Genomic DNA, 918,742 nt, shown 5'->3' with positions numbered 1-918,742 from the left:
TCTATCGCGGTGACCTCGCGCAGGTGATCGCGTTCTTCGGCGAGGCGTTCAAGCAGCGGCCTTACCGAGCTGAAGTACACGTGCACGGTGCTTTGCGACCGCGCGGTGGATCGTGGACCGCCCTGGCTGAGTGTCAGTAGCCACGCGCGAACGTCGGGGGCGAATCCCGGGCAGAGCGATGCGGCAGAACGCTCGATCCACGGCAGGTCGCGTGGCCCGGCGTCGTCTTCGAGCAGGTCGAGGTCGGTCAAGACCTGCTGGACCCTGGGCAGCGAGGACCGCCCGGGTATGCAGCCACGTATCTCGCTCTTGACGATTCGTGTATCGGGTGGCCGTTGGGCCAGTAGAGCGCTGAGCCCGTCGAGAGTGTGTCGGAGCACGCCGCGAGACCAGCCGTTCGCCGCGGCCAGATCAGCGGCGCGCTCGGCGGCCCGCCACAGCAGCGGGTCTGAGGTGCTGAGCGCGGGGTGCTGCCAGCGTGGCGGGGCCGGCAGGCCGGCCTTGCGCCGGTAGTAGGAGGCCAGGGCGCTGCAGTTGTTGCCGCAGTAGACCCGGTCGCGGCGCGAGGCCTCGGGTAGCGGGGTGCCGCAGTGTCCGCAGTTCACCGCGGCGGCAGGGACCTGATGCCGCGCGGCTTGGGCATCACCGGCCGGTTCTGGCCGACGGCGGCCGGCGTCGACTCGTCCTCGACACCTGGCGCGGTGACCTTCTCCGGCTCGGGGATCAGCAACTCCTCGATCCCGCAGCCGAGCACGGCGCACACCACGTCGAGCTCGTCCAACCTAACGGCGTTGGGCTGGCCGGACCACAGCCCGGACATCTTCCCGGCGGAGATGACCATGCCGCGCTCGGCCAGCAGGTGCTGGAGTTCGCTGGCCTTCCAGATGCCGCGGTTGGCTGCGGCCAGGCGCAGGTTCCATTTCACGAGGTCAACCCCTTCCAGCGTTCGTCGGCGCGTTGTTGGCCGCGCACCCAGGCCTCCTCGATGTGTCCGGCGTGGACGTGAACGTAGCGGGCCGTGGTTCCAGTCCAGGCGTGGCCGAGCAGCTCCTGGATCGCGTACAGGCTCATTCCGCCCAGGTACAAGCGGCTGGCGCAGAAATGCCGCAGCACGTGCGGGGTCAGCCGGCCCGCCCATGTCGGTAGGAAGGCGTCGGCCGCCTCGGCGAGCGAACGGCGGAAGACGTCCGCGGTCGCCCGCAGTCCCGCGCCGCCTCCCGCGCGGCGCTCGGAGGGGAACAGCGGTGCTCCGGGCAGGGTGTGGTCGACATCGAAGTTGCCCCAGACGTCCTCGATGTACCAGCGCAGGTTGCGGTCGGCGCCGTCGATCAGCGGCACCAGCCGGGGCTTGGGGCCTCGGCGACGCGAGCCTTTGCCGTGGCGGACGTTGAGCTTGCCGAAGTGGCCGAGCTCCCAGCGCACGTCGTCGAGGTCGAGCATGCGCATCTCGTTGATACGCACCCCGACATCGGCCGCCAGGCGGGCGGCAACGTAGTTGCGGGCGGTCGGGGCGAACTTTCGGCACACCGCCAGCTCCCCGCGCCAGCCGGCGAACAGCGCGTCGATCTCGGCTTCGGTCGGTGGGATGCGCAGCTGTGGCTCGACCGACGCGCGAGGACGGTTGATCTCATCGAGCGGGCACTCCACGACCCGGCCGGTCAGATTGTAGATCTCGACCTTGTGTCGCAGCTCCAGGAACTCGAAGTACACGCTCAGCGCCCCGGCGCGGCTGGTGCGGGTCGAGGGCTTGGCCTGCCGCAGTACCTTGCCGAAGTAGGCGTCGGCATCCGCGGGCTGCATATCCCACAAGGGCCGCTCGAACCAGCCCCTGACCTGTTCCAGGTGGCTGACGTCGTTGCGGATCGTGCTGTCGACGAGCCCGGCCGCCGCCCGGGCCAGGACGAACCCGGCTAGCACGTCCGTCTCGAACTCCTCGATCTCCTCCGCGCCGAGCGGGGCACGGGCTTCGCGGAGATTCTTGACGAGAGCCAGGCCCAACCCACGCCTCCTGAGTTCACCGAGAGTGAAGAACTCTCGCCTCAATCGAGGATCGGCCATCTACGGCGAGGAGTCCTCAGAACCGGGCGGAGTTCACCCGAACGAGCAGCAGGCCCAGGTCCAGCACCGATCCGGCCTACCTACCCCGGCGACGTCCGCTCAGGAACCCGGGTGCTCTTGCGTATCCGTTCTGAGCGGGACCGTTCCGGTTCCCAGGGTGCCCGAGTCGGACTGCTTCTTTCGCAGGAGTCTGCGCTTGGCACCGCCGCCGACTGGGCGCATAGCGAGGTAAACGGTTTCCCCAACTTTTCTTTACTGGCCCTGGGGGCGGCATCACGGGGCTTTAATCGTTGACTATTGCAGGATCTGGCCCTACCTTGCGGGAGAAATCGTTTGCTTTGTCGGCTCGGTTTCGGGCGGAGGCCGGCTTGTACGGCCCCTATGTCCGATACAGGCCCGCGCTGACACGGCCTCTCTCAGGAGGTGACCTTTCATGCGTATATCCCACGCGGCGCCCGGGCTCGCCGTGTTGCTCGTGGCGGGGGTGTTGGCCGTGGGCCCGATTCCGCAGGCCGCGGCGGCCTCCACTCCGACGTTGGTGGTGGCGGCGAACCAGTCGTTCCGTCCGGTCACGCATGTCGCGACCGGTTCGCTCTACGGTCTGGCGACGGCGACGGTGCCGGCGGACAGCCTGGTCGAGCCGTTGCACCCGAACACGTTCGTGCAGATGGCGGCCGGCGGCAAGCAGCAGGCGACCGGCGACATCCTGAAAGTGGCCGGCGAGGCGGCGAAGGCCGGGGCGAAGGTGGTCGACCGCCTCTCGGACTACTACGCCGGCTGGCCGTATCAGTACAACGCGTCGAACTGGTCCTCGGTGGTCTCCACCCAGATCAGCGAGATCAAGGCATCCGGCATCACGAACCTGACCTCCTACGAGCTGTGGAACGAGCCGGACAACACCTGGCTCACGTCCAACGGGACCTTCAACGCGTTCTGGACCAAGACCTTCAACCAGGTCCGCTCGCTCGCCCCGGGCGTGCCGATCCAGGGGCCGAGCTACTCGGACAACATCTCCGGGATGCAGAGCTTCCTGCAGAACGCGGTGGCCACCAACACCGTCCCGGACATCATCTCCTGGCACGAGCTCGAGTCCTCCGGCAAGATCGCCGGGGACGTCGCGACCGTGCAAGGCCTCGAGTCGAGCCTGGGCATCAGCCCTCGCCCGATCGCGATCGAGGAGTACGCCGCCCCCTCCCAGGTCGGCATTCCCGGTGACCTCGTCGGCTACATCGCGCAGTTCGAGCGCCTCGGCATCAACAACGCGGAGCTCGCGTTCTGGAACCAGTCCGGGGCCCTGGGCGACCTGCTGACCGGACAGGGAGGCTCCCCGAACGGCGCCTACTGGCTCTATGACTGGTACGGGTCGATGACCGGAAACATGGTCACCACCACCCCGTCGGGCTCGCTCGACGGCGCCGCCTCCGTGCCCTCCGCGCAGAACCAGGTCAACGTCGTCTTCGGCGGCGGCAGCGGCTCGACCGCCGTCACCGTCAACGGTCTCAACGCGCTCGCCGGGTTCTCCGGCAGCTCCCAGGTCACCGCCACCCTCCAGTACACCCCCTCGCCCGGGCGCACCGTCGCGGTCTCGGCACCCACCACCGTCTCCCAGACGACCTACACCGTGGCCAACGGCTCCGTCACCGTACCGGTCAGCTCCATGAACGCCGCATACGGCTACCACCTCGTCATCACACCAGCCGGCAGCGGCGGTGGCGGTGGCAGTACCGGCGTGTTGCGTGGCGCAGCCTCCAACCGGTGTCTGGACGTGCCCGGCCTGGCCACGGCCAACGGCACGCTGCTGGATATCTGGGACTGCGACGGCGGCAGCAATCAGCAGTGGGCGTACCAGTCCAACGGCGAGCTTCAGGTCTACGGCAACAAGTGCCTCGACGTGCCGAACAACGCGACGAGCGCGGGCACCCGGGTCGAGATCTGGGACTGCAACGGCGGTGCGAACCAGCAATGGACCCTGAACTCGGACGGCACGGTGGTCGGCCGCGGGTCCGGGCTGTGCCTGGATGCGACAGGCGGAGGCACGGCCAACGGCACCGCGGTGGAGATCTGGACCTGCAACGGTAAGAGCAACCAGAAGTGGTCCCGGCAGTAACCGCGCACGCTTGGGGGCCGGTAGGTCGCCCGGCTGACGGCCGGGCCCCGGGCGACCAGAGTCCGCCGGCTGGGCGCGGCGTGGCTGCCGTGCCCAGCCGGACGTGCCGCGCCGCCAGTCTGGCGGCGCGGCACGTCCGGTTTAATTGATGTCGTATCAAAGCGACTCATCCGGAAGGTGGCTGGACCTGCGGCCGTGCGATCGTCCAGGGTCGGCCGCGTGGAAGAGTTAAATCAGACACCTTGCTCGCCGTGGCCGCGGGGCGATCGGCTGTCCTTGCGCCGCAATCTGGTCGGAGTCGGCTTGAAACACGCAATACGAGCAACGGGTGTGGGCGGAGCGGGCCAGTTCGCGGGCGTGCCCTCGCGTCCCCCTTCGTGTGCGGCGTCGGGCTCGTCCCCGCACCGGCTCGCGGCTCGCGGCGACGAAGTCCAGGCTGCCGCTGCGGCCTCGGTGGCAGCGCTTTCGGTGCGGCTCGAGGGCGCGGCGGTGTTCGGCGCCAGGTCGGAGCTCTTCGATGTCGAATGAGCCCCGCGTTGACGCACCCGTGCCGACCGCGCACGTGCGGCGACGGGACGCCGCGCGCACCCGACGGCGCCGCACCGGGCGCACCGGGCGCAATCCCGTGGCCGTGGTGGTACTGCTGTTGTTCGCCGTCTTCTTCGGTCTGCCGGTGCTCTGGCTGCTATTGGCTGCCACGAAGACGGAGTACCAGCTTGTGAATGCCAAGCCACTCTCCTTCGGCTCCTGGCACACTCTGCAAGCCAACTGGGACGCGCTGACCAGATATCAGGACGGCACGGTCTTCCTATGGCTGCGCAACTCCGCCGTCTACTCGTTCGCCGCGCTGGCCATCACCCTCACAGTGTCCATTCCCGTCGGCTACGCGCTGGCGCGGACGGACTTCCCGGGGCGGCGCACGCTGCTCGTTTCGACTCTGGTCGTCATGCTGATGCCCAGCACGACGTTGGTCGTGCCGCTGTTCCTGGAGGTCAACGCCGTACACCTGATCGGCACGATATGGTCGATCATCCTGCCCTTTTCGTTCTACCCTTTCGGTGTCTATCTGGCGTACATCTACTTCGACACGGCGGTTCCCGGATCGCTGCTTGAGGCCGCGCGGCTCGACGGCTGCACGGAATTCGGCGCCTTCCGCCGGGTGGTGCTGCCGCTCGCGATGCCGGTCGTCGCGCTCGTCGGCTTCTTCAGCTTCGTCACCAACTGGACCACCTACTTCCTGCCCTACGTGCTGTTGCCGCAGAGCACCCAGTTCCCGATTCAAGTTGGCCTCACGTCCATGTCCATCGCGCGTCCGGAACTCGCGCTCGCCACCTTGCTGGCGACCACCCCCGTGGTGACGGTGTTCCTCTTCTCCCAGCGGTTCCTGGTCACGGGCATGCTGGCCGGTTCCGTTAAAGACTGAGCCTCCCTCGCGCGACCCGTATCCCTTCGGGTCCGAGCAGCAGTCTCATATCCTTGACCAAGTCAGGCGCTTTCCTGTGAACTTCAGCGGGTCCTTCCGCGCCCGCTCGCGCAATTTTCGTCGAACCTCGGTCTCCCGGCACGCCGGCTGTCCTCATACGCGAATCAGGCCGGAGGCGATGACGCCGCTGCCCGCCGGCCCGAGTCCCGCCCAATTCAGCAGATCCTCGAACAGATCGCGCTCGCGTAGCGAGCGAGGTGCGTCACCGGTTGCCGGCGTCCGCGACCGAAGCATCTGTGCCTCGGAGTCGGGGTGGAGCCGGCGAACATCGCCGACAGATGGGACGAGCCGGTACGCGCGAAACTGCGGTTACCGGCTCGCGGGCGTCACCTGTCAGGATGCGACGATGCCCTAGCCGCCGACGGTGCCGGGCGCTGTCTGCGATCCGATGGCGGTCAGCGAGCCGTCGTGTTCGCGGGCGGGAAGAAACGCCCACATGGACGTAAAAGAGCGATGACAGTCTTTGCCGTGGCGTCCGGTGGACCAGTGCTACTGGCGCGACCGGCCTCGCCGAGGAAGAGTGAGCGGCATGGCCTTCGCGTGGCTGCGCATTTCCGCTGTGGCCTCGGTCAGGTTCGAAGCGGGGCGAAAGCAGGGTCGGCCCGCGCTGCGCTGCGCGGGCCGACCGTCTGGCCGTCAGCGCGGCCCTAGTGCACTTGCAAATCAGCACTCCTCGATATTCGTCAGGGTCAGCTCGCGGTGCAGGAGAGGGCCGGGGTGGCCGAGCCGCCGGTGGCCTGGAAACCGAAGCTGGTGGCGGCGCCGGGGGCGAGCGCGCCGTTGTACGGCTCGTTCGTCGCGGTCTCGTTGCTGCCCGAGACGGCGCTCACGGCGTTCCACATGCTGGCCACGCTCTGGCCGCCGGACCAGGTCCAGCCGACCGACCAGCCCGCGGTCGTCTTGGTCGTGCTCGTGTTGGTCACCGTGACGGTGACGTTGAAGCCGCCGCCCCAACTGCTGTCGATGTGCCAGCTCGCCGAGCAGCCCGAGGCGGTGGCGCTGGCCGTGGTGGCGGAGACGGCGGTGGACTTCGCCGAGAAGTTGGCTGCCGCGTCGAAGGCCAGGACCTGGTAGGAGTACGCGGTTCCCGGTGTCAGGCCCGTGTCGGTGAACGTCGTGCCCGTGGGTGAGCCGACCTGCGTACCGTTGCGGAAGACCTGGTAGCCGGTGACGGCGACGTTGTCGGTCGAGGGCGCCCAGGACAGCGAGACGCTCGAGGAAGTCGTGCCGGTCACGGACAGGCCGGTCGGGACCGCCGGGGGAGTGGAGTCGCCGCCCGTGGTGGTGCCGCCGCCGAAGCCCGGCGCTTTGATACTGGCCAGGTAGCCGTCCTTGACCGTGTCGACGGTCTGCCAGTCGTCCTTCAGGATTCCGCCGGTGTCGCCCGAGTCCGGGTTCCAGGACCAGAACGTCCACGAGAAGGTGTCGCCGCCGTACTGGCTGGTCGGCCGGAGGTAGGTCACCAGGGTCTTGAGCCAGGTCTGGTCCGTGGTGGCGGTCAGCGTGGTGCCGAACTCGCCGAGCCAGACCGGGGCGATGTTCTGCTTGAAGATGTAGCCCCAGTAGGTGTCCCAGATGCCCGGCATGTTGTTCGGGAACGTCGGGTCGGTGAACCAGGACTGCTGCGCGACGCTGGTGGCGTAGTCGTGCGGCGAGTAGACGACGCGGTTCGCGACGTTCAGGACGACCGGGTACTGCGCGACGCCCGCCAGGTTGCCGCCCCACCAGTCGGACTGGCCGTTGAAGGTCTGGACGCCCTCGACGAAGATCAGCAGATTCGGGTTGACCGAGAGCACCGCGTTGCCGCCTCGCTCCGCGGCCAAGCGCCAGTCCGTGGTGACGTCGCCGCAGCCCCAGCAGGCCGGGTCGTGCGGTTCGTTGTGCAGATCGATGCCGATCACCGCGGGGTTGTTCAGGTACCGGGTGGCCAGCGCTTTCATGTCCGAGATCCAGGTGGACTCGGGGACCGCGCTGGTGTACCACAGCGCCGACTGGCCGCTGGAGTCGGGCCGGTGCCGGTCCAGGATGACCTTGAGGCCGACGGCGCCCGCATAGTCGACGATCTTGTCCATGACCTGGAGCGAGTTCAGGCCCGAGAGGTCCGCGTTCATGCCACCGGAGTAGTTGATGCTCTGCGGCATGGTGTTCTTGAAGATGTCGTCGCTGTAGGGCAGCCGGATCGTGTTGTATCCCAACGACTTCATCTGGTCGATCATGCTCTTGTAGTCACGGCTCCATAGGCCGTGCGCGACGTAGTTCGACGTCTCGAAGCCGAACCAGTTGACCCCTGCGATACGCACCGGCTGATTGGCCGAATCGAGGATCTGCCGGCCGCTCGTGTGCCAGTACCCGGAGCCGAGCGTCGTCGCGGCCTGCGCCGGACCGGCCGCCATGGCGGTGGAGAGCAGCGCGACGCCGACCGTGGCGGCCAGCACGGTGCGCAACCGTTTCAAGGGATTCCACATGGGCTGTCCTTCGAGGATGGGAGGCGTTGTCTCGGTGCTGGGCGCAGGTCGCGGCGCTCCCGGGACCACCTTGTGTCCGATGCGGCAGCTGCCGCCGTTGATCACAAAGCTACGGACACCGTCGTCCGGGTCAACCGAAAGGCGTCCGGCGCTGCGATTCGCCCACCACACGGCGCCTCGAGCTGAGAAAATTACACGGCCTACGGGTGTCCGGGCTTGCTTCGACGACTCCGGCCGCAGCGGCTCGGCCGTCGGTCGGGTCTGGGCGCAGCCGCGCGTGGCTCGCCGCCGGCGGGCGTAAGGGCCCTCACACGGGCGGCGTCTTTCTGGGCCTCGGCCCCGACCGCAGCGGGCTGGCTGATCTCGAGCAACGAGCCTGCGAACTTGAGGGCAGCTTCACATCGAGCCCGGCCCGAGACCGGGCCGCGGCACGGTGCTTACATGGAGCGCCCCGACCGATGCAGTGTTCATCGACGCCGGGAGCGGTGACTGTGTGCGGCGGATCGCCATTCAACGTAGGACGTCGGCGGCGCTGCCGAGGGTGCTCAGTTCCTCGCGGATGGGCGGGCCTTCGCAGTCCCCGGGAACGCCGACGGCGTGGGCACCGGCGGCGACCGCGGTTCCCAGCCTGTCTTCCGGCGAGCGGCCGACGAGCTGGTCGGCGAGGTAGCCGGCGCCGACCGGATCGACCACTTGCACGGTCAGTGCGGGCGCGCGGTAGGTACGGACGTCGATCACCGCCGTCGCCCCGCGAGCGCCATCCTTGATCACGGCCTGGGCGGGGGCCGAGGTCGGCCAGCGCCCGCGCGAGATCTTCCGATGAGCCGGAGCGTCCGAGGATCAGCTCGGCTTCTTCGACTCCTGCGAACCCGCCGAGGCGTGCCACACCGATCGCGACGTTGCTCTCCGCGCCTCCGATTCCGTAGCTGAAGGCGGGGTCGGGCTCCAGGCGCCCGATTCCGGACGCGCTGATCAGGCCCATGGTCGCGCCGAAGGTCACCAGGCTGTGCCGATCGGGGTGCTTCACCGCGGCAGTCCTGCGGCCAGGTCAGCCAACGCCGATGCGTGGTCGGCACGCGTCCGGATCTCGTCCCATGCGGCGTCGGCGATCAGGGCACGGGGAACTGTCCGACCGCCGCCGACCGCCAGTACGTGCGGGCTGGCGAGATAAGCGTCGGCATTCTCCCCGGTGATCCCTCCCGTGGGCACGAAGGCGACGCCGGGGATGGCCGCGGCGATCGCCTCGAGGGCGGCGAGCCCGTCGACCTGTTCGGCGGGGAAGCTCCGGCGTCCAGGCATGGTTCGACTTGGTCGGGCGCGAGCACGGTTCCGGCTCCGGCCAGCAGGCCGCCGTGACGGGCGATCGCGCGGAGCGCGGGTATGGCGGCATCGGTGCGCAACGTGATCTCGGCGCAGTGCAGGCCTCCGGCGATCAGCGCGTCGGCCAGAGGCTCGGCGTGACGGGCGTCGTCGATGACGATCAACGGCACCACCGCGCAGGCGGCCAATCGCTCGAGGTCCGGGTCCGCGGGTGATGTGCGTTGCGGTGCAGCGGAGATCAAGGTAGAGCTCCTTCGCGGTCGGCAGTGGCTTGCGTCCTGCGGCGAGTTCCGGGATCGCACTGGCTCTAGCCGAAGACGCGGCGTTGGATTTCGCGTCGGTAGTCCTCGAGGGTGTTGTCGAGGTGGATGGCGGCGGCTTGGGCGGCGGCTTCGGCGTTGCCGGTGCGGATGGCTTCGTAGATGGCGGTGTGTTCTTGGAGCGCTCCTTCGACGTGTCCGCCGAGTGTGCCCTGCAGGCCGATCGTGCTCGATTGTCTGACCAGCCTGCGGGCTTCGCGCACCGTGGAGACCAGGAATGGGTTGTGCGCGGCCGCGGCGATGCTGAGGTGAAATTGGTCGTCGCCCTGGTTCCAGAGTTCTGTGTCGCCGGTGGCGTGTGCTCGGTGGCACATGTCGGCGGCGGCTTCGATGGCTTGGAGTTCGGGCGGGGTGGCGCGGGTGGCGGCGAGGCGGCTGGCCGCCGATTCCTGGACTCTGCGGAATTCGAAGAGCATGTACACGTGGTCGAGGTCGGTCGGCAGAAAGAAGCCTTCCCGGCGGGTGGCGCCGAGCACGCCATCGTCGTCGGCGACGTACAGGCCGCGGCCTTTGTGGGCGCGGACCCGGCCGATGGCGGAGAGGATCTTCACAGCTTCGCGTACGACGGTGCGGCTGGTGCCGAGTCGGGCGGCCAGTTCGTTCTCCGTCGGCATCCGATCACCCGGGCGTAGGCCCGCACCATTGATCAGCTCGAGGATCTGCTCGGCCACCAACTCGTAGCCCGGCCGGTACTGGCTCTGCCCGGCGGCGTCCTGACCGGCAGGCGCCTGTGCAGCGGCTCTCGTGGTTTCGCGGTCCACCGCGCCTCCTTCTCGGTCAGGTCCCACCTGAACGTAGGGCTGATGTTCGGTGCGTGAAGTCTATGAGTCGTACCGATCTTGGTCAAGATGTGTCGTACTTATCGGCTGATAGAAACCAGCTCAGGTGGATCAAACATGGGTGAAACGGACGCACCGACAGTGCTCATCGGAGGAACATCTGAAAAATAGGCACGCACATTGTCTTGACGTGGCGCCGCCGAGAGCCTTTTATAGATCACCGAGGCACCGGCCGAGTTTCCGCGGATGCGGGGCCTGGAATGGGTGGGCGCTGCGTGGAACAGCGCCGTGTCCCAGATCTGATGAGTCCTACATATCTTGCGTTTCAAGCCCGCCGCAGCGGCGGGCGCCACAACGTAGTGGAGTTGCTCATGACAAGGAAGATCCGCGAGCGCGCGGGGCGTGCGCCCCGAGTCCTGCGGGGCAGGATGCTCAGTGCCGCGCTGGGCGGCGCGCTGGTGTTGGCCGCGGCGAGTGCATGCGGTAACGGTGGTGGCGGCGGTGGCGGGAGTGTCTCGGACGGGTTCACCCAGGCTGCGCAGACCGGTGGGACGTTGACGGTGTGGGTGGATTCGGACCGGCTGCCGGCGGCTCAGCTGTATCAGAAGGAAAACCCGTCGGTGAAGATGGACATCGTCACCTATGACGGGGATGCGAACGGCTCGAACTACCTGCAGACGAAGGTGGGTCTGTTCAACCGGACCGGCAAGGGCTGGCCGGACGTGGTCTTCTCCTCGCAGAACAACGAGGCGTCCTGGGCGGTGCCGGAAGGGTTCGCGGCGCCACTGAACAAGGGCCTGATACCGTCATCGACGCTGTCGGGTTGGGCGACGAACGCGAATGAGCCGTGCTCGGTGGATGGCACGGTCTACTGTCTGCGCAACGACTTGTCCCAGACGGTGCTGTGGTACAACGCCGCGTTGATGAAGCAGTGGGGCTACAGTCTGCCGACGACGTGGGCGCAGTACCAGCAGCTCGGTGAGCAGGTCGCCGCTCAGCATCCGGGCTACATCGTGGGTTCGGCCGGGGACAACTTCACTCCCGAGATCTTCATGTGGGCGAGCAAGTGCGGCGCCAACCAGGTCACCAGCCCGAAGGCCGTGACCGTCGATGCGAAGAGCGCGAACTGCACGCGGATGGCCTCGGTGCTCGACGCGCTGCTGGCCGACGGCACGATGTCGAAGTCGAGCGTGTTCAGCTCCGATTTCGACAAGAACGAGGCGAGCAAGATCCTGATGCTGCCGGGGCCGGCGTGGTACGGCGGCGCGCTGTTCCAGTCGACCTTCAAGACTCCGGCCGGACAGATCTCCGCGGCGGCGATGCCGCAGTGGCCGGGGGAGAGCCCGACGGTCGGCAACGTCGGCGGCGGCACCTGGCTGCTCTCGGCACACAGCAAGAACCTCAAGGCGGCCACGGCCTTCCTGACCTGGGTGACCACGTCGGACGACTACCAGGGCAAGCTGGCCCCGGGCTACCCGGCCTACGCGCCGGCGGCCAAGACCTGGCTGGCGAACCAGGCCTCCTCCAAGTACTACGCCGGCGACGTCAGCAGTGTCCTCCAGACCGCGGCGAACGAGGTGTGGTCCGGCTGGGGCTACCCGCAGTTCAGCCAGGAGGCGATCTGGGCCGCGGCGGTATTGCCCGGGATGAACGCGGGTAAGACCATCGCCTCCCTGCTGCCGGCCTGGCAGAGCCAGGTGGCGAACTACGCGCAGGCCGACGGCTACCAGGTGACCCAGAAGTGACGAGCACGGCATCGACCACCGTTCGGACCACAGCGCCCGCCACCCGGCGCGCGCTGTGGCCCGGACGGGCCGGGCACGGATTCGTCGCCGCCTACACCCTTCTGCTGATCGCCTTCGGCGTCGTGCCCACGGTGTACGCGGTCTACTTCGCCTTCACGAATGCAGGCGACACCTTCGCGGGTCTGTCGAACTTCACCGCGGCCGCCTCCGACTTCCGCTTCGTTCCCGCGATCACGCACATCGGGCTGTACCTGGTGTTCTGGCTGGTCTCGCTGGTGGTGTTCGTCGTCGGGCTCTCACTCGTGCTGCACCGGCTCGCCGCGCGCCCGCTCAGCAAGGTGTTGCGCTTCGTCTACTACATTCCCGGCGCGCTGGCCGGCGCGGCGAGCGTGATGGTGTGGCTGTTCATGCTCGACCCGGCGGTCAGCCCCGCCGGGTTCCTCCTGCGCGGCCTCGGATACGACACTTTCGCGCAGGTCATCGCGCCGGGACACCTCCCGATCCTGCTTACGATCATCGCGTTCTGGACCGGCGCGGGCGGCTGGATCGTGGTGATGTACGGCGCGCTCAACAACATCCCGCACGACATGATCGAAGCCGCGCGGATCGACGGTGCGAACGCCTGGCAGATCGCGCGCCGCATCCAGATCCCGTTGCTGCGCAAGTGGATCGTCTACATGGCGATCCTCGCGTTCGCCGGCGGCACTCAGCTCTTCGTCGAGCCCGAACTGCTGTCCCAGGCGAGCAACGGGGTGGCCGGGCGAGACTACTCGCTCAACCAGCTCTCCTACGACTTCGCGTTCCAGAACAACAACGTCAACACCGCCGCCGCGATCTCTGTCGAGCTGCTGGTGATCGGATTGGTGGTCGCGAGCGTCTTCGTCACCAGATCGGGGTTCTTCGATGCCGACTGACCTGCGCCGACCACCTGTGCCGATCTACCTGCGCGAAGGCGCGCGCACGACGCGCGGCACCCGCGGGCGCCGCCGGATCCCCAATCCGCTCGCCGCGATCCTGCTGCTGTTCTTCCTGCTGTTCTTCGTCGTGCCGGTGCTGTGGCTGGTGCTGGCCGCGACGAAGACCGACGACCAGTTGATCAGTGGCAATCCTCTGTCGTTCGGATCCTGGCACGGTCTGCGGGCGAACTGGGACGCGTTGACGGCCTACCAGGGTGACACGGTCTTCCTGTGGCTGCGCAACTCCGCGCTTTACGCGTTCCTCGCCCTGGTGATCACCCTCGCCGTGGCGGTGCCAACGGGTTATGCGCTGGCGATGACCGAGTTCCGCGGCCGGCGTACTCTCCTGGTCGCCACGCTGATCGTGATGCTGATGCCGAGCGCGACGCTCGTGGTGCCGCTCTTCCTCGAGATCAACGCCGTCCACTTGATCGGCTCGATGTGGTCGATCATCCTGCCGTACTCGTTCTACCCCTTCGGCGTGTTCCTGACGTACATCTACTTCAGCACCGCACTGCCCAGAGACCTGCTGGACGCAGCCAGGCTCGACGGCTGCTCCGAGTTCGGGGTCTTCCGTCGGGTCGCGCTGCCGCTGGCCATCCCGGTCGTCGCGCTCGTGGGGTTCTTCAGCTTCGTGGCGAACTGGACCAACTACTTCCTGCCCTACGTCCTGCTCCCGCAGAGCGATCAGTTCCCCGTCCAGGTGGGCCTCGGGACGCTCCTGGACAACGTCCCCCAGTTCAACCCCACCGCGGGCACCGCGGCGGTCGAACGCCCGGAACTCGCGCTGGCCACACTGCTGGCGATCACGCCGGTGCTGCTGGTCTTCCTGTTCTCGCAGCGGTTCCTCGTCGCCGGCATGCTCGCCGGCGCCACCAAGGAATAGCGGCGACCGCGTCACCCGCACCGCAACCTGCACCACACCCCGCGTCGCCGCCGGCGCGGGGGGCCTTCGGAATGGAGAGTCATCCGGATGTATCCCACCATCACCGCCTCGGTGCCGCTGCTCGAGCCGCCCGGCTGGGCGCTGGCGCAGCGCGAGCTGTTCGACCTGCTCGATACCGCGTGGCGCGTGTTCGAGCGCGCGTTCACCGGTGAGGACGGGCGGCTGAACTACCGCGGCCGGCTGACCACGCGGGACGGGGTCGACGACTTCTACGAGGTCTTCTTCAACTGGCCGCAGCTCTACCTGCTCGGCGGCGCGCCGGACCTGCTCGCGGCCAGCGAGAAGCACTGGGAAGGGGTGACGAGGCAGCTGACTGAGCTGGGCATGCTCCAGGACGAGTACGAACGCGGCTACGACTGGTTCCACCAGAGCGAAAGCCTGCTGCTGCTCTACTTCCTGTGCATGGCCAACCCCGACCGCTGGCGTGAGCGGGCCGTGCGCTTCGCCGAGCTCTACGTCGATCCCGGCCACGGCAACTACGACCCCGAACACCGAATCGTCCGCCGCCCGCACAACGGCAGCGACCTCGAGCGCCAGGGGCTGTTCGACGGCCCCAACTATCCGTGGCTGGCCAAGGAAGCGGACATGTACGGCTTCCCGCTCGCCTGGCTGCTGCCCCCCGACGCCCCGGAGCCCGAGCGCGCCGAGGACCCGCGGCTGAGCACGGAGATGATCCGGCGCATGGGCGAAGGCGACACCGTGGTGAACCTGGCCGTCGCAGGGCTCATCCACAACGCCCTGCTGCTCACCGGCGACGACCGTTATCGGCAGTGGATCACCGAGTACGTCGGCGCCTGGCTCGAGCGCGCGAAGGCCAACCACGGAATCGTGCCGGACAACGTCGCCCCCGACGGCACGGTCGGAGGCCTGCTCGACGGCCGCTGGTACGGAGGGCACTACGGTTGGTCCTGGCCGCACGGCTGGTACAGCGTGGGGCACGCCGCGATCGTCGCCGCGCTCGCGGCGGCCTCGGTGGCCGGCGACGAGTCGTACCTCGACCTTGTGCGTCCCGCGCTCGACGAGATCATCTCTCACGGCAAGGTCATGACCTTCGCCCAGGCCGACTCGAGCATCCGCTCGAAGTGGCAGGTGCAGCTTGTCGAGGACGTCAACACGCCGACGCTGCACGTACCCTATCGGCACGGCGATGACGGCTGGTTCGACTACAGCCCGATGCTCATGGGCGTGCCGACGGCGCTTTGGCATCACACCGCGGATCCCGCCGACCTCGAGCGCATCGAGCGTCTGCGCGAGGGCGTCGGATACGACTGGCGCAACGTACGTTCCTTCCGCAGCAAAGAGGAGGCCGGACACGAAGAGCCCTGGCTCGCCTTCCTGGCCGGCGATCACCCCGACTACCCCGAGAAGATCCTCGCCGCGGCCCAGGCCCAGGTGCGTCACCGGCTCCAACGGGTGGAGGCGTACCGGGACGTCGACGTGCCGGAGGAGGACATCCACCTGTGGCAGCAGTCCAACCCGGTGGTGACCGAAGCGCTCGTCCAACTCACCTGGGGCGGACCGCAGGTGATCTACAACGGTGGCCTGCAGCAGGCGCGGGTGCGCTACTACGACGCGGACGCCCGCCGTCCCGGACTGCCGCCGCAGGTGGCGGCGCTGGTCTCCAGCATCGATCCGGCCGCGACCGTCATCGACCTGGTCAACCTCGACCCCGAACAGCCGCACACCCTGATCGTGCAGGCCGGCGCCTTCGCCGAGCACGCCATCGGTTCGGTCGAATACTCCGTCTGCGACGATGGATCCTGGATCGGCGACATGTACGACTACGGGCACCGCGCTCCGCATGTGAGCACCGAGAGCATCGAAGCCGACGGACCGTGGCTGCGCGTGATACTCCCGCGCTCCACCCGGATACGCCTGACTGTAGCGATGGAGCTGCGCGCGAACACCGCGTCCTACCGCACCCCGTTCGATGCTTCCGGGGAACCGCGGTGAACAGGCGCGTACTCGGCAAGACCGGGCTTGAGATATCCGTCGTCGGATATGGAGCCTCGCCGCTCGGCGCGGTCTACGGCGTCTTTCGGGAGCAAGACGGGATCGACGCGGTGCACACCGCGCTCGACGGCGGGGTGAACTTCATCGACGTCTCGCCCTACTACGGCGCCACCACCGCGGAAACCGTGCTGGGCAAGGCCCTGCGCGGAATCGCCCGCGCCGGCTATGTGCTGGCGAGCAAGGTGGGTCGCTACGGTGACGCAGAGTTCGACTTCAGCGCCGAGGGCGTGACGCGTAGCGTTCACGAGTCTCTCGCGAGGCTGGGTACCAACTACCTCGACCTGGTCCAGTGCCACGACATCGAATTCGTCGACCTCGACCAGGTCATCGACGAGACCCTGCCCGCTCTGCGCGCCCTTCAACAGGCCGGCACCGTGCGCGCCGTGGGCGTGACCGGATATCCGCTGCCGGCGCTGGCCTATGTCGCCGAACGCGCCGAGATCGACACCGTCATGTCCTACTGCCAGTACACCCTGCAGGACCGGCGGCTCGCCGCATGGCGCGACCGGTTCGACGAGCTCGGAGTCGCCGTGATCAACGCCTCCCCGCTCGGCATGGGAGCGCTGACCACCCGCGGGGCGCCGGCCTGGCATCCGGCGGCGCCGGAAGTGCTCGAGCGCTGCGCCGCCGCGGCCGCCGCCTGCGCCGCGCGGGGTTCCGACATCGCCGAGCTCGCGCTCGCGTTTTCCGTGTCCACCGGGCCGTTCGCCAGTACGGTGATCGGCTCCGCGGACCCGGCGAACGTGCGCGCCAGCCTCGACTGGGCTCAGCAGACGCCCGACCCGAATCTGCTGCGGGAGGTCGAGCAGATCCTCGCACCCGTCCGGGACCGAGGCTGGGTGAACGGCCGCCCCGAGAACCAGCGGCCCGGCGGGGGTGCGCTGTGACCGCGGCCGTCATCGACACCCACGTACACTTCATCGATCCCGCCCAGCTGAGCTACCCGTGGCTGGAAGGAATCCTCGACCGTCCGCACACCCCGTGCGACTACGCCTCCGGCCACACCGCGCCGCCCGAGGTGATCGCGGTCGAAGCCGGCCGCGTCGCCGGGCAGGCGACGGACGAAGTCGCGTGGGTGCGACGCGAAGCCGCCGCCCGCCATTGGATCCGCGGTATCGTCGCGCACGCCGACATCGAGGACGCGGACGTCGAACAGAGACTGCGCGCCTTCCAAGCCGACCCGCTCGTGGTGGGCGTGCGCCGCAACCTGCAGGACGAGGACGACGGCTTCATCGCCTCGTCGGCGATGCTGCGGGGCACCCGGCTGCTCGGCGAATCCGGCCTGCCGTTCGACGCGTGCGTCAGAGACCGGCAGTTGCCCGAGCTGATCACGCTGGCACGAGCGTGCCCGCAGACCACGATCGTGCTCGACCACCTCGGCAAGCCCCGGCCCGGCCCCGGCCCCGGCCACGACGCCTGGCGCGCCGCGATCCGCGAACTCAGCACGCTGCCCCACGTGGTGTGCAAGCTCTCGGGCCTGGTCACCGAGTCGCCGGTCGGCACGCCCCGCGCCTACTACATCGAAGCCCTGACATACGTGCTCGAGACCTTCGGCACGGACCGCTGCCTGTTCGGAAGCGACTGGCCCGTCCTGACTCTGGCGACCGGCTACGACGACTGGCTCGACCTCGTGCGAGAAGCCGTCGACGGCCACGACGCGGGCGCCGCGCCCGCGGTGATGGCCGGCAACGCCGAACGCCTCTACCTCACAACCCCCGCCCCGGCCGAGACCCTGTGAAAGGACCCGGCATGCTCCGAATCGCCCAGACCATACGGCTGCTACCCGAACACCGCGAGGAGTATCTCGCTCTGCACCGCGAAGTGTGGCCCGGTGTCGAGGCCGCACTGCGCGCGGCGAAGGTGCGCAACTACAGCATCTTCCTGCGGGGCGAGACCCTGTTCAGCTACTTCGAATACGACGGCCAGGACTTCGACGCCGACATGGCTTCGATCGCCGCGGATCCCGAGACACGCCGCTGGTGGCAGCTGACAGACCCCTGCCAGGCGCCGTGGCCCGACTCCGGGGTCGGCGGGCGCTGGTCCGACCTCACCGAGATATGGCACTTGAGCGAAGGAGGAGACGCGTGAACCCCCGCCGCGCCGCGTATGCCCGAGCCCGCACGATCGTCGTCGATGATGCCGTGCCCGCCCCGCCCGGTCCCGGGCAGGCCCGCATCGACGTCGCCTACACCGGCATCTGCGGCACCGACCTGCACATCTTCCACGGCGACATGGACGCACGGGTGAGCACCCCGGCGGTGCTCGGACACGAGATGTCCGGGCGGATCGCCGCGATCGGCGACGGCGTCGAGGGACACCGGGTCGGCGACCCGGTCACGGTGATGCCCCTCTCCTGGTGCGGCACCTGCCCCGCCTGCCGTGCCGGGCACAGCCACATCTGCCACAACCTCCTCTTCCTCGGCATCGACGCACCCGGATCGATGCAGACCTCGTGGACAGTGCCGGCCTCCACCCTGGTGAAACTGCCCGAGACCCTTCCGCTCGAGCACGCCGCCCTGGTCGAGCCGACCGCGGTGGCGATCCACGACGTCGCCCGCGCCGGGCTCCAGCCGGGAGAGCACGCCCTCGTGGTCGGCGCAGGCCCCATCGGTGTACTGATCGGGCTCGTCGCCCGTCTGGGCGGCGCCGAGGTCCTGCTGGTCGAACCGGATCCGCACCGCCGCACCCTGGCTGAGAACCTCGGCCTTCGCGTGCTCGACCCGGCGGCCGTTTCGGTCACCGAGGAAGCCACCCGCTGGAGCGGCGGTGCGGGCGCGGCCGTGGCTTTCGAAGTCTCCGGCGCCGCAGCGGGGGTGACCACGGCCGTCGACGCTCTGGCCGCCCGCGGCCGCCTCGTTCAGGTCGCCATCCACCCCCATCCGCGCCCGGTGAACCTGCACCGGTTCTTCTGGCGCGAACTGACCCTGATCGGCGCCCGCCTTTACGAACGCGCCGACTTCGAAGCGGCCGCCTGGCTCCTGGCCGCCGGCGAGATCCCGGTTTCCTCGCTGATCTCCCGGACCGAACCGCTCGAACGCGCGGCCGACGCGTTCGCCGCCCTCGAATCCGGCTCGGGCATCATGAAGGTGCTCATCGACTGCTCGGGCGGGCAGCGATGAGCGGCGACTCCGCGGTCGGCTTCGACCTGACCGGCAAACTCGCCGTGGTCACCGGCGCGCGTCGGGGCATCGGCCTGGCCCTCGCCACCGCCCTCGCCCACGCCGGCGCCGACATCATCGGCGTCAGCGCCCAGCTCGAGACCGGTGGGAGCGCCGTGGAGCAGGCGGTGCGCGAAGCCGGCCGGGAGTTCACCGCCCTGCCCTGCGACTTCGCCGACCGGCAGGCCGTCGCCCGGCTCGCCCGCACCCTCGGCGAGCTCGAACATCCCGTCGACATCCTGATCAACAACGCCGGCACTATCGCTCGCGCCCCGGCCGCCGAGCACTCCGACGCGGACTGGGACCACGTCCTGACCGTGGATCTGACCAGCCAGTTCCAGCTCACCCGGGAGATCGGGCGCGGCATGCTCGCCCGGGGGAGCGGCAAGGTGATCTTCACGGCGTCGCTGCTCAGCTTCCAGGGCGGCATCAACGTCCCTGGATACGCCGCCGCGAAATCCGGCATCGCCGGACTGACCCGGGCCCTGGCCAACGAATGGGCCGGGCGCGGGGTGAACGTGAACGCGATCGTGCCCGGCTACATCGCCACCGACAACACCCGGGCGCTACGGGAGGATCCCGCGCGCAACGCCGCGATCCTCGAGCGCATCCCCGCCGGACGCTGGGGCCGGCCGCAGGACCTCGGCGGCCTCGCCGTCTTCCTCGCCTCGCCGGCGTCCGACTACGTACACGGCGCCCTGATCCCCGTCGACGGGGGGTGGCTGGGCCGCTGAGCGGCCCAGCCCGCGCCCCTCCGCCGCGGCGAAACCGCCGCGGGTCAATCGAATCCTCCGAACACGCCGGTGCGCACCATCACGCGCGCCAGCGATCCCGGCATGCCCGGAAACCGCCCGCCACCGCGGGCCGGCCCGGCCTGCCAGCACGGCGCGAGGGCGATCTCGCGCCGTCGACCCGGTCAGCCCACCGCTGACAAGTCTCCGCACGAGTAAGGATGCTCATGCAGACCAAGGCAAGATCGGCCACTGTCGCGCTCGCCGCGGCCGTGGCCACTCTCGCCGGCTTCGGGCTCAGCGCCCCGGCAGCCGAAGCCGCAACCCCTTCCTCTCCAACCGCCACCCTCGTCGTCGATCCCGGCGGTGACGACCGCAATCCGGCCACCGCCGCCCGTCCGGTAGCCACACTCGCCCGGGCCCAGCAGATCGCCCGCGGGCTCTCGACCCGCGAGAACGTCGTGATCGACCTGCTCGGCGGCACCTACCAGCTGGCCGCTCCGTTGACGCTCACCAGCGCCGACTCGGGGCGCGACGGGCACACCATCACCTGGCAGGGCGTACCCGGACAACATCCGGTGCTCTCCGGCGGACAGCAGGTCACCGGCTGGCAGACCTATGACAAGTCGGCGAGCATTTACGTCGCCCACGTGCCCAAGGGCGAGGACTCCCGGCAGCTCTACGTAAATGGAGCGCTTGCCCCGCGCGCCTCGATCACCATCGCGCGCAGCGACGTGCAGGTGACCGCCAGCGGAATGACCATCGTCAACCCCGCGCTCGACTACCTAGCGACGCTGCCCGAGCAGAACCGGATCGAGGTCGAGAGCGAAGACTCGTTCACGGACCGGTACGCGCCCGTCCAATCGATCTCCGGCACCACCGTCACCATGCAGCAACCGGCCTGGAACAACAACAACTGGGGCTACGACGACATCGCCCACCCGTTCGCGGGCGGGACGCTGATGCTCGAGAACTCCCTCGCGTTCGTCCAGAGCGCCGGACAGTGGTACCTCGACCCGCAGGCCGGGCTGCTGTACTACAAGGCGGCCGCCGGACAGAGCCCCAAGCACCTCGACGTCGAGCTGCCCCGGCTGACCTCACTCCTGCAGATCTCCGGGAGCTACAGCGACCCGGTCACCAATCTGGCAATCAAGAACATCGGGTTCGAATACACCACCTGGCTGACCCCGGGTACGTCGATCGGCTACGCCGACCAACAGAACGGCACCTTCCTGGCCCAGCAGTACACCCAGCCGGCGAACTTCATCTCCACCTGCTCCTCGGGATGCACGCAGTTCGAAGCGACCCGGAACAGTTGGGTGCAGATACCGGCCGCTGTACAGGTCTCGGCCGCCAGCGACATCACGTTCAGCGGCGACAGCTTCGAGCACCTCGGACAGGTCGGCCTCGGCATCGGCAACGATGCCGACGCGACCTACTCCGGGCCGGGCCTGGGCGCTTCCGACATCACTGTCTACCACAACACCTTCACCGACGACTCGGGTGCGGGCGTCGTGGCCGGCGGCGTGCAGCCCGACGCGCACCACCCGTCGAACCCGGGGATGATCGTGCAGAACGTCACGATCGCCGACAACCTGGTGACGAACGTCGCCGAGGACTACAAGGACATGTCCGGCATCCTCTCGACCTACGCCACGCACACCGTCATCACGCACAACGAGGTCTCCGACCTCGCGTACGACGGCATCGACTTCGGCTGGGGCTGGGGGATGAACGACCCGGGCGGCAGCCAGGACTACGTCAACCGCGGCACGTACAACTACCAGCCGATCTACACCACGCCGACCACGCTCGCCGACACGGTCGTGACCGACAACCTCGTGCACGGCACCAAGAAGGTCTTCCACGACGGCGGCAGCATCTACAACCTCTCGGCTAACCCGAACGCCGTCGTCGATGACAACTACATCTACGACAATCACAACACGGTCGGCCTCTACCTAGACGAAGGGTCGCGGTACATCACGCTGACCGACAACGTCGTACAGGACGCTGGCGTATGGGCGTTTACCAACGCCAGTTCGACCAACAACACCGACGACAACACCTTCTCCGACAACTGGTACAACAACGGGGCCACGCAGATCTCCACCGGAGCCCCGCACGACAACGTTGCCACGGGCAATGTGCAGGTCGCCTCAGGTGACTGGCCCTTGGCCGCGCAGCAGGTGATGTACAACGCCGGGATCGAACCGTCCCTGCGCACCTCTGCCGACACCATCCCGGCCCCGGCCGGACTGGTGGTCACGCCCGCCTCGGCGTCCGTCTCCTCCGGCGGCACGACGCAGGTCGACGCTACGATCCAGAACTTCGCCAAGCGGCCGTTGTCCGATCTGCGGCTCGCGCTGTCAATTCCGTCCGGGTGGAGTGTCACGCCCTCGTCGAAGAATCCGCACAGCCTGCCGCCCGGCGAGAGCCTGACAGCGAGTTGGACGGTGACCGCGCCGGCGAGCGTCTCGGCCCCCATCGCGCAGGCGGCGGTCGGCGCGAGCGCGACCTACCGCCGCGCGGGCAGCGCCTACACGGGCAGTGCCTCGACGAATCTGACCGAAACCGGGGCGCTGACCAGCCTCAAGAGCTACGGCTCGGTGCCCTCGGCCTTCGGCCAGTCGGGTGGGTCCTACGCGATCCTGGCCGGCGGCAACGACATCTGGGGCGCCGGCGGCGAGCACTACGACGAGTACGGCTCGATCTACAGCCCCCAGGCGGCCGGACCGAGTTCCACGGTCACCGTGGAGGTGGACTCGCTACAGAACGTCAATGCCTGGACCAAGGGTGGTCTCGTCCTGCGCGACGCCGTCACCGGCGCCGGCAGCTCGCAGGGTTACGTGGCGCTGGTGGTCACCCCGTCCAACGGTGTCTCACTCCAGTGGCAGGACGCCTCGACTCCCGGCTACCTCGACCAGGACGTGCAGTCCCCGAGCAGTGTCGCGGCGCCGGTCTGGCTGCGCCTTGTACGCGACGGCGACCAGGTCAGCGCTTACTACTCGGCCGACGATCAGGCCTGGAACCAGGTCGGCTCGGCGATCACCCTCACTGGTGCCACGACCGATGAGGATGCCGGCATGATCGTGACCGCGCACAGCCCGTCCCTGCAGGCACAGGCCGACTTCAGCAACTTCTCAGTCAGCGACAACTGACGCAGGACGGTCCCGCACGACGGATCACGCGACGGCGCCCGGACGGAGTCTGGGCGCCGTCCCGTAATTCCGCTACTGCGCCTGTGCGCGATTCGAACGGGCCGCTCCGGTGTCGGGGGAACCGGGGCACGCCGTGTTCGCGGACCGCCTCCGCTCCATCCCGCGCTTTCGATCACCGGCTTCACCGTGTACCACCAGCGTGGCTGGAACCCTGTCGCCGCCGAGACGGCCACTGTCAGAGGCGATCTGTGCCCGCGCCGGCTAATCCCATCACGAAGCGGTGGCCGGACGATCTCGTCGGGGTGGCGGCGACGGTTGTCCGGCGCCGGGCTCTGCGTGCAACGCGTGGGCGAAGTGAGCCAGGCGATCGGCCAGGACCTTGCGGTCCTCCTCGTCGATGTCGGCGAGCATGACGTCTTCGATCTCGTCGAGTGCGCGGTCGCAGCGGCGCAGCAGAGTCTTCCCGGCGCGGGAGAGGGTGGAACTCAATACCCGCCCACCGTGCGGATCCGCTTCACGCCGGATCAGACCGCGGCGCTCCAGGTCGCGGATGACCAGATTCATCGCCTGGGGGGTGACGAAGGCGGCGCGGGCCAGTTGGGCTGAGGACGCGCCGTCGCGCAGCCGCAGTTCGCTCAGGACCATGTACTCCGTCGTGGTGACCCCGTGCCGGGCCAGCGCCTGATCCAGGCGCCCCCGGATGCGCCGCTCCAAACGGAAGACCAAGTAGCTGAGCCGCGGTGCGGCCGGAGCGGAACGGACGGCGTCACGACCGCGAGGGGAGCTCACGGGAACAAGAATAGCGCCACGGCCCGGCGCGGACGATGAAACTTTCCCGGATAGCATATCAAGTTGCTTGATAGCAAGAAGCTTGACAGCCAGCGCGAAGGCCGCGTCGCCCTCCGGAGACCGGGCTGTGAGTCCGTGCGGAGCTTTGACGGCGTCCGGACCCAGCCGCAACCTTCCTGGCACACGAGTGATGTGTCCGGGCTCCGCGTATTCGGCTGAAGGGCCGAAGCCGACCGGGCACCCGAGCTCAGGAGGAGTGATGAAGCGTATCCGCACCGCACTCGCGGCCGCGTTCGCAGCCGCGGTGGTCAGCGCCCTGACCGCCGTCATCGGACCCGCGCCGCAGGCCGCCGCGGCGAGTCTGACCCAGGTGACGAACTTCGGGAACAACCCCGGGAACGCCCAGATGTACATCTACGTGCCCGCGAGCCGCCCGGCGCATCCCGCGATCGTGCTGGCCTTGCACGGCTGCGGCGGCTCCGGCCCCGGCTTCTACTCCAGCAGCGAGTTCGCCTCCCTGGCCGACCAGTACGGGTTCATCGTCATCTACCCGACCGCGACGCAGCAGGCCGGGTTCGGCAACTGCTGGGACACCTGGTCGTCCGCGGCCAAGGTCCGCGGCGGCGGCAGCGATCCGGTGTCGCTCGTGTCGATGATCACGTACACCGAGCAGAACTACGGCGGGGACCCGGGCCGGGTCTACGTGACCGGCTCCTCTTCCGGCGGCATGATGACCGACGAGATGCTCGCGCTGTATCCGGATGTGTTCAAGGCCGGTGCCGCCTACATGGGCGTGCCGTTCGACTGTTTCGCCGACGCTGCCGACTACCCGCCGGGCAGCAGCCAATGCACCAGCGGAAACCTGACGCGCACCGCCCAGACGTGGGGGGATGAGGTTCGTGCGGCCGACCCCGGCTACACCGGCCCGCGCCCGCCGATCCAGCTCTGGCACGGCACCGCGGACACGCTCGTGCCGTATCAACTGCTGCAGGAGGACATCAAGCAGTGGACCAACGTTTTCGGCCTGAGTCAGACCCCGACGTCCACGGACACCCCGGTCTCCGGCTGGACCCGCTGGCGCTACGCCGATGCCACGGGCAAGGTCGACGTCGAGGCTTATAGCATCCAAGGCGCGGGGCACCAGCTGCCCGAAGCGGGCATGGCCGCCTACGCCATCCACTTCTTCGGCCTTGATGCCGCCGGCTCGACACCGTCGGCCACACCGAGTTCCCCGTCCGCCTCGGCCTCGCCGAGTCCGTCATCGAGTCCCTCGCCCAGTTCCTCGAGCTCCGGCACGTCATCAGCGGCCTGCGTGGTATCCGACACGGTCAGCGCCTGGAACACGGGACTGACGCAGAACATCACCGTCACGAACACCGGCGCCTCCATCGTCAATGGCTGGACGCTCTCGTTCGCCCTCGCAGCCGGGCAGAGCGTGACCAACAGCTGGAACGCGACGATCAGCCCGGCTACCGGGACGGTGACGGCCACGAACCTGAGCTACAACGCCACCATCGCACCCGGCGGCAGCACCAGCTTCGGCTTCCAGGCCAACCACACCGGAAACACCGCCGCTCCCACCGGATTCGCCCTCAACGGTAAGCCCTGCACCACGCAGTGACCGGCACCACCCGCGCGATGGCGAGCGGCCTGCCGCTGGTCGCTCGCCGCTGCGCAGAGATCAGGTCATGGCGACCCCAGAGGTTGGGGTAGCTCACCATCCATTGGAGCACCGGCGACGCGCCAGAGTCCGAGTGAGCCGATCTCGCCCTCGAGCACGGCGAAAGGTCTCGGCAACGGTGATTTCGGAACAGGGCCGCGTCCTCGCGCGCTGCGCGCGACGACGCGCTCCACGGAGGGTGAAGCGTCGGCAGAAGGTGATCGAAGTCACGTCCGACGGGTGCACGCGCGTCCCGTATCCGGGCAAGCAGACGCCGGATACGGGACCCACGCGTTGGATCCGATCAGATTTCGCTGCGATCGCTACCGCTTACCCGAGAGTCCATTGCTGGTTGCTCTGGCCGTTGCAGGTCCAGAGCTCGACGAGGGCTCCGTCGGCGGTGGAGGCTCCGGTCACATCCAGGCAGAGGCCCGATTGGTTGCCGGTGACGGTGCCGTTGGAGTTGAGGGTCCAGGTCTGGTTGGCCTGGCCGTTGCAGGACCAGATGATGACCTTCGTGCCGTTGGCGGTGCCGTTGTTGTTCGCGTCGAGGCACTCGGTGGCGCCGCCCACGGTCAAGGTCAGTTGCCCGGAGGAGGTGTGCGTCCAGGTCTGGTTGGCCTGGCCGTTGCAGTCGTAGATCTGCTGCTGGGTCCCCGCGGTCGTGGTCGAGTTCGGGTCGTCCAGGCACTTACCGGCACCCACCGCGTGCAGCGCGCCGCCGCTCGTACCGGTGCTCGAGCCGGCCGGCGTCAGGTAGACCGCGAAGGCGTCGTGCGAGGCCTGGAAGGTGAAGGGAACGTTGATCGAGCCGCTGGAGACGCTGACGTTCTGGTTGTAGACCACGGTGGGCGCGGAGAGCGGGTACTGGTCCGGGATCCGTTCGACACTCACGTTGACGCTGCCGTTGTTCGCCAGCCAGGGCACCGAGGAGAGCCCGTTGAAGGTGACGGACGCGGCACCGGTGTACCCGTTCGAGTCGCCGACGATGGCGACGGCTCGCTTGGCCGAGCTGTCCTCGGAGGCGGCGACCGCCGTGCTGCCCACCTGGCCGGAGGTGTTCACGAGGGTGCCCGTCATATCAGCGTAGGCACGCATCGCCCACCAGTTGCCGTTCGGTACCCAGCTGCCGTTGACCTGCGTGAGCACGCCGGTCAGGTTGGGGGTTTCGCAGCAGGCCCAGTTGCCGCGCATCGCGTTGGTGTATCCGGACTGCGCGAAGCGCGCCAGGTACCACGCGGTCACCCCGGCGGTCTGGCGGTCGGACGGCTGGTATTCGTTCGCCGACAGTGGCCGGGAGCTGATACCCGCCGCCGACTCGTCGCTGTTGATCGCCTGGGCGACCGCGACCGGGTCGTCGACGTCGCCCTCGTCGTGGTTCGTGATCATGTCCGGGACCGTGCCGGCGGATTCGACGTGCGCCATCCAGGTGCTCCATTCGCCCGGATTGCGCTGCGGCGTGTAGGCGAGCGACGGCCCGACGATCGTGGCGCTCGGAGCGATCTTGCGCAGTTCGCGGTAGGCGGTGTCCCACATCTGGAAGTACTGGGTGCTGTTCATCCCGCGGGTCCAGAACGCGGAGATGTCCGGCTCGTTCCAGATGTCGTAGGAGAACTTCAGGCCGGACGCCTGCAGCGCGCCCACGGTGGAGTCGATGAAGCTGATCCAGTTCGAGCAGTTGCCGTTGTCGCACGGGTATGTCGCGCTCGACGGCTGGCTGCCGTCCGCGCCGTACATGTCGGTGAGGATCGCCTGGTACTGCGCGGAGGGAGAGTCCTGAGCCAACCGTTTGGCCTGGGTGATCGCCTCAGTGACGTCGGCTTTCGTTCCGGTACCGTACGTGTAGCCGTCGCCGATCCAGCCGCCGGAGGCGTGTCCGCCGCCGCGGTAGGCGGTGATGTGCAGCGGCGCGAGGTACTGGTCGGCCGGCTGCGTTCCGTCCTGGCTGACGCCGTAGAGGAATCCCTCTCCGACTCCGGTCGAGGCCCCCCGGGTGGACGAAAGGTCCACGCTCAGTGACTCCCCGGTCGCCGCGCTGCCCGTGCTCGGCAGCAGCAGCTGGACCGAGAGCGCCAGAGCGGTGGCTGCCGCCAGCGCCAAGCGCGTTGATGCTCGTGCTCGTGTCCTCATTGACTCTCCTCGAGATTCGACGCGCGGGCCACGATGGTCGGATCAAGTCGGACCAGGCGAATCGGCGGCGCGTCGCGTGGGGTGGGTTGAACGCATGCCGTTATCGATAACTGTGCAGTGCGGCCGAGTGCCGCGAAGCGGAGCTCCTCGGCAGGTGCGCTGAGCGTGGATGCATGCGGGGATCGCCCGCGCGCCACGGGTACGGCATCACGCCGATCGGGGGATGGCGTCTCAGATCTGTTATCGATAACGGTCTTCGGGGGGATTATTCCGCAACACCGTGCTCTGTCAAGACGTCGTGAGCCGGACCGGGCGAAGCCCCTGTCTCCCGCAGGTCGGCGCGGTGGCTCCGGGCGTTCGACCCCACCGTCGAAGCGAAGCGCAGACCCCGATGATGCCGGCCAGGGCTGAGCCGCGAGATGAGAGGACTCTGATTCGGGCGGGGACACCGCGATCGTGGCCGTGGGCATAGCGCGCGGCTGAGGTCGCAGTCCTCGGGTGCCCGGCGGGTCCGGCCGCCGGTGATTTGATCAGCACTCGGAGAAGAGCTCTTGACAGTGGGTCATAGTTATCGGTAACTATTACCCACTCAAGCACGGCGTGAGCCGTACGTCGTTCCGACGTACGTCACGGCCACTCAAGCCGGTCGGCACCGCCTGTCCCCACCGTTCTTCTGCGCTGTCTCTGGGAGCTGAGATTGTGATCGATAACATAGCTGAGGCGGCCACGAGCTCCCCGGCGGCCGCCGCGCCACGGCGGAGAGCGTCCAGGCGTGTGCGGCCCACCGTCGAGGCATACCTGCTGATCGCGCCGAGTCTGTTCGGCTTCCTCGCGTTCCTGGTCGCGCCGGTGGTGATCGTGTTCGTGCTGAGCCTGTTCAGCTGGAATCTGATCACCTCGCCCCAGTTCGTGGGGTTGGCGAACTACCGGCGGATGTTCGCGGATCCGCAGGTGTGGCACGCGATGCTGAACACGGCCTACTACGTCGTGCTCAACATTCCCGCGCAGACCGTGCTGGCCCTGCTGCTCGCGCTCGCGCTGAACCGGAAGCTGCGCGGTGCGAAGTTCTTCCGGGTCGTGTTCGTGCTGCCGTGGATGGCGATGCCGGTGGCGCTGGGGGTGATCTGGAACTGGTTCTTCGACCCGCGCTCGGGGATCATCGACCACATCTTCTCCGTGTTCGGCCTCACCGGGCCGAACTGGCTGACCTCCTCGACGTGGGCGATGCCGGTCATCGCCTCGGTCAATGTATGGCAGTACACGGGTTACACGATGCTGTTTCTGCTCGCCGGTCTCCAGGCCATCCCGCAGACGGTCTACGAGGCCGCCGCGATCGACGGCGCCACCGGGCCGCAGCGGTTCTTCCGCATCACGCTGCCGCTGCTGCGCCCGGCGCTGTTCTTCGTGCTGGTGACGAACATCATCGGCTCCTTCCAGCAGTTCGACACCGTGTACGTGATGACCCAGGGCGGGCCCGGCCAGTCCACCACCACCATGAACTACTACATCTATCAGCAGGCCTTCCAGCTCTTCCACGCCGGCTACGCGGCGACGCTCTCGATCCTGCTGTTCGCGGTGATCCTGCTGGTGACGCTCGTCCAGTTCCGTTACTTCCGCAAGCGCACCATCTACGACTTCAGCTGACCGAGATGAGGAGGGACGTACCGATGACAACGAAGCCCATCGGCCGCCAAATGAGCGGCACCGCGATCTACCTGCTGCTCGGACTCGGCGGCCTGGTCTCGATCGCGCCGTACCTGATGACCCTGAACGCGGCGTTCAAGCCGCAGTCCACGCTGCTCTCGACCCAGGCCTGGACCCCGGCGGTGCCGGCGACCTGGTCCAACTTCACCCAGCTGTGGCAGCAGTACGACATGTCAGGGTTCATCGTGCACACCGCGCTCGTCGCGGTGGCCATCACGGTCGGCCAGCTGGTGTTCACGACGCTGGCCGCATACGCGTTCGCGCGTCTCGAGTTCCCCGGCCGCGAGCCGCTGTTCTGGCTGTTCATCGCCATGATGATGGTCCCGCAGATCGTGACGCTGATCCCGCTGTTCCTGATCATGAGCCACCTCAACCTGGTGGACACCTATCGGGCTCTGATCCTGCCCTACGTCTTCGGCACGCCTTATGGGATCTTCCTGGTGCGCCAGTACTTCCAGACCATCCCGGCCGACCTGGAGGCGGCCGCGCGGATCGACGGCGCGGGCACCTGGACGATCCTGCGCCGGATCATGATCCCGCTGGGCAGGCCGATCCTGGCCACTCTCGCGACGATCACCTTCGTCAACACCTGGAACAGCCTGCTGTGGCCGCTGATGGCCACCAGCAGCGAGCGGGACGAGGTCGTGACCGTCGGAATCTCCGCGCTGCAGGGCCAGTTCGCGTCGCAACTGCACATCCTGCTGCCGGCCGCGGCCGTCGCGCTGCTCCCGCTGATCGTCATCTTCCTGCTGTTCCAACGCCACATCGTCCGGTCGATCGCACTGACCGGTCTGAAATAGCCCCACCCGGCACAGCACAACCCGTTCAGAGCGCACATTGCCATCCGTAGCACAGCCACAGAGAAGTGGAACCGATACCGATGTTCCGAAGCGCCAAGAACACAATCGCCCTGGCAGCCGCGATCGTCTCAGTGGGCGGACTCACCGCCGCCTGCGGTAGCTCATCCGGCTCTTCCGGCGGGGTGGTCAACCTGACCTACATGATCTGGGACTCGGGCGAGAAGCCCGCCTACCAGGCTTCCATCAACGCGTTCGAGAAGGCGCACCCCGACATCCACGTCACCATCGACGTCGCGGCGTGGGCGCAGTACTGGGCGAAGCTGCAGACCGCCGCCGCCGGTCGCGACATGCCGGACCTGTTCTGGGACCACCTGGCGTACCTGCCGGAGCTGGCCAAGGACGGCATCATCACGAACATCGCGGACGACGTGAAGTCCTCCAACGTCGACCTGAGCCAGTACAGCCCCAAGCTGCTCGCGCAGTGGGAGAACGGCAGCACGATCTACGGGCTGCCGAAGGACTGGGACACCATCGAGACCGTCTACAACGCGAAAGACCTGTCCGCGGCTGGAATCACCCCGGCGCAACTCGGTGCGCTCAGCTGGAACACCACCGACGGCGGCAGCTTCGTTCAGGCCCTGCAGAAGCTCACCATCGACCAGAACGGCAAGCACCCGAACGAGGCGGGCTTCGACGCGAAGCACGTCAAGCAGTACGGCATCGCGCTCGAGGGCTCGACCGGCCAGCAGGACTGGTGGGACTTCGGGGTGCAGAACGGCTGCTCGCTGCAGGACAAGCAGTACGGCAAGTGGACGATCAGCTCGACCGCGTGTGTGCAGGCCATGCAGTTCGAGCAGGATCTGATGTACAAGTGGCACGTCGCCGCTCCGGGCACCGTGACGAACACCCCGAACGCCGCCTCGCTGCCGCAGATCCTCGCCCAGAACACCGCCGCGATGACCTTCGACGGAGACTGGGACCTGACCACCTATCAGAGCTCTCTGCCGACCGGGGGCTGGGGCGTGGCCACGCTGCCGACCGGCCCGAAGGGCTCCGGCACGGTCTACAACGGCCTGAGTGACGCGATCTACGCCGGCACCAAGCACCCGCAGCAGGCATGGGAGCTCGAGGAGTGGCTCGGCTCGGCCGCCTCGGAGAAGATCGTGACCGACGCCGGCACGGTGTGGGCGGCGATCCCGAGCCTGGACGACGGCTTCATCGCCGCGTGGAAGGCCAAGGGCGTGGACGTCTCGGCGTTCTACACCGGCGCTCAGGGCACGACGATGGGCTTTCCGCTGACCATCTCGGGCACCGCGTTCAACAATGTCGTGCTCAAGGACATGAACCAGGTCTGGCTCGACCAGATGGCCCCGCAGGCGGCCGCGAGCGACATCACGAGCGTGTCCAACGCCGCGGTGGCCGACGGCAGCTGAGCGCTCGCCGGATTATTCTCGACAACAGCAGCCGAGTGACAAGGGAGCGGTAGCATCAACACGGACACCTCGGCGCCGACGCCGCCCGAGCGCGGTGCCGCCACCAGCATCTGGCAGGTGGCGAGCGCCGCAGGGGTCTCGCACCAGACCGTCTCCCGGGTGATCAACAACAAGCCGCACGTGAGCGCCGCGACGCGCGCACGCGTGCTGGCGATCATCGAGGAACTCGGCTTCACTCCACACCGTGCCGCGCAGGCGCTCGCGGGCGGGCCCGTGCGGGCCGTGACGGTGTTCACCGCCGACACGGCCGCGTACGGGGCCGCCGCGACCCTGCGCGGCATCGAGGAGGCGGCGCGGGCCGCCGGATTCACCGTGGGCATCAGCGTTCTCGAGCCGGATGCGGCCATGAGCCCTCAGGAGGTGACCGGACGTCTCTCCCGTGACCGTGCCGCCATTGTGATCGCCTTCGAAGCGGTCGGGGTACGTGCGCTCGAGGCACTGCCTGCGGATATACCGGTTGTCGGTGTTGTCGAGCGGCCGGCCGAAGGACAGATACAGGACCGCCGCCCGCGTGTCTGGATCGACGACCGCGAGGCCGCTTTCCGCGCCACCCGCCATCTGCTCAGCCTCGGACACGAGACCGTGCACTACCTGACCATCCCCTCCTCCACGCAGAAGCTCAGTCAGCGCACCCGGGGATGGCAGGACGCGCTGACCGTCGCGGGCCGCCCGGTGCCGACCCCGAGCACCGGCGGCTGGACCCCGCGCTCAGGCTACCTTGCCGCCCGCGAAATGCTGGCGAACCCAGGCGTTACGGCGATCCTGGCCGGAAACGACGATCTCGCGCTCGGCGTCCTGCGCGCCGCGCGGGAAGCCGGACGGGATGTGCCGGCGGATCTGAGCGTCGTCGGTTTCGACGACGCGCCGCACTCCGCGTATCTGAATCCGGCCCTGACCAGTGTCCGGCTGGACTTCGAGGGCCTCGGCCGGGCGGCCTTCGGCCTGCTGCACAATCTGCTCGACCCGAACTTCATGCCCACGCGAGCCATCTGGGCCGAACCCGAGTTGATCCTGCGCGAGAGCAGCGGACCCGCCGCCCGCTGAAACCGCCGCCCCGGACCATCAGGCCGTCGCCCGGCCGCGGCGGCCGACCCACTCACAACCGCGTTCGACCAGCGCGACGACGGGCGCGGCTCCTGCCTGCGGCCCGTTCACCGTTCACAAAAGGGGATCATTCATGCCATTGATCGCGCACGCCCGCGAGCACCGACTCTGGGTTCTGACAGCGGCGGACTCGTCCTACGTGCTGCGGGTCGGCGACGATGACCTCCTCTACAGCCTGCACTGGGGGCGCGCACTGACCGTCGAACAGGCCGTCTCACTGCTCGAGTATCCCCCTGCGCGTTCCCGCAGTTGCGAGGTTCCGAGCGACGGCGTACTGGATCTGAGCCCGGCCGGGCAAGCGCGCTACGGCCATGCCGGTCTCCAGGTCCGTTTCGCCGACGGCGCGCGCGATCTCGATCTGCGGTACACCCGCCACCGCCTCACCGACGACGAACTCGTCCTGAGCTTCGAGGACTCCTTCTTCCCGCTCACCGTCGAAGCCATATACCGCGTGCGCGCCGGAAGTCCGGCCATCGAACGTCACCTGACCGTGCGTCACACCGGTTCCGAGACGCCAATCGAGGTCGTCCGGGCCGACTCCGCCACCTGGGTCCTGCCCGAACTTCCGGACTACCGGCTCAGCCATGCCTACGGCCAGTGGAACGGCGAGGGCCGACTGCAGCGCGCGCCACTCGCCCACGGTGAGACCGCCCTCGGCAGCAGGCGCGGCGTGACGAGCCACCACGCGAACCCGTGGGCGATGATCGACGACGGTACTGCGAGCGAGGACCAGGGTGCGGTTTACGGCACCGCGCTCGCCTGGAGTGGAAACTGGCAGATCCTTGCCCAGCGAATGCCGAGCGATCGGGTGTCGCTCTCCCTCGGGTCGGGCCACGGTGCTGAATCCCGCCTGCTCGAACCAGGCGAGGAGCTGTCGACGCCGGTCAGCGTCGGCATGTACACCGAAGGCGGCTTCGGCGGCGCGAGCCGCGCCTGGCACGAGTACGTCCGTGCACATGTTCTGAAGCACCCGCTGGAGCTGCGCCCGGTGCTCTACAACTCGTGGGAGGCGACGGGGTTCGAGGTCAGCCTCAATGCGCAGATGGCACTCGCCGACCGGGCTGCCCAGATCGGCGTGGAGCTGTTCGTCATGGACGACGGCTGGTTCGGCCGGCGCGTCGATGACACTGCGGGACTCGGAGACTGGGCGCCGAATCCCGAACGTTTCCCCGATGGACTCAGGCCTCTGATCAAGCACGTGCACGGCCTCGGCATGAAGTTCGGGCTCTGGGTCGAGCCGGAGATGGCCAACCCGGACAGCGACCTCTACCGGGCGCACCCGGACTGGATCATCCATCGCCCGCACCGCCACCGCACCCGAATACGCGGACAGCACGTGCTCAACCTCGCCCGTCCCGCCGTAGCCGCATGGGTGCACGCGACGATCGACCGCCTGCTGCGCGACAACGAGATCGACTTCCTCAAGTGGGACATGAACCGGCCGCTGACCGAAGTCGGCCCGCTCGACGAGCGTGCGGACGACCGTCTGTGGTCCGCGTATGTCGAGAACCTCTACACGATCCTCGACCGGCTGCGCGCCGACCATCGCGCACTGCGTATCGAGAACTGTTCGAGCGGCGGCGGACGCGTGGACCTGGGGATGCTCGTGCGCACCGATCAAGTCTGGCCCTCGGACAACACCGACGCCGTCGACCGCTTGGAGATACAGCACGGATACACGCAGGTCTACCCCGCGCAGACCATGGGCGCGTGGATCACGGCATCACCGAACCCGTGGACCGGACGGGAGAGCCCGCTCGATCAGCGGTTCCACGTCGCCGCGGCCGGCGTACTCGGCGTCGGCCTCGACCTCGCCGCGTGCGACGAGGCTGAGCTCTCGCGCCTCGGAACACTGATCGCACGCTACAAGGTACTCAGGCCACTGATTCAGCACGGGACACAGTACCGGCTCGGGACGCCGGGCCGCGACGCGCTGACCGCCGTCCAATACGTCGCGTCCGATGAATCCGAGATCGTCGTGCTCGCCTTCCTGAGATCCCGCCGCTTCGGCCGGGCGGACCCGGCCCTGCCGCTGCGCGCCCTCGATCCACGGGCCCGCTATCGAGAGGCCGACTCCGGTCGTGTGCACCACGGAGCCGTACTGCTGGCTCGGGGGCTGCCCCTCGACCTGCCGACGGGCGACCAGGCGAGCACCATGATCCACCTGCGGCGGCTCGGACCCGACGAGGAGGAACAGTTCGCACCGATCGGCGTGAACCCATCGCCATGAACCGCATTCGAGCAAAGGCGCACGCTGCGCTGGTAGATCGGGACCGTCCGTTCGCAGGTGCGCGCGGCGCCGGAACGAGTGGGTCTGGGTCGCGGCCGTCGGCGTCCGGGTTCCGGTAAGTCTGTTCGAGGCCGATCGAACAACCCCGGCTGCCGGTGCAAGCAGGGCGTGATCATCCTCCTTTGGCCGTCACACGGATGAACGCGGGTGCCTCTCGGCTCGCCCGCCCCCACCTGTTCGGGGCCGGACGTGGCGGGCCGGACGCATGCTCTGCCCGGCCCGCCACGGCCCTTTGCCGTCGTCAGCCGACGGACACGGCGAAGATGTGCATCGCGGTCTGGTTGATCAGAGCGGCCCCGACATCGGGAAGGGTCAGGAACTCGATGGTCTTGCCGGGAGTCAGCGCGACCGTGGCCGCGTAGAGACTGACCTGGTTGTGCTGCGCTCCGTTCGCGTTGTCGAGATAGGGCAGGGTGGTCAGCACGTCGCCACCCGGCGCGGCGGCGTTGGTCCACCAGTCGTTGAAGGCGAGGCTGAATGGTTGGGTGGTGCCGTCGGAGTATGTGATGACCGCGGTGCCGGACGCGGCGCCGTAGTCGGCCGTGCCGATGATGCCCAGGGTCGATCCGGTGCCGGAGACGGGGATGGTCTGGCCGGTCGCGACGATGTTGTCCTGCGTACCTGCGGCGGCGGCGGGCCAGGTGAAGGTGAGCCCGTCATGGGTGAAGGTGGCCCCGGGAGTGAGGCTCGGATCCGCGGCCGCGAGCGTTTGGGCGGAGAAGCTGGCGTTGCCGCCGTCCAGGTTGCCTGCGGCCGTGTCCGAGTCGTCGCTGACCCCGGGGTTGTTGTAGGCCGCGGTGATCGACGAGTAGGGGATCGAGAGCGTCGTGCCGCTACTCTCACTGTGCTTGCCGGCGCTGTCGGTGAAGTTGAGCTGTGCCGTCAAAGCAGGGGCGCTCTGCGTGGGTGTGGCTCCTGCGGGAACGGAAACCGTCCACGTGGTGGTGATGGTCCGGCCGGGGGAGACGGTCGGGAAGTCGGCGGGTGTGCTCGGGGTGACGGTCCATCCGTCCGGAGCGGTGAGGCTGAAGCCGGCTTGCCGCAGGGTTTCGCCGCCGCTCGGGTTCGCCGTTGTGGCGGTCACGGAGAAGTCGGCGCCGGGAACGGCAACGGACGGGGCGGTCATCGAGAGCGGCTCGGTCACGATGATCGGTGTGGAGCCGGTGACGCCGTCTATGGTCACGCTGATCGTCGCGGCTCCGACGCCGCGCGTGGTGACGATGCCGTCGCGGCTGACCGTCGCCACCGCGGGATTGTCGCTGCTGTAGCTGACGTGCTCGGCGGCGAGGTTAGCGAAGGACTCGTCGTTGTCGACGGCCTCGACGATGCCGTCAGCGCTCTGGTGTTGCGCGGCCTGCGCGGTGTCGTCGGCGATCCACGGATTCTGACCGGTCAGATCGAGCCGGTCGCCGGGGGCGAAGACGACCTGGTCGGGCTGCACAGTCACGTACTGGACGCGCGGGGTGATCGCGCCGGTGACCCGAAGCGGCGATGAGGCCACGGTGTCGGTGGCGTCGGTGGCCAAGTCCAGGGTGTAGGTGCCGTCGTCTACGACGTTCTTCTGGTGCTGTTCGTCCCACCCGGCGAGGTCGGAGACGTTCACGGTGATGGACAGGTGTTGGGTCTGACCGGGCTTGAGCACCCTGGTCTTGACGAAGCCCTCGAGCTGCTTGGCCGGCACCTGTACGCCGGACACGGCCGGAGCGGCGACGTAGAGTTGCGCGACGGTCGCGCCGGGGGTGGCGCCGGTGTTGGTCACGTCGAACTGCACTACGGCCTTGCCGTTGGCATCGGCGCCCCGTGAGGCGTGGACTTTGGAGTAGGAGAAGCCGGTGTAACTCAGGCCGTAACCGAACGGGTAGCTCGGGGTGCCGGTGAAGTACTGGTAGGTGCGGCCCAGACCGCCGGTGTCCGCGGGGCTCAGGCCGTAATTGTGGATCGACGGGAGTTGCGAGTCGTCCTTGTACCAGGTGAAGTCGAGGTGCCCGCTCGGGTTCTGCCTACCGAACAGGACGTCGGCCAGCGCGGCCCCCTGGCTCTCGCCGTTGTAAGCGCTGTAGACGATGGCGGGGAAGTCGTTCTTGACGTTTTCGATATCCACCGGACCGTCGGTCTGCAGCGACAGTACCGTGCGCGGATTGCCGACGGCGGCGACCTGGCTGATCAGGGAATCGTAGTTGCCGGGCATGGCGAGGCTCATGCGGTCGTTTCCCTCTCCGGCGGTGTTCGCGTCGGTGCCGGCGAACACCACGACCAGGTCCGCGGTCTTGATCGCGGCCAGGGTCTGAGCGGAGCAGGCGGCCGGGGTGGTGGCGGTGGTGGAGGTGGAGCAGGCGTCGAAGGTGACGGTCGCGTCCGGGTTGGCGGCCTTGATGGCGGCGGTGATGCCCTGCACGGCGTTCACCTGCAGGCTCGGGTCACCGGAGTAGCCGCCGAGGGTGACCGCGTCGGCAAGGTCCCCGACGATGACGACGTTCTTCAGCGCGGCCGCGTTCGCGGGCAGCAGGGTCGCGGAGGTGCCGGGCAGCGGGTCGTTCTCGAGTAGCACGAGGGAGTTGGCGGCGACCTTCTCGGCCAGCGCCTGGTGGGCCGGGCTCTCGATCTGCGCCTTGGTGATCCGGGTGTAAGCAACCTTGCTCGGCGGGTCGAACTCGCCCGTCTCCATGCGCACGGTGAACAACTGGACCAGAGCATGGTCGATGACGCCCACGCTGAGGATCCCGGCCTTGATCGCGGCCTCGATGTTGCCGACCGTGGCGTCGCCACCGGTGCAGTTGACGTCGGTCCCCGCGCGCAGCGCATACGCCTGTCCGCCCGCGTCGGCCGGAATCTGCGCGCCGGTCGCGTTGTTCGTCCAGGTCGCGGTGCCGTTCACGACCGAGTTGGTCCAGCCGGAGGGTGCCCAGTCGTGGCTGGTCGGGGCGCTGATGTCGCCGACGGCACCGCAGTCGGAGGTGATGTAGCCGTCGAATCCCCAAGTGCGCTGCGCCAACGCGTCGGTGGTGTAGGTGTCGGCAGGCGACGGGGTGCCGTTGATGGCGTTGTAAGACGTCATCAGGCCGGCGACGTGCGAGTCCTCCACCAGGCTACGGAACTGGGCGGTGTAGTAGTCGCGGATGTCGGTGTCGCTGGCGTCGGAGGAGTCGGCGTGCCGGTTGTTCTCGTTGTTGTTGAGCGCGAAGTGCTTCGCGGTCGCCGCCACCTTCAGGTACGGCGTCGTCTGCGTGCCGGCCAGGGTCTGGCCCTGGTATCCGTCGATGAACGCGCCGGCCATCTGGCTGACGAGGTGGGGGTCTTCGCCGAAAGCCTCGTCGGCGCGGCCCCAGCGCGGGTCGCGGTCGAGGTTGACGTTCGGCGCCCAGTAGGTCAGGGAGCCGTAGTCGCTTGCGGACGGGCCGATGTTGTTCTGGCCGGTGCCCCACAGGGACTTGTCCAATTCGCCGCGGATCTCGTCGGAGATGGCCGTGGTCTCCTGGTAGATCAGCGCGGGGTCCCAGGTCATCGTCGAGGCGAGATTCGTCGGGAAGCTGGTGGCGTGCACGCCGCCGGTCACGCCGCCGTTGTTCGAGTCGGCGCCAAGTGTGTTGATGCCGTGCTGGCCCTCGCTCCAATACGTGTACTCCTGCACGCCCAGGCGCGGGATCGCGGGAGCGCTGCTGGTGTGCAACTGCTGCACCTTCTCGGTCAGCGTCATCCGCGAGACCAGGTCAGCGGCGCGTTCGGCGAAGGAATAGTGCGTGTCGAGGTAGACGGGCACCGCGCTGCCCGCGGCCGCGGACGCGACCGGTGGGGCGGCGACCGCCGAGGTGAGGGTGGACGCCAGCAGCGCGGCGGCGCAAAGCGCCGCCTTTCGCCGCGCCCAGTGGGTGTGGGTCATATCGACTCCGTGTCAGGTGGGCATGCCAAGGTGCCGGATTTCGGAGCGCCGGCACGGGCGCTCTCCCGGGCTTCACTGCAGATGCCGCCGTCGTTGCAGGTCCACGGTTCGACCGGAGCGCCGTTGGGACGGTGGGAGGCGCCGGTCGCATCGGCAAGCTCAGCCCAGCCGTATGACGCCCGCCTGGATCGGCGCGTCCTCGGCGTAGGGTGCGCCGGTCACGACGAAGACGAGGCCGGGCTGGTGCCACGATCCCGAGTCGGTCAGCGGGATGGTGTATCGGCTGTAGCCCCTCGGCATCGGGGAAGACAACCGGGTCCACCTGCCCGGATCGCCGAGGGCGGAGTTGGTGAAGAAGTCCTGGTCGCTGTTGGCGCTCAAGATGATGGTGCCGTGCGGGCCGCCGGAGTCCGACCAGGTCACGGTCGGGGCGGCGGACGGGGCGTATCCGTCTTGGTCGAGGAGTTCCAGGGCGGGGGAGGAGCCGAAGGACTCCGGGTCCGGGGCGAGCTTGTAGCGCACGGGGTAGTAGGTGTCCGAGACGCCGAACTCGTAGGTCGTGATCCAAAGGTTGCGATGCACCTGTGCGACGGTGATCATGCCGGGCCGCTGGCTGTACTCCGGGCTGGCGACGTCGTCGACGACCGGGCCCCAGTGGCGCAGGTCCCTGCTGGTCTGATGCGCCAGCTTCTGTCCGTATCTCGGGTCTCGCTGGTCGGAGTAGTAGCAGACGAGCCGGTCGCGGTGCAGCAGCAGGAACGGCTCCCATACGGGCGTGTTGCCGTTCGTCGGGTTGGGCGGGCCGCCCACCGCCACTGTGCTCAGGTACCGCCAGTTCTGGCCACGGTCGAGGCTCGCGTACAGCACGATCCGGGTGCTCGAGGAATCCAGCGCGTTGCCGGCGCACAGCACCGCGCCTTTCGGCAGGCCGGCGAAGGCGCGCGGCAACTCGTAGAGGAACGGTTGCAGCCAGATCTTTCCGGGGTCGCCGTCGTCGGGCACATTGCCCCGCTGATCCCAGGTGTGGCCGCCGTCGTCGCTGCGGAAGATCTCGAACCCGCCCGGCCTGCTCGGATCGAACTGCTGAAAGGTCGCCAGGAACGTTCGCGATCCGCCCGGCCGCCCGTCGCCGAGGCGTACGGCTCGCGCGTACGAAGCGCCGGATCCCGGGTCGGTCACCGTGACCGGACCGAAAGGCGCCTCGCCCCGCGAGGTGCCGGAGCTCGTCGAGGCCGCAGCCGCTGTCCCCGCTGCGCCCAGAGACAGCGCCGCGACCGCGGCGCCCCCGGTCCCGAGCAACGCCCGGCGGGTCAGGCGCGCAGGGCGCTCGGCCGCATCATCTGCTCGACTATTCTCCATGGTTCTCCTTCGCTCGCCTTTGTTTCCACTTCTTTTTGCGCAACTTTGATGAACTGGAGGAGTGCGGAAACGGCTCTTGCGGGGCGGCTTCCGCTCCAAAATGCGTAGTCACTGGCACGATACATCGATGGGAAGTGCGGAGCTAGGCTGAGAAGTTGCGCAACATATCAGCCTGCTGCCTCTTCGGCGCACGGCCAGCGCGCAGGGCGCAGCACCGTTCGGCGAGGATGATCAGCGTGTTGATCTCGCGTAGAACCGGCGTTTCCGTTGCGTCACGCGCCCATCCGCCGCCACCGCGCGACGCCGGAGCCCCCGCGATCCGACCCGACGGGTGCCGGGCCTGGCCGCGGGGGCTCGCCTGATGCATGCGCTGCGTTCCCTTGCCCAGCCCGATGCCGGCTCGGTGGCGGGTGCCGGTGCGGCCTCTGGCCTAGGAAGTGCTACAGCTGACTGATGGCCAGGTCCATGTGCCGTTCGTGGATATCGTCACGCCGAAGTTGTTTCCGCTTCCGTTCGGCTTGGCGACCATCACGTACTGGCTCGGCCAGGTGGCGGAGACGTTCCAGGTCGAGTAGACGACGGACGGCGAGACCATGTTCATGGTCACGGTCCAGTTGTTGGAGCCGCTTACGTTGACGTTGAGGTTGTACCAGTTGTTGCCGACGGTTCCGGCCGACAGGGTGGCGGTACAGCCGCTGGAGCCGCCACCGCCACCGCCGCCACCGCCACCGCCGCCACCGCCGCCGCCGCCGCTTCCGCCGCCGCTTCCGCCGCCGCTTCCGCCGCCGGTGCCCACGGACACGCTGGCGTTACCGCTGCCGCCGCCCCAGGCCTCGGTGGCCATGATCTGGTAGTTCATCGAGCCCAGGTTCATGCCGTGGCTCGACCAGGCGTTGACGAAGTTCTGGAAGGTGATGGTGCCGCTGCTGGTCGGCGAGGTGCGGATGGCCAGGTACTGCTCGAAGGTGGTCGTGCCCTGGATCGAGGGCTGGTTGACCTGCTGGTGCTCGTAGATGTTGTAGGTGCCGCCGTCGCTGCTGACCTGGCCCATGTAGGTGCCCGCCGTGTTCGGCGAGCCGGTGTAGTTCTCCTCTACGTAGTACTCGACCAGAGGGTTGGTCGACCAGCCGTAGAGCGAGACGAGGGTGGTGCCGGAGGCGTTGAGGCTGCTGCTGAAGTTGATCGTCTGCTTGCTGCCCGGGTTCCAGCCGACGCCGTCGACGAAGTCGCCGACGTTGCTCCAGCTGGTGGAGTAGCTGGTGCCGGAGTTCAGCGTCATACACGCGGAACCCTGGCCGTTGGTCCACATCTGGTAGTAGTTGCCGCCGTTCGTGCCGGTCTGGCTCGAACAGATGGTGGTCGCCGCGCTCGCGGCGCCGCAGGGCACCACGATGGCCGTGATCATGGCCACGATGAGGCCGAGCAACAGCCGCAGCCGGCTGCCTCCGCTGCGCGGTCTAGGGAGACTTGCGAGGGTGTGCACGGACGTGTGCCTCCTGACTTCAGGGTCTTGCCCAGGCCGCCCGGAGTAGGGCCGGACGGTTTCAACGGGGAGTGTTGAATCCCGGACGACACCTGTCAATCGGTTTCGGAAAGATTTCGAGATGCATCAAGATCAGCTAATGGGGCTGATGTGTCTACAGTGACAAGAGTGAAGAATAAGAAGATCCAGTGATGTCTTAATCGGCATAAAAGCCCCGAAAAAATTGATGAATTTCGGGCCCAAATCGAAAGTTTCGGAGCCTGTGGTTCGATTGCGTCGCCATGACGCCCCGGCTCCGCGAGCAGCCGGCGGGCGCCGCCGCACTGCCTGTCGCAATCGGTGGGCATTGCGTCTACGGGATCGAGGTGTCCCGGGCGTCGGGTATCGCACCGGCGCGGCGAAGGGCGCCCCACCGGAGGCGAAGGGCGCCCCACCGGTTCACCACCCGAAGGAATATTCATGGTGATCTCTTCCAAGCAGGTCAACCAGTGGTGCTGCTTCGACTACGGCAGCGGGGAAACCTCGAACACGGACACCGGCAACGCCACGATGAACGCGATCTACTGGGGCACCGCCTGCCGGTTCGGCAGCTGCGTCCTGCTGGGCACCTGGACGAGCAACGACTCCAGCCCCGCTGCTCTCACGCTCGGCGGCGCGACCTGTAGCTGATCAGATCGCGGGCCGCCGGACCTGCCCGAGGGCCGGGGCCCCCAGAGTGGCGCGAGCGTGAGGACTCCGGTCTCCTTCCCGCGAGAGCACCGAACCGAAGCGAGTGATGGGATGCCCCGGCCATGCTCCGATCCGGCCGGGGCGACTCGGGCCGTAAGTTTCACCAAGGTCGGGGGGAATCGGCAACAGGCCATCGTCGAATGCGTTTCAACGGAGCAGGTCAGGTCCAAGCCTAGGCAAGTCACCTCAGAAGTGTGACTCAGGGTGTCGAGTGGTCTTGCATTACCGCCGTTGTCTTGGCACTTTGACCCCGCAGCCCCGAAGGGTCGCGTGCATACATCCCATCACGACGCGGCTGTTGATGCGTCAGGTTGCGAACGGGTGGCTGCGTCGCGCAGGGCGGCGGCTCCACTGGGAAACGATTCGGAGGACGGCGATGATGAGCAGGGGTAGGCGAGAACGATGGCTTGCCGCGATCCTCGCGGCCGTGACCGCGCTAGCGGCCTGCGTGACGGTGCTGGTGTTGGGAACCGCGACCGCCAGCGCCGAATCCAACGGCGGTGTCAAGGTCATGCCGTTGGGCGACTCGATCACCGATGGGAACGCGGTGCCTGGCGGATACCGAATAGGTCTGTGGCAGCGCTTTGTCACGGCGGGCTACAAAGTCGACTTCGTCGGTTCGCTCTCGAACGGTCCGGCCGGCCTCGGCGACCATGACCACGAAGGCCACTCGGGCTGGCGCATCGACCAGATCGACGCGAACATCACCGGCTGGCTCAACACCTATCAGCCGCACACGGTCCTGCTGCACATCGGCACCAACGACGTGCTGCAGAACTATGACGTGGCCAACGCCCCGAACCGGCTTTCCGCGCTCATCGACCACATCACCGCCGCCGTGCCCAGCGCCGAAGTGTTCGTCGCGCAGATCATCCCGCTCGCCAACGCGTCTCAGAACGCCGAGGTGCGCACGTTCAACGCGGCGCTCCCCGGGATCGTCTCGAGCAAAGTGGCCGCGGGCAAGCACGTGCACCTGGTCGACATGTACGACGCGCTGACCACGGCCGACCTCTCCGACGGCGTGCATCCCAACGCGGCCGGCTACGACAAGATGGCCGCTGTCTGGTACTCGGCTCTGCTCTCCGTAACCGGAAGCATCGGTCAACCCGGCAACCCCAGCCAGAGCCCGACTGCCAGCCCCGCCGCGGCCAACGCGATCGCCGGGACGGCCTCGGGCCGGTGCGTCGACGTTCCCGGCGGCACGCAGACGCTCGGTACACAGGTGGAACTGTGGGACTGCAACGGCCGTACCAACCAGCAGTGGACATCCACCGCCGCCGGCGAGTTGCGCGTCTACGGCGGAGACTGCCTCGACGCCAGCGGCCAGGGCACCAGTCCGGGCACCAAAGTCGTGATCTGGACCTGCAACGGCCAAGCCAATCAGCAGTGGCGCCTCAACTCCAACGGCACCCTCACCGGCGTCGGGTCAGGACTCTGCCTCGATGCTGCCGGAGCCGGCACCGCGGACGGCACTGCGCTCGAACTGTGGACCTGCAACGGCCAGACCAACCAGCAATGGACCCTCCGTTAGACAAGCGAACGGCCGCGCGGAGCACGTCAGCCACTTCGGTTCCGCGTCCGCCCCGACGGGCGCGCTGTCCGACCTCCTCGACCCGAAGGCAGGATTCACCTTGAGAGTTTTCGATCGTCGACCATGGCTGGCCGCCGGAACGGTCACCGTGCTCGCCGCCGCCGGCATGACCGTGGCCGCCACGCCCGCCGCCCAAGCAGCCGCCGGCTGCCAGGTCTCCTACACGATCAGCAGCCAATGGGGCGGCGGGTTCGGCGCGAACCTGTCCATCACCAACCTCGGCGGCCCCATCACCGCCTGGACCCTGTCCTGGTCCTTCACCGCGGGACAGAGCATCACGCAGCTGTGGAACGGCAGCTACACCCAGAGCGGCGGCAATGTCACCGTCACCAACGCCTCTTACAACGGGTCGATCGGCACCGGAGGCAGCACGGCCCTCGGCTTCAACGGCTCCTGGAGCGGCAGCAACCCCGTTCCCTCCTCCTTCAGTCTCAACGGCACCACCTGCACGGGCTCGGTCGGAGGCGGTACTCCCACGCCCAGCGCCTCATCCACGCCGAGCGCGACCCCCAGCACCAGCCCGTCGGCGTCGGCCAGCTCGACGCCCTCTGCCTCACCCTCGGCGTCGTCGACGGGGACGGGCGGCACCTGCGCCCTTCCGTCGACCTACCACTGGACGTCGACCGGCCCGCTGGCGACGCCGCAGAGCGGCTGGGTCTCGCTCAAGGACTTCACCGACGTCGTCTACAACGGCAAGCACATCGTCTACGCGTCGAACGTCTCGTCATCGGGATCGGGTTACGGCTCGATGGCCTTCAGCCCCTTCACCAACTGGTCCGACATGGCCTCGGCCACCCAGACCGGCATGAGCCAGGCCGCGGTCGCTCCCACGCTGTTCTACTTCGCGCCGAAGAACATCTGGGTGCTGGCATCCCAATGGGGCGCCTGGCCGTTCAGCTACCGCACCTCCAGCGATCCGACCAACCCCAACGGCTGGTCGTCGCAGCAAGCGCTGTTCACCGGGAGCATCGCCAACTCCGGCACCGGCCCGATCGACCAGACCCTGATCGGCGACGGCACGAACATGTACCTGTTCTTCGCCGGCGACAACGGCAACATCTACCGGGCGAGCATGCCGATCGGCAATTTCCCCGGCAGCTTCGGGACGTCGTACACGACGGTTCTGAGCGACTCGCAGTACAACCTGTTCGAGGCGGTCGAGGTCTACAAGGTCCAGGGCCAGAACCAGTACCTCATGATCGTCGAGGCGATCGGCGCCAGCGGATACCGTTACTTCCGCTCGTACACGGCCACCAGCCTGAGCGGCTCCTGGACCCCGCAGGCCACCAGCGAGAGCAGCCCGTTCGCGGGCAAGGCCAACAGCGGTGCCACCTGGACCAACGACATCAGCCACGGCGACCTGGTGCGCAACAACCCGGACCAGACGATGACCATCGACCCCTGCAACCTGCAGTTCCTCTACCAGGGCAAGGATCCGAGCGCCGGCGGCTCCTACGACCAGCTCCCATGGCGGCCCGCACTGCTGACATTGCAACACTAGCCCGCTGATCGACGACAGGTGCCGCCGTGGCGGACCGGACTGAGTGCGTCCGGCCCGCCACGGCGGCATTGTCATCAGCCTTCGGCATCCCGGTCCTGATGGTCATTCGCCGATCACGGCAGCTGATTTGGTGCGTACGTGCTCTTTGACGCACCACGCCCGTGCTCTGGTGAGTGCTGTTGATTTTTTCGAAGGCGTGCTGGCTGCTGGCAGTGAGCGCTGCGGCCGTCGGCCTCGACCGCCGGGTCAGAGGCCGAGGCCGCCGAGGACGCCGGCGCGGGCCGCGGTGACGGCGACTTCTCGAACGACGTGCATGCCACCGGCAACAACGGCGTCTCGGCCAGCTACACGTTCAACGGCAGCGGCATCATCGTCCTGTCCGAACCGAACAACGACGAGGGCAACGTCGCGGTGTGCGTCGACGGCTCGTGATAGACGGTCAGCGCCGCCACTTCCGGTCAGCGAATGGCCCAGGCCGCCCTGGTCACGATCATCGGGCTCGCCTCAGGCAGCCACACGATCAAGCTGGTCAAGCAGAGCGGCACCTACGGCGAGCATCCCGGCGCAGTCGCGCCGCCTCGGATACGCCTGTCCAACACAGGAGACTGGTCCGCATCATCGAAGACGCTGATGAGTCCGCGCCCACGGCCCGGCTCCCACCAGAGCGCGCTCGCGGAAGAGTCGGTCACACGATCAAACGTATTGAAGCCGCGGCAGCTGCCACAACGCACGCGTTCACACAATGTGTGCGCGGGCTGTGGCAGGTCTCTGCGCGGCATCCGAGAGTCACGGCGCGACCGGCCCGGGCAGGCCGCACCACCCCGATTTTTCTACGAATCGATTCGATAGCTGCGGCAGCGCACTGCGCCGCCTCCCGGTTACATCCGTTGACGATGGGCACCCAGAGCCCTAATATCCCAGCGAATCGATCGCGCGATCCGGTTCTCACCCACCAACGCTCCAGACGCATTCCAGGTACTGACTGACGGCGAGGATCACGGCCGCACGCGCGGCGCGGCCCGTGTTGCGCCAGGGACGTCACGTGATCCACTTGTCAGTTTCGAACACAAAGACACACGGCGCTGCCGCGCCGCTCGAGCGCCGCATGAAAGCTTCGACCGAGGGCGGTCGCAACCGGACATCCTTCTCACAGTGAGGAAGAAAGCATGCATAGGGGAAGACAGAGACTCACCGGGCTGGGGACGGTGTTCGCCGTGCTGCTCGGCGCCCTCGTCGGCGCGGCGGTCGCCGGGGGGACGGCCCAGGCCGCGTCGCAGGGTCCGTGTGACATCTACGCGGCGGGCGGCACGCCGTGCGTCGCGGCGCACAGCACGGTCCGGGCGCTGTACGCGGCCTACGACGGGGCGCTCTACCAGGTGCGGCGCTCGTCCGACGGCACGACGGCGAACATCGGCGTGTCGACCGTCGGCGGCAGCGCCGACGCCCAGGCCCAGGATGCCTTCTGCGCGAACACCTCATGCGTCATCACGATCATCTACGACCAGTCCGGACACGGGAACGACCTGGCCTACCAGGGCAGCGGGGGAGCAGGTGGCGACGACACGCCGGCGAGTGCGACCCGCGAGTCGCTGACGGTCGGGGGCAGCAAGGTCTACTCGCTGTACGTCAACCCGGGCAACAGCTACTGGCACAACGGCTCGTCGTCGGGGATACCCAAGGGCAGCAGCCCGCAGGGCGCCTACATGGTCACCTCCGGCACGCACGTGAACGGCGGCTGCTGCTTCGACTACGGCAACAGCGAGACCGACCGCAAGGCCGACGGCGCCGGCGCGATGGACGCGATCAACTTCAGCACGAGCTGCTGGTTCGGCGGCTGCTCAGGATCGGGCCCGTGGGTCCAGGCCGACCTCGAATACGGGCTCTTCTCGGGCGGCAGCCAGTCCTGGAACTCCGGCCAGCGCGCGTTCACCAACAGCTACGTCACCGCGATGCTGAAGAACAACGGCACCACGCAGATGGCGATCAAGGGCGGCAACGCCCAATCAGGCGGCCTGACGACGCTGTGGAACGGGAGCCTCCCGCCCGGCTACAACCCGATGCACCAGCAGGGCGCGGTCATCCTCGGCAGCGGCGGCGACTGCTGCGCGACGGGCAGCAACCTGAGCCAGGGCACGTTCTATGAGGGCGCGATCGTCGCGGGCTACCCGTCGGACGCCACCGACGCCGCCGTGCAGGCGAACATCGTCGCCGCCGGATACGGCAGCGGTGGGGGCGGCACCTCGGGCTCGTCCGGCGCGCTGCACGCGGTGGGTGCGGGCAAGTGCCTGGACGACCCGAACTCGACCACGACGACGGGTACGCAGCAGCAGGTCTACGACTGCAACGGCCAGGCCAACCAGCACTGGACCCACACCTCCGCCGGGGCCCTGACCCTCACCGTCGGCGGCTCGACCCTCTGCCTCGACGCCAACGGCAACGGCACCGCCAACGGCACCAAGGCCATCATCTGGACCTGCAACGGCCAGAGCAACCAGCAGTGGAACCTCAACTCCAACGGCACCGCCACCGGCGTCCAATCAGGCCTCTGCCTGGACGTGACCGGCAATGCCACCAGCGACGGGACCCTCGTTGAACTCTGGGCCTGCAACGGCGGCGCCAACCAGCAATGGACCCTGAACTAGCCGCACACCCATCACCCTGGCCGATGTCGAGGACGTCGGCCAGGGTGATGGGTGGGAGCGGTTCTCGGTCGGGGCGTGCGGCGGCCCGCGTGAGCAAGCGGAGCAAGGGGCAGCCTCGCGAATCGTCTCGCGCGTGCACGACGGGAAGTCGCTCCTCCCGATGTCGCCGTCACACCTTGCAGAGACCTGCAAGTGGAAGCGCGACGATCTGCGGTATGCGTTTGCACTGACGATGCTTCGGTTGAGCAGGGGTCGGCAGCTACGTGACCCTTTGGCCGTGCGCCGCGACGAGATCCGGGCATCATGATGTACCCCGGCTACGACGCGCTGGCGGCCGGTGACGCCGCTCTCGCTCAGGCGGCGGCGTTGATGCGCGTGAACACGACGGAGACATGGCTCAGGAGACATCTCGCGCACGTTGCCGCGGCCGTCCCCGATGTGCTGGACGACCGCGGCGACGACACCGAGCCCCTGTCAGACGAGGCCCCGGTCTTGCCCTGAATCAGCAGGCCGGGTCCGTCACGGTGGCCGGGCCGATCCGCCAGGGCAGCAGGTGGTAGCTCTGGTTCGAGCCGGGAGCCGGGCTCTGGTACAGGTGCTCGATGTCGCAGGGGTCGATCGTGGGCGTCTGGTTGTGGGTGCGGATCGACTCACCGCCGCCGTCGCAGGAGGCGTTGGTGACGGTGGCGTTCGCGCCGAAGCCGCCTTGCCACTGGCTGGTGACGGTGTAGGAGAGCTGGCAACCGGCGGCGGCCGGCACGGCGGCGCTGCCGCCGGCCTGCCACGAACGATGACGCAGAAGACGCACGGTGCACGCTCCGAGGAGGAATGGCGGCCGTTAGCGTCGACATCCAAAGCCGAGCAGGAGAGGGCTGGCGTGAGTGATGGGATGAGCCCGGCTGATTCGCGGCGCATCGCCAGATGGGAACATGCCAAGCCGGGCCGGCGTCCGTTAGGAAGTGAAGCCGCCGCGCCACGAGCGGAGGCAGGCGCCTGTCTTCGCGATCCGCTGCCAACTGGGGTGAAGTCGGCTGCCGGTGGGTCACTTCGGGCGGGTGGCCGACGGGGGGATAGTGGAAATTTCATAAATGTGCTTCGATAGTCCTGCGGCGTTCGCGAACAGTCATCCCATCAATAGGCGGCTCGCGGCGGGCAAAACGGGTATCTGCACGCTGGACGGTGCCGGGGAGCTCGCGCTACAACATCACCCGGATGCGTCCGGGGCTCGTGCCGCATCACCATCACCACACTGCGACAGCGCATCCCCTCGCGAGGAAGGCACTTTCGACCATGGCTTCGCCCGAATCAGCACCCTCGTCCGTCCAGAACGGGGCCACCGCCCGTCCGCGGCCTGCCTCGGCCGGCGGAAGACCGGACGGACGGGCCCCGCGGATGGCGGACGTGGCGCGCTTCGCGGGCGTCTCGCACCAGACCGTCTCGAGGGTCCTGAACGACCACCCCAACGTGAAGCCGGCCACCCGCGATCGCGTGCTCGAGGTCATCAAGGAGATGGGCTATCGGCCGAACGTGGCCGCGCGTGCACTCGTCACGAGGAAGTCCCGGACCCTCGGCGTGGTCAGCTTCAACACGACGCTCTACGGGCCGGCCTCGATGCTGTACGGGATCGAGCAGGCCGCCAAAGACCTCGACTATTTCGTCATGGTCGCCGCGCTCTCCTCGTTGGACCGGCGGGCGGTGCTCGACGCCGTGGACCGGCTGCGCGACCAGGCTGTGGAAGGGCTGATCGTGATAGCTCCGCAGTCGAGCGCCGTGCGCGCGCTCGGCCAGGTGCCCTCGGACATCCCGTTGGTCGCGGTCGGCTGCGGTACCCAGGCCGGCGTGGCCTCGGCGGCCGTCGACAACGAAGCCGGTGCCGCGCAGGCCACCTCGTTCCTCCTCGACCTCGGGCATCGCACCGTTCACCACGTCGCCGGTCCCCGGCTGTGGCTCGAGGCGCAGGAGCGTGAAGCCGGGTGGCGGCGCGCCCTGCTCGAGCGTGGTGCGCCGGTCGCCGAGCCGGTGTACGGAGGCGACTGGTCCGCCCGCTCGGGCTACGCGCTCGGCCGTGAACTGGTGCCGCGGATCCACGAGGACGCCGATCCGATCACCGCGGTCTTCTGCGCCAACGACCACGCCGCACTCGGGCTCGTCCGCGCGTTCCAGCAGGCGGGTGTGCGCGTGCCGGAGGACGTGAGCGTGGTCGGGTTCGACGACATCCCCGAGGCGGAGTTCATCGGCCCGCCTCTCACCACCGTCCGGCAGGCCTTCGACGAACTCGGCCGACACGCCCTCTCGACGCTCATGGAAATCGTGCGCGCGACGGGCCCGGGCGCACGGCCGTCGGCGTCGACCGCGCCGCGGCTGACGGTCGCGCCGAGCCTGGTCGTTCGAACATCGACGGCCCCGCCGCGTTCACAGGGGTAGGGCGCGCGACGAGGTGCCGCACTGCCTGATATGCAGTGCGGCACTCGTACTCGCGCAAGAAGCGCGGCCGACGGGGGCTCAGCCCTTCGCGGCGGCGGCGTTGGTGGCCGAGACGATGCCTGCGGCATCGCCCTGGCCGGCCATCAGAGCCACGACGGCGGTGTTCATGGCGTTACCGACGTTCTGGCCGTACTCGGTGTCAAGGAACTGAATGGTGTAGGCCGCTTTGTTGAACGCCTGCAGCGCCGAGATGTTATAAGAGTCGGTGACGGCGCTCTGCGCCTCGGAGTTCACCGGAATCGTGTCGAACGCCTTGGCGTAGGCCTCCTGCTGGTCCTTGGTCACCAGGAACTCGAGGAAGCCGAAGGCCTCCTTCGGCGCGTTCTTGGAGAGCGAGTAGCCGCCTCCGCCGCCCATCAGAGCGCCGGGGTCGCCCTGGCCTCCGGGCACGGCGGGGAAGGGGAACCAGCCCAGGTCGGGCAGCGCCTTCTGGTTCGGGGTCAGGCTGGCGATCACGCCGGGGTCCCAGGTGCCCATGAGCTCCATGCCCGCCTTGTGGTTGGCGATCATGCCCGCCGAGGAGCCGGCGCCCTGCTGTGAGGAGGTCGTCAGGAAGCCCTTCTCGAACGGGTCGACCTTCAGGAACGTGGCCAGGTCGTCCCCAGCCTTGGTCCAGCACGGGTCGGTGAACTTGAGCGTCTTGGCCGTGCTCGTCATCGTGTTCTGGCTGCACTCGCGCAGGGCGAAGTTGTAGTACCAGTGCGCGGCAGGCCAGGCGTCCTTCGCGCCGACCGCGATCGGCGCGACGTTGATCTTCTTGAGCTTCGCCACGTCGGCTTCGAGCTCGTCGATCGTCGTCGGCGTCGCGGTGATGCCGGCTTGCTGGAACAGATTCTTGCTGTAGTAGATGCCCTCGGGCTGGGTGTCCGTCGGCATCGCGTAAACCTGGCCGTCGATCGTGTTGCCCGCGACCGCCGCGGCGCTCGCGTTCGCCTTGTCCGTCGCGGTGAGGTTCAGCGGCTGGATCTGGCCGGCGTCGACCATGGCCTGCATCTTGCCGCCGCCGCGCTGCAGGAAGATGTCCGGCATCGAGTTCGAGTTGAGCGCGGTCTGCAGCTTTCCGTCGAGGTCCTCGTTCTGGATCGCCTGGATCTTGATCGTGACGTTCGGGTGCAGCGCGTGGTAGTCCTTCGCGGCGTCCTGGAAGTACTGTGCGCCCGGCCCGGTCGTCGCGTTCTCCCAGAACGTCAACGTGACCTGGCCGCCGGACGACCTGCCGCCGTTGTCGCTGCCGCCGCCGCTGCTGCCGGCACAGCCGGTGGCGGCCAATGCCATGCCCAAGCCGATGGCGACAGCCGTCGCCCGGCGTGATCTTTTCATCATGATAAAGCTCCCTGATGTGTCGTCATTGTCACAAGTGGGGGTGAAAGGTGGGGATCAGCCGCTCAGTGGTACCAGCGGCGGTACGTCGCAGCGGCTTGTCACGTCGAGCGTCGTGTGCTCCTGTGATGCCTGCAGAAGGGTGTGCGCGCAGTCGAGTACGTGGTACGCCAGGTCGGCGGAGCAGCGGTGAGCGCGGTCCTCGCCGATGGACTGAGCCATTTCGGCCAGCCCGTATCCCCTGGCCGCTTCGACGTACCCGGCGGACGGAGGTAATGCCTGCCATCCGCTGACTCCGGGAGAGGCCAGCAGCACTTCGCCGTCGAAATGGTTCGGGTCCGGGACGACGAGCGATCCGCCGGTGCCGTGCACCTCGATGTTGGAAGCCCGGGAGGCCAACACGTCGAAGCTCATGACCAGCGTCGTGAGCGCTCCGCTCTCGTGTTCGAGAACGGCGGTGACGTGCGTGTCGATGCTGGACGGGAACGTCGTGCCCGCACGCGGTCCGGAGGCGATGGTTCGCTCCGGCCGGGGTCGGCTTGCGGCGCCGGTTATGGATCTCACCGGACCCAGCATGTGGACGAGCGCGGACAGGTAGTACGGGCCCATATCGAGCAGGGGTCCGCCGCCGGGCTGGTAGTAGAACTCGGGGTCCGGGTGCCACCGCTCGTGGCCGAAGCACGTGAAGACCGCGATGGCCGAGGTCGGTGTCCCGATCAGGCCCTGCTCGATGCTCGCGCGGGCGGTCTGGATACCGGTGCCCAGCACCGTGTCCGGCGCGCATCCGACGCGTAGCCGGGCCTTGACCGCCGCGTCGCAGATCTCTGCCGCCTCGGACCGGCTCGCTGCGAGCGGTTTCTCCCCGTAGACGTGCTTGCCGGCCGCGATCGCGGCGAGCGCGATCTGTGCATGGGCTGCGGGCGGCGTCAGGTTCAGCACGATGTCGATGTCGCTGTCGCCGAGAATGTCCTCGGGCGTTGCTGCTCGCGCGCCCGGGACCTGCGCCACCGCGGCCGCCGCGCGCCGCGGATCCCGGTCGGCGATCGCGGCGACCCGCAGGAGCGGCAAGGTCTCGAGTGTCCGGAGGTAGGCGCCGCTGATGTTTCCCGCGCCGATCACGCCGACGTTCAACGGCTCGCCCACAGCAGGCCCCTTTCGACCACGGTTCGGATCTCTGGGCGTTCCAGCGTCGGAAGGTGATGGCCCGGCGTGCACACGAAGATCCGACCCGATCCCCACCCGCGGGTCCAGATCGCCGGGACGGTGACCGGCCCCGGCCACCGGTCGCCGTCGCGCGCCGGGATGGTGGTGGTGGCCAGCACGTCGTTGCCGGGGTCTGACAGCACCCAGTACTGCTCGTCCTCGACGGTGAAGGTCTCGGGCAGGCCACGGACGATCTCGTGCTCGGTGCGGGCCGGCACGAGATCGATCGGGTATTCGTGGATGTCGCACGGGTGCGCGGCGAACTGTCCGCCGGTGATGTGCAGGTATTCGGGCGTGGCGCGGAACGCGTCCACGATGCCGCCGTGCCAGCCGGCGAATCCCGCGCCGGACTCGACTGCGGTGCGCAGACCGAGCAGCTGCTCCGGAGTGAGCGAGCCGGTCGTCCAGCACTGCAGGATCAGATCCGTGCGCGCCATGACGTCGGTGTCCGCGTATACCTCGAGCTCATCGGATACGGCTACGTCGTAGCCGTGCTCCTCGAGGAACGGGATGAACAGCGCGGTCGCCTCGACCGGGGCATGCCCCGACCACCCGCCGCGCACGATGAGGGCGTGCTTCTTCGGCTGAGCCATGGTTCTCGTCTTTCAGTCGTTCTGGGCGAAGGCGGCGTCGAAGGAGGCCTGCGGTGGTTCGATGGCGGCGAGCCGTCGGACGAAACCGAGCGCCTCCGGGGCGCCGACGAGGCGCTCCATGCCGGCGTCCTCCCATTCGACGCTGATCGGGCCGTCGTAACCGATCGAGTTGAGCATGCGGAAGACCCGTTCCCAGGGGACCTCGCCGTGTCCGGTGGAGACGAAGTCCCAGCCGCGGCGCGGATCGCCCCAAGGCAGGTGCGAGCCGAGCCGGCCGTTGCGGCCGTTGAGGTGCTTGGCGGCGTCCTTGCAGTCCACGTGGTAGATCCGGTCCTTGAAGTCGTAGAGGAAGCCGACCGGGTCGAGGTCCTGCCAGACGAAGTGGCTCGGGTCGAAGTTGAGACCGAACGCCGGGCGGCGGCCGATCGCGTCCAGGGCGCGCGCGGTGGACCAGTAGTCGTAGGCGATCTCACTGGGGTGCACCTCGTGGGCGAAGCGCACGCCGACCGAGTCGAAGACGTCGAGGATCGGGTTGAACCGCCGCGCGAACTCCTCGTATCCGCGGTCGATGACCTCCGGGGCGACCGGCGGGAACATGGCGAGGTAGTGCCAGATCGGCGATCCGGTGAAGCCGATGACGGTCTCGACCCCGAGCGCCGCGGCCGCGCGCGCGGTGTCGGCGAGTTCGGCGGCGGCGCGCGTCCTGACCGCTTCGGCCTCGCCATCGCCCCAGATGCGCGCCGGCACGATGGCCTTGTGTCGATCGTCGATGATGGCGTCGCACACGGTTTGGCTCACCAGGTGCGTGGAGATCGCGTACACCTCGAGCCCGTGCTCGGCCAGCAGGGCTCTGCGATCTGCGATGTAGGACGGCTCGGCCAATGCGCGGTCCACCTCGAAGTGGTCGCCCCAACAGGCGATCTCCAGCCCGTCGTAGCCCCACTCCGCAGCGAGTCGGCACACCTGCTCGAGCGGGAGGTCGGCCCACTGGCCGGTGAACAGTGTGATGGGTCGGGTCATGACGTCTCCTCCTTGTTCGCGACGGGTTCCCAGGCGGAACCCGACTGCGCGCTCGTCTCCACGGCGTTCAGCACGCGCTGTACGTAGAGCCCGTCGGCGAACGAGGGTGTGGGAGGCTCGCCGCTCGCGATCGCCATCACCAGATCGCGCATCTGGTTGGTGAACGTGTGGTCGTAGCCCAGGCCGTGGCCCGGGGGCCACCACGCCTCCATGTACGGATGCTGCGGTTCGGTCGCGAGGATCCGGGCGAAGCCCGCGTGCGTGCTCACCGCGGTGGCGTCGTAGTACTGCAGCTCGTTCATGCTCTCGAAGTCGAAGGCCACGCTGCCCTTCGACCCGTTGAGCTCGATACGCATGGCGTTCTTGCGTCCGGGGGCGAATCGGGTGGCCTCGAAGGTCGCGATCGCTCCGCCTTCGCAGGTAGCGAAGAACACCGCCGCGTCGTCCACGCTCACGCGCCCGCGCTCAGCCTGCCCGACCCCGGCGAGGCCGGAGGATGATGCCGCCAGGGGTCGCTCGTCGATGAACGTGCGCGTCAGCGCACTCAGGCCACTGATGCGCTGGCCGGTGAGAAAGGCGGCGAGGTCGATCAGGTGTGCCCCCAGGTCGCCGAGTGCCCCGGATCCCGCCTCCTCCTTGCGCAGACGCCAGACCAGCGGGAAGTCCGGATCGTTGATCCAGTCCTGCAGGTACAGCGCTCGCACATGCCTGATCTCGCCGAGTCGGCCTTCGGCCACCATGTCGCGAGCGAGGCTGAGGGCGGGGGTGCGTCGGTAGTTGAACCCGACCATGGATCGGATCCCTTGCCGGGCAGCGGATTCCGCGGCGGCCGTCATCCGTTCGGCCTCCGCGAGTGTGTTCGCCAGCGGCTTCTCGCAGAGCACGTGCTTGCCGGCGGCCAATGCGGCCAGAGCGATCTCGACGTGCAGGGCACCCGGGGTCGTGATGTCGATCAGATCGATGTCATCGCGTTCGACGAGGCGGCGCCAATCCGTCTCTGCGGACGCCCAGCCCCAGCTTCTCGCGGCTCGCTCGACACGGTCGGCGTCCCGGCCGGCGAGCGCGGTCTGCTCCAGGTCCAGCGGAAGATCGAACGCCCGGCTCACGGTCTGCCAGGCATGGGAGTGAATCCGCCCCATGAAGCCGTGGCCGACGAGGCCGATGCGGAGGGTCGACATGCTGCTATCACCCAAACTTTGCGCAACTTTTTGTAGCCAGTGGAAGAATCTGCTGAAGTACGGAGACCATACAACGGCGGTCACTCGAGCAACAGAGTCAAAAGTTGCGCAAACTTGCTGCGGTCGCGGCGACCTGACGTGGCGTCGAATGCCGGTGGCAAGCAAGTGGCATGCCTGCTCGCCACCGGCGGGCTCGATCAGGGGCTACCCGAGACCAGGACTGTGCCTGTTCAGCCGGTGGTGCAGGCTGCGCCGTTGAGTGCGAAGTTCGTCGGCACCGGGTTGGAGCTGTTGTTCCAGGCTCCGTTGAAGCCGAAGGTGGTGGTGGCGCCGGTGGCGATGGAGCCGTTGTAGGAGACGTTGCTGACGCTCACGTTCGCGCCGGATTGGGTGTAGCTGCCGTTCCACAGCTGGGTGATCGTCTGGCCGGCGCCGAAGGACCAGGTCAGGGTCCAGCTGCTGATCGGGTTGCCGAGGTTGGTGAGGATGATGTTGGCGCCGAAGCCGCCGCCCCACTGGCTGGAGATGCTGTAGCTGACCTTGCAGCTGGACGAGCCGGTCGGCGAGCTCGACGGGCTGCTCGACGGGCTGCTCGAGTGCGACGCGGACGGGCTGGCGGACGGGGAGCTGGACGGGCTGGCGGACGGGGATGCCGAGGGGGAGTTGCTCGGCTGCACGCCGCCGGCGTTCAGGGCGTTGAGGACGGAGGTGTAGGCGGCCTTCGGCTGCCAGTTGCTGTCGAACAGGGTGGCGGCGCCGTAGCCGGAGAAGGTGCCGGGCACCCAGGAGTCGGCGTCGCTGATGTTCCACTGCGTCACGCCGGGGCAGTGCGCGTTGGCCAGGCAGGTCTTGACGATGTTCGCGTCGTCGGTGGCCTGCTGGGTGAGGTTGGCGCTGCTGGCCGGGGTGGGCATGCGGTCGTCGAGCTCGGTGATCGCCACATCCAGGCCGAGTGCGGTGAAGCGGGCCATGTTCGAGGCCAGGCTGGAGGGGACCTGCCCGACGATGAAGTGGCTCTCGAAGCCGATGCCGCTGAGCGGCACGCCCGCCTGCAGCAGCTGCTGGGCGAGGGTGTACATGGCGTTGGCCTTCGCGCCGGAGCCCTCGATGTTGTAGTCGTTGATGTAGAGCTTCGCGCTCGGGTCGGCCGCGTGCGCGGTGTTGATCGCGTCGGCGATGTACTGTTCGCCGCCGCCGAAGGCGTTGTAGAACACGTCCTGCCGGTAGGTGCCGTCGTCGTTGAACGGCTCGTTGACCACGTCCCAGGCGTAGATCTTGCCCTTGTAGTGGCTGACCTCGGCGGTGATGTGCGCTTCCATCGCGGCCTTGACCTGGTTGGTCGGCAGGCTGGTGACCCAGGACGGCAGCTGGTTCTCCCAGACCAGGTTGTGTCCGCGCACCCGCTCGCCGTGCGAGGTGGCGAAGTTGACGATCGCGTCGCCCGGTCCGAAGTTGTACGAGCCGTTGGACGGCTCGATGGTGTCCCACTTCATCTCGTTCTCGGGGGTCACCATGTTGAACTGGGAGCCGGCCAGGTTGGCGGCGGAGGAGTTGCTCAGGTCGCCCTGGCCCACGGCGACGCCGAAGTACCGCCCGCTGGTCGCGGCGGCTCCGCCCAGCGTGGTCGCCGCGGACGCGCTGCCGGCCAGCACGACGACGGCGCCGGTGGTCATGGCGACGACGGCTACTGTCGCGGCGGCGAGGCGAGCTCGCAGCCGACGGCTGCTCGAAGATCTGATATCGCTGTCGATACCCATGGGTGTTCACCTTTCTCGTCCGCGCAGCGCGGACGAAGACGGCTGAGACGCGAGGCCCGGGGCGCTCGCGTCGTGGAGTGTGTCAAAGGTCGACCGAAACCTCAACGACCGATGCTCGAAACTTTCGCCATCTCGGCCGGGTAGGGCGGCATACCACCGCGTCAGGCCGATGGGATGTCCTGACGGGCCGAAAGAGGCTCGCCGTCAAGCGGCCGGGAAAGGGGGGCTACGGCTCTGAAAGTTTCACAGCTTACTGCTGGAGAGGGCACCGCGGAGGTCTGGCTATGACGGCCCACTGAGCTGCTTCTTCGGTGCCGGTACGGGTTGTCCACCGTCAGGCCGGACGCTTGTGGCGCTTGAATTTTCGACGCGTTCTTGGCAGCTTCGTCCATCGGCACGGTCCGCGCCGAGTCGGCACATCCCATCTCGGTGCGCCGTGGCGTTCTATCTACAAGGGCTGTCATCGCAGGGCGTGCACTGCGAACAGCGGGCTGCCGATCCGAGCGGGCAGCCGGACGGGACTGAGGTGATGATCGCGCTGCGGACCAGGAGTGGACTGGTGGGCTGAGCCCCTAACCGAAGACGCGCCGCTGGATCTCCCGTCGATAGTCCTCGAGGGTGTTGTCGAGGTGGACCGTCGCGGCGTGCGCGGCCGCTTCGGCGTCGCCGCTGCGGATGGCCTGGAGTATCGCGGCATGTTCTTCCAGCGCTCCCTCGACGTGGCCGCCGAGTGTGCCCTGCAGGCCGATGGTGCTTGACTGCTTGAGCAGCCGGCGGGCTTCGCGCACCGCCGAGACGAGGAACGGGTTGTGCGCGGCTGCGGCGATGCTCAGGTGGAAGCGGTCGTCGCCTTGGGTCCACAGGTCCGCGTCGCCGGCGGCGTGTCCCTCGCGGCACATCTCGGCCGCGGCTTCGATCGCCTGCAGCTCAGGTGGGGTGGCCCGGGTGGCGGCGAGAGCGCTGGCGGCGGACTCCTGCACCCTGCGGAACTCGAAGAGCATGTAGACGTGGTCGAGGTCGGTCGGCAGGAAGAAGCCTTCCCAGCTGGTGGTGCCGAGCATCCCCTCGTCGTCGGCCACGTACAGTCCGCGGCCCTTCTGGGCACGGACCCGGCCGAGAGCCGAGAGGATCTTCACCGCCTCGCGCACCACGGTGCGGCCGGTGCCGAGCTGAGCGGCGAGCTCGTTCTCGGTCGGCATCCGGTCTCCGGGACGCAGACCGGTATGGGCGATCAGTTCGAGGATCTGCTCGGCCACGCGCTCGTACCCCGGCCGGTATGCACCTGGCGCCGTAGCAGTCCCGTCGTCCACCGGATCTCCTCCTCAATCGGGTCCCACAGGGAAGTATGACCGATCACTCCGTGGGATGGAGCATACAAGTGGCGGCCGATCATGAGCAAGATAAGTCTGACTCATTGTGGCGCATCTCTTGACGCGGCGGCGTTATCGCGCTCTGATTAGGGGCCAGAACCCTGATCCGGCGTGCGAGGTGAGTATGTGCCCCGCTCGCCAAGCTCGCGGCCTGCACATGAGTCGTACATATCTCGGCAGTCAGTCCGCCAGTCAGGCGGGTCCCACGACGTAGTGAAGTTGCTCATGAGAAAGAAGTTCTTCAGAGGCACCGAGCGCCGTCCCGGGCAGCGCGAGGGCGGATATCGACCCGAACGCGACGGTCGTCGACCTGGTCGATCTCGACCCGACGCACAGCAGAACCCTGATCGTGCAGGCCGGGGCCTTCGCCGAGCACGCCATCCGCTCGGTCGAGTACACCATCTGCGACGACGATTCCTGGATCGGCGATTTACACGACTACGGCCACCGCGCCCCGCAGGTCAGTACCGCGAGCATCCGGGCCGCCGGGCCTTGGCTGCAAGTGAACCTACCTCGCTCGACTCGCATCCGGCTGACACTCGCGCTGGACCTGCGCGCGAACGTCCTGTCCTACCGCAGCCCCTTCGAAGGAGCAGACGCGTGAACCCCCGCCGGGCCGCTTACACCCGAGCCCGCACGATCGTCGTCGACGATGCCGTGCTCGCCCCGCCCGGTCCCGGGCAGGTGCGCATCGACGTCGCCTACACCAGCATCTGCGGCACCGACCTGCACATCTTCCACGGCGAGATGGACGCGCGGGTGAGCACCCCGGCCGTGCTCGGCCACGAGATGTCCGGCCGGGTCGCCGCGATCGGCGAAGGGGTCGAGGGCCGCGCGATCGGCGACCCGGTCACCGTCATGCCGTTGGCCTGGTGCGGCACCTGCCCGGCCTGCCGCGCCGGGCACAGCCACATCTGCCACAATCTCGTATTCCTCGGCATCGACGCGCCCGGGTCGATGCAGGGCTCGTGGAACGTTCCCGTCTCCACCCTGATCGACCTACCTGCGGCTCTGCCACTCGACCACGCCGCCCTGGTCGAGCCAACCGCAGTGGCCATCCACGACGTCACGCGCGCGGGCCTCGAGCCCGGCGAGCACGCGCTCGTCGTCGGCGCAGGACCGATCGGTGTGCTGATCGCACTCGTCGCCCGCCGAAATGGAGCACACGTCATCCTGGTCGAGCCCGACCCCCACCGGCGCGCGGTCGCCGAGAAGCTCGACCTGTCGGTGCTCGACCCCGTCGGCAGCGATGTCGCCGCAGAGGTGGCCGCCTGGAGCGGAGGAGCCGGTACGGAAGTCGCCTTCGAAGTCTCGGGCGCGGCGGCCGGAGTGACTACAGCGGTCGACTCACTCGCCACCCGCGGCCGGCTCGTACAGGTCGCCATTCATCCGTATCCGCGCCCGGTGATTCTGCACCGGTTCTTCTGGCGGGAGTTGACGCTGATCGGAGCGCGGCTCTACGAGCGTGCCGACTTCGAGGCCGCGGCAAGGCTCCTGGCCGACGGCGAGATCCCGGCAGCCGCGCTGATCTCGCGCATCGAGCCCATCGAACGCGCGGCCGACGCCTTCTCAACGCTCGAAACAGGCCCCGGCGTGATGAAGGTCCTCATCGACTGCGGAGGCGCGCGATGAGCCTGGACTCCGCCGTCAGCTTCGACCTGTCCGGCAAACTCGCCGTGGTCACCGGCGCGCGTCGGGGCATCGGGCTGGCCACCGCCACCGCGCTCGCGCACGCGGGAGCCGACATTATCGGCGTCAGCGCCCACATCGAGTCGGGCGAAAGCGCCGTCGGACACGCTGTACGCGCAGCCGGACGCGGCTTCACCTCCCTGCGCTGCGACTTCGCCGACCGTCAAGCTGTCACGCGCCTCGCCGGGAATCTCACTTCGCTCGAACGCCCCGTCGACATCCTGGTCAACGACGCTGGCACCATCGCCCGCGCCCCGGCCGCCGAACACTCCGACGCGGACTGGGACCACGTGCTGAGGGTAGATCCGACCAGCCGGTTCCAGCTCACCCGGGAGATCGGGCGCGCCATGCTTGCGCGAGGCCATGGCAAGGTCATCTTCACCGCATCCCTGCTCAGCTTCCAGCGCGGCATCAACGTCCCCGGATACACCGCTGCGAAATCCGGCATTGCCGGACTGACCCGGGCCCTGGCCGACGAATGGGCCGGGCGCGGGGTGAACGTGAACGCGATCGTGCCCGGCCACGTCGCGGCCGACAACACTCAGGCGCTGCGCAAAGACCCCGTGCGCAACGCCGCAGTCCTTGAACGCATCCCGGCCGGGCGCTGGGGCGCGCCCGAGGACTTCGGCGGCGTGGCCGTCTTCCTCGCCGCACCCGCGTCCGACTACGTCCACGGCGCGCTCATCCCCGTTGACGGCGGGTGGCTGGGCCGCTGAACGAAGCGGCGTCAGTCCCGGGTCGGAGCGCGGGAGACACTCTCCCGCAGAGAGATGGGCGGAGAGAGCAGGAGGTGGCGCGGCGGAGCCGCCGGGTCGGCGATGTGCTCGGACAGCAGGCTGACCGCCTCCGCACCCATCTGGGCTGCGGGCACGTCGGCGGAGGTCAGCGGCGGGTGGAACTCTTCCGCCCAGTACTGAGCGGCCACGCCGATCAGGGAGAAGTCCCGCGGAACGCTCAGCCCGGCCCGGTGCAGCGCGCGCTGGAAGCCGGGTAGAGCCGCTTCGTTCACCGTCACCGCCGCGCTCACCTCAGGCCTTTCCTGCAGGATGCGCTCCATGCAGGCGTCGCCGCTTCGCACGTCGTCCCCGCACGGGTATTCGACGCCTGTGACGCCGCAGCGCGAGACCGCGTCCCCGAAGCCCTCGCGAGCGCGCAGGCCCGGGCCGTATCCGCCGGCCAGCAGCTCGGTGGATCGGTTGATCAGTGCGATCTCGCGGTGGCCGAGGTCGGCCAGATGCTGCACGCAGCGCCCGACCAGGCCTTGGTAGTCGACGTCCACCCACCAGGTGCCGTCCGGCTGGGCGGTGTGGCCGATCGTGACGAACGGCATGTTCGCCTTCTGCAGGCGCGGGACGCGCGGATCCGAGAGCTTGATCTCCATCAGGATCACCCCGTCGACCCGGCGGCCGTCGATCAGCCGGTTGAAGGTGTGCTCCTGCAGATCGCCGGAGGGGGAGACGAGGACGTCGAGGTCCTCCTGCGCGGCGGCCTCGAGCACACTGGCGACGAACTCCAGTTGCATGTACGTCAGCCGGCGGGCCGGCGGCGGGATGAACAGCCCGATCGTGCGGGTGCGCCCTTCCTTGAGCGCGCGCGCCGCGGCGTTCGGGCGGTAGTCGAACTCTTCGATGACCTGCTGGATCCGGGCTCGGGTCTCCGGCGAGACGGGCCTCTTGCCGCTGAGCGCGTACGAGACGGTGCTGCGCGAGACGCCGGCCCGGCGGGCGATCTCCCCGATGTTCATCTAGCTCCCTGAGCGCGGCCCGCGAACTGGCACGAAAACGAATCGATTCGTCGCCGCAGCGTAGTTCTGGAAGCGTGCGCAGGTCAACGAGATCGCCCCGAATTCGATGGCGAAGAGCGCTCTTGACGCGATCCCCGACGGCGCGTAACTTCAGTCGAACCGATTCGGCGAATCGGTTCGATCCGAGCTCTACTCGCCTCGCCGGCGAGCGCACGTCACCTGTTCACCGACGAACTCGAGGATGCGCCGTGGAAGAGATCTCAACGACGAGTACGGCAAGCGGGCACCACGCCCGCGGCCGCATCACTGCTTTGTCCATATCCGTACTCCTGGCCGCGACATCCGCGACAGCCTGCTCGACGTCATCGGCCTCCGGCTCCGGCTCCGGCTCCGGCTCCGCGACGGGCACCTACACGGTGTGGGACCCGTACCCCCAGTTCGACAACACCTCCGACTGGGTGCGCCTGCTTTCCACCTGCGGAACCCAGGCCGGCGTGACGGTCAAGCGCACTGCCTACGACACCACTGATCTGACCAGCAAGGTGCTGCTCGCCGCCCAGCAGGGCGTCTCGCCGGATGTGCTGATCGTGGACAACCCGGTGGTCTCCACGCTCGCGGAAGCCGGAGTCCTCACCGACACCTCGCAGAACCACTTGGACACCTCCGCGGTGGAGGCCAACCTCATGGGCGCCGGCGAATATCAGGGCAAGACCTACGGTGTCCCGATCGGCGCGAACACGCTGGCCCTGTACTACAACAAGAACATCCTCAAAGCCGCGGGCGTCGACCCGGGCACCGTCACCGACTGGTCGACGCTGACCGCCGCGCTGGGCAAGGTCAAGGCGATCGGCAAGACCGGCATCACGTTCTCCGCCATCGGAACCGAGGAGGGCAGCTTCCAGTTCGAACCCTGGTTCTGGGGATCCGGCGCGGGTCTGACCGACCTCGCCTCCCCGAAAGCCGTGGCTGCGCTGAATCTGTGGACCGGTTGGCTCAAGGACGGATACGCCACCAGTTCGGTCATCAACGACACCCAGACCACCAGTTGGCAGCAGTTCGCCGCCGGGAACACAGCCTTCAGCGAGAACGGCACCTGGCAGCTGGCGAACGCCGCCAAGGCCGGGTTCCCCTACGGCATCATCCCGATCCCCGCGCAGTCAGGCGGCGCGGCGCCAGTGCCCACAGGAGGGGAGTTCGTCACCGTTCCCCAGCAGTCGAACTCCTCCCGCTATGCCACCTCGGAGAAGATTGTGGCCTGTCTCACCTCCGCGGACAACGCCTACGCCACCGACACGACCCTCTCCTACGTCGCGGCGAGCAGCGCGGTACAGAGCAAGCAGGTCTCCGCAGACGCAGCGCTCAAGGTGTGGGTGACAGCCGTGCAGGCGGGCAAGGCGCGCACCGGGGACGACCTGGGCACGAACTACCCGAAGATCTCCCAGCAGCTGTGGACCGCGGTCCAGTCGGCGCTGAGCGGTTCGGCCTCGCCGAATTCAGCACTGGCCTCGGCACAGAGCGCGGCGTCGGCCGCCACCGGCGGCAAGTAGATCCAGGTGCCGAACATGCCGACAGAACCTCGCGGCCGGCGCTCCGGCGCCGGCCCGCGCGGTACCCAGCGCGCCGCGTGGGCGTTCCTGGCGCCCGTGACCGTCTACCTCGCGGCGTTCTACGCCTATCCGCTCTACCGCAACCTCGATCTGAGTCTGCGCGACTACACCGTCTACTCGTTCGTCCACGGCGGCGCACCGTTCACGGGCCTCGCCAACTACAACGCCGTCTTGCACGACCCGACGTTCACCCCGGCCCTCATCCACACGCTGGTGTTCACGCTCGTCTCACTCGCGTTCCAGTTCACCATCGGGTTGGCGCTCGCGGTCTTCTTCGTGCAGCACTTCCCGCTTTCCGCGACGTTGCGGGCGCTCTTCCTCGTTCCGTGGCTGCTTCCGCTGATCGTCTCCGCCTCGACCTGGGCCTGGATGCTCGACAGCGGCTCAGGCGTGGTCAACTACGCGTTGCACTCCATCGGCATCGGTCCGGTCGACTGGCTGACCTCGCCGAAGTGGTCGCTGCCCTCGGTGATCATCGCCAACGTCTGGATCGGCGTCCCGTTCAATCTCGTCCTGCTCTACAGCGGCCTGCAGGGCATTCCCCAGGAGCTCTACGAAGCAGCCGCTCTTGACGGCGCAGGCAGCTGGTCCCGGTTCGCCAAGGTGACCTGGCCGCTGCTGCGCCAGGTCTCGGCGATCACGCTGCTGCTCGGCCTCGTCTACACCCTCAAGGTCTTCGACATCATCTGGATCATGACCAAGGGCGGCCCCGTCGACTCTTCGACCACGCTCGCCACCTGGTCCTACCGGCTCGGCTTCGGCAACCTGCTGCCCGCCTTCGGCACCGGCGCCGCCGTGGCCAACCTGCTCGTCATCATGGCCCTGATCGCAGGGCTCATCTACATCCGAGTCCAGCGGAGGCAGCGGACATGACGCGCGCTCGCAAACGCGTGAAGACCGCGATCGGCGTCGTCCTGACCGGCACCATGCTCTTTCCGGTCTACTGGATGGTCAACGCGTCCTTCACCACGGACCGGGATCTGCGCAAGAGCCCGCCGAACCTCTTCCCGCTCGACGGCACGCTCGACGGCTACCGTGCGGTGGTCAGCCAGCAGTTGCCCTACCTGGGCAACAGCCTGCTGATCGGGCTCGCCACGGTGGCCCTCACCCTGGTGATCGCCGCGCCGGCCGGATACTCGCTGGCCAAGCTGCGCCCACGAGGCGGCGGGGTGCTCAGCTTCGCGCTGCTCGTCGCGCAGATGATCCCCGGGATCATCATGGCCATGGGGTTCTACGCGATCCTGCTCTCCACCGGCCGGATCAACACGATCCCCGGCCTGGTCATCGCCGACTCCACCATCGCCGTGCCCTTCGCCGTGCTGATCTTCACCGCGTTCATGACCGGCATCCCGGACGAACTCCTCCAGGCCGCGCTCACAGACGGCGCCGGCCGACTGCGCACCTTCTGGTCGATCGTGCTGCCGGTCAGCCGCAACGCGGTCGTCACCGTATCCCTGTTCACGTTCCTGTGGGCCTGGTCCGACTTCGTCTTCGCCTCCACGCTCGACGGCGCCGGAGGCCGTCAGCCGATCACGCTCGGCATCTACCACTACATCGGCAACAACGACCAGCAATGGAACGCGATCATGGCCACCGCCGTCGTCGCCTCCATCCCGGCGTCCATCCTCCTGATCGTCGCCCAGAAATACGTCACCGCCGGCGTCACCGCCGGCGCCGTCAAGGACTGACATGACCTTCACCCCGCCCGGCCCGAGCTTCGACGTCCACGAGATCCCGTTCAGCCACTTCGGATCCTGGCTCGCGCTCTCGCCGGTCATCGGCAATGCCCGCTCCAGCGAGCACGTCCACCTGGTCTCGCATCAGCAGGGGATGCACGCCGTGCTCCGCTTCCAGCCGCTGACGGCATCCGACGGCGTTGCCGTGGTTCAGCTGGAGGCCACACCTTCCCAACTGAGCTGGGTCGGCACCGGATCGCGCATCGACGCCGCCTATGAGCGCACAGATACAGTGCGCTTGCGCGGCAACGGCCTCGGCCTGCGCATCACGGCTACGGCCCTTGAGCTCACGCCGTTCACCGGCACCTACCTCTACCGAGACCCGGTCGACGGCGCGTTCGTCTTCACCAGCTACGAAACCGGGAGGCGCTACCGGCTCACGGTTCTGCGCGGCGAGGCGTCGATCGTCGGCGGGCAGGCTTTGGGCGCGGCGGCTCGCTCGGTGACGATCACCGCGTCCGACGGCGCTTCGCCGGGGTGGGAGGTCGCCATCGAGGAGTACGAAGCCGCCCGGCCGCCTTACCGGACGGACGATTCGTTCGAAGCGATCCGGCAGCGTGCCGCGCAGAGTTTCGCCGACTTCCTCGAGCGCGTCGCGCCCTGGCGCGGCCCGAGTACTCCGGCGGCGGAGCTGGCCGCGTATGTGCTGTGGTCGGCCGCCGTCAGCCCGGCCGGCTTCGTGACGAGGCCGTCCATCCTCATGTCAAAACATTGGATGGACAAGGTCTGGAGCTGGGATCACTGCTTCAACGCCCTCGCCCTCGCCGAGGGTGCCCCGGAGCTCGCCTGGCATCAGTTCCAGCTCCCGTTCGACCATCAGGACCCTTTCGGTGCCTTGCCCGACTCCGTCACGCATTCGGAAGTCCTCTACAACTACGTCAAGCCTCCCGTCCACGGCTGGGCCGCGGCGCGGCTGTGCGCGCGCACCGGGCCGGCCGACGCGCCCGAGGCCAAGAGCCTCTACACGATGCTCGCGCGCTGGACGGAGTACTGGCTGGGTCGGCGCGCCCCCGGCTCCCCGCTCCCGCACTACCACCACGGCAACGACAGCGGCTGGGACAACGCCACCACCTTCGACCAAGCCCGCCTGGTCGAGAGCGCCGATCTCTCGGCCCTGCTCGTTCTCCAGATGCGACAACTGGCGAAGCTCGCCGGCGACCTCGGCGAGCACCAGCTCGCCGAGGCGTGGCAGGCCCGTGGCGACGAACTGCTGCGGGCCATGATCGACCTGCTATGGACCGGCGAGGCCTTCGGCGCCCGCATGGCCGAGACCGGCCTGCTCCAGCTGAGCGACAGTCTGCTCGACGTCATTCCCATCGTCCTCGGCGAACACCTGCCCGCGTCGATCCATACCGCCCTCGCGCAACGGGTCGCCCGGCACCTGACCGAGCACGGCCCGGCCACCGAACCGGTCGACTCACCGCACTACCGGAGCGACGGGTACTGGAGGGGACCGATCTGGGCTCCTTCCACCGTGCTGATCGAAGACGGGCTGCGCCGCGCCGGCCACGTACGGCTCGCCGACACCGTGAGCGCCCGGTTCCGCCGTCTGTGCGAGGTCTCCGGGTTCGCGGAGAACTTCGACGCCGTGTCTGGGTCCGGTCTGCGCGACCGCGCCTACACGTGGACGGCGAGCAGCTACCTCATCCTCGCCGAGGCGGCGATGCGGCCAGTGGACACCTCCTGCCGCCCCGGCACTGGATGACGGGACGGCGGGAGGTGACTGTCTGCTGCTGAGCCTTCAGGGCGTCAGCTGAGGGTCCATTGCTGGTTGGTCTGGCCGTTGCAGGTCCAGAGTTCGACGAGGGTGCCGTCGGTGGTGGCCTTGCCGGTCACATCCAGGCAGAGGCCTGATTGGGTGCCGGTGACGGTGCCGTTGGAGTTGAGGTTCCATTGCTGGTTGGTCTGGCCGTTGCAGGGCCAGATGTCGACCTTGGTGCCGTTGGCGGTGCCGTTGCCGTAGGCGTCGAGGCAGTCGGTGGTGCCGTTGACGGTGAGGGTGAGTTGTCCGGAGGAGGTGTGGGTCCAGCGCTGGTTGGCCTGGCCGTTGCAGTCGTAGATCTGCTGCTGGGTGCCGCCGGTGGTCGTCGAGTTCGGGTCGTCCAGGCACTTGCCCGCACCGACCGCGTGCAGCGCGCCCGTGCTGCTGCCTCCGGTGCCGCCACCGCTGCTGCCGTTGCCGTACCCGGCCGCGACGATGTTCGCCTGCACCGCAGCCTCCGTCGCGGCGGAGGCGTAGCCGGTGGTCATGACGCCCTCGTAGAAGGTGCCGTCGACGCCGTCGCTGTTGTCGCCGCCGATGCCGAGGATGATCGCGCCCTGCTTCTTCATCGGGTTGTAGCCCGAGACGTTGGGCCGCGCGCCGCTGTAGTCGGTGGCGAGCGTGCCGGACTGGGCGTTGCCGCCGAGGATGGCCCACTGGTTGGCGCCGCCCTCGATCATCGCGGTGGTGTAGCGGTAGTTCGTGGTCGGGTCATTCGCGTTGTACCCGGCATTGCGGCCGGAGTACAGGCCGTTCTCCATGTCGGCCATGATCCACGGGCCGTTGCCGGCGCCGTAGCCCCAGACCTTGATGCTGCCGAAGTAGATGGCCTCCATGGTGCCGTTGCCATCGTCGTTGTTGTTCGTCTCGGCGTTGCCGTAGTCGAAGCAGCAACCGCCGTTGTAGTCCTGGCCGTCGAGGACCGCGTACTCGGACTCGGGGTTATCGCCGGTGGCGATGCCGTTGGTGGCGTCGTCGCGGTAGCCGGTGCCCGGGACGATCGCGACGCCGTACGCCTCGTGACCGCCCAGGGTGGTGGGTGCGGCGTTGGCCACCGCGAGCTTGTCCGGCCCGGGCTGCGCGCCGCCGGCCGGGGCGTCGGTGAGGTTGTTGCCGCGCCCGGACTGGTCGTAGATCTCGGTGATCACGCACGAGGTGCCCGCGCAGAACGAGTCCTGCGCCGCCGCGTTCGCATAGCCGCCGGCCGAGGTCACACCGATGTTCAACGTGGCGTTGTCCGACGAGCGCCGAACCTGGTACAGGTTCCCGTTGTACGCCGCGTACAACGCCCGCGTCGTCGAATGCGCCGCCACACACGGCGTACCACCCGCCGCGTAGATGTCACACGGACCCTGCGACGCCGCCTGAGCGGTGCCCGCCGTGATCGTGTAGCCGGTCAGCGCCGCCGCGGCGAGCGCCGCGGCGGCGGTCATCCGGCCGAGCGTGCGGAGCCGGCCGGGCGGCCGCGTGCGCTCGCTGCGGGCGCGGGTGAGGTGGAGCGGAAGTGGTCTCACCGGTTGCCTTCCTGGTAGATCGGGCACAGTGATTGTTAGCGTTAACAACTCGGCTTCGCGGGTGGGCCGGAGGCCGAGGAAGACCCCGGGGGTGCTGCGAGGGGAGACGGTGCACCCGGCGGGCGGGGGTTGTCAAGAGAGACGGACGCAACCGGTTCGACGCTCCGCCAAGTGTGCAGGGAAACGCGAGGTGAGCCCATGAGTCCTCATGAAACTTACATGAGGGCTTGACGTCCGTGTGTCGGGCGAGTTTCCTGCTTCCCACAGCCCGGGTCAGGGGCCGCATGCCGGGCGGTCCCGCAGTGCCGGTGCTGCATCGTTCGGCGCCCAGCGCGCCGAGTCATCCCGTCACACGCCCCTTTCGCGGCGCCTCGACGCCATAGCGCGGTGGGCGGGTGAGCCGTATCCCACAGGTGACTCACCTGGGAAGGAACCCACATGTCTTTCCTCAGATCACTGACCCGTTCACGCGGCGGGCCGCGCGCGCTCGCGGCGCTCGCCACCGCGGTGGCCGCCGCCACCGCGTTCGCCGTGGTGACGGCCGGGCCGGCCACAGCGGCCGGCAGCACGCTCAAGGCGGCAGCCTCCGCCGACGGCGGCCGGTACTTCGGCACCGAGCTGACCGGCAACATGGTCAACAACTCGACCATCACGAATCTGGCCGCCACGCAGTTCGACATGGTCACCCCGGGCAACGAGATGAAGTGGGACGCCACCGAGCCCTCGAACGGGTCGTACAACTTCAGCGGGGGCGACGGGATCGTCTCCTTCGCGTCCTCGCACGGCATGCAGGTGCGGGGGCACAACCTGGTGTGGCAGAACCAGCTGCCCTCCTGGGTCTCGAGCCTGCCGACCAATCAGGTCCAAGGGGCCATGGAGTCCCACATCACCACCGAGGTCAGCCACTTCAAGGGCAAGGTCTACTCGTGGGATGTGGTGAACGAGCCGTTCAACGGCGACGGCTCGCTCGTCTCGGATCCGTTCTACAAGGCGATGGGCTCGGGCTACATCGCTGACGCCCTGCGCACCGCGCACGCCGCGGACCCCAACGCCAAGCTGTACCTGAACGACTACAGCATCGAAGGCGAGAACGCGAAGAGCAACGCGATGTACTCGCTCGCCCAGTCGCTGCTCTCGCAGGGCGTGCCGCTCAACGGAATCGGCTTCGAGAGCCACTTCATCGTCGGCCAGATCCCCTCCGACATGCAGGCGAACATGCAGCGCTTTGCCAACCTCGGCCTGGACGTGGCCGTGACCGAGCTCGACGACCGGATCCAGACGCCGGCCTCCAGCGCGAACCTGCAGCAGCAGGCGACGGACTACGCCACCGTCGTCCGGGACTGCCTGGCCGTCTCCCGCTGCGTGGGCATCTCGCAGTGGGGCGTGGGCGACGCCGACTCATGGATCCCGGGCACCTTCTCCGGGTGGGGCGCGGCCACGATGTACGACAGCAACTACCAGCCCAAGCCTGCGTTCACCTCGACGCTGGCCGCTCTCGGCGGCGGTGGCGGATCCTCCTCGAGCTCGCCGCCTCCCGGTGGCGGTACGAGTGGTGCGTTGCACGCGGTCGGCGCCGGCAAGTGCCTGGACGACCCGAACTCGACGACCACCGGCGGCACCCAGCAGCAGATCTACGACTGCAACGGCCAGGCCAACCAGCACTGGACCCACACCTCCTCCGGACAACTCACCCTCACCGTCAACGGCACCACCGACTGCCTCGACGCCTACGGCAACGGCACCGCCAACGGCACCAAGGTCGACATCTGGCCCTGCAACGGCCAGACCAACCAGCAATGGAACCTCAACTCCAACGGCACCGTCACCGGCACCCAATCAGGGCTCTGCCTGGATGTGACCGGCAAGGCCACCACCGACGGCACCCTCGTCGAACTCTGGACCTGCAACGGCCAGACCAACCAGCAATGGACCCTCAGCTGACCGGTACTCAAGGAACCGGTTCGACGGCCTTGCGTGCCGCCTGAGTCCGGCATGTCGCGCCGCGGCCCGGGCGAACACGGCGAGGGTTAATCTCACGGGCCTGCTGAGTTGCCGTGTGCTGATTCATCGGCAACAGGCCATTGACCGCCTTCGGCGTCGGTCGTAACATCCCGGTCGAACCGATTGCGCGAACCGATTCGCTAAGTGCGGATCAGCGCAACCGGTTCGGCCGGGCCCGGCTGTCGGCCGTGCCGACGCCGTGGCCGCACCCCACAGGAGGCGACTTTTTTTGCGTATACGTGCTCGAACCTTCCCCCTGGCCCTGGCCGCCGCCGCGGCCCTCGCCCTGGCACTGCCCACCCTGACGCCGACCACCGGCCACGCCGCGGCGGGCGAGTCCCTCAGCGTCGACCTGTCCGCGACCCGCGGCGCGTCGACTGGTGTCGGTGAGGGCTTCCTCTACGGCATCAGCGAGGACGGCACCCAGCCGGCCGACCAGTACCTGCAGCCGCTGAACATCACCGCGTTCCGCGGCGGCGGCTGGTTCTCCGGCGGCTGGGTCAAGGACAACTACACCTACGGCTCGGCGACTCAGGCCGATGTGAACTCGATCGTGGCCGAGGCTAAGCGGCTGACGCAGGCCCCGTATCACGCCCAGTATCAGATGCTGCTGAGCGACCTGTACGGCCTCAACGGCGGCCAGCCCTCGAACACGGTCTACCCGTGCGACAACGGCAACTGTTCGAACTGGGTCTCGTTCATCGACGCGACCGTGGGCGCGCTCCAGGCCACCGGCCTCAAGTTCGCCTACGACATCTTCAACGAGCCGGACATCTCCGTCTTCTGGCCGCGCGGGGTGAACACCACCCAGTACTTCCAGATGTGGGACACCGCCTACAAGGAGATCCGGCGCATCGCCCCGAACGCGCAGATCGTCGGACCGGACTTCGCCTACACCCCGCAGAGCAGGCAGAGCCAGTGGCAGACCTTCCTGGCCCACGTCAAGAGCGCCGGCACCGTCCCCGACATGATCACCAACCATGACGAGGGCGACGTCGACGACCCCGTGACCGTCTCCCAGGCCATCAACAGCGACCTGTCCGCCGCGGGGATCCCTGCTGTCCCGCTGTCGGCGAACGAGTACCAGCCGGCGGATCGCCAGACCGCGGGGGTCACCGCCTGGTACCTCGCGCGGTTCGCGCAGTCCGGGTACACCAACGCGATGCGCGGCAACTGGGTGTGCTGCGTCACTCCGAACCTCACCGGAGTCCTGACTCAGGTCAACGGGGTCTGGGAGCCCACGGGCAACTGGTGGGCGATGCGCGACTACGCCGATATGACCGGCACGCTGGTCTCCACCTCCGGCCAGGTCGGCAGCACCGCGATCTCCGCGTCGGAGGACAGCTCGGCGAAGCGGGCCGTGGCCATCGTCGGCGACTCGAACGGCTACACCGGCTCGGCTTCGGTCACCTTCAGCGGATTCTCCGCCGTCTCGTGGCTCGGCGGCAGCGGGCAGGTCAACGTCACGGTTCAGCGTATTCCCGACCAGGCCCCGCTCACCGCGCCGCTGACGGTCTCCAGCCAGACCGTGAGCGTCAGCGGTGGCAGCATCACCGTCCCGTTCACCTTCCAGGCCTCGCACGACGCGTTCGCGATCTACCTCACGCCCGCGGGCTCCACGGCGGCCGGATATCCCTCCGGCTACCACCAGCTCGTCGTCGGCAGCGACGGCCTCTGCGCGGACGTCTACGGCAACTCGGGCAGCGCCGGCGCGGTCGTGGACCAGTGGACCTGCAACGGCCAGAACAACCAGAAGTTCCAGTTCGTGCCGGTCTCCGGCGGTTACGGTGAACTGCAGGCGGAGAACTCCGGCCAGGACGTGGCCGTCTCCGGCGGCTCCACCGCCCAGGGCGTCGCGGACATCGTCCAGGAGCCGGTCAACGGCGCGGCGGCCAGCCTGTGGCAGCCGATCGCGCAGTCTGACGGAAGCTACGAGTTCCGCAACCAGAACAGCGGGCTCTGCCTCGATGTCTACGGCGCCGGGTCGAACCTGGGCCAGCAGTTCGATCAGTGGCCGTGCAAGAACGCCGCCGGGACGAACCAGGACTTCAGCCCTCAGTGATGCGCCCCCGCACGGAATCGAGCGCCGAGAGGCCAGGGGCCTCTCGGCGCTCGACGGACTCTACATATAGGCAGTCTCGTGAGGCGCGCCGACCGCTAGCTGAGGGTCCATTGCTGGTTGGTGCCGCCGTTGCAGGCCCACAGCTCGACGAGGGCGCCGTCGGTGGTGGCCTTGCCGGTCACATCCAGGCAGAGCCCTGATTGGACTCCGGTGACGGTGCCGTTGGAGTTGAGGTCCCACTGCTGGTTGGTGCCGCCGTTGCAGGTCCAGATGATGGCTTTGGTGCCGTTGGCGGTGCCGTTGTTGTTGGCGTCGAGGCATTCGGTGGTGCCGTTGACGGTGAGGGTGAGCTGGCCGGAGGAGGTGTGGGTCCAGTGCTGGTTGGCCTGGCCGTTGCAGTCGTAGATCTGCTGCTGGGTGCCGCCGGTGGTGGTGGAGTTCGGGTCGTCCAGGCACTTGCCGGCGCCGACCGCGTGCAGTGCACCCGAGGTGCCGCCGCCCCCGCTCGAGCCGCCGAAGGAGTACCCGGCGGCGGCGATGTTGGCCTGCACGGCGGCTTCGGTGGCGTCGGAGGGGTACCCGGCGGTGACAGCGCCTTCGAAGAACTCGCCGATGCCGCTGTTGCTGTTGTCGCCGCCGGTGCCCAGCAGGATCGAGGAGTCGGTTTTCATGGGGGAGTAGCCCTTGGGCAGCGAGCCGGAATAGCCGGTGGTGAGGCCGGCGCTGGTGGCGTTGGCGTACTTGAGGGTGAAGTTGCTGGTGCCGTTGTTCTTCTCCATCGCGGTGACGAAGGGGAAGTTGACGCCCTGGTAGCTCGAGGAGTTCGGGCCGGTGTTCGAGCTGTACATCCCGTTCTCGAGATCCGCCTCGACCCAGGGGCCGGGGCCGGTGCACCCGCCGAGCCAACACGCGGTGCCGAACTCGATCGCGTTCATCGTCGCGTTGCCGGTGTCGGTGTGGGAGTTCTCGCCGCTGCCGTAGTCGAAGCAGCAGTACTGGTCCACGTAGTTCGACGACGTCACCATGTACACGCCTTCGGGCGCGGAGCCGGTCGGGACGTTCTTGGCGTTGTCGACCCGGTAGCCCACGCCCTGGCTGACCTTGACGCCGTAGGCGGTGGAGCCGCCGATCGTGAGCGGCAGCGCCATCGCGTTCGCGCCGACGTCCGCGCCGTTGGGGCCCGGGCCCTTCCAGTAGCCGCCCCAGGAGATCGGCAGGTCGTTGTGGTTGGCGGTCTGGTCGTAGATCTTGGTGATCGTGCAGGTGGTGCCGGCGCAGAACGAGGTCTGCGGCGCGGCGTTGGCCACTCCGCCCGCCGCGGTGACGCTGATGTTGAGGTAGCTGCCGTCCGAGGCGCGCTGGATCTGGTAGAGCGGTCCGTTGTAGGACGCGAACAAGGCGCGCGTGGTGCTGTGGGCGGTCTCGCAGGGGGTGCCGCCGCTGGCGTAGATGTCGCACGGCAGCGCCGTTGCCGCGGCGGCGACCACGCCGGTCGTCGCCGAGGCGTCGGCCGTGGTGGTGATGGCGGAGATCGGTACGGCGATCGCCACCGCGAGCAGGCTCGCGGCGAGCAAGCGCGTGCGCCGCCTGATCAGGGGGATCAAGGACATTAAGCCCTCCGTCCTCGCAGGGATGTTCTTGGATGGGAGATGCACTGATCGGCGTAGCGCGAGCTAGTATCAGACTCATCTGATTTGCGGTCGCCGACACGGCGCAGGCGAGTACTGACTCGACGAGATTACCGCTGATGAGACGAGTGAGAGACCGGACCGTCGCAGGCCGCGATATCACGGACGTTGATATCGGACTGCCGGATCCGGGTGTCAACGCCCGCGCTGGAAAGGTGTGCCGGTGATCGAACCGATTCTGCGGTTCGGCCCGTGCGGATCCTACGACCAGGCGCTCACCCGGTCAATCTCGCGGTGATCAAACATCGAACCGTTCGGGCCGCGGTCACTCGTCGGAGCCGGCGTGCGTCGAAACGGCCGGACGAGCCTGAAAATTTCAATCAGTCCGACTCATCGAGCCAAGCTCGCCGAACGCTCGCGCATGGCCGGACAGTGAGGCCCCGGGTGCCGATTTTCCCAAGCTTTCCAACGACTTCCAACACGAGGAAGCTACCTCTCCGGACATCTTGACACATCACGTGGCTGAGAGTTTCCTACTTATCGCGGCGTAGCCGCAGCCGGAAGCTGAGCCGGTGCCTGAAGAGTCATACATATTCTGCTTCGCCTGCGAGCCGCAGCCCACCCGGCTCCCAGGCCTTGCCCGATGCCTTGGGAAGGGCTCTGACATGTCCTCGCTCCTACCCGTTCGGCCATACCGTCGCATACCGGCGCGGGCGGCACTGGTTGCCGCGTTGGCGTTCGCCGGCAGCGCCGGCCTGCCGACGCTCGCGCACGCCGCCACGGCGACGACCCTCTACGCATCTCCCACGGGAAGCGGAACCGCGTGCTCCGCCGCCGCCCCCTGTTCCCTGACCCAGGCGAAATCCTCCGTGGAGGCGATCGACGGCAGCATGAGCGGGAACATCGTCGTCCAGCTCGCCGCAGGCACCTACCGGCTCTCCGCGCCGCTCGTCCTCGGCGCCGCGGATTCGGGCAGCAACGGCTACACGGTCACCTGGCAGGCGGCTTCCGGCGCCACGCCGGTGATCTCCGGCGGCCAACAGGTGACCGGCTGGACGCTGCATGATTCAACGAACAACATCTACTCCGCCTCCGTACCCACCGGTACAGACTCGCGGCAGCTCTATGTGGACGGCGCGCTCGCCCCGCGCGCGGCGATCTCCATCAACCGCAGCGACGTCGCCATGACGACCAGCGGCATGACGATTCAGAACTCAGCACTCGGCTACCTGGCCTCGCTGCCGGAGCAGAACCGGATCGAGCTGGAGAGTCAGAACTCGTTCACCGACCACTACGCGCCGGTGCAGTCCATCAGCGGCACGACGATCACCATGCAGCAGCCCTCCTGGGACAACAACAACTGGGGCTACGACACCCTCGCCAGCCCGTTCGCCGGCGGCCAGCTGTATCTCGAGAACTCCTACTCGTTCCTCAAGAACGCCGGGCAGTGGTATCTGGACCCGCAGGCCGGAGCGCTGTACTACAAGGCGCCCTCCGGCTGGAACCCCTCCGCCCACGACGTCGAACTGCCCAAGCTGACCTCACTCGTGCAGATCTCCGGCAGTTACAGCAGCCCAGCGCACAACATCGCCTTCCAGGGCGTCGCCTTCGAGCACACGACCTGGCTCGCGCCCGGCAGCTCCATCGGCTACGCGGACCAGCAGTCCGGCACGTTCCTGACCCAGTCCTACCAGCAGCCCTCCAACTTCCTGACCTCGTGCCAGTCCGGTTGCCAGCAGTTCGAGGCCACCCGCAATTCCTTGGGCGAAGCGCCCGCCGCGGTACAGGTTTCGGCGGCGTCGAACATCACGTTCAGCGGCGACACCTTCACCCACCTCGGCGAGGTCGGCCTCGGCATCGGCCAGGACAACGACGCCGTCGGCTCCGGGACGGGCCTGGGCGCATCCGGCATCACCGCGGATCACAACACCTTCGCCGATGATTCAGGCGCCGGCATCGTGGTCGGCGGCGTGCAGCCCAACGCCCACCATCCCTCGAACGCCGCGATGACCGACCAGAACATCACCCTGACGAACAACCTCGTCAGCGGCGTCGCCGAGGACTACAAGGACATGGCCGGCATCCTGTCCACGTATGTCACCCACGCGGACATCGAGCACAACGAGGTGGCGAACCTGCCGTACGACGGCATCGACATCGGGTGGGGCTGGGGTATGAACGACCCCGGCGGCAGCCAGGACTACGTCAACCGCGGCACCTACAACTACCAGCAGGTCTACACCACCCCGACCACGCTCAAGAACACCGTCGTCTCCTACAACGTGGTGCACGGCACGAAGAAGCTCTTCCACGACGGCGGCAGCATCTACAACCTCTCCGCCAACCCGGGAGCCGTGTTCGACGACAACTACATCTACGACAACCAGCACACCGTGGGCCTCTACCTCGACGAGGGCTCCCGGTACGTGACGCTTAGCGCCAACGTCGTGCAGGACACCGGCGTGTGGGCGTTCACCAACGCCAACGCGAACAACAACACCGACGGCAACACCTTCTCCGGCAACTGGTACAACGGCGGAGCCACCCAGGTCGCCACCGGCTCGCCGCACAACAATGTCCTGACCAACAACGTCCAGGTCAGCGGAACCAGCTGGCCTTCCGGCGCGCAGCAGGTCATCGCCCAGGCCGGCATCGGCGGGGGAGGGACGAGCACGGGCGGCGGCACGAGCGGCGCGCTGCACGCCGTCGGCGCGGGCAAGTGCCTGGATGATCCCAACTCGACCACCACGACCGGCACCCAGCAGCAGATCTACGACTGCAACGGCCAGGCCAACCAGACCTGGACCCACACCGCCGCCGGCGCGCTCAGCCTCACCGTCAACGGCACCACCCTCTGCCTCGACGCCAACGGCAACGGCACCACCAACGGCACCAAGGTCATCACCTGGACCTGCAACGGCCAGGCCAACCAGCAGTGGAACCTCAACTCCAACGGCACCGTCACCGGCGTCCAATCCGGCCTCTGCCTCGATGTGACCGGAGCCGCCACCGCCGACGGCGCCCTCGTCGAACTGTGGACCTGCAATGGCGGCAGCAACCAGCAGTGGACCCTCGGCTGACGCCTTCGAAAGGACGAGTAGAGACATCATGATGAAACTCAAGCGCATCCTCAGGCGCCTGCGAGCCCCGGGCGTCGCGCTCGCCGGCCTCGCGCTGGCCGCGAGCGGAGTCGTCGCCGCGGTCGCCGCGCCCGCCCAAGCCGCGACCTCGATCACCGTGAACGGCGCCTCCGCGGGCCGCACCTTCGACGGCGTCGGCGCGATCAGCGGTGGAGGCGGAAACAGCAGGCTGCTGATCGACTATCCGGAGCCCGAGCGCAGCCAGCTCCTGGACTACATGTTCAAGCCCGACTACGGCGCCTCCGCGCAGATCCTCAAGGTCGAGATCGGCGGCGACACCAACTCCACCTCGGGCGCCGAGCCCAGCATCGAGCACGTGCGCGGCACCGTCGACTGCAATGTCGGCTACGAGTTCTGGCTCGCCGAGCAGGCCAAGGCGCGCAACCCGAACATCAAGCTGTACGCCCTCGCGTGGGGCGCGCCGGGATGGATCGGCAACGGCAACTTCTGGTCCACCGATATGATCAACTACCTGGTCTCCTGGCTCGGCTGCGCCAAGGCGGACGGCCTGACGATCGACTATCTCGGCGGCTGGAACGAGCGCGGCTACAACGTCTCCTGGTACGAGCAACTGCGCAGCACGCTGAACGCCGACGGCTACTCCGGCGTCACCATCGTCGGCGCGGACTCGGACTGGACGATCGCGAACGACGTCGACAGCAATTCGACCTTCGCCTCCGCCGTCGGCATCATCGGCGCGCACTACCCCTGCGGCTACCGCTCCTCGCAGGCGACCTGCACGGTGCCGTCCGCCGCCACCTCCTCCGGCAAGCAGTTGTGGGCCAGTGAGAACGGCTCGGACGACTACAACTCAGGCGCGCAGGCGATGGCGCGCGGCATCAACCGCGGGTACATCGACGGCGGAATGACGGCGTACATCAACTGGCCGATCGTCGCCGCGATCACGCCGAACCTGCCCTATCCCACGATGGGCGTCGCCCTGGCACCCCAGCCGTGGTCGGGCTATTACTCGATCGGCAAGAACGCCTGGGTGATGGCCCAGACCACACAGTTCACCGCGCCCGGCTGGCAGTACCTGAACTCCTCGAGCGGGTACATCAACGGCAACCGGAACAACGGCAGCTACGTCTCGCTGAAGTCGACGAACCACACCGACTACTCGACCGTCATCGAAACCATGGACGCCACCGGCGCCCAGACGCTGAACTTCAACGTCACCGGCGGCCTGTCCACCGGCCAGGTACACGTGTGGGCGACCAACGTGAACTCCGGCAACCAGTCGGACTACTTCGTGCACACCGCCGACATCACCCCGTCCAACGGCGCCTACAGCCTGACCGTCCAGCCCGGTTACGTCTACACCGTGACGACCACGACCGGGCAGGGCAAGGGTACTGCCGCCGGCCCCGCCCAGGGCACGATGAGCCTGCCGTACAGCGACTCGTTCGACGGCTACGCCTCCGGCAGCGAGGCCAAGTACCTGATGGACTGGCAGGGCTCGTTCGAGACCGTCGCGTGCGGCGGCGGGCGGTCGGGGGAGTGCGTGCGGCAGATGAGCGCGCAGGCCCCGATCACCTGGGACACGCTCTCCGATCCGCACGCGCTGCTCGGCGATCTGAGCTGGACCAACTACACCGTCAAATCGGATGTGATGCTCGAAGAGTCCGGATATGCCGAACTGATCGGGCGGGCCAACACGCAGTCGTACTCCGGAGCCGCCGGGCTGAACGCCTATCACCTGAGGGTGAGTAACACCGGCGCGTGGTCGATCCTGAACTCGAACACGGGCGGCACCGTAACGACCCTCGCCAGCGGGACCGTCGCGTCGCTCGGCACCGGCAAATGGCACACGCTCGCGCTGACCTTCTCCGGCAGCACGATCACCGCCGCCATCGACGGCACGACTGTGGGCTCCGCGAACGACTACACCTGGGGCGCCGGCCAGGTCGGCTACGCCACCAGCCAAGGTGAGACCGCGCAGTTCGACAACCTCTCGATCACCCCCGGCAGCGGCGGAACCGGCGGCACCGGCGGTGGGACCAGCACCCTCATCGGCGTGGGATCCGGCCGCTGCGTCGACGTCCCCAACGCCAGCCAGACGGCCGGCACGCAGGTGGAACTGTGGGACTGCAACGGCGGTGCCAACCAGCAGTGGACCTCCACGTCGGCCAACGAGCTGCGCGTCTATGGCAGCGACTGTCTGGACGCCAGCGGAAGCGGCACCAGCGCCGGCACGAAGGTCGACATCTGGTCCTGCAACGGTGGCGCCAACCAGAAGTGGACGTTCAACGCGAACGGCACCATCACCGGCACCCAGTCAGGCCTCTGCCTGGACGCCACCGGCGCCGGAACCGCGAACGGCACCCTGCTCGAGCTCTGGACGTGCAACGGCGGCGCCAACCAGCAGTGGAACCGCGGATGAGCTGACCGGTCGCGGTTCACCCGATCCAGGCTCAGCGGCCCGGATCCGTCCCGGGAGCACCTGTGCTTACGCGGTGGGCGCAGGTGCTCCCCCTTTCGATCAGCCGGGTCTGTAGTTCGACCCGGGGTACCTGGAGCTGCTCCCCGTCGATCAGACGCAGCAGCGTACGGGCGGCCAGTTCGGCCATCTCGCGGACCGGCTGGCGGACCGTGGTCAGCCCGGGGCTGAGCCAGCGCGCCTCGGGGAGGTCGTCGAACCCGACGACGCTCAGATCGCCCGGGACCCGCAGGCCCCGCTCGACGGCCGCGTCGAAGACGCCGAGCGCCATCCGGTCGGAACAGGCGAAGATCGCGGTCGGCCGGTCCGGCTGGTCGAGCAGGGCCCGCGCGGCCTCGGCCGCTCCGCTGCGGCGCCAGTCGCCGTAACCCACCTCGAGTGTGTCGCCGGCCAGGCCGTGGGCGATGAGCGCCGAGCGGAATCCGTCGACCCGGGCCTGGCTGTACTGGTGGCGGGGCGTTCCCGCGACGACCGCGAAACGGCCGTGCCCCAGGGCGATCAGATGCTCCGCGGCCTGCCTGCCGCCGGTCCAATGGCTCGCACCCACGGTCGGGATCGCGCCGGAGATCGGTTTGTGCGGGTCGAGGGCGACCAGCTGAACGCCGCCCGCCCGCAGCCGGCGGTATTCGGCGGCGGTCGGCGCGACCAGGGCGAGCACCGCGCCCCTGCTGCCGCGGTCGATCAGGCGCTGGACCCAGTCGCGTTCCTCCGGCACGCCCTCGCGCGCGAGCACGACGACCACGTCGAGGCCGGTCTCCGCCGCCGCGCCCTCGATCCCGGAGAGCATGACGTTCGCCCAGGTGCCTTCCACGGCCGAGACCACGAGGTCGAGCAGCGCGGCCGGCGCGGAAGCTTTCACGGGGGCCGGGGTGTAACCGGCGAGCCGGAGTTGCTCGGCGACGGACTCGCGCACCGACGCCGAGACGTCGCTGCGCCCGTTGAGCACCTTCGAGACCACCGGCACCGGCACGTCCGCGGCTCGGGCGATCTGGGTGAGCGTCGGCGATCCAGGCGGTCTGCGCCATGCGCGCTGCGTCATGCCGCGAGTATGCAGCGCGCGGCATTTGTTGCGCAACTTTACCCCCTGGCCTGACTCTCCGCGGCGGCTGTATCGTTCCAAGCCTGTCCCTGCGCGAGCCACCTTCGCGCCCGACCGCAGCCGGCCTCAGAGTTGCGCAAGATATGGGAGAAGCGATGTCCCCGGTCCCCAAGCGTGTGCTCGTCGTGCGCGGAGGCTGGAAGGGCTACGCCCCGGCCAGGGTTGCCGGGAGCCTTATCGCGTTCCTCCAAGGCCACGGTTACGTCGTGGCGGTGTCGAACGACCTCGACGTCTTCACCCACGCCGTGCTCATGGCCAGGACGGATCTCATCGTCCAGTGCTGGACCACGGGCTCACCCACATATGACCAGATCGCCGGCCTGCGCGACGCGGTCGAGGCCGGAGCCGGATACGTCGGCTGGCACAAAGGCATCGTCGACTCCTTCGGCAACTCCCCGACGTATCTCCAGCTCACCGGCGCCCGATACGTCGCCCAGTCGAGCAATATCCACCGGCACTCCATCGCATGCGACCAGGCCTCCCGCGATCGAGAGATCATCGCGGACCTGCCCGCGCAGGTCGCGGTCGTGGACAACCAGTTCTGGGTGCTGTCCGACGCCTACAACGACGTGCTGGCCACCACGACGATTCCGGCCCGTGCCGGCGACCCGTGGTCCGACCCGGTGACGGTCCCGGCGATCTGGACCCGTAGATGGGGAGCCGGCCGTGTCTTCGGGTGCGCCCCCGGCCACTATGCGCCGACGCTGGAGATACCCGAGATCCGCACCATCGTCGAACGCGGACTGCTCTGGGCCAGCCGCTGAACCCGGCGCCCTGCGCCCAGCAGAGCTCGCCAACCCCGTGAGGAAGGACCAGTACGTTGCCCCGCGCCCACATCGCACTCGACCGACGCGCCGTCATCGCCCCTGTCCGGCGCCGCACCTTCGGCTCGTTCGTCGAGCACCTCGGCCGCTGCGTGTACAACGGGCTCTACGAGCCGGGACACCTGAGCGCGAACGAGGACGGGTTCCGCGTGGACGTCGTCGAGCTCGTCAAAGAGCTCGGCAGTACGACCGTCCGCTACCCCGGCGGCAACTTCGTCTCCGGCTTCCGCTGGGAGGACTCGGTCGGCCCGCGCGAGAAGCGCCCGGTGCGCCGCGACCTCGCCTGGCACTCGCTCGAGTCGAACCAGGTCGGGCTGGACGAGTTCGCCAGGTGGCTCAAGCTCACCGACTCCGAGCTGATGCTTGCGGTCAACATCGCCACCAGGGGCATCCTGCCCGCGCTCGATCTGCTCGAGTACGCCAACCACCCGTCCGGCACGGCGCTCTCGGACCTGCGCATCGCCAACGGCACTCCGGACCCGCACAACGTGCGCATGTGGTGCCTGGGCAACGAGATGGACGGCCCGTGGCAGACCGGGTTCATGACGGCCGAGGACTACGGCAGGCTCGCCGCCCGCACCGCCGCCGCGATGAAGATGGCTGATAAAGATCTCGAACTCGTCGTCTGCGGCTCCTCCGGCTCCGGCATGCCGACCTTCGGCGACTGGGAGCGCACGGTACTCGAGCACAGCTACGATCACGTCGACTACATCTCCTGCCACGCCTACTACCAGGAGCACGGCGGCGACCTCGGCTCCTTCCTCGCCTCGGCGCTCGACATGGACTTCTTCATCGACACCGTCGTGGCGACCGCCGACCATGTCGGGTACAAGAAACGCTCGAACAAGAAGATCAACATCTCCTTCGACGAGTGGAACATCTGGTACCTCAAGGAGCACATGGAGTCCGAGCAGCCCGGCGATGACGGCGGATGGCCCTCCGCCCCGCGCAAGCTCGAGGACGTCTACTCGGTCGCGGACGCCGTCGTCGTCGGCAACCTACTGATGACGCTGCTCAAGCGCAGCGACCGCGTCACCTCGGCCTCGCTCGCCCAACTCGTCAACGTGATCGCGCCGATCATGACCGAGCCCGGCGGCCCGGCCTGGCGGCAGACGACGTTCTACCCGTTCTCGATCACGAGCCGGCTCGCCTCGGGCGAGGTGATCCGGCCCGTCATCCAGGCGCCGAGCTACGACACCGCGCGCCACGGCGAGGCCTCCGTCATCGACGCCGTCGCGACCGTGGACGAGAACCGGGCCGCGCTCTTCCTCGTCAACCGCGACCAGACGGAGGCGGCACAGATCACAATCGACGTGCGCAGCCTCGGGTCGAAGCGCATCGTCGAAGCGGTCACCCTTGCCGATTCGGATGTGTACGCGAAGAACACGCTCACCGATCAACACCGGGTGACCCCATCCGCCAACAAGAGCGCGACGCTCGCCGACGGCGTGCTCACTATCGAACTGCCGGCGGTGTCCTGGACGGCCATAGCCCTTCAGTAAATGAGCATGGATGTTCGGCTGCCGCCAGGTGTTGCGCACAAGCCTGGCGTTCCGCACCCGCCCGGCCGATGCTGGGCACCGGCCGGGCAGGACGGACCGTGGGTTATCCGAGGCTCCACTGCTGGTTGGATCCGCCGGTGCAGGTCCACAGTTCGACGAGTGCGCCGTCGGTGGTGCCCGCGCCGGTGACGTCCAGGCAGAGGCCTGATTGGACGCCCGTGATGGTGCCGTTGGAGTTGAAGGTCCACTGCTGGTTGCTCTGGCCGTTGCACGACCACAGGATCACCTTGGTGCCGGCAGTGGTACCCGCACCGTTGGCGTCCAAGCAGAGGGTGGTGCCGGAGAGACTGAGGCTCAACGCTCCGGCGGAGCTGTGGGTCCAGGTCTGGTTGGCCTGGCCGTTGCAGTCATAAATCTGCTGCTGCGTTCCCTGCGTCGTGGTCGAGTTCGGGTCGTCCAGGCACTTGCCCGCGCCCACCGCATGCAGTGCGCCGGTGCTGCCCCCGCCGGTCGCGCCGCTGACGGTCCAGGTGAAGGTGGCTGATCCGCCGGCGCCGGTGGAATCGGTCGCGCTGACGGTGACCGTGGAGGTTCCCGCCGCGGTGGGCGTGCCGGTGATCAGACCGGAGGCACTGACGGACAGTCCGGCCGGCAGGCCGGTGGCGGTGTAGGTCAGCGTCTGCCCGGAGGCGGAGTCCGAGGCGGAGATCTGCAGGCCGCTGATAGACGTGCCAACCGTCGAGGTCTGGTTGCCGGGACTGTTCACGGTCACGGTGTTGCCGCCGCTGCCGGTGCCGCCGAGGATCGGCGGAGGGTTGCCGTCGAGGCCGATCTGCACCTTGCCGCCCAGGTGTTTGGCAGCGGTGGGTTCGCTTCCGCCGACCGCGGCGAAGGGCAGTGCGGTGGTGGGATTGGAGACCTCTTCGACCAGGTAGGAGGATCCGGCTGTCACCGGGACGGTGAAAGTCGAGGCCGACGTGGCACTGACGACGACTGCGCCGCTCGCGCCGTTGACCACTTCCGCCTGCTGGCCGGCCCACGGGTTGCGGACGGTCAGGGTGCTGGTCGCGGCCGCCTGGATGGCGGCGGTGGTGACGAGGCCGTTTTGGACTTGGACGTCGGCCTTCGAACCGCCCTGGATCTGTACGCTGCCTGCTCCGCTCCAGCTGGACGGCCATGCGGGCGCGAAGCGCACGGTGCCGTCGTAGTCGGTGGCCAGAGCTTCGTCCAGGGTGACGGCGACGTTCGCGTCCTGCTCGATATAGGGCTCGTCGACCTGGGACGGGTTCCATGCGGCCAGGCCGGAGGGGTAGACCTGGTAGCTCTCGGTGCTCGCCGCCAGATCGGAAGCGACCTGGGAGCCCATGTCGAGGCGGGCGGCGTCGACGGAGTCATAGGTCCAGTCCGGGTTATTGACGTACTGCCGGGAGTTGTAGGTGCGGTCCACCAGCGCTGTCAGGTTGTCGCCGCCGACGGTGGTCGAGTCGCCGATGACGCCATAGGGCCAGACCGGCTCCAGGCCGAGGTTCTCGACATTGTGGGTGGCCGCGGTCGGCTGGTACGAGTTGCCGATGACGTCGGTGCCCGCGGAGTCGGACGAGCTCGTCAGCAGTTGGCTGTGCGAGCCGGCGTCGGTGCGGGCGTAGGGTTCGATCTGCCCTTCGGCGGTCTTGAGCTGGGCGACCAGGGAGGAGTCGGTGCCGAGCAGGGTGGCGGCGCTCACGACGGCCGGGAACAGCGCCTGGTCGGCGGCGATGTCGGTGGTCGGATCCTGCACGGCCCACTGGGTTTCGTGGGCGTTGGCGACCGCATGCAGTTTGCCGTCGGAACCGACGGACTGCCAGCTCAGCAGGAATATCGCGGTCTGCTCGAGGACGGGGTAGTACTTCTGCAGGAAGCTGATGCTGCCGGTGTCCTGGTACTGCTGCCAGATCCAGAGGGCGATCTCGGCGCCGCTGGTGATCGTCTCGGCGTTGAAGCCGGGGCTGGAGGCTGTGGCGCACGAGGCGTCGTTGGTGATGCCGCCGCCGTTGTAGTAGCCGTTTCCATTGAACCGCATGGTCTCCGGCACACAGGCGCCCGGTTTGCCGCTCATCTGCGCGCCGGTCCACGATTCGATGGCGGGCAGGTCGTTGAGGTACATGTCGAAGATCGGCAGGTTCAGCGCGAAGTTGCCGGACGAGAGGTTCGCGGAGATCTGCCCGCGCAGGTTCCACAGCCAATAGCCGGCCGGGTACCAGTCCTGCTGGTCCTTGTCGAAGGCGTAAAGGTCCGCGAGGCCCGCCTGGGAACCGGGGTAGGTCCCCGTGTGCATCAATCCGGCCTCGAAGTAGAGGTAGAGCGTGCGCAGGTTCTCCATGTACTGAGCGGAGCCGTCCGATGAGGAGGCTTCGACCAGGTCGCTGTTCGCCCAGTAGGAGTTCCACCACGTGGTCTGGCCGGCCAGCAGGGAGGCGCTGGTCGCAGTGGCGTCGGAGCCGATCAGGCTGGTGGCGGTACTGGCCGCGTTACCGCCGGTCCACTTCGGTGCGGCGACGACCACGCGGAAGGAGCCGTTGCTGTTCGGGTTGAAGGCGACCTGGACCTGCGTGGAACTGGTGACGGAGGCGGTGACGTTCTGGCCGCCGGCGGTGATGGCTGACATCGCGCCGAAGGTCTGTCCGGACGAGCCGGTCTGGGAATTGTCGACCCAGGTCTGAGAGAGCGTGCCCACCGCACCGGAGGCGGCGGCGGACGGGCCGCGGCCGCTCCACAGACCCAGCGTCGCGGTCTGCCGGGTGCTCGGGTTCGCCCCGGTGACGTCGACGATCAGCTCGTCCTTGCCCGCGGGCACCCAGGCGCGCAGGGTCATACCGCCTCCGGCTTCGACGAGCACGCCGTCGTAGAGGTCGAGGATGCCCGAGAAGTTCGACGCGGAGGTCATCGCCGACAGGCCGGGGATGACGACCTGGCCGGGGGAGAGGCGGCTGGGCATGGTGTCGCTGCGGTTGAGCTGAGCGGTGAAGCCGCCCGCGGCCCAAGCCGAGACCCCGAGCGAGCCGTTGCCCAGCGGGAGGAACTGAGTGCTCGAGGTATTCGCCTTGCCGAGCACGACATCGGAGCGCGAGACCACCGCGCCGGTGTTCAGTGCGAAGGAGCCGTTCTGCCAGGCGGTCGTGCCGGTGGCGGCGGCTGCGGGTTGGGTGAGGGTGCCTGAGACGAGCAGCAGCGGGGCCAGGCCCACTGTCAGAGCGGCGCTGAGCGTGCGGCGCCAGTGGTGCACGGGCATGGATTCTCCTCATGGGTATGACTTATCGTCGACGCATGCAGCGCTCAGGGCGGCCGATTGCTCAGGCTGCACTGCAGATGGCTTCAGGATGGTCGGCTAATAAATCAGATCTATTCTGACACTTTCAGGCGCGCGCCGCGCGAGGTCAACTCACTCCATGGTGCTCACTTCCGAGGCAGCGGCGCACTATCCCCCTGCGTGGCCAGAACGCCGAAGCGCAGGCGGACACTCGATGGGTGGGCAGAAGTTTCCGACTCTTATCGCAGCATGGTGCTGCCATGTGTAAGTTTCAGTAGATTGAGCCTTCGCGGCCTTCCGACGGCTGACTCGGTCAGGGTTTTGACCTGCGCTGTCCCGTGAGTCCTGCGGTCCCCGGCCGCTTGGTCGACCCGGCTGGCACTTGAGTCGCGGGCAAGGTTCCGGCATGGTCCCGAGCGATGGAACCGCTTGTGGAACCGGGCTCGCCCACCCACCCGGCTTCGCTCCTCGCTCAAAGCAATGACTCGAAGACTCCGCCGCGCGCGCTGCGGCGGTCCTTGCGGTCGGCTCTGCGGCCACGCCGTCCATCGTCGCCGTACCGGCCGCGCAGGCGGACACGTCCACCTGCTCGGGCACGGGCACGGGCACGATCGCGGCACGAAAAGGACCTATGAACGGGCCGAGGCGGTGTGGATCGCACGTATCCGCTCGGCCAATACAGCGTCCGCGGCCGCCTTCGCGGCTCTGGTCTCGGCGGCGTTCTGCCACCGGGGGCCGGGAGACGCCGAGGACCTGGCACAGCCGTTTGACGCCGTAGGCGCTGCGGTGGTCGGCGACGAACTGGAATCGGCTGCTCACCACTTCGTCTCGCCCGCGAAATACTTTGCCGCCCGGCGCAGGATCTCGCGTTCCTCCTTGAGTTCGGCCACCCTCCGGCGCAGCGCCCGGTTCTCCGCCTGGACCGACGAGCCGGCCGATGTCCCGGCATCACCGGCACTGCCGTGAGCGCGTTCGTCCGGCTCGCCGGCCGCATTGATCCAGGAGAGCAGCGTCGCCCGGTAGATGCCCAGATCGCGTGCGACCTGGGCCGCGGAAGCGCCCGGCCTCGAGCGATACAGCGCCACCGCATCGGCCTTGAACTGCGGCGGGTAGTGCTTCATCCCCACAGGGACTCCGTTCTCCCAGATCCTCAAGATCTAGTGCCCGGGTGTTCACACCTCCGGGGAAACGCCCGATCTGCACGATTGCCGCCCTGGATTGCCCGTAGGCGTGGAGTGGTTCAGCGACAATGGGTCGCCCGTTGGCCCATCACCCGGTACACCTGCGACCTGGACAGCGGGCTGCCCGTCGCGAAGGAAGTGGTCTACATCGTCACCAGCCTCCCGCCGCTCCGCGCGGGAGCGGCGAAGATAGCCGGGTACGTCCGTGCCCACTGGGCGATCGAGAACCAAGTCCATTATGTGCGCGACGTCGCCTTGCGCGAAGACGCGCGCCGTGCCTCCACCGGTAACCTCCCACGCGCCCTGGCCGGCCTGCGCAACCTCGCCATCAGCGCCCTGCGCCTGGCCGGATGGACCAACATAGCCTCCGGCCTGCGCAAACACGCCCGCAACCCCCACCTCATCCCCGCTCTACTCCACCTCACCAAAGCGGACGTCTAGAACAACTCAGCTTCTTGCGAAGGCCTTGGGTCCGTCACGCCGTCACGCCGTCACCATGGAACGCTCACGCAGCCAGGCCGCGCAGAAGCCCCGTTCCGGCCCGTTGGGCCACTGTTGGCGGCACTTGGACGGTAGTTGCCGCCCGTTGGGCCAGGTGCCCGTGTGAGGGCAGGCATCGCCGACAGTGGCCGATCGATCAACTGCGCCCAACTGGCACCTAACTGCAAACCCGCTATCGCCGCGAAGATTGCATCACGAGACGCGATAGAAATCCACTGACCTAATTGCCGTCCCGCCCGACGTGCCGAGACGTCACGCCGGAACGCGTCGCGGCGACCAACGCGGAAGAGTTCACCCCATACCTTGCTGGCGAATCATCAGCGAATGAAGGATTTTCCGACGCTGTGCAGAGGACCCAGACGGTCCACGGCTCCGCATCGCGGGTGACGACCGAGTTCCTCCGGTGCGCGGATCACGCAGCCCGGTCAGTTGAGGACGGTTGAACAGAATCCGACTGGCAAAACTGACGACGCGAAGCCGCAGGTGAGCACTTATCTGGTCTGCTCCCCGCCCTGCTCCCCGGGGAGCGCGGGGAGCGGTGAAAACGGGGAGCAGAAAGCATAAAGGCCATGATAACTTTGACGGTTATCATGGCCTCTGAACTGCAGTAATGCTGGTGGGCGATACTGGGATCGAACCAGTGACCTCTTCCGTGTGAAGGAAGCGCTCTCCCGCTGAGCCAATCGCCCTTGACGTGAGAAAACCTTACCACACGTCAGTCGATCTTCCTTCCTTCCGCTATCCGGCGCCCGCGCACGGCTTCGAGCTGCGGAGGCCGGGTCGGTCGGGAGGGAAAGACGCGGGCGGGGGCCGGCTCGTTCGGCCTCTGCGTCAGTCGGTCGGGGCGGGGATGAGTTCGACGGTCTGGAGGCGGTCTTCGCGGCGGATCGAGGCGGGGGCGAGCATCAGCTCGTCGGCGCGGGTGTGCTCGGCGAAGGTCGAGAGCTGCTTCTGCACCTGCTCGGGGGTGCCGACGGCGGTGTGGCGCATCATCGACTTCACCTCGTAGCCCATGGGGGAGTCGAGGAGGGAGTCGAGTTCCTGGTCGGTCAGGTCGCGGCCGCGCACGAGGAAGCGCCTTGCGCGCCAGCGGAGGGCGGCTTGGTGCTGCTCGTGGGCGTCTTGCTCGTCTGGCGAGGCGATCACGTTCGCGGCTGCGATGACGTAGGGCTTCGGGTGGTCCTCGGAGGGGCGGAATTCTGCGCGGTACCGCTGCAGCGCGGCTTCGAGGGCGGCCGGGGCGAAATGCGAGGCGAACGCGTAGGGCAGGCCGAGGGCTGCGGCGAGTTGGGCGCCGAACAGGGAGGAGCCGAGGATGTAGAGCGGGACGCGCGAGCCGTTGCCGGGTGTGGCGTTCACGCCGTGCACGCGCGTTTCGCCGTTGAGGTAGCCCTGCAGTTCGAGGACGTCGTCGGGGAAGGAGTCTGCTGACTGCGGCGTGCGTCGCAGGGCACGCATGGTGTTCTGGTCCGAGCCCGGGGCGCGGCCCAGGCCCAGGTCGATCCTGCCCGGGTGCAGCGCGGCGAGGGTGCCGAACTGCTCGGCGATCACGAGCGGGGAGTGGTTGGGCAGCATGACGCCGCCGGCGCCGAGCCGGATGTGCTCGGTGTGCGCGGCCACGTGTGCGATGACGACGCTGGTGGCGGCGGAGGCGATCTGCGGCATGTTGTGGTGCTCGGCGTACCAGACGCGGTTGAACCCCGACGTCTCCGCGGCCCGGGCGAGGGGGACGGCGCCGTGCAAGGCGTCGGTGGGGGTCTCTTCCGGCGCCACTGCGGCGACGTCGAGCAGGGAGTACTTCATGGCACTATTCGCTTCCCGGACGGCTGGCGGCGAGGCTTCGACCGAGTCGACGACCCGGCCGGGGTTGCGCACTTGCCGCGACCGGCGACAGCCCGTCAGCGATCAACACCCGGGGCGTCGCACGATATTCCCGGGCGGTCCTCTCCGGTTCTCGTGCCGGGGCCGAGCCCGAAGATCGATGGGCGGGATGCCGGGAGCCGGTGGCCCGCTCGCGTCCACGTCACGGCCCTGGCGTATCCGCGACACGCCCGGGATGCGAGACGGCTTGCATGTTTGTGCACTGGGACACATATAATATCGATGTGTCCAAGGTACTCACCTCCCTGCCCGTCGGCGAACGCGTCGGCATCGCCTTCTCCGGCGGCCTCGATACTTCCGTAGCGGTCGCGTGGATGCGCGAGAAGGGCGCCGTGCCCTGCGCGTATACCGCCGACATCGGTCAGTATGACGAGACCGATATCGACTCCGTCCCCGGCCGCGCCGAGGAATACGGCGCCGAGATCGCTCGGCTGGTCGACTGCCGCGCGGCCCTGGTGGAGGAAGGGCTCGCCGCACTCGCCTGCGGTGCCTTCCACATCCGCTCGGGCGGCCGCACCTACTTCAACACGACGCCTCTCGGCCGCGCCGTCACCGGCACGATGCTGGTGCGCGCGATGCTCGAGGACGCCGTCCAGATCTGGGGCGACGGCTCGACCTACAAGGGCAACGACATCGAGCGGTTCTACCGCTACGGCCTGCTCGCCAACCCGTCGCTGCGCATCTACAAGCCCTGGCTCGACGCCGACTTCGTCAGCGAGCTCGGCGGCCGCACGGAGATGTCCGAGTGGCTGGTGGCGCGCAAGCTGCCCTACCGCGCCAGCAAGGAGAAGGCGTACTCCACCGACGCCAACATCTGGGGCGCGACGCACGAGGCCAAGTCGCTCGAGCACCTCGACAACGGCATCGAGATCGTCGAGCCGATCATGGGCGTGCGCTTCTGGGACGCGTCCGTGCAGATCGAGGCCGAGGACGTCACCATCTCCTTCGAGCAGGGCCGACCGGTCGCGATCAACGGCGAGTCCTTCGCCACCGCGGTCGACCTGGTCAAGCGGGCCAACGAGATCGGCGGGCGGCACGGCCTCGGCATGTCCGACCAGATCGAGAACCGGATCATCGAGGCCAAGAGCCGCGGCATCTACGAGGCTCCCGGCATGGCGCTGCTGCACGCGGCTTACGAGCGTCTGGTCAACGCGATCCACAACGAGGACACGGTGGCCAGCTACCACAACGAGGGCCGCCGGCTCGGCCGGCTCATGTACGAGGGCAGGTGGCTGGACCCGCAGTCGCTGATGCTGCGCGAGTCGCTGCAGCGCTGGGTCGGCATGGCCGTCACCGGCCAGGTCACGCTGCGTCTGCGCCGCGGCGAGGACTATTCGATCCTTGACACCTCCGGACCGGCTTTCAGCTACCACCCGGAGAAGCTGTCGATGGAGCGGGTCGAGGAGGCCGCGTTCGGTCCGGTCGACCGCATCGGCCAGCTGACGATGCGCAACCTGGACATCGCCGACTCCCGCGCCAAGCTCGAGCAGTACTCCGCGCTCGGCATGGTCGGTACCGCCCAGGCCGCGCTCACCGGCACGCACCAGGCCGCAGGCCGGCCCGTCGGCGCACTGGCGCCCGCGCAGGCCGGCGAGGTGCAGGTCGGCCCGACGGGTCTGATCGGCGCGATGGCGGAAGGCGGCGCCGAGGAGATCGCGACGGTGGGAGCGGTGCCGGAGGACGAGCTGCTCGACCGCGCGGCGATGGAGGCGGGGAACGACTAGGCGACTAGGCAATGGAATGGCGGCTTGGGGGACCGGTCCGCGGTTTGGCAGGGCTGTCGGCGAGGGAAGCCCGGCGGCTTGGCAGGCCCCCCAGCGGCCAGGAATGCCCAGCGGCTAGGGAAGCCCGGCGGCTTGGCGAGGGATCGGCTAGCCGAGGGAACGGCCAAGCGAGGGCCGGCTTAGTCAGGGAATGCTCGAGCCAGGGAGCGACTGAGCGAGGGACGCCGAGAGACGCCTAAGTTTCGGAGCGGGCTGAGCGAGAGCAGGGTGGCGGAGCGGCGCGATAGCGCTGGTCCGTTAGCCCGGCGCTGCTGCCCAGTAATCGCCCTGTCCCGGTGCGCAAGCACCGGGACAGGGCGATACGCATTTTGGGGATGGGTGGATGCGTACCGTGGAGTGGTGAGATCAGCGTCGTGCGGGACGCCGTCGACATGGAGACAGGGTGGGGAGAAGGCATGCGGGGCGACGGGACGACGTGGAATGCGGGATGACGGGGAGACGCTGCGACGCAGTGACACGGCCTTGCAGCGGAGCGGGCAGTGCGGTTGGTTGTGCGAGGAGGCGCGAGTCGCGGCTAAGGCGTAGCGGGGTAACGGGGTAACGGGGTTGCGATGTCGCGGGAACGGAGCAGGGGCGCCGCGTGTCAATCAACGCCCTTGCATCCGTCCCGTCCCGTCCCGCCTCAGCCCGCCGCCCCGTCCGATCACCACTCAGGCTTCTGGACCGCCATGCATGCGTTGCTGTCGCCGGCGTTCGTCTCGTGCGAGCTCAGCGGTGCGGAGGACGCTACGGCGGTGGAGCTGCCGCCTGCGCCTCCTGACGACGTGGCCGTGCTGAACATGTCCCCGGTCTTCCAGTCCTGGCCGATCACCACGGTGACCTGGGTGTAGTCCGCTGATTCGTGCATCGACGAGCTCGGTATGCCGAGTGCTTGGGCGACTGCGGCGGCGGAGTCGGCGCGGTTGGAGGGGTAGTACAGAGCCGTGGTGGCGCGCACGGCGGCGGTTTGGGGGATGATGTTGGCGCTGGTGAAGCCGGCGCTCACGAGTACCTGGGCGATGGCACCGGCTCGGCCGTTCTGGCCGCTGCCGTTCTCCACCACTGCGTGGACGGTGGACGTGACGACGTTGGCGGCGTTCGGGCCGCTGGTGGACGCGCCGCCCGCTGAGGACGCCGTCGCGGAAGCTCCTGCCTTACCGCTGCCGCTTCCGCTCCCGCTGCCAGTTCCGTCGCCGCTGCCCGCCTTCGACCCGGACGTGTACGACGTGTCGGACTTGATCGCGGCGAACATCTGGTCGGCGGCCGGCTGGGAGAACTGGAGTTGCTCTTTCCAGGCCGCGTTGGTGCCCGAGTAGTCGTCCGTCGGCACCGAGAGCATGGTGATCCGGTTCGCGGGTACCTTGCCGAGTTCTTGGGCGAGGGAGAGCAGGCTCGTGATCGAGGAGAGCTTCGGGTCCACCGTCAGCGACTTGGTCGCCGCGTCGGCCACTGAATACAGCGTGCTGACGTGGGTGAGGGACTCGTTCGCCGAGAGCTTGCGGAAGAGCGCGGCCAGGAACATGTGCTGGGCCTGCTCGCGGTAGCGCTCGTCGGGGAAGGCGTGGCGGGTGCGCAGCCAGGCGAGTGCCTGCTGGCCTTGGATGACGCTCGTCCCCTTGGGGAGCTTCAGGTGCGAGTACGAGTCGTAGATGTTGTTGGTCACGCAGACCGGCACGCCGCCGAGGGCGTTGGACATGGTGACCACGCCGGACATGTCGATCTCGATGAAGTGGTCGATCGTGAGGCCGGTGAGGTCGTTGACGGCCTGCACCGCGCAGGACGGGCCGCCGCTGAGGGCGGCGTTCATCAGGCCTCTGGTCGCGTGGGCGCAGGAGGGCAGGTCCACGATCGAGTCGCGGGGGATCGACATGATCGTCATGTTCGAGCGGTCGGCCGCCACGTGCATGACCATGAGGGTGTCCGCGGTGGACTCGGTGTCGTCGCAGGCTCCGCCCAGGTGGCAGTCCGCGGCGTCGAGGCGGGCGGAGTTGCCGAGCAGCAGGATGTTCATGGCGGTGCGGCCGAACTGGTCGGGTATCTCCGGGGCCTGCGTCACGTCGTTGGGGAGCAGCGAACTGGACTTGATGTTGCCGTTGAGGTGGACGTAGACGTAGCCGCCCACGCCCGCGGTCGCGACCAGCAGCCCGGCCAGGGAGAAACCGACGTATCTTAGCGCCCTGCGCTTGCCGCTACGGCTGCTACGGCCGCGGCGGCGGTTGGGGCGGTTGGACTGGGCGGCACGGCGGGGGTTCTGGCCGGCTGAGCTGCGGGAACGTAGGGGCGGGTCGATCTCGTCGAGGTCCGGATCCCGGTTGACGTATGTGTCATCGCGCCCGTGCATGTGCCGCTCCCACCCCACCCATTCGCCTGTTCAAGGCTGTTCAAGCCCGTCATCTTCGCCTGTGACGACGCCGGAGTATGGAGCTCCGGTTGCCGGGGCAAGTCCACTGGGTGTCGATTGGCCCGCGACGTGCGGCTTCGGGTCGGGCGAGACTCGCGGCATGGACGGAACGCGGGTGGCGGTGGTGACCTTCGACGGGTTCAACGAGCTGGACAGCTTCATCGCCTCCGCTCTGATCAATCGGTGCGGAAATGACGGTTTGGCGGCTTTCATCACGACGCCGAGTCCGGTGGTGACGTCGATGAACGGCGTCGAGGTGCGGGGGCAGCGGCCGCTGGAGTTCGTTACCGACGCGGACGTGGTGCTGATCGGCAGCGGGGTGAGGACGCGGGACGTGGTGGCGGACGACGGGTTGATCAGCACCCTCCGCCTCGATCCGGAACGCCAGCTGATCGGATCGCAGTGTTCTGGCGCGCTGGTGCTGGCGCGGCTCGGCCTGGTCGGTGGGGACAGGCCGGTCTGCACGGATTCGAAGAGCCGGCCGTTCGTCGAGGCCTGCGATGTGAAGGTGCTGGACGAGCCGTTCCACGCCGACGGGAACGTGGCCACGGCGGGCGGGTGTCTCGCGTCTCAGTACCTCGCCGCATGGGTCATCGCGCGGACGCTAGGGGTGGCGGCGGCGCGCGCGGTTTTGGCGTACGTGGCGCCCGTCGGGGAGGAACGGGAGACGATCGAGCGGGTGCTGGGGAGAGTCGAGCGGACGCTCGGAACGGTCGTCGAATCCTGAGGCGAGCCCGACATGTTGGGTGTGACTTTCGTGCGGCTACAAGATATGGTGTCTGACGCAGCTGGTTCGGCCGATCCTCAGGGGCGGCCGAGGAAAGAGGGAACCCGGTGTGAGTCCGGGACTGCCCCGCAGCGGTGAGTGGGAACGACCGCCGTCGTACACACTGGGTGCCCGCGTCGCGCACGCGCAGCCTGGGAAGTGACGGCCAGTAGATTCCGGGGTTTTCCGGCTTCGTCCGGATCCGGGTGCCCGCGAGTCCGAAGACCTGCCAGCGGTGCCGCGTCCGTCCCCGGGCGCGGCCGTCCGGAGCCGCGTGGGTCGGCTGACGGCGTGTCGGAACCGACGGGGCGTCTTCTCGTGCTGCCCGCTGATCCGTTCCACCCGCTCGTCGTGTGCCCCGCGTGTGCTGCGGACCGTACTTCGGACGCGCGAGGAGCAAGCAGTGACGGTCGGGCAGGTCGGGCAGATCGAAAAAGCCGGGCGGGTCGGGCAGGTCGAGGACGCGGTGGCGCGGTGGGCGCGGGATCTGCCCGACGTCGATCCGGCGCGGGTGGTGCGCAAGACGCTCGGCGGGCTCAACGAGGGCGCCGACCGGGCGGAGGCGGTCCGGCTCGCGGTGCAGTGCGCGGCGGAGCTGATCGGGGAGGAGCCGCAGTACTCGAAGCTGGCCGCGCGGCTGCTGTCCGAGGTCGTCGCGGACGAGGCGGCGGCGCATGGGGCCGACGGCTTCAGCGCGTCGATCGCGCTCGGGCACGCCGAGGGCCTGATCGGGGACGAGACGGCCGCGTTCGTGAAGGCGCATGCCGAGGAGCTGGATGCGGCGGTGGACGCAGCCGGCGATCTGCGCTTCGAGTACTTCGGGCTGCGGACCGTCTACGACCGCTACCTGCTGCGCCACCCGGTGGCCCGGGACGTCATCGAGACTCCGCAGTTCTTTCTCTTGCGCGTGTCGTGCGGGCTCTCGCGGACGGTGGAGGAGGCGGTCGGGTTCTACCGGCTGATGTCGTCGCTGGCGTACCTGCCGAGTTCGCCGACGCTGTTCAACTCCGGCACGCGGCACACGCAGATGTCCTCCTGCTACCTCGTCGACTCTCCGCGTGACGAGCTGGACTCCATCTATGCGCGCTACCACCAGGTCGCGCGGCTCTCGAAGTTCGCCGGGGGCATCGGGATCGCGTTCTCGCGGGTGCGCTCGCGCGGCGCGCTGATCCGGAGCACCAACGGCCGGTCGAACGGGATCGTGCCGTTCCTGCGCACGCTCGACGCGTCGGTGGCGGCGGTCAACCAGGGCGGCCGGCGCAAGGGCGCGGCCTGCGTGTACCTCGAGCCGTGGCACCCGGACATCGAGGAGTTCCTGCAGTTGCGGGACAACACCGGCGAGGACGCCCGGCGCACCCACAACCTGAACCTGGCCAACTGGATCCCGGACGAGTTCATGCGCCGCGTCGAGGAGGACGGGCTGTGGTCGCTGATCGATCCGGATCAGGTTCCTGAACTGCCCGATCTGTGGGGCGAGGAGTTCGACGCGGCGTACCGGGCGGCCGAGGCCGAGGGGCGGTACGTTCGGCAGGTGAGCGCGCGCGAGCTGTACGGGAAGATGATGCGCACGCTCGCGCAGACCGGCAACGGCTGGATGACCTTCAAGGACGCCGCCAACCGCCTCTGCAACCAGACCGGGCGGCCCGGAAATACCGTGCACCTGTCTAATCTGTGCACCGAGATCATCGAGGTCTCCTCCGACGCCGAGACGGCCGTGTGCAACCTCGGGTCGATCAACCTCGCGGCGCATCTGACCGAGGCGCGCGACGGGGTCGACTGGGAGAAGTTGCGCGCGACCGTGCGCACGGCGGTTGAGTTCCTCGACCGCGTCATCGACATCAACTACTACCCGAGCGAGCAGACCGCGGCCTCCAACCCGCGCTGGCGGCCGGTGGGCCTCGGCGTGATGGGGCTTCAGGACGTCTTCTTCGCGCTGCGTCTGCCGTTCGACGACGCGCGGGCCCGCGAGCTGTCGACTCTGGTCTCCGAGGAGATCTACCTGACCGCGCTCGAGACCTCGGCCGGGCTGGCGGAGGACTTCGGCGCTCACCCCGCGTACGCGGAGACCCGGGCGTCGACGGGCGCGCTTCAGCCGGACCTGTGGGGCGTGGCGACCTCGCCCGAACTGGGGGAGCGTTGGGCGGCCGTCCGGGCGCGGGTGGCCGCGACCGGCCTGCGCAACTCGCTGCTGGTCGCCGTCGCGCCGACCGCGACCATCGCTTCGATCGCAGGGTGCTACGAGTGCATCGAGCCGCAGGTGTCCAACCTGTTCAAGCGCGAGACGCTGTCGGGCGAGTTCCTGCAGATCAATACGGCGCTGGTGCAGGAGCTCAAGGACTTGGGGCTCTGGACGTCGGCGATCCGCGAGGCGATCAAGCGTGCGGAGGGGTCGGTGCAGTCGATCCCGGTGCTGCCGGACGAAGTAAAGGAGCTGTACCGCACGGCGTGGGAGCTGCCGCAGCGCGCGCTGATCGACCTGGCGGTGGCGCGCGGGCCGTTCGTGGACCAGTCGCAGTCGCTGAACCTGTTCCTGGCGGCTCCGACCATCGGCAAGCTCTCCTCGATGTACATGTACGCGTGGAAGTCGGGCCTCAAGTCGACCTATTATCTGCGTTCCCGGCCGGCCACGCGCATCCAGCAGGCGACGGTTGCCGCCCAGGGCGCCGCGCCCGAGATCGAGTCGATCCCGGTGGACGCGGCCGTCGCGTGCTCGCTGGAGAACCCCGAAGCCTGCGAGGCCTGCCAGTGACCGCCGTAGACGAGGTGGACGCGAACACAGCCCCCGCAACTTTCAAGGAGACCCCGCACATGCTGCTCGACCCGGGCATGGATCTGACGCTGCGCCCGATGCGCTACCCGCACTTCTTCGACCGCTTCCGCGACGCGATCAAGAACACGTGGACGGTGGAGGAGGTGGACCTGCACGAGGACCTGACGGATCTGGGCCGGCTCTCCGCGGCCGAGCGGCACCTGGTCTCGCGGCTGGTGGCGTTCTTCGCCACCGGCGACACCATCGTCGCGAACAACCTCGTGCTCAACCTCTACCAGCACGTCAACAGCCCCGAGGGGCGGCTGTACCTGTCCCGGCAGCTGTTCGAAGAGGCCGTGCACGTGCAGTTCTACCTGAACCTGCTCGACACCTACGTCCCGGACGACGACGAGCGCGCCGCGGCGTTCGCGGCGGTGGAGAACATCCCCTCGATCCGGCGCAAGGCCGACTTCTGCTTCCGCTGGATCGATTCGCTGCACGCCCTGCGCAGCCTCGAGACGAAGGCGGACCGGCGGGCGTTCCTGCTCAACCTGATCTGCTTCGCCGCGTGCATCGAAGGGCTCTTCTTCTACGGGGCCTTCGCCTACGTCTACTTCCTGCGCTCCCGCGGGCTGCTCAACGGCCTGGCTTCGGGGACGAACTGGGTGTTCCGGGACGAGTCGATGCACATGGCGTTCGCCTTCGACGTGGTCGAGACCGTGCGCCGGGAGGAGCCGGACCTGTTCGACGCGGAGATGGCCGAGCAGGTCGGGCAGATGCTGGCTGAGGCCGTGGAGTGCGAGACGCAGTTCGCTGAGGACCTGCTGGGTGCGGGCGTGCCCGGGCTGCCGCTGGCCGACATGCGCGCCTACCTCGAGCACGTCGCCGACCGCCGCCTCGCCCAACTCGGGCTCGCCCCGCGCTACGGCACCGCCAATCCGCTCGCGTTCATGGAGTTGCAGGACGTCCAGGAGCTGTCGAACTTCTTCGAGCGGCGGGTCTCGGCCTACCAGGTCGCGGTCGGCGGGACGGTCTCCTTCGACGACGAGTTCTGACAGCGGGCGCGCACACCGGGCCGGTGGCGGGAACATGGGAAAACGTGTTCCCGTCACCGGCTTCGCCGTTTGATACCTCGGCGCGGGAGATTTTGCGTTCGAAGGCTGATCCAGACCGAGACCTTACCCAAGCGGCTGAGATTTTTGCCTTCTTTGCCGATTCTTGGTGAACCATCACGCTCGGTGAACCGTGGGGAACATGGGATTTCCGCGGGCGCGCCGCTGAATCCCCTGGTCCACCGGGAGTTCTCCGGCGCCGATGGGCCGGTCCGCGAAATAGGTAGAGCAGATACCATATATAGCGGCCCCCGAACCGGCCCCAAGGCACCTGGCCTGACCACATACGACCCCGAATTGAACGACGTCGGGCCGCTGGCGGCGGCGGGGATATTCCGCCATCTGAGATCTCGGACTCCGCTGCGGAGCGGTCGGAAATGTCCCCTATGAGGGCACGAATAAGGCCATCTCATCGTATGCTCCGCTGCTATGCTCCATGCGTTTTCAGGGCCCGGGCTTGCCGTCAGGCTGTTTACTCACAAATCCGGTTCCTGTGGTGGATTCATGGAAGGAAGAAACCCATGGCAGACGTGGCAACCGTTCCCTCGCAGTGGGAGCGGGTCGGCGGCGCGCCGGCGGTTCGGGCCGTGCTCGACCGCTTCTATGTCGACATGCTGGCCGAGCCGCAGCTGGCCGCGTACTTCGCCGACCGGTCCGTGGACAACATCAAGCCGCACCTGGCCGAGGTGCTCAAGGTGGTGCTCGGCGGTCCCGGCGCCAAGGAGCTCGACCTGGCCGCCTACCTCACCGGCGCGCACGCGAACCTGGGTGTCTCCCCCGAGGACTACAAGCGCACCGGCGAGGTGCTGCTCGGCGCGCTCGACGCCTTCGACGTCGAGGCGGACATCGTCTCCACCATCGTCGCGGCCCTCGAGGCGGTCGCGCCCTACGTGATCTCCCCGGCCGCCTGAGCGTCCGCCGACCAGCCGCAGAAAAAGCGAGTAGCTCGTGATCGAACCGGACATACTGCGCAACTCCTGGGCGAAGGTGACCCAGTACGGGCAACAGGTCCCGCTGTACTTCTACAGCCACCTGTTCCTGAGCCACCCGGAGGTGCGGCCGATGTTCCCGCCGTCCATGGCGGCCCAACGCGACCGGCTGGTCGGCGCGCTCGGGGCGGTGGTGGCCAACGTCGACGACCTCGGCGCGGCCATCCCGTTCCTGCAGGGCCTCGGCCGTGACCACCGTAAGTTCGACGTGGCGCCGGCGCACTACCCGGCCGTCGGCGCCAGTCTGCTGGCCACGCTCGAGCACTTCCTCGGCGCGGACTGGACCCCGTCGGTGGCGGCGAACTGGACCGAGGCGTACGGCATCGTCTCCCAGGTGATGATCGACGCGGCGGCCGAGGCGGAGAAGTCCACCCCGCCCTGGTGGGACGCCGAGATCGTGGCCCACGAGATCCTGGGCGGCCGGCGCGACATCGCCCGGGTGACCATCGCCACCCGGGACCCCTTCCCGTATCTGGCCGGGCAGTCGATGACGCTCGAGACCGCGATGGCCCCGGCCCGCTGGCGGTTCTACACCCCGGCGCACCCGCCCCGTTCGGACAACACGATCGAGCTGCACATCAAGCTGGTCGGCACCGTCTCCTGGCAGCTGGTGAGCGTCATGGGGGTGGGCGACCGGGTGCGGCTCGGACCGCCGGTCGGCCACGCGCTGACGCTGCGGTCCACCGCGCCGGACTCGCACCTGCTGCTGATCGGCGCGAACACCGGCATCGCGCCGTTGCGCGCGCTGGTCGAGGAGCTCGCCGCCACGCCCGGCCACGGCCGCTCGGTGGCGCTGTTCTACGGCGCGCGGATCGCGTCGGACCTGTACGACCTGCCGCGCCTGCAGGCGCTGGCGGAGCGCAACCCGTGGTTGACCGTGGTGCCGGTGGTCTCCGATGAGATGTCCTGGGAAGGCGCACGGGGCCTGGTCGGCGACGTCGCGGCGGGGGCCGGGGCCTGGCCGGGGCACGAGGTGTTCATCGTGGGATCGAGCCCGATGTGCCAGCACACCGTGGGGCGGTTGAAGGAGGCGGGAGTGATCCCGGGGGCCATCCATCTGGAGGAGAGTCAGCCGTGAGCTTCAGCGAGTACGAGAGCTCGGCAAGGCGACCCGCGCGACTGACGGCGGATCAGGTCGAGTCGTGGGAGTTCCCGCGCGCGAGCATGACCCGCCGCGGCTACGACGAGGAGGGCGTGCAGCGGTTCAAGCGGCGGGTGCTGGCGGAGCTGCAGACGGCGACCGACGTCGAGTTCGAACTGCGCGCCCGCAACGACGATCTGACCGCGCAGCTGCGCCAGACCTACCTGGCCGCGGCCGGCTCCCCGGACGCGCAGCCGGGCGCGGTCCCGGCGGCCGCCCCGGCGATGCCGGAGCGGCAGGTGACCGCGGCCGCGGTGAACGCGATCTCGATGGCCCAGCAGCAGGCCGAGGAGCAGATCCGGGCGGCCGAGGAGTACGTGCGCAACGTCACCGAGTACGCGCGCAACCAGTATCAGGCCACGGTGAACGAGGGTCACCGGCAGGGCCTGCTCGCGGCCGAGGGCGCGTTCCAGCGGCGCAGCGAGGAGCTCTCCTCCTCGCTGACCGCGCTCGAGGGGCAGCTCGACTTCCTCAAGGCCTTCGGGATGGCGTTCGGGGTGCAGGTGGAGGGCGCGCTGGAGAAGGCGCGCGGAGAGGTCCACACCATGATCGGGACCATCCGCACCGCGTTCGATGCGCTCAAGAGCGCGAACCCGCAGCCGGGGCTGGCCGGGCCGGTCCCCGCCGGCGCGGTGCCGGCGGCACGGCACCCGAACTAGGCCGTGTCTCTGTGTTCCACGAGAGCTGAGTTCGACGAGAGCTGAGCGCCGCCGGATCAGAGGCCGAGGCCGCCGAGCACGCGGGTCTGCTGCTGGGTGAACTCACCCGTCAACAGCGGCATCATCTTGCTGATCGCGGCGGCGACCTCGGGCAGCTGGAGCGAGGCGTCGTGGTGTTCCTTGCTCTTCCACACCTCGGTGACCCAGATGGTGTCCTCGTCGGTGGCCGACTCGGTGACCACGTACAGGTCGCAGCCGGCCGCGCGCAGCCCTTCGGACCCGTCGACGAGGGCCGCGGCCACCTCGGCGCGGTGCCCGGGCTTGACCTTCATCGAACCGATGTAGCCGAACCGCATCCGCCTGCTCCACTCCTGGCTCAGCGTTCGACGGTGATGGCGACGAGGTCGACCGGCACGCCGCCGAGACGCAGCTTGTAGTCCTGCGCGCCCTTGAGGAAGTCGAACCTCAGCCCCTGCTCCAGGCTGCGTTCGATCAGCAGGGAGATCAGCACCACGCCAGGGGCCAGTCCCGTGCCCGGGGCCGCGAGGGACATGTCGTAGGCCATGTTATATATGGCCGCGGTGTCGCGGTGGCGTAGCAGGATGACCGACGCGATCGGGCGGCCGTCGGCGTGCAGCTCGACGACGTAGCCGGCCTCTGCTGCGGCGAGTTCGGCCAGCATGCCGCGGACGAAGCCGCCGTATTCGGCCACGAACGAGGCCATCTCCGGGTCTGCGGCCGCCTTCCACTCCAGCAGGAGCCGGGCCGCCGCGTCGATGTTGGCGCTGGTGGAGTCGACGAGCTCGAGGGCACCAGCCGCCTCACTCAGGCTTCTGCGCTTGCGCAGGATGTCGGCGCGGCGCTTGGAGTTGAGCATCGGCAGGTAGCCCTCGGGGGCCTTCTCGATCCGGGGTGCCTGATCGTAGGGGGCGATGACGGCTTCCGGAGCGAGGCGGCAGATCTCGTCGGCCAGGGCCCGGGCGACCGGGTCGTCCTGCACGAGGCCGGCGAGCTCGATCCGGCTCCAGCCCGGGGTCTCGAAGATCCAACGCGCCAGCGCGGCGGCGACCTCCTTCTCCCGTCCGGCTTCGGCGATCGGACCCATGTAGTCGACCACGTCGCGGCCGCCCGCGAACGCGAGTGTGCCGTCGTGTAGTTCGAACGCGCACACGCCGACGAGGTGCTCGCCGTCGTGCAGCCTCACCCCGATGAGCCGGGACGCGGGGTTCTTGGCCAGCCGGTCGCTCCACCAGGAGAGCAGGAAGCGCCGGGTGTGGAAGACCGTCCCCTCGGCCACCGCGAAGGCGTCCCAGGACGGGTCGGTCAGTAGGTCGGTGCCGGAGTGAGAAAGGACCTCGACGTCTCCCATACGCTCGATCACGGTGAGAGCCTTCCCGGCGCGGATGACGGAAAAACGAGATGATCACACGTGTCCGCCGTCACCGCCGCCGCCCTCGCGGGTCGTGCGCACGCCCCAGCGGCTGGTGCTGCTCCACGCCTCCACCCGCGTGCGCAGCCCCGGCGACACGCGGGGCCACAGCGCCCGCGTGCAGCGCTGCGCGGCCAGGGTCAGCACGAACAGCGCGGCCGCGACGATGGCGTCGCCCCAGTAGTGATTGCCCGTCACGACCACCACCCAGGTCGTCAGCACGGCGTGCACGATGCCGAGGTAGCGCCAACGCGAGGTGGTCACCCGCAATGCGCACACCGCGACGAAGAGCGCCCACGCCACGTGCACCGAGGGCATCGCGGACAGTTCGTCGGCAGACCCGACGCTCGTGGCGTAGACCGACTGGTGGTAGAGCGCGGCGGTGTCGACCACGCGGATGCCCGGGACCAGCCGCGGCGGCGCGACCGGCAGGAACTGGATGAGGAAGCACGCGGTGGTGACGATGCCCAACGTGGTGCGCCAGCGCGGGTAGGCGTCCCGGTGCCTGATGAACAGCCAGATCAGGAAGAGGATCAGGACCGTGAAGTGAGCGGCGTAGTAGTAGAGGTTGGCGGCTTCCGCCAGCAGCGGGTGCGGCAGGATCAGGCTCTGCAGCCACACTTCGCTCGGCAGATATAAGGTGCGCTCGGCGTCCCAGATCCACCGCCCGCGCACGATCGCGTCCGGGGCGCTGCCGGAGGCGAGCGCCCCGGCCAGCTGCCAGAGTGCGTACAGTCCGATGATCAGGGCGAGCTCGTGGATGGTGGGCTGCGCTCGGAGCCACAGCCCGCGGCGGGTCAGCAGGACCCACCCGGCAGCCAGGACCGCGGAGATCACCGTCGCCTGCTGCCACGTCCACATGATGTTGGGCACGGCCGAACATCGTAGGTCAGATCGCCCGGAAAGTGAGCTATGCGGATATTCTGGCGCGCCGCGGGCCAGGACGGCCCTAGGCAGTACACCTAGCCGGTCGGCTCGCCGTAGTTCAGCGGCAGGGCCTGCAGCCGGCTGATCGGGATGCCGATCAGGACGAGGTAGCGCGAGACGCTCTCCGGGATGAGCCCGAGCCCGGTCGGATCGAACAGCTTGTCGTACGGATCGGCTCCGCCGTTCGCCGCCTCCAGCGGCCGCGGGTCCTCGGCCTGGGTGACCAGCGCGCCGGCGGTGTCGGTCAGGATCAGTCCGTACTGCTGCATGGCGCGGGCGATGGTGCGCGCCGCCGGGTTCAGCAGGGTATTGACGTTGAAGGCCGGGTCGAGCCGGAAGCGCTGGCCTTCGCACGGGTAGTCCGCGCCGGCGGTGTTGCCGTCGTCGCGGGTGGCCGGCCAGGAGAAGCAGCCGGCCTGGGTGTGCACGGTCTCGAGGTTGATCGCGTGGTCGATGTGGCCGCGCGCCAGCTCGTCCGGTCGGATCAGGTACGCGCCGAAGGGCAGCCCGGAGGCGCTCGCGCCCAGGGGGTTGTCGAAGATTCCGGGGTTGGCGGAGTAGTGCTCGATCTTGCCGCCCCAGCAGGCGGACCAGTTCCCGTCCGCGTCCTGCTGGGCCCGCCAGAAGTCCCAGTAGGTGTCGGTGGACGGCTGGTAGATGGCCACGGACTCGTCCGTGCCCTGCGAGACCACCATCCCGGCCGGGGTGGGCACGTCGGTGAGCGAGTCGGCGATCACCGGTGCGAGCTGCGGCAGGTTCTGGCAGTCGGAGTAGGTCCATGTGGTCGTCGGCGTGTCGGCGTCGACGTAGTAGATCGGCGCGGAGTAGGTGTCGGTGTTCACCGCCCAGAGTCCGTAACTGCCGCGTGCGTCCTGCACGAGGTTGTTCACGATCGCCTGCGAGTTCGGCGCCAGCGGCACGTCCGCCGGCAGCGGTGTGTTCCACGGCCCGGTGGGGGAGAAGCCGTTATCCGTGTGCTGAGCGGCTGAGCCGCTTACGGCGGCGGTGTCGCCGGAGTCCGCGTGCGAGGCCTGCGGGGACAGGCCGAGCGCGAGCGTGAGCGCGACGAAACCCGCCAGACGGCGGGCGGAACGCACTGGTCGACGCAAGGGTTGTCCTTTCACTCTCGATGATCGGGGTCCGGGTCGGTCAGGTGCATCCGGGCCAACCCTTCCCGTCGAGGTGACGATGCGCAAGGAGCACGGGACAGCGGGTGATCTAAGGACTCGAAGCCGCAGCGCCGGGGTGTGGGCGCGGGCGGGGCGGGATGAAAGCTTCCGGGGGTTGCGCGGGGGTTCGGATCATGTCGTGGATTCCGCTCGGTGGGAGCATGATCAGGGTTTATATATATGAACTCTGGCCACGGTGCTGAACAACGTCACGATAGAGGGCGGAAACGGCGGCGTCAACGGGTCCGCGCGGCAGGGTTCGAAGACCACTGAAACAAGGCTCTGTTACATCTCCGAACGATAACAATCCGCAGTGGTGTAAACCTTTCTTACTCCGGCCCGTTGACCGCCCCGCGCCGCGCTGCTGCAATCGCTGGCACGGCCGCCACCGTTCCGTTCACGGACGGCGCGCGTGCAGCCCCCCGACCGGCGCGTACCCGCCCGCCGGCCGCCTTTCATCGAAAGGGTCGATCATACCCATGTTCATACGTAGAATCGGAACGCGGCTGCGGCGGAGCCTGCCGCTGCTGACCGCCGGCACCGTCGTCGCCGTCGGCGGCGCGGTCCCGCTGCTCGCCGCCGGGCCGGCCGAGGCCGCCAGCGCGCTTCCGGCGCACTACGCCGCGCCCTACCTCCAGATCTCCACCTCGGACTCCGGCGACATGGCCGCCGACATGGCCGCCACCGGCCTGAAGTACTACACGCTCGCGTTCCTCACCCCGAAATCCGGCTGCACGCCGGAGTGGGAGGACGGCGGCTACGGCGTCGGACAGTTCAACTCGCAGATCAGTTCGCTGCAGGCGGCCGGCGGCAACGTCATCGTCTCGTTCGGCGGCGCCGAGGGCGGTGAGTTGGCGCAGACCTGCACCAGCGTCTCGTCGCTGACGGCCGCTTATCTCAACGTGGTCAACACCACCGGCGCCACCCGGCTCGACTTCGACATCGAAGGCGGCGTGCTCTCCGACACCGCCTCGACGGCCCGTCGCGACCAGGCGCTGGCCGCGTTGCAGGCCGAGGACCCGGCGGTTCAGGTGGACTTCACCCTCGCGGTCGACCCCGACGGCCTGCCCACCGGCACCGGCTCGGAGTACGCGCTGCTGCAGGACGCCAAGTCCAAGGGCGTGAAGGTCTCCGTCGTCAACATCATGACGATGGACTTCGGCGACGGGCAGAACGCCCTGAACGACGCCGAGTCGGCGGCCGTGGGCACCGCGAGCCAGCTCGCGAGCCTCTACGGCATCTCCACCACGGCCGCGTACAACATGATGGGCCTGACCCCGATCGCGGGCAAGAACGACGACAACGAGAACTTCACCACCTCCAACGCGAGCTCGCTGGAGAGCTTCGCCGCGGGCAAGGGTGTCGGCGAGCTCGCCTTCTGGGAGGTCGACGAATACGACAAGGGCACCGGGTACCAGTACTCGTCGATCTTCAACAAGATCACCGGCACGAGCTCCGGCGGAGGCGGCACCAACTCGACCATCGTGGGAAACAACTCAGGTCTCTGCCTGAGCGTCACCGGCGCGTCCACCTCGGCCGGCGCGACCGCCGACCTCTACACCTGCAACGGCAGCGCGAGTGAGAACTGGAAGGTCAACAGCAACGGGACCATCACCGGCAACAACTCAGGGCTCTGCCTGAGCATCAGCGGCAACTCCTCCGCGGTGAAGTCCACCGCCGACATCAACAGCTGTGACGGCGACGGGTACGAGCAGTGGTCGGTGAAGTCCGACGGGACCGTCGTCAACGGCGCGACCGGCCTGTGCCTGAGCGTCACCGGTGCCGCGACCACGAACTACGCGACCGCCGACGTCTACACCTGCAACAGCAGCGTGAGCGAGTATTGGACGGTCGGATGACGCGCGCACGCACCTGGCGCAACCGCGTCATCGGTTTCGTCGCGGCCGTGGCCACAGCCGCCGGCCTCGGCATCGCGGGACCGATCGCGGCGCACGCGGCAGCCGCGCCCCCGAGCGGGACGATCGTCGGGAACAACTCGGGCCTGTGCCTGAGCGTCACCGGCGCCTCCACATCGGCCGGCGCCGGCGCCGATCTCTACACCTGTAACGGCAGCGCGGCCGAGAACTGGACGCTGGAGTCGAACGGCACTGTCCTCGACAACAATTCAGGGCTCTGTCTCAGCGCGCCACCGGCAACTCCTCGGTGCTCAAGACCGTCGCGGACATCAACACCTGCGACGGCGACGCCTACGAACAGTGGAGCGTGGGCTCGGGCGGCACCCTCGTGGAAGGCGCCTCGGGCCTGTGCTTGAGCGTCACCGGCTCGGCCACCACGAACTACGCGACCGCCGACGTCTACACCTGCAACAGCAGCGCGAGCGAGTTCTGGACGGTCCCCACCAGCGGGGCTTCCGGTACCACTCCGGCGTTCGGGCCCAACGTGTACGTGTTCACCCCGTCGATGTCGACCACGACGATCCAGAACGACATCAACGCCGTCTACGCGTCGCAGCAGTCGAACCAGTTCGGCACCCAGCGCTACGAGCTGGCGTTCGAGCCCGGCACCTACAACGTGACCGTGCCGGTCGGCTTCTACACCGAGGTCGTCGGTTTGGGCCAGAACCCGACCCAGACGGTGATCACTGGCGGCGGGGTCTACACCGACGCGAGCTGGTTCGGCGGCAACGCTACGCAGAACTTCTGGCGTGACGTGGAGAACATCACCATCGACCCGTCCTCCGGCTCCACCGAATGGGCCGCGTCCCAGGCCGCGCCCATGCGCCGGGTAAAGATCATCGGCAACGCGGTGCTGGCCGACGACAACGGCTGGGCCTCGGGCGGATTCATCAGCGACTCGGTGGTCACCGGGCAGGTGAACTCGGAGACGCAGCAGCAGTACCTGTCGCGCAACGACCAGTTCGGCAGCTGGACGAGTTCGAGCTGGAACATGGTGTTCGTCGGTGACACCGGCGTGCCCGGGCAGAGCTTCCCGAGCCCGCCGGACACCAACGTCGGCTCGACGCCGACGATCGCCGAAAAGCCTTACCTGTACATCGATTCCGCCGGGAACTGGGACGTGTTCGTACCCGGAGACCGCAGCAACTCCCAGGGCACCAGCTGGTCCGGCGGCAACACCGCGGGCACCTCGCTGCCGATCAGCGACTTCTACATCGCCACTCCGAGCAGCACGGTGGCCCAGATGAACGCGGCGCTCGCGGCGGGGCAGGACCTGCTCTTCACCCCGGGCGTCTACCAGATCAACGGCACCATCAACGTGACGAACCCTGACACGGTGGTGCTGGGTATGGGCATTGCGACGCTGGTGTCCAACGGCGGCAACACGATCCTGTCCACCGCCGACGTCAACGGGATCCGGATCGCGGGTCTGCTCTTCGACGCCGGCACTACCAACACCGCCACCCTGGTGCAGATCGGCCCGACCGGTTCGAGCGCGAGCCACGCGAGCGACCCGACCGTGCTCTCGGACGTCTTCGTCCGGATCGGCGGCGCGACCGTCGGTCAGGCATCGGAATCACTGCTGGTCAACAGCAACAACGTCATCGGTGACGACCTGTGGCTGTGGCGAGCCGACCACGGCAACAGCGGAACCGTCGGCTGGAGCACCAACGCCGCGGCCAACGGCCTGGCGGTCAACGGCGCGAACGTGACCATGTACGGACTCGCCGTCGAGCATTATCAGCACATTCAGACCCAGTGGAACGGCAACGGCGGAGCGATCTACTTCTACCAGAGCGAGATGCCCTACGACCCGCCCAACCAGTCCTCCTGGATGAACGGCTCCTCGGACGGCTACGTCTCGCTCAACGTCCACTCCACCGTCACCGACTTCCATGCCTACGGCCTGGGTGTCTACTGCCTGTTCACGAACACGAGCGTGCAGGCCGCGAACGCTATCACCGCACCTAACTCGTCGGGCGTGCAGTTCAACGACATGGTGACGATCTCGCTCGGCGGCGGCGGAGGCGGAACCATCGACAACGTCATCAACGGCACCGGCGGCCGGGTCGGCTCCGGTCAGGAGAAGGAGGACCTGACCAGCTACAACTGACCCGGGCGTCCGAACAGGGGAGTGCGGCATCCACCGATCGGTGGATGCCGCACTCCACCGCGTCGGTCCATCGTCCGACCCGGCCGGTCGATTCGGCGCACCCCCCTTCACCGGCATCGTGGACTACGTCGGAACAAGACGAGAACCCGCCGAACGGGGAGGACGAGGACGATGCCGGTCATCGAGGTCGAGCGTCTGCACAAGCGCTATGGCGAGGTCACGGCCGTGGACGAGGTCACGTTCACGGTCCAGGAGGGGGAGATCTTCGGGATCCTCGGCCCCAACGGCGCCGGGAAGACCACCACCGTCGAATGCATCTCCGGGCTGCGCTCCCCGGACACCGGCCGGGTCCGGGTCCTCGGGCTCGACCCGATCAGCGACAAGGACGAGCTGCACCAGAGCGTCGGGGTACAGCTGCAGGAGGCCGGTCTGCCGGACAAGCTGCAGGTGGGCGAGGTGATGGCGCTGTTCGCGTCGTTCTACCGCGACCCGGCCGACGTGGACGCGCTGCTGCGCCGGCTCGGCCTGGCCGAGAAGGCCACGGCCCGCTACAAGAAGCTGTCGGGCGGCCAGAAGCAGCGCCTGGCCATCGCGCTCGCCCTGGTCGGCAACCCGAAGGTGGTCGTGCTCGACGAGCTGACCACCGGGCTCGACCCGCACGCCCGCCGGGAGACCTGGGACCTGGTCGAGCAGGTGCGCGACAACGGGGTGACCGTGCTGCTCGTCACGCACTTCATGGAGGAGGCCGAGCGGCTGTGCGACCGCCTCGCCCTGATCGACCACGGCCGGGTGGTGGCCATCGACACGCCTGACGGCCTCGCCGCCCGCAACGGCGGCGGCCAGCGGATGCGCTTCCGCCCCTCCGCGCCGATCGAAGACGCCGACCTGCTCGCGCTGCCCGACGTCGCCACCGTGGAGCGCCACGGCAGCCAGATCGAGCTCACCGGCGGCGCCGACCTGGTCCAGGCTGTCACCTCGCTGCTGGCGCGCCGTCAGATCATCGCCGGCGGGCTGCGGATCGAGCAGTCCAGCCTGGACGACGCTTTCATCAACCTCACCGAGCAGAGCAAGGAGAAGTAGAAGATGACCGCGTTGACCATCGCCGCGGCGCCGCCCGCGCACCAGGGCCGCCGGATGACCGCCCGGGGCTTCCGCGCCCTGATGGGCATGCACGTGAAGCTGATGCGCCGCGAGCCGGGCATCTTCGTGATGATCCTGCTGCCGCTGGTGCTGCTGATCATCTTCGGCTCGATCCCGGGGGCCAAGAAGCCCGTGGCCGCCCTCGGCGGGCGCACCACGCTCGACGTGTACGTGCCGACCATCGCCGCCATGGTGCCGCTGTTGATCGCCTGCTCCGGATTGCCGACGATTATGGCCTCGTTCCGGGAACGCAACGCGCTGCGCCGCTTCTCGGTCAGCCCGGTGCCGCCGGGCGGGATGCTCGCCGCGCTGGTCGCCGTCCTCTCGGCGTTCGCACTGGCCGGCATCGTGCTCATCGTCGTGCTCGGCACGGCCGTGTTCGGCGCGCACATGCCGTCCAACCTGGGCGCTGTGGTCAGCTCGTTCCTGCTCGGCTTCACCGCCGTGATGGCCGTCGGCATGATCGCCGCCGCGGTGGCCACCACCAGCGGAATGGCCGCCGGCATGGGCATGCCGTTCATGATCCTCAACTTCTTCTTCGCCGGTCTGTACGTGCCCACCGCACAGCTGCCGCACGTGCTGCAGACCATCGGCGAGTACGTGCCCTTCGGCGCGGTGGTGGACGCCTGGGCCGGCCAGGGCCAGCTCTGGCAACACCTTGCGGTACTGGCCGGATACACTGTGGTGGGCGGATTCGCCGCCGCCAAGCTGTTCCGTTGGGAATGAGAAGGCAGTGAATACGCAGGAGCGCGAGCGCCAGATGGAGGCGACCACCAAGGTCCTCCCCTATGTGGCGCTCGTCGTCGCGCTCGGTCTGGCACTGGTCACGGGCAGTTCGTCGACCGGGTACCGGGTCGCGGCCGTGGGCCTCTCGGCGGTCGCGGCGCTGTGGATGGCCCTCATGCACACCCCGATCCGCCAGCGCGACGAGCGCAAGGTGCGGGGCACCGTCTTCTACCTCGGGCTGCTGGCCTGCATCGCCGGGCTGATCCTGCTCAACCCCTTCTTCGCCGTGTTCGGGTGGAGCGGATACCTGTTCGTCGCGCTGGTGCCGGGCTGGTGGAAGCTGCCCGCCATGATCGCCAACGCCGGGCTGATGGCGGTGTCCGAGGTCGGCGGGACCGCCCAGCTGCACGGCCTGGTGTGGATTGCCTACTTCGGCCTGTTCGCGGTGAACACGTTCATCGTGGGGATGCTGACCAAGGCCGGGATGGACGAGGAACTGCGCAACGAGCAGCGGATCAAGGAGATCGGCGAGCTCTCCGAGGCGAACCGGCGGCTCGCCCAGACGATGGAGGAGAACGCCGGCCTGCACGCTCAGCTGGTGGTCCAGGCCCGGGAAGCCGGCATCTTCGACGAGCGCCAGCGGATGGCCGGGGAGATCCACGACACCCTGGCCCAGGGCCTGATGGGGATCCTGGCGCAGCTCGAGGCGGCCGACCTGGCCGAGCACGACGGGCCGCGCCGCCGCCGTCATCTTGGCCTGGCCAAGGAGCTGGCGCGGGAGTCGCTGGCCGAGGCCCGGCGCTCGGTGCAGGCGCTGCGGCCGCGCCAGCTCGAGGCGGCCCGGCTGCCCGAGGCGCTGCGCGACCTGGCCAAGCAGTGGACCCAGACCTCCGGCATCCCGGTCCGGGCCGAGGTGGACGGCGAGCCCTCGCCGTTGCAGCCGGCGCTCGAGGTCGTGCTCTTCCGCGCGGCCCAGGAGGCGCTGGCGAACACGGCGAAGCACGCGGAGGCGGCCCACGTCGGCATGACCTTGACATACATGCACGACCAGGTGTCGCTGGACGTGCTGGACGACGGCAAGGGCTTCGACCCCGACGCCGTCGAGCCCGCGCCCGCGAACGGCACCGGCTACGGCCTGTCGGCGATGCGCCACCGGCTGCGGCAGGTGGGCGGGAGCCTGGAGATCGAGAGCACGCCGGGCGACGGGACGACGGTGAGCGCCAGCGTGCCCGCGCTGTACTTCCATGAACGGAACCAGGGAAACGAGGCGGGCCAGGCATGACTGACCAGGAGCAGCCGATCAGGCTCCTGATCGTGGACGACCATCCGATCGTGCGCGACGGGCTGCGCGCGGTGTTCGAGAGCGAAGACGCGTTCGAGGTGGCCGGCCAGGCCACGGACGGCGCCGAGGGCGTGGATCGGGCCGTCGCGCTCGAGGTCGACGTGGTGCTCATGGACCTGCGGATGCCGAAGATGGGCGGGGTCGAGGCGATCCGGACGCTGCGTGAGCGAGCCCCGGAGGTCAGGGTTCTGGTGTTGACCACCTTCGACAGCGACGAGGACGTGCTCCCGGCGGTGGAGGCGGGCGCGACCGGCTACCTGCTCAAGGACGCACCGCGGGACGAACTGGTCCGCGCCGTGCACGCCGCGTATCGGGGCGAGGCCGTGCTCGCGCCGTCGGTGGCGCAGAAGCTGATCGGGCGCGTGCGTACGCCCGCGGTCCCGCCCGAGCAGCAGCTGACCGAACGCGAACTCAAGGTTCTGGCACTGGTCGCGGCCGGCACCACCAACCGCGAGGCGGCGAAGCGGCTGTTCATCAGCGAGGCGACGGTCAAGACGCACCTGCTGCACGCCTACGCCAAGCTCGGCGTGCGCGACCGCGCGGCGGCCGTCGCGGAGGCGTACAAGCGCGGCCTGCTCGGCTGACGCAGGGCATGGAGTCGCGCCCGGTCAGGCGTCGGCGGCGTTCCACGGGAATGGCGCGAGATCGGGCGCGATCCAGCCGGTTCTGGCCTCGGCGCAGGCGAGGGTCGCGGAGCGGTAGAACCGGGTGAGCAGCCTCTTGTCGAGGAGCTCCGGATTGTGTGCGGCGAAGGTCTCGAAGTCGGTGGCGGCGCTGTGCTCCACGTGGTGGCCGATGAGCTCGACCCAGGCGCGGCTGACGGTGGCGTTGTACTTCTGAGGCGCGCCGGCGTAGCGGGCCACCATCTGAATGCCGTTGCTGACCAGGCCTATCGCCATCGAGGTGCCATAACGGCGGATCACGAGGAAGGTCAGGTGCACGTGCTGGCGGTGGGCGAAGTGCTCAGCGCCGGCCATGACCTCGGCCATGAACTCCGGGAACGGGGATTCGGGGTGCGTGTCGTGCGCGGTCATGAGCCTTCCTCGGTCAGTGCGTTCAGGACGGCGTAGAAGCCTGCGACCGCCTCGGGGGAGAGGGCGCCGAGGGCGCGGCGTTCGATGTCGGCGAGAGTCCTGGTGATGACGGCGGCGGTGTCGCGGCCGGAGTCGGTCAGCTCGATCAGGACGGAACGACGGTCGCCCGCGCGCGTGGTGCGGGTGATGTGGCCGCGGCGTTCGAGTCGGTCGAGAACGCTGGTGAGCGTGGTGGGCTTCGTCCCGACGGCGGCTCCGAGCTGGGAGACGGTGCGGCCGCGGCCGTCGGCGAGATTGGCGAGGGCGTTGATCTCGGAGGGGTTGAGGTCGAGGTCGACGAGTTCGGTGGCGATCAGCTGCAGAGTGGCGTGCGTGGCGCGCTGGAGGGCCAGGAGCGCCGAGCGGGGTGGCGGCACGGATGCGGACTTCACGATTTCGGATAATACGAAATCGGAGTAAGCTCGTCAAGGGACGGGGCGCCGCCGCGTCCGCGCGCGTCCGGCGACGCGCCGGGGAGGTGCTACCGCGCTCCCGGGGTGATCGCCGCCGGTGGGGCCGGTGACACGGTAGCCTCGCTCTCGGTGGTCGACGCACGGTTCCGGGCTTGTCGCGGCCGCCTTGCCCGGTCGTTACCCGAGGAGAGAGCTGCGATGGCGTCGACGCTCAAGGATGTCGCCCTGCGGGCCGGCGTCTCCGTACGCACGGTCTCGAACGTGGTGAACAACTACGTCTACGTCGCCGAGGAGACCCGGGCCAAGGTCCAGGCGGCGATCGACGAGCTCGGATACCGCCCGAACCTGCTGGCCCGCAACCTCAAGCTGGGCCGCTCCGGAATCATCGGACTGGTCGTGCCGGAGCTCGACGTGCCGTACTTCGCCGAGCTCGCCCGGCTGATCGTGCAGGAGGCCCGGGCCGCGGGCTACACCGTGCTGATCGACCAGACCGACGGGGACGAGCGGCGCGAGCGGGAACTGGTGACGGAGGATCCGCGCGGGGTGAGCTTCGACGGCATGATCGTCAGCCCGCTCTCGCTCACCGCCGAGCAGTTCGAGGCCCGGCGCACCACCGCCCCGGTGCTGCTGCTCGGCGAGCAGCTGTTCACCGCGCGGGTGGACCACGTCGCGATCGACAACGTGGCGGCGGCCCGGGAGGCCACGGCGCACCTGATCTCCCTGGGCCGCACCCGGATCGCGGCCATAGGCGTGCAGGAGGGCGTCGGCACCGCGATGCTGCGCACCCGCGGGTACCGGGAGGCGTTCGCGCAGGCCGGCCTGCCGCTCGACGAGGCGCTGATGATCCCGACCCGGTTCTACCACCGGGCCGACGGGGCCACGGCGATGGCCCGGCTGCTCGACCTGCCCGAGCCGCCGGACGCGGTGTTCGCGTTCAGCGACCTGCTCGCGCTCGGCGCCCAGCGGGTCGCGCTGCACCGCGGCCTGGCCGTGCCGCGGGACGTGGCGATCGTCGGCTTCGACGACATCGAGGACGGCCGCTACTCCACCCCGACGCTGACCACGATCGCGCCGGACAAGGCGGAGATCGCCCGCGCCGCGGTACGCCAGATCCTCGCCCGGATCGACGGCACCGACGCGGACCGGGGAGCGGGGTCGAAGGAGATCGAGTCGCCGTACCGGCTGGTCGTGCGGGAGAGCACGCTCGGCGTGACCGCGGCCTGAGCCGGCCGGCCGCGACCGGCGCCGCCTTAAGCCTGACTTAGCGTCAGTCTTAAGCGCCGAAAACGTTTCCGGAATCCCGGGGTACACCGCTTGACGGCTTGGGAGAGCGCTCTCATACTCGATGGCACCCACATCCGTAAACGTTGTAAAGATTCTGCGGAAGGCCCACTCATGATCGATCGCAGAAAACTGCTGTCCCTTTCCGCCGTCGCGGTCGGCGGCTCCGTTCTCGGCGTCGGCGCCGGCGCGCTCGGCTCCAAGGCCCAGGCCACCTCCTCCACCCTGCAGATCGCGTTGCAGAACACCACCACCTCCTCCACCGTTTATGCGTACGTCACCGGCAACGCCATCGACAACGGCAATGCCCTGATGCTGCTGCAGGCCGACGGGCACACCCCGTACTACCCCTCCTCGCCGTCCGCCACCGGCTCGGCCCTCGGCGCCAACTGCGCGATCCCGCTCGGCGCGCCCGGCAGCACCACCACGATCACCATCCCGCACATCGCCGGCGGCCGGCTGTGGTTCTCCGTCGGCGCCCCGCTCACTTTCCTGCTCAACCCCGGCCCGGCGCTGGTCGAGCCGTCGGTGACCAACCCGTCCGACCCGAACATCAACCTCACCTGGGATTTCTGCGAGTTCACCTTCAACAGCGCGCAGCTGTACGCGAACATCAGCTACGTCGACTTCGTCTGCCTGCCGATCTCGCTGAAGCTGACCAACTCCGCCGGCGCGGTCCAGTCGGTCTCCGGCATGCCGGCCAACGGGCTGAGCACCGTCTGCTCGAACCTGATCGCGCAGCACAACGCCGACGGCGCGGGCTGGAACCAGCTGGTGGTGACCTCCTCCAGCGGTGCCAACCTGCGGGCGCTGAGCCCGAACAACGGCATCGTCAAGAACTCCTCGCTCTTCTCCGGCTACTACCAGTCCTACGTGAACCAGGTCTGGTCCAAGTACGCGAGCAGCTCGCTGACCGTGGACACCCAGGCGTCCTGGGGGAGCGTGAACGGCAGCGTCTCCGGCGGCGTGCTCAGCTTCCCGGGCGTCGGCAGCTTCGCCCAGCCCTCGGCCGCCGACATCTTCAGCTGCAGCACCGGCCCCTTCGCCAACGCCTCCGGCGAGATGGGCGCGCTGATCGCCCGGATCAGCGCGGCGTTCAACCGCAGCACCCTGCTGACCGACACGAACCAGCCGGACGGCGAGAACCCGGCGAACTACTACGCCAACTCGATCACCAACCACTACGCCCGGATCGTGCACGCGGCGAACCTCGACGGCCGCGGCTACGCCTTCCCGTACGACGACGTGACGCCGAACGGCGGCGTCGACCAGTCCGGGTTCGTCGCCGACGGCAACCCGGTGCTCTGGACCGTGGCCGTCGGCGGCGGCACCGCCACCGGCTCCACTCCGAGCCCGTCGGCCTCGGCCACCGCGACCGGCGGTTCCGGCGGCACCGCGATCAGCGCGTACTCGACCATCCAGGCCGAGAGCTACAGCTCCAGCAACGGCACCCAGACCGAGACGACGACGGACACCGGCGGCGGGCAGGACGTCGGCTACATCCACAACGGCTGCTGGCTCGCCTACAACAACGTCAACTTCGGCTCCGCCGGCGCCACGCAGTTCAAGGCGCGCGTCGCCTCCGGCGCGGCCGCCGGCATCAGCGGACTGATCGAGGTCTGCATCGACAGCCCGACCGCGACGCCCGTCGGCAGCTTCGCCGTCGGCTCGACCGGCGGTTGGCAGACCTGGGAGACCGTCCCGGCCAACATCTCCAAGGTGACCGGGACGCACACGGTCTACCTGGTCTTCTCCAGCGGCCAGTCCGCGGACTACGTGAACGTGAACTGGTTCACCTTCGCGCAGTCCTGATACACGCAACGCCGGAGGCCCGGCGCGGAGTCAGTGCTCTGATGCCGCGCCGGGCCAGCCGGCAAGCTCATCCCTCCTATGGCGCCGCCAACAGTGCTTCGAGCGCGCTCGCCTGCGTGCGCCAGTCGCTGACGTTCGGGTTCGAGCCGGAGCTCTGGCCGGACCAGCGTTCGCCCAGATGGTTGAGCGAGTCGCGGTCGTTGTTCCAGATCGACGTCGCCTGGGCGTCCAGGAACGTCGTGTACGCACCGCCGGCGGCGCTGTTCAACTCCGCGAGGTAGCGCACGAACACGCCCTTGAACTGCTTCTGGTTGTCGTCGCAGGTCGCCGAAAGTGTGTCGCAGGACTCTGTCAGTACGCCGTTCGTCACCAGAGCGGAGGAGCCGATGGCCGAGTTCGCGAGGTAGCGCGCCTCGCTGAGGTCCGACGCGTCGCCGGTCGCGTGCCACATCTCCACCGCCGCGCCGATCGCCAGGCCCTGGTTGTAGCTCCAGACCGTCTGGCCGTTGTTCGTGCACGAAGACGTCTGGCCGTCGTTGACGAGCCCCGACGAGTTGATCATTCCGCTGGAGCGGAACCAGTTCCACGCCGTGGTGGCGCGGGAGAGCCAGGCGGTGTCGCCGGAGATCCGGTTGTGCAGAGAAGCGGTGAGCAGCACGTAGAGGCCGTTCGTGACAGCGTTCTTGTACGTCTTCTGCTGGTTCCACCACACGCCGCCGCCGCAGGTGCCGGAGCTGTCCCACAGGGTATTGACGTAGTCGGCGATGGTGACGGCCTCGTTGAGGTAAGCCTGGTTGCCGGTCAGGTCGTAGGCGTCGATCCAGGCCATCGCCCACCACTCGGAGTCATCGGTGGCCTGGCTGATGAAGTCGCCCTGGATCGCGTCGGAGCTGCGGGTGCCGGCTGGGAAGGCGACCCGGTCGACCTGGTAGGTGCGGTTGACGATCCACTCGTACCGGGTGTCGCCGGTCTGCCGGGTGTAGTCGATGATCGCGGTCAGCGCGACGGCGGAATTCCACCAGCTCGACGGCCACCAGGCGTTGTAGGGGTCGTAGGAGTACATCAGCGCGTCCGCGGCGGCGCTGGTGCGCACGGAGGTGGACCGGGCCCAGGCGGTGCAGCTGCCGTTCTGGCCGGTGACCGCTCGGCCGCAGGCGCGCACGGCGCCGCCGTAGAGCCGGCCGAGGGTGTCGTCGATGTTGATCTCGACGGTCTGCGTCCCGGTCGCGCCGGACGGCACGCTCACCCGGCCTTCGGATGAGCCGTCCGGCCAGCTCGAGCCCTCGTTCCAGGAGCGGTCCAGCCACACCTCGTCGCCGGGCGCGCCGCCGGAGATCGAGGCCCAGGCCATGCCGGAGGAGTCGACGTGCAGCGAGATGTCGCGGCCGCTGAGCGTGGTGTCGGGCACCGGCTGGGTGTTGCCGGTCGAGCCGCTGCTCGCGGCGCCGTCGCAGCGGGTCGTGCAGACCTGCGCGTGGACCCAGCTCGTGCAGACCACGCCGGCGGCGTCACCGCAGGCGCGCACGACGGCGCGGCGGTGATCGGAGGGGTCGTACATGTTGTACATCAGGGTTCGGGTTCCGGTCCACGTACTCGGGATCCAGGCCTGGCCGAGCAGTCCGTCCCAGGTGCTCCCACCGTCCCAGGAACGGTCGATCCACACCGAGTCGTTCAGCTTGCCGTCGTCGATGCTGGCCCAGGCCATAGCGTCCACGTCGTCCACGTGCAGTTCGATGACGCGGCCGTTCTCGTTCAGGTTCGCCGTCGGGAACGTCTCCTGCTGCGCGAGCGAGGGGTCGCGGGTGTCGCAGTACAGGGCGCAGACGGCGGAGGCGGCGGCGGCCGGCGGGGCCGCGCCGAGTAACAGGGGAAGGGCCGCGGCAAAGGCGGCCAGCAGGGGTAGCAGAGCTCTGCGCATGCGTACCTCCCGATGTGCGTGGGCGCTTGGAAGCGTCGTGGCGGACGCCGCCCGACCCGTGGCCCCGGTCTCCATCCGCTGGACCGGGGCCACGGGGGCTCGGGCGCGCTGAGGGTGCTGTGGGCTGTGGGTTGCGGACTCGTGGTGCCGTGGGCGGGCTCGCGGACGGACTGTGCGGGCAGCCCGATACAACGATGTAAGTCCTTATTCAGACACGATCCTGACGGTGCGTCAAGCATCCGTCACCTTCAGGTTCCGGAACCTGATGCGCTTTCGGCCAATGCCGCCGGAATCACCGCAGCTGAGCCGCGATATCTGTCCACACCGGTCAGATTCCGCCGGAAATAGCGGGCTTGACAGCGTCTCAGGGCCGTGCGTCAATGTCGCTGCATCGTTGGAATTTCTCAGCTTCGATGCCTTGCTCCCTCACGGGCACCCCGCACCGCGATTCCCTCCGCCGCGCCGACCGGCCGGTCAGGCGTGTTTTGATCCGTTGACGAGGAAGTGACCCCCATCCCATGCACAGCTCTCCGCGTAGCGCCCTCCCCACCCGTCCGGTCGCCGCGGCCGCCCTGGCCGCCCTGTGCCTGGCCGGCGCCGCCTCCTGCGCCAAGTCGGCCACCGGCTCGAACACCGCGGCCGCGGCCACCGGCACCGCCGGCGCCCAGCAGGTGGTCAGCGCGGCCGCCTCCGGCCCCGGCTGCACGTATCAGACTTATGCCGGCGGCGTGCCGAAGCTGGATCTGACCGACGGCTCGACCGTGGTCGGCTTCTCCCAGTCCGAGTCGACCAGCAACCCGTTCCGGGCCACCGAGACCGACTCGATCACCGCGCAGGCCAAGGCACTGGGCATCAAGCTGATCCAGCGCAACGCCGACGCCGACGTGAACGCCCAGAACTCGCAGATCGAGGACATGATCGCGCAGGGCGCCAAGGTCCTGATCGTGGCGCCGGAGAACTCGGCCGGCCTCGGCCCGGCGCTGGCCGAGGCGAAGCAGAAGAAGATCCCGGTGCTCACCATCGACCGCACCGCGAACGGCACCGCGTGCAGCGATTTCATCGCTTTCATCGGCTCGAACTTCTACGGCCAGGCGCAGATCGCCGCGGACGACCTGGCGACCGCGACCAACGGCACCGCCAAGGTGGCCATCCTCTCCGGCACGCCGGGCAACAACGTCACCACCGACCGGACCAACGGCTTCCAGGCCGAGGTCAAGGCCAAGTACCCGAACCTGACCGTGGTCGCCTCGCAGACCGCGAACTTCGACCAGACCGACGGCCAGACCGTGATGGCCCAGCTGCTGCAGGCCGACCCGGGCATCACCGCCGTCTACGCCGAGAACGACGAGATGGCCCTCGGCGCGATCCAGGCCATCAAGGCCGCCGGGAAGACGCCGGGCAAGGACATCAAGATCGTCTCCATCGACGGCACCCAGCAGTGCGTGCAGGACGTCGCGAGCGGCACCGTCTACGCCGACATCGAGACCAACCCGCGCTTCGGCCCGCTGGCCTTCTCCTCGCTCGAGGCCTTCTACGGCGCCGGCGGCGTGGCCGACAAGGTGATCATCAAGGACAACCACTTCACCCAGGCCAACGCGCAGCAGGCGCTGTCCGGCGGCGAGGTCTACTAGAGCCGCCGGGCGGAGCCGAGCCATGCCGATCGAGACATCGCAGCCGCCGCCGGGCCCCGAGCCCGGCGCGGCCCCGCCGGGGCTCGAAGCCCGCGGCCTGACCAAGTCCTTCGCCGGAGTGCACGCCCTGCGCGGGGTGGACCTGCTGGTCCGCCCCGGCGAGGTGCACGCCCTGATGGGGGAGAACGGCGCCGGCAAGTCCACCCTGATCAAGCTGGTCACCGGGGTCTACCGGCCGGACGGCGGCACGATCCGGCTGGCCGGGGCCGAGCGCGCCTTCCGCACCCCGCTGGAGGCGCAGGCTGCCGGCATCTCGACGATCTACCAGGAGGTCAACCTGGTCCCGATGATGTCGGTGGCGCGCAACCTCTTCCTCGGCCGGGAGCCGCGCCGGCTCGGCCTGGTCGACCTGCGCACGCTCAACCGCGAGGCCGCCGAGATCCTGGCCCGCTACGGCGTGCACGCCGACGTGACCGCGCCCGTGCACACGCTCGGGCTCGGCGCGCGGCAGATGGTGGCCCTCGCCCGGGCGGTGCACACCCGCGCCCGGGTGGTGATCATGGACGAGCCGACCTCGAGTCTCGAACCCCGCGAGGTCGCCACTCTCTTCCGCGTCATCAGGGGTCTGCGGGAGCAGGACGTAGCGGTGGTCTTCGTCAGCCACCGGCTGGAAGAGCTGTACGAGATCTGCGACGCCGTCACCGTGCTGCGCGACGGCCGCACCGTGCACGGCGGCCCGATGGCCGAGCTGCCCCGGATGCGGCTGGTCTCGCTCATGCTCGGGCGCGACGTCGCCGCCGCCCGGGACGGCCGGGTCACCGCGTTCACCGAGACCCGGCGGCAGCCGCTCCCGGCCGAGGCGCCGGCCCTGAGCATCAGCGGACTGACGGACCGGCACCGGCTGCGCGGAGTCGCCCTGGACGTCGCGCCCGGCGAGATTGTCGGGCTCGGCGGCCTGCTCGGAGCAGGCCGCAGCGAGACCGCGCAGGCCGTGATCGGCGCCCGGCCGGCCGCCGGGACCGTGCGCGTCGGCGGCCGGGCCGTACGGCGGCGCAGTCCGAAGAGCGCGATCCGGGCCGGGGTGGCGATGCTCGCCGAGGACCGCAAGGCCGAGGGCATCATCCCCGGGCTCTCGGTGCGGGAGAACATCGTGCTCGCGGCGCTGCCCCGGCTCTCCCGGGCCGGGGTCGTCTCCGCCGCGAAGCAGCAGGGCGTCGTCGAGTTCTTCATCGACCGGCTCCGGATCAAGGCCTCGAGCCCGGAGCAGAAGGTCGAGGACCTCTCCGGCGGCAACCAGCAGAAAGTGCTGCTCGCGCGGTGGATGTGCCTGAAACCCAGCGTGCTGCTGCTCGACGAGCCCACCCGGGGTATCGACGTGGGCGCGAAGGCGCAGGTGCAGGCGATCATCGACGAGCTCGCCGCGGAGGGTGTCGGCGTGCTGCTGATCTCCTCCGAGCTCGACGAGCTGATCGAGGGCTCGGACCGGATCATCGTGCTCAAGTCCGGCGTCGTCGAGGCCAGGCTCGAAGGCGAGCAGGTCGGCGCGGACGAGCTGATGCGGGCCCTGGCCGGCGACGAGAGGGAGACCGCCGAGGGGCCGGGGGAGGAGGGCGCGCCGTGACCACCGCGACCATCGAACCCACCGACGGGCGCGGTCCGCGCGTGCGCGCCCTCGACCTCGCCCAGCGCTACGGCGTCTACGCGGCCCTGGCCGTCCTGCTCGCCGTCGCGACCTCGCTCGACACCCAGTTCCTGTCCGGGTCCAACCTGCGGGTCCAGCTGTTCCAGACCGCTCCGACCCTGCTCGTCTCGCTCGGCATGGCCCTGGTGATCGGCACCGAGGGGGTGGACCTGTCGGTGGGCGCCACGATCGCGCTCGCCGCCTCGATCATTCCGCTCTATCTCGGCTACGGCCCGGTGCTCGCGATCGGCCTCGCGCTGCTGATGGGCGCCGTGGCCGGACTGCTCGGCGGCGCCATGGTGGCGTTCGCCGGCGTGCAGCCGATCGTGGCCACGCTCGCGCTGATGATCGGACTGCGCGGCGTCGCCGAACTGCTCAACGGCGACGCGGCCAAGCCGGTGCTGGATGCGACCGTACTCGGCCTCGGCGAGAACACCCTGCTCGGCGTTCCGGTGATGGCCTGGATCGCGGCGGCAGTCACCCTCGCGGTCGGCTTCACCGTCCGGCGCACGACCTTCGGGCGGCAGCTCGTCGCGGTCGGGGACAACAAGCGCGCGAGCCTGCTGGCCGGCCTGCCGGTGCAGCGGATCCTCGTCACCGTCTACGTGGTCTCGGGCGTGCTGGCCGCGCTGGCCGGAGTGCTCATCGTCGGGCACGGCGCCGAGGCCGACCCGGCGAATCAGGGATTGGATATGGAGCTGAACGCGATCACCGCGGTGGTGGTCGGCGGCACGCCGCTGACCGGCGGCCGGGTGCGCGTGCTCGGCACCGTGGCAGGAGCCTTATTCATGCAGCTGGCCACGGCCGTGCTGATCCAGCACAACGTCCCCGCCTCCACGACGCAGATCGTCGAGGCGGCGCTGATCTGCCTGGCCGTGTACGCCTCGAGGGATCGGGGGACGCGATGAGCCTGCGCACCACCGCGCACGCGGCCTCCGCCCCGGCTCCGCGGCCACACGCCGACCTGCGCGAGACCCCGCGCGAACGCTGGATCCGCCGGGCCGAGCGGCGCGGGCCGCTGATCGTCCTGGTGCTGGTGTGCGGCATCGCGACGGCGGCTTCCCCGTCCTTCGCCTCCTGGTCCGACATCAGCACCATCCTGGGCGGCAACGCGTTCGTCTGGCTGCTCGCGCTCGGGATGACCTTCGTGATCACCACCGGCGGCATCGACCTGTCGGTCGGCTCGCTCTACGCACTCGGCGGCGTGCTCGCCGCGCGCGGCGCGAGCACCGGCGGTTGGGCCTCGATCCTGTTGCCGCTCGCGGTGTGCGCCGCCTGGGGAGCGGTCCAGGGGCTGCTGATCGCGTACGGACGGATGGCGCCGTTCATCGTCACGCTGGCCGGACTGCTCGGCGCGCGCGGCCTGCTCCAGGCGCTGACCGATCAGGGTTCGACGACGTACCTGGTACCGCAGGGTTCGTGGTTCCTGCGCCTCGGCGCCGGCACCTGGGTCCCAGTCGGGATCGTCGCAGTGCTCTTTCTAGCCGGCTGGGTGCTGATGGAGCGCACCGGGTACGGCGCGAACCTCACCGCGATCGGCGGCAACGAGAACTCCGCGGTGCTGCTCGGCCTGCCCGTCGCCCGGACGAAGGTGCTCGTCTACCTGCTCTCCGGGACCCTCGCCGGCGCGGCCGGCGCGCTCGGCGGTGCGCGGCTCGGCTCCGGCGTGACCACGGTCGGCGTCGGCTACGAGCTGACCGCCATCGCCTCCGTGGTGATCGGCGGCACGCTGCTGACCGGCGGCTACGGCACGATCGGCGGAACCGTCTGCGGCGTGCTGCTGCTCGCGGTCATCCACCAGCTGATCGACCGTTACCTCTCGCAGTACGGCTCGGCCATGACGAACGCCGTCGACGGCGGCTTCCTGGCCCTGGTCGTACTGGCCCAGGCCGCCCTCGAGCGATCCCGCCGAAGGTGACCCCGATGGCTGCCGGGCGACGCTCAGCTCGGCCGGCTGCTCTCCCGGACCACCAGGCGGTGGCCCGGCTGGATCAGCCGGCCGGGCTCGGCGTCGCCCACCGATATCCGGTGCAGCAGCGCGTCCACCGCCGCCTCCGCGATCCCGGTCTTGTCCGGGGCGATCGTGGTCAGCGCCGGTATCGCGTATTCGGCCTCTTCCACGTCGTCGAAGCCGACCAGCGCGATGTCCTCCGGCACCCGCAGCCCGGCCTCGTGGATCGCCCGCAGCGCGCCGAGCGCCATCAGGTCGTTGAAGCAGAACACGGCGTCGGGCCGGGCCGGGAGCTTGAGCAGCCGGCGCATCGCGGCCGCGCCGTCCGGCCGGAAGTACGCGCGCACCGGCGGGCACAGGGCCGGCTCGGGCGCGATGCCCGCCTCCACCAGCGCCGCCCGGTAGCCGGCCATCCGCTGCTGCGCGGTGGCCCGCGGGCTCGGGTCCTGCCAGCCGATCGCGGCGATCCGGCGCCGGCCGCCGGCCACCAGGTGCGCCACCGCCTCGCGCGCGGCGGCCACGTTGTCGATGTGCACGTGGTCGCAGACCAGGCCGAAGTCCGCCTCGCCGAGCAGCACCAGCGGGATCTGCCGCTCCCGGGCGGCCAGCTCGTGCTGGTCCAGGCCGAGCGGGCTGAGGATCACCCCGTCGATCATCGGATCGCCCAGGCCGCTGGCGATGCGCAGCTCGGCCCGCGGGTCCCCGGCGGTGTCGTCCATCAGCACCGTGCACCCGTGCCGCCGGGCCGCCGCGATCACCTCGACCGCGAGCTCGGCGAAGTAGGGCGAGGGCAGCTCCGGGAAGGCCAGCGCGATCATGCCGCTGCGGCCGGTGCGCAGCCGGCGGGCCATCACATTGGGCTGATACCCGAGTGCGTCGATGGCCGCCTGCACCCGCGCCCGGGTGCGCTCGGCCACGTGCTCGGCGCCGTTGACCACGTTGGACACCGTCTTGACCGACACCCCCGCCGCTTCGGCCACGTCCTTGAGCCGCGCGGCCGAGCCGGCGGCGTTCGCCCCACCCGTCGTGGTCACAGTGCTCCGTCTCCTGGTTCGGATCGGTCCGGCGCGCCGGATTACGACGTGAGAATACCGCATTTGCTGACAATCAGCGCAAAGTTCTTACGCACCGGTCCGACGGCCGCGGCGCGCGGCCCGCCGCCGATCCCGGTCGCGACGATTCGAACACTGAACAACAAAACCCTTCAAGCGCAGACGGAATAACACTTCCGTCACAGCTTTCCGGAACTCGCTCCCACCGACTGACAGAAAGCACAGCCTCACCATGCGCTTCTTCCCCCGCGGCCGCCGCAAGGCCGCACTCCTCGCCGTCGCCGCGCTGGTCTCCGGCCTGTTCATCGCCGCCCCCACCGCCGCCTCGGCCGCCACCGCCCAGCTGCCCTGCGACGTCTACGCCTCCGCCGGCACCCCGTGCGTGGCCGCGCACAGCACCGTGCGTGCGCTGTACGCCTCCTACAACGGCTCGCTCTACCAGGTGCGCCGCGCCTCGGACGGGGCCACCCTGAACATCGGGGTGACCGCCGCCGGCGGATACGCGAACGCCAACGCGCAGGACGTCTTCTGCGCCGACACCGTATGCACCATCACCGAGATCTACGACCAGTCATCGGATCACAATAACCTGACCATCGAGGGCGGCGGCGGGGCCAACGGCAACGCCGACGTCGCGGCCAACGCCAACGCCGTGCCGATCACCGTCGGCGGTACGAAGGTCTACGGCGTCTACGTCGGCCCCGGCGTCGGCTACCGCGACGACTCGACCACCGGCATCCCCACCGGCGGCCAGGCCCAGGGCGCGTACATGGTCGCCAGCGGCACGCACGTGAACGCGGGCTGCTGCTTCGACTACGGCAACGCCGAGACCAACAACGACGACAACGGCAACGGCCACATGGAGGCGGTCAACCTCGGCACGAGCTGTTGGGCCTCGCCGTGCACGGGCTCCGGACCCTGGGTCACCGGGGACCTGGAGAACGGGCTCTACATGGGCGCCGGCTCGAACGCGAGCGAGGGCTCGAACAACAGCCAGTTCGTCACCGCGCTGGTGAAGTCGAACAACCAGACCACCTTCGAGGTCAAGGGCGGCGACTCCCAGTCCGGCTCGCTCAGCACCTGGTACAACGGCGCGCTCCCGCCCAACGGCTACCAGCCGATGCACCTCGAGGGCGCGATCGTGCTCGGCACCGGCGGTGACAACTCCAACGCCTCGATCGGCTCCTTCTTCGAGGGCGTGGTCACCTCCGGCGAGCCCACAGACGCCGCCGACAACGCGGTCCAGGCCGACATCGTCGCAGCCGGCTACACCGGCAACAGCGGTGGCAGTCCGCGCGGCGGCACCATCACCCTGCCCGGCGGCCAGTGCGTGGACGTCGCCGCCGACGACTCGGGCGGCGACCTCGCCCACGTCCAGCTGTGGAGCTGCCAGAGCTACGCGATCGACCAGCACTGGACGCACAACACCGACGGCTCGCTCGAGACCCTGGGGCGCTGCCTGGACATCGACGGCAACGGCACCGCCGTCGGGACCAAGGTGGAGCTCTGGGACTGCAACGGCGTCGGCGGGCAGAAGTGGATCCAGCAGTCCAACGGCGCGCTGCTCAATCCGCAATCAGGACTCTGCCTCGACGACCCGAGCGCCAACACCGCCAACGGCACCCAGCTGCAGATCTACACCTGCAACGGCACCGTGGCGCAGGCGTTCTCGGTCAACGGCGGCGGCCCGATCGACGCACCGGGCAACCAGTGCGTGGACGTCACCGGCGACGACAACGGCGTCGACGCCGCAGGAGTGCAGCTGTGGGACTGCCAGCCCTACGCTGCCGACCAGCACTGGTACCACAACTCCAACGGCTCGCTCGAGACCCTGGGGCGCTGCCTGGACATCGACGGCAACGGCACCGCCGTCGGGACCAAGGTGGAGCTCTGGGACTGCAACGGCGTGGGCGGCCAGGTCTGGCAGCAGCAGTCCAACGGCTCGCTGCTCAATCCGCAATCAGGCCTCTGCCTCGATGACCCGAGCGGCAACACGTCGAACGGGACACAGCTGCAGATCTACACCTGCAACGGCACCGCGGCGCAGCAGTTCAAGCTGATTTAGCTCTCTGCCACGCCGCACGCGCTCACCGGCCGACCTCGAAGACCGCTATCCGGCCTTCGGGGTCGGCCAGCGCGGCGCGCAGGCGGTGCATCGAGGAGTGCCACGGGCCCTCACCGCCCGAGCCCTCCTCCCACAGCTCCCGCAGTTCGCTCTTGTCGGCCATGACGCGGTCCACGGCGCGGATGGCCAGGTCGACGAAATCCTTCGGCAGAGCGGGAATCGGCTGCTTCGGGCCGTGATGCCTCGGCGAGAGGCCTTCATTGCCCGGCACGCCCGCGGCGACCAGCGCTGCGGCCGCCACCGCGTGCGCTCCTTCGTCGTAGTCCAGGTAGCCGTCGTTGTCGATCGCGGCCACCAGCGCTGCGCGGATCATCTCGGGTCGCTCCGATTCGGGCACATCGTCGAGGTCGTCGGCGAAGTCCGCCGCGTCGTCGTTGTCGAACGGCTCCACGTCCCAAGTGCCCATTGTTCATGACCCCTCTCCTTGCTCATCAACAGGATGCACAGCAGTGTGCACCAAGATGACGAGTTCGCGCGTCGCCCGGGTCATCGCGACGTAGCGGTCCACCGCTCCCTCGACGCCGGTGCCGAAGCGCTCCGGATCGACCAGGACGACGAGGTCGAATTCGAGCCCCTTCGCCAGTTGCGGAGTGAGCGAGAGTACCCGATCCGACGCCGGATACGCGGGATCGCCGATGACGCAGGCGACACCTTCGGCGTTCTGGGCCTGCCAGGCCTCGATGATCGCGTCCAGCTCGGCGACATCCCCGTGCCGGACGGGCAGATCGGCGCTGCGGATCGAGGTCGGCACGTTGGCGTCGGGCAGCGCGGCGCGGATGACCGGCTCGGCGTGCGCCATGATCTCCTGCGGCGTTCGATAATTGATACTCAACGACGCCAGCCCGATCCGGTCGAAGCCGACGCGTTCCAACCGCTCCCGCCACGTCTCGGCGAAGCCGTGCCGAGCCTGCGCCCGGTCGCCGACGATCGTGAAACTCCGCGACGGGCAGCGCTGCAGCAGCATCCGCCACTGCGCGTCGGACAGCTCCTGGGCTTCGTCGACGATGACGTGCGCGAACGGCCCGGCGAGCAGATCAGGGTCCTTTTTCGTCAGCGCCTCCTCGTCGACCAGGACGCTCTGCAGGTCCTCCACCCTCAGCATCGTCACCAGCCCTTCGCCGTCGTCGTCGGCGGCGATCAGGTCGGCCACGACGGTGTTCACGCGGTCGCGCTCCGCCGCGACGTCCGCCGCATGCCGGCGCTCCCGATGCGCTGCCTCAGGGTCGCCGAGCCGCCGCCGTGCCTCGTCCAGCAACGGCAGATCGGCGACCGTCCAGGCCTGCGGCTCGGCGCGTCGCAGGGTACGGATGTCGTCCGCGCTGAGCCAGGGTGCGCACATGCGGAGATACGCGGGCACCGACCACAGGTCCCCGACGAGATCCGCGGCGTCGAGGATCGGCCACGCGCGCTCGAGCGTCTCGCGCAGTTCGCGGTTGCGCTCGAGCGAAGCGCGCAGCTGCGTCTCCGGCACGTCCTCGTCGTGCTTGTCGATCAGGATCCTGAGCAACTCCTCCCAGATCAGTTGCCGGGCCTCGTTATGCGGCGTCCCCGGATCCGGCGCCTCGAAGGCCTCGGCCCAGTCCGCGACGCTCAGGCGCACGTCCTCCCAGTCGGTCTCGACGAGCAGCGGCTTGCCGGGCGGCTCCTCGTAGAACCGGACAGCGGGCTCGATCGCGTCGACCATCGCCGCGGACGACTTGAGTGCGGCCACGCGGGCGTCGTCCTCGGCCGCGGCGTCGGCGCCCTCGGCGACCAGGTCGCGCAGCATGCACGTCTGCACACCCTCCTCACCGAGACTCGGCAGCACGTCCGAAACGTAAGCCAGATAAGGGCGATGCGGTCCGACGAACAGGACGGCGCCGCGGTGAGCCCCGACGTGCGGGTCGGAGTAGACGAGATAGGCCGCGCGGTGCAACGCCACCACGGTCTTGCCGGTGCCCGGGCCGCCGTCGACCACGAGTGCGCCGTGCGAGCCGGCCCGGATGATCGCATCCTGATCCGCCTGGATGGTGCCGAGTACGTCCCGCATCCGGGTAGAGCGGTCGTGGCCGAGACTCGCGATGAAAGCCGACTGGTCGTCGAGCGCGGCGTGGCCCTCGAGCCCGTCCGGGGTGAAAACCTCGTCCCAGTAGTCGCCGATCCGGCCCCGAGCCCAGCGGTACCGGCGCCGGCTGGCCAGGCCCATCGGGTTGGCGTGCGTCGCGCCGAAGAACGGCTCGGCCGCCGGCGTGCGCCAATCCAGCAGCAGCCGTCGCCCGGCCGCGTCGGTGAGCCCGAGCCGGCCGACGTACACCGGCTCGCCGCCGTCCGCGCCGACCATGCGCCCGAGGCACAGGTCGAGCCCGAAGCGGCGCAGCGCGCGCAGCCGGGCGGAGAGCCGGTAGACCTCCAGGTCCCGGTCCATCGCGGCCTGCCCCTTGCCGCCGGGTGCCCGGCGGGTGGCGTCGAGCCGATCGGAGAGCTCGGCGATCGTCTGCTCCAGGCTGCGCGCGACGGCGGCGAGATGCCGCTCGTCGGCGGCGATCAGCTTCGCATCGGCTTTGGCGGCGAGTCGGTCGGGCAGGGCGAAGGCACTGGCGGTCAGCTGCGTCACGGCATCGGCTCCTGTGGTTCTCAAGTTCTCTGGCCTCGGCCGATGATTGTGCGCCGCCGAGGGGGCCTTGCCGCAAGGCCCCCTGTGTGTTATAAGTTGAGAATGGAGGAGAGTGCCTTTGCCTCTCCCTGTCTCGATCCGGCATCCGCCGAGGTCACCGCGACTCAGCCCACGGCGTCGAGCTGCTCGGTGCCCCTGCTCTTCCCGACACCCTCGCTCTTGAGGCCCAGTCGCTCCCGTTCGGCCGCGATCACCTGACGGGCCATCGCCTGCCCGCCCACCGCCTCCGGCATCGCCTCGGCCGTGTCGCTGCGCCGGGCGAAGGCGTCGAAGAGCGCTTGCTTCGTCTCCAGGATCTCGAGCATCCGCTGGTCCACGCTGTCGGCGGCCAGCAGCCGGTGCACCTGGACGCTGCGGATCTGCCCCATCCGGTGCGCCCGCGCGATCGCCTGCGTCTCCAGGGTCGGCTTGACCTGCGGCTCGCACAGGATGACCACCGAGGCGGCCTGCATGTTCAGCCCGACCCCGCCCGCCTGGATCTGGCTGACCAGCACCGCCGGCCCCTTGGCCGCGGCGAACGCGTCGACCATCTCCTGCCGCTTGGACGGCTGCACGTCGCCGGTCAGCGGCCCGAACGCGCGGTCCCCGAGCGTGCTGCAGACCAGGTCGAGCACGTCGCGGAAGTAGGAGAACACGACGACCTTCCGGCCGTTCTCGCCCGCCTCGTCCGCGATCTCCACCAGCCGGCGCAGCTTCGCGCAGCTCGCCGGGTCGGCCGAGGCGAAGGCCGCGCGCCGCATCGCCATGAAGCTGCGCGCCGCCACGGCCTCGCGGTACGCCTCGGCGTCCTCGGGCCCGAGGTCGTCCCACTCGTCCACCTGGACCAGTTGGGGCAGCTCGCTGAGCACGTCCTCCTGGTTGCGGCGCAGATAGGCCGGGCCGACCGCGCGCCGGAAGGACTCGGAACCGGCCACCGCGTCGATCTCCCCGATGTCGGCGGCGATCCCGGGCTGCAGGTAGCCGACCAGGTTGCGGAACTCCTCGACCCGGTTCTCCATCGGCGTGCCGGTCAGGAACAGCACCCGCTCCACCCGCTCGGCCCAGGCCCGCACCGCGAGCGAGCGCATCGTGTCAGGGTTCTTCACGTAGTGCGCCTCGTCCACGACCATCATGGCCACGCTCAGGCGCGGCGGCACGGCCAGGCTCTGCACCGCCTCGAACGTGGTGACGCCCACCCCGCCGGTGCGCACCCAGTTGCGGGTGGCGGCCTCGCGTTCGGCGCCGTGCAGCCGGTACGGCCGCAGCGTGCTGTGCGCGGCGACCTCGCGCATCCAGTTGACCAGCACGCTCGCCGGGCACACCACCAGGAAGTGCCGGGCGCCCTCGCCGCGCAGGTGCGCCAGCGCGGCGATCGACTCGACCGTCTTGCCGCAGCCCATCTCGTCGCCCAGGATCACCCGGCGCTGCGCGAGGGCGAACCGGGCGCCGAAGGACTGGTAGTTGCGCAGCGAGACGCGCAGATGGGTCTGGTCCAGGCGCTGGTCCGCGATCCGGGAGGCCAGGTCGTCGGCGAGGAAGCCGCGCGCGGCGTCCGGGCGTTCGCCGGACCCGACGATACGGCTCAGGATGCTGAGGTAGTCGGCCGAGTGCTTCTCGAAGTCGTTGCGGGCCGTGCCCACCCGCGGCGTCTTCGGCGGCAGTTTCCGCGCCGCCGCGTCGAGCCGGTCCAGGTCCTTCTCGGTGCGCGGATCGGCGTAGAGCCCTTCGAGCTCGAAGACGGCTTGGCGCGCCTCCTGGCGCCGCGACCCGCGGACGAACACCCGCCGCAGCCGCCCGGCCAGCGGCCGGGCCGAGGTGGTCAGCCCCGCGATGGCCCCGCCGAGCCGCGCCGCCGGTTCGCGGACCCGTTCGAGCACGCGGTCGGCTGCCCGGGCCCGGTAGAGCGAGGTGAGCAGCGCCACCGCGTCGGGGTTGTGCAGATCCAGGTAGCCGGCCACGCCGGTGTCCTGCCCGGCCGCGTCCGCGACCCGGCGCACGGCCTCCACCGTGCGTTCGGCCCCGGACGCGCCGATTCCGGGGATCTGCGTCAGTTTCTCGGCCGGGACGTCGACCAGATCCGCGACTGTCCGGTACCCGGCCTCCTGCAGCCTGCCCACCGGCAGCCGCGCGCCGTTCACGTCCCGCAGCCGGTCCAGCGGGATCCCGTGCAGCCGGCCGCGCGCGGCGAGGTCCTGCGAGGCCTGATAAGCCGCCCGCACGTCCGCGTGCAGCTCGCTCTCGTGCGCCTGGATGGCGTCGAGCGTCGACTGGGTGTCCGCGGCCCGGCGGAGCAACCCTCTGACATCCGCAGGAGTAGCTGCGCGTATCCCCTCGGCCACGGTCGCTCCGCATCTCTAGACAGCTGGGCCAGAATAGCGAGAGTCCGCACCACGAAGTGATGCGAGACCCCACCGACTACCCGCCCTCGGCCGAAGCACTCGCCACCCCCGCGCTCGGGCTATCATCAGCGCGCTGGCGTGAGTCTGGGGAGGGTATCGCCGTGTCCGGTGATGAAGTGGAGCAGGTTCGAACCGCGGCCGACGAGGCCGCTGCCGCGGGGGAGTACGCGAGGGCGTTGGCCCTGCTCGGATCCCTGGTCGCGGCCGAACCGGCGGAGCCGTGGGCCGAGGCGCCGTGGTTCGGCCCGCAGTTGGCTCATCTGATCTCGGCTCGCGGCGTGGCGAAGGCGGTCGTGCCGGTCTTCCGGGCCGTCGGCTACGTCGAGGACTCGGCCGTCCGCAGCGCCCTGAACCCGTGGCTCGCCCTCGTACAGGCCGCCGCCGGGCGGAAGGATGCCGGGCCGGAGGAGTTGCGCGCGCTTTCCGGCGCCGCCCGCCGCCTCGGCGCCGCCGCCGACGCGGTGGCCTGGTGCGAGCGCGCCGCCCAGCTGGACCGCAAGGCCGACCCGCGCAACCCGAGCAGCCTGATCATGCTCGGCTACGCGCTGCGCGACGCAGGGCAGCCGGATCGGGCCGTCGAGAGCTGGAAATCCGCGTTGAAGCTCTCGCCGAGCAACGTCGAGCTGCACCTCGACCTCGCCGACCTCGAGTTCAAGCGCGGCGACGCACCGGCCGCGCAGCGCTGGGCCGCCCGCGCGGTCGACCTGGACGGCAGTTCGGTCAAGGCCCGCGGCTGCCTGCTGGCAGCAAAGGCACGGACGTCCCTGGTGGACGCGAAAGTCTCCGACGCGGTCGCGCTCACCGAGTTGATCGGGCTGGTCGTCAAGCATCCCCAGGTCGCCTATCTACGGTCGCTGCTGGGCCGGGTCTGCGAAGGCGCCTGGTGGCTGCAGGCGGTGCCGCCGCCCACCGAGGCCGCCGCCACGATGGCGCACTTCGTCGACGCGCCGGAGAACGGTGTGGTGAGCCTCGGCCGCAGCCGTCTGACATCCATCGAAGCGCCGAGCGCTCTCGCCGCCGTCCGCTCGAGCCACCCCAAACTGGAGTTCGAGATCGGCGAGGTGCCACAGCCGGATCCGCGCAGCCCCTCGAACACCGGCTACGGGCCGCCGCTGTGGGAGTACCACGGGACCACGGCCGTCGCGGCGGTGCGCGCGCCGTCCGAGCGGGCCGTCGAGGTCCTGTACAACGTGGCGGGTAACGTCTGGGGCGAACCCCTCGTCGGCTACGAGCGCGCGTTGCCCTTGGGGGCTCTCGCGCCCAACGACCTGCTCGGCCTGCTCGCACACGTTCCGCCGCCGACAGGGTTCGGAGACTCGCTCAACGAAGTCAGCGGTCTGTATTGGCCGCGCGTCGCGCAAGCCTGGGTATGCCTCGGAATCCTGCACCACCGTGTCGACGAGCCCTGGCCGCAGTCGACCCGTCGCAGGCTTCTGCTGCGCCTGCTGCACGGACCCGAGGACTGGACCGTCGACGCCGCCGCCTTCGCGCTGTGCGTGCAGGCCTGGCTGCGCCCGGAACAGCGCTCTGAGATAGCCCGGGAGATCACCGCGCGCTACCTGCACGCCGCGCACGCCCTCGGCCGCCGCGTCACCGCACTGCACGAACCGCTCGCCGCGATCATGTTGATCTGCCCGGCGATCGCGCCGGACGTGCGCGCCGAAGTCCGCGCGAACCTCGCCGCGCAGCAGCACGGACAGGCCGAGGCCAAGGGCGCGCAGAACCGCCTGCGGCAGCGGCTCGGCCGACTAGGGCGCGTTTGAGAAGTAGCGTCGGATCAGGCCGCGGCGTCTGACGCGTGCGCTCGCAAGGCGCCGGGTCGGGCGCATACTCGCCTCGTCTGTAACCGCTCCGGCAACGCAGCGAGCGTGCGTGGCAGGCGTCGCGGCCCCGGCGATACTTCTCAAACGCGCCCTATGCGTGCGGGCGTTCGTGTCAGAGGGCTGAAAGCCACCGGCCATCCTTCGAACACGGTACGAGTGTTCATACGAGGGACGTCCGGGAGACGTGAACGGGTTCTGCTACCGCAGTGAGCGGCTCCGCTAATGGAGCCATGAAAACCCACAAGGAGCTCCGCTGGAAGGCCGTGGCAGCGGCCGCGGTGGTGGCGACGGCGATCGGCTTCGGAGTCGTCGACTCCGAAGGCGGGTCCGCCGCCACGGCCGGCACCCTCCAGAGCTATGCCGCCGCCTGCCCGGCCCCGGACGTGGTCACCCCCGCGCTGGGCGCGAACCTGATCGCGAACCCCGGCGCCGAGGACTACACCGCGGTGACGGCCTTCGGTGCGCCCGCCAGTGACACGCAGGACGTCCCCGACTGCTGGACGGCCGCCTCCCCGATGAACGCGCCGGGCGCCGTCTTCGAATCGGCCGCCTCCTCCGGCGTGCCCGGCCAGGTCGGCAGCCGCACCTTCTACGGCGGCTACGACTACGACTCCCCGCAGGTCTCGATCGTCGGCGTGACCACCACCGCCACGCAGCTGATCGATGTCAGCGCCCTGAACGCGGACGGCCGCTCCTTCACGCTGACCGGCGAGGTCGGCGGCTACACCACCCAGGCCGACTACGCCACGGTGACCGCTGAGTTCGAAGACGCCGACGGCACCTCCCTCGGCACGGCCACCCTCGGCCCGGTGGACGCGGCCCAGCGCAACAGTGTCACCAGCCTGATCCCGCAGGCCGCGGCCGGCACGGTGCCGGCCGGCACCAAGCAGGTCCTCGTGACCATCGCCTCCACCGGCGTCAGCTCCGGCTACGGGATCGACGGCCGCGCCGACAACCTGAATCTGACCATCGCGGCCGCCGGCGCCGGCCAGGACTACACCGCCGCCTGCCCCACGGCCGACGTGGTCACCCCGGCCCTGAACGCCAACCTGATCGCGAACCCCAGCGCCGAGGACTACACCGCGGCCACGGCGCTCGGCGCGCCCGCCGGCGACACCCAGACCCTGGCCGACTGCTGGACGAGCACCTCCCCGCTGGCCGCTCCCGACGGCACCCAGGAATCGGCCGCCTCCGCCTACCCGGGCGTCACCGGTAGCCGCGTCTTCTACGGCGGTACCAACCCCAGCACTGTCGCGGTGGCCGGCGTAGTCACCAGCGGCAGCCAGCTGATCGACGTCAGCTCGATCAAGGCCGGCGGCCAGCCGTTCAAACTCACCGGCGACGTCGGCGGCTACTCCAGCCAGAACGACTACGGCATCATCGCGGCGACCTTCGAGGACGCGAACGGCGCTCCCATCAGCACCGTCGACATCGGCCCGGCCACCGCCGCCGACCGCGGCAACGTCTCCGAACTGCTTCCGGACGGCATCTACGGCACCGTGCCGTCCGCCACCCGGAAGGTCCTGGTCACGATCATCACCGGAGCCGTCAACGCCGGCGCCAACAGCGACGGCACCGCCGACAACCTGAACCTGACGATCGGTCAGAGCGCCGCCGGCCAGGCCTACACCGCGCCCTGCCCCGCAGCCGACGTGGTCACCCCGGCCCTCGACGGCAACCTGATCGAGAACGGCGGAGCCGAGGACTACACTGCAGCCACCGCGCTCGGCGCTCCCCTCGGCGACGACCAGACCATCGCGGACTGCTGGACCAGCAACTCGCCGCTCAGCCCCGTCGACGGCACCCAGGAGTCGCGCGCCTCGACCTACCCGGGCGTGACCGGCGCCCGCGACTTCTACGGCGGCACCAACCCCGGCACCGTCTCGATCCCCGGCATCGCCACCACCGGCACCCAGAAGATCGACCTGAGCGCCCTCGACGTCGACGGCCAGCCGTTCGAACTGTCCGGTGAGCTCGGCGGCTACGCCACCCAGAGCGACTACGCGACCGTCACCGTGGCCTTCCAAGACGCCAAGGGCGCGACGCTCAGCACCGCGGCCGTCGGCCCGGTCACCGCGGTCCAGCGCAGCAACGTCAGTAGCCTGATTCCGCAGGCCTGGTTCGGCAAGGTGCCGGCCGGCGCGAAGCAGGCCCTCATCACGCTCGCCACCGTCGGCGTCAGCAGCGGCGCCAACAGCGACGGCGCGGCCGACAACCTGAACCTGACCATCGGTCAGAGCGCCCAGCCCACCGGCCCGGTGCTCCAGACGATGCCCTACGCCTCGGTCGGTGAGGACGCGGGCACCCACGTGGACCCGGGCAGCGGCGCCGTCGTGCCCAACGTCGTCCCCGGCTCGCTCTACCGGCCGGCCGGCATCGCCGCGGCCAACGGCTCGGTGTACGTCTCGAACACCGGCGACAATGTCTTCGTGCAGCTGGAAGACGGCGGCACCACGGTCATCGCCGGCTCCCTCGAGGCGCAGGGCGAGCACGGCGACGACGGCAAGGCCACCGACGCCACTCTCTACCAGCCCGACGGCACCGCCGTGGACGCGGCCGGCGACGTCTTCATCGCCGACGCCGGAGACAACGCGGTCCGCGAGATCCGCGCGAACGGCACCGTCGCGCGCTTCGACCGAGGCGTCCAACTCGACCACCCCGAAGCAGTGGTCGTCGACGCGGCCGGTGACGTGTACGTCTCCGACACCTACCACAACCGCGTCGTCGAGCTGAGCAAGAAGGGTTCGCTCAAGCAGGTGATCGGCAACGGTCGCGCCGGATACGCGGGCGACGAGCGTCCCGCCTCCTCCGCGCAGCTGAACCAGCCGGTCGGGCTCGCGCTCGACGCCAAGGGCAACCTGTACATCGCGGACTCGGCCGACAACGTCGTCCGCCGCGTCGACGCGCGGACCGGCCGAATCAGCACCGTGGCCGGCGACTACGCGGCGGACACGGCGAACGACGGCCTCGGCGCCTTCTCCGGCGACGGCGGCCAGGCCACTGCGGCCCAGCTCAACGACCCCCAGGGGATCGCGCTGGACGGCGCCGGCGACCTGTTCATCGCCGACACCTTCGACAACGCCGTCCGCGAGGTGACCCCCGACGGGCTCATCAGCACCGTCGTGAACTCCTCCGCCGCGCCCGGCGGCGAGAGCAGCGGCACCGCCCCGACCGCCTCCCACCTCAACACGCCGGGCGCGCTCGCGGTGGACCAGTCCACCGGCCTGCTCTACATCGCCGACACCGGCAACAGCGCCCTCGCGCAGGTCCTCGGCGTCGTCCGCAGCGGCGACGCGGCCGGCCCCGTGGCCCCGGCGACCTCCTGACGCGGCTTCACCGAGACGAAGAAGAGAAGACGAAGACGATGAGCCAGAACAACCCCCTCGATTCCCTCAACCCCGCCCGAGCCGGAGCCGAGCCGGGCCTCTCCCGCCGCCGGTTCGTCACCAGCGCCGCGACCTTGGCCGGCGCCGCCGGCGTGGCCGGCGTCCTGCCGGAGAACCTGGCCCGGGCCGCCGCCGCGACGCCGAAGCGGGCCAGCCTGTCCCAGATCAAGCACGTCGTGTACGTGATGATGGAGAACCGTTCCTTCGACCACTACTTCGGCACCTACCCGGGCGCCCGCGGCTTCCAGGACAAGACCGCCATCCGGCTGCCGAACGGCGACTCGGTCTTCCGCCAGCCCGACCCGGCCAACCCGGACGGCTACCTCGAGCCCTTCCACATGTCCACCATCACCACCGGCGCCGCCGCCGTCCCGTCGCTCTCACACGACTGGCGCGACCAGCACGCCGCGTGGAACCACGGCGCCATGGACGGGTGGCTGACCACCCACCTCGCCTCCGACGGCGAGGTCAACGGCTCGTACACGATGGGCTACTTCACCCGCGAGGACATCCCGTTCCACTGGGCGCTGGCCGAATCCTTCACCCTGCTCGACAACTACCACTGCTCGGTGATGGGCCCGACCGACCCCAACCGGCTGGTGTGGATGTCCGGCAACAACGACCCGCAGGGCCAGTACGGCGGCCCGGTGCTCGAAACCGTCACGCCGAACCCGCTGACCTACCCGTCCGCGGCGGAGATCCTGCACCAGGCCGGATACAGCGTCAAGGCGTACTTCTCCGGCGCCACCAGCGGATTCAACGTGTTCAGCTGGTTCCGCAACTTCCAGAACACCACGACGCTGCCGACCGGCCTGTACAACTCGGTGATGCTCGGCAACACCCTCTACGGCGACGGCACCCCCGGCGGCGTCGGCGACCCGGCCAACCCGGTTCTGGCCGCCAACCCCGCCCTCGGGTTCGAAGAGGACTGTGCCAACGGCGTGCTCCCCGACGTCAGCTGGCTGTTCATGCCCAGCATCGCCGACGAGCACCCGCCGAACCTCCCGGCAGCCGGCGCGCAGTACCTCGCGTCCAAGCTCGAGGCCCTCGCGTCCAACGAGGACCTGTGGAACTCGACCGTGTTCGTGCTCAACTACGACGAGAACGACGGGTTTTTCGACCACGTCCCGCCGCCGGTCCCGGATGAGCGGCACTACCCCGAGGAGTTCGTGAAGCTGGCCTCGCCCAAGGGCACCCCCGGCGGCGGCCTGCCCGTCGGCGCGGGCTTCCGGGTGCCGTGCATCATCGTCTCCCCGTGGACGGTCGGCGGACGGGTCTTCTCCGAGGTCTCCGACCACACCTCCGGCCTGCGCTTCATCGAGTCCGTCACCGCCGCCGGCGGCCTGTCCGGCCACGGCCCGGTCACCTTCACCCCGATCAGCCGCTGGCGCCGCAAGACCTTCGGCGACTTCACCGGCGCGCTGCGCCTCAACAAGCCCCAGGCCGCCCCCGCCAACACCCAGTTCGACCCGGCCACCACGGCGGCCAACCTCGCCGCCCAGACGGCCGCCGCCGCCCAGCCGATGCCGACTCGGCCCGGCGCGGCCCAGTCGCCGCCGAAGCAGGAGGGCAGATAAGCAGGCTGAGAAACAGAAGCCGGGCCGTCCCGCGTCACGCATCGCGCGTCCGGCGGGGCGGCCCGGCTCCGCGCCGAACCCGTCAAGCGGTCGAGGTTTCGAAGCCGAAGGCGCACGGCGTCGCCAGGTCGAACAGGTCCCATTCCGGCCGGGCGGCCAGCGCCTCGAACCACTCGTCGCGCGTGCCACCGGTCCGCACGGACCACGTGCTCTGGAACGCTCCTAGCCCGGCGAGGTCTTCGCTCGCCGGGAAGTAGAGGTGGCACGTGACGCGGGCGTAGCCGCCGTCGGGGTCGGTGGCCAGCAGGCGGGTCAGACGCAGGGCGACGGTCGGTGCGCCGTCATGCTCGCCTTGGCTGTAGCTGTACGAGAGCCGCTCCGGTTCCGGTGCGTCCGCAGTGGAGACGGCGTGCCCTGCGAACGTGCGGAACGCGGCGAGAGCATGGCGGGCGTAGCCGGGCGCCGGCTGCCATGGGCACCCGAGGTCCTCGCGCTGCCGGAAGACCCAATCCCAGGCGTCCGCGGCCTCCTCGACGTTCCACGGGCGGGGGAGCAGGGCCGGTCGCGGCCCGGTCCACGGCACGACTGAGCCGTCGGGATGGTATTCCGCCGCGTCGTCCCCGATCACCCTGGCGCCGAGCCGCGCGGCGACGCGTGCTATCTCCGCTCCGGCCCCGTGCCCCTTCCAGATGGTGATCGCGCCCTGGAACCAGTTCATCAGCCACGAGTTGCCGTCGGCGGCGAGGAACTCCCAGCACTCCCCGCCGTCCTCGCCGGTGTGCCGGACCACTTGTGGCTCCGACTCCGCGAACTCCGTCCACTCCGCCCGGGAGATCGGGAACACGGCGGAGTCGTAGCAGAAGTCGGCGCGCGTGATGTGCAGGTCGTAGCCCATGGCTCTCCTCTACGGCAGCGAATGCCCCTACCCTGTCACCGACCACTGACACAACGGGCGGATGCGCAGGCCGGCTCCGCTGCCGCTCATGGCGTTCACGCGAGCGCGCGGCAAGGCGGATAGGATCAAGACGTGAAGAAATACATACTCTTCGACCACGACGGCGTCCTGGTGGACACCGAGTTCTGGTATTTCCGGGCCGGAGAGCGCGCCTTGGCCGAGATCGGCGTGGCGTTGGACAAAGACCGCTACCTGCGGGACATGGCACAGGGGCTGGGCACGTGGACCCAGGCCCGGGCGGCGGGCGTCGATGATGCGACCATCAGCAAGCAGCGCGCGGCCCGCGACGCCTACTACCAGGAGTATCTGAGAACGGAAGCCATCGAGATCGAAGGCGTCGTCGAAGCCCTCGCCGAGCTGTCACAGCACGTCCGCATGGCCATCGTGACGACGGCGAAGCGAGCGGACTTCGAGATCATCCATGAGAAGCGCCGGATCAAGCAGTTCATGGACTTCGTCCTCGTCCGCGACGACTACAAGCTCGCCAAACCGCACCCGGAACCGTATCTGACCGGCCTCGAGCGCTTCGGCGCCGCAAAGGGCGAGACGCTGGTGGTGGAGGACTCGTCTCGAGGGCTGAGCTCCGCCGTGGCCGCCGGTATCGACTGCGCCGTCGTCTACAACGAGTTCACCAAGGCCCAGGACTTCAGCCAGGCGAGCCACCGGATCAATACTCTCACTGAGCTCTTAGATATCATTTAATTTACATCAGCGACTGTGCCAAGCGGTCCGCGAGGCGGCACGTTCGAGCAGCATCGCAAAGTGCTCATCCGCGCGTTCGAGCAGGCGCACCGCTCCATGGCCGTCCCAAGCTGCGAACGCCTCCGGTACCTCGACTATGCGAGCACCCTTCACCGGGCCGCGGCGCCCCGCGGCCCGGCACTCGCATGTCAGGACAGCGACAAAGTGATGCCGCAGTCCTTGCCGACGACCGCGGCCGCCTGCGTGAGGTCCGAGGTCAGTTGCGCCGAGGCGGAGCCGCCGTTGACATCGGCCGTGTACAAGGCCTCGGCCTGCTGCGAGAGCGTGTCGATGTCCACCGAGAGCTGGCCGGTGACGTAGCCCACGTAGCTCGTCAGGTCATTGTTGAGTCCGTAGAAAGCGCCCGAGGGGTCGGGCTGCTGGCGGGTGTAGTTCGTGGCGAAGGCGGCCCACACCGCCTGCACCATCTTGCACGAATCCGCCTGATCCCAGCCCGCGGCCGCGTCGGTCGGCGGAATGATGCCCGTCGCCTCGACGGCGGTGACCTCCGCTCCGCCGCCGTTCCCGCCGTTGCCGCCCTGGCCGTTGATCTGCGGCGAGCCCACCGAGCTCGCGCATCCGATCGCGAACGCGCTCACCGCGGCGGCCGTGGCCACTGCGAGGGTTGCTCGTCTGACGCGTACGTACCTGTGCATTCTGGTGCCCCCACCTCTTGTCGACGCTGCGCGCCGGTCCGGTCACACACCGGCACCCTTAGCCGCGATGGTATGCCAAGCAGGACCGCAGGCGGCGCGTAATCGGAAAGGATCCGGGCGCTCGCCGAGGCCCGGAGACGGCGATGCCGATCGGCACCCGCAGCTCGGGCAGGTCCCACACTCGTGCCGCCTCCACCTGGAAGTGCTGCCCGCGGTAGTTGACGTAGCCGCCGTCGAACAGCGCGGAGATGATCTCGACCGCCTCGGCGAGCATGTCCTGGCGCACCGACGCGGCCGGCCAGGGGCGGCCGGTCACGTGCTCGTTGAGGATCTCGCCGGAGCCGAGACCGAGCCGGATGCGCCCGCCGGACAGCACCTGCATGGTCGCGGCCTTCTGTGCGACCACGGCCGGGTGGCAGCGCACGGCCGGGTGACCGGATCGATCCCCGGATAAACAGGCGCCCCGAGCCGTCGCCTGAATGGTCCAACCGGCGGAGCCGGACGTAGGGGCAGTGTCTTCGAAGCCTGATACGCTGACCACCGGGGTTTCGAGTCGGCTTCCCGGGTTATTCAGTGCGGGCACTGATCTGAAGACGCGAAGAGGGTGGACCACCGTGGCCGATGACGACCGTTCCGAGTACCAGCGCACGCTGCAGACCGTGCACGCGCACCAGGCGATCTTCGAGGCCGAAGACATCGTCGCCCGCGCGTGGCTGACCGAGCTCGACGCGGCCCGGCGCGACGCCCTCGAACTCGTCCGGGCTCTGCGGATGGCGGACGCGGTGAGCAAGCGCGAACTGCGGGTGGCCTTGCGCGGCAACGATCCGGCCGTCCTGGCCGAGGCGCAGCAGGAAGTCGAGGAGACGCGGCGCGAACTCGACGACGGCGTCTCGGCGGCCCAGGCGCTGCTGGCCCGGGTGGACGAGCAGATCGAGCGCGCCTGCCGGGCCGCGGCGGCGCGCGAGGACCGCCAGCGCGACGACCTGGCCCGGCTGCGGACAGCCTGGCGGGTGGCCTACGGCTCGGCCGAGTTCGTCGACGAGTCCTGATACTTCATCAGAGAGTTGACCACCGCCAGGACGACGAAGAGCACGGCGGCACCGGCCGCGACCGTGTGCATGCGGGAAACGAACGTCGCAGTGCCGGGAGAGCCGGCCACCGCGCCCGCAAGCGCCACGCCGATCGCCCCACCCGCCTGCCGAGCGGTGTTGTTCACCGCCGAGGCGAGCCCGGCCCTCTCACCCGGCGTCGCGGCCACGGCCGCCGCCACCACGGCCGGGGTGAGTATCCCGAGCCCGATCCCCCAGGCCAGGAACGCGGGCAGCAGGATCGCGGCGTAGCTCGACGACGGGTGCGCCAGCGCGAGCAGTGCCAGTCCGACCGCGGCCAGCACGAACCCGGCGATGATCGGCAGCCGCGGACCGATCCGCGCCACCGCCCGCCCGCCGATCGGCGCGATCACCGCGAGCGGGGCGAACAGCGGGATCAGCGCGAGCCCGGCGCCGAGGGGGGAGCGGTGTTGAACCGATTGCAGGAAGAGCGTGAGCACGAACAGCACACCCAGAGTCCCCAGGTTCATCACCCCCGCCGAGATGTTGGCCAGCGCGAAGGCCGGACGCCGGGCCAGGTCGAGCGGCAGCATCGCCTCGCTCCCGCGTCGCCGTTCCACCAGCAGGAACGCCGCCGACAGCAGGATCGCGAGCCCGAGCGCGACCAGCACGACGGCCGAGCCGGCACCCGAGCGGCCGCCCTGGATGAACACGAAAGTCCAGGTCAGCAAGACGAGAACGCCGAGCAGCGCGCCCGCTGTGTCGAGTCTGCCGGTCTGCCTGCCGTGGTCCGCGCGCAGCACCCGCAGTGTCGCGGCGAGGGCGGCGAGTGTGATCGGGACGTTGATCAGGAAGATCCAGCGCCAGCCGAGCGAGTCGATCAGCACGCCGCCGACCAGCGGCCCGGCCGGCAGGGCGAGACTGCCCACGCCGGCCCAGATCCCGATCGCCCGCGCCTGCGCCTTGCGGTCGGGATACGCGCCCGCGATGATCGCCAGCGTCCCCGGCAGCAGCGACGCCGCGCCCACGCCCTGGACCGCCCGCGCCGCGACCAGCGCCCCGGCCCCCGGCGCCAGCCCGCACGCCAGCGATCCGACGCCGAACGCGGCGAGGCCCGCCAGCACCAGCCGGCGGTGCCCGTGCCGGTCGCCGAGCGCTCCCGCAGGCAGCATGAGGGAGGCGAGCGCCAGTGCGTAGCCGTCGACGACCCATTGCAGACTGCTCACATCGGCGTGCAGGCCCGTGCCGATGCTCGGCAGCGCCACGTTCACGATGGTCACGTCGAGCAGGACGAGGAAGTACCCGACGCACATCACGACGAGCACGACGCCAGGAGCGGCGCCCGCGCGTTCGTCTCCGTTCCCAGCTTGCGTACTTGTCATACCGCTCGCTCCCGCGTATCCCGTTGTCGGACCGGCAAAGCTCTCCAAGTAACCTGTGCAAGCCGTTTCACACCAAGACCGTAACCCTGGAGACGGATCAATGATCTTCAAAAGGTCGCAGAAGCAGGCGTCTGAGGTCGAGTGGTCCGACTCTGCGGCGTCTCTGTCGGCCTGGGCGAAGCGGCTTCACAACAGGGCTGTGGTCGCGAAGGGCGAGGGTCGGCTCGACGAGGCATTGGAGCTGCTCGACCAGCTGATCGGCCGGCTCCATTACGCCGCGCAGGCGCGCTCGCCGCAGTTGCTCCACATCGTGGCCAGGGCCAGCGGCCTGCGCGCGATCACGCTGGACCAGGTAGGCGGCCGCCAGGCGGAGGTGGTCGCCGCTGCCGACGCCGCGCTGGCGGCGCTCGAGGCGCTGGGCACGGGATCAGCGGAGGTGGACCAGCAGGTCCCGCCGATGCTGGTGCTGCGGGTCAGTGCAGCGGAGTCGAGTTCGATGGGGGAGGCGGACCTGATCCGTCTGCTGGAGGACTGCGTCGGACGGATCCGGCGTCTGCCCGCCGACTCGCGCCGAGCGGCGATCTGGCTCCTATGGGACAAGAAGTTGATGATCAAGCACATTGATCAAGGCTGCGTCACTGACGCGGCGCGGGTGGCCCGGCGGGTGATCGACGGCCTTCCCGCTCTCGGCGCGGCCCCCGAATTGGACTTCGTCGCCGTCCATGCCGGCCGGGACCTCGCGCGTGCGGCAGCTCTCAAGCTCGCCGACGCGGGCGAGCGCGAGCTCGCCGCCGAGCTCGCCGAACGCTGCGCCGACCTGGTCGGCGACGCGTCGGCGACCAGCTTCGACCCGTCGCAGAGCCTGACGATAGCCAAGGGGTTTTACGTCACCGGCATGAAGTTCCTCGGCCTCACCGGCACAAGCCTCAAGCTGCTCGCTGTGGCGCTGGCGCAGGTCCGCGCCGCGAACGCGTTCGAGAGTCAGGATCCGAAGGTGCGGCTCATGGCCGTCGGCTCACTCAACGCCTACGCGTGGGAACTGGCCTGCCGCAACGGAATCGGCGACAAAAAGGCCGCTCTTCCGATGGCCCAGGAGGCCGTCGAGCGGGCCCGAGCCCTCGTCGGCGAGGCGTCGAGTGAGCCTGATATGACCTTGCATGTGACGCTCGTCGAGGCGCTCGAGACACTGGCCACCATCCACGCGCAGCTGGGCGACACCGCCATCGCACTCGAGATCGGTCGCGAAGCCCAGTCCGTCGCCTGTCAATTGGCCGACATCGAGGGCGCGACCGGCGCAGAATCGCTCGAGCGGACGAACACGCTAGTCGAGCTGATCGAGCAGGGCGCGCTCGCCGGCATCACCGATCGGGCCTAGCTCCGGTCGTCGCCAGCCGGGGTTGCGCGGAGGTCGGCGGGGTTGAGACGAGCCCGCCCCGGGGGAGTGCCAGCGCGGGCAACGCGGTGACGGCGGACAAGCCGATCGCCCACCAGAAGGCGTGGTGGAACGCCGCGGGAACGGCGTCAGGGCCCGTATCGCGGCTCAGCCCGCTCTCCAGCAGCATGGCGAGCACGGTCGTGCCGAAGGCATTGCCGACCTGCTGCCCGATGCGGATTCCTGCGGTCGCGTCTGGAATCAGACTTCGATCAAGGTCCCGGTACGCGCTCGCCATGACGATGATGGTGACCGCCCCCAGCCCGAGGCCGCGAACCATCAGCACGAAGGCGAGGAAAACGAGACTGGTGTGCGGCCCGGCGAACGCGAACGGCACGGTGGCTATCGCCGCCACGATGATGCCGCAGAACACGACCGGCCGCGGTCCGACGCTGTCGGCCAGCTTCGCCGTGGCGACCCGGCTCACCAGGGTGCCAAGGCCCTGCGGTACGAGACAGAGCCCTGCGTCGAGGATGCTCAGGTGCTGGACCTGCAGAAAGTACAGCGGAAGCAACAACATCGCGCCGTAGACCGATAACCCGGCCAGGAACAGCACCAAGGTCGAAGCGCTGAACGAGCGGGTGAGGAACGGGCGCAGACCCACCAGCGGTTTGGTCGCTCGCAAGGCGTATGCCACGAAACCGGCGAGCAGAACGACACCGCCGACGAGCGGATAGAGCGCGACAGCGGCGCTGAACCCGCTGTGGATGCCGGCTTCGGTCAGCCCATAGAGGATGGCGGCGAGCGCGGGTGGGAGCAGGACGAGCCCGACTACGTCCAGCGAGGCGGCTTCAGCAGGGTCCGTATTCTCCATGCCGCGCCAAGCCGTGATCAGCCCGGCCACGCACAACGGCAGGTTGAGCCAGAAGACGGCCCGCCAGTCCAGGTACTGGATGATGACGCCGCCCAGCACCGGCCCCAGGATCGGGCCCAGCACCGCAGGCAGCGCCACGGCGGCGACCGCGCGGTTCGACGGCCTGGGACCGGCCGCCCGGATCAGCACCGCCTGCATGATCGGCAGCATGAGCCCGCCGCCGACGCCCTGCACCACTCGGAACGCGATCAGCGCGCCGATGTTCGGCGCCAGGCTGCACAGCAGCGATCCGAGCGCGAACAGCGATAACGCCGTCATCCACGCAGGCTTCGCGCCGAGGCGGTCGATCAGCCAACCGGCGAGGGGTATGACCACGCCCATGGCCAGCACGTAGCCGCTGACCGTCCATTGCGCGGTGGCCACCGTAGTGCCGAAGTGTCTGCTCAGGGTGTTGATCGCGACGTTGACGACCGTGGTGTCGAGGAAGACCGCGACGACGCCCGTCATCATGATCGCGGCGAGCCGGGCGAAGCCCGGGGGCAAGTCGGCGGGCTTGTTCGGCACCTTGTCCGGCGCGTTGTCCGGCACAGCGGGCTTACTTGGCACGGCCACGGGTTCGCTCACGGTGTTCACCGGTCTTCCGGGGGGATGGGCGCCAATAAGAGGCACGACTGTCTCTAAAGCTCTCAAGCCGAGGGTAGCCGGGCGCGTTAAGATACACAACTGTCCCCAAGGAGAAGCGATGCCCGACGCAGACGACCCAGCCCGCACCCCCACCCGCCGCCGCGGCGCCGCGCTGGAGGCCGCGCTGCTCGAGGCCGCCTGGGCGGAACTGGCCGAGGTCGGCTACCCGGCGTTGACCATGGAGAACGTCGCCGCCCGGGCCGGCACCGGCCGCGCGGTGCTCTACCGCCGCTGGCCGAGCCGCTCCGAACTCGTCCTCGCGGCGCTCAAGCACCACCAGCCGCAGTTCTCCGCGGCCAGCGCCCCACCAGACACCGGCAGCCTGCGCGAGGACGTGCTGAGCCTGCTGCGGGACATGTCGTCGCGCACCGGCGAGCTCATGGCCGGAATCAGCTTCATGTTCGCCGACTACTACAGCCAGACCGGCGAGAGCCCTGCTGTATGGCGCGAACGGTTCATGGTCGACCGGCCGTCTTCGATGCCTGCCATCCTCGACCGCGCGATCGCGCGCGGCGAAGCCGATCCGGCCAGGATCACCGACCAGGTCCTGCGTCTCCCCGTCGACCTGGTCCGGCACGACCTGATCATGACGCTCGGTCCGGTGCCCGAATCCACTCTGGTCAAGATCGTGGACGAGCTTTTCCTGCCCCTGGTACGCCCCTGACGCGTGCGGGTCAGCGTGAGATGCGGGCCTCGATGCCGTCGAGGAGGAATTCCAGTCCGACCCTGAACGTCTCGTCGGCGCTCAGGTGCGGACCGTCGCGCACGACCGTGGCCAGCGCGGGGAACTGCCCGGCGGCGAAGGTACGCTGCAGGTATGGTCCAGTCGCGGCCTGATACTGCCTGAGATCCATCCCGCTGGCCCGTTCCGCCCGTCGCTCGGAGATCTCCCGGCGTACGGCGCCGACCACGTATGCGTTGACCGCGGCGACCGCCGGCACCACGACGTCCAGGTCGACATCGCTCATCGCGCCCAGCACGGCGTCCCCGATGGCCAGCGTGTTCGGCCCGAGTTGCGGCCGGCCGCCGATCAGGTCGGCCAGCCACTCGTGCTGCTGGGCAGCCCGCCGAGTGGCTTCGGCCTGCGACCGCAGCACCTCGCGCCAGTCGTCCCCGGTCGGGTGGATCTCGGCATGGACCGCGTTGACCATCAGGTCGAGCAGTTCCTCCTTGGTGTCGATGTAGCCGTAGAGCCGCATCGGCCCCACGTCCAGCGCCGCGGCCACCTTGCGCAGCGAAACGGCGACCAGACCGTCCGCGTCGGCCAGCTCGATCGCCGCACGGACGATCCGCTCCCGGCTCAGCGGCGCCAACACCGGCCGGTTCGACGGCTCCGGCCTCTCCCACACCAACATGCGCCCGACGATACCCCGCCCGAGTGCTACAGTGACATCGCCCGATACAGTGTATCGACCGATACGGTGAATGGAGACCTGGCCGTGGACATCGCCATCGTCGGAGCAGGCTTAGGCGGCCTGGCTCTCGCTCGCGTGCTGCACGTCAACGGCATCGACGCCGTCGTGTACGAGCGCGAACCGTCGCGCCACGCGCGCGGCCAGGGCGGAATGCTCGACATCCATTCCGGTCAGCGCGCGCTCCGCGAGGCCGGCCTGGTCGAGGGCTTCCACGCGATCGCCCGCAGCGAAGGCCAGGACATGCGCCTGCTCACACCGGACGGAACCCTGCTGTTCCAGGAGGACACTCCCGACGACGCCCCCATGGCCCGGCCCGAGGTCGACCGCGCCGACCTGCGCAAGCTCCTCCTCGACTCGCTCCCCGAAGGAACGGTCCGCTGGGGGCACGCGTTCGAGTCTGCCGACAACGGCACCCTGCACTTCGCCGGAGGCGGCACCGCGACGTACGACCTGCTCGTCGGCGCAGACGGCGCATCGTCCCGCGTCCGCCCACTGCTCACCGACGCCCGGCCGGCACACATCGGCCAGAACGTCATCGAACTCTGCGTTCCTGACATCGACCGCACCCACCCCGAACTCGCGGTGATGCTCGGCCGCGGCAACTACTGGGTCCTCGGCGACGGGATATCCTTCGCCGCCCAGCGAAACGGCGACGGCCGCGTCCGCATCGGCGTGAGCTTCTACAACACCGCAGAGGGCTGGTTCACCACCAGCAAGATCCCGCTCGACGACCCGTCCGCCGCCCGAGCACGGCTGATCGAGTTGCTCCCCGGCTGGCACCCGAAGTACATCGCGCTGATCGAAGCCTGCGACGACACGGTCGTATCGCGGTCGATCTACACACTCCCGCTCGGCCTGACCTGGCCGAAATCGCCGAACGTCACGCTCCTCGGCGACGCCGCGCACCTGATGCCGCCGACCGGCCAAGGCGCCAACATGGCACTCCTCGACGGCGCCCACCTCGCCCTCGCCCTGGCCGCGCACCCGCACGACCTCCCCGCCGCCATCGGAGAGTACGAAAACGAGATGTTCGAACGCACCGGCGCCGCCGCCAAGATGTCCGCGCGCATGCACGACCTGCTGACATCCCCTGACGCCGCGCAGCACATGCTCGCGTTCTTTCAACCCGAATCGTGATCCCACCCCCAGCGCCGGCCGCGCTGACGTACCTACGCGCCTCCTACAACAACGCTGGCCATGCGGAGATCTGCTCGGCCAGTAAGCGCCTGTTCGGCGCGTGTAGGGCGCTCAGACCGCAGGAAGAACTTCCAACCGAAACCGACGACATGGGCAGATTGGTCGCAGGCATCGTACAAAGCGGCGGATCGGAGCGGACTTCTCCGCCGGATAGTCGTAGAACGCCAGCAGCGCATCGTCATCGTCGGTGATCTTCTTGACGACGGTTCTGCTCCTTCATTCCGCTGGGGTGGCCGTGCGACGGCTGTTGTCTACGGCCCGGCTCGGTGTCGTCAGCGACGTGCCCGTTGATCTGTATGTGACCGCGCATGAGCCGGTCAGCTTCGCGACCGTCGTCGATGCTGCGCAGGCGACGATGCGTGAGTTGCTTGGGCTGGGGTCGATTCCGGTCATCGAGGTGCTTCGCCGGTCCGCACTATGAACACGGTCACCTGCTCGACCTCCGCCGTGTCATGGGCACCGCGGATCTGACCTTATAGCGTCACGTGAGACACTGACGTCGATTAGCTCTGCCTGCTGGCGCTACGACGCAGCATCATCATCACTGGGCTGGCCGGGTCCGGGACGGCCAGCTGGGAGACCCCGATCCCACCGTCGCCGCAGTGTCAGAGTGTCGCTGACCGCCGGTCCGGGCGGCTACGGCAGCCGGGTCGCGGTGATCAGGACGGTCTCGAAATTCATGACGAACGAGCCGCCGTGATCGTCGATGGCCGCGCTGATGGATTCGAACAGGCGGTCTCGGATCGCTCGTTCGAGGGCGGCGTGGTCGCTCCGTGAGACAAGCTGGTCCAGCCACTCATCCCGCTGGTAGGTCCGCGTCCACGGGAACCACTTCTGTGTCGGCACATCGAACTCGGGCACCGCTGAGATGGCGTCGATTTCCGAGTCGAGCCCTGTCTTCACATCCGATGACCGGTTGGCCGCATAGCCCCGGAACAGACGGTGGCCGCCCGGCGGCACGACACGTGCGTACACCTCCTCAAGAGCATCGGCCAGGTCATCAGGCTGACATCCGGCGTTCCAGATCAGACAGAGCCTGCCGCCCGGCCGCAGCACAGCGGCCGCCTTAGCGGTGGCGATAGGCAGGTCGAGCCAGTGCCAGGCCTGCGCTGAAGTCACCCGGTCGAAGGTGCGACCAGCAGCGTCCCAGCCTTCGAAGGCCGCAATCTCCACGTCGACCCCATGGCCACGGGCGACCTCCGCCATTCGTGGTGCGAGTTCCACCCCCAGCACTTTGGCGCCGCGCTGGGCTATCTGCCGTGCAGCAATCCCCGTGCCACAGCCCACGTCGAGAACGTCCAGGCCCGCAGGCATCGGACCGAGCAATTCATCAATCACGGCGTCCGGATAGGCCGGCCGGAACCGGTCGTAGGCCTCGGCTTGCTGGTCGAACAAACTCGAACGTTCCCGGGCCAGAGGGCGCGCGGCCGGACGGCGGTATTCGTCGCTGGCATCCACGGATGTCAGTCTGCCACAGAGGACCGCGCAGGGTCCCGCCGGCAACGAGGAAAACGTAGCCTGTTACGACACTGATCTTCATCAGTAGTGTCAGGCTCCTTATTGGCTGCTGAAAGTGTGGCGGTGAGTCCTGCGAGCGGGACGAAGGCGACTTTGGTTCCGAGCTGGTGGGGCTGAGCTGTTCGAGCATCTGCTCGATACCGGTTTTGGCCGCGAGAAGCTGGCCGCGGCTGTAGCCCTTGGGAACCTGGAAGTCGCGGTGCGCGCGGACCTGGATGGTGCATACGTTGCGGGCGAAGTAGTCGGCTCTCGTGTAGGTCCCTGACAGTGTCCGTTGACGGATCTGTCCGGACGTCGGAGGCGCCATTCCCGGCGAGCACCGCAGCGAGCGCGGCCCGCGTGTGCTCTGGGGTTCGGCCAGCGATGCCCAGCACCACTTCGTCCCCGGAGGTGCGTCAGACCCCTGCGAGGCGGTTAGATAAGCCCATGACCATCAGCAACCCGGTTCAGCTCTGGTCGGTGCGCAAGACCTACAGCACCTCGGCCGGCACCGTCGTCGCGCTCGACGATGTCACTTTTGAGTTCCCCGCGGGCTCCTTCACTGCGGTGATGGGGCCGTCTGGTTCGGGCAAGTCGACGCTGCTGCAGTGTGCTGCGGGGCTGGATCGGCCTACGGCCGGCCGGGTTGTGCTTGCCGGGACGGACCTGACCGGCAAGAGCGAGACCGCGCTTACGCTGCTGCGTCGGGAGCGCGTCGGCTTCGTTTTTCAGTCCTTCAACCTGGTCTCCGCGCTGACGGCCGAGCAGAACGTGGCCCTGCCGCTGCGGCTGGCCGGGAAGAAGCCGGGGAAGGAGCAGGTGCAGGCGGCGCTGGCGGCGGTCGGGCTCGGTGAGCGGGGGCGGCACCGTCCTGGGGAGCTTTCGGGCGGCCAGCAACAGCGTGTGGCCATTGCGCGCGCACTGGTCGGCTCGCCGGACGTGCTCTTCGCGGACGAGCCCACCGGCGCCCTCGACACTGCCACCTCTCGCGAGGTGCTGGCCCTGCTGCGTACTCTGGTGGATGAGCGCGGTCTGACTGTGGTGATGGTCACCCACGATCCGGTCGCAGCGTCTTACGCCCGCAACGTCGTCTTCCTGGCTGACGGCCGGATCGTCGGCGAGCTCGCTGACCCCACGGCCGAGGGCGTCGCGTCCCGGATGACCGGGCTCGAGGCTGAGGCCGTGGCGGCGCTGGCGAGCGACGCTCCGGTGGAGGAGGCTCCGGCATGCTGAGACTCGCCCTTGATACGCTGCGCAGCCGATGGACCGGGTTCGCCGGTACCTTCCTTGGCCTGGCCTTCGGCGTGGCACTGATGTCCACGGTGCTGGTCGCCATGACTGGCGGGCTGGACAGCTCCGGCAGCAAGCCCCTGCGTTACGCCGATGCCCCGATCGTGGTGATCGCCACAGACGAGGTGACGATCGATCAGGCGGAGGACACCGAGCATTTGCCGCTCACGGGAACTCCACCGCTCTCTGCCGCGTTGATCCAGAAGGTGCAGGCGACCGGGCGCACCGTACTCGACCGCACCTTCTACGCTCAGCCCGTCGGCGTGCAGCTGCCGGGCGCCGGCGATCCGGTGGGTCACGCGTGGTCCTCGGCCGCGTTCGCCCCCTACCGGCTCGCTGCGGGCACCGCCCCGGCCGATGCGCGCCAGGTCGTGCTCGGCGGTGGGCCGGCTTCGCTGGTGGGCCATCAGGTCACTGTCCTGACGGCGCAGGGCCCGGCCCAGTTCACTGTCTCCGGGGTCACCGCGCCGGTCTCCTTCGAGCAGGCAGTGTTCTTCTCCGACGCCGAGGCCGCGCAGCTCTCGCCCTCGGTCGACGCCGTTGTCGCGTACAGCTCGTTGTCCGCGGTCAAGGCCGCCGTGGCCTCGGCTGGGACGGCGGCGACGGTGGCGGCTCCGAAGGGCGGGATAAGCTCCGGCGCCGCCAAGGTGCTCGCCGGCGACGACCGGCATCAGGCCGACGCGATCACTGCCGAGGACCAGCGCGAGTTGCAGTCCGTGGACGGACTGCTCGGCGTCGCGGGCGGCCTCGCGGTGTTCGTGGCCGTGTTCGTCACGGGCTCCACTTTCGCTTTCTCGGTGCAGCAGCGTCGGCGCGAGCTCGCGGTGCTGCGGTGCGCTGGGGCGACGCCCGCTCAGGTCTCCCGGATGGTGATGGCCGAGTCCGCTGTGATCGGCCTCGGCGCATCCGCTCTAGGTGCGCTGATCGGCATCGGGGGAGGGCCCTTACTGGCGCACTGGCTGGTGACCCGGAAGGAGGCACCGGCCTGGTTCTCCGTCTCGTTCTCGCCGGTGGCGGTCCTCGCGATCTTCGGCGCCTTCGCCACGGGAGTGATCGCCGCGCTCGCGGGCGCCGGTCTGGCCTGCCTACGGGCGTCCCGGATCCGTCCGGTCGAGGCGCTGCGCGAAGCCGTGGTCGATGTCAAGGCAATGACGAAGCTGCGATGGATCGGCGGCATCGGCTGCCTGATCACCGGACTGGTGCTGGCGATCGTGGTGCCGATCGCCGCGCCGATGATCGCGGTTGCCATCAACGAGGTCGTGGCCGGCGTGCTGGTGGCCGCCTTCGCCCTGCTCTCGCCGCTGTTCGTCCGGCCGCTGGTCCGGCTCTTCGCCGCGCCACTGGGTTGGTTGCGCGGCGCGTCGGTGCTGCTCGCCCGGGAGAACGCGATGGCCGCGGCCCGCCGCACGGCTGCCACGGCCACCCCGATCCTGGTGACGCTCGGCCTCGCCGCCGCAGTCCTCGGCTCGGTCGAGAGCATCGACGACGCCAAGGCCACTCAGTTGCGCAGCTCCGTGCGGGCTGCCTACGTCATCACGCCCCAGGGGGCGCCGGGCCTGAGCCTGGCCGCTCTTGAGCAGGTGGCACAGGTTCCCGGCGTGACGGCTACTCCGGTCACCAGCGAGGACGTCTACGGCCCGATGCCGGATTCGGTCCTGGTGGATTACAACGCGCAGATCGTCGACGCGGCCAGCCTGGCCAACGACTTCGACCTGCAGGTCGTCTCCGGATCTCTCAGCAGCCTGAATGACAACTCAGTGGTCGTGGACCAGGAGTGGGGCGTACACACCGGGCAGCAGGTCGACGTCTACCTCGCCGACGGCACCCGTGCCGGCCTCACCGTCGCGGCCGTGGTGCGCACCGGGGTCGGTGGCAACGCCGCGTTCCTCACCCCGGCCCATGCCCAAGGTGCTCTGGTCAGCCGGATCGACGTGGACCTCAAGCCGGGCGCCGACCCGGCCGCGGTCTACCCGGCCCTGGTCGCCGCCGCCCGCAACCTCGGCGGCAAGGTGACGCCGCAGGCCGTGTGGGCCGCCGGCGTCAACACCGAGCAGTCCAACCACGACTGGACCAACGCCACCACCGTGCTGCTGATCGCCCTGGTCTACACCGGCTTGTCCATCATCAACACTCTGGTGATGGCCACGGCCGCCCGGGCCAGGGAGTTCGCGATGCTGCGGCTCAGCGGCGCAACGCCGTTCCAGGTGCTGCGCACCGTCGCGGTAGAGGCGCTGCTGATCGTGCTGATCGGCACGTCACTGGCAGCGGCGGTCGGCGCGGTTGCGCTGGCCGGGCTCGGTTCCGGGCTCAGGGACCTGGTCCGGCATACTCCGGTGGACGTGCCTTGGCTGGTGCTGGGCGTGACGACGGGGCTGTGCGCGGTCGCGGGTGTGCTCGCCACTGTCGGCGCCGCCCGCTACTGCCTGCGAACGCGGCCGATCGAGCTCGTCGCGGCCCGTGAGTAGCCGCGCTGAGGGCACACCTGTTTCGTTGGCGCTCGGCGGCTGCGACGACTGTCGGGAGGTAACGCGGCGACGCGCCCGGGTCTGAGCGGGGGAGCGCCGACGAGCTCAGTCGCCGGAAAAGCCGACGAAGTGGATCCGTTCCGGGCTTCCTGCCGCCGAGTAGCTCACCACGTACGCCGCCTCCCAACGGGCTCGGATATGGCCGATATCGTGCTTCGAGATCCACTCCAACACGGCGGGTCTCGAGGGGCGATCCGTCCCGAAGATCTCGAGGTGCTGCTCCGCGGTCAGCGGTGAGGCGGTGAACAAGCACGGGTGCTCGGACAAGCCGTCGCAGATGTCGATGATCGAGTGGGTGCCCGAGTCCGGCTGGGAGGCGAGCAGTGTGTCGGCGTCCACGGCGGCGGGCCGCTTCTTGGCCTTATGCCACTCCTCCAGAAGGAAATTCTGGATACCGTCCGGATCGTCGTCGAGCTTCAACGTCGCCTTGAACTCGTCTTCGCTCAGCTGAAGCGACGGGTCGGGTTCTGCTTTGTAGTAGCCGCCGCGCTCGTAGGTCTCGACACGCAGCCGCTCGAGCGCTGCCGCGATGTCGTCCTGGTACGGCACGCTGTACTCCCAGCCGGATGCGCCCATGGCCAGCCCTTTCGTGAAATCTTCGACGATTGGTGGTGACCCTAGCCATGGGCGCTGACGAAAAGCCTTAGCGTGCGTCGTCGGGAGTCGCCGGCGTCAGTAGATCGTGCGGCCGTGGGCGTCGGGGATGCCCGACTTGCGGTAGAAGTACGTGTTGATCTGGTCGCGCCACTCCTCAGCGCAGCGGACCTGCTCGTCGAGGCGCTCGGCCATGCGGTGGCGGACGTCTTCGGGGACGACGGGCAGGTCGGCGATGCGGCGCCACTGGTCGCGGATGGCGGCGGCGAGGTCGGCGCCTTCGAAGTGCGTGTCGTAGATGTGCTGGATGACGCTCTTTCCGCTGTGCAGCTGGTGGCGGTAGGGCACGTGGTGGAAGAACAGCAGCAGTTCGTCCGGGCACTGCTCGACGGCTTCGTAGGTCTCCGACCAGGGCTTCGGGTATTGGGCGGCGTAGCCGGTGCCGGTCGCGCTGGTGCGGTCGACGCCGATGCCTTCGCGGTCGGCGAAGTGGTAGGTGCCCCAGGGGGTGTATTCGTATCCGTCGACGTCGGGGCCGTAGTGCTGGCCGGGTCGGACCATGAAGCCCACGCCGAGCGGCGCGGTGTACTTCTCGTAGGTGAGCCAGGACTCGTCCATCATCGCGTGCAGCGATTCGCGCAGCTGCGGGAGTTGTCCGTCCTCGTCGACGGCGCCGGTCGGGAAGGTGAGGCCGATCCACTCGTCGAGGATCGCTGCCGGGTCGGCTGTCGGGTCCCAGGCTAGGCGGCCGAAGGCGTAGAGGTTCGCCTGGGCCAGCGGGTGCCCGGTCCAGAACTGGTCGTCGCCGACGTTCGAGACGACGACGAGGCCGCGTGCCACGTCCGCGACGGTGTCGCCGTTCTCGCCCCAGGGCGCGAAGCCGAGCACTTCGCTCCACATCGGGGCGAGGTAGCAGACGTGCTTCTGCTGGCCGGTGTACTCCTGGGTGGCCTGGAGCTCGACGGCGAGGCGGGTGGTGGGCATGGCCGCGATCACCGGGGAGATCGGCTCGCGCGTCTGGAAGTCGATCGGACCGTGCTTGACCTGCAGGATCGCGTTCTCGCGGAAGTTTCCGTCCAGGGGGGCGAAGTGGTCGTGGGCGGCGCGGGCTCGGTCGGTGGAGCGGTCGCGCCAGTCCTGGCGGTGGTTGTAGACGAACGCGCGCCAGTGCACGACGCCGCCGAAGGGGGCGAGCGCGTCGGCCAGCGTGTTCGCGCCGTCGGCGTGGGTGCGGCCGTAGCCGAAGGGGCCGGGCTGGCCCTCGGAGTCGGCCTTGACTACGTAGCCGCCGAAGTCGGGGATGCGCGCGTAGACCTCGGCGGTCGTCGCGGCCCACCATGTGCGCACGGCCGGGTCGAGCGGATCGGCGGTGCTCAGGCCGCCGAGGACGAGCGGGGACGCGAAGTTCACCGAGAGGTGGACGCGGATGCCGTACGGTCGAAACACCTCGGCAAGTTTTTCGACGTCGCCGAGGCGGTCGGTGAGCAGGTGCGCCTCGGTACGGTGAACGTTCACATTGTTGACCGAGACGGCGTTGATCCCGCATGCGGCCAGCAGGCGCGCGTAGGAGCGCACCCGGCTCAGGTCCTCGCGCAGCCGTCCGGCCTCCCAGAAGATCGAGCCGCCGGCGTAGCCGCGCTCGACCTGGCCCATGGTCGGCTCGACGTCGACGTTGTCCCAGTGATCGGCCATGCGCCGGCTCAGTGCGGGCTTTTGCACTCCGCCGGACGGCAGGTCGGCGGCGAACGCGGCTTCGCCCAGCCGTACGACGTGGAAGAAGCCGTAGAGCAGGCCGGCGGGCGCCGCGGCGTGGACCGTGGTGACGTCGCCGCTGGTACGGGCGATTTCGAAGCCCTCGTCGCCGAGTTCCTCGCGCTGCGGGGCGAGGGAGAAGACGAGGTCGGCGGCCGGTATGTCCGCAGCGCTCTCGGTACCTTCTGCATTCTCGGCGGCCGACGGCAGGAACGTGGCGACGCCGCCGAAACGGGCGCAGGCGTTCTGGGTCTCGGCGGCGACGGTCTCGACGAGCAGGCCTTCGCCGCGCACGACGACGCGGCGGGAACCGAGGGCGCGCAGGGCTTCCGACGGCAGCCAGGCGGGGTGGACGGGCGAGGGGAGAGCGGGCATGGCGATCTGGACCCTTATCTGCGCGGTCTGAGGCGGCGAGCAGTGGCGGGAGCCAATCTACCGAAAGATTGACCGCATGTTTAGGCCGAAAATATCGAAAGTTTCGACGCGGCGGGCGGGTCGGGTGGAGACCCGGTGTCGGCGGAGATCGAAAAAGGCCTTGCGTCCGGCGCCGGGCTTGCTTAGCGTGGAGGCACACCGAAAGGAGGTGATCCTGAAATTGAGTATTCTCAGGACGCGTGAGGTGGCCGTCCGCTAGCCGCCGGCCGACCCGTCGAGGTAACCGGCGGTAGGCGAATACCAGACAGACACCCGGCCCGCAGGTCCACCGTTCGTCCACGGTGCCCGCCCGGTGCCGAGCGCAGTAGCGCCCGGTCGGGAGGGAAGTGACCTGCGGGCTGTCTGCTTTTGTGCTGCGATTCCTCTTTCGTGGGACCGGTCGGCGCCCTCAGTGCGGAGCCCGCCTGGCGGAGCCGTACAGTGGCTCCCGACGACAGCGCGGACCGAGGAGCCATACGATGCCGAAGAGCCCTGTTATCGGGCAGCCAGCCCCCGACTTCACCCTTCCCGGCGTCCTGCTGGCCGACGGCGCAGCCGATCGGCGCGAGTTCGCCCTCTCCGCCCAGCGCGGGCGGCCGCTCGTGCTCGCCTTCTACCCGGGTGACGAGACGTCCGTGTGCACGAAGCAGATGTGCTCGTACTCCGCCGGCCTCGACCGCTTCACCGAGCTCGACGCCACGGTCTGGGGGATCAGCCCGCAGGACGTGGACAGCCACGAGGGCTTCGCCCGCCACCACTCTCTCGGCATGCCGCTGCTGGCCGACACCGACCTCGCCGTCGCCTCGGCGTACGGCATCACCGTCGGCAAAGTGCTGCGGCGGTCGGTCTTCCTCATCGACGGCGAGGGCGTGCTGCGCTGGAAGCACGTCGCGATGCTCGGGCTGACCTATCAGGGCATCGACACGATCGCCGAGCAGCTCCGGAAGCTCGCCTGAACGATCCTGCGGCTCAACCCGGGCAGCCGGCCGCGTGCGTGGCGTAGACGTACTCGTGGGCCGTGCCGACGAGGAGAAAGCGCTGGAACGCGGTCACCTCGGCCAGGCTCCATCCGCGCTGGGCAGTCTCGGCTGCTTGGGAGACCACGTAGCAGGCCGGCTGGTCGGTGAAATAGCCGAGCGGCCGGTCCTCGACGGCCGGACTGCGGTTGATCACGCTGCCGCTGTCGTGGAAGCCGAGCCAGTCGAGCCCTGCGTCGATCCGCATGGCCGGCACGCCGCTCGCCTGAAGCGCTGCCGCAGCGTTCCACTGCTGCTCGTCGGTGCTGAGTCCGTCCGTCAGCAGTATGAGACCGGCACAGCCGACGAGCAGCCCGGCAGCCAGGGCGCTGATCCGCCGCGTCCAGGCTGCCGAAGCCGGCGGCCTTCGCGACGATGCGGCCGGAGCCTCGCCGGTGGCGGTGCGCTGGGCCAAGAGCGAGATCGGTTCCGGGAGCAGCGCCACGGCGAGCATGCCTGGCAGGATCTCGATCAGATACCTGTCATAGACGAACTCGCCGAGCAGGAAGGTGCCGATCGTGCCGGCCGTGAACGTCACGGTGAATACGGCGACCAGCTTGTCCGCTTGGCGCGCCTTGTGCGCGATCAAACCGGCAAGCAGCGAGCCGGAGACCAGCGCGATCGCCGACAGCAGCAGCCAGAACCAGTCCGGTAGCACGGTGCTGACACTGACCGACGCGTGCGCGTAAGAGCCTTCCTGGGCCAGGTAGTTGCCGGGGAACAGGCCTTGGCGAAAGTGAAGAACGGCCACGAAGGACAGGGCGGCTGTGACGAGCGCCGTGCAGCGCGCGGCCCTGGACCAGCTACGCGGCCGCGCAGCCCAGAAGACTGCGGGCGCGGCGGGCAGCGCGACGGTGAAGTATGACTGCAGCGTCGTCGATACGGCGGTGCCCAGCGGCGAGGATACGAGCCGGTAGGGCGGCAGATCGCCCCCGGGAAGACCTTCGAACCACGCGTTGAACACGGCGAATCCGACCGCGAACGCCACCGCGCACGCCCCGGCTGCGAGCAGGCGCACCCGCGCCCGGGAGTGCCGCGTGAGCGCCGCGTAGAGCAGCAGGGCCACGGGCGCGGCCAGTGCCTGGGCCCGGATCGTCGTGCCCCAGAACCCTGCGATGATCGCCAGTCCGAAGAGCACGAGCGAGTCGCGTGCCAGGGCCCTGCGGCCTACTGCGAGGCAAAGGAACGTCGCCGCAAGCGCGGGCACATCTGTTATGAACGAGGTGTCCAGCAAGCCGAATCCGGGCCACAGCGCCAACATCAGCGTCGCGATGCCCGCGTTGCGCGGCCCCAGCGAGCGGATCAGCAGGTCGTAGACGGATACGAGGCCGACCAGGGCCAGCACCACGACGAACGTCTGCTGCGCGGTGACGTGTGCGGCCAGCGGGCCGAGCAGCGCGAACTGTCCGATGAGCGCGGACCGGTTCCAGCCGACGAGGTCCACGTCACCCGTGTGCGCGAAATGGGCGGCGATCCGGCTGTAGGCCCAGCCGTCGTTGTGCGGGATGGAAAGGCCGCCGGTGACGACTGCCACGATCAAGGGGAGGACGACGCCCGCGGCGAGCGCGGCCAAGAGCCAGCGATGACGGCTGAGCGACTCGGTCAGCCTCGAGTCGCGCTGGTCGTCCACTCTCCCGACCAGGCCGCGGCGCGTGACTGACTCCGCGTCGACGCCGCGGGCTCGCGCGAACGTATCAGCCATCTGTCACACCACCGCTTCCGACCTGTGCGCTCCCGACCCTACCCCGGCTAGCCCGGCGCATCGGGGATCTGGCGCGCGCCGAGCCGCCTTGTCAGGCGGGGCGAACATCAGTACGCTACCGAAGCGTCACGGAGCGCGATTCGCCGGAGACACCCTTCTCCGGCGCCACCGGTGCGCCCGCACCCGGATACCCACCACCTCGTCCGGGGGGCCGCAGACTCGTCGCGCCGCCGTCGACCCGCCCACACGCCCGAGCACTGTCGCAGGGCTCGATTCTCCGCGCCGCGCCGCCTGTCCGCCACGGCCGCGCGGTCGCGTGATCAGCATTGGAGGTCCTCATGGGACGCCCCGACGCATTGCACGAACTGGTCGCCCGCAGCGCCGACCGGGCGAAGCAGTCGGCCGCCATACGCCAGGGCGAACTCGCCGTGACGTACGCCGAACTGCAGGCGCTCGCCGTGCAACTTGCTGCTGAACTCGCCTGCGCGGGCGTCGGCGAGGAGCGCGTCGTGGCGCTCGATCTGCCCAGCAGCCCCCGCATGATCGCGGCGATGCTGGCCGCCGGCATCCTCGGCGCCGCCTTCCTGCCGCTCGACCGGCGCGACACGCCCGAGCGGCGTGCGGCGCTGGTCGCGGACGCCGGGGCGGTCGCCGTCGTCACCGAGTACGCGCTGCACACCACGGACGCCGACACGCGGCTGGAGGGACGGCCGGCGTACCTGACCTACCGTGCCGGCGTCACTGCGCGCCTCCGGCCGATGGTCGCCGGGCAGCGCGCCGCCGTCGACCACATCGAGAACGCAGTGGCCGAATACCGGCTGCGGCCGAGCGACCGGCAGCTCCAACTCGCCTCGCCTGCCTTGGAATTCGCGATCGAGGAGATCTTCAGCACCCTGACGGCGAGCGCGACGCTCGTCCTGCCCGACGCAGAGTTCGGATACGAGGACGTCGTCAGTCTGCTGCGACTGGTCGACGAACGCGGCGGGACGATACTGACGTTGCCGACGAGCGTGCACGACGCCTTCGGCCGCGAGCTGCGCCGCAGCCCGCACCTCCTGCTCCCGCGCGCCCTGCGCCTGGTGGCGGTCGGCCGGCAGGCCGCCGCGGCCGACGCCCGTGCGGCCTGGCACGCCGCCGCACGCGAGGCCACCTTCCGCGTCGTGCGCGCCGTCGGGCCCGCCAGCGCGCCACGCAAGCGTCCGGTCTCGCTCACGAGCTGAATCGCGTCAGACCGAACGGCGCCGCACCACCCACACGGTGGCCGCGAGCAGGATCACCGAGACGACCGCCAGCCCGCCGGCTTCAATCGACTGCAGGGCCCAGAACCGGCTCGCGGGCTGGTAGATCACGGTGTGCCGGTAGCCCTGCCCCGCCAGATAGGAGGCCATGTCGAGCTTGTGCCCGGCCAGTGCGGCGTTGTAGGTGAGGTTGCCGATCTGCTCGAGGGTCAGCGTGTGGCCGCTCGGATTGGTCCAGGTGTCGCTGATGATCCAGCCGCTCGGGGTGCCGCCGTTCACGAGGGTGAGCGGCGAGAGCAGATGAGGGCGTAGCTCCGTGATCGAGGGGACGACCACGGCGATCCAGACCACCAGCGTGACACCGATCGCGGGTACGACCCGGCGCAGCAGTGCCCCGGCGATCAGCCCGACGGCGAGGGCGAAGACCGCCCGTGCGACGAAGACAGCCCCGTAGATCTCCTGGATGGAGGTGTTGCCGAGCCGGCCGTTGAGCGGCACGAGCGGCGCGTACCACCAGATGACCACGCAGGTGAAGGCCGCCGTGACGGCGATGGTGAATACAGTGAGCAAAGCGATCTTGCTGACCAGCCAACGGGTCGCGCCGGCGGCCTGGGTGAAGGCGAACCGGTACGTGCCGGACTCGTACTCGCGAGCCAGCAGCGGCGCGCCGAGGAAGAGGCCGAACAGCACCGGCAGCGGAAGGAAGAACGCCATCAGCTGATTGACGCGGTTTTGGTCGCTGCCGAACTCCTGAATCCGGATGGCGCAATCGCGCGCCCGGTGCGGCGCCTGCGGCACGCAGTCGGACAAGCCGAGAGTGCGGTAGTCCGCGTGCATCCGCAGGCCGTAGAAGACCAGGGCGAAGGCGCAGCAGGCCAGGACGGCCGTGAGCGCGAGCAATGCGGTGCGCTGCTGGCGCAGCGTCACCCAGGCCAGCCCGCGCAGCTTCGGGCGCGCAGGATGTGGGGAGGCGGCGCTGGCGGCGGATATGGCGGTCACGACTGGGTGCCCTTTCCGGTCAGAGCGCGGGGTTCCGGGAACGCGGTGGCCTTCGGCTTGCGCAGGTAGGCCAGGACCAGTTCCTCGAGGCCCACCTGCTGAGCAGTCCAGTCGGCCGGAGCATCAGCGTGCGGGCCACGGGTGCGCACCAGCAGGTGCGCCTGGGACTCGGCACGCTGCTCGCGCACCACCGGCAGCCGCGCGGCGACCTGGTCGGCCTGGTCCGCCGGGCCGGTGTAGACGCGGTGGGTGGCGAGTAGGTCGTCCACCTCGCCGGCCACCTGCACGCGCCCCTCGGTCAGCAGCACCAGGTAGTCAGCGACGCGTTCGAGTTCTGCGACGACGTGCGACGAGTAGATCACCGATATGCCGTCCTCGGCGACGGCGGCCATCAGCGAAGCCATGAATTCGTGTCGGGCCAACGGATCCAGGCTCGCGAGCGGCTCGTCGAGGATGAGCAGCTGCGGTCGCTTGGCCAACGCGAGCGAAAGGGCGACCTGCGCGCGCTGCCCGCCGGAGAGCTTGCCGACCTTGCGGCCGAGCGGGATATCGAGCTCTGCCATACGCGCAGCGGCTCGGTCGGAGTCGAAGACGGTGTTGAGGTTGCGGGCCAGGTGGATCGTGTGCGCGACGGTGAGGTTCGGGTAGAGCGCCGCGTCTTGGGCGACGAAGCCGACGCCGGCGCGAGCGGCCGGGCTGCCGACCGCGTGGCCTCCGAGGACGCTCACCTGCCCGGAGCTGGCCGTCGCCAGACCGACCGCGAGGTGCAGGAAGGTGGTCTTGCCCGCGCCGTTCGGTCCCACGAGGGCGACCACGTGTCCGGCCGGGACGCTCAGCGTGCAGTCGCGAAGGGCCCACGCCGCGCCGTAGCGCTTGCTCAGGCCCTCGGCCGCGAGAGCGGCGCCTGGAGCAGAGCTCTCACTCGTCATCGGGCCGCTCCGGAGCCCGCGGTGCCGAAGTCGTGCAGGACGCTGCTGAACAGTGCCGCGATCGCGTCGGTGTCCAAACCGGCGTCGGCTGCCCGGCCCATCCAGGCCCCGAGCTCGTCGCGCAGCAGATCGTGGTCACCGGGCGGGGGAGAGCCGAGGGTGCCGGAGACGAAGGTGCCCTGGCCCGGGCGGCCGACGGCGAGGCCCTTGTGCTCGAGTTCGCGGTACGCCTTGAGAACGGTGTTGGGGTTGATGGCCAGGCCGGCGACCACGTCCTTCACCTTCGGCAGCTGGTCTCCGACGGCCAGGTAACCCAGCCGGAGCGCGTGTTCGACCTGGTGGACGAGCTGCAGGTAGGTCGGCACGCCCGACCCGGGATCCAGCCGGAACACGATGCGGGACCCCCCGTCACCCTTTTCCTGCTTATCTAACGTCATAGTTAAAGGGTGATGGAGCGCGGCACCGGTTGTCAAGGGTGCCGAAGCGCGGGGAAGGGCAGGCGGGAGAAAGGGTGCCGGCGCGCGAGAGGACGGGCGGAGCGGGCGTCAGCTCTTGAGGTACTCGGCGTGCTCGAGGTCGGCGAGCAGGCCCGGGCCGGTCGGATTCCAGTCGAGCAGGCTCCGGGTGACCTGGCTGCTGGCGGGAAGATCCAGGCCGAGCAGCCGGCCCAGGAAGCCGAAGTGGTCGACGGCGTCGGCCGAGGCGACGGAGGCCACCGGCAGATCGAGTTGGCGGCCGACCACCTCGGCGATCTTGCGGATCTCCACGCCCTCCTCAGCGACCGCGTGTAGCACCGAGCCCTCCGGTGCTTTCTCCAGTGCCAGTCGGAACAGGCGTGCGGCGTCTTTCCGGTGCACCGAGGGCCAGCGCGTGGAGCCCTGCTCGACGTAGCCTGAGACGCCCTTCTCGCGCGCGATCCGGGCGAGGGCGGTGACCATGGGGCATGCGGCCCGGTCGTGCACGGTGGGGGAGAGGCGCACCAGGGACGAGCGCACGCCGCGTTCGGCCAGGGCGAGCGCCGCGTTGGCCCCGGCCACCCGCGGGCTGGTCGAGGGCGGGCGGGTGTCGTGCTCGCCGCCGATCGGGCCGCCGCTCGCCACGACCAGCGGCCGGCCCGAGCCGGCCAGCACGTCGCCGAACGCCTTGATCGCACCGAGCTCGGCCCGGGCCGCCGCGTCGTGCTGGGAGAGGTCGTGGTCGAAGGCGAGGTGGATCACCCCGGCGGACTCCGCCGCGCCGGTGCGCAGGACGGTGAGGTCCTCCACCGAGCCGCGCAGCACTTCGGCGCCCGCGGCGGTCACGACCTCGGCCGACTCGTCCGAACGGGCGAGCCCGACCACCTCGTGCCCGGCCTCGAGCAGGTCGGTGACGAGGGCGGAACCGATGAACCCGGACGCGCCGGTGACGAACACGCGCATGACGGTGGCTCTCCTTGCGGAATCGAGGACGGCTGGCCGTTGATCCAACTCTGCTGTCCACGCCCCGGCCGGTCCACCGCACGGCGCTCGCTCACGGCCGCGTTCGCTCGTCCTCGCAGGTCACAGCCTCGAGGCCGAACGCGCGGGTAGTGCGAGAGGGTGAGCGGCCGCGCCGCCACTCTTTTGGAGCAATGTGCCTAGACCAGGTCGATCACCGGCCGCACCGAGTAATCCTCGAACAGCTTTTCGCCGTCGGGGCCGTAGACGAACTCTGCCATGGCCCGGTTGCGGCTCGCCGTCGCCAGCGGCAGCCACTCCACGAAGCTGCCGTACCCGCCGCACACCGACTCGCCGCCGTCCCCGCCCTTGACCACGGACTGCTCGCTCGTCACCTCGGCGTCGTAGGTGTTGTGCGCGATCTTCAAGCCGAACAGGTTCGGCTGGTGCTGCGGACCCGCCTCGTCGTCGTAGGGCGAGCGGTCGACCGGGCACTGCTCGCCCCACCACCACAGCGTCGCCGCGCCCGCGCCGCAGGCGTGCTCCCACTCGTCCGGGCTCGGCAGCCGCTGCCCACGCCCCGCGAGCACCTCGGCCATATCCGCTGCCGGGGCGGACAGCCGCTCGCTCTCGACCGCGATCAGCAGCGTCGGCAGCGAGACCGCGCGCAGCGGCGTGAGCGTCTCGCGCAGCAGATCGTGCGGATCGGAGTGGAAGCCGAAGCCGCCGCCGAGCGTCTGCGCCCGGTAGGCGTCGAGCAGCTCGTCCGAGGGCTGCCACTGCTCGGGGTCGTAGCCGACGACGGCCGTTCCGCCGGGTATCAGGGCGTAGCGTCCGCCTTCGCGTTCGATGACGACCTGGTACAAGGGCGCGCCGAAGTACGCCACGGCCCGCACGTCGACGACGCGGCCGTCCACCTGATCGGCCGCCTGCTGGGCGAACCGGGCCGCGCCGGTGACGTCGAGCGTGCGCCAATCGGCGAGGGAGAGGTCTGCGAGGTACACGCTCGAAGTATCACATCGCCCACTGACAAACTTCGCGGCGCTGGCGTACGGTGGCGCGCGGCGGTCCGGCCGGCGTGGCCGCGAGCGCGGGCGTGACCGGTGAAGACACTGTGAAGACCGCCGCCCGGCAGCGGGCCGCGATCCCGCCCGGCCTAACATCAAAGGGTGAACGAGACGGCGCAGGTGCGCAGAATCCGGCGGTTGCTCCTCGTATTCGTCATAGGCCTGATCCTCAGCGGGTTCACGGCGTTCCCCCTCGGCATCGAGGCGCGGGCACTGGACCGGTTCCTGCACGGCGGCGCCTGGCCGGTCGCCCGGCACCTGCCGTTCCTGACCACGTGGATCGACAAGGTGAGCGCGGATCTGACCGCCGCCTACGCGAAATATCCCTTCATCGCCTACGGCACCGATTGGCTGGCTTTCGCCCACTTGAGCATCGCGGTAGCGTTCTGGGGACCGTACCGCGAGCCCGTGCGCAATTTCTGGGTGCTGAAGTTCGGCCTGATCGCCTGTGCCGGGGTCATCCCGCTCGCGCTGATCTGCGCGCCGCTGCGGCACCTGCCACTGTGGTGGATCGCGGTCGACAGCTCGTTCGGCGTCTTCGGCTCGATCCCGCTCTACCTGGCCTATCGTCTTACCCGGGAGCTCGAACGCGGCGAGGCGGAGCAGGTTGGCGGGTCCGTCGCGCCGCAGCCCCTCACGGCGACGACAATGCCCTGAGCTCCGTCAGCGTCTCGAGGGCGGTGACCGGGTCCGCGCGGCGCGAGAGCGCGAGCGAGACGCGGTCGAGCACGCCGTCGTATCTGTCCGTCAGCTCGCGCGCGGCCTGTGCCGGAGTTCCCACGACGGCCATCGCGTGCAGCAGGTCGTCGTCGATGAGCCGGCCCATCTCCTGCCAGCGCGTCTGCCGCGAGAGGCCGTGCAACTCGGCGTGAAGATCAGAACAGCCGAGGGAGGCGAGTACGGCCTCGTACCCCGGAGTCGCGCCGTAGAACGCGATCCGCTCTCGCACGCCCTCGATCGCCTGCTCGAGCTCCCGATCCGTGCGGCCGACCGCGGCGAGCACGCCACCGCAGACCTCGAATGTTCTCGTCGTCCACGCCGCGCCTTCCCGCTCGGAGGCGGCTCGCGCCTCGTACACCGCTGGAAGTACCTGCTCGCGCAGGTGCTGCGGTGTGGCGAACGGGTGACAGATGATGCCGTCGCCGACCGAACCGGCGGTCTCGGCCATGCGCGGCCCGACGGCCGCGACCAGCAGCCGCGGCGGATCGTACGGCAGCGGGCCGGGATTGAAGGGCTGCGGCATGAGGGTGTGTGTCGTGAACGCGCCCTGGAAGTCCAGTTTCGTGTCATGCTGCCAGCAGTCCCAGATCGCGCGCGTGGCCAGGACGAACTCGCGCATGCGCACGGCCGGCCGGCTCCACGGCATCCCGAACCGCCGCACCACATGCGCACGCACCTGCGACCCGAGCCCGATCACCGCGCGCCCGTCGCTCAGAGCGTGCAGCGTCCAGCCGCTGTAAGCCAGCGTCATCGGCGTACGCGCGAACGCGATGGCCACGCCGGTGCCGAGCTCGATCCGCGATGTGCTCCGCGCCGCGACGGCGAGCAGCTGGAACGGATCGTGCGCAGACTCGGTGACCAACGCGCGGTCGAGCTGGCGCGCTTCAGCCTCGGCCATGAGTTTCGCGCAGTCCGCCGGCGCACCGGCCAGAGTGGCGTCCGTTTTCATAGTTCATGGTGCGTGAGCGTCTGCCGAGCCCACAAGAGGGCTGCGATGAGGGCTGCGATGACCGCGCCGCTAGGCTGAACCGGTGACCGATCATCAGAACCGCGCAGACACCCGGCCGCCCACGCTCGATTCCGACGACGAGAAGGCGGTGCTGCTCAGCTTCCTGAACTACCTGCGCGGCACGATCGCGGCGAAGGCGGAAAGCGCGACCGAGCCGGGTGCCCGCACGGCCGGGGTGCCGTCCGGGACGAACCTGCTCGGGCTGATCAAGCATCTGACCGCGGCCGAGCTGAACTGGTTCGTGCGCGGCTTCGCCGGCGTCGACGTGGCGCCCGCGGATCTCGGCATGGACGTCGCCGCGGACGAGTCGGCGGCCGACATCCTGGCCGCCTACCGGGCCGCGACGGCCCGGGCGAACGAGGTGATCGAGGCGGCGCCGAGCCTGGAGGCACGCGCCGTCCGCGGCACCGGGCGCACCCTGGAGGCGCACATGCTGCGCTGGATCGTCATCCACCTGATCGAGGAGACGGCCCGACACGCCGGGCACGCCGACATCCTGCGCGAGCAGCTCGACGGCTCGATCGGGCGCTGAGCGCTGAGCCGCAGGCCGGGGCGCGGGCCGGGGTCGGGACCGATCAGAGCGCGACCGCCTGATCGGCCGGGCCGGTGTACGCATACACCCGCAGCCAGCCGCCGCCCTGCCGCGGCTCCATCCGGCCCGTGCGCGCCCACGCGTGCAGCCCGCTGCCGTCCCCGGCGCTCGCGCGCACCTCGGTCACGCCCTGATCGACCCGCACCTGCCGCCCGCCGATCGGCTCCGGCCCGCCGATCAGCACGGCGTTCGGCGTGAGGATATCCACATCATCCACGTCGTCCACGTCCTCCATACCTCCAGTGGATCACGCGCCGGCCCGGTCGGCGACGGCGCGGCCCATCGCCCCCAGCGCCTCGCGCAGGATCTCCGGCGAGGTGCCGAAGTTCAGCCGCACGCGTCCGGCTCCGCCCGAACCGAAGACGTGGCCGGAACTGAGCGCGACCTTCGCCTGCTCGAAGAAGAAGGTCGCCGGGCCCGACAGATCACCCACCACGCCGGGTCCCTCGGGCTGGTCCGCGTCGTCGTGCAGGCCCAGCGGCGTGCAGTTCAGCCAGGCAAGGTATGTGCCCTGCGGCGCCTGGTAGCCCGCGAACGGCAGGTGACGCGCGATCAGCTCGCCGAGCAGACTTCGGTTCGCGTCGAGGCCAAGCAGCAGATCGTCGAGCCAGGCGCCGCCCTCGCGCAATGCGGCCGTATGGGCTATGGCGCCGAGGTGGCTCGGGCCGTGGCCGACCTCCTCGGGCATGCGGCGCAGATCGCCCACGGCTCCCGGGCCGGCGACGACGAGCGCGGATTTGAGCCCGGCGAGGTTCCACGCTTTCGACGCGGACAGCACCGCGAAGCCGTCCTGCGCGCCGTCGGCCGTCAGGAATGGGGTGAACGACGCGCCGGCCAGCACAAGCGGCGCGTGGATCTCGTCCGAGACCACCCGCACGCCGTGGCGCTGCGCGAGTCCGGCGACGGCGTCGAGCTCCGCCCGGGTGTGTACGACCCCGGTGGGGTTGTGCGGGTTGCACAGCAGGAATGCCGCTCGACGGCGGCCTTCGCGGGCGGCGACGAACGCGGCTTCGAGGGTGTCGAAGTCCAGGCGGAGGTCAGACCCCAGCGGCGCCTCGATGACACGGCGCGCGTCATGCTCGATGAAGGCGTAGAACGGCGGATAGACCGGCGGGCAGACGACGACGGCGTCGCCCGGGCCGGTGATCAAGCGCAGCACCTCGACGATGCCGAGCATCACATCGGGCACCAGAGCGGTGCGCTCGACCCGCAGCGAGTCCCAGCCCCACCTGTGTGCGGCGAACTCGGCGAGTGCCTCGGCGTATGCGGTGCCGTGCGGGTAGCCGGTGTCGCCGAGATCGACGGCGCGGTGCAGCGCCTCGGCGATCGGCGGTGCGAGCGGGACGTCCATCTCGGCGACCCAGAGCGGCAGCACGTCTTCGGGGTAGGCACGCCACTTCATACTGCTGCGGCGTCGCAGCTGCTCGCGGTCGAGTTGGACGAGAGGGTCGGTGCGCAGTCGGTCGGCGGGGACCATGGATTCGTCGTTCACCTTCACCATGGTCCCCATCCAACTCCGTATGCGGCTTCTGCGGAATCAGACCGCTTCAGGCGTCTCGGCGGAAGCGGCCGGGGCCGACGCGGTGACGGGCTCGGCCGGCGGAGCCAAGCGGCGGTACGGCCGGGCGGCCAGGAAGTAGATCGCGCCGACGGCCAGCAGCACGACCATGACCATCAGCGTGATCCAGTCGAAGTTGAACAGGCTGCCGCGCGGGCTCGCCAGACCGGACGGCCAGATGATGTTGACCAGCATCAGCGCCAGGTACAGCGACGCTGCGATGCTCACCGGCCAGCCCCAGCGGCCGAGCCGGAACGAACCGGCCGGCTGCCACCCGCGCGCCCGCGCGATCATCGAACCGATCACCGTGAGCAGGAACGACAGGTAGATCCCGGACACGCCGAAGGACACCAGCAGCGTCAGTGCATTGACGCCGGCAGGCATCTCGAACCACAGGATCCGCACGTTGTGCGACGGATTGACGTTGACCAGCAGCGTGAAGAGCACCGGGATCACACAGGCCACGATGAGCGCGTTGACCGGGGTGTGGAAGCGCTTGGAGACCGAGCTCAGCTTCGCGCTGAACGGCAGGACCCGATCCCGCGCGTACGAGTACATCAGACGGGAGCCCGCGCCCTGGACCGCGGTGCCGCAGGAGAAGAACGCGATGCACACGACCACCAGGAACACGTCCTGAACCCCGGAGGGCAGTTGGCCGAGGATCGCGGGTACGCCGCCGCTGAAGGACGCGGCGTCGGCGTAGCCCTTGGCCGAGGCAGGCATGGCCAGCAGCAGTCCGATGATCAGCACGGCCGAGGCGACCGCGCCGTAGAGCAGCGAGGCGCGCATCGTGCGCGGCACCACCCGGGAGGCCGACTTCGTCTCCTCGGCGATATCGCCGGCGGATTCGAACCCGTAGTAGATGTACGCGTGGGCGAGGATGGCCACCAGCGCGGCGCCGGTGATCCAGTGCCCGCCGAAGTCCACGCCGAGCGGGTTGCCGGCCGCGTGTGCGGCGCCCTGCGTGGAGAACAGGAAGCCGAAGCCGTGGTGGAAGCCGGCGATGGCGAGCGCGATGGCCACGCCGAAGGTGCCGATGGTCTCCACGAACACGCCGAGCCGGGAGATCCGGCCCATCAGCTTCGCGCCGACCGTGTTCATCAGGGTCTGGATGACGATGAGGACGACCGTCACCAGCAAGATGGTGCCGTGCGAGGTGCCGTCCAGGTGGGTGCCGAAGAGATTGTTCAGCAGGGTCGTGAGATATCCGACGACGCCGGTGTCGACGCTCGCGACCGTGACCAGCAGGGCCAGCCCGTAGATCCAGCCGATCCACCAGCCGTACTTCGGCCCGACCGACCATTTGCCGTACTGGTAGAGCGCGCCCGCGATCGGATAGTGGCTGGCCAGCTCGCCGAAGACCAGCGCGACCAGCAGCATGAACCCGACCACCGGGATCATCAGCCACAGATACGCCGGGCCGGCGGTGCCGACGCCGAGGACGAACAGCGAGTAGACCCCTACCATCGGCGAGAGGTACGAGAAGGCCACGCTGAAGTTGTCGAACAACCCTAGGACGCGGTGGAGTTCCTGGTGATAGCCGAGGCGTTGCAGATGCGCGGCGTCCTCGTCGGGCGGGGCCGACGGGCCGTCGGATTCGCTCATGGTCGTCTCCTTTGATGGCCAAGTCCGCAAATCATGTATCTTTAAATGTATTAGCGTCAAGGCTCTGCCCGGGAAAGGACTGCTGCCCCCGATGCCCGCCACCCCGCCCGGATCCGGCCTGACCACCGCCGCCGTGCGCGCCATCAGAGCCCTGGGACACGGCCGGCGGGACGGCGCCGGCCGGGCCGACCAGGTGGCCGAGCACCTGGCCGAGGCGATCCGCCGCGGGCTGGTCGCGCCGGGCGAGCGGCTGCCCGCGGAGGCCGCGCTGGCCGAGCAGCTCGGCGTCGCGACGCTCACCCTGCGCGAGGCGCTCTCGGATCTGCGGGAACGCGGCCTGCTCGAGACCCGGCGTGGACGCAACGGCGGCAGCTTCGTCGCCCGGCCCTCCAGCGACGCGCTCAGCCGTTCCGGCCTGGCCGGCCTGACCGTGCGCCAGCTGCGCGAGCTCGGCGACCAGCGGCAGGCGGTGCTGGGTACCGCCGCCGAGCTGGCCGCGCAGCGCGCGTCCGAGATCGAGATCGCGGCGCTGCGCCGACGGGTGGACCGGCTGAGCGCGGCTGCGAAGCCGGGCGAACGGCGGCGGGCGGACAGTGAGTTCGGCATCGAACTCGCCGCGGCGGCTCAGTCGCCGCGGATCGCGCAGCACGAGGCGAACCTGCGGGCCGAGCTCGGCGACCTGGTCTGGACTCTGCTGAGCGACACAGAGCACGAAGAATCCGTACGGGTCCGGTGCGCCCTCGTCGACGCCGTGGCCGACGGCAAGCCGGAGGCGGCGCGCCGTCTTGCCCGCCAACACATCGCGTACGAGACCGACCTACTGCTGCAGTGGCGTATCGACCTCTACCGCGCGGACGGTACTCCTCAGAATGCCTGGTCCGACCTGGCCGACGACTTCGAGAGCGTATTCGCCGACCTGGAGGGGGCCGCGCAGGAGTTCGAGGCCTCATTCGCCGCCAACGCGGGCGACGGCGGATCGTACCTGACCTCTGATATCGCGGCTCTGCGACCGCGTATCCACGCCACACTCGAACGATTCCGCTCGATCGCTGTCGGCACCGGCATCGTGGTCGCGCCGCAGGTGCTCAAGGACGCCCCCTACTGGCTCGAGTGGTGGTGGCGGCAGGAGGGTGGTGCCCCCGAATCCCTGCGGGTCAACCTGGATCCGGACGGCCCCGACTTCTTCGACTACGTCACCAATGAGTGGTACGACGTGCCGATCACCGCCGGCCGTCGACACGTCGCGGGCCCTTACCTGGACTACGCGTGCACGAATCAGTACACGTTCACCTTCTCCGTCCCCGCGTATCACCAGGGCCGACCGCTCGGTGTGGCGGCCATGGACGTACCCTGCGATCTGATCGAGCGGAGGATCATGCCGGCCCTGTGCGCCGCCGCGTCGCCGCACGCGCTGGTCAACGCGTCCGGCCGGGTCATCGCCGCCAATCGGACCGCCGCCGCCGGCACCCGCGCCCGCCCCGCCCCCAGGCGTGACCACAGAGAGCACCGCGAGCACGATCACGAGACCGAGCCCGGCCTTGCCAGACTGTGCGCGCTCACCGGTTGGATCACCCAGTGAGCCTCACTCGTCCGCGCGGTAGCGGATCTCGTACCGCAGTCGCCGCGGCACGCCCGGAGCCATCTCGGGGCTCATCAGCATGACGGCGACCTCGAACGGAACGTCGTCCGCCGTGTAGCTGGTGCGGGTGAGCTCGATGACCGGCGAGCGGGGGAGCAGGTCGCTCAGTTCGGCCGGCACCGCGACCGCGGCCACTTCCTCGACATGGCGTTCGGCGACGTAGCCGCGCTCGGCCAGCGCGCGAAGCGCTCCGCCCTTGATCGGTCGGTCCTCGGCGAGCGGCGTGCCGTCCGCGATCTCCGCGGGATACCAGGAGTCGGAGACCTCGACTGGCACATCGTCGAGCGTGACGAGGCGCCGGCGCAGAACGGCGGCTTCATCGAGGGCGATGCCGAGCAGGCCGGCCACCCGCTCCGACGGCACCTGCCGCGCCACCAGGATCACCTTGTGCGCGCCGACCCCGCCTGCCCACGCAGCTTCCTCACGCCACGGGTCGGCTGTCGCCGGGTCTCTGGGCGCGAGGTACGGCTCTGATGAGGTGATCCATTCGGGCACAGCCATGAGACTAGCGCGACGTGATGGTACCGGCGACGTACGTCAGCACGCCTGCCAGCGGCGGCGGCACCTGCTCCCACGGCACCGCTTCGGCCATGACCGCGGCGTATCGCTCTTTGTTGCCCGAGCGTCCGCTCATCAGCCGGCGAAGCTGGTCGTGCAGGGAGCGGTCGCGCAATGCGGGCTGCTGCTGCAGCGTCCGGAACGAGCGCAGGTGCCCTTCCGCCTCCACCAGCCGCTCCACCTCCGACGGCCCGAGCGCCCGGATCAGCTCGTCCTCCAGGTCCGCTGAGCAGGAGAAGAAGCCCAACGCCTCAAGCGCCGCGCGATCCTCGGGCACGTCGATGCCCAGCCGTTGCAGGCCGCGCCGGACGAACCGCTCCTCGGCGTCGTCGTAGAGCCCGGCGATGTGCGCCTCGGGCTCGTCGGTGTGAAGGCGCGCCAGGAAGCGGCCGATGTTGGTGATCCCGTCCATCGACACCAGCGACACGCGCTCGGCCTCGAGACCCATCCCACGCCGCCGCGCCAGCACCTCGAGCGCGGTCAGATCGCTGGGCCCTTCGACGAGCACCACCGTCCGCGCTCTCGCATCCGTACCTCGAGCCACCCCGTGCACAACGCCATTATGCCCGGCCGCCGACGCCCCGGGGGCGAGCCGGACTCCGCCCGCGCCGCCGGAATCACGATCCGCCGAATCCGCTTGCCCGGGCCGGGGAATTGCGCCATGGTTCGGGACGTGACTCAGACGGTGCCAGACCTCTTCGATCGTCTCGCCGACCGCTACGACCAGGTCGTGCCGTTCTTCGCCGAGTTCGCCCGGCAGACGATGGACCGGGTGGACGTGCCGGCCGGGACCCGGCTGCTGGACATCGGCAGCGGCCGCGGCGCGATCGCGGCGCAGGCCTGGTCACGCGGCTGCATGGTGACCGCCGTGGACGCGGCGCCGCGGATGGTGCAGCTGCTGAGCGCCGAGCATCCCCGGATCGACGCGCGGTTGATGGACGTGCGCCGGCTCGACCTTCCGTCGGGCGGATACGACCTGGTCACCGGCGGTTTCATGATCCATCTGGTGTCCGACCGGCCGCGGGTGCTGGCCGAGTCGCGCCGGGTGCTACGGCCGGGCGGCCGAGTCGCGCTGACCACGCCGGGTCCGTGCGAGGACGAAGGACGCTGGGACGGCTGGAACAAGCTCGTCGGCGACTACGCCAAGCGGGCTGTTCGGCCGCTGCCCTGGCACAGTGCCGATGTCGCGCCCGATCTGCGCGAGGCCGGCTTCACGGACGTCCGCTCGATCGCCCTCGAGGTCCACCTGCCGATCGCCACGCCGCGGATGGGCTGGGACTTCCATATGTCGCACGGTTTCGCGGCCACCGTCGAGGCGCTCGAACCGCGGGACGCGGCCGAGTTCCGCGGCCGTGCGCTGGCCGAACTGGACCGGATGCAGGAGGCCGGCGGCATCGTCCTCGACCGCGGCGCGGTGCTCCACCTCGCCACCGCGCCGATCGAGGCCGCCACACCGGCCGGCTGAAACCGGCCGAAACTTCCCCGCGCCGCTTCGGCCGTGCGCTCGGGTCCGCGGGCCACAATGGACCGTGTGACGGAGCTGGCGTTGACGGCGGAACGGCGCGAAGAGCTGATCGGGCTGCTCGGGGACGAGCCACGGCTGCGGCTCGAATATCCGAAGGTGGCCGAGTACTTCAACGTCGCGGCCGCCATGCCTCAGCCGGCCGAGGCGCAGGCGGTCGCCGCCTTCGACTTCGACCTGCGCTTCCTGCACTTCATGACCGGCGGGACAGCGGTGAGCGCGAACCCGTACTGGGACATCGTCGCGCCGTCCGTCTCGCTGCGCGTAGGCAGGCGGGTGGTGGACGGCGGCACGGCCGAGGGCAGCGCGCAGCTCGCCTACGCCCAGCTGATCCTGCAGGCCGCCTACTCCTACGCGATCCCCTCGCCGGAGACGCTCGCCTGGGTCGCCGGGTTCTGCGACGGACGCCCGGTGGTGGAGGTGGGCGCGGGCCGCGGCTACTGGGCCGCGCAGCTGAGCGGGGCCGGACTCGCCGTCGACGCGTTCGAACTCGAACCGCCCGACCGCGCCGAGAACGTCTCGTTCCCGCGCATCCCCGGCCAGGCCGACGTCTGGCACTTCGTCGCGGCGCTCGACGGCCTGCGGATCGCGAGCCGGGCCGGGTGCGTGCTGTTCCTGTGCTGGCCGCCGGGATGGGGCAACACCATGGCGTCCGAGATCCTCGACGCCTTCGAAGGTGCCGGGGGTGAGCGCCTCGTTTACGTCGGCGAGCCGCCCGGCGGCCGGACCGGTGACGACGCGTTCTTCGACGCACTCTCGGCGCGCTGGGAGCTCTCCTCCAGCGATCCGTCCTTCGTCTCCTGGTGGAACCTGGCCGACCAGGCGCAGGGCTGGATCCGGATTCGAGGATAGCCGCGAGCGCGAGATGTGAATCAGCGAGCTGTCATTCCTCGGTGCCCGCCGTCTCCGGTCGCAGGGTCATGCGAAAGGTGAAGGCGTCGTACCGGTCGCGCGGATAGGAGACGTCTGAGAGCATCAGCAGCCGGCCGTCCGGGCCGCAGAAGCGCTGATGCACGGTCTTGACCAGGTCCCCGGGGCGCGTGCGCAGCCATTGCGCGTGCTCCGCGGTGGGCAGGCGGTCCGCGATGGTCTCCTCCAGCCAGGTCGCGCCGGAGGCGTCGGCCACGTCGAGCGGCTGATGGGTGTCAGAGATCGAAATCGGCCGGCCGTCCTCGGCCGCCTTCGTCACGACGCGGGTGATCAGCTGGCCCGCGGCCAGATCGAAGGCCTCGGCCAGCTCCGCGCTCGCCGGTATTCGGCTCGTCTCGCGTTCGACCGTGATCCGCCCCTCGGCCTCGTTGCGGAACGAGGTCTCCGCAGATTCGCGCTGCCGCTCCGGCGAGACGCGCACCATGTCGATCCGGTCCGCGACGTAGACGCCCTGGCGCCGCACGCACCGGACCAGCCCTTGGCTCTGCAGCAGCTGGATCGCTTTGCGGGCAACGATTTCGGAGACGGCGTGCCGCTCCACCAGCTCGGCGTAACTGGGCAGCCGCGCGCCCGGCGCCAGCTGCCCGCCGCGGATCTGTCGCGCATAGGCGCCCGCGAGGGCGACGTAAGCCGGCTCGGCCATCGACGCTTCCCTTCGCTCCCACGCTCCTTCGCGCGGAGGATTTCATCGTATACGAAGGGTTGTGCGTATACGAAGCCGCGTATACGGTGGGCCTGGCAGACGTCCCTCGCGCACAGGGAGACTCAAGCGGCCGTGCCCGAATCAATGTCCATCGACGGCGTCGCCGAGCAGCTCGACGCGGACGCGCAGGAGTACCCGCTCTGGACCATCCGGTGCACCTGGCGGGTGACCGACTGCCGCGACCAGCCGTTCCGCACCTACCACAACGCCGAGTGCGAAGCCGGCGCGCTGGATCGCGCCGTATTCGTGCTCGATCATTACCGGCGGGAGTCCGCGGACGAACTCGTCTGCGTCGACGTCCTGTATCCCGGCGGCTGGTGGGCCAACATCCCGTGCTCCTCCGCCGGCCACTCCCCGCCCGCGACCGTCGTGCCGCAGCGGACGTCCGGCGAAGGCTGAGGCCCTGCCGCAGCCACCCGGCGACCGCCGCCGTGACCACCGCCACGCCCGCGCGGGCCCGCCTCGGCCGCTAAGGCCAAGCCGGTGAATCTCCACTGGCGGACACGTACTAGGATCGCCGGTCATGGGGATGACCACCGAGAACCAGGGCGTGCGGCGCATCGAGCGCCTCGAGGGCAATATCGGCTACCTCGAGACCGAGGCTCTGGTCGCCGAGCCGGGCGACGCTGCACCTTTCGTCACTGCCGCGATGACCGCGCTCGCGGACACCGACGCGCTGATCCTGGATCTGCGCGGCGAAGGCGGTGACGACGGTCGGGCGCCGAGCGGTGTCTCCTCGTGGTCCTGCGGCGCCGTGCCGGCCGACGTCGAATCCGTCCGCCTCGACCAGCCGGTCTACCTGCTGACCGCCGGCGCCACGGGCACCACCACCGCCGACGGCGCTGGAGTCCTCAGCGCGAGCCTGGTCCCGGACTTCGCCGTGCCGGCTGAGGAGGCACTCGCCGTCGCGTATCAGCACGCGCTCAGGAAGCTGCCGCCCCGGCCGACGCCGGTTGCGAAGGCCTAGCGAGTTGATGGTCGGCTGAGTGTTGGTGGGGGCGGCCGCTTCGCTCCGCCCCGTTTCGTCTGACCACACTGCCCACCTGTTGCGTTGGCGGGGCGAGCTGGAGTTTCAAGATCTCGCCTCCGGCGCGGGCCCTTCCCTCGGAGAGAGTGCCGGGTCTGCGCAGTTGCCGGCGTGGTGGGGCGGGCTGGGGTTCGGGGTGGTGGGGTTGCGGGGGTGTGCTCTCTCCTCGGTCGGTCCCCGGAGGCAATCAGGAACCTGTCGGGAGGTCAAGCGGCGGTGGCTTCCGCTGGTGGCGGATTCTGCAGGGCGCCGCTTGACCTCCCGGCAGAACCCTGATCGGGCTTCGCCTGCCCGACCGAGGAGAGAGCCCACCCCCTGGGGGGAGCAGTGCGAGCTGCGCTCGGGCCGAGCCCCGGCCCGTGGCCCGGTCGCGCTTGATGCACGATCATGCATCGCCGTTCTGGGCCGCTCTTTGCTTCTCTACTCCTTTCAACGTCGGGGAGTGCGCCCGAGTTCCCCGGAAATCTCCCGTATTTTTTCTTTTCCGGCAAAGGACGGATTCGCATCTTTTGTCGGTGGCGGCGTCTAGCATGGAAATGTACGGGGATCGCGGCTTATGACGGGAGGGGTGGTGGTCGGGATGGCTGGGCAGGTGGCGGCGGGGGTGTGGCTGAAAACGGTGCAGGATTTGTCCTCGGCATGCGACCGAGCCACGCGATCTTGCGCGTTGCGTGAGCTCCGGGCCAATCGGATCAGGGTGATGCAGAATCCTTCCGCATCGGGCACGGCCGGCCTGCGGGATTGCGCCGCGAGGTCTGGGATCGGGGTCGATCGCGCCGAGGCCATGCAGGATCCGACATCAGCGCGACCCGAGCGCCGACCTTTCGGGCGGATCGAGGATCGGGATGGCCGGGTCAAGGTGATGCAGAATCCTTCCGCACCGAGCGCGACACGGGACTCTTTCGCGTGGATCGAGGATCGAGATGACCGGATCAAGGTGATGCAGGATTCTTCCGGATCGAGCGCGGCCGGGCCGCGGTCCGGGACTGGGCCCGAGTGCAGCTCGCACCACTCCCCAGGGGGTGGGCTCTCTCCTCGGTCGGGCAGGCGAAGCCCGATCAGGGTTCTGCCGGGAGGTCAAGCGGCGCGAAGACGAAAACAGCACAGCGCGGGCCACCGCCGCTTGACCTCCCGGCAGGTTCCTGATTGCCTCCGGGGATCGGCCGAGGAGAGAGCACGCCCCCGCAACCCCACCACCCCGAACCCCAGTCCGCTCCGCCAACGACAGCACCCACGCAACCCCGGCATCTCTCTCCGAGGGAAGGCCCGCGCCGGAGGCGAGATCTTGAAACCGCAGCCCGCTCCGCCGACGCAACGGGTGGGCGGGTGGTCAGACGAAACGGGCGGCGCGAAGCGGCCGCCCACACCAAGACGACCACCCTGACCCGACACGCCACGCTCACACCCCACGAGCACCCAGCCGACCATCAACTCGCAGTAGACCCGAGCCACCTGGTCCGGCCGCGAGAAAGCGACCCGCGGCCGGGAACACGCGTGCTCAGACCGTCGGCGCCAGCCGATCGGCGATCAGCTTGCTGAATCGGGCCGGGTCGGCCAGTTCCCCGCCCTCGGCCAGCAGGGCGAGGCCGTAGAGCAGTTCCGCGCTCTCGCCGAGGTCGCCCGAGTTCGCGGCGTGGGCCGTGCGCAGGCCGGTGATCAGCGGGTGCGCCGCGTTCACCTCGAGGATGCGCTTGGTGTGCGGCACCGGCTGGCCCATCGCCCGGTAGAGCTTCTCCAGCGCCGGCGTCAGGTCGTTCGTGTCGCCGACGAGGCAGGCGGGGGAGTCGGTGAGCCGGGTGGAGAGCCGGGCCGACTTGACCTTCTCGGCCAGCGACTCGGCCAGGAACTCGAGCAGCGGGGTGAACTCCTCCTGCGCCTGGGCCTGCGCCTTGCCCTCCTCTTCGCTCTGCTCCGCCGCGTCCAGGTCCACCTGACCCTTGGCGATCGACCGCAGCGCCTTGCCGTCGAACTCGGGCGCCTGGTCGACCCAGACCTCGTCGATGGGATCGACCAGGACCAGCACCTCGTAGCCCTTGGCCCGGAACGCCTCCATGTGCGGCGAGTTCTCCACGGCCGCGCGGCTGGACCCGGTCAGGTAGTAGATCTCGCTCTGCTCCGGCTTCATCCGCTCCACGTACGCGCGCAACGTCGTCGGCTCGGCAGCGTCGTGGGTCGTGTCGAGCAGGAGCAGTTCGAGCAGCGTGGCCTGGTTGTCCTGGTCTTCGAGCAGGCCCTCCTTCAGCGCCCGGCCGAACGCGTCCCAGAAGCCGCGGTACTTCTCCGGGTCCTTGCCCTGCAGGTCCTTCGCGGTCGACAGCACCCTGGTCACCAGGCGCCGGCGCACCCCGCGGATCTGCCGGTCGTGCTGCAGCAGTTCGCGCGAGACGTTCAACGACAGGTCGTGCGCGTCCACGACGCCCTTGACGAAGCGCAGGTACTGCGGCATCAGCGCGTCGCACTCGTCCATGATGAACACGCGGTTCACGTAAAGCTGGACACCGCGCCGGGCCTCGCGGGTGTAGAGGTCGAACGGGGCCTGCGCGGGCAGGAAGAGCAGCGCCTCGTACTCGAACGTGCCCTCGGCCTTGAAGTGGATGGTCTCCAGCGGGTCGGACCAGTCGTGGGCGAGCTGCTTGTAGAACTCGTGGTACTCGGCCTCGGTGATCTCGTTGCGCGGCCGGGCCCACAGCGCCTTCATCGAGTTGATCGGCGCCGCCTCGGCCGACGTGTCCGCCGTGTCCGCCGTGTCCGACGCGGGGGCGGCCAGCCGGATCGGCCAGCGGATGAAGTCGGAGTACTTCTTGACGATCTCTCGGATCTTGCGCTCGGCCGTGTAGTCGAACAGGTGGTTGTCCGGGTCGGCCGGCTTCAGGTGCAGGGTGACGCTGGTGCCCTGCGGCGCCTGCTCGACCCGCTCGATCTCGTAGGTGCTCTCACCAGCCGACTCCCAGCGGGTGCCGTGCTCCTCGCCGGCCCGCCGGGTGACCAGGGAGACCTTGTCGGCGACCATGAACGCCGAGTAGAACCCCACGCCGAACTGGCCGATCAGGGTCGAGGCCGCGGCGTCCTTGGCCTGCTTGAGCTTCTCCAGCAGGCTCGCCGTGCCCGACTTCGCGATCGTCCCGATCAGCTCGACCACCTCGTCGCGCGACATCCCGATCCCGTTGTCGCGCACGGTCAGCGTTCGCGCGCCGGCGTCCGCCTCGATCTCGATGTGCAGGTCCGCGGTGTCCGCGGGCAGGTCCGGATCCTTGAGCGACTCGAGCCGGAGCTTGTCCAGCGCGTCCGAGGCGTTGGAGATCAGCTCCCGCAGGAAGATGTCCTTGTTCGAGTAGAGCGAGTGCACCACCAGGTGCAGCAGCTGACGGGTCTCCGCCTGGAACTCCAAGGTCTCGCTTCCGCCGGACACGCGGACTCTCCTCACGTTCGTCGCCAGTTGTGCTTCACGACACGGTTGTAGCAGATTACGGTGAGCCACCGCCTCCGCAGGGGGCGCGCGTCTCAGCCCTCGACGTACTGCGCCAGGTGCCGGCCGGTGAGCGTGGAGCGGTCGGCGACCAGCTCGGCCGGGGTGCCCTCGAACACGACCAGGCCGCCGTCGTGCCCGGCGCCCGGGCCGAGGTCGACGATCCAGTCCGCGTGCGCCATCACGGCCTGGTGGTGCTCGATCACGATGACCGACTTCCCGCCGTCCACCAGCCGGTCGAGCAGGGCGAGCATCTGCTCCACGTCGGCGAGGTGCAGGCCGGTGGTCGGCTCGTCGAGCACGTACACCCCGCCCTTCTCGCCGAGGTGGGTGGCCAGCTTCAGCCGCTGCCGCTCGCCGCCGGAGAGCGTGGTGAGCGGCTGGCCCAGGCCGAGGTAGCCGAGGCCGACGTCCACGAGCCGGTCGAGGATCGCCTGCGCGGCCGGGGTGCGGGCCTCGCCCGCGCCGAAGAACTCCGCGGCCTCGGCCACCGGCATGGCCAGGACCTCGCTGATGTCGCGGCCGCCGAGCCGGTACTCCAGCACGGACGAGTCGAACCGCTTGCCCTCGCACTCCTCGCAGGTGCTCGACACGCTCGCCATCACCGCCAGATCGGTGTAGACGACGCCGGCGCCGTTGCAGGTCGGACAGGCGCCCTCGGAGTTGGCGCTGAACAGGGCCGGCTTGACCCCGTTCGCCTTGGCGAAGGCCTTGCGGATCGGCTCGAGCGCCCCGGTGTAGGTGGCCGGGTTGCTCCGCCGGGACCCGCGGATCGGCGTCTGGTCCACCAGCACGACGCCGTCGAGACCGGCCACCGAGCCCTGGATCAGCGAGCTCTTGCCCGAGCCGGCCACGCCGGTGAGCACCGTCAGCACGCCGAGCGGCAGGTCCACGTCCACGTCGCGCAGGTTGTGCGTGTTCGCGCCGCGCACCTCGAGCGCGCCCGAGGGCTTGCGCACCGAGGACTTGAGCGAGGCACGGTCGTCCAGGTGCCGCCCGGTGACGGTACCGCTGGAGCGCAGCCCCGCGACGTCGCCCTCGAACATCACCTCGCCGCCGGCGGTCCCCGCGCCCGGGCCGAGGTCCACGACGTGGTCCGCGATCGCGATCGTCTCCGGCTTGTGCTCGACCACGAGCACGGTGTTGCCCTTGTCGCGCAGCCGCAGCAGCAGCTCGTTCATCCGCTGGATGTCGTGCGGGTGCAGGCCGATCGTCGGTTCGTCGAACACGTATGTGACATCGGTGAGCGAGGAACCGAGCTGCCGGATCATCTTCACCCGCTGCGCCTCGCCGCCCGACAGCGTCCCGGCCGGCCGGTCCAGCGAGAGGTAGCCCAGCCCGATCTCGGCGAACGACTCGAGCGTGTGCCCGAGCGCGGTGAGCAGCGGCGCCACCGAAGGCTCCTTGAGCTTCGCCACCCACTCGGCCAGGTCGCTGACCTGCATCGCGCACGCGTCCGCGATGTTGATCCCCTTGATCTTCGACGAGCGCGCGGCCTCGCTCAGCCGGGTGCCCTCGCAGTCCGGGCAGGTGGTGAAGGTGACGGCGCGATCCACGAAGGCGCGCACGTGCGGCTGCATGCCCTCCTTGTCCTTGGAGAGCATCGAGCGCTGGATGCGCGGGATCAGCCCCTCATAGGTCTGATTGATCCCGGCGATCTTCATCCGGGTCGGCTCCCGGTGCAGGAAGTCCTGCAGCTCCTTCTTGGTGAACTTGCTGATCGGCTTGTCCGGGTCGAAGAACCCGGATTCGATGTACAGCCGCGAGTTCCACCCGCCGCCGGTGTATCCGGGCACGGTGATCGCGCCCTCGTTCAGCGACTTCGAGGCGTCGTACAGCTCGGCCAGGTCGAGGTCCGAGACCGAGCCGCGCCCCTCGCAGCGCGGGCACATCCCGCCGGTGCGGGTGAAGGTGACGTGCTCGCGCTTCTGGTTGCCGCGCTCCACCGTGATCGCGCCGCTGGCCCGGATCGAGGGGACGTTGAAGGAGAAGGCGTTGGGCGAGCCGACGTGCGGCTTGCCGAGCCGGCTGAACAGGATCCGCAGCATCGCGTTCGCGTCGGTGGCGGTGCCGACCGTGGAGCGCGGGTCCGCCCCCATCCGCTGCTGGTCCACGATGATCGCCGTGGTCAGGCCCTCGAGCACGTCGACCTCGGGCCGGGCCAGGGTGGGCATGAAGCCCTGCACGAAGGCGCTGTAGGTCTCGTTGATCAGCCGCTGCGACTCGGCCGCGATCGTGCCGAACACCAGTGAGCTCTTGCCCGAGCCGGACACGCCGGTGAACACCGTGAGCCGCCGCTTGGGCAGCTGCACGCTCAGGTCCTTGAGATTGTTCTCGCGCGCTCCGACCACCCGGATGAGGTCGTGGCTGTCCGCGTCGGGCGCGGACGTGCTCGGCTTCGGCCGGGTCGCCTTGGGCATCGCGAGTTCCTCCGTCGGTCCGGGCCCGGCCGCTTCGCCGGGCGTCCGACCAGCTTAGAGGTTCACTCCGAGGGGCGCGGGGCGCCCGGCGGGGGAGCGGTGCTGGCGCGCACCGCGAGCGTGGTGGCGATCTCCATCCCGAGCTGCGGCGCCGGCTCGCCGCGGCCGAGCGCGAGGGCGAGTTCGGTCGCCGCGGCGGCCATCTCGGCCAGCGGCTGGTGCACGGAGGTGAGCGGCGGGTCCATCCACGCCACCACCGGCAGGTCGTCGAACCCGACCACGCTCAGGTCGGCCGGGATGGCCAGGCCCGCCTCGCGCGCGGCCTGGTAGACCCCGAGCGCCTGCATGTCGTTCGCGGCGAAGATCGCGGTCGGCCGCTCGGCGAGGGCCAGCAGGGCGCGCCCGGCCGCGCAGCCCGCTTCCCGGGTCAGCTGCGTGCTGACCACCAGCTCCGGGTCCACGGCCAGCCCGGCCGCGGCCATGGCGGAGGTGTAGCCGGCCTGCCGGGCCCGGCAGAAGGCGTGGTCAGGACCGGAGATCATGGCGACGCGGCGGTGCCCGAGGTCGATCAGGTGCCGGGTGGCCGAGCGTCCGCCGCGCCAGTTCGTCGCGCCGACGAAGGCCACGTCGTCGGGCAGCTCGTCGACCGGATCGAAGACAACGAACGGGATCCGGCTCGCCGTCAGCTGCCCGCGCTCCCGTTCGGACAGCCGCGCGACCGAGAGCACGGCGTGCGGACGGCGTTCGACCGTGTCCTCGACCGGGGAGCCGGCTCCGTCGGAGTCCTCGCGGCCGTAGCCGGAGACGACCACCCCGACCCGGTTGCGCCGCGCGACGCGTTCCACGCCCCGGATGATCTCCACGGCCCACATCGTCTCGAGTTCGCGGAAGACGAGTTCGACCACGTTGCTGCGGTGCGGCGGGCGCCGATAGCCGTACTGGTCGATCAGCCCTTCGATCCGGGCCCGGGTCTCGGGGGAGACGCCCGATCTGCCGTTGAGCACCTTGGAGACGGTGGGCACGGAGACCCCGGCCGACTGCGCGATGGACGCGATGGTGACCGCCCGCGGCCCCGTCCCATCACCAGCAGTGTCCGCCACCTGCCCCGTCCCTCCGCCGCCCGGCCGCCGCGCGTCGGACGCCGGCCCGAGCTGCCATTGTCGCACTGAAGGGGCGTCGGGTCATCGAACGCTGTCGAACTCGCTGGTCCAAGCTTCGGGCGCCGAGGCGATCAAGCGGGCGCTAATCCATCGTCTCCCACGAGCCGTCCGGTTGGACGAGCGCGGCGATGACACCGCGATCCACACCCAGCACGCTGAGAAGCCGGTCGAGCGCCTCAGCCGCCTCCAGATCCGCCCCGCGATGCAGGTCGACGAGGACCCCGTGGTCGGCCCGGTAGCGGTACGCCAAGAATTCGAGGTCACCGATCGCGAAGAAGGCGGCCTCGATCTCACCCAGTTCGTCGAACCCGGCCTCGACGTGCAGCCGAAGGCGATGCGCGAGCTGTTGCAACTCGAGCCGCAGGATCGCGATCTCGCGATAGTGCCGGCCCGCTCGGTCGAACATCGAGCGTTGCCGCACGGGATTGCTGTTGCCGCCCTGGTAGGAGAGCGCCGGCCGCCAGTCAGGCTCCGGATCAGGTATGACTGTCACGCTCGCTCACCCAATACGTCTGCTTATGTGCGACACCTGATTCGAGCTCGGCCACGCGGATCCGAGCAGCGGCTACGTCAGGGTGGGCGGAGACGAGGTAGCGGTTGCCGTTGTCGTCCTGGCGCCAGACTTCCCAGCTCGGTGCGGCGGGGGCTGCGGCGGCTTCGTCCATGCGCGTCACAGTAGTGGACCGGGGGTAGTCTTCGGCTATGGCGCAAATGATCACGGTCGTCACCGGAGGCAGTCGCGGAATCGGGGCGGCGATCTGCCGCAGGCTCGCGGCCGAGGGGCACGACTTGGTGATCGGCTACCGGCATGACGCCGCAGCCGCCGAGCTCGTCGCCGCCGACGTGCGGCAGGCCGGGCGTGCGTGTGCGTGCGTGCAGGTGGACACTGCTGACGCCACGTCAGTGGACCGGCTCTTCGACGCCGCCGCGGCCGAGCTCGGGCCGGTGACCGGCCTGGTCAACAACGCAGGGGTCAGCGGGCCGAACGGGACGCTCGCCGAGGCGGATCCGGCCGGCCTGCACGATGCGCTGGCCGTCAACGTGCTCGGGTACCTGCTGTGCGCGCGCCGCGCCATCCGCGACATGTCGGGCGCGGGCCGTGGCGGCGCGATCGTGAACATCTCCTCGGCGGCCGCGACCCTCGGCAGCCCCGGCCAATACGTGCACTACGCCGCCGCGAAGGCCGCCGTGGACGCGATGACGGTGGGGCTGGCCAAGGAGGTCGCCGCGGACGGGATCCGGGTCAACTGCGTCGCGCCCGGCGTGGTCTGGACCGAGTTCCATGAAGATCCGCAGCGCCCGGCCTGGATGGCGCCGAACATCCCGCTGGGCCGCGCCGGCCGGCCGGAGGAGATCGCGGGTGCGGTCGCCTGGCTGCTCTCGCCCGACGCGTCCTTCGCCGCCGGCGCGGTGCTGCGCGTGTCCGGCGGCATGTGACAGCAGGTCGGGCGGGGCCCGGGGCGTCCTGATCATCGATCGACGTGTCCGGCCGGTTTCGGACCCTTGACAGAGGGCTGAAGCCGGGGCATCTTTCCCCAGAACCCTTCGCGCCACCCACAGCGACACCTTCACCCGCGGGCCCGCGTGGTGCTCAAAATGTTAACGCTCACATCGGGCGCGTATCCCGCGTGCCCGGACGGCTTCGTCAGGAGAGCTGATGACCAGAGACACGAGCTCCGCGCCCCCTGTCCGCACGTTGCGCCGCGGCCCCCACCTGCGCTGGCATGTTAGCGCTATCAGCAAGATGACGCTCGCGGCCGGCGTGGCGCTGGGCGGCTTCGTCGGCGTCCTCGCCACCGCGATCCCGGCCCAGGCCGCGACCCAGGGTCCGTGCGACATCTACGCGTCCGGTGGCACGCCCTGCGTGGCGGCGCACTCGACGACGCGCGCGCTGTACGCGGCGTACAACGGGAACCTCTACCAGGTGCGGCGTTCGTCGGATAACACGACGCTGAACATCGGCGTGACCTCGGCCGGCGGCTATGCGAACGCGGCGGCGCAGGACTCGTTCTGCTCCGGCACCTCGTGCGTGATCACAGAGATCTACGACCAGTCCGGCCACGGCAACAACCTGACCGACGCGCCCGCGGGCGGCGCGGCCGGCGGCCCGGACGCGTTGGCGAACGCGACCGCCGCACCGACGACCCTGAACGGGCATGAGGCGTACGGGGTCTACATCGCGGCCGGCGACGGCTACCGTGACGACTCCACCAGCGGGATCGCGACCGGGGACAACGCCGAGAGCGAGTACGCGGTGCTCGACGGCACCCACTACAACTCGGGCTGCTGCTTCGACTACGGCAACGCCGAGACCGACGCCCACGACGACGGCAACGGCACCATGGAAGCGATCTACTTCGGTACGGAGAAGGCCTGGGGCTACGGCGCCGGCAACGGCCCGTGGATCATGGCCGACATGGAGAACGGGCTGTACTCGGGCGTCAACGCCGGATACAACTCGAACGACCCGACGACCAACTACCGCTACACCACCGCGATGATCGAGGGCGGCGCCAACCAGTGGGCCATCCTCGGCGGCAACGCGCAGTCCGGCGGCCTGGCCACCGACTACAGCGGCGCACGCCCCAACGTCTCGGGCTACAACCCGATGCACAAGCAGGGTGCGATCATCCTCGGAATCGGTGGTGACAACAGCAAGAGCTCGGCGGGCACCTTCTACGAGGGCGTCATGACCACCGGCTACGCCTCGTCCGCGACTGAGGCCTCGGTCCAGGCCAACATCGTCGCGGCCGGATACGGCTCCGGCGGCACCAGCACCGGCGGCAGCGCCGGTGAGCTCCACGCGGTGGGCGCCGGCAAGTGCCTCGAGGACCCGAACTCGACCACGACCTCGGGCACCCAGGTGGACATCAACACCTGCAGCGGAGGGGCGAACCAGACCTGGACCCGCAACTCCTCGAACGAGCTGACCGCGACCGTCTCCGGCTCGACTTTCTGCCTGGACGCGAACGGCAAGGGCACGACGGCCGGCACGAAGGTCATCATCTACGCCTGCAACGGCCAGACCAACCAGCAGTGGACCGTCAATTCGAACGGCACGATCACCGGGGTCCAGTCCGGCCTCTGCCTCGACGTGACGGGGGCCTCCACGGCCAACGGCGCCCTCGTGGAGCTGTGGACCTGCAACGGCGGTTCCAACCAGCAGTGGACCCTCAGCTGAGCAGCTGAGTCAGGGTCCGGAGGCAGCTCCGCCCCGGCTTCGCGCGGTGGGCGCGGAAGCCGGGGCGGAGCACCGCCCTGGCGCATAATCTTGAGTCGGTACACCGGCCGGGAGCGACGTGGGGCGATGGGGCAGACGCGGGATCTCGAGGACGGCACGCCGGTGCGGATGGTCACCCTGACCCTGCTGGCCGACCAGGACTACCTCGCGCTGGCCCGCACCTCGGCGATGCACGTCGGCGCGCTGCTCTTCCTTCCGCTGCCGCGGGTCAACGACCTGCGCCTCGCCGTCGACGAGGCCTGCACCTCCTTCCTCACCCCGGCCCGGCCGGTCAGCGCGGACGCGCCGCCGCCGGAGACCGTGGAGACGATGGAGCTGAGCTACGACCGCTACCCCCGCCACCTGCACGTCACCATCCGGGCCCGGGCGCCGCGGAGCTGGCCGGCGCGCGACGAGCTCGGCTGGGCGATGCTCGGCAGCCTGGTCGGCCAGGTCCGGATTGAGGTGCGGGAAGGCATCGGCGTCCTGACCCTGATCGAGCCGCTGCCGATGCGCTGATCTGTTCGAGGACGTTCAGACGGCCCGAGCCGGCGCGGCAGGCCACTGACCAGCGCGGACGCGGCCGGAAGGTGGAGCGCGCATATCGGGGGCGACCTCTTCCGTGCGAGTGGCGTTTGCGAGAGCCCGCAGTCGGTTACCCACCGGGCTGCAGTATCTGCCTTCGATCGGCTCTCGTCAGGAAAGTCCCAGCGTGGAAGATCAGCCGATGATCCCGGGCCCGGCGGTTCCGAGCCCGGGCGAAGCGGCGTGCGACGACCGTGCCGATCAGCGCGCCGAGACGATGCGCGTACTGCGGCGGATGTCCGGGCTGCCCGCCGGCGACCTCGAGCGGGAGAGGCTGCGCGCGGCGGTGGTCGAGGACCACATGCCCTACGCCCGGCACATCGCCCGCCGCTACGGCCGCCGCGGGGTGGCCGACGAGGACTTCGAGCAGGTCGCCTATCTGGGCCTGGTCAAGGCGGTGGACAACTTCGACCCGGACCACGGCACCGCGTTCCTCGGCTACGCCGCGCCGATGATCGTGGGCGAGATCAAGCGCTATTTCCGCGACGCCACCTGGGGCGTGCACGTACCGCGCCACATGCAGGAGCTCACCGGCGCGCTGCACAAGGCCACCGACGCGCTGACCACCGAGCTCGGCCGGGAGCCGACCATACCGGAGCTGGCCGAGCACATCGGGGTCGATCCGGACGAGGTGGTCGAGGCACTCGACGCGGCCGGCGCTTACACCACCTCTTCGCTCGACCGTCCGGTCGGCTTCGGGCAGGACTGTGCCAGCCTCGGCGAGCTGATCGGCGGCGAGGACCCGGGCTTCGCGCTGACCGAGGACCGGGCGGTACTGCGCGGCCTGGTCTCGGAGCTGCGGGACCGGGACAAGCGGATCCTGCTGCTGCGCTTCTTCCGCGGGATGACGCAGGCGGAGATCGGCGAGGAGCTCGGTCTGTCCCAGATGCAGATCTCCCGGATCCTCACCAAGATCCTGTGCGACCTGCGCGAGGGCTTCGAGTGAGCCGGCCGGCCGCGCCCCGGCGGCCGCGGCGGCTCAGCCGGCCGTCTGCTCCACCGAGATCACGTCGCCGCAGCTGAAGCGCACCCAGCGGCGGTTGTCGAACGAGGCGGTCCCGCGTGCCTCGGCGGTGCCGTTGTGGCACTGCGGGCAGCGGGCGGTACGGTCCGCCCAGGCCTGCTCGAACACGTCGCTCGCGGCGTCGTGGACCAGCACGGCCGGGTGGGTCGCGCGGAACGGGTCGTAGCTCTCGCCCAGGTCGGTCGGCGGGGAAAGGGCCTGCGACCTGGCATCGTGCGAAACGGACATGAACGTCTTCCCTTCTCGCTTCGCTTCTTCGGTCGGGCTTGATCGCCACGAGTATCCAGTTTCCGCCGCCGCACGCGCCCGCGCGGAAACAATCCGGCCGAACGGGTGATTCGAGCACGGAAACGGGTAGCGGCCCACCTTGGCGTCGATCAGGGCCGGAGGTGAAGGTGGATGGCGTGTGTCGAGCAGCGCGCCGAACAGCGCGCTGAGCAGCGCGCGGAGACGATGCGCGTGCTGCGGCGGATGTCCGACCTGCCGGAGGGCGACGCGCGGCGGGAGAGGCTGCGCGCGGAGGTGGTCGAGGACCACATGCCCTACGCCCGGCACATCGCCCGCCGCTACAGCCGGCACGACGGGGCCGAGGACGACTTCGACCAGGTCGCTTACCTGGGCCTGGTCAAGGCGGTGGACAACTTCGACCCGGAGCACGGCACCGGGTTCCTCGGCTACGCCACCGCGATGATCGTGGGCGAGATCAAGCGCTACTTCCGGGACGCGACCTGGTCGGTCCACGTGCCGCGGCACATGCAGGAGCTCACCGCGGCGCTGCACCGCAGCCGCGACGACCTGATCGCGCAGTTCGGCCGCGAGCCGACCATCCCGGAGCTCGCCGCGCGCATCGGCGTCGAACAGGACGAGGTGGTCGAGGCGCTCGACGCGGCCGGGGCGTACACCACCTCCTCGCTCGACCGGCCGGTCGGGTTCGAGGAGGACAGCGCCAGTCTGGGCGAGCTCTTGGGCGACGACGACCCCGGGTTCGCGCTGACCGAGAACCTCGAGGTGCTGCGCGGGCTGGTGGCCGGATTGCCCGCGCGGGACAAGCGGATCCTGCTGCTGCGCTTCTTCCGCGGGATGACCCAGGCGGAGATCGGCGAGGAGCTGGGCCTGTCCCAGATGCAGGTCTCCCGGCTGCTGGCGAAGATCATCGCGCAGCTGCGCGAGGGATTCTCGCTGACCGCGGCCTGATCCGTTGAGGATCTCAGCGCGTTCGGGTTCGGGCGCATTGTTGCCGCGATTGCGGTAACCAGGGCTGCTGGTCTTCGTCAGAAGGGGAGCAGACCGGTGACTGACGGCGTACGGGCGACCTCGGGAATCACCGACACGCGGAGCACGGCTCCGGTGCGGATGGTGACGCTGAACATGCTCGCGGACAAGGATTATCTGGCGCTGGCGCGTACCTGCGCGATGCACGTCGCCGCCGTGCTCGGCTTCCCGCTGACCCGGGTCACGGACCTGAGACTGGCCGTGAACGAGGCCTGCCTCTGCTTCCTGGAGGCCGGCTCGCCCGAGCCCGCCGGACTCGGTACCTGGCCGCTGCCGGAGACCATGGAGATCAGCTACGACCTGTTCCCCGACGAGTTGCACGTCAGCGTCCGCGCGGCCACCCCGGCGGGCTGGCCGCAGGTGGACGAGACGGGCTGGGCGCTGTTGCGCGCCCTCGTCGGCGACGTCCGCGTCCAGGCGCACGAAGGCCTCGGCGTGCTGACGCTGGTCGAGCCGCTGCCGGCCCGCCCCGAATGACCGGGCGGGATCCAACCACGAGGACGACGAAAGCGAGAATGCGATGTTGGTTCTGACCGAAGCCGCTGCCGAGACGATCGACGCCCTGACCGACCGGCCCGAGCTGCCGGAGAGCGCCGGGCTGCGGATCAGCACGGCGACCGGTGGCGGCGAACGCGCCGTCGAGGGCTGGAACGCCGCGCTGACCGCCGGCCCGGGGCCGAAGGACGAGGTCTTCCAGGTGCGCGGCGGCCGGCTCTACCTGGACCCGGTGGCGGCCGGCCGGCTCGCCGACAAGGTCCTGGACGCGGACACCGCCCAGGACGGCGAGGTGGTCTTCCACGTGCGCCAGCAGGACGCGGAGGGGCCCTCCGGCGACGACGACGCGGGCTGAGACCCGCCTGACCGAGGGCTGTGAGGCCGGCCGCACGGCGCTGCGAGCGCTGTGCGGCCGGCCTCAGTCGTCCGGCGGCGCGCACGATTGCGTACGGTGGCTGATTCGGCCCATTGCGGGACGTATGCGCGCATACGCGGAGGCGGGTCGGGCACCTGCGGCGGCCCATCCCCGGCTCGCGAAGAAGGTCGTATGTGTAGATCAGATGGCTGCCGTACGAACCGGTTCCGGCGCAGGTGGGTCCGCGTATGCGCAGCCGTGCTCGCGATGGCGGCGAGCATAGCGGTGGCTCCGGCGGCTCCCGCATCCGAAGCCGGCGCGCTCCGAGTGACGAGACCGGTGGTGGTGCACCGGGCTAAGGCGCATCCGGCCGCGGTCAGCCGGGCGCCCGTCAGCGTGGCGGCGCGCGGCCGGATCGCCCTGAACTTCGCCCTCGCGCAGCGCGGCAAGCCCTACGTCTACGGCGGCACCGGCCCTGCTGTCTACGACTGCTCCGGTCTGGTCCAACGGGCCTGGCGCACGGCCGGGGTCTCGATCCCGCGCACGACGCAGCAGCAGGCACGCACGGGTAAAGCCGTGCCGCTCGGCCGGATCAAGGCCGGGGACCTCGTGATCTTCTACCGCGACGCCTCGCACGTCGGCATCTACGCAGGCGGTGGGAAGGTAGTGGTCGCACCGCACCGAGGCGCGCGGGTCACCCTCGAGCCGATGAAGTGGATGCCGATCTACGCGGTGCGGCGGCCCGGCTGAGCGGTCTGTGCCTGTGCCTATGCCGCCGCGTACCGGCACGGCTCATCTCTGCTTGAGCAGCGGGATCTGACCGCCCGCCAGCACCGACTTGACCTGACGTTCCGACAGGTGATGCCGCGCCGGATAGGTCTGGTCGCGCGTGGTGTTGCGGATCTCCACGCTGTCGCCGTTCTCCAGCTGCCCACGCAGGTTCGTGAGCACCAACTCGTCACCGCGCTCGATCCGGTCGTAGTCCCCGGGCTCGGCGAACTCCAGCGGGAGGATGCCGTAGTTCGCCAGGTTCTGGTGGTGGATGCGCGCGAACGACTTGGCGAGCACGAGCCGCAGCCCGAGGTGGCGCGGCGCGATCGCGGCGTGCTCGCGGGAGGAACCCTGCCCGTAGTTGACGCCGCCGACCACGGCGTGCGCGCCGGTCTCGTGCGCGTGCCGCGGGTAGTCCTCGTCGAGCTGGACGAAGGTGAACTCGGCGAGCTTCTCGATGTTGCTGCGGAACGGCAGCGCGCGTGCGCCCGCCTGCAGGATCTCGTCGGTGGACACGTCGTCGCCCACCTTCATCAGCACCGGAACGGTCAGCTCGTCGGGCAGCGGGTCGAGCTCGGGCAGCCCGCCGATGCTCGGCGCCTTGTCGAGCTGCACCTGGCTCGCCTGCTCCGGCGAGAGCGGCGCCTCGAACTGTGTGTCGATGACGGTGACCTCACGCGGCGGCGAGATGTGCGGATAGGCGATGCCGAGGTGCTCGGGCAGCTCCCGTGGATCGGTGATCTGGCCGGTCAGCGCTGCGGCCGCGGCCGTCTCCGGAGAGCAGAGCCAGACCTTGTCGTCCTTGGTGCCCGAGCGTCCGGGGAAGTTGCGCGGGAAGGTGCGCAGGCTGTGGTGGCCCACGGCGGGCGCCTGGCCCATGCCGATGCAGCCCATGCAGCCGGTCTGGTGGATCCGCGCCCCGGCCTGGACCAACGCGGCGGTCGCGCCGGACCGGGTGAGCTCCAGCAGGATCTGACGGCTGCTCGGGTTCACGTCGAGCGAGACCTGCGGGTGGATCGTGCGCCCGCGCACGAGGGCCGCGACCATCTCGAAGTCGCGCAGCCCCGGGTTGGCCGAGGAGCCGACCACGACCTGGTGCACCTCCTGCCCGGCCGCCTCACACACCGTCACCACGTCACCGGGCGAGCCCGGCCGCGCGATCAGCGGCTCCAGCGACGACAGGTCGATCTCGTCCTCCACGTCGTACGTCGCGTCCGGGTCGGCCGCGAGCGCCGTGTAGTCCTCGCCGCGCCCCTGGGAGCGCAGGAAGTCGCGCACCGCCCGGTCGGCCGGGAAGACGCTCGTGGTCGCGCCGAGTTCCGCGCCCATGTTCGCGATCACGTGCCGGTCCATGGCCGAGAGGGCCTCCAGCCCCGGCCCGTGGTACTCGATGATCCGGCCCACCCCGCCGCCGACCCCGTGCCGGCGCAGCATCTCGAGGACCACGTCCTTGGCGCTGACCCAGTCCGGCAGCCGCCCGACCAGGCGCACGCCCCAGATCCGCGGCATCGCCACGTACAGCGGCTCGCCCGCCATGGCCAGCGCCACCTCCAGGCCGCCCACGCCGATCGCGAGCATGCCCAGGCTGCCGGCCGCGCAGGTGTGCGAGTCCGAACCGGCGAGGGTGGAACCGGGTTTGCCGAAATGCTCCATGTGGGTCGGGTGCGAGACCCCGTTTCCCGGCCCGGAGTACCACAGGCCGAAACGGCGGGCCGCGGAGCGCAGGAACAGGTGGTCGGCCATGTTGCGCTCGTCCGCCTGGAGCAGGTTGTGGTCGACGTACTGGACGGAGAGGTCCGTGGCCACCCGGTCCAGGCCGATGCCCTCGAGCTCGAGCATCACCATCGTGCCGGTGGCGTCCTGCGTCAGCGTCTGGTCGATCCGCAGCCCGATCTCCGAGCCCGGCGTCATCTCGCCGGACACCAGATGCGAGCCGATGAGCTTGCGTGCGACGTTCGATCCCATCCGCCGCGGTTACCCCGGAATGCGCCGGACATACCCCGAACGCGCCGATACGCCGCCCTCCGGCCCGCCCGGCGTGGGGCGTGCCAGACTCGGGAGCATGCAGAAGTTCTCACTCGACGCGCTGGGCCGCGAACACCTCGAGCGGGCCGCGGCGACCCCGGCCGGACGCAGCGCGGAGACGGTCTACGGCGGGCACGAGCACGTGCTGCGCCAGACGATCCTCGCCCTGCGCGCCGGCACCGAGCTCTCCGAGCACGACAACCCCGGCGAGGCCAGCGTGCTGGTGCTGCGCGGCCGGGTCCGGCTGGTCAGCGGCCAGGACGCGTGGGAGGCGATGGCCGGGGACCTGCTCGCCATCCCGCCGGCCCGGCACAGCCTGGAGGCGCTGGAGGACTCGGTGTTCGTGCTGACGGTCGCGAAGCTGCCGTAGGTCGCAAGAGCGCAATGGGCGGCCGGCGCGGCTCAGCCGGCCTTGCGCCCGCCCCGCCCCGCCGTGCTCTTCTTGGCTGCGGTCTTCTTCGCCGTGGTCCGCTTGGCCGCCGCGGTCTTCTTCGGGGCGGTTTTCTTGGCCGGGGCCTTCTTGGCCGCGCCGCCGCCGCGCCCCTTCGCCCCGCCCGAGCCGCCCGAGCGGGAGGTCTGCGCCTCGATGGAGCGCTTGAGCATCGCGGTGATGTCCACCACGTTCGAGACCGGCGCCGGCTTCGAGGCGGGCGTGGGCACCCGGCCCTCGGTCTTGGACTCGATCAGCTCCTCGACCGCCTCGCGGTACTCGTCGTGCAGCGCCTCGATGTCGAAGTTCTCCGAGAGCGCGTCCATCAGGGTGTGCGCCATCTTCATCTCCTCGGCGCGCACCTCGGCGGTCGGCGGCGATATCCCGGTGGCCGGGCGCAGCTCGTCCGGCCAGAGCATCGTGTGCAGCACCAGCAGGTCGTCCTTGACCCGGAGCACGGCGAGCGACTCGCGCGTGGTCAGGGTGATCTTGGAGACGGCCACCTTGCCGGACTCGCGCATCGCCTCGCGCAGCAGCGCGTAGGGCTTGGCCGGGCTGCGCTTGCCGGGCGCCACGTAGTACGCCGTCTCGAACTGCATCGGATCGAAGGTGTCGGTGTCCACGAACGCGAGCAGCTCGATCGTGCCCTTGCTGGGGATCGGCAGCTTCTCCAGGTCGTCCGAGGTCAGGATGAGCTCCTCCTCGTCGCCGAGGTCGTAGCCCTTGGCGATCTCGGCGTAGGGCACCTCTTTGTCCTCGGCCTCGCAGAACCGCTTGAGCCGGATCCGACCGCCGTCCTTCTCGTGCACCTGGTGGAATCTCGGCCCGGAGTGCGCCTCGGTGGCTTTCATCAGCTGCACCGGGACGCTGACCATGCCGAAAACGATCGAACCCGTCCAACTCGCTGGCATTACCGCCTCCGCACACGACGCTTACGGCAAACAGGACGCGAGACGCCGGAGAAGATGCCCGGTCCGCCATCAGCGGAAACCGCAGAGAACCCAGTGCTTGACACGCGGCACGCTCAGCGGTCCGCGCCGCCCAATACCGGGTCGACGGAGGAGATCGCCGCGACGACGTCCGCCAGCAGGCCGCCCTCGATCAGCGCGGGCAGCGCCTGGAGGTTGTTGAAGGACGGGTCGCGCAGGTGCACCCGGTACGGCCGGGTGCCCTCGTCGCTGACCAGGTGGGCGCCGAGTTCGCCGCGCGGGGACTCGACCGCCGTGTAGACCTGGCCGGCCGGCACCGGGAAGCCCTCGGTGACCAGCTTGAAGTGGTAGATCAGGGCCTCCATCGACTCGGCCATGATGTGCCGGACCCGGTCCAGATCGATGCCCTGCCCGTCCCCGCCCAGCGAAAGCCGCGCGGGCCAGGCGATCTTCGGATCCTCCAGCATGATCGGGCCGGGACGCAGCCGCTCGAGGCACTGCTCGACGATCCGCAGCGACTGGTGCATCTCGTCCACGCGCACGAGGTAGCGGCTGAAGGCGTCGGCGTCGGTGCGGGTCGGCACGTCGAAGTCGTAGTCCTCGTAGCCGCAGTAGGGCTGGGACTTGCGCAGGTCGTGCGGCAGGCCGGTGGCGCGCAGGATGGGCCCGGTGACGCCGAGGGCGAGGCAGCCGGCCGTGTCGAGGTATGCGACGTTCTCGGTCCGGCCGCGGAAGATCGGGTTGCCGTCGAGCAGCCGCCGGTAGTCCTCGAGCCGCTCGCGCAGGAGCGGCAGCAGCTCGGCGATGCGCTCCGGGGTGTCCGGCGGCAGGTCGGTGACCAGGCCGCCGGGCCGGATGTAGGCGTGGTTCATCCGGTTGCCGGTGATCGCCTCGAGCATGTCCAGGATGAGCTCGCGCTCGCGGAAGCCGTACGTCATCACGGTGATCGCGCCGAGCTCCATGCCGGCGGTGGCGATGGCGACGAGGTGTGAGGCGATCCGGCCGAGCTCCATCAGCATGACCCGGATGACGTTGGCCCGTTCGGGTACCTCTTCGGTCGCGCCGAGCAGTGCCTCCACACCGAGGCAGTAGGCGGCCTCGTTGAACATCGGGGCCAGATAGTCCGCACGGGTGACGAAGGTGACGCCCTGGGTCCAGCTGCGGTACTCGCAGCTCTTCTCGATCCCGGTGTGCAGGTACCCGATGCCGCAGCGCGCCTCGATGACCGTCTCGCCCTCGAGTTCGAGGATCAGCCGGAGCACGCCGTGGGTGGACGGGTGCTGCGGCCCGAGGTTGACGACGATGCGCTCCTGGTGGTCCTCCCGCACCGCGGTCAGGACACTCTCCCAGCTCGCGTCCGCGCCCATGTCCACGTACGGCGCACCCGGTGGGTCTGCCTCGGCCATGACGGCGCCTCCTTGTTCGCGCGTCCCGCCGGAGACGGAGATCTCGCCCTCTTCGTGACCCGAAGCCCGGCCGGTAAACCACCCGCGCCGGCTCAGCCGGGGCCGTCGGGCATTCTGTCGCGCGCGGCGCCCGGTCGCCGCCGGCGCTTGCGCCACCCTGCTGATTCCCGGGTCCTTGCGTCGCGGGCCGGCAGGCGGGCGGCCAGGCTGGTTACCACCGGCGCGGGCGGGTACCCGATTCGCTTCTCGACGGCGGCGGAAGGAAACGGATCGCGATGGTGGCGGCTGCGTCGGTGATCCAGTCCCAAGGCGAAGGCTGGGCGCAGGTCGGCGAGTTCGTGCTGGCCTTCCTGCTCTCCGGGCTGGTCGGGCTGGAGCGCGAGTGGCGGCAGAAGGACGCCGGGCTGCGCACCTACACCGTCGTCGGCATCGGCTCGGCGCTGTTCATGCTGGTCAGCAAGTACGGGTTCGGCGACGTGCTGACCCGGGGCACGATCGTGCTCGACCCGTCCCGGGTCGCCGCGCAGATCGTCTCCGGGGTCGGCTTCATCGGCGCCGGCGTGATCTTCGTGCACCGCGGCTCGGTGCGCGGGCTGACCACGGCGGCCGGGATCTGGCTCACCGCCGCGATCGGCGCGGCCTGCGCCGCCGGCCTGCCGGTGCTCGCCAGCCTGGCGACGGCGAGTTATCTGCTGCTGAGCTTCACCGGTCCGATCACGCGGCGGCTGCCGCTGGGCCGCGACCACGACGCCGAGCGCGCCGATGACGAGAATCGAGGCAAGCGATGAGCACGGGAGACGAGATGGGCGAGTCGGGCAAGCACCTCGCTGAATACCGGCGCAAGCGCAGTTTCGACCGGACGGCCGAACCGGACGGCGGGAGCCGCGGCGGCGCGGGTGGGGACGGGCGGCCGGTGTTCGTGGTCCAGCTGCATGACGCGCGCCGGATGCACTACGACTTCCGGCTGGAGGCGGACGGGGTGCTCAAGTCCTGGGCGGTGCCCAAGGGGCCCTCGAACGATCCGCAGGTCAAACGGCTGGCGACGCCTACCGAGGACCATCCGATGCAGTACCGCACCTTCGAGGGCGAGATCGCCAAGGGCGAGTACGGCGGCGGCACGGTCATGGTGTGGGACGAGGGCACCTACCGGAACCGGACCAGGGCCGGGCGCTCGGGTCCGGAGATCTCGCTGGCCGAGGGCGTGGAGAGGGGGCACGTCTCCTTCGTGCTGGAGGGGCACAAGCTCCACGGCGCGTTCGCGCTGACCCGGATGAACGGCCGCGACGGGTCGGACGACTGGCTGCTGGTCAAGAAGTCCGATCGGTACGCGAAGGCGGACAGCGAGGCCGACCCGCAACGGCTGCGCTCAGCCCGCACTGGCCGCACGCTCAGCCGGATCGCCGCCGATGACAAGCGCGAGGACAAGGCTGGCAAGACGATGAGCGAGAGCAAGGGAAGGACCGCAGGCCGGACGGCGAAGGACCGCGCGGCGAAACTGATCGAGGAGTCCGGCCCCACGTTCGCGCAGGAGGCCGGCATCCGGCTCAAGGACACCCCGTCGCCGCTCTACCAGCTGCTCGTGCTCACCACGCTGCTCTCGGTGCGGATCAGCACGCCCATCGCCGTCGCCGCGGCGCGCGAGATCTACGCCGCCGGTTGGCGCACGCCGCGCGCCATGGCCGGAGCGTCCTGGCAGTCGATCGTGGACGCGCTCGGCCGCGCACACTACAAGCGCTACGACGAGAGCACCGCCACGGCGCTCGGCGAGGGCGCGAACCTGCTGGTCGACCGGTGGCACGGCGACCTGCGCCGGCTCCGGGACGAGGCCGGGGGAGAGCCTCAGGAGATCAGGCGCCTGCTCCAGGAGTTCCGCCGGATCGGCCCGGTCGGGGCGGAGATCTTCTGCCGCGAGGCCCAGGGCGTCTGGCCGCAGCTGCGGCCCGCCTTCGATCAGCGGGCGCTGGCGGGCGCCGCCAAGCTGCGGCTCCCGCGCAACCCTGCAAAGCTGGCATCGTTGGTCGAAGGCGACGAACTGCCGGATCTCGCTGCGGCGTTGGTGCGCGCGACGCTGTGACCTGCACCGGGGCCGCATGTTCGACGCAGTCGCGGGTATCGATCCGGTACCGGGGAATCGTGCCGGTTCTTCACAGACGGTGAGTGGGTGATCGGGACCATGGAGACGGTGGCGACACTCGAGGCAGCCGCTGAGCTCGCCAGGGAACACGATGAGATCGATCGGCTGGCCACCCTCGTTTCGACGTTGAGCGCCGGCCCGGCGCGCCGGGCGATGGTGCTGGAGGCCTGTAGCCGCTACGCGAGCCACGCCGAGGTCGAGGCCAGCCATCTGCTGCCCGCGGTGTGCCGCTACCTGCCGGACGGCGCGCAGACCGCGGCCGAGGAGACCGCGCGGCACGAGGCGCTGGCCCGCAGCATCTCGGCCTTCATGCGGCTGTGCGGCAAGCCCCAGGCCGGCCAGGATCCTCCGCCGGGTGAGGACGCCGCCGACGCCGACGCGGCCCCGGGTTGCGCCGGGCACGAGGACGCCTTCACCGAGAACGACGAGCTCGACATCCTGATCGGGCAGCTCGTCGCCGGCATCCAAGGGCACGTCGAACGTCAGGACACGATGTTGCTGCCCGCGCTCAACCGCGTCTGCCCGCTGGTGGAGAGCCGGCAGATCGGCGCCGACCTGCACGATGCGCTGTGCGCCGCCCGCCGGGCGCAGCTACTCGGCACCGATCCGCGGTCGCACCGCCATGGATTCAGGGCCCTGATCCACGGCCTTGCCAGAGCCCTGTCGATCGGCGCCCGGGAACCGGCCCGCACCGGCTGACGCAGGGGCCTGATCGTGAACGGGAATCCGGGCGAGACGCTCGATGAAGTGGTCGCCCGGCAGTCCGCGCTGCTGCGCCCGGCGTCGGAGAATCCGGGTTCGGCGATGCTCGCGACGCTCAGCGCCCGGCGCGAGTTCGGCTCCGGCTGGATCCTCGAGCGCAAGCTCGACGGCATCCGCGCGATCGCCATCCGCACCGGCGACCGGGTGCGCCTGCTCTCACGCACCGGCAAGCCCCTCGACGCAGCCTTCCCCGAACTCGCCGAAGCGCTCGCCGCGCAGCCGTGCGCCGACTTCGCGGTGGACGGCGAGATCTGCGCGCTCGACCACGGCGCCACCGACTTCGGGCTGCTCCAGCAGCGGATCGGACTGAGCGACCCGGCCGTGGCCCGCCGCAGCCGGGTCAAGGTCACCTACTTCCTTTTCGACCTGCTGCGCCTCGATGCCAACGACACCACCCGGCTTCCCCTTCTCACTCGCAAAGCCCTGCTGCACGAGGCGCTGCACTTCGCCGCGCCGCTGCGCTACACCGCCCACCAGCGCGCCGCCGAGGATGTGCACGGCGCCGTCGAGCGGGCCTGCTCGCGTGGCTGGGAGGGGCTGATCGCCAAGCGTGCCGACGGCCCCTACGCGCACCGGCGTTCACCCGATTGGCTCAAACTCAAATGTGCCAAAGCCCAGGAGTTCGTGGTCGGCGGGTTCACCGAACCGGCCGGCAGCCGCGTCGGCTTCGGCGCGCTGCTGCTCGGCTACTACGACGGCGAGGACCTGCGGTTCGCCGGCAAAGTCGGCACGGGCTGGGACGTGAAGACCCTGCACGCGCTGCGGACCCGGCTCGACGGATTGCAGCAGCGCGCCTCGCCGTTCGCCGACGACGTGCGCGAACGCGGCGTAGTGCACTGGATCCGGCCGGAATTCGTCGCGCAGATCGGCTTCGGCGAATGGACGCGTGACGGGATGCTGCGCCACCCGCGCTACCTGGGCGCGCGGGAGGACAAGCGGGCACGCGACGTGGTCCGCGAGGTGCCCGCGGCCTGAACAGCCTCAGCCGCGCAGCGCGGTCTCGACGTCCGGGAACACCTCGAGCACCTCGTGCGCCTTGGTCAGCCCGAACAGGCGAGCCACCGGCGCAGTCGGCGCGGCGAGGCGGAAGCTCGCGCCGTTGGCCCGCGCCTTGCGATCCATCTCCATGATCACGCGCAGTCCGCTGGAATCGCAGAACTCTACTCCGCCCAGGTCGAGCACGGTCGTGCCGTGCTCGATCGCGGGCAGCAGCCGGCCGCGCAGATAGTCCGCGGAGGCCAGGTCGACGTCCCCGACCGCCACCACCACGGTCGCTTCGGCGGAGGGGGAGTGCGCCGACACCGAAAGCGTCGGCGCCGTCTGGTCGGTCACGGCGTGCCGCCCTTCATCGCTTGCCCGGCGGGGGTGCGCCCCACGCTACCAGGGCTCACCGGCTGAGGTAGCGGCGGACCCGTTCCACCAGCACGTGCGCCTGGACCGGCTTGGCGATGTAGTCGGTGGCGCCGGCCGCGAGGGACTTCTCCCGGTCGCCCTGCATCGCCTTGGCCGTCACCGCGATGATCGGCAGGTGCTCGTAGGCCGGATCGGCCCGGATCAGGCCGGTGGCCTCGTATCCGTCCATCTCCGGCATCATCACGTCCATCAGCACCAGGTCGATCTCCGGGTTCTGCCGCAGGATCCTGATGCCGGCCCGGCCGTTGTCCGCGTGCAGCACCCGCATCCCGTAGAACTCGAGCATGCTGGTCAACGCGAAGACGTTGCGCGGATCGTCGTCCACCACCAGGACGGTGCGCCCGGCCAGCCGGCCGTCGTCCGCCGGGACCGCGGCGTGCTGTTCGAGCGGCCGGCCGTGGCCGGAGCGGTCGGCCGGGTCGGCCGCGGCCAGGTACTCGGCCACCCGCTGGCGCAGCTCGTCGAGGCTCGCCACCAGCTCCAGCGGATGCCGGCGGGCGTGCGAGAGCAGCAGCCGGTGCGAGGAGGGGTCGAGCCCGGGCGCCTGGTAGGCGAGCACCGGCAGCTCCCGCAGCGCCGGCTCGGCCGCGATCGCCTCCAGCAGGTGGATCATGCCCTCGCCCGGCAGGTCCAGCTGCAGCACGGCGCAGCGCACCGGCCCGGCGGGCTCCGCGGAGGCCAGCAGCGCCGCCTCGTGCGCGTCCGCGGCCGTCTCCACCAGCACCTCCACCTCCAGCGGCGCGAGCTCCCCGGCCGCGGTCTCGGCCAGCCGGGTGAGCGGTCCGCCGCGCGGCTGCTCGATCACCAGCACCCGCGAAGCGGGCGCGGCCAGGGCCGAGGCGGGCTCGCGCGTCGGCGGCTCGGCGGGCAGGTACAGGATGAACTCGCTGCCGACCGCGACCGTGCTGCGCGCGCCGATCGCGCCGCCGAGCAGGCTGGCGATCTCCCGGCTGATCGAGAGGCCGAGGCCGGTTCCGCCGTACTTGCGGCTGGTGGTCCCGTCGGCCTGCTGGAACGCGCCGAAGACCTTCTCCAGCTGCGCCTCCGGGATGCCGATCCCGGTGTCCTTGACCCGGAACGCGAGCACCGGCGAGCCGGCCCGCACCGTGGCCGGCACCTCGCCCGGACCGGCCAGCACGACCTCGAGATCGACCCGGCCGGACTCGGTGAACTTCACCGCGTTCGACAGCAGGTTGCGCAGCACCTGCTGCACCCGGCCGCCGTCGGTCACCACCTGCGCGGGCACGTCCGGCGCCGCGGTCACCGCGAAGCGCAGGCCCTTCTGGCCGGTCAGCGGCCGGAAGGTGGTCTCCAGGTCCTCGAGCAGCTTCGGCACGGCCACCGGCTCCGGCTCGACCACCATCTTGCCCGCCTCGACCTTCGAGAGGTCCAGGATGTCGTTGATCAGCTGCAGCAGGTCCGAGCCGGCCGAGTGGATCACCTCGGCGTACTCGACCTGCTTGGGCGTCAGGTTGTGCGCCGCGTTCTGCGCGAGCAGCTGCGCCAGAATCAGCAGGCTGTTGAGCGGCGTGCGCAGCTCGTGGCTCATGTTGGCCAGGAACTCGGACTTGTAGGTGGAGGCGAGCGCGAGCTGGCGGGCCCGCTCCTCGAGCTCCTGCCGGGCCTGCTCGATCTCCAGGTTCTTGGCTTCGAGCTCTTCGTTCGAGCTCTGCAACTCCCGCTGCCGCGCCTGCAGCTCCACGGTCAGCCGCTGCGACTCGCCGAGCAGCTCGTCGGTGCGCGCATTGGCCACGATCGTGTTCAGGTTGACGCCGATCGAGTCCATCAGCTGCTCCAGGAAGGAGCGCTGCACCGGGTTGAACCGGTGCACCGACGCGAGTTCGATCACGCCGAGCACCTGCCCCTCGGCCGCGATCGGCAGCACCAGCAACGCGGTCGGCGCCGCCGAGCCGAGGCCGGAGGAGACCTGGATGTAGTCGGCCGGCACGTCTTCGAGCGCGATGATCTCGCGCACCCGCGCGGCCTGGCCGACCAGGGACTGGCCGAGCCGGAAGCGCCGCGGCGTGCGCGGGTCGCCCGGATCCGCGTACGAGGCGATCAGCCGCAGCTCGATGCCGTCCGCGCCGTCCTCGGCCAGGAAGAACGCGCCGTACTGGGCCTGGACCAGCGGGGTGAGCCGGTTCATGATCAGCTCGGCGACCTCGGCCAGGTCCCGGCGGCCCTGGGTCAGCCCGGTCACCTCGGCCAGGTTGGACTTGAGCCAGTCCTGGTCCCGGTTGGCCCGGGTGGTCTCGCGCAGCGAGCCCACCATCGCGTTGATGTTGTCCTTGAGCTCGGCCACCTCGCCGGAGGCCTCCACCGTGATCGAACGGGTCAGGTCGCCCATCGCCACCGCACTGGTGACCTCGGCGATCGCGCGCACCTGCCTGGTCAGGTTGCCGGCCAGTCCGTTGACGTTCTCGGTCAGCCGCTTCCAGGTGCCCGAGACGCCCTCGACCTCCGCCTGCCCGCCGAGCCGGCCCTCGCTGCCGACTTCGCGGGCGACGCGGGTGACCTCGGCTGCGAACGAGGAGAGCTGGTCGACCATCGTGTTGATGGTGGTCTTCAGCGCGAGGATCTCGCCGCGCGCGTCCACGTCGATCTTGCGGGTCAGGTCGCCCTCGGCCACCGCCGTGGTCACCTGGGCGATGTTGCGCACCTGGTTGGTCAGGTTCGTCGCCATCGAGTTGACGTTGTCGGTCAGGTCCTTCCAGGTGCCGGCCACGTTCGGCACCCGGGCCTGGCCGCCGAGGATGCCCTCGGTGCCCACCTCGCGGGCCACCCGGGTGACCTCGTCGGCGAACGCGGAGAGCGTGTCGACCATGGTGTTGAGCACCCCGGCGAGCGCGGCCACCTCGCCCTTCGCCTCGACCGTGATCTTCTGCGACAGGTCACCGCGGGCGACCGCGCTGGCCACCTGGGCGATCGAGCGCACCTGGCCGGTCAGGTTCGAGGCCATCACGTTGACGTTGTCGGTCAGGTCCTTCCAGGTGCCCGACACCCCGCGCACGGTCGCCTGACCGCCCAGGTTCCCCTCGGTGCCCACCTCGCGCGCGACCCGGGTGACCTCGTCCGCGAACGCGCCGAGTTGGTCGACCATCGTGTTGATGGTCTCCTTCAGCTCGAGGATCTCCCCGCGCGCGTCCACCCGGATCTTCTGCGACAGGTCCCCGTCGGCCACCGCCGTGGTCACCTGGGCGATGTTGCGCACCTGCGTGGTGAGGTTGTTGGCCATGATGTTGACGGATTCGGTGAGGTCTTTCCAGGTGCCGGAGACGCCTTGGACGTCGGCTTGTCCGCCGAGGCGTCCTTCGGTGCCGACTTCGCGGGCGACGCGGGTGACTTCGGCGGCGAAGGAGGAGAGCTGGTCGACCATGGTGTTGAGGGTGTTCTTGAGCTCGAGGATCTCGCCGCGGGCGTCGACGTCGATCTTGCGGGAGAGGTCTCCCTTGGCCACGGCGGTCGCGACCTGCGCGATGTCGCGCACCTGCGTGGTCAGGTTGCCCGCCATCGCGTTGACCGAGTCGGTCAGGTCGGCCCAGGTGCCGAACACCCCGGGCACCTGCGCCTGCCCGCCCAACCGCCCTTCGGTGCCGACCTCGCGGGCCACCCGGGTGACCTCCGAGGTGAACAGCGAGAGCTGGTCGACCATGCCGTTGAACACCGTGGCGATCTCGCCCAGCAGGCCCTCGCCGCCCTCGGGCAGCCGGGTGCCGAAGTCGCCGTCGCGCACCGCGGTCAGTCCCACCAGCAGCTGCCGCAGGCCGGGCGCCTCCGCGCCGGGTCCGGATCCCTCACCCGAACCGACGGTCCCAGAAGCCATCGCGTCGTTCCTCCGCTCGCCGGTCACTCCAGAACGTGTCGGACGCAAGGCTATCGGGGCCCGGCTCGACGCGAGGGTCGGCCGGAGCGGCATTACGGTGTGAAGAGTGAAGGGATGCGACGGGCGGCGCGCGCAGACGGTCAGCCGGCTCTCCGAGATGGCCCGGCTGCCCGACGGCGACGCCGAGCGGGTACGGCTGCGCGAAGAGGTGATCCGCGGCCACATGGACTACGCCCGCGGCATCGCCATGCGCTACCGGCGGCGCGGCGGCGTGGCCGAGGACCTGGTCCAGGTGGCCTATCTCGGCCTGGTCAAGGCCGTGGACAACTTCGACCCCGAACGCGGCGCGGGCTTCCTCGCCTACGCCACCCCCACGATCATGGGCGAGATCCGGCGCTACTTCCGGGACGCGACCTGGGACGTGCACGTGGCCCGCGGCCTGCGCGAGCTCGCGGTGGGCCTGCACGCCGCGGCGGACGAGCTGACCGGAGAGCTCGGCCGGCAGCCGACGGTGGCGGAGCTGGCCGTGCGCCTCGGCGTGGAGCGCGAGGAGGTCGTCGAGGCGCTCGACGCCTCCGCCGCCTACTCGGCCGACTCGCTGGACAGCCCGGTCGGCCCGGAGCCCGGCGCGAGCGAGCTCGGCGATCTGGTCGGGCAGGCGGATCCGGGCTTCGAGGCCGTGGTCGACCGGCAGGTGCTCAAGGAGCAGGTGGCCGCGCTGCCCGAGCGGGACAAGCGGATCCTGCTGATGCGCTTCTTCCGCGGCAACACGCTCGCCCAGATCGGCGCGGAGCTCGGCATCTCCCAGATGCAGGTCTCCCGCCTGCTCGCGCGCATCCTCGCCCGCCTGCGCGAGGGCTTCGACCTGCGCGAGGAGCCGAGGTCCTGAGCCGGCGCGGCGCGGGCGCTCCGCCCGGCGCACCACCCGCACCGCGCGCCGGAAGGGCCCGGTGCGCTCCTGCTGACCGGCCCGTCGTTGCGTACCATAGGTCACGCAAGGCCCTCGGTACTTCTCCCTAGGTCCGGGGGGTCGAAGAGAGACGCGGGAGCTGGTTGATGGTGCGCACGACCCCGGCCGCGGGCGACCCGGGCTCCGCGGGGATGCCCGAGGGCGAGCGGCTCGAGCTGCTGCGCAGCGTGGTCGACACCTCGTTCGAGCCCTCCCTGCTGGTGCACGCGGGCGAGGGCGCCGAGCGTTCGGGCGGCGTGCTGCGGGTGCTCACCTCCAACATCGCCGCGGCCGACCTGCTCGCCCCGGCCCCCGACGACCGCCGCCTGCGCGGGCGCACCCTGCTCGAGCTGATGCCCTGGGCCGCGCCGTCCGGCCTGCTAGAGGCCCTGGACGAGGTGGTCGAGACCGGCGTCCCGCTGCGCATCCACGACCACCAGTACGAGGACACCGCGGGCCCGGGCGACTGGGTCCGCTCGCGCAGCGTCTCGGTCGGTGCGGTGCTGATCGGGCCCGGCCTGCTGCTGCTCACGCTGCGGCCCAACCGCGGCACCGCGGGTACCGACCCGGAGTGGGAGGAGAAGGTGCACCGGCTGGCCGGCACCGGCCCGTGGGAGTGGGACGTGCGCTCCGGCGCCGTGCACTGGTACGCCCAGGCGCTGGCCGTGCTCGGATCGAGCGTCGCGCCGGGCCGGTTCCCGGCCGACGAGCCGCCCTACCAGGTGCACCACGAGGACGCGGCCGAGCACGAGGCGTTCCTGCGCTCCCTGATCGCCGAGGCGCGCCCCGGCCACGTCGAGGTCAGGGTCCTGCAGCCGGCCGGCGCCGTGCGGCACATCCGTTTCGGCGGCGACCCGGTCGTGGACGAGGACGGCGCGGTGCTGCGCGTCTACGGCAGCGTGCAGGACGTCACCGTGCGCCGCCGTGCCCAGACCGCGTTGGAGATCGCCCAGGTCCAGCTGGCCGCCCGGCGCACCCGCGCCGAGTCCGAGCGCCAGTTGGCCGGGCTGCTCCAGCAGGTCATCATGCCCACCGGACCGGTGCCCGACCACGTGCCCGGCGTCGAGGTGCTCGCCCGCTACCGGCCCGCCAGCGCCGCGGCCGGGGTCGGCGGCGACTGGTACGGGGTGACCCACCTGGCCGACGGCAAGGTGCTGATGCACATCGGGGACGTCGCAGGCCACGGATTCCCCGCCGCCACCGCCATGGCGCAGCTCTACCACGCCCTGAAGGGGCTGGCCGTGACCGGCTCCGGCTCCGCCCGGCTGCTGCACTGGCTCAATACCCTGACCTGCACGCTGTCCGAGTTCACCCTGGCCAGTGCCTGCTGTGCGATCTACGACCCGCAGCGGCGGCGGCTGAGCCTGGCCAACGCCGGGCACCCGAGCCCGGTGTTCGTGCGCGACGGCAAGGCGGAGGCGCTGGCCAAGCCGGCCAGCGGGATGCTCGGGATCGACGCGGACATGGAGTACGAGGAGCGCGAGCTCGAGGTCTTGCCCGGGGACGTGCTGCTGCTCTACACCGACGGCCTGATCGAGCGCCGCCGCCGCGCCCCGGACGAGAACACCGCGTCCCTGCTGTTGTTCGCCTCCGCGCCGATCTCGGAGTTCGAGGCCTACGTCGACAACATCATGGGCAACGTGCGCTCGGACACGGACGACGACGCCTGCCTGGTGGCGGTGCGCTTCCGCTGAGCCGGCGCCGCCGCTCGACGGGTGTCAGTGCTTGAGCATGCCGCGGATCAGGCTGAGCAGATGCTCGACCTCGACCGGCTTGGTGACGTGCTCGTTGATCCCGGCGGCGCGGCTGCGCTCGGCGTCCTCGGCCGCGGTCCGCGCGGTCACCGCGATGATCGGCAGCTCGCCGGGGGAGAAGCGCTCCCGGATCCGCGCCGTGGTGGCGTAGCCGTCCAGGCCGGGCATCATCAGGTCCATCAGCACGACCCTGATGTCCGGGGTCTGCTGGATGATGTCGAGCGCCTCGTAGCCGCTGTCCGCGGTCACCGCGGTCAGGCCGTACAGCTCCAGCGCGCTGACCATGGCGAAGATGTTGCGCACGTCGTCGTCCACGACGAGCACCTTCTCGCCCTCGAAGTGCTGCTGGCCGTAGCCGCGCTCGGGCTGATCCGCCGTCACCTCGTCCGAGCCCGGGACGCTGGTGAGCCAGTGCAGGGTGAGCCGCTCGGAGGCCTGGCCGATCGAGCGCACGATCTCGGCCCGGGTGTGCCCGGCCACCGCCTCCGATGCCCGGTCGGCGGCGTCGTGGTCGCCCTCGGGGGCGAAGTACACCTTCGGCGCGTCCGGCGCGACCGCCTCCAGCGCCCGCCCGGCCTGCTGCAGCGGCTCGACCGGGGAGCGGGCGTCGAGCAGCGCGCACAGGATCCGGTGGCCGCCCAGCACGGCGTCGCGCACGTCCTCGGGCGAGCGCACCGCGAGCACCGCGGCCCGCTCCCAGTTCCCGCCGAGCCCGCGCACGGCCGACTGCGCGGTGGCGAGCATCGGCTCGAGGGATTCGCGCTGGGAGGCGTCTTCGAAGACCACGATCGCGGCCGAGGCGGCGGCGGCGGCCTCCGCTGCGGCCTCGGCCGCCGCCCGCCGGCTCTCGCCGCGGGCCTGCTCCAGCCGCCGCTCGACCAGGGCCGCGTGCTCCGCGATCGCGTTGAACAGCTTGCACAGGTCGGCCACCCGGTCGCTCTCGCCGGGCGTCACCGGGGCGCGGGAGGAGGTGTCGCCGGCGTAGAACGCCCGCATCGAGCTCAGCAGGCTCTCCAGGCGCGCGTCGTCCCCGGCCGGCTGCGCGTGGGCGCCGTTCACGTCACTCCTCCTCGCCACCTCGCCGCGGTCCGGCTGGCCCGGCGGCGCACCTGTGAAGTTACCAGGGCCGGGGCGCCGAGCGGCGCAGGCGGAGGATCAGCCGCCGGGCCGGCCGAAGCCGTCGACGGCCGGCAGCGGGGGGATGTCCGGGCCGGGCTCCGGGATCGGCGGCCACGGCTGCGGCTCCGGCGGGGACGGCGGGCGCTCCGGCCGGGGCGGGTTGGGCGGGGTCGGGGGTGCCGGAGGCGCCGGGTCAGGCGGCGTCGGCGGCTGCGGCGCCGGCTCCGGGGGACGCGGCTCCGGACGGGGGTCGGAAAGGACCGGACGCCGGGCGCAGGTGATTGCGGCCGACGCGGTCCGTGTTATCTGCTCCATTGTGCCGGGCTACCCCGATGAGGATCGATCATGCGCCCGAACGGGGGTATCCGCCGAGCGGCTTACGCCGGGACCCGGCCCGCGCATGGCGGCCGGAGTTTCGGGCAACCGGGAACCATGGACACGATGATCGAATCCATCCCGGCCGCCGGCGGCCCGGTCACCCCGCGGCCCGACCCGGAGCGGCCGGCCAACCCGGAGGAGGAGCCGGTCTTCCCCGGTCCGGAGCCGATCGGCCCGGACCCGGACCGGCCCGTGCACACCGAGCCGGAGCCCTCCCCGAGCGTGCCGCCGCCGCCCGGCTTCGACCCCGAGGCGCCGGACCCGGAGAACATCCCCGAGCCGCCCGAGCCCGCCCCGCACCGGCCGCAGGCGCCGTAGCCCCCGCGCGCGGCCAGCGGCTTCGCGAAAAGGAGCAAGCCCATGAACGCCCAGGCACAGCCCGCGTCCGGGCCCGGCGGCGGCGAGAAGCTGGCCGGCCGTACGGTCGCGTTCCTCATCCCCGGCGACGGCGCCGGACAGGCCGAGACGCTCCAGCCCTGGGACGCGGTGACCCAGGCCGGCGGCCGGCCCGTCCTGGTCGGCCCGGAACGCGGTGAGGCCCATCTGAGCGACGAGCGGGGGTACGGCCTGCACGTGCCGGTGGACACCCGGCTCGCGGACGCGCGCGAGCCGGACTTCGACGCGCTCGTCGTGCCCGGCGGCCCGAACGGCCCAGCGGGGCTCGGCTCCGACCCGGACGCCGTCCGCTTCCTGACCGCGTTCTTCCTGGCCGGCAAGCCGATCGCGGCTGCCGGGCGGGCGCCGGAGCTGCTGCTCGAGGCGGACCTCGCGCAGGACCGGATGCTCACCTCCGCGCCCGAGCTGGCCTCGGCCGTCGAGGATGCCGGCGGCGCCTGGTACGACTACCCGGTGGTGGTCTGCCACAACGGGCCGAACATGCTGCTCACCGGCCGTGCCGCGGCGGACGTGCCCGCCTTCTGCGACGCGCTGGTGGACGAGTTCGCCGCGACGCTGGCCCAGCACGGGCCTCCGCGCGGCATGGCCGAGATGACCCGCTCGTAGTCCTCCGCCGTCGCCGGGACCGTGAGCGCGGGGACCCCTTCGGACTCGAGCTCCTCGGCCGGCACGATGTAGACCCCAAGGAGGTAGACCCATGGCCTCTCCGGCCGACGCGCTCACCGGGTCCGACCTGGGCCTCGGCATCGACGCGCACGCCTTCCTGTTCGGCCTCGACGGGGTGCTCACCCGCACGGCCGGGCTGCACGCCGAGGCGTGGAAGAAGACCTTCGACACCTTCCTGCGCGCCTTCGACACGCACAGCCTGCGCCACGACCTGCCCTTCGACCAGCGGGCCGACTTCGCCGAGCACCTCGACGGGCGGCAGGAGGACGACGGGATCCGCTCGTTCCTGGCGTCGCGCGGCATCGAGGTCCCGGACGGCGACCCGGACGACGCGCCGGGCACCGAGACGATCCGGGGCATCGCGGCGGCGAAGCGGTGGGTGTTCGTCTCGCTGCTCGAGGCGCGCGGCCCGGGCCTGGACCAGGGCGCGCTGCGGCTGCTCGGCGCGGCCGCGGACGCCGGGCTGCCCTGCGCCGTGGTGACCTCCACCGAGCAGGGCGGCAGGGTGCTCCAGACCGCGGGCATCGCGGACCGGTTCGAGGTGGTGGTAGACGGCGCCGTGGCCGCCGAGCGCGGCCTGCCCGGCAAGCCCGCCCCGGACGGCCACCTCTACGCCGCCCGCGAACTCGGCGTCGAGCCGTCCGCCGCGGCGGTGTTCGAGGAGGCCCTGGCCGGGGTCGAGGCGGCCCGCGCGGGCGGGTTCGGCGCCGTCGTGGGGGTGGACCGCTTCGGGGGCCAGCACGGCCGGCGGCTGTGGGAGTCCGGCGCCACCGCCGTCGTCACGGACCTGGCCGACCTGCTCGGCCCGAGCGGCGAGCTGCGGGAACATGACGCAACAGGTTGAGGTCGAGGATCGGGGCGTTTACCCGTGGTGCGAGGGGCAACCCGGCGCGCGACCCGAGAACCGAGATCGCGGAGGACGAACCACCATGGAGCCGGCTGGGCGGTTCCGGCACGAAGCGCTCTTCTACCAGGAAGCGCCCCATTACGTGGCGGACACCGCGCGTTACGTGCGCGAAGGGTTGGCCGCGGGCGAATCCGTCCTGGTGGCCGTGGTCGAGGAGCACGCCCGGTCGCTGCGCGAGGAGCTGGGCGCCGACGCGGCCCGGGTGGAATTCCTCGACATGGCCCAGGTCGGGCGCAACCCGGCCCGGCTGATCCCGGCCTGGCAGGAGTGGGTCGAGCGCAACACCGCCCGGGGAACGGCGTTCCGGGGCGTCGGCGAGCCGGTGTGGGCCGGACGCAGCGAGCTGGAGATCCGCGAGTGCCTGCGCCACGAGCACCTGCTCAACACGGCCTTCGAGAACGGCCCCGAGTGGGGGCTGCTGTGCCCCTACGACCGCGCGCACCTGCCGCGCGAGGTGATCGAGGACGTCGCACGCACCCATCCCGGCTCGCGGGGCGCGTTGCCGGCGGTTGACGGTGAGGCCTGCGCCGTGGACGGCGGCCGCGAAGCGCTCGACGCCGAACCGCCGGACCTGGGACCGCCGCTGTTCTCGGCGTCCTTCGGAGTCGAGGCGCTGCCGTGGCTGCGCACCGCCATCAGGGAGCGGGCCGACCAGCTCGGTCTGTACGGCAGGGATGTAGCGGACTTCGTGCTGGTGGCGGACGAGCTGGCCTGCAACAGCGTGCGCCACGGCGGCGGCCACGGCCGGATGGAGCTGTGGGCGCAGGACGGGCACGCGGTATGCGAGGTGCGCGACGAGGGCCTGATCAGCGACCCGCTCGTCGGCCGCCGCCGGCCGGCCCTGACCGCCGAGGGCGGCGCCGGGCTGTGGACCGCCAACCAGGTGTGCGACCTGCTGCTGATCCATTCCACGCCCGCCTCCGGCACCGCCGTGCGCGCGTATCTGCCGACATAGACCACGGAAAGGAGTGGGAGATGGACCCGGAGAACGAGGTGGCGTACGAGAACGAGGTGCTGGCAGGGCTCGAGGTGGCCTTCCTGATCGCGATCGAGGGCGCCGAGGAGTCCGAGACGCTCCAGCCCTGGGAGGCGGTGGCGGAGGCGGGCGGGCACGCCGTGCTGCTGTCCCCGCAGGACGGCCACGCCCAGCTCTTCGAGTACCTGGACCGCGGCACCCGGCTGCCGGTGGACCGCACGCTCGCCGAGGTCTCACCGCACGAGTTCGACGCGCTGGTGCTGCCCGGCGGCGCGGCGAACGCGGACCTGCTGCGCGGCGAGAGCAAAGCCGTCGACTTCACCCGTGCGATCTTCGCCGCGGGCAAGCCGGTGGCGGCGATCGGCCACGCGCCCTGGCTGCTCGTCGAGGCGGACCTGGTCACCGGGCGCTCGCTGACCTCGTGGCCGAGCCTGCGCACCGACATCCGCAACGCGGGCGGCAACTGGCGCGACGAGCCGGTCGTGCTCTGCGAGAGCGGCCCGAACGTGCTGATCACCAGCCGCGGCCCGGACGACCTGCCGATCTTCTGCGACACGCTGGTGCAGCGTTTCGCCGAGACCGCCCCCGGGTGACCGACCAACCGAAAACAGTGCACCGACAAGGTAAGGAGCCGACGATGACCGTAGTGCGGACCAGCGACAAGCACGGCCCCGTGCGCGACGACGAGCTGAAGGACGAGATGGAGGCGCCGCTGCGGGCCGGCCACTCGACCCGGGCCGAGGCGTGGCGCGAGCCGGAGCTGGAGGAAGAGGACCGGCCGGAGGAGGCCGAGCTGATCGAGCGGCGGCGGGCCGAGGAGGCCGGACGCACCCGGGCCGACGACGCCCGGGCCGCCGGCACCTGATCCGTGCTCAGTCCCGTGCGACGGCCGCGGGCCCGGCTCAGGCCAGGCTCGTGGCCGTTTCGTGTGCCAGCAGGTCGACGACGGCGGGCAGCGAGCGCGTGTCCGCGTAGACGGCGCACTGCCGGTAGGCGCCGTTGCCGTGGCGCAGCAGCCGCTGCAGGTGGCTGACCGCGAAGTCGATGTCGCCGGAGGCCTCGAGGGCCGGGCGGGCCTGGCGCATCAGCGCGCCGAGCAGCTGCGGCACCGTCTGCTCGGTGCTGGAGCGGTGGTCGAGGAGCGTGCCGGCCAGCCCGTAGCGGGCCGCGCGCCGGTGGTTCTCCGCCAGCAGCACGTCGTCGATCTCTTCCTCGGGCCGGGCATCCTCGCCGTCGGAGAGGATCACCGTGGCCAGCGCGCGCAGCAGCACCGCGAGCAGCACGACGGTGCGCAGGTCGGAGTTGGCGTCGGCGACTCGGATCTCCAGCGTGGGCAGGTGCTCGCTCGGCCGGGCGTACCAGTAGATCATCTTGCGGTCGATCACGGCGCCGGTGGACACCAGTTCCTCGGCGTGCCGGGCGTAGCCGTGCTCGTCCAGGACCGGCGCGGGCCCGACCGTGGGCCAACGCCCGTACTCCAGGCCCCGGCAGCTGGCGCAGGCGCGGTCGCAGCCCTCGGCGAACGGCGAGTTCGCCGCCAGCGCCTGCACCACCGGCAGCCAGCCGCGCAGGCGGGAGCTGAGCAGCAGCGCGTCGGCCCGGCCGAAGGTGCCGATGTGGATGTGGCAGCCGTTGATCTCGCAGGTCGTGGTCGCCAGGAAGTGCCCGAGGTGCTCGGCGATGCGCTGGTAGCGGCCGTCGGTGCGGATCGGCGGCGGGCGGTGGCTGAGCACCGCGCACGGGCTGGCGAGCAGCACGCAGTCGGAGCGGGCCGCCGCCGCGAGGGCGGCGCGCCGGGCGTCGGACAGGTCGCGGTAGAGCGCGCCGGCCGTGTCGCAGGCCTCGCTGCGGGTCTCGAGCTGGGAGCTGCAGAACTCCGTGGTCACCCGCTCGCCGAGCACCCGCGCGGCGTCCGCGATGACCTCGTCGGCCCGGGCCGCGGTGAAACGCGATTCGCGGTCGGCGAGGAGGAACTCCTCCTCGACGCCGAAGGTGAGCCGGTCGCGGATGAGTGTGCGTCCCTTCACAGTGCCTCCCGTCGTACGTGCCTCCTGGTGCCGGGCGGTGCCTCTTTCTGCGCGGTTTCATCCGGTTGTGGGTGGTTACCCGCAACCGGCCGCCGGAACGCGGCCCCATGACGGGAAAAGGGGTGTTGCGCATGGACACGGCGCACGAAGAGCGCATGACCGCCGCCCGCCTTCCGGGTGACACGATCGTCGCGGTGCTCTACGAGCAGCACGCTCGGATCCGCGACCAGTTCGACGCCGTCACCGCGACCGAGGGGGCAGACCGGTCGGCCGCGTTCGACACGCTGCGGGAGCTGATCGCGACCCACCAGGCCGCCGAGGACGTGGTGCTGCGCACGGTCACCGACAAGCTGCTGCCGGCCGGCCTGACCCGCGCGTCCACCGACGAGGAGGAGTCGCTGGCGCGGGAACTGGCCGATCTCGAGCGCACCGACGTGCGGGGCCCGGAGTTCCTGCCGCGGCTGCGGCTGCTCGAGGAGGCGTTCGAGCTGCACGCCGCGCACGAGGAGAGCGACGAGTTCCCGGCCGTGCTGGCCGAACTGAGCGCGCAGGAGCAGGAGGAGCTCGGCCGCTGGATGAAGCGGGCCGGCCGGATCGCCCCGACCCGTCCGCACCCCGCACTGGCCGGTCATCCGCGCACCGAAGCCGTCGTCGCCCCCTTCGCGGCGCTCTACGACCAGGCACGCGACCGCCTTGCCGAGGCGCACGGCAAGACGGACGCGTGAGGCTGCTGATCGGGCGTCGCTACGCCGAGACCGCGACCGCCTCGGCGGCCGGCTCGGCCGCGACCGTGCGCCGTACCCCGATCAGGACCAGCGAGATCACCGCCGCGATCAGGATACTGACACCGCCGACGAGGGCGCAGGTGTGCAGGGCGTCGGTGAAGCTGTCGCCGTAGGCCGCGAGCGCCTGGCCGGTGGACTGGTCGGTGGACAGGTGCAGGAACGCGCCGGCCTGGATGCCGACGTTCGAGACCATGCCGTCGACCTGGCCCTGGTCGGCCTGGCTCAGGCCCGAGGCGGCCAGGTGGCCGGGCAGGGTGGCCAGCGTGCGGTTGGTCAGGATCACGCCGAACACGGCCGGGCCGAGCGCACTGCCGATCTGGCGCAGCGCGCTGTTCGCGGAGCCCGCGGTGCCGGCGAGCCTGCGCGGCAGCGCGTCCACGGTCACCGCGGTGATCGGGGCCATGGCCAGCGCGATGCCGATGCCCAGGACGCCGATGACGAGGGCCGCCTCGCCGGTGCCGGTGTCCGCCTTGAACACGTTCACCAGCAGCGCGCCGATGCCCGCGACGACCAGGCCGGCCAGCAGCAGCAGGCTGGGAGCCACCCGGTTCATCAGCCGGCCGACCACCGGGCTGAGCACGACCGTGAAGCCGTTGAGCGCTATCAGCCGCACACCGATGTCCCAGGTGGAGGCGTGGTGCACGAGGCCGAAGTACTCGCTGAGCGTGAACACCAGGCCGACCTGCGCGAACAGCGTGACGCCCATGACCACGGCGGCGCCGGAGAAGGCGCGGGAGCGGAACAGGCGCACGTCGAACATGGGGCTGGCCGAGCGCAGCTCCACCGCGACGAACCCGACCAGTGCGACGGCCGCCAGGATGAAGGCCACGATGACCTCGGTCGAGCCCCAGCCCGCCGTGCCGCCGCCCTCGATCACGCCGAAGACGACCCCGGTGATGCCGATGACGGCCAGCAGCTGGCCGGGGACGTCGAGGTGGCGCATCCGGTCGGCCCGCGAGTCGGTCAGCAGGAAGGCGCCCGCGACCGCGATCAGGGCGCCGAGCACGAGGGTGGGCAGGAAGATCCAGCGCCAGCCGACGTGGTTGAGGATCTGGCCGTTGAACAGCGGGCCGAGCGTAAGTCCCAGACCCAGGCTCGCGGTCCACGCGGCGATCGCGCGGGCCCGTACCCTGTGGTCCGGGCAGACGTGCGAGATCAGGCCGATGGTGGAGGGCAGCAGCGCGGCCGTGCCCACGCCGGTCAGCGCCTGGCCGACGCAGACCTGCGCCACGCCGTGCGCGGTGAGCGCCACCAGGCAGCCGAGCACGGTGAGGGTGAGGCCGGAGAGGTAGATCTTCTTACGGCCGTGCAGATCGCCGAGCACGCCGAAGGAGAGCAGCAGCGCGGCCGTCGGCAGGATGAAGGCGTCGGTGATCCACTGCAGCCCGACGGTCGAGGCGTTCAGGGCCTGCTGGATCACTGGGAGCGCGGTGGAGACGCCGACGACGGGCAGATAGGAGACGAAGACGCCCAGGCAGGCCAGGGCGATCGTGGCCGCCCGGTTGGCGGGGTCCGGCTCGGCGCCGCCGGCTGTCCGTGACGGTGATGCGGCAGGCGTGGACGCAGCTGGCGAAGAAGTAGACATGACACCTCGATGTGTATGTGTACGAGCGGCTGGATCGGTGGGGCGGTCCCGTTCCCGACGGGGCGGTCAGGTGGCTGCGACGCTCTCGGGAAGCCGACGGCTCTCTTCTTCCTCGAGCTGGCTAGATCGATCTAGCCACGAGCGATGGGGAGCAATCTAGCCGCCCTGACCAGCGCGATCCAGGGAGTCAAACTAAGCTTTCGGCGTTACGCGGACTCCCGCGCCACCACCCTCGCGGCGCTCGTGGCGATCCCCTCGGCGCCGAGACCGAGCGCCTGGCGGGCCACCCGCCGCCCGTGCACCTCCGCGTCGATGTGCACTGAGGAGAGCGCCGGCGTGACGAGCGCGCCGTACTCGGTGTCGTCGTAGCCCATCACGGCCAGGTCGTCCGGCACCGTCGCGCCGAGATCGCGCAGTGCGGTCACGGCACGCAGCGCGACGTCGTCGGTGAACGCCGCGACGGCGCTCACCTGCGGATTTTCACGCCGGAACCGCTCGACTCGGGTGCGTGCCGCGTCGCGGTCGGCCGGGATGTCGAAGCAGACCGGCTCCGGCAGCCCGAGCGAGCCGGCGTGCTGCAGCGTCAGCCGCCGGCGGGCGCCGACGAGCGGCGTGTGCGTCTCCGGCAGGGCGAGGGCGATCCGCTCGTGCCCCTTGTCGGCCAGGTAGTTGATCTGCAGCGCCACGTGCGCGGCCAGGCCGTCCACCCAGCCGCCGCCGGTGTCCTCGAGATCGCGGCCGGTCAGGTAGGGCTCGGCGAAACGCAGCATCGCCCGGGGCGCGATGGAGTCGAGGATGCGCTGCGTCGCGCCCGGCGAGACCGGCCCGTGCCGCACCAGCAGGTCGTAGTCGTGCGCGTCGAGTTCGGCGCTCAGTCCGCGGATGTAGCTGCGCGAGTAGTTGCCCTCGTAGATCCAGTCGATCTCCAGCACGACGACCCTCGAGGATCCCTCGCGCAGTGCCCGGGCCACCCCGTGGGTCACGTAGCCCAGATCGCGCGCGGCCTGGTGCACGCGCTGGCGGGTCTCCTCCGAGATCTTCTGCCGCGGGTCGTTCGCCAGGACGAACCCGGCGGTGGACCGCGACACCCCGCACGCGGCGGCGACGTCCTTGAGCGTGACTCGGCCGTTCATGGTGTGATTCTGCCCGATTCCGCCTCAGCCGAGCGAGGCGGTGGCGAGTTTCACCGCGAAGCCCAGGAACAGCGACCCGACCCCGCCGGTGAGCGAGGCGGTCAGCCGCCGCCGGCGCCGGAAACGTGCGGCGAGCCGGTCGCCGCCGAGTATCAGAGCCGAGAGGTAGGACACGGAGAAGATCTGCACGATCACGCTGAGCAAGAAGAACGCCGTGATCGGATGCGCCGCGTGCGGACTGACGAACTGGCTCAGGAAGGCCAGATCGAAAAGGATCGCCTTGGGATTGAGCAGGCTGACGATCAGGGCCCGGCGCAGCGGGTTGTGGTCCGTGGCTTCGCGTTCCGCAGCGGTGGCAGAGTCCTGCGTCACGACGGTGCCGGCGGCCCGGTGGCGCAGCCCGCGCACGACCCCGAGCGCCGCACGGATCATCCCGATCCCGAGCCAGGCCAGGTAGGCCGCGCCGAGGTACTTCACGACGTCGAAGAGCGCGGGGGAGCGCGAGAGCAGCGAGGCCGCGCCCGCGGCGGTCAGGGTGAGCAGCACCGTGTCGCCGAGCACGACCCCGAGCGCCGCGCGGTAGCCGCGTCGCACGCCCCTGCGCGCGGCCACGGACAGCACGTACATCGAGTTGGGTCCGGGCAGCAGGACGATCAGGAGGGCGCCGAGGGTGAACTCCGGCAGATTCACGGTTCCGAGCACGCATCGAGTCTCGCACGGCGCGAGCGGTCCGCTGACCGCGTGAAACGGCCGTGCCGCGCCACCTCGGCGAGGTGGCGCGGCATGGATCAACCGGTGTTGCGGATCAGCTGGCGGAGCAGGTGATTCCGGACAGCGAGGTGGGCGCGGTCCCGCCGCCCAGCATGCCGAAGGTGGTCGAGCCGTCGGCCGGGATCGAGCCGTTGTAGCTCAGGTTCGTCGCGGTGACGGTCGCGCCGGACTGGGTCTCGTTCGCGTTCCAGATCTGGGTGACCGTCTGCGACCCGGGCCAGGTCCAGCCGGCCTTCCAGCCGCTGGTCGCCTTCGACCCGTTGTTGGTCACGGTGAAGTTGAGCTGGTAGCCGCCGCTCCACGCGCTCAGCACCGACCAGGTCAGGGTGCACCCGCTGGACGGGGGAGTCACGGACGCGGACGGCGAGGCCGAGGCCGACGGGGAGCTCGACGGCGACGCGGAGTGGCTCGGGCTGGCGCTCGGCGAGGCCGAAGCCGAAGCCGAGGCCGAAGCCGAGGCGCTGGGCGAGGCGGAGGTCGGGCTGGCGCTCGGGCTGGAGCTGGCCGAACCGGGCTGGAGCGTGACGACGGTGACCGAGTACGGCGTGACCGTCTGCGAGGCGGCGCTGCCGGCCGTCCCGGAGGTGATCGCGGAGCCGGGCTCGGCGAGCGTGGAGACCGACGGCGCGCCGGCGGCCGGGCTGAAGCCGGAGTAGCCGAGGTTGACGGTGTAGGAGTTGGTCGGGTCGTCGTTGACCAGCATCACCCGCAGCGAGCCGTTCGCGGCCTTGACCGCGTACGCCTGCACGAGGGACTGGCTGGAGGAGGCGGAGACCAGCGTGTCACCCGGGTGGAGGAACTGGCCGAGCAGCTTCAGGCCGTAGTAGGCCGGGAACGGCGTGTCGGCCGCCGGTTCGCAGGGCGAGCCGCCGGTCGCGCAGCCCCCGTTGGAGAGCACTCCGTAGTCGCCGTAGTTCGTGCTGCCGTAGAGCGAGGAGCCGTTGTTGCCGCCGGTGACGATGCCGTTGTGGATCTGCCACCAGTCCACGCTCGAGACGCCGCTGCCGAGCCAGCCGAGGTAGTCCTGCTCGAGATACAGGGCGTTGACGAGGCTGGTGGACTGCTTGCCCGGGTTCGAGGAGACCGAGTTCGTCTCGGTGATGTCGATCGGCACGTTCGACTGCCCGGCGTACTGGCTCAGCTCCGACTTCAGTGTGGAGACCATCGACGGGATCTGCGAGGTGTCGCCGAGCAGCGCGGAGTCGGTCTCGTTGCCCGGGTTCTGCGGGTACCAGTGCACGTCGGCGAAGCCGATCTGCCCGGCCAGCGCGGTCATCACGGTCTGGTTCCAGCTCTGCGGGCTGCCGCCGGAGGTGACCCCGTCCGGCCAGTTGCCCGGCGCGGTCAGCACCACGCCGACGGATATGGTCGGGTCGACCGCCTTCATCGCGGTGATGTACGCCTTCACGTTCGCCGCGTACACCGACGGGCCGCAGTTCGTCGGGCTGCTGCCGCCGGCGCAGTGGTTGTCCGGCTCCCAGTCGGCACCGTAGGTCCCGTTGCCGTAGATCTCGTTGCCGATCTCCCAGTACTTGATGCCGTAGTTGTGGGTGACGTTGGCGTACTTGACCCAGTCCGCGGCCAGCTGCGCGCCGGTCTCGCTCGGGCTCTGCGACGCGCCGGCGGTGTCGCCGGTGCCGTAGTTGACCGTGACCATGCCCTGCGCGCCGCTCGAGGCGAGCAGGCTGGCGTACTGGTCGAAGTCGACGGCCTGCGCCTTGCCGCTGACCACGTCGGTGTTCGTCTTCCAGTTGTACTCGTCCGACTCGGTTCCGCCGGGGAACCGGACCAGGCCCACGCCGGCGCCGGAGAGCAGCCCGGGCACGGCCGCGTCGGTCAGCGCCGCGTCGTAGACGGACCCGTTGATGCCGATGCCGGTGGACGGGGCCACCGCGACGGAGGTTCCGGCGTTCACGCTGACGGTCACCGCGGAACCGGCCGCGGCGGGCCCGGCGGCCGTGCCGACGATGACCGTCGCCGCGGTCGCGGGGGCGGCGAGCGCCGCGATGACCGCGGTCAGTGCTCGCCGCCGGGGAAGATCGGCCTGACGCCGCTTCATGTGCGACTCCCATTCTCTCGGCCGCGCCTGAAGCAGGGGGCTGAAGGCCGTCGAAGCCTCCGCCTCGCGGCGCCCACGACGATCGGCCCGCGGCCCGGTGCCCGTCAACGAGCCGGCCCGCGCGACCGCGTCCTGCCGCGGCTGATCAGGGCTTCGACGTGCACGTGAGGTGAAAGTTGCAGATCGGCGGATCGATGCGGCGTCGAACGCCTGTCGAAGCCGCCGGGTCGTGTTCGACGTGGATGGGGGGATTTGTGGCGCGGCCTGATCATCTATCAGGATGGACGGCGTGACGACGCAACCGAGCAAGCCGAATCAGAGCCTTCAGCACATCCCGGCGCCGGACGGAGTGGCCCCCGGAGTCGGATACACCCACGTGGTCACCGGAACCGGTCGGCTGGTCGTGGTCTCCGGCCAGGTGGCTCTGGACCAGTACGGCAACCCCGTCGGCGTCGGCGACCCCGCGGCGCAGGCGCTGCAGGCCTTCGAGAATCTCCACCGCTGCCTCACCGCGGCCGGCGCCACGTTCGCGGACGTCGTGAAGCTCAGCTACTTCGTCACCGACGTGGTCCACCTCCCGGCCATCCGCAAGGCCCGGGACCAGTACGTCGACGTGGACAACCCGCCCGCGAGCACCGCAGTCCAAGTCGCGGCGCTCTTCCGGCCGGAGCTGGTGCTGGAGGTCGAGGCCTGGGCAGTGCTCGCCCCCGGCGAGCCGGGCGAGGGCGCGGATGAGCAGCGCGTCGCGGATAAACCTATGGACTCCTAGTCCGGGCGCTCCAACGGGCACGTTCGCACTGGCCATGGCAGGCTAATTTGCGGTGGCCGATGCCCGAGCGGGACCGCCGAGCCCAGGTACCGGGCGGTCACGCGGGGCGGCGAACGGGTCGCGCGCGGAGCAGGGCTCGAGCAGAGGAGGTCTCATGGCAGTGCTGCCGCATGCGTACCGGGCGCTCCCAGACGAGCGGCCCGGCACGACCGCGGATGCCGCGCAGCGCCGCGCGGCGGCCGAGCGCGCCGTGCGGGAGCTCGGCGGGGGTGGTGAGCAGGCCCGGCCCTGGGCCCTCGATCCGCAGGCGTTCGGCGGCGCCGCCGACGGCCGCGCGTCGGCCCTCGCCGCGGACGCCATCGAGGACTGCGACGAGCCGCCCGCTTTCGCCCGGCTGGCCGCGGCCGAATGGACGAACGTCACCGACCTCGCCCGCTTCCCGAACCGGATCGCCGATTCCGCCGCCGTCGACGTGCGCGAGCTCGGCCTCGTCGGCATGCCCGGCTTCACCCCCGCCCCGACGCTCGCGGGCGCACCGGACCGGGTCGTGGAGCCCGGCCGGGGCGTGGCGCTGGTGACCGGCGCGTCCTCCGGCATCGGCGCGGCGATCGCCCGCGCGCTCGCGGCGGAGGACCGCTGGAACCTGCTGGTCTCCGGCCGCGACGCCGACCGCGTCGGCCGGGTGGCGCAGGAGACCGGCGCGACGCCGCTGCGCTGCGACCTGGCCGCGCCGGACGGCGCCCGCCGGCTGGTGAGCACCGCCGTCGACGTGGCGGACCGGATCGACCTGCTGGTCGCCTCGGCCGGGGTGGGCTGGGCCGGCTCTTTCGCCACCATGCCCACCAGCGCGCTCGAGCGGGTCCTAGCGGTGGACCTGGCCGCGGTGATCAAGCTGGTCCGGCTGGCGCTGCCGCACATGCTGCTCCAGCGCCGGGGCCACCTCGTGCTGATCGGCTCGGTGGCCGGCTGCCTCGGCGTCGAGGGCGAGGCGGTCTACTCCGCCGCGAAGGCCGGTCTGGGAGCGTTCGCCGACTCGCTGCGCTACGAGCTGCGCGGCACGGGCGTGCAGATGACGCACGTGGTGCCCGGCGTGGTCGACACCCCGTTCTTCGCCCGGCGCGGCCAGCCGTACAACCGCCGCCGGCCCCGCCCGATCCCGCCGGAGGACGTCGCGCGCGCGGTGGTCAAGGCGATCGGTTCCGGCCGCGAGGAGATCTTCGTGCCGCGCTGGTTCCGCATCCCGGTCGGCATCAGGGCATTGGCCCCCTCGGCCTACCGTCAGCTCGCCGCGCGCTTCGGCTGAGACATCGCCGACGCGCGGGTGAGCCGGCCGGGCGTGGCGGCGCGGACCGGGCTCGCGGCGTCTCTACGCTGCGATCATGCCGCGATGGACGCTGCCGGCCGGGTACAGCCCGCGCGAATGGATGAAGGTCGGGCGGATCTCGCCGACCTGGTACCGGCGCGCGCTGGCCGTGCTGCTGACCAACAGCGCGGTGCTCTACACCCTCTACGGCATCGGCCGCCTGGATCTCGCGTTCTACGCGCTGACCGGCTCGATGCTCGTGCTCTACGGGCACGAATTCGATCTGCCGACCCGGGTGCGCAAGATGGCCGGACTCTGCGTCGGCCAGGCCGCCTCGCTGCTCCTGGTCGGCCTGGTCGCGGCGGCCGACCCGGGCACGCCGCTGCTGGTGCTCGTCGGCAGCGCGCTCGCGGCGGCGCAGAAGCTGGCCTGCGAGCGCTACCGGGTCGGCCCGCCGCGCCACGTGGTGTTGGTCTTCCTGGACCTCGGCATCCTGTTCGCGCCCGGCGTCCCGGTGAGCCAGCTGCCGCTGCGCTGGCTCACCTACGCGCTGTGCGCGGTGTGGGCCTGCGGCATCGTGATCGCCCCGGCTCTCTGGTACAGCCGCGTCGGCCGACGCGCGTGGTCGCCGGGCGACCCGCCGGTCGAAGCCGACCCGGAGCTGTTGCGCCCCGCGCTGCGCTGCCTGGTGGGCGTCGCCGCGTCCGGCTACATCGCGGAACTGCTCGGGGTGGGGCGGCCGTACTGGGCGATGGTGACGGCCGCGGCCGTGTTCGTCGGCACACGTGTGCAGCACGGCCAGCGCGCACTGCAGCGCACAGTCGGCACGCTGCTCGGCCTCGGCGTCTTCGCGATCCTGGACCAGTTCGCGAAAGACAGCGACCTGATCCTGGTGACGCTGGTGGTGGCCTCCGGCGCGATCATCGAGGTCTTCATCACGGCGAACTACTGGCTCGGCACGGTGTGGGTGACCCCGATGGCGTTGCTGATCACGTCGCTGCCCGGCAACGCCACCGCCGACACGCTCATCGGCGAGCGGCTCATCGACACCGTCGTCGGCAGCATCATCGGTATCGTCGTCACCCTGCTGACGGACGTCCGGCCGCCGCCGCATCAGCACACGCGTCCGGCGGCTTAGATCATGGGAGGGCACATGGGTACGCAGGAGAGCGAGACGCGGGACGACGAGACGAGGGCGGGATGGCTGCCGATCGAGCAGTACATCGAGACGATCCCGCACTCGACGATTCACGCGGCGTTCTACTTCACCGACGAGGCCGGGCGGCCCTTCGGCATGAGGTCCAGCTTTCGGCCGGACAACTGGCAGTTCCCCGGCGGCGACATGGACCACGGCGACGTCTCGCCCTTCGCGGCCGCGGTGCGTGAACTCGCCGAGGAGACCGGGATGGAGTTCGGCGGTGAGCCGGCGCTGCTCGCGACGCTCTTCCGCGGGCCGGAGCCGGCCTGGCCCGGCTACGCGCGGATCGGTTTCCTCTTCGACGGGGGAGTGCTGACGGAGGCGCAGCTGGCGGGGATCCGACTGGATCCGGGCGAGCACGACGAGTGGGCCGTCTCGCCGGTCGAGCAGTGGCGGACGAAGGCCTCGCGGGTGTTCGTCACCTGTCTCGCGGCGGCCGAGCAGGCTCGGGCCACGGGGCGGGCGGCGTTCCTGACCGCGTGACCGGCGACTCCTGCCCTGCCTGGTCCACCTGCCCTACCGGGGCTGCGCGGGCACGGCCTCGGCGCCGCGGTAGCGCTCGTGCGCGGTCTGCCGGGTGACGCCGAGCGCGTCGCCGATCAGTTCCCAGCTCAGCTCCTGGGCGCGGGCGGCGCCGACCGCCGCGTTGATCTGGGAGCTGATGTGCGCCTGCGTCACCCGCAGGGCCTTGATGACGGCCAGCGGCCGGTCGTCGAACTCTCCGGCCTTGCGGGCGACTTCGAGCAGGTCCACGAGCGACTCGGCCGCGCGCGCGACGGTCAGCAGGTAGACGGTGACCTCGTCCATGTGCGCGTCCCACTGCGCCCGCGCCTCGGCCTCGGCATGTGCGTTGTACTCGGCGCGCTCGCCGCGCCAGCCGCAGACGCAGGCCGGAAGCAGCCACGCGGGTTCGGCCATCTCAGGCTCTTTGGGGCCGTGGCCGGTGGACCACCAGCCGTCGTGGAACTCCATCTCGAACCACTGCCCGCCGGTCGCGTACGTCGGGATGACGCCGCCGGCCAGTACGCCGATCGAGTAGCCCTCGTGCTCAGCATCGGACACCCCGTCGTAGATCCAGCCCATGCCGCGCCTCCCCAGCCGTCAGCGTACCCTGACGTCTAGGCGTCAAGGCTTCCCGCGGCGTGACTGTAGGGGAATCCTGACACGGCGGCAAGGGTCACTCCATCACCGCACGCAGTGCCGGCTGCATGACGCGTTGGATGTCGCTGACAGACGCCTGCGTCAGCGAGGGCAGATCGAGCATCTGCCGGCCGATGGCGACCCCGAGCATCATCGTCGCCGTGAGACCGGCCCGTAGTTCCGCGTCCGGCCCGGGCGCGGCCTTGCTGAGCCGGACCGCCAGCGTTTCCGGGCTCTCGGGCTCGGTCGCCGCGTCGGGGAGGCGGGCCGCGCTCTGGAAGAGCCCTTGCTTGCTGCCGAAGTAGCGGATGACGAGGGCGGGGTCGATTCCCGCGGCGGCGGCCATGGCAGCGCGCTGGAGCAAAAATCAACAGCGGTTGACTCTGCGGCCGCGCCCCGTTAAATACCGATTGATGAGCTGAGTGGTCGTCGGGTGCGGACGGCCGCTTCGCGCCGCCCTGTTTCTTCTGACCGCCCGCCCACCCGTTGCGTAGCGGGGCGGGCTGAGGTTTCAAGATCTCGCCTCCGGCGCGGGCCCTTCCCTCGGAGAGATTGCCGGGGTCGCGTGGGTGCTGTTGTTGGTGGGGCGGGCTGGGGTTGGGGGTGGTGGGGTTGCGGGGGTGTGCTCTCTCCTCGGTCGGTCCCCGGAGGCAATCAGGAACCTGCCGGGAGCTCAAGCGGCGCGTGGTTTCCGCTGATGCTCGATCTTGCATCGCGCCGCTTGACCTCCCGGCAGAACCCTGATCGGGCTTCGCCTGCCCGACCGAGGAGAGAGCACACCCCCTGAGGGTCCGGTGTGAGCTGCGCTCGGGCCGGGCCGGGTGGCCTGGTCGCGCTCGATCCGGAAGAATCCTGCACCGCCCGTATCCGACGGCTTGTCTCGACTGCCTGGTTCGGGAGCCTGGCGGAGCGTGTCCGGCGGCCCGGCCGCGGCCGATACAGGATCATGCATCACCGTTCCTGGTGAACGGTCGTGTGATGCTCCGTGCAATACAGCCGGAGGTTTCCCACACTCGTCCCACCGCCCTGCGCGAACGGCACGACATGGTGGGCGTGCAGGGCGAACGTCAACGGGCGATCACACCCGGGATACGTGCAGTGCCGGTCACGCCAGCCAAGAAACGCCCGCTGCCCGGGTGAGGCCAGACGCGCCCGAGGATCACCATCCACCGCGACCCCGTCGAAGCTACCCGTACACCCGTCGGTCACCAGCACATGACGCCTCGGATCACCCCGCCTCGGCAAACGCCCCGCCGGAACCAGCGCCCCGAACACCGTCCGCGCACAACCCACCGGGATGTCGGCGTGGACCGCAGGATCCTTCACGCCCGCCACGTGCGCGGCAGGATCTCGCATGGCTCCCAGGTGTGCGGCCGGGTTTTCGAGGGTGACTGCGAGCGCGGGCAGGGAGAAGTGGGCGCGGCGCTGTTCGGGCGTGGCGTCGAGGAAGACCTGTGCGAGCCGGGTGACGGCTTCGGCGTTCATCTGCTCAGTGGTGCGCACATCCTGCGGCACGATCTCGCCGCCGTCGTACTGCCGGGTCCGGATCATCTCGGCGACCTGTAGATCGATCGCGGCCTGGAACACGGCGCCGCGCACCGGGTCGAGCAGGATCTCACACCGGTGCATCTGACCGTCCCCGCACGTGGTGAACCGGGCGAAGGAACGCTCGCGCTCGCGCGCGTGACGCGCCTCGATCGAGCCGGGCTTGATCTGCTCCTCGAGCACCCGTACCCGCTCCAGCCCGGCGCGCGCACCGTGCTCCCGGGTCACCTCGAGTGTCTTGGCGGCCTCCTCCGCGGGGTCCAGGCCCGTCGCGCGTACCGCCTTGACCGTGCGCGCCAGCGCCCGCGCGGAATCAGGCCCGATCACTCCGGAGCACAGTTCCGCCTCCACCCGCGGCAGCCGGGCCAGCAGCCGGGCGTCGTGCGCGAGTGCGCGGGCCCGGCCTTCGGTCACATCCAGCACCGTCGCCAGCCACGGGCCGACACCGCCGCGCGCGATACCGAGCCGGTCGCCCTCGCCCACCAGCGCGAGCAGCATCCCCTGCAACGCCTGCGCCGCCCGGCCCACCTCCACGATCGCCTCACGCACCGCATCAACCCGACCCGCATCCCCCTCACCGTCCGCCCGTGCACGCGCGAGCACCCCGCGCACCACCCCCGAGATCGACGCGACCTCCACAGCCACCCCGTCCACAACACCCTCCCACCACCAGCCCCGGAATCCCCGAACACTTCTATTCTAGAACCAGCCACCGACAAAAGACGCGTATACGGCCCTTGCGTGGTAAAAAGAATCAAGGAGATTCCCGGGAACCCGCGGATGCCCCCGGACGTTAAAACAGGAGACGGGAACGGCAACGGAACAGGCGATACAGGAATCTACATGACACGACATCCTGTACCGAGCAAAGCCGAACCGCCGGACACCGGCCCGCAAGACTCCCGAACCAGGGAAACCGAAGAGGATCGGTCGAGACCAGGCGATGCAAGATCGTGCATCAAGCGCGGCCGGGCCACGGGACGGGACTCGGCCCGAGCGCAGCTCGCACCGGACCCTCAGGGGGTGTGCTCTCTCCTCGGTCGGGCAGGCGAAGCCCGATCAGGGTTCTGCCGGGAGGTCAAGCGGCGCCATGCAAGATCGAGCATCAGCGGAACCCACGCGCCGCTTGACCTCCCGGCAGGTCCCTGATTGCCTCCGGGGACCGGCCGAGGAGAGAGCACGCCCCCGGCACCCGACCACCCCGAACCCCAGCCCGCCCCACCAACGACAGCAACCACGCAGCCCCGGCATTCTCTCCGAGAGAAGGGCCCCCGCCGGAGGCGAAGCTTGAAACCCCAGCCCGTTACCACCAACGCAACGAGCGGGCAGGGCGGGCAAACGAAACCGAAGGCGAAGCGAAGCGCCCACCCACCCCAACGACCACTCAGCCGAATATCAATGGGTATCAAGCCCAACGAACGTTGACTCGGCCTTCGTGGAGGTAATGCCATGCAAGCCACCGTGACGCGCCATCAGCAGGCCATGTGCGCACGCTGTGCACGAGATTCGGGACGGGTTGATCGTCTGGTGCCGCAACTACATGGACGGGCTCGCCGTCACTGCGGCCCGGCCGTCGGCAGGCCAGAGCCCTGAAACCCTCGGCTGACGCGATATCGCACCACGAAGGTCCACCACCGAACTAGACTCATGCGTATGGCGCGGAATCGGGAAGAGCTCGTCGAGTACATTCTCAGATCGGCCTGGGCCGGATCGCCCGGCACGAAGGCCGCGCTGCACGGGCTGGCGACGGGAGGCAATCCGCGGCCGCTGCTGGCTGAGCTTGAGCGGAGCGTGACCCGGGGCCCGGCGGGTCACAACTCTGCGGCGGTCCTCCGGTGCCTGGAAGGTCTGCTCGCGCTCGAGGGCAGTTCGCGTCGAGTCGCGATCCTCGACTTACTCCGGGTCCGCGAGGGGTACTTTCGGCTGTACCTTTCCGCCGACGACGGCGATCCGGCGGCTGCCGCGCTGATCGCCATGCTGCCGACCGTGATCGGCCTGCTCCGTGATTCCGCGCCCGGCGTGCGCGCCCGGGCGGCGACGACGGCCGGCGCGATCGCCGCGAGCAGTGAGATCGCCGGGCGCGTCGCCTTCGACGCGAGCGTGCGCGGCGATCTGAGCGCCGCGCTGCGCCGGCACGTGCGCGTGGAGCAGGACCCGTATGCGCTCAGTTCCGCGCTCCGCGCCCTGGCCGGAATGGGCCGGCCCGAGGATCCGGCGGCGGACGACGATCTGACGGCTATCGCCAGGGAGATGGTGGAGCATCCGGAGCTCGAGGTCCGGCTTGCCGCGCTGCTGTGCCTGCCGGAGCAGGTCGCCCTGGCCGCGTCACCTTGGGAAACGCCGCACCGCAGCGCTCGTCTGCCGCCCCTGCGCCCGGAGTTGCCATGGTACCAACACCACAGGTACTCGGCGGAGGAGGAGGCGATACGCCTGTCAGCGCATCCCGACCAGGCCGACGCCATGGCCAAGGCCCTGACACAGAGTCCGGACGCCACGCATCGCGCCAATGGCATGAGGCTCGTCAAGGAGCTGCTGCGCATGTGGCGCCGACCGGCGCGCGACCTGTGGGAACTGGTCCTCGACACCGTGTTCGACCCCGGCGCCGACTCTCAAGCCCGCGACGTGGCCCGCGCGATCGTGGCTCAATCAGGCGAGACGGTCGCGCCGTTCACAGCGCGGCTGGTCGAGTACTTCGACGCCCACCGCGGCGAAGTGACCGGGTACTACGGTGTCCCCGCGCATGCCAGCGGACCGGCGGACACGGTTCTGACAGTGCTTCGCCGGCTCGGCATTGAAGCACCTGGACCGGCGTTCCGGCCCGACGGCAAGCCCTTCGCCGACCAGTCGGCCGACGGCCAGGTGGCCGAGCTGATCGACATGCTGGACGAGCCGATAGTGCACCGCGTGGCCGACGAGCTCGGCAGCCGCGGCCCCGCCGCCGCGGCGGCCGCCGGAATCCTCGCCGACCTCGCCCGCGGCACGCACACTCCGCCGCACCCCCACGGCACGCCGCACTTCGATCGGCCGGTCACGCAGCCCGCAGCGTGGGCACACTGGCGCATCACCGGGGACCCGCGCCTCGCGCTGCCCGTCCTCGGCGCCGCTGCCGAGGCCGGATACTTCCATCCAGTGCTCCGCTATCTTGCCGACCTCGGACCGCTGGCCGCCGCGCACGCGCCGGCCGTACGTGCCCTGATCGACCTGCCGGGCGAATGGAACCAGGTCGAGTCCGCGCACGCCTACTGGCGTATGACCGGGGACCCCGGACCTGCCGTCCCGGCGCTCGCCCGCCGCCTGCGCGGGCTGACCCGGGACGGCTTCAGCTCCGCCTGCATGCGCGCCGTGCGGTACGTCGGCGCCATCGGCCCCGCCGCAGCCGAGGTGGAACCCGAGCTGATCGGGTCGCTCACCGCGCTGCTGACGGCGGAGCGGCGCGTCGGGCGCACGATCGTCGAAGACGAGGAGCTGCTTCAGGCAGCCCGCCACGCGCTACGCGAACTTCAGTAGCGCACGGCGGCCCGCGGTATCAGTTCCCTGTCGCAGCCGCCAGTAGGTCCTGGCGCATCAGGAACTTGCGGACCTTCCCGGTGGTGCCGGTCACCAGCCCGTCGTCCTCGACGTTGACGACGCGGCGCAGGGTGCGGGCGGTGTCGCCGAGTGCGGCCCGCACGAGCGGTTCGCGGTCGACCCCCGGGTCGGCTCCTTCGGCGAGTTGCAGCAGCACGTCGGTGACCACCGTGCCGTCGTCCTGGCGGGCGGCGAGGACCGTGGCGTCGCGCACGTCGGGGCACCGGGTCAGGATGCGTTCTTCGGACAGCGCGGTGTAGAGCCGGGTGCCGTCGCCCAGGTCGATCGCGTCGACGACGCGGTCGACGTGGTAGTAGTAACCCTCTGCGTCGCGGTACATCAGGTCGCCGGTCAGGTAGTAGCCGTTGCGCCGGTCGCGGAAGGTGCCGACGGAGTCGTTCCAGTTGCCGAGCGCGAGGGTCGGCGACTTCAGGCCGACGTGGCCGACCTCGCCCTCCGGCACCTCCTGCCCGGTCTCCGGGTCCAGCAGCGCCACCTCGGCGAACGGGAGCACCTTGCCGACGCAGCGGTCGTAGCGATCCGTCTCGGGGGTGTGCACCATCTGGAACGCGCTGTGGCCCATCTCGGTCGAGCCGAGCATGTCGATGAACTTCGACCCGGGCGCGTTCACGACGCCGCCGCGCGTGTACACGGGGTGGCTGCCGGCCGCGACGAGCTTACGGATGTGCGTCTCGTGCGCGCAGTCGCCGGTGCTGTTCCAGTTGCGCACGGAGCTGAGATCGCGGGCGGCCAGATCGTGCCGGGCGAGCTCGGACCAGGTGACGGCGAAGCCGAACACGCCGGTGGGCCGCCAGCGTTCGATGGCGTCGATGGTCGCCGCGCCGCTGTGCTCGAACGGCCCGCCCTGGGCGGAGAGGAAGAGCAGCTCGTAGCCGTTGCACAGGGACTGGTTGACCGTCACCAGCCCGGCCGCGTGGGCCGCGGGCATGACCGAGAGCTCGCGCACCTCGCCGCGCGGGCGCGGCTCCGAGAGTCGCAGCTCCCGGACGGCGTGGAACAGGCTGAAGTGCGAGTGCACGGCGGCGGTCGGGGTGCGGGTGGTGCCGGAGGAGTGGGTGATGGCGATCGGATCGTCCCGGTGGTGGCGGTAGTGCTCCGGCGCCCGCAGCGGGTCGCCGCTTCCGGTCTCGGCCGCGTCGCCGAGGATCTGCGCGCCGAGTTCGTGCGTGCGCAACTCGGCGTGGTCCGCGTCGAGGATCACTCCGGCCGCCCGCAGACGTCTGACGAACTCGGCCGCGATCGGGATCGGCATGTTGCCGTTCATCAGAGCCGGTATGGCGCCGAGCCACATCAGCGCGTAGGCGTTGAGCAGCACGTCGGCGGCCGAGGTCGCGTAGATCGCGATCGGGTCGCGCGGCCGCACCCCGTGCCGCTCGAACCATTCGGCGCGCGCCGCCACGCGCTCGGTCAGGGTGCGCAGATCGAGCGCCGTCCAGGCCGGGATGCCGTCGACGTCCGTGTCGAAGGTCAGGCTCGGACGGCCGGGGTCGGCGCCGTGCTCGGCGAGTTTGGGCAGGACGTTGCCGGCGCCGAGGTCCGGGTCGGCCGCCAGTGCCGCGCGGATGTTGGTCGTCATGGTCGGGCTACTCCTCGTCGTCGGACGTGCGGGGCACAGGCTCGGCGAACCAGGCGCGCAGCTGCAGCGCGGCCTGTTCGATGGCGGCTCGGGCGTCGTCGACCGTGCCGGTCATGGCGAAGAAACCGTGGGCCATGCCGGCGTATCGGGTCAGCTCGACCGGGACGCCCGCCTCGGCCAGCCGGCGCGCGTAGGCCTCGCCCTGGTCGCGCAGCGGGTCGTGCTCGGCGGTGATGACCAGCGCGGGCGGCAGGCCGGCCAGGTCGGATGCGCGCAGCGGGGAGGCGAGCGGGTTGCCCGCGTCTGCGGCGTCGGCGAGGTAGTGCCGGATGTACCAGGCCACCGAGCGCCGGTTGAACAGGCAGGGGTCGTCGTTCTCGCGCAGCGAGGCGTCGTCGGCGAGCTGGTCGGTGTTCGGATACACCAGCAGCTGCCCGACCAGGGCGGTACGCTGCTCGGCCCGGGCGAGCAGGGTCACGGCGGCGGCGAGGTTCCCGCCGGCGCTGTCCCCGGCCACCGCGAGCCGGGTCGGGTCGGCGCCGAGGATCTCGGCCTGCTCGTCCGCGACCCACCGCAGTGCGGCGTGGCAGTCGTGCACTGCGGCCGGGAACGGGTGCTCAGGTGCGAGCCGGTACCCGACGGTGACGACGAGGCAGCCGGCGGCGTTGGCCAGCCGCCGGCAGATCGCGTCCGCGGTGTCGATGCTGCCGAGGGTCCAGCCGCCGCCGAAGTAGTAGAGCAGCGCGGGCAGCGGGCGACGGGCCTCGGGCCGGTAGACGCGCACCGGTAGCGGCTCGCCGCCGGGCCCCGGCATCGTGTAGTCCTCGACTTGGAAGACCGTCTCGACCTGGCCCGCGTCGGCCTGGATCGTGGCCAGGTCCTCGGCGCGGGCCTGCGCGAGGGAGAGGGTGTAGAGCGCGGGAGTGCCGGCGGCTGCCCGGCGGTCGCGCATGGCCTGGATCTGGGGGTGCAGCGGACGTGGTTTCGGCTGCGTCTGTGGGTTCATGCGTTCGACCACCAGTGTTCGATGACGTGGAAGGGCTGTCCGCCGCGCAGGGCGACGGCCGCGCGGTAGCCCGCGGGGGCCGGGATGTCGGCTATCCGGTGTGGCCAGTCGTCGAACTCGACGACGCCGCCGTCCAGCACGCTCACCGGCATGCCGCGCAGCAGCCGGCTCCCGGCCGCCTTGACCATGGCCTCCTTGCGCGTCCAGAGTCGGGTGAAGCGCAGCGAGCGGACCGCGGGCGAGGCGGTGGGGCAGAGCACGAAGTCCGTCTCCTGCGGGCTGTAGTAGCGCCGGGCCATGGCGGCGACGTCCGTCGTGGGCGAGATGGCCTGGACGTCCACGCCCACCGGCCGCGCCGGGCTGAGCGCGATCGCGGACAGGCCGTGCGAGTGCGAGAGGTTGACCTCGATCCCGCTGTGCGGCAGCGCCACCTGCGGCTTGCCGTTGTGCCCGATCCGCCAGCGGATCCGCTGCGCCGGCACGCCGAGATGCGCGCCGACGACGCTGCGCGCGGCCGCGTGCGCGACGACGTAGCGGCGGCGGTCCCGTGGCCGGATGTAGGCGTCGGCGCGGCGTCGTTCGTCGGCGTCGAGGAGCGTGTACAGCCGCGCGAGCACCGGATCCGGCATGCTGTCGCGGGCCAGCCACACGTGCACGACATCAGGGCTCACGGCATCAGAGCCCTGAATTCGGCCAGGCACAGCGATTTGGAGTCCGGCTCGAAGTCGGCGAGCAGCACGCGCTCGGCCTGCGGCGCCGGACCGTCGGGTGCGAGCAGCCCGGCGAGCTGCCACCAGACGCCCGTGTACGGACGCTGTTCGTCCGCTGAGAGTCCGCCATCGAGACCCGCGTCGAGTCCGGCGCCGAGGATCGCGACCGTCCCCGGTTCCTCCGCCGGCGGCTGTTGCGCGGCATTCGGCGTGGCCGAGACGGACCCCAGCTGCCAGTCCGCGTCCGCTGCGTCCGCCCCGGCCACGACGGCTTCGAGCACCAGCGCGACGCCGGTGTGCCCGGTCGGCAGCGTCACCGGCACGCCCGGGTCGTACGGCAGCGTCGCCTGCTCCACCACGAGCAGCACCGCCCGCCGCGCGTCGCCCGCCCGCGTGTACTCGCCGATCAGCTTCAGGCCGGTGAACGCCGCGGCAGTGCCCTGATCGCTCACTGCGAAGGACGTCGGCCGGCCCGGGCACAGGTGGCTGAGATACGTCGCGGTGGCCCGGCCGGGCTCGAGGTCGGGGACCGCGTAGGCCAGCACGAGCAGGTCGACCGGCTCGTGCGGCGGCACGGCGAGCTCGAGTAGCGCCCGTCCCATCTCGCCGTAGGACGGTCCGGCGCCGGCCAGCGCGCCGAGATCGGGATCGAGCCCGTAGGGGCGCAGCAGATCCCGGTGGTAGGTCTCGCGTTCGGCGAGACGCTGCGGGTCGGCGCCGGAGGCGTCCGACGGCGCGAAGCCGAGTCGGACCGAGCGGCGCAGGCTCACGGCGGGCATCGGCTCACTCTTCCGGCAGCAGGTTTCCGGCGACGTACTCGGCCAGCGTGCCGACCGTCCGGAAGTGCTCGCGGCCCAGGTCCTCGATGCTGATCTCCCGGCCCATCGCCTCCTCGAGCTCCAGCACGAGCTCGAGGGCCGAGGTCGAGCCCATGCCGAGGCTCTCCATCAGGGTGCTCTCGGCGCTCGCCTCCACCCGCTCGCGCTTGAGCACCTTCGGCAGCACCCCGCAGATGTGCTCCACGACCCGCTCGCTCGGCACGGCGGGGGACTCATCGGTGGTAACGGCGGTCACGGCCGTTCCTTTCGCTCGCTGGGGTGTCCGGGCACGTGTTCGAGGACCATCGCGCAGTACACCGCGCCCAGCCCGGCTCCGGCCGCGGCCATCACGTACTTCGCGCCCGGCTCGAGCCGGCCTGCGCGCTCGGCGGTCAGATAGTTGATGAAGTTGTCGGCGCAGAAGACGTGGCCGTAGCCGCCCACGTTCTCCAGCACGACCCGCGAGAGCGGGTAGCCGAGACGGCGGCAGACCTGCTGCCAGCCCACGACGTTGACGTTGTGCGGCAGGATCAGATCGACCTCGTCCACCCCGCGCAGGCCCGCCTTCGCGACCGCGGCCAGGATCGTCTCGGCCAGCCGGTCCGGGTACTCCTGCTGGAACGCGAGCGCGTCCCCGGCCGAGGCGGCCTCGCTGTCGTACTCGCCGCGCTGCTCGACCGCGTAGGAGAGCACGCGCTCGCCCTCCCCGCCCGCGCTGACCAGGCAAGCCGCCGCGCCCTCGCCGAAGAACGTGGTCTCCGGCACCATCCGCGCGTCCGCGGTGAACGCCTTCTCACCGGTCAGCACCAGCGCGAGCTCGTCGCCTTCGAGCAGCCGCCCGGCCGCCTCGACGGCGAGCAGGCCGGTCGCGCACGCGTGGTGGCCGACGGCGAGCACGCTCGCGTTCTCGAGCCCGAACTCCCGGCACAGCTCGCGCACCGGGTCGAACGGGTACGGCACGACCACCGGGAACGAGCGCGCGTGCAGGACGTAGCGCACGCGCCGCTCCTGCCCGCGCAGGGCGTCGAGCCCGGCGACCGCCGCGCGCAGCAGGTCCAGCAGGCTCCCGCCGGGATCCATCCGCACCTCGCCGAGCTTGTGGTAGCGGCGGAACACGCGCATCTGCATCGTCGTCAGGCCGAACTCGGCGCCCAGGTCCTCGATCGGCACCCGCTTGTCCGGCAGGTGCGCGGCGACGGCGGTGATCGCGGTCATCGGGGCACGCCGGTCGGGGTGTCGGGCGTGAGCGCCGCGGCGACGGCGAGCTCCTGCATGCTCCACACGAGCCGCTCGGCGTCCTCGGGCCGCAGGAACGCCGTGTCCACGCACACCCGCAGCTGGATCCACCCGGGCCCGTCGTCCACGTGCAGGAACAGCCGTTCGATCGGGGCGTCCTGCTTGTCGGTCCAGCCGAACCTGGCCTCGGCGGCGGTGCGCGCGAGGGTCTCGGGGCTCGCCTCCGGGAGTGCCGCGTCGTGCGTTCCCTTGCCCATGCGCCGGTCGTTGAAGAACGTGGCGACGTCGAGCTCCGGGTCCCGCTCCGCGGCCACCTCGGCGATCAGGTCGTTGAGTGCCCAGGGGTCGAAGTAGGCGTACTTGGAGGCGGACATGGTGGCGCGCTCGGCCCGCCCGACCGCCTGGTCGAAGCCGACGCCGGCCACGTCGAGGGCGCAGCACCCGGCCTGGGCGACCATGCACATGACCCCGACCAGCTGGGCCCGGAAGCGGTTGTGCACCACCGGCCGGATCACCACCGGGTTGATCCCGGTGATCCGGGCGAGCGAAGCGGCGAACAGCGCCATGAGGACCGCGGAGGAGTCGGCGCCGGTCCGCCGGGCCACCGCGTTGACCGCGATCGGCAGGGCGGGCGAGTGCAGTTCCCCGGCCCAGTGCCGGGGCTCGTGCGGCTCGTGCGGCTCGGGCAGCTGCCGGGTCGGGATGCGCCGCAGCAGATCCGCCCAGTACCGCAGGGTCCTGGCGTTGTGCCGCAGCCCGTCCGGCGAGGACTGCCAGCGCGCCTGCTCCAGCTGCTGCATCCCGGGCACCGGCCCGGTCTCGCGGGTCTCGACCTCGCGCAGCATCAGCGACCCGCCGCCCGCGTCGCTGACGATGTGCGCCAGCAGGATGATCATGTGCGTGGCCTCGCCGTGCTGCCGGGTCACGCCCATCCGCACCGGCCAGGTACCGGCCAGGTCGTAGGGCTCGTACTTGTAGCGGCGCTCCACGGCCGCCGCGACGGCTTCGGCGTCCTCGCCCTCTGCGACGTCGAAGACCTCGAGGCCGATCACGCCGGAGTCGAACAGCTCCTGGGTCGGGCGCTCCGGGGCGTCGGCGGGGAAGCGCAGCAGCGTGCGCATCGAGGGGTAACGCGTCATCAGGTAGCAGAGCTCGTCGGCGATCTGCGCGACGGTCGTGCCCGGCGGCAGTGCCTTGCGCCCGCCGATGGCCAGGTGGTCTCGTTGGTGGACCATCGCCAACCAGATCTCGCGCTGCCCCCAGCTGAGCACGCCGGTGCCGGTGCCCTCGCCGTGGAAGGCGACCGGCACCCGCTCGGTGGCGGCGACGGCGTCCTGTTGCATCTCACGCCTCCCAAGCTGTCTTGACCACGGATCGAAGCGCCGCGCGCAGCTGCTCCCGGCTCGGCTGCAGCGCCAGGTCGAGTTCGCGGGCGAACGGCAGGACCGCGCCGTCCGGGCGGGTCACCCGGCGCGGCGGCGCGGTCAGGCGCAGCTGCTCGGCGGCCGTGGCCACGATCTCGCCGCCGATCCCGCAGGATCGGTTCGAGTCGTCGACGACGACCAGCCGCCCGGTGCGCTCGAGCGACGCGGCCAGGCCGGCCCAGTCGAACGGATGCAGCGTGCGCGGATCGAAGACCTCGACCGAGATCTCGCCCTCGAGCTCCGCGGCCACCGCCAGCGCGTCGTGCACGTGCGCGCCCACCGCGACGAGCGTGACGTCCGTGCCCGCGCGGTGCACCCGCCCGACGCCGAGCGGCACGGGTGCGAGCGCGGCCAGGTCGAGGTCCGCGCGCACCCCCACTGCCCCGGCCGGTGCGAACACCACGACCGGGTCGTCGCAGCGCAGAGCACTGACCAGCAGCCCGTAGGCGTCCTCGGGGGTGGCCGGGACGACGGTCTTGACCCCGGCGTGCGCGAAGAGGCTGTAGGGATGGTCCGAGTGCTGGCCGGCCCAGCCCGGGCGAGAGCCGGAGCTCGGCACGAGATAGGTCACCGGCACCCGCGCCTGGCCGCCGGTCATCAGCGAGAACTTGTGCGCCTGGTCCGCGATCTGCTCGAACGCCAGGTAGAGCAGCGCCGGGATCTGATACTCCACCAGCGGCCGCAGCCCGGCCAGCGCGGCGCCGGTGGCGAAGCCGGTGAACGCCTGCTCGGAGATCGGGGTGTCCACCACCCGGTCCGGACCGAAGCGCTTGAGCAGCCCGGCGGTCACGTTCGTCACCGCGACGCCCACGTCCTCGCCGAACACGCACACCGCCGGATCGCGGGCCATCTCGTCCGTGACCGCACGATTCAGGGCCTTGAGATAGGAGATGTTGGTCATGAGAGAGCTCCGGCACGGGGTCGCGAGCCGTCGGCGTACAGGAATTCCAGCGCATCCGCCGGTTCGGGGCGCGGGCTGCCCAGAGCGAAGCGCACGGCGTCGTCGAGCACTTGCTCGATCTCGGCGTCGATCGCCTCTCGCTCCGCGGACGGCACGCGCTCGCCCTGGATCTCCAGCGGGTCGCGGGCACGGCCGCGGGCGAGCTCGTCCTCACCGCGGTAGCGCGGCCGCGCGACGTGCTCCCAGGTGTGGTGAGCGTCGAAGCGGTAGGTCGCGCATTCGAGCAGGCTCGGGCCGCCGCCCGCGCGGGCCGCTGCCACGGCCGCGTCCGCGGCAGCCAGCACGGCCTGCGCATCCATGCCGTCCACGCGCGTCGCCGGCACGCCGAAGGCCTCCGCCCGCCCGGCGATCGTGCCGGCGGTCGCCGCCTCGGTGCGGGTGGAGGTGGCGAACCCGTTGTCCTCGCACACGAACACCACCGGCAGCCGCCAGAGCGCGGCCAGGTTCAGCGTTTCGAGGACCACGCCCTGGTTGACCGCGCCGTCGCCGAAGAAGGTCGCGACGACCCGATCCGCACCCGCGCGCACCGCGGCCCACGCCGCGCCCGCCGCGATCGGCGTCGCGGCGCCCACGATGGCGTTGGCCCCGAGGATCCCGACGCCGAAGTCGGCCGCGTGCATCGACCCGCCGCGCCCCCGGTTCAGCCCGGTGGTCCGCCCGGCCAGCTCGGCCATCATCCGCGCCGGATCCGCGCCCTTGGCCAGGACGTGGCCGTGGCCGCGGTGCGTGCTGGTGATCTGGTCCTCGGGCCGCAGCGCCGCGCACACCCCGGCGGCGACGGCCTCCTGGCCGAGGCACGGATGGATGCCGCCGACGATCTCGCCGGCGTGCACCAGCTCGATCGCGCGCTGCTCGAACCGCCGGATCAGCCGCACGGTGCGGTAGAGCCCGGCCGGGTCAGGCATCGTCGTCGCGCTCGTCGCGCCCCCACAGCACCGGGCAGTACGCCGGATCGGTGTAGTCCGGGTCCCCGGCCGCGTTCCGCCGCACCAGCACGTCGTGGTTGTAGGCCACCGCGCTGCCGTCGCTGAGCGCGAACTGCCGGTACCGGTTGGCGCCGTCCTGCAGGTGCAGCGAGACCGCCCGGCGCGGTACCGTGCCGCGGTTCGGGCCGGAGCCGTGGTAGGTGCGGCAGTGGTGGAAGCTCATGTGCCCCTTGGGGATCAGCATCGGCACGCGGCGCACCTCGGCGCCGTTGAACCGCGCGTTCTCCTCCAGCATCCGGTCCAGGTCGCCCCGGTCGCGCTCGGCGAAGTGCCGGGTGGTCGAGTCCTGCCGCCCGGTCTCCTTCCACCGGTGGCTGCCGTCGACCATCGTGATCGTGCCCATCCGCTCGTCGCAGTCGTGGAACGGGATGAACGCGGTCAGCATCCGCTCGGAGGTCGAGGTGGCCCAGTAGTGCTTGTCGAAGTGCCAGGGCACGATGTTGCTCGGCTCGCCCGGGATCGGCGGCTTGTAGATCAGCGTGGACTGGAACAGCCGGATCCGCTCGGCCTCGGCCAGCCGTGCGGCCACCGCGCCGATCAGCGGCTTGCGCAGGATCCGGGCGAGCGCGTCGGATTCGTAGTGCACGTAGTCGTTGTGCCGCTGCACCTGACCACGCTCCGGCTCCCAGTAGGCCAGGCGCGGCGGACGCACCGGCAGCCGGCGGTCGCGCTCGCCCGTGTAGTAGCGCTCGCTCGCCTCGACCAGCTCGTCCACCTCGTCGTCGGTCAGCAGCTTGCGGGTGAGGTACCAGCCGTGCTCGGCGTAGTGCTCGACCTCTTCGTCGGTCGGCAGCAGCGCGCGCTCGGCTTCGGTCAGGCTGAAGGTGGCCACGTCCATGGGTTTACGCCTCCGTCGTCTCGCGGAAGGCGGCGAGTTCCCGTTCCTTCGCCGCGTAGAGTGCGGGGATGTTGCTCGTGCCGAAGGTGCGCGAGCCGTGCCGCTCGATCAGCTCCCAGAAGAAGGTGCGGCGGATGTGCGTGGAGGTCGCGAAGATCTGGTACATCCGGCCCCAGTGGTCCCGGTCCACCAGGATCCCCAGCGGCGCCAGCCGGTCCACCGGCACGTCGGCCGCGCCCAGTCGCTCGTCGAGCATGTCGTAGTAGCTCGGCGGAGTCGGCGCGAACTCGACCCCGCGCCCGGACAGCATGCCGACCGTCTCGGCGATGTCCTCCGTCGCCAGCGCCAGGTGCTGCACCCCCGGCCCGTCGTGCCAGGCCAGGAAGTCGTCGATCTGCCCCGGACGGTGGCTCAGGTCCGGCTCCAGGAAGGTGAAGGTGGCCCCGCCCGAAGGACTCTGCACCACCTTCGAGAACATCGCCTGCGCGCCCACCTCGATGTACTCCTCGAAGATGAGCCGGAACCCGAAAGCCTTCTCGTAGAAGAGCGCGGTCGCCTCCAGCGTGCCCCCCGGCACGCACGCCGCCGCGTGGTCGATGCGCTGTACGAGCCCCTCCGCGCGCGCGGGCCCGGGCTCCGCGGCCACCCCCGGCAGGCCGTCCGCGGCGCCGTGCCGCTCGACCAGGCGGTGCTCGACGTCGCCGAACCCTGAGACGCTCGCCACCGTCATCGACCCGGATCCGTCCTCGGACACGGTCGGCGGCGCGATCGGGCTCGCCCCGGCCGCGACCGCGTCGGCGAACGCCCCGGCCGCGTCGTCGGTGCGGAAGGCCACCGCCGAGACGCCGTCGCCGTGCCGGGCGACGTAGCCGCTCGCCGGGTGGGCCGCGTTGAGCCCGGAGGTCAGCAGGACCCTGGCCTCGCCCTGGCCCAGCAGCACGCTGCGCGCGTCGCCGGCCCCCGTCTCCGGCCCGCCCCGGCCCAGCACCCGGAACCCGAAGACCCGGGCCAGCTGCGCCGCGCTCTGGCGCGCGTCGGCGACGGAGAACTCGACGTGGTCGACACCGAGGATGCTCATAAGCCCTCTCCTTTCAAATCTCGTCGCGCCGTCAGGCCCGGCGCGCCAGCCGGGTGGCCGGCCGGCCGAACACGAGGCTGAGGTTGTGGCCGCCGAACCCGAACGAGGTCGAGACGACCGCCTCGGTGCGCGCGGCGCGGGCCGCGCCGCGCACGTGGTCGAGCGGGCAGCCCGGATCCGGGTCCTCGAGGTTGTGCGTCGGCGGCAGCACCCCGCGGCCGAGCGCCGCGACCGACACCGCGGCCTCGACCGCCCCTGAGGCGCCGAGCAGATGCCCGGTCACCGCCTTCGTCGCGCTCACCGGCGGCCCGTCGTCGCCGAAGACCGCGCGGATCGCGGCCGCCTCGGCCCGGTCCCCGAGCCGGGTGCCGGTGCCGTGCGCGTTGAGATAGCCGATGTCGCCGGGCTCCAGGCCCGCGTCCGCGAGCGCCCGGCGCAGGCTCGCCGCCGCGCCCTCGCCGTCCGGCCGCGGCGACATCACGTGGTGCGCGTCGTTCGTCGCGCCCCAGCCGAGCACCGCCGCGTAGCCCGGCGCGCCGCGGCCGTCGGCGTGCGCGACCCGTTCGAGCACCAGCACGCCCGCGCCCTCGCCCAGCACCAGCCCGTTGCGCCGCCGGTCGAACGGCCGGCTCGCCCCGGTCGGATCGCCCGCCCAGCCGCGCGCGAGCGCCCGGGCGTTGCCGAACGCGTCGGCGAAGGTCGGGTGCAGCGGAGCCTCGCTGCACCCGCACACCACGACGTCGGCCTCGTCCGCGCGCAGCAGCCGGGTCGCCTCGCCGATCGACTGCGCGCCCGCGGCGCAGGCCGTGCCGATCGAGGAGCTGTAGCCGCGGATGCCGAACTTGATGGCCACCCGGGCCGCGCCCATGTTCGGCAGCACCCCGGAGAGCAGGTACGGGCTGACCCCCAGCCGGCCGCGCTCGGCCCGTCGCAGCACCTGCTCCTCGAGCGTGGCCGAGCCGCCGACGTTGGAGACGATCACGGCGATCCGGTACGGGTCCACGTCCCGGCCGACCTCGATCCCGGCGTCCGCCAGCGCGTCCCCGGCCGCCCGCAGCGCCATCACGGTCGAGCGGTCCGCCGTGCGCGCGTCCGGGCCCGGCAGCACGCTCGCCGGGTCGATCGGCGGGCTGAAGCCCGCGACCTCGAGGCAGCCGGCGAGCGGATCGCCCGCGGGCGGCGCAACCAGCCCGGAGCGGCCCTCGCACATCGCCGCGAGCACCTCGTGCGCGCTCGTGCCGACCGGGGTGACCAGGCCCATCCCGGTCACCGCGACCCCAGCTCGGGCGCTCATGGCCCCACCTCGCCAGGGCTCGGTGGGCGCATGCGCGCTAACTCTGTGCTCATCGATTCGCTCGCAAGCTCGCTCATGTCGAGCCCTCCCGTCTCAGAGCCCGTACCAGCACCGCCGCGCCGCGCTCGCCCCGGCCGTCGGCCGGCGCCAGGTCGACCTCGGCCACCAGCACCTCGTCCGCGTCGCCGTCCTCGAGGAGCAAGGCCGCGATCTCGACCCCGGCCTCGGCGTCGCCGACGGAGACGATCGGACCGGTCAGCTGCCGGCGTGCGGCCACGTGCCCGGCCACCGCGTTCGGCACCGACTGGAAGAACATCAGCGGCCAGACGCGCCCGCCGGTGTCCACCGCCTCGGCCACGGCCGCCGCGCTGGCCACGTCGCCGAGCGCGCTGACCACCACCACCGCGGTGACCACCTCGGGACCGCGCGCCGGCACCCGGCGCAGCGCGCGCTTGGCCACCTCCGCGACGATCGGGCTGAACCGGGAGACGACGAACCCGGGCAGCGGCGGCGGCGTGTGATCCGCCGTCGACTCCGGCCAGGACGCCGTGGAGAGCACGGCCAGCCCGGCCGCCCCCGCCCGCGCCGCGAGCGCCTCCAGCTCCCGCGGCGGATCCACCGGGATCGCCGCCCGCCCCCTCATGGCGCCACCTCGCTGGCGCTCGGTAGCCGCATGAGGACTGTGCTCGACGATTCGCTCGCAAGCTCGCTCATGGCGCCACCTCGCTGGCGCTCGGTACCCGCATGAGGACTGTGCTCGACGATTCGCTCGCAAGCTCGCTCATGGCGCCACCTCGCTGGCGCTCGGTACCCGCATGAGGACTGTGCTCGACGATTCGCTCGCAAGCTCGCTCATGGCATCACCCTGATCTGTATCGGCTCGCTCATGGCGCACCGACCAGCAGCGCGGTGTTCGCCCCGCCGAATGCGACGTTCAGGCTCAGCAGATACTCGCCGGCGAAGCGCAGCGGCCGGCGCAGGATCAGATTCAGCCGGCAGGCCTCGTCAGGGCCCAGATGCCCGGCGTTGACCGGCAGCCGCCCGGCCCGCAGCGCGCCGACGGAGACCACCAGTTCCAGCAGGCCGCCGGCCTCGAGGGCCTGTCCGTGCACGGATTTGCTCGAGCTGACCGGCACCGCGGCCGCGTACTCGCCCAGGGCGTCGTACAGGGCCGCGGCCTCGGCGGCGTCGCTGTGCCGGGTGCCCGAGCCGTGTGCGTTGACGTAGCCGACCCGCTCTGCGCCGATCCCTCCACGGCGCAGAGCGGCGGTCGCGGCGCGCGCCAGACCCGATCCGTCCGGGCGCGGCCGGCACACATGGTACCCGTCTCCGGACCGTCCCCACCCGGCCATCCGCGCCAGCGCGGGCACCCGCCGCCGACGTGCGGCTCCGGCGGATTCCAGCACCACCGCGGCGATCCCGTCGCCGAGCAGCAGACCGCTGCGACCCGCGCTGAACGGGCGCACCCGGCCGTCGGCGGCCAGCGCCCGGCCGGCGTCGAAGAGCGCGAACTGATCCGGCTCGACCAGGTAGCCCGCGGCCACCACCACCCGCGACGCGCGGCCGCGGGCGATCATCGCGCTCGCGTCCGCGACCGCGCTGGTGGCGGCCACACAGGCCGAGGTGTACACGCGCACGCTGTCGGACAGCCCGCAGCGCCGCGCGAGCCGCGCGGCGAAGGCGCCCGAGGTGTGCTCGGCCAGGTCCTCCGGCTTGGACCGGCCGAGCTCCGGATCCCCGTGCACGGCCAGGAACAGCGGGCAGGCGGCCCGCGCCGCGGCGGTCAGCCCGGCCGCGTCGCAGGCCTCGTCGACGGCGTGGGCCAGCTCGGTGGAGAGCACCGGCGAGCCCGGCATCGCGGCGGCCGCGTTCGTGCGCCGGCCGGTCACGTCGAACCGGCGCACCGGCCCGAACGCCGCCCGGCCCTCGAACGCGGCCGCCAGCAACGGATCCGTGCCGCGGCCGAAGGCGGAGGCGGCGGCCATGCCGGTCAGCTCCACCTGCTCGGGCCCGCGCGCGCACCCCTCATCCATGGCCGGGCTCGCAGCCGAGCTCGGCCAGCACCTCGACCACTCCGCTGACCGTGCCCATCCGCGCCAGCAGCGCGTCGTCGCCGTCGAGCGAGCGGCCGTAGCGCTGGTGCAGCTGGTGCACCAGCCAGGCCAGTTCCATCGAGTCGATGTCCTCGGGCACCTGGTCCGCCGAGCGTTCGCCGTACGCGGCCAGGATCGCCAGGATCTCGCCGCGGGCCGTGGACCCGCCGGGCTGCGTGGCCATCCGGTCAGCTCCCCGCGGCCGGCGCGGCCGCGAGCAGCGCCGCCACGGCTTCGCAGAACTCGCCGATGGTCAGCGCGGCCAGGCTCTCCGCCTCGTCGTCGGCGAAGGTCACGCCGAACCGGTCCTCGACCCGGATGCCGAGCTCCGCCAAGGCGACCGAGTCCAGGTCGGCCCCGGCCGGGCCGAGCACCGAGTCGTCGTCGAGCCCTTCGGTCTCGAAGTTCATCTCGCGCAGCGAGGCGAGGGCGAATTGCCGGATCTCCGGGTCGATCATCGCGTGGACTTCCCTTCCAGGTCGGGTACCGCAAGCAGAACATTCGGGTCGCGCACGAGCTTGCCGGTGGCGGTGCGCGGCAGCTGGTCGACGACGTGCAGGACGCGCGGGCGCTTGTAGGCGGCCAGCTGCTCGGTCAGGCGCTGCTCGACCCGGGCGAGCGTCCCGGGTTCGCGCAGGACGAGGTAGGCCTCGATGACGCTCCCGTGCACCACCACAGCGCCGGCCACCTCGGGCAGCGCGGCCAGGGTGTGCTCGACCTCGGTCAGATCGACCTTCAGCGCGCCGATCGAGACCTGCGAGTCGCGCCGGCCGCTGACCCGCAGCAGGCCGGTGCCGGGCGCGACGGTGCCGGCGTCCCTGGTGTGCAGCCACCCGTCGGACCAGCGCGCCGGGTCGGTCTCGCCGAGGTAGGGCGAGCGCGCCACGGCGATGTGCAGCTCGCCGTCGCGCTCGCGGATCGTCATGCCGGGGGCGGGTTCGAGCGCCGGGCGGTGCTCGCCGAACAGGTCGGTGGCGATCACGCCGACCTCGGTCATGCCGTACATGTTGCCGAGCCGGATCCCGTACCGGTCCACGAACGCGTCGCGCACCTGGGCCCGGACCAGCTCCCCGCCGGTGGTCATGCCGGTCAGCTGGGGCAGCGACGGGGGAGTGCCGACGGCGCTCAGCAGCTCGAGGTGGAAGGGCACGCCCAGCAGCGTGGTCGGCGCGCTCCCCTCGGCCACCGTGGCCAGGATCCCGTCCGCGGTCATCCGCTGCGGGATCGCGACCTGGACCCCGGCGTGCAGCCCGTACATCAGGCCGCCGACGAGTCCGAGCACGTGCACCATCGAGGCCAGCGACACGATCCGCTCGCCGCGCCGCGGCACGCCGTCCATCTTCTTGTACCGCTCGAGCTCGGCGATCAGATCGGCCGCGGTGCGCCCGATCACCTTCGACGGGCCGGTCGAGCCGGAGCTCAGCTGCACCAGCACGCACCCGTTCCCGGCCGGCTGCCCGCCCGGACGCGCGCGCGCCTGCTCCTGCACCGCGTGGAACCCGCGCAGGTGCCCGCCGTACGGCGCGCTCGCACTCACCACGACCTGTGGTGCGAGCCGCTCCAGGGCCTGCTCGGTCTCATACGGCGTCAGCCGGTGGTCGAGCAGGACGGCCTGGGCGCCGATCCGCCATGCGGCCAGCAGGTTCGCCACGAACGCGAGGGAGGGGGCCAGGCAGAGCGCGACCGTCCCGCCCGGCGCCGCTCCTGCCGCGGCCAGCTCCCGCTGCCTCTCGGCCACCAGCCGTCGCAGTTCGCCGCGGCCGACCGGAGCGCCCAGGAATAGGCACTCCTGACTCTCGCTTCCGCCCAGCAGAATCTCGTCAACCCATGACGGATCCACCCACAGATCAATGCTCATCGAACGCCGGGCCCTTTCCACGAGACGTCCGTAAGTCAGCGCGCAGATATGACTTTCGCTGAGATGTGCAATTCCACCACCGCGAACCTTCGGCGCTCCCGCCCCGGCCTGTCAAGAGGCCGCGCGCAACCGATGTTCCGAGCGCCCCCGCCCACAGATAAAGACATGGCAAAACGCTGTATGGGGCGATGAAACTTACATGCGGTTGACGAGAAAGCGCTCCGAAGCTAGCGTGACCGACCATCAAAGATTGCGTTCTCGGTCCCTTGAGTTTCATTTCCCGGAAAAGGCCGTGACCTGAAATGAGCGCTGCATTCGCAGCCGAGTCCGCTGGCGGGATCACCGCCGCGGTGGCCCGGTACTACGACACCACCGTCGATCTCTACGAAGAGCTCTGGGGCGAGCACGTCCACCACGGCTACTGGGATCCGCACGAGCGGCCCGGCACCGACGTCGCCCAGCGGCACGGCGCCACCGACCGGCTCGTGCGCGAACTGGTGGCCTACGCCGGCATCCCGGCCGGCGCGCACGTGCTCGACCTCGGCTGCGGGATCGGCGGCCCAGCCCTCTACCTGGCCTCCGCGCTCGGCTGCACGGTCGAGGGGGTCACCCTCAGCGGGCCGCAGGCCGCCCGTGCCACCGAGAAGGCGCACGCGGCCGGGCTGGCCGAGCAGGCCCGCTTCCATCAACTCGACGCGCTGGCGACCGGCTACCCGGACGCCTCCTTCGACGTGGTCTGGGCGATGGAGAGCCTGATGCACATCGCGGATCGGTCCGCCTTCTTCGCCGAGGTTTTCCGCCTGCTGCGCCCCGGCGGCACGCTCGCGGTCGCCACCTGGTCGGTGCGCGACGGCGAGCTGTCCGACGAGGAGCAGGACACCGTCAAGATGGTGCTGCGCCACCAGGTGATGCCGAGCCTCTCCTCCCGCCCCGAGCACGAGCGCCTGTGCGCCGCGGCCGGCTTCGAGCAGGTGGCCTCGGTCGACTGGAGCGCAGCCGTCTCGCACACCTGGGACCCGGAGTTCGCCCTCATCCGGCACTTCGACAAGAGCAAGACCATGATGATGGAGCTGGCCCGCGAGCGCGGTGTCGACGTGCTCGGATACTTCCACGCCGGCCCGATCATGAAGAAGGGCTTCGACACCGGCGTGATCACCTACGACGCGCTGCGCGCCACCAAGCCGGGCGCGCAGGCGTGATCCCGCCCGCGCTCGTCGAGGAGATAGCGGACCTGCTGTGCGCCGCCGTCGGCGAGGACCCGGCGTGGCGCGCAGCGCTGACCCCGCACACCCGCCTCGACGGAGACCTCTTCCTCGACAGCATCGAGATCGCCGCGCTGGCGGCCGCCCTGCGCGAACGCTACGGCGCCCGCGTGGACCTGGCGGCGCACGTCGCAGACCTCGAGCTCGACCCCCTCATCGAGCTGACGCTGGCTCAGGTCGCCGAGTACGTCGCGGAACGGGTCGGTTCCGGTGTCGGCGAGAAGGCCGGGCAATCATGAGCCGATTCCTGTTCGTCACGCTCCCGCTGCCGGGCCACGGCAACCCGATCGCCGCCGTAGCCGCCGCGGTGACGGCCCGCGGGCACGAGGTGGTGTGGGCGGGCTCCGAGTCCTTCCTGCGGCCGCTCGTCGGCGCCGACGCCGCCGTCCACCCGATCCCGCTGCGCGCCCACCGTGGCCAGGCGGAGCAGGGCATGGCCGCGGCCAAGACGCGCTGGGAGGGCTACATCGTCCCGCACGCCAAGTCGACGCTGCCCGGCATCGAGGCGGCGATCGCCGAGTTCCGTCCCGACCTGCTCGTGGTGGACCAGCACGCGGTGGCCGGAGGGCTCGCCGCGCACCGCCACGCGCTGCCCTGGGCGTCGCTGGCCCCGACCACGATGGAGCTCGGCCGGCCCTACCGCGCGAGCCTGCCGAAGGTCGAGGCGTGGATCGGCGAGCTGATGGCCGCGATGTGGACCCGCGCCGGCCTGCCCGGCCTCCCGCCGCACGACCTGCGCTTCTCGCCGCACCTGCTGATCGCCTTCACCGGAGCCGCCCTCGTCGGCGACCACGGCGCCCCGACCCGCACCGAACTGGTCGGCCCGGCCCTGGCCGCGCGCCCGCCGGACCCGGACTTCCCGTTCGACCGGCTCGAGCCCGGCCGCCGCCTCGTCCTGGTCACCATGGGCACGCTCTCGATGGACATCGCCCGGTCCTTCTACGACCGGATGATCGAGGCGCTGCGCCCGCTCGGCGAGCGTGTGCAGGCGATCGTGGTCGCGCCGGACGGCACGATCCCCGACCCGCCCCCGCACGTCCTGGTCCGGCCCCGGGTGCCGGTGCTGGACCTGATGCCGCGTCTGGACGCGGTCGTCGGCCACGGCGGGCTCAACACCGTCTGCGAGGCGCTCGTGCACGGCGTGCCGCTGGTCATCGCCCCGATCAAGGGAGACCAGCCGATCAACGCCGACCAGGTCGCCGCCGCGGGCGCCGGCATCCGCGTCTCGTTCGCCCGGGCCCGCCCGCAGCGGCTGCGCGACGCGCTGACGGCCGTGCTCGACGACCCGTCATACCGCGCCGCCGCCGAGCACGCCGGAGCGTCGCTGCGCGCGGCCGGCGGCGCCGAAGCGGCGGCCGGACACCTAGAAGACCTCGCCGGCCGCGTGTTCGCCGGAGCAGGAGGACGACATGAAAGCAGGACCCTGTGAAAACACTGCGTGACATCTGGCTGGTCTTCCAGCGGCACACGCTGCTGATGATCCGCTCGCCGTTGTGGCTCTTCCTCGGCGTGGCCCAGCCGGTGGTCTACCTCGCGCTGTTCGGCCCGCTGCTCAAGCCCGCGCTCGCCTCCATGGGCGCGACCTCGATGACCGAGGCCTACCGGATCTACGTGCCCGGCATGCTGGTCGCGCTCGCGCTGGCCGGCGGCCTGTACGCCGGGTTCGGGCTGCTCGCCGAGATCGGCTCCGGCGTCATCGAACGCGCCCGGGTCACCCCGGTCAGCCGCCTCGCCCTGCTCTTCGGCCGGGCGCTGCGGGACGTGGTCACCCTGGTGATCCAGGCCGCGATCCTGATCGTGCTCTCGCTGCCGCTCGGCCTGTTCGTCCGGATCCCGGAGCTGCTGACCGGCTATCTGCTGCTCGCCCTGATCGCCTTCACCAGCGCCACCTTCTCCTACGGCATGTCGCTGCGGCTGAACAACCCGGGCGTGCTCGGCCAGGTGATCAACAACGTGGCGCAGCCGCTGATGCTGCTCTCCGGCACGCTGCTGCCGATCGCGCTCGCCCCCGGCTGGCTGCGCGCCATCGCCGACTGCAACCCCTTCAGCTGGTCGGTCACCGCCATGCGGGCCCTGTTCCACGGGCAGGCCGGCGACTCCTCCATCTGGCACAGCCTCACCATGATGCTCGCCCTCGCGGTCCTGGCCCTGGTCTGGTCCGCCCGGCAGTTCGCCCGCTCGGTCCGGTAGACGGGAGCAGATCGATGATCGAGACCAAGGGCCTGCGCAAGTCCTTCCAGACCCGGCGCCGGCGCAAGACCAGCTCTGTGGCGGCCGTGGCCGGCCTCGACCTCACGGTCGCGGACGGGGAGATCTTCGGCTTCCTCGGCCCCAACGGCGCCGGGAAGACCACGACCCTGCGCATGCTCGCCACCCTGATCCCGCCCGACGGCGGCGAGGCCGTGATCGCGGGCGCGGACCTGCTGGCCGAGCCGGCCGTGGTGCGCCGCCGGATCGGCTACATCGCCCAGGGCGGCGGCACCTGGGACGACGCCACCGCCCGGGAGGAGCTGATCCTGCAGGCGCGGATGCACGGGATCGCCAAGTCCGAGGCCGAATCCCGCGCCGTCGAGGCGATCGAGGCCTTCCAGCTCGCCGAGTACGCCGACCGCAAGTGCAAGACCTACTCCGGCGGCCAGCGCCGCCGCGTCGACATCGCCCTGGGCGTGGTGCACCGGCCGCAGCTGGTGTTCCTGGACGAGCCGACCGCGAACCTCGACCCGCAGAGCCGTGCGACGGTCTGGGAGGAGGTGCGCCGGCTGCGCGCGGCCGGGATGACGGTGTTCCTCACCACGCACTACCTCGACGAGGCTGACGCGCTGTGCGACCGGGTGGCCATCATCGACGGCGGCGAGATCGTCGCCGAGGGCACCCCGACCGCGCTCAAGCGGGAGATCTCCGGGGACGTGGTGACCGTCGGGCTCGGCGACGCGGCCGAGAAGGGTCGCGAGATCCTGACCGGCGAGCCGTACCTGAGCTCGGCCGAGGTGCGCGAGGGCGGCGAGCTGCGGCTGTCCGTGGACGCCGGCGAGACGGCGATCCCGCGGATCATGCGCACGCTCGGGGACGCCGGCATCGAGATGGCCACCATCGAGCTGCACCGGCCCACCCTCGACGACGTGTTCCTGAGCAAGACCGGCCGCTCGCTGCGCGAGTCGTGACCGCCGAACTGGCCGGCGCCCGCGCAGTGGTGACCGGGGGCGCCGGTTTCGTGGGCTCACACCTGTGCGACCGGCTGCGCGAGGCCGGCGCCGACGTCGTGTGCCTGGACAACCTGTTGACCGGTTCGCCGCGCAACCTGGCGGACCGGCGCGAGGACGCCCGCTTCAGCTTCCGCCGGCACGACGTGTGCGAACCCTTCGACGTGGACGGGCCGGTCGACTTCGTCTTCCACCTCGCCTCGCCCGCCTCGCCGCAGGACTACCTGCGCCATCCGCTGGCCACGCTGCGCGCGGGCGCGTTCGGCACCTTCAACGTGCTCGAACTCGCCCGCCGCAAGCACGCCCGGTTCGTGCTGACCTCGACCTCCGAGGTGTACGGCGATCCGCTGATCCACCCGCAGATCGAGTCGTACTGGGGCAACGTCAACCCGGTCGGCCCGCGCAGCGCCTACGACGAGGCCAAGCGCTTCGCCGAGGCGCTCACCGCGGCGTACCGCTCGAGCCAGGGCACTGACACCGTGATCCTGCGGCTGTTCAACACCTACGGTCCGCGGATGCGTGCCCGCGACGGCCGGGCCGTGCCGACCTTCATCGTCCAGGCGCGGGCCGGCGAGCCGCTGACCGTGGCCGGCGACGGCTCGCAGACCCGGTCGCTGTGCTACGTCGACGACACCGTGGCCGGCATCCTCGCCTCCGCGCGGGCCGGCTACCCGGGGCCGATCAACCTCGGCAACCCGGCCGAGCTGACCATCGCCGAGCTGGCCGGGGTGATCCGGGAGCTGTGCGGCTCGGCCTCGCCGCTCACGTTCATCGACCGGCCGGTGGACGACCCGGGCCTGCGCCGCCCGGACATCTCGCTGGCCGGCGCGGTCCTGGACTGGAAGCCGTCGGTGGACCTGGAGAAGGGCCTGCGGATGACGATCGACTGGTTCGCCGCGCACGCGGAAGAGCCCGAGGCGGACCACCGGTGAGCCTGCTCACCCTCGCCGACTACGAGCTCGCCGCCCGCGCCCGGCTGCCGCGCGAGGTGTGGGACTTCGTCGCCGGGGGAGCGCTGGACGAGCGCACCCTGGCGGCGAACCTCGACGCCTTCGACCGGGTCAGGCTCCTGCCGCGGGTCCTGGCCGGTGCGGGCGCGGCCGATACGGCCACGCGCGTGCTCGGCCGCACCTGGGCCGCGCCGATCGCGGTGGCCCCGTGCGCGTACCACGCGTTGGTCCACCCCGACGCCGAGCCCGCCACCGTGCGCGCCGCGGGCGAGGCGGGCGTGCCGCTGGTCCTGAGCACCTTCTCCAGCAGCACGTTCAAGGAGGTCCAGGCGGCGGCCGTGGACGCGGGAGGGATGCTGTGGCAGCAGCTCTACTGCTTCCGCGACCGGGCGGTGACCGAACGCCTGGTGCGCGACGCCCAGGACGCCGGGATCGAAGCGTTCGTCCTCACCGTCGACGCGCCGCATCTCGGCCGCCGACTTCGCGACCTGCGCAACGGCTTCCGCGTGCCGCAGGCGATCCGAGCGGCGAACCTGAATTTTACTCAAGGGCCTGACACGGACTCGCCGGCGGAGCACGCGCGCGCGGCGCACGATCCGGGCGTGGACTGGGCGGTCCTGGACTGGCTGCGGACCATCAGTGATCTGCCGATCCTGCTCAAGGGCATCCTGACGGCGAGCGCCGCGGCCCGTGCGGTCGAGGCGGGCGCGGACGGCGTGATCGTGTCCAACCACGGCGGCCGGCAGCTCGACGGCGCCCCAGCCACTCTCGAAGCGCTCCCTGCCGTCGCGGCCGCTGTCGCCCGCCGCGTGCCGGTGCTGCTCGACGGGGGAGTGCGCCGCGGCGTCGACGTCCTCGCGGCCCTCGCTCTCGGCGCGGACGGCGTCCTGGTGGGCCGGCCCGTCCTGCACGGCCTCGCCGTCGACGGCAGCGTCGGGGCACGCGACGTCATGGCCCTGCTGACAGAGGATTTGCGCGACGCGATGACGCTCGCCGGGGTCGCACGCGTGGCCGACACCCTTCCCTCCGTAGATAACAGGCCCGACACTCTGGTGGACACCCAGCAGCTGCGTCCGCTGCCGATCCCCGTCTCCGGCCCCGCTCCCGCTGTCGCTGCGCCCTCCGCCCGTTCGACCCCGGCGCTCCCGCTGCGCCGTTCCGCCCTGCACGCCAGCCTGTCCGATCCGAACCTCGAGACCATGGCGTTCCTCAACGAGATCACCGACCGTCACCCCGACGCGGTCTCGTTCGCGCCCGGCCGGCCGTATGAGGGCTTCTTCGAGGTCGAGGACGTCTTCGTCGCGATGCGCGGCTACCTCGAGCACCTTGAGGCCTCCGGCCGCACTCCGCGTGCCGTGCGCACCGCGCTCTACCAGTACGGCTCCTCGGCCGGGCTCATCAGGGACCTGATCGCCCAGTCGCTGCGCGCTGATGAGGGTATGGACGTGGCGCCCGAGTCCATCGTGGTGACCGTCGGAGCGCAGGAAGGGATGATCCTGGCCCTGCGCGCGCTGTTCGCAGAGCCCGAGGACGTCCTGCTCGTGTGCACCCCGTGCTACGTCGGGATCATCGGGGCTGCGAAACTGCTCGACATCCGCGTCGTCACCGTGCCCGAGCGGGCGGCGGGGCTTGATCCGGCCGACGTCGCCGACGCAATCGCCCGAGCGCGCGGCGAGGGACTGCGCCCGCGCGCCCTTTACCTCGTGCCCGACCACTCGAACCCTTCCGGCAGCACCCTGAGCCTGCCGGACCGCGAGCGGCTGCTCGAGATCGCCCGCGAGCACACGCTGCCGATCCTCGAAGACAGCCCGTACCGGCTGGTCAGCCCGGGGGAGCGGCTGCCGACGCTGAAGGCCGTCGAAATGGCCCGGGCCCCGCGCGACCGCGTCGTGGTACACATCGGAAGCTTCGCCAAGTCCGTCTTCCCCGGCGCCCGCGTCGGCTACGTCGTCGCGGACCAGCCTGTGGACGGCGCCGGCCTGCTGGCCGGGGAGCTGGCGCGGATCAAGAGCATGGTCACGGTCAACACCCCCACCCTCAGCCAGGCCGCCGTCGGCGGGATGCTGCTGGCCTGCGACGGCAGGCTTTCCGCCCTCAATCAGCGTGCCGCTGAGCTTTACGGCGGGAATCTTCGCCTCCTGCTGAACGAATTGCGCGCCCACTTCCCACCCGGCCCGGGCGCGCCGACGTGGAACGAGCCGAGCGGGGGCTTCTTCCTGAAGCTGGGCGTGCCTTTTGCCGCCGACAACGCCGCGCTCGCTCGTTCGGCCGAACGCTATGGCGTGCTGTGGACCCCGATGGCCTACTTCTACCCGGACGGCGGGGGAGAGCGGGAGCTGAGACTGTCCTTCAGCGCCCTGACCCCGGAGCAGATCCGCGAGGGCGTGGCCCGCCTCGCGCGCTTCGTCACGGCGCAGACGAGCTGACCGCGAGCAGCGGCACGACCTCCTCGGCGAAAAGGCGCATGCTCGCGTGCACGTCCTCGGCCGGCATCGCGCCGATGTCCATGAGCACGTACAGCGCGTCGAGGCCGAACTCCGCGACGAGCTTGTCCAGCCGCGTCGCCACCGTGCGCGGGCTGCCGCAGATCGCCGGACCCTCGAGGAGGTCGCCGATGCTCTGCGTGCCCTTCCCGGTGCCACGCAGCTCTCCGGCGAAGCTTGCGTAGGTGTGCAGGTGGGGCGTCCAGCGCGCCACGGCTTGATCGTCGGACTCGGCGACGTGGACGTGCACGGGCAGCCCGACCCGGGCCCGATGCCCCTCGCCGCGGTGCGCGAGCGTCTGCCGGTAGCGCGCGACGACGGGCAGGTGGACCTGCGGCGGGTGCAGGGTGCTGGGAAGCAGCAGCGGCAGGCCGAGCTCGGCGGCGAGGTCGGCGGAGCGCGGGGAGAAGCCGGCGCCAAGCCAGACCCGCGGCTCGGGCGCGGCCGAGCAGGGCCGCGGCTGGATGGTGACCGCGTCCAGCGGGGCCCGGGTGTTGCCGGACCACCGCACCTCCGACTCGTCGAGCAGGCGAAGCAGCAGCCGGAGATTGGTCTCGAGCCGGGCCCGCACGTCGTCCTCGTCGTCCGAGCCGAACGCGGCCCAGGTGCGCGCCGAGACGCCGCGGGCCACGCACAGCTGCGCCCGCCCGGCCGAGAGCGCGTCGAGCATCGCCAGCTCCTCGGCCACCCGGACCGGATCGGCGTGCGCGAGCAGCGTGACCGCCGTGCCCAGCCGCAGCCGCGTCGTGCGCGCCGCGATGGCGGCCAGCAGGATCTCCGGCGCGGAGACGATGTAGTCGTGGAAGTGGTGCTCGCCGACGCCGACCCCGGTGAACCCCAGCGCCTCGGCGTACACGGCGGCCTCGAGGATCTCGCGCAGCCGCTCACCCTGCCCGGCGCGCACGCCGGTGGCCGGATCGGGCAGATGATCCCCGAGAGACAGGTAGTAGAGGTCCATGACACCACCCCGCCCGCAGGCCGTACGCCCGGTCAGTTCGTATCGACCATGGTAGGCGTACCCGTACGGCTGCGGCGTGCGACCCGCCGTACCGGCAGGCCCCTTCCCCTACTTCCAAAGATAACAGGCCCAACACGACCAAAGGCTTCCCTCCCGCGGGTCCCAGCCCCACCTGACGGAAAGTCAAAAACAAAGCGGCCACGGCTCAACAACAGCTTTCAGCGCTCGAAAACCGACCAGCAGATCTCGTTGCGCAGGCGCTGGTCGTCGAGGACGAGGTCGCGGACGGCGTGGGGGAGCTGTTCGCGCTGCCAGAGGCATTCGCGTCTGCCGGCTTGCTCGCTCTCGGTCTTCAGGGCGGCTGCTTGGGCGGCTTTGATCGCGTAGGCGGCGGCACCGAGTTCGTGGGCGGCGACGTGCGCGACCACGGCTGCCTGGCCGGCGCTGTACGCGGCGTGTCGGGCTGCTCCGGTGAGCGGTCTGGCCGCGGCCATGGCGTGTCCGCCGGCGGTCCGGGATTGGGTCATGGTGATCTCGCCGCGGGTCCAGGCGCGGATCTGCTCGATCGCGTGGCGGGGCCGGGGGTCGGCGGGTTGGTCGGATTCGAACAGGTGCAGGACGTGTTCGGCGCAGTGCGCGGCCCAGAGCGCGATCAGGTGGTGATCGGTGTCGGTCAGCGTGCCGCCGCGGCGGATGGTGGTCAGGCGCGGGTCGCGGATCTTGGGCAGGATCATGCTGCGTGCTCCGTGGTGTCGGTGAGGGCTTCTCCGCAGTCTCCCGTCATCTGTTGATGACGTGGTAGTGGTAAGGGTGGATATATATCCTCCTGAATGGTTCTTGAATTGCGAAATTGTTGACGGCTATGCCGCTTTCCCGCGCTTCGGTGGTGTCACTAGACATCAGGTATCGGTGCAGCTCAATCACTCATAAGGGTTGAGATTCAGCGCGTCACGTCACCGCCGATATCGACCTCCGTTTGGTGGAGAATGGAGGGGGAAATCCGAAAGAGAAACATAGGGAGAAACATTGTTCGATGATGCGCGAGGTGGTCTATGGGGGTGCCGGCATGGGATGTCGTGTGCCGGGAGTGCGGCGAGGAGCTGCCGCCGGCGTTCGCGGGCCGGCCGCGGTCGTACTGTTCGGTGACGTGCCGGCAGAAGGCGTATCGGCGGCGCAAGGCGGCGTCCCGCGCGACGGAGACGACGGAGACCGAGACGGCGGAGTCGGCGCAACAGGCGGCCGGGGCGCGGGGGGATCCGGGGGGCGCGGCGGCGGCGGTCCGGGGCCGTTCGGCGAGCGCGGAGGCGATCGTGATCCGGGTGCGGGTGGATGAGCCGGCCGAGGTCTCGCGGCTTCCGCCGGTGCGCGCGGTGGACGCTGAGGATGAGGAGTTGTTCGCGTTGGATGAGTTGGCGGAGGCGGCGTTCGCGCTGGCGCGGCGGTTGCGGGCGCGGCGGGAGCGGGAGCGGGCGCCGGATGGGGGTGAGGCCGGGGACGCGCCCTAGCGCCGCGACGCCCCGGCCATCGCTTGCGGGTCAGGCGGTGGCCGGGGCGTCGCGGCGTGGTGGCGCGCGCTACGGCAGTTCGATGGGCAGTTCCATGCCGTCGAGGGCGTGGGCGCAGGCGCAGTCGGTGTTCTCGGGGGGCAGGAGGCGGACGGTCTCGAGGACGACGGCGCGTAGGCGTTCGATGTTCTGGGCGAAGACGGCGAGGACTTCGGTGTGGGTGACGGATTCGCTGGCGTCGATGCCGGCGTCGAGGTCGGTGACGAGGGCGAGGGAGGTGTAGCAGAGGCCGAGTTCGCGGGCGAGGACGGCTTCGGGGTGGCCGGTCATGTTGACGAGGGTCCAGCCGGCGGCGGCGTACCACTGGGATTCGGCGCGGGTGGAGAAGCGGGGGCCTTCGATCACGACCATGGCGCCGCCGTCGTGGGCGCGTTCGCCGGCGGTGGCGGCGGCTTTGAGGGCGGCGGCGCGGCCGTGGGCGCAGTAGGGGTCGGCAAAGGAGACGTGGACGCCGCCGGCGTCGTAGTAGGTCTGGGTGCGGCCGCTGGTGCGGTCGACGAGTTGGTCGGGGATGACGAGGGAGCCGGGGCCGAGTTCGCGTTTGAGGGAGCCGACGGCGCAGGGGCCGAGGATCTGGCGTACGCCGAGGGTGCGCATGGCCCAGAGGTTGGCGCGGTAGTTGATGGTGTGGGGGGCGTGGCTGTGGTCGCGGCCGTGGCGGGGGAGGAAGGCGACGCGGCGTTCGCCGACGGTGCCGACGGTGAAGGCGTCGGAGGGCGGGCCGTAGGGGGTTTCCACGCGGATCTCTTCGGCGTCGTCGAACAGCTGGTAGAAGCCGCTGCCGCCGATCACGCCGATGCGGGGGATGTCGGGGTCCTGTCGGGTGGGGGCCATGGCTGCGGGAGGTCCTCTCTGCGGGCATTGCGGGCAGGGGGCTGGCAGGTGGGGCGGTTGGGCGGGGTGCTGGGGCGCTGACCCGTCCCCTGATCAGCATCGACATATCAGTACAGAACGCGACCATACCGTGGTGCGCTCTTGGCGGGGGTGTGGTGGCGGGGCGTGTGGTGGTGTGCGGCGGTGTTCGGCCGCGGTCCCGGGTCTTCCGTCCGCGTCCATGTGAACCTGTGTTCTGATTCACTTTTCGGCGCTAGCGTCTCGAAGTGCCCACGCTGTACGCACCGCGCGCCTCGCCCACCGGGGTGCCGCGCTTCCAATATCTCGGGAGAGCTCCATGCGTCTGCACACCCCTGCCCGCGCCCGGTTGCGGGCTGTCGTCGGAGCGGCCGCGCTGTCCGCCGGGCTGCTCGGTCTGGCCGCCGCGCCGGCCCGGGCCCTGGATCAGGGCCCGTTGAAGTTGGATCAGGCCACTTCGGTCGGGGTCCACAACACCTATGACAACTCCAGCTATCCGTACCTCGCCGACGCGCTCGACGCCGGTGCGACGCTGATCGAGCTCGACGCGTGGGTGAACCCGTTCACGCACCAGTGGGATGTGAGCCACTCGGACCCGATCGGCAGTGACAACAACTGCAGCTACGCGCCGACGACGGCGGGGCTCTACAGCGGGAAGACGAGCCAGGATCTGGACAGCTGCCTGGGGGATATCGCCACGTGGCTGAGCGTGCACCCGAGCGCGAATCCGATCATGGTGAAGCTGGAGTTGAAGTCGGGGTTCGACCAGACGATCGGGATGGGTCCGGCCGAGCTCGACTCGTATGTCAAGGCGCACATCGGGGCGTACGTGTACCGGCCGGCGGATCTGCTGGCCAAGCCGGACGGGACGCGGTATCCGAACCTGGACGCGGCGGCGAGGGCGGACAACTGGCCGAGTCGGCAGCAGTTGCAGGGCAAGGTGGTGATCGAGGCGATCCCGGGGACGTTCGAGCAGGCCAATCCCTTCGATCACCTGTGGACCGACACGGAGTACGCGGATTACATCTCAGGGCTGGCGGCTTCCGGGCAGGTGGGTAACGCGGAGATCTTCCCGAGTGTGCTGGGTGCGCAGAGCGGTGATCCGCGGACGCGTTATCCGGCGGCGATCCAGCCGTGGTTCGTGGTGTTCGACGGTGATGCGGCGACGTATGTCGGTGATGGGAACACCGAGTGGTACAACTCCAACCACTACCTGGTGATCGCCACGGACGCGCAGAACGTGGCGCCGGCGTTGTCGGACACGGCGCCTTCGCTCGCTGACGCGCAGGCGCGGGTGGCGTTGCTGGCGGCGGACTCGGTCTCGTTCGTCTCGACGGACTGGAGCAGTGCGCCGGGTAGCGGGGTGCTGCCCGAGGTGCTCGCGCGCGGCTGAGTCCCGCTCTGTTCTACCGGGGAGTCGTCCGGAAGCGTACGGCGTCGCCGGGTCGCAGTTGTGCGGCCCGGTCGACGTCGTCGTCCAGGACGACGGCGATGACGGGGTAGCCGCCGGTGACGGGGTGGTCGGCGAGCAGGAGTACGGGCTTTCCGTGCGGGGGGACTTGGAGTGAGCCGAGGGCCATGCCTTCGGGTTCGAGTTCGGCTGATTGTGCGCGGGGCAGTGCGGGGCCGTCGAGGCGTGCGCCGATGCGGTTGCTCTCGGCGGTGACCTGGTACGGTCCGGCGCACAGCAGGTCGAGGGCTTGCGGGGTGAACCAGTGGGCGCGCGGGCCGGGCACGATGCGTAGCAGCGTTGCTTCGGCGGTGTCGGTGGGGAGGCTCCGGACCGGGGCCTGGTCGAGGTGGGGCAGGTGCAGTAGTGCGCCGTCGCCGATCGGCAGGAGGGTGCCTGCGGTCAGGGGTGGGGGGCCGAGGCCGCTGAGGGTGTCGGTGCTGCGGGAGCCGAGTACTTCGGGGGTCTCGATGCCGCCGCGTACCGCGAGGTAGGTGCGTGCGCCCTGCTGCGGCGTGCCGAGGACGAGTTCGTCGCCGGGGCGTAGCGGGATCGGGCTGTTCATGCCGACTGCGCGGGTCCCGGCGCGGGCCGGGCAGGGGGCGCCGGTCAGGGCGAGGGTGACGGTGGCGTCCGCGCGGGCTCGTAGGCCGCCGAGGGTGAGTTCGAGGGCGGCGGCGTCTTGCGGGTTGCCGACGAGTCGGTTGGCCAGGTGCAGGCTCGCGCGGTCGGCGGCGCCGGAGCGGCCGACGCCGAGTGCGGCGAGTCCGGGGCGGCCGGCGTCTTGGATGGTGGCGAGCGGGCCGGGGGCGAGGATTTCGAGGGTGGTCATGTGAAGCGGACCCGGGTGCCGGGGGTCAGGAGCGCGGGGGGCCGGCGGCCTGCGTCCCATACGGCGGTGGCGGTGTGTCCGAGCAGGTGCCAGCCGCCGGGGGAGGGGTGCGGGTAGACGGCGGTGTAGCGGTCGGCGATGGCGAGGGATCCGGCCGGGACGCGGGTGCGCGGTGAGGGCCGGCGCGGCAGGCGTAGTGCGTCGGGCAGGCCGGTGAGGTATCCGAATCCGGGGGCGAAGCCGCAGAACGCGACGGTGTAGAGCGCGTCGCGGTGCAGGGAGGTGACCTCGGTGGTGCTCAGGCCGGTCGCGCGGGCGACCTCGTCGAGGTCTTCCCCGTCGTAGGTCACCGGGATCTCGAGTACCGCTCCCGCCTGCTGTACCGCGCCCTCCACGGCATCTGACGCCGCGTCCGGTGCCTCGTCGCGCAGTTCGCCTGTGTGGCGTGTGATCCGGTCGGCGAGGTTGTCGGGTGTGGTGTGGGCGGGGTCGTAGCGCACCAGTACGGTGCGGGCGGCCGGGACGAACTCGAGCGCGCCCGGCGGGGGTTGGCCCGCCAGGGCGCGGTAGAGCCGGACCGGCGCGGGGTCGGTGTCCGGGTCGAGTTCGACGAGCAGGGCGCGGCTGCCCGCGGTCAGAAACCGCACGCGTCCAGCCTAGATCGCGTTGCGGCGCGGCTCAAGTGACCGCGCGTCAGACCGTGTCAGGTCGTCGCGTCGGGCCGGGCCGCGTCGCATCGGGCCGCGGGTCAGACGGGTTCGGGTGTCTCGGCGGTCTCGTCTTCGTGCGCCGGGGCGGTGGCCGGGTGCGCGTCGAGGGGTTCGGGTTCGGGGATGATGGCGACCGGGGCGGGGCTGTGGGCGAGCAGTTTGCCGGCGATGTGTCCGGGGGAGAGCGCGGAGGCGCCGTGGTGGCGTGCGCGCGGGGCGCTGAGCACGATGAGGCTGGCGTCTTCGCCGGCCGTGTTCAGTGTGCTGGCCGCGTCGCCTTCCAGGCAGGTGACCTGCACGGGGACCTGCGGGCAGGTGGCGTGGGCGGCGCTGATCGCGACGGCGACGAGGTCCTTGTCGTGTTCGGCGGCCTCGGCGCTTTCGTCCAGGGCCTGGCCGGTTTCGGTCGGGATGCCCGTGTGGATTCCGCCGCCGGCGGGCATCACGACGGGCAGGTCGATCGCGCCGGGTATGGCCGCGGAGGGCGGCGGCAGGGGCGGGCGGGTGCGTACGGCCTGTACGCCCACGCGGTAGCGCTGTGCGGCGTCGAAGGCGTACTGGGCGGCGTTCAGGCCCGGTTCCGTGGCGATGCCGAGCACGACCTGGCCGCTCCGGTGCTGTGCGGCGTCGGGTCCGCGCACCACGACGAGCGGGCCGCGGGTGTGTTTGACCAGGGCGCGGCTGATCGAGCCGAGGAGCATTCCGACGACGGCGCCGTGTCCGCGGGTGCCGACGACGATGAGCGTGTCCGGGCCGCTGAGCTGGGTGAGGCGTTCGAGCGGGGCGAGGGGGGAGATCTGGGGGTCGAGCGGGAGGATCGGGTGGCGTTCGCGCACGAGCGCGATCGTCGTCTCGAGCAGCCGGTCGCCTTCCGTGGTGCCCGCGGCGGTGTCCGGGACCGGTCCGAGCGCCGGGGCGATGGATTCGCCGACCCCGGCCGCGTGCAGCACCGTCAGTGTGGCGCCGCGCGCCACGGCCTCGTCGGCCGCCCACAGCGCGGCGTGCTGCGCCGGCTCGGACCCGTCCACGCCCACCACGGCCCGCGCGATCTCCGCCGGCTCCTGTTGCTCCACCTGCGCCGTCACAGCCCTCGGCCTCCCATCGTCGCGCGCGCCGCTGCCCCGGGGGTTCGGCGCGCCGCGAGATCGTTCTCGCATCGCCTCCGGGTTGCCCGGATCCGCGCGGCTAACCCCCGGGCGGATCCGGCAGGACGGGGCGGGCCGGGGGTATCAGCGTTCGGTCAGCCTTCGATCAGGTGCGGGACGAAGCGGGCGTAGTAGTCGGTGACCGGGCCGTCGGACTCGCGGATGCCCAGGCCCGCTGGCTCGCCGTCGATGATCCAGGAGCCGAGGACGGGGCGGTTGCCGTCGTAGTCGGGCAGCGGGGTGTACTGCTGGTAGCACCAGCCGTGCGCCCCGGAGCCGTCCGGCTGCTCGAGCGAGTCGCGCCCGGCCCCGACTATGCGGATCCCGTCGCCTTCCCGGCCGAGCAGGGGCTTGGCCACGTGCGCGGTGAGCTCGCGGGGCCCGTCGAGGTAGGCGGGCAGGAGGTTCGGGTGGCCGGGGAAGAGCTCCCAGAGCACCGCGAGCAGCGCCTTGTTCGACAGCAGCATCTTCCACACCGGCTCGATCCAGCAGGTCCCGGGCTCCGCGCCGAGGCCTGGGACGGGGCCTGCGGGGGTGAGCTGCTGGTCGAGGACGTGCGCGCCGAACGGGTCGGTGACCAGCCATTCCCACGGGTAGAGCTTGAACGCGGTGCGGATCGGGCGCAGCTGCAGGTCGACGAAGCCGGAGCGGTCGTAGTCCCAGCCGACCTGCTCGATCGGGAGGGTGAGGGCTTCGAGCCCGGCCTGCGCCGCCGTCTCGGCCAGGTACGCGCAGGTCATCTCCTCTTCGCCGCTGGTGTCCATGCCGGTGTGCAGGACGTGCACGGGTCCGGGGGCGAGCTGCTTGCCGGTTTTGCGCCAGGCTTCGACCAGGCGTTCGTGCAGGGAGTTCCACTGGTCTGCGGACGGGCGGGTGTCCTGGAGCCAGTACCACTGGCAGATCGCGGACTCGAGCAGTCCGGTGGGGGTGTCCGCGTTGTACTCCAGCAGGCGGGCGGGGCCCCCTTGCCCGTCGTAGGCGAGGTCGAAGCGGCCGTAGAGGCTCGGGGGCTGCTCGCGCCAGGAGCGGCGCACGGCGGCCGCGACGCGCTCGTCGGTGATCGCGAACCGGTCGAACCAGTCCGCTGCGATCACGTGGTCGACCGCGGCGAGGCACAGCCGGTGCAGTTGCGCGGTGGTCTCCTCGAGCGTGTCGACCTCATCGGCCGTCAGCGTGTAGCAGGCCTCTTCGTACCAGTAGGGCACCTCGCGTCCGTCGGGGGTGGGGGTGGTGGGGAAGACCAGGCCCTGGCCTTCGACGGTCCGGCGGTAGTCCGGGCGTGGGTCGGTCGGTGTGCGTCGCATCGTTTGTTTTCCCGTCAGCTTCCCGCGTGGCCTTCGCCGCCGCCTTCTCCGCCGTGTCCGCCGAAGCCGCCGCGCGCGACGCCGTGCTCGCCTTCTTCGCCGCCGGAGACTTTCTTGCCGATGCCGTAGCCCGAGCCGCCGGTGTACCAGTGTGCGTAGGAGGTGGCGGAGCTCGTGTCCTCGCAGTACTTGTCGTCGATGACGGTGTTGGTGCGGGTGTCGACGCACCGTTCGCTCGAGTCGTCCGAGGAGCACGCCGCGAGCGCGGCCAGGCTCGCGACGAACACTCCGCCGAGCGCGAGCGGTACCGCGACCGCTCTGCGCCGCCTCCGGCTCGGTGCGGGCAGCACCTCATCACCTGATGTCAGCATGGTTCCTCCCCATTCCGCTGATCGCCCCGATCAGCGCCGGTCATCCTGCCACGGACAGCCGTTGGGATCAATGCGGTTACCCCCGGCTTCCCCCGGCCGGCCCGCCGTGCGCGGCGGCGCACTAGCATCGCCCGCATGGACAAGGACATCGCAGAGCCCGTCGATCAGAGCGCCGAGGAGCACCATGCGCGGCGCGCCTCCTCGTTCGGGGCCGCCTCGGCCGAGTATGCGCGCCACCGCCCCGACTATGCCGAGAGCGCGATCCGCTGGGCCCTGGAGCCGCTGGGCGCGGCCGGCCCGCGGGTGTTGGATCTCGGCGCCGGCACCGGGATCCTGACCGCGGCGCTGGTGCGCCTGGGTGTCGAGGTGGTCGCGGCCGAACCCGACCCGCAGATGCTCGCCGAGCTGCGCCGGCAGCTGCCGCAGGTGGCGGTGATCCCGAGCCGGGCCGAGGCGATCGCGCTGCCGGAGGCCAGTGTGGACGCGGTGCTGTGCGGCCAGTCCATGCACTGGTTCGACCTGGACCGGGCGCTGCCGGAGATCGGCAGGGTGCTGCGTCCCGGGGGAGTGCTCGCGGGCCTGTGGAACATGCAGGACGACCGGGTCGCGTGGGTCGCCGCACTCGCCGAGCTCGCCGGGAACACCGCGAGCGTCTCGGGATGGCGCAAGGCTCCGGTGCCCGGCAGCGAACGGGCCGTGTTCGAGGCCGGCAGCACGTGGTTCACCCCGGTGCACACCGCCGAGTTCGACAACCCCCGGGCGCTGACCGCCGACGCGATGGTGGCCACCATCGCCACCACCTCGCAGCTGCTGGTGATGTCCGATGCGGAGCGCGAGCGGACCCTCGCCGCGCTCCGCGACTTCCTCGCCGCCCGGCCCGAGACCGCGAGCGGCACTTTCACTCTGCCGCAGGTCACCGGGGTGCTGCGGGCCGTCCGCCGCGACACGCCCGAACCCTGACACAGCTCAGCCGGCCCGGCCCGCGGCGGGGCCCGCGCCCGGGCCGCCGGTGAGGGCTTCGATCGCGGGTCCTCGCAGGGCCCTGCCGGCCGCGGCCAGGGTGGCCGCGAACGTCAGCACCACGACGGCGGCGGCCACCCCGAGGTAGATCCCCGGGCCCACGGCCGGCACCGCGCGTCCCGCGACCGCGATGCTGAACGGCACCACCGAGGCCGCCGCCGCGACCGTGCCCGCGAGCAGGCCGGTGACCGCGACGAGCGCGCTCTCGAACCCGACCATCCCCACCACCTGCCCCGGCGTCGCCCCCGCCAGCCTCTGCCGGCCGAACTCGCCGCGCCGCGCCACGGTCGCGGCGACCGCGAGATCGACCAGCACGATCGCCGCGAACACCGCGAGGGTGGCGACGATCACGAGGTCGAGCGTCTCGACGCCCTTGTCGTCGCCGGAGCGCACCTGGCGGCCCGAGGCGAGCGCGGTGTCCTGGATCGCCTGCATGGAGAGCGACCCGGCGGCCATCCCGACGAACAGGATGATCGGCATCACCACGCCCGCCATCCGGCCGGCGGTGCGGCGCACGTTGAGCTCGGCGAGATACCCCGCGCTCCCGCCCGCCCGCCGCACCAGGGCGCCGAGGCACGCGCCGATCAGGCGCAGCAGTGCGGGGGAGAGGAGAGCGAACCCGATCGAGACGTGGATGCACGCCTCGCCCGCGACCGACATCGTGACGTAGCCGCGGTCGCGCAGCACGGTCGCGGCCAGCACCCCCGCGTCGGTGCCGAGCAGCAGGAACCCGACGCCGAACCAGATCCGCTTCCGGCTGAGCCCGGCCTCCTGCCGGGCGTCGGGGGTGAGCGCCTCACGGGTGCTCAGCTTCGCCGCGCGCCGGCCCGTGACGTACGCGGCGAGCCCGGCGGCCACGAACGTGTCGGCGCAGCCGGCGCCGAGCCCGACCGGCCCGAAACGGTAGTCGACGCCGCGTGCGACCTGGCCGGTGGAGGCCAGCGCCGCGAGCACGCCGTGCCCGAGCCCGTAGCCCGCCGGGAGCGCGAAGAGCACGGCCAGGAGCGCGACCGCGCCCGTCTCACCCATGATCAGCCTGCTGATCTGCCCGGGGAGGGCGCCGGCCGACCTGAGCAGTGCGAACTCCTGCTCCCGCTGACGCACCGTGAGGTGCAGCGTCGCGGCGACCCCGAACGCCACGATCAGCACGCCCCAGCCGCCCACCACCCAGCACATCGTCGTCATCGTCGCGCGGTCCGGCGCCGAGACGCCCGGGCCCGCGGCCGTGTCGAGCAGCGAGGAGAACGCCATCAGCACCGCGGCGCCGACGAACAGGTTCAGGAACGTCACCGCGAAAGCGCCCTTGCGCAGCCGCAGCGAACTGAGTGCGATACCCAGCACGGCTCACACCCCCGACCCGGCGCCGCGGCGCGCGGCCTGCCCGCCGAGGCGCGCCATCTGCTCGGCCACCGCGGACGGCTCGGGCCGCGTCATCTCCGCCACGATCCGCCCGTCGAGCAGGAACAGCACCCGCCCGGCATGCGAGGCGGCCACCGGATCGTGCGTCACCATGACCACGGTCTGCCCGAACTCGCCCACCGCCTGCCCGAACAGTTCGAGGACCTCGCCGGCGCGGTGCGAGTCCAGCGCGCCGGTCGGCTCGTCGGCGAAGACCACCTGCGGCCGTGTCACCAGCGCCCGCGCGATCGCGACCCGCTGCTGCTCCCCGCCGGAGAGCGCCCCGGGCCGATGCCCGAGCCGCCCGGCCAGCCCGACCCGCTCCACCACCGCGGCGAGCCGCGCCTCGTCCACCGCCTGACCCGCCAGCCGCGCCGGCAGCGCGATGTTCTCCCGTACGGTGAGGGCCGGCAGCAGGTTGAAATGCTGGAAGACGAACCCGATCCGCCCGCGCCGGAACCTCGCGGCCTGCGCCTCGCTCCCGCACGCCATCACCTGACCCCCGACCCGCACCTGCCCGCTCGTGGGCCGGTCGAGCCCTGACGCGCAGTGCAGCAGTGTGCTCTTGCCCGAGCCCGAAGGCCCCATCACCGCCGTGAACGTCCCGGCGGCCAGCACCAGGCTCACCTCCCGCAGCGCCGCCACCGCACCGGCGCCTTCGCCGTAGAGCTTGCTCACCGCGTCCAGACGCAGCGCCTCGCCCCCGGCCCCGCCACCGGGTCTGCCCCCGGTCTCTCCGCCGCCCGCCCCGACCATGCCCGCCACATCCCTTCGCTCGAAAACAGCCCGCGCTCACCGGCTCGTCACGAGCATCCAGCCCCGCCCTGCGCGCGTCAGGGGTGCAAGGACCCCGCCGACGGTAGGCGAAACCCCACCGTGCCGGGCGCCCTTGCCTGCGAGCGGCCCCGAGCCTGGCGTATGGCGGCGGATCGCCGTGAGTGCTTTTCGACTACAGAACGACAGGCGTACCGTGACGCTCCGTCATCCATGCGCAGGGGGATCTGATGAGCTACGACGACCGGCCACCCTACGAGTACGAGTACGAGGAAGACGCGCCGACGCGGAGCCGGTCCGGACGCCCCCGTCAGCAGAACGGGCCGTACGTCCCGCTCGAGCCGCCGAAGAAGAGGCACCCGGTCCGCAACTGGTCCCTGTTCGCGGCGGGGGCGGTGGTCGTGTTCATCATCGTCGGCGCGCTTGCGGCGGGCGGGCACGACACCAGTGGGAACACCGCCGCCACGGCCCAGAGCCCGTCCGCCGCGCAGAGCTCCGCGCCGGCCGCGGAGGACTCGGCCACCGCAGAGTCCGGATACACCTCGATCCCGCTCTACCCGCAGCCGAACGACCCGGCCACCAGCGCGGCCGGGGCCGGGGCCGGACCCGACCTCGAGCAGGTCGTCTTCCACTGCGCCGGCAGCGCACCCGACGGCGTCGAGATCACCTACGGCGGCGAGGGCACTGAGGACTCTGCGAGCCGCCTGCCGTTCACGAAGACGATCCCGCTCTCGGCTAGCGAGCAGTACTACGCCGTGCAGGCGCAGCTGCAGGGCGGCGGCAAGGTCTCGTGTTCGACGACGGTGGAGTACGAGGGGACGAGCGCGGTCCAGAAAGGCGAGGCGTCCGGCGGCTACACCATCGCCTCGGCCGAGGTGTGCAGTGATTTCGAGGGCGGATGGGAGTCCTGCTGACCCGTCAGCCGCCACACCCCATCGAGTAAGCGACCCGGCCGACCGGCCGACCGGAAATCACGTCCCTGTTATAGGGGTTGCGGCCCATCTGTCCACCGCGCGGATCAATTGGTCTGTACCAATCTAGTGGATTGGTCTTGACCAATCCGCGCGCCGCACGTACAACTTGCTCACCGCGCCGCCCCACCGGCGCGGTGAGATGCGCACTCCCACCCCCTCTCCCACCACCCTGGAGGGTTCATGCTTCCTGGAAAACGGTTCCTTCGCGCAGCGCTCGTGAGCGGCTCGGCGCTCGGACTGGCCGCCGGCGGAACAACGCTCGCGCTCGTCTCGGCGCCCGCCGCACAGGCGGCCACCACGTGCGCCACGGCGTGGGTCTCGACCACCGCCTACGTCGCGGGCAACCAGGTCAGCGAGAACGGGATCAACTACACCGCCAACTGGTGGACCCAGGGCAACGACCCGGCCACGAACAACGGCGGATCCGGCTCCGGGCAACCGTGGACGTCCAACGGCTCGTGCACCGGCGGATCCTCGGGCTCCTCCCCGTCGGCCTCCCCGACGCCGAGCTCCACCTCGACGGGAACGGGCTCGGCCAGCGGCCTGGTCTTCAGCCCGTACAAAGACGTCACGATCAACATGAACTGGAACACCTACCAGATGCAGTCGGCCGTCGAGGGGTCCGCGATCCCGGTCGTCGGCTCCGGCAGCCTGGTGACGACCTACGTGCCGAAGCTGCCCGCGCTCACCGTCGCGTTCGCCACCGGCGCCTGCGGCAGCGAGACCTGGGGCGGGGTCTCGGGCGCGAACTGGGCCGCGGAGAACGTCCCGCAGCTGCACGCGGCGAACCTGAACTACATCGTCTCGACCGGCGGCGCGGCCGGAACCTTCACCTGCGCCTCGACGTCGGGCATGGAGTCCTTCATCGCCCGCTACGCGAGCCCGAACCTGGTCGGCATCGACTTCGACATCGAAGGCGGCCAGAGCCAGAGCGACATCTCGAACCTCGTCGCCGCGGCGGCCGGCGCGCAGGCGCAGTACCCGAAGCTGCAGTTCTCCTTCACCCTCGCCACCCTCGGCGCCTCCGACGGCAGCTACGGCGGGGTCAACTCGCTCGGCAACGAGGTCGTGCGCGCGGTGCTCGGCTCCAGCCTGAAGAACTACGTCATCAACCTGATGACCATGGACTTCGGCAACGCGTCGAGCAGCGTGTGCGTCGTGACCTCCGGCAGCTGCGAGATGGCGCAGTCGGCGATCCAGGCGGTCAAGAACCTCGAGCACACCTACGGCATCGCGGCCGGCAAGATCGCCGTCACCCCGATGATCGGCATGAACGACGCCACGACCGAGACCTTCACCATCGCCGACGTCGCCACGCTCAGCTCGTATGCGGTCAGCAACGGCCTGGCCGGGGTGCACTACTGGTCCCTGGACCGTGACGACCCCTGCTCCGACGACTACGCGTCCCCGACCTGCGACTCGCTCACCTCCACGAGCGCGCTGCAGTACACCAAGGCTTTCATCAGCGACCTGTGAGCCTGACGTAGAACCCAGAGCGGGCCGCGCACGAACCCTCGTGCGCGGCCCGCCGCGGTTAGAAGGCGGGCGCGCCGGCCGTGTTGCCCGCGTCGGCCAGCTGGAAGTGCCAGAGCACGATGGAGGGCAGGTTCATCACGGCTGTCACCGCCTCCGGTATCCAGCCGAGCAGCTCCCAGTCGAGCTGCGGGGCGCTCGAGCCCGGGATGACGGTGGGCACGTGGGCTGTGGTCGAGTCCTTGGTGGGGATGCCCGGCTCGGCGCAGTGGCGCACCTGGAAGCCGACGGGCAGCGCCGCCGCGAGGTACTCGCTCAGCCCCCGGTGGTACTCGACGAACGTCGTCGGGCGCCCATCAGGGCCGGGCGTGCGCGCGAGCATGGGACGCAGGTAGGAGAGCAGCACGTGCGGATCCGAGACGACCAGGTGCCCGCCCGGCCGCAGCACGCGCGCGAACTCGGCGAACACGGGGGCCAGGTCCGGCACGTGGCACAGCGCCAGCGCGCACACGGCCAGGTCGACCGACCCGTCCGCCAGCGGCATCGCGGTCAGCTCGGCGCGGTGGAAGACGGCCCCGGGCACCTTCTGGGCAGCGATCGCGAGCATCTCGCCCGACGCGTCGAGCCCGACCACCCGATGCCCGAGCCCGGCCAGGTGCTTCGCGTGCCGGCCGGTGCCGCACGCCGCGTCCAGGGCCGTGCCGATCGGCAGCCCGTCCACGATGGCGCGCACGAGCGGCTCCTCGGACTCGATCATCGAGTTCGGCCCGTCGTAGGTCGGCGCCCACTGCCGGTAGACCTCGCCGGTCGAGATCCCGCCCGCCACCGCCTCGATTCCCGGGGACCCGGCCAGCGCCGGGTCGGCCAGCAGCGTCCGGATCTCGGCGATCCGCGCCTCGACGAAGGCCCGGTCGCCGGTGCCGTCCCTGAGCCCGCGCAGGAGAGCCGCACCTTCGACGCCGAGCAGATAAGCCAGGGGGCTGAGATATGTCACCCGAGGGACGGTAGAAGGCTGCGACCACTGCGGGCAAGCGGTTTTCGGGGCGCCGCGGGAGGCGACCGGCCTACCAGTAAGACCCGGTGTGTTCGTGGATCTTCCCGGTGGAACGCTCCCGGACGCGGCGGCTGCGCAGGTTCTTCCTCGCCGAACTCCAGTACTCGGGTATATCGGGGCCGATCCCGCGCACCAGGGCGTGCGGCACACCTCGATCCGTTCACCGCGCGTCGAGAACTCCCGGACCGCCTCCTGCGCGCACACCAGCGCCGCCTCAGGCTCGCCGCACGCGGCGTGCGCCCACATCCTGGCGCGCAGCGTATGGGAACGCGGCGTCGAGGGCCGCTGCGGAGAGCCCTCGGCTATCGCCGCCCAACGCTCGGCTTCCGCGCCCTCGCCCAAGGCCAGGGCCACCTCGGCCAGGGTGTCGCTCCACCGCGGCCGGCGCACCGGGCTTATCCCCGCGAGGTCCTCACCGCCCGCTTCGAGCAGCAGCGAACGGGCGCGCAGCGGCTCGCCGGCGAACAAGACCAGCTCGGCCTGGAAACAGCGGACCGTCATAGCCCAGGTGGTCGACGAGTCGCCCGCCACCGCGAGCGCGCGCTCCGCCTCCGCCGCCGACCGCTCGGCGTCGCCGGGCTCATCGCGCCAATACAGGGTGGCGCCGCGCAGGTTCGCGGCCACCGCCTCCTCCGACGGGTTGAGGCCGAGCTCCCCGAGCTCCTCGCGGCGCCGCTCCACGCGTTCGAGGGTGACCATCGCCGCGCGCAGTTTCCCCAGCCGGCACTGCGCATTGGCCAGCACGGTCAGCAGCTGCCCGTCGAGGTAGGTCTGACCGGTGCGCCGGGCCAGGGCCTCGGCCCGGGCGAGGTGGCGTTCACAGTCCGAGAGCCGCCCCAAAAGCCCCTCGGTCATGCCCAGCTGCACCGGCGCGGCGAGATTCGTCAGCAGCATCGTGTCGGGAGCGGCGTCGATGAGTTCCGCGGCCCTGCCCGCGCGGGCCAACGCGGTCAGATCGTCGTCGGTGAACAGATGCCCGAGCGCGGACTGTGCCAGGGCGTGCGCCTGGCCGACGTAATCCCCGTGCCGCGCCGCGATCTCGGCGGCGGTCTCGGCATAGAGCCGGGAGCTCTCGTAATCCTGCACGTCGTACGCGCCGTCGGCCAGTTCGATGTAGAGGGCTGCGGCGCCGGCCGAGTCGGCCTCCGCGAGCGCCGCCAGCCCGGAGCGGGCCAGGGCCCCGGCCTCGAAGTGCCGGCCCAGGCGCCGTTCGATCCGGCTGGAGTCCAGCGCGGCGGCGTCGGCCTGGCCGGGCCCGGCCGACCGCAGCGCGTCGAGCAGCGCGCGGCCCTCGGACAGCTCGTCGGACAGCAGGCGGGCGCGGGCGAGCAGCACGTGCAGCTCGTGGGCGTGCTCATGGCCTTCACGCAGCAGCGGCCGAGCGGCCTGCAGGTATTCGGCCGCGGTGGCGGGGGAGGTGTAGATCGTGGCCCGGGCGGCCGCGATCAGCGTCCTGACGTGCTCGGGGTTGTGCGGATCCGCGGCCCGGGTCACGTGCCGCACGCGCCGGGCGACCGGCGCGCCCTGCTCGGCGAGCGCGTCCGCCGCCCGCTGGTGCAGCGCGAAACGACGGCTCGGCTCGAGCCGCTCGTAGACCGCCTCGCCGACCGCGCGGTGGCGCAACGCGAGATGAGGCCCGCGCTCGGCCGGGCGTACCAGGTCGACGCCGGTGAGCCGGTCGAGTGCGCGCACGGCCGCCGGCTCATCGAGCCCTGTGACGTCGGCCAACAGCGCCGCGGAGAACGGCTCGCCGATCACCGCGGCGCCCCGCACCGCCGCGAGCGCTTCCGGGTCCAAACCGGCCAGCTCCCCGAGGATCGCCGCGCCGGCCTCGGCGGTCGACCCGGTATCGCGCAGCGTGCACAGCAGCTTGATGTACTGGGGGTATCCCGCGGCCTCGCGGTAGATCTCCTCGGCGTCCGGCCGATCGCCGATCATGATCGCGGCCTGCTCACGCGTGAGAGGGCCCAGCTGAGCGACCCTCAGCCGCCCGGCCGCCGCCCCGGCGAGCGCCGCAGCCGGCCCGGGTGCCAGCTGACGCCGACGGTAGGCCAGGACACACAGCACCGGTGCGCTCGCGACGCGATCCAGCAGCCGCCCGAGCAGACCCGCCTCGTCCGCACCGAGCAGATGCACATCGTCCACGGTCACGACCAGGGGCCGGCCGACGGCGGCGCAGAGCGCATCCACATCAGGACCCTGAGCCAGGTCGGCGCCGCGCAGTGCCGTCACGCTCACGCCCGCCGCGCGGGCCGCGTCCGCAGCCGCCCACAGCAGCGCGCTCTTCCCGCTGCCCCCGACCCGGCCCGCAGTTCCTCGACTGCCGATTCGAGCATACGAAGATGCCACTCACGACCGATCAGAGTCTCGACCATGCAGCTGAGCCTAAGACCTATGACAAGGCCGCCCACCGACATCTCAGCAGTTGACGCACGCGGGCGCCGGGCGACATGCGCCCAGCGCCCGCATCACCGCGTACTTGCGTACGCCGGTGCTCCCGGCTCAGAGCCCGGCTTCCAGGACGCCCTGCAGCGCCTTCGTCCGCTCCTCGACGTGATGGTGTTGGACTCCGACTTGTGGTCGAACATCAGCACGCCCTCGGCGAAGGAGATGCCCGACGGGCTGAAGTACTCGTCGGTGTTGCGCACGACGACCTTCACCACACCCTCACGCAGAGCGTCCCTGCCCATGTCATCGGCGCCGAACGCGCCGAACGCGTCCAGCAGCGGCTGGAAGTAGACCTGGGGGAAGTACTCGGCGTACGAGTCGGCGTAGTCGGGCACGGCCAGCTCCTCCCATGCCACCTCGATCGGTACCTCGAACCCCGCGGCCTCATCGATCCGCGCCTTCCAGCCGGGGTAGTCCTCGTTCTTGAACCGCTCAACGCTGCGGCGCTCCGCCAGGCCCATCTGATCCTCCACATCGCGGACTGCAAAGACGCCCCCGATCTTCGCCGCCCCTCGGCGCCGCCGCATCGGTGGAAACACGTAGCCGCCTACGCAAACGCGAGCCGATCCGCGCCCACCGGACCGGGCCCCCGGCGACTGCGGGCGGGAAATAGGGGGGCCGGTTTGCCGGTTGTCCGCCTCACAGGATAGTTAAGTAACTAGAACATCTGCCCGCCCACCGATATGTCCGCTCAGCCTGAACTGCGAGGAACCCTCCATGACCGCCACGGAGTCCCCGGCGCCGCGCGCCGCCGAAGTCCTGTCCCGGCCCGTCGAGATCGGCGGCCTGACGGTCCCGAACCGCATCGCGATGGCGCCGATGACGCGCATGTTCTCCCCGGGCGGCGTGCCGGGCGAGGACGTGGCCTCGTACTACTCCCGCCGCGCGGCCGCGGGCGTGGGCCTGATCGTGACCGAGGGGACCTACGTCGGACACGACTCGGCCGGCGAGAGCGACCGGGTGCCGCGCTTCCACGGCGAGGAGCAGCTCGCCGGCTGGGCCAAGGTCGCCGCGGCCGTGCACGAGGCGGGCGGCACGATCGTGCCGCAGCTGTGGCACATCGGCATGACCCGCAGGGCGCAGGCGAGGCTCAACCCCGAGGCCCCGGCGATGGGCCCGTCGGGCATCCGCGTCGACAGCGACGGAGAGAGCCGGGACGGACACGCGATGACCTCGCGCGACCTGGACGAGGTGATCGCCGCGTTCGCGCAGTCCGCCGCGGCCGCGGAGCGGATCGGCTTCGACGGCGTCGAGCTGCACGGCGCGCACGGCTACCTGATCGACCAGTTCCTGTGGGAGCGCACCAACCGGCGCACCGACGGCCACGGCGGCGACTCGGTGGGCCGCACCCGGTTCGCCGCCGAGATCGTCGCCGCCGTCCGCGCGGCCGTCTCGCCCGCGTTCCCGGTGATCTTCCGCTACTCGCAGTGGAAGTCGGACGCCTACGACGCCCGGCTCGCCGAGACCCCCCGGGACCTCGAAGCGATCCTCACCCCGCTCACCGCCGCCGGCGTCGACGCGTTCCACGCCTCCACCCGCCGCTACTGGCAGTCCGAGTTCGACGGCTCCGACCTCAACCTCGCCGGCTGGACCAAGAAGCTGACCGGCAAGCCCGCCATCACCGTCGGCTCGGTCGGCCTCGGCGGCGACTTCATCCGCTCCTTCGCCGGCGAGGGCTTCGCCACCCAGAGCATCGACGACCTCCTCGACCGGCTCGAGCGCGACGAGTTCGACATGGTCGCCGTCGGCCGCGCCCTGCTGCAGGACCCGCAGTGGGCCGCGAAGGTCCTCGCCGGCCGCTTCGAGGAACTCTCGGCATACGACCCGGCCGCACTGCGCACGCTCAGCTGACGGACGGAACGCACCGCCCCGGCCTCGCCTACGGCCGGGGCGGTGCGTGCGGGACTTCTGGTGGACCGTCAGATGATCCGGCAATATGCTGACCCGAAGTCATATCGGGGTCGGTACAACCGCAGGGGGGTGCGGCGTGTCTGTCGTGTTGCCGCAAGAGCTCGTCTGGGTCCTGGACGCGATCGGGATCCAGTGGCCGAACATCGACGAGGACGCCATCGGCGAGGTGGCCAGTGAGTGCCGGCAGATCGCGTCGGACCTCGGCAGCGGGCACGGGGACGCGGAGAGCGAGATCGAGCAGATGCTCGACCTGAACTCCTCGCAGGCGCTCACCGCCTTCGACGCGCTCTGGAAGAAGCTGTCCAAGGGCCACATGCAGGACTTCGTCACCGGCCTCGGCGTGCTCGCCGACGGGCTGGACGTGGTGGTCGGGGTGATCGTGGCGATGAAGGGCGCGGCGATCGTGCAGCTCGGAATCCTCGCCGCGCAGCTGATCGCCGATCAGGCCGCCGCGGTCGAGACGCTCGGCGCCTCCGAGGCCGAGGCCGCCGGCGCGATCGTGGTCACCCGCGGGATCATGAAGAAGATCATCGAAGAGGCGGTGCGGCAGATCGAGCAGGAACTGCTCAGCGCGCTCGAAGGCCCGGTGCTCCAGGCGCTGGAGTCGGCCGGGGAGGAACTGGCCACCCAGCTGGTCGCGGACGTGGCCGGAGTCGGCAACGGGATCGACCTCTCCCAGCTCTCCCAGGCCGCGAAATCAGGGTTCGGCCAGGGCGTGTCCACGCTGAAGTCGCAGGGAGCGGCGGCGCTCAGCGATCCGCTGGGCGCGGCCGGCTCGCTGGCGAACGGCACCGGCCTGCCCGGCGGGAACCAGCAGTCGGTCATGGAGAGTACGGCCGTGGAAAGTGGTGCGTGAGGTGTCCGACCAGCAGCCGATCAACATCGACCCGGAGTCGCTGCGCAAGGGTGCGGCCGCCCTGCACCAGTTCTCCCAGTCGCTGGTGCCGATGGGCCAGCGGATGCAACAGGCCGGGCAGAAGCTGCGCTCCAGCGCGGCCGAGGACACCTCCGGCCTGGGCAAGGCGCTGGCCGAGGGCACGGGAGGCGTGACCGAAGCGCTCGGCGTGATGTTCAAGCAGGTCGGCCGGTGGACCGGGGGCGCCGGGCTGCGGCTGGGCAAGCACGCGGAGAGCACCGAGGACGCGGACAAGGCCGCATCCGACGCGTTCTCCGGGATCCACGGCGAGGACGAGGGCTACTCCGGTTCCGTGGGCCGCGGCGGCGGGGGAGAGTCGTCCGACGGGAGTGGCGGCACCGGGGGCGCAGGCGGCAAGGGCATCGAGGACCCGGGTTCCCTGGGCCACACGCAGGATCAGGGCAGCAGCAACACCGCCGCCGACGACGTGAACTCGTGTAAGGACCCGATCGACGTCGTCTCCGGGATGATGTTCTTCACCCACACCGACCTCGACCTGCCGGGCATGCTGCCACTGGTGCTGAGCCGGACCTTCCGCTCCAACTACCGGCAGGGCCGCTGGTTCGGCCGCCGCTGGGCCTCGAGCTTCGACGAGCGGGCCGAGGTGGGCGCCGCGGGCGTGCACCTCGCCGTGGCCGACGGCGTCGTGCTGCACTACCCGCTGCCCTCCGGCGACGAGCAGGTGCTCCCGGACGCGGGCAGCCGTTGGCCGCTCGTCTGGGACCGCAGTACCGACACGATCACCGTCACCGATCCGCAGACCGGCCGGGTGCGCGCCTTCCCGCCCGTCGGCGGGACGAACCGCCCGCTCGGCTCGATCACCGACCGCAACGGATACCGCATCACCTTCGTGCGGGATCGGGAGGGGGTGCCCGAACTCGTCACGCACTCCGCCGGCTACCAGGTGGCCGTGGACTCGGTCGACACCCGGGCCGGCATGCGGATCACCGGCCTGCGACTGCTGGACGGCACGCCCGCAGTCGCAGGCGGCGCCCCCGGCACCCAGATCGTGGTGTTCGGCTACGACCCGCTGGGCAACCTGGTCGAGGTCTTCAACTCCTCCGGGCTCCCGCTCGTCCTGGAGTACGACCGCGAGGACCGGATCACCAAGTGGGTGGACCGGATCGGAACGCAGTACACGTACGAATACGACTCCGCCGGACGGGTGGTGCGCACCGGCGGCACCGGCTCCGTGCTCGCGGGCACCATGGACTACGACCCCGAGCGCCGGGTGACCTACTCCACCGACTCCCTCGGCGCGGTGACCGAATACTTCTACGACGCGAACGACCGGGTGATCAAGGAGGTCGACCCGCTCGGCGGCACCACGCTCAGCACCTGGGACCCCTACGGCAACCTCCTGACGAGGACGAACGCGCTCGGCCGCACGGTCGAGTTCGCCTACGACGAGTTGGGCAATCTCCTGCGGGCCACCGGCCCGTCCGGCGCCACGGCGCGCACCGAGTACAACGCGCTGTGCCTGCCGACGCGGTCGTGGGACGCGGACGGCAGCGTCTTTCACCACACGTACGACGAGGCCGGCAACCTCCTCGCCAGCACGGACTCGATGGGCCTGATCACCGCGTACGGCTACGGTCCGGGCGGACGGCTGACCTCGATCACCGACGCGCTCGGCAACGTCACCGCGGTGCAGACGGACCGGGCCGGGCTGATCACGGCGGTCACCGGTCCGCACGGCCCCGCGGGCTCCCTCCGGCGCGACGCCTTCGGCCGGCCGGTGCAGTCGGTGGACGCGCTGGGCGCGAGCACGGCGTGCACCTGGAGCCCGGAGGGATGGCTGACCAGCACCACCAATGCCGACGGCGCGGTCGAGACCCTGGTGCGGGACGGGGAGGGCAACGTCATCGAACGGGTGGACCGGCTCGGCGGGCGCAGCGTGTACGAAGTGGCGGGATTCGGGCTCGTGCGCTCCTCCACCGGGCCCGACGGCGCGCGCCACGCGTTCTCCTACGACACCGAGGGCCGCCTCACCTCCGTCCTCGGCCCGAGCGGCGCCTGCTGGACCTACGGGTACGACCTCGCCGGCAACCTCGTCGAGGAGACCGACTTCGACGGCAGGACCCTGCGATACGAGTACAACGCGCTGGGCGAGCTGGCCCGCCGGACCAACGGCGCCGGGCAGAGCGTGGAGTACGCGTGGAACGAGGCCGGGGACCTGCTCGAGGTGCGCGACGAGACCTGCGCGACCCGCTACGACTACGACGTGCGCGGCCTGCTCGTGTGCGCGTACAACGCCGAGAGCAGAGTGGAATACGTCCGCGACGCGCGCGGCGAGATCCTGCGCGAGACGGTCGACGGCCGGACCGTACTGAGCGAGTACGACCTCGCCGGCAACCGCACCAGGCGCGTCACCCCGTCGGGAGTGGTCTCGGACTGGGCGGTCGGCGCCGAGGGCCTGGTTTCGGCCTGCGCCATCGCCGGAACACGGATCACCTTCGACTACGACGCCCGCGGGCAGGAGACCAGCCGCCGGATCGGCGCCGCGACCGCCATGTCGAAGGCTTACGACCAGGTCGGCCGGCTCCAGTCGCTCGGGCTCTGGGCCCTGGACGAAACCACCCCGGGCGAACCGCAGTACGCGGGCATACGGGCACGCGCATACTCGTATCGGGCGGACAGCAAACTCGCCGCCGTGCACGACCAGGCGGCCGGGCTCAGCACCTTCGACCTCGACCCGAACGGCCGGGTGCGCTCGGTGAGCACCACGGGAGATGTGCAGCAGTACGCGTACGACGCGTCCGGAAACCTCGTACACGCCGAGGCGGGCGGCCGGTCCGAGGAGAACGCGGGTGCGCGCACGTACGAGGGCGCGCGACTGCGGCGGGCCGGGCGCACGCACTACGACTACGACGGCCAGGGGCGGGTCGTACGCACGGTGGTGCGCACGCTCTCCGGGCAGAACAGGGAGTGGACATACTCCTGGAACGCGCGCGACCAGCTCGTCGCGGCGAGCACCCCGGACGGCGCGCAGTGGCGCTACACGTACGACCCGCTCGGCCGCCGCATCCGCAAGGAGCAGGTGGATGAAGCAGGGGCCGTACTCGGCAGCACGGTCTTCAGCTGGGACGGGATCGTACTCGTCGAGCAGGCGTGCGCCGGTGCTTCGGGCGGCGCGAGCGGCGCTGACGGCACGGGCGGGGCCGAGGAGATCACCACCTGGGACTACCTGCCGGGCACCTACCAGCCGGTCAGCCAGGTCGAGCAGCGCCGGCTCGGCCCGGAGACCGGGCAGGCGCAATACGACCGCCGGTTCTACGCGATCGCCACCGACCTGGTCGGCCGCCCCACCGAACTGATCGCCGAAGACGGCCGGATCGGCTGGTCGGCCGGACCGGACCTGTGGGGCCTGACGAGCGGCGGCGAGCCGGAGCGCTGCCCGCTGCGCTTCCCGGGCCAGTACCACGACGAGGAGACCGGCTGGCACTACAGCCTCCACCGCCACTACGACCCGGCAGCAGGCCGCTTCGTCTCCCCGGACCCGCTCGGCCTGTCCGCGGCGCCCAACCACTACGCCTACGTCGAGAACCCGGCGACGCTGATCGACCCGCTCGGCCTCAAGGCCCTGTGCCCCTTCGGGGAGGCGAAGAAGGCCGCCGCGGACCTGCGCGCGGACGCCAAGCAGACCGGCAAGTCGCCGCCGCTGGCCTCCGCGGCGGCGATCGACTCGAACGGCCAGGTCTACACCGGCTACAGCGGTGAACCGGTCGGCAAGATCCACCCGCTGCTGCAGTCGCAGATGCCGAACCCGAGCAACGAGAAGTGGGAGGTACAGAACTGCGCCGAGTTCGTGGCGGCGAACAAGGCGCTCTGGGCGAACAGCACGGTGGACAAGAAGGGCAACGTGACGCTGAACGTCGAGCCGTCCGGGATACAGTATTCGACCGTGTACACGAAGAACGACGCGGTCTACCAACCGTGCCGCAACTGCGTGGTGTCCTTGGCGGGCCTGAGCCTGTTCACCCCGCCCAAGCCGCGCGGAGGCAGGCGATGACCGGAGGCGGGCGTTGACGACCGGACGCACCCCCGGCCCGGCCGCCGCCGAGCGCCTGACCGCGGCCGGCTGGCACCGCGGCCGCGCCGTCGCGATCGAGCCGTTCCTCGAGCCGCTGCTCGCGGAAGACTACGAGGTCCCGCAGGTGCTGCGGGAGTTCCTCCGCGGCTACGGCGGCCTGGAGTTCACCTACCAGAACCCGCAGAACCCGGCCCTGACCGACACCTGCACGATCGACCCGTCCCTGGCCACGAACGTGATCTACCCGATCCGGGTCCGGCTCTGGGGCGAGCGGATCGGCGCCGAGCTCTGCCCGTTCGGCGAAGCCAGCGGCATGAGCCTGGTCATGGCGCCCGACGGCCGGGTCTGGGCCGGGCGCGACGAGCTGCTGATCGTCATCGGCGACTCGCCCGAAGACGCCCTCGACTCGCTCTGCGAGAACCGCCCGACGCCGCACGTCCCCGGCGGCTGAAGGTCTCTCAGCCCCTAGCGCCGGTGGCCACCAGCTGCCGCGCAAAGGTATCCAGGTCGGTTTGCGAGACGACCGCGTCATCGGGAGATCCGGTGACGCCGGTCAACAGGTAGTCCTCGCCGTCCAGAACCCCGACCTGCTTGGCGACCACACGGTCGGCGTGCTCCCGGCGCCCGCGGGGGCGGCCGGCCGCGCCTCCGCGCCCTGATGCCCATACCGCAGCGTCTCAGTCCGCGGAGGCCGCATCCGGGCGAAGCGGTGTGTGCTCCTTGCACCAGACCCCGGCCGCCGGCATCGGGTGCCAGCCTACCGACGACCAGCCCTCGCCGAGCAGGTCGCCGAACAGCGATTCGGTGACCGCCGCCAGCACGGCGCACGCCCCGAGCCGCCCCGGTCCGGGCGGCGCCTCGCCGCGCACCAGGTCGAGGACGCGATCGACGGCGGACCCGACAAAGCGGTCGTCGCGCACGCGCACGATTCCGACGTGCAGGGCGAGCCGGGTCGGAGCGGCGGCCGGGTCGGCCGCGATCGCCGTCCGCAGGGTTGTGATGAGCCCGGCCGCGAACCCGGCCTCGTCGATCCCCGGCGGGGCGATCCCCACCTCGCCGTCGCCGCCCGGGGCCGGGAAGACATAGAAGCGGTCGTATCCCCCGGCGAGGCAGGCCGAGGCCAGCAGGCCGCGCCGCCCGCAGACCGCGACGCACAGGCGCCTGACCCCCGGTTCGCTCTCGGGCAAAATCATTCTCCCCCTCCGTACCGAGCGATCGGGAGCCAGGCGCTCCCCTCCTGCCGCGTGTGCCACGGTTCGACTCTCCCGCGGCGCGCGCCGGGCCACGCCGTCGCAATACGGGATCCGGCGGCTCTGCGAGGTGTTCGGAGCGTTTCAGGCGCTCGGCGCGGCCCGGCTCCCCGTCGGTTAGGTGAATCCTGATACGCGAGGGCCGGGATCGGGGCACAATGTTCCCGGGTATCCGGACGAACACGGCGTGTGGGCGCCGGTCGGAAGGCGGCTGGTGAGAATGGTGGATCTCACGGCGGGCACCCCCGCAGAACGCGCCAGGAACCGTGAGCGCGGCGATCTGGCCTGGCCCGAGGCGAGCGTGCTCGGACGTCTCGGTCCCCCCGCGCGTGCCCGATTGCTCTCGCTCGGCTCGCTGGCGCAGTATCCGGCGGCGGGCCGCGTGCTGATCAGGGAGGGGGAGGAGACCACATTCGTCATGATCCTCATCGACGGCGTGGTCAAGGCCACGGCCCTGACCCAGGACGGCCGGGACGCGCTGCTCGCGGTCCGGATGGGCGGCGATCTGGTCGGTGAGCTCTCCGCGGTGGACGGCGGGCCGAGATCCGCGACCGTGACCACGTGCGGCGCCCTGGTGGCCCGCGTCGTCTCCCGGGCCGAATTCCTCGACTGCACGCGGCGCGATCCGCAGATAGCGCACATCATCAACACCTCGGTCGTCGCGAAGCTCCGCAACGCCAACCGGCGGCGCGTCGAGTTCACCGGCTGCGACGTGCGGACCCGGCTGGCCAGGGTGCTTCATCAGACCGCTGTCACGTACGGAGTCGAGTCGGGCCAGGGGATCCTGGTGACCTGGCCGCTCACCCAGCCGGAGATCGCGACGCTCGCCGGCGCCGCGGAACCGACGGTGCACAAGGTCCTGCGGGCACTGCGCGACGAGGGCGTGGTCTCCACCGGCTACCGCTCCATCAGGGTCCTGGACGTCCACCGGCTCTACGCGATCGCCTACCCGTGACCCGCTGCGACCGCGGCCGCGGCGGGCGATCCGGGACGATCCCGTGCTGCGAGGGGATCTCGCGGGCCGACGCGGCGCAGACTGACACCAGCAGCCAGCCGATCCATCCCCAAGCCCTCCCGCCCGAGCGCCCCACCCGAGGAGCGAGATGCCGCAACAGCCCGGTGACGACGAGCAGGATCCGCCGATCGACCTGACCGCCACGCGGCACATCTCCGTCACCCAGCACGTCTACAGCACGGGCGGCCACTCCCTCCAAGTCGGCGTGGGGAACATCCACGTCTTCAGCGACCTCGTGCCGGTCTACTGGCTGGAGGGTTGGCGCCGGCCGCGGGACCCGGGCACGACGTTCTTCCGGGCGGTCGCCAGCCGCATGCTCAACGCCCGGTACGCGGTGGTCGGCTTCACCGGCCGGTCCAGTGAGCTCCAGCAACTGCGGGAGTGGCGGGATGGCGAGCCGCGGCTTTCGGTCCGTTGGCTGCACGGCGAAGGCGGCCAGGGCAAGAGCCGCCTGTCCGCGGAGCTCGCCGCCGAGTCCTCCGCTGCGGGATGGAAGGTCCTGACAGCGGTTCAGGGGCCGCACATGCGTCCGCCGGAAGAGGCGACAGACCTGCGGCTCGACGGCTGCGCCGGGGTGCTGCTGCTGGTCGACTACGCCAACGAGTGGCCGTCGAGCCATCTCAAGCACCTGTTGAACGACACCGTGCTCCGCCAGGTCGGCGTGCGCACCAGGGTCGTGCTGCTGGCGCGGTCGCACGGCGACTGGCAGGGGATCGAGAGCCAGGTGGAGGAGCTCGGCGGCGCGTTCTCGGTTCAGCGGCTCGGCCCCCTCGCTCAAGGGCCCGCAGCCGGCGCCCCGGACCCGCGGCAGGAGATGTTCGTCGCCGCTCGCACGGCCTTCGCCGCGAAATACGAGCTGGCGGACGCGCACACCCTCGAACCGCCCTCGGATCTGGGCCTGCCCGAGTTCGGCCTGACCCTCGCCGTGCACATGGCCGCGCTGGTCGCGGTCGACGCGGCGGCCAGGGGAGCATCAGCGCCGCGCGGCGCCGCGATGGCCGACCTGACCCGGTACCTGCTGCGGCGCGAGTACAAGCACTGGGAACAGCAGTACGGCGACCCGGTGCACGAGCTCAACCCGCAACAGCGTACGTACTTCACCCCGGCGCCGGTGATGAACCGTGTCGTGTTCACAGCCGCGCTGACCGGTCCGGCCGACCGTAGACAGGCTGCGGCCGTGCTGGCCAAGCAGGCGTTACCGCTCGCCGCGCCGCAGCTGCTCGACGACCACGCGGTCTGCTACCCGTCGGCCGAACCGGGCCTCGAGACCTTTCTCGAACCCTTATACCCGGACCGGCTGACCGAGGACTTCCTCGCGCTCACGCTGACCGGCGACGGCGTCGCCTATCCGGAGTACGCATGGGCCGCGAAGGCGGCGGTAGACGTGCTGCTTCCGCTCGACGGGACCGACGCGGGCGACGCTCCGGCGTGGACGGCGCGGGCCCTGGTCTTCCTCGCGGCCGCGGCCTCACGCTGGCCCGGCGTCGGCCCGAAGGTGCTCTACCCGTGGGCCGTTCTCCAGCCCCGGCGGTTTCTGTCCGGGGGGAGCGCCGCGCTCAGCGCCCTCGCCGCGATCGGCCGCGACGGTGACCGGGCCACGCCCCTCACACCGGAGCTGTTCGCCGCGCTGGCCAGCGTGCACCAGGCCCTGCCGGCCGGCCGGCACACCGACCTCGACTCCGGCGCGGCGGAGGTGACCGACCGGCTGGCCGGTCATCACCTCGCCGGGCGGCTGAGCGACGAAGACCGCGTCGAGTGGCTCTGCGACAGCGGCATCCGGCTCGGACACGCCGGACGCCCCGCCCTGGCCGCGGAGCGCTTCGCGCAGGCCGTGCCGATCGCGCGTGCCCGGGCCGGACGGCTGCGGCCCGAGCGCCGGGCCTCCCTCGCCTTCGTGCTCTGCCATCTCGGCTCGGCGCTGCACGAGGCGGGCGGCGGGGAGGCGGCCGTCGCCCCGCTGGCCGAATCGGTCCGGCTCTATCGGGAACTGGCCGCCGCGAAGCCGGCACAGTACCTCGCCGACCTCGCGATGGCCTCGAGCAACCTCAGCGGCGTGCTCAACAGGCTGGGCCGCAACGTCCAGGCCCTCGCCGCCGCGGACGAAGCGGCCTCCAGCCTGCGCGCGCTTCCCGCGGTGGCGGCCGGAGCCCACCGCGCGCTGCTCGCCGCCGCGCTCGGCAACCGGAGCGTCATCGAATTCGAAGCCGGCCACCCGGCCGCCTCGCTCGCCTCGGCCGGGCAGGCGGCCGCGATCCTGCGCGAGCTCGCCGCGGAGAATCCGGCCGAGCACCTGCCGTGGCTGGCCGCGGCGCTCAACGGGCTCGGCAACGCCTTCGAGCGGATCGGCAGGCAGCACGAGGCCCTCGCGCCGACGCGGGAGGCCGAGGAGCTCCTGCGCTCGCTCGCCGCGCAGAATCCGACGGCGTACCGAGCGCTGTGGGCGATCTCGCTGAGCAACCTGGGGCTGCGCCTGGCGAACCTCGGCGAGGCCGCCGAGGCGCTGGGCCTGTTCGAGGACGCGGTGGCGGCCGGCCGGCGCCTGGCCGAGGCGAACCCCGCCGCGTACACCGCGGACCTGGCCCGCTACCTGACGAATCTCGGGACCTGCCTGCAACAGCTCGGGCGGCGAGACCGGGCGCATGCCGCTCTGGACGGCGCCGTCGAGATGTACGAGCGGCTGTTCGCGCACGCTCCAGCGGCCCACCTGTCGCAACTCGCCGGCGCGTTGAACAACCTCGGCGCCCTCGAGCTGAAGATGGGCCGGGCCTGCCAGTCCGTGCAGACCCAGACCCGGAGCGCGGACCTGCTCAGGGGCCTGCGAGCCGAGAATCCAGGCGCGCATCAGCAGCTTTTCGTGCTGGCGCTGCACAACCTGGCCGACGCGCTCGCGGCCTCGGGCAAGACCGAGCAGGCCGAGGCAGTCGCGCGGGAGGCGCTGAAGGCCGGCCCCGACCCGCGCGACGCGGACGCCGCGGCGCGGCTGCCGGGCTCCGCGATGGCGCTGCTGAGCCTCGCCGAGACGCTGTCCAAAAGAGGCCGGGACCGCGAGGCCGCGGAGGCCAGCGGCCGGGCGGTCGAGATCCTGCGCGGCCTCGCCCGAGACAATCAGGGCCATGCGCCGCACCTTGCCGCCGCGTTGCACAATCACGGCATCCACCTCGCGTGCATCGACGAGACGGACAAGGCGCTCGCCGTGCTGCGCGAGTCGGTCGAGCTGTGCGCGATTCTCGCCAAGGCCAACCCCGCGGCGCACGCGGAGGAACTCGGCGTGGGGCTGTACGTGCTGGGCTGCGTGCTCGTACAGACGGGCGATCGTGATGCCGTCACGGAGGCGGTCGCAGTCCTCGAGCAGGCAGCGAAGGTCTTCGGCCAGGCGGCCGGGCTTCGTACCACGTCCGCGCCGCTGCGCTGTGCGTTCAAGCTGAACGAGGTCTGCGATGAGCTGCTCGAACTGAACCAGCTCCCGAAGGCACTCGCGCTGGCCGAGAGCACCGCCGAACAGTTCCGCGCGCTGGCCTCGGCCGACCCCGACCGGTACCGGGCATCGCTCGGCCTCGTGCTCTCCCGCCTGTGCCTGCGCACGTACAACGACAGTCGGATGGCCGATGCCAAGGCAGTCGGCATGGAGGCGCTGGCGATCCTGCGCGCACTGACCGAGGCGCAGCGCGCGGAAGGCGAAGAGGAACTGCGCGAGGCCGAGCGGCGCATCGTGGCACTCGGCGACTTCGACAACCCCTGGGCACGCTGAAGGAGCAGATTTGTCAAGACTCGAATACCGGGCCCTGCTCGCCGTGGACATCGAGAAGTCCTCCGGCCGCGGCCGGGCGCCACTCACCGAAATCCGCAGAGTACTGAGAGAGTCGGCCGAGGCATCGCTCGAGCGCAACGCGATCGCCCCGGGCGCATGCGTCTTCGGGGACCTCGGCGACGGACTGCGCATCGTCGCACCGCCCGGGGCGCCGAAAGCCGACCTGCTCACCGCGGTGATCCGCGACCTCGCGCTCCGGCTGCGCCGGCACAACCGCACGGTCGGCGAGCACTCCCCGCTGCGGATCCGAGTCCGCGCGGCGCTGCACGCCGGCGAGGTGGACGTGGCCGAGGGCGACACGGTCTACGGCCCGCAACTCGAGGTGCTCGCCCGGCTGCTCGACGCCGGCGAACTGCGCGAGGCGCTGCGCGGCGCGCCCGCCGACACGCCGCTGGCGCTCGTCGTGTCAGGCCACTACTACGAAGACGCCGTGCGGTACGGCTCCCTCGAAGTCTTCCCCGAGGAGTTCGAACCGCGGAGCATCGCGGTGAAGGAGTTCACGGGTCAGGCCTGGCTGTTCGTACCCGCATTCGCGGCCTCGGCGCCGAGTGGCCGGGAGACCCGGCCGGTCCAGCAAGCCCGGCACGTCGAGCGAATCGAGCAAGGAGGGGCTGTGCTCACCTTGAAGGAACTGGACGCGCTGGCCGCCGCCGGGGCCACCACAATGGTCACGGCGATGGCCACGGACTCCTGGTCGGCCGTGAAACGCCTGTTCGGCAAGGTGTTCCACCGGGCCGGGGCCGATCGGGCCCGCGCGGCCGAGCAGCGGCTGGAGACCGACGCCCGACTCGTCGAGGGGGCCAAGGATCCCGAGGCCGCGCGCGGCGCGCTGCTCGCGCCGTGGACCGGGGAGTTGGGCGTCCTGCTTCATGACCACCCCGAAGCCGCAGCGGACCTGCGCAAACTGCTCGACGAGCGGGCCGCGCCGGCGCCGGGAACCGGGATCGGGCAGATCAACCAGCTGACCGTGGTGAAGGACAACGGCGTCGCGATGACCGTCGGCCAGGGCAGCATCTACCACCACAGCATTCCCACCTCGCCCACTCGTGCCGAGGGCACGGCGGTCGCAAAGCCCGATCCGCACGAGGAGGAAGCGGCGGGCGGCCCGGCCGGCGAAACGCACTGACCGGGCCGCCCGCCCGGCCTCAGGACCGGTTGATCCGCTCCGCCAGGCCGCCGCGCTCGAACTCGATCGCGTCGACCTCGGCCAGGAGCCTGCGCATCCGCTCCCGCTGCCCGGCCACCCGCGCCTCGCCGGCCTTCTTGTCCTCGATCGTCGCCTCCACCTGCTCGCGCACCGTCGCGGTCTGGGCGGCCAGACCCTCGCCGGTCGTGCGCGCCCACGCCCGCAAACGGTCGCCGACGCCCACGCCCGCGGTACGCGCCGCGTCCGGCAACAGCTCCCGGATCTGAGCCGCGTAGGCCTCGCCGACCTGGCGCCGCACCTGGCTGTTGATCCTGTCGACGTGGAACGCGCGTTGCATAGCGCCGGCGCCGAACATGGCGGTGAAAAGCCCGAGCGGCGTGAAGGAGAGCAGGGCCGCGGCGACCAGCACGCCCAGCTGCGTGAGCACGATGGCGCTCAGCGACATCGCCGCGGTCCTCCCCGCCTGGGAGGGCAATGCGTCTCCGAACGCCGAGCCGGTCTCCGCGAGGGTCTCGGCGAACTCCACGGCCGGGCCCGCCTCACCGCCGGTGATCGCGGCCCGCACCTGCTGGACCACCTCGAGGAAGTCGGCCACGGCGGCGGCAAGCTCCTGCTCGACCGGCCCCAACTGCCCGGTGAGCATCGGCAGGAGTTCGCCGGACTGCCACCGCAGCAGTTCGGCGCGGAGCCGGTCGGTCAGGATCGTGGTCAGCTCCGCGGCCAGCGCCTCACCCTGGCTCTTCGCCTTGAAGACCGACTCGATCCGGCCCTGTGTCTCGGCCTCCTCGGCCCACGCGGGGCACTTCTCGGCCAGTTCGGCCAGCCGGCGGCGGAAGGCGTCCTCGGCCGTCCGCTCCAGGCTCCTGATGTCGTTCTCGAGCTTGCCGAGAATGACCGCCCGCTTGTCATCGAGCAGGTCCAGCCGGATCTTCTGGGCGTCGTACCTGGTCACGATGCCCGCGAGATCCTGGTCGTAGAGCGCCTCGCGGTCGTGGACCAGCGCCCTGGCCTTCCACAGGCGGGTGCGCAGATCGCTGCTCGGCCCGGCGAGCTTGACGCGCCCCTTCTTCGAGGTCAGGAACCCGCGCAGCGACTCCTCGAATTCGGCGAGCCCGGAGCGCTGCACCATCTCGGCGTCCTGCGCCAGACGTCCCTCGAGGGCGCCCTTTCCGTCGACCGGGAACAGCAGGCTTCCGACGACCGGGTAGAGCCGGGTCCCGTCGCGCCCCTGCAGCTCCTCGCCGACCCTGCCGACCCGCTTGCGCACGACCTCGATCACGTCGGCGCGTTCTTCGGCGGGCGCCTGGTCGATCCGGGTGACCAGGAAGAAGATGTCGCTGTGGCCCAGCGGCAGGACGTGGTTCTCCAGATAGGTCCGCTCGCTCTTGCCGAAGGGCGCGAGTGCCGAGACCACATAGACGACGGCGTCCGCCCGAGCCAGATAGCCGTTGGTCACCGCCTCCCGGATGCTGTCCTCGTTGGTCCCGGGGGAGTCGGTGAGCTGCACCCCGTCCGCGCACAGCGGGAGCGGCCAGGTGATCTCGGCGAGCTTGTACCGGTTCTGCAGCGTCTCGGCCTCCTCGTCGTCGATCGTGATGTGCTCGGCCAACTCCTCGATCGGCAACTCGAACGACGGGCTGCCATCGCGGGGGTAGAGCACGGCACGGCGTTCCTGGCCGTAGCCGACCTCGCAGATCACGGCGGTGCACGGCCGCGCGAAGGCGGGCAGAACGCGCTCGCCGAGCAGCGCGTTCACCAACGTGCTCTTGCCGCAGTTGAATTCGCCGAGCACCATGACGCGGAACACGTCCTCGTTGACGCGCTGTTCGAGCGCGGCCGCGGCGTTGCGCAACTCGGCGCTCTCCAGCTCGTCCGCCACCGACCTCAGCCGGCCGATCAGCGCGGCGAGTTCGAGCCGCATGCCTTTGAAGGTCTTCAGCGGGTCCTGGCCCAGAGCATCGGGCATCGTTCGCTCCATTCGGGATATCGAGGGTGGCGGTGCGCCGGCTTGCCCGGCGCGGGTCCTCACGCCGCGTCTTGCACGGCGATTGCCTCGCGGGTGGCCTGGATGGCCGAGCGGCGTTCGCCGACGGCGGCCGCGGCGGTGCGCAGCGACGCCTGCTCCGTCTGCACGGCCCGGGTCCGCTCCTGATGCCGGCGCATCGCCTCGGCGATCACCGGCCCGTACGCCGCCTTCAGGGCGGCGACGCGCGAGTCGAGCGCGGCGCGGCCGGCGTCGGAGAAATCTGATACGGCCCGCTCGGCGACGGAGCGCACGTCCCGGAACGCCCGGTACACCGCGTCGCCGACGTTCTCCTTGTACTGCTCGCGCACCTGCTTGGCCGGCTTGCCGAACATCCGTATCGCCGCGCCGAACAGCGCCCCGATCGCGGTGCCGAGCACCGGGGCGATCGCGGTGCCGATGAGCGCGCCGCTCGCCATCCCGGCCCCCATCAGCTTATTGTCATCCGAGGTCACCGCGTCCACCGCGGAGCCGAGGCCGGACAGGTCGGCGACGGCCCCGAGACTGACGCTGGCCGAGGCGCTGAAGCGTCCCGAGACCACGCCGGAACCGCTGATCGCGGCGAACTGCCGGTACTGTTCCGCCGTCGCGCGATCGAGTCCGCCGAGCACCGCGGACGAGACCCGGCCGCTCGCGGCGGACAGCTCGGCGCCGATCGTCCGCTCGAGTCCGGCGAGGGCGTTCTGGACCAGTCCGGGGATCGTCTCGCGCATGCACGTGGCGAGGGCGGATTTGCTCCGGGCCGCGTCCAGCGCGTCGTCGGTCGAGGAATCCAGCGAGCCGCGCGCGCTCGAGATCCGCCGGGACATGCTCGATTCGAGGTCCGTGACCAGGCCCTCGAGCGTCGCTTGCCCCCGCATGGCCTCGGTGCGCAGAAAAGCCGCCACATCGTGGATCGGCAGCCGCTCCAGCGCCGTCTGTTCGGCGGCGAGCTGCCCGGCCTGCTGCCGGAGCCGGTCCTGCATCGCGGCCAAGGCGCCGTCCAACAGCCGAAGCACCGTCGAGGCGGAGGCGAGCGCACGCTGCCGGCGCATGATCGTATGCAGCGTCTCGACCAGCGACGGGAACTGATCGGCCCAGCCGCGCTCATCGGCACTGAGCGCCTCGCCCTGCGCCGCGCGCAACGCCCACACGGGTGCGGCCGGCAGCACGGTGACGGACCGCAGGGAAAGCTTGCGTTCGAGCCGCCGGCGGATCCGCACCAGCAGGTCGTCGCGTTCCGGCGACGGGATCGAGTCCATCCACGAGACGACGAAGACGCAGCGCGAGAGCAGGTCGAAGTCCAGGGTGTCCAGCAGAAACGTGACCAGGCTGTCGGAGACGGGAGTGTTGGCCGACAGCACGACCACCGCGGCGTCGGCCTCGTTCGCCAAGACCTCCCGGGTGACCGTCACATGGTGCTCGTCGTCGGCATTGGCCCCTGGAGTGTCGATGACCACCAACTCGTCGATGAGCGTCGCAGCCGGCAGCGCCAGGCTCAGCTCGGTGACGGATCCGCCGATCTCAGGATCCGCGCACAGCAGACCCAGCGCCGAGCGCAGGCCCTCGACCTTCCCGGGCGCGACCTGCCGCAGCCGGGCCCGGGCACGGGCGGTGGCCCGCCCCCGCGCGGACAACCGCGTCCCACCCGGCTCGCTGAGCACGTGCCCGCGCGCCTCCCCGTCCAGCCGGAAGGCGAGCTCGCGCCCCTGCCCGGCCTGAATCCGCAGCGCGACCGCGGTCGTCGGCGCCAACCCGGTGGGCAGCAGCTCTTCGCCGAGCAACGCGTTGATGAAAGTGCTCTTGCCACTGGAGAACTCGCCGATCACGGCCAGCCGATGCGTCCGGTCGGTCAGCCTCCGCTCGACCGCCGCGAACTGCTCCACCAGCGCCGCCCGGTCCTCCGCGCCAAGCTGCACGCTGCGGACGGCGGACCGGGCGAACTCCAGATGCCCGTCGATCTCGGCATCGAACCTCGTGCTCTGATACGTCGTCACCAGCGGCCCCCGCTCGGGTAGCGAACCACGTCGGCGCGCCGCCGACCTGCCGACTTCCATCGTCGGCGCGCCGCCAGGGCCTCTGCGTTCTCAGTTGATGGACGGGGTGAGGTTCAATGCCGCTCACGGTAGATTGATCATGCGGTGAGTTCGAGGTTTCCCGTGCTGATCCGTCCCGGATGCAGCACTTGGCGTGCCGGCGGGAGGTTGGCGATGCGTAGGGTCGGCGGCCCGGCGTGGCGTACCCCGACATCAGTGGCCTTCTTCACGGCGTACTGGTTGTGACGTGCCCGTTTGACCACGCGCGGGTAGGAACGGTGGCGCCGCTCGCGATGCAGCTCGCGCGGTGCGGTGATCTCCGTGTTGAACCGCTCGAGCAGGGCCGCCAGGCCCTCAGGGGGAAAAGGCCGCCGGATCATCGATCCGGCGGCGGATGATGCGGACCGCGTTGGTGAACTTCACCCGGTCCGGGTCGATGTCCGCCTCGGTCGCGGCCCGACAGATCAGGGAGTTGATCGCATAGTGGGTGAGCAGGTAGCCGTAGAGCTCCTGGATCACCATGTCAGGGCTCTGGGACCGCATGACCTTCCCCGGTCCCCGTAGAACCGTCTTGGCCTGCGCGTTCGCCTGCTCGTGCTCCCACCGCTCGTGATATCCCGCCGCCAGCAGCGCGGCCGGGGCACTGCGCGCATCCAGCAGCGTCGTCAGCAGGCAAAACAGCTCCCGCTCCCCAGCGGTGCCCCGGTCCGCCACCTCGTACTCCACCACCCGAACCAGCCGCGCGCGATCCTCGAACTCCTCCAGATCCGCCCCCGCCCGAGCCGCCGCCAGGACCTGCTCACGGACCTTCGCCGAGGTACGCGACGCGAACACCACCGAGGTGTACGAGCCGTCCCCGAGCTTGGCGACCAGCGGCAGCGCAATCGTGTCACCCAGGCGCCACAGCAGCTCAGCACCCGTCTGCGACGCCTGACACCAGTCGGCGAACGAGTAGAAGTTGCGATCGGCCAACAACAGCATGTCCTGGTCGAGGAACCGGTAGAGCCGACGCGCCGCGGACTGCTCCCCGCTGCCCTTGCCGCCGCACGGCCCCGCGTCCGCGCCGATCGGAGCCCGCGAGCCGCACTCGACCAACGTCACCACCCGCATCTTCGGGAACGCCGACCGGTTGCCGCCCGAACCGGCGTACCCGAAGTACCCCGCGTTCGCCGCACTGTCCGGCACATCCCACTCGAACCCGTCGATCGAGACCATCCGCCTGCCCGCCAGCCACGCCCCCCGCGTCAGCATCCCCGCCACCGGCTGCGCAACCTGCTCGAACACCTCCCGGACCACGTCAGAACCCAGACGCTTGCGCGCCTGGGTGATCCCGCCCGACCCGGGACACTCCCACCCGGCGTCCCAACGCCCCCAATCCTTCAGGACCTCGGTCAACCGGGTCAGGACCTCCTGATAGTCCTCGTCCGCGAACAACGCCATCGCCATCGCGAAATACACCATGACATGCGCCGGAAGCTTCGCATCCGCCCGCTTCGCACCCCTGCCGAACTCCGCCACCGCGTCATCGATCACCACACGCGGCACCGCCGCCGCCAACAACCCGACCGACACATGATCCGTCAAACGGCCCGACAGGCCCTCCACAGCACTATGCGACACCCCCCGACCGTAACGCCCCACCAATCACCGCACGAACACACAGGTCACAAGCATGATCCCACTACGCTGAGCGGCATTGGGGTGAGGTTGGCGCGGACGGCTTGAGCTCTGTGGCGGGTTGATGTCAGCCCAGAGGTTTGATGTAGGCGGGCACGGTCCCTGATGATCGTCTGGTTCTCGAGGCCATGCGATCCAAGGAGCCGTGCCCGCGTGTCATCTTCCCTCATCGAGGTCGTGTCCGGCCAGTTGGCCGCAGCCGGGGTGGAGGCGGTGGAGCTTGATGACGGACAGGTGATGGCCTTGATCGAGGTGCTCGGGCTGATCCCGGACCGGCGCCGGGCCCGGGGGCGGCGCTACCGGCTCGGCTTCCTGCTGGCCGCTGCGTTGACGGCGGTGCTGGCCGGGGCGAAGTCCATGGTCGAGGTGGTTCGGCGTACCCGCAGCGCCGACGACGAGTTCCTGTATCGGCTCGGCGCCACCGGCCGGAATCTGCGCCCTGCCGACACCACCTTCGGTCGGGCGCTGAAGGTGCTCGACGGGGACGAGGTGGACATGCTGTGCGGGTCGTGGCTGGCCGGGATGCTGCGAAGCACCGAGCGTGATGCCCTTCGCCCGAGGAACGCCGGCGCCCAGGCCGACGGGGCACGGCTGCCGGTGGCCGCCGCGGACGGCAAGAGCGTGCGCGGCGCGGCAAGGCCCGACGGCACCCGCCCGCACCTGGTCTCGCTCTACCGGCCCGAGGCCGGCTGCGTGATCGGGCAAGTCCAGGTCGCCGACAAGAGCAACGAGATCCCGGCGCTGCCGGACCTGCTCGGCCGGGTCGATCTCACGGGCCTGCTGGTTACCGCGGACGCCTTGCACGCCCAACGCGCCACCGCCGAGGCCGTCGTCGCAGCAGGCGGGCATTACCTGCTGTTCCTGAAGGATAATCAACCCTCGATCCTGCGTCAGGCCCAGGACCTGCTCGCTCCCGGTTCCCACGCCGAGCACGAGCGGGCCGGCACGAGCGCCGAGACGTTCGATATCGGCCACGGGCGGCGGGAGAGGCGCATCACCCGCACCGCGCCGTGCGACGGCATCGACTTCCCGCACGCCGCACAGGTCATCCGGATCACCCGCCGTCGCGCCGTAGGCAAGGCGCCCGGGGCCGGGACCAAGGAGGTCGCCTACGCGATAACCAGCCTCACCTCCGAGCAGGCCGGGCCGGTCAAGCTCGGCCAGGCCGCCCGCGAGCACTGGGGCATCGAGGCAATGCACCACATCAGAGACGTGACCTGGCGCGAGGACGCCAGCCGGATCCGCACCGGCAGCACCCCGCGCGTCATGGCCGGCCTCCGCAACCTCGCACTCGCGCTACTCAAGCTCCTGGGTTGGACCAACATCGCAGCCGCCACCGACCACATGCGCGACCACCGCAACGACACCCTCGCACTCCTCGGTCTCAGCCACTGAGAACGCAGAGGCCCTGGGCGCGCCGCCCGCCGCCGAACCCGTGGAAATATCTGATCGCGTCGAATTCGAAACCTGCCGCCGACCGGCAGCGCAAGGCCGCCGGCGAGTGCGGGGGGAGTGGTGGCGTTGTTCGGGCCCAGATACCGATGGATGCCGTATCCGAGCTGGTCGGAGCCGGGTAGGTGGTCGACGAAAGAGGTGAGGATGGCGGCGCGGATCTCGCCGGGTGCCGGGTCCGCGGCGAGTTCGCGATCGAGGAATCCAAGCACGCCGACCCAGTCGACGTCCTGATACTCGGGGTCGCCGAGGCAGGCGCTCACCAGCGTCGGCATCAGATCGATCATCAGGAACAAGTGGGGGAGGACCTCGCCGTTGTTCGCGACGTGCGCCTCGTAGTCGAGTTCGAGCGGGGGGAACGCCGCCACGAGACGGTGGATGAAGTCGATGGTCTATTCACTCACGTGGGGCAGTCCAATTCCGGGTAGTTCTTGTATCCGTTGTATCCTCCCGCGCTGCCGTCGCCGGGTCGTGGTAGCACTTGAGGTTGTAGTCGAGGCCTGATTCATCGGCGCCGCTCGCGTCAAGGCGCTGCTGGGCTGGTGGTTCCGGGGCCCGCTAGCTGGCAGATTTTATGCATGATAAGTGCCCAGGATGCCCGATCCGGCGATCCTGCAAAAACAGACAGCAAGCCCTTGCGACTGAAAGCACGGGTGGAGCGCCACACGATGAGTCGGTGCGGCATGCTGCGGCGTTGATCCACTTCGGATCGCGCGGCTCGGGATGCTGCCTGGCGTTGCGTTTTCCCCAAGATGCAAACTGGATGAAAGTCCATTGCTACCGAAGCATCGGTTCCAGGCACAGAGGAGCCGCTTTTCGAGCTTCTCATGCATAATCTCTCTTATGCATGATGCTTCGCTCGCGCCCGACTTCGCCGTCTTCCCCCCTACGGCACGTCACATACTGTGGCCTGTGGGCTGACCGGTAGAGGCCGCGGCGGGCGGCGGCGCATTCCGAGTGGTGCGACCAGGTAGGGCCGAGCGGACGTGGCCGCGTAGTTCAGCGTCTCCCAGGTACCGGAGCCGTCGTCGACGGTGGCGAGCGGGAAGCCGATCACCAGGTCGGCATGCTCGACCAGCCAGCAGTTCCGGGCGGTGAAGGCGGCCTGGCCGATTCCTTCGGGGTGCGCCAGCGTAGCGCGCGATGATCGCCGGGGTGATGCGGCGCGGAGCGTCCGGCGCGAGGTGCCAAACGAGTGACGTCGCCGTGCGCCGTGCACCAGGACGCAGCAGAGTGGGATGCATGACCGTGCGGGCGCAGCGGGGCGGGAGCGAGAGGTTCGAGGGGCGCAACCGGGCCCTGGTGCTGATCCCGGTCGGGCTGATCGTGCTGATCACGGTGATCGACGTCCAGTCCCCCACGGACATCCACCTCGGGCCGTTGCTGGTGATCGCGCCGGCGCTCGCGGTCTCCTTCTGCGGGCCGCGCACCATCGCCGCGATCGGGGCGCTGGCGGTGGTGGCGCAGATCGTCATCGCGGTGCTGCACGGCGGGCTGATGACCTCGAACCACCTGGCGCAGATCGGCTCGCTGCTCGCGCTCTCGGCGCTGATCGTGGTGTTCACGGTCGTGCGCGAGCGCAGGTCGCGGCAGTTGGAGCGGGCGCAGTCGGTGGCCGAGGTGGCGCAGCGGGCGCTGCTGCGTCCGCTGCCGGAGCGGCTGGGGCCGCTGCGGATCGCGAGCCTGTACCTGGCGGCGGAGGACGAGACGCAGATCGGCGGGGACCTGTACACCGCCACCCGGATCGAGGACGGCGCGCGGCTGCTGATCGGGGACGTGCGGGGCAAGGGGCTGGCCGCGGTGGGTGAGGCGGCGCTGCTGCTGAGCGCGTTCCGGCTGGTGGCCCGCGAGCATCCGGACCAGCCCGCGCTCACCGAGGTCCTGGATCGGCACGTGCACCGCTACCTGGTGGACTTCTGCGGGACGGGCGATGAGACCGGCGAGCACTTCATCACCGCGCTGCTGGTCGACATCCCCGACGACGAGCCGGTGCTGCGCCTGACCAACTCCGGCCACCCGCCGCCGCTGCTGCTGCGCGAGGGCCGGGTGACGCAGCTGGAGTGCGAGTCCGCTCCCCCGCTGGGCGTGCAGACGCTCGGGCTCGGCTCTCCGGTCTGCCAGAGCGTCCCGTTCGACGAGGACGACGTGCTGCTGCTCTACACGGACGGGGTGATCGAGGCCCGCGACGAGGACGGAGTGTTCTACCCGCTGACCGAGCGGGTCTCGCACTGGACGTCGGGCAACCCGGAGACGCTGGTGACGCGGCTGTGCAAGGACCTGCTGGCGCATGCGGGCGGGCGGCTCGGGGACGACGCGGCGTTCCTCGCGGTCAAGCGCACCCGGGCGCCGAAGCAGAAGCCGGAGCAGCACCCGGAGCACGGACACGGACACGGCCGGTCAGAGGCCTGATCGGCAGCCTGGTCGGCGGGTGCGCGGTAACGGTCGGGGAAGTTCGGCCCTGGCGGCGCGGGCGTGCCAGTATGCTGCTCTGCGTCGTGGCCGAGGCGCGCCGCGCAGGGGCGTGCACGTGAGGTGGGGTGGGACGTGAACGTCGAGGTGCCGCTGAGTCAGGGCCGGGCCTTCCTGGTCGAGGGCGACGTGGAGGCCGGGGTGGTGCGGGCCGGGCGCGGCAGGGACGCGATCGCGGCCGGGGCCGAGTCGTTCCAGGAGAGCCTGGCGAAGGTCGGGCAGATCGCGGAGATGATCGTGCAGCGCTTCGCCGCGGCGACGCGCGGGCCGGACCGGATCCGGGCGGAGTTCGGCATCAAGCTCTCGGCCGAGACGGGCATGGTCGTGGTCAAGGGGACCGCGGACGCGCACTTCGTGCTCGAGCTCGAGTGGACGCGGCACCCGGACGAGGCGGAGGACACCCCGCGCCCGCTCGACTCCGGCGACGACGCTGGCGGCGACGCCAGCGACGCCGACGCCGACGCCGACGCCGACGCCGACGGCAGCGGGCAGGATGCGGCGCCGGCGGCCCGCGGCGCGGATTCGGTGTGAGATGAGCCGGGGGTGGGAGCGGGCGATCGCCCGCGTCCTGGGCGAGGACGGGCGCCCGGAGGGCGCGGCGTTCCTGATCGCCGGGGGCTTTCTGCTGACGTGCTCGCACGTGGTCGCGGACGTGCTGGGCCTCGGCGGAGACGCGGCTGTGGAGGCGGGCGCGGAGGTCACGGTGGACTTCCCGCTCGCGGGACGGCCGGGGCCGCTGACGGCGCGGGTGCGGGTGAGCACGCCGATCGGGGCGGACATGAGCGGGGACCTCGCGGTGCTCGAGCTGGCCTCACCGCCGCCCGAGGGGATCATGCCGATGCGCCTGTCGGCCGTCGAGGAGCTGGCCGGGCACCGGTGGCGGGCTTTCGGGTTCCCGGTGGGGCGCGGGGGCGCGAAGGACGCCGGGGTGTGGAGCACCGGGGTGGTCGAGGGGCGCGAGGGCACCGGGTGGCTGCAGCTGCGCGCGGACCGGGACGCGGCGTTCGTGCTGGCGCAGGGGTTCAGCGGCGGCCCGATCTTCGACGAGGAGCTCGGCGCGGTCGTCGGGATCGTGGTGACGGTGGAGGCGGACGCGGGCCTGCGCACCGGGTACGCGTTGACGGTCGAGTCGGTCGAGCGGGACTGGCCGGATCTGCGCGCGGCGCTGGTGGCCGGCAACCCGTACCGGGACCTGTCGGCGTTCGCGGAGGGCGACGCGTCGGTGTTCTTCGGCCGGGAGGCGGAGACGACGCGGCTGGTGGATCTGGTCGAGCGGGAGAGCGCGGCGATCGTGCCGGTGCTGGGGGCGTCCGGGGTGGGCAAGTCCTCGCTGGTCAACGCCGGTCTGGTGGCGCGGCTGCGGGATTCGGGGCGTTACCTCGTCGCGCGGATCCCGCACGGGCGGCGCTATTCCGCGCCGGAGCTGGTCGCCTGGGCGCTGCTCGGGCCGGCCGGGCCGGAGCCCGGGGACGAGCAGGTCTGGCGCGGCCGCTGGCAGGAGTTGAGCGAGCAGCTCGGGGCGCCGGGCGGGCTCGAGGTCGCGGTCGACCGGGCGCTGGCCGGGTGGCCCGAGGGCTCGCGGCTGCTGCTGGTGGCCGATCAGTTCGAAGGCCTGCTGGCCGAGGCGCCGGAGACGGCCGGGCATCTGGACGCGCTGCTCGGGGCGCTGACGGCGCGGCGTCCGGACGGGTCGCGCGGCGTGCAGGCGGTGGTGGTCGCCCGGATCGACTTCCTGCGGCACCTGGAGGCGGCTCCGCACGTCGCGGCGGCGTGGGATGAGACGCACGTGGTGATCCCGCCGCTGACGCGCGATCAGCTGCGCGCGGTGGCGGCCGATCCGCTCGAAGGGCTCGGCGGGGTGCGGTTCGCGGACGGCCTGCTCGAGCGGATCCTCGAGGAGACCCCGCCGGGCGCGGCCGGGCTGCCGCTGCTCGAGTTCACGTTGGCGCAGTTGTGGCGGGAGCAGTCGCGCGGGGAGCTGACCGCGGCGGCGTATCACGCGTTGGGCGGGGTGGGCGGTGCGCTCGCGGGGATCGCCGAGCGCAGCTTGTTCGAGTGGGCGGACAAGGCGGAGGAGGCCGCGCTCGAGCGGATCTTCATCCAGTTGGTGCGGCCGGGCGAGGTGCTCGATGCCGGGGAGCGTTCCCCGGATACGCGGCGGGTGGCCGAGAGCGACCAGTTCGGCGCGGCCGAGCGCCCGGTGCTCGCGCGCCTGTCGACCTCGCGGCTGGTGGTGACCACCCGTCAGCCGGCCGGCGCGTACACGGTCGAACTCGCGCACGAGGCGCTGATCCGGGCGTGGCCGCGGCTGGCCGAGTGGGTCGAGCGCAACCGGGAGTTTCGCACCTGGCAGGAGCAGGTGCGCGCGGCGCGGCGGGCGTGGGCGGGCGCCGGGCGCGACCGGACCAGGGTGCTCGGGCCGGGGCAGGTTCAGGCGGCGCTGGAGTGGATGCGGGCGCGGCCGGCGGAGGTCGGGGCGGCCGAGCGGGAGTTCGTCGAGGAGAGCCGGCAGGTCGCGGCGCGGCGGCGGCGCCGTCGCAGGGGTCTGATCGGGGCGCTGGTGGCGGCGAGCCTGCTCGGGGCGAGCGCCGCGGTGATCGCGGGCCAGCAGCACGATTACGGGGTCACGCAGCAGCAGGCGGCGTTCTCGCGCGAGTTCGCCTCGCGCTCGGCGGCGCTGGCCGGTTCGAACCCGAACATGGCCAAGCAGTTGGCGGTCGCGGCGTATCAGAGCGCGCCGACGGCGGAGGCGTTCGACGCGCTGATCGGCGGTATCGCGCTGCCCGGGATCATCGCGGCGCCGGCGGTCTCCGGCGTGGAGGTCAGCGACACGGTGATCGCGATGGACCTCGCCGGGAAGGTGGAGCTGTGGAGCCGCGCCGGGCACGAGGTCGTGGCGAGCCTGGCGGACGTGGGTGTCTCGGCGATGGCGCTCAGCGCCGACGGTGAGCAGCTCGCACTCGGCACCACCGTCGGCGCGGTCGCGGTGTGGGACATCGCCGACCCGGCGCGGCCGGTGCGCACGCGCGAACCGGCGACCGCGGGCGGATCGGTGCTCGCGCTCGCCTTCAGCCCGGACGCGTCGCTGCTCGCCGCGGGCGAATCTGATGGCAGGGTCCTGCTGTGGCCGGGTTCCGGCAGTGCTCCCGAGGCGAGGATGTCCGCGGGGAGCGGGACGGTCTGGGGCCTGGCTTTCAGCCCTGACGGCGGGAGGCTGGCGGCGGCCGATCAGGACGGCGGCACGAGCCTGTGGGATCTGTCCGCACCGGCGTCTCCGAGGTCGGTCGCGCGGATGGCGGGCTCCGGAGTGATGCGGGCGGTCGCCTTCAGCCCGGACGGGCGCGAGCTGGCCGCGACGGGCGCGGATCAGGGGGTGCGGCTGTGGAACGTGTCGGGCGGGGGCGCCCCGAAGCTCGAGTCGACGCTGGATCTGAGTGACGGAGGCGGTGGCGAGGGCGATGCCCTGGTCTTCTCGCGCGACGGGAACGACCTGTTCACCGCCACCTCAGACCAAGGCGCTGATGTCAATGTTTGGAATCTGGCGAATCCGGACGGCCCGGCGACGACGCTGCCGGACCCCGGCGCAAGCCTCGGTCTCGCGCTGAGCCCCGACGGGACGCTGGTCGCGCTCGCGCAGAGCTCGGCGGATCCGCGCATCCCGGACGACGAGGTGAAGATCTGGGACGTGGCGAACCTGACGACGCCCGGCGCACAGACGCTGGAGGCGCTGGGCGCGGCCGCCTCCCTCGCCCTCTCCCCCGACGGGAGCGTGCTGGCCGAGTCGGGGTTCGACGGCGTCGGGCTGTGGGACGCCAGCGACCCCGCGCATCTGCAGCAGCTCTCGACGCTGCCCGACCCGGATGGCGAAGGGGAGAACGTCGCGATCAGCGGGCACCTGCTCGCCGTGGGATCCATCGACGCGGTCACTCTGTTCGACATCACCGACCCGGCCCGCCCGGTACGGCGCGGCGCGGTCACAGTCACCGGCGGAGTCGGCGGGGTCGTCGGCGGCGCGGACAGCCTCGACGTCACCTTCAGCCCGCGCGGCGACCTGCTCGTAGCGAGGGACGAGTTCCTCGACTCGGCCTGGATCATCGGCACCGCGGACCCGGCCCGGCCCACACAGCTCGTGCACTTCGCGCACGTCCCGAGCGGGGACATGTCCTTCAGCGCCGACGATGCGAGCCTCGCGATCGCCGCCTCCCCGAGCGGGCCCGGCGGGGACGAGCCCCCGGCCCTGTGGGACGTGCGCGACCCGGCCCACCCCGCCGTGCTCGCCGCCCCGGCCGCCCGGATCGGCCCGGCCACCGCGCTCGACTTCGCCCCCGGCGCCTCACTGCTCGCGGCCGCCACGCCCGCCGGAGGCGTCGGGCTCTGGCGCACCACGGCCGACGGAGCGGCGCAGGTCGCGCCGCTGCCCGGCGGCGGATCAGCCGCGGTGACCGTGCGCTTCAGCGCCGACGGGCGTTTCCTCGCGGAGGTCGAGGTGACCGGGGCGATGCGCATGTGGGACGTATCCAAGCCCTCCGCCCCCGTACTGATCGGCCAGTACGTCGTGTTCGACGCGCTTGCGATGAACCTGGCCGTCGGCGAGGTCGTCCTGGCGGTCGGCCCGCCCCGGGCGAGCGACCAGAGCCGGGAGATCTACACCGACGTCTACGGCGGCGACGGGGCCGCCTGGACCACCAGCGCCGCCGGCCTCACCGCGCAGCTGTGCGGAGCCGTGGGCGACCTGCAGCCCCCGGCGCAGCTCGCGCAAGCCGCGCCCGGCGCGAGCGTCACGACCCCCTGCCGCGGCGCCGGCTGAGCCCCGAACCGACCAGCGATCCGACCTACCCCAGGAGTGGATGAGCACATGAACACGACACGAGCGATCGCCGGCGCGTTCGCGGTGACGGCCGCGCTGGCCGCCTCCGGGTGCGCCTCCGCCTCGTCGCAGAGCACTGTCGCGCAGGTCTCCACGAGCGGGCCGGCCTCGCCGACGGCGGCGGCACCCTCGACCCCGGCGAACTTCGACGCGTTCGCGGGCAAATGGGTCGGGCACGGCAACGACATGAGTGTCGCGCGCGACGGCACGTTCATCATGGAGGAGCGCACCTACCAGGACTGCTCCGAGAGCGCGCCGCCCTGCGACAACATGAGCGACAACATCATCACCGACGGCGCGGTCGCGCACGGGAAGCTGCAGACCGTCTCCGGCACCACGGCCACCGGGTGGGTCTTCACGACCTCCGACCCGGCCCTGCTGCCCGAGGGCACGATCACCTTCGACCTGGACCCGGCGAACGACGAAATCGACGCGCTGAACCTGAACTGGTGCGGCCCCGACGCCCCGTCAGGACTCTGCGACTAGGCGGCGACGAGCGGCCCGGTCAGGGCCGCAGCAGGAGGATCACCACGGCGGCGACGAGGACGATCGCGCCGATCAGCACCGAGATCTTCGTGCGGCTGTACGGCCGGTCCCCGGCTACTTCGCCGGTGGAGCCGTTGACGAGCGCGGAGAAGGTGCGGGTGGCGTGGGCGTAGGTCACGAGCCAGGCCGGCAGCAGGAGCAGCGTGCACGACTCGTCGGCGTAGTCGGTGGCCACCTCCTTGATCCGCTGCTCGTCGCCGCCGATGTCCGCCCGGACGTCGCGCTCGATCTGCTCGCCCATGAGGTAGGTGGCCTGGACGAAGCCCTGGCCGGGCTCGAGGTCGTAGGCGATGATGCGCCGGCCCTCGGTCGCGCCCTGCGCGTAGGGGGCGAGCGCGGCGAGCGGCCAGTCCGGGACCTTGTCCGGCAGCGGCGTGCACGCCGGTACGCGTACGCCGTCGAAGTAGCGCACGACCTGGCCGGCCGTGTGGTCCCAGTCGGTGTACCGCTCGGTCTCCCAGGACCCCTCGGACTGCCCCTCGCTGTTGGTGTGGGTGCGGTAGACGGAGCGGGACTTGTGCACGCCGCGGCGCCCGACGTAGTTCGTGCGGGTGCTCGCGCTGAATGCCCAGAACGGCAGGTAGACCCCGTCGAGGGAGCGCACGGCGGCGGCGGCTTTGAACGACTTCGGGGCGAGGCGGCGGTGCGCGATCCACGCGCGCAGCGCGGTGCGTGCGCCGGCCTCGTCGAGGGCGAAGAGCGCCAGCGCGTCGGGGCGGGCCGGCTCGGTCAGGTCGGAGTCGAGCGTGAGCGGCTGCGCGCAGGAGGCGCAGCACAGGGCGAACACCTTCTCGCCCACCGCCGCCCCGCACTGCCTGCACGCCTCGATCGGCGCCACCGCCCGGCCCGGCGCGGCGAGCACGGCGCGCAGCGGGTGGCGCGGGATCTGGCCCGGCGCGTTGTCCCAGACGGGTTCGGCCAGCGTTCCGTCAGACACAGCGGTATCCCCCCCGTTGAACCCGTCAATCCCCTGACGGTCATTGTGCCGTAGGAACGCGGGCCGGGAAAGGGGCTTCGGCCCCTCCCGGGTTCCGGTCGGGGAACCGGGGAGGGGCCGAAGCCGTGCGTCAGGGATCTGGCGGCCTGTCAGCCGCAGGCGGCGCCGTTGAGGGTGAAGCTCGTGGGCGGTGCGTCGCTGCCGGTCCAGGTGCCTTGGAACCCGAAGCTGGTGCTGGCGCCCGGGGCGATGGCCGCGTTGTAGCTCATGTTCACGGCCGTGACGCTCTCGCCGGACTGGGTGGCCGTGGCGTTCCAGGCGTTGGAGAGTTTCTGGTCGCCCGCGAAGGTGAACTTCAACGTCCAGCCGTTGATGGCGGTGCTTCCTGTGTCGTTGATCACGACGTTGGCGGTGAAGCCGCCGGCCCACTGGGAGGTGGTGGAGTACTGCACGGTGCACGTCGCGGAGGAGGTGGCCGAGGCCGACGGGCTGGCCGAGTGCGACGCGGACGCGGACGCGGAGGCCGACGGAGAGGCGGAGTGGGACGCGGACGCGGAAGCAGAGGGCGACGGAGAGGCGGAGTGGGACGCGGACGCGGAAGCAGAGGGCGACGCGGAGGCCGATGCGGACGGCGAGGGCGAGGCGCTGGTGCCGGTGCCGCTCGCGACGACGTAGGTGACCAGGGAGCGGGCCGGGATGGTGCCGGAGAACGCGCCGCCGGCGAGCGAGATCGCGCTCTGGCTGGCCGCGTTGCTCGACGCGTTGGTCAGCACCGGGGTCGCGGTGCCGGTGGTGATGCCGGTGCCGGACAGGGAGAAGCCGACGGTGTCCGCGCTCGAGGCGGTGTTGAGCGCGACGATGGCGACGGTGCCGTCGGTGTTCTTGAACGCGCTCAGGTCCACGTTGGCGTTGGAGCTGGTGGCGGCGATGCGCACGGCGCCGGGGTGGATGTAGCGGCTGTAGTTCGCGAACGCCCACACGCGGCTGGAGGCGGAGGCGGTGCCGTTGCTGTTGAGCCAGACCAGGCCGCCGTTGGCGTTGTTGGTGTCCGCGCCCTCCCAGTACAGGTAGGCGCTCAGGTTCGCCTCGGTCAGGCCCTGGTAGATGCGCTGGGCCCAGGTGAATCCGGCGTCTGCGGTCCCGTCGTCCCAGGCGGCGTCGAACGCGTTGGAGGTGCCCATCCACTCGGACTGCCAGACCGGCTTGCTCCAGCCGGAGAGCAGCGAGGTCGGCGCCTGGGTGTAGCCGTGGCTGGTGAACGCCTGGGTGTACTGGTTCGCGGTCGCGTCCGCCTCGATCGCGGCGGAGTAGGTCTGCGCGGTGTCCCAGCCCTCGGTCGCGCAGCACTCGACCTTGGTGGACAGGCCCGAGGTGGCGATGGCCGGGCCGAGGGTCTCGAGGAACTGCGCGGTCTGCGCGGGGCTGAGCTGCATGCTGTCGTAGGAGGTGGCGATGTTCGCCTCGTTCTCCGGGCCGATCCAGGTCAGCGGGACCCCGGCGGCCGAGTAGTCCGCGGCGTACTGCTCGAGGTAGTTCGCGTACGCCTGGCGCCAGTCGCCGCTCGAGCAGCTCGCGCCGGTCACCCCGCACAGGGTGCCGCCGTTGTCGACGGAGTCGTTGGTCTTCATGTACGCCGGGGCGCTCCAGGCGTCGGCGATGATGTCGGAGACCCCGTACTTGGCCTTGATGGTCTGGGCGAGCCAGAGCTGGCCGGAGTCCTGGTTGATCGAGGCGAGCGAGGCGTAGGACGGGGTCGCGCTCGGGCTCGCGGGCGCGGTGGGCTCGATGGTGCTGCCGGAGTCGGCGGAGATCTCGTTGCGCAGGATGGTCAACCCGGCCCCGGCGGTGGGGCTGTAGAGGAAGTCCAGGGCCTGCTGCTGTTCGGCGCTCGGCGCGTTCATCAGCGAGGAGGCCTGGCCGAACGCCTGGGAGGCGCCGAACCCGGCCATGGTCTGGTAGGTGCTCGCGCCGTTGATCGTCGCGGTGTCGGCGGCGTAGGCGGGCGTGGACGGGAGCAGGGCGAGGGCCGCGGCCACGCCCAGCACGCTCAGGCCGGCGGCGAGCGCCAGGCCCGGGCGCCGGGGTGCGGCGGGCCGTGTGTCGGTGGGCATCGTGGGGGGTTCCTTCGCATCGCGAGGACGAGGGCGGTCGCGGGGAAGGACGCGGCACAACCGGTTCAGGCCCGCTGCGGGGTAGAGATAACACCACGTCAGAGCCACGTCAAGTGGTTGTGAAAGTTACATTCGGGCCCTGCGATGCGGGCGCCGGGCCGGTGTCGAACGCCGGTCGGGTGAGGGGGTCGAACGGGCCGCGGCGCGCGGGCGGCGGGCTCACGCCGCCCGGCGGTGCCTTGACGGCCGAGGGCGGGTCGGGGATCCTGGAAGGTCGCCCCGGCGACGGCTGTTCCCGTGGAGTTCTCGAAGACTCCATGAACCGGATGATTGCCCCATAAGGGTTCTCATCGCACAATCGGACACGTCCCTGACATACCCACGTTAGGTCACCGATATGTCTCTACGCTCCTTCGCCCGATCCCGGGCCGGCAGCGCCACGGCCGCGGTCACCGCCGCGGCCCTGGCCTGCGCCCTCGGCCTGCTCGCCGTGACCGCCAGCCCGCACGCGCACGCGGCCACCGCCAAACTCAAGGTCCTGTTCGACGACGCGCACGCCGAGACCGCCGGCAACGCCGACTGGATCATCAGCACCTCGATGCCCGACCCCACCGCGCAGAAGGCCAACCCCACGGTCGAGACCGACTGGACCGGCGCCATCTCCGCCTGGGGCGTCGCGCTGCAGAAGACCGGGAACTACACCCTGCAGACCAACACCAAGGCCATCACCTACGGCGACTCCTCCAACCCGCAGGACCTGTCGAACTTCGACGAGTTCGTCCTGCCCGAGGCCAACACGCTGCTCACGGCCGCGGAGAAGACCGCGGTGATGAAGTTCGTGCAGGCCGGCGGCGGGCTGTTCCTCGTGGTCGACCACAACGGCAGCGACCGCAACAACGACGGGTACGACTCCCCCGCCATCGCGAATGACCTGATGACGAACAACTCGGTCGACAGCACCGACCCGTTCGGGTTCTCGGTCGATCTGCTCGACATCGCCAGCGGCTACCCCAAGGCGATCACCGACGCCGCCAACCCGATCCTGCACGGCTCCTTCGGCACCGTCACCGGCGGCGCGATCTACGACGGCACCACCGTCACCCTGCACCCGGCCGACAACGCCGACGCCAAGGGCCTGGTCTACGTCTCCGGGGCCACCTCCGGCGGAAACACCGGCGCGTTCTTCGCCACCAGCACCTTCGGCGCCGGCCGCGTCGCGGTCTGGGGCGACAGCTCCGACATCGACGACGGCACCGGGCAGAGCGGCAACACGCTCGAGAACGGCTGGAACGACGCGAACGCCACCGACTCCCAGCTGGGCCTGAACGCCACCGCGTGGCTCGCCGGATCCGGGACCACCGCGACCTCCTCGGCGAGCGCGACCCCGACCACCGCGAGCCCGTCGGCCTCGGCCACCGGCACCGGCGGCGGCTCCTCGTGCACGGCGGCGCAGCTGCTGGGCAACCCCGGGTTCGAGACCGGCTCGGCCTCGCCCTGGACGGTCACCTCCACGCACTCCCCGGTCAACGTCATCGAGGACACCTCCGCCGAACCCGCGCGCACCGGCAGCTACGACGCCTGGCTCGACGGCTGGGGCGCGGCCACCACCGACACGCTCGCGCAGTCCGTGGCCATCCCGGCCGCCTGCAAGAACGCGAGCTTCTCCTTCTACCTGCACATCGACACCGCCGAGACCGGCTCGACCGCCTACGACACGCTGAGCGTGCAGGTGCTGAGCACCTCCGGCGCCGTCCTGGGGACCCTGGCGAGCTTCTCCAACGTCAACAAGGCCTCCGGCTACACCCAGCACAGCTACAGCCTCGCCGCCTACGCCGGACAGTCCGTCACCGTGAAGTTCACCGGCACCGAGGGCTCGAAGCTGCAGACCTCGTTCGTGCTCGACGACACCGCGCTCAACGTCTCCTGACGAAGCCGGTGCGCCCCCGCCGCTCCGCCGGGCGGGGGCGCGCCCTCAGGAGAGCACCTTGCGGCGGAAGTTGCGCAGCCCCAGGCCGAGGAAGACCACGAGGAACCCGATCAGCACCGGGTAGACGATGTACAGGTGCATGTGCGGCGCCTCGGTCAGCGCCGCCCGCATCCCCTCGTTGATGTAGATCAGCGGATTGACCAGCACGACGGTCTGCAGCCACGGGAAGGCGCCGACCTTCACCGGCGCCAGGCGCGTCCACTCGTAGTAGGTGCCGCCGAGGAAGGTCAGCGGCAGCACCACGAACCCGAACATCAGCCCGATGTTGCGCGCCTCGAAGCTCGTGCCCAGCAGCAGCCCGAGCGAGGTCATCGCCACGCACGCGAGCGGGATGATGGTGACCACGATCCACCAGTGGAACGAGAGGTCCGCGTGCACGCCGCGGGCGTGGACCACCGCGGCGATCGGGAAGACGATCAGCGCCGAGATCACCCCCTGGGCCGCCGCGGACAGGATCTTCGCGACCCCCACCAGCCAGATCGGGCACGGGGCCTGGACCCGGTCCTCGATCTCGCGGGTGTAGCCGAACTCGGCCGAGAGCTGCAGCGCGACGGCCTGGATGCCCTGGAACATGATGGTGATCCCGACCACGCCCGGCACCAGCACCGTCGCGAACGCCGACTCCCCGGCCGCCCCGCCCCCGCCGCCCACCCCCTGCCCGATCGTGGGGAAGACGTAGAGGAAGACGAACACCAGCAGGAACGGCTGGATCAGGGTGCGTGCGACGAACTCGCCGAAGTTCTTGCGCAGCACCGTCAGGTCCCGCAGGATCAGCGCGCCCAGCGCCGTGCGCGAGGCCGCGGCGGTGGAGCGCGCCGGGGTGGTGCGGATCGCGGTCTCGGCACTCATCAGTCGCGCAGCTCCTTGCCGGTCAGCCCGATGAAGACGTCTTCCAGGCTCGGCTCGGCCACCGACAGGTCGGCCACCTCGTACCCGGCGGACTCCGCCGCCGTCACGATCCGCGCGAGCGAGCCGGCCGCGCCGCGCAGGTGCAGCTCGAGCGAGATCCCGGCGGTGCGCACCCGGGTGACCCCCGGCACCCGCTCGCGCAGCTCCTGCCCGAGCCGGTGCAGGTCGCCGGTGGCCTTGAGTGTGACGATCGTGTCCGCGTCCACGCCGCGCTTGAGCTCGGTGGGGGTGCCCAGGGCGAGGATCCGGCCGTGGTCCATGATCGCGACGCGTTCGCACAGCCGGTCCGCCTCCTCCATGTAATGCGTCGTCAGTAGGATCGACTGGCCGTCGGCGTTGAGCTCGCCGAGGATCTCCCACAGGGCCAGGCGCGACTGCGGGTCGAGCCCGGCGGTGGGCTCGTCGAGGAAGAGCACGGCCGGGCGGTGCAGGATCGCGCGGGCGACCATGAGGCGCTGGGCCATCCCGCCGGAGAGCGCGAAGACCGACGCCCTCGCCCACTTGACCAGGTGGAAGCGCTCGAGCAGCCGGTCGGCGGCCGCGCGCGAGGCGGCCCGGCCGACCCCGAACAGCAGGCCGTGGAAGTAGAGGTTCTCCCAGACCGTCAGCTGCCGGTCGAGGGTGTTCTGCTGGGAGACGACCCCGAGCAGCTGCTTGGCCAGCGCCGGGCGCGCGATGACGTCCACCTCGCCGATGTGGGCGCGCCCGGAGGTCGGCAGCACCCGGGTGGTGAGCATCCCCACGGTGGTGGTCTTGCCGGCGCCGTTCGGCCCGAGCAGCCCGAAGATCTCACCGGGGCGCACGTCGAGGTCGAGCTGGTCGACGGCGGAGAAGTCGGTGCCGGGGTAGACCTTCGTCAGCCGCTCGGTGCGGATGATCCCGGGCGACGGCGGCGCGGGTTCGTGCTCCACCGCTCTAGGCTAGGGCCCCGGGCCGGGCCGCGGCCCGGAAGACCCACCGGGGGAAGGCGAAGTAGTTGCCGACGCCGACCACGGCCGAGACCAGGATCTTCGCGATCCGGTAGTCCAGGCCCGTGCCGGAGAGCACCGGCACCAGCGCCGCGGTCACCCCGAGGCCCAGCAGGACCACGACGGTGTAGCGGATCAGCGCCGCGCGCGGGGTGGCGCCGGCGGAGGCCTGCTCGAACACCCACTGGCGGCTCAGGACGAAGTTGACCAGCGACGCGAGGGCGAAGGCGAGCGCGGTGGCGAGGGCGAGCTGCAGGTGCGCGCCGCCGTGCAGCGCGATCAGGCTCGCGGTGTCGAGCAGGAACGTGCCGAACCCGACCGCGCTGTAGCGCGCGATCTCCAGCAGGCGTGCCTTCGTCAGCCACTGTGACCAGCCCGTACCGCTCATACCTCGTCGCTCCCCCGCCGCTCCCGGTGATCCGTGCTCAGTACGCATATCACGCCCGGGTGAACCGCAGGCCACGTACGCGCTAGCCTGGCGCGATGACGGTGGGACAGCGAAAGCACACGAGTCCGACGCGGCGCACGCTGGACGAGGGTGTGGTGGGGCGGCTGGTCGAGGCGGCGGTGCCCGGGGCCGAGGTCGGCGGATGGGAGGCGCTCGGCGGCGGGGAGTTCGCGGCGGTCGCGCGCGTCGCGCTGCGCGACGGACGCGAGCTGGTGCTCAAGGTCGGGCCGGCGCCCGGGGTGACGCTGCTCGCCTACGAGCGCGGCATGGTCGCGGCCGAGGCGCGCTACCTGACCCGGCTCGGCAACGAGGCGCCGCAGGTGCCGGTGGCCACACTCCACGCCGACGGCGAGGACGCGGACGGGGGCGAGTGGATGGCGGTCTCGCTGTTGCCCGGCAAGCCGCTCTACCACTACCTCGACGCGGCGCGCGAAGCGGGCGAAGCTGACCCGAGCGGCCCGGTGCGCGCGGCGCTGGGGGCGGCGTGTGCACGCGTGCACGCGCTGAGCTCGCCCGACGGGAGCTTCGGCTACGACGACGGGGTGCGCCCGCACGGCGCGACCTGGCCCGAGGCGTACTGCGCGATCATCGAGGCGCTGCTGGCCGACGCCGCGGCCTGGGACCTCGCGCTGCCCGCGCCGGCCGAGCAGATCCGTGCCCTGATACGCCGCAACGCCGACGTGCTCGCCCACGTGCGCCGGCCCGCGCTCGTGCACTTCGACCTGTGGGACGGCAACGTGCTCGCCGCCCCCGGCCCCGACGGCGCGCTCGAGCTGAGCGGCCTCGTGGACGGCGAACGCTTCCTCTACGGCGACCCGCTGATCGACTTCGTCTCCACCGCCCTGTTCCGGCGCATCGAGTCCGAGCCCGGGCACCCGTTCCTCGCCGGGTACCGCGCCGCCACCGGGGAGGCGGGCCGCGCCTTCACCGACGGCGAACTGCGCCGGCTCACCCTCTACCGGCTGCACCTGTACCTGCTGATGTACGTCGAGATGCCCAGCCGCGGCAAGCGCCGCGGCGCGCCCGAGCACGCCGAACGGTGGGAGAGGCTCGAGGCCGCGCTGCTCGGCGAGATCGCCCACCTCGAGAAGCTCTCCCCCGAAGAGCCCTGACCTGCGGTGACGCGCCGTCAGAAGGGCCTGGCGGCGCGGCTGTCGGTGGCGCAGGGCACAATCAGCGCATGGACGAGAACCCCGGAACCGGCCCGATGCCGCTCGCCGAGGCGATAGCGGAGTTCCTGCGCTCGCGCGCCGCCCTGAAGCAGTCCGCGAACACCCTCGCCGCCTACCGGCGCGACCTCGAAGGCCTCGGCGCGCTGCTGGCCCGCCAAGCCGGGTGCGAGCACGCCGGGCAGCTCGGGCTCGAGAAGGTCACCGGGCGGGCGCTGCGGGCCGCGTTCGCCGAGTACGCCGAGCCGCGCGCCGCCTCCTCGATCGGGCGCGCCTGGTCGGTGTGGAACCAGTTCTTCACCTTCCTCGTCGCCGACGAGCTCGCCCCCGGCAACCCGATGGGCTCGGTCGGCCGGCCCAAGGCCCCGCACCGCTACCCCAAGCCGCTGCGCGGCGAGGACACTCCCGAGCGGCTGCTCGAGACGGCCGCCGCCCCCGCGGACGCGACCCGGCGCCGCGCGCCCTGGCCCGAACGCGACTTCGCCGTGCTCGCGGTGCTCCTGTGCGCCGGGCTGCGCTCGAGCGAACTGCTCGAGCTGACCGTGGCGAGCCTCGGCGGGCGCACCGGCGAGCGGATCCTGACCGTGCGCGGCAAGGGCGGCAAGGAACGCGCCGTCCCGGTCGAACCCGAGCTCGAAGCCGTCATCGAGGACTACCTCGCCTCCCGCGCCGCCCGCCGCGCCGGACGCGAGGCCGCCCGCTCCGAGCCCCTGTTCGTCGGCGCCGACGGCGAGCGCCTCGGCCGCGGCGCCCTGCAGTACCTCGTCTCGCGCGCCTACCGGGAGGCCGGGGTCTCCGGGCAGGTCCCGGCAGGAGCGTCGGTGCACGCGCTGCGCCACACCTTCGCCACGCGCCTGGCCGAGGACGGGGCGAGCGCGGTGGAGATCATGCGGCTGCTCGGCCACGCCTCCCTGACCACCAGCCAGAACTACATCGACGCCACCGCCCGCGAGCAGCGCGCCGCGATCCGCGCCTCGCGCACCTCGCAGGCGCTCACGCGCCTGCTGCGGCCCTGACCCGCTTCACGCCGCGTCACTTCCCCCGGCGGGCGTAGCCGCCCGGTGCCCGGGGTGCGGGCCGGGCCCGGGCGGGCGAGGCTGAGGGCGTCGGAAGATCACGCGGAAGTAAGGCGGCGGGAGCGATGACGCAGGCGCAGGCGGCCAGGGTGCCGCGGATCGTCGTGGTGGGTGCCGGATTCGCGGGCCTGGCGTGCGTGCGCCGGCTCGAACGCCGCCTCGGGCCGCGCGACGCCCGGATCATGCTGGTGGACCCCACCTCCCACTCGCTCTACCTGCCGCTGCTCCCGCAGGTCGCCTCCGGCGTGCTCGGCGCCTCCTCGGTCGCCACCCCGCTGGCCCGCCTGCTGCGGCGCACCGTGCGCGTGCCGGCCGGCGCGCTCGGGGTGGACCTGCCCGCGCGCACCCTCTACATCCGGAAGATCACCGGGGAGGACGACGCGCTGCGCTACGACTACCTCGTGCTCGCCCCCGGCTCGGTCACCCGCACCTTCGAGATCCCGGGCCTGGCCGAGCACGCCCGCGGCATGAAGACGCTCAAACAGGCCCTGAGTCTGCGCGACCACGTCATCGCGCAGCTCGAGCTCGCCGCCGCGGCCAACAGCGCCGAGGAGAAGCGGCGGCGCTGCTCGTTCCTCGTGGTCGGCGGCGGATACGCGGGCACCGAGACGTGCGCGTGCCTGCTCGAGCTCACCCGCAACGCCGCCCGCAAGATGCCGGGCCTGCACCCGGACATGATCCACTGGACGCTCGCGGACATCGCCCCCACGCTCATGCCCGAGCTCGGCGAGGAGCTCGGCACGAAGGCCCAGAAGATGCTGATCAACCGCGGCGTGGACTTCCGCCTCGGGGTCTCGGTCGCCTCCGTCACCGACGACGAGGTGAAGATGACCGACGGCTCCGTCCTGCCGACCCAGACCCTGGTGTGGACCGCCGGAGTGGCCGCGTCCCCGCTGGTGCGCGGCCTCGGCGAGTCGCTGCGCGGGCGCGTGGTGGTCGGCGCGGACCTGCGCCTGCCGGCCTGGGACGGGGTGTTCGCGCTCGGGGACTGCGCCGCCGTGCCGGACCTGGCCAAGCAGCGCGAGGGCGTGGACAACGCCGTGTGCCCCCCGACCGCGCAGCACGCCATGCGCCAGGGGAAGGTCGCGGCCGACAACGTCGTCTCGGCGATGCAGGGGCGCCCGCCGCGCGACTACTACCACAAGGACCTCGGGCTCGTGGTCGACCTCGGCGGTCCGCGCGCGGTGGCCAAGCCGCTGGGCATCCCGCTCTCCGGCGTCCCCGCGCAGATCGCCACCCGCGGCTACCACCTGCTCGCGATGCCCTCGGTACGCTCGCGGCTGCGGGTGACCGGGAACTGGATCAGCCACGGCGTCGCCGGGGACGACCTGCTGCGGGTGGACCTCGGCATCGACCGGCCGCGCACGATCGCCGGATACGAGTTCACCGACATCTACCCCGACCCCGAGCACATCGCCGGCATCATCGAAGGGCTCGAGTCGGACCGGCGCGAGCAGGAGTGAGCGCCCGGGCACCGGCTTGACCGTCCGCGCGCTTGATCGTCCACGCGGGGCGTGTGGGAAGATCCCGCCGTGAGCCCCGAGCCGATACCCGCGCAGGAGGCCGAGAGCCCGGCCGCGGCCGCCGCCCTGCGCGACGCGTCGCACGTCTCGGCCCGCCAGATCCTCGCGCTCGCGCTGCCCGCGCTCGGCGCGCTGGTGGCCGAGCCCCTGTTCGTGCTCGCCGACAGCGCCATCGTCGGGCACCTCGGACCCGCGCAGCTGGCGGGCCTGGGCACCGCCGGCGCCGCGCTCAGCACCCTGGTCAACGTCTGCGTGTTCCTCGCCTACGGCACCACCGCGCAGGTCAGCAGGCTGATGGGAGCCGGGCGGCGGCGCGAGGCGCTGGCGCGCGGGATCGACGGGATGTACCTGGCGGCCGGGCTCGGCGCCGTGCTCGGGGTGATCGGGGCGCTGGCCGCCGGACCCATCGTGCGCCTGCTCGGGGCGACCGACCAGGCCGCCCCCTACGCCGAGACCTACCTGCGCATCAGCTCCGCCGGACTACCCGGGATGCTGCTGGTGCTCGCCGCGACCGGGCTGCTGCGCGGCCTGCACGACATGCGCACCCCGCTGATCGTCGCGGGCGTGGCCGCGGTGGCGAACACGGCGTTGAACTGGCTGCTGGTCTACCCCGTCGGGTGGGGCATCGCCGGGTCCGCGGCCGGGACCGCGCTCGTGCAGAGCGGCATGGCGCTCGCCTACGTGCGCACCGCCCGCCGGGCCGCGCGCGCCGAGCAGCTCCCGCTGCGCCCGGAGCTCGGGGCGCTGCGCGCGTCCCTGTCGGCGAACGCCGCGCTGCTCACCCGCACGGTCGGGCTGCGCGTCTACCTGCTGGCCGGGGTGTGGGCGGCCGGGTCGCTCGGCACGGTCGCGCTCGCGGCGCACACCATCGCCGCGAACCTCTGGTCCACCCTCGCGCTCGCCCTCGACGCCCTCGCCATCGCCGCCCAGGCGCTGGTCGGCCACGAGCTCGGGGCCGGGCGCACCGGGCAGGTGCGGGCCGTGGTCGCGCGGATGAACCGATGGGGCCTGGGCTTCGGCGCCGTCACCGGGATCGGGCTGCTCGCCCTGAGCCCCGTGCTCGCCGGCGCGTTCACGGGCGATCCGGCGGTGCGCCACGCCCTGATCCCCGCGCTCGTGCTCGCCGCGGCGTTCCAGCCGGTCGCCGGTGTCGTGTTCGTCCTCGACGGCGTGCTCATCGGCGCCGGCGACGCGACCTACCTCGCCTGGGCGTCGCTGGCGTGCACCGCGGTCTTCCTCGGCGCGCTCGCGCTCGTGCTCGGCGCCGGGTGGGGGCTGACCGGGCTGTGGGGCGCGATCGGGCTGTTCACGCTCGTGCGCCTGGCGTTCCTGTGGGTCCGGGCCCGCGGCACCCGGTGGCTGCGCGTCGGGGCGTCCGGGGAGGGTTAGGGCCCGGGCTCAGGGAGCCTGCTCGAGCAGCGCGAGGGCCGCGACGTCCTCGGGCTCGGTGCTCGGCGCCGCGGCGAACCAGGCTTCGAGGATCTCCTCGAGCACCGGCTCGGACAGCAGGCGCAGGCTCAGAGCCAGCACGTTCGCGTCGTTCCAGCGGCGCGCGCCGGCGGCGGTGGTCGCGTCCGTACACAGCGCCGCGCGCACCCCGGGGACCTTGTTCGCCGCGATCGAGGCGCCGGTTCCGGTCCAGCAGGCCACCACGGCCTGATCCGCGCGGCCCTCGGCCACATCCCGCGCGGCCTCGCGCGCGCACGCGGACCACACGCACGCCGCGTCGTGCGCGGCCCGCGTCCCGGAGAGCGCGCCGTGCGCCGTGACCTGGTGGCCGAGCCGCGTCAGCGCGGCCGGCAGGAGCGGGGCGATGCCGTCGCGGGTGTCGGCGGCCACGGAGATGCGCATACGGTGATCCTAAACCCCCGGGCCCGCCGCGCTAGGGTGGAAACACTCGGATACGGAAGGGGCCTGCGATGCCTGATGAGGTCGTGCTCTACACCCTCGGCGGCACCATCGCCATGGCCGGGACCACCTCCGGGCCCGGCGGCACGGTGGTGGCGCGCCTGAGCGGTGCGGACCTGGCCGCTACGGTGCCCGGGTTCGACGCGCTGCTCACCGAGGGCGGCACGCGGCTGCGGATCGAGGATGTCACCCGCCACCCGAGCGCCGACCTGACCTTCGCTCAGATCGCCGACCTCGTCGAGCGCGCCGGGCAGGCGGTGCGCGAGGGGGCGGCCGGGGTCGCGGTGACGCAGGGCACGGACACGCTGGAGGAGACCGCGTTCCTCGCCGACCTGCTCTGGGCGCACGAGGAGCCGCTGGTGTTCACCGGCGCGATGCGCAACCCCACCCTCGCCGGCGCCGACGGCCCGGCGAACCTGCTCGCGGCCGTGCGCACCGCCGCCGCCCCGCAGGCGCGCGGCCTCGGCGTGCTCGTCGCCTTCGACGACGAGCTGCACCCGGCCCGCTACGTCCGCAAGACGCACGCCACCTCCACCGCCACGTTCCGCTCGCCCGAGACCGGCCCGGTCGGGCACCTGGAGGAGGACCGGGTGCGCATCCTCACGCGCCCGCCGCGCCGAGCCCCGCTGCCCGCGCCGTCCGCCGGCGCCTTCGCCGCCACGCGCGTGCCCGTGCACACCTTCGTGCTCGACGAGGACGACGATACGTCCCTGGCGGGGTTCGCCCCGCACGTCGCGGGCCTGGTCGTGGCCGGATTCGGGGTCGGGCACGTGCCCGGGCGCACCGCGCCCGCGCTCGGCGAGCTGGCCGCGCGCATCCCGGTGGTGCTCACCTCCCGCACCGGCGCCGGGCCCGTGCTGCGCAACACCTACGGCGCGCCCGGCGCCGAGACCGACCTGCAGCGCAGGGGCCTGATCAACGGCGGCCGGCTCGGCCCGTACAAAGCCAGGATCCTGCTGCGCACCCTGCTGGCCGCCGGAGCCGACGACGCGCGGGTGCGCGCCGCGTTCGACGAGCACGGATAAGCCGGCTGCGGCCGGGCCGGGGCCGTGGCGGCCTGGTTCAGCGGGCGAGTGCCTTGAGCCGGGAGGCGGCTTCGGCCAGCACTTCGGGCCGCTTGCAGAACGCGAAGCGCACATACGGGGCGCCGGCGCCGCGGTGGTCGTAGAAGACCTGGCTCGGGATCGCCACCACGCCCGCGCGGTGCGGCAGCGCCCGGCAGAACGCCTCGCCGTCCACGCCCTCCGGGCCGGGAAGCCCGAGCGGCCGGATGTCCGCGGTCACGAAGTACGTCCCCTGCGAGCGCATCACCCCGAACCCGGCGTCGCGCAGCGCGCCCGAGAGCAGGTCCCGCTTGGCCTGCAGGTCCGCGGCGAGGGCGTCGAAGTGCGCGTCCGGCAGCGCGAGCGCCTCGGCCACGGCGTACTGGAACGGGCCGGAGGCGACGTAGGTGAGGAACTGCTTGGCCGTGCGCACTGCCGTCGTCAGCTCCGGGCTCGCGCACACCCACCCGACCTTCCAGCCGGTCACCGAGAAGGTCTTGCCCGCCGAGGAGATCGCCACCGTACGCTCGCGCATCCCCGGCAGCTCGGCCAGGCTCCGGTGCGCGAGCCCGTCGAACACCAGGTGCTCGTAGACCTCGTCGGTCACCACCAGCAGGTCCCGCTCCACGCACAGCGCCGCGATCGCGGCGAGCTGCTCGTGCGGCAGGACGGTGCCGGTGGGGTTGTGCGGGGTGTTGAGCAGGATCAGCCGGGTCCGGTCGGTGACCGCGCCGCGCAGCTCGTCGAGGTCGAGCACGAACCGGTCCCCGTCCGGGCGCAGCGTCACCGGCACCCGCCGGGCCCCGGCCATCGCGATGCACGCCGCGTACGAGTCGTAGTACGGCTCGAGCGCGATCACCTCGTCGCCGGGCTCGAGCAGCGCGAGCAGCGCCGCCGCGATCGCCTCGGTTGCCCCCGCCGTCACCAGCACCTCGCGGTCCGGGTCGTAGCGCAGCCCATAGCGGCGCTCGCGGTGCGCGGCCACCGCGCGGCGCAGCTCCGGCACGCCCGCGCCCGGCGGGTACTGGTTGCCGCGGCCCTCTGCGATCGCGCGCCGGGCCGCCTCGAGCACGGGCGCGGGACCGTCGGTGTCCGGGAAGCCCTGGCCCAGGTTGATCGCGCCGGTCTCCGTGGCCAGCTGCGACATCTCCGCGAAGATGGTCGTGCCGAACTCGGCGAGACGGCGGTTGAGCAGCGGTCGGTCGGCGGTCACGGTCTTCAAGGCTCCCTCGGCGCACGGTCAGGTCGGGTCGCTGCCACCCTAGCGCCCGGCTGCGAGGCCGCGGCGCGCGCTCAGCCCAGCTGGATCGAGCGCTTGGCCAGGCCCATCCAGAACCCGTCGATCACGCTGCGCTGGCTGCCCAGGTCCGCCTCCCCGGCGCCGAGCGTGACGAACAGCGGCGCGAAGTGCTCGGTGCGCGGATGCGCGGCGTGGGCGGCCGGGGCGCGGTGGGCGAAGTCGAGCAGGGCGTCGATCCGGCCGGCGTCCAGCTCCTCCCGGCCCCACGCGTCGAACTCGGCCATCGCCGCCGCCACGGACCCGTCCCGAGTCAGGGCGGCGAGGTTGTGGGTGAAGAAACCGCTGCCGACGATCAGCACGCCCTCGTCGCGCAGCGGCGCGAGCCGGCGGCCCACCTCGAACAGCGCCACCGGGTCCAAGCTCGGCAGCGAGATCTGCAGCACCGGGACGTCGGCGTGCGGATACATCTCCACCAGCGGCACGTACGCGCCGTGGTCAAGGCCCCGGTCCGCCACGTCCTGCACCGGCTGGCCCGCAGTGCGCAGCAGCGCCCGGACCTGCTCGGCCAGCCCGGGCGCGCCCGGCGCCGGGTAGCCGACCTCGTAGTAGTGCCGCGGGAAACCCCAGAAGTCGTAGACCAGCGGCATCGTGCGCACCGCGCCGAGCGCGAGCGGCGCGTCCTCCCAGTGCGCGGAGACCATCAGGATCGCGCTCGGCCGCGGCAGCGCCGCCGACCAGGCCGCCAGCTGCCCCGGCCACACCGGGTCGTCGGCCAGCGGCGGCGCCCCGTGGCTCAGGTAGAGCGCCGGCATCCGGCCCGAGGCGGGCACCTGCGGGACCGGCGGGACGACGGTGGCGTGCGGCGCGGCTTCGCTCATGCCCACGACGTTAGCCGACCGGGTCCGGGCGCGCGCGCCGCCCTGGGGCGATTGTCGACGGCCGGCGGTGATCGACGCTCGGCGGCCTCAGCGGTGGCGCAGCCGGTCCACCTCGCGCCGCTCGCGTTTGGTCGGGCGTCCGGCTCCGCGCTCGCGCACCGCGGTCGGCCCGGCGAACTCGCGCGGCGGGGGCGGGGGGCTCTCGTCGGTGTAGCACTCGGCCGCGGCCGGCGGACCGACCCGCTTGGAGATCAGCTTCGTGACGGTGACGGTGCGCTCCCAGCCGTCCGAGCGGCGCACCCGCACCTGGTCGCCGATCTTGACCGCCTGCGCCGGCTTGACCTTGTCCCCGTTCACGCGCACGTGCCCGCCCTTGCAGGCGTCCGCGGCCTGGGAGCGGGTCTTGGCCAGGCGCACCGACCAGATCCACGCGTCCAGGCGCACGTTCCCGGACGCCGCGTCGTTCTCGACCATGCCCGCGACGTTACCCGATCCGCCGCCCCGTCACGCAGCCGAATAAATCGCGGCCGAATAAATGGCTGCGGCCCGGCGAGATCCGCGCCCTACGATCCCGTCATGGACTGGAAGAACTGGCACGACCGGTACGACAACCCCGAATCCCCGTTCGTCGTGCGGCTCGAGACGATACAGGCGTGCATCCGCACCGCGCTCGACGAGGCCCCGCCCGGGCCGCTGCGCGCGGTGAGTGCCTGCGCCGGCCAAGGCAGGGACCTGATCCCCGTGCTCGCCGAGCATCCGCGCGGCCGCGACGTCCGGGCCCGCCTGGTCGAGCTCGACCCGGGCAACACCGAGGCCGCGCGCGAGCTGGCCGCGAAGGCCGGGCTCGACGGCGTCGAAGTCGTCACCGGCGACGCCGCGCTGACCGACCACTACCTCGACCTCGCCCCCGCGCACCTGGTGCTGCTGTGCGGGATCTTCGGCAACATCGTCCCGGCCGACATCGAGCGCACCGTGCGCACCAGCGCCGGGCTGTGCGCGCGCGGCGGCACGGTCGTCTGGACCCGCGGCCGCCGCGCCGACCCCGCCATGGTCCCGGCCGTCGCATCCTGGTTCGAGCGCGAAGGATTCGCAGAGGTCTTCCGCAGCCCCGAAGAGCTCGACCTGTTCGTCGGGGCGCACCGGCGCGTCGCCGAGCCCGTGCCGCTCGAGCCGGGCGGCAGCATGTTCGAGTTCATCGGCTATGACGTGCTCTACCCGCGCCCGGCCTGACCCTGTCTCAGGCGCGAGGTTCAGGCGCGACGTCCGGATCGGCGGCGCGGCGCGGCGAGGTGTCGGTGCGCGGCGCCGCCCGTACACTACGAGCCACGAACCCGGACAGCATCGAGCCCGGATCGACGCGGATCAGAAGGCGGGGAGCGGCTCGTTGAACGGATACGCCGTCTTCGACATCGAAACCACCGGCTTCCGGCTGCACGAGGACTCGATCGTCGAGATCGCGGTCGTGCACGTGGACCTGGACGGCGAGATCACCGGCACATGGGACACCCTGCTGCGCCCGCGCGGCGGGGACGTCGGCCCGACCCGTGTGCACGGGATCGACACGGCGATGGTGCAGGCGGCGCCCAGTTTCGCCTCCCTCGCCCGCCACCTCTACAGCCTCTTCGCCGGCCGCGTCCCGGTCGCCCACCGCCTGACCCAGTTCGACGGCCGTTTCCTCAACGCCCACTTCACCTGGTCGGGCATCGAGACGAGCGCGTTCACCGGCGGCCTGTGCACCTGGCAGCTGGCGAACCGTCACCTGCCGCTGGCCCACCACACCCTCGGCGACTGCTGCGCGTTCCTTGGCATCGACCTCGTCGGCGCCCACCAGGCCCTCGGCGACACGATCGCCACCGCGCACCTGCTGGCCCACTTCATCCGCCGCGGCCAGTGCCTGCCCGAACCGGCCCGCGCGATCCCCGCCCCCCGCGAGCCGTACTCGCACGAGTCGAGCACCGCGAAGCCGCTCTACCCGCGCGGCGCGGGGCGCGCGCCCGGCCAGCGGGAGGCGAGTCAGTGGTAGACGGGTCAGTGGTAGACGGCCGCCAGCACCGCGCGGGCCAGCGCGATCGAGTCGTCCTCGGACACTGACGTCCCGCTGACGGTGACCGAGATGTCGGCGACGGTGCCGGCGTGGATCTGGACGAGCGAGACGACGTCGATGGTCTCGCCTTCGATCGTGGCCGTACCGACCTTCGCCGCGTCGCCCAGACCCGGCACGTCCCGCTGCGCCAGCAGCATCGTCTGATCCTGCGCCAGCTTGTTCTCCGCGAGGTACTGCAGCGCGGTGGCGCCGGGCCGGGTCGGCTCGTAGCCGATGCCGACCAGCACGGTCGAGCCGTGCTCTGTGCCCGAATACATGCAGCCGTGCGCCGCGCTCGCCGAGGTCGTCAGCGTCATCTGGATCGACTCGGCCTGCGAGACGTCGCGCTCGCTCAGGCGCGCCACCGTCTTCGCCGGCAGGACGCAGCCGGTGGTGACGGAGGCGAACCCGGCCGTGTGGCTCCCGGACGACGCGGCGGCCGCGGCCGTACGCCCGGTCGACGACGTACGCCCGGTCGACGACGTACCGCCGCCGCCGTGGCCCGCGCTGCCGCTGCCGCTGCCGCAGGCGGACGCCGTGGCGAGTACCGCGCCGGCGAGCGCGAGGTGCGCCCAACTCTTCCTGTACATGATGTCCCTCCCGGTTCCGTGCCCCGCCGGCGCCCCGTCGGCGAAGGCTCGACAAATCGTGCCAAGCAGGCTGAGTAGCCTGATAAGCATGGAAACACGGGGAAGAAGGGACCGGTCCCTCGGGCGCGGAGGCCTTCCGGGCGGCGCCTCAGGCGTCTGAGAGGGTGCCGAGGACCGCGCCGTCGCAGTCCGGGGGCAGGAGTTCGACGGCGCGCGCGACGGCGGCCCGCGGATTGTCGAACTCGTCGTGGGCATCGCGGTTCGGCCGCCGCCACACCCGATAGCTCCCGTCGTCGTGCGGCTCGATCACGGCGCCGACGCAGTCGAACGGGAAGTCGGTGCAGCGGCTGAACCACAGGTTGAAATGACTCGTGACGGCGTAGAAGCGGCGCAGGCGCGGCTCGGCGTAGGCGGCGTCGAACAGGGCGCACAAGCCGGTGATCGCTCCGCGCCTGCGCCACTTCTCCCCCGGCGCACCGTCCCTTCTCCTCTGCCAGTTTCCCCTCCGCCGCTGCCAGTTCTCCTCCACCGCGAGCTCCACCGAGCCGGTCGCGAGGGCCTCGGCCATGGCCGGCAGCTCGATGAAGGCGGCGGCGGCCTTCATCCGGCGCGGGTCGGCGCCGGCGCACCACGCGGCCACGGCCCTGGCCACCGCCGTCAGATCCGGGGTGCGCCCGCGGGCGTGCGCGATGCCGGATTCGCGGTTGTCGAGGCTGAAGCAGCGTTCGAATCCGTGGGCTGAGACCACCAGGTCGGCGCGGCTGGGGGTCGGCGCCCGCAACCACACCTCGTCGAGGGATCCGTCCGGCACCGGCACGGGCGTGCCGAGATCCAGTCCCAGGTCCGCGCCCACCTGCAAGAGGGCCGGAAGAAGGCCGCCGGCCGCGACGACGTCCTCGTAGAACTCATGATGCGCATCGACCACGCTGAGATGCCGGCCCGCCGTCTGCTCCATGCCGAGCATTGTGCCCCCGTATCAGGCTTCTGCGGTCAGAATTCTCCCTCGACGACGAGGAGTGTCTTGCCGATGGTGGCGCGGGACTCGATCGCCGCGTGTGCGTCCGCGGCCTGGTCGAGGCGGAAGCGCTGGCCGATGACGGGGCGCAGCACGCCTTCGGCTGCGAGGTCGAGTGCGCGGCGGGTGAGCTGCGCGCTTCGTTCGGGCGGGAGCGGGCCTGAACTGACACGTGCCACATCCGGCCTGTGCCCGGCCGGGATGTCCGCGAAGCTCCCGCTCGCCATGCCGAACCCGGCATATCGGCCGTCGGCGGCCAGCAGTTCGAACGCCTCCCGCCCGACTCCGCCGCCCACGCCGTCGTAGACCACATCGAGCGTGCCGACCTGCTCGGCGACCGTCGCCGCCCAGTCCGGCTGGAGGTAGTCGACGGCGAGGTAGGCGCCGAGTTCGCGGGCGAGTTCCAGCTTGCGCTGCCCGCCGGCCAGCGCGATGACCCGGGCGCCGGCGCGTGCGGCGAGCTGGACCAGGAGGCTGCCGACGCCACCGGCCGCGGCCTCCACCAGCACCGTCTCGCCCGGCCGCGGTTCGGCGGCGTCGGCCAACGCCAGCGCTGTACGCCCATCTGCCAGCAGGGCGAGCGCGGCATCGAGGGCGAGTGTCTCGGGAACGGCGACGAGCCCTGATACCGGGACTGCGCACCACTCGGCGTACCCGCCGCGCCCGCCCGCGGCAGCCACTACCCGTGTGCCTACCAGGCCCTCGTCGACGTCCGGGCCCACCGCCGTGACCACGCCGCCGACACCGTTGCCGAGCACGGCCGGCAGCGCCGGGGCCATCGCGGGATTCGGCGGACGCCCAGCGCGGATCTGGGTCTCGACGAAGGTGATGCCCGCGTACGCGACGTCCACCAGCGCCTGCCCGGGCCCCAGCACCGGTTCGGGCCAGTCCTCGACGAACCCGAGCGCGGCCGGGGGACCGAACTCGCAGAGCACCACCGCCTGCATCGCACGCCTCCATGTTTCTCTCGGAGCGGATCGCTTTCCGGAGCGGATCGCTCCGCAAATCTATAGCGGAGCGATCCGCTCCGCAATCCGTTAGGCTCGAGCCGTGCCCGCCGACCCTCCTCCACGCCCGGCTGATCCTGCGCGCCCGCGCGGGCGTCACGCCGAAGGCGTGCGCAACGACCGGCTCCTGCTCGACGCCGCGCGCGAGGTGTTCGCCGCCCACGGCGCCTCGGCCTCCGTCGCCCTCGTCGCGGCCCGCGCGGGCCTGGGCATCGGCAGCCTCTACCGCCGCTACGGCAGCAAGACCGAGCTGCTCCAGCGCCTGTGCGTGCTGTCCATGCAAGAGGCCGTCGACGCGGCGACCGACGCGCTCGAACTGCCCGACGCCGCCGACGCGCTGGCCGGATACATCCGCACCTGCGTCGCCCTGCGCATCGGCTCCCTCTCCCCGCTGGCCGGCACCATCGAGACCACGCCGGAGATGTTGTCCTTCGCCCTCCGGGCACGCGACCTGCACGACCGGCTCGTCAAGCGCGCCCACCGCGACGGGCGGCTGCGCGCCGACGTCACCCCGATGGACATCAACTGGCTGATCAGCCAGTTCGCCCGCACCAGCCCCGTCGCCGAAGCCGACGACGCCGACCGAATCCTGCACCAGCGCCTGCTCGGCGTCGCGATCGACGGGCTCTTCACCGCCGAACCCAGCCCCCTGCCGGGCCCGCCCCCGACCACTGCGCACTACGAGAACCGCTGGCACACCGCCCGCAGTGACGCCGGCGGCCCGCAGCCTCCCGCGGCGTGATCGATCCATCGATCACGCCGCTTCCGAACAGTCGAAGTCGTCAAAGCCCCCGCAGGACACGATCGAGGGCCGAGCGGCCCGCCGGCCCCCAGGTCGGCTTGCCGCCGGGCAGGCCGCGGTCCCCGTTCTGGCCCATCAGCAGCAGGAACAGGCTCTTCATCACGGCCAGCCCGCGCGCCCGCCGGAACGTCGCCTCGTCCACCTGCCCGTAGGCGTCGAAGAACCGTGATGCGCCGCCCTCGGGCAGCAGCAGCCAGGCGGCCCCGAGGTCCCACGCCGGGTCGCCGGTGAAGACCGCGCCGAAGTCGACGACGCCCGCCAGCGTGCCGTCCGCGACGACGACGTTCGCCGGATGCAGGTCGCCGTGCACCCACACCCCCGGCCCCCGCCACTCCGACGCCGCCACCGCGTCGTCCCACACGGCCCTGACTTCGTCCTCGGCGAAGCAGTCGAGGTCCACGGACCGCATGAAGTGCTCGAACCCGTCCGTGCACTCCTTGGGGTGAACGCCGAAGCCCGCCGGTCCCGGGACGTCGGCCGGCGCCTCCACATGCAGCGCCTTGAGGAACGCCGCCAGCGCATCGGCCGCGTGCTCGCCGCGCGTGATCGGCTCGTGGTCCAGGGGCGTGCCCTCGACCCAGGTCATGACCGTCCAGATCTTGGGGAAGAGCGCGGACGGCGCCCCGCTGCGCACCGGAGTCGGTATCGGCAGCGGCAGGCGCGAGGCCAGCAGCGGCAGCCAGCGCCGCTCCTTGAGCTGCGGATCGGAACTGGTGTCCATCCGCTGCATCCGCACGGCCAGGTCGTCCCCCAGGCGCCACATCTGGTTGCCCCACCCACCCGCCACTTCGCGGATCGGCAGCCCGGCCAGGTCCGGATGCTGCTCGCGCAGCAGCTCGCGGACCAGATCTTCACTGACGTTGATCTCGGATTCCGTCATGGGCACTCACCGTACCCGGGTGCCCGTCCCGTCCGGCGCGAGCGCCGGGAACCGAGGGCGTCCCACGGTTCAAGGACACCGACCGTGTCGTAGGGCCCTGTTACGGTGGGCCCGGTAGCCGCGATGGGTATCACAGGAGTCTGCGCGGCCGCGGGTCCGGCCGATGCCGCCACCCGCATCGCGCTGACGTCGATCTCGTTCGAGCAGAGCGCGGTCGACGAGAGTTCGGGCGGCGCAACCGTCACGCTCGACTGGAGCGTCGCCGACGCGAACGCGGCCGCCACGGACGTCACCGGCGCGCTGGCCATCCAGCAGGTCTCCGCCATGGGCGAGTTGATCGGGCAGCGTTGGGATCGTTGTCCGAGGGTGCGGTTATGATCTGGCGCGTGACCAGCCTGTCCGACCTGTCCGACCTGGACTCTAAGTTCGCGCACCTCGCCGACGAGCGTGAGTCGCGCCGGGCTGCCGCGTACGCCGGGGTGGTCCGGTGGGAGTGGTACGAGGGTGATGCGTTCGACCTGCAGCCGTTGTGGCACGAGCGCAATCTCCTGCGGCCCGGCCGGCGCTTGGACCGGCGTCCGCCGCTGACGCAGGATCATTATCAACTCGGCTTCGATGTCGACGACCGCGTGGTCACCGTGCTCGAATACAGCGGGTTCCTCAACGGCCGGCTCGTCTACGAGACCCTCCGGATGTACCGAGCCGACCTCATCGAGGAGGCTCATTACAACGCGGACGGTCGAGGGATCTACCTGCGCGAGTATCTCCTCGAATCCGGCCGGATCCGCTCGACCGCGTCCGCCGCGACCTTCGGTGGCGACATCGAGACGTACGATTACATCGACAACAGCGTTGTTCGCATCGAAGTACAGCACGCCAAGCGCGCGTCCGGCGCGCTGCGTCACCCGACGCCCCAAGCCAGTATCGAGGCAATGTACGACGGCGAAGGCCTTCTTCGGCTGACGAGCATCAACCCCGGGCGCCTCGGCGAGACGCTGTATGAGCGCCCGCCGGCTGACTTCTCGATAGACGCGGCACGCAGCACTGTCCAGGCGGAACTCGGGGTGCAGGTACTGCGAGCCGTTCGGGAGTTCGATCTCGAAGCAGCCGCGTACTGCGTCGCGCTCGCGTACGCCGACGGATTTGACCCCTCCGCTGTGACGGTCCACGTTGGTCTGGAGGAGGACCGCCAGGCTTTCCTCGCTGAAGGTGACGACGAAGACGGTGATGGCGAAGACATCGTCTGGTCCCCCGCCGACATGACCGGCTACGCGGACATCGACATGAGCGCCGTGCGGGATACGGCCCGTCTCCTCGCACAGGAGCTCAGGCTGTCGAAGGTGGCAGTAAGCCGCGAGACGGTCTGCGCCGTCGCGGTTTCCCTCGGTGAGCTGGACTGGCAGACGATCATGCCGGTCACCGACGACTTCGTGGTCTTCGCCGTCGACCTCGAGATGGCAGACCTTGCCCAGAACCTCGCGGCCGCCGGCCTCCCACGCAACGAACCCTGAGATCTTTGCGGGGCGGCGCCAGGTGTCGCCAAAGAGTCACTCGATACTGCTCGCCGCTCCTTAGGCGCGTGGTCGCCAGCTGCGCGGCGAAGCTGAAGGTCGGCCCGGAGAAGCCCAGTACAGCAGTTCGTCCGGGTCGTCCGGGTCGTCCGTGGTTCGGTCGAGCACCAGCAGGCGACCGCCCCGCTCCGGCTCTTGCCGGTTTGCCGCCCTGCGGCCTTGACGTGCAAGGCCGCCGTCACAGGATCATGACTCATGACTCGCCTCGTATCGACACCGCCCGTCATACCGTCCGGCCGGCTCTCCAGCTCACCGCAGCCCGTCCTGAACGCCGGGAACGGAGTGCTGCTGCGGCCCTGGGAATCAGCCGACATCCCCGTGTTCCTCGCCGCCTACCAGGACGAAGAGATCCGCCGCTGGCACACGCGTCGCCCCCGCGCCGAGGCTGACGTTCAGCAATGGTTCGAGGCCTGCCGGCAGGACTGGAACTCCGAGAGGGGCGGCCACTGGGCGATAGCGCAAGCCGACGGCGAAGTGCTCGGCCGGATCGCCACCCGCGGCTGGGACTTCGACGACGGCATAGCCGGGGTCGCCTACTGGGTGCTCCCGCAGGCCCGCGGCGCCGGCCTGGCGACTCGCGCCGTAGAAACGCTTTCGGCCTGGGCGCTGAACGAGGCCGGCTTCCAACGGATGTACCTGGACCACTCCACTCGCAATAACGCGTCCTGCCGGGTCGCGGCGAAGGCGGGATACATCCTCGAAGGCACCAAACGCAGCGCCGCCGTACACGACGACGGCAGGCACGATATGCACCTGCACGCCCGCATCCGAGCGGCCTGAGCTGCGCCCAGCGGACTGGAACACCTTGGACCGCTGACCGCGCGCGGGAGCATTGCTCAGTGGGTCTCATCGAGCACCGCGGGCTTCTCCCCTTGAAGACAGAGCTCGGTGATCGGTACGGTCTGGCGGGTGCCGTTTCCTGACGAGCTGTCCTCTCATGGCGTGGTTCTCGCCGCCTACGACCCTCGTTGGCCGATCGAGTTCGACGGCCTGTCACGCAAGATCGCCGGCGTGCTCGACTCTGTGGCGCTGGCGATCGACCACGTGGGCTCGACCTCCGTGCCCGGGCTGCCTGCGAAGAACTGCATCGACATGCAGATCCGCGTTCCCGAGGTCGATGAGCGCATCATCGTGCCGTTGATGTCCAAGCTGGGGTTCCGCTGCCGTCCGGAGCCGTGGAACCGCACTGAGGTGTCGGCGGGGGCGCAGTGCCCCAAGCTGGTGTTCGCGCCGCCGGCCGGCGACCGTTCCTGCAACGTTCACGTGCGCCGGCACGACGGGCCGAACACGCGCTACGCCCTGCTGTTCCGCGAGTTCCTGCGCGCGGACGAACGCGCCCGGCACAGCTGGGGAGCGTTCAAGACGCGCTTGGCACAGAGCGTGCCCGATCTACTCGACTATGGCCAGATCAAGGCACCTGCGACGGAGGTGCTGATGACAAGTGCAGAACGCTGGGCGGGCGAGACGGGCTGGCGGCTTCGCAGCTCGGACGTGGGGGATGCTGATGACCGTACTCGATGACGCGTGGCTTGCCGCCAGGTGTGACCACGATCTTGGCGCCCGGCCCGCCCGGGTGCCGTTTCACAGCGGGCGTCTTCCTCGGGCTTCCCGCGCCCTCGCCCTCGCCCTCGCCCTCGCCCGTGAACGCGAGCGCGCGTCCGGCCGGTTTGACCCGTAGACGGGTGGACCGGCCGGACACGCGGTGCGGTGAACGCTGGTCAGCTCGCGGGAAGCGTTGCCAGCTGCTGTTCGGCCCAGGCGTAGGCCTGCGCGACCTGAGCCTCGTTTGAGATGGTCACGTTGACCCGGACCTCGTAGTCGCCCTTCCATGCCAGCACGGTGACGGTCTCCATCTGGAAGTAGTCGTTCACCCCGACGGGCGTGGCCATGCAGAGGGCGTTGGAGATCGAGCTGATCGTGCAGTCGCGGTCGTTCTCGGTGCCCAGCCCGTATTCGAGTAGCGCGGCTGCCTGGGCTTCGGCCGGCGAGCCGAACTTCACCAGCGCGCCCTCGGCGTTGGCCCCGCTCGACGAGGATGTCCACGAGCGGTGTTCCGCGCTCTGGAACCCGTCCGAGGAGAGCCACGTGTCGTACTGCATGGTTTCGTCGCTCTCGTAGCCGCTCGAGTACTGCATGGCGCTGACCGACTTGGTGCGCGCCACCTTGGACGTCGTCGTCGTGTCCTTGCTGTCGGACGGCTGGGCCATCAGGCAGTCGCCCGATGCGGCGCACGAGCCCTGAGCCGGGATCTGGATCGTCGGGGTCGCGAGTGAGGGCAGCCCGATCGGCTGGGTCGACTTCGTTCCCTGCACCCGCTTGACGGCATCGGCGATCCACTTGCCGGCCAGCGACTTGTCGAAGTGCCCTTCGAAGTTCACCGAACCCGCAAGGACGATGTTTCCGACCTGCCCGGTGAAGGTCGACTGGACGAGGCCGTCGGGATCCGCCCTGCTGCCATACCATGCGTCCACGCCGGTCGCGCCGGTGGAGTAGGCGTTCGACTTGATGTAGCCCTCGAAATCGGAAGGTTCGTCGAACTCGTTGAACAGCGCGGTGGCGGCCGACTGGGTCAGCGTCTTGAGTAGATAGATGTCGGCTTGCCGGCTGGAGGCGTCCACCCAGTCGATCTGGACGATGCCGGTGACATCGTCTGCCTCGAGGTCGGAGATCACTTCCGATCGAGACTTCTTGTCCCAGCGGCCGTCGACAAACTGCTTGACGGTCAGGCTTGTGGCACCGATCCAATCGGAGTTGGCCGAGGCGCCCCAGGGCACGTATCCGCTCGGCATCGACGGCAGGCACGCTCTGAGGTCGGGGCAGGCCACGTCCTCGGTTCCGTTGCCTGTGCTGTCGGCCGGGTCCTTGGCCGGTGCCGGCGCGGACCACAGCGAGGTGAGCTCGGTGCCGGCCCAGTTCTGCAGGTCCGCCGGGTCGAACGTGTTCGGGCTCGAGTACGACAGGTTCAGCACCATGTTCCCCACCACGGCCGAATAGGCCGCGTGGAAGGTCCCGGTGGCGTCGGCCTTGGCCGCGGCGTGCGCCTTCTCGGCCGAGTCGCCGGGAACGGCCGCCGCCTGCCCGGGGTAGGCGGCGAGGATCTCGCCGTTGCGCGTGGCGTTCCAGCTCTGCGCGCCCTTGATCGTGTCGAACTTGATCAGCACCATGTCGACGTCGTTGCCGTCGACGGCGTTCCAGTCGGTGTGCGCGAAGGAGTTCGCCCCGTCACCGCTCACCAGAATCGATGACTGATCCGTCATGCCCTTGGCGTCGGCGGTCATATGCGTGCCGAAGGTGTCGGCCGTCGGGACGGCGGCCTGGTCCCACGTCGGTGTGTCGCTCAGCGTCAAGGCGCCGGCCGGCTGCTTGATCAGGCACGAGACGAGCTTCGACGGCGTGCAGGTGACTGCGCTGACCACGGAGTCGCCGTGGCGCTCGTTCTCGTACACCGTCACCCCGGCGCCGACCACCGCGACCACGGCCACCACCGCGGCCAACGTCCACAGCCTGCGCTTGCGCTTGCGCGTGGCCACCACAGCGGCCTGGATCTCCTCCGGAGACGGCATGTGCTGATACGGCTGTGGGATGCCGTAACCGTAACCGGGCTGGCCCGCGGCAGGAGCCTGCGGCTGCGCCACCGGCACCGCCATCGTGGGCGCCGGCACCGCCATCGTGGGCGCCGTCGCCGCCGTCGGCGCTGCTCCGTCCGGGCTCGTCCATCCATCGGCCGGCGCCGCGGCCGCATCCATCGCTGTGTTCGTAGCCACGTCCGCCACTGCGGGCTCCCGCTCGGGCGTGTCCGCAGGCTCTTCGCCTGACATGTCTTGCTCCCCCTCAACCTGGTCCATGATCGCGGAAAAGTCCGCGCACGTAGGCTACCCGGGCAAGATCAAGTCTTGACAGGAATGTCTGATAACGAATCGATAGCCCTGGATATCGCAGAATGCGGATATGGCGCAGGTGGGGCGGGGGACGGGCGACGCACCGCGGCCCCCGAGTGGCGACCCGTCACCACCGAGCCGGGACGCTCGCCCGTCCAAGCTCCATGAATCTGGGTCCGGAGAAGATCCGCGGTCGATGTCATCCAACGACGGTGACGATGCCGTCTCCGGAGGACGCGCCGCCGCCGACGACGGAAACCTGCTGCCGGGTGTCGTAGAGGCCAGGCTTCAGATCCTTCGGCAACTGCAGGGTTCCGTGTGTCGTGGTGCCGGACCAGCTGTCTGCCGTGACCGTCCTGCCGTTAGCGGCAGGCTCCGGCCATGCGGACGAAGGACCGGCCATAACGCGCTTGAGCTCGGCAACGCTGGAGAACGGCCCGTAGATCACGAACGCCAGCCGCAGCTGCGCAGGAGCCGCGTTGGTCACGGATCCGTTATTTTGGGGCGTCCACGTCACCGATATGAGGTCGCCGGCGTGCCAGGGCGACGGCTCGACAACGGCTTGATAGCTGTAATTGTGATGGGCCACCGCGGACTGGCTCGATGAAGGCGAGCATCCTGCCGTGAACGCCAGTGCCGCAACCACGCACGTCGCGCAGCGGAAACTCCCCCGAATCGCCATGGAGCCATGGTGCCCGGCCGGGGCCACTCTGGCAACCGATCTTCGCAAGTTGAGGGCCACGATCCGACGCGCCCGCCCCACGTCACATGAGCGGTACGCCAGCATGCGGCTGTGTGGTGACGGGTGGACTGAGTGCGATGACGCACGAGCGTGTCCTGGCTAAAGAGCATCTCGGTGTCACTGCACGAGCATGTAATGTCCACGTGCAGGTCAGAGGCAGCCCTTGACCGAAGACTACGCTGCCCGAGGTCTTCAGCACGTCTTACGGCAGGTCCTCCACCGCCCTCGTCCGAGTCAGTCAGACCGCTCGGGCCCGCTGCTACAACTCCCTTGCGCGCTGGCAGTAATCCACAGGCACCTTAGGGACGCGAGGGCCCGCTCGACGGTTGGGCGCGACGACTCGCGTACGGAAGAGATCACGCGGGCCGAGCTCGAGAAGATCTGGGCTGATGTACGGTCAGACGTTGGCGGGTCCGCCTGAGTCGGTAGCTGCCCGGGCCGGAAGATCACTCGGCTCGCTGGGCACTATGACGATCCTGCCGTCCGGCGCCTTCTCCATCCGGTAGGAGGTCCGCGTCATTCTGGCCATGACCTCGCGCATCTGCGCCTGCTGTTCGGCCAGAGCTGGAGCATCCGGATCGGTCACGCGGAACCCGCGCAGGTGCACCGCCCACGGATCGACGTCGTCGGGTGCGCGGCGGCCTTCCACGGTGAAGCCGAACAGCGCCCGAACCGCCTCGTTGCCGAAGGTGAGCGGGTGGAACGGCGTCGGGAAGGGGCTCGGACCGGCTCCGACGATGAACCTCTCTGGCTCGTGCGGGCGCTGGCCGGCCCAGAACGGCTCCTCGAACGGCAACCGGTCGCCGACATCCTCCACGACGCCTTGCACCCCGTTGATGCCGATCGCGCGCACCAGGGCTCCCTGATTCCACAGCGCGATCTCGACACCGTCGGTGCCGCTGTGCATCCGGTGATAGACGATTCGGCGTCCGGCGCCTTCGCTGAGGACATGCTCGGGCAGCGACGAACCGCCGCCGCGTAGGAAACTCAGCCCGCACACAAGATCGAGACCCGGAACGCTCAGCACGTAGACCGTGTCCCTCGGCGGATAGGTCGCCTCGGCGAGACTCTCACCCTCGGCGGTCTCGACCTGCCAGCCTGGCGCCAGGCGACGCACCAACTCCTCGGCGGCTGCCGGATCGGATGCCCCGGGCCGACGCAGCACATCGGTGATGTCGCCGGCCGCGAACGCCAGTATCTCGGTCTTGGCACCCACTGCTTCCCCCTGGGTCGGATCACCTTCGATGGGCGGCACCCTATCGGCAAAGAGATACGTGAGGCTGCGGGGAACCAGGCGAGAAGCTTGGTTGCCGCCTCGGCGAGGGCCGGATCGGGGCTGGCGGCCCAGCCTCCGAAACGGTTGGCCTCGACTTGGGCAGCGCCATAGGCCTCCCGAGCTCACGGGATGTGGGCCAACTCGGCAACGTCTGGGAGCGTCTCTACAAGGTGCACCGACGGAAGTTGCTCAGCCTGCGGGAAGGACGCATTAGATGATCTTGATCGTCGTCTTTAACTTGATCATTTCCCAGTGTCGCGTCTCTCGATAGGCTCCGGTCATGCCCCTGACACCCCTGGCTGCGGCGACCGCCGAACAATTGCAGGACTTGGTCGGCGTACACGTCCAGCGGCTTGAAGGTGGAGGGTGTCAGATCCTGCTTGGAGAAGCAGCAACGGCGATCATCGTCCCTTCGCGAGATTCACAGTCTTCGTCGTGTGTATGGTCCAGCGCCGAGTTCCGACTGCGTGACGACGGGCTCCCGCTGCCCGGCGAGTTGTCCGATCCGGCCCGACAGCACCTGCCCGCCCACCTGCTCTTTGATTCCGGAGACGATCCGCTCTACCTGGGCAAGCTCGAAAGGCGCCGCGCTTGTTCAATCACGAGCACCCTCTCCGGGAAGCAGGAGCTGTGGGAGGTGGACATGGCCATCGTCCCGCCGCTGGAACGCCACATCCTCGACGTGGTACGCCCCGTGGCGGCACCGCCGGCAGTGCCGGACCTGAGCTGGCTCGATACGCTCGCGTGTGATCGGGCCGCAGCGCTGGAGGAGTTCATCGCCTCGTGGTACGGGCCGCCCGACCCCGCAGCCGGGCTGCCGCCGGCCGTTTCGGCGCGCGTGCCCGCGAGGCTGGCTGCGCTCTACCGGCTTGCCCACGGCCGGCCCGAGCGGCACAACCGTCCGGTTGTGCTCGGGACCCAGAACCACATCATGGGGCCGGATCGGCTCTATACGGAGCCTGCGGACGGGTCCTTGGTCTTCGGCTGGGAGAACCAGGGCTGTTTCGAGTGGTCGTTGGATCAGTACGCGGAGGACGGCGACCCGACCATCTGGACCACCGAGGATGTGGAGCCGCTCGCCGAGCCGGAGCCGCTGAGCGGTTTCCTGATCCAGTTCTCCCTACACGAAGCGGGGATGTCCGCTCCTTACTGCGCGCTTCTCAATCGTCGGCCTGCACGCGAAGCTCAACGTCTGATCGAACGTCTGCGCGGCGTACCCCTCGCGCCGGCTCGCTGGTACGGCTACGACATGGACTTCTATGTCGCTCCCGGGGTGATCGCCTCAGGAGGCCAGGGGAAGGACGGCTCTTACCACTTCTGGCTCGGCGCCTCGGACCGCTCGGCGCTCAGCGAGCTCGCCGATCTCGATGTGGCCTGGCAGTTCTTCGATGGCTGAATCCATCGGGCGACGCCCCGATCGATGGGTTCAGAGGCAATGGGCCAGGTATGCGCGCTGTTCCGAGGGGAGATCGCGGGCTTGGAGGCGGTCGAAGATCGCGAACCAGAGGGTGTGCTCGGCCCAGAAGCGGTAGGCGAAGCTCTCGACGTTCGGCGCGCACCAGTAGACCTCTGTCCGGGTTTCGGCTGGCTTCCCGTCGGGCCCGAACAGCACTCCGGGATCGTGGGAGATGTCGTGGTCGCACTGTACGACGACGCAATCGCCACCCGGGCGCAGGTACAGATACCAGGCGGCGCGCAATTGAAGGTCGAGGAGGAACCGGATCATGCGCGCACCGGGCTCGGCCGGGCCTGCGAGCAGCTCGGAGACGAACGTGACGCAGCATGTGCACGAGACACCGTCTAAGGCTCGGTACAGGTTCGCTCGCGTCATCAGAGCTACGAAGTCCGGCGGAAGGCTCAGAGCTTGTTTTCAAGCTTCCAGTGCAGGTCAGCTCGCTGATCTTTTGTGACGGTGTTTCGCGTGCGGGCCCGCACTCGGAGGCAACGAACTGCCGACTCACACTGAGCCCGCGTCAGACCTGTCGAGTCCGGACACTCGCCGTCGGGCGCAGAATCGGTCCTCCAGAAGCCCGCACAACATAACCGGGATTATGTTGACTCATCAGTGAAGCCCGTCCGGGTCCCAGTTTTGGACAATTAACGAATTATCGATACCGGTAATGCGGTAATGAGTCGAGGGATGGGCCGGAACAACCGGGCGCGGTCTCGGCCGGGTGCCCCGAAGCTACGGCGCGAGGCCGAGAGGCCGAGTAACCGCCAGGCAGCTTCTGACAGTCGTCCAACGGCATCCAGCGTGAGAACGGACTGGGCATGATGTCGGGCAGCTCAATGTCATCGAGTGCTGATTTTCCCGCGGAGGCCTGTCGCAGCTGGCGTGACTGACCTCCCGGCGCGGCCTGCACTACCGCTCGGCCCGCCCGCGGGTTCAGCCGGTTCCGGCGAGACCGTGCCGGTAGGCGTAGGAGACGGCCTGCGCGCGGTCGCGGGCGCCGATCTTCGTCAGCAGGTGGTTGATGTGGCTCTTGACCGTGCCCTCGCTGACGAACAGCCGACCGGCGATCTCGGCGTTCGTCAGGCCCGCCGCGATGAGCGCGAGGACTTCCAGCTCGCGCGGGGTGAGCCCGGCGGGCGCCGGGGGCGCGGCCGGGGCGGCGCCGGCGGTGGGCTGGGCGGGGGCGGCGATTGCGGCGACGAGATGGTGCTGAACGGCCGGGTCGATCGCCGAGCGGTCTTCGACGACTGTCTGCAGCGCCTGGTGGATTTCCGCCGCGCCGGAGTCCTTGGTGAGGTAGCCGCGGGCGCCGGCGCGTAGGGCGTCGAGCACCGACCGGTCGTCGGCGTACGTGGTCAGCGCGATGACCTTGATCTCAGGGTACTGTTCGCGCAGCCGGCGGGTGGCCTCGATGCCGTCGCAGTGCGGCATGCGCAGGTCCATCAGGACGACGTCGGGCCGGGCCGAGGCGGCGAGCTGGAGCACCTCCAGGCCGTCCTTGGCCGCGCCGACCACTTCCACGCCCGGCATCAGCCCGAGCAGCATGGCCAGCCCCTCGCGTACCACGCGCTGGTCGTCGGCGGTCAGCACCCTGATCGGCGGCGTGTCCGTCGACCGCGTAGACCCGGTCTGGTCTGTCGCTTCCGTCATGAGGGCACCTTCAGGACGACGCGGAAGCCGGTCTCGGTCGGACCGGCATCGAGGGTGCCGCCCAGCAGTTCGGCGCGCTCGCGCATACCGGTCAGCCCGTAGCCCTCACCCACGGGCTCGGTAATCGACGACGGGTGGTCGGCGACGGCGAGGTCGGCGGAGAAGTCCTCGATGCTCAGCTCGGCTCCGTCGGGCTCGTAGGCGAGCCGCATCTCGACCCGCTCCGGGCCGCGGGCGTGCTTGGCGACGTTCGTCAGCGCCTCCTGCGCGACCCGGTAGACGGCGAGCCTGGCTTCGGAGGACAGCTCGTGCGGCTCGCCGACGTAGGTCAGGGGGCACGGTATGCCCAGGTTCTCCTCGCAGCGGCGGGCGAGCCCGGGCAACTGGTCGGGGCCGGGCAGGTCGTCCCCGCGCAGCATCTCGATGGCGCGTCGCGCCTCATCGAGGCCTGACTTGCCGAGCCGGTGGGCACGTTCGATCGTCTCCGGCAGCCGCGGGTCGTCGCCGTCCTGGCAGGCGAGCAGCCGTGCGGCCTCGAGCTGGATCATCAGGCCGGAGAGCGAATGCGCGAGCACGTCGTGCATCTCGCGCGCGAGATGCTGCCGTTCGGCCAGGGCGGCCGCCCGCGTCTCGGCGGCCCGGGTGCGCTCGAACTCGTCGAGCCGGCGCTCGGCCTGCTCGTTCGCCTCGCGCAGGTGCTGGGTCAGCATGGTCAGTCCGACGAATCCGCCGATCGTGAGCGCGCTGAGCAGCGAGGAGAAGGTCGATTCGCGCTGTGTGGTCGCCCCGGCCAGCACCAGGAAGCCCACGGCGATCGCGGACAACGCGGTCGCCAAGCGCGTCGGCAGGCGCCGCGCCAGCAGGAACAGCGCCACGAACAAGGCGATGTAACCGGTGTGATTCGACTGCACCTTCATCAGCCCGACGGACGCGATGACGAGCAGGACAGCGGAGGCGTTGTGGCTGCGCGAGCCGCGTTCTCGGTACTGCGTACCGAGGGCGCCTGCGACGAACGCGCAGGTCATGAAAAAGACCTCCATCCCGTCCCCGGTGAACCCCGGCCCCGGCTGCGTGCGCAGGACGTCGAGCACGACGGCGATGGTGAGGATCGGCCCGAGCGCGCGCATCCACCGTGAGATCGCGTCCTGAGTACGGCGTGCCCGCACCAGTGCGTCAATGGTCTGCGCCGCCGCGGGTTCTGTGCTCACCGTCCGATCGTACGGCCAGGTCCGGAGCGTGCACCTCTACCCGGAGGCAGAGACGCCTCTAACCCTGGGTGGAGGCCGAGCCCGCCGTCGAAATCCAACCGTGCGCAGAAGAGGCGTAGGCGCGCGTTCCAGCAGCCTGGAGGCCCACACACGCACTGGGAGGGTTCCGTGAAGGGAACAACTGGAGTAGGCGGGGACGGGCCGTCCGGCCTGCTGGAGCTGCGCGGCGTCGCGAAGCGCTACGGCCGCGGCGCGGGTGAGGTGCACGCGCTGCGCGGCGTCGACCTCGTGGTCGACGCCGGCACGATGGTCGCGGTGATGGGTCCGAGCGGCTCGGGCAAGAGCTCGCTGCTGACCGTCGCCGGCAGCCTCGAGGAGCCGAGCAGTGGAGAGGTCTTCATCGCCGGCCGGAACGTGGCCGGCCTCTCTCGCGGCGAGCGCGCCCGGCTGCGGCGGCGCACGATCGGGTTCGTCTTCCAGGACTACAACCTGCTCGCCGGGCTGACCGCGGCCGAGAACGTGTCGATGCCACTGGAGTTGGACGGGGTGCCGGCCCGCAAGGCCCGGGCCGAGGCGGTCGACGCCCTCGGCCGGCTCGGTCTGGAAGAGCGCGTCGACGCCTTCCCCGACGAGCTGTCCGGCGGCGAGCGCCAGCGGGTGGCCATCGCCCGCGCGGTCGTCGGCGGCCGGAAGCTGCTGCTGGCGGACGAGCCGTCCGGGGCGCTGGACTCCGCCAACGGCGAGGCGGTCATGCGGCTGCTCGCCGACGCGTGCGAGCGTGCCGGCGTCGGCGCGGTCGTCGTCACGCACGACGCGAAGCTGGCATCCCTGGCGCACCGAGTGGTGCACCTGAAGGACGGTCAGATGGTCGAGGAAGGCGGCGCGGTCGCATGGAACGGCTGAGCATCGTCTTCCTCATCCTCGGCGCGATGCTGGGGTGGCTTCGGCTGCTGCGCGCGGGCAGCGACGCCGAGGCCGGCACCCCGGCCGGCGCCCAGAAGCGGTTCTCGATCTCGTGGCGTTGGCTCGCGATCGCGTCCGTAGTCGCCGTGGGCCTGTCGTTTCTGCCCGATGGGGCCAAGCAGGGTATGAGCATGGACTGGCTCGTCGGCGTCGTCGGTGGCGCGTATGCACGAGCCGTGCGGGACACCGGCCGGTGGGACGTGTGGAAGCGCGACTCCACGGAAGGCGAAGGCGAGGACCGTGAGGGCGGCTCGCCCACCCAGACCAAGGACCCCGCCGACCGCACGACGCCGCGAGCGAGCGCGCGGCGCGCGATGCTGCGATGGGCGTGGCGGCTCTTCCGCCGCGAGTGGCGTCAGCATGTGATCGTGTCGGCGCTGATCACGCTGGCGGTCGCGGGCACCGTGGTCGGCTCGGCCGTCGCGGTCGACGCGTCGCCGCCCTCGAACCAAGGCTTCGGTTCCGCGAACCACGCGGTACAACTCGCCGGCGGAGACCCGCGCCTCGCCGACGACCTCGCCGCGCTGCGCTCACGATTCGGCACGCTCGACGTGATCGAGAACCGGAACCTGGACACCGGCCTGTCCCAGGGGGCTGAGCTGCGTACCCAGGACCCTGACGGCGGATACGGGCGGCCGATGCTCTCCCTGGTCTCCGGGAGCTACCCGACGGCCGCCGGGCAGATCGCCGTGACCGGCTCGCTGGCGGACACGCTGGGGCTGCATGTCGGCGGCGTCTGGCACGAGAACGGCGACGCGCTCAGCGTCGTCGGCATCGTGCAGGACCCGCTGAACCTCGACGACGAGTTCGCCCTCGCCGGTCCGGGCCGGCTCGGCCCGGGCGCGGCGCTCGGGCCGGCGGACACGGTGACCGTGCTCTTCGACGCCTCGCCGGCCGAGCTGGCGGCGGGCGCGCTGCCGGACGGGATGACCGCGCAGGCCCCGCAGGCGTCGTCCGGCATCACGCCGGAGATCATCGTGCTCGCGGTCGCCGTCCTCGCGCTGGTCTTCACCGGACTGGTGGCGGTCGCCGGGTTCGCCGCCCTGGCGCGTCGACGTCAGCGCGCCTTGGGCATGCTCGCCGCGCTCGGCGCCACCGAACGCGACATCCGACTGACCGTCATGGCCGACGGGGCGTTCACCGGCGCGCTCGGCGCGGTGCTCGGCACGGGGCTGGGCCTCGCGGCCTGGATCGCCTACGCTCCCCGCTTCTCGCGCAACGCCGGGCACCTCGTGCCGTGGACCGCTGTGCCCTGGTGGCTGCTGGTCTGCGTGGCGATCCTCGCCGTGGTCTGCGCGACGACGGCCGCGTGGCGCCCGGCGCACGCCGTCGCCAGGATGCCGATCGTCTCAGCGCTCTCCGACCGGCCGGCCCCGCCCGTCGCGATCCACCGATCGGTGACGCCCCCGCTGGTGCTGCTGATCGGCGCACCGGTGCTGCTCGCCACTTCCGGCGGCTGGGGCGCCCAAGGAGGCCGCGCAGCGTTCTTCCAGCTCGGCGGGCTGCTGCTGAGCGCACTGGGCCTGGCGCTGGCGGCGCCCTTCGCCGTGGCGCGGCTGGCCGGCCCGGCGCGCCGGCTGCCGCCGGCCGCCAAGCTCGCGCTGCGCGATCTGTCCCGGTACCGCGTCCGCTCGGCCGCGGCTCTGGCGGCCGGCAGCCTGGCCGTGCTGATCGCGGTGCTCGTCACCCTCATCACCACCGGCCGCTACAGCGATCCGATCGACTACTTCGGCCCCAACCTGCCGTCCGACCAACTGGTCGTGTACGCGCCGAACGACGGTCCCGGCACCGGCCGGGGACCGAACGGCGGCTCCCCGGCCCAGGACACCGCGGCCCTGACCCGGCACGCCACCGCGATCGCCGCGATGCTCGGCAGCCGCGACGTCCTCGCGCTGCAGCCGGTGGCGGCCGACCTGATGCACAAGACGCCGCAGAAGACCAGCGGCGACTCGGGCAGCCTGTTCGTCGCCACCCCTGCGCTCCTCGCGCATTACGGCATCGACCCGCACTCGATCCAGGCCACGACGATGCTGATCACCTCGCGGCCGGGCTTGCAGGGCCTGTCCGGACTGTTTCTGCTCTACGGGGACTTCAGCGGCCCGGACGGCCGGACCGCTCAGGCGCTGAACCCGTCAGTGCAGACGCTGTCCGCGCTGCCCACCGACACAGCGGACCCGAACCTCCTGGTCTCCGAGCACGCGGTGCACTCGCTCGAGCTGACGGTCGAGCCGACCTCCGCCTGGCTGATCCAGGCACCGCAGCCGCTGACCGCGCTGCAGATCAACTCCGCGCGGCAGATGGCGCTGGCCGCGGGGATGACGGTGGAGGTGCGCAGCGAGGCTCCGTCGCTGGCCGAGGTCCGCGACGACGCCACCGTCGCCGGCATCCTCATCGCTCTCGGCGTGCTCGCCATGATGGTCGGGCTCATCCGCGCCGAATCGGCGGGCGACCTGCGCATTCTGACCGCGTCCGGAGCCCGGGGCCGTACCCGCCGCGGCATCACCGCCACCACGGCCGGCGTGCTCGCGCTGCTCGCCGCAGTGGGAGGAACGGTGATCGCGTATGTGGACACGGTGGCGTTCTTCGGCATCGAAGCACTCGAACGGCTGCGTGAAGTGCCAGGCACGGACCTGCTGCTGGTCCTGCTCGCCCTGCCCGCAGCCGCCACAGCGGGCGGGTGGCTCTTCGCAGGCAGGGAGCAGGAGCGGCTCGGCCGCACGCGGATCGAGTGAGGCTGACACTGGTCAGCCGGGGTTCAGGGTGGCGGCCGTCAGCGGTAGGAGCCGGGGCTAAGCTCGGTGACGGCGTCCTGCCGCCGCGGCCGCCACCCCAGCCAGGCCGAAAGGGCTGGATCGGCCGGGCGCCGGCGTTCGGCGGCAGCGAGCGGGGTGGCGGGGTGGCGGGGTGTCAGCCGAGGGTCGCGGTCGCGGCGCGCAGGTCGTCGAGGGCTGCGAGGGCGTGCGGGGCGAGGCCTTCGCCGTCGTCGCGGGCGGCTTCGGACCAGTGCGCGTAGCCGCGCTTGAACGCCAGGACGCCCAACTCGGCGGCCAGATGCGCGGTCGGGTCGGGCACGCCGCGCTCGACCAGCGCTTTTCTCATGGCGGCGGCGAGGCCGACGCTTTTGAGGGCGTCGCGTTCCTGCAGCTCGGTGCTCGCGGCGACGGCCGCCTTCAGGCCGGGGCCGAGTTCGCGGTTCGCCGGGCCCATCTCGCTCGACGCGCGCACCAGGCCCGCGGCGACCGCCTCGAGCGGGCTCGCGGTCGCCGGCGCCTCGCCGATCCCGTCGGCCAGCAGCCGGCTGAGGGTCTCCTGCCCGGCGACGAGCAGTTCGCGCTTGTCTGAGAAGTGCCGGAAGAAGGTGCTCTTGGTCACCCCGGCGCGCTCGGCGATCTGCGCGACCGTGGTGGCGTCGTAGCCCTGCTCGTTGAACAGTTCCACGGCCGCGACGACGAGCCGCTGGGTCGCTCCCGGTTGCCATCGCGCCATGGGGTCCATCCTAGGGCATGGGACTCTTGTCCCATCACCGCGCTAGAGTGATGGGACAAGAGTCCCATCGATCTCGGGAGAACCATGCACGTCTTCGTCACCGGCGGCACCGGCACCATCGGCACCGCCGTCGTCGCCGAGCTGCTGGCCAACGGCCACACCGTCCTCGCGCTCGCCCGCTCGGACACCTCCGCGCTCGCCCTCACCGCGGCCGGGGCCGAGGTGCTGCGCGGCCGGATCGAGGACCTCGACATCCTGCGGACCGGCGCTGCCCGGGCCGACGGCGTGATCAGCCTCGCCTTCAGCCGCGAGTACGGCGACCCGGACGCGCTCGCCCGCGCGCTGGCCGAGGAGCGTGCCGCCCGGACCGCGCTCGGCGCGGAGCTCGTGGGCAGCGGCCGGCCGATCGTCACGGTTTCGGGCACGCCGTGGATAGCCGGGCGCCCGGCCACCGAGTCCGATCCGCTGCCCACCGACGGGCCGGTGGGCGACCGGGGCCGGACGGTCAACGAACTGCTGGAGCTGGCTTCGCAAGGGGTGCGCAGCTCGGCGGTGCGGATGCCGCGCACGGTGCACGACCGGGGCCGGGGCGGGTTCGCGGGGCTGATGGTCGACGCGGCGCGGCGCACCGGGGTGGCCGGCTACCCGGGCGACGGCGCCCAGCGCTGGCCCGCGGTGCACGCCCGGGACGCGGCGGTGCTCTTCCGCCTGGCGCTGGAGTCGGCTCCGGCCGGAACCTCCTGGCACGCGGTGGCCGACGAGGGCGATGCGGTACGCGACATCGCGGCGGTCATCGGCCGGCGTCTGCGCCTGCCGGTCGAGGCCGTGCCGCAGGAGACCTTCGGCCCGTTCGGTCCGATCTTCGCGATGGACCAGCCGGCCTCGTCCGAACACACCCGCGCGGCCCTGGGCTGGCTTCCGGTCGGGCCGAGCCTGCTCGAGGATCTGGAGAACATCGAGCCCTGAGACGAGATGGACGCGGAGGCGCGGCCGGCCTGCGCCGGTCGCGGCCGGCTGCGGACGACGAGGCCCGATGCGGGTTGCGGTCGGCCGGCGGCCGTCAGCGCCGCAGCGCGGTCAGCGGTGGCTGCGGTGGGCGGTCTCGGGGCCGATGACGCGCAGGAGTTCGAGGGCTTCGATGCTCGGTGAGGCGGGGGGCGCGGTGAACAGGCGCAGGTGCTGGTCGGCGGCGCGGGTGTGGAGGAGTTCGAAGTCGAACTCGATCGGGCCGACGGACGGGTTGCTTACGCGCAGGCGGCTGGCCCGGCGCACGGCGACCTCGTGGCGTGGCCACAGGTCGGCGAACTCCTTGCTGGCGGATTCGAGGCGGGCGACGAGTTCGCGCGAGGCGCGGTCGTGGCCGCGGCGGGCGGCTGCGGCGCGCAGGTCGGCGACGTGCTGGCGGCTGAGGTCCTCGTGCTCGTCTTCGGGGTAGGCCTCGCGCATGCCCAGGTCGGTGAACCAGCGCCACACGACGTTGCGGTCCGGCTCCGCGATCGTGCACACGCAGCCGAAGAGCGCTTCGGCCAACGCGTTCTGCGCGAGCAGGTCGCCGAGGTCGGTCAGCAGCTGCGCCGGGGTGGCCTCCAGGCACTCGAGCAGGTAGAGCAGCGCGGGGCGCACCTGTTCACCGGCGCGGTCGGGCTCGGGCGGGCGGTGGCCGGATAGGAGATAAAGGTGGTCGCGCTCGTCCGCGGTCAGGCGCAGCGCGCGGGCGAGCGCGGCGAGCAGCTGGGGCGAGGGCTGGGAACTGCGGGCCTGCTCGAGACGCACGACATAGTCGGGTGAGACTCCGGCGAGGGTGGCCAGCTCCTCCCTTCGCAGCCCGGGGGTGCGCCGGTGCGCTCCGGCGGGCAGGCCGACCTCCTGCGGCGCGAGCCGTTCGCGGCAACGGCGCAGGAAGTCGGCCAGCTCGTCGCGCTGCATCGTCATGTCCACCATCCTCTCCGCCCGGTCCGCTCTGCGCCGCGGCCGAGAAGCGAGAGCTGAGGACTGAGGATTGAGAACCGGGAGCGGAGAACAAGGAGCCAGGAGCCGGAGACAGGGATCGTCGCTCCTAGGAACATCTCTCCGCTCCTCATCGCGGCCAGGGCTCAGCACACTGATCGACATGAACAAGATGACTGAGATCACTGACATCAACAACGCGCAGACCAGGGAGATCAAGGTGGGTGGGGCGGTGGTGCCCTACCGGGTGTTCGGCTCGGGGCGCCCGCTCGTGCTGGTGCACGGGACGAACGAGGGGTCGGGTTCGTGGGAGGGGGTGGCGGAGGAGTTCGCGGACGTGCGCACCGTGGTGCTGCCGGACCTCTCCGGGAGCGACGCGGCGCGCGATGACGGGGGCGAGCTGACCGTCACGCTGCTCGCCGGGCAGGTCGCGGCGGTGATCGGCGACCTGGGCCGGGGGCCGGCGGACGTGGTGGGCCACTCGCTCGGCGGGTCGGTGGCCGCCGAGCTCGCCGCGACGCGGCCGGAGCTGGTGCACCGGCTGGTGCCGGTCGCGGGGCTGGGCGCGCCCGACGCTTATATGCGCAACCTGCTCACGGTCTGGACCGGGCTGGCCGGGGACCCGGCCGCGTTCTCCCGGTTCGCGATGATGGTCGCCTTCAGCCGCGGGCAGCTCGGGATGCTCGACGCGGCGGGGATCGGGCTCGACGGGCTCTACCCGCCGGCGCCGGGCCGGCTGCGCCAGCTCGCGCTGGTCGCGTCCCTGGACGTGTGGGGCCTGCTGCCGCGGATCTCCGCGCCGACGCTGGTGATCGGCTGCGGCCAGGACACGCTGGTTGCGCCGGAGCAGGCCCGGGCCTTCGCCGCGGCGGTGCCCGGCGCCGGCTACGCGGAGGTGGACTGCGGCCACCTCCTGATGCGTGAGCGGCCGGAGGAGTTCGTGCGGCTGGTGCGCGACTTCCTGACCGAAGAGGATCAGTAAGGGTCCTGAGTCGGCCCGCGGCGCGCACGACGGGCGCCTCCCGGCGGCGCGTGAGCTGACGCGCCGTCGGGAACCGGCGCTCGGGGCGGCGTGCACGGGGCATCGGCGCGGCAGCGGGTGGCCCGCACTCCCCGCGAACGCTGAAACGTATGTGCGATCTTCCAGGTCCCCTGTGGTACCACACTTCCCCCTGCTCACCGCCGCTTCGTCAACTACTCCATTCGGCGCCGCATGCGCTAAACGTCACCCGTGTGGGAGGCCGTACTCGACGGCAGGGGCGCATAACGGGGCTGTGCGCTGTCTTGTCCGTGCGCCGCCGCGGCTGAAATAAATCTCGCCGAGCGGGACAACGCACCATCGTCCGGCGCCGCCGCCCACGGCGGGCCGCGCTCGCGGATGATCGGCCAGGGGAAGCTAGGGGAGGACGTAGTTATGGACAGACGGTATGAGGCGTACTGCCTCGCCGACCCGTACTTCTACGACCACCCGGCGCTGCGCGAGGACCTCACGCCTCCCTTCCCGCAGGTGCGCCGCCCGGCCCCGGCCGGCTGGAGCGCCGGGCCGAACGGGGACTGGTGGCACGTGCTGCCGGACGGGCACGGCCTGCCGGAGCAGGGCTGGAAGATCCACGTCTCGGCCACCCCGCAGGACGCCGAGCGGGTGCTGGACCTGGTGTGGGAGACGTGTGCGGCGGCGCGGCTGCCGTTCAAGTTCCTGCGTTCGCGCGGCATGCTGTTCCTGCGCAACTCCAAGTACGCCGAGCGCGGGGGCTCCGGGAAGTTCGTGACCGTCTACCCCCGCGACGAGGACGAGCTCGAGCGCGCCGTCGCCCTGCTCGATCAGGCCCTGGCCGGCACGCCCGGCCCCTACATCCTCAGCGACCTGCGGGTGGGCGCGGGCCCGGTGTACGTGCGCTACGGCTCCTTCGTCCCGCGCCGGGTGCTGACCGAGACCGGCGAGTCGGTCCCGGCGCTCGCCCACCCGGACGGGCACCTGGTGCCGGACCGGCGCACCCCGGTCTTCTCCCCGCCCGAGTGGGTGACGCTCCCGGGGTTCCTCACCTCGCACCTGGCGGCGCGTGCCGACGCGAACCTGGCGGACCTGCCCTACACGGTGCACAAGGCGCTGCACTTCTCCAACGGCGGCGGGGTCTACCAGGCCACCGACACCCGCAGCGGGCGCGAGGTCGTACTCAAGGAGGGCCGCCCGCACGCCGGGCTGCTGGCCGACGGGCGCGACGCGGTCGCCCGGCTCGAGGCCGAGCGCGCAGTGCTCGAACGCGCCGCCGGCACGGGCGCCGGGCCCGAGGTGGTCGAGGCCTTCACCCTCGGCGAGCACCGCTTCCTCGTGCTCGAATACGTGCCCGGCAAGACCCTCAACAACCACTTCGCCGAGCGCTACCCGCTCGCCGCGGCCGACCCGGACCCCGAGGCGCTGCGCACCTACACGACGTGGGCGCTCGGAATCCAGGCGAAGGTCGAGGCGGCCGTCGCGGCGCTGCACGAACGCGGGATCGTGTTCAACGACCTGCACCTGTTCAACATCATGGTCCGCCCGGACGACACCGTGACCCTGATCGACTTCGAGGTCGCCGCGTTCACCGAGCAGGCCCGCACCCAGACCCTCGCCTCCCGCGCCTTCCAGGCCCCGAAGGGCACGGCCGGCCCGGCGGTGGACCGCTACGCGCTCGCCTGCCTGCGCCTGGCGCTGTTCCTGCCGCTGACCGCGCTGCTGCCGCTGGACCGGGCCCGGACCACGGCCATGGCGCGCACGATCGCGGCCGAGTTCCCGGACGTGCCCGCCGCCTTCCTCGACGAGGCCGTCGCCGTGATCACCGCGGGGATACCCGAGGCGCCGGACATACCCCCGTTCGACCCCGGCGCAGCCCTCGCGGCCCTCGACTGGCCGGCGCTGCGCGCATCCCTGGCCGCCGGCATCCTCGCCACCGCCACCCCCGAGCGCGAAGACCGGCTCTACCCCGGCGACGTCGCCCAGTTCACCGGACCCGGCGGCGGCCTCGGGCTCGCACACGGAGCCGCGGGCGTGCTCTACGCCCTGCACGCCACCGGCGCCCCGGTGCCCGAGGAGCACATCGCATGGCTCGCCAAACGGGCTGGGGACCTGCCGAAGGACACCGGTGTCGGCCTGTACGGCGGCGCCCTCGGCATCGCCGTCACCCTGGACGTGCTCGGCCGCGCGGACACCGCTGACCTCCTGCTCGAGCAGGCGCTGGACGAGCGCTGGCAGCGCATCGGCCCGGACCTGCACGACGGCCTGGCCGGATTCGGCCTGGGCTTGACCCACTTCGCCGCCCGCACGGGCGACGCCGCCCTGCTCGCCGCCGCGCTCGAAGCCGGGCGCCTGGCCGCGGAGCTGCTCGCCCAGGACGCGGCCCGCGACCGCCGGCCAGAAGCCCCCCAACGCCGCGCCGGCCTCATGCACGGCGCGAGCGGACCCGCGCTGCTGTTCGTCCGGCTCTTCGAGCAGACCGGGGACGCCGACTGGCTCACCCGCGCCGGCGCCGCGCTGCGCCTGGACCTGGCCCGCTGCGTGCGCAACGCCGACGGCTCGCTGCGGGTGGACGAGGGCTGGCGGGCCCTGCCCTACCTCGCCGACGGCAGCGCCGGGATCGGCCTGGCCGCCCGCCGCCTGCTGGCCCACCGCGAGGAGGCGGACCTCGCCGCCGCCGTCGCGGACATCGACCGCGCCTCGAACTCCCGGTTCTACGCCCAAGCCGGGCTCTTCCACGGACGCGCCGGACTCGTGCTGGCGCTGGCCGCCGCCGATCCCGCCGCGCGCCCCACGGACGGGCCCGGATCCGGCGGCACCGGACTCGCGGCGCCTACCGCCGCGGGCGTCTCGGCCCCCTCGGCCGCAACCGACGCCCCGCGGCGGCCCGCGTCCGCCACCACGGACGCCGCACCACCCGCCGCCGGGACCGGGCCCTGGCCCCGGCGGCGGGGCGGCGGCCCGGGACCGGCCGTGGCCGGCCAAGCCCGGCGGCTGGCCTGGCACGCCGTGGCGCACGACGCGGCGCTCTCCTTCCCCGGCGACCAGCTGCACCGGCTCTCGACCGACCTGGCCACCGGAGCGGCCGGCGTGCTGCTCGCCCTCGGCGCCGCGCTGCACACCGCGCCGGTCGCCCTCCCCCTGGCCGAGCCCGCCTCGGCCCCTCCCCGCGCGGCGCGGTGACGCCGCCCACAGACCGCCCCCGGCGACGGGGGTCGGAACAGCACCACCGGCACCACCTTCAGGTACCACTCAAGGGTGGCGCGGCTCCCGCCGTGCTCCCCAGACCTCATGGAGGAACCATGTCCCTGCTCGACCTGCAGGCGCTCGAGGCCCAGTCCGCCACCAAGGGTGGACACGGCGGCGGCCACGGCGGCGGCGGCGAGGGCGGCAGCGAAGTCAGCCTGCTGCTGTGCGACAGCACCGCCAGCGTGCTGCTCTGCCTGTAGTCGCTGCGCATCGCTGCCTGATGCGGTAGCACGGTGCTAAGCGCGGCCGGTCTGTGAACCTCCTACGCTCACAGGCCGGCCGCGCGCGCACGCTCAGGGTCCCAGTTCGGGCCCCGGGCGGCGAGAGCGGGCCGGTTCCGTTCCGGTTACGCCGGGAGCGCGCCGGCCCGCGCCGTCCGTCGCCCGCCCCTTCGCCGAACCATGATTCGCGTTCATGTTTTGACCGATACCAGGGCCCTGCTTGGCAGACGCTTTAACTTACCTGCGAGTAATTTGACGGGGCGGAAGACCACCGTAACTTCCCGTGCACTCCCACATGCCCCGGGAGGGACACCATGCGCACCGACCGACGACGCTCACCGCGCACCCCCGCCACCACCACACCCCCGCCGATCCCGCGCCCGGCCCGCACCCGCCGGCGACGGCGCGCCGCCACCGCCCTGCTCGCCGCGCTCGCCCTGGCCGCGGCCACCGCGGCCGGCGCCTCCCCCGCCACCGCGCGCGCGAGCGCGTCCGCCGTCGCCGACGACTGCGCCGGCGCCTGCTACGACATCCTGCCGCCCGGGGAGAACGGCGCCGAGACCCTCGCCCAGATCCTGCTGTTCAAGGCCTTCGGCATCCGCCCGAGCAACAACGAGGACCAGCTCCCGGCCTACCAGAACCTGGTGACCTCCTCCACCGGCCTGACCGACGCGCAGCTGACCCAGTTCTACAACTCCTCCGCCCTCGGCGTGCCCTCCGGCAGCGTCACCCGCACCGAGACGCCCGAGACCGGGGTGACGATCCTGCGCGACAAGCTCGGGATCGCGCACATCACCGGCCAGACCCGCGCCGAGACCGAATACGGCGCCGGATACGCCGGCGCCGAGGACCGGCTGTGGGTGATGGACGTGCTGCGCCACCTCGGCCGCGGCGAGCTGACCTCCTTCGCCGGGGGCGACGCCGGCAACCAGGCACTCGAGCAGAACCTGTGGCGCGGCGCCCCCTACACCCCCGCCGACCTGCAGGCCCAGGTCAACGCCCTGGCCGCCGACGGCACCGCCGGCGCGCAGGTCAAGACCGACATCGACTCCTACCTCGGCGGCGTCAACGCCTACATCGCGCAGGTCAAGGCCGCCGACGACTTCCCCGGCGAGTACGACCTCGCCGCCCAGTCGATGCAGCCGTTCACCGAGACCGACCTGATCGCGATGGCCGGGGTCATCGGCGCCCTGTTCGGCAACGGCGGCGGCGCGCAGCTGCAGTCCGCCCTCGTCAAGGAGGCCGCCGAACAGGAGTACGGCACGGCGGCGGGCGACGCGCTCTGGAGCGGGCTGCGCGAGCAGAACGACACCGAGGCCACCACCACCCTGCACGACGGCCAGTCCTTCCCCTACGGCGAGGCCACCGGCGAGAACGGCCAGGCCATGCCCGACTCCGGCTCCGTACAGGCCGCGCAGATCGTGCAGAACGCCACCGGCACCGGCGTGACCTCCTCCGCACAGGCCGCCGCGGCCAAGGGCACGGCCGCAGCGGCCACCGCGGCCGCGCCCTCAGCGAAACCGACCTCGGCCGTCACCGCGAAGCAGCTGGCCGCGGTCACCCCGAAGCTGCCGGCGTCACTGCGCTCGAAGGCCTCCTCGCTCGCCGGGATGTTCAACGCCGGCGCCCTGCAAGGCGTCGACCTGCCCGCTCCCGGCCAGCAGCACCCGGGCATGTCCAACGCCCTGGTCGTCTCCGGCGCCGACACCTCCTCCGGCCACCCCGAGGCCGTGTTCGGACCGCAGACCGGGTACTTCGCCCCGCAGCTGCTGATGCTCGAGGAGATCCAGGGCCCGGGCCTGAGCGCCCGCGGGGTCTCCTTCGCCGGGCTGAACTTCTACGTCCAGATGGGCCGCGGCCCCTCCTACGCGTGGTCGGCCACCTCCGGCGAGCAGGGCACCGCGGACACCTTCGCCGTGCAGCTGTGCAACACCGACGGCTCCGCCCCGACCACGTCCTCGAACGCGTACATCGAGAACGGCGCGTGCGTCGCGATGCAGCCGATCGTGGCGAACGACTCGTGGAGCCCGACCCTCGCCGACGAGACCTCCGCCGGCTCCTACAGCCTCGTGATGTACCGCACCGACTACGGCCTGGTCGAGGACCGCGCGACCGTCGGCGGGAAACCCGTGGCCTACACCGTGCAACGCTCCACCTACATGCACGAGGCGGACTCCGCGATCGGGTTCATGGAGTTCAACGACCCCTCGCTCATGTCCACCCCCGCAGGGTTCGAACAGGCCGCCGCGAACGTCGACTTCGACTTCAACTGGTTCTACGTCAACTCCGCGCACACCGCGTACTTCAACTCCGGGCTCGACCCCGCGCGCGCCGCGGGCACCGACCCGAACCTCCCGCTGTGGGGCGACGCGGCCGACGAGTGGCCCGGCTGGAACCCGACCGCCGGAACCTCCCAGGACCTGCCCGCCACCGCCCACCCCAACTCCACCGACCAGGACTACTACGTCTCCTGGAACAACAAGCAGGCCCCGGACTACTCGGCCGCCGACGGCAACTACAGCTACGGCCCGGTCCAACGCGTCGACCTGCTCGACACCGGCATCAGCAACTACCTGGCGACCGGCTCGAAGTTCACCGAGTCGGCGCTGGTGAAGGTGATGGAGTCCGCCGCGCTGACCGACCTGCGCGCGAAAGAGGTCCTGCCGCTGCTGCTGCAGGTGATCAACTCCTCGCCCGTCACCGACGCCACCCAGAAGACCCTCGTCGCGGAACTGACCACCTGGATGAACGCCGGCTCGCAGATCTTGCCGACCTCCGCCGGGGCCACCGGCTTCCAGAACTCCGCCGCGATCGAGCTGCTCGACGCGTGGTGGCCGATGCTGCTCACCGCCGAGTTCCAACCCGGCATGGGCACAGGCCTGTTCGACGCCCTCGACGCCGACATGCAGACCAACGACTCGCCCTCCGGCGGGCAGCAGATCCCGGTGGCCGGGGCGGTGGCCTCGGACAACGCCGCCCAGTCGCACAAGGGCTCGTCCTGGCAGTTCGGCTGGTGGGGCTACGTCAGCAAGGACCTGCGCTCCGTGCTCGGCCAGCCGGTCACCGACGCGCTTCCGGTCACCTACTGCGGCGGCGGGTCCCTGAGCGCGTGCCGCACGGCCCTGCTCTCCTCGCTCTCGGCCGCAGCCGCCGAGTCCGCCTCCACCGTCTACCCGGCCGACTCGTACTGCTCGGCCGGCAACCAGTGGTGCGCCGACTCGATCGTGCAGGACCCGCTCGGCGGGATCACCGAGCCGCAGACCACCTGGCAGAACCGCCCGACCTACCAGCAGGTCGTGCAGTTCGCGACCGGCGGGTGAGTGCGAACCCCGGATAGATACAGATGAGTCAGACCGCGACGGCGCCCGGCTACACCAGCCAGGCGCCGTCGCGCATCAGGGTCCTGCCCTTGAGCTCGTTGGCCTCGCGCCAGGCCTGCACGGTCAGCGGGGTGACGAAGTAGAACGCGTACGACCCGGCTTTCCCGGCGGTGTCTGCGCGCGGGTCCCAGGTGTGGCGGGCGGCGAACGCGTCGCCGACCGCCGCCTCCAGGTCCGCCGACGCGACGGCGGTGACGGTGCCCTGGATCAGCACGACGTCGCGGGTGGCGCCGAGGGCGAGGCGCACCCGGCCGGAGCGGGCCAGGTTGCGCCCGGTGGCCGAGCCCTCGGGGGTCGCGAACACCAGCCGCCCGTCGTGCCAGAGGAAGGAGAGCGGGATCTGGCACACCTCGCCCTGCTCGTCGGCGGTGGCGACCCACGCGTCGATCTCGCTGGCGAGCAGGTGCAGCACGTGCTGCTTGCGGGTGGCTCCGTCGCGCGGCGGCTGCACGGTCACGGCCCTCTCCTCTTCCCCTCGTCGTGCCCGGGCACATGGCCCGGGATGATCGCGGGGCCACGCTATCAGCCGGCGCTCTACGGGGTCGCGCGCGGAAAAACGGTGGCCGCAAGGGCGCGGGGCGTGGTCGACTGCGCGGATGCTGCAATACGAACTGATCGCCGCGGTGCGCGCCGCCGCGGCCGCCGACCCCGGCATCGACGCGGCCCTGATGTACGGCTCCTTCGTCAAGGACGAGGCCGACGCCCACAGCGACGTCGAGTTCTGGCTCTTCCTCACTCCCGAAGCGCGCGCCGCGACCGACCCGCGCGCCTGGATCGGCGCGCTCGGGCACCCGGTCTCCTACGTGCTGCTCAACGAGTTCGGCTCGCACGTCGCGTTCTTCACGGGCCTGGTGCGCGGCGAGTTCCACTTCGCCACCACCGACGCCTACCCCGAGATCGCCTCCTGGCCCGAGCGCCCCGGACCGCTCGAACGCGTCGTGATCGTCGACCGGTCAGGCCGGCTGCTTCCCGCCCTGACCGCGCTGCCCGAACGCGCGCCGCTGCCCGGGCCCGAACGCTTCGTCGCCGAGTACTGCGACCCCTGGGTCAACTGGCTCGCCCTGGCCGCGAACGTGCTGCGCCGCGGCGAGCTGCTGCGCGCCCTCGACGCCCTCGGCTACGCGCAACGCAACCTGCTGTGGATGGTGCGCACCGCCGAACAGGCCACCGGGCACTGGCTCACCCCCTCGCGCGCGGCCGAGAGCGATCTGGGCGCCCGGGCCCTAGCCGCCGTCCACGCCACCGCCGCACCCGCCGACCCCGCGGCCATCGCCGCGGCGCTGCGCGCGGCGATCGACGAGGGACGGCGCGCCTGGCGCACGCTGGCCGCCCGCGAACCGGCCGCGCCGCCGCCCCCGGAGGACCTGCTCGAGCAGCTCGACGCGCTGCTGCGGGACTCGTTCGGCGCGTAGGCCCGATTCGAGGGATTCCGGGGGCTTCTAGGACATCGAGGGCTGAGGGCGGCTGAGGACGGGTCAGATGCGGCGGTTGCGCGCCTCGCGCCGGCGCGCGTGCCGGTCGTGGTGGTGGCCGCGCGGGTTCGCCGAGACCGGCAGGATCTTCAGGCTCCCGCCGTGGATCTCGCCCACGACCGTGATCACGTGGCCGGCCGGCGCGCCTGGCACGGCGCGGCGCGAGGCGCGGTCGCGCACCCGCCCGCCGTAGCCCTCGACCCCGGAGGTGTCCACGGCGATGCCCGCCGGCAGGATCAGGCGCACCGAACCGCCGTGCACCGCCACCCGCAGCACCGACGACCCGCCCTCGGGCAGCCGCGCCTGGCTGTAGTCCAGCCGCGCGCTGCCCCCGGCGACGTCGAGCTCGAGCAATTCGGGCACCTGCCAGGCGCCCTCGCGGCGCAGCTGCAGTCCGCGCACCTCCCAGCGCACCGCACCGTCCGCCGCCGCGTCCACCGGCGCCGGCGAAGACGCCGCCGGGACGGCGGGCAGCGTGCTCACCGGCCGGGGCGGGTCGGCGGTCGGCAGGTCCGCCACGAGCTCCTCGAAGTCGGCGAACGTGCGCGCCGTAAGGGCCGCCTCCACCCGCTGATCGAGCTCGTCCGCCTCCAGCCGCCCCTCCCCGGCCGCGTCCCGCAGGATCTCCACCACCCGGTCCCGGTCCGCGTGCGAGACCCGCATCATCCGCGGATCGCGCTGCGCCTCGTCGCTGCCCATGGGCGAAAGCCTAGTGTCCCTCACCGGAAACCCGCTGCGGAAATCGGCCCCAGCGCCCGTCTGGCCGCGTTGCCGAAATGCCCACAGACGAGGCGAGTATGAGGGCATCCCGGCGCCTTGCCAGACGAACGCTGGAACCGATTTCTCATGCAGCGAATTTCCGGATCGGGACGCTAGAGCAGCCGGGCCGCGCACCGCCGCACCCCCGGCCCGGTCACAGCACGCTTATCCGGTGGCGCGCGCGGGAGCGGTGCGGCAGGATGGCCAAACGTGACAGCCGAGACGACCCGCACCTTCGAACAGCTCGTGGCCGAGGCCGATGCCGTCTCCGTGGACGGCTGGGACTTCTCCTGGCTCGACGGGCGCGCCACCGAGCAGCGCCCCTCCTGGGGCTACCAGCGGCAGATGGCCGCACGCCTCGCCGCCGCGCGCGCCTCGCTCGACCTCGACACCGGCGGCGGCGAAGTCCTCGACGGCGCCGAGACCCTCCCGCCGGTCGCCGCCGCGACCGAGTCCTGGCCGCCCAACCTCGCCCGCGCCACCCGGCGGCTGCGCCCGCGCGGCGTCGTGGTCGTCGCCGTGCCCGAAGGCGGCCCGCTGCCCTTCGCCGACGCCGCGTTCGACCTCGTCACCTCCCGCCACCCGGTCGCCAACGACTGGCCCGAGATCGCCCGCGTCCTCGAACCCGGCGGTCTCTTCTTCTCCCAGCAGGTCGGGCCCGCCAGCGTCGTCGAGATCATCGAGTACTTCCTCGGCCCGCAACCCGACGCGCCCCGCTGGCGCCACCCCGACGACGCCCGCGCCGAAGCCGAAGCGGCCGGACTCGAGGTCGTCGACCTGCGCCTGGAGCGCCTGCACACCGAGTTCCGCGACATCGGCGCGGTCGTCTACTTCCTGCGCAAGGTCATCTGGATGGTGCCCGGCTTCACCGTCGCGCAGTACCGGCCGCGGCTGCGCGAGCTGCACGAGCAGATCCAGAAGGAAGGACCCTTCCAGGCCACCACCACCCGCTTCCTGATCGAGGCCCGCAAGCGGCCCGCGGCAGCAGCCTGACCCGATGACGACCGAACCCGTCCTGCTCGCCCGCGGCCGCGAGGCCGACGTCTACGCCCTCGACGACGCCACCGTGCTACGCCGCGCACGCATCCCCGGCACCTCCCGCACCCTGCGGGACGCGAAGATCATGGCGTACCTCGCCGGACAGGGCTACCCCGTCCCGTGCGTCCTCGACGCCGACGAGGACAGCATGGTCATGCAGCGCCTGGCCGGGCCGACCCTGCTCGAACAGCTGCAGCGGCGCCCGTGGACGCTGCGCTCAAGCGCCCGGCTCCTCGCACACCTGCACGATCAGCTCGCGGCGATCGAAGCCCCCGACTGGCTCGAAGCGCCGCGCGCCCAGACCGGGCCGGCCCCGGCGCGCCGCGCCGTGCTGCACCTGGACCTGCACCCCGGCAACGTCATCGCGACCCGCCAGGGCCCGGTGGTGATCGACTGGGCGAATGCCGCCGCCGGCGATCCCGCGTTCGACCTCGCCAAGACGCTCGTCACCGTCGCCACCGCCGACCTGCCCACCACCGCCGGGCGCCTGCTGTGCCGCACCTACGCCAGGGCCCTGCGCCGCGCGGCCCGGACCGACCCGGGCCCGCGCATCCCCGACGCGGTGCGCGAGAGCTGCTCGACCCGCACCTCTCCGGCGCCGAGACCGCCCGCCTGCGCGCGCTGCTCGCCCGCGAGAGCGCGGCGGGTGGCCTCGGCAGCGCGGGCGGTCTCGGCGGACCGGATCAGGACGCTGTCTCAGGCTCCTGAGCGGCGCAGGCCGACGGGAAGGCCCGCATCATCCGGCGGCACACGTAGACCCGCTCGTACTCGGCTCGCGCCTGCGCCTCGTGCTCGCGGTCGGCATGCGCGAACACGACCACCGGCCGGTACGGCGCACGTGCCTCGACCATCCCGGCGCCACCCCGGTACGGGGTGTACACGTGCAGATACGTGAACTCCTCGGCGAACCCGCGCGCCTGATACCAGCCGATCGCCGCGGCGTCCTCCCGCGTCCACGCGTCCAGGACCCGCGCCCCGCTCCCGGCCAGGCGCGCGCACGCCTCGTCCAGCAGCCGCGTCGCCAGGCCCGAGCCGCGATACGCCGGCAGCACGCACACGTTCTCGATCGTCGCGAGATCCCCGCGCACCGCCACGTCCAGGATCGCGACCACCTCGTCCCCGTCCACGGCGACGAGCTCGACGCTCTCCGCGACGCCGTCGGCCGCTGCGGGCTTGCGGCGCCACACGTCGTCGTAGTAGCAGGTGTCGAGGAACGCGAGCGCCCGGCAGCGCAGCCACGACGCCTCGTCCGACGCCTGATACGCCCGGATCCGCACCGGCTCCAGGAACGCCTTCGCGTCCGCCAGGCCCTTCTCGTTCTCCGCCGCGTCCGCGATCCCGGTCATCTCGCGGTGCGCGATCCGCCACGCGAAATACGAGGCCTGACCCGCCCACCGCCACGCCAGCAGCGTCTCGAGCGCCCGCTCGAGCTCGCCCGCGCCCACCGGCTCACGCTCGAGATACCCGGCGACCAGCGCGTCGGCATGCCCGATCCCGCCGGCGTACATCACCGCCGAGGCCAGGTCGAACACGCGCGGCCCGACCTGGTAGGCGCCCCAGTCGATCAGGCCGCACTCCCCGGTGCCCGCGTCGAGCAGGAACGACTCGCCCGCCGGGTCGCCGTGCAGCTCACCCCACGTCAGCGACGCCGCGTCCAAGTCGGCAGCAGCCTGCTGGACGCGGTCGAGCGCGGGACGCACCCACGGGCGCACGGCCGTGTGCGGGCCGAGGTCGAGCGCCGGGGAGAGCTGCGCGCGCGCCTCGATCGGGCCGGGCGCCAGGTGCGCGCGGGCCAGGGTGTCGCCGATGAGCCGCAGATCCCGCGGGCCGCGCCCGAGGATCGGCTCGCCGGGTACGTGCGTGAGCAGCGCGAGCGAGTACCCGCCGCAGTCAGCGGTCAAGGCGCCGTCGGCGCACGCGACCGGCGCGCCCGCGGCCACCCCGCCGGCCTGCACCCGCGCGGCGGCGGCCAGCCCGCGCGCGAAGTGCTCGCCGACGGTGTCGATGACGGCCTTGACCACGCGGCGCCCGGCCGGGGTGGCCACGGACCACACGTGCGAACTCATGCCGCCGGGCAGCGGCGTCACCTCGACGCCCGGCAGCGACCAGCGCCGCGCGAGCACGTCGGGAAGGCGGTCCTGCAGCCCCGACACGGAAATGCGGGCAGGCAGGGAGGAAGAAACGAACATGGGTGATCTCTCCACTTCGAAAAGCCAGGCTTCGACAGAGGCTTCAGGGCTTCGGTACCGCGCGGGCCGAAGGGCGCGCGCAAGGCACCGGCCGCGACGCGGCACAAGGCCCGCGACGGGGCGCGGAAGGAGAGATCGGATCAACGCACGGCCCGGATATTAGCCCCGATCCAGGCCGGCCACAACCGAGAATACGGCGCCCGCCCGCAACAGGGCACGTCCAGGCGGGCGCCGGTGGATCAGAACGCCGCGATCGACGCCGGGGCCCGCTCGGCCCGCGAGAGCGCCCGCAACACCGCCAGCGACCCGTGCCGCGCCGCCGAAACCCGCACCAGCAGATCGTTGACCGTCTCGAACGCCGAACCCGGATACTGCGGCGTCGCGACACCCAGGCTCACCGCCAGATCGTCCCCGTGCACCACGAGCTCCATCAGACGCGTCGTCAGCACATCCCGCGCCGACATCGCCCGCCCCTCGATCCACGGCATCGCGATCACCGTCTCCGGCTCGAACCCCGGCGAACCCAGCACCGCCGCGCACTCCTCACGCGCCGCCCGCGTCAACTGCGCCTGCTGCCCCGCACCCGCCCTCGCCCGCTCCTCACCCGCGTCCCGGATCCCGACGTTGACCGCCGCGTCCGGCTCCGCCCCGACCCACGCCGCCCGCGCGTAATGCTCCAGCAGCCCCGTCACCGCCGCACCAGGCCCCGGACGCGGCGCCCCGAGCGCCAGGTCCGCGCTCTGCACCTGCCAGCCCAGGTGCGCCGCCAGGCCGCCGACGGTGAAACCCGCCAGCGCACTCGCCTCGCCCCACCGCGCCGCCACCTGCTCGGAAGCGATCAGGCCCACCGCCGCGTCCGCCGCGGCCAGGAAATCCTCGAAGATCCTCTGCACGAACCGGAAGACTACGCGCCCGAACATTTGTACGCTAGGGAACCGCGCTTGCCCCGCCGATGACCTGACGCACCGCCACCTGTGGAACCATGGCAGCCAGCCCGCCCCCCGCACCGCGCCCACCCGCCGCACGACCCGCGCGCCGCCCCGAGGAGACCCGCCCGTGCCCCAGCAGCTCAAGCACTGGTTCGACACCGCCGGCCCCCTCCCGCAGGCCGTCGCCGGCCTCGCCGCACTCATCGCCGCGATCGTCCTGATCCTGGTACTGATCCGCTCCACCCGCGCGCTGCGCGGGAAGAAGGCCGCCGACTCGCTCACCGTGGTCGCCGCCGCCATGGCCTCCTCCGTCGCCGCCACCGGCATGTGGCACTTCTTCTCCCGCACCATGCACCTGCCGGTCTGGATCCAGGCCGTGCTCTTCGCGTTCATGGAGATATCCGTGCTCGCCTCCGCGCTGCGCGCCCGCGCCAACGTCGCCCGCGACGGCCAGGCCGGCGCCGACGGCATCGCCGTATGGGTGCTGACCTCCGCATCAGGACTCATGTCCGCCTCCGAGGCCACCTCCCCGCAGGAAGCCCTCGTCCGCCTCGGCGCCCCGCTCGTGGCCGCCTGGCTCTGGGAACGCAGCATGGTCCCGGAACGCCGCGCCCGCCGAGCCGCCGAGGGACGCGCCGAATCCGTGCGCTGGCTCCTGTCCTACAAGCGCATCGCCGTACGCCTCGGCCTGGCCACCGCCCTCGGCGCGAACCTCGAAACCGAGGACGCCAACCGCCGCATCGACCGGTTCGTGCGCGCCGACAACCGCGCCCAGCGCGCCGGCGTGCTCACCCGCCGCCACGCCACCCGCCGCCGCGACCGCGCCCACGCCCGGCTGATGGAACAGGCCCGCATGCAGGCCGACCCCCGCGCCCTCTACACCCACCTCGGCCGCCAGGCCATCCTCGACGTCCTCGCCCGCCTCGGCGGCGACGACGCCGTCATCGACCGCGAGCGCGCCCGCCAGATGCGCCACATCCTCACCGACGCCCTCGACGAGGCGCCGAGCGAGACCGAGGCCGAGGCCGAGTCCATACCCGCGCAGGCGCAGCCGGCCCGCCCGGCAGCCACCCGCCGGCACGCCGCCGCAGCAGCCGCTCCTGCGACTCCTGCTTCGGAAACGGCCGCCGCGCCCGCCGTGCCCGCGGACGAACTGCCGCTGACGCTGCCGGCGCTCGTCTCCGCCGCCGAACAGGCCATCGCCGCCGCACCCCCCGCCTTCCACATCCCCGGCGCCCGCCAGGCCCCGCCCGCCCCCGCCGCGTACACCAACGGGACCAACGCAGCGAACGGCGCTCACGCGGCCCACGCCGCCAACGGCCGCGGCTACGCCGCCGCGCCGCCGCCCGGCTACCCCGCCCCGGCCCGCGAGCAGATCCTCGCCCCCGTCCGCTTCGTCGCCGCCACCCTCCCGGACCCCGAGCCCGTCTACGCCGACGAGCCCGACCCCGACCCCGAACCGGCCCCCGGACCCCCGCGCGCCCTCGACGCCGACCTCGCGGCCCGCATCACCCAGATCATGGCCGAATCCCCCATACCCCCCAACACCATGAAGCTCGCCAACAGCCTCGGGCTGACCGCCGCGGAACTCGCCGACGTCCTCGACGCCCTCGGCGGCTACGACGCCGCCTACAGCCGCGCCCGACAGGACCGCGAAGCAGAACTCGGCGACACCGACGCCGCCTTCTACCCGGCCTGACCCCCGCCCACCACCCCCGGCCCGGACACCGTCGCAGCCCCCTGCCGCACGGTGTCCGGGCCGCGCCGCACCCACACCAGCACGGCCACCCCCAGCCCCGAGACCACCGTGCCGGCCACCGCACCCGCCGCAGGACTCCAACACACGCACACCCCTTACCCGAACACCGCCCACTACCATGCGCCTGTGACGGACCTTCAACTCCAGGACGACGCCCACACCCCCGCACCCCGCCCCCGCGGCACCGCCGACGACCTCGCCCACGCCACCACAGCCTGGCTCGCCGCGAAGAAACCCACCACCCGCGACGCCTACCGCCGCGACCTCGACTCCTGGGCCGCATTCTGCACCCGCACCGGCCGCCACCCCCTGCTCGCCCGCAAACCCGACGCCGACCTCTACGGCGCCCACCTCCAGGACCGCACCGCCGGCCCCGGCCTCACCGCCTCCTCCGCCGCCCGCCGGATGGCCGCCGTCTCCTCCTGGTACCGCTACCTCATCGCCTGCGACCTGCACGACCGCAACCCCTTCGCCGCCGCCGAACGCCCCCGCGTCGACCGCGACCACACCGCCACCGCGTTCCTCGACGAACCCTCCGCCCGCCGCCTGCTCGCCGCAGCACTTGCCCGCCCCGGCCTGACCGGCCTGCGCGACACCGCCATGGTCCGGCTCATGCTCCAACTCGGCGTACGCGTCACCGAAGTCTGCGCCCTGACCCCCGCCGCCCTCGGCACCACCGGCGGCCAACGCACCGTCACCATCCACGGCAAAGGCGGCAAACGCGTCGTACGCGCCCTACCCCCCGCCGCCGCCGAAGCCCTCGACCGCTACGTCGCCGCCCGCGAAACCGCCGCCCGGCAACGCCCGCAGGACCCGGCACCCGGCCAGGCACCGCTGCCCGCACCCCGCGACCCGGCCACCCCCGCCCCCGAACCCGACCCGCTCTTCACCACCGCCGCCGGCCGCCCGGTCGACCGCACCCACGTCTTCCGCCTCGTCCGCTCCCTCGCCCGCGAAGCCGGCCTGCCCCACCCCGACACCATCACCCCCCACTCCCTGCGCCACACCTTCGCCACCCTCGCCACCGACCGCGGCGCAGACCTCGACGACCTCCAGGACGCCATGGGCCACGCCGACCCCCGCACCACCCGCCGCTACCAGCGCTCCGCCCGCCGCCTCGAACGCGACCCCGCCCACCTCGTCGCCGCCGCCCTCGGCTGACCACCCCCGCGGCCCACCCCACGACCCGTCCCACCCCGCTCACCCCCCGCGACCGGCTCCCACCTGCGGCCCCGACCCCCGCCGTGAGCCAGATGGACGCACCGACCCGGCGAAGCGCGCCACCCGCGCGCAGGATGGAGGGCGACTGACCCCAAACACCGGAAAGAAGTACCAGCGTGACCCTCTCACTCCCCGTCGTACTCCTGTTCGGCGTCGTCGCGTTCCTGCTCATCCGCAAGGGCGGCATGAAGCTCTCGCACGCCCTCGTCGCGGCGATCTTCGGCTTCTACCTCGCCTCCACCACCCTGGCCACACAGATCAACAGCCTCGACACCACCATCGCCAACCTCATCGACTCCGTGCACCCGTAACCCACCACGCCCGCCCCTCGGGGCGCGGAACCCGGCCGAAAGGGCGCCCCCTGATGCACCAGAACGCCCGGGCGCACCCGATAACCCACCGGTAAAGTAGGAGTCTGCGACAGAACCGACACACGAGGACAAAAGACGAGGAAAGCGCCGAGCGGCGCCCCGACACAAGCGAGGAGGGGACGAGTGTGCCGACCACGCCCGCGACGCAGCCGCCCACGGCGCTGACCGCCGTCCGCCACGGCCAGTCCACCGCCAACGCGGCCTTCGCACACGCCCACGCCACCGGCGCCCTCACCGTCCCGATCACCGAACGCGACGCCGACCTGCCGCTCACCGACCTCGGCCGCGCCCAAGCCGCCGACCTCGGCGCCCGCCTCGCCGACGACCCCCCGCAACTCGTCTACTGCTCCCCCTACCGCCGCGCCCGCGACACCCTCGAGATCGCCCTCGCCTGCCTCAGCGAACACGGCGCCACCGCACCCGCCCGCATCCGCGTCGACGAACGCCTGCGCGACCGCGAGACCGGCTCCTGGGAGATGCTCACCGAAGCCGCCCTGCGCGACAAATTCCCCGAAGAGATCGCCCGCCGCGAACACGTCGGCCGCTACTACTTCCGGCCCCCCAGCGGCGAGAACCTCCCCGACGTCCAACTGCGCGTCCGCTCCGTGCTCGCCGAGGCCCTCGCCGAAGCAGCCGGCACCCACCTGCTCATCGTCGCGCACGACGCCGTCGTCCTGATGCTCCGGATGATCCTCGACCCGCTCGACGAACCCGGACTCCTGCGCCTGCTCGACCAGCACGGCGCGGTCGGCAACGCCACCGTCAACCGCTGGGACCTCGACCCCGCCGCCGACCCCCCGCGCCTCAGGCTCACCCGCGCCAACGACGCCGCCCACCTCGCCCCGGACCGCCGCACCGCCTGACGGCCCGGCGGCGGGCCCGGCCGCAGCCGCGCGGCGACGCGCGGGCGCCAGCGTCAGCTCCGGATCAGTCCTCGACCGGCCGCTCGTTGTACACGCCCGCGTACTCCTGACCCGAGAGCTTCTGAATCTCGGTCAGCACCGCGTCCGCCACCGCCCGGCGCGCCCGCGAGTTCTCCGCCACCGCCTCACCCGGGAACTCCACCTGATCGGCCGTGAACGGCTCCCCGAACCGCAGCGTCATCCGGATCAACCGCGGGAACTTCGCCCCCACCGGCAGCACCTCGTCCGTGCCCACGATCCCCACCGGCACGATCGGCGCCTTCGACTTGAGCGCCAGCCAGCCCACCCCCACCTTCGCCCGGTACAGCCGCCCGTCCAGCGACCGCGTCCCCTCCGGGTAGATCCCGAACGCCACCCCCGACTCGAGCACCTCCAGCGACGTGTCCAACGACGCCTGCGCCGCCCGGTGATCACCCCGGCGCACCGGCACCGCCCCGATCCCGGTGAAGAACCCCTTCATGAACCACCCCTTGATCCCCGGCGTGGTCCAGTACTCCTCCTTCGCCAGGAACGCCACCCGACGCGGCGACACCAGCGGAATGATGATCGAATCGATGAACGACAGATGATTCGAAGCCAGAATCACCGGACCCGACGCCGGAATGTTCTCCCGGCCCTCGATCCGCGGCCGGAGAACCACCAGCGTCAGCCGCCTCACCAAGACCTTCATAAACGCGTAGAACACGCCAAGCCTCTCTAAGTCCGCACAGCGCCGAACGGCCGACCACTCGGCCACGACGGTACCGAAGAATACGGCCTCCCCTCGTTCGAGTGGCAACCCGACGACACCATCCGGACAGCGCCCGACAAACCAACCGCCGCCCCCACCATGACCCCATGCACCCCAACCACCACCCCGACCCCTCCCCACACCACCCCACCCGCTGGACCGACCACCGCCTCGCCACCGCCTACGCCACCCGCATCGACCTCCTCGACCGCGACACCGCCTGGCCCGCCCTCACCCCCCTGCTCACCCCCGCCACACCCCGGCGCCTGCTCGGCCGACCCGACGCCGTCATCCTCGAACTCGGCGCCGGCATCGCCGCATACGCCCACCACCTAGCCGAACACCACTGGACCCGCACCCACGCCGTCGACATCTCACCCACCCTCCACCGCATCGGCGAACAACGCCACAACGACGCCTGGATCCTGCGCACCACCCCCGACCGCGCCGGCCGCCTCCCCCTACGCCCCCACCAATGCACCGCCGCCCTCGCCCACCTCACCCTCTGCCACCAACCCACCGACGCCCACACCCTCGCCCTGCTCACCGAAACCCGCCGCGCCCTACGCCCCCACGCCGTCTTCGCCATCATCGAACCCGGAGAAATCGGACGCGACTTCCAACTCCTGCGCTACGGCCACCCCCACGCCGCCGCCGAACCGCGCCCCGGCGAGCCCTACCCCATCGACTACACCCTCGCCGACGGAACCCGCCTACGCACCACCGCCCACCACCGCAGCCCCGACCACAACGCCCGCCTCCTCGCCCAGGCGGGCTTCACCCTCCACGAGATCCGACCCCTGCCCCTGCCCGGCTACGGCGGCACCCCCTTCACCCTCTGGACCGCCCACGCCACACCCTGACCCGCCATCACACCCCCGCCTGCCCAGACCACCTCACCTCCCGCACCAACCCCAGCAGCTCGTCCACCGACCACTGATCACCGGCATGCGCGCCGTACTTCACGGCCAGCACCGTCCCGTCCGGCGCGATCAGGAAGTCCGCAGGCAACCCGACCCGACCCCCGTGCGGAGTACCCGACGGCAACATCGGCTTACGACCCCGCAGCACGTCCCACAGGCCCACCCCCACCGCCCGCGCGATCGTCGGCCACACCCGCGGATCCAACAACGCCCGCGGCGCCGCCTCCACCCCGAACTCCCGATACGCCACCTTCTCCGGATCACCCACCACCGCGAACGGGATATCCGCGACATAACGCCGCAACTCATCGGCCGGCGCATGGAAGAACACCACCTCACGCACCCCCGCTGCCTTGATCTCCGATTCCCGCCGCGTCATCGACCGCAGATGCAGGTTGCACACCGGACACCCGGCGAAGCGACGGAACTGAAGATGCGTCAACTGCCCCGCATCCGGCACCGCCACCGCCTCCCCCTCCACTGTGCGCAACTCCCGCCGCCCGACCACGTCGAACGGTGCAATCCGCACCGCTCCGCGCGAACCGGCCGCCCGCTGCTCCCCTGAGACCTCTGCCGAGACCCGCCCCGAGGCATTACGCGTCATTTCGCCCTCCACCCCTCCATGCTCGAATGCCGGGCACGCGATAAGCGTGCGCCGTACGCTTACGACCGTAAGCGTACACGATACGCTGTCAGCCACCATGCCGCGCCCCCGCTCCCTCACCCCCCGCCGACTCGCCCAAGCCGCCCTCGACGTCCTCGACCGCGACGGCGCCACCGGCCTGTCCATGCGCGCCGTCGCCGCCGAACTGCACCTGAGCACCATGGGCCTCTACCGCTACGTCACCGACCGCGACGAACTCGAACGCCTCATCGTCGACCTCGTCCTAGAAGACCTCGATGACCGCACCAGCGAAGAAGAACCCTGGCAGGAGCGCATCACCCAGCTCGCCCACCGCGCCCGCGAAGCCGTCCTGCTCCACCCCGCCGCGATCCCCCTGCTGCTCACCCACCGCCAGGACTCCACCCACGCCCAACGCTGGGGCGAAGCCATCCTCGCCGTCCTCGGCGACGCTGGCTTCGACGGCACCACCCGCGCCATCGCCTTCCGCACCCTGCTCAGCTACATCCTCGGCGCACTCCAGGTCCAACACCACGGCCCCCTCGACGGCCCCGGCACCAAAGCCCTCGCCGACCTGCCCGCCGACCGCTACCCCCACCTCGCCCACACCGCCCGAGCCGCCGCCCACATCGACCCCGCCGAAGAATTCCGCGTGGGCCTCGCGACCGTGCTCAGAGGCCTACGGCCCTAAGCGCAGCTCCGGCACGTAATGCTCCAAATGCCAGCAATCCCGGCAGCGGAACACGACGACGTAACCCGTCCGACGCGCATTCAGCCCCCTCGGCTTGCCCATGACGCCCATGTCCGGAGCACCGGAGACCCACAAGTCACGCCCGCCGGAATACTGCGCCCGGTTGTACAGAAACCCTGCTTCCAGCGCCGACGATCCACACGCCGTACAGCGCAACGGCCGGCTGTCCTCCACTTGATCCACGAACGGCAGTGTAGGAGGCCACGCCCGCGGATGGAACGGAGTCAACCGTGGCGGTGCTCCTCAGCCAAAGCCTCCAACCGCGCCGCCTCGCGCTTCGCCGGCCCCTCCAGAGCCACCGACGCCCTCCACTCGGCATCGACGGCGTCGATTTGCGCCTGAAAGCCCATCAGCGCACCCGAGTGCGCATCGGCCTGCTCCACATCTCCAGCAGCACGGGCACGCTCGAGCTGAGCCGCCGCACTGTCTTTCGCGTTGTGGAGCTGCCCGAGCCTGTGCTCAAAGCGCTTGCGCGCGGTGGCCAAGTCCGCCAACCGACGCCTGGACTGCTGCAAGGCAGCCATAAGATCCTGATACGCCGGATCCAAGTACTCACGCGGCTCCTCCATCACCCCACCACCCTGGCTCTGCGCCTTCGAAACCGCGGAACACCCCATCGGGCTGCTCGTGCGCAGCACAGCAGTAGTCCCGAAAATCGCATCTTCCGAGAAGACGATCCGCCTCGATCGGAAGCACAGCGCCGGGAGCGACCCGGAACTCGCGTCCGAACACGGTCTCCGCTTCGTACTCTTCGTCACCCAGACTCTCGCGCGTGTCCGTGGTCACCGCGAGAAGCGCGTGGCGTGCTGCTTCCATGGCCACCGCGTCGGCGATGAACACCACACAGCAGCCCGGGTCCAGACGGCTCGCCTCAAGCACCTCGTCAGTACTCGCCCCAGCCCAGGCAGGATCATCGATGAACCAGACGCCGGCTTTGCAGTCCACACCTCGCGCCCCGAGCAGCTGGCGCCTGAGTTCGTCCCAAGCCTGATCGTCGCCGTACGCGGTTCGTACCACCAGCGCGTCGTAATCGTCGCGGCCTGCCATCGACATGGAGCGGGTCACGTGAATCCCTCGCTTGACGGACCTTCCGCCCGATCCACCATTCTCGACGCAGGTCTGACTATGTGTCGACAGCCCGTCCATCAGCTTGGCCGGAAACGTTCTGTGTTGAGTCGGAGGCCTTTGAGGTTGAGACCGCAGGGTCGGCCGGGATCTCGGGTGGAGGGATCGGTTCGGCAGTGTTGGGCCTGTTATTTTTTGCGTACGTGACACTTCGCCAGGTGGTCGTTGACCAGGCCGCACGCCTGCATCAACGCGTAGGCCGTGGTCGGGCCGACGAAGACGAACCCGGACTGCTTCAGGCTCTTGGCCAGGGCCGTCGACTCCGCAGTCACCGCCGGCACGTCCTGGGTCGAGGCGGGCGCCTTGCGCCGGCCCTTCGGCGCGTGGCCCCAGATCAGCTCGGTCAGCCCTCCCCCGAGGGCGAGCGCCGCGCGGGCGTTGGCGATCGACGCGTTGATCTTCGCCCGGTTGCGCACGATGCCCTCGTCGGCCAGCAGCCGCGCCACGTCCGCGTCGCCGAACTCGGCGACCTGCTTGATCCGGAACCCGGCGAACCCGGCGCGGAACGCCTCGCGCTTGCGCAGGATCGTGATCCAGGCCAGTCCGGACTGGAAGGCCTCCAGGCAGATCCGCTCGAACAGCTCGTCCTCGCCGCGCACCGGCCGGCCCCACTCCTGGTCGTGGTAGCCGACGTACAGCGGGTCGCCGTTGCCCCACGGGCAGCGCGCCAGTCCGTCTTCGCCGATCGTCACACCGTGTTCGTCCATCGCGGAATCATACGGCTGCGGCGCGCAGCCCACGGCGCAGCAGCACGGCCACGATGAAGGCCGCGACCGCGCCGGCCGAGCTCAGCACGAACGCGTGCTGGGCGCCGAGGTCGTCGATCAGCGGACCGCCGATCGAGCCGCCCAAGGTGACGCCCAGAGCCAGCCCGGTGTTCTCCACCGCCAGGCCCTCGGTCAGCAGCGCCGCCGGCACGAGATCCTCGACCAGCGCGAACGACGTGATCAGGGTCGGCGCGATGGTGAACCCGGCCACCAGCAGCGTCACCGCCAGCTGCCACATGCTTCCGGCCAGCGGCAGGAACACGGCTGTGATCGCCATCGCGCACAGCAGCACCAGCAGCTTGCGCGGAAGCGGCGTGGCCAGGTGGATCGCGCCGAACACGACGCCGGCGACCAGAGAGCCGAACGCGTAGACGGCGAGCAGCAGCCCGGCCGCCGACTCGTGCCCGTGCTGCTGGGCGAAGGCCACCGTGATCACCTCGACCGAACCGAAGAGCGTCCCGGTGCCGACGAACACCAGCAGCAGCACCCGCACCGCCGGGACCGTGAGCGCGCCGAGCGGCGAGCCGCCGCGGGCCGGAGCCGGATCGGGCTGGGTCGAGCGTTGCACGCACAGCGCGACGGTGCCCACGGCGAGGAACGCCGCGACCGAGCTCAGCCCGCTGGAGGGGGCGACCTGCGTGGTCAGGAACGTCACGAGCACCGGCCCGATGAGGAAGACGACCTCGTCGACCACGGACTCGAAGGCGTAGGCGGTGTGCAGCGTCGCCGTACCCGAGTAGATCTTCGACCAGCGGGCCCGCACCATCGACCCGATCGAGGGCATCAGCAGGCCGGCGAGCGCCGCGCAGAGGTAGAACGTCCATTCGGGCGCCCGGAAGCGGAGCGCGAGGATCAGCCCGACCAGGGATGCGGCGCTGGCCAGCGCGGCCGGCGGGGCCACGGCCGACTGCCCGCGCCGGTCGATCAGCCGGGCGAGCGCGGGCGAGCCGATCGCCTGGACGAAGGCGGCGGTGGCCGAGACGGTGCCGGCGATCGCGTAGCTGCCGGTCTCCCGCTCGACCAGCAGCACCGTGCCGATACCGATCATGGACAGCGGCATGCGCGCGACGAACCCGGCCCCGGAGAACCCCTTGGCCCCGGGCGTCCGCAGCAGGCTCAGGTAGCTGCGCAGTCCGCCGTGCTGCTCCTGCACCGTCGGGTCCACCTGCTGATTATGCTTCGGACTCGGCGGCCGAGGTGATCTGGTACACCTTGCGCAGCGTCTCGTGTACGGTCCAGCGGGTGACGGCGCCCTCCGGCAGCACGGCCACCGAGCCCGGTCCGACCTCGAGGGTCGGGCCGTCGGCGAACTCGATCGTGGCGCGGCCGCTTAGCACGACGAACAGCTCGTCCGCCTCCACGTCGGCGACCACGCCCGGGGTGATCTCCCAGATGCCGCGCTCGACGATGCGGCCGGTGGCCGGGTCGAACTCCTCGTGCAGGGTCAGGCTGGCCACCCGCGGGTCGCCGGCGTGGATCTGCTCGGGGTCGAGCGGGTACTCGGTGAGCTCGGCGTCGGCCACCTCGAGGGCGAAGGGCGCGGAAAGATCGAAGGACGTCACGAGACGATCTTGCCCGAACGGCCCAGCCTCGCGCACCTGGCAGCATGTAAGGGGCATGGTGGAGGCATGGACGTGGTGCGGCACGGGGTACTGACCCGGCTCGGCGAATTGTGGACGCTGCGGTACGAACGCGAGCTCGGCCGCCCGCCGGAGGAGGTCTGGGCCGCGCTGACCCAGGCGGAGCAGCTGGGCCAGTGGTTCCCCAGCGGCGTGAAGGGCGAGTGGGCGGTGGGGGCGCCGCTCGAGTTCACCTTCGGCGGCCAGGAGCTGCCGCCGATGCCGGGCACGGTGCTGCAGGTGCGCGAGCCGCGGGTGCTGGAGTACCTGTGGGGTCCGGACACGCTCAAGTTCGACCTGACCGTGGGCGGGGCCGGCACCCGGCTGGAGCTGCTGGTGACGCTGGAGGAACTGGGCAAGGCCGCGCGGGACGGGGCGGGCTGGCACGAGTGCCTGGATCTGCTCGAGACGCACCTCGACGGCGGCCGGCTGTGGCGCCCGGGCGAGCGGTGGGGCGAACTCGCGCCGGTGTACGTCGCGGCGTTCGGGCCGGACGCGGCCACGGTGGCGCCTCCGGAGGGCTGGACCGTGCCGGAGGACGAGCCGGTGTGATCCGCCGTCAGACGGGCCCTGCCGGGGGTGCTCGGAGCCGCTGGCGCCCCGGCTCGGCATTGATCTAGGGTCGTTGCATGGTGCAGATCACTGATTCCGTGGAGCAGCTGCTCAAGCAGCCCGTCTTCGTCCAGCTCGGCACGATCCGCCCGGACGGCCAGCCGCAGGTGAACCCGATGTGGTTCGTCTGGGACGGGGAGTTCGTCTGGTTCACCCACACGACCTTCCGGCAGAAGTACAAGAACATCCAGCACGAGCCGCGTGTCTCGATCGCGTTCCTGGACGCGCGCAACCCGTACGGTTACGTCGAGGTGCGCGGCGTGGTCGAGCGCGTCGACGCCGACCCGGAGGGCGAGCTCTACCAGCGGCTGTCCGCGCACTACAACGGCGAGGCCACGGTGCCCCCGGACGCGAAGGACCGGGTCGCGATCGCGGTGCGGCCGACGAAGATCATCGACGCGCGCTAGGCCGAGCTCATTCCGTCGCGGCTACCGGCCCTCGACGAGGGTGCGCAGCTCCTCGTCGAGGGCCGGGACGAACTGCGGGCTGCGGTCGGTGAACCAGTTGCGCAGTTCCAGGGCCAGCAGGATCCGGTAGAGGTACATCCGCGGCTCCCACTCCGCCGGCCACCGGTCGCCGCCGCGGCCGTAACCGGCGAGCAGGCCGGCGAGCTTGTCCTCGTCGCCGGCGATGGCGAACCGGTCCGTGCGCACCAGTTCCATCACCGGGTCGCCCGCCTGCATGTTCGCCGGGTCGATCAGACCGCTGATGATCCAGCGCCCGTCCGGGCCGGGGACGACGAGCACGTTGTCCTCGTGGGCGTCGCCGTGGCAGAGCACGGGCGCCTGGCACTCGGCGAACGCGGCGGCTCGCGCCTCGACGGTCTCGGCGATGGCGTCGGCCAACCCGGCGTCGGCGCCGTGAGCGCGGTAGTCCCGCAGGCCGTCGGCTAGGAAGCCCGCCATGTGGGAGGCGTTGTCGGGTAGCGGGTCGAGGATGTCGTCGAAGGTGTAGCCGAAGGCCGGCATCGGGATGGCGTGGATGCGGGCGAGGATCGCGCCGAGCTGCTCGTAAACGTCGCGCGTCTGAGCCTGAGTCAGCTCGGCGCCCACTTTCGCGAATGTGCACCCTGGCAGCAGGGACATCACGACGCACGAGCCGCCGTCGAGCAGTTCCATCGATTCGCCGCCGGCCAGGACCTCCGGGATGGGGCCGATGCCGTGGGCCGCGAGCCGCCGGTAGGCGTGCGCCTCCTTGAGCACCGTCCACTTCTCCTGGCCCAGGCCGAGCTTGAGCACGACGTCGGGCGCGGCCGGATCGGTGAAGGAGACCTGCTGGACGGGGCTGACGGAGCCGCCCTCGAGGGCTCGCACCTCGGCGACGGGGCCGCTGCCGGGCAGCAGGAGGGCGAACAGACGCTCGGTCAGGTCACGGTCGGCTGATGGCAGCATTCGAGGATGCTACGAGCGCGGCCGCGTGGCCCGCGAGTGGTTTTCGCGGGCCATGCCGGGTCTGTCAGACGAGGATGCCGAGCTCGCGGCTGGTCAGGTTGAGCCGGATGCCGCCGTCCGGCGTGCACACGCAGATGTCCTCGATCCGCGCACCGTGCCGGCCGGGCAGGTAGATGCCCGGCTCGACCGAGAAGGCCATGCCGGGCTCGAGCGGCCGGGCCGAGCCGGAGACGATGTAGGGCTCTTCGTGCGTCTCGAGGCCGATGCCGTGGCCGGTGCGGTGCACGAAGTACTCGCCGTATCCGGCTTCGGCGATGATGTCGCGGCCGATCGCGTCGAGCTGCTCGGCGGTGATGCCCGGGCGCACGGCCTCGGTCTGCGCCCGCTGGGCGCGCAGCAGCACCGCGTGGTACTCGGCGTATTCGGCGGGCGGGTCGCCGAGCACGTAGTTGCGGGTGGAGTCGGAGCAGTAGCCGTCGGGCATGGTGCCGCCGATGTCCACCACGACCGGCTCGCCGCGCTCGATGACGCGGTCGGAGGCCTCGGCGTGCGGGCTGGCGCCGTTGGGGCCGGAGGCGACGATGACGAAGTCGACCCGGACGTGTCCCTCGGCCAGGATCGCTTCGGCGATGTCGCGGGCGACCTCCCGTTCGGTGCGTCCGGCCCGCAGCCATTCACCCATACGGGAGTGCACGCGGTCGATCGCGTCACCCGCACGGCGTAGCGCCTCGACCTCCTGCGGCGTCTTGCGCATGCGCAGGGCGCTGAGCACCGGGCCGGCCAACTCCTGGCGCACCCCGGGCATCGCGTCGCGGAAGCCGACGAGCTTCTCCGCCCACATGTGGTTGTCCACCCCGACCGCGCCGATCCCCTTCGGCAGCCGGGCCGCGGCGAAGGCGTAAGCGTTCTGCGTCTCGGCCCAGCCGGCGATCTCGATGCCCAGCGCGCCGGCCGGCGAGACCTCGGCGGCGGGCACCTCGAGCTGAGGGGCGATCAGCACCGCCTCCCCCTCGACCGGCAGCAGCAGGCAGGTCAGCCGTTCCAGCGGCAGCGCGTCGTAGCCGGTGAGGTAGCGCAGGTCGGCGCCCGGGGTGACGATCAGCGCGTCGAGCCCGGCGTCGGCCGCGGCTTTGCGGGCGGCGTCGAGGCGATCGGTGGAGAAGAGTTCGTCGGTCACCTGCTCAGGGTAGATCCGCGCAACAGCGGGCGGCGACCCGGTACGCTCCGGGACGTGGATCACCCCGGCGCGCACTCCCCGGCCTCGTCCCCCGCCCTCACCACGCCGATCGGCGCCCCCGGCGCGGCGGCTGACGACGCGACAGGCGGACGCAAGCCGCCCACCCGCGGCCAGCAGATCGCGACCTCCTCGGTGCTCGGCGCGATCGCCGGAGCCGCCCTCGGCAGCGGCCACGGGCCGCGCGCCGTCACCCTCGGCGCCCTGGCCGGGGCGGCCGGGCTCGGCGCGGTCGAGGCCGTCGCGCGGGCACGGCAGAAGCCCGGGCAGATCCCGGCGCGCTGGGCCCGGATCACCGCCAGCGCGGCGGTGGCGGCTCCGCTCGGCTGGATCGGCGGGCAGGTGACCGGCGCCGGGCCGCTCGCGGTGGGCACGGCCGCCGGCGCGGCGGCCGGCGCGCTGGGCCTGCGGCCGCAGAAGGTGGCGCTCGGGCCGCTGCTCGGTGCGGCGGTCGGCGCGGGACTGCGCTACGGCGCGCCGGGCACCAGCCCGGCCGTCACCGCCGCGGCGGCCGTGACGGCGTTTCGCGTGATCTCGGCGCTCGCCTTCCGCGACGAGCAGATCAGCATGCTGGCGGAGCGGGTCGGGCCGGAGCAGCTGCCGTTCGTCCTGCCGCTCTCGGCGCACACGCGCTACGTCGGCGTCGGGTACGTGGACGAGCTGGCGCAGAGGCTGGGCCGGGAGTACGTGCGCGACACCGCGGACGTCGGCATCATCGGTTCGCTCGAGGAGCTCGACGGCCCGCAGTTCCACCCCGAGCTCGTCGATCCGCTCGTGGCCGAGTTCTACCAGCACACCACGCGCTTCAAGCTGGACATCGTGCCGGAGTGGCGATCCTGGGTGCGCCCGGGCTACCTGCTCTACCGCACCGCGCTGGCCCGCCCGCTGGGTCAGGCGAACGTGCCGATGAACCAGCGCGACGCGCTGCGCGGGGTGCACAGCCGGATCGACACGATCCTGCCCTCCTCCCCCGACGAGCCGCTGCTGCGCGGCTGGATCCGCTCGTTCGCGGACGACGACGAGCCGATCTACGTCGGGATCTACACGACCTACCGGCACGAGGACCGCGGCTACGTGCGCGTCGGGTTCCCGCTGCCGGAGATGAACTTCACCGCCACGCTGATCCCGCTGCACCGGCAAGACGGCGGCCTGACCCTCACCAGCCGCAGCGACCTGTCGGACCAGCCGGGCCACTATCTGACCTACGTGGACCGGGAGACCGGCGAGCTGACCGCCGCGGCCGTGCACGGGTTCGCCGAGCAGCTCGAGGTCCACGTCCAGGACGGGCAGCTGCGCGCTGAGCACGCGTTCCGGGTCTTCGGGCTGCCGTTCCTGGTGCTGCACTACCGGATCGAGCGCAAGGCCGAGGCCTAGGCCGGACCCCGGACGGCGCACTCCCCTGCGTGAGACGCGACATATCGCGTTTAGCGCCCATCGGCGCTACACTCCTGCGCATGCCTGCAGATCTGCCAGACCTGCCCGCACGCAGCGGGGACCAGCTTGACCAGCGTGCAGCCGACCGGGACCGGGACGAGGTGGCGGTGATCCTCGGCGAGGCGCTCGCGGTCGGCCGGCTCACCAGCGAGGAGCACGCCGAACGGCTCGAGGCCGTCTACGCCGCGCGCACCTACGGGGAGCTCGAGCCGATCACGCGGGACCTGCCCAAGCAACGCAGCGGCAACGTGGTGCTCCCGGACTCGACGGTGCGCCAGGAGGTCACCGCGACGCTGAGCAAGGTGCACCGCGGCGGACGCTGGGTGCCCGGGCGGCACACCGAGCTTCGGGCGCTGTTCGGCGCCCTGATCGTGGACATGTCCGACGCGGTGCTGCCGGGCCGGGAGATCACGGTCTCGGTCAACTCCTTCTGCGGCAAACTGGTGCTGCGGGTGCCGGCGAACGCGCGGATCATCGACGAGGGCGGCGCGGTGCTCGGCAAGTGGGCGGTGTGGGGCCGCTCCCGCAGTCCGCAGGACGCGGCCGGCCAGGAGCCCGAGGACGGCCCGCTGATCCGGATCGTGGGCCGGGCCCGGCTGGGCAAGGTCACCATCATGCGCGCGGGCGCGGACAACTTCGGACTCCTTTGGCAGGAGATGCACGCGGCCAGACACCTGTGACCGACGCGCTCCGCGAGACACAGGACACGTACACCGCCATCGCGGCCGACTACGCCGGCCGGCAGCGGCGCGGCGAGGCCGACTGGCTCGCCACGACGCACCTCGCCCGGCTGCGCGAAGCCCTCGGCGCCGGGGCCCGGGTCGGCGACATCGGCTGCGGCCCGGGGCACCAGACCGAGCGCCTGCGGGAGCTGGGTCTGCGGGCCTACGGGTTCGACCTGTCCTTCGAGATGCTCGGCGCTCTGGGGATCGCCGAGCTGGCGCAGGCTGATATGCGGGCCCTGCCGATCCGCACCGGCGCGCTCTACGGGGTCTGGTGCTCGGCCGCGCTGCTGCACATCCCGCGCGAGACGGTCCCGGGCGTGCTCGACGAGTTCCACCGGGTACTGCGTCCGGAGGGCCGACTGGGCCTGCTGATCGCCGAAGGCGAGGGCGAAGGCTGGGAACAGGTCGCGTACCGGGAGGACGAGCAGCGGCGTTACTTCGTCTACCACGCCGCCGAGGCGATCACGAACGCGTTGGCACAGGCGGGATTCTCGGTGATCTGCGATTCGCGCACCTCCACCCACCGAAACTGGCTGACCCTACACGCATCTCGCAACTCGGGAGTACATTGAGGAAAAGGCGGCGATCCCGCGCAAGGCGTGCAGGCGTCCAAGGGGAGGACGACTATGGCGAGTACGGCTCGATCCCGGTTCCGGACGGACCGTCAACTGTCCGTGCGGATGCTCACGGTGATGGGGGCGCTCGCTCTGGCGTACGCGGCCGCCATCGCGGTCCTGATACTCGTGCTCGGGCGGTGGTGGCCGCTGGGCGTCGCGGCGGTGGCCGGCTTCTTCGCCTTCCAGATGCTCTCCTGCGACAAGGTCGCGCTCCGGGTGGCCGGCGCGCAGGAGGTGGACGCCGAGCAGGAGCCGCGCCTGCACGCGATCGTGGACCGGCTCTGCGCGCTGGCTGACACGCCCAAGCCGCGCCTCGCCGTCGCGTCCTCGTCGCTGCCCAACGCCTTCGCCGCCGGCCGCAGGCGCGAGAACGTGGTGCTGTGCGTGACCCGCGGGATGCTGGCCCAGCTCGAGGACGAGGAGCTCGAGGGCGTCCTCGCGCACGAGCTCGCGCACGTCGCGCACGGGGACGCCGTGGTGATGACGGTCGCCTCGTTCATCGGCGTGCTCGCCGGCCTGACCGCGCGCCTCGGCGCCCGGCTGATGCTGATCGCCGGCCGGGCCCGCGGCATGGTGCAGTTCCTGCTGGTGGCGCTGGCCGTCACCGCGCTGGCCGCGGCGACCTGGCTGGTCTCGGTGCTGCTGGTCCGCGCGCTCTCGCGCTATCGCGAGTTCGCCGCCGACCAGGCCGCCGCGCAGCTGACCGGCAACCCGGCGGCGCTGTCCGCCGCGCTGGTCAAGACCTCGGCCGAGGCCGCCCGGATCCCGCACAAGGACCTGCGCCACGCCACCGCGCTCAACGCGTTCTACTTCTGCCCGGTGCAGGCGGCCGGCAAGACCGGCCACCAGCTGCTCTCCACCCACCCGAGCGTCGAGGCCCGGATCGAACGGCTGGAGCGGATCGCGGCCGCGCTGCGCTAGCCGGCGCAAGACGGGCCGAAGAATGGCCGCGGAAGCATGACCTGACCCCGGTGGCCTGGGTTAGCCTGGCGTTATGGAAGAGAACAAGGCGCTCCGGGTCGTCGACGCACTGCGCGAGGTGGGCGTGAACGCCCACCTCGCGCGCGAGGGTGTGTACAAGATCGGCGTGCGCGTGGTGCTGCCGGACGGCCGCGAGGCGATCTGGGACACCGACGACACCCCGGGCCTCGAAGCCCAGGTCATGCGGGACGGCATGATGGTGGGCTTCGTCCCGATGATCCCGGGCTCGGAGGAGTACGACCTGCCCCAGGTGGTCGCCGCGATCGCCGGCACGGACTACGACCAGCCGATCGCCACCCGCAGTGCCACGCCGCCGCAGCCGAACGCCCCGCTGCCCCGCGAGGGCGGGCTCTTCCGGCGCTTCCTCGGCGGCTTCCGCGAGCGCTGAGCGGGAGGCGGACGGCGGGGCTGTCGGCTGCGCTCGGCGCGGTCGCGGTGCGCGGAGGTCAGGTGACGGTTGCCGGTGCGAGCACGGGGGTCATAGTAAGCGCTTGCCATGATGAGGCCGAACGGCTGACGCCGTCGCCGCGAGTGAGGGCTGACCCCTGCCTGGCCGAGGCGGCGAAATGCGCTGCGGCCTGCGCGCGGGCGCCGTTACCATGACCGAATGCGCGAGCTGATCGTTCTGGGCACCGCCTCGCAGGTCCCCACCCGGACCCGCAACCACAACGGCTACTTCCTGCGCTGGGACGACACCGGCCTCCTCTTCGACCCCGGCGAGGGCACGCAGCGGCAGATGACCTTCGCGGGCGTGTCCGCCGGCGACATCCACCGCGTCTGCGTCACGCACTTCCACGGTGACCACTGCTTCGGCCTGCCCGGCATCTTCTCCCGGATGGCGAACGAGCACGTCGAGCACCCCGTGCACTGCCACTTTCCGATGTCCGGACAACACCTGTTCGACCGGCTGTGCTGGACCTGGCCGGAGTACCGCCGCCAGGTGCTGCGCGAGGTGCCGGCCTGGGGCGAGCGCACCGTGCTCGCACACGAGTCCGACTCGGGGTTCGGCCGCCTCGAGGCCGTCCGGCTCTCACACGGTGTCGAAGCGTACGGATACCGCCTGATCGAGCCGGACGGTCGCAGCATGCTGCCGGACCGCCTCGCGGCCGCGGGCGTGGCCGGGCCGCACATCAGCGAGCTGCAGCGGGAGGGGCGGATCACGATCGGCGAGCGCGTGGTCGAGCTCGACGAGGTCAGCGCGCCGCGGGTCGGGCAGCGGTTCGCCTTCATCATGGACACCCGGCTGTGCGACGGCGTGTACGAGCTCGCCGACCATGCCGACATGCTCGTGATCGAGTCGACGTTCCTCACCGAGGACGCCGCGCTGGGCGCCGAGCACGGACACCTGACCGCGCGTCAGGCGGCGCGGGTCGCGGCCGAGTGCGGGGTGCGCACGCTCGTGCTCACCCATTTCTCGCAGCGGTACACCGATCCGGCGGCGTTCGAGCGGGAGGCGCGCGAGGTCTTCGACGGCGAGCTGTACGTCGCCGAGGACCTGATGCGGGTGCAGGTGCCCAAGCGGCGGCACTGAACCGGCGGACGGCCTAATTCTCGTACTTTTCCTTCCACCGGAAGGTGCGCAGGGCCAGCAGCAGCGCCGCCACCAGCCACACCGCCAGGACCACCGCCGTCTCCGGGCGCTGCCAGGAGTGCGCGGGCTCGGCGACCAGTGCGGCGTTCGGCAGGAAGACCGAGCGCAGGCCCTGGCACATCCATTTGAGCGGGAAGAGCGCGCCGATCGACCGCAGCACCGGGCTGAGCTCGTTGAACGGGAAGAACACGCCGGAGACGAACTGCAGGACCAGGAACGGCGGCAGCGTCACGGCGCTGGCGGTGCGCCCGTCCTTGACCCAGCCGCCCAGCAGTATCCCGAGGGCGGCGCAGGTGGCCAGCCCGAGGGTGAAGACCCACAGCAGGGTGACCCAGTCCTCGCCGTTCGCGGGCAGGTGGACGTGGAAGAACGCGATCGAGCAGGCGATCAGCAGCGCCGTCTGCATCGCGCCCTCGACGAGGGAGGCGAAGAGCTTGCCGAGGAAGTACGAGAGCTCCGGCATCGGCAGGCCGCGCAGGCGCTTGATCGCCAGGTCGGTGCGGTCGGAGGCGATCGCGACGGCGGTGTTCTGGAACCCGATCGACATCACGCCGGTCGCGGTGATCCCGGCGGTGAAGTACTGGACATAGGGGATGTTCGTGCCCTGCACGTCGCCGGAGAAGATGGACCCGAAGATCACGAGCATGATCAGCGGGTAGCCGAAGGTGAAGACCACCGCGTCACGCTGGCGGAAGTACTGGGTCAGCTCCAGGCGCGACCGGCTCAGGCCGAGGCGCAGCGCGGAGGGCAGGGGCGGGCCGGTGATGACGTACCGGGCCGGGGAGACCTGGGCGTCGCGGGTCATCGCTGCTCCTTACCCGTCGGGACGGCCGGTGCGGGCGCGGCGTCGGACTCGGCGCCGGCGTCGGACTCGGCGCCGGCGTCGGCGTCGTGGCCGACCATCCGCAGATAGATCTCCTCGAGGGTCGGCTGATGCACCGACAGGCCGGGGATCTCGGCGTCCTGGGGAAGGCGGGCAAGCAGCTCCCTGACGATGCGGGTCGGCTCGGTGGACTCGACCCGCTGCGGGCCGGTCTCCGGATCCGTCCAGCTCACGATCGCGGGGGCGCGGTCACGCCCGCCGAGGCGGTCGGGGGTGTCCAGGGCCCGCAGCCTGCCCTGGTTGATCACGGCGACGCGGTCGGCGAGCTGCTCGGCTTCCTCGAGGTAATGCGTCGTCAGCACGATGGTGGTGCCCTCGGCGCGCAGGGAGCGGATCAGTCCCCAGAACTGGCGCCGGGCCTCGGGGTCGAAGCCGGTGGTCGGCTCGTCCAGGAAGAGCAGCTCCGGGTGGCCGAGGATGCCGAGCGCGACGTCGAGGCGGCGGCGCTGGCCGCCGGAGAGCTTCGCGTTGCGGGTGCGGCTCTGCTCGGTCAGCCCGACCAGCTCGATCACTTCGGCCGGGTCGCGCGGCCGGGGGAAGTATCCGGCGAAGTGGCGCACCACCTCGGCCACGGTCAGGTCGCGGTAGTCGCCGACGGACTGGAGCACGATGCCTATCCGGGCCCGCCACGCGCGGTCCACCTGCTGCGGGTCGACACCCAGCACCGTGACCTCGCCGGCGTCGCGCGTGCGATGGCCCTCGAGGATCTCGGTGGTGGTCGTCTTACCCGCGCCGTTCGGACCGAGCAGGGCGAAGATCTCGCCTGTGGCCACTTCGAAATCGAGCCCGTCCACCACGTTGCGCCGGGCATAGGTCTTCACCAAGCCCCCAACGCGGACGGCCGCCTCCCCACGACTCATACGAGCATCGTAGGCGAGGCGGCCGTCCGCGGCGATAAACCGGGCAGACTATTCTTCGCGCTGCTGCTTACGGAACGTCAGACCGACCAGGATCGAGGCGGCCGCGGCCACCGCGGCGGCGTACATGGCCGCGTGGGTTCCGCTGACCAGGGCCGTGGCCGGGTTGTGCCGGGCCGCGGCGCCGGAGACGGTCACCAGCAGGGCCAGGCCGAGGGTGACGCCGGTCTGCTGCACGGTCTGCATGGTGCCGCCGGCCGCGCCGGCGTCCTCCGGGCGCACCGAGGACATGATCACCACGGTCAGCGGGCTGAAGGCCAGCCCGATGCCGAGCGCCATCACGACCATCGGCCACAGCACCGTCGGGAAGTACGCGGCGTGCGCGCCGACCTGGGCGAAGCCGACCAGCCCGATCAGCAGCAGCACGCTGCCGGTCACCGCCATCGGCTTGGGGCCGAAGCGCGGCAGCAGCCGCGGGATCAGCCGGGAGGCGGTGAAGATGATCGCGGACATCGGCAGGAAGGCGAAGCCGGTGCGCAGCGGGCTGTAGTGCAGCTCCTCCTGCAGGTACTGGGTCAGGAAGAAGAAGGAGCCGAAGCCTGCCGCCGGGCCGATCATGAAGTTGGCGTAGGCCGCGGCCCGGTTGCGGTCCTTGAACAGGTGCAGCGGGAGCAACGGGTGCCGGGCGCGGGTGAGCGAGAAGACGAAGCCGGCCAGCAGCAGCACGCCGACGCCGATCGGGGCGAGCGTGACGGCGTTGCCCCAGCCCTCGGACGCGGCGTGGATCAAGCCGTAGACCAGCGACCCGACGCCGAGGGTGGCGGTCAGCGCGCCGACGACGTCCACGCTGGTCTCGTGCCGGGCCGGCTGGCGCAGCACCCGGCCGGCCAGGGCGGCGGCGATCACGCCGAAGGGGATGTTGATGAACATCACCCAGCGCCAGGAGACCGCGTCGGTCAGCACACCGCCGAGCACCAGCCCGACGCCGAAGCCGGCCGAGGAGATGCCGGAGAACAGCGCCAGCGCCCGCACCCGCGCCTTGGTCTCGGTGAAGGTGCTGTTGAGCAGGGCTATCGCGCTCGGTCCGGCCATGGCCGCGCCGACGCCCTGGGCGACCCGGGCGGCGAGCAGGAAGGTGGCCGAGGTGGCCAGGCCGCCGGCCAGCGAGGCCAGGGTGAACACGACGATGCCGAGGGTGAACAGGCGCCGGCGGCCGAAGAGGTCACCGAGCCGTCCGCCGAGCAGCAGCAGGCCGCCGAAGGTGAGCGTGTAGGCGTCCAGGACCCAGGCGAGGGAGGAGCTGGAGAAGTGCAGGCCCTCCTGGATCCGGGGCAGCGCCACGTTCATCACGGTGGCGTCGATCATCAGCATGAGCTGCGCGGACAGGATCACGGCCAGGGCCAGCCCAGGTCTGGCCCTGGGCTGCGGATCCAGATCTGGCCGCCGCGCGTTCCGGGCGTGGGTCTGGACCGCGGCCGGCGGCAGGACGGGGCGGGCGGCGGGGGTGACGGGGGACTGCAGGGTCCGTTCGGACATGGCTGGGTACTCCGGAAGACTCGGAAGTGGTGGAATGTCGGGAGGGGGTGGCGCGGTTGGGCTAAGTGGAGCTACTCTCCACTTAGTGCCGAGAACGACTATACGGAGACCATCTCCGGTTAGCAAGTGGAAACGGAGACTTTCTCCGTCTGTTCCGAGGAGCCCAGCATGCGAGCCGATGCCCGTCGCAACTACGAAGCGCTGATCGCGGCTGCCCGCGAGCTGTTCGTGGAGCTCGGCAACGACGCGCCGCTGGACGAGATCGCCCGGCGGGCCGGGGTCGGCGCGGGCACGCTCTACCGCCACTTCCCCACCCGGGCGGACCTGCTGGCCGCGGTCTACGTGGCCGACCTCGAGGAGCTCTCCGAGGAAGGCAAGCGGCTGATCGCGACCGAGCCCCCGGGCGCTGCGCTGGACGCGTTCATCCGCGCCTACCTGCGCATGAGCATGCGCAACAGCGCGATCAAGCGCGCGGTGCAGGCGCTGCTCTCGGACACCGCGCCGGTGCCGGCCGCGCTGACCACCTGCCGCGGCACGGTGCACGCCGTCTGGGCCGAGATGCTCGAGCGGGCGCAGCAGACGGGTGAGGCGCGCCCGGAGATCGAGCCGGGCACGATCATGCGGATGGTCTACGGCATCGCCATGGCCGCCCAGGACAACCCGTCGATGGCGCCCGCCATGCTCGACGTGCTGCTCGCGGGCGTGCTGACGGAGGCCAAGCAGCCCGCGTAGAGGCGGGGCCCGAACCGGCCGGCCTTCAGAGGCGCCGGGCGACCGTGACGATCATCGTGCTCTGCGGGCTCAGCGGCTCCCCGACCCAACCGCCGTGCTGCTGCCCGATCGCGAAGCCGGCACCGGCCAGGAACCCGTTGAGCTTCGGCACGTCGAGAAACCGCAGCGGCATCCGGTCGACGCGCAGGACACGGTCGGGTGCTGCGTCGACGCCGGGCGAGGCGGTGATCTCGGCGACGTGTACGACGTCGCCGACGATCGCATCGATCTGGTACGTCACATGGAGGACTCGGCCGTCGGGCAGCTGAGCCCGTGTCACTCCGATGGGCCAATCCTGCCAGGCCCGCGCCTGCGGATGCCTGGTCTCGAAGGCGAACCGTCCGCCCGGGCACAGGGCCGTGCGCACGGCGGCGAGCGAGGCGCGCACGTCGTCGTCCTCGATCAGGCACTGGAAGGCGTTGCCGGTCATGACGGCGAGCTCGAATGCGCCCGGCCATCGGCCGACGTCCGCCGCGCGCCCCTCCACCCATGCGACCTCGTCGCACCGGCGGGCTCGCTCGAGCGCGGCCACGTCCGGGTCGATTCCGACGAGTCGGCCGGTGTGTCCGGCCGCGCGGGCGGCCTTGAGGGCGCTGCCGGTGCCGCAGCCGACGTCGAGCACGGATGCGGCCGCGAGGATCCGCGGGTCGTAGAAGGCCGCGTCGGCCCGGAACCCGCCGCTGTTCCACGGGTTGAGCACGTCGTAGAGCTCGGCGACGTCGGCGTCGGAGAACACTGAGTCGGTCGGTTCCGTCACGCGCGCAGTATCGCGGGCGCGACGCCCCGGGCCAACTGGTTTTCCCCGCCTGAACGGCCGTGGATATAGCCTTGGCCCATGACGGCAGCTGACACCCCGTCGCCGACCGGCCGGCTGCGCCTGGCCGGGGACCTGGCGTCTTCGCTCGCGGGACTGCACCGTACGGTGCGGCGGCGGGTGCGCTCGCAACTGCACTTCGAGCCGCTGGCGGGTGCGCAGGGCGAGCTGCTGCGCCTGGTGATCGAGCAGCCCGGGATCTCCGTGACGGCCGCGGCGCGCGAGCTGCACCTGGCCGGCAACTCGGTCTCCACGCAGGTCCAGCACTTGATCAAGCTCGGGTACCTGGACCGGGAGACCTCCCCCACCGACCGTCGCGGCGCCGTGCTGCGGGCCACCGAGGCCGGCCGGGAGCGGCTGGAGCGGTGGGCCGACGAGCGCGCCGAACTCTTCGCCCGCCAGCTCGGCCGGCTCAGCGCGCAGGACGTCGCAGCGCTCGAAGCCGCCCTGCCCGTGCTGCGCGCCCTGACCGACGCGATCGGCGACGACGCGCAGGGCTGAGCGACGTCAGTCCCCGACCCCGTCGGCCAGCTGCACCACGGCCTTGCCGATGTTCTCGCCGCGCAGCATGCCGAGGAAGGCGTCCACGGTGTGCTCGATCCCCTCGGTGACCGTCTCGTCGACCTGCACGTCTCCGGCTTGGATGCGCGGGATCAGCAGGGCCCCGAGCTCCTCGCGCGCGTCGAGGTGGTTGCCCACCTGGAAGCCCTCCATGCGCAGGCTCTTGCCGACCACGTCGTAGAGGTTGCGCGGCGCGGGCGGGGGCTCCTCGGGGTTGTTGTACTGCGCGACGGCCCCGCACCAGGCGATCCGGCCGAACCGGCGCAGCGCGCCGATCGCGGCCTCGAGGTGGTCGCCGCCGACGTTGTCGAAGTACACGTCGATGCCGCGCGGCAAGGCGCGGGTCAGTTGCCCGGCGATGCCGTCGTGGTAGTCGAATGCGGCGTCGAAGCCGAGCCGGTCCGTCAGATGCTTGATCTTCGCGGGCGAGCCGGCGCTGCCCACGATCCGCCGGGCGCCGAGGATCCGGGCGATCTGGCCGGCCGCGCTGCCGACGGCGCCGGCGGCGCCGGAGATGAACACGTCCTCGCCCGGCAGCAGCCGCGCGATCCGCTGCAAGCCGACGTACGCGGTCAGCCCGGTGCCGCCGAGCAGCCCGAGGTACGTGCTCAGCGGCACGCCCGCGGCGCGCTCGATCTCGCGCACCTCGCCGGCCGTGAGCACGGCGTGGCTGCTCCAGCCGTGCCGGTGGTGCACGATCGTGCCGCGCGGCAGCAGGGGCTCGCGCGAGGCGACGACGCGGCCGAGGCTGCCGCCCTCGAGCCCGAAGCCCTTGCGCCACCCCTCGGAGTCCATCAGCTCCCGGTGGTACGGGTCGACCGAGAGGAACAGGTTGCGCACCAGGACCTGGCCCGCCTCGAGCGCGGGGATCTCGACCTCGACGAGTTCGAAGTCCTCCGGACGCGGCGCTCCTTCGGGGCGGCGGACCTGGCGGACGGCTGTGGCGGTTTCGGGCATGGCAGCGGGATTTCCTCAGTGTGGGCCGACGCTCATGCGGTAGCGTACGCCGTCGCCGGGCGGACGTCCGCCCCCCTTGCCTCAGGACTGCGTCAGGACTCTGTGTCGGCGAACGGCCGTAGCTCGATTCCCGCGGCGAGCAGTCCGGCGCGCAGCTCCTGCGCGATCCGCACCGCGCCGGGGGTGTCGCCGTGGACGCACACGGTGTCGGCGTGCAGCGCGATCGGGGTGCCGTCCACCGCGGCGACGCGGCCCTCGCGCACCATGGCCAGGCAGCGTTCGACGATCTCGGCCGCCTCGTGCAGGACGGAGCCGGGCTGGGAGCGCGGGGCGAGGGTGCCGTCCGGGGTGTAGGCGCGGTCTGCGAAAGCCTCGGCGACCACCGGCAGCCCGCGCTCGGCCGCGATCCGCAGGCCGGCCGAGCCGGCCAGGCCGACCACCGGCATCCGCGGGTCGTAGCGGTGTACGGCGTCGGCGAGCGCGCCGGCCTGCTCGGCGTCGACGGCGACGGTGTTGTACAGCGCGCCGTGCGGCTTGACGTAGCGCACGCGCGTCCCGGCGAGGCGCGCGAAGCCGTCGAGCGCGGCGATCTGATACGTGATCTCATCAGCCAGTTCCTGCGCGGGCACCCGCATCGGCCGGCGTCCGAATCCGGCAAGGTCGCGGTAGCTGACGTGCGCGCCGACGGCCACGCCGCGTTCGGCCGCGGTCCGGCAGGTGCGCCGCATCGTGCCCGGATCCCCGGCGTGGAAGCCGCAGGCGATGTTGGCGCTGGTGACGACGGCGAGCAAGGCCTCGTCGTCGCCCATCCGCCAGGCACCGAAGCCCTCGCCGAGGTCGCTGTTGAGATCGATCGCCGACCGCGCGTCCACGTCTCCGCGCCCCTTCCGTCTCCCGCCGCCCGTCGCCGGGGGCTCGCGTCTTCGAATCTATCGCGCCGGGGCGCACCTCGCCCGCGCACGCGGCGGGCGCCGGATGCGCGGGCCGTGACGGGCCGTCGAACCCGTGGATCTATGCTGGTTGTCCCGACGTCGACGGAAGGACCAGGGATGCCCTATCGGGTCACGTTCGTGTGCACGGGCAACATCTGCCGCTCCCCCATGGCCGAGCACGTGCTGCGCGGACACCTGGGCCGCGAAGGCCTCGGGGCGCGGGTGGAGGTGGACAGCTCGGGCACCGGCGGCTGGCACGTGGGCGACCCGGCGGACCACCGCACCGTGCGTACCCTGCGACGGCACGGCTACACCTCGGCGCACCAGGCCCGCCGGTTCCGGCGCGAGTGGTTCGACGCGTACGACCTCGTCCTGGCCCTGGACACCGGGCACCTGCAGGAGCTGCGCCGGCAGGCGCGCGGCCCGCAGGACACCGCGAAGCTCAGGCTGCTGCGTTCCTACGACCCGGCCGCCGGCACCCGCCTCGACGTGCCGGACCCGTACTACGGCGGGAACGCCGAGTTCGAACACGTGCTCAGCCTGATCGAGGCGGCGATGCCGCGGCTGATCAAGGACATCCGGGAGGCGATCGAGCTCGCCGGCCCCGACGACGGCGAAGACGGCGAGCTCGAGGTCGAATACGCCGAGGGCCTCGACGAGGCCTGACCCGCGGCCGGCTCGCTCAGCGCCGGGCGAACCCGTCGATGGCCGCGCGGGTCACCGCGCCCATGGCGTCGCTGCCGGTGTGCCCGGCGTCCTCGACGATCTCGAGCCGGGAACCGGGCCAGGCGTGGGCGAGCTCCCACGCGTAGATCAGCGGGCCGCCGAGGTCGAAGCGGCCGTGCGCGAAGACGGCCGGGATGTGCCCGAGCCGTCCGGCGTCGCGCAGCAGCGCGTCGCCGTCGACGAAGCAGTCCTGGGAGAAGTAGTGCGCGCAGATGCGCACGAACGCGTTCAGGTTGAAGGCCGGGCGCGTGCTGTAGGCGTTGGGCGTGCCGTTGGGCTCCACCGAGATCACGGCGTCCTCCCAGGCCAGCCACTCGCGGGTGGCATGCTCACGCATCAGCGGGTCGGGGTCGCGGGCCAGGCGGCCGTAGGCGGCGAGCAGGTCGAAGACGTCCTTGCCGCGCTCGGCCTCGGGCACCGCGTCCCGGAAACGTTCCCACTGCTCGGGGAAGTACCGTCCGACGCCCTGGTAGAGCCATTCGATCTCGGCGGCGCGCCCGATGGTGACGGCCGAGATGACGACTTCTGAGACCCGCTCGGGATGGCGCAGGGTGTAGGCCAGGATCAGCGTCGAGCCCCACGAGCCGCCGTACAGCAGCCATTGACCGATGCCGAGGTGCTCGCGCAGCAGCTCCATGTCGGCAATGAGGTGGTCGGTGGTGTTGGCGGCGAGGTCCACGGCCGGGTCGCTCGCGTGCGGGAGGCTGCGGCCGCAGTTGCGCTGGTCGAACAGGACGATGCGGTACTTCTCCGGGTCGAAGACCCGTCGATGGCCGGGCCGGCAGCCGGATCCGGGCCCGCCGTGCACGACGAGCGCGGGCTTGCCCTCCGGGTTGCCGCACTCCTCGAAGTAGACCCGGTTGCCGTCGCCGACCTCGAGCAGGCCGGTGTTGTAGGGCTCGATGGGTGGAAAGCGGTCAGGCATCAGGGCACTCCTTATCCATGCGGTTCAGAGCCGGTTCAGGAAAGGCGGAGAGCTTCCCAGCTTAGCGTGGACGGGCACTATGCTCCGGGGTATGGCGATCGATGGATTCACCACCCGTCCGGAACTGGCCGGCACTTTCGGCATGGTGGCCAGTACCCACTACCTGGCCACCGCGGCCGGCATGGCGACACTCGAGCGCGGCGGCAACGCGTTCGACGCCGCCGTGGCCGCCGCTTTCACCCTGCACGTGGTCGAGCCGCACCTCAACGGCCCGGCCGGCGACGCGCCGATCATCCTGGCCACCGCGGCCGACCCGGTCCCGCGGGTGCTGTGCGGCCAGGGACCGGCGCCGGCCGCCGCCACCATCGAGCGCTTCGAGGAGCTCGGCCTCGAACTGATCCCGGGCACCGGCCAGCTCCCGGCGGTCGTGCCGGGCGCGATGGGCGCGTGGCTGACCCTGCTGCGCGACCACGGCACGCTGCCGCTGCGCGACGTGATCGAGTTCGCGATCGGATACGCCGAGCACGGCCACCCGCTGGTCCCCGGGGTCGCCCGCACGATCGCGACCGTGGCCGGCCACTTCCGCACACACTGGAGCGACTCGGCCGCACAGTGGCTGCCCGGCGGCGAGGCCCCCGTGGCCGGCCGGATGTTCGCGCTGCCGAAGCTGGCCGAGACCTATCGCAGACTGCTGAGCGAGGCGGAGGCGGCCGGACCGGACCGCGAAGCGCAGCTCGAGGCGGCGTATCAGGCTTGGTACACGGGCTTCGTGGCAGAGGCGATCGACGCGCACGCCGCGCGGGAGGTGTTCGACGAGTCTGGCCGGGCGCACCGGGGCCTGCTCGCCGGCGCGGACCTGGCCGCGTGGCGCCCGGCGTACGAGCCGACCGTCAGCCTGGACTGGCACGGGGTGACCGTGCACAAGGCCGGGCCGTGGTCGCAGGGCCCTGCGCTGCTGATCCAGCTCGGCATGCTCGAGGCGCTCGGGGAGCTGCCGCCGCACGGCAGCGCCGAGCGGATCCACCGCGTCGCCGAGGTGGCCAAGCTCGCCTTCGCCGACCGCGAGGCCTACTTCGGCGACTCGCCCGAGGCGTTCGCGGCGATGCCGGACCTGCTGGACCCGGCGTATCTCAAGGCCCGCGCGGCGCTGGTCGGCGACTCGGCCTCGGCGCAGCTGCGGCCCGGATCGCCGGGCGGCCGCGAGCCGCGGCTGCCCGGGTTCCTCTCCTCCCCCGCGGCGCTGGCCGCCTCCGGCTCGGTCGCCGACGCCATGACGAACGTGGAGAAGCCAGAGCCCAACGGCGCGACCCGCGGCGACACCTGCCACATCGACGTGGTGGACCGCTGGGGCAATGTGGTCTCGGCCACCCCGTCCGGCGGCTGGCTGCAGTCGAACCCGACGATTCCCGAGCTCGGGTTCTGCCTCGGCACCCGCGGGCAGATGTTCTGGCTCGAGCCCGGGCTACCCAACAGCCTGGCCCCGGGCAAGCGCCCGCGCACGACGCTGAGCCCCTCGATGATCACGGACGGGGCGGGCGGGGTGACCGCGTTCGGCACGCCCGGCGGGGACCAGCAGGACCAGTGGCAGCTGCTGTTCCTGCTCAACCACATCGCGGACGGGCTCGACCTGCAGACCTCGATCGACGCCCCGGCCTGGCACTCCTCGGCTTTCCCGCAGTCCTTTACCCCGCGCACGCGCGCGCCCCTCGACGTGGTGGTCGAGGAGCGGTTCCCGCGGGAGGTGTTCGACGCGCTGCGCGAGCGCGGGCACCTGCCGGTGCAGTCCGGCCCGTGGTCGCTGGGCCGGCTCTCGGCGGTGTCCCGCGACCCGCGGACCGGGGTGCTGCGCGCGGGCGCCAACCCGCGCGGGATGCAGGGCTACGCGGCCGGACGGTAGGCGGGCTGGGCCGACGGCTCGTCTACTGCGAAGCGATGATCAGCTGAGTGCTGGTGGGGCCATGGTGCGTGCGGCCGCTTCGCGTCGCCCGTTTCACCTGACCACCCGCCCACCCGTTACGTTGCCAGGGCGAGCTGCGGTTTCAAGATCAAAGTCGCCGCTGGCAGGCCCTTCCCTCGGAGAGAGTGCCGGGTTTGCGTGGGTGCTGGCGTGGGGGACGGGCTGGGGTTCGTGATGGTCAGGTGCCGGGGGTGTGTTCTCTCCTCGGTTGGTCCCCGGAGGCAATCAGGGACCTGCCGGGAGGTCAAGCGGCGGTGGTTTCCGCTGGTGGTGGATTGTGCATGGCGCCGCTTGACCTCCCGGCAGAACCCCAATGCCGCGTAGTTAAGGGTTTCCCGGCCCTGTCAAGTGGTGCTTTTCAGGGCATGTCGGTCTTGGTCGGGGTGGTGGACGCGCGAACGGGACGAGACCTCTGATACACCGGTGCGGTCTGCCAGGACTGCCCGGGAAATCAGAGGTCTCGTTGCCTGCCAAGTCTGCCATGCCCGCTCTTACCCGCGCCATCACGCGCGCCTGTGGTTCCTTCGCCGCGGGCCATCTCGGTCCTTTGACACAGGTGATCCCGTTCGAGCTGGTCGACGCGGTACTCGCCGAGACCGGCCGCACCGAGCGGCGAGTGCGCCGGCTGCCCTCACGCGTCGCGCTCTACCTCGTGCTGGCGATGGCGCTGTTCGAGAAGGCCCCGATATCCGGGGTGTTCTCCGTGCTGAGCGCGGGACTGAGGGCACCGGCGGTCTCGGAGAAGGCGTTGCGCGACGCACGCCGGCGGATCGGGCCGGAACCGGTCAAAGCGCTCTTCGACGTGCTCGCCGGCCCGATCGCGCAACCACACACCCCCGGAACGCGCTACCGCAGGTGGCGCACGGTCGCGTTCGACGGCTGCTCCTCCACCAAGATCCCCGACACCCCGGACAACCGGGCCGTCTACGGCCGCGCACCGGTACGCCACGGACACGCCGGCTACCCGATGCTGATGCTCATGACCCTGGCCGAGACCGGCACCCGCGCACTGGCCGCAGCGGTGTTCGGACCGAGTGGCACCGGGGAGATCGCCTACGCCGAGAAACTCCTTGCCCACCTCGACGCGAGCATGCTGCTACTGGCCGACCGCGGCTTCGACGCCGCCGGTTTCCTGGCCAAAGCCGCCGGCACCGGGGCACACCTGCTCGTGCGCGCCACCGCCAACCGCCGCCCGCCCGTGCTCGCACACCTACCCGACGGCTCCTACCTCACCCTGATCGGCACACTCAGGATGCGGGTGATCGAAGCCGAGGTCACCGTCACCGCCACCGACGGCTCCACCCACACCGGCACCTACCGGCTGATCACCACCCTGCTCGAACACCGGTCCGACCCCGCACCCACACTCCTCGCCCTCTACCACGAACGCTGGGAGACCGAGACCGCGTTCCTCGCCATCCGCCACACCCTGCTCGACGGACGCGTCCTACGCTCACGCGACCCCGCGGGCCTGGCCCAGGAGATGTGGGGCATCCTCACCGTCTACCAGGCCCTACGCACCCTCATGTGCGAAGCAGCCGAAACAATCCCCGGCACCGACCCCGACCGGATGTCCTTCACCCTCGCCCTGCACACCGCCCGCACCCACACCATCCTCGCCGACCTCGGCAACCCCACCGACCGGCCCGGGCCCTGAGCTTCCCTAGAGTTTTCCGTGTGATCTAGCCCGTTGATCTGGTGTTTTCTTGTTGTGGCCGGGTTCGCCCGGATGGGGGTACCCGTTTGGCGGTGGGTGTGGGTCGCTGTCCGGGCAGTTGCCGGGCCTGCGGGCCGGCCGGTAGTGCCGGGCTTTTCGCGCGCTCGGTGCGGCGGTGGCGGCGACGGGTCGCATCGCGCGCCAGTCGCTCGAGGTCGGCCGCGGTCAACTCGCCAGCGTCGTGGGCGGCTTCGTACTCGTCCGGGGATCGGTAGCCGAGATTGCGCTGGATCCTTCGCGGGTTGTAGAACCCGTCGAGGTATTCGAACAGGGCCTGGTTCGCCTCGGCCCGGGTGGCGAACTCCCGGCGGCGCACGCACTCGGTCTTGAGCGTGGACCACATGTTCTCGGCCAGGGCGTTGTCGTAGGAGTCCCCGACCGTGCCCATGGACGCGGTGATCCCGGCCCGCACCAGCCGCGTGCTCAGCTTGATCGAGGTGTACTGCGACCCGTGGTCCGCGTGGTGCACGAGGCTGCCGTCGGCAGGCGGGCGCCTGGAGCGCAGCGCGTACTCGAGGACCGCGCACACCAGGTCCGCGTCCGCGACATCGCTGCTCTCCCACGCGATGACCTTGCGGGAGAACGCGTCGCGGATCGAGGGGCTTGTCAATTGGAGTGTGTAAGTTTGGGGACGGTTCTTCCTTCTTCGGGTCTCCGTCGGCGGTTGCCGTCGGTGACGGTTTTGCTGGTCAGACCGGGAGTTTGCCGGGGAAGCGGATCGCGAAGTCGTTCAGGGCCCGCTTCCAGCCGTAGGTTCCGGTGCCGCGTAGCTGTCCGGCCGGCACGTGGCGGCCCTCGCCGTCGATGTGGCGGCCCTCGATGCGGCGGATGCCGAGGTAGAGCAGTTTGATCGCGGCGTCGTCGTCGGGAAAGTGCCCGCGGGTCTTGCTGATTTTGCGGAGCTGGAAGTTCATCGACTCGATGGCGTTGGTCGTGTAGATGACCCGTCGCAGCTCGAGGGGGAAGTCGAGAAACGGTATGAACGTCTCCCAGGACCGCTCCCATGCGGAGATCACCCCGGGTGCGCTGCGGGCGAACGTGCCGCGCAGCGCTTCGAGCGCGGCCTCGGCGGCCGAGGCGTTCGCGGCGGTGTAGATCGGGCGCAGCGCGGCGGCGATCTTCTTGCGGTCGGCGTAGGCGACATACCGCATCGAGGTGCGGATCAAGTGGACCACGCAGGTCTGCACGATCGCCTCGGGCCATACGTGCCCGATCGCCTCGGGCAGCCCGCTCAGCCCGTCGCAGCACACGACGAGGGCGTCTTTCAGGCCCCTGTTGCGCAGGGAGGTCAGGACGTTGAGCCAGAACCGGGAGCCCTCCTTCTGCTCGATCCAGATGCCGAGCACCTGCTTGTACCCGTCGGTGTCCACGCCGATCACCAGGTGCGCGGCCTTGTTCACGACGCTGCCGGACTCGCGGACCTTCACCACGATCGCGTCGATGTAAAGGATCGGATACACCGCGTCGAGCGCGCGGTTCTGCCATTCGGCGATCTCCTCGCGCACCACCTCGGTCACGTTGGAGACCAGCGCGGGGGAGATCTCGGCGCCGTAGACCTCGGCGAGGTGGTCGCGGATGTCGCGGGTGGACATCCCCCGGGCGTAGAGCGAGAGGATCATCTCGTCGACCTGCCCGAGCCTCTTGGTGCGCTTGGGCACGATCCGCGGCTCGAACGAGCCGGCCCGATCACGCGGGACCTGCAGGCGCACCGGCCCGGACGCGGTGACCACGGTCTTGGGGTAGGAGCCGTTGCGCGAGTTGGGCGAGCCGACCCCGGCCGGATCCCCCTTCTCGTAGCCGAGGTGATCCGCCATCTCCACCTGCAGCGCCCGCTCGAGCACCGCCTTGGTGATCGCAGCCAGCAGCTCCTGCGCCCCGCCCCCGGCCTTCTCGGCCTCGGCCAGCAGAGAGTCGATCGCCTCCGGAGCCAGGATCGCAGCGACCCGACGGGCACCCTCGACCTGCTCGAGCTCCTCCACCAGATGCTCCTCGGCCTCCACCGACAGCACCTGGTCCATCTTCTTGCCACTCACAGCGTGTCACCATTTCTAGCAGCCAGGCACTACCACCTGCTGCTCAACAGGTCACCCGCTTACACACTCCATTAGACACGCTCCGGCACCGGCGAGGTGATCAGGCTCCTGACCTCGATGACCGACCCCGAGCACGACCCGGCCTCCGAGATCGCCCGCCTCTACGCCGAACGCTGGCAGGGCGAGGTCTCCAACCTCCAGGTCAAGACCCAGCAGATCACCCCCGGCCAGGTCCTGCGCTCCCACCACCCCGACCAGGTCCACCAGGAGATCTGGGCGCACCTGGCCGTCAACCACTGCCTCTCCCGCCTGATCGCGCTGATAGCCGACGAACGACGCGAAGACCCCGAGCGCGTCTCGTTCACCAAAGTCCTCAAAGAGGTACGCCGCAGCGTCATCCGCCAGATCGCCCACGCCCTCAACCGGGTCCTGGACATAGCCGACGACCCGAACCGCTACCGCAACCCCGAACGCGCCCCACGCACCAGCGCACGCACCGTCAAACGCATCCGACAACGCTTCGGGACCCGCCGCACACCCCCCAACACGCCGGTCACGGTCAAAGCACCACCCCGAACCATCAGAGTACTGTCACTCAAGATAAGTTGATCAGAACGACATTGGAGCACACCCCCTGGGGAGCGGTGCGAGCTGCGCTCGGGCCCGGGTCCCGGCTCGTGGCCCGGGCGCAGCTCGTGCGGAAGAATTCTGTATCACCGTTCTGGGCTGCTCTTTCTCTCTATTCCCTTCAACGCCGGGGAACACGCGCGAGTTCCCCTGAAATAGCCGGAATTTTCTTTATCTAGCAAAAGCCGGATACGCGGTTTTTGTCGGTGGCGGCATCTAGCATGGAAGAGTACGGGGGATCGGGACTTCGACGGGGAGGGGCGGTGGACGCGATGGCTGGTCAGGTGGCGCTAGGGGTGTGGCCGAAGACGGTGCAGGATTTCCCCTCGGCGTGCGACCGAGCCACGCGATCGTGCGCTTCGCATGAGCACCGGATGGATCGGCCCACGGTGATGCAGAATCCTTCCGCACCGAACCCAGCCAGCCAGCCTGTGGAGTTCTGCAGCAAGATCTGGAATTCGGGGTGGATCGGACCACGGCGATGCACGATTCAGCAGCAAGCGCGACCGGGCCACCGACCCCTTCGAGCGGATCGGGCATCGGGATGGCCGGATGAGAGTGATGCAGAATTCTTCCGGATCGGGCGCCAGCCTGCGGGATTCCTCCGCGAGGTCTGGGATCGGGATGGATCGGATCCAGTCGTGCAGGATTCAGCACCAAGCACAGCCGGACCACGGGACTCACTCGCGCGGATCGAGGATCGCGATGCTCGGATCAGGGCGCTGCAGAATTCGGCATCAAGCGCGGCCGGGCCACCCGCGCCGGCCCGAGTGCAGCTCGCACCACTCCCCCAGGGGGTGGGCTCTCTCCTCGGTCGGGCAGGCGAAGCCCGATCAGGGTTCTGCCGGGAGGTCAAGCGGCGCGATGCAGAATCAAGCACCAACCCAAGTCACCGCCGCTTGACCTCCCGGCAGGTTCCTGATTGCCTCCGGGGACCGACCGAGGAGAGAACCCACACCCGCAACCCCACCACCCCCAACCCCAGCCCGCCCCGCCACGCCAGCACCCCACAGAACCCGGCACTCTCTCCGAGAGAAGGCCCCCGCCGGAGGCGAAATCTTGAAACCGCAGCCCACCCCGCCAACGCAACGGGTGGGCGGGTGGACAGCAGAACCAGGCGACGCGAAGCGGCCGCCCACACCACGACCACCACCTCACCCGACAGACGACCGCACCGCACCAACACCCAGCCGATCATCAGCTCGCGCTAGGCCGGGCGGCGTCGCGGCGCCGCCCGATGCGCCAGCAGATAGATCTCGCAGCCGAGGCAGAAGTCGAACGCGGCGTTGAGGAACGCGGCGGCCAGTGCGCAGCTGGTCAGCGCGATGCCCACCGCATCCCAGCCGAGCAGGTAGGCGACCGTGCCCAGCAGCGCGAAGCCGAGGCCGACGAACTGGGCGAAGATCGGCGGTGCCGGGTTCTCCAGCTCGCTCGGCGGGCCGAGGCGCGGGCGCACCAGCCGCCGGTAGAGCCGGCCGTAGGGCGAAAGGCGCAGGCCGGAGAAGGCGCTGAGGGCGAACACGAGCGTCTGCGCGGCCAGCAGCCAGGCCGAGCCGGTGGCCAGCACGACGATCAGGACGACGGTGGTGACGGCGGCGCCGAAGCGCGGGCCGCGCGGGTCGATGAAGGGTGGCGCGACGGCACTGCTGGACATGGCGGGCTCCGGTCAGGCGGAAGACGGGGTGGAAAGCGGCATCGGGGTAAACGGCGCTCAGCCGGCGGCGGCGACGGCCGCGAGCACCTGCTCGCGCCGCGGCACTCCCCCGGCCCGGGCGGTCTCCCGGCCGGAGGCGTCGAGCACGAGGGTGGTGGGGGTGCGCCGGATGTCGAGCGCGCGCACGAGTTCGAGGTGCGACTCGGCGTCCAGGTCGTAGTGGGTGACGCCGTCGAGGTCGGAGGCGACGGTGGCCAGCACCGTGCGGGTGGCCCGGCACGGGGCGCAGAAGGCGGAGCTGAACTGCACCAGCGTGGCACGCTCGCCCAGCGGGCCGCCGAGCACCGGCTCGGTGATCGGCCCGGCCGGTCCGGCCGCTTCGCCTTCCGCGGGGGCCGCGGGGGCCGCAACGGTCTGGCTGGGGCGCATGCGTCCGTCGGTGCGGCGGCGCCACAGGCCGAAGGCGCTGGCGGCGAGCAGCACGAGCAGGGCGGTGAGCAGGCCTGGGTTCACGGGAGTCCGTCCAGGGGTCGGGGGTCGACGTCGGGTCTCAGCGGCCCGACGGACAGGAGGCCGACCACACGCGGCCGTAGTCGATGTGCCCGCGCCGCACCAGCGGGACGGGTCGACTACGGAGGGCTCGCATGCACAGCATGATAGGCGCGTGGAAGGCCTCCGACCAAGAACTCCAGCTTGATCAGCTGATGATCCGCATATTCAGATGTTCGCCTTGGTCGCGCGCAGCGAGTAGAGCAGCGGCATCCGGGGCTGCCCGGCCGGGAAGCTGAAGCCGCCGGCGTGCTGCTCGAGCTCCGCGAAGCGCGGGAACATCGTGAAGTCGTACTCGTGCAGGAACTCCAGGCGCAGCCCGGCGGCGATCAGGGAGCTGATGATCGTGCCGAGGGTGTGCGCGAACTGGTGGGTGACGGTCGCCGAGCCGAGCTTGTCGCCGTCGGTGTAGGTGTGGTCGTTGTCCCACACCTGGGCGTCGGCGTCGAAGTAGTCGAAGCGCACGGTCGTCGCATTTTCGTCGAACATGTCCGTGACCGGGTGGAACTCGACCAGGTAGAGGCAGCCGCCCGGCGCGATCAGCTCGGCCACCGTGCGCGCCCACCGCTCGATGTCCGGAAGCCAGCACAGCGCGCCGAGGCCGGTGTAGACGACGTCGTACACGGCGTGGCCGAGCGCGTCCGGGGCGTTGTAGACGTCTGAGACGACGAAGCGGGCGTCGGCGGCGCCGATCTCCTCGGCGAGCCCGCGCGCCACCTCGATCGCCGCGGCGGAGAAGTCCAGGCCGGTCACGGTGGCGCCGGCCCGGGCCCAGGAGAGTGTGTCGGTGCCGATGTGGCACTGCAGGTGCAGCAGGCTCTTGCCGGCCACGTCGCCGAGTTCCTCGACCTCGAAGGCGGGCAGCTGACGGCCGTCCGCGACGAAGCCGGTCAGGTCGTAGGCGCGGCTGGCGGCGTGGATGGGCACCCGCTGGTTCCAGTTGGCCCGGTTGAGCGCGAGCCAGGCGGGCTCCGCAGGGGTCGCGCCCGCCGTGGTCGGGGCGGTCTCCGTGGTCACGTCGGCCACTCGCGTCGTTTCGGTCACGGGCGGCGAGGCTAGCGCGCCGCCGGGTCCGGCCACCAGCGGTTTTCTCCGTCCGACCACCAGGTGGACCGCCTTGCCGGAGCCATTGAGATAGTTGTACCGTGTTAATAGTTCTAATAGCACAACCAATGTATCGAGGGGGTACCCGTGCCGGAGCTCACGGCGAAGCGACGCCAGCTGGTGCTGGCGATCTGCTGTATGAGCCTGTTCATCGTGGGTCTCGACGTGACCATCGTGAACGTGGCGCTGCCCACCATCCAGCAGGACTTCCACGCGCCGCTCTCCGGCCTGCAGTGGATCATGGACGCCTACACCCTGGTGCTGGCCTCGTTCCTGATGCTGGCCGGCTCCACCGCGGACCGGCTCGGCCGCCGCCGGATCTTCCGCACCGGGCTGCTGCTGTTCACGCTCGGCTCGCTGCTGTGCTCGCTCGCGCCCAGCCTCGGCTGGCTGGTGGGGGCCCGGGTGCTCCAGGCGCTCGGCGGCAGCATGCTCAACCCGGTGGCCATGTCGATCATCACCAACACCTTCACCGAGCCGAAGGAGCGCGCCCGCGCGATCGGCGTGTGGAGCGCGGTGTTCGGCCTGTCCATGGCGCTCGGCCCGGTGATCGGCGGCGTGCTGGTGACCGAGATCGGCTGGCGCGGCATCTTCTGGGTCAACGTCCCGGTCGGCATCGCCGCGCTGGTGCTGACCAAGCTGTTCGTGCCGGAGTCCCGGGCGCCGAAGGCGCGCCGCTTCGACCCGGTCGGCCAGGGCCTGGTCGTGGCGATCCTGGCCTGCGCGACCTACGCCATCATCGAGGGCCCGCGGCACGGCTGGGGCAGCAGTCTGATCATCGGCCTGTTCGCGGTCGCCGTGATCGCGGCCGGCCTGCTCGTCCCGTACGAGGGCCGGCGCGAGCAGCCGCTGATCGACCCGAGGTTCTTCCGTTCGCTGCCGTTCTCCGGCGCGACCGTGATCGCGGTGTGCGCGTTCCTCTCCCTCGGCGGATTCCTCTTCCTCAACGCCCTGTATCTGCAGGACCAGCGCGGCTACTCGGCCGTGCACGCGGGCCTGCTGACGCTGCCGATGGCGGCGGCGAACCTGGTCTCCGCGCCGCTCTCCGGGCGCCTGGTCGGCTCCCTGGGCCCGCGCGTCCCGCTGGTCGGCGCCTCGGTCGCGACACTGGTGGCCGCCCTGATGATGACCTCCTTCACCGCCACCACTTCGCTCATCGAGGTCAGCGTCGCCTACGTGTTCATGGGCCTGGGCTTCGGCCTGGTCAACTCGCCGATCACGAACGCGGCGGTCTCCGGGATGCCGCGCAGCCAGGCCGGCGTGGCGGCCGCGGTCGCCTCCACCAGCCGGCAGGTCGGCAGCTCGCTCGGCGTCGCGATCTTCGGCTCGATCCTGGCCTCCGGCGGAACCTTCACCCACGCGAGCCACCTGTGCTGGTGGCTGGTCGTCGGCTGCGGCGTGGTGATCGGCACCCTCGGTATCCTCACCACCGGGGCTCGGGCCAAGGCCAGCGCGGCGCACACGGCGGCGATCTTCGAACCCGCCGACGCGACGGCCCGGCCGCGCACCGCGGTGGGGTGAGCCCGATGACCGGCGGGATGGAGATGAAGGCGATGACGACGGCGATCCGCGGGCAGGGCCCGGCGGCGGCGAACGCGGCCGCGCCCGAGACCGAGACCGAGCACGACGAGCGGATGCGCCGGACCTGGGACCGGCTGCGGACCCTGGTCTACGACGACAACCGGCGCGGCGAGGTCTCGGCCACCCTCGGCCTGAGCTTCGTCAAGGTCAAGGCCCTGCGACGGCTGCTGGTGCGCCCGATGTCGATGCGCGAGCTGGCCGAGGCGCTGGTCACGGACAAGCCGTACGTCACCCAGATCGTCGACGCGCTGGCCGAGCGCGGCCTGGTGGTGCGCACGGTCGCCGAGAACGACCGGCGTTGCCGGATCGCCTCGCTGACCGAGGCGGGCCGGGAGGCCGCCGTGCTCTCCGAGGAGATCCTCACCCGTCCGCCGGCCGGCCTCGCCCGGCTCTCCGAGCGGGACCTGGCCGAGCTCGGGCGGATCCTGGACACGCTCACCGGCGCCGACTCGGACTGAGTCGACGCCGGCAGGGCAGCTGCCACCTCAGCGGATCAGCGGCGCACCCGGGCCAGGCTGACCGGGACGATGCCGACCACGAACACCACCAGCACTCGGCTGAGCTGCCTGTGCGGCGGCACGTGGTACGGCGGGGCCGGCAGCGGCAGGACCTTGGCGGGCCGCGGGATCGGGGTCTTCGTCGGCGTATGCGACGGACTCGGCGTCGGCGGCAGCACCACCGGCGGGGGCGGCACCGGCTTCGGCGCCACCGTCGACGGTTGCGGCGGAGGGGGCGGAGGCGGCGTGGACGGCGGCGGTGCGGGCGTGGTCGGCGCCGGGCTCGGCGTGGGCTTCAGCGGGAACTGACGCGGCGGCCCCAGACTCGGCTTCGGGTAGATCAGATCCGGCGCGACGACGGCGGCCGCGTTCGCAGAGGCCTGCGGCAGGACGTCGAGCGGCCAGGTCGCCACCACCGCGGCCAGACCCATGCCCAGCACGCCGAACAGCGCCAGCCCGTAGCCGGCCCGTGAGCGCCGCTCCGGCCGCTCGTCCCGGCCGCGCCGACGGGCGGCGCGCCCGATCCCGCGGCCCCCGCGCGCTAATCTCCGCAGCACTGCCGACCACCCTCCTCGCGTTCCGCCTGCATCCGTCCCGGCCGACCGCCGCCTCGGCTCAGCTCGTGCCACCGGAGGCGACGAAGTCCTGGATCGGCCCGGAGGTGACGTGGATCAGCCCGTGGTAGAGCGTCTGGAGGTCGAGCACGAACCAGAACGACAGGCACACCAGCAGGGTCGAGACCATCAGCCCGGAGAACGCGACGGCGTCCGCGCGCAGCCCCAGCGCCAGCGGTGTCAGCACCGTGATGAGGCTGAGCACGCCGAGCGCGGCCAGCAGGACCGGCGAAGTGGTGTCCTCCCCCACCGCGAGCCGGTCGGCGCGGGACTGGGCCAGGGCCTGATACTCGCCGATCGCCTGGTCCTCGATGGTGCCCAGGGACGTGCTGAGCGCGACGGGGTGGGTCACCGCAGCCTGCCCGGCGTCCAGCGCCTGCTGCGCCGCGTCGTCCCCGGCCGCCGCCATCGAGCCGGCCGGCCACTCGTGCGCGAGCACGCCGTTGGCGTAGGCGAGCGCCGACGCGCGCACCTGCGCGCCCTCCGGGTCGGGCATCCGGTCGGAGGTCTGCACGAGCGCCGTCAGGGTCGAGGCCTCCGCGCGCACGTCCGAGTTGATCTGGTCGATGTTCTGCCACTGCACGACCACGACCAGGGCCAGCAGCACCATGTACAGGGTGGAGATAAAGGTATTCACATAGTCGAGCGCATTGGCGTCCCCGCGCTCCGGCTTGTGCTCCTTGCGCACGTGATCGGTGATCATCAGTGCCGCCAGCGAGGCCAGCACCAGGCCGATCAGCAACGCCAAAGCCATGGCAGTCCTTTCAGCAAGGTTCACTCGGTCGGACGATGCCCGGGGGCCCCTGCTGAAATCCACCGGATAGAGCGGATTAAAACAAGAACGAGGGTGATGAGCTGCGGACGTACGCCGATGTACGGGTCCTGCGATATGGCCGAGACCGGGGTGGCGCTCCGGGTGGCGGAGCCCGGCTTCCGGGCCCGGCCGCCGGGGCGGGCATCGGCGACCGCACGGTAGGCGAACAGCGGGTGACGGATGGCCGGACGCTGGGCGGAAGGTGGCCTCCACCTCTGGCATCCCGCCCCTGATGAGGTTCAATAGTCGCGGCGCCCGTTATGCAGTGCCCGCCACCGAAGGAGCCAGGAGTCCGCATGCTGTCCGTCGCCGAAGCCACCGAGCCCACCGCTTCCGCGCCGCACCCCGTCCTCGCGGTGGTGGCCGAACGGCTGCGCAGCGCCAGCGTTCCGGGCCGGCGCGAGGACGGACGCCGCGTCGTGCTCGCCATCGAGGGCGGCGCCATGCGCGGGACCATCTCCGCCGGCATGGCGCTCGAACTGCAGCGGATGGGCCTGCTGCCGGCCTTCGACGCGGTCTACGGCTCCTCGGCCGGCGCGATCAGCGCCACCTGGCTGCTCAGCTCGCGCCCGGAGGGCCTGGCCGGCTGGGCCGAGCCCGCCTACGCCAGGGCCCTGATCCGGGCCTCGAACCTGCTGCGCCGCCGCCCGATGGTGGACGTCGAGCGCCTGGTCGAGCACGTCTACCGGGAGATCGCGGTACTGGACTTCGACTCGGTGCTGGCCAATCCGATCGAACTGCACCCGCTGGCCACCGACGCGGCCACCGGCCTGAGCGTGGACCTGCGTCCGCTGCTGCGCACCGCCGCGGACCTGCGCCTGGCCATGCGGGCCAGCTCCGCCCTGCCGGTGCTCGCCGGACCTTCGATCCCGCTCGGCACTTCCCGCTACTACGACGCCGGCCTGGCCGAATCCGTGCCGTACCGCACCGCGATCGAGCAGGGCGCCACGCATATCCTGGTCCTGCGATCGAAGATCGAGCCCGCCTGCTGGACCATGCCCGCCGCCCCCTCGCGCGGCGCGCGGGTGACCGCCCGGACCGCGCTGCGCCGGGAGAGCGTCCATCTGCGCACCACCTACCTGGCTCGGGCCGCCCGACTGGCCGAGGACGACAGCTTCCTGGCCGGCCGCGAAGCCGACCGGCTCGGCGCCCCCGCCGTCTACTCCATCCGCCCCGCGCTCGAGGACGGCGAGATCGGCAAGCTCACCAAGGACGGCCCGTCCCTCGCCGCCGCTCTGGCCGGCGGGCAGCGCGCCGCGCGCCTGGCGCTCGCGGGCACGGTGGACGCGGTCGACACGGGCGCGCTTGCCTAGCCCGGGCATGCACATCACTCAGTAATTTTATCTCAATACAGCGCGACACCTCCGGCCTTCCCCGGTTCTTAGGCTGCCGTTCTCCTCCCCGTGACACGATGTCAGCACATGGGGAGCAAGGTCGGATGGGCCGGGAGTGCTCACCTCCCGGAAGAGAGGTGTGCCCCACCCATGTCCTCGAACCGTTACACCCGACGCCGCGTGCTCGGCTCCGCCGCGGGCGTGGCCGGCGCCGCGGTCGGCCTCAACCTGCTGCCCACCGCTGTTCAGACCGCCCTGGCCGCGGAGCGCCCGCGCGGGGGCTTCGAAGCCATCGAACACGTCGTCCTGCTGATGCAGGAGAACCGCTCCTTCGACCACTACTTCGGCACCATGCCCGGCGTGCGCGGCTTCAGCGACCCGCACGCGGCGAAGCTCAGCACCGGCCGCTCGGTCTTCCACCAGCCCGACGCGGTCAACCCGGACGGCTACACCCTGCCGTTCCACCTCGACACCAAGACCACCAGCGCCCAGGCCATCCCGTCGACCAGCCACGCCTGGGCGGTGCAGCACTCGGCCTGGAACAACGGCGCCATGGACAACTGGCTGCCCGCCCACCGCGCGGCGGACGGCGTCAACGGCCCCTACGTCATGGGCTACTACGAGCGGGCCGACATCCCGTTCCAGTTCGCGCTGGCCGACGCGTTCACCGTGTGCGACAACTCCTTCTGCTCGGTGATGGGCCCGACGTGGCCGAACCGGCTGTACTGGATGACCGGCACGATAGACCCGAACGGCGTGAGCGGCGGCCCGATCACGTCGAACTCGTACCCCAACGGCGCCTACACCTGGACCACCTACGCCGAGCGGCTGCAGGCGGCCGGGGTCTCCTGGAAGGTCTACCAGGAGGCTGACAACTACGGCTGCAACATGCTGGAGAACTTCGCCCAGTTCCAGAACGCGAAGCCGGGCGACCCGCTCTACGACAACGGCATGGCCAGCCAGCCGGCCGGCACCTTCGAGGACGACGCGCGCAACGACAACCTGCCGCAGGTCTCCTGGATCATCCCCACCTCCACCCAGTCCGAGCACCCGGACTACCTGCCCGCGGCCGGCGCCGACTTCGTCGCGAGCAAGATCGAGGCCATCGCCTCGAACCCCAAGGTGTGGGCCAAGACCGTCTTCATCCTCACGTACGACGAGAACGACGGCCTGTTCGACCACGTGGCCCCGCCCACCCCGCGCGCGGGCACCGTGGACGAGTTCATCGGCGGCCTGCCGATCGGCGGCGGCTTCCGGGTGCCGACGATCATCGTGAGCCCGTGGACGGCCGGCGGCTGGGTGTGCAGCGAGCGGTTCGACCACACCTCCTCGCTGCGCTTCCTCGAGCTGTTCACCGGCGTGAAGGAGCCCAACATCACCGACTGGCGCCGACGCACCTTCGGCGACTTCACCTCGACGCTGCGGTTCGGCGACAAGGACCTGCGCTTCCCCCGCCTCCCGGACACCACGGCGCTGCTGGCCACCGCCGAGCAGGAGGTCGCGGACAACCCGGCGCCCACCCTGCCCGGTGCGAACCAGAGGCTGCCGCGCCAGACGCCGGGCTCGAAGCGGCACATCTGAGGTCCGGGACCTGACGCGGCATCTGAGGTCTCATCAGCTCACCCGCTCCGTCCGCCGCGCGCCGTCCCGTGCGCGCGGCGGGCGGACTTGCGTGCGGCGGACGGATTGACGCGGCTATTACGATCAAGCCATGTCGACATCGGACGAAGCACGGCCGGCCCGACCCGCGTCATACCCCGACGCGGAACGGCTGGACCTGGTGGAAGAGCTGCACGGCCACCGCATCGCGGACCCGTACCGCTGGCTGGAAGACGTCTCCTCCCCCACGACCGAGCGATGGAGCACCGACCAGGACACGCTGTTCGCCGCCGCCCGCGACGGCTGGTTCGGCCCCGAGGCGCGCGAGACCCTCGAGACGCGGCTCGGACAGCTCGCCGACGCGGGCTACGTATCGGCGCCGACCTGGCGCGGGACGCGGCGGTTCCTCTTGCGTCGCCGGCCCGGGCAGGATCACAACGTCCTGCTGTACGCGGACAGCGACGGCAAAGGCGAGCAGGTCCTGATCGATCCCGCCGCGCTCGATCCGAGCGGCTCGACCACGCTCGACGGCTGGCAGCCCTCGCACGACGGCAAGCTGCTGGCGTATCTGCTGTCCGAGGGCGGCACCGAGGAGTCGCTGCTGCGCGTCATCGACGTCGAGACGGGCGACCTCGTCGACGGTCCGATCGACCGTGCCCGCTACACGCCGATCGCGTGGCTGCCGGATGGACGGTCGTTCTACTACGTGCGGCGTCTGGCGGCGGATCAGGTGCCGGAAGGCGAGTCGCAGTACCACCGCCGCGTCTTCCTCCACCGGCTCGGCCAGGACGTCGACCAGGACGTCCTGGTGTTCGGCGAGGGCCTGGAGAAGACGAACTACTACGACACCGCGCTCTCGCGCGACGGCCGCTGGCTGCGGGTCGGAGTCTTCCGCGGCACCGCGCCGCGCAACGACCTGTACGTGGCCGACCTGACGGCCGGCCCGCTGGAGCACCCTGAGTTCGTGACCGTGCAGGAGGGCGAGGACGTCGAGTCCTCGGTGGCCGTGGGCCGCGACGGCCTGTTCTACGTCTTCACCGACCGCGACGCCCCCAACACCCGCCTCTGCGTGACCGAGCCGGACAGGCCCACCCCGGAGAACTGGCGCGACGTGGTGCCGCAGGACCCTGAGGCGGTCTTGCAGGACTACGCGATCCTCGACGGCCCCGAACTCGACCGCCCGCTCGTGCTCGCCCTGCACGCACGCCACGGGGTGAGCGAGCTGTCGCTCTTCGACCCGGCCATCGGCGAGCGCGTCGGCACGGTCGCCACGCCCGGCGACGGCACGATCGGCGGCCTGCACGAGCACCCCGAAGGCGGCCCGGTGGCCTGGTTCGGCTACACCGACCACAGCACGCCGGACCAGGTCTACCGCTTCGACGGGCGCACCGGCGCGGTGGAGCTGTGGGCGCCCTCACCCGGCGACGTGAAACTCGGGCTCGTGCACGTCCGGCGGGAGCAGTACACGTCGAAGGACGGCACGCGCATCCACCTGACGATCCTCGCGCCGAGCGAGAAGCCCGACCAGCCGCGCCCTACGATCCTGTACGGCTACGGCGGCTTCGACATCTCGCTCACGCCCGCGTTCTCCGCACTGCGCATGGCCTGGGTCGAAGCAGGAGGCGTGTTCGCCGTCGCGAACCTGCGCGGCGGAGGCGAAGAGGGCGAGCAGTGGCACCGCGCCGGGATGTTCGGCAACAAGCAGAACGTCTTCGACGACTTCCACGCCGCCGGCGACTTCCTGGTCGAGCAGGGCTGGAGCACACGCGAGCAGCTCGGCATCTTCGGCGGCTCGAACGGCGGCCTGCTCGTCGGCGCCACGCTGACCCAGCGCCCCGACGCGTACGCGGCCGTGGTGTGCTCCGCACCGCTGCTCGACATGCTGCGCTACGAGCTGTTCGGCCTCGGCGCGACCTGGAACGTGGAGTACGGCTCGGCCCAGGTGCCCGAGGAGTTCGAGTGGCTGCTCGGCTACTCGCCGTACCACAACGTACGTGACGGAGCGGCCTACCCGGCCACGCTGTTCACCATCTTCGAAGGCGACACCCGGGTCGACCCCCTCCACGCGCGAAAGCTGGCCGCCGCCCTCCAGCACGCGACCGCCGCCGAGCCCGCCGACCGCCCGATCCTCGTGCGCCGTGAGGTGAACGTCGGCCACAGCCAGCGCGCCGTCTCCCGCTCCATCCCGCTCTGGGCCGACCAGCTGGGCTTCTTCGCCCACCAACTCGGCCTGGCGACGGTCACGGGGCGCGGTGGCGACAGCAACGCCGGCCACGGCAACGACGGCAGCAGCGACGGCGCTCCCACGGGCAAGGAGAGCTGACGCCGCGTCACCGTACTCACGCGGCCAGTACCCGCGCGGCCCGTACCCTCGCAGCGCGGCTGCCTTCTCAGTCCAGGTCTTTCGGCTCCTGAAGCGCTATCGATCCGGCAGGCGGGTTCGACAAGGGCCGCCTCGGCTCGCGCACGCCGCTACCTCCCTCGCCTTCCGCGTCCGGGTACGGTGGCCGTCGGATATAGTGGCGGGTCGGGATTGGCCTGGACGTAGCCATCTGCCGCGATCTCACGCCCGGGAGGGCCAGGCCCGTCACCATCCCGATGCGGTACACGACATCCGATATGCGGCGGATCGGCGCGGTCAAAATAGACATATCAGTGCAACGAACTCGCCCACGCTGCCGGTTCCCGGCCACGCCCGGGATCCTCTCTGCTCTCAGCAGATCCCGACGACGGGCACCGGATTTCGACGCGTTTGTCAGTGGGTCCGTGCACACTTGTTTGCATGAGATGGGTCGTACACGCGGATGACGGTGCAGCCGGCAGGCTCGCGCCCCTCGCCGAGGCGGAGCGCGGCGGCGGCGGCGCCGACGGCGCTCGTGCCAGGGCCGGCGGCTCCTTCGCCGTGGGCGAGGTGCGTCGCGTCGCCGACCTCTGCGCCGCGATCCGCGAGCTCGAGACCATAGCCGCGGCCGAGACCGAGGCGCGGAGCCAACCGCGCTGGATCTGGGCTGACACGACCAAGATCTACCCGGACCTGCTCCGGGCCGGAGTCCGCGTCGCCCGCTGTCATGATGTGGTGCTGGTCGACGAGATCCTGGCCGCACGGGCGGGGCAGTTCGGTGCGCCGCGCACGCTCGGGGCGGCCTACGCGCGGCTGCACGACCTGCCGGTGCCGGATGTCGGGCGGCTGGGGGCCGCGCACGAGGCGGCCGGCGCCGAGGGGCCGCAGCAGGAGGCGTTGTTCGAGCCCGACGACACCGGTCTGCCTGCCGAGGTCGATCCGCTTTCCGCGCTCATCGAGGTCTACCAAGCCCAGCTGACGGCACTGGAGTCCGCGCAGTCGCCGGCGCTGCGGCTGCTGGCGGCGGCGGAGTCGGCCGGGGCCCTGGCCGCCGCGGAGATGACGCACGCCGGTCTGCCCCTCGACCCGCAGCTGCACGCGGAGAACCTGACCGAACTCCTCGGCCCGCAGTCGCCGTACGGCAGCGGCCCGGCCTCGCGCCCCGCGAAGCTGCAGGACCTGGCGGAACGACTCGGCAAGGCGATCGGCACGCCGTCGCTCAACCCGGACTCGCCCGCCCAGGTCCTCAAAGCCCTGTCGCTCGCCGGGCTACCGGCCGCGACGACCCGGGCGTGGGAGCTGCGGCGGATGGAGCACCCCGCGGTACCGCTGCTGCTGGAGTACAAGGAACTCTCGCGGCTCTACACCGCCAACGGCTGGGCGTGGCTGCGAGCCTGGGTGCGCGGAGGCAGGTTCCGTCCCGAGTACGTGGTCGGCGGCGTGGTCACCGGACGCTGGGCCAGCCGCGGCGGCGGCGCTCTGCAGCTGCCCGCGATGGTGCGCAAAGCCGTCGTCGCCGACCCGGGCTGGACCTTCGTCGTCGCGGACGCGGGGCAGCTCGAACCGCGCGTCCTCGCGGCGATATCCGCTGACCGCGGCCTGGCCGGCGCCGCGCAGGCGGAGGATCTGTACACCGAACTCGGCGACGTGTTCGGCGGCGACCGGACAAAGGCCAAACTCGGGCTGCTCGGTGCGATGTACGGCCAGACCAGCGGCGAGGTCGGTCCGCTGCTCGCCACGCTCCGCCGACGCTTCCCGGCAGCGATCGGCTTCGTCGACGACGCGGCGAAGGCGGGTGTGGAGGGCCGCATCGTCCACACTCAGCTCGGCCGCGCCTGCCCACCGCCGTCTGCGCGCTGGAACCGCCTGGTCGCGGGCTCGGAAGGCGAGACCCGGGCAGACCAGGTCCGCAACTCCCGCGGCCGGTTCACCCGCAACTTCGTCGTCCAGGGCAGCGCGGCCGAGTGGGCGTTGTCACTGATCGCGATGTTGCGCGGCAAACTGTCGGGCCTGTCGTCCGAACTGGTGTTCTTCCTGCACGACGAGGTGGTGCTGCACTGCCCGGAGAGCGAGGCGGAACAAGTGCGCGAAGCAGTCACCGCGTCCGCGGCCGAGGCCAGCCGGCTGGTCTTCGGCGCGACACCGGTGCGGTTCCCGCTGCACCTGGCGACAGTGCGCTGCTACGCGGACGCGAAGTGAGGAGGTCGAATCCGGGCAAGCGAAGAACACAGAAGACCACACCCGAGGCCCTGGCGGCAGTGCGCCTTTGCGCGGAGGCATCGCGATGAGGATGGGCAGGGCACGCCAGGACACGACAGGGCCCGGGCAGGGAGCGGCGGAGCGACTCAGGCCGTGGTGGTGGGCGAACTGACGGTGCGATACCTCGTCATCGGGCCGAGCAAGCCGGGCACCACGTCGAACGGGACCATGCCGAGCTTGGCGATGACAGCGGCGGACGCGCTGTTGTCGGCGTCCACCTCGGCAAGCAGTTCGGGCAGCCCGAGCGCGGCGAGCGCGTGGTCGCGCACCATGCTCGCGGCCTCGGTGGCGTAGCCGCGGCCCCACGCATCGGGGGCGAGGCTGTAGTAGAGCTCGAGTCCGAGGTCATCGAGCGGGCGGATGCCGACCGTGCCGAGGCAGCGGCGGTGGCCGCGGCTAGCAGCGGCGGCAAGGGATCCGCCGTCAGCGCTGGGGATGGGATCGGCGGTGACGTCGGCCCCAGCCGTGCCGTCAGCGGCAGCACCGGCACCGGCGATGGCGTCGGCGGTGACGTCGGCGCCAGTGGTGGCGCCGGTCATGTCCGTGCCCGCGTTCGGGTCTGCGTCCATGCCCGCGTCGCCGTCGATCGGCTCGATGAGCCAGAGGCCGTATCCGCCCTCGGCAAAGCTGCGCACGCTCTCCGCGATCTCCGTCGCGATCTCATCGGGCGTCAGCAGCTCGCCGTCGTGCAGGAATCTGCGCACGTCGAGCTCGGTCCAGTGGGCCAGCAGCCACGCGTGGTCGATGTCCGGGCGCACGGGCCGCAGCGCGAGCCGTTCGCTGCGCAACACACCTCCATAGACACGCTCGATCCACTCCGCGTCGGTCAGGTACCTGCGGTCGTGGCCTTCCGCGACGTGCCGGGCGAATGCAGCGTTGCCCGCTGCCGCCTGGCTTCGCATCAGCGCGACGTGGGCGCGCAGGCGTTCGGCCGCTGCTGCTGGCAGCGCTGCACGCTCGGCGTCGGTCAGGCCGTACGCGTCGGCGAAAAGCGCGATACGGCGGCGCGCTTCGTCGACCGGCTGCGTCAGCTCGGCCTCATCCGGCGCATAGAGGGGCACGAAGCGGTACGCGGTGTACGCCGCGTCCCAGATGCGCGGCGCGGGGTGAGCGGTGTCGAAGTCGAAGAAGGCGACGGGCACGCCGTCGCGGAAGACGGTGTTGTACGTCGCGGCGTCGCCGTGGCAGATCACCTCGGCCGGTTCGCGCGGCGGCATGTACCAGACGTCTGCATCGCTGCGGACGAACGTCGCCGAGGCGTCGTGCAGCCCTCGCAGCAGCTTGGCCACGGCCACGAGCGACGCGTCGCTGCGCACCTGCGGTGCGGCGAAGTCGTGCCCGACCTCGCCGGGCAGGAATTCGACGAGCTCCTCGCGGCCGTCTTCGCTGAACCCGAGCGGCTCCGGAGCTCCCGCGAAGCCGCTCGCGGCCAGGTGCGCGAGCAGCCGCTGCACCGTCTCGCTCCATGGTCCAGCCGGACGCCTGACAGTGCCTCCTTCGCGCACGACCTCGTTCACGCCACCGACGAGCACTTCCCGGTCGACGTCCACATCCAACTCCCGGTCGACGCCGGCACCAGCCACCTCAGCATCAGCAGCAAGGTCCGCAGCGGCAGCAGCACGGGCGTCCGTGGCATCTCGATCAACCATCGCGCCAGGATAACGACCCTCCGGCGCTCGGTCCTCAGGTTATCCACGCCCCTACGTCCGCCATCGACGCCCACTCCACCCGCGCAGCGCACGCTCACCGCGCCCGATCATCAGAGCTCGACGACGCGCTCCTGTTCATCCACCACGCGCCCGCCGACCTCCGACCAGCCCGGTTGCGGCGCCGGGCGGGCGTGCAGCACCGAGCCGCGGCCCTGACGGATGGTCAGCTCGCGGCCGTGGCGCTGCGCCTGCAGCAGCGCGGCCGAGCCGGTCGCCTCGTCCTCGCCCATGCCCAGCGCCTCGGCGAACGTCCGCGCCCGCAGTTCTCCGGCCGGCTCGTCGATCCACGCCCAGAACTGGTCCTTCGGCGCTTGGCCGGGGACGGGCAGACTCAGTGCCTCGACCTCGGCGGGCGAGTCGAGCTGCGTGAAGGCGAACTCCGGCGCGGAGGCGGTGTTCGCCCGGATCCAGGTCAGCTCGCCGTCCTGCCACGTCTCCACCGGGTCGACCAGCCGCGGCCGGAGGACTTCCGGCACCCGTCCGGTGACGTCCGCCAGCACCCGGGCCACTCCCACCAGCGGGTGGCCGGCCAGCGGCAGCTCCGCCGTGGGGGCGAAAATGCGCAGGTCGGCGTGCGCGAGGTCGTCGACGAAGACGGTCTCGTGGAAGCCGAGGTGCGCGGTCAGCCGCGGTCCGAGCTCGTCGGGCAGCCCTGCGGCGTCGAGCACCACGCCGAGTTCGTTGCCGAAGCTTCCGGCCTCATCCGTGAACACCCGCACCACCAGCACAGTCATCCTCATACCGGCCAGCCTAGAGCCCGCCGCCGGGACCACGCCGCCCCGCCGGATCCGCCGGACCGGCCGGGCGCGGGCCGCCACGGGGCCGGGCGCCGCACCCCAGCCGCGGACTTCACAGCGGTGTGTGTCCATGTCGCGGTATCCCAGCCGACCGGCGACCTGATGGCAGGTAGCATGATCGCATGACACAGACTCCGGTGGCGTTCGTGATCGCGATGATGGAGGAGGCCGAGGGCATCTTCCGGCTGAGCTCCTGGGAGGAGCTGAGCCTGAGCCCCTTCCCGGTCTACCGTCTCGCCGAGGGCGGCACCCAGGCCGTGGTCGTGGTCAGCGGGATCGGCACCACGAACGCGGCGGCGGCCACCCAGCACGTGCTCGACCGGTTCGCCCCGGACCGCGTGGTCAACCTCGGCCTGGTCGGCTGCCTCAACCACGACATCCCGATCGGCGCCGTGCACTCCGTGTCCACCTGCGCCTTCTTCGACGTGGACGTCACCGCCTTCGGTTACAAGATCGGCCAGATCCCGGAGACCGAGGTGCACGAGTACCCGCTGTCCGAGCCGGTCGAGGCGCGCTCGCTGCCGACGGCCAAGCTGCTGTCCGGCGACACCTTCGTCACCGGACGTGACGGATTCCACCCGGAGCTGGCCGGGTTCGCCGCCGACTTCGTCGACATGGAGCTGACCGCGATCGCGCACACGCTGCTGCGCAACGGACAACTCGACCGGCTGGAGAGCTACAAGGCGCCCTCGGACTACTGCGACAGCGATTCTCCGGACGCCTTCGACGAGAACATGCCCTACGCGCTCTCGCACCTGTCCGCCGTCGCCGACCAGATACTGCACGCGCACGGCATCGGCGCCGGCGAGCCCGCGGGGATCGCCCGATGAGCGCCGCCGAGATCACGGTCGAGCTGCTGGCCAAGCACTCCTCCGGCAAGGACCACCTGGCCATGACCGGCGGCACGCTCAACGCGGACAAGCGCGTCACCGGCAGTGCGCCGCTGCGGCTGCAGCACGCCTTCTTCCCGGTCGCCGCCGTCCACCCGGCCGAGCCCGGGCCGGCCCGCGACCACCTGTTCGCCGGGATCCACTCGATCGAGCACGCGCTGGCGTCGCCGGACGGCGGCGACCTGCGCGCCCGGATCGCCGAGGCCACCGGCGCCGGTGCCGCCTTCGCCGCGCGCCTGATCGATATGAGCCCTTATATTCCAGGCCTGCTGGACTCGGCCGACGGCGAGAGCCTGCCGCTCGGCTTCCGCTCCACCTTCGTCACCCTCGATGGCGCCGGCGACGGGCAGGAGGGCGGCCCGCTGCCCACCGCGACGCTGCTGGCCGCCTACCGCGCGGCGCTCGAGGTGATCCGGGAGAAGTTCCGGGCGGGCGAACCAGTGCCCTTCTCCACCCCGGAGGCCTGCGGGCAGTACAACCTGCACTCGGCCGAAGCAGCACTCGAACTGATCGACTCCGTGCTCGCCGAGCCTGCGTCCGCGGCCGCGGACGGGGTCGAGGTCACCTTCGCCGAAACCGGGGCGCGCCAGCTCTACGTCTGCGACCTGCGCCTGGTCAAGCCGCGCCTGCCCGACGCCTTCGACCAGCAGGTGCTCGATCTGCTCGGCGGCCACCTGATCTCCCAGCAGATCGAGTCCGACTCCCCCGCGCTGACGGCCGGGAACTTCGGCTGCAGCACCGGCGAATACCTGATGGTGGCCGACGCCGCCGGACTGGCCGCGGCCGAGGTGCTGCGCTCAGCGCACCTCGTCGTCGCCGGAACGCTCGCCGAGGTCGGCGCGTACACCGGCGGCGGGCCGGTGCGCCTCGCCGCCGCGCGCGACGCCCGGTTCAGTCTGCAGCACATCGAGCGTTACGCGCCGGAGGCCCTGGCGGGATAATGGCCGTATCACCGGTTTTCTCGGGGATAAGGAGTCTGCGATGGCTGAGGTCATAGCCCGGTGCAGCGCCGGGCACCTGTTCACCTCCACCTGGGTGCCGCTCGCTTCCTTCAAGGCGGTGCGGCTCGGGCGCAAGCGCTACCAGCGCTGCCCGGTCGGCCGGCACTGGGCGATGATCGAGCAGGTGGATCCGGCCACGCTCAGCCCGACCGAGCTGGCCGAGGCCGCCGAACACCACGACTCCCGGATCCCCTGAAGGGTTCGGCGCGGATCCTGGGCTTTGGCTGAGCCCGGCTGAATTTCTCCGCGTCCCCGTTCTCAGGCCCCGACGAAGGTCGCGCAAAACCCCGTCCCGGCTCCGCGCGGCTATGCCAGACTGACCGCGTGAGCACAGACCACCATCTCGGCGAGACCGAGCCGCTCGGCGGAGGCGAACCGTCCGGCCGGTCCGAGGAACCCGCGGATCCCGCCCCGCTTCCGCCGGCCCGCCGCTCCCGCCGCAAGCCGGACCGGGACGCCGCCCCGACCCCGGCCCGGGCCGGCGGACTGGACGCGGCCGCGTTCGCCGCCGCGCTGCTGACCGACCTGGCGCGGGTGGCCGAGCGCGAGGACCCGTTCGCGTTCGAGCTGACCGTCTCCGGCTTCGCCGCGATCCTCGAGGGCGCCCTGCCCGCGGACGCGGTCGCCGATCTGGTCGGCCGGCTCGAGGCCCGGGCCGACCCGCTGGCCCTGGCCGTGCTCGCCACCCTCGCCCTGATCACCGACGGCCCGGCCGGCGCCGTGGCCGGACGCGGTGCCGCGCGGCTGTGGCGCGCCGGGATCCTGCCGCCGTTCTGGTTCGAGGAGCTCGACCGGGACGTGGTGGCCGAAGAGTGCCTGAGCGTGCGCCGCCCGCTGGGCGAGCGGATCCTGCTCTGCTCGTTCCGCCGGGCCGGGCGCCGGCACGCGTTCGCGATCACGCTCGAGGACGGGCAGTGCCCGGCCTTCAAGCGGATCGCCCCGTTGACCGCGGTGGAGGTGCCGGCGCGGCTGGCCGACCTGGTCGCGCAACTGGTTCCCCCGGGCGAGATCGAGGAGGCCGAGACCGAGCCCCTTTCGCCGGCCGAGGCGCGGTCGCAGTTGGAGAGCGCGTTGCGGCTGCGCGCGTCCCACGACGCGGGCCTGGACCTCGAGGCCAGGCTGGAGCAGTGGACCGAGGCCGATGACGACCCGCTCGCGCCGCCGGTGCCCACGATGATTCCGGTGCTCCGGCACCGGGTCGAGCACCTGCCGGCGTCCGCGGCCGGGGCGGGCGGACCGGCCGGGGCAGAGCTCGAATTCGGGGCGGGGCTGGACCTGGCCTTCCCGGACTTCCCCGGTGCCGCCGGGATCGAGCTCTTCATCGGCGCGCAGCCGGGCCCCGGCGCCACCCACTCCGGCTTCACCGCGGGCCGCCCGGCCGCCTACCGTTCGGGCAAGAGCCCGGCGGCGTCCGACGCGGCGGCGAGCCGGATCTACCGGTTGCGCATCGATTTGAAGGGCGCCAAGCCGCCGATCTGGCGCCGGGTCGAGGTCCCGGGCGATCTGACTCTGGCCGGCCTGCACGAGGTCATCCAGACCGTGTTCGAATGGGAAGGCAGCCACCTGCACGTGTTCGAGACCCCGCTGGGCGAGTTCGGGGACGGCGACGTCGCCCTCGGCCACCGCCACGACGGCGAGGTGACGGTCGATCAAATCCTGCAGGGCAACGCGAAGATCGGCTATGTCTACGACTACGGCGACTACTGGGAGCACGTGATCCGGGTCGAGAGCGTCAAGGAGCCGGAGCCCGGCACGGTCTATCCGCGCTGCATCGGCGGACGGCGCGCGGCTCCGCCCGAGGACTGCGGCGGCATGGCGCGCTACCAGGATTCGTTGCGGCGGCACGGCGACGCCGGCGCCGACGTGTTCGACCTGGCCGAGCTCGACCGGCGGCTGCACGACGGCTGGCACCACCCGAGCTGAGCCCGCGGCCATCGGGCCTCGTGGAAAAGCAAAGCGGCGGGTGAGGCGATCAGCCTCACCCGCCGCGCTGCTGCAGCTGTCGTCGCGAAGTCGCTTACGGCAGCTGCGACTTTATCCAGTCGTTGAGCTCGGGGCTGGACTCCATGCTCGCGATCAGCGCGTAGCGCGTGTGCGTGCCCGAGTGCGAGCCACCGTGCCACAGCCGCTCCGAGTCCACCACGGCCTGCTGGCCGGCCGGCAGGGCGATGGCGTGCTCGGTCTTCTTGTTGAAGTGCTCCGAGCGCACCAGCAGCTGGCTGGTGGCGTCGTGGGTCAGCTCCAGCCAGATCCGCACGATCCAGCCGTGGGTGTCCGGGTTCTTCAGGTTGTTGTTGTCCTGGTGCAGGCCCCAGCGGCACTCGCGCAGCGTGTTGGGCTTCATGCGCAGCAGCTGCACCCGGCCGTAACGCGCGCCCATCGAGTCGAGCCAGGCCATGATGGTCGGGCACTTCTCGGAGTTCGGCGTCGGCACGCAGTCGAGCTCCTCCTTGCCCACCTCGGCGGCGCCGATCATCTCGTTCTTGCCCGTCGGCGAGGTGATCGGGGCGAACCAGGTGAACGGGTCGCTCTTGTAGGTGGTGTACTCCAGGCTCTCCCACTCCGAGGCGGGGATCTCCGGACCGGAGTACTTCTTCAGCGTCACGTGCCCGCCGCCGGCCTCGACCAGCGGGGTGCGGTAGTGCTTGGTGTTGAGGTCCGGGACGAACGGGGGCTTGCGCACCCCCGCCAGGTTGAGCAGCTTTCCGGTGTATTCGTTCTTCAGAACGTCGGTGAGGCCTGACATTCCTTCGCTCCCCACTTCTAGGGTCGCAGGGTCCCTTCGGGTCTCCTGCTCCCGGCGGTCGCCTGATGATGTGCTCGATCGGTCAGCGTACGAGTGGCATGTTAACGCTTCTGAAGCCACTGCTGAGCGCAGCCTCAGAACCGGCCCATACCAGATCTGCCCCGCCTAATCCGGCATATACACGCCCTGGTCCGAAAGACGGTCCACCATTCGGAGTAGCTCAGATGATCATCCGAGCGCATGACGAGCGGCGTCACGCTCCCGACCGGGCCCGGAAAGTGATCGGCGTCACACTCGGAACCGTCACAGGTGACCGCGCTGCCTCGTCAGACGTTCGTCCCGACGAAAAGACACGGCGCGCCGCGGGCGCGCGAAGGAGAGGAACACCCATGACTCAGCGGCTGGCTTGGGCGAAGGCGGCACCCGGCGCGTACGAGGCGATGAGCGGCCTCGAACGTTACGCCAAGGCGAACGTCGACCCGGATCTCTACGAGCTGGTGAAGCTGCGCGCGTCCCACCTCAACGGCTGCGCCTACTGCGTCGACATGCACGCCCACGACGCGCTCAAGCAGGGCGAGAACCTGCAGCGGATCCTGCTCGTCGGGGTGTGGCGCGAGGCCGAGGACCTCTATACCGCCAAGGAGCGGGCCGCCCTCGCGCTCACCGAGGAGGTCACCGAACTCAGCAGCAGCGGCGGGCACGGCGTGGGCGACGAGGTCTGGGCGGCGGCCGCGGCCGAGTTCGACGAGGTCGAGCTGACGAACCTGCTCACCGCCATTGTTACGATCAACGGATGGAACCGGTTCGCAGTCAGCACCCGGATGACCATCCCGACGCGGACGGCGTGAACGCGCCCACGCTCACCGCTCAGCGGCCGGCCCCGCTCGAGGACGAGTTCCTCGAGCACCGGCCGCTGCTGCACGCCATCGCGTACCGCATGCTCGGCTCGGTCCACGACGCCGAGGACGTGGTCCAGGACGCCTACCTGCGCTGGATTTCGCAGGACACCGCGGCCGTCGCCAACCCCGCCGGGTTCCTCACCACCGTCACCACGCGGCTGTGCCTGGACAGGCTGCGCTCGGCCGCGGTTCGCCGCGAGCTCTACGTCGGGCCGTGGCTGCCCGAGCCGCTGCCGACCGGCAGCCCGTACGCGTGGGCATCCACCGACTTCGGCGCAGATCCGGCCACGGCTGCGGCCATGCGCGAATCGGCCTCGATCGGCATGCTCCTCCTGCTCGAACAGCTGACTCCGGCCGAGCGGGCCGTGTTCGTGCTGCGCGAGGCCTTCGAGCTGCCCTACCCGCAGATCGCCGAGATCATCGAGCACAGTCCCGAGTCCTGCCGCCAACTGCACCACCGGGCCAGGCAGCGCCTCGCCACCAGTTCCAAGCGCAGAGGTGCGACACCGCGTCAGTCCGATCCGGCGCGCGACAAGCGCATCGTCGAGGGATTCCTGGCCGCAGCACGCGGCGGCGACTTCGAGCGGCTCAAGGCGCTGTTCCACGAGGACGTCGTCGTCTACACCGACGGCGGCGGCAAGATCTCGGCCGCGCGCAACCCGATCTCCGGATCGGCGAAGGCGGCCCGCCTGTACACGCACGTGATCCCGAAGCGCTACGGCGAGGGCACCAGCTTCGCCTTCACCTGGTACAACCACGCGCCTGCGCTGCTCGTACGGCGCCCGACCCTCACGTTCGTCTACATCTTCGACATCGATGAGGACGGACGCATCGCGCACCTCTACATGGTCGCCAACCCGGACAAGCTCACGCACCTTGACGCGTGAGCTTGTCCGGGCCGTTTGCCCGGCCTAGAGGCGAGGGTCGACCGGCTCCGACTCGAGTGCCAGCACCGCGAAGACCGACTCGTGCACGCGGTAGAGCGGCTCCCGCGCCACGAACCGCTCAAGCGCCTCGAGCCCGAGCACGTACTCGCGCAGCGCCAGCGACTGCTTGCGCCCGAGCCACCGGCGACGCAGCCGGGCCAGGTTGCGCGGCTCGAGGTATTCCGGGCCGTAGATGATCCGCAGGTACTCCGGACCGCGGCACTTCACCCCGGGCTGGACGATCCGGCGGCCGTCGCGCACCAGCGCGTCGAAGGGCTTGACGACCATGCCCTCTCCCCCGCCGCCGGTCAATTCCTCCCACCACGCGGTCGCTTCCGCCACGGCCGCCGCGTCCTCGAGGTCGACGACGCGTCGAGCGGTCGGCTGGAACAGCGACGTGTCGGCGGCGCACAGCCGGTCGAGCACCTCCAGATGCCAGCCGTGGTCACGCTCAGCATGCACGACGCCCTCGGCCGCCAGCACCTGGAACGGCGCGAGCCGCACACCGTCCAGGCCGGAAGTCGACCAGCAGTAACGACCGTAAGCAGCCGTGAACGATTCCGCCGCCTCGCGTCGGCCACGCTGATCGTCGATCATCGTGCCGAGATCGAGCCCACGCGCAGCACCCTGTTCGAGCACCGCTATCGTCGCCCCGAGCCCGGCCCGTGACGCTGCACCGACCGCCGCGTACTGGTCGCGCAGCAGTCCCATGGCCTTCGCCGACCATGGCAGCAGCTCGCAGTCGAGCAGCAGCCAGTCCGTGGCGAGCTCGTCCCACAACCCAGCCGTAGTCGCAGCCGCGCGCACCCTCGCCAGCAGATCCTCGGTCACCGCGGCGGAGTCGAAGAACGGCCGCCCGGTCCGCGTCACGACGACACCCGTCGATCCGTCGGTCACCCCGAACCGCTGCGCCGCGGCCTCGCCGGCCGCATCCCGGGTGACCAACACCACGGCCCGCGAGCCCATGTGCTTCTCCTCGCACACGACACGCGACACCCCTGCAGCGCCGAAGTAGCCGAAGGCCTCCGCCGGATGTTCGAGCACGTCCTCCCGGGCCGACGTGGCCACCGGCGCCATCGTCGGCGGCAGGTAGACGAGCCAGCGCGGATCCACGGCGAACCGGCTCATCACCTCCAGGGCCGCGGCCGAGTTCTCCTCGTGCACGATCAGGTCGCCCATGAACCGCGTCTGCACGGTGCGACGGCCGAACACGTCGCCGAGGTCGAGCACGCCGGGGTCACGACCCACCCGCGCCGACGCCAGCGGACGCACCGGCTCGTACCAGACCTGCTCGGCCGGCACGGCGACCAGTTCGCGCTCCGGGTAGCGCAGAGCCGTCAGCGAACCGCCGAACACGCAGCCGGTGTCGAGACACAGGGTGTTGTTGACCCACGCCGGCTCCAGCACCGGAGTGTGGCCGTAGAGCACCATGGCCGAGCCGCGGTACTCCTCGGCCCACGGGTAGCGCACCGGCAACCCGTACTCGTCCGTCTCCCCGGTGGTCTCGCCGTAGAGCGCGAACGAGCGTACCCGCCCCGACGCACGGCCCTGGTAGGACTCCTTCAGCCCGGCGTGAGCGACCACAAGCCGTCCCTCATCGAGCACGTAATGGCTGATCAGGCCGCGACAGAAGTCGATGACACGCTTGCGGAACTCCTCCGGCTCACGCTCGAGCTGCTCAAGCGACTCGGCCAACCCGTGCCGCACCTGCACCTTGCGACCGGTGAGGGCGCGCACGAGCTTGTTCTCGTGGTTGCCCGGTACACACAGCGCGTGGCCGGCCTCGACCATGCCCATCACCAGCCGCAGCACGCCTGGCGTGTCAGGACCGCGGTCGACGAGGTCGCCGACGAAGACCGCGGTACGGCTCTCCGGAGGCACGGCGTCGACCGCGCGGCCGACCTCGTCACGGACCAGCGTGTAGTCGAGCGAGACCAGCAGCGACTCCAGCTCAGCACGGCACCCGTGCACGTCGCCGATGACGTCGAAGGGCCCGGGCAGTTCGCGCTTGTCGTTGTAGGCCTTCTCGTACGCGAGCTCGGCGGTGTCGATCTCCTCGACGCCGTGCAGGATGTGCACCTTGCGAAAGCCCTCGCGTTCGAGGTTCCGCAGATGCGCACGAAGCTCGCGCCGCTGACGCGAGATCACGTGCGGCCCCATGACCCGGTCCGGCCGCAGCTCGTTTCGCTCGCGACACACCTGTTCCGGCACGTCGAGCACGATCGCCACCGGCAGCACGTCATACTCGCGCGCGACCTTCACCAAAGCCTCGCGCGCCTTGGGCTGCACGTTGGTCGCATCGATGACGGTAAGCAGCCCGCGCCGCAGGCGGATCCCGGCCAGATGATGAAGCAGAGCGAAAGCATCCGGCGTAGCGGACTGGTCGTTCTCGTCATCGCTGACCAGGCCACGGCAGTGGTCGGAAGAGATCACCTGGGTCGGTAGGAAGTGTCTGGCGGCGAATGTCGACTTTCCGGACCCGGTCGTGCCGATCAGGACCACGAGCGAAAGCTCGGGGACGGTGAGGGTGCGCATGGACTAGTTCGCCTCCTTCGCGGCGTCGGTTGCGGATGTGGGTGCCTGCGTTGGTGCGGGCGTTGGTGCGGGTGCGGGTGCGGATGCGGGTGCGGCCGTGCGTGGGGATACGGCCGTGGCCGGGGCCGCGGGTGTGAGCTCGGCTGTCGTCGCGGCCGCGGATGTGGCCTCTGCTGTCGTGGCGTCGTCGGCTGCGGTACCAGCGTGGGATTCGGCGCTGCGCGTTGGGCCTGTTATCTTTCCACCTTCCCGCGCGTCTCCGGCCGCCTGCCCGCTCTCCTGCTCGCGCGCGTCGCTCCGCCGGAACAGCGCCAGCTGCGTCGGCGAGCCCACTTCCTCGTCGACCTCCCCGACCGTCCGGAATTCCACCTCGTACCCGTACTGCGAGGCGACGTCCCGCGCCCACACGCCGAACTCGTCCCGACTCCACTCGAACCGGTGGTCCCGGTGCCGCAGCCGCCCCGCCTCGAGCGTCTCGTAGCGCACGTTGTACTCGACGTTCGGCGTCGTGACGATCACCGCCCCAGGCCGCGCCGCCCCGAACACGGCGTGTTCGAGCGAGGCCAGCCGCGGCGGATCCACGTGCTCGATGACCTCCATCAGCACGGCTGCGTCGAAGCCCTTGAGCGACGAGTCGGTGTACGTCAGCGACCCCTGCTTCAGCGTGAGCCGCGAGGCCACCGCTTCCGGCAGCCGCTCCAGCCGCAGCTTGCGCGCCGCGTACTGCAGGGCCCTGACGGAGACGTCGACGCCCAAGATCTCGCGGAAGTATCGGTCGTTCAGCAAGTGCTGCAGCAGCGCACCGCCGCCGCAACCGAGGTCGAGCACCGCCTTGCCGCCGACGTCCTTGAGCGCCGCGACGACGGCGTGATGCCGCTGCGTGGCCAACGAGACGCGCGGCTCCTCAGCATCGGCGGTCGCACCGGCCGCGCCAGCCGCACCGACGGCGTCGACCGCACCGGCTGCGCCATCGACGACGGTCTCGCTCTCCCCGTCCGCGTCCTCGCTCACCGCATTGTCGAGCTCGGACTCGGGCACCTCGTCCGACTCGGCCAGCCGAGCCAGCGCGCTGCGCACGAGCGTGGGCCGACGGCCGAGATACCGACGCGTGATCAGCTCGCGGTCCGGATGCCCGGCCAGCCAAGCCTCCCCCGCGCGCAGCAGCTTCTCGACCTCCGCGGCGTCGATCCAGTAGTGCTTGGACCCGTCGAGCACCGGCAGCAGCACATAAAGCTGGCTCAGCGCGTCGGAAACACGCTGCTCGCCGGAGAGTTCGACATCGCAGTACCGCGACTCCCCCCACTCGGGAAACGCCGGGTCGAGCGGGAGCGGCGTCGCCGTCACCGCCCACCCGAGCGGAGTGAAGAGCCGCTCGATGAGCTCAGGCGTGGCCGGCACCACCGGCAGCCGCAGCGTCAGCGGCAGAGCGGTCGCGGCCAGCTCCGGCCGCTCCTTCGACGTGCCGCGGATCGCCGTGCGGAACACCTGCCCGATCGCCCCCGCGAGCAGCGAGGTCGCCGCGTAGGGCCGGTCGTTGACGTATTGCGACAGCGAGAAGTCGGCGGAGTCCAGGTTGCGGCTCTTGATCAACCCGATCGGGTCGATCTCGAGGTAGAGCGCAGCCGTGCACCGGCCCTCGTCGGCCTCCGGGTAGAACACCCGGGACCGACCGAAGCCGTGGCTGAAGGACTGGACGGTCGCGGGGTTCTTTGCGAGCAGGTAGCCGAGGTCGGTGGCCGCCCACTCCGCCCCAGGCGGCCGTGTCGCTGTGATCGTGACGAGCATGCGTACGAGTGTGGCGGATCAGCGCCTCGGGGAGAAACGGGTTTACGTGCCCTGAAGCAGCACACCGTCACTCGCGAGGAAGTGGTTCAGCCCTCGGCGAAAAGCTCGGCGGCGGACTCGGCCGAGACCGCCCGGCCGAACCAGCGGTCCAGTAGTGCCTCATCCGTGCACGACTGGACGCGCTCGACCTCGTCGGCGGTCAGCGGCACCTCCCGCGCCGTCATGATCGCGACGATGCCGTGGGCGCGCTCCTGCACTCGGCCCTCGGCACGACCCTCTTCGCGACCCATTTCACGCAGCCACTGGGACGTCTTCGACCTGAAGAACGAGAGATCCAGGCTCATCATTGTCCTCCAATTCTCTGCGGCCTGCGTATCCCCCAGGCCGCGCTCGAGTGATTCAGCCCACACGGTGAAGTCGACGTCCGAGCGACGGCTCAACGCCAGAGCGACCGACCGCTGGATGCGGTCCATATCAGGCGATTTGGCATGGATGATCGCCGAGAGCACAGCCAGCGTGATGTCCTTGGCAGCGGCCTCGACGTCGTCGAATCGATCCTGCGCTCCACCGGGCGCGTTTCCGTGGCGTCGGACGGGAAGACCTCCACGGACTTCGTCCGGGGGAATTTCTTACCTGAGACTTCACCGAGTCTGACGATGGCATCTGGGTCTTCCCGGATGAGGTGATGCGCAACTTCGTGCGACGAACTGACCATGCGTCAACTGTCGGCTACCGAGAGTCTTCAAGACAAGCCAATCGTCAATCCTCACACGAAATGATGAACACCTTCACCAGCACCTTCGCCGGCGCGACGCCACTGCGGCACCACGAGCACTCGCCCGCACCCTGACGCCCGCACCAGGACGGCCTCGCCTGACGCGCGCCACGCGACACACCCCCTCGTCCAGCTTGCCAATCCTGCGCGTTTCTGAGATCTTTCGATCACTATCGAGCATGATGATGCGCGGTTCGCGCATCCGGAGCAGAGGGAGCCCGCCGTGCGACACGTCACCGCAGAGATAGCCAGTCAGCCGGAATGCTGGGCCAAGGCCGTGGAGCTAGCACCGACCGCCGCCGGGCTGCCCGCGCCGGGCGAGCGGGTCGCCGTGGTGGGCTGCGGCACGTCGTGGTTCATCGCCATGAGCTACGCCGCGCTGCGTGAAGCGGCCGGTCAGGGCGAGACCGACGCCTTCGCGGCCTCCGAGTTCCCGTTCGGTCGCGTCGCGGCGGCCGGCCGCTACGACCGGATCGTCACCATCACCCGTTCGGGCACCACCACCGAGGTCCTCGCGCTGCTCGACCGCGTGCGCGGCATCGTGCCGACCACCGCGATCACCGGCGACCCGCGCACCCCGATCATGACCGCGGCCGACGACGTCATCGTGCTCGAATTCGCCGACGAGAAGTCCGTGGTCCAGACCCGCTTCGCCACCACCGCGCTCGCCCTGCTGCGCGCGCACCTCGGCGAGGACCTGACCTGCGCGATCGCCGACGCCCGCACCGCCGTCGCCGCCCCGCTCGCGGACACGCTCACCGGCGCCGAGCAGTTCAGCTTCCTCGGCACGGGTTGGACCAACGGTCTGGCCACCGAGGCCGGGCTCAAGATGCGCGAAGCCGCGTGCGCCTGGACCGAGTCGTACCCGGCGATGGAGTACCGCCACGGACCGATCAGCATCACCGGCCCGAACCGCGTCGCCTGGGGCTTCGGCGCGCTCCCGGACGGCCTGGACGCGCAGATCGCCGCGACCGGCGGCCACCTGGAGACGAGCACGCTCGACCCGATGGCCGACCTGATCCGGGTGCAGCGCCTGGCCGTCGCGATCGCCGAGGCGCGCGGCCTCGACCCGGACCAGCCGCGGCACCTGACGCGTTCGGTCATCCTCCCGTGACCTCGGCCGCGCACGCTCCGGCACGAGTGCTCGGGATCGACGTCGGCGGCACCTCCATGAAGGCCGCGTTCCGCACCGTGCAGGCCGACGGCCGGCTCGGCGAGCCCGAGCACGCCGAACGCCGGGCGACGCCGCCGGACGCCGCGGCGGCCGACGTACTCGGTGACTTCGCCGCCGACCTCCTCGCCGCGCACGGGCCGGTGGACGCGGTCGGCGTGGGCGTTCCGGGAATCGTGGACGACGTGGCGGGCGTGGCGGAGTACTCCGTGGCGCCTCAGTGGGCTGACTTGCCGCTGCGCGCGCTGCTGACCGAGCGGCTCGCGGGCATTCCGGTCGCGCTCGGTCACGACGTGCGGCTCGGCGGCCTGGCCGAGGGCCGCATCGGCGCGGCCCGCGGCAGCCGGGACTACCTGTTCGTGGCTCTCGGCACCGGCGTCGGCGGCATGCTGTGCCTCGACGGGGTTCCGCGCCTGGGGCCGCACCACCGTGCCGGAGAGATCGGCCACGTCATCGTCGACCCGGCCGGGGATCCGTGTGGCTGCGGCCAGCGCGGCTGCCTCGAGACGATCGCCTCCGCCACCGGGATCAAGCAGCGCTTCGGCACCGGCATCTCAGCCCACGAGGTCGCGCAACTCGCCGCGGCGGGTGACCCGCGCGCCGGTGAGGTATGGTCCGACGCCGTTCAAGGGCTGGCGACCGCACTGACAGGCGCCATCACGCTGCTGGACCTCGACGTGATCGTGGTCGGCGGCGGCGTCGCCAAGGCCGGCGAGCAGCTCTTGGCCCCCCTGCGCGCCGAGATCGACGCGCGTCTCACCTTCCAACGCCCGCCACGCCTGGTCCAGGCCGAACTCGGCGACGAGGCAGCCGTGGCCGGCGCGGCTCTGATCGCGCTGGACCTGCTCGCTGAACGTCCCACCGACCGCCCCAGGCACGCACCGAATTCGAGGATCTGATCTCATGGCACTGCGTTCGACCGCCGAGCTGATAGCCGACGCCCGGGCGGGAAACCGGGCCGTCGCCGCGTTCAACGTCATCACGCTCGAGCACGCCGAGGGCATAGTCGCCGGCGCCGAGCAGATCGGCGTCCCGGTGATACTCCAAATCAGTGAGAACGCGGTGAAGTTCCACGGCGGCAGCCTGCTGCCGATCGCCCGCGCGAGCGCCGCCGTGGCCGAGGCGGCCCGCGTGCCGGTCTCGCTCCACCTCGACCACGTCGAGGACGACGGCCTGCTCCGCCAGGCCGCGGAGGCGGGATTCAGCTCCGTGATGTTCGACGCGTCGCACTCTGACTACGCGGAGAACGTCACGGCCACGCGCCGGGCCGCGGAGTGGGCGCACGAGCACGGCTTGCTCATCGAGGCCGAACTCGGCCAGGTCGGCGGCAAGGACGGCGTGCACCTCGGTGCCCACGAGCCCGGTGCCCGCACGGATCCGGACGAGGCGGCCGAGTACGTCGCAGCTACCGGCGTCGACGCGCTCGCGGTCGCCGTGGGCAGCTCGCACGCGATGACGACGCGCACGGCCGGGCTGGACTTCGAACTGATCGAGCGGCTTCGCGACGCCGTGCCGATTCCGTTGGTGCTGCACGGTTCCTCGGGCGTGCCGGACGATGCGCTGGCCGCCGGCGTACGCGCGGGCATCGTCAAGGTCAACATCGGGACGGCGCTGAATCTGGCGTACACCGGCGCGGTCCGCTCGTTCCTCGCGGAGGACGAGCGCACGGTCGACCCGCGCAAGTTCCTCAAGCCCGCGCGTATCGCGCTCGCGGAGACCGTCGCACAGATGCTCACGGTGGTCTCCCGCTAGGAAGCACCCGCCTCACCCGCCTTCACCCGTCGCCCACGTCTGCAATGCGTCAGACGTGGGCGACTTTTGCTTGCCCTAGGTGTCCATAGCCCTAGCCGGCGAGCCCTTCAGCGTTTTGACACCCCGCAGCGGCACCTCGGATTGCCCGGTCAGCGCGGCTGCAGATGTTCGTTGAGGCGCAGCAGCAAATCGATAAGCAGCTCGCGTTCCGCCGGTGAGAACGGCGCGAGCAGGTCATCCTCGATCCGCGCGATCAGCTGGGCGAGCTCTTCAAGCCTCTTCTTCCCCGGACTGGTGATGTGCACGACGTTGCGCCGCCGGTCCTCCGGATCGGGCGCACGGCGGATGTAGTTCTCCTCGGCCAGCTCATTGAGCAGGGCGACCATGTCGCTGCGGTAGATCCCGGTGCGCCGCGAGAGCTCCGCCTGACTGGCCGGCCCCGACTCCTCGAGTGACGAGAGCACGGCGTAGTGCCACTTTCGCGCTCCAATCGCGGACAGCCGTTCTGCCGCGATCCGGTCTGCCCGGAACGCGTTCTGGTTCAGCAGACGTGTCGGCAGACGGCGCAGCCGGGCGGGCGGCGCGCCGGCTGCAGGCATGTCGGCGTGGTCGGGGGTGTCGGAGAGGTCGGATTCAGCCCTGGACGAGGTGGCCATGAACCCCATCCTAGCGCGCTTGCGTTAGTGGAACTAACGATGTATGGTCGTTCACAGCACAAACGTTCGGAGCATAAACGTTTATGGATCGAACGCATGGAATCAAACGCACGGGATCAAGCGAAGCCAGGAGGCTCCTATGTCCACGATCGACGTCCTCGACTCGACCATGCACTACGAAGAGTCCGGCACCGGCCTGCCGGTCGTGTTCCTGCACGGCAATCCGACCTCGTCCTACCTGTGGCGCAACGTCATCCCGCAGCTGGCCGGCCGGGCCAGAAGCATCGCCCCCGACCTCATCGGCATGGGCGCGTCGGGCCGACCCGAGATCGCGTACGAGTTCGACGACCATGCGCGCTACCTCGACGCGTGGTTCGACGCGCTCGACCTGAGCGAGGTGGTCCTCGTGGGCCACGACTGGGGCGGCGCGCTCGCGCTGGACTGGGCCGCGCGGCACCCCGAGCGCGTGCGGGCCGTGGCCTTGCTCGAGACCTTCCTCAAGCCCATAGCCGGGTCGGAGCTGTCCGCGCAGGCCAGGGAGCGGTTCGAGGCCTTCCGCACGCCGGGCGTCGGCGAGAAGCTCGTCCTGGAGGAGAACATCTTCCTGAAGACGGCGTTCAAGGGCGGAGTGCTCAACCCTCTGAGTGAGGAAGAGGTGGCGCCGTACCAGGCCCCCTATCCCACGCCGGAATCGCGCCGGCCGCTGCTGGCCTGGCCGCGGATGATGCCGATCGACGGCGAGCCGGCCGACGTCGTCGCCCGCATCGAGCGCTACGGCGCGTGGCTCGCGGAGAGCCCCGACGTCCCGAAGCTGCTGCTTACCTTCGACTCCTCCCCCACGCTCCTGATCACCCCGGAAATCGGGGAGTGGGCGCGGAAGCACATCGTCGCCCTCGAGGTCGAGCACCTGGGCGCGGCAGGGCACCACGCGCCTGAGGACCGCCCTGCCGACATAGGCCGAGCCATCGCCGGCTGGCTGGAGAGGCACGCTATGGCGAAATGACCTGGCAAATGCGGTCCAGAGCCGCCGGCGCGGAGGATCCTCCCGACCTCGCCCATCGCGGCGCCGTGGGGACGCGATGCGTGAGGCAGCCGGTGAACCGGTGGGGGTGAACCGGTGGGGCGCGATGGCTGCCCGGGTGGTGGCCCGGGGTGGTGAGGCGGTGGTGGCCCGCCCGTCACCTGCCGGGCGGCGCCGCCCCGCGCGCTGGTCCGGAGTTCGCAGGGCGGCGCCCGATGGTGCCCCCTCCGCTGCTCGGGCGCGGAGGGAGCGGCTTGTGGGTGGGTAGGCGGGCATGTGGGCGAGTCGGGCGCACGAAACGTGGCGTGCGCGGGGTGGCGCTCGGCGGTGGGCTTTCGCTCAGCTGCTGCACGGCCCGTCACTCGACCACACAGCCCACGATGTCGCGGCTCCGGGTACGGCGCCGGTCGAGTAGTACGTCGCCGTGTAGTTCGTGCCTTGATAGGAGACGATCTGTCCGGGCGAGTACGACGTCGAACTATTCCACGCCACGGCGCAGGAACCCGATGCCGTGGAAGTGGGGCGCGCTGAGGCCGAGGCGGACGCGCTCGGGCTTGCCGACGCGGAGCCGGAGCCCGGGGCGGAAGCTGAAGCGGACGCCGATGGCGACGAGGATGCCGGGGCCGAGGCGCTCGCCGACGCCGAAGGACTGGAGCCAGTCCCGCCGCCGCTGGCGTAGGGGTTGGCGATCACCGTGACGGTGCGGTCCTGCACGCCCCAGTTGTTCGCCTGGGCGTCGGGGAGCCAGACGTCGACAGTGTCGTTCTGGATCCAGGTGCCGAGGTCTGCGGCATAACACGTGCCGTATCCCGGCACGCTGAAGTAAGTGCCCCAAGGGATCACACGCGGGTCGGTGGCACACATCCCGAGCTGGGCGTTGTATCCCGACGCAGTCGAGCCAGTGTTGTCATAGGAGGTGACCATCATCGAGATCTGCGTGCCGACCGGCACGTCGCCGGCGCCGGGGGCGACGGTACCGTCCGCACCGAGCCAGTAAGGCTGGGAAAGCTGGCCGAGCGAGGCGTCCGAGTTGCTCGTGTCGTACATGGCCACGACGTCGTAGTAAGCACCCTGGCAGGGGGCGGTGTCGGTGACGGTCAGCGGGCCGGTCTGACCCCAGTAGCTGATGTATCCGAGGTTCACGCCGTCACGCCAGACGCGGTAGGCCACGGCATTGGGGACGGGCGAGACCGTCAGCGTCACCTGGCCGTTGACGAGCGCTCCGGTGAGTGTCGGGGCGACCTGGCGGGTGGCGAAGTCCACGGCCGGCGCCGTCTGCAGCGGCGCCACCCAGGGGGTGGTGCTGCGCGCGGGCGGGGTGATGCCGGCTGCCCAGAACGGGCACGCGGGCAGTGCCGCCGCGGCGTCAGCTGCGTCAGTGGCGGCGGCGTCAGTGGCGGCGGGCGGGGTGGTGGCCTGAGCGAGCGTGGGCGGCATCAACAGCACCACGCCGGCCGCGAGCGCAGCCGTGGCCACCGCGGCCGCCCAGAGACGGGCGCGCGAAAGCAATGCGGACATGGATGGGATCTCCGCGTCGTCGACGGATGTGGGTGGAAGAACCGAACGGGTGACGCAGTACTCGTAGTCGGCTGACTTCGCCCAGTTAAGCGCGGACCGGATCTCCGGTCAAGGTCTAGACCATTATTGTCTAGACCAATTTTTGGCCATGCGATGCGGCGGGATACGAGCCCGGTACGGGAGGGCGCGAAGGGCGTGGGTGCGGGTCGAACCCGAGACGCCCGTCGGAGTGGGAGCGTCGAGCATCCGGGTGGGGCTATCATCCATTCATGCACCTCAGCACCGTCATCCTCCCCGTTTACCGATGGCGCGAAGGTCAGGAGGTATGGCGGCGGGCCGAGGAACTCGGGTTGCACGCGGCCTACACCTACGACCACCTGTCTTGGCAGACCTTCCGTGGCGGACCCTGGTTCGCGACGGTGCCGACTCTTGCGGCGGCCGCGACGGCGACGTCGCGGATCCGGCTCGGGACGATGGTCGCGTCGCCGAACTTCCGGCACCCCGTGCCGTTCGCCAAGGAACTGATGACACTCGACGACCTGTCCGACGGTCGCATGACGCTCGGAATCGGGTCCGGCGGGACGGGCTTCGACGCGCACACGCTCGGCGAGCCTTCGTGGTCGACGCGCGAGCGGACAGACCGCTTCGGCGAGTTCACCCGACTGCTGTCGCGGCTGCTGACCGAGGACCGGACGACCTCCCCCGACGGCGTCTACTACCGTGCCGACGACGCGGAAATGCTGCCGGGGAGCACGCAGCGTCCGCGCATGCCGTTCCACATCGCGGCCGCCGGACCACGCGGGATGCGGCTCGCGGCGGAGCTCGGCCAGGGTTGGGTCACCGTCGGCGATCTGGAACTCGGGCCGAAAGCTGCGGCCACCCAGATCGAGAAGCTGCGCGAGATCTGCGCCGAGACCGGTGTCGACATCAGCGACTTCGAGATCACCTTGCTCAACATGCCCAGGTCCGCGTCGGAGCGTCCGCTGACCTCGTTCGACGCGTTCGTCGACTGGGCCGGGCGGTACCGCGAGGCCGGCATCACGGAGCTCGTGCTGCACTGGCCGGTAGCCGACTCCGAGTTCGCCGCCGAGGTGGACCTGTTCGAGCGCGTCGCGACCGAGGGCCTGGCTGCCGCAGCATCGTGAAGGCGGGCGAGCGAGCGGTGAGCGGCAATCCGTACGCTGAAACCGTTCAGTTCGACACGTGACGGATGAGGGTGTGGCGGGCGACATGCTGACGGCGGGTGACCTCAAGGCGATCTGCTTGGACCAGGCAAGCACGGAGGAGACCTTTCCTTTCAACCCCGAGGTGTCGGTCTTCAAGGTCGGCGGCAAGATGTTCGCGTTGTCCGCGTTGGACGAGGAGCCGCTGAGTATCAGCCTCAAGTGCGTGCCGGAAGTCGCGGTGAAGCTGCGCATCGAGTACAAGGCGATCACGGCCGGGTACCACCTGAACAAGCAGCACTGGAATACGGTGCTGATCGACGGCAGCGTGCCGGATCAACTCGTCCGGGAGATGATCGAGGACTCGTACGACCTGGTTCGAGCCGGTCTGCCCAAGGCGGTGCGGCTCACGCTCGGGTGAGCAACTCGAGCGCGGCGACACGACGAGGACGCGAGGCCGGCGCCGTATAGCGCGGGCCCAAACCGTCGCGCTCAAGAGCTGCGCGGCGCGAGCCGCACAGCGCTGGCGCATTCCCTGACGCGTCGTGAGCTGCGTGGCACTGGCGCGCTCCGAAGTGTTACCGGCCAGACATTTCGCTGGGCGCGCGGCGGCCCTAGCATGGCTGCGCAACGCGGATGGGAGCCGCAGTTGCGGAGGGGAAAACACAAGGCCATGGTGGTCGGCGAAGCTGCACCGGTCGGCTGGACGTTACCGGGATACGAACACGTACAACCGCTCGGGTCGGGCGCCGGCGGACAGGTCTGGCTGGCCCGGCACCTTGGCACGGGCACGCTGGTCGCGGTCAAGTACCTGGTGCCAGGGCTGCATGAGGCTGCTGATTTCCGCGAGGCGTACCGATCTGAGGCGCAGCTGCTGGCCGGGCTGGACTCGCCGCACGTCTCGCAGCTCTATGAGTACGTCGAAGGGCCGCCGGGCGCGGCGATCGTGATGGAGGCGGTCGAGGGCTCGTCGCTGCGGGCGCTGATGCAGCAGGAAGGGGCGACGACGCCTGAGGCGGCGCTGTGCGTGCTAAAGGGGTCGCTGCTGGGACTGGCCGCGGCGCATGCGGTCGGTGTGGTCCACCGCGACTACAAACCGGCGAACGTGCTGGTCACGCCCGACGGAGTGTCGAAGCTGGTGGACTTCGGGATCGCGGCGCGGTCCGGGGAGGCTGTGCAGGCGGCGGGAACGCCGCTCTACATGGCGCCCGAACAGTTCTCCGGTGAGCCTGCTTCTCCGGCGGCGGACGTCTACTCGGCCACGGTGACCTTTTTCCAGTGCGTGACCGGGAAGCGTCCTTACTCGGGCGCCAACGCCATCGAACTGATGGCGCAGCACGCCCTCGGCACCATCCCGGATGACGAAGCGCCCGAGGCCGTACGCGGCCTGATTCGGCGCGGCATGGCGAAGGCCGCGGCCGACCGGCCCGCGACGGCGCTCGAGTTCCTGGACGAGCTCGAGCAGGCTGCCGTCGGCGCGTACGGCGAGGACTGGGAAGAACGCGGCCAGCGGAAAATCGCGACGCTGATGGCGCTGCTGCCGCTTCTACTGCTGCGAAGTGCGCAACCTGCGGCCCCGGCGGCCACGACCTCCGTCGCGACGACGGTGCTCGGTGGAGGGGGCGCGGCCGCCGAAGCCGGGGCCGCAGGCGCCGGAGCTGGCGCGGGCGCGGGCGCGGGCGCGGGACTGCTCGTGGGAGCCGCGGCGTCAGGGCGGCGGCACCTCAAACGCTCCACCGTCGCAACGAGCGTCGCGGGAGCGCTGGTCGTCGCAGGCCTCGGCGTGGCGGCAGCCGTCCAACTGCCGCATAAGCCGGCCAAGACTTCGCAGCAGCCTGCGGCCTCGACGACCGCCGAAGGCGCGACGACGTTGGTGACGCCCAGCGAGACTCCGGCAGCGTCGCCGTCTGCGCAGCCCAGTCCGTCGGCCAGCGCCAGCGCCAGCCCATCTGCAAGCGCGGTAGCGATCGTGACCACGACGAGCGGCACAGGTGGGGGCGGCCAACCGACGAGTTCCGCCTCGGCGAAGGCATCGACGAGTCCGTCAGCTTCGGCAAGCCCGTCCCCTTCGGCAAGCGCCTCGACCGGGCCGTTGATCACGCTCCTGAACTTGACGAACCTGACCAACGATTACACGCAAGTAAGTGCGACGATCTCGGTGACAACGAATGGCCTGGCCGGCGGCACGCTCACCTACTCCTGGTACTACGTGGACGAAGCCGGCGTGAAGCAGACGATCAAGGGATCGGCGACCACTGTGGATCTTCGCGCAGGAATCTTGGACATCCAGACCTTCACCGCGATGGAAAGCTTTGCCCCATACACGTGCGCGAGCTCCTGGGGCATCGACATTTCCACCTCGCCGACAGCAATCAAGTTGGGTACAGGCGTGACGGACCCCATCCCTTCGACTGGCTGCATCCAATGAGCGGGGACGAGACACAGCGGATGGACGATGGCGTGGCACCGGATGACGCGCTGGCGCAGACGCAGTGGGTTGCCTCCCGCGCTCAGGCGCAGACGACCGCAGCCGGCGAGGCCGGCCCAGTCGCCGCCGGACAGATCCAGCCGATCGTGGGCGAGCCGACCGAGCGCATGATCGGCGAATCCACCGAGCGCATGGACGACGAGCAGACCCACTGGATGGCCGGCGAGCCGACCGAGCACATGCCCGTTGACGTGACTCAGCGCATGGACGACGAGCCGACCGAGGGCGTCCCGGGGAACCCGGATCGCGAGACGACCTACGTCCACTTCGGGCCGGGCGTGCCGGTGGCGCCGCCGCCGGATCGCGCGACGGCGATCTGGCGGGGCGGCGGGGTCGAGGTGGGGGCAGCCGGGACCGGGGCCACGGGCGCGACGACGGTGCGGACGTCGCGCGCTGGCGGGCAGCGCTGGATCCTGCCGCTGACGGTGCTCATCCTCGTCATCGCGGTCGTCGTCTACTTCCTCTTCGGGCGCTCGACGACGTCGATGGCGATCAGCGGCGTCAGTGTCCGCACGTCCGCGGCGAAGGTCGCCTGCTCGGGGCAGGAGACGCTGACCGGGGTCGTCACGACGAATGGTGGTTCCGGCGAGTTCAGCTACCAGTGGGTGCGCAGCGACGGCACGAAGTCCGCTGTCTTGCACCAGACCGTGGACTCCGGCTCGAAGCTGGTGGACGTCACCTTGGTGTGGAACTTCGACGGTATCGGCTCGATGCATGCCACGGCCGAGCTGGACATTCTCGGGCCGGGCTCGCCGCGCAAGGCCACGGCGGCGTTCGACTACAGCTGCTCTGGGTGATCCGCGGCGTATCCGAGTGCGAAGATGCGCCGGAAGGGCAGGAGCTGGGCTGTCTTGCCGCCGAGTTGCGTCGCGGGGTAGGCGGCACGCAGGGCTTGGCGGTACTCGTCGCAGAACTCGCGTGCCGCTGGTGAGTCCAGGCCGCCGAGCTCGGCGAGGACGGGGCGCAGCGCGGTGGAGCTGACGAAGTCGAAGATGCCGTCTTGGCCCTCGATGACGTGCAGGTACGTGGTCTCCCAGACCTCCGCGCGGAGACCTGCCTCCGTCAGGGTGCGCAGGTAGTCCGCCGGCTTGGGCACGGCCGGGCGCACCTCGAGGCCGCTCAGCCGCGCCGACCAGCGCGGCTCGTGCTGGAGGTCGGCCAGCAGCGTGTGGGTCGGCGAGTCGAAGTTGCCGGGGACGCCGAGGGCGATCACGCCTTGCGGCGTGAGCAGGTCGGCGAAGCGCGGGAACAGGTCGAGGTGGCCGGGGATCCACTGCAGGGTCGCATTGGTGATCACGAGGTCGACCTGGCCGCCGAGATCGTCGGCCGTCACCTCGCGCAGATCGGCGCGGCGGAACTCCAGCTTTCCGGGTACGGCGCGGGATTCGGCAGCCTCGATCATCTGTGCGGAGCTGTCCACGCCGATCACGCGCGCGTCCGGCCAGAGCGTGGGCAGCAGCGCGGTGGTGTTCCCGGGGCCGCAGCCGAGATCGACGATCGTGCCGGGGCTCCAGCCGCCGGCCGCCCCGCCGGCCGCCCCGCCGGCCGCGCCGACGGCCGCGCCGACGGGCGGGGCGAGGCGGGCGAGCAGGTCGCGGTAGGCCTGGCCGCGCTGCCGCTCGAATCGCAGGTAGCGTTCCGGGTCCCAGGTGGTGTTCGTGGTGGTCATCTCGCCTCGTCGCTCTCAGCCGTGCCGTGCAGAATCTCTTGACATCGAGATATCTTGCCGCTCGATCTATCTTGATGTCAAGAGATCTGGGCACGCCGGCTGCGCGCGACCGGGCCGCCGAGGATCACCAGCCGGCGAAGGCGCGCTCGCTCGGGACGATCTCGGCGCCGAGCGGGAACAGCGAGATCGGCACCAGCTTGAGGTTCGCCCAGGCGAACGGGATCCCGATGATCGTCACGGCGAGCGCGATGCTGGTGGCGATGTGGCCGATGGCCAGCCAGATGCCGGCCACCACCATCCAGATCACGTTGCCGACGAGGGAGACGGTCCCGGCGTCTTGCCGGCGCACGGCGGTGCGGCCGAACGGCCAGATCACGAACGAGGCGATGCGCAGCGCGGCGACCCCGAACGGGATCGTGATGATCAGGATGAAGCAGATCAGCGCGGCGAGCGCATATCCGAGCGCGAGCCAGAGGCCGCACAGGAAGAACCACAGGACGTTCAGGACGAGGTTCAGTACTTCCTTCATACTTACCAGATTGCCTGCTCGGCGCCGCTCACGCCTCCGCACGCACCCGCTGGTAGGGTCGCGTCGTGGCAGTCCCGATCTCCGCAGTGATCTTCGACATGTACGGCACGCTCACCCCGAGCCGGCCGCAGGCGTACTGGGACGCGCAGAAGGCGGTCTGCGCCGAGCCGCTGGGGATCCCGGCCGAGGCCTGGGTCGCGGCGCTCGACGCCACCTGGTCCGAACGCGTGGTCGGCGGGCTCGGCTCGGTGCACGAGACCTTCCGCAAGGTCGCCGCGGACCTCGGGCTCTCCCCCAGCGACGAGCAGTTGACCGCCGCGGTCGCGGCCCGCCTGGCCGCTTACCGGGATGTGGCCGACTTGCGGCCGGACGCGCTGCCCACCCTGCGCGCCCTGCGCGCGGACGGACTGAAGATCGCGCTGGTCAGCGACTGCACGCCCGAACTGCCGGACCTGTGGGCGGAGTTCGAGTTCGCGCCGCTGTTCGACGCGACGGTCTTCTCCAGCTCCGAGGGCGCCTGCAAACCCGATCCGCGGCTGTTCCGCACGGCCGCGGAGCGGCTCGGCGTGGCGCCGGAGTCCTGCCTTTACGTGGGTGACGGCGGCGGGGGCGAGCTCCCCGGGGCGGCCGCCGTCGGCATGCATCCGGTGATGCTGGCCGGACCGGACTGGGCCGAGCACAGGGCGTTCGACCGGCCGGCCGAATGGGCCGGGATGCGGGTGGCCGCGCTGGCCGAGATCCCGGCGCTGATCGCCGAGCTCACCGCCGACTGAGGCCGACGGACGCCGGCGCGCGCCGGCCGCCCGCCCGACATCGCAGTGCCCTGCGAACTTGTGTTCGTGTTCTTCTACCCTGATTCGGCAGTAGGCTGACGGACAGCTTGACGCACGCGGCCGCCGCGGGCACGCTCAGTGAGACTGCGCTGACCCAGCGGAACCGGACGGGAGTCGACCCCGTTCCCCGGCGGCGGGCGGCAGGCAGCGGCGGAAAGGCAGAGACGGCGAAGGTGGAACCAGGGCAGGGCCGCGGACGGAACCGGCAGTGGGGCCGGTCTCCGCAGACGGGCGCAGGGCACGGCGAACCGCCGCGTCCACGACCCGCCTCCCGGGCGCACTGCCGCTCCTGACGGGGACGGTGGGTATGACGACGATGAAGGCCGCGGGCCGTGCCCGTGGCGGTTCCGGCACGCTCGCTCCGGCGCGCGAACCGGGCCTGCCCCTCGAGCCGGTGACGGTGCGGATCTTCGGTCCGCTCACGATCACTCGCGGCGGTGCGAGCGTGCCGCTGCGCTCGGCCAAGCAACGCAGGCTGCTGGCTCTGCTGGCGCTGCATCCGGGTCGGCCGGTCCCGCACGAGGAGATCGTGCGGACGCTGTGGGACGACGCGGCGCCGAACGGTGCCCGGAACCTGCTGTACTCCCACGTCTCGCGGCTGCGCACCGTCGTGGGCACCGGGATCGTGGTCTCGCAGCCGGGCTGCTATCGGCTGGAGCTGCCCGCCGAACGGCTCGACCTGCTCGAGTTCGACGCTCTGGCCGGCCAGGGGTCGGCGGAGAAGCCGCGTCGGCCGCAGCTGGCTTTCGACCTGTTCGGCAGGGCCCTGCATCTCGCCCACGGCGCGGTGCTGGCCGACCTGGCCGAGGTGTTCGCCGGGCATCCGGCGCTGCTGGAGGTGGCGCAGCGGCGGGTCGCGGTCGCCTTGGCCCACGCGGATTGCGCGATGCGGCTGGGTCTGTCGGCGCAGGCCGTGCCGGTTCTCAGAACCCTGTTTGCCACCGAGCCTCTGCACGAAGGCCTGGCCGCTCGATTGATCGCCGCGTTGGCCGAGTCGGGGCGACGCGACGCAGCCTCCGAACTCTACGCGCGGGTGCGGGTCCAACTGCGCGATGAACTGGGCGTGGATCCGGGCCGGGAGCTCGCCACCATCAGGACACTGATTCTTGACGAGCGCACCGGCCGGCCGGAGCGCTCGGCTCGCTCCCGGATACCGTCTGACGACGAACGCCGGAGTGTGCCCGCCCAGCTGCCCGTCGGCATCTCAGGGTTCGTCGGCCGGTCCGCTCAGCTCGACGAGCTCGACCGCCACCTTCTGCCCGGCCCGGCGGCGAGCGGCCTCGCGGTCATCAGCGGGGCCGGCGGCTGCGGGAAGACGCAACTCGCCGTGCGCTGGGCCAGGCGGTCGGTCTCCCGATTCCCGGACGGGCAGCTCTTCCTCGATCTGCGCGGGCATTCGCACCAGCCCCCGGTCGCGCCGCTGGCCGCCCTGGGCGCGATACTGCGGGCGCTCGGCCTTCCGGCCGACCGGATTCCCGGCGACCTGGACGAGGCGGTGGCGCTCTTCCGCGCCGAGGCCGCAGATCGCAGGCTCCTGATCGTTCTCGACAACGCGCGCGATCCGGAGCAGATCAGGCCCCTCATTCCCGGCTCGCTCGGCAGCGCGGTCCTGGTCACCAGCCGCGAACCGCTCTACGGACTGGTCGCGCGCAACGGCGCCTGGGACATCGCAGCAGACGAACTCAGTATCGACGAGGCCGTGGATCTGCTCGGTCAACTGCTCGGCAACGCGTGCACGAAGGCGCAGGCGCAGCGGCTGGCTCGGGCGTGCGGCTGCCTTCCACTCGCGTTGCGGATCGCGGCCGCGTTCCTCGGGACACAGCCGGCCGACTCGGTCGAAGCCTACGTCGCACTGTTGGAGACGGACGCATGGCTGCGTGCACTGGACGAGCCGGGAGACCCGGATCCCCATGTGCGCGCGGCATTCCAGCTTTCCTACGACGCGCTCTCCTCCCCCGAGCAGGAATTGTTCCGCCTACTCGGCCTGGTGCCCGGCTCGGACTTCGGCGCGGGCGCCGCGGCCGCGCTGGCCGGGATTGGCCTGGAGGAGGCCGAGCAGCGGCTGCAACGGCTCTGCGCCGCGAACCTGGTGCATAAGCGTGGCCGGGACGGCCGGTACGCGCTGCACAGCCTGCTCCAGGCGTACGCGCGCGACTCGGCGGTGGCGGCCGGCCCGGTCGAAGCACCCGCGCATCGGCTCGCCGCGTGGTACCTGGCGGCGGTGCGTGCGGCGTGTCAGGCTGCTTACCCGCATGCACTGCGGCTGCCGGACGAACCGCCCGTGCCGGTGCGCGGCAGTTTCGCCGACACGGGTGCCGCACAGGCCTGGCTCGACGCCGAGTATCCGAATATCACTGCCGTCATCGAGCACGCCGCGGACCACGGAGCGCCGGGTGAGGCCTGGCGGCTGGCGTTCGCCTACCGGCCGCATCTCATGGCGCGGTGGCTGGCCCGACCGATGCTCGAGGCGGGCATCACGGCGCTGTCCGCCGCCCGCGAAGGCGGGGACCGGCTCGGCGAAGCCGCCGCTGGCTTCACACTGGCCTTGGCGGCCGAGGCCATCGGCGACCTGTCGACCGCGGCCCGGCACCTGCACCGCAGCGCAAAGCTCAGCGAGGTCCTGGGTTGGGGAGACGCCCAAGGCGTGGCGCTCAACAACCTCGGAGTCATCCAGACCCAGAGCGGGCGGCTCCAAGAGGCGGCAGAGGCCTTCCGGCACAACATCAGGATCATGCGAGAAGCCGGGAACAAGGACGGCGAAGCCCTGGCCCTGACGAATCTGGGCCTCCTGCTCTCGGTGTCGGGGCGGCCGCGCGAGGGCGTGGAGCTGATGCGCGAAGCGCTGCGGATACGAGCCCTGATCGGCCCGCGCGCCGCCATGGTCAGTCTGCACACCGGGCTCGGCGCGGCCTACCGTGACCTCGGCCAGCCCGGGCAGGCCCGGGAGCAGCTGTTCGACGCGGTGCGGATCGGCCGGGAGACGGGCGAGCGCTACTTCACCTGCGTAGCCGAGGCCACCCTGATCGGCGTGGCGTGCGACGTCGGGGAGTATGCGGAGGCCCAGGAGCGCTTGGACCACGCCTGGCAACTCGTCGAGATCGTCGGTCTGGCCAAACTCAATGCACTGACCTCGTTGCACGCAGGCTGGTTCGACCTCGTCCAGGGGCGCGCCGGCACCGCGCGCGGCTGGTATGAACGGGTTCTGTCTTACGGCGAGACGGCCGGAGACTCGTGGCACTCGGCCCGCGCGCTGATCGGCATCGCCGCCTGCGAACGCGCCGCGTCCCAGGCCGGGGCCGCCGTGCGGGCAGCTGCCAGGGCCCTGCGATTGGTGCAGAAGTCCGGCCACCGCGTGCAGATCGCGGACGCGCACCTGGAACTCGCGCAGTCGCACGCCGTCTTCGGCAGGCGTGCCAGAGCTCTGGCACACGCCCGCATCGGCGCCGAGATGGCCCGGGAAAGCGGGTATCGCGCCGGACAGCGCACGGCCGAGCAGGTGCTCGCCCAGCTCGGCTAGAAACGGCCGAGCGGTCAGGGCGTCACCCCGACCGCTCGGCCGCGACGAGCCGCTGCGAACCGGACTCAGTTCGCCTTGGACACCGAGGACATGTTGAAGTCCGCGATCCTCAGTGCGGGCATTGATGTACGGGTGAAGTAATCATTCCACTCTCGCGGCAGCGTGTTCTCGGTCGCTCCCGCCGCGCTGATCCGGCTGAGGATGTCGACCGGGGACTCGTTGAACCGGAAGTTGTTCACCACGCCGGTCACCTCGCCGCCCTCCACCCGGTAGACCCCGTCGCGGGTCAGCCCGGTCAGCAGCAGCGACTGCGGATCCACTTCGCGGATGTACCACAGGCAGGTGAGCAGCAGACCGTCCTGGGTGGACCGGGTCACGTCCTCCACCCCGCCGCTGCCGCCGGCCTCGAGGAGCAGGTTGTCCACGGGACCCGTCATCGCCAGACCGGTCTCCTCGGCCGACTGACGCGTGGTCAGCAGGTGCTCGAGCACGCCGTCGCGGATCCAGTCGGTGCTCCCCAGCGGCAGGCCGTTGTCGAACACCGACGAGCTCGAGCTGGAACTGGCGGTCGTGATGAACGGCGCGCACTCGATGCCGGCGGCCGACGGGTCCGACCACAGCCGCACCCCGGAACCGCCGACGCGCTGGCCCGCCTTCGTGCGCGAGGCCGTACCCGCGGACGAGAAGACGGTGCGCCCGTCCGCCGCGTCCCGGGCCGAGGCGGTCCAGTACAGGTAGATCATCAGATCGGCGACGGCCGTCGCCGGCAGCACCGTCTCGTAGCGCCCCGCCGGAAGTTCGATCCTCCGCTTCTGCCACTCCAGCCGCCGGCTCAGGTCGCCGGCCAGCGCGACCACGTCCACATCGGTGAAGTCGCGCGTCGCCACGCCGCCCCACGCCGAGCGCACGAAGTCAGGGCTCTTCGCGTTCAGCTCGAGCTTGCCGGTGGGCTGGTCGTGCCGCAGCCGCAGGCCGGTGCTCGAAGCCAGATACGTCGAGACCACCGTGTGCTCGGCGAAGCCGAACAGCAGCTGCCCGGTCGAACGCGCCGCCTCGAACGCCTCGCCGAGCGCCGGGGCGAGGCCGGCGAAGACCTCGATGTCGGTCGACGCGGCGGCCTCCTCCCAGCGCGCGCCCTGCGCCGCGCCCGCCTCCGCCGGACCGACCAGCGCGCGGGCGTCCGGGGCGGGACCGGCGTCGCGGGCCGCCTGCTCGCTCGCGCGCACCAGCGACTCGAGCGTGTCCTCGTCGATCCCGGCCTGGGTCACCGCGGCGGCCGCGGTGCCGGTCGTGCCGGCGACCGTGGAGATGACCGTGACACGGCGGTCGGCCGCGACGCCGTTGGTCGTCAGGGTGTTGTTGGCCCAGCGCAGGTTGGCCGTCGAGTCCTCCTCGACCAGGACCACCGCGCCGTCGGCCCGGGAGTGCCCGAGCGCCCGCTCGGCCAGCTGCTGGGGGGAAACCTGCCCGGTCACTTGCCCGCCTCCTGCACCGTGTTGAGAATCCGGACCCCGCGGAAGAGCGCCGAGGGGCACCCGTGCGAGACCGGCGCGACCTGCCCGGGCTGGCCCTTGCCGCAGTTGAACGCACCGCCCAGGACGTAGGTCTCCGGGCCGCCCACCGCCTCCATCGAACCCCAGAAGTCGGTGGTCGTGGCCTGATAGGCGAAGTCCTTGACCTGCCCGGCCAGCTTGCCGTCCTTGATCCGGAAGGCGCGCTGCCCGGTGAACTGGAAGTTGTAGCGCTGCATGTCGATCGACCAGGACTTGTCGCCGAGGATGTAGAGTCCGTCCTTGACCTGCGCGATCAGCTCCGCCGTGGAGGGGCCGTCCGCGACCGGCTGCAGCGAGACGTTCGCCATCCGCTGGATCGGCGCGTGTCCCGGCGAGTCGGCGAAGGCGCACCCGTTCGAGCGGCCGCCGTTGAGCCCCTTGAGCTGGGCGATGCGCCGGTCGAGCTGATACCCGGTCAGGATCCCGTCCTTGATCAGATCCCACTGCTGGGTCTCGACGCCTTCGTCGTCGAAGCCGACCGTGGACAGACCGTTCTCGACCACCCGGTCGCCGGTCACGTGCATCACCGGCGAGCCGTACTCGAGGCTGCCGAGCTTGTCCAGAGTCGCGAACGAGGTGCCCGCGTAGGCGGCCTCGTAGCCGAGCGCCCGGTCGAGCTCGGTCGCGTGCCCGATGGACTCGTGGATGGTCAGCCACAGGTTCGACGGGTCGATGACGACGTCGTACACGCCCGCCTCGATCGAGGGTGCGGCCAGCTTCTCGGCCAGCAGGGCCGGCAGCGCGGCCAGCTCGGAGTCCCAGTCCCAGCCGACGCCGCGCAGGAACTCCCAGCCACGTCCCACCGGCGGGGCCAGCGTGCGCATCGTCTCGAACGCGCCGGTGGACTCGTCCACGGCCACCGCCTCGAGCTCGGCGTGCAGCCGGACGCGCTGCTGGGTGGTCGTGGTGCCGTTCGTGTCGGCGTAGAACTTGTTCTCCTTGACCACTATGACGGACGCGTCCACGTGCGCCACCGCGTCCGCGGCGAGCAGCCGCCGCGACCAGTCCGCCAGCAGGCCGATCTTCTCGGTGTCCGGAACGTCGAAGGGGTCCACCTCGTAGGAGGAGACCCACTCCCGGTCACCGTGCGAGGCCTCCGGCGCGAGGATGACCGGCTCCTGATTCACCGGCGCGGAGACCTCCGCCACCCGCACCGCCTGGTCGACCAGGCGGACCGCGGCCTCCGGCGTCTGCACGGTGCCGGCGGCGAACCCCCAGGTGCCCCGATGCACGACGCGCACCGAGAGTCCGGAGTCCACCGTCTCGTGAATGCCATCGAGCTCTGCGTCGCGCAGGCGGATGGTCTGTTGGCGAACGCGTTCTGAGCGCAGGTCGGCGTGATCGACGCCGAGCTCGCGGGCCCGGTCCAGGGCGGCTCGCGCGAGCTCCCGCAGCGGCAGCGCGGCAAAGGAGGGATCAAGGCTTGGCATAGGAGCGAACCTACTACCTGACCCCTACATTGTGCAGTACGCCGCCGCCGCGCCGCCGGAACGAGTGCGGCGAGCGCCGGTAGGGCGCTCGCCGCACAAGGGAGGTCGTGGTCCGGCCGGTCAGCGGCCGCCGGGCGTCGCCTCCGGATCGGCTCCGTGGGCGGCCTCCTCGGCGCTGTAGATGTCCGGCTCGAGGTAGATCACCCGGGCGATCGGCTCGGCCGCGCGCACCCGGGCCTCAGCCGCGTTGATCGCCTCCGCCACACTCGCCGCCGTCAGCTCCGGACGCACCGCGATCTTCGCCGCGACGAGGAGTTCCTCAGGCCCCAGATGCAGCGTCCGCATGTGGATCACCCGGGTCACCTTCACCCCGTCGACCAGCGCGGACCGGATGCCGGCCACGGCCGCCGGCGACGCGGCCTCGCCGAGCAGCAGCGACTTCGTCTCCATCGAGAGCACGAGGGCGATGCACACCAGCAGCGAGCCGATCGCGAGCGTGCCGACGCCGTCCCACACCCCGTCACCCGTCGCCACCGACAGCCCCACGCCGGCCAGCGCGAAGGCCAGGCCGATCAGCGCGCCGAAGTCCTCGAACAGCACCACCGGAAGCTCGGGCGCCTTCGCCGTGCGCACGAAGGCGGGCCAGCTCTGCTTGCCCTTGGTCTCGCGCGATTCGCGGACGGCCGTGCGGAAGGAGTAGCCCTCGGCGAATATCGCGAAGATCAGCACGCCGAGTGGCCAGTACCACTCTTCCAGTTTGTGCGGGTGGGTGACTTTTTCAATGCCCTCATAAATCGCGAAGACGCCGCCGACGGTGAACAACACGATCGAGACGAGGAATCCGAAGATATAGCGTTCGCGGCCGTATCCGAACGGGTGCTCCTCGTCCGCGGCGCGGCGGGCCTTGCGGCCTCCGATCAGCAGCAGGATCTGATTGCCCGAGTCCGCCACCGAGTGCACGCCCTCGGCGAGCATCGACGAGGAACCGGAGATGGCGAACGCGACGAATTTCGACGCGGCGATGGCGAGATTCGAGCTGAGGGCGGCCACAACCGCCTTGCTGCCTCCTGAGGTACTCACCGCACCGGATCATAAGGGATCGGACGACATGTCAGCCTCCTCGCCCATCCCTTGGCGCGACGATCCCCTCTCCCGGCGCGGTGAACGGCGCCCGGAGAGGGGATCGTGGCGGTGCGTATGGGTGCTGTGCGTATTGGTGCGGTGCGTATTCGGTGCGCTGCGAAATCGGCGCGGTTGCGGTCGCAGTCGCAGTCGCACGAATCGGATTTCGCGGGCGGGGCCCGTTCCTACGCGTGCACCGCCGGCACCGCGTCCGGGTCCACCGGATCCGGCTTGCCCGCCCGCAGGATCAGCCCGCAGATGACCGCGCCGGCGACGAAGATCGCCGTCGCCCACCAGAAGGCCACGATGTAGCCGTGGATGGCGCCGTTCGCCTGGATGATCTGGTCGGTCTTCGCCGCCGCGCCCTTGCCCGCCAGATACGTGGTCGTCGCCGAGGCGGCCAGCGAGTTGAGCAGGGCCGTGCCGATCGAGCCGCCGATCTGCTGGCTGGTGTTGACCGTGGCCGAGGCGACGCCCGCGTCGTGCGGTTCGATGCCGGAGGTGGCCGCGTTCATCGCCGGCGCGAAGATGGCGCCCATGCCGATGCCGATCAGGAGCAGCGGGCCGAGGATGTTCGTCGCGTAAGAGCTCGAGAGCCCGATGCCGGTGAGCCACGCCATGCCGCCGGCGCCGATCAGCATGCCCAGGAAGACAAGGATCTTCGCGCCGATCCGCGGGTAGAACTGCGTGGTGCAGACCGTGGCCGTCACCATCAGAACGCCGACCATGGGCAGGAACGCGAGGCCCGTCTTGACCGGCGAGTAGAGCAGGATCGCCTGGAGGTAGTAGGTCAGGAACAGGAACACGCCGAACATGCCGATGCCGGTGATGAACACCGCCAGGTAGGAGCCGCCGCGGTTGCGGTCGAGCAGCACGCGCAGCGGCAGCAGCGGGTGCGAGGCGCGCGTCTGCCAGGCGACGAACGCGACGATCAGCACGACGCCGACGACCAGGAAGCCCCAGGTGCTCGCCGCGCCCCAGGAATGCGACTCCTCGTTGGCGAAGCCGTAGACGATGCCGAACAGACCGAGCGAGACCAGCACGGTGCCGAGGATGTCGAGCTTCGGCCGGTCCTCGGTCTTGGACTGGCGCGGGATCAGCATGGCGGCGCCGGCGATCGCGACGACACTGATGGCGACGTTGACGAACAGGGTCCAGCGCCAGTTGAGGTACTCGGTGAGCACGCCGCCGAGCAGCATGCCGATGGCCGCGCCGGAACCGGCGATGCCGCCGAACACGGCGAACGCCTTGGCCCGCTCCTTCGCCTCGGTGAAGGTCGTGCTCAGCAGCGAGAGCGCCGCCGGGGCGAGCATCGCGCCCGCCAGGCCCTGGATGGCACGCGCCGTGACCAGCACCTCGAAGTTGGGCGCCGCGCCGCCGAGCGCGGAGGCCGCGGCGAAGCCGACCAGCCCGACCAGGAACATCAGCCGCCGCCCGACCAGGTCGGACACGCGCCCGAACAGCAGCAGCAGGCTGCCGAAGGCGAGCGAGTAGGCGGTGACGATCCACTGCCGGTCGCCGTCGGTGAACTTCAGCGCCTTCTGCGCGTCCGGCAGCGCGATGTTCACGATCGTGACGTCGAGCACGATCATCAGCTGAGCCAGGCCGATGACGGCCAGGATCAGCCAGCGCTTGGCGTGATGGGGATTCTCATCGGCGGGTGCGCCGCCCGACTCGCCGCGCGCGGCGGACGTCTGGGTTTGGGCCATGACTGGGTTCCCCTGGATCTGGAGGAGATCATTCCGTTTCCTCGGAAGCGTATCATGGAAACGGAGAGTGGACCTCCACTTGGAGAGGTACCCTCCGCTTGGAGGCCGTCTCCGCTTGGAGGGCCGCCGCCCGAGGAGGGCGGCGAGCGGCCGCGAGCCGGGAGAGGCGGCGAGCCGGGACTTTGCCGGAAAAGAGTAGGCTGCGAGTGATGGACGCGGACGCGATGGACCAGGGATACGCGACGACGAAGCCGCGGCCCTTGCGCCGGGATGCCGAGCGCAACCGCCTGCTGATCCTGCGCGCGGCACGGGTCGTGTTCGCCCAGCGCGGGCTCGAGGCCACCCTTGACGAGGTGGCCCGGGAAGCGGGCCTGGGCGTGGGCACGGTGTACCGCAGGTTCCCCAACCGCGAAGCACTCATCGACGCGCTGTTCGACGACGGTATCAACGAGATCATGCACATCGTCGACGAGGCCGAAGCGGAGCCGCGAGCCTGGGACGGCCTGCGCCACTTCATGACCTCGGTGCTGCAGATGCAGACCGCCGACCGCGGCCTGCGCGACGTGATGCTCTCCCAGCGCTCCCCCAACCCCGAGCACGACGTGCTCAGAGACCACCTCAAGCCCCCGCTCGACCGCCTCGTGCACCGCGCCCAGCAAGAGGGCGACCTGCGCGAGGACCTGACGTCCACCGACGTCGGCGTGCTCGAGGTGGCCGTCCTCGGCGCCGCCGAGTTCACCGCCGTCGCCGCCCCCGACGCCTGGCAGCGCTTCCTCGCCATCGTCCTCGACGGCATGCGCGCCGGCCGCGACCAGCAGGGCCACCCCACCGAGCACCCCCCGCTCCCCGCCCCTCCCCTCGACGACGAGCAGATCGACGCCTGCATGGTCGGCTGGAAGTACGGCGGCCGCGAAACCCCCCGCCACCGCGGCAAAGGCGCCGCCTGCCGGGCACTGCCGACGCCGCCGGGGAGTTGAGAAGCCGGGGTGGGTGAGGCGGGGCGACGCGGGCTGAGGTGGGGCGCGGCGGGCCGGGGGCGAGGCGGAGTGGCGCGGGCGGCGTCCGGGGAGGGCGGCGCCGGCCGCCAGCCGTGCCCGGCCGTGCCCAGCGGCGCCTCCAACTGCTCCCCCGGCGTTCGCGCCCCCGCAACGGATTGGATCCCGCGCCCCCGCACCTGCTACTGTTTCCACGTCGCGGGCGATTAGCTCAGCGGGAGAGCGCTTCGTTCACACCGAAGAGGTCACTGGTTCGATCCCAGTATCGCCCACCGCGAAGTACGCAGGTCAGGCCCATGTGTTACCGAAAGGTAATCATGGGCTTTACTTGTATCTGCTCCCATAAGCGTGGGAGCAGGGAGCGCCATGGGAGCGGCGCCCGGAGAATCCCGCTCTGCATCGAGAACAACACGGAACGGTATTCAACCGTCCGCGACTGCCGTCAACAACACTGACCCGTTGACCCGTTTCCACGCCGCCTGATTCCACTCGCCTGACTCAACGGCCTTCAGCTCCCCGAGAGACGGCGCCGACGGAAGTGAGTTCGAGGTCGTCGCCAATCAGTTCCGACGACTCGTTAGGATCTCGCGCTCAGGAAGGAACCGGAATCACGGCCATGCAGTCGCTCCGGCGCAGTCCATCGACTCAAACACAAGTCGCTGAAACCTCGTTAGAACTCTTCGGTGCCACTCCGAAGAGCTTCTACTGTCTGCAACTATTGCAACTCGTTCGCCGCAGTTGCATGCGGCCGCTGAAGGGGAAGCTGGCCTCCTCCATTCGTCCACTAGCACTCAACAGCATCGAACGTGCACCATCTGGACCGACCAGCCCGTAAAGCCGTTACGATCACCCCAACTGCAGCCATGTCCGTCCGTTGGCGCCGTAACGCCGCCGCCACTGATCCGAGTTCACCGCAGGGGTTCATTACGGGAGGGGTGTATCGAAAATTATGCAGACGTAATTCGATGCGCCAAATCGGGCATTTCACGCTCGAGCACTCCGCCACGCAGCTGGCCGGACACTGCTAGCCACTGGAAGCACAAAGGCTCTATAACCAGTATCGATGCAGCAGCTGGGTCACGTCAACGCCACGCACGTCATTCGATCGGACTAATGTAATCGCAATTCGCCACCAACAAGTCGCAGCCGACCCCGGCGCATAACCATACACGCATGGTGGTGTCCAAGCCGCAGCTTGGACACCACCAGCGCTGACAGACGCTCTCTGTTCAAGCACTGATTCAGGCGGTCCGAAGTCGGTAGGCATCACATGGGCACGGTTACGTCCAAGGAAGTGGTGTACGGCTGATCTTCGCGATGGAGTGATGCTGCCTCGTATGGCGGGCGTGGTGCCCGGATGCGAGGCGGCCACCGGCTGATCCTTCGAGAACGACCAAGAACTCGAAGACAGGATCAGATCGATGACCGCTGTAGATAGTCTGCCGTTCGCTGCTGCGTTGGAGGAGAACCTCGCCTCGGCGAGTCCCGACATGCTCCGGGCGATGGTGGCCCTGTTCGCCCAGCAGCTGATGGGCGCCGAGGCCGACGCGCTGTGCGGCGCGGCCTACGGCCGGCCGAGCGAGGAGCGGGTGAACTCGCGCAACGGCTACCGGCCGCGGGCCTGGGACACCCGGGCCGGCAGCGTGGAGCTGGCGATCCCGAAGCTGCGCACGGGTTCGTACTTCCCGGAGTGGCTGCTCGAGCGCCGTTCCCGTGCGGAACAGGCACTGATCAGCGTGGTGGCCACCTGCTACCTGCTCGGGGTCTCCACCCGACGGGTGGAGAAGCTCGCGCAGAGCCTGGGGGTGACGGCGCTGTCGAAGTCGCAGGTGAGCGAGATGGCGAAGACGCTCGATGCGCGGGTGGCGGAGTTTCGCAACCGGCCGCTCGACGGCTCGCCGTACACGTTCGTGTGGGTCGACGCGCTGATGCAGAAGGTGCGCGAGGGCGGCCGGGTGATCAACGTCGCCTGTCTCGTCGCGGTCGGCGTGAACGCCGAGGGGCACCGCGAGATCCTCGGGGTCGATGTCACCGGCAGCGAGAACGGCTCGGGCTGGGTCGCGTTCCTGCGCTCCCTGCTCGCCCGTGGCCTGTCCGGAGTGCAGCTGGTCGTCTCCGACGCCCACGGCGGCCTGATCGACGCGATCGGCGCGGTGCTGCCGGGGGCCGCCTGGCAGAGGTGCCGCACCCATTATGCAAGGAACTTGATGAACCAGGTGCCGAAGAGCGCCGCTCCGTGGGTGGCCACGCTGCTGCGCACCGTCTTCGAGCAGCCCGACGAACAGGCCGTGCGCACCCAGAGGCCAGCGTGATCGCAGCGCTCGACGAGAAGTTCCCCAAGGCCGCCGAGCACCTCGAGCACGCCCGCGAGGACCTGCTCGCGTTCGCCGCCTATCCCCGGGAGGTGTGGCGCCAGATCTGGTCGAACAACCCCCAGGAGCGGCTGAACAAGGAGATCCGCCGGCGCACCGACGTCGTCGGGATCTTCCCCGACCGCGACGCGATCATCCGCCTGGTCGGCGCCGTGCTGGCCGAGCAGTCCGACGAGTGGACCGAACAGCGCCGGTACATGGGCGCCGAAGTCCTCGAGCGCTGCCGCAAGATCGGCACCGCTCACACGATCGAGGGAAATCAGGGCACAGAAACAGCCCTCGTCCCCCTCACTGCATAAACTGGTGACCACGGATCAACCGGTGGCCTTACACCACCACAATGGACGTGACCCATGGGCACGCCGCGTGATCGCCCACTCGAGTCGCGACACGGCCCCGGCAGCCTTCTTGCTGCCCCTCCGAGTATGGCGCCAGGAACGAGTTCCACCTCTTTCGCGCGTCCGGGCCCGCAGAGGCAGGCCACACGAATCAGATGCGCAGCCGCCGTCAAAACACGCTGTGTAGCAGCGGCCGGGTTGAGGCGGGCTACGGATCGACCGCCATCGGCATCGAACATGTGTACTAAAATGGCTTGTCGCCACCAGCGCGCCATGGCGCGCGGACGGCTCTGTCTCTTCCGCTTCTGCGCCGGGATCCGAATCAGCTGATCGTGCGCGGGAACTGATGGAATCTCGGTAAGCTGACCATGCCGAGAGCAGCAGATCTCATCTAAATCGGGAGGGGTGCGCGCAGGTGGCCGAGTCGGCCTCATGGATGGCGCAGCAGCGCGTGCCGAAAGCGGAGTGGGCAGTCCTCGGCGAGATCGTGCAGATCACCGATGAGTTCTGCGGCGAACACCTCGATGGTGAGTACGCCGACCTGTGCCGTGATCTGGCCGCCGAACTCGCCCGCAAACGGCCCTTCCCACTGCGCCGCGGGGATCGACGCATCTGGGCGGCCGGCATCGTGCACACCGTCGGCTGGGTCAACTTCCTCGCCGACCCGGCCCAGCGTCCGCATCTGCGCACCGAGCAGCTCGCCGACCTGCTCGGCGTCAAGCAGACGACCATGGGCAACAAGGGAGCGCTCATCCACGACCGGCTCGGCATCGGCCGGTTCGACCCCGAATTCTCCCGCCGCGAGATGATCGAGAAGAGCCCGTTTGCCTGGCTTATCGAGATCAACGGGCTCCCGATCGACGCCCGGTGGCTACCGGAGAAGTCCCAGCGTGCCCTCGTCGAAACCGGCATCCTTCCCTTCATGTCGCCAGGCGAAGGCGGCGGCGAGTGAGCCCTCACCGGGCGAGGCCGAAACCCGCTCTCCACGACGAGGTGATCGTCGACGCATACGGCCCCGAAGAGCAGGCGATGGGGCCGGTACTACTACCTGCAAGACTGCATCGCGTTCCCCTTCACCGCCGTCTGCGACGCCGCGCGGCAGATCTCCCCGCTGCGCGTCGGTGACGAGGTCGAGGCTCTCGGAATGGCGAGGGAAGACAAGTGCGAATGCGGGATGTTCGTCCTCATTCGCTGGGGCCACCGCCCCACCGACGCGCTCGCCGTGCCGCTCTCCCAACTCGACGTCGGGCACGGCGCGGACGAGGCAACGAGCGAAGCAGTCGCCGACTGGCGCTACTCCGATCGCTCGAGCCTCACGCCCGACGCCGTGGCCTACCTTGATTCCTCGGCGCGCTGGTTCAGGACCGAGGGCGGGTACATCGCCGAGCAGTCGACCCGGCCGAACACGCTCGCCGTCGCCCTCGGCGACTCACCCGCCGGGCTCGCGGCGTGGATCGTCGAGAAGCTACAGTCCTGGTCCGACGAATCGGCCTTCACCATGGACGAGCTGCTGACCTGGGTGACCGCCTATTGGGCGACCGGCACGATCGGAACGTCGTTCGGTCCGTACACCGAGCCGGCTGCTCTTCCCGAGCGCGTCGAGACCCCGACCATCCTGTCGGTCTTCGCACACGACATCAAACCCGAGCCGCGCAGCTACGCGGAGGCGTTCCTGAACATCCGAGGCTACGTGCAACACCGTGCCGGCGGGCACTTCGCAGCATGGGAGCAACCTGGCGCGTACGCCGACGACGTGCGGCGCGCGGTAAAAATCGGCGGCTGACTCCCCCACCCGTGCGAGGGGAGCCATCATGAGGCCAGGCCGCGCGATGGCGCGGTGGCGCGGTGGCGCGGTGGCGCGGTGGCGTCGCGGCACGGTCGGGCACCGGACCGCGGAATCGAGCTCTTACGTGTCCCATGTTCCGTGTTTGGCAGGAGGCGTGAGTGTCCAGGAAGTAGGGAGGTGAAGAGCCTGCCGGGATGATGAAGCGGGTCCGGCGGCGTAAAGGAAAAGCATGTTCGGCCCGCCGCCGCAGCGAGGGATCCCGTCAATGCGTCGGACAGGACCTCCTCGTATCTTGCGACGCTAGCCTCATGCATGGCTCCGGCTCGATCGCTGCCCGCTCGGCCTCCGGCAGGCCACTGCGACGAAGGCGGGTGCCTCACCTTTGGACGGGATGTCTCTGGGGTTCTGCGAGCGCCTCGGTCAGTTGGAGGTCGATGGCGGCGAGCGCGGGTAGGACGGGTCCGAGGGTGGCGTCGATGTCCCTCAGCTGCCAGTCCTCGTCGACGTCGGCATCGGTGATCACGGCCCCCACGTGGTCCACTACTCGCATACGCAGTCCTCGGAGAACCTCGGTGAACTGTTCGGCGGCCTTGACTCCGCCTCGGGTGCCGTAGGTGATGAAGCCGGCCGGCTTCTCGTGCCACTCCCGGTAGAGATAGTCCAGCGCGTTCTTGAGCACCGCCGGGTAGCCCCAGTTGTACTGCGGGAACACGAACAAGAACCCGTCGTAGGACTCCACGGTCTGACTCCAGGATCGAGTATACTCATTCTGATAGTTCCCGAGCGCGGCTTTGAGCGGCTCGTCGAGGAAGGGCAGGTCGACCTCGGCGAGGTCGAGCAGTTCGTAATGCAGGTCGCTGTCTTTTTCAATCCCCTCGCACGCCCATGCCGCAATGCGCGCGCAGATCCGCGTTGGGCGTGTGCTGCCGATGACGACGGCGATGTGCTGTTGCTTGGCGAGCATGTAAGGGTTCCTCCGTGGGTCGAGTTGTCTGGTCGTTCCTGGCCAGCCGTGGCTTGGCGGGCGGGTGGGCGGGGCGCGCTCGGGGCCGCTGCGCGGCGCGAGCGGCCGTGGCACGCTGTTGTGGCCCCGCCTGCTTCCCGGAGATGGCGACTCAGGCCTGGACGGCCGGGGTGAGAACGTCGTGGCACCACTCGCGGAAGCTTGTGGCGGCAGCTTCGGCGTGGGCGGGATCGCGGGGTTCGGCGTCGTAGATTCCGTTGTTCTGCGCCTCGACCATGTCTGCGAAGTCCTGTGCCGCCGCCCGGCTCGCCCCGCGCCGCACCATCGCGGCCTGATAGTCCGCGAGCGGAATCTGACGGTAGTCGACCGTGCGGCCGAGGACCCCGGAGATAACGTCGGCCATCTCGTCGGGGCTGAGGTTGTCGGAGCTGACCAGGGGGACGCGGGCTTGGCCGCTCCAGGACGTATCGAGCAGCAACGCCGCCGCGGCGGCTGCCGCATCCCGGGTGGCGACGGTCGGCAGCGGCCGGTCCGCGATATTCGCCATCGAGAAGGTGCCCTGCTCGACCATTGCCCGGGCCTGGCGCAGAAGATTCTCCATGAAGAACGGCAAAGCCAGGGCCCGGTATTGCACGCCGACAGCCGTGAACTGCTCATCCATCGCCAGCGCGGCCGAAAGGAGCCCTGCCTCGCTTCGGTAGCCGTGGCCGAGGCTGGTGACGCCCGCCACCCGCACACCTCGGCTCGCGGCCACCTGGCAGGCGGCCCGACTGAACTCCCGGTAGTAGTACTCGGCGCTTTCGGCATAGCCGAAACCGGCCGGGGGCACGAGCCAGAACAAGCCCTCAGCGCCCTCGAGCGCCTTGGTGATGGTTCCCACGTCGCCGTGGGAGCCTTCCACCACCTCGGCAAGGGCGAGCACCCTCGCCGGGAGCCGGGCGGGATCGCGCGCGATCACCCGGACCGCCGCACCGCGCTCCAGTACGCGCTCGAGGACCTGCGCTCCGATGGTGCCAGTCGGCGTGGTGATGACGATCATGGATTCCTCCGGGACTCGGACGGCAGCGGAGCACGTAAGGCCGCTGCCTGATCGTGATCAGTCAACAGGGTTCGGCGGCGGGGGTGAAGGACCGATCCGGTCGCGATAGGTACCCTGGGAGTATGAATGACCTCGAGGTGAAGCAGTTGCGCTACTTCGTCGCGGTCGCCGAGGAACTGCACTTCGGACGCGCCGCCGCGCGCCTGGAAATGACCCAGCCCCCGCTCTCCCGCGCGATCCGGGATCTCGAACGGCAGCTCGGCGTGGTGCTGTTCGAGCGCACCACCCGGCAGGTCAGGCTCACCTCCGCCGGCCACGTTCTCCTGCGCGACGCCCGCACGGCCCTGGAAGCCGTCACCGCCGCCGCCCACCGAGCCCGGCAGGCCGGCAGCAGTTCGCCCAGACTGCGTATCGCGCTCAAAGCCGACGTCGACGGCGGCCTGCTCCCGAAGATCCTCGACGCCTACGGCTCCGAGGCCGCGGCCGTGCCGCCGGAGCTGGTCCTGGGCGGATTCGGCGAGCAGCCGCAGGCGCTGCGCGAGGGCCTGGCCGACGTCGGGCTGGTGCTGCTCCCGTTCGACGAGCGCGGCCTGGAGTGCGAGCCGCTGATGACTGAGCCGGTCCTGCTCGCAGTGGCCGCCACCGACCCCCTGGCCGCCCACTCCCGACTGTGCCTGGCCGACCTGGCCGGCCGCACACTTCCCGGCGGATCCCCGGCCAAGCACGGCCGACCCGGCGAACCCGCCCCAGGCGCCGCGCCGCCGGCCTCCAACCTGTCGGAGATCTTCAGCCTCGTCGAGACGGGCAGCGCCGTATTCTTCACGCCCGCCTCCGTAGCCCGGCGCTACGTGCGACCCGGCATCGCTTACCGGCCCGTCACCGACCTACCGGACGCCGCACTGACCCTGATCTGGCCGCAGAACGCGCGCTCGCCGGCCCTCGCCGCCTTCGTGCGCGCCGCCTGCACAGTGGCAGCCGCCACGCATACGCGAGCCGAATCCGCTCCCGCCATCGCCTGACGGCCGCTCCCCAACCACCCAGCCGACTTCATACATGAAGGCACGCATTCCGATCTGGGCTTCGTCTCAGCCGGGGACTGCTTCCGGCAACGACACACACCGCCGCCTCGCCGCCGTACCCCCACCCATCCGGCCAGCCACGTCGTCCCCTGCAAAATGCCGGCTCTTGTGCTGCATCCGTGGGTGTTTGACGTGCCGTTACACGGCCGCACGCCGTTCCGGTACTACGTTTCGAGGTGATCAAGCCATGGAACGTAGAGTGCGGAGAACGGCGTGCGTGATGTCAGTGTATGGCGCGAGATGCTCGGGTTGTCGGATGCCGTGGTCGAGGATGTCGAGCTCGAGCCCGAGCGTGGCGCGATCGTCGCGCACGTGCGGGTGCGCAAGGGCGCGGCACTGCGCTGCTCGCGGTGCCGGCGCAAGAGCCCGCGGTATGACCGCGGCGAGGGCCGGCGCCGCTGGCGGCACCTGGACGCCGGGACGCTGCGGGTGTTCATCGAGGCCGACGTCCCGCGGGTGCGGTGTCGTGCCTGCGGGGTGAACGTCATCTATATCCCGTGGGCGCGTGCCGGGGCCGGGCACAGCGTGGACTTCGACCGGCAGGTCGCCTACCTCGCCACCCGTACCAGCAAGAGCGCCGTGGTCGAGCTGATAAGGATCGCCTGGCGCACCGTCGGGACGATCCCGGCCCGGTACCGGCAGGACGTGGAGGACTGCTACGACCGCTACGACGGGCTGCGCCGGATCGGCATCGACGAGATCGCATACAAGAAGGGCCGCAAGTACCTGACCGTCGTGGTCGACCACGACACCGGGCGGCTGGTGTGGGCCGGGACCGGACGCGAGAGCGCGACCCTGGAGGAGTTCTTCGAGATCCTCGGCCCCGCCCGCGCCGGCGAGATCATCCTGGTCTCCGCCGACGCCGCGCGCTACATCGCCCAGGCAGTCAAAAAGCACCTGCCCAACGCGGTGCAATGCGCCGATCCGTTCCACGTGATCGCCTGGGCCACCGACGCACTCGACCAGGTCCGGCGCGAGGCCTGGAACACCGCGAAAGGCCGGGCCAGCAACACCCAACTCACCCGCGAGCGCTCGCACGGGCCCTCCAGGGCGCTGAAGAACACCCGGCTGGCCTTGTGGAAGAACCCCGAGGACCTCACCGAGCAACAGCACGCGAAGATCGAATGGATCGCCAAGACCGACCCCCGCCTCTACCGGGCCTACCTGCTCAAAGAAGGCCTCCGGTACGTATTCAAGGTTAAGGGCACCAAGGGCAGGGAGGCACTGGACCGGTGGCTCGCCTGGGCCGCGCGCTGCCGCATCCCCGCGTTCATCGACGTGGCCCGCCGTATCAAAACGGTACGCGCCAGCATCGACGCAGCCCTCAAACACCACCTGTCCAACGCCCTGATCGAGTCCGTCAACACGAAGATCCGCCTGATCACCAGACTCGCCTTCGGATTCGCCGACCCCGAAGCCCTCATCGCCCTCGCCCTCCTGAGCCTCGGCGGCTACAAGCCCACCCTGCCAGGACGAACCTGACCCACGGATACAGCAGGAGGGCCAAAATGCCGCAGCGACGCAGGCTAACGATCGCTGGCCTTCGACGAAGCTGCCTACTGTCAGTGTTAAACCGCCGCGATCTACCTCCCGACCCCGACGGCACTCGGGAACGGGGGTCAGGACGAGGGAACGTACCAGGGTTAGCTCGCGGACAAGTGACCGTGAGCCGGCCTTCCCGCGCTGCTCCGCTTCTTTTACCGGCGCACCGGACCGACGGCTCCCGCCGGTTGCGTGGACGGCTACTGAGACGTCGTGTGGGTCGGCCTCAGGAATATGCGCACCCGCTGGGGTGCGTCGCCCACCGGCCCGTCCGTCGCAAGACCGTAGCGCTTGGCGAGCACGTCGAAGAACTCCCCGGTCGTGTCGGGTTCGATCCGCTCGACCCGCCCGCGCACCTCCAGATACCGGTATGGCGCTTCCGGATCGTTGATCGAGACCGCGGCATCGGGCCGGTCCACCAGCTCCCTGTACTTCGCACGCCGAGTCGAAGTGGTGAAGGAGAGGCAGTCGCCGTCCCAGAGGAACCACATGGGGTTCACGTGTGGCGTGCCGTCTGCCCGGAGCGTCGCCAGGTGGCAGAACAAAGGCCGTTCCAGCAAGTCGGCGTGGCTGCCAGGGATCACGGACACGATCTCTCCCGAGGCCGGAGGGGCCGATACGAACCGAGTCCACCACACCGCGGGGTCGGCGGCCAGCCTCATCCCGGAATCACAGCGATCAGTGATCGAGATCGCCAGTGAACCGCGCGGCCCTCACGGGCCGAGAGTCCGCGGTTCGGGCATAGCGTGCGCGCAGCGCTTCGGCAGGTCGGCGTCGCAGCGACCGACGGCACGGAGATCCGCCCGCACCAACCGGCAATCGGCGACAATTCCGTCGATCCGCGGCGCGGGGTCGGTGACCCGGTTCACAGTGGAACGGCCCGGCGCGGGCGAGGCACTGACAGTGATCCGCACGGTCCGCTCTGACCGTGTAGGGCTCGCTTCGGTGCGGAAACTCTCTGGCAGCGTCGTGCGGAAAGCCGGACGAGGTCGTGGCATCGGCGGTCATTCTCGAGTCCAGCCAGCAGTACCCGAAATCCCCCTCCCCCGGTCCGCGCACGGTCACCGTGTCGGTGACCGGGTTGCCGCTGGTCACCGGCGAGGTGTCCGGTGCGGCGCGACCCTGGCCCAGCAGCTCGGCATCGTCAGCGAAGGTGCCGTAGGCGTCGAGCCCGATGCCCAGGTAGCCGCCGTCGATGCCGAGCGTCAAATTCCGCTGCGCGTAGCCGAGCGATCCGCCGCCCGCGCCCGCCGTCGTCAGGTTGATCGTGCCGTTCACCAGGAAGAACCCGATGCCGTCCACGCCGTTGCCGCCGTACTGATACTGCTTGAACGTCACCTGGAGCCCGCCGTTGCCGGGTCGAGCGGAAGGAATCCGGGGTCGGCGACGGACGGGCCGGCGAACGTCTCCGACAGGAGCACTGAGCCCGTTGTGGATGTACCAGGCTTGGGGCGCTTGGCAAATGGAGACTCGGCCGGCAGCGACTTGCTCTGCCGGACAGGGGCGTGGCGGGCAGGGGCTTGACGAGGGTGCGGGGGTGACAGCCGTGGCTCCCCACGTCCCGGCGGCGGCGCCCACGGAGAGCGGTCCGACACAGAGCCTTGCTATAAGGCAGCTTATCGCGTACCGCGGATCCTGTACGACGGCGCACGAGCGGGAAACGCAATCGGGCTATTTCTCCTATAAGAGCTGCGCGATCATGCAGATCGGACACTTCGGGGTGCGCCGGCGCAGTGTGCTCAGATACCGAGTTCGCCCTTGAACTCCGGGCACTCCACCAGCGGAACGTGGTCGCAGGTCGCGGCGTGCCGAAGGCTGTCGCGCATCCGGATGAGCCGCGCGATGTCCGCTTCGAGCTCGTCCGCCCGCTCGGCCATCCGCCGCCGAAGCTCGGTGTCCGAGGGCGTGGCCGCGAGGAAGCGGGCGATCTGCGCAAGCGTGAATCCCGCGGCCTTCGCACAGCTGATCACGGTGATGCGGTCGACGACGTCGAGCGCGTACGTGCGGCGAAGTCCGTTGCGGCCGGCCGACTCGATCAGCCCGCGCTTCTCGTAGTAACGCAGTCCCGAGGCGGCCATACCCGTGCGTGCCGCCACATCCGCGATATCCAGTCGAACCCGATCCGTCCCGATCGTCGCGGGCATGGCCGAGCCTCCTCGTTTCGTTGCCGCGGTTGACTTGAACCACGCTTCAAGTCGGATCCTAGGGGAAAAGCTGAGGCCGGGAAACAACCCGACCCGCCCCGGAGGAGACATGCCATGCCGCTACACCCTCAAGTCGCCGCCCACCTAGAGCGACTCGCCGCGGCGAATTTCGCCGCCCTGCACACGGTCAGCCCGGAACAGGCCCGCGCGGGCGCGCGCCATCTGACCCAGCTCTCGACGCGAAACCCCACACAGGTCGCGGAGGTGACAGACCGTGTGATCGCGACCGGCGCCGGAGAGATCCCCGTGCGCCTTTACCGCCCCCTGGGCGTGTCGGACGACGGCAGCGCGCCGCCGGTCGTCGTGTTCTTCCACGGCGGCGGCTACGTGCTCGGCGATCTGGACTCCCACGACGGCCTCGCCCGGGCCCTCGCCGAAGGATCCGGCAGCGTGGTGGCCTCGGTCGGCTATCCGCTGGCGCCGGAGCACAAGTTTCCCGCCCCCGTCGAGGCGGGATTCGCCGCGACCGCGTGGATCGCACAGCACGCCGAAGAGCTCGGCATCGACCCGGCGCGCCTCGCGGTGGCGGGCGACAGCGCGGGCGGAAACCTCGCCACCGTCGTCGCGCTCAAAGCCCGGGCTGTCGGCGCACCCCGCATCGTCTTCCAGCTGCTGATCTATCCCGATGTCGACTTCCGCCGGACCAACCGTTCGATCACCGAGCTCGCCGGCCAGTACGGCAATGTGACCCGTGAGGCGCAACAGTGGTTCATGGACCACTATCTCTCCAGCGAGGCGCAGAAGCTCGATCCCTCGGTATCGCCTCTGCTGGAGCCGGACCTCGGCGGTCTACCTCCGGCCTTCATCATCACCGCCGAATACGACGCGCTGCGCGACGAAGGCGAGCAGTACGGAGCGCGTCTGGCGGAAGCGGGGGTCCCGGTCGTAGTCAAGCGCTACGACGGCATGATCCACGAGTTCCTGCGCCATCCCTTCGACGACGCCGAGGTGGCGCTCGCCGACGCGTCGCACGCCCTGCGCGCAGCATTCACCCTCATCCGCCCGGCCCCGGCATCCGCCGTTCACGTCGCGAACACGACGTGAACACGACGACGGCGAGACCTAGAGCAGTGCTCCCTTGGCAGTGGACCCGAGCCATTCGGGGCCGCCGACGAAGGCGGCCGGCTACTGCAGGCAGCACCCGTGTGGCCGGTGCCTGAGCGGTCACCCGAGTCGACATGGACAACAACGACTTGCAGGGACACCCCAACATCGTTCTGCGCGGCGGCCCGGCGGACGGCCGAACCCTGGACTTCACTCCCCTGGACGCCACGATCGAGTTGTCGTTCGGCGGCCAGGTCCACTCCTACCGGCCGACTCCAGACCGTGACGACGAATACCCGGCCCTCACCGTGTTCGCATTCGCCGGGAGTATCACCGCGCCCTGATTGAGCGGACGCCGTCGCCGAGGCAGCCCAGTCTCGCGCGTTCCTTGGCTTCCACTCGGGACACAGGTACCAGCCGACGACATAGACGCCGACCGCGCCGGGCTCCTGGGCCAGTCAGCGTTCGGCGAGCTGACTGGCCACTGGGCCTTGTTGCGCCTTGCTTGCGCCGAGCGCAAGTGATGTGGGCCGGGCCGGGCCCAGCCTCCGATCCTGCGGCAGACGAGCGTTCACCTGTTGTAGAGCCTGCGTGCCCATATGTAGACGACATAGATCAGATACCGAATATACCGGCTCGGGTTGCGATGTCCGTTTTCCGAGGCTCCGTCCGGTTTTCCCATCCCGGTCGCGTCCTACCGATGCCCGGTAGTCCCACGCAGTTCGCGCCCATCCGCTCGCCCAGCGCTCGCCCAGCGACGGAGCGATCACCCTCTTCGACCGGAACCGCTCGGCGCTGTCGGGTTGGTATCGATGGGGATAACTACTCAGCCCTCGGCGCACCCACCCCGGCTGAGCGCGGCGGCCAATGTCGGGTCTCGGGGTCCACTCCACTGCATCGGCTGCGGCGCGAGGTGGCGAGCTGCGGAAAGAGAAGGAGATCCTGCGCAAAGCGGCCGCGCTGGACGGGCGCCGCCCTGATGTGGTGATCTCGTATGCCGGGCCGTTTCCCGCGTGCGCGGGGGGGCGATCGGCGGTGTGTGACGTAGGCCACGGGAACCGGGGAGCCGCGGGCGACAGTTAGGGACCGTGGAAGAGATCAGGGACGAGCTCCGTAGCAGGGTCCGGGACGGTGATCCCGACGCGTTCGGACTGTTGTTCGACCGATATGCCGAGGCCGTGTGCAATCACGTCTTCCGGCTGATCGGCGACTGGTCGGCGGCGCAGGACGTCATGTCGGCGGTGTTCCTCGAGGCGTGGCGTGTGCGGGGCCGGATCGAACCCGGGGGCGGCACCCTGCGGCCGTGGCTGCTCGGGATCGCCACCAACCTCGCGCGCAACCACAACCGCGCGGCCCGCCGCGGATGGATGCTCACCGCGCGCCTGCCCGCGTATTCGCAGCATTCGATGCCCGACATCGCGGACGAGGTCGCGCGTTCCGTGGACAACGACGCGCTCGTGCGCGCGACCCGCGAGGCGCTCGCCCGGCTCAGGCCCGAGGAACGCGAACTGCTCGCGCTGTGCGTGTGGGCAGAGCTCAGCTACGAGGAAGCGGCTGAGGCGCTCGGAATCCCGGTCGGCACGGTCCGTTCCCGGATCTCCCGGGCCAGGGCCAAGGTGCGCCGGCGGGTCGCGCAGACCTCGCGGGAGCCGAGAGCCGCGGCACGCGGAACCCGGGAACCGAACGGCGCCGCCGGACAGCTGAATACCGGTCGTGCAGAAACGACCCGGACCCGATGGGAGGCAACCCGATGATCCCCGCCGAAGACCGCGCCGATCGCGAGGCTGACCGGCTGCTGCGTCTGCTGCCGGAGGCGGCGGATCGGGCGCTTCCCGCCGACCGCCTCGCCCGAGACCGGGAGACACTCATGCAACACATCCACGACAAAACCCTTCACTCCGACCTCGAAGCCGAGCCCCGGCCCGGCATGCGACCGACCTCACGCAGCGTGTTGCGCACCCGCATGACCCTGCGTCCCGCCGGATTGACGGCACTAGCCCTGACCGCCGCGGTCGCCGTGGCCGGCACCGTGATCCTTCACGCGGGGGGCGGAGCGGGCGGCGCCGCCCCCGTACCGATCGTCACCCTGCATGCAGGCGAGGTCGCCCAGGCGTCCGTCGTCTTGGACCAGATGGCCGACGCGGCCGAGGCGAGCCCAGCGCGACCAGTGGCATCCGGCGAGTACGTCTACGTCAAGACCATCTCCGAGTACGCCCAGGAGGCCCAGGCGCCCTGGACGATGCAGCCGATGACCACCAGGGAGACCTGGTACGCCCAGGCGTCCGGCGCAAACCGCGGGATGTTCCGGCAGAACGGCCGGGACACGCCGATGGTCGCGGCGATCCCGGCCGGGCAGAGCACTGTTCCGCCGGTGGCGAACCCCACCACCGCATGGGTGGCGCAGCTGCCGAGCGACCCGCGCCAGGTACTCGCGATCATCCACGCCGGCCTGGACTCCGACTACGAATACCCGGACAACGTCCGCGAGTTCCTGGCGATCGGGGGCATCCTGTCCACCACCGTCCCGACCCCGCAGGCCGAAGCGACCCTCTATCGCGCCGCAGCGCTCATCCCGGGCGTCGTGGCCACCGGCGATGCCACGGACGCGGCCGGACGCCACGGCTTCGGCATCGCCATCGAGGACGGCCAAGGCGAGCGCCACGAGTGGATCTTCGCCGCCGGTACCTACCGCTTCCTCGGAGAGCGCGATTATCTCACCCGAGACACCGACGGCGGCAAAGCGGGCATGCTGGTCGGCCTGACCGCCGTCCTGGCCCGCGGCATCGCCGACGCCGAGGGCCAGCCGCCAGTCACCGCCATCGACTGACGCCGAGTATGTGAACGGCACCGCTCGGGGAGCATGACCCTCCGACCGCTAACGCTCCGGCTGACCTGCGATTGAATCGTCGTCCGCCCGAGTGGTGCCGCTCCGTGCGCGACTGACCGTGTGGAGTCGACGCGGCCGTACGGACATCACATCTGGGCCTCGTGCGTACACGGACGCCATCTCCGCACGCCCGCAATGGATCGCCGCCACTCGATGCGCTGATCGACGAGGAAGGGGCCGAGCGCCACGGCCGCCCGGTACGCCTGCAGGCAGCCCACCCGCCCCGCGGCCCGCCTCAAGCAGGCCGGGCAGGACACCCTGAGGATCCGTACAATCTGTCGACGTAACCGCCTTGTGAGGCGTTCTCCTTGCGGTCGGCGGACACGCGTCCGCCGAAGGTGATCTCGAAGTTCACTGCCGTTCCCCACTGCCTATACGGCGAACTATCATCCCCTCTCACGCGAGGGTCTGGGTGAGAGAGTTCTCGGTGTCGCTGAACACCAGGCGGGCTTGGGCTCCGTTTACCAGCGGCATGTAGGGCACGACGTGTCCGCATTCGACATCTGCGATGATCGGCACGCCAAGAACGGACAGGGCGTCGAAGACGGCCTCGTGCTGGGTGAGGCTGGCGGTGTCGGCGGCTGTGGTACGGCCGACCACGATGGCGTTGGCTTCGTCGAAGAACCCCGCCAGGCGCATACCATGGAGGGCGCGGCAGATCGTGAACGCGTCGTCACCAGCCGCCTCCACATAGACGATCAATCCGTCGGGTGCGTGCCGTCGGGCGAAGCCCGCCACGTCGGCGAAGGGCGTGCCCGCAAGATGACACAACGTCTCGATGCAGCCGCCGATCAGGCGGCCGGTGACCTCCACGGCTTGCGTGCTATCCAGGCGCGTCCAGCGGCCGGACGCGTCCAGCGTGAGCTCGCTGACCTCCGGGTGGGTCCGGTAGTCGTCAAACCCCTCAGAGCGGTACCGGCCGGGCGAATCCTGGCGCAGCGTCGCACCCGGTGCAGCGGCACCGATCTCCAGCCACGTGAGCAATCCCTCGGGAGCCCGGTATGGGGTGTCCATCAGGTTGTTGCCGTGGATCGTAGCGATGCCGGTTCGAAGGGTCAGCGGAGTAAGGATCGTGGATATGTCGGAAAAGCCCACCAGCCAGGTCGGCTCGGCCGCCGTTATCGCCTCCCAGTCGAGCAGCGGTAGCAGGTCGATGGCGGTTTCCCCGCCCCAGGGCGGCACCACTGCCCGCACGCTCGGGTCTGTGAGCATCGCCGTCAGCTCGCGGGCCCGCTCCGCAGCCGGCGCGCTGACGTGTCCGGCGCCGTCCATGCATTTGCCCACCACCACTTCATACCCACGCGCCGCGACGGCCTCGACCGCACGCCCGAAACGGGCCCGCATGGCATCCGGTACGCCGCTGGAGGGGGAGGTGACGGCGACACGGTCGCCAGGGCGCAAGGGAGAGGGGAATCGCATGGAGGCGAGCCTAACCGGGCAGATGGATCAAGCACATCGAATTCTCGACGGGTGGGCCCTCTCCCAGAAGCGGACACCAAGTCCCAGGCCAGGGCGCGCCGCGCGGCCTCACGCAGGTCGGCCAAGTCGGCGATGAGCGTGTGGTCCAGCACATCACGTTGCACGGTGCCGATTGCGTGCCGAACATAGTGCGCTGCTGGACGGTTCTGCGGTATGGATGCTCGATCGTAGGCGCCGTTCGCGGACGGTCTAGCGGTAAGCTGGCGGCGGCTGTCCGAGGACGCGTGTGAACGCCGCGGTAAACGCGGCCGGTGAGGCGTATCCGAGGCTTGTCGCGATGGCGGTGATCGGTTCCACTCTGAGTCTCGGCAGCACAGAGAGCAAGGCGTGCGCGGGTTCTCCACGCGGCCGGGCTGCTGCCCGTCAGACCCCGGAAGGTACGATCGAGCGTCCGCTCGCTCATCGTCGCCCTTCGCGCCCAATCGGCGTTCGTGACCTGGGCGGACGGCGCCTCGAGGTAGTCCAGGCAGCATTCGCGCAACGGCCCTTCGGGCGGAAGCGAGACGGCCAGCGGGAGCGGTCCGGCGGCGGCGAGCTCGAACAGGACGAGGCGGATCACCGCGCCGACACGCCCATCCGAGTCCGTAGATAATTAAAATCAGGTACAGAATATATCGGCTCAGGCCGAGGTGTCTCATCTGTCGTGCTCCGGCCCGGTTTCCCGCCGCCGTCCCGTCCCGCTGATAGCCGAAAGCGCCACGCCGTCCACGCCCATCCGCTCGCGCCCCGCTCGCCCATCACGCGGAATCCGGCCCCTCGCGTCGTGTTGCGCAACTCGTCGCCGTCGGCCGGGCCGGTGGGGGCGTCGGCGCTCTCCGCCGGGCGATAGACGCCGTAAACCAGACCGCCGAAGAAGTCTCCATGAGAGGATTCGGCGGACGCGTCCTGGCTGACCAGCGTCCGGGTGCCGATGCCAGCCGCTGTAATCTTGTCGCAAGGCCAGGGCTCCACGACGGCCAGTGTGCAGGAACCACGATCGTTCTTCTCGTGCGGACAAGGCTCATCGTTCGGGTGCCCACCGTTCGCGGGTTCTCGGAGCATCCACCTCGAAGTTGTTGTACTCTACAACGCCGTCCGCTCACAGGGCGGCCGGCGCTGACGCTCGACTTTCGGGATCTAGTCCTCGCATTGCGCAGTTCGCTCCTGCATCCGGTTCCGGTAGATCGTCGTCGAATTCCACTCGCCACAAGACCAGAATGGGTGAGATGTCGCTAATGACCGACTCTTGCAATCTGAAGCGTTTCCCGTCCGCGTCAGGATAATCAAGCTGGTCGGGCACTGTGCTCCCCGCGGACGCGGGGATGATCCCGCGACTCTGCGCGAGGAACTGGCACAGATCAAGTGCTCCCCGCGGACGCGGGGATGGTCCCCGCGCTCTTCCGCTGGGAGACGGGCCAGCGTCGTGCTCCCCGCGGACGCGGGGATGGTCCCAGCGCGGTCGCGTCCGGGCCGGTCACGATGTAGTGCTCCCCGCGGACGCGGGGATGGTCCCGCGCAGGATCTCGTCCCGGGCTTCCTCCATGGGTGCTCCCCGCGGACGCGGGGATGGTCCCCGCCGGCAATGTCGTTCTGATCAACTTATCTTGAGTGGCAGTACTCTGATGGTTCGGGGTGGTGCTTTGACCGTGACCGGCGTGTTGGGGGGTGTGCGGCGGGTCCCGAAGCGTTGTCGGATGCGTTTGACGGTGCGTGCGCTGGTGCGTGGGGCGCGTTCGGGGTTGCGGTAGCGGTTCGGGTCGTCTGCTATGTCCAGGACCCGGTTGACGGCGTAGGCGATCTGGCGGATGACGCTGCGGCGTACCTCTTTGAGGACTTTGGTGAACGAGACGCGCTCGGGGTCTTCGCGTCGTTCGTCGGCCATCAGCGCGACCAGGCGCGAGAGGCAGTGGTTGACGGCCAGGTGCGCCCAGATCTCCTGGTGGACCTGGTCGGGGTGGTGGGAGCGCAGGACCTGGCCGGGGGTGATCTGCTGGGTCTTGACCTGGAGGTTGGAGACCTCGCCCTGCCAGCGTTCGACGTAGAGCCGGGCGATCTCGGAGGCCGGGTGGAGCTCGGGGTCGGTCATCGAGGTCAGGAGCCTGATCACCTCGCCGGTGCCGATCTCGTACTCGATGGTCGAGTCCGCCCAGGCCGCTGGCGCGCGATCACCGGAGCCCACCTCGCCGCCCCGGTTCGTTCCGGCGCCCGCATCGAGAACGGCAACCGGTCGAGCGGACCGGGGCGGCGTGAAGGGCATCATCGCCCCGTCGATAGGATGGCCCTCCATGGCAATGAGCACCGCCCTTTGGTCCTTCGCCCTGGTCGTGGGGCTCCTCACCCTCACCCCGGGTCTCGATACCGCACTGATCATCCGCACCGCCGCCCTCAGGGGAAGAACCCGTGCCTGGGGCGTAGTTCTCGGTATACAGACCGGCACCCTGCTGTGGGGCACCCTCACCTCCCTTGGCGTGACCGCGCTCCTGACCGCCTCCCACCTCGCCTACGAGACCGTGCGCTGGGCGGGCGTCGGCTACCTGCTGTGGATGGCGACGCGGATGATCCGTGACAGCTTCCGCGGGAACGGCCACGTCACCCAGGAGACCGCTGAGGCTCTCGCCGGAGCCGACACGCTGGCGGCGGGCTGGCGCCAAGGCACACTGACCAACCTGCTTAACCCGAAGATGGGCGTCTTCTACGTCGCGGTCCTGCCGCAATTCATGCCGGCGGACGTGCCCCACCTGCCGATGGGGCTCCTGCTCACCAGCGTCCACATCACCCTCGGCATGATCTGGTCCACAGTGCTCATAGCCTCCGCCACAGCCCTCGGCAGCTGGCTGCGCAAGCCCCACGCCCGCAAGATCCTCGACCGCGTCACCGGCATCGTGATCGCCGGCTTCGCCCTCCGCCTGAGCGTCAGCGACTGACGCCCCGCACCGGCCTGGTTCAGGCACTACGCCACCCGGGCCGAAGACTCACGCTTCCCCAAGACACCGCCAAGCGTGAGGTGACCGGGGCACGCATAGCCGCGGACGACGCGCGACTCCTCGCGCTGCTCTCCGCCCCCGCCGCTCTACAGGATCTGCCGCAGATCAGCACCCTGCGCCAAGTCTGGGCCCAGAAGTTCCACCTGCTCGACGGCATCCTGCGGCGCCGGGAAGCCAAGGACAGGCTTCCCGGCGCGAAGCGGCTGGTGACCCCGTACGGCACAGAGGCGCGCGGCAGCGTGAAACGCGAGACCATCTGGGACGGCTACAAGGTCCACTTCACCGAGACCTGCGGGGCGCAGACACCGAACCTGATCACCCATGTCGTAACCACCCGGGCCACCGTCACCGACGTCGAGGTACTCCCCGCCGACCACGACGCCCTCGCCAAGCGCGCTCTACTGCCGGAAGAGCACTTCGTGGACTCCGGGTACGTCAGCGGCCACCACATCGTCGACGCGCACGCCCGACACGTTGTCCACCTGCGCGGACCGACCCACGCGGACACCGGCTGGCAGCGCCGAGCCGAGAAGGGATTCGGCACCGAAACGTTCACCATCGACTGGGACCAGCAACACGCGATCTGCCCCAACGGGAAGACCAGCATCTGGTGGGCGAAAGAACTCCAGCGCGAGAAAGCCGTGATCCGAGTGCAGTTCTCCCGGCGCGACTGCGGCCCGTGCCCGATGAAGCAAGACTGCACCCGAGGCAAACGCCGCCAGCTCTCGATCCAAGAACGAGAGGTCACCGAGGCACTGCGAAAACGCCGCGCCGAGGAACAAGACCCACTCTGGAAAACCCAGTACAAGATCCGCGCAGGAGTCGAAGGCACCATCTCCCGAGCGGTCCACCGCAGCTGACTGCGTAGATCCCGCTACCACGGCCTGGCCAAGACCAGCCTGCAACACCAGCTCACCGGAGCAGCCATCAACCTCGCCCGACTCGACAACCGCCCGACAGGCATAACACCAGCAGAAACCCGCACCAGCCACTTCGCCGCTCCCTACCCCACCGATAAGTCGACGCTCGCCACGAATTAACCAACAGCATCCAGAGATGGGCGCGGGTCAGGTCGGCGTCGTTCAGGCCGCGGCCCGCCGGGAAGCGCCCCCTGGCGGCGATCACCACTTGGCTCCAGCGCTCGATGGCCTCAATGTTCTGAGGCCTCCTGGATTTCTGTACCAACTAGTATGTACACTCGGGTCGTGGACACGAGGGAACGGCTCATCGAGAGCACACGTGAACTGCTGTGGGAACGCGGCTACGTCGGCGTCAGCCCGAAGGCCATCCAACAGCGGGCAGACGCCGGGCAGGGCAGCATGTACCACCACTTCGCCAGCAAGGAGGCCCTCGCGGCCGAAGCCATCGGCCGCTCCGCGGAGCAGCTGCGGGCTGCGGCCGAGACACAGCTGTCCGGCCCCGGCACCGCCGTCGAACGCATCGGCGCGTACCTGCGTCGCGAGCGCGAAGTGCTGCGCGGCTGCCCGATCGGCAGGCTCACACAGGACCCCGAGGTCATGGCGATCCCCGCGCTGCGAGCCCCCGTCGAGCAGACCCTCGCCTGGATACGCAGCCGCCTTGCCCGAGTGCTCGCCGAAGGCCGGGAACAGGGCGAGTTCAGTTCCCGCCTGGATCCGGACGCCACCGCAGCCATGATCATCGCGACGCTGCAGGGCGGATACGTCCTGGCCCGCGCCGCGGGCACGACAGAGCCCTTCGACCAAGCAGTCACCGGAACCCTCGCCCTCATCGATGCGAACGTCGCCGAATAACCCAGCCAAAGGACGATCAGCTCATGCGCATATCCCGCAGCACGCCCGGCACACAGGCACCCGAGGAATGGGTCACCGGCGCTACCCGGATCGACCCGGTGGAGGTGCCCGAGGCCGCCGCGCACCTCCACGTCGACAGCGTTGACTTCGCCGCCGGCGCCCGCACGGTCTGGCATCGGCATCCGGCCGGGCAGACGCTCATCATCACCGCGGGCGTCGGGCACGTGCAGCACCGCGGCGGACCCCTCGAGACCCTCCACGTCGGCGACAGTGTGCTGATCGAACCCGGGGAGTGGCACTGGCACGGCGCCACCGCGACCGCCGCCATGACCCATCTGGCTCTCGAACCCGATGCACAGGACGGCACCCGCGCCGAGGCCGGCGTACCCGTGACCGAACACGAATACTTCGCCGACGGTAGCGGCGAGCGCCCGGACCCGCTCCCCGTCACCCGCACAGTCGTGCTGGACCAGGCGCTGACAGAGCCCTGGCACACCGGGCGGGTCGAGATCCGGCGGATCACCATCGCGCCTGGCCACGCCAGCGGACTCCACGTCCACAACGGCCCGGTCTTCGGCAGCATCGAAGCCGGCTCGGCCGTCTACCAGATCGAGGGCGAACCAGTCACCGTCCTCCATCCAGGCGACACCTTCTACGAGCCCGCAGGCATCCGCATCGCCCGATTCGACGCGCAGGAGCACGGCGTGACCTTCCTCGGCTACTTCCTGCTCAACGCCGGCCAAGAAGCCGAGATCGAATTCCCCACGCACTCGGTCCAGACCCGGTAGGCGGTACTCGCGCGCACCCCGGTTGCCGCGGGTTCGATTATGCGAACTGCTGGGCGATCCAGGCGACCTCGGACTCGTTCAGGTAGACGGCGTGGTTGTGCGCGTCCCGTGGCCGATCAGCCGACGAGCCGCCCGCGTGCACTGCGGCGATGGCGCCCAGGCGGGGATCGACGATGCTCGGGCCGGAGCGGACCACGCTGCTGCCGCTCATGCTGCGCAGAGTGCTCGCCCATCGCGCCAGGCGGCGTAGTAGTAATAGACGGTGCCGTGGGGCGGGAAGCCATGGGGCAGATACTTCCAGGCGATTCCCGTACGGTTGAGATAGAGCAGGGCGTTGAACACTTCCCGGACGTCGGTGCGGGCCGGCCCGCCGGTGGGCCGGCGGTCGATCCGGGCCTGCTGCCGGGCGGTGAGGAACAGTCCGATCAGTGCCCGGCGGGCGTCGGAGATGTCGGAGGGGTACGGGCTCCTGTTCGTCATGCCGTACGCCTCCGGGGGCACGCGCTGGCGTGCCAGAACCGCCGTATCCGGCGTTTCCGGCGCGAGTCTCCGTCCACTCCATCACGACAAGGCATGATCAAACGCCCAGTTAGCCAGAACCCTTCTACCAGCGGCTCCGCGTACTACGTCGCCGACGTCCGCAATGCCAGCCGATGCCCGATCCGCCCGGAAAGCGGCGCCGGGATCACCTCACGGGCCGATCCTTGAATTAATTCGATCTGCCCGTAGGCTGCGCGCAGGTGGCCGCCCCTCCGTGCGGGCGGCCACCTGCGGTCGTGCCGGTGATCAGTCGCGGTCTTCCAGGTTCGGCGGCAGGGTGCGCATTCGGCTGACCGGAGATGCCGCCAGGGCCAGGACGACGACGGCCGAGAACACGGCAGCGGCGACAAGTGCGTTCCGGTCGCCCATCCACCCAGTGAGAAGGCCCGCGAGCAGGCCGCCGATGGCGCCGCCGCCGAACAGCAGCATGCGGAAACACGCGGTCATCCGGCTCATCAGCGCCTGGGGGGTCGCGGCCTGGCGGACAGTGACGATGATGACGTTCGCGACACCCAGGCCCAGATAGGTGAGGAAGAAGGAACCGGCGGCCAGCGCCATCGCCAACAAACGCGGACCGGAGATCAGGACGATCAAAGCCGGGCCGAGCAGCAGTCCGGACTGAGCAGTGAAGTAGACGCGCCCGAGTGGGAACTTCTTGATGATCCATCCGGAGGCCGACGCGCCGATCACTCCGCCGATCGAGGAGATCGTGAAGATCAGGCCGAGGTCTGACGGGCTCAGCTGAAGCTCGTGGGTTCCATACAGCAGGAACATGGTCCAGACGGCGGTCATCGAGAGGTTGCAGCAGAAGCCGACCATCGCGAGCCAGCTGAGAATCGGCCTGCCGAAGACCCAGTGCAGCCCGTCGCGCACTTCGCTCGCCACGCGCCGATCCGCGGTTTGCGCCGGGCGGGGCTCGGGCGTTCGGATCAGCAGGAGCGAGGTGACCGAGACTCCATAGGAAAGCGCGTCCAAGGCCATGGCAGCCGGCGCGGTCAACGCGGCCACCACGGCGCCAGCGATCCCCGGCCCCGCCACGCCCGCCGTGGAGGAGCTGATCCCCATCTTCGCATTGGCGTCGACCTGGAGGCCAGGGTCCCGTACGAGGCCGGGCACGAAGGGCATCCAGCTCACATCGAACATCACCGAGGTGACGCCGACGACACAGGAGATGACCAGCAACACCGCCATGTCGAGTCCATGCAACCAGTTCAGAACCGGCACCAGGGCGACCAGGACCATCCGGGCCAGGTTGGTCCAGAGCATCACCCGTCCCCTGCGGTGCCGGTCGACCCAGACCCCGAAGACCAACGCCAGTCCGATATACGGGGCGAGCTGAAGAAATCGCAGCAGGCCCACCTGGGCGTCGGTCGCGTGGAACGCGTAGACGGCGGTCAACGGCAGTGCGAGATTCGTGATCTGGGTGCCGAGCAGGGAGACGGTCTCGCCGATCCAGAACGTGCGGAAGTCCCGATGCCGCCAAAGGCTCTCAGGCTCATCGGAGCGCGGCGGCCGGAGGGGCGGTTCTACCGTAGTCATTGTCGCCCCCGCAGGTCCGCGACCGTTGAGGCCACTTCATCGACCTCTGCCTCGGTGTTGTAGTAGTGCGGCGACAGGCGCAGGCACCACTCGACGTTCTTGTCAGCGAAATCGAACTGTGCGAACTCACGGAAGCTCAGGGCCGAGGTGATGCGATGGGCGTCCATGGCCTCCTTGAAGGGCTGCGGCCGCCAGCCTTCGACACAGAACGTGACGATGGCGCCGACCTGCGGACCGCGGTCGAGCACGCGTACCCCTGATATCGACCCGAGTCGGTCGCGAAGCCGGGCCGCAAGCGCCGGGGAGCGCCGGGCGACAGCCTCCATGCCGACCTGCCTCGCGTAGCGTGCGGCAGCCGCGCAGCCGAGCACGGTCGCGTAAGGGAACTCCCATTCCTCGAAGCGGGCCGCGGTCTCGGCGGGCCGGTACCGTCCCGGCTCGATCCAGAGAGCACCGTGCATGTCCAGGAACAACGGCTCATAGCCTGCCTGCAGCACACGGTCGGAGACGAACAGGAACCCGGAGCCGCGCGGTCCGCGCAGGAACTTCCGGCAGGTCGCGGTGAGCAGGTCGCAGCCGATCTCCTCGACGTCGACGGGGTACTGGCCGACCGATTGGCACGCGTCGACGAGGTAGAGCAGGTCCAGTTCGCGACAGTGCCGGCCGATCTGCGCGACGGGTTGGACCAGGCCGGAATTGGTGGGGATGTGGGTGGCGGTCACCAGCCGCGGCCGGAGCGAACGCATCAGCGTCGCCATCGCATCCACGTCCACACCGCCCTCTGGAGAGTCCGGCGCATGCACGACCCGCACTCCGTGCCGCTTCTGCAGTGACAGGAAGGCGATCTGGTTGGAGATGAAGTCGTTGCGGGTGGCCAGGATGACATCGCCGGCCTTGAACGCGATGGCCGAGAGAGCGGTGCCGAAGGCGTGAGTGGCGCTCCCGGCGAAGGCGATGTTCTCCGGAGCCGCGTTGATCAGGGCGGCCGTCTCCGTGTAGAACTCGCGGACCGCCGCCGTTCGGGCGGCTGCGGCCTCGTAGCCGCCGATACTCGCTTCCAGCTTCACGTGATCGAGAACCGCGGTGAGCACCGGAGCCGCAAGCAGTCCGCAGCCGGCGTTGTTGAAGTGGATCACGTTCCGGCATCCGGGGGTGTCGTCCCGCAGCGCCTCGACATCCAGAAGTGCTTCTGCCCCAAGGGCAGTAGTGCTACTCTCATCTTTCATGTCAGACGATAGCACTTCTCTCGATCTGCTGGAAAACTTGCGCACCCTGCTCGCCCGCCTGGCACCCGGGGATCGGCTGCCGAGCAGCCGCGAGTTGATTGAGCAACACCGGGTCAGCCCGGTGACCGTGTCCCGCGTGATCGCGCAACTGGCGGCCGAGGGAGCGGTCGTCACCAAGCCGGGCAGCGGCACTTACGTCGCGTCGCGCGCAAAGGACCGCGGGCCCGCTCCCGACACCGGCTGGCAGACGATCGCGCTCAGCGACCGGAGCATCGACACCGGCCCGGTGACCGATGAACTCGGGCCGGTTCCGAACGGGGCGATCCTGCTGGACGGGGGTTATCTGCACCGGACGCTCCAGCCGACGAGAGCCTTGAGTTCAGCGCTGGCACGCGCGGCCCGCCGCCCGGATGCCTGGGACCGCACATCCGCGAACGGCCTGACTCCGCTACGCGCGGTGTTCGCCGCGAATTCGAATGGCGTCACGCCTGACGACGTGTTGATCACCGCAGGCGGGCAGAGTGCACTGTCGATGGCATTGCGCGCCATCGTCGCACCCGGCAGCCCGGTCTTGGTGGAGTCGCCGACCTACCCCGGTGCGCTGGCGGCAGCGCGCGCCGCGGGTCTGCGGCCGGTCCCGGTACCCATGGACGCGAACGGAGTACGGCCGGACCTGCTGGCCGAGGCGTTCGCCATGACCGGCGCGCGCGCGTTCTACTGCCAGCCGACCTTCCACAACCCCACCGGCAGAGTGCTCTCCCAGGAACGTCGTGGGCAGGTGGTCGAAGTGGCGAGGGCGGCGGGCGCATTTGTGATCGAGGACGATTTCGCGCGGCTCCTGGGGCACGGCGGGCCGGTGCCGCGGCCGCTGGTGGAGGATGACCGCGACGGCACAGTCGTCTACGTCACCTCGCTGACCAAGCCCGCGGCGCCCAGCCTGCGCATCGGGGCGATCATCGCCCGCGGACCGGTGATGGAACGGCTGCGAGCGGTCCGGCGGGTCGATGACTTCTTCGTCGCCCGTCCCATGCAGGAAGCGGCACTCGAGTTGGTCAGCTCCCCGGCCTGGGACCGGCATCTACGAGCTCTCTCCGCGGCACTTCGGGAACGTTGCACGCAACTGACGGCCGCAGTCACCCGGCAGTGCCCTGACTGGGACCTCGGCCACCCGCCCGCCGGCGGACTTCACCTGTGGATCGAGCTGCCCGCGGGCGCGGACGCCGTCTCAGTCAGTCGTTCGGCCAGGGACAACAACGTCGCCGTCAGCTACGGAAACCGCTACTTCGCGGCGGAAACCCCCACCGCATGTCTCCGACTCGCATTCGCCGCCGCCACGGACACCCCCGAATTACTCGAAGGCGCACGACGGCTGGGATCGCTGGCGCGCCATGGGGGCATCGTCGGATGATCAGGAGAGCCTGATCCGCCGTCATGTGTCCTTGCCCAGGCACGGAAAGGGTGAACCGCACCGGCTTTGCGCCAGGCTGCGCACCGTGCTCGTCGACACGCAGCAACTTGGTCGGTCGAGCAGATCAGCTTGGAACAGCCGGCCGCTTCAGTCGCGGATGGCGCGGATCAGAACGAGCGAGCCCTGGCACTCCGGCTGCGTGCGCAGGGCGCCGTACTGAGCGTCCCAGGTGCCGTTGGCAAGATCGCGGGCGAGGTGCTCGGTGTACGCGGCAGCGACGGGCTCGGGCACGAAACTCCACGCCGAGTTGGCTCTGCGGGCGCCCGGATCCAAGAGCATCTCGGGGCGGCCGTAGTAGGCCTCGTTGAATCCGTCGGTGCAGTCGAGCGGGATCTGCACGTAGGTCACCGTGGCCGTGCCGCCGAGCAATTCGGCGATCCTCGCGATCGACGGGTAGCGGCGGGCCTCGGTGTCCAGGACGAGCGGGGCGTAGCGGTTGAGCCAGAAATCGCGCACCAGGTCCGGGTCGCAGGTGAGCACAAGGACCGGTCCGCGGGTCACCCGCCGCATCTCGCCCAGCCCCGCGGCCAGATCACCCCACTGGTGGACGCTGAACGTGGCCATCGACGCGTCGAAGAAGTCGTCGTCGAACGGCAGATCCTCGGCGACCGCGTCGATCGCCTCGACCAGATGCGCCGGGCGCTGCGCCCGCATCGACGCGGACGGCTCGACCGCCGTGATCTCGTACGCGGCCGCTTCGTACGAGCCCGCTCCCGCCCCGACATTCAGCACGCTCCGCACGTCCCCGAGCGTCCCGGCGATCGCCTGCGCGATGCGCGGGTCCGGTTGACGGTAGCCGGTGTAGCCGACACCGATCGCCTCGTAGTTCGCGTCTCCGGCACTGCCGTCCTGCAAACGAACCGTCATGACCGCGATCATAGCAATCCAGGCACACCCGATACCAAGACTATTGAGAAAGCCGAGACAGAGCACGAACAATCGTGGCCGATGACGCCGGCCGAAAGCTTCGGGGTCGGCGGCATCATCAAGATGCCCACCCCGACCGCCGGCCTCCTCCGGAACGCGGGCGAGGCCACGCCGGACCCCGGTTGACCGTCACATCAGAGCACGAGGATTCCCGTGGCGTCACCGGCTGGCCGGAACTTGCGCGACGTGGCCCGGCTGCCAGCCGAGTTCCGGCGCGATCAGTCGGACCATGTCGTGCAGGATCTGCTCGTAGTCCTCACGGTGGAACTCGTACGGCAACTCCAGCCGCAGTTCCGAGGTCTGCGTGAAAGTCGCGTCGGCGTGCAGGCGCTCGAGGATCTCGTCCGCCGTGCCGACGAGGTCCGGGGCGAACAGGACCCTGCGTTCCCCCTGCGGCTTCAGGGTCCGGGCATGCCGGCTCGCCGCGTACGCGCGGTACCTCTCGCGCGTCGCCCGGTCCGCGCCGTCGAGCGGGACGATGACGCGGCCCAGGGCGATCCGGCCCGGGCGGGCCGGATCGAGGGCGGCACGGTACCCCGCGATCAGCTCGGACTGCGCCGTGACGAAGTCGTCGCTGCTCTCGCCGAACACGATGTTGCCGGTCAGCAGGTTCAGGCCGTTCTCGCCCGCCCAGAGTGCCGAGCCTCCGCTGGCGGCGCCGTACCAGATGCGGTCCACCAGGCCCGGATCGTGCGGCTGGAGCCGGGGTCGCTGGGTGTTGCCCGGCGACTGGATGACGGTGTCGGCGTCGCCGAGGTAGTCGCCGCGGAGGTTGTCGATCAACCTCGTGATCCTCCGGTGCGACAGGTCGTAGCCGCGCCAGTCGCCATCGAAGACCAGGTGGCCCATCAGCTCGGCGTGCGGAGGCACACCCGCGCTGAACCCGACCTGCAACCGGCCCCGGGAGAGCACGTCGGCGGTGGAGAGGTCCTCGGCGAGCCGGAACGGGCTCTCGTACCCGATCGGGATCACCGCGGTGCCCAGCTCGATCCGCGCGGTGCGCTGGCCCGCGGCGGCCAGGAAGACCGCCGCGGAGCCCACGCCGTGTTCGAGGTGGCGCTGGCGGATCCAGGCGCCGTCGAAACCCAGCTGCTCGCCGAGCGCGAACAGCCGCAGCGTGTCCTCGAGCCCCTGGTAGGGGTCGTCGTCCGGAAAGTTGCCGGGGGTCAGGAAGCAGAGCGTGTGGATCCGGGGGGACGTCGTGGCCATCGGTCCGGGTCAGCCGCGCTCGTACGGGGTCTTCTCGCCGGCCTCGACGGCGACCGGAAGCCGGTTCTCGGCCGGAGGCAGGGGGCAGGTGGCCAGATCGGTGTAGGCGCACGGGAGGTTGGCGGCCCGGTTGAAGTCCAGCAGCACGGTTCCGTCCGGGTCCGGCGGGCCGATCTGCAGTGCCCGGTTGGCGGCGTAGGTGGTGTGGCCCGAGGTGGCGTCGGTGAGCAGCGCGGTCAGGCTGCCGGGGGCGTGGCCGTTGAACACGGTCAGGCTCAGCGGCCGGCCCTCGAGCTCGAACTCGATCCGGCCGGGTGCGTCGTAGACGTGCTGGAGTCCCTCGACGGCGGCTCCGACCGTGGTGGGCCGCGGCTCTTCGAAGGCGACGTAGCGCCCGGTCACCGCCCAACGCGGATCCGGTGCGTAGGCGGGGGTGCCGGTGTATGCGGTACGCAGCGGGTTCTCCGGGTGGCGCGGGCGCAGGATGTCGTGGCCGCCGCGCTTGGCCACCTCGATCACAGCGTCACCGGAGACCGGGTAGAGACTGGCGCGCTCGGCGATGACGCCGAAACGGTGCTCGCCCCGCACCGGGACGCCGTCGACGATGAGCTCCTCGTCCTCGTCCAGGACGACGCGCACGCCGTCGGGCCCGGTTGACCACAGGCCCGGGGCGTCGGGGAAGCGCTCCAGGCTCTCGCCGAGCCAGTGCAGGTGGGTGATGGCAAGGAAGCCGTGCGGGTCGGCCAGCTTCGCGAACTGCCGGCCGCGCCACTCGTGCCACTCGCGGGTGAAGGTGTCGGCGGCGTCGTCGAGGGCGGTGGGGATGTGCTGAAGGGTCATGGGATTCGCTCCTCGTTTCGGAGTGCGGGCAAGGATGCCGGGGGCCGACGGGACCGTGCCGGGCGCGGGTCCGCCGCGCCGAGAATCAGCCCTCTGCCGCACTCGGGACGGCGGGCATCGGGTGGCGGGGGTCGAGGGAAGGCGGGACCCGGCTGACCCGGCTCAGCAGGGAGCGGGGCGCGGGGGTCGTGGTGTGCGGCTCAGAGCCGGGTCACGCGGTCAGGCGTGACACAGGCAGCTGGCGATGCGCTGCAGATCGATGTGCCGGCGTCGGGAGAAGGAAGCCATCGGACCGACAGCGCCGCAAGGCAGCGCGGACGCGTGGCGCATGTGCCGCCTCCACTCCGCTGATCAGGGTTCTACCCGGCAGGCCGATACGGTTCTTCACCGTAGTCGTGCTCCGCTCGACCCGTCAACATCGACGGCGCGGCCCAGACGCTCGGGGCCTGGTCGTTTGTTGACACCCTCGGATCACGTGGCCACACTGGCCACATGAGCGGAACGCGGCTCGTCACGCGCCACCACATCGACTTCGGTCGCGTGTGGTCCTGCTCCTGTCGCTGATCCGTCTCCCGCGCCCTTTCCGGGAACGCGCACCGCCTTCCGCAGCGCACATATCGTCCGAGCCGCCTCGGCCGGCCCCGTGCGCCGGCGGCACGCGGTGAACCCACCACTCTGCCAGACCTCGTCGAACCCGTGCGGCGTGCCCGCGGCCGTGGCAACGGCCGCGGACGCACCCGTGGCGCCGTGCTCGACGCGCAGCGGAAAGCAGGAAGCTGTGACAGGCGTACCGATCGACCAGGCCGCTCCGCGGAGCCCCGGAGGCCTTGACGAGCCCTTGCTCGAGCGGCGGCATCCACTGGACAATCCGGTCCGGGCCGCGCTGTTCGGCCCGCACGCGCCCTTCGCGCTGAGCCGGGGCGACGCTCTACGCTACCCGGACGACGTCTCGCCGTTCGCCGCCTTGCCGGATTCCCCGAACGAGAACGACTGGCGCGATGCCGCCGCATTGCTCGGGCCCGGTGGCGTGCTGACGCTGGCGGCTCTCGAACCGGACTTCAGCGCACCGGCCGGCTGGGAGGTGCTGATGGACCTGCCGGGTGTGCAGCTCGTCGGCGAGGGGGTGGGCGGCGCGACCGACGGGCAGGCCGTGCGGCTCGAGCCGCGGGATGTGCCGGAGATGCTCGCGCTGGTGGAGCGCACCCGGCCAGGTCCCTTTCTGCCGCGGACGATCGAGATGGGCGCCTACCTCGGTATCCGCCGCGGCGGGAGGCCGGTGGCGATGGCGGGCCAGCGTCTGCACCCGCCGGGCTGGACGGAGATCAGCGCCGTCTGCATCGACGAGGAGCACCGTGGTTCGGGTCTGGCCACCCGCCTGGTGCTGGCATCGGCGGCCGAGATCAGATCGCGCGGGGAGGTGCCGTTCCTCCACGCCGCGGCGGCCAACACCACCGCCATCGAGCTCTACCAGGCGCTGGGCTTCCGGCTGCGGCGAAAGGTGACGTTCGTCAGCGTGCGGGTTCCCGGAGAGCCTCCGACCGAGGTTCGCGTGGCTTGACGGCCGCGCTGTGATTCAGGAGGCGAATACACTTATGCCCGCACCGCTCGCGGATGCGTTACCACGCGGCTGTCACGCCGTTCCTCGCGCCCGCCGACCTGACGGACGAACGGGCCTGGGCTGACGCCGGCGACTACGGTATAAGACCGTTGGTATTCGCTTGGATTCCGGTCGTCTCCGTTATTGTTTCCGCATGAATCCGAGGCCGGTAGCAGGGGTGATCGCTGGCTTGCTGCTTGGCGCGATGGTGGTCGCCGTGGGGGCGCTGGCCGTGTTCGTCCTGCCGCCCCATCTGGCTCCACGCAGTGCGTTCACCAGCGCTGGGGATGCCGTCCGGGCGCAGAACGACGTGCGCGGCGTCTTGGTGCAAACTGTGGGCGGATTGGTGTTGCTGCTTGGCGCGTACGCGACCTGGCGGCAGGTGCAGCTGGGCCGGGAAGGCCTGCGGCAAAGCCTGGATGTGACCAACGCGCAGCTCAAGGCGGCGCAGGGACAGCTGACGGTCGCGCAGGAAAGCCAGCTCACACAGCGGTTCACGCAGGCCGTCGACCAGCTCGGCAGCGACCAGGTCGTCGTCCGGATGGGCGGCATCTACGCTTTGGAGCGGCTGGCCCGCAACTCCGCCGCCGATAGCGGCATGGTCGCGGAACTGCTCTCCTCTTACATACGCCAGCACGCGCCCCTGGCCGACGCCGACGATGAGATTCCGGAGCACCTGGAGCTTCGTGCGGCCGACGTGCGAGCGGCGCTGTTCGTGCTCAAGAAGGGGACCGTTCTTCCCGAGGGCGATGAACCGCTGCGGTTGCTCGGCACGGACCTGCGTAAGGCCGGACTCGACCACGCCCGGTTGGCCGGAGCCGATCTCGAGGGCGCAGACCTGCGGTGGGCGTGGCTGCGCTGGGCCTGCCTGGACGGTGCCGACCTCAGCCACATCGACCTGAGGAATGCACACCTGGGCGAGGCCAGCCTTCTCGGCGCCGAGCTCAACGACGCCCGACTGGGCGGCGCGCACCTGGAAGGCGCGTCTCTGCTCGGAGCGGACATCACCGGAGCGCAGTTCGAGGGGGCAGTGGCCAGCCCGGAGACTCTCTGGCCGGATGGATTCGACCCTGTCGCAGCCGGCGTCATCATCGCCCCTGCGGCCTCTTGACTATGCGTACCGGCACCTCATAGGGCAGTCGGAACTGCACCGACTGACGCGCCCTCAGCAACCTCGACCTTCAGGGATTCCGGAGTCGTCGGGCAGGGCGACCGGCTCGTTCGCGGACGTCGCCCTCTTCTCCCCCGGCATCCACGCCCACTCTGTCGATTCGCCGATGCGCCGCATTTCAGCAGGAGGTGCCGCTGTCGGACTGCGGCAGGGTCAAGAGCCCTGTTCATCCGGTCAGCCGCCCTCGGGCGGCCGATCCGTCGCAGGGGAACCGTCGTCGGGTTCGCCGCCTTTTTCACGTCGGGCCCGCTCCTCCAAAACCGCTGCCGACGCAAGGCCGAAAAGCACCGCGAGAAAGCCCAATCCCTCGTCGGCTCCCCGGCGGCGCCCGGCGCGCAAGAAGCCCTTCCCGTCGTAGAAGTCATCTTGAGGCGAACACAGGTGGCCCTGCCCGTCGTAGAAGTCGTCCCGCGGCGAACACAAGTGGCCCCGCCGGTCGCGGAAGTCGTCCCTGCCCGGGTCACACCAGTGGCCCTCGTAGTCACGAAAGGACTCGCCGGGCGAGCGCAGGTGCCCCTGCCCGTCGTAGTAGTTCTCGGTATCCGAATACATTCAGCCGGGCCCCCTGTTCCTCGTCTTCGCTATCCTCGTCTCCGCTTGCGCCCGAATTTCAGCAGTGGTCGTAGATATCGGAGCCGAGTGAGACGTTCGAGGCGGCGAGCCAGCCCGTGACGCCGGTCTCCTGGTCCTGCATGTAATACCAGCTCTGGCCGGAGGTGCTGGTCCACTTGCAGTGGACCACGACGTAGTCGCCGGCCTGATAGATGCTCGTGGTCCAGCCCACGATGCAGCTCTGTGCGTTGTTCGCCTTGTAAATCGCCACATGCCACGAGGCGTTGGCCGGTGTGCGGCCGTTGTTGGCCGGGTTCCAGATCCCGCTGCACGTAGCGGGGTGGGCCACACCCGTAGCGGCGGAGGCCGATGGGGCACCGGTCAGTCCGGCGGCCAGGACGTACGCGGCGATAACTGTGGCGGCGGTTCGAGCACGGGACATCGTGCGCTCCTTCGAATGAGCCCATCGGTGGGACAGCCCCACCTTGCGGTTCACTGAAGCGAAGGAATTGTCCAGCGACCACGATTCTAGACAAAGAGGCAGCGTGGTTTTGTCCAACGACGCCGGGGCGAACGACGGAGTCGGGCTCAGCCGGCCGGCGCTCACGATGCGGTCCACCGGGAGGCCTGCTTCTCGTCAGTCGCAGGCGAGGCGAACGGCGGCTGCCGTGAGGGTGGCAGTGGGCGCGTCGCCTCGCGCATCCGTGATCATCATCATGGCCTGGCCGGTGGAAAAGGTGTAGGGCCCTTTGGAGAACCACTGACCCCGGTAGACGCTCTGCTCGATCGGGAAGGAAGTGGAGTCGAGGTAGTCCGAGTCGCCCGCGGTCCAGTCGTAGGAGGCGAGATAGCGCGCATACGGGCTGTCGGGAATGTAGATGAAGAATGTGCATTGCGCGGTTTTGGGTACGTGGTCGAAGTACCATTCGTAGTCGTCCTGCCACCGATCCGGCTGGGTCGCGGTGGTCGGCTCTGAGTAGAGAAACAGGTTGGAACAGCCTGGGACGGTCCAGTCGGCGGATGTGGCCGTGTTCCATTTGTGCGTTTCGGTGAAGTCGTCCTGCGAGATTCTCGCCAGCCCGGTGCTCGGGCAGCCCGGTCCGACGGTCTGGTCGTAGACGAGCGTTCCACGGAGGGTCGGGACGGCGGCAGCCGGCGACGGCACGCCCTTGGACTGGGGCGGCGCGACGGCCGCCTTCGTCTCGGCAGCCGGCCGCAGGTGCTCGAGGAGGACCGCGGCCGAGGCTCCCACCATGGCCGCCGCGACGAGCGCCACGGCGAGGACTGCCCTGGGCCGCCGACGCGCCCCGGGAAGGGCGAACACGGGTTCGAGACTCTGGCCTGTGTTGCCGCCGGAGTCGGCGACGGCTTCACCACGGCGCATGGCACGGACGGCGGGCAACCGGCGGGCAAGCACCAGTTCCGATCCGACCGCCGATGCGGGCCCCTGTCCGGAGCCGGGCGCGGCGCGGGCCGCGGCGACACGCTCGCCGGCCTGAACCAGACGCTCCCGCCACCAGGCCCGGTCGCCGCCGCAGACCTCGACGAAGGCTATGGCGACCTGCTCGGAAGGCAGCTCATATCCCGCCACCGCCGCGGCGAGAGAGCTCTTGGAGACCTCGCAACGCCGTGCCATCTTCCAGAACGGCAGCTCGCCCGCAGCCGCACGCAAGGCGCGCAGCTCGCAGGCGAACAGCTGCACCTCCCCGTCGGCCGGATCCAACGGCCGCATCCTGCGTCCCAAGATTCCTCCGCCCGAGCCCTGGACGACCCGGCTCCCCGGGATCGTCCGGAACAGTATGCGCTCAACAATCAGAGCTCTTCAATGCTGAGCCTTCGCGCACGGCGGATCCGCAGCTGATCTTCCCGACGACCAGCGTGGACGAGGCCGGGACCCTCTGCCGGTGGGTCTCGCCTCGATTCAAAGCCCGTTCTGCGCCACGGCAAGTACTTGCTGTGCCTGTTCGACGGTCAGGCCTCGGAACTCCCAGATCAGCCGAGCCGTTTCGACGGCCGCCGGGGGGGTCGGCAAGGCGGCGTGGGCGATCCGCGCCGCTGCGAGGGAAGCCAGGAGGCCGACGGGAACGTCGAATACGGCGGCGAACTCGGCGAGCAGTCGAGGGGAGATCTCCACGCTGCCCCGGCCGATGCCTCCGACGGTTGCCGGGGACAACGGCCCGGTGCCGGCGACGAGGTAGAGGACCTTGGCGGAAGCGGTCCAGTTCAGATTGCGATTGTGCAGCATGCGGACAAGGACGCCCCCGAGCCCGGGGGGATACTTCTCATACTCCTTCAAAGCCTGCACTGGATTGACCTCGGCCTCTTGCGGAAGCGCTACGACGAATTCCCGAAGCAACTCCCTTTGCCGAGGTGAGAGGGAAAGGGCCGATCTCACCAATTGCGGGATCCACGAGGAGGCGCGCGCATCCAGCCGGACCAGATCGTCCGGCACCGGCAGGCCCGCGATGGCGAAGAGGTCCGCGGCATGCAGGCCCACCGCGGGCGCGAGCTTGCGCAGCAGTGCCGGGCTGGGCGCCGCGCCGTTCCAAACCGCGTTCACCTCGGCCTCGGGGACATCGGCCAGCTCGGCCAGGGCACCGATGCCCAGGTTCCGGTGCTCCGCCACCCGCGCCAGCCAGTCAGCGTTCACATCCACGGTGCCCTCCACTTTCAGGGGATCGGCTTCGCTTCACGAGGCGAGCCGCCCGTCCCCGAGAAGTGAGGGCGGGCGGCTTTCGCGGGGATCATCGCCAAAGCGGGGTCCAGGCGTTGGGGAGCGGATCAGGCAACCCGAATTGCTTGAAGGCATTTCGGGCGACCGTCTCCAGCGGCATGTAGTCCACTTCATTGTAGGCGGGGTCGACACCGGGCAGATAGTGTCCGGACCAGTTGTCGAACATGTCGATCTCGCCGCTTCCGTTGACTTTGAACGTCCCCGCCATGTTCACGGTCGGGCTCTTCGCCAGGCTCGTGTGTCCAGCACTCGGCTCCATCGCGTACATGTCGTCGCTGTTGATCACCCGGAGCGAGCCGTCCTGCTGAACGGTGTAGTGATAGTCCCCCGGCACCAGATCGTCGCCGGGCTTCATGCCCGCGCCCTCAGGCAGGGGACCTTGGGGCTCCATGTCGGTGACCACGTCCCCGTTCGCGTCCAGTCGCCCGTTGGTCCAGCTCATGACGGGCCGCTGGTCCTCGTTCGCGGTGCCGAGGTCGCCGCCGGCCCCGTCCGAGCCACCGTCCGAACCGGTCGTGCCGATGCTTGAGCCGCCGCCCGGGCCGCCGCCTTGTTCGGCCAGTGCGTCGATCTCCTCGTTGGTGATGTCCGCTTCGTCGCCGGCGAGGTCCGCGTCGAGGAAGCCTTCGTCGACCACGCCGTCGATCTCCGGGAGAAGTGCCGCGCCCGCGCCGTCGGTGGCGACCAGCACCACCGCGTCAATGACCGCGTCGGCGAGGATGGGCATGAGCGCGGGCGAGGCCTGCTGGAGCGAACGGGTGAACTGGTGCCAGCCCCTGCCGACGTCGTTGAAGACGCAGCCGAGGCCGAGGAAGCCGCACCCGGCTTGCCCGGTGGGGTCGGCAAAGGTGGTGGGGTTGTCGTAGGAATAGCTGTAGGCGTCGAGGTCTTGCGGGTTCTGCGGGTTGATCAGGGGGTCGGGAGAGATGAACGCGGCAGTTTGGGGCTGGTATTCGCGTGCGCCGAGATCAGTGAGGCCGGTGGCGGTGTCGGCGGTGCCGCCGACGAAGCCCTTCTGACCGGACGGCCAGAGGGACCCGGCGCCGAGGGGGTTGCCGTACGGGTCGTAGTGACGGCGGCTGACACTGAGGGTCGCGGCATCGATGGCGATCGACGCGGTGTTCTGCTGGTCCCCGGCGAGGTACTGGAGATCGCCTCCGGCGGTTTGCGAGGCGACGCCGGCGCTGCCGAGCGTGTAGTACCGCGTCGCCGTGGCGGCCGCGGCGCCGGTGCTCAGCACGATCTGTTCACCGCCGAGAATCAGCGTGGTACCGGTGGGGTCGGTGCGCAGCAGCAGGTCGCCGGCGGCGTCGTAGATGTAGGAGGTGTCTTGGGCGGCGCTGCCGCTCGGAGTGACGGCGTCTTGGGTGAGTTGGTCCTGGTCGTTCCAGGTGAAGGCCTGCTGCTGGCTGGTGGAGGTCTGGGTGCTGAGCTCCCCGGCAGTGGTGTACGTGTAGGCGGTGGAGGTGGAGTTGCCTGAGGTCGTGGCGGTCCGCGTGGTCGGGGCGTGGACTTGCGCGTGGCCGGCAGCGGGGAATGTATTCGTGACGGTTGTCGCGACGCCCGCGGGGGTGGTCGAGACTTCACCGGTCATATCGCCGATGGTGTTGTAGGAGTAGGACTCCTCGTACGGGGCGGCCCCGCCCTCCACCGACGCCGAGGGCGTGCCGGCGCAAGCCGCAGTGCCCTGCGCCCAGGCCTGGCTGAGCCAGCCGAGGTAGTCGTAGTGGAAGCACTGGACGTCGGTGGCGGAGCTCGCTCCGCTCGGGGTATCGGCCTCGGAGGTCACGTCTCCGACGTCGTTGTAGGTGTAGTTCAGATCGTCGACCGAGGTCTTCGCGGTGCCGGTCTGTGTGTTCTGCTCGGTGGGTCGGCTCGTCTGCGGGTCGTAGGAGTCGGTGATGTACACCGGGTCGCTGCTCGTTCCCTCCTGGTACTGCAGCGGCTGGCCGAGATCGGTGTAGGTGAGCTTGCTGACGTAGCTGCTGGTGCCAGTCAGCGAGCCGGGCTGTCCGGCGCTGTCGTACCCGGTGGTGACGGTTTCGGCGGGCAGGCCGCCGTCGGCGGAGTCGGTGTAAGAGGTCTCCTGACCGGTGGGAGCGTAGGTGTAAGTCTGCGAATACGTTCCGGCCAGCTTGCCCTGGGCGGCAGGGACGGTGATCTGCTGGCCGCTGGGGAGCCCATAGGCGTTGTAGCCGGTGATCTGTTCGGTGTAGGCCGATCCGTTCGAGTAGGACGTGGACGAGGTGGGCTGGCCACTGGCCAGCGTGTCGTAGGTCCAGGCGGCGATCTCATCGGCGGACGTCTCGGCGGCGCCACCGGTGGTGTCGTACTCGGCGGCCTTGCGCCCGTCCAGGTCGTAGGTGTACGAAGTGCTCTTGCTTCGCGCGTCAGTGCTGGTGAGGAGCCGGCCGGCCGAGTCGTAGGCGTCAGTGGTGGTACCCGAGTCCGGGTCGGATGCCGTGAGCTGCCTGCCGAGCAGGTCGTACGTGTCGGACCACGAGTCGCCGGCCGCATCCGTGATGGTGGCGGGCTTCTGCGCGGCGGTGTACGTGTAAGTGGTCTGGTCGTAGTCGGAGGAGGGGTCGGCCGGATTGACCGGGACCCCGGCGTGGTACTGGTAGATCGCGGTGGTCAGGCCTCGACCGTCGGTGAAGTCCGTCTGCGCGGTGCCTCCGGCGGGCGGGGTGACGGTGGAGTAGTCGCCGCCGTAGGCGGTGTCCGTCTCGTAGGTTTCGGTGCCGTCTCCGTAGGAGATCTGCTTGATCACCCGTGCGTCTCCGTCGTAGACGTACCCGGTCTGCGAGGCGACGGGCCCGTCGGCGGCGACCAGGGTGCCGGACGGGGCGGCGCTGGTGTAGTAGGGGGCGGATACCAGGCTCTTCAAGCCGTCGCTGTCGTAGGTGGTGTCGGTGACATCCGTCCCGCCGGAGGCGGTTCCGGCCTGGACCTCACGAACGTTGCCGAGCGAGTCGTCGATGGTCACGGTCGTCAGATAGGAGCCGTCCGGCTCTTCGGTCCGCTCTGTGGTGAACGACGACGTTCCACTGACGGTATAGGCGTAGAGCTCGTCGGCGGGGCCGGATACCGGGTTTCCAGGGTTCCACTGGGCGGTCTTGCGGCCGAGTGCGTCGTAGCTGGTCGTGCTCTGGCCGCCGTCCGGGGCCGTGGCGGTGAGCGGCAGGTCATAGGCGGGGTCGTAGGTGGTGCTGGTCAGCAGGCCCATCGGGTCGGTGACCTGGACCGAAGTGGGCTCTGCTCCGGTGGCCGGGGTGTACGCGGTCTTGGTGACGTGCCCGTCCGGGTCGGTGGCGGAGAGCGCCCGGCCGTATTCGTCGTAGGTCGCACTCGAAGTGACGAACGTGGGTACCAAGCCGCCGCTGACCGCCTGCTCGGTCTTGGTGGCGTTGCCCGCCGTGGGTGCGGCGCCGAGCGACCCGTTGTCGTAGAGCGTGTCGGTCTGGGAGACCAGGGTTCCGGTCCCCTGGCCCGAGGCGTTGCACACCCCGGTGTCGGTGATCACGGTTTCGGGCAGGTCGAGGAGCCAGGTGGCCGTATTGGCCGCGTATGCCGTGGTGGTACAGGTGCTCTCAGAGCTCTGGGTGGTGTCCGGCTGCGCGGAGACCGAGGCGGGCAGGCCGTCGCTGGTATAGGTGTCGCTCTCGGTCGACTCGCGGGCCCCGCCGGTGGCGAGTGCAGTGTAGGTGAGCGTCGAACCCGGGCCGGTCAGATAGGCGGCCTGGTCCAGCCCCGTGTTCACGGCGGTGGCCGTGGAGGTCCACGGGACGGTGACCGTGTCGGTGACCTCCTGGCCGGACCCGGCTCCGTCATAGACGATCGCTTCGAGCTGCAGGCCGGCGAACTGGTCGGAGTCCGTCACGGACTGGCCGCGGGTGGTGGTGAGCGTGACCGTGGGGCCGGTGGCGTGCGCTGGCCCGTCCTGGCTCATGCCTTGGAGATAACTGGTGACCGTCTCGCTGACCGGGTCCGGAGCCGTGCCCGTCTCGGCCGTCACACTCCCGTATCCACGCCACTCGTCCCAGGTCACGGTGGACGAACGGCTGACCGTGTCAGTGTCGTAGTGCCAGGCCGGATCGGCGTACGTGTACGCCGTGACGACCGGTGGGTCCGCGCCGGTGGTGTCCTTCCGGGTGACGCTCTTGGCCGCGTAGGTGTTGAAGAAATCGAGCACCGGCGTCGAAGAACCGGCGGCCGGCCAGTAGTCCGGGTAGACGGCGGTGTTGTTCGAGTTCGGAGTCGGCATCGTGCTCGAGGAGAACGACGGGGAGTACGCGATGGTGGTGACCCCGCCGGTCTGACTGGTGATGCCGCTCAAGTAGTCGCGGGTGATGTCGGAGTATCCGGCGGCCGCGTCGGCGGCCGTCTCGACCCGGTTGGCGAGAGGAGTGCCGGCGAAGTCGGTAGGCGGCAGACTGATCGAGCTACTGCCGTCCTGGCCGGTGCACGTGACGGAGGCCAGCCACAGCGACGGGCTCGTGCTCGCGTCGCCGGTGGCCGGATAGATGCCGCCCAGCGACCACGAGTCGACCGGCTGATAGGCCGAGCCGTTCAGGGTGCGGGTGGAGATGCCGGTCAGCTCATCGTCGTTCCAGAAGGTCGGCGAGGTGATGACACAGGCCGACCCGGCGCTGCAAGCCAGGTCGGTCGGGGCATCCTGACGGGTAGCAGGTGCGGTGAAGGAGACCTGCGCGGCCGGGGTGGACGAGTAGGCCTGGCCGGCCCGGAATCCGTAGTCGATCCGCTGAAGTACCCCGCTCTGGGTGTAGGAGCCGTTCGCGACGGTGCCGTCAGACTGGGCGTAGGAGTTGGTCTGGGTGGCGTAGTAGTAGGCGATGGCGTCCCCGTGTGGGTCGACCACGTAGGAGAGCATGTCGCGCCAGGGCTGGTTGCAGAAGGCGGCCTGCCCGCAGCCTTCGTACACCGGAGCTTCCCACTGGCTGTCGGTGGACGCGTCGCTTGAGGCATAACCCGGCAGATCGTTCACGCCGAAGAAGTACTCGGTACCGTCCGGCGCGATCACCTCCCAGGTGCCGTTCGACTCGGTGATCTTCTCTCCGGAGTCCTGCTCGGCCCGCCACCCGCTGGAGCCGTCCACCAACGGAGTGGAGACCCCGTCAAAGGACAGCGTGACCTCGGTCTGGCTGCCGGCGCACAGGTCCCCGGTGTCCGGGTCGACGGCGTAGCTGGAGCACGGGGCGTAGTCCGCCTCGATGAACCCGGGGCTGTAGTCGAAGCCGTCTCCGACCCAGGAGGCCTCGTTGTTGGTCGAGGAGTTCAGGCCGCTGGTGGCCAGCGAGTCGTAGCTCAGGGCGACACTCGGCTGCAGGCCGCCGGGCACCGTTGGCACCTGGATCGGATAAGCATAGGTATACGCACCGGAAGAGGCGCCCGAGACCCAGTCGTCGGTCTGTTCCGACATCGGTTCGGCGGCGAAGTTCCCGCCCGACCCTGACGGCGTGTCGACCGCGGCCAGAACCACCGCAGCTGCGGAAGCCGCCCCGCCGGACGTGGCGTCGCCGGCGGCCGGCAGGCTCACGTCCGCGCCGACGTACTGGGTTCTGGCATCGTTGAGCGAGCCGACCGGCGTTTCCACCCGGCAGGCGGCCTTGGCGGGAGTGGTCAGAGCGCAGGCGGGCAGCGCCACCAACTCCAGGCGGGAACCGTAGTCGCCGCCGTAGGCATCCGCGAATCCGCTATAGGACAGACTCACGTGCACTCGTCCGGTCGAGGTTCCCCCGTCGGCCCTGGCCACCGAGAACACCATGCCTCGCAGGCCGAGGGACGCGGCGGCCGAGGTGGAGCCCACCGTCACCTGCGCGCGCGATACGGGCGAGGGGGCGGGCGCCTTCGAACCGCTCGGCTGATCAGCCTGGCCCACCCACAGCGGGAGCTTTCCGGCACGCGCGGATCCGTGCGAGGGGTCGGGCTCGAGATTCGACCCGGACGACTTGGGGCGAGAGGCGGCAGAGGTCGACCCGGCCTCGGCCGCCACAGTCACGCTCACCGAACCCGCCGCGGGCCACACCGCCGAGGGTTTGGGGGCGGCGAGCATCTTCGGCACCGAAGCCGCGAACCCGTCCACCGGGTGCACCGGCACCGCCGTGCCCGCCGAAGCCGCCGGGGCGCCGCCCGCGGCCGCCGCGGCCTGCGGCACCGGCCCGGCCAGCAGGCCGGCCACCAGAGCGCCGGCGGAGAGGATCGCGACGCTTCCCGCCCGACGCCGCTCCCCGCGCCGGGCAGCCGAGTCGTGAGCATGGCTTTGGCCGTGATGGTACCCAAACATCATCTGCCTCCGAAGAATGGGCCGTGCGGAGTTCGAGTCCGGAATTCGGGCGACCGCCGGTCTCAGGTGTGCTGCATCCCGCTCTTCTTGAACTGGACCGCGCTCGAGGACTGATACCCGAACGACCACATCTGAGATGAGTTGACGACCCCGCCGAGCTCATTGAGCCACGTCACGGACAACGTCGTACCGCTGGCCATGAGCACCTGCGGATTCGAGAAGGCCTGATCGGTCCCACTGATCACGTCGAGATAGCCGCTCGTGGTGTTGCCGGAATCAAGGATCCACGCAGTCAGGCTGTAGATACTGGTGCTCGTGGTGGACGTGCCGGTGGAGGTGGCCGTGTCGGTACTGCTGGAGGACCCGGTACTCGTCCCGAGGGAGCCGGTCATGTAGATATCGCCGGAAGTGGTGCAGCACTGCTCGTCGTCCGACTCTGAATCCGAGCCGTTATTCGAGCCCGTCGTCTTGTCCGTCTGCGTGCCGGTGGACGTGCCCGTCTGCGTATCCGACGAGAGCCCGCACTGCTTCAGCGTGACCTTTGAAGAGACGAGAGCCAGGCACAGGTTCGTCGCGGCCCCGCTCGGCGCCGCCTCGAACTCGACGACCTCGTCTGCGCCGTATTGGATGTCCAGGGCGGGTGAGAGCGCTTGGTCCGAGATGAACTTGTCCACTGTCCCCTCCTCGATCACCGCCCAGTCCTGGTAAGGATTCGTGGTGGTCGCGGTCGCCATACCGACGCTGATCGTGCATGCGGAGTTGGCGTACTCCGACACGAGCGTTCCCGCGCTCGGCGCGCCAGTGCAGCTCGACCCGGTGACGGTGATCGTCGGCGTCTCGCCGGTGCCCAACGCCTTATTGCTCGGCGTGGTGCACAAACCGCCGCACGCTGTGGTCGAGGCCTGCGCCGAGGGCCCCGCGGCCACGGAAGTGACCACCGTGAGAGCCACCCCACCGGCCAGCGCGGCCGCCTTCCACCTGATCGACAGAGTCCTTCTCGCCTCGCCCGGCAACGTCGGTCGGGGATGCGCGCGCCCCGGGGTCCGCACCGAGGCTCCAGCACGCCGCACGGCGGCGAGGACTGAGCGCGCGGAAACGTCACGTGACATAGGTATCCCCCAGAAAATGGTGAAAGCGGACACGGCGAAGCGACGGCAACACTCTCGTCGAGCCGCCCAAGATGGCCCCGCCCGGGCGGCTGTTTTGAAAATATCTGATGTCGCACTGTTCGCATACCAAGTGACGGTAAAATCAGAGCCCGTACTCCAGTGCGCCAGATAACTAATCAGGGCCCTGAACAGCAGATTTGGATGAAGTGTGGTTAGACATGAAAATACTCTGAAGAAACATGACCGAGGATCTCAGCGGTCGGACGGGCGGGCGCCTGGAAAGTGGACCGCCGCCACCACCCGCGCCGCGCGACCGCACAACATCCCGGCGGGGGATGAAGACTCTTGAAACGCCTGCCGAAGCGGCAGGTACTGGTTGTTCTTATCAGTTCACTACTTCACCTCGGCGAGCCGCCCGGCGGCCACGTCGAAGACGAACCCGCGCACGGCGTCGGTGTGCGGGATGAACGGGCTGGTGCGGATGCGCTGGATCGACTGGCGCACGTCCTCGTTTAGGTCGGCGAACGCCTCCGCGGCCCACGCCGGCTTGATGCCGACGTCTTCGAGGATCGACTGCTTGAACGCGTCGTCGGTGAAGGTGAGCATCCCGCAGTCGGTGTGGTGGATCAGGATGATCTCGCGGGTGCCGAGCAACCGCTGACTGATCGCCAGCGACCGGATCTCATCCTACGTCACCACGCCGCCCGCGTTGCGGATCACCTGCGCCTCGCCCTCGTGCAGGCCCAGGATCGCGTACACGTTCAGCCGCGCGTCCATGCACGCCACGACGGCGACCTTGCGCGACGGCGGCAGCGGCCCGCGGAAGGCGGCGGCATAGGCTTCATTGTGGGAAAGGAGTTCGCCGGTCACGCTCATGAGAAGGGCCCCTCTGGTCGCTGCGGAGAAGACGGATCACCTACGGTCGGGTCTGCTCAGCGGTTCTCCCATTCCTCGGCGAGCAGCTCGAAGGAGCGGATGCGGTCGGCGTGGTCGTGGGTGATCGTAGTGACGATCAGCTCGTCGGCCCCGGACGCGTCGCGTAGGATCTCGAGGCGGTCGGCGACCTGCTTGGCGGTGCCGACGAACTGCGTCTGCAGACGATCGGCGACCAGGTCGCGGTCGGTCTGCGTCCACGGGTGCAGCGCCGCCTCGGCCGGGGTGGGGTACGGGATGGCGCCTTCGGCGGTGCGGATGCTGCGCACCCACGCGCCGTAGCCGGAGGCGAGTTCGCGAGCGGCGGCCTCGTCCTCGGCGACCACCACGTCAGCGGACACGCTGACGTAGGGTTTTGCGACGCCGTAGCCGTCGGCTGCGGGCTTGAAGGCTGCGCGGTAGCCGTCGACGGCCTCGATGACGCTCGACGGGCTCACGTGGTAGTTGGCGGCGAACCGCAGCCCGTTGGCCCCGGCGACCTGCGCGCTCAGCCCGCCGCTGCTGCCGAGGATCCACGGCTCGAGCTGCGCGCGTTCACCCGGTACGACGTGCGCCTCGATTCCGTCCGGCGACCGATAGGCGCCACGCAGCAGCGCGAGTAGATCGCTGATCTGCGCGGAGTAGGGCTGCGCCTCGGCGTTCGGCTGCTCCAGCAGGGTCTTGATGAGGCCGAAACGCGGGGACCCGAGCACGGTGGTGAAGTCGAAGGGCGGGGGCAGCAGCAGACCGTTGGGAGTAACGGAGGCCTCGGTCTTCGACGCTGTCGGCGCGGTCCGGTCGGAGCCGGGCTTGCCCCGGCCTCCCGAGCGGCCGAGTCCGAGGTCGATCCGCCCGGGGTGCAGGGCATCGATGAGCCCGAACTCCTCCACCGTCGACAAGGCCGTGCGGTGCCCGAGCTGAACCGCGCCCGCGCCGAGCCGGATCTGGTGTGTGGACGCAGCGATCAGCGCGATCACGACCGCCGGGGAGGTCCCGGCGACGCCCGGGTTGAGATGGTGCTCGGCGAACCAGTAGCGGGCGTATCCGAGGTCTTCGGCGTGGCGGGCCAACTCGATGCTGTTGCGCAGGGCCTGCGCGGCGTCGGAGCCGCTGCTGATCGGGACGAGGTCGAGGATGGTCAGAGGTGTCCTGTTCATGCCGCGGCGCCTTCGTCGAACGCGGGCAGCGGCCGCAAGCCGAGGTGCTCACGCAGCGTGGTACCAGTGTATTCGGTACGGAACACACCCTTCTCCTGCAGCAGCGGCACGACCTTCTCGGCGAACTCGCCGAGACCGCCGGGGGTGATGTGCGGGACCAGGATGAATCCGTCGGCCGCATCCGACTGCACGAGGTCGTCGATGGCCTCCGCGACGGTAAGCGGCGAGCCGATGAAGGTCTGCCGACCGGTCACCTGGATCATCAGTTCGCGGATGGAATAGCCCTTGGCCTCCGCGAGCTCGCGCCATTCGCGGGCAGTGGCCATCGGATCGCGGTGCATCCGGACACTCGCGCGGCCGCGGGCGACGGTGTGCTCGCCGAGATCCGGGTCGATCCGCGGCAGCGGCCCGTCCGGGTCGTACTCGCTCAGATCGCGGTTCCACAGCTGCTCGAGCATGCGGATCGCGGTCTGCCCGCTGACCTGCTGGTGCCGCACAACGTCGGCGAGTTCGCGGGCCTCGGCGTCGGTGTCGCCGAGCACGAACGTGGCGGCCGGCAGTACCTTGAGTTGATCCGGGTCGCGGCCGTACTTCACCATCCGGCCTTTGACGTCGGCGTAAAAGGCACGTCCGGCGTCTGCGGTACCGTGCCGGCTGAAGATGGCATCGGCCTCGGCGGCCGCGAACTCGCGCCCCTCCTCCGAGTCCCCGGCCTGGAAGATCACCGGCCTGCCCTGCGGAGAACGCGGGACATTGAAGCTCCCTTCGATATCGAAGAACGCGTCGCGCACGCGGAAGCGCCCGGGCCGCGGCTCGGCGAGGAACTCGCCGCTCTGCCTGTCCCCGGCGATCTCCGTGCCGTCCCAGGAGTCGAACAAGGTGCGCGCGACGTGGAGGAAGGCGCGGGCACGCGCATAGCGCTCCTCCTGCGGCAGGTATCCGCCGCGCCGGAAGTTTTCCCCGGTGAACGCGTCCCACGAGGTCACCACGTTCCACGCGGCGCGACCGTCGGAGAGGTGATCGAGTGTGGCGAACTGCCGGGCGACCTCGTAGGGCTCGTTGAAGGTGGAGTTGACCGTGCCGGCCAGGCCGAGCCGGCTGGTGACGGCGGCCAGTGCGGCGAGCACGGTGAAGGTGTCCGGCCGGCCGACGACGTCGAGGTCGTAGATCAGGCCGTTCTGTTCGCGCAGGCGCAGCCCCTCGGCCAGGAACAGGAAGTCGAACAGCGCCGCCTCGGCGGTCTGCGCGAAGGCCCGGAAGGACTCGAACTCGATGTGGCTGCCGGAGCGCGGGTCGCTCCAGACCGTGGTGTTGTTCACGCCCGGGAAGTGCGCGGCCAGGTGAATCTGCTTGAGCGGCGTGCCGCCGGAGGACGTCATCTCAGACCCCTTTCCTGCTGGTGCCGGCGCCGGTCACGCGGCGCGCGCGGGCGCATAACGGTTCGCCGGCCGCGACAGGCCGAGGTTGCCCCGCAGCGTCTCGGCCTCGTAGGCGTGCCGGAACAGCCCGCGTCGCTGCAACGCGGGCACGAGTCCGTGCACGATCGCGTCGAGATCGCGCGGGACGGTTCCCGGCCGCAGCCGGAATCCGTCGAGCCCGGCGTGCGCCCACTGGGCGAGCTGATCGGCGAGCGCGTCGGGAGAACCGGCGAAGATCGGCGCGTCGGACCGGTAGGCGGTGCCGTCGGCCTCGTCCAGCCGCTCCTTGCGGGTGATCGCGGCGGCCGGGTCGGCATCGAGGAAGACCACGAACTCACCGAAGACGAGCAGGGGCTGTGCGCTGCGACCCGCTGTGTCCTGTGCCGAGTGGAGGTCGTCGAGAATCGGTGCGACCGCCTCCGGAGTGTGCGGTGTGACGAGTACGACATCGGCGCTGCGCGCGGCAAAGGCATAAGACAAAGCCGCGTGGGCCAGCGCCACCACCGGCGGCTGTCCCTGCGGCGGGCGCGGGGTGATCGAGGGGCCGCGCACGTTGAAGTGCCGGCTTTCGAAGTCGATGTAGTGCAGCTTCTCGCGGTCGACGAACCGGCCGGTGGCGACGTCGCGGATCTCCGCCTCGTCCTCCCAGCTGTCCCAGAGCCGGCGCACCGCCTCGACGTGGTCGCCGGCCTCCTCGAACAGGTCGGCGGGATCCGGGGCCGGGGCACGGCGCCCGAACAGCGGGAACTCGGCGGCCTGCGCGCCGATCTGCGCACGCCAGCCCGCACGGCCGGTGCTCGCGTAGTCGAGGGTCGCAATGGTCTTCGACACGTGGAAGGGTTCGGTGTGCGTGGTGGTCACCGTCGGCACCAGGCCGATGCGCGCGGTCAGGGGTGCGACGCGGGCCGCGACCATGGCGGCGTCGAGGCGGCCGCGGACCCGGTCGGTTCGCCCGTCGTGCCCCGAGGCCGCGTCGGACTGGAGCGGAAATCCGTCCTCGAGGGTGACGAAGTCGAGCAACCCGGACTGCGCGGTGCGCACCTGGTCGAGCCAGTAGTCGGCGCTCAGCAGTCCGACGGCCGGCACGGCATCCGGCTCACGCCACGCCGCCGGATGCCAGCCGGCGCCCTCGAGCGCCACGGCGAGGTGTATCTGCTGCGAGAAAGTCATGTGACCACCACCTGGGTGTTCTTGTGCTCAGGGAAACGGGATCGGGGAGGTGCGGGCCGCGGCGTAGCGGCGGAATGCGCTGCCGTGGGACACCGGCGGCGCGGCACCTCCCGCCGATGGCTCAGCACACCGACGCCTTGGCGTCCGGCGCGAGCGCAGCCGCGGCCACCTCGCCGAGCTCATGAGGCAAGGGGGCGGCGGCAAAGAACCGGGAAGACCGGCGGAGACTCAGCCGATCAGATACACAAGGCGCTGTTGACGCGCGCGAGGTCGACGTGGCGGCGGACGACGAGGTGCGGCGCTGTCAACGCGGCGGGGCGCAAGACGTGGTCCATCTCGCTCACCTCCGCACCTCTCGGGCCCAGGGCCGTTCGTTTCCTTCTCCGAAACTAGACACTGTCCGGCGAGACTGTCAATCAAGGTCCATCCGTCGATCCGCGGACCGTCCCTGACATCTCAGAACCCGAACTTCATCGCCGAGCCGAGGCCGGCAGAGGCGACGCTGCCGGTTCCCGCGCCCGCGCGGCGCGGTTCTACTGCAGCCCGGATCGCACGGACGTGATGCGCTGCGTGTTGAATCCCAGCCAGTGCATCCGGCCGGCGTACCTAGCGTGCTCGACCTTGATGCAGCGATCCACGACGACGGCGAGGCCGGCGGCTTCGGCGGCGGCCGCGGCCGGCTCGTGGACGACCCCGAACTGGCACCACAGCGCCCCGGCGCGGATGTCGACGGCCTCTTCGACGATCTGCGGCAGTGCCTCGGGGGCGCGGAAGACGTTCACGACGTCCACCGGGACGGGGACCTCGCGCAGGCTGGGATAGGACTGCTCGCCGAAGACCTCCTTCTCGCGCGGGTTGACCGGGATCACCCGGTAGCCGTGGCGGGTGAGGTAGTAGCCGACGAAGTGGCTGGCCCGCAGTTCGTTGCCGGACAGGCCGACGATCGCGATCGTGCGGGCCGAGTTGAGCATGCGCTGGATCGTCGTCGGGTCCTGATAGCGCGTGAGATCCGTCATGACGCCGTCGCCTCCTGCTTCACATGGCTGAGGCCCTGCTCCAGGTCCCAGATCAGATCCTGTACGGACTCCAGGCCGACCGAGAGCCGGACGGAACCGGGGCCGACTCCGGCCGCGCGCAGTTCGTCGTCGCCGAGTTGGCGGTGGGTGGTGCTGGCGGGGTGGATCACCAGGCTCTTCGCGTCGCCGACGTTGGCCAGATGGGACCAGAGGGTCAGGCCGCTGATGAAGTCCTGGCCGCCGGCCCGGCCGCCGGGGCAGTCGAAGGAGAACACGGCGCCGGCGCCGCGGGGCAGGTACTTCTCCACCAGCGGGCGGTAGACGCTGCCCGGCAGGCCGGGGTGGGTGACCTTCGAGGCCAGCGGGTGGGTCTGGAGGAACTCGGCGACGGCGAGCGCGTTGGCGACGTGGCGGTCCATGCGCAGCGAGAGCGTCTCCAGGCCCTGCAGGAGCAGGAAGGCGTTGAAGGGCGAGAGCGCGGCGCCCAGGTCGCGCAGAGTCTCGGCGCGCAGCTTCATCAAGAAGCCGTAGGTCCCGAAGGTCTCGTGGAAGCGCAGCCCGTGGTAGGCGGGCGAGGGATCGGCCACCACGGGGAAGCGGCCGTTGGACCAGTCGAATGTCCCGGCCTCGACCACGACGCCGCCGATGCTGGTGCCATGGCCGCCGAGGAACTTCGTCGCCGAGTGGACGACGATGTCCGCGCCCCACTCGATCGGCCGGCACAGGTACGGGGTGGCGAAGGTGTTGTCCACGATCAAGGGCAGTTCGTGCTCGTGCGCGATGGACGCGACCGTCTCGATGTCGAGCACGTTGCCGGCCGGGTTGCCGATCGTCTCGCCGAAGAAGGCCTTCGTCTCGGCGCGCACCGCCTTGCGCCACGCGTCCGGGTCGTCCGGGTCGACCCAGGACAGCTCCACGCTCATCTTGCGCAGCAGGTGCTTGAGCTGGTTGACCGTGCCGCCGTAGAGCGCGGAGGAGGCCACGACGTGGTCCCCGGGCTGCAGGAGCGTGAACAGCGCGGCCGCCTGGGCGGCGATCCCGCTGGCGAAGGCGACCGCTCCGCTCCCACCTTCGAGATTCGCGACGCGTTCTTCGAACACCGCGACGGTGGGGTTCATGATCCGTGAGTACGTGTTGCCGTACTCCTGCAGATTGAAGTACGCCGCAGCCGATTCCGGATCCTCGAACACGTAGCTGGTGGTCTGGAAGATCGGCACCGCCCGAGCTCCGGTGTTCGGGTCCGGCCGCTGCCCGGCGTGCAGCTGCCGGGTCTCGAAGTCGAACTCGCGGGCCTGCTCGACACGGTACGGCCGTGCGTCCATCGGCGCCTCCATCTTCGGGTCCGTAGTCATCGTCGCGCATCGCCGCCGGCGAGGAAGCGGCGAACCAAGGGTGTCTGCCGCGCTTCCTCGAGCAGGAAGCAGTCGTGCCCGTACGGGGCGTCGATCACGTGGCACTCGACCGGCTTGCCCAGATCCTCGAGCGCCCGCGCGATCTCCTGCGACGCGGACGGCGGGTAGAGCCAGTCCGAGCTGAAAGCTATCAACAGAGTCCGGGCCATGATGCCCTCGAGCGCCCGGGCGAGCGAGCCGCCGCCGTGCCCGCGCGCGAGATCGAAGTAGGTGAGCGCACGGGAGAGCAGGAGGTAGGTGTTGGCGTCGAACCGCTTGACGAACGAGCCGGCCTGGTGGCGCAGGTAGCTTTCGACCTCGAACTCGGGCTCGGTGACCGTGTAGGCGATCTCGTCCGCGGATTGCAGCCTCCTGCCGAACTTCTCCGCCAGCGCCGGTGCGGACAGGTAGGTGACGTGTCCGACCATCCGGGCCACGCCCATGCCGGCATCGGGTGCGCGGCCTGTGCCGTGATAGCGGCCGCCCTGCCAGTCCGGGTCGCGCATGATGGCCTCGCGCGCGATCGCGTTCCAGGCCATGCCCTGCGGATGCAGCGCGTGTGTGCCGGCGATCGCGACGACGGCGTCGACCTGGTCGGGGTAGCGCACCGCCCACTCCAGCGCCTGCATGCCGCCGAGCGAGCCGCCGGCCACCGCGGCGAGCCGCTCGATGCCGAGCTGGTCCAGGAAGAGCCGCTCGGTGCGCACCATGTCCGCGACGGTCAGGACGGGGAAATCGGGTCCGTAGGCTTCGCCGGTGCGCGGATCGATCGACGACGGCCCGGTCGTGCCGCGGCAACCGCCGAGCAGATTCGTGGCCACGATGTGGTAGTGATCGGTGTCGAAGGCCTTGCCGGGCCCGATCATGCCGTCCCACCAGCCCAGGGCACCGCGCGCCGCGCCGTCCCGGTCCTCGGCTGCGAAGCCGTCGCGGGTCCCGTGAGCCGTGGGCGCGGCGGACAGGCCGGCGGCGTGGGCATCACCGCTCAGGGCGTGGCAGACCAGGATCACGTTGTCGCGCTCGGGCGAGAGCGATCCGTACGTCTCGTACGCGACACGGACCGGAAACAGACTTCGTCCACAGTCCAGCGGCACGGGTTCCGGGAGGTCGAGATACCGCGTCTCCACGGTCCCGACCGATGCGGCGGACACCGTAGAAGCCTTATCTCTCATAAGGACTATGGTAACCCGATATTCCGATGCTATCGTCACGGCCCTGAGGGGCTTTGTCGAAAGACATCGCATTGGAAACATGCCCGAAACACATAAAGGAGTGTCTCAGCCATGACGACGGTTACCAACGGAGTCAACGTGCAGGCCCTACTCGAGGCACGGGAAGCGCTGAAGGCGGCGCCCGAGGCCGCCCAGTTCACCTGGCGCGCGTCGTCCGTCTGGAAGGACGGGGTGCACAGCCGCACGACGGTTCAGAATTTCTTCGGCCTCGGCCAGGAGCAGAACCACAAGAGCGAATCCGTGTTCGATGCCGACCACCCGGAGATCTTCGCGGCCGAGGACAACGGCATCACTCCGATCGAGTATCTTCTGGTCGGCCTCGCCGGCTGCCTCACCGCGGGCGTCGCGTCCGTCGCGCAGAACCGCGGGATCCAGCTGCGCTCGGTCACCTCGACCGTCGAGGGCTCGCACGACATCCGCGGGATCCTCGGCGCGGACAGCGACGTGCGCAACGGCTTCAACGACATCAAGGTGACCTTCACCATCGACGCGGACGCCTCCCCGCAGGAGATCGAAGCCCTGGTCGCCCAGTCGCAGAAGCGTTCGGCCGTGTTCGACGCGCTCACCAACCCGACCGACGTGACCGTCGAGGTCGCATGAGCGGGTCGACGCCGAACCGATGACGAACACGCACGTCGAACGCACCGCGGCCGTGGTGATCGGCGCCGGGCACGCGGGACTCGCGGCGAGCTGCCTCCTCGGCGCCCGGGGCATCGACCACGTCGTGCTCGAGCGCGGACAGGTGGCCAACGCCTGGCGGCGGGAGCGCTGGGACTCGTTGCGGCTGCTCACGCCGAACTGGCTCAGCCGGCTGCCCGGCCACCCCTACCGCGGCGCGGATCCCGACGGCTACATGACGATGCCCGAGGTGGTGGAGTTCATCGAGGGCTTCGCCTCGGCCCACCGCGCTCCGGTGCGCACCGAGACCGAAGTCCGCTCGGTACGCCGCACCGACGACGGGTACCGGGTGGGCACCGAGCACGGCGAGATTCACGGCCGCACCGTGGTGATCGCCAGCGGGGCGTGCAACCTCCCCTCGGTACCGCAGCTCGCGCAGGCGGTACCGGAGGGGATCAGACAATTGACCCCGTTCGACTATTCCAGTCCCGGGCAGCTGCCGGACGGTGGCGTGCTGGTGGTCGGCGCGTCCGCGACCGGCGTGCAGTTGGCCGAGGAGATCGCGCGCTCCGGGCGCCCGGTGACGCTCTCGGTGGGCGAGCACGTGCGGTTGCCGCGCACGTATCGGGGCCGCGACGTGCTGTGGTGGATGGACGCCTCGGGCGTGTGGAATCAGCGCCACGACGAGCTCGACGACCTGACTCGTGCCCGCAGGCTTCCCTCGCCCCAGCTCATCGGCAGCCCCGAGCGCCGGACCCTGGACATCAACTCCCTGATCGACCTCGGGGTCGAGCCGGTGGGCCGTTGGGCCGCCGTCCGAGACGGCTGCGCGCTGTTCTCCGGCGGTCTGCGCAACACCTTCGCCCTCGCGGACTTGAAGATGCAGCGCCTGCTGGACGCCTTCGACGCGTGGGCCGACGGCCGCCCCGACGCCGAGGTCGAAGCGCCGGAACGCTTCGCGCCGAGCCGGGTGCCGCCGTTGGCGCGCTGGCGCATCGATCTGCGCAGCGGCGAGATCCGTACGATCGTGTGGGCCACCGGGTTCCGGCCCGACTATCGGTGGCTGGACGTGCCCGTCCTCGACGCGAAGGGTAGCCTGCGGCACGAGGGCGGAGTCGTCGAGAGCCCGGGGCTCTACGCCCTCGGTCTGCCCGTGCTGCGCCGCCGGAAGTCGACCTTCATCCACGGCATCGAGGACGACGCACGCGAGGTCGTCGACGAGCTCGCGGGCTACCTCGCGGGCACCGACCGAAGGACGGCGTATGCACACTGAACCCGCCACGCTCCCCGTCATCGACATCTCCCGATTCCGCGGCCCGGACCGCGGCGAGTTCCTCGACGACCTGCGCCACGCCGCGCACGAGGTCGGATTCTTCTACGTCACCGGCCACGGCGTCTCCGCGCAGTTGCGGGCCCGCATGCTGGCCGTGGCGAAGACGTTCTTCGCGTTGCCCGAGCCGGCCCGCTTGGAGATCGAGAATCTGAACTCGCCTCAGTTCCGCGGCTACACCCGGGTCGGCACCGAGCACACGCGCGGGGCTCCCGACTGGCGCGAGCAGATCGACATCGGGCCGGAGCGCGTCGCGCTCGGGCCCGCAGCCGGCCGGCCGGCGTATCTGCGGCTGATCGGCCCGAACCTGTGGCCTTCCGCGCTGCCCGACCTGCGACCGATCGTGCTGCTCTGGCAGAACGAGGCGCTGCGGGTCAGCCGGGAGGTGCTGCGTGCGCTGGCCGCCGCCCTCGGGCAGGACGAGGGGTACTTCGACGGCTGGTTCGACAACGAGGCCGCCGTCAGCCTCAAGATCGTGCACTATCCCCCGCGCCCGGCCGCGGACGCCGAGCAGGGTGTGGGAGCGCACAAGGACTACGGCTACCTCGCGCTGTTGCAGCAGGACGAGGTCGGCGGCCTTCAGGTGCGCGGCCCCGACGGCGCCTGGATCGACGCGGTGCCGCTGCCGGACGCCTTCGTGTTCAACATCGGCGAGATGCTGGAGATCGCCACCCAGGGCTACCTCAAGGCCACCGACCACCGCGTGATCAGCCCTGCCGCAGGCGTGGACCGGTATTCGATCCCGTTCTTCCTCGGCCCCCGGCTGGACGCGGTCGTCGAGCCGCTGGCGCTGCCCCCGGAGCTCGCGGCGCAGGCGCTCGGGGTGACGCAGGATCCGGACAATCCGCTGCTCGAGGCGTTCGGTGAGAACGCCTTGACCGGGTGGCTGCGCTCGCATCCGCGGGTGGCCCGGCGCTGGTGGTCCGACGTGCTGGCGGCGCGGGGGCAGGGGTGAGCCCTCGCTCGGGCCAGCCCGCGGTCAGGGGCGGCGCGGGGTCACGGTGAGCGGGTTGCGGTAGAGCGCGTCCAGGATCGCGGAGCCGGCCGCCGCGGCGAGGGTGAACCCCGGGAAGCTCGAGGGTACGACGCGGGTGGCGGTGTCGATCCGGATGCGGGAGCTGGACGCGATCTCGGCGCGCAGGGCCGCCAGCGCGGACGGCAGGGTCCTGACAGCCGGTTCGGCCACGACCACGAGCTCGGGGTTGAAGACGTCGATCAGCATCGCGGCGCCCTGTCCGATAAGGCGGGCGCGCTCGACCAGGAGGTCGACGGCACCCGCGTTTCCCCTGCGGGCAGCGGTGAGCAGCGCCGCGAAGTCGTCCGGCGCCGCGATGCCGATCTCCCCGGCGCGAAGGGCGAGCGTGCGCTCCGAGACCGAGGCCTGGAAGCAGCCGATTCGTCCGCACGGACAGGGCTCGGCGCTGCCGGCGAGCGGCAGATGCGCGATGACGCCGGCTTGGGAGCGCGGCCCGTAGTGCGCCGCGTCTTCCAGCGCGAAGGCGGCTTCGACGACGTTGCCGACGAACAGGTGCAGCACACTGCGGGCGCCGCGGGCCGCGCCGAAGAGCCGTTCACCGTGCAGCAGGGCCCGCGCGTGACTGTCGACGTAGACGGGCAGGCCGGTGCACTCGCCCAGCAGCTCGCCGACTCGCACCTGCTTCCAGCCGAGCATCGCGTGCTCGACGACGGTACCCGTGTCCTGGTCCACCCAGCCGCCGCAGGCGACGCCGATACCGAGTGGGACGGCCCCCTCGGCGTACGCGCGCAGCAGGTCGAGCAGCTGCCGGGCGGCGCTGCGGACGGTGTCGGCCGCTGACGTGGCCTCATGCGGGATCCGGCGGCTCGTCAGGACCCGGCCTCGCAGGTCGAGCACCGCGACGGTGACGTGTGGAACCGCGATGTGGACGGCCCCGACTACATGGCGGGCGGTATCGATGTCCACTGGCAGGTGCGGGCGGCCGAGGCCGTTCGAGCGCGTCTGCTCCGGCAGGTCGCGCAGCAGGCCGAGTGCGATCAGGTCGGTGCAGTGGCCGGTCATCGAGGCCGGCGACAGGCCGGTCAGGCGGGCGATCGTGCTGCGGGCGACCGGACCGTGCGCAAGCACCGCGCGCAGCACCGCTCCGGCATTCGCCTCCCGCCGCCCGGCGGTGGCCAGGCGCGCCTCGGCGGAGACACGGGTGGTCCTGCGGGTTGTGCCGGGACGGCTGCTGGAAGGGGATTGCACCGGATGTCGCCTCCGACCGCGCGGCTGAGTGGGGGGACGGGTCGTCTCATGCGCGGCGTCAGGCTTGGGCGCGCGGGCCGGCGCCTCGACACTGCGCGGTTACCGGCCGGCACGGGACGGTGTACCGCGACGTCCTGAGACGAGGAATCCGGAAGGCCATACTGCACAGAACGTAAGTCGCCGATGCGTCTATTCCCTTGTCCGGACGGGCGAATCCTCGGCTTCCGCTCCGGTCCGCCGAGTGTCGGCGAGACTCGTCGCGGTTGCGCCGCCCCTGTTCACCGGATGACCGCTCCCCCGGGTTTCGGCTGGATTATTTCAGAACGGAGGAAAGGCCCGCGTGTTGACGAGCGGGAAACACGCTGCGATCGTAGAGGCATGACCTCAGGCGCCTGTCTCGTGGCCCGCCTGCACGTCGACCTTCGGCGGCAGGCGAGTGCCGTCTGTTCCGTTTCTCGGTAGGCAGCTTCCCCACCGGTCGTTCTCGCGTCCGCCGCTGCCCTTTCCGTTGCCCCGCGCGCTTTCGGCAACCATTCCAGTGCCCTGAAATCCCCTGATGCGCGCCCTGGCACGTTCTCGCACCGACCGCGATTGCCTGCGGTCACCGCCGCGTTCTCCCTTCTCCTGAAAGGCTCATTCCGCCATGTCGGAAAACAAGCTCACCATAGCCCGCGTCGCCGGCCGCATCGGCGCCGAGATCGGCGGGGTCGACCTCGCCGAACCGCTCGAGGAACAGACCGTCGCCACGATCCGCGCCGCGCTGCTCGAGCACAAGGTCGTCTTCTTCCGCGCGCAGCGTCTGGACCACGGTTCCCAGATCGCCTTCGCGCGCCAGTTCGGCGAACTCACCCACGCCCACCCGCACGAGGACGCCCCGCCGGAGGCGTTCCCGCAGATCCTGACCATCGACCCGGACCGCTACGCGCACAAGTACGGCGAGGACTACCGGCAGGAGTACCGCAAGCGCCAGTACTCGTACTTCGCCGGGTGGCACACCGACGTCACCGCCGCGGTCAACCCGCCGGCCGCCTCCATCCTGCGGGCCGAGACCGTGCCCGAGTTCGGCGGCGACACCCAGTGGACGAACCTCGTCGCCGCCTACCAGGGCCTCAGCAGCCCCCTGCAGCGGCTGGCCGAATCTCTGCGGGCGGTGCACCGCTTCCGCATTCCGACCGACGGGGAGTCGAAGCTGAGCCGGCGCATCAACGACAACCTTCTGATAGCCGAGCACCCGGTGGTGCGGGTGCACCCCGAGACCGGGGAGCGCGCGCTGTTCGTCAACCCGGGCTTCACCGACCACATCGTCGGACTCAACGCGGTGGAGTCCCGGCGTGTGCTCGATCTCTTCTATGAGCACTTGACCCGACCGGAGTACATCGTCCGCTTCCGCTGGCGCGCCGGCGACGTCGCCTTCTGGGACAACCGCGCCACCGCCCACCTCGCCCCGACCGACCTGGACCACCTGAACGTCCAGCGCACCCTGCACCGCGTCACCCTGATCGGCGACCGCCCGGTGGGCGTCGACGGACGGGAGTCCGAGCTCATCGCGGGCAGGCCCTTCCTGGCCGAGAGCGCCGTCGTGGCGTCATGACGATTCTTCGCGCCCGGTGCGGCGGAGGCGAGCGAAGCGCCGAGCCGCCGACGGTGCGGCGGCACCGCGGGGAGAGCCGCAGAGGGCCGGTCGCCCTGGCTCCGCGCCGGAAGGCTCGCCATCTTCGTTTCCGACGTCGCCCAATCAATTTCGTGCGCTACCTCCAGGAGGCCGTCTTGTTACATCATCGCATGCGAATGTCGAGCTTGCGTGCGTCAGCCGGCCCTGAGCGCCGGCTGACGGCGCGGTCGGCGACCTGCGACGCCGAGTCCGCTTCGGGGCCGCTCCGGCGTGGGGCCGGCCGACCGTGACGCTCTTCACCACCAACCAGGACCTCTCGCCCGAGGCTCTGCGCGAGGTCTTCGGCGCGTTCCCCTCCGGCGTCGTCGCCCTCGTCGCCTTCGTGGACGACGAACCGGTCGGACTCGCGGCCAGTTCCTTCACCTCGGTGAGCCTGGACCCGCCACTGGTGTCGATCTCGATCGCGAACGGCTCGAAGACGTGGCCGGGGCTGCGGGGCGCCACGCATCTGGGCATCACCGTCCTCGCCGATCACCATCGCGGGTTCGCCCGGCAGTTGGCGGGGCCGGTCGGCTCACGGTTCGAAGGGATCCTGCTCGCACGCACCGAGGAGGGGTCAGGATTCGTCGTGGACGGTCTGGCCCACTTCAACACCAGCGTCTATCGCGAGGTCGAGGCGGGGGATCACACAGTCGTCCTGCTTCGCGTACACGCCAGGACGGCGGCCGCCGACGGCCAGCCGCTGGTCTTCCACCGCAGCGGATTCCGCACGCTGGCCGCCTGATCATCTCGCGATCGTCGAAGAAGGACTCATGGAATTCCTTTGGTATGTCCCGAACACCATCGAACCCGGCCACCGCGGCGACGACACCGTCGGCGGCTGGGGGACGCTTGACTTCACCGTTGACCTCGCCACCACGGCTGAACGCCACGGCTGGTCCGGCGCGCTGTTCGGAACCGGGTGGGGGCGCCCCGACACGTTCACCGTCGGCGCCGTGATCGCGGCTCGCACGAGCACGTTCAAGCCGCTCGTGGCGATCCGGCCCGGCTACTGGCGGCCGGCGCATTTCGCCAGTTCGGCCGCGACGCTCTCCCATCTGTCCGGCGGCCGGCTGCTGATCAACATCGTCAGCGGTCAGGACAATCTCGCCGCATACGGCGACGCCGAGGGCGACCAGGCGCAGCGCTACGCACGGACGAAGGAGTTCATGCGTATCGCCCGGCTGTTGTGGACGCAGGAGAACGTCACCTTCGAAGGTGAGCACTTCAGGGTGGCCGGCTCCACGGTCGTGCCGCGGCTGCCCGAGGGCGGACCGCGCCTCTACTTCGGCGGTGCATCCACGGCGGCGGAACGGGTCGCCGCGACCGAGGCCGATGTCCAGCTGTTCTGGGGCGAGCCGCTGGACGGCATCGCGGAGCGGATCGATCGACTCCGTTCGCTCAGCCGGGACCTGGACCGTGACCTGGCACCGTTGGAGTTCGGGTTGCGGATCACCACACTCGTGCGCGACACCGAGGAGGAGGCCTGGCGCGACGCGGAGGCGAAGATCGAGCAACTCGCCGCACGCAACGGCGTGCCACGCGTTCGGAAGGCCGCGGTCGGCCAGCAGCGGCTCCTCGATCTCGCCGAGCGCGGCGAGGTCCTCGACGATTGCCTGTTCACCACTCCTGGCCGTTTCGGCGGCGGTGGGGCCGGCACGACCTGGCTGGTCGGTTCGGCCGACCAGGTCGCCGCGGCCCTGCGCAAGTACGCCGACCTCGGTGTCACCCACTTCGTCCTGTCGGATACGCCGTACAAGCGAGAGACCGCGCGCGTGGGCGACGCGCTGATCGGGCGGCTGCGCGAACCGGTCGCGGCCTGAGCCGGGACGTCTCCCCCTTCACTTCCCATCGACCTGGAAAGGCCGAGTTTCATGACCAACCGAGCTCATTCCCTTCGCCGAGCCGCCGCAGCGCTCGGGGCCGCGATCGCGGCCGTCGGGGGGCTGACGGCCTGCGGCTCCTCCAGCGGCCCGTCGCTGTCCCTGACGGCCGCCCTGCCCGACAGGGTGCCGTCCGGCACGGTCTTACGCATGGGTGACCCCTCGGCGCAGATCGCGATTCAAGCCGCCGGTCTGGACAAACAACTCGCGGCCGAGGGGGTCGAGATCCAGTGGGCCAACATCAGCGGCGGCCCGGACAGCATCAAGGCCTTCCGCGGCAACCAGCTCGACTGCAGTTCGGTCGCGGACATCCCGTCGCTCTTCGCCCACTGGACCGGCACGTCGACTCAGATCGTGTTCCAGTCGGTGACCGTCGATCCGCTCGCGCACCCGATCTACAAGCTCGGTATCGCTCCCGGCGACGATATCAAGACGCTGTCCGACCTCAAGGGCAAGAAGGTCGCCTACAGCGCCGGCCAGGCCCAGGGAGCGCTCGTGCTTCGGCTGCTGCAGAAGGCCGGGCTCACTAAGAACGACGTCACGCTCGTGGACCTGCCGAGCACGGCGAGCACCTACAACCAGGCGCTCGGTAGCCACGCGGTCGACGTCGCGCCGCTCGGGGCCAGCACGATCGTGACGTACCTGAAGCAGTACCCAGGCTCGTCGGCGATAGACACCGGTATTCGAGACGACGCCTCGACGCTGTACTGCCTCACGTCCTCGGTTCAGGACGCAGGCAAAGCCGCCGCCCTTCGGGACTATGTCGCCGCCCGCACCAAGGCGCTGCTGTGGGAGAACGCCCACCCGGACCAGTGGGCGCAGCTCTACTACGAGCAGAACCAAGGCCTGAGCGCCGCCGACGCGCAGCACGCCGTCCAGGTCAAGGGCCAGATCGGCATCCCGGCGAACTGGACGAACGCCGACACCCGGCTCCAGGCGACCGCCGATCTTCTGGCGGAGGATCAGGGCAACGCGAAGTTCGACGTCTCCACGATCGTCGACACGCGTTTCGCGCAGGTGGAGGCCGCAGCGGCGGGCTCGGACGTGGTGACGGGAGACGCATCATGACCAGCGCAGCACTCGCAACAGTCCTAGCCGAGCCGTCGACCCAAGACGTACGCGTGGTGCGCCGTCGGCTCGGGCCGGGCCGCCGGGTCCGCCTCGCCTTCTGGATCGGCCCGTCGCTGCTGCTGGCCATCTGGGTGACCGGGTCCTCGACCGGCTTCATCGCCCCCCAGGTGCTCACCGCGCCCTGGGATGTGGTGAAGGAGTTCGGCGACCAGTGGAGCAACCACGACCTGCTCGGCAACATCGCGACATCGGTCCAGCGCGCCGCGCTCGGCTTGCTGATCGGTACGGCGGCGGGCTTCCTGCTCGCGCTCGTCTCCGGACTGTCCCGGCTCGGCGAAGCCGTCATCGACGGGCCGATCCAGATCAAGCGCGCCGTTCCGACGCTGGCGCTGATCCCGCTCTTCGTGGCCTGGTTCGGCATCGGCGAGCAGATGAAGGTCATCACGATCGCGTTGATCTCCATGATCCCGATCTACGTCAACACCCACAACGGTCTTCGCGGCATCGACAACCGCTACGCCGAACTCGCCGAGACCCTCGACATCAGGCGCGGCGCGTTCCTGCGCCACGTGGTGCTGCCCGGCGCGCTGCCCGGCTTCCTGCTGGGACTCAGGTTCGCGGTGACCTCCGCGATGCTCGGCCTAGTCGTCGTCGAGCAATACAACTCGCTCTCCGGCATCGGCCACATGATGACGCTGGCTCAGGAGTACGGGGAGACGTCGGTCATCGTCGTCGGGCTCGTCCTTTACGGCGTCTACGGCTTCCTCGCGGACGCCGCTGTCCGGCTCGTGGAGAGGAAGGCACTGTCATGGCGACGGACGTTGGAGGGCTGAGCACGGCTGCGGCTGGTCTCGAGGGGCCCTCCTCGTCTCCGAAGGGCGTCATGGTCCGCAACCTGCACCGCAGCTTCAACCGGTCCGGCGGAGTACTCAAAGGTCTGGATCTCGATATCGCGCCAGGTGAGTTCGTCGCGCTGATCGGTCGTTCCGGCAGCGGCAAGAGCACTCTGCTGCGCGCGCTGGCCGGGCTCGACCGGGACGTCGAGGGCTACGGCCGGATCGCGGTTCCGGAGCAGGTGTCGGTCGTCTTCCAGGACTCCCGGCTGCTGCCGTGGAAGCGGCTGCTGGCCAACGTGACCTTCGGCATCGAGGGCAGGGACGCCGTCGAGCGGGGAGTACGAGCGCTGGCCGAAGTCGGCCTCGCGGGCCGCGAACGGGCCTGGCCGGCCGAACTGTCCGGCGGCCAGCAGCAGCGCGCCGCTCTCGCCCGCTCGCTGGTGCGCGAACCGCGGCTGCTCCTCGCCGACGAGCCGTTCGGCGCACTCGACGCGCTGACCCGGCTGCAGATGCACGAACTGCTGCGCAGGCTCTGCGCCGTGCACAAGCCCGCGGTACTCCTGGTGACCCACGACGTCGACGAGGCGATCGTGCTCGCCGACCGGGTGATCCTGCTCGACGGCGGGGTTGTCGACACCGACATCCGGATCGACCTCGAGGAAAGGTCCCAGGCGGACCCAGGCTTCGCCGCACTGCGTCGGCAGTTGCTCGACGCTCTGGGAGCCACCGGCGAGCACCTCGGATCCGACTTCATCGCTCCCGGCACGCGCCGGGCCTTTTAGCATAAGGACACCTCTCCATGGGCACAGCGAAAACCACGAAGAAGCTCCATCTCAACGCGTTCCTCATGGACACCGGTCATCACGAGGCATCGTGGCGCCTGCCGGAGTCCGACCCGTACGCGATCTGGGACGTCGCCTACTACCAGCGCCTCGCCCAGACCGCCGAGCGCGGCAGGCTCGACTCGATCTTCTTCGCCGACAGCCCGGTCCAGGGCCACGACCCCTCGCGGCGTCCGCCGGGCAAACTCGAGCCGACCGTGCTGCTGACCGCCATCGCCTGCGCCACCGAGCACATCGGCCTGATCGCCACCGCGTCCACCTCGTACAACGAGCCGTTCAACCTGGCCCGGCGCTTCGCGTCGGTGGACATCGCCTCGAAAGGCCGGGTCGGGTGGAACATCGTGACCACCGCCGGAGCCGACGCCGCGCGCAACTTCGGCCTCGACGAAGTGCCGCTGCACAAGGAGCGGTACGAGCGGGCCGACGAATTCGTCGACGTGGCCACCAAGCTGTGGGACAGCTGGGCCGACGACGCGACGATCGCGGACAAGGAGTCCGGCGTGCACACCTTGCGGGACAAGGTCCGCCCGATCAACCACCGCGGCCGGTTCTTCCGCGTGGACGGCCCGCTGAACTCACCCCGCCCGCCCCAGGGCTGGCCACTGCTGGTCCAGGCAGGCTCTTCCGAGGATGGCAAGGAATTCGCGGCGAAATGGGCCGAGGCGGTCTTCACCGCCCAGCAGACGCTGGAGGACTCACAGACCTTCTACGCCGACCTGAAGGCCCGTGCCGCCGCCCATGGACGCGACTCGGAGAGCATCAAGATCCTGCCCGGCATCGTCCCGGTGATCGGCGACACCGAGGGCGAGGCCCGGGACCTTGAGGACCAGCTCGAGCGTCTGATCAACCCGGAACACCAGAAGCGCAACCTCGCGGCCCGCTTCAACCTCGATCCCGACTCGCTCGACCTCGACCAGCCGCTGCCGCTGGACCTGCTGCCCAAGGAGGACGACATCGAGGAGGCCAAGAGCCGCTACACCCTAATCGTCGACCTGGCCACGCGGGAGAACCTGACGGTGCGCCAGCTGATCGCCCGCCTCGGCGGCGGTCGCGGCCACCGCACTTTCACCGGCACGCCGGTGCAGGTCGCCAACACCATCCAGCACTACTTCGAGAACGGCGCCGCCGACGGCTTCAACGTCATGCCGGCCGTCATCCCATCAGGCCTCGAGGCGTTCGTGGACAAGGTGGTCCCGATCCTGCAGGAACGCGGCCTGTTCCGCACGGAGTACGAGGGCACCACGCTGCGCGACCGCTACGGCCTGCCCCGCCCGGCCAACCGGATCCACGACGTGACCCGCGACAAGGTGAGCGCTTGATGCGCGAACGGCACAAGCAGATCGTGGGTGCCGCTTCGTGACCGCGACCGTGATCGGTTCCGACCAGAGCACCCTCGGGGACGGTGTCGCCCGGCGGCCGGATGGAGGCTGGCTGCGTCGGCTCGGCGGCTACTGTCTCAGGCACCGCGCCGATGTCGTCACGGCGTACGGCTCGGCGCTGGTGGCGGCCGTGGCCACCTCGGTGTTGCCCCTGGTGCTCCGTCACATCGTCGACGGTGTCGGCGACCGTTCGCTGCGGATGGCGCCGTGGCTGCTGCTCCTGGCAGGGCTGGGCGCAGTGCGGTTCGCCGCGAGCTTCCTGCGCCGCTACTGCTCCGGGCGGCTCTCGCTCGGCGTGCAGTACGACCTGCGCAACGACGCGCTCGCCTCCCTGCTGCGACTAGGCGGCGGCTACCAGGACGAACTGCGCACCGGACAGGTGGTGAGCCGGTCGATCTCGGACGTCACGCTCATCCAGCAGCTGCTGCAGATGCTGCCGAACATGACCGGCAACTTCCTGATGTTCTTCGTCTCCCTGGTCTTGATGGCGGTGCTCTCACCGATCCTGACGCTGGTGGCACTGGTGGTGGCACCCGCGCTCTACCTGATCGCGCGGCACAGCCGCGTCGACCTGTTCCCGGCCACTTGGCACGCGCAGCAGGAGGCCGCCGAGGTCGCCACCGGCGTCGAGGAGGCCGTCACCGGCGTGCGCGTGGTCAAGGGCTTCGGTCAGGAGGAGCGCGAGATCCGCGAGCTCGAGGCGCGTGCGCGCCGCCTGTTCTCCTCCCGGGTACGGGTGGCGCGGCTTACCAGCCGTTACAACCCGGCGCTCCAGGCCGTGCCCCCGCTGGGGCAGGTCGCCGTGCTGGCGCTCGGCGGGTGGCTCGCGCTGCGCGGCGAGATCACGCTGGGCACCTTCCTGGCGTTCACGACCTATCTCAGTTCCTTCGTCAACCCGGTCCGCCAGGCGGCCACGCTGCTGACGGTGTGGCAGCAGGCGCGCGCGGGCGTCGAACGGGTGCTCGACATCGTCGACGTCGCCCCCGGCATCGCCGACCGTCCCGACGCCGTGGACCTCCCGGACGCCCCGCTCGCCCTGGAGTGGGACGGCGTCGTCTACGGCCACGGCGACGACGGCGAGACGCCGCTGCTGAACGGCTTCTCGCTGCGCGTCGAGGCTGGCGAGACCATCGCGCTCGTCGGCGCGGCCGGATCCGGCAAGTCGACGGCGGCGCACCTCATCCCCCGCTTCTACGACCCGCGGGCGGGCTCCGTGCGCGTGGGCGGGTTCGACGTGCGCGACCTGCGCCTGGCCTCGTTGCGCGCCCGCCTCGGGTTCGTCTTCGAAGACAGCCGCCTGATCTCCGGCACCGTCCGCGCGAACATCGCGTTCGCCGAACCGGATGCCCCGATCGAGCGGGTCCGCGCTGCGGCGCGGACAGCGCGCGCCGACGAGTTCATCGACACGCTCCCGGACGGCTACGAGACCGTCGTCGGCGAACAGGGCCTGACGCTGTCCGGCGGCCAGCGGCAGCGGATCGCCCTGGCCCGCGCGATCCTGCGTGATCCGGCGGTATTGATCCTCGACGACGCCACCTCGGCGATCGATGCCCGGGTGGAGCAGGAGATCCACGCCGGCCTGCACGGAGTCACCCGGAAACGCACCACGCTGATCATCGCGCACCGGGCCTCGACGCTGGAACTGGCCGACCGGATCGCGGTGCTCGACGGCGGCCGGGTCCTCGACATCGGGACGGCGGCCGAACTCGAGCAGCGCTGTCCGGTCTACCGGGCGCTGCTGTCGGGAGAGCCGTTGCCCGGCGAGCTCGACATCGACGCCCTCGAGGCGGCGGGCCCGTACCGGCCGGGCGGGATCACCGAGGAGCTCTGGCAGCGGCCGCCCGGCGAGGCGGAGTCCGGGGAGGCGGTCGGTCTGCGGGTCGCGCACGCCTTCGCGGCGCGCGCGGCCGGACACGGCGGGGGCGCTCGGGGCGCGCTCGGCGGCGGTGTCCTCGGGTCGGCGCCGCCGACGCCCGAGATGCTCGAGCGCCTGGCCGAGGTGCCGCTCGTCGATCAGGACCCTCACATCAGCACGGACCGGGCCCGCGCCGCCGATCCGCACTTCGGGCTGGCGTCGCTGGTGCGGCCGTTCCGCGGCGCGTTGCTGCTCGGCCTGTTCCTCGTCGCGCTCGACGCGGCCGCCGAGATCGCGGTGCCGGTCCTGGTGCGGCACGGCGTGGACTCCGGTATCGCGCGAGGCTCCGTGCACGCGCTGCTGCTGGTCTCGCTGGCCGCGACCGGGATCGTCGTCGCCGACTGGATCTGCGGGATCTGCCAGGTCCGCGTCACCGGCCGGACCGGCGAGCGGCTGCTCTACACGCTGCGGGTCAAGACCTTCGCGCAGCTGCAGCGGCTCGGCCTCGACTATTACGAGCGCGAACAGGCCGGCCGGATCATGACCCGGATGACGACGGACGTCGACTCGCTCTCGAACTTCCTGCAGACCGGTCTGGCGACGTTCGTCGTCAGCGTGCTGACCGTGTTCGGCGTGCTCATCGCGCTGCTGGCCATCGACACCGGGCTGGCGCTGGTTCTCGTGGCCGCGCTGCCGGTGCTGGCCCTCGCGACCGCGCTCTTCCGGCGGCGATCGGTGCCCGCCTACCTCGACGCCCGCGAGAAGGTGAGCGCGGTCAACGCCGACCTGCAGGAGAACGTGACCCTGATCCGGGTCACGCAGGCATTCGGGCGCGAGGCGCACAACCATCGGGCGTTCGCCGCGCGGGCTTGGGCATTCCGCGACTCGCGCCTGTACGCACAGCGGCTGATGGCGACGTTCTTCCCCTTCGTGGAGTTCCTCAGCGTCGCGGCCGGCGCGGCGGTGCTCTACGTGGGCGAGCACCAAGTGCGCTCCGGAGTGCTCTCGGCCGGGACGCTGATCGCGTTCCTGCTCTACGTCGACCTGTTCTTCTCCCCGATCCAACAGCTCTCCCAGGTCTTCGACGGCTACCAGCAGGCGGTCGTCGGCCTGGGTCGGCTGCGGTCGCTCATGCGCACGCCCTCGGGGACGCCCACCTCGCCGAATTCCACGCGGGTAGCCGAGTTGGGCGGCGTGATCGAGTTCGAGGACGTCGGCTTCGGCTATCGCACCGCCGCGGGCGGCGCCGAGGCGAGCGAGGTGCTCCACAGTGTCCGCTTGCGCATCGGGGCGGGCGAGACGGTCGCCCTGGTCGGCACCACGGGCGCCGGCAAGTCGACCATCGTCAAGCTGGTCGCCCGATTCTACGACCCCACCCGGGGCACGGTACGCATCGACGGCATCGACCTGCGGGACTTCGACCTCGGATGGTTCCGGCACCGGCTGGGCATCGTGCCGCAGGAGTCCCATATCTCCGGCGGCACCGTGCGGGACGCGATCGCCTACGGCAGGCCCGATGCCACCGACACCGAGGTGGAGGCGGCCGCGCGTGCGGTCGGTGCGCACGAGATGGTCGCCGGACTGCGCCACGGGTATCTCACCGATGTCGGAGAACGAGGCCGCACGCTCTCGGCCGGCCAACGGCAGCTGCTGGCCCTGGCCCGCGCCGAACTGGTCGATCCGGACATCCTCCTGCTCGACGAGGCCACGGCCTCGCTGGACCTCGCCACCGAGCGGCGGGTCACGCAGGCCACCGCGGCCCTGACCCGCCGGCGCACCACCATCGTGGTGGCCCACCGGCTCACCACCGCCATGGCCGCCGACCGGATCGTAGTGCTCGGCCACGGCCGGGTGCTCGAAGTCGGCTCGCACGCCGAACTGCTCCGCGCGGACGGCCACTACGCCCGATTGTGGCAGGCGTTCCAGAGCGCCGGCCCCCATGCCGACATCGACCTGTTGTCGCAGACCCGAGGAGAGACCCGATGACCATCCCGCTCCGCCCGTTCGGCCGCACCGGCGTCAAAGTCAGTGCGCTCGCGCTGGGCACGATGATGTTCGGTGCACGGGGCAACCCGGACCACGAGGAGAGCATCCGCATCATCCACCGGGCGCTCGACGCCGGGATCAACCTCCTCGACACGGCAGACGTCTACAGCCAGGGCGAGTCGGAGACGATTGTCGGCAAGGCCTTGCGCGGCCGACGCGACGAGGTCTTCCTGGCCACGAAGTTCCACGGCCGGATGGGCGAGGACGCCAACCGCTTCGGCAACTCGCGCCGGTGGATCCTGCGTGCGGTCGAGGACTCGCTCAGCCGCCTGCAGACCGACCACATCGACCTGTACCAGGTGCACCGGCCGGAGGAGGACACCAACATCGACGAAACGCTCGGCGCGCTCTCGGACCTCGTCCACCAGGGCAAGATCCGCTACATCGGCACATCGACGTTCGAGCCGTCCGCGATCGTCGAGGCCCAGTGGGTGGCGCAGCAGCGCGACCGGGAGCGGGTGGTCGCCGAGCAGCCCCCGTATTCGCTCCTCGCCCGCGGCATCGAGCGCGAAGTGCTGCCGATCGCGCAGAAGTACGGGCTCGCGGTAATCCCGTGGAGCCCGCTGGCCGGAGGCTGGCTGACCGGGAAGTTCCGGGCGGGCGCGGCGCAGCCCTCGTCCAGCCGCAGCGCCCAGCAGGGCCGCTTCGAGATCGACAACCCCGACAACGCCGAGAAGCTCCGGGCGGTCGAGGCGCTCGCCGTCCTCGCCGAGGAAGCGGGTTTGTCACTGGTGCACCTGGCGCTGGCGTTCGTGCTCGAACACCCGGCCGTCACGGCGCCGATCGTCGGGCCCCGCACCTTCGAGCAGCTCGAAGGGCAACTCGGCGCGGCGTCCCTGCGGCTGGCCCCCGACGTGCTCGACGAGATCGACAAGATCGTGCCTCCCGGAGTCACCCTGTCCTCGCGAGACGCCGGATACCACCCGCCGTCGGTCACCGATCCCACCCGCCGGCGCCGCGCCTGAGACCGGTCGGCAGAGGCCCAGCGCGCGGCTTTCGCCTGCCAGGCACGTGGTGCCTGGCAGGCGACGGGGACGCCCGGCTGAGCCGACGGGCGTCTGGTCTTGTCAGCGGAAGCTGTTCGGCGGCACCACGAGCCCGTAGTGCTCCCGCAGCGTCCTGCCCTCGTACTCCTCTCGGAACAGGCCCTTGCTACGCAGGATCGGCAGCACGTGCTCGATGAAGGCCTCGAGGCCCGAGGGCAGCGCCGGGGCCATGATGTTGAACCCGTCCGCCGCACCGCCCGCGAACCAGACGGTGATGGCGTCGGCCACCTGCTCCGGCGTGCCGACGAACTCGAAGTGGCCGCGGCCGCCGCCGAGGCGCGAGATGATCTGGCGGACGGTCAGGTTCTCCCGCACCGCGAGCTCCAGAATCAGGTCGGAACGGCTCTGCGAGCCCTCGAGTTTCGGGCGCGCAAGGATCGACGCGGGCAGCGGCTCGTCGAGCTCGAACACGTCCGGCTCGGTCTCGAACACCGCCGCCAGCTGCCTCAACCCGTACGCCGGGACGCGCAGTTCGTCGAACCGCCGAGCCAGGGCACGTGCTTCCGCCTCGGTCCCGCCGATGTAGGGCACGATCCCCGGCAGGACGATCACCTTTTCCGTGTCACGCCCGGCCGCCTTCGCGCGCGCCTTGATGTCGGCGTAGAAGGCCGCCGCGCGCTCGTACGTCTGATGGGCCGTGAAGATCGCCTCGGCGTGCCGGGCCGCGAAGTCCTTCCCGTCCTCCGAGGATCCGGCTTGGACCAGCAGCGGATGGCCCTGGGGCGGGCGCTCGACGTTGAGCGGGCCGGCGACCGAGAAGTACTCGCCGCGGTGGTCGAGGCGGTGGATCCGGGCCGGGTCGGCGTAACGTCCGGCACTCTTGTCCGCGACGACGGCCCCTGTCTCCCAGCTATCCCACAGCGCCTTGGCGATGCGCAGGAACTCGTCGGCGCGGGCGTAGCGCTGTGCGTGGTCCGGGCGCGTCTCCAGGCCGAAGTTCGCCGCCTCGTCCGCGCCGGCCGAGGTAACGATGTTCCACCCGGCCCGCCCGCCGCTGACGTGGTCGACCGACGCGAGCCGGCGCGCGAGGTTGTACGGCTCGTTATAGGTCGAGGAGACCGTGGCGATCAGCCCGATCCTGCTGGTCGCCTGGGAGAGCGCGGTCAGCAGCGTCAACGGCTCGAGCTGGCCCGGCGGGCGGAACTCGCCCGTGCCCAAGAGGGCCGGGCCGTCGGCAAGGAAGAGGGAGTCGAACTTGGCGCTCTCGGCGAGCCGGGCGAGCCGGATCCAGTGGTCCAGGTCGAAGTCCGCCCGCGGGTTGCTCTCCGGCAGACGCCAGGACGCCTCATGATGGCCCGCCTCCATCAGGAAGGCATTGAGGTGAAGCTGCTTCGGCTGGTTACTCATGAGGTCTCCTTCGAGCTGTCGAAGCCGGCGGGCAGGATGTTGTCCACGATCTGCGGGATGTCCACCTTCGTCGTGATCTGATCCGCCTGCAGGAAGGCGTCGCTCAGGTTCTGCTCGAGGGTGATGTCCGCGGGCTCGATCGGTGTGACCCGGGATTCGAACGCGGCGACGGCGGTCTTGGCATCGGCGAGGGTGATGCCCTCTTCCTGTACGAGCGCCTGCGCGTACTTGTCGGGGTTCTTCACTGCCCAGGCGAACTCTCGCGAGAGCCGCTCGAGCACGTCGATGAGCGCGGCCCGCTTGGTCGGGTTGTTCAGCGACGCGTCGTTGGCGATGAAGTAGCTGCTGGTCTGGTCGATCGGCGGCAGGCCCTTGGCCAGGACGCGCGCGCCGGCGGCGATGGCGATGGCCGACTGCGGGTTCCAGATCGCCCAGGCGTCGACCTTGCCGGAGGCGAACGCGGTGGCCCCGGCGGCCGGGGAGAGGAAGTCGAGTTGCACGTCCTTCGGGGTCAGGCCCACGCTCTTGAGCGCGTTGAGCACGAGTCCGTGCGCCGAACTGCCCTGCGGGACGGCGATCTTCTTGCCCTTGAGCTGGGCGAGGGTCTGAATCGGGGAGCCCTTCGGGACGATGATGTTCTCCGCCGCCTGGGTCGGCGTCAGAGACCGCTCGACCGCGACGATCTTGAACCCGTATTCCTTGGCCGCGCCCGTGATCGGCGGCACGTCCCCGACGGCGCCGAGATCGATGTCGCCCGACGCGGCCGCCTGCACGAGCGGCGGCCCATAGGTGAACCGGGCGAACTTCACCTTGTACGGCGCGTTGGCGAACACGCCCGTCATCTGCGCCAGGGCCTGGCTGCCGTCACCGCCGTTGTCGCCGATGGTGAAGGTGAAGCCCTTCCACTCCGGATGGTTGTTCCCCACGGCGTCGGCCGCCTCGCTCAGCGGTCCGGTCGAGGTGGAGGATTTGGACGCGCAGCCCGTGAGCGTGGCGGCGGTCAGTATCAGCAGGGCGACGGCTGCGCGGAGCCGCGGGTTTCTCAGCGTCATGAGTTATCGGTGCCTTTCGGTGGGGTCGGGCGATCGGAATCGGTGGCGAGGCCGAGGTCGGCCAGGAGCGCGGCGCGCAGTTCCTCGCGGGCCACGCTCGCTTCGCGTTCGGCGGCGGAGAGCACGACGTGGTGGGCTTCGCCGAGGCGGCCGTCACTCATCACGACGACGCGATCGGCCAGAGCGATAGCCTCGTCGACGTCGTGGGTGACGAGCAGCATCGCCGCGCGGTGCTTGCGGCGCAGAGCGTGGACGAGGTCGTGCATGCGCAGCCGCGTGATGGCGTCGAGGGCGGCGAAGGGCTCGTCGAGCAGCACGAGTTCGGGCTCTGACACCAGGGCGCGGGCGAGCGAGACGCGTTGCGCCTCGCCGCCGGAGAGCTGCTTCGGCCACGCGTCCTCGCGGCCGGAGAGACCGACTTCCGCCAGCGCGTCGCGCGCACGCTGCTCGGCGTCCGGGCCGCACAGACCGAGCGAGACGTTGCGCACGACCCGCTGCCACGGCAGCAGCCGGTGCGCCTGGAACACGATCGCGCGCTTGACCGGCACTTCCACCAGGCCGGCGTCGGGCCGGTCCAGTCCGGCCAGCAGGCGCAGCAGCGTGCTCTTGCCGCAGCCGGAGGGCCCGAGCAGCACGACGAGTTCCTGATCCGCGATCGACAGGTCGAGACCGTCGAGCACGGTCCGGTCGCCGAAGCGCCGGACGACCTTCTCGACCACGACCCCCGCGTGCTGGCGGGGCCGGGTCGCCACGGCGCTGCTCATGTCACCTCATATCCCGGGCGCCAGCGCAGCAGCACCCGCTCGAGTATCCGGACGAACTGGTCGGCGAGCAGGCCCAGGACCGAGTAGACCGCGAGCCCGACGAAGACCTGGTCGGTCTGCAGGTAGGTCTGCGCCTGCGTGATGAGGAAGCCGATGCCCGAGTCGGCGTTGACCGTCTCGGCCGCGACGAGGCCGAGGATGCTGTAGGCGAGGGAGAACCGGAGTCCGACCAGGAAGCCGGGCAGCGATCCGGGCACCAGCACGCGCGTCACCAGGCGCCAGCGGCCGGCGCCGGTGGTGCGGGCCATCTCGATCAGCCCTTGATCGACGCCGCGGATCGCCGCGAAGAGGTTGAGGTACATCGGGACGCCCGCGCCGAAGGAGACGAGCAGCACCTTGGTGACCTCGCCGATCCCGAACCAGACGATCATCAGCGGCAGCACGGCGAGCAGCGGGATCGTGTTGAGGACCTGGACGAGCCCGTTGAAGACGTACTCGCCGCTGCGCAGCAGGCCGCCGAGCACACCGCAGGTGACGCCGATCGTCAGCCCGATCGCCAGGCCGAGGCCCGCCCGGCGCAACGAGACGGCCAGATCGGGGCCGAGCACGCCCTGCTGCCAGAGGTCGAACCCGGACCGGACGATGGAGGTCGGGGACGGCGCGTAGGTCTGCGCCAGCACTCCGAGATCTGACAGGACCTGCCACAGGACGAGCACGAAGACCGGCGTCGTGTAGATCCCGAGCGGCCATCGCAGATGCCTGCGCAGCTGGCCGAGGCGTGTCTGATGTTCGGCGTCGCGTGGAACGAACACTTCGCGCCGCTGCGCCTCAGGCGTCCCGCCGTCGGATTCGAAGGCGGGCGCCGAGATAGTGACGACTTCGCTCATGCGACAAGCTCCGCCACGCGGGTGAAGTGCGACGCGTCACCGACCAGTTGTTCGCTCCGGCGGCCGTCGACCCCGACGGGTACTTCGCCGGCCACCGTGACCCGGTGCAGCAGGCGCGGGTGGTCGTCGTAGTTGTCGATCGCGTAGTGCTGGGTGATGCGATTGTCGAACAGCAGCAGCTGACGGGGTGACCAGGCCCAGCGCAGCACGTTCTCGGGACGCGTCACGTACGACTGGAAGATGCGCAGGAGCTCGGCCGACTCGGTGGCCGAGAGCCCGACGATTCGCTTGACGAACCCGCCGATGAACAGACCGCGCTCGCCGGTGAGCGGATGCACGCGGACGACGGGATGTTCCGTCTCGTAGGACGTCGCCAGGAAGGCGCGGTCATGATCCCGGCGTGCCTCGCTCGTCGCGGCGGGGCGTATGTAGTCGTACTGGTTGGTGTGGACGGCGCGCAGCGAATCCGCGAACGCGCGCAAGGGTTCAGGCAGGTCACGGTAGGCCGCCGCGGAGTTTGCGATCAGCGTTTCGCCACCGTAGGGCGTGGTAACGAGGCTCCGGAGCGAGGTGATCTGCGGCGGACCGACGACGAAGGTGACGTCGGTGTGCCACTCGTTCGACTTCGAGGACTCGCTGTCGACCGCGAGCACGTTTGTCCTGCCGTCGGCGGCGGGCAGGTTCGGGTGGGCGGTGGTCAGATCGCCGAACCAGCCGAGCACGCGCTCTTGGTCGTCGTCATCGAGGTCGACGCCGTCGAAGACGAGCGCTTTGTGCGTGTTCAGGGCCTCGCGCAGGCCTGCGATGATCAGGGGGTCTGGTGCGGCGTTGAAATCGACGCCGTCCACGACCGCGCCTATTCGGCCGGTGATTTTGCGCACAGAAAATGGCATGGGGGTATCCCGTCATGAAAGCAATGAATCAGAGCACTGCGGCGCGTATGGTTACCAGGCGCGGTGGCGAAGGAAAGGGGGACGCGACGGCAGCCGGAGGCCCTGCGTGCGTCTGATCAGACGGACGTGGACGTGCGGAAACGTCGGCGTAACAAGAGGACCGGGGCTTGCCGGGTCAACGACAACAAAACGCGCTGGAAACGTGCGCCAGATCGATGTGGCGCCGCCTGGTGAGCTCCAGTCGCGGTGTCATGGGTCTCATTCCACCAGAATCGCGAAGCACGGTCAATCAATACACCGTCCGCTCTCGCATGGTGGACGCGGAGAATCCCAGGAACTCGCCCCAATGTCGTCGGAGGATGAGAGAATACCGGCATGGACGTTGTTTTGAGCCGCCAGGCGGCCTCGGATGCGGTTGCCGAACACGGATGGCGCTTCCTGCTCGGCGCACTGCGCACCTCGGTCCCCGTCGCCTCCTCGACGCAGGCCGTGGACGTCGCCCAGGCCGCCGTCGCAGCGTGCGGTGCCGACGCCGACGGGCACTTGCGGATCGACCTGCGCCCCGACCGCGCAGTGCTCACCCTCCAGTCGCTCGAACACGCCGCCATCACGGACCGAGACGCCGAACTCGCGCGCCGGATCTCGGCCGCCGTGCACGAACTCGGCCTGACGAGCGGGCCCGAGATCGGCACCGGGGCGCCTCACTCGGTGCAGTTGCTGGAGATCGCCATCGACGCGCTCGACATCGCCGCGATCCGCCCGTTCTGGCGGGCTGCGCTCGGCTACGCCGATGAGCCCGGCGCCGACGGTCCGTGCGATCCGCTCGTCGACCCCGTCGGCCAGGGCCCTGCGATCTGGTTCCAGCAGATGGACGAGCCGCGCCCGCAGCGCAACCGCATCCACTTCGACCTCTGCGTCCCCCACGACGAGGCCGACCGGCGGATCGAAGCCGCGCTCGCCGCCGGAGGCCGGCTCGTGTCCGCCGAGCGGGCGCCCGCGTTCCGGGTGCTCGCCGACGCCGAGGGCAACGAGATCTGCATCACCACGTGGCAGGGGCGGGACGGCTGACCGCCTGCGGCCGTGAACGACGAAGCGAGGCGGACGGCCGCTGGCAGCCGTCCGCCTCAGGGTTACCGCGCCGAAGCCCGAACCAGCTCATTGATGTCCGGCCGGACCGCGTCCGCGACCGAGATTTCCCGCTCGATCAGTCCGTTGGCCTGGAACAGGTCCGCGGCGTGCTGCTGCTCGGCCACGAACGCGTCGTCGACCGGGAGCAGGCCCCAGGGACGGGTGCGCAGTGCGTGCTCCCACTCCGCGGCGGGCCGGCCGTCGTCGGCGGCGAAGAACTCGGCGGCTTCAGCCGGGTTAGCCGCTGTCCAGGCGTCCGCCTCTTGGAGCGCGGAGACGATCGCGGTCAGTTCGGCCCGCTTGTTCTCGGCGAACTCGGCGCTGGTAAACCACAGCGACCGGTGCGTGAACAGACCCTCGGTCGGAATCAGCTCACGGAGCTCAGCCTGCTGCTCGACCTTCGTCAGATACGGGTAGGAGCCGACCCACGCGTCCACTTCCCGGGCCAGGAAGCGCTCGGCTGCGTCGTCGTACACGTCGACCGGCGTGATGTCACCCCAGCCCAGTCCCGCCTTCTCTAGTGCGAGCAGCAACAGCGTGGTCTGCCAGGAGCCATGGCCGAGCGCGACGCGCTTGCCCTTGAGGCCGCTCGGGTCCTCGATGCCGGAGTCCGCGTGCACGACCAGACGGCCGTTCTCCACCCGCGGGCCCGAGATGCCGACGTAGACGATGTCGTGGCCCTTGGCCTGCGCGGTCACCGGCGGCGTGGATCCGGTGCCGATGAAGTCGTAGCCGCCGTCGAACAGGTGGTCGCCGTGCGCCGAGGGCAGTGCGCGCGTGGGATCGACACGGGGGCCGCGACCGAGGCTGCGCAGATCCACCCACTCGACGTCAGGGAGTTTCTGCTCGAGCAGGCCGAGGTGGCGCAGCACCCAGAGCGAGTTGTTCTGCGGGAAATAGCCGACGCGGGTGGTCATGAGGAGATTCCTTTCAACAGGGGCAGGACGTGGCGGCCCACGCGGCGGGCCTCTTCCAGATGCGGGACTCCGGCCAGGATGAACGCGTCCACACCGAGCCCGATCAGCTCGTTGAGCCGGTCTGCGACCTGGCCGTAGTCCCCCACCAGGCCGAACGCCGGTCCGGGACGGAGCCGGTCGAAGCCGCCCCAGACGTTCGGGGCGATCTCGAGGGCACGCGGTGAGTCGGCGGCGCCGGCGGCGAAGTCGCGGCTGCGCCGGGCGCCGACCGAGTCGCCGCCTTCGCGCTCCGGGCGTCGCTCGGGCAGGCCGGCCCAGCCGCGGTCGAGGATGTCCCATGCCTCTTGCTCGGTCTCGCGGGCGAGGATGTCGATGCGTACGGCGAACTTCGGCGGCTTCGGGCTGCGCGCGCGGACTGCGGCGAACTTCTCGGACAGCGCGTCGAAAGGCTCGAGCCAGGACAAGTAGTAATCGGCGTGGCGGCCGGCTGCCTCGATTGCGGCCGGTGACGAGCCGGAGAAGTAGATTTCCGGGAACGGCTGGCCGGTCAGCGCTGGCGGCAGGCCGCCGTCCTTCACCTGGTAGAATCGGCCGTCGTAGCTGAAGTCGCCGCCGTCCCAGACGCCCTTGAGCACGTCGAGGAACTCCGAGGTGCGCGCGTACCGGTCGTCGTGTCCGATGGTGTCGCCCCACCACAACTGCTGCGGTCCGCCGCCGCCGGAGATGATGTTGTACACGAGCCGGCCGCCGGTGGCCCGCTGCAGCGTCGCGGACATCCGCGCGGCCTGGACGGGATGAAGGAAGCCGGGCTGGAACGCGACCATGAACCGGTAGGTGCGCGACTCGGCGGCGAGGGTGGCCGCGGCGGCCCATGGGTCATCGGTGTGCGGGAACGAGGGCAGCAATCCGCCGACGAAGCCGGACTCCTCGCTGGCGCGGACGACCTCGGCCATGTAGTCGGCATGGGTGAAGCCGTCGCCGCCGGCCGCGGCCCGGTTCAGGCCCGGCGCCACTCCCCCGGACAGGTGCGGCGCGAATCCGCCGCGGCTGCTCCCCGGCTCGTACAGCGACTTCTGGTCGCCCTCCATCGCGATGCGCCAGTAGATGTCAACCGACATAGTTGGGTTCCCTTTCGAACGAGAGCAGCGGCAGGACGTATTCGCCGAGGCGGTAGACCTCGCCCGGATCGTCGCCGACGTCGAGGAAGAAGTCGGACACGCCTGCCTGCGCGTGTGCCTCGATCGCGGTGACCTTGGCCTCCAGGCTCAGGGCGCGTAGGTCCAGCCGGATGCAGGAGGCCGAGTCGGCGAACAGGACGAGGGGAAAGGCGTGTTCGGACAGGACCTCGGGCAGGCCGTCCGGGCGCTGCCAGAACTCCTCGGCGGTCGTGACGAACTGTTCGGTCTCGGCGTTCCCGTCCTCGAAGTACCAGCCCAGGCGGCCGCCGGAGAAGCGCTGGAGCGAGGCGGAGAGCTTCGCCGTGTACTGCGGCGTGGCGATCCACGGCCGCAGCCCGGCGCTCACCTCGACGTGCCGGGTGGTCCGCAGCAGCCCGGCCGCGGTGACCAGCGACTCAGGGCCCTGCGGGTCGAAGGGCACGATCACGCCGGCCAGCCCGGCCAGGTCGGCGGCCCGGGCCAGCGCGGGCCACGGGCCGGGGTCCGGTGGCCTGATGTCCGTGACGAAGTCCGGCAGCGCGACCGGCGGCCGGGGCTGCCGATAAGGCGGAAGAACGATGTGGATCCGGGTCATCTCGAGGTCCTCCTCAGGGCGAACTCGGCCAGCGTCGCGGCGCCGGCGGCCAGGACGCCGTCGTCGAACACGGCCGTCGGGGCGTGGTTGGGAGCGGCGCGCTCGGGATCGAGGCCGGCCGGGCAGGCGCCGAGCGAGACCATGACGCCCGGCACCCGCGCCAGCACCCGGCCGATGTCGTCGGCGACCAGCGCGGGGCGGCGCTGCCGGACGAACCGGTCCGGGCCGAAGAGCTCGGCGATGACCGAGCCGGCGAATTCGACCTCTGCCTCGTCGTTCACGGTGATCGGATATCCGTCCCGCACCACGACTTCGGCCTCGACGCCGTGCGCGTGGGCGATACCGTGGCAGACGCGCTCGATCTCCTGAGCGAGCCGGTCCCGCGCGTCGGTGCCCAGGGCCCGGAGGGTCGCGGTGAGTCTGGCCGTGTCCGGCACGATATTGGGCGCGGACCCGGCCGAGATCTGGCCGACGGAGACCAACACCGGCTCAAGCGCGTCGAACCGGCGGGTGACCATGGTCTGCAGTGCCCCGACCGCGGCGCACAGGGCCGGGATCGGATCACGCGCGGCATGCGGCCACGCACCGTGGCCGCCGCTGCCGCGGAAGACCACTTCGGCGGTGCCCGAGGCGGCCAGGGCCACGCCGGGGCGGGCGCCGAACCCGCCGACAGGCGAAGCGGCGCCGACATGCAGCGCGAACGCGGCGTCCGGGCGCCGGCCGGCGGCGTCGAGCAGGCCTTCCTCCAGCATCAGCCGTGCGCCGTCGTGCCCTTCCTCGCCGGGCTGGAACATCAGGATCACGTCTCCGGCCAGCTGCTCGCGGCGGTCCGCGAGCAGCTGTGCGGCGCCGACGAGCATCGCCGTGTGTAGATCGTGGCCGCATGCGTGTGCCGCGCCGGGGAAGCGGGAGGCGAAACCGAGCCCTGTCTTCTCCGGCAACGGCAGCGCGTCCATGTCGGCGCGGAGCAGGACCGTGCGACGCTCTGCGCCTTCCGTGGCAGCCGTGCCGCGGATCACGCCGACGACCGAGGTCAGGGCGCTCCCGGTGCTCACCTCGAGGGGCACCGACTCCAAGGCGCGCAGCACCTTCTCCTGGGTGCGCGGCAGATCGAGGCCGACCTCGGGTTCCGCATGCAGGTGACGGCGCAGACGGACCAGGTCCTCCTGCAACTCGGCGGCGTCTTCGAGCAGGCTCATACCGCCTCCCGATCCCGTTGCTCGACGCCGAGCTGCGCGAGCAGGCGCCGACGCAGCGCCGGGAAAGCCGGGTCCGCCTCGTCCCTGGGCCGTTCGATCTCGACCCTCTCGTCGGTGATCAGCTTGCCGTCGCGCAGGACCAGCACGCGGTCGGCCAGCCGGATCGCCTCGTCCACGTCGTGCGTCACCAGCAGCACGGCCGGGGTGTGACGTGCGCACAGATCGGCGACCAGGTCCTGCATCTTCAGCCGGGTGAGCGCGTCGAGCGCGGCGAAGGGCTCGTCGAGCAGCAGCAGCTCCGGATCGCGGACCAGGGCGCGGGCGAGTGCGACCCGTTGCGCCTCTCCCCCGGACAAGGTCGCCGGCCAGGCCCGGTCGTGCGCGGAGAGCCCGACCTCGGCCAGCGCCGCGCGCGCGACGTCCCGGGTGGCCTCGCCCCGCGGCAGTCCGATCGTGACGTTGGACAGCACCCGCCGCGACGGGATCAGCCGCGGCTCCTGGAAGACGACCGTGCGTCTGCGCGGCACCAGCACTTCGCCCGCGTCCGGACGGTCCAGGCCACCGAGGATGCGCAACAGCGTGGTCTTGCCGGAGCCGCTCGCCCCGAGCAGCGCCACGAACTCGCCGCGCGGCACCTCAAGGTCGATTCCGTCGAGCACGGTGCGGCCGCCGAAGCCGCGGCGGATGCCGGACAGTGCGATCGCCGTGTTCATCGGGCGCCGCCTCCCGCCGTGCGCCAGGGCATCAGCAGCCGTTCCAGGCCTCTGATGAGGATGTCCGCGGTCAGGCCGATCAGGCCGTAGATCAGGATGCAGACGGTGAGGATGTCGGTGCGGGAGAAGTCCTGCGCCTCGGACATCAGGTAGCCGAGCCCGGACGTGGAGTTGATCTCCTCCGCCGCGATCAGGGCGATGACGCTGAGGGTGGTGGACAGTCGCAGCCCCGAGAGCAGTGCGGGCAGAGCGCCCGGCAGCACGATCTGACGCACCGTGGCGAACCGGCCGAGGCCGAAGGTGCGGGCCGCCTCCACCAGTTTGCGGTCGGCGTTGCGGACCGCGCCCGAGGTGGAGACGTACATCGGGAATGTGGTGGCGACCGCGATCAGGATGATGCGGGCCGCCTCCCCGATGCCGAACCAGACCATGAACAGTGGGACCAGGGACAGGAACGGCAACGCCCGGAGCGTCTGCATCGCCGAGTCCACCAGGTCGTCGCCGGCCCGGGAGAAGCCGGCGACCACGCCGAGCACCAGCCCGGCGAGCACGCCGATGGCCAGGCCGGTCCCGGCCCGCAGCAGCGAGACCCCCAGGGCCTGCGAGAGCTGGCCGCTGCGCCACAGGTCGAGCGCGGCGCTGAACACGGCCGGCGGCGAGGCGAGCAGGTCCGAGGTCAGCACGCCGGTAGCGCACGCGATCCACCAGGCCGCGAGGATCGCGAGCGGACCGAGCGCACGCAAGGCGATCGCCCGGCCGCGCGAGCGCGGCCGCGGGATCCGGACCTGCGGCGTGACCAGTTCCGGAGGCGCCGCCGCCGTAGCGAGGGCCATCAGGACCCCGCCAGGGTCGTCACGTCCAGCAGGTAGGGCTTGAAGTCGACCACGCCCGAGGTCACCTTCTGCTGGGCGAAGAACTGCGCGACGTCTTCGAAGTCGGAGATGTCACTGCTGGTGATCGGCGAGGTGGGACCGCCGGCCTGGTAGTCCTGCGCGGTCAGCTGCAGGGCGGTGCCGGAGACCGCGTCGGGCCCGGAGGTGTGGAAGACGTTGATGAAGGAGTCAGGGTCCTGCTCCTGCTTGAGATCCTCGGCGTGCAGGTAGTCGTACAGGGCCTTGACCACGGCCGGGTGCGCCTTCTCGAAGGCGGTGCGCACGGCCCAGACCGCGTAGTTCTGCGAGCCGACCTGGCCGCCGGTGACGAGGAAGTGCTCACCCGCGCTCGCACGCTCCGCGATCGAGAACTGCGCCCAGGTGGCCCAGGCGTCGACCTGGCCGGAGTGCAGCACCGCGGCGCTCTGGTTGGGCTCGAGGTAGACCCGCTGCACCGAGGACGCCGGCACGCCGTTCTCCGCCAGCGCCTTGAGCAGCAGGTACTCGCTGGTGCCGCCGTGCCAGACCACGACCTTCTTCCCGGCCAGGTCGGCGACGGAGTCGATGCCGGAGCCGTCCTTGACCAGGATGCCCTCCCCCACCTTGTCCGGCGCGACCGCGGCGAACAGGTCGAAGCCCGGCTTCTGCGCGAGGGCGGCGATGGCGGAGGTGATCGAGCCCTCGGCCACGTCCAGTTCATTGGCGTCGAGCTCCTGCGCGGCCGGCGCGAACGCGCCCGCGCTGCCCGTCCACTGCACCGTCGCGCCGACCTTCGCCAGCGCTGCGGCCAAGCTGCCGTCCTTCTTGCCCAGAGCCAGCGAACCGGAGTTGCCCGGGTCGGGTATGCGGATGACGATCTTTCCGGAATTTCCGGAAGCCGAGGCGGTATCCGTGCTCTGCGTGGAGGCGCAACCGGCGGCCGACAGCGTCAGAACGGCAGCTCCGGCGGCCAGAAGCGCGCGGTTGATCAGGGTTCTCATGATTCTCCTTCGATGGCTGAGGCGGGGGGTCGGGAGGCGGCGGCGAGCTCTCGGGCCGCCGCCAGCGGTTCGGACGCGGCCCAGGCGGCGACGTCCACCGGCCGCGGCAGGAAGCCCTGTTCGTGCAGGAAGCGCTCCTGCCGGGCGAGCAGATCGAGCCGATCGGCCGTCAGTTCCAGGTGCAGGCCGGCGTGCCCCGCGCCACGGTAGGCCTGGGCCACCCCGTCCGCGCCGGCTCCGGTCTCGGCGGCCAGGATGCGCGCGTACTCGGCGGGGTGGCCGGCCGCCCAGTCCGCCGCTTCGGTCAGAACCCTGAGGAACCGCACGACCAGTTCCGGATGGCGCTCGAGCAGCTCCTGGTGAACGGTGACCGGACGCGGCGTACCGTTGTTCACCCGCACGCGGCGGTCCGCGTAGGCGTCGAGGTCGAGAGCGACGACGGCGCCGTGCGCGGACGCCGCCTCGACCGCGAGCGCGCCCTTGACGTAGACCGCGTCCACCCGTCCGTCCCGCAGGGCCTCGAGTTCTGCAAGCCACTGCCCGGCCGAGGGCTCCGCGACCACCTCGACCGGGGTGACGGCGTCGGGTGCCAACCCGGCCGCGGCCAGCGCGCCGTGGAAGCCGGCCAGGGCCATGGCGCGCCAGAAGTCGATCGCGATGGCGCGGCGCGGGACCGCCACCCGCAGACCCTTGAGATCGGCGGGCTCGGCCAGCCGGTCGCGCTCGTCGGCGCGCACCAGGATCGCCTGCCGTTCCTCGATCCAGGTCAGGCCGATCAGCCGAGTGGGCTCGCCCTGGGCCCGCGCCCAGAGCGCGGGCACGTTGCCCCCCTCGCGGAAGAGGCTGGTGAGGGCATGGCTGAAGTGGCGGTCCCGGGGCACGTCGGCGCCTTCGTCCTGCAGGGAGCGGATGGTGAGCCCGTCGGGGGCGAACTCCGCGGCCAGCCAGCCCTGGTCGGCGGCGATACCGGTCGCGGTCGGAACCGGACAGCGAGTATACCAAAGAGTATCAAAATCATGAGAAACAGATGCAGGCAAGGCGAAACCCCTCGGGGCGCGGGCCCGCTCGGCCGGGCGGGGGCCGGCACGGCGTGGCGGATGGCGCCGCAGTAGCGCGGCGATGGGAAAGGGCGGCACAGGCGGCACGGGCGGGCGGCACACAGCGCACCGTGGACGCGCAGATGCGATCAGAAGACGGCGGTTCTCCGCAGCGGAGACCGGCCGGGGGCGATCAGCCCAGACAGATGGCGCTCGACACGCGCGCCAGGTCGACGTGGCGCCGCGCGGTCAGCACCGGGCGGGCGGCGCCGAGCGGAGCGGTCGGCGTACGGCGGGCGGCCATCGCGCTTCCCCTCTCCTTCGTCGGCAGGGGCGGGCCCGATCGGGCGCCCCGTCGCGCCCAGTGTCCGGGAAAGCCGGACGGGAAAGCAAGCGTGCTCCACAATGTGGGATCTGATACGCCCATCACCGCGCTCTGATGGTCAACGCCTTCCACCATGTGGAAGACTGCGCTCATGCCTCACGACGTCGCTCCAGCAACCCGCGAGGGTTCCCAGGCGGTCCACCGGACCCTGGCGCTGCTGCAGTGCTTCACCGAGAGCCCCCAGGACCTGGGCGCCTCCGACCTGGCCCGGCGCACCGGCCTCGCCCTCTCCACCGCGCACCGGCTTCTCAAGGTCCTGACCTCGTCCGGATTCCTGGAGCAGGACGCGCACACCGCGCGCTACCGGCTCGGCCCCACCACCGCCGAACTCGGCCGGCTGGCATTCCACCGCCGGGGCCTGCACCGGGCCGAGCCCGAGCTGGCGGATCTGGCGAACCGCACCGGCGCGACCGCGGACCTCGCCGTGCGGGTGGGCGAGCACGCCGTGATCCTGGCCGGCGGCTCGCTGGACCGGGACGGCACCCGCGGGCTGCGCCGCCCGGTGCACTCGACCGCGCTCGGCAAGGTGCTGCTGGCCTGGGGCGGCGGCGAGGCCGATCTCGAAACGCTGCCCATGCCGCCGCTGACCCACCGCACCATCACGGATCCGCAGGATCTGCGCGACGAACTCAGCCGCGTCCGTGCGGCCGGATTCGCCTTGAACGAGGGCGAATCGGCCTCGGGCGTGCGCACCGTCGCGGTGCCCGTGCTCGACGCGCACGGCCGGGCCAGGTTCGCGCTCGCGCTACGCTCCTCCCCCGAGGCGATGGCCAGCGAGCGGCTGGCCTGGTTCGCGGAACAGGCCGCGGCGTGCGCCTCGGCACTCGAAGTCCTGTTGCTCGCCCCGACCGAGCGCCGCACCGGCCCGCGGCCCGCGATCGTCCTGCCGTGAGCCCACTGCCGCCCGCGCGCTCGGGCGGCCTCGAGGTCACCGCCCGAACAAGGAGCCGGGTGCCAGGGCCTTGATCATGGCCGAGACGCCCGCCGCGCCGGGGCCGTACTCCGGCGCCGGCAGCAGCGCGAGCGCCACCGTCCCCGCACCCTGATCCACGTAGCGCCGGACCTGTTCCCGACAGTGGTCGGGATCGCCGTGGATGAGCAGCGCGTCGACGAGCGCCTCGGGGATCGCCGCGGCCGCGGCGGCCGCGTTCCCCGCGGCCCAGTGCCGATGGCAGGCCGCGAGCTCCTCGCCGCGCCCGAGCCAGTCGTGAAATGCCGAGTACGTACGGGCATTGAGGATTCCGGCGAGCATCCCCCGGCCCAGGCGGCGGGCGTACTCGGCGTCGCGGGTCGGGCAGACGAACAGCCGGACGAAGACCTCCTTCGGCCCGGGGCGCGGCCCCGCCGCGGCTTCGTCCCACAGGATCCGCACCACCTCGCCGAGATCCCCCGGCGTGAGGAAGTTGGCGGCGAGCCCGTCCGTCTCACGCGCGGCGAGCCTGATCATCCCGGGGCGCAGGGCGCCGAGGATGATCGGCACGGGTCGGTCCGGCGGATTCGGCAGTGCGAACCCCTCGATGTCGAAGGAATCGAAGTGGCCGCTGACGTATTCGCCGGCGAGGGCGGCGCGGACGAAGCGCACCGTGTCGCGCACCCGCTTGTAGGGCTCGGTGAAGGGGATCCCGTTGATCCGCGAGACGAACGGCGGCCCGGAGGAGCCGAGACCGAGGACGAACCGGCCCGGAGCGGCTTCGGCCAGGCTCGCCGCGGTCATCGCGAGCAACGCGGGACCGCGGGTGTGCACCGGGAGCACGGCCGTGCCCAACCGCAACCGCGGCGCCTGCGCGGCGGCCAGGGCCAGCGGGGTGAAACCGTCGTAGCCCGCGGCCTCACCCGTCCACGCGTCCGTGTAACCGAGGTCTGACATCTGCGCGTACAGGTCGCCGTGCTGGGAGAGCGGGACACCGCGCAGCGGCACGGTCAGGCCGTAGCGTACGGGCGGCGTGGAGGTGTTGGGCATGACGTGCTCCTTCGTACCGGGCCCGGTCGTGCGCGGCACGACGGGTTACCAGAAGTTAACGGTTCGGGTACTGAGACGAACGGGCGGCGCGTTGACCCGTGCGTACGGCGCCGTCTAGCGTGGTCCCGTGGTGGAATTCCTCTCGGTCAGATGTGCGACCGGCACAGCCGCGCGCTGTCGCCGCGCACCGCTGCGGCCGTCGCGGTCCGCGTAGCCCGACCGAGTTCCCTGACGAGAACCGCGCTGCCGCCGGAGCGGCGGGAGCTTCGCGGGCCTCTCATAGTTTGATATTTCACGAACAAGCGAGCTTTCGAAGCAATACCTTTATGGGTCGAACGAGGGAGAAGGCGATGGACGTGCTGCGCCCGATACGGGGGGACGGCGGCCGGGATGTCACCGTGGTCGTCTGCGCGAGCCGGCCGCTCACCCGCGCCGGACTGCGGGCGGCGCTGAACGAGACCGCCGGCGTGACCGTGGTGGGAGACGCGGAGACCCCGATGCAGCTCGAGCGCCTGCTGCGCGAACAGGCCCCGCAGGTCGTCGTGGTGGACGACGAGGGATGCGAGAGCGACGGCATCGAGCTGGTGCGGCGCCTGGCGGAACGCAGCGGCGGGCGGATCGCCGTGGTCGTGCTCACCGAGCTCGAACTCGGCGAGCGGGTGCTCGAGTATCTGCGCGTCGGCGCCCGGGCGCTGGTGCTCGGGGACGGCTCGCTCGGCGAGATAGCCCAGGCCGTCGTCGCGGTGGCCAGCGGGCACGCCCTGATCGCGCCCCCGCTGGCCGCCGTGCTGGTGGACCTGATGCTGCGCCGGATACCGGCCGCGGCCTACGGAGCCGGCCTGTCCTCGCTTACTCCGCGCGAGCAGGAGACCCTCGGCCTGATCGCCTCCGGTCTGTCCAACCAGGAGATCGCCAAGACGCTGTTCCTGAGCGAGAAGACGGTGAAGTTCCACGTCTCGAACCTCCTGGGGAAACTCGGGCTGCGAAACCGCTCGCAGGCGATCGTCTACGCCCGGGACAGCGGCGTACCGCTGCCCGGTTGACACCGGCCCGCCCGATCGCCGCCGCGGGCGGCGGCGATCGGGCGGCCCGGGCTCACGGCGCCGAGGGCTCGGGCTGCGGGGCCGGCGCGGCCGCCGCCGGTTCCTCGCGGCGCTCGCGCACCAGCCACAGCACGATCGGGAAGATCAGTGCGCAGAACAGGGCGCTGACCGAGCCGATCCACACGAAGCGGCCGCCGTGGTCGAGGATCAGCGCGGCGATCGCGGTGCCCAGCATCATGCCGCTGTACTGCGCGGATCCGTTGAGCGAGAGCGCGGTGCCGCGGGCCTTCGGACTCAGCTCGCTGACCAAGGTCGTGAGCGAGGCCTGGCCGAGTCCGAAGAACAGGCTCCACAGCACCTGGACCGCGATCGCCGCGGCCAGCGTCCCGGTGAGCGAGGAGAAGACCACCATGGTCACGGCCGCGCCGCCCGCGGCCGTGGCGATCACCGGCCGCTTGCCCAGACGATCGGCCAGCCGGCCGCCGAGGGTGTTCCCGGCGAATCCGGCAGCGCCGGTCAGCAGCACGATCCAGCCGATCTCGGCGGTCGAGAGCCGGTAGATCCCGCCGTAGAAGACGCCGGTGTTGGCGAACAGACCCTGGTTGCCGGCCCACCACAGCAGGCTGGAGAAGAGCACGAAGGCGACCGAGCGCTCGGCGAAGGCCGCCTTGAACTGGCCGCGGAAGGCCGTGAACGGACCGACCGGGATCTGCCGGGTCGGCGGCGCGCTCGGCACGGCCAGGCGCACCACCGCGAGCTCGATCAGCGCGAGCGCGGCGATGGCGAAGAACGGCACCCGCCAGGAGAGCCCGTTCGCGGCGAACGCGCCGAGCGGCACGCCGATCACGGACGTGCCCATCAGCGTTCCGACGACCAGGCCGATGGCCGCGCCGCGCCGCTGCGGCGGCACCGAGTCGGATACGAGTGCGAACACGCTCGGCATCAGGATCGCCGCGCCGAGCCCGGCCACGGCCCGAAAGCCGAGCAGCGCCGCGAAGCTCGAGCCGGTGCCGGTCAGCGCCGTGCCGACGAGGAAGACGACCAGGCCGGTCAGCAGGGTCTTCTTCCGGCCCCAGCGGTCGGAGACCGGGCCGAACAAGGGGCCGAAGACGGCGTATACGGCCGCGTACACGGTGACCAGGAAGCCGCCGAGCCCCAGCGCGGTGTGGGTGTGGGCGGTGATCTGCGGGATCAGCGGCGAGACCACCAGGGAGTCGAGGCCGACCAGGCCGGCCGCGGCGGCCAGGACGGCGATCAGCCGGCCGGTCGCCGGGTTCGCGGGTGCGGCGGGTACGGGTGCGCTCATCGGATGGACGATTCCTTAGACGTCGGGGGCGCGGGACGAAGCGGGCGGCGCCGCGCCCGGCGGCAAGCTTCAATAGTTCAAAAACTATCAAACATTAGAACCTTCGACTACCCCCGGCGACGCGGCGGACACGCCGGCGCCCACGGCCGGATCGCGGCTTTGCGACACCGGCGTGTCCGCCGCGTCGCCGGGAAGAGCCGGGTATCAGAGCACGACGCGCACGCGGTACTCGCGCAGCCACTGATCGAGCTGGATGACCCGGGGCAGCCACGGCGGCGGGGTGTAGTTCCCGGCGAACCAGGCGTCCGACTCGGCCATGCCGCGCAGCGACGCCCGGTCCACCAGATCGAGCACCGGCGAACCCGGATCGTCGAGGATGCCCAGGACCCGGGACCGCACCGCGCCGAGATACTCCGGACTGTGGCCGAACGGGAAGCCGCTCTTGGGACGCCGGGTGACCTGCTCGGGCAGCAGATCCGCCACCGCGTCGCGCAGCACGCCCTTCTCCTGGCCGCCGGAGCGCTTGTACTGCCAGGGCACGTTCCACAGGTACTCCACCAGCCGGTGGTCGCAGAACGGCACCCGCACCTCGAGTCCGTTGGCCATGCTCATCCGGTCCTTGCGGTCCAGCAGGAACGGCAGGAAGCGGGTCAGCTGCAGGTGGTAGACCTCGCGCAGGCGGCGATCAGGGCCCTGCTCCCCGTCGAGGTGCGGCACCTCGGCCAGCGCGTCACGGTAGGCGTCGGCGACGTAACCGTCGAGGTCGAGGGCTGCGCGCAGGTCGGGCGAGAGCTGCGCGTTGCGGTCGGTCACCCCCGCCGACCACGGGAAGTTCGCCGTGGGCGTCTCGGCCTCCGCCAGGAACCAGGGGTATCCGCCGAGGAAGTCGTCCGCACCCTCGCCGGAGAGCGCCACCGTCGCGTGCTTGCGCACCTCGCGGAACAACAGCAGCAGCGAGACGTCGAGGTCTCCGACTCCTAGGAAGTCGCGGGCGCGCAGGGTCGCGCCGAGCTCGTCGACCAGCGACGGCGTCTGCACGATGATCTCGGTGTGATCCGTGCCGACGTGGTCGGCCACCGCGCGGACGAACGGCGCGTCCCGGCTCAGGTGCAGGGCGTCGGCTTTGAAGTGCTCTTCGCTGCCGGCGAAGTCCAGCGAATAGGTGGCGAGCTTGCCGGAACCGGTCCGCGCGAGCTCCACCCCGGCCAGTCCGACGATCGCGCTGGAATCGATGCCGCCGGAGAGCAGCGCGACCAGCGGGACGTCGGAGACCAGTTGTTCGGCGACGGCCCCGCGCAGCAGCTCGCGGACCGTGGCGATGGTGGTGGGCAGGTCGTCGGTGTGCGGGGCGCTGCGCAGCGCCCAGTACCGCTGTTCCTTCGCCCCCGACCTGGTGACTCGGACGAGGTGGCCGGGCTTGACTTCGCGCAGATTGCGGTAGATCCCGGCGCCCGGCGGCTTGATGGCGACGGTGAACAGCGCCGCCAGGCCTTCCGGGTCGACCTCCGCCGGGAAATCGGGGTGCGCGAGGACGGCCTTGGGTTCGGAGCCGAAGAGCACCGCCCCCCCGGCGGTGCGTGTCCAGTACAGGGGCTTGATACCGAGCCGGTCGCGCACCAGCAGCAGCTCGCGCGACCGGCTGTCCCAGATGGCGAACGCGTACATGCCCACCAGCCGGTCCACCAGCGCCGCACCCCACTCCAGGTAGGCGTGCAGCACGACTTCGGTGTCCGAGGACGTCCGGAATCGGTGGCCGAGTCCGGCCAGCTCGGTCCGCAGCTCCCGGAAGTTGTAGACCTCGCCGCTGAAGGAGAGCACGGCCGGCGGCTCGGCCAACGGTCCGAGATCGCCGCGGGGCGCGGCCATCGGCTGTGCGCCGCCTCTCGGATCGATGACGGCCAGCCGCCGGTGGCCCAGCGCGGCGTGCTCCCCGAGCCAGACCCCGGACGCGTCCGGGCCGCGCTCGGCCAGCTGCGCGGTCATCGCGGCCAGCACCGCGTGCGCGCGGACCTGCTCCGGCTCACGCCAGTACGCCCAGCCGGTGATTCCGCACATCAGACTTCTCCTTCCGTGGCCGCGGGGCCGACCCCCAGCTGCCGCAGCGACTCGGCGACCAGGCCGCCGATCGGCTCGGGCAGCCGGCCCCAGTTGGCCTCCTCGTTCAGATCGAGCACGCGCGAGAGCTTCCAGCCGAGGTACTGGCCGAGTGAGGCGAGCGGCGGCAGCTTCTCGACCGGACGCACCGTCACCTCGTAGCCCTCGAACAGCGGCGCGACGCGCTCGCCGAGCCGGGCGCTCCAGGCTTCGTCCGGCGCGCCGTCCGTGGTCACCAGCAGCACGACGCCGTTCGACCGCAGCACCAGCATGTAGTTGAAGACGATGTGGCCCGGCAGTTCGCTCGACCAGAGCGCTGCTTCCAGGTCGTTCTGCCGCACGCCGTTGCCGGCCAGCGTGACCACGTCCTGTTCGCGGCCGAGCGTGCGCAGGATCGGTGTGCGCACGCCGCAGGCGCAGGTCTCGCCGGTGATCTCGACGCGGTCGCCGGTGCGGTAGCGCAGCAGCGGCCGGGCCGGCAGGTCGAGGCTGGTCACCACGAGCTCGCCGCGGTCGGCCTTGCCGTCGATCGGACGCAGCCCCTCGTCGTCGAAGAGTTCGAGCAGGTAGCTGTGCGTCTGCAGGTGGAGGTTGCGCTCCCGGCAGGTGACCGCGGTGGTCCCGGTCTCGGAGGAGCCGTACGAGCCGACGTAGGCGGTGGCGCCGGTGAGCCGCTCGAGGTGCGCGACGAAGCTGGGGCCGGTCTGCTCGGCCATCAGCAGCAGCCGGTCGAACCGGGGCGCGGGCAGATCGTTGCGGTGGGCGAACTGGATCAGCTCGAGCAGCCGGGAGGGCGGGCCGACGAAGACGTTGGCGCCGAGCTCCGCGATCAGCCGCAGCACCCTGGTGTAGTCGCCGGTGATGTTGTCCACCCAGGGCCTGAGCGACATGATGCCGAGGTATTCGAGTACTTTCTCGAACTGGTACGCGGCCGGCGCGAAGGGCGCGTTGATCAGGATCAGCGCGACGTCGCCGGGCTGGAGGATCTGCGCCCACAGCTCGCCGATGTTCACGGTGTTGATCAGCAGGTCGTCGAGCGCCTTGGGCGCGGCGACCGGGTTGCCGGTGGTGCCGGAGGATTCGTAGTAGTGCACGAATTCGGCCAGGGGCCGGGTGAACGCCTGGTCGCCGAGGGCGGCGAGGTCCTTCTTGGCCAGCAACGGGACCCGGCCGAAGACCTCGTGCGCGTCCTCGGGGGTGGCCAGCAGCCAGTCGGCCAGCGCGGCGGCCCCGACCGTGTGGCGGTAGAGGGCCGAACGGGTCGCCGCCTCCAGCGTCGTCACCAGTTTGACGGCGTGGACGGCCTCGAGGTCGACCGTGCCCTCCTGGGTCTCGCGCACGAGCTTGAGGTGGGCGTCGGCGAGTTCGGCGGCCGCGGCGCGCTCGTTCTCATCACGCAGCAACAACATCGGCGAACTCCTTTCCGGCCAGGAAGTCCTCGTCGCCGAGCCCCACCGCACGGCGTAGGGCGCCGGTTTCGATGAGGTCGATGACGGCGTTGACGTCGCGATCGAGCCGGCGGTCGCGCTCGACGAACTCCGAGTGCTCGCGCAACAGCGCGTGCGCGGCGCGGACCGCGGGCGAGGCCTTCTCCACCCCGCGCAGGTCCACGGCCTGGGCGAGGGCGAGCAGGTGGATGGCGGCGACCTCGCGAACCAGGCCGTTGATGGTGCGCGCGTCGCGGGCGGCGATAGTGCCCATGCTGACCTTGTCCTGGTTGTGCGCCTCGGTGGAGCGCGAGAAGACCGAGGCGGGGTTCGCCTGCTTGAGCGCCTCGGCGGTGATCGCGGACGCGGCGATCTGCATGCCCTTGAATCCATGGTGCAGGCCGGCCTGCGGGTCCGACTCGTCCCGGGCGACGATGAGGTTCGGCGGCAGTCCCTCGTTGAACTTCTCGTCCACCACCAGCTCGAGCTGACGGTCGAGCAGGTCGGCGACGCTCGCCACGGCGATCTTGAGGCTGTCCATCGCCTGGCCGACGTGTCCGGCGTAGAAGTTGCCGCCGAGGTGCAGGCCGCCGTCCTCCGCGTCGAACAGCGGGTTGTCGCTGGAGGAGTTGATCTCGATGCCGAGCCACTGCTCGACCCAGCCGAGGGTGTCGCGCAGCACGCCGACGATCTGCGGGGCGCAGCGCACCGAGTACTTGTCCTGGATCCGGTCGGCCTCGGTCAGCCGGACGTAGCCGCGTCCGTCGAGGCGTTCGCGGCGGATGAGGATCTCCTCGAAATCCGTGGCGAGCCGGGAGCCCTGAAGCAGGGCCCTGACGTTGGCGGCGCTGGTCACCTGGCCGGGGTGCGGCTTGTTGCCGTGTACGAAGGGGTGGAACGCGGACGCGTTGCCGTGCAGGGCTTCGAGGGTCAGGGCGGTGGCGAGGTCTGCGACGAAGGCGAGTTCGCGCGCGTCCCAGGCGGCGTGCACGCCGTACGCCGCGGTGAAGGAGGTGCCGTTGATCAGTGCGAGGCCCTCCTTCGGCTCGAGCAGCACGGGGTCGAGGCCCTCGTCGAGCAGGGCGTCGAGGGCCGGCCTGATCCGGCCGTCGTGCCAGACCTCCCCCTCGCCGATCAGCGCCGCGGCCAGGTAGCACAGCGGGACCAGGTCCCCGCTGGCGCCGAGCGAGCCGCGCTCGGGGATCAGCGGCAGGATGCCGCGGTGCAGGTGCTCGAGCAGCGTCTCGACCACCTCGGGCCGGATGGCCGAGGGGCCGCGGGAGACTGAGTTGGCCCGGATCAGGATCGCGGCCCGGGCGACGGCCGGCGCGGCGGCCGGCCCGGTCCCGTTGAGGTGGTAGAGGACGAGGTTGCGCTGCAGGTCGTGTGCCTTGTCCGGGGAGATCTGCCGGATGCAGCTGTCGCCGAATCCGGTGGTCACCCCGTAGATCGGGATCTGCTCGCCGAGCAGCGTGTTCTTCAACTCGACCGAGGCGCGCATCCGGGCGGCCGACTCGCCGGCCAGCCTTGCCCGCAGCGCCCCGGTGCCCTGGCGGGCCGCGTACGCGGTGCGCCGGGCGGCGAGGGTGGCGCCGTCGAGCACGAGCTCGATGGGCTCGCCCTCGCCGGCGCCCGGGCTCGGCTTCCCGGGGCTCTGGGTGATGATTTCCGTCATGGCGGTGCTCCGCTTCTCGTACCGTTTGGCGGGACGGTTCGAGCCTGCGGCATGGCGGGCGGGGCGCGCTTCGGTCCCCGGACCGGGCCCGGCACCCGGTCCGCGGGCCCGGCGGATCCGGACGCGGGACGGGGTCGCGCGGAGCCCTGTTATGTTAGAGAAGAGACGAACATTCGAACCATCCACCGGGCCGGGACCGGTGGGGCGAAGGGTGGAAGCGTGCGACTGCTGGCGCATCCGGGCCGCGAGGACATCGAGCTGACCGCGGTCTTCCACGCCTTGAGCGACCCGATCCGCCTCGGCATCGTGGTGGACCTGCTCGGCGGCAACGAGGAGTCGTGCGGCGGGCTCGACGTGCCGCTGAACAAGTCGAGCCTCTCGCACCATCTCAAGGTGCTGCGGGAAGCCGGGGTGACCTTCACCCGGATCGAGGGCACGCACCGCTACATGTCGCTGCGCCGGGCGGATCTGGACGCCCGTTTCCCCGGGCTGTTGGACGCGATCGCCACCTCCGCGCGCACGCCCGCCCGGGCGTAGCGCCGCATCGCGCCCGGCGCCGCACGGCTACCAGGCGTCCCAGTGCGCGACCTCGTCGAGCGGGGCGCGCCGGGCCGGGCGGAAGTCCAGCCCGAGGGTGTGCGCGACAGGGATCAGGCAGGTCTGCATCACCTCCGGGTAGGGGATGCCGAGCATGGCCGCGGCCTCCTTCTCGAAGTTCAGGTGCGGCGTGGTGAACACCGTCCCGAGCCCGCGGGCCCGGGCGGCGAGCATGAAGCTCCAGGCGGCCGGGAGCACCGATCCCCAGATGTTCGCCTGCGCCGTCGTCGTGGTCAGATACTCCCTCCGCGGCGCGTGCACGCACGGGATCACCAGGTACGGCACCCGGTGCAGGTTCGCCGCGAGGTGCCCCGAGCCCTCGCGCACCCGGGCCCAGCGCTCGGGGGTGTCGGGCACCCGGTCGAGCGAGCCGGGCGGGGAGACCAGGTCCGCGCCGTGCCGCAGTCCCAGCAGGTACAACTGGGCGAGCGCGAGCTTGCGCTCCGGGTCGGAGACGACCACGAACTCCCAGTGCTGCCGGTTCTTCCCGGAGGGCGCCTGGAGCGCGAGTTCGAGGCACTCCTCGATCAGCCGGCGTTCCACCGGCCGGTCGAAGTCGAGCCGGCGGCGCACGGCGCGGGTGGTGGAGAGCAGTTCGTCGGGGGTGCGGGGAAGCACGGCCGCTCCTTAGTTTGAAGGTACGCAAACTATAAAACAAACTTCCGGACGGGAGGCGCCCCGCCCGGCGAACGGGTCGCGGCCCCATCGCCCGGCCGTGGTCCGGGCGGCGGGGCGCGCCCTACCGTCGCAGCAGACTGCCGTCCGAGCGAAAGGCCCGATCCGTGACCGCATCCCCCGACACCTACCCGTTCCCGCTCGGCCCGGTGGGCGAGCCGCCCGAGGCCTACGCGCGGCTGCGCGGCCACCGGCCCGTCTCCCAGGTGCGGATGCCGAGCGGCGATACCGCCTGGTACGTCACCGGCTACGCCGAGGTCGAACAGGCCCTCGGCGACCCGCGGCTCTCCCGCGCGGCCCTGCGCGAGCCCGGCGCGCCGCGCGTCATCCCCGGGCCGGACTTCGGCGACAACCCCTACAACCTGCTCAGCCAGGAGGGCCCCGACCACCAGCGCCTCAGAAGGCTGATCAGCCCCGCCTTCACGCCGCGCAAGGCCGAGGCCCTGCGCGCCCGGGTGGCGCAGATCGCGAACGAGCTCATCGACGAGCTGACCGCCGATCGGGAGCGCGCGGATCTGCACCGCGATTACGCGGTCGAACTCCCGGTGCGGGTGATCGCGGAGATGCTCGGCGCCCGCGCCGCCGAACTCGGCAAGCTCCAGGAGTGGACCGACCGGCTGGTGAGCATCACCGCGCACACCGACGCCGAGCGGCTCCAGGCGCGCGAGGAGTCCGCGGCCTACATCGCCGCCCTGGTGGCCGAGCGACGGGCTCGGCCCGGCGAGGACTTGCTCAGTGCCCTGATCACCGCGCGCGACGATCAGGACCGCCTGGACGAGCGCGAACTGGTCTGGCTCGGTATCAACATCCTGGTGGCCGGCCACGACACGACCGTCAGCGCGATCAGCCGCGGGCTGTTCATGCTGCTCGGCCATCCCGAGCAGTGGCGGCAGCTGGTGGACCGCCCGGAACTGCTCGCGCACGCGACCGAGGAGCTGCTGCGCTACGCCCCGCCCTCGGAGATCGGCTTCCTGCGGATAGCCACCGAGGACACCGAGATCGGCGGCTGCCCGGTGGCCAAGGGCGAGGGGGTCATCCCGGTCATGCACGCGGCCGGCCGGGACCACCGTGAGCTCGGGGACCCGGACGTGCTCGACCTGACCCGCCCGCGCGAGGAGGCCGGGCGCCACCTCGCCTTCGGCCACGGCCCGCACTACTGCCCGGGTGCGGGCGTGGCCAGGATGGAACTGCAGGTGGCGTTCGGCCAGCTGGCCCGGCGGCTGCCGAAGCTCACCCTGGCCGTGCCGCCGGAGCAGGTCGAGTGGATCGGCGGGCTGCTCACGCTGCGGCCTCGGGAGCTCCCCGTCGTGTGGTGAGCCGCGGCACCGCGTCCACCAGGGCGCGGGTGACGCAGTGGGCCGGCGCGTCGAGCACCCGGGCGGTCGGCCCCTCCTCCACCACCCGGCCATCGGCGAGGATCACCACCCGTTCGCACAGCCGGCGGATGACGGCCAGGTCGTGCGAGACGAACACGAGCGCGAGACCGAGATCCCGGCGCAGCCCCTCGAGCAGGTCGAGCACCTGGGCCTGCACGGTGACGTCGAGGGCCGAGACCGGCTCGTCGCACAGCAGCACCCGCGGCCCGGGGGCGAGGGCGCGGGCGATCGCGACCCGCTGACGTTGCCCGCCGGACAGCTCGATCGGCCGCCGCCGGCGCAGTTCAGCGCTCAGGCCGACCTCGGCGAGCAGCCCGGCCACCCGGTCCGGCCGCTCGCGCCGGGGCACCCAGGCGACGGTGAGGGCCTCGCTCAGGACGCGCCCGACGGTGTGGCCGGGATCGAAGGAGCCGAGCGGATCCTGCGGCACCCACTGGACTCCGGAGCGCACCTCGAGACGCTCGCGCCGATCCAGTTCGCGCCAGCCGCGCCCGTCGATCAGCACTCTGCCGCCCTCGGGTCCGCCGTCGGGCTCGGTCAGGCCGAGCAACAGCCGCACCAGGGTCGTCTTGCCCGAGCCCGACTCCCCCGCCACGCCCACGCTCTCCCCCGGCCGGACGGCGAAATCCACCGCGCGCAACGCGCGCCGCGGCGTGCCGTCGGGGGCGCGGAAGCTCTTGGTCAGTCCGGCCGCGGCGAGGATCGGCTCGGCGCCCTCGGTGTTCCCGGCGTTTGCGGCCGCGGGGTGCTCCCGGGTCGGCGCGTCGATCCGCGGGACGGCCTCGATCAGGGTCCTGGCATAAGGATGGCGCGGTTCGGCCAGGAGCCGCTCGATCGGGCCGCTCTCCACGACCGCGCCGTTCTGCAGGACGCTGACATGGTCGGCGAGCCGGGCCACCACGCCGAGATCGTGGCTGATGAGCAGGATCGGGGTACCGCGTGCCTTCAGCTCGGCCAACAGGTCGAGCAGTGCGGCCTGGACGGTGACGTCGAGAGAGGCGGTCGGCTCGTCGGCCACCAGGATCCGCGGATCCCCGGCGAGCGTCGCCGCGATCAGGGCCCGCTGGCGCTGGCCGCCGGAAAGCTCATGCGGATACTGACGCGCCCGCATCTCCGGGTCCGGCATGTGCACCCGCTCGAGCAGTTCGTGCACGCGTTCGCGTACCCGGCCGCGGCTGAGGTCGTGGTGCAGCCGCACGGCTTCGCCGATCTCGTCACCGATCCGGCGCAGCGGGTCCAGCGCGGTGAGCGGGTCCTGCGGAACCAGGCCCACCTGCCGGCCGCGCACGCCGCGCCAGTCGCGCTCGTCGAACCCTGCGGCGTCGCGTCCGAGCAGCCGGAAGCGCTCGGCCTCCACCCGGGCCCGCCGACCCGCCAATCCGAGCAAGGACCGGCCGACGGAGCTCTTGCCGGAGCCGGATTCGCCGACCAGCGCCACGCACTGCCCGGCCTCGAGGGTCAGATCCACCCCGCGCACGGCCGCGACCTCGGCGCCCGTCTCGGTCCGGTAGGTCACCCGCAGCCCGGAGATCTCGACGAGGGGTTCGGCCGATGAGAGTGCGGTCATCCGGTCCTCCTGCGTGCGGCTCGCTGGGCGGCTCTGCCCAGCACGGTGGCGGCCACGACGGTCGCGGCGATGGCGAGGCCCGGGATGATCCCGGTCCACCAGGCCAGCGCCAGGTAGTCGCGGCCCTGGGCGAGCATCGAGCCCCACTCGGCGGCGGGCTCCGCCGGGCCCAGGCCCAGGAAGCTCAGGGCGGCGCCGGCCAGGATCGACTCGGCGATGCCGACCGTCACCAGCACCAGCAGCGGCCGCAGCGCCGCCGGGAGCAGGTGGCGGCGCAGGATCGCACCGCGGCCGAGGCCCAGGATGACGGCCGCGTCGATGTAACCCGCGCCGCGTACCTCGAGCACCCGGGCGCGCACCAGCCGAGCCAGGCCCGGCGTGGCGGCCAGGGCGATCGCGAGGATCTCCTGGCCGGTTCCGGAGCCGAGCACGGCCAGGACGAGCAAAGCGAGGAGCAGTCCCGGGAACGCGAGGAAGACGTCGAACACGCGTCCCAACGCGGCGCCGACGACGCGCCCGCCGAGGCCGGCGGCCAGCCCGAGCAGCGTCGCGGCAGCGGTGGCCAGCACCGTCGCGCCGAGTCCCACGGTCAGCGAAAGCCGCGCGCCGTAGACGACGCGCGTGTACTCGTCCCGGCCGAGCTGGTCCGTGCCGAACCAGTGCGCGAACCCGGGGCCGCGGAAGGCCTGCAGCACGTTCACGGCGTCGGGGTCGCCCGAGGCGAGCACCGACGGCCGCAGCGCGGCCAGGACGACGAGCGCGAGCCCGACCGCGGCGATCACGGTGGAGCCACGAGGCCGGCCCGCCTTCACGACCTCACCGAACCCGCGCGCAGCCGCGGATCCACCGCGGCGTAGAGCAGATCGACCGCGGTGTTCACGACGACGAATCCGGCGGCCGAGAGCAGCACGACCCCTAGGACGACGGGCATGTCCTTGGCATCGATCGCCGTGACGGCGATCCGGCCGAGCCCGGGGCGGGCGAAGACCGTCTCGACTAAGACGGTGCCGCCGAGCAGGCCGCCGAAGAGCCAGCCGCCCAGCGTGATCGCCGGGATCAGCGCGTGCCGCAGAGCGTGGCGCGCCCGCACCGCGAAGCCGCCGAGGCCGCGCGCCCGGGCCGCGAGCACGAAGGGTTCCTCGAGCGCCGCGTCGAGACCGGAGCGCAGCACCTGGGAGAGCAGCCCGGCCATCGGCACCGCGAGCGTCGCCGCCGGCAGCACCAGGGCCGCCGGTCCGTCGGCGCCGGCGACGGGGAAGAGCTTCCAGTGGAAGGAGAAGAGCGTCAGAAGCAGGATTCCCAGCCAGAAGGTGGGCGTGGAGACGGCCAGCAGCTCGGCAGATTCCACGAGCCGGCGCACCGGCCCGTCGTGTCCGGACGTCAGCAGCGCGGCCGCGAGGGCGAGGGCGCCGCCGAGCAGGGCCGCGGCGAGCGCGAGTTGGACCGTCGCGCCGAGCTGCTGGCCGATGACGGCGCGCACCGGCAGCTGCTGCTGGTACGAGGTGCCGAGATCGCCGGTGAACAGACGCCTGAGATAGCCGGCGTACTGGACCGCCAGGGGCCGGTCCAGCTGATAGTCCGCCACGATGCGCGCGCGCACCTGCGGGGTGACCGTCACCATCGGCCCGAGCAGCGTGGAGACCGGATCGCCCGGCAGCAGGTGGAGTGCGGCGAAGGAGAGCGTGGCCGCGCCCCAGAGCACCACGACGGCCTGCGCGGCGCGGCCGAGCAGGAAGCGGGCCACCGGGCCGAGCGCCTGAGACGCCCGGCCCGGCCGGGAGGATCCCTCGGCCACTACGCGACCCACGCGGTGTAGAACTCGGGGCCGCCGCTCACGTCGTAACGCAGGCCGTGGACCTTCGTGGAGACGCCGAGCTGATATTCGGTCACATACAGCGGCAGCACGACGGCGTGCTGGATCGTCCAGTTCTGCACGTCGCGGTAGTCCGCGGCCGACTGCGCGGGCGAGACGTTCCCGTCGGCGTCGTCGAGCCACGCGTCGACCTGCGGATCGCGGGTGTTGGAGGCGTCCTCACTGCCCTGCACCGCCGCGGAGGCGCTGTGGTAGAAACCGCGGAGGATGTCGGCGTCACCGCGGGCCCAGCTCAGGTCGAGGACGTCGTAGTCGCTCTTCTCGATGTCGGTGAAGTACGCGCCCTCGGCCACCGTGTCGCGTTCGAGGTCGATGCCGACCTTCTTGAACTGGGCGACCAGCGCCTGGCCCAGGGTGTCGCGCTGGTCGCTCTGGCTCTCGGCGATGTAGATCCAACGCAGTGTCAGCCGCTTGCCGTCCTTCGTCCGGTAGCCCTGGGCGTCCACGCCGGTGTAGCTGGCCTGCTCGAGGAGTTCGATCGCCTTGGCCGGATCGTTCCCCCAGGAGTTCGCCAGCGTGCTGTCATAAGTGCCGCCCGGGGTCGAGGGGCTCAGCACGCTCCAGGCCGGCTGGTAGAGGCCGAAGTAGACCGACTTGATCAGCGTCGGCACGTCCGCGGCGTCGAGCACGGCCTGGCGCACCCGTTCGTCGTTGAGCGGGGCGTGCGCCTGGTTGAGCTGGAGGCTGTAGACGATGCCGGGCGACTGGTGTGCGACGTAGGTCAGCTGCGTGTCGGCCTTCACCGTCTTGACCGCCGTCACCGGGACGGTCGCGGCGTCCACCTGGCCACTGGTGAGGGAGCCGACGCGGGTCGAGTCGTCGGGCAGGAAGTCGATCGTGTAGCCGGACAGGTAGGCGGGCCCGCTGTTTCCGACACCCTGCGGACCCCACTTGTAGGCGGGGTTGCGGGTGAAGCTGACGCTCTGGCCGGGCACACGGGCACTCTCGACGAAGGGCCCTGATCCGACCGAGTAGCTGCCGCCCGCGCACAGATGCGAGGCGTCGTGGGTGAGCGAGGCCGGAGAGGCGATGCCCAGGTAGGTGGTGCTCACGGCCTGCAGGAAGGGGGTGAAGGCGCGGGAGAAGTCGACCTCCACGGTGTAGGCGTCGTCCACCTTCGTCCCCTGGTAATACTGGCCGAACAGGGCCGAGGCGTATTCCGACTTGGTGGCGGGGGCGTTGATCGAGTCGAAGTTCGCCTTGACCGCCTGAGCGTCGAACGCGGTTCCGTCGGTGAACTTCACGTCGTGGCGCAACTGGAATGTATATGTCTTGCCGTCCTTGGAGACCTTCCACGACGTGGCGAGCCACGGATGGAAGGCACCGGAGGAGTCCTGGTACACGAGCGAGTCGTACACCCCGCGCTGGATGACGGCGGTGACGTCGGCGGGGCTCACGTGGGGATCGAAGCAGGACGGCTCCTGGTTGACGGCGAAGCTCAGCTTCCCGCCCGATACCGGCCCGGCGGCGTCCGCTTTGGAGTCGTTCGCGGTTCCGCTACATCCCGCCAACACGCCCGCACCGAGAAGTATCGCCGCAGCGGCTGGGAGGAGTCTTGGGTGTGTGCGCTGGACCATGGCTGAGGTACCTCGGGTTTCTGGTGAAGGGCCGGGATGTTGAGGTGCGCTATCCATCAAGGGACGGATACGAGTTGGGGCTCGGACGCCTCGGCCGCGGTGAGCGGGCGTCCGAGCGCGGTGCCCAGCGCCCGCAGGCGGTCGGCCAGCGCGGCGAATCCGGGCAGGTCGAGGGATTGCTCCCCGTCGCTCAGCGCCTCGTGCGGGCGCGGGTGGACCTCGATGATCAGCCCGTCCGCGCCCGCCGCGAGGCCCGCGGCGGCGAGGGCGGGCACCAGCCGGGCGGAACCGGCCGCGTGGCTCGGGTCGACGATGACCGGGAGGTGGGAGAGCTCCTTGACCACCGGCACGGCGCCGAGGTCCAGGGTGAAGCGGGTGGCCGGCTCGAAGGTGCGGATGCCGCGTTCGCAGAGCACGACCTCGCTCGCCCCGTGCGCCAGCAGGTACTCGGCCGCGTTGAGCCACTCCCCGACCGTCGCGGCGAACCCGCGCTTGAGCAGCAGCGGCCGGCCCGCCCGGGCCACCTCGGCGAGCAGCGGATAGTTCTGCATGTTGCGGGCGCCGATCTGGATCAGGTCGGCGACCCCGGGAAGCACATCCAGGTCGCGGACGCTGATCAGTTCGCTCACCACCGGCAGTCCGTGCTCGGCGCGCACCGCGGAGAGCGCCGAGATCCCCGCGCGCCCCAAACCCTGGAAGGAATAGGGTGAGGTACGCGGCTTGAAGATGCCGACCCGCAGCATGCTCGCGCCCGCCGCCTTGACGGCCGCGGCCGTCTCGAGAAGGACGTCGGGGTTCTCCGCGGAGCAGGGTCCGGCGATCAGCACCGGCCGACTGCCGCCGAACTCGGCGTCGCCAATCCGCACCACCGAGTCTTGCGGCCAGGCCGCGCGGGAGGCGAGCGGATGCGGCGCGGCGGTGTCGAGGACCTGGGTGATCTGGTCGCTGGCGGCGAGTTCGGCACCCAGCGGCTCGGATCGCGGACCGTCCACCACCAGCAGGACCCGGCCGCGGAACGAGCGGGTGGTGGTACGGGCGCCGAGCGCGGCGAGTCGGTCGGTGAGCCCGCGCAGATTGCTCAGGCGGGCGCCGTCCGCGGCGAAGGCGAGCAGCGTGGCCATGGGTCGTACTCCTTTGCGTCGAAGGCGGGGAGGCTTCTCGGGCCGGCGCATGGCGACGGCGGCACGCGCTGCACGGCAGAGTCTGCCCAGCGGCCCCGCCCGGCGTCTTCGGACCGTGGACCGGGGCGCGATGCCGGTCCCCGGTCCGGGCTCGGGCGCGCCGGGCCCGACGAGTGATCGAAACCGCGGCGTCACGATCCCGGCGGCGGCGCCGTGGTCCGACGATGGAATGGGCGCAAGCATCGAAGAAGCCTGTTTCTCTCCCCACCGAAAGGGCCTGATCCCATGTGCAGTCCCGGCCTTATCGAAAGCCTCTGCCACCCGCACGCGCCGACCCTCGGCCGCCGCGCCCTGCTGCGTTCGGCCGCCGTGCTCGGCGCGGTGCCGGCGCTCGTCGGGGCGCCGAGCCCGTCGGCGTCCGCCGCCACGCCCCCGCCCGACCCCGCGCCCGCAGTGCGCGGCCGGGTCGTCGACCTGACGCACGAACTGAGCACGGACTTCCCGGTCTGGCTCCGCTTCACCGAGGAGCCCGTCACACGCCAGGCGGCCACGCTCGCCGCGGACGGATACAACGACAAGATCAACACGATCAACGAGCACACCGGCACCCACATCGACGCGCCGCTGCACTTCGACGACTCCGGCCTGTCCGTCGCGCAGCTTCCGGCCGAATCGCTGGTGGCGCCCCTGGTCGTGGTGCGCATCGCGCAGCGCGCGGCCCAGGACCCGACCACCGAACTCGAGGTCGACGACATCCTGGCGTGGGAGCGGCGCTACGGCCGGATCCCCGACGGGGCGTTCGTCGCCATGGACTCCGGCTGGTCGCAGCGGGTCTCGATTCCGGGCGCGTTCCTCAACTACGACGCGGACACCGGCGCCTACCTCTGGCCGGGGATCTCGCCGGAGGCCGCCGCGTTCCTCGTCGGCGACCGCGACGTGGTCGGCGCGGGCGTCGACACCACCAGCCTCGACACCGGCACACGGGAGATCCCGCTGGCGCACCAGACGATCCTGCCCGCCGGACTCTACGGGGTCGAATGCCTCGCAGACCTCGACCAGGTGCCGGACTCCGGTGCGGTGCTGGTGGTCGGTGCGCCGAAGATGCGCGCGGGAACCGGCGGCCCCGCGCGCGTCCTGGCGTTCGTCTGACCTGCCGGCGCCCGCTCAGCCCGTCGTCGCCCCGGCGTCCGCCGCCGGGGCGACGCGCGGCGGCCGGCCGATCAGCCGCATCAGCGGCACCTCGACGAACCGGTGCAGCAACGCCGCGGCCACCACGGCGCCGGCGAGGAAGAGCACGGTGACGCCGATCGCGCCGCCGTCGCTCCAACTGCGGGTCGCGCCCAGCAGGTAGTGCCCGTAGTAGATGACCAGGAAGTGGGTCATGTAGAAGGCGAAGGAGATCTCGCCGAGCCACACCATCGTGCGGGAACGCAGCACCGACCGGCGCCCGTCCCGGTCTGCCGCCGCCGCGGCCGCGATCAGCAGCGCGAGCGGAATGGTGGTCGTCGCCGTCATCGCGAACAGCGGCGGCACCTTCAGCATGACGACGTACCCGACGATCGCCAACGCGCTCGCCGGCAGCAGGCCGAACCGGATCCATCGGCCTTCCAGCACGATCCGCGCGAGCACGATGCCGAGGACGAAGTCGAGCACGCGCACCGGCGGGCACAGGTAGACGAACCAGAACTGCCAGTCGGAGACCGGCGCGAACGGCAGCACAGGCGTGGACGGCAGGAGCTCGGCGATCAGCGGCACGGCGAAGATCAAGGCGACGGCGGCGGTGGCCGCGTGCCACAACCGGTTCGCCGGGATACGCCGGACGGCCCGCAGCAGCCAGGGGAAGAGTGCGTAGAACAGCGCTTCGCAGCACAGCGACCAGCTGACGGGATTGACGCTGTCGAAGTAGGTGAAGTCGGGGATCCACGCGTGCAGCAGCAGGAGGTTGGCGCCGGCCTGGGCCGTGGTCACCCGTTGGCCGACCCACGCCATCAGCAGCAGGGTGACAGCCCAGGTGACCGCGTGGTTCGGATAGATCTTGGCGAAACGGCGGCGCCAGAAGTACCGGGCCGTGTCATCGGAGCGTGCCGAGTAGGTGAGCACGAAGCCGCTGAGCACGAAGAAGAATCCGACGCCGATCCAGCCGGCTCTGGCGGCGACCTGGAACGCGTCGGTGGCGGCGCGCGGATCGGAGAACAGGCCGGAGAGCGAGATGTGCGAGAAGAACACGAGTAGGGCCGCGAGGAACCGCAGGCCGGTCAACGAATCCAGCCGCACGCCGCCTCGGCGGGAGGAGGCGGGTCGCGCGCGGGCGTCCGGTGGAGCCTCGGCGGCGGACGACGCGCCGGGCGGGACGAGTGCGGGTTCGGTGGACATGGGCGAGGCCTCCGCTTCCCCCGCGCGAGGACGTGCGCGGGCTGTGCGCGCCAGTGTCTGCTCCCCACCGCCGCGGCGCTTCGGCTCGCGGACCGTGCCGTGGACCGGTCCGGAGACGGTGGCACCGGCCGTGCGCACTCGCCGGGCGTCCGGCCCGCCGCACCCGCCCAGCAGAAGTCTGATAGTTTGCGAAGCGTTGAACTATTGGCCGAGAGGAGCGCGCGTGTCCGAGCACGACGATGTCCGGCTGGCTCCGACCGATCCCCGCGTCAGGTGGGACGGCATCGATCGCCTCGAGCCGGACGGCCCTGGAAGACGACCGCTACGGCTACCGCCCGAAAGGCTGGCCTGCGCGCTCTCCTTCGCTCTCGAAGCCGCCGCGGAACAGGCCGCCGGCGTCCGCTTCTCCCTGCGCACCGACGCGCGAGCCGTGACGATCCGCCTGCACGTCGACGGCGGCCGGAGCAAGCCGCTCGACGTCCTGATCGGACCGCCCCGAGACTCCCGGCTCGTGCGGACCCCGACTCGGCCCGGCGAGAACGAGGTACGGGTCGATCTTCCCGCCGCGACGGGCGCGCCCACCGACATCGAGGTCTGGCTTCCCCACAACACGGGCGTGCGCGTCGACGCGATCACACTGCATGGCGCGAGCGTCGTCGAGCGGGAGGTAGCGGACCGGCCGGACTGGGTCGCCTACGGCAGTTCCCTGACGCAATCGCTGGCAGCCGCCGGACCGAGCGAGACCTGGAGTGCCATCGTGGCGCGGCGCAACGGCTGGCGGCTGCGCAATCTCGGCCTGTCCTCCCAGGCTCACCTGGACCTCGCGGTGGCACGAGCGATCCGCGACGCGCCCGCAGACTTGATCACCCTCGAGCTCGGGGTGAACGTCTACATCCTCGCCAGCCTGACCGACCGCACCCTCGCCTCCGCCATCGGCGGGTTCGTCGCCACGATCCGGGACGGCCATCCGCGCACCCCGATCATCGTGTGGGGTCCGTTCGTCTCAGTGGAGCGCGAAGAGAAGCAGAACTCGAGCAGCATGACGTTACGTCAGGTGCGTGAGCTGGTGAACTGGTCGGTCACGCGGCTGCGCGCGGCCGGCGACGGCGATCTGCACCTGATCGACGGCGCCGGACTGATCAGCGGATCCGACGCAGGCCTGCTGATGGACGGCCTACACCCCAGCGCGGTCGGCGAACTCGTACTCGCCGACCGCATGGCCGAGGCTCTAGCGTCCGCCGTGCAGTCCATCTCGGATTGATGATCCTGACAGCCGCCCTCGGCACGGCCACCGGGCTTCCGGTCATCGAACTCGACCAGAACACATCGGGCCGTCCGCACGGCGCGCCGGCGGCCGCGCCGGTCGTTACCGGCGTCGCGCGGATGGCTGGTCAGGCGTCGGTGTACGTCGGCCATTGAGCTGCCGTCCATTCCGGCCAGCCGGGCCATCCGGCCGGCGGGGCGGGGATCTGACCGCCCGCGAGTTCGCCGGCGTCGGGCTCCTGGAACTGCTCGCGCCCACGCGTCCACGTCGGCCTCGCTCATCGGGAAGGTCAGGTGCGGTGTGGACGCCTGGCGCTGCGCGATGCGGGCGAGTTGGTCGTCTTTGTCCACAGGCAGGTAGACCACGCGGCAGGTGGCGCCGACCGACCGGGCCAGGTAGCGCAACGCAGAGCGTTCATCGCGGGCCCAGAGCCCGTAGTCGAGCACGACGTTGACGCCCAGGGCCAGCGCTTGCAGGGCGAGCGAAATGAGCCGGCCTTCGAGCACCCAGCGTTTACCGTCGGCCATCGAATCGCCGAACAGCGGGTTCATCCAGTGATCCGGGGTGAGCCGCAGCGCCCGGTGCGTTGTGGCGATCTCTTTGGCCCGGGTGGTCTTCCCGGCGCCGGGAAGGCCGACCATCAGGTACAGGGTGCCGGCACCCGGGTCCTGCGCGGCGGCCGGTCCGGGCACGGGCGGGCGGGCAGACGGGTATGGGCACGGTGAAACGGAATGCTGTGGCTGAGACATGATTCCCCTGATCAGGCAGGATGGCCCGGCAGCACGGGAATACGCGCGTGACTGCCGGCAGGACACTGATCCGGCGGTACGTCCTGGCACCGCCCCCGACGGGGGCAGGCGATGAGGCCGCAGTGAGGGCAGCCTCGGTACCACCGCTAGGCGGCGGTCCGGATGTTCATGGCGCAGCAGCACATGCCTTCACTATAGCCGGGCGAGAAGGGGCGGTGGTCACCATCGGTTGAGCCCGGCCGACCCACCCAGCTACCATGCTCGCGTGAACTGCTGCTGCTTTTCCGCCATGCGGATGCGCCGCGCCTGAGCGCGGCGACGATTCGTTTCCGTTCGCCGCGCCTGTGAGTCCTCATCTCATCCACGGGTACGGAGAATCCGCATGTTCACCCCGTTTGAAGACCTTGATATCCTCCTCGCGGACCTGATCGGGTCGGCGCGCGAAATCCTCGGCGACACTTTCGTCGGCGCCTACCTCCAGGGCTCCTTCGCCCTGGGCGCCGCCGACCTGCTAAGCGACTGCGACTTCATCATCGCGACCAACGTCCTGCCCACCGGGGTGGTCGAGGCGGACCTGCGCCGGCTGCACGACGAGATCCCGACGCGTCCGGGTCACTGGCCCAAGGACCTGGAGGGTTCGTACGCAGATACCACTTCGTTGCGCAGCGCCGCCGGGCTCGGCACGCCGTGGCTGTTCAGCAATCACGGCTCCCGCGATCTGGTCTGGGACACCCACTGCAACACCCTGCACACCCGCTGGATCCTGCACCACCACGGCATCACCCTCGCCGGGCCCCCGATCACCGACCTCGTCGACGCGGTCGACCCCGAGGCCATGCGCGAGTCGATGCGTACCGCGCTGCCCAACGTGATGGCGGACCTGCGCACATGGGCGCGCTTCGAGATGGCCTGGACCCAGCGCTACACCGTCACCGAATACTGCCGGGTCCTCTACACCCTGCACACCGGGCGGGTCGCCTCCAAACGCGGCGCGCTGGAGTGGGCCCGGGAACACCTCGACCCGACGTGGCGCCCGCTGCTCACCCAAGTGATCGAAGACCGAGCGCTCGGCTGGGTCCCCGCCGAACCGCCGCGGCCCGGCAGCCTCGAGACCACCTACGCGTTCGCGGCCTACGCGGAGTCATTCGCCCGCTGAGCAGACACCTGGTGAGGGGCAGTCTCAGCGAGACACACAAGACCACCTTTATCTCACTGAGACTGCCCCTTGCAGGCCGGAAGAGGATCTAGGAGCAACTCCAGCGAGACCAGGCTCCCGAACCCCACCACCACACCCCGGGAACAAAGAGGTGACCATCAATCCGAGATGGTCCCGTCAGGCCCTGAACTTGGCCGACCCGCCGGCGGCGAGCCAGGACTCGAAGTCGAGCAGACCCGGATGCAGCGCGCGCAGCGCGGGGATGTCCGCCTGCCAGCCGCCGAACTCGGCGGAACCGACCCGGTCCAGGTCGATGCCGTATCGCCGGGCGATCGCGGGCTCGAGCGGCGAGAGGTCGAGCGGACGTCCGAGCGCGCTGCCGATCGCGGCGGCCAGCCGTTCCCGCGTCGGTTCCGCCCCGGCCAGTTCGAGTTCCCGGCCGAGGAAGCGGTCCGGGTCGGCGAAGGCGAGTGCGGCGAACGCGCCGATGTCGGTGACCGCGATGAGTTGTACACGGGCACCGGGCGCGATGGCTCGGATGAGCGCCGCCTCGACCGTCGCCCCGTACGGGCCGCGGCTCGCGTGGTTCTCCATGAACATGACCGGCCGCAGAATCGTGTTGGGCAGGCCGAGACCGCGTATGCGCGCTTCGATGCGGGCCTTCGTCTTCCAGTGCCAGGGCTCGGGTTCGCGGTCGGCGCCGCCCACCGAGGCGTAGACGAAATGCCGGACCCCGGCCGTCCGCGCCGCTTGCGCGACGTTGACGCCCATCGCCACCTCTTTCGCAGCGGCCTCATCCGGATCGGCGGGGAACACCGGCTGGACGCTGAAGACGCCGTAGGCGCCCTCGGCCGCCCGAGCGAGGGAGCCGAGATCGGACATGTCGCCGACGACGAGGTGAGCCCCGAGTTCTGCGAGCACCCGGGCTGCGGCGGTATCGGGATCCCGCACGAGCGCACGGACCTGCCATCCGCCGCCGAGCAGGTGGCGCGCGGCCGCCCCGCCCTGATTGCCGGTGGCGCCGGTAACCAGCACGATCCGGCCGGCGCCGGGCGAAGCGTAGGCGGACTGATCGAGGGGGACGAACACGGGATCAGTGGTGGCCATGAATCCTCCAGGGGTCGGCGTACGTGCACGCGCGCGGAGATCCGGACGGCTGCTAGCATCGGCGCGGAGCAACCGGAGCGCCGCTCCGAAACATACGGAGTACCGCTCCGGTTGTCAACCGCACGCGGACCGGAAAGGATCGGCATGCCCGGACAGGTGCGCTCAGACGCGCGGCGGAACTACGACCGCTTACTCGCGGTCGCCGCGCAATGCTTCGCCGAGAACGGGATCCAGACCTCCCTGCGCGACGTGGCACGCCGGGCGGGCGTCGGCATCGGCACCCTCTATCGTCACTTCCCGACCCGCGAGGCCCTCCTCGAGGCAGTGCTCGATGACCGCTTCGACCGGCTGCGCCGACGCGCCGAGGAACTGGCGACGCAGGCGCCGCCCGCCGATGCGCTCAGAACCTGGCTCCGGGAAGTCGCCGTCGGCTCCGCCACCTACCGCGGCCTTCCGGAAGAAGTCATGGCGGCTCTGCAGGACCCCGATTCCCGTCTGCACACCTCGTGTGCGACGATGCGCACCGCCGGAGCACGGCTGCTGACCCGGGCACAGGATGCCGGCCAGATCAGGAGGGATGTGACCGGCCAGGAACTCCTCGCGCTGGTGGCGGGCCTCGCCTGGGCGGGCGAGCGGGCAGCGCAGCCCGAGCTGATGGACAAATTCCTCGAGATCGCGATGGCGGGGCTGGCCGCGTAGCCTGGCGGCTACGGTGTCAGCACGATCCGGCCGAACACCGCACCCGCGTCCATCGCCTGGTGCGCCCGCGCCGCCTGCGCCAGCGGGAGCACCTCGTGGACCACCGCGTGCAGCTCGCCGCGCACCGCGGCCGCGAACTGCGCCGATCGCACGGCATGCCGGTCGGCTGTGGCTACGGTGTCGGCGCTGAAGGTGGCGAACGACAGGGACTTGCGAAACGCCGTCATCAGCGTTATCCCGAAGTCGGCCGGCGGCATGCCCGCGACGACGCCGACGACCACCAGGCGGCCGTTCGGCTTGAGCCGGTCGAGGAACGCGGGCAGCGCCGAGCCCGCGACGACGTCGATGATGACGTCGAAAGCGTCTGGCGCGCCATCTCTCGACGACCCGTCTCGGTCCAGGACGTGCGTCGCGCCGAGCGCACGAAGGCGAGCACCGCGCTCCTCCGACGAGGTCGTCACGGCGACCACACCGGCGCCGCCACGAATCGCGAGCTCGACCGTGGAGATCCCGATGCTGCCGGCCGCACCGCGAACGAGTACGGACTCGCCCGGTGCGAAGCGTGCGTGGGCGAGCCCGAAGTGCGCCACCACGCCGGAACCACCCAACGTTACGGCGGCGACGTCGGATAGTTCCACCGGGAGCGGAAGGATCTCGGTCACCTGAGCGAGCGCGCATTCGGCGTACCCGCCCCCCAATCCGGTGAACGCCCACACCCGCCGGCCGATCCACGCTGTGTCGACACCGGGGCCGACAGCCGTCACCGTGCCGGCCACTTCGCTGCCGAGGATATGGCCGGGTTTGAATCCGTAACCGGCGAGCAAGCCGCGGCGGATCACGGCATCGACCCCGCCGACTCCTATCGCGGTCGCGGCGATCAACACCTCTCCTTCGGCCGGCGCCGGGACGGGAAGCTCGATCAGCGCCATCCCGTCGGCGGTTCCGAAAGATTCGATCGTGACTGCCTTCATCCTCGTCCCCTTACGTTGAGCCGCGCCTTGGCACGGAACCCGTCCACACCCCCGGACGCTAACGGACGCCCCCGTCCGTTTGGCTAAAGTGAGACAGGTGAGCGACCTTTTGCCTCGAACTCCCCGGTCCGACGCGCAGGACAACCGCCGCCGCATTCTGGAGGCGGCTCGTGCGGTGTTCGCCGACGACGGCCTGAAGGTGCCGATGCGCGAGATCGCACGGCGGGCCGGGGTCGGGCCCGCCACGCTCTACCGGCACTTCCCGACGAAGGAGGCGCTGGCACTCGAGGCCTTCCGGGACCAGTTCCACGCGTGTCACGCCCTGGTCGAGGAGGCCCTCGCGGACCCGGACCCGTGGCGCGGCTTTCGCCTCCTGTTCGAGCGGATCTGCGAGTTGCACGCCCGGGACCGCGGTTTCACGGCGGCGTTCCTCTCGGCCTATCCGGTCGCGGTGGACTTCGCCGCGGAACGGGAGTTCGCGCTCGCCTCGGTCGCCGAGCTCACCCTTCGCGCCAAGCGGACCGGCCGCCTGCGCGACGACTTCGCCGTAGACGACCTGATCCTCATGCTCACGGCGCACAGCGGCATCGAGGCGAAGTCGACGGCCGTCCGGCTCAAAGCGTCCCGCCGCTTCGCCGCTCTCGCCATCCGCGCCTTCGAGGCCGATCCGGACCCCTCGCCCTAGGTCCAGGGGGAAACCCGGTCCCGGGACCGGAAGCGCCGCCGCGAGGTCCGGGGTTTCCGTGAATCAGAGCACTTTCTTCGGCGGCTCGGCTACGTTGACTCATCTGTGACCAAGACCGGCGGTCCGTGGGAGGAAGGTGGCGAGGGCGATGCCGTCCCCGGATTTCATAGTCCTGCTCGGCCCCGACTACGCGGGGAAGTCCTCGGTACTCGCCGCCTTGTCGGCGGACGGCTGGCAGTGCGTCTCCTACGATCGCGAGTTCGTCGAGCCGGAGTGCTCGCTGGTCGACGATCTCCGGGATGGATTCGTCGGCCGAGGGCTGCCGGGGATCGAAACCGCCTACTCGCCGGACTTCCTGGTGACGCTGTTGCAGGCCTCTGTGGTCTACCTGCGGGATCGAACCGTCCGGGCGTCGCCGGGCCGGCCGGTCGTCACCGATTCCTACTACTACAAGATCCTGGCCAAGTGCCTGCTCAAGGGCATGGTCAACGAGCAGCTGTTCGCCTGGTGGCGCTCGTTTCCGCAGCCGAGCCGGGTGATCTACCTCGACGTGCCCCCGGAGACCGCCTGGAAGCGCAGCGGCCAGGGCTCACGGCTCAATCCCTTCGAGTACTACGGCGCGGCCCCCACCTGGGAGGGCTTCCGCCGGTTCCAGACCGACCTGCGCGAGCTGATGCTGCGGGAGGTCGGGGCCGTCGCCGTGGACATGCCCGCGCCGACGCAGGGTGTCGGTCCCACGGTGGAAGCGATACGACGGATCACGAGGAGGGACCATGTCGTCGAAGTCGTCGGCTGAGCACTTCGAGCCCTATCGGCAACGGGTGCTGGCCGAACGCGATGCGCTGCAGTGCGCACTCCGTTCGCCGCACGAGGCCCAACGGCGGGTGCTGACCGGACTGCTGACCGCGAACGCCGAGACGGCCTTCGGGCTGAAACACGGCTTCAAGAACATCCGCGACTGGAAGAGCTACCGTGCCGCGGTCCCGATCCGCGACTACGACGCGCTCGCGCCGTGGATCGATCGGGCCGCCGGGGGCGAAGCCGGGGTCCTTTCGGCGGACGACCCGGTCGTGTATTTCAAGAGCAGCGGCAGCACCGGTGACAGCAAGAAGATCCCGATCACCCGCGAGTTCATGCGCACCGGGTTCTTTCCACCGTACTACGCGGCATGGGCCAACATCGTCGAGCACTTCCCCGAAGTCGTCTCGCGCGACGAGAGCACCCTCAACCTCAAGCACGATCCGGTCAGCCGCACCGGGACCACCGCCTCCGGGCGGCCGCATCTGGGCGCCAGCCAGGTCGACTTCGGCCAGGCCTTCGGCGAGCCGCTCTCCGCCGAGCCCGGTTCGCGAGCACCGTGGGGCGTGCTGCCGGTCCCCGTCGACGAGGGCGACTATCTGGAGAAGGCCTACCTGCGGCTGCGCCTGGCGGTCGAGCACGACGTACGTTGCGTCATCGGGATCAATCCGGCGATGGTCGCAGCAGTCCCCTACCAGCTCGAGCAGTGGTGGCCGCGCATCGTACGAGAGCTGCACGACGGCACGCTCGGCGGCCACCGCCACGGGACACCGAACCCGGAACGCGCCGCACAGCTGGAGCGGATGGCAGAGTACTCCGGCACTCTGCGTCCGGCGCACGTCTGGCCGAACTTCAAGCTTCTGTTCTGCTGGACCACCGGGCTGGCCTCGCTGTACCTGCCGCGGCTCAAGGAGAGTTTCGGACCGGGCGTGACCGTACTTCCCGCCCCGGTCGCCGCGTCGGAGGGCTTCGTCGGGGTCGCGCTCGACCGGCACCTCACGGCAGGCTCGGCGGCGATCACCGCGGCGTTCCACGAGTTCGTCGACGCGGACGAAGACGTGCGGCCGGACTCCACGACGCTGTTGTTCGACGAGCTGGAGGTGGGCCGCGAGTACCACGTGGTACTCAGCCACATCGGCGGGCTGTACCGATACGCGCTCGGCGACGTCGTTCGCGTCGTCGACCGGGTGGGCGCGATGCCGCGGATCTCGTACGCCGGACGGGGCAATCGCTCCGACGTGGCCGGCGAACGGCTGCGCGAGTCTCACGTGGTACGCGCGCTGCAGACCGCGCTCGGCGCGCAGGGCCTCGAGGTCCGCAACGCCTCCTGCAGGGCCGTATCGCCGCCCGGGGAGACGAGGCCGCGTTACGAGTTCGCGTTGGCGCCGCACAGCCCGTTCGGCGCCGTCGAAGTCAGGGAGCTGGCGTCGTCGGTGGACGCCGCGCTGCGCGATGTGGCTTCGGGCTACGCGTCGGCCAGAACCGCCGGGCGTTTGGATCCGCCGGCGCTGCATGTGCTCGCCCGAGATGCCTTCGACGTGCAATGGCAGGCCCGGGTCGAAGCCGGCACTCGGCCCGCGCAGGTCAAAGACAGGGTGTTCGAGCGCGATGATGCGGCGTGGGCACGGCTACTCACCCTGGGCAGCGAGGCGCGAGCATGAGCCCGTCAGGGTTCGACGCGGTCGCCCGAACGGCGTTGCTCACCACCGCCCTCCGGGCCGTGGAAAGCTCCCGCCCGGACCGGCTGTATCACGACCCGTATGCGAAATCGCTGGCGGGCGAGGCCGGTTTCGCTCTGTTCGACGAGGTGGCCGCGACCACCGCGGCACAGCGGCAAACACCGCAACCCGACGGGCTGCGGCTGCCGAACACCGCCGACTACAACGCGATTCGCACTCGGTTCATCGACGACTGGGCCATCGCGGCCGTCGGGCGAGGCGAGGTCGAGCAGGTGGTAATCGCGGCGGCCGGAATGGACACCAGGGCCTACCGGCTGGCGTGGCCTCGTCCCGTGCGGATCTTCGAGCTCGACCGTGCGGAGGTGCTCGCGCACAAAGAAGCCGCACTCGCCGGGCAGGACGCCGCCTCGGGCGTCGCCCGCGTGACCGTGCATGCCGATTTGGTCGACGCCGGCTGGCCCACGGGCCTGGTCGATGCCGGCTTCGACCCCGACCGGCCCAGCGTTTGGATCCTCGAAGGCCTGCTCTACTACCTTGCCGAGCAGGAGGTGCGCCGGCTGCTCGGCGAGATCGGCGAGCTCTGCGCGGCCGGCAGCGAACTCGCCTGCGACCTGGTCAACGAGGCTGCGCTCACCGCGCCGTCGACCGCCCGACTGCTCGAGCTGTTCGCCGCGTGGGGATCACCCTGGATCTCGGGCTGCGACGAACCGGAGAAGCTGCTGCGGGCGGCCGGATTCGACGCGGTCGCGGCCCAACCCGGCGAGCCCGGTGCGCACTACGGCCGGTGGCGAGACGAGGTGCCGCCCAGGGACGCGCCCGGAGTCCCCCGCGTCTTCTACGTCCACGGAATCCGGGCCTGACGGAGATGCGGCAGGCCACGGCGAACGGGAGAACAGGAGTGCCTCGATGACCAGGGTCCTGATAGCGCCGGTCACCGTGTCGCCGACCAAAGCCCTGACTCCCAGTCACATCAAGGGCCTGTTGTGGGTGGACGTGATGCGCCGCGCCACCGCCCTCGTCGCCGAAGTGGATTACCACTACAGCATCACGACGTCCAGCACGACTCGGCAGACACTCGGCTTCTGGGAGTACCTGGACCGCACCTTCGGTGACCTCGACTACGCCGCATACGGCGAAGAGCAGCTTGGAGAGCTCTACATCCGCTACCAGGCGGAACCCGGCCGGGTGCCCTTCGCTGCGCTCAAGCCCTACCTGCGCGCCGTCGAGGAGAGCGGATGGGTGCACCCGGCCAGCGCCCGGCTGCTGAGGCTGTGGACGGGATACTACGCGCAGCTCGGCATGCACGACCCCGGACTGACCCGGATCCAGCCGCCCGGGATCGACCTGCCCGAACTCCTCGACACGCTCGCGGGCCAATACCTGTGTCTGGACGGCCGGAATCACGGCGGCCCGGTCTATCTGGACGGGACGAGGTATGGCCTGCCGCTGCGTCAGATCGTCTCGCCCGAAGGCCAGCCGAACTATCTCGCGGGGACGCTGCGGGAGTTGGTGCCGTCGGCGGCGCGCTATGAAGAGATCGTGCTGGTACACGATCGGGAGCTGACAGAGGACTACGTGTTGTTGCAGCGAGTACTCGGCGCCCTCGGCGCGAACGCGGTGAGGGTTTCGCTGGACCGGGTACCGATCGACGGCGTGGTCAAAGCGAGTCGGCACGGCGGCTGGCAGGGGCACACGCTGCCTGCGATGCTCGCGGCATGCGACGGTTCTGGCGCGGAGGCACTGAAACTGGGAATGCGCATGCACTTCATCGCCGTACTGGGCAAGGGCAGTAGCGAATCGTTCCGCGCAGAGGTGCTGCGCCGGACCGTGGATCGGGCCGGGCGGCTGCTTGCGGCGACCGAGTACGACGCCGCGCCGTCCGGCGCCGAGCTGGCGAAATACGTGGGCAGGTATACCGGTGCGAAGCAACACGTCGACCCGTACCGGCTGACTGCCGAGATGCTCACTCGCCATCGCAACCCGCCCGTACGCGATCTGATCGAGCAGGTCTACTGCTGATGTCAGGAGTTCAGGAACTGTTGCGCCGCGAACTCGCCCGGCGGGTGCGGGCCGCGACCGGTTGCCCGCAGCCGGATCCGGCCTCGGATGCGGCGCCGGATCTGTCGCGCCTCGCGGCGGCCGAGGCCGACGCCCCCGACGTCGCCGCGCTCGTGGTGCTGAGCCGCTTCGACCCGGTCGCCTTCGCCCACTCCAGCCTGCGGTTCGCGTTCAGCCTGGACGGCGGGCAGGCCGAGAACTGGCTCCGGGCGTTCACCCGCACCCTGTTCCTGACCGGCAACCCGGCGAACCTCGCCCATCGCTTCCGGTTCAACCAGGTATCGGCGGACGCCTCGATCGCCTGGTTCGGCCCCGGCTCCTCAGCCGAGGGCACCGGCCTGCGCCGGCTGCTGAAAGCGTTCATCGGCACGGCGGAGCTTCGGCCGCCATCGAACCAGACGATTGACATCACGGGGGCACACGGCCGGAGGTTCGAGCTCCTCATGGCCACGGCAGGCGTCTCCACAACCGACTACCTCGTACACCTCAACCACACCCTCGCCGAGGCCGCGTTGACCGGCACGCTCCAGCCGGGCGATCGACTGCTGCTCCGTCATGTCCCGCGCCTGACCGACCTGACCACTCCGTACTGCGCGCTGCGTGTTCACCGCGACGACCATGCCCCCGACCGCCTGCGCGCCTACGCCTGCCTGCGAATCGTGCCCGAGGCGCACGGCAACGAGCCCTGACACCGCTGGTGGCCGGCCACCGGCTCCGCCGCATCGTGGACACAGATTGACGGACCGAGACCGTCATGCCACTGTGATCTGCATGACCACCCACGAGCGCTTCTTCACGCGCCTGCACGTCGATCTCCGACGGCAGGCCAGTGCTCTGTGTCGCGGTCCGCTCGGGCTCACGCGCGTCTGACGAAGACTGCCGCGCTGCACAGCCCCTCCCCCGCCGCGCGGCTGCGCCTGACGCCGTGTCGGCACCTCCTTGGCGGAGTGTCCGAGTGGTTTAGGACGTGGCCTGCAAAGCCTCGCACGTGGGTTCGATTCCCGCCTCCGCCTCTTCGAAGCCTGAGATCCGGCGTCCCGCCGACGATGCGCGGCATCTGCTTCGTCCCGGGCACCGCCGATCAGTCGACCGTCTCGCGCATGGCACTGACACCTTGCACGCCGTCGAGCTCGGACAGCGCGGCAGCCAGTTGGGCGACCGGCTGCTGGCCTTGAACCAGCAGACGGACGGCGACGACCCCATGATGGCCTAGCTCTTCTTCGTCATCGCGCGGATCGTGGTGTTGGTCGGTGGCGAGTTCGAGCACGACATAGCCCATGCCGGTGCACCGGGTGAGCACCTCGCGCAGGACCCCGCGTCCATCGACGTAGTCCACCTTCAACCCGACCGGGAGCCGGGTGGATCCGGGCAGGCGTGCCGCCAGCGGCGCGAAGCACAGTATGACCAGCAAGTACCCGGCGGTGGCCACGATCGCGAGCACCGGCAGCCCGCCACCCGCAGCCATCCCGATCGCGGCAGTCAACCAGACGGCCGCGGCCGTGGTCAGCCCGCGCACCGCGTCGCGGCGCACGAAGATCAGACCGCCGCCGATGAAGCCGATCCCGGAGACGATCTGCGCCGCCACCCGCGAGGGATCGAGCACCACCTGCGGGCCGAGCACGTCGGTGAACCCGTATTTCGACACCAGCATGATCAGCGCGGCACCGAATCCGACCAGCGTGTGCGTGCGCAGCCCCGCGCTCTTCTGCCGAAGCTCGCGCTCCAGACCGATCGCGGCGGACAGCGCGAACGCCAACGCGAGCTCACCCAACTGCCCCCAGCCCTGGCCGATCGGCTCACCCCACGCTGCCAGAATCATCCCGCCACGTTAGCGCAACGGACAACCGACTCGGACATACCGAGGTGTACGCGGCACGAAGCTCACATGAGATCGCGCAGGTCTTTGCGGCCGAAGTCGTCGGCGTCGCGCGGGACAATCGCAAGGTGTCGGATGAGAAGCTGCGCACCTGGTTCAAGGCGGAGGCGACGTACGCTCGCGCGGCCGCGGCGTCCTGGATCGGCGATCCGCGGGTGCATGAGGTGCTAGACGAAGCCCGACCCTCCGCGGTAACGGCCTGCGACTTCTTGCTGCGGTTCATGCACAACCAGATCCAGACGACGCGGTTCTGCTGGTGGGTGTGTCGGATCGGAACCCTGCTGCCCGACGGGCGAGAGGATCACGGGCCGTTCCGCAGCGACAGCGCCGATCCGTGGATGCTGACTGCACAGGAGCGGGAGCTCGCAGGCCACCTCGTTGCTCTCTTTCACCAGCGAGTCGTCCTCGCCACCGCCCATCACCTCGCGGAAGTCGGCGTGCCGCTGGACCCGGAGTGGCCGGGCGACCACGCAGTTTTGGCCGTACTGCTCCTGCTGCCCGCTGTCGGCTACGAGATCCCGTGGGACGGGTCCATCACCGAGTTCGCCAAGCAGATTCAGCCTGAGATTTTAGGTAGGCGGGATCGACTCGCGGCGCTAACGTTTCATCAGGTGTTTGCTGTTCTTGCTTGGTTATGGTGGGGGTTTGCCGTCGTGCCGGGTGGGTTCGGGAGTGTCTGCCGGGTGCGCGGTAGACCGGGATGTGAATCGCACCGGCTTCCGTCCACGGTAGAGCGTTTGGCCTGCAGTTCAGAGCGGCTCGCAGACCTGCATCGAGAACGGAGCCGTGGATGGAAGCCGGAACGACTAGACGAAGCCCAGCCCACCACGAAAATCTTGGAAGAGCCAACTCCGGTACAGCCAACGTGGAGCGCCCGAGCGCACCGCGGCCGAACGACGTTGACCTGCCGCGGGAGGCGGCCATAATCAAGTGGCGAACGATGCCCGCCTCTACCGACAATGGTCCCGTGTTCGACTTCGGAATCAACGGCTACCAGCCCCAATGGCACCACAGCCTCGCCCAGGTCGCCGTCACCCACGGCACCCGCCTTGCACACCTCGCCGGGCGCACCCTCACCCACACCTGGCTGGTCTGGGACAACGACGCCGACCGCTGGTTCCCCGACGGGCCCGTGCTGCTCGACTTCGACGGCGAGCAGCTCGAGATCAACCACCAAAGACTCGACGCGGTCTCAGTGACCTGGAACACCATCAACACCGCTACACCCGTGCGGTGGCCCGGCACGGACCTCAACCTCCGCTGGCATGACGGCCTACAGGCCGGGCTGCATGGACAGCGCCTCGACACCGTCGAGCTTCTCGAGTGGACCTCCGCCGACCTCGCCCGCGGCACCGTCGCACTCACCTTCACCCTCGCCGCACAGCAGCTCACCATCTACAACGCACTCGACGAGAACGGCCTGTCCTACACCCCACCCGACCCCCGCTACCGCCGGCTGAGGCTCTACACCACATCCTCACCCGCACACAACGCCGTCGAACTCGAAGACCTGCCCCTGCTGCGCGACCTGCTCGACGCCGGCGCCGACGTCGAGGACGACGACGGGACCGGCTGGACCCTGCTCCACCACGCCCTGGACGCCGAACACGACGGACACGTCCAAACCGGCAAGCCACTCCACGCGGACACCACCGCTCTCCTCCTCGCCCGAGGAGCCGACCCACTTCGCGCACGCAACGGCGTCACAGCCCTCGCCGAGGCACAACGATGCGGCCACTGGCTCGCCGCAGAAATCATGCAAGCCTGGATCGAACGACACCAAACCGCCTAAGCCGCGGAGCGAGCACTCCAACCCTCAACAAACCGAGGCGTATCCAGAGCAACCCTGGCCGATTTCACCGATCCTCATCAGGAGAGGCGCCCACGATCTGCCCGTCCCGCGCGGGGAGCGCCGGAGGGAGCAAACGCGGGGCGAAGCGATGCGTGAATTGGTTGCTGATGCATGCGCGTACTACGCGCGGTCGGCCTGGGGCGCGGGGCCCCAGGCCGGTGTGGAGCTGTCCGGGCTCGGGACCCCGCGTATGCATCGTTAGTGTCGGGTCGTTAGTCGATCTAGTGGTTGAGCGGAGTGATCTGGTCGTAGAGCGCGGTGATCTGCGGTGCGCTCAATGCGTAGTTGAATGCTTGGACATTGCTGATATCTCCGTTGAAGAAGCCGTCGGGGGCGCTGACGAAGTCGCGGCCGATAACGAAGGATCCGGTGGCGTTCCACGTAGTGGTGTGCGTTCCGGTGGCGGCTAGTGCGCCGTTGACGTAGAGGCTCATGGTGCCGTTTGCAGCGTTGTAGGTGGCGGTGAGGTAGGTCCACTTTCCAGGGTTGTCGGTCGAGCTTGCGGTACTGGCCTTGTCTGCGGTCGAGGTGGCGCTGTCGGTCGGGGACATGGCGAAGGCCCATCCGCCCGTGGCGGTGGCGTAGAGGACGAATCCGCTGATGCTGGTGCCGTCCTGGCTGGCGATCACTCCGGCGCTGCTGACTGACGGTTCGGCCCAGGCGCTGATGGAGAAGCTTCTGGTGGTGTCGATGAGTGGTCCGCTGGTTGCGCCGTAGCCGCTGGTGCCGCCGAGGCCGAGGACGGTGGTGCCAGTGTTGGCGCCGACGGTGGCGGTGGGCCAGGTGTATCCGCCGGTCAGGGTCAGGGGGTTGTTTCCGGCGTTGATGGGGTCGGTTTGGGTGAGGTAACTGTTGGAGCCGTCATTCAGAGCACCGTCGCCTGCGGTGGTGGAGCCGGCGCCGTCGTTCAGGGCCCAGGTGTCGGTGGCGGCGAGGATGGCGTTGGCCAGCGCGCCGGTGCCGGCGTTGGTGAGGTTGACCGGGTCTGAGGGGGTGTTGCTGCGGCTGGTGCCGACCATGGCGAGCGGGTTGAGTTTGGTGGCGCCGTCGCTCGCGTCAGTCACGCCGATCGTCTTGTCGGGGTCGATGTAGTAGTAGGCCGGCTGGGTCCAGGACCACAGTCCATCGGGGTAGCTGGAGAGCCAACCGTTGATCACGGTGCGGGTGGCATCGACGCTGCTGTTGCACGGGTCGTTGTGGGTGGCGGCGCCGTCACCGTTGTAGGTGTCGCACGGGGTCAGGCCGACGTCGACGATGCTGGGGAACGCTTCGGTGCCGCCGGTGCCGCCTTGGGTGTTGATGCCGGTGGCCTGGAGGTAGCCGAGCAGGTTGCTGTAGCCGTCCTCGATGGTGGCGGCGTTGGTGCCGGCGAGGGCGTCTTCGAGGCCTTCGTCGAGGATGACGGTGTTCAGGCCCGGTTCGTCGAGCAGGTCGCGGTCGACGCGGGTGAGGGCGGCGGGTCCGCCGACTGCGCCGCCGTTGGTGGTGCCGTTGCGGGTCTCGGGGTAGTCGGTGACGAGTTGGTTGGATTCGATGCCTGCGTTGATGGTGCCGTACGGGGCCAGGGCGGTGGCGGAGGCCGCCGCGATGTCGTCGGACAGGCGCAGCGCCGCGCCGTTGTTGGGGGAGAGGGGTGCGGTGTTCGGTTCGAACGCGTCGATGAGATTGTCGCCGAGCACGATCTGGGTGGGCATGCCCGCAGTCTGTACGTCGAGGCCGGTGACCAGGTTGGTGTAGGCGCCGTTGAGGGAGCCGGAAGCGGTGTAGGTGGTGGCGGCGGTGTCTGCGGTGTGGTCACCGGAGCCGATGGGGGCGGTGTATTCGTAGGAGTCGGTGACCCAGGAGTGTTCGACCAGGTAGGGGATGGAGTTGGTGAGCTGGAAGGAGACGGCGAGCCAGTGTCCTGCGGTGACGTTGAACGGCAGCGGGTCGGAGTAGACCATGGCGCCCTCGGGGATCACGGTGCTGGTCGAGCCAGCGAAGGTGAGGTTCACTGGTGCGGCGCTGGTGGCTGCGGTGGGGGTGATGGCGGTGCCGTTGGTCAGTGCGACGGTGGCGTGGCCGACGTCGAGGGGGCTGGTGCCGAGCGCGTTGTCCAGTTTGACCCGGATGGCGGTGCCGGTGACGGTGGGCTGGAGCAGGACGCGGAAGGACTGGTTGTTGAAGTTGCCTGATTCGTAGTTGTAGTTGGCCTCGTTGTCGGAGGCCCATGCCCCGGTCCAGGTGTTGGGGCTGGCCAGGGTCGCGGTGGTGCCGTCGGCCTTGACCGTGCCGGTCGTGGTGTTGCGGGTGCCGATGGAGAAGATGTGCACGGCCGGAATGCCGGGGCCGGGGGTGCCGGACACGTCGGGCAGGGTGATCGAGGAGATGGTCGCGCCGGGTCTCAGCGGGACGCTGAACGCGTAGATCTTCGCCGTGGAGGTCTTCTTCCCGGCCGGGTTGTTGAAGGAGGGCATGGTGAACGCGGCGAGGTTGCTCGGGCCGCTCGACCAGTCCGGGACCGTCAGAGTGTAGGTGTCCGAGGTGCCGTCGGCGTAGTTGACGGTGCCGGTGGGGGCGCCGATGGCGTCTTGAAGGGAGCCGTCATTGACGTAGGACCCGGCGACCAGGGAGCCCGCGGGGATGTAGGGGGCGGTGGTGTCTCCGGAGATCGAGCCGGGCTCGGCCATCCCGCCGTAGGTGGCGGTGGTCAGGAACGTCAGGGCACTGGCACCGGTCGCATTGGTGGCGCAGTTCATAGAAGCCGTGGTCGTGCAGGTGATGGTCTGGTTCGCGGCCAGGACGTTGTCTTTCTGCCCGGAGCCGTACGCGGGCAGCGCGAGGTTCGTGCCGTCGATGCTCATGTGCCCGCCGGCGCTGTTCCATCCGGCGGCGGTGAGGTTGGTGGCGGAGAAGCTGTACCCGTTGCCGTCCGCGTTGGCCTGGGAGGGGGTGGCGTCGGCGCTGATCGCGGTGTTGTTGAAGCAGGCCGCGAGGCTGGCGCAGGTGCTCGGGGCGTGGGCTGCGGCGATGACGATGTAGGAGTTGGCGCCAGAGACGTCGCCGGCGGCGTCGACGGACTCGACGTAGAGAGTGTGGAGCCCGGCCCAGGCGGGGGTGATGGTGAAGGTGCCGGAGTTGTTGGTGGCGGTGGCGATCTGGGTGGCGGGGATGGTGCCGGTGGTCACCGGGGCGGCGTCGAGCCGGTAGTAGAACTCCGTCGCCGCGGTGCCGTCGGTGTTACCGGTCACGGTGAAGGTCGCCGTGGTGCCTGCCGCGGCGCCGGTGGTGTTGTCGGGGTAGGTGGTGTTCGCGGTGATGGCCGGCTCGTCCGGGCCTGTGGGTTCGGCGGTGTAGGTGCAGGTCGGCGACCAGCCGGAGGTCAGGGTGCCGTTGGTGGTCTGCACCTGCCAGGACACCGACTGCCCGTCGGTCAGGCCCTGGGTGAAGGCGGCGGGCAGCGTGTAGCTGGCGCTGCCGCCGGAGGCGAGGTTGTCGGCCGATTCCCCGGTACTGGTGGTGGAGGACCCGGTGATCCAGTATTTGAAGGTGGCCTGAAGTTCGTCGCTGTCCGGACTGGTGATGTTCGTCGCGGTCAGGGTGACATTGTTGGTCGCGATCGCCTTGCCGATGTACGGGTACGGGGCGGCGGTGGCGCACGCGGCCGTGTCGGAGCCGCCGACCGCGGCGGAGAGCTGGGCGGCGGTCGGGGTGGTGGGGGCGTGGTCGAAGGAGATGTTGAGCGTGGGGTTGTCGGTGAACCGGTCGAAGTCCGCGTAGTCGGTGTTCGAGCCCTGGTCCATGACGAAGGTGATCTGGCTGGCGCTGCTGGTGGCGGCCGCCTGCACCGGGGTGGTGACGGTGAAGGAGGCCGGGGAGGTGATGGGGCTCTGGCAGCCCGACGGGTTGTACGCCGCGCCGACGCTCGCCGAGGTCGAGTAGGCGCTGGAGCCGGTGATGTAGCCAGGGTTGGTGTTGTTGTAGTCGGTGCCTGCGCCGATGCCGACGGCCAGGTGAAGGTCCACGGTGCGTGACTCGCTGCAGGAGAAGGACGCCTGCCAGTTCTCGGTGGCCTTCACGGTCGCGAGGTGGATGGTCGCATTGGCGATGGCCGGGGGCAGCTTCCACTGGTAGAAGGTGCGCTGGTATCCGCCGCAGTAGGTGTTGGTCCAGCCGACGCCGAGCGAGTTGTCGTCTTCGGCGGTGTCGTTGTAGTAGGACTGGCCGTTACACGGCGATCCCTGCTTCGTCTCGTCGTACGCCCAGGCGCTGGGCGAGCTGGGGTGCCAGCTCAGGCTCGGGTCGATGTAGACGGGGAAGACCGTCTCCTTGCCTGTGAGCATGGCCTTGTCCGGGCTCAGTGTCAGCGAACTGCCGGACGAGGAGACCTGGAGCGGGGCCTGGTGCGCGGCGTAGCCCGGGTGGGTCGCGTCGGAAGGGTCGGAGGCGGCGATCTGAGCCGGGCTCGGCGCCTTGGCGCCGGAGGTGCCGGCAGCGCTCTTCGCCGCGGCACTGTCGGCTGCAGTGGGAGTGGTCTCGGAGTCCCACATCATGGCGTCGGACAGGGCTAACTGCAGGCCGTCGGGGGCGGTTGCGAGCGTGGTTCCGGTGCCCGGGCTGGTGCCGGAGGAGTGCACGGCGAGCGCGAGCTTCGCAAGCCGCGGATCGGCGGCGGCCTTGGCGTTGTGCACGATCAGGACTTCGGAGAAGCCGCCGGTGGAGTTCGCATCGACCTGGAGGTCGACCCCTGCGATCACGTTGCTGTAGGTCGCGCTGGAGCCGGAGACCGAGGGGGCGGGGAGCGCGGTCGGCCAGGACAGCTGGTAGCTCGCGCCGCTCGAGGTGGTCGTGGTCACCAGCGGGCCGCTGCCCCCGCCGGACAGGCGCGCGGTCGCATAGGCGGTGGCAGCCGGCGTGTAGGTGCCGTCCGAGTTCTCGTGCAAGGTGGTATCCACCGGTACCCACGCGCCGTGCTGCAGAGTACGCGCGGGAGCGGGGTTGTCCGCCAACTCCAGCCCTCCGCCGGGTTCGGCGGAGACCTGCCAGGTCTCGCTGGTCAGGGCGCTGATCGGCACCGGCCGTCCCGTCTTCCGGGCTTGCGTCGCAGCCTGGTCGACGGCCTTCTGCTGCGCGGCGCTCAGCCCGTAGCCGTCCGCCAGGGACTGCGTGCCGGCCGGCGTGCCCGCCGACGAGGCGACCGGCGCGGGACTGCCGGTCGCGGCCGCCGGTGCCTGTGCGCCGGTCTGCGCCGAAGCAGCGGGGACGAGCAAGCCGGCGCCGGCCACCGTCACTACGACCGCCAGGGCGGCAGCAGCCGCGCGATGCGAGTTTCGATGTATGCGTGTATTCACGCTGTCATTCTGTATCAGATGTCGAAGTTTTTGTCTATTGTGAGTGCCATCACTGGGGCGAGCGTCTCACGTCTTCGGCGTCCCTACCTGCGATCCGTGGTCGGATGCCATGATAAGGCCTCTGGCTTGCTCGAAAAACAGGCCAATTAAGAGTGATTAGACTCTTGACGGCAAGCGGCGGCCCACTGCTATCTTTCACGAGATTCGGGCATTGGCATACTGTGCGCTCGGGCTGCGGGCGATCGGGAGGGTGTCAGATGGACTGCATACGCATGGCCGCATATTCGATAATAGACATGGTAGGTGGGATTTTCCGTCGGCGACGCGTCGGTGCGCTCGCGGCGGTGACGGTTGCGGCGCTCGCGGCGCAGGTGCTGTTCGGGAGCCCGGCACTCGCCGCGAGCAGCATGGGCTCGGTGAGCGTGGCGCCGACCAAGTCGATCCCGGTCTCCCCCGTCATCTCCCACTACACCAAGCCGACGCCGGAGACCTCGGCGAAAACCGTGGCGCCGGTGTGGCCCTCGGGCAGCGCGACCGTCACGCTCGCGGGCGCGGCTAGCGCCCAGGTGGCCGGGTCGCTCCCGGTCACCCTCGCCCCGGGGGATGAGCACACGCCCAAGTCCTCGTCTTCCGCAGATTCGCCGTCAAAAGCCTCCGTCACGGTCGAACCGCGCGCAGCCGCCCAGGCTGCGGGCGCGAACGGGGTACTTCTGGCCGTGACCCGCGCGGACGGCGTGTCCAAGCCCGGCAGCGTGGCGATCACCGTGTCCTACAAGCAGTTCCAGGACGCATTCGGCGGAGACTGGAACGCGCGGCTGGCCCTGGTCTCCCTGCCCGCCTGCGCGCTGACCACCCCCGATGTTCCGGCATGCCGGGTGCAGCAGCCGGTGGCGTTCAGCAACAACACGAGGACCCAGACGCTGAGCGCCACAGCCACGCTGCCCGCGTCCTCGGGCACGCTCGCGGGCACGAGCGGCGCCGCGTCCGAGAGCGCTCCGTCGAAAACCAAGTCGGCGTCCTCCGCCTCGATCGCCACGCCGCTCGTCCTGGCCATCACCTCGGACACCGAGAGCTCTGCCGGGTCCGGGGGCGGGGACTACACGGCGACCAGCCTCAAACCGGACTCCGGGTCCTGGTCGTCGGGCGGGAGCGCGGACGCGTTCACCTGGTCGTATCCGATCTCGACACCTGAGGTCCCCGGCGGCCTCGAGCCCTCGCTCGGCTTGTCGTACGACTCCCAGTCCGTGGACGGGCTCACCTCAGCCACCAACAACCAGGCCGGGGTCGTCGGCGACGGCTGGGACCTGACCGACTCCTTCATCGAGCGCTCCTACGCTTCCTGCAGCCAGAACCCCACCGGCTCGAGCAAGACCTACGACAACTGCTGGTCGAACGACAACCAGCTGACGATCGACCTGAACGGCCAGACCTCGATCCTGATCAAGGACGACACCACTGGCACGTATCATCTGGCCGGAGACGCAGGCGAGCGTGTGCAGTACGAGACCGGCGCGGTCAACGGCGCGCACAACGGCGAGTACTGGGTGGTGACGAGCACCGATGGCACGCAGTACTACTTCGGCCTGAACGAGTTGCCCGGGTATGCCGGCACGGACGCGCAGACCGACTCCGTGGACACGGAGCCGGTCTACGCTACCGCCTCCGGCCAGCCGTGCTACCAGACATCGTTCCCGAGTTCGTACTGTGAGCAGGCCTACCGGTGGAATCTCGACTACGTCGTGGACACCCACTCCGACGCGGTCTCCTACTGGTACACGAAGACCACGGCCTACTATGCGCAGGATCTGGGCACGACGGCCGCTTCGACGTCGGCGTACACGCGTGACAGTGTCCTGTCGAAGATCGAGTACGGACAGCGGGCGGGTGCGGTCTACTCCTCGACGCCCGCGGGCCAGGTGGACTTGTCCTATAGCGGGCGCTGCACCACCTCTCCGACCGGGTGTGACACAAGCACGTTGAGCAGTTCGACCGCATCGGACTGGCCGGATGTCCCCTACGACCTGAACTGCGCCGCCAAGGCAGCGTGCTCCCTGCAGTCTCCGACCTTCTGGTCCGAAGATGAGCTGACGGGGGTCAAAACCTCGGTACTGTCCGGCACGAGCTTGACCCAGGTGGACTCGTGGGCACTGACCTATGCCCTGCCCGCGATCACCGACACCAAGGATTCCTCCACTCCTTCTCTCTGGCTCTCCACGATCACGCAGACGGGGCTGGACATCACCGCCGGCGGATCCACTTCCTCCATCCCACTGCCCCAGATCACCTTCACCGGCACCTTGTTGCAGAACAGGGTCGATCTGACCGACGGATACCCGTGGATCACCCGTCAGCGCCTGAACAAGATCGTCACCGAGACCGGCGAGATCATCAGCGTCGGATACTCCGCGCCCGGCTGCGGCAGTGCGACGCCGTCCAACGACTCGGCGAACACGATGCTGTGCTACCCAGTGAAATGGGCCCCCGCCGCCGGCTCCGACCCGATCAAGGACTACTTCAACAAGTACATCGTGGCCGAGGTCACCGAACAGGACCCGACCGGCGGGGTCGGCGACGACACGATCCAGACCATCTACACCCCCGTCGGCAACCCCGCCTGGCACTACGACGACAACCCGCTCACCCCCGCGAACCAGCGCACCTGGAACGAGTTCCGGGGCTACCCGGGGATGATCGTCTCGACGGGCACAGCCCCAGACCCGGTCACGAAGACGCAGTACACTTATTTCCAAGGCATGGACGGGGACTATTTGGCCTCAGGCAGCACCCGGAATGTCACTGTCTCGGACACGCGCGGCGACGCAGCGGTCGTGGACTCGAACCAGTACGCGGGCACGACCTACGAAACGCAGGTGTTCAACGGTGCCGCGGTGGTGAGCGACACGATCGACACCCCGTGGACGAGCAGCGCGACTGCGACCCACGCTTTGACGGGCGGGGTGCCGTCCCAGCAGGCGTTCATCACCGGCCAGGCCGAAGAGCGCGTATACACCCCGCTCGCGTCCGGATCGACGCGTGAGACGGAGACCGACTACACCCACGACTCCTACGGCCGGGCCACCCAGGTCAACGCCCTCGGCGACGTCACTGTGGCCTCCCAGCACACGTGCACCACCACCAGCTACGCGGACAACACCAGCGCGTGGATCCTGGATCTGCCGGACGAGGTCAAGACCGTCTCCGTGCCCTGCACCACCACGCCCTCGCTACCCGCGGACGCCGTCTCCGACACCCTGACCTACTACGACAACTCCACGACACTGGGCGCCGCGCCTACCACAGGTGACGCCACGAAGACGCAGAAGGCTGCGTCCTACACGGGGTCCACCCCGAACTACGTGACCACGGCGACCACCGTCTACGACGAGTACGGCCGCGCCACCTCCGCCACCGACGCCGACTCCCGCACCACCGCCACCCTGTACACTCCGGCGACGGGAGCGGAGCCGACCAGCATCGAGGTGACCGACCCGAAGGGCCTGATCACCACCACCGCATACGATCCGCTGCGGGAACTGGCGACCACGGTCACCAACCCTGCCGGCGATATCACGACGGAGCAGTACGATGCGCTCGGCCGACCCACCGCCGTGTACGAGCCCGGATTCCCCGCCGCCACCAAGGTGCCGAACCAGAAGTTCACCTACACCGTCTCCGGTACCGCCCCCTCGGTCGTCGATACCTATACCCTCAACGACGACGAGAGCTACCGGCTGTCCGAGACGATCTACGACAGCATGTTGCGAGCCCGCGAGGTCCAGACCGGCACCGTCGACGGCAACCGGGACATCACCGACACGTATTACAACACCGACGGGTGGACCTCGGAGACCACGAACCCGTACTACAACGCCAACCCCGTCACTGCCACGCTGGTTCAGACCCAGACCCCACCGGAGACCCAGGCACAGCCCGGCGACGTTCCCGCGGCGACCGGATACACCTACGACGGAGTTGGCCGCCAAACCGCGGTGATCTCCTACAACCTCAGCGTCGAGAAGTGGCGGACCAGCTACAGCTACGGCGGGAACTTCACCACCACCATCCCCCCGGCCGGAGGCACCGCGACCACCACGGTCACCAATGCCCTGGGCCAGCAGACCGACCTGATCCAATACCTCGCCGGCCAGCCGACCAACTACGTCACCGACCCGGCCGGCGACTACACCGACACCACCTACACCTACGACCCGGCAGGTCAGAAAGCCACTGAGACCGACGCTGCCGGGAACAAGTGGTCCTGGGCCTACAACCTGCTCGGCCAACAGACCGATGCCTACGACCCGGACGCCGGGCACAGCGTCGATACCTACGACAACGCCGGACAGTTGATCACTTCCACGGACGCACGTGGCAAGCAGAGCACGTACGTCTACGACAAGGACGGGCGCAAGACTGCTGCGTACGACACCACGAGCACGCAGACCCTCTCGTCGACCAACGAGACCGGCTCATGGGTCTACGACACCCTCAAGCAGGGCATGCTGACCTCTTCGACGTCATACTCGAACGGGGACACGTACACCAGCAGCATTTCGGGGTACAACGCGATGGATCTGCCCACCGCCACGAAGGTCACGCTCACCGGCACGGACGCGGCCCTGGTCCCCTCAGGGGGGTACACCACCGGCTACGGCTACACCTTCACCGGTCTACCTAAGACCGTGATCGACCCGGCGATGGGCGGGCTGCCCTCGGAGACGGTCACCACGGGATACAACACCTACGGCCAGCCGATCTCCCTGGCCGGCACCGGCAGCGTCAACTGGAATTATGTCTCCGCCATCGGCTACGACCAGTACGATCACCCCACCCAGTACACGATGCCCACCGTCAGCGGGCACGTACTGGCCACGCTGTCCTACGACCCCCAAACCAGTGCTCTCACGAGTATCGAGACTACGGACACAACCAGTACCAACCCGGTCGACCAGCTCAGCTACTACTACGGCGACAACTCCGGCACCGTCTCCAAGGGCTCGGGCCTGCTGACCGAGGTCGTCGACAAGCAGAACGGCACAGCCACGGTCGACACCCAGTGCTTCACCTACGACTACGCCCAGCGCATCTCCCAGGCCTGGACCGCGACCGACAACTGTGACGCCACTCCGACCCCAGGCAGCTCCGCCAGCGTCGGCGGCACCGACGCCCCGTACTGGCAGTCCTGGACCTATGACGCGGCCGGAGACCGGCTGACCCAAACCGACCACGACACCAGCGGCGTGACCGCCAACGACACGACCACCACCTACCACTACCCGACCCAGCCCTCGAGCACCGACCAGCCCACCACCCTGACCAACACCACCGCCACCGGGCCCAACGCCACCGCCGACACCGCGTCCTACAGCTACGACGCAGCCGGAAACGAAACCGGCCAGACCGGCGGAACACCCGGCACCGAGACCTACACCTGGAACGACCAGGACCAACTCCAAACCGCCACTACCAGCGCCGGCACCACGAACTACGTCTACGACACGGCCGGCAACCAGATCATCATGCGCGACCCGACCTCAACCACGCTGACCATCGGCGACGCCCAACTCAACCTCGTCACCGGCAGCGGCAACGTGACCGGCACGCGCTACTACTCGGTCGGCGGCGTCACCGTCGCCGAACGCACCAGCGCCGGCGCGGTCGACTGCCTCATCCCGGACCGCCAGGGCACCGACCAACTCGCCATCAGCACGACTGCGGCCCAGACCGTGACCCGCCGCCAGTACCTGCCCTTCGGCGGCGCACGCGGCGGCTCCACAGCCTGGGTTGGCGGAGACAAGGGGTACGTCGGAGGCCAGGCGGACAGCACCACCAGTCTGGAGACCCTCGGTGCACGCGTCTACAACGCCGCCAGTGGACGGTTCCTCTCCGTCGACCCCATCTTCGAAGCCGACGACCCCACCCAAATCGCCGGCTACGACTACTCCGGCAACGATCCCGTCACCCGCAGCGATCCCTCCGGCCAGCGTGACTGCGTCGACAGCTGCGGCAGTGAGGCCGACCAGGATTACGCGAAAGCGCAGGAAAAACAGTCTTATGAGGAGCAGCAGGAATACTACGACAGCGAGGCAAAAAAGGCCGAGAACCAGGCCATCGACGACTGCACATCCAATGCCTGCATCACCCGCACGGTCCGCAACACCAACAACGCCAAAGCGAAAGAAGCACTCGTCGAAAAGTACGAGGAGCAACAGATCGCCGCGCAGCAGAGCCAGGCTAGGTGGGCCAATGATGGCATGGGCGCCCCCAGTTCCGGCTACTTCATCGGCTCGTTCGGTGGCGTAGGGATCGGAAGGTTGACCGCGGGGCTGGCCTTGCCCGACGAAATCAAGGCACTGGGGCCGGAAACTGGTGTGGTTCGAGGTAGCGGCGGGCAGCACCACGCCCCGGGAGCGGCCGGGGGCGGAGATGGCGATGAGCTGATGGAGCAGACTCTTCTTCAGGACCTGGATCACGCACCGGGAGCGGCCGGGAGCGGAGATCCCGCTCAGCTGATGGAGCAGTTTCTTGCTCTTCAGAACATGGATTTCGCGCAGGAATTCTATTATCGCTTGTTGAAAGACCACCAGGCTATGGTGGAGATCTACTGATCTCCGCCATAGCCTCGTCTGGACAGGGGTTCTGAATGCTGCATGCTCTGCTCGGAGTCGCCGTACTGGTGACAGTGGTACTTGATGTTCTACTGCTCATGTATATGCGGCGATATGATCGCCTCACGTTGATTCAGCGGACTCTGATGCCCGCCTGTAGGAGCAGATGCGTGGCCCAAGAATCAGTGTTTCGCGTCCAGAAGAATGAGTTTGCGCAGTTCAGCAGCGTGATGGGGCGGAATCTGACGGCCTGTCATCACGGCTGGGAGCAGATCCATCGCTATCGGCCCCGGCTGGGAGCCGTGGGAGCAAGCCCTGGGAGCAAGGCGGGAGCAGACTTGCTCCCACGCCGCCGGCCAACGGCCGCCAACTACACCGAATGGCGGAAATGGCTGATCGCGCCACTTGCATCATCGCAGCCCACGGGCTATTTTTGTCATTAGATTCAGGAATCTAATGACAATAGCGCGTTGTTCACACCCAAGGTCTCGTTCTACGAGCTCATTTCGGTGCAGTTGAGGCCCGTTGGGTGCAGTTCAGTGCAATTCAGAGGATTCCTGTCGGGCCGTCAGCTCACGCTCGATTCCACCGCGCAGCAGTCGTGGGAACTATCGAGCTCTTCGGCGTTGACGAAGTGCGCAACTGCCGACCTCATAAGGGTCGAACTTCACCGCTACCCCGAAACCTTGTTTCCCAGGCCTCCACGAAATCCGGGGTGCATCACTATCGCCTGCCTGGGTCCGCCGGCTCCTCAGCTTCGCGCGATTGGAGCTGGATCCGGGAGAACCCCGCACCGTCGAGTTCGACGTGCACACCGACTTGTCCGGCTTCACCAGGCGCGACCTGCACCGTCGCGTCGAACCCGGCCACATCGTGCCCACGGTCGCCCAATCGGACGGCGACCTGGGCCGCTCCGCCGACGTAGACCTCGAAGGCGAGGTGCACATCATCGACCACACCCGCACCATGGACACGCCCGTGCGGCTGTAGCCGCCGGAGAGCGTGGGCGATGAGGGCCTGTAAAGCCATCGGCTCCGACGCACACGGGTACTCTCGGAGGTACGCTAGAGCCGAAACGTATACGTCGCCGTCTGCGGCTGACGCCAGAGCGGCCAACAAAGGTAGAGGCCTGCAGGTGAGACGCTAGCTCTTCTCCTGCGTAGGCTGAGTCTGCGAAGCGTTCGACTCGCCTCGCAAGTCCAACTCCGCTTGGACCGACGCCGGCAGAACAGTCTCGCCGTCTCGCGGAGCGTTCACCAACCCCTCAGCGCTCAGCCCAACTGCCTTGCTCAGGTCAGTGCCCCAGAGAACGGCTTGAGAGAGAAACGCACCTGTGAAGTTCGTCCTCACGAATCTGGCACCCTTCAGCTTCGAGAGGGAAAAATCGGCCTGCATAAGAGTCGCGTCAGTGAAGCTTGCGGAAGAGAAATCCTCAATTGCACTCAAATCTGCCGATGTCAAATTGGCATGAGTGAACGTTGCGGCAGGTAGGCTAGCAGCTGTGAGGTGAGCGGATATAAGGGTGGCTCCGCTAAGTGTTGCACCGCGCAGGTTTGCGCGATACAGGCGGGCGCCGTCGAGGACCGCGTCTTTTAGGTCGGCTCCCCACATGTCAACATCACCGAGGTTCGCGCCGCGGAGGTCTGCTCCTCGGAGATTCGCGCCGTGCAGGTACGCGCCGGAGAGGTCGATCGGCTCGTCCAGGTCGTAGTGGTCTCGAGTGCGTAACATCGAGAGAGCCGCTGCTATATCAACTTGTGGGTGTGTCCGTTGCGCCGGCGGCAGCGACATCAACTTGACCTTCTCCTCCTCGGAGGGATGAAGCGCCTGTTCGCGAATGAATGCAGTCAGAACGTGCACGACTGTCTCATGGTCTTCCGGCGAATCCTTCATGATCCGTCCAAGTGCGTACACGCCACCCGTCCGAACGCTACGCCTGTCTGACCCGAGTTGCTCCACGGCCTTCGAAAAGCGGTCAGTGACGTGCCCCTGCTCCGTCACGCGATACGTTCTCGCTGTGTACCGGAGCGTCCCAAGGGTGGCGACCAGTCCAGCGGTCACGACGAGACCGCCTAGCACCTGGAGGAGGAGACCTCGCGCGCTCTCGAGCTCGTCTAGCCGATCCTTCGTCGACAGGTTCGCGGTGGCCGGCTGGATGAATCGCTCAGCGAGCGGACCGAGCAGCAGATATACAAGTGCTGCGATGAGAGCCAGCACCGAGAGACTCATGATCACAACGAGAGGCGCGCTCCACCTGGCTGTGATCGGACGGTGCGCACGTACCGGCGGACGCCGGCGCGGGTTCAGGCCGTGGTTCATGACGCAATGATGCCCGAACATGATTCCGGACCAAAGTGGCGAGAGCCCCTGAATGTCGAGCGTGTCCAGAGGTTGCCGGCTGCCTTGCGGTTCGCTGGTCGCAAGGCTGTCGCCCAGGCCGTCGGCTATGCAAGCACGGCGAGCACGTCGATCGCCGAAAGCTTGTCGGACGTGAACGCCCGCCCGGACACGGCGGCGTTGTTCTGCTCTAGTTGGCTGACTGACGAAGCGCCGATCAGGGCGGAGGTCATCCGTTGGTCGCGGATGACCCACTGTGTGGCCATCTGCGCGAGCGCCTGCCCGCGTCCGGCCGCGAGAGCGTTGAGGTCGCGGGCTTGGCGAGGAGTTTGTCGGTGATGGCTTCGGACTTGAGGAATCGGCCGAACCTGGATTCAGCCGCCGAGCTGTTCGCCGAGCACGGCTGCTCGGGTGCCAGAATGCTCGACGTGGCCGAGCGGCTCGGCATCTCGAAGTCGGCGCTCTACTACCGCCTCGCGTCGAAGGAAGAGCTGCTGGAAGGGCTTGTCGGCCCAATCTCGCGGGCCCTCGCCGAATTCGCGGCCGCGGCGGAGCCGGGCGACATGGCACCGGAGCGGATCATCAGGGGCTACCTCGACCACCTGATCCCGGGAATCCCAGGCCTCCACCCGCTGCTCACCGACCCCGGAGCTCGAGCCGCGATCGGCAGTACTCACGGCCTGCCCTCGACCCCGCAAAGGATCGAGGCCGCGCTGGCCGCCAGCATTCCCGGCCCAGAGCACGACCGTGAACTACGCACGACCTTCGCCCTAGGCGGCATTCGCTCCGTGGTGTTCGGCCGCCTGTCGACGATCTACGGCTGGAGTGAGCCGGCGGCGACGCCACGGACCCCGGACGGCGCCGCCGGTCCGGTGCTGACAGACGAGGAGCGCGAAGGCCTTGTCGAGCTGGCTCTCGCACATCTGGGTGTACAGACGCCACCGCTGCGACAAGGACATGGCCGCTGATTTGGGGCTTATACCGGATCAATGGCCATTCGCTGGCGTCTGATGATGGCTTCGGTCGACACGGCACAATGAACCGTACCGGAGTTGATCCAGGCTTGATCTTTTGGAAGGATCAAGTCCGTCATGAGCAAGCCATACCCACAAGATCTCCGTGACCGGGCCGTGCGCCTGGTGCTGGAGACGAAGGACCAGTACCCCTCCGAGCACGCGGCGATCAAGTCGATCGCGGCGAAGCTCGGGATCGGCACCGCCCAGACGCTGACGAACTGGGTGCGCCGGGCCGAGGTCGACGCCGGTGCCCGCCCGGGCGTCACGACGGCGGAGGCCGAGGAGATCAAGCGGCTCAAGCGGGAGAACGCGGAGCTCAAGCGAGCAAACGAGATCCTCAAGGCGGCGGCGAGTTTCTTCGCGGCCGAGCTCGACCGGCCACACACACGCTCGTAGCGTTCATCGACGAGCACCGGGACCGCTTCGGCGGAGTCGAGCCGATCTGCACCGCGCTGACCGCGCACGGCTGCAGTATCGATCCCAGCACGTACTACCACTTCAAGAAGCGCCCGGCCTCGGCGCGCGCCGTGCGCGACGGCGAGCTCAAGGCGCTGATCGCCCGCGTCCACAGCGAGAACTTCGGCGTCTACGGCGCCCGCAAGGTCTGGCGGGAGATCAACCGCCGCGGCCAGGAGGTGGCCCGGTGCACCGTCGAGCGCCTCATGCGCGAGCTGGGCCTGTCTGGCGCGGTGCGCGGGAAGAAGGTGCGCACCACCGTGCCCGACCCGTCCGCCGAGCGAGCCCCGGACCTGGTCCAGCGCAACTTCGTCGCCCCCGCGCCGAACCGCTGCTGGGTAGCCGACTTCACGTATGTACAAGCCTACGGTGGGACCGTCTACGTCGCCTTCGTCGTCGACACCTTCTCCCGCCGCATCGTCGGGTGGTCCGCCGCGACCTCGAAGGCGACACCGCTCGTGCTCGGCGCCCTGGAGATGGGGCTGTGGCAGCGCGACCGCGCCGGCCAGGACCGGGAAGGTTTGATCCATCACAGCGACGCGGGTTCTCAATATACGAGTTTCCGTCTCGCGGCCCATCTGGCCGGCGAGAACATCGCCGCCTCGATCGGCACGGTGGGCGACGCCCTCGACAACGCCCTGATGGAGTCGACCATCGGCCTGTACAAGACCGAGCTGATCAACCGGCGCGGCCCCTGGCGCACCCTGACCGACGTCGAACTGGGCACCGCCGAGTGGATCGACTGGTACAACAACACCCGGCTGCACGGTGAGATAGGTCACGTCCCACCCGTAGAGTACGAGACAGAGTTCTACCTCACACAGTCAAAACCGCAGTTGGAACCCCAGCCATAGAGTCTGGACCGATCCCGGAGCGGTTCACAATGGTGCCGTGGCTCCACTCAACCGCGATCAAGCCGCGAACGCGCTGCGGCTCTTTGAGACACAGGACCTCTCATCGAAGAATCTCTTGTCGTCCGGCTTCCACGGACCGACCGGGGCCGAGGACGGGCGCCGGATGTACCTTGCCTGGCACGCGCAGGCTGAGCAGTTCCTCCGAGAGGCAGAGGGTACGCAGGCGGAATTCGAAGCCTTGGACACGCGCCGGCACCGAGACCTTGCTAATGGGGTCGTCGACCCGCTGCAGCTGTACCGGGAGGTGGAGGCGGAGGTTCTGCGCACGCAAATAACGCTCCGCCCGGCGGTGGAACGGCTCACCCAGCTCACTGCGCCCTCCGCCCCGGAGTCCTCATCTTCTACGACCACCATGCAGCAGTTCACGAGTGACGAGGGAAAGGTCTACAGGTACGGTACTGAAAGCACTCTGGGCCACGGGAGTCTGTTCACGCACGTCTACCGTGGCGAGGATGCCGAGGGAAACCCGGTCGCAGTCAAGCACGTGACGATTCGGCTAGACACCGACCGGCGGCGCAGGGAGGAGCCCCGACTGGCTGAGCGCGAGGTCGAGATCGCTCGTGAGCTCCGCGAAGCCAGGGGAAAGCACCTGGTGCCCGTACTCGACTACGCGCATCGGGACGGCGAACTTTTGCTGGTCATGCCTCTGGCTGATCACAGCCTCGCGAGCCGGATTGCCGAATCCGGAGCCTTGGGCTCTGACGAGGTCAGGAACCTGCTGTTGGATGTAGCACGCGCGATGCAGGAGCTGACCGTCGCTGGGGTGCTGCACCGCGACATCAAGCCGCACAACATCCTGTGGTATCAGGATCGCTGGTGCCTTGCCGATTTCGGCACGTCAAAAATTCTGGACAGGGCAACCGCATCCGTCAGTTGGAAGGACAGCGGCACGCCGGAGTACAAGGCTCCGGAACTGCACAACGGCGACCCGGAGACGGTGATGTCCGACATGTACGCCCTCGGCTTGTCGGCATTGGAAGCGCTCAACGGCACTCTGCCGATCACCGGAGACAACCTTCGTCAGGCGCAGGCCTCTCTGATCCCGGACTTCCCAGAGGGGACCGATCCGATGGTCCGCCGGGCCGTCGCCGAGCTCTTGCAGAAGGACCCTGGTGCGAGACCCACGGACGCGCGCCGCATCATCGAGTTGCTCCGGCCCGACGGCGCGATGTCCGACGCACAGCGCCGACTCCAGTCACTCAGAGCGAATCAGATCAAAAAGGAACTGGAAGCGGGCGCTGCCACCGCCGAAGCCATTGAGCACGCCGGCCTCCAGCGCCAGGCGCGCTACGCCTTCACCGGCCTTTGGCGGCGCGTAACCGAGGCCGCGACGCGCGCAGTCTACGACGCGACGCACTCGGAGGACGGCGATGTGTACTCACTCGCGGTCGGCGAGCAAGAACTTAGAGTGCACCTGGGTGGTCTGAGCAAGGTAACACTGCCCGTCGGCCCTCTTCTCATGCTGGCGGAGGTCTATGTCGCCTCCAGGATCACTGCAAATCTCTACTGCACCAACGAATCCGGAGTGCCGCGATGGTGGGTCACCCGTCATCAAGACGGCAACACAGACCGCTTGACCGGGGACACCGTTGACGTGTTCCTGCTCTTTTGGAGGCAGCTCAACGCGACCATAAGGGAAGGATCCAAGGAAGCGGACGCTGACGCCATCCTGGACTTGCTGTCCGACTCAGACGCCGGCGACGACTCCACCCGGCCGAGCGACAGCAGGGATGAGATCCAGAGCCAACTCGACGAGCAGAGCGCTTCGGAGGTTCAGGACGAGGACCGTATCATCGCCACGCTTGGCGAGGACGTCTCGTTCTTCTCGGTAGCGGGCTCGATGGGGACCGCGAACAAGCTCGATGCCCTTGCCGAGGGGGAGATTACGCTGCGGGCCAGCCTCGAACCCAGGATCGACATCACCTTCAGTTGGCAGTTCCACATGGGTGACGGACGTTTTTCCACGCCGAACGGCGAGTTCCTGAACGTCAAGGCATGGGTTGACGCCGCACCCGGCGGTGGAACGCCGGTCATCGAGGAGAACTGGACCTCGGCCGAGACGCCGACCGAGGTGGCCGGCCGGATCAATGCCAAGCTCCGAGCAACCGATCGCTGGGACGGCCCGCGAACGATCAACTGGGCGCAGGTGTTTCGGGACCTGCATCGAGCGATCGTCCTCGCGGTCGCGTACAAGCGCCGCGATCCATTCGCGCCCTGGAAGCTGCACGGCGCGATGTACGAACTGCACGGAGAAGACTGGGCCATCACCCAGGCTGGAGTCGAGTACCGCCCGATCGGCCAGGTGGTCCTTGCGGAGCACGAGTTCCCGGATTCTGAGCAGAGCCGCGCGCGCATGACCAGCACGGATCTGCAGGAATGGTCTCCGACACCACCCGAGGGAGCCGATCCAGCCGAATGGCAGCACGTACTCTGGCGCGGTCTCTGGCACTTCCCGATCCGGCGCGGCCCGGTTCCAATGGGTCAGCGAACGTGGTGGCCGAGCAAGGCAGTGCCCCAGCCGACGGCCGAAGGCCAGCCCGCGGCGGAGGAGGAATAGGTTTTGGCTGACGGCCGAACAGAACACGGGTGAAGCGCGCCGGGATCCAACCACGGCTCTTGATTTCGCTGCAGTTCAAACCTTCCATGCCTAGCAGCGCCAAGCCCGAAGCCTGGCCGGAACCCGGCGCACCCTACCTCCTCGGAGAGCCCGAAGAGTTCACCTGCTCCCAAGGATTGGGAGCAGCGCGGTCGACGACCAGGCTCGAGCTCGGCCGTTCAAGGAGTTCGCGCTGACCACCTCCGCTTGGGAGCAGGAGCAGCCTCCGGGTGCTCCCAGCGAGCCATCGGCAGCCCAGCAACGCCCCTCATGGCGCCAGCCGCCGAGAAGTACTCGCAGTTCAAAGGCCTTCCGCGAGAAGAACGAACGGGTCGTCAGCCGCTCTGGGAGCACGTCAAGCGCCCCGCACACAACCGGCATCGCTTGGGAGCAGCTGGGAGCAGGAACGGGGAGCAACCCGGGGAGCAAACGGCCGTTCGAACATCGCTCAACCGCATCGAACCGCACTGAATGGAAGGGCTACACGACAGGGAATCAGAAAAGCTGCACGTCAATCGAATGCGTGCCATAATCTCTTGTAAGAGATATTAAGTGATTGCTTTGTTCACACCGAAGAGGTCACTGGTTCGATCCCAGTATCGCCCACCGCGAAGTATGCAGGCCAGGCCCATGTTTTACCGAAAGGTAATCATGTGCTTTACTTGTACTTGCTCCCATCATCGTGGGAGCAGGGAGCGCCGTGGGAGCAGCGCCCGGAGAATCCCGCTCTGCATCGAGAACAACACGGAACGGTATTCAACCGACCGTGACTGCCGTCAACCACACCGATCTATTGACCCGCTTCCACTCCGCCGGATAGCACTCGCCCGGCTCAACAGCCTTGAGCTCCCCGAGGGACGGTGCCGGCGGAAGTGAGTTCGAGGGTCGTCGCCAATCAGTTCCGACGACCCGTTAGGCTCTCCCGCTCAGGCGAGAACCGGAACCGCAGCCTCGAAGTCGGTCCGGCGCAGTCCACCGACCCACACAGCAAGTCGCTGAAACCTCGTTAGAACTCTTCGGTGTCACTCCGAAGAGCTTTTACCGTCTCCAACTATTGCACCTCGTTCGCCGCAGTTGCATGCAGCCGCCGACGCGGTAGCCGACCTACCCCATCACAACCATCGCCGCTCAAGAGCGCCGAACGTGCATCATCTGGGCCGAACAGCCTGTGAAGGCCGCACGACCGTCCCAAGCAACAGCGGTAGACGAGCCGCCGGACCAGCCCCAGGAGCCGACCGATCGGCAGACGCTTGACGATGCGGCGGCACGCCAACAGCGGTTGAGGGCGCAGGCCTCGAAACCAACGGTTCGGCCGGGGCGGCCGTCGCTCCCCGAAGCCTCGTAGCGAGGGTCGTCGATAGCGCGGTGTCACGTCGATCGCCGGCTCGGATGTGTACGGATTGTCCTTCGACAGCAGCGCGATGAACACGTCACACAGTGCCGCCGATCTGCCGCACCGTTTGGCGCCTCAAGCGTGCGCGCCCGCCTGTTTGTAGCCGAGTCTCACGCGCATGGGATGCCCAAGCGGCCGTGCCCCATAGTCCCAACTGACTATACGGAGTAGCTAATGCGCGCGGGCAGGCGGGCCATCTTTGGTCGAGGTACGCCAGAGTTCAGTAAGTAGCTTGCGGGTTTCGTGATCTTGTAGTGGAATATGTGAGTGCTGATTAAACGCGCCAGGATCAAGAACTTTCGCTGCCTCCATAATGTCGAGGTAATGTTCGATGACGTCACGACGTTCATCGGACCAAATGGCGTCGGTAAGTCATCAGTGCTTCGCGCGCTTGACTGGTTTTTCAACGGCGACAAGGCGACACAGCTAACCGACGAGGACATCTTCTCTGGCGCGCCGGCAGATCAGCGAAGGATTACAGTCGAGGTCGAGTTCCATAAGCTCTCGGCGGAAGACAGGGTAGCGCTCGGAAAATACGCTCCAGAGAATCTCGACACGGTTGTTATCTGGCGACATTGGGACGACGGGGTTGATAAAATCACCGGCAAGGCATTGGCCTACCCTCCATTTGAGGTGGTGAGGCGTGAAGCTAACGCGACGGCAAAGCGGGCCGCCTACAACCAGCTAAGGCAGGCCGAGTCGCAGCTCAACCTGCCAACCGCCACAAGTGCGGCCGCCGTTGAGCAGGCAATGTTCGCGTGGGAACGCGAGCATTTCGACCAGCTCGTCGAAGCTGAAATTGAGGGCACGAACTTTTTTGGGTTCGCTGGCCAAGGAAAGTTGTCCGGCATCTTTGACTTCGTGTTGGTGACCGCCGATCTGCGAGCCAGCGAGGAAGCACAGGACTCCAAAAATGCCATCATCGGCCGCGTGCTCGAGATGGCAATCGACCGCACAGCAGCGGACGGCGCCCTAGCGGAGTTGAGCAGCCAACTGCAGGAGGCGCAGGAGGCGATCCAGCTTCAGCACTTTGGCTCGCAACTCGACACGCTCTCTCAAGAGCTGTCGGCAGCGGTTTGCGCGTTTACCAGCGGCCGCTCTGTGCGCGTCAGTGCCAGGGAGGTTGATTTTCGGCCAGCGCGAGCGCAATTCCGCGTCAGTGTGGTCGACGACACCGTGGAGACGCGGGTCGACCGACAAGGCCACGGATTTCAGCGCGCACTGCTCATCTCCGCCCTCAAGCTCCTCGCCGAGCGTGGAGCCGCAGCCGACAACAAAGGCATCATCTGCCTGGCCATCGAGGAGCCAGAACTTTTCCAGCATCCAGTGCAAGCGCGCGCCTTTGCAACGGTCCTGCGTGCGCTCGCTGAGGACCCGGCCCAAGGGCTCCAGGTCACCTACGCGACTCACAGCGCGTACTTCATCGAACCTCGGCGCTTCGAGCAGGTGCGGCGGATTACTCGCACGACGGGTGCCGGCCCTCAGTCCTGGCTGGTGGCAGTCTCGCACGTGACGCTGGCTGACGTCTGCAAGCGGCTGAGTGGATTCCTGACACCCGACAAAATCCGCAGGCAGATCGACGGAGTCTGTCTTAACAGCCTCAGCGATGCCCTGTTCGCCGATGCTGTCGCACTGGTTGAGGGCGGTACCGAGCAGGCAGTCATTGAGGGAGCCGCGGAGCGCGACCGCCGCCCGCTGTCGGTCAGCGGCATCACGGTCGCACCGGTCGGCTCCAAGCAGGGACTGATGCTGGCCCATGCCGTCCTGGAGCTGTCTGGCATTCCCGCCTATGTCCTGTTCGATGGCGACAAGGGCTGCGCAGACCGCATGCGTGAGCGCGGTCGAGACGAGAATGATGCCAAATCCACAGCCGCCAATGCTGCGAAGTTGAATGAGCTGCTGCTCAGGTACCTCGGCGGGGCCGAGGAAAACTGGCCGATGACCCAGGTGAACGATACCTTCGCCGTCTTCGAGGACATGCTGGAAACACAGCTCGATGCCTGGTGGCTCGACTTCGTTGTCCGCAAGGGCGAACTGGTGGACCAGGGGATCGGATTCGCTGGCAAGGACTCCCTTACCTACCGGCACGCGGCTGCCACGGTGACAGACGAGGTTCCCGCCGAGATAAGGAACCTGCTTGAGAAGATCAGGAACATGAAGCTCAAACCGTAACGGGTGCAGCTCGGATCGAGTGCCCCTCCCTGACCTGCGAGGACAGTGGCGATTTCGGCCCAGCTTAGACCAGCGATTGTAGGACGCGCCTGGTAGACGAGGTGCAAGTCACTACGTCTACGTCTATCCGGCCAAGAAGGCGCTGGCCGCCGTTACGGCCAAGATCAAGGCACTGTGCCGGCAGGGCAAGAACCTGCCACTGGAAGCCCTGCTGCGTCAGCTCAACTCGATGCTGCGTGGCTGGACCGCCTACTTCCGGTACGGCTGCTCCAGCAAGACCTTCGCCTACGTGAGGGCCTACCTGTGGCGCCGGGTCTTCGGATGGCTGCGACGCAAACACCCGAAGACCACCTGGAAGGAACTGCGCCGCCGCTTCACGAACGACGGCTGGTGGCCCGCCGACGGAGAGGTGGTCTTGTTCAACCCGGCGAAGGTAGGCACCAGACGCTACCTCTACCGGGGAACCAAGATCCCCGCTCCCTGGCCCAGAGGTGCATAAGGGAAGACATCCCGCCCAACGGGGCTTGTGGAGAGCCGGATGCTCGGTGACGGGCACGTCCGGTTCGGAGGGCGGGCCGGGGAAACGGGCTGGTGGGAACACCAGCGCCGCGCCCCGGTCCGACCCTACGACGACATCCACCAAGCCTTCCTCGCCCTCGGCTGCGCGATCATCTGCTGGCGCCGATTGCGCAACGCACGGTGACCCCGTTGCTACGAGGTCGCGAGTCCGGGCGTGTTCGGCGACCAGGCGGTCACGGTCAGTTCGGGCCACTGACGGCGCCATCGGTCGGCTTTAGCTGCGTAGACCTCCCGAGTCACTTGGACCGGGTTGGGCCTGATGACGAGGTTAAAGACATCCGATAAACCGTACGGTGCATACATGCTCCACCGGCCATCGTCCTCGATCCGGACGCCCACGCAGCAAGCCGTGGCCGGGAAGGTGTCGATCGCGGCCTCGGTAGAGTCGTATGGCACACATGGGACCCCGAACTTCTCCTCGTACCACAGGTGCACCCTGGCCTCGTTGCGGATCTCCACCACAACCGGAAGGTCTCCGAACACTCTCATACCAGCCTGGATCGCGGCATCCTCGGCTTCCCATGAGAGATCGGCCGAATCGAAGTAGACCAGGTCATAGTCCTTGATCCCTCGGTCGGCTGCCTGACCAGTCGCAACGTTCCACACCGTCTGACACACGCAGCCGGCCGCGAGGTACCAATCCGGCAGCCCGAGGCCAACCGACCGCTGTGCAACCTCCACCAGCGTGCGATTGCGCTCCAGCACGGGCTGCAAGACGCGCAACTGCTCATCCAGAGCCAACCGCCCAGTCTGCATGCGTACTGTCTATCAGATCGGCCAAGGGCCGGTCCGGAGGGCTGGCGTGGCACCATGCGACGGAGCGCACGCGCGCCCCGAGCTTGTTTTGTTTCCAGTCCTAAGCCGGTACGGTGTCGCCCCGGCCAGCGTCCAGTGGTTCGACAACTGGGCGAGCGGCGACGCGTTCGACGCGGCCGATGCCAGGACCCTGTGGAGCCAGGGCATCATGATGGACTTCACCTGGGAGCCGTGGAACCCCAACCTCGGGGTCGACGATGCCGGCCAGATCCATCTCCAGGACATCATCGACGGCAAGTGGGACGCCTATATCAAAGCCGAGGGGGCGCAGTTCGCCTCGGTCAAAGCACCGATCATGGTGCGGTGGGGGCACGAGTTCAACGGGAACTGGTACCCCTGGGGCATTGTCAACAACAACAGCGATCCCACCCCTTACATCAAGGCCTACCAGCACGTACACGACCTCGTCGTCGCAGCCGGCGCGACGAGCGTGCAATGGGTGTGGTGCTTCAACAACGGCTCCACCCCGGATGCCGCGTACAACAACCTGGCGCTCTCCTACCCGGGCGACGCCTACGTCGACTGGGTGGCGATCGACGGCTACAACTGGGGGCTGGATCCGTCGTGGGATCCGACCGGCAACCACTGGACGTCCTTCGACGCCCTGTTCTCCAGCGCCTACGCCCAGGCCCGCGCCATCGCACCGAAACGACCGGTGATGCTCGCCGAGGTCGGGTCCAGCGAGGACGGCGGGAACAAGGCCCAGTGGATCAGCGACATGTCCACCGCCCTGCAGTCCGGCAGCTACCCCGACCTCAAACTGGTCAGCTACTTCGACCAGGACAAGGAGGAACTGTGGTCGGGCACCTCCTCACCGGCCACGCAGAGTGCCTTCACTGCCTGGGTCAACCAGGCGTACATGAAGGGCAGCGGCACCGACCTGGCGAAGGTGGCCGCACAGTACGAGGGCACCACGGCTCCGTCTCCGACGCCCAGCGCCACGGCGTCACCCACCCCGTCCGCGACGCCTAGTTCCACTCCGCCGGCCACCGGCCCGTGCACGGCGACCTACCAGACCGTCAACTCCTGGTCCGGCGGATTCCAGGCCCAGATCACGGTCAACGCCGGTGCCTCGGCGCTCAATGGATGGACGATCAGGTGGACCCTGGGGCCGGGGCAGACGATCAGCCAGCTGTGGAACGGCACACTGACCACCTCAGGATCCCAGGCGACGGTGAAGAACCTCAGCTGGAACGGCGCAATCGCCCCCGGCGGCTCCACGACCGTGGGATTCCTCGCCAGCGGCACGCCCTCCACGACCGCGATCACCTGCACCAGCCCCTAACCGGGCCAGAAGCGCCGGACCCGCCCACCCGACCGGCCCGTGCACGAGAGACGGAAGCGGCGGCTTCACTGGTGAACGCCGCCGAAGCCGCCGCCCCGCCCTCAATGAATATGGCAGCCATGCTCATGTCCGAACACAGCAGCGCGCCAACGCAGCCGCGGGGCGCTCGACTCGCTCCCCCTGCGCCGGTCCGGGTTGTTCGCCGCGGCCGCGGCCGCGGCCCTGGCCGCCACCGCGCTCGTCACGGCACACTCCGCCGCAGCAGCCACCACCTACACCTTCGACACCGGATCCGGCCTGACCTTCCCGGCTTCCGTCCACGGTAGAACGCTTGGTCCGCAGTTCAGGGCAATTCCCTGCGCTAATACCGGGCCCTGGATGGAAGCCGAGACGACTCCTCAGACCTATTCTGGAACGCGGAACAGGCCCTCGCGGAGTCCGGACACCACCACAGCGGACGTGACCAACGCCGCAGCAGTGCCGAGACTCCACCCTGCGCGAGGCTCCCGTCCGCGAGCGCCGGACTCACTCGCCCCTGAACTCCTTCCGAAATTCCTCCAGCGAAGTTCCCGAACCCCGTCAAGAGGCCGCCAGTCTCGCCCCCGGCGAGCCACGCCGTGATCTTGATAATCCGGGACCTTCGTCCCCGTGCATCTGCGCGCGAGCGAGCGATCTTGGTGAAGAAGGGGCCGCTGAACACACCGAGCAGCGGAGGTAGGAGGGCAGAACGATGCGGACCTCCGACGGACTCGCCGACGAGAGATTTCCGGGGCCCGTGGTCGCCGGTGTGGACGCTTCGGAGAACTCCGCGGGTGCTGCGGCGTGGGCTGCGCTGGCGGCGATGTCGCGTGGCGTGCCGCTGATGCTGGTGCACGCGCTCGAACTGCCGAGTGCTCTCCCGCTCGCGCCTCCTGGTTACGCGGAGCATCGCCGCGCAGAGGGGCAGCGTTTGCTCGAAGCGGCTGCAGCACGCGTCCAGGAGCACTTCATCGGCGTGGATATCGAGATGGAACTGTCCGATCTCTCCGCCGCGCGCACGCTTAGTGCCCTGAGCACGGAGGCCGCGCTGTTGGTGACCGGCACGCGCGGCCGCGGCGGCTTCGCGGGCATGCTGCTGGGTTCGGTCAGCCGAAGCCTGGCTGCGCATGCGCACTGCCCGCTGGTGGTCGTGCGCGGCGAGGTACCGGAACCCGTGTTCGACGGGGTCGTGCTCGGCATCGGGCCTGACCGATCCGATCAGCCCTTCCGCTTCGCGTTCGCGGCCGCCTCGCGTTATCGGGCCACGCTGCACGCGGTGCGGGCGTGGTCGCCGACCGCCATGTTCTCCGGCCCCACGGGCGGCTACTACGAAGAGGCGTGCACAGCGCGCTGCTCGTAGCGTGGAAGCGGACGAGGGTACAGCGGACAACGGAACAGGGGCTGCGTCTGATGACTGACCTGGACTACGCCGCACTGTTCGCCGCCACGCCCAGCCCCTACCTGGTACTGGACTGCGACCTGGTGATCGTCGAGGTCAACCGGGCCTACCTGACCGCCACCCGTCGCACGCGGGCGGAACTACTCGGGCGGCGGATCTTCGACTCCTTCCCTAACAACCCCGCCGACCCCGAGGCGGACGGGGTGCGCAACCTCAACGCCTCCCTGCACCGGGTCCTTATCACTCGCGCACCGGACACGATGGCGCTGCAGAGGTACGACATCCCGAACGCCGCCCAGCCCGGTAGCTTCGAGGAACGCTGGTGGTCGCCGGTCAACACCCCGATCCTCGCTCCGGACGGGGCCGTGGCGTGGATCATCCATCGGGTCGAGGACGTCACCGCGTACGTCAAGCACCGCCCCGAACGGCGCAGACGCAACGAGGTCGAACGCGAGGCGCTGGAGTCCGAGCTCTACGCGCGGGCCCGCCAGCTGCAGCGACTCAACGAGGACCTGCGCGAGGCCCACGCGCGCGAGCAGCAGGTCGCGCTGACCCTGCAGGAGGCGATGCTCCAAGCCCCGGACCTGCCTCACCACGAGAACGTCGCGGTCCGCTATCTGCCGGCGACCGGATCACTGAATGTGTGCGGGGACTGGTACGACCTGGTGGATCTGTCCGACGGCCGTTTTGCCGCCGCAGTCGGGGACGTGGTCGGCCACGGCCTGGAGGCCGCGTCCGTGATGGGCATGCTCCGCAGCGCGCTGAGTGCCGCGATCCGTGCTCTCGAACGCCCGGCCCAAGCCCTGGAAGTGCTCGGCCTCTACGCCCGCTCGGTCGAAGGCGCGCTGAACACCACCGCCGCCCAGGCCATGATCGACCCACGCAGCCGCCTGATCATCTACAGCAGCGCCGGACACCCGCCACCCGTGCTCGTGCGCGCCAACGGTCGCTGCGACCTGCTCGACCAGGCCACCGACCCCCCGCTCGGCGCCCGTCCCACGCACGTACCCCGGCCTCAAGCCGGCGTGAACTACAACACCGGCGAAACTCTCGTGCTCTACACCGACGGCCTGATCGAGCGGCGCACCGAGGACATCGACACCGGCCTCGCCCGACTGACCCGTACGCTCGGACGCCACGCTGGGTACACCCCCGAGCATCTGGCCGATACCCTGCTGGCGGACCTCGGCGTCGACGGCGGCGCCCGGGACGACATCGCCCTGGTCGTCATCCGGCTTTAGCGAGGTGATCCGCGCCGGGAATGCATCGTGGCGCGCCCGCGATCGTAAGTCACCCAGGCACACGGGCGGGTCGCGTGGGTCCCGGGTGCGGGCGTGGTTCAGGACCAGTAGACGATTCCCGCGATCGCGGCGGGGGTGTTCGCCGCCTCCGTTCGCGCCCACGCCAGCGCCGCGCGTCCGGACGCCGGCACGGCCGCTGGCACAACGGACGACCGGATGCGGCGCACGCTTGACGCCGTGCAGACGCAACCGCGCTCAACGGCGATTCACGGCCATTCGGTTGTCAACCGGGCCCTAGAAGCGTCATGAAAATCATGCATTCTGGCCCGGCCGCGTAGCGGCCGGGCCAGAATGCTGTCATGCAGGGTGAGTGGACGGGTGAGCTGGTCGGGCCAGATGTGTGGGCGACGTGCCGGGAGCTGATCCCGGCCGGGAGCGTGTTCGCGTTCCTGGCCGAGCACCGGGAGGCGTTGTTTCCGGCGGAGATGTTCGCGGACATGTACCCCTCGCGCAACGGACGTCCCTCGATGCCTCCGGCGATCCTGGCCGCGGCCGTCACCCTCCAGGCCCTTAACGGCCACTCGGACTTCGACACTGTCCAGGAGCTGCGCTGTGACCTGCGGTGGAAGGCCGCGTGCGGGCTCGGGCTGTATGACACCGGGTTCGACCCGTCGCTGCTGGCCTACTTCCGCCGACGCCTGTCGCGCTCCGCGGACCCACAGCGGATCTTCACCGCCGTGCGCGCGGTGGTGGCCGAGACCGGGATCCTCAAGGGCAAGGTGCGCCGGGCGCTGGATTCCACCGTGCTGGATGACGCGGTGGCCACCCAGGACACCGTCACCCAGATCATCGCCGCGATCCGGCGCGTCGCGCGCGAGGTGCCCGGTGCCGCGGACGTGGTCGCGGCCGTGTGCACCGCGCACGACTACGCCGATCCCGGGAAACCCGCGATCGCCTGGAACGACCCGCAGGCCCGGGCCGAACTCGTCGACGCGCTGGTGACCGACGCGATCCGGCTGCTGGTGGCCCTGCCCGAGCGCGAGCACGGCCCCAAGCCCGCAGACGCCCTCGGCCTGCTCGCCCTCGTCGCCGGCCAGGACGTCGAACCCGCGGAGGACTCCGACGGGCGCGACGGGCGCTGGCGCATCACCCGCGGCACCGCCGAGAACCGCGTGATCTCCACCGTCGATCCCGAATCACGGCACGTGCACAAGACCCGCACCCACAAGCAGGACGGATACAAAGCCCACCTCGCCATCGAACCCGAGACCGGGATCTACACCGCCCTCGCCATCCGCCCGGGCTCCGGGCCCGAGCACCACGAGGCCGCCGTCGCCCTCGACCTGATCAACGAAGACGACCAGGCCACCGGCCTGGACCTGTACGGCGACACCGCCTACAGCAGCGGGAGCGCCAGCGCCGCCCTGCTCGAGCGCGGACACCGCCTGTTCCTCAAACCCGCGCCGCTGACCACGGCCGTACCCGGCGGCTTCAGCCTCGACGACTTCGCCATCGACACCACCGGACAGGTCACCTGCCCCGCCGGGCACACCATCCCGCTCACTCCACCCAGTGGAATCCACCATCAGCGCAAAGCGGTCTTCGACCAGTGCCCCACCTGCCCGCTGCGCGAGCAGTGCACGAAAGCGAAGGCCGGCCGGGTGCTGACCATCCGACCCCACCACGACCAGCAGACCGCCGCCCGACGCCAGGCCACCACCGACCCCGACTGGCAGGCCGCCTACCGCCGCTGGCGCCCACCCGTTGAACGGGCCGTCGCCTGGCTCGTCGCCGGGAACAACCGCCGCCTGCGCTACCGCGGCACCATCCCCAACAACACCTGGATCCACACCCGCGCCGCCGCCCTGAACCTGCGCACCCTCATCAACCTCGGCCTCACCCGCACAGACGGAGCCTGGCAGCTACCCACACCAGCGTGAACAAGCGAGCGGCGGGCCGGCTACGCCAGGCCACCACATCAGAACACGAAGATTTTCATGACGCTTCTAGCTCGGCGCCGGGAGGCCGGGGCGCCCAACGGCACGCATCCTGGAGCCGAAGGGAAATCCGAAGCGCACACGCGGATGAGCTGACCCTGCCGCTCACAGCGTCCACGCTGCAGACTTCCAGCCGGCCACCGCGCGCTCCTCCCAGCCGCGGCAGGGAAAGAACAGGACATCAGATATGACCAAGCCCGATTCGGTCTTCCTGTACATCGGCACCTACCCGAACGAGGCCGCAGCACGGGACGACTACGACATCGTCAAAGACCTGCACAAACACGGCGCCATCGGCACCTACGACGCCTCCGTCGTCACCAAGGACGAGACCGGCAAGGTCCACGTCAACAAGGACGAGACCGCCACCCGCCACGGGGCGTGGGGCGGCGCCGCCATCGGCGGGGTCATCGGCGTGCTCTTCCCGCCGGCACTCATCGGCTCGGCCGTCGTCGGCGCCGCGGTCGGCGCAGTCAGCGGCCACCTGCACCGGGGAATGTCCCGAGCAGACGTCAAGGACTTCGGAGAGATCATCGACGAAGGACAAGCCGCCTTGGTCATCGTCGGCGAGAGCACAGTGGCCGAGGCCGTGGAAAAAGCACAGCTGAAGGCCGCGAAACACGCCGCCAAGCAGCTCGACGTGCGCTCGACCGACCTCAACAAGGCCCTCCAAGACACCGCCAACCAGGTGACCTGACCATCCCACCACACCGCATAACCTCCGGCGCCGGCGCCCGCCAGGGCCGGAGGCCGGCAGACTGCCGATCGCCTGGAACAGCGCGAGGTCTCCGCCGAGGCGCACTGGAAGGTGCAGGCCAGCGAATGCCGTGCTGTGTACCCTTGCAACCCGAGCCAGTAGCCAGTGCGTACCTGTAGCTCAGCGATTGAGTGAGCAGCGAAGAATTCCGGTCTGACGCGCCGGGTCGTGGCTTCCTCGGCGACGGCCTTGGCGCCGTTCTCGCAGAACTCTGCGGTAGGTGTTCGCGGGCTCGTCACCGGTAGTCCGCGTGATCGGCGATGCCAGTACCGATGGCGGTGGCGATGGTGGGGGTTCCTCGCGACGACCGCTTGAATCCGCCCCTCATCGGCTGCGGCCCCACGGCCGCAACGCTGCTGCTCACCCCGACGCCACGGACCGATGACAGGGAGATGATGCCCGGCGGATTCAGATCCACTCCTTACGCCGTCGGGGCGAACGGACGGTCGCCGATCTTGCGTCGTAGAGGCGCCTACCGGAAGGAGGCGAGATAGGCGAGGGTAGGTCCGGATGACCCGTGTCGATCCCGGTATTCAGGATCGCGACGTCGACACCCTTGCCGTCGTAGCCGGCCTGCCAGGCGTCCGGGGCGCCGATCTACGCGGTGCTCTGCGCCAACCTTGCCTTCACCTTCCCGCCCAGCCAGATCTTCGCGATCCCGCCGCCGAGCGCGCCGCTGCCCGCCGCCGAGGCGGTCAGACCCTGCCACGCCCGCGCAGTGGTGGAATGCGCCGCGCTCTATCAGGAGAGTGACATCGAAGAGCCGCTTGTCCAGGACTCCGGACGCGACGTACGGCATGACCTCCGACAGGTAGACATATAGATCCTTGCCGACGCCTGAGCGAGTACCCCGCCGGTCAGCCCGGGCGCTCGGTGGACGGTAGCGACGCTGCGGCCGTCGGCGAAGGTGGTCACGTTGACCTGGTCGCCCGTCAGCAGCGTGACGACGTGGGCGGCTGGGTGAGAACCCTGAGAAACCTGCGCCGGCGTGCCGGCGGGGCCGGGCGTCGGGGCGGCGAGCGCCTGGGGCGGGGTCGCCGCCAGCGCCAAGGCGGCCGCGGCGAGGGCGAACAGCCCTCGACCCCGGGAAGTCGGATGGGACAAGAAAAGGCCTCCGGATCCGATCAGGATTCACGAGAAGTTGGAGGCCGTTGTTGAGTCCACGACTCCTTCCACACCGGGCTGGAACTGACGAACATCCGCCATGGCAACATCTCGACACGCGGAGTCGTGATAATTGTCCGAGATTCATCCGATCTGAAGTGCCGTCAGATCGGGCATGGGTCCGAGCCGAGCCGCCTCAGCCGCCCGGCCGGATCTAGAATGCGGAGATCCGGTCTCCACGGGTCCACCGGGGAAGCGACCACGGGCCGAAGCCGGACTCGGCCGACCGCACCTTGATCGCGACAATGAGCACGATCGAACCCGTCCTCGTACCCAGCGGATCGAGCCGACCCCAATGCGGCACGGCTGAGGCCACGCTTTCAGGATCGGACATAGTGAGTCTGACTCATTGAGATGGGCTCGCGCTCAGCCTCATGCAGCAGGATCGCGTAGGCACTCTCAAGGTGCGAGAATCCACGCCGCCGATTGAACCGAATCGCGCTTTCGTTCGCCGCATACGCGGTGACGCGCACTTGGACGGCGCCCCGACCCTCGGCCCAGGCCACAAATGCAGCACTTGCGTTCGGACGATTCCTTTTCCGCAGAGCAGTTGCCGTTCACTCAGTTCGATGTCATCAGCGCCGACGCGGCCCGAAAACTGCCGGGCACACTGCCGGGCACCGTGCGGATCGAAGGCCGTCTGACGGCGCGGGACACCACCCGGCCCATCGCGCTCAGCGCCGAAGTCGCCGCCGACGGCGCGGACTCGGCCACGCTTACCACTCGGTTCACCGTCGATCACGCCGACTTCGGCCTCTCCTGGAACCAGTCGAGGATGCTGCGCGGGTTCGCCACCGTGACCGCGACGTCGCGGTTCACCCGCTTAGCCGCCTGAGCCCGAGCGCACCCCATGGAGCGCGTGTCATGCCTCCGCCGCGGCTTGATCACGACCGGCAAGCGGCCAGACGGGGCCGGTCCCGCGTGCTTGCGCACACGACACCGCGTGCGGCTGGCAGGCTATGTGCGCACGTAGTGCGCGATGTCCTCGCTGAATTCGGCCAGCGCAGCTTCAGTGAGGGTTGGGCGGATATCGGCGACGGCGGCGAGGTAGTCCTCGGTGGCGGCGGGACGGCCGGCGCGCTCGGCGACCTCGCGTTCGAAGGCATGTTGGGCGCCCTTACGGGCGGCGAACTCGATGTCGGCCGGGGTGAACATCTCGCTGGCTTCGACCAGCCGGCCGAGTTCCACCGTGTCGGCCGCCGGGCCGAGGTAGCGGCGCCATATCGCGGCCCGTGCGGCCTCGTCAGGCGGGCCGACCGGGATGATGTAGTCGAACCGGCCAGGGCGCAGGAACGCCGGGTCCAGGGTACGCAGCGAGTTGGTGGCGCAGATCAGCAGCCTGTTGTCGTGGTCGCGGAACGCCGGGATCAGCTTGAGCAGCTCGTTGGTCACACCGTGACCCGGGTTGACGGTGATGCCCGAGCGCACCGCGGCGATCTCCTCGACCTCGTCGATGAACAGCAGCACGCTCTCGAGCTCGGCCAGATCCGTGAAGGTCTCCCGAAGCGACGCGGCGAGTCCGCCGCGCTCGGCGACCGCCGCCAGGCGTGAGGGGAACAGCTCTACGAACGGCCAGCCCAACCGCGACGCCACCGCCCTCGCGAAACTCGTCTTCCCAGTGCCCGGCGGCCCGAACAGGATCGCGGCCTTGGGCGGGCGCACCCCGTAGCTCTGGGCGACCTCCGGCTCCGTCAGCGGCAGCACGATCCGACGCTCGATGGTCTCCTTCGCCTCGTGCATCCCGGCCAGGGCGTCCCACAACCCCCGCGGCTCGATCCGACCGCCGAGCTCGGCCAGCATCCCGGCGTCCCCCGCCCCGAGGCGCTCGAGCTTCTCGTAGTAGACCATCCCATCGCCGCGGCGGTAGCCGGAGTGCTCCAACGCGGCGGTACCGGTGGCATCGGGGGCCAGGATCGCGCAGATCCGGCGCACACCGGCCTCGCGCAGCCGCCGCTCGATCTCGGCGATCAACGCACTGCCCAGTCCCCGGTTGCGCCAGGACCCGGAGAGCGCGACCAGCAGGATCCACGCACGCTCGCCCTCCGCCCGGGCCACCGCCAAACCCACCATCTCCGGGCCGACCACCGCCACCACCGCCGGCTGACCGCCACGAGCAGCGGCAATCACCTCGGAAATCGGGAAGACCGGGTGGGAGAGATCGGCCTGCCGACCCTGATCCCACAGCGCGATCGCCTGGTCCAGGTCGTCGTCGTGAAAGTCCCTGATCCGCCAAACCGACACGCCCGCCTCCTCACCGAATGACCTCCCGGTCACCTGCGCGCCTATCCATGATCACTATCATCAGCGGCTCGCGGGCTCCGGGCAAACGCGCCAGCAACTCGCTGGCGTACCCGCTGCACCTGGAGAGAGGTCATTCACGTCGTTCGGTGCCGGATGATGCCCTGCTCGATGGAAGCGGCGGAACGCTGCGGGCTCCTCGTCGGTCAGCCGCTGCCGGGGGCTGCCGGTGCGGAACCGCCACATCACCCCGTTGAACTGATCACGAGCCCGCCGCGGCAGCGGACCGGTCGCCGCCACCGGCAGGAACGGCTCGATCAACGCGCACTCGACATTCGTCACATCACCACGCGCCACCAGACCGTTCTATCAGGGCACGACATGATCCGAATTCGATACAGGCCCTAATAGTGCTTTGTTAGGTCTTGGTCTGGTGTCATGCTGCCTGGTATGACACCGGATCAGATAGCTCGGGTGCTTCCTCGGCTGGAGGAGTTCGCTGCTGAGGTCTTCGCGGATCTGGCCAGGGTGGACCAGAAGGGGAAGGCGACGCTGTATCTGCGGGGCCTGATGACGGATGGTAAGCGCAAGTCGATGCAGCCCATGGCCGAGCGCCTCGGGATCGACCATCAGCGCCTGCAGCAGTTCATCACTTCCTCCTCCTGGGACTACGCCCGTGTGCGTCGTGCTTTGGCTCTGCGCATGTTCGATGAGATCAAGCCGGTGGCGTACGCGGTCGACGACGTGGGGTTCCCCAAGGACGGGAGCATGTCGCCGGCGGTCGCCCCGCAGTACTCCGGAGCCCTGGGCAAGGTCGGCAACTGCCAGATCGGGGTGAGCGTGCAGTTGGTGACCGACCACACCTCCATGGCCGCGAACTGGCGGCTGTTTCTGCCCGAAAGCTGGGACGATCACGTCAAACCGAGATCGGCGACCGAGCAGGAAGCCCAGGACCTGGCCGCCGGTACCAGGTTGCGCCGCGAGCGCACCGGCATCCCGGATGCGGTGCGTCACCGCACCAAACCCCAACTGGCCCTGGACCAGCTCGAGCAGATGACCGGGCCCGGTGGATGGGACCTACCGCGCCTGCCGGTGGTCGCGGACTGCGCCTACGGCGAGAACACCGCCTTCCGCCTGGCCCTGACCGAGCGAGGCCTGTCCTACGCACTCGCCGTCAGCGCCGATCTCTCCGTCCAGCCCGGTGACGCCGAGCCCGTCGACACCTGCCCCGGCACCCGCGGGCCCTGGCCCAAGCCGCACTACCCGGACAAGCCGATGAGCGTCAAAGCCCTGGCGATACAGGCCGGGCGCGAGGCGTTCACCGAGGTCACCTGGCGCACCGGCTCACACCCCACCCCTGCCAACCGCACCGCCGCGATGACCGGACGGTTCCTCGCGCTCCCGGTACGCCCGGTCAACAAGGCCATACCCCGCGGCCCCGACGGCGCGCTGCCCGCCGAGGTACTGCTGGTGCAGTGGGACCAGGACGCCGAGGAGCCCACCGACTACTGGCTCACCACCCTGCCGCCGGACACCGACCTGGCCGACCTGGTGCACCTCGCGAAGATCCGCTGGCGCATCGAACACGACTACCGCGAGCTCAAAGACGGCCTCGGCCTCGACCACTTCGAGGGCCGCAGCTACACCGGCTGGCACCGCCACGTCACCCTCGCCACCGCCGACCAGGCCTTCTGCACCCTGCTGCGCAGGGACCCAAAAGTCCCTGCGCCGGCCTGAGCGTCTACCACGTCCTGCGCGAACTGCAGGTCATCCTGGCGATATGGACCGGCACCTGCCCCACCTGCACCAGAACCCTCACCCTCAACGACCTCCAACGCGCACACCCAACCTAACAAAGCACTACTAGGCGTTGACGGAGTTCGAGGTTCTCACTGGCGCGGCCTCCAGCGTCTGGTGCAGAGGCTGGACCTCATCGCAGCAGCGTTGTTCACCCGGCTCGACCCCGCGATCGCCGAGGCAGGGCTGCACGGTGTCACGCTGGTCACTCATGCCCGGTCGACACCCGGTTTGCTGGGTCGGCCGGTCTCGGATTTCACGCGCTGCCGAGTCATCTGCGCGGGGTGTGATTCGTCGTGTGCATGGAAGTTCGGATTCGCCGTACAGCCCGTACTCGCCGGCACTACAGCCGGATCGTCCGTAGTCGCGTGCGCAGCGGAGGGCTGGGCCGGTGGCGGAGTGGTCGATAGTCGAGGGCGGGCTACCAACCGCGCCTGATGAAGTGTGGGGCCCGCGGTGCGGGCGGCCGAGGTGATCGGGCCGCTGGCCGGGTTGGATCGGATCGGATCGGGTGGGCGGTCGCGGACGAGGCCGCGGCGCGGCTCGGGGTTTCTCGCCGTCAGGTCCACGTGCTGGTGGGGCGTTGGCGGGCGGGAGACGGGGTGGTCTCGGACCTGCTGCCGGGCCGTTCGAGTGGCGGACGCTTGTCCGGCCGGTTGCCGGAGTGGGTCGAGGCGATCGTGGGCGAGGTGATCAAGACCCGGTACCTCACGCGTCAGCGCCGTGGCGTCGCCGTGGTCTGCCGGGAGAGCACGCGCCGGTGCCGGGCGGCGGGTCTGCCGGCCCCGTCGCGGGGATCGGTGCAGCGTCGCGTTGCGCGATGGTGGCCAGCGCGCCGAGCAGTTTGCGGGTGAGCTGGCACGCGAGAGAGATGAGCATCCCAGCATGATCCCAACCATGGGCCGAGCCCCGACGACCGGCGCCGCCACCACTCAGATTTTAATTTCCGAGCCCCCATCCGTGACCGCCGCCTTCGCCGCAAGCCGCTGCTGCAGACGGGCACGGCACTCGGGCCACTCGGACGCGAGGATGGAGAAGATCGCCGCGTCGCGGAGTTTGCCGTCCTCGCCGGGAGCCCAGGAACGGGACCAGCTGCGCAGAACGCCTTCGAAGTGGCCGCCGACCGCGGTGATCGCGGCGCGGGAGCGCTCGTTGCGGGCGTCGGTCTTCAGGTCCAGCCGGACGACGCCGAAGCCTTCGAAAGCGTGGCCGAACAGCAGCAGCTTGGCCTCGGTGTTGACACCGGTGCCCTGTCGGGAGGCGGCGATCCAGGTGAAGCCGACTTCGACCGCGTATAGGCGCTCGGTGTCCGGCCAGAACCTCGGCTCCCAGTAGGCGGTCGCACCGACGGCGCGGCCGGAGGCCAGGTCGATCTGGGCATAGGGGGCCATCCGGCCCGATGCGGCGCGGCCGTGCTGCTGGTCGATATAGTCGTGCACTTCGTGGGCGCGCGGTACCCAAGTGAACCCGTACTGACTGCGGTCCTCCTCGGCCGCCGCGGCGAGGTCGGCCGCGTGGTGGTGCTCCAGCGGTTCCAGGCGCACGAGGGATCCCTCCAGCACCGGGCCTTCGAGCCGGTTTCCCATGGTTGGTTCTTCCTTTCGCATGTTCCTTGTTCGGTCGAGCTTTCCTCAGATGGGCTTGGCGAGCGTCAGCAGTTCGACGGGCGCTCCGCCCGGCGACGCGATCAGGGCCATGCGGACGCCACGTCCACCGACCATTGTCGCGATCGGCGCGGCGACCGGAGTGGCGCCGAGCTTCACGACCCGCTCGTAGTCGGTGTCGATGGCGGTGCTGTAGACGCCGATCGAGGGGAAGCCACGGTCGTTCATCGCGTGGACGCCCGGCGCGTCGGCTTCGCGGATGAGCAACAGTTCGGTCGAGGCCGCGACGAGGGACGGGATGGTGCCCCAGACCGCGTCGGGCTCCCGGCCCCGCCACCGCACGCGTAGCAGCTTGGACCAGAACTCCACTTCGGCATCGAGGTCTTCGGCGTGTATCACGAGCCCCGCGATGCCTGCGCCGGTTCCGGACGCGTCGCACCAGGCTTCGGCGTGGCACGCCTCGAAGCGGACGGTGACCGGGTCGCCCAGCAGTTTCGCGCGCCGCAGCAGGTCCGCCATGCGGGGACGCTCCAGCGCGCTCCACGGGGGCGCGGTCGCGCGCGGCGGGGGGCCGGCGAACAGCGGCGTGTACGCGCCTGGCCCGTCGGCGGGGGCGGCGTGCTCGACGAACTCCAGGCGGATGCCCTCTTCCGCGGCCAGCATGCCGAGCGGGAGCCAGGTCTGCCCGGCGTCGCCGATCGCCTCGAAGCCCGCGGGGAGCTCGACTTGGTCGACGAACTCCTCCGTGAAGCCGAGCTGCACGCCGAGCGCCCGGCCGGCGTCGATCGGGCTCTGCAGGGTCACGTGGGTCAGGCCGGTGATCACGTGCGCCGCCGCCTCATCCGGCCCGGCCCTGTTCGCTCCACGTACTGCGCAGCGAGCGCGGGACGTTGGGCAGTGCGTCCCAGCGGGCGGCGATGTTCGGCCGGTCGAGCTTGTCCTGGCCGCCGCGCGGCAGCGGCTCGTCGGTGACGACGATGCGGCAGGGCGCCCGCTGCGGGCCGAGGGCTTCGCGCAGCCAGGCCAGGATCTTCACGGGCGCGGTGGCGGCGCCCTCGGTCAGCCGGACCAGGCAGCCGATGTCCTCGGTGCTGTCGGCGAGGCGCAGCGGAACGGCCGCGGCCTCCAGAATGTCTTCGTGGGCTGATATCGCCTCCTCCACCTCGGTGAGGTAGATCGCGTAGCTGCCCTTCATCACCGCGTCCTTGCTTCGTCCGACGAGGTGGTAGTAGCCCTCTTCGTCGCGGCGGGCGATATCGCCGGTGCGCAGCCAGCCGTCGACCAAGGTCTCCGCGGTGGCCTTCGGGTTGCGGTAGTAGCCGCCGAAGACCTGATCACCGCTCAGCTCGATCTCGCCCTCGCCGATGCCGTCGACGACCCGGCCCTCCCGGTCGCGCAGCCGGGCCGCGGCGCGCTCGGGCACACCGATGCTGTTGGTGGCGAGCCCGTCCGGGCCGCGGTGGCCGAAGAAGGCTGCGGAGGAGGTCTCGGACAGGCCGTAAGCGTTGTACAGCGGCAGGCCGAAGCGGCGCTGGAACCGGTCCTGGGTGTGCGGCGCGAGCGGCGCGCTGCCGGTGAAGCACACCGGTCCCGGCCGGTCCGGGTCGCGGTCCGCGGCGAGCCGGTTGACCAGTTCGACCAGCTGCGGGACGAGGAAGGTCTGCTCGATGCCCTCGTCCTGGATGCGCGCCCAGTAGTCGCGGGCGGTGGCCACCGTCAGCTCCGGCAACACGACCACGCAGGCGCCGAGGACCGCGCCCCAGGTGTGGTGCAGGTTGATCACACCGGAGCCGGACATCCGCATGGACCGGGCGATCCGGGCGGGCCGGCTCCCGTGCAGGCGCAGCGAAGCGGCGACGTTGCCCAGGGTGCCGGCGTAGAGGCGGTCGTGGTTGAACACGATCGCCTTCGGGTCCCCGGTGCTGCCGGAGGTGTAGCCGATGAACGCGGCGTCGGGCGGGGCGGCGCTGTCCCCGGGGCGCTGCGGGATCGGCTCGGTGGCGACGGCCGGGGTGAGCGCGACGTGGAAGGCCGGGGTGCTGTGGGCGAGCACCGACCGGGTGAGCTCGGCCCCCCAGGTCGGGTCGAGCAGCACCGGCGGGCAGTCGAGCTGCCACAGCGCGAGCAGCATCGGCACCAGGTCGGGCGTGTCCTGCAGGGTCAGGGCGCTGACGTGCCCGGGGCGGGCCGCCCCGCGCAGCAGGTCCTCCCGCAGCTGCCCGGCCCGGGCCCACAGCTCGCCCCAGGTGAGGGTGAGCGGGCCGGCCGGGCCGCGGTGGTAGACGATCGCCGGGTCGCCGGGGTGGTCCGCGGCGAGCTTCTCGTGGCAGGTCAGCAGGTCTCTCATGCCGGGCCGGCCTTCCATTGCAGGTGGTGGCTGTCGAGCACGAAGCCGTTGCGCAGATAGGCCCGGTGCGCCTTCTGCCGGTGGTAGCCGGTGTCGAGGTGGACGGCCTCGCAGCCGAGCCGCCGGGCCTCCGCCTGGAGGTGGGCGAGGATCGCGCTGCCCAGGCCGGAGCCCTGGTGCTCGGCGAGCGCGCCGAGGTCGTCGAGGTAGAGGATGCGGCCCCAGGCCATCGAGTGCACCAGGCGGTAGCCGCCGACGGCGCGGACCTCGCCGTCCACCTCGATGTACACGATCTGATAGGCCTCGTCGCACTGGCGCTTCCAGCGCGCGACGTACTCCTCCTCGCTCGGGATGTTCAGGCGCAGCTCCCGGAACACCGGCCAGCAGCGGCGCACGTCCTGTTCTTCGCGGGCTTGGCGGACCTGGTACGGCAACGGACGACCTTTCCGTCTTCGCAGGGGTAGAACTCGGAGAAGGGGAGGGGACGGGCCGGGCTCACCAGCCGTAGAGGCGGGCCACCGAGCCGAAGTCGACCTCGTGCCCGTAGACCTCGCCGGCTTCGGCGATACGGTCACGCACGGCCGGTCCGGGATGCAGCGGCACCTTCGTCTGCTCGGCCAGGTCGATCGCGTGTCGCAGGTCCTTGAGCATCAGGCCGAGCTTGAATCCGGGCTCGAAGTCGCCGGCGAGAACCCGGTTGGGGTAGAGGTTGGCCAGTTGGGCGTTGCTTCCGCCGCCGCCGGTGACGATCGCCTCGATCGCCACCCGCGGGTCGACGCCGGCCTCGCGGACCACCGCGAGCGCTTCGCCGGACGCGACGGCGTTGACCGCGACGAGGTAGTTGTTGACCAGTTTGACCACCAGCCCGGCACCGACCGGGCCGCAGTGGCGCAATTTCGCCTCGTCGCCGATCGCAGCGAGCACCGGCCGGGCGCGTTCGAGCGCGTCTGCCGGGCCGCCGACCCAGATCCCGAGCGTCCCGGTGCGCACGGCCGGCACGCCGCCGGCCGCGGGGCAGTCGAGGTACACGATCCCGCGGGCTTCGGCCTCGGCGGCCAGTTCCCGGGCCACGGCCGGGGCGTGTGTGGTCATCTCGAGCAGGACGGTGCCGGGGGCCGCGACGGACAGGACGGCACCGACGACCTCGCGCACCTGCTCGGTGTCCGGCAGGACCGTGCAGACGACCTCGGCGCCCTCCACCGCCTCGGCGATCGAGCCGGTCGTGGTCCATCCCTCGGGGCGCCGGGCCGGATCGCGCACGTGCACCACGACCTCGTGCCCGGCCTCGATCAGCCGCTGCACCATCGGAGCACCCATCAACCCGGCGCCGATGAAACCTACCCGCATCTGCACACTCCTCTTCGTCTCGGTGGGGCCCCGGCGGCCCGGGGATCGGTCCGTTCCCGGCCGGCGGCGGTCAGATCAGGCCCCTGCGAGCGGCCCAGGCGACCGCCTCGATCAGCGTGTCCACCCCGATCCGCTCGCACAGGATCCTGATCCGGCGGCGCAGGGTACGCTCCGAGGTGTACGTCCGCCGGGCGATGACGGCCAGGGCGAGGCCCTGGGCCAGGTAGCCGAGCAGTTCGCGTTCGGCCGGCGTGATCTCGCCTTCGGACCCGTACGGGGCGGAGGCGGGGACGTCGCGCGCCGCCGCGCCCGTCCGCTGGATGGTGGTCGCTCGTGTCAACGCATCCTCCGATTTCCGTTTCCTCGAATGTCTCCCGCCGTTCACCTTCCACGGCCGCCCGCCCCCGCGCCCCGGCCCGGGGTGGGTGCCGCAGGCGGCCGGCTAGCCGGCCGGCTCATCCCGGTCCGGCGGGGCGTCCACGGCATCGTGCCGGTAGCCGCGGGCGTGCAGCAGGAACAGCTCCGCGTAGGGGCCGTCGGCCCGCATCAGCGCGTCGTGGCCGCCGTTCTGCACGACGCGGCCGCCTTCGAACACGATGATCCGGTCGGCCATCCGGACCGTGGAGAAGCGGTGCGAGGTGAACAGGGTCAGTGCTCCGCGATCGGTGCCGGCCTGCCGGGCGGCGGAGCCGAACCGTTCGAACAGCGCGTGCTCCGCGGTCGCGTCGAGCGCGGCGGCCGGCTCGTCGAGCACGAGGATCAGCGGGTCCGCGGCCATCAGGGTGCGGGCCAGGCCGACGAGCTGCCACTGTCCGCCGGACAGTTCCGTGCCCGGGCCGTACTCCCGGCCGAGCAGGCCGTCGAGCCCTTCGGGCACCCGCTGGAGCACCCGTCGCGCCCGGGCCTGATCGAGCGCGCCGAGCACCCGCGGCCCGTCGTCGATCGCGGCGACGGCGCCGACCCCGACGCTCTCGCGCAGGCTCAGGTGCAGCCGAGCGAAGTCCTGGAACAGCGGCGCGATCCGGGCGAACCAGGCGGCCGGGTCGATCTCGCGCAGGTCCACCCCGTCCACCAGGATCCGGCCGGAGGTCGGCTGGTAGAGCCCGCACAGCAGTTTGACCAGCGTGCTCTTGCCGGCCCCGTTCTCCCCCACCAGCGCGATGGTCTCGCCGGCCGGCAGGGTCAGGTCGACCTCGTGCAGCACGGCCCGGTCGGCGCCGGGGTAGCGGAAACCGACCTTCTCCAGCGCGATCCCGGACCGCAGAGTCTCGGGCGGACGCCGCTCCGCCGGACGCGTCCGGCTTGCCGGGGCGGCCGGCCGCGGGGTGCGCGCCGCCACCGTGTCGAGCCGGTCGAAGGTGTGCCCGAAGTCCTGCAGCGAGGTGAGCAGGCCCAGCCCGGTGGCGACCTGGCTGCTGATCTGTACGGCCAGGGTGATCAGCAGCACCACGTCGCCGATGCCGACCCGGCCGTCGACGGCCTGACGCACAACCAGGGCGATGGCGCCGCCGTAGGCGAGGGCGAAGCCGAGCTGCCCGGCCGAGCGGATCGCGGCGGCCCGGTAGCCGGCCCGGTTCAGCACCGCGCCGGACTCGCGCCAGGCGGTCTGCTGGCGTCGGCGCACCAGGGCGGCCGAGCCCTGGATGCGCAGCTCGCACACCGACGCGGGCTCGGTGGCCAGCTGGATCAGATGCCTGCTGAGGCGGGTTTTCTGCACGGTCTGTTCGCGGGCGCGCTCGGTCACCTGCTGGGCAGTGCGCCCGAGCGCGACCGGCAGCGCGGCGACCACGGGCAGCAGCACCAGCCAGGGCGTGATCGTGGCGAGCAGGAAGGTGGAGAGCGCGGTCTGCAGGGCGATGCCGATCAGCTGCAGCGTGGATTCCAGCGCGGCCCGGGTCTTGGGCAGCCCGTCCATCGCCAGAGTGAGCGTGTCGGTGAAGCCCGGGCTGTTGATGTCCTCGAGCGACGGCGAGCCGTTGGCGTGGCGCATCAACTCGCCGTGCAGCGCGGCCTCGGCCATCTCGCCGACCTCGAAGTAGAGCAGGTGCGCGAAGTGACCGAGCATCAGCTCGAGGATCAGGGCGCCGGCGCAGGCCGCGCACAGCCACGGTACGGCGCCGTACGAGGCCGCCACCACGCGGTCGGTCAGCTCCTTGAGCAGCAGCGCGATCACCGGCGTGGCCAGGTAGCCGATCAGCAACAGCAGGGAGGCGAAGACGAAGCGGCGCGGGTCGGTGCGCCAGGCCAGCGCGAGCTGACCGCGGACGGCGCGCAGCGCGGAGGTCAACGGACCGCCTCCCGCGTCTGCCCGGCCGCCGGGTCGGCCGCCTCGAAGCGTTCGGCCTGGAGCAGGAACAGGTCGGCATAGCGGCCGCCAGCGGCCATCAACTCCGGGTGCGAACCCTGTTCGGCGACGGCGCCGCCGTCGAGCACGACGATGTGGTCGGCGCGCCGGATCGTGGCGAAGCGGTGGGAGATCATGACGGTGGTGAGTCCTTCGGAGAGGGCGAGGACGCGGTCGAAGAAGTCCGCCTCGGCCCGCACGTCGAGGGCGGCGGTGGGCTCGTCCAGGACGAGCACGCGGGCGCCGCCGGCCACCGCGCGGAACATCCGGGCCAGCGCGACCCGCTGCCACTGGCCGCCGGACAGGTCGGCCCCGCCGTCATACCGGCTGGACAGGACGGTGCCGCCGCCGGCCGGCAGGGACGCGCGCAACTCCCCCACGCCGACCCGTTCGGCGGCGGCCAGAACCTCGGGATCGTCCGGGTCACCGGCCGGGTAGCCGATCGCGATGTTCTCGTCGAAGGTGAGCTCGTACCGGATGAAGTCCTGGAACACGGCCGCGAAGGCGGCGCGCCACTGCTGCGGCGGCAGGCTCGCGATGTCCGTGCCGTCAATCGTGATCCGGCCCTCCTCGGGCGGGTAGAGCCCGGTCAGGAGTTTGACGATGGTGGTCTTTCCGGCGCCGTTGAGCCCGACCACGGCGGTGGAGCGGCCGGGCTCGATGACCAGGTCGAGGCCGCGTACGACCCAGGGCGCCTGCGGCGCGTAGCGGAATCCGACCCCTTCGAAGCGGATCACGCCGCGCCCGGCGATCGGGGTTTCGTTCGTCGTCGTCGGCGTGGGCGTGGGGCCGGCGGCGGACGGCTCGGCTGCGCGGACCCGCTGGTCGAACGCCGTCAGGCAGCGCATGGCGTTCATGCCGTACTGCGTCTGGACGTCGCATTCGGGGAAGTAGACGCCGAATCGGGCGGCGATCAGCACACACTGTGCCGCGACGGCCAGGTCCAGCAGCGAGAGGCGACCGCCGCCGATCGCGTGGGCGAGCAGGAGCAGGGTGCCGAGTACGCCGGCGAACCCGGCGACGGCCAGGAACACGAAGGGCCGGAACAGCAGTCCCCGCCGGCCGTGCCAGAGGCGGCTGAGGAACGCGTCGGTCTCTTGGTCGTGCCGCGCCGAAATCCAGGCGGACAGACGCAGGACACGTATCTCCTTGGCCGCGGCGACACCCGCGCCGATCCGGCGCACGTAGGCCACCTGGCGGCGCGGGGCGGCGAGCGAGCGCCAGAGCGCGGCGAACCGGCCGAGCGAGCCGCGCTGGCCGAAGCGCATGGTCAGGGCGACGGCAGTGGCCAGCATGGCGGCGCCGACGCCGAGCGCGCGGCCGATCAGCAGGCAGGCGCCGAGCAGCTGGGTGTACCGGGCGAGCAGCGCGAGCAGGCCGGCGACCGCCTCGCCCGGGGTCAGCGACTGGCGCAGGATCGCCTCGCGCCCCTCGAGCAGCGAGCCGACGGCCTCGGCGTCGTCGAGCAGGCGCAGCGGGGCGTCGTCGGCCGCGAGCACCATCATTGCGTTGATACAGGTGCCGTCGACGCGGCGGGTCACCGCCTCGCCGAGCGCGGTGCGCCACGGGGTGAACAGCTGCTGCAGCACGAACGCGGCGGCGGAGAGGGCCAGCGGGACGACGAGCGGCCCCCAGCCGCGGCGGCCGACCGGCGCGGCCAGGACCGCGGGCAGGCGCTGGAGAACCGTACTCATGCCGACGATGAAGATCAGCGGAAGGATGCCGAGGACGAGGCTGAGCGCTCCTGCGGCCAGGGCCGGCAGGCCTCCGCGCGGCACGACCGCGAGGATCTCGCGCCAGGGCTGGGCCCGCGCCCGAGCCCGGTCGCGCAGGGACGCGCCGGAGAACCGCGAGCGGGCCGGCCCGGTACCGGGTATGCGCTTACCCGGTGCGGGCGCGTCCGCTGGAAAGCGCTCTCCCGAGTCGGCGGCGCCTTCCGGCGCGCCGTCGCGGTCCGGTCCGCCACGGTGGGATCTCCCGTTTCCGGCGGCGCCTGCTGGCACGACGGCCCCTTCCTCACCGAGCACCCCTCGCCCCGGCCCGCCGGCCCGGCAGTGGTGGACCTCACCCGTGGTCGTCCGCGACCGCAGTGATCGCACACTGATCAGCAGTATGGTTCCCGGCCTCTGCTTTCCCGTCAACCGTTCGCAACCGTCGGGCGAAAGAACGGCCTGATCCGGCCAATCTGACCCGGGTTCATTGCACCGCGCCCCTTTCGGTGAAGCGGACTCCCGGCGGCAAAGTGAAGCAGAACTTGAGTTATCCCCCGGATAATCGGCGGCCTACCCGCCACCAGCCCGGAAATCCTTGGACGGACCGGCCGGGCGGAAGCGGCCGTTCCGCTTCAGCCGAGGCTCGCATTCGAGCTCTGCCGTGGTCCGCGGCGTCCTCGGACGGGAGAACGATCGGCTATCCTCCGTGCATTCCCCGGAAACAGAAGGCGGTGGGGTGATGGGCGGTCGCTGGTTCGTCGAGCGCACGCAGACGGCGGCGCGGCGGGCGTTGTTCGGCCGGACCATCTGCACGGTCGCCGACTACATCGGAGGCGCGTCACCGCGTCAGGGCGCGCAGGTGTACGCGCTGAACCACCGCACCGGCGACTTCGCCCCGCACACACACCCAGTGGCCCAGTTCCGGATTCTGTGGGCGCACACGGCGTCACCGGACGCGCGGCCGGCCGACGCAGCCGTCCGCGACGACGGGGCGGTGCCGCGGTTCCTGGTGTGCTTCACCGACGCCCACACGGCCGGCGAGGCGCTCACTCCGGCGGAGCCGCTGCGCAGCTTGACCCTGCGCGTGGAGCCCACCGACGCGATCAGATTCCCGGGGCTGGATCAGGATGTGCGGATCGCGCCGGACGGCCGCGCGCTGCACGCCCGGGCCGAGACCGGCGCGGACGCGGTGGAGGCCGGGACGCTACGACGCAGGGTTCTGCTCGAGGATCCGGCCGACGAGCTTCGGGCGAGCCTGGTGGACGCCGGGCCGGGCACTGGAATCCCGCTACTCGCGGACGCGCGCGGGCACCGTTTCGCGGTGGTCCTGGCCGGCGATGTCCTGGTGCAGGAGGCTGAGACACGCCGGCGCTACTCGCCTCAATCGGTGAGCTGGCAGCCTCCCGGGTCCGAGGCGGTAAGCGCCGAGGCCGGCGATGCGGGGGCGAGCATCCTCGTCCTCGGATTCCCTGTGTCAAAGCCCTGGCACCGTGCGGCGGCGACGTAGCCGCCGGGATGCCCGGGATGCCGCGTCAGTGGCCGCCCAGCGCCTCGCGCTCGACGATCAGTGCCCGTTCGTCCAGCGGCGCCGGCGCGACGGGCACACAGGTGTAGCCGAACTCCGCGTAGGCTTCGGCGTGGATCCGCTCGAATCGGACGGCGTCGTTCTGGCTGATCCGGCGGGCCACGGTCGGTTTCACCGTGCCCTGATTCCGGATCAAGAACACCCGCGGCTGGTAGAGGCGTTCGTCCCGCATCCGTTCCACCTCGTCGCCCAGCGCCGCCGGCACCGGGTAATCCATGAACCGGGCGAGAGCGAGCGTGCACAGCGGGGATCGGTCGAAGAAGCGCACTTTCGCAGGCCGCTGCGCAGCTGTGGCCCAACGGGTCAGCTGCAGCGCGGCGATCCGCTCTATCACGGCCGGATCATCCATCGGCACCCGGACCCCGCGGGCGAGTTCGCACTCGATGACGGCCGTGGCCGCCTCCTCGACCACGTCGTGCCCGCGGCTCTCGAGCACCCGCAGGATGGCGGTCTTCCCCGCGCCGGGTGCCCCGGTCAGAATGAAGGCCGGGGTGACGAGCTGCGCTGCGGACCCGGTCACGTCTGGGAGAGCAGCAGCTTGTACGCGTTGTTCAGCGTGGCGATCGAGTCGATCTCCAACTGCTCGATCTGCACGACTCCCCCGCAGCGGTTCTCGAGGAAGTCCAGGAAGGCCAGGATCGCCAGTGAGTCGAGCACGCCGGCGTCGATGAGGTGGGTGTCCGGGTCGACGGCGGAGAGGTCCGCGCCGATCTCCTCCAGGAAGCCTTTGGACGCTTCCATGAACTCGGTTTCCGTCAGCATGGGCGGGTCCCGTCCTTTCCGTGGTCTGCGCCGGTGTCGGCGATCGGCCTGGTCATAGAGCGGCGCGGAGCACGTCCGCGGCCTCGCGCAGCGCTCGGCTCGAGAGCGTCCCGCCGGCGAGCGTGTCGAATCCGTGGAAGGCCCCGGCGAACTGGTGGTACTCCACCCGGACCCCGGCGGACGCGAGCGCGGCGGCGTAAGCGGCGCCCTCGTCGCGCAGCGGATCGTACTGCGCGGTCATCACGTAGGCCGGGGGCAGCCCGGCCAGGTCCGTCGCCCGGCCAGGGGCGGCATAGGGCGCGACCTCGCCGCGCGCGCCGGCCGGGCCGAGGTAGTGGTTCCACATGTGCGCGCAGTTGGGTGCGTCCCAGGCCGGGGTGTCGACGCACGCGCGCATCGACGCCGTCTCGAGCCGGTCGTCCGCCACGGGGTAGAGCAGGACCTGGAACGCGGGCAGCGGCCAAGCCCGGTCGCGCGCGGCTTGGCACAGGGCCGCGACCAGCGCGCCACCCGCGCTGGCGCCGACCACCGCCGTCCTCCCGTCCGTCTCGAACCCGAGGCCGGCGCCGCCGTCGTCGAGCAGCCGCCGGTAGACGTGCAGGCAGTCGTCGAGTGCGGCAGGGTACGAATGCTCGGGTGCGAGCCGGTAGTCGATCGAGACGAGGGCGAACCCGGTTTCTCGGCACAGGTCCAGGCAGCGCGGGTGCTCGAAGTCGAGGTCGCCGGAGATGAAGGCGCCGCCGTGCGCGTAGAGGACGACGGGGAGCGGGCCGCGTGCCGTGATCGGCAGGTAGACGCGGACTGGCACCGCACAACTGTCCGACGCGGGGACCACGTGGTCTTGGAAGGTCACCGCCGGGTCGGCGCCGCGCCACAAGCCGGCCATCCGGGAGACCTGGATCCGCCGCTTGGCCTCGCTTCGCACCGCTTGCGCGTCGGCGTGATCCACGCGCCGGTAAAGCCGGGCCACCCGGACGAGTTCGGGGTCGAAGACCGGGGCCGCCGGATCAGGGTACGAACGGTCTGCAGCCACACGGGCGTACCCGGCTTCGGAGCCGGCCCGCCCGGTATCGGTCTGTGCCAAGCCTTCCGCCTCCCCGCTCACGTCTCGACCGGCCTCCATGATCCGGCCTGCTCCGCATCCCGTACACCGCGCCGGGCGATGTTGGCCGCGCGCGGCCAACCTGCCCGCCTACGGCCGCGCGGGCCCCGCCGGACGCCGCGAGCCGTTCGCGGGCCACCCGCCGGGGCCGTGCGGCGCACCCGCGGCCGCGGCCCGCCGCCTGCCTGAGCTGCGCCGGGCCGGACCGAGACAGGTCGCCGCCAGATGTACGTCATTTGATGAAGGGGAACATTCGCAGCTTCGTCGATCCCTGCGGTATGGCCCACCCGACACTCCGGCCGCACCGGTTCCCCGGGCCGTGCGCAACCGGAGAACGGGCAGGCCAAAGGGGTTCTACCAAAGATCAGACGAGGCGTATCCAGATTCTGAGACGGCTGGCAGGGCACCTGCCGCAGGGGTCGCAATGCATTGCGGAGTCCGTGACCGTCGTGTGACCATGACGGCTCGGTGAGGCGTTGTGCGGGCCGCTCCCCTCCCCGTCTTCCGACGGCGGAGGCCCTCGACCCCCACCCCGCCAGGCCGCCGCGTGTCGTGCGGCCCCTCCACGGTACCCGGACGACGCGTCCGCAGGCCGAGAGCGCTGACGGCTCCCCACCACCCGAGCCGATCCCACCCGCCGACCGCTTCCGTGGGAGAACCATGACGACATTGGAAACCGCGCCGCGGACTTACCCCGCCGGCGTCGGATCGGGTCCGCAGCTGCGCGCCGCCTTGGCGGAGCTGACCGAGGACGCCCTCGCCGCGCTGTTCGACCGCTGCGCGCGCCCGCTCGTCTACAGCCGGCACCACTGGCTGCGCTACAAGGGCGAGTACCGGGTGCGCGCCGATCTGCGCGGGGCGATGGAGGAGCTGCGCACCCGCCCGCCGTCGGCCTGGGACGACGAGGAATCCGACCTCGTGCTGACCCTGCTGGCGCTGGACCGGGCCCAGATCGGCCTGGACGACCTGCTCGACCGGGCCGACTCGGCGGCAGTGCGCGACGCGCTGCTGACCCGCGCCGCCCGGTACGCCGAAGCCCTCGGCGACGGCGCGGCCGAGCCGCCCGAAGCGGTGCTCGACCTGGCCGGGTACGTGGACCTGCTCCGGCCTCGGGTGCAGGAGTCGTTCGAGCTCTTCTCGCTCGTCGACGGCAAGGCCTGGTACGCCACCGAGGGCCTCTTCCGGCGCGAGGAGATCGACCTCGACCACCTCACCCCGTCGATGGAGCACGTCCTGGACGCCCTGTACGGCGAGGCCCCGGGCGGCGCGGACGCGCGCTCCCGCCTGATCGAGGCCACCCGCGCCGCGGTCGCCGCCGACGGGGACGGCGCGCAGATCGTCCGGGCGGTGATGCACGCCGCGCTGCTCGATCCGGTGCTGCGCCCGGACCACGTCACCCTCACCTGCCCGCTGGGCGACCTGCTGGACCGGCCGCACGAGATGACCACCAGCGCGGCCTTCTTCACCGAGACCCTGCTGCGCGAGGACCTGGACCTGGCCGACCACGCCGAGCAGCTCGGCCACGACTCGGTGGAGCAGCTGCACCGGACCATCAGGGCCCGGATGCTCAAGCTCAAGCGCGGCGCGATCCGCAGCCTGTACGGCCCGGGCTGCATGCACGGCCGGTTCGTGGAGAAGCACGGCGGCCACATGATCTTCTTCAACGAGGACGCGCACTACCGCGGCCACCAGAGCATCGGCTGCTCCAGCGGCGGGCGCGCCGCCTTCGCGCTGCGCTACCCGGGCGCCGACGGCGCCGAGCTGGCGCTCACCCCGATGATCGGCGACTTCCGGGTGGTGCGGATGAGCCACGACGCGCAGGACGTCTTCGCGCCCGGCGAGCTGCCCCGCGCGATCCGCTACGGCCGGTGGCTGTGCACCGTCGTCGAGGAGATCTACCGGCTGGGCGCCGTGCTGCGCACCCCGGTGCCCGAGGACGCAGACCTCTGAGACCGCCCGCCACGCGGGACCACCGAGCACCCACCGGACAGGGAGACCCATGCGGATCTGGATCGAGCAGAGCGAGTGCCAGAACAGCGGACTGTGCGAGGAGGACGCGCCCGAGCTGTTCGCGATCGGCGAGGACTTCCTCGCCTACGTGCGCGAGGACGGCCGGATCCTGGACGAGCCAGGCGGCGAGAAGAGCAAGGCGGTGGTGCCTGAGGAGCTGATCGCACTGGCCGAGCACTGCGTCCGGGCCTGCCCGGCGCGCTGTATCCACCTCGGCGACTGAACCGCCGCCGAACCGCGACCGCCGAACCACGATTGGGATGAGATGACCGCGATCCTCGATGGACCCACGCACCTGACGACTGACCAGACCTTCGAGCGCGTCCACGCGATGGCGCGCAGCAGCGCCGACCACCCCGCGCTCAAGCACCCCTTCTACGAGCTGTGGATGTCCCGGGCGCTCGACGCCGACGCGGTGGAGCTGGTGGCGAAGAACTACTTCGCCCGGGTCCAGCGCACCCCGATCCGCATCGCGCTGGCCTTCCTGCACATGGCCGACGTCTCGACCCGGGCCGAGACCGTGGACAACCTCTTCGACGAGATGGGCCACGGCTCGGCCGCCAAGGTCCACTCGGTGATCCTGCGCGGATTCCTCGAGACGCTGCTGTCCCGGCTGCGCGGCCACGGGGTGTCGCTGGACGAGGTGCGGGCCCCGATCCTGCCCTCGACCACGCGGCTGATCGAGGAGAGCGAGAGGCTCTTCAGCAGCCCGCACCCGCAGAAGGTGTGCGGGGCGCTGATGGCGCAGGAGTGGCACGCCTACCCGCAGCTGGTCTACATGTACGAGGGCGTGCGTAATTACCGGCACCTGTTCGGGCTCGAGGAGTTCCACGAGAACTGCGAGTACTTCTACCTGCACATCGGCGCGACCGAGAAGGAGCACAAGGTCCACTCGCTCTCGACCGCGGCCAAGAGCTGCTCCTCGGAGCAGGACGTCGCACAGCTCGAGGAGGGCTTCACCGGCTACCTCGACCTGCTGGCGGCGAACTGGACCGAGATCCACGAGGCCATCGCCGCGCTCTGACCCGGCGGCCTCATCCCCTCCGGCACGGCCTTGACGCCGGGGTCCGGGCGGTCCCCACCGCCCCGGCCCCGGCGCGCCGGCGTGTCAGCCCACTGCGTGCAGCCGACCGGACTCCCGCCAGGCGCGCAGCGTCGCGGCGAGCTGCTCAGCCGCGACGGGCGGTTCGACGAAGCCGGCGCCGAGGCGCCGACGGGCGTTGACCGGGCCGCGCGTCGAGCGTTCGTCGAAGGACAGGGCGTGCGCCGGAAGCGCCTGGGCCACGCGCGCGACGGCGGCGTCGACGCGCCCTTCGGCCAGGACCGCGTCGCGCCACTGCGGATACGGCAGGACGGCGAGCGGGAAACCGGCCTCGCGCACGGCTTCGAGCGCGCGCGCCCACGGCAGCGCCTCGGCCGAGAGCAGGTGGTAGGCACGGCCGTAGGCGCCCTCGTCCGCGCACAGGGCCGTCATCACGCCCGCGACCCAGTCGACCGGGCTGATCCGGACACCGGTCTCGAGTGCCGGGGCCGAGCCGAGCCTCACGCAGACGCGCAGCACCTGCTCGAGCAGGTCGTCCGGATTCGCCCGGGCGGTGCGCGAGTCCGCGGTGATCCGTCCGGCCCGCAGCATGAGGGCTCTGACCCGTCCGTCGCGGTGAGCCTCGCAGACCAGTCGGTCCGCGGCCCACTTGCTCTGGCCGTAGCCGCCGAGGACCGGATCGATCAGTTCGAACGGCTCCCCAGACGTCGATGGCGCCACCGCGGCGAGCGAGCCGACGAAGGCGAACCCTGCCCCGCACGCCTGGGCGAGGTCCAGCAGGTCGGCGACGGCGCGCACGTTCGGCGCCTGCAGCGCCGAGTAGGGCAGCGTCATGTTCACCCGCGCGCCGCAGTGCACGACGTGGGTGACCCCGTCGCGGAGGTCTGCGAAACCCTGGGCGGACAGGCCGAGCCGCTCGCGCTCGAGGTCCGCCTGGACCACCTCGAGCCGATCGCCGCCCGCCACCGCCCCGGCCGCCTCGACGGCGGCCCGCACCCGGGATTCGCGCTCCTGCGGCCGATCCCCGCGCACCGCGCAGCGCACGTCGAAGCCCCGATCCAGCAGGTTCGCGGCCAGCGCCGCACCCAGGAAGCCGGTCGCGCCGGTCAACAGCGCGAGCGGTACCGTGCGGCTCATCGGGCGGCGGCCGGCACGCTCGGCGCCGCGCCCGCCTCCGAGAGGCCGATCAGCCTCCGGTAGGAGCGGACCGTGGCCGCGGCGGCATTCGGGCCCGAGACCTCGCGGCCGAGCGCCTGCCCGAGCCGCGCCGCCACCTCGATGGAGGTCAGCGAGTCGCCGCCGAGATCGTAGAAGCTGTCCTCCAGCGCGATCGCGTCGAGGCGCAGCACGTCGCAGTAAACCTGCGCCACCAGCAGATCCCCTCTCGACCAGCGCCCTGATTCGGTGGCCGGCGCCTCCGCCGCGAACGGGCGCGGGTCCGGCAGGGCCCGTACATCCACCTTGCCGTTGGCGTTCACGGGGAACTCATCGAGCACGGCGACGCGAGACGGGATCCACGGCGGCGGGAGCCTGCGCTCCAGTTCCGCGCGCACCTCGCCCGGCTCCACCGCCGCGCCCGGCCCGCGCAGCAGATAGGCGTCGAGGCCGACCCGGCCGTCCTCGGTCCGCGGCAGTACCAGTGCTTCGCGCACCCCCGGCACCGCGCGCAGCGCCTCCTCGACGGCCGCCGGCTCGACCCGGTGCCCGCGGATCTTCACCTGCCGGTCGGCCCGGCCCAGTACCGTGACCGTGCCGTCCTGCTCCATCCGGGCCAGGTCGCCGGTGCGCAGCAGCCGCGCCCCGGGCAGACCCCACGGGTGCGGGATCCAGCGCAGGGCCGTGAGCGCGGGCCGGTTCCGGTAGCCGCGGGCGATCGAGGGCCCGCCGACCACCAGTTCCCCGGCCTCACCCTCGCCGACCAGGTCCCCGTGCGCGTCCACGATGAAGGCCTCGACGTTGTCGATCGGCAGCCCGACCGGCACCCGGGAGCCGACCGCCTCCGTGCCCGTCAGGAAGTGGCAGAAGCAGCCGTGCGTCTCGGTCAGGCCGTAGTGGTTGGCGACCGCGCGCCGCGGATCCGCGGCCATCCAGTCCCGGATCTCGGGCGTGAAGGTGAGCGGTTCGCTGCCGACCATCACCCGCCGGGCCAGGCCGACCGCCGGGACCCCGCGTGCCATCATCATCCTGATATGGGTCGGGGTCAGCTTCAGCAGGCCGCCGGAGACGGTACCGGACAGGGCGAGCAGCTCGTCCGTGCCCTCACCGTCCGGGGCGACCACCACCGGCCAGCCCGCCAGCAGCGGGGTGAAGATCGTGGTGAGCGAACCGAGGAAGAACAGCGACGCGCTCAGGAAGGTGACCTCGCCCGGCTCGTGCGCGAACGCCTGCTCGCACCAGAGCGCGTAGTTGACCAGCTGGCTGTGCGTGCCCTCGACGCCCTTGGGCTCGCCGGTCGTGCCGGAAGTGTAGAAAATGTACGCCACGTCGTCGCCGTCCGCGTCCCGCGCCGGCGCCGCCGCGCGGGCCGGGGCTTCGGGCCGCGCCTCCTCGACCGTCAGGACCCGTCCCCGATAGCCGCCGAGCAGATGCGTGTGCGCCTTCGAGGTCACCACGATCGGCGCCGCACAGTCGGCCAGGATCGAGCCCACCCGCTGCTCCGGATCGGCGCAGGAGAGCGGGACGTAGGCCCCGCCCGCCTCGAGCACCGCGAAGATCGCCACCAGCGCGTCGAGACCACGCGGCAGCAGGATCGCGACCGGCGTCTCCCGTCCGCAGCCTGCCTCGCGCAGCACCGCGGCCCACGCCCCGCTCGCGGCGAAGAACTCGCCTCGGGTCAGGCTCTCGGTGCCGCAGGTGAAGGCGACGGCATCGGGCGGGAGCCCTCGCTCGCGGATCAGTCGGATGATCGAGCCGCCCGGCACCTCCCGGCGCGGGCCGTAGAGCGCGGCATCCTCGGCAGACGCGGTGCGCGCGGCTTCGGCGACGCCTTCCCCCGCCGATTCGTCCCCGGCCGGAGGCAGCGCCATCAAGCCTGCGTGCCGGTCGATCCAGGCCACGCAGTCCTTCCGCAGGCCCTCGAAACCGGCGCGGTGCCAGCCAGCCGGCCGCGCACGCCGCGTCGGCCAGATCGAGTCCTGTCCCGCCGCGTTGACCACGACCTCGAACATCACGTCGTCGTAGCCGTCCCACAACGCCATTACGATCCACCTCGTCTCGCCCCGGATCCGCGACGGCACGGCCGCCGAACGGAGGGCCGCCAGGGCAGGACTGGAGACCGTCAACACTGTGACAGCGCCATGATACCTAAGATCGTGCCCTGACGCGAGACCCGGTCCGGCCGCCGGGACGCCGTCCCGGATAGCAGGAATCCGCGTTCCGTCAAGGGAGCGGGCGCTGCCGGGCGGTCGGCGCCGACGCGGGGGCCGGACCGGCCCCTAAGCTCACCGGCATGCCTCCCCTCCAGACGGGCCCCGCAGCGTCCGGCACGACGGCGGCCCTGGCTTTCGACGCCGGCGCCGAGGAACAGACCGCCCCGCTCACTTGGGGCCAGTTGTCGATGTGGATGCCGATGCAGTGGTTCGGCGAACAGGCGAACCAGTTCAACCTCAAGGCCGCCGCGCAGCTGCCGGAACCGGTCGCGCCCGACCGGGCGGCCGACGCTCTGCGCACCCTGATCGAGGCGCATCAGGCCACGCGGACGCACTTCGTGCCCGGCCCGGACGGCCCGCGCCAGATGGTCGCCGCCCGCGGGTGCATGACCGTCCACACCGTGCCGCAGGCACCGGACGCCCAGACCGCGACGGACGCGCTCACGGCCCGGCTGGCCGCGACCGCGTTCGACCACGCGACGCAATGGCCGGTGCGCCTCGGCTGGGTCGTGGACGGGCGCGGCATGGTCACCGGGATCGTGCTGGTCGTCTCCCACTTGGCGTTCGACGGCTGGGCACTGGAGCGTCTGACCGAGGAGTTGCTCGACCTGCTTCGGAACACCGGTCCCGCCGAACGGCCCGCCGAACGGCGCTGGCAGCCGCTCGACCAGGCCGGATTCGAACGGTCCGCCGAAGGCCTGCGGAAGAACGCACTGACCCTGCGGCACTGGCGCGAGCGCTTGGCGGTGGTGCCCGCCTCGATGTTCGACCTACCGGGGACGCAGGCCGGCGCCCAGCCGGTGGAGAAGTACCGGCTGGACACGGCGGCACTGGTTCCCGCCGTGCGGGTCCTGGCCGGGCGGACCCGGACCACGGCCTCGACCGTCCTCCTGTGCGTCAGTGCCCTGATCCTGGCGGCCTATACCGGCCAGGACGGGTACCGGTTCAAGCTCATCGTGGGCAACCGGCACGATCGCAACAGCCGCGAACTGCTCACGATCACCACCCAGGACGGCCTGCTGGCGCTGCCCGTCGAGGACGTCGATCTGATCAGCGCGATCAAGGCCGCATACCGCCCGATGCTCGCCGCCTACCAGCGTGGCCAGTGTGATCCCCTCGCACTCGACGCTCTGATCGCCGAGGCCGCGCACGCCCGCGGCGTCTCGTTCGACCTGTCCGCGTACTTCAACGACAAGCGCACCGTCAACACGTGGACTGCCTGGCCCGGGCCGGCCCCGACCCGCGCCGAGTTCGACCGGCTCCGGGCGGACTCGCGGTTCGCCCACGTCGCGTCGATGCCGAAGAGCGACATGAAGTACTGCGTCGGCGTGGCCGACGCAGGCGGCGACCGGGCCCGCCTCACCCTGCTCGCGGACACGGCCTTCCTGCCCCGGCCAGTGGGCGAGGCGGTGCTTCGCGGCATCGAATCCCTGGTCTGCGACGCGGCCGGGTCGCAGGACGTGGGCGTGCGCGAGATCGCCCAGCGCATCGGTCTCGAACCGCCCGCACGCGGCGTGGATTGGACCCGCTCCCCGGCCGGCTGGATCCGCCCCGCCGCCATCGCCGACCTGATCCGCACGGCGGCCGCGGGAGCGCCCGCCGCGGTCTTCCCGGGTGCGGTCGGCTCGGGCGTCCCCGGTGGCTCCGAGTTGACGGCGTACATCGCCGCGGACGGCACGGCGCACACCCCCGAGCGGCTGCACCGCCGCGTCATGGGCCTGCTGCCCGGCGTCCCGGGCGCCGCCGCACCGTCCTGGTACGTGGTCTGCGACCGGCCCCCGACCGACGCGGCCGGCCGGGCGACCGAGGGCGCCTGGCAGGCACAGCCCGGCCTGGCCGAGGGCTCGGGTCGGGCCGCAGGCGATCACCCTCGGCCGTAGGGCCCTGCGCCCCAGCCGCTGTGGGCGGGCCGGGGTTGACCGAAACCGGCCAACAATCTGGCCCGTCGGCCCGTCCCGCCGCCGGTATCGTGACGGAAAGGCTCGATCATGCCCGCACGTGAGCCGCACGACCGGAGCGGAGAGGCAGGACTCCGCGAAAGTCCGCGGCCGCGTGAACCGCACCGGGATCGGTCCACAGCTCTTGATTGCACCGCAGTTCAGGCTGCCCGTGCCGACACGGTGCCAAGCCCGAAAGCGTGAACGGAACCCGGCATACGCTGCCACTTCGGAGAGTCCGAAGAGGTCAAGCTGCTCCCAAGGATTGGGAGCAACAGGGGGTCCAACCCACCTCGAACCCAGCCATCCAAAGGGCTCACGCAGGCCCTCTTCGACTGGGAGCAGGAAGCGGCCTCCCTGTGCTCCCGACAAGCCGTCAGTAGCCCGCCAATACCCGTCGCGGTTCCGGGCTTCGAGAAGTACTCGCAGTTCAGAGGCACCCAGCTTGAAAATCTGACGGCTCGCCAATCGCGCTGGGAGCAAGTCAAGCATCCCGCACGCAGCCGACTTCGGCTGGGAGCAGTCGGGAGCGAGAGCGGGGAGCAACCCAGGGAGCACACGGCCGTTCGAACGTCGCTCAACCGCATCGAACTGTACTGAATCAAGGAATCAGACGACTACGGAGCGGAGAACATGCACGTCAAATTCCTGCATGATAGTATCTCTTAAGAGAGATGTTAAGGTGATAACTTTGTCGTCGTCGTCGTTCACACCGAAGAGGTCACTGGTTCGATCCCAGTATCGCCCACCGCGAAGTATCGGCGAGCAATCGCAGGTAGCTGCCCCCAGTCTATTGGACTGGGGGCTTTTTCGTGTGGGTGGCGATTCGATGTGACCGGATTTCGACCGCCACATTTGCAGCGACTCCGCCAGGCGCTTCCATGACGCGACGGCCCGACGGTTCGAACATGCACTCGCCCCGAAGAAGCGGGTTGATTCCCTCCTCGCAGCTCACTGCGTAGTCACGGCACCCGCTCAAGGCCGGCCGCGACACGTGCGAGATTCCCGTCCAGTAGCCGCCTCCGACCGCCCAGTTTTGCCGGAATCCGCCACGGGCCCGGTGGCGCGCTTTCGCCCGATCGGGCGAGATCCCCTTGTCTGCCCTGGTCAGGCGATGTTTCGTGATCGACAGAGCCCGGCCGAACCAGCACCGGGCCGACCGCGAAAAGGACGACCGCCATGGGCCGCGTCAAGATGCGCACCGACTCAGACCACTGCGAGCGCTACACCGCCTACTACAACGACGGAGACACCGAGAAGTCCGCCGGGACCTTCAACGTGCGCCGCGAAGCCGAACGCGCCTGGCGCCGCCGCGAACGCCAACTCCAGCAGGAACGCCGCACCCGCCAGAGCGCGGGGCGCCGTAGCATCACCGAATACGCCGCCACCTGGTTCCCCGCCTACGTGTGCGAGGCCACCACCCGCCAGTCCTACGCCTTCTGGCTCGAACGCTACGTCCTACCCACCTTCGGCCACCACCGCCTCGACCGCCTCACTCCCGCAACCGTACGCACCACCCTGGCCAAGCTCGGCAAAGCCGGCGCGTCCCGCGACATCCTCGAAGCCGTACGCTGCGTCCTCGGCGCCCTCTACACCACCGCTGTCACAGACCAACTCGTCACCTTCCACCCCTGCCACGGCGTCAAAATGCCGCCCGAGGTGCGTCCAAGCCTGGCCGTGCTCAGTCCTGAGGAGCTCGACCTCGTCCTGTCCTTGATCGACGACCCCGTCGCAGCACTCGTCGTCGAGTGCGCCATCGAAAGCGGCTGCCGCTGGGGCGAACTCGCCGAACTGCGCGTCCGCGACCTCGACACCGCAACCGGCATCCTCAGCATCACCCGCACCGTCGTCCAACTACTCCGCCGCTTCCACCCCACCGGCGGGCGATTCCTCATCAAGGCCTACCCGAAAAACCGGCGCCACCGCCGGATGCGCCTGCGCCCCGCGTTCGTCGCCAAGCTCGCCGCTGACATCGACCGCCGCCACCTCGGGCGCGACGACCTTCTCTTCCCGTCGCCCGGCCGCGGACAACGCCGCGAACCCGCCGCACGCACCACCCCCACCGGAGACGAATACACCGAACCCAACGACCACGGCCGCCGATACCGCCACGGCACCCAAGCCGGATACGGCCTCGGACAATGCCGCTGCCCCGCCTGCCGCGCCGCGGTTGCCGACTATCGAGCCGGCAGCCGCGCACGAGGCCTGGACCGGCCCCGCACCACCCTCACTCCGCCCACACCCGAACGCCACATGGACCGCAACTGGTTCCGCTCCCGACGCTGGCAACCCGCCCTCCGCGCCGCCGGCATCAACCGCAAAATCACCTTCCACGACCTCCGCCACGCCCACGCATCCTGGCTCCTACACGGCCGCGCCAGCCTCCAAATCGTCAGCGAACGCCTCGGCCACTCCTCCCTCCAACCCACCCTCCGCTACCTCCACACCCTCCCCAACCCCGACGACACCGCACTCAAAGCCCTCGACCTCGTCCGACCCTCACATACCACGAGGACCGCCTTCAGGCGTGCCACGAACTCACGGGCAAACACTCGCGCACTGCGTCGCACCATGCGCTTGAGCCGAGTCCGAAAGGGCACATGGCCGGGAACCACGCCTGCCGCTCACACTGCATGACCATCACGCTTCCTCGCGGCAGGCTGGCCGGACCGCTCTGCGTCGCAACGCGAATCTGGAGCAACTACCGCGAGAGGGGCGAGGAGAGAAGCTCAACTCCCTGATGGCGAACTCACGCTGTTGCGCCCGAATATGACCACCGAATCTCCGAATCGCCCTGTCGCAAACGACAGGTCGAACCCGCCCGGGAGCAATGGCAACACCGTGCGAGTGTTGCGCAGCGCCCGCTCCGGACGGTCGACTCCCGCCTGCACTCCGTGTGGTCCGCGCCACGAGTACGACTCAGCGGCCCGCTTCACGCCGGCAAGCAGGGGGACTTGAATGGTGCGCTGTTCAGGGTCGATAATCAGGATGCCGTGGTCGTACCGGTTGACGACCCATAACATCTCCGTGGGCACGCGCACCTCGGTTCGCCTGCCTGCTGCCGCCAGGAGCGCAGCGGCGCGGCGGCTGGTGAACAGCCACCTCCAGATTCCTATCTGAAGGCCGTTCATCTGCATACTTCGCGGTGGGCGATACTGGGATCGAACCAGTGACCTCTTCGGCGTGAACCGACCGACGACGACGCGCGCAGAGTTCGTCGGCCGGGCACTGCGCGCCGCCGACCAGTGCGGCCCGCAAACCCTAGGCGCCGTGCAGGGCGCCTTCGAATCCGCGCTGTATACCGGCGGACGCCGTGGGTTCTTCGTGGCATCCTGGGCCGTCGAGGACCCAGGATCAGCGACACCGCCGGCCGAGTGCTCGACGGGCTGCTGACTGGCACCGTCGAGCACGACTTCTACCGCGTGCTATCGCGCTCCGGCGAGCGATGGGGCGGCACCCTGCCGGAACCGGATCTGCCCGAAGACGGACGGGCCTGGTAGCTGTCAGGTCGCTATAGCTCTAGCCTCCGTCTTTCACTAAGCGTGTGAGTTCGTGGTCTGAGTCGGCTGGTTGGTGTGCCGGGTTCGAGGGCATGGCGAAGTGCCGACGCGATGGTCGGGCTCTTCCTGGTTCCTTCGGGTCGCGGCGGACGAGGCTGTGTGGTTGGTCAGCAGGTGCAGGGCCTGGGCAGGGCGGCGAGTCGGTCGAAGGCTTCTGTCAGCTGTTTCGCCCAGGGCCAGTGCTCGGCGATACGCAGGCGTGTGCGCCGGGCCGATCTGGTGATGCGCGCTGCGACGTGCAGCAGCCGGTAGCGGATCTTCTTCGGCTCGGCACGGGCGAGAGCGCCGTCGAGCAGCAGCATCCTCATCCAGCAGGTCAGGTCGATTCCGGTCAGGGCGAGTTCGAGCCAGGCCTGGTTGATGGCGTATTCGCGGGATGGGAAGCGCCCGAAGCCGGAGTCTTTGCCTGTCCGGATGCGGTCTTCGACCCGAGCGTGTGCCCGGTGACGTGCCTCGATCCAGGTCAACGGCCCGTCGCTGAGCCGGCTGTCGGTGGCGATGACCTGGTGGCGGTATCCCTCGATGGTGTCGAACAGGCTCAGTTGGGCGCCGGGGTGCGGGCGTTCGCGCCGCACGATGAACCGGGTGTCTGCGGGCAGGTTCGTACCGTAGCCGTAGAGCAGCCCGGTGATCTCGGCGACCTCGGCGCCGTCGCGTACCTGCCCGTCGGCCTCGATCGCCGGGTACCACGCTGTGGCGGGCAGTTTCGTGATCGCCTGCCGGACCTGCTCGTCGATCGGCGCGCCGACCGAGAAGCGCACGTCCACGCCCCGGTCACGCAGGGACCTGATGTGCGCGAGGAAGGCGTGCGTGCACCCGGCGGTATCCGTGCGCACCAGGATCGGGGCCCCGTGCCGATGCTCGTCCGGGATCTGCGCGAGCGCGGCGTCGAGGACCTCGATGTGATCGGCCGCCGTGTTCGATTCGGCCCTACCCGGGCGCAGGACGCCTGAAAGGGCCTCACCCGTGTTGTCCAGAAAGCACAGCAGTGGGTGGTAGCCGAACGTCTTCTTCCAGGTCGGTGTCGCGTTCTCCTTCTCGGAGTAGCAGATGCCGATCGAGGCGTCGATATCGAGCACCAGACCGGGTATCACCCGGCCGGCGGCTTCGGCCTGCGGCAGGGCGCCGCGCGTCTCGGCGCGCTGCGCCCAGGCGAGTTCGCGCGCCACCGCCCGCGCACCGCGCAGCCGGGCGATCGCGGCGGCGTCGATCGAGTTCAACACCCGCCACGCCGTCGGATCCGATGCCACGGGGCCGAACAGTTCCGCCTGGTCCCGCAGCACCGCGAGGTCGCTGATCGCCTCACCGCCGTCCGCGAGCATCACCGCGAGATCGACCGCGACGCGTCCCGGCGCATGGCCGCCGGCCCGCTGCCGCAGCCCGGCGAGCGCGTCGATGAACGCGGACTCCAGTCCCGTGGCCTCGGCCAGGTCCGCCAACAGCCGGGACCCGGCATGCCCCACTACACCGCGCCCGTCGGACGAGACGACAAGACGAGGGCGCGACGTTGTACTCTTCACCTCGAAAGTGCTCCCTGCTGCGGAACATGTGACCCTAGAGAAGCCACATCATTCCAGCTCAGAGAGCACTTTCGTATATCAGGACCACGATCCGGACGCCACTACTGAAGCGCCGAGGCTAGTGCACTATTTGCTCGATGCGCGCTGGCCCGGCACCTATCGCCGTGTGGGCGAATTCCGCAGCATGCCGTGCCCGGATAAGGTGTGTGTGGGGCCCGCGTCCACCAGTGCGCCCCTTGTCTTCTGTTCAGCGTCGCCGTTCGTGATGGATTTCGAGGCTCTTTAAGGAGAGGGCGACGCGCTCACGTTGCCGGTCGATCCGGACGACCGTCACAGTGACCGTGTCACCGACGGAGGGCGCGCGTTCGGCGAGCATCGCTCGGGATCATGCCGTCGATCTCGCCCAGGCCGACAAAGACGCCGAAGTCCGTGATGGTCTTGACCGGGCCGGCCACCTGCCGGCCGACTTCGAGTTGCGCGATCGCCTGGCTGCGGCGGTGGCGACGGTTGCCGGGGTTCATGCCAAAGTCTTGGGACTGACTTCAAGAGGCGTGATCGTCGTGGGAATTTCCCACTTCCGAGGGATGCCTACAAGATCAGGCACGCTCCCGAACAAGGGGCGTGATAATGTCTGACTTTGTGGATGGCCTCCAGCGATGGCGGAAGTGGGCGGCGCTGGGAGCTTTGGCTCTCGGCGGCATGGGAATCGGGTTGACGGAGTTCACGGCGATGGGCGTCCTTCCCGAGGTGGCGCGAGATCTGTTGCCGACACTCTATCTGCGATCCGAGGACGACAGTTTTGCTCGTGCTAGCTTGCTCATCACGGTCTATGCAGCCGGGGTGGTCATCGGTGGTCCCGTGATTGCCGTCGCAGCGGCCCGGGTACCCCGGCGTCGGCTATTGATCGGCCTCCTCGTCATGCTGGTGGCTGGAACGGGGGCGACCGCAGTCGCGCCGAATTTTGCCATAGTGCTGGTGTTCCGGTTTATCGCTGGCATGCCACACGGAGCTTATTTCGGTACCGCGGGCTTGATTGCGTCGAGCATTTTCGGTCCTGGCCGAGGCGCCAGAGGCTACGCCATTGTTCTCAGTGGACTAACAGTAGCCACCGTCATCGGTGTACCGACAATCACGAAGATTGGTCAGGTTGCTGGTTGGCGAGTTAGCTATCTGGCCGTGACCCTTGTGTTCGTCGCAGCGCTGGTCGCCGTTGCCGTAGCAGTGCCGCCGAGCGTATCGCTTGAAGGCTCCTCACCGCGGGCTGAGTTCCGGGCGTACCGATCATGGCGGGTATGGCTGGCAATCATATCAACCACCATCGGATTCGCTGGGTTCTTCGCTGTAGACTCCTATATTGCGCCTATTGTCACGTTTGTGACCGGACTGTCGACTGGGTTCGTTCCGTGGGCTTTGTTCGCAGTCGGTTTGGGAATGATGGTGGCTCATCGAGCTTGACCGTGCTTGAGGTGTAGGGCGTTCGGTGGCCCGTAGATCAGGGTCTTGCTGAAGTAGAGGCGCCCGTGGCGCTCTGTGATCATTCGAGTTGCTGAGACAAGAGTGATCGCGAGGGAGCCACGGGCTTGGTCAACGATACGACATTGCTGTTCGGACTCGACGGGGTGCAGGTCGTGCGCGTCATGCTCGATGACGACGAGAATCCGATACTGGCACTGGTGACCGCGTCTGAGCAGGCCAGATGCTGTCCCGGCTGCGGGATGCGTTCACAGCACGCGCATTCGTGGGTGCGCACCCGGCCACGGGATCTGCCGGTGGCAGGGCGCCGGACGGCGCTGACGTGGACCAAGCGGCGTTGGCGCTGCCGCAACGCCGCCTGTGAGCGGGCGACCTTCACCGAGTCGGTCCCGCAGATCCCGCCGCGTGCCCGGCTGACCGGTCGGCTTCGCGCCTCGATCGGAGCGGCGGTGGCCGACCGCGGGCGCACCGTGATCCAGGCCGCCCGCGACCACGAGGTGTCCTGGCCGATCGCGCAGACGGCGTTCGCCGCCCACACCCGCCTCGCGCTACCGGCCGAGACACCGCAGGTCGCACGCCTGGGCATCGACGAGATCCGGCGCGGCAAGGCGCGCTTCCGGCTCGTGCCCGGCGAAGGCGGCGACGAGAAGTGGGAGGTCGTGGCCGATAAATGGCACGTCGGGATGGTCGATCTCGGCGGCGGCGCCGGACTGCTCGGGCAGGTCGAGGGCCGCACCGCCGAGACGCTCTCGGCGTGGATCGAGGCGCAGAGCCCGCAATGGCGAGCCGGAGTCCAGGTCGTGGCGATCGACATGTGCACCGTGTTCAAGGCCGCGATCCGCACCAGCCTGCCGCACGCGGCGCTGGTGGTCGACCGCTTCCACGTCGCGCAACTGGCGAACACAGCGCTGACCGAGGTACGCCGCCGCGTCACCGTCCAGGCGCGCGGACGCCGAGGACGCAAGGGCAACCGGGAGTGGGAGCTGAGAAACAGGCTCACCCGCGCCGGCACACGGATGCACGCGAAGCACCTGGACCCGATGATCGACGACCTCCGGGCACTGCCCGCGAAGATCGGTATACCGATCCTCAAGGCATGGAACGTCAAGGAAGACCTGATGGACCTGCTCGCACTCCACGGCACACACCCGGACCGGGCACAGATCAGCGCTCTGCTGATCAGGTTCTACGAGAACGCCGCCGCCTGCGGCCTGCCGGAGATCACGCGGCTGGCCGGCACCGTCTCGACCTGGTGGCCGCAGATCCTCGCCGCGATCACCACCGGCGTGACGAACGCGGGCTCCGAGGGCACCAACCGCGTGATCAAAACCGACGCCCGCACCGCCTACGGCTACCGCAACCCCGCCAACCAGCGCCTACGCGCACGCGCCGCCACCACCCGCCGCGCCCGTGGACACCTCACCACCCACACCAGCGGACCCCACGCCCAACCCAGACGCCGCTCAAAAGCCTGACAGCACGGTCAAGCTCGATGAGCCAGTATGCCTTATCGGCGCGCACGCGCTCGGGCCGAACGCGCGGGCGTCCCGGGCCGAGTCTGGGCACACGGCTCGCAGGCGAGGTGAATCTTCGTGGTGAAGCCGCCACGCGAGCGGCCCAGAGCGTGATCGTTCGGCTCCTGCGTCACACCGCCTGGTGGCTGCTTCTGCAGAACGCCATCGCGCCGTGCGCCGGCAGCGTGCTGGTGAGCTCTGCAGATTGTGGAATCGACGCTGACCTCCCAGGTGATCAGCCCCAGTGCATCAGCCCTGGCTTGAAGCCCTGTGAGGATCCGTGCCCAGGTGCCATCACGCTGCCAGCGGCGGAAGAGTCCGTACGCCGTCTGCCAGGGACCGTACCGTTCGGGCAGGTCTCGCCAAGGCACGCCGGTACGCACACGAAACCGGATCCCGTCGATCAGCCTGCGTTGCGCCGCAACTGGACGGCCGGTAGCCGAGACCGGCAGCAACGGCTGCAGCACCGCCCATTGCGCATGAGCCAAGTCCCCTCGCGACACGACGCGATTGTCCTCGCAGCTACTGCCACCCAGCACAGCAGGGTTCTAAAACACGTCCTAGACCGGGAACGGCGTGCAGCCATGTAACGCCAGGCCAAAGACCCACGGATGGGTCAGGAGAGCCTAAATAATCCCAAGGCTCGTTCTGACGAACGACGACGCTTCGCGGCGTGAACTTCAGTGTGCTCTGAACTGAACCAGTAGCGCTGAGACGGCGTACCGATGGGGCATGGCAGCGCCACCTGGTACTCCAGTCGTAGATCATAATCTGGCCTGAAGTCATTTACGTTGTAGCGCAACGGATGTACGGTCGGCGCCTGTGGCGAGGGCGATTGAGCGTACACGGGCGGGTCGACTCGACGATCTCCCGGGTGCATCAGCCCCCGGCGGGATCGCGCGGTTGTCGCGGTCCCGCCGGGGTTTTGCCGAACCGGAGTCACGAGGACGTCGGTGTGGGCGCTACGAGGCTACGTAACCATTGAATGTGCAGACGCAGTCGTGGTTGGCGCCGCCGGATGTCGTCGCGCGGTTGGCGCCGAACCAGAGCGTGCCGGACGCGACGCCGACGCCCTCGATCTCGAACAGAGCCGAATACGTGCTCGACGTGACCCGGAATGACAGGGTGGGATCAGAGGCGAGCGTGGGGGCCGGGGACTGAGGATCGTCGTAGAAGTCGAGGACGCTCTGGTAGACGAGCACGATGCTGACATTGTCGTTTGTCACGATGTGATAGAGCAGGCCGTCGGAGTAGCCGATTCCCTGGCTGGCCCACGTATCGATGCCCGACACCGTAGCGCCGTCGACCGGGGCGTCGGCGACATCCAGGTTGAAGATGTTGGTCACGGCGATGGTGCCGCTGGGAGCGGTGAGCCCGAGCGTGCCCTTGTAGTAGGACGTCCCGAGCTTGAACAGGAAGTCGGCGTCGGACGCGGTCTTCTCGATGATCTTCACGCCGCTCATTGCTTTCTCGGCGCCGCCGTACGTGATCGTGTAACTGCCGACCTCGGTGTACGTGGTTCCGACGTACTGCAGCTTCACCAGACTCGCGCCCGTAGTCGCCATCGTCACGACGTACATGTAGTAGTTGCCGCCGTTCGACATCAGCGCGATGTCGTTGGCATGACCGAGGCCGGTGATGTAGTCCTGGCTGTTCCCATTGATTGAGTAGGTCATGAGCGTGGTGGTCCCGTCGCTCATGTCGGTACGGTAGATCTCAGCCCGCGAACCGCTTGAACCGTCGAGCTTTATCGAGTACGTGTACGTGGTACCGACGGCAAAGCCCTCATCGGTCGTGTACGAGCCATCGTTGCCGTCTCCGAGCGTGGCGACGGTCGTGTAGGTGTTGTAGTACGCGGCATTGGCGGCGGCCGGAGCCAGTACCAGCAACGCGCATACCGCAGCCGCGACCATCGTCGCGCGGCCCATTGCTCTGCGCAGCAAGACATCCTCCCATGGGTTGCCGCGGAGGCGTACCGAGCCCTCGCGTTACCGGCATCCAACGCGAGAGTTTCTCACGGGTCAACCCCGGCGCCCTCGCAGCATCCGTGCACACCGTGACCGGGCAGATCACCAACAAGAGCCTGCGCGCCTTGGTGACCACACTGCTCGCCGCGCCGTAGCCAGCGTGACAAGTTCCCGGTAAGCCTCGGGCGTCGTCGCTACCCTGACGGCCATGGACCATACCGCTGCGCGTGCCGATGTTCGTGAACTCCAGAAGGACCGCGAGACGTCCCGAAGCGCCGTTGGCTGCGGCCACGCTGTCACCGTCAGATCGGGCCACCGGCCGTGCCACCGGTGAGCTTTGGCTTCGTAGATCTCTCGAGTGACATGGACTGGGTTGGGCCGGATGACGAGGTTGAAGAGGTCCGATAAACCGTAAGATGCGTACACACTCCACCTGCCGTCGTCCTCGATCCGGATGCCCACGCAGCAGGCCATGGCGGGAAAGGCTACAGTGGCGACCTCGTCGCCTGGGCCAGGCACACGCTCGGCCTGCTGCTGCGCATCTCGAAGAAGCCGCCCGGCAAGAGGCTCGGGTGAGGGGTGCGGCCAGTGCCGTGAGCGCCGCCAGCGTGCCGAAGCCCGCGGCCAGCCCGGCCCCGACGGCGACCGCGCCGACCAGCAGCGGGCCCCCGGCGTCGCACAACTCCCGGCCGAGTTCGGCCGCGCCCAGGGTCGCGCCGATGCGCTCGGGCGGGGTGGCCGAGGCCAGGGCCGCGAAGCCGAGCGGGGTGATCACACCGGTGCCGACGCCGATCAGCACGGCCGCGATCAGCATGCCGGCCAGTCCCGGGATCATCCCGGCCGCCAAGCCCACGGCGGTGATCGCCAACCCCGCGGCCACTCCGGTCCCGGTGTCCAGCCGTCCGGCGTCCAGGGCGCGCCCAGCCCGGGGCTGGGTCAGCGCCGCGCACAACGCGAGCAGCGAGACCGCGGCCCCGGTCGTGACCGTCCCGAGCCCGGCGTGCCAACCAAGCACGGGCAGGAATCCGACACCGATCGACAGCGCCCCAGTGGCGAACGCCAGCGCCAGGGTCGGGCGCAGGAACGCACCATCGGCAAGGCGCCGGGCCAGGTCGAGGAGCGTCTGCCGGGACTTGGCGATCGGCGGCACGTGCGGCACGGCGAGCGCGGCGCACACCGCGACAGCGCCGGCTGGCACGCTCATCACGACGAACACCAGCCGCAGGCCGCCGGCGGCGGCCAGTGCGCCGCCGAGCAAGGGTCCTGCGGTGTAGCCGATGGACTTGTAGAACCCGTACGAGCCGAACGCCCGTCCCTGCTTGGCCTTCGGGTTCAGCCGGGCTACCAGCGCGGACGCGGCCGGGGAGAACGCCGAAGCCGCAGCCCCCTGACCGAGCCGCGCCGCCCAGAGCGGTCCCGGCTCGTTCGAGACGGAGAAGACCTCCGTCGCCAGCGCGAACCCGATCAGCCCACCCAGCAGCACTGCCTTCGCTCCCACGCGGTCCGACAACGCGCCGAAGACGGGCTTGAGCACGACTTCCGCCGCGTCGTAAAGCGCGAGCAGCCCACCGAGCGCCAACAGCGACTCGCCGCGGTGCGCGGTGAACGCGAACCCAGGTTCGCCGCCACCCCGTGCGCGCCGAACGCCGTGGTGAACCCGGCAGCGTACAACGGCCACAGCCGCGCACGCTCACTGCGATCGGCTCCGGAAGTCTCACGCATCTTCGCCTCTAAACGGTGGTCTGGTAGCCGATAACGCCCATCATCCCGGCGGCAGCATGATACGCATTGTGACAGTGCGTCATCCACTGGCCGGGATTGTCGGCATCGAAGTCGACGGCGACGGATCGGCCGGGCAGGACGATGACGGTGTCCTTGCGCGGCCCGCCATTCGCGAGTTGGAAGCTGTGGCCGTGCAGGTGCATCGGGTGCCACATGGCCGTGGTGTTTGTCCACGCGATGCGGGCGCGCTGGCCGACTTCGACGCGCATGAGCGGGTCGGCGGCGTTGTAGGCGAGGCCGTTGACGCGCCAGTCGTAGTGCTTCATGCCGCCGGTCAGGCGCAGAGTGCTGCTGACGTCCGGGGTCTCGGCTCCCAGCTGGTAGGCGTCGGTGGCGCGCAGCTCGCTGTAACCGATCGGGGCGGCGGCGAGTTCGGCCGGACGCGCGTCGGGCGCCGGGGCCCGGCCGGAGGCGGTGCGCACGATCGCGTGGGCGGTGGCGTTCCTGCCTTCGGCGAGGGCGACGAGAGGGAAGACTCCGTCGTGGAGGGTGACCTCGACGTCGTAGCGCTCGCCCATGCCGAGCAGCAGGCTCGTGGCCTGGACGGGTTGGACGGGCTGGCCGTCGGTGTGGGTGACGGTCAGGGTGTGGCCGCCGAGGGCGACGCGAAAGGCGGAGTCTGCGCCGGCGTTGATGATGCGGATGCGGGCGCGCTGGCCGGGTCGGGCGTTGAAGGTGACCGGGTCGGTGGGCAGGCGGCCGTTGACGAGGTAGTAGGGGTAGCGCACATCGCCGCCGTCCCCGCCGAGCAAGTCACTGGTGGCACCGGTGAGCATCGCCGAGCCGCCGGCCATCGGCGTGCTGCTCATGTCCATGCCCGGCATGGACATCGCGGTCTCGGACGCGCTCGGGCTGGGATCAGCCGACATGCCGGTCATACCGCGCCGAAGGGTCGCGAGCACGCTGTCTGGGCTCTGGCCGTCGACGCCGTCGATCCAGTCGTCGAGCACGACGGTCCAGTCGTGGTCGTAGTCGGCCTTCTCCCCCGGATCCTCGACGATCAGCGGGGCGTAGAGGCCCCGGTCCTGTTGGACGCCGACGTGCGGGTGCAGCCAGTAGGTTCCCGGGTTCGCGGTGACGAACGTGTAGGTGAAGGCCGCGCCGGGCTTCACCGGGTTCTGCGTGACCTGCGGGGTTCCGTCCATGTTGTTGCGGATCGCGATCCCATGCCAGTGCACGGTGGTCTCGGCGGGCAGGTGGTTGGCCAGGTGCGCGGTGATCAAATCCCCGCGGTTGACGCGGATCTCGGCACCGGGCAGCGTCCCGCCGTAGGTCCACGTGTCCACGACTACTCCCCCGAGGTCGACCCGGGTGGGCACGGGGTCGAGGGTGACGGTGCGGGTCGCGCCGGAGTGGTGGCGAGCCGATTCGCGCGCGGCCACGGACGGGTCGGTCGGTTCGATCAGCATGTACGGGATGGACGCGGGCACGGAGTCGACGCTGCAGGCTGTGGTGCTCGTGCCGAGCAGGAGGCCGGCGCCGGCGACGGTACCCGCGCGCAGCACGGCGCGCCGATCGAGGTGGGCGGTCATAGTGGGGCCTTCCGAATCAGAGCATGGCGGATGAACGGATCTCGTACCTGGCGAAAGGCGTGACGAGGCCACGCCTGGGCCAAGCTTCTAGATCCGCAGCAGGCTCAGTTCGGTCAGGGATGGTGGCTTGGGCACGGGATCGGCACCGCTCGAGCGGGTGCCGGACGCGCCGCAACACAGCGGCGACGCGCTCAGTTCCGCGTCTGTGGGCGCTGCGTTGGGATGCACCCGTCCGGAAACGGGGACGGCGTACGCGCAGCTCGACCCGTTGCAGCAGTCGCAGTCGTCGTCTTGAGCGGCGACCGCCGAGCCCGTGTGCGTGTTCTGATGGGCTGCGGACATCGGCATCGGCGCAGGCGCCGATTCGGTCGCCGGTGCTCCGGAGACGCAGACCAGCGCGCATGTCGCAAGCGCGAACACAACCGCCAGGGCGAATGCGCTGCGGGCCAGGCACGCGCAGGACGGGTGCGGCGCACCGCGTTCCCGCATCGAGGCCTCCCGCTTTGCCGGGGCGCCGGCTGGATCTCCGGCGCCTCGAGGCTATCGTGCGCGAGCTATGGCCGTGCCGCCGTGCGGATAGATTTATCAGCGAGAACTACCCCTGGGAGGTACAGGGCCAGTCAGTGGGCAGCGGCGTTCGGCCCGCGTGCCCGCCACAGCTCAGCCCGAGGTATCAGGGCTTGAATTCCGATGGTGTGGGCGGCCGCGACCGAATCGGGCATGGAGACCGAGGAGGATGAGTTTCACCACGATCAGCGCGATGATCGCGTCGGCCGCGACATCCTTCGAACGCCCTCCGCCGAGCAGTGAGCCGATGAGCCCGAGGTGGATTGCGACGGCCAGAGCGGCCAGCATGCACCAGCCAAGCGTGCGCAACCGCCCCCTGCTTCCGCGTCCTCGCGCCGGCCGGCCCTCCGCGGCCGACTGCGGATCGTGCGGTTCATGGTCCGATGACCAGTGGACGCTCAGCCCGTCACGTCGACCGATCTTCGCTATCCGAGCCGCGATCGCGCCCTTGAGCCGTTCGAGCGCGGCGTCTTCGTCCGCCTCGACGCGCAGCAGCAGCTCGTCCTCGTGCGCCGTCAGATCCCAGGACCCGTCGGCGAAACGGATCACCGCGTGGTTCCCGTTCTTCTCGACGTTCTCGACGCGCGGCATTCCGGCCTCGCCGGGGCCGTGGCCGTTGCCGTGGCCCGAGGCTGACGCGGCCGAGGGCAGGTGGCGCATGTGCTGCATCGAACCGAGGTGGCTGCACAGCTGCTCGAGGTAGCGTGCAGCGCGGTCGGTCGGGATACGTGTCTCGGCGGCGGGCATCAGGCGTTCTCCTTCGCGGCTTCGGTGCGGGTCAGGGCGACGCGCCAGCCGCGCAGTCCGTCGGGCAGAGAGGGCAGTGCGGTCTCGACGGTGACCGCGTCCATAGCGTCGATCCGCCAGCCGTCGGCGAAGGCTGATTCGATGTCCTCGGGCGTGACCTTGTGCACTGGTCCGCCGCGGCTCGGCGGCTCCTCGGCGTAGCAGAGTACGAGCAGCCGTCCGCCGATCTCGAGCACTGCGGCGAGGTTCTCGACGTAGCGGCGGCGCTGCTCGCCGTGCAGCGCGTGGAAGACCAGCGAGTCGAGCACCACATCGAACCGCTCGCCCCATCCGGCGAGGTCAAGCGCGTCGCGCCGATCGAAGCGGACGGCGAGCCCGCGTTCGGAAGCCTTGCGCCGCGCTTGATCCAGAGCAGCCTCCGACAGATCCACGCCGGTCGCCGTGCAGCCGAGAGCCGCAGCCATCAGTGCGTGCTCGCCCGTCCCGCACCCGACATCCAGGACCCGCCCGCGGATCAAGCCCGCCTCGGCCAACTCCCGCAACGCCGGCTGCGCAGCCGCGATATCCCACGGCGGCCGCATCGCGTACAGCGCGTCATACCCGCCCTTCCCATCCGGCGCCGCCACTGGTGCGTCGTGCGCGTCCACGGCATCGCTCCCATTTTTCGAGACACTTTGTTCTGACTGTTTCAGAGTGTCATATGGTCGTCGCGATGTACACTGCGGGGGTGCCGAAGCTGTGGACCGAGACGATCGCCTCGCACCGCGAAACGGTGCGCGAGACGATCCTGGACGCGATGTGGCACCTCGTGAGCGAGCGCGGGCTGGCCGCAGTGACGATGTCTCAGATCGCCGAGCAGGCGGGCATCGGGCGGGCCACGCTCTACAAGTACTTCCCGGACGTCGAGGCGATCCTGCTGGCCTGGCACGAGCGGCAGGTCGCCGAGCACCTCGCCGAACTGGCCGCGATCCGCACGCAGCACGACGACCCGGCCTCGCAGCTGCACGCCGTACTGACCGCCTACGCGTTCATCTCCCGCCACCGCGGCGCGCACCCCGGCGACCTGGCCGCGTTCTTGCACCGCGACCCGGGCCTCGAACCCGCCCAGCAGCAGTTGCTCGCTCTGATCACCCGGCTACTGGCCGACGCTGCAGCAAGCGGCGCGGTACGCACCGACACCGCCCCGGCATACCTCGCCACGTATGCCCTGCATGCCCTGGCCGCCGCATCAGGTCTCCCCGACGAGCCGTCGGTGCACCGCCTGGTCGAGGTCGTCATCGCAGGACTGCGCCCAGCCGTGTGAACCCCCGGCAGCTCTCAGGCGTGCCCTAGCGCGCCGAGTGCAGCTGCCAGGCGGCTCTTCGCCTCCTCGGCCACCGGCTTCAAGCGGTCGTCGCCAGCGAGTTCGCCCATGACGGTCGGGTCTAGCGCCTCGACCACGGTTGTGTCGTCATGCCCGCGCACGACCACGTTGCACGGCAGCAACAAGCCGATCGACGGGTCGGCGCTGAGGGCGCGGTGGGCCAGCGGCGGGTTGCAGGCGCCCAGGATGACGTGGGGGCCGGTCTCCTCGCCGAGCTTCTCGCGCATGGTGGCCTGGACGTCGTCTTGGTCAGGACGCCCTGGTCCTTCAGGGCGGCGCGGACCTGCTCGAGTACGAGCTCCTGCGGGCGGTCGAGAACGACTGCGGTGCCGTAGGCCATCGTGGCGCCTTTCCCCATCAGGGTACTGCCGTGGTGGTCCGGCGATCAGGCAAGGGAGAGGAAGAGTTTCTCCATCTTCGCGACGTTCGCGGCGCGCTGCTCGGGATCGTCGGAGTCCATGCACTGCTGCAGGCCGCTGGCGATCACCTTGTAGCCGGCCCGATCCAGGGCCCGGGAGACGGCGGCGAGCTGGGTGACCACCTCGGCGCAATCGCGGCCGGACTCGAGCATCGCGATCACGCCGCGGATCTGGCCTTCGGCGCGGCGCAGCCGCTTGGTGACCTCGGCTACGGTCTCGGACTCCACCTGCATCGGGTGTCTCCCCTCGCTTGTTCTCGCACCCCAATATACCCCATGGGGTATTTGCGGATACCCCACCGGGTATGCCTATCATGCTCCCGGCGATACCCCTGGGGGTATCTGCGTCGAGAAGGATCACACCGGGAGGAAGACGTGGCGATAGCTGCGAGCGAGTTGCAGGCGGTCGACGCGGCCGAAAAGCCGCAGCGGCCGGGGGTGCTGGGGCGGGTCGGCCAGGCCGCGGCGAGTCGGTTCCGGCTGACGCTGGTGCTGTGGCTCATCGTGATCGCCGGGCTCGGGGCGCTGGCCCCGCAGGCGACCAAGGCGCTGGCCGGGGCGGGCTGGCAGGCGGATGGCTCGCAGTCCGTTCAAGTGCGCGACCTGGTCGATCAGCACTTCGGCGGCGCCGGATCAAGCGCGATCCAGGTCGTGGTGCACGCCGACCGGCCGGTCACCGAGCCCGCCGTGCGCGCCGTGGCCGCCCAGGCGACCCGGCTGCTGCAGGCCGACCCGCGTATCGGCGCGGTCCTGCAGCCTCAGTCCGGCGTCACGATCAGCGCGGACGGACACACCGAGGTCCTGCTCGCCGGCGCTCACGCGGACACGAACACGATGGTTCGGGCGGCAGACGACCTCAAGGCGCCGCTCGCCGCACTGTCGGGGCACGGGGTCACCGTGGCGGCCACCGGCTCGTCGGTGCTGTGGAGCGATTTCAACGCCGCCAACCACGACGCGATGATGCACTCGGAGATCATGTCCTGGCCCGTGACGATGATCATCCTGGTGCTCGCCTTCGGCTCCCTCGTCGCCGCCGGCCTGCCGCTGCTGTTGACGATCTCCGGCCTCGCCGCGTCGGCCGGCGCGCTGGTCCTGCTCAACCACCTCACGCCGACCTCGATCTGGGCGATGAACTTCGCCATGATGTTCGCCCTCGCCCTCGGCATCGACTACGCCCTGTTCCTCGTCGTGCGCTTCCGCGCCGCATTGGCGCGGCACGGGGACGTGCACCGGGCGGTGGGTCAGACCATGGACACCGCCGGCAAGGCCGTCGCCCTGTCCGGGGCGACCGTGCTCGTCAGCCTGTCCGCGGTGATGCTGGTCCCGGTCCCCGCGTTCCGTTCGATGTCCGCCGGGATCATGCTCGCGGTCGCCTTCGTGCTGGCCGCCACCCTGACCCTGCTGCCGGCCGTCCTCGGCAAGCTCGGCCGACGCGTGGATGCCGGCCGGCTGCCGTGGACGAAGAAGAACACTGAGGGCGCAGCCGGAGACGGCAGCCGAGTATTCGCCAGCTGGGGAGAACGGCTGTGGCGCAATCCCCTGCGCTACGGCCTGCCCGCCCTCGTCATCCTGCTCGCGCTGGCCTCGCCGCTGCTGGGACTGCGCACCGCGATGCCCTCGATCACCGTCGTGCCCGAGACGGCCTCCGCCCGCGTCGGCTACACCGAGGTGCAGCAGGCCTTCGGCCCCGGCATGCCGGGCATGCTGCAGATCCTCGCCCCCGCGTCCGAGGCGCAGGCGGCGCACGACGCGGCGGCCGAGACCGGCGGGATCGCCGCCGTCACCCCGGCCCAACGCGCCGCCGACGGCGCGGACCTGGTGCTGATCCAGGCCGTGCCGAGCGTCGATCCCTCCAGCCCCGCACTCGGCGCCACGGTCGAGCACCTGCGCGCCGGCCTGCCCGCACACGCGATCGTGGGCGGCGCGGCGGTGGAGAATCTGGACCTGCAGTCCGCCCTGAACGCCAAGACCCCGCTGGTCATCGGCACCGTGCTCGGCCTCGGGTTCCTCCTGCTGCTGGTCGCGCTGCGCGCCCCGCTCGCCGCCCTGGCCGGCACGCTCACCAGCCTGCTGTCCACCGCCGCCGCGTTCGGCGTCGCCCGGCTGGTCTTCCAGAACGGCCACGGCGCCTCAGTGCTCGGATTCACCCCGCAGCACTTCCTGGACGGCTGGGCACCAGTGTTCTTCTTCGCCATGATCTTCGCGATCGCGATGGACTACACCGTGTTCCTGCTCGCCGCAGCCAAGGAACACTACGAACTGACCGGCGACCCGAAAGCCGCGGTCACCGGCGCGCTGCGCCACTCCGGGCGCGTCGTGTTCGCGGCAGCCGCCGTCATGGTCGCGGTGTTCTTCACCTTCGCGCTCTCCGGGCCTCTGCCGCCGAAGGAGATGGGCGTCATCCTCGGCGTCGCGGTCTTCCTCGACGCGGCCCTGATCCGCCTCGTCCTGCTTCCCGTGCTGCTGCGGCTGATGAACCACGCGACGTGGTCCTGCCCGCGCCGGCTAGCCCGGATCCTGCCCGACATCCGCTTCTCGCACTGACCGCACCAAGCACCCCGCAGAAAGACAGAGCATCTCATGCACTTCCTCGATTTCATGTCCACCCGCCCTGGCCGCACGATCAGGATCCTGATCGGCTTGGCCCTGATCGCCGTCGGCGTCGCCGCCGGCGGAGCGTGGTGGGCGTTGGCCGTTTTCGGCCTGCTGCCGCTGGCCACCGGCGTGTTCAACCTCTGCCCCATCTCCCCGCTGTTCGGGCGTTCCTGTCGCGGCAACGGCTGCCGCGTGCAATAGGCAAGGCGGGATCGGTCGTGCTCATCGATCTGGCGCTGGGACCGGCCACCGGGCTCGGCCTCGCCGCCTGAAGAGAGATCCACCCACGTGCCAGCGTGCCACCTGCAAGTCCTGCGGCAAGGCCACCTATCGAGGATGCGGGATGCACGTCGAGCAAGTGCTCGCCGGAATCCCGGGCTCCGAGCGCTGCTCCTGCCCGCCGCGCAACACCCGCAAGGGCGGCGGGCTGGTCGCGCGCCTGTTCGGCAACCGCAGGCCGTACGCACAGCGGCAGACCGTTGCGGCCGCTACGAGTCGATGCCTGATTCCGCGCGGACGCGGCGGGAAGGGCTGAAGCGGTAGAGGTCGAGAATCGCGGGAGGCTCGGCGGCGCCGGGGCCGCCGGCCTGGGCCCAGTCGGCGATGTCGGTGACGGCGTCAGGGTCGTGGACGAGGCCGAGCCAGACCGGGCGTTCCCCGCCGGCGCGCGCGGCTGGAGCCGGGCTGACGACGATGACGTTGGACTGCTCGCACACGTCGAGGCAGTCCGAGACGCGAACGCGTGCCGGGCCGAGGCGTTCGCGCAGGGTGGCGAGCTGTCCGGCGTGGTCGACGCCAGGGTTCTTCTCGACCCGTCCGCAGCAGCAGCCGCGGCACACGGTGACGGTGGCCGCGCCGATCTGCGTCTGCGCCTTCTGTTTGGTTTCCTTCTTTCCTCCGCTCATCGCAGTGCCTTGGTCCAGGCGGATTTGCGCAGCATCCGCAGGCCGTTGAGGCCCACGATCACGGTGGAGCCCTCGTGCCCGAGCACGCCGAGCGGAAGCGGGAGGTGGCCGGCCAGGTCCCAGGTGACCAGGGCGAGGATGATGACGGACGCGATGACGAGGTTGGCCTGCACGACCGTGCGGGCGCGGCGCGAGAGCGTGATCACTGCGGGGATGGTGGCGAGGTCGTCGCGCATGATGACGGCGTCGGCGGTGTCGAGCGCGAGGTCCGATCCCGCCCGGCCCATCGCGACGCCGGTGTGCGCGGCGGCGAGCGCGGGCGCGTCGTTCACGCCGTCGCCGACCAGCAGGATTCGCTGGCCGTAAGCCTCCAGTGAACGGACCGCTTCGACCTTGTCCTGCGGCAGCAGTTCCGCGCGCACGTCGGTGATGCCGGCCTGGGCGGCGAGCAGGTCGGCGGCGCGCTGGTTGTCGCCGGTCAGCAGGAGCGGCGCAGTGCCGGTGACGGTGGCGATCCGTTCCACGGCGTCGGCTGCGGCGGGTCGCAGGCGGTCGGCGATGCCGAAGACGGCCACCGGCTTGCCGTCCACACGCACCAGCGCTGCGGTGTGGCCGGAGACTTCGAGCTGCGTGATGACGTCGGCGAGTTCGCCGTCTGCGGGATCGTCGAGCAGGCGGGTGGGGCTGCCGATCTCCACGTCGTGGCCCTGGACGCGGGCGCGCACGCCCTGGCCGGGGATCGCGGCGAACTCCTCGGTGCCCACGAGCGTGTGCCCGGCCTCGCGGGCCGCGGTGACGATCGCGCGGGCCAGCGGGTGCTCGGACGGGTTCTCCGCGGAGGCGGCGAGGGCGAGGATCTGCTGCTCGGACAGATCGGTGCTCGAGAGCGACTGGATGCGGGCCAGGCGGGGCGTGCCCTCGGTCAGGGTGCCGGTCTTGTCGAACGCCACGCGCGTGGTCGCGCCGAGCTGCTCCATTACGACCGCGGATTTCACCAGCACGCCGTGGCGGCCGGCGTTGGCCATCGAGGCGAGCAGCGGCGGCATGGTCGCGAGGACGACGGCGCAGGGCGATGCGACGATCATGAAGGTCATCGCGCGCAGCAGGCTCGGCTGGAACGCCGCGCCCGCAAGCAGCGGGATCGCGAACAGCAGCACGGTCGCGCTCACCATGCCGATCGAGTAGCGCTGCTCGACCTTCTCAATGAACAGCTGCGTCTTCGCCTTGGTCTCCGAGGCGTCTTCGACCATCGCGACGATCCGGGCGACCACGCTTTCGGAGGCCTCGCGGCCTACCCGGACACGCAGCGCGCCGGTGCCGTTGAGGGTGCCCGCGAAGACCTCGTCGCCTTCGGACTTGGCGACCGGCAGCGGCTCCCCGGTAATGGTGGCCTGATCCACTTCGCTCGCGCCGGACACGACCCGGCCGTCGGCTGCGATCCGCTCCCCGGGACGCACGAGTACGACGTCACCGACACTCAGGGCCGCGGCGTCGACGAGTTCTTCCGCGTCGTTTCCGGCCAAACGCACAGCGCGCTCGGGGGCGAGGTCGAGCAGCCCGCGGACGGCCTGAGCGGTGCGATGGGTCGCTACCGCCTCGAGCGCACCGGAGGTCGCGAAGATGACGATCAGCAGCCCACCGTCCAGCACCTGTCCGACGGCCGCGGCGCCGATTGCGGCGAGCACCATGAGCAGGTCGACGTCGAGGGTCTTCTCGCGCAGCGCGCCCAGCCCGGCCAGGCCCGGCTCCCACCCGCCGGCCGCGTAGCAGACGAGGAAGAACGTCCACGGCAGCCACCCGGGCGCGTGGGCAAAATGAGCGACCAGACCCACCAGGAACAGCGCCGTCGCCAGCGCCGCCCACTTCACCTCGGGCAGCGACCACACCCCCGCTGCACGGGGCGGGTGGGCTCGGCGGGTCCGCTCTGCACGGCGGCGGGCCGGGTGTCGATCATGTCGGTGGGCATGGCGGATCCTCGATCTTGGGGAGCTACCCGGCCGACTATACCTGATCGCATGAATATTTCTTCATGCGAACACCGCTGGTATGCTTCGTGCATGGGTCATGTCAACGCCGAGCAGGAGAACGTGCCGCGTGAGCGGGCCCCGCAGGCGGTGCTCGACGCCGCGTCTGCTGCCGCCGTGGCCGAGACGCTCCAGGCACTGGCCACCCCCAGCCGCCTGCTGATCCTCGTGCGACTGCGCCGGGGCGCGTGTACGGTCACTGAGCTGGCCCGCGAGATCGGCATGGAGCAGTCCGCCGTCTCCCACCAACTGCGCCTACTGCGCCACCTCGGCCTCGTCACCGGCACGCGTCAGGGCAAGAACACCGTGTATGCCCTCTACGACAACCACGTCGCCGCCCTTCTCGACGAAGCCGTCTACCACTCAGAGCATCTGCGCCTGGGCCTGCGCGACCACGTCGGCCAGCCCGGGATCGAGACGATCGCCTAAGCAGAAGCACGCTGTCACCGCCGTGAGCGACGGCCATCTCTGCGTGGTGTTGCCGTGAGTGCGCTTCAGCGCCGACGGCCTTGGTAATTTCAGCCTGAAACCATATCGCCGTCCATGTGCAATGCGGGCCGACAGACAGGTTCGGGACCGAGCGGATCTCTGCCTGGGTGGGACTCTGGCGGATGCCTCCGTGGTCCCTAGCCTGAGAATCGAAGGGGCCGATCACCCACAGTCTCGCTCGGCCCAGGTCAGACGCGTTGATCGGCACTCCGACGGTGCTGTGGAAATCCACCCTTCCCGCCGAAGGCTCCCCCACTGTCGGCGGCGGCGCGGTCTGGTGGGTGAACTACTTCGCCGGAGAGCTCTACGCCCTCGACCCGGCCACCGGCGCCGCCAAGGCACAGATCTACCTCGGCGGCCCGACCCCGAACTTCGTCTCCCCCACTCTGTCCGGCGACCAGGTCTTCGTCGGCACCGACACCGGCGTCGCCGCCGTCGCCGGAGCCTGACGGCAGACCGGCGACACCGCGGCTCACGACACCCCGAGCTGCTCCTCCGCGGTCATCCAGTCCGCCGCTATCGCCTTCTGCGCGGCAGCCAGCGACACCTTCCCCGAGCACACGTCCTCGCGCAGATCGTTCTCCACCTTGTCCTTCGGGTTGGGCAGCTTCCCGATCTCCGGCCACAGGTTCGCCACGTCGTTCGCTCCGCCGAGTTCCAGCGGCACCAGGTGATCGAGCTCGGACACGGTGCCCGAGGCGATCCCATAGGCCTGGTACATCTGCGCCTTCAGCCGGTTCGTGGCCGAGGACGAGGGATGCACCTTCGCCGTGTACCCCGAGGCACATATCGTCGTCGTTATGTTCGCCTGCGTCACCGCCGGGTCTATCGCACCCGGCGTGCACGACGCATCCGGGCGCGGCCCGGACAACGCACGGCACGAATCCGGCGCGGTCCCGGTCAGCTTCCCGGGGTCGTGCACCTGAAGCAGCCCGGCCGAACGCGCCTGCGGGCTCGAACTTCCCGAATCCGACGGCGACGGCGCGCCGCCAAGCGACGTACATCCCGAAACGCAAAACATGATCATCACAGCGGATATCAGAAATCTGCGCATGGCAACCTCGCGGCACGGACGGACGGGTATGGCGGAGCCCTATCCTGTGCCACGCCGTGGCTTCATCCAAACGAAACGCGGAACGGCCTTGTTCGCCGCCTAACCGTGCGGAGCGAGTTGCGCGATCAGAGCTCGGACGCGCCGCTCGATCTCGTCGCGGATCGGTCGGACGGCCTCGACGCCCTGGCCTGCCGGGTCGTCGAGGCTCCAGTCGAGGTAGCGCTTGCCCGGGAAGACCGGGCAGGTATCGCCGCAGCCCATGGTGATGCACACGTCGGAGGCTTTGACCGCGTCGATGGTCAGGATCTTCGGGGCCTCGGCGGAGATGTCGATGCCGACTTCCTTCATCGCCTCCACGGCGGCGGGGTTGACGGTGCCGGCCGGCGCGGAACCGGCCGAGCGCACCTCGATCCGGTCGCCTGCCAGGTGGGTGAGGAATCCGGCGGCCATCTGGGAGCGGCCGGCGTTGTGTACGCACACGAACAGCACGCTGGGTTTGTCGGTCATGGGGCGGTCCTCGCGGTCGTGGGGATCGTGACGTGTTCGGCTCCGAGCGGCTCGGCGGAGGCAAGCGGCTTGGCCGGGGTCGGGCGGTGCGGGAAGAGGACTGCGACCAAGCCGACTCCGATAGCGGCGCCGAGAAGTTGCGCGCCGACGAATCCGGCGATCGAGCCCGGCGCTATCCCGGAGAACGTGTCAGTGAACGCACGTGCGATGGTGACGGCCGGGTTGGCGAAGCTGGTCGACGAGGTGAACCAGTACGCCGCGCCGATGTACGCACCGACCGCCGCCGGGCCATAAGCGCCGCGGCCGGTGCGGGCCAGCGAGAAGACCAGCAGCACGAGACCTGCCGTCGCGACGACTTCACCGAGCCACAGGTGCCCGCCGTCGCGCACGTGGGTGGAGGCGGTGACGGTGGGCAAGCCGAACATCAGGTTGGCCAGCGCCGCACCGCCGATGCCGCCCGCGACCTGCGCCGGGATGAACACCGCCACGGTGGCCGCGTCGAGCCCGGCACCGGTGCGGCGGCCGAGAACGTAGTCGGCGAGGGTGACCACCGGGTTGAAGTGCGCGCCGGATACCGGGCCGAGCATCAGGATCAGCGCACCCAAACCGAGAGCGGTCGCGATCGAGTTCTCCAGCAGTTCCAAGCCGATGTCGCCCGGGGACAGGCGCTGCGCCGTGATACCAGAGCCGACCACGATCGCGACCAGCAGCCCGGTGCCCAGCGCTTCGGCGAGCGCGCGGCGGGCCGACTCGCTACTCATCGGGCGGACGCGCCGGCTGCGCCGTCGGTGGCCAGCAGCGAGCCGAGCCGCGCGAGCGCGTCGGGTAGCACCCAGTAGTAGACCCAGGTCCCGCGCCGCTCCGAGTCGATCAGCCCGGCCTCGCGCAGCACTTTCAGGTGGTGGCTGATGGTCGGCTGCGAGACATCGAACGGGCCGGTCAGATCGCACACACACGCCTCGCCACCCTCGAACGAGGCGATCAGCGAGAGCAGCCGAAGCCGCACCGGATCCGAGAGCGCCTTGAACGAGGCCGCCAACGCCTTCGCGTCCTGCTCGGACAGCGGCTCGCGCACCATCGGGGTGCAGCAGGCGGGCGGCTGGAGCACCGCGAGTTCCTTCTTCGACATGCATCTATGTTGACAGTTATCGATTCAAGGGGCAAGCTCGACTGCATAGACATCCGTCGAATCAATGGAAGAGTGACCGCCATGTCCCGCGTCCAACTCGCCCTGCGCGTATCCGACCTCGATGACTCGATCGCGTTCTACAGCAAGCTCTTCGGCGTCGAGCCGGCCAAGCGCCGCCCCGGCTACGCCAACTTCGCCATCACCGAGCCCCCGCTCAAGCTCGTCCTGCTCGAAGGCGACGACGACGAGCCCACCCGCCTCGACCACCTCGGCGTCGAGGTCGAGGGCGCCGCACAGGTGGCCGAGGCGATCTCGCGCCTGGCCGGCGAGGGCCTGGCCACCGACGTGGAGGAGAACACCACCTGTTGCTACGCGCTTCAGGACAAGGTCTGGGTCACCGGGCCCGGGAGCGAGCGCTGGGAGGTCTACACCGTGCTCGCCGACGCCCGCCCCGACCTCGAAGGCCAGACCGACGGCAACATCAGGCGCGACCAGACCGCCTGCTGCCGCCAGGCGCCGGCGGCGGAAGAACTGACCCTGACTCGCAAGGGCTGCTACTAGCCGGCGTGCGGGGGGCGCTTCCGGCGATCGGCCGCAACACGAGCCGCGTCCGGTACGGCGGCCGACGACCAAAGGCAGCTCGATCCGGATTCCCGCGTTTAGCAACATCTCAAGGTTCTGAGTGATCAGGGACTCAGACCCCGTTTCCGGCGTACCCGGACGCCGACGCGGCATTCGAAGCACAGTGACACCACGCGGGACCGGCTTTACCGATCGATCGCGGTGACGCCGTTGATCGTGCCGACGAAGGCCCGGCCGTCGGCGAGGGTGGCTGACGCGAAATGCGGGACCGTGCCGAGTGCGATGAGGCCGGTGACCGCGCCGGTGGACGCCGCGAAGCGGTACAAGGTGCCAGCGGGCCAGGCCACGGCCCACACGTCGCCGCCGGAGAGGGTCGGCGAGCCGTTGGCGCGGGCCGCTGACCTCCACGAGACGCTGATCCGGTCGCCGGCCGTATCGATCGCGCGGATGCCGTCCGGGCAGGCCACGTAGGCCGTGCTGCCGCGTACGGCGGCCGCACCGAACGCTGGGCACACCCGCGACTGCGCAATCTGCCCGCCGACGCCGCCGAGGCGGTCCGCGGCCAGCAGGTACGCGGTTCCGCGTTTGCCGAGCGCGAGGATTCGGTCGCCGACCAGCGCCGGTGTCATCGAGCCGAGGTCGAGGTCGTCCGCGTTGTCCTGCGCCCAGGTGGCAGGGGCGAAAAAGCCGAGGCGGGCGAGATCCGGGCCGAGTGCGATGACCGAGTCGCTGCCGTCGAATCCGGTGGTCGAAGCGCCGTTGCCGGCAGCGGCGTAGAGGGTGCCGCCGACGGTCAGCAGGCCGCCGGGTGCCCAGATCGCGCCGCGAAGCGAGGTCGGCACGGCGTAATGGACCTGGGCGCCTTGCCCGCTCGCCGGCGTGCCGACCACGGAGCCGATGTACTTGCCGCAGTCCCCGTCGAGACCGCCGAAGGGCACGTACACGCGGCCGAACGCGACCGTGAGCGCGGCCCGCTGCTGCGTGTCCATGGGGACGCCGCTGGGCGGCTCGACCGAACGCCGCCACCGCACACCTCCGGTGGACGGGTCGATAGCCACCAGGGTGTGCTGGCCCCCGTCGGTCTCGGCGAGCGTGAACAACGAGCCGGTGGCGGGGTCGTAGGCCATCGTGGAGGTGATACCGAGCGGATCGATGTCGCCGCACGGCAGGCCGGACAGCGGCTGAGGGCTACCGATGCGGGTATGCCACAGCACCCGGCCGTCACTCTCATCGAGCGCGTAGACCGAGTCGTTCTCGGTCGCGGCCAGAATGCGATCGCCGACCAGCAGCGGCTGGCCGTAGACAGCCCCGTCGAGCTTCGCGTGCCAAGCGATCGCAAGCGGGGAGGACGGGGACGGCGAAGGCGTGCTTGAGGCGGCGGTCTCGGAGGTCGCCGTGCCCTGTCTCTCGTTGCCGCCGTTGTAGGTGATCCACTGCCCCGGCTCGCCGTCCGACGCGGACGGCACGGCGGCGGAATGGGCTGGTGCGCCGCCGGACGCGGCGCAATCGGAGGCTGCCAGGGCGACGAGGGCCACGCAGCAGACCGAGGCCGCGAGGCGGCGACCACCGGCACGACCTGTCACCCGGCCAGTTTGGCATCGCTCTGCCGGGCTGTCAGGCGTTCGACACGGTCAATAAGTACCCGCGCTGCAACCAAGCCGCGCCCGCTCAACCGGCCGGGTGATCGGGAGCCGCGTCGGTGGCGAGGCGCGCGTGCCCGCACAGGTCAGTAGCCTGAGCGCCATGGACGAAGAGTCAGGTGACGATCGCTGGGTGTCAGTCGTCGGACAGCGGTGGCAGCCGCCTGAGATCGACCCGCACGTCCCGCATCCGGTGCGCATGTGGGACTACATGATCGGCGGTAAGGACCACTACGACGCCGACCGGATAGCCGTGGACTATCTGGCCACGCTCTGGCCGGACGTCTTCCTGAGCGCACGCGCCGCCGAGGCGTACGCGGAGCGCGCCGCGGCGTGGATCGCGGACGGCACGGGCCTGACCCAGTTCCTCCAGCTCGGCTGCGCGATCCCGCTCAAGACACCGCTCGACGGCGTGGTGCACGACCGCGCTCCCGGGGCACCCTACGTCTACGTCACCGACGACCCGATCACCGCCGCGCACGCCCGGGCCGTGCTCACCGCCAGGGCGCGCGGGCCCGGGCACGAACTCTCCGAACGCTGCGACAAGCTGGCCGGAGTGCTGATCAAACGGTGAGCGCGCAAGCGCCCACCGCGCGATGCACGTGCACGTCCGGAGCCGCGGTGGCCGGAGCCAGGACCGTGAAGTAGACGGCCGGCGCGAAGGCCTTGGGCGGGCTGACGCCGTTCATCTTCCCTAACTGGAGGACTCTATAGACGCCGGCCGCAGCAGCAGGGTTGATGTGCACCCGAACAGGAACGGTGAGGCTGGTGAACACAGCCACGACCGGGACGCGGACCCGCACGTCTCCCCCGGTGGTGTCGCACGCCTGACTGAAGATCGCACCGCAGGAATCGAGGACGAATACGGGATTGCCGTTGCCGTCCACGGTGTTGAACATGTAGGTCGCGGTGGCTGTCACATCGCCGGTATTGGTGAAGGTGACCGTCACGGTGAATGTGTCTCCACCGCTGAGCTGCGTGGCGGAGTACGTCGCCGTGATGTTGCCGATCCCGAAATAGGCACGGCCGGTGACCGGCGCGGAAGCTACGGCCAGTGCGGAAGCGGAGGCGAGTGCGGACGGCGTGACGAGGCTCGCGATGCTGAGGAGTACGGCGATCACCAGGGTGACTGCTCGCCGATGAGAGTCTCGCACCGATGTGGTTCCTTGTCGGTTTATTGTCGTGACGTGAATCAGAACCCCCGAAGGGGGCGATGTCGCACTGGCGGCTACGCCCGCAGGTCACACTGATCGGGCCACCCCCGCAAACAGCCCGGGGGCTGAACGAGCGGAGGGATGACAGGAGCCACTCCTCAATAACCTACGTTCGCCGGTGTGACTCGGCCACCGAAACAGGCGGCTGAAGGCGTAGCGAACTGTGGCGCGTCAGGGTGGCCCGGCAGGGGTCTCGGCGACGTCCAGATCTCATGCCCGTCCGCCTCAAAGCACGCCTACGTGGCCATAGAGGCGGAGGACGTTGGCGCGCCTGCCCGAGCGCGACCCTGTCACGAGAGAGTATCGGGACCACCAGACGATCACATACGGAGAATCCGCGCGACGATGAGTGAGCCCGACGAGCTGACCTCACCCGTCCAGGGAAAACTGCTGTTCGGCATCGCCGGGATCTTCTTCCTCCTGGGCTCGACAGTGAGCTTCATCGCAGCTCTCGCCTACCGGGCGGAATTTCCCCGAGCTCAGCGCGGCGTCGAGTCCGGGTCGATCGTCGAGTACGTCTGCGCGGCAGCGGGAGGCTGCCTCGGCATCGTCCTGCTACTGGCCCGCACGCGGTTACCGGCACGTCTGGCCTCGATCCTTCCCCTCCTCGGAGTCGTGCTGCTCACCGCGCCGATGCTCGCGAGTCAGCGCACGACACCCACCGATGCGATCTTGTTGCTGTGGCCCGTGCTTTACGCAGGCTGCCTGCTCTCGGTCGAGGTGGCCTGGGTCACCACCGCGGCAAGCCTCATCGCGCTGGTGGCCTCGAGCCTGATCGATCCTCGGCTCACCTTGGTCGGCTACGGCCCGATGGCGGTGACGCTCGTGCTGACGGTGTGCGTCGTGGTGTCACTGCAGCACCGCTTGCACGCGGTCGTCTCCGAGTTCGAGCGCCGAGCCGGCACCGATGTGCTTACGGGGCTGGCCAACCGGCGAGAGCTGGTGGAGACGCTCGGGCGCGAAGCGGCCGCACATCGTCGCCGCGGCAGCGCCCTGTCCGTACTGATGATCGACGCGGACCGCTTCAAGCAGATCAACGACACGGCCGGCCACGATGTCGGAGACGACGTACTGCGCCGGCTGGGGGCGCTGCTGCGCCGCGAGTTTCGCCAGGGCGATCTGGCGGCCAGGTTCGGCGGCGAGGAGTTCATGGTGATCCTCATCGACTGCTCCGTGGCCGACGCCGCCGCACGCGCGGAAGAGCTTCGAGCGCTGATCGCCGCCGAGTCCGCCGCTTGGCCGCACACCATGACGGTCAGCATCGGCGTCGCCGAGCTCTCACTCGATGCACCCGTGTCGGAGGGAAGTGCCTCGTTGATCCGTCACGCCGATGGAGCACTCTATGCAGCCAAGCAGTCCGGGCGAAATCGCGTGCGGGTAGCCGAGGCGTGATCCTGAGGAGCATCGGGCTGCAGGCGGCAACCGCGTAGCCCCGTATGTCCCCAGCACGAGCGGCCGCACCATGCCGTGCGCAGGGTGCGAGAGAGCCGCGTCTCGTTCCACCTCGAGCGCGGGATGCGAATGGCCGCCTGCCGAGCATCGTCATTTGCGACAATAGACCTCCATACTGCAACATGCCGAATCGCCGTCCGGATCGGCTCAACGGGTGACTCTCGCCGAGTACCCGGCGTGCCGCGGAAACGCTCGGAACCAGCCCTGATTCCTTGATCGCCAGGGGGCGAGCGAAGGGCTGGAGAGCATGGTTGAGCGCAGAAGAGTCCTGATGGCCGGCGCGGTAGGCGGCGCGGCGGTGCTGGGGCGTTCGGCTCCGTCGGCACAGGCGCAGGCGCAGGCGGCTCGTCCCGCGACGTCCGCCGCCGGCGGGGCGATGTCCGCGGACGCTTCGATCCCGCAGGCTCCTGCGCTGGCGAAGTACGTCGACCCGCTACCACCGCCGAGTACGAGATCGGCGAAGGCGGCGGAATCTACCAGGCCGCCAGCGCGACCAGCACACTGACACGCACCCTCGTCGCCTCCAACAACCCCGACAACCGCGCCCCCACAGCGATGTGCGGGTGAGGCTGGAAGGCAATCTGATCCAAGCGGGCGGGACCGGGCGGTTACAACACCGACGCACCGACGAATGTGCCCAGCTCAATAAGGGCCCTGGCAACCTGCAAGCCCTCATTGCTGAAGGGTGCAGCGGAAAATCAGCGCAACAAGGCAGACGGAGTAGAAGCGGGACCCCGCAGTCGCGGCTGGGCTGTGAACCTCCTACGCTCACAGGCCAACCGCAGCTTGTCTCCAGAATCTCAGCCCTGCCACACTCCCGGACCGCACAGCACGTTCCGTTCAGGTCACGCCGGGGGCATGCGGCTTTACATACCGCGCCCCGCCAGGCGACGCGCGCCGACGGATCCGCGGGCCTTCGGCCATCGACCACATGAACGGCGACATGCGAACGGCGATTTTCCCTTCGCGCTCGGTGTCGGTCACGGAGCACTCTCCACTTACGGGGGAACCCTCAGCACAAGCTCGGTGGACAGCCCGCACGCCCCTGCCACTGCAGTTCGCTGTTTCGACCACTGCGGTGAGGAACAGCCTGAAGATGCCGGCGCAGCAGCCTAGGTCGCGGGCTCGACCTGGCCTTCAAGAGAGTGGCCGCCTCCCGGTGACGGTGTCCGCCAGAACACGAGTAACGCATCCCTCGATCTTCGTTCGGCAAAGACAGGTCCTTCGGCGACGGCATCTTGATCGCCTTCGGCCCGGTCAACCTCGGCGCTCACCCCAACGGGCCGACGAAACCGAACGGGAACAATCAGCCGCGCCACTCTGAGCCAGATGGCTGGAAAGATGACCTTCAGGAACGAATTTCGGAGCATGACGGAAGTCGACCATTTCAGACTGCTAATATGGCTTCGACCAAAGGGGGGTCAAATGAGCCAGAATCGCGGCAAGAGTGGCGAACGCAATCAGCGTGCTACGCGTGACCAGAGCGTCTCGAATAGATCGGGTAGGCTGCAGCGAATCGCGCAAGTCGCGACGCCGCTGGTTGGCATGGTGGGCATGCTTTTCGGCCACGTCTTCCACCCGCAGGACTCCACCATACCCGGGCCGCACGATCCATTTCCCGCTCATGACCACACGCCGGCTCCGGAGACTCCCGGCGGCCCGGGCCACCACGGCCACGATCACGGCACGTCCGATCAGACGTCACCGGGCAGGCACCCGGACCCGACAGCGTCGCTCTCCAAGTCGCTCGCCGAGCAGACACTCAAACGGCTCAAGCCGGAAGACTGGATCGCCCGGGTCTTCAAACTTCGCCGGAAGGCCCGGGCCCGCTTCATGGTCGCCGGGGCCGCGGTCCTCCTGCTCGGCTGGTTCCTGCCCTGGCACGTCATCGTCTTCGACCCGACGACCGCCGGTGCGCGCGGCGCGATCGACGTGGGATCGAGCAACTCGCTCACCGTCAACGGACGCGTGATCCACCAGTTCTCGCACTGGTACAACGGCGCCGCCGAGGCCGCCGCGCCGACCGCCGCACCTATTCACATATCCGCGGCCGTCATGTACGTGACCACCATCGCGCTTCTGCTGACGGCGCTGCTGACCGTCCTGGCCACGCAGAAGAATCCGTCCTGGACCGTGCGCCGCGGCCTCGCCTCGCTCGGCAGCGTCATCCCGCTGATCCAACTGGCGGTGTTCGTCAGACAGCTTCCGCGGAGCTGGGCGATGACCCCGCTGCTGAACGCGAACGTCCACGCCTTCCTGGCCACATACGGCAAAAGCCCGCAGGCCTTAGCCGCTGCTCGTCATCTCTCGGCGCACATCTTCATCGGCTACTACGTCTTACTCTTCGGCATCCTGCTGGCGGTGCTCGGCACGATGTCCGGCCAGAAGCCGGAGCAGCAGGCCGACGGCACCGTGCTGATAGCCACCCAGGACAGAGCCGGCACAGGCAAGAGCGTCCACAAGGCGATCAACCTCCTGCTGAAGCTCTCCACCGTGGTGCTGCTGTTCTCGGCCGCGGTGGAGCTTGCCACTCATTTCTCGTCCTGAGATCTCGACACCAGCCCCAGCGCTCGGCCGCAGCCGCTGTGCTTGTGACGCGCGCATCGTCCGGCCGGCTCCTGTACGCGGCCGGGTTAGCGAACAGATCTCGGCACCCGCATCGCCTCCCGGCGGGCTTCTCCTCCGAAACGGAGGCCGGAAAGGACAGCCAGGCTGCCGGCTTCGCACAGGCTTCGGCCGCCTGCGAGGAGCCTGCAGCGGTGTATGCAGTTCAGCAGCCAGCCGTACGCACGCCACGCCCTCGACTGCGCCGGCGTCCGAAGCCGGCCGCGCCACCTCATCGGGCTTGGAGTGGCGTGGTTTCCAGGCAGAGGCGTGTCCACTGCACGTGCGCCTGGGAGCCTGGCCGATGCCACGTCCATCTGTGCTCGCAACCGTGCGGCAGCCTCTTCCATGTGCGCCTCGGCCGTCGACGCGTCGCCGTGATCTTCTGGCTGTCGCTCCACCAGACGTCCTCATGCTGTGGTTCAAAAGCGTTTTCGAATAACCCGATCGGCGGATGGCAACCTCCAGCCACGCGAGGCGCACAGGCAGGGCGGCCGGCGCCCCGCGCCGGGGCCGGTTGCCGGCGAGCGAGCTCTAACCCTGAGACACGGCGTTCCCGACGTCTGCGAGCAGTTGAGGCGTGGAGGTGCCGAGCGCCGTGAGGATCGCGCGCATCGCGCTCGCCTTTGCGGCCAGCAGGGCCAGCGTGATGGCGGCGGTGTCACGGGCTTCGGCAGCGTGCGGCCCGGTCGTGCGGATAGCGCGGTTCAGGCATCTGCGAGCCTGGTGGGTCACCCGCAGGTGTCCGCTCGGGAGGAGGTTGCCGGACCGCTTCGGCGAACGCCCGCGGCGGGCGGGCGTCGTGCGGCGTTCGAGGCTGCCGGGACCGAACGCGGCTTCGATGCGGGTACGCACGGCCTCGAGGTCGATGCCGATCGCCTCGAGCGCGCGCTCATCCAGTTCACGTGCGGGCGCGCTGCCCGCGGCCATGCGCGCGATCTGCTCGTAGACCCGTTCCGGCGTGACGCCTCGCGCGCGCAGCACGCTCCCGACCGCGTCGCCCGCGCCGCCGCCCGACCGCACGATCACGAGGCCGTCGCGCAGACACAGGTCGGCCACGTGACGCTCGAAATCAGTGCCGGCCATGGCATCCAGCGACACAAGCCGGCGATACCGCTCGGCCTCCGCGATCCCGGCACGGCGTATCCGCGCGGCTTCGTCCAGCAAATCAGAAGGCTTGTATCTGGCCCACCGGCGCGCGAGATCATCGGTCGACGCTCTGAAGCGCGTCGAAGGCACTGAGTCATACCGCTGTACCAGTGAGCCTGCGCCCGAGCGGGCTTGGCGGACAACCTTCGGCGCTGCGGTTGAAGGCTCATGCGAAGCGCTTGTTCGCGAACCGCGCGGAGGCGAGCGGAGGCCCGGGCCCGGGGTGCGCGGCGAGATCGCCGCCGAGCACCCCGGCAACTGCGCTACTCGCAGTAGATAGGCGCGATGAACTCGACCGACGCGTCGTTGTTGTACGTCACGCCGAGCTTGTTGGTCCCGGTGTGCGGCGGAAGGATCTCGGACGCCCCCTTGTAGTTGCTGTTGAAGAAGATCTCCATGCAGGCATCGGAGTTGTTGTAGGCGCTCGCCGCGTTGTTCTTCACTCCCTGGCCCAATCCCGCCGGCGGCACACCCTGGTGGTTGAAGGTGTAGTCGACGAGGTCGGGGATGTTCTTGTCGAAGAAGAAGTAGGCCCCGTCGTTGTTGCTGTTGTAGAACAGGCAACCGCCGACTTCCCCGTACCCGTTGAACCCGGTGCCCTCGCAGGAGTTGGCCCCGATGGTTTCCGCGTAGGACGGCGACGCCATGACCACCGCCGCGCTCAGCGTGCCGGCCACCGCGAGTCCGAACGCCGCGAGGCGCACCTTCGCAGTCTTCACAATGATCTCTCTTCCCGGTTCCCTCGTATGATCATCAGTGGAGCGGGGTAACAATACACTGATCGCAGGGTGCACGGTAGGCGTCATTATCGTTCTCTGACACCGTTGGCCACAGGGGAACGCGGGAGGGCCGTCGGCGTGACCAGCGGGCTCGTGCATCCATGTCTACCGCAGGCCGCCGACGCGGTTGGGCTGCGCTGGGTGAGGGTCATCTCATGCTCGCCGCGGGGTGACTTCGGCAGGCCTGCCATCCACGAGCCCTGTAATAGCCGGCAGGACTCGGACACGGTCGACAACTGGCCGCACTATGCGGGCAGTGATGCGCGCGGAGCTTCGGCGCCGACGCCTGTCGTCAGAGCTGCGAGCAGGCCGGGGACGGCGAGGGTCTGGCACGCTTGGGCGAGCCAGCGTGCGTCGTGCGGGAAGTCGTGGTCGACCCACCAGCTCAGCATGCCGAGAGCAGCGTTGGTGTAGTAGTCGGCCACCAGATCGGCGGGCAGTTCACAGCCGGCCGCCGCTAGGTGCGGGCGCAGGTGCTCGCGCACCAGGTCGGTAAGGCGGCGGTGCAGATGGCGGTAGACGTGCGCGCCGCCCTGCCGGCCGCACATCGCGCGGTAGACCCGTCGGTTCTCACTCGCATGCTGATACATGATCTCGGCCGGCCGTGCCGGGTCGGCCAACGGGGCGCCCGGGGCCATGGCATGGACGGTGCTCGCGAGCTCGGCGAACATGTCATCGAAACAGCTGAACAGCAGCGAGTCCTTGTCCCGGTAGTGCGCGTAGAAGGTCGAGCGCACGACGTCGGCCCGGTCCAGGATCTCCTGCACGGTGATGCGGTCGTATCCCTTCTCCAAGGTCAGCCCGATCAGCGCCTCCCGCAGGGCGCGCCGGGTGCGCCGGACCCTCCGATCGTCCTCGGCCACAACGACCGCCTCCTTCGCCGCCGAGAACCCGTCCGAGCACCGAACGGTTTCCCGATTCCGTTCGATAGCGCACGTCAGGCCCGGATTGTGTGTTGACGCATGCCAGGGCTCTCCCACCATACTCGAACAAGGTGTTCGGAAACAGATTCCTTGTTCAGTGGAACGAGGAGGGAAGGGGTCTTCCATGGTCGACCTGCCGGGATATGTCAGTGCGCTCGTCCTGCTGGTGGCGCTCGGAATTCCGCTCATGACGAGCGTCCTGCTCTACCGCGGCGGACGCGTGGCCGGAATGAGCGGACGCGCGGCGGGCACGATGGCCGCGTCGTGCGGCGTGGTGTGGGGTGGCTGGGTCGCGGCCAGCGCGCGGCTCGCGGACCTGGGCTCGTACCGGCCACATCCGCCGAACCCGTCGCCCGTGCCCTGGTTCCCGGTGGCCTTCGCGGGCGCCATGGGCGTGGCGTTGGCAGCGACGCGGATCCCGCCCGTCGCCCGTGCCCTGTCCGCCCCTGGCACAGCGGCCCGCCTGACCGTGCCGCACACCCTGCGCATCGCAGGGGGCGTGTTCCTGATCGTCGCCGCGCTGCACGAGTTGCCGCCCTTGTTCGCTCTGCCCGCAGGCCTCGGCGACATCGCGATCGGCTTGGAGGCTCCGTTCCTCGCCCGCAGGCTCGCCCGTGGCGAGGGCCGCCGCAGCGCGGTGTGGTTCAACCTACTCGGGTTGTTCGACTTCGTCGTGGCGGTGACGATCGCGTTCCTCGCCGGCATCGGCCCGCACCAATACCTCCTCGTCACGCCCTCGACCCGGGCTCTAGCCCTGCTGCCACTCGCGCTGATCCCGACCACGGCGGTCCCACTCGTCTCCGCCCTGCACATCGTGACGCTGCGCCGGCTCGCCGGCGAGGCGGCCGATGCGGGCATTTACGGCGTCCGGCTCAGCCCTCTCCGGCCTACTCGAACGTGAGCTCGGCGGCGACGCTTTCGCGTCCGGCGAGCCACAAGCTGAGCGCTTCGGTGGTGCCGTGAACGAGCCGGCCGCGGCCGCGTGGCCTGCCGCCGGGTGTGGTGGGAATGACGCGGTAGCGGGTGAGCTTGCGGCCGAACGGCCAGCTCCAGATGACCCCTTCGCGGAACAGGGCGCGGGCGACCGCCTCGGGGATCTCGCGGTTGCGGCCCAAGCCGCGCAGGACGTCCTGATGGTGCATCGCCGCGTCGCCGGTGAGCAGCCATGCCGTCGCCCGGGCCTGGGCCGAGGGGGCAGTTGCGGCTTTCCACCCGAGGCTCGTCAGCTGCTCACGGCTCAGGGTCCTGCCGTGGGCGACCATCCGCGCATTTCCCCGGTTCAGCGACAGTGCCGATGGCCGGAGATAGTGGGATGCCATCGCGTCCAGGCCGATCAGGTGGGCCAGGACGTCGCGGGGTGCCCAGTCGGCGCACAGCGTGGGCGCATGGTCGAATTCGTCATCCGTCAGCTCGCTGACGGTCTCCAAGAAGCGGGTGCGTTCCCGGCGGAGTTCTGTGTGCCATGCCTCAGACACGGTCTGCCATTTCCTTCCCGGAGGAGTTGATCTCCCGTTTCAGGATCTTGCCCGTCGGGCCCTTGGGCAGGGACTCGCGCAGCCAGATCTCGCGCGGATACTTGTAGGGCGCCACCCGGTCGCGCACGAACTGCCGCAGTTCCGCTTCGCTTGCGCAGGCTCCGGCCCGTAGCACTACGGCGGCCGCCACTTCTTCGCCGAGTTCCGGGTGCGCTATCCCGACCACCGCGGCCTCGACCACGTCCGGGTGCTCGTAGAGGACTTCCTCGATCTCTCGAGGGTAGACGTTGTAGCCGCCGCGGATGATCATGTCCTTCTTGCGGTCCACGATGTAGTAGTAGCCGTCTTCGTCGATGCGGGCCAGATCGCCGGTCCGCAGCCATCCGTCCGTCAGAGTCTCCGCCGTGGTTTCGGGCAGCGACCAGTAGCCCGCCATCACGGTGTGTCCGCGCACGCATATTTCACCGACACCGTCGCTGACGTCGATCAGGCGCATCTCGACTCCGCCGACGGGTATGCCGACCGAGCCGGGCTTGCGGGCCCGGTCGGTGCGGTTGAAGCTGGCTACCGCGGTAGTCTCCGACATCCCGTAGCCCTCGAGCACCAGGCAGTCGAACGCGGCCTCGAACGCGTGCAGTATTTCCACGGGCAGCGATGCTCCGCCCGACACGCAGGCGCGCAGTGGCGTCGGCTCGATGGGGGCGCTGCCGTTCCGGAGGGCCGAGAGCAGGGCGGCGAACATCGTCGGGACGCCCATGAAAACGCTGACACGCTCGTCCTGGATCGTCTGCAGCACCGCATCGGCGTGGAAGCGCGCGAGCAGGACGAGGCGGGCGCCGGCCAGGAGGGCGGCGTTCATGACGCAGGTCTGGCCGAACACGTGGAACAGCGGAAGGACGCCCAGGACTGCGTCTTGCCCGCTCAAGTGGACGAGCGCGCGTGCGGTCTCGGCGCTGCCCGTCATGTTCGCGTGCGTGAGCATGGCGCCTTTGGGCTTCCCGGTCGTGCCGGAGGTGTAGAGGATGACGGCGAGGTCGTCCGCACGCCGGGGGACGTTAGGCGCTTCATCGGGGTGATCGGCCAGGAGCGCCTCGAGGCTTCCCGGCGCTACCGGGATCACCCTAGTCTCGACGCCGTCGACGCCGGCCCGCGCAGACGTCTCGGCGCTCTCGAAGGCAAAAAGCACCTTCATACCCGAATCGCCTGCGTAGTGCGCGATCTCCCGTGGCTTGAGCAGCGGGTTCATCGGTACGACTACCGCGCCGGCGCGTAGTGCGCCGTAGTACAGGACGGGGAACTCCAGCACATTGGGCAGCATCAGCCCGATCCGGTGGCCGGGAGCGACGCCGCGTTCGGTGAGCGCCGCGGCGACCCGGCCCGCCAGGCTGTTCAGTTGACCGTATGTCAGTACACGATCGCCGAGCAGCAGCGCCGGACTAGCGCCGTGTTCCGCGGCTGCGCGTGTGAGCAGGTCCGACAGATTCATGGTGTGGCCTTCATTTTCGGGCTCGGGGCTATCCGCGTATCGCAGAGGCGAGAATTCCGGGCAGCCGCAGTGGATTCGGTTTCGTTGTGAACGCGGTGAGCCGTGAGATGGTGCGCAGCCCGGTCCGGTTGGTCACGAAGTAGGGCGGGCGCGGAGAGAGGGAAGACGAGCCGGCGACGAAGCCGCGCGGCATCGGCGCGAACGGGGCGCGCAACACCGTCTTCTCGATCCCTTCGAGCAGGAAGGCGTTGTGCACGAACCCGATCCCACTGCCGATCTGCTGCCGGCTGTGGCCCGGATGTGCACCCCACGGCGTGTATCCGAGGAGGAACCCGAAGGCGGACCAGCAATTGACCCCGAGGGTGCCGTAGCGCAGCCGGTCGATCGCGCCCGTGACCGCGGTCGGCATCTCGCGCTCGGTACGGGGTGGACGAGCAGCGTCGCGCCGAGTGTTCCGGGCAGGCGGTCGTTGGCGAAGTCGACTGCGGCGTCCAGGAACGCCTGCGGCGTGGACCCCGGCAAGCGGACCACGGCGAGCGCGCTGGCGAAGACCTCGTCGGCCAGCAGGCCCCCCGCCGCATGCGGGTCGAGATCGTCCACCAGGAGCCGGCTCGCCCCAGGGCCACACGCCTCCGCTTCTGGATGCGCGGCGCGGATCTGCTCGAGCCGCTGCGCCGCGCCGGGATAGTAGTCGGGGCGTTCGGGCAGTTCGTGCAGGACCCGACGCAGATGGGCCAGCAGCCGGTCGCTGCCGGGCCATTCGGCCGGGAGCACGAGCACCTGCGTGGCGATGCAGTTGTGCCCGGAGTTGTTCATCTTGCTGGTGGCGATGTGCTCGGCTTGGAACCGGAAGTCGGCCTCGCTCCAGGGCCCGGGCACCACGATGCAGGGGCTGACCCCGCCCAGCTCGCTGGTCAGTGGTTTGTCGTTGAGCGGCTGGTCAGCGGCGCGGCGCCGCTCGGCCTGCACGTCGGTTCCCCAGACGATCGCGTCGTGGGTGCGCTCGCTGCCGGTCACATGCACCGAACCGACGCTCGGATGGGCGGCGAGGTAGGCGCCTTCCGGCGCGCCGCCGTCGAGGAAACGCAGCCATCCATGGGCCACGAATTCGCCGAACACATCCTCGAACGCCGGACGCAGATAGGCGTTGACCGGGTTCATCTTCGCCGCGACGACTTTGTTCTCGCCGTAAAGCTTGTAGAGGATGTCGAGCGCGGTGATCGCCGCCACGTTGCCCGCGCCGAGCACTGCGGCGACGCCCGGCTCCGGGGCGCTGCCGCAGTAGGCCGCCGCGGCGCGCTCGCGGGCTGCCCGCGTGGTGACGCCCGGCAGCATTCTGACCTGCGCCGAGAAGCCGGACAGCAGCAGCCTGTCCCAGCCGGTGGCCGGGAAGACCTCGACCCAGGTGCGTCCGGCTCGTTGGCGCACCGCTTCGGGGCGGACCGGGTCTTTCCCCTCGGCGACACGTCGCAGCGTGAGCAGCAGGGCGCTGATGTTCTGCGCGATCGCCCAGGGCCCGCCGGCCCAGTCCTCGGCGGCCCACGGCGAGGTCGGCGGGTAGCCCTTCGCGGCCGCGGCCGCATCCACCATGTCCTGGGCCCGACGCGTGATCCGCGGCATCATCCGTTCGAGCAGGGCGATCCGTTCAGGCAGCGCCACCGCGGCCCAAACGGCGGCCGAGCCCCGCAATTCCTCGAGCGCGCGGTCGATTTCAGCGGTATCGAAGACCCCTGCGTTCATCGCTGCGCCGCCTTCCGCGCCGCCGCACGGGCCGCGCGACGCGCCGCGAGCTCTTCGGCCTCGCGTCGCTCGAGCCGCGGCACACAGGTCCACACGTAGATCGCGACCAGGCCGGCGCAGCCCAGCAGCAGCGCCAGCGGTACGGCGCTGATCTCGGGGCCGACGCTGACGGAGGCGAGCAGCGCCAAGAGGGCGAAGACCACGGTGAGCACGGCTGCCAGCGGCACGCCGCCGCGCAAACGGTACGGGCGCGCCGCCTCGGGCTCCCGGCGGCGCAGCCTCCACACGCAGTAACCTGCGGCGGCATAGATGCCCATCTCCAGCGCCGCGGCCAGCGAGACGAGGGCGGCGAACGAGCCGGTAGCGGCCACGACCGCGGCCAGCACCAGGCAGGCGCCGCCGAGGAGCCACACCGGCACGACCGGCACCGCCCGTGCGTTGAGCCGGGTAAGCGGCCGGGGCAGCTTACCCTCGCGGGCGACGGCGTACATGAACCGGGAGAGGGTGACGAATCCGCCGTTGAAGGTGTTGACCGCGGTCAGCGCCGTGACGACGAGCATCACCAGCATCCCGGCGTGGCCCAGGGCCTGCTGCGCGACGAGGAGCTGCGGGTAGGCGGTGCCGAGCGAGGCACCATCGAGCGTGGCGCCCATCGCCACCGCGAAAACGGACTGGGATACGGCCAGCACCAGCACCGCCACCAACATCGCGCGCGGAATGATCCGCGGCTCGGTGACCTCCTCGGCGTTGGTGGTGACCCATTCGAAACCGGTGTAGACGAAGATCCCGAGCACGAGGGCCTGGATCGGCGAGCTCGAGGAACCCGCGCCGAGCGCGGCGTGGTGCGCCGGATGGCCGGGGTGAGCGATCGCTATGATGCCGATCACGAGCGTGGCCAGTACCACCACGGTGGTCACGATCCGCTCGGCAGCCCCGGCGAGTTTGATCCCGCGCAGGTTCAGCCAGGTCGCAAGGCCGAGCAGCGCGGCGACGTATCCCACCGCGATCAGCCGGCCGTTGCCGAAGGCGTACGCGAGCGCCTCGCCGATGATGTACGCGTCGGCGGCGATCACCAGCACGATCGCCACCATGTACGTCAGCGTGATGGTCAGCGCCGCTTTGTCCGGCATGGCGCGCGCGAGCCACAGCCTGATGCCGGCTGCCGTCGGATGCATGCCGTTGAGCTCGGCGAACACGGATCGCACGGCCAGCAGGATCAGCCCGCCGGCGACGATGGCCAGCCAGGACATCGGCCCGCTGACATGAGTCAGCAGTTGCCCGAGGCCCAGGAAGTTGATCGCGGCGAAAGCCAGTCCGGTGGAGATCGCGGAGGCGCCGGTGAACGACAGCGCCCGGCGCAGCGCCGGCTGCGCCGAGGAATCGGTCATGGGTGAGCTCCCTTTCTTCAGTCACGAGCGCAAGGTTCTGTCCCGCCCCCGGCGCGTGGCCGGGGGCGGGAGTCCGCGCCGCGGCGCGGCGCCGGAGTGGTGGAGTGGCTACTGGCCCAGGAAGACGAACATCGCCATCGCGTCCAGGCGCATGACGTCCTCGGATCGGCCTTGAGTGCGGATGGCGCCCTGCATGTAGTTGGATACGGGGTTCGCGTCGCCCCAGAAGATCTCGGCCAGGTCGAAGCTGTGGCCGCGCACCACCAGATCGGGTGTGCCGGTCGGACCGGGCGTCGGCTCTGCGGGCTGCCCGCCGGTGACGACGAGGGTGAAGGCCGCGTCGTGGTCGGTGGCGAGGATGTGGATCCGGCAGTCCCAAGCGCCGAGCGTCTTGTTGACCCGGGGACTGGCGCCGGCCTTGGTCGCGTACTCACGCAGCGCGTCGAGCAGTTCGTCGGCCCCGACGCTCTCGTGCACCGGCTCGCTCATCGGGCGGTCCGGGCCGGCTCGCCCAGCTCGGCGGCGACCGCGGCGGCGGCTTGCTCGCCGGAGCGCACCGCGCCTTCCATGTAGCCGCTCCACACGGTGGCGTACTCGGTGCCGGCCCAGTGGATCCGGCCGACCGGCTCGCGCAGCACCGGGCCGAGGGTGGACCAGGTGCCCGGGCTCAGGACGCCGGTGTAGCAGCCGCGGGACCACTCGTCGTCGAGCCAGGCCTTCTCGTAGACCGCGATCGGCTCGGCCGCCTTGGGCCCGAACATCGAGACCAGTTCGGCCACAGCCTGCTGCTGCCGTTCCTCGGGGCTCAGCCGGGAAGCGCGCCGGGCGGAGTCGGAGTCCCGGAAGTAGACCAGCACTCCCTCTTCCCGGTCCGGGTGGCTCTGATCGAAGGTCAGCGTGTTGTCACCGGTGCTGTGCCCGGACAGGCCTTCGGCGCGCCAGAACGGCTCGGGGTAGACCACGGTGGTCTTGATCACGGTGCCCATGAAGATCCGCTGGGTCAACTGGTCGCGCAGGCCCGGCAGCGGCGGGCTGTAGCGCAGCCGGCCGGCCAGGGGCGGCGGGACCGCGACGACGACGCGACGTGCGCGGACCCGGCCCAGCTCGTGGTGCACCACCACGCCGTCCTCGTCCTGGTCGATCCGGTGCACCGGGCAGGAGAGCAGGACTCTGTCGCCGAGCACTCCGGCCAGCGCGGACGAGAGCCCCATCGCCCCGTCCCGCAGCCGGGTCTCCTGCGCGCCGTTGATCACCCCGATCATCCGCTCCACACCGCCGCCGGAGGCGATGTAGAACAGCGCGTGCAGCAGCGAGATCTCGCCCGGCTCGGCCGGGAACAGCGCGCGGGTGAGCACCCGCAGCCACTCCTTCGCGTCCTCGCAGTACACCTGCGCGCCGATCCAGCTCTCGATCGTCGTCGCGTCGAGCACGGCGGCCGCCGGGTGCGCCCACGGCGCCTCGGCTCCGACCTCGGCGGCCAGCGCGGTGAGCTCGACCAGCGCCTCCATCAGATCCGCGGCCGTCACCGGGTCGCCGGTCGGGATGGCCCCGTGGTAACGCAGCAGCCTGCCGTCCGCGGTGCGCTGCAGGTTGTCACCGTCGGCGTACTGGGCGAAGGTCGCCAGCCCGAACTCTTCGATCAGGGCCTTGACCCGGTCCTGGGTCGGGCCGATCCACTGGCCGCCGTACTCCACCAGTCGCCCGTCGTCCTCCACCACGGAGCAGGTACGGCCGCCGACCCGGTCGCGCGCCTCCAGGACCAGGACGTCCACGCCCTGGGCGTGCAGAGTGCGGGCGGCGGACAGACCGGCCAGGCCGGCGCCGATGATCACGACGTCGGTGTCGTATGCCTCGGGCACGAGGCCCCCTTCCAGACTTGTTCAATCGACTTGGTCAGTTGACTCAGTCGGTTGCGCAAGTGAAGTATGCTTTGACGGAGCTGTCAAGAGGTGGCCGCGGAAAACGGCCGCCGACCTGGGAAGAAGGTGGCGAGCCTGCCTCGGATCAAGGTCGATGAGCGCCGCGAGCAGTTCGTGAGGGCCGCCATCGAGGTCATGTCCCGCGAGGGCCTGGACCGCGCGACCACGCGCCGCATCGCGGAGCAGGCGGGAGCGCCGCAGGCCGCGATGCACTACGCGTTCCGCGACAAGAACGAACTGCTGACCGCGGTCATCGGTGCGGTGACCGAGCAGGTCGAGCAGATCCTGCGCGACGCGGTGACGCCCGAACGAGGCCTAGCCGCGGCGATCGCCGACGCGGTGCACGCCTTCTGGTCCTTCGTGGTGGGCGACGACGGGCTGCAGCTGATGCAGTATGAACTGATGATCTACTGCCGCCGCACCCCCGGCTTCGAGTGGCTCGCCGCCTGGCAGTACACCCGCTACGCCGCCTGCACCGAAGAGGTCCTGCGCTCAGCCCTCGAACACGAGACCGAACCCCCGAGCGTCGAGTTGCCCGCGCTCGTGCGCTTCCTCGTCGCGGCGATCGACGGACTGGTCATCCAGTACGAAGTGCACCATGAGGCCCAGCAGTCGCAGCACGACGTGGAGAACGTCATCAGTTCTGCGATCACGATGGCGGGCCTCGGGCCGCGTCTCGGACCCGCTCTCGATTCCGTCGACTGAATCCACACAGCCGCGCAGCCGTTGCCCTAAACGGCAGGGCTGAAGTCGGCTGACCTCGTAGCGAGGGCGAGTCCGACTCGGGGAGCCGACGCGATCACGCGGTGTGGCGGCTACTCGAGGTGGAGGCGTGCCGTGTGGTGCGCTTGCCGAGGAGTTCGGCGAGGAGCAAGACGAGCACGCCGATGCCGACGCCGCTCAGTGTCCAGAGCACCCGGTCGCCCTCGGCACCGTAGTTCGAAGGCTGGGTGAGATCCAGCAGGGTGAGCACACCTGCGGCGATGAATGCGCAATAGATCGCGTAGTTCCAAAAGCGCGTCGCGGCCGCGTGCACGAACAAGACGAGCGCGACCACTTCGAGCCCACGGTCGATCACGAAGAGTCTGAGCCCGTTCTCGCTGGCAGGAATGAGCAGCAGCAGCATGGCCGCGGCGGCGCCGATCAGCGCGCCGGCGATGCGCTGCACCGCGAACGTCGTCGCCTGCCCCAGGCTCGGCTTCATCGCGATCAAGGTGGCGATCGGCATCCAATACCCGTGCGACAGGCCCAGCCCGAAGGCGAGTGCGGTCGACCCGGCGATGGCGAGGGCACGGATCGCGGCGAACAAGACCACCGGCTTAGTCAGTGCACGGCGCTCGGTGTCGCCGGGCAACTCCGCGATGGGAGCCGGCAGCTCCGGGCGCCCGCGCACGAGCCACCACAGGAGTGCCATGACCAGCCACAGCGCCGCCCCGCCGACCCAGGCGAGCGTCTGGGCCCAGACGTAGTCGGGGATTCTCGTGTGATGCAGCTCCGAGGAGAGCGCGAGCGCGACGATGAACCACACGTTGAGAAGCAGCGCCGCGACGAACCGGTGCACCCCGAACACCACCGCCAGACCGGCCGCCAATGTGACGGCGAAGGCGGCGAGCACGAACCATCCCCAGGCCTCCGCGCCCATGCCGAACGCCCATGCGGTCAGCCCGGCGCCGAGCAGGGCGAAACCGCCGATGTGCACGGCGCGGTGCCGGTAGCTGCCACCCGGGTCGACCAGCGCCGTGAACAGCAGTCCGAACAGCGCGCTCAGGAGATACTGCTCGTGCCCGACCGCCCACATCACGATGAGCGGAATCAGCCCGACGTCGAGGAAGAACACCGCCCGCGGCCAGTTGAGCCCCGCCGGGCTGAGCCTGAACACGTCCGAGAGAAGGGCCGTGACGCCATGACGCGGCCGATCCGCGCCGACCGATCCGGTGGACCCGCCCATAAGCCGCCTCGCTCGCTCGCTTGCCTGCCGCCGCCCGATTCGCAGGCTCCGAATCGAGCGGTATCGCGGCAGCGGACCCGAGGGCCTGCATACTCCGTCGGCGATGCCGTCCACGTCCGGACACGAGACCTACCCCGTCAACCAGCGCAGATCACCTTCGGCAGCGCGAGATTCAGCCGTTCGGCGCCGAGGCACACGGGAGCGTTCCCCGGCTGCAGCCGCCGCCTGATCGGGACTCGAGTACGCCCGAGAGATTGTCGGTGAGCGTCGGCCCGGTGTACGCGGCCGTGAGTGCGACGTCCTGGCCCATCGGGCATGCGGCCTCGCTCACCTGCGCCGCAGGACGCGACAATCTCGGCGGATCGTACGGGACGCGAGCTTGCTCGCGGAGGTTGGACACCAAGCCTCGAAGCCTTCCATACCGGAGAAGGCGTGCCGCACGCCGCCGACCCTCGCTTCCAGGCCGCTCAGGCCGAGGGGTCCAACGCCGATTTCGGGCTCGGCGCGAACGCCGAGCCGTGCGCCCACGGCTCATCTTTCGAGCGCCGCCTTCACATCGGGCATGATCAGCAGGCCGGATCTGTTCAGTTGTTGGCCCTGTCGCACTTCTCGAAGGGTCCCGCGCCGTTTGCCTTCCGGCTCTGCAGGCGTTGGCCGACGGATTCCTGCGTAACGAGGCAGCCGCCGCTGCAGGACTTGCCCTGACCTGGAACTCAGAGGGTCGAAGGCGCCGTGACGAGAATTAGGTTCTTGATAAGCCAGCGGCTTGGCCGCGAAGTTCGAACTCAGTTCGAACTCCTCCGGGTAAGAGAGTCTTATCGACACTCTCACAGCGGCAAGACTAACCGAGGTGGAATTCAAAGATCCACAGCAGGGGCTGCAGTCTGTATTGTCACGTCTGTATCACGAGTTGGCCGCTCATCAGATGGGGTAGCTGCGGACACTGTCATCATCAGTTCGAGGCGCGGGCCGAACCGAAGCCGTATGTTGCGAAGGGGTGGTGCATATGACCGGGGACAGGCAGACTCGACGCTCAAGGTGGGGCCGGCTTTTCGAGCTTGGGCCTGTGTGGATCACCTCTATTGCGACACTTATCACCGCACTGACCGGGACAGGGTTGTTCTTCATTGGTCGCGCCACCGCGCCGAGAGTGGCAACTACTCCCACGACACAGGTCACAGTGACACCAGCTGACGCACCGAGCACCGCATCATCGTCCGCAACAAAAGCGAACGGAACGCTGCTAGGCACCTACACGTTCCAGATACCGCCCTATGCGACCGTCCCCCTCGGGACCACCCAGCCGACCCAGGCACAGTTCGTCCAAGGCAGTGGCCTCGGCGACCTGTACCTCGACACCAGCGGCTTGGTCGGTCCCGGCACGGATTTCAAGCCGGCCAACGGAAACAAAATGGTCGTCCTGCCATCTGGCACTCCCGCAACGTACCAGTCCTGCAGCACGGACACGGGATTCGTCCAAAATGTCGACAACACCGTTGGTGCTGTATTTTGCCTAATTGAGACAACCGGCAGGATCCCGGGCGTCACAGTCATGTCGATCGAATCATCGCAGCCGTATGCCAGCGTGCTGCATGTGAGCCTGTGGCAGGACGCACAGTGACGATATCGATGCCCAGCGGCCTGGCAGCAGTTCTTCGGCAATCTCCAACCGAAATCCACCGGTTTCGGATACAAGCGCGTCCACCGCTTCGCTGTCGTCCGTCGCCTGAGCATTGTCGGGAAGCCAGAGGCCTTCGGGTGTCGCAGCCAGGATGGCAGGGTCTGACGGGCCCAGGGGAATAGCGCTCGCGTCGTCCCGGAGCAGCCAGCGGGCAATCGTACGGATACTGAGGTCGGTCAACGCGTGCGCCGGGGCGAGGTCGGAGACTTCGGCCGCACGGCGATCGCGCTTAGTCATGATTCGTACCTCCGCCCTCGGCGAGGTTCGGTACTCGGGCGTGTGGCGGCGGGGGCACGTTCCGCGGTCGGCGTGGGCACGTACCTCGCCGGCGAAGACCTGCAGCGCGCTGCCGATCATGCGCGCCGCGCCGGTGGGATGCGCGCAGGCCCCGCGCCGGTCGGCGTACGGCAGAAGCGTCTCGAGGTTCCCGACGGTACGAGCGTCTCCGCCGTCGAGCAGCACGTGCAATGCCTGTGCCAGAGCCGGCAGGCCGCTGCGGCACGGCCCGCACTGGCCTGCGCTCTGCGCGGCGAGGTAGTTGCGGGCGGTCTCCGCCAGCGCGCAGGCCCGCTGGGGCAGGGCGACGAAGACTCCGGCGCCGAAGGTCGATCGGACGGAGGCGAGGCCAGGGGCGCTGAGCCGGGCCGATTCGAACTCTGTGATGCCGAGCCAGGCGCCGCCGTATCCGCCGCACAGCAGAGCCTGCACCGGTTCGGCCGCGCCGCCGGCGCGTAGGAGGAGATCTGATCCGGTCAGGCCGAGCGGGATCTCGTAGACGCCCGGGGTCCGCACCGCGCCGGTGACCGTGACCAAGGCTGTTCCCGGCGCGTCCGCGCTGCCTGCAGAGCGGAACCAGCCGGGGCCGTACCGGCAGATCAGGGCCAGGTGGGCGAGGGTCTCGACGTTGTCGACGAGGGTGGGCCGGGCGGCCACGCCGCGTTCGAAGGGATGCGGCGGAGTGTACGTGGGCAGCGATGGGCCGCCGTTGAGAGCGCGGACGAGTGCGGTCGCCTCGCTCGCCACGTAGCAGTGGGGCACCGCCGCGAGAAGGACGGGCACGGCGTCGCCGGGGCGTTCGGCCAGCGCCGTCGTGAGCGCGGCGCGGATGTCGTGGGCGTCCTGGTGGATGCACAAGTGTGCTCCTGCCGCCCCGACCGCGCGGGCGGCGAGTTCGAGGCCGTCGAGGACCAGGTGCGGTGCGGCGAGCATCAGGGCTTTGTCCTTGTGGCTGGCGGGCTCGCCTTCGCATCCGTTGGCCACCACGACGCTCCCGCGGCGTCCGGCGGCGCTGGCGACGGTCCCGAGCTTGCGGCCGGTGGGGAGGGCGGCTCCGCCGCGACCGGTCAAGCCCGCCTGCTCGACAGCCGCGATCACCTGCGGCCCGGTGAGGCCGGGCAGCGTACCGTGCAGGGCGAGGTGCCCGGCGAGTCCCGGCGCGTCCTGCCGCAGCAGCCTAGCCGACGCGTCCACGAGGTCGGTCATCGTCCGCCTCCTGGGACGGCTTGGAACGTCCCGGTCAGCCGCGTTCCGGAGATCGTCGCGGTCAGAGTCAGGGTGGCCGTGCCGTCCGGCCCGGACACGCGCGCGCGGATCGTCCTACCGTCGAGCCCGATGACGGTTCCGGTATAGAGGTCTGGCACCGCGCTCGTGCCGAAGCCGACCCGGCTCGTGGTCGTCTGCACACCTCCGCCCGCGGTCGGCGGCCCGGTGATGGCGATGCGAAAGACGTCGGGTCCGGCCGTGCCCGCAAGGGTGACGGTCCGTGAGCCGTCGCCCGGCGAGCTCGACTGCACCGCCCCGGTGACGGCGGCGGAGAGGGCAGCCGGAACCCGGCGACCGACGCGTTCGAGGTCTGCGAAACAGCAGCCCGCGCGGGCGTGTCGGCCTTGGCGGACCAGCCGGATGCGAACGGACCGGTCAGAGCCCATGCCGCCGGGCGGCGACAGAGGCGAGGCCCGCGACACCGGCCGTGGCGCGGATCGCTGTGTGCGAACGCCAACCGGAGACGAGCCTCCCGCACGCGGCCGCGAGGACCGCGCCCGCGCAGGCGAGCGTGACGAACGCGATCGCTGGGGAGCTCGCGTCGGTTCCGGTGCCTAGCCCGTGGACGACGGCGGCGGGCCAGCACAGGTAGGCGGCCCAGTGGATCAGCCGCCACGTGCGATGGTTGATACGGGTGCGCAGCAGACTGCTGACGATCAGCGCCACGAGCAGGTCCACGGCGACGGTGCCGAACCCGAGCCAGACGGGACGGTAGGCGGAGACGAAGGGGATCACCGTCGCCCACCAGCCGACCGGCGCGAAGGTGTCGGCTTCGGCCGTGACGATGTGCAGGGCGAGGAACACGCACACCAGCAGCGAGACGTTGCGGTGGTCGCCGGAGACCACCAGGCGTGGCCAGCGCTCGGTCGCGGCCCTGGTCTGCAGCAGGATACCGAGCACGACGCTCGTGCTGAGCAGCACGAGGCTGATCACGCCGGTGGCTCGCGCGGCGCACCACAGCGGTGTCGTGCTCGTCACGACGAGGGAGGCCTGTGCGGTCATGATGGATCGTCCGCGACCGGGTCGGGCGGCCAGCCGCCCAGGGTGATCACCTGCCCGTCCTGCCGCACCAGGCGGGCAGGCAGGCCCTGGAGCTTGAGCCACGATGTCGCGCTCGCGCCGCGCACGAGTGCCGCAGTGCTGGCGGTATTCGCGTCGACGCAGGTGGCGGCGGTGACGCTGACGGTCCGCCATGGGCTGTCGGCTGGAGCGCCGGTGCGCGGGTCGAGGATGTGGTGCGCGGGGCCGTCCGTGGTCTGCCAACGGCGTGTGGTGGTGCTGGAGGTGGCCAGGCCGCCGGAGCGCAGGCCCACGACGGGACCGGGAGCCTCGTCCTCGGCGCGGTGGTCGTCGGCGATCTTGATCTGCCATCCGCCGGCGGGAGCGGGCCCGGCGGAGGCGATGTCGCCGCCGAGGCTGACCAGCACGCCGCAGCCGAGTTCCCGGGCCGCAGCTTCGGCGGCCCGGTCGGCGGCGAGGGCCTTGGCGACGGCGCCGAAGTCCAGCCGGGTGCCGGGCTCGGTCCGCAGGGTCCTGGTCGCCGGGTTCCAGCCGACGCTCTGCCATCCGGGTGCGGGAACGCGTTCGTGCACGGTGAAGCGCACGCCCTCGTGCCGCAGAAGTTCGATGTCGCGGTCGTAGCCGGCGGCTTCGAGCCCGGCGCCCAGCGTCGGGTCGACGTCTCCGTCAGTGGCGGACGCGGCGCGCAGCGCGGCGGTGACGACCTCGGCAAACAGCGGGCTGACGGTCACGGGCGCGCCCGCGGCGGCGTTGACCCTCGCCAGCTCGCTGTCGTCGCGGAACCTGCTGGCGGCCAGGTCCATCGCGTCCGTCTCCGCCCGAGTGAGCCGGCCGGCGATCGCGACCAGCTCCGCGTCGGTGGTCAGGATCAGCGCGAGACCGCCCCACAGCGGGAAACTCGCGCGACCGGGCCGTGCCGGTGTGGTGTTCACGATCCCCCCGAGGTGGCGTGGGAAGGCCCTGATCCGTGGCCGGGACTGGGCGTCCCATGGGTGCTGTTGCTGTTGCCGTTGCTGTTGCCGTTTCCGGTGCCGGACCCGCCTCCGCTCGTCCCGCCGCCGCCGCTTTGCGACGAGTGCGAGAAGTCGGTGGGGATGAGGTGGCCGAAGCCGGCCACGAGCACGAGGCTTCCGGCCGCGGAGAGCGCGGCGATCCTGCGCGTGACGCGGCCGGTCCTGCTCAGCGCCGCGTCACGATCGGCGATCTTCTTGCGCAGACGGGCATCCATGCTCGCTCCTGTTCTTCAGCGCAGGTGTACGGAGACGAAGTCGCGGCTGGCCGGCTGCAGGTAGCGGCCGGCGGGTTGGACGAAGTTCCAGAGTTTGACCGGGTGGGGTGCGGAGGGGTTCCCGGTGTAGGTCATGAAGCTGATCCAGTCGGGATTTATGTCCAGCTCCATCGCGTCGACGGCCCCGGCCGCTTTGAGCAAGCGGGCGAGCGTGGCAACGGACAAGGCAGATCCGCTGACGTACACGATGTCGCCGGTGGCGGTGACGCCGACGCCGGAACGAGCGATGTAGTAGTCGTTGTTGATCGTGTAACCCCACTGAGCGCTGGATCCGGCGCCCGCCGAGACCCGTATCGCGCCGCCGAGCGCATCGTCCGGGTGCAGCTTGAACCCGCCGTTCCAGGTGGCGACAGGGCCCTTGAGCGCGGACCCCGCGACGGAGTCGGACACCGGCCAGCTGCCGCCAGGCTGCTGATACCCGGGCTGAAGGGTGAAGGCGAGCGCATGCTGATTCAGCCATACGGCGTAGGCGAGCTCTGAGGTGTGCCGCGCGTCCGGACGCAGCGCGGCCTCCTCGATGACCGGGGTGCGCGTCGGACCGTAGGTCACCGGATGCCACACGCCCTCGCCCGGAAGCGGGTCCGCCGCCTGGGCCGGAATGTTCACCGGCAGGTCCGCGGATGCCGAGGACGACGCGCTCGGACGCGGGCTCGACGGCGCGCCCGCACCGAGCAGCTGCCTGCGCTGGTCCGCGCTCAAGCCTCCCCCGGTGGGCGGCGGCGTGTAGCTCTCGTTCTCCAGCCAGGTCACCGCCCAGCTCAGGTGATGGTCCCGGGCCCATTCGGCCACGCGCGCGGAGACGCTGTCGGTGCCCGCACGCCTGGCAGTGAGTGATCCGAGCGGCATACCCGCCTCCTGAACCGGTCCCGCTTCGACGCGGGTCCCTGATTCCAGGGTGGGCCCAAGCCTGTCGGCGACCTGTTGTGAAGTCGTTCAGGAGATACAAAGATTCGAGGTTCAGCCGGACGGCCGATCGGTCCTGCGCTCGGATCAGCGGGCGGCCGGCAGGTCGAGGCGTACGGTCAATCCGCCACCCGGGGTCTGCTCGAGCGCCACTTCGCCGCCGTTGACCGAGGCCAGGCGGTGCACGATGGCCAGCCCGAGGCCGCTGCCGCCGGTGCCGGAGCGCCCGAAGCGGCGGAACGCGTGCACCCGCACCTCCTCGGGCATGCCGGGCCCGTCGTCCACCACGCGCACCACGACCCCGGAACGCGCGCTGTTCACCGAGATCCGGACGTGGCTGCCCTCGGGCACGGAGTCGAGGGCGTTCGCGATCAGATTGTCGAGTATCTGGTCCAGGTCTCCGGGGCCGATGTGCGCGACGGCCGGTGCCGCGGTCGCGGCCTCGAGCGAGACACCGCGGTCGGCCGCGACCGGCTCCCACGCGGCGACCCGCTCGGCCGCGACCCGGTCAGCGCGCACCGGCTCGGGCCGCGGGACGTCCCCCTCGGCCCGGGCCACCGCGAGCAGCCCGTCCACCAGGCTCGCCAGCCGGGCCATCTCCACCTGCAGCCCGGCCATCTCGACGGCGGTCTCCTCCTCGGCCTCGTCGGCGAGCAGATCCACCCTCAGCCGCAGCGCGGTCAGCGGGGTACGCAGCTGGTGCGAGACGTCCGCGACCCACTCACGATGACTGCCGATCAACGACTCCGTGCGCTCCGCCATCCGATTGAACACCGTGGACAACTCCCGTACCTCGCCCGGCCCCTCGAGGGTCGGCGCGCGTGCGTCGAGGTCCCCGTCGCCGAAACGGGAGGCGGTCCCGCTCAGCACGGTCAGCGGCCGCGACACCCACCGGGCGAGCCATCGTGCCAGCAGCGCGCCGAGAACGAGCACCGCCAGGCCCGTGCCGGCCAGCCACGCCCACACCACGGCGATCCGGTCGTCGACGGGGTCGGCGCTGCGCGCGAGCACCGCGGTTCCCGCGTGGTTTCCGTCGTCACCCACCGGCACCGCTGCGAGCAGCCAGTCACCCTCCTGGGTGAACGCGACCTGTCCGCCGTCCGGCCGCACCTCGGCGGCCAGCGTGGTCGCACGCGCGACCAGGCCGGGCGGGCACGCGCTCGCGCCCGCCACTTGCCCGGAAGCGCGCAGCACGACACCGCAGTCGCCGTCGGCCGGGGCGCCGGCCAGCGCCTGGTTCATGGCCGTGGGCGGGTCGTGGTCGGCGAGGTACTCCTCGGCCTGCGCCGAGAGCTGGCGGGCGGCGGACTCGACGCCGAAGCGGAACGAGGCGCGCTCGTTCGCGGTGAGTGAGAGCCCGAGCGGTACCACGGCGAGCACGAGCAGGGCCGTGATCAGACCCAGTGTGACCAGCGCGATGCGGCGCGACACGCGGTCAGTCCCCGCTGCCCGTCGCGCCCGGCACGTCCGGGCGGAGCCGGAACCCGTGGCCGTAGACGGTCTCGATCAGCCCCTCTACGCCGAGCTTGCGGCGCAACGCCGCGACGTGCACGTCGAGCACGCGACCGGGGCCGTACCAGTGCTCGTCCCAGACCCGGGTGAGCAGCTCGTGGCGCGAGACGGCGCGGCCGGCATCGGCGATCAGGCACTCGAGGATGTCGAACTCTTTGGGCGTCAAAGCCAGCTCCTGCCCATTCACGGACACCTTCCTTGCGCGCGGATCCAGGGAGACCGGGCCGGCGACGTACGCGGTCGGTCCGGCCGGACGCACCCGCCGCAGCACCGCCCGGATCCGCGCCTGCAGCTCCGCCAGCCCGAACGGCTTGACCATATAGTCGTCGGCACCCTCATCCAGCGCGGCGACCCGGTCGCCCTCCTCACCGCGCGCGGTCACCACGATCACGGCCGCGTCACCGCTCGCACGCAGCCGACGGCACACCTCGATCCCGTCCATGTCCGGCAGACCGAGATCCAGCAGCACAAGGTCGGCCGGGGCCGCGGCCAGCGCGGCGGCAGCCGTGGCGACCAGCTCGACCTCATAGCCCGAACGGGACAGGCCGCGGCGCAACGGCCAGGCGATCCCCTCGTCGTCCTCCACCACCAGCACGCGCACGGGCAGCCCAGCGGAAGGATTCTTGACACTCACGCTGCCAAGGTAACCCCGAACGACCTGGTCCGATGGACGCGCGCCCGCAGGCGAATCCTGTGCGCCGATCGGCCCCTGGATCCGCGTACCCGCAGCTCAGAGCCCCACGACGGGGCCGATCCAGACCGGTTCAGGGGTGCCTCGAGCCCGCTCGGGCCGGAAAACCTAACAGGTTCTGAACATTCGCCTTGCAGGTTCCGAACAAGCCATTGGCAAGGCTGGGGGCGAGCAGAAGGACCGAGGACCGCACCCACCTTGCGAGGAGGACGACCTTGTCGCCCAGGAGCACGCCCGAGACAGCAGACCGCGCCGACGCACGCGACCGAGGCTTGCGCCGCGTTCGCACCACCACCGGCTGGATCACCGTCGCCTCCGCCGCCGGCGTGGTCGTGCTGGGCGGCGCCTACGCCGAAGCGATGCCGGGCAAGACCGCGGCGGCACCGCCCTCGCCGTCATCGAGCCCGTCATCGAGCTCAGCGTCAAGCCCCGCGTCGTCGCCCTCGAACCACCGATCGGCGAGCACCCAGCCGACACCGAAACCGAAGAAGTCCGCCTCCACGAAGTCTTCGACGCCCGCTCCCGCGACCTCATCCGCTCCAGCCCTGAAGGCCCCTGCCCAAACGCCGACGACGGCTCCGAGTACTGCGCAGACGCACGCGACTTCGGGAGGATCATGAGCATTCTGCTGAATAATCCTCTCTGGTTCGCCACCCGTGCCGCAGGCACGCTGGCGCTGATCCTGCTGACCGCCACCACCGTGCTCGGGGTAGCCGGAGCGGTGCGCTACGCACCGAACCCGGTACGCCGCTTCGAGGTCGCGGCGTTGCACCGCAACCTTTCGCTGCTCTCCCTCGTGCTGCTCGTCGTACACATCGGAACGGCGCTGGCGGACACCTACGTGCCCATCGGCTGGATCTCCGCGCTCGTGCCGTTCGTCTCGCCGTACCGAACGGTGTGGGTCGGCCTGGGCACACTCGCGTTCGACCTGCTGCTGGCCGTGGCGATCACCAGCGCGCTGCGGCTGCGCATCGGCCTGCGCCGATGGAAGGCAGTGCACGTACTCGCCTACGCGGCCTGGCCCCTCGCGGTCTTCCACGGCGCGGGCACCGGCGCCGACACGAGGCTCGGCCCGCAGCTGGCACTCTACGCGCTCTGCGTCGCCGCCGTGATCGCCGCGCTATGGTGGCGGCTGCACAAGGCCGGTCCCGGCCAGGTCACGACCCGCGTGGGCGCGGTAGTGCTGAGCATCGCCGTCGTGGGCGCGTTCTACGCGTTCGTCGTCTCCGGCCCGCTCGCCCCGGGCTGGTCGCACCGTGCTCAGACGCCGAGCACCGCACCGCGTATCGGAGCCACGCGATGACGACGGGCGTCTACCCGCCGCCGCGCATCACAGGAGCCCCGGAAGGCCGCTACGGCGAACGTCTGCTGGCCGCGTGGCTGACGACCGGCCGGCCGGCGGACCTGAACGAACATCTCGCCTGGTATGGCCCGGCGCCGCTGGGCCGGCCCGGCGGTCACGAACATCCGATGATGGACGCAGTCGCGCACGCCGGCCTGACCGGGCGCGGCGGTGCGGGCTTTCCGACGGCGACGAAACTGCGCGCCGTCGCCCGGGCCAAGCGCCCCGGCCGCATACTGGTCGCCAACGGCATGGAGAGCGAGCCGGCCGCGTCGAAGGACAAGGCCCTGCTACGCCTCGCACCCCACCTCGTGCTCGACGGCATCGCGCTCGCCGCCGAGGCGATCGGAGCCGACGAGGCACACCTGTGCGTCGCACCTTCCCGCTCCGGGCTCGACCAGCGCCTACGTGGCCTGATCTCAGAACGCCGCCGAGCGGGTCTCGACCCGATCGAGGTGCAGGTGCACACCCCGCCGCACCACTATGTCTCGAGCGAATCCTCCGCGCTGGTGAACTGGCTCGGCGGCGGCGAAGCGAAGCCGACCACCACTCCCCCGCGCACCGCCGAACGCGGTGTGGCAGGCCGGCCCACGCTCGTCGACAACGTCGAAACCCTCGCGCACCTCGCACTCATAGCCCGCTACGGCCCCGGCTGGTTCCGCTCACGGGGAACGTCCGAGTCGCCGGGCACGACGCTGGTGACACTCGCCGGGGCCGTCGCCGACCCCGGCGTCTACGAGGCCGAATTCGGCTGGTCTCTGCGCGACGTCCTCGGCCTCGCCCGGCCGGCCGCGAACGCCCGGGCGGTCCTCGTCGGCGGGTACTTCGGCACCTGGCTCCCCCTCCAGCACATCGCCGACCTCGCATTCAGCGGGCGAGGGCTGGCCGCGGCCGGGGCGAACCCGGGCGCCGGCGTCCTCGCCGTCCTGCCCGCGCAGGCATGCGGACTGGCGGAGACCGCGCGTGTCCTGGCCTACCTGGCCGGCCAGAGCGCCAGGCAGTGCGGACCGTGCCGCTCCGGACTGCCCGCCACCGCCGACGACTTCGCCCAGCTCGCCTTCGGCCACTGCGACCGCGACGGCTGGGAGCGGCTCGAGCGCCACATCCGGCAGCTCCCCGGCCGCGGCGCATGCAAGCACCCTGACGGAGGAGCCCGCCTCGCCGCCTCGGCCCTGCGCGCCTTCGCGCCCGACGTCCGACGGCACCTGGAATCAGGCCCGTGCCCCGCCGCGCTCCACACTCCCCCACTGCTGCCGATCCCGGCCGCGGCGATCCAGGACGGAGCGTGGCGATGAGCCGCGCCCACCACCGCATCGTCATCGACCGGATCGCGTGCACCGGCCACGGCCTGTGCGCGGAACTCCTCCCCGAGCACCTGACTCTGGACGAGTGGGGCTACCCGATCCAGTCCCCGGGTGCCATCCCCGCCGCGCAGCTGCGCCACGCCCGCCGTGCCGTCGCCGCCTGCCCGGCCCTCGCCCTGCGCCTCGAGACTTCACGCACCCGCGAACAGAACCAGGACGTTTAAATGACCCTGCCCCAGACCGGGCCGTCACACCGCCGCGCCCCGCGGAGCCGCGATGCCGGCGGCCCGGAAGGCAACGAGCGGCTGACCGCGTCCTTCCTGTTCGGCTCCGAAGAGCTCTACACCTGGGTCGACGGCAACCCGCGGCTTCGGCTGCTGCGCACCGAGACCGTCAACGACCCGGCACACATCTGCAGGCGGGCGGCGATGACCTCGATCAACTCCGCACTCCAGGTTGACCCTGCACGCACAGGCGAACGCCTCGTAGGTCCGCGGCCGGATCCACTCGGGCTTCGGCGGGCAGAGCGACTTCGTGGTCGGCGCGCTGCACTCCCCCGGCGGCCAGGCGATCATCGCAATGCCCGCCTGGCACGCCAAGACCGACACCTCCACGATCGTGGGCCACCTCACCGAGCCGGTCACCTCCTTCCAGCACACCGCCGTGGTCACCGAAGTCGGCCGGGCCGACCTTTTCGGCCGCTGCCAGCAGGACCAGGCCACGCACCTGATCGAGCAGGCCGCCCGGCCAGAAGCACGCGAACGCCTGCGCGCGCAAGCCGCTCAACTCGGACTCGGCGAGGAGGGCGCCTCCGACTGCGACTGGACGGCCAGGACGTTGACGCACGCCGGGTAGACTGCGTCCCGGTGTGCCGGGAAGTCTGGTCGGCCCGGGGACGCCTCGCCGCGAGACCGCGCGAGGGCCCTGGAGTTCCGCGAAGGGGTGCGCCAGGATGCGCGAGGCCGTCATCGTCGTCGCTTTGGTCGTGGCGAGCACGGTGGTGGCGACGTTCGCCGACCGCCTGCGCGTACCGGCACCCTCCGTGCTCGTACTCGCCGGGATCGCCGTGGCCCTGGTCCCCGGAGTCCCCGCCGTGCGCAGCAGTCCGGAGCTGATCAGCCTGTTCGTGCTCCCACCGCTGCTCTACGCCTCCGCCCAGGACATCTCGGCACGCGAACTGCGCGCGATGTGGCGCCCGGTCGCGGCCCTCGCCCTCGGCCTGGTGCTGGCCACGGCCCTGACGATCGCCGGACTCGCGTGGTGGATCACCTCGCTCAGCCTACCCATGGCGTTCGTCCTGGGCGCGGTGCTCGCCTCCACCGACCCGGTGGCGGTCACCGCGCTGGGGCGCAGGCTACCGCTGCCACCGCGCATCCAGGCGCTCGTCCAGACCGAGAGCCTGTTCAACGACGCCACCTCGCTCGTGCTCTTCCAAGTCGCGGTCGGGATCGCGGCCGGGTCCGGCAGCACGAGCCCGATCGGCGCCGGCTGGCGCTTCGTCTTACTCGCCGGCGGCGGAGCGGGCATCGGCGCCGCGCTCGCCGGCTCGGTCATCGCGGTGCGCAGGCAGACCGCCGACCCCGGGCTCCATACCGTCATCGCGCTCGTCACCCCGTACGCCGCCTATCTGCTCGCTCAGCGGGCCGGCGTCTCGGGCGTCACCGCGGTCGTCGTCGCGGGAGTGGTGGTGGGCAGCGCGGGACACAAGATCACCGACGCGCGGATCCGCCTTCAGGTGCACGCCGTCTACGACGCGCTGGCGTTCCTGCTCGAGTCCGTCGTCTTCGCGCTCGTCGGCCTGCAACTCCCGCTGTTCGTGCGCGATCTCGGGCCGGGAAGCCACGACTGGCCGCTCCAAGCCCTCGCCCTGTCTGCGGCCCTCGTGGCCGCGCGCCTCGCCTGGATGCGCGCGACCGTGCCACACGCCGCCCCCACCCGCGGCTACCCCGCCGGGCCGGTGGCCCGGGTGATGACCTGGGCCGGGACCCGCGGCGTCATGCCGCTGGCGGCGGCGCTCGCCATCCCGCTGACCACGGCCGCCGGTTACGCCCTGCCCGGGCGCCCGCTCGTGCTGGTACTGACCGCGGCGGTCGTGACCCTCACCCTGGTCACCCAGGGCCTGACTCTCGCGCCCGTCGTGCGCACCTCCGGCCTCGCCCTCGACCCGGAACACGTCGCCGCCAAGGAAGCGGAGATACACACGTGGCTCAACGAGGCCGTCCTCGACTACCTCGACGATCCGGCCACGACCCAGGACGTCCCGCCCGAGACCCTCGACCGGCTCCGCCGACGCCACACCGCGCGCCTCGTCGGCACGTCCGCCCACCTCGAACGCCGTCTCGTCGACCTCCAGCGCGCCGAACTGCGCCGCCTCTACACCGAGGGCCGCGTGAACGACGCCGTCCGCCGCCGTATCCAGCACCAACTCGACCGCACCGAAGCCGGGATCCGCTGATCCGTCATAGGAGCGGACAATCCTGCCGCGAATACTTTCGGAGAATCGGCCTGAATCGCCGTGCTGCGGACGATCCCGTCCATTCGAGCGATATTCGACAGGCCGTCCGAGGAGGGATCAGACCGCCTTGACACTGATCTACTCGCAGGTCAGAGGGCCAGCCGTGCGATCGTTCAAACCGATTCTCCGCGAGTGGGCACGCCGCGACCGCGCATCTTAACGAGATCTGAACAGATACCTCGAATATCGAATGTCAAATTTGCCCGATTAGCGCCCAGTTTGCGATTCTTGTGACGTTACCGCGACCCCGACTCCCGAAAGGATGCCGACGTGCCGCCCAGGAACGGTCCCGCGATCACGGCCCGCGCCGACGCACGCAACCGCGGCCTGCGCCGGGTTCGCTACGCCACCGGCGTCCTCGCGGCGTCGTCGGCAGCTGGCATCGCCGTCCTCGCCGCCGGCTACGCCCACGCGATGCCGGGCGCGGCCCACGCCGCGCCGAGCACGGCGAAGCACGCGCAGACGGCTCCGAGCCACACGGCCACGACGAGCCCCCGGACCTCCACCGCCACGACCCAGGCGCCGCAGGCCAAGCAGACGACGCAGGCCAAGGCGCCCGCGACGTCGTCCGCTCCGAAGCTTCAGGCCCCGACGCAGGCGCCGCAGAGCACCTCGAACAACACGACCTCCCAGGCGACCTCAGGAGGGTCGTGAGCACGAACACGCTGTTCAGCGACCCTCTGTGGTTCACCACGCGCGCCACCGGCACGATCACGCTGGGGCTGGTTACCCTCACCGTCGTACTCGGCGTGGCCGGCGCGGTCCGCTACGCTCCGGCCAAGATGGGCCGGTTCGAGGTCGCCGCGCTGCACCGCAACCTCTCACTCCTCTCGCTGGCCGTCCTCGGCGTGCACATCGGCACGGCGCTGGCGGACACCTTCGTGCCCATCGGCTGGAGCGCGGTCGTCGTCCCGTTCCTCTCGCCCTACCGCACGACCTGGGTGGGCCTGGGAACGATCGCGTTCGACCTGCTGCTCGCCGTCTATCTGACCAGCGCAGTCCGCCTGCGGATCGGGCAGCGCCGCTGGAAGGCCGTGCACCTGTGCTCGTACGCGGCCTGGCCGATCGCCCTCTTCCACGCGGCCGGCACCGGAAGCGACACGCGGCTCGGGCTGCAGATCACGCTCTACAGCGTGTGCCTGGCCGTCGTGCTCGGCGCGGTGGGGTGGCGCATCTACACCATCGGACCGGGACACCTCGCCGCACGCGCGGCACTCGCGGCCGCGAGCGTCGGTACGGCGGCCGGCTTCTACGGATTCCTAGCCGCAGGCCCACTCGCCCCGAACTGGTCACACCGCGCGCAACACGCACAGAGCACCGTACTGATAGGAGAAGACCGATGGTCACGGACATACGCCCGACCCACCCGGCCGCCTCCACGCACGCGCTCGAAGGCGGCCACGGCGAGCGCCTGCTGGCCGTCCCGTCGGCCACGGGAACTGCTACTGACCTGCGTGAACACCTTGCGCAGTACGGCCGAATACCGGCGTTCACCGCTCACACCGGCGAACACCCGCTGATCGCGGCAACCGCCTGGGCCGGCCTGACCGGACGCGGTGGCGCGGGCTTCCCCACTGCGAAGAAGCTGCGGGCCGTCGCTGACACGAAGCGCACCGATCGCGTCGTGGTGGCCAACGGCATGGAGAGCGAACCGGCCTCCGCCAAGGACAAGACCCTGCTGCGCCTCGCCCCGCACCTAGTGCTCGACGGCATCGTCCTCGCGGCCGACGCTGTCGGAGCACGTCAGGCGCACCTGTGCATCGCACCCTCGGACACCGGCCTGGACGAACGCCTGCGCGAGCTTGTCGCCGAGCGGCGCGAGCACGGCATCGACCCGATCGAGATCCAGGTCCACACCCCGCCGCACCACTACGTCTCAAGCGAGGCCTCCGCGCTGACCAACTGGCTCGGCGGCGGCGAGGCCAAGCCCACCACGACTCCCCCGCGCACCGCCGGTCGCGGCGTGGGCGGTCGCCCCACCCTGGTCGACAATGTCGAAACCCTCGCGCACCTCGCTCTGATCGCCCGGTACGGACCCGAGTGGTTCCGCAAGCGCGGCACGGCCGAATCGCCCGGGACCACGCTGGTCACGCTCACCGGCGCGGTGGCGGAGCCCGGGGTGCACGAAGTCGACAGCGGCATGAGCGTGGGCGACATCCTCGCGCTCGCCCACCCCGTCCACGACGCCCAGGCCGTACTCGTCGGCGGCTACTTCGGCACGTGGCTGCCGGCGGCAGACGCCGCAGCACTCGAATACAGCGCCGCCGGGCTCGCCGAGCACGGCGCGAACGGCGGCGCCGGAGTCCTGGCGGTCCTGCCCGCCCACGCCTGCGGAATCGCCGAAACCGCCCGTATCCTCGAATACCTCGGGTCGCAGAGCGCCGGCCAGTGCGGGCCGTGCATGTTCGGCCTGCCGGCCACCGCGGGCGACTTCGCACAGCTGGCGTTCGGACAGCGAGATCCCGATGTCTCGGAGCGGCTCGAACGCCGCGTCGAACTGCTTGCGGGACGCGGCGCCTGCAAGCATCCTGACGGCGCGGCACATCTCGCGGCATCGGCGCTACGCGCGTTCGCCCCGCACGCGCAAGAACACCTGGAGGGCGGGCCGTGCCACGCGGCGCGCAACGCCCGGCCCCTGCTGCCCACCCCAGTCGAGACGATCAAGGAAGGTGATTGGCGATGAAGCGCAACGAACACCGGCTCGTGATCGACCGGATCGCCTGCACCGGCCACGGCCTGTGCGCCGAACTGTTCCCCGAGAAGGTGGAGCTCGACGAGTGGGGCTACCCGATCCAAGCGCCCGGCCCGATAACCGGCGGCGACGCCCGCCACGCGCAGCGAGCCGTCGCGGCCTGCCCCGCCCTCGCCATGCGCCTGGAGTCCGCCCGCTGAGCATCGATCCGGATTCCGTCCGGACGCGTCGGGAGGAACTCCAGCGGTAGAGGCCGAGGATCACGGGCGGATCGGCGACACCAGGTCCGCCGGCTCAGACCCGGTCAGCAGTATCGAGGTTCCCGTTCCGATGCCACGCCGCGGCGCCGCCTGCCCGGCCGGACCTCGACGTGGAGAAGAATCTGCCTATGAGTTTCGCGATGCTCGCGGTAGTGGGATTGGCCGCTCTGCTCGGGCCCTTGCTCGCGCTCCCAGAGCGCCGCCGTATCCCGGTGGTCGTCGGGGAGCTGGTCGCGGGAGTACTGCTCGGACCGACGCTGGCCGGCTATCTGCGCCCGTCCGATCCGACTGCCGTCTAACATGCCGTAACGACGTCTACGCCGTCGTCGACCAGCTGTGCGCACCAGACCACGAATGTCGCCACCGACTGTGCCACAGCGGCATCGGTCAGGAGTAGGAGCTCGACGAGCTTGGCGACGACCGCGGCGGCGACGAACCAGCCTGCGGCGTTGAGCATCATCTTGAGGCAGGCGATGGCCATCTGGTTCTCGTTGAGGAGCGAGAGGATCTTGCCTGCGTCCGTGACCACGTTGCCGGGGTTGTTGCCGATGTCTTTCGCCAGGTTGATGAAGGCGTTGTACACGGCCGGGTTCGTCTGCAGATACTGCCACAGCGCCACTCCGATCGAGGCCGTCGGGACGATGTACGGGGACAGACCCAGGGCTGCGAACAATCCCGAACAGAAGTCCAACGTGAAGTCGACCTCGGCCTGCTGGCACGGGCTCAGCGCCTCGTAGGCCGGCAGAGAGGTCACGTCGATGCCGAGATCCCGGCAGACCGCCTCGAATTCCGGCGGGGTCACCTGCGTGGCGAAGGTGAGGCTGGAGTCCGCGACCAGTTCGACCGCGCCGCCGGATTGCAACGTCCAGTACCGGCCCGCGGCGTCGGAGAAACACATGTGACCGACGCAGGAAGCTCTGATGTTGAACGGGGTGGCGGCGCTCGAGCCGGCTTGGAGGACCGCGTCGCCGTTCGTGTGGATGTTCATACCGGGGCCCGCGGCGAAGGTGATCTGGTCGCCGGTGACCGTGGCGGTGAGGGAAGCGGCCTCGGACTGACTGCCGGTGGCGGAGACGGTTCCGTCGCCCGCGACGGTGAGATACCCTCCTGCGCCGGCGGATTGGTGCCCTGCCCGAAGCCGAAACCCCCGTAGACCGTGGCTGTTTGGCGTTCACCTTGCAGGACCCCGGTGACGGAGATGGGTCCGAAGGTCCACGAAGGGTTCTCCGGGACGTAGGTGGGCGTGGTCAGGGCGCCGGCGACGTTGATGGTGCCGTCGCCGTTGATGATCAGCGGGGAGAAGAAGGCTCCCCACCCGTGGTCGGCCTCGGTCGCGTAGACGCCGGTGTAGGGGGTGAGGGGAGTTGAGATCGTCGGGGCGGTCTGCGCCTGGGTCATCTGCCTGACTTTCCGAAGACCTTCGGCGTACTGATGCGCATGGTTGGGTTGTGTGTGACAAAAACTGTCAACTGCGAATACATCGTAACAGTTTGACACCAATCAAGAGATAAGACATGCCTCTGGTTCCCGTCCTGCGCGCTCACCGGAAGACACGATCGAATGGCAACCGTTTTACCTGTTGAATAGATGAGCACCGTTCGTGGCACGGCAGCTTGGCGGGGACGATGGCGCGTTGATTTTCGACGCCGCAGATTGATGGGTTCTCAGAGATCAGGACGCTTCTCCGGATCGCATCGACCATCACCGCTGTGCTGGCCGAGCTCGATTCACTGACCCCTTCAACGCCGCAGTAACGAACTTAGGTTCGGGTACCGAGAAGAGTCGGATCGGCGGGATCTACGCGCTGCAACGGATCATGCAGGACTCCCCCTCGCGACCAGCCCGCCGTCGTGCGGGGGCCTCGGTATCTGCCGTGAAGCTGTCACCGCCGCGGTCGGCGATACCGCCGTCCGCTCTGCCGGCCGCCAGTCCGAGTCCGAAGACGGCTGCCGGGAAAGCGGTCACCTGTCTCGCCGCTGATGCAGCCTGAACGTACAGCCGGCGCGGCAGAGCGGCGACTCAGAGACCTGTGTAGGTGTACTCGTCGGCCGGACTGGTGGGCGAGGCGATTTCGCCGACCTTCACGGTCACGTCCACCGCCTGCTTGTCGTCGGCCTGCAGGGGCGCGGTGGCTTTGAGCTCGGTATCCGAGACCCAGGAGACCGACTTCGACGCCTGATCCTTGAACATCACCCCCACGTTCTTCTCCGGGAAGCCCGAACCGGTGATCGTGACCGTGGTCCCCGCCTTCCCGCTGGTCGGATCGACCGCAGTGACCACCACGGGCGCCGGCCCGCCGTAGGCGAACTGCCCGAGCGGCACCACGGGCGAGGTGCCCCAGACCGTGGTGACCCGGACGTCCACGATTCCGACACCGCCCGGCACCGTCGCGACGATGTCGCCTTGTGGGTCGATGGTGAACTCGTGGCACGGGATGGGCCCGAAGTCGAGAGCGCAGCCCGGGTTGAAGCCGTAGCCATTGACGACGACCGTGCTTCCGCTCTCGCCGTAGGTGGGAGCGACACTCTTCACCACCGGTCCGCCGGACGGCAGCAACGAGGCTCCGAGCAGGCCGAGGTAGGTGTTGTTGGCGTGCTGGAATGCCACCTGTCCCAGGAAGTCCGCCGTCGTGCTGTTCGTCAGTGCCGAGTCGAGCGTGGAGTAGGCGCCGTCGAGCGGCAGCTGCTGCCCGCCACCGGGCTGCACGTAGGCGTTTCCCTTCCGGAGCCCGTCGAGGACTGCGAACAGTTCGTGCACGGTGGTGTTGCCCGCCGGACCGGGCGACGGGTACCACTTGTCCTGCTTCACCTCTCCCAGGTTGTTCCAGGCGAGCGGAACCGCGTCCCACGCGTTGAAGCAACGCACGGCGCTGAGGGGAAGCGTATCGAGGTAGGTCGCGAAGCTCGCGAGCCCGGTTCTGAACCGCACCGGGATCAGTCCACAGCTCTTGATTGCACCGCAGTTCAGGCTGCCCGTGCCGACACGGTGCCAAGCCCGAAAGCGTGAACGGAACCCGGCATACGCTGCCACTTCGGAGAGTCCGAAGAGGTCAAACTGCTCCCAGGGATTGGGAGCGACGCGGGTGTCGGCTCGTCTCACACTCGGTCGTTCAAAGAGTTCACACAGACCATCTCCCGTTGGGAGCAGGAAGCAGCCTCGCCGTGCTCCCGACGAACTGTCAGCAACCCGCCAACACTCTTCGCGGCTCCGGTCGTCGAGAAATACTCGCAGTTCAGCGGCTTCCAGCGAAGAAATCTGACACGCGGTTCGATCCCAGTATCGCCCACCGCGAAGTATGCAGGTCAGGCCCATGTGTTACCGAAAGGTAATCATTGGCTTTACTTGTACCTGCTCCCATAACTGTGGGAGCAGGGAGCGCCGTGGGAGCAGCGCCCGGAGAATCCCGCTCTGCATCGAGAACAGCACGGAACGGTATTCAGCCGACCGCGACTGACGTCAACGACACTAACGCGTTGACCCGTTTCCACGCCGCCGGATGAGCTATTGTCAAGAGCTGTGGACGCGTTGCTTTCACAGGGCGGCTGTGGGTCGGGTCCGGATGAGTTCTGTTGAGCTCGGCTTGGTCGGCGGCCCGTCGATTGAGGTTCTATGTCGTCGCGTCCTGCCTGACGTCATGGCGCGTTACAGCAGAAGCAGGCCCATGAGCGAGTACCTTGTGGAGTCTTCCCGCGGCCAGAGTTCGGCGTCGGAGGCGGGATGAGCCGCTAGAACCGCCTGACGAAGCGCGTTGGTGTCGAGGTTCATCCCGGCAGTGACGGTGATGGTCACGCCGTCGCGCTCCAGGACATATCCGATTCCCTGCTCGAGTTGGCTTCCGCGCAGCCACAGGCCAGGGCTGACCTGCGTGCAGGAGAGCGACTCGGTCCCGTCCGCGTCGCCTTCTGCGACGAGTACCGGAGCGCACGGGTCGGTCTTCTTGGCGGTGACCGTCTCGACGGCGGCCCATTGGCTCAGCCCGTCCTCAACGGTGTCGAACTGGGCGATGAGGGTTCCGCTGTCGATCGTGTAGGGCTCTTGTACGAGCCCTGGCAGGACTACGACCTGCGCTTGGGCGCGCACCGACACTCCGCTGTCGCTGAGCCACAGCTGGGCGGCAATGCCGTTCTGCAAAGCCCTGACGGGCAGGGCGAGCGCTACTCCGGTCACCAGGATCACGCCGAATATCAGCAGCCTGCCCTTGGAGCGCGGTGCGGCCAAGCAGGCCAGAAGCACGCCGGGCAGGCAGTAATACAGGCAGCTGAGCAGTCCGAAGCGAAACGGGAGTACCGCCGAGAGCGCCCACATCGCGGCCGCATCGACCACGACCATGCCGGCCACGGGTCCGGCCATCTGCAGGCGGCGCGACCGGCTCGGCAGCCCGAAGGTCGCCGGAGCGTCCCCAAAGCCATACTGCAGCAGCGGAACCGCCAGCCGACAGCCCACAGCAAGGCCCAGCCCGAGTCCGACTATCGCCACACCGGCCGCCGCGATCAGGCCGATGTCCCCGGGGAATGCCGAATCAATGGACATTCCGAATGCCAGCGCCGCTATCGCGATCAGCGCACCCCAGGTCAGAACCAGGGCCAGTAACAACCCCGCCACCCACTCGGACGGCCGCCCCGTCCGTGCGCCGGCGATCAGTGCCGCGCTGCTGTGATCCTGATGCTCGGACAATTCATCCTCCACCTGTTGGCGGTCACTGGCACGGGTTACTACCAAGACTCGGCTGCAAGCACGGTGGTTGCAGCGGCGACGGTGACCTTCAGGCCGCGTGGAGTTCGTCGCGTTCGACCAGCACGCCGCGCTCGAACCTGGCTCCGGCGCGCACCAGGGCGACCAGGTGGGGCGCGTTCACGGCGCGCCGGCGGGCCTGCGCTGATTCGATGAGCTTGAACGCCATGGCCGGCGCCGCGGTGCGGGAGCCCGCGCCGCGGGTGACCTTGGTGCGCAACTGCACGGTCGAGAAGGGCGACTCGATCGGGTTCGTAGTCCGCAAGTGGATCCAGTGCTCAGCAGGGTATTCATAGAACGCCAGCAGCACGTCTACGTCGTCGGTGACCTTCTTGACGGCCTTGGGCAACTTCGCGCCGTACGCCTTGTCGAACGCGCGGATCGCGGCCTGAGCATGCTCTTTGTCCTCGGCGACCCGGATCTCGGCCAGCGCCTTCTTCGCCGCCGGCTGCGCGGACTTCGGCAGCGCGTCCAGTATATTCGCTGTTTTATGTACCAAGCAGCGCTGTTCCCGAGTCTCGGGGAACACCTCGCGCAGGCCGTTCCAGAAGCCGAGTGCCCCGTCACCGACCGCGAAGACCGGGGCCCGCATCCCGAGTCGGGCGCAGTCGCGAAGGAGAGCGGCCCGGGACTCGCCGGACTCGCGGTAGCCCTCGTCCATCGCGATCAGCTCCTTTGTGCCGTCGGCGCGCACCCCGATCAACACCAGCACGCAGGCTTTGCTCTCGCCCAGGCGTATGCGCAGGTGCACACCGTCTGCCCAGACGTAAACGTAGTCGAGCTGTAACAGGTCGCGTTCCAGGAAGGCGGCGTTCTCCGCCTGCCACTGAACGGTCAGCCGGGTGACGGTGGCCGGCGAGAGTCCGGCGGCCGAGCCGAGGAACTGCTCGAGCGCCGGGACGAAGTCGCCGGTGGACAGGCCGTGCAGGTAGAGCAGCGGCAGTACCTCAGCGATCTTCGGGGGCTTGCGGGCCCACGGCGGAGTTCGTGAGCGAGCTGCGCCGAGGGCCAGTAGGGGTCTTGCTTCTGGTGGTGTTGTTGATCGCCAGCGGCACGCAGTACACGATATTGCTCTCGGCAGGTCGCGAGGCGTACTCCTCGAGGTCCAACCGCACCTACCTGCGGCGACGCGGGATCACCGCCGTCATCCCGGACAAGGCCGACCAGCGCAACACAGTCGAACGCTACTTCCAGCGGCTCAAGACGTGGCGCGGGCTGGCCACCAGATATGACAAGAGTCCAGAAGGCTACCAAGCCGGACTCCCCTCCGAGGATCGATCATGTGGCTGAAGACACTCACCCCAGCCACATGATCTAGACTCCGCACAGCTCCTAGTGCAGTGTCATCAACGGCTCGCCCTGGCTGTCGAGTCCGTTGCCCGCGATGTTGCACGCGCCGCTGCGCACGGCGCCGCCGTTGTAGGCCTGGCGCAGGCAGTCGCGCAGGGCGAGCTGCCCCCAGTAGTTCGGGTGCAGGGACTCCTGGATGTAGTAGTCACTGCCGATCGTCGAGACGGTGCGGATCTGGTTGACCCACTCCGTCACGTTCTCAGCACCCGTACTCCGCCAGCTCGACAGGCCCTCCTCCTCGATCAGGCCGACCGTGTTCTCGCACAGCCGCCGGCCGTTGAAGGCCGAGCTGATGTCCATGGTGTGGACGTTGCCCAGCCCGGTCTGCGCGGCCGCCGTGAACACGGCGTTGTCGATGGTCGGCAGCGCGGCGCCGTTGGCCCAGTTCGCGTCCGTGTTCCAGAAGCCGCAGCCGCCGGTGTCCTGCCGGGTGTAGCCGGACTGCGAGTAGCGGAATCCGGAGCCGTTCGGGATCGGCGACGGGTAGTTCTGCACGACGATCGAGTAGCTCGAGTCCGCGTATCCGTCGTTGGCCATCGCCTGGTGCACGTTCAGCAGGGCGGTCTTGATCGCGGCGATCTGCGCGTTGACGTTGCTGGTGGTGAAATTCTTCGTCACCGAGGAGTCGTCGCTGCAGTAGTCCGGCCACCAGGACGGGGAGAGCAGGAAGTCCTCGACGCAGTCCTCGACGATCGAGGCGAAGTTGAAGTTGTTGCCGCCGATCGAGACCGCGACCATCTTCACGTTGTGGGTGGCCGCGAAGTTCTGCAGCATCAGCGCCTGGCCCTGGTTGCCGGAGGAGTCGCTGTAGAAGTCGAGGCCCGGCTTGAAGTCGCCGGAGTCGACGTAGGTCGAGGTCTCGGCGCCGGAGCAGGCGAGGTTCTCGCCGTTCACGCCGCCGCCGAGGTAGATCTCGGCCGACTTCGACCGGTGGCAGCCGGAGATGCTCTCCGCGTTGCCGGCCGGGTTGTCGTCGTACGCGGTGGGGCCGAGCGCGTCGATCAGGCTCTCCCCGTCGTTGGAATTGCCCGCCCAGCGGCCCGCCTCCCCGGAGATGTAGGAGTCGCCGACGCTCACCACCCACGGCGAACCGGAACCGGGCCCGTCGGCGAACGCGGGGGCGGCGGCCACCGCGGCGCCCGCGGTGCACAGCGAGACGACCGTGGCGAGGGACAGCAGGATGCGGAGCGACCGGTGTGGTCTTGGACGCATGGGAGACGACCTTCTGTGGGGGTGACCCGTCGGAGTCCGGGTGGGCTGGGTGGCCTGGGTGACGTACACGGTGGTGTACGCGGCACACGATGACAGCCCGCGCGCCACCCGGCCAGGTGCCGGGACAATCCTTTGCCGTTCGTCTCTCCGGAACGGTCCCGAACCCATCAGCCCTCTGACGCCGGACCCGTGGCCCGCCCGTCGTCGGCCCCCCTTGGGCGACGCGCTCGCCCACTCGGTGGAGGCAGCACTTCGACTGAAGATCAACAACGCGAATCTCGATGCCGGCCAGTACCAGATCGACCAGGTCGAGACGGTGCCGGCGGAGCCGGTGAGCACTCAGTCCTACCTAAACTCGGCATCCGGACTGTGTCTGGACGACCCCAACGGCAGCACCGCACCCAGCACGTTCGCCGACGTCGAGGCCTGCGGCGCCGGGACCCAGCAGCAGTTCACCTACACCCGGCTCAGATCTGGAACGCCATGTAGCAGCCTCACGGCTGGCGCGCTCGGGTATCGGTCCAACGCCCGGAACCCGAGCGCGCCCGGCCGGGCATGCGCCCGTGCTGCGCGATCCGGGTGCGGGCGGGGGCCGGCCGGGCGAAGGGGATCAAGGCGGTGCAGCGGGCCCCCGCCGTCGGGACGCCGTTCCACGAACACCTCCGTGTCGGCCGGCTCCCACTGTGTCGTCGGCGCGTCGATGGTTTCTGCGGGTGTCATGTGGATCTGACCGCGGGAGACGGTTCGAACCATGCCCGGGTCGATGGCGCCTTCACTCCGCTGTGGGCTCTGGCCGCGCGTGCGGCTCGCCAGCCACGCCGGTGCGCCTCCGCGCCTGACGGGTCGGCCGCCCTGTTCGCGAGGTCGCTCGCCAACCCGTCGACTACGCCGGTCCCCGCCAGCCCCATCGCCGCTTCGGCGCATTCGAGCACGATCTGCAGCGCCCGCACCTCCGAAGCACGCAGCGCGATAGCCGTGACCGGGTCGGGTCTGTCGGTCAGCAGCGCGTCCACAAGCCTGCCGGCGTACATCGCGCTGCGGACACTCCGCCATCGCTCCTGCCATCCGAGCACGACATGCTCGGGTTCCTTGATGTAGGGCTCCAACCGAGCGAGCAGCATGGTGTAATCCCAGTCCGCAAGCCGGTATGCGGGCTCTTCGTCGCTGCCGACCGTGGAGAAGTCCATCTGCCCGGCCAGGATGAACGACTCGACCCGACCGGGTTCGGGCACAAGCCCTCTCCCCAGCCATCGCACCTCGCCCTCCGGACTGTCCTTGGCGGACGCGCGAAACAGCCGCCAGCCGGAGACCGCATCCCACTCGAGGGTCGCCTCAGCGGGAGACCTGCTGATCTTCGCCTGGACGGACAGTGCCAGCCCGACCTGCCCGCACACGTCGTCCTCGATCAGGATTTCACCGTCGCGCTCGTCGACGACCAGGGCGAACGCTCCGACGTCCGTAATCGCGATCCCGCTGCGCAGCAGTTGCTCAGCGACAGCCGCCATGTAGTGACCCACCGCATAGATCACCTCGTCCATGGATTCTTCACCATCTTCGAGGACTTCTGCTTCTTCCATGCGAAACAGACTACTGACATAGCCGGCGTTCCGGCACCGAGCAGTAGATGTCGCGTACTGAAGCGCCGATCGCCCATGCCACCTTGCCGGAAAAGGCTGCACGGGAGGGCGCCGGACCCTGACAGCGTGTCCGGCCTGCATAGCGGCATCGACACCGATGCATTCTGGCGAGAACACAACGTGCGGGTCGTCTCCTGGAGCGCCCGTCAGCGCGCGCATCTCCAGATCCGCAACCGTCACCGCGCGCCGTTGCGCGATCCTGACGTCGTCGAACGCGCCGGGTCCGGGAAACCGGCTGCATCGCCACGACACCGGATCAGGGGCGCCGCCGCGTTGACCACCGCACATCTCCAGCTTCTCGGACCGGTCCCCGACAAACAGCGCTACAACGGAAACATGAGAGATTTCCAGGCCTTTTGCGTGTGGCTGTTTCAATGGCTGGTCGCGAAGCCGATCGCGTTGTTCTTCCGCGTTCTGAGGCAGGAACTGCTTCGCGGCCTGCGACGTCGCCCGAACCGGAAGTGAGCACGGGCGGACTTGCCGCGATCCTCGCCGCCGCCCCGTCGTCGCGGCCATGCCCGAACGTGTGAAGGACAATCCCGATGGTCAGGAACGCGCCGACGCCACAGCGGCAGCGTGCCTGATCCTCACCGGAGACCGAGGCCGAATCGGCCGGTGGTCGCGGTCCCCTGCGACGCGCAGTAAGGTGGCGAGGTGGCGCAGGGCTCTGATCACGACCGGATCGGCGGCCGCTACCACCTGGCCCGCCGATTGGGCCAAGGCGGTATGGGCACGGTCTGGCAGGCGAGGGACGAACTTCTCGACCGAACCGTGGCGATCAAGCAGCTCTCCCCCGCACCCGGAGCCACCCCCGAGGCGCGGGCGACGCAGGTCGAGCGGGTCACGCGGGAGGCACGGATGGCCGCGCGGCTCGACCACCCCGGGATCGTACGCGTGCACGACGTCATCGACTGGGACGGGTCGCCCGCAATCGTCATGGAGTACGTCGCGGGTCGTTCCCTCGCCACCCGGCTGCATGAATCCGGGCCCCTGTCCGTGGCCGAGGCGGTGCGGCTCGCTCTCGCGCTGCTCGACGCACTGCGCCACGCACACGCGGCAGGGGTGGTCCATCGCGATCTCAAGCCGGACAACATCCTGCTGTCCGGTACCCGCACCGTGATCACCGACTTCGGCATCGCCCGGCCGCTGGGACCCGCCACCGCGCTGACGACGCCCGGCGCGATGATCGGCACGCCCGCGTTCATGTCCCCCGAACAGATCGAGGGTGGGAAAGCCACACCGGCATCGGATCTGTGGTCCCTCGGCGTCACCCTCTACACCGCCGTCGAGGGCACACTGCCCTTCGACGGCGAGAGCATCTCCGAACTGTGCATCGCGGTGCTTACCCGGCCCGCACGTCCACCGCGACACACCGGCACGCTCACCCCGCTCCTGCAGGCGCTGCTGACCAAAGACCCCACCCAACGCGCCACCGCCGAATCCGCCATACGCCGGCTCGCCGCCATCGACCACTCGGCGCCCGGGCGCGCTGAGCCGAACACGGTCACCGATTCCCAGGGGTTCGGCACCACCGCGGAGACGCTGCGGGTCGATCAGCCACCGCAACAGCCGAGGCCGACCAAACGGCGTAGGACGCTCGTGATTGCCGCCCTCGCCTCCGTGGCAGCCGCAGCGGCGATAGCCACCCCCAACCTCCACGGATCGCCCGACACGGAAAGCAACGGGGCCACGCTCGCCGCGACGCTCACCGACCCGGGCGGCAACTCCTCGTATCAAGGCGTGCTCGCCGTCGCGTTCTCACCGACCGGCGCCACCCTCGCCACCGCTGACGACGACGGCAGCATCTACCTGTGGAACACCGCGACAGGGAAACGCATCGCTTCCCTCGCCCCGCCCGACAAGCAGACCGCTGGCGCACTGGCGTTCTCACCGGACGGCACCATCCTCGCCACGACGGACACCGGAAACGTCTACCTGTGGAGCACCGCCACCGGGAAACTCACCGCCACACTCACCGACCCGCACGCCTACGCCGGCCTCAACGGCGCCGGAACCAGCACACTGGCATTCTCGCCCAACGGCACCACCCTGGCCGGCGGGGACACCGTCGGCGACGCCAGCATCTGCCTGTGGGAGACCGCGAGCCATCAGCTGACCACACTCACCGACCCGGACCGCTATCTCGCGTACGCGGTGGCCTTCGCCCCGGACAGCACCACCCTCGCAGTCGCGAGCAGCGGTGACGCCGGCAGCGTATATCTGTGGAATACCGCCACCCGACGGGTCATCACCACCATCACCGATCCCGACCATGCCGCTGTGGGCGTGATCGCCTTCGCACCACGGGGTACGACGTTGGCGACCGCCGCCAAACCTTCGCCCGACGGAACCACCGGCAACGCCCCCGGCGACGCCCCCGGCACCGACATCCACCTCTGGAACACGGCCACCGGGAAACTCGACGCCACTCTCGCCGATCCCGTCGCCGCGGGACTCGGAGGCGTGACCACGGCGGCGTTCGCGCCGAACGGGACCGTACTGGCCGTCGGCGCCGGAGACGGCGCAACCCACCTGTGGAACACCACGACCGATCGGGTCATCGCCACCCTCGACGACCACGACTACGCACCCAGCGTGGGAATCAACGCCGTGGCGTTCTCACCGAACGGCACGACCGTGGCCGTCGCGGACGCCGACGGCAGCACCTACCTGTGGCACCTCACCGCGCCCGAGTCCTGACCGTCCAGGGCTTCGCAGATCAACGTCAGAATACTGCGGTCCGCCTGTCGGTTGCGCCGAGGATATCCGGGAGGCTCTCGTCCCCGATCCTCCGGCAGAGAGCGAACCGCGACCGTCAGCGGCCGGGAACTGGCCGAGTGCCGTCGGTGTTGTAGAACGCGATCCAGCGGAAGGTCTCGCGGCGGGCCTCGGCCCCGTCGGCGAACCGGCCGCGTTCGGTCAATGGTGACGGTCTCTCTTGCAGGCCGCGAAAAGGCTCTCCGCGGCGGCCAGGGCGTCGCGCACGATCTCGGCTCGGTGATGCTCGGCGATCGACCAGCCGATCAGGCGCCCGGAGGACACCTCGATCACCGTGGCGAGGTACATGAACCCTGATTCACCGGTCGGGATGTAGGTGATGTCCCCGCACCACTTCGCGTCCGGCGCGACCAGGACGCCGCGCTCACCCTCCACGATCGTCATGTTCGACAGGTCGAACCCGCGCACCTGGTAGATCCCCGGCACCACCTCGAACAGTCCGTGTCCGGCCACCAGTCGCGACTGGCGCCACAGACTCGGATCCACGCTCGCCGGGCACGAGTGGTCGAGGAAACCGTACGCGTCCAGGTCCCACACCACGGCGCCGTCCCGGTCCCGGATCCGCCCGTCCTCGAGCGTGCCCAGGAACCCGCCGGTCGCATCGGCCCCTCCCCCCGCCCGGGGCGGCGGCGCCCGCCGGGCTGCGCCGAACGGGACCTCCGGCATCGGCGCTTGATTCGCAGTGACCGCTGAATAATCGGGTATGAGATTCGCTTGGTGCCTTGTGCACGGACAGTGATGTCGGGTGAGGAGCGGATATGGCCAGGGTCGTCATGCAGGCAGTCGTATCGGTGGACGGCTATATCGCCTATCCCGATGACACGGTCGGGCCGCTGTTCGACTGGTACGGCAACGGAGACACCGAGCTGTCTGCCGAGGCGAGCGGCTGGACGTTCCACATCTCGCAGACGTCCGCGGGTTACGTCAAACCCTTCTGGGACGCCATCAAGGTGACGGTGATCGGCCGCCACCTGTTCGACATCACCAACGGCTGGGACGGCAAACCGGCCGCTGGAGACGAAGTCGTCGTCATCACCCATCGGCCGTTGCCGGAGGCTTGGCTCGCGACCCACCCAGAGGCGCCCTTCCACACCGCCGGGTCGGTCGAAGCGGGCATCGCGCTCGCCAAGGAACTCGCCGGCGACGCCCTCGTCTGCGTGACCGCCGGCGACATCGGGGGCCAGGCGTTCTCGGCAGGCCTGGTCGACGAGGTCGCGATGGATGTCGCACCGGTGGTGCTGGGCGAAGGGGTGCGCTTCTTCGGCAGCCACGCCGGAACCGTCCTGCTCGACAACCCCGGCCAGGTGGTCCAGGGTGACCGGGTGACGCACCTGCACTACACGGTCCGGCGCTGAACGGCCCTGCGCGGCGCCCGCCGACGGACCGCCGTGACGGCATGGGGTGCGAAGCGGTGTACGCCGGCGGCGGACGGCTGCTCGCCCGCATGCTCGGCATCCACATCACGCTCGCGGTCGCCTGGCAACGAGCCAGCAGCGGCGACTGGAGCATCTACGCTGCCGAAATCAGCCGCCGCAACACCATCGATCCCGACAAGGAAACACGCCCGTGAACAGCTCACCGTGGACGGGTCCATCGGCCTGATCGACGTGGGACCGGCCCGCGCCCTGATCCCGGGCGACGAACCTGCAGCCACGACATTCCACCCCAAGCGCAACCTGCTCATCCGGACCATCGCCATCGAGCCCGACACGGACCTCGACGCACTCCTGGACCGAGTCCTGCCCACCGTCGACTGGGACGAGCAACTGACCTGGGACGTTCCCGGCCCCGCCATGCTCTTCGAGTCCGTGTACAGCTACGCCCAGGTCATCGACGAGGGTGAAGAGCGCTTGCGGATCGAACTCGCCGCCGGGAACCACACCGTCCGGGCCGGCTACATCCAGATCCCACACGAGGCATGGCTCATCCTGGTCCAACTCACGGGCCCCGAAGCCGCCTGAGCCGACCCATTCCAAGAGTTCCGATACCTGACTCCGCCAGAGCACGTTACCCACCGCCTGGCGCGGGACGCCGCAGACCGAATGGCGCAGGCCCTGTGGCCTGACGGGGCGCAGTACACCACTGCGCCCGGGATGTCGACAGCGCCGCCGACCGGTGCAATGTCCCCTTGAAGACGGCGTTTCACCAATTCTTGGCCTCGCCGTCGCGGTCCACTGCGATACGGCCGCCGAGGCGGGCTGAAACAACGGCATCTCATTCTCCATGTCCTGCGCGATCGGACCGGAGATCCGGGCGTTCCAGGACACCGGGCTTCCGGCCGACCCGCCGGCCGCGCTCATGGACCTGCTCCCGGGCGAGACCGGCACCGTCACCGCCGTGGACCTGGCCGGCTGCACCCTTCACCCGGCAGCACGGCTGAGTCTCGGGTACCAGGCACTGCGCTGATCGTGTGATCGGCTGAATATCACCCAGACGCCGCACCGCGACACGCCCGGCGCACAACCATGATCAGCATACGATCTCTCCTGCTCAGACCACCCTTCAGGTTGTTCAGGAGGACACCTTCATGCCGATCCGACGCATCGCCGCCAGCGCCCTGACCACGCTCCTGCTCGCGGGCACCGCCGCGGCGGTGGCGCAGACCACCGCCGCGGCCGCCCCGACCCCGCCTCCCCCCACTCACGGAATCGCCTATCTGAACACCCAGGTCAATCTGCCCAACGGGGTGTGGACCAACACTCCCCTGCAGGTCGTTCTGCCCAGGGCCGGCACCTACGACCTCGACGCCAACGTACGCGGACGGCTTTCCGGCGCGCCGCTCATCAACGTCTACATCACCGGGCGGCTGTGGAACCAGACCACAGGCGCCGAAGTGCCCCAGAGCGAGCGAGGGATCTACCAGATCATCGACATGAACGCGGGCTCCGCCGTGACCGAAGGCAACGAGACGTCACCGATCGACGAACAGATCACGGTCACCAAGCCGACGACCATCGTCCTCCAGGCCCGCTCCATTAACGCCGTCGGCGCAGCCACGATCTCCCAGATCTACTCCGACGGCCAGGGCTACACCTCCCTGCGCTTCAACCGCCTCTGGTAAGACCCACCCGACCCACGGCCACGGCTCCCGGCGTCTGACCCTGGTCCGACGCGGGAAGCCGTCGGAATCTCTCAACCCCGATCGGCGCACGTCGCCACCTTCGTTACCCCGGGCAAGCCGCCGGTCCGCCGCCGACTGAACCGCCCTGGCTTCTGGCCAGCAGCCGCAGAAGCGATCGAGCTCTTCGGTGTTGAAGAGAGAAGTCACGCCGCCCCAGGGATTGGGAGCAATGCGGCCGCCGACCTGTCGTACTCGGAAATAGGATTCTGGCCTCTGGCCTGGGGTTACCCAGAATATTTATGCAGCTGCCTTATATTCGCTTTGAGACCGCCAAGGACTCGTTTTCGGCGGACTCGCGCGGTCTCCAGCTCGAAGACTTTCGCTATGGGATGGTCCGGATCGTCGTTCGGAACGTGCTGGCCGATGCCCTGGTGTGGGCGGGCTGCGTCGTAGTGTGCCGTGTATTCAGCCAGGACGTGAAAGGCCTCCGGTCCCCCACGCGCGAGCGCCCCTGACCATCCATGTCGGCTGGTCACGGTTTACGGCGGCGCGCGCATAGGCTCCACAGGGGGGCGCCACAGACCACTGCGATGACAAGCAGTGCGCACGCTCGCACCGCGGTCGGCAGCGGGTGATGCACGGCGGCAGGCAGGAGGATCTTCACGCTCAACAGAACAGCCAGGCTGGCCACGGCTACGGAGGTGCCACGCAGAGCGGGAAACGGCAGCCTGCTGACCATCAGACCGGCGATCAGGAGCACCGCGGCGAACATCGGCACGTCGGGCAGGTGCAGTTGCATCACGGCTACGACGTTCACCGCGGCCATCGTGGTCGGGAGACCTTCGAACGCACCGGCGCGCCGCGGCCTTCTGGCGAAGCGGACGAGGCGCAGCATCGCGCCGATGCCGAACACCAACGCGGCCAGCCGGTACGCCGTCGGGATCGCGGAACCCTCTGCTTGCGAGAGGACCAGCATCGCCGGCACCGCGCCGAAGCTGATCGCGTCCGCGGCCGAGTCGAGGGTAGCTCCCCACCGCGAGGCGCCGAAGCGGCGCGCGACGGCGCCGTCGACCAGATCGCAGACCACGCAGGCAAGCACCAGCATCGCGATCCGGGCCAGGCCGGTCCGATCGGCCGGACGAAGCTCTACCGCTGAGCAAAAGGCCACCACGCCGAGTCCGGCGTTGAGGAGCGAGACGGCGTCCGCTGCAGTCGGGCATTGCTTCGACGGGCCAGCCTCAGCGTTCTCCGGTGACCTCGGTCTAGCATCGCTCTCAGCCGTCGCCGTCAAGGCGCGTCACCCCAGCCCGAGTCCGGTCCCCGATCGACACCGCGATCGGGACTCCCGCGGGGAGATAGACATCGACGCGCGAGCCGAAGCGGATCAGGCCCATGCGTCCGCCTCGGGCCACCGCGTCGCCCACCTGGAGGTACGGGACGATGCGGCGGACGAAGGCTCCCGCGATCTGCACGACCTCGACCTCGCCCGCGCCTGTCCCCAATCGCCAGATCACCCGCTCGTTGTGCTCGCTCTCTTTGTCGAAGGCGAGGCGGCGCCCGCCCTCGCGGTATTCGATCGAGACGACCGTCCCGGCGACCGGCGACCGGACGACGTGTACGTTCAGGATATTGAGGTAGATGGCCAGCCTGGTCCGACCGTCCGCCAGTTCGGCGGCGTCGATGATCCGTCCGTCGGCCGGAGCCACCCAGCCCTGGCCGATCTGCCGGTGCGGATCGCGAAAGAACCAGAACACACTGAGCATCGCCGCGGTGCCGAGAACGAACACGAAGGGTGGCGCTCCCGAGATCGCGGCCGCGATCACGAGCGCGAAGCAGACCGCTCCCGCTTTGCGCAACCATGGCCCCGATCCGCGCGCGATCGCGATGCGCGCCATCGGCGTCCTCCGCGTCCGTCCCGTGAGCGAATCATTCCTTGCCCTCTTCCCGGGCCAATTCTTCCAGAAGCATCAGGTGGCGGAACTGGTAGACCGGTCCCACCTGGCGCAGCAGGCCCGCCTGATGCATCTGGCCGAGAAAACGGAAGATCCGCCACGGCAGCCTGCCCCGGAACGCCAACCACGCCATTGCGAATCGGAACCGCAGCCAGGCGACGAGACCGGTGGGCGCCTGCCGCCTCGCCTTCCTGTCGACGAAGGCGAGCTCGAAGACGATCCCATAAGTCATGCCACCGGTGATGCCGCTCGCAAGTCCGAGCAGCACGCCGAGAAGGGGCCCGCGGTACCAGCTGCCGACAGTGCCGATACTCAGCGCGTACGCAGCGGTGAAGATGACCGACTGGGTCAGGTCCGATCTGTACAGAGCACGAGGGCTCGCCACAAGCCGCGAATCGACCTCGGTCGTCAGGAAGGCGTACGTCAAAGCCACAGGCACCGCCATCAGCAGGCCCAAGAGCGCGCCGCCGACCGTTGTGGACACGGCGATCCCAGCCGCGCATCCCACCACCGCCACGATCACTCCGGCGCGCACCGACGCGCGCATCCTCTTCGGAACCTGGACCTGCAGGCTGCTCGGCTCCGGCGAGTTGGTCGCGCAAGCGTAGCCGACGTAACCACCTGCCACGATCCCGAGCACCAGGCTCGCAGCCAAGGCTGAACCATTCGTCACATGCCCCCACAGCACGAGAGCAGTGCCGAGAGCGACCGCCACCGCGGTGACGAGACCGCCGAACACCCCGGCGGCCGCACTGACGAGCTTGCGAACGGAAGCGATGTCAGCCAGGCGCCACCAGGCGAAGTCTTGTCCCGTCGGCGCTTCTCGGTCATCGGCGGCGGGCATCTCGCGGATGATCCGGGCCAGCGACCGCAGCATCCGGCTCGCGCTCGGAACAACGGCCTCCCTGCGAGTACCGCCGGCCAGGATGGAGCGCAACAGGTCGGTTTGGAGACGGCGTACGTCCGGCTCGTTGCCCAGGTAGCCGATGAAGTCGGCAGGCCGGGCGGCATAGAGCCGGGCGACCAGCCAAGCCGTCAACGGCGTGGTGAGCACGCGTCTGAACTCGGTATTTCGCTCGGCGAGGAGCAATGCCTTCAGCGGCAGCCATTCGCCGTGCACCTCGGCCGGCGACGAGTCGCGGATGTATCTGAACACCTCGTCCACGGACGCGGGGAGCAGTTGGATCACCTCGGCGTCCGCCAGCCGACCCTGTGCCCACTCCGGTCCGGACAGGGAGTACTCCGTGGTGCGGCAGGTGACGAGAAGCGGTATCGCTGCGGGCAATCGGGCCAGGCGTTCAAGGAAACCGCCGATCCACGCGGCAGGCATCTCGTCCACGCCGTCCAGCACGACCAGCAGCCTGCCGCTGTGCAGCAGTTCACCGCCGAGCGCCCCGAGCCAGGGGTGGCTCAGTGAGATCTGGTCTTCGATCCACTCCGGCAGCGCTTCGTTGCTCCAGTTGCTCAGTGGGATGCTGACGGGCACCGGCCCGATACCCCGCTCGAGGCGGCGCTCGGCGATCCCGCGGACCAGGAGAAGCGAGAGCACCGTCTTGCCCGCCCCGGGACCGGCCGTCACCATCAGCGTATCGGGTTCCCGTTCCTCGTAGGCCTCGACGAGTCGGCTCGGATGGCACGCCACCTCCGGTCCCGCCGGGCCGCCGGATCCGCTTCGGCGCACCCAGCGGAACCCGAGCGGGGCGGGAAACTCGAGACCGCGCGTCCGCACCTCGGCCTCGGCCGCGGCGCGTGCCCAGAGCGCGAGCCTGTCGGCGGTCTCGTCCAAATGCGCCTCGACCCGAGCGGCAGCCTGGCTCAGGGTCCTGTCTCCGCGCGGGTCGGGCGACGGCCGGCCACGACTCCGCGTGCCGTTCGGGTCGGCACGGCTGGCGGCGGCCGCGGCCAGATCGCTGCTGCTGAACTCCTTCCCGAACCTCTCCATCACCGCTCCGGACGACTCTCTGACCGTCTCGGCCATGTGCGCGGCGTTGCGGATGAGTCGGGCCTGGTCCGCCAGAGCCGCTTGCCGTGACTTCTCGGCAAAGCGCGAGGCGCTCTTCGCGATGGTGCCGGCGTCCGCGGCGACGTCCGTCTGATCGGCACCCACCTGTTTGCCGATCTCCTTGCCCACGAGTACCAGGGCGCTGATCGCATGGCCGATCGCGGAGACGAGAGCGAGCGCCGCCCACGACGCACCGACCAGCACCCGCCTGCGCCGATGCCGCCGCACCTGCGCGAGAACCTCCCGTGCGAACCCGGGAAACACCAGGGCGATCGGCACGGCCAGGTTCGTGGTGTCGGGTGTCGAGAGCGGCTCCGCGTAGGAGCGGGCCTCGCCCTCCGCCTGCGGTTGTCGGAAGTGCCCGGCCGTCGACACCGGTATCAGGCGCGCGCGCCCTGCCGGATCCAGCTCGACCAGGTGTCGCAGCCCCTCCACCTCGCTCAGTAGCCGGTCACGGACCCGCGCCAGGCCGAAGCCCGCGGAATCGAGCAGATCCCATTTCGTCAGGACCACGCAGGCGGGGATCGCGCGTGTGCCCTGGATCGGCCCCACCAGGTCGAGCAACCGGGGCAGTGCCTCCTTCACATAGGCCCGCCCGCGAGTCTCACCGCGCAACAGCGCCAGCACGAGCTCGCCGTCGACGGCGACCACCAGGGCGTCCGCCGCGTGGAGCGCTTCGTGCAGCCCGTCGCGCCCGGCACCCGGCGTCTCCAGCCAGTCTCCCGGATAGTCACAGGCCACGAGGTCGAACAGCGAACCCAGATGCCCCGCGGCCGCACCGGGCCTGAGCAGGTTCGAGAACCGCAAGCCGACGCGCCCAGGCAAGCCGACCATCATCTTGCAGCTGAGTGAAATCTCGGAGATCAGTTCCTGTGTGGCACGGGGATAGCCGTCCGCGCCCCGCGTTCCCAACGCACGCACCTGATCGAGGGACCTGAGACCGGCCGGATCCAACCAAAACCGCCGGGCACCGTCCGTCGTAGTCAAAGAGCCCAGCATCGCGACGAGAAACGAGGTCTTGCCCGCGCCGCGCCCACCCAGGACGACGAGCCTGAACGACTGCCTCTCCACAGGCCAACTTTAGCCGAACGCAAGCTCAGAGTCCTGCTATCGGCTAAGTTCCCCGGTCACGGGGCCGGGGCGCACGGTGGATCATCGCGGCCGTTCTCACCTACCGCGCCATACGCACGCGCAACTGGCCGGGACGGCGAAACGGAAGCCGCCGCCTCAGGGTGAAACGCTCCGGAGCTCTTCCGTACTTGTCGATTACGCTGCAGTCCAGACCGAACACTTCTACGCGACGCCAAACCGGAAGGTATCGATGGAGCCCGGCGCACGCTACCTCTTCGAAGGGCCCGAAGAGATCAACTGCTCCCAAGGATTGGGAGCGGCACCGTCGACGACCAGGCTGGAGCTCGGCCGTTCAAAGAGTTCGCGCTGATCACCGCCGCTTAGGAGCAGGGAGCAGCCTGAGCCGGGTACTGACGGTTCGTGAAATCACCACGGTCGCCGGTCTCGAGCCTGATCGCGACAGCAGTTCGTGCGAATCAAGGATTCGGGATGCACGATCAAGTTGGAGCTTGTTCAATGGATCTCTCCGCTGCTCTCGCCTACATTGACGCGCTCCCAAGGCGGCTGACGATCCGTTCGTTTTCTCGCTGGACGCTTCTGAACTGCGAGTACTTGTTGGCGTCCGGAGCTGCGGCGGTGTTGTGGGGGCTCGTGGGGAGCGCGGGAGGTTGCTCCCTGCAGGAGACGTGACAAGCAGTGAGACCCCACAGATACCTGACCTTGAACGCCCGCCTCGCCTGGCGCAAGATCCCAGCCGGCTTCGCGCGTTCGATCGGGAAGCGACGCAAGCACTACTCACATGACCATGAGCCCGAGATGTGGAACTGCAGGTTCGCGCCATCGACATCATGAGGGGTCAGCCACACGTCCAGTGAGCCGGATCGCAGACCTGGTGCCAGAGTGATTGATCGATCCGTAGCCGTTGTTGTGCTGGACCGGCGCGTAGTATCCAAAAGGTCGTCTTGGCCTTGGCTGTCGTCGGTGTCTGGATTCAGGTACGAGGCGATCCCCTTTCGCGAGAGTACTTGCAGTGAAAGCGAGTCCGAAGGGGGGTTCTTCATCATTCCGTCGACACCGGGATATTTGTCCGGGCGGGGATATCCGGTCGTGGCCGAAGCTGCAGCCGTGGTCGCGTTGGTACCCGCCGTTTCGGCGATGGCGATCGACCACTGATTTCCCGGCGTGTCCAGGACGATCGTCGCCGACCAGGTTCCATCAGAGAACGAACACTGCGTCACCTAGTCAGGGTCAAGTCAGGGTCGGAGTCGCCACCGGAGGCGGCGCTGACCGCACCGGCGAAGGCCAAGGCGGTCGAGCCGGCTGGGCCCGTGGGCACTGGAATGGGCGTGGCCGGTGTGGCGGTGAAGTGCTCGATCGCGACGGCGATCCCGCCGATGAGAGCTGCGATCAACACGACAGCGACGCAGCCGAATGCCGTCACAGCAGGGTTCGTCGACGCCGTCGCATCGCGCGATCGGCCCCTTCGAAGGCGCTCGGGGCCGGATGATCGTGATCGTCAGTGGAGGACCGGGTGGCCGCAGTGGATGACGTCCCGCCGAGTCGAGACGGGACGTCATCGGCCTCCCACAACGCCCCCGCACGGCCGGTTCACGAGCGTAGCCTTGCGCTGGCCGTGCGCGGACCACCTCCCCGCGCGGAGGCGGTTTCAGGCGGCATGCGACGAGGTGGATCCCGCCGCCGGAGACGTGCCGTTCGGCAGTTCCTGTTCGGTCCACAGGCATTTGCCGTCCTGGAGATACCGGGCACCCCAGCGTCGGGAGAGGGCTGCGACGAGTTGCAGGCCGCGTCCGCCTTCATCGGTGTAGTCGGCACGGCGGATGCGAGGCGTGTTGAGACTGCCGTCGTAGACCTCGCAGATCAGGGTTCGGCTGCGCAGAAGACGCAGCCGGACCGGGCCGCTGGCGTGCCGGATGACGTTGCCGACCAGCTCGCTCACCAGCAGTTCGGTGGTCAGGACGAGCTCGGACAGCCCCCAAGCGGTGAGCTGTGTGCGGATGTACTGGCGGGCCTGGCCGGCTGCCCGCGGATCCTCGGGCAGGTCACAGCTTGCGACGGCGCCCGGGTCGGCGCACCGGGTGTGGACGATGAGCAGGCCGGCGTCGTCGGTGGTTTGTTTGCTGTCGGGCAGCAGGGCCGCGACGACCGTGTCGCACAGGTCCTCCAGTCGCTGGACGTCGTCGTCCCCGTCCGTGCCCTGGAAGTACGCGGTGGGAGATACGGTCTGGGCCAGGACCTGCTGGAGGCGGGCCAGCCCTTGCTCCACGTCCTGGGTGGCCGACTCGATGAGCCCGTCCGTGCAAAGGACGAGCAGGCTCTCGCCGGGCAGTTGCAGCTGATGGGTCTCGAACGGCGGCTGTGCGGCGCCCAGCGGCGGGTCGACGGTGAGGGCCGGGCTGTGGACGGTGCCGTCGGGATGGACGACGACCGGTTGCGGGTGGCCGGCCACGGTGTAGCACAGGGTGCCGGAGACCGGGTCGAAGATCGCGTACAGGCAGGTGGCGTAGAAGTCGTCGCCCAGCTCGGAGACGAGGTCGTTGAGGCGGTCGAACAACTCGTCGGGTGGCATGTCCAGGTCGGCGAGGGTGCTCACGGCAGTGCGCAGCCGTCCCATGGTGGCCGCCTCCGCGAGGCCGTGTCCCATGACGTCGCCGATCACGATGGCGACCCGGTCGGCGGACAGTGGGATCACGTCGTACCAGTCCCCGCCCACCTCGTCACCCTGGGCCGCGGGCAGGTAGCGGGCGGCGGCGGTGACGGCGGGCAGCCGGGGCAGCGCGCTGGGCAGGAGACCGCGCTGCAGTTCCCGGGCGCGGGCGTGCTCCAGATCGTACAGGCGTGCCCGCTCCAGGGCCTGGCCGACCAGGCCGCTCAGAGCCGTCAGCAGAGTGCGCTCCTCGTCGCTGAACACGCGCGGCTCGCTGAAGGACACCGTGCACAGGCCGATGGTCCGACCGGAGGCGATCATGGGCAGGAACGCCCACGCCTGCTTCGGTGATTCCGTGCTCACCTGGTGCATCGAGGGATAGAGGCGGTTGTACTCGGCTCTCGACTCGATGAACCGGGGGGTACGGGTGCGCACCACGTCATGGATAGTGGCGTAGTCGGCGAGCGGGAAGCCGTCCATCAGGCTGGTGAACTCCTGCGGGTATCCACAGGAGCCGACGGCGTACAGCCGTTCGTCCTCGTTGAGCACCTGGACCAGCAGCCCGTCGGCACCGAACGGGGGCATCACGCGCTCCGCGACGGCCTGCACGACGTCCTGGGCGGTCACGGCCTCGGCGAGCGCGGCGGTCAGCTCACCCATCAGGACCGGGCGCTCGCCCATGGATCCCGGAGCAGGGGCCGACCGCTCGGGCGCATCCTGCACCTGCGCCGCGGCCCATGAGGCGATCGCGCGCAGGAAGGACCGCTGTATCTCATCCGGCTCGCCGGCGCCGCCCGTGAGCACGGACAGCGCCCCCACGGGACCGGAGCCACCCATGAGCGCCACCGCGGCGGTGCCGGACGCGCCGATCCCCAGGGCGTCCCCTTCCACCCACGCATAGCCGCCGGCCCGCACGGCCTGTACCGGCGCCGCGGCCTGCTCGCCGCGTAGGTCCGCCCACGGCTCGGCCCACGCCGGGATCAGCTGGTCGGAAGCCACCAGCAGCAGCCCGTCACCGGGCTCGCACCAGTGCACCAAGGCTTCCAGGCCGCCCAGGCACGCCTTGGCCTGCCGGAGGGCCAACTCAAGAGCCACGAGCCGGGCACTGTCCGGCAGCTCTCCATCCGGCGGACGCCCTGGATCCACCGAGGCCAGAGCATCGGAGCGTTCCGCGGAGGTGGATTTCCCGGCTGTCACCACACCCTGCCCGCCTTCCGCTCAGGGAGATGGAGGAACGGTAAAAATCACCAGATTTACCCCCAGACAGATGCTAACACTCGAGCGAACAAACGACATCGCCGTTCCCCAAGCGGTGCAGATCCGGGCGATCACCAGGCACTACACCGCCGAGATGCCGATCCTGGCCGATCGCGGATACGAAAGCGCAGATCGATCGATGTGGACCGGTGGTACGGTCCGCCCAGCTTGCTTGGACGATTCCAAACAAGCCGGGTGGACCAGAGCACTCAGGTAGAACGGGTCGATGCACCCCGGCTTTCATGGAGGGCTGATCCACTCCAAGAAACCCGGGGTGCCTCTGTATCTGTCAAGCGGTTCGGGTCATAGGCTTGGCAGCGGCGGGTCCGGGTAGTGACTTGTCCGAAGAGCCGGCTGTCGGAGTTGAGCTGGCCGCGCTGGATTTGAACGTCGCCTCCGCCTGTCCACCCGGATCCGCTGCTCGCGTCCGACGTCGCAAGGGCGTGAACACCTGCTGCACGACAAACGTGCCTGAGACCAGCAGAAACGCGGAGACCAGCGAATACCACTGCGGCGAGCCGATTCCGTGACGGACCGCGCCCGGCACCCGGCCGATGACCCGGCTGGAAAAGAGCACGAACGCGACGGGCAGCACGGCGGCGGCCACGTCGACGGCGGTGAGCACGATGAGCAGCGGCCTCCCGCCTCGGGCGACAGCCGTATGACCAGCCACCGTGCCCGAAGCGCCTCGTCGAAGCAGGTCTTCCATCGATGGCGCACGAAGATCCCCCTCTTCATCAGAAGTCGATCAGTGTCTTGCCGGTGCGCGTAGGGTCGTCGAAGGATTCGCGATGCCGTCCCCGCCGGGTACGGGGACGGGAGGCGGACAGGACTTTTCGCTGCTCACGGCGATAGCAGTGCTGTTCCAGCACCCGAACATTCTTCTTGTGGCGATCGGTCCTCGGAGTCTTCACCTGAAACCGCTTTCAGTCCTAGCCTCGGGCTGGAACGCTGTGTTCAACCGCCGACGCGCAACCGCGTGGCGGCCACGAGAATGAGGGACCATGAACCAAGCCGCTCGCGCTCAACGCGGCAAGCCCACCATCCGTGATGTGGCCAGCGCGGCCGGTGTCTCGGCCGCCACCGTCTCGCGCGTCATCAACCACGCAGCCGGCGCCTCCCCCTCGATCCGCACCCGTGTGCGCGCGGTCGCGGCCGAACTCGGCTATCAGCCCAGCTCCACCGCACGCGCCCTGGCCACCGGCCGCACCCGCACCATCGAGATGATCGTCACCGACTCCTGTACCAGCGGATGGATCGGTGCCCACCCGCACTATGGCCGCGTCCTGGCCGGCGTGATGTCAGCCCTCGAAGGGACCGGCACACAGCTGCGCATCCACGCCTTGACCCCCGACCGGGCCGCGGCAGCCATCGACGCGCTAGCCGCCGACGCGACCGTCGGCGCCTTGCTGGCCAACGTGACGCCAGAGCTGGCCACCCGCTACTACCTACGCTGTCGCCGCGTCATCTCGCTCGTCCCGACCGCACCCGCGGTCCCCGCGCTCGAGGTGGACAACCTCGGCGCGGTGCGCACCGCCGTCAGCCACCTCCACCGGATCGGCCGACGCCGCATCGCCGCCATCCACGGACCCGTCACCAACAGCTGCGCCGCACAACGCCGCGACGGATACCGCAACGCCATCACCGACCTCGGGCTGCCCGAACTGGGCGCGGACGGCGGGTTCTGCCGGGACGGCGGGCACGACGCCGCCCGGGAACTGCTCGAGCGCCATCCCGAGATCGACGCCATGTTCGTCGCCTGCGACCTCATGGCCGCCGGAGCCATCCAGGCGATCACGGCCACCGGCCTCCGCGTCCCCGAGGACGTCGCAGTCATCGGATTCGACGACAGCCTCGCCGCGATCTGCACCAACCCGCCGCTCTCCACCATGCGGCTGCCGGTCGAACAGATGGCCGCCGACGCCACCCGCATCCTCATGGACGGCGACCCCGGCTTCGGTTTTCGCCGCTTCTATCCCGTGGACCTGGTTCTGCGGGAAAGCGCCCCCGAACGCGGCCCGGCTCACACGCTGCGGGCTCCGAGGTAAGGAACCGAGCCCGGCAGAAGCAATCCACGGCGCGCTGCCGGGCTCCGTCAGCCTGGTTCTTCTCGGCGGGTAGCCCGTGCGCGTTCCGCGAGGCGGCAGCCGCGGCCGGCGGACGCAGCTCCTCGACTTCGATCGAGTTCCTTGGAAGCACGCGTGCCCTTGCCGTCGTACTGCGGCGTTCTGGCGCGCGGAACCAGTCGGGAGGTGTCGCTGACCGTGATGCGCACGTGGCCGCGCTCTGCCGCCATCTCCAGCGTGCAGGGCCCGGGTGCGTGGCAGACGGCGTTGGTCACCAGCTCACTGACCGCGAGCACCACACATCCATGTGAGAACAGTTATGTAATACTCAGCCCGAATCGTCCAGCACGTTCTCCCCGACGCGCCGCGCGGCAACCGCCGAATCGCCCGATCGGACGCAGAGGTGGGGGGCATGGGCGCCGTAACTGGTCTCGTTCGCGACCGCGATGGCGTCCGTCCACCGGGCCCGGCAGTAGCAGCGGCCCTCGGAATACGGAAAAGCACAGTGATCATGCCGGAGGCCGTGCGAGAGTGTGCCGAGCGCTCCCATGGAGGAAATCGCATGTCTGACGAGGCCGGGCCCCTTGGCGACAAGTCCGGCGACGACCTCGACAAACTCGTGGCCGCCTGCTCACGTCTGCTGCCGCCGCCCGAGCAGTGGACCGGAGTGGCCGGTTACCCCGAGGGCATCGCCCTCGCGGTGATCGACGCGATCTGGTCACTCAGCACGCGATACCCGATCACCTGCGGGGTGATCCGCCGATATCGCGGGTTCAGGCGCCTGGAGCAGGCGGACGCCTCCAACGACTCCCTCAGCGATCTGCTGGACCTATACGACCGACTGGGCGGAGTTGACGCGTTCATCGACACGATCGGGACGCGCAACCGCGTCTCGACACAGCCGGGCGCAGCACGCAAGGCCGAGGCCGTTCACACGGCCGCATCGCTGCTGAAAGACCTCGGAATCGACACCGCCGAGCAATTTCAAGCCGCCGAAGGCACTGGTCTCGGCCAGAGCGCACAAGACGCCTGGCGCACCGTGCCCGGCCAGGGATCCGGGATCTCCTGGCGGTATCTACGCATGCTCCTCGGCCTACCCGACGTCAAGCCCGATCGGATGATCAGAAGGTTCACCGCCGCGGCCCTCGGAGTCGAGCAGGACACGCTCGCGCCGGACGACGTCGCCGCCCTCGTCCATGCCGCCGCCACCCGCATGAACGCCGACCCCCGGACACTGGACCACGAAATCTGGGAGTACCAGTCCGGCCGACGCGGAACCCACGACCCACAATCCACGCACGAGCACATCAAGGCAGCCGCACGGGCGCAGCAACGTGCCGATCGCCATGCCGCCGAGAACGCACACAGCAACCAGCAGCACCGACGCGCAGATCGCCCGCGCCGGATGCGCATCGCTCGGACGCGGACCGTGGATCAGGACGTCCCCGATGCCGAGGCCACCGGCGGCGATGACGAGCCCTGACACACCAGCGACCGCACCGGCGACGGTCATCTTCGCCGCGTCGAGGCGGCGGCGGTCCGGGGTCGCGGTCGGCGTCGTACGTATCAGCCCACTGGTGTACTCCCCGATGGTCGACTGCGCACCGATCATTGCGGCGCCGATCATCGCCGGCAGCCTGCGCCCGGCGCGTGCTCAGGCGCCGCGGAACCGCCCCTATCCGCTGACGGACGGCGCAGAGGTTTTTCCGATCTCCAAGACCGCCAGACCGCCTATTCCTCGGCCAGCAGCTGCGCAGCCGGAAGCCGCCGCAGCAACGTCGCCGGGATCAGGGCTCCGATCCAGGTCACCGCGATGCCGCCGAGCGCGACCGCCGCGGCGGTCAGCCACACGTTCACCGGGATCGCCCCGGCGAACGCCGCGCCGCCGAGGCCCGCGCCCGCCCCCACCAGCGATCCGAGCACGCCCATCCCGATCGCCTCGTAGACCGCGAGCAGCGTGAGCCTCCGGGCGCTCCAGCCGGTCGCGTCGAGCAGGGCGAACTCGGCCGCGCGCTCCCGGATCTCGACGTACAGGACGTCGGCCACCGAGATGGCGCCGAGCAGCATGATGATCGCCGCGGCGAGGTAGTCGGCGCCGCGCACCTGGACGGTGACCGCGTCGCCCAGCACGGTGCCCACCACCTGCCCGTGGAAGTCGACCTGGATCACGGCGAGCACCGTGCACGCGGCGACCCCGATGGCCAGGCTCAACGCGCCGAGCAGCGTGCGGCCCGGCACCCGCAGCATGTTGCCGAGGGCCATCGCGCCGACGCCGCGGGCGCGCACCCACCGGCGCGGCGCGAGGACCGCGGGCCGGACCGCGGCGCCGGGATCCGCGCGGGTGGCCCGCCAGGCGGGGACGGCCGCCGCGATCAGGGTCAGGCCGATCGCCGCCGGGACGGCCAGCAGCGCCGATCCCACCTGCAGATGCACGCCGAGCGGCGGGGCGAGGGCCAGCGCCAGGACGCAGCCGGCGCAGCCGGCCGCCAGCCCGGTGGCGGTCGCCTCGCCGAAGACCAGGGCGAAGAGTCTTGCCCGTCCCCAGCCGACGCAGGCCAGCACGCCGAGTTCGGTCACCCGGGTGCGCACCGCCGCGCTGACCGCGTTGCCGATGGCGAGGGCGCACGCGATCAGAACCATCAGGGCGAGCGCGACGGTCTTGCGGTCCAGCGCGGAGACGATCGCGGTGGCCACGCCCTGCTCGACCCAGGGCTCGGCCAGTTCGAGCGCGGGGCGTCCGAAGGTCCCGGCCGGGGCGGAGACGGTGACCGCGGTGGGCGAGGAGCCGTCCACGATGTCCACCCGCAGGCCGGTCTCCCGGTGGATCGCGTCGGCCACGGCCAGCACCCGGGCCCGGGAGAGATCGTCCATCCCGACGGCGCCGGCGACCCGCACCCGGACGTCGCTGATCGGCGCCGCGGCGTCGAGGCCGGTCCCCTTGCCCGAAGCGGCGTAGTCCTTCGTGCTCCGCAGGGCCGCGAGCCCGGCGAACGTGGTGATCAGCGTCGGACTCTGGGCGACCGGACCGGCGGGGTTGTCGTCCGGGGCGAGCCGCGCGCCGCGCGCCGACGTGTCCGGCGCCTGCATCCAGTCGTCGGACATCGACGAGGTCCCGGCGCCGAGGTCGATCTTCCCGGGGTCGAACTCGCCCACGGCGTGCAGCGCGGGCGCGAACTGGTCGACCCGGTCCAGCGGCAGCGAGTCGAGCCCCTCGGGGTTGACCGCGCTGTAGCCGACGAGGCCGCGGGTCTGCGTGTCGGAGACCTCGGGCGGCACGACGTTCCCGCTCGCCGGGCCCGAATCCGTTCGGCCCCACGCCTGCGCGCCGGCCGCGGTGCCCGCCTCGGCGCGCTGCTTGCCGCTGCCCGACAACGTCGCCGGCCCGGCCGCGTAGTAGCTGACCACCTCGGGGTTCACCTGCCGGCTCTGGCCCGGGTTGAGCGGATTGGCCGTGCTGTCGAGATCGTCGAGGAGGTCTTGGTAGGGCTGCGCGTCGGACACGTTCAACGTCCCGGCCGGGACGCCGCTCTGCGCGGCGAGCGCGGCGATCGCGCTGACCTTGGACTGGCTGGTCACGTCCTGTACCGCGGCCGATCCGGTCATCTGCTGCACGCTCAGGCTGAGCGACTCGCCGGTCTCCGGCCGGTCCGCGGCGAGCACGGGCACGGCGGGGACGGAAGCATTCATATATGAGTCTTTATATGTGTATACAGACGGGGCGTCGGACTCCTGGAGGGAGCGGCCGGAGACGACCGCGCCGCCGAGCCCGTCGAGCTTCGCCTCCTGGTCCGGGTCCACCGCCGCCAGCTCCATCGGGAAGGAGAAGCTGACGGTGATGTACGGATAGTCCACGACCGTGTCCATCGCGTTCTGATACGTCGAGTGCGCATCGCTGGACCAGCACCACAGATAGCTGAACTGCGACGCCGTCTGCGGGGCGTCCACCTGCGGGATACCGACGTCCTGGCAGCCCACGCCGGACATGCCGGAACTCACGTCGTCCGGGATCGCGGCGAGTTCGTGGTCGGTCGCGTAGAAGTACAGCGGGCCCTCGGTCACCTTGGTCAGACCGTCGTCTGACACCCAGGTCGGCGTCAGCCGCAGCACCTGGGAATCGACGCCGGGCTTGAGGAACTTGCGCACGTCGACGGTGGCCTGACCGGCCGTCATCACGTACCCGCCGAGCGCCACCGGAGCCGCGACGGACACGTCCGCGGTGCCCTCGATCCGGTGCCACTGCGCGAGCGTGATCCCGCCGTCCATGCCCGCGTCGGCCGCGGGGGCCAGCAGACTCCCGTCCGAGGCCGTGCCCGCCGGCCGGACCAGGATGTCGTAGCTGGTCCGGTACGCCGACTTCACCGTGCCGCTCTCGGTCACCTGCGAGCCGCGGGCGGCCGAGGTGAGCAGCGCGAAGCTGGTCACCGCCCCCGCCACGGCCAGCAGCGTGGCCAGCGACCGGCCGCGACGGAACCGCAGATGGGCGAGGATCATGGTCCACATGCTCGGAAACGGCTCCCGATTCGTTCAGGCCGGTGGCGGAGGGGAAACGCGGGCGGCCGCTCCGGCGCGGTCGGCGCCGGAGCGGCTCGGAGCGTCGGGCCCGCGGGCCCGGACTCGTCATGCCTTAACAGCAGGTCCGGATGACGTAGGTGTAGGTCTCGCCCGGCGTGAAGTCGTACTCGATGCACTGGTTGCCGACCTGGCAGATCTTGTAGGACGCGCCGCCGCCCTCGTTGGTCACCCCGCTGCACCAACCGCTGGCGTGCGTGCAGGCCGCGGCCCGCGCCTTGGGCAGCATCGCCCCGAGCATCCGATCGCCCAGCTGGGAGATCATCGACATATCGAATCCCCTTTTCGAACCGGGCCGGCCTTCTGTCGGCCCCGCACACACAGTTGAGGACATCGCGCTACAGATTCGCTACCGAGCCCGCAGCGCGACGCCGCGCAGCCGGTCCGCCGCGAGGTAGCCCCAGCTGCGCGAATCCACGCTGCCCGGCGCGTCGCCGAGCACGACGATCCGGCCCGGCGGCACCCGGTCGCCCGGGCCGGCGCCGACGGCGTCGTACACCGGCTCGGGCACCGGATCGCCGGACACCGCCGCCAGCCGCTTGACCAGCAGATCAGGAGACTGACGGTCCGCGTATCCACGCCGGGCGCCCGGCTCGCGGTTGTCGAGCACGACCACCTGGCCCACCCGCGCGCGCCCGGTCCGCCGGACCAGCAGCCGCTCGCCGTCGCGGAAGGTGGGCGTCATGCTCTCCCCCACCACGGTCACCGACACCAGCAGCCGGCGCGCCGCGAACACGGCCGCGCCCGCCGTCAGGACGCCGACGCCGAGCAGGCCGGCGCCGGCGCGCGGCCACCCGGGCGCTGGCGCGCTCATACCGCCACCTCCTGCCCGGTGAGCCGGCCGTCGATCAACTCCACGACCGTGTCGCAGCGTTCCGCCACGACGCGGTCGTGTGTGCTGAGCACCACCGTCACCGCGTGCTGTTCGCGCAGCCGCAGCAGCAGCTCGAGGATCGCCGCGCCGGTGCGCGAGTCGAGGTTGCCGGTCGGCTCGTCGGCCAGCAGCAGCTTGGGCCGGTTGATCAGCGCCCGGGCGATGGCCACGCGCTGCTGCTGGCCGCCGGACATGCGCGACGGCAGCGACTGCTCCCGGCCGGCCAGACCGACCGATCCGAGCAGCGAGGCCGCGCGTTCGCGCTTGTCGAATCCCGGATTGCGCTCCGGGATCACCGGCGCCATCACGTTCTCCAGCGCGGTGAGCGCGGGCAGCAGGTGGAAGCGCTGGAAGACGAACCCCACGGTGCGCCGGTACGCCGTCAGCTCCCGCCGCGACGCCCGGGTCAGCTCCAGCCCGTCCACGACCACCGCGGAACCCTCGTCCGCCCGCTCGATCGATCCGATCACATGCAGCAGCGTCGACTTGCCCGAGCCGCTCGGACCGGTCAGCGCGGTGAGGCTGCCCGGAGCCAGCCGCAGGTCGATGCCGCCGACCGCGGTGATCGACTGGTCGCGGCCCAGCGCGAAGGTCTTGCGCACCTGCTCGAGCCGTATCTCCGCGCTCATGCCGCTCCTCGGCTGGTCTCGGCACTCATGCCACTCCTCCGCTGATCGCGCTCGCCAGCCGGCGCAGCCGGCCGCTCGGCTCGACACCCAGTTCGGCGCGCAGGATCCGGCGCCCGTTCTCGTAGCAGGCCAGCGCCTCGGCCGGGCAGTCCAACCCGATCAGGGCACGCATACGCAGCTCTCTGATGCGCTCGCGGTAGGGGTGCTGGGCCAGGTGGCGGTCCAGCCCGGCGAGCACCTCGCGGTAGCGGCCGAGCGCGAGGTTCGCCGCCGCCTTGTCCTCCACCGCCGTCAGCCGGACCTCGGCCAGCCGCTCCGCCTCCGCCAGCAGCGCCGGACCGGTGCCCACGTCGGCCAGGGCCGCACCGCGCCAGAGCCCGAGGGCGGGGCCGAGCAGCCGGGCGACCGCCGCCGGATCGCGCCGGGTCCGGGCCCGGCCGGCCTCGGCCACCAGGGATTCGAACCGTGTCACATCAGTGTCCACCGAACCGGCCCGCAGGACATAGCCCGGCGCCCGGGTGGCCAGGACCTCGGCCGGCCGCGGCAGCCCGGCCTCGGCCAGCGACTTGCGCACCGCGGAGACGTAGCCCTGGATCTTCGTCACCGCGCTGGCCGGCGGATCGTGCGCCCACACCACCTCGATGAGCCGGTCCACCGAGACCACCGTGCCCGGGCTCAGCAGCAGAGCCGCGCACACCGCCCGCTGCTTCGGCGCGCCGGGAGCGGCCGCGCGTCCGTCCACCCGCACCTCGAGCGGGCCCAGCAGCAAAGCCTCGATCATCACGCCTTTCCCCGGCTCGGCACGGGCTCGACCGGCCGGTAGCCGGCCGCCTGGAGCCGGACCAGCTCCGCGTAGCGGCCGCCGTCCGACGTCAACTGCTCGTGGGTGCCGCGTTCCACGATCCGGCCGTCTTCGAGCACGACGATGAGATCGGCCTCGCGCACCGCGTTGAGCCGGTGCGAGATCAGCAGGCTGGTCCGGCCGCGGCGCAACCGCCCGAGCATGCGGTGGATCTCGTGCTCCGCCCGGGGATCGAGGCCGGAGGAGGGCTCGTCCAGGATCAGCAGATCGGCCTCCTCGCGCAGCATGGCCCGGGCGATCGCCACCCGCTGCCACTGGCCGCCGGAGAGCACCACCCCGCCGGGGCTGCGCAGGACCGCGTCGCCGCGCCCGGCGACGCCCGCGGACCTGCGCTCCTCGGACGTGCCGTACATCCGGCTGAGCATCGTCGCGTAGCCCTCGGGCAGCGCGGCGAGCTTGTCGTCGATGCCGGCCCGCCGGGCGGCGGCCCGCAGCCGCGGCGGGTCCACCAGCGCGGAGAGGTCGCCGACGGCGATGTTCTCCGCGGCGGTGAGGTCGAACGCCATGTGGTCCTGGAAGACGGCGCCGATCCGGGACCGCAGCGACGCCGGGTCGAACCGCGCGAGATCCGTGCCGTCCCAGCCGATCGAGCCCTTGGTCGGCTCGTAGAGCCGGCACAGCAGTTTCACGAGGGTCGACTTGCCGGCGCCGTTGAGGCCGACCAGCGCCACGCACGCGCCGTGCGGGATGCCCAGGTCGAGGCCGCGCAGGACCCAGGGCTGGTCCTGCTGGTAGCGGAACCAGACGTCGTCGAACCGGATGCCGGTGCGCAGCGGCGGCGCGCTCGGCGCCGGGGCCGGGGCGGCCAGGGCCGCCGGACCGGCGGGCACCGCGGGGTCGCGGGTCAGCGCCTGGTAGTGCCCGAACATGGTCAGGCTCTGCCCGGCGAGCGCGACCTGGGCGAGGATCCCGGCGAGGGCGCCTTGCACCGACGCGATCGCGGCGGTCAGCACGGCCAGGTCGCCCACCGTCCCCTGGCCGTGCTCGAGCCGCCGCACCGCCAGGATGAGCGCGAGGCCGGACACCGCCGCGCTGAGCAGCGCCAGGCCGCCATCGAGCCGCACGGCGGCGCGGTCCGCCGTGCGCTGGGCCTCCTGGGTGGCGCGCAGCTCGCCGATCATCCGGGTGCGGAAGAACTCGCCGAGGCCGAAGAGCCTGATCTCCTTGGCCGCGCGCAGATCCAGCAGCAGCATGGCGTAGAACACCTGCCGCCGCTGCCGCGGGCTGGCGGCCTCCAGCGTGCGCACCCGCAGCCGGCCCAGGCCGATCTGCCCGTAGAGCGCGGGCAGCGTCGAGATCAGCACGAGCGCCGCGACCAGCGGGTAGCGCGCGGCCAGCGCCGAGACGAACCCCACGGCGGTGACCGCGCCGCCGAGGACGGCCAGCAGCGCGTCGACCAGCTGGGCCGGCCCGAGCTGGCTGGCCTGCTGGGCCAGCTGCAGCCGGTCGTGGTAGCCCGGGTCTTCGAGCCTTGCGATGCCCGGGTCGCGCACCACGGCGGCGAACAGCTCGGAGCGGGTGCGCTCGGTGACGCGCCGGCCGATCTCCTGCCCGGCGTACTGGCCCAGGTAGCGGGCCACGGCGGTCGCCGCGCCGAGCGCGGCCGCCAGCGCGGCCAACAGCACCGGGTCGGGGCCGTGCCCGGTGGCGAGCCGGTCGATCAGGAGGCTCGCCAGCCACGCCGTCGCCACCGGCCAAGCGCCGTCGAGCACGGTCGAGGCGCCGCGCAGCGCGAGCATCCCCGGCGCCGCCCGCGCCACCAGGGCGACCGAACCGGCCGCGCGCCCCGCCAGGACGCGCGCGCCGCGGTCCGCGCCGGCTTCCGATTCCGCCATCAGACCAGCGCGGCCAGACACTCGTCCACGGTGTAGCCGGAGGTCAGCACCTTGCCGTCCGGCCCGACCAGCACGTACGACGGCGTCGCCCTGATCTGGAAGGCGGAGACGACCGGTCCCGGCCTGGGCTCGGTGATCAGCGTGCCGGCCTTCGCCAGATCCGCGCGCATGCTCTCGGCCACCCCGTCGAGCGCGCCGACCTCGTCCATGGTCAGCACCGGCACCACCTCGACGCCCTCGGCGGCGAGCCGGCCGGCCCGGTCCGCGAGGGCGGGCGCGGCCGCCACGCAGTGCGTGCAGGAGGTCGCGAAGAACCCCAGCAGCGTGCGCGCTCCGGCGAGGCTCGCGGTGGCGAATTCGGCGCCGTCGGCGGTGGTCGTGGCGAACTCGGGCACCGGCGCGCCGTCGGCGAGGCCGCCGCGGTCCGGCGGGGCGTTACGGGCGGACTCGTAGACCCGCATGCGGCGGATCACCGCGGCGGAGAGAACCAAGTCGAGGATGACAAGGATGGAAAGCAGAATGACGGCGGCGGTCAGGATTGCCACGGTGTTCTCCTCCGATAGGGCTGGATCCCCAGGATCAACGCAGGTGTTCCGGTGCCGGGGCGAACAAGGCCGCGATATCGTCGAGCAAGGCGACCCCTGCGACGGCGGCGGCCGCGGCGAGCAGGCAAAGCGCGATACCCGCGGGTTCGAGCCGGGCGCCCGACCGCCCGGGCAGCAGGGCGAGGTCGAGCGCGACCGCGCCCAGCAGGACCGCGTTGCGCCCGACGTGCCGCCGGCCGACCGGCGCCGCGTCCGCGCCGAAGCAGTGGCAGGGCGTGCGGATCCGCCGTCGCAGGGCCCGGACCAGCGCGATCGTGAAGGCCGCCAACAGGATCGCGGCGGCGCCCAGGCCGACCGGCGCGGTGGCCGGGACCAGCACCAGCAAGGCCACCGCCGGCTCAGCCGCGGCCAGCGCGAGCGCGGCCGAGCGGACCCACCGCGCCGGCAGCCCCCCGAGGACTCCGACCGAGACGGCGAACTCCTCGAACGCCGCGCGGCCGCGCAGCTTCCCGGCCGCGGAAAGAAGAAAGACACCTGATATGGATATGCTCAGACCCAACGTCGTATACGTCATCACACCCGTCCCGTCCGCCCGTGCGCGACCGCGCATACCCGTGCGCGCTCTGCGGGAGAGCGCTCTCCGCTCACCATGCTCCCGATGGGTCGGTGCGCTGTCAATGCATCTGAGTTACGGAATCGCACAGGCCGAAAATCTGAGCTTTTCCGGGACGTGAGCACACTGATGCCGAGACAGGTCGGCGCGGTGCCGGGGTCGCCGACATGGGCGGACGCTGCGGGCCCGTTGAGTGGCACCGTGACGGCACCAGGCCGTCCCGACGGCGACCGAGGGACCGATCACGGCGATTGGATCGGCACCCGTGACGTCGAAACCTGGATCAATTGCGCGTAGAACGACTTTCCGATCGTCTTCGACCACGGCCCTGCGAATCGCTTGGGCTCGACACGCACAACCATGTTCAGCATCTCGGCCCCGAGAACGCTCGGGTCGGGTGACCACAGTAGGCTGCGACTCCGCGACAAGATTCACGACAGATCCCTGAGTTAGATCTGTCCCTGATCTTGTTTCGCAAAGGCGTAAGTAAGGAGAACGCGTCGTTTGCCGGTAGGCGGGACCAGCTTCACTGAGGTGATCCCAGCGAAGTTCAGCTCGCTTCTGGGCATTCGAATCGCGTGATGGCGAGGGCGGCTCGGGCGATCTGGGTGATCCGTCTGGGGCCGATGGTGACGTGCTCGCGTGCTTTCCAGCGTTCGGTCAGGACCGCGAACACGCGGAGCCGTTCCGGTGGAGGATCTTTCTCAGTCAGAACCCTTCTACCAGCGGCTCCACGTTCTACGTCGCCGACGTCCGCGATGCCACCCGATGCCCGATCCGCCCGGAAGCGTCGTCGGGATCACCTCACTGAGTACCGCTGGCGCGGCGAGGCCTGCTCGAGTCTTGACCGCGCCCCGCGTCGGGTTGCCGCGGTGGCGCCGAGGAACTACGGAAATCCATCTACTCGGGCAGCGGCGAATTGTGGACCGTCATCGGCGGACCGGCGGACCCCGGCCCGGCCGCAGGCGCCTAGCGCCAGCTGGTGTTCCGATCGGGCGTGAACGGTCCGAACAGTCCCTCGTACCGTCCGGTGGAGTCCGAGAAGACATAGTCCGGATCCGTGCGGCTCACCGCGGCGTGCAGCCGGCCGAGCAGCACATCGGCTGAAGCGACGCGCAAGCCAAGCGCGCGGGCAAGTTCTGCCTGCTCGCGCGCGGCGTCGGCGTCCCCGGCGAGGAAATCGCGCTGGAGGAACCGGGCGGCCGCGGTCATCACGGCCAGATCGCCATTGCCCGAATAGGTCAGGCAGTCCCGCCAGTACGGCAGGCCGACGAAGAGTTCGACCGCTGCGACCAGGTCATCGGCGATCAGCCCCGCCTGACCCTCCGAGCTGACGTAGAGGATGGGGCGGAAGGCCGCCGGTTCGCCGCACTCGAAGAATCCACCGCCGGTGAAGTCCCCGGCGACGCACGCCAACGGCGCGCCGGAGCCCACGCCCGCCCCGGGCTCCGGGTCGAGGCGGTTGACATCGAACTCGCCGACCGTCGCCAGCCCCGCCTGGATCCCGGGCTCGCGCCGGATGCGGTCGAGCAGTTCAGACGCATTCGTCATGGCCGCAGCCTAGCGCCAGGGCCATGCGCCGGATGTTCGTGCACTGACGGACTCAGAGCTTTCCGATCTTCTGGCAATACCGGATCAGTTTCTTGATCCCGGGCATGAAATAGTCGGGGTCGCCGTGCTGGATCCGGCCGATGCGACGCAGGTCCGCCACGTCGCGGGCGATCAGGCCTCGGCAGTCAGACAACGAACGACAACTGAGTACCAGCTTGTCCTTCAACCGTGCGCGGCGTGGTGCTCCTCGAACGGGGGCTTTGGTTTTGTTCCGGAACCCTGCCGGCCGTCCGGGGCCTGGCCTGGAGGGTTTTGGTGCGCTGGCGAGCTCGGGGAGGTTCGCGCGGATGTCGCGAAACCCCCGGCGGACCGTGGCGGGGGTGAGTCTCTCGGGTGGGAGCGGCTGTTCCCAGGGCCGGCGCTTGCCTGAACAGGGAACAGCCACGGCGGGGGCCGGTGCGAAGACGAAAGAGCAAACCGCTCGACACCCGGACCCCCACCCATGCACCTCACCCTCACCCCTGTACTACGGGTCAGCGGGGCGTGATGACGCCGACCGGGAACTGCCGGTCGGTCCGCTTCTCGTATTCAACCGTGTCAGGCCAGTAGGCGCGGAAAACACCGTACAGGCGCTCCCACTCCTGGTCGTCGGGGCGCACCACCCGGTGGGCGGCGGCGAGGGTGCGGCCGCCGAGTTCGATTGTCACCGGACCGTCGACGGCCTCCAGGTTGGCGACCCATTGCGGATCGACCGGGGCTCCACCCTGGCTGCCGCAGATGACGTACGAGTTCCCGTGGGGCGCCGCGACGACCGGGTGGACGAAGTTCTTGCCGGACTTGCGACCAGGAGTGTGCAGCAGCAGGGTCGACTTGCCCTCCCAGTGGCCGCCGAGCACGCCGCCGTTGGCCCGGAATTCCGCAATTACCGTTTCGTTGAGCGAAGCCATTTGTCATTCCTCATGGGTAGTGGCGTTGAATCACCGATTATTCGCGATCCACGTCAGATATCGATGCCGATGCGGGGCGGGGTCGAGGTGCCGTACAGAATCTTCGCGTACGCGGCATAAGCCGTCCGCGCGGCCTTTTCGAACACCGGACGGGTCGCAGGCGGCAGATCCTTCAAATGGTCCTGGATGGCGGCCGGCTCACCCTCGTACATGACCATGCCGAAGGTGAGCGCGATTTGGTCCGGCGTGCGATTGTTGCTGTGCACCGCACTCATCGTGTTCCACTCGGCAGCGCTGATGTACTGCTCGACCAGGGGCATTACCAGCCGCACCTCCGTGCCGAGGTGCTCACGCAGCACCGGGAGCAACTGGTCCAGGATGCCTGCGGCGGCGGCGCGGTCGTTCGGGTCGGCATTGGCGCGCCACGCCGTCACCGCGTGGGCGAGCTCGCTGATCAGCCCGGCGATCCGGTCGTGGTCTTCCTGCATCCCGTGCACCACCGGCGCAAGGTCGGTCGGGCAGCGCTCCAGCAGCAGGGGCCAGAGCGCTTGGTCCTCACCGTGGTGGTGCTCGTGCAGCGCGATGCCCAGCAGGTCGATGTGGTCGGCGACGATGGCCACGCGCTGCCGGTCTCCGTCTGTGACGGCCCGGACGAGGCTCGGCATGAGGCCGAACTCTCGGCGGAAGCCGGTGTGCACCATGATCATCGCCCGGGTCATCTCGCCCGGGGCCTTCGTGTCCGTCATGTGGCCCTTCCCTGGTGACGGTCTGGTCCGGCCATGAGCTCTCGGACCCTCGGCACCACCTCGTCGATGAAGCGCCGCGCCTGATTCAGATGGCTGGTGGTGGGCCAGAAGACGAAAGTGTCGAAGCCGAGTTCACCGGTCCAGCCCGCCAGCGTCCGCGCCCAGTGCTCACTGGTGCCGAACAAGCCCTGGTCGCCGTCGCCGTCGATGGCGCCCAGTACGTTGTAGAGGCGCCGGACGTCCGACGCCGTGCGTCCGGCTTCGCTCGCAGCCCGGTCGATGGCCGCTTGCCGTTCGGGTACGGCCGAGGGCGGCACGTAGGCGTTCAGCGGGCATATCCATCCGTCGGCCAGTTGTCCGATCACCCCCAGCATCCGCGTGCCGTGGGCTCCGACCCACAACGGAGCGGGCTGCGTCTCGCGAAGGTCACGCAGAGCGGCGGCGACATGGTTGACCGCCGCTGCGCCCCCGAGCGGGCGACCGCCCAGGCTCGCGACCCCCTCCGGTGACGCGCCGGAGCCGATGCCGAGCTCGAACCGACCGCCGGTCAGTGCGTCCAGGCTGGCGGCCGTCTTCGCGAGCATCGGCACCGGACGCACGCCGAGATTGGCCACATCGGTCAGCAGTCGCACCCGGGTGGTGAGCGCGCCGAGATACGCAACCAGGCTGAGCGTGTCGAGGAATTCCGGGTAGTACGGGTGATCCTGGATACCGAGCAGATCGAGCCCACCGTCGTCGGCCGCTCTGGCCAGCGCGACCGCCCCGGCGACGTCGTCGATGTCGGGTGTCACGCACAGCCCGAACCGGATCGTTCGCTCATACATGGAATCGCCAGCTTTCCCAGGAGCTCAGTACCGGCGTGAGACGCGCGCGTCCTGCCCAGTCCAGTGTGGTGCAGGTGGACCGATCTGGCGCTGCGGCACGCGTGCGTTTCGGATTCCAGTGTGGCCGCGCCGCCTGAGCTGGACAACGCCAGTATTATCGACTTACCTTGAGTAAGTGGATACCGCTCGCCCGACCCCGGACAGGACGGCCACCGACGAGGCATGCCGCGCCTTCCAACCCGTTCTGGAATTTCTCGGGCGCCGCTGGGTGGGCATCGTGCTGCTCGCGGGGCAGCGCGGCGCACGGCGGTTCAGCCAGTACCGCGCGATGGTGCCCGGCATCTCCGACCGCCTGCTCACACAGCGTCTGCGCGAACTGGAGCAGCACGGCTTGATCGAGCGTACGGTCATCCCGACCACCCCGGTGCAGATCCTCTACACACCGACTCAGCGAGGCGAGGGCCTAATGGACGCCACGCGGCCGCTACTCGCGTGGAGCCTTGCCAATCCGCCGGAGTGATTGAGAGGTGGGCGTCGAAGTGGGGTGACAAGCGTCCTTCGGGGGTGCGCACCGACCGGTCAGGAGCACGAAGCGAAGCCTGCAGCGTCGTGAGTTGATCCTGCCCTGGTGGGCGGCCAAGGAGGAGCCGAGCCCGTTCCTGTCGGGCGAAGGCCGTAGAAGGCGTCCTGGAACCTGGAGCGGGCGCTGACCGCGCCGCCTCCGACTTCTCTCTGTTCTTCCACAACGTGACGGGTATGCGCCCCGGCGCGTGGCAGCAGGCTGCGAACCTCGGGTGAGACCGTCGTGAGACCCCTATTCGGAGGAGGCCGGCCGCCAGTCCTTCGCTAGCTGCCTTCCGCAGTGCAGGTCGACGCAGAGCCACGCCACGAGTTCCCCGTCCACGTCCTCCACGGATACCACGTCACGGTGGTTAGACGGGCAGACGGCCTCGGCGGCGGGCGGCCGCCGCGTCCTGAGGACCTGCCCGATGATGAATCGAGCGAACAGGAGGGTGAACAGGCATGGGATCGCCCACAGGGTCCATTCAGGCATCGCCGGCCGCCACCTCCTCGTGCCCAGCATCGCGCGCAGGCGGTGGTGAGCCGGGCGTACTCGGCTGGAAGGTCACCCGTTCGGCCGAGCCTGCGGGCGGATGTGCGAGGCCACGAGGGCGATGGTGCCGCCCAGCGCAGTGGCGACGAGACGGGAGACGGCGGTCTCCGACGCGCTCTGCCCGAGCAGGTCGAGCAGCAGCACGACGAAGCCGGTCAGGAAGACGCAGAACACGAAGTAGTTCGCGGTGAAGACGGTGTAGGCGAGGCAGATTGTCACGGCGGCGACAAGCAGCAGCGGCACGTTGCCGAGCGCGCCTACGCTGGCGAGGACCACGCCGAACAGCACGCCGAAGACGGTGCCGCCGATGCGGTCGAGGCCGCGCCGGATGGTCGCGGTGTGCCCTGGCTTGAGGACCAGCAACGCCGTTACCGCGGCCCAGTATCCGTGCGAGACCGCCAAGGAGACCGCGATCACGTGGGTGAGCGCGGTGACGACGGTCAGCCGCAGTACGTGTTGTCCGTGTTGGAAGCGAGGGTCGAGCCCGGCCCGGAGTCTCGTGCCGATGGATCGGAGCCTGCGCTTGTACTCGCCGCTGCGGACTTCGCCGGCACCGTTGCCGTCGCGGTGTCCAAGGCCGCGGCCGTGTCTGCGGCCGTCACTGTCGCGGTTGGTCTCGGTGGATTCGCCGCGGCGGTCGAGCGCGGTCAACAGCGCCTGCCAGGCGCCGCCGGCCAGCAGAAGCACCGCGCGCTGCACCGGTTGCGCAGGTGTCGTCGTGGCGAGCAGCAGCGCCACCGGCCACTGCAGGCACGCGATACCGAACCGCTGGCTGAACACCCCGCACAGCCCGGCCGCGAACGTCGCCGCCACCAGGACGCCGAGCAAGGCCCAGGGCTTCTGGGCGAGCGCTGCCCCGGCGAAGCCCGACACCGCCATGCCTAGGCCGCTGAGCAGCACCGCGTGCGCGTGCTGGCCGGCGCGAGCACCGGTGGTCGCGGCGAATCCGGCCGTCAGAGCGCCGAGCGCGGCGAACACTCCGTACTCCGGATGGCCGAGCGAGACGCCCGCGGCCAGCGGGACGAACACGCCCATCCCGAGGCGTGCGCCGCGGCGTAAGTCGACCTGGGCGCGCGGGACCGAGACGACCTTCGCGGTCGGGCGTAACGCGTGGAAGGTCTCCGAGTACGTGGACACTGGTCCTCCGGCGGATGCGCTGTCAGATGGTTGACTGAGCGATACGACACGCCTTCGGGCCGACCCGTGGCGACGCGGCTGCTTCTGCAGATCGCAGTCATTCGGGCCGCGTTCAGGCTGACACGGCCAGCACAGATGCGTCCAATGACGAGGCTGGGGAGAATTGATGCGTAGCCCGCATCAGCCCTGCGTGCGAGAATCCACAGGTGCAGATCGAGGAGCTCCGATGGTTCGCCACCCTGTGTGAGACTGAGCACATGGGCCGAGCGGCGACGGAGCTCGGCCTGTCCCAGCCGGGCCTCTCGCGAGCGCTCGCCCGGATCGAGGACGAGCTGGGAGCGCCGCTGTTCGACCGCCGCGGCCGCGTGCTGACGCTCAACCGGTTCGGCCGGACCTTCCTTGAACACGCCGAGCGCATCCTGGCCGAGGACGAGGCGGGACGGCGCGCCGTCGCCGAGCTGGCCAGCCCGCAGACCGGCATCGTGGCGCTGGCGTTCCTCTACACCGTCGGCAACTGGCTGGTGCCGCGCTTGCTCCTGTCCTTCCGCGCCGCGTACCCGAACGTGCGCTTCCACCTGGTGCAAGGCGGCAACTCGGCGAACCTTCGGGCGCTCGAGCGCGGCGAGGTCGACCTCGTGATCACCTCGCCCCGCCCGCAGGACCCGGGCCTCGCCTGGCGCGCTCTGCGCACCGAGCGCCTCTACCTCGCCGTCCCCGCCGACCACCGGCTCGCCCAGCGCAAACGGGTACGCGTCGAAGAGGCCGCGCCAGGGCCCTTCATCGCCACTCCGCAGGGCACCGGCCTGCGCGAATCCACCGAGCAGCTCTGGCAGCAGGCCGGCGTCGAACCGCGGATCGCCTTCGAGAGCGACGACGTGCCCGCGCTGCGCGGCCTGGTCGCCGTCGGCCTCGGCGTCGCGGTGCTCCCCCGCTCCCGCACCTACGACGGCCGGATCGACGACTCGGCCGAGCGCTGGATCCGCTACATTCCGATCAGCGGCCCGAACGCCTCCCGCGTCCTCGGCCTGACCTGGCGCGAAGACCGCTGGGCCTCCCCCGCCGTCACCGCCTTCCGCGACGCGGTGGCCGCCCTCGCGCCGGAACTGCCCTGACGACACAGGCGAACAACAGGGATACCGCAGGGCCACTCGCAATCAGTCCGACCAGAAACCCCATGGGTTGACATCGATGAGCGCGTCGATGTACTCGGGAAACGAATCTGAGTTCTGCAATACGTCGTCGGGCGCGAAGACGAAGTGCTCACAGGCGATGTGCGCGGTTTGGAGACGGGTAATCTGTGCAGCGGAGACGCTCACGAAGAGGGTGTCGCGCCGCAGCGCGATCCCCCGCGCGCCGAAGCGGCGCTCCCAGCTGCCCAGCACCGCGGCAAGACCGGCGGCGTCGCCGGGAATCGCCTAACCGGCCGGCGCCCAGCGGATCGCAGTCAACGCGTCGCTGCTGGAGACGGCCGGGACCAGAACCATCCGTGGCTCCTTGAGCCAGCCGTTGACCAGAAGGGATTCGGTCATGCCGTCGGCGTATCGGTCGGCATGGCCTTCCCAGGCCGTGGCCGGGGGCGTCCCGGCCAGTCGGTGCCAGCCGGAGCGAGGGCCCGACACACGCTCGTGGGGCTCGTAGTAGTCGTTGGCTTCGTTCTCGGCGATCAGAGCAGGCCATTATCGGGCACCAAGCGTTCCGGGTCGAGCTCCGCGAGACGTGCGCAGCGCGCTTGACGACAGTCGAGTCCCATCGCCGTCGACGAGCAGCGGCAACTGCTCGGATCCCGAGCCAGCAGGTGAAGGAGAGCATTGCGATCCGTCGGCATAGCGGCGATCGTGGTGCACCTGCACCGACATCCAGCCGTGCCGGGCGCTTCACCCGACCACGGCCCGCAGGTAGTGCGCGGGCCGCGATCGGGCGTCCGGTCAGCCGGCCGACGTGTAGCCGCCCGAGTCGGCCGCGACCTTCCAGCACTGATTCGTTCCGCCGGTGCACGCCGTTCGGAGAGTCCGAAGAGGCCAGGCTGCTCCCAGGGATTGGGAGCAACACATGGGCCAATCCACCTCGAACCCAGCCGTTCAAAGCGTTCACGCAGACCCACTTCGGGGAGCAGGAAGCGACCTCCCTGTGCTCCCGACAAGCCGTCAGTAGCCCGCCCACACCCGTCACGGCTCCGGGCTTCGGCTGGGAGCAGCCGGGAGCAAGAGCTGGGAGCAAGCGTGAGCACACGGCCGTTCGAGCGTCGCTCAACCGCATCGAACTGCACTGAATCGAGAAACGCGACGACTACGGAGCGGATAACATGCATGTCAGGCGTATGCACTATATTATGCCCTTCGTGAGACATTAAGCATTGCTCTGTTTACACCCAAGGACTCGTCCAACGAGCTCATTTCGGTGCAGTCGAGGTCGGTTGAGCGCAGTTCGGCGCAGCTCAGAGCGCTCCTGTCGGATCGTCAGCCCGCGCTCGGTGCCACCGTGCAGCAGTCGCGGGAACGATCGAACTCTTCGGCGTTGAAGAAGTGCTCAACCACCGACCTCTTGAGGGTCGAACTTCGGCGCTACCGAAAAAGCCTTGCTTCATGGCCGCCTGAGAAGCCGGGGTAGATCAGTGCGGGGTCCGCTCGTGCCCGGCGCCCAACCTTTTCGCGGCATCCGGTGGTCGTAGGCCGTGAAGGGAGGGACGCTCGTGCGAGAAACGGACGAGGAGGGATTCCATGAGTTCGTCGCCAGCCGCTGGCCGAGGCTGGTGCGCCTGGCCCTCGGGCTCACCGGGGATCTTCATCTGGCCGAGGACCTGGTGCAGACCGCGCTGGCCAAGGTGTACGCCTCGTGGAGGCGAGTGCGGCAAGCGGAGGATCTCGACGGCTACGTCTATCGGGTCCTTTGCAACGCCAACCACGACCGGTTCCGCAAACACCGGGTGGTCGAGGACTACGGAGTGCTGCTGTCCGAGCCCGGGGAGCCGGACGAAACCGCGACCGTGGAAGAGCGCGCCGCCTTGTGGGCGGCGTTGGCCGAGCTCGCGCCCAAACAGCGCGCGGCGGTACTGCTGCGCTACTTCGAGGATCTGACCGAGGCGCAGACCGCCGCCGTTCTCGGTGTGTCGATCGGCACCGTCAAAAGCCAGACCTCTGATGCTCTGCGCCGACTGCGCACAAGCCCGCACTTGACGGACGGAGGCTCGCGATGAGCGTCTACGAGTACAGCCCCGAGGAAGAGTCGTTGCGCGACCGTTTGGAGTCGGAGCTCGGCCGGGCCAAGCCCGCTCCCGCCCCGCACGCTTCGATCGCGGCGCACGGTCGGCGAATCAAGCGCAGGCGGCGGCAAACCGCGAGCGCCGGGACGGCCGTGGTCTTGGCGGCGATCGTGTCGCTCGGTCTGCTCGATTCCGGGACGTTGCGCACCCCTTCCGAATCGGGCCCCAAGTCACCGACCGCCCACACGGCCACGGTACGGCCGTTCGTCTACGACACCGCCCACGGGCTGATCGGCGCGGGCGCGGTGGACGGGATCACGTGGTCGGTGGGCGTGTCTTCCGGTGACGGAGGACGCTACAGCGAGTCGATCGGTGGATCGCCCGCCAACGACATGGGGATCGTGGACCCCGGGCAGGTTCCGACGCCCTCGAACCCGCTCGCGTACCTCATGAGCGAGGGCGAGAACCCCTACGGGAATACCGGCCAGGGACTCTACACCACATTCGGCGTGGTCCCCGGCAATATCGGCCACTTCGTGATCGCGTTCGCGAACGGCGAGTCCGCGAGCGTGCCCGTGGTCACGGTGTCCGGCAAGAGTTTCATCGCCTTCGCTGGGACTCCGTCCCTGGCCATCGCCAGGGCTACCGCATTCGACAACGCCGGAGCCGCTCTCGGCTACTCGATCCCGTTCAACGGCGGCACAATGCCCGATTTCGTATCCTGGTATCAGCCCAATGAATCACCGTCGATGCGGTCGGCATCGACCGTGATCAGCGGTTTTCTCGGTTCACAGGCGTGGAAGGCGGCCCTCTACGAGGGCGCGTTCGGTTCCTGCGTCACCTACGCCATACCGGACAGCCCGGTCACGAGCAGCGCCACCTCCGATTGCGTCGCCCCGGGAAAGAGCCTGACCGAAGACCTCACCCAGGGCGTCCGCAGTTCCAACAAGAGCCTCCCGCTCGTACTCGCTGGAGTGCTCACGCCAGACACGGCGCGCATCGTGGCCGTTCTGGCAGACGGCCGGAGTGTGACGCTACCGATCAAACGACTCGGCGACGCAGTGCTGTTCGCGGAGGTCTTTCCCGCCGGCACCGGGCTGGCGACCATGACGAGCTATGCCGAAGACGGGAAGGTTCTCGAGCAGGCAGACAGCCCCGGCTAGAGTCTGCCCGGCCGGTTACATGTCGGCTGGCGTGCCGGAACGGTCGGAGGACGATCTCCGATCCTCTGGTGTCCTATGGCGGCGGCGCCTGACCAGGCGCTGGGCGAGAGCGGCTCATCGATCTTGGCCCGGCAGCACGTTCTGCCCTTCACACGTGCCCGAGGTCGAGCGAGCGGCGCCCCTGGAAAACCCTGCGGAGCGCGGCACGACGTTGAGGACGCGATCCTGTTGTACTCGGAGATAGGATTCCTGCCTCTGGCCTGGGGTTACCCAGAAGATTTATGCAGCTACCCGATATTCGCTGATAAGACCGCCAAGGACTCGTTTTCGACGGACTCGCGCGGTCTCCAGGTCGACGACCTTCGCTTGGGATGGTCCGGATCGTCGTTCGGAACGTGCCGGCCGATACCCTGGTGTAGGCGGGCTGCGTTGTAGTGCGCCGTGTATTCAGCCAGGAAGGCGCGCAGGTGTGCCTCGTTCAGGATCAACAGGTGGTCGAGCACCTCGCGCCGTAGCGTACCGACCAGGCGTTCGCACACGGCGTTCGCCCGTGGCGACTGCGGCGGGCTTCGTAGAACTCGTAGTCCACAGTCCTCGAGACCGCATGAATGTCTCGGTGAACTGTCCGGCGCTGTCCCGGAACCAGAGGTGGGCTTCGCGATCCGATGCCCGGGCTTGACCAGTTCGCCCGCGATGCGCTCGTTACCCGGTAGGGATTCTCGCCGGCTATCCGCAGGATCAGGGCCTTGACGGCTGGCTGGGTCGAGTGCCGCACACAAAGCACCAGGTCAACGCGGAATCAAATTCTCGAGTACCACAGGTCGGTCAATGACGACTCAGGAGTTGCTACCCGCACCGTGATGCGTCGAGGACATCGAGCGTGCCGAGGCGAACGGATTTACTGGGCGGCCTTTCGCGTGCGCGCGTAATGACGCCGGGCCCGGTCGCGGTTGCCACAGTCACCGGAACTGCACCAGCGGCGGGCGCCGTTGCGGGTGCGATCCAGGAAGAACCAGCCGCAGCCTGGCCCCGCGCAGCGATGCAGACAGGACAGTTCCCGAGCATCGCCGAGCAATTCCTCCGCCAGCAATGCGAGCTCGCCGGACACGGTCGCCGGGACCGGCCGCAATGGAAAGGCCGGCGGCAGTTCGGCGGCTTCGCGGGCGGCGAGGAAGGCATCGCGCAGCATGTCCCAGGCGCCGGAAGGAGGAGCAGTGCCGTCTACAAGCGCGTCCAGCACCACCGCGAGAGCTTCGCGCAGGCCGCGCAACGTCGTCTCATCGGGCAGCGAACTCGCGCTGAGGCCGGCCCTGGCCGCCCATCGCGCCCATTCGGCTGCGTCCGCCACGCGATCCACCCGGCGGCTCTCGTCAGCGCGCCAGGCGACGGTGTTGACGAAGTCCAAAACGGGGTGGCCTGCCACGTAGGACGGCTCGACCTTCTCGGCCTCGACAACCGCCTCGACGGTGGGATTCTGCGCGCCGCTCACACCTCGACTTTAGCGCCTGGCCTTAATTCTAACAACCTAAAGTCTCTAAGCTTGTTAGCATGCCGCGCATGGACACCTTGCCACGGCGGCATGCCGCCGCCCCGAGCAGCCGAGCGAGGAGTCTGCGCTCCGGGCTCGCCACCGGCTCAGGCCTTGCGGCCGCGTCTTTTCTTCTGGCCATCAGCTTCGGCGCGCTCACTCAAACCCAGGGCTGGGGCCCGGCAGCCCCCATCGTCTGTTCGCTCGTCGTCTTCTCGGCACGGCTCAGTTCGCGATGGTGGCGGCGCTCAGCGCGGGCGGCGGCACGCTCGCGGCAGTGGTCGCGGCCGCGTTGGTCGACGTGCGTTTCATTCCGCTGGGGATAGCCATCGCCGGCGATCTGCGGGGCGGCCGGTTCCGCCGGGCGCTTGAGGGGCAGACCGTGGTCGACGGATCGTGGGCGGCGGCGCACCTGGGCGACGGCCGCTTCGACAGACTGCTGCTCTTCGGAGCAACGGCAGTCCAGTGGCCGGCTTGGGTGGCGGGCACCGTCATCGGCGTGGCCCTTGCCCCCGGTGCCGGACTCACGCACGCTCTGGGCCTCGACGCGCTCACACCGGCGCTTTTCGCCATCCTGCTCCTCGACGAACTCAAGCGCGGACGGGAAGGCCGGCTGTCCGCCGGCATCGGCGCGGTGGTTGCGGCCGCGTTGATCGCCGTCGCTCCCGCGGGGCTCGCCCTGGTCGCCGGCTCGGGCGCGGCAACGCTGGTCGCGCTTGCGCGCACGGGCAAGGCCGATCGCGCGGACGCGGAGGCGGCCGCGTGAACACGGCACATCTGTGGGCTGCGATCATCGCAGTAGCCTTGCTCAGCTTCTCTCTCAAGGGAGTCGGCCCCGCTGTCTTCGGGGGGCGTGAACTGCCGCCTCGCGCCCGGTCGGTGATGGCGCTGTTGTGCCGGCGCTGCTCGGGGCCTTCGTGGTGATCGACCTGGCAGGACCCGGCTGGTCGCGGATCGATCTCACCGAGGTCGGCGGCATCGCGGCCGGGATCGGACTACGGTGGTTGTGCAAGCTCCCGCTCCCTGCCGTCATCGCCGGCGCGGCGGCGGTAACGGCACTGCTTCGCCTGGCGCGGTGATCTGAGGGTTGATACTGCGGTGCATGCCCTCGATGTCGCGAGCATCACCGACGACCCGCAAGTGCACAGGTGACCGCCGGCGCGCGAGAACATCCTCGCTACGAGTCGGTGATCCCGGCGTCGTGCGCGAGAAGTCCGGCCTGTGTGCGGTTGACGCACCCAAGCTTGTCCAAGGTGCGCGAGACATAGCCCTTGATCGTCGCCTCGGAGAGGAACAGTCGCGCCGCGATCTGCGCGTTCGTCAGTCCCTCACCCAGACCGGCCAGCACCTGGACCTCCCGCTCGGTCAGCGAGTCGACCAGTTCACGTGCGCGCGACTGGACCGACAGACTGTCCGTCGACGCCGCGACGAGCCGGCGCGCGGCGGCCGGCGACAGAACGGTGTGCCCCTGAGCCGCGGTCCGTACCAGCCCGATCAGGTCCTCCGGCGGTGTCGACTTGACCAGGAAGCCGGTCGCCCCCGCCCGTAGCGCGCGCAGCACATAGGGGTCGGCGTCGAAAGTCGTCAATACCACGATATTCGGAGGGTTCCGCAGCTCATTGATGCGCTCGATCGCGGTCAGCCCGTCCATGCCCGGCATGCGCAGGTCCATCAGGACGACGTCCGGCTGACAACGGCGGACGGCTTCAAGGGCAGCCTCCCCGTCGTGCGCGTCCGCGACGACCTCGATGTCCTCGGCCGAGCCGAGGATGGTACGCAGAAACACGCGCACCATGGGTTCGTCGTCCACCACAAGCACCTTGGGCATGCTCACACCGTCGATTCCATGTGGGGTACGTGCGGGGGCAGCATCGCATCGATGCTGAACCCGCCGTCGGGGCTCGGTCCTGCACGCAGCTTGCCGTGCACCAGCTCGACATGGTGCCGCAGCTGGGGTATGCCCATTCCGGAACCCGACCGCGCGAGAGCCGCGGCCGGAGTACCGGTCGGCGACGTGTTGTGCACCGCAAGCCGCAGCTGCTCTGTTTCGTATGCGACGCGGACGGTCACGCGCGCGCCGGGCGCATGCTTGCGCACGTTGGTCAGGGCCTCGCGTAGCACGCGGTAGGCGATGCGTCCCACCACCGGTGAGGCGAGTGCCGGATCGCCCTCCTGGATCAATTCCGTGGGGATCCCCACCGCGATCGACTCGGCGACCAGGTCTTCGAAGCCCCCCACCGAGGGCGTGTGGTCGCCGTCGGATGCGGTGCGAAGGATCGAGACCAGATCGCGTAGCTCGTCCAAGGCCTGGCAGCCCGTCACCCGCAGGTCTTCCGCGGCCTGCCGCGTCGCCTCATCCCTGGCGGTCACCCGCAGCGCGCCGGCTTGCAGCACCATCAGACTCACCCGGTGGGTGACCACGTCGTGCATGTCGCCGGCCAGCCGGGCTCGCTCCTCCGCGCGCGCCCGCTCGGCGAGCAGGTGCTGCTCCCGCTCGGCCCGCTCGGCCCGCTCGACCAGGGCGAGCAGCATCCTGCGGCGGGCCACGAAATACAGCGCCACCAGCGGACCGACCGCGGTGCGCAGCAGCCCCACCGTCATGCTCGTCACCGACGGGTCCCAGGGGTGCATGATGACGACCGTCAAGGCGCCCAGCGCCACGTAGGCCGTCATCCGGCGGTTGCGCAGGTAGAAGATCGGACCGTAGGCGGCCAGCACGGTGGAGAACGGCGCCCACACGTTTCCCGGGTGGGCCGGCGTCAGTGCGCCGATCGGCGAGATCAGCAGCGTCACCGCGAGTGTGAAGGCGCCGAGCACGCCGACGACGGTGAGCGGGGCGATGCGGCGAACGGCCAGCGAGGCGCAGGCCAGGGCCTGAACGCCCAGCATGGCCCAGGCGAGCGCGCCAGGCTGATCGGGCCACCACGTCGCGCCGATCAGCGTCGTCCCCGTGTCGAGGAGCACGAAGGCGACCGCAAGCACCACGTCCACAGCGACGGGGTGCCTCCGATACCAGCGGGCCTGTGTCATGCCGTCCACCGTACGGTATGAGCGCTGCCGCCCGGCCCATCCGTGGATCACCCGCTACGTCCGTACCGCTCGGACCCTACGAAAGTCGTATGCCAAGCCCCGACGAGCAGTCCTTCGTCGCTTCGGAAGCCGACCGCCGGCCCTGCCGCGCCCAGGGCCCGCCGGCCTGGAATAGGGGCATGGCTACAACGAACGATCCCGAAGCGCTTCCCCGGCTGGGCCGCTACACGATCGACACCGACCGCTCCTCCATCACGTTCAGAAGCCGCCACTTCCTGGGCCTGCTTCCGGTGAAAGGCACCTTCGCGATCCGCAGCGCGACGATCGAGGTTGCGGAGCCCCTCGGCGAGTCGAGCCTCCGGGTGGAGGTCGACGCGACGAGCTTCCGCACCCGCAACAGGCAGCGGGACGCACAGGTGCGCTCCGCGAGGTTTCTCGACACCAGCCGCCACCCTCTGATCACCTTCGTCGCCGGCAGCGTGGAGCCCACCGCGGTCTCCGGGGCACTCACCGTGCGCGATGTGACACGTTCCGCAACGTTGACGATCGTGCACTCCGAGATCTCCCCGGAGTCCTTCCGCGTCCGTGCCACGGCCCGGGTCGATCGCGACGATTTCGGCATCACGGCATACCGCCTGATGGCCGGGCATCACTTCGACCTGACGCTGGAGGTCACATGCGTGCATCGCTGACTTCGGCAAGCTCACGCCGCCGAACCGTGGGCGAGAACCGTGAGTGCGCGGTCGTCGTGGCGGGCCTGCGCAAGACCTATGGCGCGATAACGGCCGTGCAGGACGTGAGCCTCACGGTCGAACACGGCGAGATCTTCGCGCTGCTCGGCCGCAACGGTGCGGGCAAGACCACCACCATGGAGATCCTGGAGGGCTTCCGCATGAGGGACGGCGGGCGGGCCGAGGTGCTCGGACTCGACCCGGGTGACGCGGCGACCAGGCGGGAGCTGAGCGAGCGTGTCGGTCTGGTGCTGCAGGACATCGCGGTGGAGCCGTACCTGACGGTCCGTGAGACGATCGCCCGCAACGCGGGCTATTACTCGGCGCCGCGCGATGTCGACGAGGTGATCGGCCTGGTCGACCTCGTGGGGCATGAGAAGGAGAGAGTCCGCACGCTCTCCGGAGGCCAGAAGCGCCGGCTGGATCTCGCGCTGGGGATCGTCGGCCGCCCGGAGGTGCTCTTCCTCGACGAGCCGACGACCGGGTTCGATCCGAACGCCCGCCGGGGCGCCTGGCAGTTGGTGCGCGATCTGCGTGACGCGGGGATGACGATCCTGCTGACGACGCACTACATGGAAGAGGCGCAGGCACTGGCCGACCGGGTGGCGGTGATCGCCGCCGGGCGGATCGTGGCCGAGGGTACCCCCGAGACGCTCGGCGGACGCGACACCGCACAGACCCGCATCAGTTTCGAACTGCCGCCGGGCCGGGCGGTCTGCGATCTGCCGGTGGCCGCCGCGCAAGGCGAGAACGGCCTGGTGATCGTCGAGTCCGCGGAGCCGACCGGCACCCTGCAGCAGTTGACCGCCTGGGCGCTGGGACGCGGTGCGGTGCTCGCTCGCCTGAGCGTCGAGCGACCGAGTCTCGAGGACGTCTACCTGCGCTTGACCGGCGATGACCGCAGCGTGCCGGAAGTCACGACGGAGGGGAGCACACTGTGAGCGTCACCGCTTCGGAATCAAGGCGCAATCCGGTCGCACCGCGGCGGGGTGCCGGCTTGTTGTGGCACCAGATCCGCTACGAGCAACTGACCTTCTGGCGCAACCCGCAGAGCGCGTTCTTCACTTTCGTCTTCCCGGTCTTGATCATCGCGATCTTCGGCGGGTTGTTCGGAAGCGCCGAGAACTCCTCGTTCTACTACGGCGGGAACCCGCTGCAGTACTACGTGTCCACGATCGCCGGAATGTCCGTGCTGGGCTCCTGCTACAGCCAGCTGGCCATCGTGCTCGCGACCCGCCGCCAGAACGGGATCTTGAAGCGGGTCCGGGCGACACCGCTCCACGCCTTCGGGTACTTCGTGGGTCTGCTCGCGCACTGCATCCTGGTGAGTTTCGTCGATGTCCTGCTGATCGTGACGGTCGGCCGTTTCTACGGTCTGGGGCTGCCCGCGTTCTCGCAATGGCTCCCGCTCGCCGTCTCCCTGACGCTCGGCGCGACGGCTTACTGCGCGCTCGGCATCGCCGTGGCGTCGGCGATCAGAAACGCGGATGCCGCACCGGCGGTCGTGCAGGTCATCCTGTTCCCACTCGTGATCATCTCCGGTACCTATGTGCCGATCCACGGCGCGATCGGCACCATTGCCGGCGCCCTGCCGGTGAAGCCTCTGAACGACGCATTGCTGACCGCCTTCACCAGTAGCGGTGCCGGTTTCCAGTTGCATGACTACGCCACCCTTCTCGCCTGGGGCGCGGCCAGTTCGGCGGTGGCCGTCCGCCGGTTCCGCTGGGACCCACGGCCGGAATAGTCCGAATTCAAGGCACGCTCAGCTCAACAGGCTCAGCGGCGTAAGGATGTTCACACATGTCGACCGCTACCAATCCCCTTCAGCACACCGCCGGCCTGCGGCGTCGGCCAAACTCACCCAGGCCTGCTTGCACCTCGTGGTCGCCGCGATACTCACCATCGGATACGCCCGCACTGCCAGAACTGTCAGGAGCTGAGGGCCCGGTCGGCGAAACCAGCTCCGGCCCTCCACCGTCTCGCTTGACGGTGGAGGGCCACAGCTCGTCGAATCATCCGCGGCACACTCCTGGACTGGGGTAGGCCCCCGGAGAGCATCGACACCGCCCTTCTGGCCGTATCGGAACTGGTCACCAACAGGCCCGATCCGGTTCTCAGCGACGGTACGGCGAGTCGAGACGACCTTCATACCAATGCGCCGCGAGGCGCCAGAGGACGTCGAGACCGAAGACAGAGCCTTCGCGCTGGGAGGTTTTGGCGAGCCATACATCGACGAAGTCTTCACTGCAGAAGATCCACTGGTTGTGGCAGGCCTGCACGGCGTTCTCCCACTGGACCAGGCACCGCCGGGACGCCAGGGCGAGATAAGCGGAGCGCTCCAGCTCGCGCAGACTCTCGCCACCGGCGTCGCCGCGGGTCTCGGCGGCGCGGCGTTGGCTTTCGCCGAACACGACGGTTCCACCATCCGCACGGCACTGACCGGGCTGTTCGCCTTCACGGCTTTGCTCGCCCTGAGCGGCGTCCTTATCTCAAGACGCCTCTGGCCCACAGCCTCGGCCAGCCGATGAGTCTCCACTGGCCTCGGAAGAGGGCCGCGTCCAAGTGGAGCCCGAGTCACTCGTCACGCGCGGCTACGCCGCTGTCAGCCGCCTCTGTGTCGTAGTCGGCCCGCGAGGCAAGTACTTCATCCATATGTGCTTCGGCCCAGTCCTTGATGGCGTGCATGACGGGCAGCAGAGAGCGGCCGAGCGGGGTCAGCTCGTATCGCGACCGAAGGCGCGACCAATGCCGCGACGGTCGGTTACCTGCTGCCGGTGGTATCCGTGGGGCTAGGGGCCCTGGTGCTCGGCGAGGCCGTCACCCCACGGGTCGCCGCGGGGATGGCGATCGTCCTCGGCGGCGTCGGTCTGACCCGGCGCACGACGGAGCGATCGGCTCGATTCCGTCGCATGCGAACACGTGCGTCCGGCGCAGGTGCGGTCGATCAGCACGCACGGGATGCTGATCGAGCCGCCGCCGAGCTCCGGCACGAATATAGAGAACATGCAACTGATCCTGGAGTCGGCTAAATTGGCCTTACAGCTGGGGGAAACCGGAACATGCTCCGACGATTTCATCCGGATGCGGCCGGGTCGGGGGAAACTCGGCGCCGGCGCCGAAATCGACGCGCATCGACTCTACACACGGCTTCGACGATGTGGAGCTCCGTCATGACGGAACACATGCGGTATCGGCACCGCCCTTACAGCGGGACGTCCGACCTTCGACAGATGCAATCGCTGAGCCAGCGACTCTGGTCCCCCGCCAGCCGATGGCACCCCGGCGAGCTCGTGTGGCTGCGCCTGCACGCCATCGGCCGCGAAGCACAGTGGAACACCTCTTTATGGTATTTCCGCGAACAGCTCGTCGCTTGGGCATGGGCTAGACAACCCGCCCATCTCGACCTGCAGCTCGATCCCGAGCACATCGAACTGGCCGATGACATCCTGCGCTGGTTCGACGACGTGACCGCCGCCGAGGCCGGACGCACTGTGACGGTGCTCGACGCCGAAACCGGTCTCATCGACGCTCTTCGTCGCAACGGCTACCGCGAGCAGACCGACGGGCCTTTCTATGTCCACCTCGGGCGAGACCTCACGGACCTGCCTCAACCCGAGCTCCCCGGCGGATATACGCTCCACTCCATGCTCGGCGTCAGTGATGCCGATGCCCGCGCCCGACTGGACCGAGCCGCGTTCTCGCAACCGCCTGACACCTTGAACGGGGTGCGCTATCGCGAAATCATGCGCACTTGGCCCTATCGGCCGGAACTGGACCGGTTCGTCGCGGCGCCCGACGGGACTCCGGCGGCCTTCTGCCTGGCCTGGCTGGATGAGCAGAACCGTGTCGCCGTCCTCGAACCGGTCGGCACCGCGCCGGGACACCGTCGTCTGGGCCTCGCCACCGCGGCGATCCTGAGCGCTCTACAGGCTGCTGAGACGCTTGGCGCCGACTACGCGCGCGTCTGTGCGCGCGGAAACGACGACCATCGCGCCGCCCGGTCCACCTACGAAAGCCTGGGTTTCCGGCGATATGCAACCAATCTGACGTGGTCTCGAGAAGCCTAGCCTCCGTGCCGGTGACGGGTGGGAGCCACGGCGCTGTCTGGAATCGGCGGGTGGCCGGGGCGGATCCAGGCGGGCTCGGACCGGCTCAGGCGGGATCCCGCGGATCGCCCCAACTGCGGAACGCGCCGTCCAGCATGTCGACCAACCGGGCGAAGGTTGCGTCGACCGACTGCGGCAGGCCGAAGCCGCCGGCCGATTCCAGCATGGCGAAGCCGTGCATCGTGACCCTCAGCAGCCTGATGGCGTCGACCAGATCGCCGCCCTCGACACCGTAACCGAGCAGAACGGCGGCGAACACGTGCCCGGCCTGGGCAGCCGCGGCGTTGTGCTCCTCGTCACCCCCGGTCGGGGCGGCGGCGAGCGACGCGGCGCGCCCCGGGTGGGCGAGTGCGTAGTCGCGATAGGCACCGCACGCGGCGGCAAGCGCGTCCCGCCCCGAGCGGCCGGTCGTCGCGAGCGCGAGGACCGCGGCCAGTTCGCGTACTGCGAGCACGGCGACGTCGCGCCGCACGGCCTCGAGACTCACCACATGTTTGTACAGGCCGGGCAGCGACACGCCGCAACGCCTGGCCACGGCGGCGAGCGTGAGGCCGCCGAGGCCCGCCTCATCGGCGACCTCGGCGGCCTGCGCCACGATCTTCTCCCGGGTCAGCCCGACCTTAGGCACGGCGGCGACGACCCGACGCGACAGCAACCCCGGTGACCCAGACCAGCAGCAGCGGCCCGTCGACGTAGGCGATCGGGGCCAGCGCCGGGTTGAGCGTCAGGTAGCCGACGCCGGAGCCGAGCAGCAGTATCGCCAGCACCGCCCCTTCGACGCCCAGCCAGCGCGGCAGCACGGCGCGCCGGGCGAGCGCCGCGCCGCCGACTGCCATGCCCGCGAGCAGGAACATCTTCACCCCGTCCAGCCGATTGACGATCTGGAACAGGGTAAGCGATTCAGCGGCCTCCCCGCGCGGCGCCGCCACGACGGCCAGGACGACTCCGAGCACCCACTGCACCGCCGAAACCGCAGCTGCCAGGGCGCCCGCGGGCAGCGCCAGCCGGGAGAGCCGGCCGGGCCGCGCGCCCGCATGCCCGCCGGCGGCCGCCCACGCCGCCGCCCGCGCCGCCCGCGCCGCCCGCGCCGCCCGGCCCAGTGCGAAGGCGACCACGGCCAGGCCGACGGCCGGAAGACCCTCCGTGAGCGTGAACTGCGCCGCAGCGGCGCCGGAGTGTGCGGCGAAGGCCGTGGTGACGCCGGTCGAAGTCGAGGTGACCGCAGGATTCGCCGGCCACAAGCACAGGCCGGTGATCCACGAAACCGAGTACGCGATACCGACCGCGCCGACGACCCCGACGCCCAGCCAAGGACGGCTCGTCTCCGCCGCGGCGGCCGCCCGGTCGTCGGCGCCCAGGTCGATCTTGCTCTGCGCCGTGTCGCCCTGCGCAGCGCCGAACAACGTGCTCATCCGAAGCCTCCCTGAAATCATCCCGCAGCTAGGTTACTGGGACTAACTTCAAGTTAGCCTCAGTAACCTACGCCGCGCAAGTCGAAGCTCGGGGTCGCGACAGACGAGGTCGCCTGTACCTCGACTCGCGACGGTCTGCTGGCACCCGGTCCGATGCAGGCTGGTGACGAACAAGGCCACGTCGGTGCCGTGCTCGGCGCGGACCGTGCCGAGGAACTGTTGCATCTCGGGTCCGGTGACGGATCCGGAGGCCCTTACCGCTTGCACCGGATGACCACGCGGCGACCGTCGGGCAGGTTGGCGATCACGTCCGCGCCCAAGTCGCCAGTTTCGTCTCCAACGGCCACTTGATTTCGCAGTACCGGGGCAGTCGACGATCGAACCCATCAGCACGAAGGTCAGGACATTGGGCTGCCGCAGTGGCCGCGCAGGAACGGCAGACCGGCCGATCCATGGTCGGTATGGCGCGCCGGGGCCGAGGCGTTCGAGATGGGCCTGCTGGGCGGGGGCCACGGTGATTCACAGCGAGGCGGGCACTGCGCAGATCTGTTCCCTGTCACGTCGGACGGTGTTGGCATCGCCGGACGCCGTCTCAAACCCTCGAGCTCGTACGTCGTTCGAGTTGTCGAAGGGCAGATTAGGAGGTGGACTGCATCGCGGTTGGCGCGGCGGTGTTCCAGCTGGCGAGGAGGTCGAGTGCTTCGGCGTCGCGGGTGCCGGGGGCGACGCCGCAGATGATGAGGTAGAGGCCTTCGTCGGCGGTGAGTTGCATGGTTTCGTAGTTGAAGGTCATCTCGCCGACCAGGGGGTGGGTGATGCGTTTGGCGCCGGCGCGGTGGCGGCGGACGTCGTGGCGGGCCCAGCGTTGGCGGAAGGTGTCGCCGCGGGTGGAGAGTTCGCCGATGAGGTCTGACAGGGCCTTGTCGTGGGGGTTGTGGCCGACTTCGGCGCGCAGGGTGGCGACGTTCTGGTCGGCGACGGCGTCCCAGTCGGGGTAGAACTCGGCGGCGGCCGGGTCGAGGAAGGTGAAGCGGGCGGAGTTGACCGGGCGTGCCGGGCTGTTGAAGACGGGTGCGAACAGGGCCCGGGCCAGGGCGTTGCCGGCCAGCAGGTCCAGCCGGCCGTTGCGGATGTAGGCGGGGACGCCGTTCATCGCCTCGAGCATGTTCCACAGCTCCGGGCGCAGGGTGCGCCGGGCCGGGTGGCGCGGGGTGCGGCTCGCGGCGGAGGTGGCGTTGGCGGTGCGGACCAGGTCGAACAGGTGGGAGCGTTCGGCGTCGTCGAGGAGCAGCGCGCTCGCGATGGCGTCGAGGACCGCGTCGGTGGCGCCGCGGGCGTCGCCGCGCTCGAGCCGGGTGTAGTACGGGACGCTGACTCCGGCCAGGTGCGCGACCTCCTCGCGGCGTAGGCCGGGGACTCGGCGTGCCCCGGCGAGCGGGGAGGTCTTCAGCCCGGCCTGTTCGGGGGTGATCCGGGCGCGGCGGGTGGTGAGGAAGTCGCGGATCTCGCTGCGTCGGTCCATACCTCGAGATTACGGCTGTGGTCCCCGGCAGTACGCGGCGGTGGGGGACCTTGTCAGGGTCTGCTTGGCGGCCCTGGGCGCGCTGCGAGTGGTGTTGGCTGGAAGCAGGCTCCGAAAAGACGAGCGCTCCGGGACGCCCTGCGCATCGCCGGGGCGACACCGGGTGCCGGTTGCGAATCCGTCGAGGAGAGTTGAGTTCATGCGTGCGACACTGCTTCACCAAGCCGGCGACGTCCGGGTCGAGGATGTCGCGGACCCGAAGATTCAGCAGCCCACCGATGCCGTGGTGCGGATCGTGCTCGGGTGCGTCTGCGGCAGCGACCTGTGGCCCTACAAGTCCCAGCCGTGGACCGACCACCCGCGCCAGATGGGCCACGAGTTCGTGGGCGTGGTCGAGGAGACGGGCCCGCAGGTCACGACCGTCAAGGCCGGGGACCTGGTCGTGGCCCCGTTCACTTACAGCGACGGGACGTGCGTGTACTGCCGGGCCGGGTTGTACTCCTCCTGCGAGCACGGCGGCCCGTGGGGCGTGAACGGTGTCGACGGCGGTCAGGGCCAGGCGACTCGAGTCCCTTACGCCGACGGCACGCTCGTGCCGCTGCCGGTGGGCGAGGACTCCGAGCTGCTGCCGGATCTGCTGACCCTCTCGGACGTGCTGTGCACCGGCTACCACGCCGCGCGCACCGCGGGTGTGCGGGCCGGGGAGAGTGTGACCGTCGTCGGTGACGGCGCGGTGGGATTGTCCGCCGTCATCGCCGCGAAGCTGCTGGGAGCTGAGCAGATCATCTTGATGGGCCGGCATAGCGTACGCACCGACCTGGGGCGTGAGTTCGGCGCCACCGATGTGGTCGCCGGACGGGGCGAGGAGGGCGTCGCCGCGGTGCGCGAGCTGACCGGCGGGTACGGCACCGGGCGGGTCCTGGAGTGCGTGGGCCTCAAGGACGCGCTCGTGCAGGCCTCAGGCGTGGTGCGCGACGGCGGCACCATCAGCCGCGTGGGCGCGCCGCAGTACCCTGAGGTGCCTTTGGGATTCCCCGAATTCATGCGCAACATCACCCTGACCGGCGGCGTCGCTCCCGCCCGCGCCTACATCCAGGAGCTCATGCCGCACATCCTTGACGGCACGATCCATCCCGGCCGCGTGTTCGACCGCACGGTCGCCCTCGAAGACGTCGCCGAGGGCTACCGGCTGATGAACGAGCGCGAAGCCCTCAAGGTCATCGTCCGCCCCTGACCCGCATGCCGGGCTCGCGACCAGTACGACCAGCTCACCGAAGGAAGAGGAAGTCCCGTGAAGCACATCCACCTGCGTGACCTCGAAGTTTCCCGCATCGGGCTGGGAGCGATGGGCATGTCCCACGGCTACACCGGCGCCGGAAGCGACGACGAGCAGTCCGTGCGCACCATCCACCGCGCCCTGGAACTCGGCGTCACCCTCATCGACACCGCCGAGGTCTACGGCCCCTACACCAACGAGGAACTCGTCGGCCGCGCGCTCAAGGGCCGCCGAGACGAGGTGGTGCTGGCGACCAAGTTCGGGCTGATCTCGCACACCGGCCGCGAGTCCGGTCCGGACAGCAGCCCCGCGAGCATCCGCGCCGCCGTCGAGGGCTCACTCACCCGCCTGGGCACCGACCGGATCGACCTGTACTACCAGCACCGCGTAGACCCCGCCACCCCGATCGAGGAGACCCTCGGCGCCCTGGCCGAACTGGTCGCCGAGGGCAAGATCCGGCACATCGGGCTCTCCGAGGCCGGCCCTGAGACGATCCGCCGGGCCCACGCGGTGCACCCGGTCACCGCGGTGCAGTCGGAGTACTCGCTGTTCACCCGCGACCCCGAAGCCCGCGTGCTGCCGGTGCTGCGGGAGCTGGGCATCGGGTTCGTGCCCTTCTCCCCACTCGGACGCGGCTTCCTGACCGGCAAGATCCGCTCCGCCGAGCAGTTCGACGCCACCGACTTCCGCGCCGACAACCCCCGCTTCACCGGCGAGAACTTCGAGCACAACCTGCGCCTGGCCGACCAGGTCGCCGCCATCGCCGCCGAGATCGACGCCACCCCCGGACAGGTCGCACTCGCCTGGCTGCTCGCCCAGGGCAACGACATCGCGCCCATCCCCGGCACCCGCCGCATCGAGCGCGTCGAGGAGAACACCGCCGCCGACGCCCTCGAACTGACCGACGATCAGCTCACCCGGCTCAGCGCCCTGGCCCCGGCCGCCGGAGACACCCACAACCCTGCCCAGATGAAGATGATGGAGCGCTGATGACCGGCACCAACCCCCGCGTGGCACCGGACCTCGTGCGCCGCCGCGCCCCGAAGCTCGCCGACCTGACCGACGACGGCCTGACCGCAGACGAACTCGCCGAGGCGATCACCCACCTCGCCTTCTACGCCGGCTGGCCCGCCGCCATGAGCGCCACCGCCATCCTCGCCCAAGTCACCGAGGCAAGCACCGACACGCCGCCTCCCACCGACCACCAGCCCCGCTAAGGAGCACCCCCGTGCAGCACCTGACCTTGAACAACGGCGTGAACATGCCCACCCTGGGCTTCGGCGTCTTCCAGACACCCCCCGAGGTCACCGAGCAGGCCGTCACCTCCGCGCTGGAGAGCGGCTACCGGCTCATCGACACCGCCGCCGCCTACGCCAACGAACGCGAAGTCGGCAACGCCATCCGCAACTCCGGGTTGCCGCGCGACGAGATCTTCATCGAGACGAAGGTCTGGATCAGCGACTACGGGTACGACCAGACCCTGCACGCCTTCGACAAGTCCGCCGGCAAACTCGGCGTCGAGACCATCGACCTGTTCATCCTCCACCAGGCCCTGCCGAGCCGCTTCGACCTCACTCAAGAGGCGTACCGCGCGCTCGAGAGCCTGCTGGCCGACGGTAAGGTCCGCGCCATCGGTGTCAGCAACTTCATGCCCGAACACCTCGATGAGCTACTCAAGCAGGCCGAGGTGGTCCCCGCGGTCAACCAGGTCGAGGTCCACCCCTACTTCACCCAGCCCACCGTCCAAGCAGCCGATGCCGCCCGCGGCATCCTGACCCAGGCGTGGTCGCCCATCGGCGGCATCACCAGCTACCGCGGCACCGGCACCAGCACCTTCGAAGACCCCGCCATCACCGCCATCGCCGCTACCCACGGCAAGACCCCCGCCCAGGTCATGCTCCGCTGGCACCTCCAGCAGGGCCGTTCCGCGATCCCCAAGTCCGTGCGCCCTGAGCGCGTCGCCGAGAACTTCGACGTCTTCGACTTCGAACTCACCCCCGCCGAACTTCACGCCCTCGACAACCTCGACACCGGCACCCGCGGCGGGCCCGAACCGGCCGCCATCACCCTCGAAGCCTTCGGCCGCGACATCCCCGAAGCCTGAGCCCCAACACGAACACACTGGCACGGGTCAGCCCGCCTCCAGCAAACGGCCCACCCGCAGAAGCCACCGCTCGCGCGAGGTCGGCATGGAGCAGCCCGCCGTCTCCCACCAACTGCGCCTGCTGCGCCACCTCGGCCTCGTCACCGGCACACGGCAGGGCAAGAACACTCTCTACGCCCGCTACGACAACCACGTCGCCGCTCTCCTCGATGACGCCGTCTACCACTCCGAGCGCCTGCGCCTCGGCCTGCGCGACCACGTCGGACCGCCCGCGATCGAGACGATCACCTAGCCCCCTGCGACAAGCTGCTGCGAACCCGGACTGCGAGATGCGAGTCGCGCCACGCCGGCGGTCGAGTCCTGACCGCCGGCGTGCATCTACCTTTTGAGGGCTTTGATTCGTGGCGTTTCCTTCGGCAGACGAGTAGCGCTGGTCAGGCGCGTCGCGCTGGGCCGACGGAAGCGCTGTGTCTGCCGTGCCGGGGATCGCGGTGATCGGTTGAGGCTGCCCGGAGGCGGACACCCGATCGACCCAACTAGCGAAACTTTCTATACGGACCTACCCGGCCACTCGATATCTTCGGGCGTACGGGCGGGATGAATTCGATCTTGAAGGACTCTTCACCGCCGTCGCCTGGGGAAATCCGCACCCAGATACGGCCGGATCTCGAAATCATTTCCGAAATAAGTCCGAAAGTTCTTGACAGCCCATCAGGGCCAGACCAATACTTTCGCCATTGCCCGTACACCCGCTGGCAATCCGGGCCACCTGCCGCGCCTGGACTACTGGCCGTCGCCCACGTCGGCCGATCCATCTCCGCCCACCCGTCACGAACCGGCGCGCGACGGCCGTCACCTGCACGCCGACGGCCACGCCGCGCCATGCCGTGCTGCCCCCGAGACATTCGCCGCCCCTGAAACGAGGAGGAAGCCCGCACGATGAACGACGCTCCGCTCCGTTCGACCAGCAGCCGCGCCCGCCGCCGAACCGGCTTACTGATCACCTCCGCCATCGCCGCGGCAGCGGCCGCAGTCGTTGCGGTCATGCCCGGCACCGCCGATGCCGCGACAACCATCACTTCCAACTCGACCGGCACCAACAACGGGTACTTCTACTCGTTCTGGGAGCAGGCCAGCGGCGCCACGATGACGCTCGGATCCGGCAGCAACTACAGCCTGACCTGGAACACCGGCTCGCAGAACGTCGTGGCCGGCACCGGATGGAACCCGGGCACGAGCAACACCGTGACCTACTCCGGCTCGTGGAACTGCAACGGCAACTGCTACCTCTCGCTGTACGGCTGGACCACGAACCCGCTCGTCGAGTACTACATCGTCGACAACTACGGCAACTACAACCCGAGCTCCGGCGCCACCAAGCTCGGCTCCGTCAACAGCGACGGCAGCACCTACGACCTGTACGAGACCACCCGCACCAACGAACCCTCGATCCAGGGCACCGCCACGTTCAACCAGTACTGGGCGATCCGTGAATCGAAGCGGACCGGCGGCACCATCACCGTGTCCAACATCTTCAACGCCTGGAAGAGCATCGGCCTGAACCTCGGCACCCCCAACTACGAGATCCTCGCCACCGAGGGCTACCAGAGCAGCGGCAGCTCCAACATCACCGTCACCTCCGGCGGCAGCAGCGGCACGCCCACCTCGTCGCCGACACCGACGACCTCGGCCAGCTCGCCAAGCGGCGGGAGCGGCAACCGGAACGCCTATCAGCAGATCGAGGCCGAGTCCTTCAACGCCGCATCCGGCGCCTCGACCCAAGCCGGCGACGGTGGCACCGTGGTAAGCCTCTCCGGCTCTGGCAGCTACATCGCGTTCAACGGCGTGCAGTTCGGCTCGCCAGGCGCGGCCAGCGTCTCATTCCGCGTCGCGAACGCGACCCCCGGGCTCAACCTCCAGGTGCGGATCGGAAGCGCCTCGGCTTCCCCGGCCTGCACCGTGTACCCCAGCGGGAACAACACTTGGACGGCGAGCTCCAACAGCTGCTACCCGAAGCCAAGCGGGACGCAGACCGTCTATATCACCAGCACCGGACCCGTGGAGATCAACTACCTCACCTTCGGTCAGTAGCCCGCCGCGGTCCAGAGGAATATCAGACCCCTGTGGCGCGAGGCGCCTCTCCGGGAGGCGGCCTCGCCCGCAGGGGCCTGATGGCTTCCACTACTACCTGTCGCCGACCCCGGGAGCTGCCGCTGGGCGAGCACGGCCGGGTCGGATCCCGCTGACGCAGACACGCCCGCTGAACGAGCCAGTACAAGTCAACGGGTTCAGCCGGCGTCGAAATGCTCCTGGCAGCGCAGCCGCGCTTCGGCCATGCGGTCGTCGTCGACATCCGCAAGAGCGACCATGTCGGCAGCTCACCGGTCGTTTGGTCGGGCGCGGACCAGATCACGAACCGCTCCGCCTCGAAGACGTCGCCAGCAGGTCATACCCGAGCCGTCCTCCGGCAGCCCGAGGACGACGACCCCGCCGCCGCCGGGGATCAGGTCTGCGATGTCGGCAACGGCGTCTGCCGCCAGGTTGCAGGCGCACGGCGGGCGGGTGATGCTGGAAGGAGTTGCGGTGCGGCGGGGAGGGGTCGCCTGAACCCAGGGCTCCGAACGCGGGGTCGGTTCTGCCCGGCGGCGAGATTTTCCAGACGTTCAGCTGTGGGGCGAGCACGATCGCCGTGCCCCGAGCACGCGGAAGCGGCCCGAACCCGCCTGGAGGTCTTTCCATGGACAGCTCAGTTTTGGACCCGATGAGAACCGCGCTGCGCGGCCCGATCGTCGCCCCGGGCGACCCGGACTACGACTCGGCCCGAAGCGTCTACAACGCGATGATCGACAAGCGGCCGGCTGCGCTGGTGCGCTGCGCGGACGCCGCCGACGTCATGGCGGCCGTGGGTTTCCTGCGCGAGAGCGGGTTGGAACTCGCCGTCATGGGCGGCGGGCACAGCGGTCCGGGGCTCGGCCTCATCGACGACGGGGTCACGCTGGACCTGTCGGCTCTGCGCGGCGTCCGAGTCGACCCGCGATCCCGCACCGCCACGGTCGCCGGAGGGTCCACGCTCGGCGAGCTCGACCACGCCTCCCACGGGTTCGGCTTGGCCACGCCGACGGGCATCATGTCCACCACCGGCGTCGCCGGTCTCACCCTCGGCGGCGGCCACGGCCACCTGACCAGGAGCTACGGTCTGACCGTCGACAATCTGCTCTCCGCCGACGTGGTGCTGGCCGACGGGAGCTTCGTCACCGCCGACGAGGATCACGAGACGGACTTGTTCTGGGCCCTGCGCGGGGGCGGAGGAAACTTCGGCGTCGCCACGTCGTTCACGTTCCGGCTGCACCCGGTGGACACGGTCGGCGTGGGGATCACCCTGTGGCCCATCGAGCGGGCCCGCGAGGTGCTGGAGTGGTACCGCAGGTATCTGCCACAGGTCCCCGAGCAGGCCAGCGGCTTCTTCGCCGAGCTGGTCGTCCCGCCCGGGCCGCCGTTCCCCGAGGAGATCCACCTGACCAAGGTCTGCGGCGTCATCTGGAACCACACCGAGGGCGCCGAGGCCCTGAACGAGCTTCTCAACGCCGCGGGAGCGCCGCCCGACCCGGCGTTGCGGTTCGTGGCGCCGATGCCCTACCCGATGCTGCAGAGCATGTTCGACGAGCTGCTGCCGCGCGGACTCCAGTGGTACTGGCGCGGCGACTTCTTCGATCAGATCAGTGACGAGGCCGCCGAAATCCATGCACGATTCGGCAGCAGGATCCCGACCGCGTTGTCCACGATGCACCTGTATCCCGTCGACGGGGCGGCTCACCGGGTCGCGCCCGACGCCACGGCCTGGAGCTACCGCGACGCGACGTGGTCCGGCATCATCGGCGGGATCGACCCCGACCCGGCCAACGCCGCCGCGATCAAGCAGTGGTGCCTCGACTATTGGGGCGAACTGCACCCGCACTCGATGGGCGGCTCCTACGTCAACTTCATCGGGCAGGAGGAACCGCAGGACCGGGTCCAGGCCACGTACCGCGGAAACTACGACCGCTTGGCGCGAGTGAAGCAGCAGTACGACCCGGACAACCTCTTCCACGGCAACCAGAACATCAAGCCGGGTTCCGGGCCGTCGGGTCCATGAGCACGAACGCCGAGCGTTCGACAGCGAAATCGGCACACTGTGGCGATCTTGGGGATCTGCTCCCAGCCCGCAGCATCGGCCGTCACGCTCAGCACCGCGCCCACGTGCAGCCGCCAGACCACCCGACGACAGCGCTTCAGCGCAGGTCCCGTCCTCGTGACGCGACCGTGGCGGCTCCCATCCACCCGGTTTCGGCGATGTGCGGGCGGTACCGATCACCACCTGTGCAATTTCGAAGGCCGACGGCCTCCGCTGAAAACTGATCGATTCGATGATAGGACTGGGAGTGAGCGGCCCGTCACCCTGCGAGCCCATGCCGGCTGCGAGCATCGACCGCCACGACCCGACAACCGGATAGAGGGGATGTCCCCGTGCGAGCTGCCATCGCCACCGCTGTCGACCAACCGCTTTCGATCACCGACCTGGATGTGCCCGAACCCGGGTTCGGCGAGGTGCTGGTGAAGCTCACCGCCTGCGGCGTGTGCTTCACCGATCTCGGCCTGCTGCAGGGCCACTATCCGTTCGCCCGCTTCCCCGTCGTCCCCGGCCATGAGATCACCGGCACCATCGCCGCCGTCGGCCCCGGCGTGGCCTTCCCCGAGGTGGGCACCGCTGTCGGCGCGCAGTTCCTGTACGACTCGTGCGGGCATTGCGACTACTGCGTGCGCGGCGAGCAGATCCTGTGTCCCGACAAGCGGATCACCGGCATCGTGGCCAACGGAGGTTATGCACAGTACGCGCTGCTCAAGGCAGGTTTCGTCACGCCGCTGCCGGCCGGATTGGACCCGGTCGCCGGTGCACCGCTGATGTGCGCGGGTATCACCGCGTTCAACGGGCTGCGCCGGGCGGGCACGACGCCCAGCTCCCGGGTCGCGGTGATCGGCCTCGGCGGCGTCGGCACCATGGCCGTGCGCTACGCGGTCGCCATGGGCGCACGCGTCGCGGTCGTCGGCCGCTCCGATCGCGCTCACGACGAGGCCGAACGACTCGGCGCGGAATTGTTCATCGCCAGCGCCGAGACCGATCCGGCCGCCGCGCTCAAGGAATGGGACGGCGGCGCCGAAGTGATCCTCAACGCTGCGCCCTCCACCGCGGCGGCCACAGCCACCCTCGGCGGCCTGGCCCCCGACGGGACCCTGGTGCTATGCGGCTATGGCGAGGATCCGGTGACGGTGCCGACCCAGCCCATGGTGCTCAACCGACTGCACGTGATGGCCAACCCCTCCGGTTCGCCGCACGACCTGCGCGACACGCTCACGTTCTCCCACCAGCACGGCATCTACCCCGAGGTCACGCGGATCAGCCTGGACGATGCGCCTGCCGCGCTCAAGGCGATGGCCGAGGGGCGAAGCCATGGCCGCTCGGTCATCGTCTTCTGACCCCCGGTCCGCGATCCGCGAAGCAGCTCCGTACGTCAACCTCGTCAGGAGTCTTCCATGAGCAAGGTCGTCGTCATCACCGGCGCGGGCTCTGGCTTCGGAGCCTTGAGCGCCCGCGCGCTCGCCGCGGCCGGCCACACCGTTTACGCGGGCATGCGCGCGACCACCGGCCGCAACGCCGAGCGTGTCGCCGAAACCGCCGCCTACGCAAAGGAACACGGCGTGGACCTGCACACCGTCGAACTCGACGTGCTCTCGCAGCAGTCCGCCGATGCCGCGATCGCGAAGATCGTCGAGGAGCAGGGCCGGCTCGATGTCGTCGTGCACAACGCGGGCCACATGGTCATCGGCCCCACCGAGGCGTGGAGCGCCGAGGAGATCGACTCCGTATACGACACCAATGTCCTCGGCACCCAGCGCGTGAACCGGGCGGCGCTACCGGTCCTGCGCCGGCAGGGCGAGGGCCTGGTGCTGTGGATCGGTTCAACCAGTACGAAGGGCGGCACCCCGCCTTACCTCGCGCCCTACTTCGCGGCCAAGGCCGGCATGGATGCGCTGGCCGTGAGCTACGCCGCGGAACTGGCCCGATTCAACATCGAGACCACCATCGTCGTGCCGGGCTCGTTCACCTCGGGCACCCAGCACTTCGCTACCAGCGGCCGCCCGGCGGATCAGGAGACGGTCAAGGCCTACGACGAGCGCTACGCGGGTCTGATGGATCAAGTCTCCCAGCGCCTGGCGGAGCTCGCCCCGGCGGACGCGGACGTCTCCCAGGTAGCCGACGCCGTCGTCGAGGTCGTCGACACCCCGCACGGCAACCGCCCCTTCCGGGTCCACGTCGACCCGGCCAACGACGGTTCCGAGGAGGTCTCGCTCGTGGCCGACCGCATTCGAGAGCGATTCCTCAACCGCATCGGCCTGGAGGACCTGCTGCACCCGCACACCGTCTGAGCCTGAGTCAGGGCAAGGACCGAGGAGGGGTGCTCCGCGCTCATCCAGGCGACTGTGTTCGAGACCCAGGTGTAATGCGCGGCCAGGGCTCGGTCTTCGTGAATCGCGGTGCAGCCGCGGGCCACTCCGGGGGTACAGGCGAGCGCCGGCGCCTCGCGGGTCGCCACCGAGGCGGTCGCCGCGATCGGCATCTTGCCGCCGCTGCGACTGCGGGCGCGGTCGGCCCAGCGGAACGCGTAACTGGTAGTCCCCGGCATAGCCCCTTGAATGGGCGCCCCTCGCCCAGCCCACCTTTGGTTTGCAGCCGCAGTCATTGGCCGAACCCGATGGTGGGAAGGCGCACTCCTCATCACCCATCTCCGGTAACCATGTCGGCTGCTCAGGCACTCCGCTCGGCTTTCTTCATCACGCAGGCCACTCGTGAGGAACCTCATCCCGGAGGTTCCTTTCCTGCGGGCCGCCCGGCCCGCCTCTGCCTTTTCGCAACCGCGGACGCGTCGGATGCCCGCGCCACTCCGTCGCGTGAATCCGTGGGCGTATGCGGGCCGGGAAGCAATCCGGGCGACCGCGCTCGCCGAATGGAGGGCTCGGAGGGCCGGTTCATCGCCGGCCTGAGATCACACACGAGAGGGAGACCGCGATGGATGGCCAAGCCATCGACACCCGGCTGCTTTCAGAGCTGACCGAGCAGTCCCAGGACCTGCACAGCGACGCCACCCGCATCACCGCCGCCGCGCTCGGCGATTTCGCCGAAGAGCGGCGCGACGCCCGCGCCCATGGCGGCCGCGGTCCGAGCGCGTGGGCCGCGAGCCTGCTCGGCGCCGGAGCCCTGCTGGTCGGCGCCACACGCGCGAGCGCGGATTCCGCCTCGCCGAGTCCGAACGCCAACGACGTCATGGCACTGCAGACCGCCGCGTCCATCGAGAACCTCGCGGTCTCGGTGTACACCACCGCCGCGGGCCTCGACTTCATCAAATCCGGCAATGCCACCGTCGCGGCATTCATTACCAAGACCACCGCGCAGCACCAAGCACACGCCGCGGCGTTCAACGCCGCTCTCACCCAGGCCGGCGCCAAGACCCAGAACAACCCCGACCCGAAGTACGCGGCCGTGGTCAAGTCCGCGCTGCCGAACATCAAGAACCCCGGCGACGTCGTCGCGCTCGCCCTCACCCTCGAGGACGTGGCGGCGCAGACCTACGCCAAGTACGTCTCGCTCGCCTCCACCGCCTCGCTGCGCACCCTGTTCGGCTCCGTCGCCCCGGTCGAGGCCCAACACCGCACCGTGCTGCTCTCCGTGCAGGCGCTGATGAATGCGAACGACGCCGACCTGATCACGATCCCGACCGACGCCGCCAAACTGCCCGCCGCAGCCGGCAGCGTCGGCATCCCCGTCGCGTTCTACCCGACCACCAAAGCCTCCCCGATCAGCGAAGGGGCCGTGTCGTGAGCCACACCTCCGACTGGCAATTGCCCGTCAGCGAAGCCGCCCTGACCGCGATGACCCGCGAGTTCGACGACGCTCACCGCACCGCGTACCCGACGATGCAGGCCCGGGCCGCCGACCTCGTCGAGGAACTGCACGACAACGGTGCCATCGCAGCCGCGGACAGCCGCGTCGGACGCCGCGGATTCCTCCTCGGCCTTGGCGGAACGGGCGTCGCGCTCGCCCTCGCCGCATGCTCTTCGAACAGCTCGAACAGCTCGAACGCGAGCGGGTCGGGCACGCAGAACCCGAACACGCGAGCCGCATCCTCGGGCTCGGCGATGAACAGCCCCTACACCAGCGACCTGAAGGTCGTCGCGCTCGAGAACCAGGCCGTCGGCGCCTACAAGGCCGCGCTGACCGCCGCGCAGGCCGGCAAGCTCGGCACCGTGCCCCCGGCGGTGGCCACCTTCGTCCAGACCGCGATGAGCCAGCATCAGGACCATGCCAAGGCGTGGAACGCGGTACTCACCGGCGCCGGCGTACCGGCGATCACGAACGTGCCGCTGACGAACCAGCCCGCCACCATCCGGGCCCTGGGCGCGGCCACCAGTGTCGGCGCGGTCGCGAAGCTCGCCCTGGAACTCGAGAACCAGGCCGCCGAGACCTACCTGTTCGCCACCGCCCACGTCTCAAGCGCCGCAGGCATCGCCACCGCCGCATCCATCGCGCCGGTCGAGGCGATGCACGCCGCGGTCCTGAACTTCGTCCTCGGCAACTACCCGGTCCCCGACGCCTTCCTCGGCACCAGCATGGCCGCGAGCCCCGCCCTGCTCACCGTGTAGCACCGCGGCCCACGATCCTGTCCGCGGGGCGCGCCGACGGCCACCGCCGCGCCCCGCGGACAGCCCCATTCGGCTTCGGGCCGCCCGACTGTCATAGCGTTGATGAAAAGAAACGACCGTGCACCGCATTGCCCTCGCTGCGAGGCGCCCCGGTCGGCCACAGCCGGCTGCTCCTCGAACTCAAGCAACCCGGCCCCGGCCGTCACGACAACCACACCGACTACGAGCCCTGACACCATCGTCATAGAGGGCTTCACGTTCACCCGGCCGTCCTGACCGTCTCACCCCGGGCCAAAATCACCGTGGTCAACAAAGACACGACGACCCACACGGTGACCTCGACCGCGGATCCCAAAGCCTCTCGGCACTACCGCGAAGAGACCAGCCACTTCATCCGCCGGGCCGTCGAGCACAAGCGCCGCACGGTTCGGTGGTCACCGACCTCATCAAGCCGATCGGCCGAGGCCCCGGCGAGTCGTGGGTGACCACCCGCCGAGGGCCCCGTCCAGTACTTCGTCACTCAGCGCTGTATCACCGGGTAGCGAAGTCCTGGTTGTTGCCTGTGCCGGATTTGCAGGTCCATTGGTCGAACTGGACGCCCTGGGTGGTGACGGCGCCGGCCTGGTCCAGGCACAGGCCGCTGTTCTGGTTCTTGAACTGCCAGGTGCCGTCGGACTCCTGGATCGGCAGCCAGAGCCCGTTGGCCGAGCCGTTCTGGGTGTACTGGATGATCTCGGCGCCCTGGGCGGTCGAGGCGCTCTGCACGACGATGTCCTTGCCGCTGTTCTCGTTCTGCAGCTCGCCGTAGCCGCCGGAGGCCGACACGAACTGGAACTCCTGGTTCGTGTTGCTGGTGGACTTGCAGGTCCACTGGTCGATGACGGCGTTGTTCGCGGTGCTGTTGCCGTTCACCTCGATGCAAAGCCCGCTGTTCTGCACGACCAGCTGGTGGTAGCCGCTCGGGAAGCCGCTGCTGCCGCCCCCGCCGGAGGACGATCCGCTGGTGATCTTGTTGAAGACCTTCGAGTACGCGTAGCCGAGCGGCTTGTCGTAGCCGTCGACTTCCCAGAACGACAGTTCCTGCACGCCGTTGGAGGCGGCGAAGCTCTCCAGAGTGGAGGCGTTGGACTGGGTGAAGTCCTCGTTGTCGTCGTTCTGGCCGGCGATGGGAGTGAGCCCGAGCATGTTCCAGGCCTGCGTTGAGGAGGAGCCGAAGGCGCTTTCGAGCTGGGGCACTGTGTCCTTCGCCGCCGACTCGGCGTCGTTGAGCGCGTTCTGCCCGTCGCCGAAGTCCATCGTCATGATGTTGACGAGGTTGACCGCGACGCCTTTGCTGTGCGCGTCCTTGAGCAGCGCGGTCGCGTCGGACTCCAGGCCGGTCGGGTCGACCGGGATCGTGAAGTCGATCTGCACAGCCGGGTTGGCCGCCTGGAGCTCGGCGAGCGCCTGGTCGCGCCGCGCGTTCGACGTGGTGTCGTCGAGCACTGAGCCTTCGATGTCGAAGTCGAGCCGGGTCACGTGGTAGGTGCTCACGACCTTCGCGTAGGCCGCTTCCAGGCTGGAGACCGAGGTGCAGGTCTGCGCGAGCTCGCCGCCGGCCTCGCCGCCGAAGGAGATGATGACGTTTCCGCCAGCCGACTGCACCGCGCTGACCTGCGAGGTGAACGCGCCGAGCGAGTCGCCGCCGTCCTCCCACTCGGGCGTGCAGCCGGAGGAGGGCGTGAGGAACGCGAGGGTGTAGAACTTGTCGCCGCTCGCGCTCATGTCGGCGGACATGTCGCCCGCGTCCGAGCTGTCGATCTGCAGGTACGGCGCGGAGTAGTGGGCTGGGAACGCGGCTGCCGCGGCCGCGGCCGGAGAGGCCCCGACGACTCCGGCCGCCGCGGCGGCGCCGGACAGCAGGGCGGCTACGCCGATAATCAGTGCTTTGCGAACGCCACTGGGCATACCTGATCCTCCGGTGGGTGTGGACGGGCAGTGGCTGTGCGGGTGTCATCGCGGTGCATGTGCGGGTATTGCGAATATGCGGCGGTACCGGCGGCCCGCGTACGTGTGCGGATGAGAGGGGCTGCGGCGGGTGCCCGATGGGCGCTGCACGCGGACCCCGGCTTCTTGTTAAGAAAGTTTCCTAACCTCAGATGGGGAGATTAGGCACCCACACCCCGGCCGTCAAGGGCTTCCGGCGATTTCGGGGACTGCCGGGCGCAAGGTGCCGGGCCGCGCTCCGCCGCCTGCCGCGACGCCTTCCAGCACCGCGCGATGCGTGGAGCAGAGAGCGGATGCTTTGCGAAGCGCCGGACGTCTCCGGCGGTGCGGCCTTGCACGGTTGCGCTCAGGCGGCCGCAACGGACTTCCCGCACGTGGACTCAGCCCTGCTCGAACGGCTCTTCGTGCTGGTGTTCATCGAGCACGGCACACGCCGGATCCGGATCCACTCGCTGGATCAGGGTCCATAAACTTCTTGATACAACACTGGACGATTTCGTCCGCACAGCCCTGCAGTTAGCGCTCTCCATCGACGAAGGCCCCGAACCCAGATGCTGACCCGTCACGCTATCCGTGGTGCGCGGAGCCGGGTCAGGGTGCCGGTGCTGAGCGGCACGGTTCTGAAGTAAGAGTCGACCGTGCCCCGTGCGAGGTCGCAGGTCACGTGGATGCTGTGCGGCGTCTCGAGGAACAGCACGGCGAAGCTGAGCGTGTTCGTATCGACCCAGCCGCCGCTCACCGCGGTCGGAATCTCGTCCGGCGCGGACACGGTCCAGCCTCCGCCCGGGGCCAGCCGCAACGTCAGCGTGCCGCGCGGAAAATCCTCGTATCCGGCATCGGACGGATCGACGCGGCCGGCGTCCTCCGTGATCACGAGGTTCCAGTCACCCGACTTATCAGGGCTCTGCTCCAGGCGCAGCCGGGAGACCGGTCGTCCTGCGCCGTCCGTCTCGGCCGAGAAGACGAGACCGTCCGCCGCGGCGGCGTCGGCCACCCCGCGCGGAGCCGGGGCGCCCGTGCACGGCGGGACGGACAGTTCGCCAAGACGACGGGCCAGGGAGGCGTCGGCCTGCTCCGCCGTCTCGGCGTCGGCCGCGGCCGGGCCCTGGCCGTCGAAGGCCGGCAGCAGATGCTCCCAGGCCAGATCGAGCACGCGCTGCATGTCGGCGGTCTGCGACGTCATGGCGACCACCGCGTCCTGTTCCGGCAGGATCAAGCAGTACTGCCCGTACGCGCCGTCGCCGCGGAAGCCGTGCCGGGACATCCAGAACTGGAACCCGTAGCCCTGCGACCAGTCCGACGCCGGGTCCAGCCCGTTGGCGACCTGCGTCCGCGTCGCCTGCTCGACCCACTCCTGCGGCAACAGCCGGACGCCGTTCCACACCCCGCCCTGGAGATAGAGCTGTCCCAGCCGGGCGATCGCGTCCGTCGTCGCGTGCAGCCCGGTGAAGCCGAGGTCGCGCCCCCGCTCATACTCCTGCCACGCCACCTCGCCGATGCCGAGCGGCTCGAACAGACGCGGACGCAGGTAGTCGACCAGTCGCTCCCCCGCCACCCGCTGCACGATCGAGGCGAGCGTGAACGTACACGGCTGGTTGTAGGCGAAGACGCTGCCGGGCTCGCCGTCCGGCCCGCTCAGCAGGAAGCCGCGGACCGGCTCGGCCGGGTCCCGGTCCACGGCGTCGTCCCACTGCTCTGCACGGTGCCCGCTGGCCATCGACAGCACGTGTCGCACGAGGATCCGCCGGCTGCGCGGATCGGTGATCTCCGCCTCGAACTCCGGGAAGTAGGCCACCACCGGATCGTCGAGGCGCAGCCTGCCCTCGGCGCAGGCGAACGCTGCGGCCGCCGCGGTGAAACTCTTGCTCAGCGAGTACAGCAACTGCCTGCGGTCGGCGGTGTACGGCGCCCACCAGCCCTGTGCCACAACGCTCCCGTGCCGCAGAATCATCACGCTGTGCGGTTCGATCCCCGGCTCCGCCTCGAGCGCGTCCAGGAACTCCGTGATCCGGCGCGAGTCGATACCTTGCGAGGACGGGCTGCTTTCGGGAAGCGCGTCGGTTCTGACGTGCATGCTCGCCTTTCCGGGTTCGTTCTCCGCGAGTCCGCCCCAGTGGACGCGACATCGTCGCCCCCACCCGAGGTCAACGCGACAGCGTGCTCATACTGGGCCAGCGGCGCACCGACGTCAACATACGTCTGCGATTCCGGGCTCGGCTCGAACGCTGCGCTCGAGGCCAGGCTGAGCCGTCTGGTACTGGTTCCGGATGAGCTAGGCGGGCCTGGCCACGGGCGGTCCGGAGTCGGTCTCGGCCCTCGAGGCGATCGATGTCGGCAAGAGCGCACTCCCCTACAGCGTCGCCATCGAGCCCTCGGGCGCCCGGGTGTCCGTGGCGAACACCCAGGCCACGTACGCCACACCGTCATCGACGTGGCGTCGAGTCACGTCACCCACGTGGAGCTCGGCTACATCGGCGGGCGTGCTGTCACGTTCTCCCCCGATGAGCCGTACGCGCTGGTCAGCGTCGCAGGGGATGACCCACTGCGCGGGGAGCACGGGCACGGGCCAGCACGGGAGATCTTCCGCAGGAGTCTCGGGTTCACTTCTCTGCTCTGAGCGAACTCGCGCGCCCGGATAGTGTCCGTTTCAGTACGTTGTCGGCGAAGCGCATGGACTCGGCAGCGAAGGGACGGCCGGTATGGCGGGTAGTGCGGAGACGCGGCGCGCCCGGCCGGGCACGGAGGCGGGGCGCCGGCGGGGTGGGCTGCTGCGCACACGCGACTTCGGCCTGCTCTGGTTCGGCGAGACGACCAGCGCCATGGGCAGCGCGATCACGACCGTGGCGCTGCCGCTGGTCGCGGTGATCACGCTGCACGCGAGCACCTTGGCCGTGGCCGCGCTGACCGCGGCAACCTGGTTGCCCTGGCTGCTGATCGGCCTGCCGGCCGGGGCGCTGGCCGACCGATGGCCACATCGCACGACCCTGCTCGTGTGCGACGTCGTCTCGGCGGTCGTCCTGCTCAGTGTCCCGGTGGCGGCCTGGCTGCACGTCCTGACCTACGCGCACCTGCTCATCGCTGCGCTGCTGGCGGGTGGGAGCGCGGTGTTCTTCTCGATCGCGTACCGGAGCCTGCTGCCAGAGCTGGTCCCGGCGTCCGCGCTGGTCGAGGGGAACGGCGCGTTGCAGGCCGGCGCGCAGGGGGCCCGATTCGCCGGTCCGGGCCTCGGCGGGACCATCGCCCAGGCGGCCGGCGCGGTCACCGGGATAGCGGTGGATGTGATGACCTTCTTCGTCTCGGCGCTCTGCCTGCTCGGCATCCGTCCGCCGGCCGAACACCGGCCGCGGGTCGCCGACCGGCGCGGCGTACTGCGTCCGGCGCTCGAGGGTATCTCCGTCATCCGCCATGATCCGTATCTGCGTACCCTCACCTGGCTGCCTGCCGCGATGAACTGCCTGCTGCAGGGCATCGCGGCACTGCGGGTGGTGTTCCTCGTGCGCACCGAGCACGTCCCGGCCGGCGCGGCCGGACTGGTCATCGGCATCGGCAGCCTGGGCGGCGTGCTCGGCGCGATGCTCGCCCGGCCGGCGGCCCGGCGGCTGGGGTCCGCCCGCGCCCTGCTGGCGGCCCAAGCCGGTTCGGCGCCGTTCGCCCTGCTCCTGCCGCTGTCCGCGGACGGCTGGCGGCTCGGCTTCTTCGCCCTGGGTGCGGTTGCCATGGGCGTCGGGATCGCGCTCTGCAGCGTCCTGGCCGGCAGCTTCGTCCAGAGCTACTGTCAGCCGCGGCTGCTCACCAGGGTCGTGGCCGCTTCCCGCGTACTGGGCGACGGTTTCATCCCGGTCGGCGCCCTGGCCGCCGGCGCCGTCGGCTCGATCCTGGGGGTGCGCACCGCCATGTGGATCCTGGCCGTGTGCTACGTGCTGGTTCCCGTCGCACTGCTGCGCTCCGCCGTCGCCCGCGATCGACAGTTGCCCGCCCGCCCGGCCGGCGAGGAGCCGGAAGCGGCGGCCGAAGCAGTGCTCTGCGAGGGTGCCGGCTGAGCCGGGTCGCGCCCCACCGTGTCGCTGTCGATTGACCATGCCGGTGGTGCACGACCCGGGTCCTCGGCTAGCGGCTTAGCCGATCCGGCTCCGCGACGCGCCGGACGCGGAAGAGGGCCACGGGGACGGCGGCCAGGCCGATGAGCCCGCATACCCACAACGCCTCATGGAATCCTCCGGTGAGCGCGTCCGCGGCGCCATGGCCGCTCCCGAGCATCCCGCGGGTTCGCGCGGCGGCGACGGTTGACGCGACGGCGATCCCGAGCGCACCGCCGAGTTGCTGGGAGGAGTCGATGAGCCCTGAGGCGACGCCCGCGTCCCGCTCGGCGACGCCGACCAGGCCTCCGATCGATACCGGGATGAACGCCCAGGTGACGGTCCCGGTGAGGAAGAAGGGGCCGGCCAGGTTCGCCCAGAAACCGCCGTGCACGGGCGCCTGCGTGGCCCACAGGATCCCGGCCCCGGTGAGGGTCATCCCGGCCGCCATCACCAGCCTGACCGACGCGCGGGTCACCAGGATCTGGGCCGGGCCGGCGAGAACCACACCGGTCAGGCCGACGGTCAGCCAGGCCAGGCCGGTCGTCATGGCGGAGTAGCGCAGCACTTCTTGCATGTAGAGGGTGCCGATGAAGATGTAGCCGTAAAAGGCCGCCCCGAGCAGGAAGCCGACGGCGTTGGACCCGGCGAGGGTCTTGAGCCGGAAGAGCCGCAGCGGCAGAAGCGGTGCCTGCGCCCTGGCTTCGAGCATGACGAACGCGGCCAGCAGAACCGCAGAGACGGCGAGCAGGGCCACGGTCCGAGCGGCGCTCCACCCGACGGCCGGTGCTTGCGAAATCGCGTAGACCGCAAGCACCAGGGAACCGGTCACGGTGAGCGCGCCGGGCACGTCGTAGCGGCGGCGCGTGGCCGGCAGCCTGCTTTCCGGCAGCAGTTTCCGGGTCAGCAGCAGCGCGGCCGCACCGATGGCGACGTTCAGGTAGAAGATGCTGGGCCAGCCGGCATACCGGGTGAGAACGCCGCCGGCGAGCACGCCGAATGTCGCTCCGCTGGCGCCGACGGCGCCCCAGATACCGAGCGCCTTGTTACGCTCGGCGCCCTCGGGAAACATGTTCATCACGAGGGAGAGCGCGGCGGGCAGCACCGCGGCGGCGCCCAAGCCCTGGATCCCGCGCATGACGATCAGCAACGTGCCGCTGCTCGCCAGCGCGCACCCGAGCGAGGCCGCGGTGAAGAGCGCGAGCCCGGCCGTGAACGTCCGCCGGCGGCCGAGCAGGTCGGAGGTCCTCCCGCCGAGGAGGAGGAAGCCGCCGAAGGTGAGCGCGTAGGCGGTCACCACCCACTGCAGGTCCGATTCGGCGAAGTGCAGCTTGACGCCGATCGTCGGCAGCGCCACGTTGACGATCAACATATCGACCGCGGTCATGAAGTACGCCACGGCGAGCAGCGCGAATGCCCGCCATCGGTGCACGGCGTCGAGCGGTGCGGATGCTTCTGCGCGGATGTCGTTCCCGCGGTCCACTGAGGTCACGGTTGCCTCCGGTCGTCACTGGTGAGAGTCCTTACCAGGTGAAGCACCGGCCGCCCCTCGGATTCACCGACGCAGGGCGATGAATCGCGCCCGCCGCCGGTGTTGCATGTTCAGGGCCCGTATTCCAGGCGGCCGGACGAAAGGACGGATCTCACCATGACCGAGGCGACCCTCGCTCTCGCACAGGCCGGGGACGGCGAGGCCTTCCGCGAACTCGTCGATCCCCACCGCCGCGAGTTGCAGGCGCACTGCTACCGGATTCTCGGATCAGTCCAGGACGCCGAGGACGTGCTTCAGGAGGCCCTGTTGGCGGCATGGCGTTCGATCGAGCGCTTCGACGGCCGCTCGCTGCGGGCGTGGCTGTACCGGATCGCGACCAACCGCTGCCTCAACTACCTGCGCGGCGAGTCCCGTCGCCCGCAGCCGGCGGGTCAGCCCGAGCACGGCCCGCGTCGGCCGGGGCGGGAGTGGTCCGCCGAGCCGTGGTGGCTCGAGCCCTACCCCGGGGATCCGGACGATCTGGTTCCCGGCCCCGAGGCCCGCTACGACGCCCGGGAGTCGATCGCGCTGTCGTTCGTGGCGGGCCTCCAACACCTGCCGCCTCAGCAGCGCGCGGTCCTGGTGCTCCGAGACGTGCTCGGCTTCCCCGCGTCCGAGGCCGCGGGCATCCTCGGCACCACGCCGGCCGCCGTCAACAGCGCGCTGATCCGGGCCCGTGCCGCGATCCCGCCCGACCAGCGCCCGAACGAGGTGCCCCTGCCCAGGTCAACGGCCGAGGCCGCCGTCGTCGACCGGTTCGTCAGCGCATTCCAACGCTTCGACCTGGACGAACTGGTTTCCCTGCTGACCGAGGACGCCAGGCTGACGATGCCCCCGGAGCCCGACGAGCACATCGGGCCCTGGCCGATCGCCCGTTTCCTGCAGTCGCACGTGGGGCTCGAGCTCAGATTCCTCCCCGCCCGGGCCAACGGCCAGCCGGCCCTGATGCTCTACCTCCCCGACCCGCACGCGCCGATCTGGCGGGCCAACGGCCTCATCGTCCTGACCCTGCGCGGAGACCGGATCCAGGCACTCACCCGCTTCACCGGCCCGGGCCTGCTCGCCCGCTTCGGCCATCCCCGCACCCTGCCAGAGGATTGAGGGCGGGCCTTGACACGACCGCACCGGGTTACGTCCAATGCCGCGTGCCTCGACGAGTACTCGGCGAGCAGCAGTTCGTGTAGCTGCTGCCAGACACCGGCGTTGTCCACTCGCGCAACCTGCGCCGACACGTCATTCCGGATCCGAAGCCCAACTCCTGGGGCAGGAACTCCCAGCGGATCCCGGTGCAGAGCACGAACAGAGGATCCCGTAGAGCGCCTTGCGGTCGTCCAGGCGCTTGCGTCCGGGATGACGCTGCCTGCGCACGATGACGGGTAGCAGCGGCTCGAGCCGCGCCCACAGCTCGTCATTCCCCGCCCATGACCTCGGCGGCCCGAGTGAAATCCGCCAGGTGGTTGTGTGCCAGTCACTCGTCGGGTGGGCTCGGGAGAGGGTGGCGGATCTCCAACCCTAAGGTCATGAGGCTGCTCCTATAGCTGGAGATTGTTGCCCGCGATGTCCCTGGCGGACTCGATGAACGCGACCAGCGTCGGGGACGGATCGCGCTGAACCCACGCCAGAGCGATCCGCCAACGAGCGGCGGGATGGCCGACAGGCAGCAGGCGCAGTCCCGGTCTGATGGTGCCGGCACGAGCTGAGACGAGTGCCGCGCCGATGCCCGCGGTCACCAGAGCCAACACGGTCTGGATGTCCCCGGCGCGTTGCAGGATCCGCGGCCGCAGACCGACGGCCTCAAGGTAGTTGTCGGTCAGTGCCACAAAGCCGGGATTCCCGGAGCGGGTCAGGTAGATCAGCCCCAGCTCTCTGATCAGCGTCTCCACTCCCGGGCATGGGTCGACGCCCTCGGGGATCGCCAGCATCAGTCCGTCATCGCCGAGTTCGAGGACGGACACGTCCTGGTCGACCGGGAGACGGACGAAGCCGGCATCCAACTCCCCTCGCCGCAAACGATCGAGCTGGACTGCCGAGGACAGGTCGTCCAGCGCGACCCGGACGCCGGGGCGGCGGCGCCGGAACTCCGCCACAGTGCGCGGGGCGATCTCGATCGTCGACAGGCCGAAACCGACGGCAAGCCGCTCCGTCCCGCCCGCGGTCAGCCGGTGCGCCCGGAGGGTGAAGGCATCGAGCCGCTCGACGGCGTCGCGAGCGTCGGGGAGTAGCGCCCTGCCCAGCGCCGTGGGCACGGCGCCGTGCCGCCCACGCCGCAGCAGCGTGCCGCCGACACGAGACTCGAGTGCCTGGATCTGCTTGGTGAGCGCAGGCTGGGTCACCGCCAGTGCCCGGGCAGCCGCACCGTAGTTTCCGTGGTCGGCCACCGCCACGAACGCCCTCAACAGCCGATCTTCCATTCCCAGAGCTTATCGAATCGGCTCTAGCATTCATTGGACGCATCGAACTGGCGCCGGTTCGATGGGACCCATGATGATCCGAGTCGCAACCGTCCAGTTCGAGCCGCGTCCCGGCGCGGACGAATACAACTTCGAGCGCGTCGAGCACTTCGCCCGTTCCGCCGCCGACGACGCAGTACAACTCATCGCGTTCCCCGAGCTGTGCCTGGTCGGCAACAGACACCTGGCACGGCGCTCGCCCGAATACCTGCGCGCACTCGCGGAGCCCGAAGACGGCCCGTCGATTGCCCGCGTCAGCGCACTGGCGCAGCGGCTGCGCATGGGCATCGGCGTCGGGCTGATCACCGAGCGCGACGGCTGGCTGTTCAACTCCTACGCGGTCTGCCTGCCGGACGGCGCCGTGCACATCCACCGCAAACTGCACGCTTCCGGATACGACGGCATCTCCAACGGCAGCGCCTACACGGTCTTCGACACGCCGTGGGGTGTGCGACTCGGGGTGCTGATCTGCCTCGACAACAACATCGTGGAAAACGTGCGGGCGACCGCGCTGCTCGGCGCGCAGATCCTGCTGGCACCGCACCAGACCGGCGGCACGCACTCGATGATCCCGTTCGGCGAGGCCCCGATCCCGGTATCGGTATGGGAGAACCGCGCGGCCGACCCCCGCGCGGTCGAGGACGCGTTCCGCGGGACGCACGGGCGCGAGTGGCTCGTGCGCTGCCTGCCGGCACGGGCCCACGACAACGGAATGTTCATCGTGTTCAGCAACGGGGTCGGCCGCGACGACGACGAGGTACGCACCGGCAACGCGATGCTCCTCGACCCCTACGGCCGGATCATCGCCGAAACCGCAGCCATCACCGACGACATGGTCACCGCGGATCTCGACCTGAATCTGGTCTCCGCCTCGGTCGGCCAGTGGTGGATGCGATTCCGCCGCCCCGAGCTCTACCGCCCACTGGCGCAACGCACCGAGGACAAGCCGAACCGCACCACCACCTGAACCGTCGTGCACGGCCCAACCATGGCAGCCACCGCCCACCTGCAGCCTCAAGTTGTTAGGAGTCGTAAGCTCCCGACGACCTGGCTGTTCGGGTCCAGCAGCGGGCCACCGGAATCGCCGGCGACGACGTCTGCACCGTGGACGATCAGGCCTTTGAGTGACTCTGATTGCAGGCCCGCATCCAGAGTCGCGGCCTGTCCGATGGCGAGGACGGAGCCGGCGGTGTCGATCAAGCGGCCGCTCCCGTTCGCGTTGCCGACGGCCGTCACACGCTGCCCGGGATGGACGTATCGGGAATCTCCGAGCGGTGCGGGGATGAGATCCGAGGCGTCGGCGAGCTGGATGACGGCGAGATCTTCGGCTACCGAGTAGCCGGCTACGGTGCCGCGGTATCGCTTTCCACTGGCTGGATCGGTCACGGTCACGCTGGTCGCACCGCTGATCGCGTGATTGTTCGTCAGGATCTCGCCGTCGGTGCTGACCACGATTCCGGTTGCGTCACGGTCGCTGTACATCGTGCCGCCGCCACTCAGGGCTCCCTCAGACCGCGTCGACACGAGAACCACGCCGCGGTGCGCCGAGTCCTGCTGTGGACCGACCGCAGAATGCCGCGACATCACGCCCGCAGTCGCCGCGGCGGCGATGCACAGGCCGGCCGCCGACAAGCGCCATGCCGGCCGCGAAAACGCAAAACGTCGGGATGTGCCCCCCATAGCCACTACATCAGAGTGAGGAGGTGCCACGGGCAACGCAAGGGCCTGTCGCAGATCTGCGCATGTCAGCCACATCAATCGTCAACACGGCGTCAGGTGCCGCACGAGCGAACTGACCTCCAGCCGCACTGGCCTGCTCACCGACGACGTCACCGGATACGCCGACCCGATCGACAAGTCTTCCAGCCCCGCCCGACCTTCGCCATCGACTCCACCGCCGGCGGCTTCACCATCCAGCTCGCCGACGGCTGCACCTACACCGCATCCGGCAGCAACAACCTGGGCCCGAACAACGCCACCCTGACCACGCTGATCACCGCCATGCGCACAAACATGGCCGCGTTCGACTGCGTCGACGGCGCCACCGTCACCGCTTCACAGGTCGCTGCGGACGCGGTCACCGAGTCCGGCTCCGACGTAGAGCCCTACATCCTCCCGTTACCTTTTACGAGTCCCCGCAACGGGGGCACCTGGCCTCCGGGCGCGGCATGGCTGTCTTCCCCCTGCAGTTCGTATGGCCTGGGGGGGTGTTGCCACCGGGCTTGGAGCACTGCCTGACCGCTATAAGGGGCCTGGTCCGCATCCCGCGCCCGGTGCAACGCCGGGCGTTACCTCGGGGCGGCCTGTGTAACGTGGTTGCCGGCTGCGGTGCATTGGTCGAGGCCAGGGACACACGCAAGAGGGTAGAGAGCAGCGAACGTGTACGACACCCGCGACATCGGAGTCTTCCTCGGCCTGGAAGTGGGCAAGGGCGGACACCACGCCCACGGGCTGACCCCGGCCGGCAAGACCGTCTACGACAAGCGCCTGCCGAACGCCGAGCCGAAGCTGCGCGCCCTGTTCGAGAAGCTGCTGACGAAGGTTCGGCACCGTCCTGGTGATCGTCGATCGGCCCGCGAACATCGGCGCCCTTCCGCTGACCGTCGCCCGAGACGCCGGCTGCCAGGTCGCCTACCTGCCCGGCCTGGCCATGCGCCGCGCCGCGGACCTCTACGAGGGCGAGGCCAAGACCGACGCCCGCGACGCCGCCTTCATCCCATCCCTCGCCCGCCAGCTGACCGAGATCCTCGCCCAACGCCGCACGCTCGAGGGACAGCTCAGTGCCCTGCTGGAGGCCCACCCTCTTTCCCCGCTCCTGATCTCAATGCCCGGCATCGGGGTCAGGACCTCCGCCACCATCCTGACCACCGTCGGCGACGCCGCCACCTTCCCCACCGCCGACCACCTCGCCTCCTACGCAGGACTTGCCCCGGTCACCAAGTCCTCCGGCAGCTCCATCCGCGGCGAACACGCACCCAGACGCGGAAACCGACAGCTCAAACGCGCCATGTTCCTCTCCGCCTTCGCCGCCCTGGCCGACCCCGACTCCCGCGCCTACTACGACAAACACCGCGCCGCAGGCAAAACCCACACCCAAGCAATCATCCGCCTCGCCCGCAGACGCATCAACGTCCTACACGCCATACTCCGCGACGGCGCGTTCTACACGCCCCGCACGGCGTGACGCCCGACAAGGCACCCAAAGGCTCATGCCTGCCGGCCCCGCACCGTCACGAATGCTTGAGATCGCCCCGAAGTCACCCAGGCAAAGGGCTCTGATCCGGGCGCGGCGACAGAGTTGGTCGATGGCTAGACCCGCTGATCCTGCGGCTTGGCATTGCGCAGCCGGATGCCGCTGAAGCCGAGGGTGCTGGAGACCACCGCGTTCCAGAACGGCCAGAGGTTGGGCAGCACCCTGAGCTGAATGTCCGCTTCCTCGAGTAGGGCGAACAGATCGCCGACCGGTTCCGCAGGGCCGAGCGGGAGCACGGACTGCTCACTGACCCAGGCATGCGGCTCGGCCGGAGTGCCGAAGGGGCGAAAGCGCGCGGCGTCGAAGCGGTAGGCGTAGAGCTTGACCGTGCGCATCGCCTCCAGCCAGCCGTATTCGACGGCGTGCACCCGTTCGCCGCCACCGGGCCCGAGGATCAGCGTGCGGTCCTCGTCGCTGCTCCGCGCGGTAGCCCAGGCCATGGCCCGCGGGCACTGCCTGGGAAACCAGTAGGACGGGGCATTGCGCCAGTCCACAGCCCAGACATAGGACTCGGCCTGTTGCGCGGTGGCCGCGACGTGCGGAGCGAACCGAGCGATCATCGGATCTTCGGAGAAGTGCAAGACCTGACCGGGTTCTGGACGCATCCGACAAGCCTGCCAGAGATCTGCCGCACAGTGCCGTCCCAGCGCGAACTGGCACGTCGGCGAACGCCCGTCGCGGCTGCCTACACCAGGTAGAAAACCGGCCCGCTGACTTGACGAAGAACATAGGGGCACCCCCCAGAACGCCGACCAGGGTACGAGGTGTTGCTGGCTCCTACCGACGGTCACCGCGCTCGACGCCGGCGCGGACGACTACCATTCCAGCCCTTCGTCATGGAAGAGCTCATCGCGCGGATCAGGGCTCTGCCCCGGCGGGCCGAGGATCAGCGCACCGTCGGTTTCGAGGTCATCGTGCGCAGTCACCAGGTTGACCTGATCGCCAGGACCATCGTGCGCACTCCCGAAACACCGCAGAGCGCACCGGGCGCCGTGCACCTGACCAAGACCGAATGCGCCGTGATCGAAGTACTCGCGCGCAATCCCGGCCGCGTGGTGCCGAACGGCAAGATCCTGCAAGACGTCTGGCGCGCGCAGTCCGCGCGGGAAACCGGGAATCTGCGCTTCTCTATGGCCCGGCTGCACAAGAAGCTCGAGCTCGAACCCGGCGGGCCTCGGCAACTGATCACCGAAACCGGTCTGGGCTACCGGTTCCAGCTGTGGGCGCCGCGCTCTCGAGCACGAGTTCGCCGTATTCGGCGTCGTATTCGAACAGTTCGGCGTAGCGGCCCCAGTCGACGGCGGTGTCCAGCTGGCGGCGGGCGTCTTCGGTGGAGAAGCCGCGCCTGAGCAGGTCGAGGAAGAACCCTTCGCGCAGCGAACCGTCATCGGTAGCGCTCAGAGCCTTGACGATCGCGCCGATCAGTGGTGCCCGGGATGCCGCGGCAACGGCGAACAGCTGCTTGCCGGTGTCGATGTCGGCGGCGGCGTAGGCACGTCCGGCGTCGGTCAGGTGGATGCGGGCATCGGCGACCTCGGCCATGCCGAGCATCTCGGCCGCGTCCACCAGCGGCAGCAGGTCGTCGATCTCGAAGTTGAGGTCCACGGCGAGCTCGGCGAGCCCGCTCTCCCCGCCGCGGGCGGCGAGGATCTCGAGCAGACCGGACAGCCCGCCCGCGGAGACGTCGGGCAGCGGCAGCTCGGAGGGGGTGGGCGTGGCCGCGGGGCGGGAGCTGCCGACGGCGGCGGCGGACCGGGCCTGTTCCTCACGGCCGGTCAGGATGCCGTAGACGGTCTCGACCAGGGCGTCGAACCGCGGGTCGCGCCGATCGCGGGGTCGGGGCAGCTCGACCGTGAGCTCGGCCATGATCCGCCCGGGGTTGGAGGACAGGACCAGGATCCGGTCCGCGAGCTGGACGGCTTCTTCGATGTTGTGGGTCACGATCAGCACCGATTTCACCGGGAACTCCCGGCCCTCCCACAGCCGGGTCAGCTCGCCGCGCAGGTTCGAGGCCGTGAGCACGTCGAGGGCGGAGAAGGGTTCGTCCATCAGCAGCGCATCGGGTTCGACGACCAGGGCGCGGGCGAACCCGACGCGCTGGCGCATGCCGCCGGACAGCTCCTTGGGGTAGGCGGACTCGAATCCGTCCAGCCCGATCAGGTCGATGGCACGCAGCGCGCGCGGGGCCAGATCCTTCTCCGGCACGTCGCGGGCCTGCATCGCGAGTTCCACGTTCTGCTGGACGGTGAGCCAGGGCAGCAGGGCGAAGGACTGGAAGACCATCGCGGTCCCAGGATTGGCCCCGTTGAGTTCGGTGCCCCGGTAGGTGATGGTGCCGCAGGACGGTGCGATCAGTCCCGCGATACAGCGCAGCAGAGTGGACTTGCCGGAGCCGGATTTGCCGAGCAGCGCGACGATCTCGCCCTCGTGGAGGGTGAGCGAGACGCCGTCGAGTACCGGCAAGGCGTGTCCGTCCGGGTTGGTGAACGTCATCGTGACCGCGTCCGCCTCGATGACCACCGGGCCGGGTGCGGCAGGACCGTGCCCGCCGGAGCGGGGCGCGAGCGCCAGATCGGTGGTGTTCACAGTGCGTACCTCGTTTCGGCCAGGCGGTACAGCCGCCGCCATACCAGTCTGTTGAGTCCCACCACGTACACACTCATGACCGCCACGCCGATCAGCACTTCGGGGAAGTCGCCGACGCGGGCGGCCTGGGCGATATAGGCGCCCAGGCCCGTCGCGGTCAGGTGGTGGTTGCCGTAGTCGACGACCTCGGCGACGATCGAGGCGTTCCACGCCCCGCCGGCCGCGGTGATCCCGCCGGTGACATACGCGGGGAAGACCGCCGGGAGAATGAAGCGCCGCCACCGGAGCCTGCCGCTCACGCCCATCGCGCGCATCGCCTCGCGCAGGTCGCTCGGGATCGCGCAGGCCCCGGCGATGACGTTGAACAGGATGTACCACTGCGCGCCGAGCGCCATCAGCAGGATCCCGCCGTAGTCCAGACTGATGCCGGCGGCGACGAAGAACGCCACCGCGAACGGGAACAGGAAGTTGGCGGGAAACGAGGCGAGGACCTGGACGACCGGCTGGGCGAGACGGGAGACCCTCGGATTCATCCCGATCCACACCCCGATCGGCACCCAGATCACCGAGGCGATCACCAGCAGGATCAGCACCCGCACGAAGGTCGCGCCGCCGAGGGCGAAAGCGTGCCCGAAAGCACCCAGCCCGGTTTGGGCGTGGACGTAGGACAGCGCGCGCCAGGCGCCGAAGACCACCACGGCGGTGACCGCACTCGCGAAGAACACGTCGCCGGCGCGCCGCCGTCCCGCGGTGCGATGCAGAGGATGCTCGGCCAGGCCCAGCGGGCGCGTGGCCTTGGTCAGTACCCGCCCGACCCGCTTGGCCGGGCGCGTGACCAGGTCGGGCAGCGAAGACCGGCGCAGCAGATCGAGCGTGACGCTGCGCGGGCGTTCGGCAGCCGTGGACTCCTCGGCGCGGAAGCGCTCAGCCCAGGCCACCATCGGCCGCCAGAACAGGACATTGACCACGATCACCATGGCGATCATCACGCCGATGGCGATCCCGACCCGGCCGAGCGAGCCCTGCGCCATGGCCGCGGCGACGTAGGCGCCGATGCCGGGCAGCGCGTAGGTGTGGCCGAGCACGCTGATCGCCTCGGAAGCGGCCAGGAAGAACCAGGCTCCGCCGAAGCTCATCATCCCGTTCCAGACCAGCGGGATCATCCCGCCGGGCACGTCCAACCGCCAGAACCGCTGCCACTTGGTCAACCGCATGATCCGCGCGGCTTCGTCCAGGTCGCGCGGCTGGGAGATGAGCGAGTGGTAGAACGCGAAGGTCAGGTTCCACGCCATGGAGGTGAAGATCGCGAAGACGGAGGCGCACTCCAGCCCCAGCTCGGAGCCGGGGAAGAGGCTGATGAACGCCGTTACCGTCACGGTCAGGAACCCGAGGACCGGCACGGACTGGAGGATGTCGAGAAGTGGGACGAGCACCTTCTCCGCGCGCGGCAGTCGAGCCGCAGCCGTGGCGTAGGCGAACGTGAAGGCGACCGCCAGCACCAGCCCGGCGAACATCCGCAGCAGCGAGCGCACGGCGTAGTACGGCAGGTTCACCGGGTCGGTCGAGACCCGGCTGGGCGCGGTCGAGGGAAGAAACGGCGCGTCGAGCGCCGGCGCGAGCCGCACGAGCGTGAACAGCAGCGCCAGCACGCCGGCGAAGACCACCACGTCGACCACCCGCAACCGCGGCCGGTGCCACACCCCGCGCGAGGGGAACTGCCCGGAAGAGGCCACAGCTCGACTTCCCTTCCGTGCACGTGCGGCCACCGGCAGCGGCCCCATCTGCGACGATGCTAGCGACCACGCCGAGCCGCACATACGGACCTTTAGCGCCGCGCCATCCCGCCGCGTGTCCGCGGCTCAGCGCGCGCAGAGTGTCGCTGAGCTGCGCGTCCTTAGATCACCGGGGCGGGGCCGCGCGGTCGCGGAAGCGGCCTCGGTCAGGCGGAGCCTCAAGGCGCCCGATTGTTCCTTGCGAAATATCAACGCCGGTGACGGGCTCCCAGCACCCATTCGGCCGCTCGCGGGCCGGCGCGTCGCTAGCGTTGCAGGAGGGCAGCCGCCCACATCGACACGACGAACAATTGAGCGGACGATCGGATCGTGGCCGCCGTACCCTTTCGCGCCGCCGTGACCGGCCCGGTGCCGCAGTACAGCGACACCGCGGTCGTGACCGGCTCACTGATTTTCGTCCTCTTCCTGGCTGTTCTCGCCCTCGTGGCCTTCCTCAAACGCCGCCGATAGCCGCACGCCGCTGCCGCCCATGCCGGATCCGAAGCTGAGCGCGCGTGTCGCGCACCCATCCACGTCGGTCGCCCCGGAGGCCATGCCGGCCTCGTGGTGCGGCGCGACGCCGACCGACCCGGGCACGCGCCTTGCAAAGCGGAGCCGAATCCGGTTATGCTGAGAGCAGCTAAGCGGACCTGGCTCCGGATATGAACCCGAGCCGCACCCAAGCCCCTGGTGACCGCCGACAGACGGCTCACCTGCGGCAACGGACCCGTCCAGCTTCGTCACCGCCGCCGCTCCCCCTCCTCTGCCATCTCAGAGCACATGCTTGCATCGCGGTATGCCTACTAAGAAAGTTGCATGAATCGTGACCAAACGACTCGAAGGCACCGTGGCTCTGGTGACCGGCGCCAGCAGCGGCATCGGCGCGGCGACCGCGCGCAGCCTGTCCGCCGAGGGCGCGAGCGTCGCGCTGCTCGCCCGCCGCCGCGAGCGGCTGGAGGAACTGGCCGGCGCCATCCGCGCCGACGGCGGCACCGCCCTCGTCGTCGAGGCCGACATCACCGACCAACAGCAGGCTGAGAAGGCCGTCAGCCGAGTCGTCACCGAACTCGGCCGCCTCGACACAGTGGTCAACAACGCCGGCCTCATGTACATCGCCCCGGTCGCGGACGCGTCGACCGAGGACTGGGACGCGATGCTGCAGGTCAATATCCAGGGCCTGCTCTATGTCACCCGCGCCGCGGTGCCTCACCTGCTCAAGGCGGCCGAGGACTCGCCGCGCGGCGTCGCAGACCTGGTCAACATCAGTTCCACCGCCGGACGCGTGGCCCGCCCCAATACCGCCGTCTACAACCTGACCAAGTACGGCGTCAACGGTTTCACCGAGGCACTGCGTCAGGAACTCGTGCCCAAGCGGGTGCGCGTCAGCGTCGTCGAGCCGGGCACCGTCGACACCGAGCTCAGCTCTCACCTGCGCGAAGGAGTCCGCCAGGCGGTCGAGACGCAGACCAAGGATATGGAAATGCTGCGTCCCGGCGACATCGCCGACGCGGTGAACTACATCGTCACCCGCGACCGTCGGGTCGCTGTCAACGAGATGCTCGTTCGCGCCTCCGAACAGACCTGGTAACACTTCGCCGAAAGGAGAGGGTCATGAATCGATCGCTGCGCGCCGACGCGCAAGCGAACCAGGAGCGGCTGCTCGAAGTGGCGGCGCATGCGTTCGCGCGCGATGGCGCGGACACCTCACTCAAGGCGATCGCGGCCGAGGCCGGGGTCGGGATCGGCACGCTCTACCGCCGTTTCCCGGCGCGGGAGGACCTCATTGAGGCCACATACCGGAACGAGACCGCGCTGTTGTGCGAATCCGCCTCCCTCCTGCTCGCCGAGCATCCCCCGGTCGCGGCGTTCCAGGCGTGGATGGAGCGGTTCGTCGACTACATGCTCACCAAGCGGGGCATGGCCGATGCGCTGCCGAAGATCCTGGCGAGCCGTGAGGGACTACGGGCGCACAGCCGCGAAGTTCTCAGCGGCGCGGTGGACGAACTGCTCCATGCGGGCGTCGTCACGGGCGCCTTGCGCCCGGACATCTCGTCGGCTGACGTCTTGATGGCACTGGGCGGCGTCACTCTGATCACCGGCCACGAAGACGAACGGCAACTCGCCTCGCGCCTGATCTCGCTGCTGCTCGACGGCCTTGCCGCCAACCGCGAGGCACCGATATCGCCCGCGCCGAGCGCTCTCTAGAGCGATTTGATGATCGACTGAGTGTTGGTGGGAGGTGGTGGCCGGTCGGGTCGAGGTGGTCGTCTGGCTGCGGGCGGCCGCTTCGCGTCGCCCGGGTTTGCTTCCACCCGCCCACCCGTTGCGTTGGCGGGGAGGGCTGGGGTTTCAAGATTTCGCCTCCGGCGCGGGCCCTTCTCTCGGAGAGAGATGCCGGGGTCTGTGGGGTGCTGGCGTTGGTGGGGCGGGCTGGAGTTCGGGGTGGTGAGGTTGCGGGGGTGTGCTCTCTCCTCGGTCGGTCCCCGGAGGCAATCAGGAACCTGCCGAGAGGTCAAGCGGCGGCGGCTTCCGCTGATGCTGGATCTTGCATGGCGCCGCTTGACCTCCCGGCAGAACCCTGATCGGGCTTCGCCTGCCCGACCGAGGAGAGAGCCCACTCCCTGAGGTCCAGTGCGAGCTGCGCTCGGGCCCAGTCCCAGACCGCGGCCCGGCCGCGCTCGATCCGGAAGAATCCTGCATCACCCTGATCCGGTCATCTCGATCCTCGATCCACGCGGTCGAGTCCCATGTCGCGGTCGATGCGGAAGGATTCTGCATCACCTTCACCCGGCCATCCCGATCCTCGATCCGCCCGAAGGGTCAGTGCCCGGGTCGCCCTTGATGTCAGATCCTGAACGGCCTCGGCGCGATCGACCCCGATCCCAGACCTCGCAGCAGAATCCCGCAAGCCGGCCGTGCACGATGCGGAAGGATTCTCCATTGGACTTCCCCCTTGGGGCCGGGCACCTAGACTGGGTGGATCGCGTGGTCCACCAGGAAGTGGTGTCGAGTGGTGGGTAAGCAGCAGAACCCGGTGTACTCGGAGGAGTTCAAGCGGGATGCGGTGAGGCTGGTGACCTCTTCGGGGCGTACGCGGGCCGAGGTGGCGCGGGAGCTGGGGATCAGCGGGGAGACTCTGCGGACCTGGGTGAGGGCGTTTGCGGCCGAGGGCGAGGCGGCCGGTGGGTCGGATCTGAGCGCGGATGAGCGTGCTGAGCTGCGGGAGCTGCGCCGGAAGGTCAAGCAGCAGGACGAGGTCATCAGCATACCTAAAAAAAGCCACTGCCTTCTTCGCGAACGACCCCCGGTAGAGGCGGTCTACCGGTTTGTCGGTGCGGAGAAGGCGCATCATGCGGTCACGCTGCTGTGTGGGGTGCTGGGGGTTTCGAGGAACGCGTACTACGACTGGGTTGCCGCGGCTGCGGCCCGGCTGGCGCGGGTGCGGGCCGAGGAGCTGCTGGTGGCGGAGATCGTGCTGATCCATCTCGGTTCGCGCGGTGCGTACGGTTCGCCGCGGGTGCATGCCGAGCTGGTCCGGCGTGGTCATCGGGTGAACCGGAAGAGGGTGGAGCGGCTGATGCGGGATCACTCGATTGCGGGTTTCACCCGGCGCAGGGGGCGGCGGTGTTTGACGAAGCAGGATCATGCCGCGCGGTTCGCCCCGGATCTGATCGGCCGGGATTTCACGGCGCGGGCTCCCGGGGAGCGGCTGGTGGGTGATGTGACCTGTATCCCGACGGGTGAGGGGTTTTTGTATCTGGCCGGCTGGGTGGATCTGGCGACGAAGGAGGTGATCGGCTGGTCGATGGGCGAGCATCACGACGGGGCGCTGGTCGGCGCGGCGCTGGAGATGGCCCGGGCGCGTGGCCGGCTGCGGCCGGGGTGCGTGGTTCATTCGGATCGGGGCGGGGAGTATACGGGCTCCGGATTCAGGGGTCTGATTGCCCGATGCGGGTATCGGCAATCGATGGGCCGGACCGGGTCGTGCTACGACAACGCGGTCGCCGAGAGCCACTGGGCCCTGATCAAAACCGAGATCGGTGTGCGGGAATGGCCGGACCGCGCCTCTGCGCGCGCTGCGCTGTTCGAGTACATCGAGGTCTTCTATAATCGCAAGCGGCTGCGTAAGTACCCGGGCTGGGGCTATCTGACCCCGCTCGAGGCACGGCAGCGCTACGGCCAGGTCCTGAACCTGGCAGCCTGAGCAACCAAAGATGTGTCCGGTTGCCGGGGGGAAGTCCACCATCACCCTCGTCCGTTCGTTCCGGAGCTCACGCAACGCGCAGGATCGCGTGGCTCGGTCGCACGCCGAGGACAATTCCTGCACCGTTTTCAGCCACACCCCCGCCGCCACCTGCCCAGCCACCGCGCCCACCACCGCTCCCGTCATAAGCCGCTATCCCCGTATGTCTCCATGCTAGACACCACCACCGACAAAAGCCGCGCATCCGGCCTTTGCCGGTTAAAGAAAATCCAGGATATTTACGGGGAACTCGGACACGCTCCCCGACGTTGAAAGGAGTAGAGAAGACAAGCGCAGCCCAGAACGGCGATGCATGATCGTGCATCAAGCGCGACCGGGCCACGGGCGGGACTCGGCCCGAGCGCAGCTCGCACCACTCCCCCAGGGGGTGGGCTCTCTCCTCGGTCGGGCAGGCGAAGCCCCATCAGGGTTCTGCCGGGAGGTCAAGCGGCGCGATGCATGATTCACCACGCGGTGTCTGTCAGTGGTTGCGAATCAAGGTGGTGTGTTGTCTGGGGATCCATTGTGCCATGCGTTCTTCCGGGGTAGCCCATTCGAGGACGCGGCGGGGGCGGGTGTTGAGGAGGTGTTCGACGTGGCGGAGGTCTTCGAGGGTGTGGCGGGAGAGGTCGGTGCTCTTGGGGAAGTACTGGCGTAGGAGGCCGTTGGTGTTCTCGTTGGTCGGCCGCTGCCAGGGTGAGTGGGGGTCGCAGAAGAACACGGGCATGCCGGTCAGTTCGGTGGTCTCGCGGTGGCGGGCCATTTCGGAGCCCTGGTCCCAGGTGAGTGATTTGAGGATCTGGGCGGGCAGGTCGGCGAGTTGGGCGACGAGGGCGTCGCGCATCGTCTCGCCGGTGCGCCGGTGGGGCAGGTGGATGAGTTTGAGGTAGCGGGTGTGGCGGCATACGAGGGTGCCGATCTGGGAGCGCTGGTGTTTGCCGATGATCAGGTCGCCTTCCCAGTGGCCGGGTTCGGAGCGGTCGTCGGCGGCGGCGGGGCGCTGGCGTATCGAGGTCATGTGGGGTATCGGGCCGGCGTGGCCGGGTTTGGCGCGTGTGTGGGGTGTGCGCAGGCGGCGCCCGGTGCGTAGTTTCGCTTTCTTCTCGCCGACCAGGCCGGCGTAGTAGGCCTGGTAGATGCTCTCGGCGCAGGCGCGCTGGTGCCACTGGTCGGGGTGGGCGGCGGCGAGGTGTCCGGCGATCTGGCCGGGCGACCAGCCGGCCGCGAGGAGTGCGTGTACCTGTTCGCGCAGGGGCTCGTTCGCTTCGATCTTGGCCGGGCGGTCGCGGCGTCGGGCGAGGTAGGCCTGGTTGTGGGCGTAGTAGGGGTCATAGACCCCGTTGGGTCTGCTGTTGCGCTCGATCTCGCGGTAGACGGTCGCGACGCTCTTGCCGATCGCCTCGGCGATCAGCGGTTTGGGGCGGCGTGCACGGGTGCCGTCGGCGATCACGATCCGGTCTTGGAGTGAGAGGAAACGGGCTGAGACCCGGGCTGGTTCATCGAGGGCTTGTCAATTGGAGTGTGTAAGTTTGGGGACGGTTCTTCCTTCTTCGGGTCTCCGTCGGCGGTTGCCGTCGGTGACGGTTTTGCTGGTCAGACCGGGAGTTTGCCGGGGAAGCGGATCGCGAAGTCGTTCAGGGCCCGCTTCCAGCCGTAGGTTCCGGTGCCGCGTAGCTGTCCGGCCGGCACGTGGCGGCCCTCGCCGTCGATGTGGCGGCCCTCGATGCGGCGGATGCCGAGGTAGAGCAGTTTGATCGCGGCGTCGTCGTCGGGAAAGTGCCCGCGGGTCTTGCTGATTTTGCGGAGCTGGAAGTTCATCGACTCGATGGCGTTGGTCGTGTAGATGACCCGTCGCAGCTCGAGGGGGAAGTCGAGAAACGGTATGAACGTCTCCCAGGACCGCTCCCATGCGGAGATCACCCCGGGTGCGCTGCGGGCGAACGTGCCGCGCAGCGCTTCGAGCGCGGCCTCGGCGGCCGAGGCGTTCGCGGCGGTGTAGATCGGGCGCAGCGCGGCGGCGATCTTCTTGCGGTCGGCGTAGGCGACATACCGCATCGAGGTGCGGATCAAGTGGACCACGCAGGTCTGCACGATCGCCTCGGGCCATACGTGCCCGATCGCCTCGGGCAGCCCGCTCAGCCCGTCGCAGCACACGACGAGGGCGTCTTTCAGGCCCCTGTTGCGCAGGGAGGTCAGGACGTTGAGCCAGAACCGGGAGCCCTCCTTCTGCTCGATCCAGATGCCGAGCACCTGCTTGTACCCGTCGGTGTCCACGCCGATCACCAGGTGCGCGGCCTTGTTCACGACGCTGCCGGACTCGCGGACCTTCACCACGATCGCGTCGATGTAAAGGATCGGATACACCGCGTCGAGCGCGCGGTTCTGCCATTCGGCGATCTCCTCGCGCACCACCTCGGTCACGTTCGAGACCAGCGCGGGGGAGATCTCGGCGCCGTAGACCTCGGCGAGGTGGTCGCGGATGTCGCGGGTGGACATCCCCCGGGCGTAGAGCGAGAGGATCATCTCGTCGACCTGCCCGAGCCTCTTGGTGCGCTTGGGCACGATCCGCGGCTCGAACGAGCCGGCCCGATCACGCGGGGCCTGCAGGCGCACCGGCCCGGACGCGGTGACCACGGTCTTGCCGTAGGAGCCGTTGCGCGAGTTGGGCGAGCCGACCCCGGCCGGATCCCCCTTCTCGTAGCCGAGGTGATCCGCCATCTCCACCTGCAGCGCCCGCTCGAGCACCGCCTTGGTGATCGCAGCCAGCAGCTCCTGCGCCCCGCCCCCGGCCTTCTCGGCCTCGGCCAGCAGAGAGTCGATCGCCTCCGGAGCCAGGATCGCAGCGACCCGACGGGCACCCTCGACCTGCTCGAGCTCCTCCACCAGATGCTCCTCGGCCTCCACCGACAGCACCTGGTCCATCTTCTTGCCACTCACAGCGTGTCACCATTTCTAGCAGCCAGGCACTACCACCTGCTGCTCAACAGGTCACCCGCTTACACACTCCATTAGACACGCTCTTCATCGATGCTCACCCCACCAGCGTGCTGGAGCCAGCGGCAGCCGGCGCTTTCGGATACTCCGGCCGCCGCTGCCGCCTGCCTTTGGGTATAGCCCGAATGGATGAGCTCGAAGAACCGGTACTTGACCTCGCGCGCAACGGGTATCCCAGTCGGATTGGGCACGTACGAAACCTCTCAACGAGAAGTTCGCAACCATCACTGGAAACCGCCCCATCAACGGAAACCACCGCCGCTTGACCTCCCGGCAGGACCCTGATTGCCTCCGGGGACCGACCGAGGAGAGAGCACACACCCGCAACCCCACCACCCCCAACCCCAACCCGCCCCACCACGCCAGCACCCCGCAGACTCCGGCATCTCTCTCCGAGGGAAGGGCCCGCGCCGGAGGTGAGCGTCCCCCGGGTTGCCGGTTGATCGGACCCGTGGCGTGATGGATGAGGTGAAGGGAGTCGGTCTGATGGCTGGTCAGAGGAAGTATCCGCCGGAGTTGCGGGAGCGGGCGGTGGCGATGTATCGGGCGGCGGAGGAGAAGCCGGTGGTGCGGGCGATGGCCCGTCAGCTCGGTGTGCATCCGGAGGCGCTGCGTGAGTGGATCCGTAAGGACGAGGAGGCCCGGTGCTCGGGTCCGGGCCGGGGTGGTGCTCGCCGCGGCGCGCTCGTGGATGTGCCGGAGCTTCCGGCGCAGGTGGAGGCGGAGCTGGCGGGGCTGCGCAAGGAGGTGATGGAGCTGCGGCGGGCGAATGAGATCCTGCGGGCGGCGAGCGCGTATTTCGCGGTCCAGCTCGACCAGACCGGCCGGCGCTGCTGAGGTTCCTCGAGGAGAACCAGGCGGCGTTCGGGGTCGAGCCCGTGCTCCGGGAGTTGGCGATAGCCCCGTCCACCTTCGGCGACTGGCGCCGGCGGGCTGTGGCGCCGTGCGCGCGGCAGGTGCGTGATGCCGAGTTGCTCGCGCGCATCCGCGAGGTCCACGCCGACTCGGGCGGGGTGTACGGCTCCCCGCGGGTGCACGCGGTGCTGCGGCGCGAGGGCGAGGCGGTCTCGCGCAAGCGGGTCGAGCGGCTGATGCGCGAGAACGGCATCGTCGGGGTGAGCCCGGCGCGCAAGGTGCGCACCACGATCCCGGACCCGGATGATCCCCGGCCCGCGGACGCGGTCAACCGGCGCTTCACCGCGGTGGGACCGAACCGTTTGTGGGTCACCGACCTGACCGTGATCGCCACCGGTGAGGGGCCGTTGTGGCTCGCCTCGATCCGCGACGCGTTCTCCCGCAAGGTCATCGCGTGGGAGAGCAGCGATGTCGCGGACGCGGACCTGGTGTGCGCGGTCCTCGAGTACGCGCTGCGCTCCAGGCGCCCGCCTGCCGACGGCAGCCTCGTGCACCACGCGGACCACGGGTCGCAGTACACCTCGATCAAGCTGAGCACGCGGCTGGTGCGGGCCGGGATCACCGCGTCCATGGGCACGGTCGGGGACTCCTACGACAACGCCCTGGCCGAGAACATGTGGTCCACGCTCAAGACCGAGTGCGTGCGCCGCCGGGAGTTCGCCACCCGGGCCGAGGCGAACCAGGCCCTGTTCGAATACCTCGACGGGTTCTACAACCCGCGAAGGATCCAGCGCAATCTCGGCTACCGATCCCCGGACGAGTACGAAGCCGCCCACGACGCTGGCGAGTTGACCGCGGCCGACCTCGAGCGACTGGCGCGCGATGCGACCCGTCGCCGCCACCGCCGCACCGAGCGCGCGAAAAGCCCGGCACTACCGGCCGGCCCGCAGGCCCGGCAACTGCCCGGACAGCGACCCACACCCACCGCCAAACGGGTACCCCCATCCGGGCGAACCCGGCCACAACAAGAAAACACCAGATCAACGGGCTAGATCACACGGAAAACTCTAGGGAAGCTCAAGGCGAGATCTTGAAACTGCAGCCCGCCCCGCCAACGCAACGGGTGGGCGGGCGGTCAGAAGAAACAGGGCGGCGCGAAGCGGCCGCCCACACCCTGACCCGACACCTCATCCCACGCCCCACCAGCGCTCAGCCGATCATCAAATCGCAATAGACGGCAGCTGTTTTCGCCCTGGCCGCGAGGACGACGCATACCGGGCGTGACCTGTGGCAACAGCGCCGCGCCCTGAGGGTCAAGGCGGCTCAATGAGTAGTCCTGCCGGGACGACCCGGGCCAGATCAGGCAGCACCGACAGAGGCTGCGCCGAGTGTATAGGTGGTCCCGACGCTGAACTGCACCCATGCGTCCGGGAGGGATGCGGCGAGGGCGTGCTGGGCGCGCCAGCCGGTGCAGTGGCCGGGGACGATCAGTTCGGGGGCCAATCGGGTGAGCGCGTCCGCAGTCGGGGCGATGACCGGCTCGAAGGCGGGACCGCTGAGGTGAAAGCCCCCGATGAGGGCCAGCAGCTTCTCGACGCCGGTCAGCCTCATGGCGTGCCGCACGATGTTGACCACTCCGGCGTGGCCGCAGCCGGTGATGACGACGAGTCCCCGGCCGCGCACATGGATGACGAGCGCCTGGTCGTCGATGACGGCGGCGTCGTGCCGCCAACCGGTCCCGTCCCAGGCCTGGTGTGGCGGCGGCATGCCGTGCTCGAACTCGGTGACGCGGTCCACCTCGCCGGTGATCAGGATGCCACCCGCCACCAGCGACGGCCACCGCCGCTCGACCACCTCGAACCCTTCGCGTTCCAGGGCACCGCGCGAGAGCGTGGGCATCTCCAGACCCTGACTGCCCGGCAGATCGAGGCGGCGGCGGGTCCAGACCGCGGGGTGAACGGTCAGCGGCAGGCCGGAGCGTCCGCGCAGCCGGGCCAGACCGTCGAAGCCGCCCGCGTGGTCGAAGTGCCCGTGGCTGAGCACGACGCCGTGCAGACCGCCGATGTCGACGCCCAGGCGCTCGGCGTTCACCGCCAGCGCGTCCGGCGAGGCGCCGGTGTCGAACAGCAGCGTGGTGCTCGAGCTCCCGCTTCGGACGGTGACCAGGGCGGAGAAGCCGTGCTCGGCGCGCAGCCCCGCGACGGTCTCACCGCCGGCGAACTGCCGCGCCGGGGTCCTCCCAGTATTCGCCGCCGGCCGGCTGACGCCTTCGGCGGAAGGCAGCAGGGCGTCGAAGGCGTTGTCGACCAGGATCGTGACCCTGACCTCGTCGACCTCGGGAACGGCCACCGGGTCGATGACCGGTCGGTCTGCGACGCGAGGCGCTGACTGCGCTGCTTCGGCCGCCGAGTGCCCGTGATCCTCGCACATCAGAAGGCGCCTTCCCGTCGATACGACTGGTTGGGAGAGCGAACTCCGGCGCAAGCCGAAGGCCCTCGGCGATCGCCCGGGCCGGACCGGCCGCAGGCACGGCGCGATGTCATGCCTTCCTCTCAGTCATGCGTCCACTCGCACAGGCGGGACGACGACGTCGATGAGTCCGGTGGCCACGTCGTACACGAGCCCTGAGACGAAGACTCCGGGCCTGAGCTTCTGCTTGAGGATCTCGACGTCGAGGCGGACGGCGGCGGCCGGGTCGATGACCGCCTTGCCGTCCACGTCTCCGACCGGAACTTCGAAGTACTCGGCCAGCAGCTCGGGGAACGCGGCCAGGTCCGTGATCCCGCAGTCGGTGTGGTGGAGGACCGCATAGTGGGTGACACCCGGACCGGCGCCGCCTGTGCGGGACTGCGTGACCTTCGAGAGCAGCCCCAACGTCCGGAGCGTCTCGGGCGCGACCCTGCCTCCGACGTTGCGGATCACCGCCGCCTCGCCGAGCTCGAGCCCGAGAACGTCGCAGGGGTCGACACGGGGGTCAACGCATCCGATGACCGTCAACCCGCCGCTGGGCATGAGCTTGAGGCCGGCGAATGCTCTGCCGTCGGCGGCGAAACCGGCGTTCCGCGCGGCTAGCTCCTCAGCGTCGATCACTGTGACTGCGACCTCTCATACTCTGGTCGGACCCCGGGGCAGCGCGCTGACAGCGACCTGCAGCTCCGATGGCACCGCGATTGCAGATGCGCCACGGTGCGCCTCATCGAGCAGCCCTGCTGGTCAACGATGCCTTCAGTTGGCACGCCACCAGGCCGTGATGACGTCGGCGTACTCGTCTGCGGCTTCCTCCCAGGCGAAGTGTCCGGCGTCGATCGCGTCGAGCTTGCTGCCGGGCACGCGGGCGTGGAGGTACTCGGCGTTCTCCAACGGGACGACCGGGTCGTTGCGGCCGGCCAGGATCTGCAAAGGCGTCGTGATGCCGGGCAGCAGATCGCTCAAGATGGGAAGCTCAGCCGGGTACGCGCGGACGTACGGGAGCTGGTCCACGAACCGCTGGCCCCAGTAGCAGGCCAGATAGTCCTCTCGCACGATGTCCGGCAGCTCGTAGCCCTGGATGGTGCCGATCGCGACCTTCACGACGTCCTTGGGGCCCATGGCCCGGTAGGGCGCCAGGTCGTCGGTGAGCACCCAGTCCTTAAGCGGGCTGCCCAGGGTGATCGGGACTGCCACGCCGCCGGTGCCCACCACCAGGCTCCGGAACCTGTCCGGATGGTCCACCACCGCGAACAGCGCCGCGGCCGTCCCGATATCCGGCCCTACGACATGCGGCCGGTCCAGCCCGAACGCGTCGGCGAGCCGCACGACGAAGCCGCCCATGGCCCGGGGCGAGAGCAGCTCCTCGCGGAGCTCGGACATCCCGAACCCCGGCAGGTCGACTGCGACCAGGTGCGCGTGCTCGGCGAGCTTGGACCAGATCGCGTCATAGCTGTACAGGCTCTCCGGCCACGGGCTCAGCAACAACGCGGAACGGTCACGCGGCCCTTCGCTCTCGGCGTAGCGGATCGAGAGTCCGTCGACCGTCCGGAACCTCGGTCTGATCTCCGTCATTTCGATCACTCCCGTCATGGCCGCGTAGCGGACGCTTCAACGGTAAGCCGGGTACACCGTGAGCCGCGAGGCAGCAATCGCCGCGGTCTGCGATGGTCCCCCGACCGGCGCAGGCCCGATGGCCCCGGGGCCGCGGTCTGATGGAGAGTCGGAAGTGCTCACCTGGATCGGGTGGCAGGGCGGAGAGGTGAGTACGGGTGACCGGAGCAAGCGTCAGCCGTGATTACCCGGCGATCGCCGGCCACGGCCTCATCGGAGATCTGCAGACGCTGGCGCTTGTATCGGACCACGGCGCGGTGAACTTCTTCTGCGCGCCCCGGTTCGACTCCCCGAGCGTCTTCGCATCGCTGCTGGATGCCGACGGCGGCGGCCACTTCACCGTGACCGTCGAGGGCGAGCAGGTCAGCACGACGCAGATGTACCTGGCCGACTCGGCGATCCTGGTCACCCGGTTCTTCACTCCAGACGGGGTGGGCGAGGTCGTGGACTTCATGCCGATCGGCGATCCGACCACGCCGAGCGGCGAGCACCGGATCATCCGCGTGCCGCGGGTGGTGCGTGGCACCGTCCGCTTCTCGCTGCGGTGCCGGCCTCGCATCGACTACGGGACGAGCCGGCACACCCTGACCGTGCGCGGCGACAGCGCACGATTCCAGGCCGATGGCGCGCAACTGCGGCTGGACTGCACGGCACCGGTCGAGCTGAACGCGGACGGCGAAGACGTGTCGGCGGAGTTCACGCTCGGCCACGGACAGACGGCCGGGGTGATGCTCACCGTCCTCACCGGCGACGCTGCGGCACCCGCCGCCGCACCCGCCGAGGGCGGGGGCCTGGAACTGAGCGCGGTGCAGTCCGCCTTCGACGCCACCCGCGGATTCTGGGAGCGGTGGCTGCACCGATGCACCTACCGCGGCCGCTGGCAACAGCAGGTCAAGCGCTCCGCGATCACCCTCAAGCTGATGATCTACGCGCCGAGCGGAGCACCGGTGGCCGCGGCGACCATGGGCCTGCCCGAGCAGGAGGGCGGGGAACGCAACTGGGACTACCGCTACACCTGGATCCGCGACGGCTCGCTGACCATCGCTGCGCTCGAAAGCATCGGCTTCCACGACGAGTCGCTCGCCTTCAGCCGGTGGCTGGCCGCCCGCCTGTCCGCCGGCGGCACCGCGACCGGCGAGCCGCTGCAGATCCTCTACCGCATCGACGGCGACCCTGACTGCGCCGAACGGGTGCTCGGGCAGTTCGAAGGCTGGCGTGCGTCCGCCCCCGTCCGGGCGGGCAACGGCGCGATGGACCAGCTGCAGCTCGACATCTACGGCGAGGCCGCGTACTGCCTCTCCCGCTCCGTGCCGCTGCGCGACACCGCCGGATACGACGGCTGGCAGGCCTTCGCTTCCGTGATGGACTGGCTGTGCGACCACTGGGACCGGGCCGACGCCGGGATCTGGGAGACGCGCGGCGGCGCGCAGAGCTTCACCTTCAGCCGGGTGATGTGCTGGGCGGCGCTGGACCGCGGGCTGAAGATGGCCTGGGACCTCTCCCGCCCCGCGGACATCGCCCGCTGGACCCAGGTGCGCGACACCATCGCCCGGCAGATCCTCGACCAGGCGTGGAACGAGGAGAAGAAGGCGTTCGTCCAGCACTACGGCAGCGACGTGCTCGACGCCTCGCTGCTGCTGATGCCCAAGGTCGGCTTCATCTCCTCCCGCGACCCGCGCTGGCTGGCCACGCTCGACGCGATGGACGCCGAACTCGTCGCGGACTCGCTGGTCTACCGCTACAACCCCTCCGCCTCGCCGGACGGGCTCAAGGGTTCCGAAGGCACCTTCTCACTGTGCAGCTTCCTCTACGTCGACGCCCTGGCCCGCGCCGGGCGGATCGGCGAGGCCCGCTACGCCTTCGACAAGATGCTCACCTACGCCAACCACGTCGGCCTGTTCGCCGAAGAGATCGGCCCGACCGGGCAGCAGCTGGGCAACTTCCCCCAGGCCTTCACGCACCTAGCCCTGATCAATGCCGCCACCTCCCTCGACGGGGCACTCGACCAGGCCGAGGCCGCGGCTGCCGGGTGACCGGTGCGGGCGAAACCGGACCGTCAGCGTTCGAAGTGGGCGCCGAGAAGCTGCTCGATTCCGGCGAGGCGGCGCTCGATGCGGCCGAGGTCGGCGTGCGTGGCCCCGCGGGCCGAGGGCAGCAGGTCGACCACAAGGTGCCCGCTCGGCTCAAGGCTGGCGCTCTCGACGTCGTCCACGCCATCGCCGTTCTGCATGGCCGGTGCACACGCACCAGAGATTGATTCCGGGGCGAATCCACTCGCGTCCGCCGCCCACCCGTCCCGAACGGAGTAATGGTATGTCCGCGACCCTTCCCGCTCCCCCCGCCCCCTACCTCGAGCCGGCCGCCCGGGAACTGGCCGAGGCCACGGACCCGCATCCGCGCATCACCGAGGTTCCGCCGCAGCAGGGCCGGGACACGCTTGCCGGGCTGCAGAGCGGCGACGGCGTCGACAAGCCCGCGGTCGACGAGGAGTGGGTCGAGGTCGACGCCGGGCAGTACGGCACGGTACGCACCCGCATCGTCAAGCCCGCCGGCGCCACCGGCACGCTTCCGGTCATCCTCTACATCCACGGCGCCGGCTGGGTCTTCGGGGACGAGAACACCCACGACCGGCTCGTGCGCGAACTGGTCGTGGGCGCGAACGCGGCAGCGGTCTTCCCGGTCTACGACCGGGCGCCGGAGGCCAAGTACCCCACGCAGATCGAGCAGAACTACGCGGTCGGCAAGTGGATCGTCGCCCACGGCGCGAGCAAGGGTCTCGACCCCGGCCGGATCGCGGTGTGCGGCGACTCGGTCGGCGGGAACATGTCCGCCGTCTTCGCCCTGATGGCCAAGGACCGCGGCGACGTCCCGCTCAGGGCCCAGGTACTGCTCTACCCCGTGACCAGCGCGAGGTTCGACACCGCGTCCTTCCAGCAGTTCGCCGAGGGGTACTACCTCACGGCCGACGGGATGAAGTGGTTCTGGGACCAGTACACCTCCGACGCCAAGCGGCGTAAGGAGAAGTACGCCTCGCCGCTGGAGGCCGACCTCGACGAGCTCAAGGGCCTGCCGACCACGCTGGTCATCGTCGACGAGGCGGACATCCTGCGCGACGAAGGCGAGGCGTACGCCGCCCGCCTGCGCGAAGCCGGAGTGGACGTCACCTCGGTGCGCGTACTCGGCATCGTGCACGACTTCATGATGCTCGACAGCCTGCGCGACGCCCGCGCGACCAACGTCGCCAGGCAACTCACCGTCGACGCACTCCGGCGAGCCCTGCACGGATGACGATGGCTCCCCACTGCATGCCCTCGCCCCCGAGCAGGCGGGCTTGCGCCGTCGTCCGCCGGCGTGACTCTCGTCGTGGGGATGCGCCGTGAAGTCCGATCCTCGCCTGCCGGTGCGAGCGGGCAAGCTGCTGCGGGTCCGCGCGGTGTGGATGGTCCCGTTGGTGCTGGGGTCGGTCGTGATCGCCGTCATGACCGCCGTGTACATCTCCGCGGTGGCCGACCCGGTCTCGCACCTGCGAGGTCTGCCGGTCGGCCTGGTGAACCAGGACCAGGGCGCCACGATCGGATCGCAGCACCTTGACGTCGGCGCGCAGATCGCGTCCGGCCTGCAGGCCAGTCCGGCCGTCTCGGACCCGCTGAGCCTGCAGCCGCAGACCCTCTCGCAGGCTGAGGCGGCGATGGACGACGACGGCCTGTATGCGACGGTGGTGATCCCACCCGGTTTCACCGCCGACCTGCTCACCGTCTCGGGCATCGCGCGGACGAGCACCGGTGCTCACACGGTGCCCACCGTCGAGATCCTCACGAATCTGCGGGCCGGCACGGTCAGCAGCCAGTTGGCCACCGCGATCCTGCAACCCGCTCTGGCGGCGGCCTCCCACCAGGTCGGTCAGCGCCTCGTCGCTTCGATCCCACCCGCGAGCCGGACGCCCGCCGCCACGCTCTACCTGACCGACCCGATCAAGGTGACGACCACTCAGTACCGGCCGCTGCCGAACAACGCAGCGCTCGGTCTGAGCGCCTTCTACATCGCACTGCTGACGATGATGTGCGGGTTCCTCGGCGGGGTGATCGTGAACAACGTCGTGGACTCCGCCCTCGGCTACTCGACCAACGAGATCGGGCCGCGCTGGCGCCAACGCCGGCCGCTGCCGATCAACCGCTGGCAGACACAGCTCGTCAAATGGCCCGTCGTCGTGGTCCTCACCGCCGTGCTCACCGCGATCGAACTCCTCGTGGCCGCCGGAGTGGGCATGGACACCCCCTATCCGCTGCTGCTGTGGGTCTACATGTGGCTGTGCGCCGCGAGCGTCGGCGTCGGCACGATCGTGCTGTTCGCCGCCGCCGGCACCTTCGGACAGCTCATCGCCCTGCTGCTGTTCGTCTATGCCGGCCTTGCCTCGGCCGGCGGGACGGTGCCGATCGAGGCGCTGCCCGGGCCCCTTCGCGGCCTGAGCAACGTCGAGCCGCTCCGCGAGATCCTGGCCGGCACCCGCTCGATCATGTACTTCGGCGCCCGCGCCGACGCGGGGCTCGCCCACGGCGCTCTGGCCGCCGGACTCGGACTGCTGCTCTGGGTGATCCTCGGAGCGGCCATCGTGACCTGGTACGACCGCAAACGGTTCTACCGCCTCGACCCGGACGTGATCGAGTACGTCGACGCCGCGATCGCGCAGCACCAAGCCCGTCGGGCGGCGCCTGGTCGGAGTGGTACCGCACCCCGCGGCGACCGCGATGACCGCGATGACCAGGAGGAAGACGGAGATGAGCAGTCCGGCGGCTAGGCCGCGAGGGTGGAGCGGGCGCTTGGCAACCGGTAGCGAACTGGAGGAGACATGGCCCACCACTCCGACCCGGACGACGTGCGCGTGGTCGTCCTCGACAGCGCCTCACCCGACTTCTTCTCCGCGCACGTCGACCTCACCGCGGTTCAGCAGTACACGGCGGGGGCGGCCAAGGCCGGCGGCCCGGGAGACGCCTCGCTGGGCATGCTGCTGCACAAACTGGCCCGGGTCCCGGCGATCACCGTCGCCAAGGTCCGTGGCCGGGCCCGCATCCCGTGAGCGTCTGGAGTACCTCGTCGGCCGAGGCCTTCAGGAGCCCGGCGACCTCGAACTCGGCCTCGGCGCCGCGGTGGCCGGGTTCCGCCGGTGACTTCCGCTCAGCGGCAAAAGCCGGGAGCTCAGCTCGCGGACTGCTGAACGTGAGGGCGGTTGTTGCGATCTTCAACGGCCTTGATGGTGCTCTTCAGGGGCTTCTCCAGGACGCTTCTGCCAACGCTGCCGAGCATCAGTGCCGTGAACTTTCCCTTCACGTTCTTGCCCTCGCGGACTACATCGACATCCAGCCGGGTGGTGCCGTCGGGTTGCGGGGTGAAGGCGTAGACGTGGCCCGAGTGGCCGCCCCACGTGTTGGAGTCGACGGTCTTCATCGTCACGCGCCGGGGGTCGCTCCAGTCGTACTGCAGCCGCTCCCAGAAGCCGCTGGAGCCCTCCTTGACGTCTGCGGAGGTGGGGCCCGTCGAGTACACGTGCAGGTACTTTTCGTCGCTCTTTCCGAACACCTCCTCGCGTCCCGGGCCGAAATCGGTCAGGGCGGCAACGAATTCTTCGGGCGTCGCGCTCGTCGTCTCGGTGAAATGGAACTCGGCCATGGACTCCTCCATGCAGAGCGGCGGTGTCGTCCGCTGGTCCTCACCTGTCCAGCAAGTGTCACTCCGGGCCGAGCCCGTCGCCACCGGCGCCGGGACAGCCGGGCAAGGCAGGCCGGATTGCGGCCGGATCGACGCAGATGGCCTGCCGGTTTCCGGTTCATGCCCGGTTTCCCCCGAATGGCGCACTTCCTCGCCCCCACGGCCTGCGCACGGGCCATGGATGACGGCTGCACGGATGCGATGTGCATGGGTTGACCTGAGGATATTGACCTGGGCCCCGCCCGAGGGCCCGGAAGGGTGTGATCATCGTGCCGACGACCTACGAGTCTGCGGACGAACTGACCGCGGCACTGATCCGGGCGGCCGAGGCGCACGGTCGCCACGAGCAGGAGATCGGGCATGAAGATCCGGAGTGGCCCGTTTGGTACGCGCAGTACATGGTGGCCGAACAGGACAACAGGTCCGGTGACGCAGGTCCGGGGCAAACGGGATAGTACGACACGCGGTTCGAGCGGGTATCGGCTCAGGTGCCCGAGACGATGACGTAGATACCCCAGCCGATCGCTGCGAGGATGACGGCGAAGCAGATCAGCGCGATGGCTTGCGCGCCCCGGCTGGGTGCGGCAGTGGTCGCGCCGCCCGCGGGCGCGGAGCCGTGCTCGAGCCAGAGCCGCAGGCCGACGGCGAAGAGCGCGGGCAGTCCGCCCCCGAGCACGAGGCCCCATACCACGATCTTCCACAGGGCATTGAGATTGATCCAGCTGTTCACGCGCCGGCTCCTTCACTCGAGCCCTGGCCGGCGGCCGTAGGCTGCGGGTCGGGGTGAAGCGAGCCGGTCCACGCGGCGTTGACGTTCTCCGGGGTGACGGCCGGATGGCGCGAGGCGGCGTAGATGCCGACCGAGGCGAGCACCAGGAGCATGAAGACGAGCACCGGCCCGCCCGTCCCGCCGATCCCGTTCGCCACCCAGAAGGCCAGGGCGCCGGCCAGCCCGGCGGCCGGCAGTGTGATCACCCAGGCGATCGCCATCCGGCGCGCGACGTGCCAGCGCACCTCGGCACCCTGCTTGCCCGCGCCCGAGCCGAGGATCGATCCGGTGGCCACGTGCGTGGTCGACAGGGAGTAGCCGAAGTGGGTGGAGAGCAGGATGACCGAGGCGGAGGCGGACTCCGCGGACATGCCCTGCGGCGGCTCGATCTCGACCAGGCCTTTGCCCAGCGCCCGGATGACCCGCCAGCCGCCCACGTAAGTACCCAGTGCGATGGCCAGCCCGCAGCTGACGATGACCCAGGTCGGTGCCTTGGCGTTCGCGGCCACGTTGTGGTCGGCGATCAGTGCGAGGGTGATCACGCCCATGGTCTTCTGCGCGTCGTTGGTGCCGTGCGCGAGCGAGACCATGGACGCCGACCCGATCTGTCCGAGCCGGAACCCGCGGTCGGTGCCGCGCGGATCGAGACCGCGCAGAACCCGGTGCACCAGGTAGGTGCCGATGCCGGCGACCAGGCCGGCCACGATCGGGGCGAGCACCGCCGGGACGATGACCTTCGAGACCAGCCCCTGCCACTTGACCGCGTGCGATCCCGCCGCGGCCATCGTCGCACCGATCACCCCGCCGATCAGCGCGTGCGACGAACTCGCGGGGATGCCCAGGAACCAGGTGGCGAGGTTCCACAGGATCGCGCCGACCAGTGCGGCGATGACCACGGTGAGGGTGACCGCCGTGGTGGACACCAGACCGCTGGCGATGGTCGCGGCGACCTCGAGGGAAAGGAACGCCCCGACGAGGTTGAGCAACGCGGACAGGCCGACGGCGATGCGCGGCGGGAGCGCGCCGGTCACGATGGACGTCGCCATCGCGTTGCCGGTGTCGTGGAAGCCGTTGGTGAAGTCGAAACCCAGCGCCGTGATCACGACGAGGGTGAGAATCCAATCCTGGCTGGTCACGAGGCGAGCGTAAGAGCCCGGGCAAAGCCCACGCGATCGCTCACCGGCGCACGGGTGAGGCGCCGCACGCCCGGCCGAGCCCGGCGCGGCCGGTCGGCCGGTCGGCCGGAATGAACCGGGTATCACCAAGGACAATTGCGCCCTGCACGAGATCGCCGGCCGGCCCACCCTCGGCCCGCCCAAGACCCGCGCCGCAGTCCGCGACATCGCGCTCACGTCCAGCTGGCACGACCCCAGCGGTAATCCACAACGGCCCTAAGCCGATCATGTCGGGCGGCACTGAAGTCATTGGGCAGACTACTGATGACGCAGTCCACCAACGCCTCTTCCGCCTCCAGCACACCCCCGTGCCGGCCGGAGTTCTCGGCTGTGAGGTATTCGAGGACGGGTGCGGGAATCTGGGTGCGGCGAACGAGGCCCTCGCGGTCGGTGTAGGGCCCTGCTGTCGTGTGGTCAGGATCGAGCTGCCCTACCCCATCTCGGCCCGCAGAGAAAATCGTCCCGGTCCGGCGGGGGTCCACGGCGTCCTCCCGCTGGGACGCGAGGGCACCTGGACGCGCGGTCTGTTCCGGTTCTGGCCTCCACCGACCAGAGCGCGGCCTGCGCACCTGTTCAGTCGCGGATGCCGCGGATCAGGACGAGCGAGCCCTGACACTCCGGCTGCGTGCGCAGGGCGCCGTAGTGAGCGTCCCAGCTGCCGTCGCCGAGATCGCGGGCGAGGTGCTCGGTGTACGCGGCGGCGACGGGCTCCGGCACGAAACTCCACGCCGAGTTGGCCCTGCGGGCGCCCGGATCCAAGAGCATCTCGGGGCGGCCGTAGTAGGCCTCGTTGAATCCGTCGGTGCAGTCGAGCGGGATCTGCACGTAGGTCACCGTGGCCGTGCCGCCGAGCAATTCGGCGATCCTCGCGATCGACGGGTAGCGGCGGGCCTCGGTGTCCAGGACGAGCGGGGCGTAGCGGTAGAGCCAGAAATCGCGCACCAAGTCCGGGTCGCAGGTGAGCACAAGGACCGGTCCGCGGGTCACCCGCCGCATCTCGCCCAGCCCCGCGGCCAGATCACCCCACTGGTGGACGCTGAACGTGGCCATCGACGCGTCGAAGAAGTCGTCGTCGAACGGCAGATCCTCGGCGACCGCGTCGATCGCCTCGACCAGATGCGCCGGGCGCTGCGCCCGCATCGACGCGGACGGCTCGACCGCCGTGATCTCGTACGCGGCCGCTTCGTACGAGCCCGCTCCCGCCCCGACATTCAGCACGCTCCGCACGTCCCCGAGCGCCCCGGCGATCGCCTGCGCGATGCGCGGGTCCGGTTGACGGTAGCCGGTGTAGCCGACACCGATCGCCTCGTAGTTCGCGTCTCCGGCACTGCCGTCCTGCAAACGAACCGTCATGACCGCGATCATAGCAATCCAGGCACACCCGATACCATGATGTTGAGAACTCTGAGACAGAGCACGAACAATCGCCGCCGATGACGCCGGCAGAAACGTTCTTGGGCGGCAGTATGCCCGATCGCCTGCTGTTCTCCCACGGAACGCTGCGGCTTGCGCAGGTCCAGATGGCCCGCTTCGGCAGCGGGCGATCGATCCGGCACCGCGCTATGCGACCGAAATCCTTTCCGACGAAAGCGAACGAGGGCCCGATGACGACGCACCGGTTGCCGTACGCGTAGTCGAAACGGCCCGGGATCCCTCAAACAGCCGATCAAGCCCCTAGCTGCGAAGAGATGGCCAAGACCTCCATGAGCTGAACTCCGCTCCGGTGCGATGCGTGCTGGTCGCGCCTACCCGGCGGAGTACTGGTGCCGGGTGATGGCGCCGCCGCGGATCTCGACCGTGGCCCGCGGGGTGTGCGGATCGCTCCAGATCGTGTAAGTGCCCTCATTCAGATCGGGATAGACGGCATCGTAGGTGGGCACGGGACGGGTCAGACGCTGGCGCACGATGGAGTGCGTGCGCGGCGGGAGGACAGCCTCGTCGTCGCGCGGCAGGCGGCTGATCTCGATCTCGACGCCGTGCAGGGATTCATCGGCCTCGATGATCAGGGCCCCGATGTCCTCGCCGAGATTCAAGACGACGCTGGCACTCGGCGAGGGCCCGTAACGGTGGTCGTGATCATGGTCGTGGTTCACGATCGTTCGCTCCTTCGTGGTTCTGCGTGGTGCGCGGGATGCGGAGAGGTGCGGGGATGTGGCCGCACTTCGATCCGGGGTACGCGGTCTCCCGGGCGGCGGAACGGCGCGCGCTCGCGGCGGGTTCGAGGTCTCATTCACGTGAGGTGTTCGGGTTCGGTCGGCTGGACGGTTCCTGGGTGTGGTCCGCTTGACCGCCCTCACGCGCCGAGCTCAGGATCGGCGCGGGGGCGGCGGGATCCGCCTCGCCGTCTTGGCCGGCGGCCTTCATCTCGGACTTGAAGATCCGCAGGGACTGGCCGATCGAACGGGCCGAGTCGGGCAGCTTGCGCGCACCGAACAGCACCACGGCCAGCCCCAGGATGATGAGGATGTGCCAGCCTTCGAATGCGCGCAGGAACATCGTTCCTCTCCTTGGGGTCGGTCGGTCAAAGCGGAAGGCGCCGCCCTCAGCGAGGACGTGGGCCCGCTGCCGGGCGCGAAGCCGCGGCTTTCACGCCCTGAGCTCCGGGTGGGCGCAGGGTCGCGAAGGCGATGGTGTTACCGACGTACTTGTGTTCGGCTGAGTCCCAGCTGCCGCACGTGATCAGTCGCAGTTGGGCGGTGCCGTCGGTGGGGCCGTACACCTCGTCCGTCGGGAAGTCGCTTTTGGGGAACTCGCGCACGGCGTCGGTGGTGAACGTGGCAGTCGATCCGTCTTCGAGCGTGACGAGGATCTCGGCTCCCGGCTCGAGTTCCCCGAGCCGGTAGAAGACCGCTGGGCCGGTGCTGACGAAGTCGACGTGGCCGAGCAGGACGGACGCGCCGACCTGGCCGGGCATGGCCGAGCCGTCGTACCAGCCGGCATCGTTCGGTTTGCCGGGGACCTCGACGGTGCGGTCTGGGTTCAAGCCGAGCGTGTCGATGACCGCGTCCACGCCGATTGAGGGGATGCGCAGCCGGGTCGGCGGCGACGCCGGCAAGGTCCGCAGCGACGCGGTCGGATTCGGGCGCGCGGAGCGGGCAGCCGGATGGAGCGTTCCGGCCTGCGCGGCTGTGGGCTGCACGGGCGGCGTCGGGGCAGAAACCAGCGCATAAGCGATGGCGCCAGAGCCCCCGACGGCCAGCAGCGCGGAGAGCAGACCGAGCACGAGACCGCTCGAGGGACGGAGCAGACGGCTGCCGTGACATCTCATGCGTCGCGCTCCGATTCTCGAGCCTGATCCGTACGGCCGGCCGCGTCCGGGGAAGCGGCCGGCCGTACGGATCGGGATGGTCGATGACTGACCATCCAGCAGGTGTCAGCCCTTGTCCACGTCGAAAGCGGCCGAACCGATGCCCGTAGCCGCCGCGGTGTCGGCCTCGGTGTGACGGCCTGCGCGCTGATGCGCCACGGCGGCGATCGCGGCGGCCGACCCGAGCGCGGCAGCGCCGCCGACCAGCGTCTTCTTGTCGACTCCGGCCTCTGTCGCGCCGTCGCCGGTGCCAGGCGCGCCCGCCGGGGTCTGGCTGAGGTCCGGCGCCGGATCGTTGTTGTCCGGGTTGAAGAACCCGGAGTGCGGCGTTCCGAGGTACGGGAAGCAGGGCAGGTAGTGCACCGTGTTCTCGGCCGTCACGTCCGTGTTGCTGGACGTCAGGCCCTGCGTGATCTCGCCCGCCGCGGCGTCCGGGGTGAACGTCTTGTCGACCAGAGCGTAGGTCAGGCCGGCCAGAGCGCGCAGCTCGATCGTGGTCACGTCGTCGAAGACGCGGCGGCCGTTGGGGAACCCGGCCGGGTCCATACCGAGCAGGCCGAGGTTGCTCGGCTTGTGGCGGGTCGGCGGGATCGCCATGTTCAGACGCAGCAGGTCGGCCTGCGTCGGACCGGTGAAGTTCTGGAACCCCGGCACGATGCCGGCAGGCAGGCCGGTCAGCAGGATCGCGATGATGTCGGTGCGCGGCTTGCCGGACGTGTCGAGCGTCTCGAGGTTCGGGAAGACGCCCGGGTAGAGCGGCGTCAGCAGCCCGGAGAGCTCAGGGTTCGAGTAGTGCGAGACGAACTGCTTGTCGTCGGCCGGGCGCTGGCTGTTCCAGCGGTCCTTCTGCCCGATCGGGATGATCACCTCGTTGATCAGCGGGTTGCCGAGGCGGGAGACCTGCACCCAGGGGCCCGAATTGGTCACCGAGCCGTCGTCGTCGTAGACGCGCGAACGCTGCCGGCTCGCCGTGGACCAGACGCCGATGACCGCGTGCGGGTCGGTCACGTCGCTCGGGCAGCGCCCGCCGCGGGCCAGTTCGTCCCGCGGCACCTGCAGCGCGATACTGTGCACGTTCTTCGCCTTGGTGGCGTTGATCCCGCCGCTGGCCGGCATCGTCGAGCCCACATGCAGATTCTGGAACGGCCGCAGGTCGGCGAGGTCGAAGATCGCCCCGAGGTCGACGTAGAAGCCCTCCGCGCGCTGGCCGGTGAACACGGTGTAGCCGCCGCGCAGCCGGTGCACCGCCTCGGCCGCGAGCCGCCCGTAGTCAGGCGTCGAGAGCGGACCGATGTTGCACGGCGGGCACGCGAGGTTCTCGCCGAGCACCTTCGTCTCGTGCGAGCCGTGCTCGACCCGCGTCACACCGGCGAACTGGCGCCGGTTCCAGTTGGGACTGTCGAGCGAGGTGATCTGACCCGTGTTGTAAAGGAACGTGTTCGGGTCGCTGACCGTGGTGGTGAAGCGGAACTGGTAGCTGATGTCGGCGTAGCCGTCGCCGTCGTTGTCGACGTGGATCTCGTAGAGCACGTCGTCGGCGAACTCGAAGAAGTTCGGGCCGCCCGCGGGATCCTCCAACGGCAGGAAGTTCGCGATCAGCGTGACGGTGTCGGGGCGGTCGGGGCTGACGAACGCGTAGAGATCCGTGTTGTCCGCCACCGGGTCGGTGGAGATCTCGGGTGCTTCCCTGTGCGAGGACATGGCGTGTGCAGACTCCGTGAATCATCGGGCCGTGGGTGGGGGGGTGCTTCCGAAAAGGCGCAGCGTGATCAGGCAGCGTGATCAGGCAGCGGGGGCTTGGGCGGCGAGCCGCGTGAGGCGGGCGGCGAGCTTCGGGTCCTTATGGACCACCTCGTGCTCGCCGGACATCACGACGATCTCCCCGGTCGCGGCGTTCTTCACATACGCCACCACCGGGTGGGCCGCAGCCGGGCCGGCCAGGGGCTCGTACTCGTGGCCCTGGCCGGGCTCGGGGCGGGACTGGGGGATCGCCGCGGCGTCGGCCGCGCCGGCCGGCAGCAGCGCGGCGCCCGCCACCGCTCCCGTGATGGTCGCGGACTTCAGGAAACTGCGCCGGGAACGCTCGGTCATGATGGATCCGTCCTCCATGGAATGCGGTCAAGGTGGGTGCGACTTGCCATAACGCCCGGGCGCAGGACCCGGCACGAGGCTCGGGTCGGGCGCACGGGTTCCCGGCGCGGGATGAACCGCGCCATCCATGTGAGGACATTTATGGAATATTCAGCCCGGTCTCGTCCAGCACTGTTCTCTTCGACGCGCCGGGCGGAACCGCGGAATCCCCCGATCGGACGCAGCGGACTGACGAACACGGACGCCGATGGCACGGCGGTACAGCTTCACGCCTGCGACGACTTTGCCTTGCAACAATGGACCACGATCAGCAGACCGGCTAACTCCAAGCGCTGGGCAGATGCCTGGCCGCCGTCGCCCGCCGCTCCGGCACCTCCATCAAGGGCGAGACACCCTCCATGCGCGGAAACAGGGCACTCAAACGCGCCCTGTTCCGCTACGCTCCGATCAGAATCGGGGTCCTGTACCAAGCGCCAGCCTGACGCCCCGGTCGCAGGAGCGGCGGCGTCAACCAGCGTGCGAAGCGTCCTCCTCCTCGCACACCCGCTGATAGGCGTGCCAGAGCCTCACATCCTCCGCATCCCAGACGGACTCGAGCTCGCCGTCATCGAAGACCACGCAGCCGAGCGCACCGGCCAGACGCATGATGCGCCCCACCACGTCATCGCCGCTACCGCGGACGAACAGCCTGATCCACTCGACCGGATCATCCGAGCCGATAGCCAGCTCGATCGACCACGCCGAGGACCGGATCCAGCCATGAGACGGACCCGACAGCTCCGCCCCCGGCTCGATCTCGCGAACCCGTGCCGCGACCTCTTCAGGAGACCCGAGCGGCTCAACCCTGGGTGACTGCCCCGAACGGGACCAGAAGCACAAACGCCCGCACAGCTTGACGAGAACCATACAGGCACCCCCGGCCAAGCCGGCCAGCGCAAGCATGGCGAAGATCCATACGGGCGCCTTCACATCGATGTACTCGTGCCACGCCGCCGGTTTCTCGCGCAACGTCCGGGCCGGAGAGCGCCGTGCTGCCTTTGAAGCACATAGCGATCACGCGGGCGAGTGGGTCGCGGCGGCCGCGGTGGCGGGGCCCCGGGTGGCACAGCATCAGCACCCGACGGCGTGAGTGTCATCCGAGCATCTACTTTCCAAGTGGAAAGTAGATGCTAGAGTGCAAGTATGAGCGACAACCTCGACAGGCGGCTCGCCCTGGACACCGCCCTGACCACCCGCCAGGCCGCGAGCTCCCACCGCGTCCCCACGTGGTTCTCCGTGACTGCCGCCCTGCTCACCTCGGCCGGACTCGCCCTGCTCGGCGCTTCAGATCTCGTCGGCCACGGAAGCGGCAGAGCGATACTCGGTGCGAGCGGGCTCACGCTTCTCCTCATCCAGATCGCACTGTTCGCGGGCCTGTCTTTCCACTGGCGACGCAACGGCGTCATCCCGGATCCCGCGCAGGGCGCCACCGTCAGGCAGCGCTGGAAATGGCTCTGGCTCACCCTGGCCGCCGTGGCCGGCTACGCCACCATCTGGGCAGTCACCGGACGCACAGGCTGGGCCCTGGTCTACGCCGGCGTCGCACTCGGCGCGACAGCCGGCTACGGCCGGCTCGCCCGGCGCAACCGGTGAGCGCCGCGCCCGAGCCCGCCAAGGCCGAGCCCTGCGGTCTCGACGAGGCGTTCGCCACCATGCCGAAGCTCAAACTCGCCGCATTCCTGGCCGGGTGCGCAGAATCAGAATTCGGTGCCATCGTAGAGAACTGCGACATGAGCGCCTCCACCCTGTCCAGGACCGCCACCGCCCAGGAGGAGCTGGGCTACGTGAGAATCCGCAAGGGGCACGTCGGCCGCCGTCCGCGCACCTGGCTTTCGCTGACCCCCAAGGGCCGGACCGCGTTCGAAAAGCACCTGGCGGCACTGGCTCACCTCACCGAACAGGGCCGAGCCCATGACGCCGTCCATTCCCAGTGAACCGCACCGGTCTCCGTCCATGGCCGTCGCTTGCGTCGTAGGCTGCGCAGGTCATCGCTACCGGACAGCAAGCGCAATGCAGTGGGTGGTGTGCTCCCAGCACATGGGAGCAGATGCGCGCGCTGTCGTCGGTCGGCCGTCGCGCCGAGTAATCGCAGGTAACTGTCCCCAGTCTATTGGACTGGGGCCTTTTGTGTCGCCGGCGATTCGCCGTGCCCGGAATTCGATCGCCCTCATGGCGACGAAGTCGCCACGCGCCTCTCCGACACGATGGGCGGGACAGCTCGAACATACGGCCTACGCCTCCATACCGAAGCCAATTGATTCTCTCCTTGCAGACGCGAGAAGGACGACTGCCGAAGGCCACGTCAAGACGGCTCATCGGATTTGGCGGTGCTCACCATTGGGCTAGCTGGTGCGAAAAGGTTCGGGCAGAGGGAACCCGAACCGGGCGCAAAGGTGTGTCACATCAGAGAAGTCAATAGCACGTGGCGTGTACCCAGCGTGGCATCGCAGTGACCATTCAGGGGTCTCACAGCGCACGACCTTGTCGAGGATCTGGCCTTCGCCACCGAGGTCGGCCATGGTGAAGCGGTATGCGTCCAACACGCTGCCGTAGTGAACGGCTCCGTCGGCGAGTTCCTCGTACAAGTGAAGATCGACCCGGAGGTTCTCACCGTCGTGCAGCACGAAGTTCCATGGCCGGTCACCGCCCCAGGGGAGCACTCGGTCGATGCCGAGCTGCGAAAAGGCGGCGATCAAGGGATCGAGGTCAGCTGCTGGAAGCCAGAGGTCGAGGTCGGAATGCTCGCGCGTCTGCATGCCCATCAACGCGTCAACGGCCCATCCGCCACCGATGCAGGCTCGTACTTCGTGAGAGTCAAGCTCCGCGATCACTGACAATGCCGACTCGGCTGTCATGACGTGCTTGTGCATCCGCCGCCTCGATCTGCTGGTGATCCTCTGAACGATGACGCTGCGTCGTGGGAGACCGCGCGATCCTCGGATGCTCCGCGTCATCGGATCCTACCGTCCGCTGCAAACGCTGTTCGAGAGGTTTTGCGCCCTTCGAACTATGGTTCCGTCAGGGAGTTGAGATTTTTCGGGGTTGGCTGTGGCGTCCGCTGGTTCGGGTCGTGAGGTGGCGGCCTCGGGCGCGGGGTGTGGTGGCGGCCCGGGCGCGTAGTCGCTGTTTTCGTGCCGTGTAGAGCGAGCAGGTCCGTCAGGTCTTCTTTGCAGGGTCACGCCCGCAGGATCGGATCGCCGATCTTCTTCGGCAGAGCCCGCAGGGCGTCGATCATCGGGTCCAGGTGCTTGTCAAGGTCGATGAGCCGTCAAGACCCGTACCGACGCAGGACACTGCGAGCGCTACACCGCTTACCACAACGACCGTGCGACCGAGAAGTCCGCCGGGACCTTCAGCGTGCGCCATGAGGCCGAAAGTGCCTGGCGCCGCCGGGAACGCCAACTCCAGCAGGAACGCCGCACCCGCCAGAGCGCAGGCCGGCGCAGCATCGCCGACCATACCGCTACCTGGTTCCCCGCCCACGTCTGCGAGGCCACCGCCCGCCAGCCCAACGGATGGCCTCCGACGAAATTTTCACCTGCACTCTCACATCGCCGACAGCCGCGCCCACGCGTCGGCGCCTGAGGCGGCGCTGCTGAACAGCCGTGCGCCGCAGATCGCCCGTCGTAGCGATCTCGGAGCGGGTTCGAGCGGTCGGGGATCGGCATTGCGGGTGCCAGTGCGGATTTATACGGTGCCCACGTCGTCGTCCGAGGGCCGCGCTCTCCGTTCGCGGCGATACCGCCCGGAGCGCGCACCCGGGACAGTTCGCCGTGGCCATCCACCGCGAGGGCTCGTGTTAGCGCTCACACTGGAGGCTTTCGTGCTCTCTCCACGAAGTCGCACGGCCGTCGCGACCGGAAATTTCGCCGGCACGGCGGCCCGAACCAACTGGCCATCCTCGGCGGCAACGCCCGGTTCGGCAGCCGCGAACATCGTCGAACGCAGCTGGCTACGGCCACTGACTCCCAGGACACTGAGACAGGATCGAGAACACACATGCAGACGAACAGGCAGAGACGATGGATCGCGGCCGCGCTCGCCCCGGCGCTGGCCGTCGCGCTCGCCATGACGGGAGCCGCGACACGCTCGAGCACCGCGAGCGCCGCCTCCACCGACCCGGTCAAGGTCATGCCGCTCGGCGACTCGATCACCGACGGATACACCACGGCGGGCGGATACCGCACCGGCCTGTGCCAGCGCCTCCAGACCGGCGGATACAACGTCCAGTTCGTCGGATCGCTCGCCAGCGGCCCGGCCATCGCGTGCTCCAACTACGACGAAGGACTCATCGGCTGGCGGATCGACCAGATCGACGCGGACATCGTCGGCTGGCTCAACTCCACCCAGCCGCACACGATCCTGCTGCACATCGGGACCAACGACATCCTGCAGAACTACGACGTCGCCAACGCCCCGAGCCGGCTGTCCACGCTCATCGACCACATCACCACCACCCTGCCGAGCGCGGAGGTGTTCGTCGCGCAGATCACTCCGTTGAGCAGCTACAACGCCCAGGTGCAAACCTTCAACGCCGCCATCCCCGGCATCGTGGCAAGCAAGGACGCTGCGGGCAAGCACGTGCACCTGGTCGACATGTACGACGCGTTGACCACCTCCGACCTGACCGACGGCATCCACCCCACGGCGGCCGGCTACGACAAGATGGCCGCGACCTGGTACAAGGCGCTGCTCACCGTACCCGGTAGCATCGGCAACCCCGCGCAGGCGAGTTCGAGCCCGTCGGCATCCGCATCCACCTCCGCGTCGGCACCAGCATCCGCACCCGCATCGCCGTCTGCATCCGCATCGGGCACCGGCCCGGCCGGGGCATGCAAGGTCTCTGACACGATCGACGCCTGGAACACCGGCCTGACCGAGAACATCACCGTCACGAACACCGGCAGCAGCACCGTCAACGGCTGGAAACTGACCTTCACCCTGGCGTCCGGACAGACCGTGACCAACGTGTGGAACGCCACGATCACCCCGTCCAGCGGCACGGTCAGCGCCACCAACCTGAGCTACAACGCCTCGCTCGCGCCCGGCGGCAGCGCCAGCTTCGGATTCCAGGCCAACCACACCGGCAACACCACACCGCCACCCACCTTCACCCTTAACGGCAGTACCTGCGTTGCCGGCTGACGGCACTCGTCCGACTTCAAATTCCTGACGTGCGACTGGGGCGTCGGGTGCGACGGCGCTCACCTGTTGGCCGGTCGAGGCCCGATCTTCGCCGCCAGCCCGAGGCCTTCCTGCCCCCGGCGGAGCTGAAACAGGATTCTGACCAACCCCGGCCACCTGGCCGAAGCCTGGATGTTAGCGACGTGAAAGCCGGATGTTAGCGGGGCTTGGGATGGTCGGTCCGGGCACGACCCGTGCCTCACCCACCCAACGGAGGTTCCCATGAAGCTCTCCGCCATGCGGCACATCGGCGTCAGGTCCAGCCGCGTCCTCGCGGTCGGGGCGAGCGTCACCACGCTCGTCCTCGCCGCCGCCGGAACGGCGCTGGCTGCATCCGGCACGGTGCACACCGACTCCGGGGAGTCGGTGAACGTGCACTCCGGCCCGCACACGTCCGCCGCAGTCGTGGCGTCGGTGGCGAACGGTGCCGGCGTCACGATCTCCTGTCAGACCTACGGCGACACGGTCACCGGCAAGTACGGCACCAGCGACATCTGGGACAAGATCTCCACCGGCTACATCACCGACACTTACGTCTACACCGGCTCCGACGGCCTGGTCGCTCCGCTGTGCAGTGGAACGACCGCGCCGACCTGCTCGATCTCAGGCCTCGGCGACCCGAACACCTGCGCCCAGGCGGTGGCGTGGGCCAAGGCGCACGAGTCGACGGCGTACAACGCGAGCTACTTCGGCATGTGCGATCACGTGATGGCTCTGGCCTACGGCTTCGCCAACTCCGGGTCGAACACCGCGTACGACCACTGGCTCGCCGTCCCGGCGAAGTACAAGCACGCCGGCGAGACCTCCGTGCCTGCAGGCGGACTCGCGTTCTTCGGCGGAGGCGACGGCCACGTCATGATCTCCATCGGCGGCGGCAAGTTCGTGTCCACCGACATCGGCGGCAACGGCACCTTCACCGTGACCACGATCGCGGCGGTCAAGAGCGCCTGGGGTAAGACGTACCTGGGATGGACCGAGCCCTGGTTCCAGGTCAACCACTGAGCATCAAAGGCGTCAGACGTCGAACTCCCGTCTCTCCGGCATCCGCCGGGGGCGGGAGTTCGACGTGCCGGGGGTCAGTGGATCTGTTCCGTCGCCGGGGCCGGGCGCGGCCGAGGCGGAACTGCGCCCGGCAGTGAATGAGCGCTGCTTTGACGCGCGCTTCGGGTGCTGTGTGTGGGCGATTGCCGAGCTCGGCGAGCGTCGTGACGACCTGCCGCCGAGCAGTAAGGCGTGGTGAGCCGATGAGCGCGCGGAAGTCGGCTACCGCCGGCCGCACCTGCTCAACCGGCGGGGTGATCGGGATCCGCGTCGGTGGCCAGGCGCGCGTGCAGCTCGACGTCGTAGCGCACGCCGTCATACTCCAACTTCTGCCGTTCAAGCCCTTCGACCGCGAAACCGGCAGCCCTGGCCACCGCACAGGAAGCGGGATTATTGACCCGATGGCCGAGCTCCAGCCGGAACAGACCGGCCTCGTCGAAAGCCCAACGTGCCAGAACCCTGCAAGCGCGCGAGGCGGCACCGGTCCCCCGAACCGCCGGGGTGATCCAGTACGAGACCCACCCGGTCGCGTGACGCCGATCGATCGCGCCCACGGCCACGTTGCCGACCGCGACGTCCTGCCGGTCGGCGATCGCGAAGGAGAACGAAGAACCCTGACGCCAGCGCTCGTCCTGATCAACGAGCCAACGTTCCGCAGCCTCCTGCGATACCGGCGGCTCAGCAGACTGCCCGCGCATCAGAGGATCCGCGAACGCGCTCGCGACCGCCCGGGCATCCCGTTCCGACCAACGGCGAAGCCACAGCCCGCCCGGCACTTCCAACCGATCACGCACGAAACGCAGTGTCCCACGCCTCACGGCCGGCCGAGACGCGGCCAGACATCTCGCCGATCGCGTGCGGCAGTGGCATGCCGTCGCAGCCGACGCCGTGCGTGGGCTAGATGCGCACGCCTGCAGCGTAGTGGCGTGAGGCAGCGCCGCTGGTAAGGGTGAGTGAGCGCGGGAACCTACTCATGAAGGAACGGGCCCCTGCCCCGGACTTCTCACTCTGCCAGGAGCGCGGACGGCGTGAGCCGGCCGAGGGTGCGCGCCGGGAGGAAGGCACAGCCGAGTGCGAGGGCGCCGGCAACGAGCGCCGTGCCGAGCGTCCAGGCGAGCAGGGTGCCGGACAGACCCCCGGAGATCACGCCGAGCACGGCGGCGGCGCTCAGGGCCCCGAGGCCCGCCCCGAGCCAGCACACGAGCGCGGCCTCGCACAGCACGAGGCGGCTGAGAGCGCGATCCGGCCAGCCGACCGCCTGCAGGAGCGCGAATTCGCCCGCGCGCTCGCGGATGCCGGTGTAGATCACGTCGGCGACGGACGCCGCGCCCAGCAGCATCGTCACAGCCGCGGCGGCGTAGTCGGAGGCGTGTATCTGCACCACGGCCGCGTTGCCCAGGAGCGTTCCCGTGACCGTGCCGTGGAAGGCGCCTTGGATGCCGGCGAGGGCGACCACCGTACCGGTGCCCACCGCGAGGGCGAGCGCCGCGGTGACGGTGCGCCCGGGCGAGCGCCGGGCTGCGGCGAAGGCGAGAGATCGCAGGCTGTTGACGCCGCGTGCGCGGGCTCGCGGCGCGGCCACCGCAGGCGCGACGGCGCTGCCGGGATGCGAGCGCGCGGCCCGCACCGCCGGCCGGAGTCCGGCCAGCGCGGCGAGCAGGGCGGTACCCGGGATCGCGAGCAGCGCGCGGCCGGGGCCGAGCGGCAGCCCGCTGACCGCCTCGGCGCCGAGCGCGACGCAGCAGCCGCCGGCTCCCGCCGCGAGCCCGACGAACACCACCTCGCTCAGGATCAGCGCGAACAGCCGCCGCGCCCGCCAGCCCACGCAGGCGAGGACGGCGAGTTCGCTGCGTCTGCCGCGCACCGCGGCGTCGGTCGCCGAGGCGGCGAAGACCACGCAGACCGCGAGCATCAGCCAGGAGAGGATGAGCGACTTCTCATCGGCCGCCGCGACGACGAGGGCCGCGACGCCCTTGCGCGTCCACAGCTCGCTGAGCAGCAGTTGCGGCCGGCCGTAGTTGCCCGCCGGGTCGGTGACGGCGACGGGCTGCGGCGAGGAGCCCATCGTCACGTCGACCTGGAGCCCCGTGCGCTGGTGGATCTCCTCGGCGACGTTCTCGAGCCGCGCCTTCGAGGCGGCGTCGATGCCCAGGTCGCCGGTGAGCCGCACCCGGATCGCGCTGATCGGCGCGTCCGGGTCGATGCCGGTGTTGTAGGCACCGCTCGTCTGGTAGTTCCCGGTGTCCTCCAGCGTCGAGAGGGAGGAGAGCGTCGTGATGATCGAGGGGGCGGTGGAGAGCAGGCCGGCCACGTTCCCGTTCGGTTCCAACGCCTGCCCGCCGAGCGCCGCGCTGGAAGCGGGATCAGCACCCTGCGCCGACTGGGAGGAATAGGTCTGCATCGGCACCGATCCCAGGCTCGTCGACGCGCTCGGGAGCTTCGAGGAGTCGAACGTGCCCTGGATGTCGAAGGCGACCTGCTGGCCCGGGCCGATCTCGGTCTGGGAGTGGCCCGTCATGCCCCGCACCGAGGTGTCCGGCAGGTCGCCGAGGTCCTGGCCGTTCGTGCCGAGGCCCAGGATCGCCGACATGACCGGATTCAGGTCGCCCCCGAAGCCGTTCGAGACCGTGCCCGCGGCCACCCCCGTCTTGTCGCCACCCGTCACCGCCGACGGCGTGAAGGTGACGGGCGAGGCGGTGAAGTACGACTGAAGCTCCCGACCCGCATTCGGCTCGCTGGGCGGCGTGAAGATGGAATCGGTGCTGAGCGCCTTCACCAGCATGTCATAGCCCTGCTGCGCGCTGATCGTCTGTCCGGCGGCCGGCAGCGGCGTGCCGTGCAGCCCCTTGAACACGTTCAGCAGCCGCCCGGTGTCCTCCCCGGCCGCCACGGCGTCGGCGGCCTGCTGCGGCAACCGGGAGACGGTGAGCGCCAACTGCTCCTGCATCGCGGAGTTCTTCGCGATCAGCGCGGGCACGTTCGTCCAGAGGAACTGCTGCTTGTCGAGCGGGGGCACGGATCCCGCGAACGGCTGGCTGTTGACCCCGCTCGGTATCGCGGTGGTCGCACCGGTCACGTCGTTGTCCACCGGCTGCTGGGATTCGCCGAGGTAGCTTCCGGACACGAGTGCCCGGCTCAGCCCGGAGAGCCTGGCCTCCTGGACCGGGTCGACGGCCTCGACCAGGACGGGGAACATCCACGTGATGTCGATCATCCCGGTGGGCAGCGCCTGTCCCGAGGTCGAGCCGAAGGACTCCACGGCCTGATCTCCCTTCGGGTTGTACGTATCGACGGTGTTCGTCGATCCGCACGCGAGGTCCGCCAGGAGTGGAGGGTGGTCCGGGGTGAAGGCCGCCGTCGGGGCGCTGCACAGGGAGACGCCGGTCTCGGTCTCGGCGTTGCCGTCGACGCCCTTGAGCGGCTTGTTCGTCACGTAGAGGTAGACGGTCGGGCCGGCCGGTACCTTCGTCAGCCCGTTCTCGGAGATCTGTGTCGCGTCGACCGCGAGCACCTCGCCCGAACTCCCCGACCGCACGTACTTCGACAGGTCGATCGGGATGCTCAGCATCGGCACCTCGTATCCGACCACTGCGACGGGCGCCGCCGCGTAGATGCCGGGGATGGACTCGATCTGGTGCCACTGCGCGAGCGTGATGCCCTCGCTGAGCGCGGTGAGCGACTCGGGGGAGACCAGGTCCTCCTTCGCCTCGATCGACGTCTGCGAGCCGGCCGCCCGTACGAGCAGGTCGTAGGCGCCACGGTCGTTCTGCTCGACCATCCCCACCAGGTCGGTGCGCTGGTGGATCGTCGTCGCCGACAGCACGGTGTACGCCGCCACCGACGCCAGCAGCGCCAGCGCCATCGCCGCCGAGCGCCCCTTCTGCCGCCGCAGCTGCGACCTGACGAGCCGGAACATCAGTGCTCTCCCTCGAGCTTGGATCGGAGCCGAAAGCGGGCCTGCCGCGCGACACCCGGCCGACGCGGCATGCGGGCGAACAGCACGGCGACGGCGCCCTGCCGATCGAAGAATCCGTAGTTGCGTGAGTCGAAGCTGCGCACGCCGTCGCCGAGTACGATCATCTCCCCCTCGGGCACCCGCGCCGACGGGTCGAACTCCCCGCGGGTGCCGTGCAGGCGCACGGGCACCGGATCGCCGGCGAGCGCCGCGACCCGCTTCACCATCAGTCCGCGACCGATCAGCGGTGCCAGGTCACCGGGCTCGATCACCACGATATCGCCGACCGCCAGCCTCCCGGTGCCCCGCCGGGCGAGGAAGCGGTCCCCCTCGGCCAGGGTCGGGAGCATGCTCTCGCCCGACACCGTCACCACCAGCAGCCTGCGCCGCGCCCACGCCCCCGCCGCGGCCACGCAGACGATCGCGGCCACCGTCGGGAGGCCGCTCCGGCCGACGAGTGTCATGGCGCTGAGGGTAGGGAGCGTCCGCACATTTCCGATACAGGACCCGGGCGTGACGTGCGACCGGTCCTATATCGAAGAAGTACATCGCCCGCCTAACGTCGAAATCAGCTCCCTGCCAGGGAGCGGTCATACGAGACATGAAGGAGGTTGCCATGAGCATGATCGGCCGAATCGCGGACCGCGTGGTCAAGGCAGTCGTTCCGCACACCGAGGCCGCCGCTCTGCCGAGCGGCTACTGCGCCCCGGTCCCGGACGGCTACTGCGAGGTCGTGGGTACGTACGAGTGCTGCTGCGTCTGGATGGGCGGCCCGCTCCAGTGGGAGTGCACCAAGAAGAGCTAGTTCCGCTTCTCCGCCGCGTATACGAGGGCGCTCATACCCTCGTATACGCGGCAGGACGCTAAGCCGGCTCGCGCGATTCCAGCGCGGCCGAGTCCACGTAGCCGGCGGCCTGCGTGCGGAACAGCCGGGCGTATCGGCCGTCCAGGCCCATCAGCTCCTCGTGCCGGCCGTATTCGACGACCACCCCGCCTTCCACGACGGCGACGGCGTCCATGGCCCGCATCACGCTGAGCCGGTGTGAGATCACAATGCTCGATCTGCCTCGCCGCAGACTCAGCATCCGCTGCTGCACCGCGTACTCGGCCTCGGCGTCGAGACCCGTGCTGGGCTCGTCCAGGATCATGAGGCCGACGTCCTCGCGCAGGAAGGCCCGGGCCAGGGCGACCGCCTGCCACTGGCCACCCGAGAGCATCACGCCGGTCCCCGGGTCCTCCTTGTCGGAGCGGCTCGTGAAGATCCTCGTCAGCATCGTGTCGTAGCCTCGAGGCAGCCGCTCCAGCGCGTTGTGCGCGCCCCCTCGGCGAGCGGCCTCGCGGATCGACTCCCCGTCGTTCGACGCCGGATCCACCTCGCGCAGCGCGATGTTCTCAGCCGCGGTCAGGTCGTACTGGACGTGGTCCTGGAAGACCGCGCTGATCCGGCGGCGCAGCGCCCGCGGATCCATCCTCCGGACGTCCACACCGTCCCAGAGCACTGATCCGCGCACCGGCTCGTAGAGCCGGCAGATCAGCTTGATCAGGGTGCTCTTGCCCGCACCGTTGAGCCCCACGAGACCGAGCGACTCGCCCGCCGGGATGCGCAGGTCGACGCCCTTGAGGACCCAGGGCTGGTCGTCGGCGTAGCGGAACCAGACATCGCGCAGTTCGATGGCGTCGCTCAGCCGTGCGGTCTCGATCGCGCCGGTGGCCTGGCCCTGATCCGCGGCGTCGGCCACCAGGCGCCGGTAATCGCCGAACACGATCAGCCGCTGTTGCACGCCCGCCGCTCCCTGGACCGCCGAGGACAGCGCGCCGAGCAGGGTCGTGATCGCCACCGCGAAGACGGAGACGTCGCCCGCCGTCAGCCGTCCGTGCTGGGCCGAGCTGACGACCAACGCGAGACCTGTGACGGTGATGGCGCCGCTGAGCGTCGCCAACGCGAGCTGGACCCGGGCCTCGCGCAGGTCCAACCGGCGCTGCAGGGTGTTGACCGCCTCGCGGGCGCCCAGCATGCGGCCGCGCAGGAAGGGCCCGCTGCCGAACACGCGCGACTCCTTGCCCGCGGAGGAGTCCACGAGCAGGCGTGCGAACGCGTACTCGCGTCGTTGCAGCGGCGCCATCTCCGCGGCGCCGCGTGCGCGCCGTCGGGCCAGGGCCATCTGCGCCGACAGCGCGGGCACCACCGCGAGCAGCACGGTCGCGGCGATCAGCGGGCTGATCGAGAGCAGCACGCCGATCAAGCCCAGCGGCGCGAGCACTCCGGTGGTCAGGCTCGAGAGGTCGCCGGCGAACTGCCCGAAGTTGCGCGCACCCTCCTGCGCGTACTGGATGCGGTCCTGCATCGCCGGCTGCTCGAGCGCCGCGATACCGGTGAACCGGTCGACGGCCTCGTACAGCTCGCGTACGCCGCGCAGCGCCACACGCCGGCCGATCTCGTTGACCAGCAGCCGGGCGACCGGCGAGAGCAGCAGCGCGATCGCGCCGACCATCCCGAGCGCCACCGCGGTGGGCACGGCCGAGCGGGTCGACGCGCCCGGCGCGGCCACGTCGTCGACGAGGTTCTTGCTCAGGCCGGTCGTCAGCGCGGGCACCCCGGCGCCCGCCAGAATCGACGCGGCGTAGCCCGAGGCGAGCGCGGGCGAGGCCCGCCAGATCAGCACGACGGCGTTCGGCAGGTTGCGCAGCTGAGCGAGCCCGGCACGCTCGCGACCGGGTTTCACAGCGCGGCGACCGGCCTCGCGACGGGCGCGCGGACCACGTCCATCGAGCCGCCGCTCGATTCGACGGTTCCGTCGTCGCCGACGAGCAGCAGCGAGGGGAAGCCGGACACGCCGAGAGCGGCGCAGACCGGCCCGCCCATCCTCTCGGTCACCACCCGCGCCACCGGCTCGAGCTGCTCGATGAGCTCGGCGACCTCTGCGGCCTCGCCGGTGGCCACGGCGAGGATACGCCCGGCACCGCCCGGGAACGCGGCGGCGAACTCGAGGAAATCGGGCAGTAGAGCCTTGCACGGCGCGCAGGTCGCGGAGAGGACGGCGACGACCGAGCCGTGCAGGGAACTGCGAGAGACGGGCGCGCCCCCGGTCGACACGGCACTGAACTCGCCGACGCGCTCGCCCACCTCGAGGCGGAGACGACGCGGTGCCCGCTGTCCGGTCGCGTCTGCCTGCTCGCGCAGTCTGCGGATGATCCCCAGGGCGAGCAGCAGGTTGAGCATTCCGAGCGCCGCGAGCAGCACGATCGCTGTCCAGACGAGTTTCATACGTGCTCCAAGGTTCCTCGGGCGGTGGGCGGGATGCGAACGAGCGCGGCCAGGTCCTCGAAGGCGATGACGAGGACGGCGCCGACGACGCCGCAGAAGCCTGCGATCATCACGCCCTGCGCATGCAGCGTCGTCGGGGCGGCCGCCGACGCGATCAGACCGAGCGCGCAGGCGCCGGCGATGACGGCGTTGCGCCCGAGCTGCACCGGGCTGAGCGAGTCCGCGCTCCATTGGCCGAAGCAGCGGCAGGCCGCCGGTGCCGCGTCCCGCCGCAACGCCCTGATCAGGACGAAGCAGAACGCGGTGTCGAGGGCCAGCGCACAGCCGAGCGCGACGTCGTCGGTGCAGCCCACGTCCGGAATCGCGAGCCCGGCGGCGATGGCGGACTCGGCGCCGACGACCGCGTACGCGGCGGCTCTCGCACCGCCCCGGAACCCGGGAACGAGCTGTTGCACCGATCTCGCGAAACCACCGAGGTCGGCCGCCTTCGCGATCGCCGCGACCGCGAAGACCAGGCTGATCAGTATGCGAACACTCAATACGACGTATGCCATGGTTTCATGCCTCCCCTAGCCCGCCCCGCGAACGTATGAGCCGGGGATATACGTCGGATACATGAAGCGTCCGACGAGGCCATCCGGCGGGATCGGCGTGCTCGGGGGCCGGGTGGACGGAGGCTGGGTGGACGACGGGGGCTGGGCGCGGCGGAGCCGGGCGAAGCGGCTCGACCCGCTGCAGGTGCGTCGCCCAGTCCAGCCCCGCGAGATCCTCGGAGCCCGCGACGAGCACCGCGCACAGCTTGCCTGCCGGAATGAGGCGCTGGATCTGCCGGGCATCGGTGACGTTGTCGAGCACCACCAGGAGCCTGGAGGTCGCCACGGCGGTCCGGTACCGCGCCGCCGCGTCGTCCGCCTCGAGCGGCGGCAGGCTCAGCGGCACGTCGAGCGAACGCAGCATCCGGGTCAGGACGTGCAGGGAGAGGTCGGCCGGCTCGACGGAGGCCGAGACGGCGGCGATGTCGACGTAGAGCTGTCCATCCGGGAACTGGTCGCGCAAGCCCGCGGCGATGTGGTGGGCCAGGGTCGAGGTGCCGGCGCCGCGGGAGCCGTGCAGGACGACGACGCACGGGCAGTCGCAGGCGCTTGCGGTGCTGTCCAGCGACTGAACGACGACACGCTGAACGGCCGTGATCTGCGTATCCCTGCCCGCGAGGCGCCCGAAGGCCGGAGGCAACTCTCGGGGGACCGCGCGGGCGTGCCCGGCGTGCCCGCCGGGCTCGGCCGGCCTCTTGAGCGGCTCGAGGCGGACTTCCCGGTTGAGCATCGCCAGGTACAGCTCGACGAGCTCGGAACCGGGCTCCACGCCGAGTTCGTCGCGCAGCGCGGCGTATGCCTCGCGGTAAGCGTCGAGCGCACCGGAAACGTCGCCGAGTTGGTAGCGCACCCGCATCAACGCGGCCCAGAGGCGCTCACGCAGCGGAAACTCGAGCGTCAGGCTACGCATCTCGTCGTGCAGCCGTGCGAGCGCGCCGAGCCGCAGCCGCGCCTCGACGCAGTCTTCGATCACCGTGAGGCGCTCCTCCTGGAGCGCGTGCAGCCGGTGCGCGATCGAGCCGACCGTGCTCAGGTCGGCCCCGGCCGGCCCGTGCCAGCAGCTGAGCGCGCTGGTGAACAGCTCGACCGCGTCCTCGCTGTCCCCGCGCGCCAGGGCGAGCCTTCCGCGCTGGGCCCTCGAGCGGAAGCATTCGAGGTCGAACTCGTCGCCGCGCTCGAGGCGCAGCGCGTAGCCCTGCGCGACGCCGTGGAGCCGCTCGATCCCGTCTCGGTTCACGGCCGTGCGCAGCTGCGAGGTGTAGGTCCGGATGTTGGCCAGCGCGGAGCGGGGCGGCTCGCCGTCCCAGAGCGAGGCCGAGATCGCCTCGAGCGACACGATGTGGCCGGCCGCGAGCAGCAGCGTCGAGAGCAGTCCGCGCGCCTTGGGCGGCCCGAGCGAGGTGCCGCCGATCTCCGCGTGACCGCGCGGGATCACCGCGACCGGACCGAGGATCCGAAAGCTGATACTCATCGCGATTCCCCATCCCTCTGCGAAGCCCGGCAGGGCCTCGGCCGTGAGGGCCGCCCTGGTGGAGCAGACCGCGCTGGTTCATCCCCACGCGTACGGTGACATGAATACAGTGATGAGCGTAGCAATGTTTTGCGTCGGTCGGAATGACTTTTTGCACGGAGTCGTACCGTACTGGACGCAGGCAGGGAGATCTCGCCTCCGCGAACCCGCCGCTCCTTCCCGGCTCAAGGATCGCGCCGCACGCCGTCCGGCCCGTACCGCCATCTTAAAGTTCGCAACTGCCATAGCGTACGCTGAAAAAAACCTACCTCACTTGACGTACCTCAGGGGCCTGCTGCAAAGTACATCTGTCGAAGCGGTCCCGCGCATGCTCCAGCCTGCCGGGAGGGAGGCAGGGGGTACCGGTGCCGACTCCGGAGATCCACATCGAGGTCAGTGGGCTGCGAAAGTCCTTCACCGCCGGCGAGGTGCACATCTCGGCGGTCGACGAGGTGGACCTGAAGATCGAGTCGGGCAGCGTGCTCGCGCTCACCGGACCGTCGGGATCCGGGAAGTCCACGCTGCTGCATCTGCTCGGCGCGATCGAGCGGGCCGACGCCGGCACGATCCGGGTCGGCGAGGTCGAGGTGACCGCGGCCAGGCGCGGAGCCCTCGCCGACTACCGCGCCTCGGTGGGCTTCGTCTTCCAGCGCTTCCACCTGCTGCCCGCCCTCACCGCCCGCGACAACGTGCTCGCCCCGCTGCTCGCCAGGCGCGGCGACCGCGCCGCGCAGCGCAGGCGCGCCGACGAACTGCTCGACGCGGTCGGTCTCGGCGGACGCGGGAACTCGCTGCCCTCCCAGCTCTCCGGCGGCCAGCAGCAGCGCATCGCCATAGCCAGAGCCCTGATCGGCGCTCCGGTCCTGCTCCTGGCCGACGAGCCGACGGGCAATCTCGACTCGGCGACCGGCAAGGAGATCGTCGATCTGCTCATCGCACTCAACGAGGAGCACGGCATGACCATGGTCATCGCCACCCACGATCTCGGTATCGCAGCCTCCTGTGGCCGCGCGATCGCCATGCTCGACGGCAGGATCGTCAGCGACACCTCAGGAGGCAGATGATTCGCTCTCGCGCACGGCGATCAGATGCAACAAGGCAGCCACCTGCCGATATGGGTCAGTCCGGCCGGCCCTCTCCTCGAAGTGCAGGATGGCGTCCAACGTCGCCTCGTCCGGAAGCGCCGCGTCTGAGGCGGCCGTGTCGGTGAACACCCGAACCCCGTACCACCGCGTCACGGGCAACCGCCGAAGAGCCAGTTCAGCCGCCAGCTCCGCCAACCGGTCGGCGCGGGCGTCGACGCCGATCCGATTCCGGTACACGTCACCGTCGAACGCCTTGCCGACACCGTCCCAGTCGCCAAGCAGCCCGGGGCGCATCGCCAAGGCGTCACCGTTGCGCACGAGAAGCGACACGATCCCGCCCGGGGCCACGACCTGCGCGATGGCATCCAGCAACGGACCAGGGTCCGGGAAGTACATCAGCACGCCGTGACACAGCACGACGTCGAAGCTTGCCGGCGCGAACAACTCGCCGATCGCCTCGGCCTCGCCTCGGATCAGCCGCACCTGGTCACTGACCGTCGAGGGCTCCGCCGCCAACGCGACCCTGGTGGTTTATTCGTCAGGCGATAAGTGAGAGTTCGAGGCGGCCGAGGTGACTTGTTCTGGTTCGGTCGAGAATCTGGCCGTTCCAGTAGGCGTCGAGGCGGATCAGGTTGATAGCGCATGCGGTCAGGACGTGGTGTAGTCGGGTCTTGTCGATGCCTCGGTAGCGTGTCCGGCGGATCCCGAGGTCGATGGCCTGGTTGATGGTGCCCTCGACTCCGGCGCGGAGGGCGTATCGGGCCTGCCAGGCCTTGGTCGACTGGTCGGCGCGGGCTTTGAGCTGGAGCTCGTGGACTTCTCGCTGGGGCACGGTGACTTGTCGGCCGCCTTTCTTGCGGCGGGTGCACAGGTCTCGGGCCGGGCATCGGATGCAGCCGGCCGCCGGGAACGTCACGACGATCTTCGCGGTGCCGTTCTGGACGCATGGGGTCCACGCTGAGCTGCTCTGGCCTTGCGGGCAGGTCGCACTCCGGGCGCCGAAGTCGAAGGTGAAGGCCGACCGGTCGTATCCGGCACCGGCTTTGGCCTGCGCCGAGGTGTCGGCCAGCAGAGGGGTGACCAGGTCGATCCCGTGCTCGGCCTTGGACGAGAGCACCAGAGCCGCAGACGGGTAGCCGGAATCGAGGTAGTGCTCGGCCGGGGTCAGGCCCCGATCGGCGAGCATGGTGTGGACCTGCGCGGTCATCGCCACATCCGGCACGGTCGCGTTCGTGGTGGCGACGTTGGTGATGATGTTCGGCGGATCCAGCCTGCGGGAGGCATCGCCGGGAGCAGGCTCATCCGGCCAGTCGCAGGTCTCGGTCAGATGGACCTTGTAGCCGCACCAGAACAGGTCATCGCCTTTGGCCGCCCACCGGGCCTCGGGATCATAGGGGGAGGCGATCCGCGATGGGGCCGGCGGGATGCCGTCCTTCTCCGCATCCCGCCGTCTGATCACCTGCTTCCCGGTCTCCTCCTCGTACACGTAGTAGTTCTGCAGCAGCACCCGCCGCAACACCCCCACCGCCGGAATTTCACGCAGCCACACCGGCGCCGAGGCCGCGTACACGGCGTTGACCAGGGCGAACCCGTCCTGGCCGTAGTCGGCCGTGAGCTGGTCGCGTTTGGTTTGCGAGGTCGGCAGACGCCAAGAATCGATCCGCCGCCCGTAGCGCGCCGACCAACCCGCGACATCGAACTCGGACGCGAACCACCCCGGAGCCGCCGCGACGAGGGCTTCGGCCGCGGCCCGCACCGACTCCCCGGCCAGCTCCAGCCGGTTCAAATCCCGCACCGCCGAGACCACATGCGTGGAATCCGTACGCTGCTTCCCACCCGCCTTGACCAGGCCCCGCTCCACCAACGCGACCAGCAGCACGTCCAACAGATGCTGCTCGAGCCCACCTTCGAGCACCCGGGAACGGAACTCCGGCAGCACGCTGTGATCGAATCCGGGATCATCCAGCCCCAGCCCGAGCGCGTACTTCCACGACAGATCCCGGCCCGCCGCCTCCGCAGCCTGCCGATCGGTCAGCTTCTGCGCCATCTGAAACACGCTCACCAGCGCAAGGCGCCCCGGCGAATAGCCCGGCCGACCCCGCACCCCGAACCCCGCCACGAACCCCTCATCCGGGAACACCTCCCCGAGCATGTCCCTGACCTGCACCGCCAACGGCAGCACCTTGCGCCGGTAGATCGCCTTGATCGCCGCAGCAACCTGCGGATCCGGCTCCGGCCACGGCGCGGGCTGCATCGACACGACCCTCATCCTCCCCGCAGGCGAAGATCGGAGACAAGCCGCCCGCCAGGCAACCCTACGAGATCAGAACCCTGCCGAATAAACCACCAGGGTCCAACGCAGCCCGAAAAACACCGAGCAGCTGATCCGACGAATCCAACCCGGTAATGACGTGTCCTCGACGAGCCAACCGGAGAGCCTGCGTGCCCTGACCGCAGCCGACATCGAGCACCCGCCGCTGCGGAAGGTCCGGCAAGTGCGCCGCGACCTGTCGCGCCACGACCTCTTGCCGGACCACTTGCCGGAGCGTGCCCAATCGCGCTCGCCACTTCTCCTCGCCCACTGCGAAGCCAATGCTCATGACATTCCTCGTACAGTCGCATGTGAACGGCCTGGAGAAGACGGAGTCCGCCGGTTGAAGCAGTCGGCCGACGAACGGGAGTCGTTCCGGAGGTACGCGGCGTGGCCGCCGTCGAGGGCGGCGGTGGCCACGCCGCGTACCGTCCGCCCGCTCCTACGGGCAGTTCTCGATGTCGCTGGTGGACGAGGCCAGGACCACGTCGGCGTTCACCAGGTCCAGACCGAGGGCGTTGATCTTGACGTGCACCGCGTTCACGGTCAGCGTGCCGGGGCCGGCGATCTGCTCATTCAGGATCAGGCTGACACCCAGTACGCTGATCTTCGTGTTCGGGGCGATCACGGTCGGCTTGGCGATCACGACCACGCCCCCGACGCTCAGGTAGGCGATGGTGGTGTTGCCCGCCTCCGCGGCGCAGGTGCTCGAGGACTGCGACTGGATCGCGCCGACGCTGATCACCGGTACTCCCGGCAACCCGATCTTCGTGCTGTCGATCGACGCCTGGGCGATGGACTGGGCCGGTGACTGCGAGGTGGTGAGCTTCGCGCACACGTTGCTGGAGGTGATCAGGCCGGAGAGGGTGACGACGCACGGCGGTGCGACCGTCTCGGCTGCGGTGGTGGCGATCGCGCCGGTGTCCGGGGTCGGGTTGACGGTCAGCAGCTGAAGCCCGAGGGCCGATGTGGAGGCCGAGAGGCCGTAGGCGCGCCCGGTGAGGGTTTGCGGCGTGACCCGGACCGTCTCTTTTCCGCAGCCGCTGACAGCGGAGTCGTTGTTGGCATCGCCGCTGTAGGTGGCCACCCAGTCGTAGGTTCCGGGGGCGGTGACTTGGACGTTGCCGGAGGAGTAGGCACCGTCGCCACTCGCCGGGTCGCTGTGCTGGTACAGCGCGTTCTGGCAGTCGGTGTCGCCGGGGGCGTAGAGGGAGAAGACGACGTTGCCGGTTCCGGCGTAGGAGCCAGCGAGGTTGGCGGTGTCGGAGACGGTGCCGCCGACCGGGACGGAAGCCGACGGCGTCGTACCCAGAGTCGGACTGGCCTTGGTGACCGTCACCGTTTCGCTGCCACAAGCGGTGGCCGCCACCGGGTTGTTATTGGCGTCGCCGCCGTAGGACACGGTCCATCGGTACGTACCCGGGGCCGTGGCCGTCACGCCGCCGGAGGAATAAGCGGCGTTGCCGTCGACCGGTGCGGTCAAGACGCTGATGGGCGTCTGGCAGGTCGGGTCGGCGGGGCCGTACAGGTCGAAGGTGAGCGTGCCGTCCGGCACCCGGCCGTTGGCCAGCAGCGCCGAGTCGGAGATCGAGCCGCCGACGGCGGTTCCCGGCGAGGGCGTGGTCGAGGAGATGGCCGGGCTGGCTTTCGGAATCACGATCGACGCACCGGTCAGGTTCTCCTCGAGCGAGAAGAACGCACTCGCCCCGGCGTCGAGTCCGGCGGAGGCGGTGCAGCTCGCTGCGGTGTTTCCGGTGCACGAGTCGGCGAAAGTGACCACGCCGGCGGTCTTGTTCGCATTGATCCCGGAGTAGCTCACTCCGGGGCCGGCGTATTCGGTGGTGTCGAAGGGGCAGCCGGCCGGGGTGCCGGAGAACTCGCCGGAACAGATCCCGTCACCGTCGAATCCGAAGATGTCGGTGTTCGAGGTGAGCGTGACGTCCGGGATGGCCACTCCGGCGTCGTTGAGCACTCCGACCTCGGTGTCGTCGCTCCCGTCGTACGGGTTGCCGCTGCTCGGGTCGCTCAGCACGGAGACCGAGCCGTCGGCCTGGAAGACCAGCAGCACCGCGCAGCCGTGCGCGTTGCCGACGGCGGGGCACTCGTGGAAGGGCGGGGACGGGTTGTTCGCGGCCGAGGCCGGAGCGGCCGAGGTCGCGAGGCCGGCGGCGACCAGCGCGGCCAGCGCGGCGACGGCCGCACGTCGCGACGGGCGCCGCTGCGGATGCAGGCGCGCGCCGAAGCCGCGGCGCAGTCGTTGCGATATCAAGGCGGGACCCCCAGAAGCTCACATGAATGTGCGCACCGGGCCGGTGCGCACGTGAGTCATCGTCCGCTCGCGCGCGCCACACCCCCATCACTCGAACGGGTGAGTATGTCTGAGCGCACTCGCCACCCGCCTCGATCGCGTGCATCGCCGCAGGTCCAACGCCCGGTCCGGATCGAACGGCGAGCGCGTGTCGCACTCGTGCGCCCTGGCGCACCCCGCGCACGGCGGGAACTCGGCGAAGATACGCGCGGGTGGAGCCGCCCGTTCTGCGACCGGCGCGGCAGGGTCGGAGACGAGGCCGCAGTTCAAGCCGACCGCAGGCAGGGCCACGGGCTCACCTGGCTGCGTGTCAGGCTGTCAATCCCGGCCGGACGCCAACACCGGCTCCATGAGGTGGCCGCCGGTCGGGCGAGCGGCTAGACAGGCTATGCCAGATACCGATGCATTCGTCTTCGATCTTCTCAGTCAAGTCGGCAGGATAATCCCACGCAGTCACCGCGAGCGGATGTCATCGCCACGGATCTTGCCCGCGACGAGCATGTCCGGCGGCTCGTGCTGATAGTAGTAATACCCTTCCTGGGGATAGCGGTGCAGATCCTTGACGTCGAAAGCACCGGCGACCAGGTTCCGGAGGTCGGCTTGCCCTGCCCTGCCGGCCTGCTCCCAGACTTCTGCGGGGATCTTCCAGTCGGCACCGGCCACCCTGGCGGCGTTGCGGCTTTCGGCCCCCGCTTTGACTGCCAATCCTATGGCGAGAATGAAATGGACGTATGCGTAGGCTTCCTTGGCGTGCTGGAGAGTCCTTGCTCCGGGGTGGTATACGAGCCAGTCGTCCTGATCCGGCCCCGCGAACTGGACGCAGGCTACCAGCGGGCTGGATCCCTGAATAAACCCGGTCACCCTTGACAGAGCATTACCGTGATCGTATCTCGCGTCGAGAACGGTCATCGCATTCGGGGTTCGCGACCGCGCGACACGTGCGTACTTGCCGTTACCGAAACTTGCATTCTCCAGCCAGATGTAGCCGTTCCGCGGAGTGGACACCGCACGACCCTTCACTTATGTGACGGACGATGAGGGAAAACTGCGGGGAGAGGAAAGAGTGTACGAGCACGCAGTTTCCAGTATCGAGAGCGTGCTTCGGCTTCGTCAACTCAAACGGCAAAGGATCAGTAACGCTTACGTAAAGATCACGGCAGGTAGCGCTGCACCGAGGCACTGCCTCCACGAAGCACTCAAGGCGAACGTCCGTACTGCCGACGAAGCCGCTGTGCCGACGGGGCGACAGTTGAGCAAGGCGGCGGATAGCTGGCGGACAAGACCGAGAACTAAGATGAAAGCTGAAGTGAACCAACGTCGCCGACTCAGATCCTTTCGAACCGGAGGCTCCGCTCCAGTCCGGGTGGGCGGTGATCGAACCGGAGCCGGCCGCGTGGCGTGCGCCCCGCTTCGAGCGGAATGCCGGCTCCAGCCCAATTTGGCCGGGTGCGCACATCCAGAATTCGGTGCCATCGTAGAGAACTGTGACATAAGTGTCTCCCCTCGTCGATGATCGCCACCGCCCAAAAAATGCAGTACCCTGAAACAGAATCCTCGCTCCAGTTCCCGAATATGGCGTCTGCCTGTTCGAGTCTGCGACAGCGCGCTGCGGCTCGCTCGACGCCACCACCCCGCTCGCCACGGAGTGCGGAATCCCGCCGGCCGACGTCTGCATGGCCAACGAGGATACCTATGAGCACGCAGCCTTCTTCCGCTTCCTCCCGATTTCGCGCCGCACTGCCTCGCTGACGAATACTGACAAGTCTGGGTCATCCGATCATCTAGACACAGGATGTTCACCCGCTCGGCCTATCGCCATGATCCCGCCGATGGTGTCCTGCCGTCAGGCCGCCCGATACCCACGTCGGGCGACGATCTGCGGGAGACCCCTGATGCGCTCTGCACGCCGCCTCACCGCCACCCTCACCGCCGCTGCGATCGGCGTGGCCGGCATCATCGCCGCCACGACCGCGCCGGCCCAGGCCGCCACCTGCTCCCAGTCCTACCTGCCGCTGCCCGACCCGTCCTGCACCCCGGGCGTCTACTACTCCGCGGTCACGCAGGCCACGATCAACAGCACGATATGCGTGTCCGGCTGGACCGCGACCGTCCGCCCGTCGACCTCGTACACCAACGGCCTCAAGGCCCAGGGCATTACCGACTACGGATACAGCGACACCAGCATGTCCGACTACGAGGAGGACCACTTCATCCCCCTCGAGCTCGGCGGCTCGCCGACCGACCCGAAGAACCTGTGGCCCGAGCCCCACGCCGGCGCCAAGAACTCCACCACCAAGGACGGCGTGGAGACCAAGCTGAAGAACGCCGTCTGCAAGGGCACCATCACCCTCGCCGCGGCTCGCAGCGCGATCAAGAACAACTGGACCACGGCCCTGTCGGTCACCGGAATCGGCTGACATCCGTCACGGCGGCGGACCGCCGCGTCCGCTACGAGTCGATGCCCGACTCCGCGCGGACGCGGCGGGAAGGGCTGAAACGGTGGAGATCGAGGATCGCGGGCGGCTCGGCGGCGCCGGGGCCGCCGGCCTGGACCCAGTCGCCGACGCCGGGGTTCTTCTCGGGCCGTCCGCAGCAGCAGCCGCGGCACACGGTGACGATGGCCGCGCCGGCTTTGCCAGGTGGCGCGTGGCGTGTTGTGCTGTTGTTGATGGCAGACGGGGCAGTAGCGTCACGGCATCGTCCACGCGACCTTGCAGCTCGAGCCGACCGAACACGACGACTGCGAACGGGTCGGCTGATGGTAAGCGCCGGGTCATGCTCGGGAGCGCGCATGGCCCGGACCGGGGTGGCCGACCGGAGCCGGTCGGCCGCGTCATCCGCCGAGGCGGTCCAGCACGTAGAGGATGATGAAGCCGGCGAAGAACATCGCGGTGAGGATCGGGGTGTCCGGGGCCTCCTCGTGTGCTTCGGTGATGAGCTCTTCGGCGACCAGGAACATCAGAGCCGCGATGCCGGCGGCCAGGACCGCGGTGAACAGCCACGCGGGGGCGTGGGCGAGGCCGACGACCGCTATCAGGGCGCCGATCGGAACGGCGAGGGAGAGCGATGAGGCGATCGCCGCGGCCTTGAGCATGCCGAGCGATTCGCGCAGTTCGCTGGTCACCGCGAGGGCGAGGAAGCCGATCTCGAGGGTGAGCGCGACGGTCAGGATCATGCCCTGGTTCGCGCCCAGGGTCGCGCCGATGCCGACCAGGACGCCGTCGATCACCAGGTCGACGGCGATGGCGACCAGCATCCCGGTGGGGAATCCGGCCCTCCCGGATATCTCGGCGGCCTTCTCGGTGCGCCGCTCCGCCGCCTGCAGCCCGAGCAGGATCGCGACGCCGACGCAGAACCCGACGACGGCGGCCGGCAGGTGGCCGGAGGCCTGGAGCTGCGGGACCACCTCGACGGCGGCTGCGGCGAAGACCACGCCGGCGGCGAAGTGCTGGACACCGGAGGTGAACTTCGGGCCGGGTGGGCGGCGCGCGGCTGCGAGCGAGCCGAGCACGGCCGCGGCGATCGGGAAGAGCACGAGCAGACCGGCTCTGGCCAGGTGTGAGCCCAAGAAGGACGTCCCCCCTCCGGGACCGTTGGAATACGACGAAGCTCCGCCACAAGGCGGCGGAGCACGCGCACGCTAGCAGCGAGTGAACCCGCGAAACAAACGCACAGCACACTGCCACACCCCGTCCGGCCTGCGCGGATAATGGAAATCAATGTCATTTCCGCGCGCCCGCTCATGGAAACCGATGTCGTTTCAGTGAGCGACATTCCATGGAAATCGATGTCATTGCAGGGTTTGGCGATACCCGGGTTCTACGGTGTACTTGGCCGGTCGACGGTACGTAGACGAATGGGCGAAGGGACGGCGCGTGGCACTGCACGAGCACCAGCACGGGTCCGGGCACGGGCACGGGCACGCGCCGGCTGACCGGCACGAGGATCACGGGCACGGGCATGCGCATGGCGTCTCGGCTGACGCGGACCGCCGGTGGCTGGGTATCGCGCTCGGGCTGATCACCGGATTCATGGCGGTCGAGGTGGTCGTCGGGCTGCTGGCGCACTCGCTCGCGCTGCTCTCGGATGCCGCGCACATGCTCACCGACGCAGGCTCGATCGTGCTGGCGCTGGTGGCGATGCGGTTGGCCGCGCGTCCGGCCCGCGGCAGCTACACCTTCGGGCTCAAGCGCGCCGAGATCCTCTCGGCGATGGCCAACGGGACGACGCTGCTGGTGTTATCGGCGTGGCTGACGGTGGAGGCGGTACGCCGGTTGATTTCGCCGCCGCCCGTGTCGGGCTCGCTGGTGCTTGCCGTCGCGCTGGTAGGGATCGTGGTGAACCTGGCGGCCGCGTGGGCGCTGTCGAAGGCGAACCGGACGTCGCTGAACGTCGAGGGCGCGTTCGCGCACATCGTGACGGACCTGTTCGCGTTCATCGCCACCGCGATCGCCGGCGGCGTGATGCTGGCCACCGGGTTCGCCCGCGCGGACGCGATCGCCTCGCTCGTGGTGGTCGCCCTCATGCTCAAGGCCGGGATAGGGCTGGTGCGCGCGTCCTCGCGCATCTTCCTCGAGGCCGCGCCCACCGGTATCCACCCCGATGAAGTGGGTGAGCACCTCGCGGGTGCCAAGTACGTCGCCGAGGTGCACGACCTGCACATCTGGGAGATCACCTCCGGGCAGAGCGCCCTGTCCGCGCACATCCTGGTGCTTGCGGGTGGCGACTGCCACAAGGTGCGCCGTGATCTGCAGCAGCTGCTGCGCGAGCGCTACCGCATCACCCACACGACCCTCCAGGTCGACCACGTCGGCGAGGACTACGACACCGGCGAGCTGCTGCAGATCGGCGCGGGCGTCGGGTGCGGCAGCGCGGTCGAGGACACCCACGGCCCGGTCCACCGTGCCGCGACGCACCAGCACCACGAATGAGCGAACCCGCGCGAAACCGGTGAGAGCCGCCGACTCGCCGCCGCAGCACTCGCGATCCTGGAAATTTCAGCCTTCACCCATGTTGTCCACCTCCGTCTCTGCGAGCTGACAGGCAGGTTCGGGACCGAGCGGACCTTTGCCTGGGTGGGACCCTGGCGGATGTCTCCGTGGTCCCTAGCCTGAGAACCGAAGGGGCCGATCACCCACAGCTTCGCTCGGCCCGGGTCAGACGCGTTGAACGAGGTGGCATCCCATGAGACGGATCTTCCTGCGGACCCTCGCGGCATCAGGGCTCTTGGTCGCAGGTGTGGCCCCCGCGGCGAGCGCCGCGAGCCCGCTCGGGCAGGTCACGCCCGGCGACTGGCCCACCTACCACCTCGACAACACGCGCGACGGCGACCAGACGAAGCTCGACCCGCTCACCACCCTGTCGATCGACTGGACCTCGACCCTCGACGGCGCGGTATACGGTCAGCCGCTGCTCGTCGGCGGACGGGTCTTCGCGGCCACCGAGAACGACACCGTGTACGCGATCAACCGGGCCACCGGCGCCGTCATCTGGTCCACCCACCTCGGCTCGCCCGAGCCGGACTCCGACCTGCCCTGCGGCGACATCGACCCGCTCGGCATCACCGGCACCATGGTCTACGACCCGGCGACCAACCGGCTCTTCGCCGTCGCCGAGAAGCTCGGCGGCAGCCACACCCTCGTCGGCATCAACGCCACCACCGGCGCCGTCGAGGTGCAGGCCTCCGTCGACCCGCCGCTGGGCACCGCCGCCGACCACCAGCAGCGCGGCGCGCTCACGCTCCTTGGCGGACGCGTCTACATTCCCTACGGCGGCCTGTACGGGGACTGCGGCAACTACATCGGCCAGGTCGTCTCCGTCGCCACCGACGGCACCGGCCTGACGAGCTACGCCGTTCCCACCAGCCGCGAAGCCGGGATCTGGGGTACCGCCGGCGGCGTCGTCAACGGCACGAACCTGCTCTTCACCGTCGGCAACGGCGCGTCCGACGCGGCCGGCGACCCGTACGACGGCAGCGACTCAGTGATCGAGCTCTCCCCCGCGCTCCAGCGCCTCGACTACTACGCGCCCACCGACTGGGCCACCCAGAACGCCGGCGACGCCGATCTCGGGTCGATGAGCCCTGCGCTGGTCGGCGGATACGTCTACGCGGACGGCAAAGAGGGCGTCGGCTACGTTCTCAATCCCAGCCAGCTCGGCGGGATCGGCGGCCAGGTCGCGGAACTGAACAACAACTGCGAGGCCTTCGGCGCCAGCGCGGTCGCCGGAAACACGATCTACCTCCCGTGCGCCGAGGGTCCGCAGGCGGTCACCGTCGCCGCCGACGGCACTCCGACGGTGCTGTGGAAATCCACCCTTCCCGCCGAAGGCTCCCCCACTGTCGGCGGCGGCGCGGTCTGGTGGGTGAACTACTTCGCCGGAGAGCTCTACGCCCTCGACCCGGCCACCGGCGCCGCCAAGGCACAGATCTACCTCGGCGGCCCGACCCCGAACTTCGTCTCCCCCACTCTGTCCGGCGACCAGGTCTTCGTCGGCACCGACACCGGCGTCGCCGCCGTCGCCGGAGCCTGACGGCAGACCGGCGGCACCGCGGCTCACGACACCCCGAGCTGCGCCTCCGCGGTCATCCAGTCCGCCGCTATCGCCTTCTGCGCGGCAGCCAGCGACACCTTCCCCGAGCACACCTCCTCGCGCAGATCGTTCTCCACCTTGTCCTTCGGGTTGGGCAGCTTCCCGATCTCCGGCCACAGGTTCGCCACGTCGTTCGCTCCGCCGAGTTCCAGCGGCACCAGGTGATCGAGCTCGGACACGGTGCCCGAGGCGATCCCATAGGCCTTGTACATCTGAGCCTTCAGCCGGTTCGTGGCCGAGGACGAAGGACGCACCTTCGCCGTGTACCCCGAGGCACATATCGTCGTCGTTATGTTCGCCTGCGTCACCGCCGGATCTATCGCACCCGGCGTGCACGACGCATCCGGGCGCGGCCCGGACAACGCACGGCACGAGTCCGGCGCGGTCCCGGTCAGCTTCCCGGGGTCGTGCACCTGAACCAGCCCGGCCGAACGCGCCTGCGGGCTCGAACTCCCCGAATCCGACGGCGACGGCGCGCCGCCAAGCGACGTACATCCCGAAACGCAAAACATGATCATCACAGCGGATATCAGAAATCTGCGCATGGCAACCTCACGGCACGGACGGACGGGTATGGCGGAGCCCTATCCTGTGCCACGCGGACGCCACGTCCAAACGAGTGTCAGCGAGCAGAGATGGAGACTCGCCGGACGGCGTGAGTCACGTTCCGTGGGGCGCGCCGGCAGAACTTCAGCACGCGCAGGTTCCCTCGTCAGGCTCGCAGGGCCCGGATCCGTTTTCGCTCGGACCAAGAATTCAGCCCGGCCGGGTTGCAGAGGCGCCCCGGCCGGGCTGGCACTCGTGAGCAGTACCGCCTGTCAGCGACGGTGCAGCAGCTTGAGCGTGTTGTCGGCGTCGTCGACGAAGTAGAGGCCGCCGTGCCGTGGCTTGAGGGCGATGCCGAACAGCGCTCCGGCGCCGGCCGGGGTGCCGGAGTCATCGAGCTGCACCGGCGGGCCCTGGGTGCCGTTCGGGGTGATCGAGACGAGGTTGCCGTCGCCGCCGTTGACGGTGAGGATCGTGCCGCGCCGGGTGGTGGTCAGCCCGAGCGGCCCGTTCAGGTGGCCGTTGCGGGTGACGGTCGATCCGGTGCCGGCGGTGCGAGTGCGCTTGAGCGCGTCGGGGATCGCCGCGATCCGATTGGCCGCAGTGTCCGCCACGTAGAGCGTGCCGCGGTTCGAGAGACCCACCCCGGTCGGGCCCACGACCAGCGCGTTCGGGTCGGTGCGCTCGGGGAAGCCGGAGCCGATCACGGTCACGGCCTCGGGCCTGGGCAGTCCGTACCCGCGCTGCGCGATACTCAGGGCGATGCGCAGGACCGTGCCGCGGCGCACCACGGCGCCGTTGCCGGCCACGGTGCCGTTGAGCACGTTGGTGACGAACAGGTCGGCGTGGTCGCCGTAGTCGGCGGCGGTCATGTCCCAGGGCCCGTTGATCCCCCAGCCGGCGATCGTCTCGCGCACCTTGCCGCGGCTGTCGAGCACGAGCAGGCAGCCGGCCTTGGCGGTGGCCGAGGTGCCGTCCTTGGTCGGCAGCGACCCGACGATCACCCAGCCCGAACGCAGGACGCTGAGCGCCGTGGTCAGCCCGACCCCGCCGGGGCAGCGGCCGGGCAGGTGCCGCGGGTCGACGTAGGCGAAGGTGGAGACCCGCCCCTTGGGCGTGATCTGCACGATCGTGCGGCCGGTGCCCTGCTGGTTGGCCTTGTTGTTGAAGTTGCTGACCAGGACGTTTCCGCGCTGCAGCGCCCCGATCGAGTCGGGCACGACGGCCACGCCGTACGGGTTGACGTCGCCGTTCCCCGGGACCGTGGAGGCGATGGTGGTGATGTCGGGCGCGACCGCGGCCGCCGCCGGGCCCGCGCAGAGGCCGAGGGCGATTGCGGCGAGTGCTCCGCCGGCGAGCAGCCGATTGCGTTGTCGAAACATGATAAAAGATCCTTTCCATAAGGCTGGAGAGAATCTAAACCCACTGGGAGGCGCGGTTCCGGCGGCGCGCCGACGGATCCGCCGACAGCGGCGTGTCGCGCCGTCGCCCACCGCCGCACGTGAGGGAACCGGCGGTCGGGCGCGTCGACGCGGCGAAGCTCGCCGACGCCGACGCGCCCCTGGACCAGGTCACTGCCGGCTGAGAGCCGGTCAGCCCTTGTGCTGGATCGCGGCGATCAGGACGAGGATGACGGTGGTGACGGCGAAGGCGCCGTGGGCGAGCACGACCGCCAGCGGGAAGTGCTTCTCGGCGAGGTCGACCGGGGCCGCGCCGGCCCCGGACGCGCCGCCTGCGGCCGGGACGGCGGCGCGGGAGCGGGCGTGCGGGAGCCAGCGGAAGAACATGGCCAGGCCGAGCAGCGCGGTCGGCAGCAGCAGGCCGAACGCGGTCCAGGCCAGCGCGTTCTTGCCGGTCGCGACCTAGACGATCCACACCACCAGGCCGGTCGCGGCGAGCAGGAAGTGACCGAAGATCACCGGCCGGGGCAGGCGCGAGGCGCCGGGCGAGCGCAGGGCGCCGCGGGCGATCCAGGTGCCCAGCAGGTAGAACCCGCCGAGCGCGGTGATCAGCCAGGTGATCAGGGCTGCGACTTTCATCTATGGCTCCTTCGTCGTGTTGCGTCGTGGTGTGTCATGCGGGTGGGTCGGAACGTGGGTCAGAACCCTTCGCGCTGGGTCCCCTCGTCGGCCACCCGCACGCCGTAGCGGTAGGTGAGCTTGCCGCCGAGGAACCCGGAGACGCCGAGCACGGCCAGGCTCGCCGCGGAGAGCGCGAACTGCCCGCCGGAGACAGCGAGGTCGTGGCCGTATCCGCCGTGCCGCCAGGCGAATCCGCCCGCATAGGCGGCGGTGACCGCCAGGTTCAGGCTCATGTGGATCAGTGCCGTGCGGAAGGCGCGGGTGCCGACCGGGATGGCGAACAGGTCCAGGAACCCCACGCAGGCTGCTGCGAGGGCGCCGGGGTCGCCGGCGAGGTGCGAGCCGATGTCGAACACCAGGCTGGCCACCCAGGCGCCGATCGGCACCGTCACCAGCAGCGGATGGATCGGGTGGCCGTAGGGCCCGGCCAGTGCGGCCGAGACCGGGTGTTTGGCGTCGGGCTGAGGGATGCTCACGGTGCCTCCTTCGGGCCGCTTTCCACCTCGACAAGCTCGTGGACGTCGGCCTGCTGCGCACCCGCTTCGACGCGCCCGACCGGGCACGCAAGGTCGGGCGCGCCCCCAAGCTCTACGAACCCGCCCCCGACGCGATCCGCGACTCCATCCCCGAACGCCGGCACGAACTGCTCGCCGAAATCCTTGCCGCCGCGGTCACCGCCCCGGGCGCCTCGGCACAGAACGCGCGCTGAGCCTGGCCGCGTGCAGCCTCGAGGAGTTCGGCTTCGAACCCGAACGCACCGCCCCCGACCAGGTGCTACTGCGCAACTGCCCGTTCCACCCGCTCGCGACCCTCACTCGAACCGGACGGAGTCCGGATCGGTGACGTGGCGCAGCAGCGGCAGGCTCGCGCAGACCAGGGCGAGCGAGAACACCAGGCCGCCGCCGACGGCCAGCGCGTACGTCAGATCCGGCAGCGCGATGGACGTTCCGGTGGCCCCGAGCTGGCGCACCACCCGCATGGCGACCAGCAGGCCGGCCGCGCCGGCGAGGACCGCGGCGCCGAGCAGCGGCACGGCCGACTCGATCAGGGCGACCTTGTAGAGGGCTGAGACCGGTGTGCCGGTCAGGCGCAGCAGGGTGAACGGGCGCTTGCGCTCGAGCACGCCGCCCGCGACCGAGACCGCGAGGCTGCACGCGGCGACCAGCAGGATCACCGCGGTCACCGCGATGGCGCCGTGCTGCGCCTCGTTGTAGAGCACCGCGCGAGATCCGGCCACCTCGCCGAAGGTCACCGGCGTGGACGCGCCGACCTGCCGGCTGTAGGGCGTCAGCAGAGTACGTACCCGCTCCATCGTGGCCGGATCGGTGGTCTGCACCAGGACTGTGCCGAGTCTGAGAGTGGAGAGCGGGTAGGTTCCGCTGGTGCTGTGCGCGGTCACCACCGGCAGGTCCTGCGAGATACTCAGCATGTTGTCTTCGAGGAGCACCTTGGCGAAATCGCCCTCGACGTCGACGGCGCCGACGGGACAGCTGCCCAGGGCCGGCAGTGCGGACAGTTGCGCGCAGCTGAGCGCGGACAGCGAGGTGGCGCATCCGCCCCCGCCGCCGCACGCCACGCCGGAGCCGCCGGTGATTGTCGCCCCCGGCGGGAGCTTGACCCCCGGCGGCAGCGACCGGGCGTCCGCCCGGGGCACCACGTAGAGCGGCAGGACCTTGGCCCCCGGGTAGCCGCCGAGCTCTGCCAGCAGCTCACTGCCGGCCTGCGGAGAGAGGCCCGGCGTGGACTGCGAGGAGAACCCGGCGCGCAGCACGCCGCTCAGTGTGCCGCCGCCGACGTGGTTCTGGGTGGAGATCAGGGGCGGCACGATCGCCGCGATCGCGGTGCCCAGGAACACCGCCAGGACCAGTCCGCTCACGGCTCGGGCCGCTGCACGCGGATCGTCGGACAGCCGCCGGGTGGCCAGCAGGGTCGAGGGACCGGAGGTGGTCCGGGCGACCAGGGCGCCGAGCCGGACCGTCAGCCAGGAGCCGCCGACCACCAGCCCCACCATCATCAGCGCCATCCCGAGGAAGGTGAGCGGGAAGGTGTTGCTGTTCCCCGGCACGGCGATGAAGACGGCCAGGCCGAGCAGCAGCAGGATCGGGCCCCAGATCCGCGGCGGCCGCGGCGTCCCGCGCCGAGTGACGCCCAGCGGGTCGATCCGCACCCGGCGCAGCGACCACACGGCGCCTAGGGCCGCGCAGACCGGCACGCCCACGACGGCGGCGGAGTATCCCCAACCGGTCGGGGTGACCACGGCCGGGAAGTAACTCAGGCCCGTGACGGCGGCCCGGGCGAGGGTGGAACGCAGCACCAGGAAGCCGGCCACCCCGAGAAGCGCTCCGGCCATGGCGCCGGCGAAGGTCTCCATCGACGCGATCACGCCGATCTGCCCGTTGGTCGCGCCGACCAGCCGCATCGCGGCGTACCGGGTCTCGCGCCGGGCGGCGGCCAGCCGGGTCGCCACGCCGATCAGCACCAACAGCGGCACGAACAGCGCGAGGGCGACCAGGCCGAAGCCGAAACGGTAGCCGAAGGCAGTGACGTTCACCGAACTGCCGTGCGCGATCGCGGTGACCGCCGTGGTGGAGTCCTGCGCGCCTATCGTGGGCTGCGGCTCCCCGACCACCACGACCAGTTCGTCGGGGCTGGAGAGCGCCGCGTCGCCGATCAGGCCGGCGAAGGTGCCGGGGTAGCGGTTGCCGAGCTCTTGCGCGGGCACCGAATCGAGCAGCCGTCGCATGGCGGGTGAGGCGTAGTACTGGCCGGCCGAGGGCATCCGGGTCAGCCCGGGCAGCACCGGAGCGCCGGCGCCGAGCACAGCCACGTCCAGCCGCTCGATGGTGCGGCCCTGATAGTCATCCGTGCTGTAGTTCCACAGCTCGGCCGATCCGTCGGGCGAGACCTTGGACGGGCTGGTGCCGGTCGTGCACTCCCAGCACGCGCGGCCGGTGGTGGTCGAGTACGCGTGGAAGTCGGCCGCGACGCACAGCAGCACGGTCACGCCGACGGCTACGGCGGCCGCCACCACCACGAGCCGCACCAGCGCTTCGCGGCCGGCGTCGAGGGTCAAGCGCAGACCCAGGCGGAGTATCGCGGTCATCGTCCGACTCCTTCGGCCATCGCCTCGCCGACCTCGCCGTCGCGCACCTCGACCTGGCGGTCGGCGTAACCGGCCACCCGCGGGTCGTGCGTGACCAGGACCACCGCAGTCCCCTCGGCCCGGGCCAGATCCAGCATCACGCCCATGACCACCTCGCCGGTGGCCGAGTCGAGCGAACCGGTCGGTTCGTCCGCGAACAGCACCCGCGGCTCGATCGCCAGGGCGCGGGCGACGGCCACCCGCTGGGCCTGGCCGCCGGAGACCTCCCCGGTGCGCCGGTCGGCCAGGCCGCCGAGCTCCAGCCGGTCGAGCCAGGCGGCGGCTCGCCGGTAGGCCGCCTTGCGCGGCACCTTGTTGAACAGCAGCGGCAGAGCGATGTTGTCCGCGGCGGTCAGCTCGGGCACGAGTTGGCCGAACTGAAAAACAAAACCGAACTCCGTCCGGCGCAGCCGGGTGCGTTCGGCGTCGGGGAGCGTGTCGAGCCGGCGCCCGCCGAACCACACCTCGCCCTGGTCCGGCTGGTAGATGCCGGCCAGGCAGTGCAGCAGGGTGGATTGGCCGGAGCCGCTCGGACCGGTCACCGCCACGACCTCCCCTGCGGCGACGGACAGGTCCGCGCCGCGCAGCGCTGGAGTCCTGCCGAAGGAGCGCACCACGCGGCGCGCTTCAAGCAGACCCGTCGGCGCGTCGCCCCGGACGGGCATATCGGTGTGGGTGCTCATGGCCTCGTACGGCCTCTCCGTGAGATCAACAGTGGTCTGCGATGGCCTGCTCAGCATCGCGGACCGCCCGCCCGGACTCATCGTGGTCGGACAGTCGGCGAACCCTGATTTCTCCCGGAGCCGCCGGCCGGCCGGTTGCGCCGGAACCCGGAGGCGTACTCCGGGTTTTCCCTGATCCCGCTGCGGCAGGACGTGTGACCATGGAGGCGTGCCGGACACCGCAGGAACGTCATCGAGCCCTGAGCCAAAGCCCCGGGCACAGCCCGAACGGCTGCTCGCCGGAGTGTGCCGCGACCTGTCCGCCCGACTCGGCGTGGCACTGTGGAACGTTCGGCTGGCCTTCGCCGTCTTCACTCTCGTCTACGGGATCGGGCCGGCGGCGTACGCGGTGCTCTGGATCGCCCGCGGGCTGCGCCGTCCCTCCCCCGGCGCCGAGCCGACCGCCCGGCCGTGGCTGCGTCTGTCCGTGTCCGCGCTGCCGTATGTCGGTCTGGGGCTGCTGATCGCGCTCGACGGGGACAGCTTCGCGGACCAGTGGCGGATCTGGCGCTACGCACTGCCGACCATCGCCGTCACCATCGCCCTCGCGGCCTTCTGGCCCTCCGGGACGGGGCGCGATCGGCTGCGGCGCGCGCGGCGCGCGGCCCGCCGCACCCCTGGGGCGGTCGCCGCGCGCGCCGCGGCGGGATCAGTGATCGCGTTGAGCGGGCTGGTCAGGCTGTTGACGATCGGCACGTCGCTCTCGGCCATGGGCAGCGTCCTGCTGGCCGCCCTCGTGGTGCTGGCCGGAGCCGTGCTCGCGGTACTCCCGTTGCTGCTCCGCGTCCAAGGGCAGCTACGGGAGGAGCGAACGGCGCGGCTGCGCGCCCAGGAGCGCGCCGAAGTGGCCGCCCTGATGCACGATTCGGTCCTCCAGACCCTCGCGCTGATCCAGCACAGCGAGGCCGATCCGGCCCGGATGGCCCAGCTCGCCCGGACGCAGGAGCGCGAGCTGCGGTCCTGGCTCTACGGCCCGCGGACGCAGCGCACGACCGGCGGCGCGTCATCCTTCGCCCGGGCCGTCGAAGCCGCCGCGGCCGAGACGGAGGACCGCTACGGGTCCCGGATCGAGGTGGTCACCGTCGGCGACGCGCCGCTCGACGAGGACCTGATCGCCTGCGTCGGGTCGGCCCGGGAGGCGATGGCCAACGCGGCCAGGTACGCCGGCCACGAGCGCATCTCCGTATTCGCCCAGGTGTCCGGGGACGGGTCGAAGCCACGCGAGGTGCTCCTGTATGTGCGCGACCGCGGCATCGGCTTCGACCCCGCGGCGGTGCCCGCGGACCGGATGGGCCTGCGCGAGTCGATCATCGGAAGGATGCGGCGGCACGGCGGCAAGGCGACGGTGCGCACGGCTCCGGGCGAGGGCACCGAGATCCGGCTCGAGCTGCCCGCCCCGCGCGGAGCAGCACAGAACCCTGAGTGATAGGCCGTGCTCTGGTACGGCTTCAGCGAATCCGGCGGTCGATGGCCCAGCGGCTCAGCTCGCGACGGTTGGACAGGCGCAGTTTGCGCAGCACCGAGGAAACGTGCGTCTCGACCGTTCTGATGGAGATGGACAGCTCCCGGGCGCTCTCTTTATAGCTGTAGCCCCGGGCGATCAGCACAAGCACCTCTTGTTCGCGCGCGGTCAGCACATCCAGTTCCGGATCGAGCGCGGGTACGGCCGACTCGGCTGCGCCGGCACGGAAGGCGTCAAGGACGAAGCCCGCCAGGCGCGGCGAGAAGGCCGCATCCCCGGCGGCGACGCGGAGCACGGCGTCGAGCAGTTCGGCACGGCTGACCGACTTGGTGACGTAGCCGCGCGCACCTTCGCGGATCACCGCGATGACGTCTTCCGGCGCATCGGAGACGGACAGGGCCAGGAAGCGGGTCTCGGGCAGCTCCTTGACACACCGGCGGAGCACTTCGATTCCGCCCCCGCCGGGCAGATGTACGTCGAGCAGGACCACCTGCGGGCTTAGCGCGCGCACCGCGGCCACGGCGCTTTCCACGTCGTACGCCTCGCCCACGATCTCGATCGCGCCGGCGGACACCTCACGCAGTTCGCTGCGCACTCCGGCGCGGACCATGCCGTGATCGTCGACGACGACCACGGTGACCGGCCCTGGTCCGGCAGGCTCGGCATCGGCCCCGCGCGACTCGGGCTCGATCACGGTATTCCACCCATTCGCAGTCCTCTTCATCGGCGAACGACTCGAGGATCTCATATCCCACACCGGCGCCGGCCGGGGCGGCCCGCGTCGGCGGAACTGAAGCCGCCGATAGCGCGTCTTCCCGCACGATAAGATTTACAACTATGTAGATATCATGCGGAGGTTGAGGCGTGAGCCGGGACGAGTGGCGGCAGGCGGACGTGGCCGGACCGGCGCTGTGGCGCCCGCCACAGCCGACCGGGCGAGCGGCCAGGCAGCCGTCCGGGCCGGCGGTCGAGGGCGCCGGCCGCCGCGCACTGCGCGTACCCGAAGTCGCGCTCGCCTTCTGGATCGTCAAAGCCCTGTCCACCGCACTGGGCGAAAGCGCATCGGACGCACTGGTCAACTCCCCGCTCGGAGCCCAGATCGCGGTAGCGCTCGGCTTCTTCGCCTTCCTCACCGCACTCATCATCCAGTTCAAACAGGCCCGCTACCAGGCCTGGCCCTACTGGACCTGCGTCGCCATGGTCGGGGTGTTCGGCACCTACCTCGCCACCACGAAGAAAGACGTACAGCACACGGAAGCCTGACGCCGCCGACGGTGTGGCATCAGGATCCGCACGTGGCCGCCCCCTCGATCCACACAGCACCATCCGGCTGCCGCCTGTTCACGGCCGCGACACCTCTCCCTCGCTCGACCGCCAGATCTGTCACCCAGCATTCCTAACTGTCGTTACATCGCACCAGTGACCACAGTTGGAGATCATGATGAACGTACGCGATCGACGGGCGGCCGTCGGCGGCGCGCTGGCCAGTGCTCTGCTGTTGGGTGCCCTGGCCGGCTGCAGCAGCTCCGCCTCAACCTCGGGCTCGAACGCGGCCGGCGGCTCGGGAACGGTGCCGCTGGTCGTCTACTCGGCTCAGGGCTATGACTCGGCCGTCACGAAGGCGTTCACCAAGGCGACCGGTATACCCGTCTCCCTCGACGACGACAGCACCGGGCCGTTGCTGGCCAAGATCGCCGCCGAGCGCAACAACCCGAAGTGGGGCCTGCTGTGGGTGGACGGCGACACCGCGTTCGCCTCGCTCGACAAGCAGGGGCAGCTGCTCGACTACGACCCCGGCGTCGCGCTGACCACAGCCGGCCAGTCGCTGGTGCCGTCGAACCACTCGTACTCGCCCGTCAGCACGACTGCCGTACCCGCACTCGTCTACAACGCCGCGAAGGTCACCGCCGTGCCATCGACGTGGCAGGACCTGCTCGGAGCGCAGTACAAGGGCAAGGTCGGCATGAACGACCCGTCCCAGTCCGGACCGACCTTCCCGCTGATCGCCGGACTGATGAACGAGCTCGGCGGCCAGACCGGCGGCATCGCGGCGGGTGAGGCCTACCTGACCAAGCTCAAGGCGAACGGCCTGCAGGTCCACCCGACCAACGGCGACACCCTGCATGCACTCGAGACCGGCCAGATCGACTACGGCCTGATCCAGTCGTCCGCGGCGGCCGGCGAGGTCGCCACGGCGAAGAAGAGCGCGAACTTCGACCCCAAGGTCGTCTACCTGGGCACCACGACGCTGCTGCCGGCCGCCATCGGCATCGACAAGGCCGCTTCGTCCACCGAGCAGAAGGAGGCGGAGAAGTTCATCCAGTACGTCCTCTCCCCCGCCGGCCAGCAGGTGATGCAGACGGCCGACCCGACCGGAGACTCGCTGTACTGGCCGATCGTTCCCGGCCTCGACCCGGTCAGCGCGCTCGGCGCCATGCCGACGAACTACCAGAAGATCGACCCGTACTTCTGGGGTCCGCTGGAGAACCAGGTCAACACCTTCTTCGACAGCTCCATCAAGTAGCCGGGCCGACGTCTCATGGCTCTGTCCACATCTCTGCCGGCCGCCGTCCGGGTACGCGCCCGTTCGGCGACCGGCTGGGTGCGTACCGCGTCCTTCGCGCTGTTCTGGCTCTTGGTGGCGGCGATCCTGCTGCTGCCGATCCTGCTGTTCCTCCTCGTCGCCGTGAGCCCACGGCTCTTCGACCAGGGCCCGCAGTGGCTCACCCTCTCCAGCTTCGGCGCCGCGTTCCAGGGCCCGATGCTCCAAGGCATCGGGGACACGCTGCTGGTCGGCGTGGTCACCGCCGTCGCGTCGGCGGCGATCGGCTTCGGCGTCGCGTGGGTGGTCCAGCGCACGCGCGTGCCCGGCCGCAGGCTCTGGTCCGGCAGCATGTTCGCGCTCCTGCTCGCGCCGTCGTACCTGATCGCCCTCGGCTGGGAACGGCTACTCGAGCCCCAGGGCGTACTCGACCTGCTGCACGTGCCCGACAGCGCCGCGCGCACGCTGCTCTACGGCCCGGTCGGCGTCATCAGTGTCCTGACGGCCAAGGGGATCCCGTTCGCCTACCTGGCGATCTCCGCCGCACTGCGCGGCCTCGGTGAGGAGTTCGAGTCCGCGGCGCGGGTGCACGGCGGCGGACGCGCAGCGGCCGCCCGCATCGTGCTCGCGCTGGTGGCCCCGGCGATCTGGTCCGCGCTGGCGATCGTGTTCGCCGAGTCCATCAGCGACTTCGGCGTCGCCTCCACTCTGGCCAACGACGCCCACTTCCCCGTCGCCACCTTCGAGCTCTACAACGCAGTGGACAACTTCCCCGTGCAGTTCCCGGTGGCCGCCGCGGTCGGCTGGATCCTGTTGGCGATGGCCGGGCTCGCGCTGGCGGCCCAGAACGCGGCCCTGCGCGGACGCAGCTACCGCGTGCTCGGCGGACGCACCCGCCCGGCCCGTCGCCGCGAGCTGACCCGCCCGGCCACGGCAGGGGTCTGCTCCGCCATGGCGGTGCTGGTCCTCGGCTGCCTGGGCGTGCCCGCGTTCGGGGCCGTGTCCGCCTCGCTCATCCAGGGGCTCGGCACGCTGATGGGCGGCGCGGCGTTCAGCCTGGCCAACTACCGGGAGGTGCTTTCCTCGCCCGAGCTCTACCAGCCACTGCTCTACTCGATCGGCCTGGCGCTGATCACGGCCACCGCCACCGCCGTGCTCGGGCTGACCGTCGCGCGCCTGCTGACCTCCCGGCGCGGCCGTTCCTCCGCCCGGGCGCTCGACCTGCTCCTGCTCACCGCGGTGGCGCTGCCCGGCATCGTGTTCGCGGCCGGATACATCTTCACCTACAACCTCCCGCTGACCAACGACCTCGGCATCCACCTGTACGAGACGACCACGCTGCTCGTGCTCTGCTACATCGCCACGGCGCTGCCGCCCGCCTCCCGCGTGCTCTTCGGCAGCGTGGGCCAGGTGCAGGAGACGCTGCGGGAGGCGGCTCGCGTGCACGGTTCGACCGAGGCCGGATCCTGGCTGCGGGTCATGATCCCGGTGCTCGCGCGGCCGCTGCTCTCGGCGTGGTCGCTCACCTTCGGCGCCACCGTGCTCGAGCTTCCGGTCTCCCAACTGCTGTATCCGCCGAACGACCCGACCGTCTCGGTCGGGGTGGAGAAAGCGCTGGCGAACTACGACTACGGCGGCGGCACCGCGATGGAAGTGCTCGCCGTCCTCGCCGCACTGGCCGTGATCGGCCTGCTGTGGGGGATCTTCCAGCTGGCCGCTCCGGCCGGCTGGCGCCGACTGGGAAGGACGACATGAGAACCGAGGAACCCGGCCGCGGGTTCGGACAAGGCGGCCACCGGGTCGCGCTGACCGGCGCGGGCCGGCGCTACGGGCAGGTGCGAGCCCTGGCCGGGGTGGATCTGGAGGTCGAGGCGGGGCGGTTCCTCGTCCTGCTCGGTCCCTCCGGTTCCGGCAAGACCACGCTGATCCGCGCCCTGGCCGGTATCGAGCGCCTGGACGAGGGCGAGATCCGGATCGGCGAACAGCTGGTGAGCGGCCCGCGTAAACACCTGCCCCCGGAGGCCCGGGATCTGGCGATGGTCTTCCAGGACTACGCCCTCTGGCCGCACCTGACCGCGGCCGGCAACGTCGGCTACGCCCTGCGCCGACGGAAGCTGACGGCGGATCAGAACCGGGCCCGCTCGCTCGAGATGCTCGAACGGGTCGGCCTGGCCGGGCTCGCCGAGCGCTACCCGCACGAGCTGTCCGGCGGACAGCAGCAGCGCGTCGCACTCGCCCGCGCGATCGTGGCCCGGCCCGGGCTGCTGCTCTTCGACGAGCCGCTCTCCAACCTCGACAGCGACCTGCGCGAGCGGCTGCGCGTGGAGATCTCCACGCTCACCCGGGAGTCGGGTGCCACGGCCGTCTACATCACGCACGACCAGGCCGAGGCTTTCGCGCTGGCAGATGTCATCGGCGTGCTCGACCAGGGCCGGCTGGTCCAGCTGGCCGACCCGGAGACGCTCTACCACAAGCCGGCCAGCCCCTTCGTGGCCCGCTTCACCGGACTGAGCGGCGAGCTCGAGGGAATCGCGTCGGCAGGTGCCGGCGCGGATGAGTACGTCCTCGTCGAAGGGGGACGCTGGCGGCTGCGGGCCAGAGCATCGAGAGACCTGCGCGCGGGCGAGCCCGTACGTGTGCTGGTTCGCCCCGCTGCCACCGGGTTCGCGGGCGACGGCCGGCGCACCGCTGAGACGGAAGGAGCGGCAGCGGGTGAGATCGAGGGAACCGTGGTCGACGTCGCCTACCGCGGCAGGGGCTACGACCACGTCGTCTCCTGTGGCAACGGCACACTCGCCGCGGTCTTCTCCCCCAGCGCGTATGCACGGGGCGTGCAAGTGAAGGTCTCGCTCGACCCCTCCGGCTGTATCGCCTTTCCCCTTAACGACGCAGACGCGATCAGTTACAATACAGATTTAACGACTGTTATGGCGGGCGAAGAACCCGTCGCGATGAAGCAAGGAGCAACCCCATGACCGGCACTGGTGGCGCGCTGTTCGCCGCGGTGTTCCTGGCCTGCGTGGTGGAGGCGGTCGAGGCGGTGACGATCGTGCTCGCCGCCGGGACGGCCCGCCGCAGTTGGAAATCGGCGGGCTACGGCGTGGCCGCCGGCCTGGCCGCCCTCGCCGTGATCACCGCGGCGCTCGGCCCGGCCGTCACCGCGATCCCGCTCGGCGCGCTGCGCCTGCTCGTCGGCGGGCTGCTGCTCGTCTTCGGGTTGCAGTGGCTCCGGAAGGCCATCCTGCGTGCCAGCGGCCACAAGGACCTGCACGACGAGGACGCGATCTTCGCCCGCGAACTCTCCGCCGCGCAGCAGGCCTCCTCCGGACGGCGCTTCAACGTGCCGGACTGGTACGCCTTCACCCTCTCCTTCAAGGGAGTGCTGCTCGAAGGGCTCGAAGTCGTCTTCATCGTGCTGACCTTCGGCGCCAACGCCAAGGACGTCCCGCTCGCCGCGCTGGCCGCCGTGATCGCCGTCGTCCTCGTCGTGGTCGTCGGCTTCGCGATCAAGGCCCCGCTCTCGCGCGTGCCGGAGAACACCATGAAGTTCGTCGTCGGGGTCATGCTGACCACGTTCGGCGTCTTCTGGGGAGCCGAGGGCGCGGACGCGCACTGGCCCGGAAACGACGCGGCTCTGCTGGTGATCGCCCCGGCCGTCGCACTCTACGCCCTGGCCCTGGTCGCCGTGCTGCGCCGCAGCGCACCGCGTCCGGCCGCCCCCGCCCGCACCCTGCAGACCGTGGAGCACTGAGATGCGAACACTGACCCAGCGCCTGCGTGCGTTCGGCGCCTTCTGGTACGACTTCGTCATCGGCGATGACTGGCGCGTCGCAGTGGTCGTCGTCATCGCACTCGCCGCGACGTACGGAGTGTCGAAGACCAGCGTGCCGGCCTGGTGGATCATGCCGCTGGCCGTGGTGCTGATCCTCCCGATCACTCTCTGGCGGGCGCGCAAGAAGCACTAGCCGACCACGCGGGTGAGGCCGGGCCGAGGCCGAGGGACACGTCAGTGCCCCTCGGCCTCTTCCGCGTACACCCGCGCCGCGTACTCCTCCAGCGCCTGCTCGCACGACGCGATCGCCTCGAGCGTCGCCGCGCGCTTGGGCGCCCCGAAGACGTCCCGCTCGGTGATCTTCGCCAGCCAGTTGCGCAGCTTGACGAGGTCCTCCTCGTTCTCCTCGAGCTCGGCGTAGGTGAAGTGCTCGGCGTCGTACTCCTTCTGCAGCTGCCCGTGGAAGTCCTGGCACTTGTCGAGGATCTCTTCGTACTCGTCATCTCGCGCCGCCTGGAAGACCGCGAGAAGATCCGACTGCCCCGCGAGCGCCACGCTCGAGAGCAGCTGAGCCGTCCCGCCCATCTCCAGGATCTCCCGCCGCAGCTTGCGCAAGGCCCGCTCCGCCCCCGCCCCCGCCGGCAGCGCCGCCACCGAGTTCTGCAGGTAGACCGCCCCCAGCCCCTTCAACCGCCGCCACACCGCCGCCCGCAGCCGCGTCGGCTCCGACGGGATGCGATAGACCAGAACCAGCCACCCCGACGTACCCTCGGCGGCCTTCTGCGCGGAGTCGTCCCCAACCTCGTTGCTCACGATCTCTAGTGTGCCGTACGCGGGCGACGTACCGAGGCTGTCCATCGAATGAAGGGGCTCACCTGGATGGCCGTGTCTCCCGGGCGACACGGCGCGGGCGCCGCGAGTATGTGGACTGTTCGCGCCCGCTGTCGAGCGGGTCCGGCAGGCAGTCGCCAACCTATGGAGGACGCGTATGACACCCGCACCCGCAGAGCAGCTCATGCACAAGACGGCCGAGCAGATCATGCACGAGGACGCGCGCTGGATCTCGGCGGCGGAGACCCTGGACCGCGTCGCGCAGGTCATGCGCGAGATGGACATCGGCGCGCTGCCCGTGAGCGACGAGGACGGGCGGATGTGCGGCATCGTGACCGACCGCGACATCGTGGTCAAGTGCATCGCGATGGGCCGAGACCCGGCGGCGGTGACGGCCGGCCAGCTGTGCGAGGGCACTCCGCGCTGGGTCGAGGCGGATGAGGAGGTCAGCAGTGTGCTGGCCGCGATGGCGAACCACCGGATCCGGCGGATGCCCGTCGTCAGGGACAAGAAGCTGGTCGGGATGATCAGCGAGGCGGACATCGCCCGGCACCTGCCCGATGACCAGGTCGCGGACTTCGTCGAGCGAATCTGCGTCATGTAGCGACTGAGCGCCCACCCGTACCGCCGAAGGACAGCGCTCGGCGGTACGGGTGGCGTCGAGAGGTGGAGATCCGCCGTCTCGAGAACCGAGCCCGCACATCTTCGAGACCAGGTCCGGCAGAGCCGCGGACACTCGGTTGAGGGATGGCGGGCTTCGTCATACCTCGAATACCCCGCCCGATCCGACCGTCCCGCCCACCCGTTCGACGTCGGCTGCGCCGCGACTCGGACGGTCCGCGCGCGACGACCCGGTCATATAAGCAATCGCATATTCCACGCGGGTGACTGACCGGAGTGTCCGCTGCCGAGTGGGCGCTCGCGGCGAAGGCACGCGGCGATCCTGGGCCCACGAGCGCCACCAGGGGCTCGAGTCGTGCTTTCACCGAGAGGAATGACGCGCGTGCGCGCTGCACAGAGAATTGCGATGGCCGGGGTCGCCACGGCCCTACTGGCGGGGGCGGCCCTGGCCGAGGCGAGTCCGGCGCTGGCGACGACGAGCCGCAACGTGGTCGGCGATCGGACGCCGGCGCCCCAGGAACGCCAGGCGGGCGTCTGCATCGAGCCGCCGCGGATGGGATTCGCCGGGGCGATCCGGGACGTCGACGACCCCACCGCGGCGCAGGAGATCGCCCAGCAGGACTCCCTGCTCCAGGGCCTGCAGCAGCGTGCGGGACTCTATCCCCCGCTGACCATCCCGGGACGCCCCAACGAACTGCACGCCGCGTTCGGCACGGGCACCATCACGATTCCCGTGTACGTCCGCGACATCTGGGATCCGGCCAACCCAGCGACCAAGCTGACCCTGTCCCAGATCAACGGCCAGATCAATGTCCTGAACCGCGCCTTCGCCGGGGGCGGCCCGAGCGCCGCGACCGCGTTCAAGTTCGAGTTCAGGAACCCCTTCAACCCGTACGTCGCGGACGCCGACCTGTTCGAGGCGCCCATCGACGGCGACGCGATGCGCGAGGCCAAGCAGCGCTACCACGTCGGCGGTATGAACACGCTGAACGTGTACTTCAACCAGGCGCGGCTCAGCTCGGGGGATTCTCTGCTGGGCCAGGCGACGTTCCCCACGGACGACAACCTCGCCCAGGACGGGATCGTCGTCGCCTACGACACGACAGCCGGCGCCCGGGGCGGAGCGATGGAGGGTGAGACCGCAGTCCACGAGGTCGGCCACTGGCTGGGGCTCTACCACACCTTCGAGAACGGTTGCGCCACCCCCGGCGACTACGTCAACGACACCCCGCCCGAGGCCTGGGCCGCCGAGGGCTGCCCCGCGCAGTTCAACCTGCACAACTACATGGACTACGTGGACGACAACTGCATGGACCGCTTCACCCCGGACCAGGCGCAGCGCATGGCGGATTCCTGGGCGGCCTTCCGCATGGCCGTGCCGAACGGATCCTGACCCCGCGTAGACGCGGATCCGTCTCGTCCGCTGCGGAGTATGCAGGTCAGAGCCTTTGCCGAGAGTGATCGGCAAGGGCTCTGATTCGTTCGGGGAGCAGTGTTCTCAGCTCACCAAACGCTCAACCCGACCGCGCGCCCGTCCCGAGGACACCAGGCGCCCGCCGGCCATCCCCGCTTGTGCACCTACCGTCCCTTCTGTATATAGTGAGCATGTACAGTTCGAGACGAAGGGCGGCGCTGTGCGGATCGTCTTGTCCAATAGTTCTGATTCGCCGCTCTATCAGCAGGTCAAAGACCAGATCGGCGCCGCCGTCCTGTCCGGCGAGCTCGTGGGCGGCGACGTCTTGCCCTCGGTCCGCGCGCTCGCGCGCGATCTGCGGATCAGCGTCATCACCACCACTCGCGCGTACGCCGAGCTGGCCGCAGAGGGCTTCATCACGACCATCCCGGGCAAGGGCACGTTCGTCCAGGCGCTGGATTCGGAGCTTGTCAGGGAACAGCGTGTGCGCCACGTCGAGGCGGCCCTGCAGGCTGCTCTGGACGCGGCCCGGCCGGCCGGGCTCAGCCGCGACGACCTCGTCGAGATCCTGGACACGCTGATCATGACCGAGGCGCAGGAACCGATCTGAGCACCACATCCACCATCACCAGGGGAATGAGGTTTCACCGTGGATTCGGACTTCGCGTTCGCGCTGCGGGGCGTGAACGCCGCACTGGGCCGGTTCCGGTTGCAGGACGTCGGCTTCTCGCTGCCGCAGGGCTATGTCATGGGGCTGGTAGGGGCCAACGGGGCGGGCAAGACCACGACCATCCGATGCCTGCTGGGGATGCAGCGCTTCGACCAAGGCGAGATCGAGGTGCTCGGACATCCGGTTCCCGGTCCGGTCAGCCTGCGGCAGGACGTCGGCGTGGTGCTCGACCACACGTATCTGGTGGGCGACTGGCGGCTGAGCGAGGTCGAACGGGCGGTTCGGCCCTTCTACGATCGCTGGGACGGCGCGCGGTATCGCGATCTGCTCGAAGAGTTCGACCTGGACGCGCGGGCCAAGGTCAAGGATCTGTCCCGCGGCATGGCCGTGAAGCTGACGATCGCCCTGGCGCTCTCGCACCGGGCGCGGCTGCTCGTGTTCGACGAGCCGACCAGCGGCCTCGACCCGGTGGCCCGGGACGAGCTCGTCGGCATCCTCGGCGACTTCCTCCTCGACGAGGGGCACAGCGTCCTGTTCTCCACGCACATCACCACGGACCTGGAGCGCTTCGGCGACTACCTGACGCTCATCCACGGCGGCCGGGTCGTCCGCAGCGGGACCAAGGAGGAGGTCCTGGACTCCTATCGGATCGTACGAGGCGGTCCGGACGACCTGACCGGCGCCGCCGGGGCCAAGCTGATCGGCGCCAGACGCACCGCTATCGGCCTGCAGGCGCTGGTGTCCGCCGAGGACGCCGAACTGCTCGACGGGAGTGTGCTCATCGAGGCGCCGACGCTGGAGGAGATCGCGGTCCACATCGGGGTGCGGGAAGCGAACAAGACGCCGGCGCGGCAGGCCCGCGACTCGGTCTCGACCGGAGGTGCCTCATGACCACCGTAGCCCGCGTGACCGTGCTGGATCTGCGTACCACCGCGCCCAACTGGCGACAGGCGGTCCTGGTGCCCGTGCTCGTGATGGCAGTGTTCTACAACCGGCCGGAGATGATCCTGCCGGCCCTGGCCCTGCTGTACTCGACGGCGATGGCCGGATATCCGTTCCAGATCTCCGATCGGTCCGACCTCGACACGCTCTACGCGGTCCTGCCGCTGACCAGGCGCGCGCTGCTGCTCGGGCGCTACGCGTGGGCGCTGGCGGTCTTCGTGGTCACGGCCGCCGTCGGGATTCCCGTCTCCCTGCTCCTGGCGGCGCAGCAGGACGTCTCCATCTCAGGGTTCGCGCCCACGGCGTACGTGGCGTCCTGGGCGTTGTTCGCGCTCAGCGTGTCCATCCAGTACCCCGTGTACATCCGGTTCGGACACACGCGGGCGGGCATGGCCGCGACGACGCTACCGATCGTCGCGGTCGCCTTCGTGGCCGTCCGGGCGCACCTGGACCTCAAGCCGAACGGCATGGGCCTGGCCTTGCTGGCGGTCGGCGGCGTGGTCCTGCTCTGTGCGTCCGTGGCCCTCGCCATCACGATCGACCCCCGGCGTGCGCGCCGCCCGATCGCCGCGTGACGCCTCGACTGAGATGATCCGGGCATGGATGCCGAAATGACGGGGATCGCGGCGCTCTCCGACGCGACGGTGCCGACGGTGCCGACCGAAGTCGGGTCGGCGGACGGCACACGCTGGACGATGCGCGCGGTGACGACCGACGACGTCGAGGTGCTCGCGGATTTGCGCGCAACGGTCATGCGTGCGGACTTGGTACGCCTCGGACGCTATGACGAGCACCGGGTGCGGCAGCGGCTGCGGGATTCGCTGTCCACCCGGCACACGTCGGCCATCATGATCGACCGGGAACTCGCCGGATGCGTCACGGTCCGACCCGCCGAAGACGGGCGATGGCTCGAACACTTCTATCTCGCTCCCCACCAACAGGGCCGCGGTCTCGGCTCCTCGGTCCTGCGTACGGTGTTGGAGCGCACTGACGCACAGGGTGCCACCGTGAGACTGAACGTCCTGCACGGCAGCGCCGCCCGCCGACTCTACGAGCGCCACGGCTTCGTCGTGGAGACCCAGGACCCGATCGACGTCTTCATGGTGCGCCCGCCCGCAGGAGACGCCGACTGAGACAGCCGTTACGGCCGAGCAGGTGCTCGGCCGTAACGGCGGGGTGGGAGGCCTCAGGCCCGGACGGTCTTGAGGGCGGCGGTCCAGGACTCCAGCTGGTCGAAGAGCGCGGTCGCGGCGGCATCGTGCTGGCCGGCCGGCTTGAATATGGAGAAGTTCTCGAAGTCGGTGAACAGCGAGAACGACAGCTGCTGGCGCACGTGGGCGATCTGCAGCTCGCTGGCGATCGCCCGCAGGTGCTCGATCGCGCGGGCGCCGCCCAGAGAACCGTAGGAGACGAACGCGGCGGCCTTGTTGTTCCACTCGGCGTACAGGTAGTCGATGGCGTTCTTCAGCACGCCGGAGGTGGAGTGGTTGTATTCCGGGCTGACGAAGATGAAGCCGTCGAACTCGGCGATCTTGGCGGCCCACAGCTTGGTGTGCTCGCCCTGGTACTGGCCCATGGACGGCGGGACGGCCTCGTCCAGGTGCGGCAGCGGGTAGTCGAGCAGGTCGATCAGCTCGTACTCGGCCGCGATCCGGGCCGAGGCCCGGTCCAGGATCCAGTCGGCGACCTGCTTGCCGTTGCGGCCGGGGCGGGTGCTGCCGAGGATGACGCCGATCTTGGGGGTGCTCACGTGGTGCGTTCCTTCCGGGTGCGGCGAGGCGGATGCCGGCCGACTGGGTGTGCGCTGGGCGCGGATGGTCGCGGTCAGCCGCGGGTAGCGGCCGGCCAGGCCCTTGAGGGCGGTGATGCCGTGGGCGTATCGGTCCACGGTGGCTGTGGCGGCCAGGATCAGCTCGTTCTCAGAGCTCTGTGTCTCGACCAGGGTGAAGGTTACCGGCGCCGCGCCGCCGCGGTGACGCGGGAGTCGGTGCGGAGCTCGGCGAGCTCGATCGTCCCGGGACGCGGGGCGAAGCTCCCGCGCACCGTGCCCAGACCGAACCGGTGCTCGGCGGCGAAGGCGATGACGGACCTGGACGGGTCGACGGCGAAGGCGCCGGGCGGGGTGCCGCGGTGGTCATGGAGCCTCCTTCTTGCTTGAATCTTCAAGTGAATCTTCAAGTGACCCCACCGTAGGCGACACGGCTTGAAAATTCAAGTCAGCCGCTAGACTGGCCGCACCATGCCCCCAGACGCGATGCCACCCGAAGAGCCCATCCGCTGGCTGACCGCGGACGAACTGCACGCCTGGCGCTCGTTCACGCTGATGCTCTACACCCTGCCCGCCGCCCTCGAGGCCCAACTCCAGAACGACGCGCGGCTGAGCCTGCTCGAGTACTACGTCCTCGCCGGGCTGTCCGAACAGAAGACCCACCGGATGCGGATGTCCGAACTGGCGCGCCTCGCCAGCTCCGAACTCTCCCGCCTGTCGCATCTGCTCAAAAGGCTGGAGAAGCGGGGCCTCGTGCGCCGGGAGCCCGACCCCGCGGACGGCCGCTACACGCTCGCGATCCTGACCGACGACGGCTACGCTCACCTGGTCGCATCAGCCCCCGGACACGTCACCCGGGTCCGTGAACTGGTCCTCGCCGCTCTCGACGCCGCTGAGTTCCGCGCCCTGGGCGAGAGCTCCGCCAAGATCGTCGAACGCATTGAAAGCGAACGCCCCGGCCCAGCCTAAGCCCCGGCCGCACCGGGGTCGTTGGGATGCGGGGCGACGGAGGTCACTTGAACGGTCATGAACGGGTACAAGGGCAGCGTACCCAGCACCTTTTCCCGCAGTTCCGCCTCGTCGGCCGCGCGCCACAGGCCGATGCTTCGCAGCTCGCCGATCGGGCGCCAAAGCCGAACCAGGTGGCCGGCGGCGGCCAGAGCCCTGGCGCGCACCGCCTCGGCGGCACGCAGCCGGTCTACCTCGGTCTGCGCCATGTCGTCGGGGAACGTTGTTCTCAGCTCGACCAGGAATTCCTTCATTGCCATCTCCCTCATAGGTGAAGATCGTGAGTGCCGTCAGCCGAGTCTGGACAGCTGGCAGTGGCTGATGGCCCAGTCGGACGGTGTCCGCTTTGAGCAGCACGCTGATCCACACGTGGCGGCTCGGGTGCAAACCCTGGAAAATCGCGTCTTGCGTGAAGTACGTCGCCACCCGGTCGGGATCGTGGGCGTCGACGGCGGCATTCCATCGGTCCATCACGCCGCGCACGATGCCCTCGTGCTCTGTCGTACTAGGCATGTGCGTTCCGCCGTATCGTTCGGTGGGCGCTAGACCCACCCTGGCTCTAGACCATGATCTTGCACGAATCGCGCCGGCGACGCCACGAACGGCGGCCTCCTGACCGGGAGGCCACACCTCTCAATGCAGGCTGCCGACTCCCACCGGTCGACTCCCACCGGGCTAGTCAGCTGCGGGAGGAGCGGTACGGGTCCATGGACGGGAGCCAACTGTCCGGGTCCTCGAGTTCGAGCGCCGCCGCGTCCACACCATCCGTCAATGCCCTGATCGTCGCGAGGACGCTCGGGCGCGCCTCGTCCTGACGCGACACCAGATACCACGGCCAGTAGGGTGCCGGGCCGGCGACGGAACGGCGGGCCAGGCCCTGCGGCATCGGCCCGGCCTGCGTTTTCGGGGAGTTGAGTACCGGTCGGCCGCAACGCCGTACGTGCTCGAAGAATCCCGGTCCGGTGATCCCACCGTCCTCGATGCGCACCAGCTCGGCTCCGGTGTCGCGGGCGAAGCGGGCGGCGTAGATGTTCCAGGACGACCAACTGGCCGTGTCGGCGTCCAGCAGCACCGCCACGTCCCGCGCGCGGACGACCGAGGTGTCCGCGCCCTCGGCGACGGCGTACAGCCGATCGGCGCCGAGCAGGTCGGCGCGAAGCCCGAGCGCGGCCAGGTCGGCTACCGGTGTCCAGCAGATCGCGAGGTCGAGCCCGCCCTCGGCGACGCGCTCGGCTTGCGCGTGGGACGGCAGCACCCAGGCGTCGATGTGCAACTGCACGACCAGCGGAGCTCGCTCGACCAGATCAGTCGGGCGCCAGCTGACGTAGCCGAGCCGCACGGCTTCCGCGCCGGCCAGCTCGGTCGCACGACGGCGCAGCAGGTCGGCCTGCTCGAGCAGGGCCCGGGCATCGGCCAGAAGCGCCTCGCCGTGTGCGCTCAGTGCGACGGAGCGGCGGTCCCGATCGAAAAGGCGCACTCCGAGATCGCGTTCCAGAGCTTTGATCTGTTGCGAGAGCGAAGGGCCGGCGATGCGCAGCCGCGCGGCCGTCCGCCCGAAGTTCAGTTCCTCGGCCACGGCGACGAAGTAGCCCAGCTGACGCAGCTCCATAGCTCCATCGTAGTGCGGTAGGAGTCTCGTCCTCTCAGCGGCGAGCCGACGGGTCGTGGCGTGCCGCGTCCGGCAGGGACGACGCTGGGGAGGTCGCGTGATGTCGCCGGACCGCGCGTGTGGTGTGAGGGAGGTCGCGGAATTGACGGCAATGACAGCAGCGGCGCACAAGGCGTCCGTGGATACGTCGTCGACGCGGCCTTGGCGGGTGACGGTTCAAGGGGCTGCGGCGTTGGCGGCTGCCATGGGTGTCGGGCGCTTCGTCTACACACCGATCCTGCCGCTCATGCACGCGCAGGCGGGATTGAGTGTGCAGCAGGGGACTGAACTGGCCACCGCGAACTACTTGGGTTATCTCGTGGGCGCGTTGGTGGGCATCGCTTCGCCTCGCACGATGCGCTCCCCCACGACTCTTCGCTTGTCACTGGCGGTCGTCGTAGCGACTCTCGCGCTGATGCCGACGAAAGAGGATTTCGCCGGATGGTTCGTGCTGCGGTTGGTGGCCGGAGCCGCGAGCGCGCTGGTGTTCGTCGCCGCGGTCGGGGCCTTGTTCGGAGCGCTGCGGGGGCAGGGCCCGCATCTGGCGGGCTGGGCGCTCGGCGGCATCGGCGCAGGCATCGCGCTCTCCGGGGCACTCGCGCTTGTCGTACACGGCGCGAACGGTTGGCGGCTGACCTGGTGGCTCGCGGCAACGCTGTGCGCCGCTCTCACCATCGTGGCTTGGCGATTGCCGATGCCGGCCGGCACGAGTTCCGGCACCACACTTGACGCCTCCGAACCCGGCCGCGCCGGCGCGTTCGACGCCCGATTCGGCTTTCTGTTGACGGCATACGCCCTCGAGGGTGTGGGATACATCGTCGCAGGAACCTTTCTCGTCGCGGCCATCGACCAGGACTCCGCGCGATGGGTGGGCTCAGGTGCATGGGTACTGGCGGGATGCGCGGCACTACCGTCTTCAGCGCTGTGGGCAAGGCTCGCCCGCACATGGCCGCGTCCGATGCTGCTGGCGACCGCGCTGCTGCTGCAGGCCGCCGGAGTAGCCTTGCCCACGGTCATCGGCGGGACATGCGCGGCGCTCATATCGGCCGCGGCTTTCGGGGCCACCTTCGTCGGCATCAGCACTCTTGCTCTCGCGCACGGTTCCGCCTCGGGTGTTCCGCGGGCCGCGGCGATTCTCACCACCGGCTACAGCCTCGGCCAGATCGCCGGGCCGCTCCTGGTTACTCCCGTGCTCCACAACGGATACCGCCAGGCGCTGATGATCGCCGCCCTGGTCCTCATCTTCGCGGCTGCCACGAGCGTCTTCGCACAGCGCCGCGGGCGTCTGGTCGTCGGGGGCGAGTAAGGCGATCCGGTATGTCCTCTCTTTCGATGAGCACTGAACCACGCGGTGACGGCCTCGCGCGGTGCCTGCGCGCCCGGCGCACACAGCTGACCCCGGAGCGGGTCGGCCTGCCCACCGGGTTGGGTCTGCGTCGCACCCCGGGACTGCGTCGAGAGGAACTCGCGACGCTCGCCGGGGTCAGCATCGACTAATACCTCGGCCGGGAGCGAGGCAAGGAGACCCGTCCCAGCCCTGGCGTGGTCGGTTCCCTTGCCCGCGCGTTGCGTCTGGAGCCCGAGGAACACGAACATCTGCATCGGCTGGCCACCCGCGCCGCCCGCCGGATCCCGGAAACGTCGGCCGCCGGGAGCGAGGTGGTGCGGCCCGGAGTCGAGATACTGGTGGAGAGCTTGCGGCCCAGCCCCGCGTACGTGCTGAGCCGTACGCTGGACGTACTCCCGGCCGGGCTCGTCAGCGAACTCATCGCAGAGCGCTCGTCGCCCAGCTCGAGGGCCGGGTGTTGTTCGAGCGCCTGACGCCGAATCGGAACGCGAAGGTCCCCGGGCGGCACTCGCGCACCCGGGGACCTCGGCCGGCACGGAACTCAGTGGCCTGCGCTCTGGCCTCCGTCGACGTGGAGGATCTCACCGGTGACGAACGGTGCGTTCTCGAGGTAGAGCACCGCGTCGACGATGTCGCTGATCTCGCCCATCCGCCCGACCGGGTGCAGCGCGGCGAGCGTCCCGTGGTACTCCTCCGGGTGCATGGGCGTCTTGACGGTGCCCGGCGATACCGCGTTGCTGCGGATACCACGGGTGGCGTACTCGATCGCCAGCGACTTGGTGGCGGACTGCAATCCTCCCTTGGTCAGGGAGGCCAGCACCGACGGGACCGCGGAGTTGGCGTGATCCACCAGGCTGGTGGTGATCTGGACCACGTGTCCGCCTTCCTGACGGAGCATCTGCTCGACCGCGAGCTGCGTGATGCGGAAGAATCCGCCCAGGTTGACGCCGTTGACCGCGTCGTAGTCCTCTTGCGTGTATTCGATGAACGGCTTGGCGACGAACGCCCCTGCGTTGTTGACGAGCGTGTCGACGCGGCCGAAGCGTTCGAGCCCGGCGGCGATGACGCGCTCGGCGGTCGCGGGATCGGCTATGTCGCCCTGGACGGTGACGATGTCCGCATCCTGCGACGGTGCGATGCCGCGGGAAGTGGCGACGACCGCGTAGCCGAGTTCGCGGTAGGCCCGCACCAGGGCGGCGCCGATGCCCTGCGACGCGCCGGTGATGACGGCGACCTTCTTGCCGGGAGTACTCATGCTGGTCTTCCTTCAGGTGATCCTAGGCACCGACGCTGGCCGCCGGGCACCTGAGAGAACCAGTGGACCGGTCGACAATGTTTCCGTACGCTGGCTCGGCCGGCCGTCGCCGCAAGCCCGCCACCTGCGTTAAGAGGCTGCACCTCACAGATGTGAGGAGAGCCGTCATGGAGGGAGGGCGTGTCGCCCTCGGATTCTGACCGGGTGCACGGCCCGGGCGCGACGAACGAGCTCGAAAGCCGACCCGATCGCCCATTCGGGTGAGCAACGGCTCGTACATCCGTGACGATGGGGGAAACCCGTGCAGTAGAGGCAACACTGGAGCGTCGAGCGCGATTCGTGCGAGGAAGTGGTCTCGCGTCGCGGCGCTTCTGACCCACACCCGAGACGTAAAAAGCGACAGTTGCACGAGGAGATCCCCATGGGCGAGCCGACTGACGCGCAAGACCGCAACGCCGCCGACGAGGCTGTCCTACGAGACGTGCTGGACCGGTGGAAGTCCGCGGTCGATGCGCACGAACCTGAGCGCGTCGCCGCCGTCTTCACCGAAGACGCCATTTTCCAGGGCCTGCACCCCTACTCCGTGGGGCGACGCGGAGTCGCCGACTACTACGCCTCCCAACCGCTTGGCATGAAGGCCGGCTACCAGGTCCTGGAAACCCGCCGGCTGGCTCCCGACCTCGTCCTGGGCTATCTGGCCGTCGAGTTCACCTACACCGACCGCGAACCCCTGCCCGTCTTTCTGGCCGTGATCGCCGTCAGCGCCCCCGAGGGCAACCGGATCACCCATTACCAGGTCTCCAAGCTGGGCTGATGCCGTACGACGTGCGCAGGATGCCGTCAGCTCGGCATGCGGACCTCGATCAGCGCGACGCGGTTGCCGTCGGGATCGGCGTACCCTGCCTTGCGCGCGTGCTCGGTGACCTGCTCGACCGGCGGGCCGGCGATGCCGCGCTCGGCCAACTCGGCCATCGCGGCGTCGAGGTCGGGCACGCAGATCGTCACGACCGAGGAGCCGGCGCGCTCGGCGTCGCGCACGACGTAGAGCCAGGCTGAGTCGCTGCACTGCCACATCGACTCCGACTCGTTCACCGGCATGTCGGCCGGGCGGCCGAACAGGTCGGCGTACCAGGCCAGCGCCACCTCGAGGTCTGCGACCGATACGGCGGCGAACAGGACGGACACTTCCATACGCGGGCTCCCTCGGATCGAGCCCCAGTATGCCCGCTCCGCGCCTCCCCCACCGTAAATCCGGCGCCGCCGCGTCGAAGGGCCTGCTCCGCCAGTGGATGAACTCGGGCTGACGATAAGCTACTCAGATGCCGCATAACGACCGCATCGGCGCCCTGCCCAAGGCCGAGCTGCATCTGCACATCGAGGGCACCCTCGAACCCGAACTCGCCCTCGATCTGGCCCAGCGCAACGGCGTCGAGCTGCCCTTCGCGGACGCCGACCAACTCCGTGCGGCCTACCGGTTCGAGAACCTGCAGTCGTTCCTGGACCTCTATTACGCGCTGACGGTCGTACTGCGCACGGAAGCGGACTTCACCGAGCTCGCCGGGGCGTACCTGCGCCGGGCCGCGGCGCAGGGCGTGCGGCACGCCGAGATCTTCTTCGACCCGCAGGCCCACATCCACCGCGGCGTGGAGCTCGACACTGTCGTCGCCGGACTCCAGGCCGCGCTGGAGACAGCACCCGGACTCGGCGTCAGCACCCGTCTGATCATGTGCTTCCTGCGCGACCTGAGCGAGGCGGACGCGCTGGCCGTGTTCGAGGCCGCGCGCCCCTGGTTCGGCACCGTCATCACCGGCATCGGACTGGACTCCACCGAGATCGGCAACCCGCCCGCGAAGTTCACCGACCTCTTCCGCCGCGCCCGCGAAGCCGGCCTGCACCGCGTCGCACACGCGGGCGAGGAAGGCCCGGCCGCCAACATCACCGACGCCCTGGACCTCCTCCAGGCCGAACGGGTGGACCACGGTGTCCGCTGCCTGGAAGATCCGGCCCTGGTCGCGCGCCTGGCCGCAGAGCAGATCCCGCTGACCGTGTGCCCCCTGTCCAACCTGCGCCTGCGCGTCGTGGACACCCTCGCCGACCACCCGCTGCCACGCATGCTCGCGGAAGGCCTGCTCGCCACCGTCAACTCCGACGACCCGGCATACTTCGGCGGCTACGTCGCAGACAATTTCCACGCTCTGGCCGACGAGCCCGCGCTGGGCCTGGAACCCGAGACCCTGCGACTGCTCGCCGCCAACTCGTTCAAGGCCTCGTTCCTCGATGAGCAGACCCGGGCCGCCTACCTCGCCGAAGTCGCCGCGCACCGCTTCTGAGCGAGTCCCGTTTCTGAGCGAGCCACCGCTTCTGAATCAGCCCCGCACAAGACTCAGCGCACACCGCTGAGCCGGGATCGCACCCGTTCCGCTGCCGGGTGCTCGAGTTCCCGGTACAGCTCGAGCGAGCGCTCCCACTCCCGCCTGGCCTGGTCCGGCTCGCCGGCCGCGGCGTGGACGTCGCCGAGGTGCATGTGCGCCTCCGCGGTCCAGACCCGCTCGCCGAGCCGGCGGTAGATCTCCAGCGCCTCGCCCTGGTGGACCAGCGCCGCGGCCGTCTCGCCGAGGTCGAGCCTGGTCAACGCCACGTTCTGATGCAGATCGGCCTCCAGCACGGGCACGGCCGGAACGCCCGGTTCGCGCAGGATCGCGAGCGCCTCCTCACTGGAGCGCAGGGCCTGCGGATGATCGCCGAGGGCCCGGGAGACGGACGCGACGACCTCGAGCGAGAACGCCGTCGCAACCGGCCGCTCGGCCTTCCGGAAGAGCCCGATCGCCTCGAGCGCCAGCTCCAGCGCCTCGTCGTAGGTGCCCTCGTCCAGGCCCATCCGGGCCAGCACGAGCGTCGCCCGGCCCTGCGTGTGCGGGTCGTCACCGTTCCTCGTGCACAGCTCGAGGGCCGCGTTCAGATGCCGGCGCGCTTCGGCGGGCGACCTCATGTTGCCCAGCAGCATCCCGAGATCGATGTGCGTACGGATCCTGCCGTCGACGTCGCCGAGCCGCTCCAAGGCTTCCAACGCGCCGTCGAGCATCTCCAGCAGCTCGAGATGGCGCCCGCTGCGGTCGAGGAACGTGGTCGCGGCCCACGCGAGCTGCCACAGGTGCTGATCGAGGCCGAGTGCGGGGGCGACGCCGACACAGGAGACGAGGACCTCCGTCTCGGTCTCGAACCACTGCATCGCCGCGTCGGCGTCGGCGGGCGCGACCGGGAACGCGCCGGGGTGGGCCGGCGTCAGGTCGATGGGCGGGCGGCCCGGCTGCAACAGGAGCTCGGCCGCGTGAGCGCTGTGCAGATAGTGGTCGAACAGCAGCACGCGAAGATCAACGCAGCCCTCTTCGCCCTCCTCCTCCCGGCACAGTTCGGCGGCGAAGGCATGCAGCAGGTCGTGCGCGGTGTAGCGTTCCGGGGCGCTCGACTCCTCCAGCAGATGCAGGCCCACGAGCTGATCCAGCGCCGCCAGCGTGTCCGATTCGTCGCCGCCGAGCAGGGCCGTGCACGCATCGACGCCGACCTCGGGCCCCGGATGCATGCCGAGCCGGCGGAACAGGCGCGCCGCGGAGGCGTCGAGCTGACGGTACGTCCAGTCGAACACGGCCTGGACGCAGGCGACCGGGTCCCCGGCGTCGAGCGCAGCCAGGCTCGCGCCCTCCCCACGCATCCGCGCGACGAACCGGCTGATCGGGAGCTGCGGCCGCTCCGCGATCCGCGCGGCCGCGATGTTCAGCGCGAGCGGAAGCCTGGCGCACAGCTGCACCAGCTCGTCCAGCGCCGCGGGCTCCTTGTCCGCGCGGTCCGGGCCGATCCGGCGACGCAGCAGTTCGACGGCGTCCGTGGGACTGAGCAGGGCGAGCGGCAGCGCGTGCGCGCCGTCCACCGCGGCGAGGCCGGTGAGCCGGTCCCGGCTGGTGACCAGGGTGAAGCAGTTCGAGCCGGCCGGAAGCAGGGGCCTGACCTGATCCGCGCGCCGGGCGTTGTCCAGCACGACCAGGACCCTGCGTTCGGCCAGCAGGCTGCGGTACAGGCCGATCTGCTCGGCCGTCGCGCCCGGGATCTGCTCCCGGGGCACGCCGAGGGCCGTGAGGAATCCGCGCAGGGCCTGCTGGGGCGGCAGCGGCGGCCCGACCGGGTCGAAACCCTGGAGGTTGACATAGAGGCAGCCGCCCGGGAAGCGCGCGGCGCGGCTCGCCGCCCAGTGCACGGCGGTCGCGGTCTTCCCGATGCCGGCACTCCCGGTGAGCGCGACCACCGGCGCCGCGGCGTCCGCGGCCAGCACGGCGTCGAGCGCGTCCAGGATCTCCTCGCGCCCGGTGAAATGCCCGATACCGGCCGGCAACTGCCGCGGCACCGGCTTCTCGGCGTCCGCGGCGGTCTCCTCCGGCTCGGCCAGCTCGGCCTCGGGCGCGTCAGAGCTCGTGGAAAGGGACGGATCGGCGCGCAGGATCTGCTCGTGCAGACGGGAGAGCTCGGGGCCCGGCTCGACGCCGAGCTCCTCGCGCAGCCTCGTCCGACATTCCCGGTACGCGGCCAGCGCGTCGGCCTGCCGACCGGTCCGGTAAAGCGCCTGCATCAGCAGACCGACCAGGCTCTCGCGCAGCGGATGCGCGTGGGTCAGCGCGCCGAGCTCGCCGACCAGGTCCCGAAGCTGCCCGGACTCGACGTCGATCCCGATCCGGCGCTCCAGCGCCTCCAGGCGCGCCTCGTCCAGCCGGTGCGCCTCCCCGCCGAGCGCGGCGCTGCCCACGCCCTCCAACGCGCCGCCGCGCCACCAGGACAACGCCTCGCGCAGCACGTCAGTGGCCTGCGTCCGCCCGCCGTCGGCGATCAGCTCGTCGGCCGCGGCCAGGGCCTCCTCGAACCGGGCGGCGTCGAGCGTGCTCGTGCCGAGGAACAGCACGAACCCGCCGCGCTCCCCCTCGATCCGCACGTCGTCCGCGTCCTCGCCCCGCGCCAGCGCGCGGCGCAGCGTGGCGATGCTGTTGTACACCTGGGCCCGGGCGGTGGCGGGCGGGGTCTCGCCCCAGACCACTTCGATCAGGAACTCGGTGCGTACCGGATGGCCGGCCCGCAGCAACAGCGCCGCGAGGACCTTGCGCTCGCGCGGACCGCCGACCCGGACTGGCTCGCCGCGCAAGAGCACCCGCACCGGTCCGAGTATGGCGAATTCCACTGCGCACTCACTTCCGGTTCCCGCTCGTTCACGCTCGGGCCCCAGCGTAGCGGGGCGCGGCCCCGGCCGGATAGATCGCGAAGAGGTTTCGCGTGAACGGCACCGATAGCTTGATAGCGCATCGCAAAGGGGCGACGGGTCGGGGCCGCCACCCCGACTGCGCTCGGGTCGGATGCCGGACCACGCTGCGGTGCCGCCGAAAACGGGGGGCGGCACCGCAGCGGTTCCGTCACGTCAGTAGTGGTATCCGTGCGCCCGCACCGGCCCACCGATCAGCGCGGCCGCCTCGACCAGGGTCTCCCGGCAGACACGGATCGGCACCGGATACGGCCGCTCATCCAAGAAACGAAACGCCGGTCAACCGCTCGGACTCTTCCCACAGCCGCTGTGCGACCTGCGGATCGTGCGCGGCGTCGGCGGCTGCGACGAGCACGGGGTGTCCCTTGAACCCCTTGCGTCCGTCCGGGCCGTAGTACGCACCTCCGGCGGCCGCGGGGTCCGTGGCCGCACGCAGCGTCGGCAGCGCGCCCATCGCAGCGCTCTGGAACACCACGGGCTTGAGCAGCCCCGTCACCAGCCGGACCCACATCGGCTCGTACCGGTCGAGGGCCGTGGCCGAGACCCCGGGGTGCGCAGCCAGCGCCGCAGTCTCCGCGCCGGCGGCCGCGAGCCGGCGATGCAGCTCGAAGGCGAACAGCAGGTTCGCGAGCTTCGAGCGGGCGTAGCCGCGGCTCGGCTTGTAGTCCTGAGTGAATGCGAGGTCGTCGAAGTCGATGCGGCCCCGCGTGTGCACGAGACTGCCCACTACGACCACGCGCGAACTCGGGACGTTTACCAGCTGCGGCAGAAGCAGCCCGGTGAGCGCGAAGTGACCGAGGTGGTTGGTTGCGAGGTGTCGCTCGAAGCCGTCTTCGGTCGTACCGTACGGGACGTCCATCACCCCGGCGTTGTTGATCAGCAGGTCGATGCGCGGGTGTGAGTCGCGCAACTGCTCGGCCGCGCGCGAGACCGAAGCCAGTGACCCGAGGTCGAGTTCGACCACCTCAGGTGCGCCGGCAGGAGAATCCGCGATCCGCTCTGCGGCCTGCCTCCCCCGCTCCACGGAGCGGCAGGCCAGCACCACCCGCGCTCCGCGCTGCGCGAGTATCCGCGCCGTCTCGAACCCGATCCCCGTGTTCGCGCCGGTGATCACCGCGACCCGCCCGGCCACGTCCGGGACGTCGGACGCGGTCCAGGAAGAAGGACGTTCATCAGCCATCGATGACTCCCGGAACGACATTGAAGACGGGGGCATGCAGGGCGCCGCGCAGTGACGCAGGGTTCGCCGATTCTACTCCTCACCTCACCCACACTGCGCGTGCACGTGCGGTCGGTCCAACGCCGGTAAAAGGCCTGGTCCGCAGGCAGCGAGGCCGGCCGGCTGATCAGGGCCTGCGACCTGTGCCGCCAGCGTGAAAGACGCGACGGCCGCCCGGGTCAGCAGAGAAGGAGCTCCGAAGGGAGCAGAACGCGGCCCGCGAGGGGCGAGCGTGTCAGACCGAGGTCATCGTCGCCTTGCTGCGCGGCTCGACCGGCTCGCCGGGCATCGCCCAGGCGAAGGCGTATTCGAGCGTTCCGGAATGCGTCCGGGAGAGAGTGAGCACTTGACGGAATCCGGAGACGTCGCCTCCGAACGCGAAGCTGATCTCCGCGAGCAGCCCGTCGGCCGCGACCACCACGCCAGTGCTCCGATGGACGGCGAGACCCGGGATGTTGGAGCAGGCCTGGGCCAGGCAGAGCCCGCTCCCCGAGAGATCCGGGCTGATGAGCGAGACTTCGGTGTGGTAGACCTCACCGTCGGAGCCCGTGGCGGTGAACTCCAGGCAGAGCGCCCGACCGTCGACGATCTCGCGCAGTTCGGCGACGGCGTCGAACCCCTGGCCGTCGTGATTGACCCCGCCGCCCCGGTACTTGCCGACCCACTCGGAGAGATCACGCGGTTTCAGAGAACCTGCTGAATCAGCCATCGACTCCCCCATTGCCATGACAATGCTCGACTGGCCACGACTGTAGCGTGGTACTGCGCGATTCTGTATCACTGCTCGAATATGCTGGACCATCCGACTCCTGCCAGGCAGGACGGGCCGCTGGGTGTGTGGTGGTCAGCGACGCCGCCAGAGCGGCAGCACCAGCAGAGGTACACAGGATCCGATCAGCCCGAACCAGGCGAGTGCGTCGGCGGGTCCGACGGCGCGGGCCAGGATGCCGGCCGTGATCGCGGCGATGCCCTGGGCCAGGTTGATCCCCGCCACGGCCACGCCCATGGCGCGTCCACGGAACTGCGGATCGACCGCTCGGACGAAGAGCGGGTTGAGGATGGAGGAGTACACGCCGCTCAAGCCGACGGCGAAGAACACCAGCACGACGATCGCCGGACCCGGACTCGTCCACAGCACCGTCTGGACGGCGCACGCGGTAAAGGCCAGCGGGAGCACCAGGCGCACTCGCCGCCGCGGGGCGAGGAGGCGGGTCAGCGCGATCGAGCCGATGGCGACGCCGGCCGGCGCGGCCGCCAGTATCAGGCCGCCGAGGCGCGGGCCTCCGCGCAGTTGCGTAGCCAGAGACGCGGCCTGTCCTTCGAATGCGTAAACGAACAAGCACGAGGCCCACATCAAGACCAGATAAGTGCGCAGCACCGGCTGGCGGAACACGTATCGGGCCCCGGCAGCCATCGCGCCGGCTGCGGCGCGCAGGCCCCGGCCGGTGGATTCGACTCCGGCGGCGGCAGGCCGGTGGCACACTCCGCTCCACACCGACAGCGCCGAGACCGCGAACGTCGCCGCGTCGATCAGGAGGGCCCCGGTCGGGTGCACCGCCAGGACGATCATGCCGCCTGCGGCGAATCCCGCGAGTTGGGATACCTGGGTAGCGGCCGCGCCCAAGCCGCTTGCGAGAACGTAGCGATCGCCGGGCAGGATGTCGGGCAGCAAGGCGCTGCGCGAGGTTTCGAAGGGTACGGCGAAACCGGCGGCGACGAGCACGACGGCGAACAGGCCGGCCACCGGCATCCCGGGAATCGCCAGCGATCCGTACAGCACGGTTCGGGCCGCGTCGCAGACCACCATCACCGTGCGGCGCGGCCGACGATCGGCCAGAACGGAGAGGAGGGGAGCGAAAACCCAGGGGAAATAAGTGATCGAGTACGCCGCGGCCGCCAGCGCCGGGGAGTGACTGCGGCCGAACACCAGAAACGTCAACGCCACCCGGGCCAGGTAGTCGCCGAAATCGGACTGAGTCTTGGCCGCGAACACGAACCGGTACTCGCGGATCGCGAACAGGTCGCGGTAGGCGGCTTGCTTCTCGCCGTCCCGGTCTGCCGCCGTATCCGTCGCAGTGCTCTCGCTCGCCACTTCTCCCCTTCGGCCGGCTGTCCTTACCTTCGTCAGCCTCATGACTGCCTGGTCTCCGCCTGTTCTGGGCCTGGTAGCGGTGGGCCCGGTCGACCACGACCGAGCCCACCCGGCTGTCAGCTCAGCCCCAGACGGAGTCGAAAGACTTCTTCATGACACTCCTTCCTTTTCTCCTCTGCGCAGGTGAGGCCGTGAGTGCGGGATCGAGCGAACCCGAGGGCAATTCGGTCCGACACCCACGCGCAGATCATGCGACGGCGACCTGTAGCGAACCTGCATCGCCGGTCCGGCTCCGGCAGACTCTCTGCAACGGCGAGGCCTGGAGCCCGACACCGACCCGCCACCGGCCCGTCGAGGACAATGGGCGGATGCACTATCAGTTGCTCGGTTCGGTGGAAATCCACGGTCCGCTGTGTTCTGTCGCCGCGGTCGGGAAGGACGCGGTCTTCCTCGCCGAGTTGCTGGTCCATGCCGATTCCGTCGTCACCAGCGCTCACCTGGCCCAGGAGCTCTGGCCGCGCCGATCGCCTCGGGATCCGGCCAATGCGGTGCAGGTCCGGGCGTCACGGCTGCGAGCCCTGCTTCGGTCGGCCGGCGGGGGCCGGGCAGCCGAAATGCTGCAGACCAGGTACGGCGGGTACAGGCTGGATCGCTCGGGTGCGACGACGGATGTGGGGCAGTACGAGGACGCCGTGAAACTGGCTTCGGCGTCCACGGCGCAGTGTTCCCCCGCTGCTGCTGTGACGGCGTTCGACCGCGCCCGGGCATGCTGGCGCGGGGATCCGCTCCCGGGCGTACCCGTCGGGGAATGCCTCTCGGCCGAGATGGTCCGCGTCCTCGAACTGCGCCTCACGGCCGAGGAGGAGTGGGCGGACGCGGCTTTGAGGCTCGGTCGCCCGGACGTCGCCGTGGCCGCGTTGACGCCCTTGCTCGGCCTCCATCCCTATCGGGAACGTCTCCATGAGCTGGCCATCCGTGCACTGGAGCAGAGCGGCAGAAAGCCGGAGGCGCTCGTGGTCTACGCCCGCCTGCGCGCCCTGCTGCGCGAGGACCTGGGCACGGAGCCGGGAACCGAGCTGCGCGACCTGCATATCCGGCTGCTGCGTACGGAGTCGACGGAAGCGGGCCGCGAGGTCGCGCGATCTCATGCGACACCCGCCGTGCCGCCGGCGCAACTTCCCATGCCCACGCCGTTCTTCGTCGGTCGCGACCGGGATATGGCCCGCATCCGTGCGGCGCTGAGCGGGGCTGGAGCGCAGACCACCCGCATCGTGGCGGTGACCGGCATGGCCGGGGTCGGGAAATCCGCGCTGGCCGTCGCCGCGGCGCACCGGTTGCGCCCCGACTTCCCTGACGGCCAGCTCTACCTGAATCTCCAGTCGGCGACGCCCGGACTGGCTCCGGTGGAGGTCGTGCACGCGGCCGCCGCACTGCTTCGGAGTCTGGGCGTGGACTCCTCGCGGATCCCCCAGGACGCGCAGGAGGCTACCGCGCTGTTGCGCTCGATCCTCGCGCCCACGCGCACTCTGCTGCTGCTGGACGACGCGCGTTCGGCCGCGCAGGTGCGCCGGCTGCTGCCCGCGGGGCCCGGCTGCGCCGTTCTGGTCACCAGCAGGACTTCGCTGGCCTCGCTGGACAACGCCTTGCATATCAGGCTCTCGCCCATGGATGCCGAGGACGGCGTCTCGCTGATCGCTCTGGCCTCCGCTCGCGGCCGAACCGAGATCGAGTCCGCGGCCGGGCGTCGCCTGATCGAGCAGTGCGGGCGGCTTCCACTGGCCCTTCGGATCATCGCGGCCCGCCTGGCCACGCGCGACGCGCTGACGATCCAGGACCTGGCGGACCAGCTGACCGAACGTCCCCGACTACTGAGCTACCTCGAGACCGATGGGCTGAGTGTGCGCGACGCCTTCACCAGCGGGTACGAGGCACTGTCGCACGCCGATTCGGCCGCGGACCGTCAGGCGGGGACGGCGCTCGTGCGCATCGGTGCGCTCGACCTCCCCGAGTACTCCGCACCCCTGATGGCACACCTGATCGGCACCGACGAGGAGCAGGCCGCGAGGGCACTCGATCGGCTCGTCGAGGTCGCTCTGCTGGAGGAACCACGCTTAGGCAGGTACGCACCGCACGATCTCATCCGCGCCTTCGCCCGCGAGCTCGCGGCGAGCCCGGAGGGAGCCCGGGAAAGCGTCGGGGCCGCCCGGCGGGCGACGCGGTGGTACGCCGAGGTCTCCGAGCACGCCGCTGCGTTCCTGACGAACAGTAACTCCGAACGAGACATCGCCCGCAGCCGGTTCGCGGAGAAGGACCGCGAGCATTTCGACGACCGTGCATCCGCTCTGGCGTGGTGCGAGCGGGAAGCGTCGAACCTGTTGGCGCTGACCTACCGGCTCCGGAACGAACGGGACACGGACGGCGACGCCGCGCTGCTCCAGATTCCGTATCACCTGCATCGCTACCTCGCCACGAGCGGTCGCATCCAGGAGCTGCTCGAGGTCGGCGCGATCGCGTTGGCCGCCGCCAGACGCAGACGTGAGCCTGTCGCCGAGGCTCACGCACTGGGCGCACTGGCCGAAGGGCACTTCTATGCGGGCAGCCCCGAGCAGGCCCTCCCGCTGCAACGTGGTGCGGCAGAGATATATCAGCGCTTGGGCAGCCGGCGAGATGAGCAAGTGGTGCTGGACAACCTGGCGCTTCTCCTTGCCACGATCGGACGCGACGAGGAGGCGACGGAGCTTCTGGAGCGCAACCTCGCCACGGCCCGGACCGATCACGACCACTACCGCGAGTCACTGATCCTGAGCCACCTGGGGCATTCCAAGGTACAGACCGACCCGCGCCGAGCCATCGACCACTTCCTGAGTTCGATGGAAGCGGGGACCAGGGCCGACAGCCCCCTGATGCAGACCGCGGGAAACAGCAACATCGGCAAGGCCTACCTCGCCCTCGGCGAACCCGCTGCCGCGCTCGAGCATCTCGACAACGCACTGGCAGCGGACGAGAAGGGGCCGTGGAACGTCGAGCGCGACTCACGCCTGTGCCGCTGCCGCGCACTGCGAGCACTCGGACGCTATGCCGAAGCGGCCAAAGACTGCGAGGCACTTCTCGACCTGGCAAAGACACGCCACGACCGATACGGCCAAGGACTCGCCCACCACGAACTCGGCCTGCTCATGGCGAGCATCGACGACTCCGGCGCTGCCCTGAACGAGTGGATACATGCCGAACGAGCCTTGGCAGGCTCGGAATCGGCCATCCTGACCGAGGTTCGTTCCCTGATCAACCGAAGGGTCGACGAAACGCCCGGCGCCGCACCGACGAGCACGACGCCCAGTTGATACTCCCCCGGCACCTCCTGCCGTGAACGTGGTTCAGCCGGCCGCTCGAGGTTCGATTTCACCGGCCCCCGAAGCTCTGCTCGATGGCAGCCTGCGAGGTCGGGGCGGATCAGACCAGATGATTCCGGACTCGATGTGGGCGATTTGGGCGGCGAGGAGTTCTTCGAACGCGGCACGCCGGTCTGCGCCGAGTGGACGGATCTCGCGGGCGAAGTGCGCCAGGGCGGGGAAGCGGTCGGGGTCGGCGCCGAGCACTGCGACGCGGAACTGCCCGCGAGAGCCGCCACAGCCACGGCCTGCCTGCTCAGCCGCCAGGAGCACGACGGCTCTCTCACTTCGATTCCCGAACCAGACCGGACCACGGCCGATACCCTTCGACTTCCCGGTACTCGCCGGCATCCACACCCTCACCGCACTGAACGGATCACGCGGCCGCTCTGCACGCCACCGAACTGTGCGACAGCGGGATTCGCTTACGCCGACGGTAGATCGGCGTTAGCCTGAGCGCCATGGACGAAGAGTCAGGTGACGATCGCTGGGTGTCAGTCGTCGGACAGCGGTGGCAGCCGCCTGAGATCGACCCGCACGTCCCGCATCCGGTGCGCATGTGGGATTACATGATCGGCGGAAAGGACCACTACGACGCCGACCGGATAGCCGTGGACTATCTGGCCACGCTCTGGCCGGACGTCTTCCTGAGCGCACGCGCCGCCGAGGCGTACGCGGAGCGCGCCGCGGCGTGGATCGCGGACGGCACGGGCCTGACCCAGTTCCTCCAGCTCGGCTGCGCGATCCCGCTCAAGACACCCCTCGACGGCGTGGTGCACGACCGCGCTCCCGGGGCACCCTACGTCTACGTCACCGACGACCCGATCACCGCCGCGCACGCCCGGGCCGTGCTCACCGCCAGGGCGCGCGGGCCCCTGCACGTCGAACTCGGCGAGTTCCGCGATCCCGCGCCGATCCTGGCGGCACCCAGGCTGCGCAGGCTGCTCGACTTCTCGCGGCCGATGGGCGTGCTGCTCTTCGGCATGCTGGACTACACCCACTCCACGCCGCGGGTCCGCCAGGCCCTGGTCGAGATCATGGCCGCGCTCGCCCCGGGCAGCCTCGTCGTCACGCTGCACCACCTGGAGTTCCCGCCGGAGATCGGGCGCGCGGTGCTCGGGGCGATGGGAGAGAACCCGGCCCAGTTCACCCCGCGTCCGGAGGAGGAGGTGGCCGCGATCCTCGACGGCTTCGAGTTCGTTCCGCCGGGCCTGGTGCGCGCCACCGACTGGATGCCTGACGGGAACGGGCCCGGGCACGAACTCTCCGAACGCTGCGACAAGCTGGGCGGAGTGCTGATCAAGCGCTGAGCCCGGGCGTCCTCCCTGCGGTCGCAGGCACTCCATGGCCTTAGTCGGCGAGCCGGAAGGCGAACTTGGTCGTCAGCGGGCCGCGGTCCGGATCCCCCGGTGATCCGGCAAGCGTGATGGCGAGCCGCCCACCCCACTGCTCGCCCTCGGCGACCGGCGTGACATCCCAGCTCAGGCCCTGCGCATCAGCCCACTCAAAGATGGCCCCGATGACGGGGATGTGCTCGTCCGAGGGGCCGGTGTGAGTGTAGGTGACGTAGCGTCCGGCAGGAAGCACGTCGCAGTGCAACTCACCGTCGGCACGTATCGGCGCGGCAAGGGGAACCCCGGCCTCGATCTCCAGCCGGCGGAACATGTCGATCACGCGGTAGCGGACGAAGACCGGCCCGGCCGGTTCGATCCCCTCACCGGCCAGGTAGGTCAGCAGTTCGGGGATGCGCCCCTCGACCATGCCGATCGTCTCCAGAGTCACGACGCCGGCCAGTCCGAGATAGGGCTGCTCGAGCCAGTCTTCGATGACGGGCTCCACGGCCGGATCGATCTGCGGTGATGAAGTCATGACTCCACCGTAACGATCACCTCTGACACCGGCAGGCTGCTCGCACACGCCGCCGTGTGTCGGGCACCCGTAGGCTGGCGCCGTGACGCGGCGAGACTGGGTGCAATGGCATCAGGACTATGACGACCCGGGTTCGCTGCTGTCGCGGCGGCTCGAAATCGTCCAGGGGCACCTACGCACTGAGCTCGATCGTGCCCCCGCCGGGGAACTGCGACTGATCAGCCTGTGCGCCGGGCAGGGCCGGGACGTGATCGGCGTCCTGGCAGGACACCCGCGCCGGGACGACGTACGCGCACGGCTGGTCGAGCTCGATGAGCGCAATGTCGCGACCGCGCGGGATGCGGTGAAGGCGGCCGGGCTGGACGACGTGGAGATCCTGCAGGCCGACGCCGGGATCACCGACGTCTGCGTCGGTGCGGTGCCCGCGCGGATCGTCGTCGCATGCGGCATCTTCGGCAATATCTCGGACAGCGACATCCAGGCTACGGTCACGCTCTTGCCCGGCCTCTGCGCACCCGGCGCATTGGTCCTGTGGACCAGACACCGCAGGCAGCCCGACCTGACCCCCGCGATCCGGTCATGGTTCGCGGAAGCGGGCTTCCGCGAGGAGGCGTTCGACATCAGCCAGGACGGCTTCATGTCGGTGGGCGCGCACCGGCTGACGGGCGAGCCCACCATGCTGGTACCCGGCCAACGGATGTTCACCTTCGTGGACAGGACCTGAGCGGCTTGTTGAGCGTCGCGAGCGCACGGCGGGCGTCGCCGAGCGTCGTGTGGATGAGGGGACGGGTCCATCGGTTACGATGGGCGTGTCCGGTGGTGGGGCTCACCGTATAACCGTCGCAACGTCCGCGGCCAACAGTCCCTACTCGCACCACGTGCTGTCTTTGGCGACGAGTAGGAGGAGTGTGCCCGTGCCCATGCGCCGCGACGATACCGACCAGGTGGTCGACGGGGAACAGACGATGCCCCTGGACCCGGACATCGACCAGCTTCCCGACCCCTTCGCGTCCTCCGGGACCCGCGGGGGCAACCCGCCGCGCCCGCGGATCCTCGCCGCCATCGCGATCGGCGGCTTCGTCGGCGGTCTCGCGCGCTACGGACTCGGCCTGGCCTTCCCCGCAGCCCACGGCACGTTCCCGGCCGCGACCTTCGCCATCAACGTCTCCGGCTCGTTCATCCTGGCGCTGCTCATCGTGCTCGTCCTCGAGGTCTGGTCGCCCACCACCTACGTCAGGCCGCTGATCGGCACCGGGTTCTGCGGCGCCTACACCACGTTCTCGACCTGGATGGTCGGGGTCGACCAGCTCGTCTCCGCCCACCGCCCGGCCACCGCCGCCTGGTACCTCGTCGGCTCGCTGATCGCCGGACTCGCCGCCACCAGCCTCGGACTGACCTGCGGACGAGCCGTGGCCGCCCACCGGCGCAGGCGCGCGCAGACCGCCGCGGCGACGGAAGGGGCCAGCGCATGATCCTCGCGGTTCTGGTGAGCCTCGGCGCCTCCTTCGGCGCCGTCTCGCGCTACCTGATCGACCAGGCCGTCACCCGCAGCCGGGCCTCCGCGTTCCCGGCCGGCACCTGGGTCATCAACATCACCGGCTCATTCATCCTCGGCCTGTTCACGGGCCTGGCCGCACACCACGGCCTGCCCGTCGACGTCGTCACCGTCGTGGGCACCGGGGTCTGCGGCGGCTACACCACCTTCTCCACCTTCAGCTACGAGACCCTTCGCCTGACCGAGGACGGCTCCGGCCTCCTCGGTCTCGGCAACATCGCCGCCAGCCTCACCGCCGGACTCGCCGCCGCAGCCCTCGGACTCGGCGCAGCCCTGCTCTGATCCGGCGCCGAGCGGCACATCGACTCGATCGGGCTCGATCGGCTCGACCGATCAGAGCGGAACGGCTGTGGCGATCACGTTGTCCCGGTAGGTGTTGCCGTATCCGGGGACGTAGTCGACCGGGCCGCCGCAGGTGACGATGACCAGCTTGCGCGGCCCGGCCGTACCGGCGAACACCCAGGACGGCAGCTCGGTCTTGGAGACGACGGTGAGACCGGTGACCCGCCATCGGGGGACGTGCCCGGAGGCGTCGGACGCGTAGACGAGGGTGCCGGGTTGGACCCGGTAGAGGTCGTACAGCGTCCCAGTGCCCTGGCCGGTGTAGTCGACGTGCCCTGCGAGCAGGGTGGTGCCCTGGTTCGGCGGTCTGCCGTTCGGGCCGGACAGCTGCCGAGAAGACGATCGGCGAGAGCGAGCCGGTGCCCGAGAACGCGGTCTCCTCGACTCGGATGTGGTGGATGGTGACGTTGCCGGCATCCGCCGCGAGCTGTAACAGACAGAGAGCGATCATATGTGAAGAGAAGTCAGATAATGGACATATCAGCGTGGTCTGTCCGAGTGATTCTCCGAGGGCTGCGAGCGAGTCTCCGCGCGGGCTCCCGTCCGCCGAGCCGGGCGCGCTCTGTCGGAGCGCGCCGCTAGCCTCGGGGCCTGTGACCGCGTCTGACGAACCCGAATACCTCGCCGCCACCCGAGCGGCCTACGACACCGTCGCCGCCGACTACACGACGCTCCTGGCCGACGCCTTGGACACCAACCCCTTCGACCGCGCCGTGCTCACCCTCTACGCAGAACTCGTACGTAGCGCGGCTCCCGGCGACGCCGCACGGGTGGTCGAGATCGGCTGCGGGCCGGGAAGGATCACCGCGTACCTGGCGGAGCTGGGTCTGGACATGCTCGGCATCGACCTCTCCCCCGCCATGATCGAACAGGCGCGGCGGCGCCATCCCGACCTCCAGTTCCAGGTCGGACAGATGACCGCGCTGGACCTGCCGCCGGGCGATGCCGCCGGCCTGGTCGCCTGGTACTCCCTCATCCACATCCCACCCGGCGAGCACCCCGCCGTACTCACCGGCTTCCGCCGGGTACTCGCACCCGGCGGCCACCTCCTCCTGGCCTTTCACGCCGGAGACGAAGGCCGCCACATCACCGACGCGTACGGCCACAGCGGCCTGGCCTACGACGCATATCGCCTACATCCCGAGCGCCTGGAGCAACAGGCTGTCCAGGCCGGATTCATACCGGTGGCCCGGCTCACCCGCGAACCGATCAGCACACCGATCGGGGCCGAGACGACACCCCAGGCCTACCTGCTACTCCGCGCCGACGATCCACACCACTGAATCCGAGTCAGCCGGCCGTGGTCGCAAAGGGCCCGTTGCCCGCGAAGGCGAGCTTGGCGAAGTTCTCGGCGATGCGGCGGTGGCCTTCGGGGCCGGGGTGGATCGCGTCCGGCAGAGGGAACTGGTCGTGGTCGCTCTCGCCGTACAGGTCGAGTCCGTCGAGGTAGTGGAGGTTGGGGTCCTCGGCAGAGCGCTGCGCCACGATGTCGGCCAGGACGTCGCGGATGATCGTGAGCGTCAGCCGCCCTGCCGCGGTCTCGGCCGGATCACCGGTGGCCTTGAACTTCAGGGTTCCGTCGGAGAGGTCCGGCATGAGAGGTCCGGGGGTGTTCTCGTGCGTCGGACACAGGACGGGTGAGATCACGAGCAAGGGCGTGGTGGGGTGGCCCTCGCGGATGGTGTCGAGGAATCCGTGGATCGCAGGGGTGAAGGCGCGCAGGCGCATGGCGTCGCTGTTGACGACGTTGATGCCGAGCTTGAGGCTGATCAGGTCGGCGGGAGTGTCGCGCATCGCGCGGGCGGTGAACGGATCGACCAGCGCGCTGCCACCGAATCCGAGGTTGATCAGGTCCACCTCGCCTGCGGAGGCGGCCAGCGCGGGCCAGATGGTGCTGGGGAAGACGGCGTTGGAACCGTGGCTGATGGAGCTGCCGTGGTGCAGCCACACCCGGCGTCCGGTCTCCCGGGCCGACTCGATGGGGGCGTCGGTGTGCAGGGCGATGACCTCGGTGATCTCCCCGTGCGGGAGCCAGATCTCGATGTCCTTCTCGCCGGCCGGGAGGTCGGCGAAATGGGCGGTGCCGGCTGGGCCCGGCGTGAATTGCGCGGTCTGGGCCTGCATGTCGGTGATCGTGTGCAGATTCCCGCCGGCCACAGTGGCCTGGGCGGTGAGACGGCCGTCGACCAAGAGGTCGTAGACGCCGTCCGGCGGGGGCGGGAAACCCAGGTAGACGCGCTTGGTGGGCAACGTGTCGAGGTCGATGGTGGTGGCGCTGGTGCGGAACACCAGCCGGACGCCAGAGGGCTGAGCCTCGGCCACGGCTAACCGGTCGTCAGGCAGCTGTCGGCGCGCCCAGGCGGGCAGCCGGTGCGGGAGCAGGCCGCGGGCGGTCTGCTCCACGTCGAGGTGTCCGCGCAGGAAGTCCGCGGTGATGGGGGTGGTGACCAGGTTCTGCTCGGTGCTCATTGCTTCAAGCCTTTTGGTTCGGATGCGGGAGGTCTTGCCGGTCGTGTCGATCTGGGGTGCTCCGCCCTGCGCGACGCCGAACGGTCAGCCGGCGGATCGGCTGCGCAATGCGGCGTCGAGGGAGTCCAGGGTCCAGGCCCAGGACTCCTGCGAAGCGACATTCGTGTGGTCGAAAGCGCCGGCGGCCTCGAGAGAGGCGTAACCGTGGAAGACGCTGCCCAACATCCGAACCGCGTGCGTCTGGTCCGGTTCGGCCAGGTCGTAACCGCGCAGGATCGCCCGTGTCATCTGCGCGTGCCGGACACCCGCGCTGGCCGCGGCGGTCTCCGGGTCGAGCCGATACCGGGCTGCTTCGTAGCGGCCTGGGTACTCCCGGGCGTAATCCCGGTAAGCGTTCGCGAAGGCCGTCAGGGCATCCCTGCCTGCGCGTCCGGCCACCGCATCGGCGACGCGGTCGGCCAGTTCCGCCAGCGCGAACAACGCGATCCGGGTCTTGACCTCGTGGGAGTTCTTCACATGCGCGTACAGGCTGGCCGGCTTCACCTCGAAACGCCGGGCGAGGGCGGACAGGGTCACCTGCTCGAAGCCCGCTTCATCAGCCAGTTCCACACCGGCGAGCGTCAGCCGCTCAGGGGTCAGCCCAGCTCGCACCATAACCATCGCCCACTCTCGCTTTGCCTATAGCCATATTAGATCTACCTACAGGCTATAGGCAAATGGCGAGAGTGCGCCGGTCCGGGGCCCTTTACGCCGCCGCCCGCTGCACCAGCGATCTCAGGCGGAGGCCGGAGATGAGGAAGAAGATCCCGCCGAGGATGGCGTAGCCGCCTACTGCGGACATGTCGTGCGGGCTCTTCGACGCCTGGAGCAGGAAGCTGACGCCCGCGAGGGTGGAGATGCCGCCGCTCAGGATCTGCGGCACCTGGCCGCCGGAGCTGCGCCGCAGCACCGCCGTGACGAGCTGCGTGATCCCGGAGGCCGCGGCCCAGACACCCCAGACCGCGAGGGCGTCGGCTATGGACACCGATGACGCCCAGCCGAGCGCGATGGCGACGAGGACGCTGACCACGACATTGATCCGCTCCGCCGCCCCCGACCCGGGCGTGCGGCCCTGCGCGCGCAGCTGCCACAGCACGGCGGCCGCGTCGACGAGCGGATAGATGACCAGCAGGACGCTCAGCGGCCCGCCCGTGTGCTTCGAGCTCGGGAACAGCGCCACCGCCCAGACGAGGGCGAATGCGAACCGGATGAAGTACAGGCGGCTGAGCATCGCGTTGAACGGCGGCGCGGAGCTCGCGTCGGCGGCCGTCACGGTGATTTCTCTTTCACGGGGAACCGTCATGGTCAGGCGACAGTGGTGGTGAGGGTGACCGGCACGTTTCCACGGGTGGCGGCCGAATACGGGCACACCTCGTGCGCCGCGGCGGTGAGGCTTTCGGCGACATCACGCGTGATGCCTCCGCCGACGTGCACCTGCAGCGCGGCGGTCAGGGTGAAGCCGCCGGCCGCGGTGGGGAGGATCGACACCTCGGCGACGACGGTGGAGTCCACCAGCGCCACCTTGCGCTGAGCAGCCACGAGCTTGAGGGCCGAGTGGAAGCAGGACGACCATCCGGCCGCGAACAGCTGCTCCGGGTTGGTCGCTCCGCCGGGGCCTCCGAGCGACTTCGGCAGAGCGAGCGTGACGTCGAGGAGACCGTCGTCGGTCACCGCGCGACCTCCGGCGCGGCCTTCGCCCGTGGAGGTGGCAATTGCGGTGTACAGGGGTGCGGACATGCGCGTTCCCTCTTCTTTCGAGGTAGAGTTACTAGTACGTCTACATCGAGGACTCTAGACTTTCCGCAACGCCGGCGCAACCGGCCGGACCACGACGGGAGCTATCCATGCCAGCCGACTCCACCGGACCAGCGGCGCCTGCCTCGTCGGGGTCCGCCACGCGGGCGCGCATCCTCGCCGCAGCGAGCGAGCTGTTCTACGCCCAGGGCATCCGCGCCACCAGCGCCGACCGGATCATCGAGCAGGTCGGGATCACGAAGGTCACCTTCTACCGCCACTTTCGGACCAAGAGCGACCTGGTGGTCGCGTATCTGAAGGAGCAGGCGGCCGCGGAGCGGGCGTGGATGGATGCCACGCACCAGGAGGGCGATCCCGTGACGTCGCTGCGCACGCTCGCTGACGACATCGGTACCGCGAGCTGCCGTCCGGGGTTCCGGGGATGCGCCTTCATCAACGCGGCCGCCGAGTTCGCCGACCCCGACGACCCGGTCCGCATCGCCGTCGAGGATCACCGCCGATGGATGCTCGACAGATTCGCCGACATCGCCGCACAGGCTGACGCCCAGGACCCTGAGACCACCGCACGGGAACTGATGATCGTGCGGGACGGAGCAATGGTGAACGGCTACCTCGGCGACCCGGCAACCGTGGCCGTCGCCCTCACCGGCGCCTTCACTTCCATCATCACGGCCGCAGCGTCGCCTCGCCGCGAGCCGACCGCGGATACCCAAGAGGAAGACTGAGCGGCTGCTCGGCCCGGGACCCGGACCGAGCAGCCGGAAAAACGGCGGCTGCTACCAGAGATATCCGTCGACGGGCACGGGCTTCGCCGGGCGCTGCGGGACGTCGACGAGTTCGAGCAGGTCGCGCTCGAGGTTGGTGGCCAGGGCGGTGAGCGGCACGTCCTGGATGCGGTTGGCGAAGGGCTCCTCGGTGGAGCCGCCGACTCGTTCGACCATCCGGAAGAACAGCGCGATCAAGAGCGCGGAGGGGATGACCAGCCACCGGTAGTCCGTCAGGGCGCTGATCGCGGCGAAGGGGAACACCACGACGTAGCAGTGCACGAATGCGCGGCTGACGTAGTCGTGCGGGCGCGGAATCGGGGTGGTGCTCATCCGCTCGGCCAGGGCTTGCTGGGTGGAGAGCCCGGCCAGGGCGGACTCCATCTGGAAGTTGTCCAGGCCGCTGAGAATCCCGGCCGCGTAGCCGCGGAAGATGGCCTGGCTCTGCAGGCGGGCCAGCACGGCGGCACGGTTGTCCGCCAGGAGAACCGCGGACGCCTCCTCGGGCGGCAACAGGCGGGTGAGCTCGACGGCGGAGTCCTGGCCGCGCAGTTGCCGGGCCAGGCTGTGCGCCCAGGCCGCCTGGCGGTTGGCGATGTCGCGTTGCCAGGCGTGGACGACGTCGGGGTCGATCGAAGGGTCGGCGAGTTTGACGTCCGTGACGCTGCGCGCGACCCGGACCAGGTTGCGGGACAGGCCGGTGAGCTGAGCCCATATGCCGCTCGCCTCCCACCAGCGTTGATAGGCGGTGTTGGCGCGGAATGCGAGCAGGATGGCCAGCGCGGTGCCCAGGACGCTGGCGAGCAGCGAGGGCAGCGCGAGCCAGTGGATGCCGGCCCGGTCGACCAGGAGATAAGCCACCGTGGCGCTCCCTGCGGCGAGCGACAGGTCGAACCAGACGAATGGCAGAGTCCTGCGGACACTGAAGGATTCCTTGATAATCATCGGTTCATCCTAAAGGTTTTCGGCATCGCAGATCGCTGAGGAGCTCGCCCATCCCGCGCACGATCGGCACGCGCGTCCTCGAGGGTTGAGATGCTCCCGGCGAAGGCGCGCGCAGCAGGTCGTGGACCCGCCTATTGTGATTTGATGATCGGCTGAGCTCTGGTGGGGCGCGGGATGACGTGTCAGGTCAGGGTGTGGGCGGCCGCTTCGCGTCGCCTGGTTCGTCTGACCACCCGCCCACCCGTTGCGTTGGCGGGGCGGGCTGGAGTTTCAAGATCTCGCCTCCGGCGCGGGCCCTTCCCTCGGAGAGAGTGCCGGGCTCGTGTGGGTGCTGTTGTTGGTGGGGTGGGCTGGGGTTCGGGGTGGTGGGGTTGCGGGTGTGTGTTCTCTCCTCGGTTGGTCCCCGGAGGCAATCAGGGACCTGCCGGGAGGTCAAGCGGCGGCGGTTTCCGCTGGTGGCGGATTCTGCAGGGCGCCGCTTGACCTCCCGGCAGAACCCTGATCCAATGCCACGTAGCCTGGGTTGATCATGTGTGTGGCCTGGGTGTTGGGGGGTGGTGTCGTAGTCTTGGTTCGTGTCGGTGGACTCTGGCGTGGATCGCGGGCGTGTGGTGATGGATCAGGTTTCTCTCGGGGTGCTGGTCGAGGCGGTGCCGCGGTTCAAGGTGGATCAGGCCTTGAACGACGAGAAGATCAGGGCTCTGCGTTCGGATGGGAAGCTGCCGCCGCATGTGACGGCGTATCTGACGATGGCGATGGCGCTGTTCGCGCAGGATGCCGCGGAGGAGGTCGCCACGAGGGTGACCGGGTCGCTCGACGCGTTCGGGGTGTGGGACGCGTCCTGGGGCGTGCCGACCTCCTCCGGGATCACGCAGGCGCGTAAACGGTTGGGCCGTGATGTGCTGCGGCGGGTGTTCGGGTACTGTGCCGAGCCGGTCGCGGTTCAGGATGAGACCCGGGGCGCGTTCGCGTGCGGGCTGCGGGTGATGGCGATCGACGGGTTCGCGATGGACGTGCCCGACACGCCGGGCAACGCCGCGGAGTTCGGGTACTCCACGACCGGGGGCAACCCGTCCGCGTTCCCGAAGGTGCGGGTGGTCGGGATCACCGAGTGCGCCAGCCACTGCTTCGTCGACGCGCGTATCGGCCCGTACACCACCGGGGAGCAGAGTCTGGCCGCGCCGCTGCTCGCGCGCCTGGACCGGTCCTGGCTGCTCACGGCGGACCGCGGGTTCTACAGCTTCCCGGCCTTCTCGGACGCGGCCGAGACCGGGGCCGGGCTGCTGTGGCGGGTCAAGGCCGACCTGCGCCTGCCGCCCCTGCGGGTACTCGAGGACGGCACGTACGTGTCCGTGGTGATCGACCGCGAGATCCGCGGCGCACGGCGCGAGGCGATCGTGCGGGCCGCCGAAGCCGGAGAAGAGCTCGACCCGCACCAGGCCCGCCGGGTACGGGTGCTCCAGTACGACGTGCCCGACCGCGCCGGGCCCGCCGGCACGGAACTCATCTGCCTGATCACGAACCTGCTCGACCCGCAGAGCGCGCCGGCCGAGACCCTCGCGTACTGCTACCACCAGCGGTGGGAACAGGAGAGCGCGCACGACCAGCTCGAGACCGACCTGCGCGGCTCCGGGCGCGTCCTACGCTCGAAGCTACCCGACCTCGTCTACCAGGAGGTGTGGGCCTACCTCCTGGTCCACTACGCGATCAACGCGCTGATCTGCCGGGCCGCGACCGGCGCGGACATCGACCCGGACCGCGTCTCCTTCGTCAAAGCCGTGCGCATCGCGCGCCGTACCGCCACCGGTACCGCGCGCTTTTCCCCCTGAGCAGATGAAAGCCCCCGCCGCCCGCGCCGCCGCGCAACTGACCGCACCCGCCGCACTCAACCCGCCCCGCCGCGAACGCACCTACCCCCGCGCCGTCAAACGCATCCGACACAACCCCCACCGGGTGAAAAAGGCCACTGATACCGGCATACGGCACCCTGACCCGCCCACCATCCGGATCTTCCGCACCAACCCACCCGCCACCAGCGGCCGAACAAGATCAACATAAGCTACGTGGCATTGAACCCTGATCGGGCTTCGCCTGCCCGACCGAGGAGAGAACACACCCCCTGAGGTCCGGTGCGAGCTGCGCTCGGGCCGAGTCCTGTCCCGGGGCCCGGCCGCGCTCAATGCGGAAGAATCCTGCATCACCGTTCCAGACCGCCCTCTTCTTCTCTACTTCTTCAACGCCGGGGAACGCGCCCGAGTGCCCGGAAATCTCCATGATTTTACTTTTCCAGCGAAAGGCCTGATTCACGGTTTTTGTCGGTGGTGGCATCTAGCATGGAAGAGTACGAGGGTCGGGGCTTGTGACGTGAGAGTGGTGGACGGGGTGGCTGGGCAGGTGGGGCCGAAAGCGGTGCAAGATTTCCCCTCGGCGTTCGACCGAGTCGCGCGATCCTGCGCATTGGGTGCGCACCGGATGGATCGCACCGGGGCGATGCAGAATCCTTCCGCATCGGGCACGGCCGGCCTGCGGGATTGCGCCGCGAGATCCGGGATCGGAGTCGATCGCGACGACGCCATGCAGGATCCGACATCAAGCGCGCCCCGAGCACGCCGACCCTCCGCGCGGATCGAGCATCGGGACGGCCGGATCACGGCGATGCAGAATCCTTCCGGATCAGGCGCGACCAGGCCACGGGCCGGGACCCGGCCCGAGCGCAGCTCAGACTCGTCCCTCAGGGGGTGGGTTCTCTCCTCGGTCGGGCAGGCGAAGCCCGATCAGGGTCCTGCCGGGAGGTCAAGCGGCGCCATGCAAGATCGAGCATCAACGAGGGCCGTCCGCCGCTTGACCTCCCGGCAGGTTCCTGATTGCCTCCGGGGACCGGCCGAGGAGAGAGCACACCCCCGGCACCCGACCACCCCGAACCCCAGCCCGCCCCACCAAAGCCAGCACCCACACAGACCCCGGCACTCTCTCCGAGAGAAGGGCCCCCGCCGGAGGCGAGATCTTGAAACCCCAGCCCGCCCCGCCAACGCAACGGGTGGGCAGGGTGGGCAAGCGAAACTGAGGGCGGCGCGAAGCGGCCGCCCACACCCGACAGGCCAACTACACGCCACCAAAACCCAGCCGATCATAAAATCGCTCTAGGGTGTGATCCCAAAGGTGACGCGGTAGTCGCAGCCGCCGGAGCACGACATCGTCGCCGAGTCATCGAACGCGTAAGAGTACGCATAGGGTTCGGCAGCCTTGAACACGGTCGCGGCATGGTCGACGGGCCACTTCGCCGGATTGCAGTTCTCCCGTCCGGCCCACGCACCGGTGCAGCAGTACGCATCCCCGCCGAACGCGGCGCACGCGGTTTCGCAGGCGACGGCCTGGCCGCTCGACTTCACCTGCATCGCGCTCGGGCACGCCACCGCCTTCGTGCACTGGCCTTTGTAGCAGCCGTCCGCGCTGATCGGATCGGTCCCCTGGCGGTGGGTGGTGTTGATGTACATCGGCAGGTTCGAGCCGTCGACCATGCTCACGTCGTAGAAGTCCATGCCGTCCCAGGCGTCGAGGGTCAGTTCGGCGAGGGTCGCCGGCGTGGCGCCGGTGCCCTTGCACTGGAACGCTCCGCCGCAGTCGCCACTCGCGCAGTGCCCTGGTCCGGCGGAGTCGAACGAGCAGCCGGTGCGACCCCAGATCCGACCGCCCCAGTGGTCGTTCACCGTGAACGTGACGCTCTGGCCGGGTGCGAGCTTCCAGCCGGTGACCGGGATCGGATACTGGGCATTGGGATTCGTCGCGGCCCAGATCGTCTCGTTCCAGTCGTTGACGACGGTGATCACCCGCAATCCGGCCGCGGCCGCGCCTGCCGACGACGGCGCTGTGGCTTCAGCCGACGCTGTGCTGCGCGAAGGAGACGGGGACGCGGGCGTCGACGCGGACGGCGCAGTGCTCGCCGACGCCGAGGGAGACAGCGCTTCAGTCGGCGAGGCGGCGAGGGTGACCGTCGGCGAACTGTCGGCCGCCTCGCGCGCACCGTGCGGGCTGGAGGTGGTGAGCCAGACCGCTGCGGACAGCGCCACGACCAGCGCCACCGCCGAGTAGACGGCGTTGCGTCCGTTCCGCCGGGTTCTACGCTTCCTGTGTTCCATGGCACGGAGACTCCCAGCGCCGGTCCGGATTACCGAAATCCGGTGAGCGGCGGGAGGAATTCTCGTAATCCTGGGCGTGGGATCCGGTCTCCTGACCGAACGCACGGACGAAGGAGAGCGGATGGGCAAGTTGAGGAAACGCCACGTGGCCGGCGCCCTGCTCTGTGTGGCGCTGGCGGTGACGGCAGGAGCGCTCGTGGCGAAGGCACAGTCGGAACAGCCGCATCAGGACCAGGCCGCGTCGGCGCCCGTGAGCCCCGGCGTTGCTCAGACGTCGTTGTCGCCGTCGCTGTTGCCGACGCTCGCACTCTCGCCGCCACTCAGCGCCGCACCGTCGGCCTCGAAGTCGCGAACGTCCTCGCCGTCGCCCTCTCCATCTTCGGATGCTGCCGCACACGGCGTACCCGCCGGATGGCGGACACTGACCATGGTCAACCGGCTCGACCAGACGATCTGGCCCGCGATCGCGGCCGACCCGAAGCACCCTATCTCGGCCACCGGCTGGGTCCTGGCCCCCGGCGCGAGTCTCACGATCCTGATTCCCGACCACTGGGATGTGCGGCTGTGGGCGCGCACCGGCTGCGCGTTCAACGCGGCCGGCGTCGGCTCCTGCGTGACCAGCGGCTGCGGAAAGCTCCAGTGCGCCAGCACCTGGGGCGAGTTCCCCTCCACGCTCGCGGAGTTCAACCTGAACGCGTGGAACGGCATGGACTTCTACGACGTGAGCCTCGTCGAGGGCAACAACCTGCCGATGTGGATCAACAGCTTCGGCGGCACGTCCAAGGACAAGATCGACGCCAACGGCTGTTCGGCGGCCGGGTGCACCCGCGACGCGAACACGATGTGCCCGGCGCAGCTGCAGCGCGTCGCAAGCGGCCAGGTCGTGGCGTGCCTGAGCTCCTGTCTGGTCCTCAAGACCGACCAAACCTGCTGCACCGGCGCCTACGCTCCCCGCGCGGACTGCACGCCGTCGACCTGGCCCATCGACTCGGCAGCGGTGTTCAAGAAGGCCGAGCCGTTCGCGTACTCATACGTGGACGACGACGCGACCAGCGTGCTGACCTGCTCAGGCGAATGCGACTATCGCGTGACGTGGGGCGTGAGCCCGTGATCCCGGTCGCCGGGGAGGATCACCGGACAATCGCACGAGATCGGGTCACGCCAGCGTGCTGAAGAAGTCGCGCAGGTGTGAGGCGATGACGGCGGGTTCTTCGAGGGGAAGGAAGTGGCGGCCGCTCTGCGCCTCCCGCCAGGACCTGAGGTCGCGGTAGGTGCGTTGCGCGAACTCGCGGGGGTATGCGGCGTCCTCACGGGTGACGGTGACACCTGCGGGCACGGTGACCGCGGGCAGCGGCGGGGTGTGGGCGTCGTCGTAGTAGGGCTGGAACGAAGTGCCGATGCTCCCGGTCACCCAGTACAGCGTGATCACGGTGAGCAGAAGGTCCTTGTCGAAGCGGGACTCGAGGTCGCCGTCGCAGTCACCCCACGCGCGGTACTTCTCCACGATCCAGGCGGCGAGCCCGCTGGGCGAGTCGAGCAGCGCGGCGGCCAGCGTGTCCGGGCGAGTGGCCTGAACAGCGCTGTACGCCGAGTCGTCGTCCGGCTGGGCGGCCCGATCGGCCAGGTACGCGGTCTCGGCCTCGGACAGCGGCGGATGTTCGCGATCGACGGGGTGCAGGCACGGATGGTGGGTGTACATGCCGGCGACGAGGTTCGGGTACTGCGCCGCGAGGAAGTCGGTGACCTGGGAGCCCACGTCACCTCCATAGGCGCCGAACCGCTCGTACCCGAGCACCTCGGTCATGAGCTTCGCCCACGTCGCAGCCGTGTGGTCCGCAGTGGACGCAGATGGTCCGGGCGCCTCGGAGAACAGGAAACCAGGCAGCGACGGTACGACGACGTCGAACGCGACGGCCCCCGGCGGCGCACCGTGCGCAGCGGGATCGGCGAGCATGCGCGCGATCGTGAGCATCTCGACGAAGCTGCTGGGCCAGCCGTGAGTGAGGATGAGAGGCAGTGGCGGGCCCGAGCGGTCACCGGCGGCGCGCAGATGCACGAAGTGCACGAGCCGCCCGTCGACCTCGGCCGTGAACTGCGGAAACTTGTTCAGATCACGCTGACGCGCCCGCCAGTCAAACCCCTCGCGCCAGTACGCCACCAACTCCCGCAGGTAGTCGGGATCCGTGCCGGCGCACCAGCCAGTCGCTGACCGGGCGGGAATCCGACTCATGGCCAACCGAGCCGCGAGGTCGTTCAACACGTCGTCAGGAATGTTGATGGAGAACGGCTCCGGCACCGCATGCGAAACTTCCGTCATACAGAGCCACAGTAGGCGGCGGCACCGACAGAACCGGTTGGACCTGGCCTGGCTAGAACCTGAGCGGAGGAGGCTGTGGCGACCGCGGCCCTGATCGCGGCTCAGTGCCCGGGTGGCAGACCGGTCGACACCGTCTATGGGCCGAAATCAGGCACAGGCCTACGAGGCCGGCCAGGACGATCGGAGCCTGCTGCGGTACGTCGGCGAATCCGTTCTGCGCGATGCCGCCCTGGCCCCACTGGTAGAGGCCTTCGGTCGGGAACAGAAGGATCAGAGCGTCGGTGATCGATCCGAACCCATGGCCAGCGCGCTTCCGTCGTCCCTTTCGCCATGCTCCTCGGCGCACCGTACTTCGTGTACTTATCGGTGCGCACCGCCCGGCGCTGAACAGGCCCCTGAAACGGATCATCGACCCCTGACTATCTCGGGAGGTACTGCCGGTGCGAGACTGTCCCGCATGGACCCCATCGACGTGGCGGAACTGGCGCTGAGCCTGCCCGAGATCGATCCCGAGAAGCCGAGCCCCGCGCGCATCTACGACTTCTGGCTCGGAGGCAGTCAGAACTTCGCCAGCGACCGCGAGGTGGGCCAGCGCGCGATCGACGCCCTTCCCGGTCTGCAGGCAGGCGTCCGCGCCAACCGCGCGTTCCTCGGCCGCGTGGTGCACCACCTCGCCGAACGCGGCGTCACCCAGTTCCTCGACCTGGGCTCGGGCGTGCCGACGATCGGAAACGTGCACGAAGCCGCCCGGTACGTGAACCCGTCCGCGCGGGTCGTCTACGTCGATATCGATCCGGTCGCCATCGCCCACGCCCGGGCACTCCTGGCCACGGTCGACAAGGTGGAGGCGATCCTCGCGGACCTTCGCCGGCCCGAGACCGTGTTCGCCCACCCCCTCGTCCGCGAGACGCTCGACCTCACAGCCCCGATCGCCTTCCTCATGAACGCGGTCATGCACTTCATCCCCGACGCCGAGCACCCCGAGCAGATCGTGCGCGCCTACATCGACCGTGCCGCGCCCGGCAGCTACGTCGCCATCTCCCACGGCACCGAAAACCCCCGCCAGCGCCGCGAGGTGGAGGAACTCGTCAACGACTACCAGCGATCGACGGGCGTGCCGCTCATCACGCGTGGTGCCGAGCAGATCAGCCCGTGGCTCACCGGCCTGGACATCCAGCCCCCCGGCATCGTCACCATCGACCAGTGGCACCCCGACACCGAGGAGCCGTACTTCGTCCCGCTCTTCGGCGTCTTGGCTCGCAAGCCCGACACCGACCCCTCAACCGCCTGAGTTATCAGACGGCTGAGGTGCCTGCCGCCGCGCGCTGTCGGCGAGTCGGCCGGCAAGCGCGAGGACGAGATCGCGTAGTTGCTCCGGACGCTCGACCTCGAACGGCAGGTCCAGTGCGGCGAGCAGCGGCGGCAGCCAGGAGAGCTGTTCGACCTGCATCCGGACGCGGAGCCAGCCGTCGGCCGACGGCTCCTCCACCACCGCGAGCGACGCCGGCAGCCGGGTCCGGATCTGTTCGACCGTGCCGCGGATCCGGAGGATCACCTGGTGCCGGTAGGCCGCCGTGGCAAAGCTGGAGAGCAGGCGTTGCGCCGGGTCTGGACCGTCGGGCGGCTCGAACGTCCCGGGCAGCGTCCGGACGTCGGCGACACGGTCGAGCCGGAAGGTGCGGTCGTCATCGACCCCTGTATCCCTCCCGGTGAAGTACCAGTGCCCTGAGTGGTTCACGATCCCGTACGGCCGCACCGAGCGTTCGCTGAGGGAGCCGTTGCGGTCGGTGTACGTGATCGCGACCGGCCGCCGGTGCCGTACCGCGTCGGCGATCGTGAGCAGCACGGCCGAATCCGGCGCCGTGCGCAGATCGCGTCCGGGCTCGTCGGTGAAGGAGAGCGAGTCGAGTAAGGCCTCGAGCTTGCGCTCCAGATGCGCCGGCAGGACGCGACGGATCTTGGCTGTCGCGGTCTGACCGGCCGTGCCCATCGCCGTCGTCAGGCCCCTGCGTTCGCCGCTGATGAGGCCGAGCAGGACGGCGATCGCCTCGTCGTCACCGAGCATGAGGGGCGGCAGCCGGTAGCCGGGCGCGAGCCGGTAACCGCCGTAGCGCCCACGCACCGACTCGACCGGGATGTCCAGATCGATCAAGTGCTCGACGTAGCGGCGCACGGTGCGCCCGTCGACGCCGAGCCGATCCGCCAGTTCGGCCGTCGTCCGGGTGCCGCCGGACTGCAAGAGCTCCAGCAGGGTCAGCACGCGGCCGGTCGGACGGGTCATGTCACGATCCTAGCCCCGATACCGGACCGGTTCTGTCCGGTATTCGTCCTAACGTGGGTGTCACGCGGAGATCCACTCCGCGCCGACTGTGGAGGCTTGACCATGGATTTCATCTCGACCCGCATCATCACCGGCGACGTCGCCCGGCTCGTCGCCTTCTACGAGAAGGCGACCGGAGCGCAGGCGACCTGGGCCAACGAGGACTTCGCCGAGCTGACGACCCCGCGTGCCACGCTCGCGCTCGGCAGCACGCGCACCGTCGGCCTGTTCGCCCCCGGCTCCGCCCGCCCGGCCGAGAACCACAGCGTCATCCTCGAGTTCCTGGTCCCGGACGTCGACGGTGTGTACCGGAGCCTCGTCGACTCGGGTACCGTCGCCGCCGCCGACCTCGTGAACGAGCCGACCACGATGCCCTGGGGCAACCGGTCTCTGCTGGTGCGCGACCCCGACGGCAACCTCGTCAACTTCTTCACCCCGGTCACCCCTGAGGCCGTGCGGAAGTTCGCGCGAGTGGGCGGGGAAGTGTGACCAGGAGGTTGAGCGGCCAGCTGATCCACGCGCCGGTCCGGTACGCCTGGTCGAAGGGAAGGCCGAAGCCGGGAAGCACGATCAGCCAGAGGCGGAAGGTGACGGCGGCGAAGATCAGGGCGTAGGACCGGAGCATCCAGATCCGATGCGCGGCCACGTCGCCCCGCCGGATCGCGACGAATGCCAGAGCGCTCGCCGCCAGTAGAGCGATGCCGAGGGCGACGAAGCCGAGCGGCGCGATCGGCGGGTACAGGCCTTCCGGTGCCAGCAGCAGTCCACCGATTCCGGCCACGAGGGCGCTGAGCAGGTACGCCCGCCCCAGGGCACGGTGGAGGGCCGGGTGACGATGTCTGAGGCTCGGCACGAACTGCCAAGGGCCGAGGGCCAGAGCCAGGATGCCGCCGCTGATGTGGAACAGCAGTGGCGTCAGGTGCGCCAGGTAGACCGCCCGCTGCTGGGCGAGGAAGAGTTTTGAGTCGAGGGTGAAGTAGCGGGCGGAGATACCGGCCGTCGCCGTCGCCAGGATGGTCATGCAGATCCAGCCGGTCCGGCCGCGGCGGCGGTGTTCGTGCCCTGCGGAAGTCGTCATGGCCGGAAAAGCTAGGCGCCGGGCCGGGCCCGCCGCGTCCGCTTGTCGGGGTTGATCGCGGTCCCGCCACCGGAGTACTGCGGCGACGGAGGGCCGGCTCGTACCCCCCCAGGGGGTATATGAGCTCGCAGCATCTGCCCTTCGGGGGCGACGCCTGACACGTCGCCCGCCGCTAGGCTCGGTTCGATCACACCGCCGGGCAACGGCGCCGTCTATAACCGGAGTCGTGATGCGTCAGCCGACCTGGATCAGTACCCGTATCGGCGAAGGGAGGCTTCGGCTGCGCCCGGAGGCTCTGCCCTGGATCGGTTTCGCCGTGCAGAAGCGGCGAGCGGGTGCCTGGGACTTCGATCTCTTCCTGGCCGGCGCGTTCTTGGCCGCGATGTGCGCCGAGCGCTTCTATCGGGCGGCGCAGATCGGCGACCGGATGCCGGCGGCACTCGCGCTGAGCGTGCTGATCGCCGGCGCACTCGCGGCCCGCCGCCGGGCGCCGCTCGCCTCGTACCTGCTCGGCACGGCCGCGCTGTCCGCCGAAGCCCTGTTCGTCGCGCCGAGCCCGGTATCCGCCTACGCGAACCTGCTCGGGCTCTACTCGCTCGGCTCGTGCGGCACCCGCACGCGGGCCAAGTGGGGACCGGTGATCGCGCTCGGCGGCATGATCGCTTACTTCAGCGGATCCACGCACACCTACGAGGCGATCCCGGCCGCCGTCCTGTTCGTCTGGCTCATGGCCTGGGCTCTCGGCTACGGCGCGGCCAGGCGGCGCGAGGAGCAGGAGACGCTGCGGCAGGCCGTGCGCGGCCGCGTCGTCGCCGAGGAGCGGGCTTGGATCGCCAGGGAGCTGCACGATCTGGTCGGACACACGCTCACCGTGATGCTCGTGCAGGCCGGAGCCGCCCGCCGGGTGCTCGACGGCGACCCGGAGCGCACCCGCGGGCTGCTGGGCGCGATGGAGGACGCCGGCCGGCAGGCGATGGACGAACTGGACCGGGTACTCGGCCTGCTGAGTCCGGCCGGGACGGACCCGCGACCCGGACCGGCCCGGTTGGACGCGCTGGCCGCTCGGATCGGGCAAGCCGGCATCCGCGTCACCGCCCGGGTCGACCCCGCCGCGTACGACGTGCCCGAAGCCCTGGACCTCTCGGTTTACCGGATCGTCCAGGAGGCCCTGACCAACGTCGTCCGGCACGCCCGTGCCACCCGCGTCGAGGTCTCGGTCAGGCGCGTCGGGGATGCTCTGGTCATCGAAGTCCTCGACGACGGCGGGGCCGTGGGCGGATACCGGCCCGGTCGCGGCCTGTCCGGCATCGCCGAGCGCGTCCGCGAGTTCGGCGGCAGCGTGGAGCACGGGCGCTGCGAACGCGGGGGGTTCCGCCTCCACGTCATGCTTCCGATCCCGGCGGCCCGGACCCCGGCGACGGCCGGCCGATGACCATCAGGGTCGTGATCGCCGACGACGACGCCCTGCTGCGGGCCGGGGTCGCCGTGGTGCTCGGCTGCGAGCCCGACATCGAGGTGGTCGGCGAAGCGGGCGACGGCATCGCGGCGGTCGAGCTGTGCCGGGCCGTGGCTCCCGACGTGGCTCTAGTCGATGTGCGGATGCCCGGAATCGACGGGGTGGAGGCGACCAGCCGGATCGTCACGGCGGGTCTGGCCACCCGGGTGCTGGTGCTGACCACGTTCCACCACGACGAGTACGTATGGGGTGCGCTGCGGACCGGTGCGGCCGGCTTCCTGCTCAAGCGGGCCTCGCCGGAGCGCCTGGTCGACGCCGTCCGGTCCGTGGCCGCCGGCGAGGCGGCGCTGGATCCCGCGGTCACCCGCGACCTCGTCGGCCGCCTCCTCGGCACCGGCACGCCACCGCCCCGGGCGGACCCGGACGATCCACGCCTGGCCGCGCTGACCGGACGGGAGCGGCAGGTGCTGCGCCAGGCAGCGGAAGGCCGTTCGAACGCGCAGATAGCCGCGCTGCTCGTGATCGCCGAATCCACGGTGAAGACCCACATGAAGCGGATCCTGGCGAAGATCGATGCGCGCGACCGCGCTCAGGCGGTCGCGATCGCGTATCAGAGCGGGCTGATGGCGTCCGGGCCCGGCGACGCGGAAGGGCGTTGATCCCGGCCGCTCGACGCTCGGCCGGGCCGCCTTCGCGCCGCCACGGACGGCCCAGCCGCCGGCTTGCCTGCCCGCCGTCAGCGCTATCGTCGATCGGGTCGCATTCGGACGACGACGTCGAGGGCTGCGGCGCCTGCTCCTGCGGGCGCCGCGCCCCTCTCCCCCGCGGAAATGGAACTGCCATGAGCACGGACGAGACGATCGAGCGGATCGCACGCATCGAGGAGCAGGAGCGGCGGCTGGTGCTGCCGCGCTTCGACAACGACGACGCGTGGGCGCTCGGCTGCCTGCTGGTGGAGCTCGCCCGGGCGCGCTCGGCCCCGGTGACGATCGATATCCGCCGCAACGGCCAGCAGCTGTTCCACTGCGCGTTGCCAGGCACCAGCACGGACAACGACGCGTGGATCGGGCGCAAGGCGCGCACGGTCGAGCGGTTCGGTTCGTCCTCGTTCCTGGTGGGCCTGCGGTGCGTGGCGAAGGGCCGCACGTTCGAGGAGAGCTCGCGGCTGGACCCGGACACCTACGCGGCGCACGGTGGCGCCTTCCCGATCACGATCGCGGGCGTCGGCGTGGTCGGCGTGGTGACGGTCTCCGGTCTTCCCCAGGCCGAAGACCACGACCTCGTCGTCGCCGCGCTCGAGAGCTACCTCGACCGGACGTAGGTCGCGCCCTGCCGCAAGCCCGCACCCTAGACTCGAGATCACTAGCCGTCAGATCGCCTGCGGGCCCATAGATGCGAAGGCTGCTTCCCATGCCCACACTTTCTATCGCGGTGATCGGTTCCGGCGTGATCGGCCGGACGCTCGCGTCCTGCTTCAGCCAGGCCGGACACACCGTCACCTTCGGTGCCCGCAACCCCTCCGACGCCGACCTGGCCGAGGCCGCCGAGCAGATCGGGGCGACCGTCGGCGCGGTCAACGCCGCGATCGAGGCCGCGGACGTCGTGGTGTGGGCGATCCCGGGCGGCGCCATGCCGGAGGCGATCCCGGCCGCGGCCGCGTACCTCGACGGGAAGGTCGCGATCGACGCCACGAACAGGGTGGGCGAGCCCCGGCTCCACAGCCTCGACCTGATCGCCGAACACGCGCCGGGCGCGCACGCCTACCGTGCCTTCAACAGCGTCGGCTGGGAGAACTTCGCCGATCCCCACTACGGCGAGGTCACCGGTGACCTGCTCTACACCGGCCCGGACGGGCCTTCCCGCGAGATCGCCGAGACCGTGATCGGGGCGACGGGGCTGCGCCCGGTCCGGGTGGGCGACAACGACAAGGCCACGCTGGTCGACAACGTCGCCGCACTCTGGTTCGCCCTCGCATTCGACCAAGGCATGGGGCGCGGCGTGGGGTTCAAGGTCCTCACCCGCTAAGGCCGCCCGGGCAACCGCCGCGCACACGACGCGGCCCGGGCCGGTCCTGAAGGTCAGGACCGGCCCGGGCCGCGTGCCGTGCCGGGTGTCACGGGAGGTTCGTGGCCTGAATCGCGGTCAGCGCCTGGTCGAAGGTCGCCACGTGCGCGATCTCGCCCGGGAAGTATTCGCTGAGCGCCCCGTCCACCTGGTTCGCGCCCAGGATGAAGGAGCCCACGACGCTCACCCCGCCGGCGACCTTGACGGTGTCCGCCCGCACACCTCCGACGTACAGGACGAGGTGACCGGTGGTGGCGTCATAGGTGAGGACCACGTGCGTCCAGGTGCCGGCCGTCCACGATCCGCCTCCGCCCTGCGCGTAGGTCGCCGCGGTGGTGTCGCCGGTGTTGAGGCCGAACTGCCAGGTCCCGTCGGCTGCCGCGGACAGGAAGACCCCGGAGTCGTCGGTCCCCGCCTGGGCGAGCACCGTGCCCGGCCCGGACGGGTCCACCCACGCGCCGATGCTGAACGACGACGACGCCGGGACGATGGCGCCGGGCAGCGGCTGGGCGGGGGGAGCGTTCGTCTCCAGGCATCCGCTCGTCCCGTCGAACTCCGCCGCGGCGCCGAAGGTCGCGTCCGTCGTCCAGCTCACGCCGGCGTTGGTGTCGCGGAGCTGGTACGCGGTGTCGCTGCCGGTGTCGAGTGCCTGGTTCGCGGTCCCGGAAGCCAGATCGCCGAGTTCCCACTGGTGCGCCGGGCTGATCAGGCTCTGCTCCGCGCCCTTCGCCAGCTTGATGCCCGCGGCCTTGACCTTCGCCGTGTAGCGCACGGCCGTGCCCGCGGCCGTGTCGACCGCCCACAGGTCGGGCACGCCGTCGCCGTTGAAGTCCGCGACCTGCAGTTCCAGATTCGCACCCTGGTTCCAGGTCGAGGTGCCGGTACCGAACGCGATCACGTGCTGCGTGTAATCGAGGGTCGTGAAGTCGTTCCAGAACCCGTCGTCCTCGGCGTCGGTAGCGGTCACATCGGTCCACAGCACGAGCTCGCCGGTCGCCTCGTTCCACATGTAGAGGTCGAGCCCGTCGTCGGCCGTCGGGTAGCCGAGCACCTTCCACGAGTCCCAGTCGAGCGTACCGTCCGGCGACGGCGTGTCGCTGAGGACGGCGCAGTCGCCGCGGTCACAGGTGCCGCCGCCGAACCTCCCGTCGGTCATGTACGCACCCGGCCCCCAACCTGCGGTCAGGACCAACTCGTCGTCGAGCACCGCGAGCACGTCCGGGAGGCCGGAGTGGTTCTGGGTCAGGTCGCCGGCGTCGACGAGCTCGCTCGGGTTCACCCCGTTCCCGTCGGCGAGCGAGCCGCTGGAGATGTCGGCCTGCTGGGCGTCCTCGTTGCTGAGGCTGCGCACCACGTCGCTGTCGCCGTCGCCGCAGAAGACGAAGCCGCCGCCGACGTCCTCGGTCGGCGCCACCGTCGGCGGGTAGTACACCAACACGGAATTCTCGCCGCTGGCGCACCAGTCTCCTGGGATGACCTCGGCGCCGACGAAGCTGAACTGCCCGCCGCCTGCGCCGGTGCCGAGGCGGGAGACCCCCAACAGGTTCTGCGCGTCGGCCGAGACGGAGCCGCCGGGCCCGCCCTTCGCGTACCAATAGCCGTTGGCCAGCGCGTCGCCGGACTCCTGCGGAGCGGCCAGCAGGTCCGGCGTGCCGTCGCCGTCGAAGTCGGAGAAGACCTGCGGCGTCCCCGTGACGGAGGCCGGCTGGCCCAGGACGGTCTCCACGGTGGCCGGGCCGGCCTGGCCGCCGGCGCCGAGCGTGTTGACGGTCAGTCGGGCGGAGTACTCGTCGATGACGATCGTGATCGTGGCGACGCCGGTGGCCGCGTCGAAACTGTTGCCGTTGCCCGGATCCGCGGCGGTGACGTACTGGCTCTGAGCCACCGGGTAGGCCACCTCGTACCCGGTCGGCACGGCGGTGTCCGCCGGATTCGGGCTGATCGTGAACGAACAGACCGTGCCTATCGGCACCCACACCTGGGGCTCGGCGCCCGGCAGCGGGCACGCCGTGGTTCCGGCGGGGGGATCGGCGGTGACGGAGACGATCGGCGCTGCCGGGGCGGCGTCGGCGGAGGCGCCGGACGCTCCGGTGAGCTGAACGCCGAGCAACGCGGTGGCGAGCGCGGCGGCGGTCAGCCCGCGGGCGGCACCGGACCGGTGCAGCCCGGCCGACGGCCGTCCTGCGGGCACAGTGGATGGAAACCGTTGATACAAAGAAAGACTCCCCCTCGTAGCAGCGTGCCCGCTCCCCCGGCGCGCCTTGGGGGCGCCGGCGAAGCGGTTGAGACGTCCGGACCGAACCGGACGTTCTTCCGCGAAGACTATAGCTGTGTTTTGATATCAGGGCGACTGATATCCGAGCGCGGAAGGAATACCCTTGGCGGGCATGACGGAGTTCGTACCGCCGAAGCCGCGTGGAGGAAGACGATGAACGGGTCCGGCCTCGGGGCGGCGGCCACCGCACGGCTGACCGCAGCGGGCTGGTTCCCCGGGCGCGCGGTACCGGTCGAGCCGTTGCTCGAGCCGCTGCTCGAGGAGGACTACGAGATCCCGCCGGTGCTGCGCGCCTTCCTGCGCGGCTACGGCGGGCTCGAGTTCGATTATCCGAATCCTCACTGTCCGGAACACAGGGACACCTGCGGGATCGATCCGCAGCTCGCCGTCGACGCGCTGTTCAGGACCCGGGTCAGCCTCTGGGAGGAACGGGTCGGCGCGCAACTCGTCCCGTTCGGCGAGGCCAGCAGGCTGTTCCTGGTCATGGCGGCCGACGGCCGGGTCTGGGGCGGGTTCGACGAGTTCCTGTTCGAGCTCGGAGACTCACCGGAGGACGCGCTCGACGGGCTCTGCGAAGGCCACGACCGGCCGACCGTGCCAGCCGTGCCGGAGGAGAGTGAGCACGGCCAGGCCTAGCGGGTATCAGAACTCGGAGTGCTCCGGCTCGTTCCCTTGCTCGAGGCGTTGGGACCGGCTTCGGGCGCTACAGAAGCTCAGCCGCCACGGTCAACAGAAGCAGACCTTGTGCGCCGGCTGCCCGGTACCCGGGTGTCGCAGGTGGGCCGGCCTGCCGCAGACGATACACGGCGCCGGGTCGCCGACCTCCGCGTACTGCCACGCCTCCACGGGCGGTACCGGCGGCAGCAATCGTCCGGTTGCGAAGTCCGTGGACGGTGGAGCTGCTCTCCACGCCGTGGCATCGAGCGCTGAGTCCCGGTCGCGCGGTACATGTACCCGGCCTATCGTCGAGGGCTCACCGTAGTGGAACCCGTAGGGTTGCGCTTCCGGCGACCCTTGCAGGAACTCCTGCTTCTCCGGCGCAGTCAGCCAGAAGAACCACCCGCCGGCCGTCTTCTTCCTCGCGGGCACGAACAGCGAGACGAACTGCGCACACGCCGAGCCGACGACCAGATCCTCCAGATGGATCTCCTTGGGCTCGAGGCGGGGATGTTTCCCGTCGCAGAACCGCTTCGGGAGCGCCGCATGGGCCGGGCAACGTTCAAACCAGGCCGGCTCGCACGGCCGCATACGCAGGCTGCGCACTCCCCCGCGTATGAACAGTGCCCGTCCCGCCGCGATACGCCAGTCGGTGATCTCGTCCATGCGTGCCCACGGAGCCCGGTTGATCGGCGACGCGGTGGGCTTGTCCACCGCCCACAGCGGCGTGATCCCATCGCTGCGGGCGAGGTTGCTGCGCTCGACCACGCGCCGCGGAGCGATACCCGAGAGCTGAATCTCCCAGCCGACCCGACGCCCACCGGTACCGGTGACCAGCACGTCCGTCACCCTGGCCCGATCCGACGCCGACTCCTCCACTTCGGCGTCGAACCCGCCCTGCTGAGCGGAACGCGCGACGCGCTCCTTCAGCGCCTTGTGCACGTCGCTTTCCGGAGCAGCCAGAGGGTGGGCGGCGATCTTCGTATCGCAGTGCACGGCGACGCGAGCGCCGTCGCGGACCTGGACGTACATCGCCCCGGGACACGTGACGCCGTTCGTCGTCCAGGTGCAACGCAGCAGGCTGCGATCGAAGCGCCGAGGCCGGTAGATCTCCTCCCACAGGCCCGGGTATTGCGGGTGGCCGAGGTCGGGAAGAGTGAGGTTCAGAACAATGTCGTAGCCGGTGTGGCGAACCGTGTGGGTCACAACAGGCTCCTCGACGAGGGCGGTAGGCGACGCTGGCGAGGTCCGACCGCCTCCTACCGGGCCGGGACGATGCCTCTTCAATCATGCAGCGGAATCCGGGAGGATATCAGGGCTCGATTTCCATAATCGGAAGGCGCGTTGCCGCCTTACGCGCCGCCCCCATCGCATATCCGGTCGACTGCATCGGCGCCGCCGGGAACACTGATGTCATGCAGACAGAAGCGGAGGCTGGGCAATCGCCTGAATTCGACGGCGCGGCGCTCGACGCGGCCATCCGGGCCTGCATCGATGGGCGCAGCGGCGGCGAGGTGGAGGCTCTGGGCGACGCGGTCCAGGCCGCGATCGACGCCGATCCCCGATGCGCACTCCACATCGCCGACCGGGCCGCGGACTACGGCGAGCCGATTCGGGGTGGCCTCGTCCGGGTGAGAGGGCTGGCCAAGATCGTGGCCGCCGTGTCCCCGATCGATCGGGACAGCGCCGGCAGGGTGGCCGACGTCGCAGAGGCATTGATCGCCACCTTCGGCGGGCCGAGAGCCCGGGCGACCGGGCAGGGCCTCCTGGTCCGCGCTCTCGCGGAAGGCCATCCCGACCGTGCTGAACGCCTTGCCGATCTCATCGGCGAAACGCGGGAGCGAGCCTCGGCATTCGCGGCGCTGGCCCGTCAGGCGACCGCGGATCCAGCGCGCGCTTCCGCGCTGGCCGATCGCGCCGAGGCCGCTGCGAGCAGCTGCGTCGGCGCCGGCGGGCGGGCGTTCGCCTACTGCGCGATCCTTCACGACCTGGCTGCCATGGATCGGGATCGCGCCTTGCGCGCCGCCGACCGAGCCGCCTGCGCAGCCGCCGAAATCGATTCGCCCGATCCCAAGGCCAAAGCCAAGTCCCAGTGGCTCGTGACCATCTGGGTGGCCAACGTGGACCGAGATCGGGCTGAGCGTCTCGCGGCGCAGATCACCGACGAGCCCTACCGGCGGCGCGCGCTGAATACCTTGTCTTCGAAGGAAATCTAGTGCCCCATCTGCCAACATACGTCCTTTTGGCACAGCAGCGGACCGCCGCGCCGTCGTGTTCGCAGCTTCAGCAATGTGAGATCGTGCCAAGGACACCTCAACAACCGAAAACCCGTGGACGAGCACTGCTCCGCACGGCAGAGTCGGCTGCATGTACGTCTACCTGATCCAGCACGCCGAGAAGCTGCGGGAACCGGGCGATCCGGGCATCACGGAGCTGGGACGTGCCCACGCCACGCTCACCGGCGCGTGGGCACAGCGCACCGGCATACGCCGGGTGTATTGCAGCCCACTACGACGCTCGTGGCAGACCGCTCAGGTCATCGCTGATGCCGTCGACGTTCAGCCCGTCCAGGACGGGCGGGCCACCGAGCGCATGAACTGGGACGGGACCGTACCGTTCGCACACTTCAGCGCCGAATGGGCCAGGACGGTCGAAGACCGCGCATACACGCCCTCCAACGGAGACTCCTCCCACGCCGCAGCGAGCCGGTTGCTCGCGCTGGTCCGCGAGGTGGGGATGACCGACTCCCCCGCTGCCATCGTCACCCACGGCGGTGTCACCGTCGATCTGTTACGCACCCTGCTGGAAGATACGGTGATCGCCGACAGCCTCCTCACAACCGGGGTGCCATCGTGTGCGATCACCACACTCAACAGGACGACCGCCGCATCCGTGGCGTCGGTCGAGCACCTCACGGCATGACTGGCCAGCAAGCCCGGCAGTGCCCTGATCATGCCCACCGCCCACAGCGCAGCCACTAAAAAGGCGGCTCGTCGAAGAATGCCCGATTTTCCGGCTACGTGCCCTGATCCGCGTGGGCTCAGCTCAGATACGCGAGCCTCGCTAGAGTGCCTCCATGGTCGATCTTGATACGCGGCTACTGCGTTCTTTCGCGGTCGTGGCGCGGGAGGGCACGATCACCGGCGCCGCGGCGAGGTTGCACATCGCGCAGCAGGCGCTGTCCGCCCAGGTGCAGCAGCTGGAGCGTGCGGTGGGGGCGACGCTGCTGGTGCGCACCACCCGCGGGGTGCGGCTGACCCGCGCCGGGGACGAGCTGCTGGCTGGTATCAAACCTCTGCTCTGCGATCTGGACGCGGTGCTCTCGCGGGTGCGGGCGACGGCTGGGGGACGGCTCGGGAGGCTGCGGCTGGTGTGCAAGCCGCACGCGACGGCTGAGTTCGCGCTCGACGTCGTGCAGGCTATGGAGCGCGACTTGCCGGGCATCGAGCTCGAGCTGGTTACGGTCTCCACGCTGCCGGAGGAGCTCGCGGCGCTGCGCGAGGGCACTGCGGACGTCTCGTTCCTGTGGGTGCCGACCGGGGACGAGCGGCTGCGGTCGGCACGGGTGCGGCGCGACCGGCGGGTGGTCGCGTTGCCGTCGGGGCATCCGTTCGCGGCGCGCGATGCGCTGAGTCTGGCGGAGTTGGCCGACGAGCCGGTGATCGTCCCGCAGGTGGTCGTGTCCGAGGATGTGGTGCGCCATTGGCTGGCCGAACCGCGCCCCGACGGCCGCCCGGCGGTGCGCGGGCCGGCGGCGCACCGCATCGAGGACCGGCTGATGCTGGTGGCTCGCGGCCGGGGCGTGTGGTTCGCGCCCGAGCCGCTGGCCCGCTACTTCCCGCTGCCGGGCGTCGTCTGGGTGCCGGTGACGGATGTAGAGCCCTCCTATCTCGCCGTCGTCTGGATGCCCGGCGCGCCCGAGGCCCTGATCGCGCACCTGGTCGAGCACGTAAGGGGGCTGACGGGCTGGGGCGACCGCGACGGTGACCGTAACCGCGATGACGACGGCGATACAGGAGGCTGATCTCGACGCGGCCTAGAACATCGCGCCGTTCGCGCGCACGGTCTGCCCGCTGACCCAGCCGGCGTCCGGCCCGACGAGGTAGCCGACGACCGGCGCGATGTCGCCGGGGGCGCCGAGTCGGCCACGCGGGCTGTGGTGGGTCGCCGCGGCCACGGCTTCCGGCGTTTCGGCGCCGTGGTAGAAGGAGTCGTCGATCGGGCCGGGGGCGACGGCGTTGACGGTGATGCCGCGCGCGCCGAGTTCTTTTGCTGCGGCCAGCATCATCCGCTCCACCGCCGCCTTCGAACCGGAGTAGACGCCGTAGGGGCCGGTCATCACCGACGTCAGCGTGGTGGACAGGACGACATACCGGCCGTCGTCGGCCAGGTGGCGGGCCGCGGCGCGCAGCGAGTAGAAGGCACTGCGGGTGTTGAGACTGATCAGGTGCTCGAAGTCGTCGTCGCTGAACTCGACTATCGGCTTCTTGATCACGGCTCCGGGCACGTGCACGACGATGTCGATCCGGCCGTGCCGCTCCACGACGCCGGCGAACAGCGCGTCCACGTCGCCCGAGACCGTGGCGTCCGAGCGGACCGCCTCCGCCGTCACCCCGCGCTTCTCGAGCAGCGCGAGCGTTCGCTCAGCCTCGTCGTCGGAACGCAGATAACTGATCACCGTCGTCGCGCCGCGTCCGGCGATGTGCTCGGCGATCGCGGCCCCCATGTTGCGCGCACCGCCGATCACGAGTGCCACCTTGCCCGTGAGGTCGCGCCTGTCGGCGCCCGCCGATTCCGTACCGGTCATGTTCCCGGCTCCTCCCGTCAGCCCCGGGCCCTGCGTTCCCGGGACGGGCCGCGCATCGGCCCGCGCCACGATCATCGAACACGAACACAGGCCGGCGGAAACATCGCTTTCCGGTGGCGGCCACAACGGCCACCGGTAGCCGGGTCGCCCGATCCTGATCTCACCCGTCGACGGGTGGGTCGGAGTGACCATCTGACCTTTTAACTCGATCGAGTGGCTTGGGTCCGGTCGTCCGAGGCGGCGGCCCGGCAGCCTGGATGATCTTGACCGAGGCATCTCGATGATCTTGACGGCGATGTCCTCCGCCCGCAGCCATGTCGCGGCTCCGGGCGCCTCGTCTATTCCCAGGAGGGTCCATGCGACATGTCTTCGGCCTGCGCACACGAGCGCTGGCGATGGGATTCGTGCTCACGGCGGCCACACTTCTGCCCGCCGCCTCAGCGAGCGCGGCGGATTCGTACGAGTGGGCGGCGTTGGGCGATTCGTACACCGCCGGCGTGTTCGTCGGAGACCCGCAGCCCGCGCTCGGGGACCCGTCGCGCGACGGGTGTGACCGCACCACCAACTCCTACCCCGACGTCGTCGACCGCGAGCTGGCCGCATTCCCCCCGGGCAAGCCCGTCCACCTGACCAACGCCAGCTGCGGCGGCGCCACCATCGCCGACATCGCCACGGCGAAGCAGACCCCGATCAGCCCGGTGCAGCCTCCCGCCGGCGGGTGGGCCCCGGTCGCCCCGCAGATCGAGCGGGCGCACCTGAGCGACCAGACCGACGTCGTCACCATCGGCGTCGGCGGCAACAGCCTGCCGTTCGGCGACATGCTGATGAAGTGCGTCGAGCTGGGCACGATCGGCAAGTCCTGCCGCGAGTACTACACCAACCCGCCCGCCGGCGAGGAAAGCATCCAGGACAAGCTCGTCCGCGTCCAGAACGAGTACATCGAGATGCTGGCCCGGGTGCACCAGGCCGCGCCGAACGCCAAGGTGATCACGATCGGCTACCCGGCCGTCCTGCCCGAAAACGCGACGGACTGCAACCGCCTCAGCCTCGCCGAACTGGGCCCGATCACCCACGCCGATATCAACTGGCTGCGCGAGGACGTCCTCGAGCAGCTCAACACCATGATCCAGCGGGTCACAGATTTCTTCGGCGACGAGTACGTCGACATCTACTCCTCCAGCATCGGCCACGACGCCTGCCAGCCCGAGGCCGTCAAGTGGGTCGAGGGAATCTGCGGCAACGCCGCGGACTACTGGCCGGCCGGCTACCCCGGCACGATCCTGAACTGTGCGCCCCTCGGCAAGCGCGTCACGCTGGTCCACCCCAACGCCGCAGGGTACGCGAACACCGCCGCCCACGTGGAGCGCGCCATCCGCATCGCCCTGCTCGAACGCTGATCGGGCGAAGCGCGTAACCCCGCTTGCCGCCGGTCTCGCCTCGAAGGATCGGGCGAGACCGGCCGAGCGGTTCGAAAACGGCTCGCGTTCTCATGAGTCGCGCATCGAGACTGGTGTGCGCCGTGTCTGACAGGACGGGAGCCGACGCTGACATACAACCGGGACACTCTGCCCTTCCCCGAAAATCGTGTGCCCTCCCATTCGTGGGAGGTCGTCCGGGACTGGGCAGCACACGACCCGGGCCGCCACGCGTTCGCCTGGGACGAGGACGAGGATGGCCGCCTCCGCTCGCTGGTCCGCGAGTGGGTGCCACCCGTGCTCTCCGGGATGAAAGGCTGGCGGCAGGGCGAACGCTGGTGTGAAAGCCAAGTGGACGCGATCATCCGGGAGCGGTACGGCGTCTGGGCATGGGGGTGGAACTGGTGCTACTACCACGGCGGGCCCATCGGCAGCTGGGTCAGCGGGCCGAGTTCGGTGACGACTCCGGACGAGACCGCCGCGCGCGTCGTGTCTGCCCTGTTGGAGTGGCGGGAGTGGCTGGAGCGGACGGCCGAACGCTTCGCCGAACTGGCACCGCCGTCAGACGCCTCACCCGAGGATCGCAGCTGGCATCTGGAGCGGGCCTGCGTCCGTCTCGTGACGTACGCGCTGGACTCGGGCGCGGAGGGCGGCTGGCACGGTCTGGCCTCCATCGTTCTGACCTGGTTCCTCACCAGCACCGGCATGGACCGGGCCGACGCCACGGCAGCGGTGGAGCGGGCGATCGACGACCGGTTCGAGAGCTGGGTCACTCCTGCGCAGACGTTGATCGATTCCGTCGGCGAGGACCTGGCCGTCGACCTCACCGGCCACGCCCCGTACCGGGACCACCGGGAGCGGGAGGCGCTGGAGGAGTTCCATGACCGCTACTGACAGCCTTTCGGACAGTCGTCCGGACAGCCTTTCGGTCTGGCTGCGGGTACGCCGCGAGGTGGACTGGCGAAGCGCACCGGCTCTCGAGAGGGTCCCGCCTGGTCGCGACGGCTTCCGGTCCTGGTGCTGCGGGCCGGTGCGACGGCGCAACCCGATTCGCGCCGAGCGCCTGCTCGCGGCGCATGCCCTGGCCCGAGAAGACGCCGCGCGCCTCGTCCCGCTGGATTTCGCTCTGCTCGCACGTTGGCAACGCGAAGTCCTCGGCACGACAGAAGTACCGGCGTTCCGCACGGGCGATGCTTATGCGAAGGGCGGCCGGGAGCGCTACGGGCTGAGCCCCCATACGTGGTCTGATTTCGATGCCTGCCTGCGCGAGGCGGCGGACCCGGGCGTTCCGCTGGCTGCGCGCGGGGCTCGCGTGTATCTCGACGTGGCCTTCTTCCATCCCTTCAGCGATGGCAATGCCCGCGCCGCCCTGCTGACCTTGGTCCACGTCCTGGCTCGGGACGGCATCGTCCTGCCCGAGGTCGGCCCGCTGCAGATCACCCGCTATGCGGATGACCCAGCCGGCGCGGCCGACCTTGCCGCGCTCATCGGGGTACTCAACCGCCGCACGATGACCAGCTCGTCAGTAAAGCAGTGAAAGCAGTCGTGGACTGATGTCAGGGGTCAGATTTGTAGGGCCCCGGGAGCGTCGCCGTGGACTCGCCCGCACTCCGTCATGGCCAGCCACCCCGAACCCTTCACGCGGGTGTGCGGCCCGAGCTCAGACGGGTCGACCGAAGTGAGGCCGGCGATGATGGCGCCGTCGCACTCATCAGGGATCTGCAGGTCGTCTTTGACCTGCTGCCAGCGCTGCTGGAAGGCCTCACTGTCGTTGTAGTCCACGCCGTCGAACGCGTCCGGCGGAAACGGGTCCTCATGCGGCAGGACGAACCCGGCTTCGGCGGGATGGCCCGTCCCGACCAGTATGGACTCGGCCGCGTCGTCGCGGTCCGCGTCGTCGCGGTCCGCGTCGTCGCCGTCCGCCTCGTCGTCGTGCTCGTCGGCATCGTAGACGTCGTAGTAGCGGAGGACTTCGCCCTTCTCGGCGATGCACCACGCGGTCCAGCTGTCGCCGCAGCTCATGCCGTACCAGCGCGCCGCGCCGAAACGGGTGCTGAGTTCGGCGCATCGGGCCTTGACGAGCGCGGGATCCACTCCGTCCGAGCCGGCGTCCCGGTCTTCGGCGTGGTTGTCGTCGGAGTGGGATCCGAAGACGAGCCGCCACCCGTCGAGTTCGGGCGAGACGTAGACCCGGCGATGTTTCGCGTGCGGAATCCGATGATCGTACGCGTGGTGGTCGTGATTCCAGGCGCTCGCGCCGAGCCGCATCGTGACCGGGACCGGATCGGACAGGCCGAACGCCTCCATGACCTCGTGCTCGGGCCGCGCCGGGACCGCGTACCAGGAGCCGCACAGGTGCATCGGTTCGGGTATCTCTCCCTTTTGCTTGATCCTGATCAGCCGGCTGACGGCGGCCTTGTCCCGCGCATCGAGTACGTCGCGTCCACCGATCTCGGCGAGCGCCTGCAGGGCGGTGGCGCGCCGCCGCACCCCTGCGCTCGGGGAGCGTCTGACGGCCGTCAGGACCGGCACCGTCTGCTCGCCGATCGCCGAGAGCGCCCAGACCACGCGCTGGCGTACGTCCTCGTCTTCGTCGCCGAGCAGGGTCAGGATCAGGTCGAGGTAGGCGAACCCCGCGGCCCCGAGAAACTGGACGCGCACCGCGGCGCACTCGCGGACCTGGGGGCTCGGGTGCGAGAAGGCGGGTGCGAGCGCATCCGGGCCCGAGACGTTCAGGGCGTTCAAGGTCCACGCGGCCCGGCGGCGCACCTCCGGCGAGACATCGCCGGCGATCGTGTCGACGAGCGCCGGCAGGGCCGGGTCCCCGATCTGACGCAGAATCCACCCGGCGTCCGACCAGTCGACCGGTGAAGCCTCGTCGCGCAGATGCTCCATGACCGCTTCCACAGCCGCGGCGCCGGCGTCGACGAGCGCCTGCCTCGCCGCCACCTGGGCCGCCTTGTCCGAAGAGATCAGGGCATTGAAATGGGTGTCGAGGTTCACGGGACTCAGCGTACTGGGCGGTACTGACACCGATCCGCGCGTCGCGGGGCCTGGACCTACAACCAGCCGCGCTCCGTCGCGATTCGGGCGGAGGCGTGGCGGGAGGAACCGCCGGTCTTCTGCATCGCGCAGGACAGATAGTTGCGCACCGTCCCGGACGCGAGGTGCAGGCGGTCGCTGATCTCCCGGACGCTGAGACCGTCCGCCGAGAGGCGCAGCACGCCGAGTTCGCGGGCGGTGAGCGGGCAGTCGTCGATCATCGCGGCGGCGGAGATGTCGGCGTCGATCCAGCGCCTGCCGCCGTGTACGTGGACGATGACGCGTTCCAGTTCGCCGGTCTCGACGGACTTCGACAGGAAACCGCGGACCCCGGCGGCCAGCGCGGCCCGCAGCACACCTGGACGACCGTGCCGCGTGAGCAGGACGACGGCCTGCTCGGGGCGGCGCGCGATGATGCGCCGGGCGGCCTCGATGCCATCGAGTACCGGCATCTCGAGATCGAGCAGCACGACGTCGGGGTCGTGTTCGGCGGCGAGTGCCACGGCTTCGGCTCCGTTGGCGGCCTGCGCCACGATCTCGAGCTGCTCCGACATGGCCAGGAGGCTCGCGATGGCGGTACGCAGCAGCGTCTCGTCGTCGGCGATCAGAACGCGGATCACGGTGCGGACTCCGAGGTCTCGTGGATCGACTCAGCCCGGGCCGCCGTCGTGAACGTTCCGTCCTCACATTGTGTCTCGAGCGTCCCGCCGACGGCTGTGAAGCGCGCCCCAAGACGCGCGAGGCCGCTGAGCGCCTGCGTCTTGTCCGTCACGCCGTCGTTGACGATCCGCACGAAGTCCGGCCCGAGGTCGACGAGGACGTGTTCTGCATGCGCGTGCCGCAACAGATTGGTGGTGGTCTCGCGCACCACGAGTGCGAACAACTCCTCAAGTCGATGCCCGATCGGCGCGTGCCCCCTGACTTCCAGTTCTATACCCGCGGCCAGAACCAGCGATTCGGAGTTCGCGAGTTCGCCGGCCAGGGTCACGGCGCGCTCCCCGTAGGCCAGGCGCCTGGTCTCCGCGATCGTCTCGGCGACGAGTTGCTCCACCTCGCGAATGTGATTGCGGGCGAGCTCCCGGTCCCGGTCGAGCAACGTGTCGGCCAGTTGGAGCTTCAGACGGCTGACATGCAGCGCCTGCCCCTGGATGTCGTGCAGATCGGCGGCGAACCGGTAGCGCTCGCGCATGACGGCCAGCTCGGCCGTATCGTGGCGGGCTTGGTCGATTTCGAGGTAGAGCCCGAACCAGAAGCGGTTGCCGCGGACCGTGGCGATGGCTGCGACGCCCACGAGGGCGACGCCCTCCGCAGCTCGGGCGTCTTCGAAAACGGTCACCGGGAGGACCGCCAGCGCGACGGCTACCGCGCTCCACGACCATCGGTCCCACGGTGGCACGCTCGTCACCAGCGCGGCGGACAACGAGAAGGCGACAGCTTCCACCGGGTTGCGGTGAGTGGCCGCGATCAGCCACAGCAACGCGTAGGAGGTGATGAGTGCTGGGACGGCGACGGCCGGTCGCGCTCCCTTCTCCCAGAACAGGCACTGCCAGCAGACCAGGGCGCCGACCGCGAGCGAGACGACGAGCACGAAGGCGGAACGGCTCTGCGCCATCGTGATCAGGCACACGTAGCCGGCCACGATGGCGACCATGACCCAGGTCGTGTAGCGGCGCATGCGCTCCAGGGCCGGCGAGCCGGCGTCGGCAGTCGACCAAACTTCGTGGCTCTCCGGCGTCATGGCGCCAGCCTAAGGTGACCGACCTTGCACGCGAACCCGCGAAACGTCACCGTCCGGCCTGACAAACGTCACACGAGGCCGTGAGATCACGGCACTACGCGCGCTGCCCGCCGTCGCCGGATCGTGGATCGCATGAGGGAGACGACACACGAGACCGTCATCGAAGCCCGGGACGTGAGCTTCACCTACAGACCCGGGCGGAGATCGACGAAGGGCGCGTATACCGCCGTGCAAGGCCTCGGACTCACCGTGCGACGCGGCGAGTTGTACGCGTTGCTGGGGACCAACGGCGCCGGGAAGACGACGACACTGGAAGTGCTCGAAGGCCACCGCGTCCCTAGTTCCGGCCGGGTGCGCGTGCTGGACGGCGATCCGTCCGACCGCCGCCACGTCCGGCCGCGGATGGGCATCATGCTGCAGGAATCCGGCCTCGTCGCCGAACTCACGGTCCGAGAGAGCGTCGCACTGGCCGGCGCGGTCTCGGGGCGCCCCGACGCGGTCGACGCGGTGCTCGACCGGGTCGGCCTGACGGCGAAGAAGCAGACCCGCGTCGCGCAGCTTTCCGGTGGGGAGAAACGCCGCGTCGACTTCGCCATGGCGGTTTGGGGCAGCCCCGAACTCGTCTTCCTCGACGAACCGACGACCGGACTCGACCCGGCCTCCCGCGACGCCCTGTGGGCGGTCGTCGACGACCTCCGAACGAGCGGGACGACGTTCCTGCTGACCACGCACTACCTCGAGGAGGCCGAGCACCACGCCGATCGCGTCGGCCTGATGCACGCCGGCACCCTGCACCGCGAGGGCACGGTCTCGGACCTGACCGCGAACAGCGTCACGACCATCCGCTTCGTGCCGCCGTGCGCCGTGGACGACATCCCGATCCCGGTCAGCGGCACGGAGAACGGCCTCGTGGTGATCCGGACCCGCACCGTGCAGCGCGACGTGCGGACGCTGACGGCGTGGGCCGACGCCCACGACTACGAACTGGCCCGATTCGCCGTCCACGAATCAGGTCTCGATGATGTCTTCCGCGCCCTCGGCTCCGAAAGGACCACCGCATGAACGCCATCGCCCGCACAGAGATCAGACTCCTTGTCCGCAACCGCCTCGTCGCGGGCTGCGCGATCTTGTTTCCCTGCCTCTTCGGAGCCGCCTTCTACCTCGACAGGGACCCGCACGCGGGCGGCGGCTCCGCAGCCGGCGTCCAGGTCGTCGCGATGGCGGCGATGGGCACCTACGTGACGGCGACCACGACGCTGGCCACCCGGCGCCAGACGCTCTATCTCAAGCGGATGCGCGGAGCCGCGATCTCCGACCGGTCGATCATCGCGGGGCTCGTGGCGCCGCTGATCGCCGTGAACATCGCCCAGATCGTCGTCGTGCTCGGCATCCTCGCCTCTCACGGCGGCCCCGCGAACCCCGCGCTCGTGATCGCGGCGATCCTCGTCGTGGAAGCCATGTTCACCGGACTGGCACTCGCGACCGCCGGGTTCACCGCATCGCCGGAACAAGCGCAGTACACGACCATACCGATCTTCTTCGCCGCCCTGGCAGCGGCGATCTTGAGCCAGGCACCCGGCGGCGACCTGACCGCCCTCAAGCGTGCCCTCCCCGGCGGCGCGCCGACCGAGCTGATCATGACCGCGTGGAACGGCGGCAGCCTCTCGAACGTGCCGCTCCTGCTCGTGCCCAGCCTGGTGTGGGCGGCACTCGGGGTTCTCGCCGCCCGCACCTTCTTCCGCTGGGAGCCGCGCCGATAGGGACGGCGCGTCCGTCAGCCCTTGATCGACCCGCTGAGCATGCCCCGCTCGAACAGGCGCTGCATGAGCAGATAGAACAGCACGCTCGGCACCATCAGGATCGCGGCGGCGGCCAGCCGGACGCCGTCGCCGAGTTCCTGGGAGGACTGCAGCGAGGTCACCACGACCGTCAGCGGATTCATCGACGGCGTCTGGATCACGAGCAGCGGGAGCAGGTACTGATCCCAGATCATCAGGAAGCCGAAGACCGCGCAGGTGCCGAGTGCGGGCTTGCACAGCGGCAGGATGATCCGCAGGAAGATGCGCAGATCGCCGGCGCCGTCCACCCGGGCCTGCTCCTCGAGCTCGAGCGGGATGCGCTTCATGAAGCCGGTCAGGATGTAGATCGGCAGCGCCCACCCGACGAGCGGCAGGATCAGTCCGCCGTAGGAGTCGAGCAGCGAGCCGCCGGTGAACGGCTGCGGAATCTTTCCGATGATCAGATAGAGCGGAATCGCGATGATCTCGTCGGGCATCATCAGCGTCGCCATGATGAGCACCAGCACCACGCCCGCGCCACGGAATCGCTTGCGGGCCAGGGCGTAGGCGGCCAATGCGGAGACCGCGAGCTGTAGCGTGAGCCCGACCGCCTCCATGACCACCGAGTTGAGCAGCCCACGGCCGATGCCGTAGCTCCAGGCTTGCGACAAGTTCGACGCGCTCCAGCCCCGAGGCCACAGGTCCATCCGGCCGAGCTGGTTCTGTGCTGCACTGAGCGCAGTGGCGATCATCGACCACAGCGGGAGCACGAACACGCCGAGTACGAGCAGGTAGCACACCAGCCGTGCCGCCCGGCCGGCGACGCCGCGGCGGGCGAACACACGCGGGGTGCGCAGGCCCAGCGCTGTGGGCGTCGAACCCACGATCGCCATCTCAGTCCTCCTCCACACGGGCACGCCACCAGCGCACGGCGAGCGTCAGCAGCACCGTCACGACCAGCAGCATCGTCGACACGGCGGCGGCGTAGCCCACATCGTTCTCGGTGGTGGCCTGCAGGTAGTCGTAGGGCACGACGGTCTGGGTGGCTCCGCCCGGGCCGCCGCCGGTGAGCACGTAGATCTCAGTGAAGACCCGCAGTCCTCTGATGACGCCGAGAGTGAGCACAATCGTGGTGATCGGGCGCAGGGCGGGCAGGGTGACGTGCCGCAGCCGCTGCCACGCCCCGGCTCCGTCGATCGCGACCGCCTCGTACAGTTCGCGGTCGACTCCGGCGAGACCGGCCACGAAGATCACCATGTCGTAGGGCGCCGATTTCCAGATCTGCACCCCGATAACGGAGGCGAGGGCCTGGTGCGGGCTGCCGAGGAACTGCTGCGGGCCGATGCCGACGTCGCCGAGCAGGGTGTTGACCGCGCCGGTGCGTCCCGGGTAGAGCAGCTCGTTCCACAGTTCGGCGGCCGCCACCATCGCGACCACCACCGGCAGGAACGCCGCGGTCCGCAGCACCCGCAGGTGCCGGGCCGGGCCCTCGAGCAGCAGGGCGAGGCAGAACCCGAGGAAAGCCGAGCCGATCACGCAGGCGAGCGCGTCGACGACGGTGTGCCAGACCGCTGAGATCAGAGCCGGATCGCCGAAGGCCTTGGTGAAGTTGGCGAAGCCGATCCACTGGTTGCCGAGGTACGGCCGGACGTGGAAGAAGCTCAGGTACACGCCCCAGGCTGTGGGCCAGAAGCGGAAGACGGCGAGGAACAGCAGCGCCGGGGCCAGGAAGAGCCAGGGCACCACGGCGCGCCCGCGCCGGGCGAGCCGGCCGCCCCGGCCGGACCCGCAGGCCTGGCCGGGCGCGCTCGCGTCGGACGCGGCGCCGGCGGTGATCGTGCTCAGCGAAGCCATGGTCAGCCCGCCACGCCCTGCTGCTGCAAGGTCTGCTGGAACTGGGTGTTGAGGCCGTTCATGGCCGACGACGGGTCGGCGCAGTCCGCCATCATCTTGTTGATGTCGTCGGAGGCCAGCTGACGCAGCGCCGTCCAGTTCGGCAGCGAGTCGTACTCGAACCGGCCTTCGGATTCGTAGACCTGCTGCGCGAGAGTCCAGCGCGTGTCGCCTTGGTGCGCCGTGGCCGCGCTGACGGTCTTGTTGACCGGCAGCCGCACGACCGTCGCGGTGGGCACGGCGCTCATCCCGAGGTTCTGCGCCTGGGCCGAGACCATGAACGAAAGCAGTTCGCGCGCCTCGTCGCTCTTCGCGCCGGCCATCAGGTACATGTCGGTGCCCTCGGCGAGCGTCGCCTGGGTCGGGCCCAGCGGCGGCGCGACGACGACGTACTTGCCCTTGATCGCAGTGGCGTCGAAGGTCGCGAAGGCGTAGGGGCCGGTCAGGTACATGCCGGTGACGCCGGTCTCGAAGGCCTTGTTCGTATCGGTTGTCGTGTCGTTGAGATAGCCCGGCTGGACGACCTTGTCCGTGCACGCCAGCTGCTCGAAATCCCGCGCGGCGGAGACGGCGGCCGGCCCGTTCAGGGCGGCGGTGTACTTGCCGTTCCCGTCGTTCTTGACGTAGTCGCCGCCGGCCTGCCACAGCATCGTCGACCACCACCAGGAGACGTAGCCGCGCATGGTCGATCCCGGCACGTCCATGCCGTAGGTGTCGCTCTTGCCGTCGCCGTCGGGGTCGTCCTTGGTGAAGTCGACCGAATCCTGCACCACCTGCGCCCAGGTGGTCGGGACCGGCAGGTGCAGCCGGTCGAGCCAGTCCTTGCGGATGAACAGCAGATTGGCCTGCACCGAGAAGGGCACCGCGTAGTCGGCGCCGGAATGGTCCTTCGCCTCGTTCCAGGCGGTGGCGTCGATCTGCCCGCTGCCGCTGATCTGCGCGGGCTGGATCTGCTGGATGATGCCCTGGGTCTCGAAGCTGCCGAGCTGCGCCGCGTCGTCGATCGCGACGTCGGGCAGCCGATGCGCGGTCGCGGCCGCGGAGAGCTTGGTCTCGAAGTCGGTCAGGGTGGAGAAGACGTCGACTTTGATCCCGGTCTGCTTCGTGAAGGCCGAGAAGATGTCCTGATAGGCCTTCATCGAGTCGCCCGAGCCGCGGACCCAGACCTGCAGCGGCCCGGTCGCGTCGGCGGCCGACCCGCCGGAGCCGCTGCAGCCGGCCGTCGTGCCCGCCGCCAGCACGAGGGCGAGCAGCCCCGCCATACGGATCCTGCCACTCCGCGGGAAAGCCATGTCCACTCCGATCGCGTGGGTTCGAACGAGCGTCCGTTGTTCGCATATATGAACTTGTTGCATGATGGTGAATGATCTCGTGCTCGAAAGTACGCGCGATCCCGAGGAGGGTCAATGCTCTGTGACCGAAAAGCCGAGTTCCGGAACCTGCGGGGCGTTCCGGAACCTGCGCCGGGTTCCGGAACCGAGCCCCTCCCCTCGCCGTCGTTGTGTTCATATATACGAACACTGGTCTCGCATATGAAACTTTGCCATCCGGCTACTTGCCAACACTCTTCGCCCGGCCGAGATTGAGGGCTGTGACACACCCACTGCCTTCACACAACTTCCGCCGCACCCACCTCACCGCACTCGCTCTGGCCATCGGCATCGCCGGTGCCACGATGTCGCCGGCCGGCGCCGCCACCACGGCGCCGGCCGTGACCGCCCAGGCCGCGGCCCTGTCGATCACCGTGCATCCGGACCGGCTCGGCAACGAGCTGCACCCCGGATTCGTCGGCCTCTCCTTCGGGGCGGCCACCATCGCAGGGGACGACTACGCGAGCACCGACCTCGTCGACTACCTGCGCACGCTCGGCCGCACCGGCGTGATCCGCGTCGGCGGCAACTCCGGGGACGCCACCTTCTGGACCTCCACCGGCGAGACCGCGCCGTCCTGGGCCACCAGCGGCACGATCACCCCGGACAAGCTGCGCCATCTCGCCGCCGTCGTGAAAGGCGCCGGCTGGAAGGTGATCCTCGCCGTCAACCTCAAGCACCCCGACCCGGGCAGGGCCGCGGACGAGGCGAAGTACGCGCGGGAGATCTTCGGGAGCTCGCTGCAGGCGATCGAGATCGGCAACGAGCCGAACTTCTACTACGACAGCGTCGACGCGTACTACGCCGACTTCGAGTCCTACGTCGCCGCGATCGAGCAGGCTGCTCCCGGCGTGGGCATCACCGGTCCGGACGCGGAGACCAACCACAGCTCGTGGCTCGGCTCGTTCGCCGCGCTCGAGGCCGGGCACCCCGACGTCACCGAAATCTCCGACCACACCTACCCGGCCAGCGCCTGCGGCGGCTCCACCCCGACCGTCGCGGATCTGCTGGGCACCGACGCAGTGCAGTACGAGACCGCGAACGCGCAGGCGGCGCTGAGCGCGGCCGCGCAGCTCGACGTCCCGGCGGCGATGACCGAGACCAACTCCGTGGTCTGCGCCGGCACGGCCGGGGTGAGCGACGCGTACGCCTCGGCGCTCTGGGCGCTGGACTACAGCCTGCTGATCGCGCAGCAGGGCATCGTCAACGCCGACTTCATGGACGGCACGAACGCGGCGGGATGCGACCCGTACACGCCGCTGTGCCCGACCACCGGCGACCTGACCGCCCGCCCGATCTACTACGGCATGCTCGCCACCGAACTCGTGGGCACCGGCCGCTTCGCCGCGATCGACGACCCGGACCAGGCCGACGTGCGCGCCTACGCGGTCAAGCAGGGCCACCGCCTGACGGTCGTGCTCGACGATGTCGAAGACCCGGCCGTGAACGGCCCGACCACCGTCAGCCTCAACCTCGGCGCCGCCTTCCGCTCCGGCCGAGTGACCCGGCTGACGACCTCGTCCGCGGCGGGCCTCTCGGCGACCACGGACATCACCCTCGGCGGAGAGCAGGTAGGCCCGCACGCCGCCTTCGCGCCACCGAAGTCCACGAGCGTCTGCGTGCACGGCCGCACCGCGACCGTCACCGTGCCCGCCGGGAGCGCCGCGATCATCCAGTTCGACTGACACGCGCTGCTCCGCGAAGCGGGACGCAGAGGCGATCGGGGCATCGGCCGGGTGGTGGCCGATGCCCCGATCGCTTGTCTCAGACTGCTGATCAGTTCATGATGCCGAACCCGTCGAGCGTCGAGTACGTGCCGGACAGCTTCGTCACGGTGATGCTGTGCGCGCCGGATGCCAGCCCGGTGACGGTGTACACCGCCACGTTGGCGTGCCGGGTGCCATCGGAGGGCACGGTGCTGACAGTGACCTGGGTGCCACCGTCGATGCTGACCCCGATGTTCCCCTGATCGGTGTACTGCTCACCGAACACCTCGACGCCGGTGCCGGTGAACTGCAGAGTGGCTGTCGAGCCGTTCGCGGTGGCGTAATGCACATCATTCTGATAATCGCCATACCCGCGACCCGAGGAGTAGGAGAAGCCACTGTAAGCGATCGATGAATCGGTGTCGTTGAGCCGCGTCGGGTTGAGCACCTCGAAACCGTCGAGAGTGCTGTATGTCCCGGACAGCTTCGTCACCGTGATGGTGTGGCTGCCGGCGGCGAGGCTGGTGTTGGTGTACACCGCCACATTGGCGTGCCGGGTGCCGTCGGACGGCACGGTGCTGACGGTGACCTGGGTGCCACCGTCGATGCTGACCCCGATGTTCCCCTGATCGGTGTACTGCTCACCGAACACCTCGACGCCAGTGCCGGTGAACTGCAGAGTGGCTGTCGAGCCGTTCGCGGTGGCGTAATGCACATCATTCTGATAATCGCCATACCCGCGACCCGAGGAGTAGGAAAAGCCGCTGTAAGCGATCGACGAGTCGGTGTCGTTGAGGCGGTTCGTGGTGGTCGACGGCGTGCCGACGGTGATGCTGGAGGCCGACGCTCCCGAGGGCAGCGGAACGATCAGGAAGCCGCCGGAGAGGTAGGTCACGCCGGTCGCCTGGGTGCCGTTCACGTATACCGGGGTGCTGCTGGTGAATCCCTCCCCCGCGACGAACGCCTGGCTCCCGGCGCTGTTCGCCGCGCGGTAGAAGATCTGCGGGGTGATGGCGGATGCGGGCCAGCTCGCGTAAGAGTTCGATCCCGCCGCGCTGAGCAGGCTGTTCGGTATGACGCCGGGTCCGGGGTTCTGGGCGATGGCGGTGTTGCCGCTGGCGTTCGAGTCGATCGTGGTCGAGCCGCAGCCGTAGGCCTGGGTCGAGCCGGAGAAGTAGTCGCCGGTCACCCAGAAGTGGCCGGTCGGGTTGCAGCCGCCCTGCGACTGGACCCCGCCGGTGGCGAACGCCGCGTCGCCCTGCCAGTTGATCCACTCCGAGCCGGCGTCGTCGTAGTAGGTGGCGGTCGGGGTCGAACCGTCGTAGGAGACGTTTCCGGTGGCCTGCAGACCCTGGGCGAGCGTGGCCGAGGAGTTGATCGTGCCGTCCGAGTTGTAGACGTACTGGGCCTGGTGGCCCTCGGCGTAGATCGCGCCTCCGTCCGAGCGCTTGAGCAGGTAGTCGTGCATGACGTTGTCGCTGATGCTGTTGTCCTCGTTGATGTTCGTCGAGTACTGCGAGGACGGCGGCTCGGGGTTGCTCGGGTTGCTCGGGTCCTGGACGTACTGGTCGACGTGGCCCTCCACGACGCCGGCCGTGATCGCGGTGTACGGCAGGTCGTACAGGTCGTTGTGGGTGATCTTCGTGTTCCGGGAGAACAGCAGGGTGATCCCGCACGCCGAGGTGTAGTCGGTGCCGACGTTGTGGATGACGTTGTTCGTGACGACGGCCCCGGTCAGGATCTCGTTCGCCCCGATCGAGTCGCCGCCGACGGCTGACGGGTTGGTGGTGCAGTTCGCCTTGATGCCCGCGGCCTCGGACGAATCGAGCGGGTTCGGGTCGTAGGTGCAGCCCAGCAGGATCCCAGTGGAGGCGATGTCAGTGAACTCGTTGTCCTCGACCAGGGCATTGGCCGAGCCGTAGGAGAACCCCAGGCCGGCGCCGCCGAGTTCCGCGAACCGGTTGCCGCTCAGGGTGATGTCGTTCGCGGCGCTGAAGGCGACGTTCGCCAGCGGCTGGGTGAGCGAGCCCCAGGGGCAGGTACCGGCAGGACTGGAGAAGCTGCACATGCCCTGGTTGTTCGCGCCGGTGATGCGAAGGTTGCTCTGCACGTCAGCGAAGCCGGCAGTCGTCGACGGGCTGTTCCAGGTGGCGTAGGAGAACTGCAGGCCGCTGAAGGTCAGGTCGTGCAGCGGTGCGGCCAGGGTTCCCCCGCCGGTCACCAGCGACTCCAGGTGCGGAAGCTCCACGTCCAGGCCGCTCATCGATCCGGACGGCGGGTCGTAGTAGAGCGTGCTGCCGGCCGTGTCCAGGAACCACTGGCCCGGGTGCAGCAGCGCCTGGGCGTCCTCGATCAGCGTGGGCATCTGGCTCGTCGACATCGACGGCAGCCCGCCGCTGGCGTGGCTGTAGCCGGCCCGATTGGTGGCGTCGGTCCAGCACGGCTGATCCATGGTCAGCGTGCCGGCGCTTGCGGAGAAGCTCGCCACCCGGCAGCGCGACTCGGTCCAACTCCCGTTACCGCCCGGGTAGTCGAACTCCACCGCGGAGATCTGCGCGGCGGTCAGCGACTTGAACCAGCTCATCGCGCCGGCGTCGCTGCTGATCGTGTACCCCGTCGACGAACCGGACCAGCCCCCGGACATGCCCAGAGCGCTCGGCGTGGCCTGCGCGACCGGCACTTCCTGGCCGTTGACGTAGAGCTGGCGGCTGTTGCTGCCGGATGGGACGTGCGCCGACCACACAGCACTCGTGCCGACCTGGGTCCACGCGGTGACCTGGTTGGCGCCGGAGATCACGGGATGCGCGCCGGGCGCGGCTTCCCACACCACCGGGTGCCCGGCACTGCCGGAGTCCGCCGCGGTGAACGCCCATGTGCTCGACAACCGGTAGGTTCCGCCCCCGAGCTGAACCGTGACGTCGGCCCCCGGGTTCGCGGCGAGGTACGTGCGCACCGCGGATTGCGCGTCCGTCAACGTGCACGGCGCGGCCTGCGTGCACGCGGCGCCGGCACTGGCCGACGCGGAGGCGTAGAGCGTCGTCGACGCTGCGGCGTGCGCCACCGACGCACTGGCCAACGGCAGCGCCGCGACCGCGACGGCGACGGCCAGCGCCGAGGCGCCGGCTCTGCCGATCGCGCGGCCGAGAGGGCGCGGGAGCGGAGTTCGTTGCGACATAGCGTGCAAGAGCCTTTCTATGTAGAGAAGAACCCTCGCCAGCGCATACGCGACGCAGCCCGGTTGCCGACGACGTGTCAGATGTGAGGGGACGTGGGTGGCCCGGGCCGCCACCTCAGGTCCCGCGGTGGAACGACCCGATGAATCCATTGAGATCTTCGGCAGACCTCGATGCTTAGCTGGGATGGAGGTTAGATTGGCGAGGGCCGCTCGTCAATACATCCGATGTAAGTCCAGTGCGCCTCAGGAGCCTGGCGGGCTCGACGGGCGCTCGACCGGCCTCGAGCGCCACACCGCGGAACCGGAACATCCGAGCTCCGCACTCGACGTTCCGACGAGATCAGTCAGAAGCGGCCGCGCCAGGCGGGGACTCCGCCTCGCCACGGCCGATATTGTGCAAAGCAGCCTTCGATGCTCGTCGAATTCCTCCCATGTTTCTCTTGACTCGCACGGAACCCCGACTGAGTATGTGTGCTGCATCACGGCGTAGCGCCGCGGTGGCCACTTCCTTTCCGCGCATCTCGACGAAGGAGTCTTCGTGCACTGGATATCCGCGAGCAGGCGGCGGCTGCGGGCGTTCGTGGCGCTCCTGCTCACCGTGGCCGTGGCGATCGCCGTCGCCGTGTTCGGGACCGCCGCGCCCGCCGTCGCCGCGACGTCGCAGCCGTGCGACATCTACGCCTCCGGCGGCACGCCGTGCGAAGCGGCGTACAGCACCACCCGAGCCATGTTCACCGCGTACAACGGTCCCCTTTACCGGGTCCAGCGCGCTTCGGACAGCACCTATCTGAATGTCGGCCTCGCATCCGCCGGCGGGGTCGTGAACGTGGCGCCGGAGAATGCGTTCTGCGCCGGAACCGCGTGCACCATCACAGAGCTCTACGATCAGACCTCTAACGGCAACAACATGCCGATCTCCGCGGGCACCTCGTGCTCGGGCTGCTCGAGCGGCATCGGCGGGCCGGGCGCGAACGGCGCGGACATCGGCTCCCCCGCGCTCGCCCTGCCGGTCACGATCGGCGGCCAGCCGGCCTACGGCGCGGTCTTCGACGCGCAGGGCACGGGCTACCGGATCGACAACGCGAAGAACGTCCCCACCGGCTCACAGCCCGAGGGCATCTACCTGCTCACCTCATCGAACCTCACCAGCAACGGCTGCTGTTTCGACTTCGGCTCGGCCGAGGCGAACAACAGCGACGACGGCAACGCCACGATGAACGCGATCTACTACGGCACCGACTGCTGGACGCAGAACTGCTCCGGACCGGGGCCCTGGGTCGGCGGTGACCTGGAGAACGGCATGTACTTCAGCAACACCGGCGCCAACCCCGCCTCGATCCCGAGCGAGAAGGGGTCGTTCGTCACCGCGTGGGAGAAGAACAACGGCACCACCAACTTCACGCTGAAGTACGGCAACGGCCAGTCCGGCGGCCTGAACACGAGCTACTCCGGTGCCCTGCCCAACGGCTACAACCCGATGAAGGTGCAGCCCTCCATCGAGCTCGGTACCGGGGGCGACAACAGCATCTGGGGAGATGGAGAGTTCTTCGAAGGCGCCGTCACCGCCGGCTACCCCTCCGACGCGACCGAAACCGCCGTGCAGGCCGACATCGTCGCGGCCGGCTACGCCCACAACACCACGTTCGTGCCTTCCACCGAGTCCGTGGTGAGCCTCAAAGCCCACGCCAACGGCGACTACGTCGACGCGGCCAACAGCAGCACCTCGGTGATCGCGAACGCCACTTCGATCAGCACGGCAGAGACCTTCGACCTGATCACCAACCCCGACGGCAGCGTGAGCCTGCGAGCCCACTCCGGCAACGGCTACGTCGACGCAGCCAACAGCGGCACGTCACTGATTGCGAACGCCACGTCGATCGGCACAGCGGAGACCTTCGACCTGATCAACAACTCCGACGGCAGCATCAGCTTCCGCGCCCATGCCGACAACGACTACGTCACCGCCGAGAACGCCGGCGCTGCCCCGCTGATCGCGAACCGCACCGCGATCGGCCCGTGGGAGGAGTTCGACCTCGTCCGCGACACCGCCACCGTCAGCTTCCGGGCCCACGCGAACAACGACTACGTCACCGCGGAGAACGCCGGGGCATCCGCGCTGATCGCGAACCGCACCGCCATCGGCCCGTGGGAGACCTTTGATCTGGTCGGCAACGCGGACGGCAGCGTGAGCCTGCACGCTCACGCCAACAGCGAGTACGTCGACGCGGCGAACAGCAGCACGTCGGTGATCGCGAACGCCACGTCGATCGGCACGGCGGAAGCCTTCGACCTGATCACCAACTCCGACGGCAGCGTGAGCCTGCGCGCCCACTCCGACGGCGACTACGTCACGGCGGAGAACGCGGGCGCCTCGGCGCTGATCGCGAACCGGACTGCGATCGGACAGTGGGAGGAGTTCGACCTCATCTACGACTGAGGCGCCTTCCCGGCCGCGCGAGCACGCAGACGGTCGGCCCTGGGCGGGATCGCTTCGCCCAGGGCCGACTCCAGCTCAGCTGTGGGAGATGCCGAGCGCGTAGAACTCAACCCGCGCGCCGACCGTCGAACTGCTGCCCGAGGTCTGGTCGTAGTCGCCGGCCTTGAAGTACATGCCGTAGCCGTTGAACGTGGACGACGCGGTCCAGGTGCGGGCCGCCGCGCCGTTGATCGACAGGCTGATGGTGCTGCCCGCCAGGCCGATCGTGTAGCTCCACTGGGTTCCGAGGGGCACGTTGGCGATGTCGTAGACCACTTCGTTGCCGCCCGCCGGCGTCTGCTCGATGCCGATCTCGATCTCGCCGTTGGAGTGGTAGAACAGCTCCAGCAACGGCTTGGTGGATCCGCCGGAGCCGAGGTGGATCTGCCCGACGCACACGCTGCCGGGCACCGTGGTGGCCTTGAGGGTGGCGCTGAGCTTGTTGGTGGTGCCGGCGGCGAACCAGTTGGCCGCGGCTCCGCCGGCGGTCATCTCGCGCAGTTCGGAGCGGGAGTAGTTGGAGTTGGGCGTGGTGACGCCGTTCTCCGGGTCCCAGAAGGTCATCGAGCCGTCGGTGCCGGTGTAGAAGTACGAGTCCTGGAACCCGTTGTCCCCTTCGAGCTGGGACGGCAGGATCGTGGTGGGGTCGCCGGCCGAGCCGGTGGGCAGCTGCAGCTCCCAGAGGGACAGGTCGAAGTTGCCGCCGGGAGCGACCGACGGGTCGAGCCCGGACGTGCCGCCACCGCTGCCGCTGCCGGTGGGCATGACCCACTGCTGGTTGGCGGTGTCGCCGCAGGTCCAGATCTGCGCCTGCGTACCGGAACCGCCGTAGCCGGTGTCGTCCAGGCACTTGCCGGAGTTGGTGTTGAGCAGCTCGCCGTTGGACTGCGGCTGCCAGAGCTGCGCGGCCGTGCCGTTGCAGGTGTAGATGTCGACCACGGTCCCGTTGGCGGTGCCGCCGCCGGTGGGTCCGAGGCACTTGCCGAAGACCGTCACGTTGCCGCCGCTCAGCGTCCACGTCTGCGCGGCGGTGCCGTTGCAGGTGTAGACGTCGACCGGGTTCTTGTTCGCGGTGCCGGCCGACTTGTCGTCCAGGCACAGGCTTTCGTAGCCGGTGATCGGTCCGCTGGTCGTCGCGGCGGCGGTGACGGCGGTGGGTGCGGGCGCGCTCGCCTGGGCGCTTGCGGCCCACGAGGCGTTGAGTGCGGCGGCGGCCAGGGTGCCGACGGCGAGCGCCGCGAGCGGAGTGCGGCGGAGCCGCGGGCCGGCGGAGGTGCCGGCCGGGTCGTCGGGATGGGCTGCATCCATCGTGGAAGATCCTTTACGGGGGGTCCGGTGGGTTTCTGGACGGTTGGAACGAACCCTGATGGCTCAGGGGCGATCCGACCTGCGCGGCGGCCGTGGGAAAGCCGAGTCGCCGGCGACGCCGTCACTCCGGGCGGCGGCGGGCGTGCCGGGTGTCGCCGCGATGCGCGAGCTTCGCGCCGCGGCGCGGCCGCCGTGGGGTCGCGGCCACCGAGTCACAGGTCAAGGGAGATGCGCGCCTCAGGCGGCGCAAGTGATTCCGGCCGCTCGCGTAGACGGTCGGAGTGCGGCACTCATGCTGGCATGTGTTCCGCAGGTTGGCAAGAGTTCATATATATGAATTCGATTTCAGTCGCTGAACTCTGATGACGCCGTTGCGCAGGGTGGCCTTATCCCGGATGCCTTGACGCTGCCCGAGGGCGGGATTACAGTCCGGCCCATCACCTGAAAGGTAACCTTCCTTACTCGGCGGACTCGCGTACGCCGAGAAGCGAGAAGGACATCCGACGAGAAAACACCAACCCGAAATCCCCTGGGTTGCGGGCACTCGGAGGCGCTAGTGTTCGGGACCATGATCCCGGAGACGTCCAGCCACCCCGCGTGGGTCGCGCCCTATCTGACCAAGCTCGGCTTCGACGCCGCGGAATCCCTCGGGGCGCCGACGCTCGAGACCCTGCACAGGCTGCACCGCGCGCACGTCGAGCGCATCGCCTTCGAGAACATCGACATCCAGCTCGAACGCCCTCAGGGCATCAGCCCGGAGGAATCCATAACCCGCATCCTCGCGGGCCGAGGCGGCTACTGCTTCAACCTCAACAATGCCTTCGCCTCGCTGCTGACCGCGCTCGGCTATGACGTCACGCTCCACCGCGGGCAGATCAACGGCAGCGTCGAGCGCGCGAAGACCCCCGACGAGTACGGCACGCACATGGCGCTCACCGTCGTGATCGACGGCGAACGGTGGTCGATCGACGTCGGCCTGGCCAACTCGCACCACGAGCCGATCCCGCTACGGGAGGGCGTCCACGTCCAGGGCCCCTTCACCTTTCGGTTGCAGGCGCTGCCGGAGATCGGGCCTGACGTCTGGCGGTTCTTCACCGACCCGGTGCAGAAGACCTTCCACAGCATGGACTTCACGCTCGCGCCGGCCGTCTGGGAGGACTTCAGCGAGTATCACGCTGATCTCTCGGCGTCGCCGCAGTCCCCGTTCGTCCAGACCTGCGAGCTCTTCCGCCGCGACGCACTCGGGACCGACTTCATCCTCAACGACGAGTTGCACCGTGACGATGCAAGCGGGCGTACAACCCGCATCCTGACGTCCGCCGAGGAGTGGTTCAAGGTCGCGGAGGACGTGTTCCGGCTGAACCTGTCGGCCATCGGCGACGAGGACCGTGCGGCGATGTTCGATCGCATGCAACGTGCCGAGGAGGCTTGGCGCGCTTCGCAGCGGGCGGCCGCGCAGGCGAAGAGCTCCTGACAGAGCGTGGTGTGGAGTCGGCCCTGGCGATCAACTCAGCTCCGAGTAGCGGCCAGGGCCTCGATACGCGCGAGATGCACGGCGCCGCGGATGTCGGCGTCGGGGCCGAGGGCGCCGGGGACGAGTTGGAGTGCGGCGGCGACGGCCGGAGCGCAATAGCGTTCGATCTGCTCGGTCAGCCCGGCCAGCACGTGCCGTCCCGCGCCGCCGAGGGCGCCGTCGAGGATCAGTAGGCCGGGGTTGAGGAAGGTGCACACGTCCGCCAGCGGGCGTCCCAGAATCCGGCCGACCTCGCGCAGGACACGGGCCGGCGCCGGCTCGTCGGCGTCTGCCATCCGCAGCACCTCACTGAAACTCAGGGGCCTGTCGTAGGCCTCTTCCATCAGCTCCAGCAGGGGCTTGCGGGCTCGCGCGGCCAGGCATCCGCGGGCTCCGCAGGGGCACAGCGGCCCGTCGTCCTCGATGTGGATATGCGCGACCTCGCCGGCGAACCCGGAGACCCCCCGGTACACCTGGCCGTCCAGCACCAGACCCGCGCCGACGCTGCGCTCGCCGAGCTTCAGATACAACTGGGTCCGGCTGCCGCGTCCCGCGCCGGCGTGGGCCTCGCCGAGGGCGCCGAGGTTCGCGTCGTTCTCGATGATCACGGGGATGCCGAAGCGGTCGGAGAGGGCGGCGGCCGGGTCGGTCTTCAACCATGGCGCGTAGCCCCGGTAGGGCTTGCCCTCACCGGTCGCGGAGTCCGCACCGGCGCCGGCTTGAGCCGGTCCGGGGATCGCCAGCCGACCGGGTGGCAGGCCGACACCCCGCTGGAACGGGGCCGGGACACCGAGGACGATCTGGTCCACCGGCCCGTGCGAGCCGCTGAGGAACCGCCAGGCCGGCTCGAGCAGTGCGGGATTCGACGTATCCGCGCTGGCCTTGATGTCGTCGCGGGCGAGGATGGTGCCGCCGTAGGTCGCGATCGCTGTGTGCAGGCGCCCGTGCGTCCAGATGACGATGCCGAGGGCGCGTCGCGGACCGGTCGGGAGCAGCAGCGTGGCCCGGCGGCCGAGGCGTGTCGCCGATCCGGGATCGGGTTGCGCGGTGCGCTCGGCCACCGCGCCCGCCCGCAGCAACGCCGTCGCGGCCGTGGTCACGGTGCCCAGCGGCAGTTCTAGCAGCGCCGCGAGTTCGGCGCGGGTCATCCCGTCACTCGCCTCGACCGCGCGCAGGACCCTTTCCGACGCGTCCACGCGCGCCTCCACTTCTCATGATTCCGCTAAATCTAGTGCGGCGGATTTCCGCACTGCCTCAGCAGAATTCCTGCCCTATGCTCCAGCTAGGGCGCCTGCCGGGGCGCTGCATTTCGCTGATATCAGGAGAATAGATGCCCGGGTCGCCGACCGCAACCATCGATCAGCCCGTGGCCGGGCCCCGCGGAGGTTCGCCGTTCGGCGCGCTCGCCTTCCGGCCGTACCGCTGGTGGTTCCTGAGCCAGATCACCTCGGCTTCCGGCGGGATGACGCAGTCGGTGGCCACGTCCTGGATCGTGCTGCAGACGACCGGCAGCGCGATCGCCCTCAGCACCCTCTCGGCGGCGGTCATGCTGCCGAGCCTGTTGTGCGGCGCGTGGTGCGGCGCGCTCCTGGACCGGATAGACCGTCGCAGAGCCCTCATCGGAACGCAGAGCCTGCTCATCGTCTTCAGCCTCCTGATGTACCTGCTGCTGGCGGCGCACGCGCTCGGCTACTGGTCGATCCTGGCCATCGCGGCGGCCAACGGCCTGGTCAACGCGCTCGACGGCCCGGCCCGGCAGATATACGTGCTCGACCTCGTCGGGCGAGAGAGGCTCACCAGCGCCGTCAGCCTCTACGAGGTCATCCTCAACACCTCGCGCGTGCTCGGCCCCGCGCTCGGCGGCGTCATCCTGGCGTTCCTCGGACCGGGCGCGTGCATCCTGGTCAACGCGGCCTCGTATCTCGCACCCCTGGCAGTCCTGCTGGTGCAGAAGCCAGCCGTGGCGAGCGCCGCGAAGGCCACCGAGCCCGGCCGCGCGCGCAGCCGCGGCGCCGCGCGAGCCGGTCTGCGCTACGCCTGGTCAGTGCCGTCGATCCGCTCCTGCCTGCTGATCGCCGCAGCCAGCGGGGTCCTGTTCAACTCCAGCGTGCTCTTCCCGCTGTTCGCCGACCGCGTCTTCCACCTCGGCGCCGGCGGCTACGGTGCGCTGCTGTCGGTCTTCGGAGTCGGCGCCCTGCCCGGCGCCCTGCTCGCCGCGCGCGGGGACGAGCCCACCGGCCGTCAGGTCGCGCTGCTGAGCGCACTCACCGGCGTCTGCACCGTCGCGACCGCCTGCGCCCCGGACCCCGTCACGCTCTACCTCGGCATGGCCACCGTCGGCTTCAGCTCGATCTGGATGATCGCCCGCGCCAACACGTTCGTCCAGCTGCGCGCCGCACCGGCCATGCGCGGCCGCGTGATGGGCGCCTGGACCATGGCGTTGCCCGGCGCCTCGCCCCTCACCGGCCCCACGGTCGGCACCCTCGCCGACGAGGCTGGCGCCCGCCTCGCCCTCGCCTGCACCGGCCTCGCCATGATCGGCATCGTCTCCGCCTCACGCCGCGCGCTCACCCGCGACACGCCACGCCCGGCCCGCTGAACCGCGAGTCCTGCGATCTCAGTAGTAGTGCCGCCTTAGGAGTGGAATCAGAATGAGGTCCCCAGACTCGGGAATGACGGCGCGTCAGCGCGTGTTGATCCGGCCCGGAGGGGGTGGTTGCGGCCGAGACTCGTGGCGGGCGCAAGCCGTGGGAGATCGACGATGGCCTGTGGGAGCGTGTGGGGCCGTTGTTGCCGGTGGTCGAGCGGCGTTTCCGGTTTCCGGGGCGCCGGCGGCTCGATGACCGCCGGGTGCTGTGCGGCATCTTGTTCGTCCTCTATACCGGCATCCCCTGGCGCTACCTTCCGAAAGAGCTTGACTTCGGCTCCGGGATGACCTGTTGGCGGCGGCTGCGGGAGTGGAACGATGCCGGGGTATGGCAGTGTCTGCACGAGTTGCTGCTTTCCGAGCTGCGGGCCGCCGGCATGCTTGATCTCTCCCGAGCGTCAGTCGACTCCAGCCATCTGCGGGCGATGAAAGGTGGTGCGGCTACCGGCCCGTCGCCGGTGGATCGGGGCAAGACCGGCAGCAAGCACCACCTGATCGTCGAGGCCCACGGCATCCCGCTGGCCGTGACCCTCACGGGCGGCAACCGTAACGACGTGACCCAACTGCTCCCGCTGATTCATGCCGTCCCGCGGATCCGGGGCAAACGGGGGCAGCCGCTGCGCCGCCCGAAGCACCTCTACGCGGATCGCGGCTATGACCACGAGAAGTACCGTGACCAGGTCCGGCGTTTGGAAATCACCCCGCACATCGCCCGACGTGGAACCGCGCATGGCTCCGGCCTCGGGGTTCACCGCTGGGTCGTCGAAGGCGCGATTGCACTCCTGCACTGGTTCCGTCGCCTGCGCATCCGCTGGGAGATCCGCGTGCGCCACGAGGCGCTGTGTGTTTAACCGAGCGGGGGTGAAAGGACCCCGCCGCCCGATTGTCGCAGCATTCGGGTTGAAGCTGAGGGCAGTCTGACCCGGGAGACGCTGGGGAGGGCGGGAAGCAGCCCTGACAACGACGGGACGCATTGGTACTGCCAGACGGTGCGGGTCCGGCAAGCGAGACGAGAAGGTGTACGAGAGGAACCAGTGTTAATGCCCCGTAAGCCCAGTACCGGCTCCAACCTGGTGGATATGGGCCGGGTTTGCAGTGGCGTGGCCGCCGTGTGGTCGGGTGGCCAACTCCGAAGCCGGACAGCGGATGCCGGTGGGGAGGCCACGGTGAAGGTCTGCGGCGTAACCGTGGCGATGCTGCCGGGGCTCAGCTGGGCACCTCACTCGTCGATCGGCACACAGCGAACGTGGGAACCGTCTGCGGTCGCCCTACCGTCCGGGCAGCCAGTCCGGTCGGGGGCGGGCCCGTCGTCGGCTGACGGCCGCAGGTGGGACGGAGGCCTCGTAGTAGTCCGAGCGGAGGAAAGCTCCGTACATGGCGAAGGGGGCCAGCAAGTCAGCAGTAAGGACACTGGAATGCCTGGAGGCCGTTGGTGAATACCGATGAACTGGACGAAGCCGTGTTTCGGGCGGAGCGCCGGGTACAGGAGATCCAGACCAAGCTGCACCGTTGGGCGACCGACGATCCCGATCGCCGGTTCGATGATCTGTACAACCTGGTGTGTGACCCGGGCTTCCTGCTGGTGGCCTGGGCTCGCGTGCGGGGCAATAAGGGAGCGCGCACGGCCGGGGTAGATGGTGTGACAGCCTTCTACATCGAGGCCGTGCAAGGGGTCGAGGCGTTCCTCGACCGGCTGCGGGCCGAGGTGAAGGACCGCAGTTTCCACCCGGTCCCCGTGCGGGAACGGATGATCCCGAAACCGGGGACGACCAAGCGTCGTCGCCTCGGGATCCCGGCCCTGCGCGACCGGGTGGTCCAAGGCGCTCTCAAGCTGGTTCTGGAGCCTGTGTTCGAGGCGGATTTCCTCCCGTGTTCCTACGGGTTCCGCCCCAAACGCCGGGCCCATGACGCCGTGGCCGAGGTGCACTACTTCACCTCCCGCTCTTATGAATGGGTTGTGGAGGGGGACATCAAGGCGTGCTTCGACGAGATCTCGCATTCGGCCCTGATGGGACGCATTCGCAAACGAATCGGAGACAAACGGGTCCTGGCCCTGGTCAAGGCGTTCCTCAAGGCGGGCATCCTCACCGAGGACGGCACGCTCGCGGTAACCAGGTCCGGTACCCCGCAAGGTGGGATTCTCTCCCCCGTGATCGCCAATGTGGCGCTGTCGGTCCTCGATGAACACTTCGCCGAGTACCGGCTCGATAGAAGCGCGCTGGCCAAACGGCGCCGCCATGGTCTCCCGAACTGCCGCCTGGTCAGGTATGCCGATGACTGGGTACTGGCGGTGTCGGGGAACCGGAACCACGCCCAGGCCCTGATGGCGGAAGCGGAGGAGGTCCTGTCCACGATGGGCCTGCGCCTGTCGCCGGAGAAGACCTTGATTACCCACATCAACCAGGGCCTCGACTTTCTCGGGTGGCGCATCCAACGTCACCGCAAGCGAGGCACGACCCGGCACTACGTCTACGTCTATCCGGCCAAGAAGGCGCTGGCCGCCGTTACGGCCAAGATCAAGGCACTGTGCCGGCAGGGCAAGAACCTGCCACTGGAAGCCCTGCTGCGTCAGCTCAACTCGATGCTGCGTGGCTGGACCGCCTACTTCCGGTACGGCTGCTCCAGCAAGACCTTCGCCTACGTGAGGGCCTACCTGTGGCGCCGGGTCTGCGGATGGCTGCGACGCAAACACCCGAAGACCACCTGGAAGGAACTGCGCCGCCGCTTCACGAACGACGGCTGGTGGCCCGCCGACGGAGAGGTGGTCTTGTTCAACCCGGCGAAGGTAGGCACCAGACGCTACCTCTACCGGGGAACCAAGATCCCCGCTCCCTGGCCCAGAGGTGCATAAGGGAAGACATCCCGCCCAACGGGGCTTGTGGAGAGCCGGATGCTCGGTGACGGGCACGTCCGGTTCGGAGGGCGGGCCGGGGAAACGGGCTGGTGGGAACACCAGCGCCGCGCCCCGGTCCGACCCTACGACGACATCCACCAGGCCTTCATCGCCCTCGGCTGCGCCATCATCTGCTGGCGGCGCCTGAAGACCTCGCTCTGATGCCAGTTCTCGCGCTGCTCGTCGGCTCGGATCATGTAGAGGATGAGCCGAAGCCAGTCCGCCTTACCGCGAGCGCCATCAGTCCAAGAGGTCCGGCCAGGGATCCTGGAGGGT

Annotated in this window: 803 protein-coding genes, 3 tRNA genes, 29 pseudogenes, 1 CRISPR repeat array and 1 riboswitch (2 of these 837 running past the window's edge); of the genes and pseudogenes, 407 read left to right on the top strand and 428 right to left on the bottom strand. The window is 70.0% G+C overall.

The window, feature by feature from the left end; genetic code table 11:
- The 3 genes from ACTRO_RS48630 to ACTRO_RS05675 form a co-directional block, all read right to left on the bottom strand.
- Positions 1-251, bottom strand: partial view of a site-specific integrase gene (locus ACTRO_RS48630; RefSeq protein ID WP_211244113.1) — the start only. It extends 1,384 nt beyond the left edge of the window; 251 of the gene's 1,635 nt are visible here — the first part of the coding sequence; it begins with the start codon at positions 249-251; the stop codon falls past the left edge of the window.
- 350 nt (positions 252-601) lie between these two features.
- The gene (locus ACTRO_RS05680) at positions 602-925 is read right to left on the bottom strand and encodes a helix-turn-helix domain-containing protein (RefSeq protein WP_034261692.1); all 324 of its coding nucleotides are present in this window, start codon (positions 923-925) and stop codon (positions 602-604) included.
- Positions 922-1,998 (bottom strand): tyrosine-type recombinase/integrase, encoded by a 1,077-nt coding sequence (locus ACTRO_RS05675; protein WP_034261689.1) that lies wholly within the window; start codon positions 1,996-1,998, stop codon positions 922-924. The genes ACTRO_RS05680 and ACTRO_RS05675 overlap by 4 nt, the downstream gene beginning before the upstream one ends.
- 493 nt (positions 1,999-2,491) lie before the next feature.
- On the opposite strand from ACTRO_RS05675, the gene ACTRO_RS05670 reads away from it, so the two are divergent.
- Positions 2,492-4,165: a ricin-type beta-trefoil lectin domain protein gene (locus ACTRO_RS05670; RefSeq protein ID WP_051450364.1), complete on the top strand. Its 1,674-nt coding sequence runs from the start codon at positions 2,492-2,494 to the stop codon at positions 4,163-4,165.
- 517 nt (positions 4,166-4,682) lie between these two features.
- Entirely contained in the window at positions 4,683-5,588 is a 906-nt protein-coding gene (locus tag ACTRO_RS05660) for a carbohydrate ABC transporter permease (RefSeq protein WP_084315992.1), read from the top strand.
- Positions 5,589-6,337: 749 nt separating this feature from the next.
- Here ACTRO_RS05660 and ACTRO_RS05655 read toward each other — a convergent pair.
- The 4 genes and pseudogenes from ACTRO_RS05655 to ACTRO_RS05635 all read right to left on the bottom strand — a co-directional run bounded on the left by ACTRO_RS05655 (position 6,338) and on the right by ACTRO_RS05635 (position 10,424).
- A complete protein-coding gene (locus ACTRO_RS05655; RefSeq protein WP_034261682.1) occupies positions 6,338-8,113 on the bottom strand; it encodes a cellulase family glycosylhydrolase in 1,776 nt (591 codons plus the stop codon).
- A gap of 510 nt (positions 8,114-8,623) precedes the next feature.
- Entirely contained in the window at positions 8,624-8,851 is a 228-nt protein-coding gene (locus ACTRO_RS48625) for a hypothetical protein (RefSeq protein ID WP_034261680.1), read from the bottom strand.
- A 285-nt stretch (positions 8,852-9,136) separates the two neighbouring features.
- Positions 9,137-9,603 (bottom strand): annotated as a pseudogene (locus ACTRO_RS50735) (beta/alpha barrel domain-containing protein).
- Between the two features lie 137 nt (positions 9,604-9,740).
- A complete protein-coding gene (locus tag ACTRO_RS05635) occupies positions 9,741-10,424 on the bottom strand; it encodes an FCD domain-containing protein (RefSeq protein ID WP_034273282.1) in 684 nt (227 codons plus the stop codon).
- 479 nt (positions 10,425-10,903) lie between these two features.
- Here ACTRO_RS05635 and ACTRO_RS05630 point away from each other — a divergent pair, with 479 nt between their 5' ends.
- The 10 genes from ACTRO_RS05630 to ACTRO_RS05585 all read left to right on the top strand — a co-directional run bounded on the left by ACTRO_RS05630 (position 10,904) and on the right by ACTRO_RS05585 (position 23,242).
- A complete protein-coding gene (locus ACTRO_RS05630; RefSeq protein WP_211244112.1) occupies positions 10,904-12,277 on the top strand; it encodes an ABC transporter substrate-binding protein in 1,374 nt (457 codons plus the stop codon).
- Between the two features lie 53 nt (positions 12,278-12,330).
- Positions 12,331-13,191 carry a carbohydrate ABC transporter permease gene (locus ACTRO_RS05625; protein ID WP_342673746.1) on the top strand — a complete coding sequence of 287 codons (861 nt, stop codon included), beginning with the start codon at positions 12,331-12,333 and terminating at the stop codon, positions 13,189-13,191.
- On the top strand, positions 13,181-14,119 hold the full coding sequence (locus tag ACTRO_RS05620; protein WP_084315991.1) for a carbohydrate ABC transporter permease: 939 nt from the start codon (positions 13,181-13,183) through the stop codon (positions 14,117-14,119). Before ACTRO_RS05625 ends, ACTRO_RS05620 begins: the two co-directional genes overlap by 11 nt.
- Before the next feature lie 87 nt (positions 14,120-14,206).
- Positions 14,207-16,132, top strand: coding sequence for a DUF8034 domain-containing protein (locus tag ACTRO_RS05615; RefSeq protein ID WP_034261670.1), 1,926 nt, complete (start codon positions 14,207-14,209; stop codon positions 16,130-16,132).
- Positions 16,129-17,079, top strand: a complete 951-nt coding sequence (locus tag ACTRO_RS05610) for an aldo/keto reductase (RefSeq protein ID WP_034261668.1) — start codon at positions 16,129-16,131, stop codon at positions 17,077-17,079. Before ACTRO_RS05615 ends, ACTRO_RS05610 begins: the two co-directional genes overlap by 4 nt.
- The gene (locus ACTRO_RS05605; RefSeq protein ID WP_034261666.1) at positions 17,076-17,930 is read left to right on the top strand and encodes an amidohydrolase family protein; all 855 of its coding nucleotides are present in this window, start codon (positions 17,076-17,078) and stop codon (positions 17,928-17,930) included. Before ACTRO_RS05610 ends, ACTRO_RS05605 begins: the two co-directional genes overlap by 4 nt.
- 11 nt (positions 17,931-17,941) lie before the next feature.
- Positions 17,942-18,280, top strand: coding sequence for an L-rhamnose mutarotase (locus ACTRO_RS05600; RefSeq protein WP_034261664.1), 339 nt, complete (start codon positions 17,942-17,944; stop codon positions 18,278-18,280).
- On the top strand, positions 18,277-19,311 hold the full coding sequence (locus ACTRO_RS05595; protein ID WP_034261662.1) for a (R,R)-butanediol dehydrogenase: 1,035 nt from the start codon (positions 18,277-18,279) through the stop codon (positions 19,309-19,311). The genes ACTRO_RS05600 and ACTRO_RS05595 overlap by 4 nt, the downstream gene beginning before the upstream one ends.
- Positions 19,308-20,084, top strand: a complete 777-nt coding sequence (locus ACTRO_RS05590; RefSeq protein ID WP_034261660.1) for an SDR family oxidoreductase — start codon at positions 19,308-19,310, stop codon at positions 20,082-20,084. The genes ACTRO_RS05595 and ACTRO_RS05590 overlap by 4 nt, the downstream gene beginning before the upstream one ends.
- A 224-nt stretch (positions 20,085-20,308) precedes the next feature.
- The gene (locus ACTRO_RS05585) at positions 20,309-23,242 is read left to right on the top strand and encodes an NEW3 domain-containing protein (RefSeq protein WP_169739820.1); all 2,934 of its coding nucleotides are present in this window, start codon (positions 20,309-20,311) and stop codon (positions 23,240-23,242) included.
- A gap of 270 nt (positions 23,243-23,512) precedes the next feature.
- On the opposite strand, the gene ACTRO_RS05580 is transcribed toward ACTRO_RS05585, so the two are convergent.
- Positions 23,513-24,031, bottom strand: a complete 519-nt coding sequence (locus tag ACTRO_RS05580) for a MarR family winged helix-turn-helix transcriptional regulator (protein WP_051450362.1) — start codon at positions 24,029-24,031, stop codon at positions 23,513-23,515.
- A 259-nt stretch (positions 24,032-24,290) separates the two neighbouring features.
- Between ACTRO_RS05580 and ACTRO_RS05575 the strand changes: the two genes are divergently transcribed.
- A complete protein-coding gene (locus ACTRO_RS05575; RefSeq protein ID WP_034261658.1) occupies positions 24,291-25,652 on the top strand; it encodes an extracellular catalytic domain type 1 short-chain-length polyhydroxyalkanoate depolymerase in 1,362 nt (453 codons plus the stop codon).
- 369 nt (positions 25,653-26,021) lie between these two features.
- Here ACTRO_RS05575 and ACTRO_RS05570 read toward each other — a convergent pair whose 3' ends face one another.
- The gene (locus ACTRO_RS05570) at positions 26,022-27,821 is read right to left on the bottom strand and encodes a ricin-type beta-trefoil lectin domain protein (protein WP_034261655.1); all 1,800 of its coding nucleotides are present in this window, start codon (positions 27,819-27,821) and stop codon (positions 26,022-26,024) included.
- A 774-nt stretch (positions 27,822-28,595) separates the two neighbouring features.
- On the opposite strand from ACTRO_RS05570, the gene ACTRO_RS05565 reads away from it, so the two are divergent.
- The 5 genes from ACTRO_RS05565 (at position 28,596) to ACTRO_RS05545 (ending at position 35,152) form a co-directional block, all read left to right on the top strand.
- Positions 28,596-29,465, top strand: a complete 870-nt coding sequence (locus ACTRO_RS05565) for a carbohydrate ABC transporter permease (RefSeq protein WP_211244110.1) — start codon at positions 28,596-28,598, stop codon at positions 29,463-29,465.
- Between the two features lie 23 nt (positions 29,466-29,488).
- Positions 29,489-30,325 (top strand): carbohydrate ABC transporter permease, encoded by an 837-nt coding sequence (locus ACTRO_RS05560; RefSeq protein WP_051450361.1) that lies wholly within the window; start codon positions 29,489-29,491, stop codon positions 30,323-30,325.
- A gap of 80 nt (positions 30,326-30,405) precedes the next feature.
- Positions 30,406-31,758 (top strand): ABC transporter substrate-binding protein, encoded by a 1,353-nt coding sequence (locus tag ACTRO_RS05555; RefSeq protein ID WP_051450360.1) that lies wholly within the window; start codon positions 30,406-30,408, stop codon positions 31,756-31,758.
- A 117-nt stretch (positions 31,759-31,875) separates the two neighbouring features.
- Positions 31,876-32,862, top strand: a complete 987-nt coding sequence (locus tag ACTRO_RS05550; RefSeq protein WP_034261649.1) for a LacI family DNA-binding transcriptional regulator — start codon at positions 31,876-31,878, stop codon at positions 32,860-32,862.
- A 133-nt stretch (positions 32,863-32,995) separates the two neighbouring features.
- The gene (locus ACTRO_RS05545; RefSeq protein WP_051450358.1) at positions 32,996-35,152 is read left to right on the top strand and encodes an alpha-galactosidase; all 2,157 of its coding nucleotides are present in this window, start codon (positions 32,996-32,998) and stop codon (positions 35,150-35,152) included.
- A gap of 301 nt (positions 35,153-35,453) precedes the next feature.
- Here the strand turns inward: ACTRO_RS05545 and ACTRO_RS05540 are convergent, their stop codons facing one another.
- The 3 genes from ACTRO_RS05540 to ACTRO_RS05530 all read right to left on the bottom strand — a co-directional run bounded on the left by ACTRO_RS05540 (position 35,454) and on the right by ACTRO_RS05530 (position 41,931).
- Positions 35,454-39,089, bottom strand: coding sequence for a glycoside hydrolase family 3 C-terminal domain-containing protein (locus ACTRO_RS05540; RefSeq protein WP_034261646.1), 3,636 nt, complete (start codon positions 39,087-39,089; stop codon positions 35,454-35,456).
- A 159-nt stretch (positions 39,090-39,248) separates the two neighbouring features.
- Positions 39,249-40,448, bottom strand: coding sequence for a sialidase family protein (locus ACTRO_RS05535; RefSeq protein ID WP_211244109.1), 1,200 nt, complete (start codon positions 40,446-40,448; stop codon positions 39,249-39,251).
- Positions 40,449-40,878: 430 nt separating this feature from the next.
- Entirely contained in the window at positions 40,879-41,931 is a 1,053-nt protein-coding gene (locus tag ACTRO_RS05530; RefSeq protein ID WP_245594307.1) for a glycoside hydrolase family 11 protein, read from the bottom strand.
- 459 nt (positions 41,932-42,390) lie between these two features.
- Between ACTRO_RS05530 and ACTRO_RS50730 the strand changes: the two genes are divergently transcribed.
- From ACTRO_RS50730 to ACTRO_RS05505, 6 genes are all read left to right on the top strand, one after another.
- Positions 42,391-42,600: an arabinofuranosidase catalytic domain-containing protein gene (locus tag ACTRO_RS50730; RefSeq protein WP_034261640.1), complete on the top strand. Its 210-nt coding sequence runs from the start codon at positions 42,391-42,393 to the stop codon at positions 42,598-42,600.
- A 439-nt stretch (positions 42,601-43,039) separates the two neighbouring features.
- Entirely contained in the window at positions 43,040-44,191 is a 1,152-nt protein-coding gene (locus ACTRO_RS05520) for a ricin-type beta-trefoil lectin domain protein (protein WP_034273259.1), read from the top strand.
- 166 nt (positions 44,192-44,357) lie between these two features.
- A complete protein-coding gene (locus tag ACTRO_RS05515; RefSeq protein ID WP_084316999.1) occupies positions 44,358-45,752 on the top strand; it encodes a non-reducing end alpha-L-arabinofuranosidase family hydrolase in 1,395 nt (464 codons plus the stop codon).
- A gap of 309 nt (positions 45,753-46,061) precedes the next feature.
- Positions 46,062-46,184: a hypothetical protein gene (locus ACTRO_RS50235; RefSeq protein WP_281177838.1), complete on the top strand. Its 123-nt coding sequence runs from the start codon at positions 46,062-46,064 to the stop codon at positions 46,182-46,184.
- A gap of 734 nt (positions 46,185-46,918) precedes the next feature.
- A complete protein-coding gene (locus tag ACTRO_RS05510; protein ID WP_051450357.1) occupies positions 46,919-48,394 on the top strand; it encodes an arabinofuranosidase catalytic domain-containing protein in 1,476 nt (491 codons plus the stop codon).
- A gap of 303 nt (positions 48,395-48,697) precedes the next feature.
- A complete protein-coding gene (locus ACTRO_RS05505) occupies positions 48,698-48,895 on the top strand; it encodes a hypothetical protein (protein WP_034261634.1) in 198 nt (65 codons plus the stop codon).
- A 1-nt stretch (position 48,896) separates the two neighbouring features.
- Here ACTRO_RS05505 and ACTRO_RS05500 read toward each other — a convergent pair whose 3' ends face one another.
- Entirely contained in the window at positions 48,897-49,202 is a 306-nt protein-coding gene (locus tag ACTRO_RS05500; RefSeq protein ID WP_034261631.1) for a cellulose binding domain-containing protein, read from the bottom strand.
- 584 nt (positions 49,203-49,786) lie between these two features.
- Here ACTRO_RS05500 and ACTRO_RS05495 point away from each other — a divergent pair.
- Positions 49,787-50,818 carry a LacI family DNA-binding transcriptional regulator gene (locus ACTRO_RS05495; RefSeq protein ID WP_034261623.1) on the top strand — a complete coding sequence of 344 codons (1,032 nt, stop codon included), beginning with the start codon at positions 49,787-49,789 and terminating at the stop codon, positions 50,816-50,818.
- A gap of 78 nt (positions 50,819-50,896) precedes the next feature.
- On the opposite strand, the gene ACTRO_RS05490 is transcribed toward ACTRO_RS05495, so the two are convergent.
- The 7 genes from ACTRO_RS05490 to ACTRO_RS05460 all read right to left on the bottom strand — a co-directional run bounded on the left by ACTRO_RS05490 (position 50,897) and on the right by ACTRO_RS05460 (position 59,259).
- Positions 50,897-52,201, bottom strand: coding sequence for an ABC transporter substrate-binding protein (locus tag ACTRO_RS05490; RefSeq protein ID WP_034261620.1), 1,305 nt, complete (start codon positions 52,199-52,201; stop codon positions 50,897-50,899).
- A gap of 54 nt (positions 52,202-52,255) precedes the next feature.
- The gene (locus tag ACTRO_RS05485; protein ID WP_034261617.1) at positions 52,256-53,341 is read right to left on the bottom strand and encodes a Gfo/Idh/MocA family protein; all 1,086 of its coding nucleotides are present in this window, start codon (positions 53,339-53,341) and stop codon (positions 52,256-52,258) included.
- Positions 53,326-53,994, bottom strand: a complete 669-nt coding sequence (locus ACTRO_RS05480) for a ThuA domain-containing protein (protein WP_034261614.1) — start codon at positions 53,992-53,994, stop codon at positions 53,326-53,328. Before ACTRO_RS05480 ends, ACTRO_RS05485 begins: the two co-directional genes overlap by 16 nt.
- 12 nt (positions 53,995-54,006) lie before the next feature.
- A complete protein-coding gene (locus ACTRO_RS05475; protein ID WP_034261611.1) occupies positions 54,007-55,014 on the bottom strand; it encodes a sugar phosphate isomerase/epimerase family protein in 1,008 nt (335 codons plus the stop codon).
- A complete protein-coding gene (locus ACTRO_RS05470; RefSeq protein WP_034261608.1) occupies positions 55,011-56,192 on the bottom strand; it encodes a Gfo/Idh/MocA family protein in 1,182 nt (393 codons plus the stop codon). The genes ACTRO_RS05475 and ACTRO_RS05470 overlap by 4 nt, the downstream gene beginning before the upstream one ends.
- A 230-nt stretch (positions 56,193-56,422) precedes the next feature.
- A complete protein-coding gene (locus tag ACTRO_RS05465) occupies positions 56,423-57,949 on the bottom strand; it encodes an endo-1,4-beta-xylanase (protein ID WP_063627928.1) in 1,527 nt (508 codons plus the stop codon).
- Positions 57,950-58,521: 572 nt separating this feature from the next.
- Positions 58,522-59,259, bottom strand: coding sequence for a FadR/GntR family transcriptional regulator (locus ACTRO_RS05460; protein ID WP_245594305.1), 738 nt, complete (start codon positions 59,257-59,259; stop codon positions 58,522-58,524).
- A gap of 409 nt (positions 59,260-59,668) precedes the next feature.
- Here ACTRO_RS05460 and ACTRO_RS05455 point away from each other — a divergent pair, with 409 nt between their 5' ends.
- Genes ACTRO_RS05455 through ACTRO_RS05445 form a run of 3 tightly spaced genes read left to right on the top strand, consistent with a single transcriptional unit; the run spans position 59,669 to position 61,724 of the window.
- On the top strand, positions 59,669-59,923 hold the full coding sequence (locus ACTRO_RS05455; protein WP_034261603.1) for a hypothetical protein: 255 nt from the start codon (positions 59,669-59,671) through the stop codon (positions 59,921-59,923).
- On the top strand, positions 59,920-60,951 hold the full coding sequence (locus tag ACTRO_RS05450) for a (R,R)-butanediol dehydrogenase (protein ID WP_034261601.1): 1,032 nt from the start codon (positions 59,920-59,922) through the stop codon (positions 60,949-60,951). The genes ACTRO_RS05455 and ACTRO_RS05450 overlap by 4 nt, the downstream gene beginning before the upstream one ends.
- A complete protein-coding gene (locus ACTRO_RS05445) occupies positions 60,948-61,724 on the top strand; it encodes an SDR family oxidoreductase (protein WP_034261599.1) in 777 nt (258 codons plus the stop codon). The genes ACTRO_RS05450 and ACTRO_RS05445 overlap by 4 nt, the downstream gene beginning before the upstream one ends.
- A gap of 11 nt (positions 61,725-61,735) precedes the next feature.
- On the opposite strand, the gene ACTRO_RS05440 is transcribed toward ACTRO_RS05445, so the two are convergent.
- Positions 61,736-62,752 carry a LacI family DNA-binding transcriptional regulator gene (locus ACTRO_RS05440; RefSeq protein ID WP_034261596.1) on the bottom strand — a complete coding sequence of 339 codons (1,017 nt, stop codon included), beginning with the start codon at positions 62,750-62,752 and terminating at the stop codon, positions 61,736-61,738.
- Positions 62,753-63,000: 248 nt separating this feature from the next.
- Here ACTRO_RS05440 and ACTRO_RS05435 point away from each other — a divergent pair, with 248 nt between their 5' ends.
- The 4 genes from ACTRO_RS05435 to ACTRO_RS05420 are packed head-to-tail and all read left to right on the top strand — an operon-like array spanning position 63,001 to position 67,800.
- Positions 63,001-64,299 carry a sugar ABC transporter substrate-binding protein gene (locus ACTRO_RS05435; protein ID WP_245594304.1) on the top strand — a complete coding sequence of 433 codons (1,299 nt, stop codon included), beginning with the start codon at positions 63,001-63,003 and terminating at the stop codon, positions 64,297-64,299.
- A gap of 15 nt (positions 64,300-64,314) precedes the next feature.
- The gene (locus ACTRO_RS05430) at positions 64,315-65,232 is read left to right on the top strand and encodes a carbohydrate ABC transporter permease (RefSeq protein ID WP_051452299.1); all 918 of its coding nucleotides are present in this window, start codon (positions 64,315-64,317) and stop codon (positions 65,230-65,232) included.
- Positions 65,229-66,047: a carbohydrate ABC transporter permease gene (locus ACTRO_RS05425; RefSeq protein WP_034261593.1), complete on the top strand. Its 819-nt coding sequence runs from the start codon at positions 65,229-65,231 to the stop codon at positions 66,045-66,047. The genes ACTRO_RS05430 and ACTRO_RS05425 overlap by 4 nt, the downstream gene beginning before the upstream one ends.
- A gap of 1 nt (position 66,048) precedes the next feature.
- The gene (locus ACTRO_RS05420) at positions 66,049-67,800 is read left to right on the top strand and encodes an amylo-alpha-1,6-glucosidase (protein WP_034261591.1); all 1,752 of its coding nucleotides are present in this window, start codon (positions 66,049-66,051) and stop codon (positions 67,798-67,800) included.
- Positions 67,801-67,844: 44 nt separating this feature from the next.
- Here the strand turns inward: ACTRO_RS05420 and ACTRO_RS05415 are convergent, their stop codons facing one another.
- Positions 67,845-69,290, bottom strand: a complete 1,446-nt coding sequence (locus ACTRO_RS05415; protein ID WP_034273246.1) for an arabinofuranosidase catalytic domain-containing protein — start codon at positions 69,288-69,290, stop codon at positions 67,845-67,847.
- A 519-nt stretch (positions 69,291-69,809) separates the two neighbouring features.
- Between ACTRO_RS05415 and ACTRO_RS05410 the strand changes: the two genes are divergently transcribed.
- Both ACTRO_RS05410 and ACTRO_RS05405 read left to right on the top strand, forming a co-directional pair.
- Positions 69,810-71,312, top strand: a complete 1,503-nt coding sequence (locus ACTRO_RS05410; protein ID WP_034261588.1) for a glycoside hydrolase family 10 protein — start codon at positions 69,810-69,812, stop codon at positions 71,310-71,312.
- A gap of 289 nt (positions 71,313-71,601) precedes the next feature.
- Complete coding sequence (locus ACTRO_RS05405) at positions 71,602-73,434, top strand: RICIN domain-containing protein (RefSeq protein WP_051450356.1); 1,833 nt, start codon at positions 71,602-71,604, stop codon at positions 73,432-73,434.
- 95 nt (positions 73,435-73,529) lie between these two features.
- Here the strand turns inward: ACTRO_RS05405 and ACTRO_RS05400 are convergent, their stop codons facing one another.
- Complete coding sequence (locus ACTRO_RS05400) at positions 73,530-75,044, bottom strand: arabinofuranosidase catalytic domain-containing protein (protein ID WP_034261584.1); 1,515 nt, start codon at positions 75,042-75,044, stop codon at positions 73,530-73,532.
- 683 nt (positions 75,045-75,727) lie between these two features.
- On the opposite strand from ACTRO_RS05400, the gene ACTRO_RS50725 reads away from it, so the two are divergent.
- Together ACTRO_RS50725 and ACTRO_RS05390 are read left to right on the top strand one after the other, a co-directional pair.
- Positions 75,728-78,142 (top strand): ricin-type beta-trefoil lectin domain protein, encoded by a 2,415-nt coding sequence (locus tag ACTRO_RS50725; RefSeq protein WP_034261581.1) that lies wholly within the window; start codon positions 75,728-75,730, stop codon positions 78,140-78,142.
- Between the two features lie 28 nt (positions 78,143-78,170).
- Positions 78,171-80,585 (top strand): ricin-type beta-trefoil lectin domain protein, encoded by a 2,415-nt coding sequence (locus ACTRO_RS05390; RefSeq protein ID WP_034261579.1) that lies wholly within the window; start codon positions 78,171-78,173, stop codon positions 80,583-80,585.
- A 31-nt stretch (positions 80,586-80,616) separates the two neighbouring features.
- Here the strand turns inward: ACTRO_RS05390 and ACTRO_RS05385 are convergent, their stop codons facing one another.
- Positions 80,617-81,681, bottom strand: a complete 1,065-nt coding sequence (locus ACTRO_RS05385; protein ID WP_051450355.1) for a substrate-binding domain-containing protein — start codon at positions 81,679-81,681, stop codon at positions 80,617-80,619.
- A gap of 155 nt (positions 81,682-81,836) precedes the next feature.
- Here ACTRO_RS05385 and ACTRO_RS05380 point away from each other — a divergent pair, with 155 nt between their 5' ends.
- Both ACTRO_RS05380 and arfA read left to right on the top strand, forming a co-directional pair.
- Positions 81,837-82,505, top strand: a complete 669-nt coding sequence (locus ACTRO_RS05380; protein WP_034261577.1) for a ThuA domain-containing protein — start codon at positions 81,837-81,839, stop codon at positions 82,503-82,505.
- A 56-nt stretch (positions 82,506-82,561) separates the two neighbouring features.
- Complete coding sequence (gene arfA / locus ACTRO_RS05375) at positions 82,562-84,067, top strand: arabinosylfuranosidase ArfA (protein WP_034261575.1); 1,506 nt, start codon at positions 82,562-82,564, stop codon at positions 84,065-84,067.
- 103 nt (positions 84,068-84,170) lie between these two features.
- Here the strand turns inward: arfA and ACTRO_RS05370 are convergent, their stop codons facing one another.
- Both ACTRO_RS05370 and ACTRO_RS05365 read right to left on the bottom strand, forming a co-directional pair.
- The gene (locus tag ACTRO_RS05370; RefSeq protein ID WP_051450354.1) at positions 84,171-87,335 is read right to left on the bottom strand and encodes a ricin-type beta-trefoil lectin domain protein; all 3,165 of its coding nucleotides are present in this window, start codon (positions 87,333-87,335) and stop codon (positions 84,171-84,173) included.
- An 833-nt stretch (positions 87,336-88,168) separates the two neighbouring features.
- Positions 88,169-88,474 carry a transposase gene (locus ACTRO_RS05365; RefSeq protein WP_084315985.1) on the bottom strand — a complete coding sequence of 102 codons (306 nt, stop codon included), beginning with the start codon at positions 88,472-88,474 and terminating at the stop codon, positions 88,169-88,171.
- Between the two features lie 114 nt (positions 88,475-88,588).
- On the opposite strand from ACTRO_RS05365, the gene ACTRO_RS05360 reads away from it, so the two are divergent.
- Complete coding sequence (locus tag ACTRO_RS05360) at positions 88,589-88,975, top strand: DDE transposase family protein (protein ID WP_051450353.1); 387 nt, start codon at positions 88,589-88,591, stop codon at positions 88,973-88,975.
- A 674-nt stretch (positions 88,976-89,649) separates the two neighbouring features.
- On the opposite strand, the gene ACTRO_RS05355 is transcribed toward ACTRO_RS05360, so the two are convergent.
- Together ACTRO_RS05355 and ACTRO_RS05350 are read right to left on the bottom strand one after the other, a co-directional pair.
- Positions 89,650-89,724: transfer RNA gene (locus ACTRO_RS05355), tRNA-Val, on the bottom strand.
- A gap of 142 nt (positions 89,725-89,866) precedes the next feature.
- Entirely contained in the window at positions 89,867-90,838 is a 972-nt protein-coding gene (locus ACTRO_RS05350) for an LLM class flavin-dependent oxidoreductase (RefSeq protein ID WP_034261571.1), read from the bottom strand.
- A 302-nt stretch (positions 90,839-91,140) separates the two neighbouring features.
- On the opposite strand from ACTRO_RS05350, the gene argG reads away from it, so the two are divergent.
- Positions 91,141-92,640: an argininosuccinate synthase gene (gene argG, locus ACTRO_RS05345; RefSeq protein ID WP_034261569.1), complete on the top strand. Its 1,500-nt coding sequence runs from the start codon at positions 91,141-91,143 to the stop codon at positions 92,638-92,640.
- 703 nt (positions 92,641-93,343) lie between these two features.
- Here the strand turns inward: argG and ACTRO_RS05340 are convergent.
- Complete coding sequence (locus ACTRO_RS05340) at positions 93,344-95,020, bottom strand: LCP family protein (RefSeq protein WP_051450352.1); 1,677 nt, start codon at positions 95,018-95,020, stop codon at positions 93,344-93,346.
- 160 nt (positions 95,021-95,180) lie between these two features.
- On the opposite strand from ACTRO_RS05340, the gene ACTRO_RS05335 reads away from it, so the two are divergent.
- From ACTRO_RS05335 to ACTRO_RS42795, 6 genes are all read left to right on the top strand, one after another.
- Positions 95,181-95,807, top strand: a complete 627-nt coding sequence (locus ACTRO_RS05335) for a DJ-1/PfpI family protein (protein ID WP_034261567.1) — start codon at positions 95,181-95,183, stop codon at positions 95,805-95,807.
- A 45-nt stretch (positions 95,808-95,852) separates the two neighbouring features.
- A riboswitch (cobalamin riboswitch) is annotated at positions 95,853-96,094 on the top strand.
- Positions 96,095-96,249: 155 nt separating this feature from the next.
- Positions 96,250-98,595 carry a ribonucleoside-diphosphate reductase subunit alpha gene (locus tag ACTRO_RS05330; protein ID WP_051450351.1) on the top strand — a complete coding sequence of 782 codons (2,346 nt, stop codon included), beginning with the start codon at positions 96,250-96,252 and terminating at the stop codon, positions 98,593-98,595.
- Positions 98,596-98,654: 59 nt separating this feature from the next.
- Complete coding sequence (locus ACTRO_RS05325; RefSeq protein WP_034273231.1) at positions 98,655-99,650, top strand: ribonucleotide-diphosphate reductase subunit beta; 996 nt, start codon at positions 98,655-98,657, stop codon at positions 99,648-99,650.
- A gap of 578 nt (positions 99,651-100,228) precedes the next feature.
- On the top strand, positions 100,229-100,618 hold the full coding sequence (locus ACTRO_RS05320; RefSeq protein ID WP_034261565.1) for a group I truncated hemoglobin: 390 nt from the start codon (positions 100,229-100,231) through the stop codon (positions 100,616-100,618).
- Between the two features lie 37 nt (positions 100,619-100,655).
- Entirely contained in the window at positions 100,656-101,774 is a 1,119-nt protein-coding gene (locus ACTRO_RS05315) for a globin domain-containing protein (protein ID WP_063627926.1), read from the top strand.
- Entirely contained in the window at positions 101,771-102,496 is a 726-nt protein-coding gene (locus tag ACTRO_RS42795; RefSeq protein ID WP_051450350.1) for a hypothetical protein, read from the top strand. Before ACTRO_RS05315 ends, ACTRO_RS42795 begins: the two co-directional genes overlap by 4 nt.
- A gap of 56 nt (positions 102,497-102,552) precedes the next feature.
- Here ACTRO_RS42795 and ACTRO_RS05305 read toward each other — a convergent pair whose 3' ends face one another.
- The 4 genes from ACTRO_RS05305 to ACTRO_RS47940 form a co-directional block, all read right to left on the bottom strand.
- Positions 102,553-102,852, bottom strand: coding sequence for a putative quinol monooxygenase (locus ACTRO_RS05305; RefSeq protein ID WP_034261563.1), 300 nt, complete (start codon positions 102,850-102,852; stop codon positions 102,553-102,555).
- A 20-nt stretch (positions 102,853-102,872) separates the two neighbouring features.
- Complete coding sequence (locus ACTRO_RS05300; protein WP_157435791.1) at positions 102,873-103,877, bottom strand: GNAT family N-acetyltransferase; 1,005 nt, start codon at positions 103,875-103,877, stop codon at positions 102,873-102,875.
- 42 nt (positions 103,878-103,919) lie between these two features.
- Positions 103,920-104,798 carry a phosphatase PAP2 family protein gene (locus ACTRO_RS47945; RefSeq protein ID WP_051450349.1) on the bottom strand — a complete coding sequence of 293 codons (879 nt, stop codon included), beginning with the start codon at positions 104,796-104,798 and terminating at the stop codon, positions 103,920-103,922.
- 89 nt (positions 104,799-104,887) lie between these two features.
- Positions 104,888-105,961, bottom strand: a complete 1,074-nt coding sequence (locus tag ACTRO_RS47940) for a DUF4124 domain-containing protein (RefSeq protein ID WP_169739819.1) — start codon at positions 105,959-105,961, stop codon at positions 104,888-104,890.
- Positions 105,962-106,500: 539 nt separating this feature from the next.
- Here ACTRO_RS47940 and ACTRO_RS05285 point away from each other — a divergent pair.
- The 7 genes from ACTRO_RS05285 to ACTRO_RS05260 all read left to right on the top strand — a co-directional run bounded on the left by ACTRO_RS05285 (position 106,501) and on the right by ACTRO_RS05260 (position 113,842).
- Positions 106,501-107,880 carry a ricin-type beta-trefoil lectin domain protein gene (locus ACTRO_RS05285; protein ID WP_034261559.1) on the top strand — a complete coding sequence of 460 codons (1,380 nt, stop codon included), beginning with the start codon at positions 106,501-106,503 and terminating at the stop codon, positions 107,878-107,880.
- Entirely contained in the window at positions 107,877-108,293 is a 417-nt protein-coding gene (locus ACTRO_RS49460) for an RICIN domain-containing protein (RefSeq protein ID WP_245594302.1), read from the top strand. Before ACTRO_RS05285 ends, ACTRO_RS49460 begins: the two co-directional genes overlap by 4 nt.
- The gene (locus tag ACTRO_RS05280; protein WP_245594301.1) at positions 108,185-110,050 is read left to right on the top strand and encodes an RICIN domain-containing protein; all 1,866 of its coding nucleotides are present in this window, start codon (positions 108,185-108,187) and stop codon (positions 110,048-110,050) included. Before ACTRO_RS49460 ends, ACTRO_RS05280 begins: the two co-directional genes overlap by 109 nt.
- Positions 110,051-110,221: 171 nt before the next feature.
- Positions 110,222-111,130, top strand: coding sequence for an ABC transporter ATP-binding protein (locus ACTRO_RS05275; protein ID WP_034261557.1), 909 nt, complete (start codon positions 110,222-110,224; stop codon positions 111,128-111,130).
- A gap of 3 nt (positions 111,131-111,133) precedes the next feature.
- The gene (locus ACTRO_RS05270) at positions 111,134-111,916 is read left to right on the top strand and encodes an ABC transporter permease (RefSeq protein WP_034261555.1); all 783 of its coding nucleotides are present in this window, start codon (positions 111,134-111,136) and stop codon (positions 111,914-111,916) included.
- 7 nt (positions 111,917-111,923) lie between these two features.
- Entirely contained in the window at positions 111,924-113,198 is a 1,275-nt protein-coding gene (locus tag ACTRO_RS05265) for a sensor histidine kinase (RefSeq protein WP_211244106.1), read from the top strand.
- A complete protein-coding gene (locus ACTRO_RS05260) occupies positions 113,195-113,842 on the top strand; it encodes a response regulator (RefSeq protein WP_034261553.1) in 648 nt (215 codons plus the stop codon). The genes ACTRO_RS05265 and ACTRO_RS05260 overlap by 4 nt, the downstream gene beginning before the upstream one ends.
- A 24-nt stretch (positions 113,843-113,866) precedes the next feature.
- Here the strand turns inward: ACTRO_RS05260 and ACTRO_RS05255 are convergent, their stop codons facing one another.
- Positions 113,867-114,292 carry a hypothetical protein gene (locus ACTRO_RS05255; protein ID WP_034261551.1) on the bottom strand — a complete coding sequence of 142 codons (426 nt, stop codon included), beginning with the start codon at positions 114,290-114,292 and terminating at the stop codon, positions 113,867-113,869.
- Complete coding sequence (locus ACTRO_RS05250) at positions 114,289-114,723, bottom strand: MarR family winged helix-turn-helix transcriptional regulator (RefSeq protein ID WP_034261549.1); 435 nt, start codon at positions 114,721-114,723, stop codon at positions 114,289-114,291. Before ACTRO_RS05250 ends, ACTRO_RS05255 begins: the two co-directional genes overlap by 4 nt.
- Positions 114,724-114,942: 219 nt before the next feature.
- Between ACTRO_RS05250 and ACTRO_RS05245 the strand changes: the two genes are divergently transcribed.
- Together ACTRO_RS05245 and ACTRO_RS05240 are read left to right on the top strand one after the other, a co-directional pair.
- A complete protein-coding gene (locus tag ACTRO_RS05245; RefSeq protein ID WP_034261547.1) occupies positions 114,943-115,968 on the top strand; it encodes a LacI family DNA-binding transcriptional regulator in 1,026 nt (341 codons plus the stop codon).
- Between the two features lie 171 nt (positions 115,969-116,139).
- Entirely contained in the window at positions 116,140-117,837 is a 1,698-nt protein-coding gene (locus ACTRO_RS05240) for a beta-1,3-glucanase family protein (RefSeq protein WP_034261545.1), read from the top strand.
- Positions 117,838-117,913: 76 nt separating this feature from the next.
- On the opposite strand, the gene ACTRO_RS05235 is transcribed toward ACTRO_RS05240, so the two are convergent.
- A complete protein-coding gene (locus ACTRO_RS05235) occupies positions 117,914-119,755 on the bottom strand; it encodes a glycoside hydrolase family 76 protein (protein WP_034261543.1) in 1,842 nt (613 codons plus the stop codon).
- 518 nt (positions 119,756-120,273) lie between these two features.
- Between ACTRO_RS05235 and ACTRO_RS05230 the strand changes: the two genes are divergently transcribed.
- The 4 genes from ACTRO_RS05230 to ACTRO_RS05215 are packed head-to-tail and all read left to right on the top strand — an operon-like array spanning position 120,274 to position 124,985.
- Positions 120,274-121,386, top strand: a complete 1,113-nt coding sequence (locus ACTRO_RS05230) for an ABC transporter substrate-binding protein (RefSeq protein WP_034261541.1) — start codon at positions 120,274-120,276, stop codon at positions 121,384-121,386.
- A 22-nt stretch (positions 121,387-121,408) separates the two neighbouring features.
- Positions 121,409-123,007 carry a sugar ABC transporter ATP-binding protein gene (locus tag ACTRO_RS05225; protein WP_051450347.1) on the top strand — a complete coding sequence of 533 codons (1,599 nt, stop codon included), beginning with the start codon at positions 121,409-121,411 and terminating at the stop codon, positions 123,005-123,007.
- Complete coding sequence (locus ACTRO_RS05220) at positions 123,004-123,975, top strand: ABC transporter permease (RefSeq protein ID WP_034261539.1); 972 nt, start codon at positions 123,004-123,006, stop codon at positions 123,973-123,975. Before ACTRO_RS05225 ends, ACTRO_RS05220 begins: the two co-directional genes overlap by 4 nt.
- On the top strand, positions 123,972-124,985 hold the full coding sequence (locus ACTRO_RS05215) for an ABC transporter permease (RefSeq protein WP_034261537.1): 1,014 nt from the start codon (positions 123,972-123,974) through the stop codon (positions 124,983-124,985). Before ACTRO_RS05220 ends, ACTRO_RS05215 begins: the two co-directional genes overlap by 4 nt.
- A gap of 23 nt (positions 124,986-125,008) precedes the next feature.
- Here the strand turns inward: ACTRO_RS05215 and ACTRO_RS05210 are convergent, their stop codons facing one another.
- Positions 125,009-126,052: a LacI family DNA-binding transcriptional regulator gene (locus ACTRO_RS05210; protein WP_051450346.1), complete on the bottom strand. Its 1,044-nt coding sequence runs from the start codon at positions 126,050-126,052 to the stop codon at positions 125,009-125,011.
- A 250-nt stretch (positions 126,053-126,302) separates the two neighbouring features.
- On the opposite strand from ACTRO_RS05210, the gene ACTRO_RS05205 reads away from it, so the two are divergent.
- Positions 126,303-128,135, top strand: coding sequence for an arabinofuranosidase catalytic domain-containing protein (locus tag ACTRO_RS05205; RefSeq protein WP_034261535.1), 1,833 nt, complete (start codon positions 126,303-126,305; stop codon positions 128,133-128,135).
- Positions 128,136-128,157: 22 nt separating this feature from the next.
- Here ACTRO_RS05205 and ACTRO_RS05200 read toward each other — a convergent pair whose 3' ends face one another.
- The 3 genes from ACTRO_RS05200 to ACTRO_RS05190 all read right to left on the bottom strand — a co-directional run bounded on the left by ACTRO_RS05200 (position 128,158) and on the right by ACTRO_RS05190 (position 133,166).
- Complete coding sequence (locus tag ACTRO_RS05200) at positions 128,158-128,601, bottom strand: DUF4259 domain-containing protein (protein WP_034261534.1); 444 nt, start codon at positions 128,599-128,601, stop codon at positions 128,158-128,160.
- Between the two features lie 3 nt (positions 128,602-128,604).
- On the bottom strand, positions 128,605-130,788 hold the full coding sequence (gene helR / locus ACTRO_RS05195) for an RNA polymerase recycling motor ATPase HelR (protein ID WP_051450345.1): 2,184 nt from the start codon (positions 130,786-130,788) through the stop codon (positions 128,605-128,607).
- 164 nt (positions 130,789-130,952) lie between these two features.
- The gene (locus ACTRO_RS05190; protein ID WP_051450344.1) at positions 130,953-133,166 is read right to left on the bottom strand and encodes a DEAD/DEAH box helicase; all 2,214 of its coding nucleotides are present in this window, start codon (positions 133,164-133,166) and stop codon (positions 130,953-130,955) included.
- Positions 133,167-133,327: 161 nt separating this feature from the next.
- Between ACTRO_RS05190 and ACTRO_RS05185 the strand changes: the two genes are divergently transcribed.
- The 3 genes from ACTRO_RS05185 (at position 133,328) to ACTRO_RS05175 (ending at position 140,012) form a co-directional block, all read left to right on the top strand.
- The gene (locus tag ACTRO_RS05185; protein ID WP_157435789.1) at positions 133,328-134,989 is read left to right on the top strand and encodes a tetratricopeptide repeat protein; all 1,662 of its coding nucleotides are present in this window, start codon (positions 133,328-133,330) and stop codon (positions 134,987-134,989) included.
- Positions 134,990-135,279: 290 nt separating this feature from the next.
- The gene (locus ACTRO_RS42790; RefSeq protein WP_051450343.1) at positions 135,280-138,375 is read left to right on the top strand and encodes an NHL domain-containing protein; all 3,096 of its coding nucleotides are present in this window, start codon (positions 135,280-135,282) and stop codon (positions 138,373-138,375) included.
- 38 nt (positions 138,376-138,413) lie between these two features.
- Positions 138,414-140,012, top strand: coding sequence for a phospholipase C (locus ACTRO_RS05175; RefSeq protein WP_034261531.1), 1,599 nt, complete (start codon positions 138,414-138,416; stop codon positions 140,010-140,012).
- 82 nt (positions 140,013-140,094) lie between these two features.
- On the opposite strand, the gene ACTRO_RS05170 is transcribed toward ACTRO_RS05175, so the two are convergent.
- Entirely contained in the window at positions 140,095-140,907 is an 813-nt protein-coding gene (locus ACTRO_RS05170) for a hypothetical protein (RefSeq protein ID WP_034261529.1), read from the bottom strand.
- 132 nt (positions 140,908-141,039) lie between these two features.
- On the opposite strand from ACTRO_RS05170, the gene ACTRO_RS05165 reads away from it, so the two are divergent.
- Entirely contained in the window at positions 141,040-141,669 is a 630-nt protein-coding gene (locus ACTRO_RS05165; RefSeq protein ID WP_034261527.1) for an HAD family hydrolase, read from the top strand.
- A 188-nt stretch (positions 141,670-141,857) separates the two neighbouring features.
- Here ACTRO_RS05165 and ACTRO_RS42785 read toward each other — a convergent pair whose 3' ends face one another.
- Both ACTRO_RS42785 and ACTRO_RS50715 read right to left on the bottom strand, forming a co-directional pair.
- Positions 141,858-142,364: a hypothetical protein gene (locus tag ACTRO_RS42785; RefSeq protein ID WP_157435787.1), complete on the bottom strand. Its 507-nt coding sequence runs from the start codon at positions 142,362-142,364 to the stop codon at positions 141,858-141,860.
- 124 nt (positions 142,365-142,488) lie between these two features.
- Positions 142,489-142,794, bottom strand: a pseudogene (locus ACTRO_RS50715) (LLM class flavin-dependent oxidoreductase); the annotation flags it as partial.
- 184 nt (positions 142,795-142,978) lie between these two features.
- Here ACTRO_RS50715 and ACTRO_RS05150 point away from each other — a divergent pair.
- Positions 142,979-143,413: a hypothetical protein gene (locus tag ACTRO_RS05150; protein WP_034261521.1), complete on the top strand. Its 435-nt coding sequence runs from the start codon at positions 142,979-142,981 to the stop codon at positions 143,411-143,413.
- On the opposite strand, the gene ACTRO_RS05145 is transcribed toward ACTRO_RS05150, so the two are convergent.
- Positions 143,380-144,795, bottom strand: coding sequence for an MFS transporter (locus tag ACTRO_RS05145; RefSeq protein WP_051450341.1), 1,416 nt, complete (start codon positions 144,793-144,795; stop codon positions 143,380-143,382). The genes ACTRO_RS05150 and ACTRO_RS05145 overlap by 34 nt on opposite strands.
- Positions 144,796-144,994: 199 nt before the next feature.
- Here ACTRO_RS05145 and ACTRO_RS05140 point away from each other — a divergent pair, with 199 nt between their 5' ends.
- Positions 144,995-146,170 carry a hypothetical protein gene (locus tag ACTRO_RS05140; protein ID WP_157435785.1) on the top strand — a complete coding sequence of 392 codons (1,176 nt, stop codon included), beginning with the start codon at positions 144,995-144,997 and terminating at the stop codon, positions 146,168-146,170.
- On the opposite strand, the gene ACTRO_RS05135 is transcribed toward ACTRO_RS05140, so the two are convergent.
- The gene (locus tag ACTRO_RS05135; RefSeq protein ID WP_157435783.1) at positions 146,154-147,665 is read right to left on the bottom strand and encodes an MDR family MFS transporter; all 1,512 of its coding nucleotides are present in this window, start codon (positions 147,663-147,665) and stop codon (positions 146,154-146,156) included. The two genes, ACTRO_RS05140 and ACTRO_RS05135, sit on opposite strands and share 17 nt — an antisense overlap.
- Positions 147,666-147,783: 118 nt before the next feature.
- Here ACTRO_RS05135 and ACTRO_RS05130 point away from each other — a divergent pair, with 118 nt between their 5' ends.
- Positions 147,784-148,389: a TetR/AcrR family transcriptional regulator gene (locus ACTRO_RS05130; protein ID WP_034261517.1), complete on the top strand. Its 606-nt coding sequence runs from the start codon at positions 147,784-147,786 to the stop codon at positions 148,387-148,389.
- A 10-nt stretch (positions 148,390-148,399) separates the two neighbouring features.
- On the opposite strand, the gene ACTRO_RS05125 is transcribed toward ACTRO_RS05130, so the two are convergent.
- Positions 148,400-149,080, bottom strand: coding sequence for a TetR/AcrR family transcriptional regulator (locus ACTRO_RS05125; RefSeq protein ID WP_034261515.1), 681 nt, complete (start codon positions 149,078-149,080; stop codon positions 148,400-148,402).
- Between the two features lie 84 nt (positions 149,081-149,164).
- Between ACTRO_RS05125 and ACTRO_RS05120 the strand changes: the two genes are divergently transcribed.
- Together ACTRO_RS05120 and ACTRO_RS05115 are read left to right on the top strand one after the other, a co-directional pair.
- Positions 149,165-150,277 (top strand): FAD-dependent oxidoreductase, encoded by a 1,113-nt coding sequence (locus ACTRO_RS05120; protein ID WP_034261513.1) that lies wholly within the window; start codon positions 149,165-149,167, stop codon positions 150,275-150,277.
- A gap of 247 nt (positions 150,278-150,524) precedes the next feature.
- Complete coding sequence (locus tag ACTRO_RS05115) at positions 150,525-150,758, top strand: hypothetical protein (RefSeq protein WP_034261511.1); 234 nt, start codon at positions 150,525-150,527, stop codon at positions 150,756-150,758.
- A 215-nt stretch (positions 150,759-150,973) separates the two neighbouring features.
- Here the strand turns inward: ACTRO_RS05115 and ACTRO_RS05110 are convergent, their stop codons facing one another.
- Positions 150,974-151,795 (bottom strand): class I SAM-dependent methyltransferase, encoded by an 822-nt coding sequence (locus tag ACTRO_RS05110; RefSeq protein WP_169739818.1) that lies wholly within the window; start codon positions 151,793-151,795, stop codon positions 150,974-150,976.
- 486 nt (positions 151,796-152,281) lie between these two features.
- Here ACTRO_RS05110 and ACTRO_RS05105 point away from each other — a divergent pair, with 486 nt between their 5' ends.
- A complete protein-coding gene (locus ACTRO_RS05105; RefSeq protein ID WP_051450339.1) occupies positions 152,282-153,067 on the top strand; it encodes an ATP-binding cassette domain-containing protein in 786 nt (261 codons plus the stop codon).
- On the top strand, positions 153,061-155,589 hold the full coding sequence (locus ACTRO_RS05100) for an ABC transporter permease (protein WP_034261507.1): 2,529 nt from the start codon (positions 153,061-153,063) through the stop codon (positions 155,587-155,589). The genes ACTRO_RS05105 and ACTRO_RS05100 overlap by 7 nt, the downstream gene beginning before the upstream one ends.
- Positions 155,590-155,694: 105 nt before the next feature.
- Here the strand turns inward: ACTRO_RS05100 and ACTRO_RS05095 are convergent, their stop codons facing one another.
- Together ACTRO_RS05095 and ACTRO_RS05090 are read right to left on the bottom strand one after the other, a co-directional pair.
- The gene (locus ACTRO_RS05095) at positions 155,695-156,225 is read right to left on the bottom strand and encodes a hypothetical protein (RefSeq protein ID WP_034261505.1); all 531 of its coding nucleotides are present in this window, start codon (positions 156,223-156,225) and stop codon (positions 155,695-155,697) included.
- Positions 156,226-156,321: 96 nt separating this feature from the next.
- The gene (locus ACTRO_RS05090; RefSeq protein ID WP_034261503.1) at positions 156,322-158,370 is read right to left on the bottom strand and encodes an alpha-glucuronidase; all 2,049 of its coding nucleotides are present in this window, start codon (positions 158,368-158,370) and stop codon (positions 156,322-156,324) included.
- Between the two features lie 518 nt (positions 158,371-158,888).
- Here ACTRO_RS05090 and ACTRO_RS05085 point away from each other — a divergent pair.
- Positions 158,889-159,365 carry a peroxiredoxin gene (locus tag ACTRO_RS05085; protein WP_034261501.1) on the top strand — a complete coding sequence of 159 codons (477 nt, stop codon included), beginning with the start codon at positions 158,889-158,891 and terminating at the stop codon, positions 159,363-159,365.
- A gap of 13 nt (positions 159,366-159,378) precedes the next feature.
- On the opposite strand, the gene ACTRO_RS05080 is transcribed toward ACTRO_RS05085, so the two are convergent.
- The gene (locus ACTRO_RS05080) at positions 159,379-161,127 is read right to left on the bottom strand and encodes a glycosyltransferase family 39 protein (protein WP_034261499.1); all 1,749 of its coding nucleotides are present in this window, start codon (positions 161,125-161,127) and stop codon (positions 159,379-159,381) included.
- A gap of 338 nt (positions 161,128-161,465) precedes the next feature.
- On the opposite strand from ACTRO_RS05080, the gene ACTRO_RS05075 reads away from it, so the two are divergent.
- Positions 161,466-162,347 carry an AMP-binding protein gene (locus tag ACTRO_RS05075; RefSeq protein ID WP_034261497.1) on the top strand — a complete coding sequence of 294 codons (882 nt, stop codon included), beginning with the start codon at positions 161,466-161,468 and terminating at the stop codon, positions 162,345-162,347.
- A 6-nt stretch (positions 162,348-162,353) separates the two neighbouring features.
- Here the strand turns inward: ACTRO_RS05075 and ACTRO_RS05070 are convergent, their stop codons facing one another.
- The 5 genes from ACTRO_RS05070 to ACTRO_RS05050 all read right to left on the bottom strand — a co-directional run bounded on the left by ACTRO_RS05070 (position 162,354) and on the right by ACTRO_RS05050 (position 166,712).
- Positions 162,354-163,364, bottom strand: a complete 1,011-nt coding sequence (locus ACTRO_RS05070) for an ABC transporter permease (RefSeq protein WP_034261495.1) — start codon at positions 163,362-163,364, stop codon at positions 162,354-162,356.
- Positions 163,361-164,293 (bottom strand): ABC transporter ATP-binding protein, encoded by a 933-nt coding sequence (locus tag ACTRO_RS05065; RefSeq protein WP_034261493.1) that lies wholly within the window; start codon positions 164,291-164,293, stop codon positions 163,361-163,363. Before ACTRO_RS05065 ends, ACTRO_RS05070 begins: the two co-directional genes overlap by 4 nt.
- Positions 164,290-164,730, bottom strand: coding sequence for a GntR family transcriptional regulator (locus ACTRO_RS05060; protein WP_051450338.1), 441 nt, complete (start codon positions 164,728-164,730; stop codon positions 164,290-164,292). The genes ACTRO_RS05065 and ACTRO_RS05060 overlap by 4 nt, the downstream gene beginning before the upstream one ends.
- A gap of 108 nt (positions 164,731-164,838) precedes the next feature.
- The gene (locus ACTRO_RS05055) at positions 164,839-165,711 is read right to left on the bottom strand and encodes an SDR family oxidoreductase (RefSeq protein ID WP_034261491.1); all 873 of its coding nucleotides are present in this window, start codon (positions 165,709-165,711) and stop codon (positions 164,839-164,841) included.
- A gap of 197 nt (positions 165,712-165,908) precedes the next feature.
- Positions 165,909-166,712, bottom strand: coding sequence for a formylglycine-generating enzyme family protein (locus ACTRO_RS05050; protein WP_034261489.1), 804 nt, complete (start codon positions 166,710-166,712; stop codon positions 165,909-165,911).
- A gap of 165 nt (positions 166,713-166,877) precedes the next feature.
- Between ACTRO_RS05050 and ACTRO_RS05045 the strand changes: the two genes are divergently transcribed.
- Positions 166,878-167,432, top strand: a complete 555-nt coding sequence (locus tag ACTRO_RS05045) for a hypothetical protein (RefSeq protein WP_034261487.1) — start codon at positions 166,878-166,880, stop codon at positions 167,430-167,432.
- Here ACTRO_RS05045 and ACTRO_RS05040 read toward each other — a convergent pair.
- On the bottom strand, positions 167,410-168,444 hold the full coding sequence (locus ACTRO_RS05040) for a TIGR03617 family F420-dependent LLM class oxidoreductase (RefSeq protein ID WP_034261485.1): 1,035 nt from the start codon (positions 168,442-168,444) through the stop codon (positions 167,410-167,412). The genes ACTRO_RS05045 and ACTRO_RS05040 overlap by 23 nt on opposite strands.
- 82 nt (positions 168,445-168,526) lie before the next feature.
- Between ACTRO_RS05040 and ACTRO_RS05035 the strand changes: the two genes are divergently transcribed.
- Positions 168,527-169,036, top strand: coding sequence for a DinB family protein (locus tag ACTRO_RS05035; RefSeq protein ID WP_034261483.1), 510 nt, complete (start codon positions 168,527-168,529; stop codon positions 169,034-169,036).
- Between the two features lie 43 nt (positions 169,037-169,079).
- Here ACTRO_RS05035 and ACTRO_RS05030 read toward each other — a convergent pair whose 3' ends face one another.
- From ACTRO_RS05030 to ACTRO_RS05020, 3 genes are read right to left on the bottom strand one after another with little or no spacing between them, the layout of a single operon-like run.
- Positions 169,080-169,331 (bottom strand): hypothetical protein, encoded by a 252-nt coding sequence (locus ACTRO_RS05030; protein ID WP_034261481.1) that lies wholly within the window; start codon positions 169,329-169,331, stop codon positions 169,080-169,082.
- Between the two features lie 12 nt (positions 169,332-169,343).
- Complete coding sequence (locus tag ACTRO_RS05025) at positions 169,344-170,597, bottom strand: MalY/PatB family protein (protein WP_425394853.1); 1,254 nt, start codon at positions 170,595-170,597, stop codon at positions 169,344-169,346.
- 36 nt (positions 170,598-170,633) lie between these two features.
- Positions 170,634-172,259 (bottom strand): APC family permease, encoded by a 1,626-nt coding sequence (locus ACTRO_RS05020; protein WP_063627925.1) that lies wholly within the window; start codon positions 172,257-172,259, stop codon positions 170,634-170,636.
- A 91-nt stretch (positions 172,260-172,350) separates the two neighbouring features.
- Between ACTRO_RS05020 and ACTRO_RS42780 the strand changes: the two genes are divergently transcribed.
- Positions 172,351-173,838 (top strand): GntR family transcriptional regulator, encoded by a 1,488-nt coding sequence (locus ACTRO_RS42780; protein WP_051450337.1) that lies wholly within the window; start codon positions 172,351-172,353, stop codon positions 173,836-173,838.
- A 3-nt stretch (positions 173,839-173,841) separates the two neighbouring features.
- Here ACTRO_RS42780 and ACTRO_RS05010 read toward each other — a convergent pair whose 3' ends face one another.
- Positions 173,842-174,393 (bottom strand): UTRA domain-containing protein, encoded by a 552-nt coding sequence (locus ACTRO_RS05010; RefSeq protein WP_211244103.1) that lies wholly within the window; start codon positions 174,391-174,393, stop codon positions 173,842-173,844.
- Between the two features lie 10 nt (positions 174,394-174,403).
- The gene (locus ACTRO_RS05005; RefSeq protein ID WP_211244102.1) at positions 174,404-174,967 is read right to left on the bottom strand and encodes a TOPRIM nucleotidyl transferase/hydrolase domain-containing protein; all 564 of its coding nucleotides are present in this window, start codon (positions 174,965-174,967) and stop codon (positions 174,404-174,406) included.
- A 162-nt stretch (positions 174,968-175,129) separates the two neighbouring features.
- On the opposite strand from ACTRO_RS05005, the gene ACTRO_RS05000 reads away from it, so the two are divergent.
- Together ACTRO_RS05000 and ACTRO_RS04995 are read left to right on the top strand one after the other, a co-directional pair.
- Entirely contained in the window at positions 175,130-175,921 is a 792-nt protein-coding gene (locus ACTRO_RS05000) for a class I SAM-dependent methyltransferase (protein WP_169739817.1), read from the top strand.
- 57 nt (positions 175,922-175,978) lie between these two features.
- The gene (locus ACTRO_RS04995) at positions 175,979-176,830 is read left to right on the top strand and encodes a hypothetical protein (protein WP_425394852.1); all 852 of its coding nucleotides are present in this window, start codon (positions 175,979-175,981) and stop codon (positions 176,828-176,830) included.
- Between the two features lie 31 nt (positions 176,831-176,861).
- On the opposite strand, the gene ACTRO_RS04990 is transcribed toward ACTRO_RS04995, so the two are convergent.
- Entirely contained in the window at positions 176,862-177,551 is a 690-nt protein-coding gene (locus ACTRO_RS04990; RefSeq protein WP_034261476.1) for a GntR family transcriptional regulator, read from the bottom strand.
- A gap of 132 nt (positions 177,552-177,683) precedes the next feature.
- On the opposite strand from ACTRO_RS04990, the gene ACTRO_RS04985 reads away from it, so the two are divergent.
- The gene (locus tag ACTRO_RS04985; protein WP_157435777.1) at positions 177,684-178,010 is read left to right on the top strand and encodes a hypothetical protein; all 327 of its coding nucleotides are present in this window, start codon (positions 177,684-177,686) and stop codon (positions 178,008-178,010) included.
- A 124-nt stretch (positions 178,011-178,134) separates the two neighbouring features.
- On the top strand, positions 178,135-178,578 hold the full coding sequence (locus ACTRO_RS04980; RefSeq protein ID WP_034261472.1) for a S41 family peptidase: 444 nt from the start codon (positions 178,135-178,137) through the stop codon (positions 178,576-178,578).
- A 1,558-nt stretch (positions 178,579-180,136) separates the two neighbouring features.
- Here ACTRO_RS04980 and htpG read toward each other — a convergent pair.
- From htpG to ACTRO_RS45240, 5 genes are all read right to left on the bottom strand, one after another.
- Complete coding sequence (gene htpG, locus ACTRO_RS04975) at positions 180,137-182,047, bottom strand: molecular chaperone HtpG (RefSeq protein WP_034261470.1); 1,911 nt, start codon at positions 182,045-182,047, stop codon at positions 180,137-180,139.
- Positions 182,048-182,139: 92 nt separating this feature from the next.
- Positions 182,140-184,524: an ATP-binding cassette domain-containing protein gene (locus ACTRO_RS04970; RefSeq protein WP_034261468.1), complete on the bottom strand. Its 2,385-nt coding sequence runs from the start codon at positions 184,522-184,524 to the stop codon at positions 182,140-182,142.
- Between the two features lie 62 nt (positions 184,525-184,586).
- Positions 184,587-185,624 carry a LacI family DNA-binding transcriptional regulator gene (locus ACTRO_RS04965; RefSeq protein WP_051450334.1) on the bottom strand — a complete coding sequence of 346 codons (1,038 nt, stop codon included), beginning with the start codon at positions 185,622-185,624 and terminating at the stop codon, positions 184,587-184,589.
- Positions 185,625-185,766: 142 nt separating this feature from the next.
- Positions 185,767-186,105 carry a hypothetical protein gene (locus ACTRO_RS42775; RefSeq protein WP_157435775.1) on the bottom strand — a complete coding sequence of 113 codons (339 nt, stop codon included), beginning with the start codon at positions 186,103-186,105 and terminating at the stop codon, positions 185,767-185,769.
- A 55-nt stretch (positions 186,106-186,160) separates the two neighbouring features.
- Positions 186,161-186,349 (bottom strand): hypothetical protein, encoded by a 189-nt coding sequence (locus ACTRO_RS45240; RefSeq protein WP_084315977.1) that lies wholly within the window; start codon positions 186,347-186,349, stop codon positions 186,161-186,163.
- Positions 186,350-186,386: 37 nt separating this feature from the next.
- On the opposite strand from ACTRO_RS45240, the gene ACTRO_RS04955 reads away from it, so the two are divergent.
- The 4 genes from ACTRO_RS04955 (at position 186,387) to ACTRO_RS04940 (ending at position 190,435) form a co-directional block, all read left to right on the top strand.
- Complete coding sequence (locus tag ACTRO_RS04955; protein WP_034261466.1) at positions 186,387-187,121, top strand: SDR family NAD(P)-dependent oxidoreductase; 735 nt, start codon at positions 186,387-186,389, stop codon at positions 187,119-187,121.
- Positions 187,122-187,428: 307 nt separating this feature from the next.
- Positions 187,429-188,865, top strand: a complete 1,437-nt coding sequence (locus ACTRO_RS04950) for an arabinofuranosidase catalytic domain-containing protein (protein WP_034261464.1) — start codon at positions 187,429-187,431, stop codon at positions 188,863-188,865.
- A 126-nt stretch (positions 188,866-188,991) separates the two neighbouring features.
- The gene (locus ACTRO_RS42770; RefSeq protein WP_051450332.1) at positions 188,992-189,423 is read left to right on the top strand and encodes an ATP-binding protein; all 432 of its coding nucleotides are present in this window, start codon (positions 188,992-188,994) and stop codon (positions 189,421-189,423) included.
- A gap of 193 nt (positions 189,424-189,616) precedes the next feature.
- Positions 189,617-190,435 (top strand): SigB/SigF/SigG family RNA polymerase sigma factor, encoded by an 819-nt coding sequence (locus ACTRO_RS04940; protein WP_245594298.1) that lies wholly within the window; start codon positions 189,617-189,619, stop codon positions 190,433-190,435.
- Positions 190,436-190,468: 33 nt separating this feature from the next.
- Here ACTRO_RS04940 and ACTRO_RS04935 read toward each other — a convergent pair whose 3' ends face one another.
- Positions 190,469-190,741 (bottom strand): hypothetical protein, encoded by a 273-nt coding sequence (locus ACTRO_RS04935; protein WP_034261462.1) that lies wholly within the window; start codon positions 190,739-190,741, stop codon positions 190,469-190,471.
- 171 nt (positions 190,742-190,912) lie between these two features.
- Between ACTRO_RS04935 and ACTRO_RS04930 the strand changes: the two genes are divergently transcribed.
- From ACTRO_RS04930 to ACTRO_RS04915, 4 genes are all read left to right on the top strand, one after another.
- Positions 190,913-191,707, top strand: a complete 795-nt coding sequence (locus tag ACTRO_RS04930) for a SigB/SigF/SigG family RNA polymerase sigma factor (RefSeq protein WP_034261460.1) — start codon at positions 190,913-190,915, stop codon at positions 191,705-191,707.
- Positions 191,708-191,803: 96 nt separating this feature from the next.
- The gene (locus ACTRO_RS04925; protein WP_034261458.1) at positions 191,804-192,262 is read left to right on the top strand and encodes an ATP-binding protein; all 459 of its coding nucleotides are present in this window, start codon (positions 191,804-191,806) and stop codon (positions 192,260-192,262) included.
- A gap of 43 nt (positions 192,263-192,305) precedes the next feature.
- A complete protein-coding gene (locus ACTRO_RS04920; protein ID WP_034261456.1) occupies positions 192,306-192,635 on the top strand; it encodes a hypothetical protein in 330 nt (109 codons plus the stop codon).
- 327 nt (positions 192,636-192,962) lie between these two features.
- Positions 192,963-193,385, top strand: a complete 423-nt coding sequence (locus tag ACTRO_RS04915; RefSeq protein ID WP_211244100.1) for a C40 family peptidase — start codon at positions 192,963-192,965, stop codon at positions 193,383-193,385.
- Positions 193,386-193,427: 42 nt separating this feature from the next.
- Here the strand turns inward: ACTRO_RS04915 and ACTRO_RS04910 are convergent, their stop codons facing one another.
- Positions 193,428-195,371, bottom strand: a complete 1,944-nt coding sequence (locus ACTRO_RS04910) for an aconitate hydratase (protein ID WP_034261453.1) — start codon at positions 195,369-195,371, stop codon at positions 193,428-193,430.
- A gap of 97 nt (positions 195,372-195,468) precedes the next feature.
- Between ACTRO_RS04910 and ACTRO_RS04905 the strand changes: the two genes are divergently transcribed.
- Positions 195,469-195,801 carry a cupin domain-containing protein gene (locus ACTRO_RS04905; RefSeq protein WP_034261451.1) on the top strand — a complete coding sequence of 111 codons (333 nt, stop codon included), beginning with the start codon at positions 195,469-195,471 and terminating at the stop codon, positions 195,799-195,801.
- Between the two features lie 32 nt (positions 195,802-195,833).
- On the opposite strand, the gene ku is transcribed toward ACTRO_RS04905, so the two are convergent.
- On the bottom strand, positions 195,834-196,772 hold the full coding sequence (gene ku, locus ACTRO_RS04900; RefSeq protein ID WP_034261448.1) for a non-homologous end joining protein Ku: 939 nt from the start codon (positions 196,770-196,772) through the stop codon (positions 195,834-195,836).
- 113 nt (positions 196,773-196,885) lie between these two features.
- Complete coding sequence (gene nuoD / locus ACTRO_RS04895) at positions 196,886-198,196, bottom strand: NADH dehydrogenase (quinone) subunit D (protein WP_084315975.1); 1,311 nt, start codon at positions 198,194-198,196, stop codon at positions 196,886-196,888.
- A gap of 275 nt (positions 198,197-198,471) precedes the next feature.
- Here nuoD and ACTRO_RS04890 point away from each other — a divergent pair.
- From ACTRO_RS04890 to ligD, 5 genes and pseudogenes are all read left to right on the top strand, one after another.
- Positions 198,472-198,939: pseudogene (locus ACTRO_RS04890) on the top strand (MgtC/SapB family protein); the annotation flags it as partial.
- 41 nt (positions 198,940-198,980) lie between these two features.
- A pseudogene (locus tag ACTRO_RS50710) lies at positions 198,981-199,505 on the top strand (DNA polymerase ligase N-terminal domain-containing protein); the annotation flags it as partial.
- A gap of 129 nt (positions 199,506-199,634) precedes the next feature.
- A complete protein-coding gene (locus tag ACTRO_RS50705) occupies positions 199,635-200,270 on the top strand; it encodes a hypothetical protein (protein WP_051452294.1) in 636 nt (211 codons plus the stop codon).
- An 87-nt stretch (positions 200,271-200,357) separates the two neighbouring features.
- Positions 200,358-201,029 carry a hemerythrin domain-containing protein gene (locus ACTRO_RS04880; RefSeq protein ID WP_157435773.1) on the top strand — a complete coding sequence of 224 codons (672 nt, stop codon included), beginning with the start codon at positions 200,358-200,360 and terminating at the stop codon, positions 201,027-201,029.
- Positions 201,030-201,038: 9 nt separating this feature from the next.
- Positions 201,039-202,067, top strand: a complete 1,029-nt coding sequence (gene ligD / locus ACTRO_RS04875) for a non-homologous end-joining DNA ligase (RefSeq protein WP_425394869.1) — start codon at positions 201,039-201,041, stop codon at positions 202,065-202,067.
- Positions 202,068-202,073: 6 nt separating this feature from the next.
- Here ligD and ACTRO_RS04870 read toward each other — a convergent pair whose 3' ends face one another.
- Together ACTRO_RS04870 and ACTRO_RS04865 are read right to left on the bottom strand one after the other, a co-directional pair.
- Positions 202,074-202,424, bottom strand: a complete 351-nt coding sequence (locus tag ACTRO_RS04870; RefSeq protein WP_051450330.1) for an STAS domain-containing protein — start codon at positions 202,422-202,424, stop codon at positions 202,074-202,076.
- Positions 202,425-202,479: 55 nt separating this feature from the next.
- Entirely contained in the window at positions 202,480-206,328 is a 3,849-nt protein-coding gene (locus ACTRO_RS04865; protein WP_034273160.1) for a HAMP domain-containing protein, read from the bottom strand.
- A 106-nt stretch (positions 206,329-206,434) separates the two neighbouring features.
- Between ACTRO_RS04865 and ACTRO_RS04860 the strand changes: the two genes are divergently transcribed.
- Together ACTRO_RS04860 and ACTRO_RS04855 are read left to right on the top strand one after the other, a co-directional pair.
- Positions 206,435-207,217 (top strand): SigB/SigF/SigG family RNA polymerase sigma factor, encoded by a 783-nt coding sequence (locus tag ACTRO_RS04860; protein ID WP_034261443.1) that lies wholly within the window; start codon positions 206,435-206,437, stop codon positions 207,215-207,217.
- 167 nt (positions 207,218-207,384) lie between these two features.
- The gene (locus ACTRO_RS04855; protein WP_051450329.1) at positions 207,385-208,971 is read left to right on the top strand and encodes a PP2C family protein-serine/threonine phosphatase; all 1,587 of its coding nucleotides are present in this window, start codon (positions 207,385-207,387) and stop codon (positions 208,969-208,971) included.
- A 24-nt stretch (positions 208,972-208,995) separates the two neighbouring features.
- Here ACTRO_RS04855 and ACTRO_RS42765 read toward each other — a convergent pair whose 3' ends face one another.
- Positions 208,996-210,090: a response regulator gene (locus tag ACTRO_RS42765; RefSeq protein WP_051450328.1), complete on the bottom strand. Its 1,095-nt coding sequence runs from the start codon at positions 210,088-210,090 to the stop codon at positions 208,996-208,998.
- A gap of 501 nt (positions 210,091-210,591) precedes the next feature.
- On the opposite strand from ACTRO_RS42765, the gene ACTRO_RS04845 reads away from it, so the two are divergent.
- From ACTRO_RS04845 to ACTRO_RS04820, 6 genes are all read left to right on the top strand, one after another.
- Positions 210,592-210,846 (top strand): hypothetical protein, encoded by a 255-nt coding sequence (locus tag ACTRO_RS04845; RefSeq protein WP_157435771.1) that lies wholly within the window; start codon positions 210,592-210,594, stop codon positions 210,844-210,846.
- Between the two features lie 42 nt (positions 210,847-210,888).
- Positions 210,889-211,530 carry a DJ-1/PfpI family protein gene (locus ACTRO_RS04840; protein ID WP_051450327.1) on the top strand — a complete coding sequence of 214 codons (642 nt, stop codon included), beginning with the start codon at positions 210,889-210,891 and terminating at the stop codon, positions 211,528-211,530.
- A gap of 91 nt (positions 211,531-211,621) precedes the next feature.
- Positions 211,622-212,434, top strand: a complete 813-nt coding sequence (locus ACTRO_RS04835; RefSeq protein WP_034261438.1) for an HAD family hydrolase — start codon at positions 211,622-211,624, stop codon at positions 212,432-212,434.
- An 85-nt stretch (positions 212,435-212,519) separates the two neighbouring features.
- A complete protein-coding gene (locus ACTRO_RS04830; RefSeq protein WP_034261436.1) occupies positions 212,520-213,452 on the top strand; it encodes an anti-sigma factor RsbA family regulatory protein in 933 nt (310 codons plus the stop codon).
- A 20-nt stretch (positions 213,453-213,472) separates the two neighbouring features.
- Complete coding sequence (locus ACTRO_RS04825) at positions 213,473-214,066, top strand: type 1 glutamine amidotransferase domain-containing protein (protein WP_051450326.1); 594 nt, start codon at positions 213,473-213,475, stop codon at positions 214,064-214,066.
- A 44-nt stretch (positions 214,067-214,110) separates the two neighbouring features.
- A complete protein-coding gene (locus tag ACTRO_RS04820; protein ID WP_034261433.1) occupies positions 214,111-214,338 on the top strand; it encodes a hypothetical protein in 228 nt (75 codons plus the stop codon).
- 37 nt (positions 214,339-214,375) lie between these two features.
- Here the strand turns inward: ACTRO_RS04820 and ACTRO_RS04815 are convergent, their stop codons facing one another.
- Positions 214,376-215,500, bottom strand: coding sequence for a carboxylate-amine ligase (locus ACTRO_RS04815; protein WP_051450325.1), 1,125 nt, complete (start codon positions 215,498-215,500; stop codon positions 214,376-214,378).
- Positions 215,501-215,631: 131 nt separating this feature from the next.
- Between ACTRO_RS04815 and ACTRO_RS04810 the strand changes: the two genes are divergently transcribed.
- Positions 215,632-216,225 (top strand): hemerythrin domain-containing protein, encoded by a 594-nt coding sequence (locus tag ACTRO_RS04810; RefSeq protein WP_034261431.1) that lies wholly within the window; start codon positions 215,632-215,634, stop codon positions 216,223-216,225.
- 19 nt (positions 216,226-216,244) lie between these two features.
- Here ACTRO_RS04810 and ACTRO_RS04805 read toward each other — a convergent pair whose 3' ends face one another.
- The 4 genes from ACTRO_RS04805 to ACTRO_RS04790 form a co-directional block, all read right to left on the bottom strand.
- Positions 216,245-217,870 (bottom strand): MFS transporter, encoded by a 1,626-nt coding sequence (locus ACTRO_RS04805; RefSeq protein WP_034261428.1) that lies wholly within the window; start codon positions 217,868-217,870, stop codon positions 216,245-216,247.
- Positions 217,871-218,076: 206 nt separating this feature from the next.
- On the bottom strand, positions 218,077-219,003 hold the full coding sequence (locus ACTRO_RS04800; RefSeq protein WP_034261426.1) for a LacI family DNA-binding transcriptional regulator: 927 nt from the start codon (positions 219,001-219,003) through the stop codon (positions 218,077-218,079).
- A 24-nt stretch (positions 219,004-219,027) separates the two neighbouring features.
- Positions 219,028-219,705, bottom strand: a complete 678-nt coding sequence (gene leuE / locus ACTRO_RS04795; protein ID WP_034261424.1) for a leucine efflux protein LeuE — start codon at positions 219,703-219,705, stop codon at positions 219,028-219,030.
- Between the two features lie 103 nt (positions 219,706-219,808).
- Positions 219,809-221,833, bottom strand: coding sequence for a cellulose binding domain-containing protein (locus tag ACTRO_RS04790; RefSeq protein ID WP_051450324.1), 2,025 nt, complete (start codon positions 221,831-221,833; stop codon positions 219,809-219,811).
- Positions 221,834-222,122: 289 nt separating this feature from the next.
- Here ACTRO_RS04790 and ACTRO_RS04785 point away from each other — a divergent pair, with 289 nt between their 5' ends.
- The 4 genes from ACTRO_RS04785 (at position 222,123) to ACTRO_RS04770 (ending at position 225,586) form a co-directional block, all read left to right on the top strand.
- A complete protein-coding gene (locus tag ACTRO_RS04785; protein ID WP_211244098.1) occupies positions 222,123-222,602 on the top strand; it encodes a RidA family protein in 480 nt (159 codons plus the stop codon).
- Positions 222,603-222,756: 154 nt separating this feature from the next.
- Positions 222,757-223,905: an SDR family NAD(P)-dependent oxidoreductase gene (locus tag ACTRO_RS04780; protein WP_245594295.1), complete on the top strand. Its 1,149-nt coding sequence runs from the start codon at positions 222,757-222,759 to the stop codon at positions 223,903-223,905.
- Positions 223,906-223,981: 76 nt separating this feature from the next.
- Positions 223,982-225,043, top strand: a complete 1,062-nt coding sequence (locus tag ACTRO_RS04775; RefSeq protein ID WP_084315971.1) for an FUSC family protein — start codon at positions 223,982-223,984, stop codon at positions 225,041-225,043.
- Positions 225,044-225,058: 15 nt separating this feature from the next.
- The gene (locus tag ACTRO_RS04770; protein ID WP_051450322.1) at positions 225,059-225,586 is read left to right on the top strand and encodes an NUDIX domain-containing protein; all 528 of its coding nucleotides are present in this window, start codon (positions 225,059-225,061) and stop codon (positions 225,584-225,586) included.
- Positions 225,587-225,619: 33 nt separating this feature from the next.
- On the opposite strand, the gene ACTRO_RS04765 is transcribed toward ACTRO_RS04770, so the two are convergent.
- The 3 genes from ACTRO_RS04765 to ACTRO_RS04755 form a co-directional block, all read right to left on the bottom strand.
- Positions 225,620-226,186, bottom strand: coding sequence for a hypothetical protein (locus tag ACTRO_RS04765; RefSeq protein ID WP_034261420.1), 567 nt, complete (start codon positions 226,184-226,186; stop codon positions 225,620-225,622).
- Positions 226,187-226,280: 94 nt separating this feature from the next.
- A complete protein-coding gene (locus ACTRO_RS04760) occupies positions 226,281-226,589 on the bottom strand; it encodes a TetR/AcrR family transcriptional regulator (RefSeq protein WP_034261418.1) in 309 nt (102 codons plus the stop codon).
- Positions 226,590-227,194: 605 nt separating this feature from the next.
- The gene (locus ACTRO_RS04755; RefSeq protein ID WP_034261416.1) at positions 227,195-228,442 is read right to left on the bottom strand and encodes an HNH endonuclease signature motif containing protein; all 1,248 of its coding nucleotides are present in this window, start codon (positions 228,440-228,442) and stop codon (positions 227,195-227,197) included.
- Positions 228,443-229,441: 999 nt separating this feature from the next.
- On the opposite strand from ACTRO_RS04755, the gene ACTRO_RS04750 reads away from it, so the two are divergent.
- The gene (locus ACTRO_RS04750) at positions 229,442-231,295 is read left to right on the top strand and encodes a hypothetical protein (RefSeq protein ID WP_034261414.1); all 1,854 of its coding nucleotides are present in this window, start codon (positions 229,442-229,444) and stop codon (positions 231,293-231,295) included.
- Positions 231,296-231,314: 19 nt separating this feature from the next.
- On the opposite strand, the gene ACTRO_RS04745 is transcribed toward ACTRO_RS04750, so the two are convergent.
- The 17 genes from ACTRO_RS04745 to ACTRO_RS04665 form a co-directional block, all read right to left on the bottom strand.
- On the bottom strand, positions 231,315-232,952 hold the full coding sequence (locus ACTRO_RS04745; RefSeq protein ID WP_034261412.1) for a class I adenylate-forming enzyme family protein: 1,638 nt from the start codon (positions 232,950-232,952) through the stop codon (positions 231,315-231,317).
- A gap of 7 nt (positions 232,953-232,959) precedes the next feature.
- A complete protein-coding gene (locus ACTRO_RS04740) occupies positions 232,960-233,958 on the bottom strand; it encodes an alpha/beta hydrolase (RefSeq protein WP_034273135.1) in 999 nt (332 codons plus the stop codon).
- Positions 233,955-234,629: a 4'-phosphopantetheinyl transferase family protein gene (locus ACTRO_RS04735; RefSeq protein ID WP_034261409.1), complete on the bottom strand. Its 675-nt coding sequence runs from the start codon at positions 234,627-234,629 to the stop codon at positions 233,955-233,957. The genes ACTRO_RS04740 and ACTRO_RS04735 overlap by 4 nt, the downstream gene beginning before the upstream one ends.
- The gene (locus tag ACTRO_RS04730; RefSeq protein WP_051450320.1) at positions 234,626-235,447 is read right to left on the bottom strand and encodes a hypothetical protein; all 822 of its coding nucleotides are present in this window, start codon (positions 235,445-235,447) and stop codon (positions 234,626-234,628) included. Before ACTRO_RS04730 ends, ACTRO_RS04735 begins: the two co-directional genes overlap by 4 nt.
- 4 nt (positions 235,448-235,451) lie before the next feature.
- Positions 235,452-235,742, bottom strand: a complete 291-nt coding sequence (locus tag ACTRO_RS04725) for an acyl carrier protein (protein ID WP_051450319.1) — start codon at positions 235,740-235,742, stop codon at positions 235,452-235,454.
- Positions 235,739-236,701 carry a 3-oxoacyl-[acyl-carrier-protein] synthase III C-terminal domain-containing protein gene (locus ACTRO_RS04720; RefSeq protein ID WP_051450318.1) on the bottom strand — a complete coding sequence of 321 codons (963 nt, stop codon included), beginning with the start codon at positions 236,699-236,701 and terminating at the stop codon, positions 235,739-235,741. Before ACTRO_RS04720 ends, ACTRO_RS04725 begins: the two co-directional genes overlap by 4 nt.
- Positions 236,698-238,065 carry a condensation domain-containing protein gene (locus ACTRO_RS04715; RefSeq protein WP_034261407.1) on the bottom strand — a complete coding sequence of 456 codons (1,368 nt, stop codon included), beginning with the start codon at positions 238,063-238,065 and terminating at the stop codon, positions 236,698-236,700. The genes ACTRO_RS04720 and ACTRO_RS04715 overlap by 4 nt, the downstream gene beginning before the upstream one ends.
- 1 nt (position 238,066) lies before the next feature.
- Positions 238,067-239,047 carry an alpha-ketoacid dehydrogenase subunit beta gene (locus ACTRO_RS04710; protein ID WP_034261405.1) on the bottom strand — a complete coding sequence of 327 codons (981 nt, stop codon included), beginning with the start codon at positions 239,045-239,047 and terminating at the stop codon, positions 238,067-238,069.
- Positions 239,044-240,012, bottom strand: coding sequence for a thiamine pyrophosphate-dependent dehydrogenase E1 component subunit alpha (locus tag ACTRO_RS04705; protein ID WP_034261403.1), 969 nt, complete (start codon positions 240,010-240,012; stop codon positions 239,044-239,046). Before ACTRO_RS04705 ends, ACTRO_RS04710 begins: the two co-directional genes overlap by 4 nt.
- Complete coding sequence (locus ACTRO_RS04700) at positions 240,005-240,931, bottom strand: phytanoyl-CoA dioxygenase family protein (RefSeq protein WP_034261401.1); 927 nt, start codon at positions 240,929-240,931, stop codon at positions 240,005-240,007. Before ACTRO_RS04700 ends, ACTRO_RS04705 begins: the two co-directional genes overlap by 8 nt.
- Before the next feature lie 4 nt (positions 240,932-240,935).
- The gene (gene hppD, locus ACTRO_RS04695) at positions 240,936-242,009 is read right to left on the bottom strand and encodes a 4-hydroxyphenylpyruvate dioxygenase (RefSeq protein WP_034261400.1); all 1,074 of its coding nucleotides are present in this window, start codon (positions 242,007-242,009) and stop codon (positions 240,936-240,938) included.
- Between the two features lie 31 nt (positions 242,010-242,040).
- Positions 242,041-243,303 (bottom strand): beta-ketoacyl-[acyl-carrier-protein] synthase family protein, encoded by a 1,263-nt coding sequence (locus tag ACTRO_RS04690; protein WP_034261398.1) that lies wholly within the window; start codon positions 243,301-243,303, stop codon positions 242,041-242,043.
- Positions 243,304-243,376: 73 nt separating this feature from the next.
- Entirely contained in the window at positions 243,377-243,946 is a 570-nt protein-coding gene (locus ACTRO_RS04685) for a beta-ketoacyl synthase chain length factor (RefSeq protein WP_157435769.1), read from the bottom strand.
- A gap of 241 nt (positions 243,947-244,187) precedes the next feature.
- Entirely contained in the window at positions 244,188-245,336 is a 1,149-nt protein-coding gene (locus ACTRO_RS04680; protein WP_034261396.1) for a beta-ketoacyl synthase N-terminal-like domain-containing protein, read from the bottom strand.
- Positions 245,329-245,580 (bottom strand): hypothetical protein, encoded by a 252-nt coding sequence (locus ACTRO_RS04675; protein ID WP_034261393.1) that lies wholly within the window; start codon positions 245,578-245,580, stop codon positions 245,329-245,331. The genes ACTRO_RS04680 and ACTRO_RS04675 overlap by 8 nt, the downstream gene beginning before the upstream one ends.
- Positions 245,581-245,584: 4 nt before the next feature.
- Positions 245,585-245,854, bottom strand: coding sequence for a phosphopantetheine-binding protein (locus ACTRO_RS04670; RefSeq protein ID WP_034261391.1), 270 nt, complete (start codon positions 245,852-245,854; stop codon positions 245,585-245,587).
- Complete coding sequence (locus ACTRO_RS04665; protein ID WP_034261386.1) at positions 245,851-247,254, bottom strand: class I adenylate-forming enzyme family protein; 1,404 nt, start codon at positions 247,252-247,254, stop codon at positions 245,851-245,853. The genes ACTRO_RS04670 and ACTRO_RS04665 overlap by 4 nt, the downstream gene beginning before the upstream one ends.
- 302 nt (positions 247,255-247,556) lie before the next feature.
- Between ACTRO_RS04665 and ACTRO_RS04660 the strand changes: the two genes are divergently transcribed.
- From ACTRO_RS04660 to ACTRO_RS45230, 7 genes are read left to right on the top strand one after another with little or no spacing between them, the layout of a single operon-like run.
- Complete coding sequence (locus tag ACTRO_RS04660) at positions 247,557-248,453, top strand: methyltransferase domain-containing protein (RefSeq protein WP_051450317.1); 897 nt, start codon at positions 247,557-247,559, stop codon at positions 248,451-248,453.
- Entirely contained in the window at positions 248,450-248,755 is a 306-nt protein-coding gene (locus tag ACTRO_RS04655) for a phosphopantetheine-binding protein (RefSeq protein WP_034261384.1), read from the top strand. The genes ACTRO_RS04660 and ACTRO_RS04655 overlap by 4 nt, the downstream gene beginning before the upstream one ends.
- A complete protein-coding gene (locus tag ACTRO_RS04650; protein ID WP_051450316.1) occupies positions 248,752-249,945 on the top strand; it encodes a glycosyltransferase in 1,194 nt (397 codons plus the stop codon). The genes ACTRO_RS04655 and ACTRO_RS04650 overlap by 4 nt, the downstream gene beginning before the upstream one ends.
- Positions 249,942-250,706 carry an ABC transporter permease gene (locus ACTRO_RS04645; protein ID WP_034261382.1) on the top strand — a complete coding sequence of 255 codons (765 nt, stop codon included), beginning with the start codon at positions 249,942-249,944 and terminating at the stop codon, positions 250,704-250,706. The genes ACTRO_RS04650 and ACTRO_RS04645 overlap by 4 nt, the downstream gene beginning before the upstream one ends.
- 14 nt (positions 250,707-250,720) lie before the next feature.
- Complete coding sequence (locus ACTRO_RS04640) at positions 250,721-251,677, top strand: daunorubicin resistance protein DrrA family ABC transporter ATP-binding protein (RefSeq protein ID WP_034261380.1); 957 nt, start codon at positions 250,721-250,723, stop codon at positions 251,675-251,677.
- Positions 251,674-252,648, top strand: a complete 975-nt coding sequence (locus ACTRO_RS04635; protein ID WP_034261377.1) for an NAD-dependent epimerase/dehydratase family protein — start codon at positions 251,674-251,676, stop codon at positions 252,646-252,648. Before ACTRO_RS04640 ends, ACTRO_RS04635 begins: the two co-directional genes overlap by 4 nt.
- Positions 252,645-255,092: an aminotransferase class I/II-fold pyridoxal phosphate-dependent enzyme gene (locus tag ACTRO_RS45230; RefSeq protein ID WP_084315970.1), complete on the top strand. Its 2,448-nt coding sequence runs from the start codon at positions 252,645-252,647 to the stop codon at positions 255,090-255,092. The genes ACTRO_RS04635 and ACTRO_RS45230 overlap by 4 nt, the downstream gene beginning before the upstream one ends.
- Here ACTRO_RS45230 and ACTRO_RS04625 read toward each other — a convergent pair.
- Together ACTRO_RS04625 and ACTRO_RS04620 are read right to left on the bottom strand one after the other, a co-directional pair.
- Positions 255,073-256,107 carry an LLM class flavin-dependent oxidoreductase gene (locus tag ACTRO_RS04625; protein ID WP_034261375.1) on the bottom strand — a complete coding sequence of 345 codons (1,035 nt, stop codon included), beginning with the start codon at positions 256,105-256,107 and terminating at the stop codon, positions 255,073-255,075. The genes ACTRO_RS45230 and ACTRO_RS04625 overlap by 20 nt on opposite strands.
- A gap of 218 nt (positions 256,108-256,325) precedes the next feature.
- Positions 256,326-256,841 carry a putative immunity protein gene (locus tag ACTRO_RS04620; RefSeq protein WP_034261373.1) on the bottom strand — a complete coding sequence of 172 codons (516 nt, stop codon included), beginning with the start codon at positions 256,839-256,841 and terminating at the stop codon, positions 256,326-256,328.
- Between the two features lie 324 nt (positions 256,842-257,165).
- Here ACTRO_RS04620 and ACTRO_RS04615 point away from each other — a divergent pair, with 324 nt between their 5' ends.
- A complete protein-coding gene (locus ACTRO_RS04615) occupies positions 257,166-257,612 on the top strand; it encodes a hypothetical protein (RefSeq protein WP_157435767.1) in 447 nt (148 codons plus the stop codon).
- A 69-nt stretch (positions 257,613-257,681) separates the two neighbouring features.
- Here ACTRO_RS04615 and ACTRO_RS04610 read toward each other — a convergent pair whose 3' ends face one another.
- Positions 257,682-258,506 (bottom strand): S-methyl-5'-thioadenosine phosphorylase, encoded by an 825-nt coding sequence (locus ACTRO_RS04610; protein ID WP_051450315.1) that lies wholly within the window; start codon positions 258,504-258,506, stop codon positions 257,682-257,684.
- A 337-nt stretch (positions 258,507-258,843) separates the two neighbouring features.
- On the opposite strand from ACTRO_RS04610, the gene ACTRO_RS04605 reads away from it, so the two are divergent.
- Positions 258,844-259,917, top strand: a complete 1,074-nt coding sequence (locus ACTRO_RS04605; RefSeq protein WP_034261369.1) for a PI-PLC domain-containing protein — start codon at positions 258,844-258,846, stop codon at positions 259,915-259,917.
- A gap of 13 nt (positions 259,918-259,930) precedes the next feature.
- Here the strand turns inward: ACTRO_RS04605 and ACTRO_RS04600 are convergent, their stop codons facing one another.
- The 5 genes from ACTRO_RS04600 to ACTRO_RS04580 form a co-directional block, all read right to left on the bottom strand.
- A complete protein-coding gene (locus ACTRO_RS04600; RefSeq protein WP_034261366.1) occupies positions 259,931-260,806 on the bottom strand; it encodes a 5-oxoprolinase subunit C family protein in 876 nt (291 codons plus the stop codon).
- Entirely contained in the window at positions 260,803-261,453 is a 651-nt protein-coding gene (locus ACTRO_RS04595) for a 5-oxoprolinase subunit B family protein (RefSeq protein ID WP_034261363.1), read from the bottom strand. The genes ACTRO_RS04600 and ACTRO_RS04595 overlap by 4 nt, the downstream gene beginning before the upstream one ends.
- A gap of 101 nt (positions 261,454-261,554) precedes the next feature.
- Complete coding sequence (locus ACTRO_RS04590; RefSeq protein WP_034261361.1) at positions 261,555-262,601, bottom strand: universal stress protein; 1,047 nt, start codon at positions 262,599-262,601, stop codon at positions 261,555-261,557.
- A gap of 155 nt (positions 262,602-262,756) precedes the next feature.
- Positions 262,757-263,965: a glutathionylspermidine synthase family protein gene (locus ACTRO_RS04585; RefSeq protein WP_034261359.1), complete on the bottom strand. Its 1,209-nt coding sequence runs from the start codon at positions 263,963-263,965 to the stop codon at positions 262,757-262,759.
- A gap of 14 nt (positions 263,966-263,979) precedes the next feature.
- Positions 263,980-264,336, bottom strand: coding sequence for a hypothetical protein (locus tag ACTRO_RS04580; protein WP_034261357.1), 357 nt, complete (start codon positions 264,334-264,336; stop codon positions 263,980-263,982).
- A 135-nt stretch (positions 264,337-264,471) separates the two neighbouring features.
- Between ACTRO_RS04580 and ACTRO_RS04575 the strand changes: the two genes are divergently transcribed.
- On the top strand, positions 264,472-265,296 hold the full coding sequence (locus ACTRO_RS04575) for a class I SAM-dependent methyltransferase (protein WP_034261355.1): 825 nt from the start codon (positions 264,472-264,474) through the stop codon (positions 265,294-265,296).
- 6 nt (positions 265,297-265,302) lie between these two features.
- Here the strand turns inward: ACTRO_RS04575 and ACTRO_RS04570 are convergent, their stop codons facing one another.
- Together ACTRO_RS04570 and ACTRO_RS04565 are read right to left on the bottom strand one after the other, a co-directional pair.
- On the bottom strand, positions 265,303-266,697 hold the full coding sequence (locus ACTRO_RS04570) for an ABC transporter permease (protein ID WP_051450313.1): 1,395 nt from the start codon (positions 266,695-266,697) through the stop codon (positions 265,303-265,305).
- A gap of 3 nt (positions 266,698-266,700) precedes the next feature.
- The gene (locus tag ACTRO_RS04565; protein WP_051450312.1) at positions 266,701-267,510 is read right to left on the bottom strand and encodes an ABC transporter ATP-binding protein; all 810 of its coding nucleotides are present in this window, start codon (positions 267,508-267,510) and stop codon (positions 266,701-266,703) included.
- A 248-nt stretch (positions 267,511-267,758) separates the two neighbouring features.
- Between ACTRO_RS04565 and ACTRO_RS48605 the strand changes: the two genes are divergently transcribed.
- Together ACTRO_RS48605 and ACTRO_RS04555 are read left to right on the top strand one after the other, a co-directional pair.
- Complete coding sequence (locus ACTRO_RS48605) at positions 267,759-268,442, top strand: hypothetical protein (RefSeq protein WP_051450311.1); 684 nt, start codon at positions 267,759-267,761, stop codon at positions 268,440-268,442.
- Between the two features lie 276 nt (positions 268,443-268,718).
- On the top strand, positions 268,719-269,978 hold the full coding sequence (locus ACTRO_RS04555) for a carbohydrate-binding protein (protein WP_245594294.1): 1,260 nt from the start codon (positions 268,719-268,721) through the stop codon (positions 269,976-269,978).
- Between the two features lie 58 nt (positions 269,979-270,036).
- Here the strand turns inward: ACTRO_RS04555 and ACTRO_RS48600 are convergent, their stop codons facing one another.
- Together ACTRO_RS48600 and ACTRO_RS46815 are read right to left on the bottom strand one after the other, a co-directional pair.
- Positions 270,037-273,261 carry a methyltransferase domain-containing protein gene (locus tag ACTRO_RS48600; RefSeq protein ID WP_211244097.1) on the bottom strand — a complete coding sequence of 1,075 codons (3,225 nt, stop codon included), beginning with the start codon at positions 273,259-273,261 and terminating at the stop codon, positions 270,037-270,039.
- Between the two features lie 236 nt (positions 273,262-273,497).
- Complete coding sequence (locus ACTRO_RS46815; RefSeq protein ID WP_051450310.1) at positions 273,498-273,950, bottom strand: hypothetical protein; 453 nt, start codon at positions 273,948-273,950, stop codon at positions 273,498-273,500.
- A 244-nt stretch (positions 273,951-274,194) separates the two neighbouring features.
- Between ACTRO_RS46815 and ACTRO_RS04540 the strand changes: the two genes are divergently transcribed.
- From ACTRO_RS04540 to ACTRO_RS04525, 4 genes are all read left to right on the top strand, one after another.
- The gene (locus tag ACTRO_RS04540) at positions 274,195-275,328 is read left to right on the top strand and encodes an NADH:flavin oxidoreductase (RefSeq protein ID WP_034261350.1); all 1,134 of its coding nucleotides are present in this window, start codon (positions 274,195-274,197) and stop codon (positions 275,326-275,328) included.
- 136 nt (positions 275,329-275,464) lie between these two features.
- On the top strand, positions 275,465-276,244 hold the full coding sequence (locus ACTRO_RS04535; RefSeq protein WP_157435765.1) for a WXG100-like domain-containing protein: 780 nt from the start codon (positions 275,465-275,467) through the stop codon (positions 276,242-276,244).
- Between the two features lies 1 nt (position 276,245).
- Positions 276,246-280,316 carry an RHS repeat-associated core domain-containing protein gene (locus ACTRO_RS04530; RefSeq protein ID WP_051450308.1) on the top strand — a complete coding sequence of 1,357 codons (4,071 nt, stop codon included), beginning with the start codon at positions 276,246-276,248 and terminating at the stop codon, positions 280,314-280,316.
- A 13-nt stretch (positions 280,317-280,329) separates the two neighbouring features.
- Complete coding sequence (locus ACTRO_RS04525; RefSeq protein WP_034261347.1) at positions 280,330-280,788, top strand: SUKH-3 domain-containing protein; 459 nt, start codon at positions 280,330-280,332, stop codon at positions 280,786-280,788.
- Between the two features lie 7 nt (positions 280,789-280,795).
- On the opposite strand, the gene ACTRO_RS46810 is transcribed toward ACTRO_RS04525, so the two are convergent.
- Together ACTRO_RS46810 and ACTRO_RS04520 are read right to left on the bottom strand one after the other, a co-directional pair.
- The gene (locus ACTRO_RS46810) at positions 280,796-280,939 is read right to left on the bottom strand and encodes a hypothetical protein (RefSeq protein WP_157435763.1); all 144 of its coding nucleotides are present in this window, start codon (positions 280,937-280,939) and stop codon (positions 280,796-280,798) included.
- Between the two features lie 75 nt (positions 280,940-281,014).
- On the bottom strand, positions 281,015-281,530 hold the full coding sequence (locus ACTRO_RS04520; protein WP_157435761.1) for a hypothetical protein: 516 nt from the start codon (positions 281,528-281,530) through the stop codon (positions 281,015-281,017).
- A 277-nt stretch (positions 281,531-281,807) separates the two neighbouring features.
- Here ACTRO_RS04520 and ACTRO_RS04515 point away from each other — a divergent pair, with 277 nt between their 5' ends.
- The 3 genes from ACTRO_RS04515 to ACTRO_RS42755 all read left to right on the top strand — a co-directional run bounded on the left by ACTRO_RS04515 (position 281,808) and on the right by ACTRO_RS42755 (position 287,536).
- On the top strand, positions 281,808-282,542 hold the full coding sequence (locus ACTRO_RS04515) for a Crp/Fnr family transcriptional regulator (protein ID WP_034261343.1): 735 nt from the start codon (positions 281,808-281,810) through the stop codon (positions 282,540-282,542).
- Between the two features lie 148 nt (positions 282,543-282,690).
- On the top strand, positions 282,691-286,350 hold the full coding sequence (locus ACTRO_RS04510; RefSeq protein ID WP_051450307.1) for a tetratricopeptide repeat protein: 3,660 nt from the start codon (positions 282,691-282,693) through the stop codon (positions 286,348-286,350).
- Positions 286,351-286,360: 10 nt separating this feature from the next.
- Positions 286,361-287,536: a nucleotidyl cyclase domain-containing protein gene (locus ACTRO_RS42755; RefSeq protein ID WP_051450306.1), complete on the top strand. Its 1,176-nt coding sequence runs from the start codon at positions 286,361-286,363 to the stop codon at positions 287,534-287,536.
- 19 nt (positions 287,537-287,555) lie between these two features.
- Here ACTRO_RS42755 and ACTRO_RS04500 read toward each other — a convergent pair whose 3' ends face one another.
- The 4 genes from ACTRO_RS04500 to ACTRO_RS04485 all read right to left on the bottom strand — a co-directional run bounded on the left by ACTRO_RS04500 (position 287,556) and on the right by ACTRO_RS04485 (position 293,215).
- Positions 287,556-289,523, bottom strand: a complete 1,968-nt coding sequence (locus ACTRO_RS04500; RefSeq protein WP_169739815.1) for a dynamin family protein — start codon at positions 289,521-289,523, stop codon at positions 287,556-287,558.
- A 59-nt stretch (positions 289,524-289,582) separates the two neighbouring features.
- On the bottom strand, positions 289,583-291,556 hold the full coding sequence (locus ACTRO_RS04495) for a dynamin family protein (protein WP_034261338.1): 1,974 nt from the start codon (positions 291,554-291,556) through the stop codon (positions 289,583-289,585).
- 137 nt (positions 291,557-291,693) lie between these two features.
- Complete coding sequence (locus ACTRO_RS48595; protein WP_051450305.1) at positions 291,694-291,975, bottom strand: hypothetical protein; 282 nt, start codon at positions 291,973-291,975, stop codon at positions 291,694-291,696.
- Complete coding sequence (locus ACTRO_RS04485) at positions 291,950-293,215, bottom strand: IS4 family transposase (RefSeq protein WP_034261336.1); 1,266 nt, start codon at positions 293,213-293,215, stop codon at positions 291,950-291,952. Before ACTRO_RS04485 ends, ACTRO_RS48595 begins: the two co-directional genes overlap by 26 nt.
- A 210-nt stretch (positions 293,216-293,425) precedes the next feature.
- Between ACTRO_RS04485 and ACTRO_RS04480 the strand changes: the two genes are divergently transcribed.
- From ACTRO_RS04480 to ACTRO_RS04455, 6 genes are all read left to right on the top strand, one after another.
- Positions 293,426-294,667, top strand: a complete 1,242-nt coding sequence (locus ACTRO_RS04480; RefSeq protein ID WP_051450303.1) for an ISAs1 family transposase — start codon at positions 293,426-293,428, stop codon at positions 294,665-294,667.
- 182 nt (positions 294,668-294,849) lie between these two features.
- Entirely contained in the window at positions 294,850-295,152 is a 303-nt protein-coding gene (locus tag ACTRO_RS04475; protein ID WP_034261333.1) for a hypothetical protein, read from the top strand.
- Positions 295,153-295,966: 814 nt separating this feature from the next.
- Positions 295,967-297,133 (top strand): PP2C family protein-serine/threonine phosphatase, encoded by a 1,167-nt coding sequence (locus ACTRO_RS04470; RefSeq protein WP_051450302.1) that lies wholly within the window; start codon positions 295,967-295,969, stop codon positions 297,131-297,133.
- A 135-nt stretch (positions 297,134-297,268) separates the two neighbouring features.
- On the top strand, positions 297,269-297,724 hold the full coding sequence (locus ACTRO_RS42745; RefSeq protein WP_051450301.1) for a CU044_2847 family protein: 456 nt from the start codon (positions 297,269-297,271) through the stop codon (positions 297,722-297,724).
- Between the two features lies 1 nt (position 297,725).
- A complete protein-coding gene (locus ACTRO_RS04460) occupies positions 297,726-302,000 on the top strand; it encodes an nSTAND1 domain-containing NTPase (protein ID WP_034261331.1) in 4,275 nt (1,424 codons plus the stop codon).
- A gap of 48 nt (positions 302,001-302,048) precedes the next feature.
- Complete coding sequence (locus ACTRO_RS04455) at positions 302,049-302,546, top strand: hypothetical protein (RefSeq protein WP_034261329.1); 498 nt, start codon at positions 302,049-302,051, stop codon at positions 302,544-302,546.
- 19 nt (positions 302,547-302,565) lie between these two features.
- On the opposite strand, the gene ACTRO_RS04450 is transcribed toward ACTRO_RS04455, so the two are convergent.
- The gene (locus tag ACTRO_RS04450; protein WP_051450300.1) at positions 302,566-303,543 is read right to left on the bottom strand and encodes a hypothetical protein; all 978 of its coding nucleotides are present in this window, start codon (positions 303,541-303,543) and stop codon (positions 302,566-302,568) included.
- 149 nt (positions 303,544-303,692) lie between these two features.
- Positions 303,693-305,654, bottom strand: a complete 1,962-nt coding sequence (locus ACTRO_RS42740; protein ID WP_051450299.1) for a cellulose binding domain-containing protein — start codon at positions 305,652-305,654, stop codon at positions 303,693-303,695.
- Positions 305,655-306,051: 397 nt separating this feature from the next.
- Here ACTRO_RS42740 and ACTRO_RS04440 point away from each other — a divergent pair, with 397 nt between their 5' ends.
- Positions 306,052-307,581 carry a hypothetical protein gene (locus tag ACTRO_RS04440; protein ID WP_034261327.1) on the top strand — a complete coding sequence of 510 codons (1,530 nt, stop codon included), beginning with the start codon at positions 306,052-306,054 and terminating at the stop codon, positions 307,579-307,581.
- Positions 307,582-307,626: 45 nt separating this feature from the next.
- On the opposite strand, the gene ACTRO_RS04435 is transcribed toward ACTRO_RS04440, so the two are convergent.
- The 3 genes from ACTRO_RS04435 to ACTRO_RS04425 are packed head-to-tail and all read right to left on the bottom strand — an operon-like array spanning position 307,627 to position 309,906.
- Positions 307,627-308,490 (bottom strand): ABC transporter permease, encoded by an 864-nt coding sequence (locus ACTRO_RS04435; RefSeq protein WP_034261325.1) that lies wholly within the window; start codon positions 308,488-308,490, stop codon positions 307,627-307,629.
- A complete protein-coding gene (locus ACTRO_RS04430; protein ID WP_034261323.1) occupies positions 308,490-309,461 on the bottom strand; it encodes an ATP-binding cassette domain-containing protein in 972 nt (323 codons plus the stop codon). The genes ACTRO_RS04435 and ACTRO_RS04430 overlap by 1 nt, the downstream gene beginning before the upstream one ends.
- A gap of 4 nt (positions 309,462-309,465) precedes the next feature.
- The gene (locus tag ACTRO_RS04425) at positions 309,466-309,906 is read right to left on the bottom strand and encodes a GtrA family protein (RefSeq protein WP_034261321.1); all 441 of its coding nucleotides are present in this window, start codon (positions 309,904-309,906) and stop codon (positions 309,466-309,468) included.
- A 95-nt stretch (positions 309,907-310,001) separates the two neighbouring features.
- Between ACTRO_RS04425 and ACTRO_RS04420 the strand changes: the two genes are divergently transcribed.
- From ACTRO_RS04420 to ACTRO_RS04405, 4 genes are all read left to right on the top strand, one after another.
- On the top strand, positions 310,002-311,078 hold the full coding sequence (locus ACTRO_RS04420) for a phosphotransferase family protein (protein WP_034261319.1): 1,077 nt from the start codon (positions 310,002-310,004) through the stop codon (positions 311,076-311,078).
- Positions 311,079-311,146: 68 nt separating this feature from the next.
- Positions 311,147-312,151 carry a tyrosine-type recombinase/integrase gene (locus tag ACTRO_RS04415; RefSeq protein ID WP_034261317.1) on the top strand — a complete coding sequence of 335 codons (1,005 nt, stop codon included), beginning with the start codon at positions 311,147-311,149 and terminating at the stop codon, positions 312,149-312,151.
- Positions 312,152-312,276: 125 nt separating this feature from the next.
- On the top strand, positions 312,277-313,674 hold the full coding sequence (locus tag ACTRO_RS04410; protein ID WP_034261315.1) for an NAD(P)/FAD-dependent oxidoreductase: 1,398 nt from the start codon (positions 312,277-312,279) through the stop codon (positions 313,672-313,674).
- Positions 313,675-313,743: 69 nt separating this feature from the next.
- Positions 313,744-315,123: an MATE family efflux transporter gene (locus tag ACTRO_RS04405; protein WP_211244096.1), complete on the top strand. Its 1,380-nt coding sequence runs from the start codon at positions 313,744-313,746 to the stop codon at positions 315,121-315,123.
- 9 nt (positions 315,124-315,132) lie between these two features.
- Here ACTRO_RS04405 and ACTRO_RS04400 read toward each other — a convergent pair whose 3' ends face one another.
- The gene (locus tag ACTRO_RS04400; protein WP_034261313.1) at positions 315,133-315,585 is read right to left on the bottom strand and encodes an RpiB/LacA/LacB family sugar-phosphate isomerase; all 453 of its coding nucleotides are present in this window, start codon (positions 315,583-315,585) and stop codon (positions 315,133-315,135) included.
- Positions 315,586-315,653: 68 nt separating this feature from the next.
- Between ACTRO_RS04400 and ACTRO_RS04395 the strand changes: the two genes are divergently transcribed.
- The gene (locus ACTRO_RS04395; protein ID WP_034261310.1) at positions 315,654-316,667 is read left to right on the top strand and encodes an asparaginase; all 1,014 of its coding nucleotides are present in this window, start codon (positions 315,654-315,656) and stop codon (positions 316,665-316,667) included.
- A 37-nt stretch (positions 316,668-316,704) separates the two neighbouring features.
- On the opposite strand, the gene ACTRO_RS04390 is transcribed toward ACTRO_RS04395, so the two are convergent.
- From ACTRO_RS04390 to ACTRO_RS04380, 3 genes are all read right to left on the bottom strand, one after another.
- Positions 316,705-317,898 carry a pyridoxal phosphate-dependent aminotransferase gene (locus ACTRO_RS04390; protein WP_211244095.1) on the bottom strand — a complete coding sequence of 398 codons (1,194 nt, stop codon included), beginning with the start codon at positions 317,896-317,898 and terminating at the stop codon, positions 316,705-316,707.
- A gap of 80 nt (positions 317,899-317,978) precedes the next feature.
- Entirely contained in the window at positions 317,979-318,737 is a 759-nt protein-coding gene (locus tag ACTRO_RS04385; protein ID WP_034273075.1) for a DODA-type extradiol aromatic ring-opening family dioxygenase, read from the bottom strand.
- Between the two features lie 153 nt (positions 318,738-318,890).
- Entirely contained in the window at positions 318,891-319,277 is a 387-nt protein-coding gene (locus ACTRO_RS04380; protein WP_034261304.1) for an RNA-binding S4 domain-containing protein, read from the bottom strand.
- A 102-nt stretch (positions 319,278-319,379) separates the two neighbouring features.
- On the opposite strand from ACTRO_RS04380, the gene ACTRO_RS04375 reads away from it, so the two are divergent.
- Together ACTRO_RS04375 and ACTRO_RS04370 are read left to right on the top strand one after the other, a co-directional pair.
- Positions 319,380-320,033: a class I SAM-dependent methyltransferase gene (locus ACTRO_RS04375; RefSeq protein ID WP_034261302.1), complete on the top strand. Its 654-nt coding sequence runs from the start codon at positions 319,380-319,382 to the stop codon at positions 320,031-320,033.
- Between the two features lie 154 nt (positions 320,034-320,187).
- Entirely contained in the window at positions 320,188-320,826 is a 639-nt protein-coding gene (locus tag ACTRO_RS04370) for a 3'-5' exonuclease (protein ID WP_051450298.1), read from the top strand.
- Between the two features lie 5 nt (positions 320,827-320,831).
- Here the strand turns inward: ACTRO_RS04370 and ACTRO_RS04365 are convergent, their stop codons facing one another.
- From ACTRO_RS04365 to ACTRO_RS04355, 3 genes are all read right to left on the bottom strand, one after another.
- Complete coding sequence (locus ACTRO_RS04365; protein ID WP_051450297.1) at positions 320,832-321,476, bottom strand: hypothetical protein; 645 nt, start codon at positions 321,474-321,476, stop codon at positions 320,832-320,834.
- Positions 321,477-321,624: 148 nt separating this feature from the next.
- Positions 321,625-322,431: a DUF6193 family natural product biosynthesis protein gene (locus ACTRO_RS04360; RefSeq protein ID WP_157435759.1), complete on the bottom strand. Its 807-nt coding sequence runs from the start codon at positions 322,429-322,431 to the stop codon at positions 321,625-321,627.
- Positions 322,432-322,466: 35 nt separating this feature from the next.
- On the bottom strand, positions 322,467-323,438 hold the full coding sequence (locus ACTRO_RS04355) for a zinc-binding dehydrogenase (RefSeq protein ID WP_034261293.1): 972 nt from the start codon (positions 323,436-323,438) through the stop codon (positions 322,467-322,469).
- A gap of 169 nt (positions 323,439-323,607) precedes the next feature.
- Here ACTRO_RS04355 and ACTRO_RS04350 point away from each other — a divergent pair, with 169 nt between their 5' ends.
- Positions 323,608-324,240, top strand: coding sequence for a TetR/AcrR family transcriptional regulator (locus ACTRO_RS04350; RefSeq protein WP_211244094.1), 633 nt, complete (start codon positions 323,608-323,610; stop codon positions 324,238-324,240).
- A gap of 40 nt (positions 324,241-324,280) precedes the next feature.
- Here the strand turns inward: ACTRO_RS04350 and ACTRO_RS04345 are convergent, their stop codons facing one another.
- Entirely contained in the window at positions 324,281-325,180 is a 900-nt protein-coding gene (locus ACTRO_RS04345) for an aminoglycoside phosphotransferase family protein (RefSeq protein ID WP_034261291.1), read from the bottom strand.
- Positions 325,181-325,303: 123 nt separating this feature from the next.
- Between ACTRO_RS04345 and ACTRO_RS04340 the strand changes: the two genes are divergently transcribed.
- From ACTRO_RS04340 to ACTRO_RS04325, 4 genes are all read left to right on the top strand, one after another.
- A complete protein-coding gene (locus tag ACTRO_RS04340; RefSeq protein WP_157435757.1) occupies positions 325,304-325,558 on the top strand; it encodes a hypothetical protein in 255 nt (84 codons plus the stop codon).
- 8 nt (positions 325,559-325,566) lie between these two features.
- Entirely contained in the window at positions 325,567-326,691 is a 1,125-nt protein-coding gene (locus tag ACTRO_RS04335) for a hypothetical protein (protein WP_211244093.1), read from the top strand.
- A gap of 255 nt (positions 326,692-326,946) precedes the next feature.
- Positions 326,947-327,531 (top strand): GNAT family N-acetyltransferase, encoded by a 585-nt coding sequence (locus ACTRO_RS04330; RefSeq protein WP_034261285.1) that lies wholly within the window; start codon positions 326,947-326,949, stop codon positions 327,529-327,531.
- Positions 327,532-327,639: 108 nt separating this feature from the next.
- Positions 327,640-328,272, top strand: a complete 633-nt coding sequence (locus ACTRO_RS04325) for a GrpB family protein (RefSeq protein ID WP_211244092.1) — start codon at positions 327,640-327,642, stop codon at positions 328,270-328,272.
- Between the two features lie 197 nt (positions 328,273-328,469).
- Here the strand turns inward: ACTRO_RS04325 and ACTRO_RS04320 are convergent, their stop codons facing one another.
- The 3 genes from ACTRO_RS04320 to ACTRO_RS04310 form a co-directional block, all read right to left on the bottom strand.
- Complete coding sequence (locus ACTRO_RS04320; RefSeq protein WP_157435753.1) at positions 328,470-330,569, bottom strand: hypothetical protein; 2,100 nt, start codon at positions 330,567-330,569, stop codon at positions 328,470-328,472.
- 259 nt (positions 330,570-330,828) lie between these two features.
- Complete coding sequence (locus ACTRO_RS46800) at positions 330,829-331,311, bottom strand: hypothetical protein (protein WP_157435751.1); 483 nt, start codon at positions 331,309-331,311, stop codon at positions 330,829-330,831.
- 457 nt (positions 331,312-331,768) lie between these two features.
- A complete protein-coding gene (locus ACTRO_RS04310) occupies positions 331,769-332,587 on the bottom strand; it encodes a DUF6928 family protein (RefSeq protein WP_051450295.1) in 819 nt (272 codons plus the stop codon).
- Positions 332,588-332,927: 340 nt separating this feature from the next.
- Between ACTRO_RS04310 and ACTRO_RS04305 the strand changes: the two genes are divergently transcribed.
- Complete coding sequence (locus ACTRO_RS04305) at positions 332,928-334,043, top strand: hypothetical protein (protein ID WP_169739814.1); 1,116 nt, start codon at positions 332,928-332,930, stop codon at positions 334,041-334,043.
- 30 nt (positions 334,044-334,073) lie between these two features.
- On the opposite strand, the gene ACTRO_RS04300 is transcribed toward ACTRO_RS04305, so the two are convergent.
- The 3 genes from ACTRO_RS04300 to ACTRO_RS04290 all read right to left on the bottom strand — a co-directional run bounded on the left by ACTRO_RS04300 (position 334,074) and on the right by ACTRO_RS04290 (position 336,958).
- Positions 334,074-334,373, bottom strand: a complete 300-nt coding sequence (locus tag ACTRO_RS04300; RefSeq protein WP_051450294.1) for a hypothetical protein — start codon at positions 334,371-334,373, stop codon at positions 334,074-334,076.
- Positions 334,374-335,033: 660 nt separating this feature from the next.
- The gene (locus tag ACTRO_RS04295) at positions 335,034-335,750 is read right to left on the bottom strand and encodes a response regulator (protein WP_051450293.1); all 717 of its coding nucleotides are present in this window, start codon (positions 335,748-335,750) and stop codon (positions 335,034-335,036) included.
- Positions 335,747-336,958, bottom strand: a complete 1,212-nt coding sequence (locus ACTRO_RS04290) for a histidine kinase (RefSeq protein WP_034261277.1) — start codon at positions 336,956-336,958, stop codon at positions 335,747-335,749. Before ACTRO_RS04290 ends, ACTRO_RS04295 begins: the two co-directional genes overlap by 4 nt.
- Before the next feature lie 168 nt (positions 336,959-337,126).
- Here ACTRO_RS04290 and ACTRO_RS04285 point away from each other — a divergent pair, with 168 nt between their 5' ends.
- Complete coding sequence (locus ACTRO_RS04285) at positions 337,127-337,861, top strand: ABC transporter ATP-binding protein (protein ID WP_063627923.1); 735 nt, start codon at positions 337,127-337,129, stop codon at positions 337,859-337,861.
- Positions 337,849-340,653, top strand: a complete 2,805-nt coding sequence (locus ACTRO_RS04280) for an ABC transporter permease (protein ID WP_034261272.1) — start codon at positions 337,849-337,851, stop codon at positions 340,651-340,653. Before ACTRO_RS04285 ends, ACTRO_RS04280 begins: the two co-directional genes overlap by 13 nt.
- A 175-nt stretch (positions 340,654-340,828) precedes the next feature.
- Here ACTRO_RS04280 and ACTRO_RS04275 read toward each other — a convergent pair whose 3' ends face one another.
- A complete protein-coding gene (locus ACTRO_RS04275; RefSeq protein WP_034261270.1) occupies positions 340,829-341,407 on the bottom strand; it encodes a TetR/AcrR family transcriptional regulator in 579 nt (192 codons plus the stop codon).
- A gap of 84 nt (positions 341,408-341,491) precedes the next feature.
- On the opposite strand from ACTRO_RS04275, the gene ACTRO_RS04270 reads away from it, so the two are divergent.
- Entirely contained in the window at positions 341,492-342,373 is an 882-nt protein-coding gene (locus ACTRO_RS04270) for an NAD-dependent epimerase/dehydratase family protein (RefSeq protein WP_034261268.1), read from the top strand.
- A gap of 111 nt (positions 342,374-342,484) precedes the next feature.
- Here ACTRO_RS04270 and ACTRO_RS04265 read toward each other — a convergent pair whose 3' ends face one another.
- Positions 342,485-343,339 carry a helix-turn-helix transcriptional regulator gene (locus tag ACTRO_RS04265; protein ID WP_034273059.1) on the bottom strand — a complete coding sequence of 285 codons (855 nt, stop codon included), beginning with the start codon at positions 343,337-343,339 and terminating at the stop codon, positions 342,485-342,487.
- Positions 343,340-343,517: 178 nt separating this feature from the next.
- Here ACTRO_RS04265 and ACTRO_RS04260 point away from each other — a divergent pair, with 178 nt between their 5' ends.
- The 4 genes from ACTRO_RS04260 to ACTRO_RS04250 all read left to right on the top strand — a co-directional run bounded on the left by ACTRO_RS04260 (position 343,518) and on the right by ACTRO_RS04250 (position 351,135).
- A complete protein-coding gene (locus ACTRO_RS04260) occupies positions 343,518-344,336 on the top strand; it encodes an alpha/beta fold hydrolase (RefSeq protein ID WP_211244091.1) in 819 nt (272 codons plus the stop codon).
- A 432-nt stretch (positions 344,337-344,768) separates the two neighbouring features.
- A complete protein-coding gene (gene lanKC / locus ACTRO_RS04255) occupies positions 344,769-347,528 on the top strand; it encodes a class III lanthionine synthetase LanKC (RefSeq protein ID WP_051450291.1) in 2,760 nt (919 codons plus the stop codon).
- A 119-nt stretch (positions 347,529-347,647) separates the two neighbouring features.
- On the top strand, positions 347,648-347,794 hold the full coding sequence (locus ACTRO_RS46795) for a SapB/AmfS family lanthipeptide (protein ID WP_157435749.1): 147 nt from the start codon (positions 347,648-347,650) through the stop codon (positions 347,792-347,794).
- 335 nt (positions 347,795-348,129) lie between these two features.
- Positions 348,130-351,135: a penicillin acylase family protein gene (locus tag ACTRO_RS04250; protein WP_084315959.1), complete on the top strand. Its 3,006-nt coding sequence runs from the start codon at positions 348,130-348,132 to the stop codon at positions 351,133-351,135.
- A 49-nt stretch (positions 351,136-351,184) separates the two neighbouring features.
- On the opposite strand, the gene ACTRO_RS04245 is transcribed toward ACTRO_RS04250, so the two are convergent.
- Positions 351,185-351,652, bottom strand: coding sequence for a pyridoxamine 5'-phosphate oxidase family protein (locus ACTRO_RS04245; RefSeq protein WP_034261261.1), 468 nt, complete (start codon positions 351,650-351,652; stop codon positions 351,185-351,187).
- 139 nt (positions 351,653-351,791) lie between these two features.
- Between ACTRO_RS04245 and ACTRO_RS42735 the strand changes: the two genes are divergently transcribed.
- The gene (locus ACTRO_RS42735; RefSeq protein ID WP_051450290.1) at positions 351,792-352,607 is read left to right on the top strand and encodes a hypothetical protein; all 816 of its coding nucleotides are present in this window, start codon (positions 351,792-351,794) and stop codon (positions 352,605-352,607) included.
- Positions 352,608-352,670: 63 nt separating this feature from the next.
- On the opposite strand, the gene ACTRO_RS42730 is transcribed toward ACTRO_RS42735, so the two are convergent.
- Positions 352,671-353,366, bottom strand: a complete 696-nt coding sequence (locus ACTRO_RS42730; protein WP_051450289.1) for a DUF1707 SHOCT-like domain-containing protein — start codon at positions 353,364-353,366, stop codon at positions 352,671-352,673.
- A 270-nt stretch (positions 353,367-353,636) separates the two neighbouring features.
- Here ACTRO_RS42730 and ACTRO_RS04225 point away from each other — a divergent pair, with 270 nt between their 5' ends.
- Positions 353,637-354,419 (top strand): class I SAM-dependent methyltransferase, encoded by a 783-nt coding sequence (locus tag ACTRO_RS04225; RefSeq protein WP_034261259.1) that lies wholly within the window; start codon positions 353,637-353,639, stop codon positions 354,417-354,419.
- Positions 354,420-354,423: 4 nt separating this feature from the next.
- Positions 354,424-354,921: pseudogene (locus ACTRO_RS49445) on the top strand (phosphotransferase); the annotation flags it as partial.
- 226 nt (positions 354,922-355,147) lie between these two features.
- On the opposite strand, the gene ACTRO_RS45215 reads toward ACTRO_RS49445, so the two are convergent.
- Positions 355,148-356,653 carry a GNAT family N-acetyltransferase gene (locus tag ACTRO_RS45215; protein ID WP_051450288.1) on the bottom strand — a complete coding sequence of 502 codons (1,506 nt, stop codon included), beginning with the start codon at positions 356,651-356,653 and terminating at the stop codon, positions 355,148-355,150.
- 239 nt (positions 356,654-356,892) lie between these two features.
- Positions 356,893-357,546, bottom strand: coding sequence for a maleylpyruvate isomerase N-terminal domain-containing protein (locus ACTRO_RS47935; protein WP_034273040.1), 654 nt, complete (start codon positions 357,544-357,546; stop codon positions 356,893-356,895).
- Between the two features lie 163 nt (positions 357,547-357,709).
- Here ACTRO_RS47935 and ACTRO_RS42720 point away from each other — a divergent pair, with 163 nt between their 5' ends.
- Positions 357,710-359,281 (top strand): hypothetical protein, encoded by a 1,572-nt coding sequence (locus ACTRO_RS42720; protein WP_051450286.1) that lies wholly within the window; start codon positions 357,710-357,712, stop codon positions 359,279-359,281.
- On the opposite strand, the gene ACTRO_RS47930 is transcribed toward ACTRO_RS42720, so the two are convergent.
- The gene (locus tag ACTRO_RS47930) at positions 359,269-359,427 is read right to left on the bottom strand and encodes a hypothetical protein (RefSeq protein WP_169739813.1); all 159 of its coding nucleotides are present in this window, start codon (positions 359,425-359,427) and stop codon (positions 359,269-359,271) included. The two genes, ACTRO_RS42720 and ACTRO_RS47930, sit on opposite strands and share 13 nt — an antisense overlap.
- Before the next feature lie 40 nt (positions 359,428-359,467).
- Between ACTRO_RS47930 and ACTRO_RS04200 the strand changes: the two genes are divergently transcribed.
- From ACTRO_RS04200 to ACTRO_RS04190, 3 genes are all read left to right on the top strand, one after another.
- Positions 359,468-360,502 carry a tyrosine-type recombinase/integrase gene (locus tag ACTRO_RS04200; protein WP_034261257.1) on the top strand — a complete coding sequence of 345 codons (1,035 nt, stop codon included), beginning with the start codon at positions 359,468-359,470 and terminating at the stop codon, positions 360,500-360,502.
- A 176-nt stretch (positions 360,503-360,678) separates the two neighbouring features.
- Positions 360,679-360,873 (top strand): hypothetical protein, encoded by a 195-nt coding sequence (locus tag ACTRO_RS04195; RefSeq protein ID WP_034261255.1) that lies wholly within the window; start codon positions 360,679-360,681, stop codon positions 360,871-360,873.
- Between the two features lie 185 nt (positions 360,874-361,058).
- Positions 361,059-361,796, top strand: coding sequence for a histidine phosphatase family protein (locus ACTRO_RS04190; protein WP_051450285.1), 738 nt, complete (start codon positions 361,059-361,061; stop codon positions 361,794-361,796).
- A gap of 64 nt (positions 361,797-361,860) precedes the next feature.
- Here ACTRO_RS04190 and ACTRO_RS04185 read toward each other — a convergent pair whose 3' ends face one another.
- A complete protein-coding gene (locus tag ACTRO_RS04185; protein WP_051450284.1) occupies positions 361,861-362,592 on the bottom strand; it encodes a lysophospholipid acyltransferase family protein in 732 nt (243 codons plus the stop codon).
- A 101-nt stretch (positions 362,593-362,693) separates the two neighbouring features.
- Here ACTRO_RS04185 and ACTRO_RS04180 point away from each other — a divergent pair, with 101 nt between their 5' ends.
- Positions 362,694-363,449: a class I SAM-dependent methyltransferase gene (locus tag ACTRO_RS04180; RefSeq protein ID WP_034261253.1), complete on the top strand. Its 756-nt coding sequence runs from the start codon at positions 362,694-362,696 to the stop codon at positions 363,447-363,449.
- A gap of 7 nt (positions 363,450-363,456) precedes the next feature.
- Here the strand turns inward: ACTRO_RS04180 and ACTRO_RS04175 are convergent, their stop codons facing one another.
- Positions 363,457-364,125, bottom strand: coding sequence for a peroxiredoxin-like family protein (locus ACTRO_RS04175; RefSeq protein ID WP_211244090.1), 669 nt, complete (start codon positions 364,123-364,125; stop codon positions 363,457-363,459).
- An 85-nt stretch (positions 364,126-364,210) separates the two neighbouring features.
- Here ACTRO_RS04175 and ACTRO_RS04170 point away from each other — a divergent pair, with 85 nt between their 5' ends.
- Positions 364,211-364,822 (top strand): TetR/AcrR family transcriptional regulator, encoded by a 612-nt coding sequence (locus ACTRO_RS04170; RefSeq protein ID WP_034261251.1) that lies wholly within the window; start codon positions 364,211-364,213, stop codon positions 364,820-364,822.
- Here the strand turns inward: ACTRO_RS04170 and ACTRO_RS46785 are convergent.
- From ACTRO_RS46785 to ACTRO_RS04145, 6 genes are all read right to left on the bottom strand, one after another.
- A complete protein-coding gene (locus ACTRO_RS46785; RefSeq protein ID WP_157435743.1) occupies positions 364,811-365,065 on the bottom strand; it encodes a hypothetical protein in 255 nt (84 codons plus the stop codon). The genes ACTRO_RS04170 and ACTRO_RS46785 overlap by 12 nt on opposite strands.
- 41 nt (positions 365,066-365,106) lie before the next feature.
- Positions 365,107-365,451, bottom strand: a complete 345-nt coding sequence (locus ACTRO_RS04165) for a hypothetical protein (protein ID WP_034261249.1) — start codon at positions 365,449-365,451, stop codon at positions 365,107-365,109.
- A complete protein-coding gene (locus ACTRO_RS04160) occupies positions 365,435-365,947 on the bottom strand; it encodes a DUF6924 domain-containing protein (protein ID WP_051450283.1) in 513 nt (170 codons plus the stop codon). The genes ACTRO_RS04165 and ACTRO_RS04160 overlap by 17 nt, the downstream gene beginning before the upstream one ends.
- 188 nt (positions 365,948-366,135) lie before the next feature.
- Positions 366,136-366,714 carry a DNA-3-methyladenine glycosylase I gene (locus ACTRO_RS04155; RefSeq protein ID WP_034261247.1) on the bottom strand — a complete coding sequence of 193 codons (579 nt, stop codon included), beginning with the start codon at positions 366,712-366,714 and terminating at the stop codon, positions 366,136-366,138.
- 7 nt (positions 366,715-366,721) lie between these two features.
- Positions 366,722-367,939 (bottom strand): MFS transporter, encoded by a 1,218-nt coding sequence (locus ACTRO_RS04150; protein WP_084315954.1) that lies wholly within the window; start codon positions 367,937-367,939, stop codon positions 366,722-366,724.
- Positions 367,940-367,946: 7 nt separating this feature from the next.
- Entirely contained in the window at positions 367,947-368,336 is a 390-nt protein-coding gene (locus ACTRO_RS04145) for a cupin domain-containing protein (protein WP_034261245.1), read from the bottom strand.
- 66 nt (positions 368,337-368,402) lie between these two features.
- Here ACTRO_RS04145 and ACTRO_RS50225 point away from each other — a divergent pair, with 66 nt between their 5' ends.
- Both ACTRO_RS50225 and ACTRO_RS04135 read left to right on the top strand, forming a co-directional pair.
- Positions 368,403-368,945, top strand: coding sequence for an SRPBCC domain-containing protein (locus ACTRO_RS50225; RefSeq protein ID WP_051450282.1), 543 nt, complete (start codon positions 368,403-368,405; stop codon positions 368,943-368,945).
- Between the two features lie 77 nt (positions 368,946-369,022).
- Positions 369,023-369,412, top strand: a complete 390-nt coding sequence (locus ACTRO_RS04135) for a PPOX class F420-dependent oxidoreductase (protein ID WP_034261243.1) — start codon at positions 369,023-369,025, stop codon at positions 369,410-369,412.
- Positions 369,413-369,433: 21 nt separating this feature from the next.
- On the opposite strand, the gene ACTRO_RS42710 is transcribed toward ACTRO_RS04135, so the two are convergent.
- A complete protein-coding gene (locus ACTRO_RS42710) occupies positions 369,434-370,396 on the bottom strand; it encodes a phosphotransferase family protein (protein WP_051450281.1) in 963 nt (320 codons plus the stop codon).
- A 64-nt stretch (positions 370,397-370,460) separates the two neighbouring features.
- On the bottom strand, positions 370,461-371,573 hold the full coding sequence (locus ACTRO_RS04125; protein ID WP_245594293.1) for a M24 family metallopeptidase: 1,113 nt from the start codon (positions 371,571-371,573) through the stop codon (positions 370,461-370,463).
- A 177-nt stretch (positions 371,574-371,750) separates the two neighbouring features.
- On the opposite strand from ACTRO_RS04125, the gene ACTRO_RS04120 reads away from it, so the two are divergent.
- From ACTRO_RS04120 to ACTRO_RS04095, 6 genes are all read left to right on the top strand, one after another.
- Positions 371,751-373,004 carry a hypothetical protein gene (locus ACTRO_RS04120; protein WP_034273019.1) on the top strand — a complete coding sequence of 418 codons (1,254 nt, stop codon included), beginning with the start codon at positions 371,751-371,753 and terminating at the stop codon, positions 373,002-373,004.
- 80 nt (positions 373,005-373,084) lie between these two features.
- Positions 373,085-373,744, top strand: coding sequence for a DUF1707 SHOCT-like domain-containing protein (locus tag ACTRO_RS04115; RefSeq protein WP_051450280.1), 660 nt, complete (start codon positions 373,085-373,087; stop codon positions 373,742-373,744).
- A complete protein-coding gene (locus ACTRO_RS04110) occupies positions 373,741-374,361 on the top strand; it encodes a class I SAM-dependent methyltransferase (RefSeq protein ID WP_051450279.1) in 621 nt (206 codons plus the stop codon). Before ACTRO_RS04115 ends, ACTRO_RS04110 begins: the two co-directional genes overlap by 4 nt.
- 54 nt (positions 374,362-374,415) lie before the next feature.
- On the top strand, positions 374,416-375,327 hold the full coding sequence (locus ACTRO_RS04105) for a M48 family metalloprotease (protein ID WP_034261239.1): 912 nt from the start codon (positions 374,416-374,418) through the stop codon (positions 375,325-375,327).
- Positions 375,328-375,400: 73 nt separating this feature from the next.
- Positions 375,401-375,775, top strand: coding sequence for a hypothetical protein (locus ACTRO_RS04100; RefSeq protein WP_034261237.1), 375 nt, complete (start codon positions 375,401-375,403; stop codon positions 375,773-375,775).
- 219 nt (positions 375,776-375,994) lie between these two features.
- Positions 375,995-376,918 carry a ribonuclease Z gene (locus ACTRO_RS04095; protein WP_034261235.1) on the top strand — a complete coding sequence of 308 codons (924 nt, stop codon included), beginning with the start codon at positions 375,995-375,997 and terminating at the stop codon, positions 376,916-376,918.
- Between the two features lie 13 nt (positions 376,919-376,931).
- Here the strand turns inward: ACTRO_RS04095 and ACTRO_RS04090 are convergent, their stop codons facing one another.
- The 3 genes from ACTRO_RS04090 to ACTRO_RS04080 are packed head-to-tail and all read right to left on the bottom strand — an operon-like array spanning position 376,932 to position 380,254.
- Complete coding sequence (locus tag ACTRO_RS04090; protein WP_034261234.1) at positions 376,932-377,783, bottom strand: ABC transporter permease; 852 nt, start codon at positions 377,781-377,783, stop codon at positions 376,932-376,934.
- Complete coding sequence (locus tag ACTRO_RS04085) at positions 377,780-378,721, bottom strand: ABC transporter ATP-binding protein (protein WP_084315952.1); 942 nt, start codon at positions 378,719-378,721, stop codon at positions 377,780-377,782. The genes ACTRO_RS04090 and ACTRO_RS04085 overlap by 4 nt, the downstream gene beginning before the upstream one ends.
- Positions 378,722-378,769: 48 nt before the next feature.
- Positions 378,770-380,254, bottom strand: a complete 1,485-nt coding sequence (locus ACTRO_RS04080) for an MFS transporter (protein WP_169739812.1) — start codon at positions 380,252-380,254, stop codon at positions 378,770-378,772.
- A gap of 168 nt (positions 380,255-380,422) precedes the next feature.
- On the opposite strand from ACTRO_RS04080, the gene ACTRO_RS04075 reads away from it, so the two are divergent.
- Positions 380,423-380,986 carry a TetR/AcrR family transcriptional regulator gene (locus ACTRO_RS04075; RefSeq protein WP_034261232.1) on the top strand — a complete coding sequence of 188 codons (564 nt, stop codon included), beginning with the start codon at positions 380,423-380,425 and terminating at the stop codon, positions 380,984-380,986.
- Between the two features lie 25 nt (positions 380,987-381,011).
- Here ACTRO_RS04075 and ACTRO_RS04070 read toward each other — a convergent pair whose 3' ends face one another.
- Positions 381,012-381,782, bottom strand: a complete 771-nt coding sequence (locus ACTRO_RS04070) for a class I SAM-dependent DNA methyltransferase (protein ID WP_211244087.1) — start codon at positions 381,780-381,782, stop codon at positions 381,012-381,014.
- A 78-nt stretch (positions 381,783-381,860) separates the two neighbouring features.
- On the opposite strand from ACTRO_RS04070, the gene ACTRO_RS04065 reads away from it, so the two are divergent.
- Entirely contained in the window at positions 381,861-382,340 is a 480-nt protein-coding gene (locus ACTRO_RS04065) for a MarR family winged helix-turn-helix transcriptional regulator (RefSeq protein ID WP_051450278.1), read from the top strand.
- A gap of 6 nt (positions 382,341-382,346) precedes the next feature.
- On the opposite strand, the gene ACTRO_RS04060 is transcribed toward ACTRO_RS04065, so the two are convergent.
- Complete coding sequence (locus tag ACTRO_RS04060; RefSeq protein WP_034261229.1) at positions 382,347-383,357, bottom strand: MDR family NADP-dependent oxidoreductase; 1,011 nt, start codon at positions 383,355-383,357, stop codon at positions 382,347-382,349.
- A 92-nt stretch (positions 383,358-383,449) separates the two neighbouring features.
- Positions 383,450-384,229, bottom strand: coding sequence for a LamB/YcsF family protein (locus tag ACTRO_RS04055; protein ID WP_034261227.1), 780 nt, complete (start codon positions 384,227-384,229; stop codon positions 383,450-383,452).
- A gap of 177 nt (positions 384,230-384,406) precedes the next feature.
- Here ACTRO_RS04055 and ACTRO_RS04050 point away from each other — a divergent pair, with 177 nt between their 5' ends.
- Positions 384,407-384,955, top strand: a complete 549-nt coding sequence (locus ACTRO_RS04050) for a low molecular weight protein-tyrosine-phosphatase (protein ID WP_063627921.1) — start codon at positions 384,407-384,409, stop codon at positions 384,953-384,955.
- Positions 384,956-384,971: 16 nt separating this feature from the next.
- On the opposite strand, the gene pip is transcribed toward ACTRO_RS04050, so the two are convergent.
- Complete coding sequence (gene pip, locus ACTRO_RS04045; protein WP_034261225.1) at positions 384,972-385,940, bottom strand: prolyl aminopeptidase; 969 nt, start codon at positions 385,938-385,940, stop codon at positions 384,972-384,974.
- 91 nt (positions 385,941-386,031) lie between these two features.
- Between pip and ACTRO_RS04040 the strand changes: the two genes are divergently transcribed.
- Together ACTRO_RS04040 and ACTRO_RS04035 are read left to right on the top strand one after the other, a co-directional pair.
- Positions 386,032-387,837 carry a gamma-glutamyltransferase family protein gene (locus tag ACTRO_RS04040; protein WP_034261223.1) on the top strand — a complete coding sequence of 602 codons (1,806 nt, stop codon included), beginning with the start codon at positions 386,032-386,034 and terminating at the stop codon, positions 387,835-387,837.
- Between the two features lie 616 nt (positions 387,838-388,453).
- Positions 388,454-389,554, top strand: coding sequence for an IS4 family transposase (locus ACTRO_RS04035; protein ID WP_051450277.1), 1,101 nt, complete (start codon positions 388,454-388,456; stop codon positions 389,552-389,554).
- Between the two features lie 25 nt (positions 389,555-389,579).
- On the opposite strand, the gene ACTRO_RS04030 is transcribed toward ACTRO_RS04035, so the two are convergent.
- Together ACTRO_RS04030 and ACTRO_RS04025 are read right to left on the bottom strand one after the other, a co-directional pair.
- Complete coding sequence (locus ACTRO_RS04030) at positions 389,580-390,224, bottom strand: DDE-type integrase/transposase/recombinase (RefSeq protein ID WP_157435739.1); 645 nt, start codon at positions 390,222-390,224, stop codon at positions 389,580-389,582.
- A 79-nt stretch (positions 390,225-390,303) separates the two neighbouring features.
- Positions 390,304-391,632: an IS256 family transposase gene (locus ACTRO_RS04025; RefSeq protein ID WP_051450066.1), complete on the bottom strand. Its 1,329-nt coding sequence runs from the start codon at positions 391,630-391,632 to the stop codon at positions 390,304-390,306.
- Between the two features lie 111 nt (positions 391,633-391,743).
- On the opposite strand from ACTRO_RS04025, the gene ACTRO_RS04020 reads away from it, so the two are divergent.
- Positions 391,744-392,256 carry a hypothetical protein gene (locus ACTRO_RS04020; protein ID WP_211244086.1) on the top strand — a complete coding sequence of 171 codons (513 nt, stop codon included), beginning with the start codon at positions 391,744-391,746 and terminating at the stop codon, positions 392,254-392,256.
- Positions 392,257-393,481: 1,225 nt separating this feature from the next.
- On the opposite strand, the gene ACTRO_RS04015 is transcribed toward ACTRO_RS04020, so the two are convergent.
- The 3 genes from ACTRO_RS04015 to ACTRO_RS04005 all read right to left on the bottom strand — a co-directional run bounded on the left by ACTRO_RS04015 (position 393,482) and on the right by ACTRO_RS04005 (position 395,521).
- Entirely contained in the window at positions 393,482-393,928 is a 447-nt protein-coding gene (locus ACTRO_RS04015; protein WP_034261219.1) for a DUF4395 domain-containing protein, read from the bottom strand.
- Positions 393,929-393,985: 57 nt separating this feature from the next.
- On the bottom strand, positions 393,986-394,441 hold the full coding sequence (locus tag ACTRO_RS04010; RefSeq protein WP_034261217.1) for a TlpA family protein disulfide reductase: 456 nt from the start codon (positions 394,439-394,441) through the stop codon (positions 393,986-393,988).
- A gap of 204 nt (positions 394,442-394,645) precedes the next feature.
- Positions 394,646-395,521 carry a class I SAM-dependent methyltransferase gene (locus ACTRO_RS04005; protein WP_245594292.1) on the bottom strand — a complete coding sequence of 292 codons (876 nt, stop codon included), beginning with the start codon at positions 395,519-395,521 and terminating at the stop codon, positions 394,646-394,648.
- A 147-nt stretch (positions 395,522-395,668) separates the two neighbouring features.
- On the opposite strand from ACTRO_RS04005, the gene ACTRO_RS04000 reads away from it, so the two are divergent.
- Positions 395,669-397,102, top strand: a complete 1,434-nt coding sequence (locus ACTRO_RS04000; RefSeq protein WP_034261215.1) for an MFS transporter — start codon at positions 395,669-395,671, stop codon at positions 397,100-397,102.
- Positions 397,103-397,107: 5 nt separating this feature from the next.
- On the top strand, positions 397,108-397,620 hold the full coding sequence (locus ACTRO_RS03995) for a MarR family winged helix-turn-helix transcriptional regulator (protein ID WP_211244085.1): 513 nt from the start codon (positions 397,108-397,110) through the stop codon (positions 397,618-397,620).
- Positions 397,621-397,655: 35 nt separating this feature from the next.
- Here ACTRO_RS03995 and ACTRO_RS03990 read toward each other — a convergent pair whose 3' ends face one another.
- Together ACTRO_RS03990 and ACTRO_RS03985 are read right to left on the bottom strand one after the other, a co-directional pair.
- On the bottom strand, positions 397,656-398,216 hold the full coding sequence (locus tag ACTRO_RS03990; protein ID WP_034261213.1) for a hypothetical protein: 561 nt from the start codon (positions 398,214-398,216) through the stop codon (positions 397,656-397,658).
- A 58-nt stretch (positions 398,217-398,274) separates the two neighbouring features.
- Positions 398,275-399,027, bottom strand: a complete 753-nt coding sequence (locus ACTRO_RS03985; RefSeq protein ID WP_034261208.1) for a bestrophin-like domain — start codon at positions 399,025-399,027, stop codon at positions 398,275-398,277.
- Between the two features lie 356 nt (positions 399,028-399,383).
- Here ACTRO_RS03985 and ACTRO_RS42705 point away from each other — a divergent pair, with 356 nt between their 5' ends.
- The 4 genes from ACTRO_RS42705 to ACTRO_RS03965 all read left to right on the top strand — a co-directional run bounded on the left by ACTRO_RS42705 (position 399,384) and on the right by ACTRO_RS03965 (position 406,560).
- Positions 399,384-400,400 carry a patatin-like phospholipase family protein gene (locus tag ACTRO_RS42705; protein ID WP_051450276.1) on the top strand — a complete coding sequence of 339 codons (1,017 nt, stop codon included), beginning with the start codon at positions 399,384-399,386 and terminating at the stop codon, positions 400,398-400,400.
- 171 nt (positions 400,401-400,571) lie between these two features.
- A complete protein-coding gene (locus ACTRO_RS03975; RefSeq protein ID WP_034261206.1) occupies positions 400,572-402,002 on the top strand; it encodes an alkaline phosphatase family protein in 1,431 nt (476 codons plus the stop codon).
- Between the two features lie 130 nt (positions 402,003-402,132).
- The gene (locus ACTRO_RS03970) at positions 402,133-404,343 is read left to right on the top strand and encodes a prolyl oligopeptidase family serine peptidase (RefSeq protein ID WP_063627920.1); all 2,211 of its coding nucleotides are present in this window, start codon (positions 402,133-402,135) and stop codon (positions 404,341-404,343) included.
- Positions 404,344-404,802: 459 nt separating this feature from the next.
- Positions 404,803-406,560, top strand: coding sequence for a bifunctional 3'-5' exonuclease/DNA polymerase (locus tag ACTRO_RS03965; protein ID WP_084315948.1), 1,758 nt, complete (start codon positions 404,803-404,805; stop codon positions 406,558-406,560).
- Between the two features lie 146 nt (positions 406,561-406,706).
- On the opposite strand, the gene ACTRO_RS47925 is transcribed toward ACTRO_RS03965, so the two are convergent.
- Together ACTRO_RS47925 and ACTRO_RS03950 are read right to left on the bottom strand one after the other, a co-directional pair.
- Positions 406,707-408,269 (bottom strand): GNAT family N-acetyltransferase, encoded by a 1,563-nt coding sequence (locus ACTRO_RS47925; protein WP_169739811.1) that lies wholly within the window; start codon positions 408,267-408,269, stop codon positions 406,707-406,709.
- A gap of 110 nt (positions 408,270-408,379) precedes the next feature.
- Entirely contained in the window at positions 408,380-409,069 is a 690-nt protein-coding gene (locus ACTRO_RS03950; RefSeq protein WP_211244084.1) for a PhzF family phenazine biosynthesis protein, read from the bottom strand.
- Between the two features lie 179 nt (positions 409,070-409,248).
- Between ACTRO_RS03950 and ACTRO_RS42700 the strand changes: the two genes are divergently transcribed.
- From ACTRO_RS42700 to ACTRO_RS42695, 4 genes are all read left to right on the top strand, one after another.
- A complete protein-coding gene (locus ACTRO_RS42700; protein ID WP_051450274.1) occupies positions 409,249-409,956 on the top strand; it encodes a 5'-methylthioadenosine/S-adenosylhomocysteine nucleosidase family protein in 708 nt (235 codons plus the stop codon).
- A complete protein-coding gene (locus ACTRO_RS03940) occupies positions 409,953-410,957 on the top strand; it encodes a hypothetical protein (RefSeq protein ID WP_034261199.1) in 1,005 nt (334 codons plus the stop codon). Before ACTRO_RS42700 ends, ACTRO_RS03940 begins: the two co-directional genes overlap by 4 nt.
- A gap of 40 nt (positions 410,958-410,997) precedes the next feature.
- On the top strand, positions 410,998-411,213 hold the full coding sequence (locus tag ACTRO_RS03935) for a hypothetical protein (protein ID WP_034261197.1): 216 nt from the start codon (positions 410,998-411,000) through the stop codon (positions 411,211-411,213).
- A gap of 128 nt (positions 411,214-411,341) precedes the next feature.
- Positions 411,342-412,940, top strand: a complete 1,599-nt coding sequence (locus ACTRO_RS42695; protein ID WP_051450273.1) for a plasmid pRiA4b ORF-3 family protein — start codon at positions 411,342-411,344, stop codon at positions 412,938-412,940.
- 94 nt (positions 412,941-413,034) lie between these two features.
- Here the strand turns inward: ACTRO_RS42695 and ACTRO_RS03925 are convergent, their stop codons facing one another.
- Positions 413,035-413,763 carry a hypothetical protein gene (locus tag ACTRO_RS03925; protein WP_051450272.1) on the bottom strand — a complete coding sequence of 243 codons (729 nt, stop codon included), beginning with the start codon at positions 413,761-413,763 and terminating at the stop codon, positions 413,035-413,037.
- A gap of 389 nt (positions 413,764-414,152) precedes the next feature.
- Between ACTRO_RS03925 and ACTRO_RS03920 the strand changes: the two genes are divergently transcribed.
- A complete protein-coding gene (locus ACTRO_RS03920) occupies positions 414,153-414,611 on the top strand; it encodes a carboxymuconolactone decarboxylase family protein (protein WP_034261195.1) in 459 nt (152 codons plus the stop codon).
- Positions 414,557-415,549 (top strand): RNA polymerase sigma factor SigJ, encoded by a 993-nt coding sequence (gene sigJ, locus ACTRO_RS03915; protein WP_084315947.1) that lies wholly within the window; start codon positions 414,557-414,559, stop codon positions 415,547-415,549. The genes ACTRO_RS03920 and sigJ overlap by 55 nt, the downstream gene beginning before the upstream one ends.
- A gap of 24 nt (positions 415,550-415,573) precedes the next feature.
- On the opposite strand, the gene ACTRO_RS03910 is transcribed toward sigJ, so the two are convergent.
- The 3 genes from ACTRO_RS03910 to ACTRO_RS03900 form a co-directional block, all read right to left on the bottom strand.
- Positions 415,574-418,123: a polynucleotide kinase-phosphatase gene (locus tag ACTRO_RS03910; protein WP_034261191.1), complete on the bottom strand. Its 2,550-nt coding sequence runs from the start codon at positions 418,121-418,123 to the stop codon at positions 415,574-415,576.
- Positions 418,124-418,126: 3 nt separating this feature from the next.
- Positions 418,127-419,908, bottom strand: coding sequence for a 3' terminal RNA ribose 2'-O-methyltransferase Hen1 (locus ACTRO_RS03905; protein WP_034261189.1), 1,782 nt, complete (start codon positions 419,906-419,908; stop codon positions 418,127-418,129).
- 86 nt (positions 419,909-419,994) lie between these two features.
- Positions 419,995-420,417, bottom strand: coding sequence for a hypothetical protein (locus tag ACTRO_RS03900; protein ID WP_157435737.1), 423 nt, complete (start codon positions 420,415-420,417; stop codon positions 419,995-419,997).
- 489 nt (positions 420,418-420,906) lie between these two features.
- On the opposite strand from ACTRO_RS03900, the gene ACTRO_RS03895 reads away from it, so the two are divergent.
- From ACTRO_RS03895 to ACTRO_RS03885, 3 genes are read left to right on the top strand one after another with little or no spacing between them, the layout of a single operon-like run.
- Positions 420,907-421,797 (top strand): SIS domain-containing protein, encoded by an 891-nt coding sequence (locus ACTRO_RS03895; RefSeq protein WP_034261187.1) that lies wholly within the window; start codon positions 420,907-420,909, stop codon positions 421,795-421,797.
- Positions 421,794-422,753 (top strand): ROK family protein, encoded by a 960-nt coding sequence (locus tag ACTRO_RS03890; protein WP_211244083.1) that lies wholly within the window; start codon positions 421,794-421,796, stop codon positions 422,751-422,753. The genes ACTRO_RS03895 and ACTRO_RS03890 overlap by 4 nt, the downstream gene beginning before the upstream one ends.
- A gap of 4 nt (positions 422,754-422,757) precedes the next feature.
- A complete protein-coding gene (locus tag ACTRO_RS03885) occupies positions 422,758-423,606 on the top strand; it encodes a class II fructose-bisphosphate aldolase (RefSeq protein WP_034261185.1) in 849 nt (282 codons plus the stop codon).
- 149 nt (positions 423,607-423,755) lie between these two features.
- Here ACTRO_RS03885 and ACTRO_RS03880 read toward each other — a convergent pair whose 3' ends face one another.
- Positions 423,756-424,262 (bottom strand): MarR family winged helix-turn-helix transcriptional regulator, encoded by a 507-nt coding sequence (locus ACTRO_RS03880; RefSeq protein ID WP_084315946.1) that lies wholly within the window; start codon positions 424,260-424,262, stop codon positions 423,756-423,758.
- A gap of 43 nt (positions 424,263-424,305) precedes the next feature.
- On the opposite strand from ACTRO_RS03880, the gene ACTRO_RS03875 reads away from it, so the two are divergent.
- Entirely contained in the window at positions 424,306-425,265 is a 960-nt protein-coding gene (locus ACTRO_RS03875; RefSeq protein ID WP_281177832.1) for a haloalkane dehalogenase, read from the top strand.
- Between the two features lie 357 nt (positions 425,266-425,622).
- On the opposite strand, the gene ACTRO_RS03870 is transcribed toward ACTRO_RS03875, so the two are convergent.
- Positions 425,623-426,801: a 3D domain-containing protein gene (locus tag ACTRO_RS03870; RefSeq protein WP_051450270.1), complete on the bottom strand. Its 1,179-nt coding sequence runs from the start codon at positions 426,799-426,801 to the stop codon at positions 425,623-425,625.
- Positions 426,802-427,070: 269 nt separating this feature from the next.
- Between ACTRO_RS03870 and ACTRO_RS03865 the strand changes: the two genes are divergently transcribed.
- The 4 genes from ACTRO_RS03865 (at position 427,071) to ACTRO_RS42690 (ending at position 431,249) form a co-directional block, all read left to right on the top strand.
- On the top strand, positions 427,071-427,946 hold the full coding sequence (locus ACTRO_RS03865; protein ID WP_034261181.1) for an LLM class flavin-dependent oxidoreductase: 876 nt from the start codon (positions 427,071-427,073) through the stop codon (positions 427,944-427,946).
- A gap of 88 nt (positions 427,947-428,034) precedes the next feature.
- Positions 428,035-428,385: an MmcQ/YjbR family DNA-binding protein gene (locus ACTRO_RS03860; RefSeq protein ID WP_034272958.1), complete on the top strand. Its 351-nt coding sequence runs from the start codon at positions 428,035-428,037 to the stop codon at positions 428,383-428,385.
- A gap of 252 nt (positions 428,386-428,637) precedes the next feature.
- Positions 428,638-430,392, top strand: coding sequence for a serine/threonine-protein kinase (locus ACTRO_RS48590; RefSeq protein WP_051450269.1), 1,755 nt, complete (start codon positions 428,638-428,640; stop codon positions 430,390-430,392).
- Between the two features lie 32 nt (positions 430,393-430,424).
- Positions 430,425-431,249, top strand: coding sequence for a hypothetical protein (locus ACTRO_RS42690; RefSeq protein ID WP_157435735.1), 825 nt, complete (start codon positions 430,425-430,427; stop codon positions 431,247-431,249).
- Here the strand turns inward: ACTRO_RS42690 and ACTRO_RS03845 are convergent.
- Both ACTRO_RS03845 and ACTRO_RS03840 read right to left on the bottom strand, forming a co-directional pair.
- Positions 431,231-432,121, bottom strand: a complete 891-nt coding sequence (locus ACTRO_RS03845) for a methyltransferase domain-containing protein (protein ID WP_034261179.1) — start codon at positions 432,119-432,121, stop codon at positions 431,231-431,233. The two genes, ACTRO_RS42690 and ACTRO_RS03845, sit on opposite strands and share 19 nt — an antisense overlap.
- A gap of 124 nt (positions 432,122-432,245) precedes the next feature.
- Positions 432,246-432,650 (bottom strand): YccF domain-containing protein, encoded by a 405-nt coding sequence (locus tag ACTRO_RS03840; protein ID WP_034261177.1) that lies wholly within the window; start codon positions 432,648-432,650, stop codon positions 432,246-432,248.
- Between the two features lie 65 nt (positions 432,651-432,715).
- Between ACTRO_RS03840 and ACTRO_RS03835 the strand changes: the two genes are divergently transcribed.
- Together ACTRO_RS03835 and ACTRO_RS03830 are read left to right on the top strand one after the other, a co-directional pair.
- A complete protein-coding gene (locus ACTRO_RS03835; protein WP_211244082.1) occupies positions 432,716-433,423 on the top strand; it encodes an HAD family hydrolase in 708 nt (235 codons plus the stop codon).
- Between the two features lie 367 nt (positions 433,424-433,790).
- Entirely contained in the window at positions 433,791-437,000 is a 3,210-nt protein-coding gene (locus tag ACTRO_RS03830; protein ID WP_034261175.1) for an AfsR/SARP family transcriptional regulator, read from the top strand.
- A 65-nt stretch (positions 437,001-437,065) separates the two neighbouring features.
- Here the strand turns inward: ACTRO_RS03830 and ACTRO_RS03825 are convergent, their stop codons facing one another.
- The 4 genes from ACTRO_RS03825 to ACTRO_RS03810 all read right to left on the bottom strand — a co-directional run bounded on the left by ACTRO_RS03825 (position 437,066) and on the right by ACTRO_RS03810 (position 442,814).
- On the bottom strand, positions 437,066-438,475 hold the full coding sequence (locus ACTRO_RS03825; protein WP_034261173.1) for a metallopeptidase TldD-related protein: 1,410 nt from the start codon (positions 438,473-438,475) through the stop codon (positions 437,066-437,068).
- Positions 438,472-439,983 (bottom strand): TldD/PmbA family protein, encoded by a 1,512-nt coding sequence (locus tag ACTRO_RS03820; protein WP_034261171.1) that lies wholly within the window; start codon positions 439,981-439,983, stop codon positions 438,472-438,474. The genes ACTRO_RS03825 and ACTRO_RS03820 overlap by 4 nt, the downstream gene beginning before the upstream one ends.
- 120 nt (positions 439,984-440,103) lie before the next feature.
- On the bottom strand, positions 440,104-441,063 hold the full coding sequence (locus tag ACTRO_RS03815; RefSeq protein WP_034261169.1) for a cation diffusion facilitator family transporter: 960 nt from the start codon (positions 441,061-441,063) through the stop codon (positions 440,104-440,106).
- 227 nt (positions 441,064-441,290) lie between these two features.
- The gene (locus tag ACTRO_RS03810; protein ID WP_034261167.1) at positions 441,291-442,814 is read right to left on the bottom strand and encodes an MFS transporter; all 1,524 of its coding nucleotides are present in this window, start codon (positions 442,812-442,814) and stop codon (positions 441,291-441,293) included.
- Positions 442,815-443,023: 209 nt separating this feature from the next.
- Here ACTRO_RS03810 and ACTRO_RS03805 point away from each other — a divergent pair, with 209 nt between their 5' ends.
- The 5 genes and pseudogenes from ACTRO_RS03805 to ACTRO_RS48585 all read left to right on the top strand — a co-directional run.
- Positions 443,024-443,791 carry a TetR/AcrR family transcriptional regulator gene (locus tag ACTRO_RS03805; RefSeq protein WP_051450267.1) on the top strand — a complete coding sequence of 256 codons (768 nt, stop codon included), beginning with the start codon at positions 443,024-443,026 and terminating at the stop codon, positions 443,789-443,791.
- Positions 443,792-444,009: 218 nt separating this feature from the next.
- A tRNA-Val gene (locus ACTRO_RS03800) sits at positions 444,010-444,081 on the top strand.
- Between the two features lie 1,149 nt (positions 444,082-445,230).
- Positions 445,231-446,480, top strand: a pseudogene (locus ACTRO_RS03795) (IS256 family transposase).
- Positions 446,481-446,934: 454 nt separating this feature from the next.
- Complete coding sequence (locus ACTRO_RS03790) at positions 446,935-447,471, top strand: DUF6398 domain-containing protein (protein ID WP_051450266.1); 537 nt, start codon at positions 446,935-446,937, stop codon at positions 447,469-447,471.
- Between the two features lie 78 nt (positions 447,472-447,549).
- Positions 447,550-448,302: pseudogene (locus ACTRO_RS48585) on the top strand (calcium-binding protein); the annotation flags it as partial.
- A gap of 379 nt (positions 448,303-448,681) precedes the next feature.
- Here the strand turns inward: ACTRO_RS48585 and ACTRO_RS03780 are convergent.
- Complete coding sequence (locus ACTRO_RS03780) at positions 448,682-449,269, bottom strand: NADPH-dependent FMN reductase (RefSeq protein WP_034261165.1); 588 nt, start codon at positions 449,267-449,269, stop codon at positions 448,682-448,684.
- 151 nt (positions 449,270-449,420) lie between these two features.
- Positions 449,421-450,308 (bottom strand): NmrA family NAD(P)-binding protein, encoded by an 888-nt coding sequence (locus ACTRO_RS03775; RefSeq protein WP_034261163.1) that lies wholly within the window; start codon positions 450,306-450,308, stop codon positions 449,421-449,423.
- Positions 450,309-450,430: 122 nt separating this feature from the next.
- On the opposite strand from ACTRO_RS03775, the gene ACTRO_RS03770 reads away from it, so the two are divergent.
- Positions 450,431-451,327: a LysR family transcriptional regulator gene (locus ACTRO_RS03770; protein ID WP_034261161.1), complete on the top strand. Its 897-nt coding sequence runs from the start codon at positions 450,431-450,433 to the stop codon at positions 451,325-451,327.
- 273 nt (positions 451,328-451,600) lie between these two features.
- The gene (locus ACTRO_RS03765) at positions 451,601-452,869 is read left to right on the top strand and encodes an ISL3 family transposase (protein WP_034261159.1); all 1,269 of its coding nucleotides are present in this window, start codon (positions 451,601-451,603) and stop codon (positions 452,867-452,869) included.
- A 260-nt stretch (positions 452,870-453,129) separates the two neighbouring features.
- Here the strand turns inward: ACTRO_RS03765 and ACTRO_RS03760 are convergent, their stop codons facing one another.
- The 3 genes from ACTRO_RS03760 to ACTRO_RS03750 form a co-directional block, all read right to left on the bottom strand.
- The gene (locus ACTRO_RS03760) at positions 453,130-453,519 is read right to left on the bottom strand and encodes a PPOX class F420-dependent oxidoreductase (RefSeq protein ID WP_034272940.1); all 390 of its coding nucleotides are present in this window, start codon (positions 453,517-453,519) and stop codon (positions 453,130-453,132) included.
- An 88-nt stretch (positions 453,520-453,607) separates the two neighbouring features.
- A complete protein-coding gene (locus ACTRO_RS03755) occupies positions 453,608-454,231 on the bottom strand; it encodes an L-type lectin family protein (RefSeq protein ID WP_157435733.1) in 624 nt (207 codons plus the stop codon).
- A gap of 437 nt (positions 454,232-454,668) precedes the next feature.
- Positions 454,669-455,073, bottom strand: a complete 405-nt coding sequence (locus ACTRO_RS03750; RefSeq protein WP_034261155.1) for a MerR family transcriptional regulator — start codon at positions 455,071-455,073, stop codon at positions 454,669-454,671.
- A gap of 114 nt (positions 455,074-455,187) precedes the next feature.
- Between ACTRO_RS03750 and ACTRO_RS03745 the strand changes: the two genes are divergently transcribed.
- The 4 genes from ACTRO_RS03745 (at position 455,188) to ACTRO_RS03730 (ending at position 459,004) form a co-directional block, all read left to right on the top strand.
- Entirely contained in the window at positions 455,188-456,177 is a 990-nt protein-coding gene (locus ACTRO_RS03745) for an alpha/beta hydrolase (RefSeq protein ID WP_051450265.1), read from the top strand.
- Positions 456,178-456,311: 134 nt separating this feature from the next.
- Positions 456,312-456,521, top strand: coding sequence for a hypothetical protein (locus tag ACTRO_RS03740; protein ID WP_034261153.1), 210 nt, complete (start codon positions 456,312-456,314; stop codon positions 456,519-456,521).
- Positions 456,522-457,274: 753 nt separating this feature from the next.
- Complete coding sequence (locus tag ACTRO_RS03735; protein WP_051452285.1) at positions 457,275-457,931, top strand: RNA polymerase sigma factor; 657 nt, start codon at positions 457,275-457,277, stop codon at positions 457,929-457,931.
- The gene (locus ACTRO_RS03730) at positions 457,928-459,004 is read left to right on the top strand and encodes a CU044_5270 family protein (protein ID WP_157435731.1); all 1,077 of its coding nucleotides are present in this window, start codon (positions 457,928-457,930) and stop codon (positions 459,002-459,004) included. Before ACTRO_RS03735 ends, ACTRO_RS03730 begins: the two co-directional genes overlap by 4 nt.
- 456 nt (positions 459,005-459,460) lie before the next feature.
- Here the strand turns inward: ACTRO_RS03730 and ACTRO_RS03725 are convergent, their stop codons facing one another.
- On the bottom strand, positions 459,461-460,483 hold the full coding sequence (locus ACTRO_RS03725) for a S66 family peptidase (RefSeq protein ID WP_034261150.1): 1,023 nt from the start codon (positions 460,481-460,483) through the stop codon (positions 459,461-459,463).
- A 1,340-nt stretch (positions 460,484-461,823) separates the two neighbouring features.
- Positions 461,824-462,096: direct repeats of the CRISPR family, unit length 29 nt; unit sequence GTGCTCCCCGCGGACGCGGGGATGGTCCC.
- 20 nt (positions 462,097-462,116) lie between these two features.
- On the bottom strand, positions 462,117-462,701 hold the full coding sequence (locus ACTRO_RS03720; RefSeq protein WP_034261148.1) for a hypothetical protein: 585 nt from the start codon (positions 462,699-462,701) through the stop codon (positions 462,117-462,119).
- Between the two features lie 106 nt (positions 462,702-462,807).
- On the opposite strand from ACTRO_RS03720, the gene ACTRO_RS03715 reads away from it, so the two are divergent.
- From ACTRO_RS03715 to ACTRO_RS03700, 4 genes are all read left to right on the top strand, one after another.
- A complete protein-coding gene (locus tag ACTRO_RS03715; RefSeq protein WP_034261147.1) occupies positions 462,808-463,446 on the top strand; it encodes a LysE family translocator in 639 nt (212 codons plus the stop codon).
- Positions 463,447-463,526: 80 nt separating this feature from the next.
- Positions 463,527-464,366 (top strand): transposase, encoded by an 840-nt coding sequence (locus tag ACTRO_RS03710; protein WP_051450264.1) that lies wholly within the window; start codon positions 463,527-463,529, stop codon positions 464,364-464,366.
- 345 nt (positions 464,367-464,711) lie between these two features.
- Entirely contained in the window at positions 464,712-465,278 is a 567-nt protein-coding gene (locus tag ACTRO_RS03705; RefSeq protein WP_034272934.1) for a TetR/AcrR family transcriptional regulator, read from the top strand.
- A gap of 23 nt (positions 465,279-465,301) precedes the next feature.
- Entirely contained in the window at positions 465,302-466,066 is a 765-nt protein-coding gene (locus ACTRO_RS03700; RefSeq protein ID WP_034261145.1) for a cupin domain-containing protein, read from the top strand.
- Between the two features lie 37 nt (positions 466,067-466,103).
- Here ACTRO_RS03700 and ACTRO_RS46775 read toward each other — a convergent pair whose 3' ends face one another.
- The 4 genes and pseudogenes from ACTRO_RS46775 to ACTRO_RS03685 form a co-directional block, all read right to left on the bottom strand.
- Entirely contained in the window at positions 466,104-466,277 is a 174-nt protein-coding gene (locus ACTRO_RS46775) for a hypothetical protein (protein WP_157435727.1), read from the bottom strand.
- Positions 466,278-466,297: 20 nt separating this feature from the next.
- Positions 466,298-466,546 (bottom strand): annotated as a pseudogene (locus ACTRO_RS03695) (transposase); the annotation flags it as partial.
- A 306-nt stretch (positions 466,547-466,852) separates the two neighbouring features.
- Positions 466,853-468,145, bottom strand: a complete 1,293-nt coding sequence (locus ACTRO_RS03690) for an MFS transporter (RefSeq protein WP_034261143.1) — start codon at positions 468,143-468,145, stop codon at positions 466,853-466,855.
- Complete coding sequence (locus tag ACTRO_RS03685) at positions 468,142-469,371, bottom strand: aminotransferase class V-fold PLP-dependent enzyme (RefSeq protein WP_034261141.1); 1,230 nt, start codon at positions 469,369-469,371, stop codon at positions 468,142-468,144. Before ACTRO_RS03685 ends, ACTRO_RS03690 begins: the two co-directional genes overlap by 4 nt.
- Between ACTRO_RS03685 and ACTRO_RS03680 the strand changes: the two genes are divergently transcribed.
- Positions 469,370-470,779 (top strand): aminotransferase class I/II-fold pyridoxal phosphate-dependent enzyme, encoded by a 1,410-nt coding sequence (locus ACTRO_RS03680; RefSeq protein WP_051450262.1) that lies wholly within the window; start codon positions 469,370-469,372, stop codon positions 470,777-470,779. The genes ACTRO_RS03685 and ACTRO_RS03680 overlap by 2 nt on opposite strands.
- A 147-nt stretch (positions 470,780-470,926) precedes the next feature.
- Here ACTRO_RS03680 and ACTRO_RS03675 read toward each other — a convergent pair whose 3' ends face one another.
- From ACTRO_RS03675 to ACTRO_RS51290, 4 genes are all read right to left on the bottom strand, one after another.
- Positions 470,927-471,706 carry a class I SAM-dependent methyltransferase gene (locus ACTRO_RS03675; RefSeq protein ID WP_157435725.1) on the bottom strand — a complete coding sequence of 260 codons (780 nt, stop codon included), beginning with the start codon at positions 471,704-471,706 and terminating at the stop codon, positions 470,927-470,929.
- A 219-nt stretch (positions 471,707-471,925) separates the two neighbouring features.
- Positions 471,926-472,975, bottom strand: a complete 1,050-nt coding sequence (locus tag ACTRO_RS03670; RefSeq protein WP_034261138.1) for an LLM class flavin-dependent oxidoreductase — start codon at positions 472,973-472,975, stop codon at positions 471,926-471,928.
- A 9-nt stretch (positions 472,976-472,984) separates the two neighbouring features.
- Positions 472,985-473,815 carry a DUF1684 domain-containing protein gene (locus ACTRO_RS03665; protein ID WP_034261136.1) on the bottom strand — a complete coding sequence of 277 codons (831 nt, stop codon included), beginning with the start codon at positions 473,813-473,815 and terminating at the stop codon, positions 472,985-472,987.
- Between the two features lie 219 nt (positions 473,816-474,034).
- Entirely contained in the window at positions 474,035-474,103 is a 69-nt protein-coding gene (locus ACTRO_RS51290; protein ID WP_425394868.1) for a putative leader peptide, read from the bottom strand.
- A gap of 505 nt (positions 474,104-474,608) precedes the next feature.
- Here ACTRO_RS51290 and ACTRO_RS03660 point away from each other — a divergent pair.
- Together ACTRO_RS03660 and ACTRO_RS42685 are read left to right on the top strand one after the other, a co-directional pair.
- On the top strand, positions 474,609-475,373 hold the full coding sequence (locus ACTRO_RS03660) for a GNAT family N-acetyltransferase (RefSeq protein ID WP_084316987.1): 765 nt from the start codon (positions 474,609-474,611) through the stop codon (positions 475,371-475,373).
- A 193-nt stretch (positions 475,374-475,566) separates the two neighbouring features.
- Entirely contained in the window at positions 475,567-476,523 is a 957-nt protein-coding gene (locus tag ACTRO_RS42685) for a pentapeptide repeat-containing protein (RefSeq protein WP_084315942.1), read from the top strand.
- Positions 476,524-476,757: 234 nt separating this feature from the next.
- On the opposite strand, the gene ACTRO_RS48580 is transcribed toward ACTRO_RS42685, so the two are convergent.
- The 14 genes and pseudogenes from ACTRO_RS48580 to metX form a co-directional block, all read right to left on the bottom strand.
- Complete coding sequence (locus tag ACTRO_RS48580; RefSeq protein ID WP_063627919.1) at positions 476,758-477,135, bottom strand: hypothetical protein; 378 nt, start codon at positions 477,133-477,135, stop codon at positions 476,758-476,760.
- Between the two features lie 58 nt (positions 477,136-477,193).
- Entirely contained in the window at positions 477,194-477,577 is a 384-nt protein-coding gene (locus ACTRO_RS03645; protein ID WP_157435723.1) for a hypothetical protein, read from the bottom strand.
- A gap of 195 nt (positions 477,578-477,772) precedes the next feature.
- Complete coding sequence (locus ACTRO_RS03640) at positions 477,773-478,879, bottom strand: helix-turn-helix domain-containing protein (protein WP_157435721.1); 1,107 nt, start codon at positions 478,877-478,879, stop codon at positions 477,773-477,775.
- 177 nt (positions 478,880-479,056) lie between these two features.
- The gene (locus ACTRO_RS03635) at positions 479,057-479,791 is read right to left on the bottom strand and encodes a hypothetical protein (protein ID WP_211244080.1); all 735 of its coding nucleotides are present in this window, start codon (positions 479,789-479,791) and stop codon (positions 479,057-479,059) included.
- An 88-nt stretch (positions 479,792-479,879) separates the two neighbouring features.
- Entirely contained in the window at positions 479,880-486,068 is a 6,189-nt protein-coding gene (locus tag ACTRO_RS03630; RefSeq protein WP_051450260.1) for an RHS repeat domain-containing protein, read from the bottom strand.
- A 167-nt stretch (positions 486,069-486,235) separates the two neighbouring features.
- Positions 486,236-487,111, bottom strand: a complete 876-nt coding sequence (locus ACTRO_RS03625) for a hypothetical protein (protein ID WP_157435719.1) — start codon at positions 487,109-487,111, stop codon at positions 486,236-486,238.
- Between the two features lie 564 nt (positions 487,112-487,675).
- Positions 487,676-488,158: pseudogene (locus ACTRO_RS50700) on the bottom strand (beta-class carbonic anhydrase).
- A 56-nt stretch (positions 488,159-488,214) separates the two neighbouring features.
- Positions 488,215-489,351 carry an LLM class flavin-dependent oxidoreductase gene (locus ACTRO_RS03615; RefSeq protein WP_034261129.1) on the bottom strand — a complete coding sequence of 379 codons (1,137 nt, stop codon included), beginning with the start codon at positions 489,349-489,351 and terminating at the stop codon, positions 488,215-488,217.
- Positions 489,348-490,730 (bottom strand): NtaA/DmoA family FMN-dependent monooxygenase, encoded by a 1,383-nt coding sequence (locus ACTRO_RS03610; protein ID WP_034261127.1) that lies wholly within the window; start codon positions 490,728-490,730, stop codon positions 489,348-489,350. The genes ACTRO_RS03615 and ACTRO_RS03610 overlap by 4 nt, the downstream gene beginning before the upstream one ends.
- A gap of 33 nt (positions 490,731-490,763) precedes the next feature.
- On the bottom strand, positions 490,764-491,939 hold the full coding sequence (locus tag ACTRO_RS03605; RefSeq protein WP_034261125.1) for an LLM class flavin-dependent oxidoreductase: 1,176 nt from the start codon (positions 491,937-491,939) through the stop codon (positions 490,764-490,766).
- A gap of 236 nt (positions 491,940-492,175) precedes the next feature.
- A complete protein-coding gene (locus ACTRO_RS50695; protein ID WP_342673742.1) occupies positions 492,176-492,274 on the bottom strand; it encodes a putative leader peptide in 99 nt (32 codons plus the stop codon).
- Between the two features lie 198 nt (positions 492,275-492,472).
- Positions 492,473-492,955, bottom strand: coding sequence for a CoA-binding protein (locus tag ACTRO_RS03600; protein WP_034261123.1), 483 nt, complete (start codon positions 492,953-492,955; stop codon positions 492,473-492,475).
- Positions 492,952-494,277 carry an O-acetylhomoserine aminocarboxypropyltransferase/cysteine synthase family protein gene (locus tag ACTRO_RS03595; RefSeq protein ID WP_034272919.1) on the bottom strand — a complete coding sequence of 442 codons (1,326 nt, stop codon included), beginning with the start codon at positions 494,275-494,277 and terminating at the stop codon, positions 492,952-492,954. The genes ACTRO_RS03600 and ACTRO_RS03595 overlap by 4 nt, the downstream gene beginning before the upstream one ends.
- 26 nt (positions 494,278-494,303) lie before the next feature.
- Positions 494,304-495,518, bottom strand: a complete 1,215-nt coding sequence (gene metX, locus ACTRO_RS03590) for a homoserine O-acetyltransferase MetX (RefSeq protein ID WP_034261121.1) — start codon at positions 495,516-495,518, stop codon at positions 494,304-494,306.
- 111 nt (positions 495,519-495,629) lie between these two features.
- On the opposite strand from metX, the gene ACTRO_RS03585 reads away from it, so the two are divergent.
- The 3 genes from ACTRO_RS03585 to ACTRO_RS03575 are packed head-to-tail and all read left to right on the top strand — an operon-like array spanning position 495,630 to position 498,481.
- Complete coding sequence (locus ACTRO_RS03585) at positions 495,630-496,178, top strand: OsmC family protein (RefSeq protein ID WP_034261119.1); 549 nt, start codon at positions 495,630-495,632, stop codon at positions 496,176-496,178.
- A 19-nt stretch (positions 496,179-496,197) separates the two neighbouring features.
- On the top strand, positions 496,198-497,469 hold the full coding sequence (locus ACTRO_RS03580; RefSeq protein WP_034261117.1) for an NAD(P)-binding domain-containing protein: 1,272 nt from the start codon (positions 496,198-496,200) through the stop codon (positions 497,467-497,469).
- Positions 497,459-498,481, top strand: a complete 1,023-nt coding sequence (locus ACTRO_RS03575) for an isopenicillin N synthase family dioxygenase (protein ID WP_034261115.1) — start codon at positions 497,459-497,461, stop codon at positions 498,479-498,481. Before ACTRO_RS03580 ends, ACTRO_RS03575 begins: the two co-directional genes overlap by 11 nt.
- A 24-nt stretch (positions 498,482-498,505) precedes the next feature.
- Here the strand turns inward: ACTRO_RS03575 and ACTRO_RS03570 are convergent, their stop codons facing one another.
- Positions 498,506-499,750, bottom strand: a complete 1,245-nt coding sequence (locus tag ACTRO_RS03570; protein ID WP_084315941.1) for an ROK family protein — start codon at positions 499,748-499,750, stop codon at positions 498,506-498,508.
- A 643-nt stretch (positions 499,751-500,393) separates the two neighbouring features.
- Between ACTRO_RS03570 and ACTRO_RS03565 the strand changes: the two genes are divergently transcribed.
- The 9 genes from ACTRO_RS03565 to ACTRO_RS03525 all read left to right on the top strand — a co-directional run bounded on the left by ACTRO_RS03565 (position 500,394) and on the right by ACTRO_RS03525 (position 512,278).
- Positions 500,394-501,341: a TauD/TfdA dioxygenase family protein gene (locus tag ACTRO_RS03565; protein WP_034261113.1), complete on the top strand. Its 948-nt coding sequence runs from the start codon at positions 500,394-500,396 to the stop codon at positions 501,339-501,341.
- Positions 501,342-501,648: 307 nt separating this feature from the next.
- Positions 501,649-502,146 (top strand): flavin reductase family protein, encoded by a 498-nt coding sequence (locus ACTRO_RS03560; protein WP_034261111.1) that lies wholly within the window; start codon positions 501,649-501,651, stop codon positions 502,144-502,146.
- 28 nt (positions 502,147-502,174) lie between these two features.
- The gene (locus ACTRO_RS03555; protein ID WP_034261109.1) at positions 502,175-503,224 is read left to right on the top strand and encodes an LLM class flavin-dependent oxidoreductase; all 1,050 of its coding nucleotides are present in this window, start codon (positions 502,175-502,177) and stop codon (positions 503,222-503,224) included.
- 51 nt (positions 503,225-503,275) lie between these two features.
- Positions 503,276-504,352 carry an ABC transporter substrate-binding protein gene (locus ACTRO_RS03550; protein WP_034261107.1) on the top strand — a complete coding sequence of 359 codons (1,077 nt, stop codon included), beginning with the start codon at positions 503,276-503,278 and terminating at the stop codon, positions 504,350-504,352.
- A complete protein-coding gene (locus tag ACTRO_RS03545; RefSeq protein WP_034261105.1) occupies positions 504,349-505,188 on the top strand; it encodes an ABC transporter permease in 840 nt (279 codons plus the stop codon). Before ACTRO_RS03550 ends, ACTRO_RS03545 begins: the two co-directional genes overlap by 4 nt.
- The gene (locus ACTRO_RS03540) at positions 505,164-505,973 is read left to right on the top strand and encodes an ABC transporter ATP-binding protein (RefSeq protein WP_034261103.1); all 810 of its coding nucleotides are present in this window, start codon (positions 505,164-505,166) and stop codon (positions 505,971-505,973) included. The genes ACTRO_RS03545 and ACTRO_RS03540 overlap by 25 nt, the downstream gene beginning before the upstream one ends.
- Positions 505,974-505,990: 17 nt before the next feature.
- Entirely contained in the window at positions 505,991-507,352 is a 1,362-nt protein-coding gene (locus ACTRO_RS03535) for an LLM class flavin-dependent oxidoreductase (RefSeq protein ID WP_034261102.1), read from the top strand.
- A 49-nt stretch (positions 507,353-507,401) separates the two neighbouring features.
- Positions 507,402-511,253: an ABC transporter transmembrane domain-containing protein gene (locus ACTRO_RS03530; protein WP_034272914.1), complete on the top strand. Its 3,852-nt coding sequence runs from the start codon at positions 507,402-507,404 to the stop codon at positions 511,251-511,253.
- A complete protein-coding gene (locus ACTRO_RS03525) occupies positions 511,250-512,278 on the top strand; it encodes an aldo/keto reductase (RefSeq protein ID WP_034261100.1) in 1,029 nt (342 codons plus the stop codon). Before ACTRO_RS03530 ends, ACTRO_RS03525 begins: the two co-directional genes overlap by 4 nt.
- A gap of 102 nt (positions 512,279-512,380) precedes the next feature.
- On the opposite strand, the gene ACTRO_RS03520 is transcribed toward ACTRO_RS03525, so the two are convergent.
- The 5 genes from ACTRO_RS03520 to ACTRO_RS03500 are packed head-to-tail and all read right to left on the bottom strand — an operon-like array spanning position 512,381 to position 517,302.
- Positions 512,381-513,706 carry an LLM class flavin-dependent oxidoreductase gene (locus ACTRO_RS03520; protein WP_034261098.1) on the bottom strand — a complete coding sequence of 442 codons (1,326 nt, stop codon included), beginning with the start codon at positions 513,704-513,706 and terminating at the stop codon, positions 512,381-512,383.
- A complete protein-coding gene (locus tag ACTRO_RS03515) occupies positions 513,703-514,758 on the bottom strand; it encodes an aliphatic sulfonate ABC transporter substrate-binding protein (RefSeq protein ID WP_034261095.1) in 1,056 nt (351 codons plus the stop codon). Before ACTRO_RS03515 ends, ACTRO_RS03520 begins: the two co-directional genes overlap by 4 nt.
- Positions 514,755-515,522 (bottom strand): ABC transporter ATP-binding protein, encoded by a 768-nt coding sequence (locus tag ACTRO_RS03510; protein WP_034261093.1) that lies wholly within the window; start codon positions 515,520-515,522, stop codon positions 514,755-514,757. The genes ACTRO_RS03515 and ACTRO_RS03510 overlap by 4 nt, the downstream gene beginning before the upstream one ends.
- Positions 515,519-516,409 (bottom strand): ABC transporter permease, encoded by an 891-nt coding sequence (locus tag ACTRO_RS03505; RefSeq protein WP_034261091.1) that lies wholly within the window; start codon positions 516,407-516,409, stop codon positions 515,519-515,521. Before ACTRO_RS03505 ends, ACTRO_RS03510 begins: the two co-directional genes overlap by 4 nt.
- Positions 516,406-517,302, bottom strand: a complete 897-nt coding sequence (locus ACTRO_RS03500) for a TauD/TfdA dioxygenase family protein (protein WP_034261089.1) — start codon at positions 517,300-517,302, stop codon at positions 516,406-516,408. Before ACTRO_RS03500 ends, ACTRO_RS03505 begins: the two co-directional genes overlap by 4 nt.
- Positions 517,303-517,677: 375 nt before the next feature.
- Between ACTRO_RS03500 and ACTRO_RS03495 the strand changes: the two genes are divergently transcribed.
- A complete protein-coding gene (locus ACTRO_RS03495) occupies positions 517,678-518,370 on the top strand; it encodes a VOC family protein (protein WP_034261087.1) in 693 nt (230 codons plus the stop codon).
- 62 nt (positions 518,371-518,432) lie between these two features.
- Here ACTRO_RS03495 and ACTRO_RS03490 read toward each other — a convergent pair whose 3' ends face one another.
- From ACTRO_RS03490 to ACTRO_RS46765, 9 genes are all read right to left on the bottom strand, one after another.
- Positions 518,433-519,347: an ABC transporter substrate-binding protein gene (locus tag ACTRO_RS03490; RefSeq protein ID WP_034261084.1), complete on the bottom strand. Its 915-nt coding sequence runs from the start codon at positions 519,345-519,347 to the stop codon at positions 518,433-518,435.
- Entirely contained in the window at positions 519,344-520,465 is a 1,122-nt protein-coding gene (locus tag ACTRO_RS03485) for an LLM class flavin-dependent oxidoreductase (RefSeq protein WP_034261082.1), read from the bottom strand. The genes ACTRO_RS03490 and ACTRO_RS03485 overlap by 4 nt, the downstream gene beginning before the upstream one ends.
- Positions 520,455-521,099: an LLM class flavin-dependent oxidoreductase gene (locus ACTRO_RS03480; protein WP_034261080.1), complete on the bottom strand. Its 645-nt coding sequence runs from the start codon at positions 521,097-521,099 to the stop codon at positions 520,455-520,457. The genes ACTRO_RS03485 and ACTRO_RS03480 overlap by 11 nt, the downstream gene beginning before the upstream one ends.
- The gene (locus ACTRO_RS03475) at positions 521,096-522,298 is read right to left on the bottom strand and encodes a M20 metallopeptidase family protein (protein ID WP_034261078.1); all 1,203 of its coding nucleotides are present in this window, start codon (positions 522,296-522,298) and stop codon (positions 521,096-521,098) included. Before ACTRO_RS03475 ends, ACTRO_RS03480 begins: the two co-directional genes overlap by 4 nt.
- Positions 522,295-523,011 carry an ABC transporter ATP-binding protein gene (locus ACTRO_RS03470; protein WP_034261076.1) on the bottom strand — a complete coding sequence of 239 codons (717 nt, stop codon included), beginning with the start codon at positions 523,009-523,011 and terminating at the stop codon, positions 522,295-522,297. Before ACTRO_RS03470 ends, ACTRO_RS03475 begins: the two co-directional genes overlap by 4 nt.
- On the bottom strand, positions 523,008-523,844 hold the full coding sequence (locus tag ACTRO_RS03465) for an ABC transporter permease (protein WP_051450259.1): 837 nt from the start codon (positions 523,842-523,844) through the stop codon (positions 523,008-523,010). The genes ACTRO_RS03470 and ACTRO_RS03465 overlap by 4 nt, the downstream gene beginning before the upstream one ends.
- Positions 523,844-524,863: an NrtA/SsuA/CpmA family ABC transporter substrate-binding protein gene (locus tag ACTRO_RS03460; RefSeq protein ID WP_034261072.1), complete on the bottom strand. Its 1,020-nt coding sequence runs from the start codon at positions 524,861-524,863 to the stop codon at positions 523,844-523,846. The genes ACTRO_RS03465 and ACTRO_RS03460 overlap by 1 nt, the downstream gene beginning before the upstream one ends.
- The gene (locus tag ACTRO_RS03455) at positions 524,860-525,900 is read right to left on the bottom strand and encodes an ABC transporter substrate-binding protein (RefSeq protein WP_051450258.1); all 1,041 of its coding nucleotides are present in this window, start codon (positions 525,898-525,900) and stop codon (positions 524,860-524,862) included. Before ACTRO_RS03455 ends, ACTRO_RS03460 begins: the two co-directional genes overlap by 4 nt.
- Positions 525,901-526,093: 193 nt before the next feature.
- Positions 526,094-526,378, bottom strand: coding sequence for a putative leader peptide (locus ACTRO_RS46765; protein ID WP_157435717.1), 285 nt, complete (start codon positions 526,376-526,378; stop codon positions 526,094-526,096).
- On the opposite strand from ACTRO_RS46765, the gene ACTRO_RS03450 reads away from it, so the two are divergent.
- A complete protein-coding gene (locus ACTRO_RS03450) occupies positions 526,377-527,177 on the top strand; it encodes an IclR family transcriptional regulator (protein WP_034261070.1) in 801 nt (266 codons plus the stop codon). The genes ACTRO_RS46765 and ACTRO_RS03450 overlap by 2 nt on opposite strands.
- Before the next feature lie 36 nt (positions 527,178-527,213).
- On the opposite strand, the gene ACTRO_RS03445 is transcribed toward ACTRO_RS03450, so the two are convergent.
- On the bottom strand, positions 527,214-528,245 hold the full coding sequence (locus tag ACTRO_RS03445) for an LLM class F420-dependent oxidoreductase (RefSeq protein WP_034261068.1): 1,032 nt from the start codon (positions 528,243-528,245) through the stop codon (positions 527,214-527,216).
- 350 nt (positions 528,246-528,595) lie between these two features.
- Here ACTRO_RS03445 and ACTRO_RS03440 point away from each other — a divergent pair, with 350 nt between their 5' ends.
- Positions 528,596-529,288 carry a response regulator transcription factor gene (locus ACTRO_RS03440; RefSeq protein ID WP_051450257.1) on the top strand — a complete coding sequence of 231 codons (693 nt, stop codon included), beginning with the start codon at positions 528,596-528,598 and terminating at the stop codon, positions 529,286-529,288.
- 52 nt (positions 529,289-529,340) lie between these two features.
- Here the strand turns inward: ACTRO_RS03440 and ACTRO_RS03435 are convergent, their stop codons facing one another.
- From ACTRO_RS03435 to ACTRO_RS03420, 4 genes are all read right to left on the bottom strand, one after another.
- A complete protein-coding gene (locus ACTRO_RS03435; RefSeq protein WP_051450256.1) occupies positions 529,341-530,594 on the bottom strand; it encodes an MFS transporter in 1,254 nt (417 codons plus the stop codon).
- A gap of 204 nt (positions 530,595-530,798) precedes the next feature.
- Positions 530,799-532,649, bottom strand: coding sequence for an asparagine synthase (glutamine-hydrolyzing) (gene asnB, locus ACTRO_RS03430; RefSeq protein ID WP_034261066.1), 1,851 nt, complete (start codon positions 532,647-532,649; stop codon positions 530,799-530,801).
- Positions 532,649-534,097 carry a phenylacetate--CoA ligase family protein gene (locus ACTRO_RS03425; protein WP_157435715.1) on the bottom strand — a complete coding sequence of 483 codons (1,449 nt, stop codon included), beginning with the start codon at positions 534,095-534,097 and terminating at the stop codon, positions 532,649-532,651. Before ACTRO_RS03425 ends, asnB begins: the two co-directional genes overlap by 1 nt.
- Entirely contained in the window at positions 534,081-535,790 is a 1,710-nt protein-coding gene (locus ACTRO_RS03420; RefSeq protein ID WP_084315938.1) for an HAL/PAL/TAL family ammonia-lyase, read from the bottom strand. The genes ACTRO_RS03425 and ACTRO_RS03420 overlap by 17 nt, the downstream gene beginning before the upstream one ends.
- Before the next feature lie 219 nt (positions 535,791-536,009).
- On the opposite strand from ACTRO_RS03420, the gene ACTRO_RS03415 reads away from it, so the two are divergent.
- Entirely contained in the window at positions 536,010-536,327 is a 318-nt protein-coding gene (locus ACTRO_RS03415) for an ArsR/SmtB family transcription factor (RefSeq protein ID WP_034261062.1), read from the top strand.
- A 27-nt stretch (positions 536,328-536,354) separates the two neighbouring features.
- Here the strand turns inward: ACTRO_RS03415 and ACTRO_RS03410 are convergent, their stop codons facing one another.
- Positions 536,355-537,005, bottom strand: a complete 651-nt coding sequence (locus tag ACTRO_RS03410) for a nitroreductase family protein (protein WP_034261060.1) — start codon at positions 537,003-537,005, stop codon at positions 536,355-536,357.
- A gap of 164 nt (positions 537,006-537,169) precedes the next feature.
- On the opposite strand from ACTRO_RS03410, the gene ACTRO_RS03405 reads away from it, so the two are divergent.
- Positions 537,170-538,378: a cytochrome P450 gene (locus tag ACTRO_RS03405; RefSeq protein ID WP_034261058.1), complete on the top strand. Its 1,209-nt coding sequence runs from the start codon at positions 537,170-537,172 to the stop codon at positions 538,376-538,378.
- Here ACTRO_RS03405 and ACTRO_RS03400 read toward each other — a convergent pair.
- The 5 genes from ACTRO_RS03400 to aroF form a co-directional block, all read right to left on the bottom strand.
- On the bottom strand, positions 538,341-540,005 hold the full coding sequence (locus ACTRO_RS03400; RefSeq protein ID WP_034261056.1) for a dipeptide ABC transporter ATP-binding protein: 1,665 nt from the start codon (positions 540,003-540,005) through the stop codon (positions 538,341-538,343). The genes ACTRO_RS03405 and ACTRO_RS03400 overlap by 38 nt on opposite strands.
- A complete protein-coding gene (locus ACTRO_RS03395) occupies positions 540,002-540,817 on the bottom strand; it encodes an ABC transporter permease (RefSeq protein ID WP_034261054.1) in 816 nt (271 codons plus the stop codon). Before ACTRO_RS03395 ends, ACTRO_RS03400 begins: the two co-directional genes overlap by 4 nt.
- Positions 540,814-541,812, bottom strand: a complete 999-nt coding sequence (locus ACTRO_RS03390) for an ABC transporter permease (protein WP_211244078.1) — start codon at positions 541,810-541,812, stop codon at positions 540,814-540,816. Before ACTRO_RS03390 ends, ACTRO_RS03395 begins: the two co-directional genes overlap by 4 nt.
- Entirely contained in the window at positions 541,800-543,275 is a 1,476-nt protein-coding gene (locus ACTRO_RS03385; RefSeq protein ID WP_169739810.1) for an ABC transporter substrate-binding protein, read from the bottom strand. The genes ACTRO_RS03390 and ACTRO_RS03385 overlap by 13 nt, the downstream gene beginning before the upstream one ends.
- A gap of 236 nt (positions 543,276-543,511) precedes the next feature.
- A complete protein-coding gene (gene aroF, locus ACTRO_RS03380) occupies positions 543,512-544,576 on the bottom strand; it encodes a 3-deoxy-7-phosphoheptulonate synthase (RefSeq protein WP_051450254.1) in 1,065 nt (354 codons plus the stop codon).
- Positions 544,577-544,861: 285 nt separating this feature from the next.
- Between aroF and ACTRO_RS03375 the strand changes: the two genes are divergently transcribed.
- Complete coding sequence (locus tag ACTRO_RS03375) at positions 544,862-545,725, top strand: cyclase family protein (RefSeq protein ID WP_034261050.1); 864 nt, start codon at positions 544,862-544,864, stop codon at positions 545,723-545,725.
- 15 nt (positions 545,726-545,740) lie between these two features.
- On the opposite strand, the gene ACTRO_RS03370 is transcribed toward ACTRO_RS03375, so the two are convergent.
- Positions 545,741-546,949: an acyltransferase family protein gene (locus ACTRO_RS03370; RefSeq protein WP_084315937.1), complete on the bottom strand. Its 1,209-nt coding sequence runs from the start codon at positions 546,947-546,949 to the stop codon at positions 545,741-545,743.
- Between the two features lie 223 nt (positions 546,950-547,172).
- Here ACTRO_RS03370 and ACTRO_RS03365 point away from each other — a divergent pair, with 223 nt between their 5' ends.
- Positions 547,173-548,210, top strand: coding sequence for an SGNH/GDSL hydrolase family protein (locus ACTRO_RS03365; RefSeq protein ID WP_034261048.1), 1,038 nt, complete (start codon positions 547,173-547,175; stop codon positions 548,208-548,210).
- Positions 548,210-548,368, top strand: a complete 159-nt coding sequence (locus ACTRO_RS46760; protein WP_157435711.1) for a hypothetical protein — start codon at positions 548,210-548,212, stop codon at positions 548,366-548,368. The genes ACTRO_RS03365 and ACTRO_RS46760 overlap by 1 nt, the downstream gene beginning before the upstream one ends.
- Here ACTRO_RS46760 and ACTRO_RS50690 read toward each other — a convergent pair.
- Positions 548,341-548,854 (bottom strand): annotated as a pseudogene (locus ACTRO_RS50690) (P-loop nucleotide/nucleoside kinase family protein). The gene ACTRO_RS46760 and the pseudogene ACTRO_RS50690 overlap by 28 nt on opposite strands.
- A 490-nt stretch (positions 548,855-549,344) precedes the next feature.
- Between ACTRO_RS50690 and ACTRO_RS03360 the strand changes: the two are divergent.
- Positions 549,345-550,118 carry an aminoglycoside adenylyltransferase domain-containing protein gene (locus ACTRO_RS03360; protein WP_034261046.1) on the top strand — a complete coding sequence of 258 codons (774 nt, stop codon included), beginning with the start codon at positions 549,345-549,347 and terminating at the stop codon, positions 550,116-550,118.
- A gap of 177 nt (positions 550,119-550,295) precedes the next feature.
- On the opposite strand, the gene ACTRO_RS03355 is transcribed toward ACTRO_RS03360, so the two are convergent.
- Complete coding sequence (locus ACTRO_RS03355; RefSeq protein ID WP_084315935.1) at positions 550,296-551,225, bottom strand: NmrA/HSCARG family protein; 930 nt, start codon at positions 551,223-551,225, stop codon at positions 550,296-550,298.
- Between the two features lie 144 nt (positions 551,226-551,369).
- Between ACTRO_RS03355 and ACTRO_RS03350 the strand changes: the two genes are divergently transcribed.
- Positions 551,370-551,924: a TetR/AcrR family transcriptional regulator gene (locus ACTRO_RS03350; protein ID WP_034261044.1), complete on the top strand. Its 555-nt coding sequence runs from the start codon at positions 551,370-551,372 to the stop codon at positions 551,922-551,924.
- Positions 551,925-551,932: 8 nt separating this feature from the next.
- Here ACTRO_RS03350 and ACTRO_RS03345 read toward each other — a convergent pair whose 3' ends face one another.
- Positions 551,933-552,895: a zinc-binding dehydrogenase gene (locus ACTRO_RS03345; RefSeq protein ID WP_034261042.1), complete on the bottom strand. Its 963-nt coding sequence runs from the start codon at positions 552,893-552,895 to the stop codon at positions 551,933-551,935.
- A gap of 97 nt (positions 552,896-552,992) precedes the next feature.
- Here ACTRO_RS03345 and ACTRO_RS03340 point away from each other — a divergent pair, with 97 nt between their 5' ends.
- The 7 genes from ACTRO_RS03340 to ACTRO_RS03310 all read left to right on the top strand — a co-directional run bounded on the left by ACTRO_RS03340 (position 552,993) and on the right by ACTRO_RS03310 (position 559,128).
- The gene (locus ACTRO_RS03340; protein WP_157435709.1) at positions 552,993-553,580 is read left to right on the top strand and encodes a TetR/AcrR family transcriptional regulator; all 588 of its coding nucleotides are present in this window, start codon (positions 552,993-552,995) and stop codon (positions 553,578-553,580) included.
- Between the two features lie 148 nt (positions 553,581-553,728).
- Positions 553,729-554,376 (top strand): nucleoside/nucleotide kinase family protein, encoded by a 648-nt coding sequence (locus tag ACTRO_RS03335; RefSeq protein ID WP_034261040.1) that lies wholly within the window; start codon positions 553,729-553,731, stop codon positions 554,374-554,376.
- Positions 554,354-556,039, top strand: a complete 1,686-nt coding sequence (locus tag ACTRO_RS03330) for a GH3 auxin-responsive promoter family protein (RefSeq protein WP_034261038.1) — start codon at positions 554,354-554,356, stop codon at positions 556,037-556,039. The genes ACTRO_RS03335 and ACTRO_RS03330 overlap by 23 nt, the downstream gene beginning before the upstream one ends.
- The gene (locus ACTRO_RS03325) at positions 556,036-556,917 is read left to right on the top strand and encodes an SAM-dependent methyltransferase (RefSeq protein WP_034261036.1); all 882 of its coding nucleotides are present in this window, start codon (positions 556,036-556,038) and stop codon (positions 556,915-556,917) included. The genes ACTRO_RS03330 and ACTRO_RS03325 overlap by 4 nt, the downstream gene beginning before the upstream one ends.
- A gap of 46 nt (positions 556,918-556,963) precedes the next feature.
- Positions 556,964-558,076: a hypothetical protein gene (locus ACTRO_RS03320; RefSeq protein WP_034261034.1), complete on the top strand. Its 1,113-nt coding sequence runs from the start codon at positions 556,964-556,966 to the stop codon at positions 558,074-558,076.
- Positions 558,076-558,804 (top strand): DUF6182 family protein, encoded by a 729-nt coding sequence (locus ACTRO_RS03315; protein ID WP_051450252.1) that lies wholly within the window; start codon positions 558,076-558,078, stop codon positions 558,802-558,804. Before ACTRO_RS03320 ends, ACTRO_RS03315 begins: the two co-directional genes overlap by 1 nt.
- A gap of 252 nt (positions 558,805-559,056) precedes the next feature.
- Positions 559,057-559,128: transfer RNA gene (locus tag ACTRO_RS03310), tRNA-Cys, on the top strand.
- 68 nt (positions 559,129-559,196) lie between these two features.
- Here ACTRO_RS03310 and ACTRO_RS03305 read toward each other — a convergent pair.
- Positions 559,197-559,934 (bottom strand): MgtC/SapB family protein, encoded by a 738-nt coding sequence (locus tag ACTRO_RS03305; RefSeq protein WP_034261032.1) that lies wholly within the window; start codon positions 559,932-559,934, stop codon positions 559,197-559,199.
- Positions 559,935-559,978: 44 nt separating this feature from the next.
- On the opposite strand from ACTRO_RS03305, the gene ACTRO_RS03300 reads away from it, so the two are divergent.
- Together ACTRO_RS03300 and ACTRO_RS48575 are read left to right on the top strand one after the other, a co-directional pair.
- Positions 559,979-560,917 (top strand): hypothetical protein, encoded by a 939-nt coding sequence (locus tag ACTRO_RS03300; RefSeq protein WP_034261030.1) that lies wholly within the window; start codon positions 559,979-559,981, stop codon positions 560,915-560,917.
- 41 nt (positions 560,918-560,958) lie between these two features.
- Complete coding sequence (locus ACTRO_RS48575) at positions 560,959-561,783, top strand: ankyrin repeat domain-containing protein (protein WP_245594286.1); 825 nt, start codon at positions 560,959-560,961, stop codon at positions 561,781-561,783.
- Between the two features lie 281 nt (positions 561,784-562,064).
- On the opposite strand, the gene ACTRO_RS50210 is transcribed toward ACTRO_RS48575, so the two are convergent.
- Positions 562,065-567,173, bottom strand: coding sequence for a LamG-like jellyroll fold domain-containing protein (locus tag ACTRO_RS50210; protein ID WP_211244076.1), 5,109 nt, complete (start codon positions 567,171-567,173; stop codon positions 562,065-562,067).
- 344 nt (positions 567,174-567,517) lie between these two features.
- On the opposite strand from ACTRO_RS50210, the gene ACTRO_RS03285 reads away from it, so the two are divergent.
- Both ACTRO_RS03285 and ACTRO_RS03280 read left to right on the top strand, forming a co-directional pair.
- Positions 567,518-573,781, top strand: coding sequence for an RHS repeat domain-containing protein (locus ACTRO_RS03285; RefSeq protein ID WP_051450250.1), 6,264 nt, complete (start codon positions 567,518-567,520; stop codon positions 573,779-573,781).
- Positions 573,782-574,489: 708 nt separating this feature from the next.
- On the top strand, positions 574,490-574,771 hold the full coding sequence (locus ACTRO_RS03280; protein WP_157435707.1) for a fibronectin type III-like domain-contianing protein: 282 nt from the start codon (positions 574,490-574,492) through the stop codon (positions 574,769-574,771).
- 153 nt (positions 574,772-574,924) lie between these two features.
- On the opposite strand, the gene ACTRO_RS42680 is transcribed toward ACTRO_RS03280, so the two are convergent.
- Both ACTRO_RS42680 and ACTRO_RS49425 read right to left on the bottom strand, forming a co-directional pair.
- On the bottom strand, positions 574,925-576,010 hold the full coding sequence (locus ACTRO_RS42680) for a pentapeptide repeat-containing protein (protein WP_169739809.1): 1,086 nt from the start codon (positions 576,008-576,010) through the stop codon (positions 574,925-574,927).
- Positions 576,011-576,225: 215 nt separating this feature from the next.
- Positions 576,226-576,441, bottom strand: a pseudogene (locus ACTRO_RS49425) (aldo/keto reductase); the annotation flags it as partial.
- Positions 576,442-576,456: 15 nt separating this feature from the next.
- On the opposite strand from ACTRO_RS49425, the gene ACTRO_RS48570 reads away from it, so the two are divergent.
- The 6 genes from ACTRO_RS48570 (at position 576,457) to ACTRO_RS46755 (ending at position 585,368) form a co-directional block, all read left to right on the top strand.
- Positions 576,457-577,086: a TetR family transcriptional regulator gene (locus ACTRO_RS48570; protein WP_051450248.1), complete on the top strand. Its 630-nt coding sequence runs from the start codon at positions 576,457-576,459 to the stop codon at positions 577,084-577,086.
- Between the two features lie 123 nt (positions 577,087-577,209).
- Positions 577,210-578,444, top strand: a protein-coding gene (locus tag ACTRO_RS03260) for an IS3 family transposase (protein WP_245594284.1) whose coding sequence is annotated in 2 segments (ribosomal slippage) — positions 577,210-577,486 and positions 577,486-578,444 — 1,236 coding nt in all. Because the reading frame shifts where the segments join, the coding sequence is not laid out codon by codon here.
- A gap of 37 nt (positions 578,445-578,481) precedes the next feature.
- Positions 578,482-581,061, top strand: coding sequence for a serine/threonine-protein kinase (locus tag ACTRO_RS03255; protein ID WP_157435703.1), 2,580 nt, complete (start codon positions 578,482-578,484; stop codon positions 581,059-581,061).
- 1,699 nt (positions 581,062-582,760) lie between these two features.
- Entirely contained in the window at positions 582,761-584,665 is a 1,905-nt protein-coding gene (locus tag ACTRO_RS03250; RefSeq protein WP_034261019.1) for an ATP-dependent nuclease, read from the top strand.
- 142 nt (positions 584,666-584,807) lie between these two features.
- Complete coding sequence (locus ACTRO_RS03245) at positions 584,808-585,164, top strand: group II intron maturase-specific domain-containing protein (protein ID WP_084315932.1); 357 nt, start codon at positions 584,808-584,810, stop codon at positions 585,162-585,164.
- 39 nt (positions 585,165-585,203) lie between these two features.
- Entirely contained in the window at positions 585,204-585,368 is a 165-nt protein-coding gene (locus ACTRO_RS46755) for a hypothetical protein (protein WP_157435701.1), read from the top strand.
- 8 nt (positions 585,369-585,376) lie between these two features.
- Here ACTRO_RS46755 and ACTRO_RS03240 read toward each other — a convergent pair whose 3' ends face one another.
- On the bottom strand, positions 585,377-586,000 hold the full coding sequence (locus ACTRO_RS03240) for a nucleotidyltransferase family protein (protein WP_034261017.1): 624 nt from the start codon (positions 585,998-586,000) through the stop codon (positions 585,377-585,379).
- 46 nt (positions 586,001-586,046) lie between these two features.
- Here ACTRO_RS03240 and ACTRO_RS42670 point away from each other — a divergent pair, with 46 nt between their 5' ends.
- The 5 genes from ACTRO_RS42670 to ACTRO_RS03215 all read left to right on the top strand — a co-directional run bounded on the left by ACTRO_RS42670 (position 586,047) and on the right by ACTRO_RS03215 (position 592,697).
- Positions 586,047-587,345 (top strand): cellulose binding domain-containing protein, encoded by a 1,299-nt coding sequence (locus tag ACTRO_RS42670; protein ID WP_169739808.1) that lies wholly within the window; start codon positions 586,047-586,049, stop codon positions 587,343-587,345.
- A gap of 730 nt (positions 587,346-588,075) precedes the next feature.
- Positions 588,076-588,723: a universal stress protein gene (locus ACTRO_RS03230; RefSeq protein WP_051450243.1), complete on the top strand. Its 648-nt coding sequence runs from the start codon at positions 588,076-588,078 to the stop codon at positions 588,721-588,723.
- A gap of 50 nt (positions 588,724-588,773) precedes the next feature.
- Positions 588,774-590,003 (top strand): PP2C family protein-serine/threonine phosphatase, encoded by a 1,230-nt coding sequence (locus ACTRO_RS03225; RefSeq protein WP_211244074.1) that lies wholly within the window; start codon positions 588,774-588,776, stop codon positions 590,001-590,003.
- Positions 590,004-590,362: 359 nt separating this feature from the next.
- The gene (locus tag ACTRO_RS03220) at positions 590,363-591,943 is read left to right on the top strand and encodes an IS1182 family transposase (protein WP_084315930.1); all 1,581 of its coding nucleotides are present in this window, start codon (positions 590,363-590,365) and stop codon (positions 591,941-591,943) included.
- Between the two features lie 244 nt (positions 591,944-592,187).
- On the top strand, positions 592,188-592,697 hold the full coding sequence (locus ACTRO_RS03215; RefSeq protein ID WP_034261015.1) for a DUF1269 domain-containing protein: 510 nt from the start codon (positions 592,188-592,190) through the stop codon (positions 592,695-592,697).
- A gap of 1,378 nt (positions 592,698-594,075) precedes the next feature.
- Here the strand turns inward: ACTRO_RS03215 and ACTRO_RS46750 are convergent.
- A complete protein-coding gene (locus ACTRO_RS46750; protein WP_157435699.1) occupies positions 594,076-594,255 on the bottom strand; it encodes a hypothetical protein in 180 nt (59 codons plus the stop codon).
- Between the two features lie 183 nt (positions 594,256-594,438).
- Between ACTRO_RS46750 and ACTRO_RS03205 the strand changes: the two genes are divergently transcribed.
- Positions 594,439-594,756, top strand: coding sequence for a YceI family protein (locus ACTRO_RS03205; protein ID WP_169739807.1), 318 nt, complete (start codon positions 594,439-594,441; stop codon positions 594,754-594,756).
- Positions 594,757-594,878: 122 nt separating this feature from the next.
- Here the strand turns inward: ACTRO_RS03205 and ACTRO_RS03200 are convergent, their stop codons facing one another.
- A complete protein-coding gene (locus ACTRO_RS03200) occupies positions 594,879-596,162 on the bottom strand; it encodes an ATP-binding protein (protein ID WP_034261011.1) in 1,284 nt (427 codons plus the stop codon).
- 60 nt (positions 596,163-596,222) lie between these two features.
- Positions 596,223-596,516 (bottom strand): hypothetical protein, encoded by a 294-nt coding sequence (locus ACTRO_RS46745; protein WP_169739806.1) that lies wholly within the window; start codon positions 596,514-596,516, stop codon positions 596,223-596,225.
- 93 nt (positions 596,517-596,609) lie between these two features.
- On the opposite strand from ACTRO_RS46745, the gene ACTRO_RS03195 reads away from it, so the two are divergent.
- On the top strand, positions 596,610-597,896 hold the full coding sequence (locus ACTRO_RS03195) for an IS701 family transposase (protein ID WP_034261009.1): 1,287 nt from the start codon (positions 596,610-596,612) through the stop codon (positions 597,894-597,896).
- 992 nt (positions 597,897-598,888) lie between these two features.
- On the opposite strand, the gene ACTRO_RS03190 is transcribed toward ACTRO_RS03195, so the two are convergent.
- From ACTRO_RS03190 to ACTRO_RS03155, 8 genes are all read right to left on the bottom strand, one after another.
- Positions 598,889-599,542, bottom strand: coding sequence for a GNAT family N-acetyltransferase (locus tag ACTRO_RS03190; RefSeq protein WP_034261007.1), 654 nt, complete (start codon positions 599,540-599,542; stop codon positions 598,889-598,891).
- Positions 599,543-599,587: 45 nt separating this feature from the next.
- Positions 599,588-600,385, bottom strand: a complete 798-nt coding sequence (locus ACTRO_RS03185) for a VOC family protein (RefSeq protein ID WP_034261005.1) — start codon at positions 600,383-600,385, stop codon at positions 599,588-599,590.
- A gap of 13 nt (positions 600,386-600,398) precedes the next feature.
- Positions 600,399-601,907, bottom strand: a complete 1,509-nt coding sequence (locus ACTRO_RS42660) for a class I adenylate-forming enzyme family protein (protein ID WP_051450240.1) — start codon at positions 601,905-601,907, stop codon at positions 600,399-600,401.
- On the bottom strand, positions 601,904-602,341 hold the full coding sequence (locus ACTRO_RS03175) for a GNAT family N-acetyltransferase (protein ID WP_034261003.1): 438 nt from the start codon (positions 602,339-602,341) through the stop codon (positions 601,904-601,906). The genes ACTRO_RS42660 and ACTRO_RS03175 overlap by 4 nt, the downstream gene beginning before the upstream one ends.
- Before the next feature lie 61 nt (positions 602,342-602,402).
- The gene (locus ACTRO_RS03170; protein ID WP_051450239.1) at positions 602,403-603,254 is read right to left on the bottom strand and encodes an NAD(P)-dependent oxidoreductase; all 852 of its coding nucleotides are present in this window, start codon (positions 603,252-603,254) and stop codon (positions 602,403-602,405) included.
- A gap of 70 nt (positions 603,255-603,324) precedes the next feature.
- Positions 603,325-603,594: a helix-turn-helix domain-containing protein gene (locus ACTRO_RS03165; RefSeq protein WP_211244073.1), complete on the bottom strand. Its 270-nt coding sequence runs from the start codon at positions 603,592-603,594 to the stop codon at positions 603,325-603,327.
- Between the two features lie 102 nt (positions 603,595-603,696).
- Entirely contained in the window at positions 603,697-605,541 is a 1,845-nt protein-coding gene (locus ACTRO_RS03160) for an ABC transporter ATP-binding protein (RefSeq protein ID WP_051450238.1), read from the bottom strand.
- Complete coding sequence (locus ACTRO_RS03155; RefSeq protein WP_211244072.1) at positions 605,538-607,601, bottom strand: ABC transporter ATP-binding protein; 2,064 nt, start codon at positions 607,599-607,601, stop codon at positions 605,538-605,540. Before ACTRO_RS03155 ends, ACTRO_RS03160 begins: the two co-directional genes overlap by 4 nt.
- A 448-nt stretch (positions 607,602-608,049) precedes the next feature.
- Here ACTRO_RS03155 and ACTRO_RS03150 point away from each other — a divergent pair, with 448 nt between their 5' ends.
- Complete coding sequence (locus ACTRO_RS03150) at positions 608,050-608,817, top strand: hypothetical protein (protein WP_034261001.1); 768 nt, start codon at positions 608,050-608,052, stop codon at positions 608,815-608,817.
- A gap of 25 nt (positions 608,818-608,842) precedes the next feature.
- Here ACTRO_RS03150 and ACTRO_RS03145 read toward each other — a convergent pair whose 3' ends face one another.
- From ACTRO_RS03145 to ACTRO_RS03135, 3 genes are read right to left on the bottom strand one after another with little or no spacing between them, the layout of a single operon-like run.
- On the bottom strand, positions 608,843-609,415 hold the full coding sequence (locus ACTRO_RS03145; protein ID WP_063627917.1) for an AAA family ATPase: 573 nt from the start codon (positions 609,413-609,415) through the stop codon (positions 608,843-608,845).
- Entirely contained in the window at positions 609,412-609,657 is a 246-nt protein-coding gene (locus ACTRO_RS03140; protein ID WP_034260999.1) for a phosphopantetheine-binding protein, read from the bottom strand. Before ACTRO_RS03140 ends, ACTRO_RS03145 begins: the two co-directional genes overlap by 4 nt.
- Before the next feature lie 52 nt (positions 609,658-609,709).
- Positions 609,710-610,741, bottom strand: a complete 1,032-nt coding sequence (locus ACTRO_RS03135; RefSeq protein ID WP_169739805.1) for an alpha/beta hydrolase — start codon at positions 610,739-610,741, stop codon at positions 609,710-609,712.
- Between the two features lie 678 nt (positions 610,742-611,419).
- On the opposite strand from ACTRO_RS03135, the gene ACTRO_RS03130 reads away from it, so the two are divergent.
- The 3 genes from ACTRO_RS03130 to ACTRO_RS03120 are packed head-to-tail and all read left to right on the top strand — an operon-like array spanning position 611,420 to position 613,793.
- A complete protein-coding gene (locus tag ACTRO_RS03130; RefSeq protein ID WP_157435695.1) occupies positions 611,420-612,709 on the top strand; it encodes a hypothetical protein in 1,290 nt (429 codons plus the stop codon).
- A 49-nt stretch (positions 612,710-612,758) separates the two neighbouring features.
- Entirely contained in the window at positions 612,759-612,992 is a 234-nt protein-coding gene (locus ACTRO_RS03125; RefSeq protein ID WP_051450237.1) for a ferredoxin, read from the top strand.
- Between the two features lie 42 nt (positions 612,993-613,034).
- Entirely contained in the window at positions 613,035-613,793 is a 759-nt protein-coding gene (locus ACTRO_RS03120; protein WP_051450236.1) for an iron-containing redox enzyme family protein, read from the top strand.
- 84 nt (positions 613,794-613,877) lie between these two features.
- On the opposite strand, the gene ACTRO_RS03115 is transcribed toward ACTRO_RS03120, so the two are convergent.
- Positions 613,878-614,948, bottom strand: a complete 1,071-nt coding sequence (locus ACTRO_RS03115; RefSeq protein WP_034260994.1) for an SDR family oxidoreductase — start codon at positions 614,946-614,948, stop codon at positions 613,878-613,880.
- Positions 614,945-617,008, bottom strand: coding sequence for an amino acid adenylation domain-containing protein (locus ACTRO_RS03110; RefSeq protein WP_034260992.1), 2,064 nt, complete (start codon positions 617,006-617,008; stop codon positions 614,945-614,947). Before ACTRO_RS03110 ends, ACTRO_RS03115 begins: the two co-directional genes overlap by 4 nt.
- Positions 617,009-617,259: 251 nt before the next feature.
- Between ACTRO_RS03110 and ACTRO_RS03105 the strand changes: the two genes are divergently transcribed.
- Together ACTRO_RS03105 and ACTRO_RS03100 are read left to right on the top strand one after the other, a co-directional pair.
- Positions 617,260-619,059 (top strand): condensation domain-containing protein, encoded by a 1,800-nt coding sequence (locus ACTRO_RS03105; protein WP_034260990.1) that lies wholly within the window; start codon positions 617,260-617,262, stop codon positions 619,057-619,059.
- Positions 619,060-620,295: 1,236 nt separating this feature from the next.
- Positions 620,296-621,753 (top strand): tyrosine-type recombinase/integrase, encoded by a 1,458-nt coding sequence (locus ACTRO_RS03100; protein ID WP_051450235.1) that lies wholly within the window; start codon positions 620,296-620,298, stop codon positions 621,751-621,753.
- A gap of 92 nt (positions 621,754-621,845) precedes the next feature.
- Here ACTRO_RS03100 and ACTRO_RS46740 read toward each other — a convergent pair whose 3' ends face one another.
- The 4 genes from ACTRO_RS46740 to ACTRO_RS45180 all read right to left on the bottom strand — a co-directional run bounded on the left by ACTRO_RS46740 (position 621,846) and on the right by ACTRO_RS45180 (position 624,717).
- Positions 621,846-622,247 carry a hypothetical protein gene (locus ACTRO_RS46740; RefSeq protein WP_157435693.1) on the bottom strand — a complete coding sequence of 134 codons (402 nt, stop codon included), beginning with the start codon at positions 622,245-622,247 and terminating at the stop codon, positions 621,846-621,848.
- 536 nt (positions 622,248-622,783) lie between these two features.
- Entirely contained in the window at positions 622,784-624,196 is a 1,413-nt protein-coding gene (locus ACTRO_RS03095) for an IS1380 family transposase (RefSeq protein WP_034260988.1), read from the bottom strand.
- A gap of 247 nt (positions 624,197-624,443) precedes the next feature.
- Positions 624,444-624,572, bottom strand: coding sequence for a S1 RNA-binding domain-containing protein (locus tag ACTRO_RS51285; protein ID WP_157435691.1), 129 nt, complete (start codon positions 624,570-624,572; stop codon positions 624,444-624,446).
- Positions 624,541-624,717, bottom strand: coding sequence for a S1 RNA-binding domain-containing protein (locus ACTRO_RS45180; RefSeq protein WP_084315926.1), 177 nt, complete (start codon positions 624,715-624,717; stop codon positions 624,541-624,543). Before ACTRO_RS45180 ends, ACTRO_RS51285 begins: the two co-directional genes overlap by 32 nt.
- Before the next feature lie 106 nt (positions 624,718-624,823).
- On the opposite strand from ACTRO_RS45180, the gene ACTRO_RS45175 reads away from it, so the two are divergent.
- Positions 624,824-625,651 (top strand): MFS transporter, encoded by an 828-nt coding sequence (locus ACTRO_RS45175; RefSeq protein ID WP_157435689.1) that lies wholly within the window; start codon positions 624,824-624,826, stop codon positions 625,649-625,651.
- Positions 625,652-625,776: 125 nt separating this feature from the next.
- Positions 625,777-627,144, top strand: a complete 1,368-nt coding sequence (locus ACTRO_RS03090; protein ID WP_051450234.1) for an ISL3 family transposase — start codon at positions 625,777-625,779, stop codon at positions 627,142-627,144.
- 25 nt (positions 627,145-627,169) lie between these two features.
- Here the strand turns inward: ACTRO_RS03090 and ACTRO_RS45170 are convergent.
- The 8 genes and pseudogenes from ACTRO_RS45170 to ACTRO_RS03060 form a co-directional block, all read right to left on the bottom strand.
- Positions 627,170-627,686, bottom strand: a pseudogene (locus ACTRO_RS45170) (IS5 family transposase); the annotation flags it as partial.
- 459 nt (positions 627,687-628,145) lie between these two features.
- Positions 628,146-628,883, bottom strand: coding sequence for a hypothetical protein (locus ACTRO_RS03085; RefSeq protein WP_157435687.1), 738 nt, complete (start codon positions 628,881-628,883; stop codon positions 628,146-628,148).
- Between the two features lie 369 nt (positions 628,884-629,252).
- Positions 629,253-629,624 (bottom strand): nucleotidyltransferase family protein, encoded by a 372-nt coding sequence (locus tag ACTRO_RS50685; protein ID WP_084316984.1) that lies wholly within the window; start codon positions 629,622-629,624, stop codon positions 629,253-629,255.
- Positions 629,625-630,117: 493 nt separating this feature from the next.
- Positions 630,118-630,684, bottom strand: a pseudogene (locus tag ACTRO_RS50680) (MFS transporter); the annotation flags it as partial.
- Positions 630,685-630,880: 196 nt separating this feature from the next.
- Positions 630,881-632,464 carry a multicopper oxidase family protein gene (locus ACTRO_RS03075; protein ID WP_034260984.1) on the bottom strand — a complete coding sequence of 528 codons (1,584 nt, stop codon included), beginning with the start codon at positions 632,462-632,464 and terminating at the stop codon, positions 630,881-630,883.
- Positions 632,465-632,551: 87 nt separating this feature from the next.
- Positions 632,552-632,812 carry a hypothetical protein gene (locus tag ACTRO_RS03070; protein WP_034260982.1) on the bottom strand — a complete coding sequence of 87 codons (261 nt, stop codon included), beginning with the start codon at positions 632,810-632,812 and terminating at the stop codon, positions 632,552-632,554.
- Positions 632,813-633,124: 312 nt separating this feature from the next.
- On the bottom strand, positions 633,125-633,778 hold the full coding sequence (locus ACTRO_RS03065; protein ID WP_034260980.1) for a DUF2218 domain-containing protein: 654 nt from the start codon (positions 633,776-633,778) through the stop codon (positions 633,125-633,127).
- A complete protein-coding gene (locus ACTRO_RS03060; protein WP_051450232.1) occupies positions 633,778-634,425 on the bottom strand; it encodes an SAM-dependent methyltransferase in 648 nt (215 codons plus the stop codon). Before ACTRO_RS03060 ends, ACTRO_RS03065 begins: the two co-directional genes overlap by 1 nt.
- 80 nt (positions 634,426-634,505) lie before the next feature.
- Between ACTRO_RS03060 and ACTRO_RS03055 the strand changes: the two genes are divergently transcribed.
- Entirely contained in the window at positions 634,506-635,081 is a 576-nt protein-coding gene (locus tag ACTRO_RS03055) for a TetR family transcriptional regulator (RefSeq protein WP_034272826.1), read from the top strand.
- Positions 635,082-635,095: 14 nt separating this feature from the next.
- Here the strand turns inward: ACTRO_RS03055 and ACTRO_RS50205 are convergent, their stop codons facing one another.
- Entirely contained in the window at positions 635,096-635,368 is a 273-nt protein-coding gene (locus ACTRO_RS50205) for a DUF302 domain-containing protein (RefSeq protein WP_211244068.1), read from the bottom strand.
- A gap of 158 nt (positions 635,369-635,526) precedes the next feature.
- Positions 635,527-635,793: a metal-sensitive transcriptional regulator gene (locus ACTRO_RS03045; RefSeq protein ID WP_051450231.1), complete on the bottom strand. Its 267-nt coding sequence runs from the start codon at positions 635,791-635,793 to the stop codon at positions 635,527-635,529.
- Positions 635,794-635,934: 141 nt separating this feature from the next.
- On the opposite strand from ACTRO_RS03045, the gene ACTRO_RS03040 reads away from it, so the two are divergent.
- A complete protein-coding gene (locus tag ACTRO_RS03040; RefSeq protein WP_034260978.1) occupies positions 635,935-638,103 on the top strand; it encodes an MMPL family transporter in 2,169 nt (722 codons plus the stop codon).
- Between the two features lie 36 nt (positions 638,104-638,139).
- Entirely contained in the window at positions 638,140-638,355 is a 216-nt protein-coding gene (locus ACTRO_RS03035) for a YgaP family membrane protein (RefSeq protein ID WP_034260976.1), read from the top strand.
- A gap of 287 nt (positions 638,356-638,642) precedes the next feature.
- On the opposite strand, the gene ACTRO_RS03030 is transcribed toward ACTRO_RS03035, so the two are convergent.
- Both ACTRO_RS03030 and ACTRO_RS03025 read right to left on the bottom strand, forming a co-directional pair.
- Positions 638,643-639,059 carry a hypothetical protein gene (locus ACTRO_RS03030; RefSeq protein WP_051450230.1) on the bottom strand — a complete coding sequence of 139 codons (417 nt, stop codon included), beginning with the start codon at positions 639,057-639,059 and terminating at the stop codon, positions 638,643-638,645.
- Entirely contained in the window at positions 639,056-640,945 is a 1,890-nt protein-coding gene (locus ACTRO_RS03025; protein WP_157435685.1) for a heavy metal translocating P-type ATPase, read from the bottom strand. Before ACTRO_RS03025 ends, ACTRO_RS03030 begins: the two co-directional genes overlap by 4 nt.
- A 171-nt stretch (positions 640,946-641,116) precedes the next feature.
- Between ACTRO_RS03025 and ACTRO_RS03020 the strand changes: the two genes are divergently transcribed.
- On the top strand, positions 641,117-641,512 hold the full coding sequence (locus tag ACTRO_RS03020; protein ID WP_051450228.1) for an ArsR/SmtB family transcription factor: 396 nt from the start codon (positions 641,117-641,119) through the stop codon (positions 641,510-641,512).
- A 257-nt stretch (positions 641,513-641,769) separates the two neighbouring features.
- Complete coding sequence (locus ACTRO_RS03015; RefSeq protein WP_034260972.1) at positions 641,770-642,021, top strand: PQQ-binding-like beta-propeller repeat protein; 252 nt, start codon at positions 641,770-641,772, stop codon at positions 642,019-642,021.
- Between the two features lie 23 nt (positions 642,022-642,044).
- On the opposite strand, the gene ACTRO_RS45150 is transcribed toward ACTRO_RS03015, so the two are convergent.
- The 4 genes from ACTRO_RS45150 to ACTRO_RS02995 form a co-directional block, all read right to left on the bottom strand.
- Positions 642,045-642,389: an HNH endonuclease gene (locus tag ACTRO_RS45150; RefSeq protein ID WP_051450227.1), complete on the bottom strand. Its 345-nt coding sequence runs from the start codon at positions 642,387-642,389 to the stop codon at positions 642,045-642,047.
- Between the two features lie 336 nt (positions 642,390-642,725).
- Positions 642,726-643,133, bottom strand: a complete 408-nt coding sequence (locus ACTRO_RS03005) for an arsenate reductase ArsC (RefSeq protein ID WP_034260968.1) — start codon at positions 643,131-643,133, stop codon at positions 642,726-642,728.
- Positions 643,130-643,894: an aquaporin gene (locus tag ACTRO_RS03000; protein WP_051450226.1), complete on the bottom strand. Its 765-nt coding sequence runs from the start codon at positions 643,892-643,894 to the stop codon at positions 643,130-643,132. Before ACTRO_RS03000 ends, ACTRO_RS03005 begins: the two co-directional genes overlap by 4 nt.
- Positions 643,891-644,262: an ArsR/SmtB family transcription factor gene (locus ACTRO_RS02995; RefSeq protein WP_034260966.1), complete on the bottom strand. Its 372-nt coding sequence runs from the start codon at positions 644,260-644,262 to the stop codon at positions 643,891-643,893. Before ACTRO_RS02995 ends, ACTRO_RS03000 begins: the two co-directional genes overlap by 4 nt.
- Positions 644,263-644,343: 81 nt before the next feature.
- Between ACTRO_RS02995 and ACTRO_RS02990 the strand changes: the two genes are divergently transcribed.
- Complete coding sequence (locus ACTRO_RS02990) at positions 644,344-644,823, top strand: ArsI/CadI family heavy metal resistance metalloenzyme (RefSeq protein ID WP_034260965.1); 480 nt, start codon at positions 644,344-644,346, stop codon at positions 644,821-644,823.
- A 206-nt stretch (positions 644,824-645,029) separates the two neighbouring features.
- Here the strand turns inward: ACTRO_RS02990 and ACTRO_RS02985 are convergent, their stop codons facing one another.
- On the bottom strand, positions 645,030-646,427 hold the full coding sequence (locus tag ACTRO_RS02985; RefSeq protein ID WP_157435683.1) for an outer membrane protein assembly factor BamB family protein: 1,398 nt from the start codon (positions 646,425-646,427) through the stop codon (positions 645,030-645,032).
- A gap of 160 nt (positions 646,428-646,587) precedes the next feature.
- Here ACTRO_RS02985 and ACTRO_RS02980 point away from each other — a divergent pair, with 160 nt between their 5' ends.
- Positions 646,588-647,058 carry an SAM-dependent methyltransferase gene (locus tag ACTRO_RS02980; RefSeq protein WP_051450224.1) on the top strand — a complete coding sequence of 157 codons (471 nt, stop codon included), beginning with the start codon at positions 646,588-646,590 and terminating at the stop codon, positions 647,056-647,058.
- Here the strand turns inward: ACTRO_RS02980 and ACTRO_RS02975 are convergent.
- Complete coding sequence (locus ACTRO_RS02975) at positions 647,048-647,638, bottom strand: hypothetical protein (protein ID WP_157435682.1); 591 nt, start codon at positions 647,636-647,638, stop codon at positions 647,048-647,050. The two genes, ACTRO_RS02980 and ACTRO_RS02975, sit on opposite strands and share 11 nt — an antisense overlap.
- Positions 647,639-647,938: 300 nt before the next feature.
- Between ACTRO_RS02975 and ACTRO_RS42650 the strand changes: the two genes are divergently transcribed.
- On the top strand, positions 647,939-649,090 hold the full coding sequence (locus ACTRO_RS42650; protein WP_157435681.1) for a GGDEF domain-containing protein: 1,152 nt from the start codon (positions 647,939-647,941) through the stop codon (positions 649,088-649,090).
- A 900-nt stretch (positions 649,091-649,990) separates the two neighbouring features.
- Here ACTRO_RS42650 and ACTRO_RS46730 read toward each other — a convergent pair.
- Positions 649,991-650,134 carry a hypothetical protein gene (locus ACTRO_RS46730; RefSeq protein ID WP_157435680.1) on the bottom strand — a complete coding sequence of 48 codons (144 nt, stop codon included), beginning with the start codon at positions 650,132-650,134 and terminating at the stop codon, positions 649,991-649,993.
- Between the two features lie 561 nt (positions 650,135-650,695).
- On the opposite strand from ACTRO_RS46730, the gene ACTRO_RS02965 reads away from it, so the two are divergent.
- A complete protein-coding gene (locus ACTRO_RS02965; protein WP_034260961.1) occupies positions 650,696-651,697 on the top strand; it encodes a hypothetical protein in 1,002 nt (333 codons plus the stop codon).
- A 591-nt stretch (positions 651,698-652,288) separates the two neighbouring features.
- On the opposite strand, the gene ACTRO_RS42645 is transcribed toward ACTRO_RS02965, so the two are convergent.
- From ACTRO_RS42645 to ACTRO_RS42640, 3 genes are all read right to left on the bottom strand, one after another.
- Positions 652,289-652,921 (bottom strand): hypothetical protein, encoded by a 633-nt coding sequence (locus tag ACTRO_RS42645; RefSeq protein WP_051450222.1) that lies wholly within the window; start codon positions 652,919-652,921, stop codon positions 652,289-652,291.
- A gap of 245 nt (positions 652,922-653,166) precedes the next feature.
- Positions 653,167-653,622 carry a peptidase inhibitor family I36 protein gene (locus ACTRO_RS02955; protein ID WP_051450221.1) on the bottom strand — a complete coding sequence of 152 codons (456 nt, stop codon included), beginning with the start codon at positions 653,620-653,622 and terminating at the stop codon, positions 653,167-653,169.
- 305 nt (positions 653,623-653,927) lie between these two features.
- Complete coding sequence (locus tag ACTRO_RS42640) at positions 653,928-654,545, bottom strand: TetR/AcrR family transcriptional regulator (RefSeq protein ID WP_051450220.1); 618 nt, start codon at positions 654,543-654,545, stop codon at positions 653,928-653,930.
- Between the two features lie 184 nt (positions 654,546-654,729).
- Between ACTRO_RS42640 and ACTRO_RS42635 the strand changes: the two genes are divergently transcribed.
- The gene (locus ACTRO_RS42635) at positions 654,730-655,506 is read left to right on the top strand and encodes a hypothetical protein (RefSeq protein ID WP_051450219.1); all 777 of its coding nucleotides are present in this window, start codon (positions 654,730-654,732) and stop codon (positions 655,504-655,506) included.
- On the opposite strand, the gene ACTRO_RS02940 is transcribed toward ACTRO_RS42635, so the two are convergent.
- From ACTRO_RS02940 to ACTRO_RS02915, 6 genes are all read right to left on the bottom strand, one after another.
- Entirely contained in the window at positions 655,493-656,080 is a 588-nt protein-coding gene (locus tag ACTRO_RS02940) for a maleylpyruvate isomerase family mycothiol-dependent enzyme (RefSeq protein ID WP_034260959.1), read from the bottom strand. The two genes, ACTRO_RS42635 and ACTRO_RS02940, sit on opposite strands and share 14 nt — an antisense overlap.
- Positions 656,073-657,566 (bottom strand): long-chain-fatty-acid--CoA ligase, encoded by a 1,494-nt coding sequence (locus tag ACTRO_RS02935; protein WP_034260957.1) that lies wholly within the window; start codon positions 657,564-657,566, stop codon positions 656,073-656,075. Before ACTRO_RS02935 ends, ACTRO_RS02940 begins: the two co-directional genes overlap by 8 nt.
- Before the next feature lie 132 nt (positions 657,567-657,698).
- Entirely contained in the window at positions 657,699-659,306 is a 1,608-nt protein-coding gene (locus ACTRO_RS02930) for an aldehyde dehydrogenase family protein (RefSeq protein ID WP_211244067.1), read from the bottom strand.
- A complete protein-coding gene (locus tag ACTRO_RS02925; protein ID WP_034260955.1) occupies positions 659,303-660,694 on the bottom strand; it encodes an APC family permease in 1,392 nt (463 codons plus the stop codon). Before ACTRO_RS02925 ends, ACTRO_RS02930 begins: the two co-directional genes overlap by 4 nt.
- 108 nt (positions 660,695-660,802) lie before the next feature.
- Positions 660,803-661,183 carry an SCP2 sterol-binding domain-containing protein gene (locus ACTRO_RS02920; RefSeq protein WP_034260953.1) on the bottom strand — a complete coding sequence of 127 codons (381 nt, stop codon included), beginning with the start codon at positions 661,181-661,183 and terminating at the stop codon, positions 660,803-660,805.
- Complete coding sequence (locus tag ACTRO_RS02915) at positions 661,180-662,553, bottom strand: flavin monoamine oxidase family protein (protein ID WP_034260951.1); 1,374 nt, start codon at positions 662,551-662,553, stop codon at positions 661,180-661,182. Before ACTRO_RS02915 ends, ACTRO_RS02920 begins: the two co-directional genes overlap by 4 nt.
- 126 nt (positions 662,554-662,679) lie before the next feature.
- Here ACTRO_RS02915 and ACTRO_RS02910 point away from each other — a divergent pair, with 126 nt between their 5' ends.
- Entirely contained in the window at positions 662,680-663,318 is a 639-nt protein-coding gene (locus ACTRO_RS02910) for a TetR/AcrR family transcriptional regulator (RefSeq protein WP_034260949.1), read from the top strand.
- A gap of 94 nt (positions 663,319-663,412) precedes the next feature.
- Here ACTRO_RS02910 and ACTRO_RS02905 read toward each other — a convergent pair whose 3' ends face one another.
- Entirely contained in the window at positions 663,413-664,492 is a 1,080-nt protein-coding gene (locus ACTRO_RS02905; protein WP_034272795.1) for an FUSC family protein, read from the bottom strand.
- Between the two features lie 1,135 nt (positions 664,493-665,627).
- Here ACTRO_RS02905 and ACTRO_RS46725 point away from each other — a divergent pair.
- On the top strand, positions 665,628-666,182 hold the full coding sequence (locus ACTRO_RS46725; RefSeq protein WP_169739766.1) for a hypothetical protein: 555 nt from the start codon (positions 665,628-665,630) through the stop codon (positions 666,180-666,182).
- Here the strand turns inward: ACTRO_RS46725 and ACTRO_RS02895 are convergent.
- The 9 genes from ACTRO_RS02895 to ACTRO_RS46720 form a co-directional block, all read right to left on the bottom strand.
- On the bottom strand, positions 666,126-667,724 hold the full coding sequence (locus ACTRO_RS02895; protein ID WP_051450217.1) for an NADH-ubiquinone oxidoreductase-F iron-sulfur binding region domain-containing protein: 1,599 nt from the start codon (positions 667,722-667,724) through the stop codon (positions 666,126-666,128). The two genes, ACTRO_RS46725 and ACTRO_RS02895, sit on opposite strands and share 57 nt — an antisense overlap.
- Positions 667,721-668,170 (bottom strand): hypothetical protein, encoded by a 450-nt coding sequence (locus tag ACTRO_RS02890; protein WP_157435677.1) that lies wholly within the window; start codon positions 668,168-668,170, stop codon positions 667,721-667,723. Before ACTRO_RS02890 ends, ACTRO_RS02895 begins: the two co-directional genes overlap by 4 nt.
- Positions 668,160-668,786, bottom strand: coding sequence for a ferric reductase-like transmembrane domain-containing protein (locus tag ACTRO_RS02885; protein WP_051450216.1), 627 nt, complete (start codon positions 668,784-668,786; stop codon positions 668,160-668,162). Before ACTRO_RS02885 ends, ACTRO_RS02890 begins: the two co-directional genes overlap by 11 nt.
- Positions 668,783-669,736: an FAD:protein FMN transferase gene (locus ACTRO_RS02880; protein WP_034260943.1), complete on the bottom strand. Its 954-nt coding sequence runs from the start codon at positions 669,734-669,736 to the stop codon at positions 668,783-668,785. Before ACTRO_RS02880 ends, ACTRO_RS02885 begins: the two co-directional genes overlap by 4 nt.
- Positions 669,733-670,032, bottom strand: a complete 300-nt coding sequence (locus ACTRO_RS02875) for a hypothetical protein (RefSeq protein ID WP_051450214.1) — start codon at positions 670,030-670,032, stop codon at positions 669,733-669,735. The genes ACTRO_RS02880 and ACTRO_RS02875 overlap by 4 nt, the downstream gene beginning before the upstream one ends.
- A gap of 15 nt (positions 670,033-670,047) precedes the next feature.
- Complete coding sequence (locus ACTRO_RS02870; RefSeq protein WP_034260941.1) at positions 670,048-670,938, bottom strand: hypothetical protein; 891 nt, start codon at positions 670,936-670,938, stop codon at positions 670,048-670,050.
- Between the two features lie 144 nt (positions 670,939-671,082).
- Positions 671,083-672,426: a sensor histidine kinase gene (locus ACTRO_RS02865; protein ID WP_034272787.1), complete on the bottom strand. Its 1,344-nt coding sequence runs from the start codon at positions 672,424-672,426 to the stop codon at positions 671,083-671,085.
- A gap of 4 nt (positions 672,427-672,430) precedes the next feature.
- The gene (locus tag ACTRO_RS02860; protein WP_245594282.1) at positions 672,431-673,141 is read right to left on the bottom strand and encodes a response regulator transcription factor; all 711 of its coding nucleotides are present in this window, start codon (positions 673,139-673,141) and stop codon (positions 672,431-672,433) included.
- Between the two features lie 403 nt (positions 673,142-673,544).
- A complete protein-coding gene (locus ACTRO_RS46720) occupies positions 673,545-673,700 on the bottom strand; it encodes a hypothetical protein (protein WP_157435676.1) in 156 nt (51 codons plus the stop codon).
- A 114-nt stretch (positions 673,701-673,814) separates the two neighbouring features.
- On the opposite strand from ACTRO_RS46720, the gene ACTRO_RS02855 reads away from it, so the two are divergent.
- From ACTRO_RS02855 to ACTRO_RS46715, 11 genes and pseudogenes are all read left to right on the top strand, one after another.
- Positions 673,815-674,501 (top strand): ferric reductase-like transmembrane domain-containing protein, encoded by a 687-nt coding sequence (locus ACTRO_RS02855; protein WP_051450213.1) that lies wholly within the window; start codon positions 673,815-673,817, stop codon positions 674,499-674,501.
- Positions 674,498-675,835 carry an NADH-ubiquinone oxidoreductase-F iron-sulfur binding region domain-containing protein gene (locus tag ACTRO_RS02850; protein WP_034260937.1) on the top strand — a complete coding sequence of 446 codons (1,338 nt, stop codon included), beginning with the start codon at positions 674,498-674,500 and terminating at the stop codon, positions 675,833-675,835. Before ACTRO_RS02855 ends, ACTRO_RS02850 begins: the two co-directional genes overlap by 4 nt.
- A complete protein-coding gene (locus tag ACTRO_RS02845; protein ID WP_034260935.1) occupies positions 675,832-676,068 on the top strand; it encodes a ferredoxin in 237 nt (78 codons plus the stop codon). The genes ACTRO_RS02850 and ACTRO_RS02845 overlap by 4 nt, the downstream gene beginning before the upstream one ends.
- A pseudogene (locus ACTRO_RS50675) lies at positions 676,069-676,245 on the top strand (hypothetical protein); the annotation flags it as partial.
- Positions 676,246-676,378: 133 nt separating this feature from the next.
- Complete coding sequence (locus ACTRO_RS50200; protein ID WP_051450212.1) at positions 676,379-676,699, top strand: acetyl-CoA hydrolase/transferase C-terminal domain-containing protein; 321 nt, start codon at positions 676,379-676,381, stop codon at positions 676,697-676,699.
- A 97-nt stretch (positions 676,700-676,796) separates the two neighbouring features.
- Positions 676,797-678,299: a Na+/H+ antiporter gene (locus ACTRO_RS02835; RefSeq protein WP_034260933.1), complete on the top strand. Its 1,503-nt coding sequence runs from the start codon at positions 676,797-676,799 to the stop codon at positions 678,297-678,299.
- A 330-nt stretch (positions 678,300-678,629) separates the two neighbouring features.
- Positions 678,630-679,013 carry a hypothetical protein gene (locus ACTRO_RS02830; protein WP_051450211.1) on the top strand — a complete coding sequence of 128 codons (384 nt, stop codon included), beginning with the start codon at positions 678,630-678,632 and terminating at the stop codon, positions 679,011-679,013.
- Positions 679,010-679,879, top strand: coding sequence for a ferric reductase-like transmembrane domain-containing protein (locus ACTRO_RS49410; RefSeq protein ID WP_157435675.1), 870 nt, complete (start codon positions 679,010-679,012; stop codon positions 679,877-679,879). Before ACTRO_RS02830 ends, ACTRO_RS49410 begins: the two co-directional genes overlap by 4 nt.
- Entirely contained in the window at positions 679,771-681,042 is a 1,272-nt protein-coding gene (locus ACTRO_RS02820) for an NADH-ubiquinone oxidoreductase-F iron-sulfur binding region domain-containing protein (RefSeq protein WP_245594652.1), read from the top strand. The genes ACTRO_RS49410 and ACTRO_RS02820 overlap by 109 nt, the downstream gene beginning before the upstream one ends.
- Positions 681,039-681,251 (top strand): ferredoxin, encoded by a 213-nt coding sequence (locus tag ACTRO_RS02815; RefSeq protein ID WP_034260932.1) that lies wholly within the window; start codon positions 681,039-681,041, stop codon positions 681,249-681,251. Before ACTRO_RS02820 ends, ACTRO_RS02815 begins: the two co-directional genes overlap by 4 nt.
- Before the next feature lie 188 nt (positions 681,252-681,439).
- Complete coding sequence (locus tag ACTRO_RS46715; RefSeq protein WP_157435674.1) at positions 681,440-681,610, top strand: hypothetical protein; 171 nt, start codon at positions 681,440-681,442, stop codon at positions 681,608-681,610.
- On the opposite strand, the gene ACTRO_RS02810 is transcribed toward ACTRO_RS46715, so the two are convergent.
- The 5 genes and pseudogenes from ACTRO_RS02810 to ACTRO_RS02790 all read right to left on the bottom strand — a co-directional run.
- On the bottom strand, positions 681,607-682,299 hold the full coding sequence (locus ACTRO_RS02810; protein WP_034260930.1) for a hypothetical protein: 693 nt from the start codon (positions 682,297-682,299) through the stop codon (positions 681,607-681,609). The two genes, ACTRO_RS46715 and ACTRO_RS02810, sit on opposite strands and share 4 nt — an antisense overlap.
- On the bottom strand, positions 682,296-682,709 hold the full coding sequence (locus tag ACTRO_RS02805) for a hypothetical protein (RefSeq protein WP_034260929.1): 414 nt from the start codon (positions 682,707-682,709) through the stop codon (positions 682,296-682,298). The genes ACTRO_RS02810 and ACTRO_RS02805 overlap by 4 nt, the downstream gene beginning before the upstream one ends.
- A gap of 621 nt (positions 682,710-683,330) precedes the next feature.
- Complete coding sequence (locus ACTRO_RS02800) at positions 683,331-684,239, bottom strand: IPT/TIG domain-containing protein (RefSeq protein WP_211244066.1); 909 nt, start codon at positions 684,237-684,239, stop codon at positions 683,331-683,333.
- 714 nt (positions 684,240-684,953) lie between these two features.
- Positions 684,954-685,985 (bottom strand): hypothetical protein, encoded by a 1,032-nt coding sequence (locus ACTRO_RS02795; RefSeq protein ID WP_034260927.1) that lies wholly within the window; start codon positions 685,983-685,985, stop codon positions 684,954-684,956.
- An 88-nt stretch (positions 685,986-686,073) separates the two neighbouring features.
- Positions 686,074-687,024: pseudogene (locus ACTRO_RS02790) on the bottom strand (IS256 family transposase); the annotation flags it as partial.
- A gap of 95 nt (positions 687,025-687,119) precedes the next feature.
- Here ACTRO_RS02790 and ACTRO_RS02785 point away from each other — a divergent pair.
- Positions 687,120-687,355: pseudogene (locus tag ACTRO_RS02785) on the top strand (IS5/IS1182 family transposase); the annotation flags it as partial.
- A 19-nt stretch (positions 687,356-687,374) separates the two neighbouring features.
- Here ACTRO_RS02785 and ACTRO_RS02780 read toward each other — a convergent pair.
- Positions 687,375-688,604 carry an SGNH/GDSL hydrolase family protein gene (locus ACTRO_RS02780; protein ID WP_051450208.1) on the bottom strand — a complete coding sequence of 410 codons (1,230 nt, stop codon included), beginning with the start codon at positions 688,602-688,604 and terminating at the stop codon, positions 687,375-687,377.
- Between the two features lie 716 nt (positions 688,605-689,320).
- Positions 689,321-690,181 (bottom strand): DUF6292 family protein, encoded by an 861-nt coding sequence (locus ACTRO_RS02775; protein WP_157435673.1) that lies wholly within the window; start codon positions 690,179-690,181, stop codon positions 689,321-689,323.
- 126 nt (positions 690,182-690,307) lie between these two features.
- Here ACTRO_RS02775 and ACTRO_RS02770 point away from each other — a divergent pair, with 126 nt between their 5' ends.
- The gene (locus ACTRO_RS02770; protein ID WP_034260924.1) at positions 690,308-690,706 is read left to right on the top strand and encodes a hypothetical protein; all 399 of its coding nucleotides are present in this window, start codon (positions 690,308-690,310) and stop codon (positions 690,704-690,706) included.
- A gap of 189 nt (positions 690,707-690,895) precedes the next feature.
- A complete protein-coding gene (locus ACTRO_RS42625) occupies positions 690,896-692,941 on the top strand; it encodes a WD40 repeat domain-containing serine/threonine protein kinase (protein WP_157435672.1) in 2,046 nt (681 codons plus the stop codon).
- 219 nt (positions 692,942-693,160) lie between these two features.
- On the opposite strand, the pseudogene ACTRO_RS49405 reads toward ACTRO_RS42625, so the two are convergent.
- Together ACTRO_RS49405 and ACTRO_RS50670 are read right to left on the bottom strand one after the other, a co-directional pair.
- Positions 693,161-693,367, bottom strand: a pseudogene (locus ACTRO_RS49405) (DDE-type integrase/transposase/recombinase); the annotation flags it as partial.
- A pseudogene (locus ACTRO_RS50670) lies at positions 693,368-693,685 on the bottom strand (hypothetical protein); the annotation flags it as partial.
- A gap of 92 nt (positions 693,686-693,777) precedes the next feature.
- On the opposite strand from ACTRO_RS50670, the gene ACTRO_RS02755 reads away from it, so the two are divergent.
- The 5 genes from ACTRO_RS02755 to ACTRO_RS02740 all read left to right on the top strand — a co-directional run bounded on the left by ACTRO_RS02755 (position 693,778) and on the right by ACTRO_RS02740 (position 696,080).
- On the top strand, positions 693,778-694,374 hold the full coding sequence (locus ACTRO_RS02755; protein ID WP_034260919.1) for a dihydrofolate reductase family protein: 597 nt from the start codon (positions 693,778-693,780) through the stop codon (positions 694,372-694,374).
- A 56-nt stretch (positions 694,375-694,430) separates the two neighbouring features.
- Positions 694,431-694,589 carry a hypothetical protein gene (locus tag ACTRO_RS47910; RefSeq protein ID WP_169739804.1) on the top strand — a complete coding sequence of 53 codons (159 nt, stop codon included), beginning with the start codon at positions 694,431-694,433 and terminating at the stop codon, positions 694,587-694,589.
- Positions 694,590-694,599: 10 nt separating this feature from the next.
- Positions 694,600-694,980, top strand: coding sequence for an Imm21 family immunity protein (locus tag ACTRO_RS02750; protein WP_051450206.1), 381 nt, complete (start codon positions 694,600-694,602; stop codon positions 694,978-694,980).
- A 262-nt stretch (positions 694,981-695,242) separates the two neighbouring features.
- Positions 695,243-695,425 (top strand): hypothetical protein, encoded by a 183-nt coding sequence (locus tag ACTRO_RS02745; RefSeq protein ID WP_034260915.1) that lies wholly within the window; start codon positions 695,243-695,245, stop codon positions 695,423-695,425.
- Between the two features lie 121 nt (positions 695,426-695,546).
- Positions 695,547-696,080 carry a hypothetical protein gene (locus ACTRO_RS02740; RefSeq protein ID WP_034260913.1) on the top strand — a complete coding sequence of 178 codons (534 nt, stop codon included), beginning with the start codon at positions 695,547-695,549 and terminating at the stop codon, positions 696,078-696,080.
- A 532-nt stretch (positions 696,081-696,612) separates the two neighbouring features.
- Here ACTRO_RS02740 and ACTRO_RS02730 read toward each other — a convergent pair.
- The 6 genes from ACTRO_RS02730 to ACTRO_RS45130 all read right to left on the bottom strand — a co-directional run bounded on the left by ACTRO_RS02730 (position 696,613) and on the right by ACTRO_RS45130 (position 705,652).
- A complete protein-coding gene (locus tag ACTRO_RS02730; protein WP_084315914.1) occupies positions 696,613-697,371 on the bottom strand; it encodes a CDP-alcohol phosphatidyltransferase family protein in 759 nt (252 codons plus the stop codon).
- Positions 697,355-697,975, bottom strand: coding sequence for a phosphatidylserine decarboxylase (locus tag ACTRO_RS02725; protein ID WP_034260909.1), 621 nt, complete (start codon positions 697,973-697,975; stop codon positions 697,355-697,357). The genes ACTRO_RS02730 and ACTRO_RS02725 overlap by 17 nt, the downstream gene beginning before the upstream one ends.
- A 31-nt stretch (positions 697,976-698,006) precedes the next feature.
- On the bottom strand, positions 698,007-701,105 hold the full coding sequence (locus ACTRO_RS02720; protein WP_157435671.1) for an NACHT domain-containing protein: 3,099 nt from the start codon (positions 701,103-701,105) through the stop codon (positions 698,007-698,009).
- 791 nt (positions 701,106-701,896) lie between these two features.
- On the bottom strand, positions 701,897-702,343 hold the full coding sequence (locus tag ACTRO_RS46710; RefSeq protein WP_157435670.1) for a hypothetical protein: 447 nt from the start codon (positions 702,341-702,343) through the stop codon (positions 701,897-701,899).
- 428 nt (positions 702,344-702,771) lie between these two features.
- Positions 702,772-704,865 (bottom strand): ATP-binding SpoIIE family protein phosphatase, encoded by a 2,094-nt coding sequence (locus ACTRO_RS02710; RefSeq protein WP_211244065.1) that lies wholly within the window; start codon positions 704,863-704,865, stop codon positions 702,772-702,774.
- Positions 704,866-705,316: 451 nt separating this feature from the next.
- Positions 705,317-705,652 (bottom strand): hypothetical protein, encoded by a 336-nt coding sequence (locus ACTRO_RS45130; protein WP_084315913.1) that lies wholly within the window; start codon positions 705,650-705,652, stop codon positions 705,317-705,319.
- A gap of 379 nt (positions 705,653-706,031) precedes the next feature.
- On the opposite strand from ACTRO_RS45130, the gene ACTRO_RS02705 reads away from it, so the two are divergent.
- Positions 706,032-707,075, top strand: coding sequence for a LacI family DNA-binding transcriptional regulator (locus ACTRO_RS02705; protein ID WP_051450204.1), 1,044 nt, complete (start codon positions 706,032-706,034; stop codon positions 707,073-707,075).
- A 47-nt stretch (positions 707,076-707,122) separates the two neighbouring features.
- Here the strand turns inward: ACTRO_RS02705 and ACTRO_RS48545 are convergent, their stop codons facing one another.
- A complete protein-coding gene (locus ACTRO_RS48545) occupies positions 707,123-707,389 on the bottom strand; it encodes an ATP-binding protein (RefSeq protein ID WP_211244064.1) in 267 nt (88 codons plus the stop codon).
- Between the two features lie 266 nt (positions 707,390-707,655).
- Between ACTRO_RS48545 and ACTRO_RS02700 the strand changes: the two genes are divergently transcribed.
- Positions 707,656-708,576 carry a hypothetical protein gene (locus tag ACTRO_RS02700; protein WP_051450203.1) on the top strand — a complete coding sequence of 307 codons (921 nt, stop codon included), beginning with the start codon at positions 707,656-707,658 and terminating at the stop codon, positions 708,574-708,576.
- Between the two features lie 248 nt (positions 708,577-708,824).
- Here the strand turns inward: ACTRO_RS02700 and ACTRO_RS02695 are convergent, their stop codons facing one another.
- The 14 genes and pseudogenes from ACTRO_RS02695 to ACTRO_RS02640 form a co-directional block, all read right to left on the bottom strand.
- The gene (locus ACTRO_RS02695) at positions 708,825-711,584 is read right to left on the bottom strand and encodes an ABC transporter permease (RefSeq protein ID WP_157435669.1); all 2,760 of its coding nucleotides are present in this window, start codon (positions 711,582-711,584) and stop codon (positions 708,825-708,827) included.
- A 133-nt stretch (positions 711,585-711,717) separates the two neighbouring features.
- Complete coding sequence (locus ACTRO_RS02690) at positions 711,718-711,933, bottom strand: hypothetical protein (protein ID WP_034260901.1); 216 nt, start codon at positions 711,931-711,933, stop codon at positions 711,718-711,720.
- Positions 711,934-712,011: 78 nt separating this feature from the next.
- On the bottom strand, positions 712,012-712,476 hold the full coding sequence (locus tag ACTRO_RS02685) for a S26 family signal peptidase (protein ID WP_063627915.1): 465 nt from the start codon (positions 712,474-712,476) through the stop codon (positions 712,012-712,014).
- Positions 712,473-713,165, bottom strand: a complete 693-nt coding sequence (locus ACTRO_RS02680) for an ABC transporter ATP-binding protein (protein ID WP_051450202.1) — start codon at positions 713,163-713,165, stop codon at positions 712,473-712,475. The genes ACTRO_RS02685 and ACTRO_RS02680 overlap by 4 nt, the downstream gene beginning before the upstream one ends.
- A gap of 25 nt (positions 713,166-713,190) precedes the next feature.
- Positions 713,191-713,946: an AfsR/SARP family transcriptional regulator gene (locus ACTRO_RS02675; RefSeq protein ID WP_051450201.1), complete on the bottom strand. Its 756-nt coding sequence runs from the start codon at positions 713,944-713,946 to the stop codon at positions 713,191-713,193.
- Complete coding sequence (locus ACTRO_RS02670; RefSeq protein WP_034260899.1) at positions 713,946-715,862, bottom strand: ABC transporter ATP-binding protein; 1,917 nt, start codon at positions 715,860-715,862, stop codon at positions 713,946-713,948. The genes ACTRO_RS02675 and ACTRO_RS02670 overlap by 1 nt, the downstream gene beginning before the upstream one ends.
- A complete protein-coding gene (locus ACTRO_RS02665; protein ID WP_034260896.1) occupies positions 715,862-716,407 on the bottom strand; it encodes a TlpA family protein disulfide reductase in 546 nt (181 codons plus the stop codon). The genes ACTRO_RS02670 and ACTRO_RS02665 overlap by 1 nt, the downstream gene beginning before the upstream one ends.
- A 34-nt stretch (positions 716,408-716,441) precedes the next feature.
- Positions 716,442-716,981, bottom strand: a complete 540-nt coding sequence (locus ACTRO_RS02660; protein WP_034260893.1) for a MauE/DoxX family redox-associated membrane protein — start codon at positions 716,979-716,981, stop codon at positions 716,442-716,444.
- 1,008 nt (positions 716,982-717,989) lie between these two features.
- Positions 717,990-718,571 (bottom strand): hypothetical protein, encoded by a 582-nt coding sequence (locus ACTRO_RS02655; RefSeq protein ID WP_034260891.1) that lies wholly within the window; start codon positions 718,569-718,571, stop codon positions 717,990-717,992.
- 52 nt (positions 718,572-718,623) lie between these two features.
- Positions 718,624-718,797, bottom strand: a complete 174-nt coding sequence (locus tag ACTRO_RS46700) for a hypothetical protein (RefSeq protein WP_157435668.1) — start codon at positions 718,795-718,797, stop codon at positions 718,624-718,626.
- 27 nt (positions 718,798-718,824) lie between these two features.
- Positions 718,825-718,992 (bottom strand): annotated as a pseudogene (locus tag ACTRO_RS50665) (NF041680 family putative transposase); the annotation flags it as partial.
- Positions 718,993-719,104: 112 nt separating this feature from the next.
- The gene (locus ACTRO_RS02650; protein ID WP_034260889.1) at positions 719,105-719,518 is read right to left on the bottom strand and encodes a nitroreductase/quinone reductase family protein; all 414 of its coding nucleotides are present in this window, start codon (positions 719,516-719,518) and stop codon (positions 719,105-719,107) included.
- Between the two features lie 53 nt (positions 719,519-719,571).
- The gene (locus ACTRO_RS02645) at positions 719,572-720,219 is read right to left on the bottom strand and encodes a hemerythrin domain-containing protein (RefSeq protein WP_169739802.1); all 648 of its coding nucleotides are present in this window, start codon (positions 720,217-720,219) and stop codon (positions 719,572-719,574) included.
- A 41-nt stretch (positions 720,220-720,260) separates the two neighbouring features.
- Entirely contained in the window at positions 720,261-721,088 is an 828-nt protein-coding gene (locus ACTRO_RS02640) for an LLM class flavin-dependent oxidoreductase (protein WP_034260887.1), read from the bottom strand.
- A gap of 175 nt (positions 721,089-721,263) precedes the next feature.
- Between ACTRO_RS02640 and ACTRO_RS02635 the strand changes: the two genes are divergently transcribed.
- A complete protein-coding gene (locus tag ACTRO_RS02635; RefSeq protein ID WP_051450198.1) occupies positions 721,264-721,608 on the top strand; it encodes a winged helix-turn-helix transcriptional regulator in 345 nt (114 codons plus the stop codon).
- Positions 721,609-721,902: 294 nt separating this feature from the next.
- Here ACTRO_RS02635 and ACTRO_RS02630 read toward each other — a convergent pair whose 3' ends face one another.
- Both ACTRO_RS02630 and ACTRO_RS02625 read right to left on the bottom strand, forming a co-directional pair.
- The gene (locus tag ACTRO_RS02630) at positions 721,903-722,142 is read right to left on the bottom strand and encodes a hypothetical protein (RefSeq protein ID WP_157435667.1); all 240 of its coding nucleotides are present in this window, start codon (positions 722,140-722,142) and stop codon (positions 721,903-721,905) included.
- A gap of 72 nt (positions 722,143-722,214) precedes the next feature.
- Entirely contained in the window at positions 722,215-723,339 is a 1,125-nt protein-coding gene (locus ACTRO_RS02625) for an FUSC family protein (protein WP_034260882.1), read from the bottom strand.
- A 206-nt stretch (positions 723,340-723,545) separates the two neighbouring features.
- Between ACTRO_RS02625 and ACTRO_RS02620 the strand changes: the two genes are divergently transcribed.
- Positions 723,546-724,451, top strand: a complete 906-nt coding sequence (locus tag ACTRO_RS02620; protein WP_034260881.1) for a LysR family transcriptional regulator — start codon at positions 723,546-723,548, stop codon at positions 724,449-724,451.
- 42 nt (positions 724,452-724,493) lie between these two features.
- On the opposite strand, the gene ACTRO_RS02615 is transcribed toward ACTRO_RS02620, so the two are convergent.
- Entirely contained in the window at positions 724,494-724,751 is a 258-nt protein-coding gene (locus ACTRO_RS02615; protein ID WP_084315910.1) for a DUF4253 domain-containing protein, read from the bottom strand.
- A 1,277-nt stretch (positions 724,752-726,028) separates the two neighbouring features.
- On the opposite strand from ACTRO_RS02615, the gene ACTRO_RS02610 reads away from it, so the two are divergent.
- Positions 726,029-726,532: a SigE family RNA polymerase sigma factor gene (locus ACTRO_RS02610; protein ID WP_034260880.1), complete on the top strand. Its 504-nt coding sequence runs from the start codon at positions 726,029-726,031 to the stop codon at positions 726,530-726,532.
- 164 nt (positions 726,533-726,696) lie between these two features.
- Positions 726,697-727,701, top strand: coding sequence for a hypothetical protein (locus ACTRO_RS02605; RefSeq protein WP_157435666.1), 1,005 nt, complete (start codon positions 726,697-726,699; stop codon positions 727,699-727,701).
- 287 nt (positions 727,702-727,988) lie between these two features.
- On the opposite strand, the gene ACTRO_RS51280 is transcribed toward ACTRO_RS02605, so the two are convergent.
- Positions 727,989-728,480: an integrase core domain-containing protein gene (locus tag ACTRO_RS51280; protein WP_084315909.1), complete on the bottom strand. Its 492-nt coding sequence runs from the start codon at positions 728,478-728,480 to the stop codon at positions 727,989-727,991.
- A gap of 119 nt (positions 728,481-728,599) precedes the next feature.
- Positions 728,600-729,190, bottom strand: a complete 591-nt coding sequence (locus ACTRO_RS02595; RefSeq protein WP_051450193.1) for a CGNR zinc finger domain-containing protein — start codon at positions 729,188-729,190, stop codon at positions 728,600-728,602.
- Between the two features lie 274 nt (positions 729,191-729,464).
- Here ACTRO_RS02595 and ACTRO_RS02590 point away from each other — a divergent pair, with 274 nt between their 5' ends.
- Positions 729,465-729,995 carry an AzlC family ABC transporter permease gene (locus tag ACTRO_RS02590; protein ID WP_211244063.1) on the top strand — a complete coding sequence of 177 codons (531 nt, stop codon included), beginning with the start codon at positions 729,465-729,467 and terminating at the stop codon, positions 729,993-729,995.
- 127 nt (positions 729,996-730,122) lie between these two features.
- Positions 730,123-730,308 carry a hypothetical protein gene (locus ACTRO_RS02585; protein WP_034260878.1) on the top strand — a complete coding sequence of 62 codons (186 nt, stop codon included), beginning with the start codon at positions 730,123-730,125 and terminating at the stop codon, positions 730,306-730,308.
- 98 nt (positions 730,309-730,406) lie between these two features.
- Here the strand turns inward: ACTRO_RS02585 and ACTRO_RS02580 are convergent, their stop codons facing one another.
- On the bottom strand, positions 730,407-731,057 hold the full coding sequence (locus tag ACTRO_RS02580) for a response regulator (protein ID WP_034260877.1): 651 nt from the start codon (positions 731,055-731,057) through the stop codon (positions 730,407-730,409).
- Between the two features lie 2 nt (positions 731,058-731,059).
- Complete coding sequence (locus ACTRO_RS02575; RefSeq protein ID WP_034272742.1) at positions 731,060-732,259, bottom strand: sensor histidine kinase; 1,200 nt, start codon at positions 732,257-732,259, stop codon at positions 731,060-731,062.
- Positions 732,260-732,276: 17 nt separating this feature from the next.
- Here ACTRO_RS02575 and ACTRO_RS02570 point away from each other — a divergent pair, with 17 nt between their 5' ends.
- From ACTRO_RS02570 to ACTRO_RS02560, 3 genes are read left to right on the top strand one after another with little or no spacing between them, the layout of a single operon-like run.
- Positions 732,277-732,951, top strand: a complete 675-nt coding sequence (locus ACTRO_RS02570) for a YceI family protein (RefSeq protein WP_211244062.1) — start codon at positions 732,277-732,279, stop codon at positions 732,949-732,951.
- A 26-nt stretch (positions 732,952-732,977) separates the two neighbouring features.
- On the top strand, positions 732,978-733,931 hold the full coding sequence (locus tag ACTRO_RS02565) for an ABC transporter ATP-binding protein (protein WP_034260874.1): 954 nt from the start codon (positions 732,978-732,980) through the stop codon (positions 733,929-733,931).
- Positions 733,928-734,734: an ABC transporter permease gene (locus ACTRO_RS02560; RefSeq protein WP_051450192.1), complete on the top strand. Its 807-nt coding sequence runs from the start codon at positions 733,928-733,930 to the stop codon at positions 734,732-734,734. The genes ACTRO_RS02565 and ACTRO_RS02560 overlap by 4 nt, the downstream gene beginning before the upstream one ends.
- Positions 734,735-735,104: 370 nt before the next feature.
- Here the strand turns inward: ACTRO_RS02560 and ACTRO_RS02555 are convergent, their stop codons facing one another.
- Positions 735,105-735,401, bottom strand: a complete 297-nt coding sequence (locus tag ACTRO_RS02555) for an organomercurial lyase (protein ID WP_034260872.1) — start codon at positions 735,399-735,401, stop codon at positions 735,105-735,107.
- Positions 735,402-735,713: 312 nt separating this feature from the next.
- On the opposite strand from ACTRO_RS02555, the pseudogene ACTRO_RS50660 reads away from it, so the two are divergent.
- Positions 735,714-736,019 (top strand): annotated as a pseudogene (locus ACTRO_RS50660) (EamA family transporter); the annotation flags it as partial.
- 201 nt (positions 736,020-736,220) lie between these two features.
- Positions 736,221-737,057 carry a GNAT family N-acetyltransferase gene (locus ACTRO_RS02545; RefSeq protein ID WP_169739801.1) on the top strand — a complete coding sequence of 279 codons (837 nt, stop codon included), beginning with the start codon at positions 736,221-736,223 and terminating at the stop codon, positions 737,055-737,057.
- An 85-nt stretch (positions 737,058-737,142) separates the two neighbouring features.
- Here the strand turns inward: ACTRO_RS02545 and ACTRO_RS02540 are convergent, their stop codons facing one another.
- The 3 genes from ACTRO_RS02540 to ACTRO_RS02530 all read right to left on the bottom strand — a co-directional run bounded on the left by ACTRO_RS02540 (position 737,143) and on the right by ACTRO_RS02530 (position 740,030).
- Positions 737,143-737,691 carry a TetR-like C-terminal domain-containing protein gene (locus ACTRO_RS02540; protein ID WP_211244626.1) on the bottom strand — a complete coding sequence of 183 codons (549 nt, stop codon included), beginning with the start codon at positions 737,689-737,691 and terminating at the stop codon, positions 737,143-737,145.
- A 25-nt stretch (positions 737,692-737,716) separates the two neighbouring features.
- Positions 737,717-738,508 carry a hypothetical protein gene (locus ACTRO_RS02535; RefSeq protein WP_034260868.1) on the bottom strand — a complete coding sequence of 264 codons (792 nt, stop codon included), beginning with the start codon at positions 738,506-738,508 and terminating at the stop codon, positions 737,717-737,719.
- A gap of 637 nt (positions 738,509-739,145) precedes the next feature.
- On the bottom strand, positions 739,146-740,030 hold the full coding sequence (locus ACTRO_RS02530) for a helix-turn-helix domain-containing protein (RefSeq protein ID WP_034260866.1): 885 nt from the start codon (positions 740,028-740,030) through the stop codon (positions 739,146-739,148).
- Between the two features lie 199 nt (positions 740,031-740,229).
- On the opposite strand from ACTRO_RS02530, the gene ACTRO_RS02525 reads away from it, so the two are divergent.
- The 11 genes and pseudogenes from ACTRO_RS02525 (at position 740,230) to ACTRO_RS02475 (ending at position 752,143) form a co-directional block, all read left to right on the top strand.
- Positions 740,230-741,264, top strand: a complete 1,035-nt coding sequence (locus ACTRO_RS02525) for an alcohol dehydrogenase catalytic domain-containing protein (RefSeq protein WP_034260864.1) — start codon at positions 740,230-740,232, stop codon at positions 741,262-741,264.
- A 57-nt stretch (positions 741,265-741,321) separates the two neighbouring features.
- On the top strand, positions 741,322-742,296 hold the full coding sequence (locus ACTRO_RS02520) for an aldo/keto reductase (protein WP_034260861.1): 975 nt from the start codon (positions 741,322-741,324) through the stop codon (positions 742,294-742,296).
- Entirely contained in the window at positions 742,296-742,523 is a 228-nt protein-coding gene (locus tag ACTRO_RS42610) for a carboxymuconolactone decarboxylase family protein (RefSeq protein ID WP_051450190.1), read from the top strand. The genes ACTRO_RS02520 and ACTRO_RS42610 overlap by 1 nt, the downstream gene beginning before the upstream one ends.
- 44 nt (positions 742,524-742,567) lie before the next feature.
- On the top strand, positions 742,568-743,410 hold the full coding sequence (locus ACTRO_RS02510; RefSeq protein ID WP_051452277.1) for an aldo/keto reductase: 843 nt from the start codon (positions 742,568-742,570) through the stop codon (positions 743,408-743,410).
- 76 nt (positions 743,411-743,486) lie between these two features.
- A pseudogene (locus tag ACTRO_RS02505) lies at positions 743,487-743,702 on the top strand (ArsR/SmtB family transcription factor); the annotation flags it as partial.
- Between the two features lie 647 nt (positions 743,703-744,349).
- On the top strand, positions 744,350-745,501 hold the full coding sequence (locus ACTRO_RS02500; protein ID WP_063627914.1) for a glycoside hydrolase family 11 protein: 1,152 nt from the start codon (positions 744,350-744,352) through the stop codon (positions 745,499-745,501).
- Positions 745,502-746,147: 646 nt separating this feature from the next.
- Positions 746,148-747,542: an FAD-binding oxidoreductase gene (locus ACTRO_RS02495; RefSeq protein WP_034260856.1), complete on the top strand. Its 1,395-nt coding sequence runs from the start codon at positions 746,148-746,150 to the stop codon at positions 747,540-747,542.
- A 371-nt stretch (positions 747,543-747,913) separates the two neighbouring features.
- Positions 747,914-748,921, top strand: coding sequence for an alcohol dehydrogenase catalytic domain-containing protein (locus ACTRO_RS02490; RefSeq protein ID WP_034260854.1), 1,008 nt, complete (start codon positions 747,914-747,916; stop codon positions 748,919-748,921).
- 57 nt (positions 748,922-748,978) lie between these two features.
- Positions 748,979-749,872 carry an SDR family oxidoreductase gene (locus ACTRO_RS02485; RefSeq protein ID WP_034260852.1) on the top strand — a complete coding sequence of 298 codons (894 nt, stop codon included), beginning with the start codon at positions 748,979-748,981 and terminating at the stop codon, positions 749,870-749,872.
- Positions 749,873-750,512: 640 nt separating this feature from the next.
- Positions 750,513-751,322, top strand: a complete 810-nt coding sequence (locus tag ACTRO_RS02480) for a ferritin-like domain-containing protein (RefSeq protein WP_034260850.1) — start codon at positions 750,513-750,515, stop codon at positions 751,320-751,322.
- A complete protein-coding gene (locus ACTRO_RS02475; RefSeq protein WP_034260848.1) occupies positions 751,319-752,143 on the top strand; it encodes a ferritin-like domain-containing protein in 825 nt (274 codons plus the stop codon). The genes ACTRO_RS02480 and ACTRO_RS02475 overlap by 4 nt, the downstream gene beginning before the upstream one ends.
- A gap of 531 nt (positions 752,144-752,674) precedes the next feature.
- On the opposite strand, the gene ACTRO_RS02470 is transcribed toward ACTRO_RS02475, so the two are convergent.
- Positions 752,675-754,090 (bottom strand): RICIN domain-containing protein, encoded by a 1,416-nt coding sequence (locus ACTRO_RS02470; protein ID WP_051450189.1) that lies wholly within the window; start codon positions 754,088-754,090, stop codon positions 752,675-752,677.
- A 332-nt stretch (positions 754,091-754,422) separates the two neighbouring features.
- On the opposite strand from ACTRO_RS02470, the gene ACTRO_RS46690 reads away from it, so the two are divergent.
- A complete protein-coding gene (locus ACTRO_RS46690; RefSeq protein WP_157435664.1) occupies positions 754,423-754,599 on the top strand; it encodes a hypothetical protein in 177 nt (58 codons plus the stop codon).
- A gap of 92 nt (positions 754,600-754,691) precedes the next feature.
- Here the strand turns inward: ACTRO_RS46690 and ACTRO_RS02465 are convergent, their stop codons facing one another.
- Positions 754,692-756,203, bottom strand: coding sequence for a serine hydrolase domain-containing protein (locus ACTRO_RS02465; RefSeq protein WP_034260846.1), 1,512 nt, complete (start codon positions 756,201-756,203; stop codon positions 754,692-754,694).
- 625 nt (positions 756,204-756,828) lie between these two features.
- Here ACTRO_RS02465 and ACTRO_RS02455 point away from each other — a divergent pair.
- Positions 756,829-758,169, top strand: a complete 1,341-nt coding sequence (locus tag ACTRO_RS02455) for an MFS transporter (RefSeq protein WP_051450188.1) — start codon at positions 756,829-756,831, stop codon at positions 758,167-758,169.
- A 67-nt stretch (positions 758,170-758,236) separates the two neighbouring features.
- Here ACTRO_RS02455 and ACTRO_RS02450 read toward each other — a convergent pair whose 3' ends face one another.
- A complete protein-coding gene (locus ACTRO_RS02450; protein ID WP_157435663.1) occupies positions 758,237-759,697 on the bottom strand; it encodes an MFS transporter in 1,461 nt (486 codons plus the stop codon).
- A gap of 156 nt (positions 759,698-759,853) precedes the next feature.
- On the opposite strand from ACTRO_RS02450, the gene ACTRO_RS02445 reads away from it, so the two are divergent.
- Positions 759,854-760,837 carry an RNA polymerase subunit sigma-70 gene (locus tag ACTRO_RS02445; protein ID WP_034260842.1) on the top strand — a complete coding sequence of 328 codons (984 nt, stop codon included), beginning with the start codon at positions 759,854-759,856 and terminating at the stop codon, positions 760,835-760,837.
- 23 nt (positions 760,838-760,860) lie between these two features.
- Here the strand turns inward: ACTRO_RS02445 and ACTRO_RS49390 are convergent.
- Positions 760,861-761,182, bottom strand: a pseudogene (locus tag ACTRO_RS49390) (transposase); the annotation flags it as partial.
- An 86-nt stretch (positions 761,183-761,268) separates the two neighbouring features.
- The gene (locus ACTRO_RS02440) at positions 761,269-762,147 is read right to left on the bottom strand and encodes a LysR family transcriptional regulator (RefSeq protein ID WP_034260840.1); all 879 of its coding nucleotides are present in this window, start codon (positions 762,145-762,147) and stop codon (positions 761,269-761,271) included.
- A 73-nt stretch (positions 762,148-762,220) separates the two neighbouring features.
- Between ACTRO_RS02440 and ACTRO_RS02435 the strand changes: the two genes are divergently transcribed.
- A complete protein-coding gene (locus ACTRO_RS02435; RefSeq protein ID WP_051452275.1) occupies positions 762,221-763,153 on the top strand; it encodes a nitrilase-related carbon-nitrogen hydrolase in 933 nt (310 codons plus the stop codon).
- 47 nt (positions 763,154-763,200) lie between these two features.
- Here the strand turns inward: ACTRO_RS02435 and ACTRO_RS45105 are convergent, their stop codons facing one another.
- Positions 763,201-763,866, bottom strand: coding sequence for a S1C family serine protease (locus ACTRO_RS45105; protein WP_169739800.1), 666 nt, complete (start codon positions 763,864-763,866; stop codon positions 763,201-763,203).
- 96 nt (positions 763,867-763,962) lie between these two features.
- Here ACTRO_RS45105 and ACTRO_RS46685 point away from each other — a divergent pair, with 96 nt between their 5' ends.
- The gene (locus ACTRO_RS46685) at positions 763,963-764,424 is read left to right on the top strand and encodes a potassium-transporting ATPase subunit C (protein ID WP_169739799.1); all 462 of its coding nucleotides are present in this window, start codon (positions 763,963-763,965) and stop codon (positions 764,422-764,424) included.
- 141 nt (positions 764,425-764,565) lie between these two features.
- Positions 764,566-765,370 (top strand): annotated as a pseudogene (locus ACTRO_RS44735) (IS110 family transposase).
- Between the two features lie 125 nt (positions 765,371-765,495).
- On the opposite strand, the gene ACTRO_RS02420 reads toward ACTRO_RS44735, so the two are convergent.
- Positions 765,496-766,044, bottom strand: a complete 549-nt coding sequence (locus ACTRO_RS02420) for a DUF6886 family protein (protein WP_034260836.1) — start codon at positions 766,042-766,044, stop codon at positions 765,496-765,498.
- Between the two features lie 231 nt (positions 766,045-766,275).
- Here ACTRO_RS02420 and ACTRO_RS51275 point away from each other — a divergent pair.
- Positions 766,276-766,593 (top strand): annotated as a pseudogene (locus ACTRO_RS51275) (winged helix-turn-helix domain-containing protein); the annotation flags it as partial.
- Positions 766,594-766,624: 31 nt separating this feature from the next.
- Here the strand turns inward: ACTRO_RS51275 and ACTRO_RS02410 are convergent.
- Positions 766,625-767,932 (bottom strand): ABC transporter ATP-binding protein, encoded by a 1,308-nt coding sequence (locus ACTRO_RS02410; protein WP_342673741.1) that lies wholly within the window; start codon positions 767,930-767,932, stop codon positions 766,625-766,627.
- An 89-nt stretch (positions 767,933-768,021) separates the two neighbouring features.
- Complete coding sequence (locus tag ACTRO_RS02405) at positions 768,022-769,758, bottom strand: ABC transporter permease (RefSeq protein WP_034260831.1); 1,737 nt, start codon at positions 769,756-769,758, stop codon at positions 768,022-768,024.
- A gap of 369 nt (positions 769,759-770,127) precedes the next feature.
- Here ACTRO_RS02405 and ACTRO_RS48540 point away from each other — a divergent pair, with 369 nt between their 5' ends.
- The 4 genes from ACTRO_RS48540 to ACTRO_RS02390 all read left to right on the top strand — a co-directional run bounded on the left by ACTRO_RS48540 (position 770,128) and on the right by ACTRO_RS02390 (position 774,001).
- Positions 770,128-770,268, top strand: coding sequence for a hypothetical protein (locus ACTRO_RS48540; RefSeq protein WP_157435661.1), 141 nt, complete (start codon positions 770,128-770,130; stop codon positions 770,266-770,268).
- A 352-nt stretch (positions 770,269-770,620) separates the two neighbouring features.
- Complete coding sequence (locus ACTRO_RS02400) at positions 770,621-771,385, top strand: SDR family NAD(P)-dependent oxidoreductase (RefSeq protein ID WP_034260828.1); 765 nt, start codon at positions 770,621-770,623, stop codon at positions 771,383-771,385.
- Between the two features lie 23 nt (positions 771,386-771,408).
- Positions 771,409-772,002, top strand: a complete 594-nt coding sequence (locus ACTRO_RS02395; protein WP_034260826.1) for a TetR/AcrR family transcriptional regulator — start codon at positions 771,409-771,411, stop codon at positions 772,000-772,002.
- An 808-nt stretch (positions 772,003-772,810) separates the two neighbouring features.
- Positions 772,811-774,001 carry an IS3 family transposase gene (locus ACTRO_RS02390; RefSeq protein ID WP_169739797.1) on the top strand — a complete coding sequence of 397 codons (1,191 nt, stop codon included), beginning with the start codon at positions 772,811-772,813 and terminating at the stop codon, positions 773,999-774,001.
- Positions 774,002-774,521: 520 nt separating this feature from the next.
- Here the strand turns inward: ACTRO_RS02390 and ACTRO_RS02385 are convergent.
- The 3 genes and pseudogenes from ACTRO_RS02385 to ACTRO_RS51615 form a co-directional block, all read right to left on the bottom strand.
- Positions 774,522-775,508: pseudogene (locus tag ACTRO_RS02385) on the bottom strand (IS30 family transposase); the annotation flags it as partial.
- A gap of 125 nt (positions 775,509-775,633) precedes the next feature.
- Positions 775,634-776,962, bottom strand: coding sequence for an IS256 family transposase (locus ACTRO_RS02380; protein ID WP_051450184.1), 1,329 nt, complete (start codon positions 776,960-776,962; stop codon positions 775,634-775,636).
- Positions 776,963-777,048: 86 nt separating this feature from the next.
- The gene (locus ACTRO_RS51615) at positions 777,049-777,225 is read right to left on the bottom strand and encodes a helix-turn-helix domain-containing protein (RefSeq protein ID WP_157435659.1); all 177 of its coding nucleotides are present in this window, start codon (positions 777,223-777,225) and stop codon (positions 777,049-777,051) included.
- Between the two features lie 295 nt (positions 777,226-777,520).
- Here ACTRO_RS51615 and ACTRO_RS02375 point away from each other — a divergent pair, with 295 nt between their 5' ends.
- The gene (locus tag ACTRO_RS02375) at positions 777,521-777,871 is read left to right on the top strand and encodes a transposase (protein WP_034272405.1); all 351 of its coding nucleotides are present in this window, start codon (positions 777,521-777,523) and stop codon (positions 777,869-777,871) included.
- Positions 777,872-777,912: 41 nt separating this feature from the next.
- Positions 777,913-778,941, top strand: a complete 1,029-nt coding sequence (locus ACTRO_RS02370) for an IS3 family transposase (protein ID WP_063627906.1) — start codon at positions 777,913-777,915, stop codon at positions 778,939-778,941.
- A 307-nt stretch (positions 778,942-779,248) separates the two neighbouring features.
- Here the strand turns inward: ACTRO_RS02370 and ACTRO_RS02365 are convergent, their stop codons facing one another.
- The 3 genes from ACTRO_RS02365 to ACTRO_RS02355 all read right to left on the bottom strand — a co-directional run bounded on the left by ACTRO_RS02365 (position 779,249) and on the right by ACTRO_RS02355 (position 781,930).
- Positions 779,249-780,319 carry an MBL fold metallo-hydrolase gene (locus tag ACTRO_RS02365; RefSeq protein ID WP_034260824.1) on the bottom strand — a complete coding sequence of 357 codons (1,071 nt, stop codon included), beginning with the start codon at positions 780,317-780,319 and terminating at the stop codon, positions 779,249-779,251.
- Positions 780,320-780,445: 126 nt separating this feature from the next.
- Positions 780,446-780,979: a carbonic anhydrase gene (locus ACTRO_RS02360; RefSeq protein WP_051450183.1), complete on the bottom strand. Its 534-nt coding sequence runs from the start codon at positions 780,977-780,979 to the stop codon at positions 780,446-780,448.
- A gap of 135 nt (positions 780,980-781,114) precedes the next feature.
- The gene (locus ACTRO_RS02355) at positions 781,115-781,930 is read right to left on the bottom strand and encodes an alpha/beta fold hydrolase (RefSeq protein ID WP_169739795.1); all 816 of its coding nucleotides are present in this window, start codon (positions 781,928-781,930) and stop codon (positions 781,115-781,117) included.
- Between the two features lie 197 nt (positions 781,931-782,127).
- On the opposite strand from ACTRO_RS02355, the gene ACTRO_RS02350 reads away from it, so the two are divergent.
- Positions 782,128-784,002, top strand: coding sequence for a glycoside hydrolase family 15 protein (locus ACTRO_RS02350; protein ID WP_051450182.1), 1,875 nt, complete (start codon positions 782,128-782,130; stop codon positions 784,000-784,002).
- Between the two features lie 23 nt (positions 784,003-784,025).
- Here the strand turns inward: ACTRO_RS02350 and ACTRO_RS46670 are convergent, their stop codons facing one another.
- Positions 784,026-784,199, bottom strand: a complete 174-nt coding sequence (locus tag ACTRO_RS46670; RefSeq protein WP_157435658.1) for a hypothetical protein — start codon at positions 784,197-784,199, stop codon at positions 784,026-784,028.
- Between the two features lie 83 nt (positions 784,200-784,282).
- Here ACTRO_RS46670 and ACTRO_RS02345 point away from each other — a divergent pair, with 83 nt between their 5' ends.
- The 3 genes from ACTRO_RS02345 (at position 784,283) to ACTRO_RS02335 (ending at position 787,043) form a co-directional block, all read left to right on the top strand.
- On the top strand, positions 784,283-785,257 hold the full coding sequence (locus tag ACTRO_RS02345; RefSeq protein ID WP_034260819.1) for an alpha/beta hydrolase: 975 nt from the start codon (positions 784,283-784,285) through the stop codon (positions 785,255-785,257).
- Between the two features lie 88 nt (positions 785,258-785,345).
- The gene (locus ACTRO_RS02340) at positions 785,346-786,764 is read left to right on the top strand and encodes a YhgE/Pip domain-containing protein (RefSeq protein ID WP_063627913.1); all 1,419 of its coding nucleotides are present in this window, start codon (positions 785,346-785,348) and stop codon (positions 786,762-786,764) included.
- A gap of 51 nt (positions 786,765-786,815) precedes the next feature.
- Positions 786,816-787,043 carry a Clp protease/crotonase-like domain-containing protein gene (locus tag ACTRO_RS02335; protein ID WP_034260817.1) on the top strand — a complete coding sequence of 76 codons (228 nt, stop codon included), beginning with the start codon at positions 786,816-786,818 and terminating at the stop codon, positions 787,041-787,043.
- A gap of 119 nt (positions 787,044-787,162) precedes the next feature.
- On the opposite strand, the gene ACTRO_RS02330 is transcribed toward ACTRO_RS02335, so the two are convergent.
- Complete coding sequence (locus tag ACTRO_RS02330) at positions 787,163-787,633, bottom strand: hypothetical protein (RefSeq protein WP_034272697.1); 471 nt, start codon at positions 787,631-787,633, stop codon at positions 787,163-787,165.
- 308 nt (positions 787,634-787,941) lie between these two features.
- Between ACTRO_RS02330 and ACTRO_RS02325 the strand changes: the two genes are divergently transcribed.
- Positions 787,942-788,127, top strand: a complete 186-nt coding sequence (locus ACTRO_RS02325; RefSeq protein WP_211244057.1) for a hypothetical protein — start codon at positions 787,942-787,944, stop codon at positions 788,125-788,127.
- A gap of 29 nt (positions 788,128-788,156) precedes the next feature.
- Here the strand turns inward: ACTRO_RS02325 and ACTRO_RS02320 are convergent, their stop codons facing one another.
- The 3 genes from ACTRO_RS02320 to ACTRO_RS02310 all read right to left on the bottom strand — a co-directional run bounded on the left by ACTRO_RS02320 (position 788,157) and on the right by ACTRO_RS02310 (position 790,969).
- Complete coding sequence (locus tag ACTRO_RS02320) at positions 788,157-788,402, bottom strand: hypothetical protein (RefSeq protein ID WP_034260813.1); 246 nt, start codon at positions 788,400-788,402, stop codon at positions 788,157-788,159.
- Positions 788,399-789,577, bottom strand: a complete 1,179-nt coding sequence (locus ACTRO_RS02315; RefSeq protein WP_034260811.1) for an inorganic phosphate transporter — start codon at positions 789,575-789,577, stop codon at positions 788,399-788,401. The genes ACTRO_RS02320 and ACTRO_RS02315 overlap by 4 nt, the downstream gene beginning before the upstream one ends.
- Before the next feature lie 612 nt (positions 789,578-790,189).
- Positions 790,190-790,969: a class I SAM-dependent methyltransferase gene (locus ACTRO_RS02310; RefSeq protein WP_157435657.1), complete on the bottom strand. Its 780-nt coding sequence runs from the start codon at positions 790,967-790,969 to the stop codon at positions 790,190-790,192.
- A gap of 80 nt (positions 790,970-791,049) precedes the next feature.
- On the opposite strand from ACTRO_RS02310, the gene ACTRO_RS02305 reads away from it, so the two are divergent.
- Positions 791,050-791,250: a hypothetical protein gene (locus ACTRO_RS02305; protein WP_034260807.1), complete on the top strand. Its 201-nt coding sequence runs from the start codon at positions 791,050-791,052 to the stop codon at positions 791,248-791,250.
- 111 nt (positions 791,251-791,361) lie between these two features.
- Here ACTRO_RS02305 and ACTRO_RS02300 read toward each other — a convergent pair whose 3' ends face one another.
- The 6 genes from ACTRO_RS02300 to ACTRO_RS02275 all read right to left on the bottom strand — a co-directional run bounded on the left by ACTRO_RS02300 (position 791,362) and on the right by ACTRO_RS02275 (position 796,022).
- Entirely contained in the window at positions 791,362-791,709 is a 348-nt protein-coding gene (locus tag ACTRO_RS02300; protein ID WP_034260805.1) for a hypothetical protein, read from the bottom strand.
- 133 nt (positions 791,710-791,842) lie between these two features.
- The gene (tatA, locus tag ACTRO_RS02295) at positions 791,843-792,112 is read right to left on the bottom strand and encodes a Sec-independent protein translocase subunit TatA (protein WP_034260803.1); all 270 of its coding nucleotides are present in this window, start codon (positions 792,110-792,112) and stop codon (positions 791,843-791,845) included.
- A 46-nt stretch (positions 792,113-792,158) separates the two neighbouring features.
- Positions 792,159-792,884, bottom strand: coding sequence for a class F sortase (locus ACTRO_RS02290; protein ID WP_084315898.1), 726 nt, complete (start codon positions 792,882-792,884; stop codon positions 792,159-792,161).
- Positions 792,885-792,989: 105 nt separating this feature from the next.
- Positions 792,990-794,624 carry a DUF4331 domain-containing protein gene (locus tag ACTRO_RS02285; RefSeq protein WP_063627912.1) on the bottom strand — a complete coding sequence of 545 codons (1,635 nt, stop codon included), beginning with the start codon at positions 794,622-794,624 and terminating at the stop codon, positions 792,990-792,992.
- Positions 794,625-794,705: 81 nt separating this feature from the next.
- Positions 794,706-795,014: a twin-arginine translocation signal domain-containing protein gene (locus ACTRO_RS02280; protein WP_169739794.1), complete on the bottom strand. Its 309-nt coding sequence runs from the start codon at positions 795,012-795,014 to the stop codon at positions 794,706-794,708.
- 507 nt (positions 795,015-795,521) lie between these two features.
- Positions 795,522-796,022 carry a hypothetical protein gene (locus ACTRO_RS02275; protein WP_157435656.1) on the bottom strand — a complete coding sequence of 167 codons (501 nt, stop codon included), beginning with the start codon at positions 796,020-796,022 and terminating at the stop codon, positions 795,522-795,524.
- 174 nt (positions 796,023-796,196) lie between these two features.
- On the opposite strand from ACTRO_RS02275, the gene ACTRO_RS02270 reads away from it, so the two are divergent.
- Together ACTRO_RS02270 and ACTRO_RS02265 are read left to right on the top strand one after the other, a co-directional pair.
- On the top strand, positions 796,197-796,646 hold the full coding sequence (locus ACTRO_RS02270) for a hypothetical protein (RefSeq protein WP_034260799.1): 450 nt from the start codon (positions 796,197-796,199) through the stop codon (positions 796,644-796,646).
- Entirely contained in the window at positions 796,643-796,987 is a 345-nt protein-coding gene (locus ACTRO_RS02265) for a transcriptional regulator (protein WP_211244056.1), read from the top strand. The genes ACTRO_RS02270 and ACTRO_RS02265 overlap by 4 nt, the downstream gene beginning before the upstream one ends.
- Before the next feature lie 408 nt (positions 796,988-797,395).
- Here ACTRO_RS02265 and ACTRO_RS02260 read toward each other — a convergent pair whose 3' ends face one another.
- Positions 797,396-797,923 (bottom strand): nucleotidyltransferase domain-containing protein, encoded by a 528-nt coding sequence (locus ACTRO_RS02260; RefSeq protein ID WP_034260797.1) that lies wholly within the window; start codon positions 797,921-797,923, stop codon positions 797,396-797,398.
- A gap of 1,129 nt (positions 797,924-799,052) precedes the next feature.
- Here ACTRO_RS02260 and ACTRO_RS49385 point away from each other — a divergent pair.
- Both ACTRO_RS49385 and ACTRO_RS02250 read left to right on the top strand, forming a co-directional pair.
- Positions 799,053-800,198 carry a cellulose binding domain-containing protein gene (locus tag ACTRO_RS49385; protein ID WP_084315897.1) on the top strand — a complete coding sequence of 382 codons (1,146 nt, stop codon included), beginning with the start codon at positions 799,053-799,055 and terminating at the stop codon, positions 800,196-800,198.
- Between the two features lie 261 nt (positions 800,199-800,459).
- Positions 800,460-801,239 (top strand): hypothetical protein, encoded by a 780-nt coding sequence (locus ACTRO_RS02250; protein ID WP_211244055.1) that lies wholly within the window; start codon positions 800,460-800,462, stop codon positions 801,237-801,239.
- A 281-nt stretch (positions 801,240-801,520) separates the two neighbouring features.
- Here ACTRO_RS02250 and ACTRO_RS02245 read toward each other — a convergent pair whose 3' ends face one another.
- The 3 genes from ACTRO_RS02245 to ACTRO_RS02235 all read right to left on the bottom strand — a co-directional run bounded on the left by ACTRO_RS02245 (position 801,521) and on the right by ACTRO_RS02235 (position 805,697).
- Complete coding sequence (locus ACTRO_RS02245) at positions 801,521-802,072, bottom strand: GNAT family N-acetyltransferase (protein ID WP_051450179.1); 552 nt, start codon at positions 802,070-802,072, stop codon at positions 801,521-801,523.
- A gap of 209 nt (positions 802,073-802,281) precedes the next feature.
- Positions 802,282-805,194, bottom strand: coding sequence for an FtsX-like permease family protein (locus ACTRO_RS02240; RefSeq protein ID WP_034260793.1), 2,913 nt, complete (start codon positions 805,192-805,194; stop codon positions 802,282-802,284).
- The gene (locus ACTRO_RS02235) at positions 805,194-805,697 is read right to left on the bottom strand and encodes a S26 family signal peptidase (RefSeq protein WP_051450178.1); all 504 of its coding nucleotides are present in this window, start codon (positions 805,695-805,697) and stop codon (positions 805,194-805,196) included. The genes ACTRO_RS02240 and ACTRO_RS02235 overlap by 1 nt, the downstream gene beginning before the upstream one ends.
- A 152-nt stretch (positions 805,698-805,849) precedes the next feature.
- Between ACTRO_RS02235 and ACTRO_RS02230 the strand changes: the two genes are divergently transcribed.
- On the top strand, positions 805,850-806,038 hold the full coding sequence (locus ACTRO_RS02230; protein WP_034260791.1) for a hypothetical protein: 189 nt from the start codon (positions 805,850-805,852) through the stop codon (positions 806,036-806,038).
- Positions 806,039-806,096: 58 nt separating this feature from the next.
- Here the strand turns inward: ACTRO_RS02230 and ACTRO_RS02225 are convergent, their stop codons facing one another.
- Genes ACTRO_RS02225 through ACTRO_RS02210 form a run of 4 tightly spaced genes read right to left on the bottom strand, consistent with a single transcriptional unit; the run spans position 806,097 to position 810,562 of the window.
- A complete protein-coding gene (locus ACTRO_RS02225) occupies positions 806,097-807,956 on the bottom strand; it encodes an ABC transporter ATP-binding protein (RefSeq protein ID WP_051450177.1) in 1,860 nt (619 codons plus the stop codon).
- Entirely contained in the window at positions 807,953-808,498 is a 546-nt protein-coding gene (locus tag ACTRO_RS02220) for a TlpA family protein disulfide reductase (RefSeq protein WP_051450176.1), read from the bottom strand. The genes ACTRO_RS02225 and ACTRO_RS02220 overlap by 4 nt, the downstream gene beginning before the upstream one ends.
- The gene (locus ACTRO_RS02215) at positions 808,495-809,052 is read right to left on the bottom strand and encodes a MauE/DoxX family redox-associated membrane protein (protein ID WP_157435655.1); all 558 of its coding nucleotides are present in this window, start codon (positions 809,050-809,052) and stop codon (positions 808,495-808,497) included. Before ACTRO_RS02215 ends, ACTRO_RS02220 begins: the two co-directional genes overlap by 4 nt.
- A 4-nt stretch (positions 809,053-809,056) precedes the next feature.
- Positions 809,057-810,562, bottom strand: a complete 1,506-nt coding sequence (locus ACTRO_RS02210; protein WP_034260787.1) for an AfsR/SARP family transcriptional regulator — start codon at positions 810,560-810,562, stop codon at positions 809,057-809,059.
- 473 nt (positions 810,563-811,035) lie between these two features.
- Here ACTRO_RS02210 and ACTRO_RS02205 point away from each other — a divergent pair, with 473 nt between their 5' ends.
- A complete protein-coding gene (locus tag ACTRO_RS02205) occupies positions 811,036-811,665 on the top strand; it encodes an ATP-binding cassette domain-containing protein (protein ID WP_157436769.1) in 630 nt (209 codons plus the stop codon).
- On the opposite strand, the gene ACTRO_RS02200 is transcribed toward ACTRO_RS02205, so the two are convergent.
- The 5 genes from ACTRO_RS02200 to ACTRO_RS46665 form a co-directional block, all read right to left on the bottom strand.
- Positions 811,651-812,202 carry a methyltransferase domain-containing protein gene (locus ACTRO_RS02200; protein WP_051450175.1) on the bottom strand — a complete coding sequence of 184 codons (552 nt, stop codon included), beginning with the start codon at positions 812,200-812,202 and terminating at the stop codon, positions 811,651-811,653. The genes ACTRO_RS02205 and ACTRO_RS02200 overlap by 15 nt on opposite strands.
- 22 nt (positions 812,203-812,224) lie before the next feature.
- The gene (locus ACTRO_RS02195; protein WP_157436768.1) at positions 812,225-813,940 is read right to left on the bottom strand and encodes an IS1182 family transposase; all 1,716 of its coding nucleotides are present in this window, start codon (positions 813,938-813,940) and stop codon (positions 812,225-812,227) included.
- A 61-nt stretch (positions 813,941-814,001) separates the two neighbouring features.
- Positions 814,002-814,286: a methyltransferase domain-containing protein gene (locus ACTRO_RS50655; RefSeq protein WP_034260783.1), complete on the bottom strand. Its 285-nt coding sequence runs from the start codon at positions 814,284-814,286 to the stop codon at positions 814,002-814,004.
- 153 nt (positions 814,287-814,439) lie between these two features.
- On the bottom strand, positions 814,440-816,266 hold the full coding sequence (locus ACTRO_RS02185) for a choice-of-anchor P family protein (protein ID WP_034260781.1): 1,827 nt from the start codon (positions 816,264-816,266) through the stop codon (positions 814,440-814,442).
- Positions 816,267-816,758: 492 nt separating this feature from the next.
- Positions 816,759-817,310, bottom strand: a complete 552-nt coding sequence (locus tag ACTRO_RS46665) for a hypothetical protein (protein WP_157435654.1) — start codon at positions 817,308-817,310, stop codon at positions 816,759-816,761.
- A gap of 887 nt (positions 817,311-818,197) precedes the next feature.
- On the opposite strand from ACTRO_RS46665, the gene ACTRO_RS02175 reads away from it, so the two are divergent.
- On the top strand, positions 818,198-818,722 hold the full coding sequence (locus tag ACTRO_RS02175) for a hypothetical protein (RefSeq protein ID WP_211244053.1): 525 nt from the start codon (positions 818,198-818,200) through the stop codon (positions 818,720-818,722).
- Positions 818,723-819,138: 416 nt separating this feature from the next.
- Here ACTRO_RS02175 and ACTRO_RS02170 read toward each other — a convergent pair whose 3' ends face one another.
- Positions 819,139-819,873: a ZIP family metal transporter gene (locus ACTRO_RS02170; protein WP_051450174.1), complete on the bottom strand. Its 735-nt coding sequence runs from the start codon at positions 819,871-819,873 to the stop codon at positions 819,139-819,141.
- 313 nt (positions 819,874-820,186) lie between these two features.
- Here ACTRO_RS02170 and ACTRO_RS02165 point away from each other — a divergent pair, with 313 nt between their 5' ends.
- Both ACTRO_RS02165 and ACTRO_RS02160 read left to right on the top strand, forming a co-directional pair.
- Positions 820,187-821,236 (top strand): cation diffusion facilitator family transporter, encoded by a 1,050-nt coding sequence (locus tag ACTRO_RS02165; protein ID WP_034272660.1) that lies wholly within the window; start codon positions 820,187-820,189, stop codon positions 821,234-821,236.
- A 253-nt stretch (positions 821,237-821,489) separates the two neighbouring features.
- Entirely contained in the window at positions 821,490-822,836 is a 1,347-nt protein-coding gene (locus ACTRO_RS02160; protein WP_084315895.1) for an outer membrane protein assembly factor BamB family protein, read from the top strand.
- 23 nt (positions 822,837-822,859) lie between these two features.
- On the opposite strand, the gene ACTRO_RS48530 is transcribed toward ACTRO_RS02160, so the two are convergent.
- Positions 822,860-823,108 (bottom strand): HNH endonuclease signature motif containing protein, encoded by a 249-nt coding sequence (locus ACTRO_RS48530; protein ID WP_051450173.1) that lies wholly within the window; start codon positions 823,106-823,108, stop codon positions 822,860-822,862.
- 19 nt (positions 823,109-823,127) lie between these two features.
- Between ACTRO_RS48530 and ACTRO_RS48525 the strand changes: the two genes are divergently transcribed.
- Positions 823,128-823,313 (top strand): hypothetical protein, encoded by a 186-nt coding sequence (locus tag ACTRO_RS48525; protein ID WP_051450172.1) that lies wholly within the window; start codon positions 823,128-823,130, stop codon positions 823,311-823,313.
- A 401-nt stretch (positions 823,314-823,714) separates the two neighbouring features.
- Here ACTRO_RS48525 and ACTRO_RS02150 read toward each other — a convergent pair whose 3' ends face one another.
- The 4 genes from ACTRO_RS02150 to ACTRO_RS02140 all read right to left on the bottom strand — a co-directional run bounded on the left by ACTRO_RS02150 (position 823,715) and on the right by ACTRO_RS02140 (position 825,999).
- Positions 823,715-824,824, bottom strand: coding sequence for an NHL repeat-containing protein (locus ACTRO_RS02150; RefSeq protein ID WP_051450171.1), 1,110 nt, complete (start codon positions 824,822-824,824; stop codon positions 823,715-823,717).
- Positions 824,825-825,034: 210 nt separating this feature from the next.
- A complete protein-coding gene (locus tag ACTRO_RS48520; RefSeq protein ID WP_211244051.1) occupies positions 825,035-825,229 on the bottom strand; it encodes a hypothetical protein in 195 nt (64 codons plus the stop codon).
- 75 nt (positions 825,230-825,304) lie between these two features.
- Positions 825,305-825,481, bottom strand: a complete 177-nt coding sequence (locus ACTRO_RS48515) for a hypothetical protein (RefSeq protein ID WP_211244050.1) — start codon at positions 825,479-825,481, stop codon at positions 825,305-825,307.
- Between the two features lie 59 nt (positions 825,482-825,540).
- Positions 825,541-825,999 carry a DUF2231 domain-containing protein gene (locus ACTRO_RS02140; protein ID WP_034260775.1) on the bottom strand — a complete coding sequence of 153 codons (459 nt, stop codon included), beginning with the start codon at positions 825,997-825,999 and terminating at the stop codon, positions 825,541-825,543.
- Here ACTRO_RS02140 and ACTRO_RS50650 point away from each other — a divergent pair.
- Positions 825,990-826,330 (top strand): annotated as a pseudogene (locus ACTRO_RS50650) (helix-turn-helix domain-containing protein); the annotation flags it as partial. The gene ACTRO_RS02140 and the pseudogene ACTRO_RS50650 sit on opposite strands and share 10 nt — an antisense overlap.
- Positions 826,331-826,334: 4 nt before the next feature.
- On the opposite strand, the gene ACTRO_RS02130 reads toward ACTRO_RS50650, so the two are convergent.
- Positions 826,335-828,626: an FtsX-like permease family protein gene (locus ACTRO_RS02130; protein ID WP_051450169.1), complete on the bottom strand. Its 2,292-nt coding sequence runs from the start codon at positions 828,624-828,626 to the stop codon at positions 826,335-826,337.
- Complete coding sequence (locus tag ACTRO_RS02125) at positions 828,623-829,348, bottom strand: ABC transporter ATP-binding protein (RefSeq protein ID WP_245594278.1); 726 nt, start codon at positions 829,346-829,348, stop codon at positions 828,623-828,625. The genes ACTRO_RS02130 and ACTRO_RS02125 overlap by 4 nt, the downstream gene beginning before the upstream one ends.
- A gap of 208 nt (positions 829,349-829,556) precedes the next feature.
- Between ACTRO_RS02125 and ACTRO_RS02120 the strand changes: the two genes are divergently transcribed.
- Positions 829,557-830,813, top strand: coding sequence for an ATP-binding protein (locus ACTRO_RS02120; protein ID WP_063627910.1), 1,257 nt, complete (start codon positions 829,557-829,559; stop codon positions 830,811-830,813).
- A gap of 22 nt (positions 830,814-830,835) precedes the next feature.
- Here the strand turns inward: ACTRO_RS02120 and ACTRO_RS02115 are convergent, their stop codons facing one another.
- Entirely contained in the window at positions 830,836-831,573 is a 738-nt protein-coding gene (locus ACTRO_RS02115) for a response regulator (protein ID WP_084315894.1), read from the bottom strand.
- A gap of 140 nt (positions 831,574-831,713) precedes the next feature.
- Here ACTRO_RS02115 and ACTRO_RS42585 point away from each other — a divergent pair, with 140 nt between their 5' ends.
- From ACTRO_RS42585 to ACTRO_RS02085, 6 genes are all read left to right on the top strand, one after another.
- Positions 831,714-832,112 (top strand): COG4705 family protein, encoded by a 399-nt coding sequence (locus tag ACTRO_RS42585; protein ID WP_051450167.1) that lies wholly within the window; start codon positions 831,714-831,716, stop codon positions 832,110-832,112.
- A gap of 175 nt (positions 832,113-832,287) precedes the next feature.
- Positions 832,288-833,373, top strand: coding sequence for an ABC transporter substrate-binding protein (locus ACTRO_RS02105; RefSeq protein ID WP_034272639.1), 1,086 nt, complete (start codon positions 832,288-832,290; stop codon positions 833,371-833,373).
- Positions 833,374-833,388: 15 nt separating this feature from the next.
- Complete coding sequence (locus ACTRO_RS02100) at positions 833,389-835,146, top strand: ABC transporter permease (protein ID WP_034260774.1); 1,758 nt, start codon at positions 833,389-833,391, stop codon at positions 835,144-835,146.
- The gene (locus ACTRO_RS42580) at positions 835,143-836,366 is read left to right on the top strand and encodes an ABC transporter ATP-binding protein (protein WP_051450165.1); all 1,224 of its coding nucleotides are present in this window, start codon (positions 835,143-835,145) and stop codon (positions 836,364-836,366) included. Before ACTRO_RS02100 ends, ACTRO_RS42580 begins: the two co-directional genes overlap by 4 nt.
- Positions 836,363-837,142 carry a COG4280 domain-containing protein gene (locus tag ACTRO_RS02090; RefSeq protein WP_034260772.1) on the top strand — a complete coding sequence of 260 codons (780 nt, stop codon included), beginning with the start codon at positions 836,363-836,365 and terminating at the stop codon, positions 837,140-837,142. The genes ACTRO_RS42580 and ACTRO_RS02090 overlap by 4 nt, the downstream gene beginning before the upstream one ends.
- 1 nt (position 837,143) lies before the next feature.
- The gene (locus ACTRO_RS02085) at positions 837,144-837,356 is read left to right on the top strand and encodes a hypothetical protein (RefSeq protein WP_034260770.1); all 213 of its coding nucleotides are present in this window, start codon (positions 837,144-837,146) and stop codon (positions 837,354-837,356) included.
- Between the two features lie 41 nt (positions 837,357-837,397).
- On the opposite strand, the gene ACTRO_RS02080 is transcribed toward ACTRO_RS02085, so the two are convergent.
- On the bottom strand, positions 837,398-837,976 hold the full coding sequence (locus ACTRO_RS02080) for a Chromate resistance protein ChrB (RefSeq protein ID WP_051452268.1): 579 nt from the start codon (positions 837,974-837,976) through the stop codon (positions 837,398-837,400).
- Between the two features lie 175 nt (positions 837,977-838,151).
- Between ACTRO_RS02080 and ACTRO_RS02075 the strand changes: the two genes are divergently transcribed.
- The 6 genes from ACTRO_RS02075 (at position 838,152) to ACTRO_RS02050 (ending at position 842,774) form a co-directional block, all read left to right on the top strand.
- On the top strand, positions 838,152-838,598 hold the full coding sequence (locus ACTRO_RS02075; protein ID WP_245594277.1) for a CBS domain-containing protein: 447 nt from the start codon (positions 838,152-838,154) through the stop codon (positions 838,596-838,598).
- Positions 838,599-838,997: 399 nt separating this feature from the next.
- Positions 838,998-840,008: a zinc metalloprotease gene (locus tag ACTRO_RS02070; RefSeq protein ID WP_169739793.1), complete on the top strand. Its 1,011-nt coding sequence runs from the start codon at positions 838,998-839,000 to the stop codon at positions 840,006-840,008.
- Positions 840,009-840,249: 241 nt separating this feature from the next.
- Complete coding sequence (locus ACTRO_RS02065) at positions 840,250-840,639, top strand: GntR family transcriptional regulator (RefSeq protein WP_034260766.1); 390 nt, start codon at positions 840,250-840,252, stop codon at positions 840,637-840,639.
- Between the two features lie 39 nt (positions 840,640-840,678).
- Positions 840,679-841,590: an ABC transporter ATP-binding protein gene (locus ACTRO_RS02060; RefSeq protein WP_051450163.1), complete on the top strand. Its 912-nt coding sequence runs from the start codon at positions 840,679-840,681 to the stop codon at positions 841,588-841,590.
- The gene (locus ACTRO_RS02055) at positions 841,587-842,216 is read left to right on the top strand and encodes an ABC-2 transporter permease (RefSeq protein WP_034260764.1); all 630 of its coding nucleotides are present in this window, start codon (positions 841,587-841,589) and stop codon (positions 842,214-842,216) included. The genes ACTRO_RS02060 and ACTRO_RS02055 overlap by 4 nt, the downstream gene beginning before the upstream one ends.
- A gap of 24 nt (positions 842,217-842,240) precedes the next feature.
- A complete protein-coding gene (locus ACTRO_RS02050) occupies positions 842,241-842,774 on the top strand; it encodes a GNAT family N-acetyltransferase (RefSeq protein ID WP_063627909.1) in 534 nt (177 codons plus the stop codon).
- A 53-nt stretch (positions 842,775-842,827) separates the two neighbouring features.
- Here the strand turns inward: ACTRO_RS02050 and ACTRO_RS02045 are convergent, their stop codons facing one another.
- Positions 842,828-843,391, bottom strand: coding sequence for an NAD(P)H-dependent oxidoreductase (locus ACTRO_RS02045; protein ID WP_034272627.1), 564 nt, complete (start codon positions 843,389-843,391; stop codon positions 842,828-842,830).
- A gap of 200 nt (positions 843,392-843,591) precedes the next feature.
- Positions 843,592-843,819 (bottom strand): hypothetical protein, encoded by a 228-nt coding sequence (locus tag ACTRO_RS02040; RefSeq protein WP_157435653.1) that lies wholly within the window; start codon positions 843,817-843,819, stop codon positions 843,592-843,594.
- A gap of 61 nt (positions 843,820-843,880) precedes the next feature.
- Here ACTRO_RS02040 and ACTRO_RS02035 point away from each other — a divergent pair, with 61 nt between their 5' ends.
- The gene (locus ACTRO_RS02035; RefSeq protein WP_051450162.1) at positions 843,881-844,378 is read left to right on the top strand and encodes a MarR family winged helix-turn-helix transcriptional regulator; all 498 of its coding nucleotides are present in this window, start codon (positions 843,881-843,883) and stop codon (positions 844,376-844,378) included.
- Here the strand turns inward: ACTRO_RS02035 and ACTRO_RS02030 are convergent.
- Entirely contained in the window at positions 844,375-844,671 is a 297-nt protein-coding gene (locus ACTRO_RS02030; protein ID WP_034260760.1) for a muconolactone Delta-isomerase family protein, read from the bottom strand. The genes ACTRO_RS02035 and ACTRO_RS02030 overlap by 4 nt on opposite strands.
- Before the next feature lie 425 nt (positions 844,672-845,096).
- Positions 845,097-846,026: a LysR family transcriptional regulator gene (locus ACTRO_RS50190; protein ID WP_034260757.1), complete on the bottom strand. Its 930-nt coding sequence runs from the start codon at positions 846,024-846,026 to the stop codon at positions 845,097-845,099.
- A 100-nt stretch (positions 846,027-846,126) separates the two neighbouring features.
- Here ACTRO_RS50190 and ACTRO_RS02020 point away from each other — a divergent pair, with 100 nt between their 5' ends.
- The gene (locus ACTRO_RS02020) at positions 846,127-847,371 is read left to right on the top strand and encodes a YbfB/YjiJ family MFS transporter (RefSeq protein ID WP_245594651.1); all 1,245 of its coding nucleotides are present in this window, start codon (positions 846,127-846,129) and stop codon (positions 847,369-847,371) included.
- A gap of 26 nt (positions 847,372-847,397) precedes the next feature.
- Positions 847,398-847,820, top strand: a pseudogene (locus ACTRO_RS50645) (helix-turn-helix domain-containing protein); the annotation flags it as partial.
- Positions 847,821-847,954: 134 nt separating this feature from the next.
- On the opposite strand, the gene ACTRO_RS02010 reads toward ACTRO_RS50645, so the two are convergent.
- Positions 847,955-848,668 (bottom strand): SDR family NAD(P)-dependent oxidoreductase, encoded by a 714-nt coding sequence (locus ACTRO_RS02010; protein ID WP_034260755.1) that lies wholly within the window; start codon positions 848,666-848,668, stop codon positions 847,955-847,957.
- Positions 848,669-849,089: 421 nt separating this feature from the next.
- Here ACTRO_RS02010 and ACTRO_RS02005 point away from each other — a divergent pair, with 421 nt between their 5' ends.
- The gene (locus ACTRO_RS02005; protein WP_034260753.1) at positions 849,090-849,482 is read left to right on the top strand and encodes a YybH family protein; all 393 of its coding nucleotides are present in this window, start codon (positions 849,090-849,092) and stop codon (positions 849,480-849,482) included.
- Positions 849,483-849,508: 26 nt separating this feature from the next.
- Here the strand turns inward: ACTRO_RS02005 and ACTRO_RS02000 are convergent, their stop codons facing one another.
- Positions 849,509-849,859 carry a VOC family protein gene (locus ACTRO_RS02000; protein WP_034260751.1) on the bottom strand — a complete coding sequence of 117 codons (351 nt, stop codon included), beginning with the start codon at positions 849,857-849,859 and terminating at the stop codon, positions 849,509-849,511.
- Positions 849,860-849,987: 128 nt separating this feature from the next.
- Here ACTRO_RS02000 and ACTRO_RS01995 point away from each other — a divergent pair, with 128 nt between their 5' ends.
- The gene (locus tag ACTRO_RS01995) at positions 849,988-850,998 is read left to right on the top strand and encodes an adenosine deaminase (RefSeq protein WP_034260748.1); all 1,011 of its coding nucleotides are present in this window, start codon (positions 849,988-849,990) and stop codon (positions 850,996-850,998) included.
- 53 nt (positions 850,999-851,051) lie between these two features.
- Here the strand turns inward: ACTRO_RS01995 and ACTRO_RS01990 are convergent, their stop codons facing one another.
- From ACTRO_RS01990 to ACTRO_RS01975, 4 genes are all read right to left on the bottom strand, one after another.
- Entirely contained in the window at positions 851,052-853,886 is a 2,835-nt protein-coding gene (locus tag ACTRO_RS01990) for an AfsR/SARP family transcriptional regulator (RefSeq protein WP_034260746.1), read from the bottom strand.
- Positions 853,887-854,220: 334 nt separating this feature from the next.
- Positions 854,221-855,144: an oxidoreductase gene (locus ACTRO_RS01985; RefSeq protein WP_034260744.1), complete on the bottom strand. Its 924-nt coding sequence runs from the start codon at positions 855,142-855,144 to the stop codon at positions 854,221-854,223.
- Positions 855,145-855,418: 274 nt separating this feature from the next.
- The gene (locus tag ACTRO_RS01980) at positions 855,419-855,892 is read right to left on the bottom strand and encodes a hypothetical protein (protein ID WP_157435651.1); all 474 of its coding nucleotides are present in this window, start codon (positions 855,890-855,892) and stop codon (positions 855,419-855,421) included.
- 135 nt (positions 855,893-856,027) lie between these two features.
- On the bottom strand, positions 856,028-857,275 hold the full coding sequence (locus tag ACTRO_RS01975) for an MFS transporter (RefSeq protein ID WP_051450159.1): 1,248 nt from the start codon (positions 857,273-857,275) through the stop codon (positions 856,028-856,030).
- Between the two features lie 368 nt (positions 857,276-857,643).
- Between ACTRO_RS01975 and ACTRO_RS01970 the strand changes: the two genes are divergently transcribed.
- On the top strand, positions 857,644-860,616 hold the full coding sequence (locus ACTRO_RS01970) for an AfsR/SARP family transcriptional regulator (protein WP_051450158.1): 2,973 nt from the start codon (positions 857,644-857,646) through the stop codon (positions 860,614-860,616).
- A 120-nt stretch (positions 860,617-860,736) separates the two neighbouring features.
- Here ACTRO_RS01970 and ACTRO_RS51270 read toward each other — a convergent pair.
- A pseudogene (locus tag ACTRO_RS51270) lies at positions 860,737-860,886 on the bottom strand (TetR/AcrR family transcriptional regulator); the annotation flags it as partial.
- Positions 860,887-861,125: 239 nt separating this feature from the next.
- Between ACTRO_RS51270 and ACTRO_RS01965 the strand changes: the two are divergent.
- On the top strand, positions 861,126-861,974 hold the full coding sequence (locus ACTRO_RS01965) for an SAM-dependent methyltransferase (protein WP_034260740.1): 849 nt from the start codon (positions 861,126-861,128) through the stop codon (positions 861,972-861,974).
- 40 nt (positions 861,975-862,014) lie between these two features.
- Here ACTRO_RS01965 and ACTRO_RS01960 read toward each other — a convergent pair whose 3' ends face one another.
- On the bottom strand, positions 862,015-862,533 hold the full coding sequence (locus ACTRO_RS01960) for a GyrI-like domain-containing protein (protein ID WP_034260738.1): 519 nt from the start codon (positions 862,531-862,533) through the stop codon (positions 862,015-862,017).
- An 82-nt stretch (positions 862,534-862,615) separates the two neighbouring features.
- Here ACTRO_RS01960 and ACTRO_RS01955 point away from each other — a divergent pair, with 82 nt between their 5' ends.
- The 3 genes from ACTRO_RS01955 to crcB all read left to right on the top strand — a co-directional run bounded on the left by ACTRO_RS01955 (position 862,616) and on the right by crcB (position 864,370).
- Positions 862,616-863,257, top strand: coding sequence for a class I SAM-dependent methyltransferase family protein (locus ACTRO_RS01955; protein ID WP_034260737.1), 642 nt, complete (start codon positions 862,616-862,618; stop codon positions 863,255-863,257).
- Positions 863,258-863,453: 196 nt separating this feature from the next.
- On the top strand, positions 863,454-864,005 hold the full coding sequence (locus tag ACTRO_RS01950) for a fluoride efflux transporter FluC (protein ID WP_211244047.1): 552 nt from the start codon (positions 863,454-863,456) through the stop codon (positions 864,003-864,005).
- The gene (gene crcB / locus ACTRO_RS01945) at positions 864,002-864,370 is read left to right on the top strand and encodes a fluoride efflux transporter CrcB (RefSeq protein ID WP_034260736.1); all 369 of its coding nucleotides are present in this window, start codon (positions 864,002-864,004) and stop codon (positions 864,368-864,370) included. The genes ACTRO_RS01950 and crcB overlap by 4 nt, the downstream gene beginning before the upstream one ends.
- A 51-nt stretch (positions 864,371-864,421) precedes the next feature.
- Here the strand turns inward: crcB and ACTRO_RS01940 are convergent, their stop codons facing one another.
- Entirely contained in the window at positions 864,422-864,847 is a 426-nt protein-coding gene (locus ACTRO_RS01940) for a class F sortase (RefSeq protein ID WP_051450157.1), read from the bottom strand.
- A gap of 176 nt (positions 864,848-865,023) precedes the next feature.
- Here ACTRO_RS01940 and ACTRO_RS01935 point away from each other — a divergent pair, with 176 nt between their 5' ends.
- Positions 865,024-865,713 (top strand): class I SAM-dependent DNA methyltransferase, encoded by a 690-nt coding sequence (locus tag ACTRO_RS01935; protein ID WP_034260734.1) that lies wholly within the window; start codon positions 865,024-865,026, stop codon positions 865,711-865,713.
- Between the two features lie 7 nt (positions 865,714-865,720).
- On the opposite strand, the gene ACTRO_RS01930 is transcribed toward ACTRO_RS01935, so the two are convergent.
- The 4 genes from ACTRO_RS01930 to ACTRO_RS01915 form a co-directional block, all read right to left on the bottom strand.
- Positions 865,721-866,899, bottom strand: a complete 1,179-nt coding sequence (locus ACTRO_RS01930) for a GDSL-type esterase/lipase family protein (RefSeq protein ID WP_034260733.1) — start codon at positions 866,897-866,899, stop codon at positions 865,721-865,723.
- A gap of 84 nt (positions 866,900-866,983) precedes the next feature.
- Positions 866,984-867,553, bottom strand: a complete 570-nt coding sequence (locus ACTRO_RS01925) for a WHG domain-containing protein (protein WP_034260731.1) — start codon at positions 867,551-867,553, stop codon at positions 866,984-866,986.
- A gap of 91 nt (positions 867,554-867,644) precedes the next feature.
- On the bottom strand, positions 867,645-868,211 hold the full coding sequence (locus tag ACTRO_RS01920) for a hypothetical protein (RefSeq protein WP_245594275.1): 567 nt from the start codon (positions 868,209-868,211) through the stop codon (positions 867,645-867,647).
- 32 nt (positions 868,212-868,243) lie between these two features.
- Positions 868,244-868,675, bottom strand: a complete 432-nt coding sequence (locus ACTRO_RS01915) for an organic hydroperoxide resistance protein (protein WP_034260729.1) — start codon at positions 868,673-868,675, stop codon at positions 868,244-868,246.
- A 107-nt stretch (positions 868,676-868,782) separates the two neighbouring features.
- On the opposite strand from ACTRO_RS01915, the gene ACTRO_RS01910 reads away from it, so the two are divergent.
- Positions 868,783-869,418: a TetR/AcrR family transcriptional regulator gene (locus ACTRO_RS01910; RefSeq protein ID WP_051450156.1), complete on the top strand. Its 636-nt coding sequence runs from the start codon at positions 868,783-868,785 to the stop codon at positions 869,416-869,418.
- A gap of 51 nt (positions 869,419-869,469) precedes the next feature.
- Here ACTRO_RS01910 and ACTRO_RS01905 read toward each other — a convergent pair whose 3' ends face one another.
- Positions 869,470-870,402 (bottom strand): bestrophin family protein, encoded by a 933-nt coding sequence (locus ACTRO_RS01905; RefSeq protein WP_034260726.1) that lies wholly within the window; start codon positions 870,400-870,402, stop codon positions 869,470-869,472.
- A gap of 614 nt (positions 870,403-871,016) precedes the next feature.
- On the opposite strand from ACTRO_RS01905, the gene ACTRO_RS01900 reads away from it, so the two are divergent.
- Positions 871,017-872,231: an IS4 family transposase gene (locus tag ACTRO_RS01900; RefSeq protein WP_051452265.1), complete on the top strand. Its 1,215-nt coding sequence runs from the start codon at positions 871,017-871,019 to the stop codon at positions 872,229-872,231.
- 1,311 nt (positions 872,232-873,542) lie between these two features.
- Here ACTRO_RS01900 and ACTRO_RS01895 read toward each other — a convergent pair.
- Positions 873,543-874,229 (bottom strand): thaumatin family protein, encoded by a 687-nt coding sequence (locus tag ACTRO_RS01895; protein ID WP_245594274.1) that lies wholly within the window; start codon positions 874,227-874,229, stop codon positions 873,543-873,545.
- Here ACTRO_RS01895 and ACTRO_RS49375 point away from each other — a divergent pair.
- Together ACTRO_RS49375 and ACTRO_RS01890 are read left to right on the top strand one after the other, a co-directional pair.
- Positions 874,213-874,491 (top strand): hypothetical protein, encoded by a 279-nt coding sequence (locus ACTRO_RS49375; RefSeq protein ID WP_245594273.1) that lies wholly within the window; start codon positions 874,213-874,215, stop codon positions 874,489-874,491. The genes ACTRO_RS01895 and ACTRO_RS49375 overlap by 17 nt on opposite strands.
- Positions 874,492-874,659: 168 nt before the next feature.
- A complete protein-coding gene (locus tag ACTRO_RS01890) occupies positions 874,660-875,649 on the top strand; it encodes a thaumatin family protein (protein ID WP_157435649.1) in 990 nt (329 codons plus the stop codon).
- Positions 875,650-875,694: 45 nt separating this feature from the next.
- Here ACTRO_RS01890 and ACTRO_RS01885 read toward each other — a convergent pair whose 3' ends face one another.
- Positions 875,695-876,855, bottom strand: coding sequence for an epoxide hydrolase family protein (locus tag ACTRO_RS01885; protein ID WP_034260722.1), 1,161 nt, complete (start codon positions 876,853-876,855; stop codon positions 875,695-875,697).
- 63 nt (positions 876,856-876,918) lie between these two features.
- Here ACTRO_RS01885 and ACTRO_RS51265 point away from each other — a divergent pair.
- Together ACTRO_RS51265 and ACTRO_RS01880 are read left to right on the top strand one after the other, a co-directional pair.
- Positions 876,919-877,023, top strand: a pseudogene (locus tag ACTRO_RS51265) (DUF4259 domain-containing protein); the annotation flags it as partial.
- Between the two features lie 289 nt (positions 877,024-877,312).
- Entirely contained in the window at positions 877,313-878,146 is an 834-nt protein-coding gene (locus ACTRO_RS01880) for an SAM-dependent methyltransferase (protein ID WP_051450154.1), read from the top strand.
- On the opposite strand, the gene ACTRO_RS01875 is transcribed toward ACTRO_RS01880, so the two are convergent.
- A complete protein-coding gene (locus ACTRO_RS01875) occupies positions 878,135-879,136 on the bottom strand; it encodes a helix-turn-helix transcriptional regulator (protein WP_034260721.1) in 1,002 nt (333 codons plus the stop codon). The two genes, ACTRO_RS01880 and ACTRO_RS01875, sit on opposite strands and share 12 nt — an antisense overlap.
- Positions 879,137-879,238: 102 nt before the next feature.
- On the opposite strand from ACTRO_RS01875, the gene ACTRO_RS01870 reads away from it, so the two are divergent.
- Positions 879,239-879,664: a VOC family protein gene (locus ACTRO_RS01870; RefSeq protein WP_034260720.1), complete on the top strand. Its 426-nt coding sequence runs from the start codon at positions 879,239-879,241 to the stop codon at positions 879,662-879,664.
- Here ACTRO_RS01870 and ACTRO_RS01865 read toward each other — a convergent pair.
- Positions 879,615-880,253: a DUF2306 domain-containing protein gene (locus ACTRO_RS01865; protein ID WP_063627908.1), complete on the bottom strand. Its 639-nt coding sequence runs from the start codon at positions 880,251-880,253 to the stop codon at positions 879,615-879,617. The two genes, ACTRO_RS01870 and ACTRO_RS01865, sit on opposite strands and share 50 nt — an antisense overlap.
- A gap of 229 nt (positions 880,254-880,482) precedes the next feature.
- Here ACTRO_RS01865 and ACTRO_RS01860 point away from each other — a divergent pair, with 229 nt between their 5' ends.
- From ACTRO_RS01860 to ACTRO_RS01845, 4 genes are all read left to right on the top strand, one after another.
- Positions 880,483-881,685: a sensor histidine kinase gene (locus ACTRO_RS01860; protein ID WP_051450152.1), complete on the top strand. Its 1,203-nt coding sequence runs from the start codon at positions 880,483-880,485 to the stop codon at positions 881,683-881,685.
- On the top strand, positions 881,682-882,368 hold the full coding sequence (locus ACTRO_RS01855; protein WP_034260719.1) for a response regulator: 687 nt from the start codon (positions 881,682-881,684) through the stop codon (positions 882,366-882,368). The genes ACTRO_RS01860 and ACTRO_RS01855 overlap by 4 nt, the downstream gene beginning before the upstream one ends.
- A 182-nt stretch (positions 882,369-882,550) precedes the next feature.
- Positions 882,551-883,030: a heme-degrading domain-containing protein gene (locus ACTRO_RS01850; RefSeq protein WP_034260718.1), complete on the top strand. Its 480-nt coding sequence runs from the start codon at positions 882,551-882,553 to the stop codon at positions 883,028-883,030.
- 89 nt (positions 883,031-883,119) lie between these two features.
- Positions 883,120-883,734 (top strand): NADPH-dependent F420 reductase, encoded by a 615-nt coding sequence (locus tag ACTRO_RS01845; protein WP_169739792.1) that lies wholly within the window; start codon positions 883,120-883,122, stop codon positions 883,732-883,734.
- 88 nt (positions 883,735-883,822) lie between these two features.
- Here ACTRO_RS01845 and ACTRO_RS01840 read toward each other — a convergent pair whose 3' ends face one another.
- Complete coding sequence (locus ACTRO_RS01840; protein ID WP_034260713.1) at positions 883,823-885,964, bottom strand: LamG domain-containing protein; 2,142 nt, start codon at positions 885,962-885,964, stop codon at positions 883,823-883,825.
- 237 nt (positions 885,965-886,201) lie between these two features.
- Between ACTRO_RS01840 and ACTRO_RS01835 the strand changes: the two genes are divergently transcribed.
- Positions 886,202-886,684: an SUKH-3 domain-containing protein gene (locus tag ACTRO_RS01835; RefSeq protein WP_034260711.1), complete on the top strand. Its 483-nt coding sequence runs from the start codon at positions 886,202-886,204 to the stop codon at positions 886,682-886,684.
- Positions 886,685-886,774: 90 nt separating this feature from the next.
- Here ACTRO_RS01835 and ACTRO_RS01830 read toward each other — a convergent pair whose 3' ends face one another.
- A complete protein-coding gene (locus ACTRO_RS01830; protein WP_034260710.1) occupies positions 886,775-887,911 on the bottom strand; it encodes a competence protein CoiA family protein in 1,137 nt (378 codons plus the stop codon).
- A gap of 209 nt (positions 887,912-888,120) precedes the next feature.
- Between ACTRO_RS01830 and ACTRO_RS01825 the strand changes: the two genes are divergently transcribed.
- From ACTRO_RS01825 to ACTRO_RS01815, 3 genes are all read left to right on the top strand, one after another.
- Entirely contained in the window at positions 888,121-888,921 is an 801-nt protein-coding gene (locus ACTRO_RS01825) for a hypothetical protein (protein WP_034260709.1), read from the top strand.
- A gap of 151 nt (positions 888,922-889,072) precedes the next feature.
- Positions 889,073-889,627 carry a histidine phosphatase family protein gene (locus tag ACTRO_RS42570; RefSeq protein ID WP_051450151.1) on the top strand — a complete coding sequence of 185 codons (555 nt, stop codon included), beginning with the start codon at positions 889,073-889,075 and terminating at the stop codon, positions 889,625-889,627.
- 154 nt (positions 889,628-889,781) lie between these two features.
- On the top strand, positions 889,782-890,729 hold the full coding sequence (locus ACTRO_RS01815; RefSeq protein WP_051450150.1) for a LysR family transcriptional regulator: 948 nt from the start codon (positions 889,782-889,784) through the stop codon (positions 890,727-890,729).
- Positions 890,730-890,741: 12 nt separating this feature from the next.
- Here ACTRO_RS01815 and ACTRO_RS01810 read toward each other — a convergent pair whose 3' ends face one another.
- Positions 890,742-891,512, bottom strand: a complete 771-nt coding sequence (locus tag ACTRO_RS01810; RefSeq protein ID WP_034260708.1) for an SDR family oxidoreductase — start codon at positions 891,510-891,512, stop codon at positions 890,742-890,744.
- 356 nt (positions 891,513-891,868) lie between these two features.
- Here ACTRO_RS01810 and ACTRO_RS01805 point away from each other — a divergent pair, with 356 nt between their 5' ends.
- The 3 genes from ACTRO_RS01805 (at position 891,869) to ACTRO_RS46655 (ending at position 894,464) form a co-directional block, all read left to right on the top strand.
- Complete coding sequence (locus ACTRO_RS01805; RefSeq protein ID WP_051450149.1) at positions 891,869-892,909, top strand: SGNH/GDSL hydrolase family protein; 1,041 nt, start codon at positions 891,869-891,871, stop codon at positions 892,907-892,909.
- Positions 892,910-893,098: 189 nt separating this feature from the next.
- On the top strand, positions 893,099-893,821 hold the full coding sequence (locus ACTRO_RS01800; RefSeq protein ID WP_034260707.1) for a hypothetical protein: 723 nt from the start codon (positions 893,099-893,101) through the stop codon (positions 893,819-893,821).
- Positions 893,808-894,464, top strand: a complete 657-nt coding sequence (locus tag ACTRO_RS46655) for a Fic family protein (protein ID WP_157435647.1) — start codon at positions 893,808-893,810, stop codon at positions 894,462-894,464. The genes ACTRO_RS01800 and ACTRO_RS46655 overlap by 14 nt, the downstream gene beginning before the upstream one ends.
- A gap of 26 nt (positions 894,465-894,490) precedes the next feature.
- On the opposite strand, the gene ACTRO_RS01790 is transcribed toward ACTRO_RS46655, so the two are convergent.
- Genes ACTRO_RS01790 through ACTRO_RS42565 form a run of 3 tightly spaced genes read right to left on the bottom strand, consistent with a single transcriptional unit; the run spans position 894,491 to position 897,707 of the window.
- Positions 894,491-895,930: a HEAT repeat domain-containing protein gene (locus ACTRO_RS01790; protein ID WP_034260705.1), complete on the bottom strand. Its 1,440-nt coding sequence runs from the start codon at positions 895,928-895,930 to the stop codon at positions 894,491-894,493.
- Positions 895,931-895,986: 56 nt separating this feature from the next.
- Complete coding sequence (locus ACTRO_RS01785; RefSeq protein ID WP_034260704.1) at positions 895,987-896,589, bottom strand: response regulator transcription factor; 603 nt, start codon at positions 896,587-896,589, stop codon at positions 895,987-895,989.
- On the bottom strand, positions 896,586-897,707 hold the full coding sequence (locus ACTRO_RS42565; RefSeq protein WP_051450148.1) for a sensor histidine kinase: 1,122 nt from the start codon (positions 897,705-897,707) through the stop codon (positions 896,586-896,588). The genes ACTRO_RS01785 and ACTRO_RS42565 overlap by 4 nt, the downstream gene beginning before the upstream one ends.
- A 132-nt stretch (positions 897,708-897,839) precedes the next feature.
- On the opposite strand from ACTRO_RS42565, the gene ACTRO_RS01775 reads away from it, so the two are divergent.
- Entirely contained in the window at positions 897,840-898,769 is a 930-nt protein-coding gene (locus tag ACTRO_RS01775) for an ABC transporter ATP-binding protein (RefSeq protein WP_084315883.1), read from the top strand.
- Complete coding sequence (locus ACTRO_RS01770) at positions 898,766-899,467, top strand: ABC transporter permease (protein WP_034260703.1); 702 nt, start codon at positions 898,766-898,768, stop codon at positions 899,465-899,467. The genes ACTRO_RS01775 and ACTRO_RS01770 overlap by 4 nt, the downstream gene beginning before the upstream one ends.
- 14 nt (positions 899,468-899,481) lie before the next feature.
- Here the strand turns inward: ACTRO_RS01770 and ACTRO_RS01765 are convergent, their stop codons facing one another.
- The 3 genes from ACTRO_RS01765 to ACTRO_RS01755 are packed head-to-tail and all read right to left on the bottom strand — an operon-like array spanning position 899,482 to position 902,640.
- Complete coding sequence (locus ACTRO_RS01765; protein ID WP_051450147.1) at positions 899,482-900,378, bottom strand: carbohydrate ABC transporter permease; 897 nt, start codon at positions 900,376-900,378, stop codon at positions 899,482-899,484.
- A gap of 1 nt (position 900,379) precedes the next feature.
- A complete protein-coding gene (locus ACTRO_RS01760; protein ID WP_084315882.1) occupies positions 900,380-901,339 on the bottom strand; it encodes a carbohydrate ABC transporter permease in 960 nt (319 codons plus the stop codon).
- Between the two features lie 2 nt (positions 901,340-901,341).
- A complete protein-coding gene (locus ACTRO_RS01755) occupies positions 901,342-902,640 on the bottom strand; it encodes an extracellular solute-binding protein (protein WP_051450146.1) in 1,299 nt (432 codons plus the stop codon).
- Positions 902,641-902,969: 329 nt separating this feature from the next.
- Here ACTRO_RS01755 and ACTRO_RS42560 point away from each other — a divergent pair, with 329 nt between their 5' ends.
- Entirely contained in the window at positions 902,970-904,433 is a 1,464-nt protein-coding gene (locus tag ACTRO_RS42560) for a glycosyl hydrolase family 79 C-terminal domain-containing protein (RefSeq protein WP_051450145.1), read from the top strand.
- A 91-nt stretch (positions 904,434-904,524) separates the two neighbouring features.
- Here the strand turns inward: ACTRO_RS42560 and ACTRO_RS01745 are convergent, their stop codons facing one another.
- Entirely contained in the window at positions 904,525-907,629 is a 3,105-nt protein-coding gene (locus ACTRO_RS01745; protein WP_034260702.1) for a hypothetical protein, read from the bottom strand.
- Positions 907,630-908,167: 538 nt separating this feature from the next.
- Between ACTRO_RS01745 and ACTRO_RS42555 the strand changes: the two genes are divergently transcribed.
- The gene (locus ACTRO_RS42555) at positions 908,168-910,066 is read left to right on the top strand and encodes an arabinofuranosidase catalytic domain-containing protein (protein ID WP_051450144.1); all 1,899 of its coding nucleotides are present in this window, start codon (positions 908,168-908,170) and stop codon (positions 910,064-910,066) included.
- A gap of 75 nt (positions 910,067-910,141) precedes the next feature.
- On the opposite strand, the gene ACTRO_RS49370 is transcribed toward ACTRO_RS42555, so the two are convergent.
- Positions 910,142-911,413: a polysaccharide lyase family 7 protein gene (locus ACTRO_RS49370; protein WP_051450143.1), complete on the bottom strand. Its 1,272-nt coding sequence runs from the start codon at positions 911,411-911,413 to the stop codon at positions 910,142-910,144.
- A gap of 568 nt (positions 911,414-911,981) precedes the next feature.
- On the opposite strand from ACTRO_RS49370, the gene ACTRO_RS01730 reads away from it, so the two are divergent.
- Positions 911,982-912,887 (top strand): arylamine N-acetyltransferase family protein, encoded by a 906-nt coding sequence (locus ACTRO_RS01730; RefSeq protein ID WP_063628187.1) that lies wholly within the window; start codon positions 911,982-911,984, stop codon positions 912,885-912,887.
- A 35-nt stretch (positions 912,888-912,922) separates the two neighbouring features.
- On the opposite strand, the gene ACTRO_RS42545 is transcribed toward ACTRO_RS01730, so the two are convergent.
- Entirely contained in the window at positions 912,923-914,122 is a 1,200-nt protein-coding gene (locus ACTRO_RS42545; protein WP_157435646.1) for an ROK family protein, read from the bottom strand.
- Between the two features lie 134 nt (positions 914,123-914,256).
- On the opposite strand from ACTRO_RS42545, the gene ACTRO_RS01720 reads away from it, so the two are divergent.
- From ACTRO_RS01720 to ACTRO_RS46650, 4 genes are all read left to right on the top strand, one after another.
- Complete coding sequence (locus tag ACTRO_RS01720; protein WP_051450140.1) at positions 914,257-915,525, top strand: MFS transporter; 1,269 nt, start codon at positions 914,257-914,259, stop codon at positions 915,523-915,525.
- Positions 915,526-915,680: 155 nt separating this feature from the next.
- Positions 915,681-916,424 (top strand): IS5 family transposase, encoded by a 744-nt coding sequence (locus tag ACTRO_RS01715; RefSeq protein ID WP_034272561.1) that lies wholly within the window; start codon positions 915,681-915,683, stop codon positions 916,422-916,424.
- A gap of 581 nt (positions 916,425-917,005) precedes the next feature.
- Positions 917,006-918,424 carry a group II intron reverse transcriptase/maturase gene (ltrA, locus tag ACTRO_RS01710; RefSeq protein ID WP_034260700.1) on the top strand — a complete coding sequence of 473 codons (1,419 nt, stop codon included), beginning with the start codon at positions 917,006-917,008 and terminating at the stop codon, positions 918,422-918,424.
- Between the two features lie 39 nt (positions 918,425-918,463).
- Complete coding sequence (locus ACTRO_RS46650) at positions 918,464-918,628, top strand: hypothetical protein (RefSeq protein ID WP_157435645.1); 165 nt, start codon at positions 918,464-918,466, stop codon at positions 918,626-918,628.
- Between the two features lie 78 nt (positions 918,629-918,706).
- Here the strand turns inward: ACTRO_RS46650 and ACTRO_RS46645 are convergent, their stop codons facing one another.
- Positions 918,707-918,742 carry the 3' portion of an SMI1/KNR4 family protein gene (locus ACTRO_RS46645; protein WP_157435644.1) on the bottom strand. 519 nt of this gene lie beyond the right edge of the window, so the window shows 36 of its 555 coding nt (coding positions 520-555); its start codon lies beyond the right edge, outside the window; its stop codon occupies positions 918,707-918,709.

This window comes from Actinospica robiniae DSM 44927 (genome assembly GCF_000504285.1).
GTDB classification, from domain to species: domain Bacteria; phylum Actinomycetota; class Actinomycetes; order Streptomycetales; family Catenulisporaceae; genus Actinospica; species Actinospica robiniae.
The sequence above is the reverse complement of the archived record's forward strand: the minus strand, read 5'-3'. Positions and strand labels throughout refer to the sequence as shown.

What these genes read in the sequence shown, in the direction of transcription:
- ACTRO_RS45175 (WP_157435689.1), top strand. Translation starts at nt 624,824, where the DNA reads ATGTCTGACTTTGTGGATGGCCTCCAGCGATGGCGGAAGTGGGCGGCG.
- ACTRO_RS01875 (WP_034260721.1), bottom strand. Translation starts at nt 879,136, where the DNA reads ATGACCCGTCCGACCGGCCGCGTGCTGACCCTGCTGGAGCTCTTGCAG.
- ACTRO_RS03475 (WP_034261078.1), bottom strand. Translation starts at nt 522,298, where the DNA reads ATGAGCCTGCTCGAAGACGCCGCCGAGTTGCAGGAGGACCTGGTCCGT.
- ACTRO_RS01815 (WP_051450150.1), top strand. Translation starts at nt 889,782, where the DNA reads ATGGTCGATCTTGATACGCGGCTACTGCGTTCTTTCGCGGTCGTGGCG.
- ACTRO_RS02780 (WP_051450208.1), bottom strand. Translation starts at nt 688,604, where the DNA reads ATGCGTCCAAGACCACACCGGTCGCTCCGCATCCTGCTGTCCCTCGCC.
- ACTRO_RS03420 (WP_084315938.1), bottom strand. Translation starts at nt 535,790, where the DNA reads ATGACGGAAATCATCACCCAGAGCCCCGGGAAGCCGAGCCCGGGCGCC.
- ACTRO_RS04180 (WP_034261253.1), top strand. Translation starts at nt 362,694, where the DNA reads ATGCACCCCAACCACCACCCCGACCCCTCCCCACACCACCCCACCCGC.
- ACTRO_RS01850 (WP_034260718.1), top strand. Translation starts at nt 882,551, where the DNA reads ATGAGCACGGACGAGACGATCGAGCGGATCGCACGCATCGAGGAGCAG.
- ACTRO_RS50685 (WP_084316984.1), bottom strand. Translation starts at nt 629,624, where the DNA reads ATGGCCTGCTGCGTGGGCATCCGGATCGAGGACGACGGCAGGTGGAGT.
- ACTRO_RS02815 (WP_034260932.1), top strand. Translation starts at nt 681,039, where the DNA reads ATGAAGCGCAACGAACACCGGCTCGTGATCGACCGGATCGCCTGCACC.
- ACTRO_RS03445 (WP_034261068.1), bottom strand. Translation starts at nt 528,245, where the DNA reads ATGCCCAACACCTCCACGCCGCCCGTACGCTACGGCCTGACCGTGCCG.
- ACTRO_RS42580 (WP_051450165.1), top strand. Translation starts at nt 835,143, where the DNA reads ATGAGAACCGAGGAACCCGGCCGCGGGTTCGGACAAGGCGGCCACCGG.
- ACTRO_RS02645 (WP_169739802.1), bottom strand. Translation starts at nt 720,219, where the DNA reads ATGGTGCACACCGGCTTCCGCCGAGAGTTCGGCCTCATGCCGAGCCTC.
- ACTRO_RS03565 (WP_034261113.1), top strand. Translation starts at nt 500,394, where the DNA reads ATGTCGGAAAACAAGCTCACCATAGCCCGCGTCGCCGGCCGCATCGGC.
- ACTRO_RS03875 (WP_281177832.1), top strand. Translation starts at nt 424,306, where the DNA reads ATGGTCGTTCACAGCACAAACGTTCGGAGCATAAACGTTTATGGATCG.
- ACTRO_RS05125 (WP_034261515.1), bottom strand. Translation starts at nt 149,080, where the DNA reads ATGTTGGTGTGGGAGAGGCCGGAGCCGTCGAACCGGCCGGTGTTGGCG.
- ACTRO_RS03700 (WP_034261145.1), top strand. Translation starts at nt 465,302, where the DNA reads ATGCGCATATCCCGCAGCACGCCCGGCACACAGGCACCCGAGGAATGG.
- ACTRO_RS05470 (WP_034261608.1), bottom strand. Translation starts at nt 56,192, where the DNA reads ATGTCGACCCTCCGCATCGGCCTCGTCGGCCACGGCTTCATGGGGCGG.
- ACTRO_RS05570 (WP_034261655.1), bottom strand. Translation starts at nt 27,821, where the DNA reads ATGAGGACACGAGCACGAGCATCAACGCGCTTGGCGCTGGCGGCAGCC.
- ACTRO_RS03330 (WP_034261038.1), top strand. Translation starts at nt 554,354, where the DNA reads ATGTCGTCGAAGTCGTCGGCTGAGCACTTCGAGCCCTATCGGCAACGG.
- ACTRO_RS04250 (WP_084315959.1), top strand. Translation starts at nt 348,130, where the DNA reads ATGCGCACCGACCGACGACGCTCACCGCGCACCCCCGCCACCACCACA.
- ACTRO_RS50225 (WP_051450282.1), top strand. Translation starts at nt 368,403, where the DNA reads ATGGACGTGGTGCGGCACGGGGTACTGACCCGGCTCGGCGAATTGTGG.
- ACTRO_RS42610 (WP_051450190.1), top strand. Translation starts at nt 742,296, where the DNA reads ATGACCGGCACCAACCCCCGCGTGGCACCGGACCTCGTGCGCCGCCGC.
- ACTRO_RS03535 (WP_034261102.1), top strand. Translation starts at nt 505,991, where the DNA reads ATGGGCACAGCGAAAACCACGAAGAAGCTCCATCTCAACGCGTTCCTC.
- ACTRO_RS04625 (WP_034261375.1), bottom strand. Translation starts at nt 256,107, where the DNA reads ATGGACCTCTACTACCTGTCTCTCGGGGATCATCTGCCCGATCCGGCC.
- ACTRO_RS48580 (WP_063627919.1), bottom strand. Translation starts at nt 477,135, where the DNA reads ATGTATTCGGATACCGAGAACTACTACGACGGGCAGGGGCACCTGCGC.
- ACTRO_RS03470 (WP_034261076.1), bottom strand. Translation starts at nt 523,011, where the DNA reads ATGAACACGGCGATCGCACTGTCCGGCATCCGCCGCGGCTTCGGCGGC.
- ACTRO_RS05060 (WP_051450338.1), bottom strand. Translation starts at nt 164,730, where the DNA reads ATGACGTTAGATAAGCAGGAAAAGGGTGACGGGGGGTCCCGCATCGTG.
- metX (WP_034261121.1), bottom strand. Translation starts at nt 495,518, where the DNA reads ATGAGAGATAAGGCTTCTACGGTGTCCGCCGCATCGGTCGGGACCGTG.
- ACTRO_RS02675 (WP_051450201.1), bottom strand. Translation starts at nt 713,946, where the DNA reads ATGATCGAGGCTTTGCTGCTGGGCCCGCTCGAGGTGCGGGTGGACGGA.
- ACTRO_RS04670 (WP_034261391.1), bottom strand. Translation starts at nt 245,854, where the DNA reads ATGATCGACCCGGAGATCCGGCAATTCGCCCTCGCCTCGCTGCGCGAG.
- ACTRO_RS04790 (WP_051450324.1), bottom strand. Translation starts at nt 221,833, where the DNA reads ATGAAGCGGCGTCAGGCCGATCTTCCCCGGCGGCGAGCACTGACCGCG.
- ACTRO_RS02930 (WP_211244067.1), bottom strand. Translation starts at nt 659,306, where the DNA reads ATGAACGCAGGGGTCTTCGATACCGCTGAAATCGACCGCGCGCTCGAG.
- ACTRO_RS05510 (WP_051450357.1), top strand. Translation starts at nt 46,919, where the DNA reads ATGCATAGGGGAAGACAGAGACTCACCGGGCTGGGGACGGTGTTCGCC.
- ACTRO_RS50190 (WP_034260757.1), bottom strand. Translation starts at nt 846,026, where the DNA reads ATGGAGCTGCGTCAGCTGGGCTACTTCGTCGCCGTGGCCGAGGAACTG.
- ACTRO_RS02660 (WP_034260893.1), bottom strand. Translation starts at nt 716,981, where the DNA reads ATGACGTATACGACGTTGGGTCTGAGCATATCCATATCAGGTGTCTTT.
- ACTRO_RS04620 (WP_034261373.1), bottom strand. Translation starts at nt 256,841, where the DNA reads ATGATCCTGCCCAAGATCCGCGACCCGCGCCTGACCACCATCCGCCGC.
- ACTRO_RS02130 (WP_051450169.1), bottom strand. Translation starts at nt 828,626, where the DNA reads ATGACCGCGATACTCCGCCTGGGTCTGCGCTTGACCCTCGACGCCGGC.
- ACTRO_RS04015 (WP_034261219.1), bottom strand. Translation starts at nt 393,928, where the DNA reads ATGTCCAGCAGTGCCGTCGCGCCACCCTTCATCGACCCGCGCGGCCCG.
- ACTRO_RS01880 (WP_051450154.1), top strand. Translation starts at nt 877,313, where the DNA reads ATGGACCCCATCGACGTGGCGGAACTGGCGCTGAGCCTGCCCGAGATC.
- ACTRO_RS04970 (WP_034261468.1), bottom strand. Translation starts at nt 184,524, where the DNA reads ATGCCCAAGGCGACCCGGCCGAAGCCGAGCACGTCCGCGCCCGACGCG.
- ACTRO_RS46775 (WP_157435727.1), bottom strand. Translation starts at nt 466,277, where the DNA reads ATGAGCGGCAGCAGCGTGGTCCGCTCCGGCCCGAGCATCGTCGATCCC.
- ACTRO_RS04435 (WP_034261325.1), bottom strand. Translation starts at nt 308,490, where the DNA reads ATGAGTGCCGAGACCGCGATCCGCACCACCCCGGCGCGCTCCACCGCC.
- ACTRO_RS42570 (WP_051450151.1), top strand. Translation starts at nt 889,073, where the DNA reads ATGTACGTCTACCTGATCCAGCACGCCGAGAAGCTGCGGGAACCGGGC.
- ACTRO_RS01835 (WP_034260711.1), top strand. Translation starts at nt 886,202, where the DNA reads ATGAACGGGTCCGGCCTCGGGGCGGCGGCCACCGCACGGCTGACCGCA.
- ACTRO_RS04075 (WP_034261232.1), top strand. Translation starts at nt 380,423, where the DNA reads ATGCGAGCCGATGCCCGTCGCAACTACGAAGCGCTGATCGCGGCTGCC.
- ACTRO_RS05365 (WP_084315985.1), bottom strand. Translation starts at nt 88,474, where the DNA reads ATGAAGCACTACCCGCCGCAGTTCAAGGCCGATGCGGTGGCGCTGTAT.
- ACTRO_RS04980 (WP_034261472.1), top strand. Translation starts at nt 178,135, where the DNA reads ATGGGGATGACCACCGAGAACCAGGGCGTGCGGCGCATCGAGCGCCTC.
- ACTRO_RS04340 (WP_157435757.1), top strand. Translation starts at nt 325,304, where the DNA reads ATGGGTATCACAGGAGTCTGCGCGGCCGCGGGTCCGGCCGATGCCGCC.
- ACTRO_RS03805 (WP_051450267.1), top strand. Translation starts at nt 443,024, where the DNA reads ATGGACGCGGACGCGATGGACCAGGGATACGCGACGACGAAGCCGCGG.
- ACTRO_RS01890 (WP_157435649.1), top strand. Translation starts at nt 874,660, where the DNA reads ATGGGCAAGTTGAGGAAACGCCACGTGGCCGGCGCCCTGCTCTGTGTG.
- ACTRO_RS50725 (WP_034261581.1), top strand. Translation starts at nt 75,728, where the DNA reads ATGTCCTCGCTCCTACCCGTTCGGCCATACCGTCGCATACCGGCGCGG.
- ACTRO_RS03885 (WP_034261185.1), top strand. Translation starts at nt 422,758, where the DNA reads ATGGCACTGCGTTCGACCGCCGAGCTGATAGCCGACGCCCGGGCGGGA.
- ACTRO_RS03495 (WP_034261087.1), top strand. Translation starts at nt 517,678, where the DNA reads ATGGACGTTGTTTTGAGCCGCCAGGCGGCCTCGGATGCGGTTGCCGAA.
- ACTRO_RS05555 (WP_051450360.1), top strand. Translation starts at nt 30,406, where the DNA reads ATGTTCCGAAGCGCCAAGAACACAATCGCCCTGGCAGCCGCGATCGTC.
- ACTRO_RS05175 (WP_034261531.1), top strand. Translation starts at nt 138,414, where the DNA reads ATGAGCCAGAACAACCCCCTCGATTCCCTCAACCCCGCCCGAGCCGGA.
- ACTRO_RS04780 (WP_245594295.1), top strand. Translation starts at nt 222,757, where the DNA reads ATGGCAGTGCTGCCGCATGCGTACCGGGCGCTCCCAGACGAGCGGCCC.
- ACTRO_RS02250 (WP_211244055.1), top strand. Translation starts at nt 800,460, where the DNA reads ATGAAGCTCTCCGCCATGCGGCACATCGGCGTCAGGTCCAGCCGCGTC.
- ACTRO_RS02220 (WP_051450176.1), bottom strand. Translation starts at nt 808,498, where the DNA reads ATGAAACTCGTCTGGACAGCGATCGTGCTGCTCGCGGCGCTCGGAATG.
- ACTRO_RS05030 (WP_034261481.1), bottom strand. Translation starts at nt 169,331, where the DNA reads ATGGAGGACGTGGACGACGTGGATGATGTGGATATCCTCACGCCGAAC.
- ACTRO_RS04995 (WP_425394852.1), top strand. Translation starts at nt 175,979, where the DNA reads ATGGACCGTGTGACGGAGCTGGCGTTGACGGCGGAACGGCGCGAAGAG.
- ACTRO_RS04845 (WP_157435771.1), top strand. Translation starts at nt 210,592, where the DNA reads ATGATCGAATCCATCCCGGCCGCCGGCGGCCCGGTCACCCCGCGGCCC.
- ACTRO_RS02330 (WP_034272697.1), bottom strand. Translation starts at nt 787,633, where the DNA reads ATGGCCGAGTTCCATTTCACCGAGACGACGAGCGCGACGCCCGAAGAA.
- ACTRO_RS03950 (WP_211244084.1), bottom strand. Translation starts at nt 409,069, where the DNA reads ATGAGGATGACTGTGCTGGTGGTGCGGGTGTTCACGGATGAGGCCGGA.
- ACTRO_RS05520 (WP_034273259.1), top strand. Translation starts at nt 43,040, where the DNA reads ATGAGCAGGGGTAGGCGAGAACGATGGCTTGCCGCGATCCTCGCGGCC.
- ACTRO_RS01905 (WP_034260726.1), bottom strand. Translation starts at nt 870,402, where the DNA reads ATGATTATCAAGGAATCCTTCAGTGTCCGCAGGACTCTGCCATTCGTC.
- ACTRO_RS04690 (WP_034261398.1), bottom strand. Translation starts at nt 243,303, where the DNA reads ATGAGCGCCCGAGCTGGGGTCGCGGTGACCGGGATGGGCCTGGTCACC.
- ACTRO_RS02375 (WP_034272405.1), top strand. Translation starts at nt 777,521, where the DNA reads ATGGCTGGTCAGAGGAAGTATCCGCCGGAGTTGCGGGAGCGGGCGGTG.
- ACTRO_RS46690 (WP_157435664.1), top strand. Translation starts at nt 754,423, where the DNA reads ATGCTTTGCGAAGCGCCGGACGTCTCCGGCGGTGCGGCCTTGCACGGT.
- ACTRO_RS03685 (WP_034261141.1), bottom strand. Translation starts at nt 469,371, where the DNA reads ATGAAAGATGAGAGTAGCACTACTGCCCTTGGGGCAGAAGCACTTCTG.
- ACTRO_RS02285 (WP_063627912.1), bottom strand. Translation starts at nt 794,624, where the DNA reads ATGTCCTCGCACAGGGAAGCACCCGAGATCTCCACCGACCCGGTGGCG.
- ACTRO_RS04825 (WP_051450326.1), top strand. Translation starts at nt 213,473, where the DNA reads ATGGACCCGGAGAACGAGGTGGCGTACGAGAACGAGGTGCTGGCAGGG.
- ACTRO_RS05545 (WP_051450358.1), top strand. Translation starts at nt 32,996, where the DNA reads ATGCCATTGATCGCGCACGCCCGCGAGCACCGACTCTGGGTTCTGACA.
- ACTRO_RS05320 (WP_034261565.1), top strand. Translation starts at nt 100,229, where the DNA reads ATGGCAGACGTGGCAACCGTTCCCTCGCAGTGGGAGCGGGTCGGCGGC.
- ACTRO_RS04470 (WP_051450302.1), top strand. Translation starts at nt 295,967, where the DNA reads ATGACCGTGCGGGCGCAGCGGGGCGGGAGCGAGAGGTTCGAGGGGCGC.
- ACTRO_RS03120 (WP_051450236.1), top strand. Translation starts at nt 613,035, where the DNA reads ATGACCGCGATCCTCGATGGACCCACGCACCTGACGACTGACCAGACC.
- ACTRO_RS02480 (WP_034260850.1), top strand. Translation starts at nt 750,513, where the DNA reads ATGGATGGCCAAGCCATCGACACCCGGCTGCTTTCAGAGCTGACCGAG.
- ACTRO_RS04760 (WP_034261418.1), bottom strand. Translation starts at nt 226,589, where the DNA reads ATGGCCGCCGCCGCGGGAATCGACCCCGCCCTCGTCATCCGCTACTTC.
- ACTRO_RS50655 (WP_034260783.1), bottom strand. Translation starts at nt 814,286, where the DNA reads ATGAGCATTGGCTTCGCAGTGGGCGAGGAGAAGTGGCGAGCGCGATTG.
- ACTRO_RS48520 (WP_211244051.1), bottom strand. Translation starts at nt 825,229, where the DNA reads ATGTTCTTCCGCTGGCTCCCGCACGCCCGCTCCCGCGCCGCCGTCCCG.
- ACTRO_RS05600 (WP_034261664.1), top strand. Translation starts at nt 17,942, where the DNA reads ATGCTCCGAATCGCCCAGACCATACGGCTGCTACCCGAACACCGCGAG.
- ACTRO_RS04100 (WP_034261237.1), top strand. Translation starts at nt 375,401, where the DNA reads ATGGAAGAGAACAAGGCGCTCCGGGTCGTCGACGCACTGCGCGAGGTG.
- ACTRO_RS05270 (WP_034261555.1), top strand. Translation starts at nt 111,134, where the DNA reads ATGACCGCGTTGACCATCGCCGCGGCGCCGCCCGCGCACCAGGGCCGC.
- ACTRO_RS02395 (WP_034260826.1), top strand. Translation starts at nt 771,409, where the DNA reads ATGAATCGATCGCTGCGCGCCGACGCGCAAGCGAACCAGGAGCGGCTG.
- ACTRO_RS50205 (WP_211244068.1), bottom strand. Translation starts at nt 635,368, where the DNA reads ATGCGCGAGAAGCTCGGCGAGGAGACCGGCCCCCACGTCATCCTGGGC.
- ACTRO_RS05255 (WP_034261551.1), bottom strand. Translation starts at nt 114,292, where the DNA reads ATGACCGCGCACGACACGCACCCCGAATCCCCGTTCCCGGAGTTCATG.
- ACTRO_RS04710 (WP_034261405.1), bottom strand. Translation starts at nt 239,047, where the DNA reads ATGACCAACATCTCCTATCTCAAGGCCCTGAATCGTGCGGTCACGGAC.
- ACTRO_RS42660 (WP_051450240.1), bottom strand. Translation starts at nt 601,907, where the DNA reads ATGAGAGACCTGCTGACCTGCCACGAGAAGCTCGCCGCGGACCACCCC.
- ACTRO_RS03345 (WP_034261042.1), bottom strand. Translation starts at nt 552,895, where the DNA reads ATGAAGGCAGTCACGATCGAATCTTTCGGAACCGCCGACGGGATGGCG.
- ACTRO_RS02680 (WP_051450202.1), bottom strand. Translation starts at nt 713,165, where the DNA reads ATGAGCGCGGAGATACGGCTCGAGCAGGTGCGCAAGACCTTCGCGCTG.
- ACTRO_RS49370 (WP_051450143.1), bottom strand. Translation starts at nt 911,413, where the DNA reads ATGGATGCAGCCCATCCCGACGACCCGGCCGGCACCTCCGCCGGCCCG.
- ACTRO_RS03810 (WP_034261167.1), bottom strand. Translation starts at nt 442,814, where the DNA reads ATGGCCCAAACCCAGACGTCCGCCGCGCGCGGCGAGTCGGGCGGCGCA.
- ACTRO_RS04660 (WP_051450317.1), top strand. Translation starts at nt 247,557, where the DNA reads ATGAGCGCTGCATTCGCAGCCGAGTCCGCTGGCGGGATCACCGCCGCG.
- ACTRO_RS04040 (WP_034261223.1), top strand. Translation starts at nt 386,032, where the DNA reads ATGGCGATCGATGGATTCACCACCCGTCCGGAACTGGCCGGCACTTTC.
- ACTRO_RS03460 (WP_034261072.1), bottom strand. Translation starts at nt 524,863, where the DNA reads ATGAGAACCCTGATCAACCGCGCGCTTCTGGCCGCCGGAGCTGCCGTT.
- ACTRO_RS04425 (WP_034261321.1), bottom strand. Translation starts at nt 309,906, where the DNA reads ATGAGCGGTACGGGCTGGTCACAGTGGCTGACGAAGGCACGCCTGCTG.
- ACTRO_RS04585 (WP_034261359.1), bottom strand. Translation starts at nt 263,965, where the DNA reads ATGCGACGCACACCGACCGACCCACGCCCGGACTACCGCCGGACCGTC.
- ACTRO_RS01980 (WP_157435651.1), bottom strand. Translation starts at nt 855,892, where the DNA reads ATGGCTGATTCAGCAGGTTCTCTGAAACCGCGTGATCTCTCCGAGTGG.
- ACTRO_RS46650 (WP_157435645.1), top strand. Translation starts at nt 918,464, where the DNA reads ATGCTCGGTGACGGGCACGTCCGGTTCGGAGGGCGGGCCGGGGAAACG.
- ACTRO_RS05385 (WP_051450355.1), bottom strand. Translation starts at nt 81,681, where the DNA reads ATGACGCAGCGCGCATGGCGCAGACCGCCTGGATCGCCGACGCTCACC.
- ACTRO_RS04360 (WP_157435759.1), bottom strand. Translation starts at nt 322,431, where the DNA reads ATGGAGCAGACGGCGGGCCGGCATCTCAGCGTGGTCGATGCGCATCAT.
- ACTRO_RS04365 (WP_051450297.1), bottom strand. Translation starts at nt 321,476, where the DNA reads ATGTACAGGAAGAGTTGGGCGCACCTCGCGCTCGCCGGCGCGGTACTC.
- ACTRO_RS03360 (WP_034261046.1), top strand. Translation starts at nt 549,345, where the DNA reads ATGTTCACCCCGTTTGAAGACCTTGATATCCTCCTCGCGGACCTGATC.
- ACTRO_RS01950 (WP_211244047.1), top strand. Translation starts at nt 863,454, where the DNA reads ATGCGCCGCGACGATACCGACCAGGTGGTCGACGGGGAACAGACGATG.
- ACTRO_RS04385 (WP_034273075.1), bottom strand. Translation starts at nt 318,737, where the DNA reads ATGCCGGCGCTCTACCTGAGCCACGGGGCGCCGCCGCTGGCCGACGAC.
- ACTRO_RS42730 (WP_051450289.1), bottom strand. Translation starts at nt 353,366, where the DNA reads ATGGGCAGCGACGAGGCGCAGCGCGATCCGCGGATGATGCGGGTCTCG.
- ACTRO_RS04510 (WP_051450307.1), top strand. Translation starts at nt 282,691, where the DNA reads ATGCCGCAACAGCCCGGTGACGACGAGCAGGATCCGCCGATCGACCTG.
- ACTRO_RS02875 (WP_051450214.1), bottom strand. Translation starts at nt 670,032, where the DNA reads ATGGATGCCCGTCTGCGCAAGAAGATCGCCGATCGTGACGCGGCGCTG.
- ACTRO_RS04675 (WP_034261393.1), bottom strand. Translation starts at nt 245,580, where the DNA reads ATGGCCACGCAGCCCGGCGGGTCCACGGCCCGCGGCGAGATCCTGGCG.
- ACTRO_RS03965 (WP_084315948.1), top strand. Translation starts at nt 404,803, where the DNA reads ATGAGATGGGTCGTACACGCGGATGACGGTGCAGCCGGCAGGCTCGCG.
- ACTRO_RS04540 (WP_034261350.1), top strand. Translation starts at nt 274,195, where the DNA reads ATGACCGCCACGGAGTCCCCGGCGCCGCGCGCCGCCGAAGTCCTGTCC.
- ACTRO_RS04745 (WP_034261412.1), bottom strand. Translation starts at nt 232,952, where the DNA reads ATGACGACCAACATCCGCGCGGCACTGGCGGCCGACCCGGACCTCGGC.
- ACTRO_RS02995 (WP_034260966.1), bottom strand. Translation starts at nt 644,262, where the DNA reads ATGTCGAAGAAGGAACTCGCGGTGCTCCAGCCGCCCGCCTGCTGCACC.
- ACTRO_RS03240 (WP_034261017.1), bottom strand. Translation starts at nt 586,000, where the DNA reads ATGCAGACTGGGCGGTTGGCTCTGGATGAGCAGTTGCGCGTCTTGCAG.
- ACTRO_RS01865 (WP_063627908.1), bottom strand. Translation starts at nt 880,253, where the DNA reads ATGACGACTTCCGCAGGGCACGAACACCGCCGCCGCGGCCGGACCGGC.
- ACTRO_RS02230 (WP_034260791.1), top strand. Translation starts at nt 805,850, where the DNA reads ATGAGCATGATCGGCCGAATCGCGGACCGCGTGGTCAAGGCAGTCGTT.
- ACTRO_RS01860 (WP_051450152.1), top strand. Translation starts at nt 880,483, where the DNA reads ATGCGTCAGCCGACCTGGATCAGTACCCGTATCGGCGAAGGGAGGCTT.
- ACTRO_RS03675 (WP_157435725.1), bottom strand. Translation starts at nt 471,706, where the DNA reads ATGACGGTTCGTTTGCAGGACGGCAGTGCCGGAGACGCGAACTACGAG.
- ACTRO_RS48590 (WP_051450269.1), top strand. Translation starts at nt 428,638, where the DNA reads ATGGTGGTCGGCGAAGCTGCACCGGTCGGCTGGACGTTACCGGGATAC.
- ACTRO_RS42705 (WP_051450276.1), top strand. Translation starts at nt 399,384, where the DNA reads ATGCTGTCCGTCGCCGAAGCCACCGAGCCCACCGCTTCCGCGCCGCAC.
- ACTRO_RS46740 (WP_157435693.1), bottom strand. Translation starts at nt 622,247, where the DNA reads ATGAACGGCCTTCAGATAGGAATCTGGAGGTGGCTGTTCACCAGCCGC.
- ACTRO_RS04580 (WP_034261357.1), bottom strand. Translation starts at nt 264,336, where the DNA reads ATGCTGACATCAGGTGATGAGGTGCTGCCCGCACCGAGCCGGAGGCGG.
- ACTRO_RS03140 (WP_034260999.1), bottom strand. Translation starts at nt 609,657, where the DNA reads ATGCTGACGGAAACCGAGTTCATGGAAGCGTCCAAAGGCTTCCTGGAG.
- ACTRO_RS03555 (WP_034261109.1), top strand. Translation starts at nt 502,175, where the DNA reads ATGGAATTCCTTTGGTATGTCCCGAACACCATCGAACCCGGCCACCGC.
- ACTRO_RS03315 (WP_051450252.1), top strand. Translation starts at nt 558,076, where the DNA reads ATGTCAGGAGTTCAGGAACTGTTGCGCCGCGAACTCGCCCGGCGGGTG.
- ACTRO_RS04455 (WP_034261329.1), top strand. Translation starts at nt 302,049, where the DNA reads ATGAACACGACACGAGCGATCGCCGGCGCGTTCGCGGTGACGGCCGCG.
- ACTRO_RS02745 (WP_034260915.1), top strand. Translation starts at nt 695,243, where the DNA reads ATGTCCTGCGCGATCGGACCGGAGATCCGGGCGTTCCAGGACACCGGG.
- ACTRO_RS03745 (WP_051450265.1), top strand. Translation starts at nt 455,188, where the DNA reads ATGCCGCTACACCCTCAAGTCGCCGCCCACCTAGAGCGACTCGCCGCG.
- ACTRO_RS04600 (WP_034261366.1), bottom strand. Translation starts at nt 260,806, where the DNA reads ATGACCACCCTCGAAATCCTCGCCCCCGGCCCGCTCGCCACCATCCAA.
- ACTRO_RS03020 (WP_051450228.1), top strand. Translation starts at nt 641,117, where the DNA reads ATGGGTCATGTCAACGCCGAGCAGGAGAACGTGCCGCGTGAGCGGGCC.
- asnB (WP_034261066.1), bottom strand. Translation starts at nt 532,649, where the DNA reads ATGTGCGGAATCACCGGCTGGGCGTACTGGCGTGAGCCGGAGCAGGTC.
- ACTRO_RS03030 (WP_051450230.1), bottom strand. Translation starts at nt 639,059, where the DNA reads ATGAGCGGAGGAAAGAAGGAAACCAAACAGAAGGCGCAGACGCAGATC.
- ACTRO_RS04355 (WP_034261293.1), bottom strand. Translation starts at nt 323,438, where the DNA reads ATGCAGGCGGTGGTGCTCTGCGAGTTCGGTCCCCCGGCCGCGCTCGGG.
- ACTRO_RS03575 (WP_034261115.1), top strand. Translation starts at nt 497,459, where the DNA reads ATGCACACTGAACCCGCCACGCTCCCCGTCATCGACATCTCCCGATTC.
- ACTRO_RS03400 (WP_034261056.1), bottom strand. Translation starts at nt 540,005, where the DNA reads ATGACCGCACTCTCATCGGCCGAACCCCTCGTCGAGATCTCCGGGCTG.
- ACTRO_RS02980 (WP_051450224.1), top strand. Translation starts at nt 646,588, where the DNA reads ATGGACGAAGAGTCAGGTGACGATCGCTGGGTGTCAGTCGTCGGACAG.
- ACTRO_RS02105 (WP_034272639.1), top strand. Translation starts at nt 832,288, where the DNA reads ATGATGAACGTACGCGATCGACGGGCGGCCGTCGGCGGCGCGCTGGCC.
- ACTRO_RS04170 (WP_034261251.1), top strand. Translation starts at nt 364,211, where the DNA reads ATGCCGCGCCCCCGCTCCCTCACCCCCCGCCGACTCGCCCAAGCCGCC.
- ACTRO_RS04565 (WP_051450312.1), bottom strand. Translation starts at nt 267,510, where the DNA reads ATGGTCGGGGCGGGCGGCGGAGAGACCGGGGGCAGACCCGGTGGCGGG.
- ACTRO_RS02485 (WP_034260852.1), top strand. Translation starts at nt 748,979, where the DNA reads ATGAGCAAGGTCGTCGTCATCACCGGCGCGGGCTCTGGCTTCGGAGCC.
- ACTRO_RS01775 (WP_084315883.1), top strand. Translation starts at nt 897,840, where the DNA reads ATGAGGGAGACGACACACGAGACCGTCATCGAAGCCCGGGACGTGAGC.
- ACTRO_RS46755 (WP_157435701.1), top strand. Translation starts at nt 585,204, where the DNA reads ATGCTCGGTGACGGGCACGTCCGGTTCGGAGGGCGGGCCGGGGAAACG.
- ACTRO_RS45105 (WP_169739800.1), bottom strand. Translation starts at nt 763,866, where the DNA reads ATGGGGGGCACATCCCGACGTTTTGCGTTTTCGCGGCCGGCATGGCGC.
- ACTRO_RS04025 (WP_051450066.1), bottom strand. Translation starts at nt 391,632, where the DNA reads ATGGACCAGGTGCTGTCGGTGGAGGCCGAGGAGCATCTGGTGGAGGAG.
- ACTRO_RS03580 (WP_034261117.1), top strand. Translation starts at nt 496,198, where the DNA reads ATGACGAACACGCACGTCGAACGCACCGCGGCCGTGGTGATCGGCGCC.
- ACTRO_RS03730 (WP_157435731.1), top strand. Translation starts at nt 457,928, where the DNA reads ATGATCCCCGCCGAAGACCGCGCCGATCGCGAGGCTGACCGGCTGCTG.
- ACTRO_RS04105 (WP_034261239.1), top strand. Translation starts at nt 374,416, where the DNA reads ATGGCGAGTACGGCTCGATCCCGGTTCCGGACGGACCGTCAACTGTCC.
- ACTRO_RS04050 (WP_063627921.1), top strand. Translation starts at nt 384,407, where the DNA reads ATGCCCTATCGGGTCACGTTCGTGTGCACGGGCAACATCTGCCGCTCC.
- ACTRO_RS03215 (WP_034261015.1), top strand. Translation starts at nt 592,188, where the DNA reads ATGACCAAGCCCGATTCGGTCTTCCTGTACATCGGCACCTACCCGAAC.
- ACTRO_RS04765 (WP_034261420.1), bottom strand. Translation starts at nt 226,186, where the DNA reads ATGGGCTGGATCTACGACGGGGTGTCCGATGCTGAGCACGAGGGCTAC.
- ACTRO_RS02410 (WP_342673741.1), bottom strand. Translation starts at nt 767,932, where the DNA reads ATGACGTTCACCAACCCGGACGGACACGCCTTGCCGGTACTCGACGGC.
- ACTRO_RS03125 (WP_051450237.1), top strand. Translation starts at nt 612,759, where the DNA reads ATGCGGATCTGGATCGAGCAGAGCGAGTGCCAGAACAGCGGACTGTGC.
- ACTRO_RS03740 (WP_034261153.1), top strand. Translation starts at nt 456,312, where the DNA reads ATGGACAACAACGACTTGCAGGGACACCCCAACATCGTTCTGCGCGGC.
- ACTRO_RS05350 (WP_034261571.1), bottom strand. Translation starts at nt 90,838, where the DNA reads ATGAAGTACTCCCTGCTCGACGTCGCCGCAGTGGCGCCGGAAGAGACC.
- ACTRO_RS04115 (WP_051450280.1), top strand. Translation starts at nt 373,085, where the DNA reads ATGCCTGCAGATCTGCCAGACCTGCCCGCACGCAGCGGGGACCAGCTT.
- ACTRO_RS05065 (WP_034261493.1), bottom strand. Translation starts at nt 164,293, where the DNA reads ATGACGAGTGAGAGCTCTGCTCCAGGCGCCGCTCTCGCGGCCGAGGGC.
- ACTRO_RS03610 (WP_034261127.1), bottom strand. Translation starts at nt 490,730, where the DNA reads ATGACGTCCTCCGGCGGCACGCCGCTCAAGCAGATTCACCTGGCCGCG.
- ACTRO_RS02590 (WP_211244063.1), top strand. Translation starts at nt 729,465, where the DNA reads ATGGTGGCGGCGCTCAGCGCGGGCGGCGGCACGCTCGCGGCAGTGGTC.
- ACTRO_RS05230 (WP_034261541.1), top strand. Translation starts at nt 120,274, where the DNA reads ATGCACAGCTCTCCGCGTAGCGCCCTCCCCACCCGTCCGGTCGCCGCG.
- ACTRO_RS03910 (WP_034261191.1), bottom strand. Translation starts at nt 418,123, where the DNA reads ATGCGCACCCTCACCGTCCCCGAGCTTTCGCTCGTGGTCCTGATCGGC.
- ACTRO_RS04575 (WP_034261355.1), top strand. Translation starts at nt 264,472, where the DNA reads ATGGACAAGGACATCGCAGAGCCCGTCGATCAGAGCGCCGAGGAGCAC.
- ACTRO_RS02925 (WP_034260955.1), bottom strand. Translation starts at nt 660,694, where the DNA reads ATGACCGATTCCTCGGCGCAGCCGGCGCTGCGCCGGGCGCTGTCGTTC.
- ACTRO_RS02465 (WP_034260846.1), bottom strand. Translation starts at nt 756,203, where the DNA reads ATGCACGTCAGAACCGACGCGCTTCCCGAAAGCAGCCCGTCCTCGCAA.
- ACTRO_RS02160 (WP_084315895.1), top strand. Translation starts at nt 821,490, where the DNA reads ATGAGACGGATCTTCCTGCGGACCCTCGCGGCATCAGGGCTCTTGGTC.
- ACTRO_RS05275 (WP_034261557.1), top strand. Translation starts at nt 110,222, where the DNA reads ATGCCGGTCATCGAGGTCGAGCGTCTGCACAAGCGCTATGGCGAGGTC.
- ACTRO_RS04775 (WP_084315971.1), top strand. Translation starts at nt 223,982, where the DNA reads ATGCCGCGATGGACGCTGCCGGCCGGGTACAGCCCGCGCGAATGGATG.
- ACTRO_RS02175 (WP_211244053.1), top strand. Translation starts at nt 818,198, where the DNA reads ATGCGCTCTGCACGCCGCCTCACCGCCACCCTCACCGCCGCTGCGATC.
- ACTRO_RS05575 (WP_034261658.1), top strand. Translation starts at nt 24,291, where the DNA reads ATGAAGCGTATCCGCACCGCACTCGCGGCCGCGTTCGCAGCCGCGGTG.
- ACTRO_RS02575 (WP_034272742.1), bottom strand. Translation starts at nt 732,259, where the DNA reads ATGACACAGGCCCGCTGGTATCGGAGGCACCCCGTCGCTGTGGACGTG.
- ACTRO_RS02775 (WP_157435673.1), bottom strand. Translation starts at nt 690,181, where the DNA reads ATGGAAGAAGCAGAAGTCCTCGAAGATGGTGAAGAATCCATGGACGAG.
- ACTRO_RS04865 (WP_034273160.1), bottom strand. Translation starts at nt 206,328, where the DNA reads ATGGCTTCTGGGACCGTCGGTTCGGGTGAGGGATCCGGACCCGGCGCG.
- ACTRO_RS03085 (WP_157435687.1), bottom strand. Translation starts at nt 628,883, where the DNA reads ATGAGCGACGGGACCACCACGCTCATGACCTACTCAATCAATGGGAAC.
- ACTRO_RS02075 (WP_245594277.1), top strand. Translation starts at nt 838,152, where the DNA reads ATGACACCCGCACCCGCAGAGCAGCTCATGCACAAGACGGCCGAGCAG.
- ACTRO_RS42635 (WP_051450219.1), top strand. Translation starts at nt 654,730, where the DNA reads ATGGTCGACCTGCCGGGATATGTCAGTGCGCTCGTCCTGCTGGTGGCG.
- ACTRO_RS04705 (WP_034261403.1), bottom strand. Translation starts at nt 240,012, where the DNA reads ATGCCTGACCCGGCCGGGCTCTACCGCACCGTGCGGCTGATCCGGCGG.
- ACTRO_RS02000 (WP_034260751.1), bottom strand. Translation starts at nt 849,859, where the DNA reads ATGGAAGTGTCCGTCCTGTTCGCCGCCGTATCGGTCGCAGACCTCGAG.
- ACTRO_RS42780 (WP_051450337.1), top strand. Translation starts at nt 172,351, where the DNA reads ATGCCCGCCACCCCGCCCGGATCCGGCCTGACCACCGCCGCCGTGCGC.
- ACTRO_RS02495 (WP_034260856.1), top strand. Translation starts at nt 746,148, where the DNA reads ATGGACAGCTCAGTTTTGGACCCGATGAGAACCGCGCTGCGCGGCCCG.
- pip (WP_034261225.1), bottom strand. Translation starts at nt 385,940, where the DNA reads ATGCCTGACCGCTTTCCACCCATCGAGCCCTACAACACCGGCCTGCTC.
- ACTRO_RS03230 (WP_051450243.1), top strand. Translation starts at nt 588,076, where the DNA reads ATGCGGACCTCCGACGGACTCGCCGACGAGAGATTTCCGGGGCCCGTG.
- ACTRO_RS02345 (WP_034260819.1), top strand. Translation starts at nt 784,283, where the DNA reads ATGTCCGCGACCCTTCCCGCTCCCCCCGCCCCCTACCTCGAGCCGGCC.
- ACTRO_RS48570 (WP_051450248.1), top strand. Translation starts at nt 576,457, where the DNA reads ATGGCTTCGGACTTGAGGAATCGGCCGAACCTGGATTCAGCCGCCGAG.
- ACTRO_RS02305 (WP_034260807.1), top strand. Translation starts at nt 791,050, where the DNA reads ATGACGCCGGCAGAAACGTTCTTGGGCGGCAGTATGCCCGATCGCCTG.
- ACTRO_RS01765 (WP_051450147.1), bottom strand. Translation starts at nt 900,378, where the DNA reads ATGGCGATCGTGGGTTCGACGCCCACAGCGCTGGGCCTGCGCACCCCG.
- ACTRO_RS03070 (WP_034260982.1), bottom strand. Translation starts at nt 632,812, where the DNA reads ATGCCGATGTCCGCAGCCCATCAGAACACGCACACGGGCTCGGCGGTC.
- ACTRO_RS05535 (WP_211244109.1), bottom strand. Translation starts at nt 40,448, where the DNA reads ATGGAGAATAGTCGAGCAGATGATGCGGCCGAGCGCCCTGCGCGCCTG.
- ACTRO_RS03065 (WP_034260980.1), bottom strand. Translation starts at nt 633,778, where the DNA reads ATGCCCGCCGCCGAGACACGTATCCCGACCGACCGCGCTGCACGCTAC.
- ACTRO_RS04460 (WP_034261331.1), top strand. Translation starts at nt 297,726, where the DNA reads ATGAGCCGGGGGTGGGAGCGGGCGATCGCCCGCGTCCTGGGCGAGGAC.
- ACTRO_RS04685 (WP_157435769.1), bottom strand. Translation starts at nt 243,946, where the DNA reads ATGAGGGGGCGGGCGGCGATCCCGGTGGATCCGCCGCGGGAGCTGGAG.
- ACTRO_RS05100 (WP_034261507.1), top strand. Translation starts at nt 153,061, where the DNA reads ATGCTGAGACTCGCCCTTGATACGCTGCGCAGCCGATGGACCGGGTTC.
- ACTRO_RS04990 (WP_034261476.1), bottom strand. Translation starts at nt 177,551, where the DNA reads ATGGCCGAGCCGGCTTACGTCGCCCTCGCGGGCGCCTATGCGCGACAG.
- ACTRO_RS48530 (WP_051450173.1), bottom strand. Translation starts at nt 823,108, where the DNA reads ATGTACAAGGCCTATGGGATCGCCTCGGGCACCGTGTCCGAGCTCGAT.
- ACTRO_RS04740 (WP_034273135.1), bottom strand. Translation starts at nt 233,958, where the DNA reads ATGAACCCACAGACGCAGCCGAAACCACGTCCGCTGCACCCCCAGATC.
- ACTRO_RS05305 (WP_034261563.1), bottom strand. Translation starts at nt 102,852, where the DNA reads ATGCGGTTCGGCTACATCGGTTCGATGAAGGTCAAGCCCGGGCACCGC.
- ACTRO_RS03130 (WP_157435695.1), top strand. Translation starts at nt 611,420, where the DNA reads ATGACGACATTGGAAACCGCGCCGCGGACTTACCCCGCCGGCGTCGGA.
- ACTRO_RS02420 (WP_034260836.1), bottom strand. Translation starts at nt 766,044, where the DNA reads ATGCGTCCAGAACCCGGTCAGGTCTTGCACTTCTCCGAAGATCCGATG.
- ACTRO_RS50730 (WP_034261640.1), top strand. Translation starts at nt 42,391, where the DNA reads ATGGTGATCTCTTCCAAGCAGGTCAACCAGTGGTGCTGCTTCGACTAC.
- ACTRO_RS45180 (WP_084315926.1), bottom strand. Translation starts at nt 624,717, where the DNA reads ATGAACCCCGGCAACCGTCGCCACCGCCGCAGCCAGGCGATCGCGCAA.
- ACTRO_RS02100 (WP_034260774.1), top strand. Translation starts at nt 833,389, where the DNA reads ATGGCTCTGTCCACATCTCTGCCGGCCGCCGTCCGGGTACGCGCCCGT.
- ACTRO_RS02085 (WP_034260770.1), top strand. Translation starts at nt 837,144, where the DNA reads ATGCGAACACTGACCCAGCGCCTGCGTGCGTTCGGCGCCTTCTGGTAC.
- ACTRO_RS03585 (WP_034261119.1), top strand. Translation starts at nt 495,630, where the DNA reads ATGACGACGGTTACCAACGGAGTCAACGTGCAGGCCCTACTCGAGGCA.
- ACTRO_RS04270 (WP_034261268.1), top strand. Translation starts at nt 341,492, where the DNA reads ATGCACGTCTTCGTCACCGGCGGCACCGGCACCATCGGCACCGCCGTC.
- ACTRO_RS04640 (WP_034261380.1), top strand. Translation starts at nt 250,721, where the DNA reads ATGATCGAGACCAAGGGCCTGCGCAAGTCCTTCCAGACCCGGCGCCGG.
- ACTRO_RS02855 (WP_051450213.1), top strand. Translation starts at nt 673,815, where the DNA reads ATGAGCATTCTGCTGAATAATCCTCTCTGGTTCGCCACCCGTGCCGCA.
- ACTRO_RS02630 (WP_157435667.1), bottom strand. Translation starts at nt 722,142, where the DNA reads ATGCCTGAATGGACCCTGTGGGCGATCCCATGCCTGTTCACCCTCCTG.
- ACTRO_RS05445 (WP_034261599.1), top strand. Translation starts at nt 60,948, where the DNA reads ATGAGCCTGGACTCCGCCGTCAGCTTCGACCTGTCCGGCAAACTCGCC.
- ACTRO_RS05205 (WP_034261535.1), top strand. Translation starts at nt 126,303, where the DNA reads ATGCGCTTCTTCCCCCGCGGCCGCCGCAAGGCCGCACTCCTCGCCGTC.
- ACTRO_RS04275 (WP_034261270.1), bottom strand. Translation starts at nt 341,407, where the DNA reads ATGGCGCGATGGCAACCGGGAGCGACCCAGCGGCTCGTCGTCGCGGCC.
- ACTRO_RS02500 (WP_063627914.1), top strand. Translation starts at nt 744,350, where the DNA reads ATGAACGACGCTCCGCTCCGTTCGACCAGCAGCCGCGCCCGCCGCCGA.
- ACTRO_RS42740 (WP_051450299.1), bottom strand. Translation starts at nt 305,654, where the DNA reads ATGCCCACCGACACACGGCCCGCCGCACCCCGGCGCCCGGGCCTGGCG.
- ACTRO_RS05335 (WP_034261567.1), top strand. Translation starts at nt 95,181, where the DNA reads ATGGACGGAACGCGGGTGGCGGTGGTGACCTTCGACGGGTTCAACGAG.
- ACTRO_RS02845 (WP_034260935.1), top strand. Translation starts at nt 675,832, where the DNA reads ATGAGCCGCGCCCACCACCGCATCGTCATCGACCGGATCGCGTGCACC.
- ACTRO_RS02805 (WP_034260929.1), bottom strand. Translation starts at nt 682,709, where the DNA reads ATGACCCAGGCGCAGACCGCCCCGACGATCTCAACTCCCCTCACCCCC.
- ACTRO_RS05145 (WP_051450341.1), bottom strand. Translation starts at nt 144,795, where the DNA reads ATGACAAGTACGCAAGCTGGGAACGGAGACGAACGCGCGGGCGCCGCT.
- ACTRO_RS01855 (WP_034260719.1), top strand. Translation starts at nt 881,682, where the DNA reads ATGACCATCAGGGTCGTGATCGCCGACGACGACGCCCTGCTGCGGGCC.
- ACTRO_RS04300 (WP_051450294.1), bottom strand. Translation starts at nt 334,373, where the DNA reads ATGATCCGGTTCCTCCTCGACCTTCAATTGCGCGCCGCCTGGTATCTG.
- ACTRO_RS03905 (WP_034261189.1), bottom strand. Translation starts at nt 419,908, where the DNA reads ATGCTCGTCACGATCACAGCGACACGGCCGCCTGGGGCGGAGTGGGCG.
- ACTRO_RS01760 (WP_084315882.1), bottom strand. Translation starts at nt 901,339, where the DNA reads ATGGCTTCGCTGAGCACGATCACCGCCGGCGCCGCGTCCGACGCGAGC.
- ACTRO_RS04810 (WP_034261431.1), top strand. Translation starts at nt 215,632, where the DNA reads ATGGACACGGCGCACGAAGAGCGCATGACCGCCGCCCGCCTTCCGGGT.
- ACTRO_RS02020 (WP_245594651.1), top strand. Translation starts at nt 846,127, where the DNA reads ATGTCGCCGGACCGCGCGTGTGGTGTGAGGGAGGTCGCGGAATTGACG.
- ACTRO_RS01720 (WP_051450140.1), top strand. Translation starts at nt 914,257, where the DNA reads ATGCCCGGGTCGCCGACCGCAACCATCGATCAGCCCGTGGCCGGGCCC.
- ACTRO_RS03670 (WP_034261138.1), bottom strand. Translation starts at nt 472,975, where the DNA reads ATGGCCACGACGTCCCCCCGGATCCACACGCTCTGCTTCCTGACCCCC.
- ACTRO_RS02310 (WP_157435657.1), bottom strand. Translation starts at nt 790,969, where the DNA reads ATGACGGTTCGTTTGCAGGACGGCAGTGCCGGAGACGCGAACTACGAG.
- ACTRO_RS04400 (WP_034261313.1), bottom strand. Translation starts at nt 315,585, where the DNA reads ATGCGCATCTCCGTGGCCGCCGACACCCGCGACGGCATCGCCCCGCTC.
- ACTRO_RS46760 (WP_157435711.1), top strand. Translation starts at nt 548,210, where the DNA reads ATGATCCTGACAGCCGCCCTCGGCACGGCCACCGGGCTTCCGGTCATC.
- ACTRO_RS05085 (WP_034261501.1), top strand. Translation starts at nt 158,889, where the DNA reads ATGCCGAAGAGCCCTGTTATCGGGCAGCCAGCCCCCGACTTCACCCTT.
- ACTRO_RS03545 (WP_034261105.1), top strand. Translation starts at nt 504,349, where the DNA reads ATGACCAGCGCAGCACTCGCAACAGTCCTAGCCGAGCCGTCGACCCAA.
- ACTRO_RS02445 (WP_034260842.1), top strand. Translation starts at nt 759,854, where the DNA reads ATGACCGAGGCGACCCTCGCTCTCGCACAGGCCGGGGACGGCGAGGCC.
- ACTRO_RS45215 (WP_051450288.1), bottom strand. Translation starts at nt 356,653, where the DNA reads ATGTTCGTTTCTTCCTCCCTGCCTGCCCGCATTTCCGTGTCGGGGCTG.
- ACTRO_RS04305 (WP_169739814.1), top strand. Translation starts at nt 332,928, where the DNA reads ATGCCCCTGACACCCCTGGCTGCGGCGACCGCCGAACAATTGCAGGAC.
- ACTRO_RS02690 (WP_034260901.1), bottom strand. Translation starts at nt 711,933, where the DNA reads ATGTCGATGATCTCCCAGCTGGGCGATCGGATGCTCGGGGCGATGCTG.
- ACTRO_RS01755 (WP_051450146.1), bottom strand. Translation starts at nt 902,640, where the DNA reads ATGGCGGGGCTGCTCGCCCTCGTGCTGGCGGCGGGCACGACGGCCGGC.
- ACTRO_RS42790 (WP_051450343.1), top strand. Translation starts at nt 135,280, where the DNA reads ATGAAAACCCACAAGGAGCTCCGCTGGAAGGCCGTGGCAGCGGCCGCG.
- ACTRO_RS04805 (WP_034261428.1), bottom strand. Translation starts at nt 217,870, where the DNA reads ATGTCTACTTCTTCGCCAGCTGCGTCCACGCCTGCCGCATCACCGTCA.
- ACTRO_RS03645 (WP_157435723.1), bottom strand. Translation starts at nt 477,577, where the DNA reads ATGTCCCGTGCTCGAACCGCCGCCACAGTTATCGCCGCGTACGTCCTG.
- ACTRO_RS46800 (WP_157435751.1), bottom strand. Translation starts at nt 331,311, where the DNA reads ATGGCGATTCGGGGGAGTTTCCGCTGCGCGACGTGCGTGGTTGCGGCA.
- ACTRO_RS05515 (WP_084316999.1), top strand. Translation starts at nt 44,358, where the DNA reads ATGACCGTGGCCGCCACGCCCGCCGCCCAAGCAGCCGCCGGCTGCCAG.
- ACTRO_RS03425 (WP_157435715.1), bottom strand. Translation starts at nt 534,097, where the DNA reads ATGTTGTTGCTGCGTGATGAGAACGAGCGCGCCGCGGCCGCCGAACTC.
- ACTRO_RS03045 (WP_051450231.1), bottom strand. Translation starts at nt 635,793, where the DNA reads ATGCAGGTGGAGTCCGAGACCGTAGCCGAGGTCACCAAGCGGCTGCGC.
- ACTRO_RS03605 (WP_034261125.1), bottom strand. Translation starts at nt 491,939, where the DNA reads ATGACTTTCTCGCAGCAGATACACCTCGCCGTGGCGCTCGAGGGCGCC.
- ACTRO_RS03355 (WP_084315935.1), bottom strand. Translation starts at nt 551,225, where the DNA reads ATGGCCACCACTGATCCCGTGTTCGTCCCCCTCGATCAGTCCGCCTAC.
- ACTRO_RS02030 (WP_034260760.1), bottom strand. Translation starts at nt 844,671, where the DNA reads ATGAAGGAATTCCTGGTCGAGCTGAGAACAACGTTCCCCGACGACATG.
- ACTRO_RS02380 (WP_051450184.1), bottom strand. Translation starts at nt 776,962, where the DNA reads ATGGACCAGGTGCTGTCGGTGGAGGCCGAGGAGCATCTGGTGGAGGAG.
- ACTRO_RS02365 (WP_034260824.1), bottom strand. Translation starts at nt 780,319, where the DNA reads ATGTGCGAGGATCACGGGCACTCGGCGGCCGAAGCAGCGCAGTCAGCG.
- ACTRO_RS04920 (WP_034261456.1), top strand. Translation starts at nt 192,306, where the DNA reads ATGTTGGTTCTGACCGAAGCCGCTGCCGAGACGATCGACGCCCTGACC.
- ACTRO_RS05285 (WP_034261559.1), top strand. Translation starts at nt 106,501, where the DNA reads ATGTTCATACGTAGAATCGGAACGCGGCTGCGGCGGAGCCTGCCGCTG.
- ACTRO_RS02835 (WP_034260933.1), top strand. Translation starts at nt 676,797, where the DNA reads ATGCGCGAGGCCGTCATCGTCGTCGCTTTGGTCGTGGCGAGCACGGTG.
- ACTRO_RS01745 (WP_034260702.1), bottom strand. Translation starts at nt 907,629, where the DNA reads ATGTCGCAACGAACTCCGCTCCCGCGCCCTCTCGGCCGCGCGATCGGC.
- ACTRO_RS04165 (WP_034261249.1), bottom strand. Translation starts at nt 365,451, where the DNA reads ATGGAGGAGCCGCGTGAGTACTTGGATCCGGCGTATCAGGATCTTATG.
- ACTRO_RS01940 (WP_051450157.1), bottom strand. Translation starts at nt 864,847, where the DNA reads ATGCCGGCAACGTCACCATCCACCACATCCGAGTCGAGGAGACCGCGT.
- ACTRO_RS45240 (WP_084315977.1), bottom strand. Translation starts at nt 186,349, where the DNA reads ATGGACGAAGCCGCCGCAGCCCCCGCCGCACCGAGCTGGGAAGTCTGG.
- ACTRO_RS02055 (WP_034260764.1), top strand. Translation starts at nt 841,587, where the DNA reads ATGACCACCGTAGCCCGCGTGACCGTGCTGGATCTGCGTACCACCGCG.
- ACTRO_RS04395 (WP_034261310.1), top strand. Translation starts at nt 315,654, where the DNA reads ATGCCTGATGAGGTCGTGCTCTACACCCTCGGCGGCACCATCGCCATG.
- ACTRO_RS04415 (WP_034261317.1), top strand. Translation starts at nt 311,147, where the DNA reads ATGGACGAGAACCCCGGAACCGGCCCGATGCCGCTCGCCGAGGCGATA.
- ACTRO_RS03830 (WP_034261175.1), top strand. Translation starts at nt 433,791, where the DNA reads ATGACGACGATGAAGGCCGCGGGCCGTGCCCGTGGCGGTTCCGGCACG.
- ACTRO_RS42685 (WP_084315942.1), top strand. Translation starts at nt 475,567, where the DNA reads ATGAATCCGAGGCCGGTAGCAGGGGTGATCGCTGGCTTGCTGCTTGGC.
- ACTRO_RS02655 (WP_034260891.1), bottom strand. Translation starts at nt 718,571, where the DNA reads ATGACGAATGCGTCTGAACTGCTCGACCGCATCCGGCGCGAGCCCGGG.
- ACTRO_RS04265 (WP_034273059.1), bottom strand. Translation starts at nt 343,339, where the DNA reads ATGACGATGCAGCGCGACGAGCTGGCCGACTTCCTGCGCCGTTGCCGC.
- ACTRO_RS05430 (WP_051452299.1), top strand. Translation starts at nt 64,315, where the DNA reads ATGCCGACAGAACCTCGCGGCCGGCGCTCCGGCGCCGGCCCGCGCGGT.
- ACTRO_RS03880 (WP_084315946.1), bottom strand. Translation starts at nt 424,262, where the DNA reads ATGGCCACCTCGTCCAGGGCTGAATCCGACCTCTCCGACACCCCCGAC.
- ACTRO_RS03480 (WP_034261080.1), bottom strand. Translation starts at nt 521,099, where the DNA reads ATGACCCGGATCCACATCGTTCTTCCGCCTTATCGGCAGCCCCGGCCG.
- ACTRO_RS04650 (WP_051450316.1), top strand. Translation starts at nt 248,752, where the DNA reads ATGAGCCGATTCCTGTTCGTCACGCTCCCGCTGCCGGGCCACGGCAAC.
- ACTRO_RS05590 (WP_034261660.1), top strand. Translation starts at nt 19,308, where the DNA reads ATGAGCGGCGACTCCGCGGTCGGCTTCGACCTGACCGGCAAACTCGCC.
- ACTRO_RS04420 (WP_034261319.1), top strand. Translation starts at nt 310,002, where the DNA reads ATGACGGTGGGACAGCGAAAGCACACGAGTCCGACGCGGCGCACGCTG.
- ACTRO_RS04085 (WP_084315952.1), bottom strand. Translation starts at nt 378,721, where the DNA reads ATGAGTCGTGGGGAGGCGGCCGTCCGCGTTGGGGGCTTGGTGAAGACC.
- ACTRO_RS03335 (WP_034261040.1), top strand. Translation starts at nt 553,729, where the DNA reads ATGCCGTCCCCGGATTTCATAGTCCTGCTCGGCCCCGACTACGCGGGG.
- ACTRO_RS04605 (WP_034261369.1), top strand. Translation starts at nt 258,844, where the DNA reads ATGCGTCTGCACACCCCTGCCCGCGCCCGGTTGCGGGCTGTCGTCGGA.
- ACTRO_RS51285 (WP_157435691.1), bottom strand. Translation starts at nt 624,572, where the DNA reads ATGCTCGCCGAACGCGCGCCCTCCGTCGGTGACACGGTCACTGTGACG.
- ACTRO_RS04345 (WP_034261291.1), bottom strand. Translation starts at nt 325,180, where the DNA reads ATGACGGAATCCGAGATCAACGTCAGTGAAGATCTGGTCCGCGAGCTG.
- ACTRO_RS46765 (WP_157435717.1), bottom strand. Translation starts at nt 526,378, where the DNA reads ATGAGCGCAGTCTTCCACATGGTGGAAGGCGTTGACCATCAGAGCGCG.
- ACTRO_RS05025 (WP_425394853.1), bottom strand. Translation starts at nt 170,597, where the DNA reads ATGGTGAAGGTGAACGACGAATCCATGGTCCCCGCCGACCGACTGCGC.
- ACTRO_RS02640 (WP_034260887.1), bottom strand. Translation starts at nt 721,088, where the DNA reads ATGTATGAGCGAACGATCCGGTTCGGGCTGTGCGTGACACCCGACATC.
- ACTRO_RS05495 (WP_034261623.1), top strand. Translation starts at nt 49,787, where the DNA reads ATGGCGGACGTGGCGCGCTTCGCGGGCGTCTCGCACCAGACCGTCTCG.
- ACTRO_RS49460 (WP_245594302.1), top strand. Translation starts at nt 107,877, where the DNA reads ATGACGCGCGCACGCACCTGGCGCAACCGCGTCATCGGTTTCGTCGCG.
- ACTRO_RS04500 (WP_169739815.1), bottom strand. Translation starts at nt 289,523, where the DNA reads ATGCCCGATGCTCTGGGCCAGGACCCGCTGAAGACCTTCAAAGGCATG.
- ACTRO_RS03500 (WP_034261089.1), bottom strand. Translation starts at nt 517,302, where the DNA reads ATGCCATTTTCTGTGCGCAAAATCACCGGCCGAATAGGCGCGGTCGTG.
- ACTRO_RS03220 (WP_084315930.1), top strand. Translation starts at nt 590,363, where the DNA reads ATGCAGGGTGAGTGGACGGGTGAGCTGGTCGGGCCAGATGTGTGGGCG.
- ACTRO_RS04905 (WP_034261451.1), top strand. Translation starts at nt 195,469, where the DNA reads ATGCAGAAGTTCTCACTCGACGCGCTGGGCCGCGAACACCTCGAGCGG.
- ACTRO_RS01970 (WP_051450158.1), top strand. Translation starts at nt 857,644, where the DNA reads ATGCACTATCAGTTGCTCGGTTCGGTGGAAATCCACGGTCCGCTGTGT.
- ACTRO_RS05490 (WP_034261620.1), bottom strand. Translation starts at nt 52,201, where the DNA reads ATGATGAAAAGATCACGCCGGGCGACGGCTGTCGCCATCGGCTTGGGC.
- ACTRO_RS05410 (WP_034261588.1), top strand. Translation starts at nt 69,810, where the DNA reads ATGTCTTTCCTCAGATCACTGACCCGTTCACGCGGCGGGCCGCGCGCG.
- ACTRO_RS04830 (WP_034261436.1), top strand. Translation starts at nt 212,520, where the DNA reads ATGGAGCCGGCTGGGCGGTTCCGGCACGAAGCGCTCTTCTACCAGGAA.
- ACTRO_RS03325 (WP_034261036.1), top strand. Translation starts at nt 556,036, where the DNA reads ATGAGCCCGTCAGGGTTCGACGCGGTCGCCCGAACGGCGTTGCTCACC.
- ACTRO_RS03600 (WP_034261123.1), bottom strand. Translation starts at nt 492,955, where the DNA reads ATGACGGATCTCACGCGCTATCAGGACCCGACGACGATCCAGCGCATG.
- ACTRO_RS03520 (WP_034261098.1), bottom strand. Translation starts at nt 513,706, where the DNA reads ATGAGTAACCAGCCGAAGCAGCTTCACCTCAATGCCTTCCTGATGGAG.
- ACTRO_RS03170 (WP_051450239.1), bottom strand. Translation starts at nt 603,254, where the DNA reads ATGCGGGTAGGTTTCATCGGCGCCGGGTTGATGGGTGCTCCGATGGTG.
- ACTRO_RS05200 (WP_034261534.1), bottom strand. Translation starts at nt 128,601, where the DNA reads ATGGGCACTTGGGACGTGGAGCCGTTCGACAACGACGACGCGGCGGAC.
- ACTRO_RS02920 (WP_034260953.1), bottom strand. Translation starts at nt 661,183, where the DNA reads ATGAGCGAGCCGGTGCACGAGAGCGTCGGGGCCGACGAACTGCTCGAC.
- ACTRO_RS02990 (WP_034260965.1), top strand. Translation starts at nt 644,344, where the DNA reads ATGTCCCGCGTCCAACTCGCCCTGCGCGTATCCGACCTCGATGACTCG.
- ACTRO_RS02580 (WP_034260877.1), bottom strand. Translation starts at nt 731,057, where the DNA reads ATGCCCAAGGTGCTTGTGGTGGACGACGAACCCATGGTGCGCGTGTTT.
- ACTRO_RS03005 (WP_034260968.1), bottom strand. Translation starts at nt 643,133, where the DNA reads ATGACCGACAAACCCAGCGTGCTGTTCGTGTGCGTACACAACGCCGGC.
- ACTRO_RS05560 (WP_051450361.1), top strand. Translation starts at nt 29,489, where the DNA reads ATGACAACGAAGCCCATCGGCCGCCAAATGAGCGGCACCGCGATCTAC.
- ACTRO_RS42770 (WP_051450332.1), top strand. Translation starts at nt 188,992, where the DNA reads ATGGGGCAGACGCGGGATCTCGAGGACGGCACGCCGGTGCGGATGGTC.
- ACTRO_RS02850 (WP_034260937.1), top strand. Translation starts at nt 674,498, where the DNA reads ATGACGACGGGCGTCTACCCGCCGCCGCGCATCACAGGAGCCCCGGAA.
- ACTRO_RS03075 (WP_034260984.1), bottom strand. Translation starts at nt 632,464, where the DNA reads ATGACCGCCCACCTCGATCGGCGCGCCGTGCTGCGCGCGGGTACCGTC.
- ACTRO_RS05505 (WP_034261634.1), top strand. Translation starts at nt 48,698, where the DNA reads ATGATGTACCCCGGCTACGACGCGCTGGCGGCCGGTGACGCCGCTCTC.
- ACTRO_RS04375 (WP_034261302.1), top strand. Translation starts at nt 319,380, where the DNA reads ATGGACTGGAAGAACTGGCACGACCGGTACGACAACCCCGAATCCCCG.
- ACTRO_RS03100 (WP_051450235.1), top strand. Translation starts at nt 620,296, where the DNA reads ATGGGCCGCGTCAAGATGCGCACCGACTCAGACCACTGCGAGCGCTAC.
- ACTRO_RS03770 (WP_034261161.1), top strand. Translation starts at nt 450,431, where the DNA reads ATGAATGACCTCGAGGTGAAGCAGTTGCGCTACTTCGTCGCGGTCGCC.
- ACTRO_RS05215 (WP_034261537.1), top strand. Translation starts at nt 123,972, where the DNA reads ATGAGCCTGCGCACCACCGCGCACGCGGCCTCCGCCCCGGCTCCGCGG.
- ACTRO_RS04065 (WP_051450278.1), top strand. Translation starts at nt 381,861, where the DNA reads ATGACGGCAGCTGACACCCCGTCGCCGACCGGCCGGCTGCGCCTGGCC.
- ACTRO_RS04280 (WP_034261272.1), top strand. Translation starts at nt 337,849, where the DNA reads ATGGAACGGCTGAGCATCGTCTTCCTCATCCTCGGCGCGATGCTGGGG.
- ACTRO_RS05225 (WP_051450347.1), top strand. Translation starts at nt 121,409, where the DNA reads ATGCCGATCGAGACATCGCAGCCGCCGCCGGGCCCCGAGCCCGGCGCG.
- nuoD (WP_084315975.1), bottom strand. Translation starts at nt 198,196, where the DNA reads ATGGCCGAGGCAGACCCACCGGGTGCGCCGTACGTGGACATGGGCGCG.
- ACTRO_RS48515 (WP_211244050.1), bottom strand. Translation starts at nt 825,481, where the DNA reads ATGAAAGTCGCAGCCCTGATCACCTGGCTGATCACCGCGCTCGGCGGG.
- ACTRO_RS05075 (WP_034261497.1), top strand. Translation starts at nt 161,466, where the DNA reads ATGGGACGCCCCGACGCATTGCACGAACTGGTCGCCCGCAGCGCCGAC.
- ACTRO_RS01885 (WP_034260722.1), bottom strand. Translation starts at nt 876,855, where the DNA reads ATGACGGAAGTTTCGCATGCGGTGCCGGAGCCGTTCTCCATCAACATT.
- ACTRO_RS01995 (WP_034260748.1), top strand. Translation starts at nt 849,988, where the DNA reads ATGCCGCATAACGACCGCATCGGCGCCCTGCCCAAGGCCGAGCTGCAT.
- ACTRO_RS02670 (WP_034260899.1), bottom strand. Translation starts at nt 715,862, where the DNA reads ATGGCGGAATCGGAAGCCGGCGCGGACCGCGGCGCGCGCGTCCTGGCG.
- ACTRO_RS02210 (WP_034260787.1), bottom strand. Translation starts at nt 810,562, where the DNA reads ATGAGTATCAGCTTTCGGATCCTCGGTCCGGTCGCGGTGATCCCGCGC.
- ACTRO_RS04610 (WP_051450315.1), bottom strand. Translation starts at nt 258,506, where the DNA reads ATGGCCCCCACCCGACAGGACCCCGACATCCCCCGCATCGGCGTGATC.
- ACTRO_RS02335 (WP_034260817.1), top strand. Translation starts at nt 786,816, where the DNA reads ATGGCCCACCACTCCGACCCGGACGACGTGCGCGTGGTCGTCCTCGAC.
- ACTRO_RS05475 (WP_034261611.1), bottom strand. Translation starts at nt 55,014, where the DNA reads ATGACCCGACCCATCACACTGTTCACCGGCCAGTGGGCCGACCTCCCG.
- ACTRO_RS05105 (WP_051450339.1), top strand. Translation starts at nt 152,282, where the DNA reads ATGACCATCAGCAACCCGGTTCAGCTCTGGTCGGTGCGCAAGACCTAC.
- ACTRO_RS05540 (WP_034261646.1), bottom strand. Translation starts at nt 39,089, where the DNA reads ATGACCCACACCCACTGGGCGCGGCGAAAGGCGGCGCTTTGCGCCGCC.
- ACTRO_RS02010 (WP_034260755.1), bottom strand. Translation starts at nt 848,668, where the DNA reads ATGAGTACTCCCGGCAAGAAGGTCGCCGTCATCACCGGCGCGTCGCAG.
- ACTRO_RS03435 (WP_051450256.1), bottom strand. Translation starts at nt 530,594, where the DNA reads ATGAGCGCACCCGTACCCGCCGCACCCGCGAACCCGGCGACCGGCCGG.
- ACTRO_RS04410 (WP_034261315.1), top strand. Translation starts at nt 312,277, where the DNA reads ATGACGCAGGCGCAGGCGGCCAGGGTGCCGCGGATCGTCGTGGTGGGT.
- ACTRO_RS03615 (WP_034261129.1), bottom strand. Translation starts at nt 489,351, where the DNA reads ATGAACAGGACACCTCTGACCATCCTCGACCTCGTCCCGATCAGCAGC.
- ACTRO_RS03935 (WP_034261197.1), top strand. Translation starts at nt 410,998, where the DNA reads ATGGCTGAGGTCATAGCCCGGTGCAGCGCCGGGCACCTGTTCACCTCC.
- ACTRO_RS04955 (WP_034261466.1), top strand. Translation starts at nt 186,387, where the DNA reads ATGGCGCAAATGATCACGGTCGTCACCGGAGGCAGTCGCGGAATCGGG.
- tatA (WP_034260803.1), bottom strand. Translation starts at nt 792,112, where the DNA reads ATGTTCCTGCGCGCATTCGAAGGCTGGCACATCCTCATCATCCTGGGG.
- ACTRO_RS05660 (WP_084315992.1), top strand. Translation starts at nt 4,683, where the DNA reads ATGTCGAATGAGCCCCGCGTTGACGCACCCGTGCCGACCGCGCACGTG.
- ACTRO_RS02545 (WP_169739801.1), top strand. Translation starts at nt 736,221, where the DNA reads ATGCAATCGCTGAGCCAGCGACTCTGGTCCCCCGCCAGCCGATGGCAC.
- ACTRO_RS04380 (WP_034261304.1), bottom strand. Translation starts at nt 319,277, where the DNA reads ATGGTCGAGAACGACGCGGCGTCCGGGAACGTGCGCCTGGACGCGTGG.
- ACTRO_RS03440 (WP_051450257.1), top strand. Translation starts at nt 528,596, where the DNA reads ATGGACGTGCTGCGCCCGATACGGGGGGACGGCGGCCGGGATGTCACC.
- ACTRO_RS02935 (WP_034260957.1), bottom strand. Translation starts at nt 657,566, where the DNA reads ATGAATCTGTCGGACCTGCTCACACGCGCAGCCGCGGAACACGGCGCT.
- ACTRO_RS03465 (WP_051450259.1), bottom strand. Translation starts at nt 523,844, where the DNA reads ATGGCCCTCGCTACGGCGGCGGCGCCTCCGGAACTGGTCACGCCGCAG.
- ACTRO_RS04080 (WP_169739812.1), bottom strand. Translation starts at nt 380,254, where the DNA reads ATGTCCGAACGGACCCTGCAGTCCCCCGTCACCCCCGCCGCCCGCCCC.
- ACTRO_RS05040 (WP_034261485.1), bottom strand. Translation starts at nt 168,444, where the DNA reads ATGAAAACGGACGCCACTCTGGCCGGTGCGCCGGCGGACTGCGCGAAA.
- ACTRO_RS05390 (WP_034261579.1), top strand. Translation starts at nt 78,171, where the DNA reads ATGATGAAACTCAAGCGCATCCTCAGGCGCCTGCGAGCCCCGGGCGTC.
- ACTRO_RS05020 (WP_063627925.1), bottom strand. Translation starts at nt 172,259, where the DNA reads ATGAGCGAATCCGACGGCCCGTCGGCCCCGCCCGACGAGGACGCCGCG.
- ACTRO_RS04820 (WP_034261433.1), top strand. Translation starts at nt 214,111, where the DNA reads ATGACCGTAGTGCGGACCAGCGACAAGCACGGCCCCGTGCGCGACGAC.
- ACTRO_RS04750 (WP_034261414.1), top strand. Translation starts at nt 229,442, where the DNA reads ATGGCGCGGAATCGGGAAGAGCTCGTCGAGTACATTCTCAGATCGGCC.
- ACTRO_RS03775 (WP_034261163.1), bottom strand. Translation starts at nt 450,308, where the DNA reads ATGATCGTCATCACCACGCCGACTGGCACCATCGGAGCGCAGGTCCTC.
- ACTRO_RS50695 (WP_342673742.1), bottom strand. Translation starts at nt 492,274, where the DNA reads ATGGACCACGTCTTGCGCCCCGCCGCGTTGACAGCGCCGCACCTCGTC.
- ACTRO_RS03970 (WP_063627920.1), top strand. Translation starts at nt 402,133, where the DNA reads ATGTCGACATCGGACGAAGCACGGCCGGCCCGACCCGCGTCATACCCC.
- ACTRO_RS05370 (WP_051450354.1), bottom strand. Translation starts at nt 87,335, where the DNA reads ATGCCCGTGCACCACTGGCGCCGCACGCTCAGCGCCGCTCTGACAGTG.
- ACTRO_RS05055 (WP_034261491.1), bottom strand. Translation starts at nt 165,711, where the DNA reads ATGCGCGTGTTCGTCACCGGCGCGTCCGGGTTCATCGGTTCCGCCCTC.
- ACTRO_RS03190 (WP_034261007.1), bottom strand. Translation starts at nt 599,542, where the DNA reads ATGGGAAACCGGCTCGAAGGCCCGGTGCTGGAGGGATCCCTCGTGCGC.
- ACTRO_RS47925 (WP_169739811.1), bottom strand. Translation starts at nt 408,269, where the DNA reads ATGGTTGATCGAGATGCCACGGACGCCCGTGCTGCTGCCGCTGCGGAC.
- ACTRO_RS05380 (WP_034261577.1), top strand. Translation starts at nt 81,837, where the DNA reads ATGTCCCCGGTCCCCAAGCGTGTGCTCGTCGTGCGCGGAGGCTGGAAG.
- ACTRO_RS02700 (WP_051450203.1), top strand. Translation starts at nt 707,656, where the DNA reads ATGTCTGACGAGGCCGGGCCCCTTGGCGACAAGTCCGGCGACGACCTC.
- ACTRO_RS01965 (WP_034260740.1), top strand. Translation starts at nt 861,126, where the DNA reads ATGGACGAAGAGTCAGGTGACGATCGCTGGGTGTCAGTCGTCGGACAG.
- ACTRO_RS02035 (WP_051450162.1), top strand. Translation starts at nt 843,881, where the DNA reads ATGCCCCCAGACGCGATGCCACCCGAAGAGCCCATCCGCTGGCTGACC.
- ACTRO_RS02240 (WP_034260793.1), bottom strand. Translation starts at nt 805,194, where the DNA reads ATGTTCCGGCTCGTCAGGTCGCAGCTGCGGCGGCAGAAGGGGCGCTCG.
- ACTRO_RS03540 (WP_034261103.1), top strand. Translation starts at nt 505,164, where the DNA reads ATGGCGACGGACGTTGGAGGGCTGAGCACGGCTGCGGCTGGTCTCGAG.
- ACTRO_RS04155 (WP_034261247.1), bottom strand. Translation starts at nt 366,714, where the DNA reads ATGGACGAACACGGTGTGACGATCGGCGAAGACGGACTGGCGCGCTGC.
- ACTRO_RS42565 (WP_051450148.1), bottom strand. Translation starts at nt 897,707, where the DNA reads ATGACGCCGGAGAGCCACGAAGTTTGGTCGACTGCCGACGCCGGCTCG.
- ACTRO_RS01770 (WP_034260703.1), top strand. Translation starts at nt 898,766, where the DNA reads ATGAACGCCATCGCCCGCACAGAGATCAGACTCCTTGTCCGCAACCGC.
- ACTRO_RS02885 (WP_051450216.1), bottom strand. Translation starts at nt 668,786, where the DNA reads ATGACCGCACAGGCCTCCCTCGTCGTGACGAGCACGACACCGCTGTGG.
- ACTRO_RS03150 (WP_034261001.1), top strand. Translation starts at nt 608,050, where the DNA reads ATGGGCGGTCGCTGGTTCGTCGAGCGCACGCAGACGGCGGCGCGGCGG.
- ACTRO_RS01870 (WP_034260720.1), top strand. Translation starts at nt 879,239, where the DNA reads ATGGATTTCATCTCGACCCGCATCATCACCGGCGACGTCGCCCGGCTC.
- ACTRO_RS04520 (WP_157435761.1), bottom strand. Translation starts at nt 281,530, where the DNA reads ATGATTTTGCCCGAGAGCGAACCGGGGGTCAGGCGCCTGTGCGTCGCG.
- ACTRO_RS01915 (WP_034260729.1), bottom strand. Translation starts at nt 868,675, where the DNA reads ATGTCCGCACCCCTGTACACCGCAATTGCCACCTCCACGGGCGAAGGC.
- ACTRO_RS03870 (WP_051450270.1), bottom strand. Translation starts at nt 426,801, where the DNA reads ATGTCCGCATTGCTTTCGCGCGCCCGTCTCTGGGCGGCCGCGGTGGCC.
- ACTRO_RS02125 (WP_245594278.1), bottom strand. Translation starts at nt 829,348, where the DNA reads ATGAGCACCCACACCGATATGCCCGTCCGGGGCGACGCGCCGACGGGT.
- ACTRO_RS05080 (WP_034261499.1), bottom strand. Translation starts at nt 161,127, where the DNA reads ATGGCTGATACGTTCGCGCGAGCCCGCGGCGTCGACGCGGAGTCAGTC.
- ACTRO_RS01805 (WP_051450149.1), top strand. Translation starts at nt 891,869, where the DNA reads ATGCGACATGTCTTCGGCCTGCGCACACGAGCGCTGGCGATGGGATTC.
- ACTRO_RS02725 (WP_034260909.1), bottom strand. Translation starts at nt 697,975, where the DNA reads ATGGCGCGCATCGCGATCGCGCGCGGATCGGGGCCATGGTTGCGCAAA.
- ACTRO_RS04095 (WP_034261235.1), top strand. Translation starts at nt 375,995, where the DNA reads ATGCGCGAGCTGATCGTTCTGGGCACCGCCTCGCAGGTCCCCACCCGG.
- ACTRO_RS02440 (WP_034260840.1), bottom strand. Translation starts at nt 762,147, where the DNA reads ATGGAAGATCGGCTGTTGAGGGCGTTCGTGGCGGTGGCCGACCACGGA.
- ACTRO_RS46795 (WP_157435749.1), top strand. Translation starts at nt 347,648, where the DNA reads ATGTCCCTGCTCGACCTGCAGGCGCTCGAGGCCCAGTCCGCCACCAAG.
- ACTRO_RS02685 (WP_063627915.1), bottom strand. Translation starts at nt 712,476, where the DNA reads ATGAGCGCGCCAGCGCCCGGGTGGCCGCGCGCCGGCGCCGGCCTGCTC.
- ACTRO_RS04855 (WP_051450329.1), top strand. Translation starts at nt 207,385, where the DNA reads ATGGTGCGCACGACCCCGGCCGCGGGCGACCCGGGCTCCGCGGGGATG.
- ACTRO_RS04950 (WP_034261464.1), top strand. Translation starts at nt 187,429, where the DNA reads ATGACGCTCGCGGCCGGCGTGGCGCTGGGCGGCTTCGTCGGCGTCCTC.
- ACTRO_RS05620 (WP_084315991.1), top strand. Translation starts at nt 13,181, where the DNA reads ATGCCGACTGACCTGCGCCGACCACCTGTGCCGATCTACCTGCGCGAA.
- ACTRO_RS04910 (WP_034261453.1), bottom strand. Translation starts at nt 195,371, where the DNA reads ATGGGATCGAACGTCGCACGCAAGCTCATCGGCTCGCATCTGGTGTCC.
- ACTRO_RS42785 (WP_157435787.1), bottom strand. Translation starts at nt 142,364, where the DNA reads ATGCACAGGTACGTACGCGTCAGACGAGCAACCCTCGCAGTGGCCACG.
- ACTRO_RS05440 (WP_034261596.1), bottom strand. Translation starts at nt 62,752, where the DNA reads ATGAACATCGGGGAGATCGCCCGCCGGGCCGGCGTCTCGCGCAGCACC.
- ACTRO_RS05420 (WP_034261591.1), top strand. Translation starts at nt 66,049, where the DNA reads ATGACCTTCACCCCGCCCGGCCCGAGCTTCGACGTCCACGAGATCCCG.
- ACTRO_RS03920 (WP_034261195.1), top strand. Translation starts at nt 414,153, where the DNA reads ATGACTCAGCGGCTGGCTTGGGCGAAGGCGGCACCCGGCGCGTACGAG.
- ACTRO_RS01845 (WP_169739792.1), top strand. Translation starts at nt 883,120, where the DNA reads ATGCCCACACTTTCTATCGCGGTGATCGGTTCCGGCGTGATCGGCCGG.
- ACTRO_RS05585 (WP_169739820.1), top strand. Translation starts at nt 20,309, where the DNA reads ATGCAGACCAAGGCAAGATCGGCCACTGTCGCGCTCGCCGCGGCCGTG.
- ACTRO_RS05480 (WP_034261614.1), bottom strand. Translation starts at nt 53,994, where the DNA reads ATGGCTCAGCCGAAGAAGCACGCCCTCATCGTGCGCGGCGGGTGGTCG.
- ACTRO_RS03115 (WP_034260994.1), bottom strand. Translation starts at nt 614,948, where the DNA reads ATGAGCCGCACGGTACCGCTCGCGCTGTTGACCGGCGCGACCGGCTTC.
- ACTRO_RS03225 (WP_211244074.1), top strand. Translation starts at nt 588,774, where the DNA reads ATGACTGACCTGGACTACGCCGCACTGTTCGCCGCCACGCCCAGCCCC.
- ACTRO_RS04720 (WP_051450318.1), bottom strand. Translation starts at nt 236,701, where the DNA reads ATGACCGCGATCACCGCCGTCGCCGCGCACCTGCCGGACAAGCGGGTG.
- ACTRO_RS05630 (WP_211244112.1), top strand. Translation starts at nt 10,904, where the DNA reads ATGACAAGGAAGATCCGCGAGCGCGCGGGGCGTGCGCCCCGAGTCCTG.
- ACTRO_RS49385 (WP_084315897.1), top strand. Translation starts at nt 799,053, where the DNA reads ATGCAGACGAACAGGCAGAGACGATGGATCGCGGCCGCGCTCGCCCCG.
- ACTRO_RS05090 (WP_034261503.1), bottom strand. Translation starts at nt 158,370, where the DNA reads ATGCCCGCTCTCCCCTCGCCCGTCCACCCCGCCTGGCTGCCGTCGGAA.
- ACTRO_RS03820 (WP_034261171.1), bottom strand. Translation starts at nt 439,983, where the DNA reads ATGCCAAGCCTTGATCCCTCCTTTGCCGCGCTGCCGCTGCGGGAGCTC.
- ACTRO_RS04515 (WP_034261343.1), top strand. Translation starts at nt 281,808, where the DNA reads ATGGTGGATCTCACGGCGGGCACCCCCGCAGAACGCGCCAGGAACCGT.
- ACTRO_RS02470 (WP_051450189.1), bottom strand. Translation starts at nt 754,090, where the DNA reads ATGCCCAGTGGCGTTCGCAAAGCACTGATTATCGGCGTAGCCGCCCTG.
- ACTRO_RS03490 (WP_034261084.1), bottom strand. Translation starts at nt 519,347, where the DNA reads ATGACCACCCGCGTCGGCTATTTCCCGCAGAACAACTCGCTCTGGGTG.
- ACTRO_RS05095 (WP_034261505.1), bottom strand. Translation starts at nt 156,225, where the DNA reads ATGGGCGCATCCGGCTGGGAGTACAGCGTGCCGTACCAGGACGACATC.
- ACTRO_RS04730 (WP_051450320.1), bottom strand. Translation starts at nt 235,447, where the DNA reads ATGCCCGCCGTGAGCCTGCGCCGCTCGGTCCGACTCGGCTTCGCGCCG.
- ACTRO_RS02090 (WP_034260772.1), top strand. Translation starts at nt 836,363, where the DNA reads ATGACCGGCACTGGTGGCGCGCTGTTCGCCGCGGTGTTCCTGGCCTGC.
- ACTRO_RS03550 (WP_034261107.1), top strand. Translation starts at nt 503,276, where the DNA reads ATGACCAACCGAGCTCATTCCCTTCGCCGAGCCGCCGCAGCGCTCGGG.
- ACTRO_RS04835 (WP_034261438.1), top strand. Translation starts at nt 211,622, where the DNA reads ATGGCCTCTCCGGCCGACGCGCTCACCGGGTCCGACCTGGGCCTCGGC.
- ACTRO_RS05340 (WP_051450352.1), bottom strand. Translation starts at nt 95,020, where the DNA reads ATGCACGGGCGCGATGACACATACGTCAACCGGGATCCGGACCTCGAC.
- ACTRO_RS03370 (WP_084315937.1), bottom strand. Translation starts at nt 546,949, where the DNA reads ATGTCCACCGAACCCGCACTCGTCCCGCCCGGCGCGTCGTCCGCCGCC.
- ACTRO_RS03000 (WP_051450226.1), bottom strand. Translation starts at nt 643,894, where the DNA reads ATGAGTAGCGAGTCGGCCCGCCGCGCGCTCGCCGAAGCGCTGGGCACC.
- ACTRO_RS04800 (WP_034261426.1), bottom strand. Translation starts at nt 219,003, where the DNA reads ATGAACGGCCGAGTCACGCTCAAGGACGTCGCCGCCGCGTGCGGGGTG.
- ACTRO_RS02705 (WP_051450204.1), top strand. Translation starts at nt 706,032, where the DNA reads ATGAACCAAGCCGCTCGCGCTCAACGCGGCAAGCCCACCATCCGTGAT.
- ACTRO_RS05240 (WP_034261545.1), top strand. Translation starts at nt 116,140, where the DNA reads ATGATCGATCGCAGAAAACTGCTGTCCCTTTCCGCCGTCGCGGTCGGC.
- ACTRO_RS42680 (WP_169739809.1), bottom strand. Translation starts at nt 576,010, where the DNA reads ATGAGTCTCTCGGTGCTGGCTCTCATCGCAGCACTTGTATATCTGCTG.
- ACTRO_RS02260 (WP_034260797.1), bottom strand. Translation starts at nt 797,923, where the DNA reads ATGCACAAGCACGTCATGACAGCCGAGTCGGCATTGTCAGTGATCGCG.
- ACTRO_RS02005 (WP_034260753.1), top strand. Translation starts at nt 849,090, where the DNA reads ATGGGCGAGCCGACTGACGCGCAAGACCGCAACGCCGCCGACGAGGCT.
- ACTRO_RS04135 (WP_034261243.1), top strand. Translation starts at nt 369,023, where the DNA reads ATGGTGCAGATCACTGATTCCGTGGAGCAGCTGCTCAAGCAGCCCGTC.
- aroF (WP_051450254.1), bottom strand. Translation starts at nt 544,576, where the DNA reads ATGGCCACGCTGCTCGCCTTCGCCGCGGACGGCGCCCGCCTGAGCAAT.
- ACTRO_RS02455 (WP_051450188.1), top strand. Translation starts at nt 756,829, where the DNA reads ATGGCGGGTAGTGCGGAGACGCGGCGCGCCCGGCCGGGCACGGAGGCG.
- hppD (WP_034261400.1), bottom strand. Translation starts at nt 242,009, where the DNA reads ATGAGCATCCTCGGTGTCGACCACGTCGAGTTCTCCGTCGCCGACGCG.
- ACTRO_RS02530 (WP_034260866.1), bottom strand. Translation starts at nt 740,030, where the DNA reads ATGGACCGACGCAGCGAGATCCGCGACTTCCTCACCACCCGCCGCGCC.
- ACTRO_RS04295 (WP_051450293.1), bottom strand. Translation starts at nt 335,750, where the DNA reads ATGACGGAAGCGACAGACCAGACCGGGTCTACGCGGTCGACGGACACG.
- ACTRO_RS02740 (WP_034260913.1), top strand. Translation starts at nt 695,547, where the DNA reads ATGCCGATCCGACGCATCGCCGCCAGCGCCCTGACCACGCTCCTGCTC.
- ACTRO_RS03845 (WP_034261179.1), bottom strand. Translation starts at nt 432,121, where the DNA reads ATGACCACCACGAACACCACCTGGGACCCGGAACGCTACCTGCGATTC.
- ACTRO_RS46655 (WP_157435647.1), top strand. Translation starts at nt 893,808, where the DNA reads ATGACCGCTACTGACAGCCTTTCGGACAGTCGTCCGGACAGCCTTTCG.
- ACTRO_RS03680 (WP_051450262.1), top strand. Translation starts at nt 469,370, where the DNA reads ATGTCAGACGATAGCACTTCTCTCGATCTGCTGGAAAACTTGCGCACC.
- ACTRO_RS03975 (WP_034261206.1), top strand. Translation starts at nt 400,572, where the DNA reads ATGTCCTCGAACCGTTACACCCGACGCCGCGTGCTCGGCTCCGCCGCG.
- ACTRO_RS02570 (WP_211244062.1), top strand. Translation starts at nt 732,277, where the DNA reads ATGAGCGCTGCCGCCCGGCCCATCCGTGGATCACCCGCTACGTCCGTA.
- ACTRO_RS05170 (WP_034261529.1), bottom strand. Translation starts at nt 140,907, where the DNA reads ATGGGCTACGACCTGCACATCACGCGCGCCGACTTCTGCTACGACTCC.
- ACTRO_RS05235 (WP_034261543.1), bottom strand. Translation starts at nt 119,755, where the DNA reads ATGCGCAGAGCTCTGCTACCCCTGCTGGCCGCCTTTGCCGCGGCCCTT.
- ACTRO_RS46715 (WP_157435674.1), top strand. Translation starts at nt 681,440, where the DNA reads ATGAGTTTCGCGATGCTCGCGGTAGTGGGATTGGCCGCTCTGCTCGGG.
- ACTRO_RS01910 (WP_051450156.1), top strand. Translation starts at nt 868,783, where the DNA reads ATGCCAGCCGACTCCACCGGACCAGCGGCGCCTGCCTCGTCGGGGTCC.
- ACTRO_RS04060 (WP_034261229.1), bottom strand. Translation starts at nt 383,357, where the DNA reads ATGCCCGAAACCGCCACAGCCGTCCGCCAGGTCCGCCGCCCCGAAGGA.
- ACTRO_RS02525 (WP_034260864.1), top strand. Translation starts at nt 740,230, where the DNA reads ATGCGTGCGACACTGCTTCACCAAGCCGGCGACGTCCGGGTCGAGGAT.
- ACTRO_RS03595 (WP_034272919.1), bottom strand. Translation starts at nt 494,277, where the DNA reads ATGGACGCACGGCCGTACCGTGTCGAGCAGGCCCGCGAGTTCGACTTC.
- ACTRO_RS05245 (WP_034261547.1), top strand. Translation starts at nt 114,943, where the DNA reads ATGGCGTCGACGCTCAAGGATGTCGCCCTGCGGGCCGGCGTCTCCGTA.
- ACTRO_RS50705 (WP_051452294.1), top strand. Translation starts at nt 199,635, where the DNA reads ATGAGCGAGAGCAAGGGAAGGACCGCAGGCCGGACGGCGAAGGACCGC.
- ACTRO_RS46750 (WP_157435699.1), bottom strand. Translation starts at nt 594,255, where the DNA reads ATGTCCGATCCTGAAAGCGTGGCCTCAGCCGTGCCGCATTGGGGTCGG.
- ACTRO_RS03690 (WP_034261143.1), bottom strand. Translation starts at nt 468,145, where the DNA reads ATGACTACGGTAGAACCGCCCCTCCGGCCGCCGCGCTCCGATGAGCCT.
- ACTRO_RS04680 (WP_034261396.1), bottom strand. Translation starts at nt 245,336, where the DNA reads ATGGATGAGGGGTGCGCGCGCGGGCCCGAGCAGGTGGAGCTGACCGGC.
- ACTRO_RS05670 (WP_051450364.1), top strand. Translation starts at nt 2,492, where the DNA reads ATGCGTATATCCCACGCGGCGCCCGGGCTCGCCGTGTTGCTCGTGGCG.
- ACTRO_RS02280 (WP_169739794.1), bottom strand. Translation starts at nt 795,014, where the DNA reads ATGACCGAGCGTTCCCGGCGCAGTTTCCTGAAGTCCGCGACCATCACG.
- ACTRO_RS02965 (WP_034260961.1), top strand. Translation starts at nt 650,696, where the DNA reads ATGGTGGGCATGCTTTTCGGCCACGTCTTCCACCCGCAGGACTCCACC.
- ACTRO_RS02290 (WP_084315898.1), bottom strand. Translation starts at nt 792,884, where the DNA reads ATGAGATGTCACGGCAGCCGTCTGCTCCGTCCCTCGAGCGGTCTCGTG.
- ACTRO_RS03195 (WP_034261009.1), top strand. Translation starts at nt 596,610, where the DNA reads ATGACACCGGATCAGATAGCTCGGGTGCTTCCTCGGCTGGAGGAGTTC.
- ACTRO_RS02890 (WP_157435677.1), bottom strand. Translation starts at nt 668,170, where the DNA reads ATGGGCTCTGACCGGTCCGTTCGCATCCGGCTGGTCCGCCAAGGCCGA.
- ACTRO_RS05260 (WP_034261553.1), top strand. Translation starts at nt 113,195, where the DNA reads ATGACTGACCAGGAGCAGCCGATCAGGCTCCTGATCGTGGACGACCAT.
- ACTRO_RS02115 (WP_084315894.1), bottom strand. Translation starts at nt 831,573, where the DNA reads ATGAAGAGGACTGCGAATGGGTGGAATACCGTGATCGAGCCCGAGTCG.
- ACTRO_RS03035 (WP_034260976.1), top strand. Translation starts at nt 638,140, where the DNA reads ATGCACTTCCTCGATTTCATGTCCACCCGCCCTGGCCGCACGATCAGG.
- ACTRO_RS03725 (WP_034261150.1), bottom strand. Translation starts at nt 460,483, where the DNA reads ATGCGATTCCCCTCTCCCTTGCGCCCTGGCGACCGTGTCGCCGTCACC.
- ACTRO_RS03515 (WP_034261095.1), bottom strand. Translation starts at nt 514,758, where the DNA reads ATGACGCTGAGAAACCCGCGGCTCCGCGCAGCCGTCGCCCTGCTGATA.
- ACTRO_RS03110 (WP_034260992.1), bottom strand. Translation starts at nt 617,008, where the DNA reads ATGGCGTTGTGGGACGGCTACGACGACGTGATGTTCGAGGTCGTGGTC.
- ACTRO_RS02695 (WP_157435669.1), bottom strand. Translation starts at nt 711,584, where the DNA reads ATGATCCTCGCCCATCTGCGGTTCCGTCGCGGCCGGTCGCTGGCCACG.
- ACTRO_RS03305 (WP_034261032.1), bottom strand. Translation starts at nt 559,934, where the DNA reads ATGATTCTGGCAGCGTGGGGTGAGCCGATCGGCCAGGGCTGGGGGCAG.
- ACTRO_RS05415 (WP_034273246.1), bottom strand. Translation starts at nt 69,290, where the DNA reads ATGACCGCCGCCGCGGCGCTCGCCGCGGCGGCGCTGACCGGCTACACG.
- ACTRO_RS03865 (WP_034261181.1), top strand. Translation starts at nt 427,071, where the DNA reads ATGCACCTCAGCACCGTCATCCTCCCCGTTTACCGATGGCGCGAAGGT.
- ACTRO_RS03995 (WP_211244085.1), top strand. Translation starts at nt 397,108, where the DNA reads ATGACCGGCGGGATGGAGATGAAGGCGATGACGACGGCGATCCGCGGG.
- ACTRO_RS02755 (WP_034260919.1), top strand. Translation starts at nt 693,778, where the DNA reads ATGGCCAGGGTCGTCATGCAGGCAGTCGTATCGGTGGACGGCTATATC.
- ACTRO_RS02535 (WP_034260868.1), bottom strand. Translation starts at nt 738,508, where the DNA reads ATGAGCACGTTGTTCGGCGCTGCGCAGGGCGACACGGCGCAGAGCAAG.
- ACTRO_RS03750 (WP_034261155.1), bottom strand. Translation starts at nt 455,073, where the DNA reads ATGCCCGCGACGATCGGGACGGATCGGGTTCGACTGGATATCGCGGAT.
- ACTRO_RS02650 (WP_034260889.1), bottom strand. Translation starts at nt 719,518, where the DNA reads ATGGCTTCGCTCAACGAAACGGTAATTGCGGAATTCCGGGCCAACGGC.
- lanKC (WP_051450291.1), top strand. Translation starts at nt 344,769, where the DNA reads ATGGACAGACGGTATGAGGCGTACTGCCTCGCCGACCCGTACTTCTAC.
- ACTRO_RS05465 (WP_063627928.1), bottom strand. Translation starts at nt 57,949, where the DNA reads ATGGGTATCGACAGCGATATCAGATCTTCGAGCAGCCGTCGGCTGCGA.
- ACTRO_RS02215 (WP_157435655.1), bottom strand. Translation starts at nt 809,052, where the DNA reads ATGGCATACGTCGTATTGAGTGTTCGCATACTGATCAGCCTGGTCTTC.
- ACTRO_RS04330 (WP_034261285.1), top strand. Translation starts at nt 326,947, where the DNA reads ATGACTCGCCTCGTATCGACACCGCCCGTCATACCGTCCGGCCGGCTC.
- ACTRO_RS04935 (WP_034261462.1), bottom strand. Translation starts at nt 190,741, where the DNA reads ATGTCCGTTTCGCACGATGCCAGGTCGCAGGCCCTTTCCCCGCCGACC.
- ACTRO_RS05655 (WP_034261682.1), bottom strand. Translation starts at nt 8,113, where the DNA reads ATGTGGAATCCCTTGAAACGGTTGCGCACCGTGCTGGCCGCCACGGTC.
- ACTRO_RS48595 (WP_051450305.1), bottom strand. Translation starts at nt 291,975, where the DNA reads ATGATCCGGCGGCCTTTTCCCCCTGAGGGCCTGGCGGCCCTGCTCGAG.
- ACTRO_RS02195 (WP_157436768.1), bottom strand. Translation starts at nt 813,940, where the DNA reads ATGCAGCCCGCGCCGTGGCCGGAGCCGGATCCGCAGGTTGCTGCGGCG.
- ACTRO_RS02510 (WP_051452277.1), top strand. Translation starts at nt 742,568, where the DNA reads ATGCCCACCCTGGGCTTCGGCGTCTTCCAGACACCCCCCGAGGTCACC.
- crcB (WP_034260736.1), top strand. Translation starts at nt 864,002, where the DNA reads ATGATCCTCGCGGTTCTGGTGAGCCTCGGCGCCTCCTTCGGCGCCGTC.
- ACTRO_RS42735 (WP_051450290.1), top strand. Translation starts at nt 351,792, where the DNA reads ATGCTGCAATACGAACTGATCGCCGCGGTGCGCGCCGCCGCGGCCGCC.
- ACTRO_RS05400 (WP_034261584.1), bottom strand. Translation starts at nt 75,044, where the DNA reads ATGTCCTTGATCCCCCTGATCAGGCGGCGCACGCGCTTGCTCGCCGCG.
- ACTRO_RS04320 (WP_157435753.1), bottom strand. Translation starts at nt 330,569, where the DNA reads ATGTCAGGCGAAGAGCCTGCGGACACGCCCGAGCGGGAGCCCGCAGTG.
- ACTRO_RS42710 (WP_051450281.1), bottom strand. Translation starts at nt 370,396, where the DNA reads ATGCTGCCATCAGCCGACCGTGACCTGACCGAGCGTCTGTTCGCCCTC.
- ACTRO_RS01930 (WP_034260733.1), bottom strand. Translation starts at nt 866,899, where the DNA reads ATGAGCACCGAGCAGAACCTGGTCACCACCCCCATCACCGCGGACTTC.
- ACTRO_RS01810 (WP_034260708.1), bottom strand. Translation starts at nt 891,512, where the DNA reads ATGACCGGTACGGAATCGGCGGGCGCCGACAGGCGCGACCTCACGGGC.
- ACTRO_RS05425 (WP_034261593.1), top strand. Translation starts at nt 65,229, where the DNA reads ATGACGCGCGCTCGCAAACGCGTGAAGACCGCGATCGGCGTCGTCCTG.
- ACTRO_RS04930 (WP_034261460.1), top strand. Translation starts at nt 190,913, where the DNA reads ATGGCGTGTGTCGAGCAGCGCGCCGAACAGCGCGCTGAGCAGCGCGCG.
- ACTRO_RS04840 (WP_051450327.1), top strand. Translation starts at nt 210,889, where the DNA reads ATGAACGCCCAGGCACAGCCCGCGTCCGGGCCCGGCGGCGGCGAGAAG.
- ACTRO_RS02235 (WP_051450178.1), bottom strand. Translation starts at nt 805,697, where the DNA reads ATGACACTCGTCGGCCGGAGCGGCCTCCCGACGGTGGCCGCGATCGTC.
- ACTRO_RS04440 (WP_034261327.1), top strand. Translation starts at nt 306,052, where the DNA reads ATGTCTCTACGCTCCTTCGCCCGATCCCGGGCCGGCAGCGCCACGGCC.
- ACTRO_RS03375 (WP_034261050.1), top strand. Translation starts at nt 544,862, where the DNA reads ATGTGCAGTCCCGGCCTTATCGAAAGCCTCTGCCACCCGCACGCGCCG.
- ACTRO_RS05325 (WP_034273231.1), top strand. Translation starts at nt 98,655, where the DNA reads ATGCTGCTCGACCCGGGCATGGATCTGACGCTGCGCCCGATGCGCTAC.
- ku (WP_034261448.1), bottom strand. Translation starts at nt 196,772, where the DNA reads ATGCCAGCGAGTTGGACGGGTTCGATCGTTTTCGGCATGGTCAGCGTC.
- ACTRO_RS03940 (WP_034261199.1), top strand. Translation starts at nt 409,953, where the DNA reads ATGAGCGCCGCCGAGATCACGGTCGAGCTGCTGGCCAAGCACTCCTCC.
- ACTRO_RS05130 (WP_034261517.1), top strand. Translation starts at nt 147,784, where the DNA reads ATGCCCGACGCAGACGACCCAGCCCGCACCCCCACCCGCCGCCGCGGC.
- ACTRO_RS03510 (WP_034261093.1), bottom strand. Translation starts at nt 515,522, where the DNA reads ATGAGCAGCGCCGTGGCGACCCGGCCCCGCCAGCACGCGGGGGTCGTG.
- ACTRO_RS01825 (WP_034260709.1), top strand. Translation starts at nt 888,121, where the DNA reads ATGCAGACAGAAGCGGAGGCTGGGCAATCGCCTGAATTCGACGGCGCG.
- ACTRO_RS42700 (WP_051450274.1), top strand. Translation starts at nt 409,249, where the DNA reads ATGACACAGACTCCGGTGGCGTTCGTGATCGCGATGATGGAGGAGGCC.
- ACTRO_RS04770 (WP_051450322.1), top strand. Translation starts at nt 225,059, where the DNA reads ATGGGTACGCAGGAGAGCGAGACGCGGGACGACGAGACGAGGGCGGGA.
- ACTRO_RS03715 (WP_034261147.1), top strand. Translation starts at nt 462,808, where the DNA reads ATGGCAATGAGCACCGCCCTTTGGTCCTTCGCCCTGGTCGTGGGGCTC.
- ACTRO_RS46670 (WP_157435658.1), bottom strand. Translation starts at nt 784,199, where the DNA reads ATGCAGAACGGCGATGGCGTGGACGACGTCGAGAGCGCCAGCCTTGAG.
- ACTRO_RS03505 (WP_034261091.1), bottom strand. Translation starts at nt 516,409, where the DNA reads ATGAGCGAAGTCGTCACTATCTCGGCGCCCGCCTTCGAATCCGACGGC.
- ACTRO_RS48605 (WP_051450311.1), top strand. Translation starts at nt 267,759, where the DNA reads ATGAGCTACGACGACCGGCCACCCTACGAGTACGAGTACGAGGAAGAC.
- ACTRO_RS04665 (WP_034261386.1), bottom strand. Translation starts at nt 247,254, where the DNA reads ATGAGCATTGATCTGTGGGTGGATCCGTCATGGGTTGACGAGATTCTG.
- ACTRO_RS03665 (WP_034261136.1), bottom strand. Translation starts at nt 473,815, where the DNA reads ATGACCCTTCAGCACATCCCCACCGCCCTCGACGACGCCGCCGACACC.
- ACTRO_RS02150 (WP_051450171.1), bottom strand. Translation starts at nt 824,824, where the DNA reads ATGTTTCGACAACGCAATCGGCTGCTCGCCGGCGGAGCACTCGCCGCA.
- ACTRO_RS03925 (WP_051450272.1), bottom strand. Translation starts at nt 413,763, where the DNA reads ATGTCAGGCCTCACCGACGTTCTGAAGAACGAATACACCGGAAAGCTG.
- ACTRO_RS01960 (WP_034260738.1), bottom strand. Translation starts at nt 862,533, where the DNA reads ATGACTTCATCACCGCAGATCGATCCGGCCGTGGAGCCCGTCATCGAA.
- ACTRO_RS04715 (WP_034261407.1), bottom strand. Translation starts at nt 238,065, where the DNA reads ATGCAACAGGACGCCGTCGCCGCCACCGAGCGGGTGCCGGTCGCCTTC.
- ACTRO_RS02870 (WP_034260941.1), bottom strand. Translation starts at nt 670,938, where the DNA reads ATGCCGCTCGGATCACTCACTGCCAGGCGTGCGGGCACCGACAGCGTC.
- ACTRO_RS02355 (WP_169739795.1), bottom strand. Translation starts at nt 781,930, where the DNA reads ATGACGGAGATCAGACCGAGGTTCCGGACGGTCGACGGACTCTCGATC.
- ACTRO_RS03525 (WP_034261100.1), top strand. Translation starts at nt 511,250, where the DNA reads ATGACCATCCCGCTCCGCCCGTTCGGCCGCACCGGCGTCAAAGTCAGT.
- ACTRO_RS02050 (WP_063627909.1), top strand. Translation starts at nt 842,241, where the DNA reads ATGGATGCCGAAATGACGGGGATCGCGGCGCTCTCCGACGCGACGGTG.
- sigJ (WP_084315947.1), top strand. Translation starts at nt 414,557, where the DNA reads ATGGAACCGGTTCGCAGTCAGCACCCGGATGACCATCCCGACGCGGAC.
- ACTRO_RS02810 (WP_034260930.1), bottom strand. Translation starts at nt 682,299, where the DNA reads ATGAACATCCACACGAACGGCGACGCGGTCCTCCAAGCCGGCTCGAGC.
- ACTRO_RS03485 (WP_034261082.1), bottom strand. Translation starts at nt 520,465, where the DNA reads ATGTCGGTTGACATCTACTGGCGCATCGCGATGGAGGGCGACCAGAAG.
- ACTRO_RS04700 (WP_034261401.1), bottom strand. Translation starts at nt 240,931, where the DNA reads ATGGACGTGGCCACCTTCAGCCTGACCGAAGCCGAGCGCGCGCTGCTG.
- ACTRO_RS01900 (WP_051452265.1), top strand. Translation starts at nt 871,017, where the DNA reads ATGGATCAGGTTTCTCTCGGGGTGCTGGTCGAGGCGGTGCCGCGGTTC.
- ACTRO_RS02895 (WP_051450217.1), bottom strand. Translation starts at nt 667,724, where the DNA reads ATGACCGACCTCGTGGACGCGTCGGCTAGGCTGCTGCGGCAGGACGCG.
- ACTRO_RS03780 (WP_034261165.1), bottom strand. Translation starts at nt 449,269, where the DNA reads ATGCTCGCCAAGCAACAGCACATCGCCGTCGTCATCGGCAGCACACGC.
- ACTRO_RS01925 (WP_034260731.1), bottom strand. Translation starts at nt 867,553, where the DNA reads ATGGTGCGAGCTGGGCTGACCCCTGAGCGGCTGACGCTCGCCGGTGTG.
- ACTRO_RS03450 (WP_034261070.1), top strand. Translation starts at nt 526,377, where the DNA reads ATGCCTCACGACGTCGCTCCAGCAACCCGCGAGGGTTCCCAGGCGGTC.
- ACTRO_RS05615 (WP_034261670.1), top strand. Translation starts at nt 14,207, where the DNA reads ATGTATCCCACCATCACCGCCTCGGTGCCGCTGCTCGAGCCGCCCGGC.
- ACTRO_RS02435 (WP_051452275.1), top strand. Translation starts at nt 762,221, where the DNA reads ATGATCCGAGTCGCAACCGTCCAGTTCGAGCCGCGTCCCGGCGCGGAC.
- ACTRO_RS03105 (WP_034260990.1), top strand. Translation starts at nt 617,260, where the DNA reads ATGCCTCCCCTCCAGACGGGCCCCGCAGCGTCCGGCACGACGGCGGCC.
- ACTRO_RS01985 (WP_034260744.1), bottom strand. Translation starts at nt 855,144, where the DNA reads ATGGCTGATGAACGTCCTTCTTCCTGGACCGCGTCCGACGTCCCGGAC.
- ACTRO_RS03840 (WP_034261177.1), bottom strand. Translation starts at nt 432,650, where the DNA reads ATGAAGGAAGTACTGAACCTCGTCCTGAACGTCCTGTGGTTCTTCCTG.
- ACTRO_RS01730 (WP_063628187.1), top strand. Translation starts at nt 911,982, where the DNA reads ATGATCCCGGAGACGTCCAGCCACCCCGCGTGGGTCGCGCCCTATCTG.
- ACTRO_RS03320 (WP_034261034.1), top strand. Translation starts at nt 556,964, where the DNA reads ATGACCAGGGTCCTGATAGCGCCGGTCACCGTGTCGCCGACCAAAGCC.
- ACTRO_RS02270 (WP_034260799.1), top strand. Translation starts at nt 796,197, where the DNA reads ATGAGCGACAACCTCGACAGGCGGCTCGCCCTGGACACCGCCCTGACC.
- ACTRO_RS03985 (WP_034261208.1), bottom strand. Translation starts at nt 399,027, where the DNA reads ATGGCTTTGGCGTTGCTGATCGGCCTGGTGCTGGCCTCGCTGGCGGCA.
- ACTRO_RS04260 (WP_211244091.1), top strand. Translation starts at nt 343,518, where the DNA reads ATGAACAAGATGACTGAGATCACTGACATCAACAACGCGCAGACCAGG.
- ACTRO_RS03350 (WP_034261044.1), top strand. Translation starts at nt 551,370, where the DNA reads ATGCCCGGACAGGTGCGCTCAGACGCGCGGCGGAACTACGACCGCTTA.
- ACTRO_RS04090 (WP_034261234.1), bottom strand. Translation starts at nt 377,783, where the DNA reads ATGACCCGCGACGCCCAGGTCTCCCCGGCCCGGTACGTCATCACCGGC.